Source organism: Mycobacterium farcinogenes, assembly GCF_019739075.1.
Taxonomy (GTDB): Bacteria; Actinomycetota; Actinomycetes; order Mycobacteriales; family Mycobacteriaceae; genus Mycobacterium; species Mycobacterium senegalense.
The window spans coordinates 2,342,061-3,264,806 of the sequence record NZ_CP081673.1 but is presented as its reverse complement, the minus strand read 5'-3'; the positions used below and the strand labels follow the sequence as shown (position 1 = coordinate 3,264,806).

General features: G+C 66.8%; 836 protein-coding genes, 11 tRNA genes, 3 rRNA genes, 1 other RNA gene, 12 pseudogenes and 2 riboswitches (2 of these 865 running past the window's edge). Of the genes and pseudogenes, 335 read left to right on the top strand and 528 right to left on the bottom strand.

What is annotated here, in order from left to right:
- Both K6L26_RS15440 and K6L26_RS15435 read left to right on the top strand, forming a co-directional pair.
- Positions 1-98 carry the 3' end of an LLM class F420-dependent oxidoreductase gene (locus tag K6L26_RS15440; RefSeq protein WP_019345369.1) on the top strand. Its footprint begins 829 nt before the window's first position, so 98 of the gene's 927 nt are visible here — the last part of the coding sequence; its start codon lies off the left edge, out of view; its stop codon occupies positions 96-98.
- Positions 99-196: 98 nt separating this feature from the next.
- Positions 197-1,570 (top strand): NAD(P)/FAD-dependent oxidoreductase, encoded by a 1,374-nt coding sequence (locus K6L26_RS15435; RefSeq protein ID WP_036387153.1) that lies wholly within the window; start codon positions 197-199, stop codon positions 1,568-1,570.
- Here the strand turns inward: K6L26_RS15435 and K6L26_RS15430 are convergent.
- The 8 genes from K6L26_RS15430 to K6L26_RS15395 all read right to left on the bottom strand — a co-directional run bounded on the left by K6L26_RS15430 (position 1,567) and on the right by K6L26_RS15395 (position 7,301).
- Positions 1,567-2,214: an urease accessory protein UreD gene (locus tag K6L26_RS15430; protein ID WP_221850670.1), complete on the bottom strand. Its 648-nt coding sequence runs from the start codon at positions 2,212-2,214 to the stop codon at positions 1,567-1,569. The genes K6L26_RS15435 and K6L26_RS15430 overlap by 4 nt on opposite strands.
- Positions 2,214-2,900 (bottom strand): urease accessory protein UreG, encoded by a 687-nt coding sequence (gene ureG, locus K6L26_RS15425; RefSeq protein ID WP_019347370.1) that lies wholly within the window; start codon positions 2,898-2,900, stop codon positions 2,214-2,216. Before ureG ends, K6L26_RS15430 begins: the two co-directional genes overlap by 1 nt.
- A gap of 30 nt (positions 2,901-2,930) precedes the next feature.
- Positions 2,931-3,566, bottom strand: a complete 636-nt coding sequence (locus K6L26_RS15420) for an urease accessory protein UreF (protein WP_085141615.1) — start codon at positions 3,564-3,566, stop codon at positions 2,931-2,933.
- The gene (locus K6L26_RS15415; protein WP_221850668.1) at positions 3,567-5,288 is read right to left on the bottom strand and encodes an urease subunit alpha; all 1,722 of its coding nucleotides are present in this window, start codon (positions 5,286-5,288) and stop codon (positions 3,567-3,569) included.
- Entirely contained in the window at positions 5,285-5,599 is a 315-nt protein-coding gene (locus tag K6L26_RS15410; protein WP_019347367.1) for an urease subunit beta, read from the bottom strand. Before K6L26_RS15410 ends, K6L26_RS15415 begins: the two co-directional genes overlap by 4 nt.
- A gap of 9 nt (positions 5,600-5,608) precedes the next feature.
- Complete coding sequence (locus K6L26_RS15405) at positions 5,609-5,911, bottom strand: urease subunit gamma (protein ID WP_019347366.1); 303 nt, start codon at positions 5,909-5,911, stop codon at positions 5,609-5,611.
- A 61-nt stretch (positions 5,912-5,972) separates the two neighbouring features.
- Positions 5,973-6,374 carry a PaaI family thioesterase gene (locus K6L26_RS15400; RefSeq protein ID WP_019347365.1) on the bottom strand — a complete coding sequence of 134 codons (402 nt, stop codon included), beginning with the start codon at positions 6,372-6,374 and terminating at the stop codon, positions 5,973-5,975.
- Positions 6,375-6,530: 156 nt separating this feature from the next.
- Positions 6,531-7,301: a hypothetical protein gene (locus K6L26_RS15395; RefSeq protein WP_019347364.1), complete on the bottom strand. Its 771-nt coding sequence runs from the start codon at positions 7,299-7,301 to the stop codon at positions 6,531-6,533.
- A 222-nt stretch (positions 7,302-7,523) separates the two neighbouring features.
- On the opposite strand from K6L26_RS15395, the gene K6L26_RS15390 reads away from it, so the two are divergent.
- From K6L26_RS15390 to K6L26_RS15365, 6 genes are all read left to right on the top strand, one after another.
- The gene (locus tag K6L26_RS15390) at positions 7,524-7,940 is read left to right on the top strand and encodes a BlaI/MecI/CopY family transcriptional regulator (protein ID WP_043370040.1); all 417 of its coding nucleotides are present in this window, start codon (positions 7,524-7,526) and stop codon (positions 7,938-7,940) included.
- Positions 7,941-7,954: 14 nt separating this feature from the next.
- Positions 7,955-8,926, top strand: a complete 972-nt coding sequence (locus tag K6L26_RS15385; RefSeq protein ID WP_019347362.1) for a M56 family metallopeptidase — start codon at positions 7,955-7,957, stop codon at positions 8,924-8,926.
- Positions 8,927-8,977: 51 nt separating this feature from the next.
- Positions 8,978-10,432, top strand: coding sequence for an NADP-dependent phosphogluconate dehydrogenase (gndA, locus tag K6L26_RS15380; protein ID WP_019347361.1), 1,455 nt, complete (start codon positions 8,978-8,980; stop codon positions 10,430-10,432).
- Between the two features lie 46 nt (positions 10,433-10,478).
- Complete coding sequence (locus K6L26_RS15375) at positions 10,479-11,915, top strand: GuaB1 family IMP dehydrogenase-related protein (RefSeq protein ID WP_085141619.1); 1,437 nt, start codon at positions 10,479-10,481, stop codon at positions 11,913-11,915.
- A gap of 238 nt (positions 11,916-12,153) precedes the next feature.
- The gene (locus K6L26_RS15370) at positions 12,154-13,521 is read left to right on the top strand and encodes a hemolysin family protein (protein WP_019346879.1); all 1,368 of its coding nucleotides are present in this window, start codon (positions 12,154-12,156) and stop codon (positions 13,519-13,521) included.
- Positions 13,514-14,566, top strand: a complete 1,053-nt coding sequence (locus tag K6L26_RS15365; RefSeq protein WP_036387136.1) for a hemolysin family protein — start codon at positions 13,514-13,516, stop codon at positions 14,564-14,566. The genes K6L26_RS15370 and K6L26_RS15365 overlap by 8 nt, the downstream gene beginning before the upstream one ends.
- 8 nt (positions 14,567-14,574) lie before the next feature.
- Here K6L26_RS15365 and K6L26_RS15360 read toward each other — a convergent pair whose 3' ends face one another.
- A complete protein-coding gene (locus K6L26_RS15360; protein WP_036387134.1) occupies positions 14,575-15,189 on the bottom strand; it encodes a TetR/AcrR family transcriptional regulator in 615 nt (204 codons plus the stop codon).
- A gap of 132 nt (positions 15,190-15,321) precedes the next feature.
- Between K6L26_RS15360 and K6L26_RS15355 the strand changes: the two genes are divergently transcribed.
- From K6L26_RS15355 to K6L26_RS15340, 4 genes are all read left to right on the top strand, one after another.
- Complete coding sequence (locus K6L26_RS15355; RefSeq protein WP_221850666.1) at positions 15,322-16,395, top strand: zinc-binding dehydrogenase; 1,074 nt, start codon at positions 15,322-15,324, stop codon at positions 16,393-16,395.
- Positions 16,396-16,458: 63 nt separating this feature from the next.
- Complete coding sequence (locus K6L26_RS15350; protein WP_109789985.1) at positions 16,459-17,385, top strand: 3-methyladenine DNA glycosylase; 927 nt, start codon at positions 16,459-16,461, stop codon at positions 17,383-17,385.
- A 78-nt stretch (positions 17,386-17,463) separates the two neighbouring features.
- Positions 17,464-19,689: a malate synthase G gene (locus K6L26_RS15345; RefSeq protein WP_221850665.1), complete on the top strand. Its 2,226-nt coding sequence runs from the start codon at positions 17,464-17,466 to the stop codon at positions 19,687-19,689.
- Between the two features lie 55 nt (positions 19,690-19,744).
- Entirely contained in the window at positions 19,745-21,988 is a 2,244-nt protein-coding gene (locus K6L26_RS15340) for a substrate-binding domain-containing protein (RefSeq protein WP_221850663.1), read from the top strand.
- A 73-nt stretch (positions 21,989-22,061) separates the two neighbouring features.
- Here K6L26_RS15340 and gcvP read toward each other — a convergent pair whose 3' ends face one another.
- The 11 genes from gcvP to secA2 form a co-directional block, all read right to left on the bottom strand.
- Positions 22,062-24,896, bottom strand: a complete 2,835-nt coding sequence (gene gcvP, locus K6L26_RS15335; RefSeq protein ID WP_221850661.1) for an aminomethyl-transferring glycine dehydrogenase — start codon at positions 24,894-24,896, stop codon at positions 22,062-22,064.
- A gap of 152 nt (positions 24,897-25,048) precedes the next feature.
- Positions 25,049-25,147: riboswitch (glycine riboswitch) on the bottom strand.
- A gap of 106 nt (positions 25,148-25,253) precedes the next feature.
- Positions 25,254-25,874, bottom strand: a complete 621-nt coding sequence (locus tag K6L26_RS15330; RefSeq protein WP_036387126.1) for a MerR family transcriptional regulator — start codon at positions 25,872-25,874, stop codon at positions 25,254-25,256.
- Between the two features lie 255 nt (positions 25,875-26,129).
- A complete protein-coding gene (locus K6L26_RS15325) occupies positions 26,130-26,624 on the bottom strand; it encodes a bifunctional nuclease family protein (protein WP_019346056.1) in 495 nt (164 codons plus the stop codon).
- Positions 26,625-26,744: 120 nt separating this feature from the next.
- Complete coding sequence (ftsR, locus tag K6L26_RS15320; RefSeq protein WP_076111820.1) at positions 26,745-27,491, bottom strand: transcriptional regulator FtsR; 747 nt, start codon at positions 27,489-27,491, stop codon at positions 26,745-26,747.
- Positions 27,492-27,494: 3 nt separating this feature from the next.
- A complete protein-coding gene (gene garA, locus K6L26_RS15315) occupies positions 27,495-27,974 on the bottom strand; it encodes a glycogen accumulation regulator GarA (RefSeq protein WP_019346058.1) in 480 nt (159 codons plus the stop codon).
- Between the two features lie 189 nt (positions 27,975-28,163).
- A complete protein-coding gene (gene gcvH / locus K6L26_RS15310; RefSeq protein WP_019346059.1) occupies positions 28,164-28,559 on the bottom strand; it encodes a glycine cleavage system protein GcvH in 396 nt (131 codons plus the stop codon).
- A 46-nt stretch (positions 28,560-28,605) separates the two neighbouring features.
- On the bottom strand, positions 28,606-29,358 hold the full coding sequence (locus tag K6L26_RS15305; RefSeq protein ID WP_043369003.1) for a DUF881 domain-containing protein: 753 nt from the start codon (positions 29,356-29,358) through the stop codon (positions 28,606-28,608).
- 172 nt (positions 29,359-29,530) lie between these two features.
- The gene (locus K6L26_RS15300; RefSeq protein ID WP_003882035.1) at positions 29,531-29,863 is read right to left on the bottom strand and encodes a small basic family protein; all 333 of its coding nucleotides are present in this window, start codon (positions 29,861-29,863) and stop codon (positions 29,531-29,533) included.
- 28 nt (positions 29,864-29,891) lie between these two features.
- Positions 29,892-30,791: a DUF881 domain-containing protein gene (locus K6L26_RS15295; protein ID WP_221850659.1), complete on the bottom strand. Its 900-nt coding sequence runs from the start codon at positions 30,789-30,791 to the stop codon at positions 29,892-29,894.
- Entirely contained in the window at positions 30,788-31,420 is a 633-nt protein-coding gene (locus K6L26_RS15290; protein ID WP_245008598.1) for a CDP-alcohol phosphatidyltransferase family protein, read from the bottom strand. The genes K6L26_RS15295 and K6L26_RS15290 overlap by 4 nt, the downstream gene beginning before the upstream one ends.
- A 10-nt stretch (positions 31,421-31,430) precedes the next feature.
- Positions 31,431-33,788 (bottom strand): accessory Sec system translocase SecA2, encoded by a 2,358-nt coding sequence (gene secA2, locus K6L26_RS15285; RefSeq protein WP_043369002.1) that lies wholly within the window; start codon positions 33,786-33,788, stop codon positions 31,431-31,433.
- 95 nt (positions 33,789-33,883) lie between these two features.
- On the opposite strand from secA2, the gene K6L26_RS15280 reads away from it, so the two are divergent.
- Together K6L26_RS15280 and K6L26_RS15275 are read left to right on the top strand one after the other, a co-directional pair.
- The gene (locus tag K6L26_RS15280) at positions 33,884-35,815 is read left to right on the top strand and encodes an ABC transporter ATP-binding protein/permease (protein ID WP_019346064.1); all 1,932 of its coding nucleotides are present in this window, start codon (positions 33,884-33,886) and stop codon (positions 35,813-35,815) included.
- A 32-nt stretch (positions 35,816-35,847) separates the two neighbouring features.
- Entirely contained in the window at positions 35,848-37,749 is a 1,902-nt protein-coding gene (locus tag K6L26_RS15275) for an ABC transporter ATP-binding protein/permease (RefSeq protein WP_064897209.1), read from the top strand.
- Here the strand turns inward: K6L26_RS15275 and K6L26_RS15270 are convergent.
- The 6 genes from K6L26_RS15270 to K6L26_RS15245 all read right to left on the bottom strand — a co-directional run bounded on the left by K6L26_RS15270 (position 37,746) and on the right by K6L26_RS15245 (position 43,984).
- Positions 37,746-39,233 (bottom strand): FAD-binding protein, encoded by a 1,488-nt coding sequence (locus K6L26_RS15270; RefSeq protein ID WP_085141625.1) that lies wholly within the window; start codon positions 39,231-39,233, stop codon positions 37,746-37,748. The two genes, K6L26_RS15275 and K6L26_RS15270, sit on opposite strands and share 4 nt — an antisense overlap.
- On the bottom strand, positions 39,230-39,724 hold the full coding sequence (locus K6L26_RS15265) for a VOC family protein (RefSeq protein WP_221850658.1): 495 nt from the start codon (positions 39,722-39,724) through the stop codon (positions 39,230-39,232). The genes K6L26_RS15270 and K6L26_RS15265 overlap by 4 nt, the downstream gene beginning before the upstream one ends.
- A gap of 65 nt (positions 39,725-39,789) precedes the next feature.
- Entirely contained in the window at positions 39,790-40,488 is a 699-nt protein-coding gene (locus K6L26_RS15260; protein WP_047038423.1) for an Rv1815 family serine proteinase, read from the bottom strand.
- 153 nt (positions 40,489-40,641) lie between these two features.
- Entirely contained in the window at positions 40,642-41,256 is a 615-nt protein-coding gene (locus tag K6L26_RS15255; RefSeq protein WP_036387110.1) for a LysM peptidoglycan-binding domain-containing protein, read from the bottom strand.
- Between the two features lie 208 nt (positions 41,257-41,464).
- Complete coding sequence (locus K6L26_RS15250; protein ID WP_085141626.1) at positions 41,465-42,376, bottom strand: sterol desaturase family protein; 912 nt, start codon at positions 42,374-42,376, stop codon at positions 41,465-41,467.
- A gap of 30 nt (positions 42,377-42,406) precedes the next feature.
- The gene (locus K6L26_RS15245) at positions 42,407-43,984 is read right to left on the bottom strand and encodes a carboxylesterase/lipase family protein (protein WP_221850656.1); all 1,578 of its coding nucleotides are present in this window, start codon (positions 43,982-43,984) and stop codon (positions 42,407-42,409) included.
- Between the two features lie 75 nt (positions 43,985-44,059).
- Between K6L26_RS15245 and K6L26_RS15240 the strand changes: the two genes are divergently transcribed.
- Positions 44,060-44,395, top strand: a complete 336-nt coding sequence (locus K6L26_RS15240; RefSeq protein WP_085141628.1) for a DMT family transporter — start codon at positions 44,060-44,062, stop codon at positions 44,393-44,395.
- A complete protein-coding gene (locus tag K6L26_RS15235; RefSeq protein WP_043370342.1) occupies positions 44,395-44,724 on the top strand; it encodes a DMT family transporter in 330 nt (109 codons plus the stop codon). The genes K6L26_RS15240 and K6L26_RS15235 overlap by 1 nt, the downstream gene beginning before the upstream one ends.
- Here the strand turns inward: K6L26_RS15235 and K6L26_RS15230 are convergent.
- From K6L26_RS15230 to K6L26_RS15220, 3 genes are read right to left on the bottom strand one after another with little or no spacing between them, the layout of a single operon-like run.
- Positions 44,677-45,921 carry an MFS transporter gene (locus tag K6L26_RS15230; protein WP_085141629.1) on the bottom strand — a complete coding sequence of 415 codons (1,245 nt, stop codon included), beginning with the start codon at positions 45,919-45,921 and terminating at the stop codon, positions 44,677-44,679. The genes K6L26_RS15235 and K6L26_RS15230 overlap by 48 nt on opposite strands.
- A 29-nt stretch (positions 45,922-45,950) precedes the next feature.
- The gene (locus K6L26_RS15225) at positions 45,951-46,859 is read right to left on the bottom strand and encodes an SDR family NAD(P)-dependent oxidoreductase (RefSeq protein ID WP_085141630.1); all 909 of its coding nucleotides are present in this window, start codon (positions 46,857-46,859) and stop codon (positions 45,951-45,953) included.
- Positions 46,856-47,464 carry a TetR/AcrR family transcriptional regulator gene (locus K6L26_RS15220; RefSeq protein ID WP_036387100.1) on the bottom strand — a complete coding sequence of 203 codons (609 nt, stop codon included), beginning with the start codon at positions 47,462-47,464 and terminating at the stop codon, positions 46,856-46,858. Before K6L26_RS15220 ends, K6L26_RS15225 begins: the two co-directional genes overlap by 4 nt.
- A 130-nt stretch (positions 47,465-47,594) precedes the next feature.
- Here K6L26_RS15220 and malQ point away from each other — a divergent pair, with 130 nt between their 5' ends.
- From malQ to K6L26_RS15200, 4 genes are all read left to right on the top strand, one after another.
- Positions 47,595-49,736 carry a 4-alpha-glucanotransferase gene (gene malQ / locus K6L26_RS15215; RefSeq protein WP_221850654.1) on the top strand — a complete coding sequence of 714 codons (2,142 nt, stop codon included), beginning with the start codon at positions 47,595-47,597 and terminating at the stop codon, positions 49,734-49,736.
- Between the two features lie 79 nt (positions 49,737-49,815).
- Complete coding sequence (locus tag K6L26_RS15210) at positions 49,816-50,226, top strand: hypothetical protein (protein ID WP_019346182.1); 411 nt, start codon at positions 49,816-49,818, stop codon at positions 50,224-50,226.
- Between the two features lie 68 nt (positions 50,227-50,294).
- Positions 50,295-51,194, top strand: coding sequence for a metal-dependent hydrolase (locus K6L26_RS15205; protein WP_019346183.1), 900 nt, complete (start codon positions 50,295-50,297; stop codon positions 51,192-51,194).
- Between the two features lie 53 nt (positions 51,195-51,247).
- Positions 51,248-52,315, top strand: a complete 1,068-nt coding sequence (locus K6L26_RS15200) for a PDR/VanB family oxidoreductase (RefSeq protein ID WP_208862468.1) — start codon at positions 51,248-51,250, stop codon at positions 52,313-52,315.
- 4 nt (positions 52,316-52,319) lie between these two features.
- On the opposite strand, the gene K6L26_RS15195 is transcribed toward K6L26_RS15200, so the two are convergent.
- On the bottom strand, positions 52,320-52,817 hold the full coding sequence (locus K6L26_RS15195) for an NUDIX hydrolase (protein ID WP_043369095.1): 498 nt from the start codon (positions 52,815-52,817) through the stop codon (positions 52,320-52,322).
- A gap of 266 nt (positions 52,818-53,083) precedes the next feature.
- On the opposite strand from K6L26_RS15195, the gene K6L26_RS15190 reads away from it, so the two are divergent.
- Together K6L26_RS15190 and K6L26_RS15185 are read left to right on the top strand one after the other, a co-directional pair.
- The gene (locus tag K6L26_RS15190; RefSeq protein WP_036387093.1) at positions 53,084-53,383 is read left to right on the top strand and encodes a hypothetical protein; all 300 of its coding nucleotides are present in this window, start codon (positions 53,084-53,086) and stop codon (positions 53,381-53,383) included.
- A gap of 101 nt (positions 53,384-53,484) precedes the next feature.
- Positions 53,485-54,255 carry an SGNH/GDSL hydrolase family protein gene (locus K6L26_RS15185; RefSeq protein WP_221850652.1) on the top strand — a complete coding sequence of 257 codons (771 nt, stop codon included), beginning with the start codon at positions 53,485-53,487 and terminating at the stop codon, positions 54,253-54,255.
- Here the strand turns inward: K6L26_RS15185 and K6L26_RS15180 are convergent.
- From K6L26_RS15180 to K6L26_RS15170, 3 genes are read right to left on the bottom strand one after another with little or no spacing between them, the layout of a single operon-like run.
- Positions 54,252-54,653, bottom strand: coding sequence for a DUF732 domain-containing protein (locus K6L26_RS15180; protein WP_221850650.1), 402 nt, complete (start codon positions 54,651-54,653; stop codon positions 54,252-54,254). The two genes, K6L26_RS15185 and K6L26_RS15180, sit on opposite strands and share 4 nt — an antisense overlap.
- Positions 54,654-54,675: 22 nt before the next feature.
- Entirely contained in the window at positions 54,676-55,239 is a 564-nt protein-coding gene (locus K6L26_RS15175; protein ID WP_036387088.1) for a hypothetical protein, read from the bottom strand.
- Positions 55,240-55,299: 60 nt separating this feature from the next.
- Positions 55,300-56,100, bottom strand: coding sequence for a ketosteroid isomerase family protein (locus K6L26_RS15170; RefSeq protein WP_221850649.1), 801 nt, complete (start codon positions 56,098-56,100; stop codon positions 55,300-55,302).
- A 90-nt stretch (positions 56,101-56,190) separates the two neighbouring features.
- Between K6L26_RS15170 and K6L26_RS15165 the strand changes: the two genes are divergently transcribed.
- The 3 genes from K6L26_RS15165 to K6L26_RS15155 all read left to right on the top strand — a co-directional run bounded on the left by K6L26_RS15165 (position 56,191) and on the right by K6L26_RS15155 (position 58,915).
- Positions 56,191-56,577, top strand: a complete 387-nt coding sequence (locus K6L26_RS15165) for an Rv0313 family protein (RefSeq protein ID WP_043371538.1) — start codon at positions 56,191-56,193, stop codon at positions 56,575-56,577.
- A 114-nt stretch (positions 56,578-56,691) separates the two neighbouring features.
- Complete coding sequence (locus tag K6L26_RS15160; RefSeq protein WP_036387083.1) at positions 56,692-57,129, top strand: hypothetical protein; 438 nt, start codon at positions 56,692-56,694, stop codon at positions 57,127-57,129.
- 112 nt (positions 57,130-57,241) lie between these two features.
- On the top strand, positions 57,242-58,915 hold the full coding sequence (locus K6L26_RS15155; protein WP_221850647.1) for an acyl-CoA synthetase: 1,674 nt from the start codon (positions 57,242-57,244) through the stop codon (positions 58,913-58,915).
- 1 nt (position 58,916) lies between these two features.
- Here the strand turns inward: K6L26_RS15155 and K6L26_RS15150 are convergent, their stop codons facing one another.
- From K6L26_RS15150 to K6L26_RS15140, 3 genes and pseudogenes are all read right to left on the bottom strand, one after another.
- Positions 58,917-59,375: an SRPBCC family protein gene (locus tag K6L26_RS15150; RefSeq protein ID WP_221850645.1), complete on the bottom strand. Its 459-nt coding sequence runs from the start codon at positions 59,373-59,375 to the stop codon at positions 58,917-58,919.
- Between the two features lie 19 nt (positions 59,376-59,394).
- A pseudogene (locus K6L26_RS15145) lies at positions 59,395-60,580 on the bottom strand (cytochrome P450).
- A complete protein-coding gene (locus K6L26_RS15140; protein WP_085141637.1) occupies positions 60,577-61,413 on the bottom strand; it encodes a mycofactocin-coupled SDR family oxidoreductase in 837 nt (278 codons plus the stop codon). The pseudogene K6L26_RS15145 and the gene K6L26_RS15140 overlap by 4 nt, the downstream one beginning before the upstream one ends.
- A 90-nt stretch (positions 61,414-61,503) precedes the next feature.
- Between K6L26_RS15140 and K6L26_RS15135 the strand changes: the two genes are divergently transcribed.
- The 5 genes from K6L26_RS15135 (at position 61,504) to K6L26_RS15115 (ending at position 66,574) form a co-directional block, all read left to right on the top strand.
- Positions 61,504-62,097 (top strand): TetR/AcrR family transcriptional regulator, encoded by a 594-nt coding sequence (locus K6L26_RS15135; protein WP_221850643.1) that lies wholly within the window; start codon positions 61,504-61,506, stop codon positions 62,095-62,097.
- Positions 62,094-63,593 carry an AMP-binding protein gene (locus K6L26_RS15130; RefSeq protein ID WP_221850641.1) on the top strand — a complete coding sequence of 500 codons (1,500 nt, stop codon included), beginning with the start codon at positions 62,094-62,096 and terminating at the stop codon, positions 63,591-63,593. The genes K6L26_RS15135 and K6L26_RS15130 overlap by 4 nt, the downstream gene beginning before the upstream one ends.
- An 81-nt stretch (positions 63,594-63,674) precedes the next feature.
- A complete protein-coding gene (locus K6L26_RS15125) occupies positions 63,675-64,235 on the top strand; it encodes a hypothetical protein (protein ID WP_019346198.1) in 561 nt (186 codons plus the stop codon).
- Positions 64,236-64,241: 6 nt separating this feature from the next.
- A complete protein-coding gene (locus K6L26_RS15120; RefSeq protein WP_076213870.1) occupies positions 64,242-65,573 on the top strand; it encodes a Dyp-type peroxidase in 1,332 nt (443 codons plus the stop codon).
- A complete protein-coding gene (locus K6L26_RS15115; protein WP_019346196.1) occupies positions 65,570-66,574 on the top strand; it encodes a hypothetical protein in 1,005 nt (334 codons plus the stop codon). Before K6L26_RS15120 ends, K6L26_RS15115 begins: the two co-directional genes overlap by 4 nt.
- Before the next feature lie 10 nt (positions 66,575-66,584).
- Here the strand turns inward: K6L26_RS15115 and K6L26_RS15110 are convergent, their stop codons facing one another.
- From K6L26_RS15110 to K6L26_RS15100, 3 genes are all read right to left on the bottom strand, one after another.
- Positions 66,585-67,619 (bottom strand): DUF7159 family protein, encoded by a 1,035-nt coding sequence (locus tag K6L26_RS15110; protein ID WP_221850639.1) that lies wholly within the window; start codon positions 67,617-67,619, stop codon positions 66,585-66,587.
- Positions 67,620-67,742: 123 nt separating this feature from the next.
- Positions 67,743-68,243 (bottom strand): nuclear transport factor 2 family protein, encoded by a 501-nt coding sequence (locus K6L26_RS15105; RefSeq protein WP_221850637.1) that lies wholly within the window; start codon positions 68,241-68,243, stop codon positions 67,743-67,745.
- On the bottom strand, positions 68,240-69,040 hold the full coding sequence (locus K6L26_RS15100; protein WP_221850635.1) for an SDR family NAD(P)-dependent oxidoreductase: 801 nt from the start codon (positions 69,038-69,040) through the stop codon (positions 68,240-68,242). Before K6L26_RS15100 ends, K6L26_RS15105 begins: the two co-directional genes overlap by 4 nt.
- A 61-nt stretch (positions 69,041-69,101) precedes the next feature.
- On the opposite strand from K6L26_RS15100, the gene K6L26_RS15095 reads away from it, so the two are divergent.
- Together K6L26_RS15095 and K6L26_RS15090 are read left to right on the top strand one after the other, a co-directional pair.
- The gene (locus K6L26_RS15095; RefSeq protein ID WP_043367729.1) at positions 69,102-69,956 is read left to right on the top strand and encodes an SDR family oxidoreductase; all 855 of its coding nucleotides are present in this window, start codon (positions 69,102-69,104) and stop codon (positions 69,954-69,956) included.
- Positions 69,949-71,208: a spinster family MFS transporter gene (locus K6L26_RS15090; RefSeq protein ID WP_019343416.1), complete on the top strand. Its 1,260-nt coding sequence runs from the start codon at positions 69,949-69,951 to the stop codon at positions 71,206-71,208. Before K6L26_RS15095 ends, K6L26_RS15090 begins: the two co-directional genes overlap by 8 nt.
- Here K6L26_RS15090 and K6L26_RS15085 read toward each other — a convergent pair.
- Entirely contained in the window at positions 71,154-71,570 is a 417-nt protein-coding gene (locus tag K6L26_RS15085) for a DUF4267 domain-containing protein (protein WP_019343417.1), read from the bottom strand. The genes K6L26_RS15090 and K6L26_RS15085 overlap by 55 nt on opposite strands.
- A 120-nt stretch (positions 71,571-71,690) precedes the next feature.
- Between K6L26_RS15085 and aceA the strand changes: the two genes are divergently transcribed.
- The gene (gene aceA, locus K6L26_RS15080) at positions 71,691-73,973 is read left to right on the top strand and encodes an isocitrate lyase ICL2 (RefSeq protein ID WP_085141642.1); all 2,283 of its coding nucleotides are present in this window, start codon (positions 71,691-71,693) and stop codon (positions 73,971-73,973) included.
- A gap of 143 nt (positions 73,974-74,116) precedes the next feature.
- Here aceA and K6L26_RS15075 read toward each other — a convergent pair whose 3' ends face one another.
- Both K6L26_RS15075 and K6L26_RS15070 read right to left on the bottom strand, forming a co-directional pair.
- Entirely contained in the window at positions 74,117-75,418 is a 1,302-nt protein-coding gene (locus tag K6L26_RS15075; RefSeq protein ID WP_076213845.1) for an acyltransferase family protein, read from the bottom strand.
- Positions 75,419-75,422: 4 nt separating this feature from the next.
- On the bottom strand, positions 75,423-76,658 hold the full coding sequence (locus tag K6L26_RS15070) for a hypothetical protein (RefSeq protein WP_221850633.1): 1,236 nt from the start codon (positions 76,656-76,658) through the stop codon (positions 75,423-75,425).
- A gap of 92 nt (positions 76,659-76,750) precedes the next feature.
- Between K6L26_RS15070 and K6L26_RS15065 the strand changes: the two genes are divergently transcribed.
- Complete coding sequence (locus K6L26_RS15065; protein WP_043367726.1) at positions 76,751-77,392, top strand: VldE C-terminal domain-containing protein; 642 nt, start codon at positions 76,751-76,753, stop codon at positions 77,390-77,392.
- A gap of 140 nt (positions 77,393-77,532) precedes the next feature.
- The gene (locus tag K6L26_RS15060) at positions 77,533-77,934 is read left to right on the top strand and encodes a hypothetical protein (RefSeq protein ID WP_221850631.1); all 402 of its coding nucleotides are present in this window, start codon (positions 77,533-77,535) and stop codon (positions 77,932-77,934) included.
- Positions 77,935-77,957: 23 nt separating this feature from the next.
- On the opposite strand, the gene K6L26_RS15055 is transcribed toward K6L26_RS15060, so the two are convergent.
- The gene (locus K6L26_RS15055) at positions 77,958-79,172 is read right to left on the bottom strand and encodes an oxygenase MpaB family protein (RefSeq protein ID WP_245008597.1); all 1,215 of its coding nucleotides are present in this window, start codon (positions 79,170-79,172) and stop codon (positions 77,958-77,960) included.
- Between the two features lie 80 nt (positions 79,173-79,252).
- Between K6L26_RS15055 and K6L26_RS15050 the strand changes: the two genes are divergently transcribed.
- Positions 79,253-79,891 carry a TetR/AcrR family transcriptional regulator gene (locus K6L26_RS15050; protein WP_036389696.1) on the top strand — a complete coding sequence of 213 codons (639 nt, stop codon included), beginning with the start codon at positions 79,253-79,255 and terminating at the stop codon, positions 79,889-79,891.
- Positions 79,892-79,967: 76 nt separating this feature from the next.
- On the top strand, positions 79,968-80,138 hold the full coding sequence (locus K6L26_RS15045) for a hypothetical protein (protein WP_165763133.1): 171 nt from the start codon (positions 79,968-79,970) through the stop codon (positions 80,136-80,138).
- Between the two features lie 5 nt (positions 80,139-80,143).
- Here K6L26_RS15045 and K6L26_RS15040 read toward each other — a convergent pair.
- Positions 80,144-81,508 (bottom strand): annotated as a pseudogene (locus K6L26_RS15040) (flavin monoamine oxidase family protein).
- A 398-nt stretch (positions 81,509-81,906) separates the two neighbouring features.
- On the opposite strand from K6L26_RS15040, the gene K6L26_RS15035 reads away from it, so the two are divergent.
- From K6L26_RS15035 to K6L26_RS15025, 3 genes are all read left to right on the top strand, one after another.
- Positions 81,907-82,506 (top strand): VldE C-terminal domain-containing protein, encoded by a 600-nt coding sequence (locus tag K6L26_RS15035; protein WP_234814393.1) that lies wholly within the window; start codon positions 81,907-81,909, stop codon positions 82,504-82,506.
- A 149-nt stretch (positions 82,507-82,655) separates the two neighbouring features.
- Positions 82,656-83,102 (top strand): MmpS family transport accessory protein, encoded by a 447-nt coding sequence (locus K6L26_RS15030; RefSeq protein WP_109789987.1) that lies wholly within the window; start codon positions 82,656-82,658, stop codon positions 83,100-83,102.
- On the top strand, positions 83,099-85,978 hold the full coding sequence (locus K6L26_RS15025) for an MMPL/RND family transporter (RefSeq protein ID WP_076213829.1): 2,880 nt from the start codon (positions 83,099-83,101) through the stop codon (positions 85,976-85,978). The genes K6L26_RS15030 and K6L26_RS15025 overlap by 4 nt, the downstream gene beginning before the upstream one ends.
- Before the next feature lie 6 nt (positions 85,979-85,984).
- Here K6L26_RS15025 and K6L26_RS15020 read toward each other — a convergent pair whose 3' ends face one another.
- Entirely contained in the window at positions 85,985-86,461 is a 477-nt protein-coding gene (locus K6L26_RS15020; protein WP_019343672.1) for a hypothetical protein, read from the bottom strand.
- 236 nt (positions 86,462-86,697) lie between these two features.
- On the opposite strand from K6L26_RS15020, the gene K6L26_RS15015 reads away from it, so the two are divergent.
- Positions 86,698-87,435, top strand: a complete 738-nt coding sequence (locus tag K6L26_RS15015; protein ID WP_234788422.1) for a hypothetical protein — start codon at positions 86,698-86,700, stop codon at positions 87,433-87,435.
- Positions 87,432-87,785, top strand: coding sequence for a hypothetical protein (locus K6L26_RS15010; RefSeq protein WP_064894315.1), 354 nt, complete (start codon positions 87,432-87,434; stop codon positions 87,783-87,785). The genes K6L26_RS15015 and K6L26_RS15010 overlap by 4 nt, the downstream gene beginning before the upstream one ends.
- Position 87,786: 1 nt before the next feature.
- Here K6L26_RS15010 and K6L26_RS15005 read toward each other — a convergent pair whose 3' ends face one another.
- The 5 genes from K6L26_RS15005 to K6L26_RS14985 all read right to left on the bottom strand — a co-directional run bounded on the left by K6L26_RS15005 (position 87,787) and on the right by K6L26_RS14985 (position 91,240).
- Complete coding sequence (locus tag K6L26_RS15005; RefSeq protein WP_019348146.1) at positions 87,787-88,500, bottom strand: NAD(P)-dependent oxidoreductase; 714 nt, start codon at positions 88,498-88,500, stop codon at positions 87,787-87,789.
- Entirely contained in the window at positions 88,497-88,901 is a 405-nt protein-coding gene (locus K6L26_RS15000) for a MarR family winged helix-turn-helix transcriptional regulator (RefSeq protein ID WP_165763134.1), read from the bottom strand. Before K6L26_RS15000 ends, K6L26_RS15005 begins: the two co-directional genes overlap by 4 nt.
- Positions 88,902-89,014: 113 nt before the next feature.
- On the bottom strand, positions 89,015-89,713 hold the full coding sequence (locus tag K6L26_RS14995; protein WP_076213818.1) for a hypothetical protein: 699 nt from the start codon (positions 89,711-89,713) through the stop codon (positions 89,015-89,017).
- A 115-nt stretch (positions 89,714-89,828) separates the two neighbouring features.
- Entirely contained in the window at positions 89,829-90,653 is an 825-nt protein-coding gene (locus K6L26_RS14990; RefSeq protein WP_085141650.1) for an alpha/beta fold hydrolase, read from the bottom strand.
- On the bottom strand, positions 90,650-91,240 hold the full coding sequence (locus K6L26_RS14985) for a TetR/AcrR family transcriptional regulator (RefSeq protein ID WP_221850629.1): 591 nt from the start codon (positions 91,238-91,240) through the stop codon (positions 90,650-90,652). The genes K6L26_RS14990 and K6L26_RS14985 overlap by 4 nt, the downstream gene beginning before the upstream one ends.
- 203 nt (positions 91,241-91,443) lie before the next feature.
- On the opposite strand from K6L26_RS14985, the gene K6L26_RS14980 reads away from it, so the two are divergent.
- A complete protein-coding gene (locus K6L26_RS14980; protein WP_036389693.1) occupies positions 91,444-92,991 on the top strand; it encodes an FMN-binding glutamate synthase family protein in 1,548 nt (515 codons plus the stop codon).
- Positions 92,992-93,109: 118 nt separating this feature from the next.
- Here K6L26_RS14980 and K6L26_RS14975 read toward each other — a convergent pair.
- From K6L26_RS14975 to K6L26_RS14965, 3 genes are all read right to left on the bottom strand, one after another.
- Positions 93,110-93,183 (bottom strand) — tRNA-Pro (locus K6L26_RS14975).
- Between the two features lie 94 nt (positions 93,184-93,277).
- On the bottom strand, positions 93,278-94,651 hold the full coding sequence (locus tag K6L26_RS14970) for an APC family permease (protein ID WP_085141651.1): 1,374 nt from the start codon (positions 94,649-94,651) through the stop codon (positions 93,278-93,280).
- Between the two features lie 10 nt (positions 94,652-94,661).
- Positions 94,662-95,552 (bottom strand): carbon-nitrogen hydrolase family protein, encoded by an 891-nt coding sequence (locus tag K6L26_RS14965; protein ID WP_221853305.1) that lies wholly within the window; start codon positions 95,550-95,552, stop codon positions 94,662-94,664.
- Between the two features lie 99 nt (positions 95,553-95,651).
- On the opposite strand from K6L26_RS14965, the gene K6L26_RS14960 reads away from it, so the two are divergent.
- Positions 95,652-96,413 (top strand): FadR/GntR family transcriptional regulator, encoded by a 762-nt coding sequence (locus tag K6L26_RS14960; protein WP_051752073.1) that lies wholly within the window; start codon positions 95,652-95,654, stop codon positions 96,411-96,413.
- On the opposite strand, the gene K6L26_RS14955 is transcribed toward K6L26_RS14960, so the two are convergent.
- The 9 genes from K6L26_RS14955 to K6L26_RS14915 all read right to left on the bottom strand — a co-directional run bounded on the left by K6L26_RS14955 (position 96,410) and on the right by K6L26_RS14915 (position 103,740).
- Positions 96,410-97,327 carry a sulfite exporter TauE/SafE family protein gene (locus K6L26_RS14955; protein WP_036387050.1) on the bottom strand — a complete coding sequence of 306 codons (918 nt, stop codon included), beginning with the start codon at positions 97,325-97,327 and terminating at the stop codon, positions 96,410-96,412. The two genes, K6L26_RS14960 and K6L26_RS14955, sit on opposite strands and share 4 nt — an antisense overlap.
- Before the next feature lie 57 nt (positions 97,328-97,384).
- A complete protein-coding gene (locus tag K6L26_RS14950) occupies positions 97,385-97,534 on the bottom strand; it encodes a hypothetical protein (protein ID WP_165608664.1) in 150 nt (49 codons plus the stop codon).
- Between the two features lie 15 nt (positions 97,535-97,549).
- The gene (locus K6L26_RS14945) at positions 97,550-98,317 is read right to left on the bottom strand and encodes a sulfite exporter TauE/SafE family protein (RefSeq protein WP_275084086.1); all 768 of its coding nucleotides are present in this window, start codon (positions 98,315-98,317) and stop codon (positions 97,550-97,552) included.
- A gap of 89 nt (positions 98,318-98,406) precedes the next feature.
- A complete protein-coding gene (der, locus tag K6L26_RS14940; RefSeq protein ID WP_036387047.1) occupies positions 98,407-99,825 on the bottom strand; it encodes a ribosome biogenesis GTPase Der in 1,419 nt (472 codons plus the stop codon).
- Entirely contained in the window at positions 99,822-100,508 is a 687-nt protein-coding gene (cmk, locus tag K6L26_RS14935; RefSeq protein WP_221853304.1) for a (d)CMP kinase, read from the bottom strand. The genes der and cmk overlap by 4 nt, the downstream gene beginning before the upstream one ends.
- Complete coding sequence (locus K6L26_RS14930; RefSeq protein WP_003884497.1) at positions 100,505-101,248, bottom strand: pseudouridine synthase; 744 nt, start codon at positions 101,246-101,248, stop codon at positions 100,505-100,507. The genes cmk and K6L26_RS14930 overlap by 4 nt, the downstream gene beginning before the upstream one ends.
- A gap of 1 nt (position 101,249) precedes the next feature.
- Positions 101,250-101,987 carry an SMC-Scp complex subunit ScpB gene (gene scpB, locus K6L26_RS14925; protein ID WP_019343801.1) on the bottom strand — a complete coding sequence of 246 codons (738 nt, stop codon included), beginning with the start codon at positions 101,985-101,987 and terminating at the stop codon, positions 101,250-101,252.
- Between the two features lie 8 nt (positions 101,988-101,995).
- Positions 101,996-102,859, bottom strand: a complete 864-nt coding sequence (locus K6L26_RS14920) for a segregation/condensation protein A (protein WP_019343802.1) — start codon at positions 102,857-102,859, stop codon at positions 101,996-101,998.
- The gene (locus tag K6L26_RS14915) at positions 102,856-103,740 is read right to left on the bottom strand and encodes a ParA family protein (protein WP_221853303.1); all 885 of its coding nucleotides are present in this window, start codon (positions 103,738-103,740) and stop codon (positions 102,856-102,858) included. The genes K6L26_RS14920 and K6L26_RS14915 overlap by 4 nt, the downstream gene beginning before the upstream one ends.
- Positions 103,741-103,858: 118 nt before the next feature.
- Here K6L26_RS14915 and K6L26_RS14910 point away from each other — a divergent pair, with 118 nt between their 5' ends.
- Entirely contained in the window at positions 103,859-104,611 is a 753-nt protein-coding gene (locus tag K6L26_RS14910) for an O-methyltransferase (protein WP_019343804.1), read from the top strand.
- On the opposite strand, the gene xerD is transcribed toward K6L26_RS14910, so the two are convergent.
- The 6 genes from xerD to K6L26_RS14880 form a co-directional block, all read right to left on the bottom strand.
- Positions 104,608-105,564 carry a site-specific tyrosine recombinase XerD gene (gene xerD, locus K6L26_RS14905; protein WP_019343805.1) on the bottom strand — a complete coding sequence of 319 codons (957 nt, stop codon included), beginning with the start codon at positions 105,562-105,564 and terminating at the stop codon, positions 104,608-104,610. The genes K6L26_RS14910 and xerD overlap by 4 nt on opposite strands.
- On the bottom strand, positions 105,561-106,181 hold the full coding sequence (locus K6L26_RS14900; protein ID WP_221853302.1) for an NUDIX domain-containing protein: 621 nt from the start codon (positions 106,179-106,181) through the stop codon (positions 105,561-105,563). The genes xerD and K6L26_RS14900 overlap by 4 nt, the downstream gene beginning before the upstream one ends.
- Positions 106,174-107,943 carry a CTP synthase gene (locus K6L26_RS14895; protein ID WP_043367897.1) on the bottom strand — a complete coding sequence of 590 codons (1,770 nt, stop codon included), beginning with the start codon at positions 107,941-107,943 and terminating at the stop codon, positions 106,174-106,176. The genes K6L26_RS14900 and K6L26_RS14895 overlap by 8 nt, the downstream gene beginning before the upstream one ends.
- A 132-nt stretch (positions 107,944-108,075) precedes the next feature.
- Complete coding sequence (locus K6L26_RS14890) at positions 108,076-109,017, bottom strand: copper transporter (RefSeq protein WP_076211381.1); 942 nt, start codon at positions 109,015-109,017, stop codon at positions 108,076-108,078.
- 15 nt (positions 109,018-109,032) lie between these two features.
- Entirely contained in the window at positions 109,033-110,217 is a 1,185-nt protein-coding gene (steA, locus tag K6L26_RS14885) for a putative cytokinetic ring protein SteA (RefSeq protein WP_019343809.1), read from the bottom strand.
- Between the two features lie 100 nt (positions 110,218-110,317).
- Positions 110,318-110,839: a CGNR zinc finger domain-containing protein gene (locus K6L26_RS14880; RefSeq protein ID WP_221853301.1), complete on the bottom strand. Its 522-nt coding sequence runs from the start codon at positions 110,837-110,839 to the stop codon at positions 110,318-110,320.
- 141 nt (positions 110,840-110,980) lie between these two features.
- Here K6L26_RS14880 and K6L26_RS14875 point away from each other — a divergent pair, with 141 nt between their 5' ends.
- Both K6L26_RS14875 and K6L26_RS14870 read left to right on the top strand, forming a co-directional pair.
- Positions 110,981-111,442 (top strand): VOC family protein, encoded by a 462-nt coding sequence (locus K6L26_RS14875; RefSeq protein WP_019343811.1) that lies wholly within the window; start codon positions 110,981-110,983, stop codon positions 111,440-111,442.
- Between the two features lie 15 nt (positions 111,443-111,457).
- Complete coding sequence (locus tag K6L26_RS14870; protein WP_221853395.1) at positions 111,458-112,360, top strand: pyridoxamine 5'-phosphate oxidase family protein; 903 nt, start codon at positions 111,458-111,460, stop codon at positions 112,358-112,360.
- Here the strand turns inward: K6L26_RS14870 and recN are convergent.
- From recN to K6L26_RS14815, 11 genes are all read right to left on the bottom strand, one after another.
- The gene (gene recN / locus K6L26_RS14865) at positions 112,357-114,120 is read right to left on the bottom strand and encodes a DNA repair protein RecN (RefSeq protein WP_221853300.1); all 1,764 of its coding nucleotides are present in this window, start codon (positions 114,118-114,120) and stop codon (positions 112,357-112,359) included. The two genes, K6L26_RS14870 and recN, sit on opposite strands and share 4 nt — an antisense overlap.
- A 6-nt stretch (positions 114,121-114,126) precedes the next feature.
- Positions 114,127-115,050: an NAD kinase gene (locus tag K6L26_RS14860; RefSeq protein WP_019343814.1), complete on the bottom strand. Its 924-nt coding sequence runs from the start codon at positions 115,048-115,050 to the stop codon at positions 114,127-114,129.
- Positions 115,047-115,856 carry a TlyA family RNA methyltransferase gene (locus tag K6L26_RS14855; RefSeq protein ID WP_221853299.1) on the bottom strand — a complete coding sequence of 270 codons (810 nt, stop codon included), beginning with the start codon at positions 115,854-115,856 and terminating at the stop codon, positions 115,047-115,049. The genes K6L26_RS14860 and K6L26_RS14855 overlap by 4 nt, the downstream gene beginning before the upstream one ends.
- A gap of 6 nt (positions 115,857-115,862) precedes the next feature.
- Positions 115,863-116,069, bottom strand: a complete 207-nt coding sequence (locus K6L26_RS14850) for a hypothetical protein (protein ID WP_019343816.1) — start codon at positions 116,067-116,069, stop codon at positions 115,863-115,865.
- Between the two features lie 28 nt (positions 116,070-116,097).
- Positions 116,098-117,099: an HAD-IIA family hydrolase gene (locus K6L26_RS14845; RefSeq protein ID WP_221853298.1), complete on the bottom strand. Its 1,002-nt coding sequence runs from the start codon at positions 117,097-117,099 to the stop codon at positions 116,098-116,100.
- 1 nt (position 117,100) lies between these two features.
- Positions 117,101-117,952, bottom strand: coding sequence for a hypothetical protein (locus tag K6L26_RS14840; protein WP_076211363.1), 852 nt, complete (start codon positions 117,950-117,952; stop codon positions 117,101-117,103).
- Between the two features lie 169 nt (positions 117,953-118,121).
- Positions 118,122-118,235: ribosomal RNA gene (gene rrf / locus K6L26_RS14835) — 5S ribosomal RNA — on the bottom strand.
- Between the two features lie 153 nt (positions 118,236-118,388).
- Positions 118,389-121,510 (bottom strand): 23S ribosomal RNA (locus K6L26_RS14830).
- Between the two features lie 341 nt (positions 121,511-121,851).
- Positions 121,852-123,369, bottom strand: a 16S ribosomal RNA gene (locus tag K6L26_RS14825).
- The 16S, 23S and 5S rRNA genes sit together here, the layout of an rRNA operon.
- 412 nt (positions 123,370-123,781) lie before the next feature.
- Positions 123,782-125,068 (bottom strand): tyrosine--tRNA ligase, encoded by a 1,287-nt coding sequence (gene tyrS / locus K6L26_RS14820; protein WP_230983339.1) that lies wholly within the window; start codon positions 125,066-125,068, stop codon positions 123,782-123,784.
- A gap of 27 nt (positions 125,069-125,095) precedes the next feature.
- Positions 125,096-125,707, bottom strand: a complete 612-nt coding sequence (locus K6L26_RS14815; protein WP_019344997.1) for a DNA-3-methyladenine glycosylase — start codon at positions 125,705-125,707, stop codon at positions 125,096-125,098.
- 80 nt (positions 125,708-125,787) lie between these two features.
- Here K6L26_RS14815 and K6L26_RS14810 point away from each other — a divergent pair, with 80 nt between their 5' ends.
- From K6L26_RS14810 to K6L26_RS14800, 3 genes are read left to right on the top strand one after another with little or no spacing between them, the layout of a single operon-like run.
- Entirely contained in the window at positions 125,788-126,573 is a 786-nt protein-coding gene (locus tag K6L26_RS14810; protein ID WP_064899599.1) for an ABC transporter ATP-binding protein, read from the top strand.
- On the top strand, positions 126,498-127,325 hold the full coding sequence (locus tag K6L26_RS14805) for an ABC transporter permease (RefSeq protein WP_076112219.1): 828 nt from the start codon (positions 126,498-126,500) through the stop codon (positions 127,323-127,325). Before K6L26_RS14810 ends, K6L26_RS14805 begins: the two co-directional genes overlap by 76 nt.
- A 6-nt stretch (positions 127,326-127,331) precedes the next feature.
- Positions 127,332-127,958: a TetR/AcrR family transcriptional regulator gene (locus K6L26_RS14800; RefSeq protein ID WP_064899601.1), complete on the top strand. Its 627-nt coding sequence runs from the start codon at positions 127,332-127,334 to the stop codon at positions 127,956-127,958.
- Here K6L26_RS14800 and K6L26_RS14795 read toward each other — a convergent pair.
- The 3 genes from K6L26_RS14795 to K6L26_RS14785 all read right to left on the bottom strand — a co-directional run bounded on the left by K6L26_RS14795 (position 127,941) and on the right by K6L26_RS14785 (position 131,768).
- Positions 127,941-128,159, bottom strand: a complete 219-nt coding sequence (locus K6L26_RS14795) for a Trm112 family protein (RefSeq protein ID WP_036394364.1) — start codon at positions 128,157-128,159, stop codon at positions 127,941-127,943. The genes K6L26_RS14800 and K6L26_RS14795 overlap by 18 nt on opposite strands.
- A gap of 9 nt (positions 128,160-128,168) precedes the next feature.
- Positions 128,169-128,699: a hypothetical protein gene (locus K6L26_RS14790; protein WP_036394106.1), complete on the bottom strand. Its 531-nt coding sequence runs from the start codon at positions 128,697-128,699 to the stop codon at positions 128,169-128,171.
- A 75-nt stretch (positions 128,700-128,774) separates the two neighbouring features.
- Positions 128,775-131,768, bottom strand: a complete 2,994-nt coding sequence (locus K6L26_RS14785) for an acyl-CoA synthetase (protein WP_019344991.1) — start codon at positions 131,766-131,768, stop codon at positions 128,775-128,777.
- 154 nt (positions 131,769-131,922) lie between these two features.
- On the opposite strand from K6L26_RS14785, the gene K6L26_RS14780 reads away from it, so the two are divergent.
- Positions 131,923-133,710 carry an ABC-F family ATP-binding cassette domain-containing protein gene (locus K6L26_RS14780; protein ID WP_019344990.1) on the top strand — a complete coding sequence of 596 codons (1,788 nt, stop codon included), beginning with the start codon at positions 131,923-131,925 and terminating at the stop codon, positions 133,708-133,710.
- 2 nt (positions 133,711-133,712) lie between these two features.
- Here the strand turns inward: K6L26_RS14780 and K6L26_RS14775 are convergent, their stop codons facing one another.
- The 12 genes from K6L26_RS14775 to K6L26_RS14720 all read right to left on the bottom strand — a co-directional run bounded on the left by K6L26_RS14775 (position 133,713) and on the right by K6L26_RS14720 (position 147,789).
- On the bottom strand, positions 133,713-134,585 hold the full coding sequence (locus tag K6L26_RS14775; RefSeq protein WP_047037956.1) for an alpha/beta hydrolase: 873 nt from the start codon (positions 134,583-134,585) through the stop codon (positions 133,713-133,715).
- 33 nt (positions 134,586-134,618) lie between these two features.
- On the bottom strand, positions 134,619-136,046 hold the full coding sequence (gene argH / locus K6L26_RS14770) for an argininosuccinate lyase (RefSeq protein WP_019347352.1): 1,428 nt from the start codon (positions 136,044-136,046) through the stop codon (positions 134,619-134,621).
- A gap of 86 nt (positions 136,047-136,132) precedes the next feature.
- Complete coding sequence (locus tag K6L26_RS14765) at positions 136,133-137,332, bottom strand: argininosuccinate synthase (RefSeq protein WP_019347353.1); 1,200 nt, start codon at positions 137,330-137,332, stop codon at positions 136,133-136,135.
- 23 nt (positions 137,333-137,355) lie between these two features.
- Entirely contained in the window at positions 137,356-137,832 is a 477-nt protein-coding gene (locus K6L26_RS14760) for an arginine repressor (RefSeq protein WP_019347354.1), read from the bottom strand.
- A 1-nt stretch (position 137,833) separates the two neighbouring features.
- Positions 137,834-138,757 (bottom strand): ornithine carbamoyltransferase, encoded by a 924-nt coding sequence (gene argF / locus K6L26_RS14755; protein ID WP_064899603.1) that lies wholly within the window; start codon positions 138,755-138,757, stop codon positions 137,834-137,836.
- Positions 138,754-139,968, bottom strand: a complete 1,215-nt coding sequence (locus K6L26_RS14750) for an acetylornithine transaminase (RefSeq protein WP_064899605.1) — start codon at positions 139,966-139,968, stop codon at positions 138,754-138,756. The genes argF and K6L26_RS14750 overlap by 4 nt, the downstream gene beginning before the upstream one ends.
- Positions 139,965-140,843 carry an acetylglutamate kinase gene (gene argB / locus K6L26_RS14745; RefSeq protein WP_019347357.1) on the bottom strand — a complete coding sequence of 293 codons (879 nt, stop codon included), beginning with the start codon at positions 140,841-140,843 and terminating at the stop codon, positions 139,965-139,967. The genes K6L26_RS14750 and argB overlap by 4 nt, the downstream gene beginning before the upstream one ends.
- Positions 140,840-142,069, bottom strand: a complete 1,230-nt coding sequence (gene argJ / locus K6L26_RS14740; protein ID WP_036394362.1) for a bifunctional glutamate N-acetyltransferase/amino-acid acetyltransferase ArgJ — start codon at positions 142,067-142,069, stop codon at positions 140,840-140,842. The genes argB and argJ overlap by 4 nt, the downstream gene beginning before the upstream one ends.
- Positions 142,070-142,089: 20 nt before the next feature.
- Positions 142,090-143,124, bottom strand: a complete 1,035-nt coding sequence (gene argC / locus K6L26_RS14735; protein WP_064899607.1) for an N-acetyl-gamma-glutamyl-phosphate reductase — start codon at positions 143,122-143,124, stop codon at positions 142,090-142,092.
- A 204-nt stretch (positions 143,125-143,328) separates the two neighbouring features.
- Positions 143,329-145,809 (bottom strand): phenylalanine--tRNA ligase subunit beta, encoded by a 2,481-nt coding sequence (gene pheT, locus K6L26_RS14730; RefSeq protein ID WP_064899608.1) that lies wholly within the window; start codon positions 145,807-145,809, stop codon positions 143,329-143,331.
- Positions 145,809-146,852: a phenylalanine--tRNA ligase subunit alpha gene (gene pheS, locus K6L26_RS14725; RefSeq protein WP_036394095.1), complete on the bottom strand. Its 1,044-nt coding sequence runs from the start codon at positions 146,850-146,852 to the stop codon at positions 145,809-145,811. The genes pheT and pheS overlap by 1 nt, the downstream gene beginning before the upstream one ends.
- Positions 146,853-146,904: 52 nt before the next feature.
- Entirely contained in the window at positions 146,905-147,789 is an 885-nt protein-coding gene (locus tag K6L26_RS14720) for an adenylate/guanylate cyclase domain-containing protein (RefSeq protein WP_019343434.1), read from the bottom strand.
- A gap of 229 nt (positions 147,790-148,018) precedes the next feature.
- Between K6L26_RS14720 and K6L26_RS14715 the strand changes: the two genes are divergently transcribed.
- Both K6L26_RS14715 and K6L26_RS14710 read left to right on the top strand, forming a co-directional pair.
- Entirely contained in the window at positions 148,019-149,041 is a 1,023-nt protein-coding gene (locus K6L26_RS14715) for an oxygenase MpaB family protein (RefSeq protein WP_019343433.1), read from the top strand.
- 27 nt (positions 149,042-149,068) lie between these two features.
- Positions 149,069-150,313: an acyl-CoA dehydrogenase family protein gene (locus K6L26_RS14710; RefSeq protein ID WP_019343432.1), complete on the top strand. Its 1,245-nt coding sequence runs from the start codon at positions 149,069-149,071 to the stop codon at positions 150,311-150,313.
- A 2-nt stretch (positions 150,314-150,315) separates the two neighbouring features.
- Here the strand turns inward: K6L26_RS14710 and K6L26_RS14705 are convergent, their stop codons facing one another.
- From K6L26_RS14705 to infC, 5 genes are read right to left on the bottom strand one after another with little or no spacing between them, the layout of a single operon-like run.
- A complete protein-coding gene (locus K6L26_RS14705) occupies positions 150,316-150,786 on the bottom strand; it encodes a hemerythrin domain-containing protein (RefSeq protein WP_019343431.1) in 471 nt (156 codons plus the stop codon).
- A gap of 52 nt (positions 150,787-150,838) precedes the next feature.
- Complete coding sequence (locus tag K6L26_RS14700; protein ID WP_019343430.1) at positions 150,839-151,585, bottom strand: TrmH family RNA methyltransferase; 747 nt, start codon at positions 151,583-151,585, stop codon at positions 150,839-150,841.
- Between the two features lie 23 nt (positions 151,586-151,608).
- A complete protein-coding gene (rplT, locus tag K6L26_RS14695) occupies positions 151,609-151,998 on the bottom strand; it encodes a 50S ribosomal protein L20 (protein WP_003885175.1) in 390 nt (129 codons plus the stop codon).
- A 40-nt stretch (positions 151,999-152,038) separates the two neighbouring features.
- A complete protein-coding gene (rpmI, locus tag K6L26_RS14690; RefSeq protein WP_003885176.1) occupies positions 152,039-152,233 on the bottom strand; it encodes a 50S ribosomal protein L35 in 195 nt (64 codons plus the stop codon).
- Between the two features lie 24 nt (positions 152,234-152,257).
- Positions 152,258-152,857 carry a translation initiation factor IF-3 gene (gene infC / locus K6L26_RS14685; protein WP_164481167.1) on the bottom strand — a complete coding sequence of 200 codons (600 nt, stop codon included), beginning with the start codon at positions 152,855-152,857 and terminating at the stop codon, positions 152,258-152,260.
- 265 nt (positions 152,858-153,122) lie between these two features.
- Here infC and K6L26_RS14680 point away from each other — a divergent pair, with 265 nt between their 5' ends.
- The 3 genes from K6L26_RS14680 (at position 153,123) to K6L26_RS14670 (ending at position 158,309) form a co-directional block, all read left to right on the top strand.
- Positions 153,123-153,509 carry a DUF1844 domain-containing protein gene (locus K6L26_RS14680; protein ID WP_019343429.1) on the top strand — a complete coding sequence of 129 codons (387 nt, stop codon included), beginning with the start codon at positions 153,123-153,125 and terminating at the stop codon, positions 153,507-153,509.
- A gap of 67 nt (positions 153,510-153,576) precedes the next feature.
- On the top strand, positions 153,577-156,900 hold the full coding sequence (gene lysX, locus K6L26_RS14675; protein ID WP_064899610.1) for a bifunctional lysylphosphatidylglycerol synthetase/lysine--tRNA ligase LysX: 3,324 nt from the start codon (positions 153,577-153,579) through the stop codon (positions 156,898-156,900).
- Positions 156,901-156,974: 74 nt separating this feature from the next.
- Complete coding sequence (locus K6L26_RS14670) at positions 156,975-158,309, top strand: alpha/beta hydrolase-fold protein (protein WP_064899614.1); 1,335 nt, start codon at positions 156,975-156,977, stop codon at positions 158,307-158,309.
- Positions 158,310-158,312: 3 nt separating this feature from the next.
- On the opposite strand, the gene K6L26_RS14665 is transcribed toward K6L26_RS14670, so the two are convergent.
- Positions 158,313-159,404, bottom strand: a complete 1,092-nt coding sequence (locus tag K6L26_RS14665; RefSeq protein ID WP_019343881.1) for a hypothetical protein — start codon at positions 159,402-159,404, stop codon at positions 158,313-158,315.
- A complete protein-coding gene (locus K6L26_RS14660) occupies positions 159,401-160,741 on the bottom strand; it encodes a hypothetical protein (RefSeq protein WP_377152851.1) in 1,341 nt (446 codons plus the stop codon). Before K6L26_RS14660 ends, K6L26_RS14665 begins: the two co-directional genes overlap by 4 nt.
- Before the next feature lie 62 nt (positions 160,742-160,803).
- Between K6L26_RS14660 and K6L26_RS14655 the strand changes: the two genes are divergently transcribed.
- The gene (locus tag K6L26_RS14655; RefSeq protein WP_019343879.1) at positions 160,804-161,250 is read left to right on the top strand and encodes a hypothetical protein; all 447 of its coding nucleotides are present in this window, start codon (positions 160,804-160,806) and stop codon (positions 161,248-161,250) included.
- 1 nt (position 161,251) lies between these two features.
- Here K6L26_RS14655 and K6L26_RS14650 read toward each other — a convergent pair whose 3' ends face one another.
- From K6L26_RS14650 to K6L26_RS14640, 3 genes are all read right to left on the bottom strand, one after another.
- The gene (locus K6L26_RS14650) at positions 161,252-162,448 is read right to left on the bottom strand and encodes a CHAT domain-containing protein (protein ID WP_174551535.1); all 1,197 of its coding nucleotides are present in this window, start codon (positions 162,446-162,448) and stop codon (positions 161,252-161,254) included.
- Positions 162,445-164,196, bottom strand: coding sequence for a hypothetical protein (locus tag K6L26_RS14645; RefSeq protein ID WP_019343877.1), 1,752 nt, complete (start codon positions 164,194-164,196; stop codon positions 162,445-162,447). Before K6L26_RS14645 ends, K6L26_RS14650 begins: the two co-directional genes overlap by 4 nt.
- A gap of 71 nt (positions 164,197-164,267) precedes the next feature.
- Positions 164,268-164,765, bottom strand: a complete 498-nt coding sequence (locus K6L26_RS14640; protein ID WP_043367922.1) for a lipoprotein LpqH — start codon at positions 164,763-164,765, stop codon at positions 164,268-164,270.
- 92 nt (positions 164,766-164,857) lie between these two features.
- On the opposite strand from K6L26_RS14640, the gene K6L26_RS14635 reads away from it, so the two are divergent.
- On the top strand, positions 164,858-165,217 hold the full coding sequence (locus K6L26_RS14635; RefSeq protein WP_064894259.1) for a hypothetical protein: 360 nt from the start codon (positions 164,858-164,860) through the stop codon (positions 165,215-165,217).
- A gap of 3 nt (positions 165,218-165,220) precedes the next feature.
- Positions 165,221-166,387, top strand: coding sequence for a winged helix DNA-binding domain-containing protein (locus K6L26_RS14630; RefSeq protein WP_019343874.1), 1,167 nt, complete (start codon positions 165,221-165,223; stop codon positions 166,385-166,387).
- Here the strand turns inward: K6L26_RS14630 and uvrA are convergent.
- Positions 166,384-169,278 (bottom strand): excinuclease ABC subunit UvrA, encoded by a 2,895-nt coding sequence (uvrA, locus tag K6L26_RS14625; protein ID WP_221853297.1) that lies wholly within the window; start codon positions 169,276-169,278, stop codon positions 166,384-166,386. The two genes, K6L26_RS14630 and uvrA, sit on opposite strands and share 4 nt — an antisense overlap.
- A 73-nt stretch (positions 169,279-169,351) precedes the next feature.
- Here uvrA and K6L26_RS14620 point away from each other — a divergent pair, with 73 nt between their 5' ends.
- Positions 169,352-170,035: an MBL fold metallo-hydrolase gene (locus K6L26_RS14620; RefSeq protein WP_036394079.1), complete on the top strand. Its 684-nt coding sequence runs from the start codon at positions 169,352-169,354 to the stop codon at positions 170,033-170,035.
- Between the two features lie 16 nt (positions 170,036-170,051).
- Here the strand turns inward: K6L26_RS14620 and K6L26_RS14615 are convergent, their stop codons facing one another.
- Positions 170,052-170,495 (bottom strand): universal stress protein, encoded by a 444-nt coding sequence (locus K6L26_RS14615; protein ID WP_019343854.1) that lies wholly within the window; start codon positions 170,493-170,495, stop codon positions 170,052-170,054.
- 347 nt (positions 170,496-170,842) lie between these two features.
- On the opposite strand from K6L26_RS14615, the gene K6L26_RS14610 reads away from it, so the two are divergent.
- Positions 170,843-172,381 carry a glycosyltransferase family 39 protein gene (locus tag K6L26_RS14610; RefSeq protein WP_221853296.1) on the top strand — a complete coding sequence of 513 codons (1,539 nt, stop codon included), beginning with the start codon at positions 170,843-170,845 and terminating at the stop codon, positions 172,379-172,381.
- 1 nt (position 172,382) lies between these two features.
- On the opposite strand, the gene K6L26_RS14605 is transcribed toward K6L26_RS14610, so the two are convergent.
- Together K6L26_RS14605 and K6L26_RS14600 are read right to left on the bottom strand one after the other, a co-directional pair.
- Positions 172,383-173,231 carry an acyl-CoA thioesterase gene (locus K6L26_RS14605; RefSeq protein WP_047037947.1) on the bottom strand — a complete coding sequence of 283 codons (849 nt, stop codon included), beginning with the start codon at positions 173,229-173,231 and terminating at the stop codon, positions 172,383-172,385.
- 13 nt (positions 173,232-173,244) lie between these two features.
- Positions 173,245-174,420: a PucR family transcriptional regulator gene (locus K6L26_RS14600; RefSeq protein WP_245008733.1), complete on the bottom strand. Its 1,176-nt coding sequence runs from the start codon at positions 174,418-174,420 to the stop codon at positions 173,245-173,247.
- 316 nt (positions 174,421-174,736) lie between these two features.
- Here K6L26_RS14600 and hydA point away from each other — a divergent pair, with 316 nt between their 5' ends.
- Genes hydA through K6L26_RS14580 form a run of 4 tightly spaced genes read left to right on the top strand, consistent with a single transcriptional unit; the run spans position 174,737 to position 179,725 of the window.
- Positions 174,737-176,146, top strand: a complete 1,410-nt coding sequence (hydA, locus tag K6L26_RS14595) for a dihydropyrimidinase (protein ID WP_019346668.1) — start codon at positions 174,737-174,739, stop codon at positions 176,144-176,146.
- Between the two features lie 30 nt (positions 176,147-176,176).
- Positions 176,177-177,196: a TIGR03842 family LLM class F420-dependent oxidoreductase gene (locus K6L26_RS14590; RefSeq protein WP_019346669.1), complete on the top strand. Its 1,020-nt coding sequence runs from the start codon at positions 176,177-176,179 to the stop codon at positions 177,194-177,196.
- Positions 177,197-177,239: 43 nt separating this feature from the next.
- Positions 177,240-178,088: a nitrilase-related carbon-nitrogen hydrolase gene (locus K6L26_RS14585; RefSeq protein WP_019346670.1), complete on the top strand. Its 849-nt coding sequence runs from the start codon at positions 177,240-177,242 to the stop codon at positions 178,086-178,088.
- Between the two features lie 26 nt (positions 178,089-178,114).
- A complete protein-coding gene (locus tag K6L26_RS14580; protein ID WP_019346671.1) occupies positions 178,115-179,725 on the top strand; it encodes an NCS1 family nucleobase:cation symporter-1 in 1,611 nt (536 codons plus the stop codon).
- Positions 179,726-179,779: 54 nt separating this feature from the next.
- Here K6L26_RS14580 and K6L26_RS14575 read toward each other — a convergent pair.
- The 4 genes from K6L26_RS14575 to uvrB all read right to left on the bottom strand — a co-directional run bounded on the left by K6L26_RS14575 (position 179,780) and on the right by uvrB (position 184,391).
- Positions 179,780-179,850: transfer RNA gene (locus tag K6L26_RS14575), tRNA-Cys, on the bottom strand.
- Between the two features lie 60 nt (positions 179,851-179,910).
- Positions 179,911-180,681: a DUF899 domain-containing protein gene (locus K6L26_RS14570; protein ID WP_019346672.1), complete on the bottom strand. Its 771-nt coding sequence runs from the start codon at positions 180,679-180,681 to the stop codon at positions 179,911-179,913.
- An 86-nt stretch (positions 180,682-180,767) separates the two neighbouring features.
- Positions 180,768-182,183, bottom strand: coding sequence for an MFS transporter (locus K6L26_RS14565; protein WP_076215712.1), 1,416 nt, complete (start codon positions 182,181-182,183; stop codon positions 180,768-180,770).
- A 48-nt stretch (positions 182,184-182,231) separates the two neighbouring features.
- Complete coding sequence (gene uvrB, locus K6L26_RS14560; protein WP_036394069.1) at positions 182,232-184,391, bottom strand: excinuclease ABC subunit UvrB; 2,160 nt, start codon at positions 184,389-184,391, stop codon at positions 182,232-182,234.
- 67 nt (positions 184,392-184,458) lie between these two features.
- On the opposite strand from uvrB, the gene K6L26_RS14555 reads away from it, so the two are divergent.
- Both K6L26_RS14555 and K6L26_RS14550 read left to right on the top strand, forming a co-directional pair.
- Positions 184,459-184,965, top strand: coding sequence for a ribonuclease FAU-1 family protein (locus tag K6L26_RS14555; protein WP_174551592.1), 507 nt, complete (start codon positions 184,459-184,461; stop codon positions 184,963-184,965).
- Positions 184,966-184,976: 11 nt separating this feature from the next.
- Entirely contained in the window at positions 184,977-185,540 is a 564-nt protein-coding gene (locus tag K6L26_RS14550) for a hypothetical protein (protein ID WP_019346676.1), read from the top strand.
- Positions 185,541-185,543: 3 nt separating this feature from the next.
- Here K6L26_RS14550 and K6L26_RS14545 read toward each other — a convergent pair whose 3' ends face one another.
- The 3 genes from K6L26_RS14545 to rpsA all read right to left on the bottom strand — a co-directional run bounded on the left by K6L26_RS14545 (position 185,544) and on the right by rpsA (position 189,064).
- The gene (locus K6L26_RS14545) at positions 185,544-186,278 is read right to left on the bottom strand and encodes a FadR/GntR family transcriptional regulator (RefSeq protein ID WP_221853295.1); all 735 of its coding nucleotides are present in this window, start codon (positions 186,276-186,278) and stop codon (positions 185,544-185,546) included.
- Between the two features lie 106 nt (positions 186,279-186,384).
- Positions 186,385-187,548: a dephospho-CoA kinase gene (coaE, locus tag K6L26_RS14540; RefSeq protein WP_221853294.1), complete on the bottom strand. Its 1,164-nt coding sequence runs from the start codon at positions 187,546-187,548 to the stop codon at positions 186,385-186,387.
- A gap of 76 nt (positions 187,549-187,624) precedes the next feature.
- Positions 187,625-189,064 (bottom strand): 30S ribosomal protein S1, encoded by a 1,440-nt coding sequence (gene rpsA, locus K6L26_RS14535; protein ID WP_003884756.1) that lies wholly within the window; start codon positions 189,062-189,064, stop codon positions 187,625-187,627.
- 238 nt (positions 189,065-189,302) lie between these two features.
- Between rpsA and K6L26_RS14530 the strand changes: the two genes are divergently transcribed.
- Positions 189,303-190,493 (top strand): PrsW family intramembrane metalloprotease, encoded by a 1,191-nt coding sequence (locus K6L26_RS14530; RefSeq protein WP_043369484.1) that lies wholly within the window; start codon positions 189,303-189,305, stop codon positions 190,491-190,493.
- Between the two features lie 195 nt (positions 190,494-190,688).
- Positions 190,689-191,198, top strand: coding sequence for a LysE family translocator (locus K6L26_RS14525; RefSeq protein WP_342394416.1), 510 nt, complete (start codon positions 190,689-190,691; stop codon positions 191,196-191,198).
- A gap of 47 nt (positions 191,199-191,245) precedes the next feature.
- On the opposite strand, the gene polA is transcribed toward K6L26_RS14525, so the two are convergent.
- Complete coding sequence (gene polA, locus K6L26_RS14520) at positions 191,246-193,981, bottom strand: DNA polymerase I (RefSeq protein WP_064894303.1); 2,736 nt, start codon at positions 193,979-193,981, stop codon at positions 191,246-191,248.
- A 10-nt stretch (positions 193,982-193,991) separates the two neighbouring features.
- Positions 193,992-194,879, bottom strand: a complete 888-nt coding sequence (locus K6L26_RS14515; protein WP_221853293.1) for a LysR family transcriptional regulator — start codon at positions 194,877-194,879, stop codon at positions 193,992-193,994.
- Positions 194,880-194,949: 70 nt separating this feature from the next.
- Here K6L26_RS14515 and K6L26_RS14510 point away from each other — a divergent pair, with 70 nt between their 5' ends.
- The 5 genes from K6L26_RS14510 (at position 194,950) to K6L26_RS14490 (ending at position 199,308) form a co-directional block, all read left to right on the top strand.
- Positions 194,950-196,080, top strand: coding sequence for an FAD-dependent monooxygenase (locus tag K6L26_RS14510; protein ID WP_221853292.1), 1,131 nt, complete (start codon positions 194,950-194,952; stop codon positions 196,078-196,080).
- 130 nt (positions 196,081-196,210) lie between these two features.
- The gene (locus K6L26_RS14505) at positions 196,211-197,320 is read left to right on the top strand and encodes an ABC transporter substrate-binding protein (RefSeq protein WP_221853291.1); all 1,110 of its coding nucleotides are present in this window, start codon (positions 196,211-196,213) and stop codon (positions 197,318-197,320) included.
- 85 nt (positions 197,321-197,405) lie between these two features.
- On the top strand, positions 197,406-197,870 hold the full coding sequence (locus K6L26_RS14500) for a Zn-ribbon domain-containing OB-fold protein (RefSeq protein ID WP_019348573.1): 465 nt from the start codon (positions 197,406-197,408) through the stop codon (positions 197,868-197,870).
- On the top strand, positions 197,870-199,069 hold the full coding sequence (locus K6L26_RS14495) for a lipid-transfer protein (RefSeq protein WP_036394058.1): 1,200 nt from the start codon (positions 197,870-197,872) through the stop codon (positions 199,067-199,069). Before K6L26_RS14500 ends, K6L26_RS14495 begins: the two co-directional genes overlap by 1 nt.
- Positions 199,070-199,080: 11 nt before the next feature.
- Positions 199,081-199,308, top strand: coding sequence for a DUF167 domain-containing protein (locus K6L26_RS14490; RefSeq protein WP_036394056.1), 228 nt, complete (start codon positions 199,081-199,083; stop codon positions 199,306-199,308).
- Positions 199,309-199,397: 89 nt separating this feature from the next.
- Here K6L26_RS14490 and K6L26_RS14485 read toward each other — a convergent pair whose 3' ends face one another.
- The 3 genes from K6L26_RS14485 to K6L26_RS14475 form a co-directional block, all read right to left on the bottom strand.
- Entirely contained in the window at positions 199,398-201,398 is a 2,001-nt protein-coding gene (locus K6L26_RS14485; RefSeq protein WP_047037911.1) for a DUF7064 domain-containing protein, read from the bottom strand.
- Between the two features lie 45 nt (positions 201,399-201,443).
- Positions 201,444-203,381 carry a primary-amine oxidase gene (locus tag K6L26_RS14480; RefSeq protein WP_043370313.1) on the bottom strand — a complete coding sequence of 646 codons (1,938 nt, stop codon included), beginning with the start codon at positions 203,379-203,381 and terminating at the stop codon, positions 201,444-201,446.
- Between the two features lie 64 nt (positions 203,382-203,445).
- Complete coding sequence (locus K6L26_RS14475) at positions 203,446-204,957, bottom strand: carboxylesterase/lipase family protein (protein WP_019347864.1); 1,512 nt, start codon at positions 204,955-204,957, stop codon at positions 203,446-203,448.
- Between the two features lie 76 nt (positions 204,958-205,033).
- On the opposite strand from K6L26_RS14475, the gene K6L26_RS14470 reads away from it, so the two are divergent.
- Positions 205,034-205,750 carry a hypothetical protein gene (locus K6L26_RS14470; protein WP_036394052.1) on the top strand — a complete coding sequence of 239 codons (717 nt, stop codon included), beginning with the start codon at positions 205,034-205,036 and terminating at the stop codon, positions 205,748-205,750.
- On the opposite strand, the gene K6L26_RS14465 is transcribed toward K6L26_RS14470, so the two are convergent.
- Positions 205,747-206,088 carry a hypothetical protein gene (locus K6L26_RS14465; RefSeq protein ID WP_036394051.1) on the bottom strand — a complete coding sequence of 114 codons (342 nt, stop codon included), beginning with the start codon at positions 206,086-206,088 and terminating at the stop codon, positions 205,747-205,749. The genes K6L26_RS14470 and K6L26_RS14465 overlap by 4 nt on opposite strands.
- A 124-nt stretch (positions 206,089-206,212) precedes the next feature.
- Between K6L26_RS14465 and rbpA the strand changes: the two genes are divergently transcribed.
- On the top strand, positions 206,213-206,551 hold the full coding sequence (gene rbpA / locus K6L26_RS14460; RefSeq protein ID WP_036394353.1) for an RNA polymerase-binding protein RbpA: 339 nt from the start codon (positions 206,213-206,215) through the stop codon (positions 206,549-206,551).
- A gap of 55 nt (positions 206,552-206,606) precedes the next feature.
- Here the strand turns inward: rbpA and K6L26_RS14455 are convergent, their stop codons facing one another.
- The 6 genes from K6L26_RS14455 to cobN form a co-directional block, all read right to left on the bottom strand.
- Positions 206,607-207,413, bottom strand: coding sequence for a polyprenol monophosphomannose synthase (locus tag K6L26_RS14455; protein ID WP_221853290.1), 807 nt, complete (start codon positions 207,411-207,413; stop codon positions 206,607-206,609).
- A gap of 9 nt (positions 207,414-207,422) precedes the next feature.
- Positions 207,423-209,333: an apolipoprotein N-acyltransferase gene (gene lnt, locus K6L26_RS14450; protein ID WP_245008732.1), complete on the bottom strand. Its 1,911-nt coding sequence runs from the start codon at positions 209,331-209,333 to the stop codon at positions 207,423-207,425.
- Complete coding sequence (locus K6L26_RS14445) at positions 209,323-210,918, bottom strand: amidohydrolase (RefSeq protein ID WP_019347870.1); 1,596 nt, start codon at positions 210,916-210,918, stop codon at positions 209,323-209,325. The genes lnt and K6L26_RS14445 overlap by 11 nt, the downstream gene beginning before the upstream one ends.
- Positions 210,919-210,935: 17 nt before the next feature.
- Positions 210,936-211,430, bottom strand: coding sequence for an FxsA family protein (locus K6L26_RS14440; RefSeq protein ID WP_019347871.1), 495 nt, complete (start codon positions 211,428-211,430; stop codon positions 210,936-210,938).
- 68 nt (positions 211,431-211,498) lie between these two features.
- Entirely contained in the window at positions 211,499-211,882 is a 384-nt protein-coding gene (locus tag K6L26_RS14435; RefSeq protein ID WP_019347872.1) for a PPOX class F420-dependent oxidoreductase, read from the bottom strand.
- A 20-nt stretch (positions 211,883-211,902) separates the two neighbouring features.
- The gene (cobN, locus tag K6L26_RS14430) at positions 211,903-215,490 is read right to left on the bottom strand and encodes a cobaltochelatase subunit CobN (RefSeq protein ID WP_245008731.1); all 3,588 of its coding nucleotides are present in this window, start codon (positions 215,488-215,490) and stop codon (positions 211,903-211,905) included.
- A 355-nt stretch (positions 215,491-215,845) separates the two neighbouring features.
- Between cobN and cobG the strand changes: the two genes are divergently transcribed.
- The 5 genes from cobG (at position 215,846) to K6L26_RS14405 (ending at position 220,918) form a co-directional block, all read left to right on the top strand.
- The gene (cobG, locus tag K6L26_RS14425) at positions 215,846-216,964 is read left to right on the top strand and encodes a precorrin-3B synthase (RefSeq protein WP_221853289.1); all 1,119 of its coding nucleotides are present in this window, start codon (positions 215,846-215,848) and stop codon (positions 216,962-216,964) included.
- A gap of 9 nt (positions 216,965-216,973) precedes the next feature.
- Positions 216,974-217,600 (top strand): precorrin-8X methylmutase, encoded by a 627-nt coding sequence (locus K6L26_RS14420; RefSeq protein ID WP_036394350.1) that lies wholly within the window; start codon positions 216,974-216,976, stop codon positions 217,598-217,600.
- Positions 217,597-219,123, top strand: a complete 1,527-nt coding sequence (locus tag K6L26_RS14415; protein ID WP_208862412.1) for a precorrin-2 C(20)-methyltransferase — start codon at positions 217,597-217,599, stop codon at positions 219,121-219,123. Before K6L26_RS14420 ends, K6L26_RS14415 begins: the two co-directional genes overlap by 4 nt.
- Positions 219,124-219,209: 86 nt before the next feature.
- Positions 219,210-219,860 carry a TetR/AcrR family transcriptional regulator gene (locus K6L26_RS14410; protein WP_019349018.1) on the top strand — a complete coding sequence of 217 codons (651 nt, stop codon included), beginning with the start codon at positions 219,210-219,212 and terminating at the stop codon, positions 219,858-219,860.
- Complete coding sequence (locus K6L26_RS14405) at positions 219,857-220,918, top strand: phosphotransferase family protein (RefSeq protein WP_221853288.1); 1,062 nt, start codon at positions 219,857-219,859, stop codon at positions 220,916-220,918. The genes K6L26_RS14410 and K6L26_RS14405 overlap by 4 nt, the downstream gene beginning before the upstream one ends.
- Here K6L26_RS14405 and K6L26_RS14400 read toward each other — a convergent pair.
- The 4 genes from K6L26_RS14400 to K6L26_RS14385 form a co-directional block, all read right to left on the bottom strand.
- Positions 220,908-221,627 (bottom strand): cobalt-precorrin-6A reductase, encoded by a 720-nt coding sequence (locus tag K6L26_RS14400; RefSeq protein ID WP_221853287.1) that lies wholly within the window; start codon positions 221,625-221,627, stop codon positions 220,908-220,910. The genes K6L26_RS14405 and K6L26_RS14400 overlap by 11 nt on opposite strands.
- Entirely contained in the window at positions 221,627-222,382 is a 756-nt protein-coding gene (cobM, locus tag K6L26_RS14395; RefSeq protein WP_036394348.1) for a precorrin-4 C(11)-methyltransferase, read from the bottom strand. The genes K6L26_RS14400 and cobM overlap by 1 nt, the downstream gene beginning before the upstream one ends.
- Positions 222,379-223,551, bottom strand: coding sequence for a precorrin-6y C5,15-methyltransferase (decarboxylating) subunit CbiE (cbiE, locus tag K6L26_RS14390; protein WP_221853392.1), 1,173 nt, complete (start codon positions 223,549-223,551; stop codon positions 222,379-222,381). The genes cobM and cbiE overlap by 4 nt, the downstream gene beginning before the upstream one ends.
- A gap of 73 nt (positions 223,552-223,624) precedes the next feature.
- Complete coding sequence (locus K6L26_RS14385; RefSeq protein ID WP_019343991.1) at positions 223,625-224,401, bottom strand: decaprenylphospho-beta-D-erythro-pentofuranosid-2-ulose 2-reductase; 777 nt, start codon at positions 224,399-224,401, stop codon at positions 223,625-223,627.
- 35 nt (positions 224,402-224,436) lie between these two features.
- Between K6L26_RS14385 and K6L26_RS14380 the strand changes: the two genes are divergently transcribed.
- The gene (locus K6L26_RS14380) at positions 224,437-224,862 is read left to right on the top strand and encodes a F420-dependent biliverdin reductase (protein ID WP_019343992.1); all 426 of its coding nucleotides are present in this window, start codon (positions 224,437-224,439) and stop codon (positions 224,860-224,862) included.
- Between the two features lie 7 nt (positions 224,863-224,869).
- Here K6L26_RS14380 and K6L26_RS14375 read toward each other — a convergent pair whose 3' ends face one another.
- Positions 224,870-225,997 (bottom strand): M24 family metallopeptidase, encoded by a 1,128-nt coding sequence (locus tag K6L26_RS14375; protein ID WP_221853286.1) that lies wholly within the window; start codon positions 225,995-225,997, stop codon positions 224,870-224,872.
- A 42-nt stretch (positions 225,998-226,039) separates the two neighbouring features.
- Between K6L26_RS14375 and K6L26_RS14370 the strand changes: the two genes are divergently transcribed.
- Together K6L26_RS14370 and K6L26_RS14365 are read left to right on the top strand one after the other, a co-directional pair.
- Entirely contained in the window at positions 226,040-226,891 is an 852-nt protein-coding gene (locus tag K6L26_RS14370) for a hypothetical protein (protein ID WP_221853285.1), read from the top strand.
- Complete coding sequence (locus K6L26_RS14365) at positions 226,888-227,847, top strand: 5'-3' exonuclease (RefSeq protein WP_019343995.1); 960 nt, start codon at positions 226,888-226,890, stop codon at positions 227,845-227,847. The genes K6L26_RS14370 and K6L26_RS14365 overlap by 4 nt, the downstream gene beginning before the upstream one ends.
- Before the next feature lie 81 nt (positions 227,848-227,928).
- Here K6L26_RS14365 and K6L26_RS14360 read toward each other — a convergent pair whose 3' ends face one another.
- From K6L26_RS14360 to K6L26_RS14325, 8 genes are all read right to left on the bottom strand, one after another.
- Positions 227,929-228,720, bottom strand: a complete 792-nt coding sequence (locus K6L26_RS14360; protein WP_043367977.1) for a DUF4333 domain-containing protein — start codon at positions 228,718-228,720, stop codon at positions 227,929-227,931.
- Between the two features lie 41 nt (positions 228,721-228,761).
- Entirely contained in the window at positions 228,762-231,521 is a 2,760-nt protein-coding gene (locus K6L26_RS14355; RefSeq protein WP_221853284.1) for a DEAD/DEAH box helicase, read from the bottom strand.
- Positions 231,511-232,467, bottom strand: a complete 957-nt coding sequence (tatC, locus tag K6L26_RS14350; protein ID WP_019343998.1) for a twin-arginine translocase subunit TatC — start codon at positions 232,465-232,467, stop codon at positions 231,511-231,513. Before tatC ends, K6L26_RS14355 begins: the two co-directional genes overlap by 11 nt.
- Before the next feature lie 75 nt (positions 232,468-232,542).
- A complete protein-coding gene (gene tatA / locus K6L26_RS14345) occupies positions 232,543-232,791 on the bottom strand; it encodes a Sec-independent protein translocase subunit TatA (protein ID WP_019343999.1) in 249 nt (82 codons plus the stop codon).
- A 30-nt stretch (positions 232,792-232,821) separates the two neighbouring features.
- The gene (locus tag K6L26_RS14340) at positions 232,822-233,778 is read right to left on the bottom strand and encodes a helix-turn-helix transcriptional regulator (protein WP_221853283.1); all 957 of its coding nucleotides are present in this window, start codon (positions 233,776-233,778) and stop codon (positions 232,822-232,824) included.
- Positions 233,779-233,844: 66 nt separating this feature from the next.
- On the bottom strand, positions 233,845-234,840 hold the full coding sequence (locus tag K6L26_RS14335; protein ID WP_221853282.1) for a helix-turn-helix transcriptional regulator: 996 nt from the start codon (positions 234,838-234,840) through the stop codon (positions 233,845-233,847).
- Between the two features lie 18 nt (positions 234,841-234,858).
- Positions 234,859-236,217: a Pup--protein ligase gene (pafA, locus tag K6L26_RS14330; RefSeq protein WP_085980515.1), complete on the bottom strand. Its 1,359-nt coding sequence runs from the start codon at positions 236,215-236,217 to the stop codon at positions 234,859-234,861.
- A 73-nt stretch (positions 236,218-236,290) separates the two neighbouring features.
- The gene (locus K6L26_RS14325) at positions 236,291-236,989 is read right to left on the bottom strand and encodes a TetR/AcrR family transcriptional regulator (RefSeq protein ID WP_221853281.1); all 699 of its coding nucleotides are present in this window, start codon (positions 236,987-236,989) and stop codon (positions 236,291-236,293) included.
- Positions 236,990-237,072: 83 nt separating this feature from the next.
- Between K6L26_RS14325 and K6L26_RS14320 the strand changes: the two genes are divergently transcribed.
- Positions 237,073-237,525, top strand: coding sequence for a hypothetical protein (locus tag K6L26_RS14320; protein WP_221853280.1), 453 nt, complete (start codon positions 237,073-237,075; stop codon positions 237,523-237,525).
- A 24-nt stretch (positions 237,526-237,549) separates the two neighbouring features.
- On the opposite strand, the gene K6L26_RS14315 is transcribed toward K6L26_RS14320, so the two are convergent.
- Positions 237,550-239,064 (bottom strand): PucR family transcriptional regulator, encoded by a 1,515-nt coding sequence (locus K6L26_RS14315; RefSeq protein ID WP_221853391.1) that lies wholly within the window; start codon positions 239,062-239,064, stop codon positions 237,550-237,552.
- A gap of 153 nt (positions 239,065-239,217) precedes the next feature.
- Here K6L26_RS14315 and K6L26_RS14310 point away from each other — a divergent pair, with 153 nt between their 5' ends.
- The 4 genes from K6L26_RS14310 to K6L26_RS14295 all read left to right on the top strand — a co-directional run bounded on the left by K6L26_RS14310 (position 239,218) and on the right by K6L26_RS14295 (position 245,285).
- The gene (locus K6L26_RS14310) at positions 239,218-240,069 is read left to right on the top strand and encodes a universal stress protein (RefSeq protein ID WP_064894309.1); all 852 of its coding nucleotides are present in this window, start codon (positions 239,218-239,220) and stop codon (positions 240,067-240,069) included.
- Positions 240,062-241,600: an APC family permease gene (locus K6L26_RS14305; protein WP_221853279.1), complete on the top strand. Its 1,539-nt coding sequence runs from the start codon at positions 240,062-240,064 to the stop codon at positions 241,598-241,600. Before K6L26_RS14310 ends, K6L26_RS14305 begins: the two co-directional genes overlap by 8 nt.
- Before the next feature lie 91 nt (positions 241,601-241,691).
- Positions 241,692-242,561, top strand: a complete 870-nt coding sequence (locus tag K6L26_RS14300; RefSeq protein WP_221853278.1) for a type IV toxin-antitoxin system AbiEi family antitoxin domain-containing protein — start codon at positions 241,692-241,694, stop codon at positions 242,559-242,561.
- A 156-nt stretch (positions 242,562-242,717) separates the two neighbouring features.
- Positions 242,718-245,285: an NAD-glutamate dehydrogenase domain-containing protein gene (locus K6L26_RS14295; RefSeq protein WP_245008730.1), complete on the top strand. Its 2,568-nt coding sequence runs from the start codon at positions 242,718-242,720 to the stop codon at positions 245,283-245,285.
- On the opposite strand, the gene K6L26_RS14290 is transcribed toward K6L26_RS14295, so the two are convergent.
- Positions 245,251-246,282: an agmatine deiminase family protein gene (locus K6L26_RS14290; protein ID WP_064894293.1), complete on the bottom strand. Its 1,032-nt coding sequence runs from the start codon at positions 246,280-246,282 to the stop codon at positions 245,251-245,253. The genes K6L26_RS14295 and K6L26_RS14290 overlap by 35 nt on opposite strands.
- On the bottom strand, positions 246,279-247,265 hold the full coding sequence (locus tag K6L26_RS14285; protein WP_221853276.1) for a nitrilase-related carbon-nitrogen hydrolase: 987 nt from the start codon (positions 247,263-247,265) through the stop codon (positions 246,279-246,281). Before K6L26_RS14285 ends, K6L26_RS14290 begins: the two co-directional genes overlap by 4 nt.
- Positions 247,266-247,420: 155 nt before the next feature.
- Here K6L26_RS14285 and K6L26_RS14280 point away from each other — a divergent pair, with 155 nt between their 5' ends.
- Complete coding sequence (locus tag K6L26_RS14280; RefSeq protein ID WP_036394020.1) at positions 247,421-248,545, top strand: baeRF11 domain-containing protein; 1,125 nt, start codon at positions 247,421-247,423, stop codon at positions 248,543-248,545.
- A 9-nt stretch (positions 248,546-248,554) separates the two neighbouring features.
- Here the strand turns inward: K6L26_RS14280 and prcA are convergent, their stop codons facing one another.
- From prcA to K6L26_RS14235, 9 genes are all read right to left on the bottom strand, one after another.
- Entirely contained in the window at positions 248,555-249,286 is a 732-nt protein-coding gene (prcA, locus tag K6L26_RS14275; RefSeq protein ID WP_019343290.1) for a proteasome subunit alpha, read from the bottom strand.
- Positions 249,287-250,147 carry a proteasome subunit beta gene (gene prcB, locus K6L26_RS14270; RefSeq protein WP_036394019.1) on the bottom strand — a complete coding sequence of 287 codons (861 nt, stop codon included), beginning with the start codon at positions 250,145-250,147 and terminating at the stop codon, positions 249,287-249,289.
- On the bottom strand, positions 250,144-250,338 hold the full coding sequence (locus tag K6L26_RS14265; RefSeq protein ID WP_019343292.1) for a ubiquitin-like protein Pup: 195 nt from the start codon (positions 250,336-250,338) through the stop codon (positions 250,144-250,146). Before K6L26_RS14265 ends, prcB begins: the two co-directional genes overlap by 4 nt.
- A 105-nt stretch (positions 250,339-250,443) precedes the next feature.
- Positions 250,444-251,952, bottom strand: coding sequence for a depupylase/deamidase Dop (gene dop / locus K6L26_RS14260; protein ID WP_221853275.1), 1,509 nt, complete (start codon positions 251,950-251,952; stop codon positions 250,444-250,446).
- A 9-nt stretch (positions 251,953-251,961) separates the two neighbouring features.
- Positions 251,962-252,879: an ectoine hydroxylase gene (gene thpD, locus K6L26_RS14255; RefSeq protein WP_221853274.1), complete on the bottom strand. Its 918-nt coding sequence runs from the start codon at positions 252,877-252,879 to the stop codon at positions 251,962-251,964.
- Complete coding sequence (locus tag K6L26_RS14250) at positions 252,876-253,268, bottom strand: ectoine synthase (protein WP_221853273.1); 393 nt, start codon at positions 253,266-253,268, stop codon at positions 252,876-252,878. The genes thpD and K6L26_RS14250 overlap by 4 nt, the downstream gene beginning before the upstream one ends.
- 13 nt (positions 253,269-253,281) lie before the next feature.
- Positions 253,282-254,568: a diaminobutyrate--2-oxoglutarate transaminase gene (gene ectB / locus K6L26_RS14245; protein ID WP_019343296.1), complete on the bottom strand. Its 1,287-nt coding sequence runs from the start codon at positions 254,566-254,568 to the stop codon at positions 253,282-253,284.
- Between the two features lie 47 nt (positions 254,569-254,615).
- A complete protein-coding gene (gene ectA, locus K6L26_RS14240) occupies positions 254,616-255,161 on the bottom strand; it encodes a diaminobutyrate acetyltransferase (protein ID WP_064894297.1) in 546 nt (181 codons plus the stop codon).
- 342 nt (positions 255,162-255,503) lie between these two features.
- Positions 255,504-256,505: a DMT family transporter gene (locus K6L26_RS14235; protein WP_085140132.1), complete on the bottom strand. Its 1,002-nt coding sequence runs from the start codon at positions 256,503-256,505 to the stop codon at positions 255,504-255,506.
- Positions 256,506-256,578: 73 nt separating this feature from the next.
- Here K6L26_RS14235 and K6L26_RS14230 point away from each other — a divergent pair, with 73 nt between their 5' ends.
- On the top strand, positions 256,579-257,481 hold the full coding sequence (locus tag K6L26_RS14230) for a LysR family transcriptional regulator (RefSeq protein WP_221853272.1): 903 nt from the start codon (positions 256,579-256,581) through the stop codon (positions 257,479-257,481).
- A 64-nt stretch (positions 257,482-257,545) separates the two neighbouring features.
- Here the strand turns inward: K6L26_RS14230 and arc are convergent, their stop codons facing one another.
- Positions 257,546-259,387 carry a proteasome ATPase gene (gene arc, locus K6L26_RS14225; RefSeq protein ID WP_019343300.1) on the bottom strand — a complete coding sequence of 614 codons (1,842 nt, stop codon included), beginning with the start codon at positions 259,385-259,387 and terminating at the stop codon, positions 257,546-257,548.
- A 145-nt stretch (positions 259,388-259,532) separates the two neighbouring features.
- On the opposite strand from arc, the gene K6L26_RS14220 reads away from it, so the two are divergent.
- Genes K6L26_RS14220 through K6L26_RS14210 form a run of 3 tightly spaced genes read left to right on the top strand, consistent with a single transcriptional unit; the run spans position 259,533 to position 260,887 of the window.
- Positions 259,533-260,036 carry an MTB12 family secreted protein gene (locus K6L26_RS14220; RefSeq protein WP_036394013.1) on the top strand — a complete coding sequence of 168 codons (504 nt, stop codon included), beginning with the start codon at positions 259,533-259,535 and terminating at the stop codon, positions 260,034-260,036.
- A gap of 8 nt (positions 260,037-260,044) precedes the next feature.
- Positions 260,045-260,587, top strand: coding sequence for a lipoprotein LppK (locus K6L26_RS14215; RefSeq protein WP_064897327.1), 543 nt, complete (start codon positions 260,045-260,047; stop codon positions 260,585-260,587).
- 6 nt (positions 260,588-260,593) lie between these two features.
- Positions 260,594-260,887 carry a DUF503 domain-containing protein gene (locus K6L26_RS14210; RefSeq protein ID WP_019348138.1) on the top strand — a complete coding sequence of 98 codons (294 nt, stop codon included), beginning with the start codon at positions 260,594-260,596 and terminating at the stop codon, positions 260,885-260,887.
- A gap of 115 nt (positions 260,888-261,002) precedes the next feature.
- On the opposite strand, the gene K6L26_RS14205 is transcribed toward K6L26_RS14210, so the two are convergent.
- Entirely contained in the window at positions 261,003-261,917 is a 915-nt protein-coding gene (locus K6L26_RS14205; protein ID WP_165608701.1) for a tRNA (adenine-N1)-methyltransferase, read from the bottom strand.
- Between the two features lie 85 nt (positions 261,918-262,002).
- On the opposite strand from K6L26_RS14205, the gene K6L26_RS14200 reads away from it, so the two are divergent.
- The 6 genes from K6L26_RS14200 (at position 262,003) to K6L26_RS14175 (ending at position 265,717) form a co-directional block, all read left to right on the top strand.
- Positions 262,003-262,830: a RecB family exonuclease gene (locus tag K6L26_RS14200; RefSeq protein ID WP_064897331.1), complete on the top strand. Its 828-nt coding sequence runs from the start codon at positions 262,003-262,005 to the stop codon at positions 262,828-262,830.
- Positions 262,827-263,624 carry a thioesterase family protein gene (locus tag K6L26_RS14195; RefSeq protein ID WP_064897333.1) on the top strand — a complete coding sequence of 266 codons (798 nt, stop codon included), beginning with the start codon at positions 262,827-262,829 and terminating at the stop codon, positions 263,622-263,624. Before K6L26_RS14200 ends, K6L26_RS14195 begins: the two co-directional genes overlap by 4 nt.
- Complete coding sequence (locus tag K6L26_RS14190; RefSeq protein ID WP_064897335.1) at positions 263,621-264,130, top strand: DinB family protein; 510 nt, start codon at positions 263,621-263,623, stop codon at positions 264,128-264,130. Before K6L26_RS14195 ends, K6L26_RS14190 begins: the two co-directional genes overlap by 4 nt.
- Positions 264,131-264,243: 113 nt before the next feature.
- On the top strand, positions 264,244-264,561 hold the full coding sequence (locus tag K6L26_RS14185; protein WP_036394001.1) for an ArsR/SmtB family transcription factor: 318 nt from the start codon (positions 264,244-264,246) through the stop codon (positions 264,559-264,561).
- Entirely contained in the window at positions 264,558-265,073 is a 516-nt protein-coding gene (locus tag K6L26_RS14180) for an SRPBCC family protein (RefSeq protein WP_085140146.1), read from the top strand. The genes K6L26_RS14185 and K6L26_RS14180 overlap by 4 nt, the downstream gene beginning before the upstream one ends.
- Positions 265,074-265,084: 11 nt before the next feature.
- Positions 265,085-265,717, top strand: a complete 633-nt coding sequence (locus K6L26_RS14175; protein WP_221853271.1) for a flavodoxin family protein — start codon at positions 265,085-265,087, stop codon at positions 265,715-265,717.
- Here K6L26_RS14175 and K6L26_RS14170 read toward each other — a convergent pair.
- From K6L26_RS14170 to K6L26_RS14155, 4 genes are all read right to left on the bottom strand, one after another.
- Positions 265,683-267,059 carry an FAD-containing oxidoreductase gene (locus K6L26_RS14170; protein ID WP_221853270.1) on the bottom strand — a complete coding sequence of 459 codons (1,377 nt, stop codon included), beginning with the start codon at positions 267,057-267,059 and terminating at the stop codon, positions 265,683-265,685. The two genes, K6L26_RS14175 and K6L26_RS14170, sit on opposite strands and share 35 nt — an antisense overlap.
- A 3-nt stretch (positions 267,060-267,062) precedes the next feature.
- Entirely contained in the window at positions 267,063-267,545 is a 483-nt protein-coding gene (locus K6L26_RS14165; RefSeq protein ID WP_036394333.1) for a DUF4126 family protein, read from the bottom strand.
- Positions 267,546-267,634: 89 nt separating this feature from the next.
- Positions 267,635-268,489, bottom strand: a complete 855-nt coding sequence (hisG, locus tag K6L26_RS14160; protein ID WP_085140211.1) for an ATP phosphoribosyltransferase — start codon at positions 268,487-268,489, stop codon at positions 267,635-267,637.
- 15 nt (positions 268,490-268,504) lie between these two features.
- Complete coding sequence (locus K6L26_RS14155; protein WP_019345991.1) at positions 268,505-268,786, bottom strand: phosphoribosyl-ATP diphosphatase; 282 nt, start codon at positions 268,784-268,786, stop codon at positions 268,505-268,507.
- Between the two features lie 37 nt (positions 268,787-268,823).
- Between K6L26_RS14155 and K6L26_RS14150 the strand changes: the two genes are divergently transcribed.
- Positions 268,824-269,303 carry a hypothetical protein gene (locus tag K6L26_RS14150; RefSeq protein ID WP_076211636.1) on the top strand — a complete coding sequence of 160 codons (480 nt, stop codon included), beginning with the start codon at positions 268,824-268,826 and terminating at the stop codon, positions 269,301-269,303.
- Between the two features lie 9 nt (positions 269,304-269,312).
- Here K6L26_RS14150 and K6L26_RS14145 read toward each other — a convergent pair whose 3' ends face one another.
- The 3 genes from K6L26_RS14145 to metH all read right to left on the bottom strand — a co-directional run bounded on the left by K6L26_RS14145 (position 269,313) and on the right by metH (position 275,454).
- Positions 269,313-270,905, bottom strand: coding sequence for a sugar porter family MFS transporter (locus K6L26_RS14145; protein ID WP_036393994.1), 1,593 nt, complete (start codon positions 270,903-270,905; stop codon positions 269,313-269,315).
- Between the two features lie 57 nt (positions 270,906-270,962).
- Positions 270,963-271,646: an HAD family hydrolase gene (locus K6L26_RS14140; RefSeq protein WP_019343936.1), complete on the bottom strand. Its 684-nt coding sequence runs from the start codon at positions 271,644-271,646 to the stop codon at positions 270,963-270,965.
- Positions 271,647-271,719: 73 nt separating this feature from the next.
- Positions 271,720-275,454 (bottom strand): methionine synthase, encoded by a 3,735-nt coding sequence (gene metH / locus K6L26_RS14135; protein ID WP_221853269.1) that lies wholly within the window; start codon positions 275,452-275,454, stop codon positions 271,720-271,722.
- Between the two features lie 280 nt (positions 275,455-275,734).
- Between metH and K6L26_RS14130 the strand changes: the two genes are divergently transcribed.
- Positions 275,735-276,613 carry a PAC2 family protein gene (locus K6L26_RS14130; RefSeq protein WP_019343938.1) on the top strand — a complete coding sequence of 293 codons (879 nt, stop codon included), beginning with the start codon at positions 275,735-275,737 and terminating at the stop codon, positions 276,611-276,613.
- Positions 276,614-276,635: 22 nt separating this feature from the next.
- Here the strand turns inward: K6L26_RS14130 and K6L26_RS14125 are convergent, their stop codons facing one another.
- The 3 genes from K6L26_RS14125 to K6L26_RS14115 all read right to left on the bottom strand — a co-directional run bounded on the left by K6L26_RS14125 (position 276,636) and on the right by K6L26_RS14115 (position 279,675).
- Positions 276,636-277,520 carry an SDR family oxidoreductase gene (locus tag K6L26_RS14125; RefSeq protein ID WP_064897347.1) on the bottom strand — a complete coding sequence of 295 codons (885 nt, stop codon included), beginning with the start codon at positions 277,518-277,520 and terminating at the stop codon, positions 276,636-276,638.
- Between the two features lie 39 nt (positions 277,521-277,559).
- On the bottom strand, positions 277,560-278,798 hold the full coding sequence (gene mshC, locus K6L26_RS14120) for a cysteine--1-D-myo-inosityl 2-amino-2-deoxy-alpha-D-glucopyranoside ligase (protein WP_221853268.1): 1,239 nt from the start codon (positions 278,796-278,798) through the stop codon (positions 277,560-277,562).
- A 115-nt stretch (positions 278,799-278,913) separates the two neighbouring features.
- A complete protein-coding gene (locus K6L26_RS14115) occupies positions 278,914-279,675 on the bottom strand; it encodes a 3'(2'),5'-bisphosphate nucleotidase CysQ (RefSeq protein WP_064897350.1) in 762 nt (253 codons plus the stop codon).
- Positions 279,676-279,768: 93 nt separating this feature from the next.
- On the opposite strand from K6L26_RS14115, the gene K6L26_RS14110 reads away from it, so the two are divergent.
- Positions 279,769-280,176: a DUF2628 domain-containing protein gene (locus K6L26_RS14110; protein ID WP_221853267.1), complete on the top strand. Its 408-nt coding sequence runs from the start codon at positions 279,769-279,771 to the stop codon at positions 280,174-280,176.
- Here K6L26_RS14110 and K6L26_RS14105 read toward each other — a convergent pair.
- From K6L26_RS14105 to K6L26_RS14085, 5 genes are read right to left on the bottom strand one after another with little or no spacing between them, the layout of a single operon-like run.
- Positions 280,173-280,997, bottom strand: coding sequence for an SCO1664 family protein (locus K6L26_RS14105; RefSeq protein WP_019343943.1), 825 nt, complete (start codon positions 280,995-280,997; stop codon positions 280,173-280,175). The genes K6L26_RS14110 and K6L26_RS14105 overlap by 4 nt on opposite strands.
- On the bottom strand, positions 280,981-281,568 hold the full coding sequence (locus K6L26_RS14100) for a DUF3090 domain-containing protein (RefSeq protein ID WP_019343944.1): 588 nt from the start codon (positions 281,566-281,568) through the stop codon (positions 280,981-280,983). Before K6L26_RS14100 ends, K6L26_RS14105 begins: the two co-directional genes overlap by 17 nt.
- 35 nt (positions 281,569-281,603) lie before the next feature.
- Complete coding sequence (locus K6L26_RS14095) at positions 281,604-282,275, bottom strand: histidine phosphatase family protein (protein ID WP_019343945.1); 672 nt, start codon at positions 282,273-282,275, stop codon at positions 281,604-281,606.
- Between the two features lie 13 nt (positions 282,276-282,288).
- A complete protein-coding gene (locus tag K6L26_RS14090; protein WP_036394327.1) occupies positions 282,289-283,119 on the bottom strand; it encodes an undecaprenyl-diphosphate phosphatase in 831 nt (276 codons plus the stop codon).
- A gap of 55 nt (positions 283,120-283,174) precedes the next feature.
- A complete protein-coding gene (locus tag K6L26_RS14085; RefSeq protein ID WP_036393981.1) occupies positions 283,175-283,486 on the bottom strand; it encodes a hypothetical protein in 312 nt (103 codons plus the stop codon).
- A gap of 123 nt (positions 283,487-283,609) precedes the next feature.
- On the opposite strand from K6L26_RS14085, the gene K6L26_RS14080 reads away from it, so the two are divergent.
- Genes K6L26_RS14080 through K6L26_RS14070 form a run of 3 tightly spaced genes read left to right on the top strand, consistent with a single transcriptional unit; the run spans position 283,610 to position 285,965 of the window.
- On the top strand, positions 283,610-284,638 hold the full coding sequence (locus K6L26_RS14080; protein WP_221853266.1) for a YncE family protein: 1,029 nt from the start codon (positions 283,610-283,612) through the stop codon (positions 284,636-284,638).
- Positions 284,635-284,904 carry a DUF5703 family protein gene (locus K6L26_RS14075; protein ID WP_019343949.1) on the top strand — a complete coding sequence of 90 codons (270 nt, stop codon included), beginning with the start codon at positions 284,635-284,637 and terminating at the stop codon, positions 284,902-284,904. Before K6L26_RS14080 ends, K6L26_RS14075 begins: the two co-directional genes overlap by 4 nt.
- Positions 284,904-285,965 (top strand): quinone-dependent dihydroorotate dehydrogenase, encoded by a 1,062-nt coding sequence (locus K6L26_RS14070; protein WP_076111847.1) that lies wholly within the window; start codon positions 284,904-284,906, stop codon positions 285,963-285,965. Before K6L26_RS14075 ends, K6L26_RS14070 begins: the two co-directional genes overlap by 1 nt.
- A 97-nt stretch (positions 285,966-286,062) precedes the next feature.
- On the opposite strand, the gene K6L26_RS14065 is transcribed toward K6L26_RS14070, so the two are convergent.
- Both K6L26_RS14065 and K6L26_RS14060 read right to left on the bottom strand, forming a co-directional pair.
- The gene (locus K6L26_RS14065) at positions 286,063-286,587 is read right to left on the bottom strand and encodes a YbhB/YbcL family Raf kinase inhibitor-like protein (RefSeq protein ID WP_064897357.1); all 525 of its coding nucleotides are present in this window, start codon (positions 286,585-286,587) and stop codon (positions 286,063-286,065) included.
- A 27-nt stretch (positions 286,588-286,614) separates the two neighbouring features.
- Entirely contained in the window at positions 286,615-287,958 is a 1,344-nt protein-coding gene (locus tag K6L26_RS14060) for a M20/M25/M40 family metallo-hydrolase (protein WP_019343952.1), read from the bottom strand.
- An 88-nt stretch (positions 287,959-288,046) separates the two neighbouring features.
- On the opposite strand from K6L26_RS14060, the gene K6L26_RS14055 reads away from it, so the two are divergent.
- Positions 288,047-288,132: transfer RNA gene (locus K6L26_RS14055), tRNA-Leu, on the top strand.
- On the opposite strand, the gene K6L26_RS14050 is transcribed toward K6L26_RS14055, so the two are convergent.
- From K6L26_RS14050 to K6L26_RS14035, 4 genes are all read right to left on the bottom strand, one after another.
- The gene (locus K6L26_RS14050; RefSeq protein ID WP_070949316.1) at positions 288,114-289,760 is read right to left on the bottom strand and encodes a recombinase family protein; all 1,647 of its coding nucleotides are present in this window, start codon (positions 289,758-289,760) and stop codon (positions 288,114-288,116) included. The two genes, K6L26_RS14055 and K6L26_RS14050, sit on opposite strands and share 19 nt — an antisense overlap.
- 189 nt (positions 289,761-289,949) lie before the next feature.
- Positions 289,950-291,461: a replication initiator gene (locus K6L26_RS14045; protein WP_079634025.1), complete on the bottom strand. Its 1,512-nt coding sequence runs from the start codon at positions 291,459-291,461 to the stop codon at positions 289,950-289,952.
- 4 nt (positions 291,462-291,465) lie between these two features.
- Positions 291,466-292,911, bottom strand: a complete 1,446-nt coding sequence (locus tag K6L26_RS14040) for an FtsK/SpoIIIE domain-containing protein (protein WP_064897361.1) — start codon at positions 292,909-292,911, stop codon at positions 291,466-291,468.
- A 92-nt stretch (positions 292,912-293,003) separates the two neighbouring features.
- Positions 293,004-293,348, bottom strand: a complete 345-nt coding sequence (locus K6L26_RS14035) for an SCO3933 family regulatory protein (RefSeq protein WP_005114273.1) — start codon at positions 293,346-293,348, stop codon at positions 293,004-293,006.
- A gap of 253 nt (positions 293,349-293,601) precedes the next feature.
- Here K6L26_RS14035 and K6L26_RS14030 point away from each other — a divergent pair, with 253 nt between their 5' ends.
- Positions 293,602-294,402, top strand: coding sequence for a hypothetical protein (locus K6L26_RS14030; RefSeq protein ID WP_005110620.1), 801 nt, complete (start codon positions 293,602-293,604; stop codon positions 294,400-294,402).
- A 6-nt stretch (positions 294,403-294,408) separates the two neighbouring features.
- On the top strand, positions 294,409-294,876 hold the full coding sequence (locus K6L26_RS14025) for an NUDIX hydrolase (RefSeq protein WP_005110618.1): 468 nt from the start codon (positions 294,409-294,411) through the stop codon (positions 294,874-294,876).
- A gap of 8 nt (positions 294,877-294,884) precedes the next feature.
- On the opposite strand, the gene K6L26_RS14020 is transcribed toward K6L26_RS14025, so the two are convergent.
- The 8 genes and pseudogenes from K6L26_RS14020 to K6L26_RS13985 all read right to left on the bottom strand — a co-directional run bounded on the left by K6L26_RS14020 (position 294,885) and on the right by K6L26_RS13985 (position 303,500).
- The gene (locus K6L26_RS14020; protein ID WP_005110615.1) at positions 294,885-295,421 is read right to left on the bottom strand and encodes an HD domain-containing protein; all 537 of its coding nucleotides are present in this window, start codon (positions 295,419-295,421) and stop codon (positions 294,885-294,887) included.
- 349 nt (positions 295,422-295,770) lie between these two features.
- The gene (locus K6L26_RS14015; RefSeq protein WP_005110614.1) at positions 295,771-296,013 is read right to left on the bottom strand and encodes a hypothetical protein; all 243 of its coding nucleotides are present in this window, start codon (positions 296,011-296,013) and stop codon (positions 295,771-295,773) included.
- Positions 296,010-297,785, bottom strand: coding sequence for a ThiF family adenylyltransferase (locus K6L26_RS14010; RefSeq protein ID WP_005110612.1), 1,776 nt, complete (start codon positions 297,783-297,785; stop codon positions 296,010-296,012). Before K6L26_RS14010 ends, K6L26_RS14015 begins: the two co-directional genes overlap by 4 nt.
- Complete coding sequence (locus K6L26_RS14005) at positions 297,782-298,795, bottom strand: SMODS domain-containing nucleotidyltransferase (RefSeq protein WP_005110610.1); 1,014 nt, start codon at positions 298,793-298,795, stop codon at positions 297,782-297,784. Before K6L26_RS14005 ends, K6L26_RS14010 begins: the two co-directional genes overlap by 4 nt.
- The gene (locus K6L26_RS14000; protein WP_234788552.1) at positions 298,782-299,750 is read right to left on the bottom strand and encodes a CBASS cGAMP-activated phospholipase; all 969 of its coding nucleotides are present in this window, start codon (positions 299,748-299,750) and stop codon (positions 298,782-298,784) included. The genes K6L26_RS14005 and K6L26_RS14000 overlap by 14 nt, the downstream gene beginning before the upstream one ends.
- Positions 299,751-300,072: 322 nt before the next feature.
- Positions 300,073-300,816, bottom strand: a complete 744-nt coding sequence (locus K6L26_RS13995) for a nucleotidyl transferase AbiEii/AbiGii toxin family protein (protein WP_005110607.1) — start codon at positions 300,814-300,816, stop codon at positions 300,073-300,075.
- Positions 300,813-301,724 (bottom strand): hypothetical protein, encoded by a 912-nt coding sequence (locus K6L26_RS13990; protein WP_174551595.1) that lies wholly within the window; start codon positions 301,722-301,724, stop codon positions 300,813-300,815. Before K6L26_RS13990 ends, K6L26_RS13995 begins: the two co-directional genes overlap by 4 nt.
- Positions 301,725-302,338: 614 nt before the next feature.
- Positions 302,339-303,500: pseudogene (locus K6L26_RS13985) on the bottom strand (IS3 family transposase).
- Between the two features lie 69 nt (positions 303,501-303,569).
- On the opposite strand from K6L26_RS13985, the pseudogene K6L26_RS13980 reads away from it, so the two are divergent.
- A pseudogene (locus K6L26_RS13980) lies at positions 303,570-304,012 on the top strand (DDE-type integrase/transposase/recombinase); the annotation flags it as partial.
- Positions 304,013-304,052: 40 nt separating this feature from the next.
- Here the strand turns inward: K6L26_RS13980 and K6L26_RS13975 are convergent.
- The 14 genes from K6L26_RS13975 to K6L26_RS13910 all read right to left on the bottom strand — a co-directional run bounded on the left by K6L26_RS13975 (position 304,053) and on the right by K6L26_RS13910 (position 320,757).
- Positions 304,053-305,252, bottom strand: a complete 1,200-nt coding sequence (locus tag K6L26_RS13975; RefSeq protein WP_064897365.1) for an acyl-CoA dehydrogenase family protein — start codon at positions 305,250-305,252, stop codon at positions 304,053-304,055.
- A gap of 159 nt (positions 305,253-305,411) precedes the next feature.
- Positions 305,412-306,518 (bottom strand): NDMA-dependent alcohol dehydrogenase, encoded by a 1,107-nt coding sequence (locus tag K6L26_RS13970; RefSeq protein ID WP_064897367.1) that lies wholly within the window; start codon positions 306,516-306,518, stop codon positions 305,412-305,414.
- A 152-nt stretch (positions 306,519-306,670) separates the two neighbouring features.
- Positions 306,671-307,081: an SCP2 sterol-binding domain-containing protein gene (locus K6L26_RS13965; protein WP_005110592.1), complete on the bottom strand. Its 411-nt coding sequence runs from the start codon at positions 307,079-307,081 to the stop codon at positions 306,671-306,673.
- A 93-nt stretch (positions 307,082-307,174) separates the two neighbouring features.
- Positions 307,175-308,233, bottom strand: a complete 1,059-nt coding sequence (locus K6L26_RS13960) for a BtrH N-terminal domain-containing protein (RefSeq protein ID WP_064897369.1) — start codon at positions 308,231-308,233, stop codon at positions 307,175-307,177.
- Between the two features lie 46 nt (positions 308,234-308,279).
- Positions 308,280-309,425, bottom strand: coding sequence for an acyl-CoA dehydrogenase family protein (locus K6L26_RS13955; RefSeq protein WP_064897371.1), 1,146 nt, complete (start codon positions 309,423-309,425; stop codon positions 308,280-308,282).
- Between the two features lie 38 nt (positions 309,426-309,463).
- The gene (locus K6L26_RS13950) at positions 309,464-311,083 is read right to left on the bottom strand and encodes a fatty acid--CoA ligase (RefSeq protein WP_109748920.1); all 1,620 of its coding nucleotides are present in this window, start codon (positions 311,081-311,083) and stop codon (positions 309,464-309,466) included.
- 26 nt (positions 311,084-311,109) lie between these two features.
- Positions 311,110-311,763 (bottom strand): transglutaminase-like domain-containing protein, encoded by a 654-nt coding sequence (locus tag K6L26_RS13945; RefSeq protein ID WP_014805690.1) that lies wholly within the window; start codon positions 311,761-311,763, stop codon positions 311,110-311,112.
- Positions 311,760-313,217 carry a cytochrome P450 gene (locus K6L26_RS13940; protein WP_014805691.1) on the bottom strand — a complete coding sequence of 486 codons (1,458 nt, stop codon included), beginning with the start codon at positions 313,215-313,217 and terminating at the stop codon, positions 311,760-311,762. The genes K6L26_RS13945 and K6L26_RS13940 overlap by 4 nt, the downstream gene beginning before the upstream one ends.
- A gap of 89 nt (positions 313,218-313,306) precedes the next feature.
- Positions 313,307-314,875 carry a flavin-containing monooxygenase gene (locus K6L26_RS13935; RefSeq protein WP_064897375.1) on the bottom strand — a complete coding sequence of 523 codons (1,569 nt, stop codon included), beginning with the start codon at positions 314,873-314,875 and terminating at the stop codon, positions 313,307-313,309.
- 76 nt (positions 314,876-314,951) lie between these two features.
- Positions 314,952-315,917, bottom strand: a complete 966-nt coding sequence (locus K6L26_RS13930; RefSeq protein ID WP_005061066.1) for an alpha/beta hydrolase — start codon at positions 315,915-315,917, stop codon at positions 314,952-314,954.
- Positions 315,914-317,431 (bottom strand): flavin-containing monooxygenase, encoded by a 1,518-nt coding sequence (locus tag K6L26_RS13925; protein WP_005061064.1) that lies wholly within the window; start codon positions 317,429-317,431, stop codon positions 315,914-315,916. The genes K6L26_RS13930 and K6L26_RS13925 overlap by 4 nt, the downstream gene beginning before the upstream one ends.
- Before the next feature lie 50 nt (positions 317,432-317,481).
- Entirely contained in the window at positions 317,482-318,969 is a 1,488-nt protein-coding gene (locus K6L26_RS13920; RefSeq protein WP_005061062.1) for a flavin-containing monooxygenase, read from the bottom strand.
- Positions 318,966-319,889 (bottom strand): hypothetical protein, encoded by a 924-nt coding sequence (locus K6L26_RS13915; RefSeq protein WP_005061060.1) that lies wholly within the window; start codon positions 319,887-319,889, stop codon positions 318,966-318,968. Before K6L26_RS13915 ends, K6L26_RS13920 begins: the two co-directional genes overlap by 4 nt.
- 13 nt (positions 319,890-319,902) lie before the next feature.
- The gene (locus K6L26_RS13910; RefSeq protein WP_005061057.1) at positions 319,903-320,757 is read right to left on the bottom strand and encodes an SDR family NAD(P)-dependent oxidoreductase; all 855 of its coding nucleotides are present in this window, start codon (positions 320,755-320,757) and stop codon (positions 319,903-319,905) included.
- 128 nt (positions 320,758-320,885) lie between these two features.
- On the opposite strand from K6L26_RS13910, the gene K6L26_RS13905 reads away from it, so the two are divergent.
- Positions 320,886-321,518 carry a TetR/AcrR family transcriptional regulator gene (locus K6L26_RS13905; protein ID WP_074351690.1) on the top strand — a complete coding sequence of 211 codons (633 nt, stop codon included), beginning with the start codon at positions 320,886-320,888 and terminating at the stop codon, positions 321,516-321,518.
- 183 nt (positions 321,519-321,701) lie between these two features.
- Here K6L26_RS13905 and K6L26_RS13900 read toward each other — a convergent pair whose 3' ends face one another.
- The gene (locus K6L26_RS13900; protein WP_005061053.1) at positions 321,702-322,571 is read right to left on the bottom strand and encodes a metal-dependent hydrolase; all 870 of its coding nucleotides are present in this window, start codon (positions 322,569-322,571) and stop codon (positions 321,702-321,704) included.
- Positions 322,572-322,639: 68 nt separating this feature from the next.
- On the opposite strand from K6L26_RS13900, the gene K6L26_RS13895 reads away from it, so the two are divergent.
- Complete coding sequence (locus tag K6L26_RS13895) at positions 322,640-323,314, top strand: TetR/AcrR family transcriptional regulator (RefSeq protein WP_005127976.1); 675 nt, start codon at positions 322,640-322,642, stop codon at positions 323,312-323,314.
- A gap of 236 nt (positions 323,315-323,550) precedes the next feature.
- On the opposite strand, the gene istB is transcribed toward K6L26_RS13895, so the two are convergent.
- Positions 323,551-324,348 (bottom strand): IS21-like element helper ATPase IstB, encoded by a 798-nt coding sequence (gene istB, locus K6L26_RS13890; protein ID WP_005061049.1) that lies wholly within the window; start codon positions 324,346-324,348, stop codon positions 323,551-323,553.
- Positions 324,348-325,378 (bottom strand): annotated as a pseudogene (locus tag K6L26_RS13885) (Mu transposase domain-containing protein). Before K6L26_RS13885 ends, istB begins: the two are co-directional and overlap by 1 nt.
- A gap of 267 nt (positions 325,379-325,645) precedes the next feature.
- Between K6L26_RS13885 and K6L26_RS13880 the strand changes: the two are divergent.
- The 5 genes and pseudogenes from K6L26_RS13880 to K6L26_RS13860 all read left to right on the top strand — a co-directional run bounded on the left by K6L26_RS13880 (position 325,646) and on the right by K6L26_RS13860 (position 332,886).
- Positions 325,646-327,247: an acyl-CoA carboxylase subunit beta gene (locus K6L26_RS13880; RefSeq protein ID WP_005061040.1), complete on the top strand. Its 1,602-nt coding sequence runs from the start codon at positions 325,646-325,648 to the stop codon at positions 327,245-327,247.
- A 5-nt stretch (positions 327,248-327,252) separates the two neighbouring features.
- A complete protein-coding gene (locus tag K6L26_RS13875) occupies positions 327,253-329,286 on the top strand; it encodes an ATP-binding protein (protein WP_005061037.1) in 2,034 nt (677 codons plus the stop codon).
- Positions 329,287-329,340: 54 nt separating this feature from the next.
- A complete protein-coding gene (locus K6L26_RS13870) occupies positions 329,341-330,495 on the top strand; it encodes an acyl-CoA dehydrogenase family protein (RefSeq protein WP_005061035.1) in 1,155 nt (384 codons plus the stop codon).
- A 26-nt stretch (positions 330,496-330,521) separates the two neighbouring features.
- Positions 330,522-332,073, top strand: a pseudogene (locus tag K6L26_RS13865) (acyl-CoA synthetase).
- A 219-nt stretch (positions 332,074-332,292) separates the two neighbouring features.
- Complete coding sequence (locus K6L26_RS13860) at positions 332,293-332,886, top strand: TetR/AcrR family transcriptional regulator (RefSeq protein ID WP_005061028.1); 594 nt, start codon at positions 332,293-332,295, stop codon at positions 332,884-332,886.
- Here the strand turns inward: K6L26_RS13860 and K6L26_RS13855 are convergent.
- The 11 genes from K6L26_RS13855 to K6L26_RS13805 form a co-directional block, all read right to left on the bottom strand.
- Entirely contained in the window at positions 332,883-334,607 is a 1,725-nt protein-coding gene (locus K6L26_RS13855) for an acyclic terpene utilization AtuA family protein (RefSeq protein WP_005061026.1), read from the bottom strand. The genes K6L26_RS13860 and K6L26_RS13855 overlap by 4 nt on opposite strands.
- Complete coding sequence (locus tag K6L26_RS13850; RefSeq protein WP_005061024.1) at positions 334,604-335,416, bottom strand: TIGR03084 family metal-binding protein; 813 nt, start codon at positions 335,414-335,416, stop codon at positions 334,604-334,606. The genes K6L26_RS13855 and K6L26_RS13850 overlap by 4 nt, the downstream gene beginning before the upstream one ends.
- Before the next feature lies 1 nt (position 335,417).
- On the bottom strand, positions 335,418-336,185 hold the full coding sequence (locus K6L26_RS13845) for an enoyl-CoA hydratase/isomerase family protein (protein WP_005061022.1): 768 nt from the start codon (positions 336,183-336,185) through the stop codon (positions 335,418-335,420).
- A gap of 43 nt (positions 336,186-336,228) precedes the next feature.
- On the bottom strand, positions 336,229-336,699 hold the full coding sequence (locus K6L26_RS13840) for a hotdog family protein (protein ID WP_005061019.1): 471 nt from the start codon (positions 336,697-336,699) through the stop codon (positions 336,229-336,231).
- The gene (locus K6L26_RS13835; protein WP_005061017.1) at positions 336,696-337,187 is read right to left on the bottom strand and encodes an FAS1-like dehydratase domain-containing protein; all 492 of its coding nucleotides are present in this window, start codon (positions 337,185-337,187) and stop codon (positions 336,696-336,698) included. The genes K6L26_RS13840 and K6L26_RS13835 overlap by 4 nt, the downstream gene beginning before the upstream one ends.
- A 32-nt stretch (positions 337,188-337,219) precedes the next feature.
- Entirely contained in the window at positions 337,220-337,645 is a 426-nt protein-coding gene (locus K6L26_RS13830; RefSeq protein WP_005061016.1) for a dihydroxy-acid dehydratase, read from the bottom strand.
- Complete coding sequence (locus tag K6L26_RS13825; protein ID WP_005061013.1) at positions 337,642-338,100, bottom strand: FAS1-like dehydratase domain-containing protein; 459 nt, start codon at positions 338,098-338,100, stop codon at positions 337,642-337,644. The genes K6L26_RS13830 and K6L26_RS13825 overlap by 4 nt, the downstream gene beginning before the upstream one ends.
- Positions 338,093-339,136, bottom strand: a complete 1,044-nt coding sequence (locus tag K6L26_RS13820) for an LLM class flavin-dependent oxidoreductase (RefSeq protein WP_005061011.1) — start codon at positions 339,134-339,136, stop codon at positions 338,093-338,095. Before K6L26_RS13820 ends, K6L26_RS13825 begins: the two co-directional genes overlap by 8 nt.
- Entirely contained in the window at positions 339,133-339,570 is a 438-nt protein-coding gene (locus K6L26_RS13815; protein WP_005061010.1) for a Zn-ribbon domain-containing OB-fold protein, read from the bottom strand. The genes K6L26_RS13820 and K6L26_RS13815 overlap by 4 nt, the downstream gene beginning before the upstream one ends.
- Positions 339,567-340,733 (bottom strand): thiolase family protein, encoded by a 1,167-nt coding sequence (locus tag K6L26_RS13810; RefSeq protein WP_005061005.1) that lies wholly within the window; start codon positions 340,731-340,733, stop codon positions 339,567-339,569. Before K6L26_RS13810 ends, K6L26_RS13815 begins: the two co-directional genes overlap by 4 nt.
- A gap of 271 nt (positions 340,734-341,004) precedes the next feature.
- A complete protein-coding gene (locus tag K6L26_RS13805; RefSeq protein WP_005061003.1) occupies positions 341,005-342,009 on the bottom strand; it encodes a helix-turn-helix domain-containing protein in 1,005 nt (334 codons plus the stop codon).
- A gap of 115 nt (positions 342,010-342,124) precedes the next feature.
- Here K6L26_RS13805 and K6L26_RS13800 point away from each other — a divergent pair, with 115 nt between their 5' ends.
- Genes K6L26_RS13800 through K6L26_RS13790 form a run of 3 tightly spaced genes read left to right on the top strand, consistent with a single transcriptional unit; the run spans position 342,125 to position 345,060 of the window.
- Complete coding sequence (locus K6L26_RS13800) at positions 342,125-342,445, top strand: 2Fe-2S iron-sulfur cluster-binding protein (RefSeq protein WP_005061001.1); 321 nt, start codon at positions 342,125-342,127, stop codon at positions 342,443-342,445.
- 30 nt (positions 342,446-342,475) lie between these two features.
- Complete coding sequence (locus tag K6L26_RS13795) at positions 342,476-343,864, top strand: cytochrome P450 (protein WP_005061000.1); 1,389 nt, start codon at positions 342,476-342,478, stop codon at positions 343,862-343,864.
- Entirely contained in the window at positions 343,861-345,060 is a 1,200-nt protein-coding gene (locus K6L26_RS13790; protein WP_005060998.1) for an NAD(P)/FAD-dependent oxidoreductase, read from the top strand. The genes K6L26_RS13795 and K6L26_RS13790 overlap by 4 nt, the downstream gene beginning before the upstream one ends.
- A gap of 83 nt (positions 345,061-345,143) precedes the next feature.
- On the opposite strand, the gene K6L26_RS13785 is transcribed toward K6L26_RS13790, so the two are convergent.
- The 4 genes from K6L26_RS13785 to K6L26_RS13770 all read right to left on the bottom strand — a co-directional run bounded on the left by K6L26_RS13785 (position 345,144) and on the right by K6L26_RS13770 (position 347,773).
- Positions 345,144-345,725 (bottom strand): TetR/AcrR family transcriptional regulator, encoded by a 582-nt coding sequence (locus K6L26_RS13785; RefSeq protein WP_005119754.1) that lies wholly within the window; start codon positions 345,723-345,725, stop codon positions 345,144-345,146.
- A gap of 90 nt (positions 345,726-345,815) precedes the next feature.
- A complete protein-coding gene (locus K6L26_RS13780; RefSeq protein ID WP_005060993.1) occupies positions 345,816-346,727 on the bottom strand; it encodes an alpha/beta fold hydrolase in 912 nt (303 codons plus the stop codon).
- Entirely contained in the window at positions 346,727-347,164 is a 438-nt protein-coding gene (locus K6L26_RS13775; protein ID WP_005060992.1) for a PaaI family thioesterase, read from the bottom strand. Before K6L26_RS13775 ends, K6L26_RS13780 begins: the two co-directional genes overlap by 1 nt.
- 45 nt (positions 347,165-347,209) lie before the next feature.
- A complete protein-coding gene (locus K6L26_RS13770) occupies positions 347,210-347,773 on the bottom strand; it encodes a TetR/AcrR family transcriptional regulator (protein ID WP_074351707.1) in 564 nt (187 codons plus the stop codon).
- A gap of 168 nt (positions 347,774-347,941) precedes the next feature.
- Here K6L26_RS13770 and K6L26_RS13765 point away from each other — a divergent pair, with 168 nt between their 5' ends.
- From K6L26_RS13765 to K6L26_RS13755, 3 genes are read left to right on the top strand one after another with little or no spacing between them, the layout of a single operon-like run.
- Complete coding sequence (locus K6L26_RS13765) at positions 347,942-349,435, top strand: acetyl-CoA acetyltransferase (RefSeq protein WP_005119751.1); 1,494 nt, start codon at positions 347,942-347,944, stop codon at positions 349,433-349,435.
- A complete protein-coding gene (locus K6L26_RS13760; RefSeq protein ID WP_005060986.1) occupies positions 349,432-350,532 on the top strand; it encodes a zinc-dependent alcohol dehydrogenase in 1,101 nt (366 codons plus the stop codon). Before K6L26_RS13765 ends, K6L26_RS13760 begins: the two co-directional genes overlap by 4 nt.
- A 33-nt stretch (positions 350,533-350,565) precedes the next feature.
- A complete protein-coding gene (locus K6L26_RS13755; protein WP_005060984.1) occupies positions 350,566-351,144 on the top strand; it encodes a carboxymuconolactone decarboxylase family protein in 579 nt (192 codons plus the stop codon).
- Positions 351,145-351,325: 181 nt separating this feature from the next.
- Here K6L26_RS13755 and K6L26_RS13750 read toward each other — a convergent pair whose 3' ends face one another.
- Positions 351,326-352,672 carry an alpha/beta fold hydrolase gene (locus K6L26_RS13750; protein ID WP_221853264.1) on the bottom strand — a complete coding sequence of 449 codons (1,347 nt, stop codon included), beginning with the start codon at positions 352,670-352,672 and terminating at the stop codon, positions 351,326-351,328.
- Between the two features lie 16 nt (positions 352,673-352,688).
- Positions 352,689-354,524 carry a S8 family serine peptidase gene (locus K6L26_RS13745; protein WP_245008729.1) on the bottom strand — a complete coding sequence of 612 codons (1,836 nt, stop codon included), beginning with the start codon at positions 354,522-354,524 and terminating at the stop codon, positions 352,689-352,691.
- 214 nt (positions 354,525-354,738) lie between these two features.
- Between K6L26_RS13745 and K6L26_RS13740 the strand changes: the two genes are divergently transcribed.
- From K6L26_RS13740 to K6L26_RS13730, 3 genes are all read left to right on the top strand, one after another.
- The gene (locus K6L26_RS13740; protein WP_221853263.1) at positions 354,739-356,601 is read left to right on the top strand and encodes a peroxidase family protein; all 1,863 of its coding nucleotides are present in this window, start codon (positions 354,739-354,741) and stop codon (positions 356,599-356,601) included.
- A gap of 8 nt (positions 356,602-356,609) precedes the next feature.
- A complete protein-coding gene (locus K6L26_RS13735) occupies positions 356,610-357,725 on the top strand; it encodes a catalase family protein (protein ID WP_064897425.1) in 1,116 nt (371 codons plus the stop codon).
- A gap of 122 nt (positions 357,726-357,847) precedes the next feature.
- The gene (locus tag K6L26_RS13730) at positions 357,848-360,448 is read left to right on the top strand and encodes a LuxR C-terminal-related transcriptional regulator (protein ID WP_221853262.1); all 2,601 of its coding nucleotides are present in this window, start codon (positions 357,848-357,850) and stop codon (positions 360,446-360,448) included.
- On the opposite strand, the gene K6L26_RS13725 is transcribed toward K6L26_RS13730, so the two are convergent.
- The 5 genes from K6L26_RS13725 to K6L26_RS13705 form a co-directional block, all read right to left on the bottom strand.
- Positions 360,442-364,503, bottom strand: a complete 4,062-nt coding sequence (locus K6L26_RS13725; protein ID WP_221853261.1) for a bifunctional nitrate reductase/sulfite reductase flavoprotein subunit alpha — start codon at positions 364,501-364,503, stop codon at positions 360,442-360,444. The two genes, K6L26_RS13730 and K6L26_RS13725, sit on opposite strands and share 7 nt — an antisense overlap.
- A 119-nt stretch (positions 364,504-364,622) precedes the next feature.
- Positions 364,623-365,015 carry a universal stress protein gene (locus K6L26_RS13720; RefSeq protein WP_064897381.1) on the bottom strand — a complete coding sequence of 131 codons (393 nt, stop codon included), beginning with the start codon at positions 365,013-365,015 and terminating at the stop codon, positions 364,623-364,625.
- The gene (locus tag K6L26_RS13715) at positions 365,012-366,553 is read right to left on the bottom strand and encodes a tripartite tricarboxylate transporter permease (protein WP_036393971.1); all 1,542 of its coding nucleotides are present in this window, start codon (positions 366,551-366,553) and stop codon (positions 365,012-365,014) included. The genes K6L26_RS13720 and K6L26_RS13715 overlap by 4 nt, the downstream gene beginning before the upstream one ends.
- Positions 366,554-367,039 carry a tripartite tricarboxylate transporter TctB family protein gene (locus tag K6L26_RS13710; RefSeq protein WP_019344102.1) on the bottom strand — a complete coding sequence of 162 codons (486 nt, stop codon included), beginning with the start codon at positions 367,037-367,039 and terminating at the stop codon, positions 366,554-366,556.
- Positions 367,036-368,019, bottom strand: a complete 984-nt coding sequence (locus tag K6L26_RS13705) for a Bug family tripartite tricarboxylate transporter substrate binding protein (RefSeq protein ID WP_043368032.1) — start codon at positions 368,017-368,019, stop codon at positions 367,036-367,038. Before K6L26_RS13705 ends, K6L26_RS13710 begins: the two co-directional genes overlap by 4 nt.
- Positions 368,020-368,086: 67 nt before the next feature.
- Here K6L26_RS13705 and K6L26_RS13700 point away from each other — a divergent pair, with 67 nt between their 5' ends.
- The 4 genes from K6L26_RS13700 to K6L26_RS13685 all read left to right on the top strand — a co-directional run bounded on the left by K6L26_RS13700 (position 368,087) and on the right by K6L26_RS13685 (position 371,896).
- Positions 368,087-369,709 (top strand): sensor histidine kinase, encoded by a 1,623-nt coding sequence (locus K6L26_RS13700; RefSeq protein ID WP_076211659.1) that lies wholly within the window; start codon positions 368,087-368,089, stop codon positions 369,707-369,709.
- Positions 369,702-370,352: a response regulator gene (locus tag K6L26_RS13695; protein WP_019344105.1), complete on the top strand. Its 651-nt coding sequence runs from the start codon at positions 369,702-369,704 to the stop codon at positions 370,350-370,352. The genes K6L26_RS13700 and K6L26_RS13695 overlap by 8 nt, the downstream gene beginning before the upstream one ends.
- Positions 370,353-370,446: 94 nt before the next feature.
- Positions 370,447-371,169, top strand: coding sequence for a type 1 glutamine amidotransferase (locus tag K6L26_RS13690; protein ID WP_221853260.1), 723 nt, complete (start codon positions 370,447-370,449; stop codon positions 371,167-371,169).
- Positions 371,170-371,215: 46 nt separating this feature from the next.
- A complete protein-coding gene (locus K6L26_RS13685) occupies positions 371,216-371,896 on the top strand; it encodes a phosphoribosyltransferase (protein ID WP_221853259.1) in 681 nt (226 codons plus the stop codon).
- On the opposite strand, the gene K6L26_RS13680 is transcribed toward K6L26_RS13685, so the two are convergent.
- The 20 genes from K6L26_RS13680 to K6L26_RS13585 form a co-directional block, all read right to left on the bottom strand.
- A complete protein-coding gene (locus K6L26_RS13680; protein WP_221853258.1) occupies positions 371,893-372,267 on the bottom strand; it encodes a hypothetical protein in 375 nt (124 codons plus the stop codon). The two genes, K6L26_RS13685 and K6L26_RS13680, sit on opposite strands and share 4 nt — an antisense overlap.
- 71 nt (positions 372,268-372,338) lie before the next feature.
- Positions 372,339-373,157, bottom strand: a complete 819-nt coding sequence (wag31, locus tag K6L26_RS13675; RefSeq protein WP_019344109.1) for a DivIVA-like cell division protein Wag31 — start codon at positions 373,155-373,157, stop codon at positions 372,339-372,341.
- A 207-nt stretch (positions 373,158-373,364) separates the two neighbouring features.
- Positions 373,365-373,655 carry a YggT family protein gene (locus K6L26_RS13670; protein ID WP_019344110.1) on the bottom strand — a complete coding sequence of 97 codons (291 nt, stop codon included), beginning with the start codon at positions 373,653-373,655 and terminating at the stop codon, positions 373,365-373,367.
- A 174-nt stretch (positions 373,656-373,829) separates the two neighbouring features.
- Positions 373,830-374,471 carry a cell division protein SepF gene (locus K6L26_RS13665; protein WP_036393961.1) on the bottom strand — a complete coding sequence of 214 codons (642 nt, stop codon included), beginning with the start codon at positions 374,469-374,471 and terminating at the stop codon, positions 373,830-373,832.
- Positions 374,468-375,301, bottom strand: coding sequence for a YggS family pyridoxal phosphate-dependent enzyme (locus K6L26_RS13660; RefSeq protein ID WP_221853257.1), 834 nt, complete (start codon positions 375,299-375,301; stop codon positions 374,468-374,470). The genes K6L26_RS13665 and K6L26_RS13660 overlap by 4 nt, the downstream gene beginning before the upstream one ends.
- Before the next feature lie 34 nt (positions 375,302-375,335).
- Positions 375,336-376,046, bottom strand: a complete 711-nt coding sequence (gene pgeF / locus K6L26_RS13655; RefSeq protein ID WP_076111650.1) for a peptidoglycan editing factor PgeF — start codon at positions 376,044-376,046, stop codon at positions 375,336-375,338.
- A gap of 31 nt (positions 376,047-376,077) precedes the next feature.
- Positions 376,078-377,238, bottom strand: coding sequence for a cell division protein FtsZ (ftsZ, locus tag K6L26_RS13650; protein WP_036393955.1), 1,161 nt, complete (start codon positions 377,236-377,238; stop codon positions 376,078-376,080).
- Positions 377,239-377,429: 191 nt separating this feature from the next.
- Positions 377,430-378,269: a cell division protein FtsQ/DivIB gene (locus tag K6L26_RS13645; RefSeq protein WP_230983558.1), complete on the bottom strand. Its 840-nt coding sequence runs from the start codon at positions 378,267-378,269 to the stop codon at positions 377,430-377,432.
- Between the two features lie 104 nt (positions 378,270-378,373).
- Complete coding sequence (gene murC / locus K6L26_RS13640; RefSeq protein WP_221853256.1) at positions 378,374-379,834, bottom strand: UDP-N-acetylmuramate--L-alanine ligase; 1,461 nt, start codon at positions 379,832-379,834, stop codon at positions 378,374-378,376.
- On the bottom strand, positions 379,831-381,021 hold the full coding sequence (murG, locus tag K6L26_RS13635) for an undecaprenyldiphospho-muramoylpentapeptide beta-N-acetylglucosaminyltransferase (RefSeq protein ID WP_221853255.1): 1,191 nt from the start codon (positions 381,019-381,021) through the stop codon (positions 379,831-379,833). Before murG ends, murC begins: the two co-directional genes overlap by 4 nt.
- A complete protein-coding gene (gene ftsW / locus K6L26_RS13630) occupies positions 381,018-382,646 on the bottom strand; it encodes a putative lipid II flippase FtsW (protein WP_221853254.1) in 1,629 nt (542 codons plus the stop codon). The genes murG and ftsW overlap by 4 nt, the downstream gene beginning before the upstream one ends.
- 5 nt (positions 382,647-382,651) lie before the next feature.
- Positions 382,652-384,124, bottom strand: coding sequence for a UDP-N-acetylmuramoyl-L-alanine--D-glutamate ligase (murD, locus tag K6L26_RS13625; RefSeq protein ID WP_221853389.1), 1,473 nt, complete (start codon positions 384,122-384,124; stop codon positions 382,652-382,654).
- A gap of 13 nt (positions 384,125-384,137) precedes the next feature.
- Positions 384,138-385,217 carry a phospho-N-acetylmuramoyl-pentapeptide-transferase gene (mraY, locus tag K6L26_RS13620; RefSeq protein WP_019347645.1) on the bottom strand — a complete coding sequence of 360 codons (1,080 nt, stop codon included), beginning with the start codon at positions 385,215-385,217 and terminating at the stop codon, positions 384,138-384,140.
- Complete coding sequence (locus K6L26_RS13615; RefSeq protein ID WP_085140158.1) at positions 385,214-386,767, bottom strand: UDP-N-acetylmuramoyl-tripeptide--D-alanyl-D-alanine ligase; 1,554 nt, start codon at positions 386,765-386,767, stop codon at positions 385,214-385,216. Before K6L26_RS13615 ends, mraY begins: the two co-directional genes overlap by 4 nt.
- Positions 386,764-388,305: a UDP-N-acetylmuramoyl-L-alanyl-D-glutamate--2,6-diaminopimelate ligase gene (locus K6L26_RS13610; RefSeq protein WP_019345238.1), complete on the bottom strand. Its 1,542-nt coding sequence runs from the start codon at positions 388,303-388,305 to the stop codon at positions 386,764-386,766. Before K6L26_RS13610 ends, K6L26_RS13615 begins: the two co-directional genes overlap by 4 nt.
- Before the next feature lie 52 nt (positions 388,306-388,357).
- Complete coding sequence (locus tag K6L26_RS13605; protein ID WP_076211667.1) at positions 388,358-390,286, bottom strand: peptidoglycan D,D-transpeptidase FtsI family protein; 1,929 nt, start codon at positions 390,284-390,286, stop codon at positions 388,358-388,360.
- The gene (locus K6L26_RS13600) at positions 390,283-391,437 is read right to left on the bottom strand and encodes a cell division protein FtsL (protein ID WP_076211669.1); all 1,155 of its coding nucleotides are present in this window, start codon (positions 391,435-391,437) and stop codon (positions 390,283-390,285) included. Before K6L26_RS13600 ends, K6L26_RS13605 begins: the two co-directional genes overlap by 4 nt.
- On the bottom strand, positions 391,434-392,603 hold the full coding sequence (rsmH, locus tag K6L26_RS13595; RefSeq protein ID WP_234788550.1) for a 16S rRNA (cytosine(1402)-N(4))-methyltransferase RsmH: 1,170 nt from the start codon (positions 392,601-392,603) through the stop codon (positions 391,434-391,436). Before rsmH ends, K6L26_RS13600 begins: the two co-directional genes overlap by 4 nt.
- A complete protein-coding gene (mraZ, locus tag K6L26_RS13590; RefSeq protein WP_029108782.1) occupies positions 392,578-393,009 on the bottom strand; it encodes a division/cell wall cluster transcriptional repressor MraZ in 432 nt (143 codons plus the stop codon). Before mraZ ends, rsmH begins: the two co-directional genes overlap by 26 nt.
- Positions 393,010-393,425: 416 nt before the next feature.
- Positions 393,426-393,827, bottom strand: a complete 402-nt coding sequence (locus K6L26_RS13585) for an SCO2097 family morphological protein (RefSeq protein ID WP_019348073.1) — start codon at positions 393,825-393,827, stop codon at positions 393,426-393,428.
- Positions 393,828-394,054: 227 nt separating this feature from the next.
- Here K6L26_RS13585 and K6L26_RS13580 point away from each other — a divergent pair, with 227 nt between their 5' ends.
- From K6L26_RS13580 to K6L26_RS13565, 4 genes are all read left to right on the top strand, one after another.
- Positions 394,055-394,675: a GNAT family N-acetyltransferase gene (locus K6L26_RS13580; RefSeq protein WP_085140160.1), complete on the top strand. Its 621-nt coding sequence runs from the start codon at positions 394,055-394,057 to the stop codon at positions 394,673-394,675.
- Positions 394,676-394,686: 11 nt separating this feature from the next.
- Positions 394,687-395,403, top strand: coding sequence for an LppM family (lipo)protein (locus tag K6L26_RS13575; protein ID WP_076111647.1), 717 nt, complete (start codon positions 394,687-394,689; stop codon positions 395,401-395,403).
- Positions 395,404-395,532: 129 nt separating this feature from the next.
- A complete protein-coding gene (gene idsA2 / locus K6L26_RS13570) occupies positions 395,533-396,621 on the top strand; it encodes a bifunctional (2E,6E)-farnesyl/geranyl diphosphate synthase (RefSeq protein WP_064897403.1) in 1,089 nt (362 codons plus the stop codon).
- A 31-nt stretch (positions 396,622-396,652) separates the two neighbouring features.
- Positions 396,653-398,182, top strand: a complete 1,530-nt coding sequence (locus K6L26_RS13565) for an alpha-(1->6)-mannopyranosyltransferase A (protein ID WP_221853253.1) — start codon at positions 396,653-396,655, stop codon at positions 398,180-398,182.
- Here the strand turns inward: K6L26_RS13565 and K6L26_RS13560 are convergent.
- Positions 398,171-398,575, bottom strand: coding sequence for an Rv2175c family DNA-binding protein (locus K6L26_RS13560; RefSeq protein WP_019349147.1), 405 nt, complete (start codon positions 398,573-398,575; stop codon positions 398,171-398,173). The two genes, K6L26_RS13565 and K6L26_RS13560, sit on opposite strands and share 12 nt — an antisense overlap.
- Positions 398,576-398,611: 36 nt before the next feature.
- Here K6L26_RS13560 and K6L26_RS13555 point away from each other — a divergent pair, with 36 nt between their 5' ends.
- Positions 398,612-399,856, top strand: coding sequence for a protein kinase domain-containing protein (locus tag K6L26_RS13555; protein WP_036393936.1), 1,245 nt, complete (start codon positions 398,612-398,614; stop codon positions 399,854-399,856).
- Here the strand turns inward: K6L26_RS13555 and K6L26_RS13550 are convergent.
- Genes K6L26_RS13550 through K6L26_RS13540 form a run of 3 tightly spaced genes read right to left on the bottom strand, consistent with a single transcriptional unit; the run spans position 399,853 to position 402,654 of the window.
- Complete coding sequence (locus K6L26_RS13550) at positions 399,853-401,250, bottom strand: class II 3-deoxy-7-phosphoheptulonate synthase (RefSeq protein ID WP_019348091.1); 1,398 nt, start codon at positions 401,248-401,250, stop codon at positions 399,853-399,855. The two genes, K6L26_RS13555 and K6L26_RS13550, sit on opposite strands and share 4 nt — an antisense overlap.
- Before the next feature lie 40 nt (positions 401,251-401,290).
- Positions 401,291-401,803, bottom strand: coding sequence for a polyadenylate-specific 3'-exoribonuclease AS (locus tag K6L26_RS13545; RefSeq protein WP_019348090.1), 513 nt, complete (start codon positions 401,801-401,803; stop codon positions 401,291-401,293).
- A complete protein-coding gene (locus K6L26_RS13540) occupies positions 401,803-402,654 on the bottom strand; it encodes a hypothetical protein (RefSeq protein ID WP_019348089.1) in 852 nt (283 codons plus the stop codon). Before K6L26_RS13540 ends, K6L26_RS13545 begins: the two co-directional genes overlap by 1 nt.
- Positions 402,655-402,737: 83 nt before the next feature.
- Here K6L26_RS13540 and K6L26_RS13535 point away from each other — a divergent pair, with 83 nt between their 5' ends.
- The gene (locus tag K6L26_RS13535; RefSeq protein WP_221853252.1) at positions 402,738-404,051 is read left to right on the top strand and encodes a glycosyltransferase 87 family protein; all 1,314 of its coding nucleotides are present in this window, start codon (positions 402,738-402,740) and stop codon (positions 404,049-404,051) included.
- Here the strand turns inward: K6L26_RS13535 and K6L26_RS13530 are convergent.
- From K6L26_RS13530 to K6L26_RS13510, 5 genes are all read right to left on the bottom strand, one after another.
- A complete protein-coding gene (locus K6L26_RS13530) occupies positions 404,048-404,791 on the bottom strand; it encodes a lysophospholipid acyltransferase family protein (protein ID WP_019348087.1) in 744 nt (247 codons plus the stop codon). The genes K6L26_RS13535 and K6L26_RS13530 overlap by 4 nt on opposite strands.
- 108 nt (positions 404,792-404,899) lie before the next feature.
- The gene (locus K6L26_RS13525) at positions 404,900-405,328 is read right to left on the bottom strand and encodes a hypothetical protein (protein ID WP_043370433.1); all 429 of its coding nucleotides are present in this window, start codon (positions 405,326-405,328) and stop codon (positions 404,900-404,902) included.
- The gene (locus tag K6L26_RS13520; protein ID WP_221853251.1) at positions 405,325-406,608 is read right to left on the bottom strand and encodes an ArsA family ATPase; all 1,284 of its coding nucleotides are present in this window, start codon (positions 406,606-406,608) and stop codon (positions 405,325-405,327) included. The genes K6L26_RS13525 and K6L26_RS13520 overlap by 4 nt, the downstream gene beginning before the upstream one ends.
- Positions 406,605-407,042 (bottom strand): SRPBCC family protein, encoded by a 438-nt coding sequence (locus K6L26_RS13515; RefSeq protein ID WP_036393933.1) that lies wholly within the window; start codon positions 407,040-407,042, stop codon positions 406,605-406,607. The genes K6L26_RS13520 and K6L26_RS13515 overlap by 4 nt, the downstream gene beginning before the upstream one ends.
- 78 nt (positions 407,043-407,120) lie before the next feature.
- Complete coding sequence (locus tag K6L26_RS13510; protein WP_019347250.1) at positions 407,121-407,510, bottom strand: hypothetical protein; 390 nt, start codon at positions 407,508-407,510, stop codon at positions 407,121-407,123.
- A 95-nt stretch (positions 407,511-407,605) separates the two neighbouring features.
- On the opposite strand from K6L26_RS13510, the gene K6L26_RS13505 reads away from it, so the two are divergent.
- Positions 407,606-409,405, top strand: a complete 1,800-nt coding sequence (locus tag K6L26_RS13505; RefSeq protein WP_221853250.1) for an AMP-dependent synthetase/ligase — start codon at positions 407,606-407,608, stop codon at positions 409,403-409,405.
- Between the two features lie 10 nt (positions 409,406-409,415).
- On the opposite strand, the gene pimB is transcribed toward K6L26_RS13505, so the two are convergent.
- The 4 genes from pimB to K6L26_RS13485 form a co-directional block, all read right to left on the bottom strand.
- Entirely contained in the window at positions 409,416-410,558 is a 1,143-nt protein-coding gene (gene pimB / locus K6L26_RS13500) for a GDP-mannose-dependent alpha-(1-6)-phosphatidylinositol monomannoside mannosyltransferase (RefSeq protein ID WP_221853249.1), read from the bottom strand.
- Positions 410,559-410,606: 48 nt separating this feature from the next.
- Positions 410,607-411,407, bottom strand: coding sequence for a peptidase (locus K6L26_RS13495; RefSeq protein ID WP_221853388.1), 801 nt, complete (start codon positions 411,405-411,407; stop codon positions 410,607-410,609).
- 59 nt (positions 411,408-411,466) lie between these two features.
- Positions 411,467-412,603, bottom strand: coding sequence for a peptidoglycan hydrolase RipC (gene ripC, locus K6L26_RS13490; RefSeq protein ID WP_036393922.1), 1,137 nt, complete (start codon positions 412,601-412,603; stop codon positions 411,467-411,469).
- A 152-nt stretch (positions 412,604-412,755) separates the two neighbouring features.
- Positions 412,756-413,022, bottom strand: coding sequence for a hypothetical protein (locus K6L26_RS13485; protein WP_019347255.1), 267 nt, complete (start codon positions 413,020-413,022; stop codon positions 412,756-412,758).
- A gap of 163 nt (positions 413,023-413,185) precedes the next feature.
- Between K6L26_RS13485 and K6L26_RS13480 the strand changes: the two are divergent.
- Positions 413,186-415,015, top strand: a pseudogene (locus K6L26_RS13480) (DEDD exonuclease domain-containing protein); the annotation flags it as partial.
- On the opposite strand, the gene trpD reads toward K6L26_RS13480, so the two are convergent.
- Positions 414,953-416,026, bottom strand: coding sequence for an anthranilate phosphoribosyltransferase (gene trpD / locus K6L26_RS13475; protein ID WP_064895755.1), 1,074 nt, complete (start codon positions 416,024-416,026; stop codon positions 414,953-414,955). The pseudogene K6L26_RS13480 and the gene trpD overlap by 63 nt on opposite strands.
- Positions 416,027-416,170: 144 nt before the next feature.
- Here trpD and ctaE point away from each other — a divergent pair, with 144 nt between their 5' ends.
- The 4 genes from ctaE to qcrB all read left to right on the top strand — a co-directional run bounded on the left by ctaE (position 416,171) and on the right by qcrB (position 420,448).
- A complete protein-coding gene (gene ctaE, locus K6L26_RS13470; protein WP_036393916.1) occupies positions 416,171-416,782 on the top strand; it encodes an aa3-type cytochrome oxidase subunit III in 612 nt (203 codons plus the stop codon).
- Positions 416,783-416,844: 62 nt separating this feature from the next.
- Positions 416,845-417,651 (top strand): cytochrome bc1 complex diheme cytochrome c subunit, encoded by an 807-nt coding sequence (gene qcrC / locus K6L26_RS13465; RefSeq protein WP_080989442.1) that lies wholly within the window; start codon positions 416,845-416,847, stop codon positions 417,649-417,651.
- Positions 417,648-418,814 carry a cytochrome bc1 complex Rieske iron-sulfur subunit gene (gene qcrA, locus K6L26_RS13460; RefSeq protein WP_019347261.1) on the top strand — a complete coding sequence of 389 codons (1,167 nt, stop codon included), beginning with the start codon at positions 417,648-417,650 and terminating at the stop codon, positions 418,812-418,814. Before qcrC ends, qcrA begins: the two co-directional genes overlap by 4 nt.
- On the top strand, positions 418,811-420,448 hold the full coding sequence (gene qcrB / locus K6L26_RS13455) for a cytochrome bc1 complex cytochrome b subunit (RefSeq protein ID WP_019347262.1): 1,638 nt from the start codon (positions 418,811-418,813) through the stop codon (positions 420,446-420,448). Before qcrA ends, qcrB begins: the two co-directional genes overlap by 4 nt.
- Positions 420,449-420,700: 252 nt before the next feature.
- Here the strand turns inward: qcrB and K6L26_RS13450 are convergent, their stop codons facing one another.
- The 4 genes from K6L26_RS13450 to ctaC form a co-directional block, all read right to left on the bottom strand.
- Positions 420,701-421,282 (bottom strand): DUF2561 family protein, encoded by a 582-nt coding sequence (locus K6L26_RS13450; protein WP_085140165.1) that lies wholly within the window; start codon positions 421,280-421,282, stop codon positions 420,701-420,703.
- Positions 421,282-422,160, bottom strand: coding sequence for an MmpS family transport accessory protein (locus K6L26_RS13445; protein ID WP_019348152.1), 879 nt, complete (start codon positions 422,158-422,160; stop codon positions 421,282-421,284). The genes K6L26_RS13450 and K6L26_RS13445 overlap by 1 nt, the downstream gene beginning before the upstream one ends.
- A 182-nt stretch (positions 422,161-422,342) precedes the next feature.
- Positions 422,343-422,762, bottom strand: a complete 420-nt coding sequence (locus K6L26_RS13440; protein ID WP_019348153.1) for a cytochrome c oxidase subunit 4 — start codon at positions 422,760-422,762, stop codon at positions 422,343-422,345.
- Positions 422,763-422,774: 12 nt separating this feature from the next.
- Positions 422,775-423,812: an aa3-type cytochrome oxidase subunit II gene (gene ctaC, locus K6L26_RS13435; protein WP_036393911.1), complete on the bottom strand. Its 1,038-nt coding sequence runs from the start codon at positions 423,810-423,812 to the stop codon at positions 422,775-422,777.
- A gap of 190 nt (positions 423,813-424,002) precedes the next feature.
- On the opposite strand from ctaC, the gene asnB reads away from it, so the two are divergent.
- Entirely contained in the window at positions 424,003-425,967 is a 1,965-nt protein-coding gene (asnB, locus tag K6L26_RS13430; protein WP_435405368.1) for an asparagine synthase (glutamine-hydrolyzing), read from the top strand.
- A gap of 30 nt (positions 425,968-425,997) precedes the next feature.
- On the opposite strand, the gene K6L26_RS13425 is transcribed toward asnB, so the two are convergent.
- Positions 425,998-426,972, bottom strand: coding sequence for a carbohydrate kinase family protein (locus tag K6L26_RS13425; RefSeq protein ID WP_019348156.1), 975 nt, complete (start codon positions 426,970-426,972; stop codon positions 425,998-426,000).
- A 172-nt stretch (positions 426,973-427,144) separates the two neighbouring features.
- Between K6L26_RS13425 and K6L26_RS13420 the strand changes: the two genes are divergently transcribed.
- Entirely contained in the window at positions 427,145-427,771 is a 627-nt protein-coding gene (locus K6L26_RS13420) for an Rv0361 family membrane protein (RefSeq protein ID WP_019348157.1), read from the top strand.
- Between the two features lie 19 nt (positions 427,772-427,790).
- On the opposite strand, the gene K6L26_RS13415 is transcribed toward K6L26_RS13420, so the two are convergent.
- Positions 427,791-428,147 (bottom strand): HesB/IscA family protein, encoded by a 357-nt coding sequence (locus tag K6L26_RS13415; RefSeq protein ID WP_019348925.1) that lies wholly within the window; start codon positions 428,145-428,147, stop codon positions 427,791-427,793.
- 150 nt (positions 428,148-428,297) lie between these two features.
- On the opposite strand from K6L26_RS13415, the gene K6L26_RS13410 reads away from it, so the two are divergent.
- The 4 genes from K6L26_RS13410 to K6L26_RS13395 are packed head-to-tail and all read left to right on the top strand — an operon-like array spanning position 428,298 to position 431,333.
- Positions 428,298-428,987, top strand: a complete 690-nt coding sequence (locus K6L26_RS13410; protein ID WP_019348924.1) for a DUF3043 domain-containing protein — start codon at positions 428,298-428,300, stop codon at positions 428,985-428,987.
- A 23-nt stretch (positions 428,988-429,010) separates the two neighbouring features.
- On the top strand, positions 429,011-429,544 hold the full coding sequence (locus K6L26_RS13405) for a bifunctional adenosylcobinamide kinase/adenosylcobinamide-phosphate guanylyltransferase (protein WP_221853247.1): 534 nt from the start codon (positions 429,011-429,013) through the stop codon (positions 429,542-429,544).
- Positions 429,541-430,611, top strand: coding sequence for a nicotinate-nucleotide--dimethylbenzimidazole phosphoribosyltransferase (cobT, locus tag K6L26_RS13400; RefSeq protein WP_221853246.1), 1,071 nt, complete (start codon positions 429,541-429,543; stop codon positions 430,609-430,611). The genes K6L26_RS13405 and cobT overlap by 4 nt, the downstream gene beginning before the upstream one ends.
- Entirely contained in the window at positions 430,608-431,333 is a 726-nt protein-coding gene (locus K6L26_RS13395; RefSeq protein WP_036393897.1) for an adenosylcobinamide-GDP ribazoletransferase, read from the top strand. The genes cobT and K6L26_RS13395 overlap by 4 nt, the downstream gene beginning before the upstream one ends.
- Here K6L26_RS13395 and K6L26_RS13390 read toward each other — a convergent pair.
- Both K6L26_RS13390 and gcvT read right to left on the bottom strand, forming a co-directional pair.
- Entirely contained in the window at positions 431,330-432,436 is a 1,107-nt protein-coding gene (locus tag K6L26_RS13390; RefSeq protein WP_019347017.1) for a branched-chain amino acid aminotransferase, read from the bottom strand. The genes K6L26_RS13395 and K6L26_RS13390 overlap by 4 nt on opposite strands.
- Positions 432,437-432,458: 22 nt before the next feature.
- The gene (gene gcvT / locus K6L26_RS13385) at positions 432,459-433,556 is read right to left on the bottom strand and encodes a glycine cleavage system aminomethyltransferase GcvT (RefSeq protein ID WP_221853245.1); all 1,098 of its coding nucleotides are present in this window, start codon (positions 433,554-433,556) and stop codon (positions 432,459-432,461) included.
- A 54-nt stretch (positions 433,557-433,610) separates the two neighbouring features.
- Between gcvT and K6L26_RS13380 the strand changes: the two genes are divergently transcribed.
- The 3 genes from K6L26_RS13380 to K6L26_RS13370 are packed head-to-tail and all read left to right on the top strand — an operon-like array spanning position 433,611 to position 437,188.
- Positions 433,611-434,702, top strand: coding sequence for an adenylate/guanylate cyclase domain-containing protein (locus K6L26_RS13380; RefSeq protein ID WP_019347015.1), 1,092 nt, complete (start codon positions 433,611-433,613; stop codon positions 434,700-434,702).
- Complete coding sequence (locus K6L26_RS13375; protein WP_047037371.1) at positions 434,699-436,219, top strand: leucyl aminopeptidase; 1,521 nt, start codon at positions 434,699-434,701, stop codon at positions 436,217-436,219. Before K6L26_RS13380 ends, K6L26_RS13375 begins: the two co-directional genes overlap by 4 nt.
- 51 nt (positions 436,220-436,270) lie before the next feature.
- Positions 436,271-437,188 carry a lytic transglycosylase domain-containing protein gene (locus tag K6L26_RS13370; protein WP_043370592.1) on the top strand — a complete coding sequence of 306 codons (918 nt, stop codon included), beginning with the start codon at positions 436,271-436,273 and terminating at the stop codon, positions 437,186-437,188.
- 4 nt (positions 437,189-437,192) lie between these two features.
- Here the strand turns inward: K6L26_RS13370 and K6L26_RS13365 are convergent, their stop codons facing one another.
- Positions 437,193-438,929 carry an SDR family oxidoreductase gene (locus K6L26_RS13365; protein ID WP_221853244.1) on the bottom strand — a complete coding sequence of 579 codons (1,737 nt, stop codon included), beginning with the start codon at positions 438,927-438,929 and terminating at the stop codon, positions 437,193-437,195.
- A gap of 68 nt (positions 438,930-438,997) precedes the next feature.
- Positions 438,998-439,351: a hypothetical protein gene (locus tag K6L26_RS13360; RefSeq protein WP_019348324.1), complete on the bottom strand. Its 354-nt coding sequence runs from the start codon at positions 439,349-439,351 to the stop codon at positions 438,998-439,000.
- 217 nt (positions 439,352-439,568) lie between these two features.
- Between K6L26_RS13360 and sucB the strand changes: the two genes are divergently transcribed.
- The 5 genes from sucB to K6L26_RS13335 are packed head-to-tail and all read left to right on the top strand — an operon-like array spanning position 439,569 to position 444,676.
- Positions 439,569-441,335, top strand: coding sequence for a 2-oxoglutarate dehydrogenase, E2 component, dihydrolipoamide succinyltransferase (gene sucB, locus K6L26_RS13355; protein WP_221853243.1), 1,767 nt, complete (start codon positions 439,569-439,571; stop codon positions 441,333-441,335).
- 25 nt (positions 441,336-441,360) lie between these two features.
- Positions 441,361-442,269 (top strand): TIGR01777 family oxidoreductase, encoded by a 909-nt coding sequence (locus K6L26_RS13350; RefSeq protein WP_019348326.1) that lies wholly within the window; start codon positions 441,361-441,363, stop codon positions 442,267-442,269.
- A gap of 26 nt (positions 442,270-442,295) precedes the next feature.
- A complete protein-coding gene (gene lipB, locus K6L26_RS13345) occupies positions 442,296-442,970 on the top strand; it encodes a lipoyl(octanoyl) transferase LipB (protein ID WP_043370594.1) in 675 nt (224 codons plus the stop codon).
- Positions 442,971-442,974: 4 nt separating this feature from the next.
- Positions 442,975-443,919 carry a lipoyl synthase gene (gene lipA, locus K6L26_RS13340; RefSeq protein ID WP_019348328.1) on the top strand — a complete coding sequence of 315 codons (945 nt, stop codon included), beginning with the start codon at positions 442,975-442,977 and terminating at the stop codon, positions 443,917-443,919.
- Positions 443,920-443,923: 4 nt separating this feature from the next.
- Positions 443,924-444,676 (top strand): DUF4191 domain-containing protein, encoded by a 753-nt coding sequence (locus K6L26_RS13335; protein WP_019348329.1) that lies wholly within the window; start codon positions 443,924-443,926, stop codon positions 444,674-444,676.
- Between the two features lie 74 nt (positions 444,677-444,750).
- On the opposite strand, the gene K6L26_RS13330 is transcribed toward K6L26_RS13335, so the two are convergent.
- Complete coding sequence (locus tag K6L26_RS13330; protein ID WP_221853242.1) at positions 444,751-445,236, bottom strand: RDD family protein; 486 nt, start codon at positions 445,234-445,236, stop codon at positions 444,751-444,753.
- Positions 445,237-445,391: 155 nt separating this feature from the next.
- Here K6L26_RS13330 and glnA (K6L26_RS13325) point away from each other — a divergent pair, with 155 nt between their 5' ends.
- The 3 genes from glnA (K6L26_RS13325) to K6L26_RS13315 all read left to right on the top strand — a co-directional run bounded on the left by glnA (K6L26_RS13325) (position 445,392) and on the right by K6L26_RS13315 (position 447,799).
- Positions 445,392-446,828 carry a type I glutamate--ammonia ligase gene (gene glnA / locus K6L26_RS13325; protein WP_019348331.1) on the top strand — a complete coding sequence of 479 codons (1,437 nt, stop codon included), beginning with the start codon at positions 445,392-445,394 and terminating at the stop codon, positions 446,826-446,828.
- A gap of 91 nt (positions 446,829-446,919) precedes the next feature.
- The gene (gene dtd, locus K6L26_RS13320; RefSeq protein WP_064895703.1) at positions 446,920-447,351 is read left to right on the top strand and encodes a D-aminoacyl-tRNA deacylase; all 432 of its coding nucleotides are present in this window, start codon (positions 446,920-446,922) and stop codon (positions 447,349-447,351) included.
- A gap of 31 nt (positions 447,352-447,382) precedes the next feature.
- Complete coding sequence (locus tag K6L26_RS13315; protein ID WP_019348333.1) at positions 447,383-447,799, top strand: DoxX family protein; 417 nt, start codon at positions 447,383-447,385, stop codon at positions 447,797-447,799.
- Here K6L26_RS13315 and K6L26_RS13310 read toward each other — a convergent pair.
- The 7 genes from K6L26_RS13310 to K6L26_RS13280 form a co-directional block, all read right to left on the bottom strand.
- Positions 447,796-448,653: a TIGR03619 family F420-dependent LLM class oxidoreductase gene (locus K6L26_RS13310; RefSeq protein WP_221853241.1), complete on the bottom strand. Its 858-nt coding sequence runs from the start codon at positions 448,651-448,653 to the stop codon at positions 447,796-447,798. The genes K6L26_RS13315 and K6L26_RS13310 overlap by 4 nt on opposite strands.
- Positions 448,650-449,279, bottom strand: coding sequence for a PaaI family thioesterase (locus K6L26_RS13305; RefSeq protein ID WP_019348335.1), 630 nt, complete (start codon positions 449,277-449,279; stop codon positions 448,650-448,652). Before K6L26_RS13305 ends, K6L26_RS13310 begins: the two co-directional genes overlap by 4 nt.
- 89 nt (positions 449,280-449,368) lie before the next feature.
- Positions 449,369-452,374 (bottom strand): bifunctional [glutamine synthetase] adenylyltransferase/[glutamine synthetase]-adenylyl-L-tyrosine phosphorylase, encoded by a 3,006-nt coding sequence (locus K6L26_RS13300; RefSeq protein WP_109749032.1) that lies wholly within the window; start codon positions 452,372-452,374, stop codon positions 449,369-449,371.
- 35 nt (positions 452,375-452,409) lie between these two features.
- Entirely contained in the window at positions 452,410-453,750 is a 1,341-nt protein-coding gene (gene glnA / locus K6L26_RS13295) for a type I glutamate--ammonia ligase (protein ID WP_036393877.1), read from the bottom strand.
- Between the two features lie 52 nt (positions 453,751-453,802).
- Positions 453,803-455,314 (bottom strand): alpha/beta hydrolase, encoded by a 1,512-nt coding sequence (locus K6L26_RS13290; RefSeq protein WP_064895707.1) that lies wholly within the window; start codon positions 455,312-455,314, stop codon positions 453,803-453,805.
- An 88-nt stretch (positions 455,315-455,402) separates the two neighbouring features.
- Positions 455,403-456,920 (bottom strand): alpha/beta hydrolase, encoded by a 1,518-nt coding sequence (locus K6L26_RS13285; protein WP_019346866.1) that lies wholly within the window; start codon positions 456,918-456,920, stop codon positions 455,403-455,405.
- Between the two features lie 65 nt (positions 456,921-456,985).
- Complete coding sequence (locus tag K6L26_RS13280) at positions 456,986-458,377, bottom strand: WS/DGAT/MGAT family O-acyltransferase (RefSeq protein WP_019346865.1); 1,392 nt, start codon at positions 458,375-458,377, stop codon at positions 456,986-456,988.
- Positions 458,378-458,536: 159 nt separating this feature from the next.
- Here K6L26_RS13280 and panB point away from each other — a divergent pair, with 159 nt between their 5' ends.
- Entirely contained in the window at positions 458,537-459,394 is an 858-nt protein-coding gene (gene panB / locus K6L26_RS13275) for a 3-methyl-2-oxobutanoate hydroxymethyltransferase (RefSeq protein WP_064895766.1), read from the top strand.
- Here the strand turns inward: panB and K6L26_RS13270 are convergent.
- Together K6L26_RS13270 and K6L26_RS13265 are read right to left on the bottom strand one after the other, a co-directional pair.
- Complete coding sequence (locus K6L26_RS13270; RefSeq protein WP_064895709.1) at positions 459,391-460,176, bottom strand: enoyl-CoA hydratase/isomerase family protein; 786 nt, start codon at positions 460,174-460,176, stop codon at positions 459,391-459,393. The two genes, panB and K6L26_RS13270, sit on opposite strands and share 4 nt — an antisense overlap.
- 10 nt (positions 460,177-460,186) lie before the next feature.
- Positions 460,187-460,885 (bottom strand): TetR/AcrR family transcriptional regulator, encoded by a 699-nt coding sequence (locus tag K6L26_RS13265; protein ID WP_064895711.1) that lies wholly within the window; start codon positions 460,883-460,885, stop codon positions 460,187-460,189.
- A gap of 161 nt (positions 460,886-461,046) precedes the next feature.
- Between K6L26_RS13265 and K6L26_RS13260 the strand changes: the two genes are divergently transcribed.
- Positions 461,047-462,534 (top strand): CYTH and CHAD domain-containing protein, encoded by a 1,488-nt coding sequence (locus K6L26_RS13260; protein WP_019346861.1) that lies wholly within the window; start codon positions 461,047-461,049, stop codon positions 462,532-462,534.
- 17 nt (positions 462,535-462,551) lie between these two features.
- Here K6L26_RS13260 and rnpB read toward each other — a convergent pair.
- Positions 462,552-462,937: RNase P RNA component class A (gene rnpB, locus K6L26_RS13255), an RNA gene on the bottom strand.
- A gap of 29 nt (positions 462,938-462,966) precedes the next feature.
- Between rnpB and K6L26_RS13250 the strand changes: the two genes are divergently transcribed.
- Together K6L26_RS13250 and K6L26_RS13245 are read left to right on the top strand one after the other, a co-directional pair.
- Positions 462,967-463,419, top strand: a complete 453-nt coding sequence (locus K6L26_RS13250) for a helix-turn-helix transcriptional regulator (RefSeq protein WP_064895713.1) — start codon at positions 462,967-462,969, stop codon at positions 463,417-463,419.
- A 9-nt stretch (positions 463,420-463,428) separates the two neighbouring features.
- Positions 463,429-463,848, top strand: a complete 420-nt coding sequence (locus K6L26_RS13245) for a VOC family protein (RefSeq protein WP_064895715.1) — start codon at positions 463,429-463,431, stop codon at positions 463,846-463,848.
- On the opposite strand, the gene K6L26_RS13240 is transcribed toward K6L26_RS13245, so the two are convergent.
- Both K6L26_RS13240 and K6L26_RS31970 read right to left on the bottom strand, forming a co-directional pair.
- A complete protein-coding gene (locus K6L26_RS13240; RefSeq protein ID WP_064895717.1) occupies positions 463,845-465,128 on the bottom strand; it encodes a DUF222 domain-containing protein in 1,284 nt (427 codons plus the stop codon). The two genes, K6L26_RS13245 and K6L26_RS13240, sit on opposite strands and share 4 nt — an antisense overlap.
- A 36-nt stretch (positions 465,129-465,164) precedes the next feature.
- On the bottom strand, positions 465,165-466,742 hold the full coding sequence (locus K6L26_RS31970) for an FAD-dependent oxidoreductase (protein WP_308204245.1): 1,578 nt from the start codon (positions 466,740-466,742) through the stop codon (positions 465,165-465,167).
- Between the two features lie 24 nt (positions 466,743-466,766).
- Between K6L26_RS31970 and K6L26_RS13230 the strand changes: the two genes are divergently transcribed.
- On the top strand, positions 466,767-467,348 hold the full coding sequence (locus K6L26_RS13230) for a helix-turn-helix domain-containing protein (protein ID WP_019347673.1): 582 nt from the start codon (positions 466,767-466,769) through the stop codon (positions 467,346-467,348).
- 1 nt (position 467,349) lies between these two features.
- Here K6L26_RS13230 and K6L26_RS13225 read toward each other — a convergent pair whose 3' ends face one another.
- From K6L26_RS13225 to cobC, 4 genes are read right to left on the bottom strand one after another with little or no spacing between them, the layout of a single operon-like run.
- Positions 467,350-468,429, bottom strand: a complete 1,080-nt coding sequence (locus K6L26_RS13225) for a bifunctional RNase H/acid phosphatase (RefSeq protein ID WP_064895719.1) — start codon at positions 468,427-468,429, stop codon at positions 467,350-467,352.
- The gene (locus tag K6L26_RS13220; RefSeq protein WP_064895720.1) at positions 468,426-469,154 is read right to left on the bottom strand and encodes a zinc ribbon domain-containing protein; all 729 of its coding nucleotides are present in this window, start codon (positions 469,152-469,154) and stop codon (positions 468,426-468,428) included. The genes K6L26_RS13225 and K6L26_RS13220 overlap by 4 nt, the downstream gene beginning before the upstream one ends.
- Positions 469,155-469,182: 28 nt before the next feature.
- The gene (locus K6L26_RS13215; protein ID WP_019347670.1) at positions 469,183-470,316 is read right to left on the bottom strand and encodes a Nif3-like dinuclear metal center hexameric protein; all 1,134 of its coding nucleotides are present in this window, start codon (positions 470,314-470,316) and stop codon (positions 469,183-469,185) included.
- Positions 470,313-471,338: an Rv2231c family histidinol phosphate aminotransferase CobC gene (gene cobC, locus K6L26_RS13210; protein WP_064895722.1), complete on the bottom strand. Its 1,026-nt coding sequence runs from the start codon at positions 471,336-471,338 to the stop codon at positions 470,313-470,315. The genes K6L26_RS13215 and cobC overlap by 4 nt, the downstream gene beginning before the upstream one ends.
- A gap of 53 nt (positions 471,339-471,391) precedes the next feature.
- On the opposite strand from cobC, the gene K6L26_RS13205 reads away from it, so the two are divergent.
- The 3 genes from K6L26_RS13205 to K6L26_RS13195 are packed head-to-tail and all read left to right on the top strand — an operon-like array spanning position 471,392 to position 473,394.
- Positions 471,392-472,069, top strand: a complete 678-nt coding sequence (locus K6L26_RS13205; protein WP_064895724.1) for an HAD-IA family hydrolase — start codon at positions 471,392-471,394, stop codon at positions 472,067-472,069.
- The gene (locus K6L26_RS13200; RefSeq protein ID WP_019345554.1) at positions 472,062-472,559 is read left to right on the top strand and encodes a low molecular weight protein-tyrosine-phosphatase; all 498 of its coding nucleotides are present in this window, start codon (positions 472,062-472,064) and stop codon (positions 472,557-472,559) included. The genes K6L26_RS13205 and K6L26_RS13200 overlap by 8 nt, the downstream gene beginning before the upstream one ends.
- Before the next feature lie 4 nt (positions 472,560-472,563).
- Positions 472,564-473,394, top strand: a complete 831-nt coding sequence (locus K6L26_RS13195) for an SURF1 family cytochrome oxidase biogenesis protein (RefSeq protein ID WP_064895726.1) — start codon at positions 472,564-472,566, stop codon at positions 473,392-473,394.
- On the opposite strand, the gene K6L26_RS13190 is transcribed toward K6L26_RS13195, so the two are convergent.
- Positions 473,348-474,307, bottom strand: a complete 960-nt coding sequence (locus K6L26_RS13190; protein ID WP_064895728.1) for a cobalamin biosynthesis protein — start codon at positions 474,305-474,307, stop codon at positions 473,348-473,350. The genes K6L26_RS13195 and K6L26_RS13190 overlap by 47 nt on opposite strands.
- 36 nt (positions 474,308-474,343) lie before the next feature.
- Here K6L26_RS13190 and K6L26_RS13185 point away from each other — a divergent pair, with 36 nt between their 5' ends.
- The 3 genes from K6L26_RS13185 (at position 474,344) to K6L26_RS13175 (ending at position 476,139) form a co-directional block, all read left to right on the top strand.
- Complete coding sequence (locus K6L26_RS13185) at positions 474,344-475,171, top strand: oxygenase MpaB family protein (RefSeq protein WP_036393838.1); 828 nt, start codon at positions 474,344-474,346, stop codon at positions 475,169-475,171.
- 10 nt (positions 475,172-475,181) lie between these two features.
- Positions 475,182-475,574, top strand: coding sequence for a VOC family protein (locus tag K6L26_RS13180; RefSeq protein WP_064895730.1), 393 nt, complete (start codon positions 475,182-475,184; stop codon positions 475,572-475,574).
- Between the two features lie 61 nt (positions 475,575-475,635).
- Positions 475,636-476,139, top strand: coding sequence for a hypothetical protein (locus K6L26_RS13175; protein ID WP_064895732.1), 504 nt, complete (start codon positions 475,636-475,638; stop codon positions 476,137-476,139).
- 15 nt (positions 476,140-476,154) lie between these two features.
- Here K6L26_RS13175 and K6L26_RS13170 read toward each other — a convergent pair.
- The 4 genes from K6L26_RS13170 to K6L26_RS13155 all read right to left on the bottom strand — a co-directional run bounded on the left by K6L26_RS13170 (position 476,155) and on the right by K6L26_RS13155 (position 477,867).
- Positions 476,155-476,229 (bottom strand) — tRNA-Val (locus K6L26_RS13170).
- A gap of 53 nt (positions 476,230-476,282) precedes the next feature.
- Positions 476,283-476,744 carry a peroxiredoxin gene (locus K6L26_RS13165; protein ID WP_019346334.1) on the bottom strand — a complete coding sequence of 154 codons (462 nt, stop codon included), beginning with the start codon at positions 476,742-476,744 and terminating at the stop codon, positions 476,283-476,285.
- Complete coding sequence (locus tag K6L26_RS13160) at positions 476,744-477,181, bottom strand: DUF3052 domain-containing protein (RefSeq protein ID WP_019346333.1); 438 nt, start codon at positions 477,179-477,181, stop codon at positions 476,744-476,746. Before K6L26_RS13160 ends, K6L26_RS13165 begins: the two co-directional genes overlap by 1 nt.
- Before the next feature lie 113 nt (positions 477,182-477,294).
- Complete coding sequence (locus K6L26_RS13155; protein WP_019346332.1) at positions 477,295-477,867, bottom strand: Rv2240c family protein; 573 nt, start codon at positions 477,865-477,867, stop codon at positions 477,295-477,297.
- A 145-nt stretch (positions 477,868-478,012) separates the two neighbouring features.
- Between K6L26_RS13155 and aceE the strand changes: the two genes are divergently transcribed.
- From aceE to K6L26_RS13120, 7 genes are all read left to right on the top strand, one after another.
- Positions 478,013-480,802, top strand: a complete 2,790-nt coding sequence (gene aceE / locus K6L26_RS13150) for a pyruvate dehydrogenase (acetyl-transferring), homodimeric type (protein WP_064895733.1) — start codon at positions 478,013-478,015, stop codon at positions 480,800-480,802.
- A gap of 41 nt (positions 480,803-480,843) precedes the next feature.
- A complete protein-coding gene (locus K6L26_RS13145; protein ID WP_019346330.1) occupies positions 480,844-482,127 on the top strand; it encodes a PucR family transcriptional regulator in 1,284 nt (427 codons plus the stop codon).
- 173 nt (positions 482,128-482,300) lie between these two features.
- Positions 482,301-483,221 (top strand): ACP S-malonyltransferase, encoded by a 921-nt coding sequence (locus tag K6L26_RS13140; RefSeq protein WP_109789864.1) that lies wholly within the window; start codon positions 482,301-482,303, stop codon positions 483,219-483,221.
- Positions 483,222-483,326: 105 nt separating this feature from the next.
- On the top strand, positions 483,327-483,623 hold the full coding sequence (gene acpM, locus K6L26_RS13135) for a meromycolate extension acyl carrier protein AcpM (RefSeq protein ID WP_003884427.1): 297 nt from the start codon (positions 483,327-483,329) through the stop codon (positions 483,621-483,623).
- Positions 483,620-484,870, top strand: coding sequence for a 3-oxoacyl-ACP synthase KasA (kasA, locus tag K6L26_RS13130; RefSeq protein ID WP_019346328.1), 1,251 nt, complete (start codon positions 483,620-483,622; stop codon positions 484,868-484,870). The genes acpM and kasA overlap by 4 nt, the downstream gene beginning before the upstream one ends.
- Positions 484,871-484,945: 75 nt before the next feature.
- Positions 484,946-486,199 (top strand): 3-oxoacyl-ACP synthase KasB, encoded by a 1,254-nt coding sequence (gene kasB / locus K6L26_RS13125; RefSeq protein WP_036393812.1) that lies wholly within the window; start codon positions 484,946-484,948, stop codon positions 486,197-486,199.
- Between the two features lie 32 nt (positions 486,200-486,231).
- Entirely contained in the window at positions 486,232-487,653 is a 1,422-nt protein-coding gene (locus K6L26_RS13120) for an acyl-CoA carboxylase subunit beta (protein ID WP_003884430.1), read from the top strand.
- A 75-nt stretch (positions 487,654-487,728) separates the two neighbouring features.
- Here the strand turns inward: K6L26_RS13120 and K6L26_RS13115 are convergent, their stop codons facing one another.
- On the bottom strand, positions 487,729-488,478 hold the full coding sequence (locus K6L26_RS13115) for an SDR family oxidoreductase (protein WP_221853240.1): 750 nt from the start codon (positions 488,476-488,478) through the stop codon (positions 487,729-487,731).
- Between the two features lie 85 nt (positions 488,479-488,563).
- On the opposite strand from K6L26_RS13115, the gene K6L26_RS13110 reads away from it, so the two are divergent.
- A complete protein-coding gene (locus K6L26_RS13110) occupies positions 488,564-489,439 on the top strand; it encodes a LysR family transcriptional regulator (protein WP_221853239.1) in 876 nt (291 codons plus the stop codon).
- A gap of 10 nt (positions 489,440-489,449) precedes the next feature.
- On the opposite strand, the gene K6L26_RS13105 is transcribed toward K6L26_RS13110, so the two are convergent.
- Positions 489,450-490,997 (bottom strand): glycerol-3-phosphate dehydrogenase/oxidase, encoded by a 1,548-nt coding sequence (locus tag K6L26_RS13105; protein ID WP_076212964.1) that lies wholly within the window; start codon positions 490,995-490,997, stop codon positions 489,450-489,452.
- On the bottom strand, positions 490,994-491,581 hold the full coding sequence (locus K6L26_RS13100; RefSeq protein ID WP_036394261.1) for a TetR/AcrR family transcriptional regulator: 588 nt from the start codon (positions 491,579-491,581) through the stop codon (positions 490,994-490,996). The genes K6L26_RS13105 and K6L26_RS13100 overlap by 4 nt, the downstream gene beginning before the upstream one ends.
- Before the next feature lie 50 nt (positions 491,582-491,631).
- Between K6L26_RS13100 and K6L26_RS13095 the strand changes: the two genes are divergently transcribed.
- Both K6L26_RS13095 and K6L26_RS13090 read left to right on the top strand, forming a co-directional pair.
- A complete protein-coding gene (locus tag K6L26_RS13095) occupies positions 491,632-493,212 on the top strand; it encodes an FAD-binding oxidoreductase (RefSeq protein ID WP_221853386.1) in 1,581 nt (526 codons plus the stop codon).
- Positions 493,209-494,108 carry a diacylglycerol kinase gene (locus tag K6L26_RS13090; protein ID WP_085140190.1) on the top strand — a complete coding sequence of 300 codons (900 nt, stop codon included), beginning with the start codon at positions 493,209-493,211 and terminating at the stop codon, positions 494,106-494,108. Before K6L26_RS13095 ends, K6L26_RS13090 begins: the two co-directional genes overlap by 4 nt.
- Here the strand turns inward: K6L26_RS13090 and K6L26_RS13085 are convergent.
- Positions 494,018-495,067: an alpha/beta hydrolase gene (locus K6L26_RS13085; RefSeq protein ID WP_085140191.1), complete on the bottom strand. Its 1,050-nt coding sequence runs from the start codon at positions 495,065-495,067 to the stop codon at positions 494,018-494,020. The two genes, K6L26_RS13090 and K6L26_RS13085, sit on opposite strands and share 91 nt — an antisense overlap.
- A 15-nt stretch (positions 495,068-495,082) precedes the next feature.
- Positions 495,083-495,718, bottom strand: a complete 636-nt coding sequence (locus tag K6L26_RS13080; protein WP_085140192.1) for a TetR/AcrR family transcriptional regulator — start codon at positions 495,716-495,718, stop codon at positions 495,083-495,085.
- A gap of 107 nt (positions 495,719-495,825) precedes the next feature.
- On the opposite strand from K6L26_RS13080, the gene K6L26_RS13075 reads away from it, so the two are divergent.
- From K6L26_RS13075 to K6L26_RS13055, 5 genes are all read left to right on the top strand, one after another.
- Positions 495,826-496,710 (top strand): SDR family oxidoreductase, encoded by an 885-nt coding sequence (locus K6L26_RS13075; protein ID WP_234814294.1) that lies wholly within the window; start codon positions 495,826-495,828, stop codon positions 496,708-496,710.
- Positions 496,707-497,636 carry a patatin-like phospholipase family protein gene (locus K6L26_RS13070; RefSeq protein ID WP_221853238.1) on the top strand — a complete coding sequence of 310 codons (930 nt, stop codon included), beginning with the start codon at positions 496,707-496,709 and terminating at the stop codon, positions 497,634-497,636. Before K6L26_RS13075 ends, K6L26_RS13070 begins: the two co-directional genes overlap by 4 nt.
- Positions 497,633-499,087, top strand: coding sequence for a flavin-containing monooxygenase (locus K6L26_RS13065; RefSeq protein WP_221853237.1), 1,455 nt, complete (start codon positions 497,633-497,635; stop codon positions 499,085-499,087). The genes K6L26_RS13070 and K6L26_RS13065 overlap by 4 nt, the downstream gene beginning before the upstream one ends.
- A gap of 120 nt (positions 499,088-499,207) precedes the next feature.
- Entirely contained in the window at positions 499,208-501,463 is a 2,256-nt protein-coding gene (locus K6L26_RS13060; protein ID WP_221853236.1) for a DUF4185 domain-containing protein, read from the top strand.
- A 2-nt stretch (positions 501,464-501,465) separates the two neighbouring features.
- On the top strand, positions 501,466-501,990 hold the full coding sequence (locus tag K6L26_RS13055) for a hypothetical protein (protein WP_221853235.1): 525 nt from the start codon (positions 501,466-501,468) through the stop codon (positions 501,988-501,990).
- A 4-nt stretch (positions 501,991-501,994) separates the two neighbouring features.
- Here the strand turns inward: K6L26_RS13055 and K6L26_RS13050 are convergent, their stop codons facing one another.
- The 3 genes from K6L26_RS13050 to K6L26_RS13040 all read right to left on the bottom strand — a co-directional run bounded on the left by K6L26_RS13050 (position 501,995) and on the right by K6L26_RS13040 (position 504,346).
- On the bottom strand, positions 501,995-502,507 hold the full coding sequence (locus K6L26_RS13050; RefSeq protein ID WP_019348538.1) for a DUF3145 domain-containing protein: 513 nt from the start codon (positions 502,505-502,507) through the stop codon (positions 501,995-501,997).
- 115 nt (positions 502,508-502,622) lie between these two features.
- Complete coding sequence (locus K6L26_RS13045; RefSeq protein WP_115150615.1) at positions 502,623-503,453, bottom strand: serine hydrolase domain-containing protein; 831 nt, start codon at positions 503,451-503,453, stop codon at positions 502,623-502,625.
- Between the two features lie 11 nt (positions 503,454-503,464).
- The gene (locus K6L26_RS13040; RefSeq protein ID WP_221853234.1) at positions 503,465-504,346 is read right to left on the bottom strand and encodes a chemotaxis protein CheY; all 882 of its coding nucleotides are present in this window, start codon (positions 504,344-504,346) and stop codon (positions 503,465-503,467) included.
- A 102-nt stretch (positions 504,347-504,448) separates the two neighbouring features.
- Here K6L26_RS13040 and K6L26_RS13035 point away from each other — a divergent pair, with 102 nt between their 5' ends.
- The 6 genes from K6L26_RS13035 to K6L26_RS13010 all read left to right on the top strand — a co-directional run bounded on the left by K6L26_RS13035 (position 504,449) and on the right by K6L26_RS13010 (position 510,212).
- Positions 504,449-505,537 (top strand): S-(hydroxymethyl)mycothiol dehydrogenase, encoded by a 1,089-nt coding sequence (locus tag K6L26_RS13035; RefSeq protein WP_036393789.1) that lies wholly within the window; start codon positions 504,449-504,451, stop codon positions 505,535-505,537.
- Positions 505,534-506,160, top strand: a complete 627-nt coding sequence (locus K6L26_RS13030) for an MBL fold metallo-hydrolase (RefSeq protein ID WP_047039737.1) — start codon at positions 505,534-505,536, stop codon at positions 506,158-506,160. The genes K6L26_RS13035 and K6L26_RS13030 overlap by 4 nt, the downstream gene beginning before the upstream one ends.
- A gap of 76 nt (positions 506,161-506,236) precedes the next feature.
- The gene (locus K6L26_RS13025) at positions 506,237-507,337 is read left to right on the top strand and encodes a beta-mannosidase (protein WP_245008728.1); all 1,101 of its coding nucleotides are present in this window, start codon (positions 506,237-506,239) and stop codon (positions 507,335-507,337) included.
- 65 nt (positions 507,338-507,402) lie between these two features.
- Positions 507,403-508,776: a styrene monooxygenase/indole monooxygenase family protein gene (locus tag K6L26_RS13020; protein ID WP_221853233.1), complete on the top strand. Its 1,374-nt coding sequence runs from the start codon at positions 507,403-507,405 to the stop codon at positions 508,774-508,776.
- 147 nt (positions 508,777-508,923) lie between these two features.
- The gene (locus tag K6L26_RS13015) at positions 508,924-509,166 is read left to right on the top strand and encodes an LPXTG cell wall anchor domain-containing protein (protein ID WP_076216509.1); all 243 of its coding nucleotides are present in this window, start codon (positions 508,924-508,926) and stop codon (positions 509,164-509,166) included.
- A gap of 47 nt (positions 509,167-509,213) precedes the next feature.
- Positions 509,214-510,212 carry a class I SAM-dependent methyltransferase gene (locus K6L26_RS13010; RefSeq protein ID WP_081395108.1) on the top strand — a complete coding sequence of 333 codons (999 nt, stop codon included), beginning with the start codon at positions 509,214-509,216 and terminating at the stop codon, positions 510,210-510,212.
- Positions 510,213-510,226: 14 nt separating this feature from the next.
- Here K6L26_RS13010 and K6L26_RS13005 read toward each other — a convergent pair whose 3' ends face one another.
- A complete protein-coding gene (locus K6L26_RS13005; protein ID WP_221853232.1) occupies positions 510,227-511,777 on the bottom strand; it encodes an acetolactate synthase large subunit in 1,551 nt (516 codons plus the stop codon).
- 156 nt (positions 511,778-511,933) lie between these two features.
- Here K6L26_RS13005 and K6L26_RS13000 point away from each other — a divergent pair, with 156 nt between their 5' ends.
- Entirely contained in the window at positions 511,934-512,761 is an 828-nt protein-coding gene (locus tag K6L26_RS13000; RefSeq protein WP_221853231.1) for an SDR family NAD(P)-dependent oxidoreductase, read from the top strand.
- The gene (locus K6L26_RS12995) at positions 512,758-513,408 is read left to right on the top strand and encodes a TetR/AcrR family transcriptional regulator (protein ID WP_221853230.1); all 651 of its coding nucleotides are present in this window, start codon (positions 512,758-512,760) and stop codon (positions 513,406-513,408) included. The genes K6L26_RS13000 and K6L26_RS12995 overlap by 4 nt, the downstream gene beginning before the upstream one ends.
- 15 nt (positions 513,409-513,423) lie before the next feature.
- Here the strand turns inward: K6L26_RS12995 and K6L26_RS12990 are convergent, their stop codons facing one another.
- Positions 513,424-515,220, bottom strand: coding sequence for a helix-turn-helix domain-containing protein (locus K6L26_RS12990; protein WP_245008727.1), 1,797 nt, complete (start codon positions 515,218-515,220; stop codon positions 513,424-513,426).
- 107 nt (positions 515,221-515,327) lie between these two features.
- Between K6L26_RS12990 and K6L26_RS12985 the strand changes: the two genes are divergently transcribed.
- Genes K6L26_RS12985 through K6L26_RS12945 form a run of 9 tightly spaced genes read left to right on the top strand, consistent with a single transcriptional unit; the run spans position 515,328 to position 525,768 of the window.
- Positions 515,328-516,827: an aldehyde dehydrogenase gene (locus K6L26_RS12985; RefSeq protein ID WP_221853229.1), complete on the top strand. Its 1,500-nt coding sequence runs from the start codon at positions 515,328-515,330 to the stop codon at positions 516,825-516,827.
- A 30-nt stretch (positions 516,828-516,857) separates the two neighbouring features.
- The gene (locus tag K6L26_RS12980) at positions 516,858-518,213 is read left to right on the top strand and encodes an MFS transporter (protein ID WP_221853228.1); all 1,356 of its coding nucleotides are present in this window, start codon (positions 516,858-516,860) and stop codon (positions 518,211-518,213) included.
- Positions 518,210-519,400: an FAD binding domain-containing protein gene (locus K6L26_RS12975; RefSeq protein WP_221853227.1), complete on the top strand. Its 1,191-nt coding sequence runs from the start codon at positions 518,210-518,212 to the stop codon at positions 519,398-519,400. Before K6L26_RS12980 ends, K6L26_RS12975 begins: the two co-directional genes overlap by 4 nt.
- A 28-nt stretch (positions 519,401-519,428) precedes the next feature.
- Entirely contained in the window at positions 519,429-519,866 is a 438-nt protein-coding gene (locus K6L26_RS12970) for a cupin domain-containing protein (RefSeq protein ID WP_221853226.1), read from the top strand.
- The gene (locus K6L26_RS12965; RefSeq protein ID WP_221853225.1) at positions 519,863-520,840 is read left to right on the top strand and encodes an amidohydrolase family protein; all 978 of its coding nucleotides are present in this window, start codon (positions 519,863-519,865) and stop codon (positions 520,838-520,840) included. Before K6L26_RS12970 ends, K6L26_RS12965 begins: the two co-directional genes overlap by 4 nt.
- Complete coding sequence (locus K6L26_RS12960) at positions 520,840-521,928, top strand: NADH:flavin oxidoreductase/NADH oxidase (RefSeq protein WP_085140276.1); 1,089 nt, start codon at positions 520,840-520,842, stop codon at positions 521,926-521,928. Before K6L26_RS12965 ends, K6L26_RS12960 begins: the two co-directional genes overlap by 1 nt.
- Positions 521,929-521,978: 50 nt before the next feature.
- Positions 521,979-524,210 (top strand): xanthine dehydrogenase family protein molybdopterin-binding subunit, encoded by a 2,232-nt coding sequence (locus K6L26_RS12955; protein WP_245008726.1) that lies wholly within the window; start codon positions 521,979-521,981, stop codon positions 524,208-524,210.
- Positions 524,207-524,788 carry a (2Fe-2S)-binding protein gene (locus K6L26_RS12950; RefSeq protein ID WP_221853223.1) on the top strand — a complete coding sequence of 194 codons (582 nt, stop codon included), beginning with the start codon at positions 524,207-524,209 and terminating at the stop codon, positions 524,786-524,788. The genes K6L26_RS12955 and K6L26_RS12950 overlap by 4 nt, the downstream gene beginning before the upstream one ends.
- Entirely contained in the window at positions 524,785-525,768 is a 984-nt protein-coding gene (locus tag K6L26_RS12945; protein ID WP_221853222.1) for an FAD binding domain-containing protein, read from the top strand. The genes K6L26_RS12950 and K6L26_RS12945 overlap by 4 nt, the downstream gene beginning before the upstream one ends.
- Positions 525,769-525,770: 2 nt before the next feature.
- On the opposite strand, the gene K6L26_RS12940 is transcribed toward K6L26_RS12945, so the two are convergent.
- Together K6L26_RS12940 and K6L26_RS12935 are read right to left on the bottom strand one after the other, a co-directional pair.
- Positions 525,771-527,591 carry an Hsp70 family protein gene (locus K6L26_RS12940; RefSeq protein ID WP_221853221.1) on the bottom strand — a complete coding sequence of 607 codons (1,821 nt, stop codon included), beginning with the start codon at positions 527,589-527,591 and terminating at the stop codon, positions 525,771-525,773.
- Between the two features lie 63 nt (positions 527,592-527,654).
- The gene (locus tag K6L26_RS12935; RefSeq protein WP_208862429.1) at positions 527,655-528,767 is read right to left on the bottom strand and encodes an NAD(P)H-dependent amine dehydrogenase family protein; all 1,113 of its coding nucleotides are present in this window, start codon (positions 528,765-528,767) and stop codon (positions 527,655-527,657) included.
- Between the two features lie 68 nt (positions 528,768-528,835).
- Here K6L26_RS12935 and K6L26_RS12930 point away from each other — a divergent pair, with 68 nt between their 5' ends.
- Positions 528,836-529,582, top strand: coding sequence for an SDR family NAD(P)-dependent oxidoreductase (locus tag K6L26_RS12930; protein WP_036393757.1), 747 nt, complete (start codon positions 528,836-528,838; stop codon positions 529,580-529,582).
- A gap of 3 nt (positions 529,583-529,585) precedes the next feature.
- Here the strand turns inward: K6L26_RS12930 and K6L26_RS12925 are convergent, their stop codons facing one another.
- Together K6L26_RS12925 and K6L26_RS12920 are read right to left on the bottom strand one after the other, a co-directional pair.
- On the bottom strand, positions 529,586-530,656 hold the full coding sequence (locus K6L26_RS12925; protein ID WP_221853220.1) for a glycoside hydrolase family 183 protein: 1,071 nt from the start codon (positions 530,654-530,656) through the stop codon (positions 529,586-529,588).
- A gap of 19 nt (positions 530,657-530,675) precedes the next feature.
- Positions 530,676-531,200 (bottom strand): hypothetical protein, encoded by a 525-nt coding sequence (locus K6L26_RS12920; protein ID WP_036394251.1) that lies wholly within the window; start codon positions 531,198-531,200, stop codon positions 530,676-530,678.
- A 161-nt stretch (positions 531,201-531,361) separates the two neighbouring features.
- Between K6L26_RS12920 and K6L26_RS12915 the strand changes: the two genes are divergently transcribed.
- The 6 genes from K6L26_RS12915 (at position 531,362) to K6L26_RS12890 (ending at position 537,822) form a co-directional block, all read left to right on the top strand.
- Positions 531,362-532,885, top strand: coding sequence for an ABC transporter substrate-binding protein (locus K6L26_RS12915; RefSeq protein WP_221853383.1), 1,524 nt, complete (start codon positions 531,362-531,364; stop codon positions 532,883-532,885).
- A complete protein-coding gene (locus tag K6L26_RS12910) occupies positions 532,885-533,859 on the top strand; it encodes an ABC transporter permease (RefSeq protein WP_221853219.1) in 975 nt (324 codons plus the stop codon). The genes K6L26_RS12915 and K6L26_RS12910 overlap by 1 nt, the downstream gene beginning before the upstream one ends.
- On the top strand, positions 533,856-534,737 hold the full coding sequence (locus K6L26_RS12905) for an ABC transporter permease (RefSeq protein WP_019346421.1): 882 nt from the start codon (positions 533,856-533,858) through the stop codon (positions 534,735-534,737). The genes K6L26_RS12910 and K6L26_RS12905 overlap by 4 nt, the downstream gene beginning before the upstream one ends.
- Positions 534,734-536,299: a dipeptide ABC transporter ATP-binding protein gene (locus tag K6L26_RS12900; protein ID WP_221853218.1), complete on the top strand. Its 1,566-nt coding sequence runs from the start codon at positions 534,734-534,736 to the stop codon at positions 536,297-536,299. The genes K6L26_RS12905 and K6L26_RS12900 overlap by 4 nt, the downstream gene beginning before the upstream one ends.
- Before the next feature lie 3 nt (positions 536,300-536,302).
- Complete coding sequence (locus K6L26_RS12895; RefSeq protein ID WP_076216546.1) at positions 536,303-537,043, top strand: SDR family NAD(P)-dependent oxidoreductase; 741 nt, start codon at positions 536,303-536,305, stop codon at positions 537,041-537,043.
- A gap of 137 nt (positions 537,044-537,180) precedes the next feature.
- Positions 537,181-537,822 (top strand): flavodoxin family protein, encoded by a 642-nt coding sequence (locus K6L26_RS12890; RefSeq protein WP_221853217.1) that lies wholly within the window; start codon positions 537,181-537,183, stop codon positions 537,820-537,822.
- A gap of 21 nt (positions 537,823-537,843) precedes the next feature.
- Here the strand turns inward: K6L26_RS12890 and K6L26_RS12885 are convergent, their stop codons facing one another.
- Positions 537,844-538,671 carry a universal stress protein gene (locus K6L26_RS12885; RefSeq protein ID WP_221853216.1) on the bottom strand — a complete coding sequence of 276 codons (828 nt, stop codon included), beginning with the start codon at positions 538,669-538,671 and terminating at the stop codon, positions 537,844-537,846.
- Positions 538,672-538,813: 142 nt separating this feature from the next.
- Between K6L26_RS12885 and K6L26_RS12880 the strand changes: the two genes are divergently transcribed.
- Complete coding sequence (locus K6L26_RS12880; protein WP_221853215.1) at positions 538,814-540,418, top strand: adenylate/guanylate cyclase domain-containing protein; 1,605 nt, start codon at positions 538,814-538,816, stop codon at positions 540,416-540,418.
- On the opposite strand, the gene K6L26_RS12875 is transcribed toward K6L26_RS12880, so the two are convergent.
- Positions 540,360-541,943, bottom strand: a complete 1,584-nt coding sequence (locus tag K6L26_RS12875) for a serine/threonine-protein kinase (protein WP_221853214.1) — start codon at positions 541,941-541,943, stop codon at positions 540,360-540,362. The genes K6L26_RS12880 and K6L26_RS12875 overlap by 59 nt on opposite strands.
- Before the next feature lie 100 nt (positions 541,944-542,043).
- Positions 542,044-543,300, bottom strand: coding sequence for a formamidase (fmdA, locus tag K6L26_RS12870; protein ID WP_064899243.1), 1,257 nt, complete (start codon positions 543,298-543,300; stop codon positions 542,044-542,046).
- Positions 543,301-543,743: 443 nt separating this feature from the next.
- On the opposite strand from fmdA, the gene K6L26_RS12865 reads away from it, so the two are divergent.
- Both K6L26_RS12865 and K6L26_RS12860 read left to right on the top strand, forming a co-directional pair.
- Complete coding sequence (locus K6L26_RS12865; protein ID WP_064899245.1) at positions 543,744-545,678, top strand: ABC transporter ATP-binding protein/permease; 1,935 nt, start codon at positions 543,744-543,746, stop codon at positions 545,676-545,678.
- A gap of 141 nt (positions 545,679-545,819) precedes the next feature.
- The gene (locus tag K6L26_RS12860; RefSeq protein ID WP_036393737.1) at positions 545,820-548,684 is read left to right on the top strand and encodes an MMPL/RND family transporter; all 2,865 of its coding nucleotides are present in this window, start codon (positions 545,820-545,822) and stop codon (positions 548,682-548,684) included.
- Between the two features lie 68 nt (positions 548,685-548,752).
- Here K6L26_RS12860 and K6L26_RS12855 read toward each other — a convergent pair whose 3' ends face one another.
- On the bottom strand, positions 548,753-549,316 hold the full coding sequence (locus tag K6L26_RS12855) for a TetR/AcrR family transcriptional regulator (RefSeq protein WP_064899247.1): 564 nt from the start codon (positions 549,314-549,316) through the stop codon (positions 548,753-548,755).
- 87 nt (positions 549,317-549,403) lie between these two features.
- Between K6L26_RS12855 and K6L26_RS12850 the strand changes: the two genes are divergently transcribed.
- Positions 549,404-550,570, top strand: coding sequence for an FAD-dependent monooxygenase (locus K6L26_RS12850; RefSeq protein ID WP_064899513.1), 1,167 nt, complete (start codon positions 549,404-549,406; stop codon positions 550,568-550,570).
- A 218-nt stretch (positions 550,571-550,788) separates the two neighbouring features.
- Here the strand turns inward: K6L26_RS12850 and K6L26_RS12845 are convergent, their stop codons facing one another.
- On the bottom strand, positions 550,789-551,130 hold the full coding sequence (locus tag K6L26_RS12845) for a hypothetical protein (RefSeq protein ID WP_064899249.1): 342 nt from the start codon (positions 551,128-551,130) through the stop codon (positions 550,789-550,791).
- A gap of 304 nt (positions 551,131-551,434) precedes the next feature.
- Here K6L26_RS12845 and K6L26_RS12840 point away from each other — a divergent pair, with 304 nt between their 5' ends.
- The 3 genes from K6L26_RS12840 to K6L26_RS12830 all read left to right on the top strand — a co-directional run bounded on the left by K6L26_RS12840 (position 551,435) and on the right by K6L26_RS12830 (position 554,824).
- Entirely contained in the window at positions 551,435-551,908 is a 474-nt protein-coding gene (locus tag K6L26_RS12840) for a hypothetical protein (RefSeq protein ID WP_064899251.1), read from the top strand.
- 174 nt (positions 551,909-552,082) lie between these two features.
- Entirely contained in the window at positions 552,083-554,548 is a 2,466-nt protein-coding gene (ponA2, locus tag K6L26_RS12835; RefSeq protein ID WP_064899253.1) for a transglycosylase/D,D-transpeptidase PonA2, read from the top strand.
- Positions 554,549-554,668: 120 nt separating this feature from the next.
- On the top strand, positions 554,669-554,824 hold the full coding sequence (locus tag K6L26_RS12830) for a hypothetical protein (RefSeq protein ID WP_019346827.1): 156 nt from the start codon (positions 554,669-554,671) through the stop codon (positions 554,822-554,824).
- A gap of 182 nt (positions 554,825-555,006) precedes the next feature.
- Here the strand turns inward: K6L26_RS12830 and K6L26_RS12825 are convergent, their stop codons facing one another.
- Together K6L26_RS12825 and K6L26_RS12820 are read right to left on the bottom strand one after the other, a co-directional pair.
- On the bottom strand, positions 555,007-555,609 hold the full coding sequence (locus tag K6L26_RS12825; RefSeq protein ID WP_080989432.1) for a sensor domain-containing protein: 603 nt from the start codon (positions 555,607-555,609) through the stop codon (positions 555,007-555,009).
- Positions 555,610-555,897: 288 nt separating this feature from the next.
- A tRNA-Ile gene (locus tag K6L26_RS12820) sits at positions 555,898-555,971 on the bottom strand.
- Between the two features lie 121 nt (positions 555,972-556,092).
- Between K6L26_RS12820 and K6L26_RS12815 the strand changes: the two genes are divergently transcribed.
- Entirely contained in the window at positions 556,093-557,115 is a 1,023-nt protein-coding gene (locus tag K6L26_RS12815) for a threonine aldolase family protein (protein WP_064899255.1), read from the top strand.
- An 81-nt stretch (positions 557,116-557,196) separates the two neighbouring features.
- Here the strand turns inward: K6L26_RS12815 and K6L26_RS12810 are convergent, their stop codons facing one another.
- The 5 genes from K6L26_RS12810 to K6L26_RS12790 are packed head-to-tail and all read right to left on the bottom strand — an operon-like array spanning position 557,197 to position 562,229.
- A complete protein-coding gene (locus K6L26_RS12810; RefSeq protein ID WP_064899257.1) occupies positions 557,197-558,024 on the bottom strand; it encodes a carboxymuconolactone decarboxylase family protein in 828 nt (275 codons plus the stop codon).
- Positions 558,025-558,047: 23 nt separating this feature from the next.
- Positions 558,048-558,761, bottom strand: coding sequence for a YwaF family protein (locus K6L26_RS12805; protein ID WP_064899259.1), 714 nt, complete (start codon positions 558,759-558,761; stop codon positions 558,048-558,050).
- A 1-nt stretch (position 558,762) separates the two neighbouring features.
- Positions 558,763-560,124: a metallopeptidase TldD-related protein gene (locus K6L26_RS12800; RefSeq protein ID WP_064917735.1), complete on the bottom strand. Its 1,362-nt coding sequence runs from the start codon at positions 560,122-560,124 to the stop codon at positions 558,763-558,765.
- Positions 560,121-561,638 carry a TldD/PmbA family protein gene (locus K6L26_RS12795; RefSeq protein ID WP_064899263.1) on the bottom strand — a complete coding sequence of 506 codons (1,518 nt, stop codon included), beginning with the start codon at positions 561,636-561,638 and terminating at the stop codon, positions 560,121-560,123. Before K6L26_RS12795 ends, K6L26_RS12800 begins: the two co-directional genes overlap by 4 nt.
- Before the next feature lie 36 nt (positions 561,639-561,674).
- Complete coding sequence (locus K6L26_RS12790) at positions 561,675-562,229, bottom strand: P-loop NTPase family protein (RefSeq protein WP_064899264.1); 555 nt, start codon at positions 562,227-562,229, stop codon at positions 561,675-561,677.
- A 33-nt stretch (positions 562,230-562,262) separates the two neighbouring features.
- On the opposite strand from K6L26_RS12790, the gene K6L26_RS12785 reads away from it, so the two are divergent.
- A complete protein-coding gene (locus K6L26_RS12785; RefSeq protein WP_064899265.1) occupies positions 562,263-563,930 on the top strand; it encodes a sulfatase-like hydrolase/transferase in 1,668 nt (555 codons plus the stop codon).
- Positions 563,931-564,031: 101 nt separating this feature from the next.
- Positions 564,032-565,018: an NAD-dependent epimerase/dehydratase family protein gene (locus K6L26_RS12780; RefSeq protein WP_064899266.1), complete on the top strand. Its 987-nt coding sequence runs from the start codon at positions 564,032-564,034 to the stop codon at positions 565,016-565,018.
- 49 nt (positions 565,019-565,067) lie between these two features.
- Here the strand turns inward: K6L26_RS12780 and K6L26_RS12775 are convergent, their stop codons facing one another.
- On the bottom strand, positions 565,068-565,850 hold the full coding sequence (locus K6L26_RS12775) for a cutinase family protein (RefSeq protein ID WP_019345988.1): 783 nt from the start codon (positions 565,848-565,850) through the stop codon (positions 565,068-565,070).
- A gap of 187 nt (positions 565,851-566,037) precedes the next feature.
- On the opposite strand from K6L26_RS12775, the gene K6L26_RS12770 reads away from it, so the two are divergent.
- From K6L26_RS12770 to K6L26_RS12755, 4 genes are read left to right on the top strand one after another with little or no spacing between them, the layout of a single operon-like run.
- Positions 566,038-566,910: a carbohydrate ABC transporter permease gene (locus K6L26_RS12770; protein ID WP_064899268.1), complete on the top strand. Its 873-nt coding sequence runs from the start codon at positions 566,038-566,040 to the stop codon at positions 566,908-566,910.
- Entirely contained in the window at positions 566,897-567,709 is an 813-nt protein-coding gene (locus K6L26_RS12765; RefSeq protein WP_064899270.1) for a carbohydrate ABC transporter permease, read from the top strand. The genes K6L26_RS12770 and K6L26_RS12765 overlap by 14 nt, the downstream gene beginning before the upstream one ends.
- Positions 567,706-569,031 carry an ABC transporter substrate-binding protein gene (locus K6L26_RS12760; RefSeq protein ID WP_064899272.1) on the top strand — a complete coding sequence of 442 codons (1,326 nt, stop codon included), beginning with the start codon at positions 567,706-567,708 and terminating at the stop codon, positions 569,029-569,031. Before K6L26_RS12765 ends, K6L26_RS12760 begins: the two co-directional genes overlap by 4 nt.
- 51 nt (positions 569,032-569,082) lie before the next feature.
- Positions 569,083-570,075: a DUF4349 domain-containing protein gene (locus tag K6L26_RS12755; protein WP_064899274.1), complete on the top strand. Its 993-nt coding sequence runs from the start codon at positions 569,083-569,085 to the stop codon at positions 570,073-570,075.
- Here the strand turns inward: K6L26_RS12755 and K6L26_RS12750 are convergent.
- Together K6L26_RS12750 and K6L26_RS12745 are read right to left on the bottom strand one after the other, a co-directional pair.
- A complete protein-coding gene (locus K6L26_RS12750) occupies positions 569,965-570,807 on the bottom strand; it encodes an energy-coupling factor transporter transmembrane component T family protein (RefSeq protein WP_064917736.1) in 843 nt (280 codons plus the stop codon). The two genes, K6L26_RS12755 and K6L26_RS12750, sit on opposite strands and share 111 nt — an antisense overlap.
- Positions 570,804-572,852, bottom strand: a complete 2,049-nt coding sequence (locus K6L26_RS12745; RefSeq protein ID WP_064899278.1) for an ABC transporter ATP-binding protein — start codon at positions 572,850-572,852, stop codon at positions 570,804-570,806. The genes K6L26_RS12750 and K6L26_RS12745 overlap by 4 nt, the downstream gene beginning before the upstream one ends.
- 105 nt (positions 572,853-572,957) lie before the next feature.
- Between K6L26_RS12745 and K6L26_RS12740 the strand changes: the two genes are divergently transcribed.
- From K6L26_RS12740 to K6L26_RS12730, 3 genes are read left to right on the top strand one after another with little or no spacing between them, the layout of a single operon-like run.
- A complete protein-coding gene (locus tag K6L26_RS12740) occupies positions 572,958-573,434 on the top strand; it encodes a MarR family winged helix-turn-helix transcriptional regulator (RefSeq protein ID WP_064899515.1) in 477 nt (158 codons plus the stop codon).
- An 18-nt stretch (positions 573,435-573,452) separates the two neighbouring features.
- On the top strand, positions 573,453-574,664 hold the full coding sequence (locus K6L26_RS12735; RefSeq protein WP_019343342.1) for an MFS transporter: 1,212 nt from the start codon (positions 573,453-573,455) through the stop codon (positions 574,662-574,664).
- A 52-nt stretch (positions 574,665-574,716) separates the two neighbouring features.
- On the top strand, positions 574,717-575,394 hold the full coding sequence (locus K6L26_RS12730) for a YoaK family protein (protein WP_036393689.1): 678 nt from the start codon (positions 574,717-574,719) through the stop codon (positions 575,392-575,394).
- Between the two features lie 258 nt (positions 575,395-575,652).
- On the opposite strand, the gene K6L26_RS12725 is transcribed toward K6L26_RS12730, so the two are convergent.
- Both K6L26_RS12725 and K6L26_RS12720 read right to left on the bottom strand, forming a co-directional pair.
- A complete protein-coding gene (locus K6L26_RS12725) occupies positions 575,653-576,714 on the bottom strand; it encodes an esterase-like activity of phytase family protein (protein WP_064899280.1) in 1,062 nt (353 codons plus the stop codon).
- Entirely contained in the window at positions 576,714-577,448 is a 735-nt protein-coding gene (locus tag K6L26_RS12720) for a VIT1/CCC1 transporter family protein (RefSeq protein ID WP_064899282.1), read from the bottom strand. The genes K6L26_RS12725 and K6L26_RS12720 overlap by 1 nt, the downstream gene beginning before the upstream one ends.
- 97 nt (positions 577,449-577,545) lie before the next feature.
- Here K6L26_RS12720 and K6L26_RS12715 point away from each other — a divergent pair, with 97 nt between their 5' ends.
- Positions 577,546-579,468 (top strand): acyl-CoA dehydrogenase family protein, encoded by a 1,923-nt coding sequence (locus K6L26_RS12715; RefSeq protein ID WP_064899284.1) that lies wholly within the window; start codon positions 577,546-577,548, stop codon positions 579,466-579,468.
- Positions 579,469-579,474: 6 nt separating this feature from the next.
- On the opposite strand, the gene K6L26_RS12710 is transcribed toward K6L26_RS12715, so the two are convergent.
- Positions 579,475-579,966 (bottom strand): LppP/LprE family lipoprotein, encoded by a 492-nt coding sequence (locus tag K6L26_RS12710; protein WP_019343337.1) that lies wholly within the window; start codon positions 579,964-579,966, stop codon positions 579,475-579,477.
- A gap of 107 nt (positions 579,967-580,073) precedes the next feature.
- Between K6L26_RS12710 and K6L26_RS12705 the strand changes: the two genes are divergently transcribed.
- Positions 580,074-580,388, top strand: a complete 315-nt coding sequence (locus K6L26_RS12705; RefSeq protein ID WP_019343336.1) for a hypothetical protein — start codon at positions 580,074-580,076, stop codon at positions 580,386-580,388.
- 22 nt (positions 580,389-580,410) lie between these two features.
- On the opposite strand, the gene K6L26_RS12700 is transcribed toward K6L26_RS12705, so the two are convergent.
- Positions 580,411-580,483: transfer RNA gene (locus tag K6L26_RS12700), tRNA-Asn, on the bottom strand.
- A 143-nt stretch (positions 580,484-580,626) separates the two neighbouring features.
- On the opposite strand from K6L26_RS12700, the gene K6L26_RS12695 reads away from it, so the two are divergent.
- Entirely contained in the window at positions 580,627-580,890 is a 264-nt protein-coding gene (locus K6L26_RS12695) for a hypothetical protein (protein ID WP_019343335.1), read from the top strand.
- Positions 580,891-580,892: 2 nt separating this feature from the next.
- Here K6L26_RS12695 and K6L26_RS12690 read toward each other — a convergent pair whose 3' ends face one another.
- The 3 genes from K6L26_RS12690 to K6L26_RS12680 all read right to left on the bottom strand — a co-directional run bounded on the left by K6L26_RS12690 (position 580,893) and on the right by K6L26_RS12680 (position 584,441).
- Complete coding sequence (locus K6L26_RS12690; RefSeq protein WP_230983351.1) at positions 580,893-581,201, bottom strand: DUF7155 family protein; 309 nt, start codon at positions 581,199-581,201, stop codon at positions 580,893-580,895.
- A gap of 62 nt (positions 581,202-581,263) precedes the next feature.
- On the bottom strand, positions 581,264-583,162 hold the full coding sequence (dnaG, locus tag K6L26_RS12685) for a DNA primase (protein WP_064899286.1): 1,899 nt from the start codon (positions 583,160-583,162) through the stop codon (positions 581,264-581,266).
- A gap of 4 nt (positions 583,163-583,166) precedes the next feature.
- Entirely contained in the window at positions 583,167-584,441 is a 1,275-nt protein-coding gene (locus tag K6L26_RS12680) for a deoxyguanosinetriphosphate triphosphohydrolase (protein WP_064899288.1), read from the bottom strand.
- 59 nt (positions 584,442-584,500) lie between these two features.
- On the opposite strand from K6L26_RS12680, the gene K6L26_RS12675 reads away from it, so the two are divergent.
- Complete coding sequence (locus tag K6L26_RS12675) at positions 584,501-586,516, top strand: TPM domain-containing protein (RefSeq protein WP_064899290.1); 2,016 nt, start codon at positions 584,501-584,503, stop codon at positions 586,514-586,516.
- On the opposite strand, the gene K6L26_RS12670 is transcribed toward K6L26_RS12675, so the two are convergent.
- A complete protein-coding gene (locus tag K6L26_RS12670) occupies positions 586,513-586,962 on the bottom strand; it encodes a winged helix-turn-helix transcriptional regulator (RefSeq protein WP_019343330.1) in 450 nt (149 codons plus the stop codon). The two genes, K6L26_RS12675 and K6L26_RS12670, sit on opposite strands and share 4 nt — an antisense overlap.
- A 95-nt stretch (positions 586,963-587,057) precedes the next feature.
- On the opposite strand from K6L26_RS12670, the gene K6L26_RS12665 reads away from it, so the two are divergent.
- Together K6L26_RS12665 and K6L26_RS12660 are read left to right on the top strand one after the other, a co-directional pair.
- Positions 587,058-587,720, top strand: coding sequence for an SDR family oxidoreductase (locus tag K6L26_RS12665; protein ID WP_019343329.1), 663 nt, complete (start codon positions 587,058-587,060; stop codon positions 587,718-587,720).
- Between the two features lie 26 nt (positions 587,721-587,746).
- Positions 587,747-588,772 (top strand): alcohol dehydrogenase, encoded by a 1,026-nt coding sequence (locus K6L26_RS12660; protein ID WP_064899292.1) that lies wholly within the window; start codon positions 587,747-587,749, stop codon positions 588,770-588,772.
- A 4-nt stretch (positions 588,773-588,776) separates the two neighbouring features.
- Here K6L26_RS12660 and K6L26_RS12655 read toward each other — a convergent pair whose 3' ends face one another.
- Positions 588,777-590,177, bottom strand: a complete 1,401-nt coding sequence (locus K6L26_RS12655) for a glycine--tRNA ligase (RefSeq protein WP_064899295.1) — start codon at positions 590,175-590,177, stop codon at positions 588,777-588,779.
- 180 nt (positions 590,178-590,357) lie between these two features.
- On the opposite strand from K6L26_RS12655, the gene K6L26_RS12650 reads away from it, so the two are divergent.
- A complete protein-coding gene (locus tag K6L26_RS12650; RefSeq protein WP_230983564.1) occupies positions 590,358-590,651 on the top strand; it encodes an ArsR/SmtB family transcription factor in 294 nt (97 codons plus the stop codon).
- Positions 590,648-591,046 carry a Fur family transcriptional regulator gene (locus tag K6L26_RS12645; protein WP_019343325.1) on the top strand — a complete coding sequence of 133 codons (399 nt, stop codon included), beginning with the start codon at positions 590,648-590,650 and terminating at the stop codon, positions 591,044-591,046. Before K6L26_RS12650 ends, K6L26_RS12645 begins: the two co-directional genes overlap by 4 nt.
- Positions 591,047-591,119: 73 nt before the next feature.
- Here K6L26_RS12645 and K6L26_RS12640 read toward each other — a convergent pair whose 3' ends face one another.
- From K6L26_RS12640 to recO, 4 genes are read right to left on the bottom strand one after another with little or no spacing between them, the layout of a single operon-like run.
- Positions 591,120-591,524: an NUDIX hydrolase gene (locus tag K6L26_RS12640; RefSeq protein WP_019343324.1), complete on the bottom strand. Its 405-nt coding sequence runs from the start codon at positions 591,522-591,524 to the stop codon at positions 591,120-591,122.
- On the bottom strand, positions 591,521-591,967 hold the full coding sequence (locus K6L26_RS12635; RefSeq protein WP_019343323.1) for a hypothetical protein: 447 nt from the start codon (positions 591,965-591,967) through the stop codon (positions 591,521-591,523). The genes K6L26_RS12640 and K6L26_RS12635 overlap by 4 nt, the downstream gene beginning before the upstream one ends.
- A gap of 1 nt (position 591,968) precedes the next feature.
- Positions 591,969-592,862 (bottom strand): decaprenyl diphosphate synthase, encoded by an 894-nt coding sequence (locus K6L26_RS12630; protein WP_043367699.1) that lies wholly within the window; start codon positions 592,860-592,862, stop codon positions 591,969-591,971.
- Positions 592,798-593,652 carry a DNA repair protein RecO gene (gene recO, locus K6L26_RS12625; protein ID WP_019343321.1) on the bottom strand — a complete coding sequence of 285 codons (855 nt, stop codon included), beginning with the start codon at positions 593,650-593,652 and terminating at the stop codon, positions 592,798-592,800. Before recO ends, K6L26_RS12630 begins: the two co-directional genes overlap by 65 nt.
- Before the next feature lie 63 nt (positions 593,653-593,715).
- Between recO and K6L26_RS12620 the strand changes: the two genes are divergently transcribed.
- The 5 genes from K6L26_RS12620 to K6L26_RS12600 all read left to right on the top strand — a co-directional run bounded on the left by K6L26_RS12620 (position 593,716) and on the right by K6L26_RS12600 (position 598,058).
- Positions 593,716-595,212 (top strand): amidase, encoded by a 1,497-nt coding sequence (locus tag K6L26_RS12620; RefSeq protein WP_064899297.1) that lies wholly within the window; start codon positions 593,716-593,718, stop codon positions 595,210-595,212.
- Positions 595,213-595,378: 166 nt separating this feature from the next.
- Positions 595,379-596,692 carry an EspA/EspE family type VII secretion system effector gene (locus K6L26_RS12615; protein WP_064899299.1) on the top strand — a complete coding sequence of 438 codons (1,314 nt, stop codon included), beginning with the start codon at positions 595,379-595,381 and terminating at the stop codon, positions 596,690-596,692.
- A gap of 18 nt (positions 596,693-596,710) precedes the next feature.
- Positions 596,711-597,025, top strand: a complete 315-nt coding sequence (locus K6L26_RS12610) for an ESX-1 secretion-associated protein (protein WP_064964358.1) — start codon at positions 596,711-596,713, stop codon at positions 597,023-597,025.
- A 4-nt stretch (positions 597,026-597,029) separates the two neighbouring features.
- Positions 597,030-597,602 carry a hypothetical protein gene (locus K6L26_RS12605; protein WP_064899302.1) on the top strand — a complete coding sequence of 191 codons (573 nt, stop codon included), beginning with the start codon at positions 597,030-597,032 and terminating at the stop codon, positions 597,600-597,602.
- Positions 597,603-597,680: 78 nt separating this feature from the next.
- Positions 597,681-598,058 carry a hypothetical protein gene (locus K6L26_RS12600; RefSeq protein WP_064899304.1) on the top strand — a complete coding sequence of 126 codons (378 nt, stop codon included), beginning with the start codon at positions 597,681-597,683 and terminating at the stop codon, positions 598,056-598,058.
- Between the two features lie 18 nt (positions 598,059-598,076).
- Here K6L26_RS12600 and era read toward each other — a convergent pair whose 3' ends face one another.
- The 9 genes from era to hrcA form a co-directional block, all read right to left on the bottom strand.
- Positions 598,077-598,985 (bottom strand): GTPase Era, encoded by a 909-nt coding sequence (era, locus tag K6L26_RS12595; RefSeq protein ID WP_064899306.1) that lies wholly within the window; start codon positions 598,983-598,985, stop codon positions 598,077-598,079.
- Positions 598,986-599,055: 70 nt separating this feature from the next.
- Positions 599,056-599,373, bottom strand: coding sequence for a cytidine deaminase-like protein (locus K6L26_RS12590; RefSeq protein WP_064899308.1), 318 nt, complete (start codon positions 599,371-599,373; stop codon positions 599,056-599,058).
- Positions 599,366-600,667, bottom strand: coding sequence for a hemolysin family protein (locus K6L26_RS12585; protein ID WP_064899310.1), 1,302 nt, complete (start codon positions 600,665-600,667; stop codon positions 599,366-599,368). Before K6L26_RS12585 ends, K6L26_RS12590 begins: the two co-directional genes overlap by 8 nt.
- The gene (gene ybeY, locus K6L26_RS12580; protein WP_019345591.1) at positions 600,664-601,200 is read right to left on the bottom strand and encodes an rRNA maturation RNase YbeY; all 537 of its coding nucleotides are present in this window, start codon (positions 601,198-601,200) and stop codon (positions 600,664-600,666) included. The genes K6L26_RS12585 and ybeY overlap by 4 nt, the downstream gene beginning before the upstream one ends.
- On the bottom strand, positions 601,197-603,320 hold the full coding sequence (locus K6L26_RS12575) for a PhoH family protein (protein ID WP_221853213.1): 2,124 nt from the start codon (positions 603,318-603,320) through the stop codon (positions 601,197-601,199). The genes ybeY and K6L26_RS12575 overlap by 4 nt, the downstream gene beginning before the upstream one ends.
- Before the next feature lie 145 nt (positions 603,321-603,465).
- The gene (locus K6L26_RS12570) at positions 603,466-604,245 is read right to left on the bottom strand and encodes a hypothetical protein (protein ID WP_221853212.1); all 780 of its coding nucleotides are present in this window, start codon (positions 604,243-604,245) and stop codon (positions 603,466-603,468) included.
- Between the two features lie 38 nt (positions 604,246-604,283).
- The gene (locus tag K6L26_RS12565) at positions 604,284-605,033 is read right to left on the bottom strand and encodes a 16S rRNA (uracil(1498)-N(3))-methyltransferase (RefSeq protein ID WP_221853211.1); all 750 of its coding nucleotides are present in this window, start codon (positions 605,031-605,033) and stop codon (positions 604,284-604,286) included.
- Positions 605,034-605,048: 15 nt separating this feature from the next.
- Positions 605,049-606,191 (bottom strand): molecular chaperone DnaJ, encoded by a 1,143-nt coding sequence (gene dnaJ, locus K6L26_RS12560; RefSeq protein WP_036394224.1) that lies wholly within the window; start codon positions 606,189-606,191, stop codon positions 605,049-605,051.
- Positions 606,192-606,234: 43 nt separating this feature from the next.
- Positions 606,235-607,266: a heat-inducible transcriptional repressor HrcA gene (gene hrcA / locus K6L26_RS12555; RefSeq protein WP_019345596.1), complete on the bottom strand. Its 1,032-nt coding sequence runs from the start codon at positions 607,264-607,266 to the stop codon at positions 606,235-606,237.
- Between the two features lie 205 nt (positions 607,267-607,471).
- Here hrcA and K6L26_RS12550 point away from each other — a divergent pair, with 205 nt between their 5' ends.
- Complete coding sequence (locus K6L26_RS12550) at positions 607,472-607,786, top strand: type II toxin-antitoxin system VapB family antitoxin (RefSeq protein ID WP_036394222.1); 315 nt, start codon at positions 607,472-607,474, stop codon at positions 607,784-607,786.
- Between the two features lie 6 nt (positions 607,787-607,792).
- Here the strand turns inward: K6L26_RS12550 and K6L26_RS12545 are convergent, their stop codons facing one another.
- From K6L26_RS12545 to K6L26_RS12505, 9 genes are all read right to left on the bottom strand, one after another.
- Entirely contained in the window at positions 607,793-608,011 is a 219-nt protein-coding gene (locus tag K6L26_RS12545; protein WP_221853210.1) for an MbtH family protein, read from the bottom strand.
- A complete protein-coding gene (gene mbtG, locus K6L26_RS12540; RefSeq protein ID WP_036393641.1) occupies positions 607,989-609,290 on the bottom strand; it encodes an NADPH-dependent L-lysine N(6)-monooxygenase MbtG in 1,302 nt (433 codons plus the stop codon). Before mbtG ends, K6L26_RS12545 begins: the two co-directional genes overlap by 23 nt.
- On the bottom strand, positions 609,287-613,717 hold the full coding sequence (locus tag K6L26_RS12535) for a non-ribosomal peptide synthetase (protein ID WP_245008725.1): 4,431 nt from the start codon (positions 613,715-613,717) through the stop codon (positions 609,287-609,289). Before K6L26_RS12535 ends, mbtG begins: the two co-directional genes overlap by 4 nt.
- Positions 613,714-619,158: a non-ribosomal peptide synthetase gene (locus K6L26_RS12530; RefSeq protein WP_245008750.1), complete on the bottom strand. Its 5,445-nt coding sequence runs from the start codon at positions 619,156-619,158 to the stop codon at positions 613,714-613,716. Before K6L26_RS12530 ends, K6L26_RS12535 begins: the two co-directional genes overlap by 4 nt.
- A 1-nt stretch (position 619,159) precedes the next feature.
- On the bottom strand, positions 619,160-622,153 hold the full coding sequence (gene mbtD / locus K6L26_RS12525; protein ID WP_221853207.1) for a mycobactin polyketide synthase MbtD: 2,994 nt from the start codon (positions 622,151-622,153) through the stop codon (positions 619,160-619,162).
- A complete protein-coding gene (locus K6L26_RS12520; protein WP_221853206.1) occupies positions 622,150-623,487 on the bottom strand; it encodes a beta-ketoacyl [acyl carrier protein] synthase domain-containing protein in 1,338 nt (445 codons plus the stop codon). The genes mbtD and K6L26_RS12520 overlap by 4 nt, the downstream gene beginning before the upstream one ends.
- The gene (locus K6L26_RS12515) at positions 623,477-624,223 is read right to left on the bottom strand and encodes a thioesterase II family protein (protein WP_036393634.1); all 747 of its coding nucleotides are present in this window, start codon (positions 624,221-624,223) and stop codon (positions 623,477-623,479) included. Before K6L26_RS12515 ends, K6L26_RS12520 begins: the two co-directional genes overlap by 11 nt.
- Positions 624,220-624,978, bottom strand: a complete 759-nt coding sequence (locus K6L26_RS12510; RefSeq protein WP_221853205.1) for an AMP-binding protein — start codon at positions 624,976-624,978, stop codon at positions 624,220-624,222. The genes K6L26_RS12515 and K6L26_RS12510 overlap by 4 nt, the downstream gene beginning before the upstream one ends.
- Positions 624,979-625,039: 61 nt before the next feature.
- A complete protein-coding gene (locus K6L26_RS12505) occupies positions 625,040-628,585 on the bottom strand; it encodes a non-ribosomal peptide synthetase (protein WP_221853204.1) in 3,546 nt (1,181 codons plus the stop codon).
- A gap of 102 nt (positions 628,586-628,687) precedes the next feature.
- On the opposite strand from K6L26_RS12505, the gene K6L26_RS12500 reads away from it, so the two are divergent.
- Positions 628,688-630,337, top strand: coding sequence for a (2,3-dihydroxybenzoyl)adenylate synthase (locus K6L26_RS12500; protein WP_221853203.1), 1,650 nt, complete (start codon positions 628,688-628,690; stop codon positions 630,335-630,337).
- On the opposite strand, the gene K6L26_RS12495 is transcribed toward K6L26_RS12500, so the two are convergent.
- From K6L26_RS12495 to hemW, 3 genes are all read right to left on the bottom strand, one after another.
- On the bottom strand, positions 630,334-635,490 hold the full coding sequence (locus K6L26_RS12495) for a type I polyketide synthase (protein ID WP_221853202.1): 5,157 nt from the start codon (positions 635,488-635,490) through the stop codon (positions 630,334-630,336). The two genes, K6L26_RS12500 and K6L26_RS12495, sit on opposite strands and share 4 nt — an antisense overlap.
- Before the next feature lie 237 nt (positions 635,491-635,727).
- A complete protein-coding gene (locus K6L26_RS12490) occupies positions 635,728-637,116 on the bottom strand; it encodes a salicylate synthase (RefSeq protein WP_085140343.1) in 1,389 nt (462 codons plus the stop codon).
- Positions 637,117-637,257: 141 nt separating this feature from the next.
- Entirely contained in the window at positions 637,258-638,430 is a 1,173-nt protein-coding gene (gene hemW / locus K6L26_RS12485) for a radical SAM family heme chaperone HemW (protein ID WP_085140344.1), read from the bottom strand.
- 93 nt (positions 638,431-638,523) lie between these two features.
- Between hemW and K6L26_RS32025 the strand changes: the two genes are divergently transcribed.
- The 9 genes from K6L26_RS32025 to K6L26_RS12445 all read left to right on the top strand — a co-directional run bounded on the left by K6L26_RS32025 (position 638,524) and on the right by K6L26_RS12445 (position 646,425).
- Positions 638,524-638,628, top strand: coding sequence for an Ms4527A family Cys-rich leader peptide (locus K6L26_RS32025; RefSeq protein WP_350222970.1), 105 nt, complete (start codon positions 638,524-638,526; stop codon positions 638,626-638,628).
- Between the two features lie 124 nt (positions 638,629-638,752).
- A complete protein-coding gene (locus K6L26_RS12480) occupies positions 638,753-640,441 on the top strand; it encodes a nitrite/sulfite reductase (protein WP_036393620.1) in 1,689 nt (562 codons plus the stop codon).
- An 8-nt stretch (positions 640,442-640,449) separates the two neighbouring features.
- Positions 640,450-641,151: a phosphoadenylyl-sulfate reductase gene (locus tag K6L26_RS12475; protein ID WP_019348195.1), complete on the top strand. Its 702-nt coding sequence runs from the start codon at positions 640,450-640,452 to the stop codon at positions 641,149-641,151.
- A 7-nt stretch (positions 641,152-641,158) separates the two neighbouring features.
- Entirely contained in the window at positions 641,159-641,872 is a 714-nt protein-coding gene (locus K6L26_RS12470) for a sirohydrochlorin chelatase (RefSeq protein WP_221853201.1), read from the top strand.
- A 145-nt stretch (positions 641,873-642,017) separates the two neighbouring features.
- The gene (locus K6L26_RS12465) at positions 642,018-643,397 is read left to right on the top strand and encodes an MBL fold metallo-hydrolase (RefSeq protein WP_221853200.1); all 1,380 of its coding nucleotides are present in this window, start codon (positions 642,018-642,020) and stop codon (positions 643,395-643,397) included.
- 41 nt (positions 643,398-643,438) lie between these two features.
- Complete coding sequence (locus tag K6L26_RS12460) at positions 643,439-644,650, top strand: NAD(P)/FAD-dependent oxidoreductase (protein WP_221853199.1); 1,212 nt, start codon at positions 643,439-643,441, stop codon at positions 644,648-644,650.
- Positions 644,650-645,246, top strand: a complete 597-nt coding sequence (locus K6L26_RS12455) for a rhodanese-like domain-containing protein (RefSeq protein WP_019348191.1) — start codon at positions 644,650-644,652, stop codon at positions 645,244-645,246. Before K6L26_RS12460 ends, K6L26_RS12455 begins: the two co-directional genes overlap by 1 nt.
- The gene (locus K6L26_RS12450) at positions 645,243-646,103 is read left to right on the top strand and encodes a sulfite exporter TauE/SafE family protein (RefSeq protein ID WP_221853198.1); all 861 of its coding nucleotides are present in this window, start codon (positions 645,243-645,245) and stop codon (positions 646,101-646,103) included. Before K6L26_RS12455 ends, K6L26_RS12450 begins: the two co-directional genes overlap by 4 nt.
- Positions 646,104-646,164: 61 nt before the next feature.
- Positions 646,165-646,425 carry a metal-sensitive transcriptional regulator gene (locus K6L26_RS12445; RefSeq protein WP_019348010.1) on the top strand — a complete coding sequence of 87 codons (261 nt, stop codon included), beginning with the start codon at positions 646,165-646,167 and terminating at the stop codon, positions 646,423-646,425.
- Between the two features lie 19 nt (positions 646,426-646,444).
- Here K6L26_RS12445 and K6L26_RS12440 read toward each other — a convergent pair whose 3' ends face one another.
- The 6 genes from K6L26_RS12440 to K6L26_RS12420 form a co-directional block, all read right to left on the bottom strand.
- Positions 646,445-647,491 (bottom strand): sulfate/molybdate ABC transporter ATP-binding protein, encoded by a 1,047-nt coding sequence (locus K6L26_RS12440; protein ID WP_019348009.1) that lies wholly within the window; start codon positions 647,489-647,491, stop codon positions 646,445-646,447.
- 22 nt (positions 647,492-647,513) lie between these two features.
- Positions 647,514-648,335, bottom strand: a complete 822-nt coding sequence (gene cysW, locus K6L26_RS12435) for a sulfate ABC transporter permease subunit CysW (protein WP_019348008.1) — start codon at positions 648,333-648,335, stop codon at positions 647,514-647,516.
- Positions 648,332-649,210 carry a sulfate ABC transporter permease subunit CysT gene (gene cysT / locus K6L26_RS12430; protein ID WP_019348007.1) on the bottom strand — a complete coding sequence of 293 codons (879 nt, stop codon included), beginning with the start codon at positions 649,208-649,210 and terminating at the stop codon, positions 648,332-648,334. The genes cysW and cysT overlap by 4 nt, the downstream gene beginning before the upstream one ends.
- Positions 649,207-650,250 (bottom strand): sulfate ABC transporter substrate-binding protein, encoded by a 1,044-nt coding sequence (locus tag K6L26_RS12425; protein WP_019348006.1) that lies wholly within the window; start codon positions 650,248-650,250, stop codon positions 649,207-649,209. Before K6L26_RS12425 ends, cysT begins: the two co-directional genes overlap by 4 nt.
- 115 nt (positions 650,251-650,365) lie before the next feature.
- Entirely contained in the window at positions 650,366-650,458 is a 93-nt protein-coding gene (locus K6L26_RS32020) for an Ms4533A family Cys-rich leader peptide (protein WP_350222992.1), read from the bottom strand.
- A 138-nt stretch (positions 650,459-650,596) separates the two neighbouring features.
- Positions 650,597-650,800 (bottom strand): hypothetical protein, encoded by a 204-nt coding sequence (locus K6L26_RS12420; protein ID WP_036394216.1) that lies wholly within the window; start codon positions 650,798-650,800, stop codon positions 650,597-650,599.
- A 115-nt stretch (positions 650,801-650,915) separates the two neighbouring features.
- On the opposite strand from K6L26_RS12420, the gene K6L26_RS12415 reads away from it, so the two are divergent.
- Together K6L26_RS12415 and K6L26_RS12410 are read left to right on the top strand one after the other, a co-directional pair.
- Positions 650,916-652,946 carry a glycoside hydrolase family 15 protein gene (locus tag K6L26_RS12415; RefSeq protein ID WP_019348003.1) on the top strand — a complete coding sequence of 677 codons (2,031 nt, stop codon included), beginning with the start codon at positions 650,916-650,918 and terminating at the stop codon, positions 652,944-652,946.
- A gap of 68 nt (positions 652,947-653,014) precedes the next feature.
- A complete protein-coding gene (locus K6L26_RS12410; RefSeq protein ID WP_019348002.1) occupies positions 653,015-653,290 on the top strand; it encodes an ANTAR domain-containing protein in 276 nt (91 codons plus the stop codon).
- Here K6L26_RS12410 and K6L26_RS12405 read toward each other — a convergent pair.
- Positions 653,274-653,834: a class I SAM-dependent methyltransferase gene (locus tag K6L26_RS12405; protein WP_085140350.1), complete on the bottom strand. Its 561-nt coding sequence runs from the start codon at positions 653,832-653,834 to the stop codon at positions 653,274-653,276. The genes K6L26_RS12410 and K6L26_RS12405 overlap by 17 nt on opposite strands.
- Positions 653,835-653,883: 49 nt before the next feature.
- Here K6L26_RS12405 and K6L26_RS12400 point away from each other — a divergent pair, with 49 nt between their 5' ends.
- Positions 653,884-654,798 carry a zinc-binding dehydrogenase gene (locus tag K6L26_RS12400; RefSeq protein WP_064899348.1) on the top strand — a complete coding sequence of 305 codons (915 nt, stop codon included), beginning with the start codon at positions 653,884-653,886 and terminating at the stop codon, positions 654,796-654,798.
- Between the two features lie 7 nt (positions 654,799-654,805).
- Here the strand turns inward: K6L26_RS12400 and K6L26_RS12395 are convergent, their stop codons facing one another.
- The 6 genes from K6L26_RS12395 to lepA form a co-directional block, all read right to left on the bottom strand.
- Positions 654,806-656,041 carry an acyl-CoA dehydrogenase family protein gene (locus K6L26_RS12395; protein WP_085140351.1) on the bottom strand — a complete coding sequence of 412 codons (1,236 nt, stop codon included), beginning with the start codon at positions 656,039-656,041 and terminating at the stop codon, positions 654,806-654,808.
- Positions 656,038-657,027, bottom strand: coding sequence for a GNAT family N-acetyltransferase (locus tag K6L26_RS12390; protein ID WP_085140352.1), 990 nt, complete (start codon positions 657,025-657,027; stop codon positions 656,038-656,040). The genes K6L26_RS12395 and K6L26_RS12390 overlap by 4 nt, the downstream gene beginning before the upstream one ends.
- Positions 657,024-658,556 (bottom strand): APC family permease, encoded by a 1,533-nt coding sequence (locus K6L26_RS12385; RefSeq protein ID WP_221853197.1) that lies wholly within the window; start codon positions 658,554-658,556, stop codon positions 657,024-657,026. Before K6L26_RS12385 ends, K6L26_RS12390 begins: the two co-directional genes overlap by 4 nt.
- Before the next feature lie 96 nt (positions 658,557-658,652).
- Complete coding sequence (locus tag K6L26_RS12380; protein WP_085140354.1) at positions 658,653-660,035, bottom strand: LLM class flavin-dependent oxidoreductase; 1,383 nt, start codon at positions 660,033-660,035, stop codon at positions 658,653-658,655.
- Positions 660,032-661,336 carry an NtaA/DmoA family FMN-dependent monooxygenase gene (locus K6L26_RS12375; protein ID WP_221853196.1) on the bottom strand — a complete coding sequence of 435 codons (1,305 nt, stop codon included), beginning with the start codon at positions 661,334-661,336 and terminating at the stop codon, positions 660,032-660,034. Before K6L26_RS12375 ends, K6L26_RS12380 begins: the two co-directional genes overlap by 4 nt.
- Positions 661,337-661,406: 70 nt before the next feature.
- Entirely contained in the window at positions 661,407-663,281 is a 1,875-nt protein-coding gene (lepA, locus tag K6L26_RS12370) for a translation elongation factor 4 (RefSeq protein ID WP_064899360.1), read from the bottom strand.
- 79 nt (positions 663,282-663,360) lie between these two features.
- Between lepA and K6L26_RS12365 the strand changes: the two genes are divergently transcribed.
- Entirely contained in the window at positions 663,361-663,996 is a 636-nt protein-coding gene (locus tag K6L26_RS12365; RefSeq protein WP_085980397.1) for a type II toxin-antitoxin system PemK/MazF family toxin, read from the top strand.
- Here the strand turns inward: K6L26_RS12365 and K6L26_RS12360 are convergent.
- From K6L26_RS12360 to K6L26_RS12345, 4 genes are read right to left on the bottom strand one after another with little or no spacing between them, the layout of a single operon-like run.
- Positions 663,978-664,757, bottom strand: coding sequence for an ABC transporter ATP-binding protein (locus K6L26_RS12360; RefSeq protein WP_019345169.1), 780 nt, complete (start codon positions 664,755-664,757; stop codon positions 663,978-663,980). The two genes, K6L26_RS12365 and K6L26_RS12360, sit on opposite strands and share 19 nt — an antisense overlap.
- Positions 664,754-665,779 (bottom strand): FecCD family ABC transporter permease, encoded by a 1,026-nt coding sequence (locus K6L26_RS12355; RefSeq protein ID WP_221853195.1) that lies wholly within the window; start codon positions 665,777-665,779, stop codon positions 664,754-664,756. The genes K6L26_RS12360 and K6L26_RS12355 overlap by 4 nt, the downstream gene beginning before the upstream one ends.
- Positions 665,776-666,768 carry an ABC transporter substrate-binding protein gene (locus K6L26_RS12350; RefSeq protein ID WP_435405367.1) on the bottom strand — a complete coding sequence of 331 codons (993 nt, stop codon included), beginning with the start codon at positions 666,766-666,768 and terminating at the stop codon, positions 665,776-665,778. Before K6L26_RS12350 ends, K6L26_RS12355 begins: the two co-directional genes overlap by 4 nt.
- A 26-nt stretch (positions 666,769-666,794) precedes the next feature.
- Complete coding sequence (locus K6L26_RS12345) at positions 666,795-667,832, bottom strand: ABC transporter substrate-binding protein (protein WP_221853193.1); 1,038 nt, start codon at positions 667,830-667,832, stop codon at positions 666,795-666,797.
- A gap of 46 nt (positions 667,833-667,878) precedes the next feature.
- A riboswitch (cobalamin riboswitch) is annotated at positions 667,879-667,960 on the bottom strand.
- A 103-nt stretch (positions 667,961-668,063) separates the two neighbouring features.
- On the opposite strand from K6L26_RS12345, the gene K6L26_RS12340 reads away from it, so the two are divergent.
- Positions 668,064-668,312: a DUF6480 family protein gene (locus K6L26_RS12340; protein ID WP_019345165.1), complete on the top strand. Its 249-nt coding sequence runs from the start codon at positions 668,064-668,066 to the stop codon at positions 668,310-668,312.
- 20 nt (positions 668,313-668,332) lie between these two features.
- Here K6L26_RS12340 and K6L26_RS12335 read toward each other — a convergent pair whose 3' ends face one another.
- Both K6L26_RS12335 and K6L26_RS12330 read right to left on the bottom strand, forming a co-directional pair.
- Complete coding sequence (locus tag K6L26_RS12335; RefSeq protein WP_043368348.1) at positions 668,333-668,941, bottom strand: GNAT family N-acetyltransferase; 609 nt, start codon at positions 668,939-668,941, stop codon at positions 668,333-668,335.
- Positions 668,942-668,977: 36 nt separating this feature from the next.
- Positions 668,978-669,409 (bottom strand): CBS domain-containing protein, encoded by a 432-nt coding sequence (locus K6L26_RS12330; RefSeq protein ID WP_036394211.1) that lies wholly within the window; start codon positions 669,407-669,409, stop codon positions 668,978-668,980.
- Positions 669,410-669,525: 116 nt separating this feature from the next.
- Between K6L26_RS12330 and K6L26_RS12325 the strand changes: the two genes are divergently transcribed.
- Positions 669,526-670,386: a ribonuclease Z gene (locus K6L26_RS12325; RefSeq protein ID WP_036393579.1), complete on the top strand. Its 861-nt coding sequence runs from the start codon at positions 669,526-669,528 to the stop codon at positions 670,384-670,386.
- Positions 670,387-670,473: 87 nt separating this feature from the next.
- Positions 670,474-671,973, top strand: coding sequence for a HEAT repeat domain-containing protein (locus K6L26_RS12320; protein WP_221853192.1), 1,500 nt, complete (start codon positions 670,474-670,476; stop codon positions 671,971-671,973).
- Here K6L26_RS12320 and K6L26_RS12315 read toward each other — a convergent pair.
- Both K6L26_RS12315 and K6L26_RS12310 read right to left on the bottom strand, forming a co-directional pair.
- Complete coding sequence (locus K6L26_RS12315) at positions 671,970-672,821, bottom strand: LLM class flavin-dependent oxidoreductase (RefSeq protein WP_245008724.1); 852 nt, start codon at positions 672,819-672,821, stop codon at positions 671,970-671,972. The two genes, K6L26_RS12320 and K6L26_RS12315, sit on opposite strands and share 4 nt — an antisense overlap.
- A gap of 8 nt (positions 672,822-672,829) precedes the next feature.
- Positions 672,830-673,537 (bottom strand): hypothetical protein, encoded by a 708-nt coding sequence (locus K6L26_RS12310; RefSeq protein ID WP_221853190.1) that lies wholly within the window; start codon positions 673,535-673,537, stop codon positions 672,830-672,832.
- Positions 673,538-673,712: 175 nt separating this feature from the next.
- Here K6L26_RS12310 and K6L26_RS12305 point away from each other — a divergent pair, with 175 nt between their 5' ends.
- Positions 673,713-674,207 (top strand): MarR family winged helix-turn-helix transcriptional regulator, encoded by a 495-nt coding sequence (locus K6L26_RS12305; RefSeq protein ID WP_064899385.1) that lies wholly within the window; start codon positions 673,713-673,715, stop codon positions 674,205-674,207.
- On the opposite strand, the gene K6L26_RS12300 is transcribed toward K6L26_RS12305, so the two are convergent.
- From K6L26_RS12300 to K6L26_RS12290, 3 genes are read right to left on the bottom strand one after another with little or no spacing between them, the layout of a single operon-like run.
- Complete coding sequence (locus K6L26_RS12300) at positions 674,191-675,030, bottom strand: transglutaminase family protein (protein ID WP_019345157.1); 840 nt, start codon at positions 675,028-675,030, stop codon at positions 674,191-674,193. The genes K6L26_RS12305 and K6L26_RS12300 overlap by 17 nt on opposite strands.
- Positions 675,030-676,004, bottom strand: a complete 975-nt coding sequence (locus tag K6L26_RS12295) for an alpha-E domain-containing protein (protein WP_019345156.1) — start codon at positions 676,002-676,004, stop codon at positions 675,030-675,032. Before K6L26_RS12295 ends, K6L26_RS12300 begins: the two co-directional genes overlap by 1 nt.
- A 13-nt stretch (positions 676,005-676,017) precedes the next feature.
- Positions 676,018-677,679 (bottom strand): circularly permuted type 2 ATP-grasp protein, encoded by a 1,662-nt coding sequence (locus tag K6L26_RS12290; RefSeq protein WP_019345155.1) that lies wholly within the window; start codon positions 677,677-677,679, stop codon positions 676,018-676,020.
- Between the two features lie 237 nt (positions 677,680-677,916).
- On the opposite strand from K6L26_RS12290, the gene rpsT reads away from it, so the two are divergent.
- Positions 677,917-678,177, top strand: a complete 261-nt coding sequence (gene rpsT, locus K6L26_RS12285; RefSeq protein WP_019345154.1) for a 30S ribosomal protein S20 — start codon at positions 677,917-677,919, stop codon at positions 678,175-678,177.
- A gap of 34 nt (positions 678,178-678,211) precedes the next feature.
- Here rpsT and holA read toward each other — a convergent pair whose 3' ends face one another.
- Both holA and K6L26_RS12275 read right to left on the bottom strand, forming a co-directional pair.
- Positions 678,212-679,174 (bottom strand): DNA polymerase III subunit delta, encoded by a 963-nt coding sequence (holA, locus tag K6L26_RS12280; RefSeq protein WP_019345153.1) that lies wholly within the window; start codon positions 679,172-679,174, stop codon positions 678,212-678,214.
- Positions 679,175-679,187: 13 nt separating this feature from the next.
- Positions 679,188-680,009: pseudogene (locus K6L26_RS12275) on the bottom strand (ComEC/Rec2 family competence protein); the annotation flags it as partial.
- Between the two features lie 41 nt (positions 680,010-680,050).
- Between K6L26_RS12275 and K6L26_RS12270 the strand changes: the two are divergent.
- Entirely contained in the window at positions 680,051-680,455 is a 405-nt protein-coding gene (locus tag K6L26_RS12270) for a hypothetical protein (protein WP_221853189.1), read from the top strand.
- Positions 680,456-680,702: 247 nt separating this feature from the next.
- Here the strand turns inward: K6L26_RS12270 and K6L26_RS12265 are convergent, their stop codons facing one another.
- Positions 680,703-680,870: a hypothetical protein gene (locus K6L26_RS12265; protein ID WP_221853188.1), complete on the bottom strand. Its 168-nt coding sequence runs from the start codon at positions 680,868-680,870 to the stop codon at positions 680,703-680,705.
- Positions 680,871-681,161: 291 nt separating this feature from the next.
- Between K6L26_RS12265 and K6L26_RS12260 the strand changes: the two genes are divergently transcribed.
- Positions 681,162-681,461, top strand: coding sequence for a hypothetical protein (locus K6L26_RS12260; protein WP_435405366.1), 300 nt, complete (start codon positions 681,162-681,164; stop codon positions 681,459-681,461).
- 428 nt (positions 681,462-681,889) lie between these two features.
- Here K6L26_RS12260 and K6L26_RS12255 read toward each other — a convergent pair whose 3' ends face one another.
- From K6L26_RS12255 to K6L26_RS12235, 5 genes are all read right to left on the bottom strand, one after another.
- Positions 681,890-682,819, bottom strand: coding sequence for a hypothetical protein (locus tag K6L26_RS12255; RefSeq protein WP_221853186.1), 930 nt, complete (start codon positions 682,817-682,819; stop codon positions 681,890-681,892).
- Between the two features lie 27 nt (positions 682,820-682,846).
- Entirely contained in the window at positions 682,847-683,110 is a 264-nt protein-coding gene (locus tag K6L26_RS12250; RefSeq protein ID WP_221853185.1) for a hypothetical protein, read from the bottom strand.
- A gap of 344 nt (positions 683,111-683,454) precedes the next feature.
- The gene (locus K6L26_RS12245; RefSeq protein WP_221853184.1) at positions 683,455-683,787 is read right to left on the bottom strand and encodes a hypothetical protein; all 333 of its coding nucleotides are present in this window, start codon (positions 683,785-683,787) and stop codon (positions 683,455-683,457) included.
- A gap of 230 nt (positions 683,788-684,017) precedes the next feature.
- Positions 684,018-684,461, bottom strand: coding sequence for an HNH endonuclease (locus tag K6L26_RS12240; RefSeq protein ID WP_245008723.1), 444 nt, complete (start codon positions 684,459-684,461; stop codon positions 684,018-684,020).
- A gap of 407 nt (positions 684,462-684,868) precedes the next feature.
- Complete coding sequence (locus K6L26_RS12235) at positions 684,869-685,210, bottom strand: hypothetical protein (RefSeq protein ID WP_221853182.1); 342 nt, start codon at positions 685,208-685,210, stop codon at positions 684,869-684,871.
- Between the two features lie 507 nt (positions 685,211-685,717).
- On the opposite strand from K6L26_RS12235, the gene K6L26_RS12230 reads away from it, so the two are divergent.
- Entirely contained in the window at positions 685,718-685,975 is a 258-nt protein-coding gene (locus tag K6L26_RS12230; RefSeq protein WP_221853181.1) for a hypothetical protein, read from the top strand.
- Positions 685,976-686,355: 380 nt separating this feature from the next.
- Here the strand turns inward: K6L26_RS12230 and K6L26_RS12225 are convergent, their stop codons facing one another.
- From K6L26_RS12225 to K6L26_RS12200, 6 genes are all read right to left on the bottom strand, one after another.
- Positions 686,356-687,168 carry a helix-turn-helix domain-containing protein gene (locus tag K6L26_RS12225; protein WP_221853180.1) on the bottom strand — a complete coding sequence of 271 codons (813 nt, stop codon included), beginning with the start codon at positions 687,166-687,168 and terminating at the stop codon, positions 686,356-686,358.
- Positions 687,169-687,669: 501 nt separating this feature from the next.
- On the bottom strand, positions 687,670-688,215 hold the full coding sequence (locus K6L26_RS12220) for a hypothetical protein (RefSeq protein WP_221853179.1): 546 nt from the start codon (positions 688,213-688,215) through the stop codon (positions 687,670-687,672).
- A 533-nt stretch (positions 688,216-688,748) separates the two neighbouring features.
- On the bottom strand, positions 688,749-690,137 hold the full coding sequence (locus K6L26_RS12215) for a recombinase family protein (RefSeq protein ID WP_221853178.1): 1,389 nt from the start codon (positions 690,135-690,137) through the stop codon (positions 688,749-688,751).
- The gene (locus K6L26_RS12210; protein ID WP_245008722.1) at positions 690,124-690,927 is read right to left on the bottom strand and encodes a hypothetical protein; all 804 of its coding nucleotides are present in this window, start codon (positions 690,925-690,927) and stop codon (positions 690,124-690,126) included. Before K6L26_RS12210 ends, K6L26_RS12215 begins: the two co-directional genes overlap by 14 nt.
- Positions 690,908-691,744 carry a ComEA family DNA-binding protein gene (locus K6L26_RS12205; RefSeq protein ID WP_221853177.1) on the bottom strand — a complete coding sequence of 279 codons (837 nt, stop codon included), beginning with the start codon at positions 691,742-691,744 and terminating at the stop codon, positions 690,908-690,910. The genes K6L26_RS12210 and K6L26_RS12205 overlap by 20 nt, the downstream gene beginning before the upstream one ends.
- 91 nt (positions 691,745-691,835) lie before the next feature.
- Complete coding sequence (locus K6L26_RS12200) at positions 691,836-692,624, bottom strand: SPFH domain-containing protein (protein ID WP_036394203.1); 789 nt, start codon at positions 692,622-692,624, stop codon at positions 691,836-691,838.
- A gap of 158 nt (positions 692,625-692,782) precedes the next feature.
- Here K6L26_RS12200 and K6L26_RS12195 point away from each other — a divergent pair, with 158 nt between their 5' ends.
- The gene (locus K6L26_RS12195) at positions 692,783-693,835 is read left to right on the top strand and encodes an NAD(P)H-dependent amine dehydrogenase family protein (protein WP_076214266.1); all 1,053 of its coding nucleotides are present in this window, start codon (positions 692,783-692,785) and stop codon (positions 693,833-693,835) included.
- A 29-nt stretch (positions 693,836-693,864) separates the two neighbouring features.
- Here K6L26_RS12195 and K6L26_RS12190 read toward each other — a convergent pair whose 3' ends face one another.
- The 8 genes from K6L26_RS12190 to K6L26_RS12155 are packed head-to-tail and all read right to left on the bottom strand — an operon-like array spanning position 693,865 to position 700,824.
- Complete coding sequence (locus K6L26_RS12190; RefSeq protein WP_019343932.1) at positions 693,865-694,704, bottom strand: DegV family protein; 840 nt, start codon at positions 694,702-694,704, stop codon at positions 693,865-693,867.
- A gap of 2 nt (positions 694,705-694,706) precedes the next feature.
- Positions 694,707-695,456: a diglucosylglycerate octanoyltransferase gene (octT, locus tag K6L26_RS12185; protein WP_036393560.1), complete on the bottom strand. Its 750-nt coding sequence runs from the start codon at positions 695,454-695,456 to the stop codon at positions 694,707-694,709.
- The gene (gene gpgP, locus K6L26_RS12180) at positions 695,446-696,120 is read right to left on the bottom strand and encodes a glucosyl-3-phosphoglycerate phosphatase (protein WP_221853176.1); all 675 of its coding nucleotides are present in this window, start codon (positions 696,118-696,120) and stop codon (positions 695,446-695,448) included. The genes octT and gpgP overlap by 11 nt, the downstream gene beginning before the upstream one ends.
- Positions 696,121-696,127: 7 nt before the next feature.
- Positions 696,128-696,508 (bottom strand): ribosome silencing factor, encoded by a 381-nt coding sequence (gene rsfS / locus K6L26_RS12175; protein WP_019343929.1) that lies wholly within the window; start codon positions 696,506-696,508, stop codon positions 696,128-696,130.
- Positions 696,505-697,152: a nicotinate-nucleotide adenylyltransferase gene (gene nadD / locus K6L26_RS12170; protein ID WP_076111512.1), complete on the bottom strand. Its 648-nt coding sequence runs from the start codon at positions 697,150-697,152 to the stop codon at positions 696,505-696,507. Before nadD ends, rsfS begins: the two co-directional genes overlap by 4 nt.
- A gap of 33 nt (positions 697,153-697,185) precedes the next feature.
- Positions 697,186-698,637 carry a vWA domain-containing protein gene (locus K6L26_RS12165; RefSeq protein WP_221853175.1) on the bottom strand — a complete coding sequence of 484 codons (1,452 nt, stop codon included), beginning with the start codon at positions 698,635-698,637 and terminating at the stop codon, positions 697,186-697,188.
- Positions 698,637-699,527, bottom strand: a complete 891-nt coding sequence (locus tag K6L26_RS12160; RefSeq protein WP_019344035.1) for an AAA family ATPase — start codon at positions 699,525-699,527, stop codon at positions 698,637-698,639. Before K6L26_RS12160 ends, K6L26_RS12165 begins: the two co-directional genes overlap by 1 nt.
- 31 nt (positions 699,528-699,558) lie before the next feature.
- A complete protein-coding gene (locus K6L26_RS12155) occupies positions 699,559-700,824 on the bottom strand; it encodes a glutamate-5-semialdehyde dehydrogenase (protein ID WP_221853174.1) in 1,266 nt (421 codons plus the stop codon).
- 73 nt (positions 700,825-700,897) lie between these two features.
- Here K6L26_RS12155 and K6L26_RS12150 point away from each other — a divergent pair, with 73 nt between their 5' ends.
- Together K6L26_RS12150 and K6L26_RS12145 are read left to right on the top strand one after the other, a co-directional pair.
- Positions 700,898-701,758 carry a ribokinase gene (locus K6L26_RS12150; RefSeq protein WP_221853173.1) on the top strand — a complete coding sequence of 287 codons (861 nt, stop codon included), beginning with the start codon at positions 700,898-700,900 and terminating at the stop codon, positions 701,756-701,758.
- Positions 701,759-701,802: 44 nt separating this feature from the next.
- Positions 701,803-702,627, top strand: a complete 825-nt coding sequence (locus K6L26_RS12145; RefSeq protein ID WP_221853172.1) for an enoyl-CoA hydratase/isomerase family protein — start codon at positions 701,803-701,805, stop codon at positions 702,625-702,627.
- Here the strand turns inward: K6L26_RS12145 and K6L26_RS12140 are convergent.
- Positions 702,624-705,230, bottom strand: a complete 2,607-nt coding sequence (locus K6L26_RS12140; protein WP_221853171.1) for a S15 peptidase family protein — start codon at positions 705,228-705,230, stop codon at positions 702,624-702,626. The two genes, K6L26_RS12145 and K6L26_RS12140, sit on opposite strands and share 4 nt — an antisense overlap.
- A gap of 146 nt (positions 705,231-705,376) precedes the next feature.
- Positions 705,377-707,428, bottom strand: coding sequence for an NAD(+) synthase (locus K6L26_RS12135; RefSeq protein WP_221853381.1), 2,052 nt, complete (start codon positions 707,426-707,428; stop codon positions 705,377-705,379).
- Between the two features lie 57 nt (positions 707,429-707,485).
- Between K6L26_RS12135 and K6L26_RS12130 the strand changes: the two genes are divergently transcribed.
- Complete coding sequence (locus tag K6L26_RS12130; RefSeq protein WP_221853170.1) at positions 707,486-708,025, top strand: cysteine hydrolase family protein; 540 nt, start codon at positions 707,486-707,488, stop codon at positions 708,023-708,025.
- Between the two features lie 22 nt (positions 708,026-708,047).
- Positions 708,048-708,848, top strand: a pseudogene (locus tag K6L26_RS12125) (NAD-dependent protein deacetylase); the annotation flags it as partial.
- On the opposite strand, the pseudogene K6L26_RS32015 reads toward K6L26_RS12125, so the two are convergent.
- The 14 genes and pseudogenes from K6L26_RS32015 to K6L26_RS12060 all read right to left on the bottom strand — a co-directional run.
- Positions 708,810-708,905 (bottom strand): annotated as a pseudogene (locus K6L26_RS32015) (hypothetical protein); the annotation flags it as partial. The pseudogenes K6L26_RS12125 and K6L26_RS32015 sit on opposite strands and share 39 nt — an antisense overlap.
- An 8-nt stretch (positions 708,906-708,913) precedes the next feature.
- A complete protein-coding gene (proB, locus tag K6L26_RS12120; RefSeq protein WP_019348482.1) occupies positions 708,914-710,014 on the bottom strand; it encodes a glutamate 5-kinase in 1,101 nt (366 codons plus the stop codon).
- Entirely contained in the window at positions 710,011-711,459 is a 1,449-nt protein-coding gene (gene obgE / locus K6L26_RS12115) for a GTPase ObgE (RefSeq protein ID WP_019348481.1), read from the bottom strand. Before obgE ends, proB begins: the two co-directional genes overlap by 4 nt.
- A gap of 90 nt (positions 711,460-711,549) precedes the next feature.
- The gene (rpmA, locus tag K6L26_RS12110) at positions 711,550-711,816 is read right to left on the bottom strand and encodes a 50S ribosomal protein L27 (protein WP_003879727.1); all 267 of its coding nucleotides are present in this window, start codon (positions 711,814-711,816) and stop codon (positions 711,550-711,552) included.
- Between the two features lie 13 nt (positions 711,817-711,829).
- On the bottom strand, positions 711,830-712,141 hold the full coding sequence (rplU, locus tag K6L26_RS12105) for a 50S ribosomal protein L21 (RefSeq protein WP_003879728.1): 312 nt from the start codon (positions 712,139-712,141) through the stop codon (positions 711,830-711,832).
- A gap of 166 nt (positions 712,142-712,307) precedes the next feature.
- Entirely contained in the window at positions 712,308-715,313 is a 3,006-nt protein-coding gene (locus K6L26_RS12100; RefSeq protein ID WP_221853169.1) for a ribonuclease E, read from the bottom strand.
- A gap of 289 nt (positions 715,314-715,602) precedes the next feature.
- Positions 715,603-716,025 (bottom strand): nucleoside-diphosphate kinase, encoded by a 423-nt coding sequence (gene ndk, locus K6L26_RS12095; protein ID WP_019346948.1) that lies wholly within the window; start codon positions 716,023-716,025, stop codon positions 715,603-715,605.
- Between the two features lie 84 nt (positions 716,026-716,109).
- The gene (locus K6L26_RS12090) at positions 716,110-716,448 is read right to left on the bottom strand and encodes a DUF4233 domain-containing protein (protein ID WP_080989439.1); all 339 of its coding nucleotides are present in this window, start codon (positions 716,446-716,448) and stop codon (positions 716,110-716,112) included.
- Between the two features lie 77 nt (positions 716,449-716,525).
- Positions 716,526-717,932 carry a bifunctional tetrahydrofolate synthase/dihydrofolate synthase gene (folC, locus tag K6L26_RS12085; RefSeq protein ID WP_019346946.1) on the bottom strand — a complete coding sequence of 469 codons (1,407 nt, stop codon included), beginning with the start codon at positions 717,930-717,932 and terminating at the stop codon, positions 716,526-716,528.
- Between the two features lie 7 nt (positions 717,933-717,939).
- Complete coding sequence (locus K6L26_RS12080; RefSeq protein ID WP_085140369.1) at positions 717,940-720,594, bottom strand: valine--tRNA ligase; 2,655 nt, start codon at positions 720,592-720,594, stop codon at positions 717,940-717,942.
- 97 nt (positions 720,595-720,691) lie between these two features.
- Positions 720,692-721,312: a DUF937 domain-containing protein gene (locus K6L26_RS12075; RefSeq protein WP_076214285.1), complete on the bottom strand. Its 621-nt coding sequence runs from the start codon at positions 721,310-721,312 to the stop codon at positions 720,692-720,694.
- Between the two features lie 115 nt (positions 721,313-721,427).
- Complete coding sequence (locus tag K6L26_RS12070; protein ID WP_019346943.1) at positions 721,428-722,681, bottom strand: saccharopine dehydrogenase family protein; 1,254 nt, start codon at positions 722,679-722,681, stop codon at positions 721,428-721,430.
- Positions 722,682-722,688: 7 nt separating this feature from the next.
- Positions 722,689-724,656 carry a S9 family peptidase gene (locus K6L26_RS12065; protein WP_221853168.1) on the bottom strand — a complete coding sequence of 656 codons (1,968 nt, stop codon included), beginning with the start codon at positions 724,654-724,656 and terminating at the stop codon, positions 722,689-722,691.
- Between the two features lie 64 nt (positions 724,657-724,720).
- A complete protein-coding gene (locus K6L26_RS12060; RefSeq protein ID WP_019348896.1) occupies positions 724,721-725,332 on the bottom strand; it encodes a hypothetical protein in 612 nt (203 codons plus the stop codon).
- A 135-nt stretch (positions 725,333-725,467) separates the two neighbouring features.
- On the opposite strand from K6L26_RS12060, the gene K6L26_RS12055 reads away from it, so the two are divergent.
- Complete coding sequence (locus K6L26_RS12055; protein ID WP_221853167.1) at positions 725,468-726,616, top strand: FAD-dependent oxidoreductase; 1,149 nt, start codon at positions 725,468-725,470, stop codon at positions 726,614-726,616.
- Between the two features lie 2 nt (positions 726,617-726,618).
- On the opposite strand, the gene K6L26_RS12050 is transcribed toward K6L26_RS12055, so the two are convergent.
- The 6 genes from K6L26_RS12050 to K6L26_RS12025 all read right to left on the bottom strand — a co-directional run bounded on the left by K6L26_RS12050 (position 726,619) and on the right by K6L26_RS12025 (position 733,514).
- Positions 726,619-727,092 carry a transglycosylase family protein gene (locus tag K6L26_RS12050; RefSeq protein ID WP_221853166.1) on the bottom strand — a complete coding sequence of 158 codons (474 nt, stop codon included), beginning with the start codon at positions 727,090-727,092 and terminating at the stop codon, positions 726,619-726,621.
- Between the two features lie 235 nt (positions 727,093-727,327).
- Positions 727,328-727,651, bottom strand: a complete 324-nt coding sequence (locus K6L26_RS12045; RefSeq protein ID WP_019345578.1) for a transglycosylase family protein — start codon at positions 727,649-727,651, stop codon at positions 727,328-727,330.
- A 1,045-nt stretch (positions 727,652-728,696) separates the two neighbouring features.
- Positions 728,697-729,266: a molybdenum cofactor guanylyltransferase gene (gene mobA, locus K6L26_RS12040; protein WP_076111537.1), complete on the bottom strand. Its 570-nt coding sequence runs from the start codon at positions 729,264-729,266 to the stop codon at positions 728,697-728,699.
- Between the two features lie 28 nt (positions 729,267-729,294).
- A complete protein-coding gene (locus K6L26_RS12035; RefSeq protein WP_019345581.1) occupies positions 729,295-730,377 on the bottom strand; it encodes a 2-oxoacid:ferredoxin oxidoreductase subunit beta in 1,083 nt (360 codons plus the stop codon).
- On the bottom strand, positions 730,374-732,323 hold the full coding sequence (locus K6L26_RS12030; RefSeq protein ID WP_036393525.1) for a 2-oxoacid:acceptor oxidoreductase subunit alpha: 1,950 nt from the start codon (positions 732,321-732,323) through the stop codon (positions 730,374-730,376). Before K6L26_RS12030 ends, K6L26_RS12035 begins: the two co-directional genes overlap by 4 nt.
- Before the next feature lie 342 nt (positions 732,324-732,665).
- Complete coding sequence (locus K6L26_RS12025; protein WP_221853165.1) at positions 732,666-733,514, bottom strand: PfkB family carbohydrate kinase; 849 nt, start codon at positions 733,512-733,514, stop codon at positions 732,666-732,668.
- 170 nt (positions 733,515-733,684) lie between these two features.
- Between K6L26_RS12025 and K6L26_RS12020 the strand changes: the two genes are divergently transcribed.
- Positions 733,685-733,927: a hypothetical protein gene (locus K6L26_RS12020; RefSeq protein ID WP_221853164.1), complete on the top strand. Its 243-nt coding sequence runs from the start codon at positions 733,685-733,687 to the stop codon at positions 733,925-733,927.
- 10 nt (positions 733,928-733,937) lie between these two features.
- Here the strand turns inward: K6L26_RS12020 and K6L26_RS12015 are convergent, their stop codons facing one another.
- The gene (locus K6L26_RS12015; protein ID WP_221853163.1) at positions 733,938-734,891 is read right to left on the bottom strand and encodes a LysR family transcriptional regulator; all 954 of its coding nucleotides are present in this window, start codon (positions 734,889-734,891) and stop codon (positions 733,938-733,940) included.
- A 117-nt stretch (positions 734,892-735,008) separates the two neighbouring features.
- On the opposite strand from K6L26_RS12015, the gene K6L26_RS12010 reads away from it, so the two are divergent.
- The 3 genes from K6L26_RS12010 to K6L26_RS12000 are packed head-to-tail and all read left to right on the top strand — an operon-like array spanning position 735,009 to position 738,885.
- The gene (locus K6L26_RS12010; protein ID WP_221853162.1) at positions 735,009-737,300 is read left to right on the top strand and encodes an FdhF/YdeP family oxidoreductase; all 2,292 of its coding nucleotides are present in this window, start codon (positions 735,009-735,011) and stop codon (positions 737,298-737,300) included.
- Positions 737,300-738,124, top strand: a complete 825-nt coding sequence (gene fdhD, locus K6L26_RS12005) for a formate dehydrogenase accessory sulfurtransferase FdhD (protein WP_019347755.1) — start codon at positions 737,300-737,302, stop codon at positions 738,122-738,124. The genes K6L26_RS12010 and fdhD overlap by 1 nt, the downstream gene beginning before the upstream one ends.
- Positions 738,124-738,885, top strand: coding sequence for a DUF2185 domain-containing protein (locus K6L26_RS12000; protein WP_019347756.1), 762 nt, complete (start codon positions 738,124-738,126; stop codon positions 738,883-738,885). Before fdhD ends, K6L26_RS12000 begins: the two co-directional genes overlap by 1 nt.
- A gap of 89 nt (positions 738,886-738,974) precedes the next feature.
- Here the strand turns inward: K6L26_RS12000 and clpX are convergent, their stop codons facing one another.
- The 5 genes from clpX to K6L26_RS11975 form a co-directional block, all read right to left on the bottom strand.
- Positions 738,975-740,255 carry an ATP-dependent Clp protease ATP-binding subunit ClpX gene (gene clpX, locus K6L26_RS11995; protein WP_036393515.1) on the bottom strand — a complete coding sequence of 427 codons (1,281 nt, stop codon included), beginning with the start codon at positions 740,253-740,255 and terminating at the stop codon, positions 738,975-738,977.
- A gap of 407 nt (positions 740,256-740,662) precedes the next feature.
- The gene (locus K6L26_RS11990; protein WP_019345227.1) at positions 740,663-741,322 is read right to left on the bottom strand and encodes an ATP-dependent Clp protease proteolytic subunit; all 660 of its coding nucleotides are present in this window, start codon (positions 741,320-741,322) and stop codon (positions 740,663-740,665) included.
- On the bottom strand, positions 741,319-741,921 hold the full coding sequence (locus K6L26_RS11985; protein WP_019345228.1) for an ATP-dependent Clp protease proteolytic subunit: 603 nt from the start codon (positions 741,919-741,921) through the stop codon (positions 741,319-741,321). Before K6L26_RS11985 ends, K6L26_RS11990 begins: the two co-directional genes overlap by 4 nt.
- A 106-nt stretch (positions 741,922-742,027) precedes the next feature.
- Entirely contained in the window at positions 742,028-743,416 is a 1,389-nt protein-coding gene (tig, locus tag K6L26_RS11980; protein ID WP_064899430.1) for a trigger factor, read from the bottom strand.
- Between the two features lie 42 nt (positions 743,417-743,458).
- Positions 743,459-743,532 (bottom strand) — tRNA-Pro (locus K6L26_RS11975).
- Positions 743,533-743,654: 122 nt separating this feature from the next.
- Here K6L26_RS11975 and K6L26_RS11970 point away from each other — a divergent pair.
- Positions 743,655-743,728 (top strand) — tRNA-Gly (locus tag K6L26_RS11970).
- A 41-nt stretch (positions 743,729-743,769) separates the two neighbouring features.
- Here K6L26_RS11970 and K6L26_RS11965 read toward each other — a convergent pair.
- Both K6L26_RS11965 and K6L26_RS11960 read right to left on the bottom strand, forming a co-directional pair.
- Complete coding sequence (locus tag K6L26_RS11965; RefSeq protein WP_085140378.1) at positions 743,770-744,291, bottom strand: MBOE_33420 family protein; 522 nt, start codon at positions 744,289-744,291, stop codon at positions 743,770-743,772.
- Positions 744,292-744,295: 4 nt separating this feature from the next.
- Complete coding sequence (locus K6L26_RS11960; RefSeq protein ID WP_019345231.1) at positions 744,296-744,442, bottom strand: hypothetical protein; 147 nt, start codon at positions 744,440-744,442, stop codon at positions 744,296-744,298.
- A gap of 165 nt (positions 744,443-744,607) precedes the next feature.
- Between K6L26_RS11960 and K6L26_RS11955 the strand changes: the two genes are divergently transcribed.
- The 4 genes from K6L26_RS11955 to K6L26_RS11940 all read left to right on the top strand — a co-directional run bounded on the left by K6L26_RS11955 (position 744,608) and on the right by K6L26_RS11940 (position 747,959).
- Positions 744,608-744,889 (top strand): GlsB/YeaQ/YmgE family stress response membrane protein, encoded by a 282-nt coding sequence (locus K6L26_RS11955; protein ID WP_019345232.1) that lies wholly within the window; start codon positions 744,608-744,610, stop codon positions 744,887-744,889.
- 123 nt (positions 744,890-745,012) lie between these two features.
- Positions 745,013-745,645, top strand: coding sequence for a maleylpyruvate isomerase family mycothiol-dependent enzyme (locus tag K6L26_RS11950; protein ID WP_245008721.1), 633 nt, complete (start codon positions 745,013-745,015; stop codon positions 745,643-745,645).
- Positions 745,646-745,910: 265 nt separating this feature from the next.
- Positions 745,911-747,092 (top strand): serine hydrolase domain-containing protein, encoded by a 1,182-nt coding sequence (locus tag K6L26_RS11945; protein WP_019345234.1) that lies wholly within the window; start codon positions 745,911-745,913, stop codon positions 747,090-747,092.
- A gap of 51 nt (positions 747,093-747,143) precedes the next feature.
- On the top strand, positions 747,144-747,959 hold the full coding sequence (locus tag K6L26_RS11940) for a DUF1542 domain-containing protein (RefSeq protein WP_019345235.1): 816 nt from the start codon (positions 747,144-747,146) through the stop codon (positions 747,957-747,959).
- A gap of 23 nt (positions 747,960-747,982) precedes the next feature.
- On the opposite strand, the gene K6L26_RS11935 is transcribed toward K6L26_RS11940, so the two are convergent.
- The 4 genes from K6L26_RS11935 to K6L26_RS11920 are packed head-to-tail and all read right to left on the bottom strand — an operon-like array spanning position 747,983 to position 751,559.
- Positions 747,983-749,668: a cation:proton antiporter gene (locus K6L26_RS11935; RefSeq protein ID WP_019345236.1), complete on the bottom strand. Its 1,686-nt coding sequence runs from the start codon at positions 749,666-749,668 to the stop codon at positions 747,983-747,985.
- 37 nt (positions 749,669-749,705) lie between these two features.
- Positions 749,706-750,500 carry an Fpg/Nei family DNA glycosylase gene (locus tag K6L26_RS11930; RefSeq protein WP_047038285.1) on the bottom strand — a complete coding sequence of 265 codons (795 nt, stop codon included), beginning with the start codon at positions 750,498-750,500 and terminating at the stop codon, positions 749,706-749,708.
- Positions 750,501-750,503: 3 nt separating this feature from the next.
- Entirely contained in the window at positions 750,504-750,983 is a 480-nt protein-coding gene (locus K6L26_RS11925; protein WP_019348553.1) for a ribose-5-phosphate isomerase, read from the bottom strand.
- An 18-nt stretch (positions 750,984-751,001) separates the two neighbouring features.
- Positions 751,002-751,559, bottom strand: coding sequence for a TetR/AcrR family transcriptional regulator (locus tag K6L26_RS11920; protein WP_019348554.1), 558 nt, complete (start codon positions 751,557-751,559; stop codon positions 751,002-751,004).
- A gap of 82 nt (positions 751,560-751,641) precedes the next feature.
- Here K6L26_RS11920 and K6L26_RS11915 point away from each other — a divergent pair, with 82 nt between their 5' ends.
- The gene (locus tag K6L26_RS11915) at positions 751,642-752,568 is read left to right on the top strand and encodes an aldo/keto reductase (RefSeq protein ID WP_043370785.1); all 927 of its coding nucleotides are present in this window, start codon (positions 751,642-751,644) and stop codon (positions 752,566-752,568) included.
- On the opposite strand, the gene K6L26_RS11910 is transcribed toward K6L26_RS11915, so the two are convergent.
- From K6L26_RS11910 to K6L26_RS11895, 4 genes and pseudogenes are all read right to left on the bottom strand, one after another.
- On the bottom strand, positions 752,521-753,480 hold the full coding sequence (locus K6L26_RS11910; protein ID WP_019348556.1) for an isopenicillin N synthase family dioxygenase: 960 nt from the start codon (positions 753,478-753,480) through the stop codon (positions 752,521-752,523). The two genes, K6L26_RS11915 and K6L26_RS11910, sit on opposite strands and share 48 nt — an antisense overlap.
- Positions 753,477-753,918 (bottom strand): annotated as a pseudogene (locus K6L26_RS11905) (nucleoside deaminase). The gene K6L26_RS11910 and the pseudogene K6L26_RS11905 overlap by 4 nt, the downstream one beginning before the upstream one ends.
- The gene (locus tag K6L26_RS11900) at positions 753,915-755,312 is read right to left on the bottom strand and encodes a purine-cytosine permease family protein (RefSeq protein ID WP_019348558.1); all 1,398 of its coding nucleotides are present in this window, start codon (positions 755,310-755,312) and stop codon (positions 753,915-753,917) included. Before K6L26_RS11900 ends, K6L26_RS11905 begins: the two are co-directional and overlap by 4 nt.
- Before the next feature lie 67 nt (positions 755,313-755,379).
- A complete protein-coding gene (locus K6L26_RS11895; RefSeq protein WP_019348559.1) occupies positions 755,380-755,988 on the bottom strand; it encodes a mycothiol-dependent nitroreductase Rv2466c family protein in 609 nt (202 codons plus the stop codon).
- Between the two features lie 281 nt (positions 755,989-756,269).
- On the opposite strand from K6L26_RS11895, the gene K6L26_RS11890 reads away from it, so the two are divergent.
- From K6L26_RS11890 to K6L26_RS11880, 3 genes are all read left to right on the top strand, one after another.
- Positions 756,270-756,668 (top strand): DUF732 domain-containing protein, encoded by a 399-nt coding sequence (locus K6L26_RS11890; RefSeq protein WP_019348560.1) that lies wholly within the window; start codon positions 756,270-756,272, stop codon positions 756,666-756,668.
- Positions 756,669-756,706: 38 nt separating this feature from the next.
- Positions 756,707-759,298 carry an aminopeptidase N gene (gene pepN, locus K6L26_RS11885; RefSeq protein ID WP_019348561.1) on the top strand — a complete coding sequence of 864 codons (2,592 nt, stop codon included), beginning with the start codon at positions 756,707-756,709 and terminating at the stop codon, positions 759,296-759,298.
- 91 nt (positions 759,299-759,389) lie between these two features.
- Entirely contained in the window at positions 759,390-759,731 is a 342-nt protein-coding gene (locus tag K6L26_RS11880) for an HNH endonuclease (protein ID WP_019343679.1), read from the top strand.
- Between the two features lie 94 nt (positions 759,732-759,825).
- Here the strand turns inward: K6L26_RS11880 and K6L26_RS11875 are convergent, their stop codons facing one another.
- From K6L26_RS11875 to K6L26_RS11865, 3 genes are read right to left on the bottom strand one after another with little or no spacing between them, the layout of a single operon-like run.
- Positions 759,826-760,296, bottom strand: a complete 471-nt coding sequence (locus tag K6L26_RS11875) for a DUF5130 domain-containing protein (RefSeq protein WP_019343680.1) — start codon at positions 760,294-760,296, stop codon at positions 759,826-759,828.
- Positions 760,283-760,516, bottom strand: coding sequence for an aa3-type cytochrome oxidase subunit CtaJ (ctaJ, locus tag K6L26_RS11870; RefSeq protein WP_036393491.1), 234 nt, complete (start codon positions 760,514-760,516; stop codon positions 760,283-760,285). Before ctaJ ends, K6L26_RS11875 begins: the two co-directional genes overlap by 14 nt.
- 59 nt (positions 760,517-760,575) lie before the next feature.
- On the bottom strand, positions 760,576-761,220 hold the full coding sequence (locus tag K6L26_RS11865; protein ID WP_036393489.1) for an HNH endonuclease: 645 nt from the start codon (positions 761,218-761,220) through the stop codon (positions 760,576-760,578).
- A 144-nt stretch (positions 761,221-761,364) separates the two neighbouring features.
- Here K6L26_RS11865 and K6L26_RS11860 point away from each other — a divergent pair, with 144 nt between their 5' ends.
- Together K6L26_RS11860 and K6L26_RS11855 are read left to right on the top strand one after the other, a co-directional pair.
- A complete protein-coding gene (locus K6L26_RS11860) occupies positions 761,365-761,769 on the top strand; it encodes a globin (protein WP_019343683.1) in 405 nt (134 codons plus the stop codon).
- 1 nt (position 761,770) lies between these two features.
- Positions 761,771-763,318 carry a glycoside hydrolase family 13 protein gene (locus tag K6L26_RS11855; protein WP_221853161.1) on the top strand — a complete coding sequence of 516 codons (1,548 nt, stop codon included), beginning with the start codon at positions 761,771-761,773 and terminating at the stop codon, positions 763,316-763,318.
- 247 nt (positions 763,319-763,565) lie between these two features.
- Here the strand turns inward: K6L26_RS11855 and K6L26_RS11850 are convergent, their stop codons facing one another.
- From K6L26_RS11850 to K6L26_RS11805, 10 genes are all read right to left on the bottom strand, one after another.
- Positions 763,566-764,222, bottom strand: coding sequence for a DUF8010 domain-containing protein (locus K6L26_RS11850; RefSeq protein ID WP_221853160.1), 657 nt, complete (start codon positions 764,220-764,222; stop codon positions 763,566-763,568).
- Positions 764,219-764,626: an acyl-CoA thioesterase gene (locus K6L26_RS11845; RefSeq protein ID WP_036393481.1), complete on the bottom strand. Its 408-nt coding sequence runs from the start codon at positions 764,624-764,626 to the stop codon at positions 764,219-764,221. Before K6L26_RS11845 ends, K6L26_RS11850 begins: the two co-directional genes overlap by 4 nt.
- Positions 764,623-769,479 (bottom strand): NAD-glutamate dehydrogenase, encoded by a 4,857-nt coding sequence (locus K6L26_RS11840; protein ID WP_435405362.1) that lies wholly within the window; start codon positions 769,477-769,479, stop codon positions 764,623-764,625. The genes K6L26_RS11845 and K6L26_RS11840 overlap by 4 nt, the downstream gene beginning before the upstream one ends.
- A gap of 99 nt (positions 769,480-769,578) precedes the next feature.
- A complete protein-coding gene (ettA, locus tag K6L26_RS11835) occupies positions 769,579-771,252 on the bottom strand; it encodes an energy-dependent translational throttle protein EttA (protein ID WP_036393476.1) in 1,674 nt (557 codons plus the stop codon).
- 109 nt (positions 771,253-771,361) lie between these two features.
- Entirely contained in the window at positions 771,362-771,811 is a 450-nt protein-coding gene (locus K6L26_RS11830; RefSeq protein WP_076214834.1) for a single-stranded DNA-binding protein, read from the bottom strand.
- A 161-nt stretch (positions 771,812-771,972) separates the two neighbouring features.
- Complete coding sequence (locus K6L26_RS11825; RefSeq protein ID WP_221853159.1) at positions 771,973-774,003, bottom strand: bifunctional copper resistance protein CopD/cytochrome c oxidase assembly protein; 2,031 nt, start codon at positions 774,001-774,003, stop codon at positions 771,973-771,975.
- A 49-nt stretch (positions 774,004-774,052) separates the two neighbouring features.
- Entirely contained in the window at positions 774,053-776,428 is a 2,376-nt protein-coding gene (locus K6L26_RS11820) for a glycerol-3-phosphate 1-O-acyltransferase (RefSeq protein ID WP_221853158.1), read from the bottom strand.
- On the bottom strand, positions 776,425-778,032 hold the full coding sequence (locus tag K6L26_RS11815) for an HAD-IB family hydrolase/lysophospholipid acyltransferase family protein (protein WP_076214776.1): 1,608 nt from the start codon (positions 778,030-778,032) through the stop codon (positions 776,425-776,427). Before K6L26_RS11815 ends, K6L26_RS11820 begins: the two co-directional genes overlap by 4 nt.
- A gap of 35 nt (positions 778,033-778,067) precedes the next feature.
- Positions 778,068-779,537, bottom strand: coding sequence for a wax ester/triacylglycerol synthase family O-acyltransferase (locus K6L26_RS11810; RefSeq protein ID WP_221853157.1), 1,470 nt, complete (start codon positions 779,535-779,537; stop codon positions 778,068-778,070).
- A gap of 108 nt (positions 779,538-779,645) precedes the next feature.
- Positions 779,646-780,227 (bottom strand): group I intron-associated PD-(D/E)XK endonuclease, encoded by a 582-nt coding sequence (locus K6L26_RS11805; protein WP_131721882.1) that lies wholly within the window; start codon positions 780,225-780,227, stop codon positions 779,646-779,648.
- Here K6L26_RS11805 and K6L26_RS11800 point away from each other — a divergent pair.
- Both K6L26_RS11800 and K6L26_RS11795 read left to right on the top strand, forming a co-directional pair.
- Positions 780,201-780,276, top strand: a tRNA-Arg gene (locus K6L26_RS11800). The two genes, K6L26_RS11805 and K6L26_RS11800, sit on opposite strands and share 27 nt — an antisense overlap.
- 264 nt (positions 780,277-780,540) lie before the next feature.
- Entirely contained in the window at positions 780,541-781,029 is a 489-nt protein-coding gene (locus tag K6L26_RS11795) for a universal stress protein (protein WP_019343457.1), read from the top strand.
- An 11-nt stretch (positions 781,030-781,040) separates the two neighbouring features.
- Here K6L26_RS11795 and K6L26_RS11790 read toward each other — a convergent pair whose 3' ends face one another.
- Complete coding sequence (locus tag K6L26_RS11790; protein WP_019343458.1) at positions 781,041-781,874, bottom strand: MBL fold metallo-hydrolase; 834 nt, start codon at positions 781,872-781,874, stop codon at positions 781,041-781,043.
- A gap of 81 nt (positions 781,875-781,955) precedes the next feature.
- Here K6L26_RS11790 and K6L26_RS11785 point away from each other — a divergent pair, with 81 nt between their 5' ends.
- From K6L26_RS11785 to K6L26_RS11750, 8 genes are all read left to right on the top strand, one after another.
- Positions 781,956-782,738, top strand: a complete 783-nt coding sequence (locus K6L26_RS11785) for a FadR/GntR family transcriptional regulator (RefSeq protein ID WP_019343459.1) — start codon at positions 781,956-781,958, stop codon at positions 782,736-782,738.
- Positions 782,739-782,797: 59 nt separating this feature from the next.
- The gene (locus K6L26_RS11780) at positions 782,798-784,387 is read left to right on the top strand and encodes a class I adenylate-forming enzyme family protein (protein ID WP_019343460.1); all 1,590 of its coding nucleotides are present in this window, start codon (positions 782,798-782,800) and stop codon (positions 784,385-784,387) included.
- On the top strand, positions 784,374-785,147 hold the full coding sequence (locus K6L26_RS11775) for a class II aldolase/adducin family protein (protein WP_019343461.1): 774 nt from the start codon (positions 784,374-784,376) through the stop codon (positions 785,145-785,147). Before K6L26_RS11780 ends, K6L26_RS11775 begins: the two co-directional genes overlap by 14 nt.
- 13 nt (positions 785,148-785,160) lie before the next feature.
- Positions 785,161-786,429 carry an amidohydrolase family protein gene (locus K6L26_RS11770; protein ID WP_019343462.1) on the top strand — a complete coding sequence of 423 codons (1,269 nt, stop codon included), beginning with the start codon at positions 785,161-785,163 and terminating at the stop codon, positions 786,427-786,429.
- Positions 786,430-786,432: 3 nt separating this feature from the next.
- Positions 786,433-787,392 (top strand): D-2-hydroxyacid dehydrogenase family protein, encoded by a 960-nt coding sequence (locus tag K6L26_RS11765; RefSeq protein WP_019343463.1) that lies wholly within the window; start codon positions 786,433-786,435, stop codon positions 787,390-787,392.
- Between the two features lie 162 nt (positions 787,393-787,554).
- A complete protein-coding gene (locus K6L26_RS11760) occupies positions 787,555-787,995 on the top strand; it encodes an MmpS family transport accessory protein (RefSeq protein WP_048895489.1) in 441 nt (146 codons plus the stop codon).
- Entirely contained in the window at positions 787,995-790,850 is a 2,856-nt protein-coding gene (locus tag K6L26_RS11755) for an MMPL/RND family transporter (protein ID WP_221853156.1), read from the top strand. The genes K6L26_RS11760 and K6L26_RS11755 overlap by 1 nt, the downstream gene beginning before the upstream one ends.
- Before the next feature lie 22 nt (positions 790,851-790,872).
- The gene (locus tag K6L26_RS11750; RefSeq protein ID WP_019349202.1) at positions 790,873-791,439 is read left to right on the top strand and encodes a TetR/AcrR family transcriptional regulator; all 567 of its coding nucleotides are present in this window, start codon (positions 790,873-790,875) and stop codon (positions 791,437-791,439) included.
- On the opposite strand, the gene K6L26_RS11745 is transcribed toward K6L26_RS11750, so the two are convergent.
- The 8 genes from K6L26_RS11745 to prpD all read right to left on the bottom strand — a co-directional run bounded on the left by K6L26_RS11745 (position 791,440) and on the right by prpD (position 799,807).
- On the bottom strand, positions 791,440-792,291 hold the full coding sequence (locus K6L26_RS11745; protein WP_043371654.1) for an alpha/beta fold hydrolase: 852 nt from the start codon (positions 792,289-792,291) through the stop codon (positions 791,440-791,442).
- Positions 792,292-792,388: 97 nt separating this feature from the next.
- Positions 792,389-793,039: a dihydrofolate reductase family protein gene (locus tag K6L26_RS11740; protein WP_019349200.1), complete on the bottom strand. Its 651-nt coding sequence runs from the start codon at positions 793,037-793,039 to the stop codon at positions 792,389-792,391.
- Between the two features lie 80 nt (positions 793,040-793,119).
- On the bottom strand, positions 793,120-794,685 hold the full coding sequence (gene mbtM / locus K6L26_RS11735) for a long-chain-fatty acid--ACP ligase MbtM (RefSeq protein ID WP_047038265.1): 1,566 nt from the start codon (positions 794,683-794,685) through the stop codon (positions 793,120-793,122).
- The gene (locus K6L26_RS11730; protein ID WP_076111739.1) at positions 794,682-794,990 is read right to left on the bottom strand and encodes an acyl carrier protein; all 309 of its coding nucleotides are present in this window, start codon (positions 794,988-794,990) and stop codon (positions 794,682-794,684) included. Before K6L26_RS11730 ends, mbtM begins: the two co-directional genes overlap by 4 nt.
- Before the next feature lie 61 nt (positions 794,991-795,051).
- Positions 795,052-795,648 carry a GNAT family N-acetyltransferase gene (locus K6L26_RS11725; RefSeq protein WP_050979135.1) on the bottom strand — a complete coding sequence of 199 codons (597 nt, stop codon included), beginning with the start codon at positions 795,646-795,648 and terminating at the stop codon, positions 795,052-795,054.
- Between the two features lie 612 nt (positions 795,649-796,260).
- Positions 796,261-797,391 carry a bifunctional 2-methylcitrate synthase/citrate synthase gene (locus K6L26_RS11720; RefSeq protein WP_019344588.1) on the bottom strand — a complete coding sequence of 377 codons (1,131 nt, stop codon included), beginning with the start codon at positions 797,389-797,391 and terminating at the stop codon, positions 796,261-796,263.
- A complete protein-coding gene (gene prpB / locus K6L26_RS11715) occupies positions 797,388-798,305 on the bottom strand; it encodes a methylisocitrate lyase (protein WP_047038262.1) in 918 nt (305 codons plus the stop codon). The genes K6L26_RS11720 and prpB overlap by 4 nt, the downstream gene beginning before the upstream one ends.
- The gene (gene prpD / locus K6L26_RS11710) at positions 798,302-799,807 is read right to left on the bottom strand and encodes a 2-methylcitrate dehydratase PrpD (RefSeq protein ID WP_043368191.1); all 1,506 of its coding nucleotides are present in this window, start codon (positions 799,805-799,807) and stop codon (positions 798,302-798,304) included. Before prpD ends, prpB begins: the two co-directional genes overlap by 4 nt.
- Positions 799,808-799,927: 120 nt before the next feature.
- Here prpD and K6L26_RS11705 point away from each other — a divergent pair, with 120 nt between their 5' ends.
- Positions 799,928-801,334 (top strand): short-chain fatty acyl-CoA regulator family protein, encoded by a 1,407-nt coding sequence (locus tag K6L26_RS11705; RefSeq protein ID WP_019344585.1) that lies wholly within the window; start codon positions 799,928-799,930, stop codon positions 801,332-801,334.
- Positions 801,335-801,388: 54 nt separating this feature from the next.
- Positions 801,389-802,084 carry a DUF2275 domain-containing protein gene (locus K6L26_RS11700; RefSeq protein WP_162562717.1) on the top strand — a complete coding sequence of 232 codons (696 nt, stop codon included), beginning with the start codon at positions 801,389-801,391 and terminating at the stop codon, positions 802,082-802,084.
- Between the two features lie 4 nt (positions 802,085-802,088).
- On the opposite strand, the gene K6L26_RS11695 is transcribed toward K6L26_RS11700, so the two are convergent.
- On the bottom strand, positions 802,089-802,727 hold the full coding sequence (locus K6L26_RS11695; RefSeq protein ID WP_019344583.1) for a DUF5134 domain-containing protein: 639 nt from the start codon (positions 802,725-802,727) through the stop codon (positions 802,089-802,091).
- A gap of 159 nt (positions 802,728-802,886) precedes the next feature.
- Between K6L26_RS11695 and K6L26_RS11690 the strand changes: the two genes are divergently transcribed.
- Positions 802,887-804,842, top strand: a complete 1,956-nt coding sequence (locus K6L26_RS11690; protein WP_019344582.1) for a cytochrome c oxidase assembly protein — start codon at positions 802,887-802,889, stop codon at positions 804,840-804,842.
- Positions 804,843-805,109: 267 nt separating this feature from the next.
- On the top strand, positions 805,110-805,598 hold the full coding sequence (locus K6L26_RS11685) for a hypothetical protein (RefSeq protein ID WP_043368188.1): 489 nt from the start codon (positions 805,110-805,112) through the stop codon (positions 805,596-805,598).
- Here the strand turns inward: K6L26_RS11685 and K6L26_RS11680 are convergent.
- The gene (locus K6L26_RS11680; RefSeq protein WP_081395052.1) at positions 805,559-807,856 is read right to left on the bottom strand and encodes a heavy metal translocating P-type ATPase; all 2,298 of its coding nucleotides are present in this window, start codon (positions 807,854-807,856) and stop codon (positions 805,559-805,561) included. The two genes, K6L26_RS11685 and K6L26_RS11680, sit on opposite strands and share 40 nt — an antisense overlap.
- Positions 807,857-807,965: 109 nt before the next feature.
- On the opposite strand from K6L26_RS11680, the gene sigC reads away from it, so the two are divergent.
- Positions 807,966-808,532, top strand: a complete 567-nt coding sequence (gene sigC / locus K6L26_RS11675) for an RNA polymerase sigma factor SigC (RefSeq protein WP_047328210.1) — start codon at positions 807,966-807,968, stop codon at positions 808,530-808,532.
- Here sigC and K6L26_RS11670 read toward each other — a convergent pair.
- The 8 genes from K6L26_RS11670 to K6L26_RS11635 all read right to left on the bottom strand — a co-directional run bounded on the left by K6L26_RS11670 (position 808,529) and on the right by K6L26_RS11635 (position 819,426).
- Positions 808,529-809,974, bottom strand: coding sequence for a PepSY-associated TM helix domain-containing protein (locus K6L26_RS11670; protein ID WP_047041023.1), 1,446 nt, complete (start codon positions 809,972-809,974; stop codon positions 808,529-808,531). The genes sigC and K6L26_RS11670 overlap by 4 nt on opposite strands.
- Positions 809,975-810,056: 82 nt before the next feature.
- A complete protein-coding gene (locus tag K6L26_RS11665) occupies positions 810,057-810,338 on the bottom strand; it encodes a cation transporter (RefSeq protein WP_019346581.1) in 282 nt (93 codons plus the stop codon).
- Positions 810,339-810,372: 34 nt separating this feature from the next.
- Positions 810,373-814,626 (bottom strand): AMP-binding protein, encoded by a 4,254-nt coding sequence (locus K6L26_RS11660; protein WP_245008720.1) that lies wholly within the window; start codon positions 814,624-814,626, stop codon positions 810,373-810,375.
- Positions 814,613-814,846, bottom strand: a complete 234-nt coding sequence (locus tag K6L26_RS11655; protein WP_080989708.1) for an acyl carrier protein — start codon at positions 814,844-814,846, stop codon at positions 814,613-814,615. The genes K6L26_RS11660 and K6L26_RS11655 overlap by 14 nt, the downstream gene beginning before the upstream one ends.
- A 4-nt stretch (positions 814,847-814,850) precedes the next feature.
- Complete coding sequence (gene fadD10, locus K6L26_RS11650; RefSeq protein ID WP_019346764.1) at positions 814,851-816,416, bottom strand: fatty acid--CoA ligase FadD10; 1,566 nt, start codon at positions 816,414-816,416, stop codon at positions 814,851-814,853.
- A 28-nt stretch (positions 816,417-816,444) separates the two neighbouring features.
- On the bottom strand, positions 816,445-816,999 hold the full coding sequence (locus K6L26_RS11645; protein WP_019346765.1) for an FcoT family thioesterase: 555 nt from the start codon (positions 816,997-816,999) through the stop codon (positions 816,445-816,447).
- Positions 816,996-817,871 carry a (3R)-3-[(carboxymethyl)amino]fatty acid oxygenase/decarboxylase gene (gene scoE, locus K6L26_RS11640; RefSeq protein ID WP_019346766.1) on the bottom strand — a complete coding sequence of 292 codons (876 nt, stop codon included), beginning with the start codon at positions 817,869-817,871 and terminating at the stop codon, positions 816,996-816,998. Before scoE ends, K6L26_RS11645 begins: the two co-directional genes overlap by 4 nt.
- A 79-nt stretch (positions 817,872-817,950) precedes the next feature.
- Positions 817,951-819,426, bottom strand: coding sequence for a PPE domain-containing protein (locus K6L26_RS11635; RefSeq protein ID WP_076111788.1), 1,476 nt, complete (start codon positions 819,424-819,426; stop codon positions 817,951-817,953).
- A gap of 174 nt (positions 819,427-819,600) precedes the next feature.
- On the opposite strand from K6L26_RS11635, the gene K6L26_RS11630 reads away from it, so the two are divergent.
- Positions 819,601-820,443, top strand: coding sequence for a class I SAM-dependent methyltransferase (locus K6L26_RS11630; RefSeq protein WP_019344352.1), 843 nt, complete (start codon positions 819,601-819,603; stop codon positions 820,441-820,443).
- On the opposite strand, the gene K6L26_RS11625 is transcribed toward K6L26_RS11630, so the two are convergent.
- Complete coding sequence (locus K6L26_RS11625; RefSeq protein WP_019344351.1) at positions 820,421-821,095, bottom strand: sensor domain-containing protein; 675 nt, start codon at positions 821,093-821,095, stop codon at positions 820,421-820,423. The genes K6L26_RS11630 and K6L26_RS11625 overlap by 23 nt on opposite strands.
- A gap of 76 nt (positions 821,096-821,171) precedes the next feature.
- Positions 821,172-821,711, bottom strand: coding sequence for an Rv2240c family protein (locus K6L26_RS11620; RefSeq protein WP_019344350.1), 540 nt, complete (start codon positions 821,709-821,711; stop codon positions 821,172-821,174).
- A gap of 430 nt (positions 821,712-822,141) precedes the next feature.
- Between K6L26_RS11620 and K6L26_RS11615 the strand changes: the two are divergent.
- The 5 genes and pseudogenes from K6L26_RS11615 to K6L26_RS11595 all read left to right on the top strand — a co-directional run bounded on the left by K6L26_RS11615 (position 822,142) and on the right by K6L26_RS11595 (position 825,268).
- Positions 822,142-822,839 (top strand): annotated as a pseudogene (locus K6L26_RS11615) (MspA family porin).
- A gap of 87 nt (positions 822,840-822,926) precedes the next feature.
- A complete protein-coding gene (locus K6L26_RS11610; RefSeq protein WP_003880010.1) occupies positions 822,927-823,616 on the top strand; it encodes an MspA family porin in 690 nt (229 codons plus the stop codon).
- Between the two features lie 10 nt (positions 823,617-823,626).
- Complete coding sequence (locus K6L26_RS11605; protein ID WP_235784422.1) at positions 823,627-824,373, top strand: hypothetical protein; 747 nt, start codon at positions 823,627-823,629, stop codon at positions 824,371-824,373.
- Positions 824,374-824,598: 225 nt separating this feature from the next.
- On the top strand, positions 824,599-824,880 hold the full coding sequence (locus K6L26_RS11600) for a hypothetical protein (protein ID WP_048896453.1): 282 nt from the start codon (positions 824,599-824,601) through the stop codon (positions 824,878-824,880).
- Positions 824,881-824,938: 58 nt separating this feature from the next.
- Entirely contained in the window at positions 824,939-825,268 is a 330-nt protein-coding gene (locus K6L26_RS11595; protein ID WP_043368249.1) for a hypothetical protein, read from the top strand.
- A 30-nt stretch (positions 825,269-825,298) separates the two neighbouring features.
- On the opposite strand, the gene K6L26_RS11590 is transcribed toward K6L26_RS11595, so the two are convergent.
- The gene (locus tag K6L26_RS11590; RefSeq protein ID WP_019344802.1) at positions 825,299-825,697 is read right to left on the bottom strand and encodes a hypothetical protein; all 399 of its coding nucleotides are present in this window, start codon (positions 825,695-825,697) and stop codon (positions 825,299-825,301) included.
- Complete coding sequence (locus K6L26_RS11585; protein ID WP_019344803.1) at positions 825,684-826,235, bottom strand: signal peptidase II; 552 nt, start codon at positions 826,233-826,235, stop codon at positions 825,684-825,686. The genes K6L26_RS11590 and K6L26_RS11585 overlap by 14 nt, the downstream gene beginning before the upstream one ends.
- A 90-nt stretch (positions 826,236-826,325) precedes the next feature.
- Between K6L26_RS11585 and K6L26_RS11580 the strand changes: the two genes are divergently transcribed.
- The gene (locus tag K6L26_RS11580) at positions 826,326-827,078 is read left to right on the top strand and encodes an enoyl-CoA hydratase (protein ID WP_019344804.1); all 753 of its coding nucleotides are present in this window, start codon (positions 826,326-826,328) and stop codon (positions 827,076-827,078) included.
- Between the two features lie 3 nt (positions 827,079-827,081).
- Here the strand turns inward: K6L26_RS11580 and K6L26_RS11575 are convergent, their stop codons facing one another.
- The 8 genes from K6L26_RS11575 to K6L26_RS11540 all read right to left on the bottom strand — a co-directional run bounded on the left by K6L26_RS11575 (position 827,082) and on the right by K6L26_RS11540 (position 836,715).
- Entirely contained in the window at positions 827,082-828,281 is a 1,200-nt protein-coding gene (locus K6L26_RS11575) for a dihydrolipoamide acetyltransferase family protein (RefSeq protein WP_019344805.1), read from the bottom strand.
- On the bottom strand, positions 828,278-829,339 hold the full coding sequence (locus K6L26_RS11570) for an alpha-ketoacid dehydrogenase subunit beta (protein WP_047037619.1): 1,062 nt from the start codon (positions 829,337-829,339) through the stop codon (positions 828,278-828,280). Before K6L26_RS11570 ends, K6L26_RS11575 begins: the two co-directional genes overlap by 4 nt.
- 5 nt (positions 829,340-829,344) lie before the next feature.
- Positions 829,345-830,433, bottom strand: a complete 1,089-nt coding sequence (pdhA, locus tag K6L26_RS11565; protein ID WP_019345972.1) for a pyruvate dehydrogenase (acetyl-transferring) E1 component subunit alpha — start codon at positions 830,431-830,433, stop codon at positions 829,345-829,347.
- A gap of 242 nt (positions 830,434-830,675) precedes the next feature.
- A complete protein-coding gene (locus K6L26_RS11560; protein WP_019345971.1) occupies positions 830,676-831,488 on the bottom strand; it encodes an HpcH/HpaI aldolase/citrate lyase family protein in 813 nt (270 codons plus the stop codon).
- Between the two features lie 25 nt (positions 831,489-831,513).
- Complete coding sequence (locus K6L26_RS11555; protein WP_019345970.1) at positions 831,514-832,002, bottom strand: MaoC family dehydratase; 489 nt, start codon at positions 832,000-832,002, stop codon at positions 831,514-831,516.
- Positions 831,999-833,162, bottom strand: a complete 1,164-nt coding sequence (locus K6L26_RS11550; RefSeq protein ID WP_019345969.1) for an acyl-CoA dehydrogenase family protein — start codon at positions 833,160-833,162, stop codon at positions 831,999-832,001. The genes K6L26_RS11555 and K6L26_RS11550 overlap by 4 nt, the downstream gene beginning before the upstream one ends.
- Entirely contained in the window at positions 833,159-835,156 is a 1,998-nt protein-coding gene (locus K6L26_RS11545; protein WP_047037622.1) for an ATP-binding protein, read from the bottom strand. The genes K6L26_RS11550 and K6L26_RS11545 overlap by 4 nt, the downstream gene beginning before the upstream one ends.
- 5 nt (positions 835,157-835,161) lie before the next feature.
- Positions 835,162-836,715, bottom strand: coding sequence for a carboxyl transferase domain-containing protein (locus K6L26_RS11540; RefSeq protein ID WP_221853155.1), 1,554 nt, complete (start codon positions 836,713-836,715; stop codon positions 835,162-835,164).
- Between the two features lie 71 nt (positions 836,716-836,786).
- Here K6L26_RS11540 and K6L26_RS11535 point away from each other — a divergent pair, with 71 nt between their 5' ends.
- Positions 836,787-837,380: an SACE_7040 family transcriptional regulator gene (locus K6L26_RS11535; protein ID WP_019347810.1), complete on the top strand. Its 594-nt coding sequence runs from the start codon at positions 836,787-836,789 to the stop codon at positions 837,378-837,380.
- Here the strand turns inward: K6L26_RS11535 and K6L26_RS11530 are convergent.
- Positions 837,377-839,275 (bottom strand): alpha/beta hydrolase family protein, encoded by a 1,899-nt coding sequence (locus tag K6L26_RS11530; RefSeq protein ID WP_019347809.1) that lies wholly within the window; start codon positions 839,273-839,275, stop codon positions 837,377-837,379. The two genes, K6L26_RS11535 and K6L26_RS11530, sit on opposite strands and share 4 nt — an antisense overlap.
- Positions 839,276-839,358: 83 nt before the next feature.
- Between K6L26_RS11530 and K6L26_RS11525 the strand changes: the two genes are divergently transcribed.
- Positions 839,359-840,135, top strand: a complete 777-nt coding sequence (locus tag K6L26_RS11525) for an MmpS family transport accessory protein (protein WP_036394167.1) — start codon at positions 839,359-839,361, stop codon at positions 840,133-840,135.
- Positions 840,136-840,144: 9 nt separating this feature from the next.
- Here K6L26_RS11525 and K6L26_RS11520 read toward each other — a convergent pair whose 3' ends face one another.
- Positions 840,145-841,452 (bottom strand): MFS transporter, encoded by a 1,308-nt coding sequence (locus K6L26_RS11520; RefSeq protein ID WP_043370292.1) that lies wholly within the window; start codon positions 841,450-841,452, stop codon positions 840,145-840,147.
- A 43-nt stretch (positions 841,453-841,495) separates the two neighbouring features.
- Here K6L26_RS11520 and cmrA point away from each other — a divergent pair, with 43 nt between their 5' ends.
- Entirely contained in the window at positions 841,496-842,302 is an 807-nt protein-coding gene (cmrA, locus tag K6L26_RS11515) for a mycolate reductase (protein WP_019347806.1), read from the top strand.
- Positions 842,303-842,322: 20 nt separating this feature from the next.
- Here the strand turns inward: cmrA and K6L26_RS11510 are convergent, their stop codons facing one another.
- The gene (locus K6L26_RS11510; RefSeq protein WP_085140409.1) at positions 842,323-843,894 is read right to left on the bottom strand and encodes a helicase HerA-like domain-containing protein; all 1,572 of its coding nucleotides are present in this window, start codon (positions 843,892-843,894) and stop codon (positions 842,323-842,325) included.
- A 116-nt stretch (positions 843,895-844,010) separates the two neighbouring features.
- Here K6L26_RS11510 and orn point away from each other — a divergent pair, with 116 nt between their 5' ends.
- Entirely contained in the window at positions 844,011-844,658 is a 648-nt protein-coding gene (gene orn, locus K6L26_RS11505) for an oligoribonuclease (RefSeq protein ID WP_019347804.1), read from the top strand.
- A 40-nt stretch (positions 844,659-844,698) separates the two neighbouring features.
- Positions 844,699-844,771, top strand: a tRNA-His gene (locus K6L26_RS11500).
- A 64-nt stretch (positions 844,772-844,835) separates the two neighbouring features.
- On the opposite strand, the gene K6L26_RS11495 is transcribed toward K6L26_RS11500, so the two are convergent.
- The 3 genes from K6L26_RS11495 to K6L26_RS11485 all read right to left on the bottom strand — a co-directional run bounded on the left by K6L26_RS11495 (position 844,836) and on the right by K6L26_RS11485 (position 847,812).
- Positions 844,836-845,147, bottom strand: a complete 312-nt coding sequence (locus K6L26_RS11495; RefSeq protein ID WP_221853154.1) for a hypothetical protein — start codon at positions 845,145-845,147, stop codon at positions 844,836-844,838.
- Positions 845,148-845,278: 131 nt separating this feature from the next.
- Positions 845,279-846,811 (bottom strand): PPE family protein, encoded by a 1,533-nt coding sequence (locus K6L26_RS11490; RefSeq protein WP_221853153.1) that lies wholly within the window; start codon positions 846,809-846,811, stop codon positions 845,279-845,281.
- 230 nt (positions 846,812-847,041) lie between these two features.
- Complete coding sequence (locus tag K6L26_RS11485; RefSeq protein ID WP_221853152.1) at positions 847,042-847,812, bottom strand: SDR family oxidoreductase; 771 nt, start codon at positions 847,810-847,812, stop codon at positions 847,042-847,044.
- 141 nt (positions 847,813-847,953) lie between these two features.
- Here K6L26_RS11485 and K6L26_RS11480 point away from each other — a divergent pair, with 141 nt between their 5' ends.
- The gene (locus K6L26_RS11480) at positions 847,954-848,640 is read left to right on the top strand and encodes a DUF899 domain-containing protein (RefSeq protein ID WP_019348468.1); all 687 of its coding nucleotides are present in this window, start codon (positions 847,954-847,956) and stop codon (positions 848,638-848,640) included.
- Positions 848,637-849,107 carry an SRPBCC family protein gene (locus K6L26_RS11475; protein WP_019348467.1) on the top strand — a complete coding sequence of 157 codons (471 nt, stop codon included), beginning with the start codon at positions 848,637-848,639 and terminating at the stop codon, positions 849,105-849,107. Before K6L26_RS11480 ends, K6L26_RS11475 begins: the two co-directional genes overlap by 4 nt.
- On the opposite strand, the gene K6L26_RS11470 is transcribed toward K6L26_RS11475, so the two are convergent.
- Complete coding sequence (locus tag K6L26_RS11470) at positions 849,108-849,470, bottom strand: nuclear transport factor 2 family protein (protein ID WP_221853151.1); 363 nt, start codon at positions 849,468-849,470, stop codon at positions 849,108-849,110.
- Positions 849,471-849,556: 86 nt separating this feature from the next.
- Positions 849,557-850,777, bottom strand: a complete 1,221-nt coding sequence (locus tag K6L26_RS11465; RefSeq protein ID WP_221853150.1) for a L,D-transpeptidase — start codon at positions 850,775-850,777, stop codon at positions 849,557-849,559.
- A 147-nt stretch (positions 850,778-850,924) separates the two neighbouring features.
- On the opposite strand from K6L26_RS11465, the gene K6L26_RS11460 reads away from it, so the two are divergent.
- Positions 850,925-851,000, top strand: a tRNA-Lys gene (locus K6L26_RS11460).
- Positions 851,001-851,076: 76 nt separating this feature from the next.
- On the opposite strand, the gene K6L26_RS11455 is transcribed toward K6L26_RS11460, so the two are convergent.
- Together K6L26_RS11455 and K6L26_RS11450 are read right to left on the bottom strand one after the other, a co-directional pair.
- A complete protein-coding gene (locus tag K6L26_RS11455; RefSeq protein WP_019348464.1) occupies positions 851,077-851,259 on the bottom strand; it encodes a hypothetical protein in 183 nt (60 codons plus the stop codon).
- Positions 851,260-852,385: 1,126 nt separating this feature from the next.
- Positions 852,386-852,613: a DUF3618 domain-containing protein gene (locus K6L26_RS11450; protein ID WP_043370717.1), complete on the bottom strand. Its 228-nt coding sequence runs from the start codon at positions 852,611-852,613 to the stop codon at positions 852,386-852,388.
- A gap of 105 nt (positions 852,614-852,718) precedes the next feature.
- Here K6L26_RS11450 and bcp point away from each other — a divergent pair, with 105 nt between their 5' ends.
- Entirely contained in the window at positions 852,719-853,192 is a 474-nt protein-coding gene (gene bcp / locus K6L26_RS11445) for a thioredoxin-dependent thiol peroxidase (protein ID WP_064899558.1), read from the top strand.
- Here the strand turns inward: bcp and K6L26_RS11440 are convergent.
- The 4 genes from K6L26_RS11440 to K6L26_RS11425 form a co-directional block, all read right to left on the bottom strand.
- The gene (locus tag K6L26_RS11440) at positions 853,181-854,518 is read right to left on the bottom strand and encodes a dipeptidase (protein WP_221853149.1); all 1,338 of its coding nucleotides are present in this window, start codon (positions 854,516-854,518) and stop codon (positions 853,181-853,183) included. The genes bcp and K6L26_RS11440 overlap by 12 nt on opposite strands.
- 103 nt (positions 854,519-854,621) lie before the next feature.
- Positions 854,622-855,014, bottom strand: coding sequence for a holo-ACP synthase AcpS (gene acpS, locus K6L26_RS11435; protein ID WP_003880044.1), 393 nt, complete (start codon positions 855,012-855,014; stop codon positions 854,622-854,624).
- A gap of 35 nt (positions 855,015-855,049) precedes the next feature.
- Positions 855,050-864,292, bottom strand: a complete 9,243-nt coding sequence (locus K6L26_RS11430; RefSeq protein WP_047037630.1) for a type I polyketide synthase — start codon at positions 864,290-864,292, stop codon at positions 855,050-855,052.
- A 570-nt stretch (positions 864,293-864,862) separates the two neighbouring features.
- Positions 864,863-865,477, bottom strand: coding sequence for a MerR family transcriptional regulator (locus K6L26_RS11425; RefSeq protein ID WP_221853148.1), 615 nt, complete (start codon positions 865,475-865,477; stop codon positions 864,863-864,865).
- 318 nt (positions 865,478-865,795) lie between these two features.
- Between K6L26_RS11425 and K6L26_RS11420 the strand changes: the two genes are divergently transcribed.
- Positions 865,796-867,064: an MFS transporter gene (locus K6L26_RS11420; RefSeq protein WP_019344824.1), complete on the top strand. Its 1,269-nt coding sequence runs from the start codon at positions 865,796-865,798 to the stop codon at positions 867,062-867,064.
- Here the strand turns inward: K6L26_RS11420 and K6L26_RS11415 are convergent.
- Positions 867,049-868,269 carry a low temperature requirement protein A gene (locus K6L26_RS11415; protein ID WP_221853147.1) on the bottom strand — a complete coding sequence of 407 codons (1,221 nt, stop codon included), beginning with the start codon at positions 868,267-868,269 and terminating at the stop codon, positions 867,049-867,051. The genes K6L26_RS11420 and K6L26_RS11415 overlap by 16 nt on opposite strands.
- 203 nt (positions 868,270-868,472) lie before the next feature.
- Between K6L26_RS11415 and K6L26_RS11410 the strand changes: the two genes are divergently transcribed.
- Entirely contained in the window at positions 868,473-869,057 is a 585-nt protein-coding gene (locus K6L26_RS11410; RefSeq protein ID WP_076213332.1) for an AfsR/SARP family transcriptional regulator, read from the top strand.
- 136 nt (positions 869,058-869,193) lie between these two features.
- Here the strand turns inward: K6L26_RS11410 and K6L26_RS11405 are convergent, their stop codons facing one another.
- The 5 genes from K6L26_RS11405 to K6L26_RS11385 all read right to left on the bottom strand — a co-directional run bounded on the left by K6L26_RS11405 (position 869,194) and on the right by K6L26_RS11385 (position 875,214).
- Positions 869,194-869,910, bottom strand: coding sequence for a twin-arginine translocation pathway signal (locus K6L26_RS11405; protein ID WP_245008747.1), 717 nt, complete (start codon positions 869,908-869,910; stop codon positions 869,194-869,196).
- 2 nt (positions 869,911-869,912) lie between these two features.
- On the bottom strand, positions 869,913-870,749 hold the full coding sequence (locus tag K6L26_RS11400) for an Rv1363c family protein (RefSeq protein ID WP_221853146.1): 837 nt from the start codon (positions 870,747-870,749) through the stop codon (positions 869,913-869,915).
- Positions 870,750-870,888: 139 nt separating this feature from the next.
- Positions 870,889-872,397 carry a FadD3 family acyl-CoA ligase gene (locus K6L26_RS11395; RefSeq protein ID WP_221853145.1) on the bottom strand — a complete coding sequence of 503 codons (1,509 nt, stop codon included), beginning with the start codon at positions 872,395-872,397 and terminating at the stop codon, positions 870,889-870,891.
- Positions 872,398-872,400: 3 nt separating this feature from the next.
- Entirely contained in the window at positions 872,401-873,591 is a 1,191-nt protein-coding gene (locus tag K6L26_RS11390) for an amidohydrolase family protein (protein ID WP_019344831.1), read from the bottom strand.
- Positions 873,592-873,672: 81 nt separating this feature from the next.
- A complete protein-coding gene (locus K6L26_RS11385) occupies positions 873,673-875,214 on the bottom strand; it encodes an AMP-binding protein (protein ID WP_221853144.1) in 1,542 nt (513 codons plus the stop codon).
- A 58-nt stretch (positions 875,215-875,272) separates the two neighbouring features.
- Here K6L26_RS11385 and K6L26_RS11380 point away from each other — a divergent pair, with 58 nt between their 5' ends.
- Entirely contained in the window at positions 875,273-875,989 is a 717-nt protein-coding gene (locus K6L26_RS11380) for an enoyl-CoA hydratase/isomerase family protein (RefSeq protein ID WP_019344833.1), read from the top strand.
- Positions 875,990-876,001: 12 nt separating this feature from the next.
- On the opposite strand, the gene K6L26_RS11375 is transcribed toward K6L26_RS11380, so the two are convergent.
- Entirely contained in the window at positions 876,002-876,523 is a 522-nt protein-coding gene (locus tag K6L26_RS11375; RefSeq protein WP_019344834.1) for a VOC family protein, read from the bottom strand.
- Between the two features lie 100 nt (positions 876,524-876,623).
- Here K6L26_RS11375 and K6L26_RS11370 point away from each other — a divergent pair, with 100 nt between their 5' ends.
- On the top strand, positions 876,624-877,055 hold the full coding sequence (locus tag K6L26_RS11370; protein WP_109783841.1) for a Zn-ribbon domain-containing OB-fold protein: 432 nt from the start codon (positions 876,624-876,626) through the stop codon (positions 877,053-877,055).
- A 13-nt stretch (positions 877,056-877,068) separates the two neighbouring features.
- Positions 877,069-878,214 (top strand): thiolase family protein, encoded by a 1,146-nt coding sequence (locus tag K6L26_RS11365; RefSeq protein WP_036393325.1) that lies wholly within the window; start codon positions 877,069-877,071, stop codon positions 878,212-878,214.
- 73 nt (positions 878,215-878,287) lie between these two features.
- On the opposite strand, the gene K6L26_RS11360 is transcribed toward K6L26_RS11365, so the two are convergent.
- Positions 878,288-878,893: a TetR/AcrR family transcriptional regulator gene (locus K6L26_RS11360; RefSeq protein WP_019349105.1), complete on the bottom strand. Its 606-nt coding sequence runs from the start codon at positions 878,891-878,893 to the stop codon at positions 878,288-878,290.
- A gap of 188 nt (positions 878,894-879,081) precedes the next feature.
- Between K6L26_RS11360 and K6L26_RS11355 the strand changes: the two genes are divergently transcribed.
- The 3 genes from K6L26_RS11355 (at position 879,082) to K6L26_RS11345 (ending at position 881,469) form a co-directional block, all read left to right on the top strand.
- Entirely contained in the window at positions 879,082-880,374 is a 1,293-nt protein-coding gene (locus K6L26_RS11355; RefSeq protein WP_047037643.1) for a cytochrome P450, read from the top strand.
- Between the two features lie 168 nt (positions 880,375-880,542).
- Positions 880,543-881,016 carry a hypothetical protein gene (locus K6L26_RS11350; RefSeq protein ID WP_019345121.1) on the top strand — a complete coding sequence of 158 codons (474 nt, stop codon included), beginning with the start codon at positions 880,543-880,545 and terminating at the stop codon, positions 881,014-881,016.
- Positions 881,017-881,019: 3 nt separating this feature from the next.
- A complete protein-coding gene (locus K6L26_RS11345) occupies positions 881,020-881,469 on the top strand; it encodes an Rv2576c family protein (protein ID WP_036393318.1) in 450 nt (149 codons plus the stop codon).
- A 74-nt stretch (positions 881,470-881,543) separates the two neighbouring features.
- Here K6L26_RS11345 and K6L26_RS11340 read toward each other — a convergent pair whose 3' ends face one another.
- Positions 881,544-881,930, bottom strand: a complete 387-nt coding sequence (locus tag K6L26_RS11340) for a hypothetical protein (RefSeq protein ID WP_019345374.1) — start codon at positions 881,928-881,930, stop codon at positions 881,544-881,546.
- A 201-nt stretch (positions 881,931-882,131) separates the two neighbouring features.
- On the opposite strand from K6L26_RS11340, the gene K6L26_RS11335 reads away from it, so the two are divergent.
- Positions 882,132-882,641 (top strand): Rv2253/PknI dimerization domain-containing protein, encoded by a 510-nt coding sequence (locus K6L26_RS11335; RefSeq protein ID WP_019345375.1) that lies wholly within the window; start codon positions 882,132-882,134, stop codon positions 882,639-882,641.
- Positions 882,642-882,710: 69 nt separating this feature from the next.
- Here K6L26_RS11335 and K6L26_RS11330 read toward each other — a convergent pair whose 3' ends face one another.
- From K6L26_RS11330 to K6L26_RS11280, 11 genes are all read right to left on the bottom strand, one after another.
- Positions 882,711-884,453: an MCE family protein gene (locus K6L26_RS11330; protein ID WP_019345376.1), complete on the bottom strand. Its 1,743-nt coding sequence runs from the start codon at positions 884,451-884,453 to the stop codon at positions 882,711-882,713.
- Entirely contained in the window at positions 884,454-885,818 is a 1,365-nt protein-coding gene (locus K6L26_RS11325; protein ID WP_043368460.1) for an MCE family protein, read from the bottom strand.
- The gene (locus K6L26_RS11320) at positions 885,815-887,290 is read right to left on the bottom strand and encodes an MCE family protein (protein ID WP_019345378.1); all 1,476 of its coding nucleotides are present in this window, start codon (positions 887,288-887,290) and stop codon (positions 885,815-885,817) included. Before K6L26_RS11320 ends, K6L26_RS11325 begins: the two co-directional genes overlap by 4 nt.
- Positions 887,290-888,372 carry an MCE family protein gene (locus K6L26_RS11315; RefSeq protein WP_043368467.1) on the bottom strand — a complete coding sequence of 361 codons (1,083 nt, stop codon included), beginning with the start codon at positions 888,370-888,372 and terminating at the stop codon, positions 887,290-887,292. The genes K6L26_RS11320 and K6L26_RS11315 overlap by 1 nt, the downstream gene beginning before the upstream one ends.
- Positions 888,372-889,397, bottom strand: a complete 1,026-nt coding sequence (locus K6L26_RS11310) for an MCE family protein (RefSeq protein WP_019345380.1) — start codon at positions 889,395-889,397, stop codon at positions 888,372-888,374. The genes K6L26_RS11315 and K6L26_RS11310 overlap by 1 nt, the downstream gene beginning before the upstream one ends.
- A complete protein-coding gene (locus K6L26_RS11305) occupies positions 889,394-890,671 on the bottom strand; it encodes an MCE family protein (RefSeq protein ID WP_043368462.1) in 1,278 nt (425 codons plus the stop codon). Before K6L26_RS11305 ends, K6L26_RS11310 begins: the two co-directional genes overlap by 4 nt.
- A gap of 9 nt (positions 890,672-890,680) precedes the next feature.
- Entirely contained in the window at positions 890,681-891,538 is an 858-nt protein-coding gene (locus tag K6L26_RS11300) for an MlaE family ABC transporter permease (protein WP_036393298.1), read from the bottom strand.
- A 13-nt stretch (positions 891,539-891,551) separates the two neighbouring features.
- Entirely contained in the window at positions 891,552-892,346 is a 795-nt protein-coding gene (locus K6L26_RS11295; RefSeq protein ID WP_047037647.1) for an MlaE family ABC transporter permease, read from the bottom strand.
- Between the two features lie 126 nt (positions 892,347-892,472).
- A complete protein-coding gene (locus tag K6L26_RS11290) occupies positions 892,473-892,628 on the bottom strand; it encodes a hypothetical protein (RefSeq protein WP_162562755.1) in 156 nt (51 codons plus the stop codon).
- Between the two features lie 283 nt (positions 892,629-892,911).
- On the bottom strand, positions 892,912-894,120 hold the full coding sequence (locus K6L26_RS11285) for a CaiB/BaiF CoA transferase family protein (protein ID WP_019346307.1): 1,209 nt from the start codon (positions 894,118-894,120) through the stop codon (positions 892,912-892,914).
- Positions 894,117-895,595: an aldehyde dehydrogenase family protein gene (locus tag K6L26_RS11280; RefSeq protein ID WP_019346308.1), complete on the bottom strand. Its 1,479-nt coding sequence runs from the start codon at positions 895,593-895,595 to the stop codon at positions 894,117-894,119. The genes K6L26_RS11285 and K6L26_RS11280 overlap by 4 nt, the downstream gene beginning before the upstream one ends.
- Before the next feature lie 262 nt (positions 895,596-895,857).
- Between K6L26_RS11280 and K6L26_RS11275 the strand changes: the two genes are divergently transcribed.
- The 5 genes from K6L26_RS11275 (at position 895,858) to K6L26_RS11255 (ending at position 899,580) form a co-directional block, all read left to right on the top strand.
- Positions 895,858-896,559, top strand: a complete 702-nt coding sequence (locus K6L26_RS11275) for an SDR family NAD(P)-dependent oxidoreductase (protein ID WP_019346309.1) — start codon at positions 895,858-895,860, stop codon at positions 896,557-896,559.
- A gap of 49 nt (positions 896,560-896,608) precedes the next feature.
- On the top strand, positions 896,609-897,469 hold the full coding sequence (locus tag K6L26_RS11270; protein ID WP_036393292.1) for a mycofactocin-coupled SDR family oxidoreductase: 861 nt from the start codon (positions 896,609-896,611) through the stop codon (positions 897,467-897,469).
- A 34-nt stretch (positions 897,470-897,503) separates the two neighbouring features.
- Positions 897,504-897,698: a ferredoxin gene (locus K6L26_RS11265; RefSeq protein WP_003880083.1), complete on the top strand. Its 195-nt coding sequence runs from the start codon at positions 897,504-897,506 to the stop codon at positions 897,696-897,698.
- Between the two features lie 65 nt (positions 897,699-897,763).
- Positions 897,764-899,125, top strand: coding sequence for a cytochrome P450 (locus K6L26_RS11260; RefSeq protein ID WP_043368869.1), 1,362 nt, complete (start codon positions 897,764-897,766; stop codon positions 899,123-899,125).
- Positions 899,126-899,241: 116 nt separating this feature from the next.
- Positions 899,242-899,580, top strand: a complete 339-nt coding sequence (locus K6L26_RS11255; RefSeq protein WP_019345914.1) for a hemophore-related protein — start codon at positions 899,242-899,244, stop codon at positions 899,578-899,580.
- 104 nt (positions 899,581-899,684) lie between these two features.
- On the opposite strand, the gene K6L26_RS11250 is transcribed toward K6L26_RS11255, so the two are convergent.
- The 10 genes from K6L26_RS11250 to K6L26_RS11205 form a co-directional block, all read right to left on the bottom strand.
- A complete protein-coding gene (locus K6L26_RS11250) occupies positions 899,685-900,464 on the bottom strand; it encodes a spirocyclase AveC family protein (protein ID WP_019345913.1) in 780 nt (259 codons plus the stop codon).
- 143 nt (positions 900,465-900,607) lie between these two features.
- Positions 900,608-901,486 (bottom strand): mycofactocin-coupled SDR family oxidoreductase, encoded by an 879-nt coding sequence (locus tag K6L26_RS11245; protein ID WP_036393286.1) that lies wholly within the window; start codon positions 901,484-901,486, stop codon positions 900,608-900,610.
- A gap of 25 nt (positions 901,487-901,511) precedes the next feature.
- Positions 901,512-902,780: a cytochrome P450 gene (locus tag K6L26_RS11240; RefSeq protein WP_047037650.1), complete on the bottom strand. Its 1,269-nt coding sequence runs from the start codon at positions 902,778-902,780 to the stop codon at positions 901,512-901,514.
- A gap of 87 nt (positions 902,781-902,867) precedes the next feature.
- The gene (locus K6L26_RS11235) at positions 902,868-904,076 is read right to left on the bottom strand and encodes a cytochrome P450 (RefSeq protein WP_019344734.1); all 1,209 of its coding nucleotides are present in this window, start codon (positions 904,074-904,076) and stop codon (positions 902,868-902,870) included.
- 13 nt (positions 904,077-904,089) lie between these two features.
- A complete protein-coding gene (locus tag K6L26_RS11230) occupies positions 904,090-905,559 on the bottom strand; it encodes an aldehyde dehydrogenase family protein (RefSeq protein ID WP_019344733.1) in 1,470 nt (489 codons plus the stop codon).
- Entirely contained in the window at positions 905,552-906,442 is an 891-nt protein-coding gene (locus K6L26_RS11225) for an SDR family oxidoreductase (protein ID WP_019344732.1), read from the bottom strand. Before K6L26_RS11225 ends, K6L26_RS11230 begins: the two co-directional genes overlap by 8 nt.
- Positions 906,435-907,562, bottom strand: a complete 1,128-nt coding sequence (locus tag K6L26_RS11220) for a spirocyclase AveC family protein (protein WP_036393274.1) — start codon at positions 907,560-907,562, stop codon at positions 906,435-906,437. Before K6L26_RS11220 ends, K6L26_RS11225 begins: the two co-directional genes overlap by 8 nt.
- A complete protein-coding gene (locus K6L26_RS11215; RefSeq protein ID WP_019344730.1) occupies positions 907,559-908,680 on the bottom strand; it encodes an ABC transporter substrate-binding protein in 1,122 nt (373 codons plus the stop codon). The genes K6L26_RS11220 and K6L26_RS11215 overlap by 4 nt, the downstream gene beginning before the upstream one ends.
- A gap of 90 nt (positions 908,681-908,770) precedes the next feature.
- Positions 908,771-909,619 carry a CbbQ/NirQ/NorQ/GpvN family protein gene (locus K6L26_RS11210; protein WP_047037652.1) on the bottom strand — a complete coding sequence of 283 codons (849 nt, stop codon included), beginning with the start codon at positions 909,617-909,619 and terminating at the stop codon, positions 908,771-908,773.
- 138 nt (positions 909,620-909,757) lie between these two features.
- A complete protein-coding gene (locus tag K6L26_RS11205; protein ID WP_221853377.1) occupies positions 909,758-911,398 on the bottom strand; it encodes a nitric oxide reductase activation protein NorD in 1,641 nt (546 codons plus the stop codon).
- Between the two features lie 157 nt (positions 911,399-911,555).
- Here K6L26_RS11205 and K6L26_RS11200 point away from each other — a divergent pair, with 157 nt between their 5' ends.
- Positions 911,556-912,485: an SDR family NAD(P)-dependent oxidoreductase gene (locus K6L26_RS11200; protein WP_019344393.1), complete on the top strand. Its 930-nt coding sequence runs from the start codon at positions 911,556-911,558 to the stop codon at positions 912,483-912,485.
- A gap of 159 nt (positions 912,486-912,644) precedes the next feature.
- Complete coding sequence (locus K6L26_RS11195) at positions 912,645-913,964, top strand: TetR/AcrR family transcriptional regulator (RefSeq protein WP_221853143.1); 1,320 nt, start codon at positions 912,645-912,647, stop codon at positions 913,962-913,964.
- Here K6L26_RS11195 and K6L26_RS11190 read toward each other — a convergent pair.
- The 4 genes from K6L26_RS11190 to K6L26_RS11175 all read right to left on the bottom strand — a co-directional run bounded on the left by K6L26_RS11190 (position 913,961) and on the right by K6L26_RS11175 (position 918,316).
- Positions 913,961-915,034, bottom strand: a complete 1,074-nt coding sequence (locus K6L26_RS11190) for an NAD(P)H-dependent amine dehydrogenase family protein (protein WP_221853142.1) — start codon at positions 915,032-915,034, stop codon at positions 913,961-913,963. The genes K6L26_RS11195 and K6L26_RS11190 overlap by 4 nt on opposite strands.
- Positions 915,035-915,055: 21 nt before the next feature.
- Positions 915,056-916,015, bottom strand: a complete 960-nt coding sequence (locus tag K6L26_RS11185; protein WP_221853141.1) for an LLM class flavin-dependent oxidoreductase — start codon at positions 916,013-916,015, stop codon at positions 915,056-915,058.
- Positions 916,016-916,135: 120 nt separating this feature from the next.
- The gene (locus K6L26_RS11180; RefSeq protein WP_085140434.1) at positions 916,136-917,311 is read right to left on the bottom strand and encodes an acyl-CoA dehydrogenase family protein; all 1,176 of its coding nucleotides are present in this window, start codon (positions 917,309-917,311) and stop codon (positions 916,136-916,138) included.
- Positions 917,312-918,316 (bottom strand): acyl-CoA dehydrogenase family protein, encoded by a 1,005-nt coding sequence (locus K6L26_RS11175; protein ID WP_036393261.1) that lies wholly within the window; start codon positions 918,314-918,316, stop codon positions 917,312-917,314.
- A gap of 277 nt (positions 918,317-918,593) precedes the next feature.
- Here K6L26_RS11175 and K6L26_RS11170 point away from each other — a divergent pair, with 277 nt between their 5' ends.
- Genes K6L26_RS11170 through K6L26_RS11155 form a run of 4 tightly spaced genes read left to right on the top strand, consistent with a single transcriptional unit; the run spans position 918,594 to position 922,199 of the window.
- On the top strand, positions 918,594-919,718 hold the full coding sequence (locus K6L26_RS11170) for an amidohydrolase family protein (protein ID WP_076211497.1): 1,125 nt from the start codon (positions 918,594-918,596) through the stop codon (positions 919,716-919,718).
- 18 nt (positions 919,719-919,736) lie between these two features.
- Positions 919,737-920,879, top strand: coding sequence for an amidohydrolase family protein (locus tag K6L26_RS11165; RefSeq protein WP_036393259.1), 1,143 nt, complete (start codon positions 919,737-919,739; stop codon positions 920,877-920,879).
- 1 nt (position 920,880) lies between these two features.
- A complete protein-coding gene (locus K6L26_RS11160; RefSeq protein ID WP_054602835.1) occupies positions 920,881-921,273 on the top strand; it encodes a Rieske (2Fe-2S) protein in 393 nt (130 codons plus the stop codon).
- The gene (locus K6L26_RS11155; protein ID WP_085140437.1) at positions 921,270-922,199 is read left to right on the top strand and encodes an alpha/beta fold hydrolase; all 930 of its coding nucleotides are present in this window, start codon (positions 921,270-921,272) and stop codon (positions 922,197-922,199) included. The genes K6L26_RS11160 and K6L26_RS11155 overlap by 4 nt, the downstream gene beginning before the upstream one ends.
- 23 nt (positions 922,200-922,222) lie before the next feature.
- On the opposite strand, the gene K6L26_RS11150 is transcribed toward K6L26_RS11155, so the two are convergent.
- Entirely contained in the window at positions 922,223-922,696 is a 474-nt protein-coding gene (locus K6L26_RS11150; RefSeq protein WP_085140438.1) for a hypothetical protein, read from the bottom strand.
- 33 nt (positions 922,697-922,729) lie between these two features.
- On the opposite strand from K6L26_RS11150, the gene K6L26_RS11145 reads away from it, so the two are divergent.
- Positions 922,730-922,746, top strand: the 5' end (the start) of a protein-coding gene (locus K6L26_RS11145) for an NADH-ubiquinone oxidoreductase-F iron-sulfur binding region domain-containing protein (protein WP_208862427.1). The gene runs 1,276 nt beyond the window's last position; 17 of the gene's 1,293 nt are visible here — the first part of the coding sequence; the start codon lies at positions 922,730-922,732; its stop codon lies off the right edge, out of view.

The window sequence follows — 922,746 nt, the reverse complement described above, 5'->3', positions numbered from 1 at the left end:
TGAACGGGGTGATCCTCAGCCCGGTGACCATCGGCGGTTATGTGCCAGGCGGCATCACGGCCGCCGCCGAGGCATTGAAACCACTGATATCCGGGTAAACATTCGGTTCGGTTGGCCATCTCGCCGCACAGGCTGGAATGGCGCCGACTAACCTAACGGTTATTACGAGTGGCAAACACGTCCGCGAGGAGCAGCAATGAGCCATCCCGGAGCTACGGCATCGGATCGGCATAAAGTAGTCATCATCGGATCGGGTTTCGGCGGTCTGACCGCCGCCAAGACCCTCAAACGTGCCGACGTCGACGTCAAGCTGATCGCCCGCACGACACACCACCTGTTCCAGCCGCTGCTGTATCAGGTGGCCACCGGCATCATCTCGGAGGGCGAGATCGCCCCGGCCACCCGCGTCATCCTGCGCAAGCAGAAGAACGCCCAGGTGCTGCTGGGTGACGTCACCCACATCGACCTCGAAAAGCAGACCGTGGATTCGGTGCTCCTCGGGCACACGTACTCCACGCCGTACGACAGCCTCATCATCGCCGCCGGCGCCGGCCAGTCCTACTTCGGCAACGATCACTTCGCCGAGTTCGCTCCCGGTATGAAGTCGATCGATGACGCGTTGGAACTCCGTGGCCGCATCTTGGGCGCTTTCGAGCAGGCCGAGCGTTCCAGTGACCCGGTGCGCCGGGCCAAGCTGCTGACCTTCACCGTGGTGGGCGCTGGCCCGACCGGTGTCGAAATGGCCGGGCAGATCGCCGAGTTGGCCGATCAGACCCTGCGCGGCAGCTTCCGCCACATCGACCCCACCGAGGCTCGGGTGATCCTGCTCGATGCCGCACCGGCGGTGCTCCCGCCGATGGGCGAGAAGCTCGGCAAGCGGGCCCAGGCACGCCTGGAGAAGATGGGCGTCGAGGTTCAGCTCGGCGCCATGGTGACCGACGTCGATCGCAACGGGCTGACGGTCAAAGACGCCGACGGCACGCTGCGCCGCATCGAATCGGCCTGCAAGGTGTGGTCGGCAGGCGTCTCGGCCAGCCCGCTGGGCAAGGACCTGGCCGAACAGGCCGGAGTCGAACTCGACCGCGCGGGCCGGGTCAAGGTGCAACCCGATCTCACGGTGCCGGGCCACCCGAACGTTTTCGTGGTCGGTGACATGGCTGCCGTCGAGGGCGTTCCCGGTGTTGCCCAGGGCGCGATCCAGGGCGGCCGATATGCGGCCAAGCTGATCAAACGTGAGGTCGCAGGCACCAGCCCGAAGATCCGTTCGCCGTTCGAGTACTGGGACAAGGGCTCGATGGCGACGGTGTCGCGGTTCTCGGCGGTCGCCAAGGTCGGCCCGATCGAATTCTCCGGGTTTTTCGCCTGGTTGTGCTGGCTGGTGCTGCACCTGGTGTACATCGTCGGGTTCAAGAGCCGGCTGGTGACGGTGTTGTCGTGGGGTGTGACGTTCTTGAGCACCAAGCGCGGTCAGCTCACCATCACCGAACAGCAGGCCTACGCCCGCACCCGGATCGAAGAGCTCGAGGAGATCGCGGCTTCCGTACAGGAATCCGAGAGAGCGGCCTCCTAGCCCGCCGACGCTTCGGGCGGCAGCCGGTCTCCTTGCCAGGTGGCCAGGCTGCCGCCGCGGGCCAATGCCAAAACCAACCCGTGCGCCTCGAACGAGCTTGCGGGATAACGCAGTTCGCTGACACAGGCCCGAGGCGCGGCGAGCACGTCATCCCCCACCGCCCCGCGACCGAGTTCGATGCGGTGCCGCAACAACGGCGCCGAGCCGATGTCGGCATGCACCGACGACGACCAGAACCCTTCGCGCTCACCGGATCTGCCAATTTGCACCCGTTCACGAATTCGGACCTGCGCGGACTCGGCGAGCTGTAGTCGCGTGTCGGTGTGATGGGCGGATCCGCCGGCCACCACGGTCGGTTGCGGGTCCAGGTCCAGACTGCCCGCAACCTCGAGCTCCCAACGCGCTGCCGACTCCGCGGTGCGGCCGCCGGGCAGCACCATGGTCGCCGCGACGGTGCGGACCCGCAGCCGGGCACCGGGTTCCACCACCAGCCGCACCGTCAGCGTGTCGCCACCGAGCGGAGTGGCGGCCGTGGAGACCAGATGCACCGTGTCGGGTCCGGTGCATCGTCCGGCGAGACCGCCGCGCGCCTCGATCCGCGGTAGCCGCCCCGGTGAGGCGGCTATCAGCACCCGCGCGTGCATCACGCCGACGGCGCCTGCGCGATCTCCAACTGCTCGCGCACCCAGGCCAACACGGGACCCGCGGTCGGATCCTCGGTCAGCGAGATGAGCTCCGTCGGCCGCTGCCCGCGGGCCTTGGCGGCATCGCGGCGCATCACGTCCAGGTCGGCGCCCACCAGCGGGGCCAGATCAGTCTTGTTGACCACCAACAGGTCCGAATACGTCACGCCCGGCCCACCCTTGCGCGGCACCTTGTCTCCCCCGGCCACGTCGACGACGAAGATCTGCACGTCCACCAGACCCGACGAGAACGTCGCGGTGAGGTTGTCGCCACCGGACTCGACGAGGATCAGGTCCAACGGCGGGTTCGCCTCGATGAGGTCATCGATCGCGTCGAGGTTGGCGGTGATGTCGTCGCGGATCGCCGTGTGCGGGCAGCCACCGGTCTGGACCGCGGCGATCCGCTCGTCGGGCAGCACCGCGTGCCTGCGCAGGAAGTCGGCGTCCTCGGTGGTGTAGATGTCGTTGGTCAACACCGCCAGCGACAACTCATCGCGCAGCTGCCGGCTCAGCGCGGCCACCAGTGCGGTCTTGCCGGACCCGACCGGTCCACCGACGCCGATACGTAGCGGCTCGCCGGGCCGGCGCACCCGCTTGGGCCGGTCGACGTGGGTGTGGGGCTCGCCGTCGAGGAAATGCGGTGGCATGGTGGGCCTTTCGGGTATACGGGTGGATCCTCAGGAGACGAACAGCGGCCGGTCGCGTCCGGTGTGCCGTTGCGCCAGGACGTCGAGCAGAGGGTCGGACAGCTCGGCCGGCCCGATCACCGCCTCGGCCGCCGCCGCGTCACACAACCCCGAGAGCTCGAAGGTCAGCGCCGCAACATCGGCGGGGTCCAGTGCGAGCAACCGCTGGGCAGCGGTGGCCGACCCGGTCATGGTGGTGTACACCACCGACAGCGCGGTCTGGCCCGGATCCAGGTCGGCGGCGGTTGCGACGACACCGGCGGCCACCGGCAGGTGCGGCCGGGAGCCCAGCGCGTCCCACGACTGCTGCGGCCACACGCGCCGGGCCAGCCGGACCAGTCCGCGCCCCTGACCGCGCGAGGCTTCGCGGGCCGCCGGCGCCGGTGTGCGGGCATCGGTTTCGGCGTCGGCGGCCTCGGGCCCCAGAGCCCCGGTCCGCACCGCCACCGCGATCGAGGCAGCCACCACTCCGCTGGTCCGGATACGCCGGACCAAGAAGGCCCGCAAGGTGGCGAGGTCGACCAGTAGGCCGCTGGTGACCGCCTCCTCGACTCCGCCGGAATGCACGTGACCGCCGGTCGGCAAGCGCGAGTCGGCCAAGGTGAGAAGCGTTGCCAGGCTGCTCATCTAGAACAGGAAGTATCGCTGGGCCATGGGCAGCTCGACGGCAGGCTGTTCCCGCCACACCTGCCCGTCGATCCGCACGGTGAAGGTGTCGGGCTCGACCTCGATGTGCGGCAACGCATCGTTGTGCGGCATCTGCGCCTTACCGATCCGGCGAACATTCTTGACCGCGGCCAACTTCCGACGCACGTCGACGCGGTCGGCCAGGCCGTCCTCGATCGCCTGCGGTGCGACGAAATGGACCGATGTGGCGGCCGCGGCCGCGGGGGCCGCGCCGAACATGGGCCGCGGCAAGACCGGTTGCGGGGTCGGGATGGAAGCGTTGGCGTCACCCATTGCGGCCCAGGCGATCATGCCGCCTTTGATCACCGCATGCGGGCGGACCCCGAAGAACGCCGGTTCCCACAGCACCAGATCGGCGAGCTTGCCGACCTCGACGGAACCGACCTCCTCGTCGAGGCCGTGCGCGATGGCCGGGCAGATGGTGTATTTCGCGACGTATCGGCGGACACGGTTGTTGTCGGCTGCGCCATCTCCTTCCAGAGCGCCGCGCCTGCGCTTCATCACATGCGCGGTCTGCCAAGTCCGCAGCACCACTTCACCGACCCGCCCCATGGCCTGAGAGTCACTGCCGATCATCGAGATCGCCCCGATGTCGTGCAGCAGATCTTCGGCCGCGATCGTCGACGGCCGGATCCGGCTCTCGGCGAACGCCAGATCCTCGGGCACACTCGGGTTGAGGTGGTGACACACCATGAGCATGTCGAGGTGCTCGTCGAGGGTGTTGACCGTGTGCGGACGGGTCGGATTGGTCGAGCTGGGAAGCACATTCGGATGCGAGGCGACGGTGATGATGTCGGGTGCGTGCCCGCCGCCGGCGCCTTCGGTGTGGTAGGCGTGGATGCCGCGGCCCTTGATCGCCGACAGGGTGTCCTCGACGAAACCGGCTTCGTTCAGGGTGTCTGTGTGGATATTGACCTGCACGCCGGCGGCTTCGGCGACAGTGAGGCACGCGTCGATGGCCGCCGGCGTGGTGCCCCAGTCCTCGTGCAGCTTGAATCCCGCTGCACCGGCCCGCAATTGCTCCCACATGGCCTCTGAACTGACGGTGTTTCCCTTGCCGAGCAACGCGACGTTGAGCGGCCAGGAGTCCAGCGACTCCAGCATCCTGGCCAGATGCCAGGCACCCGGGGTGACCGTGGTGGCCTTGCTGCCCTCGGCCGGACCGGTACCCCCGGCCACGATCGTGGTGATGCCGCCACCGAGCGCCTCTGGCATGATCTGCGGACAGATCAGGTGCACGTGGCAGTCGATGGCACCGGCGGTCAGGATCCGGCCGTTGCCTGCGATGATCTCGGTCGACGGACCGACGACCAGGTCCGGGTGCACACCGGTCATGATGTCGGGGTTGCCGGCCTTACCGATGGCCACGATGCGCCCGTCGCGGATTCCGATGTCGGCCTTGATGATTCCCCAGTGATCGATGATCACCGCACCGGTGATGACGGTGTCGGGTGCGCCCTCGGCCCGGGTCGCCCTCGCCTGGCCCATCGACTCGCGCAGCACCTTGCCGCCGCCGAACACCGCCTCGTCGCCGGCCAGGTCCGGGCCACCGCTGCGGTCCTCGGTGATCTCGATGAACAGGTCGGTGTCAGCCAGTCGAATCCGGTCCCCGGTAGTGGGGCCGAACAACGCCGCGTAGCGGGCCCTGGTCAATTCGGTCATGCGGTTCCCAATCGGCCGGGCGGGTCGAGACTGATGCCGTGAACTTCACGCGTGCCGCCGAGCGGCACCAGTGAAATGCGTTGGGCTATACCGGGTTCGAAGCGAACCGCGGTTCCGGCCGGGATGTCGAGTCGGTGTCCGCGAGCAGCGGACCGGTCGAATTCCAGAGCGGAGTTGGCCTGCGGCAGATGCACGTGGCTGCCGACCTGCACCGGTCGGTCGCCGGTGTTGACCACGTCGAGCGTCAACCGCGGCGCACCGGCATTGAGTTCGATTGCACCGTCACCGAATACGATCTCTCCAGGGATCACCGGGGCACCTCAGGCGATCGGGTGGTGCACGGTGACCAGCTTGGTGCCGTCGGGGAATGTGGCCTCGACCTGCACGTCGTCAAGCATCTCGGGCACTCCCTCCATGACCTGCTCGCGAGTCAGCACTTCGCGTCCACTGACCATCAGCTCGGCGACCGTCCGCCCGTCGCGAGCACCTTCGAGCAGGTGATCGGTGATCACGGCGACGGCCTCGGGATGGTTGAGCAGCAGGCCGCGAGCCTGCCTGCGCCGCGCCAGTTCCGCGGCGTAGGAGATGAGCAGACGGTCCTGCTCATGCGGGGTCAAACGCATAGCGTGCGATCCTGCCATGACGGGCGAGGTTCGGCAGCGCTCGCTGCGGAAGCCCGGCGCGCTACTCGGGGATGTTCTGCAGTCGCACCTGTCCGCGGGCAACGAGTTTGCCCTGTTCGTCGGTGATGGTGATCAGCCACAGCTGCTGACGCCGTCCTCGGTGGATGGGTTGAGAGATCGCGGTAACCGTCCCTGTCCCGATCGCCCGCAGGAAGTCTGTGTTGTTGTTGACCCCGACGACGGTGCCGCCGCCGTTCTCCGAGAGCCAGATGTGGCCCGACACACTTGCCAGGCTTTCGACGATCGAGCAGTACACGCCGCCGTGCACGATCCCCCACGGCTGCAACAGCTTGTCGTGGATGGTCAGCTGGGCGCGGCCGCCGTCGGGGGTGAGCTCCAGGTAGGTCAGGCCCAGTTCGGAGTCGAATCCCTGGCCCAGTCGTTCGGTGGAATCAGTGGTCACAGTCCTTGTGTCTACACGCCGTATCGCCACAAAGATGCGGGCGGGTCCCGCGTCTACAACGCGGGACCCGCCCTCGAGCGGACCGGGGGTCTCTGCAGCCCTCAGGACTCCGGCGCGGTCCGTTGGTCTCGTACCTACATACTAGGCAAGGCTACCCTAATTAAGCAAGACCTTCCCGGCCCTGCCCGAACCACGGACCGGCAGGCCGAATCCGACCAGCGCATCGAGCACCGCCTGGCTACGCCGCATACTCACCACCTCACTGGACCCGGCCAGCAGCGGGACCTGGGTGGCCGCTCCGACCACCGCCGCACCGACCATGTGCCACATGGCCGCCACCGACATGGCGCCGTCGCTGATCTGAACCAACCGGGCGAAGAGCGGCTCCAGTGCGCGATGACTGCGGTGCGCCACCCAGGTGGTCAGCGCGGCTTCACTGGGCAACGCCACGATCCCGTCATGAGCCGCGTTGGCGATCCGGGCGGCGCGGCCGGAGTAATAGGGATCCTCGGGCAGGCTTCGCAGGGTCGGATCGACCACACCGACCCAGTCGATCGCCCCCTCGGAATCGACGTGGACCCACAGGTTTTCCAGGCCCGTATCCCAGGCGCGTCCTTCCAGCGCCAACAGCGGCACCACCCGGCCGATCACCACATGGATGAAGGTCGCCGCCAACTGCTGGGCGACGGCCGCGCGGTTGCCGGTCTCGGCCATCGCGGCGTCGAACATGCCCTGCAGCCGATCCGCGGACAACGCCTCGGCCAGGGGCCACCACCGCCGCCGCGACAGGTCGCCCACTACGGCGACACCGTAGACCCGGGGGCATTCCGGGTACAGCTCACGCAAACGCCGGCTGGATTCATGCAGCGGCAGTGGCCGCTCGATGTCCATGCCCGCGATCAGCGGGTCGTCGATCAAGACCGTCATGCCACCTCCGAAGGCTCCCGGTTCACTTAGGTTAGCCTTACTATAGTCACGTGGACGACGAGAGCTACCCCCTGTGACTCGATTCACAGCCGGCCCCATATATGGCGCTGACCTTGCCCTAAACCGCGGTGAAAGCCGGTTCGGGCGCCAACGCCAAATACATACGACGCGCGGTAGTAAGCCCGTAGTACGCTGGCTCTACTGCTCAGGAGAGAACGGAACATGGCCAAATTGACGCGTCTCGGGGAGCTTGAGCGCGAGGTGATGGATCACCTGTGGTCCGCACCCGAACCCCAAACAGTGCGCCAAGTCCATGAGGCGCTGGCCGCCCGCCGCGACTTGGCCTACACCACGATCATGACCGTGCTGCAAAGGCTGGCGAAGAAGAATCTCGTCGTGCAGCACCGCGATGACCGCGCGCACCGCTACGCGCCCACCCATGGGCGCGACGAGCTGGTCGCCGGCCTGATGGTCGACGCCCTCGACCAGGCCGCAGACTCGGGCAGCCGCCAGGCCGCGCTGGTCCATTTCGTCGAACGAGTCGGTCTCGACGAAGCCCGCGCCCTGCGCCGGGCGCTCGCTGAACTGGAGAACAAGCACCAGCTGCCCCCACCGGCTGGTAATTCCGGTACCGGCTGAGAGAGACTTACGGCGTGTCCGCGCTGGCCTTCACCCTCCTCGCACTGGCCCTGGTGGGTCCGGTGCCCGCGGTGCTGGCCCGGTCGTCCTGGCCGCTGCGTGCCCCTCGGGCCGCAATCGTGCTGTGGCAGTCGATCGCACTGGCCGCCGTGCTCTCGGCCTTCTCCGCGGGTATCGCGATCGCGAGCCGCCTGTTCGTGCCCGGTCCCGACGGTCGTCCGACGGCGACCATCACCAGCGAGATCGAGGCACTCGGTTGGCCGTTGTGGCTGCTGCTCGTCGTGGTGTTCAGCCTGACCCTGTTCATCGGCGGACGGCTGTGCGTGGCCGTGATCCAGGTGGCCGTGGCCACTCGCCGCCGCCGCGCATATCACCGCATGATGGTCGACCTGCTGAGCAAGTCCCGCGATGCGGTCCCCGCCCATCTGTGTACGGCCCACCGCCCGCTCGCCGGCGACGGGCTGCGCATCCTCGACGTCGCTCAGCCGCTCGCCTACTGCCTGCCCGGAGTGCGCAGCCGTGTCGTGGTCAGCGAAGGAACACTGACCACGTTGGCCGACAACGAGGTCGCCGCGATCCTCACCCATGAGCGTGCCCACCTGCGTGCCCGCCATGATCTGGTGCTGGAGATGTTCACCGCCGTCCACGCCGCCTTCCCCCGGTTCGTGCGCAGCGCCAATGCGCTCGACGCGGTCCGCCTGCTGATCGAACTACTCGCCGACGACGCCGCGGTACGGACCGCCGGCCCCACTCCGCTGGCCCGGGCCCTGGTGGCCTGCGCAGGCGGCCGTACCCCCTCGGGTGCGCTCGCCGCCGGCGGGCCGACCACCGTCATCCGGGTACGACGGCTCGGCGGCAAGCCCAACAGCGTCGCCATGGCCGTCACCGCCTACCTGGCCGCGGCCGCCGTGCTGGTGGTGCCCACCGTCGCCGTCGCCGTCCCCTGGCTCACCGAACTTCACCGCCTGTTCTCCGGACTCGGATAACGCTCTGCACGACAGGCGTTCTGCTACAACAAAACAACGAAAGGCTGCTGCATGAGCAAGACCAGTACTTCCGGCACGGCACAGATCGGCGTCACGGGTTTGGCCGTGATGGGTTCCAACCTCGCCCGCAACTTCGCCCACCACGGCTATACCGTTGCGCTGCACAACCGGTCGATCGCCAAAACCGATGCACTGCTGGCCGAGCACGGCTCCGAGGGCAAGTTCGTGCGCAGCGAGACGATCGCGGAATTCCTTGACGCCCTGGAGAAACCACGCCGGGTGATCATCATGGTCAAGGCCGGCGACCCAACCGATGCGGTGATCAACGAACTCGCCGACGCCATGGAGCCCGGCGACATCATCATCGACGGCGGCAACGCCCTCTACACCGACACCATCCGCCGGGAGAAGGCGATCCGCGAACGCGGCCTGCATTTCGTCGGTGCGGGCATCTCGGGCGGTGAGGAGGGCGCGCTCAACGGTCCCTCGATCATGCCCGGCGGCCCCGCCGAGTCCTACAAGTCCCTGGGCCCGCTGCTGGAGGAGATCTCCGCCCACGTCGACGGGGTGCCCTGCTGCACCCACATCGGCCCGGACGGGGCCGGTCACTTCGTCAAGATGGTGCACAACGGCATCGAGTACTCCGACATGCAGCTCATCGGCGAGGCCTACCAGCTGCTGCGCGACGGCCTCGGCCTGGAAGCGGCACAGATCGCCGACGTGTTCACCGAGTGGAACAAGGGAGACCTCGACAGCTACCTCGTCGAGATCACCGCCGAGGTGCTGCGCCAGGTCGACGCCAAGACCGGCAAGCCGCTGGTCGACGTGATCGTCGACGAGGCCGAGCAGAAGGGCACCGGGCGCTGGACCGTGAAGTCCGCCTTGGACCTCGGGGTCCCCGTCACCGGCATCGCCGAGGCGGTGTTCGCCCGCGCCCTGTCGGGGTCGGTCGCCCAGCGCAAGGCCACCACCGGTTTGGCGTCCGGCGATCTCGGCGCAAAGCCCGCTGACGCGAAGCAATTCACCGAGGATGTGCGTCAGGCGCTGTACGCATCGAAGATCATCGCCTACGCGCAGGGGTTCAACCAGATCCAGGCCGGTTCTGCCGAGTACGACTGGAATCTCACCCCCGGCGACCTGGCCACCATCTGGCGCGGCGGCTGCATCATCCGGGCCAAGTTCCTCAACCGGATCAAGGAAGCCTTCGACGCCGATCCGGAACTGGCCACGCTGATCGCCGCACCGTACTTCCGCAGTGCGGTCGAATCGGCCATCGACAGCTGGCGCCGCGTCGTGGTGACGGCCACCCAGCTGGGCATTCCGATCCCGGGATTCGCCTCGGCACTGTCGTACTACGACGCGCTGCGCACCGAGCGGCTGCCCGCGGCGCTGACCCAGGGCCTGCGCGACTTCTTCGGTGCGCACACCTACGGCCGCACGGACGCTCCCGAGGGCCAGAAGTTCCACACGCTCTGGAGCGGCGACCGCAGCGAGGTGCCTGCCTAGATTCGGCAGCACTGTCGAGTAAACCCGCGCCACTAGACTCGACGGCGTGAGGTTTCTGAACGGGCACATCCCGCCGTACGACCTGACCTACAACGACGTCTTCGTCGTGCCGGGACGGTCGGAGGTGGCATCGCGGTTCGATGTCGACCTGTCCACCACCGACGGATCCGGCACCACCATCCCGGTGGTGGTGGCGAACATGACAGCGGTGGCGGGCCGGCGGATGGCCGAGACCATCGCCCGGCGGGGCGGCATCGTGGTGCTGCCCCAGGATCTGCCGAGCTCCGTGGTCGCCGACACCGTCCAGTTCGTCAAGAGCCGCGACCTGGTGGTGGACACGCCCGTGATCCTCAGTCCGGACGACTCGGTGTCCGACGCCACGGCGTTGCTGCACAAGCGTGCCCACGGCGCCGCGGTGGTGGTGTTCGAGGGCCGCCCGATCGGCCTGGTCACCGAGTCCAGTTGCGCCGGGGTGGACCGGTTCGCCCGGATCCGCGACGTGGCGGTGTCGGACTTCGTCACCGCGCCGGTGGGCACCGACCCGAGGAAGGTGTTCGACCTCCTTGAGCACGCGCCGATCGACCTCGCGGTGCTCACCGAGGCGGACGGTTCACTGGCCGGCGTGCTGACCCGCACCGCTGCGGTACGGGCCGGCATCTATACGCCGGCCGTCGACGCCGCCGGAAAGCTGCGTATCGCCGCGGCCGTCGGCATCAACGGCGACGTGGGCGCCAAAGCCCGCGCCCTGGCCGAGGCCGGGGTCGACCTGCTGGTCATCGACACCGCCCACGGTCACCAGGTCAAGATGCTCGACGCGATCAAGACCGTGGCCGCCCTGGGTCTCGGCCTGCCGCTGGCGGCAGGCAACGTGGTCTCCGCCGAGGGCACCCGCGACCTCATCGAAGCCGGTGCGTCGATCGTCAAGGTAGGCGTGGGTCCCGGAGCGATGTGCACTACCCGCATGATGACCGGCGTGGGCCGGCCGCAGTTCTCCGCCGTCGTCGAATGTGCCGCTGCGGCAAAGGAACTCGGTGCCCATGTGTGGGCCGACGGCGGGGTGCGGCATCCGCGTGACGTGGCGCTGGCGCTCGCCGCGGGAGCGTCGAACGTGATGATCGGCTCGTGGTTCGCCGGCACCTACGAATCCCCCGGGGATCTGCTGCACGACCGGGAGGAACGCCCGTACAAGGAGAGCTACGGCATGGCCTCCAAGCGCGCAGTGGCCGCCCGCACCGCCGGGGACAGCCAATTCGACCGGGCCCGCAAGGCCCTGTTCGAGGAAGGCATCTCCTCGTCCCGGATGAGCTTGGACCCGAGCCGTGGCGGTGTGGAGGACCTGCTCGACCACATCACCTCGGGGGTGCGCAGCACGTGCACCTACGTCGGCGCCACCAACCTGGCCGAGTTGCACGAGAAGGTGGTGCTCGGCGTGCAGTCGGCAGCCGGATTCGCCGAAGGGCATCCGCTCCCGACGGGCTGGTAATCCGCCGAGGCGCGATACTATTGGGGTTCTTGAACACCGAGTGGTCGGCGCCAGATCGCATAGCGGCCTACTCGGTCAGATCGAACGAAAGGGTTCACGTGCCGCAGGCACCCACCGAGGCCTCCGGTTCTGAACCGGCCTTCGGGGTGGAACACCAGTCACTTCTGAGCGCTGAAGCTGACGACCCCTCTCCTAGTCAGCCGGGCCCGGGGCCCGGCGCAGCGCTGGTGAGGATCTGATGGGCGGCTCGGCGGACGTGATTGCGTCCTTGCTGTCGATCCTGGCGATCGTCCTGCTCACCCTCGGCACCGCGGTATTCGTGGCCGCCGAGTTCTCCCTGACCGCACTTGAGCGCAGCACGGTCGAGGCCAACGCCCGCGCGGGCGACCGCCGGGACCAACTTGTCCGCCGCGCGCATCGCACGTTGTCCTTCCAGCTTTCCGGGGCCCAGGTCGGCATCTCCATCACCACCCTGGCCACCGGTTATCTCGCCGAACCGGTCGTCGGGGAGCTGATCCGGCCGGGCCTCGACGCCCTGGGCATCCCCGCCAACGTGGCCTCCGGCCTGGCCCTGTTCCTGGCGGTGCTCATCGCGACCTCGCTGTCGATGGTGTTCGGCGAGCTCGTCCCCAAGAACCTCGCGGTGGCCCGCCCGGTGCCGACCGCCCGCGCCGCCGCACCGTTCCAATTGCTGTTCTCGCTGCTGTTCACCCCGGTGATCCGAATGACCAACGGCACCGCCAACTGGATCCTGCGCCGGCTGGGCATCGAACCGGCCGAGGAGCTTCGGTCGGCACGCTCGGCCCAGGAGCTGGCGTCGCTGGTCCGCAATTCCGCCCGCAGCGGTTCGCTCGACCCCACCACCGCATTGTTGGTGCACCGCTCGCTGCAGTTCGGCGAACGTTCCGCCGAAGAACTGATGACCCCGCGCTCCAAGATCGAAGTCCTGGACGCGGGCGATTCGGTGACCGACCTGATGAACGCCGCGATCCGAACCGGCTATTCCCGTTTCCCGATCGTCGAAGGTGACCTCGACGAGACCATCGGCGTCGTCCACATCAAGCAGGTGTTCGCGATTCCGCGCGACGACCGGGACAAGACCCGGCTGGCCGCCCTGGCACTGCCGGTGGCGACCGTGCCGTCCACCCTCGACGGCGACGCCGTGATGACCCAGATCCGCGCGAACGGGTTGCAGACCGCGTTGGTGGTCGACGAGTACGGCGGCACCGCGGGCATGGTGACCGTCGAGGATCTGATCGAGGAGATCGTCGGGGACGTGCGCGACGAGCATGACGACGCCACACCCGACGTGGTGCCGGCCGGGGAAGGCTGGCAGGTGTCCGGGCTGCTACGCATCGACGAGGTGGCGACCAGCACCGGTTTCCGGGCTCCCGAAGGCGAATACGAGACCATCGGGGGTCTGGTGCTGCAGGAACTCGGGCACATACCGGAGAACGGCGAATCTGTGGAACTCACGGCGTTCGATCCCGACGCGGATCCCGACAAGCCGACGCACTGGCTGGCCACCGTGGTGCGGATGGACGGTCGCCGGATCGACCTGCTCGAGTTGACCAGCCTCGGCGACCGGGGGAACAGCCATGGGTGACATCCTCGGCGTGCTGTTGACCGTGCTGCTGCTGGCGGCCAACGCGTTCTTCGTGGCCGCGGAGTTCGCGCTGATCTCCGCCCGCCGGGATCGGCTGCAGGCGCTCGCCGAACAAGGTAAACGCAGCGCAGTCACCGTGATTCGGGCCGGCGAGCACCTGTCGCTGATGCTGGCGGGCTCTCAGCTGGGCATCACGATCTGTTCGATTCTGCTGGGCCGTGTGGGTGAGCCTGCCGTCGCGCATCTGCTGGAGAAGCCGTTCGCGTTGGTCGGCGTGTCCGACGCCGTGCTGCACACGGTCTCGTTCTTCGTCGCGCTGGCCATCGTGGTGATCCTGCACGTCCTGCTCGGCGAGATGGTGCCGAAGAACATCGCGATCGCCGGTCCCGAGACCGCCGCGATGCTGCTGATCCCGCCGTACCTGGTTTACATCCGGGCGGCCCGGCCGTTCATCGCGTTCTACAACTGGTGTGCCAATGCCACCCTGCGGGCATTTCGCGTGGAGCCCAAAGATGAACTGGAATCGGCGGTGTCGACCGTCGAACTGTCGGAGATGATCGCCGAGTCCGTATCCGAGGGCCTGCTCGACAGCGAGGAGCACGGCCGGCTCACCCGGGCCCTGCAGACCCGCAGCCGCACGGTCAGCGATGTCGCGATGCCTTTGACCGACATCCACGCCATCCGGGCCGCGGCGCCCGGTTCCGGGCCGTCCGTGGGTGACGTTGAGCGGGCCCTCACCGAAACCGGTTACTCACGCTTCCCGGTGGCCGATGCCTTCGGCGAGTTCATCGGCTATCTGCACATCAAAGATGTGCTACCGCACATCAACGACCCCGACGCGGTGCTCGATGCGTCCATGGTGCGTCCGTTGCCCCGGATCCCGGCCTCGACGCCGCTGCCCGACGCGCTGTCACGGATGCGGCGGACGAACAGTCATCTCGCGCTGGTGACCGGTCCGGACGACACCGTCATCGCCATGGTGGCGCTGGAGGACCTGGTGGAGGATCTGGTCGGCACGGTGCGGGACGGCACGCACCGCATCTGAGCGGACGGCTATCCCCCGGGCTGCTCGAGCAGCCCGCGCAGGATCAGCTCGGCGAGGTCGGTGGCCGCCCGCTCGACGGCCTGATCCGTGTCGTCGACGCCCCGCACACACATGGCGTACATCGCCGCGCCGCCGATCGCGTCCATGATGGTGTCGATGTCGACCTGCCGACGGGCTCGCCCGTGTGCGGCGGCGTCGTTCACAAGCGATGCGAGCTGAGTGCGCGCGGCTGCGTCGAGCCGCTCGGTCATGAGCCGGCGGATGTCGGAGTCGGCCCGCAGGTCGGTGAGCAGGCCAGGGATCGATTCCCGCACAGCGGGGTCGCGGAACAGCAGATACGCACCGCGACACAACCGGGTGATCTCGCCGGCTACGTCGTCACTCGGCGCGGCGGGGTCGAGATCCGGGAAGACGGCTTCGTGGACCAGTAGCGCCTTGGACTTCCATCTGCGGTAGATGGTCGGGCGGCTGACACCGGCCGTGCTGGCGATCAGGTCGATGGATGTGGCCGCGTAGCCGCGCTCGACCAGGAGCGTGCGGGTGGTGGCCAGCACCGCTTGGTCGATGGTCGGGTCGGGGCGCGACCCCTGCCGCCGATGACGACTGCCGGCACGCGCGTCCACGCTGTCTCCTCACATCGCCTGGCGGTCAGCCGAGTCTGGCACACCGCCGACGTCCGGCGGTGCCACCACCTATTGCCATGGTGCCAGATTTGTTATTACATCGTGTAACAACAAATCTGCGATGGAGGACCAGTGAACCAAACTGCAACCGAGGCGATCTCAGCGGAAGCGTGGGTGGCCACCGGCCTCGGCGATCCGGCGAAGGTCCTCGAACGCCAGACCGTCGAGGTGCGCGCACCCGGGCCCGGGGAAATCCGGGTCGCAGTGCGGGCCTTCTGTCTCAACTTCAACGACATCGACGTCATCGGCGGCCGGTACACGACCATGCCGCTACAGCCGCCGTTCGTCCCCGGCATGGAAGCCGTCGGCGTGGTCGAGAGCGCAGGGCTCGGCGCCGAACACCTGGTGGGCCGCCGCATCGTCGGGATCCCCTCGATGGCCTTCGGCGGGTACGCCTCCTATGCGATCGTCGACGCCGCGACTGCGCTCGAGCTCCCGGACTGGGTCAGCGACGCCGACGGCGCCGCACTGCACTACCCGTTCCACCTGGGCTGGTTCGCGCTGCACGAGCGGGGCCGGCTCAAGCCGGGCGAGACGCTGCTGGTGCACGCGGCTGCCGGTGGTACGGGATCAGGCGCGCTGGTGCTCGGCAAGGCACTCGGCGCCCGCGTGATCGCGACCGCCGGCAGTGACGAGAAGCTCGAGTTCTGTCGCGAGCTGGGCGCCGACCACGCCGTCAACTACCGCAGTGACGACTGGGTGGAACAGGTCATGGACCTCACCTACGGCCGCGGTGTCGACGTCGCGTTCGACGCGGTCGGCGGCAGCGTCACCACGAACACCTTCAAGTGCATGGGCCTCAACGGGCGCCACCTGATGGCCGGGTTCGCCGAGGACATCGCCCTCGAAGACGGCGACTACCTGTCGCCGCGCCCCATCGCCTACGGCAACTTCGACGTGTGCGGCGTCTGCCTGGTGTACGTCACGGATCCGGTCGCGGTCCGGCGCACCCTCGGCTTCAACTGGCCCGCGCGGTCCGAAGGCCTCGACGCGCACGTCAAACTGCTCGAAATGCTGCGCACCGGGGCCATCCGCACCGTGATCGGCGCCGAGGTGGCGTGGCCGGACCTGCCGGCGCAACTGGAGCGGATGAAGGCCCGGCAGACCACCGGGCGCCTGGTGGTCACCACCGGCGCGCACGACTGAGCTCGCATCTCCCCAGGTAGGCTCGAGCTTCATGGCGGCAACGGGCCACCCGGTGGAGGAGACATGCAGGGACGCGCTGGATCAGGCGCGGCTGGACTGACCGTTGCGGGTGCCGCCGAAGCCGGCGAGGTCTTGGCGGCCCCGGTCTGGACGGCCCGGGCAGAGTCACACCGGCGCCGCGCCGACGAGTTCCTCACACCGCACCTGCGCCGCCAACACGCCGGTGAACCGCATCCGGTGTGGGATTTCCTGTTCACCTACTACAGCCTGCGCCCGCGCCAGCTACGGCGATGGCATCCCGGGTACGGGGTCGTGCTGACCGGCGGGCGGGCCGGCGAGTACCTGCGACGCACCGGGTACGGACCGCATCCGCACGGCGTCACGGTCCGTGACGACTACCTGCGTGCACGCGCTGAGACCGTCCGGTTCGTCGCCCGGTTGATGCGCGCGACCGCGACGCGAACGCCCCGCATGAACTGCTTCGGACTCCATGAATGGGCCATGGTCTACCGAACTTCCCAGCAACGCCACGACCAGGTTTCGCTGCGCCTCGGCTCCGCCGGGACCGATGCCGTCGTCGAGTCAATGCCGTTGCGGTGCACCCACTTCGACGCGTTCCGGTTCTTCACCGACGCCGCAGTCGGTCGTAACGAACGGCAACTGAGCCGGGAGCAGCAGATCGACACCGAGCAGCCGGGCTGCATCCATGCCGCCATGGACACTTACAAGTGGGCCTACAAACTGGGCCCCCTGGTGCCCTCGGAGTTGGTGATGGACGCGCTCGATCTGGCGGCCGACGCGCGGGCACTCGATATGTGTGCCAGCCCATACGACTTGAAGCAGTATGGTTTCGAGCCGATCGCCATCGAAACACCGGCCGGGCGTGCCGAATACGTCAGGGCCCAACAGCGCATCGCCGAACGAGCGGCTCCGTTGCGGGTCACTCTGGCAAACCAGTGTGAGCTGTTGCTCAGCAGGCTGGACGGCTGAAAGGCCGACGTTACCAATGGGTAAGCTGGATAAACGGCAGGCATCGCACGGTGCCTGGAGCCGAGGGAGGAAACGCGCATGACCAATCGCGTGACTGTCGGAAACCTGCGTGTCGCGCAGGTGCTGCACGACTTCATCACCAACGAGGCACTGCCGGGCACCGGCGTCGACCCGGACAGCTTCTGGTCCGGTGTGGACAAGGTCGTCGCTGACCTCACCCCGAAGAACCAGGACCTGCTGGCCCGTCGCGACGATCTACAGGCGCAGATCGACAAGTGGCACCGTGCCCACGTGCTCGAGCCGGTCGATCCCGAGGCCTACAAGCAGTTCCTCACCGACATCGGCTACCTGCTGCCCGAACCCGCCGACTTCACCGTCACCACCTCCGGCGTCGACGACGAGATCACCTCGACCGCCGGCCCTCAGCTCGTGGTGCCGATCCTCAACGCCCGCTTCGCGCTCAACGCCGCCAACGCGCGGTGGGGCTCGCTGTACGACGCGCTGTACGGCACGGACGTCATCAGCGAAGAGGACGGCGCCGAGAAGGTGCGACCGGGTACCGACGGCGGATATAACACAGTGCGCGGCGACAAGGTGATCGCCTACGCCCGCAACTTCCTGGACGAGGTCGTGCCGCTGGCCGCAGGCAGCTGGAGCGAGGCCACCGGTCTGAAGATCGACGAAGGCCAGTTGCTGGTGGAGTACGGCGATGGCCTGTCGAGTGGCCTGGCCACCCCCGAGCAGTTCGTCGGCTACACCGGTGAGCTCGGCCAGCCGCAGTGGTCGGTGCTGCTGCGCAACCACGGCCTGCACATCGAGATCCTCATCGACCCCGACTCCCCCATCGGCTCGACCGACGCCGCGGGCATCAAGGACGTCGTGCTGGAATCCGCGATCACCACGATCATGGACTTCGAGGACTCCGTGGCCGCCGTCGACGCCGACGACAAGGTGCTCGGCTACCGCAACTGGCTTGGCCTGAACAAGGGCGACCTGGCCGAAGAGGTCAGCAAGGGCGGCAAGACCTTCACCCGCGTGCTCAACCCCGACCGCACCTTCACCACCCCGGACGGCGAGGGCGAGCTGACCCTGCCCGGCCGCAGCCTGCTGTTCGTGCGCAACGTCGGGCACCTGATGACCAACGACGCGATCGTGGATGCGGATGGGAACGAGATCCCCGAGGGCATCCAGGACGCGCTCTTCACCGGCCTGATCGCCATGCATGGGCTCAAGGACGGCTCGGATAACGACGGAGCGAATGGTCCGCTGAAGAACAGCCGCACCGGCTCGGTGTACATCGTCAAGCCCAAGATGCACGGCCCTGACGAGGTGGCCTTCGCCTGCGAGCTGTTCGGCCGCGTCGAGGATGTGCTCGGCCTGCCGGCCGGCACTCTGAAGGTCGGCATCATGGACGAGGAACGCCGCACCACGGTCAACCTGAAGTCCTGCATCAAGGCCGCCGCCGATCGCGTGGTGTTCATCAACACCGGCTTCCTGGACCGCACCGGCGACGAGATCCACACCTCCATGGAAGCCGGCCCGATGATCCGCAAGGGCGCCATGAAGAGCCAGCCGTGGATCAAGGCGTACGAGGACAACAATGTCGACGTGGGCCTGGCCACCGGTTTGGCCGGCAAGGCCCAGATCGGCAAGGGCATGTGGGCGATGACCGATCTGATGGCCGACATGGTCGAGCAGAAGATCGGCCAGCCGAAGGCCGGCGCCACCACCGCATGGGTCCCCTCGCCGACCGCGGCCACCCTGCACGCGATGCACTACCACCAGGTGGACGTCGAGGCCGTGCAGAAGGAACTCGCCGGCAAGAAGCGCGCCACAATCGAAGAGCTGCTGACGATCCCGCTCGCGGACTCCTCGCTGACCTGGTCGCCAGAGGAGATCCACGAAGAGGTGGACAACAACTGCCAGTCGATCCTGGGCTACGTGGTCCGCTGGATCGACGCCGGCGTCGGCTGCTCGAAGGTGCCCGACATCCACGATGTCGCGCTGATGGAAGACCGTGCCACACTGCGGATCTCCAGCCAGCTGCTGGCCAACTGGCTGCGCCACGGCATCATCACCGAAGAGGATGTGAAGGCCAGCCTGCGCCGGATGGCCGCGGTCGTCGACGAGCAGAACGCCGGAGATCCCGACTATCTGGCGATGGCGCCCAACCCGGATGCCAGCATCGCGTTCGGCGCGGCGCAGGAGCTGATCCTGTCCGGCGCGCAGCAGCCCAATGGCTACACCGAGCCGATCCTGCACCGACGCCGCCGCGAGTTCAAAGCGAGCACCGCCGGGAAGTGATTAGACTTCGGCGGGTCCGGATGACTAGTCGGCGCGAGACGTACAGGGGTTAGGAATGGGCAGGCACAGCATTCCCGACCCCGAGGATGCCCCGGACGAGCCGCACGTCGGCGAGTCCGGGTATTCCGACGACTACCAGACTCCCCGCCGTGACGCGCCCGGGCACCAACCCGACCGCGGGTACCGCGAGGCGCCGGCGTACCGGGACGAGCCGGACTACCGGGACGACCGGGGCTATCGCGCCGAGCCTGATTACCGCGCGCCCCGATATGCCGACGGCGACGACGATTACGAATCGGACTATCAGGATTCGGAATACGCCGACTACGACGAGGCGGATTACGTCGAGGGCGACGGCTTCGAAGACGAGTACATCGACGAGTACCGCGGCGGCACGTACGCCGACGACTCCGACTACGACCCGGAATACGACGCCGAGTACGCGGGGGCATACTCCGACGGCGACTACGCCGATGATCAGCCGACCGCACAATTCGGCGCCGTGTCCGAGCCACCGCCGCCGCCGTCCACTCCCACGAGCCGCCAGCGCGACTGGGACGGGGAGTGGACCGGAAGCCACCGCGCCGTCGAGTCCGGGCGCCGAGGTGTCAGCATCGGCGTGATCGTCACCCTGGTCACCGTGGTGGCCCTGGTCGGTGCGGTCATCCTGTGGAAGTTCTTCGGTGACGTCCTGGCCGGGCGCAGCGACGCCGCCGCCGCGCGGTGTGTCGACGGCGAACTCGGGGTCGCCGTGATCGCCGACCCGACCATCTCGTCGCACATCGAGGGACTGGCCAACACCTACAACGAGTCGGTGAGCCCCGTGGGCGACCGCTGCGTCAAGGTACGCGTGCAGTCCGCCGAATCAGACCGGGTGGTCAGCGGTTTCGCCAACGCGTGGCCCAGCGAGCTGGGTGACCGTCCCGCGCTGTGGATTCCGGCCAGCAGCATCGCCGAGGCTCGGTTGGAGGCCACCGCGGGCGCCAAGACCGTCAGCGACAGTCGCTCCCTGGTCACCTCACCGGTTCTGCTCGCGGTCCGTCCGCAACTCAAGGACGCCCTGGCACAACAGACCTGGGCCACCCTGCCACAACTGCAGAGCAGCCCGGCCGCGATGAACGCGCTCAAGCTTCCCGGTTGGGGCACACTCAAACTCGCGTTGCCGACGCACAGCAACGGCGATGCCGCTTCCCTTACCGCCGAGGCCGTCGCCGCGGCGTCAGCACCGTCCGGCGCGCCGGCGACCTCGGGCATGAGCGGTGTCAACAGCCTGTTGCGCGGGCAGCCCAAGCTCGACGACAGCGAGCTGGGGACCGCCCTCGACGCGCTGCTCAACGCCTCCGATCCGGCGACCGCGCCGGTGCACGCGGTGGCCACCACCGAACAGCAGATCTTCCAGCGCGGCACGTCGCTGGACGATGCGAAGTCCGCCCTGGCCGGCTGGATACCACCCGGCCCGACGGCCACGGCCGACTACCCGACGGTTCTGCTGGCCGGGGACTGGCTGGAGAAGGAACAGGTCACGGCGGCCAGCGAGTTCGCCCGCTATCTGCGCAAGCCCGAGCAGCTCGCCGAACTCGCCAAGGCCGGATTCCGGGCTGAGGGGACGACGCCGCCGTCCAGCGATGTCACCGACTTCAGCCAGTTGGCCGCGCCGTTGTCGATCGGTGACAACACCATGCGGGTGACTTTGGCCAACGCGACAGCCACGCCGACGGGCAGCCCCGCGGTCACCATCATGCTCGACCAGTCGATGCCGACCGAGGAGGGCGGCAAGTCCCGCCTGGCCAACGTGGTCGCCGCGCTCAACAGCCGGATCAAGGCGTTGCCCGACACCGCCGCCGTCGGACTGTGGACCTTCGACGGCACCGAAGGACGCTCAGAGGTCCCGACGGGGCCGTTGGCCGAGCCGGTGAGCGGTCAGCGTCGCTCCGATGAACTGACCTCGACGCTGGACGCCCAGTCCGCCTCGGGCGGCGGTGCGGTGTCGTTCACCACGCTGCGAATGATCTACACCGAGGCCCTGTCGAAATACCATGAGGGCCAGACCAATTCGATTCTGGTCATCACCACCGGCCCGCACACCGACCAGAGCCTGGACGGGGCTGGACTGCAGGAGTTCATCCGCGGCGCCTTCGACCCGGCCCGCCCGGTCGCGGTCAACGTGATCGATTTCGGTAGCGGCTCGGACCGGGCCACCTGGGAAGCCGTCGCGCAGGCGAGCAGCGGCAGCTACCAGCATGTGGCCAGCTCGGCCTCACCTGAACTGACCACCGCAGTCAACACGATGCTGGGCTGACCGCAGCGCCGGTTTCTACCTCAGGGTCGTCCGGAGCGACCGGGCCCAACCCCGAGGTAGAAATCTAGGCGCGTCAGGCGAAGGCCTCGACCGGCGGGCAGGAGCACACCAGGTTCCGGTCGCCGTAGGCGCCGTCGATCCGGCGCACCGGCGGCCACACCTTCGGACGGAACCCCTTGCCCAACGGGTAGGCAGCCTGTTCGCGGGTGTACGGGTGATCCCAGTCCGCCACCAACAGGCATTCGGCGGTGTGTGGGGCGCCCCGCAGCGGGTTGTCGTCCACCGGCCACTCCCCCGAGCCGACCCGGTCGATCTCGGCGCGGATGGCGATCATCGCGTCGCAGAAGGCATCGACCTCAGCCAGGCTCTCACTCTCGGTCGGCTCCACCATCAAGGTGCCGGCCACCGGGAAACTCATCGTCGGCGCATGGAATCCGTAGTCCGCCAGTCGCTTTGCCACATCGTCGACGGTCACGCCGGTGTCCTTGGTGATCCCGCGAAGGTCCAGGATGCACTCGTGGGCGACCATGCCGTTCTCGCCGGTGTAGAGCACCGGGTAGTACTCGTCGAGCCGACGGGCCACATAGTTGGCGGACGCGATCGCGGTCAGCGTGGCCGCGCGCAACCCTTCGGCGCCCATCATCCGGATGTAGGCCCAGGTGATCGGCAGGATCGACGCCGACCCGTACGGTGCGGCCGAAACGGTGTGCTCGTCGGGCAGCTCGTCGGCCAACGGATGGCCCGGCAGGAACGGAGCCAGATGCGACCGCACCGCGACCGGGCCCACACCGGGCCCGCCGCCGCCGTGCGGGATGCAGAACGTCTTGTGCAAGTTCAGGTGGCTGACGTCACCACCGAAGCGACCCGGCCGGGCCAACCCGATCAACGCGTTGAGGTTCGCGCCGTCCACGTAGACCTGACCGCCGACGTCGTGCACCGCGGCGCAGATGTCGGCGACGTCGTGCTCGTACACCCCGTGCGTCGACGGGTACGTGATCATCAGCGCCGCAACCCGATCCGCGTGCTCGGCGATCTTGGCGCGCAGGTCATCGAGGTCCACGTCACCGTTCTCGCGGCAGGCCACCACCACCACGCGCATGCCGGCCAGCGCCGCCGATGCCGCATTGGTGCCGTGTGCACTCGACGGGATCAGGCAGAGATCACGTTCGGTGTCACCGCGGGACTCGTGATACGCCTTGATCGCCAGCAACCCGGCGTACTCCCCCTGGGATCCGGCGTTGGGCTGCAACGAAATCTGGTCATAGCCGGTGATCCCGGTCAGCCAGTCCTGCAGGTCAGCGATCAGCTTGCGCAGGCCCGGGTTGTCCGAGGCCGGGGCGAACGGGTGCTGACGGCCGAACTCCGGCCAGGTGATCGGCTCCATCTCGGCGGCCGCGTTGAGCTTCATCGTGCACGAGCCCAGCGGAATCATGCTGCGGTCCAAGGCAATGTCCTTGTCCGCCAGCGCCCGCAGGTACCGCATCATCTGCGTCTCGGTGCGGTAGGAGGTGAATGCCGGATGCGTCAGGAATTCCGATGTGCGGGTGACGATCCCGGTGTCCTCCGGGGCAACTGCCGGTGCCAGCCCGAACGCATCGAGGACCGCGGCCACGTGCTCGTCGGTGGTCGCTTCGTCACAGGACACCGACACGTGGTCGGCGTCGACGCGCCACAGGTTGATTCCCTTGGCCTTGGCTGCCGCGAGGACATCGTCGGCGCGTCCGGGTACGCGGGCCAGCACGGTGTCGAAGTATGCGTCGTGCACCAGCGCGTCACCGAGCGCAGCCGCGATGGTCGAGGCGTGGCCGTGCACGCGGCGGGCGATCGCGGTCAATCCTTCGGCGCCGTGGTAGCTGGCGTACATCGCAGCCATCACGGCCAACAGCACCTGCGCGGTACAGATGTTGCTGGTCGCCTTGTCCCGGCGGATGTGCTGCTCTCGGGTCTGCAGCGCGAGCCGGTACGCCGGGGCGCCGTCGGCGTCGACCGAGACACCGACCAGCCGGCCCGGCAGTTGGCGGGCGTGCTTGGCGTGCACCGCCAGATAGCCGGCGTGTGGACCACCGAATCCCATTGGCACACCGAACCGTTGGCTGGTGCCGAAGGCCGCGTCCGCGCCCATCTCCCCAGGCGGGGTGATGAGGGTGAGCGCCAGCAGATCGGCGCCGACGGCGACCAGCGCGCCGCGTTCGTGGGCTTGGCCGATCAGCCCCGTCCAGTCCACGACCTGTCCGCTCGCCCCGGGCAGCTGGACGATCACGCCGAAGAACTCGCCCTCGGGAAGGCCCTCGCGCAGGTTCGCGGTGACGATCTCGATTCCGAGCGGCTGGGCGCGCGTGGCCAGTACGGCGGCGGTCTGTGCGTACACGTCCGCGTCGACCAGCAACCGGTTGGCCTTGGACTTGGTGGCCCGGTGCATCAACGTCATGGCCTCGGCGGCGGCGGTGCCCTCGTCGAGCATCGAGGCGTTCGCCACCTCGAGCCCGGTCAGATCCGACACCATGGTCTGAAAGTTGAGCAGCACTTCGAGGCGGCCCTGGCTGATCTCGGGCTGGTATGGCGTGTACGCGGTGTACCAGGCCGGGTTCTCAAGAATGTTGCGCCGCAACACGGCCGGGGTGAACGTGTCGAAGTAGCCCTGCCCGATCATCGAGACCGCGGTCGTATTGGAGTCGGCCAACGCACGCAGCTCGGCCAGTGACTCCTCCTCGGTGGCCGGGGCGGGCAGCCCCTCCAGACCCGGAGCCACGCCGTCGGTGCCGAGCGCGTCGAGAATGCCCGCAGGCAGTGCCTTGGCGGCGAGCTCGTCGAGCGATGCCACACCGATCACGTCGAGCATGGTGGCCACGGCGGCGGCGTCCGGGCCGATATGACGATCGGCGAAACGCGATTGATGCTGGTCGGACACGACACTCTCCTGAGGCGCAGACGTGCTCAGACGTCGTAGCAGGCCCTCTCCCTCTGTCGTCGACCCGGTCCGGGCGCCTGAGAGATTCAGCCCCGGTACAGGGCCTTTCCCCATGGGCGGGTGCCGGCGGGCACCACTTTCCAGAGGCATCGGGGCCTGGCGCGGTCCTGGGTGCCTGAGAGGTTGACGGAGAGGTATTGCTCCTTCGGCGTCCGTGGCTGGCGGTCACGGAGCTCTCCCGCACGAGGGCGATGCGTGGGCAATTCTACCGGCCGGTCACCGATATCCGCGAACAGACGCAAAGCTGCCCTTCGACGGCGGTCGAAGGGCAGCTACGTGTCTGTTCGTGAGAGGAAATCAGCCGATCTTGCGGTCGCGGCTTTTGCGACGCGACGCCAGCTCGTCCTCGGGTGAGGCGATGGACTCCCCGCCGTCGGCGCGCTCGCCCGGGAAGTCTGCGATGGTGCCGGTGAGCTCGCGCATGGCGCCCGACACCGCGATGCCGAACACACCTTGGCCGCCCTGCAACAAGTCGACGACCTCTTCGGCAGAGGTGCACTCGTAGACCGTGGTGCCGTCCGAGAACAGGGTGATGTTGGCCAGATCCTGCACGCCGCGCTGGCGGAGGTGATCGACCGCGACCCGGATGTTGTGCAACGAGATGCCGGTGTCCAGCAGTCGCTTGACGATCTTGAGGACCAGGACGTCCTTGAACGAGTACAGGCGCTGACTGCCCGAGCCGGCCGCGCCCCTGATGGAGGGAACCACCAGCGAGGTGCGGGCCCAGTAGTCGAGCTGACGGTAGGTGATGCCGGCGATCTGGCACGCGCTGGGACCGCGGTAACCCACCAGCTCGTCGGGCACAGAGTCGTCGGGGAACAACCCTCCTTGCACGGGTTCGCCGGCCGGCCTGACGGGCGGCTCAGCGCCGCTCCCGGTGGTCAGATCCAACTCTTCCTGCCGTGGCGTGTCACCCACTGTGAATCCTCTCGCCGTTCGAACTCGCCCGCACCGCACTGCCATGTCCTGCAACGCGGCAATTTTCAAGGCGACGGTTTGCTGCGAACTCGAATGTGTCGAGCATACGCTTCCCGCCGGGCCCTGATTGCCCGCTGCGAAGAAAGTATGGGGCCCGAATTCCCGCTCGATTGTCTCCCGCGCCGCGTGTCGACACCGGTATACCCACTTGAGACGTACCCGTGATCTGGGACCGAGCAGCGGCGCCGGCGACGGTCATGTCGCCTTGAAGTCGTCTGGCGAAACGCTGTCCAGAAACTCCTTGAACTTCTCCACCTCGTCCTCGCGCACGGTCCCGGCAGCCTCTTCGTCGTTCTCGTCGGGAATCAGCAGGCCGGCCTCGGCCAGCACCGCCTCCTCCACGTAGATCGGGACACCGACGCGCAGCGCGATGGCCACCGAGTCCGACGGCCGGGCTGAGACCTTGATGTCGCGGTCGAAGATCAGATCGGCGTAGAACGTGCCTTCTTGAAGGTCGACGATCCGCACCTCTTTGAGCGAATGGCCAAGAGCGGCAATGACATCTCGGATCAGGTCGTGGGTAAGGGGCCGGGTGGGTTCGACGCCCTGCTGTTCCAGGGCGATTGCCGCGGCCTCCGACTGCCCGATCCAGATCGGCAGGTAGCGGTCACCGTTGGATTCCCGCAAAAGCAATACGGGTTGGTTCTGCGGCTGTTCCACCCGAATGCCGACCACGCGAACCTCAGCCATCTGTGCCTGCCCTCCGCACCGCCGTGCCGTTTCGTCGAATCTTCGTCCGTCGCGCAGTCCGCCGTCCGATCGCCAGGGGTCCCGACTCAGACGAACTGGCCGTCAAAACGAGTCTAGTCCTCAGCGATCCAGAACGTCGCGTACGGCGGACTTGATCAATGACGTGTGCAACGTGATCGCCAAGGCGGCCACTTCGCGGGCCAGGTCGTCGGCCCGGTCGCGGGCTCCGGCCTTGCCCGCCTTCCCGACTGGCCCTGCGATCTGGGCGATCAGGTCGGATTGCCGGTCCGCTGCCGAGCGGAACGCCCGCAGGTGCCGGGGTTCGACGCCGTAGTCGCCCAGGGCGCGTGCGCACTGGGCGATCACCACGGAATGCTCGTCGAAAAACCCGGCCGGCCCGGCAGTGATGATGCCGTTGCGCAACAACGCGCCCAGCATCTCTTCGTCGATACCGGACCGGGCCAACAGGTCTTCGCGCGACAGCCGGACCTGGGTCGGCGCCACCGCTGATACCCCAGCCGCGCCGGCGGGCCCTTCGGCGTCCTCGGACACCGGCACCAGCCGGGGCACCCCGTAGGCCGATCCGGTCTGCGGCAGCTCACCGTCGGGTTGAGCGTCCAGTTGCGCCTTGATCACCTTCAGCGGCAAGTACTGGTCGCGCTGCGCGGTCAGGATGAACCGCAGCCGCGCACAGTCGTACGCGGTGAACCGCCGGTACCCCGACGCAGTCCGCTGTGGCGTGACCAGCCCCTCTGCCTCGAGAAACCGGATCTTGGAGATGCTGACGTCCGGAAAGTCACCCCGGAGCAGGTCCAAGACTGCACCGATCGACATCCCGGCCAGTGCAGGTCTGTCGGGGGCAGTCATGGGCTAGCTGGTCTGGCTGCTGTCGTCGTCAGAGCGGGGGCCGGTGAGGAACACCAGGCGGAATTTCCCGATCTGTACCTCGTCGCCGTTGGCGAGTACGGCCGAATCGACCGGCTCCCGGTTGACGTACGTCCCGTTGAGGCTGCCGACGTCGACAACCTGAAACTCGCCGCTCTCCAGCCGGAACTCGGCGTGCCGACGGCTCACCGTGACGTCATCGAGAAAAATGTCGCTGTCCGGGTGACGCCCCGCCGAGGTGGTCGGCTGATCGAGCAGGAAACGCGACCCGGCGTTGGGTCCGCGCTTGACGACGAGCAATGCCGAACCCGCCGGCAGGCCCTCGACGCCGGAAACGGCGCCTTCGGTACCGGCCGTTGCGGGCGCATCCAGTTCGTTGAGGAAGTCCGCGCGGAATACCGATGTGGTCTCCACCGTCACGTCTTCCGACTGGTCGGCCCCCAAATTGCTGTCCTTGTCCGTCACCCGCTGCTCCTCACTGGCTGCTGTGGCGTTGCCCGGCGTGGCCCCAGCCCATCGTCGGTCTCACGTCGACCGTACCGCGCATCAGGCATCATTGGGTCCACCACCGCCGGATCCGATGGGGAAGATATCTGCGCGCCGGGTACGGCCCAACCGGTCTTGGCGACCGGCCCTCGAAACCCTAACAATTCCTTACTCGGTCACGGCGGCGCGGTAGCCGTCCGCGTCGAGCAAACCGGCCAGCGCGTCATCGAGGGCGCCCTCTTCGAGCCGCAGATCGACGAGCCAGCCTTCGCCATAGGGGTCGGAATTGACCAGCTCCGGGCTGCCGTCCAGATCGCCGTTGACCGCAACGACTTTCGCCGCCACCGGAGCGTACAGATCCGACACCGACTTGGTGGATTCGACCTCGCCGAAGGCGTCGCCGGCGGCCAGTTGGGCCCCGACGTCAGGAAGCTGCACGAACACCACATCGCCGAGTGCGGACTGGGCGTAATCGGTGATGCCGACGCGCACGGTGTCGTCACCGGTACGCAATACCCACTCGTGTTCCGAGGTGTAGTACAGGTCGGCTGGGATCTCGCTCACGGCGCTCCTAAGTTCGTGGAGTTGGTTGCTTTGCTCATTGTGAAGCTCATTTGACGGGCTGAGCGTATTGGCGTGGTTTCGGTTGCCGCAAGGCGGTCACGTCGACGCGCTCGGCCTGTTGTACCACCATCGTGCCGCCGACGCGCTTCACACTGTCCATTGCCCCGCCGGGAATGTTCATCGCGGCCGCCAGAGTCGGCGGATCCCCTATCGCCAGAACCGAATACGGCGGACGCAGCGTCGCGTCATCGACCGTGAGCTGCCCCGGTGGGCCGATGATCCAGGTGTCGAGGCCGACACGCACGGCGGACCCCTGATCGCCGCCGCGGATCTCGATGGCCTCGGCCCCGGCCGCGCGCAACTCGTTGATCACGTCGAGCATCGTCTCGGCCGGCACTCCTGGGGCGGTGTCTTCTATGGTGAGCGTCACTCCGGGGCCCGTCGCGGCCACCGTCCCGATCTGGATGGACAACGCCTCCAGCCGGGACTGGGCGTTCTCGATCGCGGCCTGATCGCTGCTGCCCGAGGCCTGCAACTGCTGCAGGGTCCGCTGCAGATCGGATACCTCGGTGTTGAGTGAGGCTTCACGTTGCTGCAGGGAATCGAGCAGCACCAGCAGATCCGCCGGCCGCGCGGTCTCCAGCGAATCCCCCGACTCGTTCTGGCGCACCTGTGTGACGATCGCCATGCCGAGCAGGACGCACAGCAGTACCCCGAGGCCGCCGAACACGAGCTGTGAACGGCTGCGGCGCACGATCCGCAGGTTGCGGAATCGGCGCGGCGCGACGTCGGCGGGCATCTCATGGCGGCCGTGGTGCTCGGCGTGGTGGTCAGGCTTGTGTTCCGGTGCGGCCGCAGGCTCGGCCGCCGGCTCGGATTCGGGCTCCGGCCGGGCTTCGGGCGCATCCGGCTCGGCGGCGCCCGCCTGCGGATCCGGCTGGGCCGGTGGCTTGGACTCGGGTTCGCTCATGTCAGGCGCCGAACAACCTGCGCCGCAGCGCGGCGGCATTGCCGAAGATCCGGATGCCGAGCACCACGATGATCGCCGTCGACAACTGGGTGCCGACGCCCAGCTGATCACCGACGTACACGATCAGCGCCGCCACCAACACGTTGAACACGAACGACACCACGAACACCTTGGCGTCGAATATCCGCTCAAGATAGGCACGTAACCCGCCGAAGACCGCGTCCAGGGCCGCCACCACCGCGATCGGCAGGTACGGCTCGACGAACTCGGGGACGCTCGGGTGAAACACCAACCCGAGCACGATCCCGACGACCAGCGCGACGATCCCGATCATCTAACGGTCAATCCTGTGCACGTCAGGCCTATCCAATCTGTTTGGCGAAGTTGACATCCCGTACCGACACCGCGGGCACGGTCAGCCCGTCCCCCGCGCTCACGTTCACCCCGACTCCGTAGGAAGTCTCCAACAACCGAAGCCGCTGCAGCCCCGGAGTGCGGTCGAACGTATCGGCCATCCCCTTCGGCGGTCCGATCGCCACAATGACATACGGACTCGTGATCGGCTGGTTGTCGACCAGAATCCCGCCACCCGCCTGCCGGATCGTGACACCCGCGCCGACCCGCACGCCGCCCACCGAAACCGCCTCCGCGCCACTGGCCCACAGTGAATTCACCACCAGCTGCAGGTCCCGGTCGAGGATGATCTGCTGGCCGCCGGCAACCCGCTGTTTCGACACGTCGCTCAGATCTTTGGACAGGCCGGGGTCGGTGACGGTGACGGTCAGGCCGGGGCCGATCATCGGGATCGCGGCAGCCTGGATGTTGGCCGTGTCCAGGCTGCCGAGCAGGCGCTGGCCGTTCTCGTCCATTCCGAGCCTGCTGCGCCGCTCGGCGTCCAGCTGATCGCCCAGTGCGTCGCGCTCGGCACCGGCCTTGTCGGCACCTATCTGAGCCGCCCGGACTCTCCCGGCCAACGTGTGCTGGGCTTCCCTGGCGGCCGGGGCCGCTGTCTGGGCCTGACCGGCGGCCACCGCGATCACTATGGCGATGGCGGCGGCCCCGGCCAACGACCACGCGATATCGGTGACCCGCCGGCGCGGCCGGTCACCGGCCTCGCGGGCCGCGGCGGCCGCGGCATAGCCGGGGTCGAGGTGCTCCGACAGCAGCGACCGCAACAGCGAGGGCAGCGGAATTCGCTTGGGGGCGTTGGCCTCATGATGGTTCAGCCCGGCTCCCGACTCGTAGCCGCCCAGCGTGCTCATCGGCTCTGGACGGGAAGTTGTCGCACCACCATCGTCACCTGGATCAGGTAGAGCACCGCCGACCACAGGTACAGCGCCACGCCCCACAGCAGGAAGGCCCATCCACCGGCCAGCGCCACCCGGCTCCACGTCGCATCCCACTGGCCCAGCAGCACCCAGGGGAAACCCGACATCAGGGCGAACGTGGCGGCCTTGCCCAGATACGTCACCGGCAGCGCCGTCAGCCCCCGGCGGCGCAGCAGCGGCAGCGTGGCGGCGAGCACGAGGTCGCGGCCCAGCAGGGTCAGCACCAACCACCACGGCACCACGCCGTAGCACGCCAGCGCGACCGGAACCGTGACCATGTAGATGCGGTCGACGAGCGGATCGAGCAGCTCACCGAGCCGTGACGACTGATTGTCGACCAGCCGTGCGATCTTGCCGTCAGCCCAGTCGGAGAAGCCGCTGAACATCAGGACCGCGACGGCCCAACCGTTGGCGTGCGCGCCGAACAACAGCCACAGGAACACCGGCACCAGCACCAGGCGCAGCACACTGAGCGCGTTGGGCACGGTGAGTACCCGATCCGGCCCGGGTGGGGCGGCCCGACTCGTTGCGCTCCTGCCCTCGGGAGCAGGCGCGTGGTCCATGCCCTAAAACCTAGCGGAACACACCCGGCAGGCTCAGCGCCGACATGGTGTCGTCGTTGAGCGGATTGTCGTGAACCATGTACGTCCACGTCGAGGTCGGCCGCGCGAGCTTGGACAGGTCGATGCCCGGCTCGGCCTCGATTTCCTCCGCGGTGTCGAAAGTCTGCTGGGCGGCTTCGATGGCATCGGCGGCCAGCGAGGCGAACGCGTCGACGGCCATCCGGTGGAACTCGTCGAGCGGGTTCTGCCGACCCAACGCCCGCAAGTGGATGCTCTCCCGGATGTCGGCGAGGAACGCCAGATGATCGCACCAGCCCCGGTCCAGGTGATACAGCATGATCAGCCGGCAGATCTTCTCCAGCTTCTCCTCGCCGTCCTCCCCCAGGTCTTCGGCCAGCTTGGCGTAGCGCTCGGGTGACCGGGCCTTCAGCTCCTGGCGTGCGGTGTCGGTGCGCAACAGGGTTTCGCGACGGTCCACGATGATGGCGCGTTGCTGCGCGATCAACTGGTTGTAGCGCCAGGTGTTGGCGTGCACGTCGAGCAGCCTGCCCTCGGCGACGCGTTGGGCATGGTCGAGCAGCCCCGCGGCCTTGGGCGCGGTGATGCGGCCGTCCTCGTCGGTTTCTCCTGGCAGCTTGGTGTCGTCCAGGTGGGACGCGACCACCTCGTCCTCCCAGCTGGAGAAGAACACCGTCGAGCCGGGGTCACCCTGACGGCCGGCGCGCCCGCGCAGCTGGTTGTCCAGACGTTCGGTGTGGTGACGGCCGGTCCCGACGACGTGCAGCCCGCCGAGTTCGGCCACCTTCTGCTTCTCCTCCGAGTCGTCGGCGGCGTCGGATCCGCCCAGCCGGATGTCGGTGCCGCGACCGGCCATCTGGGTGGACACCGTGACCGAGCCGAGCTTGCCCGCCTCGGCGATCACCGCCGCCTCTTCGGCGTCGTTCTTGGCGTTGAGCACCACGGCGGGCACCCCCGCCTTGACCAGCCTGCGGTGCAGGTCCTCGGATTCGGCGACGTCGTGGGTGCCGACGAGGATGGGCTGACCGGTCGCGTGGACCTCGGCGATGTGCTCGACGATGGCCTGGTTCTTGGCGGCCTCGGTGAGGTACACCCGGTCGGTCTCGTCCTCGCGGATGTTGGGCTTGTTCGGCGGGATCGGCGACACCCCGAGCTTGTAGAACTGGCGCAGCTGCTCGCCGGCGGCCAGCGCGGTGCCCGTCATGCCGCACACCGTCGGGTAGCGGTTGACCAGCGCCTGCACCGTGATGGTGTCGAGCACCTCACCGGTCTCGGTGGTCTCGATGCCTTCCTTGGCCTCGACCGCGGCCTGCAGGCCGTCCGGCCAGCGCTGCAGCGAGGCGATCCGCCCGCGGGACGCGTTGATCAGATGCACCGCACCGTCGCGGACGATGTAGTGCACATCGCGCTGCAGCAGCACGTGCGCGTGCAATGCGACGTTGATCTCGGTGAGCGTGGTGGCGACGTGCTCTTCGGAATACAGGTCGATGTTGCCCAGGCGGGCCTCGAGGCGGCGCGCACCCGCTTCGGTGAGGTGCACGTTGCGGTTGTCGTCGTCGGTCGCGAAGTACTCGTCGGAATCGGTTCCGCTGATCAGCTCGCCGACCATCTGGATGATCTCGACGCGCGGCTGTTCGCGGTGGCTGGTGCCGGCCAGCACCAGCGGCACCAGTGCCTCGTCGACGAGTACCGAGTCGGCCTCGTCGATCAGGGCCACATCAGGGTTCGGCGACACGAGGTCGGCGACATCGGTGACCAACTGATCGCGCAGCACGTCGAAGCCGATCTCGTTGACCGAGGCGTAGGTGACGTTGCACTCGTAGGCCTTGCGTCGCTCCTCGGCGGTGGAGTCGGCGGTGATCCAGCCGACGGTGAGCCCCAGTGCTTCCAGCAGTGGGGTCATCCACTCGGCGTCGCGCCGGGCCAGGTAGTCGTTGATGGTGATGACGTGGACGTGCCTGCCGCCGATGGCATAGCCGGCCGCGGCGATCGCCCCGGCCAGGGTCTTGCCCTCACCGGTGGCCATCTCGACGACGTCGCCGGCCAGCATGCGCAGCGCTCCGAGCAGCTGCACGTCGAACGGTCGCAGACCGGTGGTCCGCTCGGCGGCTTCGCGGGCCAGTGCCAGGAACTGCGGCATGTCCGCGGACGCGGCGAGATCCTCCAGTTGGAGCAGCTTGGCGGCCTTGGTGAGCTGCTCGTCGTCGAGCCCGGCGGCCTTGTCCTCGAAGCCGGCTGCTCCCTTGACCTCTGAGAGCGACCGCGCCTGATTCCGCTCGGTACTGGCCCCCAGTAGCTTCCAGAACTTGCTGCTCACGCGGCCCGGTTTGGCGCTGGACGTCTTTGGCACATGTTCACGTTACGCGGGCGCGGCGAGTGTCCGGCGAGCACGCCCGGCAGCCCGGCGCACAGCCGCATCCCGATTGGTCGGGGTACTTTGCCCGCATGGAGATGTTCAGCCCGACCCTCGACTGGGGCAACGAGCTCGTGACGTCGCTGGTGTGGATCGCCAAAGCCTGGCTGATCGCCGCGGTGTGCGCCCTGGTCATCCTGATCCTGCTCGCCCGACTCACCACGTGGGGCAGGCAGTACTGGCGCATCACCAGCGGGTACTTCACCGGTCGCGACAGCGTGATCGTGTGGGCCTGGCTCGGGGGGCTTCTGTTGTCGGTCATCACCGGGGTACGACTGGCGGTGTTGTTCAGCTACCAGGGCAACGACATGATGACCAGCTTCCAGGTGATCGCCGGTGGCATCTCCAGCGGCAACGAGGCCGTGAAAGTGTCGGGCAAAGACGGCTTCTGGCTGTCGCTGGCCGTCTTCGCGCTGCTGGCCGCGATCCATATCGCCCGCATCATGCTGGACATCTACCTGGCCCAGCGGTTCATGCTGCGCTGGCGCGCCTGGCTGACCAGCCGGCTCACCGGTGACTGGCTGGACGGCAAGGCCTACTACCGCACCCGATTCATCGACGACACCATCGACAATCCCGACCAGCGCATCCAGGCCGACATCGACACGTTCACCGCGGGCATCGACTCGCTGCCGAACCGGCCGAGCGCCGGCTCGACGAGCACCCTGCTCTTCGGCTCCATCTATTCGGTGGCCTCGATGATTTCGTTCACCGCGATTCTGTGGAACCTGTCCGGTGAGGTGACCGTGCCCCTGATCGGCATCGACCTACCGCGGGCGATCTTCTGGATCGGCGTCGTCTACGTCCTGCTCGCCACGGTGGTGGCGTTCTGGCTCGGCCGGCCGATCATCCGGCTGGCCTTCGACAACGAGAAGTACAACGCGGCCTTCCGCTACGCGCTGGTGCGGCTGCGCGACGCCTCCGAAGCGGTGGCCTTCTACCGCGGGGAGCTCGCCGAGCGTTCAGGCCTGCGAAAACTGTTCGCGCCGGTGGTCGCGAACTACCAGAAGTACATCAACCGGATGGTCAAGTTCCTGGGCTGGAACAACTCGATCGACCAGGCCCAGGAGCTCATCCCCTACATCGTGCAATTCCCGCGGTTCTACAGCGGGGAGATCACCCTGGGCGCGCTGAACCAGACCGCCAGCGCTTTCCGCAGTCTGCTCGACGGGTTGTCCTTCTTCCGCAATGCCTACGACCAGTTCGCCGGCTACCGGGCCGCGATCATGCGCCTGCACGGGCTCGTGGTGGCCAACGAAGAGGCCAGGGCGCTGCCGGAGGTGTCCACCCTGCCGTGTGTGGACGGCACGGTGAAGCTCACCGACGTGGAGGTCCGCACACCTGACGGCAGGCAACTCATCAAGCCGCTGGATCTGCACCTGCAGGTCGGCGACACGCTGGTGGTCACCGGCCCGTCAGGCAGCGGGAAGACCACGCTGCTGCGCAGTCTTGCCGAACTGTGGCCGTTCACGTCCGGCACGCTGACCCGGCCCTGCGGTCCCAACGAGACGATGTTCCTCTCCCAGTTGCCGTACGTGCCGCTGGGCGATCTGCGCGCCGTGGTCAGCTACCCGGGCGAGGAATGCTCGGTCGACGACGAGACCCTCGCGCGGACACTGGAAGAAGTCGCCCTGGCGCATCTGGTTCACCGGCTCGACGAGGTCCAGGACTGGGCCAAGGTGTTGTCTCCCGGTGAGCAGCAACGGATCGCGTTCGCCCGCATCCTGCTCGTCAAGCCCAAGGTGGTCTTCCTCGACGAGTCCACCTCGGCGCTCGATGAAGGGCTGGAGTACCTGCTGTATCAGCGGGTGCGCACCGAGCTGCCGGACACCATCCTGGTCAGCGTCAGCCACCGCAGCACGGTCGAGCAGCACCACACCCACGAACTCGAGCTGCTCGGGGACGGCGAATGGCGACTGGGCCGGATCGACGACGACGCGACCGGCCTGGTCAAGCAACCCTGATGCAGCGATGATTCCCGGTAGCTTCGGCGGGTATGGAGATGTTCACCCAGTCACTGGACTGGGGCAACGAGATCCTCGCGTCGCTGGTCTGGGTCCTCAAGGCCTGGGTGATCGGCGCGGTGGCACTGGTCGCCGTCGCGGCCGTGCTGGCTCGCGTCACCACGTGGGGCCGTCAGTTCTGGCGGGTCAGCGGAGCCTATTTCGTTGGGCGCCAAAGCATTCCGGTGTGGGCACTGCTCGCGCTGCTGCTCTTGTCGGTGATGCTCTCGGTGCGGATGGACGTGCTGTTCAGCTACTACGTCAACGACCAGACCACAGCACTGCAGGTGGCGTTCTCCGGCGCCGGGTCGGGCGACGAAGCGGTGCGCCGCTCGGGAATTGACGGGTTCTGGCACTCGATCGTGATCTTCGCGATGTTGGTGACCGCCGACATCACCCGCACGCTGCTCGACCTGTATCTCATGCAGTACTTCATCATTCGCTGGCGAGTCTGGCTCACACACCGACTGACCAACGACTGGCTGGATCAGCGGGCCTACTATCGCGGCCGATTCATCGGGGGTTTCGGCGGCACCCCGATCGACAATCCGGATCAGCGGATCCAACAGGACATCGACGTCTTCACGACCGGCACCGGACCCGAGACCAACACACCGACTGTCGCCACCGCACAGACCCTGGTGTTCGGATCGGTGTACTCGATCGTCTCAGTTGTCGCGTTTACGCCGATCCTGTGGAACCTCGCCGGGCCGTTGACGATTCTCGGGGTCACCGTACCCAAGGCGTTGTTCTGGATCGCCCTGCTGTGGGTGGCGGTCACGACGGTCGTGGCGATCTGGATCGGCAGGCCGATGATCCGTTTGACGTTCCGCAACTCGCTGACCAACGCGGCGTTCCGCTACGCGCTCGTGCGGGTCCGGGACGGCGCCGAAGCCGTCGGCTTCTATCACGGGGAACGTACCGAACGCGGCACGCTGGCAAATCGATTCACCGAGGTGATCGCGAACTACCGCAGGCTCGTGCTGCGCGGGGTCGCATTCCTCGGCTGGAATCGGTCCATCAACCAGATCATCGACCCACTGCCGCTGATCATCCAAGCGCCGCGGTTGTTCGCCGGTCACATCACCTACGGCGATGCCCTGCAGTCGGCGAGCGCGTTCAACAATGTGCAGAGCTCGCTGAGCTTCTTCCGCTCGGTGTACGACGCGTTCGCCGGATACCGAGCCGCCATCATCCGCCTCGACGGCCTGGTCACCGCGAACGAACAGGCAAGGGTGCTACCGCGATTGGCCACCGCGGTGAGCACCAACGGCGGGCTCGAGTTGGAGGATGTCGAGGTGCGCTCCCCCGATGGTGAGCGGCTTCTGCACGACCTCGACATGCAACTGGCTCCCGGTGATTCGTTGGTCATCACCGGGCCGTCCGGCACCGGCAAGACGACGTTGCTGCGCAGCCTGGCGCGGCTGTGGCCGTACGGATCCGGCACGGTGCGCTTTCCCGAGCAGGGCGAGGTGATGTTCCTGTCGCAGCTGCCTTACGCCCCGTTGGGCGATCTGCGCACGGTGGTGTCCTATCCGGCGCCGGTGGGTACCTACGGCGACGAGGAGATCCGGGCCGCACTCGAAGCGGTCGCGCTGGGAAACCTGACGTCCCGACTGGACGAAGATGCCGATTGGGGAAAGGTGCTGTCCCCGGGCGAACAACAGCGGATCGCGTTCGCCCGGGTGCTGCTGGCCAAGCCGCCGGCGGTGTTCCTCGACGAGGCCACCTCGGCGCTCGACGCCGGTCAGCAGCACGCGCTGTACACGTCCCTGCGCACCGCGTTACCCGACTGCATCGTGGTCAGTATCAGCCACCGCGACAGCGTCAACCGGTTCCACGACCGTCGCCTGGAACTGCTCGGCGACGGTCGGTGGAGCCTCCAGCCCGTCTAGCGCGCCGCCGCGTGCGTACCGGCGCGGCGCCCGAAGAACGATCCTTCGCCCAGTTGCACGCCGCTGGCGTATCCCTGGCCGTCCTGAGCGATGTTGGACGCGCAGGCGCCCGCCGCATACAGGCCGTCGATGACACTGCCGTCCTCGCGCAGCACCTCGCCGTCGAGCGACACCGTCAGCCCGCCCATGGTGAAACCCGAGTACATGGCGACACCGAGCGACAGGTCGAAGGCCGCGTACGGACCCGTGTCCTGTGCGGCGAGGTAGTCGGGCTGCTTGTGGAAGTCAGGGTCCTCACCGTTGGCGGCGTTCTTGTTGTAGCGCTCCAGCGTCGCCGCGAGGTTGCCGGCCGGAATCTTCAGTGCCTCTTCGACTTCGGCGATGGTCTCGTACCCGTCGATGAACTGGATCAGCGGCATGGCCGGCATCTCCATGTGCGCCTCGTCCACGATGAGGTACGCCTGCTGATCGGGTTGCTGCAGGACGAACGCCGAGGTGCGGGAATGGTAGGAATCCTCGGCGACGAACCGCTGCCCCTGGTTGTTGACGATGACGCCGGTCAACAGGATCTCCGGCGGGTAGGCCGCGGCGGTGATGAACAGCTGATCCATGCCGTTGGCGACCCCGCCGGCCGCGACGCCCATCCGGATCCCGAGGCCGTCGTCGTTGGGGTTGCCCAGGATGTAGGGTTCGACCTCGCCGTGGTGCTTGGTGCGGCGTTTCTTGCCGAGTGCCGGCGTGTATTCGGCGACCATCTCGGGATTCATCGCGAAGCCGCCGGCGGTGATGATGACGGATTTGGCTTTGATACAACCGGTTTCGCCGAAGTGCTTCCATTTCACCCCGACGACCGTGCGCTGCTGCGGAGCACCTTCGACGATCAGGTTGGTGGCCCCGACCTCGTAGCGGATCGTGACCCCCAGGGACTCGGCGCGTTTGAGCAGGAGGTCGATCACCATCGCCGCCCCACCCAGCTCTCCCGGTACCGGGACCGAGTGTCCGCGCGGCGCCGGCTCGGCCTGTTCGATGAACGGCCACACCTTCTCGTTGCCGGTATAGGACAATCCCTCGGTGCCCGGTGGCACGACCACCTTGCCCGGGTAGAAGCTGCGCTCGAACTGGAAGCCGAGTGCCTCAAGCCAATTGAAGTGTTCGACGCTGCCGTCGCAGTAGGCACGGATCTTTTCCAGGTCGGGCTCACGCGAAACCGCCACCAGGTACTTGTACATCTCGTCGGCAGTGTCGGGGTGCCCCGTCGCCTCTTGTACGGCCGTGCCGCCGCCGAGATAGAAGTGTCCGCCGGCCATCGCGGTGGTGCCGCCGGCCGCGGCCGCCTTCTCCAACACCAGGACCCGGGCGCCCTGCGCCGCCGCGCTGACGGCTGCGCAACCTCCGGCGATGCCGAACCCGACCACCACGACGTCGTACTCGTCGGACCACGATTCGACGTGCGCGGCCTCCACGACTTCGGGGATTTCCTTCACTGCTGCTCCTGTTTCACGTATTCGAAGAACGCCCGGATTTCGGGCGGAATGTAAGCGATCTCCAGATAAGGCACCCCGGCGGCGGCGGCCGACAGGTAGGCGAACCTCATGCCTCCCGGCATCTCGCCTTGGCACACCACGGGTGTCCCGTCGCCTTCGGCATCCCGCAGTTTGGCGTCGAACGCATGCACGTCGGCAGCCTCTATACAGATGTGATGCAGGCCGGCTCCGTGCCGGTCGAGGAATTCGGTGTAGACGCTCTGCCCACTCACCGGCGCGATCAACTCCAGTTGGGTGTCGCCTGCGTAGCTCAGGGATATGTCGGCCACGAAATTAGCGGGCCGGCCGCGGTAACTGCAAGTCTCGGCGCTGAAGTGCACCGCGGGCATGCGCACCCACCGGCGCGCCCTCAGCAAGGAGGTCAGCGCCTGTTCGGTGGCATCCAGATCTGCGGTGACCCACGCAATCTGGACAGGTGTCTGATCGAGCATCGCCATGAGAATATCGCCCCCACGGCACGAAAGCTAGAACGTGTTCTAGTTCTGCGAGTCGCCGGTCAGGGCTGTCCGACGAGGTTCGACACCTCGCCCGAGAGCGGGGCTCCGTCACTGCGCGCCTGCCCGCTGGCGTTCTGCCACGATACGGCGGCCGGATAGTTTCCCCACGTGCTGTTGAACATCCCGACAATGGCAGCCCGGCCGTCCGGCGTGATCACATAGACCGGGCCCCCGGAGTCACCTTTCTGACTGACCACGCCGTTGGCCATGGTGAACCACCCGTTGTTGACGGCCTGGACGGTGCCACAGCTTTCCCCGGTGACCACGCCGAAATGGCAGACCGGAGCCCCGGCGGTCGGCACCACCGCGGGGTCCTCGACCAGCATCCGCCCACCCGGCAGGATGTTGTTCACCACGACATCGCCGGCGAGTTGAATCGTCTCCCAGTCGGAGATCATGTGATTGGTGTCGACAGTGGCACCGTCGGGCGTGTTGTCCCGGAAGGCGCCCATGTGCCCGATGAAGTTGCCGTCCCGGTCGCCCACCGACCCACCGCCACGACAATGTCCCGCGGTGAAGCCGACGCGACTCGCCGGGTCGACGAAGCCCAGCGTGCAGACGTTGGTGCCCTGCCGAATCTCCATTCCGGGGTACACCAGCGAACCCGCCGCGGCAGCCGTCGGCGCCGGACATACCAGCAGCCCGGCCACCGGCACCCCCGCCATCGCCCGCATCACCCCACCAAGCCACCTCTGCACGGCCGGCCTCCCTCGCTATCGGACGTGGTGAACGTCACCCTACCGACTTCAATATCGGTCGAGCGGCAACTTCGTTACCGGGAGTACCCGTATCGACGTGCCGAAAACGACGACGGCCCGGACCAGTGGCCCGGGCCGTGCGCCTGTTCGACGTCAGGGAATCGTCAGAACCTGGCCCGGGTGAATCAGGTCAGGGTTGGCGATGCCGCTGGCATCGGCGATCTGCTGGTACTTGTTGCCGTCGCCGTAGAACCGCTCGGCGATCGCCCACAGGGTGTCACCGGAGACCACGGTGTAGGTCCGCGGCTCGGGTGCCGGCGGGGGTGGCGGCGGCGCGGCCGGCTCGGGCGCGGCGGCCGGTGCGGGCTCTTCCACAGCGGCCGGTGCCACCTCGGGCTCGGGCGCGGCAGCCTCGGGCGCCGGTGGCGGCGGCTCGGTGGTGTCGGTCTTGGACGACCAGGCCGGTCCGTCCGCGGCGTACAGCACCAGGTTGCGGTCATCCTGGAGAACGAGCTTGACGTCCTTCTTGCCCTTGGTGTCGGTGTGCCACACCGGCTTCTCGGGCGTGTACAGCACGAAGTTGCCGTCGGTCTGCACCTCTGCCCGCACGACGTCCTGGCCGTTCGTGGAAGTCGACCAGACCGCTTCGTCGCGTGCGTACAACACGAGGTTGCCATCATCCTGCAACGTCAGCGTGTATGCGCCGTTGTTGGAGGTGAGCGACCCCCCCTTCTCCAGCTTCTGTCCTTCGGTCAGTGTGTCTCCCACGCATTGCCCCTTTCTGGACGCTGATCCGGGTGGTACACCCGGTTCAGTCGACCTTACTGATTTGAGGTTTGCTTTGGTGCTATTCGGCTCGGCCCGAATTCAAACGTCACACAAACAGTGGGGAACACCGGCAGTTTCGCCGGCGCCGGGCCCGAATAGCAGACGGCGTCAATTCTCGTGTCGGCCAATGGTTGTGAGGAAAGCGGACCTATGCCACCGCCTGTGATTCGCGGGTCCCGGCAGGCTGCCAGCCCGGTGGACCGAAGATGAAACCCAACCGGTCACGTAGGCGGGCGGCCCGCCGCACGTCGCGAGCGATCGCTACGTATTCGTGGGACTGCAACTTCCAGATGTTGAACGTTTCCACCGGCTTGGTCAGCCCGTAGTGCGGCCGGAACACCTCCGGCTGGAAGGTGCCGAACATCCGGTCCCAGATGATCAGGATGCCGCCGTAGTTGCGATCCAGGTACAGCTGGTCGCGCCCGTGGTGTACACGATGATGCGACGGGGTGTTGAAGATGAATTCGATTGGCCGCCATAGTTTTCCGACGCGCTCGGTATGCACCCAGAACTGGTAGACCAGGTTCAGCGAGAAGCTGACGAACACCAACCACGGCGGGATACCGAGCAGCGGCAGCGGAATCCAGGCCAGGATCTCGCCGCTGTTGTTCCACTTCTGCCGCAGGGCCGTGGCGAAGTTGTAGTACTCACTCGAATGGTGGGCCTGATGCGTCGCCCAGATCAACCGCACCCGGTGCGCCACGCGGTGGTAGGCGTAGAACAGGAGGTCGACCCCGACAATCGCGATTACCCAGGTGTACCACCGGTTTCCGGGCAGATGCCACGGTGCCAGGTACGCATAGATGGCCGCATAACCCAGCAGCGCCAGCAGTTTCCACCCGGCGGTGGTCAGGATCGACACCAAGCCCATCGAGATGCTCGCCCACGCGTCGCGGGCGCTGAACGCACCGGCGGGCGCCCGCTCGGATTCGATATGTTCCAGCCGGCGTGCCGCCACCCACTCCACCGTGAGCAACACCAGGAAGAACGGGATCGCGAAGAACACCGGGTCCCGCATCGGGGGCGGTAGAAAGTCCAGAACGGACCTGATGGTGTCCATGTCGGTGCCTTTGTCTCAGCGGATCTGCGCTTACCGGAAATTGAGGATCTCGTTGCCCCAGGTCGCGTGCAGATCGCGGTCCAGGTCTGCGACGGTCTTGTCCTGTTTGTCTATCACCAGAGTGGCCCGGTCCTCGCGGCGGTAGGGCCGCCACACCGGCTCGCCCGGCGCCCCGGACGGCTGCCCGGTGGCGGCGAAGTTGACCCAGCGGCGACGCACTCGCCGCGACACCGCACGCCCGTGCTTGAGCCCACCCAGCTTGAACGTCGGATCCTTCGGCCCCGCAACGAGATTGCCCCAGACGTAAGGCAACTCGGTGGCATGGGCGGCGCCGAGCCGCAGCAGCCGCAGCATCGGTGTGGTGAAGTCGAAGCGGTACAGGTGCACCGGGGCGACCGCGCTGTGCCCCTCGGCGAACCAGAGGGTCGGCATGCGGAAACCGATGTCGCGTGCCATTCCCAGACCGATCGCCTTCGGGCGTAAGCCCGCATAGGCAGACGTGATCTGGGCTTCGGTCGGCAGTTGTAGGCCAGGTTGTTCGGCCGCGATCGCGGCGAACATCGATCGCAATGCTCCGGGTGTGATCGGCATGAGCGGGGACTTCATCCACCGGAACACCGTGGCTTCGTGTTCGTTGGTCCCGATGATCAGCGGAACCGGGTGGGTGCGCCCCTGCCTCGCCGCGGCCACCGGATAGTCCGGGACCACGTCGCCGTCGACGATGGGCGCGAAGGCCAGCACTCCCGGCGACTGGCTCGGCACCGCGTCGTACACCGCCTTGGCGGCGGCCAGGATGGCGGGCATCGGGGTGCCGGACAATCGCCCGACCTCGTCGTCGATTCCAAGGTGCTCAAGGAATTGAGCGGCCACCGAGCGGGACCGCTCGGCGTCGTACACCGAGGTTGCCGGGGAACTCTGCGCGATGGCCGCACCGAACAGTCCTTCGGCGGCCGGGCTGGCCAGCAGCGTGGTGACGATGCCACCGCCGGCCGACTCTCCGAACAGCGTCACCCGGTGTAGGTCACCGCCGAACGCGGCGATGTTGTCGCGTACCCACTGCAGGGCGAAGAGCACATCGCGCAGCCCGAGGTTGGTGTCGAAGCGAAGTCCCTTGGCGCCGGGCCGCCCGTTGAACTGGGACAGGTCCAGGAAGCCGAACGGGCCGAGCCGGTAGTTGACGGTGACCACCACGGCGTCACCCTCGGCGGCCAGAACCGAACCGTCGTAGAGCGGCTGGCTTCCCGAGCCGAGGACGTACGCGCCCCCGTGGACCCAGACCATGACCGGTTTGCCGTCGCCGGCCTCGGCCCGGCTCGGCGCCCATATGTTGAGCACCAAACTGTCTTCGCCTTGCCGGCCACCGAGATCGAGCGGGATCCTCGGATCGGTGAGCTGCGGGCACACCGGCCCGGGTGCGATCGCGTCGGTGAGTTCCTTGCGGTGACCGGGTGGTTGCGGTGACCGCCAGCGCAGCTCACCGGCCGGCGCGGCGGCGTACCGAATGCCGAGCCACCGCTTGACCGATCCGTCGTCAGTCCCGCGGACCGGGCCGTATCCGGTCTCGGCGACCGGCCGACCCCTGGTGTGGGTAGGTGTCGGATCGGTCATGCGGACTCCTCGGCCAAGCTGGGCGAACTCCCCCACGGTACTCATCGCGGCCGACGGCTCGGATAAGTTGGTCCGGTGCGAACCTGGGCGTTGTTGTTTGCGGCCGTCGCCACCGAAGTCAGCGCCACCCTTTCTCTGCGCGCGTCCCAGGATCACTCGGCATGGCTGGTGTTGGTGGTGGCCGGCTATCTGGCCGCATTCGTGTTGCTGACCCTGGTGTTGCGGGCCGGCATGGCCGTCGGAGTCGCGTACGGCATCTGGGGTGCGCTGGGCACCGCGGCGACGGCCGTGCTGGCGGCGGTGCTGTTCGGTGACCCGTTCACCTGGCCGATCGTGGCCGGGATCGGTTTGATCATCGCGGGGGTGCTGCTGGTCGAGCTCGGGTCGCACCCGCGTGAGGCCGAATCATGATGTGGCTGGCGCTGATCGGGGCGATCCTGGTGGAGGTGTTCGCCACGCTCGGGCTGCGGGCATCCGACGGTTTTCGCCGCAAGGCCTGGATCGTCCCGGTGATCGCCGGATACGTGACGTCGTTCTATCTGTTGTGGCTGGCCTTGTCGTTGGGCGTGCCGGTGGGCATCGCCTACGGCATCTGGACGGCGTGTGGGGTCGCCCTGGTGGCGGTCATCGCCCGGTTTCTGTTCGACGATCCGCTGACGCCGGTGATGCTGCTCGGCATCGCGCTGATCGTGTCAGGTGTGTTCACCATCGAGCTCGCCGGTGTCGCCTCGGCGCACTGAATCGGACCCCGGTTTTCGGGGCAACACCCCGGCCAGCAGCGCCGCCAGCACGCCGGCTACAGGCACCGCGACCAGACCGGCCCGCAATCCCGCGGCGTCGGCAACCAGCCCGACCAGCAGTGGTGCTCCGAAGAAGCCGACGCGCATGAGCCAGGTGACCACGGTCAGTCCGGTACCCGGGCGCAACCCGGGCAACTGATCGGCGCCGTGCATGGCAGCGGGCACCAGGGTGGCCACGCCCAAACCCGCGAGCGCGAAACCGGCGATCGTGGTGGCGACCGTCGGGAACGCCAGCGCGCATCCCATGCCGGCGGCGGCGATGACGCCGCCGGTGCGAGCCACGGCGGCTTCGCCGAACCGGTCGACCAGCCGGTCTCCGGACAGGCGCCCGACGAACATGAACGCGACCAGGGCGATGTAGCCGAACACGGCCAGCGCCGGCGGCGCGTACAGCGTATCGCGCAGATACAACGTGGCCCACGAGCTTCCGGAATCCTCAACCGTGGCACCGGCTATGGCGATCAGTACCAGCGCCGACAGGATCAGGTACACCCGCGGCCCGGCCTTGGCGCCGGCCGTGGCGTGTGCGGCCGGGTGGTTGTCATGGTCGGGGCCGGGCAGCAGGTAGCGGTAGGCCGCCAGGGCTACCGCGCTGAGCAGCCCGCCGACCACCGCGAGATGAATCCCCCGCGGGATTGCCAGCGCGATCGCCGCGGCACCGGTGAGTCCGCCGAGGATCGCGCCCGCTGCCCACACCGCGTGCAGGGAGTTGATGATCGAGCGACCGTGTTCGCGTTGCAGCCGCAGCCCGTGCGCGTTCTGCGCGACGTCGACCACCGAATCGCATGCCCCGGCCAAGAACAGGGCGCCGGCGAACATGAGCGGGCTTCCGGCGACGCCGGCTCCGACGACGAAGGCGGCAAGGGCGACGGTGCCGATGACGGCCACCCGAGCGCTGCGGAACCGCCGAATCAGGGTCGCGGCGGTCAATCCGGCCACCAGGGCTCCGCCGGAGAACGACGCGACGGCCGCGCCGTATACCGCGTTGCCCAGGTGCAGATCGGTTTTGATCTCCGGATAGCGCGGCAGCAGATTGGCGAAGACGGCCCCGTTGGTCAGAAACAGCGCCCCCACCGCGATGCGGGCCCGGCGTAAGGCCGCGGTATCGCGATGTTCTGAGACCGACCTGGAAGCCACTGAGGCGACACTACTGCGGTCGGGAGTCGCTAGCCGACGGCCGCCACCAACCGTTCGCTGACCTGCCACAGGTCGGCCGCCTTGGCGCGGTCGTAGGAATCGCGTGAGGAGCGGATCGGCCTGGCCCCCTCGAAGTAGGCCCCGGTGACATCGGCGAGGGCGGGATCGGCGACGAGGGCGGCCAGATTGGCGCCCGACCGGCTGGTGCTGTTCACATTGGGCAGCAGGCGTAGTGCCGGCATGAGCAGGCGCCAGGCCAGCCGTTGGATGCTGCCGTAGTCTCTGGCCAGCCCGGAGCCCGGCATCAGGCCCGGGTCGAATGCGTTGACGGTGATCCCGCGGGCCCCGTGTCCGAGCCGCCGGTCCAGCTCGTAGCTGAAGAGCACATTGCAGAGCTTGGAGGTGGTGTAGCGCCGTCTGCCCTCCTCACCGGTGAGGCCGTCCGGCGGAGGGCTGAGCAGATCGTCGGCGCAGCGGTATCGCGGCGCGGGCATACCCGTGAACTTGTCCGGATCGTGGGTGCCGCTGCTGACCACCACGATCCGGGCCGGGACCGTCACGGCGTCCAGTAGGTGCTGCGTGAGGGCGAAATGACCGAGATGATTGACGCCCCAAGTCAATTCGTATCCCTCCGCCGTGGTGTGGCTGCCGCCGACGAGTTGCAGCCCGGCGTTGCAGACCAGCGCTTTGAGCGGCGGAATGTCCAGTTGCCGGGAGCTGTCGGCGAATTGGCGCACCGACCGCAGAGATGCCAGGTCGAGTTCGGCGACAGTGGTGCGTCCGGGACAGCCGAGCCGGGCCGCGGCATCGGCGCCTCGTCGGGTGTCGCGCACTGCCAGCACCACATGCCAGCTGGGGTCTGATTCCAGAAGTGCGCGCGCACATTCGAATCCGAGCCCGGTGTTGGCACCGGTGATGATCGCGGCCTGGCCGGTCATTTTTCCTCCAGCAGTATGGGGACGAGGGCGGTGACGGCCTGCCACAGCCGCTGGTACATGCGGGCGATGTCGGCGGTGTCGGGCTCGAAGTGTCCGGCGAAGAACACGCCGTCGGACTGGGCGACGGCGAACGCGGTGAGTTCGGCGACCACTCGCTCGGCCCGGCCGGCCGGCAGATCTGCCGGCAGCTGGCTGCGCACGGCGTCGGCGAACCGGGAGATCGCGGTGTCCCGCACGCGGCGCACCACGGCGGTAACCGTCGGGTCGTCGCTGCGTTCCAGGGACAGCAGGTAGAGGATGCGCAGGAACTCAGGGCGCTGTGCCTGCAGGTCCGCCAGCACCGCCAACTGGTTGTCGATGCCGGCACCGCCCGGGATGGCGGCGAAGAATCGGTCGGCTCCGCGCTCCATCACCGCGGCGAGCACGCCGTCCTTGGAACCGAAATGCCAGTAGATGGAGCTGGCCGGTAAACCACAGGCCTTGCGGATGTCACTGATCGAGGTGGCGGCGTACCCGCGGGTGGCCATCAGCCGCTCGGTGGCGTCGAGGATCTGTTCCCGCGAGCCGGTGCCCTGCTGTTGCCGTTTGGTACCTGGAGTCGTCACGACAGCCAATCTGTAAGGATCGTTACAGACAGACTATGGCGTTCACCCACACCGCGCCAGGGAAGGCCGAACCCGCTGGCCCCGCGATGTCGACTCACGCGATCGCGTTCTGGGCCCCAAGATTGATCTCATGACCTCTACGTCACCGGCCCTGCTGGAATTGGCCCGCCGCTACGGTGTGGCCGCCGAGTTCGACGACTGGACCGGCCGGCGTACCGCCGTCTCGGAATCCACGCTGGTGGCAGTGCTCGAAGCCCTCGGCGTGCCGGCCGGCACCGAGCAGGAGCGCGCCGAAGCCCTGGCCGCCCACGACCGGCAGTACTGGCAGCGCTCCCTGCCGCCCATCGTGCTGGGCCGGGCGGGCGTGCCGTCGAGCTTCTGGGTGCACGTCACCCACGGGGATCCGGTCGATCTCACGCTGCACCTCGAGGACGGCACCGAACGCCGGGGGCTGCGACAGCTGGAGAACCACCGGCCCCCGTTCGACCTCGGGGACCGGCTGGTCGGCGAGGCCACGTTCGAGCTGCCGGCAGACCTGCCGCTGGGTTATCACCGGCTGCGCTTGCGGGTCGGGGAGTTTCACACCGAGACCCCGGTGGTGACCTCCCCCGCCACCGTCGGGCTGCCCACCCGGCTGGGTGAGCGGCGCGCCTGGGGCCTGGCCACCCAGCTCTACAGCGTTCGCTCGCAAAGATCCTGGGGCATAGGCGATTTGACTGATCTTACCGATCTGGCGGTGTGGTCCGCCGCCGAACACGGCGCCGGCTTCATCCTGGTCAACCCGCTGCACGCGGCCGCTCCCACCGCGCCGATGGAACCCTCGCCCTATCTGCCCACCTCGCGACGCTTCGTCAATCCGCTCTATCTGCGGGTCGAAGCCATCCCGGAGTTCGCCTCGGTGCGTCACCGCGGCCGCATCCGCGCGCTGCGCGCGACGCTGAACAAGCGGGCCGACCGCAATTCGACCATCGACCGCGATGCCGCCTGGCAGGCCAAACGCGCTGCGCTGGAAGAGGTCTACCGAGTCGAACGCTCGGCGGGACGGGAGCTGGCGTACGCCGCCTACCGGCACCGGCAGGGCCCCAGCCTCGACGATTTCGCGGTCTGGTGCGCACTGGCCGAACAGCACGGTGCGGACTGGCACGGCTGGCCGCAGGCGCTACAGCATCCGGCCAATCCGGAAGTGGCCGAATTCGCGGCAGCCCATCCGCGGGCCGTCGACTTCCACCGCTGGTTACAGTGGCTGCTCGACGAGCAGCTCACCGCCGTCCAGGCCACCGCGGTTCAGGCCGGGATGGAGGTGGGGGTCATGAGCGATCTGGCGGTCGGTGTCGATCCCGACGGCGCCGATGCCTGGGCCCTGCAGGATGTGCTGGCGCTCGGAGTGACCGCGGGGGCACCGCCGGACGAGTTCAACCAACTCGGTCAGGACTGGTCCCAGCCGCCGTGGCGGCCCGATCGTCTCGTCGAGCAGGCCTATGAACCGTTCCGTGCGGTGGTCAACATGGCGCTGCGGCATTCGGGCGGGGTACGCATCGACCACATCATCGGAATGTTCCGGCTGTGGTGGATCCCGAAAGGCGCGGCACCCACCGAAGGCACCTATGTGCGCTACGACCACGACGCGATGATCGGCATCATCGCGCTCGAGGCGCACCGGGCGGGCGCCCTGGTCGTCGGCGAGGATCTCGGCACGGTCGAGCCATGGGTGCGCGATTACCTGCGCGAGCGTGGCTTGTTCGGCACCTCGATACTGTGGTTCGAGTCCGACCAGTCCGGTGGGCCGCTGGCCGCGGAACGGTGGCGCGAGTACTGCCTGTCCTCGGTGACGACGCACGATCTGCCGCCGACCCCCGGATATCTGGCCGGTGAACACGTCCGGTTGCGGGAGCAATTGGGGTTGCTCACCCGGCCGGTCGATCAAGAACTGGCTGCCGACCGCAGCGCCCAGGCCGCCTGGCTCGACGAGTTGCGCCGGGTCGGGTTGCTCGGGCCCGATCCGGATACCGATCAGGTCGTTGCGACGCTGTACCGCTATCTGGGCCGCAGCCCGTCGAAACTGCTCGCGCTGTCGCTGGCCGACGCGGTGGGTGACGTGCGCACCCAGAATCAGCCCGGCACCACTGACGAATACCCGAACTGGCGGATCCCGCTGGCGGGCCCCGACGGTCGACGGCTGCTGCTCGAGGACGTGTTCGTCGATCCGAGAGCGGGCGCGTTGTGCGACGTGATGGCCTCGATCACCGGTCGTCCCGGCCAGGCGCGGATGTAACGCTGCCGGCGTCTCCTCCGGTTTCACAAACGTCTCAGCTGCGATATGTTCGCAACCGCACCCGACTGACGGAGTTCACGTGAAGAAGCTTGTTGCGCTGGGCGGCGGACTGCTCGCCGCCGGTTCGATCGCCCTGTTGGCCGCGGGTACCGCCACCTCGCAGCCGACCTCGGCATCGGTCAACGTGGTCGGCGAGCCCTATATGAAGGCCCTGGCGATCCTGAAGAGCCAGGGCATCAAGGCCACCTTCGGCGGCTCGTTCGGTAGCGCCCTGCCACAGGCCGAGTGCCTGGTGGACTCTCAGAAGGTCAACTCCAGCGGCAAGATGATCCTGATGCTCGATTGCAGCGATGCTGCCGCCGAGCAGAGTGCGGATTCGGCCGTCCCGGGCGGCCCGAGGGTCGGCAGCAACGGGGTTACGACGGTCACGCCGACGCCGGTGGTGCCGATCGCCGGGGCGCCGGGCGCGGGCACACCGCCGCCGGCCTGACCCGATACCGCCGTTCCCACCTAAATCCGTACACTACTGAGAGTCCACTCATCCCAGGGAGGCTCTCGATGTTGCGTCCGTTGCGGTTCGACCACGAGATCGACCCCGGCCCGGTACAGATCCAGGCCCGCAAGGTCCATTTCGATCTCGATGACATCCCGTTGCACTGGATTCCCGGGCATCCCGTCGCGTCGTCGATGGTCAATCTGTTCAACGTGGTCCTGCCGGTGGCCGAGCACTGGTTCGTCGCGACGTTCAACGAAGCGTTGCCCTACGTGCGCGATCCCAAGCTCGCCGACGACATGCGCGGGTTCATCGGCCAGGAAGCCACCCATGCCGAGACGCACGATCAGGTGCTCGACAAGTTCCTGACCGGTCACGGGGTGGATTACCAGCCGGTGCTGTCGCTGGTCGAGCACGTGTTCACCAGGACGCTGGCCCCGTCGGACTCCCCCGATCCGCGCCGCAGGCTGGCCAACCTGTGCGACCGCTTGTGGCTCATCGCCGCGATCGAGCACTACACGGCGGTGCTGGGCGACTTCGTGCTGAACTGCACCTGGGAGGACCACGGCGCCGACCCGACGATGACCGACCTGTTCCGCTGGCACGGCGCCGAGGAGGTCGAGCACCGTAGCGTCGCCCACGACGTCGCCGTCTACTTCCAGGACAGCTATTTCAGCCGGGTGCGGGCGATGTCGATCGCCGCGACGGCGGTGTATCTGTTCTTCCAGCGCGGTTGCTGGGCCATGGTCAAGAGCGACCCCACCCTCGACATCGGCTGGTGGCGGATGAACAAGATGCGCATGCGCGATTCCAAGCTGGGACTGCTGCCGAAGTTCTCCCGGATGTTCGGCTCCAACACCCTGGCCTACTGCCGGCCGGGTTTCTCGCCGGAGGAGATGGGTTCGACAGCCCAGGCGGTCGCTTATCTCGCGAGTTCCCCCGCGGCGCGGGCCGCGCACCTGTGACGGGGTCCGCCGTGCCGAGCCTGTTGTCCCGCTACCGCCGGCTGCCGCCGAGTATGTCTGGCCGATTCCGGCATGACCCGATGCTGGGCGCGGCCGGGGCGGCCATCGCGACCATCTGGACGGTGGGCCGGCTGGTACGACGGCCGAGTCCGCCGCCGGAGCTGGACCGCACGATAACGCTGACCGTGACGGGCCGGGAAGTGGTCGCCCACGATCAGGATGTGATCGCGCTGACCCTGGCCGCGGCCGACGGCAGCACGCTGCCGCAGTGGTTCCCCGGTGCACACATCGACCTGCACCTGGCCAGCGGCCGGGTTCGCCAGTACTCATTGTGCGGCGATCCCGCCGTGTCCGACTCCTATCGAATTGCGGTACGGCGCATACCCGACGGCGGTGGCGGCTCCGTCGAGGTGCATGACAGCCTTCAGGTCGGCAGTCGGGTGAGCACCCACGGCCCGCGCAACGCGTTCGCTCTCACAGTGCCCGGCTACGGGTCACCGACTCAGCGATTCCGTTTCATCGCAGGCGGAATCGGCATCACCCCGATCCTGCCCATGCTCGGGCTGGCCGAGCGGTTGGGTGTCGACTGGTCGATGGTGTATGCCGGACGCAGTCGTGACAGCTTGCCGTTCCTGCACGAGCTCGACCGGTTCGGCGGCCGCATCGAGATCCGTACCGACGACGTCGACGGGCTGCCCAGCGCCGACGAGCTGCTCGGCGATTGTCCCGACGGCACCACGGTGTACGCCTGTGGTCCTGCCCCGATGCTGACCGGGATCCGGGCCGCACTCATCGGGCGTGACGACGTCGAGCTGCATTTCGAGAGATTCGCGGCGCCACCGGTTGTCGATGGTGCGGAGTTCTCGGTGACGATCGCCTCGACCGGCGCCGAGGTGACGGTGGGAGCCGACGAGACCTTGCTCGCCGCATTGGGCCGGGCCGGGGTCAGCGCACCGTACTCGTGTCAGCAGGGTTTCTGCGGAACCTGCCGTATTCGGGTCACCGACGGGTCTGTGCAGCACCGCGATACGTTGCTGACCGACCCGGAGCGTGCCGCAGGCTACCTGCTGACCTGCGTTTCGCGGGCGGAGGCCGGGCACCGGCTGACGCTCGACCTCTGAGCCGCTACTCGTCTCCGGGGGCGCCTTCGCCGTAGCCGGCCAGCTCGGGTGCGGCCATCAGCTGGTCCAACAGCGGGCGCTGACCGCTCAGCAGTTTGGTGCGCGCCGTGGCCACAGAAACCCAAGCAACGCGGTCGATTTCGGGGAACTCCACGAGGCGCCCCGATCCCTTTGGCAGCTCGATGCTGAACGTGTTGCTCACGGCCGCGGCGGGATCGAAGTCGGCTTGCACCGCGAACACGGTGACCACCTTGCCGCCCGCCTGACGCACCGGTGCCAGTTCGATGCGCGGACCTGCCGGCGGAGGGGAACCGAGTTCCTCGGCGAACTCACGTTGCGCCGCCACCCACGGGTCCTCCCCGTCGGCGTACTCCCCCTTGGGTACCGACCACGCGCCGGCGTCTTTGCGCGCCCAGAACGGTCCGCCGGGATGGGCGATCAACACCTCCACCTCCGCACCGACGAAGCGGTACAGCAGGACACCCGCACTGAGCTTTGCCACCTGTTGCACGCTACGCGGTGCCGCCGGCGCGACCAGAACCAGTGATGCCGGACACTTTGCCAAACGTCCGTAACCGCAGTCACTTCCGCGATGTTCGGCAAATGTGACGCACAACTCCTCAAACGGTTTCGGTCAGCCGGAATTTAATATGTGAACTGCCGGTTAACCATTAGGTAACACTTAAACGCGCTAGCAACGGCACCCCACCAAAGGCGCGCCTGCGGGACCGTATGCGACACAACAGAACAGGAAAGAAGGCACCAAAGATGATGAGGCTAGGATTTGCCGGCGCATTGGTTGGCGCAGCCACGGCAGCGGTGATCGGCTTGGCCGCCCCCGCCCAGGCCGCTCCCACCGGTCCGGGCAGTGCCCAACAGACCATCAGCGAGTTGCAGGCTCAGGGCTACAAGGTCGTGGTCAACCACATCGGCTCGACCCCGCTGGACAAGGCTTCGGTGGTGGCGGTTCGCCCGGGCCAGACCTATACCCGGACAGATTCCGGTAACCCGGGCGACAACTTCCAGACCAGCGTCGTCAACAAGACGATTTACGTGGACGTGAAGTAAGCCCAAACTTCGTGAAACATCAAGAAGGGGCGTCCTTTTGGGGCGCCCCTTCGTTGTGTCCGGCTCAGGCGCCCGACCCGGCGCGCGCTAGAGTCGCCAACGTGCGACGTTTCACCCGCTATGTCGCCCTCGGCGACAGCCAGACCGAAGGATTGTGGGATGGCGACGACACCGTCGGCCTGACGGGGTTCGCCGATCGGCTCGCGGTGCGCCTCGACGGGCTGTTCCCCGGGTTGGGCTATGCCAATCTCGCCATTCGCGGCCACCGGATCGGCGATGTGCTGCGCACTCAACTGCCCACCGCGCTGTCCATGGAGCCCGACCTCGTCACGGTCTGTATCGGGATGAACGACGTAACCCGGCCCGGCCGCTCGTTCACCCGGGCCCTGGGTGATCTCGAGTATGTGTATCGCTCCCTCGCCGCATCCGGAGCCACAGTGGTCACCACCACGTTCCCGGACATCACTGAGATCCTTCCGGTGGGCAGGCTGCTCGGCACACGGGTGATCCAGATCAACGACGCGATCACCGATGCGGCCGAGCGGTACGGATTCCACCTCGTCGACCTGTACTCGGCACCCTCGATGCGTGAGCCGGAGACCTGGAGTCCCGACCGCGTGCACGGGTCGGCGAAGGGGCACGCCTTGTTCGCCGCGGCAGCCGCCGAGGCACTGGGATTGCCTGGCAGCAACCATGATTGGGCGCTGGCGACCGGTGGTGATCAGACCCAGTCGTTTCGGGCCCGCGCCTACTCGCAGGTGTTGTGGACGCAGAACATGCTCATGCCGTGGCTGTGGCGCCACCTGCGCGGCCAGTCCGGCGGCACCGGCCGCTCGCCACGGCGGCCCGATCTGATGTGCCTCAGCGCCTAGCTGAAGCCCAGGACCGACCAGGCCAGATCGGCTGGGCCGCCGAGCAGGTTGCCCTCACCGGCCTTGGCCACCATCGCCGGGCAGAACGTGGAGATCGCGACCCCGGTGAACATCGTGGCCGGCCCCAACGACATACCGCCGGTGTCGGCGACCTTGGCCGCCACATCGGCGGCGGTCTGGCCCGGCTCGGCCAGCATCGGACACACCGACTGCCCCAATGCCACAGCCTGCGCCGGATCTGCCGCAGTCACACCCGCTCGGCTCAGCGCGTCGACGAAAACCGAATCGATCGGATCTGCCTCGGCCGGCGCGGCGATCACGCCGGCGGCGATCCCGGCCAGCGTGACGCCTACCGTGACGGCGAGCACTCGGCAGGACCGGATCACGTTGCGCGGCATGGCCGTAATCGTACGGGCCTCCTCAGACCCCACCCCAGGCGGAGTCGAGTTCTTTGGCGACGTCGATGACCTTGGCCTGCTCAGAAGCCGGGCTGTCGATCTCGCCGGCCACGTGCGCGGCGATGAACCGTTTGATCTCGGCGTCGACGCCGGCCAGGATGCGCAGCACCTCGGCGCGCAGCGACTTCGAGGTGACGTGGATCGAGATGTCCGAGGGCCGCGGCTTCTTCACATCGAGGATCAACAGCAGCGGCTCGGCGGCCAACGCGGAGGCCCGCAGCGCGATCTCGCCGAACACCATGAATTTGGGGCGGTCGATACGCAGGTCGATCACCATGTCGATCTCCAGCGGGATCCGGATGGAGAACGTGATGGTGTCGCCCACGATGCGGCTCACCCGCGGCTTCTGGATGTTGACCCGCGCGGTGACCTTGGCGATCTTGCCGGGCCCTTGCGCGATCGGACCCATCTCGAACTCGTCGCCCGCGATCGCGCCGATGGCGTCGCCGACCCGTTCCTCGGATACGGCCACCTCGAAGAACCGGCGACCGAATTCCTCGTAGGTGATGTAAGCGTGATCAGCCATGATCCCTCTACGGTCTCACGACGACGGGCGAGGCCGGCGCAGCCGGGCCGGTTTGCTTCGTCACGTCGCGTCGGCGAAGTACCGCAACCGGGTGACCGCGCGTGTCCCCGGTCCGAAATCGGCGATCAGCACGGCCCGGCGTCCGCCACGGTCCAGACCGGCCACCGCACTGGACCCGGACGTGATCAGCTTGCGCCACGACGCACCCGTGGTGCGCTCCACCAATCCGGATGTGCTCAGGCCTCCGTCGTCACCGGTGCGGATTGCGGTGTCCGTCCCCAGCCGTCGTTGCACCGCCACCGCGTCCCCGGCACACAGATCGTCGAGCAGCCCGGTGAACAGGCGCTTGCCGGTCCGGCCGGCGCCGCCCATGCCCCTGGCGAACCCGAGCGCGCCGGCCGGCCCCTGGTTGCGCAGCAACGCCGCGGACAGCCGCAGCCCGACCGGCACCGCGCCGAGCCCCGCCTTGGCGAATTTCCCGATCATCGCGGGCAGCTCCCAGTACGCCTGCAACTGACCGATGCGCGGCCCGTCGGCAGCGGGAGTAACGGCGTACCGAAGGTAGGCCGGAATCCGCATCGTGACCGACGGGCTCATCACGACTTCGAGTTCGAGGTCACGGATCACCGTCGATCCGCTGACGATGTCGATGTCTCGGTGGAAGGTGATGTCGCGTGGTGCGATGAAGGTGTCGTAGAACCGCTCGATCTGGGCGTGGCCAATGTGGGGCCGTGAGCCCACGGGGTCTTCGACCTTTCCGCCTGCAGCGAACAGGCCCACCCATTCCTGTCGGTCATGCGCACCCGCTGCCTGCGGTGACAACTCGACAGTGGCTAACAGCTCGTCCCGTGTGAAGGCCATCTGGATCGTTTACCATTCCGCTCTGCCGTGCGTGCGCGCACACTGGTGTTGTACACGTGGGGTCGCCCCACCACCACCGAGGAGAGCGCAATGAGTGGCAGTGGACCTTTCGGGTTCGACCCCGAGGACTTCGACCGCGTCGCCCGCGAAGCCGGCGAAGGTTTGCGCGACGCCCTCGACGGGTTGAGCAAGTTCATCACGCGGCCCGGCCAGGCCGGTGGTTGGGCAGGTCTGATCGATGAGTTCGCCCGGTTCTCGCAGCCCAGGACCGAGCCGGAGACCACCGGCGAGAAGGGCGACGGAGTGTGGGCCATCTACACCGTCGACGACGCGGGCGGCGCCCATATCGAGCAGGTGTACCCGAACGAACTCGAGGCCCTGCGGGCCAACGCGAGCAACACGGATCCGGGCCGCCGGGTGCGGTTCCTGCCCTACGGCATCGCGGTCAGCGTGCTCGATACAAATACCGGCGAGTAACAACGACTCGAATTGCTGACTACCCGCCGCCGCGACCGGCTAGGCTTCTGGCCCAAAGTCAACGAACTCCGCCGGTCTGAGACAACCAGGGTCCGGCAACGCTGAGGGTGGAACATGATTCGGGAACTCTTCGCCACGACGGCGGTCGCCGCGGCGGCACTGGCAACAGCCATTTCGGTGGCGCCGGGCGCTCTGGCCGACGACAACACCAACATGTACCCGGACAATCCGGGCCGCTATCCCACCGATGTCCCGGGGATGAGCTACGAAGCGTCCAATGGCGCACCCTGCTACAGCTGGGAGCGCAACGTCTTCGGCCGCGGCCCGGGCGGCACGGCGATGCAGTGCAAGTGGATTCCGAACCAGTGGCCGCCGGTGTACACGGGCTTCTGGACTTACGCCTACCCGTTGAACGGCGTGCAGGAGATCGGGTCGCCATGCCCTGGGCCGCAGGAGGCCGCTCAGTCGCCTGACGGTCGGCCGATGCTGTGCCTCGGCGCGCAGGGGTGGCAACCGGGCATATTGACCGGAGACGGTTTCTTTCCGGTCTGACCCGGTGTGACGGTGTGATCCGACCTGAGGCGCGGGTCACATCCCCTCGGCCATACAGCCAAGTGGTGCATGTATGGTCGTGGGGCCCGAGTCCGTGCACACCAGGAGTGCCATGAGCGCCGACGTGAAGTTCGATCTGTCCACAGTCTTCTCCACGGTGGCCGACGCCGTGCCCGATCAGACCTTCCTGGTGTGGCGGGATCGCCGCTTGAGCTACGCCGAGTTCGACGCGCGCGTCGACGGCTTCGCGCACTACCTGGTCTCGGCCGGTCTCGGGGTGCACACCGAGCGCGACGGCCTGGCCGGACATGAATCGGGTCAGGACCACCTCGGCATCTACCTGCGCAACGGCAACGAGTACCTCGAGTCCATGATCGGCAGCTACCGCGCGCGGGTGGCACCGTTCAACGTCAGCTACCGGTATGTGGAAGAGGAGCTCCTCTACCTGCTGAAGGATTCGAACGCCCGGGCGGTGATCTACAACGCCGAGTTCGCGCCCCGGGTGGCCGCGATCCGCGACCAATTGCCCAACCTGCAGGTGTTCATCCAGGTCGCCGACGAGTCGGGTAACGCGCTGCTGCCGGGTGCCGTCGATTACGAGACAATCCTGAAAACCCCTGCGCCGCAAGCGGGCATGCCGACCCCATCCGGCGACGATCTCTACGTTCTCTACACGGGCGGCACCACCGGCATGCCCAAGGGTGTGCTGTGGCGCCAGCACGACATCTTCCTGTCCTCGATGGGCGGCCGGCCGTTCGGCAGCGACACCTTCATCGGTTCGTACGAGGAACTCGCCGAGCGCGCGCGCACCGCGGGCGGCGGTTTGTCGCTGCTGATGATCCCGCCGTTCATGCACGGGGCCGCGCAGTGGGCCGCCTACAACGCCATCACGATGGGCGGAAAACTGGTCATCCCCGACGATGTGGTGCGGATGCGCCCCGACAACGTGCTGACGCTGGCCGCGCGCGAGCGCGTGTTGAGCATCCCGGTGGTCGGCGATGCGATCGCCCGGCCGCTGATCGACGAGATCGAGAAGGGCGACTACGACCTGTCCGGCCTGTTCACGATCACCAACGGAGGCGCGCCGCTCTCCCCCACCGTGCGGGAACGGATCCTGGCCGCGCTGCCGCACCTGATGCTGCTCGACGCCGTGGGATCCTCCGAGTCGGGCACCCAGATGAGCACCGCTTCCACCGCGGGCACCGATTCCGAGGCCGCCATTTTCAGTCCGCAGTCCGACACCGCTGTGGTCGCCGAGGACATGTCCCGGGTGCTCGGCCCCGGCGAGGGCGGCGGCTGGCTGGCCCGGCGCGACCTCATCCCGCTGGGTTACCTGGGCGATGAGGCCAAGACCGCCCGGACCTTCCCCACCATCGACGGAGTCCGCTGGGCGGTTCCGGGCGACCGGGCAAATGTGTTGGAGGACGGCCGCATTCAGCTGCTGGGCCGGGATTCTGTCACCATCAACTCGGGCGGCGAGAAGATCTTCGTCGAAGAGGTGGAACGGGCCATCGCCGCGCACCCGGCCGTGTACGACGTGGTGGTGGTCGGTCGCCCGTCGGAGCGGTGGGGCAACGAGGTCGTGGCTGTGGTGCAGTTCGCCGAAGGCGCCTCGGCCACCGACGAGGAACTCGTGGCGGTGTGTGAGCGTGCGATCGCGCGCTACAAGATTCCGAAGGCCTTCGTCCGGGCCGAGCAGATCGTGCGCTCCCCCGCGGGCAAGGCCGACTACCGCTGGGCCAAGTCGGTGGCCACCGAGCATGCCGAGGCGGTCAGCACCGCCTGACTCACGCCGCGAACAGTTTCGCGATCCCGGCCAGCATCGTGGTGTGGGCGGTGACCGCCTGCCCCACTGTGACCGCCAGCAACGGCCGCGGAGCGGCGATGGTCAACTCCTCGGTGATCCTGGTTCCGGTTTCGCCGGCCGCGAAATCCACCCGGCTGTCGAGCCGCACCTGTGGGAACTGCCGGGCCTGCGCGGTCACCGCACCCGTGGTGGGAACGATGAGACTGGCCCGATAGGTGATCGGAAGTGTCAACGACCCCAGGGGGATTCGGTCGCGTACCTGATAGTCCTGCCGATACCCGTCGCCCAGGTCCACGCGGCCGGTACTGCGAACCCACTGCACGAGGGGGTGCACCCGAGAAATGTTGTCCAGATCGACGTAGAACGCCCGCACCTGTTCCGGCGGGGCAGGCACCTCGCCGCTGACACTGCGCCGGGCCCGCCCGATCCAGATGCTCACGGCGCCCAGTTCACCACAGTCAGTTCACCACGATGCGCAATTGCTCCCAACCGCGCACCGTCGAGGTAGGCGCGAGTTTCGCACTGTCGTAGTCGATCTCCCATTCCGGGAACCGGTTGAGCAACTCGTCGAGCGCGAACGCGGCCCTCGAGGCGGGCCAGGTTGGCGCCGAGACAATAGTGCAGGCCCTTGCCGAAAGTCAGGTGGCTGATGTTGTCCCGATGAATGTCGAAGATGTCGGGGTCGCGGTAACGACGTGGGTCGCGGTTGGCCGCCCCGAAAAGCAGCAGCATCGCACTGCCGGCGGGCACGGTGCTGCCCTCATATTCGTAATCTCTTGCCACCCAACGTGCCACGTGCGGTCCGGTGGGTTCGAAACGAAGTGTCTCGTCGACTGCCCGGGTCAACAGCGACCGATCCTGCTCCACTTCGCGACGCTGGTCGGGATGTTCGGCCAGCACTTTCGCCAGCCAGCCGATGAGCCGTCCGGTGGTCTCGTTGCCCGCCCCGGCGACCACCTGGGTGTAGTGCAGCACCTCTTTACGATCGAGCTTGCGGGTGACCCCGAGCTCGTCGGTGAACTCGACGTTGAGCAGTGCGGTCATCAGGTCGTCGGAGGGATTCCTGGACCGCCATTCGACGTAGTCGGCGTAGATCCGGCCATCGGCGATGCGGTCGGCCTGCGCCACCTTCATCGGCGCGCCGGGTTTGGTGCGCAAATTCGCGTCGTTGGCGTCACGGACCTCGATCTGCTCGGATTCCGGTATACCCAGCAGCATGCCGATCACCCGCATCGGCATCATCGACGCCAGTTCGGCGATGATGTCGAAATCGCCTGAGCCGACCAGCGGATCGAGGCACCGCACGCAGAACCGCCGGATCTGATCCTCGATCTCGGCCATCCGCCGGGGCGTGAACACCCGCGACATCAGCCCGCGCAGCAGGGTGTGCATGGGCGGGTCTTCGAACATCATCACGCCCGGCGGCATGTCGAAGTCGGACTTGACCAGTTCGAGGATGTCACTGCGGCTGTTGGAGAAGGTTTCCCAGTCCGACAATGCCTTCTCGACATCGGCGTGCCGGGACAGTGCCCAGAAGTCGTATCGCTCGTTGTGATAGAGCGGGGCTTCGTCGCGCAGCCGGGCGTAGATCGGATAGGGATCGGCGACGATCCCGGTGTCGTACGGGTCGTAATAGACGCTCATTTGAGGCAGCTGCCGGCGTCGACGGGCAGCGTCACTCCGGTGATGTAGCGGGCTTCGTCCGACGCCAGGAACAAGACCGCATTGCTGATGTCCTCGGGCGTGACCCACGGAATCGGCAGCATGTGAAAGGTCTGGCAGATCGGTGCCAGATCGTCGGGTCCGGGGTTCTCCAGGTCCGGCCGGAACATGCGGTAGGTGGTGTCGTTCATCAGCATCGGGCTGTTGACGTGGGTCGGGTGTACGGAATTGACCCGGATCGAGTGCTGGCCCAGTTCGACGGCGAAGCTCCGCATCAGCCCGACCACACCGTGTTTGGCCGCGACGTAGTGCCCGGTGAACGGGTAGGCCTTCGAACCCGCCACCGAACTGGTCAGAATGATCGAACCGCCGCGCCCTCCCGCGAGCATGTGGGGCACACCGGCTTTCACCGTCTTCCACACCCCGCTGAGGTTGACGTCGATCATCTCCTGCCAGAGGTCCTCGTCCATCCGGTCCAGCTTCACCCCGGTGGTGCCGATGCCCGCATTGGCCGCGATGATGTCCAGCCGGCCGAGTTGCTCGACACCACTGTCGACCGCCGCTGCCAGCGCGCTGAAATCACGCACGTCGACCTCGGCGGTGACGATGCGCCGCCCGAGGTTCTTGACCAGGTTCGCGGTCTCGGCGAGGTCTTCGGTCGTCGCACCCGATGCCGGGGACCGGTCGAACGAGGCGCAGATGTCCACGCCGATGATGTCGGCTCCCTCGGCGGCCAGCCGGACCGCGTGGCTGCGTCCCTGACCGCGCGCCGCGCCGGTGATCAACGCGACCTTGCCCTCGACCCGTCCTGCCATTGCCCCACCCTCCGCCGACTTTGGGCGATCGCCCAATAACTACACTCAGGCAATGTCTAGCAGCCGCCGCCACGCGTGGTCAAGGGTGCGATGAGTACGCAAAAGGCCGCGTCCGGACGCGATTCGAGCACCCGCAGAGCACTGATCCGAGCCACCGCCCAGGTGATGCTCGCCGAGGGGTATGCCGCCGCGACATCGCGTCGGGTGGCCGCGGAGGCCGGGGTCAAACCCGCACTAGTGCACTACTACTTCCCCAGCATGGACGACCTCTACGTGGCGGTGCTGCGGGCCGGCGCCGAAGCGAACCTCAGCACCCAGCGGGAGGCCTTCGCCGAGCAGTCTCCCCTGCACGCGCTGTGGTCGCTCAACAGTGCGCAGGGCGCTGCGCTGTGGATGGAGTTCATGGCGCTGGCCAACCACCGCAAGGCCATCCGCAGCGAGATCGCGGCCTATGCCGACCGGTTCCGCGACCTAGAGGAGTCGGCGATGGCCGCTGCCTTGCAGGCGCACGGTGTCGACACCGACGAATTCCCGCCGGTGGTGATGTCGATGATCGTGGCGAGCCTGGCCCGCATCCTGGTCTTGGAACAGGGCCTCGGCATCAGTCGCGGTCACGCGCAGGCGCAGGATTTCGTGCGGCGTTATCTGGATCGGTTCGAACTCCACCGCGGCGGCCCAGAGTGACCTTGCTACATGAGTTGATCGCGGCCGCGGCCGCGGCGGCGCCGCAGCGGCCGGCCGTGATCACCGACGACGGAGCCACCACAACCTTCGCCGAGCTCGATCGCCAGGTCCACGACGTCGCCGGTTGGATCGCGGCCCGGACCGCGCCCGGCGACCGGGTGGCCGTCGTCGCCGACAACAGCGCTGCCTACGCGCAGCTGTACTACGGCGTGCCGCGCAGCGGACGCATCCTGACCCTCATCAATCAGCGTCTCAGTCCGAACGAGCAAGCCGCACAGTTGTCCACCGTCGCCCCCGCACTGATCCTCGGCGACGAACGCTACCTGTCGGCCCTGGCCGGCACGGGCGCCGCGGTGGAGCGGGCCGTCGCGTTCGAGTCCGAGCGGTGGCGGGCGGCGACCACTTCCGGCCTGCCCTGCCCCGAGGTCACGAATCCTGACGATCCGGCCTGGCTGTTGTTCACCAGCGGGTCCACCGGTACCCCGAAAGCTGTTGTGCACAGCCATCGTTCGATTCTCACCGCCGTCTGGGGCTCGGTCGAGGGCCGCTCGGTGCAGCCCGGCGGCGTCTACCTGCTGCCGTTCCCGATGTGCCATATCGCCGGATACAACATGCTGGTCCAGCACGCGGTCGCCGCAACGGTCGTACTGTGCGCACAGTTTCGCCCGGATGGTTTCGCCGAACTGGTCCGCACGCACGGGGTGACTTCGTGCTCGCTGGCGCCGACGATGCTGCACGCCCTGCTGGGTCATCTGAGCCGCACCGGGACCGACCTGCCCAGCCTCACGGCGATCGCCTACGGATCGGCCGCGATGCCCCTGGATCTGCTGCGGCGCGCGATCGAGATGCTCGGGGTCGACTTCCATCAGGGCTACGGGATGACCGAAACCGGCGGGAACATCACGTTTCTCGGCCCGGACGACCATCGGGCCGGAGCCGCGGGCCGACCTGACCTGCTGACCAGTGCGGGCCACCCGCACCCCGGCATCGAGATCGGTATCGCCGACCCGTCCGGGAATCTGCTGGCCACGGGCCGGGTGGGCGAGATCGTGGTGCGCGGCGCGCAGGTGACGCCCGGCTACTGGCCTGACGGTGTCAGTACCGCGAACGGCTGGTTGCATACCGGCGACATGGGCCGCACCGACGCCGACGGGCGCCTGTACGTCGTCGACCGGCTCAAGGACATCATCGTCACCGGCGGCGAGAATGTGTCGTCGCGCGAGGTGGAGGATGTGCTGTCGGGCCACCCCGCCGTCGACCAGGTGGCCGTGGTCGCCGTACCCGACGACTACTGGGGTGAAGCGGTGTGCGCCGTGGTCGTCCCGGTACCGGGGCGCGCGCCGATGGCCGAGGAACTCATCGAGTATGTCCGACAGGAGATCGCGGCGTTCAAGCGACCTCGGGTGGTGCTGTTCACCGAGGCGCTACCGCTCACCGGCAACGGCAAGGTCGCCAAAGACCGGGTGCGCGCCTTCGCCCGCGCCCGGCAAATTTAACGCGCCGTCAACTCAATCCCGTTCGGGTGGCCCACAACGGTGCTAGCGTTCGGCGTTACCTGCGGACACCTGGAGTGCCACATGACTGCCGACGATCGTGACTGGACCACACCCGCTGCGATGGCCATCCCGCCGGAGGGCTATTTCGAACTTGTGCCGGGGCGTTACGGGCCCACCTACCCGAGAACTCCTGCTTGCCACGGCTTTACCATCATCGCCAAGGTGAAGGAGGGGCGCGAGGAGGCGGTCCGCGCCTACGGCAAACAGATCGAGGAGGCCGTCGCAGCCAGCCCGGAGGTCCTCGCACCTCTGCGGCTGCACTATTTGCGTTGGCAGCTGTTCGATGTCGGCTCCGGGTTGCACTTCCAGTACCAGGGCATCTTCGACACCGACTTCGACAAGTACACCGAAGACGCGGTGCAACTGTTCAGCGCTACCGGCATCACCACGGTGTTCACCAACCTGGAGGGGTTTCCCGAGGATTGGAAGGAGAACCCGCAGGCGTTCATCGAGTTCGTCCGGGCTCACCAGGTGCCGAGCTTCCTGGAATACGGTGAGTACCCGTACGTCACCGCCGACGAGATCAAGAAGGCACTGCGGCTCAAGGCCGCCTTCTCCACCATGCTCGATCAGATGCAGTAGCCGGCCGTGCTCGAGCTCGACGAGATTCAACACATTCTGTTGACGCGCACCCCGGCTCTCACCGGGCGTTACGAGTTCCTGACGTTCGACACCGCCGAGGGCGGCCGGGCCTGGCTCGCCGCGCTGTTGGACAAGGTGCAATCAGCGGCCGACGCGGCGGCCACCATGGACGAGTCCGACCGCTGGGTCACGCTGGCATTCACCTGGACCGGGTTGCGGGCGCTCGGCGTCGCGGAGGAATCGTTGGCGACGTTCCCCGACGCGTTCCGGCAGGGCATGGCGCAGCGTGCCGCGATTCTGGGCGACACCGGCGCCGCGGCGCCTGAGCATTGGCTCGGCGGCCTGGCCGGTGAGGATCTGCACGCCATCGCGATTCTGTTCTCCCGCACCGACGAGCAGTGTCGCCGCTCGATCGAGGAGCACGACAAGCTGCTGGACCGAACCGACGGGGTGCGCAGCCTGTCCCATCTCGACCTGAACGCCACGCCGCCGTTCAACTACGCCCACGACCATTTCGGATTCCGTGACCGGCTGTCCCAGCCGGTCATGAAAGGTTCCGGGGAGCAGCCCACCCCGGGCTCGGGTGATCCGCTCGAGCCCGGTGAGTTCATCCTCGGCTATCCCGACGAGGACGGCCCGGTCGCCAACCTGCCCCAGCCGGAAGTGCTTTCGCGCAACGGCAGCTACCTGGCCTACCGCCGGCTCGAGGAGCATGTCGCGCTGTTCCGGGACTACGTTCGCGAGCGGTCGGATTCACCCGAGGCCGAGGAGCTGCTGGCGGCGAAATTCATGGGCCGGTGGCGCAGCGGCGCTCCCCTGGTCCTGGCACCCGACCGCGACGATCCCGAGCTCGGCGCAGATCCCATGCGCAACAACGACTTCAACTACAAGGAAATGGATCCCTTCGGCTACGCGTGCCCGCTGGGTTCACATGCGCGCCGGCTCAATCCGCGGGACACCGCGCACTACATGAACCGGCGCCGGATGATCCGGCGCGGGGCCACCTACGGCCCGGCACTGCCGGACGGGGCCCCCGACGACGGTGTCGAGCGGGGCATCGCGGCGTTCATCATCTGCGCCGACCTGGTTCGCCAGTTCGAGTTCGCGCAGAATGTCTGGATCAACGACAAGACGTTCCACGAACTGGGCAACGAGCACGACCCGATTTGCGGAACCCAGGACGGCACGCTGGACTTCACCGTTCCTAAACGACCGATACGCAAGGTACACAAGGGAATTCCGGCGTTCACCACCCTGCGCGGTGGCGCCTACTTCTTTCTGCCGGGCATGTCAGCGCTACGTTATCTGGCCGCCGGCAACGGAAAGGCAGCCCCATGACCGGTGCTCGTACGTACAACCAGACCCATGTGCCCCGCCGTCATGACGGCCGACGGCGCATCACGATCTATTGGACCTGGAGCTATCCGTGGGAGGCGCAGCGCAGTCCGGCCGCGCTGGAGAACCGGTTCTCCACGATGACCGAGGTGCGCAACGCGCTGTGGCCGGCCTACGAAACACCCGACTACAGCGAGGCCGCCTTTCTGCAGGGCATCGCCGGCACGCTGGAGTTGTTTCACCGTTCCACCCTGGCCTTCCAGGAATTGGCGGGCGAGGTCACCGGACACCCGGTGGCCGTGTTCCAGCGGATCGATCAGGCCGGCTACCGCCTCCCGATCGATGAACGGGTACTCGATGACTGCGACACCTTGATGGTGTTCGGCCTCGACCACATCCTGTCGCAGCAGGAGGCTGACCTGGCCGAAGTCACGGCCATCCGGCGCTGGCTGCAGCGCGGAGGCACCTGTCTGTTATTGGCGCCCCATCACGACGTGGGTGACACCGACGACTATGCCCGGCGACAGGTCGAGTATCTGCACCACGGCGATCCGCTGGTGCCGCGGCAACAACGCTTCGGGCAGTACACCCGCTCGCTGATGGCGGCACTGGACGTACCGGTGCACAACACCTGGGGGTTGCGGCCGGCAGTCGTGACGGGCACCACCGAGATCGCCCCGCTGACGACGGTGCGCGATCTGGATTCCCTCGGACTGCTCACCGATGTCACGACGTTCAATTTCCATCCCCACCTGCCGCACTACGAGCTGGCCGCGCCGGAAAGCGAGGCTTTGCGGGTACTGGGTCGTCAACTGGTCGATCCGTCCCGGCCGCATCCGTTCACCGAGGCGGGTAATACCGCGTTCAACGCGCTGATCTGGATGCCGCCCAGTGGTGATCGGGCCGGCGACATCGTCCTGGTCGACTCCACGAATTTCACGACGCTGTTCGGCGGCACCGACAGCCTCAGGCAATTCTGGAACAACCTGGCGACCATGCGGTGATCGGCTTCCGCTAGGGCATCGCCGCGAGCAGCCAGCCGCTGATGGGATCAGACGGAGGCGCGGGGGCCGGGGCCGGCGCAGGTGCCGGGACCAGCATGGGAGCGGGCGCCGGCGCGGCTCCAGGCGAAGCGAGAGCGGGTCCCGGAGACGGATCTGCGGCAACGTGGGCCTCGGCGCCAGGCAGGTGCGCCTGCACCGCCGGCAGGTGCGCGGCATTGACGGTGGCCGACTGCTGCATCGGCACGGCGGGCACTGCCGGCGCCTGCGCCGGGGCGGCCGCCGGAACTACCGGAATGGGTTGTGCTGCGGGGGTTTCCGCCACCGCGACGGTCTGTACCGAGACTGTGGGTTGGGCGGTTTCCGCGGGCAGTTCGGCCACCTGTTCGGCCGGTTGCGCAATCGGCGCGCGGTCGGCGCGCTGAGCGACGGGGCCGTCTTCGGGCCGCGCTACCGATCGGGTCTCTTCGCGCGGTGAGACGACGGTGACCAGTTGCGGCTCGGCAGCCGCGTTGACATCGGTATCGACGGCGGCGGGGACCGGTACGGGGTCGACGTGCTGCGAGCCCACGGTCATCAGCCCGGTGGCGATCGCCGCGACAGCCGCGGCCGCGGCCCGCACCGCGGGGTACCGACGAGGCGCCGGGGCGCGGACCGCGGCAGGCCTGGGCGTCCTGGCCACGGCATTGGTCGCGACGGCGAGGGCGGCAGCGCGGGCGCCCCGCACAGCGGCCCCGGTCCCGAAATCGTCGGGAACGATGCGTACGTCGTCGAACCCGGCGGCAGCCAGCAGATCGAGGAGTTGGCCGAGGGCTTCGTCGGCGTCGGCGCCGGCAGCGGACACTCCGATCGAGGCCACATCCTGGCCGCTGGAAGCGGCGATGGCCTGAGCGCTGCGGGCAGCAGCGGTGGCCCGGACCGCCAGTTGGTCAGTGGCATCGACCTCGAAGGCGTCGTCATCGAGCGTGGTGTCTCCCGCGCCGCGGCCGTCGACAAGTGCCCAGGCGATGCCGTGCGAACTCACCGACAGCCCCAGCACCGTCTTCACCCTGCGTCCTCGATTCCCGTCGTGTGGCTGAGACCCGACCGCGACGAGCGTAAATCGCGCGGCAGCTATCGGCATCCGGTGGGAGAAATCGGTAACCGCATGGGCACCCAGAGTTCATCTGGGTCAGGTCGAGGGCCGGCCTGCCACGCCTGTGGTCAACAGCCGGTGCGCTGCCGGGTCGCCGTTGAGCAGGCGGCTGGTCCGCCGGGTGATCTGCCAGCACCCGGCTGCGCGAGTCAGTTCGAAGTGGTTGGCCGTGGCCCGCCACACGACGTATTCACTGGACCCGTCGGGGGTTTCGCGGCGGACGAGCACCAGGGACTCGCAGACCGCCACGGCGGTGTCATCGTCCACCGTGACCACGGCCGGGCCGAGGAAGTGGCTGCAACCCGAGGCCACCAGGTCACGGTGCGACGCCGAACTGACCATCGCGTGGACGTCCGCGCGGCTGGCCATCGTCCAGCCCTCGACCTCGTAGCGGCCGTCGGTCGCCCACAGCGCGGCGGCACCGTCCGCGTCGGCCGCGTCGACGTGGGGACCGTACGACGCGATCAAGCGGGCGATGTCGCGTTCGTCCTCGAGCCGGCGCAGCCGAGCCTCAAGCACAGCCGTGTCGGATGTCATTGCGGCGCACGCTGATTGATCAGGTTGCGGATGGCCGCGTCGGACTTGAGCACCACCTGTGCGCGGTCGGGCGCGCTGTTCATCTCGGCTCGTTCGGCGTTGCCACCGGCCACGTGGACCGGCCCCGCACCCAGATGGTCCAGCCCCTCGCGGGCGACTTCTGCCGGATCGTTGATCCGCATTCCGGGTGCCTCGAAGTTCAGCCCGGCTCGCTCCATCGCCGGGGTGCGAGTCACCCCGAGCACGAGCTCCAGTACGTCGACGTTGTAGTCCCGCAATTCCAGCCACAGGCTTTCGGCGAACAGCCGACCGTACGCCTTGACGCCGCCGTAGACCGTGTGGCGCATCGATCCGGCGTAGCCGGCCAGCGATCCCACCAGCAGGATGCCGCCGCGGCCTCGTGCGGCCATCGGCCGGCCGAAATGCTGCACGAGTTCCATCATCCTGGTGACGTTGAGCTCGACGACCTTCTGGAATTCGGCCAGCGGTGCGTCCAGGAACCGTTCGCCGCAGGTGTTTGCCCCGGCGTTGTAGATCAGTAGGCCGACCTCCAGGTCGGCCGTCGCCTCGGAGATCTGTGCGGTCGGCGCGCCGTCCACCAGATCCACGGCCAGCGTGCGCACCTGCACACCGAGCTTCCGGCAGAGCTGCGCGGTGGCTTCCAGCGGCCCGGGTTTGCGTGCCAGCAGGACCAGGTTGAACCCGTCTTCGGCCAACATGCGGGCGAATTCTGCGCCGACCCCCTCGGAGCCGCCGGCGATCACGGCCCACGGGCCGTATTTGGCAAGGTCGGTCATGCTCGGTGATGCTATCTTTGGCCGCCGAACCGGCCCACGATCGGGCCGCAAGGAGGCGATCATCGGCACATACGCGGTTACCGGATCCGCATCCGGCATGGGGTTGCAGGCCGCCGAGCGGCTGCGGGCCCTCGGGCACACCGTGATCGGCGTCGACCTCAAGTCCGGTGATGTGGTGGCCGATCTGTCGACCCCGGCGGGACGGCGGGCCGCTGCCGACGGCGTGCTGGCGGCCTGTGACGGAGTGCTCGACGGGGCGGTGCTGGCGGCCGGGCTGGGCCCGGGGGCCGGCGCTGACCGGAACCGGTTGATCGCCGAGGTCAACTTTCTCGGTGTGGTGGAGCTCCTTGAAGCCTGGCGACCGGCTCTGGCCAATGCGGACCGCGCCAAAGTCGTTGTGATCTCCAGCAACTCGACAACGACCGTACCGATCGTCCCCCGACGGACGGTTCGGGCGTTGTTGGCCCGCGATACCGACAAAGCGGTGCGCTCGGTGCGCCTGCTGGGCCGCAACGGATCGGCCATCATGTACGCGGCCTCCAAGATCGCTGTCAGCCGCTGGCTACGGGTCAACGCGGTCACCGCGGCCTGGGCGGGCGCCGGGATCCGGCTCAACGCACTGGCTCCGGGCGCGATCATGACCCCGTTGCTACAAGCCCAACTCGCCGATCCCCGGGAGGGCCGGGCCGTACGGTCCTTCCCGGTGCCGATCGGCGGGTACGGCGATGCCGGTCATCTCGCCGACTGGATCTGTTTCATGCTGTCGGATTCGGCCGATTTCCTTTGCGGCAGCGTGGTGTTCGTCGACGGGGGCTCCGACGCTTTCTTCCGCCCCGGGGATTGGCCCAAAGCCGTGCCGGCGCGCCGCCTGCCGCGGTATCTGTGGCGGTTCGCACGCGGCGTGCGCCATGGGTGACGACGTACACGGACCCCGCCGGGCCTGGGCCGCGGTGGCGTTGCTGGCGCTGGTCGGCACCCTCAACTATGTCGACCGGTTCCTGCCCTCGGTGCTGGCCGAGCCCATCAAACACGACCTGGCGCTGTCGGACACCGCGATCGGGGTGATCAACGGGTTCGGTTTCCTGATCGTGTACGCGGTGCTCGGCATCGCGGTGGCCAGGCTCGCCGACCGCGGGACGTATGGCGCGGTGGTGGCGGCCTGCCTGACGCTGTGGGGCACCATGACCATGCTCGGCGGCGCCGTGCAGTCGGGGTTTCAGCTCGCCCTCACCAGGGTGGGTGTCGCGGTCGGCGAGGCGGGCAGCACTCCTGCTGCCCACGCATACGTGGCGCGCAACTTCGCCCCGCAACGTCGGGCGGCACCGCTGGCGGTGCTCACCTTCGCGATCCCACTGGCCAGTGCTGCCAGCCTGATCGGCGGAGGGCTGCTGGCCGACAATCTCGGCTGGCGAACGGCTTTCGTGGTGATGGGCGCGGTCAGCGTCGTGTTCGCCCCGCTGGTGCTGGTGCTGGTCGGGGTTCGGCAATCGCTGCCGGTAGCACCGCCCCAGGAACATGACACGCAGGTCAAGTGGTGGGCGCTGATGCGCAAGCGCAGCTTTTTGGCGCTGGTCGGCGGTACCGCGTTCATCGCGGCGGCGGGCTACTCACTGACCACGTTCACCCCGGCCTTCCTGATGCGCACGCGGTCCATGACACTGAGCGAGGTCGGGTGGGAGTACGGCCTGGCCACCGGGATCGCGGGCGTCCTCGGACTGCTGATCGTCGGCCGGCTGGCGGACCGGCTGGCTGTGCGCGACCCACGGTGGCTGATGTGGATCGTGGTGTTGACCACCGGCCTGCTGCTACCGGCGTCGGTGTTGGCCTTCACGGTCGAGAGCCGGGTGGCGTGCGTCTGGTTCCTGGCGCTCAGCTACATCATCGGCACGTCGTACCTGGCGCCGTCGATCGCGGCCATCCAGCGCCTGGTGGTTCCGCAGCAGCGGGCCACGGCGTCGGCCATCTTCCTGTTCTTCAATGCCACCCTGGGCGCTGTCGGCCCCTTCGTCACCGGCCTGATCAGCGACACGCTCACCCCGGATCTCGGCGCGCACGCGCTGGGCCGGTCCCTGCTGATCCTGGTACCCGCCCTGCAACTGGCCGCCATGGGCTGCTACCTGGTGGCCACCCGCTGGTTCCGCGACGACATCGTCGAGGCGGAGGTGTAGGGGCGCCTCGCACCCCACAGCCCTACCGCGATACCGACCACGGCACCCCCGAGGCCGATGACCTGCTGTGAACGCGGCAGCTGGTCGTGCACCGCCAAGCCACCCAGCAGGTCAGCGGCGTCAGCACCGCCGGAGGCCAGGAACCAGCCGCGGGTGTCCTTGCCGCGCAATCCCGCCGCCAGCAACAACCCGCCGATCAGCGCGTCGCGGTAGCCCATCGACCGCCACATCAGTTGTGCGGTGGCGTCAGGTGTTTCCCGTCCGCCCCACCAGCGGTCCGCCCGCTTCGGATCGATGAGAAACGAGACACCCGACGCGAATCGGATGGCGCCGGCGGCCAGCGCGGCCCGGTCGATCGACATGCGGTGCAGCCTAGAACCCGCGCGCCGCCCGCATTCGGAAGTCCTGAGAAATCTCCCAACCGGCTCCGGCGCCACGACTTGCCAGCAATGATTGGGAGACCCGAGTTCAGGAGCGCACACATGGCCACTATCGAAGCCAACGCACAGACCAACTCGTCATTCGACAGCGATGTCGAGGCCACCCAGGCCTACATCGACAGTCCCCGATTCGCCGGCATCACCCGGCTGTACTCGGCCCGTCAGGTCGCCGAACAACGTGGCACGATCCCGTCGGACTATCCGGTGGCCCGCGAGGCCGCCACGGATTTCTTTCTGTATCTTCGCGATCTGTTCGCCCAGAAGCAGAGCATCACCACCTTCGGGCCGTACTCGCCGGGCCAGGCCGTGGTGATGAAACGGATGGGGATCAGAGGGATCTACCTCGGTGGGTGGGCCACCTCGGCCAAGGGTTCGATCAGTGAGGATCCCGGGCCCGACCTGGCCAGCTACCCGCTGAGCCAGGTGCCAGACGAAGCCGCCGGGCTGGTGCGGGCGTTGCTGACCGCCGACCGCAATCAGCAGTACCTGCGGCTACGGATGACCCCCGAACAGCAAGCCGCGACACCGGCGGTCGACTACCGGCCGTTCATCATCGCCGACGCCGACACCGGCCACGGCGGTGATCCGCACGTCCGCAACCTGATCCGCCGTTTCGTCGAGTCCGGGGTCCCGGGCTATCACATCGAGGATCAGCGGCCCGGCACCAAGAAGTGCGGCCACCAGGGCGGCAAGGTGTTGGTCCCCTCGGATGAGCAGATCAAGCGGCTCAACACCGCGCGGTTCCAGCTCGACATCATGCGGGTGCCGGGCATCATCGTGGCGCGCACCGACGCCGAGGCGGCCAACCTGATCGACAGCCGAGCCGATGAGCGGGACCAGCCGTTCCTGCTGGGAGCGACGAACCTGTCGGTGCCGACGTACAAGTCGTGTTTCCTGGCGATGGTGCGCCGGTTCTACAACCAGGGGGTCACCGAGCTCAACGGGCACCTGCTCTACGCGCTTCCCGAGGGCGAGTACGCCACCGCCGAGGCCTGGCTGGAGCGGCAGGGCATCACGGCCACAATCGACGAGGCCGCCAAGAGCCACCGGCCCGGCGACTCGGTGGATGCCTTGTTCGACAAGGTCGAGTCGGCGTTCGTCGAGGCCTGGCAGAACGACGCCGGCCTGAACACCTACGGGGAGGCAGTCGCCGAGCTTCTGGACTTCCGGGAACGCGAGGGCGAACCTGCCGCGATGAGCGCAGCCGAATGGCGCGACTTCGCCGCTCGCGCATCGCTGTACACGGCCCAGGAGAAGGCGCATGAGTTGGGTGCCGATGTGGCATGGGACTGTGAGCGGGTCAAGACTCCGGAGGGTTACTACCAGGTGCGCGGCGGGATCCCGTATGCGATCGCGAAGTCGCTGGCGGCCGCACCGTTCGCCGACATCCTGTGGATGGAGACCAAGACCGCGGATCTGGCCGATGCCAAGCAGTTCGCCGATGCCATCCACGCCGTGTACCCGGACCAGATGCTGGCCTACAACCTTTCCCCGTCGTTCAACTGGGATACCACCGGCATGACCGATGACGAGATGCGAGCCTTCCCCGCCGAACTCGGCAAGATGGGGTTCGTCTTCAACTTCATCACCTATGGCGGCCACCAGGTCGACGGTGTGGCATGCGAGGAGTTCGCGACGTCGCTGCAGCAGGAGGGCATGCTGGCGCTGGCCCGGCTGCAACGCAAGATGCGGCTGGTCGAATCTCCCTACCGGACACCGCAAACCCTGGTCGGCGGCCCGCGCAGCGACGCCGCACTGGCCGCTTCCTCGGGCCGCACCGCCACCACCAAGGCGATGGGGGCGGGCTCCACACAGCATCAGCACCTGGTGCAGACCGAGGTGCCCAAGAAGCTGCTCGAGGAGTGGCTGGCGATGTGGGGCGACTACTACAAGATCGGCGAGACCCTGCGGGTGCAGCTTCGGCCGCGCCGCGCCGGATCCGACGTACTCGACCTCGGTATCTACGGTGACGGCGAGGAGCCGCTGGCCAATGTTGTCGTCGACCCCATCAAAGACCGGCACGGCCGCAACATCCTGACCGTGCGCGATCAGAACACCTTCGCCGAGAAGCTGCGCAAGAAGCGCCTGATGGACCTGATCCACGTGTGGCTGATCCACCGGTTCAAGCCGGAGATCGTCTACTACGTGACACCCACGGAGGACAACGTCTACCAGACCGAGAAGATGAAGGCGCACGGTCTGTTCAGCGATGTGTACCAGGAGGTCGGTGAGATCATCGTCGCCGACGTGAACCAGGCCCGCATCGACGAGCTGCTGGCACCGGACCGCGAGGCGCTCGGCCGGCTGATCCGCAAGGAGGACTGAGGTTTCGGCGGTGTTCGCGCCCGGCCGTACTGCGCCGGTTTCTACTGCAGGGTCGTGACCGACGAGGGCCAACAGCCCTGCGGTCGAAACCACGCGGTCGTGGGCACCAGGCGTCGTTGGCTAGATGCTGCCCCACAAGGGAATCAAGCCTTGACAACCCGCCCCGCGCTGACCCGGGCGGCGATACACGCCCCCACAAACCCGACGAGGGCCGACCAGCCCAGCACTCCGTCGAGGCCGTTCTTGGCCATCAGTGTCAACGCGGCGCCGGCAACGCACAACAGCGCGCCGGTCACCACCGCCCGATGGCCGCTGACCTGAACCGCATCGTCCCACCACGGCAGCGGGCGGTGTTCCAACGGAGACAGCAGCCGGAAAGCCACCGCCATGAGAACCGCGAAAACGCCTGCGCGCAAGGCCAGATGGGCCCAGAAGCCCGGGGCGTGCGGATCGAACGCGTCGAGGCCGACCGCATGCAGGCCGAACGCGGCGACCGCGATCACCGGGATGTGCCACAGGTACAGCGTCATGGCTCCCCCGTTACCTCTCGCCACGACATACCAGACCCGCGGACGGGCGGCCCAGCGCCGGACGGGATCCGCGGCGGCGATGAACAGACACGGCATCCACGTGCAGTGCAACGCCAGCAGAAGCGTGGGCGGTGAGACGTTCGAGACGTGCTCGGTGCCGGTGACGACGAGGGATACGTCGTAAATGCCGGTCAGAGCGAGGCTTACCTGTGCCGCGAACGCGATGACCGCGATCGCGACCGCACGCTTGGCACAGATCAGCCGGCGTGCGTAGGCCACACCGATCACCACGGGGATCAGCCAGACGATGACCAGGTTGGCGGCGCCGGCCTCGGCTGTGCCGACGGCGAAGCGGATGGCGTCCATCACCGCGGCACCGGCGATCAGCCCGGCAACCGCCCATGCCATCGCTCGTCCGGTACGCAGACGCATCAGCGCCGGGACGAAGGCCAGCACCACCAGGTAGACGCCGAGGAACCACAGCAGCGCCACGCACTCACGTCCGAGCGCCGCAGCGGACTCAGCCCCCATCGTCGCGTGCACGACGGCCAGGAGTACTGCCCACACCGCGAGGTACCAGAACACCGGGCGGCACAGCCGCTGAGCGCGGGCGAACAACCACGCACCCCATGAACGACCGTCATGCCAGCTGTAGGCCCCTGCGGCCCCGCCGGCGAAGAAGAACAGCGGCATGACCTGCAGTACCCAGGTGATCGGGGCCAGCTCAGGCAGCGCGCCGAGGATATTGCCGACCTGCACGCCCCCGGAGCCAATGGTCGCCAACAGCAGTGCGCAGTGCCCGAACATCACGACCAGCAGCGCACTGAGACGTGCCACGTCGATCGCGCGGTCACGGTCGGGTTTGGTGGTAAGCGTCACGGCATCTGCCGACGGCACCACCTCAGGACTTGGCATGGGTTCAGTCTGCCGGGCGATCGGCCGGCTCGGGATGGGTAGTCCTACCTGTTTTCCGGGCACGCGGCCACAACGCCAGGCTCGCCGCGAGCAGCAGCATCGAGGGCACGGCCCACGCCAGGAACCAGGCCGAGCGTCCCGAGCCCGTGTTCAGCGCCGCATCACTCGCGGGGACCGTACGCGCCCACGCGATGAACGCATCGGCCACCGGGAGCACACCGAACAGGTAGCGCGTGGTGTGCCATCCCACCGGCACGCCGATCAGCTCGACCTGTCGGGTGAGCCGACCGGCCAGGTCGCCGTCGCCGTTGGCCCGGGCCGCCGCCAGACCGACCGCCGAGGCACTCAGACTCACTCCGAAGATCAGCGGCCCGCTGTCGACATCCCCGGCGCCACTGGCGCCGGACGGGTACTCCAAGATGCCGGCCAACCCGGCCTTGCTCGTGACGAAGCGGGAGGAAAACCGGTGCCACTGATCGTCTTTCGCACCGACCACATCATTGACCGCGGGCCAGAAGGTCTGGATGACGGCCTGGGAAGACCCGCGCGGACCCGTCAGGGCGTGGGCCTGTCGATCAACCTGGTGCGGCAGCAGGCCGGTGTCGGTATCAGCTGCGGCCAATGCCCGCCGGCGCCAGTCCGCTAGATCCGTCCGCCACGGCAGCCCGAGCAACGAGATCGCTCCAGCCAGCGCGCCTGCCGCCACAACCGAATCACACGGCCAGAACTGGCCCGGATAGCTGGCCGGGAACGGTGAGTCCGCTTGTCCCAGTGCCGAATGCACGGTCTCAGCCCGTTCCCGCACCACCGCCCGGTCCGCATCGGAGTCCGAAGCGCGTGCGATGGCGACAGCCAGGGCGAGTGACCAACCCGCCGCGAAGATCCCGTGGTCCGGGACCATTCCCCTGCCGAATACGGCCAAGGATTGCGCAGTTTCGATGGCAGCGAGCCGAGTGCGAGCCCGGGCGAGGTAGTCGGCGGAACGCGGGTCTGCTCCCAACTGGGTGGCCACTTGGGCCTCGGCGAGGCCGGTCAGCACCCTGGTGAAGTATTCGCCTTCGGGGAACAGACCCTGCATCTCAGTGTCGCGTCCGGATGCCAGGGCTGCGTCGAGAAAACCGAGTTGACGTTCGGCGCGAACGGGCAACGGGCCGAAGCCGATGTAGAGGACGTGCACCAGGGACACCACTGCGAGCACTGTCGCCAGCGTCGCGGCGACCACTCGCGCCCGTGTGAGCATCTTGGGAATTTTAGGGCTCCGATGGGCAGGCCACGCAGTTGCCGGATACGGTTCCAGTCCCACCGAGCTTCCGTGCGCAGTAGATTGCTGCGGTGGGGAAAAGACGGTTGGCCGGCGCCAGGGGCCGATTGCTGGCGCTCGCAGCCTCGGTCACGGTGGCCGCCGGCATGGTGTACGTGCAGAACACCGAGCCGAAATGCTGCGCCGACGCCGCCGTAGCGAATGCACCCGCCGGTCAGCAACAACCGGCGCAGGTTCCGGCGCGGGCCGAGTTGGTCGCGGCGAGCGCTCCCGTCGTCGCCCGCGACTTCCAGTTCTCCCTGCCGAAGGGCCCGGCGCCCGAGGGCGGCCTCCAGGTCAAGACAATCTGGGTGGCCCGCGCCATCGCCGTGATGTTTCCCGAGATCACCACCATCGGCGGGTACCGGCAGGATGCGCTGAAATGGCACCCGAACGGTCTGGCGATCGACGTGATGATCCCGAACTATCACTCCGAGGAAGGCATCGAGCTCGGTAACCAGATCGCCGGGTTCGCTCTGGCCAACGCCAAGCGCTGGGGTGTGCTCCACGTGATCTGGCGCCAGGGCCTCTATCCAGGCATCGGCGCGCCGCACTGGACCGCGGACTACGGCAACGAGACCCTCAACCACTTCGACCATGTGCACATCGCCACCGATGGCGGCGGCTACCCCAGCGGTCACGAAACGTACTTCCTGGGGTCGATGTCGAAATAACCGGGCGGCGCGGGTACAGGCGTTTGGCGGCCGGCCAGGCGGGTATGCACCCGAAGCACGCGGGGGGTCGCGAGGTCCCCGGCGTTTCAACCTGTGAACCGCCAGGGATTCCTTGATGGAACAAGGCAAGGAGTCCAGAAATGACACTCAAGAACGCAGCCAAGACAGCCGCCGCGACCGCAGCGCTGATCGCGGGCGCCGGATTTGGGGCGGGCCTGGCGCAGGCTGATCCGCCCGGGCCGTTCCCGCCACCTATACCCCCCATTCCGGGTCCCGGGGTGAATGCCGGTGTGCCCGGCAACCCGCTGCCGCCGGGACAGGGTTTTCTGCCGCCTCCCGGCCATGGCGGCCCGATGCCGCAGGACCGGATTTCGTTCGCGGCGCCTCCGCCGTGGGTGTTGATGCCGGTGATGCCGCCGATGGGCACGCCGCCGGCACCGCCGCTGCCGGACTGGGCGGACGGGCTACCCATGTTCTGGAATCCCGATCTCGGAGCCTGGGGCGTCTGGGATGCGCAGGCCGGAGTGTTCGTCCGGATCTAGCGCACAGCGGATGGCAGCGCCGGTCAGGCGGCCCTGCTCACATGGACCGCGGACTCGCCGATGGTGGCGGCGCTGTCTCCGATGATGGTGTGTAGCAAGGCAAGTTGTTCGCGTTGTCCGCGAGCCACCGCGCGGTCCATGCGGTCCGCCGATGTCATCGCCGCGATACTACGAATCACGTTGACCGGCGCCTTCACCAGCGGATACCACGGCGGCATGTAGGCTGGCAGGCCGAGGACACGCATCGCGCTCGGCCCGAGAAACGCGCTGGTGATCGAAAGGTGTTGGGCCCAGGCCAGGCGACGGCGCAGTTTCCGGATACCGCGGTAGTGCCACGACAGCGGATCCCCCGCCATCGGAACCGACAACTGCTGGGTCGTCTCATCGGGAACGGCCAGCGCCGTGGACGTGTGGTACAGCACGCGGATGCTGTCGCGGAATGTCCGAGGCAACCATTCGTCCTCCACGCCGATCAGCCACCCGACGTACCGGGTCAGGTGCGCGATGGCGTCGAGTTCGTCTGGGGCCGGGAGGATCCCCATCCCCAGCGTGGCGACCGGTGGGGCGACGAGCGCGCCGACCAACGTCGCGGCCATATCGGTCTGGTTGACGGGTAGGCCCCACTCCTCGGTGCGCCAATCGGGCATGGCCGCAACGTGGCGACGCACAAACGAATGGATCAACCGCACGTGCAGGGTGGACCGGTAGCCAACGCCCAACGGGTCCAGACCGCCCTCGGAGATGACGTCCATCGCCCACTGCATCGTCTCGGCGAAGCGCTTGTTGGAACCCTTCTCCAAGGCACCCGTGCGAAGCAGGGTCTTGTTGAATCCCGAGAACTGGTAACCGCCGAGCAATGACACATCCCGTGCGACGGACATACCGTCGGATCCGCCCCGCAGTAAGGCACGCTGCCCCTTGCGCAGCTTGGCGCGGTCCACCCAGTCCGGGACGGTTTCCACACTGATGAAGAACTCGCGCAACGGTTCCGGGGCCTCGGGCACGTTGTCGATACCGGAGACAAGCGCCTTTTCGAACAGCGGGCGCATCTGTGCCATTCCGGCTGATGCCATCCAGTCGACCAGGCGGTCCATGGGCTCGTCTCCGACTGTCAGCCGCTCACCGAGCCGACGCCACTGCTGCGCATCGGGATTGCGAATGCCCAGCATCGTCGCGAACGCCCGAATCGCAGTGGGGACAGCGACGGGTTGTTCGGGATGGCGGGCCGGGATGTTCAACAGGACCTCCTGCGCAAGACGGACCGAGAGGACTGACTACGTACGTAGTCAGAAGGTAGGCGCCGGGTAGGGTGCTGTCAATGAAGCGCGTGCAAGTGATGCGTGGCTACGGCGGCGTCAGTGCGGCCGACCGCCGCACAGAACGACGGGCGAAGCTACTCGCCGCCGGACGACAGATCTGGGGTGAGTCCGGGGTCACCGAAGTCACCGTGCGTGCCGTCTGTACCGCAGCCGGGCTGACCTCGCGCTACTTCTACGAGCAGTTCGAAACGCGAGACGCGTTGCTGTACGCCATCTCCGACGACGTGCGGGATCAGCTGCTGACAGCACTGGTGAACGCCGGGGTGGGCAATCCGGGCACCCTGACCGACAAACTCCGGTCGGCCCTCACCGCATTTCTGAACATCATCGCGGCCGACCCGCACATCCATCGCATTGCCACCGGCGACGTCAGCAGCGTCGCCGGACTGACAGAGCACCGCACACACATCCTGGAGATGATCACCGACCTCATCGTCCAGCTCGCACCAGATGTGCTGACCTCGGCCACTCCCGAGCCGGCCGAGCTGCGCCGGGGCGCGCAGTTCATGGTCGGCGGCGTCAACCAGATCATCGAAGCCTGGCTTGAGAATCCCACCGAAACGCCCGAGGAACTCGCGGCCGAATGCGCTGACCTCTGTGTCGCCGTGGTGCGCGGGGTCACGCGGTCGAGCGAATAGCGTGGCCCTCGGCGTTTAGCGCGAACGCCGACGGCAACTCTGTGGGTGAACAGGTACCCCAACAGAGAGGCTCCTCATGAGCCATCCACATTCGGACAAGGGTGAGTCAGACGTCGAGCGGGACACCCATGTGGCCGCCTCCCGCGCCGGCCGAGATACCGACGGCAGCTACGTGGGGCGCGCCTCTTCTGACGACGATTTCGACAGCGGGCAGACCGGGGCCGAGGCGCGTAGTTCCGACAGCTGAGCGCGTTACGCCGCCACTACACTCTCGGCTGCCATCACTTCCGCGGCAGCGCGCTCGCCTGAGCGCACCGCGCCGTCGATCCAGCCGCACATGATGGCCGAGCTCTCCGAACCGGCCCAATGAATCCGCCCACACGGAGCCCGTAGCGCCGGTCCGAACTCCGTGAGGACCCCGGGTGGCGCGTGGCTGATCATCCCGCCACCCGAATACCGTTCGAGCGTCCAGTTCTGCTCGTGATAGCTCACCGGTGACGCGGCCTTCGGGCCGAACCGGTCGACCAGCTCAGCGATCATCACGGCTTTGCGCTCGGCGGCATCGAGCAGCCCGAGCCGACGGGCGGCGGGCCCCTCGCTGATCACGCACATGATTCCGGGGCTACCGGTGTCGGTGCAGGCATCGATGGTCAGGGTGGCGGGGTTCCCGGGCGCCGCGGACTGTCCGCACAAACCGTCTGCTCGCCAGAATGCCGTGTCGTAGACGACCGATATCTTGAAGACCGCCCCGCTGGGCATCCGCTGATGAAGAAACAGTCGATCCACGGGAAGCATTGGCTCATAGCGGATCTGGTGGGCCACAGCCAAAGGAACAGCCACGATCACCTGCCGCGCGCGTACCGTCATGCCGTCACCGTGGATCGTCACACCGCTGTCGTCCTGAGTGACGGCGTGCACCGGTTGCGAAACATGCAGAGCCTCACCGAGTTCGGCCGCCATCGGGCCGTAGATCGCACCCATGCCTCCGTGCACGCGCGCATCCTGGGCACCACCGTTGGTGGAGATGACGAAGCCCGGTCCGCCGCCGGATCCCATCTGGTGGAGCGCCCACAGCAATGACACCTCGGAGCCCGCCGACGTGTATATGCCGGCGAGTGCCATGTCGAGCATCTCGCGGGCCTGCCGGGACCGCATGTGCCGGTTGATTCACTCCCCCAAGCTGATCCGGTCCCACTCGACCGCCCGCTTGGCATCCCATGGGGCCTCGAAGGGAATCGTCTTGCACATCAACTCCACCTCGAGCAGTCCGGCGCCGAGATTCGCGATGGCCCACGGGCTCATCGCCCATGGGATCGTGCCGGAGTACCGGTGCTGTTTACCGTCGAGGATCATCATCGCCTCGCCGTCGACGAACTGCTGGTACTCCTCGACTCCGTACTCGGTCATCAGGGCTTTGATGCGGTCCTGTCCAGGGCCGATCCAGGCCCCACCCCGGTCGATCCAGGTTCCGTCATCGAACACCTCGGTGAAGGTGCGGCCGCCCGCCCGGTCCCGCGCCTCAAGCAGGGCCACCGACCGGCCCGCTTGCTTGAGCCGCAACGCCGCGGTCAGACCGGCGAAACCCGCGCCCACTACGCAACAGTCGACATCTGTCATGGTGACCTCCCCGTTTTCGACGGGCCGGATTCACTCAAGTTACGCCGTCGTCAACCGCGGTGTGGGCACTGTCGGCCGAACAGTGTGGTAAATGCCATAAATTTTGCTCTACCGGGCACATATCACTGCCACCATGCCCCGATCGGGCGACCGGCAGCGCGCGGCCGGACCCCGAGGTCCGCCCGTACATCGGGCGGGTGAGGATATCTTGACCTGGAAATTTCCAGAATGCATCCCGCATTGATCTCGCGATTCCCGTTGCCGTGACTCCGTCAAGCGGCAGTTGACGTGCGAACGGCGAACTGGTTGCCATCGAGAGCACCGCAAAGCCTGGCGATTCCGGCCTTCCTCCCCGCCGCCGGTAGGGTCCGGTCCTCGTGGGTAGACACCGTCTGAAAATGGATCGGCGCCGCCGGTCAGCAGCCATGGCTGCGGTCGTCGCGCCTGCCGCCGCACTCATCGCCGTCGGCGCAGACGCCGGGCCGGCCACCGAGCGCGGCGCCGAGGTAATGCCGGCTCCCGCTGTCCAGCCCGTGGCGGCGCCCGCAGCTCCGCCCGCACGCGCCGAGCGCGCCGTGCGCCGCAATATGCGTTTCCCGCTGCCCGTCGGGCGGGCGCCCGAGAAGGGCCTGCAGGTGGAGACCATCCTGGCGGCCCGCGCGGTCAGTGCGCGCTTTCCCGAGATCCTCAACATCGGCGGCGTCCGGGCCGATTCGATGAAGTGGCACCCCAACGGACTGGCGATCGACGTGATGATCCCGAACTACGCCAGTCCAGAAGGCAAGGCGCTCGGCGACCGGATCGTCGCCTACGTGCTCGACAACGCCGATCGATTCGGCGTGAACCACGTGATCTTCCGGCAGCACATCCTGTACCGCGGCAAGGCTCCCAGGAAGATGTCCGACCGCGGCGGAGACACCGCCAACCATTTCGACCATGTGCACATCGCCACCAACGGCGGCGGCTTCCCGACCGGGAACGAAACGTACCTGACGTAACCCATTCCCAGGCAATACACAGGAAATTTCGGACCCACGCGGTTGTGGCGCCCGACCCAGTGCCCTACCGTGTCAACCTAGTTGATTAGTCGTCCTAGGGGAATGTTCCAACGGTCCGCGCTCCTCACCGCGCATTGAAAGGGTCACGGATGCAGCGGTTTTCGATCGGACGCCGGCTGCTCGGCCGCTGGATGTACCTGCTCGCGGTGGTGGTGATCGCGCTGGCCGGATTCGCGGTCTTCCGGCTGCACGGCATCTTCGCATCCCAGGACGTCACCTCGACGCCCAGCGGCTCCGGCAACGACATCGTTCCGTTCAATCCCAAGCATGTGCTCGTGGAGGTGTTCGGCCCGCCCGGAACGGTGGCCACCATCACCTATCTGGACGTCGATGCCCAACCGCAGCGCGCCGACGCCGTCACGCTGCCCTGGGCCTACGACACGACCACCACTCAGCCTGCCGTCGCGGTGAACGTTTCCGCGCAGGGCAACAGCGACTCGATCGGTTGCCGGATAACGATCGACGACGTGGTCAAGGACGAGAGAACGGTGAACACCTTGAACGCCTTCACCTATTGCCTGGACAAATCCGGATGAGCACCCAGCGGATTCCGGGCCTGATCCGACGGTTCTCGGTGCTCATCGCGCTGTTCTGGCTGGGACTGGCCGTCGTGACGAATGTGTTCGTGCCCCAGCTGGAAACCGTCGCCGAGTCACACAACGTATCGCTGAGCCCGCAGGACGCGCCGTCATTGCAGGCCGCCAAACGCATCGGCAAGGTGTTCGACGAATTCGATTCGGACAGTTCGGCGATGATCGTCCTGGAAGGCGACCAGCCGCTCGGTGCCGACGCGCACCACTACTACGACGGGTTGATCCAAAAGCTCCGCCAGGACACCAGGCACGTCCAGCACATCCAGGACTTCTGGGGCGATCCGCTCACCGCGGCCGGCTCGCAGAGTTCGGACGGCAAGGCCGCCCTGGTGCAGGTGTACCTTGCCGGCAATCAGGGGGAATCGCTGGCCAACGAGTCGGTCGACTCGGTGCGCCGCATCGTCGAGGACACGCCACCGCCCGCGGGTGTCAGGGCTTACGTCACCGGGCCCGCTCCCCTGGTGACCGACCAGTTCGAGGTGGGCCGGCAGGGCACCCTGAAAACCACGCTGATCACCCTGGGCGTGATCTTGGTGATGCTGCTGTCGCTGTACCGACGGGTCACGACGGCGATTCTGGTCATTTTCACGGTGATGATCGAGTTGACCGCATCGCGCGGCGTCGTCGCAGTGCTGGCCAACGCCGGAATCATCGAACTGTCGACCTATTCGACAAATCTGTTGACCCTCTTGGTTATTGCCGCGGGGACTGACTATGCGATCTTCATCCTCGGCCGCTTTCACGAAGCGCGGTATGCCGGGCAGGACCGCCTCGCGGCGTTCAACACGATGTATCACGGGACCGCGCACATCATCCTGGGGTCGGGTCTGACGATCGCCGGCGCGGTGTTGTGCCTGACGTTCACTCGTCTCCCCTACTTCAACAGCCTCGGTGTCCCGGCTGGAATCGGCGTTCTCGTCGCCGTTTTGGCGGCGCTGACCCTCGCACCGGCCCTGCTGGTGATAGGCCGCCACTTCGGCTTGTTCGAGCCGGCCCGCGCCATGCGCACCCAGGGCTGGCGACGCGTCGGCACCGCCATCGTCCGTTGGCCCGGGCCCATCCTGGTGGTGACGATCGCGATCGCCCTCATCGGTCTGCTCGCGTTACCGCGATACGCCACAAGCTATGACGCCCGGCCATATATGCCCGCCCATGCGCCGGCCAATGTCGGTTACACGGCCGCCGAACGCCACTTCTCGCAGGCCCGGCTGAATCCCGAACTGCTGATGATCGAAGCCGATCACGATCTACGAAACCCCACCGACATGATCCTGTTGGAGCGCGTCGCCAAAGCGGTGTTTCACACCGACGGCATCGCCCAGGTGCAATCGATCACCCGCCCACTGGGCACGCCCCTGGACCACACCTCGATTCCGTTTCAGATCAGCGCGAGCAGCGCCGCGCAGATCAACAATCTGCCGTTCCAGCAGGCCCGCACCGCCGACATGCTCAAGCAGGTGGACGTGATCAACAGCTCGATCGACGTCCTGCGCCAGCAGTACGCACTGCAGCAGCAGTCCAGCGCCATCACCGACGAGCAGAGTAAGGCGTTCCAGGAAACGGTCGCCACGGCCAAGAGCCTGCGTGACAAGATCGCCGACTTCGATGACCAGTTCCGACCGCTGCGCAACTATTTCTATTGGGAGCCACACTGTTTCGACATCCCGATGTGCGCGGCACTGCGGTCGGTGTTCGATGCGCTCGACGGCATCGACGCACTCACCGACCAGCTGGGCAACGTCTCGGGAAGTATCGCGAAGCTCGACGCACTGCAACCGAAGTTGTTGGCGCTGATTCCGCCTCAGATCGCCAGTCAGCAGACCAATCGGGACCTGACGATGACCAACTACGCCACCAATTCAGGTCTCAACGACCAGAGTGCGGCGGCATTGCAGAATGCCACCGCGTTGGGCCAGGCGTACGACGCGTCCAAGACCGACGACTCGTTCTATCTGCCGCCGGAGGCGTTCACCAATCCCGAGTTCCAGCGTGGTCTCAAGCTTTTCCTGTCCCCGGACGGCAAAGCCGCCCGCATGATCATCACGCACGACGGCGATCCCGCCACCCCTGAAGGCATTTCGCACATCGACGCCATCAGGCACGCCGCCAAGGATGCCGTCAAGGGCACTCCACTGGCGGGCTCCAGGATCTACCTCGCCGGTACTGCCGCCACCTACAAGGACATTCAGGACGGCGCCAAGTACGACCTCATGATCGCGGCGATCGCCGCACTCACGTTGATCCTGCTGGTGATGATGTTCATCACCCGCAGCATCGTTGCCGCGGTTGTCATCGTCGGCACCGTGGCGCTGTCGTTGGGAGCCTCTTTTGGTCTGTCCGTGCTGATCTGGCAGGACATTCTCGGCATCGACTTGTACTGGATCGTGCTCGCGTTGGCCGTGATCCTGCTGTTGGCGGTGGGGTCGGACTACAACCTTCTACTGGTCTCCCGCTTCAAAGAGGAGATCGGTGCCGGCCTCAACACGGGCATCATCCGGGCGATGGCCGGCTCCGGGGCGGTGGTGACGTCGGCCGGTCTGGTGTTCGCGGCCACCATGGCCTCGTTCGTGTTCGCCGACTTGCGGATCCTCGGACAGATCGGCACCACGATCGCGCTCGGTCTGTTGTTCGACACGCTGATCGTGCGCTCGTTCATGACCCCGGCCATCGCCACCCTGCTCGGGCGCTGGTTCTGGTGGCCGCTGCGGGTGCGGCCCCGGCCCGCGAGCCAGATGCTTCAGCCCTATGGTTCGCGTGCATCGGTACGCCAGCTCTTGTTGTGGGAAGACGGCGACCCGGCAGCTCCGCCCGAGAAGTAACGACAGTCAGGCGCGCGCAGCGGGGCTCAGCTGATCCGGTTGTTCCTCGGTCACGTCGATGGCCCGCAACTTCCCCTTCAATCCGGCGACCCGGCGCAGCTGCGCCGCGATGTTCATCGACGTCAGCATCGGGATCCCGCCGATGAAGGTGCGGAAGGATGGGTTGCCGCCGTGTACGTGCAGCTCGTACAGGCAGCCGACGACGTAGAAGAAGCCCATGCTGAACAGGACGGCGGGGATCGCGTAAGCCAGCGGCGAGCGGGCGTCGGTAACCAGCTCGGTCGCATAGTCGTACTCGTCCTGGGACATCGGTTCACGCTTGCGCAGTTTGGCCAGCACCGCCTTGTGGGCGCCGACCTTCTCACCCAACGAAGCGGGAGTTCTCTTCTCCAACCGGCCGATGTACACGAACACACACGCGGCGAACGTCACTGCCATGACGCCGGCGAGGATCGTGAGATCGCCCCAGATTCCGAGATCCACTCGCCGCTCCTCTGCTCTCCTATGCGCCACCGTCGAAATCCACAAAACTACGGCCGGTTACCTAGCGTTGCTAACGACGCTACTCGCGGATGCGACCCGACGGAACCGGCTTACAGGGCATTGACAGGAGAGATTCGCCGTCAGGCTTTGCCGGGGAATTGCCGAGACTTCGGCGCGCCGCAACCGGCGTCGGGCCCAACCGGCGCGATGATGCAGATGTGGTTGTTGATGCGAATGTGACAAACGGTGCGCCGGCGCCCGAAACGTCCGGTGCCGAAACCGACCAGGCACAGGGTGAACCGCAGCCGGTTGCCGACGCGCAGCCGCAACAGCGCGTGTGGTCGATGCCCAAGCCAGAGGTGGCGCGCAAGAAAGCCGACGAGGCGGGCCGGCTCGCCCTGCGGGCCGGCACAGCCGTCGGCGGCGCCATCGCGTCCACCGCTCGGTACGGCGGCCGCGTTGCAGGCCGGCTGTCCCGTGCCGTCGAGGCCGTGCCGCCGACGGTGCGCCTGCTGGCCGTGGCGAGTGTGACCATGCTGCTGGGCATCGTCGGCGCGATTACCATGCAGAACCCTCTCGGGCTGCTCTGCATCGTCATGGTGGTCCCGGTGTGCTCGTTTACTCTCGGCGTGCTCGGACACCGCTGGTACACCGGCCTCGACACTCAGCCCGCGGCGGGAGTGGAACAGTCGGCCGCCGGGCCTTCGACGCCGGAGCTTCAGCGGTCGGTCGAGTATGTCGACAAGAAGCTGGCGATCGCCCTCACCGCCTTCGGCGCCGAACGTCAGCAACACGCGATGATCGCCCTGTTTCAGGCGAAGACCGCCGTCGAGCTCACGCTCGGGACCGAACGGGACGAGACGAACCACATCGACGCGCTGCTGTCCGTGGAAAGCCATGAGCCGCGGCCGCGAATCCGGGCCGGTTCGGCACCGAAATCCTTGCGAGAGAGCAACTCTCTGGCGGCGTCATGAACGATCGCCTCACCGGTCAGGTAGCGCTCATCGAGGATGACTACACCTTGGTCATCAATCGTGGCGCTGAGGCAGGTGTCGTCCCCGGCATGGTGTTTGCCGTGCTCTCCGAGTCGGATCAAGTGATCACCGACCCCGAATCCGGCCGGGAATTGGGCAGACTCACGCGCGAAAAGCTGCGGGTGCGGGTGTTCGACGTGCAGCCGCTGTTCTCCCGCGCCCACACCTTCGCCAGGACCGATGACTTCTATGGGCTCTTTCAGGCGACAGCGGTGGTCACGGTTGACGTCGGTGACAGTCTCGAACTGGTGGCGGGGCAGGGCGAGGTTCGTCGGACGGCGTCCGGGTAGGTCAGCGCCGCGCGGCGGTGGGAAGGTTGGGCTTGATGCCCTCGCGCCACAGAGTGCGCGCCAGGGATTGATGTTTGTCCACCGTCGCCACGGCTACGGTCTTGTGGTGGTAATCAGTTCTGGTCAGCTGGTCGGCGATGGCCGCGGCGAGGTCACGGCGAGCCGTCTGGCGGCCCGCGATGTGATCCTCGGCAATGCGGTAGCTGGTAGGTGAGTCCATGGTGGCCAGCCCGAGTGGACGCATGATCGTCCAATCCAGGCCGCTGGCACCCACGATGGCTTCCATGCGGGCCATATCGGCGTACAAGGTGCGTCCCAGATAGCCGAGGATGGGCCGCCCGACCACTCGTTCAGCCCATGTCCAGTTCGGGTCGGTCCAAGCACTGAGGGCCGCCGAGCTGGTGGTGACCAGCCGGCCGGTCCCGGCCGCCGTCATCGCCAAGCAGATCGCCTGCGCTGAAGACGAATACAAGTGGATGGGGCGCCGGCTGAAACTGGTGCCCAGGACGGACACCACGGCTTCGGCCCCGCTGAGAGCTGCCGAGACGTCGGCGGGAGTAGTGGCGTCTCCGTGGAGCACGCGTAGCCGCGGTGCGTGCGTTGGAAAATCCGGACACCGTCGCACCATGGCGGTGACGTCGTGCCCGTCCGAGAGCAGCTTGGTCAGCAGCAAGCGTCCGGTGGGCCCGTTAGCTCCGAGCAGGGTGACTTTCACAATGTTCCCTTGTTCTCGGCGCAGTCGTGGTTCGGTGAAACCTGCAGCGCTGCGGTGGATTCTGCGACCGCTTCGCAGGCAGCCGTCAGATACGTGAGCACGGTGGAGATCTGCGCGGGAGTCATCGCCGCCTGAAGCGCATCCATCCGAGCGCTGCCGTCACGGTAGATATCCGAGAGACGGGCGTGACCGACGGATTCGATCTCCACGCTGCGGCGGTCGTGGTCATGATGACGGCGGATGACCCAGCCGGCGTCTTCGAGGCGACGCAGCACCCCGGTCATGGTGGCCGGCTGCATTGAGAGCCTGCGCGCCAACGCACTTGGCGACTGCGGCCCCCCGCGTGTCAGAACGTCGAGCACCTCCAGATCGGACTCTTTCAGGCCGGCGACCGCAGCCACTTTGCGCGTGCTCAGAGCCAACGCGATACGCAAGTCCTGCACCGCGGTTCGTAGCCGAGTGGGATCAGCCGCGTCTGGCACGCCATCGCTGTCGCGGGTCTCGCGACGCGGGTTCATCGTGGCCGTCCCGGTAGATCGATCGTCCGTACGAAAATGGGCAGGGAGGTGAGGTGGTGCCGAGCCAGCAGCGGACGCACGTAGCGGTAGAAACTGGGACGCAGCAGCTGCCGGGCCATGAATGCCGCGACAGTGCCGGGGATCCGGGCGTAGTTGACCAACACATACGGCGCCGACAGATCGGGAGCCAGCAGTGTCGAGTTGTCGATACCGGTCTTGGCGACGAACCAGGCCGATAACGTCCGCCAGGCATTGACGGCGGATGACTCCTCGATCGTCCCGGTGAAGTGGTTCAGCAGGACGTTCGATCCGGGCAACCCGTTGTCCGTGATCCCGAACCTCGCGCCGTTGCGGGCTGTGAACGTCATCGCTGGATTCGTGGCAGTGATAGTGGCATCACCCCGCAGCGCTGTGGCTGCCGGCACGTCACGGACGTGGATCAGCATGACGATGTCATGCTGGGGCGCGCCCGGGATGGGCACGATGGCGGTGGTTTCGAAGAGATTCACGCCCACGACTTCTGAGCGTGCGGCCAGGCTGCCAGCCACCTCCCGTAGTCCGTCGAGGGCTTTGGCGCGTGCGGTGCTGACGCGCAGGAATGGGCCCACCCGCGCCGGGTCGACGCGCCAGGCCGCGTAGATGAACACCCCGGGGATGACCGGACCGAATGGTGGAGGTGGATAGCCGTCACGCATGATGCGCTCCCTCGAAGGCAATTTAGTACGTAACTCGAATATTACGTAACTCGTACTTTATGCCGAGTCGGGGACCACCGCAATGCTCAGCGCGACCCGAGGCTTGACCGCGAGTTCATCCCACGAAGGCACGCAGCGCATCGGCCATGACGCGGGGTTGATCTTCGGGAATGAGCGTCCAAGAGTCGTCGACGATCTGCTTTGACGCCTGCGGGTAGAGATCGACCAGCCGGTCGGCGTGCGCCAGGGGCATCATCTGGTCGTCGCTAGCCCAGATCACCAGCACGGGCCGGTCGAAGGAACTCATGCGCGACGACATTTCGAGCAGGCGCTCTCGCGGCGGCGCGCCGATGGCAAACTTGACCAGATCCCTTCGTACATAGGGGTTTTCGCGGGCCGGCTGAAACCAGTCGTCGAACAGTTCGTCAGGGATCCGGGTCTTGCTCAGTGCGCCGTAGGCCCTGGTGCTGTGCCGGAAGAACGCAGTGTTGAGCATCCTGGTGAGAACCCATCCCCCGCCCGGCAAGCGGCACAGCAGCGATGCCGGCCGGGCCGGCTTCGGAGGATAGTTGTCGAAGGCCGTGCACGACGCCAACACCAGCTTTGCGATCCGCGCGTCTCGACCTTCGGAAATGATGAATTGACCTCCACCCCAATCGTTCAAGACCAGCGTGACGCCGCTGAGATTCAGCGCGTCGAGGAAGTCCGCGAGGATGTGGGCCACGCCGGTCTCGGTGAGGTCGGCGTCGGCTCTCATCGGCGACACGTGAGCGCCTAGAGGCAGGGTGGGCGTGATGCAACGGTATTCGGCAAGCAACGGGATCACCTTGCGCCATTGGCGCCCATCCATGAGCAATCCGTGGCCGAACACCAGGACTGGCCCGTCACCGCCGGTGTCGCCGTACGCGATAGGGCCGGCAGGCAGGTCAACCGTTTTCATGCCCTGCCTCCATCATCGATTCGTAAGCTCGCCCAAGCAGCTTCGGAGAACGTTTTGACGATCGCAGGCGGTACTCGAGTCTGCGATCCGGTGATCCAGTAGCGGCTGTATTCCTGCGCGGGCCCGAGCCACAGCGCGGCGGTCACCCCGAGGTTCATGGGGCGCAACACTCCGTAGGTGCTGTGCGGCTTCCACCATGCCTGCACCGCGTCGAAGAATCGCCGATTCAGCTCCTGCAACTGAGGGCTGTCGATGCGATCCCCCAGCAGCAGCCTCGCCTCTATCCGATGTTCGGCAATCCAGCGCAGGTGATAGGCCACGACGGCACAGATCCCCTCCCGCGCCGTGTCGTTCCGCGCGAGGGTATCGATGAAGCCCTGCTGGTATTCACCCATGAGCTCGGCGTAGACGGCGGCGACCAGCGACTGCTTGTCGGCAAAGTGATGGTAGAGCGCCCCGACGCTGACGTCGGCTTCCCGCCGAACCTCATCGAGCGTGGGAACCAGTGGACCGTCGACGGCGAAACGATGACGGGCGGCGGTGACGAGCCTGCTACGAGCGTCACTCCGAGATCGCGGCACGAGCATCACTCTACCTCAACAGAGGATTACTTGGTTATTGATTGGCCCGCTTCAGTGCCTGCAGCCCACCATGAGCGTTCGCGTGTGCTGTCGTCGCCTCGTCTAGACGTGTTCCTTAACGTCGGCTGACGGTTTGATGGCCATCGTCTACCGACACGATTTTTCGGCCGGACCCGTCCGATCAACGGCGTTATCGTCTTCCGGTGCAGATGAACTGGAAGCGCATCCTGCCCGCGGCCCCAGTCGTCGGGATCGCGGCACTTGCCGCGTACGACCTCACGCAGAAGCCTCATGCGCTTCTTCGCAACTTCCCCGTGGTGGGGCACCTTCGATACCTGCTCGAGGAGATGGGCCCCGAGCTACGCCAGTACATCGTGGCGAGTAACGACGAGGAGCGCCCGTTCAGCCGCAACCAGCGGCGCTGGATCTACTCGTCGTCGAAGCTGCAGAACAACTACTACGGCTTCGGCACCGACAACAACGTCGAGTACACGCCCGGCTACCCGATCATCAAGCACCGCACGTTCGCCGCGGTCACCGACGCCGCCGCGCGTTCCTCCAGCGCCATCCCGGCGGCCAAGGTCCTCGGTGGCCCGCGAAGGCGAGCCAAGGCTTTTCGGCCGCAATCGGTCGTCAACGTATCGGCGATGAGCTTCGGGTCGATGTCGGCGAAAGCAATCGAGGCGATCAACAAGGGCGCGGCTCTTGCCGGTTCGATGCACAACACCGGAGAGGGCGGCCTGTCGCCGCATCATCGCAACGGCGGCGACCTCATCCTCCAGATCGGCACGGCCTACTTCGGGTGCCGAGACGAGCATGGGCGTTTCGACATCAACCGGTTGAAGAACGTGGTGGACTCCGCCCCCGTCAAGGCCATCGAGATCAAGCTGAGCCAGGGAGCCAAGCCCGGCCTCGGCGGGATGCTGCCCGGCGCGAAGGTGACTCCGGAGATCGCCGAGATTCGCGGCATTCCGCAGGGCGTGGATTGCAAGAGCCCCTCACGCCACACCGAGTTCCACGACGTCGACAGCATGCTCGACTGGGTCGAGTTCATCGCTGACGAAACCGGATTGCCCGTCGGGATCAAGTCAGCGGTCGGCAACATGGAGTTCTGGGACGACCTGGTGGCCAACATGATCTCCGGGCAGCGCGGGGTCGATTTCATCACCGTCGACGGTGGAGAGGGCGGTACCGGTGCGGCGCCGCTGATCTTCAGCGAGTCAGTGGCCTATCCGTTCCGCATCGGCTTCGCCGAGGTATACAAACGGTTCGCAGAAGCCGGCATCAGCGATCTGGTGACCTTCATCGGCTCGGGCAAACTCGGCCTTCCCGACAACGCCGTCGTCGCGTTCGCACTCGGCGCAGATATGGTCAACGTCGGGCGCGAGATCATGCTGTCGATCGGCTGCATCCAGTCGCAGAAATGCCACACCGACACCTGCCCCACCGGAATCGCCACCCAGAACCCCTGGCTGGCAAGGGGGCTCGACCCCACACTGAAGTCGGAGCGGGCCGCCAACTACATCAAGACCCTGCGCCGCGATCTGCTGAAGGTGTCCGAGGCATGCGGCGTGGAACATCCCGGCCTGATCGCCACCGACGACCTGGACATCCTCGAAGGCGTCAGCTCCAAGACTTCCCTGCGGGAGGTCTACGACTACGAGAAGGGTTGGGGTCTGCCCTCGGTCGCCGACCAGGCAGCGATCGTCGAGTTGATGGCGATCCGCTCCACACCCCTTCCGGGGATAGCCCTGTAGGCGTCGACGCCGCACGAAACGACCACGAGCGAGGCAGGTGGGTGAATGTGCGGGAAGCCCCTCTTCCTCCAGAAAATAAAAAACCTCTCCGATCCTGGTCGGAGAGGTTTTTTCGTTGTCGGGCTGACAGGATTTGAACCTGCGACCACTTGACCCCCAGTCAAGTGCGCTACCAAGCTGCGCCACAGCCCGCTTGCTTCCGGCTTGCACCGGCAGCGAGTCGAAAGCTTACCGTAGCCTCCCGCCCTTGATCTAATCCGCCCCACCGGTCACACGTCGGCCCTCGCTACACGACAGTTTGGGCGGTGGCCGCCTCCGCCTCATCGACCGCGATCTCCGGTGGCAGCTTCTTGAAACCGCGGCTGGTCACGGCCAGCACGATGATGCCCAGACCCAGCCAGCACAGCCCGAGGGTGATCGCCCGGGCGTCGAGTTGCAGCAGCAGATACGACGTGATGACCGCCCCGATCGCGGGCGCGACGACGTACAGCAGGGGGCTGCGTGACTCACCGGCGGCCCGGTGGCGGAAGTAGTAGACGATGACCGACACGTTCACGAGGGTGAACGCGACGAAGGCGCCGAAGTTGATGAAAGAGGTCGAAGTCGCCACGTCGAGGAACATCGCCAGCAGGCCCACCGCGCCGACCATCACCAGGTTGGCCGCCGGGGTGCGGAACTTGGCGCTCAGCGTGCCGAACACCGACCGGGGCAAGGTGCCGTCGCGGCCCATGGCGAACAGCAGCCGCGACGCGGAGGCCTGTGCCGCGATGCCGGACGCGAATTGGGCCAGGATCAGGCCCGCGAGGAACACTGCCCCGAACAGATTGCCGCCGATCTGCTTGGCGATCTCCAGTGCGGCCGACGAGGAGTCGGCGAATTCGCCACCGGGGTGCACCAATTGGGTGGTGTAGGCGATGACCAGGAAGATGGCGCCGCCGATCAGCGCGATCAACAAGATGGCGCGCGGCATGTTCTTGCGCGGCTCGACGGCTTCCTCGGTGAAGGTGGTGACGGCGTCGAACCCGAGGAACGAGTAGGCCGCGATGGCCGCGCCGGCCGTCACTCCCCCGATGCTGGCGCCGATCCCGCTGAACGGGCCGGCACTGACGAGCCCGCCGGCGCCACTGTCGCGGACGACCGAGGCCACCGATAGCGCGACGAACAACCCGATGACCAGCAACTGGAACGCCATCAGCAGGTAGTTGGCCTTGTCGGCGACTTTGATCCCGACGACGTTGAGCACCGTGGTGATCAGGATGAAGGCCAACACCCACAGCCAGCCGGGGACCCCCGGGAACTGGGCGTCCAGGTATGCCGCCCCGATCAGCCAGATGACCATGGGCAGAAACAGGTAGTCGAGCAATACCGCCCAACCGGTGAGAAATCCGACCCGCGGGTCGATGGTGCGCCGCACGTAGGTGTAGGCCGATCCCGACACCGGGTACGCGGCTGCCATCCGGCCATAGCTGGATGCGGTGAACAGCATGGCGGCCAAGGCGATCAGGTAGGCCGAAGCCGACGCTCCGGACGTGGTGGACGCCACTACTCCGAAGATGCCGAGCACGATCAACGGCGTCATGTAGGCCAGTCCGAAGAGCACCAGCGAGCGCAACCCGAGGGCGCGCACCAGAGTCGGCTGCCCGGCGGATGGTGATGTCATGGAAGGCCTTTCAGTTGGCAGGACGGTTCGACGGTGACCAGCTCCGCGGGTCGATGCGGCCGTTGTACAGCGGTAGGGCGATCGGGCGGTCGGACGGTCCGAACTGCTCCCACATGCGGTTGGTGCCGGCGGTGCCGCGCTCACGTACGGCGGCAACGGCCCCGAAGTCCAGGCTCTGGTAGAGCACACCCGGGGCATCGCCTGAGTCCTCTTGGAGCACATCACCTTCCGGGTCGACGATGATGCTGCGACCCTTGCCGATCGGGCCGGCGCAGTTGACGCTCACCGTGAACACCTGATTGACAATGGAATTGGCGCGGGCGAGCACCAGTTCTTGGCTCCGGTCGTCAGTGGTGGTCTTGACGACATTGACGATCACGTCGGCCCCCATCCAGGCGAGATGGCGGCTCACCTCCGGGAACCAGGCGTCGTAACAGATGGACAGCCCGAGCCGCCCGACGTCTGGGATGTCGACGGTGACGAAACGGTCGCCGGGCGTGTACTGCTCGAACGGCCGCCACGGGAAGACCTTGCGATAGGACGCCACGAGCCGCCCGTCGGGCGCGAATACCGGTGCGGTGTTGAACAATTCGCCGTTCTCTCCGCGCTCACAAAGCGAGCCCGGAATCAGCCAGGCGTCGGCGGTGCGGGCCACCTCACCGAGGGCGGCGCACAGGGGGCCGTCAAGTGGTTCGGCGGCAGCGGCCAGCATGTCGGCGTCTTCGGTGCCGAAAAGGTGAATCTCGGGATAGACGATCAGAGCCGGGCCCGTCACCGCAGACCGCACCCGAAGTACGTCGTCGGCGAACTGGGCGACGGTGTCGTTGCGGCCGAAAACCGGCAGGCCGGCCACGTCGAGCGGCGCGGCCTGGACCGCAGCCACCGTGATCGTTGCAGACACAGAACCTCCGACGCATTAATAACCCAGAATGAGCGAATTTAGCCGAGATATTAGTTCAGTATGAGCAAATAGGGCAATAGCTGACGTACCCTGAGGCCCATGACGTTGCAGGTGGGTGAAGCGCATCCGGCGCTGAGCGCCCCCGCAGTCGCGGGCATCACCCGACTCAGCGCGGCCGACACAGTGCGGGCCCGCCTCGAGCTGGCCATGGAGCTGGGACTCATGGCCGAGGGGGAACGGTTGCCTGCCGAGCCCGACATCGCCCGAGCCCTCGGCGTCAGCGTCGCAACTGTCCGCCGGGCCCTGCAGACGATGGCCGATGAGGGCCTGGTGGTTCGCCGCCGCGGCCGGGCCGGCGGGACGTTCGTCGCGCACAGCGGTGTCCAGGCCATGCCCGCAACCGATCGCCCATCGGCCACGTACCGCGCCGATGCCCTCGAGGTGCGCCGCCTCATCGACCTGCGGGCACTGGCCGAGGACGCGCTCAGTGCCGCTGCGGCTCAGGCCGCCACCGATGCGCAACTCGATACGCTCGCGGCGATCGTCGCCGAGGCCGCCGCATCCACCGACTGGACCGGCTTCCACAGTGCCGATCAGCGCTTCCACGAATCAGTCGCGGCGGCAAGCGGTCTCGACTGGGCGATGCACACCTACTGCGACGTACTGCACGGGCTGTACCGGTACTTCATTCCATACCCGATCGACTATCTGCACCAGTCCAACCGTGAGCACGCCCAGCTGGTGGAGGCGCTGCGCAGACGTGACAGCCGGGCCGCCTCAGAGATTGCCCGCAATCACGTGCTGTCGTTGCACAACACGATGTATGTCGGCCTGCCGCAGCCGGCGAACGTGCCGGGCTAGCGGCGTGCCGCCGGCGCTTCGACCGCGGTGACCACCGAATCGTCGACATCGCGCGGCGCCCTCGACGTCTGCCAGGCGCGAACCACCAGGGCTGCCCACCCCGCCACGATGAGCGTGTAGATCCCCGTCGACCACGGCCAGTGCACGCCGAAGTAGTGCACCAGTTTCTGGCTGTTGGTCAGCAAGATGACCCCGCCGACAGCGGTACCGAGCAGCGCGGGATTGATCCGGCTGACCAACCAGGCGGCAATCGGCGCGGCGATCACGCCGCCGACCATGAGCCCGAGCACCACGGGCCAGTTCTCCAGGAACTCCTGGCGCAGCCCGACCAGGAAACCGATCGACGCCGACACCGCGACCAGGAACTCCGAAGCGCTCACCGAACCGATGACGGTCCGCGGCGCGGTCTTGCCCTGCGACAGCAGGGTGCTGGTGGTCACCGGGCCCCAGCCGCCGCCACCCGACGCATCGATGAAACCGCCGAACAGGCCGAGCGGGGCCAGGAACTTCGCACTGTGGCTCGTGCCGTGCTCCCCCAGCGTCAGCGGCTTGCCCAGCGAGAAACGCAACAGCACGTAGAGTCCGATGCCCAGCAGGATCGCCGCCATGAGCGGTGCGGCCGACTCCGTGGACAGCGACGACAGCACCGTGGCACCGGCGAACGCACCTGCCGCGCCGGGGATCCCGAGCTTGGCCACCATGGGCCAGTCGATGTTCTTGAAGCGCCAATGCGACACCGCCGACGCCAGTGTCGTGCCGACCTCAGCCAGGTGCACCGCCGCGCTGGCCTGCGCCGAAGCGACACCGCTGAGCACCAGCAGGGTCGAGGCCGTGACACCGAAGGCCATCCCGAGGGCACCGTCTACCAGCTGGGCCCCGAGGCCGACGAGCGTGAAGATCAGAAGCGAACGCATGGGTTCGGCTGCTTTCGATTGTGGTCGCGAAACGACCTGACGATTGACGGGCGCGGATCAGATGCGCGCGCGACACCATTCGTCGAAAGCCATCAACCGGCGCGACGGCCAGAACGGCTCGAGAGCAGCCAGGGCAGACGGTGCGGTGCGGTATGCGCGCTCGGCCACCGGCCACCCCTCTCCCTCGTCGTTAGACAGACTGATCAAGACTACAAGAGTGGCTCAGACCGTGAGCAATCGGTACAGCCCGATCAGGCCCACCACCACGATCACGGCGCGCAAGGCGTTCGGCGAGAGCCGGCGACCGTAGTGCGCGCCCAGGAAGCCGCCGATCAACGAACCGACCGCGATCAGCCCCGCTGCTTCCCAACTGATCCGGTCGAACGCCACAATCGTGTACGCCAGCGCGGCCACGATGTTGACCAGCAACGACAACAGGTTCTTCGCCGCGTTCATGCGCTGCATGGATTCCGGCAGCAGCGCGCCCATCACCGCGATCAGCAGGATCCCCTGGGCCGCGGTGAAGTAGCCGCCGTAGACACCCACGGCAAACGTGCCGATCACCAGCACCACCATGCGTTGCGCGCTCACGTGATCGGCGGACTGCCCCGAGGCCTCCGCGCGCCGCCGCGCCCAAGCCTGAATCCGCGGGCCGACCACCACCAGGATCAACGCCAGGATCAGCAGAACCGGCACCACGGTGACGAACACCTTCTCCGGAAGGTGCAGCAGCAGCCAGGAACCCAGCCCCGCGCCGATCAGCGAACCGGGAATCTGCCAGCGCAGTCGCTTCCACTGCCCCCGCAACTCCCGCCGGTAGCCCCAGGTGCCCGAAACCCCGCCGGCGACCAGACCGACCGCATTGGACATCGTCGAGGTGACCGGCGGAATTCCCAGCGCCACCAGCGTCGGGAAGGTGATCAGCGTGCCGGAACCGACGATGGCGTTGATCGCACCCGCACCGACACCGGCCAGCGCGATCAGGATCATGTGGGTGACGGACACTCGGGCCACCCTATCGGCCCAACTTGTGTGCGTTTACCGGCGCCCACCGCCGCTCGATGCACCCAAATCGCGGGCTAGCGCTTCTTGGGTGCGCCCCTCTTCTCGCGCACCCGGACATTGATGCGCACCGGGCTGCCCTCGAAACCGAACTGCTCACGCAGGCGGCGCTCCAGGAACCGGCGGTAGCCGGCCTCCAGGAACCCCGAGGTGAACAGCACGAAGGTCGGCGGCCGGGTGGCGGCCTGAGTGGCGAACAGAATCTTGGGCTGCTTGCCGCCACGCACCGGCGGCGGCGTCGCGGCCACCACCTCTTTGAGGAAGTTGTTCAGCTGGCCGGTCGAGATCCGCTTGTCCCAGGACGCCAGTGAGGTCTCCAGAGCCGGCACCAGTTTCTGCACCGCCCGGCCGGTCATCGCCGAGATGTTGACCCGCGGCGCCCACTGCACCTGCACCAGTTCCCGATCGATCTCTTTGTCCAGCAGGTAGCGCCGGTCCTCGTCGACCAGATCCCACTTGTTGAATGCGATCACCAAGGCCCGCCCGGCATCGATCACCATCGACAGCACCCGCAGGTCCTGCTCGGTCAGCGGCTGCGAGGCATCGATCAGCATGATCGCCACCTCGGCCGCATCAATCGCGCCGTGGGTGCGTACCGAGGCGTAGAACTCGTGTCCGCTGGCCTGGCCCACCTTGCGGCGCAAACCCGCGGTGTCGACGAAACGCCAAGTCTTTCCACCCAATTCGATCAGCGAGTCGACGGGATCGACCGTCGTACCCGCGACGTCGTGCACGACGGACCGCTCGTCGCCGGCCAACCGGTTCAACAGCGAACTCTTGCCGACGTTCGGCTTGCCCACCAGCGCCACGCGACGTGGTCCGCCACCACCGCTGCCGGCCACCTCCGACACTTCGGGCAGCTTCTCCATCACGGTGTCGAGCAGATCGGCCACCCCGCGGCCGTGCATGGCGCTGATCGCGTGCGGCTCACCGATGCCCAGCGACCACAGCGCCGCGGCGTCGGCTTCACCCCGTTGGGTGTCAACTTTGTTGGCCGCCAAGAAAACCGGCTTGCCCGACTTGCGCAGCATCCGGGCCGCGGCCTCATCGGCGGAGGTGGCACCGACCACGGCATCGACCACGAGGATGATCGCGTCGGCGGTGCGCATCGCCACCAGCGCCTGGTCGGCCACCAGTTGCTGCAGGCCCTTGGCGTCGGGTTCCCATCCCCCGGTGTCCTGCACCGTGAAACGGCGGCCCAACCAGTTCGCGTCGTAGGACACCCGGTCGCGGGTGACCCCGGGGATGTCCTGCACGACAGCTTCGCGACGCCCCAGGATCCGGTTCACCAGAGTCGATTTCCCGACGTTGGGCCGACCGACGACGGCCAGCACCGGCGGCGGCGAGGCGGCCTCCTCCAGCACCTCGGCGACTTCGTCGCTGAACTCCCAGTCGCTTTCGTCCGACCAGGTGCCGTCTCCGTCAGAGACGCTCATCGCCGCACCCCCGCATGCTGGGTCACCAGGTCGAGAAGGTGTGCCACGACCTGTGTTTGGTCCATGTCGCTGGTGTCGACCACCAGGGCATCGTCAGCCGCGCGCAACGGCGACACGGCCCGGGTGGAATCCAGGTGGTCGCGCCGCTGCACGTCGGCCAGCACGGCCTCATAGTCGTCGGGCTGCCCGCTCGCGACGTTCTGGGCGTTGCGGCGCCTGGCCCGTTCCTCGGCCGAGGCGGTGAGGAAGATCTTGACGTCGGCCTTGGGCAGCACCACGGTGCCGATGTCACGGCCTTCGACCACCACGCGCCCGCCCGCGGCCGCCAACTCGCGCTGCAGCTCGACCAGCCGGGCCCGCACCCCGGGCACCGCAGAGACCGCCGACACCGCGCGAGTCACCTCGTCGCCGCGGATCTCGTCGGAGACGTCTTCACCGGCCAGATACGCGCGATCCTCACCGGGATCCGAACCCACCCCGATCACCGCGCCCGACGCCACCGCGTCGATCGCCGCGGCATCGCCGAGATCCGTTCCGGCGCGCAGCACCGCCAGCGTGACGATGCGGTACATCGCACCGGTGTCCAGGTAGCTCGCACCCAGGGCGTGCGCCAAACCTCTTGATACCGAGGACTTTCCGGTCCCGGCCGGTCCATCGACCGCTACCACCAGAGATCCGCTCACATTCCCACCGCCTGATAAAGCTCGCCGACTTCCTTGCGGCTGAGCGCCCTGATACTGCCCGGCCGCTGGTCGCCGAGCGCCACCGAACCGATGTCGGTGCGGACCAGCTCCTGCACCGGGAAATCCACCGCGGCTAGCATTCGCCGCACGATGCGGTTGCGGCCCTCGTGCAGGGTGACCTTCACCAGGGTTTTACCCGGCACGGTGTCCACCACCGCGAAATCGTCGACATGAGCGGGGCCGTCGTCCAGTTCGACACCGGCGCGCAGCTTCTTGCCCAGCCCTCGCGGCACAGTCCCGATCACGGTCGCCACATAGGTTTTCGGAATCTCGTACGACGGGTGCATCAGGCGGTGGGCGAGCTCCCCGTCGTTGGTCAGCAGCAGCAGCCCCTCGGTGTCGGCGTCGAGCCGGCCGACGTGAAACAGCTTCTTGTTGCCCCGAACCCGGTGTTCCACCAGGTCACCCACGCAGGGGCGGCCCCGCTCGTCGGACATCGTGGACAGCATGCCGCGGGGTTTGTTGATCGCCAGGTACACCAGGGTGTCGTCGAGCACCACCCGCGAACCGTCCACCCTGATCTCGGCCGTCGCCGGATCGACCCGCGTGCCGAGCTCGGTCACCAACCGGCCGTCCACCTCGACGCGGCCGTCGGTGATCATCCGTTCGGCCACCCGCCGGGAGGCAATTCCGGCCTGGGACAACACTTTCTGCAGTCGCACGCCTTCTTCGTCAGCCATGTCAGTCCTTGTCCACGTCGAAGGCCATGGGCTGGTCGCCACCAGACGAACCGCCGTTGAGTTTGGCGAATCGCGGCTCATCACCGAGAGATTCGCTCAGATCGTCGATCACGTCGACATCGGGCAACAGCGGTGCGATGTCGGGCAGATCGGACAGCGAGGTCAAGCCCAGCCGCTCCAGGAACAACTCGGTGGTGGCGAAGGTGGCCGCACCGGTGTCGGGGTCGGTGCCCGCCTCGGTGATCAGACCGCGCGCCACCAGGGTCCGCATCACGGCGTCCACGTTCACGCCGCGCACCGCGCTCACCCGCGCCCGGGTCACCGGTTGCCGGTAGGCCACCACGGCCAGAGTCTCCAGGGCAGCCCGGGTCAGTTTGGATCGGGCTCCGTCGAGCAGCAGCCGCTCGACGTATGGGGCGTACCGCGCCCGGGTGTACATCCGCCAACCGCCGGCGGCCTCGCGCAGGTCGATGCCGCTGTCCCGGGCCGCGAGTTCCTCGGACATCAGGCGCAGTTTGGCCATCACCCGGTAGGCGGGCTGCTCGGTCGCCGAGGCCAGCGCATCCACCGTGACGGGCGTGTCCACCACCAGCAGCAGCGCTTCCAACACAGCGCCCAGCTCACCGTCTTCGAGCTCGGGAACCGTCGCCACATCGATGCCCAGGTCATCTCCGACCGGGGTCACCTCACCCGGGGCATCATCGGACCGCTCTCCGGAATCGGAGATCTCGTCAGTCATTGTTCTCGCTATTCTTCCGCATCAGCGGTGGCCAGATGTTCGCTGGTAGGCCGATCTCCGGTCCACGAAACCTGGAGCACTCCAAGCGGTTCTGGTTGCTCGAATGCTACCGCCTTGGCTCGGAACAGTTCGAGCAGCGCCAGGAAGCGGCCGACGATCTGAAGCCCGTCGGTGCACTCTGCCACGAGTTCGGCGAAAGTCGCCCATTCGCCGATCCCGCGCTGTTCCAGCAGGGCAATGATGCGGTGGGCTTGTTCGGGCACCGACACCTTGGGCGCGTGGATGTGGTCGGTGCCGACCGTCGGCACCGGCCGTGGGGTGAGGGCGGCGGCCGCGATCTCGGCGAATCTGCCGGCGTCGACGCCGAGCATCACCTCGGGCAGCAGGTCGGAGTACCGATCTTCCAGGGACACCGCCCGCGGATAGCTGCGCAGGGCCGCAGCCTCAAGTTCGGCGAACATCAACGCGACGTTCTTGAACGCGCGGTACTGCAAAAGGCGCGCGAACAACAGGTCACGGACCTCCAGAAGCGCGAGATCCTCCTCGTCGTGCACCTCGCCCGACGGCAGCAGCCGCGCGGCCTTCAGGTCCAGCAGCGTGGCCGCGATGACCAGGAACGTCGTGGTCTCGTCCAGCTCCAGGCGGGCGCCGATCTCTTTGGTATACGCGATGAAATCGTCGGTGACCTGGTGCAATGCCACCTCGGTGACATCGAGGCGGTGCGCGAAGATCAGCTGCAACAGCAGGTCGAACGGTCCCTCGAAGTTGGTGAGCCGAACCTGGAAGCGGTTCTGCTGGTCACCGGTGGGCTCCCCGGCCGCGGCAGCTGATTCGGCACCATCGGTGGTCGGGGTGTTCAGGACATCGTTCACGCGCCGAACCGGTCGATGACTTCGCGCGCCAGCGATCGGTAAGCCACCGCACCCCCGGACTTGGGCGCCCAGGTGGTGATCGGCTCGCCGGCCACACTGGTCTCCGGGAACCGCACGGTCCGGGTGATCACGGTGTCGAACACCAGATCGCCGAACCGTTCCACGACACGGGCCATCACCTCGCGCGCGTTGACGGTGCGGGGGTCATAGCGGGTCACCAGGATGCCGCTGATGGACAACTTCGGGTTGAGCCGGTCGTGCACCTTGTCGACGGTGTCGGTCAGCAGAGCCAGCCCGCGCAACGAGAAGTACTCGCATTCGGTGGGGATGATCACACCGTCGGCGCAGGCCAAGCCGTTGACGGTGAGCAGGCCCAGCGACGGCTGGCAGTCGATCAGCACGTAGTCGTAGCGGTCCAGCACCGGATACAGGGCACGGGCCAGTGACTGCTCGCGGCCGACCTCGTTGACCAGCTGGATCTCGGCGGCCGACAGGTCGATGTTGCTGGGCACCAGGTCCATGCCGCTGACCCGGGTCTTGATCACCACGTCGTCGATCGACACCCGCGGTTCGACCAGAAGGTTGTGCACCGTGTGCTGGAGCTCGTAGTGCGGCACTCCGAGACCGGCCGACAGTGCGCCTTGGGGGTCCAGGTCGACCAGCAGGACCCGGCGACCGTACTCGGCCAGGCTGGCGCCCAGGTTGATGGTCGAGGTGGTCTTGCCGACCCCGCCCTTCTGGTTGCACATCGCGATGACTTTGGCCGGACCGTGAGTGGAACGCGGTTGCGGTTCTGGAATGTCGCGCGGTGGCCGGCCCGTCAGACCGAGCTCGGGCACGTTGTGTTCGAAGAGGCCGTCGTGTGCGCTGTCGTCGTTCACGCCAGACCGCCACCGGTCCGGCATCCCGCAGTCTTGGCGCACATCCCGGCAAGTTTAACGTCGCTACGCAGCCAGGACGGGCAGACCCGCGGGCAATCAGACGCATATGGTGTGCGTCATGAGTCTCAAACAGCGGCTGCCGCTGTTGCGGTGGTCGTTCATCAGGATGGGAATCGGCGCCCGGCACTTCTCGAAGACGGGACAGTGGGGCGACGGCCGGGAGGCCGCGGCTGCGGATTACGTCGAGGCCAACGCCCGCTCGGGTGACCTGGACGACGTCATCGCCACCATCGACAAGTTCGCCTACGAGAAGTCGTTTCTGATCAACGTGGGCGACGAGAAGGGTGCTCTGCTCGACGCGGCAGTGATCCGGGCCAATCCCCGGCTGGCCCTCGAGTTGGGCACCTACTGCGGGTACGGGGCGATGCGCATCGCCCGCGCCGCGCCGGTGGCGCGGGTGTTCTCGGTCGAGTTCTCCCCCACCAACGCCGACATCGCACGTCGCATCTGGGCACATGCCGGAGTGTCGGACCGGATCACGTGCGTGGTCGGGACGATCGGCGACGGCGGACACACGCTCGACGCGCTCGCGGCCCACGGGTTCGACGCCGGCGCGCTGGATTTTCTGTTCCTCGACCACGACAAGAACGCCTACCTGGCTGATCTGCACAGCCTGCTGGACCGTGGGTGGCTGCACCAGGGCTCGATCGTGGTCGCCGACAACGTGAAGCTGCCGGGAGCACCGAAATACCTGGCCTACATGCAGCAGGAACAGGGCTCTCGCTGGGACACCAGGCATCACAAGACACATGCCGAGTACCAGACCCTGCTGCCCGACCTGGTACTGGAGTCGGAGTACCTGGGCGGTTAACGCGCCCGGGGGTGTGCGCCCGCCCAGACCTCGCGCAGCGTGTGGACCGTGACCATGGTGTAGATCTGCGTGGTGGTCACCGACGCATGGCCGAGCAGTTCCTGGACGACGCGCACGTCGGCGCCGCCGTCGAGCAGGTGGGTTGCGAAGGAGTGCCGCAGTGTGTGGGGCGATACCGCCGAGGTGATGCCGGCCCGTGCGGCCGCATCCTGCAGCACCTGCCAGGCGCTCTGCCGCGACAGCCGCCCGCCGCGGGCGTTCAGGAAGATCCCGGGCGTGCCGCGGCCACGCCGGGCCAGGTCCGGGCGGCCCCGCACCAGGTAGGCGTCGAGGGCGCTGACAGCGGGACGGCCGATGGGCACCAACCGCTGCTTACCGCCCTTACCGCGCAGCAGCACCGAACGCGCCTGGGTATCGACGTCATCGACGTCGAGGCCCACGGCCTCGGAGATACGGGCACCGGTGGAGTACAACAACTCCAGAAGCGCCCGGTTGCGCAGCGTCAGCGGCCCGTCGGCCTCGCTGTCTCCGCCGGCGGCCTCGAGCAGCGCGACAACCTCGTCGAGGGTCAGGCTCTTGGGCAGCCGCCGGCTGGGCGTGGGCGGTTTCACGCCGCGGGCGACGTCGAGTTCGGTCATGCCTTCTGCCGTGGCGAACCGGTGTAGGCCGCGGACGGCCACTACGGCCCTGGCCGCCGAAACCGCTGACAGCCCAACCACACCCGATTCGGGATCACCCCGGCGCAACTCGATCAGGAAGTCGCTGACATCCGACTCGACCACCTCGGCCAAGTCGTGGATTCCGCGTTCGGTCAGGTGCTCGGCGTAGCGGCGAAGGTCGCGCCGGTACGAGCTCAAGGTGTTGGCCGCCACGCCCCGCTCGATCGTCAGGTGATCGAGGTAGCCCTGGACTTGGTCATCGAGGGCCGACCGGAGGGGCGACGGCGTGGTCATGACAGCCCTTTACGCCGCCTGAACGCGCTCGGCCGGTCGGTCCACTCGGCCTCGACCGGTCGTAACGGCTGCGCGTCCGGCATCGCGTGCGCGGCCAGAATGCCCGCTACCGCAATGCCGTTCACGATGTCACCGGAGAACACCCGCCGCACCGCTTCCCCGAGCGGCACCCGCTCGACCACCATGTCGGCTTCCTCGTGCTCGGCGTCGGGGCGTCTGACGTCAGTGAGCCCGGTGGCCAGGAATATCCGCACGCTCTCGTCGGAGAACCCCGGCGTCGAATCGAGATCGACCAGCACACGCCAGTGCGCGGCAGCCAGGCCTACCTCTTCTTCGAGTTCGCGTGCGGCGGTCACCTCGGGCCGTTCCCCGCCGAGGTCGAGGAGGCCGGCAGGCAGTTCCCAGAGCCGACGGCCCACCGGGTGACGGTACTGGTACACCAGCACCACGTTGCCGTCGTCGTCGAGGGCCACCACGGCGACCGCACCATAGTGCTCGACCACCTCGCGCCGGGCCTGCCCGCCGCCGGGCATGCTGACCTCATCTGCACGCAGCGCGAAAATGTTTCCGACGTAGACGGTTTCGCTGGCGAGCGTCTCGAAATCGTGTTCAGCCAAGGGAAGCGGCTTCGGATTCGTCCGCCGCGCTCGCGGCGGCGTCTTCTTCCTGGGGCTCCTCGGCGAAATGTTCGGGAAGGTCCATGCCGGGCAGCCGCTCCGCGGCCTTGTAGTCCAGCGCCGCACCGATGAAGGCCGCGAACAGCGGGTGCGGCCGGGTGGGACGGCTCTTGAGCTCGGGGTGCGCCTGCGTGCCGACCAGGAAGGGGTGGATCTTCGCGTCGTACTCGACGAACTCCACCAGGTGGCCATCGGGCGAGGTGCCGCTGAACCGCAGCCCGCTCTCGGCGATGCGGTCCCGGTAGGCGTTGTTGACCTCGTAGCGGTGCCGGTGCCGTTCGGACACCTCGGTGGCCTGGTAGGCATCGGCCACGATCGAACCCGATTCGAGCACCGCGGGATAGGCCCCGAGTCGCATGGTGCCGCCAAGGTCCGCCTCGCCGGCCACCGCGTCCTGCTGATCGGCCATGGTGGAAATCACCGGATCCGGTGTCTTCGGGTCGAATTCGGCCGAATTGGCGCCGGTGATCCCGACCGACCGGGCCGCCTCGATCACGATGCACTGCAGCCCCAGACACAGTCCCAGCACCGGCAGGCCACGCTTACGGGCGAACGAGATCGCGCCGAGCTTGCCCTCGATACCGCGGATTCCGAAGCCACCGGGGATGAGCACCCCGTCGACATCGGACAGTGCGGCCGCCGCACCGGCGTCGGTCTCGCAGTCATCGGAGGCGACCCACCGGATCTCCACCTTGGCCCGGTGTTTGAAGCCGCCGGCGCGCAGCGCCTCTGCCACCGACAGATAGGCGTCTGACAGGTCGATGTACTTGCCCACCAAGGCGATTCGTACAGTCTCTTGCGGCTCGTGGACCCGGCGCAGCAGATCATCCCACTCCGACCAGTCCACGTCGCGGAAAGGCAGGTTCAGCCGGCGCACCACGTACGCGTCGAGCTCCTCGCGGTGCAGCACCTTGGGGATGTCGTAGATGGACGGTGCGTCCGGAGTGGAGATCACACCGTCGACGTCGACGTCGCACATCAGCGCGATCTTGTTCTTGAGCGGTTCGGGAACGTCGCGGTCACACCGCAGGATCAGCGCGTCCGGCGTGATACCGATGCTGCGCAACGCCGCCACCGAGTGCTGGGTCGGCTTGGTCTTGAGCTCACCGGAGGGAGCCAGATAGGGCACCAGCGACACGTGCAGGAAGAAGCAGTTCTCCCGGCCGACCTCGTGGCGCACCTGGCGCGCAGCCTCCAGGAACGGCAGTGACTCGATATCGCCTACCGTGCCGCCGATTTCGGTGATCACGACGTCAGGGCGGCGACCCGCCGCGTCCGGCGCGGCCATCGCCAGGATGCGGCTCTTGATCTCGTCGGTGATGTGCGGAATCACCTGCACGGTATCGCCCAGGTACTCGCCGCGGCGTTCCTTGGCGATCACCGACGAGTACACCTGACCGGTGGTCACGTTGGCCGACTGCGACAGGTCGCGATCCAGGAATCGCTCGTAGTGGCCGACATCCAGGTCGGTCTCGGCGCCGTCCTCCGTGACGAACACCTCACCGTGCTGGAACGGGTTCATGGTGCCCGGATCGACGTTCAGGTAGGGATCGAGTTTCTGCATCGTCACCTGCAGCCCCCGCGCGGTGAGCAGCTGACCGAGGCTAGAAGCGGTCAGCCCCTTACCCAGTGAAGACACCACACCACCGGTGACGAAGAGGTGTTTGGTGGCGGTGTGCGGGTGCTTGCGTAAGGCGGGCAAAAGCATCCTCCGTGACGACGGGCAGGGGATCGATAAAACAAGCTGTGGCCTGCCGACCCACGGAAGTTCACCTTAACACCGACACCGACAAGCCGTCGCTGGCGCGCCGCCCGCATCCACGGGAAAACCCGGCTATTGCGGGACCGTGACCGACGTCGCTCCCTGTCCGGTCCCGTACTTGCCGGGCTTGCCGCCGCTGACCAGATCGCCCAGAGCCAGCACGGCCGTGATCTGCCCGGCGCTGGAATCGGCATCGTCCACGGTGCTGACCACAGCATTCAGACCGGCATCTGACCTGGTCACGGCAACCGGGCCGGTTCCAGAGGCCGACCCCGACCGCCCCGCGAGCACGGTACCGGTGCCGTGCGGCGCGAGTCCCGCCGCGAACCGGGCCACGGTGGCACCGCGGTTGCCGCCGTCCGCGCCGAACCCGCCGCCGGTGATGATCAGCGCCGTGTTGGCCGCCCCGATGTGCGGATCGTCATAGGTCAGGAACCCGGTGTCACGCAATGCGGCGAGCACGGTCTGGCGCTGGGTGTCGTCGACCGGCGCCGCGGCCGGGTTCCGGTCGATCAACAGCGTGATGCCCAGCAGATCGCCGGCCTGCGAACCCTGGTCGACCGCTGCGGTGCTCAGTTGCTTGCCGGCGGGCACGATCGGTGAGTTGACCACCGAGAGCAGTTTGTCCGCCGAATTCGCCTCGACGAACTCGCTGGTGAGCGAAACCTTGCCGGTCACTGTTCCGCCGGCGTCACGGATGAACCGCGACACGGCTTCGACGTCACCATCTGCGGCATCGGGCGTGCGGAACAGCACCACCGACTTGTCCTTCAACGTGTCGCGCACCATCCGGGGCGCCAGCTGTGCGTCGAATTCGCCTGCCGCATTGAGCTTTTCATTCAGCGCGTTCTTGCCGTCGGTGAGGGTCTCGATCTGGTGCTGTAAGTCCTTCTTGTCGTCACGAAGTCCCGACAGCACGGTGTTCGACAGCAGACCCGAACCGAGAGCCACCCCGATAGCCAGCGCCAGGAAGACCGCCGCCAGCGAGATGGCGTGTGCACGTAGCGTGATCACAGCTCACCGACCTGTTCAGCTGACGAGGTTCTGGACCCAGAGGGTGAAGCGGTTCCAGTAGTCGACGACCCAGTCGAGCACGGCGCCATCGGCCCGGGACACCCAAAGGGCCACGACCACCGCGACGAGCATCGCCAGCACCAACAAGGCGATCGCGCCACCGGACACCCGGCTGCGGTACAGCGTCGCCACCGCCTTGGCGTCGACGAGCTTCTCCCCCACCTTCAACCGGGTCAGGAACGTCGAGGGGTTGCTGCGCTGGCGCGAGCGGTCGAAGAACTCCTCGATCGAGGCGGTGTGGCCGGCCGTGACGATCAGCGAGGCACCGTGATGATCACAGAGCAACAGCGCCAGATCCGCCGCCGAGCCGGCAGCCGGGAAGGTCATCGCCCCGACCCCGAGGTCCTGGATGCGCTCCAGACCCGCGGCATGCCCGTCGGCGTCTGCCGGCAGCACCACCTGGGCACCGCACCGCAGCACCTCGACGCTCATCTTGTCCGGGTCGCCGACGATCAGCGCGGGCCGATAGCCGGCCTTACGCAGTACGTCTGCGCCGGCCCCGACGCCGACCAGCACGGGCTGGTACTCCTTGATGAACGGCTTGAGCGCCTTCAGGTCCTCAGCGGCATTGGGTTCCTCGGCGACGATCACCACATGCCTGCGGTGCAGGTCCACGTCGATATTCGGGATTCCGATACCGTCGATGAGCAGCGGGCTCTCACTGCGGATGAACTCGATGGTGTTGCCCGCGAAGGCCTCCAGATGCGCCACCAGGCCGCTCTTGGCGTCATGCATCAGCTCGTGGATCTCTTGATCGTTGCGCTCGGTGCCCAGCGCGATGCGGCGGTCACCGGAGTAGACGCCGCCGTTGTTCAGCCGGATCCGCGCCCCGTCTTTGATCTTCTTGAAGATCTCCGGACCGGCCTCGTCGATGAGGACCACGCCGTTGGCGACGAGCACCTCGGGCCCCAAGTTCGGGTAGCGCCCGGAGATCGATGGCGAGGCGTTGACGACACCGGCGATCTGGGCTTCGACCAGCGCATCAGCGGTGATCCGGTCGAGATCCTGGGCGTCGAGTACCACGATGTCGCCGGGGCCGATGCGACGCAGCAGCCGATCGATGTCGCGGTCCACTCGAGCAGTGCCGGTCACTCCCGGACGAGAATTGGCATTGCGGGTGAGCAGCGTGGCCATCTTCATGTGCCGATTCTGTCGGGCGGCGGCGGTCGGGCGGCGGAGGCGCGCCGTAACACCAGCCCCACAAGTTGGCTTTAGTCACATCAGTAACAGCAGTCCGGTCTCAATCCCGCTTCGCCGCATAGTGCCGTGCGGCTTTGGCCCGGTTGCCACAGGTCGCCATGGAATGCCACCGCCGCGCCCCGTTCTTGGAGGTGTCGTAGAACCACAGGATGCAGTGCGGGTGCGCGCACTGCTTGATCCGCTCGGGCGACTCGCCCAGCAATCGCAGCAGGTCTTGGGCGGCCAACCATCCGGCCAGCCATTCCGACTGCGCCACCTCGACGCTTTCCGACGGGCCCGACTCGGTGAGCGTGCGCCGGATCCGGCCCCGTTCCAGCACCTCGTTGACCCCGTCGCGAGAGCCGTCCCGCACTGCCCGCAAGATCGCCTCGCGGGCCACAAGCAGGGCGCACCGCGACTTCTCGTCAGCCTCGCAACGATCGTCGAGCCCGTTGGCCAGCAACCAGGCCCGCAGCCCGTCGACGCCCGAGAGAAGATCCTGCGGCCCATCCGCCGACATCCACCGGGTGTTCAGCAGATCCAGCGCGAGGGGTTCGCCGACATGAGGCCGCGGATCGGGCATACCTGAGAGTAACCACGCACAGCCGTCGAAGGAGCATCCATCGAACTAACCACTGAAATGGAGATAGATGGTTGACGATGCCGCGCCCGTCGTTCTAACCTTCTTAACCAGATACATTGGTTAGCCACTCAGGAGGACTGCATGACCGCGACCACCACGCCCCAGCTCGCCACCGGACACGTCGGCATCAACGTCACCGATCTGGACCGCTCGGTTGCCTTCTATCGCAACGCGTTGGGTTTCGAACCGCTGGCCATCAACAGCGACGGCGAGCACCGGTACGCCTTCCTCGGCACCGGCGGGACCCTCCGGCTGACGCTGTGGCAGCAGAGCAATGGCCGGTTCTCGACGGAAACACCCGGATTGCACCATCTTTCATTCGAAGCGGCCAGTATCGATGAGGTGCGGACGGTTGAGGCCGCGCTGAAGGCACTGGGTACCGAGTTCGCGCACGACGGCGTCGTCGCCCATGGCGAGGGAACATCCTCCGGGGGCATCTTCTTCACCGATCCCGACGGAACCCGGCTCGAGGTCTACGCGCCGACCGGCGCGCAGGCCGCTCCCGCGCCCACCGGAGCGGCACCCACCTGTGGATTCTTCTGAGCCGGAAAGGTGACGATGTATCACTCCGGTGAGCTGGCCGTGCAGCGCCGAATGGGACAGGACGCCATCGCCGCCCGCGTCGGCCGCATGATCCGTTCTGAGGTGCCAGCGGCTGCCGCCACGTTCCTCGCCGAACAGCCGATGGTCGTCATCGCCGCCGCCGATGACGAAGACCGGGTATGGACCAGCTTGATGGCTGGTCCGCCCGGCTTCGTCCACGCCGGCGACGCACGCACCATCACCATCGACACGCTGCCGGCACCGGGCGATCCACTCCGGGACGTGCTGCGCACGCCCCAGCAGATCGGGCTGATCGCCATCGAGCCGCAGACCAGGCGGCGGATGCGGGTCAACGGAGCAGCGGAACCGGCAGGCAGCGGTCTGAGAATTGCCCCGGACCAGGTGTATTCGAACTGCCCGAAGTACATCTCCCGCAGGGACATCGCCCGCCGCGAGTCCGCCACGGAAATGCGCGAAGCACACCGAGGCCAGGCACTCACGGACCGGCAGCAGGAGTTCGTCGCCACCGCCGACGCCTTCTTCGTCGGTTCGGCAGACGCCGCGGGCAATGCCGACGCGTCTCACCGCGGCGGCAATCCGGGATTCGTGCAGGTGCTCACGGCCCGTCGGCTGCGGTGGCCGGACTATCGCGGGAACTCGATGTTCATGACGCTGGGAAACATCGCGGCGAACCCGCGGTGCGGGCTGTTGATGGTCGACTGGGCGTCCGGATCGACGCTTCAGCTCACCGGGACTGCCGAGATCAATTGGGAGGAAGCCGATTCCGGCGCCGGCACGCAATGCGCTGTCGACTTCACGATCGACGAGGTGGTGGAGCTGACCCATGTCAGCCCGCTGCGGTGGACGGCGCCCGAACTGTCACCGGCCAACCCGGGCCTGGCTACCGGACGGGGCTAGGGCGCGCTGCGCTCCTGCTGGGCGGCCTCCAGCAGTTCCCTGGCGTGTGCCCGGCCGCTGTCCGATTCCCCCAGTCCGGCCAGCATCCGGGCCAGTTCGGCCACTCGATCCTCGTCGTCGATGCGGCGCACGCCGCTGGACTTGGCCCGTCCGTTGCCGCTGTCCACCACCAGGTGGGCGTCCGCGAATGCGGCGACCTGAGGCAGGTGGGTCACCACGATGACCTGGTGGGTACGGGCCAGCCGGGCCAGCCGGCGACCGATCTGCACCGCGGCGCGGCCGCCGACCCCGGCGTCGACCTCGTCGAACACCATCGTGGTGCCCGCCGTCGACGCCGACAGCACCACCTCGAGAGCCAGCATCACGCGGGACAGCTCACCGCCGGAGGCACTCTTGGCCAGCGGCAGCACGTCTGCGCCGCGGTGTGCGGTGAAGCCGAACTCGACCGCGTCCACACCGTCGTGGCCGGCGTGCAGCACCTCGCCGTCGGGCATCGTCAGCGGTGCCGAATCGTCGGCCCGGGCCGGCATCGGAGCGACCCCGATGGTGAACACCGCGTTGGCCATGGCCAGTCCGGCAAGTTCAGCAGTCACTGCCTTGGCCAGACCCTTCGCCGCCTTGGACCTGGCTTTCGTGAGTTCGCCTGCCGCAGTGACCACTTGAGCTTCCAGCTCGGCGACTTTCCGGTCCAGGGCGGCCAGGCTCTCCTCGGACACGTCGAGCTGCGCCAACCGTTCGGCGGCGTCGCGCGACCACGCCAACACTCCGTCGATGTCGGCGGCGTACTTGCGCGTGAGGGTGCGCAGCTCAGCCTGCCGCGCCAGCTTGGTCTCCAAAGTGCTGGCATCGCTGGGCAATTCGGACAGATAGTGGCCGAGCTCGCCGGACACATCGCCGATCACCGCCATGGCCTCGGCCAGGCGGACAGCCAGCGCCTGCAACGTCGAATCGTCGGTAGATTCCAACGCCGCCTGCGCGCGGCCCACGCCGTCGGCTGCCGAAGTGGATTCCGGCGTCGGCTCGTCGAGTTCCCCGGCCAGTGCGAACCGGGCGGTCTGAGCGGCCTCGCGTAGCGCGTCCAGTTCCGACAGCCGCCGGATATCGGCGATGATCGCCTCGTCCTCACCCGGTTCCGGTGCGACCGCATCGATTTCGTGGATGCCGAAGCTGAGCCGGTCGGCCTCCTGGGCCAACTCCCGGGCCCGCCGACGACGGTCGGCCAGGTCACGACGTGCCGTCAGCCACTCGTCGCGGATACTCCGGTAGCGGGCCAGCGGTTTGTCCACCTCGGCGAACCGGTCCAGCGCCGCACGCTGCTCATCCGGGCGCATCAGCCGCAGCTGATCGTTCTGACCATGCAGGGTCAACACCTGGGCGGTGAAATTGCTCAAAGACTTGGCAGGCACGCTGCGCCCGCCCAGATAGGCTCGCGACGGCCCGGCCCGGCTGACCGACCGGGCCGCGATCACGCTGCCGTCGTCGTCGCGCTCGGCGCCCGAGGACTCCAGAATCTCCTCGACCCGGCCGGTCACGTCCTCACCGAGTTCGATTGTGCTGAAACGGCCTTCCACCACGGCGCGGTCGGAACCCGAACGCACCCTCGTCGCGTCCGCCCGCGCCCCGCCGAGCAGGTGCAGGCTGGTCACCACCATCGTCTTACCGGTACCGGTCTCGCCGGTCAGTACGGTCAACCCGCGGTCGAACTCCGCGGTGGCAGCACTGATCGCGCCCAACGACTCGATACGAATCTCTGACAGCACAGGTATCTACTGCCCCCGCCATCCGGTGACCGGCAACCGGAACTTGCGAACCAGCCGGTCGGTGAACGGCGCCGAGTCCAACCGCACCCACTTCAGCGGGGTCCCGCAGCGGGTCACTTCCAGCCGGCCACCGGCCGGCACCACCATCTCGCGACGCCCGTCGCAGAACACCAGCGCATCGTTGCCGCGCGCCTCGATCTCGATCGCGATACTGGCCAAGGGACTGGTCACCATCGGACGGGCGAACAACGCGTGAGCATTGTTGGGCACCACCAGAATCGCTTCCAAGTCGGGCCAGAGCACCGGGCCGCCGGCCGAGAACGCGTAGGCCGTGGAGCCCGTAGGCGTCGACACCAGCACCCCGTCACAGCCGAACGACGAGACCGGGCGACCGTCCACCTCCAACACGACGCCCAGCACTCCGAGCCGGGGCCCCTTCTCCAGACTGGCCTCGTTGAGCGCCCACCCGCGGTTGACCACATCGGTGCCGACCCGCACCACGATGTCGAGGGTCATCCGCTCTTCGATGCGGTAGTCACGTTCGATGACGCGTTCGAGCACGTGATCGATGGCCTCGGCCTCGGCTTCGGCCAGGAATCCGATCCGGCCCAGATTGACTCCCAGCACCGGGATCTCGACATTGCGCGCGAGCTCAGCGGCGCGCAGGAACGTGCCGTCGCCGCCGAGCACCAGCACCAGCTCACACCCTTCGGCGGCGCGCTCGTCGGCGTCGACCACCTGGATGTCCACACCGAGGGCGCGCATGTCGTCGGGCGCCAGGTGCAGCGGCCCCCGATCCACAGCCTCCGCCGAGAGCACCTTCAGACCAATCCCGTTGTCGCCGAGCACCTTTTCCACCCGGCGGGCGACTTCGGTCGCCTCGTCCCGGCCGGTGTGCACCACCAACAGGATCGTGCGGTCTTGAGTCATTGCGGCCCCTCCTCGACCGCCCGCCGAACCGCCTGCTCCAGCGACTCGCCGTCGAGCCGACGGTCGCCTTGGGCACGCAGGTGCAGGAAGTACTCGACATTGCCCGATGGTCCGGGAAGCGGGCTGGCCGTCACATCGACAGCATGCCACTGCAAGGCCGCGGCCTTGCGGGCGACCGTGCACACCGCGTCGATGCGCAACTCCGGATCGGAGACCACGCCGCCCGCCCCGACGCGGTCCTTGCCGACCTCGAACTGCGGTTTCACCATCGGAACGATATCGGCGTCGGCCACCGCACAGGCCGTCAGCGCGGGAAGTACCGTGGCCAGCGAGATGAACGACAGGTCGGCGACGATCAGCTGTACCGACCCGCCGATCGCCTCCGGAGTCAGCTCCCGCACATTGGTGCGTTCCAGCACGTGCACCCGCTCGTCAGAGCGCAGCGGCCAGGCCAGTTGGCCGTAACCCACATCGGCGGCCACCACCTCGGCGGCGCCGCGGTCGAGCAACACTTCGGTGAAGCCCCCGGTGGAGGCCCCGGCGTCCAGGCAGCGTCGTCCCTCGACGACGACGTCGAATGCGTCCAGCGCACCGATCAGCTTGTGAGCCCCACGCGACACCCAGGTACGTTCCGCCGAGGCGATGACGGTGATGTTGGTGTCCGGTGCGACCGCTGTCGCCGGTTTCGCCGCCGGCATGCCGTCGATGCGCACGCGGCCGGCCTCGATCAGTTCGGCCGCCTGCTGGCGAGACCGGGCCAGGCCCCGGCGCACCAGCTCGGCATCAACGCGAGCGCGCCGCGCCACCGGCGCTCACCTTTCGGCCGCCTGCGATCCGCCCGGCTGCCCCCTGTCGACAGATTCGAGAGCCTGCACCAGCAGATCGTGCGCCTGCTCGAGCCGCGCAGCCACCACGTCGATGTCCATGCCTTCGAGCGCGGACGGGTCCACCGCCGGGTCGGGCACGCCTGCCAGGACTTCTGCCACCTGGGCACGCAACTGGTCGGGATCGGTACTCATAGCGGTACTCACGCTAGTCGATGGCGGCCTACAGCAACGACCAACGTTGCAGCGCCTGGCGCGCTGTGTCGTCGCCGGCAGCCACCGTCAACGCAGCCCGGTCCAGGTTCGCGTGCCATACCGCGTGTGCGGTGGCCCGCACCACCGACAGGTCATCCACCGGCTCCTGACCGGTGGCGTACACCGTGGCGGTGCCGGTGTCGACGTCGATTCGCCAGGCCGGGCTCGGCCCGATGCGCAGGGCATCGGCATCGGCGTGCAGGCCCCGCAGATCGGCGGCCAGATAACCGGGACGTTCCGCGGGCACAGCAGCCACGGCTTCGCGGGCGGTGCTGACGCCGGTGAGCACCATCAGGCTCGGCAGCCCAGCTGCCACTGCCCCGGCGATATCCGTGTCGAGGCGATCTCCGACCACGAGAGGGGTTGCGAAACTTCCCCGGCTCAGCGCATCGTTCATCAGAGTCGGCTGCGGCTTACCGGCCACCAGCGGCTCCTGCTCAGTCGCGGCCCGCAGCGCGGCGACCATCGAACCGTTACCCGGGAGCAACCCCCGCTCGGACGGCAATGTGAGATCGACGTTGGCGGCCACCCACAATGCTCCGGCCCGGATAGCCAGCGCGGCCTCCGCCAGATTGGGCCACGCGGTATCCGGCGAATGGCCCTGCACCACTGCGACGGGGCTCTCGTCGAACGTACGGACCGGGTTCAAACCGGCGTTGCGGACCTCAGCGGCAAGCGCATCCGTGCCGACCACCAGAACCGTTGACCCCGACGGCAAATGGGCAGCCAACAGATGTGCCGCGCTCTGGGCGCTCGTCACCACATCGTCGGACGCGGCGGTGAAGCCCAGCTCACGCAGGTGCTCAGCGACCTGTTCGGGCGCACGCGAGGCGTTGTTGGTGACATAGAGGACCCGGGCATCCAAACCGGCCAGGCTTTCAAGTGCCCCTACCGTGGGCTGGTGACCGCGAAAGACCGTGCCATCAAGATCTAGCAGCAGGCAATCATGTTGCCGCGCAAGTGTGGTCACGTCAGGAAAGCTCCGTGATCCGGTCTTCCGCGTCGGTGATGCCATCGGTGTCTGCCTGCTCTGCGTGAACAAACCACTGCAGGGCCTCATCGGTACGTCCGAGCGCCAGCAGAGTGTCGGCATATACGTAGAACAGCCGGGCCGGCGTCGGGCCGACCCTGGTCGGGTCCAGCTGAGGTGTCGACAGAATCGCCAACGCCTGTTCCAACTGACCGAGATCCGTACGGGCGCCGGCAGTCACGATCCGGAGCTCGTCGGCGTCGTCACCGGTGAGTGCGGCGGCCTCGTCACTGCGAGCCAACTCCAACGCGCGCTCGGGACGGCCGACACCGCGTTCGCAATCGGCGATCATCGGCAGCAGCGCCGACTTGCTGCCCATCCGACGGGCCGCCCGTAGTTCGGCAAGGGCCTGAGCCCAGTCACCGCTGTGATAGGCGGCGATGCCGACCGCCTCACGTACCACCGCGATCCGGCCGGCCCGGTTGCGGGCGGCGCGGGCGTGAGCGAGTGCCGCCGCGGGATCTTCGTCGAGGAGCTTGCCTGCCATCACAAGATGCCGTGCGACGAAATCAGCGGTGGCCTTGTCCAGCGTCACCAGTTCCCGACGCACGTCCGGGGCCAACTCCTTGGCCTCGACATCGGCCGGCAACTTCGGGCCGTCGTTACGGGGTTCGGCGTCCTCGGTGGGCTGGGCCTGACGGGCCCGGCCCGGTCCGGAATGGCGAGGGGCACCGGCACGTTGATCCCGTCCCCGCTGATCACGGGAGCGGTGGTGACCCGAATTGTTCGATGCGCGGTCGTTCGATGCACGCCGCGGACGACGCTCTGCGCCGCCTTGTCTGTCTCCGACCACGTGTGCCTTTCTACCTGCCCTTCCCGCAAAGGATACTGGCAGCGGCCACGGCCGACATAATTATGTGAGCGCCAACGCAGCGGGTAATCGCTCGAATATCAACTGAATGCGAGTAAACAAATGCCCGAGCCCTCCAATCGGTGATTGGAGGGCTCGGGTCTTAATGTGTGTTCGGCGGTGTCCTACTTTTCCACCCGTGTGGGTAGTATCATCGGCGCTGGCAGGCTTAGCTTCCGGGTTCGGGATGGGACCGGGCGTTTCCCTGCCGCTATGGACCGCCGTAACTTTATTCACTCGTTTTTGAGTGTAAACCTTTGTGTTTTGGTGGTGGGGTGCGGTGCACTCCAGACACAAGGTGTGTGGGTGTTTATGGATTGTGGTTGCGAGACATGTTGTGTGTTCTTACTTGAAACCCACACAGTTGGTGTTTGTGGGTTGTTGTAAGTTTTCGGCCGGTTAGTGCCAGTTCCCTGCACCCATTGCTGGGCTTCCAGGTCTGGTCTATCAATCCCGTGGTCTGCGGGGGGCCTTATCCCTCTAAAAGGGTGAGAAGCCTGGTCTTGGAGGGGGTTTCCCGCTTAGATGCTTTCAGCGGTTATCCTGTCCGAACGTGGCTATCCAGCGGTGCTCCTGGTGGAACAACTGGTATACCAGAGGTTCGTCCGTCCCGGTCCTCTCGTACTAGGGACAGATTTCCTCAAGCTTCTGACGCGCGCGGCGGATAGAGACCGAACTGTCTCACGACGTTCTAAACCCAGCTCGCGTGCCGCTTTAATGGGCGAACAGCCCAACCCTTGGGACCTGCTCCAGCCCCAGGATGCGACGAGCCGACATCGAGGTGCCAAACCATCCCGTCGATATGGACTCTTGGGGAAGATCAGCCTGTTATCCCCGGGGTACCTTTTATCCGTTGAGCGACACCCCTTCCACTCAGAGGTGCCGGATCACTAGTCCCGACTTTCGTCCCTGCTCGACATGTACGTCTCGCAGTCAAGCTCCCTTGTGCACTTACACTCAACACCTGATTGCCGTCCAGGTTGAGGGAACCTTTGGGCGCCTCCGTTACATTTTGGGAGGCAACCGCCCCAGTTAAACTACCCACCAGGCACTGTCCCTGAACCGGATATACGGTCCGAGGTTAGAGGCCCAATACGATCAGAGTGGTATTTCAACAACGACTCCACCCACACTGGCGTGTGAGCTTCACAGTCTCCCACCTATCCTACACAAACCGTATCGAGCACCAATACCAAGTTGTAGTGAAGGTCCCGGGGTCTTTTCGTCCTGCCGCGCGTAACGAGCATCTTTACTCGTAGTGCAATTTCGCCGAGTCTATGGTTGAGACAGTTGAGAAGTCGTTACGCCATTCGTGCAGGTCGGAACTTACCCGACAAGGAATTTCGCTACCTTAGGATGGTTATAGTTACCACCGCCGTTTACTGGGGCTTAAATTCTCTGCTTCACCCCGAAGGGTTAACAGGTCCTCTTAACCTTCCAGCACCGGGCAGGCGTCAGTCCGTATACATCGTCTTGCGACTTCGCACGGACCTGTGTTTTTAGTAAACAGTCGCTTCTCACTGGTTTGTGCCACCCCCTCCCGCTGCCGGCCGCAAGAGCCTTGACGATATGGGGGTCCCCCTTCTCCCGAAGTTACGGGGGCATTTTGCCGAGTTCCTTAACCATAGTTCACTCGTACGCCTTAGTATTCTCTACCTGACCACCTGTGTTGGTTTGGGGTACGGGCCGTGTATGTCCTCGCTAGAGGCTTTTCTTGGCAGCATAGGATCACCGAATTCGCCTCAAACGGCTATGCATCACCTCTCAGGCTGTATGAAACGCGGATTTGCCTACGTTTCGCCCTACCGGCTTACCCCAGTACAACCACTGACTGGTACGGCTACCTTCCTGCGTCACCCCATCGCTTGACTACTACCCACCGGGGTCCCACGCAGCCCCACCAACGCCGCACCCCGAAGGGATTGGTCACGGTGGTTTTGGATGGTTAGCACAATGGATTCATCAGGGACGCACATACACGGGTACGGGAATATCAACCCGTTGTCCATCGACTACGCCTGTCGGCCTCGCCTTAGGTCCCGACTCACCCTGGGAGGACTGGCCTGGCCCAGGAACCCTTGGTCTTTCGGCGGGCAAGGTTCTCACTTGCCTATTCGCTACTCATGCCTGCATTCTCACTCCCACACCCTCCACAGCTAGATCACTCTGCTGCTTCACCGGATGCAGGACGCTCCCCTACCCAGCCATAAATGGCTGCCGCGGCTTCGGCGGTGTGCTTGAGCCCCGCTACATTATCGGCGCACAATCACTTGACCAGTGAGCTATTACGCACTCTTTCAAGGGTGGCTGCTTCTAAGCCAACCTCCTGGTTGTCTTCGCGACTGCACATCCTTTTCCACTTAGCACACGCTTAGGGGCCTTAGCCGGCGATCTGGGCTGTTTCCCTCTCGACGCACGGAGCTTATCCCCCGCCGTCTCACTGCCACACTCTTGGACTTGTCGGCATTCGGAGTTTGGCTGACGTCAGTAACCCTGTGGGGCCCATCGGCCATCCAGTAGCTCTACCTCCAACAAGAAACATGTGACGCTGCACCTAAATGCATTTCGGGGAGAACCAGCTATCACGGAGTTTGATTGGCCTTTCACCCCTACCCACAGCTCATCCCCTCAGTCTTCAACCTAAGTGGGTTCGGGCCTCCACGCGGTCTTACCCGCGCTTCACCCTGGCCATGGGTAGATCACTCCGCTTCGGGTCCAGAACACACCACTACACCACACACTACTGTGCGGATACGCCCTATTCAGACTCGCTTTCGCTGCGGCTACCCCACCCGGGTTAACCTCGCGACATGTCCCTGACTCGCAGGCTCATTCTTCAAAAGGCACGCCATCACCCCACCACGAAGGAGGGCTCTGACGGATTGTAAGCGCACGGTTTCAGGTACTATTTCACTCCCCTCCCGGGGTACTTTTCACCATTCCCTCACGGTACTAATCCGCTATCGGTCACTGGGAAGTATTCAGGCTTACCGGGTGGTCCCGGCAGATTCACAGCAGATTTCACGGGCCCGCTGCTACTCGGGAACACCATTAAGGTAGATGTCAGGTTTTCACGTACCGGGCTCTCACCGTCTACGGCAGGTCATCCCAAACCACTTCCGCTAACCACAACATTTTCTCACTACCCTCCAGCCAGGTAGAGCTGGAAAAACAGGTCCCACAACCCCGCACACACAACCCCTACCCGGTATCACATGCATACGGTTTAGCCATCCTCCGCTTTCGCTCGCCACTACTCACGGAATCACATTTTGTTTTCTCTTCCTACGGGTACTGAGATGTTTCACTTCCCCGCGTTCCCTCCCTACACCTATGTATTCAGTGCAGGGTGACACGACATCACTCGTGCCGGGTTTCCCCATTCGGACATCCTCGGATCAACGCTCGGTTGGCAGCTCCCCGAGGCATATCGCAGCCTCCAACGTCCTTCATCGGCTCCCAGTGCCAAGGCATCCACCATGCGCCCTTAAACACTTACAACACAAAAACCAAAAATGAGTTTCAAAAGAAATTGCACATCAACACACAAAAGCGGCACCCACCCGAAGGCCGGCGCCACACTCTGCGTGCTAGATGCTCGCAACCACTATCCACAAATCAAACACCACACCCCACCACCAAAGCGGAGCAACAACACGCCGACACCCGCAACCGGATGCCACCCCCCGAAAAGGGGCACGGGCCTGTTGTCTCAAAGCCCAATAGTGTGTCTGGCAGTTCTACAAGTTTGTTGTGCACCAAGCCGGCGCCACTACAGCGCACAGACTCCTCACGGCTCGGGTAAGACCCAGTGTCTCAACCCTTTTCGTGGTGCTCCTTAGAAAGGAGGTGATCCAGCCGCACCTTCCGGTACGGCTACCTTGTTACGACTTCGTCCCAATCGCCGATCCCACCTTCGACGGCTCCCTCCACAAGGGTTAGGCCACCGGCTTCGGGTGTTACCGACTTTCATGACGTGACGGGCGGTGTGTACAAGGCCCGGGAACGTATTCACCGCAGCGTTGCTGATCTGCGATTACTAGCGACTCCGACTTCACGGGGTCGAGTTGCAGACCCCGATCCGAACTGAGACCGGCTTTGAAAGGATTCGCTCCACCTCACGGCATCGCAGCCCTTTGTACCGGCCATTGTAGCATGTGTGAAGCCCTGGACATAAGGGGCATGATGACTTGACGTCATCCCCACCTTCCTCCGAGTTGACCCCGGCAGTCTCTCACGAGTCCCCACCATAACGTGCTGGCAACATGAGACAAGGGTTGCGCTCGTTGCGGGACTTAACCCAACATCTCACGACACGAGCTGACGACAGCCATGCACCACCTGCACACAGGCCACAAGGGAACCAATATCTCTACTGGCGTCCTGTGCATGTCAAACCCAGGTAAGGTTCTTCGCGTTGCATCGAATTAATCCACATGCTCCGCCGCTTGTGCGGGCCCCCGTCAATTCCTTTGAGTTTTAGCCTTGCGGCCGTACTCCCCAGGCGGGGTACTTAATGCGTTAGCTACGGCACGGATCCCAAGGAAGGAAACCCACACCTAGTACCCACCGTTTACGGCGTGGACTACCAGGGTATCTAATCCTGTTCGCTCCCCACGCTTTCGCTCCTCAGCGTCAGTTACTGCCCAGAGACCCGCCTTCGCCACCGGTGTTCCTCCTGATATCTGCGCATTCCACCGCTACACCAGGAATTCCAGTCTCCCCTGCAGTACTCTAGTCTGCCCGTATCGCCCGCACGCCCACAGTTAAGCTGTGAGTTTTCACGAACAACGCGACAAACCACCTACGAGCTCTTTACGCCCAGTAATTCCGGACAACGCTCGGACCCTACGTATTACCGCGGCTGCTGGCACGTAGTTGGCCGGTCCTTCTTCTATAGGTACCGTCACTTGCGCTTCGTCCCTATTGAAAGAGGTTTACAACCCGAAGGCCGTCATCCCTCACGCGGCGTCGCTGCATCAGGCTTGCGCCCATTGTGCAATATTCCCCACTGCTGCCTCCCGTAGGAGTCTGGGCCGTATCTCAGTCCCAGTGTGGCCGGTCACCCTCTCAGGCCGGCTACCCGTCGTCGCCTTGGTAGGCCATTACCCCACCAACAAGCTGATAGGCCGCGGGCCCATCCCACACCGCAAAAGCTTTCCACCACACACCATGAAGCGCGTGGTCCTATCCGGTATTAGACCCAGTTTCCCAGGCTTATCCCAAAGTGCAGGGCAGATCACCCACGTGTTACTCACCCGTTCGCCACTCGAGTACCCCGAAGGGCCTTTCCGTTCGACTTGCATGTGTTAAGCACGCCGCCAGCGTTCGTCCTGAGCCAGGATCAAACTCTCCAAACAAAAACTTCCCATCCAAAGACAGGCAGAATTCGAATCAGAAAAATCCGATCACAAACAAAAGACACCAAAAACTGGCATCAAAAAAACAAACCATCCCACGTGGCAGGAAGACGGGGAGTCCCCCACCAAGATGGCCAAAAAACAACAAACAAAAACCACCAAACACACTATTGAGTTCTCAAACAACACGCCCGAGTTTGTCGCGCAGAAATTCCGCGGCTAAAAGCCGCTGAGCTTCTGCGGGCAGTGAGAAGACCCACCGTAATGGGTGTCTCTCTCGGATTTCGTCTTCGCTCTCCGGCGCTTGTCCGTGTCGCTCTGACCTGGAATAAGTTACGTGAGCGCTAACAGCGAGTCAAATCGCCTGGTCGCTCCGACGTTTCCCCAGGTCAGAGCAGCGCTTGCAGTCGCGCTACGCGCCCACGCGCTCGACCCCGGCAATGTGCCGCTTGCCACGTCGCAACACGAGCCAACGATCGTGCAGAAAATCGGAATGCTGTGGTATCCACTCGTCGCTTTCGATCCGATTGTTGTTCACGTACACCCCACCCTCGGCGACGTTGCGGCGGGCAGCTCCCTTACTCGCCGCCAGCCCGGTGCCCACCAACAAATCGATGATCGAATCCGGGCCACCCGGCTTCAGCTCGGCTACCTGACCATTACTGGCTTCGCGCAAGGCGGCACCAAGAGTCGATTCATCGAGGTCGGTCAGCTCGCCGCGGCCGAACAACGCCTGGCTGGCCAACTCGACCGCCTTCGTCGCCCCTTCCCCGTGCACCAGGGTGGTGAGTTCGCGTGCCAGCCGTTTCTGCGCGGCGCGCTCATGCGCACGGTTTTCGGTGGCGTCCTCCAGTTCGGCGATCTCGTCCGGCGACAGGAACGTGAACCAACGCAAGTACCCGACGACATCGGCGTCGGCGGTGTTCACGAAGTACTGGTACCAGGCGTATGGGCTGGTCATCTCGGGATCGAGCCAGATGTTGCCGCCGCCGGTCGACTTGCCGAACTTCTTGCCCTCGGAGTCGGTGACCAGCGGTGTCGTCATGGCATGGACGGTGGCACCGAGCTTCTGGCGCACCAGGCGCGCACCGGCCACGATGTTGCCCCACTGATCGGAACCACCGATCTGCAGCGCGCAGCCATGCCGTTGGTACAACTCCACGAAGTCGTTGGCCTGCAGCAGCATGTAGCTGAATTCGGTGTAGGAGATGCCGTCACCCTCGAGCCGGCGCCGGACCGTCTCCCGGTCCAGCATCACGTTCACCGAGAAGTACTTGCCCAGGTCACGCAGGAATTCGATCGCCGACAGCTGACCAGTCCAGGTCAGGTTGTTCTCGACGATGGCGCCGGTCGGGCTGTCGTCGAATTCGACGAACCGCTCCAGCTGACCGCGGATACGACCGGCCCAGTCGGCGACGGTGTCAGCGGTGTTCAGCGTGCGTTCCCCACTGTCGCGGGGGTCGCCGATCATGCCGGTGGCGCCGCCGGCCAGCACGATCGGCCGGTGCCCGGCCTGCTGGAATCGCCGCAGTGTGAGGAGCGGGACCAGGTGCCCGGCATGCAGGCTGGGTGCGGTCGGGTCGAACCCCGAGTAGATCGTCATGGGTCCCTTGGCCAGGTCATCGGCCAGCGCGTCGCGGTCGGTCGACTGGGCGATCAGGCCACGCCAGTCCAGCTCATCCAGGATTCCCATACTCATGACGACGATCATGCCGCATGGTCTGCGTCAATCACTGGCACCGGGCGCGGGGGCACGCGGGCTGCGGCGATACGCCGAGACCTCTCCCCGGCCGGGCAGCCAGAAGCGCCATCTACGGTCGGCCGCCTTGCTCACCCCGACTCGCGGGCCGTCGACGGCGGGCACCGGCGCACCCAGTTTCAGCCGCACCGGGCTGTCCGGGTCAAAGAGGTCAATTCCGTTGTCCTCCATGGTGATTCCCAACGCAGAACAGAGGTTGCCCGGCCCCCGCGCCAGCGCGACGGGCAGGATCGCCGGGCCCCGGCGGCCGGCGGCCACGTCGGCACCCGTATCCACCGATGCCGCACGCAACAGCACCGCTCCCGCGACGCCGTCGTATCCGCAGACCACGTTCGCGCAGACGTGAATACCGTGGCTGCGGTAGGTGTACAGATAGCCCGGCGGGCCGAACATCACGAGATTGCGCCCGCCGGCGCCGCGAAATGAATGTGACGCGGCGTCCGGCCAAGGCCCGTCGGCCGGACCGCCGTATGCCTCGACCTCGACGATGACTGCGCTGACCCCGCGACCGGTCAGCTCGGCCCCCAACAGTCGACGGGCCGCGAGCAAGGGATCTCCGGCCAGCAGCTCGGTGCCCATATGCAAGCCCACCCGAGCGATTGTGCACTTCGCAAAAACCGTCGTTGACACCGGCCGCGTACGAGCGCAGTATTCATCACATGATGACTTCATCAGTTGATGAATTCTCCGCAGGTTTCCCGGCCGGGGACGCTCCCCCGGCCATCGACATCGCCGGACTGCAGGTCAACCGGGGTGGACGGCCCGCGATCCGCGACCTCACCGTGCAAATCGCCGGCGGCACGATCACCGGCCTGCTCGGCCCCTCGGGCTGCGGCAAGTCCACCCTGATACGCAGCATCGTGGGCACCCAGATCGTCGCGGCCGGCTCTGTCACGGTGCTCGGACACCCGGCCGGTTCGGCGCCGCTGCGACACCGCGTCGGCTACGTCACGCAAGACCCGACCATCTATGACGACCTCCGGGTGATCGACAACGTGCGGTACTTCGCCGCGCTCTACGGCACGTCGGCCGACTCGGCGGCCCACGCCATCCGGTCGGTCGGTCTCGACGATCACCGGACCGCTTACTGCGGCAACCTCTCCGGCGGCCAACGCACCAGGGTCTCGCTCGCCTGCGCGCTGGTTTCCGAGCCCGAACTGCTGGTACTCGACGAACCGACGGTCGGTCTCGACCCGGTCCTGCGCGTCGATTTGTGGGAGCAGTTCAACGAGCTCTCGCGGCGCGGCACCACGCTGCTGGTCTCCAGCCACGTCATGGACGAAGCCGACCACTGCGGCGACCTGCTGCTCATGCGCGAAGGCCGGCTGCTCGCCCACACCACCCCCGACCAGCTACGGAAGGACACGGAATGTACGTCCCTGGAGGAAGCGTTTCTCACCGTCATCCGGCGCAGCGACTCGGACGCGACCAACCGAGCCGGCTGAGCCCGGCGGCCTACCTGGCCACGACCGGACGCATCCTGCGGCAGTTGGCCGCCGACCATCGCAGTGTGGCGATGATCCTGGTGGTGCCCAGCCTGATCATCACCCTGATGTACTTCATGTTCCAGAATGTGCCGCACCCGCCCGGGCATCCGTCGCCGTTCAACAACGCCTGCCTGATCATGCTCGGTGTCTTCCCGCTGATCGTGATGTTTCTGATCACCTCGATCACCATGCAGCGCGAACGGGTCTCGGGAACCCTTGAGCGCATCCTGACCACACCGCTGCGACGCTTCGACCTGCTCGCGGCCTACGGAACCGCCTTCTCGATCGCGGCCGCCGCCCAGGCCACGCTCGCCTGCGTCGTCTCGTTCTGGTTCCTCGGACTCGACACCGCCGGCAGCCCCATCCTGGTGTTCCTCATCGCGATCATCAACGCCGTACTGGGCGTCGGGCTCGGCCTGCTGTGCAGCGCGTTCGCCCGCACCGAATTCCAGGCAGTGCAATTCATGCCCGTGGTGATCGCACCGCAACTGCTGTTGTGCGGCATCATCGTGCCGCGCGCCGCGCTGCCGGAGTGGCTGCAGTGGATCAGCAACGTTCTGCCCGCCAGCTACGCGCTCGAAGCACTACAACAGGTCGGTGCTCATCCTGAGCTGACCGCGATTGCCGCCCGCGACATCGCGATCGTCGTGGCGTTCGCCGTCGTGGCATTGTGTCTGGCTGCGGCTACTCTGCGCCGCCGAACGCCTTAGGAACCCATGAGCACCGACATCGATACCGCCCAAGAACGCAAACGCCCGGGCCGCCCAGCCGGGCCGTCGGACCGACGTGAGCGGATCTTGGCCAGTGCGCGGGAGTTGTTCGCCCGCAACGGAATCGACAAGACATCGATTCGCGCCATCGCGTCCGACGCCGGAGTGGACGCGGCCCTGGTGCATCACTACTTCGGCACCAAGACCCAACTGTTCGCCGCCGCGATTCACATCCCGATCGACCCCATGACGGTGATCGGGCAGCTGAAACAGGTGCCCGTCGAGCAGATCGGGCACACCCTTCCGTCAATCTTGTTGCCGCTGTGGGATTCCGAGATCGGCAAAGGTTTCGTGGCTACCCTGCGTTCGATCCTGGCTGGTAACGACGTATCGCTGGTTCGGTCGTTCCTACAGGAAGTCATCATCGGCGAGATCGGGCCGCGGGTGGACAACCCGCCCGGTAGCTCGCGGGTGCGCATCCAGTTCGTCGCCTCGCAACTGGTCGGGGTCGCGATGGCGCGCTACATCCTGGAACTGGAGCCCTTCGCCACGTTGCCGGTGGAGCAGATCGTCGAAACCATCGCACCGACCCTGCAGCGCTACCTCACCGGAGAACTACCCGGACTCCCCTGACCCCGCCAGGTTCAGCAGCCGCTGATGCTCGGTGTCGTCGTCGATGGCCACCGCCTCGTCGACCAGCAGCACCGGGATACCGTCCTCGATCCGGTAGGCCCGCCGCAGCCGTGGGTTGTAGAGCCAGTCCGTTCCCGCGAGCAGCAACGGCCCGCGGTCCTGCGGGCAGACCAGAATGCTCAGAAGCTTGTCGTCGACCACCACGTGAAGCTAGCCCAGCGGAATCTGGATGCCACCACTAGGTCCGGGCTGCACCCCTGCCCCGCCCGGAATGGGCGCGATGCCACCCGGGAACTGGCCCACCCCGGGGTTGAGACCACTCTGCTGCGGAAGCTGGGCCTGAGACTGCGCCTGCAACTTGCGCTGGTAGGACAACGTGCTCTTGAGCGCGTTGATCAGCGGTACCTGATTGGGGCGCTTGTCGAGCGCTTCGGTGATCGCCTCGCGGTTGGCGTTCGACGGCTTGTAACCCTGCTGACGCAACTTCAGGATGTCGTGGATGAGCGTCGAGATCTGTCCGCCGCCCTCGCCGGTGTCGTAGTCCTTGGCGATGATGGCCAGCGCTTCGTCGGCCGTCATCTGCCGGGGCGCGGGAGCATCTGCCTGGGGTGTCGGCTCGGCGGGATCCGCCGCGGCCGTCGGCGCACCCACGCCCGCCAGCAGCCCCACGGCCAGCGCACCGCCCGTCATCGCGCCGGTGACGACCCGACGCCAGCTGTGCCTACCCGATCCCGATGCCATCGATCCTCCAGTCGTTCGCCGTCTGCCGGAGCGTAACAGCGCAGTCCAACCCCGGCACGCCGCCGACAAACCGGCCTAATCCGTTTCCGGCTCGTCGTGGGCGACACCCGCGACGAGTTCGGCGCGGCTGGCCGCCGTCAGCTTCCTGTACGTCCCTGTATCGGCATCGAAGTACCAGCAGTTACGCCGACCCGGTTTCGGGATGCCCGCGGCCCGCAACGGACCGATCAGCGGACGGTACGAGGCGCCGAGTTCCATATCGGGCACCACGTGCACGACGTCGGGCGGGCAACCCGCCGCCAGATCGTCCAATGCGTGGGTCAGATCGGCGGTCGGCACGCTGCCGCCCGGCCGCAGCGCCAGGGCCGTGACCGCCAACTGCCGCCCCGCTTCCTCCACTCCGTACGTCACCGACATGTCGACCGCGTCGAGGCGACCGACCGCGTCGTTGACGCTCGTCGCGAACACCGGACCCCGCTCAGTCCGGATCACCGCGCCACGGTTGTCGACCAGCCAATAGTCACCGTCCTCGTCGCGACGGAACAGGAACTCCGTGGACACCCACGTATCGGCCGGCGCGAACACGCCCCGCTTGACCACGGCCGTGGGATCCACCGGGCCCCGCGGATGAGCCAGCAGGACGCCGACCTCGTTGGCCTCCGCCTTACGGACGAAGCCTTGGTCGTCCTCCAGGATCAGGTCGTCGTCGGCGTCGTAGGCGGCAAGTTCGACGGTGCCGCTGCCCGGCAGCGGACGCCCCTTACTGCCGATCTTGGCGCCCGAGACATTGGCCAACACGGCCTGCCCGTCGGTGGTGGCGAAGAACTCCACCACCTGGGCCGGCTCGAACACGTCGACCACGCGCTTCCACAGGCCCGCAGGCATACCGGAGCCGATGAACAACCGCACGGGGTGGCTGCCGGTGAGCGAGAACGACGGATCGTCGATGACCTCCCGCAGCATGGCCCAGGTGTAGGACACGACAGTCACGCCGTACTGCCGGATCTCCTGCAAGAAGCGGTCGGGCTGCAGCCCGCGGGACAGCGCGATGCGCGAACCGCCGACCACCGCACCACCCAGGCTGACCAGCAGGCCGGACTGGTGATGCAGCGGGGTCAGGCAGTAGACCGTGTCGCCGCGGCCGAGGTTGGCGGCCGAGGCGGTGCCGAACGCCGACAGCGCCCACCGGAAGTTGGTGATCTGGCGGGCCACAAGTTCACCGCCGACTTCACTGAACGCCACGAACGCCAGGTCGCGGGCCAGGCCCGGGTTGGGCCGGTACCAGCCCGGCAGCTCGACGACGTCGGGGTCGATCTTCTCCATGTCGACGATCGAATCGACGTCGTCGTACTGCTCCAGATGCAGATCACGGCTCTCACCGCCGCCGAGAACCAGCACCCGGGTGTCCAGTTCGCGGGCCACGGCGAGGTGGCTCGGGTCGGCGATGATCTCGGCCACGCCGCCGAGCCGGGCCGCCTCGGCCAGATCCGCTTCGGGCAGCAGCACGGCCACCGCACCCAACCGGGACAGCGCCGCGATCGCGACCAGCGCGCTGGGCCGGGTGTCCATCAGGACCCCGACCCGGGCACCCTGGCGCACCCCGACGTTTATCAGGCCGCGCACCACGTTGTTGATCCGGCGATCCACCGCCTCGTAGGTGTGGACCCGGCCGTCGAACAGCAGCGCCTCACCGTTGGGCGCGCTGCGGGCCTGCTCACTCATGATGCGGCCGAGCGAGATGCGGGTGTGATCGTTGACCTGACCCAACCGGGCCAGGCGCGGCAGGGTCCGCGCCGTCTCGATGACCAGAGTCCGGGCGTTCTTGTTCGCCGCGACCAGCGCATCGGCCGCCGAACGGGCCACCCCGAACGCCATCTCGGTGGCCGCGGTGGCTCCGTGGGTGACGCGGGTCGAGAACGACACTCCACCCTCGGGATGATCCGCCGGCTGAGCCTCCATCGGAACGACGCCTTCCGGCATCTCTTCTCCGCCAAGCCATTTCACCCACTGCGCCACCGTCGGCCAGGTCTGACTGGAAGCCTTCGAGCCCACGACCAAACCGAAATGGCCTGCCCGGATCAGATATTCGTAGACATCCGCATCCGGCGCAGCCCGCTTGATCCCGCGGACCGCTGCCGGCTGGCCGATGTCGTCGACCTCGCCGACCACTGCGAGGATCGGGCAGTCGATGTCCGACAGTGTCACCAGATCACCGTGGACGGAGAAGCCGCCGGTGATCATGCGGTTGTGCGCGATGAACTGCTTCAGCAGTTCGGAGATCGCCGGCCCGGACCACGCGATCCAGCCCTCCGACGACAGGAATCGGCGCTGCTGCTCACGTGGCAGCAGCGCTTCGCGGTCGTGCAACTGACGCAGGAACTCCAGCCGCGATTGAGCCGTCTTGATCGGGTCGAGCATCTGAAAACCGGTACGGGCCAACCAACCCGGAATGTCGATGCGGCTGAACACGTGATCGGCCATGAAATCCGCCGCGCCGGCGGCGACGCCCGCCGGCAGGTTCATCGGCAGCGCGGCCAGGGTGTCGACCGGAGAGCCGAAGGCGATGATGCTGGCCAGATCCTTGGACCGCCGGTAGGCCGCCGCCTGATAGGCGAACATCCCGCCCTGCGAATAACCGGCCAGGTGCACGTCGCGACCGGTGACTTCCTTGACGATGTCGATCGCCTCCGACAACGCCACCACGTGATCGGCGAGGTTGCGCTGCATGCCGCCCTCGACCTTGTCAGGTGAGCCGAAGTCGATCACCCAGGGGTCGATGCCCGCCGCGTGCAGAATGCCGACCGCGCCGTCGTCACGCGTCACGTCCCACATGTCGGCCGACATCATCATCGGATGCACCATCAGCACCGGGGGACGCGGATCCTGGGCACCGGGGCGAACGTCGGGTGGAAAGTACCGCCGCAGCCGGTACATCGGCACGCTCTGGATGATCTGGAAAGGCGATGGGACCGAACCGGTCTCCAAGCCCCCGTAGCGCAGCACCTCCAGACCGTTCTGCGCGGTCGCCAGCAACCGCTCGACCGGCTTGGTCACTGCCGAGAAATCCACCAGCCTGCTCCCCACATCGCGACTCGCCCCGACCCCCGATTGACGTGGTCATCATGGCACAGCAGCAACCAATCCCTGACGTGATCACTCTCATGCCTGCGACGGCCCCATGCGGTGCCGGTGCCGGCCCCGCCGAACGATAGGGTCGGCGGCGATGGCTCACCTGCTCGGGGGCGAAACCCTGCATCTGGAGTACCCCACCGGGGTGGTGTTCGACTCGGTCACCGTCGGTGTCAGCGAAGGCGACCGGATCGGCATCGTCGGCCGCAACGGCGACGGAAAGTCAACGCTGCTGGGCATGCTGACCGGCCGCATCACCCCGCACGGCGGTCGCGTGACGCGACGCAGCGGACTTCGCGTCGGATCCCTGGACCAGACCGACACACTCGACCCGGACCACACGGTGGGCTGGTCGCTGGTCGGAGACCGGCCCGAGCACGAGTGGGCCGGCGACGCCCGGATCCGGGACGTGATCGGCGGTCTGGTGGCCGACATCGGTTTCGACGCGCCCGTATCGACGTTGTCGGGCGGCCAGCGCAGGCGCGTGCAACTGGCCGCGCTGCTGATCGACGACTGGGACGTCATCGCACTCGACGAGCCGACCAACCATCTCGACATCCAGGGCATCACGTGGCTGGCCGCCCACATCAAGCAGCGGTGGGCGCGGGGCGCCGGCGGGCTGTTGCTGATCACCCACGACCGCTGGTTCCTCGACGAAGTCGCCACCACCACCTGGGAGGTGCACGACCGGATCGTGGAGCCGTTCGAGGGCGGCTACGCGGCATACGTGTTGCAGCGCGTCGAACGCGACCGGCAGGCCGCCTCGATCGAAGCCAAGCGGCAGAACCTGATGCGCAAAGAGCTGGCCTGGTTGCGTCGCGGTGCTCCGGCCCGCACCTCCAAACCCAAGTTCCGGATCGACGCCGCCAACGCCCTCATCTCCGACGTCCCGCCGTTGCGCAACACCGTCGAGTTGTCCCGGCTGGCCACCGCGCGGCTGGGCAAGGACGTGATCGACCTGCTCGACGTGTCGGTGCGGTACCCCGGATCCGAGCAAGAAGTGTTGCGCGACATCGAATGGCGCATCGGGCCCGGCGAGCGCACCGGAATCGTCGGCGCCAACGGAGCCGGCAAATCAACGCTGCTCGGCCTCATCGCCGGGACCGTGACACCGACCTCCGGCCGGGTCAAACGCGGTAAGACCGTTCGCCTTTCGATCCTCGATCAGCAGTCCAGCGAGCTCGACGCGGTAGCCGGCGACATGGTCCGTGAGGTGATCGGGCGGCTACAGACCAGCTATCAGGTCGACGGAAAAGACCTCACCCCTGCACAACTGCTGGAGCGGCTCGGCTTCGCGCGCGATCAACTGTCGACCCGAGTTGGCGAGCTGTCCGGCGGCCAACGCCGCCGGCTGCAGCTCATGCTGGTGGTCCTCTCTGAGCCGAACGTGCTGGTGCTCGACGAACCCACCAACGATGTGGACACCGACATGCTGACCGCCACCGAGGATCTGCTCGACTCCTGGCCGGGCACGCTGATCGTGGTGTCGCACGACCGGTATCTGCTCGAGCGCGTCACCGATCAGCAGTACGCCATCCTCGACGGCCGGCTGCGGCACCTCCCGGGCGGGGTAGACGAGTACCTGAGGTTGACCGAGCAACGCGAGGCTGCCCCGGCAGCATCTGCGCCACGCCCCGAAACCGCCCCGGCCCAGGCGAAGTCGGGTGCCGAGCTGCGCGCTGTGGAGAAGGAGATCTCCTCGATCGACCGCTCGCTGGCCAAGCTGTCCGACCGGATCTCCGGCAAGCACGACGAATTGGCCGCCCACGACCAGTCCGACCACGTCGGGCTCGGCAAGCTCACCGCCGAGCTGCGCGAACTGGAGGCTCAGGTGACCGAGCTCGAAGCGCGCTGGATGGAGCTGTCCGAACTGCTGGAGTAGCCCTACCCGAGGACCCGCGTCAGAAAGGCGGATTGGTCGGCGATGACCCGGTCGCGGACGTCGTCGGCGTAGAACTCGAAGTGGCCGACCGGGTACTCGAGCAGTTCGCCCTGTGGTGCGGCCGCGGCCAGTGCAGCGACCCTCTCGGGTGTGGTCTCGGCGTCTTCGGTTCCCATGCACACCAGCAGTGGGCACCTCACCCGAGCCGCGAAATCGATTGGCCGGTATCGCATCATCTCGATGAGGGCACGCGGCGCCACCTGATTACGCCACGTCGGGCTGACCATGCCCGCCACGGCCCGCTGCGCACCTTCACCCGTCATCACCGCCAACTCGCCCGGCGCGCCGACGGCCGGGATGTAGCGCGGCTGCCGGTGCAGCATGCCGCGGCACCAGTCCTCGGCCATGACTGCGAGCAGGCGCAGAGTCGACAGCGGTGAACGACCCTGCACCCGGCGGGGAAAACCGTTGAACGGGATCTGGGCGATCACGGCGGCGATCTCGTGGTCGCGTGCGGCCGCCGCCACCACGTGGCCACCACCGAGCGAGGTGCCCCACAACGCGATACGGGCAGGGTCGACGTCATCGACGCCACGGGCGCAGGCCACCGCGGCCGCGATGTCGGCCAGTTGTCTCCCGATGCTGACGACCTGTCGCGGCCGGCCGCCGCTTTCGCCGAAGCTGCGGTAATCGAAGGTCAGCGTGTGAAATCCGGCGGCTGCGAACGCTTCCGCGGCGGCCAGCACGGCGGGCGTGTCCTGGGTGCCGCCAAAGCCTGTGCACAACACGACGCACGGGCCGGGCCGCCGGTCCGACTTCCGCAGGTAGCCGACACAACGGTCACCACCGACATCGAAGACGACTTGTCCCGCCACGCCTACGACGGTACGGAAGGCCTTCGCAGAGGGCTACCGGCTCAACCGGATCCGCAACTCTTCCATCGCGTTGCGCACAACCCCGAGCTGCTTGGCCACCTGAACAGGCGCGGTACCGCCCCGGGCGTTGCGTGCGTTCACCGAGCCCTCGACCGTCAGCACCTCGCGCACCTGGCCGGTGAGTGCGGGATTGATCGCGGCGAATTCGTCGTCGGTGAGCTCGTCGAGCCCGACGCCTCGACCCTCGGCGGCCTGCACCGCGGCACCTGCGGCCTCATGGGCGACGCGGAACGGAACACCTTGGCGGACCATCCATTCGGCGATGTCAGTGGCCAGCGTGTAACCGGCCGGCGCCAGCGCGGCCATCCGGGACTCATCGAACGTCAGCGTGCCCACCAGACCGGCCATCGCCGGCAACAGCAGCTCCAATTGGGCCACCGAGTCGAAGACCGGTTCCTTGTCTTCCTGCAGGTCCCGGTTGTAGGCCAGCGGCTGCGCCTTGAGGGTGGCCAGCAAGCCGGTGAGGTTGCCGATCAGCCGCCCGGACTTGCCGCGGGCCAGTTCCGCGATATCCGGATTCTTCTTCTGCGGCATGATCGAACTACCGGTCGACCAGGCGTCGTGCAGCGTGACGTACCCGAATTCGGTCGTGCTCCACAGGATGATGTCCTCGGCGAGCCGGGACAGGTCCACGCCGATCTGGGCGAAGACGAATGCTGCCTCTGCGGCGAAGTCTCGCGCCGCGGTGGCGTCGACGGAATTGTCTGCGGCCGAGGCGAATCCGAGATCCGCGGCGATGGCGTCGGGGTCCAGGCCGAGCGATGAGCCCGCCAGCGCACCCGACCCGTACGGCGAGACCGCGGTGCGATCGTCGAAATCGGCGAGCCGGTCGACGTTGCGCAACAGCGGATGGGCGTGGGCCAGCAGATGATGGGCGAGCAGGATGGGCTGGGCGGCCTGCAGATGCGTCTTGCCGGGCATGATCGCGGTCGGATGCGCCGCGGCCTGGGTGGCCAGTGCGTTGACCACCTCGAGCACGCCGTCGGCGACCCGGCGGGCCGCGTCGCGCAGCCACATCCGGAACAGCGTGGCCACCTGGTCGTTACGCGAACGGCCGGCGCGCAACCGCCCACCCAGGTCCGGTCCGACCCGGTCGATCAGGCCGCGCTCCAGCGCGCCGTGCACATCCTCGTCGGTGACCAATGGCTCGAAACTGCCGTCGGCGACGTCGGAACCCAAGCTGTCCAGCCCCGCGAGCAACCCGTCGCGCTGCTCATCGGTCAGTAGCCCGGCCCGGTGCAGCACGCGGGCATGGGCCTTGGAGGCGGTGATGTCGTACGGTGCCAGCACCCAGTCGAAATGCGTCGACTTGCTCAGGGCGGCAAGGGCGGCCGAGGGGCCGTCGGCGAACCGGCCGCCCCACAACGAGCCCTCGTTGGTGGTTCCGTCGTTGGTGCTCATGTCCGTTCCTTCCGCGAGCAGACGCTTATGTACCCGACACACCGAAGTTTTGGGGACATTAGCGTCTGCTCGCGAGTAGAGGTGACCTAGAGGCCCAGGTCGCGCTTGGCCGAGATCTTGGAGCTCAGGCCGTGCAGCTGCACGAAGCCCTTGGCCGCGCTCTGATCGAAGCTGTCGCCCTCGTCATAGGTGGCGAGGTTGAAGTCGTACAGCGACTCACCGGAGCGCCGGCCGTTGACGATGATGGCCCCGGCGTGCAGCACCAGCCGGATGTCGCCGGAGACGTGCTGCTGGGTGTGTTCGACGAACGCCTCCAGCGAGCGCTTCAGCGGGCTGAACCACAGGCCGTCGTAGGTGAGCTCGCCCCACTTCTGGTCCACGCCGCGCTTGTACCGGCCCAGCTCGCGTTCCAGGGTCACGTGCTCGAGCTCGGTGTGCGCGGTGATCAGCACCATCGCCCCCGGGGCCTCGTAGATCTCGCGGCTCTTGATGCCGACCAGCCGGTCCTCGACCACATCGAGGCGGCCCACGCCCTGGGCACCGGCCCGGGTGTTGAGCTCCTGGATGATCTCCAGCACGCTGAGCGGACGACCGTCGATCGCGATCGGGCGGCCCTTGTCGAAGCTGATGATCAGCTCGTCGGGGGCGTTGAAGTTGACCGTCGGGTCCTGGGTGTAGTCGTAGACGTCCTTGGTCGGGGCGTTCCACAGGTCCTCGAGGAACCCGGTCTCCACCGCGCGGCCCCACACGTTCTGGTCGATCGAGAACGGCGAGCGCTTGGTGACGTTGATCGGGATCGCGTTCTCCTCGGCGAACGCGATGGCCTTCTCGCGGGTCCAGGCGTAGTCGCGGACCGGCGCGATGACGTCCAGTTCGGGTGCCAGCGAGGCGAACCCGACCTCGAAGCGCACCTGGTCGTTGCCCTTGCCGGTGCAGCCGTGCGCGACGACGGTGCCGCCGTGGGCACGCGCGGCATCGACCAGATGCTTGACGATCAGGGGACGGCTGATGGCCGACACCAGCGGGTAGCGGTCCATGTAGAGCGCGTTGGCCTTGATGGTCGGCAGGCAGTACTCGTCGGCGAACTCGTTGCGGGCGTCCACCACGACCGCCTCGACCGCACCGCAGTCCAGGGCGCGCTGACGGACGACCTCCATGTCCTCGCCGCCCTGACCGAGATCGATGGCGACGGCGACGACCTCTTTGCCGGTCTCCTTGCCGATCCAGCTGATCGCGACCGAGGTGTCCAGACCTCCGGAGTACGCCAGGATGACGCGTTCGGACATGAGCAATCTCCTTGTTTTGGGCTCTACTTCAAGTTTTCGATGGTGTTGGCAAGTTCGGCCCCGGTCATCGGGTCGCGCGCCACCACCAGGATGGTGTCGTCACCGGCGACGGTGCCGACCACATATGGCAGGGCGGCGCGATCGAGCGCGCTGGCCAGGTAATGCGCGGCCCCGGGTGGGGTGCGCAGCACGGCAAGGTTAGCGCTGGCGTCGGTCGAGACCAGCAACTCCCCCAACAACCGGGTCAACCGTTCGGTGCCGCCGGACACACCCCGCACCGGACTGCCGTCCTCGGGGATGATGTACGCGCCGGCCCCACCGTCGGCACCACGCAGTTTCACCGCGCCGAGTTCCTCCAGGTCCCGCGACAGCGTGGCCTGGGTGACCTCGATGCCTTCCTGGCCCAGCAGCGCGGCCAGTTCGGTCTGGCTGCTCACCTGCCTGGATGCCAGCAGGGCGATGATGCGGGCCTGACGGCCGGCGCGGGTCGGGGCGCTCACGTCAGGCTCGCTCCAGCAGCCACACCAGCATGGCCTTCTGCGCGTGCAGCCGGTTCTCGGCCTCGTCGAACACCGCACTCTGCGGGCCGTCGATCACCTCGTCGGTGATCTCGTGGCCGCGGTGCGCCGGAAGGCAGTGCAGCACAATGGCTTCCGAGTCGGCACGCTTGAGCAGGTCGGCGTTGACCTGGAACGGGCGGAAGGGCCGCACCCGGTCGAGACCGTCGTTCTCCTGGCCCATCGAGGTCCAGGTGTCGGTGACGAGCACGTCGGCCCCGTCGGCGCCGGCCTGGGCGTCGTCGGTGAGGGTGACGGTCGCCCCGGTCTCGGCGGCGCGGCGCTTGGCGGCGTCGACGAAGTGCGGGTCCGGTTCGAATCCGGCGGGCGCGGCGATGGTGACGTGGATGCCCGCGGTGACCCCGCCCAGCATCAGCGAGTGAGCCATGTTGTTGGCGCCGTCGCCCAGGTACGTCATCCGCAGGCCCTTGAGCTTGCCCCGGCGCTCGGCCAGCGTCTGCAGGTCGGCCAGCACCTGGCAGGGGTGGAACTCGTCGGACAGCGCGTTGACGATCGGCACCGTCGATCCCGAGGCCATGGCCGTCAGCCGCTCCTGGGCGAAGGTGCGCCACACGATGGCGTCGACGTAGCGGGACAGCACCGCGCCGGTGTCCTCAAGGGTCTCCTCGCGGCCCAGCTGGGTGCTGCGGCCGTCGACGACGACCGCATGGCCACCGAGTTGGGCGATGCCCATCTCGAACGAGAACCGGGTGCGGGTCGAGTTCTTCTCGAAGATCACCGCGACGCCGCGCGGCCCCTCCAGCGGACGCCGCGAGAACGGCGCCTTCTTCAGCTCGGCGGCCAGCGCGAGCACCTCGGCCTGCTCGTCGGGCGACAGATCGTCGTCGCGCAGGAAATGGCGGATCATGAGTCAGCCTCCACAGCGGTGTCGAGAACGGCGGGCAGAGCGGACAGGAACGTCTCGATCTGCGGTTCTGTGATGATCAGCGGCGGCGCCAGCCGGATCACGTCGGCGGCCGCGGCGTTGACCAGGAAGCCGGCGTCGCGGGCGGCGGCCTCGACGGCCTTGGCGCTCGGCGCGGTCAACACCACGCCCTGCAGCAGGCCCTTGCCGCGGACGTGGTCGACGAGCGGATGGCCCAGCTCCTCGATGCCGTGGCTCAGCGTCTTGCCGAGCACCCCGGCCCGAGCGATCAGGTCCCCGTCGGCGAGCGCCTTGAGCACCGCCAGCGCGGCGGCGGTGCACACCGGGTTGCCTCCGAACGTGCTGCCGTGCAGTCCCGGGGTGAGCAGGTCACCGGCCGCGCCGATGGCCAGGCAGGCACCGATCGGCAGCCCGCCGCCGAGCCCCTTGGCCAGCGTGACGATGTCGGGCGTGATGCCGTCGTGCTGGTGGGCGTAGAACGCGCCGGTACGCCCGACGCCGGTCTGTACCTCGTCGAGAACCAGCAGGGCGCCGTTCTTGGTGGTGATGTCCCGGGCCGCTGCCAGGTAGCCGGCCGGCGGGACGACGACACCGCCCTCCCCCATGATCGGTTCCAGGAACACCGCGGCGGTATCCGAATCGACCGCGGCGGCAAGGGCTTCGACGTCGCCGTAGGGCACGTGGGTGACGTTGCCGGGCAGCGGCTCGAAGGGTGCCTGCTTGGTGGGCTGGCCGGTGAGCGCCAGCGATCCCATGGTGCGGCCATGGAAAGCGCCTTGGGCGGCAACGATATTGGTCTTGCCGGTGAGCCGGGTGATCTTGAAGGCCACCTCGTTTGCCTCGGTGCCCGAGTTGCAGAAGAACGCTCGAGCTTGGGTTCCCAGATGTCCGACGAGCGCCTCGGCCAGCGCGATGCCCGGCTCGGTCGCATACAGGTTGGAGGTGTGGCCCAGCGTGTTGAGCTGCGCGGTGACGGCTTCGATCACCGCGGGGTGGCGGTGCCCGAGCAGGTTGACCGCGATGCCGCCCAGCAGGTCCAGGTAGGACTTGCCGTCGGTGTCGGTCACCACGGCGCCGTCACCGCTGGCCAGCGCCAGCGGCGGGGTGCCGTAGTTGTTCATCATCACCGCTTGCCAACGGTCCTGCAATGTCTTCTGCCCCGGGTCGCTTCGCTCCTGCCCGCCGGATGTCACTTCGCCACCACCTTGGTTCCGGTTCCTTCATCGGTGAAAAGCTCGACGAGCACACAGTGTTCGACGCGGCCGTCGATCACGTGCGCGCTCGGCACTCCGCCGGCCACCGCCCGCAGGCAGGCTTCGATCTTGGGCACCATGCCCGATTCGAGCCTGGGCAGCAGTTGGGTCAGTGCGGCGGTGTCGATCTCGCTGACCAGTGAGGAACGGTCCGGCCAGTCGGTGTAGAGACCCTCCACGTCGGTGAGCATGATCAGCTTCTCGGCCCCCAGCGCCTCGGCCAGGGCGGCGGCCGCGGTGTCGGCGTTGATGTTGTGCACCACGCCGTCGGCATCGGGCCCGATGGTCGAGACCACCGGGATCCGGCCGGCGGCAATGAGATCCAGCAGTGATTCGGCGTTGACGTACTCGACGTCGCCGACCAGCCCGATGTCGGTGGCCACACCGTCGACGGTGACGCTGCGCCGCACCGCGGTGAACAGGTGCGCGTCCTCACCGGTGAGGCCCACCGCGTACGGGCCGTGGGCATTGATCAGGTTGACCAGCTCCCGGCCCACCTGGCCGAACAACACCATGCGCGCCACATCGAGCACCTCGGGTGTGGTGACCCGAAAGCCGCCCTTGAAATCGCCTGCAATACCGAGCCTTTTGAGCATGGCACTGATCTGCGGGCCGCCGCCGTGCACCACGACCGGCTTGATACCGCAGTTGCGCAGGAACACCATGTCGGCGGCGAAGGCGGCCTTGAGGGTGTCGTCGGTCATCGCATTGCCGCCGTATTTGACGACGACGATCTGGCCGTGCAACTGCTTGAGCCACGGCAATGCCGAGGCGAGCACCTGGGCCTTGACGCCGCGCTCGATCGGTTGGCTCATGAGCTGTAGGCCGAGTTCTCTTCGACGTAGGCGTGGGACAGGTCCGTGGTCCTGATGGTGGCACTGCCGCTTCCCACTGCCAGGTCCACCACCACGGCGATGTCTTCACCTGAGAGATCGACCTCACGGGCACCGGCAGCACCGGCACCGTCGATGCACACCGGAGAACCGTTGAACGACACGCTGATCCGCTCCGGATCAAGCTTCACCGGCGCGATACCGACCGCGGCCAGCACCCGGCCCCAGTTGGGGTCGGAGCCGAACAGCGCCGTCTTGACCAGGCTGTCACGGGCGATGACCCGCGCCGCGACGAGCGCGTCGTCCTCGGTGTCGGCGCCGGTCACGGTGATGTCGATGCGCTTGGTGACGCCCTCGGCGTCGGCCTGCAACTGCGCGCACAGGTCGTCGCAGACCCGCAGCACGGCCTCGTTGAGATCGTCCTGGCTGGGGGCGATCTCGCTGGCACCCGACGCGAGCAGCAGCACGGTGTCGTTGGTCGAGCAGCTGCCGTCGACGTCGAGCCGATCGAAGGTCAGCTTCGCGGCCCGCTTGAGCGCCGTGTCCAGTGCGGCGGCGTCCGCGACCGCGTCGGTGGTCAGCACCACCAGCATGGTGGCCAGCGACGGCGCCAGCATGCCCGCGCCTTTGGCCATCCCGCCGACGGTCCAGTTCTCCCCCGACTCCACCGAATGGTGCAGCGCGACCTGTTTCGGCACGGTGTCGGTGGTCATGATGGCCCGGGCTGCGTCGTCGCCGCCGGTCAGGCCGCCGGCGATCTCGTGCACGATCTCGGTCACGCCGGCCAGCACCTTGTCCATCGGCAACCGGTCACCGATCAGGCCCGTCGAACACACCGCGACCTCGATAGCACCGGTCTCGGTGCCCCAGTCACTCAGCGCGGAGGCGACGGCCTCGGCGGTCGCGTGCGTGTCCTGGAATCCCAGCGGGCCGGTGCACGCGTTGGCGCCGCCCGAGTTGAGGATCACCGCACGCAGCCGGCCGGTGGTCAGCACCTGCTGCGACCACTGCACGGGTGCGGCCTTGATCTTGTTGCGGGTGAACACACCCGCGGCGGCATAGTCCGGGCCCTCGTTGAACACCAGGGCCAGGTCGGGCGCACCGGACGCCTTGATACCGGCGGCGATTCCGGCGGCCCGGAAACCGGCCGGGGCGGTGACGCCCTGGGTGCGTACCAGCTTGGCCGTCTGTGCCGACTGAGATGCCATTGTCGCCTCCGGCTCCGGTGTCACGGTGCCACTCCCACGATCGAAAGTCCTTCGGTTTCCGGCCAGCCCAGCGCCAGGTTCATCGACTGCACCGCGGCGCCGCCGGTGCCCTTGGTGAGGTTGTCGATGGCGGCGATGGCCACCAGTGTCTTCGCCTGCTCATCGACGCCGACCTGAATCTGCGCGGCGTTGCTGCCGATCACCGAACCGGTCTTGGGCAGTTGCCCGTCGGGCAGCAGGTGGATGAACGGCTCTGCACCGTAAGCCTTTTCATAGGCCGCCCGGATCTCGGCCGCCGACGCCTCGGTGTGCGCGGTGCACGTCGCCAGGATGCCGCGGGCGGTGGGGATCAGCACCGGGGTGAACGAGACAGTGACATCCTTGTCGGTCACCGACCGCAGTCCCTGGGCGATCTCCGGGGTGTGCCGGTGCTTGCCGGCGATGTTGTAGGCGCGGGCCGAGCCGATCACTTCGGAGCCCAGCAGGTCGACCTTGGCGGACTTGCCCGCCCCCGAGGTGCCGCTGACCGCGACGACGGTGACGGCCGGCTCGACGAGGTCCGCGGCCACGGCCGGCAGCAGCGCCAGCAGCGCGGCGGTCGGATAGCAGCCCGGGACGGCGACCCGCTTGGTGCCCTTGAGCCGGTCCCGGCCGCCGGGCAGTTCGGGCAGACCGTAGGGCCAGCTGCCGGCGTGCGCCGAACCGTAGAACTTCTCCCAATCCGCGGCGTCGGTGAGCCGGAAGTCGGCTCCACAGTCGATGATCAAGGTGTCCGGGCCCAGCTGTTCGGCCAGCGCGGCGGAATGGCCGTGCGGCAGCCCCAGGAACACCACGTCATGGCCGGCCAGCACGACGGCGTCGGTGGGCTCGAGGACTCGAGACGCCAGCGGCAGCAGGTGCGGGTGATGCTCGGCCATCGTCGTCCCGGCGCTGGAGGCCGCGGTCAACGCCCCGATGGTCAACCGGCCGTCAGCGTAGGCCGGATGCCCGAGCAGTAATCGCAGGATCTCTCCGCCGGCGTAGCCGCTGGCGCCGGCTACCGCTATCGAAGTCATGCAGCGATTCTGCATTGTTATGCATGCAGATGCAAATTCATTAATCCTCAGCTCCGCGAGCGTGCGGGTCTGCTCCTCGACACGCCGGGGACCACCGACGGTACCGGCACCCTCACCGCGGGCGAGCGTGCACAGAATGCTGACGGACCGGGGCGTGTCGGGCGACAGACACGCACGCTCGCGGTGCTGGGGTGACGGGTCAGGTCAGCCGCGCAGAACAGCCCCGACACGGTCACCGGCCACCGCGACGGCGGCGTCACGGGCAGCGCTGGCCTCGTCCTCGGTCAGGGTGCGGTCGGCAGCCCGGAACCGTAGCGCCAGGGTCAGGGATTTGCGCCCCTCCCCGATCTGCGGGCCGGTGTAGACGTCGAACAGCCGGACGTCCTCCAACAGGTCACCGGCCCCGTCGCGGACGGCGGCAACAACCGCAGCCGACGCGACCTCAGCATCGACGACCACGCTGATGTCCTGGAACACCGCCGGGAACGGTGACACCTTCGGCGCAGGCAGGGTCTCGACGATCGGCACCGCGTCGAGGTCGAGTTCGACCGCACACGCGCCCTTGGGCAGGCCGGTCCGTTCGATGACCGCGGGATGCAGCTGGCCGGCGTAGCCGACGACCGTGTCGCCGACGAGCACCTCGGCGCAGCGACCCGGATGCCACGGCAGTTCCTGGGCCGCACGCAGGGTGAACTCCACCCCGGCGGCGCGGCCGATCACGCGTACCGCCTCGAACGCATCGGACGCCTCGACAGGACGTCCCGGACCCCACGGTCCGGCGGGCTCGCGCAGCCCGGCAAGCACCGCGGCGACGTGTTGCGGCTGACGCGGCAGCGAGGCGTCCAGTCCGGCGATCTCGTCGTCGGTGGGTCTGCGGTCGTTCGGGATCCGCTCGACGGCCCGGGTCTCGGCGGTGGGGTGCACCACCTGCTGGATCGCGAACAATGCGACGTCAGCAGTGCCACGGGATACGTTGCGGCCCAAGGCTTCCAAAAGCCCCGGCAGCAACGTGGTGGCCAGCTGTGGCCGGTCGGCCTCCAGCGGGTTGAGCACCTTGGTGGCGTTGCGGCGCGGATCCTCGGCAGCCAGGCCCCAGGCGTCGAACACGCCCGCGGGCAGGAACGGAGTGGGCAGGACCTCGACGAACCCGGCCAGTGCCAGTGACTTTCCGATGGCCCGGCGCCGCTTCTGCACAGCGGACAGGCCGCGCCCGGCCGGCGCGGTCGGCAGCACCGACGGAATGGACTCGAGCCCTTCCAGCCGCAGTACCTCCTCGACGAGGTCGGCACGCTGACGCAGATCCGGCCGCCAACTGGGCGGGGTGACGGCCAGCGGGTCCGAACCGGTCACCTCGGCACCGATCTGGGCGAGCCGCCGCGCCGTGGTGCCCGCGGCGTATTCCACGCCCGCAGTGCGATCGGGCAGGTCGGCCGGGATCTCGATGGTCGGCTGCGACCAGTCGGTGCGGTCGTCGGCACGCCAGTCCGTCAGCTTCGGCTCGACGCGTCCGCCGGCGATCTCTGCCAGCAGGCTCGCGCAACGGTCAAGTGCGGCAACCGAAATGGCCGGATCGACCGAACGTTCGTAGCGACGGCCGGCCTCGCTGGCCAGGTGTAGCCGACGCTGGGTGCGCGACACCGCGGCCGGATCCCACACCGCCGCTTCCAGCAGCACGTCGGCGGTGGAATCGCGCACCTCGGTGGTGCCCGCGCCCATCACGCCACCGATCGCGGCGGTCGCGACGTCGTCGACGATCAACACGTCGGCCGAATTCAAGGTGCGCTCGACATCGTCGAGGGTGATGACCTTCTCACCGTCGCGGGCGAACCGCACCGCGAAACCACCGGTGATCAGGCTGCTGTCGTGCGCGTGCATCGGATGGCCGATTTCGAGCATGACGTAGTTGGTCACGTCGACGGCCGGTGAGATGGCGCGGATGCCGCTGAGCATCAACCGCCGCTGCATCCACCACGGTGACACGGCGGTTGGATCGATGCCGGTGACCGGCCGCAACCCGAAGCGCTGCACCCCGGTTCCGGGCTCGACGGTCAGCGGCCAGGCTTCGCCTTCGGCAGGCAGCGGCGCCACATCGGCCAGGTCGACGAAGTCCAGGTCGTGGGCACAGGCGATCTCGCGCGCCAGGCCGCGGACCGACAGGCAGTAGCCGCGGTCCGGCGTGATCGCCAGGTGGAACACCACGTCGTCGAGACCGAGGATGTCGGCGGCCGGGGTACCCGGTTCGGCAGTGCCCTCGGGCAGCACCAGGATGCCGGCCCCCTCGACGCCCAGGTTCATCTCCGACGCCGAGCAGATCATGCCGTCGGACACCCGGCCGTAGGTCTTGCGGGTGGCGATCTTGAAATCGCCGGGCAGGACGGTGCCGGGCAGGGCCACCACAACCAGGTCGCCGACCGCGAAATTCGTTGCCCCACAAACGATGTCACGCGGCTCAGGCTCACCGACATCGACCTTGCAGGCCCGGATCGGCTTCTTGAACTCGGTGAGCTCCTCGATCTCGGCGACCCGGCCGACGGTCAGCGGGCCGCTGACCGGGCCGGCCGGGATGATCTCCTCGACCTCGTGGCCGATCCGGATGAACGTCTGCTCGAGTTCCTCGACCGACACGTCCCAATCCGGCGCACCGGCACGGACGGCTTCACGCAACCAGCTGAAAGGGATTCGCATCAGGCACCGACCCCGAACGGCAGGGAGAACCGGACGTCACCCTCGACCATGTCGCGCATGTCAGGAATTCCGTTGCGGAACTGCAGGGTTCGCTCCAATCCCATACCGAAGGCAAATCCGGAGTAGACGTCGGGGTCGATACCGCAGGCGCGCAATACATTCGGGTTGACCATGCCGCAGCCACCCCATTCGACCCAGCCGGGGCCACCCTTCTTACCGGGGAACCAGATGTCCACCTCGGCGGACGGCTCGGTGAACGGGAAGAAGTGCGGCCGGAACCGGGTGCGGCCCTCCGGGCCGAACTGGGCCCGCGCGAACGCGTCCAGCGTGCCGCGCAGGTGCGCCATGGTCAGACCCTTGTCCACCGCCAGCCCCTCCACCTGGTGGAACACCGGGGTGTGCGTCGAGTCCAGCTCATCGGTGCGGAAGGTCCGCCCGATCGAGACGATGTAGACGGGCAGCTCGCGCTCGAGCAGCGCCCGGATCTGCACGGGCGAGGTGTGGGTACGCAGCACCTGGCGCGAACCGTCGGGTGCGACCTGGAAGGTGTCCTGCTCGCTGCGGGCCGGGTGATCGGGCGGGAAGTTCAGCGCGTCGAAGTTGAACTGTTCGGTTTCGACCTCAGGGCCCTCGGCCAGTTCCCAGCCCATCGCGACGAAGGTGTCGGCGACGTTCTCGGCCAGGATCGTGATCGGGTGCCGGGCACCGACGGGCTGCCGTGTCGAGGGCAGCGTCACGTCGATGCGTTCGGCGACCAGCACGGCGGCGTCGCGCTCGGCGCGAAGCGCGGCCAGCCGTTCGTCGTACGCACGCTGAGCCTCGCCGCGAGCGACGTTGACGCGTTTGCCGGCATCGGCGCGGTCGGCCTTCGGCAGGGTTGCCAAGGACTGTCGGGCCAGGGCGATCGGGGCACGGTCGCCGAGGTGCTCGGTCTTGGCGCGCGCCAGCGCGTCGAGGTCACCGGCCAGCTCGAAGGCATGCCGGGCCGCACTGACGGCTTTGGTCAGGGCATCTTCTGAGAGATCACTTGGCTGCTCAGCCACCCGGCGATCATAGGCGATCGGCCATTCGCTCCCCGAATGCGTTTCCCACTCGTCAGTTTGGCGACTGCCGCGCGGTTCGGACCCGGTACATCACCAGGTCGTCGGGCACGCCGTCGGACTTGTTCGAGAACATCTGCCGCCGTTGACGTTTGACGCCGGCCCCGAGGCCGGCCAGTTGCTCCTCGGAGATCCCCTCCAGTGTGGTGTGCGACACCATGATCCCGCCGGTGCCGGCCCGCGCCATCACCCGGGCCGCGATGTTGACGTCGACGCCGAGCCAGTCGGACCCGATGCGCTGCGGACGTCCGGTGTGAATACCGACCCGCATACGCGGCGCATAGCCGTCCAGGTCGATGCTCTTCACCCCGTCGAGCGCCACGAGCATCGCCGCAAGGGCGGTATCCGGGTCGGAGAACACCGCCATCATGCCGTCGCCCATGCGTTTGACGATGTGGCCGCCGGCTTCCAGAACCGGCGGCTCGATCACCTGTGCCACGCGGCGCAGCAGGCGCAGTGTGGCGTCGTCGCCCGACCTGAGCGACCACGACGAGAATCCGACGAGGTCGGTGAACACCAGCGTCACCTCGGGATTGGCCGGAGTTCCCGAGACCCGTTCGGTCAGCGCCTGCCACACCTGCAACGCACCGAGGCTCACCTCCCGCGAGGCGGCGTCGCGGTCCAGGAGCCGGTCGGCCATCCGCGCCGCTGCCCGCGGACCTCCGTCACCCGACACCGAGAGCCGGTCACCGAAGTCGGGATCCCCGGGAAGTGACCGACGGACCCGACGGACCAGATCGACGACGGCGGGGCTGCGGTTGGCGTTCTGCAGCCACCCCAGCGGTCCCGGCAACCCGGGTGTCCGCACTGGGCGCTGTTGCGGCGCGGGCTCGACATCCCCGACTCGGCCGGACGGGTCATCGAACGGCTCGCCATCCACAGCGCAAGACTAAGTGGCCCGCTCACCGGGCGGCAATCACGCGGCGAGCGGGTTTGCCCACACTCCCCGGCCGGCCGACAACCGAGCTGGTCACAGCGCTGTGGCGCGACGATAGCCGGCGAATAACAGTGCGCGACGACGCGCCGCGACCCTCATAGACAACATGCGTTGTCACTACTATCGTGGGCGCCAGCTGTGATTCACGTCATGACGAGTCAACGAGGACGCAATGACCACACGAACCACCATCACCGCCGAGCACGACCCGCTCGGTCCCGATTCGCTGACCTGGAAATACTTCGGTGACCTGCGCACCGGGATGCTGGGCGTATGGATCGGCGCGATCCAGAACATGTACCCGGAACTCGGCGCCGGAGTCGAGGAGCATTCGATCCTGCTCCGTGAACCGCTGCAGCGGGTGGCCCGGTCCGTGTATCCGATCATGGGGGTGGTCTACGACGGCGACCGTGCGGCAGACACCGGCGCGCAGATCAAGGGCTTTCACACCACGATCAAGGGAGTGGACGGCCAGGGGCGCCGTTACCACGCGCTGAACCCGGAGACGTTCTACTGGGCACACGCCACGTTCTTCATGTTGATCATCAAGACCGCCGAATATTTCTGCGGCGGCCTCACCGAGGCCGAAAAACAGCAGCTGTTCGACGAACACGTGCAGTGGTATCGCATGTACGGCATGAGTATGCGTCCGGTCCCCAACAGCTGGGAGGAGTTCCAGGAGTACTGGGACGCCAAGTGCCGCGACGAGCTCGAGATCAACCGGGCCACCCTCGACATCTTCACCATCCGGATCCCCAAGCCGTGGTTCGTGCTGATGCCGACTCCGGTATGGGACCAGCTGTTCAAACCCCTTGTCGGAGCACAACGCTGGATCGCGGCCGGCCTGTTCGACCCGGCGGTCCGGGAGAAGGCCGGCATGCGGTGGACGCCCGGCGACGAAGTGCTGCTGCGAATCTTCGGCAAGGTGGTCGAACTGGCGTTCATCGCCGTGCCCGACGAGATCAGGCTGCACCCGCGCGCGTTGTCGGCGTACCGACGCGCGGCCGGGAAGCTACCCGCCGACGGCCCCCTGGTGGAAGCACCGAGTTTCATGGCCCCGCCACGCGACCGCCGAGGGCTGCCGATGCACTACTCGCCGCGCCACAAGACCCTGCTGGACCGGGCCGGCGCGCTGGTGCACACGACGTTCTCGCTGCCGGCGCTGCGGCGGCCCGCCCGCCGCCCTGCCGCCTGAGTTTTGACACGTGTCTAAGCTGTCGAGATGCTTGATTGGTCTGATGTAGACATCGCTGTCCGGGACGCAGTTCGTGAGTTCGTGGACAAGGAGATCCGGCCCCATCTCGACGAACTCGAGAGCGGCGACCTGGAGCCGTACCCGATCGTGCGAAAGTTGTTCTCCACGTTCGGCATCGACACTATGGCCAAGGAATCGCTGGACAAGCGGCTGGAGAAGCTGCGCAGCGGCGACACCAAGCCCTCGGGCGCCCGGGGCGGAATGTTCGGCGGCAGCGGATCCCCGGGTATGGGATTCGTCCTGATCAGCGAACTCTGCCGGGTGTCGATGGGCCTGGTCACCGGCTTGGGCGTCAGCCTCGGCCTGACCGTGTCGACCATCCAGAGCCGCGGCACCCTGGCCCAGCAGGAACGCTGGCTGCCCGGTCTGGTGACCTACGAGAAGATCGGCGCGTGGGCGATCACCGAACCCGATTCGGGCTCGGATGCCTTCGGCGGCATGAAGTCCTACGTCACCCGCGATGGTGACGACTACATCCTCAACGGCCAGAAGACCTTCATCACCAACGGGCCCGACGCCGACGTCGTGGTGGTCTACGCGAAATTGGACGAAGGCGATGGCGCGGACAAGCGCAACCGGAAGGTGCTGACCTTCGTCCTCGACCGCGGCATGGAGGGCTTCGTGCAGTCGAAGCCGTTCCGCAAGATGGGCATTCACTCATCGCGCACCGGCGAGCTGTTCTTCAACAACGTCCGTCTGGGCCGCGACCGACTGCTCGGCGAGACCGAAGGCTCCGAGACCGCGGACGGCGTCGACGAGGGCCGGGCCAGTGCCCGGTCGAACTTCTCGGCCGAACGTATCGGGGTGGCCGCGATGGCCCTGGGCGTGATCGAGGAATGCCTGCGCTTGAGCGTCGACTACGCCAAGAGCCGCACCCTGTGGGGCCAGGAGATCAGCCAGTTCCAGCTGATCCAGCTCAAGCTCGCCAACATGGAAGTGGCCCGGATGAACGTGCGCAACATGCTGTTCCGCGTCATCGAATCCGCTGAGAAGGGCGCGCCGATCTCTCTGGCCGAGGCCTCGGCGATCAAGTGGTACTGCTCGCAGGCGGCCACCGACGTGGCGATGGAAGCCGTGCAGCTGTTCGGCGGCAACGGCTACATGACCGAGTACCGGGTGGAACAGCTGGCACGCGATGCCAAGTCGCTGATGATCTACGCCGGCAGCAACGAAGTGCAGATCACCCACGTGGCTCGGGGGCTGCTCAGTTAGCGCTATCCCTGGATCATTTCGCGACCCGGGTGCGCCGCGCGCCACCCGGCCATCGCGGCATCCCAGTCGTCACCGTCGAGTGCGGTGAGCGAGGCCGGGAACAGCCCGTCTTCCTCTTTGGCGATGTGGACATAGAGCTCCTCGACCTCCCGGCGCACCCGGTCCTGATCGGCGGGATCGGTCACGTCTGCCACCTCGAGGAAGGCGGCGAGCTCGCGGTGTTCGGCCACCAGCGGGTCGATGTGCTCGGCGTAGAGCTCGTCGGTGTGCATCACGGCGAACAGTCCGTTCTCCTCGCCCTGCCAGTGGGAACGCAACTCGTCGAACATCGCTGCCACGAGTCTGCGGGCGGCGTCCAGGTCGCCACGGTCCAGGGCGCGCACCGCTTCACGGCCGTGATCGACCGCCCGCTCGTGCTCGGCGATGTAGTCCCGGATCAGGGGCATCTCGCGGCAGCCGCAGTACTGGCACATGGCTCGACCTTAGACCGGTCGGATGGGCCTCCACGGGTGAAGCGCGCGACCGCTAACCGGCGCGGTGGGCGCGAGCGCTCTGATAGAGACAGATCGATGCCGCGGACGAGATGTTGAGACTTTCGGACTGCCCGGGCATCGGAATGTGCACGCGATGGTCGGCTGCGACCGCCAATTCGGTTGGCAGGCCATGGGCTTCGGGGCCGAACAGCCACGCGGTGGGCGGCGTGAGATCGAGGTCGTCGAGGCTTACTTCACCGTCGATCGTGGTGGCCAGCACTTGCAGGCCGGCGGCTTGCAACCGTGCCACAGTTGCGGCCTCGTCGGGCTCGCTGATCACCGGCAGTGAGAAGATGCTGCCGGCCGACGCCCGTAGGCATTTGCTGTTGTAGGGGTCGACGCTGTTACCGGCCAGCACCACCGCATCGGCACCCATCGCGTCGGCACTGCGGATCAACGTACCGGCGTTACCGGGTTCGGAGATCTGCACGGGCACCGCGACCAACCGCGGGGCGTCGGCCAGAACGTCGTCGAGGCTGACTTCCGGCAGCCGGCACACGGCCACCAGGCCGACCGGGGTGACGGTGTCCGACAACGCTTTCGCGGCCCGCTCGGTGACCAGCTGCACCGGCGTATCGGCCAGCAGCGAACCGAAGCGCTCCAGGGCGACCTCCGTCGCGAACACCTCGGAAACGAGTCCGCGCCGCAACGCGGCCTCGACGAGGTTGGGACCCTCGGCAAGGAAACGTGCGGCGCGGCGGCGCCCGATGTGGCGCTGCAGTTTGACCGCAGCAACCACCCGGGCAGAACGCTCGGTGAGCGTCAGGCGGCCTCTCCGGAGGGTGCGTTGACATCCTCGGGGAGCGCGGCCTTGGCGACCTCGACCAACGCGGTGAACGCGGCGGCGTCGCTCACGGCGATCTCGGCCAGGTTCTTGCGGTCAACCTCGACCCCAGCGGCCTTGAGGCCCTGGATCAGACGGTTGTAGGTGATGTCGTTGGCGCGGGCCGCGGCGTTGATGCGCGAGATCCACAGCTTGCGGAACTCACCCTTGCGGGCACGGCGGTCCCGGTAGGCGTAAGTCAGCGAATGCAGCTGCTGTTCCTTGGCCTTGCGGTACAGGCGCGACCGCTGACCGCGGTAGCCCTTCGAGGCCTTGAGTACGGTACGCCGCTTCTTCTGGGCGTTGAGTGCGCGCTTCACGCGTGCCATGGGATGTTCCTATTCTCGTTCGGTACGGGGAGCGGCAGTACTAGCCGTTGAGCATCTTGTTGACACGCTTGGTGTCGTTGGCTGCCACCACGGTGCGGCCGTCGAGGCGGCGGGTGCGCTTGGTGGCCTTGTGCTCCAGCAGGTGGCGGCGGCCGGCCTTCTGGCGCACGATCTTGCCGGTCCCGGTCTTGCGGAAGCGCTTCGATGCTCCGCTGTGGGTCTTCGCCTTGGGCATGAATCCTCAGTTCTGTCTGTGAAACTAGTTCTGCGTAACGTCTGGTTCTTCTGGTGCGGCCTGCTGCCCACCGGGGCGCTCGGCCTGCTCCGCTGCCTTGGCGCGAGTCTTCGCGCCGCGGTGCGGTGCCAGCACCATCGTCATGTTGCGGCCGTCCTGCTTGGCTGACGTCTCGACGAAGCCGTACTCGGCCACATCGGCGCCCAGCCGCTGCAACAACCGGTACCCGAGTTCGGGCCGGGACTGCTCACGACCACGGAACATGATGGTCACCTTGACCTTGGACCCGGCTTCGAGGAAGCGGACCACATGGCCCTTCTTCGTCTCGTAGTCGTGGTCGTCGATCTTGGGACGCAGCTTCTGTTCCTTGACGACGGTCTGCTGCTGGTTTTTGCGAGACTCGCGCTCCTTGAGTGCCGTCTCGTACTTGAACTTGCCGTAGTCCATGATCTTGCAGACCGGCGGTCTGGCGTTGGGAGCTACTTCGACAAGGTCGAGATCGGCATCCGCGGCGACGCGGAGGGCGTCTTCGATGCGCACAATGCCTACCTGCTCGCCACCTGGTCCGATCAGGCGGACTTCTGGTACACGGATGCGCTCGTTGACGCGGGTCTCAGTGCTGATGGGGCCTCCTATGTTGGGTCTGCTGAGGAGACCCCGCCCATCTGCATCTCTGCCCTGACGAACAGAAAAGCCCTGCTCGAAGCAGGGCCCAATGCCGACCGATCACGGCTTGCGCCGCCTGCACCTCCCACTGTGGGGGCACAGAACCGGTGTCCGATGACACCGGCGACCGGACCGTTGTACCTTGTGGCCAACGGTGGGAGTGGGACTCCACTTGCTGTCCCTGACATGAGCCGGGACGGTCGCGCATGACAGTCTAGCAGCTATGACCGATCCGACCGAAACGCCCGACGACGCGACACCGCAGGTCCCAGCCGATCCCGAGGGCCCCGCCGTCCGCGAACTGGCCGACATCCCGGCTGTGGAAGTGATCACCCGGGCGGCGGTCATGTTGATGAGTGCCGCCGCGGAGAAGATCGGACTGTCCGCCGAGGATCCCGACGACAGCCCGCACCGCGATCTCGACGAAGCCCGCCGGTTGATCACCGCGCTGGCCGGGCTGGTGACCGCGTCGGCCGAATACCTGGGACCGCACGCGGGTCCGGTCCGCGACGCGCTCAAGAGCCTGCAGCTGGCCTTCCGAGAAGCGAGTGCGCATCCCGACGAGCCGGGCAAAGGACCTGGCGAAAAGTACACCGGCCCGGTCTGGTAACTACCTGGGCGGTGTCTGTGCGCGCGTTCAGCCAATTTGACGGTTTGACCGCCTATTCTCCGGGCGTATGACCGTTATCAGCCGCGGCCGCACCGGGGCTCAGCCCGCGTCGAGGTTCTCCTGGGTTCCCGCGGCGGCCGGTTGGACCGTCGGCGTCATCGCCACCCTGTCGCTGATCGCCAGCGTCTCCCAAACGGTGCGCTGGATGATTCAGGTGCCACGCGAGTTCGTCAACGACTACATCTTCAACTTTCCCGATACCAGCTTCTCGTGGGCCTTCGTGCTGGCGTTGCTGGCCGCGGCACTGGCGGCTCGCAAGCGCATCGCCTGGTGGATTCTCGTGCTCTACATGGTGGGGGCCATCGGCTGGAACGTCGGCGATCTCGTCACCGGTGGCGACCCGGTGGCCGAAGACATCGGCGAGGTCATCGGCCTGGCGTTCCATGCGGTGGCCATCGTCTGCCTGGTGCTGGCCCGCAACCAGTTCTGGGCCAAAGTACGCCGTGGCGCCCTACTCAAATCCGCTGTCGTCCTGGTCGCGGGCATGGCGCTCGGCATCCTGGTCGCCTGGGCACTGCTCGAACTGTTCCCCGGCACCCTGGCCCCGGAATGGCGGCTGCTGTACGCGGTCAACCGGGTCAGCGGGTTCGCCACCGTTCCGACCGAGGTTTTCGAGGGCTATTCGCATCCGTTCCTCAACGCGATCTTCGGATTGTTTGGCGCCCTGGCGCTGATGGTGGCGGCCATCGTGCTGTTCCAATCGCAGCGCGCCTCCAATGCGCTGACCGGTGAGGACGAGTCGGCGATCCGCGGGCTGTTGGAGGTCTACGGCAAGAACGACTCACTGGGTTATTTCGCCACCCGTCGCGACAAGTCGGTGGTGTTCGCCCCCAACGGACGCGCCGCGATCGCCTATCGCGTGGAGGTGGGGGTGTGCCTGGCCGGCGGTGACCCCGTCGGCGACCCCAAGAGCTGGCCCCAGGCGATAGCAGCCTGGCTGCAGCTGTGCCAGACCTACGGTTGGGCGCCCGGTGTGATGGGCGCCAGTTCGGCGGCCGCCGAGGCGTTCCGGGCTGCCGGGCTCAACGCGCTGCAACTCGGCGATGAGGCCATCTTGTATCCGGACCACTTCAGGCTGTCGGGGCCCGACATGCGCGCTGTCCGTCAAGCGGTCACCCGGGCCCGGCGGGCCGGCACCTCGGTGCGCATCCGGCGCCACCGCGAGCTGGAGCCGGCCGAGATGGACGACGTGATCGAGCGTGCCGACGCCTGGCGGGACACCGAGACCGAGCGAGGTTTCTCGATGGCGCTGGGCCGGCTCGGCGACCCGGCCGACGGGGATTGCCTGCTCGTCGAGGCGGTGCAGCTGCGCCCGGGCGCAGCTGAACCCGAGGTGGTCGCATTGCTGTCACTGGTGCCATGGGGTACCAACGGCGTATCGCTCGACGTCATGCGCCGCTCCCCGCAATCCCCCAACGGCACGATCGAGCTGATGGTCAGCGAACTGTGCATGCAGTCCGAAGGCATTGGCGTTAGCCGAATTTCACTCAACTTCGCGATGTTCCGGTCGGCGTTTCAACAGGGCGCGCAACTAGGTGCCGGTCCGGTGGCCCGGCTCTGGCGGGCCATGCTGGTGTTCTTCTCCCGATGGTGGCAGCTGGAGACGCTGTACCGATCGAACATGAAGTACCAGCCCGAGTGGGTCCCCCGGTACGCCTGCTACGAAGATGCCCGTCTGATCCCGCGGGTCGGAGTGGCCTCCGTCATCGCCGAAGGTTTCCTGGTGCTGCCGTTCTCGCAGCGGAACAAGCAGCACACCGGCGAACACGTCGCGGCCCCGGCCGACCTGGTGCACTCAGGCCGGCTGCACCACGACGGTAGCGCCCCCGACCGCGACGAGTTGCGCGACGATCTGGCCGAAGAGGATCAACAACGGCTGCCTGAGCAGGTCCGGGTCCGGATGGCCAAACTGCGCCAGTTGCAGGCCGACGGGGTGGACGCCTATCCCGTGGGCCGGCCACCCAGCCACACCGTCGCGGCCGCACTGGAATCCGCGGATGGTGACACCGTGAGCGTGGCCGGGCGGATCCTGCGGATCCGCGATTACGGCGGCGTACTGTTCGCCCAACTCCGCGACTGGTCGGGCGAAGTCCAGCTTCTGCTCGACAACGCCCGCCTGGCCGGGGCCTGCACCGCCGACTTCACCGCCACCATCGATCTCGGCGATCTGATCGAGGTCACCGGCTCGATGGGACACAGCCGCAACGGCACGCAGTCCTTGTTGGCCGACAGTTGGCGATTGATCGGCAAATGCCTGCGCCCGCTGCCCGACAAGTGGAAGGGCCTGACCGACCAGGAGGCCAGGGTGCGGGCCCGCTATGTGGACCTGGCTGTCAATGCCGAGGCGCGAGACCTGATCCGGGCCCGCAGCGGCGCTCTGCACGCCATCCGGGAAACGTTGTACGCCAAGGGTTTTCTCGAGGTGGAGACGCCGATTCTGCAACAGATCCACGGCGGCGCCAACGCCCGGCCGTTCCTTACCCACATCAATGCCTACGATCTGGACCTCTATCTGCGGATCGCGCCCGAGCTCTACCTCAAGCGGTTGTGTGTCGGCGGTGTCGAGCGGGTCTTCGAGCTGGGCCGCGCATTCCGCAACGAAGGGGTGGACTTCAGCCACAACCCGGAGTTCACCCTGTTGGAGGCGTACCAGGCCCATGCCGATTACAACGTCTGGATCGACGGCTGCCGCGAGCTGATCCAGAATGCCGCGCAGGCCGCCAACGGAGCGCAGGTCTTCCAGCGGCCCCGCGCCGACGGCACCCTCGAACCGGTCGACATCTCAGGCGAATGGGCGATCAAGACCGTGCACGACGCGGTCTCGGAGGCCCTCGGCGAACATGTCACGGTCGAGACGGACCTGGCCACGCTGCGCCGACTGTGCGATGCGGCGCACATCCCCTACCTGACCCACTGGGACGCCGGGGCCGTGGTGCTGGAGATGTACGAGCACCTCGTCGAAGACCGCACCGAGGCGCCTACGTTCTACAAGGATTTCCCGACGTCGGTGTCGCCGCTGACCCGGCCGCACCGCAGCATTCCCGGCGTTGCCGAACGCTGGGACCTGGTGGCCTGGGGTGTCGAGCTGGGCACCGCCTACAGCGAACTGACCGACCCCGTCGAACAGCGCCGGCGGCTGCTGGAACAGTCGTTGCTGGCCGCCGGTGGCGACCCCGAGGCCATGGAACTCGACGAGGATTTCCTGCAGGCCATGGAGTACGCCATGCCCCCGACGGGCGGTCTCGGCATGGGCGTGGACCGGGTGGTCATGCTGATCACCGGACGCAGCATCCGGGAAACCTTGCCGTTTCCCCTGGCCAAACCTCGTTAGCAGGCAGTTCACAGCCGTTCCCAAGATTAGGCGGCAACGATACCGGTGTGACGTTCACACACCACCTGTCCTTGATGCACGGCTGGGTGCCGACCAGCATCCAAGTCATCACCGCCGGGGTGCTGATCGCCGCGGTCGGCTGGCGCACTCGCCGGTGGGCGCTCATCTGGCTGCCGGTGGCGGTCGCGGTGGGCGGCATCCTGGTTGCGGGCACCGACTGGTACATCGAGTCCGAGGGGCTGGCCGGCAACCCTGCGCCCCGGTCGTTGTGGGTGTGGATCGCGCTGACGGGCGTGGCGGTGGTGGTCCTGGCGGCGGGGTGGCGCGGGAGCCGCTGGTGGCGACGCGGCACCGCGGTCCTGGCCGTGCCGATGAGCCTGCTGTGCACGGCCCTCGCCCTGAACCTGTGGGTGGGCTACTTCCCCTGGGTGCAGACGGCCTGGAACCAGCTGACAGCCGGTCCGCTACCCGACCAGACCGATCAGGTCACGGTGGCCGCGATGCAACGTCAGGGCACCATCCCGGTCAAGGGCAGCGTGGTCCCGGTCGACATCCCCAACACCGCATCGGGTTTCCGGCATCGCGGTGAATACGTGTATCTCCCGCCGGCGTGGTTCGCCGCCAACCCCGCGCCGCAATTGCCGACGGTGATGATGATCGGCGGTGAGTTCAACACGCCCGCCGACTGGATGCGCGCCGGCAACGTGATCAAGACCATGGACGAGTTCGCCGCAGCCCATCACGGGTATGCGCCGGTGCTGGTGTTCGCCGATCCCGGCGGCACCTTCAACAACGACACCGAATGCGTCAACGGCAAGCGCGGGAACTCCGCCGACCACCTCACCAAAGATGTTGTGCCGTATATCAACAACCATTACCGCGTCAATCCCACCGCAGCCGGCTGGGGCATCGTGGGCTGGTCGATGGGCGGCACCTGCGCGGTGGACCTGGCCGTGATGCACCCTGAGTTGTTCAGTGCGTTCGTCGACATCGCAGGTGACATCGGCCCGAACTCGGGCACCAAGGCGCAGACCATCGACCGGCTGTTCGGCGGGAACGTCGCGGCCTGGGACACCTTCGACCCGAGCACGGCGATCAATCGGCACGGCCAGTACGACCAGACCGCCGGCTGGTTCGACGTCAACGACACCTCCACGCCGGGCAAGCCGGCGGCCCGCGTCAATGATCAGGCCAAGGCCGCCAACGCGCTGTGCGCGCTCGGGTCGCAACACGGCATCGCCTGCGCGGTGGTGACCCACCAGGGCACCCATGACTGGCCGTTCGCCAGTCACGCGTTCTCGGCCGCCCTGCCCTGGCTTGCCGGTGCCATCGGCACCCCGCAGGTACCGGCGATCGGGCTGCCCCAGTCGTCCAACGCACCGGCCTTCATCCAGACCGCCGCCAAGTAGCCGTCAGTAATCCGATTCGGCCGCGCGCAACTCGGCCAGGAAGGCGTCGGAACCCGGCTGAGCCAGGCGGGACCGCGCGAAGGCACGCGCGCGATCGCGGTCGAACGCCGATTCGTCGACGTCCGCCGCCCCGATCCGCACCGCCGTGTCTGACCAGTCCAGATTCCAGGCCTGGGTTTCGCTGAGCCGCTGCCCGTCTGGGGTGCGCAGCGCGAGCACGGCACGGCCGGCTGCATCGAGAACACCGGACCCGATGCAGCCGATCGCACGCAACCGCACAGCGACACCCGAGGGCGAGTCCGGGCCCAACAGCGCTACCTGCACCACCGCATCGGCGCCCTCGACGCCTGCGGTCACCGACCATTCGATCGTGTCCTCGGCAGCGTCGAACACTCCGGGCGGCACCGCCGACCAGGCAACCGTCGCCAGCCCACGGGCGATCACGCCCGGCCGGCTCGGTCCGTCGCCGGCTCCGGCCGCCAGCGCGTAATCCTGCCGCCGAGCACCCGTGGAGACGGTGTCGGACCAGTCCAGCCCGACATCGGCAGCCAGCTCCCGACATTTCCCGATCAGCTCGTCAACCCGTGGATCACCTTGTCCGAACGAGAAATTCAGCGCCTCGGTGTGTGGCGACAGCAGTCCCAGCACATCGGAGTCCAGGGTTTCGTCGGAGAAGTAGTCCTCGGCGGCCACCGTCAGCAGCGCCAGTTCCGCGTCGAGTACGGGACGCTCCAGCGCCGCGATACCGTCCCGATCGCTGGCCGGCCACCATCGCCGCAACCAGTGGCCGATCGCCAAGCGCCGCAACGCGTCCAACGATCCTGGGACCAGCTCCACGCCGGCCAGATCGATGGGTTGCCCCGGCTGCCGGTGGCGCACCACGTCCAGCACTGCGACGTGGCCGGACTCTCCGAGCACCCGCCACATCCAATCCGCGCGCTCGGGGTCGGTGAACGACAAGACCGGTGGTTCGCCTGCCCGTCCGTCCACGGTCCACGACAACACCGCGCCGCTGACCTCCAGGACTGCGACCAACGGCACGGCGTCGTCCAGCGATCCGGTACCCCACAGGCCGGCGTCAGCGCTCAATCTCACTCTGCCACCTGCACTTCCAGCATCGCCTTGATCCGCTGCCGATGGTCGAGACTGACCGATCGGGCCACCCCTTCGAGCAGCGACCGCAGGTCGTCGACGTCTGCGCAGGGCTCCTGCCACACGTCACGGCCGTGCAGACGCGCCCACAGCCGGCTCAGGTAGGGACGGGCGAAGGCGGCGAGCTCGTCGATGACCTGCCGCTGCCGCGGATGCACCGCCGTGCCTGCCACCAGGTAGCGCCGAGCATGCAGCACGTATGCCTCCTTGGCCAGCCGGGCCTGAATTCGGGCCGACAGTTGGTGGCGCGCTGACGCCGATCCGTCGAGCGGCCGCAGGTCGGTGGCCACCTCGATGCCGGTGACAAGCGCAGCCTGCTTGTCCTCGGCGAGCAACCCCCACGGCGCGCAGGCACGGTCCACCTCCTCGGCGCACAGCAGGGGGATATCGGGCAGTTCGTCACGGTCGAGGGCCCGGCGCAAGGTCGCCCGCACGCGGTCCACCACGCTGCGATCCAGTGGACGGTCCCCGACTCCGGGCCCCAGGACCGACGGAAGCTGTTGCGGGAAGCAGGAACTCAGTCCGATGTCGATGATGGACCACGGCAGGTCGGCCTCGGCCCGCCGAGCCGCGGCACCCAGGTTGTACGGCGTGCCGTCAGCCACCAGCGCCGACCACACCCGCTGCCGGGCCGCCTCGGCACGGTGACTGTCGGCCGGACCGAGCACGGTGGCCAGCCCGGCGAAAAACGGTCCGGTGATCGCGCCGGAGGCAACGACGTCGCCCCAGCTGTGCTCAAGCTGGCGGCGCATGCGGTCGACGGTCTGGGGCTCGGCAACATACGCGTTGAGTGCCTCGATCGCCGTGCGGTCACGGCCGCCGTGCAGTTCGGCCAGCACCTCCGCGGCGACCTGTCCCCCGTCGGATGCCGGGGTGCCGCGGGTGACCGCGAGCTCGAAACAGGCCGGGAAATACAGCTCCTGGGCATTTCCGGTGGTGATGCCGAGACGGCGGCGCTGCTGTTTGAGCTCGCCGAACCAGGCTGCCGCAGCACGCAGATGCGGTGCACTGCGCACCATCTGCTCGTGCAGTTCGGCCGCCACGTCGGGGGCCAGCACCGGCGCCGAGAACTGCGTATTGCTGCGCAATCTGAGCACCAGTGGGTCGATGATCCGTTTCACGGTCCGGCGCAGCGGCCCGCCGTCGGCACCGCTGAACACCTCGACACCCGGACCGATATCGCGCCAGGCCCGATCGATCACCGCGCGGCGCGGTCGGGCCGAATGCGCACCCGGAGCAGGGCCGGCCTGCGCTCCAGCCGTGTCGGACCCGATGCTCACCGGCACCAGGATAGATGCGAAGTTGGGTTCGGTAGCGCGGTACCGGCCGGACCCTTGGGGCCATGACCGACGTCGTGCTCCTCACCATCGTGTGCCTGTTGGGCACCGGCGCGGCGATGGCCGCCGCCGCCCGTCGCACACGGCGCGTGCGGCCGAACGACGAGGCCGACGAGCGGCTCGTCACCCTCGGCGAGCTGGTCGCCGAGTTCGACCACATGCTGGTCCGCAAGGGCTTGCTGACCGGGGCGCAACTGGCGCTGATCCGGACCGGAACTCGGTCGCGCGGGATCGTCACCGGGATGCGCACCACCGGGGTCGGCCGTGAGGACTACCGCGAGGTCGAGCTGGACCTCATGGTCAGCCGGCGCGGCGGAGGTCAGTTTCCGGTGCGCCAGCGCGCGCTCATCCCGGCGACCGCGCTGGCCAAGGTCTCCCCCGGCAACGTGGTCGAGACCTATTACCGGCCGGGCGACGAGAGCGCCGTCGCCGTCTGTGTGAGCCCGGCGTGATTCAGCGGGCGCCGTCGACGGCGAAGCTGGCCAGCGCGGCCCAATGCAGCGGGCTCGCCGTCTGATCGCCGTCCCGCCACCGCCTCATCATGGCCCGCTGCCATCGGTTCACCGCCAGCCCGGCGTCGTCGGCGCGGTGCGCCAGATCGACCCCGACGATGGTGTCGGCCATGGGATCGGCCTCGGGCGCACTGCCGAACCGCCGGAAGCCCGCGGTAGTCGGCAGCGACCACAGCGTCGCGGTGACCAACTGCGCGCCGCCCAGGATCATGGCGGCAACCAACCCGGCCGCCTCGTCGAACCGGTAGTCGCCGCCGGAAGCACACGCCAACAACGCCACCCGGGGCGGGATCGGCAGTTGCGCCGAGATCATCTCGCCCGCCGTCAGCGGCCGGTCTTCGGCTAGGTGCAACCCCGCGCGGTCGGCATGCCCGACGGTGTCGTCGGCGGCACTGGCGTGGCCGACATAGAGCAGCCGGCTCGGGTCCTGTGCACACATATCTGCCAGCCAGCGCCGGTCGGCATCGGTGCGACGGAACAGCTCGACGGCTTCGTCGACCTTCGGCAGGACATCCTGCCCGGCCACCAGTTCACCGAAATGTTCCGAGAGAGGCGTGTGCGGTGACGGGCGGCCCAGCACCGAGCCCAGCGCCGAATCAGGCCGCTGCCCGGGGATCCGCGGATCCAACACCAGCACCGGAGGCCGGCCGAGGCGGTCCTGCCAGCGTGCCGGGCTGCGCGGAGCATGAACGATGTTGGACGGCACGGACATCAGCACGTCGGCCAGTTCCATCAACCGGAAGCCGTGCGGTCCCGGCATCGCCAGTTGTCCCCACGGCACGCGGCCCAGCGTCGGACTCGGTGTCAGGAACAGCACGGGCCGGGGCGAATCGACGCAGTCGGCCAGCAGTTTCCAAGCCTCGGCGCCGATCAGCTGAGTTCCGAGCAACCGGGCGAGCCGGAACTCGGTCTCGCCGTCGGCGAAAGCGCCTGCGGTAACGGCTCGTTCGATTGCGTCGGCGGCCGTTTCACTCCCGATCGGATCGGGCAGCGCCGGGTTGAGGGCGGCCGCCACCGCCTCCAGATCGGGTTGCTCGATCACCCAGGTGACCGAGCGCTCGGGTTTCCCGACGACCCGCAGGCTGGCGTATGTCGCGATGCCGACATCAGCCAACCGCAACACCAACGTCTCGGTCATGGCCAGGTCGCCCATTCCGCACCGGGCGCAGTGACTTCGCGGCCGTAGCGGTGCGCCGCCAACTCCCGGTAGCGACTGAGGATGGGCCCTGAGCTCGGGTCCATGCGCAGCGGTGGCAACGGTCCGAGTCTGGTCAACGCACTCTCGCCACCGACGGGTGCGGCCGCCGCCGCCACCGCGAGCTCTGGGGCGAGTTCGGCTTCCACCGGGACGACTCCGGTGGCCGTCTCGGCCCAGTCGGCAGCCTGGGGACAGCTCGGGTCGAGAATACCGTCAGCGCTGAAAGTTCCCCGGGCACTGTGATATTCGATCAGTTCACAAATCAACTCGGTGTTGTCCGATTCCCAGGCCACTGCGAACGCCCCGGCCAGCAGCGGCGCCGAGACACCGTTCGCCCATCGGGCGCGAGCGCCGGCGTCGACGATCGTGTATCGGACCGAATCCACCGCCAGCGCCGCCGGGACCTTGAGGTCGACCGCGTTGGCGAGTTTCTCCATCCCGCGGCGGTACTTCCGGCTCCCCGGACGACAGTTGTACCAACCGGTTCCCGCGGCATGCCGGGCCTCGACCTGCTCCCAGCTCTGCTCCGGTTTGCCCAAGCCGTCGAAGCCCATCTCGGCGAGGGCGGCGGCCCGCCAGATGTTCCCCAGATGAGCGTCCAGCCGCGCGTACTGAAGCCAGCTGTGCCGAGGGGAGGAATCCAGCAGCGCCCTGGCCTCTTCCACCATCGCAATGGCATCGTCGAACAGGCCGCGGAACAGGGCGATCCAACTGCGCTGCAACAAGATCCGGTGGATGTAGAGCGGCCGCTCGATCTCGCGCCAATGCCGCTCGGCATGCTCCCAGCATTGATCGGCCTCGCGTAACCGGCCGATACCCAGCCGGATCAGCCCGAAGTACAGCCAGCTCCGAGACACGTCGTGGGCCCGGGCATGCTCGGCGATCACCGGATAGGCCTCGGTCACCAAATCCTGCGTCTCGGTGTATGCGCCGCTGGACCAGCAGGCCGCCGCACGCTCGAGCTGGGCCCGTGCGGTCGCGAGCCGCCAGCCTCGGGCCTGCGCGCGGGCACCGGCCCGGCGCAACCACGGCTCGGCCTCGTCCAGACGCCCCGACTCGATGCAGAACCGCGCGTAGCCCAGCGCGCCCGTCACGAACAGATAGTCGGTTTCGGCATCGCCACCACCGGAGCCGGCATTCTGCAAGAAGTCCAATACCTCGGTCCACACCGGTGCCGACGCGGCGTAGAGGTCGTCGTCACACAGGCCCACGGCGATCAGGATCCTGGTCTGGCAGATCAGGTTCCGGTGCTCGGACACCAGATCATCGATGTCTCCGGGGACTTCGATCAGCGCCTCCAGATGCGCTGCGGCACTGTCATGATCACCGCGGGCGGCGGCCAGTCCCGCTTCGAGAAACTCGACGCGCCGGGTGTACCGGCAGATCATGTGATCGACTTCGGCCTCGGACAGACTCACCTGCCCGGCGAGATCCGGACGCTGCCCCGAGCGGATCCCGAGGTAGATCGTCAGGCAATCCCGGATGCGGGAAATGCTTTCCACGACACCGTCGTACGCGGTACGCACGAGGTAGACCTCACCGAGTTGGGCGAACACCTCGAGTGCGTAGTCGTCCCGGTCGGCCTCCTCGACGCGGGGCAGCAGCGACACCAACAGTTGCCTGGCCGCGTCTTCGTCGGCCGCAAGCGCCAGGTGACGGGCGCGCTGCAGATCCCCGACGATGGTCACCTCTGCACCATATAAAAGGGGCGGGCGGGTCCGGCAGAAGGTCTGCCGGACCCGCCCGCCATGCTGGGAGATCAGCTGCAGGACACCGTGATGGTGAACGGCTTGTTGATCATCCCGGCCATCGGGTTCTTCATGTCGGCCCCCGATGCTTCACCGGTGATCGTGTAGGTGTCCCCGTCGACCTTGACCTGAGCCGACCCCACTTTCACGCCCATCGCCTCGCTGACCGCCAATGCGCTGCCGTCGTAGACCAGGCCGAGCGATTCGACCTTCGGAGTCGCCTCGTCGGTCATCACGACGCCGAGGCCCTGCTGGCCGCCGATCGCGGCGCTGCCGACGTTGATCTTGCCGCCCTGCTTGACGCAGGTGACCGAGTTCAGGTCCAGCCCGGCCAGATCCGATCCGTCGACCTTGACCTGGGCGTTGCTCCCCGAGCTGACCTTGGTGTCAGCCGCCGCCGACGCAGCCGGCTTGTCGGAGGGCTTGTCGGCGGGCTTGTCGTTCGAGCAGCCCACCACCACCGCACCGGTGGCGAGGAGTCCCATGGCGCCGGCGATAACTCGATTGATGGTCATTGCGTCTTCCCTTCGTTCCGCGTTGCCCCGATGGCTCCGTCGTGTCCCCAAGTCAAGGAGGACCCAGCGGCTACCGATCCCAAGAAATGTCGGTTCCCGCAGGTAACGTGGGTTTCGTGACGAAGGACCCAGAGCAGCCGGATCAACCCGAAGAAGCGCAGGAGCCCGCTGCCGTGGAGGGCGAGGTCGTTCCCGCAGCCCCCACCACCGGTTCGGCCGGGCCCGTCGAAGCGCCTGACACCGGCTACACCGCGGCCGGGGTGCCGACGTTCGACGCGGTCCGGGAGAAGATCGAGACCCGGTACGGCACCGCACTCGGGGCGTCCGAGCTGGCCGCCGAGACACCCGAGGGTCGATCCGTCGAGGAGCAGTACGAGAAGCGTCAGCAAGCGGCTGCCGAGCGCTTGCGGCAGATCCGGGAGTCCATGCACAAGGACGACAGCTGATTCATGCGCTCGTTCACCGTGGCCGAGCGTCGCGCTCGGCTGGCCCGGCGACACTTCCTGAGCCAACCGGCGTCCTCGGTTGCCGACATCACGGGCGCCGTCGTCGGTCTGCACGCCACTGACCCTTCGACTCCCTACTTGTCCTTGTGGGCTCGCCTGCAGGGCTTCACCACCGATGATCTGGACCGTGAGCTGTACGCCAAGCGCACGATGCTCAAGCACCTCGCGATGCGCCGCACGCTGTGGATCGTGCGCGTGGACGACCTCCCGCTGGTGCAGGCCGGGGCAAGTGACCGGGTGGCCGGTAACGAAGAGCGCAAACTCATCGCCGATGTGGAGAAGGCCGGTGTGGCTGCGGACGGGTCCGAGTGGCTGGCGGCCGCACGCCGGGCGGTGCTGGCGCATCTGCGCCAGCACGGGCCGAGGGCTGCGGCGCAGCTGCGCACCGCGCTGCCCGAACTGGCCGGCAGTTACAACCCGGCGCCGGGAAAGACCTGGGGCGGTGAGACTCCGCTGTCCCCAAGGGTTTTGACGGTGCTCGGAGTGCGCGGAGAGATCGTCCGCGGCCCCAACGACAGCGGCTGGACCAACTCACGACCGCGCTGGACGCTCACCTCCGACTGGATCGGGGCACCGCTGACGGCGGTCGAGCCGGACCATGCCCGCACCGAGTTGGTGCGCACCTGGTTACGCACGTTCGGCCCGGCCACGGTCACCGACATCAAATGGTGGTTCGGCAACACCTTGACCTGGGCACGTCAGGCATTGCGCGATATCGGCGCGGTCGAAGTCGATCTGCACGGCAGTCCCGGCTACGCGCTGGCCGACGATCTGGACACCGAACCCGAACCTGAACCGTGGGCAGCGCTCCTGCCCGGCCTGGACGTCACCACCATGGGCTGGTTCGACCGCGACTGGTATCTCGGAGCACACCGCAGCCAGGTCTTCGACCGCAACGGCAATGCCGGACTCACCGCGTGGTGGAACGGCCGCATCGTGGGTGGCTGGGGGCAGGACGACGACGGTCGGGTTCGGTTGCACCTCCTCGAGGAGGTCGGCCGCGACGGCACCCGGGCTTTGCAGGAGCGCGCCGACGCGCTGACCGACTGGCTGGCCGGGACACGCGCAAATCCGCGGTTCCCGTCGCCGTTGTCCAAGCGCAGAGCCTAGGCGCTGACCTTGCGCCGCTTGGATTTCGGTGCCGGCACTTCCACCAGCTCGGCGAGGAACTGTCCGGTGTAGCTGTCCGGGTTGGCCGCCACATCCTCGGGAGTGCCCTGGGCGACGACGGTGCCGCCGCCGGCTCCCCCTTCAGGGCCCATGTCCACAATCCAGTCCGAGGTCTTGATGACGTCGAGGTTGTGCTCGATGACGATCACCGTATTGCCTTTGTCGACAAGGCCGTTGATGACCTTGAGCAGCTTACGGATGTCTTCGAAGTGCAGACCGGTGGTGGGCTCGTCGAGGATGTAGACGGTGCGACCGGTGGAGCGCTTCTGTAGTTCAGCGGCGAGCTTGACGCGTTGCGCCTCACCGCCGGACAGCGTCGGTGCCGGTTGGCCCAGCCGCACGTAGCCCAGCCCGACATCGACCAGGGTCTTGAGGTAGCGGTGGATCGAGCTGATGGGCTCGAAGAACTCGGCGGCCTCCTCGATCGACAGATCCAGCACCTCGGCGATGGTCTTGCCCTTGTAATGCACCTCGAGGGTTTCCCGGTTGTACCGGGCGCCCTGACAGACCTCACACGGCACATACACGTCAGGCAGGAAGTTCATCTCGATCTTGATGGTGCCGTCACCGGAGCATGCCTCACACCGACCGCCCTTGACGTTGAACGAGAACCGCCCCGGCTGATAGCCGCGAACCTTGGCCTCTGTGGTGGCGGCGAACAGGGACCGGATCTTGTCGAACACCCCGGTATAGGTAGCCGGATTGGACCGCGGGGTGCGGCCGATGGGCGACTGGTCGACGCGCACCAGCTTGTCCAACTGGTCGAGCCCGTTGACCCGGGTGTGCCGGCCCGGCACCTGACGCGCGCCGTTGAGCTTGTTGGCCATCACCGAGGCCAGGATGTCGTTGACCAGCGTCGACTTGCCCGAGCCGGACACCCCGGTCACCGAGGTGAGCACGCCCAGCGGGAACGCGACGTCGATCTCCTTGAGGTTGTTCTCCCGCGCGCCGACCACGGTGACCTGCCGACGTTTGTCGGTGGGCCGCCGGATGGCGGGCACCTCGATGCTCTCCTTGCCGGAAAGGTAAGCGCCGGTGATGGATTCGGGGTTGGTCAGCAGATCCTGGTAGGTGCCGCTGTGCACGATGCGGCCGCCGTGTTCCCCGGCCGCCGGGCCGATGTCGACCACCCAGTCGGCGTGGGCGATGGTGTCGAGATCGTGTTCGACGACGATCAGCGTGTTACCCAGGTCGCGCAGCCGCACCAGGGTGTCGATCAGCCTGCGGTTGTCGCGCTGATGCAGACCGATGGACGGCTCGTCGAGCACATAGAGCACGCCGACCAGGCCGGAGCCGATCTGGGTGGCCAGCCGGATGCGCTGCGCCTCGCCGCCGGAGAGCGTCGCGGCAGCCCGCGACAGCGACAGGTAGTCCAGCCCGACGTCGAGCAGGAACCCGAGCCGCGACTGGATCTCCTTGAGCACCTGACCGGCGATGGCCTGCTCACGCTGCCCCAGGGTGAGCGCGTTGAGGAAGTCGGCGCAGTCGGCGATCGACAGCTCGGCCACCTCGGCGATGGACTTCGCGCCGAACTCCCCCGCAGCCATGGTCACCGCGAGGATCTCGGGCTTGAGCCGGGTGCCGTGGCACTCCGGGCACGGGATGTCGCGCATGAAGCCCTCGTAGCGTTCCTTCATCTGCTCCGAGTCGGTCTGCTCCATACGGCGCTGCAGGAACGCCATCACGCCTTCGAAATCGGCGTAGTAGGACCGGGTGCGGCCGTAGCGGTTCTTGTAGCGGACGTGGACCTGGTGATCAGAGCCTTCCAGGATCGCTTTGCGGGCCTTGGCCGGCAGCTTCCGCCACGGGGTGTCGATGTCGAAGCCGAGCTGATCCCCCAACCCGGACAACATCCGGGTGAAGTACTCCGCACTCTGGCCGACGGCCCACGGCGCGATGGCGCCCCCGGCCAGCGTCAAGTCCGGGTCGGGCACGACCAGTTCCGGGTCGACCTCTTTGCGGATGCCCAGGCCGGTGCACTCCGGGCAGGCGCCGTAGGGCGAGTTGAACGAGAACGACCGGGGTTCAAGATCATCCACGGCCAGCGGGTGGCCGTTGGGGCAGGCCAGTTTCTCGGAGAAGCGCTGCTCCCGGTGCGGATGGTCGTCTTCGCGGTCGACGAACTCCAGCACCACGATGCCGTCGGCGAGGTTCAGCGCCGTCTCCACCGAGTCGGTGAGCCGCTGTTTGGAGCTGGCCTTGACCGTCAGGCGGTCGACGACCACCTCGATATCGTGCTTTTCCTGCTTCTTGAGCTTGGGCGGGTCGGTCAGCGAATGCACCACGCCGTCCACCCGAACGCGGCTGTAGCCCTGGGTGTTGAGCTTCTCGAACAGGTCGATGAACTCGCCCTTACGGGTGCGGACCACCGGGGCCAGCACCTGGAACCGCAGCCCCTCGTCCATGGCCAGGACCTGGTCGACGATCTGCTGCGGGGTCTGCCGGGCGATGCGCTCACCACACACCGGGCAGTGCGGGGTGCCGGCGCGGGCGTAGAGCAGCCGCAGGTAGTCGTACACCTCGGTGATGGTGCCCACCGTCGACCGCGGGTTGCGGTTGGTGGACTTCTGATCGATCGAGACCGCGGGCGACAGGCCCTCGATGAAGTCGACATCGGGCTTGTCCATCTGTCCCAGGAACTGCCTGGCATATGCCGACAGCGACTCGACGTAGCGGCGCTGCCCCTCGGCGAAGATGGTGTCGAAGGCCAGCGAGGATTTGCCGGACCCGGACAGGCCGGTGAACACAATCAGCGCATCACGGGGCAGATCGAGGTCGACTCCTCGCAGATTGTGCTCGCGCGCACCCTTCACGATCAGGCGGTCAGCCACGCGTTTCCTTTCCGACGACAGACTTGTTGCCCATGCTATGTGCGACCACCGACAAGCCCGCTACGGTGGCGCTATGACCAGCCCCAACATCGCGGTTGCCGATACCTACACCGGGCACCAGGAGCCGGGCACCGCCGCCCGCCGAACCCTGCCGAACGCCTCTGTCATCAAGATCTCGGTCGGCCCCATGGACAACAACGCCTACCTGGTGACCTGCAATTCCACCGGTGAAACGCTGCTCATCGACGCCGCCAACGACGCCGAAGTACTGCTGGACGTCATCAAGCAGCAGACCCCCAAGCTGTCGCTGATCGTCACCAGCCACCAGCATTTCGACCACTGGCAGGCGCTGGAAGCTGTGGCGAAGGCCACCGGCGCACCGACGGCCGCACACTCCCTGGACGCCGAACCGCTGCCGGTGACACCCGACCGGATCCTCGCCGACGGCGACACCATCAAGGTCGGCGACCTGACGTTCGACGTGATCCATCTGCAGGGTCACACCGAGGGCTCGGTCGCGCTGGCGCTCAAAGCAGACGACGGGGTGACCCACCTGTTCACCGGTGACTGCCTGTTTCCCGGCGGCGTGGGCAAAACCTGGCAGCCGGGTGACTTCGAGCGGTTACTGGGCGACGTGAGCGCCAAGGTGTTCGACGTCTACGACGACCGCACCGTGGTGTATCCCGGGCACGGAGACGACACCACGCTCGGCGCCGAACGTCCCCACCTCGGGGAGTGGCGCGAGCGCGGTTGGTAGTCGATCAGCCCGAGGGCTAGCTGGTGTGGACGATGAGCACGTCGGTCTTGGACCGGCGTGCCACGTTGGCGGGCACCGAGCCCAGCAGACGGCCGGCGATCGTGCTCAGGCCCACGTTGCCGACCACCAGCAGATCCGCCTGGACGTCCTCGGCCAGCTCGACGAGTGCATCGACCGGAGCGCCGACCACCGGCCGCTCCTCGATGTCGGTGGCGCCGGCGGCCTTGGCCCGGTCCGTCGCCTCGCGGAGGATGGCGTAGATGGGCGCATTGCCGGCCATCTTGTAGCCCTCGTCCTTGAGCACGTCGGCCGCGCGCTGGTCTTCGCTCTGCGGGAAGTACGCGGTTGCCACCACCAGCTTGGCATTCGAGCTCGCGGCAATCTGACCGGCGCGGTCGACTGCACGCAACGACGAATCAGATCCGTCCGTGCCGACCACCACGGTTCGATACGCGCTCATCAATACCCTCCCACTGTCAGTTGCAACGCCACCCGAGACAGTAACCCGTTGCCGCTGACCAGGGGCGCAAATCACGACACCCACACGGACAGCCGACAACTGGAACCCGCTAGCGGCGTCCCGTCCGGCTAATTGGCACTGATGTTAACCCTCGGAACCACAAAACCAGTGCCGACCGTGACGTAGTCGACGCCGACGGAATCAGGGTTGCCGTCAGGACGATTCGCCGGCGCCAGTGATCCAGCTCATCGACCCGCTTCGGTCGGCAATCGCCCTGTCGGAGAGAGCGAGTCGAGTGGCACAGGTTAATCTTTGCCATCGGTTGAGGGGGTGACACGGTCGCTGACGTGGATCTATCGCTGAATGACCGTGCCGACGGCACGGAGCGCAGGGTCGATCGACAAGCCCGATTCGACGCCTGGGCGGTGGCCCTGTTCGCCACCGTGCTGTGTGCCTTGGGGGCGGCCCGGCCTTCGCTGTGGTTCGACGAGGCGGCCACCATATCGGCGGCCACCCGCACGGTTGCCCAACTGTGGGACCTGGTCGGCCATATCGACGCCGTACACGGGCTGTACTACCTCGGCATGCACGGCTGGTTCGCGGTGTTCCCGGCCACCGAGTTCTGGTCCCGCTTCTCCAGCTGCCTGGCTGTCGGTGGCGCCGCCGGTGGAGTGGTGATACTCGGCCGGCAGTTCGGCACTCGCACGGTATCGGTCTGTGCGGGAGTTCTTTTCGCGATGCTGCCCAGGATCACCTGGGCCGGCATCGAAGCCCGGTCCTATGCCTGGTCGACGCTGGCGGCGGTCTGGCTGACGGTTCTGCTCGTCACCGCGATCCGACGCGACCGCGGGACGCTGTGGGCCGCATACGGTGCGCTGCTGGCATTTTCGACGGTACTGAACATTTTCGTGGTGCTGATGGTGATCCCGCACGCCGTCGCCGTCGCGATGCTCTGCGACCACCGTCGCCCTCGCGCCAGGTGGGCCGTGGCCACCACGGCGGCCGTATTGGTCGTGGTTCCGTTCATCTTGTGGTGCCGCTCGCAGAGCTTTCAGGTCGGATGGATCTCGCCGCTCGGTCTACACACCGTCGCCGAAGTCCTGCTGGAGCAGTACTTCGACCACAGCGTGGCCTTTGCGGTAGTGGCGGCCTTCGTACTGAGTGCCCCGCTGCTGGTTCGCCGGCTGCGACCCACCGACGACAGCACCCGCCCGCTCGTGGCCGTGGCCGCGGCGTGGGTTGTGGCCCCGACCACGGTGCTCGTGACGTATTCGGCTGTCGGCCAGCCGCTTTACTACCCTCGCTACCTCTGTTTCACCACGCCGGCGATGGCGCTGCTGCTCGCCGTGTGTGTGGTGGCTCTGGCCCGGAATCGCGAATGGATCACCGCGTCTCTGGCGGTATTCGCGCTCGCCGCGACGCCGAACTACATCACGGTGCAGCGAGGCCCCTACGCCAAGGAGGGCATGGATTTCAGCCAGGTTGCCGACGTCATCACGGCACACTCATCCCCCGGTGACTGCATCGTCTTCGACAACACCACATCATGGAAACCGGGCCCGATCCGCCCCATCACAGCGGCCCGTCCCGCCGCGTATGCCGACCTTGTCGACCCCGGACGGGGCAGGCCGGCCTGGCAGCGGAATCGGTTGTGGGATGCCCACCTCGGCATCTGGGGCGTCGCCGACGAGCTGCGCCGGTGCACGGTGTTGTGGACCGTGTCCGAACGCGACCCTTCGGTGCCCAGTCGACAGAGCGGTTCGAGGCTGGCGCCCGGACCCCGACTGGACCGCGCCCCGGCCTATCAGGTGCCCGAAGGCATGGGCTTCCACATCGTCGAACGCTGGCAGTTCAACTTCGCCCAGGTGGTGAAGTCGATTCGGTGAGTCAGCCGCGGCGCGCCCTGCCGAAGTACATCTCCTGGGTCGTCGAACACACGAGTTGCCCGGCCCGGTTGTACACGGTGGCGTTGGCCAAACCCCGACCGTTGATTCCGCTGGGCGAAACCTGGTCGGACAGTAGCCAATCCGTCAGATCCGCGGGGCGGTGGAACCAGATGGCGAGGTCGATCAACGCCGAGAAGACGGTGACCTGGGTGGCTCGCCGCATCGTCACCGTGGAATCGAGCAACGAGGTGCCCGAAAAGTAGGTCAGCAGAGCACTGTTGATGATCGGATCGTCGGTGACGGGTTCTGCGGGGCGCCACCACATGCGGGTGCGCTCAGGGGGTTCGGGTAGATCGATCGCCAGCCGCGGCGGCGGGTCGATGTAGCGGCGCTCGATCCACTGCGGGCGCACCCAATACCCATGAGCCTCGTCGGCGAACGCCTGCAGCTGCTCTTCGACCGGAGGCAGCGTTTCCGGGTCAGGCACCTGGGGACGGGCTTGCTGGTAATCCGCGGCCTCCATCGGGACGCTGAACGAGACGAGGGCTTCCAGCAACACTTCATCGCCTTGGCGTCCGATGACCCGGCGGGTGGACAGCGATCCCCCGTCGCGCAGGTCGGCCACCTCCATCTGCACCGGATACCGGGCATCGCCGGCACGCAGCAGATAGACGTGCAGGCTGTGCGGCAACCGACCGGGAACGGTGCGACTGGCGGCGATCAGCGCCTGGGCCGCGATGTGGCCGCCCACGATGTGGTGGCTGGGGTTGTCTCGCTGTTCGGCGACGAACATGCCGGCACCCGACTCCGTCAGATCGAGCGTGGACAGGACGTCGGCAAGGGGCAGCATGGGCACCGCAGCATTATTCGGGATGGGCTCCGACTGCCGCCAACTCCGATGCCAGAACCACCAGGACGCGCGCCGAGTCCGTGGGGACGGTCATGTCCAGACCGGTGAGTTCCTTGAACCGGCGGAGCCGCTTCATCACCGTGTTTCGGTGGCAGAACAGTTGGGCCGCGGTGGCGCTGGCATCACCGTTCTGCGAGAAAACCTTGATGGTCTCCAGCAACGCCGTCAACTCTGCGGGCCGGCACGCTCGCAACGGGCCCCGTATCGACTCGTCCAGCGCCGGCAACCGGGTGTGCAGGGCAGCCCCGGCGATCAGCGGCCAGACGTCCGCGATGGTCGTGGGTCCGGCGTGGTCAGGATGCATGGACAGGGCGATCTCGCACGCGACCTCGGCGGCCGAGCGCAGCTGGGCGATCCCCCGGTACAACGGCGAAACTCCGCACCGGACCGATTGCAGGTCGGCACGGTCGGGGCTCAAGGTGAATCCGTCGAGCACTCCCACCAGCCCCGAGGTGGCCGCACCGGCGACCCACACCGCCAAGATGCACTCCCCCATCACATAGGTGTAGGCCAACCGGCCGCGGCGACGCAGACGCTCGGCGAACTGCTGCAGCGGCGCGCCCTCGGTGACCAGGGCCGCGGCGACCCACACTCCGTCGGTCTCGCGGATCGACAGCGCCTGCCCGGCCCGGGCGATGAACGTCAGCGACGGATACTCATCGGTCATCAACTGTGCCAGCAGTGATTGCACGCTGAACGACCGTTCCTGGGCAATCGCGATCACTTCGTCGAAGTACGCCGCGTGGATGCTTCCCGCAAAACCGTCGACCACCCGCCACATGTCTTCGGTGTGGTGGGTCAGCACGGTGGCGTCTTCGTCCTCAGAGAGCTCCAGAAAGGCCGACCACAGCACCGAGAAGTCCCGGTGGATGGCGGCGGTGAGCTTCCTCGACTGCACGCCCTGTCGGGCCCGCCGCACCCCGAGTTCACGGGTGACGCGGCGGTCCTCCTCGCTGATCGGTGCGCCTGCGAGTTGCCTGAGCAACATCGTGAACGCCGTCCGCGCACTCTCCCGGAGGTCGGCGGTATCCACCCGCGATTCGTAGAACCGCCGCCCCTCGTCGATTTGCGCCATGTATGCGTCGACGAGGCTCTCGCGATGTGCGGTCACCTGGTCGACCAGTTCCATCCAACGCGTGTCCGACGGTTGACCCGTTCCGGGAGCTTTGCGCACGACCGTCACCGTAGCCACGGCGACACCGGGCGTCCACGGCACCGGTGTGCACATGCACACCGAAACGGCGAATTTTCGGTGCACCGCGTGCTGGTTCGATGCCGGTTCGTCACTTAAGTTCGTTGTGACCGCGGCCACAGTCGAGAGCGTTCGGGACCACCGCAACGCGGTTGTGCGCATGTGCCGCGATCGGATCCCTACAGCCGCCGGGCGCGCCCGGCCATCGGGTCGACCGCACTTCGGCAGTACGACGAGAGCGAATGAATTGGCAATGAGCAGAACCCTGATCACCGGCGGCACGATCGTCAACGCGACAGGCACGTGTACCGCAGACGTCTTGGTCGACGGCGAGCGGATCGTCGCCGTCCTCGACGCCCAGACCGTGTTGGGCGGATCGCCGGCCGCCGAGAAGGTCATCGATGCCACCGGCAAGTACGTCATCCCCGGCGGCGTGGATGCCCACACCCATATGGAGATGCCTTTCGGCGGTACCAACGCCTCCGACACGTTCGAAACCGGAACGCGGGCCGCGGCGTGGGGCGGCACCACGACGATCGTCGACTTCGTTGTCCAGAAGGCCGGGGAGAATCCGCTCCGCCAGTACGAACTGTGGCACGAGAAAGCGGGCGGCAACTGTGCCATCGACTACGGCTTTCACCAGATTCTGAGCGACGTCGATGACGCCTCGCTGGCCGCCATGGACGAACTGGTTCACGAGGGCGTCACGAGCTTCAAGTTCTTCATGGCCTACAAGGGCGTCTTCCTGTCCGACGACGGCCAGATCCTTCGGGGAATGCAGCGGGCGAGCGACAACGGTGCATTGATCATGATGCACGCCGAAAACGGCAGTGTCATAGACGTTCTCGTCCAGCAATCCATCGCCCGCGGCGATACCGCGCCCTACCACCACGGGCTGACCCGGCCCTGGCAGGCCGAAGCAGAGGCCACCCACCGCGCAATCATGCTCGCCGACATCACCGGCGCCCCGCTCTACATCGTCCATGTCAGCGCGAAGCAGGCCGTCGAACAGATCGCCGCCGCACGCGACAACGGACGCAATGTCTTTGCCGAAACCTGTCCGCAGTACCTCTACCTGTCCCTCGAGGAGCATCTTGGCGCGCCCGGCTTCGAAGGTGCGAAATGGGTCTGTTCGACGCCACTACGCTCGCGCGCCGAAGGCCACCAGCACCACATGTGGCAGGGGCTGCGGACCAATGACCTGCAGGTCGTCTCCACCGACCATTGCCCGTTCTGCATGAACGGTCAAAAAGACCTGGGCCGCAACGACTTCTCCAAGATCCCCAACGGCATCGGCTCGGTCGAACATCGGATGGACCTGCTGTACCAAGGCGTCGTGCTCGGTGAGATCTCCCTGCCCCGGTGGGTTGAGATCTGCTCGACGACACCAGCACGCATGTTCGGGATGTACGGCAAGAAGGGTGTGATCCAGCCCGGGGCCGACGCCGACATCGTGATCTACGACCCCAACGGCAGAACACACATCAGCGCCGAAACCCATCACATGAACATCGATCACTCCGCATGGGAGGGCTTCGAGGTCGACGGCCATGTGGACACCGTGCTGTCCCGAGGCCAGGTGGTCGTGGACCGGAACACCTTCCATGGCCGGACCGGCCATGGCCAGTACATCAAGCGCGGCCTCAGCCAATACCTCATCTAGTCCCGCCGCCGAGCAAAGAAAGGTCTACCAATGGATTTCGGCATCGTGCTGCAACCCGACCCACCTGCCTCGCGTGTGGTCGAGTTGGCGGTCGCCGCGGAGAACCGGGGATTCGACTACGTCTGGACGTTCGACTCACACCTGCTGTGGCAGGAGCCGTATGTCATCCACGGTCAGATCCTGGCGGCCACCCGCAAGGTGATCGTCGGCCCCATGGTCACCAACCCGATCAGCCGTGACGTCACGGTCACCGCCTCCACCTACGCGACGCTGAACTCGATGTTCGGCAACCGCACCGTATGCTCGATCGGCCGCGGTGACAGCGCCGTGCGGACGTTGTCCGGAAAGCCCTCCACACTGGCCACCTTGAGGTCGGCGGTCACGGTGATCTCCGATCTGGCCAACGGGCGTCCCACCGAGATCAACGGTTCAACGGTGCGCCTGCCCTGGGCCACCAAGTCCACCCTGGATGTGTACGTCGGCGCCTATGGGCCGAAGGCGCTCGAGCTGTGCGGACAGGTCGCCGACGGATTCCTGTTGCAACTGGCCGATCCCGACATCACCAAGTGGATGATCGAACGAGTCAAGAACGCTGCGGCCGACGCCGGACGCAATCCCGACGACGTCAAGGTCTGCGTCGGTGCGCCGGCCTACATCGGCGACGACCTGGACCACCAACGCGACCAATGCCGTTGGTTCGGCGGAATGGTCGGCAACCACGTTGCCGACATCGTCACCAGATACGGCACCAGCGGTGCGGTGCCCGAGGCGCTCACCGATTACATCAAGGGTCGCCACGGGTACGACTACAACGCGCACGGACGCGCAGGCAGCTCACACTCGGACTTCGTGCCCGACGACGTCATCGACCGCTTCTGCATCCTGGGGTCCGCCGATGCGCACATCGCCAAACTGCAGGAATTGCAGAAGCTCGGCGTCGACCAGTTCGCGATCTACCTGCAACACGACGGCCAGGACCACACCCTGGCCGAGTACGGCAAAGCGGTCATTCCAGCGATCAACCGCCCGGGCGACGTCATCCTCAGCTGACCGCCGCCACCCAAATTTCTTGAACGAGAGAGGAAACGACCCCATGACCACGATCAAGGCAGCCCTCACCCAGGTGGCCTGGACCGGAGACGAAGAGTCGATGGTGGCCAAACACGAGGATCTGACCCGGCAGGCCGCCGCGGCCGGCGCGCAGATCGTCTGCTTCCAGGAACTCTTCCACGGGCCCTACTTCGGCATCGTGCAGGATCCGAAATACTACGAGTACGCCCAGGCGGTCCCGGGTCCGCTCACCGAGCGTTTCTCGGCGCTGGCCAAGGAACTCGGGGTCGTGCTGGTGCTCCCGGTGTACGAGGAGGAGATGCCGGGCGTCTACTACAACACGGCAGCCGTGATCGACGCTGACGGAAGCTATCTCGGCAAGTACCGGAAGAACCACATCCCCCATGTCGACCGATTCTGGGAGAAGTTCTACTTCAAACCCGGCAATCTCGGCTACCCGGTGTTCGACACCGCTGTGGGCAGGGTCGGCGTGTACATCTGTTACGACCGCCACTTCCCGGAAGGCTGGCGCGAGTTCGGACTCGCCGGTGCCGAGTTGGTCTTCAACCCATCGGCCACCAAACCCGGCCTGTCCAATCGGCTCTGGGAACTGGAGCAGCCTGCAGCCGCCGCCAACAACCAGTATTTTGTAGGGGCCAATAATCGGATCGGCACCGAGACCGGGGAATTCGGCGATGACGCCGTGACCTTCTACGGAAGCTCCTATTTCGTAGATCCCCGTGGCAACTACGTGGGCGACGTGGCCTCGCCGGACGCCGAGGAAATCGTGATACGCGACCTCGACCTGTCCCTCGTGCGCACTGTACGCAACGACTGGCAGTTCTACCGAGACCGTCGCCCCGAATCCTACGAAGCCATTCCCGCCCACTAGATTCCCGCTCACAGATGGAGTCCCCAATGCGCGCCAAGGCACCCAAAACCGCGCCGCTCGGCGACCCCGCACCCATCCCGTTGGATGAACACGGGCATGCCGTGGAGGCCTCGCTCTACAACGCGGACCTGCGACCGATCCATCCGGCCATGCGCACCTGGACGAGCCGTGTCTACCTGACGTTGTGGGTGGCAATGTGCATGAACCCGGCCACCTGGACGCTGGCAGCGTCGCTCATCGCATTGGGGATGAACTGGGTTCAAGCCCTCTTCACCATCGTGCTGGCCAACCTGATCGTGTTGATCCCCATGCTGCTCAACAGCCACGCAGGCGCAAAGCACGGGATAAGTTTCCCGGTATTCGCCCGAGCCGCTTACGGTGTGCGCGGGGCGAACCTGCCCGCGGTCATGCGTGGACTGGTGGCATGTGGATGGTTCGGCATTCAAACCTGGTTCGGCGGTCTGGGTCTCAATCTTGCGCTGGGCGCCGCGATCGGACCGTCCTGGTCGCAGGCTCAGCCCGTCGATTTCGGCTTCATCGGAACGCTGCCGGTCACCACCCTGGCGTGCTACCTGGTAGTTCTCGCCCTTCAGGTGGCGGTGATTTACAAGGGGTTTGAATCCCTGCGCCGCTTTCAGCAGATCGCCGCGCCAGTCGTCGTGGGCGCGGTTCTGCTCCTGATCGTCGTATTGCTGTTCAAGACCGGCGGCGATCTCGGACCGGTGATGTCGCAGCCGTCGAAACTGGGCTGGGGATCGCACTTCTGGCTCGCGGTCTTCCCGATCAGCCTGATGGCCAATATCGCGTTCTGGTCGACGTTGTCGCTCAACATGCCGGATTTCACCAGGTTCGCCGAAAACCAGCAGGCACAGCGACGAGGTCAAGCATGGGGCCTGCCGGCGACCATGCTGGTCGTCTCCCTGATGGCGATCCTCGCCACCTCCCTGGCCTCACAGCACTACGGGGTGACGGCAGCCGAGCTGTGGAACCCCGACGAGTTGGTATCTCATTTCGGCAGTCGCATAGCGATTTTCGTGGGCGCGTTGGCCATCGTCGTCTCGAGTGTGCAGACCAACATGGCGGCCAACCTCGTCAGCCCGGCGCTGGACTTCGCCAATGCACTGCCCAAGCTCATCACGTTCCGGCGGGGCGTGCTGGTCTCGGTCGCCCTCGGCACCCTGATCCTGCCCTGGAAGCTGCTGGCCAGCCCCGAGACCTATGTGTTCGTCTGGCTGGGGTTCTACGGCGGTGTCATGGGTGCTGTGGGCGGCGTCCTGACGTCGGACTATTGGCTCGCACGCAAGACCGAACTACGGGTACCCGAGCTGTACATCCTCGACGGCCACTACCACTTCACCAACGGATGGAACGTTCGCGCGGTGATCGCCACGGCCGTGGGAGCTTTCGTCGCGGTGGGTGGGGCCTACTCGACACTCGGACCCAACGGAGAGAAATCCGGCCCGTTCCCCGTCGACGGGGTGATCCCGCTGCTCAAGCCGCTGTACGACTACAACTGGATCGTGGCCTTCCTGGTCGCCATGGCGGTCTACTGGGTGTTGGCGGCGCATCGCCGGAACAGCCACCACACGGTGCCGTTCGACGGCACGCCCGCACCTACGCTCACGCCGAGCGCATAGACCGTTCGGACCGGGGAGCGCCTCAGCGCTGCCCGGTCCGAACAGGCCACATCGAGCGAGTGACGGGATTCGAACCCGTGTAAACGGCTTTGCAGGCCGGTGCCTAGCCACTCAGCCACACCCGCATCACGAGTTACAGTGCCAGGCGCACCGGAGCCAGCCCATGGTTTCGATCGCAATGATCGTTACTCGTCGGTGTCCTCCCCCACCGGCCTGCCGACCACTGGGCCGCCCTGAGGCCAGCCGGCCGGCGAGTCCTCCCACGGTTCTTGCCGCCCATACGGAGTCAGGTCGAGGAACGGGTACCCGACCGCGGTGTGGTCGAGGCCGCGGGCAAAAGCCGAGTAGGTGTGGAAGACCTCGTCACCGCGACGCAAGAAGACACTGGCCCCGGGCCAGTCACCGCGCAGATCGTCGTCATCGAAACCGTCGGCGCGCAGTTCCTCGGCGGACTTGTAGTTGTATTCGATCGGGGCACGGGCCGGGTCGAGCGTCACGTGGTAGTCGTAGGTGAAATCGCTGTCGCGCGACGAGTACCACGGGAAGGTCCAGCCGTGGCTGTCGCGGTAGGCGGCGATGCTGGCATACGGCGCGCGGGACACACAGGCGAACGTGACGTCCTTGCCGTGCAACAACTTTCGGTCTTCTTCGGTGAAGGTCAGATCGGCTGCGGCGGTACAGCTGGGACAACCGGCGTCGAGAGCGTCGATCCACATGAAGTGGTGGATGTAGAGCTGGCTACGGCCCTCGAACAAGTCGAGCAGCGTCACTTCACCATCGGGGCCCTCGAAGGTGTAGTCCTTGTCCACCTTCACCATCGGCAGCCGGCGCCGTTGGGCGTTGACCGCGTCGCGCAGGTGCGTCACCTCGCGTTCGGCGGCCAGCAATTTCTTGCGCGCCTCGAGCCACTCGTCCCGATCGACGACATCTGGGTAGGCGTTCAGCGTCAGCGACATCGAATCACTCCTCGTGTTGGTCCTGGAGGAGAGACTCGCGCCAGGGCCGAAACTCATCGCGCGCGAACGTGCGCAGAATGCCGGCGTTATGCGGCGTGTTGGGCAGCAGACGCGCACGCTCGCGGTGCAGAACGGAACGAAGCGATGGCTCCGAGCGCGGCGAGCACCGCGAATGCGGCGAACAGCCAACGCGCCGCGGCCGCGTCCGCGGTATCGCGGAGGTTGACGACGACACCGGCCAGACCCGCACCGAACGCACCGCAGATGAGCTGGACGGTGTTGATGGCGGCCGCCGCGGCCGGCCCCTCGCCCGGATCGTCCACGCTGCCCATCGCCCACGCGGACAGATGCGGCCAGGCGATACCGATGCCGGCACCCGTGACCGCGAGCGCCACCGCCCACGCCACCACCGACCCCGGCGCCATCCCGTCCCGGATCAGCACCGCCCCTAGGACCAGACCAGCCGCCATCACGATCGGCGCGATCGCCACCGTGCGCACGATGACCCGCCGGCTCTGCAGCGACGCACTGACGATCTCCCCCGCTGTCCAACCGACCGACAACACCGCGCCGAAGAAGCCGGCCATCACCGGCGTGAGGTGCGCCAACCGTTGACCGAACAGCGGCACGTACATGTCGACCATGGTCGCGGCCATCAGCACCCCCAGGCTCAGATAGATCCACTTGAGCGGACCGGACCCGAATGTGCTGGGCGGCAACACCGATGCCCCGGCCCGGCGGTCCACGGCCAGGAATGCGACGACCAGCGCCACGCCCAGTGCAAGCAGCGCCGCGGTGGCTCGCCGGTCGTGCGGAATACCCGCCACACTCACCGTCATGGCCGCCGCACCCAGCAGAACGAGCGACCACCCGGGGATGCCGGGCGCCGGACCCGAGCCGGCGGCCCTGGCCGGCAGGGCGACCGGCACCAGGGCGGCCATCGCAGCCGTGAGGATCACCAGCACACCGAAGGCCCAGCGCCAGTTCCCGAATTGTGCGAACACCCCACCGGAGGCCGGGCCGATCACGGTACCGACACCCCACATGGCGGACACCAGCGCAGAAGCCTTGGTCCACAACGTATTCGGCAGCGCCGTGTTGATCACGGCATACCCCAGGCCGGCGAGCAATCCCCCGGCGAAACCCTGGACGGTACGGCCGGCAAGCAGCACCTCCATACTCGGGGCCAGGGCACAGCTCAGACTCCCGACGCCGAACACCGTGAGCCCCAGCAGATATGCGCGTCTCGGGCCCAGCCGCATCAACAGCGAGTGGACGGTGGTGGCCGCGACCACCGAGGCGACCAGGTACACCGTCGTCACCCAGGCGTAGAACCGCTGCCCGCCGATCTCGGCCACCGCACTGGGCAGCAGGCTGATGGTCAGGAACTCGTTGGTGGCGTACAGCAGCACACCGCCGGCCAGGACGGTGGACGCACCCAGGTACCGGGCACCCAACAACTGCCGCCAGGTCCCGGTATCTGGAGTCACGGTGTCGGTCACACCGACGACGCTAGAAGCTGAACCGCCGTTGAGGTCAACAACCGCCGATCACTTCAGACCGGCGGCGTCCATTCCCCGGAGCTCCTTCTTCAGATCCTGGATCTCGTCGCGGATCCGCGCCGCCAGCTCGAACTGCAGATCGCGGGCCGCCGTCATCATCTGCTCGGTCAGATCCTTGATCAGATCGGCCAATTCGGCGCGCGGCATGTTCGTGGTGTCGCGGCCTTCGACGATGCCCGCACTGACCGCGCGACCGGGTTCGCCCTGAGCGCGCCGGCCGCGGGAAGCGTTGCGCCCCGAACCGCCGATCTCCACCGATTCACTGTCGTCCGCTTCGCGGTACACCTGGTCGAGGATGTCGGCGATCTTCTTGCGCAACGGCTTGGGATCTATCCCGTTGGCCTCGTTGTAGGCGATCTGCTTGGCCCGGCGGCGCTCGGTCTCGTCGATGGCCTCACGCATCGAGTCGGTGATCTTGTCGGCGTACATGTGGACCTCGCCGGACACGTTGCGGGCGGCGCGGCCGATGGTCTGGATCAGGCTGCGCGTGGACCGGAGGAACCCCTCTTTGTCCGCGTCGAGGATCGCCACCAGCGACACCTCGGGCAGGTCCAACCCCTCACGCAGCAGGTTGATCCCGACCAGCACGTCGTATTCACCGAGGCGTAGCTGCCGCAACAGCTCGACGCGGCGCAACGTGTCGACCTCCGAATGCAGGTACCGGACTTTGATGCCGAGCTCCAGCAGGTAGTCGGTGAGGTCCTCGGCCATCTTCTTGGTCAACGTGGTGACCAAGACCCGCTCGTCGCGCTCTGTGCGGGTGCGGATCTCCCCGATCAGGTCGTCGATCTGGCCCTTGGTCGGCTTCACCACCACCTTCGGGTCGACCAGGCCGGTCGGGCGGATCACCTGTTCGACGAACTCACCACCGGCCTGGCTGATCTCGTAGGCGCCCGGGGTCGCCGAGAGATACACCGTCTGCCCGATGCGGTCGGCGAATTCCTCCCAGGTCAGCGGCCGGTTGTCGACGGCTGATGGCAGCCGGAAACCGAACTCCACCAGGTTGCGCTTACGGGACATGTCTCCCTCGTACATGCCGCCGATCTGGGGCACCGTGACGTGGGATTCGTCGATGACGAGCAGGAAGTCCTCGGGGAAGTAGTCGAGCAGGGTCGCCGGGGCCGAACCGGCCGGACGACCGTCGATGTGGCGCGAGTAGTTCTCGATGCCCGAGCAGAACCCGACCTGCTTCATCATCTCGACGTCGTAGTTGGTGCGCATCCGCAGCCGCTGGGCCTCCAGCAGCTTGCCCTGCCCCTCCAGCTCGGCCAGCCGCGCTTCCAGCTCCTGCTCGATGGTCGAAATCGCCTGCGCCATCCGCTCCGGGCCGGCCACATAGTGGGTGGCCGGGAAGATCCGCAGCGAGTCGACCTGGCGGACGATGTCGCCGGTCAGCGGGTGCAGGTAGTACAGCGCCTCGATTTCGTCGCCGAAGAACTCGATACGTACCGCGAGCTCCTCGTAGGACGGGATGATCTCGACGGTGTCGCCGCGCACCCGGAAGGTGCCGCGGGTGAACGCCATGTCGTTGCGGTTGTACTGGACATCCACCAACAACCGCAGCAGCCCGTCGCGCGGCACCTCCTGACCCACCGCCAACTCCACCGAGCGGTCCAGATAGGACTGCGGCGTGCCCAGGCCGTAGATGCACGACACCGACGCCACCACGACCACGTCGCGCCGCGACAGCAGGCTGGAGGTAGCGGAGTGCCGCAACCGCTCGACATCGTCGTTGATCGAGCTGTCCTTCTCGATGTAGGTATCCGTCTGGGCGATGTACGCCTCGGGCTGGTAATAGTCGTAGTACGAGACGAAATACTCAACGGCGTTGTGCGGCAACATCTCCCGCAACTCGTTGGCCAGCTGGGCAGCCAGTGTCTTGTTCGGCGCCATGACCAGGGTGGGCCGCTGCAGCCGCTCGATCAGCCACGCCGTGGTGGCCGACTTACCGGTACCGGTGGCACCCAACAACACGACGTCGCGTTCGCCGGCTTTGATCCGGCGCTCCAGTTCGTCAATGGCGGCCGGCTGATCACCGGCCGGCTCGTACTCACTGACCACCTCGAACCGGGCACCGGTGCGGACGATCTCATCGACAGCCCGGTACTCCGAATGCGCGAGCACAGGATGTTCGGTCGCAAAGGCCATGCTCACCAGCGTAGAACTGCATGCCGACAACTTCCGCCCGCGTTCGCTGCACGCGTAGGCTTGGCCCATCCACCCGCCGAAACACGAGACATTCGACCTGGTCGCCCGCACGAACACCGACCCAAAAGGCATCGTGCGGGCGGTTGACGTCTACACCGTCGAGCCTTGGGGCCTGTACATGGCCCGCCCGACTCCCGGCCGGGCCCAGTTCCACTACCTGGAGTCTTGGCTGCTGCCCTCGCTCGGACTGCGGGCCAGCGTGTTCCATTTCAGCCCCGGCCACGAGCGGGACCAGGACTTCTACCTCGACATCGGCCGCTACACCGCGGGCCCGACCGCGTGGCATTCAGAAGACCACTATCTGGACCTGGTGATCCGCACCGGACGCGGCGTCGAGTTGTGCGACGTCGACGAACTGCTGACCGCGGTGCGCCACGGTCTGCTGAGCCCGGAGACCGGCGAACAAGCGGTGCAAACCGCGGCCACCGCGATCGAGGGCCTGGCGAGCTGCGGCTATCGGCTTGATCAGTGGCTGTCCGGCAACGGAATGGCCCTCACGTGGCGGGGAGCGTAAGGTCAAGATTCATGAGCTCAGCTAAGTACGCCTGGGGAGTCCTCCCCGCGCTGGCAGGACTGCTCACCGGCGCACTGTTGATACCCGCTGTCGCACACGCCGACCCGGAGGCGCCGCCTCAACTGGAACCGCTGCCCGACCAGCAACTTCACAACGTGACGTACCGCGCCAGGATCGACGGTGTCTCCCGCAACGCCACCATCGCTTACAAGATCGACGACCACAACGTCAACACCGCCGACCCGTCGATGTTGCCCGGCCGGGTCTTCGAGGCGACGGGCGTGGTGGCCGATCCACAGACCGCCGGAATGGATGTCCGCATCGATTGGCCGTACTCGGCGAACCTGCACTGCGAGATCCTGGTGGACGACCAGATCGTCGCCCAGGCGGACACCTTCGTCGGCCCTCGGCTGACCCGGCCGAAGGACGATCCGAATTACGGCAGCCTGCCCTGTGGAGCACCGCTGAGCAACTCGGTGCCTGCTGTGCCCGCCACAGTTCCGCCCGGAACCGATGTCGCGTTGCCGGCGCCCGTCGATCCCGCGGCCGCGGAACCCGCGCCACCGGCTACCTAGCCCTCAGCGCTTCATCCAGGACTCAACCGTGTGCCGGGTGTCGTTGATGTGCGCCGCCATCTGCGCGGCGGCCAACTCCGGGTCGCGGTTCTCGATCGCTACGAGGATCGCCTCGTGGAAGTCGTTGGCGTTGGGCTCCAGGCGCCCGAAGATCGCACCGACCGGTAGCCACATCCGCCGTCGGGCGTCGGCCACCGCCTCCAGCAGCCGGTCGTTCTGCGAGGCCTGGGCGATGCCGAGGTGAAACGCCGAGTCCAGCGTCTGGAACTCAGTGGTGTGCCGGGCCGACGGCTCGTCCATCCCCACCTGCAGCGCGGACTCCATGCCTCTGAGCAGCTTGCGAAGTTCGGCCACATCGCCGGCCCGGCGTCGCTCGGCGGCCAACCGGGTGGCGCCGGTTTCGACGATGACGCGGTAGTCGAAGGCATCGCGGATCGCCCGCTTGTTGCGACGCAGCTCGCGGCGCATCTCGGCGGGGTCGTACTGCGGCGCCTGCACCGTGAAGCCACCGCCACGGCCGCGCCGCACCGTGATCAGCCCCTCGCCTTCCAGAACGCCGACGGCAGCGCGCACCGTGGTGCGGGAAACGTCGAGCATGTCGGACAGTTCGCGTTCGGTGGGCAGCCGGTCACCGGGCCGGAACTGACCGAGTTCGAGCGCCCGCCGCATTTGGTCGACCACCAGCTCATGCGCCGCGATCTGGCGAACCGGTACCAGTGCCGGCTTGGCTGTTGACACGCGTCCCCCCTTCGGACGCCCCAAACGCTACCGCACAGGCCGTCCCAGCAGGCCTCTCATCTGGCCGTCGGCACCTTGTGCGCGAATCCTGGTGCAGCCCAGCGAACTAAGGCCGCCAGTCCGTCGCATCCGCCCATTTCTGGGCGCGATGGTAGGCATCCAGGAACCACGGCTCTTTGGCCACGGCGTAGTCGGGCGCCGCCAGAGCGGCGCGCTTGGCGGCCAGATAGTCCACCTGAACGCCAGGGTTGGCCCGCAGCCAGTCGACGAACGTCAGCGCGAACCGCTGATTGGGCCAGCCGTCCACCCGAACATGCACATTGGTCGGCCGGCCAGGATCTGCCGATGCGTGGAAACGCTTCTGCCACACCGCAGGATCCGCGCTGTGCGGGGTGTCTGCCGTGATACCCGGCACCACCGGATAACCGGCCGTCAACAACGCCTCGGCGAGCTCATCGGCAACCGCCAGCGATTCGACCGTCACCTGCACGTCGATGACGTCCTTGGCGTCCATCCCGGGCACAGCGGTCGAACCGATGTGGTCGATGCGCACCGCCCGGTGCCCACATGCCGTGTTCAGCCGGGCCACGATGCGGCGCGCCTGCTCCGGCCAGGTCGGGTCATACGGCACCACGACCGGGTCGCGATGGGCCGGCCGGCGAACCTTGAGATTGTGTGCGAAGGGCAGGATCCGCTCGTGCCACAGGGCGCGCGCCTGCTCGATGACGGCGCCGGGGCTACCAGAGTTGTCCAGCCACACATCGGCGACGGCGCGGCGTTGTTCCTCGGTGGCCTGCGCGGCGATGCGGGCGCGAGCATCCTGCTCGGTGAATCCGCGGTACTCGATGAGCCGCTTGACGCGTAGTTCCGGGTCGGCGTTGACGATGACGACCAACGGAAACATCGGTGCCATCTGGGATTCCACCAACAGCGGGATGTCCTCGACGATGACGGCATCTTCATGGGCCGCCGCGATGAGCTCCGACCGGCGGTGCGCCACCAGAGGATGCACGATGCCGTTCAGGGTGGCGCGCTTCTCGTCGTCACTGAAGGCGACTGCCGCCAGCGCGGGTCGGTTCAACGCCCCCTCCGGGAGCAGGATGCCGTCCCCGAACGCCTCGACCAGTTTGGCCAGCCCCTCGGTTCCGGGCTCGACCACCTCACGTGCGATCACGTCGCCGTCGACGATGATGCCACCGAGTTCACTGAATGTGGCCGACACTGTTGACTTCCCGGCGCCGATACCGCCGGTTAACCCGATACGAAGCACGCCCACAGTCTGTCAGGCCGCAGGAACGACGAACGCCCCGACCCAAAAGGGCCGGGGCGTTCGTTGCCAGATCTATTTAGGCGTTGCCTGCGAGCTTCTCCCGCAGTGCAGCCAGCTGTGCGTCGCTGGCCAGCGTGCCACCGGTGGACTCCTCCGAACGCGAGGAACCGTTGGACACCGGACGGGCAGCTTCCTCGGCCTCGGCCGCGGCGAACTTCTCCATCTGCGTGGTGTGCATCTTGTGCCGGCGCTCGGCCTCGGCGTAGCGGGCCTCCCACTCCTCACGCTGCTTGTCGAAGCCTTCGAGCCATTCGTTGGTCTCGGCGTCGAAGCCCTCGGGGAAGATGTAGTTGCCCTGCTCGTCGTAGCTGTCGGCCATGCCGTACTTCGACGGGTCGAACTCCTCGGTGTAGTCCTCGTTGGCCTGCTTGAGGCTCAGCGAGATCCGGCGACGCTCCAGGTCGATGTCGATGACCTTGACCATCGCGTCGTCGCCGACCTGGACCACCTGGTCCGGGACCTCGACGTGGCGCTCGGACAGCTCCGAGATGTGCACCAGGCCCTCGATACCCTCCTCGACGCGGACGAACGCACCGAACGGCACCAGCTTGGTGACCTTGCCCGGAACGATCTGACCGATCGCGTGGGTGCGGGCGAAGTGACGCCACGGATCTTCCTGAGTCGCCTTGAGCGACAGCGAAACCCGCTCGCGATCCATGTCGACGTCCAGCACCTCGACGGTGACCTCGTCGCCCACCTGAACCACCTCGGACGGGTGATCGATGTGCTTCCAGGACAGCTCGGAGACGTGCACCAGGCCGTCGACACCGCCGAGATCGACGAAGGCGCCGAAGTTGACGATCGAGGAGACGACACCCTTGCGGATGGCGCCCTTCTGCAGCTGGTTGAGGAACTCGCTGCGCACCTCGGACTGAGTCTGCTCCAGCCAGGCGCGGCGGCTCAGCACCACGTTGTTGCGGTTCTTGTCCAGCTCGATGATCTTGGCCTCGATCTCCTTGCCGATGTACGGCTGCAGATCGCGGACACGACGCATCTCGACCAGGGAGGCGGGGAGGAAGCCACGCAGACCGATGTCGAGGATCAGGCCGCCCTTGACGACCTCGATGACGGTGCCCTTGACGGCCTCGTCCTTCTCCTTGAGTTCCTCGATGGTGCCCCAGGCGCGCTCGTACTGAGCCCGCTTCTTGGACAGGATCAGGCGGCCTTCCTTGTCCTCCTTGGTGAGAACGAGGGCCTCGACCTCATCGCCCACGGAAACGACCTCGTTGGGGTCGACGTCGTGCTTGATGGAGAGTTCGCGGGAAGGAATGACACCTTCGGTCTTGTAGCCGATATCGAGCAGGACCTCGTCACGGTCAACCTTGACGATGGTTCCCTCGACGATGTCGCCATCGTTGAAGTATTTGATGGTTTTGTCGATGGCGGCGAGAAAGTCCTCAGCCGAGCCGATGTCGTTGACGGCTACTTGCGGCGAGGTGACGGAGGGACTTGGCATGTGGTGGGTTGCTCCGGACAGGTTTACTCGTAGGGACAATTGTGTTGCGTTTATCGCTTTGGTGCAGATCCGTGCCGGCGACTAGATGGTGTCCAGCTGTACGCACAGATACGTAACGAGGGTACTCGACCAGGCACACGCAGGACAAACCGCCCCTCTACGGGGGCGTCACGGGCACGCCGGACCGTCGTCGGAATTTGTGCCGGGAACGCAGCCTACCCACGGCTACTCTGCTGCAGTGGCGTATTACCCGACCCCAGGCCCTGCCCATCGGCCGTGGTTCCCGGTCACCGCTCCGATGCCGAGGCCCGTACGTAAGGTCGGCGCCCCGCTGGCCGCGATCATCGCCTGCGGCGTCGTCATCGGCGTGCTCGTGCTGCTGTTCACCGCGCTCAACCCCGCCGGCGCGATCATCGGATTCACGCTGTCCAGCATCGTGATGACCGGGGCGGTGTTCGCCTACCTGTGGCTGGACCGCTGGGAACCGGAGCCGCCGCGACTCCTGTTGCTGGCGTTCGGCTGGGGCGCCGCCGTCGCCGTCGTGTTGTCCCTCGTGCTGAGCCTGTTCACCGATGCGCTGCTGGCCCCCGGTGTCGACTCGGCGGATTCGGCGCACAGTTTCGCCTCGGTGGCGATCCGCGCCCCGTTCATCGAAGAGGCCGCCAAAGGCCTGTTCCTGCTGATCATGATGACCGGGCGGCGGCGCAACGAGCTCAATTCGCTGACCGACTGCCTGGTGTACGCCGGCCTGGTCGGGATCGGTTTCGCCTGGCTCGAAGACATCATGTACATCTCCAGCGCCGACTCGCTGGCCGGGTCACTCGTCACCGCCGCGATGCGCCTGGTGATGGCCCCCTTCGCCCACTCGCTGTTCACCACGATGACCGCGATCGGGGTGTACTTCGCCCTGCACCGGCGCAGCGGCGGGGCCAAGCTGCTGTGCATCCTGGCCGGCTACCTGGGCGCGGTGTTCATGCACGGGCTGTGGAACGGCTCGTCGCTGCTGGGCGCCGGAACCTACTTCATCGTCTACGCGGTGTGGATGGTGCCGATCTTCATCGCGATGATCGTGGTCGCCGTCACCAGCCGCCGCCGGGAACAACGCGTCGTGGCCGCCAAACTGCCGGGCATGGTCGCCGCCGGGCTGATCACGCACAACGAGGCCACCTGGCTGGGGTCGTTGAAGACCCGCCACGCCGCCGTCAAACAGGCCACGCTGGCCGGCGGACGGCCCGCGGGCAAAGCTGTCGCGGCGTTCGCCGCCGCCGTCGTCGAGCTCGCCTTCGTCCGCGACCGCATCGACCGCGGTTTCGGCGATGCCCAGGTGTACGCGCTGCAGCAGGAAGAGGTGTACTCGGTGACGGCCGCACGGGCAGCCGCGCCGATCCTGCACTGGATGGCGCACTACCAGGCGCCGGTCCGCTACTGAACCGCCGGCGACGTCACCGTGCGGGCCCTCGCCACTAGCGATTTGCGCTGGTCAGCGATACTTGTCGAATGCTCGCCCACATTGTCGACGTGCTGCCGGCCTTCCTGGTCGCATCGGTGATCCTGGCCGCACTGCCCGGACCGGCGACGGCACTGTTCCTGCACCGCTCGGTGCGGGACGGCGCGGTCGGCCGGCCTGGCGGCAGTCGTCGGCAACGAGATCGGCATCTGCGGCTGGACTCTGGCCGGCGGTGGCGGGCTGTCGATGTTGCTGACCGCCAACCGGTGGTTGTCCCTCACCCTGCATGTCGTCGGCGCCGCGATCCTGATCTGGCTCGGCGTCAGCGCGTGGCGCAGCGCGAAGCACCCGGCCGACGCGCAGGTCGCCCTGCCGGCGCGGGGGCGAACCCCGGCGGCGGCCTTCCGCGCGGCACTGCTGTCGATCGCCGCCAACCCGAAGGCGGCGGCCTTCGGCATCGTGGTGCTCCCCCAATTTCTGCCGGGGACGGGGCCGGTGCTACCGACGTTGCTGGTGCTCGCCCTGATTCAGCTGGTTATCGACACCTCATGGTGCGTGGGTATCGTGCTGGCCGCCGACCGCGCGCGAAACATCCTCAACCGCACCCGAATTCGCCGCCGTATCGAACGAGCGATGGCGGCCGCACTCGTGGCGCTGGGCCTGGGGCTGGCGGCCGACGCGCGATAGCGCGGGCCCCAACCGACGCGGCGTTGGCGAGCTACTTCGGCCACACGTTAGTGGGCCGCCGCATCCCAGCTCCGGCCGTATCCGACCGACACCTCCAACGGCACATCCAACGGGTAGGCGTTGCCCATGTGCTCGCGAACCAAAGCCTCCAGGGTGTCCCGCTCCCCCTCGGCCACCTCGAACAACAACTCGTCGTGCACCTGCAGCAGCATCCGCGACGTCAGCCCCGCTTCCTTGATGGCCGCGTCGACGTTGATCATCGCCACTTTGATGATGTCGGCAGCACTGCCCTGGATCGGAGCGTTGAGCGCGGCCCGCTCAGCCGCCTCGCGCACGTTGCGGTTGCTGCTGTCGAGTTCCGGCAGGTAACGACGACGGCCCAGCACCGTTGAGGTGAACCCGTCCTTACGGGCCTGGTCGACCACGTCGCGCAGGTAGTCACGCACACCGCCGAACCGGTCGAAGTACTGCTCCATCTGCACCTTGGCCTCTTCGGTGGAGATCTTGAGCTGGCTGGCCAACCCGTAAGCGCTCAGTCCGTAGGCCAGGCCGTAGGACATGGCCTTGACCCGGCGGCGCAGCTCCGGGGTGACCTCGTCGATGGGCACCGAGAACGCCCGCGACGCGACGAACGAATGCAGGTCCTCACCGGTGTTGAACGCCTCGATGAGGCCTTCGTCCCGGGACAGGTGCGCCATGATCCGCATCTCGATCTGGCTGTAATCAGCCGTCATCAGCTCGGCGTAACCGCTGCCGACGACGAACGCGTCGCGGATGCGTCGGCCGGCCTCCGTGCGGATCGGGATGTTCTGCAGGTTCGGCTCGGTCGACGACAACCGGCCGGTGGCGGCAATGGTCTGGTTGAACGTGGTGTGGATGCGCCCGTCGGAGGCCACCGCATTGAGCAGCCCGTCGACGGTCACCTTCAAGCGGGTGACGTCGCGGTGGGTCAGCAGATGCTGCAGGAACGGGTGGCCGGTCTTGTCGAACAGCGATTGCAGCGCATCGGCATCCGTGGTGTAACCGGTCTTGGTCTTCTTGGTCTTGGGCATCTCCAGTTCGTCGAACAGCACCGCCTGCAGCTGCTTGGGCGACCCGAGATTGATCTGCTTGCCGATCACCGCATAGGCGGCCTCGGCGGCGTCGCGGATCTGATCGGCGAACTCGCTCTGCAGCTCCTGCAGCTTGTCGACGTCGACGGCGATGCCGATCGACTCCATCTCGGCCAATGCCCGCTGCACCGGCAACTCCATCCGGCCCAACAGGGAGGACGAGTCGATCCGGGCCAGCTCCTCATCGAGTGCATCGGCGAGATCCAAAACCGCGCAGGCCCGCAGGATCAGCGTCTGCACCGCCTGCTCATCAACCCCGTCGGAGTCGTCGAGCAACGAAAGCTGTTGCTGCTCAGGGCTTTCAGCGCGCAGCTCGCGGCGCAGATAGCGCACCGCCAGATCATCGAGGGCGAAGCTGCGCTGCCCGGGCCGGACCAGATAGGCGGCCAGCGCCGTATCGGAGGTGACACCTCGCAGTGTCCAGCCCCGGCCGGCCAGGTCATGCATGGCCAGCTTGGCCTCGTGCAGCGCCTTCGGTGGGCCCGGGTCACCCAGCCAGCGCGCCAAGGCCTCCTCATCCTCGGGCGTCAACGTCGCGGTGTCGATGTACCGCCCGTCCCCGTCGGCCGCGACGATGGCCAGCGCGGTGGCGTCGGCGTCAAACGCCAGGTGCGTGCCGACCACGGCCAGCCCGAACCGGTTGCCCAGGCTGTGCTCGGCCAGCCATGCGGCCAACTCGCCCGGCTCCAGCGCCCGGCCGCGCACGTCGAACCCGTGCTCGACCTCCGGTTCGGACGCCACCAGCGTTTCGAACAGCCGGTCCCGCAGGACCCGGAACTCAAGGTCGTCGAACAGCCGGTGGATCTGGTCGCGGTTCCAGGGTTGCATCCGCAGCGTGTCCGGAGTCTGGGCCAGCGGGACGTCGCGCACCAGCTCGGTCAGGTCGCGGTTGAGCACCACGCTGGACAGGTTGGCCCGCAGCGCGTCGCCCACCTTGCCCTTGACCTTCTCGACGTTGTCCACCAGCTCCTGCAGGGAGCCGTACTCGACGATCCACTTCGTCGCGGTCTTCTCCCCCACTCCGGGAATGCCGGGCAGGTTGTCACTCGGGTCCCCCCGCAGGGCCGCGAAATCCGGGTACTGCGCCGGGGTCAGCCCGTACTTCTCCACCACCGCCTCCGGCGTGAACCGGGTCAGCTCGCTGACGCCTTTGCGCGGGTAGAGCACGGTGATGTCGTCGGTCACCAATTGCAGCGAGTCCCGGTCACCGGTGACCACCAACACCCGGTAGCCCTCCTGCTCGGCCTGGGTGGCCAAGGTGGCGATGATGTCGTCGGCCTCGAATCCGGGCTCGGCCAAAGCCGTGATGCCCAGCGCGCCGAGCACCTCTTTGGTGATGTCGATCTGCCCGCGGAATTCGTCGGGGGTGGCCGACCGGCCCTCCTTGTACTCGGGGTACTTGTCCTTGCGGAAGGTCTGGCGGGAGACGTCGAACGCCGCGGCCACATGGCTGGGCTGCTCGTCCCGCAGCAGGTTGATCAGCATGGAGGTGAACCCGTAGACCGCATTGGTGGTCAGCCCGCCCTGAGTCTTGAAATTCTCGGCGGGCAACGCGTAAAACGCCCGGAATGCCAACGAATTGCCATCCAGCAGCATGAGGGTGGGCTTGTCAGACGTCCCTGAGGCGTTGGGGGTCGGCGCGTTCTTCGTCTCGGTCTTCGCGGGGCTCACGGCCCTCACTCTATGCGGGGCCACCGACGTGCAGACGACGGCGAGCCATCTCGGTCAGCACCCTGGCGGCCGGGCTCATCGGGCCCTGTGCCCGCCAGGCGAACACCAGCCGGCCGCGAAGCTCGGGGGTGATGGGCAGCGGGTGCAGGCCGGTCCGGTTGACCGCCACCGATTCGGGCAACACCGCGACTCCGAGCCCACGCTCGGCGAGCTCGGCCAGTGCGTTCGGGGTGCTCGCCTCGAACGCGACCCGCGCGGCCACCCCGGCGGCGCGGCACGCTCGGTCGAACTGGTGGCGGATGCCCGCGCCGGCCGGCAGCGCGATCACCGGATGTTCCGCGAGATCGCGCAGGGCGACCGTGCGTCGCCGGCGCCACGGATGGTCACCTGCCACGGCCGCGACGATGCGTTGATCCGTCACCACCTCGGCAGTCAGTCCGGCCGGCAGTTCGGCACCCACCGACACGATGGCCGCATCGAGGCGTCCCGAGTGCAGGCCGTCCAGCAGCGCGTCGGACTCGTCGGTGGTCAGCGTGATGTCGACGAGTGGGTGAGCGGCGTGGAACTCGGCGAGCAGCCCCGCCATGTCGAAGTCGTGGGCTGTCACAGTGCCCACCACCACTGAGCCACGCACCAACTCGCCGAGTTCCTCCACGGCGATGCGGACTGCGGCGGTGGCGGCCAGTGCGGCCCGGGCGTGCGGCAGCACGGCCTCGCCTGCGGCGGTCAGCCGGACCGCGCGGCGGCTGCGATCGAACAACTGCTGGCCGAGCTCGCGTTCAAGAAGCCGGATCTGCGCGCTGACCGCCGGTTGCGCGACATGTACCCGCTCGGCCGCGCGGGTGAAGTTGGCTTCCTCGGCCACCGCGACGAAGTATTCGAGCTGCCGCAATTCCATAAGAAATCACAATAGTTTGTGTAATCACTATGTATTGGACGTATCGTTGGGCGCTGACGAGGCTGGAGTCATGTCCGCATATCCGATCGTCATCGCCGGAGCCGGTATCGGTGGCCTGGCCACCGCACTCGCTTTGCACGCCAGGGGCTTTCAGGTCACGGTGCTCGACAGCGCCCGAGAATTGCGCCCGCTCGGCGTCGGGATCAACCTGCTGCCCCACGCGGTGCGCGAACTGTTCGAGCTCGGACTCGGCGAGGGTTTGGTCGCCATGTCGGCGACCCCGGCGGTGATCGATTTCTACCGTTCCGACGGCGCCTTGCTGTTCCGCGAGCCCCGTGGCATCGAAGGCGGCTACGGCTATCCGCAGTGTTCGGTGCATCGCGGACGGTTGCAGATGCTGCTGCTCGACGCGGTGCGCGCTCGACTGGGCCGCGATTCGGTGAGGACCGAGGCCGCCGTGACCGATTTCGACGAAACCGACGAGCAGGTACGGGTGACGACGCGCCGCGGCGAGTTCATGGCCGAGGTCTTGATCGGCGCCGACGGGGTGCATTCGACCGTGCGCAGGCGGTTGCATCCCGGTCCGGACCCGTTGGCCTGGTCAGGTGTGCGAATGTTTCGGGGTGCCAGCCGCATCCGGCCGTTCCTCGACGGGCGCACGATGGCGATCGTCAAGGGCACCGACGGCGTCGAATTGGTGGTCTACCCGATCGGCGATGATCTGGTGAACTGGGTGCTGCAGGTCACCGAAACGGCCCCGGGCCCCCTTCCGGGGGACGCGAACTGGAACACGCGGGTCGATCCGGCGGCGCTGCTGGCCCCGATGTCGGGCTGGAATCTGGACTGGTTGGATCCGGCGGAACTGGTGAACCGAAGCGACGCTGTGTTCGAGTATCCGATGGTCGACCGGGAGCCGTTGCCCCACTGGGGAACTCGACGGGTCACGTTGCTGGGCGACGCCGCGCATCCGATGTATCCGGTGGGCGCCAACGGCGGCTCACAGGCCATCCTCGACGCCCGCGCCCTGGCCGACGAGCTGGCCGCCGGCCACGGAATCGCCGGATACGAGGCCCGCCGGATTCCAGAGACGGCGGCCGTGGTGCACGCCAACCGCGAGATGCATGCGGCAAGCCCCGACGAGCTGGCTCGCGTCACCGCCGCGTACCGGCGAAACACCTTCGCGGACAGGAGTTCTCGATGACCGGCTTTGTTCTGATCCCCGGCGCCTGCCACGGCGGTTGGCGCTTCTACGAGCGCACGACCTCATGCGCGACAACCACAGTGACCTGGTACGCGTCCTGATCGAGGCGGCCCACGGATAACCTGCCCTGGTGCAGCAGCCGTCCCACCCGATCCTGATCGGACAGGTGACATCCCTGTCCGGTTCCAACTACATGGGCCTGGAGAATCGCGACGGCGCGGAGCTGGCGGTCGAGCAGCTCAATGCTGGCGGTGGTGTCCTCGGCCGCCGGGTGGAGCTGGTGGTCGAAGACGACGCCAGCCTGTCTCAGGGTGCGGTCGACGCCTACCACCGGCTGGCCGACCGCGGCGTCGCCGCTGTCGTCGGGACGTCGTTCTCCAACGCGAGTCTGGCGGTGTTGCCGCACACTGACGAACGTATGCGGGTGTACGTGTCGACGGGTGCGGCGCACACCCAGGTCGATCCCGTCCGTCCGTATGTGTTCATGACACCGCCGACCGGCCGTCTCGTCGCCGCGCAGCTGCTCCGATACTTCCGCGCGCACGGCCTGACCAGAATCGCGGTGGTCTTCGATTCCGACAGCGTGTTCAACCGCGAGGCCTGGGCGACACAGGAAACGATGCTCGGACAGTTCGGAGTCGAGGCCGTCGCCGTCGAGGCCGTGAAGGTCGACAGCCGGGATTTCGGGCCCGTCGTCGCGGCGATCGCCGCCGCTGGCGCACAGGCGTCGATGGGTTGGGTCACGGGTCCGCCGGCGACCGGATTGGCGCTGGCATTCCGCTCGGCGGGCCTGAGCATTCCGCTGGTCGCCGGACTCGGTGCCGCGAGCCCAGCCTTCGCGGACGAGGTCGGACCAGCCTCCGACGGCATCGTGGTGGCGACTTCCCTGGTGGCCGTGGCATCAGACCTGCCGCCATCGCAGACCCGTACCGCCGTCGCCGCGCTGACCGGGCCGTTCGAGCTCCGCCACGGTGTACCGCCGTCGCAGTTCGCGGTGGACGGCTATACCGCCGTGAAGTTGATCGCGGCCGCCATCGAAGCGGGCGGCGACGACGCTCCCGATGCGGTCCAGCGAGCTATGGAATCACTGACCTGCCTCACCCCTGAAGGCGAATACCACTTCACGCCCACTGACCACGCGGGCTTGGGTGCGAACGACGTCGCCGTCGCCGTCATTCGCGATGGCCGGTTCCGCCTCACGCCGTGGTCACACGATCAGCTGCGCCGTCACCTCAAATAAGATCGGACCGCGCTGACACCCGGCCCGCGGGACAAAACTGCAACACGTTTCAGTTTTGCGGTCGTGATCGTTTAGGCTGGGCCGCGTGCCAGCAGCATCTTCGCAACCCGCGATCGACGGATGGTTCGCCACCGACGACGCCGGTGCCACCCACCTGATCGGCGGCAAGTGCACCCAGTGCGCCACTTTCGTGTTCCCGCCGCGCGAGAACAACTGCCCCAACCCGGCCTGCGACAGCGACACCCTTGACCTCGTCCCGCTGTCCCGCCGCGGAAAGGTGTGGAGCTACACCGAGAACCGGTACCTCCCGCCGGCACCGTATCCGAAGACCGACCCGTTCGAGCCGTTCGCGATCGCCGCGGTCGAACTGGCCGACGAGGGCCTGATCGTGCTCGGCAAGGTTGTCGAAGGCACCCTCGCCGCCGACCTCAAGGTCGGTATGGAGATGGAGCTGACCACCATGACGCTCTACACCGACGACGAGGGCGTCGAGCGCACCACCCACGCCTGGAGGGTTGCGGACGCGAGGAGCAAGGAGGGCACAGCCTGATGAGTCCAGAGCCTTTGTACATCCTCGGGGCCGGCATGCATCCCTGGGGCAAGTGGGGACGCGACTTCACCGAGTACGGCGTCGTGGCCGCCCGCGCCGCCCTGGCCGAAGCCGGCCTGGACTGGCGCCAGATCCAGTTGGTCGCCGGAGCCGACACCATCCGTAACGGCTACCCGGGCTTCATCGCCGGGTCGACCTTCGCCCAGAAGCTGGGCTGGAACGGCGTGCCGGTGTCGTCGTCGTACGCGGCCTGCGCGTCGGGCTCGCAGGCACTGCAGAGTGCCCGCGCCCACATCCTGGCCGGGTTCTGCGACGTCGCGCTGGTGATCGGCGCCGACACCACCCCCAAGGGCGCCTTCGCGCCCGTCGGCGGCGAACGCAAGAACGACCCCGACTGGCAGCGCTTCCACCTGCTCGGTGCGATGAACCCGGTGTACTTCGCCCTGCTGGCCCGGCGCCGGATGGATCTCTACGGCGCCACCGCCGAGGACTTCGCGCAGGTGAAGGTGAAGAACTCCCGCCACGGTCTGCAGAACCCGAATGCGCGCTACCGCAAGGAATCCGCGATCGAGGACGTGCTGGCCAGCCCGGTGGTGTCCGACCCGCTGCGCCAGCTCGACATCTGCGCCACCTCCGACGGCGCCGCCGCGCTGATCGTGGCGTCGAAGTCGTTCGCCGAAAAGCATCTCGGGTCGCTGGAAGGAGTTCCGTCGGTGCGCGCGATCTCGACGGTGACGCCGCAGTACCCGCAGCATCTGCCCGAATTGCCGGACATCGCAACGGATTCCACCGCCGTGGTGGCCGCCCCGGAGCGGGTGTTCAAGGATCAGATTCTCGACGCGGCCTACGCCGAGGCGGGCATCGGCCCCGAGGACGTCAGCCTGGCCGAGGTTTACGACCTGTCCACCGCACTGGAACTGGACTGGTACGAGCACCTGGGCCTGTGCCCGAAGGGTGAGGGCGAGCAGTTGCTGCGTTCCGGTGCCACCACCATCGGCGGCCGTGTCCCGGTGAACCCGTCCGGCGGCCTGGCTTGCTTCGGCGAGGCCATCCCGGCTCAGGCCATCGCGCAGGTGTGCGAATTGACCTGGCAGCTCAAGGGCCAGGCCACCGGTCGACAGGTGGAGGGCGCGAAGGTGGGCGTAACCGCCAACCAGGGCCTGTTCGGCCACGGCTCCTCGGTGATCGTCGCCCGGTAGACAATGACGGTGTGAGCGAGAGCGTCGTCGTCCGCGTCAAGCCCGGCAGCCGCAAAGGCCCGCTGGTCGAGGTCGCGGATGACGGCGCTCTCACCATCTACGTGCCAGAGCGCGCCGTCGACGGCAAGGCCAACGACGCCGTCACCAAATTGCTTGCCCAGCATCTGGGTGTGCCGCGCAGCCGCGTGGAGTTGGTCTCCGGGGCGACTGCGCGGCTCAAGCGTTTTCGCATCACCTGACCGTTGGCGAGCGTGCACAGAGTGCTGCTCAAAGGCGGCGTGCCGGGCGACAGACACGCACGCTCGCGGTGCCGGGGTGAGCCACTGGGCTACGTGAGGTTGCGGTTCCACTCCAGCCAGCCGATACCGCTGCGACCATCGGCCGTGCGCACCTTAGCCCAGGCCCGGGGGAACTGGCTGACGCGCCCGTCGTCTCCCGGGGCCACCAACCGCACGGGGGCATGTGCCACGATGTCGACGGCCACCTCGATGTCGCCGGGTTGCAGGGCCAGCGTCGTCGACACCGGCAGATCGTCATTGCCGAGCTCGTAATCCGCTGTGATGCTTTGCAATTCGACGAGCGGTTCGCCCGCGCGCTGCGCGTAACCGATACCCATCGGCGGCATGCCGGGGATTCGAACGTCCACCCCGTGCAGGTGGGTGCCGTCATCGAGATGGATTGCGTTCCAGACCCAGTTCATCGCCCACCAATCGCGCACGCCCCACGAATGATCGCGCTGACCGACGACCGCTTCGACGGTGTGGGTCTGATCACCGATGATCACCGTTCCCGACACAGTGCACGGAATCTCGTACCGGGGCGTGACGCGGTATTGGTATGGCGTACCGACGGTGGTCCAGGTCAGGTCCAGCGTCACCGAGACGGGCTCCCCCGACTCGCCCCGCAGCAAGGCCGACGGGTCGTCGAACGCCGCGCCCGTGCCCGTGGCGGTCACGCGATAGGTCTGGAGCGGCTCGTCGGGGTGCAGGTTGAGCTCGACCCCATCCCCTTTCACCGACGACGGCTCGGCCAGCGGCGCGTGAAAGTCGTTGACCGCCACGGTCGGCATCCCCGGACCGCAGAACAGCACATTGATCCACGCGGTGTCCTGGTTGGGGATCAACCCCAGGCGGATCCAGCCGCCGAAGCCCGCGTCGGCGTCGACGAAGTCGAAATACCAGCTCTCGTTCCACAGCGCCTCATCGGTGGGCGCGTGAGCGAGCTCGTCCTCGGCGGCAGGCACGAGCGGCTCCGGGACCGCCGGCGGCGCAAGGATATCCAGAGCGTGGGTGTCCAGCACGTGACTGCAGTGCCGATCGAGCATCGCCATGAACATCTGGTCGCCGCGTTCGGTACGTTCCACCAGCATCGAGGAGATGATCGCCATCATCACGCCGAAGAAGCTCTGCCGGCGTACGCCCTCGCGCACCTGGCCGAGCGTCAGTGCCGAGTCCGGTCCGAGCGCCTGGTGATACGCCGTCAGCAACTCGTCGTAGTGGGCGCGACGCTGCTCGACGGGCAGAGCACAGCCGATGAAGTACGCGACGTCGGTGAACGCCGGTCCCCTGGTGACGGTCTGCCAGTCGACCACGGTCAGCGCCCGGTCCGCCCCCTCGGCGCCGAACAACATGTTGTCGAGCCGATAGTCGCCGTGCACCAGACCCATCGGCCGATGAGATGCGCCCTCGTCGGCCAGGTAGGCGTCGAAACTCTCGACCAGGCGCTCGCAGACCTGGCGTTGTTCCGGCGTGATCAGATCCGCGTAGCGGTCGACGAATGCGGCGTACAAGCCGGTGATGAGAGCCTGATTGACCGGCGCCTCACGGTTCAGCCATTCGGCCTGATCCAGGGCCTCGGCACCGGCCGTCGATCCGTGGATGCGGCCCAGCTCGGTCAGCGCCACGGCAGCCTGTTCGATTGTGGCACCTCGGATCTCGTCACCCACCACAGCCGGCACCGCATCGCCGAGCAACAGGTCGAAGGCACCGGTCTGGGTATCGATGGCGGCGTGATAACAGGGTGCCACCGGCCCGGACGCCAGGGCAGGCGCGATATCGGTGTAGAACCGCACCTCACGTTCGTAGAGGCCCAGCGCCAGCCCCGTCTGGCGGCTGTTGGGGTCGGTGGCGGCCACCTTCAGCACCACCGACGCCGGGCCATCCGACTCGCCGGCATACTCCAGCGAGACGCGATAGCACTCGCTCATCTGGCCGGTTCCGATTCGCTCGAAACTGAAGCCACTGACGGGGCCGGCGTCCAGCGCGGCGGTCAGCCAGTCGCGGGTCAGGTCTTCGGGGCGTTCGAGTACGGCGGTTTGAGTCGGTTGCACACAGGCAACCTAGCAGTGTTCCCCGTCACACATGACAGGTGTCAACTAATGGTGTGCCGCCTTGGCATGGCCGTGCGCGCAGGCCTCCGGCGGCGTGGCAGGCACGTCCAATGCCGGATTGCGGTCGAAGAACCCGAATGGCTTGAGCCAGAAGGACACCACGTCGACCGGCATCACGGGCCAGTCCTCGGGACGGGTGATGTGGTGGATACCGAAGACGTACCAGAGCACCACGTCGGTGTTGTCGATCGAGCGGTCTGCCTGGGTCCACTCACCCAACCCGGTGTCGGTCACCGACTGGTTGACGAACTCCCCCGCCGGCCATCGCTCGTCGGGCTGGTTCGGAGTCACCCACAGCGTGTGCGTGATGACATTGGCGCGCTGCACCACCGGCGAAGCGGGGTCGAACATCGCCGGGATCGCCCCGGTGGGCACGAGCTTGTAGGACGGGTGCGTGCCCAGCCCGTTGACCACGTTGGTGTTGACCACCTTCCAGGCCCGCTGGGTGTCGAAGCTGACGTCCTGCTTGCCCTCCTGCTCGGTGCGCAGCGGCTGATTGCGCACCACCAATGACAGGCCGTAAGGATTGTCGGGCCCCATTTCTTCGGCGTACGACTCGGTCATGTAGACGGTGTTGTCGGTGCCGTCGATGTCGAGGTCCAAGCGGGCGATCAGGAAGTGCTGATGGAACGGCGCGTACGTGCGCTCGTCGACCAGCGTGCCGTTCTTCGGCGTCGGCCCGGCGGGGAACGGGGTGGTGACCATGATCCCGGTGGCGCGGACCTCACACTCGATGTTGCCGTCCTGGTACAGCCGCCAATACACCAGGTACTCGTAGTTGGCCACGGTGACGTGGAAGGACAGTGTGAGCCTGCGCATCCGGCGTACCTCGGCACCCGCGTCGTGGTCGACGTGCTTCCACAGCACCGCGTTGTCTTCCTCGTGGATACAGATCGCGTTGGTGATCGTGTACGGCTCGCCGGCACTGTCGTGCAGTACCGCATCGAGGTAGCGGATCTCGCCGAGGCAGTCGCAACCGAGTTCCAGTGAGGTGGTCATGAACCCCAGGCCCCACTCCCCGATGTCGAACGCGGTCCGCCGGTAGTGGTCGACCGAGGAGTCTCGATACGGCACCACCATCTCGGCGAACGACATGCGGTGTGCCACGGACCGGTTCGTCTCACCGTCGCGGTATCGCACGGTGTGCAGTGTCATCCCCTCGCGGTGGTTGAAGCCGACCCGCAACGACCAGTTCTGCCACTGCAGCAGGTTGCCGTCCAAGGTGAACGACGGGCCGTCGGGCTGGGTGATCTCCAGCGGCTTGAGCGGCTCCCGGGGTGACGCCGCGCGGATCCGTTCCGGAATGTGGTGCGGCACGTATTCGCCCATGACCTCGGGCATTTCGGAACTGCCGTCATCCTCGACGCGCAGCACTTCCATGGTGTTGACGTCGATCACGCAGTGCAGGCCGCTGACTTGGTGAGCGTACGGATTGGCCCCGGCGGCCTGCTTGTACCAGGTGTCCGACCAACCGATGCGGCGGTCGCGGTACTCCGGCGGCGCGACCGCGTCACCGTAGGTCCAGGTGTCCATGAACACGTTGTCCAGATCGGTGATGCCGCGTTTGGCGAGCGCGGCGATCACATCGGGATGCCGCCGCAACACCTCGTCGCATTCGGTGAACTCGTCGACGGTGAAGTTGGCCTGGACACCGGGGACGTGGTCGAAGTTTTCGACCCGCTCCTCGGTCAGCGACACCACGCCCTTGTAGGTGGCGTTCGCCGATCGGTCCAGACAGATGACCGCCGCGCGGCGGTCCGGCCGCGCGCCGCCGCCGTCGAAACCGGCCAGTTCGGCCTTGGACGGCTCGATGAGCTCCACCGAGGCCACCCGCCAACCCGGCCCTACTCCGTGCTCGCGCCGCAGTATCGCTGCCACCGCTCGAAACTCGTCGGCCGACAGCGGATCCAAGGGGTAATCCACCCCAAACACGCAACCACACCGGCGGATTCCGTGCAGCGGATCGCTCAGAGTGGAGCAGAGGATCTCACCTCTCGGCGAGCGTGAACCCTTCCCAGGCCTGCCGCCGCTGCGCGTGCGGGTCGTATTCGACGCGGGGCCGGTCGTCGAACACCAAAACCGCCCGCTCATCGGGGTGGTAGACCGGCCAACCCGGGCCGGGAGTTCCGGTCCGGGTGAACTCACGCCAGCGCCGCTGCACGTCACGGCTGACCCGGCGGGCCGACCCGCGGTCGCCCACCGCGGTCAGCAGCGCGCCGTAAGTCGTGTGGTACGTGTCGAACACCGCCAGCAGCTCCATCGCGTGCGTCGCTCCCAGCCCCGCCCAATGCAGGGTCCGCGGCGAATAGTCATAGCGGTACACGTAGGTGGGCGCGTGCGCGCTGTGCGCCTCGGAGATCTGCCAGGTGGCCGACGCAAAGGCGAAATCTCCGCCGAGCCGCACGCAGGCCGCGCTGCTCGGATAGTCCGGGTAGGCCGCCACGATCCGCCGCCTGTGCTCGGGATGGATACGGGCGAAAAGTTTCTCGATCATCGGTTCGTTGGTCGGCAGCAATGGCAGGAACCGGGTGAACAGCCGCCCCTCGTCGGCATTGTTGCCGACGATCAACGGAATCCGGTGAGCCAGACCTTCGGCCATCGCCGTGACGGGATCGACCGGCAGGTAGTCGGTACCGAACGTCGGGCCGACCGGAAACGCGCCCGGCATCTCCGTCTGACCCCGCATGACCTGCGCTTCGAGAGCTCGGCCCAACTCGGCCGGGCGTGCGGACATCAATGCCGCGGCCGCCGATCCTGCACCGGGACTGAGCAATTCGGCGAGCTGATCGGCGATCGCGGCGGCGGCATCGGCCGAGCTGACCATCCCGCTGGCCGGGCTCTGTGAGATCACCCGGGCGAACAGTCCCTCGGCGTCGGGCACGGCGAGCAGGGTCGCTACGGCATGCGCACCCGCACTCTCGCCGAAGATCGTCACGTTGTCAGGGTCGCCGCCGAACACCGCGATGTTGTCGCGTACCCAGCGCAGCGCCAACACCAGATCGCGCAGGAACAGGTTGTCGTCGATCGGATGCTCCGGTGTCGACAACGACGAAAGCTCGACGGCCCCGAGCATGCCGAGGCGATAGTTGACCGAGACGAACACACACCCGCGACGGGCCAACGCGGCACCGTCGTAGATGGGGGTGGCCGAACTGCCCATGATGTATCCGCCGCCGTGCACGAAGAACATCACCGGCAGTGGCTCATCCGAATTGGGTTTCTCCGGTGCCACCACGTTGAGCGTCAGACAGTCCTCGCTCATCGGCTGATGCTTGCCCAGGCCGACCAGTGTGTAGCGACGTTGCTGGGGCGCGCAGTAACCGAACCCGTGGCAGTAGCGGACGCCGGGCCATGGCTCGGCGGGCTCGGGTGCACGCAGGCGCAGCGGGCCGACCGGCGGCTTGGCGTAAGGGATGGAACGCCAACGGTGTACGCCGTCGCGGGTGAAGCCTTCGACGATGCCCGTGTTGATCTTTGCCCGGACGGTCCGCTCGTGCATGCACCGACCGTATCGAACTCGACGGGTGTCGACGGACATGCGGTGGGCGTGACACGCGCCCGCTAGCCTTGCGGGTATGCGCACCGTTGTGACTGTTGGGGCTGCTGTGCTTTCGGTGGCTCTGGTGGCGGCCTGCTCGTCGGGAGGGGGGCACGAGTCGCAACCGAGCTCGCAGCCCCGGATGTCGATGCCGGCCGGCGCCCCACATATCAAGACCACCACGCCCACCACTACGACAACCTCGCCCATGCCCACCACGGCGCCGGCCGCCGGGACACCGATGAGCCGGGTGATCAAGTGGGTCGAGGCAGGCACCCCGGCCGAGCCGTCCGGATTCCACACCGCGACCCGTGACGGCCAACCCACCAACCTGGGCGAGGACATCGCGTTCGTCGCACCCTCGGGCTCCGCTCGCTGCGCCACCGACAAGAACCTCGGCGGCCAACTGGCATGTCTCATCAAGGCCGACGACCTGCCGTCGAAACCGGCTGACGTCGAGGGTCAGTGGATCCCCGGCTGGGTGGATTTCGCCGGGGAGACCGTGGATGTGGGCTCGCTGCACGGAGATCCGGGGCGATTCGGCTACGGCGACGGCGCCCAACTGGCCGAGGGCAAGTCGCTGGCGTTCGGCGACTACCGGTGCCGGGCTGATGCCACCACTCTGGTGTGCGTCAACTACGCGCACCAGTCCGGGGTGCTGCTGAACTCCTCAGGCGTCGAACCGCTGGGTTGCCTCAAGCCGGTTCCGCCGCCGGTCGGCGTGGGTCGGCAGCTGCGCTGCCCGCCCGACTAGCGCCAGCCGTCGGCGGCCTTCGCTGCCTGGAGCAGCGCGTCGCACAACTGCCGAAGTTCGTCCGCGCCGGCGCCCTCGTCGACCGCTATGGCCACGTCCTCGGCGGCACACCGGACCTGGTACACCCGGTCGGACAGCTGAGCGGCCTCATCCGCGGAGAGCACCACCGAATCCGGGGCCAGCGAGGTGCCCTTGACCATGGCCCGCTGTTCGTAGGCCCGCTGCCGGCAGGATTGCCGGCAGTACTGACGGCGGCGACCCATCTGCGCATCGGCGACCTCACGCCCGCACCACCGACACGGCTGCGGACGGTCACGTCTGCGGTTCCCGGTCGCCATGGCTCACGACTGTAGACTGCCCGGGGCCTCGACCCGCGTATCATCGATGGTCGAGTCGGGAACTTGGCAACGCCGCGCAGCGTTGATACATCCGGACAAAAACGCCAAATAAGGAGTGTTGACGATGGCTGATCGCGTCCTGAGAGGCAGTCGCCTCGGAGCCGTGAGCTACGAGACCGACCGCAACCATGACCTCGCGCCACGTCAGGTGGCCCGCTACCGCACCGAAAACGGTGAAGAGTTCGACGTCCCGTTCGCCGACGACGCCGAGATCCCCGGCACCTGGCTGTGCCGCAACGGGCTCGAGGGCACCCTGATCGAGGGTGATGTACCCGAGCCCAAGAAGGTCAAGCCGCCGCGTACCCACTGGGACATGCTGCTGGAGCGTCGCTCCGTCGAAGAGCTCGAAGAACTGCTCAAGGAGCGGCTCGACCTCATCAAGTCCAAGCGGCGCGGCAGCTGACCGCGCATAAAAAACCGCGATATGCCGTCGGCATATCGCGGTTTTTTGTGTCCCGTCAGCGCACCACGCCCCGGGCACGGTCCAGGCGCCCGCGGATGCCCCACTCCGCGACCTTGAACATGGCCTCACGGATGTTGGAACCGCTCATCTTGGAGACGCCGAGCTCGCGTTCGGTGAACGTGATGGGCACCTCGACGACCTTGAAGCCATTGTTGATCGCCCGCCACGTCAGGTCGATCTGGAAGCAGTAGCCCTTCGAATCGACCGCCGACAGGTCGATCTTCTCGAGCACCTCGCGCCGGTACGCGCGGTACCCGGCGGTGATGTCGTGGATACCGACACCGAGCAGCAGCCGCGAGTAGGTGTTGGCGGTCTTCGACAGCACCAGGCGGCGGACCGGCCAGTTACGCACCGTGCCACCGGAGACATAGCGCGAGCCGATGGCCAGATCGGCCCCGGCGTCGACCGCGTCGAGCAGCCGGTTCAGTTCTTCGGGTGCGTGACTGCCGTCGGCGTCCATCTCGACCAGCACCGAGTATCCGCGGCCCAGCCCCCAAGCGAATCCGGCGAGATACGCCGCACCGAGACCCGCCTTGCTGGTGCGGTGCATCGCGTGCACCCGATCCGGATCGGCCAGGGCCAGCTCATCGGCCAACTTGCCGGTGCCGTCGGGGCTGCCGTCGTCGACCACCAAGATGTGCACCTCGGGGCTGGCGTGATGCACGCGCCCGACGATCAACGGCAGGTTCTCCCGCTCGTTGTAGGTGGGAATGATCACCAGCGTGCGCTGACTCGGGCGTTCGCCGTCCTGGCGAGGGCTGGATTCCCCCGGCCGCTGCGCTCCATCACCAGGGACTGTCATGTGGCTCCTTCATCGTCGCGGGCCTTCGCCGGTGCGACGCCTCAACATTTTTTGCACGAACCCTCCATTGTGCAGTATTGCGGCCAGCAACGCCCCAAATCCAATCGTGACCAGCACCACCTGCAGGGTCGGCCCCCACTCGGTGGCCGGCGTCACATCCGACTTCAACCGCACCTGACTGTCCAGATAAGCCGGCTGGAAGAACTCGGTGCGGGCCAGCTCGCGCCCGTCGGGGGCGATCACCGCGCTGATACCCGTGGTGCCGGCGACCACGAGGTACCGATCGTGTTCGACCGCCCGCAGTTTGCCGAACGCCAGCTGCTGCGCGCTCATGCTCGCGTCGAACGTGGCGTTGTTGGTCGGCACGGTCAACACCTGGGCACCGTTGAGCACCGACTCACGTGCCGCCCGGTCGAAGATCACCTCCCAGCAGGTGGTCACCCCGATCGGCACGCCGGCAGCGTGTACGACGCCGTTGCCCTCGCCCGGCACGAAGTAGCCGGCCCGGTCCGCATATGACGACAGATGTTTGAAGAAGCTGCGCCACGGCAGGTACTCGCCGAACGGCTGCACGATCTTCTTGTCATGGCGCTCACCCGGCCCATGCTCGGGATCCCACACGATCACGGTGTTGGTGGCCACGGGGTTGTCGGCGGTGTAACCATCGGCCTTGGTGACGGTCCCGACGAGGATCGGCGCGCCGATCGCGTCGGCCGCTGCGGTGATCTGTGCGGCGGCGTCGGCGTTGGCCAGCGGATCGATGTCGGAGGCGTTCTCCGGCCAGACCACGAACATGGGTTGCGGGGCGCGGCCCGCACGGACGTCGTCGGCCAGCTGCTGCGTCTGTTTCACATGGTTGTCGAGGACGGCGCGGCGCTGAGCGTTGAACTCAAGGCCGAGCCGGGGCACGTTGCCCTGTACGGCGGCCACTGTGACGGTCTGTTCGTCGCCGGCACCGGTTCCGGAGTGACGGACCTGCGGCCACATCAACGCAGTGCCCAGCAGTACCACGGTGATGCTCAGGCCGGGCAGCATGACCGCGGGCGCCGGGAAACCCGGCTTGTGGCCGTGATGCCACCAATGCACGATCTCCAGCGCCAGCAGTGTCACGCTGAAGCCGACGAGCGCCACCGCGAACGACACCAGGGGCGCACCGCCCCAGCGTGCGATGGCCAGCAGTGGTCCGTTGGTCTGGCCGAATCCGAGGACGCCCCAAGGGAACCCGCCGAACGGCACGGTCGATTTGAGCCACTCCTGGGTGACCCACAGCGCGGCGAACCACAACGGCCACCCGGGTAGTCGCCCGACGACCACTGCCGACAGGCCGAAGAGCCCGCAGAACAGCGACTCCATGACGGCCAGGGCCAGCCACGGCATCGCGCCGACCAGGCCGCTGATCCATGGCAGCAGCGGTACGTAGAACGCGAGGCCGAACAAGAATCCGTAGCCGAAGCCGCCCGCGCGGGTGGTGGAGCGCAGCGTCAGCACCCACCCGATCAGCGCCAGTCCGACGAAGGCCGCCCACCACCAGCCGGTCGGCGGGTAGCTCAGGCACAACGCGAGGCCGCCAGCGACCGCGGCACTCAACTGTGCCCAGCGCGCGGCCGCCGCCCGGCCCAAGCGTGACGCCCGCACGGTCAGCACGGACCACCGGTCGGGCGTGCCCGCCGCGGTCAAGCGGTATTCGCGCTCCTCGGGCTCATCGTCGGGATCGATGTCGGCCACCGGATCGCCGGTGGCGTGCTCGTCGAGCTCGTCGAAGGATTCGTCGTCGAGTTGGTCGAGCTCGGCGAGTTCGTCCTCCTCGATCGCCGGGATCACCTCGGTGGTCTCGTTGGGGCCCGGCCGCCGGAGACCGAAACGGTCTGCGCGTCCCAGTTGCGGACGGGCCGATTTGTCTCGGGGACGGTCACTGCCCATGGATGACGACACCCCGGTGAACGGTCTGACGGCACCGCGGCAGCTCCGCATCTGCGGCCAGCCGCGGCAGTGCCGGCACCCGGGAGCGCGGATCGGTCGACCATCGCTGGACGGCGTTGGCCGGCGCGCTGACCTCGAGGTCCTCGGCCTCCCACACCGCGTAGCTGGCTGGGGCACCGGGAGTGAGCGTGCCGGTGGAGCCATCGCGAACGCCGCCGGCCCGCCAGCCGCCGCGGGTGGCGGCAGCGAAGGCGGCACGAGCTGAGATCGCGCTGCCCGCACTCTGGTGCGAGACCGCGGCACGCACGGTTTGCCAGGGGTTCATGCTGGTGACCGGGGTGTCCGAGCCGAACGCGAGGGGCACGCCTTCGGATGCTAACAGCGCGAACGGGTTCAGCTGGTGAACTCGGTCAAGGCCGAGACGCTGGGCATACATGCCGTCTTCCCCACCCCACAGGGCATCGAAGTTGGGTTGCATGCTGGCGATCACACCCCAGGCTCCCAACTGCGCGGCCTGTTCGGGGTTGACCATCTCGAGATGTTCCAGACGGTGGCCGCAGCGGGCCAGGGCCGGACCGCCCAATCGTTGTGCCGCGGCGGCGAATCCTTCGACGACCGCAGCGACGGCAGCGTCACCGATGACGTGGAAACCGGCCGGGACACCGGCCTCGGTGCAGGCCTGCACGTGCGTGGCGATGACCTCGGCGTCCAGATAGCAGGTGCCGCAGCTGTCGGGAGCGTCGCGGTAGGGCGCCTGCAGCCATGCGGTGCGTGAGCCGAGGGCACCGTCGACGAACAGGTCTCCGGCCAGGCCGCGGGCGCCGGTCTCGGCGATCAGGTGACGAGCATGGTCGGCGTCGCCGGCCGGTTCGCCCCAGTACCCGACGACCTCTACGCCGTGCTCCAGCGCACGAAGTTCCTGCCAGTCGAGCAGACCGCCGATCTGTGGACCGGCGCACTCATGAACCGCGGCGATGCCCATCGCGGCGGCGTGATCGAGTGCGGCGACGCGGGCGGCATGCCGTTGCTGCGGGGTCAGCTGCTCACGCGCGGCCGCGCGCACCAGATGATGTGCCTGCGCGCTCAGCGGACGCTGCGGGTCGAATCCGGTGGCCTCGACCAGGGCAGGCACCAACCGGCGCAGCGCGGACGTCGCGGCGGCCGAATGCACGTCCACGCGGGCCAGATAGGCGGGGCGCTCGCCCAGCACCGCGTCGAGGTCATCGGTGCTCGGGCCGGCCTGCCCGGGCCAACTCGACTCGTCCCAGCCGTGGCCCCATATCGGACCGTCAGGGTGCCGGCGCGCGTACTCATCCACCAGGCGCAGGCAGTGCTGCAGTGAGGTGGCCCCACGAAGGTCCAGTCCGTCCAGGCTGAGCCCGGTCGAAGTCAGGTGAACGTGGCTGTCGACGAATGCGGGTGCGACGAAGCCGCCGTCCAGGTCGACGACCTCGGCTTCGGGAAACTGCGAGCGGCCGACATCATCGGTACCCAGCCACGCCACTACCCCGTCGCGGACGGCGAAAGCGGTCGCGTCGGGATAGCTGGGGCTGTGGATGCGCCCGTTGATCAGAAGGGTGGTCACACTGTTTCGGCTGGCGGTTAGGCCTTGGGAGGCAGGCGGTACGGGTCGATGTCGTTGACGTCGATTACTTCGCCGTCAATGTAGTCGCCCGTCCCGTGCCGATAACCAGCGGACCCGGTGGCTGCGCCGAAACCGGCGGGCGCCGCGACGATGATCGGCATGCGCCGGGCAACCAGGCCGGTGAGCACCGGGCGGGCTGCGGCCCGGGTCGGCGGCAGCAGCAACACCGCGCCGAGAACGGAGCTGGCCAGTCCGGGAATCACCACCAGCACGGTGCCCAGCGCCACCAGCACGCTGTCGGACACCGCGCCCTGGGGGTTGGACAACCCGCCGGACAATCCCGCGCGCAGGCGACGGATCTGCCGGTTGAGCTGCGAACCGGCCAGTGCCAGGCCGATCACGAACGAGGCCGACAGCAGCAGCACGGTGTAGCCGAACCCGATGGTCGCCACCAGGGCGACCATCACCGCCATCTCAACCAGGAGATAGATCAGAAACAGCCGCTTTGCCATGCCTGCTCAACGATCGAGGGGACGCTCGGGTTCCTCACCGGTTGCCGCACTGCCGACGGGACCAGGGCTCAGTTCACCGGTTTGAGCGAGATCGAAACATTGTTCTTCATGCCACCGCGCAGCTTGGAGAAGAGGTTGAAGGTCTTCCCCAGCAGTCCGTACCGCTTGCCGATCGCGTCGTAGGTGGCGCCGTTGGCGGATTTGGGCAGAATCTCTGCGACGGCGTCGACCGCTTCGCTCTTGGGGTTGCCGCGCACGTCACACACCGCCACCGTGACCCGCGGCGTGTTGCGGATCCGCTTCACCTTCCAGGAGGACTCCTGGGTGATGACGACCAATCCGTCGGACGACGGCGCGGCCCAGATCGCGGTCGGCTTGGGCCGCCCGTCCTTGGTGAAGGTGGTCAGCAGGACGTAGTCGGCCTTGGCGACATCGGCGAAGGTGAGAGCCATGGCACGAATCTAGACCGTGGTCAGCCTTCCAGCTCGCCTTCGGTTTCCAGCAGCACCTGCCGCAACCCGTCGAGCGTTGCCTGTTCGGGTTTGGCCCACATCCCGCGGCCCGCCGCCTCCAGCAGTCGCTCTGCCATGCCGTGCAGCGCCCACGGATTGGATTCGGACATGAACTTGCGGTTCTCGTCGTCGAGCACGTACTCGGCCGAGAGCCGCTCGTACATCCAGTCGGCCATCACGTGGGCGGTGGCGTCGTAGCCGAACAGATAGTCGACGGTGGCCGCCATCTCGAAAGCGCCCTTGTAGCCGTGTCGGCGCATCGCGGTGATCCAGCGCGGGTTGACCACGCGGGCCCGGAAGACGCGGTTGGTCTCTTCCGACAGGGTGCGGGTGCGGACCGCGTCGGGACGGGTGTTGTCGCCGATGTAGGCCGCCGGCGCCTGACCGGTCAACGCCCGCACGGTGGCGACCATGCCGCCGTGGTACTGGAAGTAGTCGTCGGAGTCGGCGATGTCGTGTTCGCGGGTGTCGGTGTTCTTGGCCGCCACCGCGATTCGCCGGTAGGCCCGGTTCATGTCGTCGGAGGCGGGCGCACCGTCGAGTCCCCGGCCGTACGCGAAGCCGCCCCAGGCGGTGTACACCTCGGCCAGGTCTGCGTCGTCACGCCAGTTGCGGCTGTCGATCAGCTGCAGCAGGCCCGCGCCGTAAGTTCCCGGCTTGGAACCGAAAATCCTTGTCGTGGCCCGCCTCTGATCGCCGTGCTCGGCCAGGTCGGCTTGCGCGTGGGCACGCACGTAGTTGTCGTCGGCCGACTCGTCGAGGCCGGCCACCAAGGCCACGGCATCGTCGAGCATGGTCACCACGTGCGGGAAGGCGTCACGGAAGAATCCGGAGATGCGCACCGTGACGTCGATGCGCGGGCGGCCGAGCTCGGACAGCTCGATCGGCTCCAAGTCGACCACGCGGCGCGAGGCGTCATCCCACACCGGCCGCACCCCGAGCAGTGCCAGCACCTCGGCGATGTCGTCACCCGCGGTGCGCATGGCTGAGGTGCCCCACACGGACAGGCCGACGGACTGCGGCCAGCGACCGTAATCGGTCCGGTAGCGATCCAACAACGAATCCGCCATCGCCACCCCGGTTTCCCAGGCCAGCCTGGACGGGACGGCCTTGGGATCGACCGAGTAGAAGTTGCGCCCGGTGGGCAGCACGTTGACCAGGCCGCGCAGCGGCGACCCGGACGGGCCGGACTCGATGAAGCCGCCGGCCAGGGCCCGCAACACCTGGTCGATCTCGCCTGCCGTGCCGGCCAGACGCGGCACCACCTCGGTGGCGGCGAACCGCAGGATCCGGGCCACCTCCGGGTTGTCCGTGATCTTGTCCACTGCGCCTGCGTCCCAACCGGTTTCCTGCAGGGCGGCAACCAGTTCGCGGGCACCGGCCTCGGCGGCGTCGACGGCCGCGCGGTCGTCGCTGCCGTCTTCGGTGAGCCCGAGCGCCTGCCGCAGCCCGGGGACGGTCTGCTCGCCGCCGAACAGCTGCCGGGCCCGCAGGATGGCCAGCACCAGGTCGAGTTCGCCTTCCCCGGCGGGCTTCTGGCCCAGCACGTGCAGACCGTCACGGATCTGCACGTCCTTGATCTCGCACAGCCAGCCGTCGACGTGCAGCAGCATGTCGTCGAAGGAGTCTTCGTCGGGACGGTCCTCCAGGCCCAGGTCGTGGTCCATCTTGGCCGCACGCATCAAGGTCCAGATCTGCTGGCGGATGGCGGGCAGCTTGCCGGGGTCCAGGGCCGAAACGGTGGAGTGCTCGTCGAGCAGCTGCTCGAGTTTGGCGATGTCACCGTAGGTTTCGGCGCGGGCCATCGGCGGGATCAGGTGGTCGATCAGGGTGGCATGGGCCCGGCGCTTGGCCTGGGTGCCCTCCCCCGGGTCGTTGACCAGGAACGGGTAGACCAGCGGCAGGTCACCGAGCGCGGCGTCGGTGCCGCACGCAGCGCTCATGCCCAGGGTCTTGCCGGGCAGCCATTCGAGGTTGCCGTGCTTGCCCAGGTGCACGACCACGTGCGCGCCGAACGAACCGGGGAACGACGAGTCCAGCCAGCGGTAGGCGGCCAGATAGTGGTGGCTGGGCGGCAGGTCGGGGTCGTGGTAGATGGCCACCGGGTTCTCGCCGAAGCCTCGGGGCGGCTGCACGATCAGCACCACGTTGCCGGATCGGATTGCTGCGATGACGATCTCGCCCTCGGGATCGCGGCTGCGGTCGACGAACAGCTCACCCGGCGGCGGGCCCCAGTGCTCGACGACGGCATCGGCGAGTTCGGCGGGCAGCGTCGCGAACCAGGCTCGGTAGTCCTTGGCCGGGACGCGGATCGGATTGGCCGCCAGCGCCTCGTCGGTCAACCAGTCCGGGTCCTGCCCGCCGCGCTCGATCAGCGAATGGATCAACGCGTCCCCGTCGCCGGAGTCGATGCCCGGGATGTCACCGATGTCGTAGCCGGCCTCGCGCATGGCACGCAGCAGTGCGACAGCACTGGCCGGGGTGTCCAGGCCGACGGCGTTGCCGATGCGGGCATGCTTGGTCGGGTAGGCCGAAAACACCACGGCCACACGTTTTTCCGCAGCCGGGATGGCGCGCAGCCGGGCATGGCGCACGGCCAGACCGGCTACCCGCGCGCAGCGTTCCGGGTCGGCGACGTAAGAGATCAACCCTTCCGAATCGATCTCCTTGAAGGAGAACGGCACCGTGATGATACGACCGTCGAACTCGGGAACGGCAACCTGGGTGGCGACGTCCAGCGGCGACATCCCGTCGTCATTGGTGGCCCAATCCGACCTCGAGCTGGTCAGGCACAGCCCTTGCAGGATCGGAATGTCCAGTGCGGCAAGGTGAGCGACGTTCCAGGAATCGTCGTTGCCGCCGGCGCCGACCGCTGCCGGGGTCGCGCCGCCGGCGGCGAGCACGGTGGTGACGAGCGCATCGGCGGTGCCGAGCAGCTCGAGCAGTTCGGGCTCGGCGGTGCGCAGCGAGGCGCAGAACACCGGCAACGCCCGCCCGCCGGCCTGTTCGACGGCCTCGCACAGCGCCTCGACGTAAGCGGTGTTCCCGGCCAGCTGCTGGGCGCGGTAGTAGAGCACGGCGACGGTCGGGCCGTCCGCCACAGGGGCAGCGGCACGCTCCAGGATGCCCCAACTCGGGGTGGTCACCGGAGCCGCGAATCCGAATCCCGTCATCAGCAGGGTGTCGGACAGGAACGAGTGCAGGTTCGCCAGATTCTGCACGCCGCCCTGAGCCAGGTAGATGTGCGTCTCCAGGGCGGCGCCCTGTGGAGCGGTCGAATGCCCCATCAATTCGGCATCGGGCGATTGCTCGCCACTGACCACGACGGTCGGCACGCCACTGGCCACCACGCTGTCGATGCCGTCCTGCCAGGCCCGGTAGCCGCCGAGGATCCGGATCACCGCGATGTCGGCGCCGTCGAGCAATTCCTCGAGTTCACCGTCGACCAGCCGCGATGGATTGGCCCAGCGGTACCGAGCCCCGCTGGCACGGGCAGTGATCAGGTCGGTGTCCGAGGTCGACAGCAGCAGGACGGTGGGAGCAAACACCCCCCATTCGTACCGCACCGGCTGCCCGATCGGGGCAGCCGGTGCGGCAGAGGTCGTCGAGACGTCAGGGCTGGGTCTCACCGAAGCGGTTGTGCCACGACTGCCGGTACGGCGAACCCGCCGTCGCGACGAGCAACAGGACGAATGCGACAAATGCACCGAAGGCAAGCATGGATCGCTCCTTTCATCGGACCTCTGATCGAGGTCGTCAACTTCCCGGTACCGATGGTCCCGGGAACCCTCGTAAACGCTACGTCCCGAGGTGGTGAAAATGGCTTATCTGTAAGCGACCGAACAGGTTTGCGGACCAGTGGCCGATGTCACAGCCACCGCCGAAAGTAAGATGGCGGGCACCATGACCAGGACCCGAGACCAGGACGCCTGCCCCGGTGCGCTGACGGTGCATCAGGCCGCCGACGGCGCTCTGGTGCGGCTGCGGCTGCCCGGCGGGATGATCACCTCGGCCCAGCTGACCACCCTGGCCCAGGTGGCCGAGGAGTTCGGCTCTCCCGCAATGGAACTGACTTCCCGCGGCAACATCCAGATCCGGGCGGTGACCGACACCGACGCGGCAGCCACAGCGCTGACGGCGGCGGGCCTGCTGCCGTCACCGACCCATGAGCGGGCCCGCAACATCGTGGCCTCCCCACTGTCCGGACGCTCGGGCGGCCTCACCGATGTCCGCCCGCTGGTCGTCGACCTCGACCGCGCCATCCAGTCCGAACCGGCACTGGCCACCCTGCCGGGCAGGTTCTGGTTCAGCCTCGACGACGGCCGTGGCGACATATCCGGGATCGACGCCGACGCCGGGGCGCACGCCCGCGATGACGGCACATTCGCACTGCTGCTGGCCGGACGCGACACCGGGGTGCGCCTCGACACGGGTGACGTGGTCGCCAGCCTCGTCGAGATCGCCCGTCGTTTCCTCGGCATCCGTGGAAAAGCTTGGCGCATAACCGAACTCAACGACCACGGGCCCCTACTGGAGGGCCTGACCGCGAGCGCGCCGACCGGCGCCACCTGGCCGCCGACACTGGTCCCTCCGGTCGGCTGGATCGAGCAACGCGATGGCGACATCGCACTCGGGGCCGCGGTGCCGCTGGGTGTACTGCAGGCCCGGGTCGCCCGTTTCCTGGCCGCCGTCGAGACCCCGCTGGTGATCACCCCGTGGCGCTCGGTGCTGGTGTGCGACGTCCCCGAGGGCATCGCGGACACCGCACTACGTGTGCTGGCACCACTGGGTCTGGTGTTCGACGAGGACTCGCCATGGCTGCGGCTCAGCGCCTGCACCGGCAGCCCCGGCTGCGCGAAATCCGCCGCCGATGTGCGCGCCGACGCCGCCGAGGCGGTCAACGCGCCCACGGACACGCACCGGCATTTCGTGGGGTGTGATCGGGCCTGCGGCAGCCCGCCCTCCGGAGAGGTCCTGGTCGCCGCCGAGGACGGATACCGGCTGCGTATGCCGCCCCCGTAGGGTATGCGGGTGCTCGACTACATCCGTGACGCCGCGGAGATCTACCGGCAGTCGTTCGCGACGATCCGCGCAGAGGCGAACCTGTCGCACTTCCCCGACGATGTGTCGCGGGTGGTGGTCCGACTGATCCACACCTGCGGTCAGGTCGACGTCGCCGATCATGTCTCCTACACCGACGACGTCGTAACCAGGGCGCATGCCGCGCTCGCGGCGGGCGCCCCGGTGCTGTGCGACTCGTCGATGGTGGCGGCCGGCATCACACGCTCGCGGTTGCCCGCCGACAACGAGGTGGTCTCACTGGTGGCTGATCCGCGTGCCCCGGAATTGGCGGCGAAGTTGGGCTTCACCCGTTCGGCGGCAGCGGTCGACCTGTGGGCCGAGCGCCTCGGCGGTGCGGTGGTCGCGATCGGCAACGCGCCGACCGCCCTGTTCCGGCTGCTGGAACTGCTAGACGACGGCGCCCCCGTACCGGCCGCGGTGTTGGGCGGGCCCGTCGGATTCGTCGGCTCGGCCCAGTCCAAGCAGGAACTCATCGAGCGCCCGCGTGGCATGTCCTATCTGGTGGTGACCGGTCGGCGCGGTGGTAGCGCCATGGCCGCGGCCGCCGTCAATTCGATTGCGAGTGAGCGCGAGTGAACATCGAGACCACCAAGCGCGGAACCCTGTACGGCGTCGGGCTGGGCCCCGGCGATCCGGAGCTCGTCACGGTGAAGGCGGCTCGGCTGATCGCCGCGGCGGACGTCGTGGCCTATCACAGCGCCAGGCACGGACACAGCATCGCCCGGGGCATCGCCGCGCCGTACCTGCGCGAAGGCCAGCTCGAAGAGCACCTGGTCTATCCGGTGACCACCGAGACCACCGACCATCCGGGCGGGTACGTCGGCGCGATGGAGGACTTCTACGCGGCGGCCGCCGAGCGCATCGCGGCGCATCTGGAGGCCGGCCGCGACGTGGCCCTGCTGGCCGAGGGCGACCCGCTGTTCTACAGCTCCTACATGCACATGCACACCCGGCTCACCGAGCGGTTCGACGCGGTCATCGTCCCCGGTGTCACCTCGGTGAGCGCCGCCTCGGCCGCCACGGGCACCCCGCTGGTGCAGGGCGACGACGTGCTGACGATCCTGCCCGGCACCCTGCCCACAGCGGAGCTGGAACGGCGCCTGGCCGACACCGACGCGGCCGTCGTGCTCAAGCTCGGCCGGTCCTACACCCGGGTGCGCCAAGCCCTCGAATCGACAGGACGGCTGGACGAGGCGTACTACGTCGAGCGCGCCAGCACAGACCGGCAGCGGGTCGCGCCCGCCGGCGAGATGGGCACCGACGGCGGCGCGGACATCAAGGTGCCGTACTTCTCGCTGGCCATGGTCCCCGGCCGGTCCCGGTCCACCGCACCGCAAGGCAGCGTGGTGGTCGTCGGCCTCGGACCCGGCGACTCGGATTGGATGACCCCGCAGAGCCGCCGCGAGCTGGCTGCGGCCACCGACCTGATCGGCTACGGCCCCTATCTCGATCGAGTCGGGGCCCGCGCCGGGCAGCACCACCACCCCAGCGACAACACCGACGAGCCGGCCCGCGCTCAACTGGCCTGCAAGCTCGCGCAGGAGGGCCGCACGGTCGCGGTGGTCTCGTCGGGCGATCCCGGTGTCTTCGCGATGGCCACCGCGGTGCTCGAAGAGGCCAAGCAGTGGCCCGGCGTCGAGGTGCGCGTGATTCCGGCGATGACGGCGGCTCAGGCGGTCGCCAGCCGGGTGGGCGCCCCGCTCGGCCACGACTACGCCGTGATCTCGCTGTCGGACCGGCTCAAGCCGTGGGACGTGATCGTCGAACGCCTCAGGGCGGCGGCCAAGGCCGATCTGGCGCTGGCGATCTACAACCCGGCCTCCAAGAGCCGGACCTGGCAGGTGGGCGCCATGCGCGAACTGCTGCTCGAATACCGGGATCCGAGCACCCCGGTGGTCGTCGCCCGCGCCGTATCCGGGGCGCAGCCCGGCCCCGGTGAGCGGGTGACCGTGGTGCGCCTGGCCGACCTGGACGCGGCCCAGGTGGACATGCGCACGATGCTGATCGTCGGCTCGTCCCAGACGCAGTGGTACACGGGTTCGGCGGCCGGCGACGCCACCGAGGACCGGGTGTTCACCCCGCGCCACTACCCCGGCTGAACACACCACTGACTCGCGTCGATTTTTATTGACTGCTGTCAGAAAGCCCGATAGTGTCCGGCGTCACACCCGTTCGAGGGAGAGCCGTGACATCACCGGGCGCACCCACGCGGTCACCGCTGGACCGTAGGCAACCGCAGCGCAGCGACCAACGCCGCGCCGCGATCCTCGCCGCGCTCGACGAGCACCTGAAGCAAACCGGGTTCGACGCCCTCAACATCGCCGAGGTGGCGCGGCAGGCCGGAGTGGGACGGTCGGCCTTCTACTTCTATTTCGAGAACAAGGCCGCCGCGGTGGCCGCCCTGCTCGAGCCGATGCACGAGGCACTGTTGGCGGCCAACACGATCCTGGCCGACACTGCCCAGCCACCCCGGACCCGGATCCGCGACACGCTGGAGGCAGTGCTGCGGACCGCCGAGGACCACCGCTATCTGTTCCAGGCGATGTGGGAGGCCCGCGCAGCCAACGGCGGCGTCCGCGACATGTGGGACCAGGCCCGCGAGTCGTTCGTGCCCACGGTCGCCGCGGTGATCGCCGCCGAACGGGCCGAGGGCCGCGCTCCCGACGGCCCCGACCCGCGGGTGCTGGCCAGCCTGCTGATGGAACTCAACGATCGATTGGTCGAACGAATCATCATCGGCGGGTCGCTGGCCCGCCACCAACTGCTGGAAGGTGCAGAAGCGATGTGGATGGGCACGATCTACGGCACGGTCAGTGAAACGGTGGCGCCCCGATGACGGCCGCGGTGTCCATTCCGGGCAAGCCCACCGAGGTGACCGCCGGATGGCTGTCGCAGATCCTGGGCACCGAGGTGGACACGGTGCAGACCGCGCCGATCGGCACCGGCCAGACCGGCGCCACCTACCGGGTGTCGGTCACCTACCGCGGTGACACCGGCCTGCCGGCCACCTTCGCGATCAAACTGCCGTCACAAGACGAGACGGTGCGGGACCGCGTCTCCATCGGTTACCGCTCAGAGCATGCCTTCTACACCAACGTCGCCGACCACGTGCAGATCCCGGTGCCGCACTGTCACCACTGCGAAATCGCCGGTGAAGGAGCCGATTTCGTGCTGCTGCTGAGCGATCTGGCACCGGCCGAACAGGGTGACCAGATTGCCGGATGCACGCCGGCCGAGGCGCATCTCGCGGTGCGCGCGCTCGCCGATCTGCATGGGCCGACCTGGGCCGACCCACGATGGGCCAACTTCCCGGGCATCGCCATGCCCAAACCCGAACCCGATTCCGCCAAGGGATTCGGTGACGTCGCCAAGATGGCCGCCGACATCACGCTCGACAAACTCGGAGCGCGCCTGAGCGCCGACGATCAGGACACCCTGCGCACCGCGATGTCGATGGTCACCCCGTGGTTGCTGGCCGAGCCCGACCGGTTCGCCATCCTGCACGGCGACTACCGGCTGGACAACATGTTGTTCGACCCCGACCGCAGTCGGATCACCGTCGTGGACTGGCAGACCCTCGGCTCGGGACTGCCGGCCCGCGACCTGTCCTATTTCACCGCGACCAGCCTGGACCCCGCTGTCCGGGCCGCCGCCGAAGGCGACCTCGTCGGGGCCTACCACGACCGGTTGCTGTCCCACGGCGTCAGCGACTATGACCGCGAAACCTGTTGGCGGGATTACCGTTTGGGCATGCTCCAGGCGCCGCTGATCACCGTTCTCGGTACCGCGTTCGCCAACTCCACCGAACGCGGCGACGACATGATGGTGGTGATGGCCCAGCGCGGCTGTCAGGCCATCCGCGAACTCGGCACACTCGACCTGATCAACGCCTGACCCACTCCACCGCCTCCTCGACCGTCGCCACCGCCCGTACCCCGGGCGGCAGCGGCGGACGGTCCACCATCACCACCGGCACACCCGCCGTCTCGGCGGCGCGCAGCTTGGGTTCGGTCATCGCGCCGCCGCTGTTCTTGGTCACCAACGCATCGATGCGGTGCTCGCGCAGCAGCGCCAGCTCCCCCTCGTAGTCGTACGGGCCGCGAGACAGCAGCAGTTCGTGACGGGCGGGCAGCGTATCCGGGTCCGGCGCGGTGACCGCACGAATCAGGAACCAGGCGTCGACGCCTTCGAACACCCGGGTGCCGGAACGTCCGGTGGTCAGGAAGACGCGCGAATAGCCGTTCCTGGCCACGGTTTCGGCCGCCTCCCGATCCGAGCCCACCGCGATGGCGGTTCCCGGCGCCCACGCGGGCCGGGCCAGGACCAGATGCGGCACCCCGAGCTCGGCGCACACCTGCGCCGCGTGCGCGGTGATGGTGGCGGCGAAAGGATGGGTGGCGTCAACAACGGCGTCGACACGCTCGTCGATCACCCATTGCCGCATACCGGCGACACCGCCGAACCCGCCGATACGCACCGGCCCGACCGGCAGGGCAGGATCCGGAACCCGCCCGGCCAGCGAGCTGATCACCTCGACCTCCGGATGCAGGGCCGCGGCCAGGGCGCGGGCCTCACCGGTGCCGCCGAGCAGCAGGACCTTCATCAGTGGGTCGCCCCACGGCGACGGCCCGACGAGTACAGGTAGCTGTCGGAGAATCCTTCGGCGGCAAGGACATCGCCGACGACGATGACCGCGGTCTTCGTCACGGAGGCGGCGTGCATCTTCGCGGCGATGTCGGCGAGGGTTCCGCGCAACACGATCTCCTGCGGCCAGCTGGCGAATGCCACCACGGCGCAAGGTGTTTCGTGGTGATAGCCGCCTTCGAGAAGCTGCGGGACGATGTTGTCGATCTGGGCGGCCGCCAGGTGCAGCACCAGCGTGGCACCCGGCGCCGACAGCGTGCGCAGATCCTCGCCCTCGGGCATGGCCGTGGACAGGGTGGCGACCCGGCTCAGGGTGACGGTCTGCGCCACCCCGGGCACGGTGAGCTCGCGGCCCAGCGCCGCTGCCACGGCGGCGAATGCCGGTACGCCCGGCACGATCTCGTACTCGATGCCCAGTTCGTCGAGACGCCGGCACTGCTCGGCCAGCGCACTGTAGATCGACGGATCACCGGAATGCAGGCGTGCCACATCGACCCCCGCCTGGTCCGCGGCCACCAACTCGCCGATGATCTGATCGAGATTCAGCGGCCCGGTGTCGACCACCTTGGCATCGGGCGGACACAGCGCCAACAGGTCGTCGGGCATGATCGAGCCGGCGTACAGGCACACCGGGCAGCTGCCGAGCAGCTTCGCACCGCGCACGGTGATGAGGTCGGCCGCGCCCGGGCCGGCTCCGATGAAATACACCGTCATCGCTTGGCCACCGCCCACTGGGTGACCGGCAACGCCGGGCGCCAGCCGGTGAACCCGCCGATCGCGCCGCCCTGGTAGTGCTGATAACGCCGCACCTCGCCGCCTTCCTTTGAATACCACTGCGCCACAATTGATTCTGACTCCAACGTGACGGCGTTGACCACCAGCCGCCCGCCTGAGGGCAATCGGTCGAAGCAGGCCTGCAGTACCCCGGGCTGGGTGACACCGCCGCCGACGAAGATCACGTCCGGGTCGGGTGCACCGTCGAACGCGTCGGGGGCACCGGCGCGCACGTCGACGCGAACCCCGAATGCCGTGACGTTGGTCAGAATGCGGTCACGGCGCTGCTCATCACGCTCGAAGGCGACTGCCGCACAACCGGGTGCGCTGCGCGACCACTCGATCGCGATGCTGCCCGAACCCGAGCCGACATCCCACAGCAGTTCCCCGGGTCGCGGACCCAGCGCAGCCAGCGTGACCGCACGGATGGACTGCTTGGTCAGTTGCCCGTCGTGGCTGAACGTCTCGTCGGGAAGGGCCTGAGCGCGACGCTCGTCGGGCCGGTAGGTCACCGCGATCACGTTGAGGTCGTCGATACCCTCCGGCGGTGCCGTCGCCCAGTCCCGGGCGGCGCCGTCGACGCGCCGCTCCCCCGGCCCGCCCAACTGCTCCAGCACGGTCAATTCCGAGTCTCCCCGGCCGGATTCGCTCAGCAACCGGGCCAGCCCGGCCGGGGTATGCCCGTCGCGGGACAGTACGATCGCCCGGCCTCCGCGTCGCACCGCGGTGTGCAGCGGGGCCGTGACCAGACTGATCACCTCGGCGTCGGGCACCGTCCAGCCCATCCGTGCGCATGCCAGCGTCACACTCGACACGTGCGGTAGCACCCGCACCCGCGGTGCGCCGAACAACCGGATCAGTGTCGCCCCGATGCCGTGCAGCAGCGGATCGCCGCTGGCCACCACGTGCACGTCGCTGTCGCCGAAGAGGTCCGGCAGGGCCGGCAGCATCGGCGACGGCCATTCCCGGCGGTCCGAGGTCACAGTGCCGTCGAGCAACTCCAACTGTCGCGGCGACCCGTACACCACGGTGGCCTTCGCCAACTCGTCACGCGAAGTCTGCGACAAACCCGCCATCCCGTCGGCCCCGATGCCGACCACGGTGATCATCCCGGCCACTAGCGGGGTCCTTGCTCTTCGCGCAAGCGGCTCATCTGCGGTCTGTTCTTCGCGCGAGCGCTCATCACCGGGGCATCCTGCGCCAGACCGGCCGCGGCACGAACCGCGCCGCGTTGATCATCGGCCGGATCACCCAGGGCACCCACACCTCGCGTTTGCCCTTGCGCAGCGCCTTGGCCGTGGCCTCGGCCACCTGGGCGGGTGTGCTGGAGAACGGTGCCGGCTCCATGCCCTCGGTCATCCGGCCGATCACGAACCCAGGACGCACGATCAGCAGCTCAACCCCGGTGCCGTGCAGGGCATCGGTCAGCCCGGAGGCGAACGCGTCCAGACCGGCTTTGGCCGATCCGTAGACGTAGTTGGCGCGCCGGGCGCGGGCGCCGGCGATCGAGGAGAACACCACCAGCCGGCCGCGGTCCCTGGCGCGCATGCGCTGAGCCAGCACGGTGAGCAGGCTGACCTGCGCCACGTAGTCGGTGTGCACGACGGCCACCGCGTGCGCCGCGTCGACTTCGGCCCGGTCCTGGTCGCCCAGCACCCCGAAGGCCAGCACCGCGGTGTCGATGTGCCCGTGTGCGGCTTCGATCGCGTCGACGACTCCGGTGTGGCCGGCGACGTCGTCGGCGTCGAACTCGGCGGTGTGAACCGCGGTCGCTCCGGCTGCCTGCAACGCCGCGACCTGCTCGACGAGCTGATCGGTGCGGCGCGCGGCCAGCACGACGACCGCCCCCGCGGCGAGCCGAACCCCGAGCTCGACACCGATTTCGCTGCGGCCACCGAAAATCACCACGACACGGGGATCCGCGCCGGCAATTCCGGCCGTGTCAGCTGTGTCCTCCATGGCAGCGATTATGTCCTGCGCTAGCGTGGACCCCGATGGCTACATCTCGTGGCAAGGCGACCACCAAGCTCACCAGCGAGGCGCTGGCGTTCCTCACCGAACGTCACCTGGCGATGCTCACGACGCTGCGCTCGGACAATTCCCCACACGTGGTCGCGGTCGGTTTCACCTTCGATCCCAAGACGCACATCGCGCGGGTCATCACCAACGGCGGTTCGCAGAAGGCCGTGAACGCGCACGAGCGCGGCATCGCCGTGCTCAGCCAGGTCGACGGGGCGCGGTGGCTGTCGCTGGAGGGCAAGTCCACGGTGAGCAGCGAGCCGGACGCCGTCCGTGACGCCGAGCTGCGCTACGCCCAGCGTTACCGCACCCCGCGGGTGAACCCCCGCCGCGTGGTGATCGAGGTGCGGATCGAGCGCGTGCTGGGCTCCTCGGAACTGCTGGATCGCAGCGAGGGCTGAGGCCGGCTCACCTCACCGGCACCATGACGAGTTCGTGCGGCTGGTTGTTGACCGATTCCGCACCGTCGGCGGTGACCACGACGATGTCCTCGATCCGGGCGCCCCACTGGCCAGGGAAGTACACGCCGGGCTCCACACTGAACGCCATTCCGGCCTCAAGCGTCAGGTCATTGCCGGCCACGATGTAGGGCTCCTCGTGTACCGACAACCCGATGCCGTGTCCGGTGCGGTGCACGAACGCCTCGGCCAGCCCCTCGGCGGCCAGCACGTCGCGGGCCGCGGCGTCGACCTGTTCAGCCGTCACACCGGGGCGCACCGCGGCGACGGCCGCCTGCTGAGCGCGCTGCAGCACCGCGTAGCGACGCGCCACCTCCGGATCGGGCTCACCGATCGAGTAGGTGCGAGTCGAGTCGGAGTTGTAGCCGGGCTCGTACGGGCCACCGATATCGACGACGACGATGTCGCCGGCGCTCAGCTCGCGGTCGGAGCACTCATGGTGCGGATCCGCTCCGTTGGGCCCGGAACCGACGATGATGAACGCCACCTCCGAATGCCCTTCGGCCACAATCGCTTCGGCGATGTCGGCGGCCACGTCGGCCTCGGTGCGGCCGGGCACCAGAAACTCGGGAACCCTGGCGTGCACCCGGTCGATGGCCGCGCCGGCCTTGCGCAGCGCGTCGATCTCGGCCGGGTCCTTGATCATCCGCAGGCGCCGCAGCACGTCGGTGGCCAGCACCGGCACCACACCCAGCAGGTCGGCCAGCGGCAACAGGTGCAGGGCGGGCATCGAGTCGGTCACCGCTGTCTTGGCACCGGCGCCACCGAGCGCATCCGCCACCATCTGGTACGGGTTCTGCCCGTCCACCCAATCGCGCACCGTCACACCGAGTTCGGTGGCCGCCGACTCACGCAGCGCAGCCAGCTCCAGGCGCGGCACCACGATGCTGGGCTCTCCATCCGCGGGCAGCACCAGCGCCGTCAACCGCTCGAAGGTCTGCGCCCGCGAGCCGATCAGGTACCGCAGGTCATAGCCGGGGGTGATGACCAGGCCGGCCAGACCGGCATCTGCTGCGGCGGAGGCGGCTGCGGAAATGCGGTGGGCATAGACATCGGTGCTGAATCGGCTGGCGGTCATGGCATCGAGGCTAATCGGTCCCCGTCCACTACTGTCGCTGGAATGTTGCGTGACATCCGGGAACTCACCGGCGATCCCGAGGCGTACGCCGCTGAGCTGCGCCGCCGTTGGGGTGGCCTGTTGAGCTACCGCTATCTCGGACGCTCCTATTCCTCGATGGACCTCGGGCCGGTCGACGACACCGTGACGTTGCGCCGCGACATGCGCAACCCGGCCGGCGGAGTGCTGCTGGCGGTGCTGGGCATCTCCTCCCCGGACAGTGGCGGTGTCAGCGACCTGGAGGCCGTGCCGAACCCGGTCATCCACTCCTGTCAGGTGCTGGACCCAGCCACCGATGTCACGCGCATCCGGATCGACACCGAGGTCCTCAAGCAGGGCAGACAGCTGGCCTACAGCCGGTCGGTGATCGTCGACGCCGACAACCCGGGACGCGTCATCGCGCTCACCGAGGGGCAGGGCATCTCGATCGGCACCCCACCGGAGGGCCTGGAGAAGATGCCGGTCGACCCGATCGACGTCGTGGACGGGCCGGATCTGCCGCCGCTGTGGCAGGTCTTCGGAGGCCAGAAGCGACCTGACGGGCGTTGGGCACTGCCGGAACTCGCGGTTGAAGTGGCCTCGCCGGATGCCGCCCTCCACATCGGCCCGCAGTTCGTCATCCTGGAGACCGCCGCCTCAGAAGCGGCCGCAGCGGCGGCGAATTCCGATGTGCTGCAAGGGATTTCGTCTCACGTGATGTTCCTGGCGCGCGGCAAGGCCGGGCCGTTCCGGGTCGACACACAGGTCCTGCCCGGGGCGGGCGGCACGATCGCGGTACGCGCCACCTTGCACGACGAGGGTGCCGGCGGCAAGGCCGTCACCGCTGCCTCATACATCTTCGGGAGGATTCAGTGAGCGATCCGGTTCTGCTGCTCGACGGTGCCAGCATGTGGTTCCGCTCGTACTTCGGTGTGCCGTCGTCGATCAAGGCACCCGACGGCAGACCGGTGAACGCGGTCCGCGGATTCCTGGACTCGATCGCCACGCTGGTCACCCGGGAGCGGCCGCGCCGGCTCGTGGTGTGCCGTGACGACGACTGGCGGCCGCAGTGGCGGGTCGACCTGGTGCCGTCGTACAAGGCACACCGGGTGGAGCAACCCCAGCCTGACGGCATCCCCGATGTCGAAGAGGTTCCCGACGACCTCACCCCGCAGGTCGGCATGATCATGGAATTGCTCGACGCGTTCGGCATCGTGACCGCCGGGGCGCCCGGATTCGAGGCCGACGACGTGCTCGGCACCCTGGCCACCCGTGAACAGCACGATCCGGTGGTGGTGGTCAGCGGAGACCGTGATCTGCTGCAACTGGTGCGCGACGAGCCGGGCCCCGCGGTCCGCGTGCTCTACATCGGGCGCGGGCTGGCCAAGGCGACCAAGTTCGGCCCCGCTGAGGTCTCCGAGGCCTACGGGGTGCCCATCGACCGGGCCGGACCGGCGTACGCGGAGCTGGCCCTGCTGCGCGGTGATCCATCCGACGGACTGCCCGGGGTGGCCGGGATCGGCGAGAAGACCGCCGCGACACTGCTGGCCCGGCACGGGTCGTTGCAGGGCATCCAGGCGGCCGCCGAGGATCCGAAATCCTCACTGTCCAAAGCACATCGGGCCAAACTGCTGGCCGCCGCCGACTACATGGCCGCCGCCGAACCGGTGGTCCGGGTGGCGACGGATGCTCCGGTGACTCTGTCCGGCGCTACTGATGAACTGCCGCTGGCGGCCAAAGACCCGGCGCGGGTCGCAGAGCTTGCCGCAGCGTACGGGGTCACGTCGTCGATCAGTCGGTTACAGACAGCGCTGGACCGACTGCCGGGCTGACATCCCCGCCGCGATCGCCGTTTTCGACGTCAGGGCCGCTCGCGCGCGGCGAAGCGACCCTGACGTAGAAATCAGCGGGAACTACTTTGGCCGACCGACCTCGTAGGTGCCCTTGTCGTCCTTGAAGGTCACCGTGACCTTGCGCTTGGTGCCGTCGATGGTGACCTCGCAGTCGAAGGTCGAATCCTTCTTGACCGTCGGGTTCTCACCGTCGTTGCACTTGACGCCGGTGACCTTGGTGGCGCCGTAGCCATTGGTCTTGTCGGTCAGGATCTGCTCGACGCCGCTCTGGGCCTTGTTGATGTCGAGCTTGGTCGTCATCGCCCACCCCGGCAGCCAGAACGCGGTCACCGCGAGGATGAGCACCAACAGAGCCACCAGGCCACCGATGATGCCGCCGACCATCGCCAGCGACCGCTTGGAGCCGGCCTCGGCACCCGGCACACCGTATTGCCCGAACTGTCCGGGAGCGCCGTACTGGCCCGGCTGGCCGTATTGCCCCGGCTGCCCGAACTGCGGGGGCTGACCGGGTTGGCCGTACTGCGGCTGCTGGCCGTAGCCGGGCACCTGTCCGTACTGCGGCTGACCCGGAGCCGGGTAGGCCTGCTGGCCGTATTGCTCGGCGCCCGTATACGGCGGCTGTTGGGCCTGCGAGTAATCCGGCTGCTGCACGCCCTGGGCAGGCTGCTGATACGACGGGTACTGCTGCGGCGTGTACGCCGGCGGCTGCCAGGCCGGAGCTTGAGGCGTGGGGCCCTCGGATGCGGGGGTGGGCGGTTGCCACGCCTCGGCACCCTGCGCCTGGTCCCCTCCGGGCTCAGGCTGCTGACCGGGCCACTGCTGTCCCTGGTCAGGTCCCTGCGGTCCGCTCATGGTTCTCCTTGATCCTGTTCGGGTGTAGCCAGAAAAACACACTACCCCGCATCAACAGCAACAACGCCGCGGCGAACATCGTTGACGGCGCGTTTCGCGGTATTGCGCAAGGCAGGGGTGGGCGCGGCGTTGCGCACCTGGTCGAGCAGATCGAGCACCTGCCGGCACCACCGGACGAAATCTCCGGCCGACAACGCCGAACCTGAGCCGCCCGCATCGGATGCCGCGAGCGCGGCGCCCAGATCGCCGGTGGTGGCCCAGCGGTAGACAGCCGTGACGAATCCCTCGTCGGGTTCGCGGCTCGGCGCCAGTCGGTGCCGCTGCTCGTCGCCACGCAGATCCGCCGACACCCGCCGGGTCTGAGCCAGCGCACGGCGCAGGCCCGCAGTGGGAATGTCGACCCCCACCGTGCCGCCGGCGGTGTCCCCGCGTGATTCGAACAGCACGGCCGACAGCACGCCCGCCAGTTCGGCGGGCTGCAAACCGTCCCACACCCCGGCCCGCAGACACTCGGCCACCAAGAGGTCGCTCTCGCTGTAGATACGGGCCAGCAGGCGGCCCGCATCGGTGACCCGCGGTTCACCCGAGACCGACTCGACGAAGCCGCGTTCACTGAGCAGTGCCACGATCCGATCGAAGGTACGTGCCAGCGAGTTCGTCGCCGCGTTCACCTTCTGCTGGATCTGGGCGTTGTCGCGCTCGATGCGCAGATAGCGTTCAGCGATCCGGGCCTGGGCCTCGCGGTCCGGTAGCTGATGGGCCGGGTGGTGGCGCAACTGGTCGCGCAGGCCGGCCAGCTCGGGGTCGACGTCGCGTTCCGGCGCCGGGGCGCCCCGGCCGGCGCGTTTGGAAGGCACCGACAGATCGGCAGCCGCCGAACGCAGCGCCGACGCCAGGTCCCGACGCACGCGGGGCTGCCGATGTTCGACACGCTTGGGCAGGGCCATCGTGCCCAGCGGAGCCGAGGCGCCCGAGTAATCGGCCGACGAAATCCGGCCGGCCCAACGGTGTTCGGTGAGCACCAGTGGCCGCGGGTCGTCGCTGTCGCGTTGGGCGGCCTCCAGCACCACCGCCAGCCCGCCGCGCCGTCCCTGCGTGATGGTGATGATGTCGCCGCGCCGTAACGCGGCCAGGGCATCGGTGGCCGCCCGGCGTCGTTGCAGCCTCGACGCCCGCGACTGCGCACGCTCCCGTTCACCGATCTTGGCCCGGAGCCGGACGTAGTCGAGGATCGGCGCGTCTTTACCACCGAATTCGGCCGCCAGCTCGCCCATCATCCGCTCGCCGCGCGCGATCCCGCGCACCAACCCGACCACCGACCGGTCCGCCTGGTACTGGGCGAAGGAACGCTCCAGCAGTCTGTGGGCCTGTTCGGGCCCCATCTGCTGCACCAGGTTGATCGTCATGTTGTAGCTGGGGGCGAACGAGCTGCGCAGCGGGAAGGTTCGGGTCGAGGCCAGCCCGGCGACCTCGGCGGGTTCGGCGTTGCCGTCGTCGGGCCGCCACAACACCACGGCGTGGCCTTCGACGTCGATGCCACGGCGCCCCGCGCGGCCGGTCAGCTGGGTGTACTCCCCCGGCGTCAACGGGACATGCTGTTCGCCGTTGAACTTCACCAGCCGCTCGAGCACCACGGTGCGGGCGGGCATGTTGATGCCCAGCGCCAGCGTCTCGGTGGCGAACACGGCCTTGACCAGGCCTGCGGTGAACAGCTCCTCCACGGTGTGCCGAAACACCGGAAGCATGCCGGCGTGATGGGCGGCCAGGCCGCGCAACAGGCCTTCGCGCCACTGGTGGTAGTCGAGGACGATCAGGTCGGATTCGGCCAGGTCGGCGCAGCGCCGATCGACGATCTCAGCGATCCGGGCGCGCTCCTCATCGGTGGTCAACCGCAGCGGCGCCCGCAGGCATTGTTGGACCGCCGCATCACATCCGGCGCGGGAGAACACGAACGTGATGGCGGGGAGCAGCCCAGCGGCGTCGAGAGTGGCGATGACGTCGGGGCGGCCGGGCGGCCGGTACAGCTGCGGACGCCCTCCCCCGCCACGTCCACGGCCCCGACCGCGCGGTTGCCAGTCGGCCAGTCGATCGGCCTCGCGGCGATGGCTGATGTGGCGCAGCAGTTCCGGGTCGACGAGAGAACTGTTGGTGCCCTCGAACAGATCGAACAACCGCCGTCCGACCAGCATGTGCTGCGACAGCGGCACCGGCCGGTGTTCGTCGACGACGACGGTGGTGTCACCGCGGACCGTTTGGATCCAGCCGCCGAACTCCTCGGCATTGCTGACCGTCGCCGACAGGCTGACCAGCAGCACCTCGTCGGGCAGATGCAGGATGACCTCTTCCCACACCGCGCCGCGCATCCGGTCGGCCAGGAAGTGCACCTCGTCCATCACTACATAGGAAAGTCCTTGCAGTGCAGGCGAGTTCGCATACAGCATGTTGCGCAGCACTTCGGTGGTCATCACCACGATGTCGGCGTCACCGTTGACGGACTGGTCCCCGGTGAGCAGCCCGATCTTGTCCGCACCGTAACGGGCCACCAGATCGTTGTGTTTCTGGTTGCTCAGCGCCTTGATCGGGGTGGTGTAGAAGCATTTGCCGCCCGCCGCCAACGCCAGGTGTACCGCGAATTCACCGACCACCGTCTTACCGGCCCCGGTCGGTGCGCACACCAGTACGCCGTGGCCGTTTTCCAGTGCGCGACACGCGCGCAGCTGGAAATCGTCGAGAGCGAACGGATACTCGGCGGTGAACCTGGTCAGCTCAACGCCGGGTTGGTCAGCCGAATCAGGTGGCATCGTCGTCGATACCGATTCTCGACGTCCCCACATCCGGCTCGGTCACGGGTTCGGGCCGCCCAATCGGTTCTGCCGTCGGGATTGGGGCGGCCTCGTCGTCGGGCGTCTCCAGCGCCTCGCGCCGCGCCTTGCGCTTGTCGTTGATGCGCGCGATCTGGATGGCGAACTCCAGCAAGAGGCTGAGCGCGCAGGCCAGCGCCAGCATGGTGAACGGGTCAGATCCCGGCGTGGCGAACGCCGCGAACACGAACAAGCCGAAGATCAGCCCGCGCCGCCAGACCTTGAGCCGCTCGTAGCTGAGCATGCCGACCAGGTTGAGCATGATGATCAAGAGCGGGAATTCGAAGCTGATGCCGAACACCAGCAGCAGGTTGATCAAGAACCCGAAATATTGCTCGCCGGACAGTGCGGTGACCTGAACGTCGCTGCCGACCGTGAGCAGGAAGCCGAGGGCGGTGGCCAGGACCACGTAGGCCAGGATCGCGCCGGTGACGAAAAGAACGGCGCCGACGCCGACGAACGCCATCGCGAAACGGCGTTCCTTCTTGTAGAGACCCGGCGTGATGAACGCCCACAGCTGGTAGAGCCACACCGGGCAGGCCAGCACCAGCCCGGCGGCCAGCGCCACCTTGAGGCGCAGCATGAACTGGTCGAACGGGCCGGTGGCCAACAACCGGCACTCGCCGTCGGGTGCGATGGTCGCCCGCGCCGAGGCAGGTAGGGAGCAGTACGGGCCGCGCAGCCATTCGCCGAGGCTGTGCAGGCCGAAAAAGCCGTTGGTGTACCAGAGGAAGCCGAAGATCGTCGTCACCACGACGGCGAGCACGCTGATCAGCAGGCGATTACGCAGCTCTTGGAGGTGGTCGACCAGCGACATCGTGCCGTCGGGATTGACCCGCGAACGGCGGCGACGAGGATCGAGCTTCTTGATGAATCCGGAGGTCACGGGCGTGTTCTAGCGGCCTGGTTGTCGACACGGCACATCATCGCGGGCGATGACCGCGATGAGGCGCCGGACCGGTCAGGCCGTGTGGCGGTCCGGGGACTGCTCGGGAGCCGGAGCGTCGACCCGCTCGGAGGTGATCGGCTTGGCCGACGCGGCGTCCGCCGGAGAGGGCGCGGAATCCGACTGCATCTCCTTGATCTCCGACTTGAAGATCCTCATCGACTTGCCCAGCGACCGCGCAGCGTCCGGCAGCTTCTTGGCGCCGAAAAGCAGCACGAACACCGCGATGACGATGACCCAGTGCCACGGTTGTAGACCACCCAATTTGGTTACCTCCAGACGTCCGTGCCGAGTCTACCCGCGTGCGTCGTCGGCGTCGTAGACACGCAGCGCCTCAGCGGCCGCGTCCCGGACGCGCTGTGCCAACGACTCCGGGGCCAGCACCCTGACCGCCGAGCCGAAGCCGAGTACGAACCGCGCCATCCACTCGTCGGAGGCGTAGGTCATCGCCGCCTCGCAGGCCCCTCCGGGCAGTTCGTTGACCACCCGCAGCGGGTAGTAATCGAACACCCACGCCGCCGTCGCGTCGACCAACAAGGTGGCCGACGGCAGGGCCGGATCGGCGTCGAACAGTGACGTGTCGGGGCCGGCCTGCACCGCCGGTGGCGGCGGCGCCGAGGGCTCGTCGAGTACCTGTGCGTCGACGATGCGGTCGAAGCGGAACAGCCGCACCGCCTCCGCGGTACGGCACCACGCCTCCAGATAGCTGTTGTCGCCCACCAGCGCGACCCGGATCGGATCGACGGTGCGATGGCTCAACGAATCTCGCGACGCCGAGTAGTACTCCAGCGTCACCGCCCGGCCGTCGCGCACGGCGGCGCGCACGGCAGCGGCAGCGACGCTTTCGGACTGGGCGGGCTCGTCGACGGCCGCCAGCTTGCTGCCGGCCGCGGATTCGATCTTGGCGATCGCGCTGCGCGCAGCTTCCGGATCGACCATGCCGGGCACATCGACCAAGGCCCGCAGCGCGACCAAGATGCCGGTCGCCTCGGTGGAAGTCAGCCGCAGCGGGCGGTCCACACCGGCGCTGAACGTGACCTCGACGGTGTCGCCTTCGAAATCGAAGTCGATGAGATCTCCGGGGCTGTATCCGGGCAGCCCACACATCCACAACTGCCGCAGGTCGTCGTCGAGTTGCTTGGGCGTCACACCGAGCGCCCCCGCCGCCTCCGCTCGCGTGACCTTCGGATTGGCCTGGAAGTACGGCACCATGTTCAGCATCCGGACCAGCCGGTTCGATACCTGGCTCATGCGCGATCCGCCTCCGGCTCCTCGCTGGCCCTCATGCGCGGTCCCCCTCCGGCTCCTCGCTGGCTCTCATGCGCGGTCCGCCTGCGCCTGCGCCCGCAACCGCGCCAACACGTCCTCGCGTAGCGACGGCGGTGCCAGCGCCACGGCGTCAGCCCCGTAACTCGCGATCTCCCTGGCCAATCTGTCGTATCCCCCGACGTCGACGGTGATCTCCTCGCCGGCGCGACCGGCCAGGGTGCGCGGCACCGTTTCGACGGCTTGCCGTCGCAGAGCGGTTGCCCGTCCGTCGGCCACCCAGACTCGTGCCTGCTCCCCGGTCGGAGATTCGGCCACGACCCGCTCGACGACTTCCCGCAAGTTGACGCCTTCGGGCTTCTGCACGGCACCGGCCTCACCGATCGCGGCGACCGTCTCACCGAGCCGGGACAGCCGGAAGGTACGGGTGTCATCACGGAGCCGGTCATGCCCGACGAGGTACCACCGACCCCGGTGTGTCACCACTCCCCACGGTTCGACGGTGCGTGTGGTGTAGGGGTCGCTGCGCGAATAGCGGTGTTCGAACTGGACGACCCGACCGGTGTCGATGGCCGACAACAGGGTTCCCAGAACCTTCTCCGAACCCCGGATGCCGGGCAACACGGCGGTGGAGGTGATCGCGACCGCCGGATCGCCGCCCTCGACGTCCACGCCTGCCGCCCGCAACTTGAGCAGCGCGCCCTGGGTCGCGGTGATCAACTCCGGCGACTGCCACAGCTGCGTGGCCACCGCGACGGCAGCGGCTTCGTCGGTGGTCAACTCGACGGCCGGAAGCGCGTACGCCTCACGGTTGATCCGATATCCCTCGGTGGGATCGAACTTCGACACCCGGCCGGTTTCCAGCGGGATTCCCAGATCGCGCAATTCGTTCTTGTCGCGCTCGAACATTCGCGAGAACGCCTCGTCACTGGAGCTGTCGTCGTAGCCCTGGACGATTTTGCGGATCTTTTCTGCCGGCAGAAAGCGATCGGTGGACAGCAGGGCGATGACAAGGTTCATCAACCGCTCGACTTTGGATACCGCCACGAGAGGAAAGCTTAGAGCTCACATGCTGGCGATCAGGCGCTTGACCCGCTCATCGACCGACCGGAACGGATCCTTGCAGAGCACGGTGCGTTGGGCCTGATCGTTGAGCTTGAGGTGGACCCAGTCGACGGTGAAATCCCGGCCCGCTTCCTGTGCGGCGCTGATGAACTCGCCGCGCAGCTTGGCCCGGGTGGTCTGCGGCGGGGTGTTGACCGCGGCGTCGATCTCCTCGTCGGTGGTGATCCGGGCGGCCAGGCCCTTGCGCTGCAGCAGATCGAAGACACCGCGACCGCGCTTGATGTCGTGGTAGGCCAGATCGAGCTGGCTGATCTTCGGGTCCGACAACTCCATGTTGTAGCGATCCTGGTAGCGCTGGAACAGCTTGCGCTTGATCACCCAGTCGATCTCGGTATCGACCTTGGCGAAGTCCTGGCTCTCGACCGCGTCGAGTTGGCGGCCCCACAGATCGACCACCTGCTCGATCTGCGTGCTCGGTTCGCGGGTCTGCAGGTACTCCACGGCCCGGCTGTAGTACTCGCGCTGGATATCCAGGGCGCTGGCCTGCCGCCCGCCGGCCAGCCGCACGGGACGCCGTCCGGTCAGGTCGTGGCTGACCTCGCGGATGGCCCGGATGGGGTTGTCGAGGGAGAAGTCACGGAACGGGACTCCGGCCTCGATCATCTCGAGCACCAGCGAGGCGGTGCCCACCTTGAGCATCGTCGTGGCCTCGCACATGTTGGAGTCACCGACGATGACGTGCAGCCGACGGTACTTCTCGGCGTCGGCGTGCGGCTCGTCGCGGGTGTTGATGATCGGGCGAGACCGCGTCGTCGCGCTGGAGACGCCCTCCCAGATGTGCTCGGCGCGCTGACTCAGGCAGTAGGTGGCGGCCTTCGGCGTCTGCAGCACCTTGCCTGCACCGCAGATCAGCTGGCGGGTGACCAGGAACGGCAGCAGTACATCGGAGATCCTGGAGAACTCACCGGCCCGGACGATCAGGTAGTTCTCGTGGCAACCGTAGGAGTTGCCCGCCGAGTCCGTGTTGTTCTTGAACAAGTAGATGTCGCCGCCGATGCCCTCGTCGGCCAGGCGCTGCTCGGCGTCGATCAGCAAGTCCTCAAGGACACGCTCGCCGGCGCGGTCGTGGGTGACCAACTGGGTCAGGTTGTCGCATTCGGCGGTCGCGTACTCGGGGTGGCTGCCCACGTCGAGATACAACCGCGCACCGTTACGGAGAAACACGTTGGAACTGCGACCCCACGACACCACCCGCCGGAACAGATAGCGGGCGACCTCGTCGGGGCTGAGCCGGCGATGGCCATGGAAGGTGCAGGTCACACCGAATTCCGTCTCGATGCCCATGATTCGTCGCTGCACGCTAACGAGCTTACGGGGTGGTTCACCGCAACGGTGGACAAGCGCGCGGTGACGGTGAAGCAAAATCTGGACATCACCGTTCCGGGCCGGGCCGGAGCGGTATGCGCGGCTGCTGGGCCGCGGATGCCAGCGCGCCGCCGGACAACCCGAGGATGCGTTCGAGCGCCTGCAAGTAGGCGCCGAGCACACTCTGCGCGCGGGGTCCGCTGATGTCGATCGGGCTCGATCCGTCGCCCTCGGCCGCGACGGCGAAAGCGTCGGCGAGCACACCGTCGAGGCCGGCGATCAACATCGCGGCCTCGTGCGGAAACTGGACGTCGAACACGCCTTCGTCGCAGCCCTGACGGATGACGGATTCGAGCATGGGCACTGCCGTACGCATGGACTCCTTGGCCAGCTTCTGACGGAACAGCGCATTCTCGTCTCGCCAGAGGTTCACCAGGATGGCCACCACCTCGGGATGGTCGGCCTTCCAGGCGGCCGATGCCCCGAAGTAGGCGTGCAGCTTGGCGACGGCGTCGAGGTTTTCGTCGGCGATCACAGCCTGCAGGGGCAGCGACGCGGTTTCCGTCATCGCGTCGACGATTCCTTCCAGCAGCGCCTGTTTCGAGCCGAAATAGTGGTAGAGCGCCCCCTTCGACAGCTGCACCCGCGCCAGGACGTCCTCGATGGTCATCCGCTCGTACCCCTTGTCGCGCACGAGTTCGAGGGCGGCATCGAGGATCTCCCGACGGCGGGCTGCGTACTCCTCTGGTTTGACCCGACGCGCCACTGATCACCTCCCTGTTGACGACGGCTCACGGCCGCAATTATCGTAATAATAGACCGTCCGTCGGTTTATTGTTGGGAGTAGCGATGCCTCGATCCACCCCGGAAGCCCGTCGCCGGACCCGGGCGTTCGCCCGCGTGCTGGGCCCATATGTCGCGGTAGCGACGCTGATAATCGCCATTCGCCTACCCGACCTCGCCGGGTTGTTGGGCGGCCTGTTCGACAACGCTGTGCTGCCCTGGATGCTGGGCGCGGCGATGCTGATGATGGGCCTGATCGTGATTGCCTTTCACCAGTACTGGTACAGCGTGACGGCCGCACTCATCTCCCTGTTCGGTTGGTTCGTGGCACTGCGCGGGCTCGCCATGATGGCCATTCCGTCAGCGATCGACACCGGCGCCAACGCCACGATCTCAAGCCCCGGCGCCCTGTTGGCCGCACGCATCTTCTTCCTGCTGCTGACCGCGATGGGCCTGTGGCTGACCTACGTCGGCTGGCGGCGCGAGCGCACTCCGGAGGAAAATACGGTCGCCGCCTGAGCCCGCTGAGGCGGCGACCCGGTCTCAACCGCGCGCCAAGATCGCCAGCAACAGTTCGGCCCGCACTCGGGCCACCCCGAGGTCACAGCCCAGCAACGTCTCGACGATCTCGATCCGCTTGCGCATCGTGTGCCGGTGCACGCCGATGGCCGCCGCGGCGGCCTCCCACTGACCGTTGGCCTCCAAGAACGCCCGCAGTGCCGCCATCAGGCCTGAACCATGCTGCGCGTCATGGTCGGCCACCGGGCTCAGCACCGCCGCCCCCAGCGCAACCAATACCTCGCGGGTGGGCCCGGAGGACAGCAACGCGCTGCCTGCCAATGCCGCGAATTCCAAGGGGCGACAACCCCGTTCGGCCACCGAGGCGGCCAATCGGGCGTCATCGAAAGCCTGCGTCAACCGCGCCAACGGCTGCGCCCCACTGAGCCCGCTACGGCTCGACTTGCGCACCGACCGGTCGAGCCCGCCCAGCAGACCGGCGACGCCGTCAACGGTTAGGGAGCCGGGCAGCAGCACCGTCAGCCGGCGGTCGGTGGCGTGAACGAACACCGGATGACCGGCCGCCTCCAACCCCCGCTCCACCGCCGCGACAGCGCGCCGCCGAGGACTGGCCGCCTTCACGTCGTCGTCGAACTCGACGACCAGTACGCGAATCCGTCCCTGCGCGTCGGCGATCGCAGCTAGCTGCGCATACACCGGCTCCCGGTCGTGTTCTCCGCTCAGGAGCAGGCCCAGCGCCTGGCCGTTGAGCAGTCGCTGCACCTCCTGCAGCCGGGCCGGTTTCTCGAAATCCAAGGCCAGCAACGACGTTGCGTGACCGAGGAGCACCTGGTCCACCGGGCTCAGGGCTGCCGGGCTGACCACCGCCAGCACACCGTGCGACCGACCGCCCACCCTGATGTCCTGCTGGGCCACCGCGGTGCCGTCGGAGAGCACGCGGACGCCCGAGGCGGCTCCCGGCTCGATCGAATCGCGCACCAGGTTCAGCGTCGTCACGCTCAGGTTGCCCGGGTGCGAGGCGATCACCGTCCCGCTCGGATCCATCACCACCACGGCAGCCTTCAGCGCCCGCGCGAGCTCGGCCGCGACCCCGCGCGGCCCCTCGCCCACCACCGCCCGGGTGATCCGGGGCTGCGCCCGGGAAGCCCGCAACACGGCGTCGTACTCCAGCTCCGCTATCCGTGAACCCACCCGCTGAACCACTGCCGCGAACGGTGTCCGAAGCGGCACCTCGATCAGCGGCAGGCCGAGCTCCTCGGCCGCCGCCACCACCTCGTCGGGAACCGCATCGAACGTCAGTCCGGTACCGAAACCGACTGCGGCGACACCGCTTTCAGCGAGGAGTTGCAGGTAACGGCGGCGTCCGCGACCCCTGGCCGGAAGGCTGATCCCGGTGGTCAGCACCATCTCGCCGCCGGAGAGCCATTCGGCCGGGTTGGCCAGTTCGGTCGTCAGCACCAGGCTCACCTCGCGCCCGACACCGGCCGACCCCGCAAGCAGACGCAGGTGCAGATCCGACTGCTCAACAACCCATCGCACCGGGACGGCCACCCACAGAAATGTACAGAATGTCGAAAAGCTGCACAAAGATTCTCCATTGTGTCGGATGACCACCGTTGTGTTCCGCGACACACTTGGCCCCGGCCGGAAACCGGCCGGAATTCACCAGAGATGGACGGTGCGGATCAGTCGATGAACACTTCACGAATCGCCGTCGGCTATATCGCCACCCCGGGAGGTGATGACGCCGTCGCGGTCGGAGAACAGATCGCCCGCACGCTCGGCGCCCACCTCGACCTCTGCATGGTGTTGCCCAGCGACCGCTCGGCAATCGCTCCCACCCCTGGTGACGTGCTGCACCGAGAAGCAGACGGCTGGCTGGCCGCGGCCGCAGCAGGGGTGCGCAACGACGTGCCTGTGACCACCCACCTGAGCTACCACGAGTCCAGCGCCACGGGCCTGATCACCGCAGCTGACAACCTTGACGCCGAAGCGCTGGTGGTCGGCGGCGCCGGCGGCGGGATAGCCGGTCCCCTGTCGCTCGGCTCTGTGGTCAACGATCTGGTTCATGCCTCGCCGGTACCGGTGGTGATCGCACCACGCGGGGCCCGGTTGGACCGCAGCGAGAAGATTCGTGAGGTCACCTGCGCCATCGGCACCCGGCCGGGAGCCACCCTGCTGCTCGACACCGCCTTGCGGTTCTGCCGCGCCACGAACACCCCGCTTCGCCTGGTGTCGCTGGTCGCCGTCGACGACGACCGCCGGCTGACCGCCGCTCGGCAACACGCACAGCACGCCCTGGATCAGGCGAAAGACGTTCTACCCGACGATGTTCCCGTCACTTCGCGGGTAGCCACCGGCCCCACAGTCGAGGAGGCGGTCAACAAGCTGGGCTGGCATGACGGCGACATGATCATGGTCGGTTCGAGCCGGCTGGCTCAACCTCGCCGCCTGTTCCTCGGGTCGACTGCGGCCAAGATGCTGCGTGTTCTCCGAGTCCCGATGTTTGTTGTACCCAAAGACGAAGGGGCAGAACATGACTGAGCAGCTGGCCAGCACCGAGTTGGACGAGGCCGAGCGCGAAGAGGGCCTGGTCGCCAAAGGCCTGGCAGCCGGCCGCATCGGCACCTTCACCGGCGCCGTCCTCGGCATCTCGACGGTGGCGCCCGGCTATACGCTGACCGCGAGCATCGGGCTCATCGTCGCCGCGGTCGGACTCAAGATGCCCGCCATCCTGATCGCCGGGTTCATCCCGATGTTCCTGACCGCCTACGCCTATCGCGAACTGAACTCCCGCGCACCCGATTGCGGTGCGTCGTTCACCTGGTCTACCAAGGCCTTCGGGCCGTACGTGGGCTGGATGTGTGGCTGGGGCATGGTGATCGCCACCATCATCGTGCTGTCCAACCTGGCCTCGATCGGTGTGCTTTTCGGCTACGAGTTCCTGGGCAAGGTGCTGCACAACGACACCCTCGCGATGCTCCCGGCCGAGAATGTCACGGTCAACATCGTTTCCACGGTCGCACTGCTCGCCATCGCCACCTACATCTCCTGCCGCGGCATCACCACCAGCGAGAAGGTGCAGTACGTGCTGGTCGGCTTCCAGATGATCGTCCTCGTCACGTTCGCGGTGGTCGCCATCGCGCGATCGGGCGGTACCGAAGGGCATTTGAGCTTCGACATCCAATGGTTCGATCCGTTCACCGGCCTCACCATGAGCGCCTTCGTGATCGGGCTGATCGGCTCGATCTTCGCGTTCTGGGGCTGGGACACGTGCCTGACCCTGGGCGAGGAAAGCAAGGACCCCACCAAAGTGCCCGGCCGTGCCGGATTGCTGTGTGTGCTCTCGATCCTGCTGACCTACCTGCTGGTGGCGGTCGCGGTGATGATGTATGCCGGAATCGGCGATACCGGGCTGGGCCTCGGCAACGAGGACATCGCGGAGAACGTGTTCGGGGCGCTGGCCTATCCGGTGCTGGGTGACTGGGGCGGACCGCTGCTGCTGCTGGCGGTGTTCGCCTCCTCGATCGCGAGCCTGCAGACCACCGTCCTGCCGGCCGCGCGCACCATGCTGGCGATGGGCGCATACGGCGCCTTCCCGAAACGGTTCGCCAGCGTCCACCCCCGTTCGCTGTCACCGGTGTTCAGCACCGTGGTCGCCGGCGTGGTGACCGCCGCCTTCTACACGATCGTGACCCTGCTATCCGAGCGCACGCTGCTGGATACCATTGCCGCCCTTGGCATCATGATCTGTTGGTACTACGGCATCACCGCGTTCGCGTGTGTGTGGTTCTTCCGTAGGGAACTGTTCCTCAGCCCGCGGAACATCGTCTACAAATTGGTGTTCCCGGCGGTGGGCGGTGTGATGCTGCTGTCGGTGTTCGTCAAGTCGGTGCTGGTGAGCATGGACCCTGAGGCCAGCGGTAGCGGAGCGTCGATCGGCGGTATCGGCCTGGTGTTCTACCTCGGCTTCGGCATTCTGCTGCTCGGCGCCGCCCTGATGCTCGTCCTGCGCGTCGTCCAGCCGGCATTCTTCCGGGGCGAGACCCTGACCCTGACCATCGAGCTGCCGTGATTTGTGCACGATTTTCCGCGTCAGCCGCGGAGAACCGTGCACAAATCACGATCGATGGAACCGAGGCGGCGACACAAACGTCCGAACCAGTGTGCTTGACGACTTTCTTCGCAATCACGATGGCGTCATCACCCGGGCACAAGCCCTGTCAGTCGGGCTGAGCGACGACGCCATCAGCCGTCGCGTTCGTTCGGGCCGCTGGCTGCGTTGCGCACCCGGGGTGTTCTTTGTCGACGATCGCCCATTCACCGATTCAGCGCGGGTGCGCAGCGCGGTGTGGTCGTATGGTCCGGCTGCCGTCGCAAGCGGACTGGCCGCCGCGTGGTGGCACGGCGTTACGCGTTACCCGCCGAAAATCGTCGAAGTCACCGTGCCCAAGGTCAGCAATCATCGCAAGCGCGACGGGATCCGGGCCCGACGCCGTGACCTGCACAGCGCCGACATCGTCGAACGCAACGGACTCCGGGTAACCGCACTTGCGCTTTCGGTCATCGAAGCTGCGACCCGTCGCGGAGGCGGCGCCCCGCTGATGGATACCGCATTGCAGCGGCACGTCGACCTGAGACAACTATGGGATGCCCACCTGCGCAACAAGGGCCGGCACGGGTCGCCTGCAGCCAGGATTCTGCTGCTGTCCGCAGCAGACGGCGCCCGCTCCGAAGCCGAGCGACTGCTGTTGAAACTGTTGCGCAACAACAACATCACTGGCTGGAAGGCCAATTGTCCAGTTGCGGGGTACAAGATCGACGTGGTCTTTCAGTCGGCAAAGCTTGCCATCGAAGTCGACGGCTGGGCCTTTCACAGCGACGCTGCCGACTTCGAAAACGACCGAAACCGGCAGAACATCATCTCGCTGCACGGATATCAGATCCTGCGGTTCACCTGGCTGGATCTGACCGAGTACCCAGACCGGGTGGTTGCCGAGATCCGGAGTGCCTTGCGGCTTCGGCATGCCGCCTGAGTGATTTGTGCACACTTTTCCGCGGCTGGCGCAGAAGATCGTGCACAAATCACTGGACAAAATGGCGTCCCGGTTGCCGAGAGCATCGCCAATGCGTCTATGGTTGTCCGGCCCGCGATGGCCGAGACTCTGAGTGTGGAAAGCCCTTCTGCCCGAGTGCATTTTACCGTCAATGAAGCCGGTGCCCGCGCCGAGGTGCGGTGGCCCGGACCTCCCCCACTGCTGGCCGAGGTGTGCGCGATGTTCGAACACTTCGGTCTACGGGTCGCCTCGTATCAGCTGACCGACACCGGCCACCACTATGAATTCGGCACCCTGGCGTTGCCGAGGCCCACGCTCGAGCTGATCGCCCGGGCCTTCGAGGCCGCGACCGCCGGGCATTGGCAGACCGACCACTACGCCGCACTCATCCCGTCCGCCGGAATCGATTGGCGCCAGGCAGTACTGATTCGTGCGGCCAGCCGATTCACCCGCCAGACCGGACTGGGCTTCTCCCCCGACTACATCGCCGATTCATTGGTTACCGCACCGGACTTCGTCAACGCACTGCTGGCATTGTTCGATGCCCGGTTCAACCCGGCCGGCCACACCGACGCTGATCAAGCCGAGCGAGCCGATCAGGAAGTGGCGGCGCTGGTGGAGGCGGCGACCTCGCTCGACGACGAGCGCATCAGGCGCGCATTACACAGCTTCGTGCGGGCCGTCCTGCGTACCAACTGGTTCCAGGCCGGGCCCGACGGCAGGCCCAAGGACTACCTGTCCTTCAAGATCGATTCTTCCCGGCTCGCCGACGTCGGCCCGGTGGTCCCGTACCGCGAGATCTACGTGTACTCGGACATTGTCGAGGGCATACACCTTCGCAGCGGGCCGATCGCACGAGGCGGGTTGCGCTGGTCGAGTCGTCCCGAGGACTTCCGCACCGAAGTGCTCGGCCTGATGAAGACACAGGCCGTCAAGAACGCCCCTATCGTGCCGGCCGGCGCCAAGGGCGCTTTCGTGCTGCGCAATCCGGACGCCGCCGCGGCCGACGGCTACCGCACATTCATCCGCGGAATGCTCGACATCACCGACAACATCGTCGACGGTGCAGTTCGGCATCCGGACCGGACGGTGTGCCCCGACGGCCCTGACGCCTACCTCGTGGTGGCCGCAGACAAGGGCACCGCGACATTCTCCGACCTGGCCAATGCCATCGCCGGCGAGTACGGTTTCTGGCTCGGCGATGCCTTCGCCTCCGGCGGCTCGGCCGGCTACGACCACAAGGCCATGGGTATCACCGCCCGCGGCGCGTGGCTCTCGGTCCGGCGCCATTTCGCCGAGGCGGGCCACGACATCGACACCCAACCGTTCACGGTGGCCGGTATCGGCGATATGTCCGGCGATGTGTTCGGAAACGGAATGTTGCTGTCCGACAACATCAAACTGGTCGCGGCGTTCGACCATCGGCACATCTTCATCGATCCCGACCCGGACCCGCGGGCATCCTTCGACGAGCGCGCACGAATGTTCGCTCTGCCCTCATCGAGCTGGCAAGACTACGACTCGACCCTGATCTCGGCGGGCGGCGGGGTCTGGTCCCGCACCGCCAAGTCGATACCGCTGTCGCCGCAAGCACGTGCTGTGCTGGGTATCGAGGAGGCCGAAGCCACCCCGGACCAGTTGATCTCGGCGGTGCTCTGCGCGCCCGTCGATCTGCTGTGGAACGGCGGCGTCGGTACCTACGTGCGGGCCGACGAGGAATCGGACGCCGACGCCCGTGACAAGGCCAACGACCGCGTCCGGGTGGCGGCTTCGCAGCTGCGCTGCAAGGTGATCGGCGAAGGCGGCAACCTCGGATTGACACAGCAGGCACGCATCGCATTCGCCCTCAGTGGCGGCCGGATCAACGCCGACTTCATCGACAACGCCGCCGGTGTGGCAACCTCGGACCTTGAGGTCAACATCAAGATCGCCCTGGATTCGGGCAACACCGGTATCGCACAACGCAATACGCTGCTCGTGGCGGCAACCGACGAGGTTGCCGCGCGGGTTCTGGCCGACAACGCCGAGGCGATCCTGGCGATCAGCATCGCCGCCGCGGAAGCCGATTCGCTGCTGGATCGGCATATCCGGTTGATCGGCAACCTGCAGGAAGTGGCGGGCGTCGACCCTCAGATCGAGGGACTGCCTGCCCAGGCGGAGCTGGTGCGCCGTCGTTCGATGGGGTTGGGGCTCACCCGACCGGAGATCGCGGTGTTGCTGGCCCAATCCAAGAATCTGGTGACCCAGGAACTGCTGGCCTCCGGGATTCCCGACGATGAGGCGTTCTCACACTGCCTCGTGGACTACTTCCCCGCGGCGATCGCCGAGTATGCCCGCGCCGAGCTCAGCGGGCATCCGCTGCGCCGTGAGATCGTGGCGACCGCGGTAGCCGGTGAGCTGATCAACCGGGTGGGCCCGGGCACCATCTACCGCATGCAGGAGCGCCTGGCGGTGACCACGGCGCAGGTGGCACGCGCCTACGCCACGGTGCGCGACATCCTCGATCTGGACGCGCTGTGGGCCGCCGAACTGGCCCGCTACAGCGATGAGGGTCACCGCATCCAGGCGCTGCTACAGGTGCGCGAGTTGATCGAGCACCTGACCTCCTGGGTGCTGCGCACCGGCACCGCCGGTCACACCCAGGTGAGAACGGCGATCAGCCGGCTGGTCACCGCCGCAGCGCCGCAGGCTGATGCTGTGTGATGCAGTGGATGCCCCCGCCCCGCTCGAACAGCGGTCGGGCATCCACACTGAGGACGCGGCGGCCCGGGTACTGTTCGGCCAGGATCGCCGCCGCGTCCGCATCCCTCGGATCGTCGAAAGCGCAGGCAATCACTCCGCCGTTGACCACCAGGTGGTTGATATAGCTGTAATCGACATAGCCGTCTGCATCCGTCAGCTGACCCGGCGCCGGTAGCTCCACGATGTCCCACGGCTGCCCGGTGACGTCGTGGGTCTGCTCGATCGATGCACGGATTTCCTTGCACACCAGATGATCCGGATGCTCGTCGGCAGGCTGCGCATGCAGTAGCAGCCGTCCTGGCGAAGGTATCGCCGCCACGATGTCGACGTGGCCGCGAGTGCCGAAGCGCTGCGAGTCCCGGGTCAGGCCGCGCGGCAGCCACACCGCATGGTCGGCACCGATGGTGCGGGCCAACTCCGCTTCGACGCCGGCCTTTGTGGCACCGGGGTTGCGGCCGGGGTCCAATTGCACGGTCTCGGTGACCAGAACAGTCCCCTGCCCGTCCACCTGGATGCCGCCACCTTCGTTCACCAGATTCGAGTCGACCACCGGCACTGCGGCCCAATCGGCCACCGCGGCACCGATCTTCGAGTCACGGTCCCAGCGTGCCCAGTCCTGTGCCCCCCAGCCGTTGAACACCCAGTCCACCGCGGCCACCGAACCGTCCGCGGCGTGCACGAAGGTGGGGCCGATGTCGCGCATCCAGGCATCGTTCAACGGCGCCTCGACGATGTCGACGGCCGCCGACAGATAACGTCGGGCCGTTGCCATTTCGGCGGGGTCCACCACCATCGTCACCGGTTCGAACTCCAACACCGCGTGCGCCACCGCCGCCCAGGTGGTGCGGGCTTCGTGATGCTCGGCTTCGGTGTCGCCGAGTGAGTATCCGGCGGACGGGAAGGCCATCCATACGCGATCCTGCGGGGCAGTCTCCGCCGGCATCCGGTAGGTGGTCATTTCACCACTGCCGTGGCCTGGTGGCCCATCCCGTACGGGTGGGCCACATCGACGGGCGCGGTCAGCGCGGTGTAGGTGTCGGGCCGCCGAGTGAGCAGGAAGGGAAACAGCTCGAGCCAGTCGCGGCGCTGGTCCAGGTCCAGTTCGGCGACCAGGACAGCCTCTTCGTCGCGGGGTGCCTGTACCAGCACCCTGCCGAAGGGGTCGGAGATGAACGACGAACCGTAGAAGCTGACCTTGCCCTCGTCGCCGATGCGGTTGGGCACCACCATGAACAGCCCGCTGTTGATGCCGTTGGCGACGATGACCTGCTGCCACAGCGGTTGGGTGTCGAAGGCCGGGAACACGGGCTCTGAACCGATGGCCGTCGGGTAGACCAGGATCTCGGCACCGCCCAGGGAGTAGCAGCGTGCGACTTCGGGGAACCATTCGTCCCAGCACGTCGGCAGACCGACCCGGGCACCCAACCCCTCCGGGTCGTACACCGGGTACGGGTCGGCGCCGGCAGACGGACCCGGACGGAAATACGTGTCTTCGTAGTAGCCCGCCGAGATCGGGATGTGCAGCTTGCGGGTGTAGCCGGCCAGCTCCCCTGAAGGGGTCACCAGGACTGCTGTATTGAACCCCAATCCATCTGCGGCCGGGGACTTTTCATACATCGAGGCGTGCACGAAGACGCCGTTGGCCTGGGCCGCTTGGGCTGCCAGGGCGAAGGTGGGGCCGCCGGTGAGATCCTCGGCCGCCGCACCGGGGTTGGGCCCGGCCGGGGTGTCGGCGGGATAGCGCAACAGGGTGATCTCCGGCAGGCAGACCAGCTGGGCCCCCGCGCCGGCCGCCCGGTCGATCCCGTCACGCAACACCCTGGCCAGTTCGGTGGCATCGCTGCGCCACCGGTGCTGCACCAGCCCGACCCGAAGCGATGGGCGCGTCGACTCGGTGCTGCGGGACAGCGACTCGGGCGCGGCGGCGGTCAGGGTGATCATCGGCCATCTCCTAAAACGAATGTGATTCGTTTAATTGTGACCCCCTTCACCCCCCGTTGTAAAGAGGTGGAGCTACCAGTTTTTGAGACCTTTTGCCCTGGTCAGCCAGCATCACAGGCATAAGGTTGGAAGCAGTCCGCACGAAGGAGTGGTGAATGACCCGCTACGAACTGCCCGACATCGCCGACCTGATCCGCCTCGGCGAGCCCCATGAGCACGCCATCACGGTGTACGCGGAGACCGCACCCGGACCCGACGAACGCGAGAAAAGCGTGCTGACCGCAAAGAGCGCGGTCGACCGCGCACTACGTACCATCCGCGATTCCGGTGCGCGCCACGCGGTCGAGCAACAACTGCGGTCACGCTGGACAGAAATCGCCGAATCCGACCTGTGGCTGAGCCTGTCCCGCTCTGTGGCCCTCTTCCTCGCCGACGACTTCCACGAGGTCTACGTACTCCCCAACGCCCTGGACAGCCAGCTACAGGTGGGCGGATATTTCGACATCGGCCAACTCGTGCGCGCGGTCACCACACCGCAGGACGCCTACGCGTTGACGCTGTCGGCTGACGGCTGGAACCTGTGGCAGGCCACCGCGAGCACCCGCGCCGAGGAGCTGGAGCTCACCGGCGAATATGCGGCCGATGTTGCCGACGCGACCCACCGCGCCACCGTGCGCGACCGCGGCCATGTGCGCCGACTGGTCGGGGACGAAGGCAAGAAAGTTCTGCTGGAGCGTTATGCCAAACGGGTAGCCGAGGCGGTGGACTCCGAATTGGGGCAGCTCGATCCGTCGTCGAACCGGCCGCTGTATCTGTTCGCGACCGACCCCCTGCTCGGTATGTATCGCGGACTCGACCACAAACGCCAGATCGTGACCGTGCCCGGCGCCGCTGACGAGCTGCGGCCCGATCAGATCGACGGCGCCATCCGCGAGTCGCTGCCCGCCCTGAACGCCGAACGGGCCAACGCCTGGGTTCAGGAGTTGGGCGACGACCTCAGCAAGGGACTGGTGGCCACCGACCTGGGCGACATAGCGCGGGCCGCGGAAGCCGGCGCGGTCGACACGTTGGTGTACAACTTCACCGTCGACGTCCTCGGCCGCATCGAGGCCGCGAACGGGGCGCTGCACTACGACGATTCCGGGTATGACGTACTTTCCCGCATCGCCGTGACGGTCCTCGACCGCGGCGGCGAGGCCTTCGCTGTGCGACCCGACGAAATCACCGCCGACATCTGGAACCAGACCGCCGTCGCGAAACTACGGTTCGCCCTGAGCTGACCAGAGCGGCTACTCAGACGGCTCCGGTGAAGTCGGCTCAGGTTCCGGCAGAAGAGCTTCCAGTGCCGCCCCAGTGATCCGACGGAAACAGCGGCGGGGCCGCGTCGCATCGAGAACCGCCACCTCGAGGGTCGCGGGCCCCAGCGTGCGAGGCTCGGAGCCGTTGCCGCTCGCGCTCAGCGCCTCGACCGCGATCTTGACCGCAGCGGCCAGATCGGCGTTCTCCGCGTACGACTCGTTCAATGCGGTGATGATGGGCTCGGTGGTGCCGCCCATGACCACGAAATGAGGCTCGTCGGCGATCGATCCGTCATAGGTGATCCGGTACAGCTCTGGAGCTTTCGTCTCGCCGTAGTGCGCCACCTCGGCCACACACAGCTCGACCTCGTAGGGCTTGGCCTGCTCGGTGAAGATCGTGCCGAGCGTCTGGGCGTACACGTTGGCCAGCTGACGGCCGGTGACGTCGCGCCGGTCGTAGGCGTAGCCGCGGGTATCGGCGAACTGGATACCGCCGCGCCGCAGGTTGTCGAACTCGTTGAACCGGCCGACGGCGGCGAAACCGACGCGGTCGTAGAGCTCGCTGACCTTCTGCAGCGACCGCGACGGGTTCTCCGCCACGAAGAGCACACCGTTGTCGTAGGCCAGCGCCACCACGCTGCGGCCGCGGGCGATGCCCTTGCGCGCCAGTTCGGAGCGCTCACGCATCGCCTGCTCAGGCGAGATGAAATACGGGAAGCTCATTTACCCCTCACCACCCGTCCGGGTCCGGCGCGCGATGACCTCACGAGCCAGCTCGGCGATGCGTTCCTCGGTGATCTCCACGGCGCCTTCGACGCCGATGGTTACCGCGGTCGGATAGATGCCGCGCACCAGATCCGGACCGCCGGTGGCTGAATCGTCGTCGGCTGCGTCGTACAGCGCCTCGATGGCCACCTGCAGGGCGGAATCCGCATCTACCACTTGCGGATAGAGCTTCTTGATCGAGGACTTGGCGAAGATCGAGCCGGAGCCCACCGACTGGTAGCCCTCCTCCTCGATGTTCCAGCCACCTGCGGCGTCGAAAGACACGATCTGACCCGCACTGGTCGGGTCGCTGGCATCAACATCAAAACCCACCAGCAACGGGAGCGCCACGAAACCCTGCAGCGCCGCACCGAGATTGCCGCGCACCATGATCGCCAGCCGGTTCACCTTGCCGCGGAAGGTCAGGGCGACACCCTCGAGCTTCTCGTAGTGCTCCAGTTCCACGGCGTAGAGCCGGGCGAACTCGACCGCGATGGCCGCGGTGCCCGCGATGCCGGTCGCCGTGTAGTCGTCGGTGATGTACACCTTCTGCACGTCGCGACCGGCGATCATGTTGCCCTGGGTGGAGCGACGGTCACCGGCGATCAGCACGCCACCGGGGTACTTGATGGCGACGATGGTCGTCCCGTGCGGCACCGCATTCGTCGGGCTGATCGTGCCGTCGGAGACACGGTTACCCGGCAACAGTTCGGGGGCCTGTCGACGCAGCAGTTCAGAGAACGACGACAGATCCATTGCTACAGAGGGGGTACCGGAGAGGGTTGTTTTGGGCAGAGACAGGTTTTCGTGCCAGGTCACTGGCCGCCCTTTTGGACGTATGCGCGCACGAAGTCTTCCGCGTTCTCTTCCAGCACGTCGTCGATCTCATCGAGCAGATCGTCGGTCTCCTCGGCCAGCTTCTCGCGACGCTCCTGGCCGGCGGCCGATGCACCGGGGAGGTCTTCGTCCTCGCCGCCGCCACCGCCACGCTTGGTCTGCTCTTGAGCCATCGCTGCCTCCTGCAATTGTCATCGGTCGGGCTAACCGCCCAACCGGTCCTTCCACAGTACCGGTCGGCACCCGGATTGCCCGGGATAGCTCACCGCCGGAAACGGTCAGTTTGTGAGTTGCTCGACGAGTTCGGCGGCGCTGTCCACCGAGTCCAGCAGCGCACCGACATGCGCCTTGCTGCCCCGCAGCGGCTCCAGAGTCGGAATCCGGACGAGCGAATCGCCGCCGAGATCGAAGATCACCGAGTCCCAGCTGGCCGCGGCGATGTCCGAACCGAACCGGCGCAGGCACTCGCCGCGGAAGTACGCACGGGTGTCGGTCGGTGGATTGTCGACGGCGTCGATCACCTGCTGTTCGGTGACCAGGCGCTTCATCGAACCTCGGGCGACCAGCCGGTTGTACAGGCCCTTGTCCAGCCGGACGTCGGAGTACTGCAGATCGACCAGGTGCAGCCGCGGTGCTTGCCAGCTGAGGTTCTCCCGCTGGCGGAAGCCCTCCAGCAACCGCAGCTTGGCCGGCCAGTCCAGAATCTCGGCGCATTCCATCGGATCGCGTTCGAGCAGGTCGAGCACGTGGGCCCAGGTCTCGACGACATGGGAGGCCCGGGGGTCCGGGTCCCTGATGTCGACCAGTTTGGCCACCCGGTCCAGGTACACCCGCTGCAACGCCAGGGCGGTCATCTCACGACCGTCGGCCAGCGCCACCGTCGCGCGAAGCGATGGATCACGGCTGATCACGTGCACCGCGTGCACCGGCCGCGCCAGCGCCAGGTCGGACAGGTCGAGCCCGAACTGCGGGCCCTCCTCGATCAGATCGAGCACCAGCGAGCTCGTCCCCACCTTGAGGTAGGTCGACGTCTCGGCCAGGTTGGCGTTGCCGATGATGACGTGCAGGCGCCGGTACTTGTCTGCGTCGGCGTGTGGCTCGTCGCGGGTGTTGATGATGCCGCGCTTGAGCGTGGTCTCCAGGCCGACCTCGACCTCGATGTAGTCGGCCCGCTGGGACAACTGGAAGCCCGGGTCGTCGCCGGAGGGCCCGATGCCGACGCGGCCCGAGCCGGTCACCACCTGCCGGGACACCAGGAACGGCGTGAACCCGGCGATCACCGCGGAGAACGGCGTCTGGCGGCTCATCAGGTAGTTCTCGTGCGACCCGTAGGAGGCGCCCTTGCCGTCCACGTTGTTCTTGTAGAGCTGCAGCTTGACCGCGCCGGGGACGCTTGCGACATGGCGAGCCGCGGCCTCCATCACGCGCTCGCCGGCCTTGTCCCAGATCACCGCATCCATCGGGTCGGTGCACTCGGGCGCCGAGTACTCGGGGTGCGCATGGTCGACGTACAGCCGGGCGCCGTTGGTGAGGATCATGTTGGCCGCGCCGACCTCGTCGGCATCGACGATCGGGGCCGGCCCCGACGCCCGCGACAGGTCGAACCCGCGGGCGTCGCGCAGCGGGCTTTCGACCTCGTAGTCCCACCGGGTGCGCTTCCCACGCTGGATACCGGCCGCCGCCGCGTATGCCAGCACCGCCTGAGTCGAGGTCAGGATCGGATTGGCGGTCGGATCGGACGGCGATGAGATGCCGTATTCGACCTCTGTTCCGATAATCCGTTGCATGGGGCCAGCCTAGGTGACGGCCGGTGCCCCCCGGGCCGCCAGGTATTCGGGCCGCGGCCGCGGAGCGGCGAACGGCTCGGTCAGCGCGTTGTCCACCGAGTTGAACACCAGGAAGACGTTCGACCTGGGCAGGGGTGTGATGTTGGAGCCCGAGCCGTGCAGCAGGTTCGCGTCGAACCACAGCGCGGTGCCGGGCGGGCCGGTGAACTGGTGAATGTCGTGCTCGTCGACGGCCTTGGTCAAGGTCGTCTCGTCCGGCACCCCGATGTTCTGCGCCACCAGGGAGGTGTCGTGGTTGTCCTCGGGCGTGGCGCCGACACACGGATAGAACGTCCGATGCGAGCCGGGGATCACCATCAGCGACCCGTTGTAAGGGAAGTTCTCGGTGAGCGCGATCGAGCACGAGACGGCACGGATCGCCGGCATGCCGTCCTCGGCATGCCAGGTCTCGAAGTCCGAATGCCAGTAGAACCCGGTCCCGGTGAACCCGGGCATGAGGTTGATCCGCGCCTGGTGGATGTAGACGTCGCCGCCGAGCAACTGCCGCGCGACCGGCAGCACGGTGTCCAACCGGACCACCTGGGCCACCAGGTCACTCAGCAGATGCGGTTCGAAGATGGACCGGATCGTGCCACCGGGCTCACGGATCACCCGCGGGTCGTCATTGTCCAGATCCGCTGCCACCCGGTCGATTTCGTGCCGCAGCAGCGGTAGCCAATCATCCGAGACCGTCTCGGGCGCAACCAGATAGCCGTACTCGGAGAACCCGTCGAGATGGTGCTGACTCAGCGGACCGTCGGCCACACCGCCCCACACCACGGGTTCCTGGCGCGGTATCGGCTCGATCGCGTGCTCGAGCCGCGTCGGGTAGCGGTCCTCGACAATTGCATCCATCACCGAGACCTCGGTGTTCTGCTGTGCCGTCATGCGACCGACTGCGGCGCCGGGTATACGCCGTTCTCGTCGTGCACCTCCCGCCCGGTAACCGGCGGGTTGAACACGCACAACATCCGGAGTTGTTCGTCGCACGTGACGCGGTGGCGGTCGTGGTTGTTGAGCACATACATGGTGCCGTCGGCGAGCGGGTATTCCTGCCCCGTCTCCATATCGGTCAGCGTGCCGGTGCCCTCGATCACCCAGACCGCTTCGATGTGGTGCTGGTAGTGGAACTCGTTGACCGAACCGGCCTGGATCGTGGTCTCGTGGAACGAGAAACCGACGCCGTCCCCGGCCAACAGGATGCGCTTGGAGCGCCAGGTGCCATCGGCCACATCACGGTCGGTGCCGGTGATTTCGGCAGTGGTGCGAACAATCATGTCAATGCCTCCCTCAGGCCAGCGTGACGGCGACGGACTCGGCGAGAATGTCGAGCCCTTCGGACAATTCGGCGGGCGACGTCGTCAGCGGCGGCAGCAGTTTGACCACTTCGTCGGACGGTCCACTGGTCTCCATCAGGGCGCCGCGGTCGAACGCCGCCCGGCATACCTGCCCGGCCAGGTCCGCTTGCTCGAACTTGAGCCCCTGGGCCATGCCGCGGCCACGAGCGCTCACGCCGTCGTGGGCGGCGGCGATCTCCTCGAGGCGGTCGCGGGTCAACTCGGCCTTGGCCGCGGTCTGAGAACTGAATTCGTCGTTCTTCCAATATGTTTCGAGCGCGGCCGTGGCGGTGATGAACGCGGGGTTGTGCCCACGGAAGGTTCCGTTGTGCTCCCCCGGTGCCCACACGTCGAGGTCGCGACGGAACAGCGTGAGCGCCATCGGCAGGCCGTAGCCACTGACCGACTTCGAGATCGTGACGATATCGGGCACGATGCCGGCCGCCTCGAAGCTGAAGAACGGCCCGGTCCTGCCACAACCCATCTGGACGTCGTCGACGATCAGCAGGATGTCACGTTGGCGGCACAGCTCGGCCAGCGCGCGCAGCCATTCGATGCGCGCGACGTTGAGACCGCCCTCACCCTGGACGGTTTCGACGATCACCGCGGCCGGGCGGTTGAGGCCGCTGCCCGAATCGTCGAGCACGCGCTCGAACCACTGGAAATCCTCGGTCACCCCGCCGAAGTAGTTGTCGTAGGGCATCGGGGTGGCGTGCACCAGCGGGATGCCGGCACCGGCCCGCTTCATCGAGTTTCCGGTGACCGACAGCGCGCCCAGCGTCATGCCGTGAAATGCGTTGGTAAAGCTGATAACCGACTCACGACCGGTCACTTTCCTGGCCAGCTTGAGGGCCGACTCCACCGAGTTGGCCCCCGTCGGCCCGGGGAACTGCACCTTGTAGTCCAGCCCGCGCGGACGCAGGATCAGCCGTTCGAAGACCTCCAGGAACTGCTGTTTGGCCGCGGTGGCCATGTCCAGCGAGTGGACGATCCCGTCGGAGGCCAGATATTCGAGCAACGGCGCCTTCAGCGCGGCGTTGTTGTGGCCGTAGTTGAGCGCCCCGGCCCCGGCGAAGAAGTCGATGTAGGTACGGCCGGCCGTGTCGGTCACCCAGGAGCCGGCCGCGCGGTTCATGACCGTCGGCCAACTGCGGCAGTAGCTGCGGACTTCGGACTCGACCGAGCTGAACACGTCGGGAAGGTCAGATTCGGTCAACGGCGCTGTCGTAGCGAGCAGCAAGGGATAATCCTTCCAATCGAATCAAACTGGTTATCAGATAACTGATTTCAGCGAGAGAGCGGAGTGGTGATGGGGCCCATCCGCAAAATCGGCTCCTCCTCGTGCGCCCCGTCGGCGTCGAGGAGATTGCGCTCGAAATGCGGGTCCTCCACGAGCGGGACGCCGTGCCGGCGCGCGAAGGCACCGAAGAACGCACGTGAGGCCGCGTTGCCCGGCGACACCGTCGCCTCCACGGTGACGGGGCGACCGTCGCGTTGCGTCCGAACCCGGTGCACGAGCGCGTCGAGCATCGTGGAGGCCAGTCCCCCACCCTGGGCCGTCGGCGCCACGGCTACCTGCCAGACGAACAGGACGTCCGGCCGCGGCGGCGGGTGGTAGGCCGTGATGAATCCGTGCAGCTCACCATCACGCTCGGCCACTATTGACGTGGCAGCAAAATCGGTTGCCAGCAACAGATAGGCGTAGGTGGAATTCAGATCCAGCACTCCGGTGGCTGCTGCCAGGTCACGGATGCCAATCGCATCGGTACCCCGCGGAGCGCGCAGGAATTCTTCCCGGGAATGGCGTCCCGGAACGCTTTCTAAAACACGCATATCGAGTTAAAAGTCACCACCGAACTTCTCAGCGATCATCGTCAGTTTCAAGCCATCGGCGCCTTCGACGTAAGCACACCCCACTGCCGGGATCAAGCTCCGACACCGCCCGGGGAGCGGTATTCCGTCTGCGTTCACCCCATTTGACCTGCGCTAACTTCGCGAATCGTCAATCCCAGAAAATTGTTAGCGTCGTTATCTGATCGTTACATTGGTGCGGGCGTACCACCCTCGGAGCGACCGTCCGGCCGCATCGCCACCGCTATCGCGACAGCAAAACCCAACGCCCCGCCCGCCCGGAATTCGCCGGTAGCCGGGGTGCTCGGAAATTCCAATCAAAATCTAATAATCGCTGGCTGACGCATTCCCAATAGCACGCGGAATGCGGCCGGCTTTTCTCTCGCCGACGGGCTCTCGCGACGCAACGCCGCGATCCGGGCAACGCGACGGGATCCGTGGCAACGAATCGTGCACGATCGCGGGCTCCGAGGGCAGGAGCGTGCGCCCCCACCCCGTGCCGACCACCACCAGCGCGGCCCCGGCGATTCCGGCGCCGGTGACGGGATCGCCCGCCACGGCGACGCCGATGACGGCGGCCCAGAGCGGCTCGGTGCCCACCAGCAGGCTGACCCGGGCCGGACTGGTGGCACCCAAGGCGCGTAACTGCACCAGGAACGCGAACACCGTGCAGACCACGGACAGGTACGCGAGCAGCACCCAGTCGGATGGCTCGTAGGCTTTCGTCACCGCGGCAGGAGATTGTCCCGAGGCCGCCGTCAGCGTGAGCGCCACCGTGGCGACGGTGCACAGTTGCACCAAAGTGGTACGCGCTGAATCGATTCGGTCGGCTTCTGACATCCGCGCCATCACGGTCACATGGACGGCCCGTAGCCCGGCCGCGACGGCGATCACGATGTCTCCGGCGCGCGGGGCGGCCAGACCCCCGGACTGGGTCAGCAAGACGCACCCGAGCACGGCCACCGCGGCGGCGCCGTAGAACGTACGCCCGACCCGGTGACGCTGGATCATGGGCGTGGCGACAATCGTCAACGCCATGATGAGTCCCGCATTGGACGCCGATGTCATGGTCACGCCGAAGGTCTCCGCAACGCAGACCGCAGCCAGCAGGATCCCGCCGAGCGCCCCCGAGACCACCTCGGCTCGGGTCAGCCCCGCCAGCCGGCGCCAGAGCACGGTGGCCAGCACCGCCGTGGCGAGAGTGAACCGCACTCCCAGAAGTACGAAAACACCGTCAGGAGAAGCGATCTCCTTGGTCGTAAGGTAGCTCGACCCCCACGCCGCGGCAACGGCGAGCAGGCAGAGGTCGGTGGATCGTCGGGTCACGACGACCAGCGTGTGGCCCGACAAACAGTTCAGTCAAGCTACTGTTTTTTCACATTATCTGTAGCATTGCTTCATGGATGCCGGTCGGCTGCGGATGCTGCGCGAACTCGCCGACCACGGCACCGTGGCCGCGGTCGCCGAGGTGCTGTCCATGACGCCGTCGGCCGTCTCCCAGCAGTTGAAGATCCTGCAGCGCGAGGCCGGCGTGAGCTTGATCGAACCGGACGGCAGACGGGTCCGGCTGACCGACGCCGGTCAGGTCCTGGTGGGGCATGCCGACGCCGTGCTGGCGGCGCTGGACCGCGCCCGGGCCGAGATGGACGCCTATCGCAGCACACCCCGCGGCACGGTGAACGTGTCGTTCTTCCCCTCGGGAGCAGCAATGTTGCTGTCGCCGTTGATCATCCGGGCCGCTGAACGCGGCGTTCAAGTGATCGCCCGGGATGTCGACGTGCCGGCGGCCCGGGCGCCTGCGCAGCTCGCCGATTTCGACGTCGTGGTGGTCCACCGCGACGAGCGCGACGCAGCCCCATGGGGGCCGCGGTTCGAATGCACCGAACTCCTCAGGGAGCCACTGGATGTCGTCTTGCCGCCCGGGCACCACTTGTCGGGTCGTGATCAGGTGCAGCTGGCCGACTTGTCCGACGAGCCGTGGATCGGTGTCGAAGGCGGGTTGATGGTCGACGACGTGCTGAACTCGCTCGCCATCATGTCCGGAGTCCGGGCAGGAATCACCCAGCGGATCAACGATTTTCGCGTGGTGGAGGAGCTGGTCCACGCGGGTATCGGCGTCGCACTGATGCCGCGCTACGTCCGGCTCGCGCGCGAGCTGGTGCGGTTGCCGATCTCCGACATCTCGGTGGCCCGCCGGGTCGAAGCGGTCACCCGGGCGGGCGCGACAGCCCGCCCCGCCGTCGCCGTCGTGCTCGACGAGTTACGGGCCGTCGCGGCTGAGATCGGTACTGACGCCGGCTGAAAACCGCCGCCGCACCCGCACCGAGCGATCTTGACGGCTCAGTGCGGGTGTCTCACGACGCCGCCTACAGGTACTGGCCCAGGTTGGACTCGGTGTCAATGGCACGGCTCGCACTGGAGCTCTTGCCGGTGACCAGCGTGCGGATGTAGACGATCCGCTCGCCCTTCTTGCCCGAGATCCGGGCCCAGTCATCGGGATTGGTGGTGTTGGGCAGGTCCTCGTTCTCGGCGAACTCGTCGACGATCGAATCCAGCAGGTGCTGGATTCGCAGACCGGGCTGACCGGTCTCCAGGACGCTCTTGATGGCGTTCTTCTTCGCGCGGTCGACGACGTTCTGGATCATGGCCCCGGAGTTGAAGTCCTTGAAGTACATGACTTCCTTGTCACCGTTGGCGTAGGTGACCTCCAGGAACCGGTTGTCGTCGATCTCGGCGTACATCCGGTCCACGACCTTCTCGATCATCGTCTTGATGGTCAGCGCGCGGTCGCCGCCGAACTCGGCGAGGTCGTCGGCGTGCACCGGCAGCGCCTCGGTCAGGTACTTGCTGAAGATGTCCTGTGCCGATTCGGCGTCGGGCCGCTCGATCTTGATCTTGACGTCCAGGCGGCCGGGCCGCAGGATCGCCGGGTCGATCATGTCCTCGCGGTTGGAGGCGCCGATGACGATGACGTTCTCCAGCCCTTCCACGCCGTCGATCTCCGAAAGCAGCTGCGGCACAACCGTGGTCTCGACGTCAGAGCTGACGCCGGTGCCACGGGTACGGAAGATCGAGTCCATCTCGTCGAAGAACACGATCACCGGGGTGCCCTCGGACGCCTTCTCACGGGCGCGCTGGAAGATCAACCGGATGTGACGCTCGGTCTCGCCGACGAACTTGTTCAGCAGCTCGGGGCCCTTGATGTTGAGGAAGTAGCTCTTCGCCTCACGGGCGTCGTCGCCACGAACCTCGGCCATCTTCTTGGCCAGCGAGTTCGCCACCGCCTTGGCGATCAGCGTCTTACCGCAACCGGGCGGACCGTAGAGCAGCACGCCCTTGGGCGGCCGCAGCGAGTACTCGCGGTAGAGCTCCTTGTGCAGGAACGGCAGCTCCACGGCATCGCGGATCTGCTCGATCTGGCGGCCCAGGCCACCGATGTCGTTGTAGCTGACATCGGGCACCTCTTCGAGCACCAGGTCCTCGACCTCGGCCTTCGGGATGCGTTCGAAGGCGTACCCGGCCTTGGTGTCGACCAGCAGCGAATCACCGGGACGCAGCTTGCGCGGCCTGCTGTCGTCGAGCGGAGCCTCCGAGTCCTCGGGCAGGTCCTCGGCGACGATCAGCGGCTCGGCCAGCCAGACGATGCGTTCCTCGTCGGCATGCCCGACCACCAGTGCCCGGTGGCCGTCGGCCAGGATCTCCCGCAGCGTGCTGATCTCACCGACTGACTCGAAGTTTCCGGCCTCGACCACCGTGAGCGCCTCGTTGAGGCGGACGGTCTGCCCTTGCTTGAGCGAGGCGGTCTCGATGTTCGGCGAGCAGGTGAGTCGCATCTTGCGGCCCGAGGTGAACACGTCGACGGTGTCGTCCTCATGGGTGCCCAACAGCACGCCGTAACCGCTGGGCGGCTGCCCCAGGCGGTCCACCTCCTCGCGCAGGGCGAGCAACTGCTGGCGGGCTTCTTTGAGCGTGTCCATGAGCTTGGCGTTGCGCGAGGCGAGCGAGTCGATCCGCGCCTCGAGTTGGTGGACGTCGCGGGCACTGCGCAACCCGCTCTGGGGTCCTACCGCGTTTTCCAGTTGCTCACGCAGAACCGCAGCCTCACGACGCAGCGATTCCAACTCGGCGGCATCGTCGCTGGACATGGGCTGTGAGTAGCCGGCCGAGAAGCTCTCGGCATGGCCCTCCGAACGCTCTGACTCACTCATATTGCGCTCCCTCCCGCACCGCAAGTTGGTGCAGTAACAACTTCAACGCTACCGGCGATTCAGCCATTGTGTGTGCTCTAGGAACGAGACACACCAGCACCACTGTTAGCCTCTAAGTTCAGTTGGTCCGATCGAAAGGACAGTCGTGACCCCGAAAACCCTCGTTACCGGCTTTATCACCGCAGCTGCAGCCGCCGCCGTGGTGAGCGGAGCAGCGGCGGGTGTGACATCCATTGCATCCAGCGGTATGTCGGCCGCGCCCGCCGTGACGCCGGTGGTGTTCGATGCGCCGCTGCCGGCCGCGCCGGCGCCGGAATTGGAGGCACCGCTGGTGCAGACCCTGCAGGCCCTGGCCAGCGGCGGCTCGTTCAGCGGCAAGGCGCCCTACATCCAGGGTGGTATCGGCCGCATCGAGAGCATCGCCGCCGACCGCGCCTACAGCAAGGCCGCCGCTGAAGGAAAGTTCCCGCTGACCTTCAACATCGCCAACATCGACGACCAGGGCGGCGTGGCCTACGCCGACGTCACCGCGACCTCGGCCCTCGGTGGCACCGCCACCCAGAACATCCAGTTCGTCGCGGGCCCGAGCCCGACCGGCTGGCAGATCTCCAAGGGATCCGCGCTCAACCTGCTGTCCTCGGTCGGCTGAGTAGGTAGTTGAACCGCACCCGTATCGCAGTCCTGAGTGCCGCCACGATCGTGGCGGCACTTGGGCTCTGTGGGTGCAGCAATAACGAGCATCCGGCCAAGAACTCGCATCCGACGACGAGCGTGCCGACCACTACAGCGCCGGCAACGCCGCCCGCCGCACCGTTGCCCGCTCCCGAAGCGCTCACCGGCGTGCTGGACCGATTGGCCGACGTCAACGTTCCCGGCGCGGAAAAGGTGATCCTGGTCGAGCAGGGCACCGCCAACGACGCCGCCGCGCTGGACAAGTTCGGCCGGGCTCTGGCCGACAACGGCTTCACACCACTGGCCTTCGAGGCCACCGATCTGGCTTGGTCGCAGACCGACCCCGCCAACGTGGTGGCGACCGTCAAGGTCACCGCCGGCGGCGAGGATTCGGACCGCCACTTCAGTTTCCCCATGGAATTCACCCCGCACGGCGACGGCTGGCAGCTGACCCGGCACACCGCCGATCTGCTGCTCGAGATGGGATCGGCGGCCGGTTCACCGAACGCCCCCACACCGACGCGCTGAGCCGCCATGTGGATCGGCTGGCTCGAGTTCGACCTGCTGCTCGGTGACGTGCACTCGCTCAAGCAAAAGCGATCGGTGATCCGGCCGGTGATCGCCGAACTGCACCGCAAGCTCGCGGTGTCAGCCGCCGAAACCGGCAATCAAGATCTGCATCGCCGGGCCGGCATCGGCGTCGCGCTGGTCGCCGCGGATCGGGCGCATGTGATCGACGTGCTGGATACCGCCGAACGGATGGTCGCGAGCCGCCCGGAGCTCGAACTGCTCTCCGCCCGGCGGGGCTTGCACCACAGCGACGACTAGGTCCGTTCGGCGCCGAGTGCACGCGCGGCACCACGCGCGCCGTTTTCCACCCGAGGGCGGTGATTCCCGCCGCGGCGCAACCGTGGTGTAGAAAGCGACGGCGACCGAAATGCCGTCAGGCGCCCGACTCGGATTCGGCGTCCGATTCGGCCTCCACGTCCGACTCGGCCTCGGCGGCCATCCGGGACTCGACGGCAAGCTGACGCTTCTTGCGCAGCGGGACCGGCGCCACGGCACCCGGGGCCAATTTGCGCGCGCTGACCAGAAACGCGGTGTGGCCGCGCATGTTGTGCTCCGGGCGCACCGCCAGCCCCACCACATGCCAACCACGCTGCATACTCTCCCAGGCCCGCGGCTCGGTCCAGCACTGCTGCTCGCGCAGGGCCTCGACGACTCGTGACAGCTGCGTGACCGTGGCGACATAGACGATCAGCACGCCACCGGCGACAAGGGCCTTGGAAACCGCGGGCAGTACCTCCCAGGGCGCCAGCATGTCCAGCACCACGCGGTCCATCTCCGGGCCGTCGTAGTCGGCGAGGTCGGCGACCACCAGGTCCCAGTTCTCCGGTCGCTCACCGAAGAACGTGATGACGTTCTTCTCTGCGGTCGGCGCGTGATCATCGCGGATTTCATAGGACGTCACCCGACCCTCGGGACCGACCGCGCGCAGCAGCGAGCACGTCAGCGCACCGGATCCGGCACCGGCCTCCAGCACGCGCGCACCCGGGAAGATGTCGCCCTCGTGCACGATCTGGGCGGCGTCTTTGGGGTAGATCACCTGAGCGCCGCGGGGCATCGACATCACGTAGTCGACCAGCAGCGGTCGCAACACCAGGAATTGGTCGCCGTTGGTGGATTTGACCACAGAGCCTTCGGGCAGCCCGATCACGTCGTCGAAGGCGATGATGCCGCGATGGGTGTGGAACTCCCCGCCCGGGTTGAGCACCATCGTGTAGCGCCGGCCCTTGGCGTCGGTGAGTTGCACCCGGTCGCCAACGGCAAACGGTCCGGTCGGTCTCTTCCCTGCCACGGACGTCCAGCCTGCCAGTACCCGTACCGGGCGTGGTGGCCGGGGTTGCGCAACTTTGTCGGCGCCCGGTCATAGGCTTGCGGGTGTGAGTGAGGAACCGGATCCGACGCCACGCCGCCCGGCGCTGTCGCCGTCCCGGGCCGGCGATTTCAAGCAGTGTCCCCTGTTGTACCGGTTCCGCGCCATCGACCAGCTGCCCGAGCCCCGGTCCACCGCGCAGCTGCGCGGTTCGCTGGTACATGCGGCGTTGGAGCAGCTCTACGGTCTGCCCGCGGCAGAGCGGGTGCATGACATGGCGCTGACACTCGTCGAGCCGGCATGGGAGCAGGTGGTGGCCGCCGAACCCGAGCTGGCCGACACGGAGTACCCGGCGACGCTGCTCGCCGAGGCCAGGGCCCTGTTGTCCGGCTACTACCGGCTGGAGGATCCGACCCGGTTCGATCCGCAGTGCTGCGAGCATCGCCTCGAGGTCGAACTGGCCGACGGCACGCTGCTGCGCGGATTCGTCGACCGCATCGATGTCGCGCCGTCAGGCGAGCTGCGCGTCGTCGACTACAAGACCGGCAAAGCCCCGCCGGCGGCGCGGGCGCAGGCCGAGTTCAAAGCGATGTTCCAGATGAAGTTCTACGCCGTTGCCTTGCTCCGCTCGCGTGGGGTGATGCCGTCACGGCTTCGCCTGTTGTACCTGGCCGACGGTCAGGTGCTCGACTACTCCCCCGCACATGATGAACTGTTGCGGTTCGAGCGCACACTGATGGCGATCTGGAAGGCCATCCAGGTGGCCGGGGCCACCGGTGACTTCCGGCCGAACCCGTCGCGGTTGTGTTCGTGGTGTGCACATCAGAGTTTGTGTCCGGCGTTCGGTGGCACCCCGCCGCCGTATCCCGGATGGCCGGAATCAGGAGTTGCATGATCGGGTGTCATTACCGTCGGCGCGGTGCCGACGGTGAGTACCAGCTGTTCGAATCCACCGCCGACACCCGGAGCAACTGGGATCCGGCGATTCAGCACGGCTCGCCTCCACTGGCCCTGCTGACCAAAGCCATCGAGGAGTTGACCGCCGACTCTGGTCTACGGGTCGGGCGGTTGACGCTCGACATCCTGGGCGCGATCCCGGTCGCGCCGGTGCGCGTTCGCGCCTGGGTGGACCGGCCGGGCTCACGGATCTCGATGGCCGTCTCAGAGATGGAGGCAGCGCGGCCCGACGGCTCCTGGCGTGCGGTGGCGCGGGTGACGGCATGGTTGCTGGCCCCCAGCGACACCAGTGACGTGGCCACCGACCGCTTTCCGCCGTTGGTCGAGGGCGAGGTCGCCGACGTGGCGCACAACTGGGAAGGCGCACCGGGTTACCTGGAGAGCGTGTCCTGGCGGCGGCAGCGCACCGCCGAGGGTGAGGCCGCCGTGGCGTGGATGAGTCCGCTGACGCCGGTGGTCGATGACGAGGAGACGACGGCCCTGCAACGCCTGGCCCTGGTGGTGGACTCAGCGAACGGCATCGGCGCGGCGTTGAATCCGGAGAAGTTCGTCTTCATGAACACCGATACCGCAGTCCATCTGCACCGGCTGCCCGAGGGGTCGGACTTCGCGGTACGTGCACGCGGGTCGATCGGGCCCGACGGGGTCGGCGTGACGACTGCGGAAATCTTTGACCGCCAAGGGTTTATCGGTACCTCCGCGCAGACGCTGCTGGTGATGCGGGCACCGTGATCGTCGAACTGCGCAATCAGTTCGAGCTGGCCTGGGCGCTGGCCGATCTGCACCTGTCGGCACTGACCGGTGAAGATCATCTGTGGGAGCCGGGTCCGCTGGTGTGGACGGTGCACGAGGACGCCGCCGGACGGTGGTGGCCGGACTGGGCTGACACCGAGCCCGATCCGATTCCGCTCCCGACCATCGGGTGGCTGACCTGGCACATGATCTTCTGGTGGTCGACCGCCCTGGCCCATGTCGACGGCAAGCCGCCAACGCCACGCTCCGAGATCGACTGGCCGGGGCCGGCAGCCGCGGTGCAGCGGATCAGGGTGCTCAGCGCCCGTTGGAGCGGCCTGCTGAATTCGTTGACCGACACCGATCTTGCCGCCCCAGCGACATTTCCGTGGGGGCCGGACTCCGGCAGGTCGCTGGCCGATCTCGTGCTGTGGCTGAACGTCGAGCTGACGAAGAACGCCGCGGAGATCGGTCAGTTGCGGATGCTGCGGGCCTGCAGTCGCTGAGATTGCGTACAGGGTCGTGAATCTCGGGAACTCACGACCCTGTGTTCAATCTCGATAGCGTAGGCGCGCTATATTCGCTTGCATCTATATAGATGCAGTGCAATACTCAAGACATGGACGTGTTCGAGGCAGTCGCCGAACCCAGTCGCCGCGCATTGCTGGACGCCCTCGTCGAGGGTGAGCGCACCGCGGGTGAGTTGGTGGCCACCCTGCCGGGATTGACCCAGCCCACCGTGTCCCGGCATCTGAAAGTGCTGCGAGAGGTCGGCCTGGTCGAAGTGCGCCCCGACGCGCAGCGGCGCATCTACGCGTTGCGCGCCGACGGCCTGGTGCAGATCGACGAGTGGATCGAGCGTTACCGCCGCTACTGGTCCGATCACCTCGACGCCCTGGAACGCCATCTCAAAGCGACCCACAAGGAGACGAAATGACCAGCCGCGAAGGCAAACTCACTGTCGAGGGCGACCGTGCGGCTCTGCATTTCGAGCGCCGCCTGCCCTACCCCGTCGAGGCGGTGTGGGCCGCGATCACCGATCCATCGCAGCGCAACCAATGGATGGGGGAAACCACGATCGACGCCCGCGAAGGCGGCGAGATCGAGATGATCCCGCATGCTCCGCCGATTCCGCCGCAGCAGAAGAAGATGACCGGCCGGATCCGGGTGTGGGACCCGCCAAGGGTTTTCGAACACGAGTGGAATCAGGCCGTACTCTCCGCCCCAGAACCCGGCGTCGTACGTTACGAACTCACCCCGGACGGCGACGGCACCCTGCTTCGGTTCAGCCACCGCGGCCTGACGGTCTCCGACGGCCAGGGCTTCCACCCCGGTACCCACGCCTACCTGGACCGGTTGGAGGCGCATCTGGGCGGGGAGCCTTTGCCGGACTGGGGCCGGCGCTATCAGGAAGTCGCTCAAACCCTCGGCACCACGTGGACTCGGTAGAAGGAAACAACATGTCACACAACGGAACTGATATCGCAGCACCCACCGTCGCGGTGGTGTACCACTCCGGATTCGGCCACACGGCAAGCCTGGCCGCCGCGGTCGCGGCCGGTGCCGGTGACGCCGGAGCCGACGTGAGCCTCGTACCCGTCGCGACCATGACCGACGACGACTGGGACGTACTCGACAATGTCGATGCGATGATCTTCGGCAGCCCCACCTACATGGGCAACGTGTCGGCGGGATTTCAGGCATTCGCCGAGAAGACCGGCCGGCGCTGCATGGCGGGGGCCTGGCGCGACAAGGTGGCCGCCGGATTCACCAATTCCGGCGGTAAGAGCGGCGACAAGCTCAACGCACTCAGTTCACTGGTGGTTTTCGCCGCCCAACACCACATGCATTGGGTCAGCCTGGGTTTGAGCACCGGTTGGAACACCTCGTTCAGCAGCGAGGACGACCTGAACCGGCTCGGCTTCTTCCTCGGCGTCGGCGCTCAGACCAACGTGGACGCCAACCCCGACCAGGTGCATCCCTCCGATGTGCAGACCTGCCGCCATCTCGGTCAGCGGGTCGCGCTGGTGACGCGTCAGCTCAACATCGGCCGCACGCTCAGTCCAGCGGCTTCAGCTCCTGCAGCATCGTAGGGACCAGCTCACTGACGGTGGGGTGGATGTGCATGGTCCGCGATATCGCGGTGTAGGGCAGCTTCGCAGTCATCACGTCGAGAACCGAGTGCACCACCTCGTCGCCGCCGACCCCGAGGATCGCGACGCCGAGAATCTCCTCGGTGTCGGCGTCCACCACCACCTTCATGAAACCCTGGGTCTCGCCTTTCTCCACCGCCCGGCCGACCCGGGTCATCGGACGCTTGCCCACCAACGCTTTTCGACCCGATTTCCGCACCTGCTCGACAGTCAGCCCGGCTCGGCCGAGCGGCGGGTCGATGTAGAGCGCGTAGGTGGTGACGCGATCGCTCACGCGGCGCGGGTCGTCGTCGAGCAGGTTGGCCGCGACGATTTCGAAGTCGTTGTACGAGGTGTGGGTGAAGGCGCCCTTGCCGTTGCAGTCCCCCATCGCCCAGATGTGCTCGGCCGTGGTGCGCAGCTGATCATCGACCACGATGTAGCCACGCCGGTCGACGTCGACGCCGGCGTTCTCCAACCCCAGGTCGTCGGTATTGGGCTTCCGCCCGACCGCGAGCAGCAGGTGCGTCCCCGCAATGGCGTCCGCACCGTCTCTCGGCGTCACCTCGAAGCCACTGTCCCGCTTGGCAAAGCGAATGTCGGTGGCATCGAGCACCACATCGATCCCCTCGGTCCGCAGGATCTCGGCAATGGTGGCTGACACGTCCTCGTCCTCGCGGGAGGTCAGCCGCGGCCCCTTCTCGATCACCGTGACCCGGGCACCGAACCGCCGGTACATCTGCGCGAACTCCAGAGCGATGTAACTGCCGCCCACGATCACGAGGTGCTCCGGCACCACGTCCAGGTCCAGGATGCCGACATTGGTCAGGTAGTCGATACCGTCGAGGCCAGGGAATTCCGGAACCACTGCGCGCCCACCGACATTGAGGAAGATCCGATCGGCCCGCAGCAGTTCGCCGTCGACATCGACGGTGTGCGGGTCCACGAAACGGGCATGTCCACGGATCAGCGTGGCTCCGTCCATGCCCTGTAGCCAGTCCTCGACGCCATGGCGGTCGGCCAGCATGATCTCGTCCTTGCGGGCCTTGACCTTGGCCATGTCGACGGCGATTTCGCCTGTGCCGACACCGAAATCAGCGCCACGCCGAGCCAGGTGAGCGGCATGCGCACTGGCGACAAGGGTTTTGGTGGGGATGCAGCCGTAGTTGACACAGGTGCCACCGACCAGTTTGCGCTCGATCACCGCGACGGTTTGGCCCGCCGCGGTCAATCGGCCTGCCAGCGGCGGCCCGGCCTGACCCGCGCCGATGACGATCGCGTCGAAACTCTGCGCGGACGCCATGGGCTAGACGACCGCGGTCAGAGCGGCGATCGCGAAGCCGCCGAGCACTGCGACCGCATCCTCGACCAGCGCGACCGGCAGATCGTGGCCATCGTTGCGGGCGACCAGGCGGCTGCGCGCCTCATAGCCGCCCAAGGTTCCCAGCACTGCGCCGACGAGGCCGGCGCCCAGGCCGCCGAAGGTGTATCCCCACGCGGTGCCGATCACAGCACCGGCGAACGCACCGGTGATGAGGCGGGCGATGAACTGCACCGGCGTCTTGCGGCTCGGTGTGCGCGGCAGCTGGTCGGTAACCAGCTCCACCACAGCAAGAATGGTCAGCACGCTGACCGTGACCGGATGGGCCAGCCACTGCACCCAGGTGCCGTCGAGGTTGATCCAGTTCAACGCAGCGGCCCACGCCACCGCGGCCGGTGCGGTGAAAGCCCGTAACCCGGCCACCACGCCGATCAGAAGAGCCAACAACAGAACCAGAAAATGCGTCACGGCGACCTCCGAGGCCTGGAATTGTCCCCCGGACGCTAACACGCAACGTGCCGCGGCACGCGCCGATCAAGCAGGGCGGTACCCGTTCGTCAGAATCGGCAGAACCGAATATCTGACGCGAGTATCGCTTTGGCGCCGATCGCGGCGATCTCGTCCATGATGGCGTTGACGTCGCGGCGCGGCACCAGAGCCCGCACCGCGACCCAGTCCGGGTCCGCCAGCGGTGCGATGGTCGGTGACTCCAGCCCCGGTGTCACCGCGGTGGCCTGCTCCAAAACCGCACGCGGGCAGTCGTAATCCAGCATCAGGTACTGCTGGCCGAACACCACGCCCTGCACGCGCGCCGTCAGCTGATCGCGCGCGGACGCGTTGTCGTCACCGTCGGCGCCATCACGTTCGATCAGCACCGCCTCCGACTCGCACAGCGGCGCACCGAACGCCACCAGGTCGTGCAGACCCAGAGTGCGCCCTGAACCGACCACGTCGGCGATCACGTCAGCGACACCGAGTTGGATCGAGATCTCCACCGCTCCGTCCAACCGGATCACCGAAGCCTCGATGCCCTGCGCCGCAAGGTCCTTGCGCACCAGGTTCGGGAACGAAGTGGCGATCCGCTTGCCCTCCAGGTCTTGCGGGCTCCACTGCCGGCCGGCCGGACCGGCGTAGCGGAAGGTGGAGTTGCCGAAGCCCAGTGCCAGGCGCTCTCGTACCGGGGCGTCGGAATCCGCGGCCAGGTCCCGTCCGGTGATGCCCAGATCGAGCTGCCCCGAACCCACATAGATCGCGATGTCCTTGGGCCGCAGAAAGAAAAACTCGACATTGTTGACCGGGTCGACGACGGTCAGGTCCTTGGGGTCACGCCGGCGCCGGTACCCGGCCTCGGCAAGGATCTCGGCGGCCGCTTCGCTGAGCGAGCCCTTGTTGGGGACCGCGACACGCAACATCTGGTCGGCCACGGCTCACAACTTCCGGTAGACGTCGTCAAGGGTCAGGCCCCGAGAGATCATCAGCACCTGCGTCCAGTACAGCAATTGGCTGACTTCCTCGGCGAGCGAGTCGTCGCTCTCGTGCTCGGCGGCCAGCCACACTTCGCCGGCCTCCTCCAAGATCTTCTTCCCGAGCCCATGGATGCCGGCGTCAAGAGCGGCGACCGTGTTACTACCGGCAGGCCGGGTGCGCGCTTTGTCGCTGAGTTCGGCAAACAGGGCCTCGAAGGTCTTCACAGGCATGAATTGTTTCATGCTCGGCGGCGATCGATTCGTGCGGTGCAATAGAAGGGTGAGCGAACCAGTCGACGACGAGCTGCGGACCTACACTGCCCGGGTCACCGCGATCCGCGCGATCCTGTCCGAGCACCTGACGATCGACGGCCTGGTGCAGAACAATCGTGTGGCCAACCCCATCCTTCCGCTCGATTGCCTGGCCGCGTCCTGGGGCGACGACGTGGCATCTGCGCCGACGCTGACCGTGTCGATCCACCCCGTCGACGACTTCGCCGCCGAGGTCGAAGAACTGCGTTACGGTGCCGACTTCGCCCAGGGAAGCTACGAGGTGCAACGCTGCGCGCCCGACGAATTCGCCCTGGTGCAGCCGCAATTGTCCAGCACGTGGGTGCTCGCCGGCCGATGTGAGGTCTACCTGGCCCATCGCCATCTCGCGCCCGAGCAGCTGGTCGATGCGGCGGTCGCGATCGCCCGCCGCATCGGCAGCGGGCCGTATATCGATGACTACACACCTCCGCCGCTGCCGGGCGACTGAGCTGGGCTGCTAGGCCCGCAACGCTTCGGCGTGCATGTCCTCCAGGTGCTTGCCCTTGGTCTCGGCCACCCACTTCCAGACGAAGAGCAGTGACAGCAACGCGCACAAGGCGTAGAAGCCGTACGCCACGCCGAGCACATTGCGCAGTTCGGGGAACGACACGGTGATCAACCAGTTCGCCACCCACTGGCCGGCTGCCGCCAAGCCCAGCGCGGCGGCGCGGATGCGGTTGGGGAACATCTCCCCCAGCAGTACCCACACCACCGGACCCCACGACATTCCGAACGCCACCACGAACAGGTTCGCCGCGATCAGCGCGATGGGTCCGGCCACGCCGTTCAGCTGAGGCTGACCGTCGACCTGCGGGGCGGTCCCGAAGATCACGGCCATGGTGCCCAGGGTGATCGCCATCCCGGTGGAGCCGATCAGCAACAACGGCTTGCGCCCGACCTTGTCGATCAGCGCGATGGCGATCAACGTGGTGACGATGTTGGTCACCGACGTGATCACCGTGATGGTGAAGGCCTGACTCTCCTCGAATCCGACCGCCTCCCACAACACGTTCGAGTAGTAGAAGATCACGTTGATACCGACGAACTGCTGGAATATGGACAGCCCCAACCCGATCCAGACGATGCCGTACAACCCGCTGATGACGGCCGCCGCGACACCGAGCGCGGCGAAGACCACCGCCAGCAGCCACAATCCCAATGAAACCGCCAGCACGGCCAGGACGATGAACAGCAGCAGCAGCGGCCACACGAAGCGTCGAACCCCGGCTGCGAACTTGCCTGCGGATGCGCGCGGCTTGAGCAGGTCCTGCCAGGACGGCGGTTTCTCGGACTTCAGCGAGTCCTCGATCCGGTGGATGGTGATCTCCAGGTTCTTCTCGCCGAGCAGCATCGAGAGAACCTTGCGTGCCTCCGGAATGCGGAACTTGGCGACCAGGTAGCGAGGCGACTCCGGGATGGTGTAGGCCAGCAAGCCGTACACCAGGGCAGGTATGGCCATCACCAGGAACATCCACCGCCAGGCCGCGAGCCCGAACCACAGTTCCTCGCGGGAGCCGCCGGCCAGGTGGGCCAGCAGATAGTCGATCGACAAAGACAGGAATATCCCGGTGACGATCGCCAGCTGCTGAAGTGAGCCCAGCCGCCCACGGATGCGCGGGGGCGCCGTCTCGGCGATGTAGGTCGGCGCGATCACCGAGGCCACCCCGACGCCGAGGCCACCGATGATGCGGAAGATCACCACCAGCCAGATGTGGGTGGCGACAGCGGTGCCGATCGCGCTGATGAAGAACAACAGTGCCGCGAGCTTCATGACCGACCGCCGGCCGATCCGGTCCGCGAGTTGCCCCGCGGTCAGCGCGCCCACCGCAGCCCCGAGCAGCGCCGAAGCCACCGCGGAACCCAGAACCACGTTGTTGATCTGGAATTCATCCTGCAGGGCGGCAACAGCGCCGTTGATCACCGCACTGTCGTATCCGAAAAGCAACCCGCCCAACGCGGCCACCGACGCGATCCGAACCACCCTGCCGCTGTGCTCGGATTCCTCGTAATCCAGGTCCGATGCCGGATCGTCGACCGGTCCGTGAGTCATGGAACCCCCTCCCGCAACAACGCGTGATCAGGCTCACATTCAAACACACGGGCCGGATCAGGCGGTGCGTTCTCCGGCTTGGGAATTCAGTTCGTGAAAGACCGTGCGAAGGGCGGCGACGTCGAGATGTGTCAGCGAAGAAGCGTGCCGGCGAAACGGGCCGCCGGGAACCTCGACATCGTTGGGTACCACCAATACCGGACAACCGGCGGCTTCGGCGGATGCCGTGCCGGTGACCGAATCCTCGATCGCCAAGCAGGATGCGGCGGCTACGCCGAGGAGATCGGCGGCGCGCAGATACGGGTCGGGCGCGGGCTTGCCGCTGGCGACCTCGTCACCGCACACGGTGACCGAAAAGTAGTGGCGGCCAATGCTGTTCAATGCCCGCTCGGCCAGGTCCCGACGGGTGTTGGTCACCAGCGCCATGGGGATCTCGGCGGCGATCAACGCGTCGAGCATCTCCTGAGCACCCGGCCGCCACGGCAACCCCTGCTCGAACAGCTCACCGGTGTAGTCGTGCAGCCAGTCCGCGGACTCGGCCATCGCGGCCGGATCGGGATCCAGGCCGAGGTCGTCGTAGACGATCCGCATCACCGTCTCCGACGACCCACCGACGGTCGACTCCCGTACTTCCGCGCTCAGCACCCCACCCATCCGCGCGTACAGCGCGTGCATGGCGATGTCCCAAAGCTTTTCGGAGTCGACGAGGGTGCCGTCCATATCCCACAGCACCGCACGCATGAGGCGATTGTCCCACCGCACGCTCAGCGGGGCGAAATCGTGTGACTCAGCGCACTACTCGTACGCGGCGCGCTCAGTCCTCCGGGTTGTAGCCGAGATTCGGCGCGAGCCACCGCTCGGCTTCTGCCAGGGTCCAGCCCTTGCGCTTCGCATAGTCGGCGACCTGGTCCTGCGCCATCCGGCCGACGACGAAATACTGCGACTGCGGGTGGGAGAAATACCAGCCGCTGACGGCGGCACCCGGCCACATCGCCATCGAGTCGGTCAGCTCGATTCCGGTCCGCTCCTGCACATCCAGCAACTTCCAGAGCGTCACCTTCTCGGTGTGCTCCGGGCAAGCCGGGTAACCGGGGGCCGGGCGGATGCCCACATACTTCTCCCCGATCAATTCCTCGTTGTCCAGGTGCTCGTCGGGTTGGTAACCCCAGAACTCCTCGCGGACCCGTTGGTGCATCCGCTCGGCGAAAGCCTCGGCCAGCCGGTCGGCGAGCGACTCCAGCAGGATCGCGCTGTAATCATCGAGGGCCGCCTTGAACTCCATGATCTTGTCCTGGCTGCCGAGGCCCGCGGTGACCGCGAAGGCACCGACGTAATCAGCCAGACCGGTGTCCTTGGGCGCGACGAAATCGCCGAGGCTGCGGTTCGGGATCCCGTCGCGATGCTCGCCCTGCTGGCGCAGGTTGTGCAACGTGGTGAGCACCTCGGTGCGGGTGTCGTCGGTGTAGACCTCGATGTCGTCACCGACCGCGTTGGCCGGGAAGAACCCGATCACCCCGTTGGCGCGCAGCCACTTCTCCTTGATCAGGGTGTCGAGCATCTCCTGGGCATCGTCGTACAGCTTGCGGGCCGCCTCGCCCGTCGCCGGGTTGTTGAGGATGTCGGGGAAGCGTCCCTTCATCTCCCAGGCGTTGAAGAACGGCTGCCAGTCGATGTACTCACGCAGCTCGGCGAGGTCGTAGTCGTGAAAATCGCGTACCCCGAGGCCCTGGGCGGGCACCGGCGGCGTGTAGCCGTCCCACTCGATGGGCGTCCGGTTGGCGCGGGCCTTCTCCAACGTCAGCATCGGCCGCTCGTTCTTCTGGGCGTGCCGCTCACGCAGAGACGCGTAGTCGTTCTCCGTGGCCTCCAGCAGGGCCGGCCGCTGCTTGTCGTCGAGCAGCGCGGCCGCGACCGGCACCGAGCGCGACGCGTCCTTGACCCACACCACCGGACCACTGCGCCGCGGCGATATCTTCACCGCCGTGTGGGCGCGCGAGGTGGTCGCACCACCGATCAGCAGCGGGATCTCAAGCCCCTCACGCTCCATTTCGACGGCGAAGTTGACCATCTCGTCCAGGGACGGGGTGATCAGACCGGACAGGCCGATGATGTCGGCGTTGTGCTCCTTGGCCGTATCCAGGATCTTCTGGGCGGGCACCATCACGCCGAGGTCGATCACCTCGAAGTTGTTGCACTGCAACACAACCCCGACGATGTTCTTGCCGATGTCGTGGACGTCGCCCTTCACGGTCGCCATCACGATGGTGCCGTTGGTGTCCTTGGAGTCAGCAGTACCGTTCTGCTCCTTCTCCGCCTCGATGAACGGCAGCAGGTAGGCCACGGCCTTCTTCATCACCCGGGCCGACTTCACCACCTGCGGCAGGAACATCTTGCCCGAGCCGAAGAGGTCACCGACGACGTTCATGCCGTCCATCAGCGGGCCTTCGATCACCTCGATCGGGCGGCCGCCGGCCGCGGCGATCTCGGCGCGCAACTCCTCGGTGTCGTCGTCGACGTGGGCGTCGATGCCCTTGACCAGGGCGTGCGTGATCCGCTCCCGCACCGGCAGGCTGCGCCACTCGGCGGCGACCGGATCCTCCTCCTTGCCCTTGGTGTTGAACCGTTCCGCGATCTCCAGCAGCCGCTCGGCCGCGTCTTCGCGACGGTTCAGCACGACGTCCTCGATGCGGTCCCGCAACTCGGGGTCGATCGAGTCGTAGGGCACCAGCGCACCGGCGTTGACGATGCCCATGTCCAAACCGGCCTTGATGGCGTGGAACAGGAACACCGCGTGGATGGCCTCGCGGACCGGGTTGTTGCCGCGGAACGAGAACGACACGTTCGAGATGCCGCCGGAGATGTGCACCCCGGGCAGGTTCTCCTTGATCCAGGCGCAGGCGTCGATGAAGTCGATCCCGTAGGTGGCGTGCTCCTCGATACCCGTGGCCAGCGCGAAGCAGTTCGGGTCGAAGATGATGTCCTCGGCCGGGAAGCCGACCTCTTCGGTCAGGATCCGATAGGCGCGGCCACAGATCTGCTTGCGGCGCTCCAGGTTGTCGGCCTGCCCCTGCTCGTCGAACGCCATCACGACCACGGCGGCGCCGTACTTGCGGCACAGCCGGGCCTCGCGGACGAACTTCTCCTCGCCCTCCTTCATGGAGATCGAGTTGACGATCGGCTTGCCCTGCACGTTCTTCAGGCCGGCCTCGATGACCTCCCACTTGGAGGAGTCGATCATCACGGGCACTCGGCTGATGTCCGGTTCGGCCGCGATCAGCTTGGTGAACCGATCCATCGCGGCGACACCGTCGATCATGCCCTCGTCCATGTTGATGTCGATGACCTGCGCACCGACCTCGACCTGCTGCAGGGCCACCGACAGCGCGGTGTCGTAGTCCTCGGCCTTGATCAGGTTGCGGAACCGGGCGGAACCGGTGATGTTGGTGCGCTCACCGATGTTGACGAACAGCGAATCCTCGGTGATGTTGAGCGGCTCCAGGCCCGCGAGCCGGGTCGCCACCGGGATCTCGGGCACCTGACGCGGCGGCACGCCGTCGACGACCTTGGCGATCTCGGCGATGTGCGCAGGAGCGGTTCCGCAGCAACCACCGACGATGTTCACCAGGCCCGCCTCGGCGAACTCGGCGACGTAGGAGGCCTGACGCTTCGGGGACTCGTCGTACTCGCCGAAGGCGTTGGGCAGGCCGGCGTTCGGGTAGCACGAGACGAAGGTGTCCGCGATCCGCGACATCTCGGCGATGTAGGGCCTCATCTCGGGCGCCCCCAGTGCGCAGTTGAGACCGACCGCGAGCGGCTTGGCGTGCCGGATCGAATTCCAGAACGCCTCGGTCACCTGGCCGGACAAGGTGCGCCCGGAGGCATCGGTGATGGTGCCGGAGATGATCACCGGCCAGCGGCGTCCGCGCTGCTCGAACAGCGTCTCGATGGCGAAGATCGCCGCCTTGGCGTTCAGCGTGTCGAAGATCGTCTCGACGATGATGATGTCGGCACCACCGTCGACCAGTCCGTTGGCCGCTTCCAGGTAGGCGGCGGCGAGTTGGTCGTAGGAGACGTTACGAGCTCCGGGGTCGTTGACGTCCGGCGAGATCGACGCGGTCCGCGTGGTCGGCCCCAGCGCCCCGGCGACGTAGCGGGGCTTGTCCTTCGTGCTGAACTCGTCGCAGGCTTTGCGGGCCAGGACGGCGCCGGCGTAGTTCAGCTCGTAGCCCAGTTCCTCCATGCCGTAGTCGGAGAGTGAGACCGCGTTGGCGTTGAACGTGTTGGTCTCCAGGATGTCTGCGCCCGCCTCGAGGTACTCGCGGTGAATGCCCTCGATGATCTGCGGCTGCGTCAGGTTGAGCAGATCGTTGTTGCCCTGAACCGGGCTCGCCCAATCCTTGAACCGCTCGCCGCGGTACCCCGCCTCGTCCGGCCGGTCCCGCTGGATCGCCGTGCCCATCGCGCCGTCGATCACCATGATCCGCGCACGCAGAGAAGCTGTGAGTTCAGCGGTGCAGTCCGGGCGGATGTTCGGCTCAAAGGCAGTCACATGCGTTCCTTCCGTAGCGGAAGGCGTCCTTGACTCTGCCGAGCGTGGCGGATACGGGCAGAAACCCGGATCCGTTGCAACGCCTCTCGACCAGAAGAGTCTACGTCGTGATCCAACAGACGTGTGGACGCCCAACTGTGTCGCCGCGATCGACCCCCGGCCCGCGTCGGGATCGCGATGCCAACAGCCTAGTCGGTCTATCAAACATCGCTGTTCGGCGCGGCGGCGACCCGCCCGCACAACGGGCTCATCGACACCCGCCAAGGCTTACGCTTTAGGTGTGACACCGTCGTATCCGAACGCCGGCCGGCCGTTGAACCTGCCTGATTTGAAGGACGCCACCATCGTCGCGGCCTTCGAGGGCTGGAATGACGCCGGCGACGCGGCCAGTGACGCGCTGGACCACCTGGATGCGATCTGGGAAGCCCAGCCGATCGTCGAGATCGACGACGAGTCGTACTACGACTACCAGGTGAACCGCCCGGTGATCCGCCAGGTCGACGGCGTCACCCGGGAACTGGTGTGGCCGTCGATGCGGATCTCGCACTGCCGCCCGCCGGGAAGTAACCGCGATGTGGTGTTGATGCACGGGGTGGAACCCAACATGCGCTGGCGCACCTTCTGCGCCGAGCTGCTGGCCATCGCCGACAAACTCAACGTGCAGACCGTGGTGATCCTGGGCGCGCTGCTGGCCGACACCCCCCACACCCGGCCCGTGCCGGTGTCGGGCTCGGCCTATTCGGCCGATTCGGCGAAATTCTTCGGCCTGGAAGAGACCCGCTACGAGGGGCCCACCGGGATCGCCGGGGTGTTCCAGGACGCCTGCGTGCAGGCCGGCATCCCGGCCGTGACCTTCTGGGCCGCCGTGCCGCACTACGTCTCGCAGCCGCCCAGTCCCAAGGCGACGGTGGCCCTGCTGCGCCGGGTCGAGGACGTGCTGGACGTCGAGGTGCCGTTGGAGGACCTGCCGGCCGCCGCCGAGGAGTGGGAGCAGGCCGTCACCGAGATGACCGCCGAGGACGAGGAGATCGCGGAGTACGTCGCCTCGTTGGAACAGCGCGGCGACGCCGAGGTCGACATGCACGAAGCGCTCGGCAAGATCGACGGCGACGCTCTGGCGGCGGAGTTCGAGCGCTACCTGCGGCGCAGGGGCCGCTGAGCGGCCAATTCAGCAGGGGCCGCTAGCTCTCGGGTTTCTCCAGCGCCTCGATGCGCGCGCTGGTCGAGCGACCGAGTGCGGCGGCCTCGGCGTCGAGTTTCGGCAGCAGCGTCGGGGTGAACTTGCGGATGTCGCGCTCGGCCAGCGGGGTGGTGACGAACGGCCGGATCCAGCGGAACACCCCCACCCATTCCGGGCTGTAGATGCGCTTCTTGCGTCCCTCGATGCCCTTGACGAACGCGGCACCGCAGGCGTCGACGGTGGTGGTCCGGTTCAGCGGCGGCGGCAGCTTGGACAGCATCTCCCGGAACGCCGACAGATCCGACTTGGCGTCCTGCACCAGCGGGGTGTCGATCCAGCTCATGTGGGCCGAGCCGACATCGACGCCGAGGTGTGCCACCTCCAGGCGCAGGGTGTTGGCGAAGTACTCGGCTCCGGCCTTGGAGGCGTGGTAGGCGGCCAGCCCGGGCGCCGAGGTGAACGCCGCCAGGGAGGACACCACGAGCACGTAGCCGCGGCGCTTGATCACCGCGGGCAGGGTCGCACGTACGGTGTTGAACACCCCGACCACGTTGATGTCGATGACCCGTTTGAACGCCTCCGGGTCGACCTGCATGACCGAACCGAAGCTGGCGATCCCGGCGTTGGCCATCACGATGTCGATGCCGCCGAATCGCTCGGTCGCGGCGTCGGCAGCCTTCTGCATGGCGGCCAGATCGCGCACATCGGCCAGCGCGGTCAGCACGTGCTCCGGGCCGAGTTCGGCGGCCAACGCGCTCAGCGGCGCCTCGTCGAGGTCGGTGAGGACCAGTTTGGCGCCCCGACTCCGCAGCCTGCGCGCCACCTCGGCGCCGATACCGCGTGCTCCGCCGGTGATGAAGACGACTTTGCCGTTCACAGAACCCATTGCCGCAACGTACCCCACCGGGGCGCGTGCGACGAGGCCCTAGAGTTCGACGCCGAGCAGCGCGTCCACGGCGTCGGCGACCCGCCGCGGCGCCGCGGTGTCGTGGCCACCGTAGGCCAGCGCGTCGGTACACCAACCATCCAGTGCGGCAAGCGCTTTCGGAGTATCGAGATCGTCGGCCAGGTATTGCCGCACGCGGGCCACCACATCGGTGGCATCCGGCCCGGCCGGCAGCGCAGCAGCGGCCCGCCACTGCTTGAGCCGGGCGTTGGCCTCGGTGAGAACCTCGTCGCTCCAGAACCGGTCACTGCGGTAGTGCCCGGCGAAGAGCCCGAGCCGCACCGCCGACGGATCGATACCGTCAGCACGCAGCCGCGATACCAGCACCAGGTTTCCGCGGCTCTTGCTCATCTTGTGCCCGTCCCAGCCGATCATGCCGGCATGCACATAGTGGCGAGCGAAACGGCGCTCCCCCGTGACGGATTCGGCATGGGCGGCCGAGAACTCGTGGTGCGGGAAAATCAGGTCACTGCCGCCGCCCTGGATGTCGAGGACCGAACCGATGCGGGTGAGCGCGATGGCCGAACACTCGACGTGCCAGCCCGGCCGGCCCGCGCCGAACGGCGAGGGCCAGCTGGGTTCCCCGGGCCGTTGCGCCCGCCACAACAGCGCGTCGAGCTCGTCGCCCTTACCTACGCGGTCAGGGTCACCGCCCCGCTCGCCGAACAGGCGCAGCATGGTCTCGCGGTCGTAGCCCGACTCGTAGCCGAACTGGACCGTGGCGTCGGCGCGGTAGTACACGTCGGGATATTCGGGGTCGTCGACCACATAGGCCGCGCCCGAGGCCAGCATCTTCTCCACCAGCTCGACCACCTCGGTGATCGCGTCGGTGGCGGCCACGTAGTCGTGCGGCGGCAGCACACGCAGCGCGGTCATGTCGTCGCGGAAAAGCTGGGTCTCCCGGTCGCCGAGGTCACGCCAATCGATGCCGTCGCGGTCAGCCCGTTCGAACAGCGGATCGTCCACATCGGTGACGTTCTGCACGTAGCGGACGGTGTACCCGGCGTCCAGCCACAGCCGGTGCACCAGATCGAAGGTCAGATAGGTCGCGGCATGCCCGAGGTGGGTGGCGTCGTACGGGGTGATGCCGCACACGTACATGGTGGCCGTCGGCCCTGGGGTCACCGGGCGGACCTGCCGGTCGGCGCTGTCGTACAGCCGCAGCTGCGGCCCCCGCCCTTCCAGCACCGGGATTGACGGTGCCGACCACGATCGCATGGCCTCGACTCTAAGGTGCTCGCTCAGGACGGCCTCCCGCCGGTCGGTCCCATACAGTTCTCCCAAGTCAGACAACGCCGCCGAGGATTCCATTCCCGAATCGCCGCGGAAAACTTCACCGGGCCACCCCGATCGCCTCCAGCAGGATCGGCGCCAGCTCCTTGCGGCACATGACGAAATCGGGCAGGTACGGGTCGGCACGGTTGTAGCGCAACTGAGAGCCGTCCAACCGGGACGCGTGCAGGCCCGCGGCCAGCACCACGCCTGCGGGGGCGGCCGAATCCCACTCCCACTGACCGCCCGCGTGGATGTAGGCGTCGACGTCACCGCGCACGACGGCCATCGCCTTGGCTCCGGCCGAGCCGATGCGCACCATCCGGAAGTCGAGCTGCTCGCGCATCCGCCAGAGCACGGCAGGCGGACGATTCGAGCTGGCGGTGATCAGCAGAGGCCCGGCCCGCCGCGGCCCCGGCGGGCGGACCGTGTCGCTGCGGTACACCTCGCCCCGGGCGGGCAGGGCCACCACCGCATCCGACAGACCGCCGTCGACGCCCACAGAACGCTGCCAGAGCGCGATGTGCACCGCCCAGTCCTCACGGCCCGGCAGGGAGAACTCATGGGTGCCGTCCACGGGGTCGACGATCCACACCCGGTCGGCATCGACTCGGGACAGATCGTCGACCGCCTCCTCGCTGAGCACAGAATCACCGGGCCGGGCCTGGGCCAGGCGATCCAGGATCAGCGCGTTGGAACGGCGATCCCCTTCGTCGCCGAGGTAATACGGATCGTAGAAACCGATTTCCTCGCGCACCGCCAGCAACAGCTCACCGGCCTCCTTGGCCACTGCTGCAGCCAGGTCGGCGTCGGTCGCGTGCACCGACCAAGTATCCGTGGCACGTCGAATGGGTGCGTTGGCGGGGCCGGTTGTGCCATTAACGTCAGGTGCTGCCACCGGACCTCAAGGAGACCCATGACCGAGCAGACCCCCGTCGACAACCTGTCCGACTCGTGGCGCTGGAAGTTCGATTTCTTCCACACGTACGGACTGCCCGGCTCTACCCCAGCAGCCAAGGCCGCCTATCGCGATCTGAGCTTCATGGCCAAGCTGCGGCTGACCTCCAACGTCCTGGCGTTCCTGTTCGGGCCGATCTACTTCTTTGTGAAAGGCATGTGGCGCAAGGGATTGTCGTTGTTGGGAATCGCCATCGCCGCCGGAGTGGTGCTGACGGTCCTGGACGTCAGCGACATGATCGGGCGCTCAGCCGGAATAGCCATCGGGGTGCTGGCGATGTCGACGGCGAACTACGCCTACTACCTGCACGTGGTGCGCGGTAGCCGGTCGTGGAATCCGTTCGAGGGGTTCGGGCGGGCCCGCTAGAACGCCGGCCACGGGATCGGCCGATGCCGGTCGGGTGTCGGCATCACCGGATTGTGCAGTAGCCCCACGATTCTGGACCGCAACGCGGCGATCTCCGCTTCGGTGATGTGCCCGCACAACTGCTCTGCCAGACCGGCGAAACCGTCACGCAGCGTGGCGATGTCGGCCAGAGTTTCATCGTCGACAGGCTTGCCGGCCCAGCCCCACAGTACGGTCCGCAGCTTGTCCTCGACATGCAGGCTCACTCCGTGGTCCACCCCGTACACCGCCCCGTCGAGCCCGGCCAGGATGTGTCCGCCCTTGCGGTCGGCGTTGTTGACGAGCACATCGAACACCGCCATGCGGAACAACCGGGGATCGTCGGCGTGCACCAGCGTCACCTCGTCGCCCGCGTAGTCGTAGGCCTGCAGGATCGGCAGGAACCCCGGCGGAAGGTGCCCGGCCGGCAGCAGGTCCACCAGATCGGGGCCCGCGTCCGGCTCGTCGCCCACCTGGTCCCCGGGCTGGTCCACCCACAGCTGCACCATGCCGGGGCCGGCGGGGCCGTCCCGAATAATGGTGCGGGGCACAATGTTCCAGCCCAAAGCAGCCGACACCAGATAGGCGCTCAACTCGCGACCGGCCAAGGTGCCGTCGGGAAAATCCCACAGCGGCGCCTCGCCCCGGATCGGCTTGTACACGCAGTGCACCTGGCTCTCACCGGAGGTCGCCTCGCACAGGAAGGTGGCGTTGCTGGCCGATCGGATCCGGCCGATCACCGTCAGTTCGCCGACGGCCAGGATCGCGCCGCCCTCGAGGTCGCCGTCAGATGTCTGTGTCATCTTCGGACCCGGCCACCTCACCGCGCCGATAGCCGTTGGTACGCACGCAGATGTGGCCATCAGGGTCCAGCGGCTCATCGCACAGCGGGCACGGCGGGCGTCCGGCCGAGATCACCCGGTTGGACCGGGTGGCGAACTCCCGTGCCGACTCCGGGGTGAGGAACACCCGCACGGCGTCGGGTCCGTCCTCGGCATCGTCGAGCACCACCGAGGCGTCGAACTCACCCTCGGAAACGGCGAGCAGCTCGACCACCACGGTCTGCGCCTCCGAATCCCAGCCCAGCCCCATCGTGCCGACGCGAAACTCGGCGTCGACCGGGGTGATCAGCGGCAGCAGGTCACTCACCTCGCCGGTGTCCGGCGGGATCGGGGTGCCGAAGCGGCGGTTGATCTCCGTCAGCAGGGCAGCGATCCGCTCAGCCAACACGGCCACCTGCTGCTTCTCCAGGATGACCGAGATCACCCGTTTGTCGTGGACAGCTTGCAGATAGAACGTCCGGTTGCCGGGCTGGCCGACCGTCCCGGCAACGAAACGGTCAGGAGTGCGGAATACGTGAATTGCGCGGGCCATGGCACCTTCCAAAATACCGGTAACGGTCCCCCAGGTCAGTTGGTGGACCCACCCACCACGGCGTCGGTGGCGGGTTTGGCCGCCAGCCCGGCGCTCAACTGGGTACCGGTGTGGTTGATATGCATCACGAACGGGCGCAGCTCGGTGTAGCGGATCACGCTCATCGACGCCGGGTCCGCGGTGATGCGCTGAAATCCGTCCAAGTGCACGCCCAAGGCGTCGGCCAGCACGGCCTTGATCACGTCACCGTGGGTGCAGGCCACCCACAGCACATCGGCCCCGTGCTGTTCGGCCAGCGCGCGGTCACGTTCCCGTACCGCGGCCACCGCCCGGGACTGCACCTGAGCCAGACCCTCGCCCTCGGGGAACACCGCCGCACTGGGCTGCTGCTGCACAACCGCCCACAGCGGCTCCTTCACCAGCTCGCCGATGGCCCGGCCGGTCCAGCTCCCATAGTCCACCTCGGTCAGCCGGTCATCGGCGATCGGCTGCAGCGCCAGCGCCTCGGCCAGCGGGGCCACCGTGCGCTCACAGCGCAGCAGCGGCGAGTGCACGATCGCGGTCACCGGCAGTTCTCCGATGCGTCCGACCAGGCCGGCGGCCTGCTCGACGCCGCGCTCATCGAGGTCGACGCCCTCGCTGCGACCCGCGAGGGTATGGGCGGTGTTCGACGTCGACCGACCGTGCCGCAGCAGGATCACCGTCATCTCAGCTCCTTGATCATTGTGCGGCCACCACTCCGGTACCCAGCAGCGCCAGCACCACCACGCCCAGCACCACCCGATAGCCGACGAACCAATACATGCTGTGCGACACCAGGAATTTCAGGAACCAGGCGATGGCCGCGAAACCCACGACGAACGCGATCACAGTGGCCACCAGGAGCTGGGCTCCGCTGGCGCTCATCCCTTCCCCGACCGGGTGGAACGCATCGGGCAGCGAGAAAATGCCCGAGGCGAAAACCGCGGGGATGGCCAGCAGGAAACCGAATCGGGCGGCCAACTCGCGTTCCATGCCGAGAAACAGGCCCGCGCTGATGGTCGCTCCCGAGCGGGAGACGCCCGGAACCAGGGCAAGACACTGGGCCAGGCCGACGATGATGCTGTCCCGCCAGGTCAGCTGTTCGACGCGACGCACCTGCCTGCCGTAGTACTCGGCCGCGGCGATCACCGCGGAGAACACGATCAGCGCCGTGGCGACCAGCCACAGATTGCGTGCGCCGGTACGGATTTCGTCTTTGAACAACAGGCCGAACACACCGATCGGGATGCTGCCGATGATCACCCACCAGCCCAGCCAGTAATCGGCCGACCGGTGCACCGCGTTCGTCAGGCCGGCGAACCAGGCCTTGATGATGCGACCGATGTCCCGGGCGAAGTACACCAGGACCGCGAGTTCGGTTCCCAGCTGGGTGACCGCGGTGAACGAGGCGCCCGCGTCGTCGTCGAAGAACACCCGCGAGGTGATCGCCAGGTGGCCCGAGGACGAGACCGGCAGAAACTCGGTGAGCCCCTGGACAATCGACAACACGACAACTTGCAGCCAGGACATGGCACCGACGTCAGTCACGACGACGACCGTACCGTGGCGACCTGGCGGTGAAGCGTCAGCGACCGGTGCGCGAAACCGGCTGCGCGTCGGCGACCGCGTCACGCACCGTTGCCGACAGACTGCGCTCGTCAGTCAGGTCGATGTCGGTCAGTTTGCGGGTGGCCACCGCCACCACGTCGTCGTCGAGCGGAACCGGGCCGGACAGCCGCGGACGGTAGATCTCGATCATCAGCTGCTGACGCTCGATGTGGAAGGAAAAACTCCGGCCATCACCGACTTGGCCAAACCCACTAGCGTGCACACCAGTGGAAATATCCTCCATAGCAAATTCCCGGTCACTCAGTTCCCGGTCTGCGGCGAGGGTCATGGTCGAACCATACCTCGACTTATGCGGCGTTGGTTGCAGACGCGACCATTTCCGGCCGACGGCCATGCCTAAACTGGATTCCTGCACGTCACCCACTGTCCACTTTCGACCGAGAGCCATCCGTTGCGCCCAATTCCTGCAGGTCAGCCAGTTCGCGCCGGCCTCGTTGCGCTGGCCCTGCTGCTCACCGCGGGCTGTACGTCCAACCCCACCGATGCCCCGCCGCCCACCATCGAGCCCGCTCAGGCCGCAGTTTCACCACCGGTCGCGGCCACGCCGGACGGCGAGATCAGGGATTTGCGCGGGCATGTCGCGAGCGCAGTCTTCGATCCAGCAACCGGCACGCTGGCCGTCTTGACCCCCGGGCCCGAAGGCCAGTCGACCCTGAGCCTGCTGACCGGCAACAAGCCGCGGCGCGACGTGACGTTGCTGCCCGCGGCCACCGCGCTCAGCGTCGACGGCAAGGGCGACGTCCTGGCATCCACCCGGGGCGGATATTTCCGGGTCGACGCGGCAAGCGGCAAGCCCGCGAAGATCGACGTGGACGACGCCCAGGGCGTCGACTTCACCGCGATCGCAGTGCGCGCCGACGGTAATCCGGTGCTGGGCACGTCCGACGGAGCCGTCTTCACGCTGGGCGACGACCACACCGTAGCCGCCCGGCTGAAGATCTTCGCCCGGGTGGATTCACTTGTCACACAAGGAAATACCGCGGTGGTGCTGGACCGTGGACAAACCTCGGTGACGGCCGTCAACGCCGGCGGCACGAAAGCCGCCCAGGCCTTGCGGGCCGGCGAAGGCGCCACCACCATGGCCGCCGACACCCGCGGACGGGTCCTGGTCGCCGACACTCGCGGTGACGAGCTACTCGTGTTCGGCGCCGACCCGCTGATCATGCGGCAGCGCTACCCGGTACCCGCCGCCCCCTACGGCCTGGCCGGGTCCGCCGAGCTGGCCTGGGTGTCGCAGACCGCGGCCAACACCGTGATTGGTTACGATCTCTCCACCGGCATACCGGTGGAAAAGGTGCGTTATCGAACCGTGCAGCAACCGAACTCCCTGGCCTACGACGAGAAGACGGACACGCTCTACGTGGTGTCCGGCTCGGGAGCCGGCGTGCAGGTGATCCACCCGGCGTCGGGCCGCCGATGACCACCATCCAGCAGGGCCGCATGCCTCCCGGATGGGACAAGGTCGTCGCCGAGGACCTGTCCGAGGAATACGACTGGATACCGCTGCGGCTGCCTCCGGATGTCACCAGGATCAGTGCCTCGATCCGGTTGTCGATCGAGGCCGAATACCGCGGCTGGGAACTGACCCGGGTGCGGGCCTATACAGATGGGAGCCGACGGGTGCTGTTGCGCCGCAAGAAGACCGCGTCATCCATGCCGGGCACGCCCCAGGCGCCTTCGCTGTGATCTACGCGGCCTTGCGGCGGGCGCTCTTCCTGGTGCCGCCGGAACGAATCCACCTGTGGGTGTTCGCCGTTCTGCGTGCGGCCACCGGTCCCGCGATGCTGCGCCGCGCACTGGCGCGGCGGTTGGCGCCCAGCGATCCCGTACTGGCCAGCACGGTGTTCGGAGTGCGGTTCCCCGGCCCGATGGGACTGGCCGCCGGCTTCGACAAGGACGGCCGCGGGCTGGAGACCTGGGGCGCCCTGGGCTTCGGATACGCCGAGGTCGGCACCGTCACGGCGCAACCACAACCGGGCAACCCCGAGCCCCGGCTGTTCCGGCTGCCCGAGGACCACGCGCTGCTGAACCGGATGGGGTTCAACAACGAGGGCGCCGGCGCGCTGGCCATCCGGTTGGCCCGGCACACCCCCGAGGTGCCGATCGGGGTGAACATCGGCAAGACCAAGGTCACCCCGCCCGAGGACGCGGTTGCCGACTACGCCGAGAGCACGCGGTTGGTGAGCGCACTGGCCGCCTACGTCGTCGTCAACGTCAGCTCACCCAACACCCCCGGACTGCGTGATCTGCAGGCCGTGGAATCGCTGCGGCCGATCCTGGCCGCGGTCAAGGCCGAGACCGCCAAACCCGTGCTGGTCAAGATCGCCCCCGACCTCTCCGACGCCGACATCGACGAAATCGCCGACCTGGCAGTCGAATTGGGGCTGGCCGGGATCGTGGCCACCAACACCACCATCTCGCGGGACGGGCTGGCCACACCTGGCGTGGCCGAACTGGGTGCCGGCGGGGTGTCAGGGCGCCCGGTCGCGCACCGGTCGCTTGAGGTGCTGCGCCGTCTTTACGGCCGGGTGGGCGACAAACTGGTGCTGATCAGCGTCGGCGGCATCGAAACCGCAGACGACGCGTGGGAACGGATCATCTCCGGGGCCACCTTGTTGCAGGGCTACACCGGGTTCATCTACGGCGGCGGCACCTGGGCCAAACAGATCCATGACGGCATCGCCGACCGGTTGCGCACCGGCGGATTCGCCTCGCTGAGCGAGGCGGTGGGATCAGCCGCCCGCTGAGCCGAGCACGAGCGTGCGCGGAATGCTGCCCTGACACGGAGTGTCCGGCAGCAGACGCGCACGCTCGCGGTGCTGGGGGGTGTGAGCCGGGGGCGAGCTACTTCTGCTCGTAGGTGCCGTGGATGACGGCGCGGGCGATCGCCTGACCGAACAGGTTGAAGCCCAGGTAGGCAGGGGTCGCTCCCTCGGGCAGCTCCAGTGACTCGACCGGCAGGGCGTGCACGGCGATGTAGTAGCGGTGCGGGCCGTGACCGGCCGGCGGGGCCGCACCGATGTAGCGCTTGAGGCTCGCATCGTTGGCCAGCGTGACCGCACCGCCGGGGAGGTCACCGCCGTCACCCGCGCCGGCGGGCAACTCGGTGACCGAGGCGGGCAGGTCGGCCACGGCCCAGTGCCAGAAGCCCGAGGCGGTGGGCGCGTCGGGGTCGTACACGGTGACGGCGAAGCTCTTGGTCTCGGCCGGGAAGCCCGACCAGCTCAGCTGCGGCGAGGTGTCCGAACCGCCGGCGCCCATGATCCCGCTGACCTGATCGTTGGCCAGCGGCTGCCCGTCGCTGACCGATTCGGAGGTCAGGGTGAACGTCGGCAGCTTCGGCAGGTTGTCGTACGGAGATGTGCTCATGGTTCCCTCTCGTCGTGGCTCGTGCGGTCAGCAGTTCCGCAGAAAGTGTTCCAGAACGCGTGCGCCGAACTGCAGCGCATCCACGGGTACCCGCTCGTCGACGCCGTGGAACAACGCGGCGAAGTCCAGCTCGGGCGGCAGACGCAGTGGCGCGAACCCGAAGCAGCGAATCCCCAACCGCTGGAACGACTTCGCATCGGTGCCGCCCGAAAGCATGTACGGCACAGTGCGGGCCTCGGGGTCCAACGCCAGGATCGCCGCATTCATCGCATCGACCAGGTCGCCGTCGAAGGTGGTCTCGTACGACGGCAGGTCGCGCTCCCAGCTGCGGGTGACGTCGGGACCGATCAACTCGTCGACCTCGCGTTCGAAGGCCTCCTTGCGGCCGGGCAGCACCCGGCAGTCGATCACGGCTTCGGCCGACGCGGGAATGACGTTGGCCTTGTAACCGGCCTTGAGCATGGTCGGGTTGGCGGTGTCGCGCAGGGTGGCGGAGACGATGCGCGCCACACCACCGAGTTTGGCGATGGTCCCGTCCAGATCCGGCGAGTTCACGTCGAAGTCGTAGCCCGTCTCCTCGGCCACCGCGGTGAGGAACTGCTCCACGGCCGGGTTGAGCACCAGCGGGAACTGGTGGCGGCCCAGGCGGTCGACCGCACCGGCGATCGCGGTGACGGCGTTGTCGTCGTGCAGCATCGACCCGTGACCGGCCCGCCCGCGGGCGGTCAGCCGCATCCAGGACAGTCCCTTCTCGGCGGTTTCGATCAGATAGAGCCGACGCTCCCCGCCGTCCTTGCGGGGCACCGTCAGCGAGAAGCCACCCACCTCGCCGATCGCCTCGGTGACGCCCTCGAACAGATCGGGTCGGTTGTCCACCAACCAGTTCGCGCCATAGGTACCGCCGTGCTCCTCGTCGGAGACGAACGCGAACACCAGCTCACGCGGCGGCACGATGCCCGCACGCTTGAAGTGCCGGGCCACCGCGATGGCCATCCCGACCATGTCCTTCATGTCGACGGCGCCGCGGCCCCACACATAGCCGTCCTTGACCGCACCGGAGAAGGGGTGCACGCTCCAGTCGGCGGGCTCGGCGGGTACCACGTCGAGGTGACCGTGGATCATCAGCGCGCCCCGGCCGGCGTCCGCACCGGGCAACCGGGCGAACACATTGCCCCGGCCCGGGGCGCCGGCCTCGACGTATTCGGTCTGGTAGCCGACCTCCTGCAGCTGCTGGGCGACCCAGTGGGCGCACTCGGCCTCACCCTTGGTGGTGGCCGGGTCACCTGTGTTGGAGGTGTCGAATCGGATGAGCGCACTGACGAGTTCGACTACCTCGTCCGCGCTGGAGGCGGGGACCGTCACAGAGTCCATTGGTACCACCGATTCGCTCCGGGACGCCGGTTTGGGTCTTGGGCACCCAATCCGATAGCCTTAGGCGCCCAGCCCGCAAGGCTGGCAAGTCCGAGTGGCGGAATGGCAGACGCGCTAGCTTGAGGTGCTAGTGCCCTATTAACGGGCGTGGGGGTTCAAGTCCCCCCTCGGACACATTTGGCGACACGACTCAGGTCGGCAGTCGCCGTGACTCGCCGAAGATGCGGGTCGTAGTCGAGACGCAGGCCCAAGCTTGCGTACACCTCGGCGCGCTCAGCTCCGGTTGCCGCGCCGAGGATGACCGACAGTCCGCCTAACTCCTTAACTAACTCACTGATCTCGGCGGCACACATGGCGCGGGGCCGCTCCACTCGCTCAACGCGTGCCCTCAGCTCGTCGCGCTCGGCGGTACGTTGACGCAACGCAGCAGTTAGATCCTCAACGGCCACGCCAGACTCCACGGCGGTGATCAAGGCAGCCACTTTGGCATTCGCCTCGCTCAGCTGGCGCTGCAAGGCGGCGTAGCCAGGTCCGGCCGCCGGGTCCACGTCTTGCCCGCGTGCGAGGTCTTCTGGATCGGCCAGAGTGGCGATCCATTCGTCGAGTCGCGCTGTCACTGCGTCTTCGCGGAGATAGACGGTGCGCGGATGATCACTCAGGTCCACAGGTACAGAACGTGACTTGCCGAACTCACAACGGTAGAGGATCCGCGTTGTTTGCTTCCCCGGCCGGGCGGCGCCCTGCATTCGCCGTCCACATGCGGCGCAGAACAGCAGCCCACGCAGCGCATACGGCACTGTCGATTCTCTGCTGCACACGCGACCGGGACCACGCCGCGCCTGCATCCGGAGACGAACAGCCTGCGCCAGCTCATCAGGGATCAGCTCTTCGTGCGTGCGTCGATCGGGTGCGATCCAGTCGGCCCGATCGCGCCACCGCATGCGAGTCTCATATCCCGCGGCGACATCATCGGGGTTCAAAAGGACCTCATACTTCTCCTGCTTGCCCCAGACACGGATACCGCGGTACGCAGGGTTGTCGAGAATGGCGCGGATCGCCGAATGGGACCATCCACGTGGGTCACGATGCCGGTTCCGTGCCGGGTCGTATTGGCTCGGTGATGGCACTCCATCGTCGGTGAGCTGCTGTGCGATGAAGCGCAAGCCAGCACCATCGGCATACATGCGATAAATCCGCTCGACGGTCGGGGCGGTCTCGGGGTCAGGCTCCAGGCGGTGAAGACGCTGCCCAAGACTTGCCTTGGCGGGGTTTGGGTGCGGGCCGGCATCGACGAGTTGATAACCGTACGGTGGGCGACCGCCGAGGTATCTGGTTGTGTCCTGCGCGAGTGCCGACATCGCGGTACGCACGCGCATCTGGATTCGCGCACGTTCTCCCTTGCTCATTCCGCCAAAGAGCGTCATCACGAGGTCGTGTGCCTCGGATCCGGGATCAACCGCTCCGCCAACTTCAGGCACCCATAGGCCGACCCCGTAGTGCGTGAGCACCGGGAAGGTGAGCGCAAATTGCGGTCCGTAGAACGCGCGAGCAGGTTCCCCGATCACGACGGCATCGAAGCCACGGTCACGAGAAGTGACATCTGCGAGCAGACGTGAAGCCTCCGGCCTGCGTTTCCAGGGAAGCGACCGGCTCTGTCCTATATCGAAGTAGTCGGCGGCGAGGACGCCGCCATGCGGACTGATCAGATCGATGGCACGACGTTTCTGCCAGCTGCGGCTCGCCTCCGGATCTTGGGCGTCCTCGGTACTCACTCGGCCATAGAAGGCGAACCTGAGGCTCATGCCACTCCCCTCCCTGATCTAGGCGTCCGGTCCCGCATAGCCAGTATGACGTTTACCAGCGCGCGGTTGGCCTCGCGCGGGAGCCGATACCGGTTCGGCAGGTCAATTTCAACACCTCCCTCTGACATGTTCGGAGCATCGACTCGAACGTCACACTCGGAGCGAGCATGTGTCGTAGTCGGGCATCTTTCAGCCATCGCTTGCCCCTAGCGGATCCCATTGTTCGTTGTGGGCTTGGCGACGTGCTTCTACCAGTCCGATGAGGCGGGAGTGGATGCGTTGGAGGGCCGCGGAATAGACGAGACTGCGATCGCCGAGGCTGCCGAGGCCGGCACGTTCGAACTCCCACGCCACCAGATCATCGCGACCGGCGAAGTCACAGTTGGGATCGTATTGGTATGCAGTGCTTTTCAAGCGTTCTTCACGCGTCCAAATGGCGCGCTGTTCGCGCAGCACGGTCATGGTAGTGGAATAACGGCGGGATTTGCTGGTGATGTGGCCGCGGAATCCGAGGGTGTGCAACCACCGCCCGATGCCGGACAGTCCTTTGTCCGCGAGATCGCTGATGGTGGTCAGGATGGTCCGCACATGCTCTGACACGTCCAGGTCGGGTATGGCTTCCGTAGATAGGCGGCGCGCGCTGATTCCGAGGTCTACCAAGGATTTGGTGACATACTTGGCGAGATAGCGTGCCACCAGCCGGCCAGACATGGACCGTCCTGAGCCTGACCCTGGTTCTGGTTCTGGTTCTGGTTCTGGTTCTGGTGGAGCACTTTTCACTGGTTTTGCGGATGCGGCGAGGGGTTGGGTGTCGATCTGTGTGCCGAAACGTATCGTCCGCGCATCGGTATCAGCGGTCGGATCGTCGATGGTGAGCGTGACGGTGCGGGCGGCGTGTTGGATGATGGTGGCGAGTTCGACTGCACCGATGGGTGATTCCCAATCGGTCTGATCGGGGTCGTCTTGGGGGTCCAGGCGGATCAGGGCGTGGATGTGTGGGATGGCGCGGGCTTGCAGTTCGACGATTTTGATGAAGCTCACCCGCACCGCATCCGGATCCACACCGGTGGCTTTCAGTTCTTTGCGGAGGGTGCGCCGCATGGTGATGGTGAAGCGTCGCCACAGTTCGGGAAGATGCCAGGCGAACAGGACATGCCCGGCATAGTCGTAGCACTCCGGACAGAGCGGCTGACCGACCCGCTCGTCGCCATGATCATGGGACATGCTGCACCACAATTGTTTTCCATGCGGGCAGCGGCGGTAGCCGCCGATCCGGTGCTGGTCTCGGCATACCTGCGCTTTCTTGTCCCCCGACGTCGTGGCGGTGTGGACGGCCCCGAAGCTGGGGGCAGTCAGGGTGAGGAAAACTTGCGGATGATCGCCCACCGCGGTGGGCATGCCGTGGTGGCCTCCCGCAGCGCCGGCGTGCACGAGTTGCCAGGTGTCGCGGGCGTAGAGATCTGAACACGACGGGCAAATGTGGGCGCGACGGTTGTTGCACCGCGTCCACACCACCCGCTGACGCCCGTACTCATCGGTACCGATCAGCTGGATGGGGTGAGCGCAGAATCCGACGGATTCTGCTCGTCGCCACCAGGATTGGTATCCCATCGACGCGGCCCGGCGCACCATCTGCTCGACCACTCGGGTGGTATCAACTGTATCCGGAACACCCGGCAGGGCAAGCTGCGCCGATGTCATGGAGCTATTCACCGCTGCCCTCACTCACGGTGTGCCCGGTATCGGTGTTGTGTGGCTGGTGGGTCTTGTTCGGTCGGCTCGGGGGTCGGCGGAAGCGAGTGGCCAGCGCGGTGATGTCGTGGTCGGTGACGTGGAAGGCCCGCACCCGCTGGGCGTAGGCGGTGCCGTCAACCATCATGTAGCCAACACCCGGTGTCGCGTCGGGGATGCGGTCACATTCGGCGCCGGCATCGCGTGCTCCCTGTCCCAGGACCATAGTGGTTTGGGTGGCTTCAGTCAGGCGCAACCCGATCCGCACCGTGAACAGCTGCCTTAACGGCAGGGTGTCTTTGGCGGGGTCTTGCACCGCGGCGACGACGCTGATGCCGACTGCGCGGCCTTGCGAGAGCAGGAGGCCCAGGAGTTGTTCGATTTCGGTGCGGACCTTGCGGTCGGTCACATACGCACTCAGTGCTGCGATTTCATCGATCACTACCACGAACAACGGCTCCGACGTCGTGGGAGTGTGTAGTCGGGTGTGGCCGCGCAGACGATTCGCCCGGGCGTGCATCACCGTGACGAGCTGGCGTAGCAGCTCCAGGGTGGTGTCGGTGGCGTCGTGGGTGAACACGGTGAACAGGGGTGCTCCGGCACCGAGTTCCATGCCACCTTTGGGGTCGATGACACATAACCGCACCAGTCCGGTCTTCACCGCGGGGGCGATGCCGGCGATCAACGACCACAGCACTGAGCCTTTGCCTGCGCCGGTTGCCCCGGCGATCAGCACATGGTGACCGAGCAGCGGCACTTGCCACCAATGCCGCGTTTCGGTGATCCCGACCCGCACCAGCGCCAGGTCCACCGGGGTTGCCGGGGCGGGCATGGGCAGGACGATCGGTTCAGCGAGCACGTCTGCCCGCATTAAAGTGATGCGCAGTTCGCCAGGCGAGGTGGCGGTGATGCTGATGCGGTCGGCGCGCCACGCGGCGGCCAGCGCGTCGGACTGTTTATGCCAATCTGCCACGGACTGGCCGGTGACGATGCGCACCGCCAGCACATCGGTGGTTTTACCGATTGTCACCGTGCGCAGGGTGGGAGTGAGGGTGCGTCCGCCGAGTGTGGCCGTCAGGCCGTGCAAGGTGCAGGTCGATTCCCAGGTGCGGGTGTAGCGCGACCACGTGAGCCAGCGCCGCCGTACCGGTTCGGTCACCCAGGCGCGAAATGACCCCGGTTGGAGCCAGGCCCAGCCCGCATACCCGGCACTGCACACGATCGCGCAGATCAGGCCCACGCGTGGGCCGTGGCTGATGGCAAGCACGAGGCTGGCGATGATGGGCACGCTGATCGCCGGGAACAGCACCGCCCACCAGAGCACATACCCGGCTGCGGTGAACAGCGACATGACCAGTTCTCCGAACCAGTCGTCATCGCCTGATCCACTGTTGGTGGTGTTCTTATTGTTCGATGTCATGAGAGATGCCCTCCGTGAGCGTGTGGTCAACAGCAATGCCCGGGGTGGCGGGGTGCGGTGATCGGTTCACCGCACCCCACACCCGCTTGGGGTTACTTCTGCGGGCGTGTCTGCTCACTCGGCGCAGCACCACTGGCGGTGGCGGGGGTGAGGGCATCAGCGCGGAACGCCACCCCGCTGCGATCACCTTGGGCCCACGGGATGGCCACCAGACCAACCACCGAAACAGACTGCGTGACTGTAACTTTGGGGTCTCCTGCCACGGTGACATTGAGTACTTCGCCGCCGGAGTCATCCAGCGCGAGGACCTGGGTGGCGTACATCGGCATCCCGGTGGCGGTGTCGACTTTCGGGGCGCCGGTTTCGAAGTTCAGCCGTGGCTCCGGAGCGCGGGTGACGATAAAACGAGTTCCAGACGTATCGATTCTCAAACGCATTGTCCTACTAGTCCTTTCGTGAGATGTTGACGCCGGTCCGGCGCTGGATTCAGTTCACGTGGACATCACGGACGTTGCGAGAGACATGTGCCGACATTTCCGACACATCCACGGGCATTTCGGACACGGCCGGACATACCCACGGACATCACACCGACACTATCGCCGCAGGGTGGCGGCAATCGCATGGCAAACTAGACACCACGCGCTGAAGGATGGATACGGACGACACGGGAAGATGTGCGCTGACACGATGGACGAGCAGGACGGCACCGAGGCCGCCATCACTCCCAACGATCGCCTCGCGCAGCGGCTACAGGCCAAAGGTCTGTCCTCGCAGCGGTTCGCCACCGCGGTGGGTGTCGATATCAAGTCGGTGCGACGCTGGCTGGCCGATAGCGACTACAGAATTCGCGAACACAACGCCCGCAGCGCCAGCGAGGTGCTCGACTGCACTCCGCATGACCTGTGGCCCAAGCAGTACCCGGCCGCTACCGCCCGTGCAGTGACAACAGCGTCTGCGGGTGGGCCATTCACCGCGACCCTGTATGCCAGCCGTACTCAGCTGCCGATCACGACGTGGCAGCAGCATTTCGCCGACGCCACCACCGGCATCGACATCCTCGTGCTCGCGGCCACGTTCCTGTTCGACACCCTCGACGGATTCCTCGACACCCTGCTCGCCGCCGCCGCCCGCGGTGTGTCGGTGCGGTTTCTCGTCGGGGATCCCGACACTGCGACCACGATCTTGCGCGGTGAGGAGGAAGGGATCGGCGAGGCTGTCATCGCCCGCTGCCGCACGTCGGTGGAGTTGCTCGCCCCTCACGCCTGTACCCCGGGGCTGGACATTCGCACCCACGACACCGCGCTCTACACGTCGATCTTTCGGGTCGATGACGCCATGATTGTCAACTTCCACATCTACGGCTCACCCGGGCGCAACAACCCTGTGCTGGTTCTGTCACGTCACCATGAGCCAAGGCTCTGGACCACCCTCGAAGACGCTTTCACCCAGGTCTGGAACCGCGCCAGACCGCTGACCGCGAAAGGCTGACCCCCGATGCGCACCGACTACTACAATGACCCCAACGCCCCGGCGCCCAACAGTGTCGTTCCGTCCGCCTCGGCCATCGTCACCGACGAACAAGGTCGTATTCTGCTGATCAAACGCCGCGACAACACCCTGTGGGCGTTACCCGGCGGCGGACACGACATCGGCGAAACCATCGCCGACACCGCCGTGCGGGAAGTCAAAGAAGAAACCGGGCTCGACGTCGAAGTCACGGGTCTGGTCGGTGTCTACACCAACCCCCACCACGTGGTCGCGTTCACCGATGGCGAAGTGCGCCAACAATTCTCGCTACTGTTCGCCACCACGGTGCTCGGCGGGACCCTCGCCATCGACCACGAAAGCACCGACATCGCCTGGACTGCCCCCGACGACATCGCTGGCCTGGATATGCATCCGTCGATGCGACTGCGCGTCGAGCACTACCTGCAACGCCGCGACAGCCCCTACCTCGGCTGACCGCTGGGCTACAGCCAGTCGCGTACTCGCCGGACCGCCGCCAACAATTCGTCGCGGCCCGCGTCGACCGCCCGGTGCACCGGGTCCTCGGATCCATAACGCGCCAACACGTCGCGTAGTCGATCTCGCGGTGATATCGGCGCCCCGTCAGGTCCAGTCGTCAGATCGCAAAAAGTCAACGCATCAAGGACATTGCTGGGCGGATCGCTGAACGCGGACAAACCCGACAAGCCCCGCTCGGCAGCCTCCGCGTGCGCTCCGGTATGAAAGGCCACCAAGGAAGCGACCAGCTCCCCGAAACCCGCCGATCGCACGAACTCCGCTCCATCAAGGGGATGAAAACCGGTCCGGCGCACCGACGGTGCGTAACCGATATCGTGCAACCACCCCGCCGCGACCAGACAGTCCGCCGTTTGAGCATCGAAACGCCGGCTCAACCGCTCGGCAGTCGTCGCGACCCCCCGGACATGCGCCAACCGCCGCGGCTGCTCAGCCAGCCGCGCCTCGGCCTCGCGCCGTGCACGCTGCGCCAAAACTACGCTCACAACCGCCAGCCTACGAGCCCCAGCACCATGCCGCAGCCCCGTCGCGGCTGATGGCGCAGATCCTGGACACCCGCGACCCGCAGGAACCGGCGGCCACCAGCAGGCTTCGCTACGCTCGCTCTGCTCCCGTCCGCTGGCGCTCCCGTCCGCGCCGCTCCCTGCGCTCCGCCCTCCGTCCGCCGCCACGCATACATGCACCCACGACCGGCGCCGGAACTAAGTCGCAGGCCACAGGGCTGGCATCACGACGAGGCGCAGCTGCCCTCGCTGCTCGCCGCATCGAGACGCCGCGAGCGGCAGGCCGGACCAATAGCCTGACCGTCGCTGACCTGCGATGTGAGAACTTTCTTTACTGGTATCGAGACACCTGCTCGATACAGCGGCGAAGGCGTACCGCCGCTAACAGGAAGAAGTGCAGGTCACGTTCAAGAGTTTGGAGTTCCACGTGGTCGGCGTGCCGCTTGTTGAAGCGTCGGTCGATGCGTCCTGATTGGAGCGCCACGGCGTTGATCCAGTTGGTTGCCTCGGTGCGAAGACGCTCGACAATGACGCCCTCTGATGGGGCATTGCGTTGACGTTCCGTTGCCCTCATTCTGTCCCTGCTGTGTGATCCATGGGGTGCGTTACACCGGGGAGGAAGTGGTGTCGGGGGCCGCTGGCCGCGTGCGGCAGAGCGATGAGGTGTGTGCCCGAAACCGCGGAGTCCGGTTGTTGGAGGTGGCTTCCGATCAGGTTGACGAGTGTGGCTGCGACCGCTACGAGGTCGGCTGCCGAGCCGTGGAATGTGGGGACCGAGCAGCCCCTGGTTGGTATAAGTTCGTCATCGCTGGGTTCTTGCCACAGCGTGTGGTAGAGCTCAAGTCCGCTGTCGCCCTGGATTGTTCGGCCAGCGTCTTGATCGATGCTGGAAACTGTCGCTGTTGCGCTTGCGGCGCACAGCACGGCTAGGCCGAGCGTGCCAGAGCGAGCGTCTGTGGCGACCTGAGCGATCAATGCCTTTCGCGTCGGCGCAGTTGCCAACGCATCGAGACAGCTCGTGATGCCGTTGTTCACTGTGGCGTCGATGATGAGATCCGCTGCCAGGCACGACGTGTGGTCTTCTGGGAGGTGCCCTTCTGCGACGGTGACCGTCAGGTCATCACGGATCGCGCGGAGCCGTCCAGCGAGTGCCTCGGCTTTGGAACGGCCAATGTCGTCTTCGACGTAGTTTTGTCGGACGAGCAAGCCGCCGGTGACGATGCCAGGGTCGCACACGGTGATCTCCGATGCTCCTGCGCGAGCGATGAATTCGGCGATCCATGATCCGAGCCCGCCGCAGCCCCAGATGTGGACAGTCTTTCCTTGAAATCCGTTCACGGGGCGGCCGTCGTCGCGACGGGTTGTCACTTCGGGTCGTTCGTCGGACATCCTGCACCACTCAATCGGGATTTCAGTGTTGATCTTCGCGGGGTCGAGAACAATCCCCACACCCCGTTGCTGCGCGACCTCGCGGAGCGCATTCGCCGTTGGGGTGGGGAGCCGTCCGCCCAAGAGGTGGGGTGGGCCTCCAGCGGGGTGCGGCACGGCGAGGACGAAGTATTGCTCGGCGTCGTGGTGATTTCGTAACGCACTCGCCAGGAGGGCGGTGAGGAACGCCGGCGATTGCGGTGCGATCCGGGGAGCCCGTCCTTCGAGGCGGTCAAGGTAGGGGTCGTCCAGGAGAGCAAGCAGTAGCGCGAATGTGGATGCGGCACCGAACGGCAGCGCGGTGGCCAGGGTAATTACCGGTACGCGATGCCCGGCAGCTCCAGGCGAGTACGTCAGGTCGTATCGGTGCGTTGACCGGGCGATCAGGTGAGCCGTTTGGTGGCGCTTCGCCGGTCCGGGTTCTCGGGTAACGATCGTCGGTGTGTCATGTGCCTGATGCGGCACTCCGCCAACAGCGTGGTACATGGCGGTGGCGGCGTGGAAGTTTCCGGCGGCCGCGTCGACGAGCCAGTCCCAAAGGCGGGTGAGTAGGCCGGCCACACCAAGCGTCGGCTGCCATTCCCGTGAAGGATCCAAATAGATGCATAGTCGTTGACCCGCGAGCACATGGGGGTAGCCGAGAAACCGAGTGTGATCAACGTCGATAGCCGGTAGCGAGTACGAAGAGGGGCGAAGCTGAAGGATGAACTCCTCGGTCTCTTGAAGTTGCAGGCCACCCGGATGATGCGGGATGGCGGCCGTGCGTAGCGAGATGCGGAGCGACGCCTCGCCGCTAGCGTCGAGCGTGGGTCTTCCTCGGACCTGGATTTCGTTGGGACGTTGTTGCGCTAGCGCTTTGAGTTCGGCGAGGAGATGCTTCTGCCAGCCCGTCAGCGTGGGCTGGTGGCGTCTGGTCACCCTGCCCGACCAGAGCGCCCCACTGTTGAGTCCGCGGCAGAGGTGGCTGCTGGAAACTTCGCGCTAGCGGTTGTTGTGGCCGGCGCCTTGAATCCGTCGCCGAAGATGTTCTGCCACAGCTGGACACTGCGGTCTTTGTCTTTCTCCTCGTAGGCCGCTTCGATGTCGGCGGCATGCACGTGGATTCGGTCACGGAAGTAGCTGTAGGTCGCCTGAGCGCTCTCGGGGTCTGGTCCCCACCGGTGGTCGAACGTCACGCCGGAACCGGACGGGTCGGCGATGGAGGGCTTGATCGGGTTCGCTTGCAACCAGGTGTCGAGGTCTTGCACGACATGAAGAAGAGTTGTGGGGACGTTGCTGTAGTAACTCGGGTCCAGGAGCTTGCGCAAGTCTGTTACCTGCTCCCCCAGCATGGTGGTCAGCAGGACTGAACGTGTGCCGGTGAACGAATTCTTGTGATCACGAAGGTATTTCATGAGTCTGATCACTTTGCGTAAGTTCCCGCTGGCGATAGAGTCCTGTTTCTTCATCCAATCGGTGAAACCCTGCGGGTTGGTCAGCTCCCACTCGTTGTCGTCGCGGTTGACGATGACCTCTCGACCGTCGGCCAGGTTGAGGTGAGGGACGATGTCGACGTGCATGGAGTTGGCGTAGACGAGCCGCGCGCAGCGGCACTTACGTGAGTGCGGCATGGTGCCGTAGGTGCTGTGCCGATGCAGGGCTGCGTAGACCTCATCGATGTAGGTCTTGGGGTTGTCGGCCCAGTCCGGGTTCTGGCTCATGTCGAGCATGAAGTCGGCGTCGAACTCGTTGTCACCGACGGGGTTGATGATCGTGCGGTGTGCCCAGGAGCCTTGCGGCGTCTTGCCGGTGATCAGCGCACCGATTTCGACGTCGGCTTTGAGTGCCTTATAGATGGCTTCGACGCGCTGGTTGAGTAGGTCCAGTTTGAACTGGCTGAGATTGACCGTGTCTTTCAGCAAGACGTTGAAGTGGTCAGCGAGTTGCATTGGGGGCCTCCGTGTGTGAAATGCTGCCCGGATCGTCGCGGTGTCGGCGTCCGTTCACCGGTGTGTATGCGGGCGCCTGGTGGTCAGCGAATTTCGCGGTGTAGCTAGGGCTGAGTTCTCGGCTGACTGAGGCAGCGAGGCCGGCCACGTCCTTTGGGTCCGCCGAGTCCAGTGCGTAGAGGCCGCCGGGCACTAGAGCGTCGAAGCGCGTGTAGTTGGATTTGCCGATCAAGTGTTCGGCGAGGCCCTGTCCGCCACGGCTGCTGGCGTTAAGGATCAGCGGGGCAATCGGTCTTGCCCAGTGTAAGAGTCCGCCGCGGTCCAAGCGCTTGGGGTGATCGGTCAGCTGATCAATGGTGCCGACGTTGAGGACGGTAATCGCGTCGAGAGGAACACCGAGCATGCTGACGGCCTCGGCGATCGCGACGACAGCCGGGTTGTTGGCCCATACTCCGCCGTCAATGAGCCTGTGTCCGTCGACGTACGCCGCGGGGAAGTACAGCGGCGCCGCCGAGGTCGCCAGTGCAACGTCCACCATCGGTATGCGCCAGTCGCGGGTCAGCCGTGTGTGGTGCGGAGTCTTGAAGATGTGCACGGCCCCGCGTTGTACATCCCACGCGGGAATGACGAGTCGCTTCGTGCTGTCGCCAAGGAGTCGGGCTCCGAGGACGCCGGTCAACGCTTGCCGCAGCGCCTCTGCGTCATAGATGGGCGATCTCAGCTGCCGTGGTCGGCGCCATCCTCGCCGCCTCGACGCCGGAAAGACTTTCTCGACCAGTTCTTCGTAGTGGGAGACAATCTCCTTCGGCGTGAGGCCCGCACCGAGACCCAGTGCGACGATGCCGCCCGCCGACGTGCCAGCAATGAGGTCGAAGGAATCGGTGATCCTAACGCCCAGATCCTGCTCCAGACGTGCAAGCACATGCGCAGTGAACAACGCCTTGGCGCCCTCCATCGAGAGCGAGGACCTGGAAGCGCTCGGGGCGCGGGCCAGCCGCCTCGCGCTCGGCTGCTGGATAGACCTGCGCGGCGAATTCGCCAGGTCCCGGCGAGGACGTACCATTACCAAGGTTGGCAGGCGTCGCGGGAACTACATCCATGTAACTAGACTACGCCGCTCCGCCGACAACGACCTAGCCGTTATTGCCACCGGCGTGGGGACCCGCGCAGCCAGCAGCCATGTCAATGCTCCGGCTCAGCATTTGCCGGCTCCGTCGAGACCGAAACCGTTTCGCTCGGCGTAGCCGCACGGAAACGAACGACTGTCTGCTGGTGCGTCATCGCGACACGATGGCGACATGGCGCCGGAGCAGCGCCCGCACTCTGGCCGGCACCCTCGTCGGCGGACTGGAGATCATCTGCGCTGCCACACGCGCAGCGTCGCCGCGCTCGCCGGCCTTTGTGATCTTGGGGTCGCCCAGGCGCCACGGCGAAGCGTGGTAATCGGGTTGTGACGCGACGATCTCCAGTAGTGTCTCGATATCCTGGAGGTCACGTTCGGAGTCGCGAACGGTACGTGCCAGCATCTTCAACACGAATGCTGCCTCGACGTCGGGAACCGGAACTTCGAACTCAACCGTGTCGCCGTCGGTGAGTCGGGCTGTGACGGCGACTTCGATCGGCGGTAGGGCGAGCGCCAACCGCAGCCCTGGCGCTCCGTCGAAGGCTCGTTCGCCGATGATCCGCTTGCCTGGTTTGGCTGCGGTGGGAACTAAGAGGTCGACCGCTTGCTCACCCCGCTCGTAGCGGTTGCCGCACTCAGCGGTGTACCCCAGTGCGGTGAGTCGATCGTGGAGGTTCCCGGTGGACGCCACGTTGACGTCGATCCCGGTGTCTGCGTCGGAGGTCAGTCGCGGTATGCCCGACACGTTGTAGACGTGCCGCAGCAGTCGCACCATGTGACCGCCGATGACGCGGTACTCGATGTCGGCAGTGACTGCGGCCACGTCGCGCAGTGCACGCATTCCGTTGTCGTCGGCCACCGCAGTGCAGGCGATTTGCACCGATGCTGTTCCGGTCACCGGTGCACGATCCAGTCGCTGAGATGCTGCGGTGCACCGTCGCCAAGATCGGCACCGCCGCTGAGGTCCTGAAGCGCAATCACTGGATCCACAGTGATGATGTCGGAACGCTGCGTATCACGAATCCGCCGCCACCAGGCCGCGGTCGTCCAGACGGTCGGGTCGGCGGGAACCCGCACAGTCAAGGTCGCTTCCTCGGCGGTGGCCTCCACCAAACCGAACTCGGAGAGGTCGACCAGTTCTTTGGCATAGACCAGACCTCTGGTTGGTACCCGCCACGGTCGCAGGACGTCGGCGGCGACCTCGCCGCCAGCAAGGATCGGCACGGTGAGCTCGGCGCCGAGTCGGGTCGCACTGCGCACCTGCTCCACTACCGGATCCATTCCATACCAGTACGTTTCGACAAGTCCGCTGTCCGCAGGTACCAATGCCAGTTTCACCAGGAGCTCCCGGCGCGCAGCCTCGGTCATCGGCGTGTCCGGCAGCGGATCCTTCTCGGTCATTTTGGACACCGCCTGCTGGCTAACTCCGATGGCCGCGGCAATGTCGCGTTGGCGGAGGTGACCGCGCGTAAGCACACAGACCCGTTCAGCCGCCCGCCGCCGCCAGCTGCGCTCGCTGGCGGCGCGGGGCGGCCGTCCTGGTGTTGGCGTTCGGTAGGTTCGCCCGGAGAGCACCAGTTCGCCGGTGCTGCCGACGCTGAGATCCACGTCAGCCTGAGCCAGGAGCGCTGAACGTGCCTCATCTGAGATGGTCTCGCACACCACGAATACGCGGCGGCCTGGATGGCGGCGCACACGACTAAGGACTGCGGCCGGAGATGGCACACGTTCTGCCAGAACCAGGTCCGCTACTACGGCGCGGCCATCGATTCGGTATGTGATGCTGTGTGCATCACCAGTCACCATCCGCACGCCTGCGTCGACCAAGCGGGCAGGAATCGAAGCAGAGAGCACGTCTACTACTCTACTCAGTGACTACTTGTCAAACAACCTATTGTCGATAAATAGCGTTCTGGTTGTTTGACTTCGACCAACCAGTGGCGTAAAAACCGTCCATTGATCCGTCATACGCTGGTGGAGTTTAACGGGTCTAGCGTCGAGGAACCTGAGCAGATAGGGCTACTCTGACGTTTTCGCGGCGACGCCGGTAGCCCAGGCATCGCTGACAGCCGCTGACTCTTAATCAGCGGGTCTGGGGTTCGAAACCCTGACGGCGCACCATGCAAACGCACTGCTCAGGCAGGGTTGTTGTCGTTTCGGAGTGTTTGCTGCCTGTGACAGATGTGACCGATGTGACCGAAAGGTCTCCATATTGTCCCCGCGCTGCGGGAGCAGACCCACCACAGCAAACGGCGCGTCGGCGTGACATGTGAGACCGCCGTCCTAAGGTCGTGCCGTGTCTAATATGCCTCCCGACCCCGATGCATCTGACTCACGCGAGGACGGTGCACCTACCAAAGAGGCCTGTGCCAAGCTCTATCAGGAAGTGGGTCTGCTGCACGATCAGGTGACAATTTCGGTCACGCGGCCTGACTGGCCGTCGTGGTCATGATGGCTTCGTATTCGACGGGGGTCAACCGGCCGAGGGCGCCTTGGCGGCGACGTCGGTGGTAGGTGCGTTCGATCCAAGTGACGATGGCGATCCGCAGCTCCTCTCGGGTGGCCCAGCGGCGGCGGTCGAGGACGTTCTTCTGCAGCAGGCTGAAGAAGCTCTCCATCGCCGCGTTGTCGCCGGCCGCGCCGACACGTCCCATTGGGCCGACCATGCCGTGATGGTGCAGGGCCTGGACGAACTTTCGACTTCGAAACTGCGACCCTCTGTCCGTGTGAACCACGCAGCCGGCGACCACCCCACGGCGGCCGACCGCGTTGCGCAGCGCGGCGGTCGCCAGGCGTGACTTCATTCGGGAGTCGATCGAATAACCCACGATGCGGTTGGAGAATGCATCCTTGATCGCGCAGAGGTAGAGCTTGCCCTCGCCGGTGTAATGCTCAGTTATGTCGCTGAGCCACAACATGTTTGGCGTTTCAGCGGTGAAGTCGCGCTGGACCAGATCGTCGTGCACCGGCGGTCCTGGTTTGCCGTTCTTGTCGCGCTTCTTGCCGAACACGCTCCACAACTGCTGCTGTGAGCAGATGCGCCAGGCGGTGCGCTCGGCCATCGGCTCGCCGGCCTCACGGGCCTCCTCGACGAGGTAGCGGTAGCCGAACTCGGGGTCCTCGCCGTGCGCGTCGAACAGGGCGTTGGCGCGGTATGCCTCGACGAGTTCGGCATCGGTGATGGGATTTGCCCGCCAGCGGTAGTAGGGCTGGCGGGCGAGCTTGAGTACCCGGCGCGTCACCGCGACGGGAATCCCGTCGGCGGCGAGCTCACTTACGAGCGGGTAGACCCTTTTCCCGGCAGATTGGCCTGCGACAAGTACGCCGCTGCCCGCCGTAAGACTTCATTCTCTTGTTCCAACAACCGATTTCGGCGTCGTAGCTCGCGCAGATCAGCGGAGTCATTGGTGCTCTTACCCGGCTTGGCGCCCTCGTCGACGTCGGCTTGGCGCATCCACTTGGTCAACGTCATCGGGTGCACGCCGAAATCGGTGGCGATCTGCTCGATCGTCACCCCGTCGTCGGGTTACGGGCAACGCGGACGACGTCGTCGCGAAATTCACGGGGGTAGGGCCTAGGCACACTGACATCCTTCCAGCCCGCCCGCTTTGGGCAAGCCAACTCAGATGTCACCTATTGGTGCAGCAGACCCGATGATCGTGGGCTGGCGGGTAGCGTCGCACATGCGTACCACCATGGTGCTGGATGCGTTGGAGATGGCTCGTTGGTGACGCGGAAACACGTTGCCGGGCTTGACATGTCACTCCGATGCCGGATCGCAATTCACCTCTATCCGCTATGGCGAACGGCTCGCCGAGATCGGAGCGGTCCCCTCGATCGGCACGATCGGAGACAGCTACGATAATGCCCTGGAGACGGTGAACGGCTACTACAAGGCGGAGCTGATCTACGGGCCAGTCCGCACCAGGCCGTGGAAGACCGTCGAGGACGTCGAACTCGCGACCCTGAGCTGGGTGTACTGGCACAACACCAGCCGCTTACACAGCTACCTTAATGACATCCCACCCACCGAGTTCGAAGCCGCGTTCTACGATGCACATGGGACCGACCAACCCCTGGCCGGAATCCAATAACCCGAGCCTCCGGGAAAGTCAGGGCGATTCAATCAAGTAGCTAGAGTCCGATACGTTTGGCGATGACCTCGTTCATGATTTCGTTGGTGCCGCCGCCTATTCCGAGAATTCGGCAATCTCGATAGTGTCTCTCGATCTCAGACTCACGCATGTAGCCCATCCCACCGAAGATCTGAACCGCCTCATTGACCACGTAGTCGCACGCATACACAGCGGTGTTCTTGGCCATCGACACCTCGGCAACGACATCCTCCCCCGCTAGCCACCTCTGCATGACCGCACGGGTGTAGGTGCACGCCACGTCGACCTGTCGAGCCATCTCCGCAAGCTTATGGCGAATGATCTGGCGCCCCGTCAAGGGTCTACCGAACGTTTCACGTTCCCGCGCCCAACTCTTGGCAAGGTCGAGAGCCCGACCCGCCGTCGCGTACGCCTGGACGGCGATGCCGAGCCGTTCAGCCTGAAATTGCTGCATGATCTGCAAAAACCCACTGTTCTCTGCCCCCACCAGGTTGTCAGCCGGTACGCGAACGTCGACGAAAGACAACTCGGCGGTGTCGCTACATCGCCACCCCATCTTGTCTAACCGGCGGGACACTTCGAATCCAGGCGAATTCTTGTCGATCACAAGCAATGAAACTCCACCGTAACCCGGTCCGCCGGTGCGTACCGCCGTAGTAACGAAGTCCGCTCGAACTCCGCTGGTGATGAACGTCTTTGCTCCGTTGACCACGTAGGTGTCCCCTTCGCGCACCGCGCGTGTGCGCAAATTCGCGACATCTGAGCCTGCCCCAGGCTCGGTAACGCCCAGCGAGCCGATCATCTTTCCTGCGAGCGTAGGACGGACATATCGTTGAATCAGGGCGTCGGAGCCATTGGCGGCAATGTGGGGAAGGGCAATGCCATGGGTGAACAAGGCGGCGCAGACGCCAGTGGACCCGCCTGCGGCCAGGATGGCCTCAGTGACCAGTGCAGAGTCAATCGCATTGCCGCCGCTGCCGCCGACTTCTTCCGGGAACCCGATTCCGAGAAGCCCCACCTCGGCAGCATTGAGATGCAGGTCGCGCGGAATCTCACCCACGTGCTCCCATTCCGCTAGCTTCGGCGCGATTTCACGTTCGACGAAAGACCGCGCCATTTGGCTCAGCGCTCGTCGCTCCGGCGTGGTCCACACCTCCGGGGCGATAGCGAAACGAGCAGCCCCATCCCTGCTTGCCGTGGTCGTGCCAGCGTCCGTCATCTCAGCCTCCCAGAGAATGTGATAGATGATCGATGAGGGGTCTGATGCTTGCCGTCCTCACGACGGGAAAGAAGGGCCCGACGCCAACCACCCAAGCGGCCCGGCCGCATGATCTGCAGCAACGCAAGGACATGAAGACAGCAGTGGGCATGATGCTCTTCAGAACCGGACCAGCCCTCGGATATTTTTTCCTGAACGCATATCCTGGTAGCCCTCATTGATTTGGTCGAGGGAGTATTCGCGGGTGACCAACTCGTCGAGCTTCAACAGCCCCGCGGAGTACAGCTCGACCAGTCGCGGAATATCGTGTGGCGCATTGGATGAGCCATACAAAGCGCCACGAATCTGCTTCTCGTAAAGCGTCATTTCAAGCAGTGATCCTGAGATCGATGAGTCGTCGGGGTGCCCGATGGCCGTGACCACGACGCGTCCGCGCTTTCCGACCAAGGCCAGCGCTTCCGCGGTGTAGGAGGCCTCAGCCACATCGGTGGTGAGGATGCAGACATCAGCCAGCTTGCCCCGCGTCATATCGCTGACCAGCGACCAAGCTTCATCCATCGAGGCCGCGGTGTGCGTCGCACCGAACCCGCTCGCTTGCTCTCGCTTGAACTTCACCGGATCGACCGCCACAATCGCTAGCGCTCCCGCGATTCGCGCGCCCTGAATCGCATTCATTCCGATCCCGCCTGTTCCCACTACCACGACGGTGTCCCCGGCGCGCACCTCCCCAGTCCGCACCGCAGATCCGTAACCGGTCGTGACGCCGCAACCGATCAAGGCTGCCCGATCCAGGGGGATTCCGCCGTCAATCTTGACCACGGATGCCTGCGGCACCACTGTGTACTCGGAAAACGTCCCGAGCAAACACATCTGCCCGACGTCCTCGCCTCGTGCGTGAAAGCGATAGGTGCCGTCGATCTGCGGTCCCATCATGAGCGCCGCTCCCAACTCACAGAGATTGCCCATGCCGCGCGCGCAGTACGAGCAGCGCCCACACGAGGGAAGGAAGGTCAAGATGACAGAATCACCGTCGGACAGTTCCTCAACCCCTTCGCCGCACTCCACGACTGTGCCGGCACCCTCATGGCCCCCTACTACCGGCAATGGGATCGGGAGGTCGCCGGTCACCAGATGTTCGTCGGAATGGCACAAGCCGGTGGCCGTCAGCCGCACGAGGACCTCCCCGGGACCTGGCGGATCCAACTCGACTTCTTCGACCTCCCACTTCTGCTCCAAGCCCCACAAAACAGCGGCACGTGTCTTCATGTTGAAGTCCCTTCTATCGAATTACGCTTCTCGAGTAGTTATCCCGACCGCGCACGGTGGTCGCGCGAACTGTCCTGGATGATCTCCGGGCACATCGCCCAGAGGCCCGCGCCGGCCGCTCACCCGGGCCCGGGCGCGGTACCGCACCGACATCACACATTGAGCAGGTCGTGACGCTTGTCGGCCTCAAGGATTGCCCGGTACTCCGGAAAGAGGTTCTTTGCCTGCGGTATGAGCTTGATCAGTTTGGTGACAGGACCTTTCGCTCGTACAGTTCCTTTGGCCATCGCCATGGTCAAGTTCACCTTCCCCAACCAGAACCTGTTGCCGGTATCCGCGGACATGAACAATTCGACATTCGGTGTAACGCCACTGTCCGCGCCGGTCTCTACGACCTTCTCCGGCATATCCACGGTTACTACCGCATCCGGATCGGTGTAGTGGATCCGTAACACCACCCCGGACCCGGCAAGTCTGTTCGCAAGGTCTTCGTTCTCCAAACCTCGTCGAAAGATGCCGGCGAGGTAGCGGTAAACCTCTTCCGCATCAGCGAAGACAGCCATCGTGATTCTCCCTTCTTATGACGCAATCCAAGCACTCACAAAGAAATCCGTTGGGTCGCACCCAGGTTGATTTCCTCCACAGGCAATCAGGACTCATAGGAGTAGATCTCCTGCCTCCCTCAGCGCCTCCGCGAGTCGACGTTCGGCTGTCGGCAATTGCGCAGCCACGGACGCGGCGCCGCTCGCTCTTCGGTGCGGATCTGCACCGCGGTCATAAGCGGCGTGCGCAACCGCGGTCCACAACTCAGATGCGGTCTTTGCAGCCTCCGCTGCTTTAAACGCAGGTTCGAAACTCAACTCTTCAGCGACGCGTCGACATCCACGTGCTTGCAGATCTCGGAACAGACCGCCTCCGGTTCCAGCCTTTTCGATGAAGGCGCTCAGCGCAAACAAGGCTCCGTCGAGGGTGTCGTCGTCAAAGATCTTCGGCCACCGCTTAAGATCTTCCACAAAGGTCGATACCCCTGGTAGCCCACGCACCTGAATTTCACAATCGGAGTCCTCGGTGATCGGCGCGCTCACAAACGAACCCTGCATCGCGTCCGCGGACCTACGGAAGGCCGACCGGGCAGCATTGCCGAGATCTGGTGCGGCGCCGGGCCACTCGACTACGTAGGTGGTGTGCCGCGTGGGGACGGGAAATCCCGTCGATGCCCGCGCCTTCCGTAGATTCTCGTAAGGCACGGCTTGAGGTGTATCGCGATCGTTATCGACCACGAAGGCGAGTTCCTCGTCGTCGTCGTACCCTACGATCACGACATCGTGTCGGCTCATACTCAGACGCGTTCTCAGATAGGGTAATTCGGCGATGTCAGTCCACACCATGACCGGCGTACCGGCATCGATATGTTCGGTCACCCATTTCCACCCGAGATCGGGGTCGTCTGTCGAACGACACTCGAAGCGCGCGCCCAACCGGGTCAAGTATTCGTCTTCGAGGTCCGCGCTGCGTCCAACGAGGTAGATCGGTGGACGTAGGTGGGCCGAGCGAACATACGAGAAGTCGAGGGCCCCGCCGAGAGCAAACACGATGCCTTCGTCCGGGGTGTCATCACTCCAACGGATCCCGGCCCATTCGGTCAAATCCCGAAGAGCCCCCGATCCGCAGTGGCCGCCCATGTCGTGGCGATACGGCACCACCATCGATGCCATCAATCCTCCTCCAGGTGACTAACGTGCAGGCGGCAACTCATCTGCGTCATAGGGAACGCGAGATGATTTCCTTCATCACCTCGTTCGTGCCGGCATAGATTTTTTGCACGCGCTGATCCACCCACAATCTCGAGATGGGGTACTCGGTCATGTAGCCATATCCGCCGTGAAGCTGCATACAGTCATCGAGTACCTTCATCGCTCGCTCAGTGGTCCACCACTTCGCCATGGCGACGGTCTGCACGTCGAGTTGACCCGCAAGGTGCAGGTCGATGCAGTAGTCGAGGAACACTCGTGCGATGCGCGTTTCTGTCGCGGCTTCAGCCAGCGTGAACTTGGTGTTCTGAAAGCCAAAGACAGGCCGACCAAATGCCTCCCGCTCACGCGTATACTTGAGCGTCTGCTCCAGGGCAAGTTCCATCGCTGCGACAGCCCCCACCGCGACGATGAGTCGCTCTTGTGGCAGCTGCGTCATCAGCTGAATGAAGCCCTGTCCCTCAGACTGGCCCAGTAGATGCGAGCGCGGAACTCTCACTTCATCGAAGAACAACTCGGAGGTGTCCTGGCCGCGCTGGCCGATTTTGTCGAGAACCTTGCCGCGCCGGAATCCCACCCGGTCAGCCTCGACAGCGATCAAAGAGATGCCCGCAGCGCCCTGGCTCGGATCTGTCTTGGCAACAACGATGATGAGGTCGGCCTGTTGGCCGTTGGTGATGAAAGTCTTGGAGCCGGTGATCACGTACTCGTCACCGTCAAGGAGGGCCTTTGTCTTGACGCTCTGGAGATCGGACCCGGTCCCCGGTTCTGTCATGGCGATCGCCCCGATCATTTCACCGGATGCCATCTTGGGAAGCCACTGCGCGCGCAGCTCTTCAGTCGCGTACTGCAGGATGTAGTGGGCGACGATTCCGCTGTGCAGTCCCGCGCCCCATGAGCTGTCACCGATGCGGGCCTGCTCTTCAAGCACGACCGCTTCGTGCGCGAAAGTGCCACCGCCTCCGCCGTATTCCTCAGGTATAGACATGCAGAGCAGGCCCAGCTCGCCTGCTCGGTTCCACAGTTCTCGGTCGACGTGGTGCTGGTCTGCAAAGCGATTGGCATGCGGCGCCAATTCGGCCGAGAAGAACTTCGCAGCGAGGTCACGAAGCTCGAGTAATTCGGCATTCATCCAGGGAGAGATTGGTGAGGACATGATTACCTTCCGACTGTTGGAATTCCTGGGATTTGACGTTATGACGTTTCGATTTCGATGAGGTATTCGCCGGCAGAGTGGCGGGCACGGATGGCCTTTTTGTCGTACTTTCCGACGCTCGTCCTCGGAATATCGGACACGAAGCTCCATCGCTCGGGAATCCACCATTTGGCGACTTTGTCCGCAAGGAACGATCGGAGTTGGTCAATGTCAACGTCGGTTCCGGGGTGGACAACGACAAGCGCCAACGGCCTTTCCTGCCATTTATCGTCCGCGACGCCGACTACCGCCGCTTCGTACACGGCAGGGTGCCCGATCAGCGTGTTTTCCAGCTCTACCGAGGAGATCCACTCGCCACCTGACTTGATGACGTCTTTCGAGCGGTCGGTCAGTGTCAGATAGCCCTGGGGGTCGATCCTGCCCACATCACCGGTACGCAGCCATCCTTCATCGAACTTCTCCGTATCGTTGTCTCCGAAATAGGAACCGGTGATCCAGGGACCGCGCGCCTGAATTTCCCCAACTGACCGACCGTCCCACGGCACGTCTTTCCCGTCGTCGTCCCGCAACCGGATTTCGACACCGCAGATCGGCCGGCCCTGGCTTGCGCGCATCTCCCAGCGCCGCGTCTCGTCGGCTCCGCGAGCCGGACGTGCAACGGTAGCCAACGGAGAGGTTTCGGTCATACCCCATGCCTGCACAATGGGCACGTCGTACTTCTCTTCGAACGCCCGCATCAACGAAAGCGGAACAGCAGACCCCCCGCACGCGACCAGCCGTAACGAAGAAATGTCCCGCTCAGGGTGCGAATCCAAATATCGGTCGACATCGTTCCAGATCGTCGGCACTGCACCGGCCACGGTCGGCCTGGTGTCTTCGATGATCGACACCAACGGTTCGGCTTGGAGATACCGGTCAGGCAGCACCAGATCCGCACCGGACATCAACGCTGCGTAGATAAGCCCCCACGCATTGGCGTGAAACATCGGGACGATGGCCAGCACACGGTCGGCCTCGCTAACTGACAACGCGTTAGCCGTGCAGGCGGTCAGGGAGTGAAGGTACGTCGAACGGTGACTGTAGACGACCCCTTTGGGATCCCCGGTGGTACCGCTCGTATAACACATGGCCGCGGCGGACAGCTCGTCGAGCCGAGGCCAGTCAAATGACTCTTCCTGGCCGGCAAGCACTTCCTCGTAACGCAGAACGGTCTTCCCGCATCCCTGTAGCGGGGCAAGGTCGCCCTCCCCGGTCGCGATGACGGTGTGCACCGACGCCATCGCCGGGAGCGCGCAAGCCAACAACGGCGCAACCGAAGCATCTACTAGCACAATCTGATCACTCGCGTGGTTGGCGATGTACGCGAGTTGCTCCGGAGCCAAACGAATGTTCAGAGTGTGCAGCACCGCACCCATGGAGGGAACCGCACAGTAGGCCTCCAAATGTTCCTGGTTGCTCCACTGGAAGGTGGCCACGCGTTGGTCCGCCGTGATGCCAAGGCTGCGCAGCGCATTGGCAAGGCGAGCCACTCGCGCCAGCACAATGCGGTAAAGCGTTCTCCGATATCCATTTCCGGTCGGAGTGACAACCTCGCTGTCACCGTGTATGGCTGCCGCATGCTGAACGATCGCCGAAACCGTGAGCGGAACATCTTGCATCGTGCTTTGCATCGCGTAGTGCCCTTTCAGGCGAAGAGGTCGGGACGACAGTTCGGCTGGTCGATGAATGTGCCGTAATACGTTCTCAGTGCTTGCAGGATGTCTGCCAGGGGTAGATCGTCGTAGGCTCCCCGGTCGCGCAGATACTCCATGTGCTGGGTGCCGTCACCGGTGAAACCATGGAGCAGCGCGTCGCTACGGCCGTCGAATTCGATCGGCGAGACACCGAAACGTGCGCACAGCTCGCGATTGAACGCCGGGGTCGCCTTTACCCACGCACCGTTGAGAAACATGAGACTGTAACCGTGGTAGACGAAAACGTCGGTACCACCCATCCGCTCGCGCAATGTCTTGGTCTGGAGGTGGTTTCGGACGTCGGCGAACCCCAGCCGGGCCGGGATGCCCGCCGCTCGGCACGCTGCAGTCAAGAGCACGGCCTTCGGAACGCAGTAGGCGCGTTCTGCGGTTGCGACGGTGCTGGCGCGATAGGCGTGCGGGTTATCGGTCACCGTGTAGGGGTCGTACCAAATGGAGTCGCGGACCGCGGTGAAGATGCCGATGGCCTTCTCGGTGTCGCCGCAGGCACCACGGATCGCCGATGACACGAAGTCACGTACCGAATCTTGTTGCCAGTCAAGGAACTCCGTGGGTTCGAGGTAGGGCCTGTGGTCAATGGTCATCGGCGCTTCATTTCCAACGGAAGTCCGTCCACCGGAATGGGCAGCGAAGTGTTGTCCCATCGGACGTGATAGTTCTCCGGAACCGTCCAGGTGAACGAACGCAGCATCCTGTGCAGGATCGCCTTGACCTCGAGCGTCCCGAATTGCATGCCGATGCACTTGTGCGCTCCACCTCCGAACGGAACCCAGGCGAATCGGTGGTGTTGATCTTCGCGCCGAGGCTCGTCGAAACGTGAGGGATCGAACCGCTCCGGATCACTCCAGATCGTTCGATCGAAGTGATTCACGGCAGGCGTTATGGCGCACAAAATGTTCGCGGGGATGTGATATCCGTCGATGGCGACATCTCGAACCGTCTTGCGCATCACCAGCGGAACAGGTGCAAGCAGTCTGAGCGCTTCCTTGATCACGAGGTCGATGACCGTCATCTTCTCCAGGGCATCGATGTCCGGCAACCCGTCACCGACGGCATCGGCTTCCGCAGCCGCTGCCTCCTGCCACTGCGGATACTTGGCAAGGAAATAGGTGACCGCTGTGGTGGTGATCGTCGATGTGTCGTGGGCCGCCATCATCAAGAAGATCATGTGATTCACCACATCCTCGTCGGAAAACCGCTCCCCGTCTTCGGTGGTGGCTTGACAGAGAGCAGCGAACAGATCCTCCGTTTCACCGGCTCGCGCGGCCGGCAGATGCCGGAAGAAGTAGTCCTCCAAGACGCGCCGCCCTTGCACACCAGCGCGGAATCTGGTTCCCGGAAGCGGAACACGCACAAGGGAACTCGCCGCCCGGACGGTAGCGACGAACGCCTTGTTGACGGCATCGCTCTCGTCCTTGCCACGGCCGCCCATGAAGACGTCGGTAGCTATGTCGAGGGTGAGTTCCTTCAACAGTGGGTAGATACGAACCGACGGGCCCACCGGCCACGCAGGCACTGCCGAGCGAACGCATGGGGTTACCTGTTCGACGTATCCGGTCAGGCGCGGACGCGTAAACGCCTCCTGCATGATGCGCCGGTGCATCAAGTGCTCGTCGAAGCTCATGAGCATCAAACCGCGATGGAAGAAGGCGTCGATCAGGAAAGACCAGCCATCCTGAGAGAATGCCTTCGCTTCGCTCGTGAACGCCTCTCGAGTGGCGTCCGGGCCGGCGATGACCACCATCTTGGTGCCGAACGCGCCCATCCACGACACCGAACCCAGACGGTCGTAGCGCTCTCGACTGAAATCCGAGCCGAATCGGATGTAGTCGAGCGTGTGACCCACGAAGGGCAGTCCGGCATCCCCCCGGACGGCTTTCAATCCACTGCCCGCGGGTGCCGGTGCCAGTTCACGAACCGGCCAGTCCCGGCTCCATCGACGCCATCTGTCGTCGACGGCGTGAGGCGCAGGCACCATGATCACAGAGGACAACCGCTCCTTCACGTGGTGGGCGGGTGCGAGACGGTGATTCGTCATGGTTCCTCCTGGACGCTGAGCCGCTCTGACCGTGTCATCGCTAGTCTTTACATAAGCGCGCTAGATGTCAATATCTGGACAATATTGGGCTAGGAGTTAAGTGCGCGTCTCGCACCCATGGCCGGCCCAGGACCCGGCAGACTCGGTGCAGCGGGGCCTCCGACCTTTAGACGCCCGACCCTTCTCAAGACGTAATCGCCGCCGCGCAGCTTCCGCGTGAGGAGTCGATAAACCAAGGTAGGCCCCGGCCAGTTCGTCGGGATTTCCCCGCTCGAGGTTCGATACCAGCTCGTACACAGCGCCCACACCGACCTCCGTAGTCGCCTTCTCAAGCGCGTGTTGTAGCGTTGCGCGCTCTCCGTCCTGACATCGATCGCATGACCCGGATGAGCAGCCACGGCTTTGATGAGCGTTGCGATGTGACGGACTTGTGACTCGATCATGTAGAGGATCGACCCCGAGCCCACATTGGTGTTGGGACCGTAAAGCAGGAACAGGTTCGGGAACATGGGGACAGTGATGCCCAGATATGCGTACGCCTGGGTCTTCCACACCTCGGCCAAGGAGACTCCGCGAGAGCCGCGCACGGACATCGGGGCGAGAAAATCGGTGGCGCGAAACCCGGTTCCGTAGATCACGACATCTGCAGGACGAAACTCTCCATCCACGGTCTTGACACCGTTGTCGCAGAGCTCTGCGATAGCCTTCGGCACCAACGACACGCGATCACTCGCGATTGCTGGATAGTAATCATTCGAGAACAGCACTCGCTTGCACCCTGGCGCGTCCGAAGGCATCAATTGCTCGCGCAAAGATGGGCTAGCAACCTGCCGATGTAGGTGGCGGCGCGCGATCGCACCGAGGACGCGTGAGAGGGGCTTCGCGTCGACTAGCGTCACAGCGAGCAACTCGAAAATTAGCCATACCGCGAAACGCTCGAGGCGCAGCGCCATCGGCAATAATCCGATCACCCAGCGGTGAACGACTCCATACCTGCTGTCCCACTTCGGCAAGATCCACGGAGCCGTGCGCTGATATAGCGTGACATGCTCCGCCTCCTGGGCGATGTGTGGCACGAATTGGATGGCACTAGCTCCTGTGCCGATGACGGCTACTTGCTTGCCGCGAAGCGAAACCGATCGGTCCCAACGCGCCGAATGAAAGCGCGGCCCCTGGAAGGTGTCTGCGTCGGCAATAACGGGTACGTGGGGCAAGGAGAGCTGACCCACGGCCGAGACGACGACATCGCAGGTTATTGTCTCGTTCGAGTTCGTAACCAGGGTCCAACGCCCGAGCTGGTCATCGAAGGTCATTGCGACAACTTCGGTCTGGGTACGCAGATGCGCGGCCAGTCCGCCACTCTCCACGAGTTGTTGGAGGTACTTGAGTATCTCGGGTTGCTCGGCATATCGCCGTGACCAACGAGGATTGGGCTTGTACGAGAGTGAGTACAACGCTGACGGCACGTCGCAGGCCGCTCCCGGATAGGTGTTGTCACGCCAAACACCCCCGATGTCTGCAGCCTTTTCCAGGATCGTGAAGTTCGTGAACCCGTCCTTCTTCAGCCGGTGGGCCATCGCAACCCCGGCGAAGCCGGCCCCGATGATCACGATCGACGGATCGTATGCGCGACAGGCCGTCGCGAAGTTGCTGCTCATGAGGCAGAGACGACTGACTTCACGCTGCGGCGGTGGAGGTGGTGTAGGTGTAGGAGCATTGCCTGTTCGGACACTTTCACCTGACTCCCGAGGCTTCAAGGAAGCGTCCCGCTCGATGAATCGCGTCTCGGGCTTCGGGAAGAATCCGGAACATAGCCTGGAATACATGGATCTGTCCCCGGTAGACCTGGATCTCGACGTGGGATCCAGCTGATTGAAGTCGCTCGGCGAGACGGCGCGAGTCATCGATCAACATTTCTCTCCCGCCCACCTGAATGAGGATCGGCGGCATCGAGGTGAGGTCCGCGTCAAGCACGCTCAGGCGCGGATCTCCGCGATCTGCGCCACCTACGTAGAGGTCAAGAGCGCGCGCCGCTGATTGAGCGGAGGCAAAAGGATCCCGGCGGCGAAGTTCACGCGCTCTGGCAAGTTCGCACCTGAGATCCAGGACGGGAGACATCAGCAGCATCGCATCAGGGAGCGGCAATCCAACTGCACGTGCGCCCAAGGCCGTGGCCATCGTGAGCTGCCCGCCCGCTGAATCTCCGGCAACCGCGACGGTGCGCTGACAAGAACCCGGGGACCCTCCGCTGGTAAGCCAGCGATACGCATTCAGCGCATCGTCCGCGGCTGCGGGATAGGGATACCGCGGGGCAAGACGATACTTCACTGCGAAGATGGGGCGCCCGCTCGCCGAGGCGAGTTCACCGAGAAGACCGCGGTGCGTCTCCGGCGAGCACATAGAATAGGCGCCGCCGTGGATGTACAGCAAAGGGTTGGCATGCGGATTAATGGCAGGCGTGGTGATCCAGTCCCCACGAACCGGGCCTCCGGCGAATACAGTGTCAACCTTGCGCACTGTGACGCCGCGCCGAGGCCGTGAGGCTACGAGCGCTGTTCGGAGCACGCGATCCATCACCGCAAGTCCGTAGGCGTTTGATGGCATCAGCTGCGCCAGTGGCCGCAGCGTGGTTCGCGAGGACATCGCGACGAGATGACTGGCAAGACTGGGCTGCCAGTCGGGGGCATCCATCCTGGTCATCGGGCACCCACTACCTCGGCCCGATTCTCGAATTGGTAATCCGAGAGGCGAAAGGTGCAGCTTCGCCAATACGTCTCAAAAGTCGTTGAGGGACGCAGTGGAACGTCGCCGTGCTTGTCGAAGTAGTAACTATTGGCACCGGAACAGCTCGGCTGCCAGAAAACCTGCCTGTGACGACGACTCAGCACTTCGGCGAAGTAACGGTCATTCGCCTCCTTCTTAACCTCGACGAGGTTCGCACCCAGTGCCCGCGCACGACGAAGACAGCGGACGATGTGCCGACTCTGCGCCTCGATCAGCGTGAAGTAGGAGGAACCGTTGTAGCCGTAGGGACCGAAGATGTTGAAATGATTGGGGAATCCGGGGACACTGACCCCTTCGAAGGCCTGCAGTCGATGCTCGTCCCACCATGTGGCCTGCTCCAGCCCGCCGCGTCCCTTCAACACGTACGTTGGCATGTTGCCCGACTCCATCACTTTGAAGCCGGTGGCCAGGATCAAGACGTCAATGGGATGAGCTTTGCCGTCTCGAGAATGGACGGATGCATGGTCGATATGGGTTATGCCGCTCGTCTCGAGCGAAACGTTGGACCGGTTGTACGTTGCGAGATAGGAATTGTGGAAGCTGGGTCGTTTACAGCCCAACGAGTAGCGCGGAATGAGTTGTTCTCTCGTCGTCGGGTCATGGACTTCACGCCGCATGTACCGCTTTGCGGCGCTCTCCATGACATCGGCGAACGGTATCACCGTATGAAAGTGAGCGGCGATTGGGAAAGTGATTTCTACGAACGCCTGGCTCGCGGTCCGGGTCGCCAATTGCGCCCCTGGCAGGAAATGTAGAAGCCTTCCAGCCCACGTCGGTATGGGGAAGTCTGGCTTCGGCAAACAATAAATTGGAGTTCGCTGAAAGACCGTCAGACTCTCTGCTTTTTTTGCGATTTCGGGTATCAGTTGCACGGCTGACGCACCAGTACCGATTACAGCAACCCTCTTCCCGCTGAGATCTTCGGAGTCGTCCCACCTAGCCGTATGCAGAGTGACGCCGGCGAAATCTCGCACACCCTGGATTTCAGGCCATTTCGGCCGACTGAGAACGCCGGAGCAATTGACCACGAAGCGTGCGGTGATCTCCTCACCTTTTGCGGTCGTCAGACGCCAAAATGTTGCATTTTCGTCAAAGCAAGCTGCGGTGATGGTTGTATTGAAACGAATATGGTCTCCAAGCTTGTACTTTTCAACGCATTGCTCCGCATAGCCTTTGAGCTCGTTGCCGTGGGCGTATGTACGCGACCAGTCGGGGCGCATTTCATATGAAAATTGATAACTATACGACGGTATGTCGACAGCGATACCGGGATAGGTGTTCCAGTGCCACGTACCTCCGACGCCGTCGGCGTCGTCAACCATCAAAAAATCGGTAAAACCCGCCTTTAGTAAACTAATGCCGCAACCGATGCCAGAAAATCCAGCTCCAATGATGATAATTTCGTGATCTGGGTCAAACTTACGATCCATTGCTCAATTTCACCGTTCTGACGGTCAGCCTTCTCAGTTCAGATTCAGAGTTATTGCGTCAGCCGGAGGTGTGTATCATCGCGCCGGGTGATCACATAATCACGAGGATCCAAGCGGGAAAGTTCTCTCATAAACTGGGTCGCGAAACCCGGGTACATCGTGCCGTTGTAGCCGTCCTCGGTCAGATACCAACTGCTGCACCCCGAATTCCATGTCGTTCGTCGAAGGCGGCGCTGAATTTCGGAGTGATAGCGGCCCTGGCGATCCTCCCTCACATCCAAAGTACCGATGTCATTTTGCTGAAGGAGTTTGATCGCCTTGACTATGTAGTCAATTGCTGCCTCCATATATACGAGCGCCGAGTTGTGGCCTGGCCCGGAATTCGGTCCGAAAGTGAAGAACAAGTTCGGATAGCCGGCCACGCTCACGCTCTTGAAGGCGTATCTCCCCTGAGACCATTCGTCCCCAAGCTTCCGACCACCGAGGCCGCTAATCGGGAACGGGGTGCCACGTTTGCACACATCGAAGCCGGTGGCAAAAACGATGCAGTCCACCTCGTGCTCGACACCGTCGGCGGTTCGAACACCGTTGGGTGACAGTGTGGCGATGGGCCAGCTGATCAGCTTACAGTTATCCGACTGTAGCGCAGGGTAATAATCGCTGGTCATGAGCATACGTTTGCAGCCAGGTCTGAAATGGGGCGTCAACTGACGTCTCAACCAGGGGTCTTTCACCTGCCGACGGAGATGAGCCTTCGCCGCCAGTTGTATCGCTGACGTCGCAGCGGTGTTCCAGACCATACCCACTGCCATCACTTCGTGAGCCCAGAACCAGGCGTAACGGAGCGCCTGTTCGCTCACCGGCAATTGTTTGAAGGTCGAACGCGCCCAAGCCGGATGCTTGAGGTTCACCCTGGGCAACACCCAGCCGGGCGTTCTTTGGAAGACTTTGACCGACGCAGCCGACTTCACGAGCTCAGGAATGATCTGCACCGCGCTCGCGCCTGTCCCAATGACTGCAACCCTCTTATCGCCGAGATCGTAGCCCTGGTCCCATCGAGCGCTGTGGATCTTCTTTCCCTCGTACGAGTCAATACCCCGAATATCCGGAAAGCTGGCGTCGGCAAGTGGTCCACTGGCCATCACGACTGAACGAGCTTGATAACGCGTTCCGTCAGCCGTGTCGGCCACCCAGATGCCGGCACCCTCATCGAATTCCAAGGCGGTTACATCGGTATCGAACTGGATGAACCGGGCAAGGTCGTACTTGGTGACGATCGTGTCGATATATTCGAGGATCTCAGCGCTCCCCGAGTAGGTATGAGTCCAGCCCGGATTCGGCTCGAACGAGTAGGAGTAGAGAAGCGAGGGAATATCGCAGGCCGCACCGGGATAAGTATTGTCTCGCCAGGTGCCTCCGACGCGATTTGACCGTTCCAGAATGACGAAGTCATCTGTACCCTCTTGAAGCAGTCTGATCGCCGTACCGATACCTGCGAACCCGGCGCCGACGATCAACGTCGTGGTGGTGCCTGTCATTTGGCCACCGGTTCGTAGGTCAGTTCGTCCGTCCATGATGGGGGCCGGCCGAAAATCTGAACAGGGAAGACATCGATCGCATTGCCAAGGCGCTGAGACACGAAGTGCAGAGGCTGGGACCGCTTGATGGAAGACGACATGTGCGCCTTCAAGATGTGATAGCCGGGCACCCTCCGCGTGTGCTCACTCCGATCGCCGACATTGGCATACCGCGTCACTGCATTGTATAACTTCTCCTCGGACAGACCCATAGCGTTGAGATTCATCAACATGCGCGTCAGGAGCGGGATATACAGCAACGCGCCGGTGAGAATGCGCGGGTCGACCAGAGCACCCGCAGTTTGAATGGCGTGGATTCGCATGGGGCTGGCGCCCAGGTCATTCAAGACTTGGAAGCCAACCGCGAGATGCCGCGATTCGTCGCTGTTGACCTTGTTGAACACCTCCCCGCACACAGGGTCGTCAACCTCATCGAGGAGAAACTTCAGCAGTGCTCCGTCGAGCGCAGTCTCCAGTGCCGGGATCGCGGCCCCGATGACGGTCAGGGGAAGGGCTTCGGCATAACGGTCCAGCCATTCGATGACCAGCCGGATATTCTTGTTCGGGACCGGTTTCTCGTCTTCCTCGAGCATGCCCCAGCGACGCATCAGGGCAAGTTCGGCATTGGCGTGACGCTGCTCCTCGGCGTGAAAGTAACGGTAAATGTCTCCGAGCGCTTCGAATGGCGCCTTCGGAGCCATCGCGGCGAAGGCACGTGCTCCAACATGCTCAATCCACACCACGTCGGACATGAATTGCTTGAGTGTGGGACGCTGTTCATCGGTGATCAGTTCCGCGCCAGGGGCGTCCCAATCGATATCGGCGAGAGCCCATTGCTTGTTTTTGATTGTCTCGAGCATGTCGCTGTATGCGAAAGCCATTTTCCCTGCTCCTCTACTCGGCTGAATCGTTCCATGAGGCCATGCGCTCCACGAGGCCCAGCGTGCGTGTAAAGGGACCGGGTAGGGCTCTCTTGAGTTGCCACAAGACTTTGGCATCGAGTTGGGGTACTACATAAATTTGTCCGCGATCGTGCGCGTTCAACGTCGTTCGAGCAACGTGCTGGGGCGAAATGCCGGTCCATTTCATCAGGTTGGTCGCGAGTCGTGCAGCCGCCTCGTCGATTTGAGGATTATTGGCGATGTTCGTCTTCACGAAGGTGGGGCAAAGCACTGTGACGTTGACGTCAGTACCGCTCAGTTCGGCCGCCAGTGTCTCCGATAGAGCGAGCACTCCGGCCTTGCTGACGTTGTATGCCGCCATCCGAGGGGCCGAGCCGAAGCTCGCTGCGGACGCCACATTGATGACTCCGCCATGCCCATTGCTCCGGAGCCGAGGCACAAAAGTCTCGCAGCCGTAGATAACGCCCCAGAGGTTGACAGAAATCGCCGCTTTCCAGTCCTCGATTGACGTCGCGCCGATGCGATTGCCGCCTGCACCGATTCCGGCGTTGTTGATGACGAGGCTCGCTGCCTTCCCGAACCAGTCTTCGCTCACATCAGCGAGGTTGCGGATCTGCTCAAGATCGGCGACGTCGCATGCGATGTCGAAGCCCTCGCCGCCAGCCTGCCTCACCAACTCTGCCGACTCTTTTGCGGTGACGGGATCTCTGTCGGCGCACACCACGCGTCCGCCTCGGCGTGCAAGCTCAACGGCGAATGCGCGGCCGATACCGCTTCCTGCGCCCGTAACGACTGCATCGGCTCGGTGCGTTCTGCCTGGTGCGCCGCCGAATGGCAGCAATCTCATTCGTCTGCCTTTCGGGTCGCGACATTGACGTCTGCTGTGGGGGAAGTCTCATCTGGGGGCACCAGCCACCATTGGTGTCGCATGCCACCAGTTTTGTCGTGGACCGAGCGCTTTGTCAAGATGGAGAGGTGCGGTCGAGAAATAAGCGCTGGGGTGGTCGGACCGGGGCCGAGCGTCGCGCAGAACGACGGCAGCAATTGATCGAGGCCGCAACCGAGATTTGGAGTGAGAGCGGTTGGGCCGCGGTCACTATGCGCGGAGTATGCGCCCGCACAGGGCTCAACGATCGATACTTCTACGAGGACTTCAAGACGCGCGATGAGCTGCTCGTTGCCGCGTGGGATGGCGTCCGCAACGACATGCTGGGAGAAGTTTCCTCGCTGTTCGACGCACGGGCGGATCGGCCGCCGATCGAAACCATCACCGCAGCGATCACCATCGTGGTCGATGGGATCGCACGCGATCCCGGCCGAGCACACATCCTCCTCGCTCAGCACGTAGGTAGCTCACCGCTGCAAGACCGCCGCGCCGTGGCGCTCCAGGAAGCAACGCAGTTGGTCGTTGACGCAAGCCGGCCACACCTCCGACAAGATGCCGACGAGATGGCCCTTCGCATGGACACTTTGATCGCTGTCGGGGGGTTCGTCGAAGTCATCACCGCCTGGCACTCGGGTTTGCTCGCGGTGACCGAGAAGGAAGTGGTCGCGCACACCAGCAGACTTGCTGAAACCCTGGCTCAACGCTATATCGTCAACGACTGATCGAGGCTCACAACAGGGCCCGCCAGCCCCGTGGCGATCGCTGCGAACGGCATTTGCGGGTCCGACCGCCGTCTCTCCGGCTACCGAGCACCGAATCCGTGAGTCGACCGGCGCGTCACACCCTGTTCGGAAGGAGCGACGCAGGAACGGTGCATCCTGCGTCGCCGGACTTCCGTACCTTTGCTATCCCGACTGAGCGATAACTCTCTGTGAACCGTTTTGGTCGAACAGTTCTTTGCTCCAACGCTCCAGGACCGCGGCGCTGTCCCAATCATCAGGATGGAAACCCGGGCGGTTGTAGGAACGGAATCGCCGCAGCGCATCGGCGGTGAACATCGGGGTGCGACTGAAGCGGTACAGACTGCGCACCAACGTGACCGGGTTATACGAGGCTTTGTCAGCGGCCATAGACAGGGCAGTCTGCAGAATGAGTTCGCCGAACAGAATTACTGAAGCGATCCGCATGCCCCGTACACGGGTGCGCTCGGTTCCTCCCACGAGCCGATAGACGTCGAAGGCAACCGCTTTGTGCTCAGACTCCTCGAAAGCATGCCACAGCAGAATCGGTCGAACCTCAGTCTGTCCGATGAGCTTCTGGGCGTCTTCGCTGGTAAGAATGATTTCTGCCAACGTAGCGGTGTAGTGCTCCAACGCGGAGGTCATGGACAGTCGCATTTCCGGCGAAAAGCGCCGTTCCAATCGCTTGATCAGGCGTGCGACATGACGGTCGATTCGCGCGGTCGGATACCCCATGACCTGGAGTCGCTCGTTGAGGAGACGATGCTGGTGTCGATGTGTGGCCTCTTGTCCGATGAAACCCTTGACCGCTGTCTCCAATTGGGGATCGTCGATGGAACTCTGGAAGTTCCTGACCGAGCGGATGAAGAAATCCTCGCCTTCCGGGAACGTCGCAGAAAGCACCGAGATGAAATGGCTCATCACCAGGTCGCCATCGACAAAATGTTGCCGCTTCGTGGAGGTCGGCATCGGAAAACGAACACGCCTGGGTTTTGGCAGCACGCGGGTCCTGGCCGGGGCTTGATCTTGCGACATTTGAGGTCCTTCCTCGAAGTTGTATCTGACTTTATGCCTTGTCAGATAAGACTGCCAGACTGTAGGCCATGAGTCCAGCACGTGTTTATGGCGGGCTGTCCGCAGCTCAACGCGATGCGCAGCGCCGCGTGATGTTGATTGATGCCGCAGTCTCAATCATGGGCACCCATGGAGCTGCCGCGTGCACCGTGACCGCCGTGTGTGCGAAGTCAGGAGTGACGAGCCGGTACTTCTACCAGCAGTTTCGCGACCGAGACGCGCTATTGCGCGCGGTATTTGCCAAGATCTCCGCCACCTTCCAAGCGGTGATAACCAGCGCCATTCCGGACGACACGGTTGCGCCTCAAGAACTCGCTTACGCTCCGATCAAGGCCCTGGTTCAGGTGATCGAGAACGATCCCAGCATGGCCCGCATACTGTTTGTCGAATCGGGCGCGGAACCCCTTCTTCGGCAACTGCGAAGCGAACTGATGACCGATTTTGCGGAGCTGGTCCTCAGAGAGGCCCGCTTGCACCTCGATATACCCAGCGATGTGCTCCAAGTCGCAGATCTCGCCGCTACCTACGGTGTCGGGGGCCTGTTCGAGATACTCCGTCGCTGGATAGACGGACAACTGAACCTCTCGACTGAAATGCTTATCGAGCACGGTGCGGGTTTTCTCGGCAGTCTCGGGCTGTATACCCTCGGGCAGGCACCTGATCAGGCCGCTCCGCTGCTGGCCGCAGTTGACGAGAACCGATAGATTCCGACCGACCCGGCGTTATGCAGGCTCGGTTGGCTGAGGCGCATGGCGCGACGCTGACAATCACTGCTGGCGTTCACCCGAGATCGCGACCGTAGACCACACGCGCCGGACGAGGAACTCGATACGACCTCGCAAGGGCCCTGTGTGCCGTCGCTCCCGCAAGTCTATTTCGATCTGTCAACGGCAACTGAATACTGATCAGTTGCCGGCAAGTGAATTTTGACCAGCTGGGGTCATTGTTCGTCGGCCGTGACCGTGGGGACGCGGCCGAGGTCTCGGTCTTTGATGCGGTAGCTGTCTCCTTTGAGTGAGATGACCTCGGCGTGGTGGACGAGGCGGTCGATCATGGCGGCGGCGACGACGTCGTCGCCGAAGACTTCACCCCAACGGCCGAATGGCTTGTTCGAGGTGACGATGAGGCTGGCCCGTTCGTAGCGGGAGGACACCAGCTGGAAGAACAGGTTGGCCGCTTCGGGCTCGAAGGGGATGTAGCCGACCTCGTCGACGACCAGCAGTGGGTAACGGGCCAGCCGGACAAGCTCGGCCTGCAGAGTGCCTCGGTGATGGGCTGCGGCGAGCCGATCGACCCACTGGCTGGCGGTGGCGAACAAGACCCGATGCCCAACCTGGCAGGCGCGGATCGCGATCCCGATTGCCAAGTGTGTTTTCCCTGTCCCTGGCGGACCCAGGAACACCACGTTGTCGCGTGCGGTGACGAAGTCGAGCGTGCCCAGATGGGCGATGAGGTCGCGTTTGAGGCCGCGGGCGTGGTCGAAGTCGAACTCTTCCAACGATTTCCGCGAGGGGAACCGCGCAGCCCGAATTCTGCCTTCACCGCCGTGGGACTCGCGGGCCGAAACCTCACGCTGCAGACACGCGGCGAGGAACTCCTCGTAGCTCCACGTCTCAGTCCGCGCCCGCTCGGCGAGCCTGTCGACGGCCTCGCGCAAGGTGGGCGCCTTGAGCGCTCGGGTCAGATAGGCCAGCTCGGCGGTCACATCGCGGTGGGTGGCCGCAGTCTTGGGGGCCATCACGCCACCGGCCCGTCGATGTCGATCAGAGCGTCGTAGTCGGTCAACGGCCGCTGCTGGACCTCGACCTGGGTGGGCAGGGTGACCACGTCGAACCGATTGCGGCGCATCGCCTTGGCCGCTGCCAGATGCGCCGGGTCGCTGATCGTTTGGTGCTTGGCCCAGATCCGGTCGTGATCGGCGACCAGCCGGCCGGCACACCATACCCGCACACGCGCCAGGTCGGCGACGACCTCGATGTGCCGGCCCACCGCAGCGGGGTGCACCGAGTAGTCGTTGGCGTCGAGACGCACGTAGTGATCGCGCGGCAGCCGGGCATGGGTCCGCCACCCGGTAGTCGGTTCCACCGGCGATAGCGGCAGCATCGCGGCCTTGTCGGCCTCGATCCGGTCTGCCGGTCGGCACCCCAACACTCGATGCTGGCGGTGGTTGGCGATAACCAACCACTCACCGAGCTGGGCGTTAAAGTCCGTCGGGCTGGTGAACACCCGCCCCGGCAGGAATGCCCGTTCCAGGTAGTCGTGAAAGCGCTCCACTAGCCCCTTGGCTTCGGGATCACCGGGCTTGCAGATCACCACCTTGGCCGCCACCGTTCCGCGGAACGCCTGGCATGCCGTGCTCAACTCGGGCATCCGCGCCCGCCAGCGCCCGACCGCACCCTCTCCGTCCCAGACAAACACCCGAGGAACAACACCCAGTACCGAAAGGTGTTACCACCGGCGGCACAGATCTTCGGCACTGCGGGTAGGGATCAACAACGCTGATGCCCATCGGGAATACCCACATACCATCGTCATCACCGGCAGCGCCGTGGCCGTGGATACGCGCTCAGCAGCTCCCGGATCCGCGGCTCGGCCTCATCAGCCACCGACCCCACCCGCTCGCGCTGATACTTCGGCGGGCGGTCGGAGGCCAACGCCGACTTCACCGTGTTGCGTGCCACCCCCATCACCCACGCCACCTCAGAAATCGACAACTGCTCCGACCGGCGCAACCGCCGGATCTCTGCCCAGTCCTCCACGCTCAACACTCGCTTCCTCCCTGGCTCACCCGAACCCAGGGTCTCTAGGAAGCTGGTCAAAATTCAGTTGCCGCGCTCTGGTCAGTATTCAGTTGCCGCCGACACGATCGCTCGATCTGCAGCGCAGCGCACCGCTTCGTCCATCGCGATTCGACGGAATCGCGGCGCGGGAAACAAATCTGACGCCCGGCCTGCCGCGGTTGTCACCTGATGTTAATTGCGGCTAACATCAGCGCCTAGCAGATCGACGTCGATGCTCGCCCGGAGGGAAAACTTTTGGTACAGGTCCTGCCCGATCGGGTCGACGACACCGCGCCCGGCTATCTCAAGAACCGCGAAGGACTGAGCGCGCAACTCGACACCATCGCGGAGCAACTGGCGCTGGTCAACGGCGGCGGCGGCGCGAAATACGTTGCGCGCCACCATAAGCGGGGCAAGCTGCTTGTCCGCGAGCGCATCGAGCTGATGCTCGACCCCGACACGGCGTTCCTCGAACTATGCCCCTTCGCCGCCTGGGGCAGTAAGTTCCCCGTCGGCGGTAGCGTGGTGGTAGGCATCGGCGTGGTCGAGGGCATCGAGTCGATGATCATCGCCCACGACCCCACCGTCCGCGGCGGCGCATCGAACCCTTATACCTTCCGCAAGGTGTTCCGCGGCATGGCCATCGCGCGGGAGAACCGACTGCCCATCATCAACATCGTCGAATCTGGCGGCGCCGACCTGCCCACACAGGCAGAGATCTTCGTGCCCGGCGGACAGCTGTTCCACGACTTGACCCAGCACAGCGCAGCGGGGCTGCCGACACTGGCCTTGGTCTTCGGCAACTCGACCGCGGGAGGTGCGTACGTCCCGGGCATGTGCGACTACGTCGTGATGGTGCGCAACCGTTCCAAGGTGTTCCTCGGCGGTCCGCCGCTGGTCAAGATGGCCACGGGCGAGGTCTCCGATGACGAGTCGCTCGGCGGCGCCGACATGCACGCCCGCACCTCGGGGCTGGCCGATTACATGGCCGAGGACGAGCAGGATGCGATCCGCATCGGCCGTCGCATCATGGCGCGGCTCAACTGGCGGAAGAACGGCCCCGGACCCACCACGCCGCCGCACCCACCGGTGCACGACCCCGATCAGCTGCTCGGCATCGCCTCCGTCGATCCGAAGGTGCCCTTCGACCCCCGCGACGTCATCGCCCGAGTGGTCGACGGCTCGGCCTTCGACGAGTTCAAACCTCTCTACGGCACGTCACTCGTCACCGGCTGGGCCTCGATCCACGGCTTCCCGGTCGGCATCCTCGCAAACGCACGGGGCATCCTGTTCAGTGAGGAGGCCGAGAAAGGTTCGCAGTTCATCCAACTGGCAAATCAGATCGACACCCCCCTCATCTTCCTGCAGAACACCACCGGTTTCATGGTCGGTGCCGAGTACGAACAGGGCGGCATCATCAAGGACGGCGCCAAGATGATCAACGCCGTATCCAACAGCACGGTCCCCCACGTGACCATCACCATGGGTGCGTCCTACGGTGCCGGGAACTACGGCATGTGCGGGCGATCGTACTCGCCGCGTTTCCTATTCGCTTGGCCTAACTCGAAGTCGGCCGTGATGGGTCCGGCGCAACTGGCCGGAGTGCTGTCCATCGTGGCGCGCGAGTCCGCCGCCGACCGCGGGCTGCCCTTCGACGAGGAGGCCGACGCCCAGATGCGCGCCGCCGTCGAGGAACAGATCGAGCGCGAATCCGTCGCACTGGCCAACAGCGGCCGACTTTACGACGACGGGATCATCGATCCCCGCGATACGCGGACCGTTCTCGGGTTTTGCCTGTCGGTGATCCACAACGGCGAGGTCCGTGGCCAGCGTGGCTACGGCGTGTTCCGGATGTGATGGCGATGCCCAAGATCCGCAAGGTCCTGGTCGCCAACCGTGGCGAGATCGCGCTGCGGGTGTTCCGCACTTGCCGCGATCTCGGGATCGCCACCGTCGCGGTCTATTCCGACGCCGACGCCGACGCGTGGCACGTCGCCGACGCCGACGAGGCCGTGCACCTTCCCGGCTCGTCTGCCGCCGAGACCTACCTCGACATCCACCGGATCATCGCCGCTGCCTCGCTCACCGGCGCGGACGCAGTACACCCCGGCTACGGCTTCCTTTCGGAAAACGCCGGGTTCGCGCGCGCCTGTGCCGCCGCCGACCTCGTCTTCATCGGTCCGCCGCCCGGGGCGATCGACGCGATGGGCTCGAAGCTGCAGGCCAAGAAGACGATGTCCGACGCGGGGGTGCCTGTGCTGCCCGGTGGCGACACGACGGGGCTATCGGCCGAGCAGCTGGCGAAGCTGGCCGCCGACGTCGGCTACCCCGTGCTGGTCAAGGCCAGCGCTGGCGGCGGTGGCCGAGGCATGCGCATTGTCGCGTCGCCGGACGAGCTCGACGAAGCGGTCACCTCCGCTTCGCGTGAGGCCGCCGCAGCGTTCGCCGACGGCACCGTCTTCCTCGAGCGTTACGTCCAGCGCCCACGCCACGTCGAGATCCAGATCATGGCCGACACGCACGGAAACGTCGTCTCTCTGTTCGAGCGCGAGTGCTCCGTGCAGCGTCGACACCAGAAGGTGATCGAGGAGGCGCCGTCACCGGTCGTCGACGACGCGTTGCGCGCTCGGATGAGCGAGGCCGCCATCGCCGCCGCGCGCGCCGTCGGCTACGTAGGCGCCGGGACGGTCGAGTTCGTCTACGACGCCGCTCAGGATGGCAAAGCCGACTCCTTCGCCTTCCTCGAGATGAACACCCGGCTGCAGGTCGAGCACCCGGTTACCGAGCTGATCACCGGCCTCGACCTGGTGCGTGCCCAGCTGCTCGTAGCCATGGGCCGCCCGCTGCCTGAGGAGATGCACAACCCGCGAATTCGCGGTCACGCGGTCGAGGCCCGTCTGTGCGCCGAGGATCCGGCCGATGACTACCGGCCCTGTACCGGCACCCTGCGCACCTTGGATGTCCCGGCGCTTGCCGGCGTGCGGGTTGACTCGGGTTTTCGTGCCGGTTCGGTCATCAGTCATTACTACGATTCGCTGCTGGCCAAGGTCATCGCGTGGGCACCAACGCGCGACGAGGCACTTGCCAGCCTCTCGGCGGCGCTAGCCGGCGCCCGTATTCACGGCGTGACCACCAATCGCAACCTGCTTGTTCGCGTCCTGCGCCATGACGAGTTCGCCGGGCGGGGCACCGACACTGGGTTCCTTGACCGACACGACGTCGCCCAACTCGGCGCTGCCCTCCCAGACACGCAGTCCGAGCGCCTGCACGCCGTCGCGGCGACCGTGGCCGGGGTGGCCGCGCGGCGTGCCGTCGCAACTCTGCAGGCCACGTTGCCCGCCGGCTGGCGCAACAACCCTTCGCAGCCGCAGACCACAACCTGGCAGACCCAGGGTGGGCGCGAAGTGCGCGTCGGGTACACGTTAGGTTCGACAGGGACCTGCCTGCAGGTCGACGACGAGCCGTTGGCCGACGTCGAGGTTGTCGAGGGCAGTAGCGAGCGGGTGGTGCTGCGCGTCGACGGGGTGCGCCGCACTTATGATGTCGTCCTCGACGGCGATGTTGCCCACCTCGACTCGGTCGCCGGCTACTCCGCCCTGCGGCTGGCGCCACGCTTCGTCGACCCGAGCACTCTGAACCCGCCCGGGTCGCTCACCGCGCCGATGCCGGGTTCGGTGGTCCGACTGCCAGTCGCCGAGGGCGAGACGGTCTCGGCGGGCCAAACCCTTGTCGTCCTGGAGACGATGAAGATGGAGCACACCGTCGCGAGCCCGATTGACGGGGTGCTGAACGCCCTGCCGGTCCAGGTCGGCCATCAGGTCTCGAGCGGTGACGTCCTCGCCGTGGTCGAGGCGGTGGACGGCGGTGAAGTGGCGTCGGACGCCACCGAGCTCTAATCAACCCGGCGCGCTCCCGATCGGTGGCGCGTCGATACCGATGTGAGGAGTGTCATGGAATTGCACGAGACAGCGGAACGTCAGGACCTGCGCAAGGCGGTCGCCGAGATCGCCAAGGACTTCGGACACGAGTACTACCTGGAAAAGTCGCTGGCCGGCGCGAAAAGCACCGAGCTGTGGCAGGCCGTGGGCAAACAGGGCTTCCTCGGGGTGAACCTTTCCGAGCAGTACGGCGGCGGCGGCGGCGGCATCTACGACATGCAGATCGTCGGTGAGGAGCTCGCCGCGGCGGGCTGCCCGCTGCTGATGACCGTCGTCTCGCCGACCATCTGCGGCACGATCATCCAGGCATTCGGCAGTGAGGAACTCAAGCAGCAGTGGCTGCCGGGCATCGCCAGCGGCGAGACGATCATGGCATTCGCGATCACCGAGCCGGACGCGGGCTCGAACTCGCACAACATCTCCACGACCGCGAAACGCGACGGCGACGACTGGGTCATCAACGGCACCAAGTACTACATTTCTGGTGTCGACGAAGCCGAAGCGATCCTGGTCGTCACCCGAACGTCTACCAACGACAGTGGTCGCGGACTACTCAGCTTGCTCGTCGTGCCCACCGATGTCCGCGGGCTCACCAAGTCACTCATCCCGGTGCAGGCGGTCACTCCAGAGAAGCAGTTCACTCTATTCTTCGATGACGTCCGCGTGCCGGCCGCCAACCTTATCGGCGCGGAGAACGAGGGCCTGCGCCAGGTCTTCATGGGCCTGAACCCGGAGCGAATCATGGGGGCGGCGCTCGGCAACGGCATCGGTCGCTACGCGCTGGATAAAGCCGCCGATTACGCCCGCAACCGCCACGTGTGGGGAGCGCCGATCGGCTCGCACCAGGGCGTATCGCACCCGCTCGCCCACGCCAAGATCCAGGTTGAGCTGGCCCGGTTGATGACTCAGCGTGCCGCCGCCCTGCACGACGCCGGCGATCCGGGGTCGGGTGAGGCGTCGAACATGGCGAAATATGCCGCAGCCGAGGCGGGCATCCTGGCGCTCGACCAGGCGATTCAGACCCACGGCGGCAACGGCATGGCCACCGAGTACGGCCTCGCCACGTTGTGGGGTCCGGCCCGGCTCATGCGCACCGCGCCGATCAGCCGCGAAATGATCCTCAACTTCGTGGCGCAGCACAGCCTGAAACTGCCCGCGTCCTACTGAGTCGCCGCGGAATGAAAGGGAATCGCATGAAACTCGGCATCGGTCAGTGGGTGACCCGGCGCGCCTTCCTCAACGGCGGGCGCACCGCGTTGATCAGCAACGGCGCGCACATCACCTACGCCGACCTCGATCGGCGCACCAACCAGGTCGCCGCCGCACTCATCGCCCTCGGCGTGCGCAAGGGCGATCGGGTCGCGATGCTGCTGGTCAATTCGACCGAGTTCATCGAGGTGCTGCTGGGCTGCGCCAAAATGGGCGCACTTGCAGTTCCGCTCAACGTGCGCCTTGCCGGACCCGAGATCGGCTACATCCTGGCCGACTCAGGCGCCGATGTTCTGGTCTTCCACGAGCCGTTCGCCGCGCAGGCCAGGAGCGCCGTCACCGAGTCCGGAGTCCGCGTGCGCCATGTCGTGCGCGCCGGTGGGGTGCCGGCGCCGGGCGAGCTCGGCTACGAAGACGTCGTCTCGGGCGCCGCGCTCGAACCGCTCAACGGTGACGTCGACGGCAGCGACCCCGCGTTCATCATGTACACGTCGGGGACGACGGGCCGACCCAAGGGCGCGATCCTCACCCACGACAACCTGCTATGGAACGCGATCAACGTCCTCGGCACCGACATCGGCCTGCGGGGCGAGGACGTCACCGTCGCGGTGGCGCCGATGTTCCACATCGGCGGGCTGGGAGTACACACCCTGCCGCTGCTCTACGTCGGCGGCACCAGCGTCATCATGCCGTCCTTCGAGCCGCGAGCTACGCTGCAGGCGATGGCCGACCACCACGTCACGGTTCAGTTCATGGTGCCGGCCATGTGGACCGCTCTCACACAGGTGTCCGACTTCGACTCCTTCAACCTGTCTGCGCTGCGTTTCGCCATGGGCGGCGGGTCGCCCGTCCCTCTCACGGTCATCGACTTCATGCGCGAGCGAGGCGTGCCCTTCACCGAGGGCTTCGGCATGACCGAGACCGCTCCCCTGGTGACCGTCCTAGACGCCGAGAACATCAGCAAGCGGGCCGGGTCGATCGGCCGCGTCGCAATGCATGTCGACGCCCGCATCGTCGACGACGACGACCGCGACGTCGCGACCGACACCGTGGGCGAACTGATCGTGCGCGGCCCGAATGTGTTCACCGGCTACTGGATGAAGGCCGAGGCGAGCGCCGAGGCGTTACGCGGGGGCTGGTTCCACACGGGCGACCTCGGGCGCATGGACGCCGAGGGCTTCATCACCCTCGTCGACCGCAAGAAGGACATGATCATCTCCGGCGGCGAGAACGTCTACCCGATCGAGGTCGAGCAAGTTCTCTTCCGCCACCCGGCGGTACTCGACGCCGCCGTGATCGGCGGCAAGGACTCAAAGTGGGGCGAACGCGTCGTCGCGATCGTCGTCGCCGACCCGGCAACACAGGCACCGAGCGCCGAGGAGATCGTGGCGTGGTGCCGGGAGCGGCTGGCGCACTTCAAGTGTCCGCGTGACGTGCACTTCGTCGCCGAACTGCCGCGCAACGCCACCGGCAAGCTGCTCAAGACCGAGCGGCGCGCAGTTCACGGGCATCGAGGGCGGAGTCGTTTTGCGCTGAGTCGTGCCGCTGCACATCGCGGGTTCGAAGCAGGGCCCCTAAATCATGAACTGAGAAGAGGATGCGACAGCATCGGCGGGGGCTAGCGGTTTCGTTCACCTCCCTTGATTTGGTGCGGCGGGTGCCGACGCAGGCAACCCCAGCGCCGGTAGGATCCCAGCCCGGCCCAGCGGATCGGACGGCGAACAACGTAACCACAAATCGACAGGAGGCCTGAAAGTGGCCGGTTTGCGCCGCAAACTGCTCCTCGAGGCCGCCGCCGACCTGTTCGCGCGGCAAGGCTTTCACGCCGTGGGCATCGACGACATCGGTGCCGCAGCAGGGGTGAGCGGGCCGGCCGTCTACCGGCACTTTCAGAACAAGGACGCGATCCTGCGCGAGTTATGCGACGCCGCCATGACTGAGCTGCTGGCTGGCGCCCGGCGCGCCACCAACGCCGGCACACCGACGGAGGTCCTGCACGCCCTTGTCGACCTACACGCGGCCTTCGGCGCGCGACGACGCGGCCTGTTGGCCGTCTACGCCCGCGAGCACCGCTCGCTGTCGCCGCTGGCGACCCGTGCCCTGCGACGCCGACAGCACAGGTACGAGTCCTTCTGGGTCGACGCGCTCGTACGAGCACGGGGCGATCTGGACCGTGAGCGCGCACAGGGCCTGGTTGCCGCCGTGCTGTCATTGCTCAACGCGTCCGCGTACATGCCGGCGTCGCTGGACGACGCGACGATTGAGGCGATGCTGGCCGCCGCGGCCGTTGCGGCGCTGTTCAGCGGCGCGGTTACACAGCAGGTAGACGGCGCCCCGCACCGGATTTAGTGTGTGACGAGCAGCGACTGGGGAATGTCCACCATGCGGGACCGCACATATTCCCCGAGCCCCTTGGCCTGCGCGTCCGGCCGGGTCGAGGAGGCCACTCCGTCACCGAGCAAGCCGTGCACCACCACGTTGAGGGCGCGCAAGTTCGGCAGTTCGAAGCGCTCGATGGGCAGGTGCGCCGTCTCCGGCCCGAGCAGTGTGCGCAGCCGCTCGACGCTGAAGTAGTCGCGCGCCCACGCGTACCCAGGGTCATCCCGTGCCCACAGGCCGAGGTTAGCGTTGCCGCCCTTGTCTCCGGACCGCGCGCCGAGTACCGACCCGAGCGGCGCACGACGTGTCGGCCCGGACGGCACCGGCAGCTTCGCGGGCGGGGCAATCCCAGCCGGCGGGACGGCACCGGTCGGCGGGTCGGGGATCTCGTGCCGTGTGCCGTCGGCGTCGACCAGTACGTGCGTGAGGGCCGAGCGCGCAACGTAGGCCGGCCGGTAGATGCCGAAGGCGGTCTCCGAGGACGGTGGCGTGGTGGTGTGGAAGCCGGCGAAACCGGCCAGGGCGATCTCCATGACCCCGCCGGAGAATGCTCGGCCCACCTTGCGCGGGTCGGCGTCCTTGACCGTCACACGCAGGTGCGCGCAGGCTTGCTCGTTCGTCGGTGCATCGGAGACGTCGAAACGCAACAGCCTCACGTCGACTTCGTCGAAGGCGTCGCGTCCGCCGAGAACGTCGAAGAGCTGCTGTTCGGCGAAGGCCGCCTTGGCCTCGATGTCGAGGCCGGTGAGCACCATGGTCATCGTGTTACGGAAGCCGCCCACCTCATTCAACGCCACCTTCAACGTGTCCGGCGGCGGACTGCCTTTCGTACCGCTGATCGCGACGCGGTGCTCATCCTGTTGAGCCAGCCGGATGGTGTCGAAGTGGGCGACGACGTCGGGGCCGAGGTAGGCAGGTTCAGCGATCTCGTAGAGCAGCTGGGCGGTGACCGTGCCGACTGAGACCAATCCTCCCGTGCCGGGATGCTTCGTGATCACCGAAGAGCCGTCCTCGGCGACCTCGGCGATCGGAAACCCCGGGTAGCGGCGGTCGGTGATCTCGTCGAGGAACGCGTAGTTGCCGCCTGTCGCCTGAGGGCCGCACTCGATCACGTGCCCGGCGACGACCGCGCCCGCGAGCCGATCCCAGTCCTCGGGCGCCCAGCTGTGCCACCAGGCGGCTGGACCGACCACCAGGGATGCGTCGGTGACCCGGCCGGTCACGACGACGTCGGCGCCCGAACGCAGCGCCTCGGTGATGCCCCAGGCGCCGAGGTAGGCGTTGGCCGATACCGGTTTGATGTCGCCGACGGGCGGCGTGATTGCGTGGAGGCCGCCACGTAGGTCGTCGCCCTCGACGTGCGCGACGCGCGCGGTGAGGCCGAGACGTGCGGACAGCTCGCGCAACGCGGCGGCCAAGCCGGCGGGATTGAGCCCGCCCGCGTTCGCGACGACCTTGATGCCACGATCGAGACAGGTGCCCAGCACCTGTTCCATTTGGGTGAGGAAAGTCCGCGCGTACCCGCCGGACGGGTCTTTGGCCTGGGCCTTGGCCAGGATGAGCATGGTCAGCTCGGCCAAATAGTCACCGCACAGGACATCGATCGGACCGCCCTCGACCATCTCGCGGGCTGCGGCGATGCGGTCGCCGTAAAAGCCGGAGCAGTTGCCGATGCGGACCGGGACGCTCACCGCTGCCCCCCTGCGAACTGGCCCGCCACGCGCCCGCCGCCAGGGGGCCCCGCGAAGGCCTGGGCGATCGCGAGCCACTGGTCGGCCAGCGGTCCGTCGGCGACCAAAGCGGTGTCGTCGCGGTGGCGGCGTTGGGTCACCAACAGGCAAAAGTCCAGCGCCGGCCCGCTCACGCGGTTGGCGGCGTCGGCTGGCCCCCACGTCCAGACGCTGCCGTCCGGAGCGGTCAGCTCGACGCGTACCGGGTCCGCGGGGAGGTCCAGACCGTTGGCCAGGTAGCTGAAAGCGCGCGCACCCACCCCGATGTGGGCCACGTGCCGCAGCCGTGCCGTGGCCTCGCGGGTCGCGCCGAGCGCGTCGACGATGTCCTGGCCGTGCGCCCAGGTCTCCATGAGTCGCGCTGTCAGCGACGAGACCGCGCTCATCGGCGGCCCGAACCACGGCAGGCGGGTCGCCGGGGCAATGTCCGCGAACGCCGCAACGAGGGCTGCACGCGACGTGTCGAACCACGCGAGCAGGTCGGCAGCCGGCATTTGACGGTAGCGCTCAGCGATGACGTCGGGTGAGATGCTTCCGTCGGCCATCATCGGCAGGTAGTCGCTGCTGAAACCGTCGGGGTCGGTGGCCGAGCGCACCGCCACGTCGTCGAAGAACGCCAGATGGCTGATCTGGTCGCGGATCGCCCAGCCCACGGCCGGAGTCGGCGCGTCCCAGCCGCGCGGACCTTCGGGCAGCGGTGCGATGAGTTCGCGCAACGCGGCCGTTTCGGCTTCGATGTCGACGATTACCGACTGCATGGTCACCGCCATGTCAGCGTCCCTTCCACTGTGGTGCGCGCTTCTCGCGGAACGCCGTAGGGCCTTCCTGCGCGTCGTCGCTCAGATAGACCGGCTCCCATATCTCGTCGGCCAGGTCGTAGGCGGCGGCGAGGGGGTGCTGTGCCGAGAGGTACACGGTGCGCTTGGACGCAAGCACCGATAGCGGTGCGTTCGCGGCGATGCTGAGCGCCAACTGCTGGGTACGCTCGCGCAACTGATCGGCTGGCACCACCTCGTTGACCAAGCCGACCTGGTGGGCGCGCTCGGCGGTGATCGGCTCGCCGGTCAGCAGGATCTGCATGGCGATGCGCGGAGGCACCAGCCAGGACAGGGGTGCCGCCCAGGGCGACCCGCGGCCGACTTTGACCTCGCTGACGGCGAAGGTCGCGTGTTCGGCAGCCACGACCAGGTCGCACTGCTGCGCGAGCAGGAAGCCCCCGGCGAAAGCGACACCGTTGACGGCCGCGATCGTCGGCTTCGCGACATCGATGTTGCGGCCGAACTGCGGAGCGAAGTCCTTCGGCGGAACCTTGAGCGCGTTGTGCGCCATCTCCTTCAAGTCCCCGCCGGCACAGAACGCCTTATCGCCCACGCCGGTGAGGACGAGCACCTTCGCCGCGTCGTCGTCATTGAAGCGGCGTACCGCGTCGAAAAGCCCCGTGCGCACAGCGTTGTTCAGCGCGTTGCGCGCCTCGGGCCGGTTGATCGTCAGCCAGGCCACGCTGTCGACGACCTCGTAGCGAATCGGTTGCTCGGCCACCGAGCCTCCGTCCCTCACCGTCGCCTCGCATGTGAGTGGCAGTTCACCCCGGCACCTCGACAAACGGGTCGGCCAGCTCAACGGTGGCTTCACTCGGCACGCACGGACCAGCTTCGCTCGAGACGAGCAACTCGAGGTCGACGAGGCGCCGTCCGCCATCGTCGCGTTTGGCCACGACCTTGCCGCTCAGGGTCGCGGTCTGGCCCGGGTAGATCGACCGGATCATTGAGATTCTGCGGCGCCGGATGAGTGCGTCGGGTCCGGCCCATTCGTTGAGGCCGCGGTCGATGAAGCCATGGAAGAAGAGGGTTGACAGGTAGATCGTGCGCTGGCCCTGGCTGCGCGCGTAGTCGGGGTCGTGGTGACCGGGGAACCAGTCCCATGTCGAAGCCGCGTTCATGCAGATGCGCTTGTAGCTGATGTCGATCGAGACGGGCGTCAGGGTGTCGCCGACGGCGATGTCCTCGAACCGCACGGGGACGCGGACCATGCTGTGCTCGGCGGAGTCGTTCATGATGCGCCGTCACTATCGGCAGTGTCGTATCGGAAGAGCACGTTGGTGTTGCGGCCGATGACCTCACCGTGCTGGTCGGAGAAGGTGCTCACCGTGGTGATGAACACGCCGGTGCCCACCCGCGTCGTCTTCGGCTCGGAGATCGAGGCGATCTCCTCCACGATCGACACGTGATCGCCTACCCGGGGCCGGCGTTCGAACTCCGTCGTCGTCGAGGCGTTGATGATGTGGTGGCCCGGCAACGGGACGCTGAGCGCGAACATCATGTCGGCACGCGCTAGGTACCCGGGCACCCACTGCGGCGCGAAGCCGAGGCTCATCAGCAGCCCGGGCGGGCAGTCCTCACCCTCCCAGTAACGGGGGTTCGCGTCCTCGACGAGCGAGCAGTAGTACAACACCATCGAGCGGTCGATCGGGAACCACGCATGCCGCGGTTCGGAGCGATGACCGACCCACGCCCGGCCTTCGTCGAAGGTCCCGAACGTCATCCCGAGGCCGGTGACGTCGCTCGTTGGCGCGCTCACCGGGCCACCTGCACGACGGCGCTCCCCTTTATCGCGGGTTCGCCGGTCTGGCGCGTGACCACGAGTTCGAGGTCTGCCACCTGGTGCCCTCCGGCCTCGCGCACGCCGGTGACCCTGCCGCCGAAGCTGAGCAGGTCACCGGGCCATACCTGACCAGTGAACCGGATGCGGAACGAGCGGATGTTGGCCAGCCCCACCCAGGCGGTCAGCCGCTGCGCGAGCACACCGCCGTGCAGCAGTCCCATACCGAACACACCGGGCATGCCGGCCGCGCGGGCGAACTCCTCGTCGTGGTGGATCGGGTTGAAGTCGCCGCCGGAGCCGGCGTAGCGGACGATGTGCGAGCGCGTCAGCGGGCCGAACTGTGAGCTCGGCATCTCGTCGCCGATGGCCAACGCCACCGGCGCGGGGGATGTCGTCATTGGGTGGAGCCTCCGGTTTCGATCAAGACGTCGGTCTGGCGCACGACGAGTTCGTCGCGCTGGTTGGTGAAGTCGGTCTCGATCGTCACGATTGTCATGGTGCCGCCGCGCTTGCCCTCGCGGCTGGTCACGTTCGACACCCGACGAGTCTCGGTGAGCTCGTCGCCGACGAACACCGGCGCGAAATACTCCCAGCCGCACTCACCGTGCAGTACGCGTCGCAGGTCGAGCCCGAGGGCGCCGAACATATCGTCGTCGGCGCGCCAGTGAGCCGAGGAGACTACGAAGGTCGGAGGAGCGGGGATCGCGCCGAAGCCGGCGGCGCGGGCGGCCGCGACGTCCTGGTAGACCGGGTCGCGGTCGCCGAGCGAAAGTGCGAACTCGCGCACTTTGGACCGGTCGACGGGAAACGTGGTCCTCCCGAGTTGCGTCCCGATGAGCGATGCGTCAGCCACTCTGGTCACCTTTCCCGCCGGCGAAGGCCGGCGCACAATCGCGAATGAGGCTGCCGAGGTTCTCGGCGATGCGCTCGGGCGCGAGGCCAATCGAGGGTGAGTAGAGAACGATGTGGTCCAGCACGCCCTCGTAGCGGCGCAGCCCTTCTCGGACCTCGGCGGCGGTGCCGGCCACCGCCATCGCGTCGATCATGTCGTCGGTGACCGCGGCGAACATGGCCGGCAGGTCACGCCGCGCGAACGCGTCGCGGATGGCCGCTCCCTGCCTGGCGAAACCGCTGACGTCGAGCACGTGCTCGTAGGTCTTCACCGAGGAGTAGAACGCGATCTGCTGCGCGGCCTCACGACGTGCGATCTGTGGGTCGTCGTGCACCGCGCAGATGACCATTGAGACGATCTCAATGTCGGCGGGATCGCGTCCGGCCCGCTCCGCACCGCGCACGACGGCTGGGCGGGCGACCTCCTCGACGTAGTTCGTGGTGAACAGCGGATGACCAGCCAACCCGTCGGCTACGCGCCCTGCCACCTCGCACATCCGCGGACGCACGCCCGCGGTGATGATCGGGATCGCTCGCTTCGGCGGCGCGACGTCGCCGGTTGGGACGAGATTCATCCGGTAGAAGCGCCCCTCATGGCGCACGGGGCCCTCGTGCAGGTTCCAGATCCGACGCACGAGCGGGACCAGCTCCTCCATGCGCAGAGCGGGAGCGGAGGTGTCCTCCACGCCGTGCCAGTCGCTCATCATGCGGCGTGTGCCGTTGCCGAGCCCGAGTACGACGCGCCCGCCTGAAAGCTCGTCGAGGTCACGCGCCTCGGTGGCGAGCACGAGCGGGCTGCGCCCGACGCCATACAGGATCGACGACCCGATGCGGCAGCGCTTTGTGCGCGCGGCCATCGCGGCCATCGAGATCGAGCCGGAGCGCGAGTAGAACTCCGAGGCCCAGGCGGCGTCGAAGCCGGCGAGGTCGGTAGCCTCGGCGGTCTCGACAAGGGTGGCCAAGTCCGCGCCGAGCACCGAGACCCCGTACGTGCTCACGACGCCGCCGGCCTGAATCGGACCAGCCCAAGGTCCTCGTTCACCCGCTCGAACACTGCGCGCACTCTTGCGCCGATCGCAACTTCATCGGGGGCCACGCCCTCGAGACTGGCCAACAACTGCGGCCCCTCGTCCAGACGAACGAGCACGACGACGTACGGCTCGCTGCGCGGGAACGAGTCCCACGGGGGGCGGTACACCGGCGCGAAACTGACGATCTCACCAGTACCCGCCGCGGTCTCCCAGGCCAACTCACCGTCATGGCAGACGGGACACACCAGCCGCGGGTAGAGGAACGGGTGGCCGTTCGCGCACCGCTGGAAGACGAGTACGCCGCGGGCCGCTGCTGCGAAGTAGGGACGGTTGACATCGGTCAGCGGCGGCAGCGCCTCAGGATCGTGCAAACCGTCGAGCGAACTCGAAGCTGCGGTCATGACGCTCCCTCCATCACCATGCTGACGTGACTGCACAGCATCGAGCCGTAGCTGTGCACGAACGCGGTGTCCGCCCCGAAGACCTGACGGCCCTCGGCGCGACCGGACAACTGCCAATAACCCTCGAGGATCTGCGAAATGCCAGAGGAGGTCCCGGTGTGCCCGAACCGGATCAGGCCGCCGTCAGTGTTCACCGGAAGGTCGCCGCCCGGATCGGCGCGGCCGTCACGGTAGAAATCGCCTGCCCCGCCGGGCTTCACGAAGCCCGCCTCCTCCAGGATCATCGCCGGGTTTGAGGCGAAGGCGTCGTAGAGCAAGGCGATGTCGATGTCGGCCGGCGCCCGTCCGGAGCGCTCGAAGGCCATCGGACCAGAACGGGCGGCCCCGGTACGACCGGGGCGGGCCAGCGAGGTCAGGAAGCCGTGGGTGTGACCCTCTCCAAACCCGAGCAGGTGTACCGGCCGGTGTTTGCCCTGGCGGGCCCGGCGGGCCGAGCCCAGCACGAGCGCGCCACCGCCCTCGCAGGGAATCGAGCAGTGGTAGAAGTGGAACGGCCCGGCGATCGGTCGGGACGCCAGCACGTCCTCCACGCTCAGGCGTTGCGAGCGGTGCGCGATCGCCGCGGGGTTCAGCGCCGCCCAGCGGTCCTGCGACGCGGTGACCTCGGCGATGTCCGCCTTGCCCTGTCCTGTCTCGTGCATCCATGCCTGCGCGATCAAGCCGTAGAGCGCCGGCACGGACGGTCCGTAGGGCATCTCGAACGCGTGGTCACACACCAGCGCCATCAGTTCGCGCCCGCCATCGCGTATCGGCGGAAACTTGCCCGCCGACACGACCAGCACCGTCTCGGCCTCGCCTCGGGCGATGACGTTACTCGCCATGCGCGTCATGGCCAGATGGGTCCCGCCGCCAAGCTGACAGGTCATCTGAAGTTTCAGGTTGTGCAGCCCGAGATAGTCCATGAGGTCCTCGGACAGGAAGACCGAGCCCTCGTTCGTCATCGGCCCAGCGCACACGAGACCGTCGACCTCGTCTGGGGCCACCCCTGCGTCGGCGAGAGCCGCGACCGCGGCGCGCACATGCAATTCAGTGGAGGTGTTCGGAACGTTTCTTCCTGGAGTGAGTTCGGCGGCACCAATGATGGCCGGCTGGTCGTGTGACATCCGGGCTCCTCTCGACCACGCGTTCAACGCCGACCCCGACGTGAACGACGGTTAGCATAGCGTGCCCGGCGGTCCGAGTCACCCCCGCCCCTAGCGCGGTATGAAAAATCTGGAAAATCGTTGCGGCTCTTCCCAAGACGGTGCCGGGATGACCAGAACCCGCGCCGCTCGTGTCGTTTCTCGACCCTGTCCACGTGACAGATGCGGCCGATCGTGGAGCCCGCCGGTTCCGATGGGCGCCCAGCACACGCCAGGACGGATCTATGCGCGCTCAGTCGCGCGTTCTTCTGAAGTGGCGCGGTGAACGACCGGTCCACCGTTTGAAGGCATGTGTGAAGTTCGTGAGGTCCGCGTACCCGAGTTCTGCCGCGATCTCGCTCACAGACACCGATCTGTCGAGAAGTCGCAGAATTGCTCGCTCCTGCAAGAACGACTGACGTAATTCGCGAAAGGTGGTCCCCTCTTCGCGCAGGCGCCGCTTCAGCGTGCTCGGGGATATCGAGAGCTCGCCCGCCGTCCGGCTGATGTTCGTTTGTCCGGGATCTTTCTCCAGCAGGTCTCTAACTTTTTCGGAGAACGATGCGTCACGTCGTTGATCGAGAGTTCGCTGCAAATCGGTGACGGCAATCCGATACGCCACAGGATCGGTGAATCGACAGACCTCTTCGAGTGTAGCCGCGGGAACGTGGATGAACGAGCTGGGGGCGTCGAAGAAGATCCGACCCGCCAACACTTCGTCATGAAGAACCCACGACTCCGGCGCTGAATGACTCAGATGCAGTTCAATATTCGGTACGGCACCCGCAAGCATGTCGAGCAGACGCAGCAGCGCCAGCCCACCGTAGGTGACGGCCAGGCAGTTCAGGGCCGCGTCACCGGTGCGACCGGTGAGCCCGATCGTCAGGCCGCGTTCCGTCGAATGGAACGACGGGCTGAGGGCTGTGGTGATCACCGGCAGATAAGCGAGCAACTCGACAACCTCGGCTACCGAGCCCGCACTGACCAAGGGAACACTGAGTGCCCCAAAGGACGTCAGTTTGGCGTGTTCAGCGAACGCGAAACCCAGACGGGTTCCCTGATCACAATCGAAATCGGAATATATCTCCCTGAACCACCGTAAGGGGACCTGTGCGTCGCGGCCCACCAACATCGACTCGGTGACGTGCTCGCGAACCATGATGCTGCGCAGCGCAATGCTGGCGTCATGCCCCAGCGCCTCACTGTCCAGCATCTGCAGGAAAGCCAGCGCTGGCATACCCGAGTCGTCGAGTTTCACGTGCCTCCCTGCGCGTGAGCTAAAAACACAACTCTTTGACTCTTGCGAGCCTAGCGACGCTGGTCACGCGCGACAAAACTCGTTAGGAGAAGTTCCAGATTGAGGAGAGTCAACCATGGCAGTCGTCACCTTCGTCTCTCATGACGGCGAGAAGTACGAAGCCCCCTTGACCGAAGGGCAGTCCTTGATGCAGATCGCGGTCAATAACGCGGTGCCCGGCATCGACGGCGATTGCGGAGGGGAAGCCGCATGCGGAACATGCCACGTGATCGTCGCTCCCGAGTGGTCGGACACGGTGGGACTCTGCGGCGCCAACGAAGAGGAGATGCTCGCGATGAACCCCGAGCGTCAGCCGACGTCGAGGCTGTCCTGCCAGATGGCCGCCTCCGAGGCATGGGATGGCATGACGGTCGAGCTACCTGAGTTCCAGCTCTGAAACAACGTCATGGATTTGGAGGAAACAATAATGAGTATTCCCGCGGCAGTGGCCGCCAAAGCCCAGTCTGCCGTGCCTCTGGAGCTGCAAATCCGCGGCGCACACCTCTACGACAAGACACGTCGGTGGGTAACCGGAACCAATGGTAAGAAGATCTTCACCGAGACGCCCATTCCTCCGGTCGAGGACGTCGATATCGCCGACATCGATCTCAGCAACCCGTTCCTCTACCGCCAAGGCCGCTGGAAGTCCTACTTCGAACGCGTGCGCAACGAGGCGCCGGTGCATTACCAGGCTCGCAGTCCGTTCGGCCCGTTCTGGTCGGTGACCCGCCACGCGGACATCATCGCCGTCGACAAGAACCACGAAGCTTTCTCCGCAGAGCCGTTCATCATCATCGGGAGACCGCCTCGTTTTATGGACATCGCCATGTTCATCGCGATGGATCCGCCACAACACGACTTGCAGCGCGCTTCCGTCCAAGGGGTTGTCGCGCCGAAGAACCTGCGCGAGATGGAGGGGCTGATCCGCTCGCGTGTCCAGGAAGTGCTGGACGATCTACCGGTGGATCAGCCGTTCAATTGGGTGCACCACGTCTCCATCGAACTGACAGCGCGCATGCTCGCGACCCTGCTGGACTACCCGTACGAGCAGCGGCACAAGCTCGTGGAATGGTCGGACCTCGCCACCTCCATGGAGCAAGCCAATGGTGGTCCTTCCGACAACGACAGAGTGTTTCGTGGCATGGTCGACATGGCGAAGGGGCTCAGCGCTCTCTGGCATGACAAGGCGGCCCGTACCGCCAACGGGGAGCGACCGGGCTTCGATCTGATCACGATGCTGCAGGCCAACGAGGACACCAAGGATCTCATCGACCGCCCGATGGAATTCCTCGGCAATTTGGTATTGCTGATCGTCGGGGGAAACGACACGACTCGCAACTCGATGAGCGGAGGGGTACTCGCCTTGAACCAGTTCCCCGATCAGTTCGAGAAGTTGAAGGCGAACCCTGACCTGATTCCCAACATGGTGTCCGAGATCATTCGCTGGCAGACCCCGTTGGCGTACATGCGCCGAGTCGCGAAAAAAGACATCATGTTGAACGGGCAATTCATCCGCAAGGGCGACAAGGTCGTGATGTGGTACGCCTCTGGTAACCGCGATGAGCGTGTCTTCGAGCGGGCCGATGAGTTGATCATCGATAGGAGCAACGCCCGCAATCACATCTCGTTCGGGTTCGGCGTGCACAGGTGCATGGGAAACCGACTTGCTGAGTTGCAGCTTCGAATCCTGTGGGAGGAATTGCTCCCTCGCTTTGAGAACATCGAGGTTGTCGGCGAACCCGAGTATGTGCAATCGAATTTCGTCAGGGGTATCAGCAAGCTGATGGTTCGCCTCACTCCCAGGCCGAGTGCATGACTCCCGAACGAGCAGTGATCGTCGGCGCGAGCCACGCCGGCGCGCAGTTGGCAGCTAATCTTCGAAGGGAGGGGTGGTCTGGGGAGGTCGTGCTCATCGGCGACGAGAGGGGACTACCCTACCACCGGCCTCCGTTGTCGAAGGGATACCTGGCCGGCAAGAACGGCCTCGACGACCTCCTGATTCGCGGCGCTGATTTCTACGAAAAGCAGCACATTCGACTCTTGAATGCGACCGTGGAGGCGATCCACCGGAGTGCCAAGCGTGTGTCTCTGAGCACCGGCGACACGCTGACGTACACCAAGCTCGCGTTGTGCACCGGCGCAAGGGCCAGACGACTCCCCACACCAGGGGTGGATCTTCGCGGAATTCACTACCTGCGTACCGCTGCAGACGTCGAGTTGATCCGTGCCGCCGCCACACCGGGTCGGAGGGTTGTGATCGTGGGCGGCGGTTACATCGGGTTGGAAACGGCGGCCTCGCTGTGTTCGCTCGGCATGAACGTCACCGTCCTCGAGGCAACCGAGCGTGTACTCGAACGGGTCACCGCGCCGGAGGTTTCCGCGTTTTACACCCGAATCCACCGCGGCGAGGGAGTGGAGATCCGAACACACGCCCTCGTCGAAGCCTTCTCCGGTAACGGTGGGGTGCAGGAGGTCGTGCTGGCTGACGGCGAATCGATCCCCGCCGACTTGGTCATTGTCGGCGTCGGCGTGGTGCCGAATACCGAGCTCGCCTCGGCCGCAGGATTATCCGTCGACAACGGCATCGTGATCGACGACCAGGCCCGCACCAGCGACCCCGACATCGTGGCCGCCGGCGACTGCACCAGCCACACCATGGCTCGATACGGCTGGCGTATTCGTTTGGAATCCGTATCGAGCGCCGGCGAGCAGGCCAAGATCGCTGCGGCGACGATCTGCGGAAAACACAGCGCAATCGCTGCGCTTCCGTGGTTCTGGTCCGACCAGTACGATCTCAAACTCCAGATTGCCGGTCTCAACGCCGGATACGACGAAGTGTTGCTCAGTGGTGACCCGTCGCGTGAGCGTGACTTCAGCTGCTTCTACTTCCGCGAGGGCGAACTCATCGCCGCCGACTGCGTCAATCGTCCGCGCGATTTCATGTCCAGTAAGCGGGCCATCAGCCAGCAACTTCGGGTCGACCGCTCAGACCTCCTCGCCGGCTCGATCTGACATGTTGCGACAGCGGCAAACCATGCGCTCGGAACTCAGAGACTATGCCGTCGGCTCGATGCATAGTCGCGAAAGCTTGCTGATCACAAACTGTGGACAACCCCCAGGTACCTAAGTGCTACGCGGGAGATCCGCTCACCAGTGGTGGCAATGTCCGCAGCTGGGAGTACAACATGGCTCACTGTCAGTCGCACCAGAACATCTGCGACGTCCTCGACGTCTTCGGGGTCGAGATCGGCGAAGTGGTCGTTAAACCACGTGGTCAGAGCCCCGGAGCAGAGCTGAAGCAGGGAAGCCGAGGTCGGCAGAAGAGGAAGGACCCCCGTAGACGACGAGCCACCGCCATCATTCCCCGAGGGGTTGGATGTCAGAACTGCCTTGAGGAGCGGGCTGTCTTCTGCTTCAGAGAGGGTGAACTGCACCGCTGCGGTGATGCCGCCCTGCACATCGCCCACATGTTCGGCAAGGACGGCACGAATGCCTTCCAGGAAGCGCTGGCCCTCTGACACCACAAGCGCGTCACCGAGCCCCTGTTTGTCGCCGAACTCTTTGTACAACGTCGGGCGGGAGACGCCGACCGATTCGGCAACCTCGCTCATCCGGACCTGATCCCAGCCCTTCTCGATGGTGAGTTCTCGTGTCGCCCTGAGAACCTGGTCACGCACATGTCGGCGGAACGACATCCGCACGGGTTCAGCTGGCATAGGAGCAGGATAGGCGCCATCCCTACACGGACAGTCAACCGACACCAGGGTTCATATCGTCCCGTCGAGAAAGTCGACAACCGCCGTCGAGAACACGTCGTTGTTGTCGCCGGCGACCATGTGGCCCGCGCCCGACACGTCGACGGTTTGCGCGTGCGGAACCAAGGTGAGGAAATCCTTCACTGTCTCTTCGGAGACGATGTCAGATAGCAGGCCTCGGACCAGCAGCGTCGGCGCGGATACCCGGCGGGCGCCATCGACGAGGATTGCGCTCATCATCTCGAAGTCCTCTGCGCCTTCGTCTGGATCGCCCTGCAGAAACTGGAAATTCGACGTCACGAAGGCTGGATCCCATCGCCAAACCCAGCGACCGTCTTCGCGACGTTGGAGGACTTTTCGGAGGCCGTTGAGGTTGTCGGGGCGGGGGCGGTGCGGGTTGTGGGCGGCGATCACGTCAGCGGCCGATTCTAGGCTGTCGAAACCTTCGGGGTGTGCCGACATGAACGCTACGACTCGTCGGGCGCCGTCCATCTCCATTCGCGGAGTGACGTCAACCAGCACAACGGCCTGCCATAGGTCCGGCGGGGCGAGCAAGTGTGTTCCGAGAATGGTCAAGCCGCCCAGAGATGCGCCGATCGCGGCGACGGGGCGGCCGGAACCGGCGTATGAGCGCACGGCCAACAGGTCGGATCCAAGCCGGTCCATGTCATAGCGTCCGTCAGGGGCCCAGTCGCTGTCCCCGTGTCCCCTGGTGTCGTACGCGGCAACCGTGTAGCCCCGCTGGTGCAGGCGTTGGGCGGTGACATCCCAGGCGTGCCGGCTTTGACCTCCGCCGTGAAGGAGCAACACGACCGCCCGCGGCGCGTCACAGCGGTAGAGGTCGACGGCCAGCGACAGCCCGTCGGCCGTGGGCACCCGCTCGACGACAGGGGCCGACGAATCACTTGCTCTGTGTGCAGGCATCAGGAGTTCGTCTTCGGTGCGACGACGGTGACAGTGCCCTGGGCCGCACACACCGCTCTGCCGTCGTTACAGATGTCGATCCGCGCCACACCGCTGGTTCTGCCCAGCGCGATGATCTCAGCTGTGGCTACACAGGTGCCGCTGGAGACCGGACGAAGCAGATTCAGTTTGAACTCCGTTGTCGCGACCCAGGATCCCATTGGAATCACGGGATAAAACACCACTCCGAGGCAGTGGTCGACCATGGCCGATAAGCAGCCCCCATGCAGGTTGCCGAAAGGCGTCTTCAGGTCGTCGCGTGCGTCCATCTCCGCGACGAGACGTCCCGCAGTGAATTCCGTGTGGCGGAAGCCGAGGTAACCGGCCAACCCGCCCGTGGCTTCTGCTGCGCTCTTTAGTTGCTCGGCGACCTCTTCGTTGAACGCGGTGAATTGCACAGGCCCTCCTAACTCATCTGCTGTCGAGACATTACGCCATAGTTGTCACACCGGTCGACGGTGGTCACTTGCCAGGATCGCCGGAAGGAGAAACCTCGACAGAAACGCCCGGAGTCCGTCACGACTGCGCTCCCGCGGCCCCCGAACAGTCAGCAGGCTCAGTATCGTGCGGACAACCCACTCGGCGGCGTCGTCGACGGAGACGCCCGGTTCCACGCAACTCCAGTGTCTGGTGAAGATGGGACGCAGAAATTCGGTGACGATTTCGAAGAGGGACGTCGAGGTCCCCGCCGCGAGACCCACGCCGGCGAGTTCCTCGTCGCTGCCGAACAACAATCCGATGATCTCTTCGCGGCGCGCGGCCTCAATCGTGTATTCCACGAAATCGACGAGCGCGGAGCCCAGGTCGGCGTGCGCCGCGATCCGCGGGCTGATGCGGTCGAGATAGCGCCCGGCGGCGCGAAGGATGACGCCCGACATCACCGCCTCCCGACTGGGGAAGTAGCGATACACCGTTGCCCTGGACACACCCGCTGTTCTGCCGATGTCCTCCATGGTCGTGCCCACCACACCGCAACTCTCGAGGCACCGCTCGGCAGCATCGAGCAACCTGTCGCGAGCGGACCCACGATCTGTCGGCGCGGCGGCGCCCCATCTCAACAACCTCGTCGCCACACAGCCAGTATGCCGCGAGCGCGCACCATTGTGACTTGCTCACGCACATGACACCATCGCAGTTATGTCTCAAGTCAGCCCCGTGGCCCTGAGCGGGCGCCGGTGTCGGTAGAAGCGCGTACCCCGGTGGTCGTCGGCGTGGGCGACGTCACCCATCGCGGGGACGACTTCGTGGACCCGATCGACTTGGCGGTGGAGGCCGCACGCCGCGCGGTCAGAGACGCAGGTCGCGCGGTCGAGCGGCGCATCGACACCGTCGCGACTCCCGGCATCCTGGTCATCCCGCGCGACAATCCCGCCAGCAGGATCGCCGAAGCGATGCGCATCGGTCCCGCCCGCCGCATCAGCTGTCCGGTCGGCGGAAACACCCCGCAGTATCTCGTCGAGGTGTTGGGTGGCGAAATAGCCAAGGGTCGCGCAGATGTCGTCCTGGTCGTCGGGGCGGAGAGCGGGCATTCCGCGCGCAAGCTCCAGGGCGGGGGACTTCTCAACTCGCCGCCCCCGCCCCGCTCCGGCGACGAATCCCTGGGCGACGCCCGCCCCGGGCTGAGTCAAGCCGAACTATCGGTGGGTCTGAGTTGGCCGCACGAGGTGTATCCCATCTTCGAGTCCGCGATCGCCGCGCGCCACGGCCGCGACTTCGATGCTCAACGGGAGTGGCTGGGCACGCTGATGGCACCGTTCACAGCCGAGGCGGCACGCCATCCCCAGCAGGCTTGGTTCCCACGCACACGAAGTGCCACCGAACTCAGCGAAGTCACCGCGGAAAACCGCATGGTCTGCTTGCCCTACCCCAAGCTGCTCAACAGCATCATGTCCGTCGACATGGCTGCAGCCTTCATCCTCATGGCGGCCGAGGTAGCGGACGAATTGGGCGTCGGGCGCGATCGTTGGGTCTTTCCCTGGTCAGCAGCGACTTGCAACGACGTGTACTTCCCCGTGGAACGGCCGGACCTCAGTCGCTCATCGGGTATCGAGGTAGCGGCACGCAAGGCTCTCAATGCGGGCGGGTTGACCACCGACGACATTCGGTGGTTCGACCTCTACTCCTGCTTCCCGTCGGCAATTCAGATGGCTGCCGAGGCTCTCGACGTGGACCCCCTCGACGAGAGAGGCCTCACAGTAACCGGAGGGCTGCCTTATCACGGCGGCCCTGGTAACAATTACGTCAGCCACTCGATCGTTGAGATGGTCCGACGGTGCAGACGCGACCCCACCGATGCCGGACTCGTCACCGGCCTCGGGTGGTATTCGACGAAGCATTCGGTCGGTGTGTGGTCGGCCTCCCCGCCGCCAGCCGGATGGCGGCTGATCGACACGGCAGTCGAACAGGCTCACATCGATTCGTCGCGGCTGGCCGTCGCGGGCGTCGGCGAGGCGACCGGTCGCGCGACAGTGGACGGATACACGGTTGTCTACGACCGAGACGGGCGACCTCGATGGACTCCGATCATCGCGCACCTGTCCGACGGGCGAAGAGTTGTCGCACGCAGTGACGATCCGCAGATTGCCGAGGCGATGGGCGGGGAAATGTACGTCGGTAAAACGGTGTGCCTCCGAAACACAGGGTCGTTCACCGGATTCGAGCTTTCATGATCGCCGAGGCGATGGTGCTGACCGGACCGCAGAATCTGGAGCGACGCCGGATCACCATTCCCGACGTCGGCGACCGGGGTGCGATACTGCGAGTTGAAGCATGTGGTCTGTGCGGGACGGATCACGAACAATTCACCGGACACCTGCCTGCCAGCTTCTCATTCGTTCCAGGTCACGAAATCGTCGGCATCGTCGAACACGTCGGCACTGCGGCCAGCCAACGCTGGGGTGTACAAGCCGGCCAGCGCGTGGCCGTCGAGGTGTTCCGGTCCTGCCGAGACTGCCCCGAGTGCCGCCGCGGCGAATACCGGCGGTGTGCGGCGAACGGCATCGCCACCATGTTCGGGTTCGTCGACGTGCAGATCGGCGCGGGCTTATGGGGCGGATACGCCACCCATGTGGAGCTTCCGTGGGACGCGATGCTGCTCCCGATTGCCGAGGACATGGATCCCGTTCTCGCCACGTTGTTCAACCCTCTCGGGGCCGGTATCCAATGGGGGGCCACTCTTCCCGACACCAAGGCCGGGGACGTCGTAGCGATCCTGGGGCCCGGCATCCGCGGAGTCTGCGCGGCCGTGGCGGCCAAAGAGGCGGGAGCCGCTTTCGTCGCGATGACCGGCGTCGGCCCACGCGACGAACAACGACTGGCCATAGCCAGATCATTCGGTGTCGACCTGCCCATCGATGTATCGCAGCACAACACAGTGACAGCGCTCCAGCGTGAAACAGGCGGACGGCTTGCCGACGTGGTCGTCGACGTCACCGCCAAAGCACCCTCCGCATTCGCCGATGCCGTCGACCTTGCCAGACCCGGCGGCACAGTCGTGGTGGCCGGCACCCGCGGGCGAGGCGGCGCGCCCCGGTTTGAACCAGACTTGTTGGTATATAAAGAATTACACGTCGTAGGCGCACTCGGCGTGGAGTATCCCGCCTACCGGGCAGCCCTCGAGATCCTCGCTGAAGGCCGCTGGCCGTTCGACCGCATCACCAGAGAATCAACCGGATTCGCTGGGCTCGCGCCGCTGCTCACTTCGCTTGCAGACGAAAATGCCCGAACGAGCGCGGCGCTGCACAACGTCTTCTTGCCCACGCCCTGACGGCATGCAGAGGTTCAACAGAGAGGGCCACCCGTGACCATGGCGGAACGCGTACCGATGCTCGACCGCGAGCAGGCCCAGCTGCGGGCTGCCGAATGTGGGTTGCCCGAAGAGTTGGCAGACCTGTCGGTATTCCGCGTGGCACTTCATCAGCCGCGTGTGGCAGTTGCGCTGCACGGGCTGCTCGACGCGTTACTCTTCCGCGGTTCCCTTGACGCGCGGCTACGCGAGCTGGTCATCATGCGCATCGGCTGGATCACCGGCTCCGAATACGAATGGACCCAACATTGGCGAATCGCCACACTGCTCGGCGTGCCTGAGCATGATCTCCTCGCGGTGCGCGACTGGCAGAATTCCGAAAGCCTCGGGCCAGTCGAACGTGCGGTCCTCGCAGCGACCGATGATGTGGTACGCGACGGGGTCATCTCCGAGGAAAACTGGGCTGCGTGCCAGAAGGCATTCAATAGCGATCACGCGGTTTTAGTCGAACTTGTCGGAGCAATCGCCAATTGGCGGCTCTTTTCAATCCTGCTTCGATCCCTGAATATTCCACTTGAGTCCGGTACCGACGGCTGGCCGCCCGATGGGCGAGCTCCTCGGCGTGGCGATTGAGCGAAAAACGTGGGCCGATGCTTGACCGAAGCGGTCAGCGCCCCAATCGCCAGACTACGACCCGTGTCGTAGACGGACAAGTCCCCCCTCGGACACCCGACTGAGACCAGCGAAATGGACGCCAGCGTTCATTTCCGAGCCGATGGAGTGTGTTGAGCGGCGAAGCCGCGATCACACCCGATCAAGCCGGGTTCAATCTCCCGGCGGCCGCGGCAACCCAGGTCAATTCCTCGTGGAAGATGTCGCTGTGCGCGCCGGATGGCCCCTCGTCCTTTGCCACCACACCCGACGAGTCCAGGTTCAGTATCTGACCGGGCTGGAACGGGTAGCTCGCGCCCGCGTCGCCCAGGGCCTGTGTCTGGGACTGATATGCCCCGTGTGAGCCCATGGCCCGCCAGCGGAACAACGGATCCTCGACTGCTGCCGCGTCTTCGCCGGCCGCGGCCGAGGCCAGCGGATAGAACGTTCCGAGCGCCCGGTCATGGCTGGAGAAACAGACGGTCAGCGGCCCGTCGATGCGGTTGAGCAGCCCCGTCAGCTCACCTGCGCCCTTCCGGAACGGCAGCCGCTCGGTGAAGGTGAACCGGGAGTACGCGCCCTGCAGCAGGGTCACCGCCTTCACCGGTGAGGGCTGGACATCGCTGATCCCCGCGATCGCATAGGACACCACCCTGGCCCCGAAACTGTGGCCGACCAGGTGGATCCGCAAATCGGGGAAGTCCGCGTGAAGCTGATCGATCACCGGCCCCAGCCCGCGCCGCCCCACCACTCCGGCGCGGTTCTTCATCTTCCAGTAGCTGAGTTGGCGCAGTGCCTCCTTGGCGCCGTGCCAGAGCCGCCCGGCGATATCGCCCAGACCCGCCGCTCCCCCGTCGGTGTCGTCGAATCGCACTCCGGCGGAAGACAACTCATCGGCGAAGGTGGTGAACAGCTTCTCCGGGTCCTGGTCGGGCGCGAGCATCCCGGGCCCGGCATCGGGGGCGTCGGCTTCACCGTCGTTGAACCCGGTCTGAGTGGCCGCGCTGAATTCACGCAACGCATCGAGCAACTCCGGGAGGCGATCGGTGTTCGGTGGGGCGGCCAGCAGGCCGGCGACCCGGTCCAGCTGCTCCTTGCCGTGCGGAAACATGTCCTTGAGCTCCGCGAGTTGGGCTGGGTCGATGGTGGCCGGCCCGGCGGGCACGGGGGCCGCCTCGTCACCCAGCGCCGCCGCACCGCCGCCGTCGTGCGCCGCCGGTGCGGAGAAATCCGGGATGGGCTCGTCGCGCCAGAGCTGCGACGGCCACCGCACGCCGACGAAGCCGACTGCGCGAGCCGGGTCGAGCTGCGGTGCCAGTAGCCCGAACCACCGGCCGTACAGACTCGTCGCGGCCGCTTCGTCGTTGTTCCAGCCATGGGAGAACATGACCAGATCGGTCAACCCCGCCGCACCGATCCGATCCTTGAGGTCCGCCAGCACCACCGGGTCCGGATCGCCATCGGCATCGAATACCAGGCGCCAGGTCCGCTCTGCCACATTGTCGGTCATCGAATTCCCTTTCACGTCATACTGATTGCAGGGCGCGCAGGAGATCCAGCAGGCCACTGCCCTGGAATGCCGGGTCCCGGTTCAACGAGGTCGCCGATTCGACGAAGATGCGCTTGATCGCCTCCGGTTCGCTGACGAACTCGCGCTGAACCGAGAGGAATGCGGCTATCGCGCCGGATACGTGCGGAGCCGCCATGCTGGTTCCGCTCTCCTCGACGTAGACCGGCACGTCGTCGGCCACGGTGATCTGATTGGTGACCTTGTCGCGGCGACTTCCGGCCGCGGCCGAGGTGATGCGTTCCCCGGGTGCCACCAGGTCCGGTTTCCGCCGCCCGTCCCCGGTGGGGCCACGCGAGGAAAAGTACGAGACACCGAAGGTGTGCGGCGAGCTCCGGTGCGTGGAGCCGACGGTGATCGCGCTCTCGGTGTTTCCCGGATCGTTGATCGTCATGTCGGCGGTGAACTTGACCGAGTCCTTGCCGAAGGCCGTGTTCAGTGACACGTAACCGGAATTGCCCGCGGCCACGACCACCACCACACCTGAGCGCACGGTCTTGTCGACCTCGATGCACATCGGGCTCTGCCCACACGCGTACCACTCGGCGTCGAATTCGTAGCCGAGGCTGAGGTTCACGCCGTGAATCCGGGGCACCCGCTCACTTCCGGCGTTGAGCTTCCGAACGTAGGCCAGGGCCTGCATCACCCGACTCACCCGGGAGGCCTCATCCCCACGGCCGAGCACCTTGAGGCTGACCAGCTTGGCCTTCGGCGCCATACCCGCCAGCCGCGACGGGTCTGCCACGGTGCGCGGCGCGGTGATCGGATCGCCCCCGTGCTCAGGATCATTGAGCCGCTTCTCGACCACCACCACGTCTTCGGGTTTGCGGTCCACCAATCCTCCGGCGATGATCCCGGCCACGTGCGTGCCGTGCCCGTCGGTGTCGGTCAGCGGGGCGTTGCCTCCGGTGAAGTCGCAATGCAGGTCGACCACCGCCGGATCGCTCAGGTTCTGATACGCCGCGAAGTGCGCGTGCTTCTCGTCGATGCCGGAATCGACTACGGCCCAGACGATTCCCTCGCCGAAGCTGTCGAACGACCGCTGCGCGGCGATGGCCTTGATGGTGGTCGAGGAAGCGTCGATCTGGGGGTGCACCTCGAAATCGGGCCAGATCCGGTAGACCGCCCGCTCGGTCCAGGACTGCGGGACCGCATCCGCGGAAACCAGGGACTTGATCTGGTCGGACGTCAGCTCGCCGGCCATGAACTGATCGGCCAGCGCCACGGGCGTCTGGGCCCCACCGACCAGCTCCCACAGCCGCGCCACGCGCTCGATCGCGGCGGCCACCGATGGCTGGAAGGTCAGGTTGAGCTCGATCATGATCGGTATGCGACCCTCGCTGCCTTCCCGCGCCATCGCGGTGCGCAGCGGCGGTGTCACGACGCCGGCGAGCACCGGATCGCGTTTGGGCGGTTCGGTGGTGCCGGCCTCCGGTGCCGCCGCGCATTCGCCCGCCGCAGCGGCAGCTCGCGCCCGCGGCTGAGTCGCCGCCTCGGTCCGGACTCGCGCGTCCGCGACGGCTTGGCGTCCCGCCGCGGTCAACCGCACCGTGTCGCTCTTGGCCGTCTTCGGCGCGATCAGCCTGCGCCGGCGAAGTGTCGCGACGGCATCGTGAACCCGGTTGTGCCAGTAGGGGTTGGCATTCTCGTACTGCCGGTCACGCTCGGTGAACTGCGAAGCGAACCTGGCCGCGACGGCCTCGGCCAGCGACGTCATGTCGGTGACCGAGCCGCCCTGGCGGTCTCCCAGCACAGCCAGTACCCGATTTGCCCAGACATCCCCAGTTGAACTCACCGCGCTCCTCGGCACACTCCGCCACCCCAGGTTTTCCTGCGTCGATCGATGGTCGCTCAGAAGAGCCGGATGTACACGCGTATTCGACTACTCGAAACCCGACGAGGCCGCACATTCCGGATCGGGTAGCGCACTACTCATGTCATTTTCGCCCCGCTGCACAACAATCGTTTCCGGTAGGCGGCACCGCATTCTCCGCGGAGGGAAACAACGGATGGTGACCACGGCGCGACAGGCTCCAGCGATCATCGCCACGGCCTGGTCGCGGTCCCGGTCGGTGACGGTCACGCTGGGGGCCTGGTTCGCCCAGTGGGTCGACCAAGCGGTGGGCTGGCCACGCCTTCCCAAGATCATCGGCCTCGCGGTACTGGCCGGGCTTCGCCACCAGCTGCGCACGTCGAATCTGTATGCCGCCGAACCTGCCCCGGTAACCCCGGCCGGGCCGGTCGATATCGGCAACTATCTGGGTGCCCGGACGCGGGACGGCTCCTACAACGACCTGGCCGACCCGACGATGGGTGCGGTGGGTTGCCGCTTCGGCCGCAATGTCCCACCCGAACACTCATACCCGGAATCCGCCCAGCGGCTGCTCGATCCGAATCCACGGCTGATCAGCCGTACCCTGCTGACCCGCGATACTTTTCAGCCCGCGACGACACTCAATCTGCTGGCCGCGGCCTGGATTCAGTTCGAGGTGCACGACTGGTTCGCCCACGGCTCGGTGCCGTCCCGGCCCTGGGTGGTGCCGCTTCCCGACGACGACCCGTGGCCCCAGCGCCCGATGCGGGTCGAGCGCACCCCGCCGGATCCCCGCCCCGGCCGGGCCGGCCCGCCCAGCTACGTCACACAGGAGTCACACTGGTGGGATGCGTCCCAGATCTACGGGACCACACCGGCATTCGCCACCGCACTGCGCGCCCCCGAGCACGGCAAGCTGCGCATCGACGACGCGGGGCTGCCGCCTCCGGAGGTCGAGGCGACCGCGGACCTGTCCGGCACGGCCGGAAATTTCTGGCTGGGTCTGGCCCTGCTGCACTCACTGTTCATGCGCGAGCACAACGCGATCTGCGACCACCTGGCCGGAGAATATCCCTACTTGACCGGCCAGCAGCTCTACGACAAGGCCCGCCTGGTCAATTCCGCGCTGATGGCCAAGATCCACACCGTGGACTGGACACCGGCGATCATCGCGCACCCCACGACGGTTACGGCCATGCGCGTCAACTGGTTCGGGCTCCTCGGCGAGCGCCTGGGCCCCCAGCTTCGGCAGCGCTTCGGCCGGATCAGTACCAGCCCCCTGCTGCACGGCATCCCCGGCTCACCGACCACACACCACGGTGTGCCGTACTCGTTGACCGAGGAGTTCGTCGCCGTATACCGGATGCACCCGCTGATCCCCGACGAGTTCACCTTCCGCTCACTGGCCGACGACCACGTCACCGCCCAGCACGAGCTTCCTGAGCTGTCGGTGCTCAACGTGCGCGCCAGGCTGGCAGAAAGCCCGATGGCAGACCTGTTCTACTCCTTCGGTCGGGCTCACCCCGGCGCGTTGTCGCTGCACAACTTCCCGCGACATTTGCAGCACATGCACCGCGTCGACGGCACCCTGATCGACCTGGCGACCATCGACCTGATCCGCTCCCGGGAGCGAGGTGTGCCGCGCTACAACCAATTCCGGGAATTGTTCCGGCTCAAGCCGGTCAAGACGTTCGAGGAGCTGACCGGCGAGACGGTGCTGGCGGCCGAACTTCGTGAGATCTACGACGACGACATAGACCTCGTCGACCTGATGATCGGCCTCTACGCCGAACCCAAACCGCCCGGATTCGGCTTCAGCGACACCGCGTTTCGGGTGTTCATCCTGATGGCGACCCGCAGGCTGGAGAGTGACCGCTTCTTCACCGCCGACTTCCGGGAGGAGACGTACACCGTTGCCGGCATGAAGTGGGTGCGCGACAACGACATGCGATCGGTACTGCTACGGCACTTTCCCCGACTGTCCCCGGCCCTGACCGGGGTGGCCAACCCCTTCGCTCCATGGAACCCGGTGTCCCCCACCAGAAAGGCATCCGTATGACCGCAGCCATGACCTCCGCCGATGTACGTCGCGTGGCCGAAAGCCTCGATCCGGTCCGCTACCGCGACGATCTCGAACAACCGAAGGCCAGTGAAGCCAAGGACATAGAGAAGATCGTCAAAGCACTGCGCAAGAACAACGAACGTGCCTACAAGAAGTTCAAGCACGGCCTGCGCGATGCACACGCCAAGAGCCATGCCATCCTGCGCGGCGAGCTCATCGTCAACCCGGACCTACCCGAGGTGCTGGCCCAGGGAATGTTCGCCGAAGCACGCAGCTTCCCGGTGATCGCCCGCATCTCGACCACCTCCGGCGTACTGCGCAGCGACCGGAACCGCGGAGTACGCGGACTCGGCATCAAGGCCATCGGCGTGCACGGTGCCCGGGCCATGACGGACCCGGGCGACGAATCCAACGTGACGCAGGACTTCGTCCTGGTCACCCACGAAGAATTCCTGTTCGCCGACGCCCACGCGTACCGCACCCTCGGCATGCTCAGCGCCACCCTGCTGGCCAGGTTGTCCGACAGCGCACTGTGGGTAGGCAGCGAGCTGCTCGGCGCGCTCAAGAAGATCGGCCTGCCGATACCGCCGAATCTGGCGGTGTTCGTCGCCCCCAACCGCCCCATCCTGGGCGAGACGTTCTTCTCCTCCGCCCCGATCCGCTATGGCGATCATGTGGCCCGGTTCAAGTACGAACCCACCTCACCAGAGGTGAAAGCACTCGCCGATCAGACCCTTCCGCGCAATCCCGGGCAGGACGAGCACCGCGATCTCATCATGGAGTTCTTCGGAAAGCATTCCGCGGAATACACATTCAGCGTCCAACTGTGCCTCGACGAGCAGACCATGCCGATCGAGGATGCCACGAAACCCTGGAAGTCGCCCTATCTGCCGGTCGCCAAAGTCGTTTTCCCCCAGCAGAACCCGTACAGCGCCCTGCGCCGCGCATACGGCGACGATGTGTTGTCCTTCAACTCGTGGCGCGGCCTGCAAGCCCACCGCCCGCTGGGGTCCATCAACCGGCTGAAGCTCAAGGTGTATGAAGCGTCGAGCGACTTCCGGCACCAGGTGAACCGCATCGAGCGGCGCGAGCCCGCCGATATCTCCGAGCTTCCGGATTGACGCCGGCGGACAGGGAAATACTTGCAATGGGAAGAACATTCGCCGCCACCGCCGACAAACACCGCCCCGTCGACGCCTTGTTCGGCAGCGTTGGCGGCCCCATGCCCCTAGACTCAGGATTCATGCCTGGTCAGTGGCAGCTTTTGGACCGGCCCGCCGAGCACGAGGCCATTCGGGCCGCCCTCAGCGGGACGGACAGCTGCGGAGTTGTTCTCGTCGGAGCCGCGGGGGTCGGTAAGACCACCTTGGCGCGCACCGTGACGGCGTCGTTGAACCGGAAGGTGCACTGGGCCGCGTGCACCGAGTCGTCGCGCAGCATCCCGCTCGGCGCGTTCGCCCACTGGGTGTCCTCGTCGGGATCCCGCGATCCCATCGCCCTCATCGGGTCGGCACGCGAATCGCTGGTGGCCGAGGGCGACACCATCGTCGGGATCGACGACGCCCATTTGCTGGACCAACTCTCGGCAACACTGCTGCACCAGATCGCAGTGGAGCGCTCCGGTCACCTGGTGGCCACCGTCCGCAGCGGCGAGCCGGTTCCCGATGCCGTCACCTCACTGTGGAAGGACGGTTACCTCGAGCGCTTCGAACTCAATCCGTTCACCAAACAACAGAGCATCGCACTCATCGAAACCGTGCTGGGAGGGACGCTGGAGGGCCTCAGCGCCGACGTGATGTGGGAGACCTCCGGTGGCAATCCCCTGTTCCTGCGCAACATGGTCGAGGGCGCGGTCGACGCCGGCACGCTGACAAAGGTCAACGGGGTGTGGCAGTTTCGCGGCCCCACCGTCATCCCCTCCGGCCTGATCGAACTGCTCGACGAACGGCTGGCCCACGCGGGTGAAGACGTCCTGAACGCACTGAAACTGCTGTCGCTGTGCGAACCACTCGACATCGACGCGCTGGCCGAACTGGCGGGCGAGGACGCGGTGGACGCCGCCGAGATGCGCGGCCTGATCCGAATCGTCGCCGACGACGGTCAGACCAACGTCCGCTTCAGCCACCCGCTGTTCGGCGAGGCAGTGCGCCGCAGGGTCGGCACCGCGTCGGCCCGCAAGCTGCGGGGCCGCATCGCCAAGATCTTGCACGAACGCAACCTCGACTCGCCCGCCAGCCGAATCAAGTTGGCCGAGTTGGCGATCGAGAGCGACCAGGGCACCGACATCGAACTGCTGATCACCGCCGCGAAGGATGCGGTGTTCCTGTCCAACCTTCCGCTCGGGGAGAAGTTGGCCCGCGCGGCCTTCGATCACGGCGGCGGACTCAGCGCGGCCGCGCTACTGTCGCGCGCGTTGTTGTGGCAGGGACATCCGGCCCAGGCTGACAGCATCCTCGAACAGTTCTCACCCGCCGATCTCGATGAGATGGAACTCGTGCAATGGGGCATTCCGCGGGTGTCCAACCTGTTCTGGTCCCAAGGCGACGTGACGCGCGCCAGTCAGGTGCTCGCCCTCCTGCAGGAGCGGGTCACCCATCCCATCCTGAAACTGGTCGTCGATGCGACCGGTGCCGGCATGGCGGTGCATCAGAACAAGATTGCCGAAGGCCTTCAGATCGCCGAGCGGGTCCTGGCCAACCCCGAGGCACCGCGGCAGGCCGTGGATTTCGCGGCATTCGCCGCGGGGCTGTCGATGCCGCTGGTGGGCCGAGGCGAGGATTTCCTGCCGATCGCCTCACGCTGCCGGGCACAGCGCAAGACCACCGACGGCATGATCCGGATCATGGTGTTCTACGGCGAGGTGCTGGCTCTGGCCTACACCGGTCAGCTCGAACGGGCCCGGCAGCGTGCCACTGAGTACGCCGAGTTCTCCTCGGCCGGCCAGTTCGCCGGCTGGGCCATCGCCAGGATCATGGACGGCGTGGCCGCTACCCACAGCGGTCGGTTCCGCGACGCCATCCGGTCCATCGAGCAGGCCCTGGCCGCGCTCAACGCGGAGAGCTCGCTGCCCTGGCAGCTGCCCGGCCGGCTGCTACTGGCCCGCGCCTACGCGGCAGTGGGCGACCCGGCCGACGCCGAGCGCGTGCTCGAGGACGCCAAGGAACACTCTGGCGAGTTCATGGCGCTCCACGAACCCCTCCGGATGGTCGCCAACGCCTGGGTGGCCGCAGCCAAGGGCGGGCATCGCTCGGCAATCGACCTGGCCCGCGCCGCCGCCGATGCGGCGCATTCGTCGGGGCAATATGCGGTCGAGGCCGAGGCCCTGCACAGCGCGGCGCGGTTCGGCGATCGCAGCGTGACGCGTCGGCTGCAGGAGCTCGTCGACCGGGCCGGCGGCCCGCTGCCCGCGCTGTACGCGCGGCACGCCGCCGCGGTGGCCGCGGCCGACGCGAACGAACTGGACAAGATGTCCACCGCGTTCGAGGAGGCCGGGTTGCTGTTGTCGGCCGCCGACTCCGCGGCCCAGGCGGTGCCACTGCACGACAAGGCCGGACACCGCCGCAACAGCACCGAATCCGCCGCGCACGCGCTGCAACTGGCGTCCAAGTGCGGCGGGGCGGCCACTCCGGCAATCCGGTCGGCCGCCCGGCCGCTGCCGGTGACCGGTCGCGAACGCGAAGTGGCCGGCCTGGTGGCCCAGGGCTTGTCGAACCGCGACATCGCCGAACGTCTGACCGTCTCGGTCCGCACGGTGGAAGGCCACATCTACCGGGCCTGCATCAAGCTGGGCGTGGCCGACCGAGACGAGTTGGCCAAGATCATCTGGAACGACCTGGGTCAGTAGACGTCGCGTACGTACCGCTTCTGGGCGACCAGGTCTCGTTTGTAACCTCGGGCGGCGTCGTCGGACATTCCGCCGTGGCTCCGCAGGATTGTGGTCAGCGTGGCGTCCACGTCCTTGGCCATCCGGGCGGCGTCACCGCAGACGTAGAGGTGGGCGCCCTCGTCCAACCAGCGCCACACCTCGGCGCCGCGCTCGATCATCTTGTGCTGCACGTACACCCGGTTGGCCTGATCTCGGGAGAAGGCCAGATCCAGCCGGCTCAGGAACCCGTCGGCAGCCATCTCCTCGAACTCGTCGCGGTAGTAGAAGTTCTCGTCGCGGTGCTGGTCGCCAAAAAAGAGCCAGTTCCGGCCGCGGTGTCCCAGCGCGCGACGCTCTTGCAGGAATCCCCGGAACGGGGCGATGCCGGTGCCCGGCCCGATCATGATCATCGGGGTATCCGCGTCCTCGGGTGGGCGGAAATGTGGTGAGCGCTGCAGGAACACCGGCGCGGCCGCGGCCCGGTCGGCGAGGAATGTCGAACACACCCCGCCCCGGTGCGCGCCGCCCGGCCCTCGGTATCGCAACACCGACACCGTCGTCTGGACTTCGTGCGGGCTGACCAGCGGGCTTGACGAGATCGAATAGTTGCGCGGGGTCAGCCGGACCAGAACCTCTTGCCACTGCTCGGGTTCGGCACGCACCGCGAACTCCGTCACCACGTCGAGACCGTTGCGGTTACGCAGCCAATTGCCGCGCCGCTCACCGGAATTGCGCAGGATCTTGGCGGCGGAGCGATCTGGGCAAGCGTCCGAGACAAACCGCAACAGGTCCGGCGTCACCCGGCAGATGTCGTACGACGAGATGAGGGCGTCACGCAGCGACTGCTCAACCCCGTCGACCTCGATCACCGAATCCGGACAGAGGGCGGTGGCCGCCAGCCAGGCGTCCACCACCGCCGGATCGTTGCAGGCATAGACACCCAGCGAGTCACCGACCGAATAACTCACCTCGTACTCGGAGATGTCGAAACCGAACTGACGCACCTCCTTGGCGGCAGTCGGGGCCGTCAAACGTTCGTTGCGCCCCAGGACAGCCAAAATCGGCTTGGCCCTGGTGAATTCGTCCGGCTCGGTGGGAATGACCGTGCGGATGCCGCTGCCGAGTGCCGCCGGTAGGGGCGTCGCACCGGTGAGCGCGGTGGTGACCGCATCGGCCCAGCGCCGCATCGGCTCGTCGTCGTAGGCCTCACAGTCGGCACGCTCGAGCAGCTTGGTCGCCCCCAGATCCGCCAGCCGCTGATCCAGCGATTTGGCGTGCCCGCAGAAGTTGTCGTAGGACTTGTCGCCGATGCCGAGAACCGCGTAGCGCAGGCCGTGCAGCTGTGGGGCGTCCGGACCCTGTAGCCGGTTCCAGAAATCGGCGCCGTTGTCCGGCGGCCCGCCGTCACCGAACGTACTGGTGACAACGAGGACGTCGCGTGCGGCGGCCAGATCGGCCAAGGCGAGATCGTCCATGTTGACCAACGAGGCCCCGTCGATGCGGTCCGCCAGCCCGGCCGCGAACTCCTCGGCGGTACCGGTCTGCGAGGCCCACAACACCATCGGCCCGCCCGGTACCGGTCGCCGGCCCGGCTCACTGTCGCCGTCCCGCGAGTAGCGTCCGGCGAGCACCCCGTCCACCCACAGGCGCACCGTGGCGCTGAGCGGCGCCGAAGCCGGGAGCACCGGCACGCCCACGGGTGCATCCGGCAGACCGGTGAAAAAGCCGGCCAGATAGATCTTTTCGTCGTGGCTCAGCATCGGCTTGGCTACGGCAGCCAATCCCGCCTCGGCTGCGAGCGGATGAAGTGCCGACGTGCCGTCGACCGATCGGACCGGGCGCAGGCTGACCGCGCACACCTTGAACTCCGGCTGCAGCGAGTCCGAGTCGACCGCGTCGTTGGTCACGGCGTTGACCGTGAGGTACTCGCCGTGTTCGTCGTTCCAGTGGAACGGCGCGAAGCAGTTGCCGGGCCGCACCCGGTCCGACACCTTGGCGGGCAAGACGGCACGCCCGCGCCGGGACGTCAACTCGACCTGCTGCCCCTCGACGATGTCGAGCTCGAGTGCGTCCATCGGATGGATTTCGACGAACGGCGCGGGATTGAGTTTGTTGAGCTTGCCCACTTTGCCGGTCTTGGTCATGGTGTGCCATTGATGTTGCAGCCGACCAGTGTTGAGCACCATCGGGTAGTCGTCATCGGGCAGTTCGGCGGCGTCCATGTGCGGCCGGGCGTGGAAGACGGCCCGCCGCGACGGGGTTGCGAACGCCAGCCGGGGCCGGCGTCCGTCCGCGTCGACGAACAGATCCTGACTCACTCCGTCGTTGAGGTAACGGATGGGGTGACGGTCATCGGCACCGCCGGGGCCGTCGCCGGGCGGAACCGGCCATTGCAAAGGAGTTTCACGCAGCCTCGCGTAATCGGCGCCACGCAGGTCATATCCGGTCTTCGGATTGGCGAATTCGCGGATTTCGTCGAAGATCTCCTCGGCGGACCGGTAGTCGAAGTGCTCGGCGAATCCCAGCTGCGTCGCGACCTGGCAGATCAGCTGCCAGTCCGGCCGGGCCTGCCCCGCCGGGGCGACCGACGGAGACAACAGGGTCAGATTGCGCTCCGAATTGACCATGACGCCTTCGGCTTCCGCCCACAGCGCCGCGGGCAGCAAGATGTCGGCGTAGTGGTTGGTGGCCGTGGACCGGTAGGCGTCCTGGACGACGACCAGCTCAGCGGCCTCCAAGCCGTTGATCACGGTCTTCCGGTTGGCCACGCTGGCAACCGGATTCGTGCAGATGATCCAGCAGGCCTTGATGTGTCCCTGTTCCATCTGTTCGAACATGCCGATGGTGCCCGGTCCAACCTCGGTGCGGATGGTGTCGGGTTCGAGGCCCCACCGGGTCTCGACGAAGGCCCGGTCGTCAGCGGCAAGGACCGACCGCTGACCGGGCAGCCCCGGCCCCATATAACCCATTTCCCGGCCGCCCATCGCATTGGGCTGGCCGGTCAGCGACATCGGTCCGCTGCCCGGGCGGCAGATCGCGCCGGTGGCCAGGTGCAGGTTGCAGATCGCGTTGGTGTTCCAGGTGCCGTGGGTGCTCTGGTTGAGCCCCATGGTCCAGCAGCTCATCCACTCCCCCGCCTCGGCGATCATCGCTGCGGCAGTGCGGATGTCGGCTTCGGGGATTCCGGTGATCTCGGCGACCCGGTCCGGCGGGTAATCGGCCAGGAAGTCCGGCATCGCCTCCCAGCCGGTGGTGTGCTCGGCGATGAACTCGTGGTCGATGGCACCGGTCTGGAGCAGCAGGTGCAGCAGGCCGTTGAGCAGCGCCAGGTCGGTTCCCGGTTTGATCTGCAGGAACAGATCGGCGCGTTCGGCCGTCGCGGTGCGGCGGGGGTCCACCACGATCAGCTTGGCGCCGGCCTTGAGCCGATCGGCCATGCGCAGGAACAGGATCGGATGGCAGTCGGCCATGTTCGCGCCGGTGACGAAGAACAGGTCGGCCCGGTCGAAGTCGGTGTAGGACCCTGGCGGACCATCGGATCCGAGCGACTGTTTGAAACCCGTGCCCGCACTCGCCATACACAACCGTGAATTCGATTCGATGTGGACGGTGCGCAGGAAACCCTTGGCCAGCTTGGTGGCCAGGTACTGCGCCTCCAGCGTCATCTGGCCCGACACATACAGGGCCACGGCGTCGGGGCCGTGCGCGTCGATGATGGCCCGCAGCCGGCGTCCCGCCTCGGCCACCGCGTCGTCCACCGGTGCCGGTACCAGTTCATCTCCGCGGGTGGGGCGCAGCAAAGCGGTCGTGAGCCGGTCGTCGTCAGCGGCCATCATCTCGGCGTGCATCGCCCCCTTGGTGCACAGCCGTCCGAAATTGGTGGGGTGCAGCTTGTCGCCGCTGACCCGGGCGATCACCGTGCGGCCGTCGTCAACCCTGGTAGTGACCTCGATACCGCACCCGACGCCGCAGTACGAACACGCGGTCCGGTGTGTCTTGTCCGGGGTTGATCCCGAGCCCGCGCCGTCCGCCATGCCCCCATGGTGTGGTGAGGGTGTTGTCGGATCTTTCCGGCGGCGTTATCGGCACGAAAACTGATCCTCACCGCGCACCGTAGCGTCCTGTGAGGACGGTAATCCCTGTTCAGGACGTGTTAGTGACGGTCGGGTTTGACCGCCAGCACCGGTTTCGGGCACTCCAGCAGCAGCTGTTGCGACACGCTGCCCAGCAACAGCTTGCCCACGGGGCTGCGGTGCCGGATGCCGATCACCAGCAACTCGGCGTCGTCGGCGTCCATCGCGTCGAGCAACTCGGTGGCCGCGTCCACGCCCACCGGCTGACGCAACTCGAACGGCACACCGCTCTCCCGCAGCCGCTCCTCGACATCGTGCACCTGGCCGGAGCCGGCGAACCGGGGATCCGCGTAGGCGTCACCCGCGGTCGCGTTGATCACCAGCAGGCTGGTGCCTCGCAAGGCAGCCTCGGCGATACCGTGTTCGACCGCGGCCACGCCGAACACGTCGGCGGAGTAGCCGATCACTATCATCTCTGGGCCGCCTTCTCCTGTTGATCAGCATCATCCTCGACGATCAGCAACGTCTCCTCGCTGCGGTGCATCAGCTTGAGCACCAACGGCATCAGCAACAGGATCGCCATGAGCACGTAGGTGACGATCGCGACAGGTTCGGTGAACAGGCTCGTCCAATCACCGCCGCCGAGTTGCAGGCTCTGACGCAGCTGACGTTCGATGCGTGGACCCAGGATGACCCCGATGATCAAGGGCAGCACCGGCAATCCGAACCGCCGCATCATCAGACCCAGCAGCCCGAAGACCAACAGCAGGGCCAGATCCAGCGGTTGCACGTTGACCGCTAGGGCGCCCAGCGTGGCGAAGAACAGAATGCCCGCGTAGAGGTACGGACGCGGAGTGCGCAGCAGCTTGGCCCACAGCGGCGCGAGCGGCAGATTGAGCACCAGAAGCAGGAAGTTTCCGATGAACAGGCTGGCGATCAGCGTCCAGATCAGCAGTGGTTCCTTCTCGAAAAGGGTTGGACCGGGCTGAATTCCGTAGGAGACGAACGCCGTCAGCATCACCGCCGCGGTGGCATTGGTGGGCAGGCCCAGCGACAGCATCGGCACCAGGGTGCCCGCCGCCGAGGCGTTGTTGGCGGCCTCCGGGCCGGCCACACCCTCGATGGCCCCCTTGCCGAACTCCTCGGGATGCTTCGAGAGCCGTTTTTCGGTGATGTAGGACAGGAACGTGGGCAGCTCGGCGCCGCCGGCCGGCAGCGCGCCGAAGGGGAATCCGTAAGCGGTGCCACGCAGCCACGGCTTCCAGGACCGGCCGAAGTCCTGCCGGCTCATCCACGGCCGCCCTACCGGGATCACGTCGGCCGGCCGGCGGCGCAGGTGTGCGGCCACCCACAGCGCCTCACCGAGCGCGAAGATCGCCACCGCGATCACCACGATGTCGATACCGTCGGACAACTGGGGCAGGCCGAACGTGGCGCGCGGCTGACCGGTCAGGAAGTCGATGCCGACGACGCCGATCGCCAGTCCGAGGAACAGCGAGATCGCGCCCCGCAGCTTGGAGGAACCCAGCACGGCGGTGACCGCGACCAGTGCGAACAGCATGATCGCCAGGTAGGAGGGTGCGCCGAGGGTCACCGCGAACCGGGATATCGGCGGCGCGAACGCGGCCAGTAGTGCGGTGCCGATCGCGCCCGCCACGAAGGAGCCGATCGCGGCGGTGGCCAGGGCCTGGGCGGCGCGGCCGGCTTTGGCCATCTTGTTGCCCTCGATCGCGGTGATCACCGACGAGGATTCACCTGGGGTGTTCAGCAGGATCGAGGTGGTCGATCCGCCATACATCCCGCCGTAGAAGATGCCGGCGAACATGATGAATGCCGCACTCGGGCTGACGTTGTAGGTCACCGGCAGCAGCAGCGCCACGGTCATGGCCGGGCCGATGCCCGGCAGCACACCTACCGCGGTGCCCAGCAACACACCGATCACGGCGTACAGCAGGTTCATCGGGGTTGCGGCCTCGGCGAACCCCTGAAGCAACCATTCGAAGTTGTTCATCTACAGAATCCCGTCCAGAATGCCTGCGGGCAGCGGGATTCCGAGCCCGGAGTAGAACGCATAGAAACTCGCCACCGACAGCACCGCGCCGATCACGAGGTTTCGGAGGTAATGACGGTTGCCCAGAATCGTTGCCGCACCGGCGAACAGCAGGGCACCGGTGATGGCCCAACCCAGAGGTTTGACCAGAACGATCACCAGGACGAACAGCCCGACCAGCAGGCCCACCGTGCGCCAGTCCCCCGGCATGTTCGGGTCGACGTCCTCACCGGCGTCGGCCTCGCCCACCGATCCGCGCGGGATGGCTAGCGCCAGGATGAGCGCGAGGACCATGAGCACGATCCCGATTCCCAGCGGAAACGCCCGCGGCCCAACGGGATCGACCTTGGCGAACCCGCTGGTCAAGGTGAGCGCGTCATAGATCAGGAATCCGCCGACGGCCGCCAGGACCGCACACACCAGATACTGGGCCTTGTCGACCTTCACAACAGCCCCAATTCGTTGAGCGTCGTCGAGACGCGCCGGTCCTGGTCCCGAAGGAACTGTTCGAAGTCCGCCCCGGTGCTGAACGCGTCACTCCAGCCGTTCTTGACCAGCGCGTCGCGCCACTGCTGGGTGCCGTGCAGATCGGTCAGTGCCCGCACCATCGCGTCCCTGGCCTCACCGGAAATACCTGGCGGCGCCAATATTCCGCGCCAGTTGGTGAAGGTGAGGTCGATCCCGGCCTCGGTCAGGGTGGGCGCATCGATCCCCTCGACCCGTTCGGCACCCGATACCGCCAGCACCCGAACCTGACCGGCCTCGATCTGGTCGACGAACTCGCCCAGCCCCGTGGTGCCCGCCGCGATCTTCTTGCCCAGCAGGGCCGTCAGCAGGTCGCCGCCGCCGTCGTAGGTGATGTAGTTGACCTTGCGCGGGTCCACTCCGACCGCCCGCGCGGTCTCCATCGGGAACAGGTGATCGGGCCCACCGGGTGAAGACCCGCCGCCGATCGTCACCTTGGCCGGATCAGCCTTCCACGCCGCGACCAGATCGCCGATGGTCCGGAATGGCGAATCCCCGGGCACCAGAATGCCTTCCTGCTCTTCGACCATCTTGGCCAGAGCCGTCGCGTCGGAAGCGCGCGCCGAGGAACCGTTGGTGTACACCGCTCCCACCACCCCGAGCCCCATCATCATCATGAGGTCGTCGTTGCCTTTTTCGTTCATCAGGCGCGCCATCGCCACGGTGCCGCCGGCCCCGATGACGTTGAACACCTCGATACGCCCGGTGATGTCGGTGTCCTCCATGACCTTCACCGCGGTACGCGCCGTCAGGTCGTAGCCCCCGCCGGGACTGTTGGGCACCATCATGCGCAGCCGGTGCAGGCCACGGGATTGGTCACCGCGGGTAACACCGCAGGCCGTCACCGCCATCACTGCTACTACGGCCACCATCAGCGCGGCGCCCAGACGTCGAAACCTCATGTTCAGCAATACTGGACCCCGGACGTGACGCAGGTCACGCATTCGGACGCAAAGGAAGTTTTGTACGTTGAGTTCACCGGCTGCGGGTTCACCGGTCGCGCGGGCCCGGTTGTTGCCGGGCAACACCTTGGCCGGACGCTTCCTGGTGTTCCAGCTGCTGGTGGTCGCGGTGGTCCTGATCGCGGTGGCCGCGGTGTCGGTCGCCCAATCGGCCCGGGAATTCCGGGACGTCCGCGGTCAGCGGATGATCGCTGTCGCCGAGAACATGGCCTCCACACCGATCGTCCGGGACCGCTATGACGACCCGTTCGCCGCGCAGGTGCTCGCACCCGAAGTCGACCGCGCGGTGGCCCTCTCGGGCGCTGATCTGGCCGAGATCGCCGATCCGGCCGGGATTGTGCGCGTGTCGTCCGATCCCGCGCGTGTCGGACAACGCCTCGACCTGCGCGCCACCCTGGCCGACGAAGGCCGCGCCTGGTCCGGCGACATCGACGTCGAAGGCACGCATCGGTTGGTGGGCCAGGTACCCGTCCTGGCGACCGACGGTGCGGTGCTGGCGATCGTCTCGGTCAGCGAGCGCTACCCGTCAGTGTGGGAGTTGTTGGGCGGCGCCGGCGAACGGCTGCTGATCTATCTCGGGCTGGGCGCCGCGCTCGGGATGCTGGCGTCATGGCTGCTGTCGCGTCGCATCAACCGCCACACCCGTGGGCTGGACATCGCCGAGCTCGCCAGCCTGGCCGATCACCGGGAAGCCCTGCTGCACAGCATCCGTGAGGGTGTGGTGGCGGTGAACAACGAGGGGTTCATCACGGTGATCAACGACAGCGCATCCGATCTACTGGGCATCGGCGCCGACGCGGTGGGACACCGGGCCGACGAGGTCGGCCTGGAACCCGCGGTGGTGACATTCCTGTTGTCCGGTGGGGGAAATCGCGCCGACGGCTCCGACGTGGTGATCACCACCCGCACCCGGGTGCTGGCGCTCAATCGCCGCGCGGCCCGCAGCCAGGGCAGGAGCATCGGTACCGTGACCACCATGCGCGACAGTACCGAGCTGGCCGCCCTGCAGGCACAACTGTCCTCCCACCGCAGCGTGACCGACACACTGCGGGCGCAGACCCACGAGTTCTCCAATCAGCTGCACACCATCTCCGGTCTGGTGCAGCTGGGCGAATTCGACGCGGTGCGAGACGTGGTGGGCACCCTGACCCGACGTCGAGCCGAGATCAACGAGGCTGTCACCCAACATGTTTCCGACCCCGCTGTGGCCGCACTGCTGATCGCCAAGACATCACTGGCCGCCGAGAGCGGGGTCACCCTCGCCCTGACCGACGACAGCCATCTCAGCGCACTCGCCCCGGCCCTGGCCACAGACGTGATCACATTGCTGGGCAACCTGATCGACAATGCCGTCGACGTGTCGGTCGGCTCGGCGGACGCCCGGGTGAGCGTCCGCATCGACGACTCGGCCGGGTTGACTTTGGCCGTCTCCGATTCGGGACCCGGTGTGCCCGAACATCTTCGGGAATCGATTTTCTCTCGGGGCGTCACCTCCAAGGCTCAGGTGCCCGGCGGCAGGGGCATCGGGTTGGCCCTGGTGCGCCTGGTGACCGCTCAGCACGGTGGCAACGTCGAAGTCAGCGACGCACCCGGCGGCGGCGCCCTGTTCGTGGTGCGGCTCAATGCGTGACGTACTCGTCGTCGACGACGACTTCATGGTGGCCGAGATACATCGCCGCTTCGTCGACCGGGTCGACGACTACCGCACGGTGTCGGTGGCGCACAACGGAACCGAGGCCCTCGCCGCCGCCGCCCGATACCTACCCGACCTGATTCTGCTCGACGTCTACCTACCCGACATGACCGGGTTGGAGGTGCTCCGACGGTTGCGCGCCGAAGGCAACCGAGTCGGGGTCATCATGGTGACCGCCGCGCGCGAACTCGACACCGTGCGCGGCGCGCTGGACGGCGGGGCCGCCGACTACCTGGTCAAACCCTTCGAATTCGATCAACTGCGGGCCAAGCTGGTGACCTTCGCCACGCGCGCCGAGGCGCTGGCGGGCGAAGGCGGTGCCGATCAATCGACCATCGATGCCCTGTTCGGCGGCCCGGCCGCCACCCTGCCGAAGGGCCTGGGCGCCGAGACCGGCCGTGTGGTGATGGAGGCGGTCCGCAACGCAGGCGAGGTTTCGGCCTCCGAATGCGCTGAGCTGGTGGGCATTTCACGGGTCAGTGCGCGGCGTTACCTGGAGTACTACCTGGGCACCGGGGCCCTGGAACTGCGGTTGCAGTACGGTGCCGGCCGCCCCGCGCGACGCTACCGAGCCAGGTGAGCACCCGAGCCTTGCGCGGATCGCCGAATCGGCCTGAAGGTCCAAAAAGTGGACCTGAAATGACGTCGTCGGCAGATACCGAAATAATGGCGGTGTGACATCGAAGGTTCTGTTCCTCCGCAACGACTGCACGGCCACCGAGGCCATGCTGGCCGATGCCTTCACCGGATGCGGATTCGACATCGAGACGTTCGACGTCGTCGCTCCTGGGCAGGCCGACCATCCCGCCGGTCCGGCGACCTTCCCCGACCCCACGGACTATGACGTGATCGTTCCGCTGGGCGCCCGCTGGGCGGTCTACGACCAGGCTCTGGTCGACAGCTGGGTGGGAGCCGAGATGGCCATGGTGCGCCGCGCGGTGGAGTCCGGGGTCGGGGTACTCGGCGTGTGCTTCGGCGGCCAACTCATCGCGCAGGCTCTCGGCGGAAGCGTCAGCAGATCACCCGTGCCCGAGATCGGGTGGTACGACGTGGCCAGCAGCGATGGGCAACTGGTCCCCGGCGGCCGATGGTTCCAGTGGCATTTCGACCGCTGGACCGTGCCGCCCGGGGCCACCGAGATCGCCCGCACACCCGACGCCTCACAGGCATTCGTCCTGGGCACGGCACTGGCCCTGCAGTTTCACCCCGAGCTCGATTCGGACCTGCTGGAAGTCTGGTTGACCCACGACCGCGACGGCGAGGTGGCCGGAACCGGACGCAGCCATGACGAATTACGCTTGCAAACAAAGGAATTCGTCGACGATGCGGCCGACCGTCTGAGCGCACTGGTCCGCGGCTTCCTGAACCGGGTGGTCCGGGCCGAGCCGTCGACGTAGGCTGGCAGGAGCCGGCAGAAAACGCCGAGTGCCGGCGACAGTGTTTATGAACGCCTGGAGTCTGCGAACCGGCAGAGATCGCATCTACCAGGACCGCCACGAAGCGGGCCGGGTCCTGGCCGAACAACTGGTGTCCTATCGGGACCGGCCCGACGTGCTCGTCCTGGGGCTGGCCCGCGGCGGGGTCCCGATCGCCGCGGAAGTCGCCTCCCACCTGCATGCACCGCTGGACGTCTTCGTGGTCCGCAAGCTGGGCGTACCGCAGTGGCAGGAGCTCGCCATGGGTGCGGTGGCCTCGGGAGGCGGACTGGTACTGAACGACGCCCTGGTGAACCGCCTCGGCATCGACGACGACACCCTCACCGAGACCATCCGGCGCGAAACCGCCGAGATCGAGCGCCGCGAACAGGCCTATCGCGGCGGCCGAGCCGCCCCTGAGCTCGCCGGTAGAACGGTGATCCTGGTCGATGACGGTATCGCCACCGGCGCCACGATGCTGGCCGCCGTCCGCGCGGTGCGGGCGGCCGAGCGCGTGGTGGTGGCGGTACCGGTCGGCCCGGCGACGCTGAGCAGTCAGCTACAGGACGAGGCCGACGAGGTGGTGTGCACCAGTACCCCCGCCGCGTTCGAAGCGGTCGGCCAAGCATTCGTGGACTTCCACCAGGTCAGCGACGAAGAGGTGCGCCGCCTGTTGGCCGAGTCCACCGCGGACCCAGGACAGGCCTAGTTCTTGTGGCGCTCGGCGGAGTCGTCGGCTTCGACGTCCACATCCGCGGCGTCGGACTCCACGGCGACATCGGATTCAGGCTCGGCGACCAACTCGTCGGGGTAGTCGACCGGCTCATCCACCGCGTCGAAGGTGTCCGTCGTCGCGGTCGCGTCGGCCTCAGCCGCGGAGTCGGAAGCCACCACGGTGTCCTCACCGTCGCCGGACTTCGTCCCGCGCGAGCGTTCCCGCAACGCGTCGACGATCAGCAGCAGCACACCGATCACGCTGGCACCGATACAGACCCAGGCGATCACCTCATTGCTGGTGACGACCGCGGTCACCAGCGCTGCCAGGCCGATGACGGCAAGCACGAGCGCAATGATCAACATCGTTCAACCCTAAGTGTGGTGGCCCGGGACCGGGCCGGTTCACGACAGTGCGAGGAGGTCAGCCGTGCCGGTCAGTTGTTGCCGCGGTTGAACTGGCTGAAACCACCAGCCGAGTCGTTGTTGGCACTGGAATCCACCGGTGCGGCCGAGCCGCGCTGGCCCAGCTCTTCCAGCTGAGACTCCAGATAGGTCTTCAGGCGGGTCCGGTACTCACGCTCAAACGTGCGGAGCTGCTCGAGGCGACCTTCCAGGACCGTGCGCTGCTGGTTGATCGTGCCCATGATCTCGGAGTGCTTACGCTCGGCGTCGGCCTGCAGGGCGTCGGCCTTCTCCTGGGCCTGACGCAGCTGGGTCTCCGAGCGGGTCTGGGCATCGGCCAGCATGGCGTCGGCACGGGTCCGGGCCTCCGAGACCGTGGTCTCGGCGGTCTTGCGGGCATCGCTGACCATGGCGTCAGCCTGGGCCCGGGCATCCGAGAGCAACTTCTCCGACTCGGCCTTGGCCGTCGAGGTCAGACGATCGGCGGTGTCCTGCGCCAGGCTGAGCACCCGCGCGGCACGTACGGCGGTGTCTTCGCTGGGCGGCGCGGCAGGGGCGGCCGGCGCCGGGGCCTCGTACACCGGCTGGGGCGCCGGGGTGGGCTCGGGCTCGGGCTCGTACAGCGGGATGGACTGGGTGGACGAAGCGCCACCGCCGGCCCGTGCCGATGCCAGTTCCTGATCGAGCTCGGACACGCGCTGCCGAAGATCGGCGTTTTCCTCGATGAGCCGAGTCAGCTCGTTCTCAACCAGATCGAGAAAGGCATCGACCTCGTCCTCGTTGTAGCCACGTTTGCCGATGGGCGGCTTGCTGAACGCGACGTTATGGACGTCCGCTGGTGTGAGCGGCATTGTCTGCCCCCTTGAAGTCTTGGACCGTCAACCGATGTCAAAGTGTAAAGCCTTGCTTGATCGCAACTGGAGTCCATCCTGTCACACCAGACCCGGCGGTTGCAGTGGAGGCCTATTTTTAAGAACGAATTTCAATCTTCTTACGCAATTGTGGACCATTCGGCAAACGGTGAGATCGAGCCTTCGTCCACCGCTCGCGGCGACGGTCTACATGGCCGCGCTGAACGCCAATTGCATCCCGATGAACGCCGCGAGCAGCAGCACCATGATCGACAGGTCGAAGCGCACGGCGCCTATCGTGAGCTGGGGAATGAGCCGCCGAAGCAGTTTCACCGGCGGATCGGTCACGGTCATGATGAGCTCGAGCACGACGACGGTCAGCCCCTTGGGATGCCAGTCACGGCTGAAGGACCGGATGAACTCGACGACGACGCGCGCGATCAGCAGAAGCCAGAAGATGAACAGCGCGAAACCGAGAATTTCGAAGAACAGCGACAACTGAGCCGACCTCACTACGCACAGGGTTGTGTGACATTGGATACAGGTCGCCGTAGGCCGGACACATCTCACACAGATGACGTGGTCAGCCGGTAGTGCGACGCCGCCAGCCTACCCGGGCACGTTATGCCCGGCGGTGTACGTGCGGCGGCGTCGCCGTCCTGGTGCAGGGCCCTACTGGTAGGCGTAGAAGCCGGCCTCGGCGATCCGGCGCCGCTGCTCGGCACTGACATCGACGTCAGCGGGCGACAACAGGAACACCTTGGTGGCCACCTTGTCGAATGAGCCGCGCAGCGCGAACGCCAGACCGGCCGCGAAGTCGACCAGACGCTTGGCGTCGGCGTTGTCCATCGAGACCAGGTCCATGATCACGGGGGTGCCGTCGCGGAACCGTTCTCCGATGGTGCGGGCCTCGCTGTAGTCCTTGGGTCGCAGCGTGGTGATCTTGGCCAGCGGGCTGCCCGCCTCGAACAGCTCGGCCATCCGGCGCGGGTCCATTGCCAGCGAGCCGCGGGTGGATCCGGCCAGCGCACCCAGACGCGGTGCGGGACGGTCGAATTCGCGGGGGCCGCGCATCCGGGCATCGAACCGCTGCTCATCGGCGAAACCGCCGCCCGGGTAGCCGCCGCGGTAGGCCGGGCCCTCGTCGTACTCGGGGGCCTCATAGCCGTAGCCGTCTTCTTCGAAGCGCTCCTCACGGGGCCGCCGGGCGTAGCTGCGGGCAGCTCCGCGGTCGTCGTCCTCGTAGTACTCGTCGTCGTAGTCCTCCATCGGCGCCATGCCGAAGTAGGCCTTGACCTTGTGCAGTGTGCTCATCTCGGCGACCCTTCTGCTGACGATGGGGGTGGTGGTGTCTGTGATGAAGATGTGACTGGTGTGACTACTTCCGGTGACGTTAGCGGGCGTTGCCCCATGAGCGCGGTACCGACACGCACACACGTGGATCCGTGTTTGACCGCGCTTTCGAGATCTCCGGACATCCCCGCCGACAGTTCGAGGCGGTGCTGGTAGTGGCGTTGCACGCGGTCACGTTCGGCGGCCAGCCGGGCGAATGCGTCGTCTGGATCCCATTCCAGGGGCGGGATTCCCATCAGGCCGACGAACTCCAGCGCCTCGGCCGTGTTCGCTGACCCACAGATTTCGTCGACGAGATCGGAGGCATTCACGTCGACCCCGCCCCGCTCGGTGTCCCCGTCGAGACTGATCTGGATGTAGACCCGCAGCGGCTGGGCCCGCGCGCCGGTGCCCAAAGCTTCGCCCGCAGCCCGATCCAACGCGGTCAGCAGGCGCATGCTGTCGACCGAGTGCGCGGTGTGCGCCCAGCCGGCGACGGCGCGGGCCTTCTTGCGCTGTATGCGCCCCACCATGTGCCAGCGAATCGGCACGTCCGGTAATTCCGCGTGAACAGTTCGCACTTTTTCGGCTGCCTCTTGTTCGCGGGATTCACCAAATGCGAGGCACCCTAATTGATTGAGAATAATGACATCGGTAGCCGGAAAGTATTTCGTAATGGGGAGCAATTCGATTTCATTGACATTTCGCCCGACCGATTCCGCGGCCCGAGCCAGACGTGCCCGCGCCGCACCGAGCGCGGCGGTCAACTCGGCCGTCCGATCGGCGTCACGCCCGCGCTGCACGGTGCTCATCTAGCCCTCACTCCAGGCTCGTTCTCCGGTTTGTTCACCGGGGCTGCTCCATCCACACCACACTCGCCAGACGCCCGGTCGGTGCACCGCGGCGATGGCTGAACAGCGCGCGGTCGGCGACCGTGCACCGCGGGTCCACGTCGATCGCGGTGACGCCCAAAGCCGTTAGCTGCCGGGCGATTCCGGCTCGGAGATCCAGTCCGGGCGTGCCGCGTGAGGTGGTGGTACGCGATCCGGGCAGGACGGCCTCCACCTCGGCGGCCATCTGCTCGGGCACCTCGTAGTTGGCACCGCTGACAGCCGGCCCGAGCAGCACCGAGATATCCCCGACGTGCGCACCGGCGGCCTGCATCGCCTCCACGGTCCTGACCACGATGCCCTTCTGCGCGCCCACCCTCCCGGCATGGACGGCCGCGACGACTCCGGCGCGGGCATCGCCCATTAATACCGGCACGCAATCGGCGGTCACCACGGCCAATGCCAAACGGGGCGTCGTCGTCACCAATGCGTCGGCATTATCGACCGCGGTGTCGCGCGGACCGTCCACCATGACGACGTGATCGCTGTGCACCTGATTCATCCAGACCAGCGCATCGGCGCCCACCGCGGCAGCCAATCGCCGCCGGTTCTGCGCCACCGCCCGCGGATCGTCGCCCACGTGGTCGCCCAGATTGAACGAGTCGAAGGGCGGGGCCGAGACGCCGCCGGCACGGGTGGTCGTCACCCGTCGAATACGAACACTCACGTTCCCAGTATCCGAACCCGCCGGGCCCGGCTCAGTGCCGCATGAAGGGCGGCACGTCGACATCGTCGTCGGCGATCCCGCCGTCTCCGTCGCCACCCACACTCACGGTGGCGCCATTCGTGTGTGCCGGCACGCTCACCGCGTCCGTCGGTTCGAACAGCGAGGTGGTCACCTTGCCGGCGCGCCCCGAGGCGATCGGCTGGGTCTGCGCCGCGCTCGGACTGACCACCGGCTTTCGGCTCGGACCGGCGCTGTCGAAGCCGGCTGCGATCACCGTGACCCGAACCTCGTCGCCGAGCGAATCGTCGATCACCGTGCCGAAGATGATGTTGGCCTCGGGATGCGCTGCGTCCTGAACCAGTGAGGCGGCCTCGTTGATCTCGAACAGACCCAGGTCGCTGCCACCGGCCACCGACAGCAGCACGCCCTGGGCCCCTTCCATCGAGGCTTCCAGCAGCGGCGAGTTGATCGCGATTTCGGCAGCCTTGAGGGCACGGCCGTCACCGCGCGCCGAGCCGATACCCATCAGCGCCGTGCCCGCCCCGCTCATCACACCCTTGACGTCGGCGAAGTCGACGTTGATCAGACCGGGTGTGGTGATCAGGTCGGTGATGCCCTGAACACCGTTGAGCAGCACCTCATCGGCACTGCGGAACGCGTCCATCAACGACACCGCGGCGTCGCCCATCTGGAGCAGACGGTCGTTGGGAATGACGATGAGCGTGTCGCAGCTTTCGCGCAACGCCTGGATTCCGTTCTCGGCCTGGTTGCTTCGCCGCTTGCCCTCGAACGAGAACGGTCGCGTCACCACACCGACGGTGAGCGCGCCGAGCTTGCGCGCGATCGATGCGACGACGGGTGCGCCACCGGTTCCGGTGCCGCCGCCTTCGCCTGCCGTGACGAACACCATGTCGGCGCCGCGCAGCAGCTCCTCGATGTCATCCTTGGCGTCCTCGGCGGCCTTGCGGCCCACTTCGGGATCGGCACCTGCGCCGAGGCCGCGGGTGGAATCGCGGCCCACGTCGAGCTTGACGTCGGCGTCGCTCATCAAGAGCGCCTGTGCGTCGGTGTTGATAGCGATGAACTCGACCCCTTTGAGGCCCTGTTCGATCATCCGGTTGACGGCGTTGACACCGCCGCCACCGATACCAACCACCTTGATTACCGCTAGGTAGTTATGCGGGGGGGTCATCGATCGTCTTCCTCCCAGGTCGGGTGTTCATGGCCGCCGAACCCTCGTCCTGCAAACCCTCAACCTCAACCATAGGCTTAGAGTTATGTCAAGTAGTTCCGCGCAAACAGAACGGTAGGGGGCCGACGGCGGTGATCGCGGCAGGCGCGCCGACGCGCCGCGCGGCAATTTCTCCGGTTCTCGCCGACGGGCTACTTGACCGTGGGCAGATCCGGGCTGGACACGTCATAGGTATGGCCGGGCTGGGTCAAAAGCGCAGCCAGCTTCAGCGCCTTCTCGTCGGTCCGGTCGTTGGTGCCCCACACCACAACCCGACCGTCGGTGAGCGTCAACGCGATCGACGCGACCGACGGGGCCGCGATCCGGCCGACCTGGGCCACGACGTCCGGCGGCAGCGCCAGCATCACCTCGAGAGCGGCCTTGGTCGCCGGGTCGGTCGGGCCGGGGTTGTCGGCATCGAGGTACGGCAGGGTCGGCGGTGGCGGCTCGGTCGCGAAATCGACGCCGTCGCGGTCGAACAGATGCGGGCCGTCCGGATAGTCCTTGACCACGACCGGCACCCGCTCGACGACCGTGATCCGCAAGGTCGAGGGATATTCACGCTGGACCCGGGCCGTGGCGACCCGCCGAATCGTGGCCACCCGCTCGGCGACGGCATCGGTGTTCACCTGTAACAGCGGCGTTCCCGGCGCCACCGCGGCGGCGGCGAGCACCTGCTCGGCAGGCACCGCGACCGCACCGCTGACCGCCACATCGCGCGCCGACATCAGTGGTGTGAAGTACAGAACCAGACCCAGCGCCACCGCGACCACACTCGCCAGCGCTGACCACAGCAGGATCTTCAGGCCGCGAATAGTGCTGCGGGGCACTGCTTTCGGAGCGTCCGCGGACTGCCCGACAACCTTGCGCTTGGCTTCACGGCGGGCATTTTCGATCGCCACCGCGCGGTCCCGCGCCGCCCGGCGCTCAGCCCGCTCACGCCGCGCGCGGCGGCGGGGCCCTTCGTAGTCAGGCTCCGCCGCGGGCGGCACATCCGAACCTGCCGCTGACGGGGCATCAGATCCGGCCGAGCCGGATGTGGAAGCCTCGCCGGGAACTTCGGCCACGTCCTCGGGACCGTCAGAACCCGTCTCGGTCACGGCATCTCCGTGGGAGGACGGCCCGGAGCGGTGCGATTCTCCTTGATACCGAGCTCGGTGATGATTTCCTTGCCCAGCATGGTCACGTCGCCGGCGCCCATGGTGAGCACCACGTCGCCGGGACGCGCCGCGGCCGCCACCACGGCGGCGACCGCCGAGAAGTCCGGAACGTAGGTGACCGGCGCACTCACGTGCTCGGTGACCGTGGCGCCACTGATACCGGGCAGCGGTTGCTCACGCGCACCATAGACGTCGAGCACGAAGACTTCGTCGGCCGCACTCAGCGCCGCACCGAACTCCGTCGCGAAAGTCGCTGTACGCGAATACAAATGCGGCTGAAACGCGACAATCACGCGGCCAGCGGTCTGGTCGACAACGGTGCGGGCCGCCTCGAGAGTGGCCCGTACCTCGGTGGGGTGGTGCGCATAGTCGTCGAAGACCCGGACGCCGCCGAGCGAACCCACCAGCTCGAAACGCCGCCGCACCCCTTCGAATCCGGCCAGCCCGTCGAGAACGGCCTCGGCAGGTGCGCCCACCTCGACAGCGGCCAGCAGCGCGGCCAGCGCGTTGAGCGCCATGTGCCGGCCGGGTACCGCGAGCCGGATCGCGCGCGGGTGCGGCTCTCCGGCAAGCTGGATATGGGCCACCGCACCGGTCCCCTGCTGCTCCCAGCTCAGCAAGGTGCCGGCGAGCTCAGCGCCGGGCGTGCTGCCGTACCGCAACACCCGGATCCCCAGTGCCTCAGTGTGTTCGGCCAGCGCAGCGGCGCCGGGATCATCGGTGCACACGACCAGGGCGCCGCCCGGGGCGATGCGGTCGACGAACGCCGAGAACACCGCGGTATAGGCCTCTTCGCTGCCGAAGAAATCCAGATGGTCGGCCTCGATGTTGGTGACCACCGCGACGTTCGGGGTGTACTCCAGCAGCGAGCCGTCACTTTCGTCGGCCTCGGCGACAAAGCAGGTGCCGCTGCCGTGATGAGCATTGGTCCCGGCCTCGCCCAACTCACCGCCCACGGCGAAAGACGGATCGAATCCACTGTGCTGCAACGCCACGATGAGCATCGAGGTGGTGGTGGTCTTGCCGTGGGTACCCGTCACCATCAACGTGGTGTAACCGGCCATGAGCTTGGCCAGCACCACCGGACGCAGGATCACCGGAATGCCGCGGCGCCGGGCCTCGACCAGTTCGGGATTGGTCTTGGGGATCGCGGCGTGGGTGGTGACCACCGCGGTCGGGCCGCCCGGCAGCAGATCCAGCGACGACGCGTCGTGGCCGATTCTGATCTCGGCACCACGCGCGCGCAGGGCGACCACGCCCCGCGATTCCTTGGCGTCCGACCCGGACACCAGGCCACCGCGGTCCAGCAGGATGCGGGCCACACCCGACATCCCGGCTCCCCCGATCCCGACCATGTGCACCCGCTGCAATTCGGCCGGAAGTGAATTACCGTTCACTGCAGCCTCTTTCGTTGATCGCGGGCGATATCGAGGGCGACCTGTGCCACCCGCCTCGCGGCATCGGGGTGACCGGACAGCGAAGCGGCCGACGTCATCGCCGCCAGGCGCGCATCGTCGGTCATCAGGCTCGCGACGGTATCGGCCACGAACTTCCCGGTGAGCTCGGCATCGTCGACGACGATGCCGCCGCCGGCCGACACCACCGGCAGCGCGTTGAGCCGCTGCTCACCGTTTCCGATCGGCAGCGGGACATAGACCGCCGGCAGTCCGACGGCCGTCACTTCGGCCACCGTCATCGCCCCGGAACGGCAGATCGCCAGGTCTGCCGCCGCGTAGGCCAGGTCCATCCGGTCCAGGTAGGGCACCGCGACATACGGCGGCGCCCCCGCCGCGGCCGGCGGCAGGTCGAGCGTGTTCTTCGGCCCGTGCGCGTGCAGTACCGAAATGCCCGCGGCGCCAAGGGCTTCAGCCGCCGATGCCACCGCACGGTTGATCGACTGCGCACCCTGCGACCCGCCGAACACCAACAGCACCTTGGCGTCCGGGGCGAACCCGAAGAATGCCCTGGCCTCGGCCCGCAAGGCGGCTCGGTCCAGTGAGGTGATCGCCGCACGCACAGGCACCCCGACCACCTCGACCTTGCGCAGCCCCGGCTCGGGCACCGCCGAAAGCACCCGGCGCGCCGATACCGCGCCGACCCGATTGGCCAGGCCCGCGCTGGCGTTCGCCTCGTGCACCACCACCGGGACCGCGCGACGGCGACCGCGCAAACCGAAGCCGCCGCGGGCGGCCAGATAGGCGGGCAGTGCCACGTAGCCGCCGAAACCGATCACCACGTCGGCCTCGACACCGGCCAGGACCGACCGGGTCTGACGAATCGCGGTGCGCACCCGCAGCGGCAACCGCACCAGGTCGCCCGACGGCTTGCGCGGCAGCGGCACCGGGGTGATCAGCTCAAGGTCATAGCCGCGCTGCGGCACAAGTCGGGTTTCCAGCCCGCGGGCAGTTCCCAGAGCGGTGATCCGCACCTGCGGGTCGAGTTCGCGGAGCGCGTCGGCCACCGCCATGGCCGGCTCGACGTGACCTGCGGTGCCGCCACCGGCAAGAACGACGGATATCCCCCGGTCGCTGTGCTCCCGCCCCCGAGGACCAGGTACTCCGCGGTCCGTCTTACCTTCGCTCACCCGTAACGCTGACCTTCCAAAGTTCGGGCCCGTTGCCCCTGTTTCCGCTGGCCTGCAGGATATCTGACCAAGGAACCACGGGCCCCGGCCGGCTGCTGGCCGGTAGCGCGGCCCGACCGGCGCACCGGACGGTCCGCGGTGTGCGGCGACCGGCGCCCGCCCGATTGCCTGGCCCGAGTTTGTTTGGCCCTGACCTGCTTGTCCACTTTCTTGGCGGCCGGCTTCACACCCGCCTTGCCGTTGGGCTTGCCCGCGCTGCGCGGCGAGGACTTCCGGCGGTCGTGCAGCCGGTTGCGGGCGACCTCCAGGCGGGTCGGGACGTAGGGCTCGGGCAACGGCAGCCGCAGCAGCCGGTTCATCCGGTCGTCGCGGCCGGCGCGCAACGCCGCCACGGCCTCGGGTTCGTGCCGGGCCGCGTTGGTGATCAGGCCCATCATCAGAAGCGTTGTGGCCTGCGAAGATCCACCGGCCGAGATCAACGGCAGCTGCAGGCCGGTGACCGGCAGCAGACCCACCACATAGCCGACGTTGATGAACATCTGGCCGACGATCCACAGCGTGGTGGTGGCGGTGAGCAGTCGCAGGAACGGATCGGCCGAGCGGCGGGCGATCCGCATTCCGGTGTACGCGAACAACCCGAACAGCGCCAGCAAACCGACCGCGCCGACGAATCCCAGCTCCTCGCCGATGATGGCGAAGATGAAGTCGTTGTGCGCGTTGGGCAGATAGTTCCACTTGGCGGTGCCCTGGCCGAGCCCGTCGCCGAAGATGCCGCCGTTGGCCAGGGCGAACCGCGCCTGCCGGGACTGATAGCCGATGCCCTGACCGTCGGCAGCCGGGTCGAGCCAGGACTGCACCCGATCCGACCGGTAGCCCGCCGACACCGCGAGCACCGCCGCCGCCAACACCGCGGCCACCAGCGAGGACAGGAACACCCGCAGCGGCAGGCCCGCATACCAGAGCAGGCCCAGCAGGATGATGCTCAGCGAAACGGTCTGACCCAGGTCGGGCTGGGCGACGATCAATGCCAGCGCGATCACCGCGGCGGGCACCAGCGGGATCAACATCTCGCGCAGCGAGGCCCGCTCCATGCGCCGGGCGGCCAGCAGATGTGCGCCCCAGATGGCGAACGCGATCTTGGCGAGCTCCGAGGGTTGCATCGAAAACCCGGCGACGACGAACCAACCGCGGGAACCGTTGGCCACCTTGCCGATTCCCGGGATGAGCACCAGCACCAACAAGACGATCGTGAAGGCGAACCCGGGGAACGCGATGCGGCGCAGGGTCCGCACCGAGATCCGCAGCGCCAGGTAGAACGCGATCAGCCCGACCACGGTCCACATCACCTGGCGGCCGAACACCGCCCACGGCGACCCGTCGAAGTCATAGGAGTACACCCCCGACGCCGACAGCACCATGATGAGCCCCAGCGTCGTGAGCAACGCGGTGACCGCGATGATGAGGTGGAACGACGTCATCGGGCGGCCCAGCCACACACCGAACCGGGTGCGCGGCGTGGCGGACGCTGAGGTGGGGACCGCCTCGGCCGATCCGTCCTCGGCAGCGGCGGTATCGCCGGTTGCCTCGCCGCCACGGCTGCGCAACCGGGCCAGGATGCCGGCCATCGCGCCTACCCGATCGCGGCGCGGACGGCACCGGCGAACGCATCGCCGCGCTGGCCGTAGCCGCTGAACTGATCGAAGGACGCGCCTGCCGGAGCCAGCAACACGGTGTCACCCGCGCCGGCCAGCCCGCGGGCGGCATCGACGACCGCCGCCATGACCGCGTCGGAAACCGGGCGGTCCCCAACTTCGATCACACGAGTCACATGGTCACCAATAGACTCATTTGTCTCAAGCACCCCAGAATCCTCCCCCGTCACAACCTCGACGACGGGGACATCCGGGGCGTGTCGCGATAACGCATCGGCAACCATCTGCCGATCCCGCCCGATCAGCACCACCCCTACCAGCCGATTCGCCACCTCGCGCACCAACTCGTCGACCGAAGCGCCCTTCAGCAAGCCTCCTGCGATCCAGATCACCCGGTCGAACGCGGTGATCGAAGCTTGCGCCGCGTGCGGGTTGGTGGCCTTGGAATCGTCGACGTAGCGCACCCCGTCGGCCTCGCCGACCAACTCCGCGCGGTGCCTGCCGACCTGGAACGACGCCAACGCGGCCGCGATCGATGCCGGGGTCACCCCGACCGCGCGGGCGAGCGACGCGGCCGCCAGCGCGTCGAGCACACCGACCGGACCGGCCACGCTGATCGTCGCCACATCAGCCAACTCGACCGCGGCACCGAAGGCCCGGTCGACGAGCTTGCCGGCGCGCACCCCGAGTTCGCCCTCGGCCGGCTCACCGAGGCGGAATCCCACCCGCACCCCGGCCTTCGCGGTGGGCAGCAGACCCGCCGCCACCGGATCGTCGAGACCCACCACGGCCACCCGACCGGCCAGCGCCCGGCCCTTGTCCGCGGCGTAGGCAGCCATCGAACCGTGCCAGTCCAGATGATCCTCGGCGACGTTGAGCACCACACCGGCATCCGGGCGCAACGAGGGCGCCCAGTGCAGCTGGAAGCTCGACAACTCGACCGCCAGCAACTCAGCGGGCTGCTCCAGCACCGCCAGCACCGGGTCACCGATGTTGCCGCACAACAGGCTTCGCCGGCCATCGGCTGACAACATCTCGTGCAGCATCGAGGTGGTGGTGGTCTTGCCGTTGGTGCCGGTGACCACCAACCACCGCCGCGGCGGACCGTAACGGCCCGCAGCATCCAGCCGCCAGGCCAGTTCCACATCGCCCCAGATCGTGACACCGGCCTCGGCCGCAGCGGCCAGCACGGGCGCCGTGGGCGGGAAACCCGGGCTGGTCACCACCAACGCGTAGTCGGCGATGCGGGCGATGGCCGATGCCGGATCTACGACCGTGGTGCCCTGCGCGGCGTACGCCCCCAACGCCTCGGCATTGTCGTCGCACAGCGTCGCGGCGACGCCGAGCGGTGCCAGCGCCGCCAGCACGGCACGTCCGGTGACCCCCGCCCCGGTCACCAACACCGGGGCGCCCGGGGCGAGCAGCGAGAGCAGCCCCTGGTCGTCTCCCACCGGGCCGCTCACGTCAGGCCCCGACTGCGGTGAGCCACTCGCTGTAGAACAGGGCCACGCCCAGACCACAGGCGATCGCCGTCAGCAGCCAGAACCTGATGATGACCGTGGTCTCGGCCCAGCCCACCAGTTCGAAATGGTGATGGAACGGTGCCATCCGGAACACGCGGCGGCCCGTCGTACGGAACGCCAGGATCTGCACCACCACCGAGGTCACCTCGGCCACGAACAGCGCACCCAGCACCACCGCGAGGATCTCGGTGCGGCTGGTCACCGACAACCCGGCGATGATGCCGCCCAGGGCCAGCGAGCCCGTGTCTCCCATGAAGATCTTGGCCGGCGCGGCATTCCACCACAGGAAGCCGATGCACGCACCCGCCGTCGCAGCGGCGATGATGGCCAGATCCAGCGGGTCGCGCACGTTGTAGCAGCCCAGCCCGGGCGCCGTCGCACAGGCGTTGCGGTACTGCCAGAACGTGATCAGGACGTAGGCCGCGGTCACCATCGCCATCGCGCCGGCCGCCAACCCGTCCAGGCCGTCGGTGAAGTTCACCGCGTTGGACCAGGCACTGACGATCACGACGCAGAACAACACGAACACCCAGCCCGCCAGCGTCACCGTGGCGATCTCGCGGACATAGGACAGCTCGGGGCTGCCCGGGGTCAACCCGTCGCCGTTGCGGAACTGCAGGGCCAGCACACCGAACAACACCGCCGCGGTCAGCTGGCCGACAGTCTTGGCGGTCTTGTTCAGACCCAGGTTGCGTGAGCGGCGCAGCTTGATCAGGTCGTCGACGAAGCCGACCAGGCCGAGCATCGTGGCCAGCCCGAGCACCAACAACCCGGAGGCCGACGGACCGTCACCGCCGAGTGCCAGCCCGACCAGGTGAGTGCCCAGGTAACCCGCCCAGATGCCGGCCACGATCGCCACGCCGCCCATCGACGGTGTCCCGCGCTTCTTGGCGTGACTGGCCGGGCCGTCCTCACGGATCTCATGGCCCAGCCCGCGCTTGGTGAACAGCCGAATCAAGGCCGGCGTCAGCAGGATCGACACCGTCAGAGCGATACCGACGGCGATCAGGATGAGTTTCATCGAACGGCATCCCCGTCTGCGGCCGGGCCGGCCGCGGCAAGCAGGGCATCGGCAAGCGCGCCCAACCCGACCGAGTTGGATGCCTTCACCAGCACCACATCCCCTGGCTGCAGCTCAGCCTGCAACAGGGCCAGGGCAGCATCGGCGTCATCGACCATCGTGGACTCAGACCCCCACGAACCCTCCATCACCGCGCCGTGGTGCATGGCGTTCATAGTCCTCCCGGTTCCGACGACGATTAACCGAGACACATCTAAGCGCACCGCGAACCTTCCGATGGCGTCGTGCTCGGTTATCGCGTCGTCACCGAGTTCGGCCATCTCCCCCAACACCGCCCAGCTGCGGCGCTTCCCGCCCAGGTCAATGGCGGGTTCACCCGCCTGGTCACGGGCATTCTGCCGGGCCATCCAGGCCAGCGCCTTCAGGCCGGCACGCATCGAATCCGGATTGGCGTTGTAGGCGTCGTTGATCACCGTCACACCGTCGGGGCGGGTGGTGACCTGCATCCGGCGCCTCGATACCGGGCCCGCGCCGGCCAACGCCGTCGCCACCTGGTCCAATCCGGCGCCGCACTTCAGGGCCACCGCGGCCGCACACAACGCATTGCCGACCTGGTGATCACCGTGCACCGCCAACGCCACGTCGACCTGTTCGCCGCCCGCATGCAGGGTGAACCGCGGGCGCGCGAGCTCGTCGAGCGTGACCGGGCCGGCCCATACGTCAACCTCGGAACCAGGTTCGCGCGAGACCCGCACCACGCGCGCCGCGGTCTTGCCCGCCATGGCCGCCACGGCGGTGTCGTCGACGTTGAGGATCACCACCCCTGAGGCCGGAACAGCCTGCGGCAACTCGGCTTTGGTGTTCGCAATCGCCTCGCGGGAGCCGAACTCGCCGAGGTGGGCGGTACCCACGTTGAGCACCACCGCGATCTGGGGCGGAGCGATCGCGGCCAGCGCGGCGATGTTGCCCGGATGCCGGGCGGACATCTCCAAGATCAGGTAATCGGTATCCGGCGTGGCCCGCAGCACCGTCCACGGGTGGCCCAGCTCGTTGTTGAACGAACCCGGCGGCGCGATGACCTGCCCGAGCGGGTCGAGCACCGCCGCCAGCAGATCCTTGGTCGAGGTCTTGCCCGAGGACCCCGTCACCCCGATGATCGTCAACCCGCCCGCCACGAGTTCAGCGGCCACCGCGGCCGCCAGCTTGGCCAGCGCGGCCAGCACCGCCGCACCGGAGCCGTCGGTGTCGAATTCCAAAGCGCCGGAAGCGGCGTCGGCCGCCCCGCGGTCCGGTTGCACGACGATCGCGGGCACCCCGACCGGACGGGCGGCCAGCACGGCGACGGCCCCGGACTCCACCGCGGCCGCTGCGAAGTCATGGCCGTCGGAACGGGCCCCGGGCAACGCCAGGAACAATCCGCCGGGGCCGATCGCACGGGAATCGAACTCGACGGAGCCGGTGACCACGGTCGATGCGGCCTCGTCGGCACCGATGTCGGCCAACTCGCCGCCGACGATCTCGGCGATCCTGGCGATGGTCATCTCGATCACGTGCCCGACTCCCCTGACTTGAGTGCCTCCAACGCCGCCGCCAGCTCGTCACGGTCATCGAACGGCCGGGTGTGGCCGGCGGCGGTCTGCCCGCTCTCGTGGCCTTTTCCGGCGATCAGCACGATGTCACCGGGCCCGGCCCAGGCCACCGCATGCTCGATCGCCGCGCGCCGGTCACCGACCTCCACGACCTCTGTACCCGCGGATGCGTCGCTCGCACCGGCCACGATCGCCGCCCGGATCAGCGCCGGGTCCTCGTCCCGGGGATTGTCGTCGGTGACGACCACGAGATCGGCCAGCTCGGCCGCGACCCGGCCCATCGGTGCGCGCTTGCCGGTATCCCTGTTGCCGCCGGCCCCGAAAACCACTGCGATGCGGCCAGGGCCCGACGCGCGCAGGGTCTCCAGCACCGCCTGCAGTGCACCCGGCTTGTGTGCGTAGTCGACCAGCGCCAGGAACGGCTGCCCGCGGTCGATCGGCTGCAGCCGGCCCGGCACGGTCGCCGTACGCAGTCCCGCGGCCGCCTGTTCCGGCGACACCCCCGCCCCGTCCAGCAGTGCGATCGCCAAAGCCGCGTTGGCGATGTTGTATCCGCCCGTCAGTCCGATCCGCAGCTGATGCGACTCCCCCGCGGGATCGATGAGGGTGAACTCCTGGGCTCCGGCGCCGACCGCGGTGATACTGACCGCCCGCCAGTCCGCCGCGACACCGGTAGCGCTCACCGTTGTCACCTTCTCGGCGCGGCGGGCCATCGCCACGCCCGCATCGTCGTCGACACACACCACCGCCGCGGCGGCATGGTTGGGTGACACGGCATCGAACAGCCGGGCCTTTGCCTCGAAGTAGTCCGCCATCGTCGGGTGGAAATCCAGGTGATCGCGCGACAGGTTCGTGAACCCGCCGAGGGCGAAGCTGATCCCGTCGACGCGGCCGAGGCTCAGCGCATGGCTGGACACCTCCATCACCACGGTGTCGACACCGCTTTCGACCATCACGGCCAACAGCGCCTGCAGATCCGGCGCCTCGGGAGTGGTCAGCGCGCTCGGCAGATCACGACCCGCGATGCGCACCCCAACCGTGCCGATCAGTCCGGCCACCCGGCCCGCGGCCCGCAGACCGGCTTCGACCAGATACGTCGTGGTGGTCTTACCCGAGGTTCCGGTCACCCCGATGACCGTCAGCCGTTCCGACGGGCGTCCATACACTTCGGCCGCCAGTTCACCGAGCACCGACCGCGGGTCGGGGTGAACCAGCACCGGCACATCCAGACCACCCAGTTCGGCAGAGCCGGCGGGATCGGTGAGAACCGCCACCGCCCCGGCCGCGACCGCATCTGGCGCATAGCGCGCGCCGTGCACCGCCGCCCCCGGCAGGGCGGCGAACAGGTCCCCCGGCCGGGCATCCTGACCGCGCAGGGTCACCCCGGTAACCCGTAGTTCCGGCAGCGGATTTCCGGTAGCGGACACCGCTTGGACCTGATCGGCGAGCGGCACGAGGTATTGGCCGGCAGGACGGCTCGGACGCAGCTTCATGGCCATGCCACAGTACCCATCTGCGGTCCGCCGACCGCACCACCCACGGCGATCGGGGTCAGGTCGCCTGCAGGGTCAACCGTGCCCCCGGATCGGCCGACAGCGGGACGTTGTGACGCTGCAGCAGCCACGAGGCGATGTTGTGGAACAGCGGCGCCGCCGACGATCCCGGAGAGCCGTCGGCCGCGCGGTGCGGCGCGTCCATCATGATGCCGACCACGTAGCGAGGATCATCCGCAGGCGCCATGCCGGCGAAGGTGATCCAGTAGACGTCGTCGTAGTAGCAACCGCAGGCGGGATTGATCTGCTGGGCAGTACCCGTTTTGCCGGCGATCTGGTAGCCCTCCACGCCGGCCTGCGGCCCGGTGCCCTGCTGCACGCCCGTCGGGTCGCGCTGCACGATGGCGCGGAACATGTTTCGCACCGTACGGGCGGTCTCCGGGGTCACGACGCGCACACCTTCCGGGCGCGGCTCGTCGGTACGGGTGCCATCCGGGGCGATCGTGGACTTGATGATGCGCGGCGGGATCCGCACGCCGTCGTTGGCGATGGTCTGATACATACCGGCCATCTGGAGCAACGTCATCGAAAGACCTTGCCCGATCGGCAGGTTGGCGAACGAACTGCCCGACCACTGATCGATGGGCGGCACCAGACCGGAGCTCTCACCGGGCAGGCCGACGCCGGTGCGCTGACCGAGGCCGAACCGGCGGACCATGTCATAGAACCGGTCCGGGCCGATTCGCTGGGCCAGCATCAGTGTGCCGACGTTCGACGACTTCCCGAACACCCCGGTCATCGTGTAGGGCATCACGCCGTGGTTCCACGCGTCGCGGACCGTGACGCCGCCCATGTCGATGGAGCCGGGCACCTGCAGGACCTCGTCAGGACTGGCCAGCCCGTACTCGATCGCCGAGGCAGCCGTGATGATCTTGTTCACCGATCCGGGCTCGAACGGCGAGGACACGGGGAGGTTGCCCATCTGCCGGCTCTCCTGCCGACCCAGATCCTGACTCGGATCGAACGTGTTGTCGTTCGACATCGCCAGCACCTCACCGGATTTCGCATCGAGCACCACCGCCGAGACGTTCTTGGCGCCCGACGCGTCCTTGGCCTGCTGCACCTGCTGCTGGACGTAGTACTGGATGTCGTCGTCAAGGGTCAGCTGCACCGTGGACCCGTTGACCGCGTCGTGCCGATTTCGATAGCTGCCGGGGATCACGACGCCGTCGGAGCCGCGGTCGTAGGTCACCGAGCCGTCGGAGCCGGCCAACACCGCGTCGAGCGAGTCCTCAAGCCCGAGCAGGCCGTGGCCGTCCCAGTCGATTCCGCCGACGATGTTGGCGGCCAGCGAACCGCCCGGGTACTGCCGAAGATCCTGCCGCTCGGCGCCGACCTCGGGGAACTTGTCCATGATCGCGCCGGCGATGGCGGGATCGACCGCGCGGGCCAGATAGACGAAAGTCTCGTTGCTCCTGAGCTTCTTGAGCACGGTCTTGAAATCGGGCCGGTTGTCGAGCCGGCTGGAGACCTCCTTGGCGATCTCGGTGAGCCGGCGGTCCGGGTCGGGCGCCTCGTCGGATTTGGCCTTGGCTTCGGCGAGTTGCTTGCGGATTCGGACCGGCTGGAACGTCAGCGCCTTGGCCTCGATGGTGAACGCCAGCTTGTCGTCGTTGCGGTCGACGATGGCGCCCCGCATGGCCGGGTTCACGTCGGTGACCTTGAGCTGGCTGGCGGCCTCGGCGCGCAGGCCTGCCGCCCTGGGCACCTGCAGGGTGAACAACTGCGCGGCGGCGATCACCAGCACCGCCAGCATCACCAGGTTGCCGGTGCGATGCCGGAACACGAAAGACGAGCTGCGCAACCCAGTTTCGGCAGCGGCGACCCGAGTCCGGCGGACCCGGGCCTCGTGGCCCGGCCCCGGTGCGGCCTTCTTCGCCCGTTGCGGCTTCGGCGTCTGGCTCTGGCGGCCCGGGCGGCGGCTCATGCGGCGGGCACCGGGGCGCTGATGACCACGGCCGGGGCGTGCACCGCCGTGGGCGGGCTGAACTGTTCCAGCGGTGTGGCCGGGCCGGCGGCCACGGGGGCCGCAGCGACCGGTTCCGGCACGGCGGGTTGGGGCACGGGCTGCTCGGCCACCGGACCCGGCGCGGTGGGCACACCCGGCAGGTGGATCGGCGGCGTTGCCTGCTGCGGTGCAACCTGTGCGGGGTCGACGGCGGCAGGTCCTGCAGCCGCGCCCGGTGCAGGTGCGGCAAGCACATCAGGGGCGGCCGGCGGTGCGGCGGGCACCGGGCCGGGCGCCGCCGGCAGCGCTCCCGGCAGGCCGTGGGGTGCGTCAGCTTGCGGAATCGGAAGGCCCGGTAGCGCGGGCGAACCCGCACGCGGCGTACGCACCGTCAACTCACGCGGATCGAGCACCCGCGGGGCCGGAGGTGCGGGCGGAGGCGGCGGAGCCTCTTCGGGCAGCGGCGTGTTCAGCGGCGGCGGCGGTACCCCTTCGGCGGGCTTGGGGGTGCCGACGACGGTCCAGTTGCCTGCGGCGTCCTGCACCAGGTGTGCGGTGTCGCGTGACGGGATCATGCCCAGGTTGCGGGCGGACTCGGCCAACGCCGGGGCGGCCTGCGCCTCGAGCACATCGCGCTCCAGCGCCTCTTTCTGTTGCAGCAGGCCCTGGTTGATCTCGCGCGCGTGGCCCAGCTGATAGGACCGCTCGGCCGAACCGGTCGACAACCACAGTGTCACGGCCAGTCCGAGGCCCAGCGCGGCGATCACCAGGACGACGAACGGTACCCGCGAGATCAGGGCGCGCGGATTGAGCTCGATCGAGGACAGCCGCACCAGCAGGCGTTCGCGGAGACGGACCCGCAGTGGCGGACGGACGACCTTGGGAGCCTTGGCCTTACGTGCCTTAGCCCGGGCTTTGGCCTGGCTGGTGCTCTTGGGCCGGGCCGGTCGGGTGCCCGGACGCTGGATCGGCCCGGTGCCGGGTGCGCTGCGCGCGGGGCGCTGCTCGGAACCCGGCCGGCGCTTGCGCGGCGGAGCCTGTTCGTTGCGTCGCCCGCCGCCTCGTGCGGGTTGACGCACCGGACGCCTGCGATCTGACTCACGCAGCTGCTCGGGTCGCTTCACCTTCATGAGTTCCCCCCTTCCCCAACCTTTTCCAGTGCCCGCAGCCGCACCGGGGCGCTACGCGGATTGCGATCGATCTCGGACTGGCGGGCCTTCTCGGCGCCGCGGGTCAACGCGACGAATTCAGGTTCGTGGCCGGGCAACTCGATAGGTAGGCCCGGCGGCGTGCGCGATGCGGTGGCTGCGCTGAACGCCTGCTTGACGATCCGGTCTTCGAGCGACTGATAGGACATCACCACGATCCGTCCACCGTCGACCAACGCGGCCAGGGCGGCGGGCAGCGCGGCACGCAGCGACTCCAGTTCGCCGTTGACCGCGACCCGAAGCGCCTGGAAGGTGCGCTTGCCCGGATGGCCTCCGGTGCGGCGCGCCGGCGCCGGGATCGCCTCGTACAGCAACTCGACCAGCTCGCCGGTGGTGGAAAACGGTTGCTGTGCACGCCGTTTGACCACCTTGTCGGCGATTCGGCCGGCGAAACGCTCCTCACCGAAATCCCGCAAGATCCGGGCGATCGACTTGGCGTCGTAGGTGTTGAGGATGTCCGCGGCGGTCAGCGGAGCATCGGGATCCATGCGCATGTCCAGCGGTGCGTCCGCGGAGTAGGAGAAGCCGCGTTCGGTCTGATCGAGTTGCATCGACGACACGCCGAGGTCGAACAACACCCCGTTGATCTGGCGGAAGCCGCATTCGGTGATCGCCCCGGTGATTCCGTCGTAGCGGGTCCGCACCAGCCGCATCCGGTCGCCGAACGGCGCCAGGCGTGCACCGGCGATGCCGAGCGCATTGGGGTCGCGGTCCAGGCCGATCACCTGCAGGCCGGGAAAGTCAGTGAGGAAGCGCTCGGAGTGGCCGCCCGCGCCGAGGGTGGCGTCCACCAGGACCGCGCCGGTTCCGTCGTCACTTCGGCGAGTCAGCGCGGGGGCCAGTAACTCGACACAGCGGTCGAGCAGCACCGGGATGTGGCCGTGGCCCTTGGCCTCTGAAGGATCTGGCACCGCTGAAACACCTCCGCTCGGAATCGCCCCTGCACCGGGGTCTCTGTCCGAATTCACGGACCTGGCGTTGGGGAAGTACGCCAGGGCCAATTCGGGCAGAGGCCTCGTTGCACGGGCTAGGTCCGGGCCAGCCGCCGGTTGATGAGCGGCATCACAGGATGTCGCGCAGAGCTTCATCGGTGGCCGCGGAGAAGTTTTCTTCGTGGGTCTGCTGATAGGACTGCCAAGCTTCTGCGTCCCAGATCTCCAGATAGTCGACCGACCCGATCACCACGCATTCCTTGGACAGGCTCGCGTAGCGACGGTGATCCGCCGACAGGGTGATCCGGCCCTGCGCGTCGGGGTGCTGCTCATCGGTGGCGGCGGCCAAGTTGCGCAGAAACGCCCGCGCGTCGGGGTTCCTGCGCGACGCGTCAGCAGCGCGCCGGGCCACCTTCTCGAACTCGTCACGCGGGTACACGGCAAGGCTGTGATCTTGGCCCTTGGTGACCATCAACCCTCCTGCCAGTGCGTCGCGGAACTTGGCGGGCAGCGTGAGCCGCCCCTTGTCGTCGAGCTTGGGCGTGTAGGTACCCAGAAACATCTGGACACCTCCCGCCACCCGGTTCGGATCCCGAGTCGCTTCGCCTTCTGCCCTCCGAACGGGGCTCCGTTTTCCCCGTTGGCCGCCACTTTACCCCACGATCCCCCACTTTGCTCCATTTAGACCGTCGAGTTTGGGCTTTCTCCCCACCGGAGTCCCCCGCAAGCCGGAAAAATGGACGCCAGAACCGGCCGATGCCAGGGTTGGGCAGCCGAAAAGCGCAGGTAGATGGATGCGCAGACAAGGTGGGGCGTTGTGGGGCAAAAATCCCTGAGAATCAGGCGCCCCGCCCCACATCACCCCACAGATGGGCGCCGACGGCACTCCTCGGCGTGTCGCTGGGGCAGGCACAAAAAAGGGGCAGCCCTTACGGGCTACCCCTTGAAACCGTTGGCCGGCTCAGTCGTCGAAACCGCTCAGTCGTCGAAACGGCGACGGAACCGGTCCTCCATCCGAGCAGTGAAAGAACCTCCGCGCTGACGACGCTGACGCGGCGCGTTGGCGGAGCCCTGCGCGGCACGGTCGCGGCCCCCGGCGACGCGCGGGCCGGTGACGGCGAAAACCACACCGGCGAACATCGCCACGAAGCCGAACACCGAAAGAACCGGGAAGCCGCCGAGCCACAGCGAATTCACCGCCACGCCGACGACCAACAGCGCCAGGCCGAGCACGAACAACAACGCGCCCTGCAACCGCCGCCGAGCCGATGGCGCGCGCAAGGTCCCACCGCGAACGCTCGAGGCGAACTTGGGATCCTCGGCGTAGAGCGCGCTCTCGATCTGATCGAGCATGCGCTGCTCATGATCGGAGAGTGGCATTCGTCCCTCCTTGCCGACGCCGCCGTCGCTTTTCAAAATTTCACATGCCCGCAATCACGGGCACCTAAGCCTAATGATACGAGGTCGATCCGAGCCGTACCACCTTGTTCGCCGTCGATTGTAGGCGGTTCCGAGATCACCCCGGTCGATGGGACCGACCGCCTCGCAACCGGATAATGCTGAAGATAATGACTCGGCAGAGACCGGGCAGGCGAAAGGCGAGGGCATTGGCGACGTATCTCATCGATCTGTCGCCGGACGACATGAAGCGCCGGCTCCCCGAGGCGCTGCGCGTGTACGTCGACGCCATGCGCTACCCGCGCGGAACCGAGGAACAGCGCGCCGCCCTGTGGCTCGAGCACACGCGGCGCGCGGGCTGGAAATGCGTGGCCGCCGTCGACGTCGCCGGCGCGGGCGCCGAATCCTGCACCGGCGCGCCGCCTGCGCCCGCCACCGCCGACCTGGTCGACGCCCCCCTGCAAGGAATCGCCTACGGCTACAGCGGAGCGCCGGACCAGTGGTGGCAACAGCAGGTCATCTCCGGCTTGCAGCGGGTAGGCGCCAGCCCCGGCAACATCGCCGAGCTGATGGCCAGCTACTTCGAACTCACCGAGCTCCACATCGAGCCCAGCGCCCAGGGTCAGGGCCTCGGCGAGGCCCTGACCAGGCGACTGCTGGCCGGCCGCGCCGAAGCCCACGTGCTGTTGTCGACCCCTGAGATCAACGGCGAAGCCAACCGCGCATGGCGGTTGTACCGCCGGCTCGGCTTCACCGACGTCATCCGCGGTTATCACTTCGCCGGCGATCCCCGGCCGTTCGCCATCCTCGGTCGCCCACTGCCGCTGTGACATCTGGCACGATGACCAGCGTGCATGTCCGACCACCGAGCCGCCTTCGGCGACGTAGCCGACGGACCCGACTGCTCACCCTGGTGATGTTGCTGCTGATCCTGCCCATGGCGGTGGGCTGCGTCCGGGTTCGCACCTCGATCACCGTCTCCCCCGACGACCGGGTGTCCGGCCAGATCATCGCGGCGGCAAAGCCGCGGGACGCCGACGACAAGGGCCCGCAGCTGCTCAACAACCTCCCGTTCGCCAAGAAGGTCGCGGTGTCCGAGTACAGCCGCGACGACTACGTCGGCTCCCAGGCGGTGTTCTCGGACCTCAGCTTCGCCGAAGTGCCCCAGCTGGCCGGAATGAGCCGCGACGCCGCCGGAGTCGACATCTCCCTGCGCCGCGCCGGTGACCTGGTGATCCTCGAGGGCCGCGTGGACCTCACGTCGCTGTCGGACCCGCAGGCCGACGTCCTGCTGACCGTGTCGTTCCCCGGTGAGGTGACCTCGACCAACGGCGACCAGGTGAGCTCGTCGATCGTGGAATGGAAACTGCGGCCGGGAATCGTCAGCACGATGAACGCCCAGGCCCGCTACACCGACCCGAGCGCCCGGTCCTTCACCACCGCGGCCATCTGGCTCGTCGTCGGCGCTTTCCTGGTAGCCGGAGCGGTCGGGACGCTGGCATGGATGAGCCGCGATACCTCCCCCAAGCCGGGTGACCCGGTCGCGGGCAGCGACTGACCGTCCACGCCGCCGCGCGGCCGGACTCACAGCTACGCCGCCCTCACTTGGTACAAAACGTGCGGCACGCTCTACTCTGAATGCACTCGGGGGCACACCGTTGACGACAGAAAGGGGCGGGCGCTGAGCGTGCAAACTTCGGCACCGTCAACCGTCGAGCTGGCCCGGGCCGTCACCGACCAACTACGCGACTATCTGCGTGAGCGCCGCCGCGACTGCGAGTACATCGGAACCGACTACGCCGAGCTCACCGAGACCCTCGAGGAGTTCGTGCTCCGCGGCGGCAAGCGAATGCGCCCGGCCTTCGCCTACTGGGGCTGGCGCGCGGTGATCGATCCGGCCGACCGCCCGGCCGGTCCCGATGTGCTGAGGCTCTTCGCCGCACTGGAGTTGCTGCAAGCCTGCGCCCTGGTGCACGACGACGTCATCGACGACTCCGCCACCCGCCGCGGCCTACCGACCGTGCACCGGTTGTTCGCCGACCGGCATCGCGATCGCAACTGGCACGGATCCTCTCGGCAGTTCGGCGTGTCAGCGGCCATCCTGGCCGGCGACTTGGCTCTGGCCTGGGCCGACGACATCGTCGCCTCCGCGGCCATCCCGGCCGAGGCGCAGAAGCGCGTCCAACAGGTCTGGCGCCATATCCGCACCGAGGTGCTCGGCGGCCAGTACCTCGACATCGTCGCAGAATCCAGCGGCGCCGAATCGGTGGCCTCGGCGATGAACGTCAACACCTACAAGACCGCGTCCTACACCGTCTCCCGGCCGCTGCAACTGGGCGCCGCGGCCGCCGCCGACCGGCCCGACGTGCAGCAGATCTTCCATCAGGTCGGCAACGATCTCGGTGTCGCGTTCCAACTTCGCGACGACGTCCTCGGAGTATTCGGCGACCCCGCGGTGACCGGCAAGCCCTCCGGTGACGACCTGCGGTCGGGCAAACGCACCGTGCTGCTGGCCGAGGCGCTTGAGCTGGCCGACAAATCCGATCCCGCCGCCGCCGAACTTCTGCGCACCTCCGTGGGTACCGAGTTGTCGGACGCACAGGTGGGCACCCTGTGCCGGGCCATCGAGTCGATCGGCGCGCTGGCCGCCGTCGAAGCCCACATCGAACTTCTCACCCACCGCGCGCTGGACACCTTGGCCGCCGCACCGATCCACGAGCAGGCAAAGACCGGTCTCGCCGAAATCGCCCGGTTCGCGGCGACCCGGTCGGCGTAGGAGACCGTCACAACGACATGTCCACTCCCTCATGACTCGCTTGCCGACCAAGACTCCCAACGCGGGGGTCGCACAACATCTCTCACGTCTGGCCGCCTTCGCGGTGTCCGCCGATGCCCGCCCGGCCCGGCTGGGTTTCCTGGGGGCCGCCCTTCTGACCATCGGCGGGCTCGGCGCGGGCAGTACGCGATTGCACGATCCGCTCCTGGAAACACTGCACCTGTCCTGGCTGCGATTCGGACACGGCCTGGTGCTGTCCTCGATCCTGCTGTGGGTCGGCGTCGCGACGATGCTCATCGCCTGGCTGTGGCTGGGCCGGCGGGTGATCGACCGCACCGCCGGTGAATACACCATGGTGGCCACCACCGGTTTCTGGTTGGCACCACTGCTGCTCAGCGTTCCGCTGTTCAGTAGGGACACCTACTCGTACCTGGCCCAGGGTGCACTGCTGCGCGACGGCTTCGACCCGTACGTCGTGGGACCGGTGCAGAACCCGAACATCCTGCTGGACAACGTGAGTCCCATCTGGACCACGACGACGGCGCCCTACGGGCCGGCGTTCATCCTGGTGGCGAAGTTCGTCACGATGCTGGTGGGCGACGACGTGGTGGCCGGCACCATGCTGTTGCGCCTGTGCATGCTGCCCGGGCTGGTGCTGCTGATCTGGGCGACGCAGCGCGTCGCGCGGCACATCGGCGCGAGCCCCGCCACGGCCCTGTGGGTGTGCGTGCTCAACCCGCTGGTGATCATCCACCTGATGGGCGGCGTGCACAACGAGATGCTGATGGTCGGGCTCATGATGGCCGGCATCGCACTGGCTTTCCGACAGCACCCGGTCTGGGGCGTCGGCCTGATCGCGATGGCTGTCGCCGTCAAAGCGACCGCGGGACTTGCACTTCCGTTCGTCGTGTGGGTGTGGGCCCGGCAGCTACGTGACCGCCACGATCACCCGCCGGTGCGCGCGTTCGCCCTCGCTACCGCCGCCTCCATCGCGATCCTGGCGGCGGTTTTCGCGGTGATGTCCTGGCTGGCCGGGGTCGGCCTGGGCTGGTTGTCCGCTCTCGCCGCCGGCAACGTGAAGATCATCAACTGGCTGACCGTGCCCACCGCCGCCGCCAACCTGATCAACGGCGTTGGCGGCCTGCTGTTTCCGGTCAATTTCTACGCCGTGCTGGAGATCACCCGCATCATCGGCATCCTCACCATCGTGATCGCCCTGCCGTTGCTGTGGTGGCGGTACCGGCACACGGACCGCGAGGCGCTGGTCGGCATCTCGCTGGCCATGGCCGTAGTCGTCCTCTTCGTTCCCGCCGCCCTGCCGTGGTACTACACCTGGCCGTTGGCGGTCGCTGCCGCACTGATCCAGACCCGGCCCGCCATCGCGGTCACCGCCGGGCTGTCCACCTGGATCATGGTGATGTGGAAACCCGATGGGGCACACGGCATGTACTCGTGGGCACACGTCCTGCTGACCACCGCCTGCGCTGTCGCGGCCTGGTACGCGATCTCCCGCGCCCCCGAGGCACCGGCCGTGGCCGACAGCCGACCGTCAGTAGGCTAGCGCCTGCGCGCGGCGCAGCACCTCACGCGCCTGGTGGGAGTGCAGCGCGTCAATCGGGCGGGCGTTGGAGATCTGCTCGGTGCGACCGTCGGCCGTGATCGTCAGCGACTCGTCCGGGGTGAACAACCAGCGCATGATCTCGGTGTCGCGGTAGCCGCCGTCGCGCAGCACGACCAGCAACCCGGGCAGGTGCTTGACGACATGACCGTTGCCGTCGAAGAAAATCTGCGGTACCACCAGGACTCGATTGCGCCGCACGGCGATCAACTGCCCGTCACGCAGTTGTTGGTGAACCTTGGTGACCGGGATGCCGAGCAAATCCGACACCGTGGGTAGGTCGTAGACGGCCTCGTCGGGGGCCAGAACGTCGTCGGCCGCTGGAATGCTGCTCACCGCATCGATTCTAGGACCTCGGCCGAGACTCGTAACATGTGTCCGGTGGGGCAGCAACCGGATCCACTCGTCGGCACGATGCTCGACGGGCGCTATCGCGTGGACACGCCCATCGCCAGCGGCGGCATGTCGACCGTCTACCGCGGCCTCGACGTCCGACTGGACCGCCCCGTGGCCCTGAAGGTGATGGACTCCCGCTACAGCGGCGACAGCCACTTCCTGACCAGGTTCGGCCGTGAGGCCAAGGCCGTGGCCCGGCTGAAGGATCCAGGCCTGGTCGCCGTCTACGACCAGGGCGGTGGCGGCACCGCGCAGGAGCCACCGTTTCTCGTGATGGAGTTGATCGACGGCGGCACGCTGCGCGAACTGCTGGCCGAGCGCGGCCCGATGCCCCCGCATGCGGTTGCCGCGGTGCTCGAACCGGTGCTGGGCGGCCTCGCGGTGGCCCACCATGCCGGACTCGTCCACCGCGACATCAAGCCGGAGAACGTGCTGATCTCCGACGACGGCGAGGTCAAGATCGCCGACTTCGGTCTGGTACGCGCGGTGGCCGAGGCCAAGATCACCTCGACCAGCGTGATCCTGGGCACCGCGGCGTATCTGTCCCCCGAGCAGGTGAGTACCGGTGACGCCGACCCGCGCAGCGACGTGTACGCCGTCGGCATCCTCACCTACGAACTGCTCACCGGCGTCACGCCGTTCACGGGAGACTCCGCCCTCAGCGTCGCCTACCAGCGCATGGACCACGACGTGCCCGCGCCGAGCACGGTAATCGCAGGGGTACCAAGGCAATTCGATGAATTCGTGCGCCGCGCCACCGCCCGTGACGCCCGGCAGCGGTTCGCCGACGCCGACGACATGCGAGCGGAGCTACACGACATCGTCGACGACCTCGGCCTGCCGGCGTTCCGGGTGCCCGCTCCGCAACAGTCCGCGCAGCACCTGGCCGCCACCCGCGTGCACGAACTCGCCGAGCGCGACGATCCGCGCGTCGGGGCCACCACCGTGGTGACGGCCGCGGCGCCTGCGGCGGGGCCGGCGCCGCGCCAGCCCACCCGCGAGATCACCCGGGACCAACACGACTGGGCGCCGATCCCCGCCGAGCCCGAATACGCATTCGGCGCAAGCCAATTCGCCGGGATCGAAATGAGCGAGTTCTACTGGGCCCGCCAACGCGCCAAACGGGTATTGGCGTTCTGGGTGATCGCAGTCATCACGTTCACCGGTCTCGTCGCCGCGGCCGCCTGGACGGTCGGCACCAACGTCGGCGCGCTGCTCTAACCGCGCAGCATCTCGGCGACGAGGAAGGCCAACTCCAGGCTCTGCTGGGTGTTGAGCCGCGGGTCGCACGCGGTCTCATAGCGCCCGGCCAGATCCGAGTCCGAGATGTCCTGTGCCCCACCGAGACATTCGGTGACGTTCTCGCCGGTGATCTCGACGTGGATGCCGCCCGGGTGGGTGCCCAGCGCATTGTGCACCTCGAAGAACCCCTGTACCTCGTCGACGATGCGATCGAAGTGCCGGGTCTTGTACCCCGTCGACGACTCGTGGGTGTTGCCGTGCATGGGGTCGCACTGCCAGACCACCTTGTGGCCGGTGGCCTCGACCTTCTGAATGAGCGCGGGCAGCAGGTCACGGACCTTGTTGTTGCCCATTCGGGTCACCAGGGTCAGCCGGCCCGGCTCGTTGTTCGGATCCAGCCGCTCGACGTATTCGACAGCTTGCTCAGGAGTTGTGGTCGGCCCGAGCTTGATTCCGATCGGGTTGGCGATCACCTCGGCCAGCGCCACGTGCGCGCCGTCGAGTTGGCGCGTGCGCTCACCGATCCACAGGTAATGCGCGGACTGGTCGTACAGCTTGGGCGGCATGTCCGGGTTCTCGGCCGGGTCGGACAACCGAAGCATCGCCCGCTCGTAATCGATCACCAGCGCTTCGTGGCTGGCGAAGATATCAGCGGTCTGCAGATTACGGTCGGCCACCCCGCAGGCGGACATGAACTTGAGGCCGCGATCGATCTCCCCGGCCAGCGCCTCGTAGCGCGCCCCGGCAGGTGACGTCCGGACGAACTCGCGGTTCCAGTCGTGCACCAAGTGCAGCGACGCCAACCCGGACGAGGTGAGCGCGCGCACCAGGTTCATCGCGGCGCTGGCGTTGGCGTAGGCGCGCACCAGCCGTGACGGGTCGTGCTCGCGCACGGCGGCGTCCGGGGCGAAGCCGTTGATCATGTCGCCGCGGTAGGACTTCAGGCCCAGCGCATCGAGATCCGACGATCGAGGCTTGGCGTACTGGCCGGCGATCCGCGCCACCTTCACCACCGGCATGCTGGCGCCGTAGGTGAGCACGACCGCCATCTGCAGCAGCGTGCGGATGTTGGCCCGGATGTGCGGCTCGGTGTTGTCGACGAACGTCTCGGCGCAGTCACCGCCCTGCAGCAGGAACGCCTCACCCCGCGCGACGTCGGCCAGCAGGCCCTTGAGCTTCTCGATCTCCGACGGCACGGTGACCGGCGGCACGCTCTCCAGCACGGTACGCATGGCCTTTGCCGCTTCCGGATCCCAGCTGGGCTGCTGAACAGCCGGCTTGGCCAGCGCCGCGTCGAGCCGCTGACGCTGCTCGTCGCTCAGCGGAGGCAGTGGCGGCAGCTCGTCGATGGGGATGTCAACGGTCCAGTTCACCCGTTCATGGTAACCACCGGTGAACTACCGTTTCCGCCGGTTACGTGGCGCCGGGATCCCGAGCCGGGGCCAGCCCCATACCCGTCATCAACTGGAACCGGTGCAGGTTGTGGCGCGCGTCGACCAGGGCGTCATGCGCCTCGGTCGGGCGCGGGGGCATTCGCGGCGAGCCACGGTCTTCCCAGAACTGCCGCAACTCACGGGTGAACCGCGGCATCGCCGGGGGCAGATCGGTCATCGGACCCCACAGCTGGCAGAGCACGACATGGTCGTAAGCGCCCACCCACGCCCACAGCTCGATCGGCTCGTCACCGTCGATGTCGAAGAAGTCCTCCAGCTCCGACCGGATCTGCCGCCGCGACCGCCACAGCTGCGAGGACGGGGACGGCAGTTTGGGCAGCACGTGCTTGCGCACCCACCGACCCGCGCGGTCCGGGTTGAACTCCGTCGAGATCGCGTAGTACTCGCGTCCGTCCTCGGCGGCGACGCCGATCGAGATCAACTCGATGGTGCGACCGTCGTCGATGAACTCGGTGTCGTAGAAATAGCGCATCAGGCGTTCCGTCCCGGGGCGGGGGCCGCATGGATCTCCCGGTCCAGCTGCGCGTCGACGGCCGCGTCGTCGGGAAACTTCGGCATTCCGGTGATCGCGTCCTGCAACCACAATTTGGCCTGCACCACCGGCCGGCGCAGCCAGCGCTCCCGTTCCAGCGCGCGGTGCATCTTGCGAGGACGACTGGTGTAGCGCCAGCGCGCCCACGGCGCGTGCGGCCGCGACAGCCGAACCGCTCCGACGAACAACAACGGGGTTATGAACATACCCACCAATCCAGTCCAGACCTTGCCTTTGAGCAGGACCACCACCGCCAGCAGCAAGGTCAGCACCGCCGCCGCGACCACAAGCGCCCGCACGGCCGGCGACTGGTCCTCACGCCAGATACCGATATCAAAGAATGACAGCGGGTTGAAACCCAGGATCAACAGCCCCGCCACCGCAACAGCGGCGAACACCGCATCCACCGACGTACGGCCGTCCTCGGCCCAGTACACGTCCGAAAGGTGCAGGATCAGCGCGAACTCGTCGAGCACCAGGGCCGCTCCGATACCGAACAGCACCGCGGCCGCGGTGAACTCCGCTACCCCGCCGCTGACCGCCAGCGTCACCATCGTCACGCCCGAGACCATGACGAGCACGACCCCGATCACCATGTGGTGAATGTGCACGGAGCCGTGTCCCATGTTGCGCGGCTGCCACCACTTGGGCGGACGGTCACTGCCGGCATTCCGCCGGATGTAACGCACCACGATGCGGGTCACGAAGAACGTCAGAATGAACGCCACCAGGCAGCACAGCAAAGGCAGGCGATCGCGGGTGAGGAAATCGAGGTGAACGGTCGCATGCACGCCCAAAGAACTTACGCCGACCTGCGCGCGTCGCGAGTGCGGTTGCGCCGTCGGCGGGCTACCCCCGATAGGCTGTTCGGAACATGAGTAAGCGGCAGTCGCCCGGCGCAGCTGGTTGGGCACCGACGATCGGGTGGCGGCTTTTTCAGTTGCTCACAGTGGCCGGGTTGATCCTGGTCGGCTGGCGGCTTCTGGGGCACGTGCCCTATCGCATCGACATCGACGTGTACCGGATGGGCGGACGGGCCTGGTTGGACAACCAACCGCTGTACGCCGACGGCGCCATCTTCCACACCCAGGGCGGCCTCGACCTGCCGTTCACCTATCCACCGCTCGCGGCCATCCTGTTCGCGCCGTTCGCCTGGCTCTCGCTGCCCGCGGCCAGCGTGGCGATCACCGCCACCACCCTGGTTCTGCTGATCATCTCGACGGTCATCGTGCTGACGCGCCTGAACATCTGGCCCGAAACCAGGATCACCTCGGAACCCGCCTGGGTGCGCCGCTGCTGGTTGGCAACCGCGCTGGTGGTGCCTGCGGTCATCTGGCTGGAGCCGATCCGGTCGAACTTCGAATTCGGCCAGATCAATGTGGTGCTGATGACGCTGGTGATCGCCGACTGTGTGCCGCGCCGGACACCATGGCCGCGCGGCATGCTGCTGGGCCTGGCGATCGCGCTCAAGCTGACCCCCGCGGTGTTCGTTCTGTATTTCCTGCTGCGTCGCGACTTCCGCTCCCTGCTGCGGACCGCCGCCGCCGCGGCAGTGGCGACCCTCGCGGGATTCGTGCTGGCCTGGACGGACTCGATCGAGTACTGGACCGAGACCGTGCGCAACACCGACCGCATCGGTACGGCCACCCTCAACACGAACCAGAACATCGCGGGCACGCTGGCCCGGTTCGGCCTGTCAGAGGGTCCGCGGTTCGTGCTGTGGGTGCTGGCGTGCTTCGCGGTGCTGGCGCTGACGGTGTGGGCGGTGCGCCGTGTTCTGCGCTCCGGCACCGACGAGTCGCCGGTGGTCGCGCTGATCTGTGTGGCCATGTTCGGTCTGGTGGTGTCGCCGGTGTCGTGGTCACACCACTGGGTGTGGTCGTTGCCCACCCTGGTCGTCACATGCGTACTCGCCTACCGGATGCGCCGGAGAAATCCGGCCGCGCTGTATCTGGCCGCGGTGACAGTGATCGGTTTCGCCCTGATGGTGTGGACCCCGATCGCGCTGCTGACCCCGCACCACGAGACCGCGGCGTCGGTGATCCGGCAGCTGGCCGCCGATTCCTACCTGTGGTGGGGCCTCGCGGTCATCGTGGTGATCGGAGCCGTGTCCACTCCGAAGGCAGGTAAGACGGCGGCGGTGCCCGCCACGCCGCTGGTTCACCTCAGCGGCGGCGACGGCGCCTAACCCGCAGCGGCGTGCGGCAGCCGCGACGCGGGCTTGCTCGCGTCCACCGCCTGGCCGTTGGTCTGCTGAGCGTTCTCCTTGAGCGTGGCGGCGTAGATGTCGACGTACTCCTGACCGGACAGATCCATCAGGTCGTACATCACCTCATCGATCACGGCGCGTTCGATGAAGCGGTTGCCCGCCAGGCCGTCGAACCGGCTGAAGTCCATCGGCTCGCCGAACCGGACCTCGACCCGGCCGAACCGAAGTCCCTTGGACCCCGGCGGATTGACCACGTCGGTGCCGACCATGGCCACCGGGATCACCGGCACCCCGGTCTCCAGGGCCAATCTGGCCAGCCCGGTCTTGCCCTTGTAGAGACGGCCGTCCGGTGAGCGGGTGCCCTCCGGGTACATCCCCAGCAGCTTGCCCTCGCCCAGGATGCGCTTGGCGGTCGTCAGCGCCGCCTGCGCCGAATCGGCGTCGGTGCGGTCGATGGGCACCTGACCCACGACGGTGTAGAACCAGGCCAGGAACCGGCCCTTGATCCCGGTACCGGTGAAGTACTCCTGTTTGGCCAGGAACGTGATGCGGCGGCTGACCACCAGCGGCAGATAGAAGCTGTCCATCACCGCCAGGTGATTACTGGCCAGGATGGCCGGCCCGTCGGTCGGAACGTGTTCCAGCCCAGTGATTTTGGGCCGGCCCAGAACGGCCAGCAAGGGGCCCAACAGGATGTACTTGAACAGCCAATACCACATGGACCCTCCACCTTGTGCGCACCGCGCAATGCTCTGCGACAACTGTACCCAGGCCATGTTGTGGCTACCACAGCAAGCCCTGTATGCCCGCTGAGCCCACAGCAGGACTCAGTCTGCTCGATCTTCTATGGTGACCGGGATGTGCTGGTAGCGGCCGGGAGGTGGCGGGGACGGGTAATCGTCGGGCGGCGGAGTATCCGGCCCGCCGTCGGGCGGCGGGCTACCCCCGCCGGGTCCGTTATCCGGCCCGTCCGGCCCGGTTCCGTCATCTCGCCCATCGTCGAGGACGGCACGGATCACCGTCAGCAGGGCCACGCTGTGCTCGGCGATCACCGACAGCAGCGGGTGCTGCTCACCGTTGACCACCGCCGCCAGGGCGCACACCGGACACCACACCTGCTGACACTTGCCCGGGCTGCCGTCGGCCGATGCCGCGAAGTTGGCCGCCGCCAACCGCACCGCCGGATCAAGCCGGTCGAGGATGTCCTGCGCCAATTGCCGCAGCTCCGAACCCAGTTCGGGATGAGGTCCCGTCATGCCGGCCACACCTCCGGATTCGGACGAAAACGTACCGTCAGCTCACTGCCCCGCAGTTGCGCGTCCGTCACGACGCACCGACGCAGGACCGAGGCCAACCGCACCCGGCGCCGCATGCCCGCTACGCCGATGATCAAGTCGTCATCGACCCGACCCAACGTGAGGTCGGCCGAATCGATCTGCGGCAACTCTAGCCGCAACCGGTATACCGCTTCGAGTCCAGACCCCGACTCGCGGTCGACGACGGGCCGCAACGGGCCCGGCGGCGCGGACCCGTCCCGCCGTCGCGCGCGATCGATCAGTTCACCCAGCGCCTTGGGGCCGATCGGCTCCCCCGGCACGTGCGGCACGAGCACCAACTGCACGTCACCGATGGCGGCGTCGAGACCGTCGAGCACCGACTGCTGTTCGGCGATCCGCTCGGTGTACCAGTCGAACGCGGGATGGGCGGGAAGGTTCTGGTACTCGAACGAATCATCCTGCACCAAAATCTGATTGACGATGATCTCGCTCACCTCGACGCCCATCAGGGCAAGCGAACCCAACGTCCGCGAAGCTTCGGCCGCCACCACCCGCTCCGGAGTGAGCACCAGATGGGCGCTCACCCGGGATCCGTCGGTGAGCAGCGCGCCCAACTTGCGAATACCGGCGTCCACACGTTCGATCAGTGCGACGATGGCCGCGCTGACCGCGTCCGGCGAGCCCGACAGGCGACGATGCCGTGGCCAGGCCCGCTCCAGGTACAGCCCGAACGTTTCCGGCAGCGTGAGCATCCGCAACGCGTCGGCGGTCGAAGCGCAGTCCACGACCACGTGATCCCAGCGTCCGGAATCGGCCAGCTCTCCGACCTCGTGCAGCCCGAGCACTTCCTGAATTCCGGGAAGCGCCGAAAGTTCTTCCGGTGCAATGTCTCCCAGATCCGAATCGGGGAAGCGAGCTGCCAGCGGCCCGGCTGTCTGAACCCAGCGGGCACCCAGCAGAGCCAGCGTGTCGAGCGCAAGGGCATCGAGGGTCCCGCCCGCTTCGGGCAGCCCGGAGTCCAGATCGCTGAGCACCCGGGTGGGAGCACGCAGACCCGTTGGGGCAAGCATGATCCCGAGTACATCGCCGGTGGAATGGGCTTGATCGGTGGACACGATCAGCACCCGACGGCCGGACGCGGCGTCCCGGACCGCGGTGGCCGTCGCCAGCGTCGACTTACCGACCCCGCCCTTGCCGACGAAAAGGCTGATTTTCGCGGGGTTCGCGGGGGAAGGTGCGTTCCCGTCCGGCGAACTCACTCAGCCTCTACTCGTTTCTTGAGGTCTTTGAGTGCGGTGTCGGTGAGCCGCCGCTCGGCTTTACGTTTGAGCAGACCGATCATCGGGATCATCAGGTCGACCGACAGCTCATACGTCACCTCGGTGCCAGATCCCTTGGGCGCCAGGCGGTATGTCCCCTCCAGCGCCCGCAACAGCGAACTGGACACCAGTGACCAGGTGACGGACTTACGGTCGGCGGGCCAGACGTAGGCCAGCACCATGGTGTCTTTGAGCACCGCGGCGTCGAGCACGAGCCTGGCGGTCTTGGGATTGCCCTGCGGGTCCGTCTCGAGGACCTCGGCTTCTTTGTATTCGGCGACCCATTGCGGGTACGAGCCGATATCGGCGATGACATCCATCACCGTCGCCGGATCAGCGTCGATGTAGATGGTCTGTGTCGTCTTGTCGGCCACCGCCACACCCTTCTCCCCACCCCACGGGGCTGCCCTGGCTCTCGGGAGAGAAATCTACCCTCCTGTCGGGGGACCCGGTCAGGCCAGTCGGGACACCCCGACCGGTCGAGCGGCCTCAAGGCGCTGCTTGATCCCGAACGACATCGTCTTGCCCGCGACCCGGCGCTGGTGGTTCATCTTTGCCAGATCCATCTGGGCCAACTGCTTGGCCGTGGCGCCCGACGGTTCGGCGTGCAGGAAGTAATGCAGCACCACACCGTCCATCACCTCCTCGAGCCAGACCTCCATGGTGCCGGTCAACGCACCGGTCACGTTCCAGCGGTGGCCCTTCTCGGCGCGGTCCTCGACAACCTTGAGCACCAGGTCGGGCCACCACCGCCGCCAGCTGGCCGGGTCGGCGACCGCGGCGCCCACGGCCGCCGGATCGGCGCACACGAACGTCTCGTCGGCGATCTGAATGCTGTTCATCGCGGACTAGCTTCACATATGCCTGATCGTCTGCCTACCGCGGCCGACTAGGCTGACGCGCAAAGCCGGTATCGCAAGCCTGGGAGGGCAAGATCGTGCGTGAGTTCAGTGTGCCCGCGTCTTTTACCGTCGACGAGCACGACAGCATCGTCGGTTCGGTAACCGCGCACGCGGCCGACAGCCCTGACCACGTCATCTTCCGGCGCCTGGTCAACGGCACCTGGACCGACGTGACCTGCGCCGAAGCAGCCGACCAGATCCGGTCGGTGGCGTTGGGCCTGATCGCGGAGGGCATCGCACCCGGTGATCGCGTGGCGATTCTGTCGGCCACGCGCTACGAGTGGCCGATCATCGATTTCGCGATCCTGTCGGTGGGTGCGGTGACCGTGCCGATCTACGAGACTTCCTCGGCCGAACAGGTGCGGTTCGTCCTCGACAATTCCGCGGCGAAGATCATCTTCGTCGAGACCGACGGGCACGCCGAGACCGTCGAGCAACTCCGCGGCCAGCTGCCCGAACTGCAAAAGGTGCTCACGATCGCGGGCACCGGTACGCCTGCACTGGAGGCCATGGCGGACGCGGGCAGATCGGCCGACGCCGCTGAGCTGGACAAGCGACTGGCCGGCATCCGGTCGACCGACCCGGCCACCCTGATCTACACCTCTGGAACCACCGGCCAGCCCAAGGGCTGCCAGCTGACCCACTCGAACCTGCTCTACGAGATCCGGGGCGCCAAGGCCTGCTTCCCCACCGAGCTGGCCCCCGGAGAACGGATGCTGGTGTTCCTGCCGCTGGCCCACGTGTTGGCCCGCGCCATCACCATCGCGGCCTTCACCAACAAGGTCACCCTCGGGTTCACCAGTGACATCAAGAACCTGGTGCCGACCTTCGGCATCTTCAAGCCGACTCTGGTGGTCTCGGTGCCCCGCGTGTTCGAGAAGGTCTACAACACGGCCGAGCAGAACGCCCGCAACGACGGCAAGGGCAAGATCTTCGCGATCGCCGCCAGCACCGCGATCGAGTGGAGCCAGGCCCAGGACAAAAAGGGCGGAGCCGGGCTGCTGCTGCGGGCCAAGCACGCGCTGTTCGACAAGCTGGTCTACGGCAAGCTGCGCGCGGCCCTCGGCGGTGAATGCCACGCGGCGATCTCGGGCGGCGCCCCGCTGGGCGCGCGGCTGGGCCACTTCTATCGCGGTGTGGGGCTGAGCATCTACGAGGGTTACGGCCTGACCGAGACCAGCGCGGCCATCACCGTCAACCGGGTCAACGAGCTCAAGGTGGGCTCGGTCGGCAAGCTGATGCCCGGCAACAGCATGCGCATCGCCGAGGACGGCGAGCTGCTGGTCAAAGGTGGCGTGGTGTTCAGCGGCTACTGGGGCAACGAGACCGAGACCAACGCGGTGTTCACCGACGGCTGGTTCCACACCGGTGACCTGGGCTCCATCGACGACGACGGCTTCCTGACCATCGTGGGGCGCAAGAAGGAGATCATCGTCACCGCCGGCGGCAAGAACGTCGCCCCCGCCCTGCTCGAGGACCGGCTACGGGCCCACCCGCTGATCAGCCAGGCGATGGCCGTCGGCGATCAGCAGCCGTTCATCGCCGCACTCATCACCATCGACCCGGAGGCGTTCCCGGGATGGAAGCAGCGCAACGGGAAGGACGCCGCCGCATCGGTGGGCGATCTGGCCGACGACCCGGATCTGCTGGCCGAGATCGACCTGGCGGTCAAAGAGGCCAATCAGGCGGTGTCGCACGCCGAATCGATCCGCAAGTTCCGGATCCTGCCGGTGGACTTCACCGAGGACACCGGTGAACTGACCCCCACGCTGAAGGTCAAGCGCAAGGTGGTCGCCGAGAAGTTCGCCACGGACATCGCCGCGCTCTACGGCTGATCCCGCGGGCTCAGCCCGAGAGCAACCCGGTCAGCCGAGCCCCCTGGGAGCGCCACTGCCAGTTGTCGACTGCCCAGTGGCGTCCCGCCACCCCCATCGCGGCGGCGCGGCTCGGGTCGGCGAGTAGATCACCGACCGCTGTGGCCACCTCCGCCACGTCGGTGCCGTCCACCACGGTGCCGGTCTGACCGTCCTGCACGGTTTCCGGTGCTCCCCCTGATGTTCCGGCGATCACCGGTACCCCGCAGGCCGAGGCCTCGAGATAGACGATGCCCAGTCCTTCGACGTCCAGGCCGGCCCCGCGGGTGCGGCACGGCATGGCGAACACGTCGGCCATCGCATGGTGAGCGGGCAGTTCCGCCCCCGGCACCGCCCCGGTGAAGGTGACGTCAGCGGCCACGTCGTACTTGTGCGCAAGTTGCTCGAGGGTCGTGAGATACGGTCCCCCGCCGACGATGACCAATGCGGCGTCGGGAACGCGGCGCCGGATGGCTGGCCAGGCGCGGATCAGCGTGTCCTGGCCCTTGCGCGGGACAAGCCGCGACAAGCACACCACCACCGGACGTCGGCCCAGCCCGTAGCGGGCGCGCAACTCGGCCCGGGCCACCGGGTCGGGCACGAAGCGGTCGGTGTCGACGCCGGGCGAGAGACGTTCCAGCGCCGCATGAGGACCGAACGCCGAGGCGAACCGGCTGCGGGTGTAGCGGCTGATGAATGTCACAACATCGGCGTCGTCGCCGATACGGCGCAACGCGGTTCGCGCCACCGGAAGCATCGACCAGCCGACCTCGTGGCCGTGGGTGCTCGCCACGATGCGCCGGGCTCCGGCTCGCCGGGCCAGGGGGCCGAGCAGCGCCAGCGGCGCCGCTGCCCCGAACCACACCGTCTCGATGTCGTTCTCGGCGATCAACCGTTGCATGCGGGTCGCGACGGTCGGCTCGGGCAGCATCAGCGTCGTAGGGTGGCGCACCACCCGGTATCCGTCCGCGGCCGCCCGGTTGTCGAAATCCGGTGCACCCTTCCATTTCGGTGCATACACCGTGAGTTCGTGCGAGCCGTCGCGTACCAACTCCCCGACGAACGCTTCCAGATACGACTGGATGCCGCCGCGGCGCGGTGGAAAATCGTTGGTGACCAACAAAACCCGCGTCATCGCGGCTGACTGCCATCTGCGACCCGTTCCCTGCCCATCGGGGCAAGGCTATCCCGTCAACCAGTGTCGCCAACCGGTGACCACGACGTCGAGGTCGGCGCCCAGCGTCTCGCGGACCGCGGTGGCCACATCGGGATGGCCGGGTCCGCAGGCGCTCAGATAGAGCTCACGCAGCTTCGGCACCCCGTAGGCGTCGGCCACGTAGCGGCTGAACCACCAGGCCCGGTCGTAGGCCAGGCTCCGGACGGCCCCGGGTGTGTCGAGGTCCGCATCGGTGGGCAGCTGGGCCGGTACCTCAGCCTGCGCGGGCACTGCGGTGGCCGGCCGGCCGACATAGTCGGCCACTCCCTCGGTCAGCCAGCGCGGTGCATCGGCTGCCGTCGCGAACCGGGCAGCGTAATGGAACAGCTCGTGGCGCAACACGATTCGCAACGCGGCCGGACTCATCTGGGCTGCGCCGGGAGCGAACATGATCCGCTGTGTAGTCGTGGTCGCGGCGATGTCGGCGGCGCCTCCGGCCAGCACCCGGAACTGCTGATCGGAGCCGGCGACAGCGATCTCGATGTCCCGCCGCCAATCCGGGCCCCAGAACGCGGTCACCGCAGCGGCAGCGCCGGGAAGTTCGGCAGCGAGCCGCTGAGGCAGGTCCGAGGACTGGGCGCCGTCGAGGACGAGCAGCCGCGCGGAACGCCCGTCGGGTAACACCATCGAGGTGACCGGGTCCGGTGGTGGCGGGGCGGCAGGAGCAGCCGTGACCTGCGATGGCGCGGGTGGCGACGGCGCGGGCGACGCAGCCGTGAAGAGCAGTGCCGCTGCCAGCACGAGTTCCACCAGCAACAGTGCGGCCAACAACCGCCTGCGGGTACTCAGAGGGAAACCGCTGTCGGATCGACCGCTATCGGATCGGCTCAGTAGCGGCGAACATTGTGGATCGGCGCATTGTTGACCGGGGCAACCCTGACCGGGGTCCCGTAGGTCGACGCGTGCACCATCATCCCGTCACCGATGTAGATGCCCACGTGCGACGCATCGGAGTAATAGGTCACCACGTCGCCCGGCTGCATCGAATCCATCGACACCGGCTGACCGCCACGGGCCATGGCCTGGCTCGAATGCGGCAGTGAGATCCCGGCGTGCTGGAACGCCCACATCACCAGGCCTGAGCAGTCGAAGGAGCTGGGACCGGCCGCGCCCCAGGAATACGGCGAGCCGATGCGGCTCAGTGCCGCCTGGATGACTGTGCCCGAATGGCCACCGCCCCCGTCGGGCAGAGCACCCTCAGGCGGGGCGACGTCGCCGGGCGGAATGCCGTTCGGCGGGTCAGCTAATACGGCAGGATCCTGCGCCGGCGGCAACGCTTCGGGCGCGGGCACCGGCGGGGTCGGCGGCAGAGCCGACATCGCGTCCCGCTGAGCCGGGCTCAACGCCTGGTACTGCGACTTCACGATCGCGATCTGAACCTGCAGCTGACTTTGCTTGGATTGCAGGTCGGCGCGCACTGCGGCGGCCTGCTCGGCCGCGGTCTTGGCGTCGGCGGCTGATTTCGCCGACTCCTTCTCGGCCAACGCGGCCTTCTCACCCATCGAGCGGAAGTTCTTCATCTGCGCCGACATCTCGGTCGCCATCACCCGCTGCACGGCGAGCTGCTCGATCAGCTGCTGCGGTGAGCCGGCGGTCAAGATCGCGTCGACCCCAGAGGTACGGCCGCCCATGTACTGGGCTGCAGCTACCTTGTTGACCGAAGACTGGAAGGTAGCCAGCTGCGACTTGGCCTGATCGACGGCCGCGGCGTCGTCGGCGTGCTTCTTCTCCGCACTTTCTTGTGCGGCAAGCTTGTTGTTGAGATCGAGCTGCGCCGAGTGCATCGCCTCAGTGGTCTGCTCGGCCTGACGGGACAGCTCGTTGAGCTTTGCCAGCGCATCATCGCCGGGGTCGGCGTGCGAACTGGTGGCCAGCAATCCGGATATCAAGGTCAAGCCCGCTATTGCACCTGCAATGGGTCGCTTGACACGACTTGTGGGCCGGTGCGCGCGCTCGTGCCTCAAGTTTTCGTCCTCACAACTGGCGATGGCGAGCCGCCTCGAACTGCTCTTAGGTCTCAGATAGGTTACGAAACGGCATCGGGCTTGTCCAACAGAAGCTGCAAATTTAACAGCCCTCTCTGGGAATTTTCCTGTGGACGAAGCGTTGCGTGTCGTCAGGCGACTCCCGTTCGGCCATCTCGGTGAATCGGCACGAGCCGCAGCCGCGGCGCGAGGCCCACGTCAGCGAGCACTTCCAGCGCCGCACGCTCGTCGTCGAGCAAAGTTTCGGGGACGCCGAGCAACACGCTCACGACGCAGTCCTGACAGCCCGGGCCGCGTACCGCGCAGTCGTCACAGTCGATGGTCACGCTGCCGGTGTCCCGCTCATGTGGGCGAGGCTCGTCGGCGTAGGACCAGTTGTCCTGCCGCACTCCGCTCATCTTGACCGTCCTTTCGATCGGTGTTGGGCGCACGCTATCGCCGCGCACCGACAAGTAGCGGAGCGGATTGGAGCGATTGCACCGACAAGTAGCGGAGGGGATTGGAGCGCGCGGGCGGCGAGCTTGTCCGGGTTTGTCGGGGGCAGTGCCTACCGTCATCTCCATGGGCCAGCGCATCTCCGCCGAAGCCGAGCAGCTGACCTTGAGTCTGGGCCCCGCCGTCGACCCCGATGCAGCGCTGTCTCTCGCCGAGACCACTTTCGTGGTGGTGGACCTGGAGACCACCGGTGGGCGCGCGGCCGCCAAGGCGCCGGGCGAGCGCTACGACGCCATCACCGAGATCGGTGCGGTGAAGATCCGTGGCGGCGAGGTGCTCGGCGAGTTGGCCACGCTGGTCGATCCGGGCCGCGCGATCCCGCCCCAGATCGTCGAGCTCACCGGCATCACCACGGCGATGGTGCGCGACGCGCCGAAGATCGAGAGCGTCCTGCCCGCCTTTCTCGAGTTCTCCCGGGGCGCAGTGCTGGTCGCCCATAACGCCGGGTTCGATATCGGGTTCCTGCGCGCGGCGGCCGAGCGGGCCGAGCTCAACTGGCCGCGGCCGCCGGTGCTCTGCACGGTCAAACTTGCCCGTCGCGTGCTGACCCGGGACGAAGCCCCGACGGTGAAACTGTCCGCACTGGCCCGGCTGTTCGGCGCCACGACGACACCTACCCACCGGGCACTCGACGATGCCCGCGCCACCGTCGACGTCTTGCACGGCCTGATCGAGCGGGTGGGCAACCAGGGCATCCACACCTTCGCCGACCTGAAGAACTACCTGCCGGATGTCACGCCGGCCCAGCGTCGTAACCGTTCACTGGCCGACCGGTTACCCAACCGCCCCGGTGTCTACCTGTTCCGCGGGCCCTCCGGCGAGGTGCTCTATGTGGGCACCGCGGTCGATCTGCGCCGCCGGGTCCGGCAGTACTTCACCGGCGCCGACCCGCGGGCCCGGATGAAGGAGATGGCCTCGCTCGCGCAGGCCGTCGACCATGTCGAGTGCGCCCACGATCTGGAGGCCGGGGTCCGTGAGCTGCGGCTGCTCGCGGCTCATGCACCGCCGTACAACCGGCGCTCCAAGTTCCCGCAGCGCTGGTGGTGGGTGGCCCTCACCGACGAGGCCTTCCCCCGGTTGTCGGCAGTGCGAAACCCAGGGCGCCGCATTGCTTTCGGACCTTTCTCGGCTCGGGCCGACGCCGTTCAGTCGGCGCTGCTGCTGGCTCGGTTCACCGGTGTGCGCACCTGCACGGCCCGCTTCGGCTCTGCCGCGACCCATCGCTGCCCCGAGGTCGAGCTGTCACCGTGCCCGGCCGCGCAGGACATCGCCGCCGCGTCGTACGCGGATGCCGTGGAACGAGCCACCGCGCTGATCAACGGCACCGACCACAGCGCGCTGGCAGCAGCCCTGGCCCACATCGGCGAGCTAGCGGCAGCCCGGCGATACGAGACCGCCGCCCGGATGCGCGATCACGCCGAGGTCGCCATCGAGGCACTGTGGCGCGGGCAGCGGCTGCGCGCACTGGCCGAGGTCCCCGAACTCGTGGCGGCGCGCAGCGACGGCAATGGCGGCTGGCACTTCGCGGTGGTCCGCCACGGCCACCTGGCCGGGTCCGGCACCGCCCCGCGCGGTGTCCCGCCGATGCCCGTGGTCGATGCGATCTGCTCGGCCGCACAGGTAATCCTGCCCACCCCAACACCTTTGGGCGGCGCGCTGGTGGAGGAGACCGCGCTCATCGCCCGTTGGCTGGCCACCCCAGGGGTGCGCATCGTGCGCACCGACGGCGACGTCAACAATGGCTACGCGACACCGATCGGCGCGGCCGGCCGTTACGCCCAGTGGGCCGCCACCGCGCGCTCGGCGCGGTTGGCGGCGGCCCAGCAGCAGGACTCAGAACTGCAGGCTGAACCGCACCCAACGCGCGAGCAGTTGTTCGGCCGCGCCCGAGTCGATGGCCTCGGTGGCCCGCGCCAGACCGGCCTCCCACGCCGGCACCCATTGAGCGTCGCTGGCTAGCCCGGCGTGGGCCACCATCGCGCCGGCCGCGTTGAGCACCACCGCATCACGCACGGGCCCCTTGGCCCCACCCAGTACGGCACGGGCCGAGGCCGCGTTGGCGGTGGCGTCACCGCCGATCAACTCGCTGATGTCGGCGCGCTTGAAGCCGAAGGCGGCGGGATCGAACTTCAACCGGTCGACGGTGCCGGCCTGCACCCGCCAGATGGTGCTGGTGGTCGTGGTGGTGAGCTCGTCGAGGCCGTCGTCGCCATGTACCACCAACACACTGGAGCCACGGGCGGCGTACACCCCGGCCATCACCTCGGCCAGGTCGTCGAACGCACAGCCGATCAGGCCGGCCCGCGGGGCGGCCGGATTGGTCAGCGGCCCGAGCAGATTGAAGACCGTCGGAACGCCGATCTCGCGGCGCACCACCGAGGCATGCCGGTACGACGGATGGAACTGCGGCGCGAAGGCGAACCCGATACCGACCTCGGCGACACTGCGGGCCACCTCATCGGGACCCAGGTCGATCCGGACGCCGAGCGCCTCCAAGGTGTCCGCGCCGCCCGACAGCGAGGACGCCGCGCGGTTGCCGTGCTTGATCACCGGCACACCGCAGGCCGCCACCACGATGGCCGCCATGGTCGACAGGTTCACCGTGTTGGCCCCGTCGCCGCCCGTGCCGACGATGTCGACGGTCTCGTGGCCGATCTGATCGGTGGGCACGCGGCGGGCGTGCGACAGCATGATGTCGGCGAGCTCCCCGACCTCCGCGGAGGTCGGCCGCTTCATCTTCATCGCGACGGCGAAGCCGGCGATCTGAGCCGGGGTCGCCACGCCCGTCATGATCTGGTCCATGGCCCATCCCGCGTAACCGTTGGGCAGGGTCTGCTCGGTGGTCAGCCGCCCGAGGATCAGCGGCCACGACGGCGCCGCCGCAGCGGCGGACGCGGATGGGGACAGCGGAGAAGATGCAGGAGCCACCGCCGAATGCTATCTCCGCACCGGTCTCCGGCCCGCTTCACGCCGACCGGAACGCGACACGTTTGGAGTCAATTGCTCGACCCGGGTGGAGTTCGACAACTACAAAGCGTCATACTTGCGGATGTGACGAGCGCTGTAGGTACCTCGGGAACGGCAATCACGTCGCGCGTTCATTCGCTGAACCGGCCGAACATGGTCAGTGTCGGCACCATCGTGTGGCTTTCCAGTGAACTCATGTTCTTTGCTGGACTCTTCGCGATGTATTTCACGGCGCGCGCGCAAGCCGGTGGCGACTGGCCGCCCGAGCCGACCGAACTCAATTTGGCCCTTGCTGTTCCGGTGACGCTGGTTCTGATCGCGTCATCCTTTACCTGCCAGATGGGCGTGTTTGCCGCCGAACGCGGCGACGTGTTCGGCCTGCGCCGGTGGTATGTGATCACGTTCCTGATGGGCCTGTTCTTCGTACTGGGCCAGGGATACGAGTACATGCACCTGGTCGAGCACGGCACCACCATCCCGGGCAGCGCCTACGGATCGGTCTTCTATCTGGCGACCGGTTTCCACGGCCTGCACGTCATCGGCGGACTAGTTGCGTTCATCTTGCTGCTGGCCCGCACCAAGATGAGTAAGTTCACGCCCGCGCAGGCCACCGCGGCGATCGTCGTCTCGTACTACTGGCACTTCGTCGACATCGTCTGGATTGCGCTGTTCGCCACCATCTACTTCGTCCGATGACCGGCTCGCCGATGCGTCCGATGATTGGCCGGCAGATGATCGACTCGATGAGAAGGGGTTCGATGACCAGCAAGTCGCGCCGACGACTGCGCCGACGACTGTCAGCAGGTCTCCTGCTGCTGGTCGGCCTGTCAGTCGCAGGTGGTGTTGCGGCCACGCTGACGCCCACACCGCAGGTCGCGGTCGCCGACGAATCGCAGTCGGCACTGCTGCGCACGGGTAAGCAACTGTTCGAGACGTCGTGCGTTTCGTGCCACGGCGCCAACCTGCAGGGTGTGCCCGATCGCGGGCCCAGCCTGATCGGCACCGGCGAAGCTGCGGTGTACTTCCAGGTCTCGACCGGTCGTATGCCCGCCATGCGCGGCGAGGCCCAGGCACCGTCCAAGCCCGAGCATTTCGACGACGACCAGATCGACGCGCTCGGTGCGTACGTCCAGGCCAACGGCGGCGGCCCGACCCTGATCCGTGACGACCACGGCGGCGTGGCCCAGGAATCGCTGATCGGCTCCGACGTGGCCCGCGGCGGTGACCTGTTCCGGCTGAACTGCGCGTCCTGCCACAACTTCACCGGTAAGGGCGGCGCGCTGTCCTCCGGTAAGTACGCTCCGGACCTCGGTGAGGCCAAGCCGGCCCAGATCTACACCGCGATGCAGACCGGGCCGCAGAACATGCCCAAGTTCTCCGACCGGCAGCTGTCGCCGGAAGAGAAGCGCGACATCGTCGCCTACGTCCGCGAATCGGCTGAGACACCCAGCTACGGCGGTTACGGGCTCGGCGGCTTCGGGCCGGCTCCCGAGGGTATGGCGATGTGGATTATCGGAATGGTCGCCGCTATCGGCGTGGCAATGTGGATCGGGGCACGAGCATGACCGACAACACACCGAAGATTCCCAGCGACGACGAGCTGGCTTCGATGTCGCGTGAGGATCTCGTCGAGCTCGGCGGCAAGATCGACGGCGTCGAGACGATCTTCAAGGAACCGCGCTGGCCGGTTCCCGGCACCAAAGCCGAGAAGCGCACCGAGCGGCTGGTCGCGTACTGGCTTCTGCTCGGCGGTCTTTCGGGCCTGGCGCTGCTGCTGATCTTCATCTTCTGGCCCTGGGAGTACCAGCCCTTCGGCTCGGAGGGTGAGTTCCTCTACTCGCTGGCCACCCCGCTGTACGGCCTCACGTTCGGCCTGTCGATCTTGTCGATCGGCATCGGTGCGGTGCTGTTCCAGAAGAAGTTCATCCCCGAGGAGATCTCGGTCCAGGACCGCCACGACGGGCGTTCCCCCGAGCTGCACCGCAAGACCATCGCCGCCAACCTCGGCGATGCGCTGGAGGGTTCGACGGTCAAGCGCCGCAAGCTGATCGGCTTGTCGCTGGGTATCGGCCTCGGCGCGTTCGGCGCCGGCACCCTGGTGGCGTTCATCGGCGGGTTGATCAAGAACCCGTGGAAGCCCGTCGTTCCCACCGCCGAGGGCAAGAAGGCCGTGCTGTGGACCTCCGGCTGGACGCCGCGATTCCACGGCGAGACCATCTACCTGGCTCGCGCGACCGGACGTCCCGGCTCCTCGCCGTTCGTCAAGATGCGGCCCGAGGATCTCGACGCCGGTGGCATGGAGACCGTCTTCCCCTGGCGGGAGTCCGACGGCGACGGCACCACGGTGGAGTCCGAGCATCACCTGACCGAGATCGCCATGGGTGTGCGTAACCCGGTCATGCTGATCCGCATCAAGCCGGCGGATATGCCCAAGGTGGTCAAGCGCAAGGGTCAAGAGAGCTTCAACTTCGGTGAGTTGTTCGCCTACACGAAGGTCTGCTCGCACCTGGGCTGCCCCTCGTCGCTGTACGAGCAGCAGACCTACCGCATCCTGTGCCCGTGCCACCAGTCGCAGTTCGACGCGTTGCACTTCGCCAAGCCGATCTTCGGTCCGGCCGCACGTGCGTTGGCGCAGCTGCCCATTACCATCGATAAGGACGGCTACTTGGTCGCCAACGGCGATTTCATCGAACCCGTCGGACCGGCATTCTGGGAGCGCAAATCATGAGCCCTGACGTTGCCAAGATCGCAGCCGCCCAAGGCGACGCGATCGACTCGCGGTACCACCCGTCGGCTGCGGTGCGCCGGCAGCTGAACAAGGTGTTCCCCACCCACTGGTCCTTCCTGCTGGGTGAGATCGCGCTGTACAGCTTCATCGTGCTGCTGATCACCGGTGTCTGGCTGACGCTGTTCTTCGATCCGTCGATGGCGCACGTCACCTATGACGGTGTGTACCAACCGCTTCGCGGTGTGCAGATGTCGCGGGCCTACGAGTCCGCTCTCGACATCAGCTTCGAGGTGCGCGGCGGCCTGTTCGTCCGTCAGATCCACCACTGGGCCGCGCTGATGTTCGCCGCGTCGATCATGGTGCACATGGCGCGCATCTTCTTCACCGGTGCGTTCCGCCGCCCGCGTGAGGCCAACTGGGTCATCGGCTCGCTGCTGTTGATCCTGGCGATGTTCGAGGGCTACTTCGGTTACTCGCTGCCCGACGACCTGCTCTCCGGTATCGGTCTGCGCGCGGCGCTGTCCTCGATCACCCTGGGCATGCCGATCATCGGAACCTGGCTGCACTGGGCGCTGTTCGGCGGGGACTTCCCCGGCGAGATCCTGATCCCGCGCCTGTACGCACTGCACATCCTGTTGATCCCGGGCATCATCCTGGCTCTCATCGGTGCGCACATGGCACTGGTGTGGTTCCAGAAGCACACCCAGTTCCCCGGCCCCGGCCGCACCGAGACCAACGTGGTCGGCGTGCGCGTCATGCCGGTGTTCGCGGTGAAGTCGGGTGCGTTCTTCGCGATGATCACCGGTGTGCTCGGCCTCATGGGTGGCCTGCTGACCATCAACCCGATCTGGAACCTGGGCCCCTACAAGCCGTCTCAGGTGTCGGCGGGTAGCCAGCCCGACTTCTACATGATGTGGACCGAAGGCCTGGCGCGTATCTGGCCGGCCTGGGAGTTCTACCCCTTCGGCCACACCATCCCCGCGGTGGTCTGGGTCGCGCTGATCATGGGCGGTGTCTTCGCCCTGCTGATCGCCTACCCGTTCATCGAGAAGAAGGTGACCGGCGACGACGCACACCACAACCTGCTGCAGCGTCCGCGTGACGTGCCGGTGCGCACCGCCATCGGCTCCATGGCGATCGCGTTCTACATGGTGCTGACCCTGGCCGCGATGAACGACATCATCGCGCTCAAGTTCCACATCTCGCTGAACGCCACCACCTGGATCGGCCGCATCGGCATGGTCGTGCTTCCGGCGATCGTGTACTTCGTCGCCTACCGCTGGGCGATCTCGTTGCAGCGCAGCGACCGTGCGGTGCTTGAGCACGGCATCGAGACCGGCATCATCAAGCGCCTGCCCCACGGTGCCTACGTCGAGCTGCACCAGCCGCTGGGACCGGTCGACGATCACGGCCACCCGATTCCGCTGGAATACCAGGGCGCTGCCCTGCCCAAGCGGATGAACAAGCTCGGTTCGGGTGGCGCACCCGGCACCGGCAGCTTCCTGTTCGCCGACCCGGCCGTCGAGCACGACGCGCTCACCGAGGCCGCACACGCCTCCGAGCACAAGGCCCTGACCGCCCTGCGCGAATACCAGGAGCAAGACGGCAACGGGGAGACCAACGGTCATCACTGACCACTCCCCTACCCCAAACAATCGCCGCAGCCTCGTTCAGAGGTTGCGGCGATTGTTTTATGTGGGGGGGCGTACTGCTTCATTCGCGTGTGTAGCGCCATGGCGGAAAAGTGGCCGCAGAATCGCCACAGCGCTACATATGTGAGGGCGATGGATACACCGATCCCGTTCAAGCCCGCAGCGATGTCAGGCCGCCCCATTGCTCCGGTGGCCGTAGAGGCGTCGGTGGGGAATGAAAGGCAGAGCCAGGAGTCAGGACGGCAGAGTGTCCAGCTGGCGCAGCGCAACGACCAGCACCGCGACCAGGCCCGCGGTGACGACGCCGGCCAGGCCGTACAAGCACCAGGCCGCCACACCACTTCCTGTCGCCATGAGATAGGTGGCCAGACCGATGGCCGCGGTACCCAGACCGATCGCACATGCGACCGACAGGGTGAAGCGCAGCCACACCGCTTCGACCGCTGCTGCGGCCACTCCGGTGCCCGCGGCATAGCGGCTCATCGCCGGCGGTGCGGCGCGATAACTACCGCCGATCGGGCGCGGCGACCGGGCCGGCGGCTGGGGCCTGCGTCCGGGCTGTTGCCGGCCGGCCTGGGCTCGCGCCCGCAGCAGCAACGGCACGGCGCCCGCGATCACCACGACCGACAAGCCGATCACGGTGTAGAGCACCCACGGAGTGTCGGCACTCTCCGCGCCTTGGGGATGACTGCGGCCCAGATCCACCAGGGCGACGACGGCGGCCACCCCGGCACCCAATGCCGCGAGCCAGACCGCCGCGCAAGCGCCCAGCAAAACTCGGTCGGTGGTGTCGAGTTCGCTGATCGGCCCGGACATCAGCAGGCAGTCTGCGCGGAGTTGTTGGCGTTCGACGACAGCACCGTTCCGTCGCTGGCCGTGATGGAGCAGTTCAACCTGCTGACCAGGAACAGGCTGGAAGCCTCGACGGATCCCACATCGGAGTTGGAGATCGGCGTCATCGTGAAGGTCCACGGGATGTACACGTTGCGCAGAGTGCGCCGGTTCCCGTTGCCGTCGACGTAGGTGATCGTGATGATGTCACCCGGCGCCTTGGTACCCGTCACGGAATAGGTGACCTGCCGCGGCCCGGCGTGCGTCGTCGTGGTCGTCGGCGGTGCCGCTGTAGTGGTCGGCGGCGGCGGAGGCGCCTCGCTGGTCGGCGCCGGAGCGGGCGGCGGCGGCTCGGTGATCGTCACGGTTTCCGGTGGTGGCGGAGGCGGCAGCTCCTCCGACGTCGGAGGGGGTGGCGGCGGTGGCGGCGGGGTCGTGGTGGTGATCTCGTCCTGCACCGGCGGCGCGGCGGAGGTGGTACTGGGCTGCGGGGTCGCCAGGTTGGTGGTGTCCTCGTCGCGAGTCACCAACACAGCAACAGAGGCCACCAGTGCGACGGCCGCGATGATGGCCGTGATACCGACCACCCACGGCCAGCGCGGTGGCGGGGCGGTGTCGACCAGCTCGGTCGCCGCGTCGTAGTCGTCGTAGTCGTAGAGCGCCACGTCGGCCGGCACGTACGGCCCGCTGGTGAACTGCTCCGACTCAGGAGCGGAATACGCCTGCGAGTAGAACTCCGTCTCGCCGCCGTCCGCGTCGGCGCCGGCCACCTGGGTCGGCTCCTCGGGTGCGGAGTGTTTTCCGGGTTGATCCGGCAAATCAGAACCGGAGGCACCCGGTTCCGGGGGATTCGGCCCGCTCATCTACGCCTATCCTTCTCGACAACTTCACTGCCACACGGAACGAACGAGTGCGTTCGCTGGTGACAGTGCCCCGGCAACATTACCGAACGAGGTGATGCCGGCGAGTCCGGCGCTGCCGGTGGCGGATGAAGTAACGCCCGATTGTGACCTTGAGCAGGTCACAATCGGCGCGTTTGGACGGGTCAGTGCTTCTCTGGGCCCCAGTAGTACTCGAAGACCAGGCCGCCGACAGCCATCAGCACGAAGCAGACGCCTGCCACGATCAGCCAGGGCAGCCACAGAGCGGCGCCCACGGCGGCGACCGAGAAGGACAGCGCGATCAGGATCGGCCACCAGCTGTGCGGCGAGTAGAAGCCCAGTTCCCCTGCGCCGTCACTGATCTCGGCGTCTTCGTAGTCCTCGGGGCGGGTGTCGAGACGACGTGCCACGAAGCGGAAGAACGTACCGGTGATCAGGGTCAGACCGGTGGTGAGGACGAGGGCGGTGGTACCCGCCCACTCCACACCGCCGTTGGCGAACATCGCCGTCAAGACGCCGTACACCACCGCCGACAAGGCGAAGAACGCCGTGAGGATCTCGAACAGTCGAGCTTCGATATGCATTGCGTGTAGCCCCTACTTGCTCGCCTGCGGTGCCTGCTCACCGCGTCGGGTGTCGAACGGGTGCGTGGTGATGGCCAGCGGCTCCTGGTTGATCGCCGCCAACGCCTCGGCATTGGTCTTGCCGGCCTCGCGCTGATCGATGTAGGCCTTGAAGTCATTGGGCTCGACGACCCGGACCTCGAAGTTCATCATCGAGTGGTAGGTGCCGCACATCTCGGTGCAGCGACCCACGAACGCGCCGGTCTGCTCGATCTTGCTGACCTGGAAGATGTGATCCGAGTGGTTGGCCACCGGGTCCGGCATCACGTCGCGCTTGAAGAGGAACTCCGGAACCCAGAATCCGTGGATCACGTCCGCGGAGTTGAGCTGGAACTCGATGCGCTTGCCCACCGGGAGCACCAGCACCGGGATCTCGGTGGAGCTGCCCAGCGTCTCGATCTTGTCGAAGTTCAGGTAGGTGCGGTCCTCGGGGTTCAGGCCGCGCACCGCGCCGACGCGCTCCTGCCCGTGCTCGTCCTTGCCCTCCGGCTTGGACGTCATCGCGGCCTTACGCGCTTCGTCGACACCGTTGTAATCGAATGAGCCGTCGGCGAAGTCGATCTTCTGGTAGCCGAACTTCCAGTTCCACTGGAAGGCGGTCACGTCGATGACGACCTCAGGGTTCGGATCCTTGTGCAGCATCCGCTCCTGGACCACGACGGTGAAGTAGAACAGCACCGAGATGATGAGGAACGGGATGACCGTCAGCACCAGCTCCAGCGGCATGTTGTAGCCGAACTGGCGCGGCAGCTCGGTGTCGCCCTTCTTCTTCCGGTGGAACGCACTCGACCAGAAGATCAGGGCCCACACGATGGCGCCCACCACGAAGGACGCAATCACCGAGCCGATCCACAGCTCTCGGTTGAGTTTGCCCTCCGGGGTGATCCCCGTCGGCCAGCCGAGCGCGAGTGCGTCCTGCCAGCTGCAGCCGCTCAGCAAGAATGCCGAGCCACCCAGGACAATGGTCAACAACGCCGCTCGGGCCACCGCCTTAAGCCCGCGAGGTGTCACGTTGGCGCCTCCTAGATCGGTATTTCGCGACCGCGACCGGTCGTTGTTTTGCGAATACTACGCAGCGTAGACCACGCCGGTCCACGGGAGCGAAGCGACTCGGGAATGCGGTTGCGAAGTGGGTGCAAACACCGGCGCGGCCGCCCGGGTGGTGGTCTCGGACAACGGCCGGATCAGACATACTGGCGCGGTGTGCGGACTGCTCGCGTTGGTAACTGACCCAGCCCGATCCACCCAGGGAGACACCTCCCCCGATGCCGGATCGCGGCTGGTCGACGCGGTGGCGGGCGCCTCCCACCTGATGCGTCACCGGGGTCCGGACGAGCCCGGCACATGGGCAGACACGAGCGGCGACGGCACTGTGGTGCTCGGCTTCAACCGGCTCTCGATCATCGATATCGCGCACAGCCACCAGCCGCTGCGCTGGGGGCCGGCCGATGCGCCCGACCGCTACGCACTCGTTTTCAACGGTGAGATCTACAACTATCTGGAACTACGTGAAGAGCTGCGCGGCGTCGGTGCCGAATTTCACACCGACGGCGACGGTGAGGCCATCGTCGCGGCCTATCACCACTGGGGCGCCGACGCGCTGCATCGGCTGCGCGGCATGTTCGCGTTCGCGGTGTGGGACACCGTGGAGCGCGAATTGTTCTGCGCCAGGGACCCGTTCGGCATCAAGCCGCTGTTCATGGCCACCGGGCCCGGTGGCACCGCGGTCGGCAGTGAGAAGAAGTGCCTGCTGGAACTGGCCGACATTCTCGGGCTGGACCTCAGCATCGACGATCGGGCGGTGCAGCACTACACGGTGCTGCAGTACGTGCCCGAACCCGAGACGCTGCACCGCGGCATCCGGCGGCTGGAGTCGGGTAGCTACGCGCGGTTGAGGCCCGGTGGCCGCCCCGAGGTGACGCGTTACTTCGTCCCGAAGTTCACTCCGGTGCCTTTCGTCAAGGGCGCCGAGCAGTCCCGATATGACGAGATCACCGCCGCCCTTGAGGATTCCGTCGCCAAGCACATGCGCGCCGATGTGACGGTGGGCGCATTCCTGTCCGGCGGAATCGACTCCACGGCCACCGCGGCGTTGGCGATGCGGCACAACCCGCGGCTGATCACGTTCACCACCGGCTTCGAGCGGGAGGGCTTTTCCGAGGTGGACGTGGCCGTGGCCTCGGCCGAGGCCATCGGCGCCCGGCATGTCACGAAGGTGGTCAGCCAGGCCGAGTTCGTCGAGGCACTGCCCGAGATCGTCTGGTACCTGGACGAGCCGGTGGCCGACCCGGCCCTGGTGCCGCTGTTCTTCATCGCTCGCGAGGCCCGCAAGCACGTCAAGGTGGTGCTCTCGGGCGAAGGTGCCGACGAGTTGTTCGGCGGCTACACGATCTACCGGGAACCGTTGTCGCTGCGGCCGTTCGACTATCTGCCCCGGCCGGTGCGCAAGTCGCTGGGCAAGGCCTCCAAGCCACTGCCGGAGGGCATGCGCGGCAAGAGCCTGCTGCATCGCGGTTCGCTGACGTTGGAGGAGCGCTACTACGGCAATGCCCGCAGCTTCTCCGATGACCAGCTGCGGGCGGTCCTGGCGGGGTTCCGGCCGGAATGGACCCACACTGACGTCACTGCCCCGGTGTACGCAGAGTCGCGGGGTTGGGATCCGGTGGCCCGGATGCAGCACATCGATCTGTTCACCTGGCTGCGCGGTGACATCTTGGTCAAGGCGGACAAGATCACCATGGCCAACTCACTGGAGCTGCGGGTCCCGTTTCTGGACCCCGAGGTGTTCGCGGTGGCGTCCCGGCTACCCGTCGATCAGAAGATCACCCGCTCGACGACCAAGTACGCGCTGCGCAGGGCGCTGGAGCCGATCATTCCGGCCCATGTGCTGAACCGGCCGAAGCTGGGATTCCCGGTGCCCATCCGGCACTGGCTGCGCGCCGGTGAGCTGATGGATTGGGCCTATTCGATGACGGCGTCCTCGGGCGCCGGCGAGTATGTCGATCTCGGCGCGGTCCGCACCATGCTCGACGAGCACCGCAACGGCGTCAGCGATCACAGTCGCAGGTTGTGGACGGTGCTGATCTTCATGCTGTGGCACGCCATCTTCGTCGAGCACAGCGTGACCCCGCAGATCTCCGAACCGCACTACCCGGTCCAGCTCTGAGCCGGTCGGCCCAGAGCCGGCACCGGAGGGTCAGGCCAGGGCTGCGCCGATCTCAGCGCCCGCCTCGGCGCCGTAGGCGTCGGTGAGTCGCTGCACGGCCTCGGCCGGGTCCCAGGTCCATTCCTGCGGGCCGGTTGCCTCCAGCACCAGCACCGCGACCAGCGAGGCCAGCTGAGCGGAACGCTCGAGGTTGAGGCCCGCGCTGCGTCCGGTGAGGAAGCCGGCCCGGAAGGCGTCGCCGATGCCGGTCGGGTCGGCCTGATGCTTCTCGGGCACCACGTCGACATGGACGAAGGTGCCTTCCGAGCTGACCAGGTCGACGCCTTTGGCGCCCAGCGTGGTGACCCGCATGCCGATCTGGCTCATCACCTGGGCCTCGCTCCAGCCTGACTTCTGCAGCAGCAGGTCCCACTCGTAGTCGTTGGTGAACAGGTAGGCGGCGCCGTTGATGAGCTTGCGGATCTCCTCACCGGAGAGCCGGGCCAGCTGCTGGGACGGGTCGGCGGCGAACGGCAGGCCGAGCTTGCGGCACTCCTCGGTGTGCAGGAACATCGCTTCCGGGTCGTTGGCGCCGATGATCACCAGTTCCGGGGCGCCCACCCGCTCGACCAGGTCGGCCAGCGAGATGTTGCGCGCCTCGGACATGGCGCCCGGGTAGAACGACGCGATCTGGGCCATGTCCTCGTCGGTGGTGCAGACGAAGCGTGCGGTGTAGGCACTCTCGGAGATCAGCACGCTGCCGCAGTCGACGTTGGCGCCTTCGAGCCAGGTGCGGTAGTCCGCGAAATCCTGACCCGCCGCGCCTACCAACGCGACGTCACCGCCGAGGATGCCGATCGCGAAGGCCATGTTGCCCGCGACGCCCCCGCGGTGAATCACCAGATCGTCGACGAGGAAGCTCAGCGACACCTTCTGCAGGTGGTCAGCCAGCAGTTGCTCGGAGAATTTGCCCGGGAACCGCATCAGGTGGTCGGTCGCGATGGATCCGGTAACTGCGATGGTCACGTAGTGTCTCCCCACATTTCATTAAGTCGGCTACATAACAGTACCCGCGCGGCCCGTGCGCGATCTTGGCCCACGGTCACACGCCACGGGTTGCGCTAACCTGCGTATAACCGTATTCCCGGTCACCGTAGACGGCTGACCGACCTCCAGATCACGCGGGGAGCGTCATTTGATGACTGGTTCATACCAGTACCCCGAGCAGACTCCGCCTCAGCCGTATCCCGAGCAGGTGTCGCCCGCCCCGTCGGCATATCCGGGCACGCTGCCGCCCCCGGTCCCCTACCCGACCCGGCGGCGGTGGCCCAAGATCCTGGCGGCGACGTTGGCGGTGGTCGTGCTGGCGGGTGTGCTGACCGCAGTGCTGGTGGCCGGCCGCCGCGGCCCGGCGGCTCCGGTGGTGCTGTCGGACGCCCGGGCCCAGGCCGCGGTGCAGGAATATCTCAACGCGCTGCTCGACGGGGACGACGAGACGGTCGCCCGGCACACGCTGTGCGGGCTGTACGACGGGGTGAAGGACCGCAAGGCCGACCTCGCGGTGGCCGGTTTGGCCAGCGACGCATTTCAGAAGCAGTTCAGCCAGGTCGAGGTGACCGGCATCGATGCGAATGTGCCGTGGTCCACCACACAGGCTCAGGTGCTGTTCACCATGCGCGTCGCTCCGGCCAGTGGGTCGGTACGCGGACAACGGCCGATCAGTGACGAACAGCAGGGCGTGGCACAGCTACTGGTGAAAAGGGACGGTAACGACGAGCAGGTCTTGGTGTGCTCGTACGTGCTGCGCACCGGCGGTCAGTACTGACCGCCGGTATCAGCTGACGTCAGTTGAAAGAATCGCCGCAGGCGCAGGACCCGGTGGCGTTGGGGTTGTCGATGGTGAAGCCCTGCTTCTCGATCGAGTCGACGAAATCGATGGTGGCGCCCTGCACATACGGTGCGCTCATCCGGTCGACGGTCAGCTTGACGCCGCCGAACTCGGCGGTGAGGTCGCCGTCGAGGGCACGGTCGTCGAAGAACAGGTTGTAGCGCAGGCCGGCGCAACCGCCGGGCTGAACCGCGATCCGCAGCGCGAGGTCGTCGCGACCTTCCTGGTCCAGCAGCGCCTTCGCCTTCGTCGCAGCAGAGTCGGTCAGGGTCACACCGTGGGTTTCGGTGGAGGTGGCGTCCTGAACAGTCATAGTTCTCCCTAAGCATCCCTGGGCATCAAGACGCGGGACGTGCCGCGCGTCTACTACCTCAACGGTACCTTGTTCCGGCGCTATTCCCGACTTATCCACAGGCCGGGGCATGTGGCCAGGGCGTCTGCGCCGGGCAGTAACCTGGCTGGCGTGAAGCTGCTGGGCCGTAACAAGGACAACGACGGCGAACCCGCCGGAACCGACCAGGTCGCGAAGGTCGACGGGGACGCCGCGTCGACGAACACGGGCGGTACCACCGCGGGCACCGCCCCCAAGGGCAGGCCCACCCCCAAACGCAGCGAGGCCACCAAGCGGCGCGGTCCTGTCGCGCCCGCACCGCTGACCGCCGCCGAGGCGCGCCAACGCCGCAAGGAGCTGCGCGGGCCGAAGCTGTCCAAGGAAGAGCGCAAGATCGAGCGGCTCGCCCGCCGAGCCGACATGGCTGACCGCCGCGAGAAGATGATGGCCGGCGAGGAGTCCTACCTACTCCCCCGCGACAAAGGTCCGGTTCGCCGCTACGTCCGCGACATCGTGGACTCGCGTCGCAACGTGCTGGGCCTGTTCATGCCCGCCGCCCTGGCGATGATCTTCTTCATGCTCGCGCTGCCGTCGCTGAAGTTCCAGCAGATCCTCTCCTACGCGATGCTCGTCCTGGTGGTCATCATGCTGATCGACGGGTTCGTCGTCGGCCGCAAGGTGAACCGGATGGTGGACGAGAAGTTCCCCGACAACACCGAAAGTGGTTTCAAGCTCGGGCTTTACGCCGCCAGCCGGGCGTCACAGTTACGCCGCATGCGGGCGCCGCGGCCGGTGGTCGAGCGCGGCGCCAAGATCTCTTGATCCCGCGTCAGGCGGCGTGAGCGGTGCGCACACTGGTACTCGGCGGCATCCGCTCCGGTAAATCGCAGTGGGCCGAGGCGGCCGTGACGCGAATCGCCGGAGACGGCGTGCCGGTGCGTTACCTGGCCACTGGCCCGGCCGCTGACACCGATCCGTCGTGGGCTGAGCGGGTGGGCGCACATCAGGCCCGTCGGCCCGCACACTGGCACACCGTCGAAACCCGGGAGCTGGCCGAAGATCTGGCCGAGAGTCCGGACACCGCAACCCTCGTCGACGACATCGGCGGCTGGCTGACGGCGGTCATGGACCGTGTCGGCGCCTGGACCGGGGCACCCGTGGATTCGGAGGCCGACGCGCTGGTAGCGGCGGTAGCTGCGTTCACCGCTCCCCTGGTGCTCGTCACTCCCGAAGTCGGGCTGACCGTCGTCCCCGCCACCGAGGCGGGACGACGATTCGCCGACGAACTGGGTTCGGTCAACCAACGCCTGGCCGCGGTGTGCGACCGCGTGGTGCTGGTGGTGGCCGGCCAACCGCTCACGGTGAAGGAGCCGTCATGACCCAAATCGATGCGGCCTTTGCCCCGGTCACCGCACCGGATGCCGATGTCGCCGCGGCGGCGCGGGCCCGTCAGGAGCAGCTGACCAAACCGCCCGGCTCCCTGGGCCGCCTTGAGGAACTCTCGGTCTGGGCGGCCTCGTGTCAGGGCGTCTGCCCGCCGCGCCCGCTCACCCGGGCCCGGGTGGTGGTGTTCGCCGCCGACCACGGGGTCACCGCAGCCGGGGTGTCGGCGTTCCCGTCGGCGGTGACCGGCCAGATGGTGGCCAACTTCGACGCCGGCGGCGCGGCCATCAACGTTTTGGCCGAGGTGGCCGGGGCGTCCGTGCGGGTGGCTGACATCGCCGTCGACTGCGACGAGCCGCTGTCGGCCGCCATCGGCGCCCACAAGGTGCGTCGCAGCTCGGGCAACATCGCGATCGAGGATGCGCTGAGCGAAGAGGAAGCAGTGGCCGCGGTCTCAGCGGGCCGCCGGATCGCCGACGACGAGGTCGACGGCGGTGCCGACCTGCTCATCGCGGGCGACATGGGCATCGGAAACACCACGGCAGCAACGACATTGGTGGCTGCGCTGACCGGTGCCGAACCGGTTGTGGTGGTGGGCCGCGGCACCGGCATCGACGATCTCGGTTGGGGACGCAAGACCGGTGCCGTGCGTGACGCGCTGTACCGGGCGCGCACCGTGACACGTGAGCCGCTGGGCCTTCTCCGGGTGTGCGGCGGCGCCGACCTGGCCGCCATGGCCGGGTTTCTGGCGCAGGCAGCCCTGCGGCGCACGCCGGTGCTGCTGGACGGCCTGGTGGTGACGGCGGCAGCCCTGGTCGCCGAGGAGTTGGCACCGGGTGCGCGGGCGTGGTGGCAGGCCGGTCACCGATCGACGGAACCGGCGCACAGCCTGGCGCTGTCGCATCTGGGCCTGGAGCCGATCATCGACCTGGGCATGCGCCTGGGTGAAGGCACCGGCGCGGCGGTGGCCTTGCCGATCCTGCGGGCCGCGATCGCCACGCTGGCTTCGATGGCCACCTTCGAGGAGGCCGCAGTAGCCGGACCGCCTGAAGCAACACCATGATTGCCGCGCTGGGCGGGGCGTTCGCGTTCGGCACGGTGCTGCCGGTTCGAACGTCCGCCGGCGTCGGGCGGGGTGCGCTCGCGGCATTGCCTGCGGTCGGCCTGGCACTCGGTGGGTTGGCAGCGGCGGTCGTGGCCGGCGGCCAGTGGGCATTCGGCACCGACACGGCGCTGCCCGGCCTGCTGGCGGTGGCCGCTCTGCTGCTGGCCACCCGTGGGCTGCACATCGACGGGTTCTGCGACACCGTCGACGGTCTGGGCTGCTACGGCCCGCCGGAGCGAGCGCTGGCGGTCATGCGCGACGGCTCGGCCGGGCCGTTCGGCGTCGCCGCGGTGTTCGTGGTGATCGGTTGTCAGACATTGGCTTTCGCCCAACTCAGCGCGGTGGCCGTCGTCGTCGCGGTCACTGCGGGCCGCGTCGCGGCGGTACTCGCCTGCCGGCGTTCGGTGCCGGCGGCGGCCGGCAGCTCGTTGGGCGGCGCCGTCGCGGGCACCCAGCCGGTCATCGTCGTGGCGGCGTGGCTGGTCGCGGTCGCCACCCTGGCCGCATGGGCGGGCCCTCGGATGTGGCAGGGCCCGGTCGTGGTGCTGGTCGCGGTCGGCGCTTCGGCGCTGCTGGTCGCGCATTGCGTGCGACGGTTCGGCGGCATCACCGGCGACGTGCTCGGCGCGGCCGTCGAGGTGACGACGACGCTGACTGCGCTGGGGCTGGCGGTCGGCTAGTTCAGCCGGGCCATCCAACCGTGGGTGTCGGCGAAGGTGCCGCGCTGGATTCCGGTCAGGGTGTCGCGCAGGGCCATCGTGATCTCGCCCGGTTGCCCGTCGGCGATGGTGAACTCGCCGTCCGCGTACTTGACGTGTGAGACCGGCGTGATCACCGCGGCGGTACCGCAGGCGAACACTTCGGTGATCTCGCCCGCCGCAGCCTTCTTCTGCCATTCGGCGACGTCGATCTTGCGCTCCTCGACCGCGAAGCCGGCATCGGTAGCCAACTGCAACAACGAATCTCGGGTGATGCCCGGCAACAGCGAACCGGACAGCTCAGGCGTGACCAGGCGGGCCGAGCCGCCGCTGCCGAAGACGAAGAACAGGTTCATCCCGCCCATCTCTTCGACATACCGACGCTCGAGCGCGTCCAGCCACACCACCTGATCGCAGCCGTTGTCGGCGGCCTCGGCCTGCGCGAGCAGCGAGGCCGCGTAGTTCCCGCCGAACTTGGCCGCTCCGGTGCCGCCCGGAGATGCGCGCACGTACTCGTGCGACAGCCACACGCTGACTGGTTTGATGCCGCCCTTGAAGTACGCCCCGGCCGGCGAGCCGATCACCAGGTAGCGGTACTCGTTGGCCGGGCGCACGCCCAGGCCCGGCTCGGTGGCGATCACGAACGGCCGCAGGTACAGCGATTCCTCGCCGCCTGCCGCGGGCACCCACGCCTCGTCGACCGCGATCAGCCGGCGCAGCGATTCGATGAACACGTCTTCGGGCAGTTCCGGGATGGCCAGCCGACGCGACGAGGCACGCAACCGCTGGGCATTGGCCTCCGGCCGGAAGGACACGATCGAGCCGTCTGCCCAGCGATAGGCCTTGAGCCCTTCGAACACTTCCTGCGCGTAGTGCAGCACGATGGCCGACGGATCGAGCTCGATGGGCCCGTACGGGATCACCCGCGGGTCGTGCCAACCCTGTTCGGCGGTGTAGTCGATGGCCACCATGTGGTCGGTGTGGAACTTGCCGAATCCGGGGTTGGCCAGAATGGATTCGCGTACCGCATCGGTCGCCGGATTCGCGTTGGCTGAAACCGTGAACTCGAGATGGCCGCTAGTCATGCAGCGATTGTATCGCCCGAGGCTAGCGTGTTTTCGCGGCCACGAACGGTGGCTTGACCACCTCACATTCGACGGTGCGGCCACGCACGTCCACGCTCACCCGCTGGCCGTCGGCGATGTCGTGGGCGGTGTCGATGAGGGCCAGTGCGATACCGGCTTTCAGTGACGGCGAGAACGTCCCCGACGTGGTGGTGCCGATCCGGGTGTCCCCGTCGAGCACCGCGAGATCGGCGCGCAGGACGCCGCGGCCGACGGCCTTGAGGCCGCGCAACACCCGGGCGGGGCCGGCATCCTTTTCGGCCAGCAGCGCGTCGCGGCCCCAGAACGCGTCCTTCTTCCATCCAATCGCCCAGCCGCAGCGCGCCTGCAGCGGCGAGATGTCGAGTGACAGCTCGTGGCCGTGCAGCGGATAGCCCATTTCGGTGCGCAAAGTGTCGCGGGCGCCCAGGCCCGCCGGTTCGCCTCCGGCGGCACGCACGGCCGTCACCAGCGCGTCGAACACCTCACCGGCACGGTCCCAGGCCGGCAGCAGTTCGTAACCGTGTTCGCCGGTGTAGCCGGTGCGACACACGCGGACGAAGACTCCGTTGTAGTCGGCGTCGGCGTATCCCATGTAGTCCATCTCGGTGGGCAGCCCGAGCGCCTCGAGCACCTCGGCGGATTTCGGACCCTGCACCGCCAACACCGCGTATGAGCGGTGTTCGTCGGTGATGGTCAACCCGCCGGGGGCGTGTTTCTTCAGTTCGGCGACGACGGCCGCGGTGTTGGCGGCGTTGGGCACCAGGAAGATCTCGTCGTCGGAGACGTAGTAGGCGATCAGGTCGTCGATGACTCCACCCGATTCGGTACAGCACAGCGTGTACTGAGCCTTGCCCGGGCCGATCCGGTTGAGGTCGTTGGTCAGGGCCGAGTTGACGTACGCCGCCGCCCCGGGCCCTTTGACCAGGGCCTTGCCGAGGTGGCTGACGTCGAAGAGGCCGACGGCCTCGCGCGTGGCGTTGTGTTCGGAGACGGTCCCGGCGTAGGACACCGGCATCAACCACCCGCCGAATTCGGCGAAACTGGCGCCCAGTTCGCGGTGGCGGTCTTCCAGCGGTCCGTGCAGCAGGTCGTCAGTCACGCTTTCACCCTAATCTGCCTGCCGAACCGGCCCGCTCGATTGCACACTGGTCGGGTGGTCGACTTCGATGCGCTGGCCGCCGCCGGGATCACCGATGCGCGGGATCGTGCGCCGCTCATCGAGTACCTCGACGGGCTGGGTTTCACCGCCGAACAGATGATCGAGGCCGAGTCCCGCGGTCGGTTGTTCGGGCTGGCCGGGGACGTCCTGCAGTGGTCGGGTCCGCCGGAATACTGCCTGGCCGACGTCGCCGCCGAGCTCGACGTGCCGCTGGAGGATGTTCAGCGGGCGTGGGCCGCGCTCGGCCTGACCGTCTCCGGCTGCGATGTGAAGACGCTGAGCAGGGCCGATGTGGAGACCTTGCGCACTTGGGCGGAGTTGCGGGTACTGGTCGGCGATGTGGAGGCCACCGGCCTGCTGCGCGTGATCGGTTCGGGCATGGCTCGGCTGGCCGAAACCCTGTCGGCGATGAGCCGGGCCAGCACGCCCGACGTCCAGCTCAACATCTCCCACGATGAGTTGATCACCGCCAAGGCCTACCGGACAGCCGCCGGGTTCATCCCCCGAATCGGCTCGATGATCGATGCCGTGCACCGCCACCACGTGATGAGCGCGCGCAGCTATTTCGAGCACGTCGTCCGCGACGACTCGTCGAATGTGGTGTGCGGCATCGGTTTTGCCGATCTCTCCGGGTTCACCACGCTCACTCAGATGATGACGTCGGCCGAGCTGTCGGCGATGCTCAACGAGTTCAGTGCCACCAGCACCGAGGTCGTCCATGCCGCCGGCTGCCGCGTGGTCAAGTTCATCGGCGACGCCATCATGTGGGTCGGCTCCGAACCCGCCGGGCTACTCCAGGTGGCCGAGAACCTGGTCACCCACCCTCGGGCGGCCGAGACTCACCTGCAGGTGCGCGCCGGACTCGATTTCGGCGAGATGCTGGCCATCGGCGGCGACTACTTCGGCAATCCGGTGAACCGGGCAGCCCGCCTGGTCGCTGCCGCCGACCCCAGCCAGGTCCTGGTGTCCGAGCCGCTGCATGAACTCCTCGACGGAGACGGATTCGCGCCGCCCCGCTCGTTGACCCTGAAGGGTTTCGCCACACCGGTCACGGCGTATCCGCTGCGTCTAGGGTGGGCGGGGTGAGCCCCGCAAATCCCGGTTATCAGGTTCCCAACGTCACCGTCAGCGCGTCGCTGCCCAAGCGCAAGAGCGACGCCGTGCTGATCGTTCCCGTGGTCAGCGGGCCGGATGACGATTCGAACGCCACCGTTGTCGGCAACCCGTTCCTCGACGCCGAGGCAGTCGGCGAAATCGAGGTTGCCCTCGCCGCGCTCGGCGCCAAGGGCGGCACCGACCAGGTCACCAGAGTGCTGGCGCCGTCGCTGCCGGTCGCCAGCGTGCTGGCCGTCGGCCTCGGCAAGCCCCGCGACGAGTGGCCTGCGGAGGTGATCCGCCGTGCCGCCGGTACGGCGGCGCGGTCGTTGAACGGCACCGAGAAGGTCGTCACCACGCTGTCCGACATTGATCTGGAAGCCGCCGTCGAGGGCCTGATCCTAGGCTCCTACCGGTTCAGCGACTTCCGCAGCACCAAGACCGCACCCAAAGATGCCGGCCTCACCGCGATCGTGGCACTGGCGGCCGACACCAAGGCGGCGACGAAGAACCAGGCTCAGCGCGCGGCGGACATCGCGTCGGCGGTCGCCACCGCCCGGGACTTCGTCAACACCCCGCCCAGCCACCTGTTCCCCGACGAATTCGCCAAGCGCGCAAAGGCTTTGGGCGTGGCCGCCGGGCTTGAGGTCGAGGTGCTCGACGAAAAGGCACTGGCCAAGGCGGGTTACGGCGGGATCGTCGGGGTCGGCAAGGGGTCCTCGCGGCCGCCGCGTCTGGTGCGGTTGACCCACCGGGGCGCCGGCAAGAAGCCCAAGCGCGTCGCACTGGTCGGCAAAGGCATCACCTTCGACACCGGCGGCATCTCGATCAAGCCTGCCGCCAACATGCACCACATGACCTCGGACATGGGCGGCGCCGCCGCAGTCATCGCGACCGTGGTGCTGGCCGCCAAGCAGAACCTGCCGATCGAGGTGATCGCTACCGTGCCGATGGCCGAGAACATGCCCTCGGCGACCGCTCAGCGCCCGGGCGACGTGCTGACCCAGTACGGCGGGATCACCGTCGAGGTGCTCAACACCGACGCCGAGGGCCGGCTGATCCTGGCCGACGCGATCGTGCGGGCCTGCGAGGACAACCCCGATTACCTGATCGAGACGTCGACGCTGACCGGCGCACAGACCGTCGCTCTCGGTGCCCGCACACCCGGCGTCATGGGTAGCGACGAGTTCCGTGACCGGGTCGCGGCGCTGTCGCAGGCGGTCGGTGAAAACGGTTGGGCCATGCCGCTTCCCGAGGAGCTCAAGGATGACCTGAAGTCGACGGTGGCCGACCTGGCCAACGTCAGCGGGTCGCGCTATGCGGGCATGCTGGTGGCCGGCACCTATCTGCGCGAGTTCGTCGCGGACGGGGTCGAGTGGACACACATCGACATCGCGGCGCCTGCCTACAACACCGGTGGCCCATGGGGTTACACGCCCAAGGGCGGCACCGGCGTACCGACCCGCACGATGTTCGCGGTCCTGGAGGACATAGCCGTGAACGGCTGATCGAGCTAGAACCGCGAACGGCTGATCATGTTCCGGCCCAACGTGAGCACGATGTCGAGGTTCGCCCGCGATCTCGCCGTCGTGTTCACGTTGGGCGGCATGCTGGCCGGCTGTTCAGGATCGCCGGATACCGCTGCCCCGGTCGCGCCCAGCACCACGTCGCACCCGCCTGCGGTCACAGCGGCCGCCCCGGCCGGCGCACAACCGCGCCTGGCCCAGGACCCGGCCCGGTTAGCCGAAGATCTGGTGGCCGATGAACGGGCGTTGCGGGACCCGTCGACACCAGGGCCGGCGTTGACGCAGGCCGCGCGCAGACAGCAGGTGGCATATCGGGCGATCGGACGCCACCCCGAATGGGACGGCACCATCAGGCCCGGCATCCCGGCCGAGTTGGTGGCGTTCTATGACCGCAATGTCGACGCACGGCGGCACCTGGCCACACTGGCCGAACCGCGAGACACTCTGCCCGCGTGGCGGATCGTCCCGCCCGTCCCGGCCGAGGAGTTGCTGGCGGCCTATCGGGACGCCGAGGCCGCCTCGGGTGTGGGCTGGGCCTACCTCGCCGCGATCAACCTGATCGAGACGCATTTCGGCAGCGTGCGCGGTGACAGTTCGGCCGGCGCGCAGGGACCCATGCAGTTCATGCCGTCCACGTTCGCCGCATACGGCATGGGCGGCGATATCCACTCACCCAGGGACAGCATCATGGCTGCCGGTAATTACCTGGCCGCCAACGGTTTTGCGAACGACCCGGACGGCGCCCTGTTCCGGTACAACAACGCCGACGCCTACGTGCACGCCGTCAAGGACTACGCCGCCGCGATGACGGCCGATCCGGCGGCGTTCGGCGTGTTCTACCGCTGGGATGTCTACTACGTCTCCACCGCCGGTGACGTGCTACTGCCCATCGGATATGCCGCTGAGTCGCGGATACCGGTCGGCGAGTACCTCACGGCACATCCGCAGTAGCGGTCTACAGCGAGCCCGACCGTGCCACCCGGCGCAACGCCGACGGGACCAGCCGGGCAACCCCGTAGGCGGCGTAGGCCTCCGGGGTCACGGGACGGATCGCCTTGCCCTTGACCACGGATTCGACGATGGCCTTGGCCACCTTGTCCGGCCCGTAACGGCGCGCTGCGAAGACCTTCTTGGTCGCCGCGCGCATCTGTTCGACCTGCCCCTGCTTCTCGGCGGGGACGTCGAAGCGGGTGGTGTCGATGATGTTGGTGTCGATCACACCGGGACAGATCGTGGTCAAACCGACTCCTGCCGAGTCCAATTCGGCGCGCAGACAATCGGAGAACATGAACACTGCGGCCTTGCTCGTGGAGTACGCGTTCATCGACGCCGACGGCGAATAGGCCGCCATCGAGGCCACGTTGACGATGTGACCACCGGTGCCGCGGTCGACGAGACGGCGAGCAAAGGACCTGCAGCAGTTGACGACCCCGCCGAAGTTCACGTCGAGCACGCGGGAGTACTGCTCGGCCGGGGTGTCGAGGAACTTGCCGCCGTGGCCGATTCCGGCGTTGTTGACCACCACGTCGGGCACCCCATGGGTGCTGCACACCTGCTCGACGAAACTCTCCACGGCGTCGGCATCGGACACGTCCAGCCCGTAGGCGTGTGCCATTCCGCCGCGCGCGGTGATTTCGTCGACCGTGGCCGCCGCCGCATCCTTGTCGATGTCACTGACCACCAGTTCGGCGCCTTGCGCGGCGAAAGCCAGGGCCGTCGCCCGCCCGATTCCGCTGCCCGCGCCGGTTACGGAAACCAGTGTGTCGCCGAAGGGTTGACGCGACCGGCCGACCTGGGCGCGTCGCAGCGCCCGCGGCGCCGGGGCCCCCTCGAGGTGATCGATCAGCTCGGCCGTGGCCTCGGCGATGGCGCGCCAGTGCGAGAACGGCGCCCAGTGCCCGGCCTTGAGGTCGCGGCGCCACAGCAGCGGTATCCACTTGGACGCCTCGTCGTAGCCGTGCCCGCGTACCACCGGGTCGTGGTCGTTGCAGATCAGCTGCACGGGCACGTTCACGTAGTGGTCGCTGCGCAGTGTCGTGAACGAACGGATCGCGTTGGCGCGGTAGATCTTGAGCGAGTTGGCCGCGTCGATGTCGAGTGTCTCGGACTGGAACTTGGGACCCGGGGTGTCGATGGCCTGCAGCCGGCGGGCGGCGCCGCGGCGCATCAGCGCCGGTGCGAGCACCGGGACCGAGAACGGGATCCAATAGCTGAACCGCGATGCCAGGTTCACCGCCTTGGCGAACCGGATGGGGCGGTACGGGCGGGCCAGGCGTCCGCGCACGAACGAGCCGTAGTGGTCGGTGCTGGGACCCGACACCGACGTGAACGACGCCACGCGTTCGGAGGCCTCCGGCCGGCTCAGGTACTCCCACACCCCCACCGAGCCCCAGTCGTGGGCCAGGACGTGCACAGGCCGCCCAGGGCTGACGGCGTCGATCACCGCCGACAGGTCGTCGGCGAACCGGTCCATGCGGTAGGCCCTGACGGCTTTGGGCACGTCGGAGGCGCCGGCACCACGGTTGTCGTAGCGCACGATGTGGAACCGGTCCTCCAGTTCCCCGGTGACGCCGTTCCACAGCACGTGGGAATCCGGCCAGCCGTGTGCCATCACCAGCGTCGGCCGCTGCCGGTCCCCTTGTTCGTACACCGCGATGCGGGTTCCGTCCGAGCTGACGACGAAGCGCTGCATACTCCACCCCTCCACGAGGTACCTGTAACGAACAGTATCCAATACCGGAGGTATCGGTTGCTTTGACTCTAGCGGTCGTCGAGCTCGCGACGCACGGCACGCTCCCGTTCGATGCGCCGCCGCGCGTCGTAGTCACGCATGCGTTGCGGGTATCCGACCTTCTGCACGTCGTAGACCGGGATCTGCAGCCGGTCACTGAGCCGCCGCGCCCCGGCCTCACCGCCGGCCCGGCGCCGGGTCCATTCCCCGTCCGCAGCAACCAGCACGACTGTCACGTCGGTGACGGTGGTGCGCGGTTCCACGAACGCCTCGACACCGGCGTGCTCGGCGACCCAGCGCTGCAGATACCGCAGATCCTCGTCCGCGGCGCCACCGGCTCTGCGTGCCGAACCACCCCGGCGAAACGCATCGAACAGCCCCAACGGAACGGTCTCCTCAACTCTGGGGATGTTCGCCAGAACAACCCTGCAAACCCTCACTCGATAGTGCCAGAGCGCGGGGCAACCCTGAGTGCGTGCGAACAGCGCTGCAGTGACAGGATGGTTCCGACAATCCACCTAGGTGCCGCACCCAGTGCACCCAGCTGTGGTAAGCCAGAGTTCGAGTCGTCACAAGTGACCGTCCGAGGAGTCAATACACATGGCCATCTCCGTCCAGATGCCCGCGCTAGGTGAGAGCGTCACCGAGGGGACCGTCACCCGCTGGCTTAAACAGGAGGGCGACACCGTCGAACTCGACGAGCCGCTGCTGGAGGTGTCCACAGACAAGGTCGACACCGAGATTCCCTCCCCCGCCGCAGGCGTGCTGACGAAGATCGTCGCCCAGGAGGACGACACCGTCGAGATCGGTGGCGAGCTCGCGGTCATCGGCGAAGCCGGCGAACAAGCCTCGGAAGCACCCGCCGCGGAACCGGAAGCCAAGTCGGAGCCCGAGCCCCAGACCACCCAGCCGTCGGCCGCCCCGTCCGAGGCGGCCGCCCCGGAACCCGCGGCCCCGGCAGAGCCGGCCCCGTCCGCCCCGGCTCCCGCTGCCTCCGGGTCGGCCACCACCGTGGTGATGCCCGAGTTGGGCGAGTCTGTCACCGAGGGCACCGTCACCCGGTGGCTGAAGAAGGTCGGTGACTCCGTCGGCGTCGACGAGCCGCTCGTCGAGGTGTCCACCGACAAGGTCGACACCGAGATCCCCTCCCCGGTGGCCGGCACCCTGCTGGAGATCACCGCCGAGGAAGACGACACCGTCGCCGTCGGTGGCGAGCTGGCCAAGATCGGTGACGCCTCCGCCGCGCCCGCCGCCGCCCCGGCCCCAGCAGCGCCGGCTCCCGAAGCCAAGCCGGAACCCAAGCCGGAGCCCAAGCCCGAACCGAAACCAGAACCCAAGCCAGAACCCAAGTCCGAACCGGCACCCGCAGCCGCTCCGGCTCCGGCACCGGCAGCTCCCGCCGCGGCCGGAGACGGGGACGGCTCGCCGTACGTCACCCCGCTGGTGCGAAAGTTGGCCGCGGAGAACGGTGTTGATCTCGCTTCGGTGAAGGGCACCGGTGTCGGCGGTCGCATCCGCAAGCAGGATGTGCTCGCCGCGGCCGAGGCCAAGAAGGCTCCCCCGACTCCGGCCGCTGCTGCCGCTCCTGCCGCACCGGCAGCCCCCGCGGCTGCATCGGCCGCTCCGGCTCCTGCCTTGGCCCACCTGCGCGGAACCACGCAGAAGGCCAACCGGATTCGCCAGATCACCGCGAAGAAGACCCGCGAATCGTTGCAGGCGACCGCTCAGCTGACCCAGACCCACGAGGTCGACATGACCAAGATCGTGGCGTTGCGGGCCCGCGCGAAGGCCGATTTCGCCGAGCGCGAGGGCGTCAACCTCACCTACCTGCCGTTCATCGCCCGCGCCGTCATCGACGCGCTCAAGATCCACCCGAACGTCAACGCCAGCTACAACGAGGACACCAAGGAGATCACCTACTACGACGCCGAGCACCTGGGCTTCGCAGTCGACACCGACCAGGGCCTGCTCTCCCCGGTGATCCACAACGCCGGTGACCTGTCGCTGGGCGGGTTGGCACGTGCCATCTCCGACATCGCGGCCCGGGCCCGCTCGGGCAACCTCAAGCCCGACGAATTGGCCGGCGGCACCTTCACCATCACCAACATCGGCAGCCAGGGCGCGCTGTTCGACACCCCGATCCTGGTGCCGCCGCAAGCGGCGATGCTGGGCACCGGGGCGATCGTCAAGCGTCCCCGGGTCATCTCCGACGAATACGGCAACGAGTCGATCGGTGTCCGGTCGGTGTGCTACCTGCCGCTGACTTACGACCACCGGCTGATCGACGGCGCCGACGCCGGCCGGTTCGTGACCACCATCAAGCGCAGGCTCGAAGAAGGTGCTTTCGAGGCCGACCTCGGGCTGTAACAGCCGTTAGGAGGGGCTCCCCACTGTGGCGGATGCCGTCATCGCGATAGCGGGATCATCCGGTCTGATCGGTTCGGCGCTGGTGTCATCGCTGCGCGCCGCCGATCGCCGGGTGCTCAGGATCGTTCGCAGGGCACCATCGAACGGCGACGAGCTGTTCTGGAATCCCGACACCGGGGAGTTCGACGCCGCAGCACTCAACGGTGTGGATGCGGTGGTGAACCTCTGCGGCGTCGGTGTCGGGGACAAGCGGTGGTCGGGCGCGTTCAAGCAGAGCCTGCGCGACAGCCGGATCGGGCCGACCGAGGTGCTCGCCGGCGCGGTGGCCGATGCCGGGGTGCCGGTGCTGATCAACGCCAGCGCAGTCGGTTACTACGGCGATACCAGGGACCGGGTGACCGACGAGTCCGCGCCTGAGGGCCGGGGCTTTTTGGCCGGGTTGTGTGCGGATTGGGAAGCGGCCACCGCGCCTGCGGTGGCCGCCGGGTCTCGGGTGGTGCTGCTGCGCACCGGCCTGGTGATGGCCCCATCCGGGGGCATGGTGAGCCGGCTCAAACCGTTGTTCTCGCTGGGCCTGGGTGCCCGGTTGGGCAACGGCAGGCAGTACATCCCGTGGATCAGCCTGGAGGACGAAGTCCGTGCGGTGTTGTTCGCGATGTCGAACGAAAACCTTTCGGGCCCGGTCAATCTCACCGGGCCGGCCCCGGTGACCAACGCCGAGTTCACCGCGGCACTCGGCCGGGCGCTCAACCGGCCCACGCCGGTGATGGTTCCGGGCTTCGCACTTCGCACCCTGCTGGGTGAGATCGCCGATGAGGGACTGCTGGTGGGCCAACGCGCCATCCCGGCCGCCCTGGAACGCGCCGGCTTCAACTTCCATCACCAGACCGTGGGCGAGGCACTGGCTTACGCCACCGCGCCCAAAGACCTGTGACGCAGCCGGGGCGTACCGTCGACGCTGTGACATCCATCCGCGCAGCCGCAGCTCCCGTGGAGGTGCGCCGCCTCGGCACACTCGATTACGAAGCCGCCTGGGAGCTACAGCGCGAGATCGCCGACGCCAGGGTGGCCGGTGGGCCCGACACCCTGCTGCTGCTGCAGCATCCGGCCGTCTACACCGCGGGCAAGCGCACCGAGCCGCATGAACGCCCGATGGACGGCACCCCCGTAGTCGATACCGACCGTGGCGGCAAGATCACCTGGCACGGCCCAGGGCAGCTGGTCGGCTACCCCATCATCGGGCTGGCCGAGCCGCTCGATGTGGTGAATTTCGTTCGGCGCCTTGAACAAGCGCTCATCGACGTGTGCGCGGAACTGGGTCTGGCGACGGGCCGGGTCGAGGGGCGGTCCGGCGTCTGGGTCGCCGATGACGGGCTGCGGCCGGCCCGCAAGGTCGGGGCCATCGGGATCCGGGTGGCCCGGGCGACGACGCTGCACGGGTTCGCCTTGAACTGCGACTGCGATCTGTCGGCGTATTCGCGGATCGTGCCGTGCGGCATCGCCGACGCCGGCGTGACCTCGTTGACCGCAGAACTCGGTCGCCGCGTGACCGTCGAGGACGTCACCGACCGGGTCGCCGCCGCGGTGAGCGACGCGCTCGACGGACGCCTGGAAGTGGCCCTGAACGTAGGATGAACTCGTGACTGTGGTGCCTGAAGGTCGGAAGCTGCTGCGTCTGGAAGTGCGGAACGCGCAGACGCCCATCGAACGCAAGCCACCGTGGATCAAGACCAGGGCCAAGATGGGTCCGGAATACACCGAGCTCAAGGGCCTGGTGCGGCGCGAAGGGCTGCACACGGTGTGCGAGGAGGCCGGCTGCCCCAACATCTTCGAATGCTGGGAGGACCGGGAGGCCACGTTCCTGATCGGCGGCGAACAGTGCACTCGCCGGTGTGACTTCTGCCAGATCGACACCGGCAAGCCGGCCGAACTGGACCGCGACGAGCCGCGCCGGGTCGCCGAGAGCGTGCAGGCGATGGGTCTGAAGTACTCGACGGTGACGGGTGTCGCGCGCGACGACCTGCCCGACGGCGGGGCGTGGCTGTACGCCGAGACCGTTCGCCAGATCCATGCGCTCAACCCGAACACCGGTGTCGAGCTGTTGGCTCCGGACTTCAACGGCAACCCCGACCAGCTGGCCGAAGTGTTCGAGTCGCGCCCAGAAGTGTTCGCGCACAACGTCGAAACGGTGCCGCGCATCTTCAAGCGCATCCGGCCCGCGTTCCGCTATGACCGGAGCCTGGCGGTGATCACGTCCGCCCGCAACTTCGGTCTGGTCACCAAATCGAACCTCATCCTCGGGATGGGCGAGACCATCGACGAGGTCCACACTGCCCTGCGTGACCTGTACGACGCGGGCTGCGACATCGTCACCATCACCCAGTATCTGCGGCCCTCACCGCGCCATCATCCGGTGGAGCGTTGGGTACACCCCGACGAGTTCGTAGAGCTGTCGAGCTATGCCGAGGGCCTGGGATTCGCCGGTGTGCTGGCCGGTCCGCTGGTGCGTTCGTCCTACCGCGCGGGCAGGCTCTATGCGCAGGCCGCGCGGGTTCGGTTCGCCGATCAGCCCCCCGTATCCTGAACTAATGGCGAAAACCCGCACTGCCGCAGAGACCAAAGCGGCAAAGGCCGAGGCGAAGGCTGCCCGTAAGGCGGCCTCAAAGCAGCGGCGCAGTCAGTTGTGGCAGGCATTCCAGATCCAGCGCAAAGAGGACAAGCGCCTGTTGCCGTACATGATCGGCGCGTTCGTGCTGATCGTGGCCGCCGCGGTGGTGGCCGGTGTGCTCATCGGCGGGTTCACGATGTACACGCTCATCCCGCTGGGCGTGGTGCTGGGTGCACTGGTCGCCTTCATCATCTTCGGGCGCCGCGCCCAGAAGTCGGTGTACCTGAAGGCCGAGGGCCAGACCGGCGCCGCGGCCTGGGCGCTGGACAATCTGCGCGGCAAGTGGCGCGTCACCCCGGGTGTCGCGGCAACCGGGCATTTCGACGCCGTGCACCGCGTGATCGGCCGGCCAGGGGTGATCTTCGTCGGTGAGGGCTCGGCCAATCGGGTCAAGCCGCTGCTGGCGCAGGAGAAGAAGCGCACCGCGCGCCTGGTCGGTGAGATCCCGATCTACGACATCGTGGTCGGCAACGGCGAGGGCGAGGTGCCGCTGTCCAAGCTGGAGCGCCACCTGAACAAGCTGCCGGCCAACATCACCGTCAAGCAGATGGACTCGATCGAGTCCCGGCTGGCCGCACTCGGCACCAAGACCGGCCCGGCCGGCATGCCCAAGGGCCCGATGCCCGCCGGCGCCAAGATGCGCGGTGTGCAGCGCACCGTTCGCCGTCGCTGACTCTCTGCTGCCGAGCGTGAACCAGATCGCGAGAATTCTTCGGATCCTCGCGATCTTCTTCACATTCGGCACAGCTAGCGCCGCACCACCGCGGTGAACGTCAGGCGATCGTGCAGGCCCCGCAGATCACTGTCGGAAACGAGCGGCGGGATGACCAACGCGATCAACACCACCCGCAGGAATGCCCGCACGATGCCGATCCGGTCGCGCCCGTCGGCCGGCACCACCGCCAGGCCTACCGCGAGCTGGCCCGGTGTGAACGAGAACAGCCGCACCGCGACCGTGCCCAGCACCATCCAGATCACCAGTACGGCCGTGGACAGCATCGGCAGCGAAATGAAACCGAGGGCCATCACAAGGCCGGCCAGGCCGTAGGCCACCAGCCAATCGATGCACAGTGCCCCCAGGCGCCGGCACATCCGGGCCAGCGACCCGGGCCCGGTCTCGGGCAAGCCAAGGCGCTCACCAGGGTATTTGCCCTGGCTGTCCCCGCCGTCCTCACCGTCACCCGCGTCGAAAGGGCCGGGTCCGGACAGCCAAGTTCCCATCGTGCGCGCCATAGGGCCAGAATAGGCGGAGCCGGTTTGGCGACGGTCAGTAGCTCACGTCACAAAGAACGGTCATCGCGTAACTTGCGCGCAACATATGGTTGACGACTGCGCAACATCGTGTCCTTAGCGTCAACCCGCGGGTTACCAGTAAAGGAGAACACTCAGTGGCAGAAAAGACGTCCGACGACATCTTCAAGCTGATCAAGGACGAGAACGTCGAGTACGTCGACATTCGCTTCTGCGATCTGCCCGGCGTCGTCCAGCACTTCTCGATCCCGGCGTCGGCGTTCGACCAGAGCGTCTTCGAGGACGGCCTCGCGTTCGACGGTTCGTCGGTCCGCGGCTTCCAGTCGATCCACGAATCCGACATGATGCTGCTGCCGGATCCCGACACCGCGCGCATCGACCCGTTCCGCGCCGCCAAGACGCTGAACCTGAACTTCTTCGTGCACGATCCGTTCACCCGCGAGGCGTACTCCCGCGACCCGCGCAACGTGGCCCGCAAGGCGGAGAACTACCTGGCCAGCACCGGGATCGCCGACACCTGTTTCTTCGGCGCCGAAGCCGAGTTCTACATCTTCGACTCGGTCTCGTTCGACTCCCGGATGAACGGCACCTTCTACGAGGTCGATTCCGAGTCCGCATGGTGGAACACCGGCGAGCCCGCCGAGGCCGACGGCTCCCCCAACCTCGGTTACAAGGTTCGCCCCAAGGGCGGCTACTTCCCCGTCGCTCCCTACGACCACTACGTGGATCTGCGCGACGAGATGTCGACCAACCTGATCAACGCCGGGTTCACCCTGGAGCGCGGCCACCACGAGGTCGGCACCGCCGGCCAGGCCGAGATCAACTACAAGTTCAACACCCTGCTGCACGCAGCTGACGATGTGCTGCTGTTCAAGTACATCATCAAGAACACCGCGTGGCAGAACGGCAAGACCGTCACCTTCATGCCCAAGCCGCTGTTCGGTGACAACGGTTCGGGCATGCACGCCCACCAGTCGCTGTGGAAGGACGGCAAGCCGCTGTTCCACGACGAGTCCGGCTACGCGGGCCTGTCCGACATCGCCCGCCACTACATCGGCGGCATCCTGCACCACGCCCCGTCGCTGCTGGCGTTCACCAACCCGACGGTGAACTCCTACAAGCGTCTGGTGCCGGGCTACGAGGCCCCGATCAACCTGGTGTACAGCCAGCGCAACCGCTCGGCCTGTGTCCGTATCCCGATCACCGGCAACAACCCGAAGGCCAAGCGCCTCGAGTTCCGCTGCCCGGACAGCTCGGGTAACCCGTACCTGGCGTTCGCGGCCATGCTGATGGCCGGCATCGACGGCATCAAGAAGAAGATCGAGCCGCTGGCCCCGGTCGACAAGGACCTCTACGAGCTGCCGCCGGACGAGGCCGCCAACATCCCGCAGGCACCGACCTCGCTGGCCGCGGTGATCGACAAGCTCGAAGAGGATCACGAATACCTCACCGAGGGTGGCGTGTTCACCGAGGACCTGATCGAGACCTGGATCTCCTACAAGCGGGAGAACGAGATCATGCCGATCCAGATCCGGCCTCACCCGTACGAGTTCTCGCTCTACTACGACGTGTAAGTCCTAGCGCGAGCAGACGCAGATGTCCCCGCACGCCCGGCGTGTCGGGGACATCTGCGTCTGCTCGCCGGGTGCACCGCACAATGGACCGATGCGTGTTCTGGTGCAGCGGGTGACATCTGCCAGCGTTACGGTCGACGGTGAGGTGGTGGGCGCCATCGAGCCCAGCCCGCAGGGGCTGCTGGCCCTGGTCGGCGCGACCCACGGCGATGATGCCGCCAAGGCCCGGCGGATGGCCGAAAAGTTATGGCAGTTGCGAATTCTCGACGGCGAGAAGTCCGCGTCGGACGTCGCCGCACCGATCCTGGTGATCAGTCAGTTCACCTTGTACGCCAACACCGACAAGGGGCGGCGACCGTCGTGGAATGCGGCGGCGCCCGGCCCGGTCGCCGAACCGCTGGTGGCCGAATTTGCCGAAGCGCTCAAGACATTGGGCGCGGTTGTGGAAACGGGGGTTTTCGGTGCGGATATGCAGGTGGAACTGGTCAATGACGGGCCGGTAACGGTGTTGCTGGAGCTGTGAGTTTTCTGCGAACGACGAGTATTGTCGGCACATGACGACCAATCTGGACACCCGACTGAGTTCGATCTCGCCTGCTGTCATCAGCTTGTTCCGGGTCGTGTTCGGCCTCTTGTTCACCATCCACGGGACATCCAAACTTTTTGCCTGGCCCGTTGATTCGGGCAGCGGCGCAGTGCCGGTCGGCACCTGGCCCTATTGGTATGCCGGGGTCCTGGAGCTGGTGCTCGGCCTGCTCATCATGGTGGGGCTGTTCACCCGGATCGCGGCGTTCATCGCCGCCGGCCAAATGGCGTTCGCCTACTTCACACAGCACCAGCCGAAGGGCCTGCTGCCGATCGAGAACGGCGGCGAACTCGCCGTGCTGTATTGCTTCGGCTTCCTGCTGCTCGCCGCGATCGGCGGTGGCGCGTACGCACTGGATGCCGTGCGCGCCAGGAGCAAGACCTAGTCCAGCGCGAGGTCCTCGCGGAAGCGCTTCATCCCGTCGATCTTCTCGGCCAGGGTGGCATCGGGGCCGGAGTAGAACATCCACGGCATGGTGATGATGCCCTGGATGCCACCCGCTTCCGCACGCGCATAGTGGTCACGGGTGAAGGCGTCGGTGAGCGGCGTGATGATGGTGAAATCGTCCATCGTCAAACCCTTTTCGGCACGCAGCTCGCGGAGCCGGTTCACCCTTTGCAGGGCGTCGTCGGTGGAGATCAGATCGCCGATCCAGCCGTCGTGGCGCGCCGCGCGGCGCAGTGCGATGTCGGACAGTCCACCGACGTAGACCGGGATCGGTGGCGGAGTCGGCTCCATCTCCAGACGCGGGGTGGAATAGAACTCGCCGTCGAACTCCGTCCACCCCGGCGCCCACAGCTTCTTCATCAACTCGAGCATCTCGTCGGTGCGCTTGCCGCGCCGCGCGAACTGCTGGCCCAGCAGCTCGAACTCTTCCTCGCACCAACCCACGCCGATGCCCAGTTCCAGCCGTCCGTCGGCCAGATAGGCCGCGGTGCCAATGGCTTTCGCGGCCGAGTACGGGTCGCGCATCGCCGGCAGGTAGACCGTGGTGACGAACTTGCATCGCGTGGTGACCAGCGCCAGTGCACCGATCATCACCCATGGGTCCGGCCAGTCGGTGAACGCCTCCCAGCGCCGCTTCCCGTCCTTGGTGTACGGGTACGGCGTGGACAGCGTCTCCAGGTTCACCACATGGTCAGGGATACCCATCCCGTCATAGCCGAGTTCGTCTGCGGCCCTGGCCACTTCGACGGCTTCGCGGGTGTCCATGAAGGCCAGGCTGACGTAGAACTTCATCCGGCGTCCCGGGCCCAGGCCGGGGTGATGAAGACGCCTTCGGCCTCGACGGTGATCCCGTCCGCGTCGCTGATATGGCCGCGCGCAAAGGTTTTGACGCCTTCTGTGCGATCGATGTAGGCCTCGGCGCGCAGCGGTCCCAGCGGCGTGCCACGGTTGTACCGGCAGGTGATGGTCCCGGTATAGCGCGGCTCGTTCAGTCCCCCGCTGGCCACCTCGCCGAGAATATGGTCGAGCACCAACGCACAGATGCCGCCGTGCACCCAGCCCAGCGGGCCCTCATAGGCTGCGCCGAGCACGAATTCGCTCCAGCAGCTGCCGTCCTCGGCATGCTCGATCACCAGCGGCGGGGCCAGCGCGTTGCGCAGTCCGACGACCGGGTTGGCCCACACCACCGGACGGTTGGTCTCGGCGTGCAGCATGGCGTGCGGCCCGTCGCGCTGTTCGCGGCGCAGCGAGGCGGTGACGGCCTCGACGGCGGCGGTGGCCTCGGCGATGGTCTCCGGGTCCACCTCGGTGCGCACGCCCGCGTCGACGAGTTCGCGCATCGCCCGGGCGAACGGCTCGTAGAGCGCTTCGAGCCGATCGTGCTCGGCCGCGGAGATGACGTCGAACGTGTGCTGCATCCGGACTCCCAGTGAATTGGTTATACGCCCTTATTAACACCACCCACTGCGGCGTCCTGCACGCGGGGCCCGGTTAGGCCGCCTACCGACTACTCCCCGCCGAAAATCTTGCGGACCACACTCTTGGCCCGCCGGGTCACCCGCAGGTAGTTGTCCAGGAACTCCCCGCCGTCGTCGCTGCCCCAACCGGCCGCCAGGGCAACCGCATTGAGCTGACGGCCCGGCCCCGGCAATTGATCGGTGGGCTTACCGCGCACCAACACCAGGGCGTTGCGAGCTCGCGTGGCCGTCAGCCAGGCCTCTCGCAGCAGCTCGACGTCGCTCTCGGCGACCAGTTCGGCCGCGCCGATCGCGTCGAGGGCCTGCAGTGTCGAGGTGTTGTGCAGCGCGGGCACGGTGTGGGCGTAGCGCAGCTGCAGCAGCTGCACGGTCCACTCGATGTCGGCCAGCCCGCCGCGCCCCAGCTTGGTGTGGGTGTTGGGATCGGCACCGCGCGGCAGGCGTTCGGCGTCGACCCGCGCCTTGATGCGGCGGATCTCCTGGACGGCTTCGGCCGATACGCCGCCCGCGGGGTACCGGGTCTTGTCGGCCATGAGCAGAAACCGATCGCCCAGTTCCAGATCGCCGGCCACGCGGTGGGCCCGCAACAGCGCCTGGATCTCCCAGGGCTGCGCCCACTGCTCGTAGTAGGCGGCATACGAGGCCAGCGTTCGCACCAGGGGGCCGTTGCGCCCCTCGGGACGCAGCCCGGTGTCGACTTCCAGCGGCGGGTCGGCACTCGGTGTCCCCAGCAGCGCCCTGACCTGTTCGGCGATGCTCACCGACCAGCGCACGGCCGCCGAGTCTTCGACACCCGTGTTCGGCTCGCACACGAACATCACGTCAGCGTCGGAGCCGTATCCGAGTTCGCCTCCGCCGAGGCGGCCCATGCCGATCACCGCGATGCGTGCGGGCACACCGGATGCGGGTGTGTTGGCCCGGATCACGGCGTCCAGGGCGGCCTGCAGCACCGCGACCCACACCGAGGTCAGTGCCTGGCACACGTCGGTCACGTCGAGCAGGCCCAGCACGTCGGCCGAGGCGATGCGCGCCAGTTCCCGACGACGCAACGTGCGTGCCGCGGCGATACCGCGTACCGGGTCGGGATGCCGGCCGGCCGAAGCCACCAAGGCGCGGGCGACGCTGTCGGGATCGCCGTCGAGCAGTTTCGGCCCGTTGGGCCCGTCGGCGTACAGCTGGATCACCTCGGGGGCGCGCATCAGCAGTTCCGGGATGTAGGCCGAAGTTCCGAGCACCCGCATCAACCGCTTGGCCACTGCCCCCTCGTCACGCAGGGTCGACAGGTACCAGCGCTGTTCGGACAGCTCCTCACTGATCCGGCGGTAGGACAGCAGGCCGGCGTCGGGATCGGGAGTGTCCGACAGCCAGTCCAGCAGGGTCGGCAGCAGCACCTGCTGCACGGTGCCGCGCCGGCCGCTCTGGCCGGTGAGCGCGGCCAGGTGGGTCAGTGCGCTCTGCGGCCCTTCGTAACCCAGTGCGGCGAGCTGACGTTCGGCCGCCTCGGTGCTCATCCCGGCACCGATGCCGACGGCCGGCTGGCCCACCGATTCCAGCAGCGGTTGGTAGAAGAGCTTGGCGTGCAGCCGGGACACGCGCATGCTCTGGCGTTTGAGTTCCTCGCGCAGCACGCCCGCCGCGTCGTGGCGGCCGTCGGGGCGCACGTGCGCGGCGCGGGCCAGCCAGCGGTACGCCTCGTCGTCGCTGTCGTCGGGCAGCATGTGGGTGCGCTTGAGCCGCTGCAGCTGCAACCGGTGTTCGAGCAGCCGCAGGAATTCGTAGGAGGCGGTCATGTTGGCGGTGTCGTCGCGACCGATGTAGCCGCCCTCGCCCAGGGCCGCCAGCGCGTCGACAGTAGACGCCACATGCAGCGAGTCGTCGTTGCGTCCGTGCACCAACTGCAGGAGCTGGACGGCGAATTCGACGTCGCGTAGGCCGCCGGTGCCGAGTTTGAGCTCACGGGCCCGCACTCCGGCCGGGACGAGTTCCTCGACTCGCCTGCGCATGGCCTGCACCTCGGGGACGAAATCCGCACGCTCGCAGGCGTTCCACACCATGGGCATCAGAGCGTCGATGTAGCCCTTGCCGAGTTCGGCATCGCCCGCGGCCGGGCGCGCCTTGAGCAGTGCCTGGAATTCCCAGGTCTTCGCCCAGCGCTGGTAGTAGGCGATGTGGGATTCCAGGGTCCGGACCAGTTGGCCGCGTTTGCCTTCGGGGCGCAGTGCGGCATCGACCTCGAAGAAGGCTTCGCCGGCGAACTGCATCATCTCGCCCGCCACGCGGGTCGCGGTGGCCAGGTTGTCGTCACCATCACCCTCCGCGAGGGCCTCGCCCACGAAGATGACGTCGACGTCGCTGACGTAATTCAGCTCGCGCGCACCGCATTTGCCCATCGCTATGACGGCCAGCCGGGGCTCGCGGCCATCGTCACACACCACTCGGGTGGCCACGGTCAGTGCTGCGCCCAGCGCCGCGTCGGCCAGGTCGGACAGGTGTGCGGCGACCTCGACGAAGGGCAGCACGGGCTCGTTCTCGACCGTGGAAGCCACATCGAGCGCGGCCAGCACCAGCAGGTGATCTCGGTAGAGATCCCGCAGTGCCGGCACGGCACTGCTTGTGCCCCTGTCGATCTCGGCGTCGCGGGCGGCGGCGGTGAAAGTGTTGTGCAGCTCCGCGACAGCGGGGAGCGCGATGTCGCCGTCGAGCAGGCGCCACGACTGGGGGTGGGCGACGAGGTGGTCACCGAGGGCCAGGGAGGATCCGAGGATGCCGAACAGCCGGCCCCGCAGGGGCCGGTCGGTGAGCAGGCGACGGTTGAGCTCGTCCGCGTCAGCCCCGAGCGCGTCGGTCAGCCGCACCATGGCCAGCAGTGCCACGTCGGCGTCGGGTGCCCGCGACAGTGACCACAGCAGTTCGACGTGGGCGTCGGTGTTCCAGCCGAGCTGTTCGAGGTGGGCCGACGCCTGGGGATCCACCAGACCGAGCCGACCGACGCTGGGCAGTTTCGGGCGATCGGTTGCAGGCTTTGGCACGTTCACGACGGTAGCGCACGAACCTCCGACGATGTCCGCGACTAAAGCGACAGGTAGGTCTTCAGCTCATACGGGGTGACGTGGCTGCGGTAGTTCTCCCACTCCGCGCGCTTGTTGCGCAGGAAGTAGTCGAATACGTGCTCCCCCAACGCTTCCGCGACGAGCTCCGAGTTCTCCATGGCCTCCAGCGCATTGCCCAGGCTGGTCGGCAGCTCGCGGTAGCCCATGGCACGCCGCTCCTCGGGCGTCAGGCTCCAGACGTTGTCCTCGGCCTGCGGGCCCAGCACGTAGCCCTTCTCGACGCCGCGCAGACCGGCGGCCAGCAGCACCGCGAAGGTCAGGTAGGGGTTGCAGGCCGAGTCGGGGCTGCGGACCTCGACGCGCCGCGACGACGCCTTGCGCGGGGTGTACATCGGAACCCGTACCAGGGCCGAGCGGTTGGCCGCGCCCCACGAGGCCGCGGTGGGCGCCTCACCGCCGTGCACCAGCCGCTTGTAGGAGTTCACCCACTGGTTGGTGACGGCGCTGATCTCGCTGGCGTGCTCCAGGATGCCCGCGATGAAGGACTTGGCCACATCGGATAGCTGCAGCGGGTCGTCGGGGCTGTGGAAGGCGTTGGTGTCGCCCTCGAACAGGCTCATGTGGGTGTGCATGGCCGAGCCGGGATGTTCGGCGAACGGCTTGGGCATGAACGACGCGCGCACGCCGTCGGCCAGGGCGACTTCCTTGACCAGGTAGCGGAAGGTCATCACGTTGTCGGCCATGGACAGCGCGTCGGCGTAGCGCAGGTCGATCTCCTGCTGGCCGGGAGCGCCTTCGTGGTGGCTGAACTCCACCGAGATGCCCATCTGCTCCAGGGCCTCGATGGCGTGGCGGCGGAAGTTGGGGGCCGAATCGTGCACGGCCTGGTCGAAATAGCCGCTGTTGTCGGCGGGTACGGGCACCGAGCCGTCGTCGGGGCCCGGCTGCAGCAGGAAGAACTCGATCTCGGGATGCACGTAGCAGGTGAATCCCAGATCGCTGGCCTTGGCCAGCTGGCGACGCAGCACATGCCGGGAGTCGGCCCACGACGGCGAGCCGTCGGGCATCGTGATGTCGCAGAACATGCGCGCCGAGTAGTGCTTGCCGGCACTGGTGGTCCAGGGCAGCACCTGGAAGGTCGACGGGTCGGGGCGGGCGACGGTGTCGGACTCCGACACCCGGGCGAAGCCCTCGATCGAAGAGCCGTCGAAACCGATGCCCTCCTCGAAGGCGCCTTCGAGTTCGGCGGGCGCGATCGCTACCGACTTGAGGTAGCCGAGCACGTCGGTGAACCACAACCGAACGAACCGGATATCGCGTTCCTCCAGGGTGCGCAGCACGAATTCCTTCTGGCGGTCCATGAGCGCAGCGTAGGCATCGGCTGTTAATTCTGTGTTACGGGCCTGGAAGGAGTTAGCAGGAGAGGTTGCCCGGCGTCCTCTGGTGGACGAAGAAATCCAGGACCGCGGTGTCTACGCAGGCGTCCCCGTTGAACACCACGGTGTGTTGGGTGCCGGTGAAGGAGATCAGCGCAGCGCCCATTTGCCGGGCCAGGTCCACACCCGCCTGATAGGGCGTGGCCGGGTCGCCGGTGGTGGACACCACGACGACCTTGCCCGGTCCCGGACCGGTGACCGGATGCGGCGCCGACGTCGCGGGCACCGGCCACAGCGCGCAGACGTCGCGAGGCGCGTATCCGGTGAACTCGCCGTAGGCCATGAACGGCGCCGCGGCGCGCAGGCGTTGATCGGCGTCGGCCCACACGGCCGGATCGGTGGGGAACGGCGTGTCGACGCACCGGATCGCGGTGAAGGCGTCCTGCATGTTCGAGTAGTGCCCGGAATCGTCGCGGCGCCAGTAATCGTCGGCGAGCAGCAGCAGGTCGCCGGCATCGGTGCCACGCGTCAACCCCAGCAGCCCGCTGGTCAGATAGGGCCAGTACCGCGCCGAGTAGAGGGCGTTGCCGCTACCGGTGATGGCGTCGGCATAGCCCAGGCCGCGCGGGTCCGCGGTCGCCCCCGGCGTCGCCACCAACGGGTCGACGAGCCGGTGGAACCGGCTGACGAACTGGGCCGGGTCGGTGCCCAGCGGGCAGTCGGCCGATTGAGCGCAGTCCGCGGCGTAGGTCTCGAAAGCCTTTTGGAAGCCGGCGAGCTGGCGGACGTTCTTGGTGATCGGGTCCAGGCTGGGGTCGACAGCTCCGTCGAGCACCATCGTGCGCACGCGGTCCCCGAACTGTTCGGCGTACGCGCCGCCCAGTTCGGTGCCGTAGGAGAAGCCCAGATAGTTGATCTGCTCCTCCCCGAGCGCGGCCCGTACCGCATCCATATCCCTGACCGCGGAGGCAGTGCCGACATTGGCCAGGAACGGCGCGCCCATGCGGTCCAGGCACTGCTGGCCGAACTGGCGGTAGACGTCTTCGATGTGGGCGACGCCGGCCGGGCTGTAGTCGGTCAGCGATTCGCGACGGTAGGCGTCGATCTCGGCGTCGGTGCGGCAGCGCAACTGCGGGGTCGAATGCCCGACGCCGCGCGGGTCGAAGCCGACGAGGTCGAAGTGATCGGTCAGTGGTGAGCCGGCCAGCGCCGCCCCCATGCCGGCGACGGTGTTCACCGCCGAGGCGCCGGGGCCGCCCGGGTTGATGAACAACGCGCCGATGCGCTCACCGGTCGCCGGTATCCGGATCACCGCCAATTGCGGTTGTTCGCCTCCGGCGTCAGGGGAATTCCAGTCGAGCGGGACGCCGACCGTGCGGCACTGCGCCGTCGGGATCCGCTCCGGTTGGGGCACCCAATCGGAGCAGCTTCCCCATTCCGGCCCCGATTCCGGCGCAGCCTGCGCGACGGGGCAGGCCGCCGCGGACACACCGAACAGCGCCGCCGCCACTACACGTCCTGTCCTGCCCGCCCACCCCACGGCAGTCATGGTCGCACGGGGTGGCGCGCAGGGTCTGCGTCCGAGGCCGAGCGGCAATCGGCCGGAGACCATCCGGTGACCTTGGTGGCCGGGCCGGTCAACAGCGGGTGCCGGGCGGCGGCACCGTCACGTCGACGAGGTAGGTGGCGGCGATGTCGTCGATGCACTTGTTGCCCTGGAACACCACGGTGTGCTGGGTGCCCTCGAAGGTCACCAGCGTGCCGCCCAGCTGGCGGGCCAGGTCGACACCGGCCTGGTACGGCGTCGCCGGGTCGTTGGTGGTCGAGACGATCAATGTCGGGGGCAGGCCCTTGACGCTGATCTCGTGTGGCTTGCTGGTGGGCGGCACCGGCCAGAACGCACAGGTGCCCATCGGTGCGTGCCCGGTGAATTCGCCGTAGCTCATGAACGGGGCGACCTCGCGGGCCCGACGGTCCTCTTCGACCACGGTGGCGCGGTCGGTGATGGCCGGCTTGTCGACGCAGTTGACCGCGACACGCACATCGGTCGAATTGTTGTAGTGGCCCTTGGCATCTCGGCCCATGTAGAGGTCGGCCAGGGCCAGCATCACGTCACCGTTGCCGTTCTTCAGCCCGGTCAGGCCCTGGGTCAGGTGGCGCCACAGATTCGGTGAGTACAGCGGCAGGATGGTGCCCACGGTGGCGTCGCTGTAACTGAGCCCGCGCGAATCCCGGGTCTTGGCCGGGTGTTCCACCAACGGATCGACGAGGCTCTTGTACACCTCGACGGCCTTGGCCGGATCGGTACCCAGCGGGCAGTCGGGATTCTTGGTGGTGCAGTCGGTGGCGTAGTCGTCGAAGGCCTTCTGGAACGCCGCGGCCTGGCGGATGTCCTCTTCCACCGGGTCGGCATTGGGGTCGACGGCTCCGTCGAGGATCATCGCCCGGACCTTGTCCGGGAACTGCTCGGCATAGGTGGCGCCGATGCGGGTGCCGTAGGAGTAGCCCAGGTAGGTCAGCTTGTCGTCGCCCAGGGCGACCCGGATGGCATCCAAGTCCTTGGCGACGTTTTCGGTGCCGACGTTCTCCAGGAACTCTTTGCCCATCTTGTCGACGCAGCGCTGGACGAACTTCTTGGTCTCGTTCTCCAGGTGCTCGACACCCTCGGGCGTGTATTCGACCGTCGGATCGGCGCGCAGCCGGTCGTTGTCTTCGTCGGAGTTGCACCACACCGCGGGCGTCGACGATCCGACGCCGCGCGGGTCGAACCCGACGATGTCGAAGCGGTCCTTGACCGATTGCGGCAGGCCGGCCAGCAGGGAGACGGCGGAATCGACCCCCGACTCGCCGGGGCCGCCGGGATTGATCACCAGCGAGCCGATCTTCTGGCCCGCGGCCGGGAACCGGATCATGGCCAGCCGGGCGACTTCACCGTCCGGCTTGGAGTAGTCGACCGGCACCGACAACATGCCGCATTCGGCGTTGTCGGGGATCTGCACGTGATCGCCGGAACCGGCGTTGCAGGGCAGCCATTGCACCGGCGTGCCGGGCCGCGGGATCGCGATCTTGGCTTCGCCGTCGACCACCTGGGTGCAGCCCGCCGCGGCCATCGCCGTCACCGCCAGCAGCGCGCCGAACCTCATGCTGAACTTCATGGCTGACCATGCTGCCATGACGCGACATCGCCGCAGGCCGCGGCCGGTCGTGACGCGCAGGGAGGTTATCGGGTAGCGGCGAGCAGTTCGTCGAGCGCGACGTGGAAATCGTCGGCCATATCCCACAGGTCAGGCAGCAATTCCGGGCAGGACATGATGCCGACGTCGAGCATGCCGGTCAGTGACATCACCGTGATGTTCAGACCCGATCCGTGGAAGATGGGGCCGAGCGGGTACATGGCCTTGACCTCGCAGCCCAACAGGTACAGCGATTCCTGGGGACCGGGCACGTTGGAGATGACGAGGTTGTGGACGGGTTTGGCCCCGGACAGCCGACTGGCGGCGTACACCCGCATCGCCGCCCCGAACACCGCCGGTGCCGCGAACTGCGTCCAGTCCTGAAGCAGCGTCGCACTGATCGCGGAACTGTGTTGTTTGGCAACCGAATTGGACGCGGCGATGGCCAGCAGCCGCTGGGCGGGGTCGTCGATGTTGGTTTCCAGTTTGGAGAACATCCCCGAAACCTGATTGCGCCCGGGGCGATCGGAACGGTCGTGCACCGACACCGGCACCATCGCGACCAGCGAGCTTTCCGGTAGTTCGCCGCGGTCGTGCAGGAACGTCCGCAGCACTCCGGAGACCAGCGCCATCACCACATCGTTGACCTTGACACCGAAGTGGTTCTTGACGGTCTTGATGTCTTCGAGATCCAACTGGGCGAATGCGACGCTGCGCCGGCCGGTGATGTTGGTGTTGAAGGCGGTTTTCGGCGCGTTGAACGGAGCGGCCATCGCGCGGCCGTTCACGGCCCGGCGCACGGTGTCGATGACGGATGTCGCGGTGGCGGGCAGTACGTTCGCCAGTTTGAGCGGGCGGGATGCGAACTTGAGCGCCCCGCTGATCGCGATCTCGGCCCCGGAAGCGTCGCCCACGCCTGCCACCGGGTCTGGCGGCGGCGCGTCGGCTTCGGTGGTGCACAACTGCGACATCAGGTTGGCCCCGGTCACGCCGTCGACCCCGGCGTGGTGAATCTTGGTCATCAGCGCCAGCCGGCCGCCGTCGTGCGCATCGGTGCCCGCGACGTTCTCGATGATCCACATTTCCCACAGCGGGCGGGTCCGGTCCAGCGGCAGCGACGCGATGTGGCCGCAGATCTCGGACAGCTCGGCGCGTCCTCCCGGGGCTGGGAGCCCGATCCGGTGCAGGTGTCGGTTGACGTCAAAGTCCTTGTCCTCCACCCACACCGGGTGGTCGAGATTGAACCGGCTGTCGGCCAGTTTCTCGCGGAAGTGCGGCATCGCCTTGATGCGCAACGACAGTTCGTCACGCATCCGGTCGAAGGTGTAGCCGCCCGGCATGGTCGAGGTGTCCAGTTCGAGCACTGAGCACACGTGCATGGGCTGCGCGGCTGTTTCGAGATACAGGAAACTGGCGTCGAGTCCGCTGAGCCGTTGCATGCCGCTGATGTTAGGGCGCGGCGCGCGAACTGTGAGGAAATCCACTCGAACGTCGCTTTTGCCTTCATTCCCTGCGGTGGCAGACTGGCGGATGTCCGACGAACCCGGGGACCGCAAGGCGGCCTCGAGGCTTCGAACCGACCATCACAAGGGATGATGATGTCTGAACAGTCTGTTTATGGTGCTTCCGATTCGGCTGCGGAGGCCGTGGCGTCCAAGCCGCGGGCCAAGGTCCGCACGCTGACCCTGCAGAAATGGAAGTCCGAAGGTCACAAGTGGGCGATGCTCACCTGTTACGACTACTCCAGTGCGCGGGTGTTCGACGAGGCCGGGATTCCGGTGCTGCTCGTGGGCGATTCGGCGGCCAACGTCGTGTACGGCTACGACACGACCGTGCCGATCTCGATCGATGAGTTGATCCCGTTGGCCCGCGCGGTCGTCAAGGGTGCCCCGCACGCGCTGGTGGTCGCCGACCTGCCGTTCGGCAGCTACGAGTCCAGCCCGCAGCAGGCCCTCGCGACGGCCACCCGGTTCATGAAGGAGACCGGCGCGCAGGCGATCAAGCTCGAGGGCGGTGAGCGGATGGCCGATCAGATCGCGGCGCTGTCAGCCGCCGGCATCCCGGTGGTCGCCCACATCGGTTTCACCCCGCAGAGCGTGAACGGCCTGGGCGGGTTCCGGGTCCAGGGGCGCGGCGACGCCGCCGAGCAGACGATCCACGACGCGATCGCCGTGCAGGAGGCCGGAGCGATCGCGGTGGTGCTGGAAATGGTGCCCGCCGAGCTGGCCACCCAGATCACCGGCAAGCTGACGATCCCGACCGTCGGTATCGGCGCCGGCCCGAATTGCGATGCCCAGGTGCTGGTTTGGCAGGACATGGCTGGGCTCACCAGCGGCAAGACCGCCAAGTTCGTCAAGCGTTTCGGTGACGTCGGCGGCGAACTGCACCGCGCGGCAGCGCAATACGCCCACGACGTGGCGGCCGGGGTGTTCCCGGCCGAGGAGCATTCCTACTAAGCGAAGTCCGGCTTACGCTTCGCCAGGAACGCGTCGACGCCTTCGCGGCCGTCGGCGGAGTTGGCCCGCTCGGCGATGAACCGGGCTTCGGCCGCCATCTGCTCTTCGAGGCTGTTCTTGAACGAGGACACCAGCAGTGACTTGACTGCACCGTTGGATCCGCCGGAGCCTGCCGCCACCTGCTCGGCCAGTTTCGTGGCCCTGGCGTCGAGCTCGTCACCGGCGACCACTTCGGTGACCAGTCCCCAGTCCTGGGCCTCGGCGGCCGAGAGGGTGCGGTTGGTCAGGATGAGTTCTTGGGCCCGCCGGAGGCCGACCAGCCGGGGCAGGTGGTAGGACGCGCTGCCGTCCGGGCTCAGCCCGACCTTGGTGTAAGCCATGGTGAAGGAGGCCGATTCGGCTGCCAGGACCAGGTCACCGGTCACCGCGAGGCTGAATCCGGCGCCGGCCGCGGTGCCGTTGACGGCGGTGATCAGCACGGCGTTCATCCGGGCGAATGACGAGATCGCCTGGTGCAGGTCGTCGGCGACGCCCTTGATGAACTGGCCGCGGTCGGGCGCGGTGGCGAAGGATTTCAGGTCGCCGCCCGCGCAGAAGAACCGGCCCGCACCGCTGAGCACCACAGCCTTGATCCCTGGCGTGTCGCAGCGGCGGGCGGCGTCGGCCAGTTCGCGAGTCATGGTGTCGTTCATGCCGTTCGCGGCGTCCGGGCGGTTCAGGGTGATGCGCGCGACGGCGCCGGAGTGCTCGAACGAGATGGCTTCATAGGTGGGCTCGGTCACGGCCCGAACTCTAGCGGGCCGGGGTTTCGGGGCGTCGCACGCCCAGCCGGGTCGCGGTCGCGGCCACCAGCGGGCCGAAGTCGCCGTCGAATCCCAGGATTCGCAGCGCCCCCTCCCCGATCACCCAGGGTTGCTCCGGTGTGCCCTCGACATCGTCCGAGCGGCTGTTGACCACCGATTCCACCAATCGGAACGGCAGGTCAGCGGCATGGGGCGGGCCCGAGCATTCAGCGATCACCGCTACCGACAGCTTGCGATACACCTCGCGCAGCTCGGCGCGGCGGCGCCGGAACGGTTCGAACCGGTCGGTGCGCAGCTCCGGCAGCAGGTACAGGGCACCCAGGTTCCAGCGGCTGGCACACAACTGGAGTGCGTCGGCGACGGCGAGCGCGTGCAGGCGGTGCGTGGCAGGACCGGCGCCGGCGAGCAGCTCGGCGCCAAGGCGCAGGGCGTCGTCGACGGTGCCGGTCAGCAGCGCGTCGAGGATGTCGTCCTTGGTGGCGAAATGGTGATACAGGGACGCCTGCCGCACCCCCACCGCGTCGGCGATACGCCGCGTCGGGGTGCTGGCATAGCCGTGGGTGGTGAACAGCTCGGCGGCGGCATCGAGGATCTGTTCGCGGGCGGTCGTGCCCGGTCGGCGGGGCTGCTCCAGCCGCGGGCGCCCACGCCCGGCAGCGGCATTCGCCGGTGTCGTCTCAGCCGCCATGTCAGCAACCCTAAGAGACATCGACGGACATGGCCCGCAGCACCGGGGTGGTGAGGCAAGTCTTGATCCTGCTGTGACCGGACACCGGTCGTGGCCCCTGCCCGAATATGGCACGCTGGTGCCATCCGATCTTCCGCCTCCGGTGCACAGCGAAGGTGACTATGGCCCCCGGCAAATCCAAGACCGCGAGGTACACCGAAGTCGAGCGAAAGTTCGCGGTCACCGAGAACACCGTCTCGCCCTCGTTCGAAGGCCTTTCGGCCGTCGCCGAGGTGGCCCGCACCGAAACCCAGCACCTCGACGCGGTGTATTTCGACACCCCGGATCGCGACCTTGCCGCGCACCGCATCACGCTGCGGCGCCGCACCGGCGGCCCGGACGCGGGCTGGCACCTGAAGCTGCCGGCCGGGACCGATACCCGCACCGAGGTCCGCACACCGCTGGGTACGGCAACCGACACCGTGCCCGAGGAGCTGCGCGACGTCGTGCTTGCCATCGTGCGGGACCGTCCGCTCTCACCGGTCGCCCGGATCAGCACCCGGCGCAGTGTGCAGGTACTGCATGGCTCTGACGGGACTGCGCTCGCCGAGTTCTGTGACGACCGGGTGACGGCTTCGGCCATCGGCGGCGAAGAACAGAGCTGGCGCGAATGGGAGCTGGAGCTGCTCACCGCCGACGTCCCCGACGATTTGATGGATCGGCTGGCCAACCGGCTGGCGGATGCCGGCGCCGAGCCGGCCGGACACGGTTCGAAACTGGCCAAGGTGCTCGGAACCGACACCGTTCCCCCGCCTGCTCCCCCAGCTGATCCGATCCACCGGGCCATCGCCGAACAGATCGAGTCGCTGCTGGTGTGGGATCGTGCGGTACGCGCGGACGCCTACGACTCGGTGCATCAGATGCGGGTCACCACCCGCAAGCTCCGCAGCCTGTTGCAGGAGTCGAAGGAAGCCTTCGGGCTCGACGACGACGGCTGGGTGCTCGACGAGCTGCGTGCGCTGGCCGCGGTGCTCGGCGTGGCCCGTGATGCCGAGGTGCTGGCCGAGCGCTACCAGCGTGCGCTCGACGAGATGGACCCCGAGCTGGTCCGCGGGCCGGTACGCCAGCGCCTCGTCGAGGGCGCCAACCGCCGCTACACGGCGGGCTGGCGACGTTCCCTGTTGGCGATGCGCTCACAGCGCTACTTCCGGCTGCTCGACGCGCTTGAGGAGTTGGTCACCGCCCAACCGGAATCCGCGGACGCCGCAAAGCCTTCGGCGAACATCGATTCGGCGTACAAGCGCGTTCGTAAAGCAGCCAAGACCGCGGCCAAAGTGGCGGCCGACGAGGCCACCACAGAGGAGAAAGACGAAGCGCTGCATCGAATCCGCAAGGGCGCCAAACGACTTCGGTACACCGCGGCGGCCACCGGGGCCGACAAGGTGTCCGAACGGGCCAAGAACATCCAATCCTTACTGGGCGACCATCAGGACAGTGTGGTGAGCAAGGCGCACCTGAGCACCCAGGCCGACGCCGCACACGCCGCCGGCGAGGACACCTTCACCTACGGGCTGCTGTACCAACAGGAGCATGACACCGCCCAGCAGTCGCGCGCCATGCTGCAGGACGCACTCAAGAAGCTGGACAAGGCGGTCCGCAAGGCCCACTAAACGGCTGCGGGTGAGGGCGAACGAGTTGGCCTGTAAGCCGGATTCTGTCTCTCACCCCGGAGGGTGAGACGGCGACCATCCATCTGGACACACCGTCGCCGGGTGCCTCAAGCGGCCTACCCGCAGGCTCGGGCGAGCAGCCCTCAGGCGCCTGCGCGACCGCAACCAGGTTGCGGCCTTCTTGGCCTTGCTTCGGGTGGGGTTTGCCTAGCCACCCCGGTCACCCGGGGTGCTGGTGCGCTCTTACCGCACCGTTTCACCCTTACCATTTCTGGCGGTCTGTTTTCTGTGGCACTTTCCCGCGAGTCACCTCGGATTGCCGTTAGCAATCACCCCGCTCTGTGAAGTCCGGACTTTCCTCGACCTCCGGTCTCCCGGATGCCGCGGCCGCCCAGCCAACTCGTTCGCGCTGATCACCGTACCCTTATTTTCATGGCACAGGTGCCACCGGCCCGATATTTGCTGCGCGCGAGGGACCTCGCGGACGCCCGCTATGCGGATCCGATCACCGTCGACGACCTCGCGGCAGCCGCCGGATTGTCCCGCGCCCACTTCAGCCGGATGTTCACCCGTACCTTCGGCGAGTCGCCGCGGGCCTATCTGCAGAGCCGGCGACTCGAACGGGCCGCGGCGCTGCTGCGCAACACCGATCGTTCGGTCGCCGACATCTGTGTGATGGTCGGCCTGCACAGCGTGGGTTCGTTCACCACGAACTTCGCGCGGGTGTACGGCAAGCCGCCGGCCGCCTACCGGGCGAGCCTGCCGCCGGCCATGCTGCGCGCCCCGGTGCCCAGCTGCATCCTGGCGCGCGACACCCGGCGGCCGCATACCGGCCGGGCCAAGACAGCACAAACGGAGAAGACGGCCGGGCCGGAGCGGACGTAGCGTCTGCTCATGATGAAAATCGCTTACACGCATCTATGGGTTCACGATCAGGAAGTCGCGCTGAAGTTCTGGACCGAGAAGGTGGGAATGGAAGTGCGCGAAGATGTTTCGTTTCCGGAGGAGATGGGTGACTTCCGATGGGTGACGGTCGGCCCGCCCGGGCAGGACGACGTGGGCATCGTGTTGATGGCTGTGCCCGGTGAGCCGGTGATGGATGAGCAGACCCGCAAGCAGGTCCAGGACCTGACCGCAAAAGGCTTCGCCGGCACGGTGTTTCTGACCACCGACGACTGTCAGAAGAGTTACGAGGAGCTGACCGCCCGCGGCGTCGAGTTCACCGAGCAGCCGAACCAGATGCCCTACGGCATCGACTCCGGTTTCCGTGACCCGTCGGGCAACAGTGTCCGACTGACTCAGCGCACGGACTAGGCTGCGCAGCGCGCGAACTCAATCGCGACCCGCAGCTCGGTCACGCTCTCGTACGTCTCGATGGGCCCGGGTGGCGGCGGGGCGGTGGACCGGTACATTGCCCCGGTCGGGGTGATGAATTCGGCTGTGTGGACACCGTTCTCGTCACTCGTCGTCACGGACCACCCGGGTGATTCTTTGACGTAATTGCAGCGTTCGCACTCCCCCAGCCCGTTGAGCGCACTGGTCGGACCGCCGCCGGCATGGGGCTGCGCGTGGTCGTGGTGACGGATCGGCGCATCGCAGTACGGGGTTCTGCAGATCTGATCCCGCAGCCCGATGAATTGGGCCAGTGCCTTGGGGAACAGTCGCGACCGCGACTCCATGGCCGCCAGCGCACCGGATACCGGATGCCGGTAGAGCCGTCGCAGCGTCGCACGCGACCGCTCGTCGGTCACCGCATCGCTCACCAGGGAACGGGCCACCGACGCAGGCACCGGCCCGTATCCCTCGACCACGGCCGGGCTCTCGTCGCCCGCCAGCAGAGTCTGGTCGGAGAGCACCAGGTTGACCGCGACCGGCTCCGGCACGTCGGCCGGGCGACCCGTCACCCGCTCGTACACCGTGTCTGCCATTACCTGGCCGCGCGTCCGGCCGTCGAACGTCGTGTCAGCGGTCCGCTTCAGCGCCGCATAAACGCCGACGCCCTTCGGCATCGGCAACAACACCGTGAGGCGTGCCATGCAGTCCGGCGCCGGCCGGATCCAGACATTTCGATCCTCCGCTGCCTTCGCCGCCCGGTCGACGAACGCCTGCGGATCCAACCGATAGGCGATCTTCTTGGCTTCCGCCTCGATCCGCCCGTTTCCCAGACCGTCAAGCTTCGTGACATCGCCGCACATCTCCGCATCCAGCGCCCGGCGATCCTCGACTGTCAGGCATGCCGACTCCCGCACGATCAAGGTCGCCCGCCATTCCGACAGCACACCGGACTCCAGCGCGGCCAACGTGTAGGGCATCTCGTACACCAACGCCTTGGCGAAGCCGAGATGCCGACTGCCACATGTCGGCGAATCGTGGCGAGCCAGCGCGATCTCCGAGGCCACCCCACGACCTCGTTTGGCCCTCGGCACCCGCGCCGCCGCCTCGTCGGCCCGGCGCTTCTCGTCCAACAAGGCCGCGCACCGGGCCTGGCCGGCGGCCGCAGCCGACTTCGCCCGTTCGAGTTCCTCGATGCGCCGATGCAACTCGGCCTCGTCAGCATGCGGGTTGACCTGCGCCAACTCCGCCATATCGAACATACGTGCGATTATGCCACCGCCGGCTGACAAGTCGGCTCAGCCCACGCGACGCAGCACCATCACGTTGTCGATCAGGGTGCCGCGCTGTCCGTCGGGCCCGGTCGCTTCGCGCTCGTCGGTTCCCACGCGGACGCGCTCCCACTGCGTGTCGTCGAGGTTCAGCGAATCGACCACCTCTTCAGCGCTCGGGAACGGGAACTTCCGGACATGCTCGGGCGCCCACGGCGGCGCGGCACCGTGATCGACGACCACGAGCCGGCCACCGGGAGCCACCACGTCGGCCGCCCGGCGCAACATGTCCGCGCGGTCCATGAAGATCGGCGATTGCAGGAACTGCGCCGAGACCAGATCGAAGGGCCCGTCCGGCAAGCTCTCGGCCAGGTCGTGACGTTCGAACGTGATCTGGTCCGCCACACCCCGCGCCTGCGCTTCGGCGGCCGCCCGGCCGAGCGCGGTCTCCGACACGTCGACGGCGGTCACCCGCCATCCGTTCTCGGCCAGCCACACGGCGTCGCCGCCCTCACCGCAGCCGAGATCGAGCGCCCGGCCCGCCGGCAGCTCCGCGGCGATCTTGGCGAGCTGGGCGTTGACCCGCCCGCTCCAGATGCGGCCGCGCTGCCCGTAGTGCCGTTCCCAGTACTGGGCGGTGACGGCCGTTTGGCTGGGCCACGGCGGCACGGGGAGCCCGACGTCCTCGCCGAGTAGGTACTGCACGACGGCGGCGCCGGCCTGACTACCGGATGCGACGGCAGCGGCCACCTGTGGCATCTGCACGCTGAGGTCACCGGCGGCGAACAACCCGGGCACCGAGGTGCGGGCGAATCCGTCGACGACGAGCGCGTCGGCAGCGATCGGCCCGGGCGCCGACACCGCGCCGAGCTGGGCAGCCAGCGGTGAGCGTTGGTGCAGGGTGGCGGCGACGAGCGCGCCGCGCCTGGCCAGCTGCGTGCCGTCGGTGAATTCGACTGCCGCCAGTTCCCCGTCGTGGGTCACCAGCCGAGCGATCGCACGCTCGTCGACTCCGATTCCGGCGGAATCCAATTGCTTGACCTGTGCCTCGTCCAGGCCGCTGTCCCCGTTGGTGAGCACCACCAGGTCCTCGGTCCAGCCGCGCATCATCAATGCCGAGTGCACGGCGCGGTCGCCCTGGGCGATCACCGCGACCGGGGCATCCCGCATTTCCCAGCCGTGGCAGAACGGGCAGTGGAAAACCGAGGCGCCCCAAAGCTCTTCGAGCCCGGCGAGCTTCGGTGACCGGTACTCCATGCCGGTCGCCAGCAGGACTGTCCTGGCCTGCTCCTGGTTACCGTCAGTCAGTTCGAGGGTGAATCCCGGCTCTCCGCGCACCACTTCGCCGGTGCGAAGCTCCACCGTGGGGTAGGCGGCCAATTCGGCGCGCCCGGCCGCATAGAGATCGGCGGGCGGGCGGCCGTCGCTGCCCAGCAGGCCGCCGATTCCCGGTGCGGCCAGATTGCTCTGATGTCCCGCGTCGATCAGCAGCACCCGCCGCCGCGCCCGGCCCAGCACCAGCGCCGCACTCAGACCGGCGGCCCCGCCGCCGACAATGATGCAATCCCAGATGTTCTCCATGCCTACGAGCTTGCCCAACCCCATGGCAAAGTGCCAAGCTAATTTGCCATGAAGGCAAACGCTGCCGAACCGGTCGACATCGACGCGCTGGTCCGCAGCCGGCTGCGCGAGTTGCGTGGTCAGCTCGGGCTCACGCTGGAAGATGTTGCGCGCCGTGCACAGATCGACGTCTCGACACTGAGCCGGCTGGAATCCGGCAAGCGTCGTCTCGCCCTGGACCATCTGCCCCGGCTGGCCGCCGCACTGTCGGTGACCACCGACGAGCTGCTGCGCGCGCCGCAGGCCGAGGACCCTCGGGTCACCGGAGCCTCACACACCCACCACGACATCACCTACTGGCCGTTGACCCGGCAGGGCCCGGCGGCCGGGTTGCACGCCTACAAGATCCGGATCAGCGCCAAGCGCCGCAAACCGCCCGCCGAATTCCCGGTCCACGAAGGGCGGGACTGGATGTACGTGCTGTCCGGTCAACTGCGGCTGATCCTGGGCGAGCAGGATTTCGTCGTCAATCCCGGTGAGGCCGTGGAGTTCTCGACCTGGACACCGCACTGGTTCGGGGTGGTCGACGGCCCGGTCGAGGCCATCACCATCTTCGGCCCGCACGGTGAACAGCTACATCTGCACGCCTGACCTAGAGGTAGGCGGTCTGGTTCACCAACCGCACCGACGATCCGCCGTCGCCGTAGAACTCGGCGATCGACAGCGAGGCCAGATCCAGATGCAGCCGGTACAGGATGCCCTCGCCGGCGTCGAGCGCCAGCCGCAGAATGGTCTTGATCGGCGTCACGTGCGAGACCACCAAAACCGTTGCCGGGCCGTACTCGGCGACTATCCGATTACGCGCGCGGCTGACCCGCTGAGCTACCGCATCGAAGCTCTCACCGCCGGGCGGCTCGACGCTGGTATCACGCAGCCATTGCCGGTGCAGTTCCGGATCCCGTTGTGCCGCTTCGGCGAACGTCAAACCTTCCCACGCGCCGAAGTCAGTCTCGATCAGGTCGTCATCGACGCGGACGTCGACACCGAGCGCCTTGGCCGCTGCCGTCGCCGTCTCGTAGGCCCGCCCCAAAGGCGAGGTGACCACCGCCGCGATGCCGCCGCGGCCCGCCAGATAACGTGCGGCCGCGTCGGCCTGCCTGCGTCCCTCGTCGGTCAGCTCCGGGTTGCCGCGGCCCGAATAGCGCCGCGCGATGGACAATTCGGTCTGGCCGTGACGCAACAGCAGCAGCCGGGTGGGCGTCCCGGTGGCACCGGTCCAGCCGGGAGCCGACAACGTGGGCTTCTCGGCGGGCGGCGCACTCACGATGCCCGCGGCCGCGTCCATGGCCTCGTTGGCCAGCCGGTCGGCATGGCTGTTGCGTTCCCGCGGGATCCACGAATAGCTGATCCGCTCGAAACTCGCGGCCAGTTCCGCTGCCCGGCGCTGCAGCGGGATCAGATCGGGATGCTTGACCTTCCATCGCCCCGACATCTGTTCCACGACCAGCTTGGAATCCATCGACACCGCCACCTCGGTGGCGCCCAGCTCGGTCGCGGCCTCCAAACCTGCTATCAGCCCCCGGTATTCGGCGACATTGTTGGTGGTGCGGCCGATCGCTTCCTTTCGCTCGGCCAGTACCGCGTCGTGCCCGGCATCGAGCACGACAGCGCCGTAGCCCGCCGGCCCCGGGTTGCCGCGGGAACCGCCGTCGGCTTCGACGAGAACCTTCACTGCTTGATCCGCAAGAGGATTGCCCCGCACTCGGGGCAGCGCACCACGTCGTCTTCTGCGGCCGCGGCGATCCGGGCACTCTCACCGCGGTCGATCTCGATCCGGCAGGCACCGCAGCGCCGGCCCTGGAGCAGCCCGGCCCCCGCGCCGCCGCGGGCCCGCAGGCGTTCGTAGAGGGCGACGAGCTCGGGGTCGATCACGCTCACCAGGCCTTCGCGGCGCGTGACAGCCTGGTGTTTGGCCTGGTCGATCTCGACGAGTGCAGCATCGCGGGCCTGCTGTGCGGCCGACAGGGTGCTCTGCAGGTCGTCGATACGTTGCAGCGCCTGCGCCTGCTGGTTCGACAACTCCTCGCGTCGTTCCATCAGCTCCAGCAGCGAGTCCTCCAGGCTGGATTGCCTGCGCTGCAAGGTTTCCAGTTCATGCTGGATCTCTGCGACCTGCTTGGCGCCTACCGTGCCGCCGTCGATCAGCGCCCGGTCGCGGTCCTCGCGCTGGCGTACCGAGTCGATCTCACTCTCGAGCTTGGCCACCTGAGCGTCCAGATCTTCCAGCCCGATACCGAGCACACCGACCCCGTCACTGGCCGCGGCATGCGCAGCCTGCGCCGCGTCGACGTCCTTCTGTTCGGGCAGGTTCTTCGCGCGGTGTGCCAGCCGCCCGAGTTCGGCATCGACCTCGGTCAGTGCGAGAAGCGAACGTTGTTGTTTTACTTCGGCTTTCATGCCCTGACTTTCATGTAGTTGGTAGCGATCAACACTCGACGTTCCACGGATCGGTGCGTACCGACGACACCCGCACCTCCAGGGCGTCACCGAACCGCCCGCGCAGGATTTCGGCCGCCTGGGCACACCACGGGAACTCGGTGGCCCAGTGCGCCACGTCGATGAGCGCGACCGGTGAGGCCCGGCGGTGCTCGTCGGCCGGATGATGACGCAAATCCGATGTGACATATGCCTGTACGTCGGCACGGGCCACCGCACTTAGCAGTGAATCGCCCGCTCCCCCACACACCGCGACCCGCGACACCATGGCGTCGGGATCGCCCGATGTCCGGACTCCCCACGAGGTGGCCGGCAGCGCGGCCCGGACCCGGGATGCGAAGGCAGACAGCGGAACCGGTCGGTCAAGAGTGCCGATGCGGCCGATGCCCACGTCAGTGGGAATGGGGGCCAGGGCGAAGATGTCGAAGGCGGGTTCCTCGTAGGGGTGCGCGGCACGCAGCGCCGACAGGACGGCCGCACGCAGCCGCGAGGGCGCGATCACCTCCACCCGATCCTCGGCCACCTGCTCGACGGTGCCCACCTCGCCGATCGCCGGAGCGGCGCCGTCGTGCGGCAGAAACTGACCGGTGCCGCCCACGCTCCAACTGCAGTGCGAGTAGTCGCCGATGCGGCCGGCTCCGGCGTCGAACAACGCCTCACGCACCGTTGCGGCATCCGAGACCGGTACGAAGACCACCCATTTGTCCAGGTCGGGACCGGACGCCGCGGGTGAGAGCACGGCGTCGACGGTCAGGCCCAGGGCCTCGGCCAGCGCATCGGATACCCCGGGCGAGGCCGCGTCGGCGTTGGTGTGTGCGGTGAACAAGGCCCGGCCGGTGCGGATCAGCCGGTGGATCAGGGCTCCCTTGGCCGTATCGGCCGCCACGGTGTCCACGCCGCGCAGCAGCAGCGGGTGATGCGCCAGCAGCAGTCCGCGTTCGGGCACCTCGTCGACCACGGCTTCAGTGGCGTCGACGGCGATCGTCACCGATTCGACCAGCTCGCCGGGATCGCCGCACACCAGCCCCACCGAGTCCCAGTCATGGGCCAGCTGCGGCGGGTAGGCCGTGTCCAGTGTGGCGATCACGTCAGCCAACGGCACGCCGGCCGCTCGCGCGCTCATAGCAGCACCTCCGTCATGGCGTCGATCAATGCGGGCCATTCCGGCCGCACCGCGGCACGCAGGTAGTTGTCCGGCAGGCCCACGAAGGTATCGCAACGGCGTACCGCAATGCCCTTGCTTTCCAGATGTTTTCGCATCAACTCCGCGTCCGGCACGGTGAACAGGACAAATGGCGCGTCGCCGGCCACCACGCTCAGGCCGAGTCCCGCCAGCCCGGCGGTCATCGCGGCCCGCAATTCGGCCAGCCGCCGGGCCGCGGCGTCGGCCTCGGCGACCGCTTCGGGACGGCTCGTCGCCGCGATGGCTTCCAGCTGCAGCGTGCCCAGCGGCCAGTGTGGGCGCGGGGCGGTGAGCCGGGCCAATACGTCCGGCGCGCCGAGCGCGTACCCCACCCGCAATCCCGCCAGGGCCCAGGTCTTGGTCAGGCTGCGCAGCACCAGCACGTCGGGCAGCGATTCGCCGGCCAGCGATTCGGCCTCGCCGGGGATGCCGTCGGCGAACGCCTCGTCCACGACGAGCAAGCGACCGGGCCGGCGCAACGCGAGGATGTCCGGGCGGCGGTGCAGCACTCCGGTGGGGTTGGTCGGGTTGCCGATCACCACCAGGTCCGCGTCCTCGGGCACCGTGACGTCGGTCAGGGTGAACAACGGCGACGGCAGCACCACCTGCTCGATCGGGACACCGGCCGCGGCCAACACCGCTTCCGGTTCGGTGAACGATGGGGCGATCAGGGCGGCCAGTCGAGGCCGCAATCCGGCCAGCAGCGCGAAGCCCTCGGCTCCGCCGGCCAGCAACGCCACCTCGTCGGCGCTGCGACCGTGGCGGGCGGCGACCGCCTCGGCGGCCCGGCGCTGATCGGCCCGGCTCGGGTAGCTGCCCAGGTCAGGCAGCCGAGCGGCCAGCCGCTCGGTCAGCCAGGCAGGCGGGCCACCCGGGCGCACGTTGACCGCGAAGTCCAGCATGCCCGGCAATGCGGCCTGGTCGCCGTGGTAGCGGGCGCTTGCGCGGGGTGGGTGTGGCACAGCACGACACTAGTGGTCGGAGGACTTCGCGCGGCATACGGGAGAATGGGCACGTGACTGACACGCTGGAACTCACCCGACCGCAGCTGGTGCTGTTCGACCTCGATGGCACGCTGACCGATTCGGCGGCCGGGATCGTGTCGAGCTTCCGCCACGCGCTGGCCCATGTGGGTGCCGGCGTCCCCGACGGTGACCTGGCCGGACGTATCGTCGGCCCGCCGATGCACGAGACCCTGCAGTCCCTGAGCCTGGGCCAGACGAGTTTCGACGCCGACGCGGCGATCGCGGCCTACCGGGCCGATTACACGAGCCGCGGCTGGGCGATGAACAGCCTGTTCGACGGCGTCGAGGAGGTGCTGGCCGATCTGCGGGCCGCCGGGGTGCGGTTAGCCGTCGCGACCTCGAAAGCCGAGCCCACCGCACGTCGCATCCTGGAGCATTTCGGTCTGGACGGCTACTTCGAGGTGATCGCCGGGGCCAGCCCTGACGGCGTCCGCGCGGCCAAGGCCGACGTGGTCGCCTATGCGCTGGCCCAGCTGCAGCCGCTGCCGGAACGTGTTCTGATGGTGGGTGACCGGATGCACGACGTGGAAGGGGCGGCCCAGCACGGCATCGACACCGTCGTGGTCGGGTGGGGCTACGGTGCCGCGGACTTCACCGGACCCACCGCGGTGGCCGCGCACGCCCACGTCGACACCGTGGCGGCGCTGCGGGAGGTGCTCGGTGTCTGAGCTGCATGTGACGTTCGTGTGCTCGGGCAACATCTGCCGGTCCCCGATGGCCGAGAAGATGTTCGCCCACCAGATCAGCGAACGCGGCCTGGCCGACGTGGTCCGGGTGACCAGCGGCGGCACCGGCGGCTGGCATGCCGGGGACGGCGCCGACGAGCGCGCCTGCCTGGTGTTGCGCGAGCGCGGCTATCCCACCGATCACATCGCCGCCCAGGTCTGCGACGACCATCTCGGCGCCGACATGGTGGTTGCGCTCGGTCGCAACCACCTGCGGATCCTGACCGATCTAGGCGTGGCGGGCGACCGGCTGCGGATGCTGCGGTCGTTCGACCCGCGCTCGGGCGCGCACGCCCTCGACGTGGAGGATCCGTACTACGGCGCCAAGGCCGATTTCGAGGACGTGTTCACCGTGATCGAGGCGTCGCTACCCGGGCTGCACGCCTGGGTCGACGAGGCGCTGGCGCGCCGAAGGGTTCTCGAGGAGTCGTAGACTGATGCGCCGATTGACATTCCTGTTGCGGCCGCAGTGGATCGCGTTGTTCGTCGTGGTCGTCGCGTTCGCCTACCTGTGTTTCACGGTGCTGGCGCCGTGGCAGCTGGGCAAGAACACCAAGACCTCGCGGGAGAACAACCAGATCAGCCACTCTCTGCAGGCCGATCCGGTGCCGGTCACCACCCTTCTGCCCCAGCAGGATTCGGCCGCGCCGGACTCCCAGTGGCAGCGCGTCACCGCCACCGGCCACTACCTGCCCAAGGCCGAGGTGCTGGTGCGGCTGCGGGTGGTCGACGGTGAGCCGGCCTTCGAGGTGCTCACCCCGTTCGCGGTCGACGACGGACCGACCGTGTTGGTCAATCGCGGCTTCATCACCCCGATCGACGGGAACAAGGTGCCGCAGTTCGCTGCCGCGCCGAGCGGGCGGGTGACGATCACCGCACGGCTGCGCGACGCCGAAGCCAAGATCCCGGGTAAGGAACCGTTCCGCGGCGACGACGGTGCACAGCAGGTGTATTCGATCAACCCCGAGCAGATCGCCTCGCTCACCGGTGTTCCGCTGACAGGGTCGTATCTGCAACTGGTAGCCGGCCAACCCGGCGGGCTCGGAGAGATCTCGCTGCCGCACCTCGACGCCGGGCCGTTCCTGTCGTACGGCATCCAGTGGATCGCCTTCGGGATCGTCGCCCCACTCGGATTGGGTTACTTCATCTACGCCGAGGTCCAGCAGCGGCGACGCGAACGCGCGGCGGCCCAGGCCGCCGCGGCCGAACCGGCTCGCGAGCTCACCGCCGAAGAGAAGATCGCCGACCGCTACGGCAAGCGCCGCTGACCGCCAGCAGCACCGCGACGGCCGCTGCCGCGGCCTGTACCGCGCGCGACAGCCGCACCGCGCGGGCCACGTCGTCCACTTCGGGGATCCGCCCGTCGCCCAGGGTGGGCCGGATCTCGAGCTGGTGCGCGTACTGTGTCGGGCCGCCCAGGCGCACCCCCAGCGCCCCGGCGAACGACGCCTCGGCCACTCCGGCGTTCGGGCTGGGGTGGCGAGATGCGTCGCGGCGCCAGGCCCGCAGCGCCGCGGCCGGTGATCCACCCACCACCGGCGCGCACAGCACCGTGAGCACGCCGGTCAGCCGGGCCGGCAGGTAGTTCAGCGCATCGTCGAATCTGGCTGCGGCCCAGCCGAAGTAGCGATACCGCGGCGAGCGATGCCCGATCATGGCGTCCAGTGTGTTGGCACCCCGGTACACCAGCACGCCGGGCACCCCGCCGACCGCCGCCCAGAACAGCGGCGCCACCTGAGCATCAGAGGTGTTCTCGGCCAGCGATTCCACCGTGGCCCGGGTCAGGCCCGAGGCGTCCAGTGCGGCGGGATCCCGTCCGCACAGAGAGGGCAACAGGGCGCGGGCTCCGGCCAGGTCACCGGCGTCGAGCAGGGTCGCCATCCGGTTGCCGACCCGGTTGAGTGAGGTGCCGCCGAGCGCGACGTAGGTGGCCGCCGCCGTCATCCAGACCCGGTCACCGCGGCCGGCGGCCCAACCCAGCCCGGCCAGCCCGCCGAGCAGCAGCCCGGTGTGCAGTACACCTGCCCCACGCGTGTCGGAGTAGGTCAGCTTCTCCAACCGCGCTGCGCCGGCGCCGAACCCGGCCACCGGGTGCCCGCGGCGCGGATCGCCCAGCAGCAGGTCGGCCAGGAATCCGACGGCGATACCGGAGGCCGCGGCAAGACTTCTCGGCGCAAACACCCCGGCAGCGTCTCACAAGGTGGTCTACTCGAATTCATGAGGCTGGGTCCGCCACGACATCCGCGCCGGGTCACCGATCTGCTCAACCCGGCGGCGGCACTGTTACCCGCGGCCAACGTCATCATGCAGCTGTCGTCCCCCGGCGTCGGTTACGGCGTCCTGGAGAGCCCGGTGGACAGCGGCAACGTCTACAAGCACCCGTTCAAACGGGCCCGCACCACCGGCACCTACCTGGCCGCGGCCACCATGGGCACCGATGCCGACCGCGCGAGGTTGCGCACCCAGATCGACAAGGTGCATGCGCTGGTCCGCTCGCGAGAGTCAAGCCCGGTGTCCTACAACGCTTTCGACCCCAAGCTGCAGCTGTGGGTGGCCGCCTGCCTGTACCGCTATTACGTCGACATGCACGAGTTCCTCTACGGACCGCTCGATGAGGAATCAGCCGACGCGATCTATGCCGACGCCCGCACACTGGGCACCACCTTGCAGGTGCGCGACGAGATGTGGCCGCAGGACCGCAACGCTTTCGACGCGTACTGGAAGCAGTCGCTGCAGGATCTGCGGATCGACCCGCCGGTGCGTGAGCATCTGCACGGGGTGGCGGCGATGGCGTTCCTGCCCGCGCCGCTGCGGCTGCTGGCCGGACGGTTCAACCTGTTTGCCACCACCGGTTTTCTGCCCGCCGAGTTCCGCAGCCATATGCGGATGAGTTGGACGGCCGATCAGCAGCGGCGGTTCGAGTGGCTGTTGACCGGCCTGCGGGCCGCGGATCGCGTGATCCCTCACGAGGTGTGGTTGTTCGGCTATCAGCTCTACCTCTGGGACATGCGGATCCGCGACCGGTTCGGCAAAAGAGTGGTCTGAGGAGGCCGATATGACGTTTCCAGCGTTGGCTCATGTGGCGGTCACCGTCCGCGATCTCACGGTCAGCGGCCCGTGGTACCGGACGCTGTTCGACGCCGATCCGGTGCTCGACGAGGACACCGACGCCGGCTTCCACCACCAAGTGTGGCTGCTGGAGAACGGCACGCTGTTCGGTATCCATCAACACCGAAATCCCGCGCCCGACGAGCGTTTCAGCGAGTTCCGGGTGGGCCTTGACCACGTCGGCTTCGGCTGCGCATCGCGAGCGGACCTGGAGGCTTGGGTGGACCGGCTCGACGGGCTGGGCATCGCCCACGGAGGCATCGTCGACGCGCCGTACGGGTCGGGGCTCAGTTTCCGCGATCCTGACGGCATCGCCCTGGAATTCTTCGCCGGAGCCTGAACTCGGGTGGTACCGCAGGGTATCGCCGCGTCCGCGGATATGATCCGACGCGGAGGTCCCCTTGAAAGACGCCATTGTCCTGGTTGCCGTTTCGCTGGCAATCGGATTCGCGCTCGGTGGCCTTCAGGCCTCGGCCCCACCGGCGCCGGTCCCCGAACCACCGGCCCCACCGCTGCCTCGCCCCGGCGTCTACACCGTCACCGAAACCTCGGGCGACGCCACACCGCAACCCTACGACTGGATGCTGTCGGGCTGCGGGCCACGATGCCTGCGCGTGCACTCCCCCGCGACCGAAGGCGCATGGCAACTGGACCTGGCATGGGACTCCGGCGCCGATCGGCACAAAGGCGCGTGGGTCGGTGAGCGCGTCAGCCCCGGCATGCAGTGCAAGGCCGGCGCCCTCGCGGAGAAGACCGGCCCGGTCGCGTTCAAGTACGTCATCAGGCGCGATCTCACGGGGTTCGTGAACATGAAGTTCTCCGAGGACAACCCGTCGTGCTGGGGTGAGACCGTCATGCGCGGCCAGGAACTCACGCTGAAACGAGCGAAGCCGGTGTGGTCCTAGGACCTGGGATTGTGATGGTGGGCGCGGACGGTATCGAACCGCCGACCGCTGGTGTGTAAAACCAGAGCTCTACCACTGAGCTACGCGCCCCGTCGCAGGCACGGTACACGCCGCAGGGGCGTGACCGGAAATCCCGCGGGAGATCAAGCCCTCAAGGCCGCCAAAGCGTCCCGCCACACCGCCTGATCGCGTGGCTGGCCCGGATCCATCATCTCGGCGAAGCGGATCGTGCCGGCCCGGTCGACGACGAACGTGCCGCGGTTCGGGTATCCGGCATCGTCGTTGAACACGCCGTAGGTCTGGGTGACCGCGCCGTGCGGCCAGAAATCCGAGAGCACCGGGAACGTGAATCCGCTTTCGATGGACCAGATCTTGTGCGTCGGTGGCGGGCCGACCGAGATGGCCAGGGTCGCGGTGTCGTCGTTCTCGTACAGCGGCAGCTTGTCGCGGATCTCCCCGAGTTCGCCTTCACACACGCCGGTGAACGCCAACGGAAAGAACACCAGCAGCACGTCCTTGACCCCGCGGTACGCGCTGAGGGTGACCGGCCTGCCGTTCTGGTCCCGGAGCGTGAAATCGGGCGCCGGGTCCCCTACGGCCAACATCAGGTCCGCTTACCCGCGGCCTTCGACTTGGGTTGCACCAACCGGCTCGCCGTCCAGTCCCCCAACTTCGCCGACGAGGTCTGCATCAGACCGGCTGTCGGCGCCGATTCGGCGATCTCCGCGGGCAACACGTGCCCGGGCTTGCCGGTCTTGGGGGTCACCACCCAGATCACGCCGTCCTCAGCGAGTGGAGTGATGGCGTCCATGAGCCGGTCGACGAGATCCCCGTCGTCGTCCCTCCACCAAAGCAATACGACGTCGACGACCTCGTCCGAATCCTCATCGAGCAGCTCTGAGCCACACGCTTCCTCGATGTCGGCCCGGATGTCGTCGTCGCTATCCTCGTCCCAACCCAGTTCCTGGACTATCTGATCCTTGTGGATGCCCAGGATGTGGGCGTAGTTCGGGCCTGAGTCCGTCCCCGCCGCCGCGACCACCGTCGGTCCTCCTTACCTTTCTTCGAGCCTGTCTCAAGACTGCGTATTGCCCTATCGTCGCACGCCGACACTGTTGTGCGGGTGTCCGGCGGGCTACTTTGTCCGCCCGCCGGTCAGTAAGCCTTGTCGCATCGGTTCAGCGCGTCCTCTCTGGCCGTGTTCGAGCGGGTCGATGCCGCGTTGAACTCATCCGGGCCGACGTGGCCGGATATGGCGGCGACGAGGGCTCTGGCGGAGTCGACCCACTCGGTCAGCGCGGCGCGCAGTTCCGGTGACAACGCATCCGACAGGCCCGAACTGACCAGATCGGCGCTGCGGTTCAGCCCATCGATGGCCGGGCCGGCCTTGGCCGCGGTGTCCCCGCCGTTGTTGACGGCTTCGACGTACCCGTTGACCGCGTTGACCGCGTCGACGGCGGAAGTGCTGAGGTCTTCGCAGACCGTGTGCACGGCGCGGGTGGTCAGCGAGGCCTGCCGTTCGGATTCGCGGGTCACCGAGCTCGCCGAGGACTCCTCGATCGAGGCCTTCACCGAGGCCCGGTAGTCGGGCGCCGCCGACGAATCAACCTGTGCGGTACCGCCGGTAACGGACGAACAACCCACCACGACCATCGCGATCAGCGCGGCGCCACCCAGTGCGCCCGCGGCGATCCGCCCCTTTGCCTCAAACTGCCCATCAACCGGCACGATCTGCAGACGTTACCGGTTCCGAAAGCAACTGATGGGTAACTTGCGCAGCGCCACCCCCAGCGGCGAGCAGGCGGCAAGATAGGTGGACGATAGAAGGTGCCACAAGCACTGTCAGTAGTAACCGCCTAACAAGGAGCGGAAGTTGACCACCGAGTTCGTGCGCCAGGATCTGGCCCAAAACTCCTCTACCGCAGCCGAACCCGACCGGGTACGGGTGATTCGCGAGGGAGTTGCCTCCTACCTTCCGGATATCGACACCGACGAGACCGCGGAATGGCTGGAATCGTTCGACGAGTTGCTGGAGCGGTCCGGTCCGGCACGGGCCCGGTATCTGATGCTGCGCCTGCTGGAGCGCTCACGTGAGAAGCGGGTCGCCATCCCGGCGCTGACGTCGACCGATTACGTCAACACCATTCCCACCGAACTCGAGCCCTGGTTCCCCGGCGACGAGGACGTCGAGCGACGCTACCGCGCCTGGATCCGGTGGAACGCGGCCATCATGGTGCACCGCGCTCAGCGGCCGGGAGTCGGTGTGGGCGGCCATATTTCGACGTACGCGTCGTCGGCCTCGCTGTATGAGGTCGGGTTCAACCACTTCTTCCGCGGCAAATCCCACCCGGGCGGTGGCGACCAGGTTTTCATCCAGGGTCACGCCTCCCCCGGCATCTACGCCCGAGCCTTCCTCGAGGGCCGGCTGACGACCGACCAACTGGATGGTTTCCGCCAGGAACACAGCCATCCCGGCGGCGGCCTGCCGTCCTACCCGCACCCTCGCCTGATGCCCGACTTCTGGGAATTCCCCACGGTGTCCATGGGCCTCGGTCCGATGAACGCGATCTACCAGGCCCGGTTCAACCACTACCTGCATGACCGCGGGCTCAAGGACACCAGCGATCAGCACGTGTGGGCTTTCCTCGGCGACGGCGAGATGGACGAGCCGGAGAGCCGCGGCCTGATCCAGGTGGCCGCCAACGAGGCGCTGGACAACCTGACCTTCGTGGTGAACTGCAACCTGCAGCGCCTGGACGGCCCGGTGCGCGGCAACGGCAAGATCATCCAGGAGCTGGAGTCGTTCTTCCGCGGCGCCGGCTGGAACGTCATCAAGGTGGTCTGGGGCCGCGAATGGGACACCCTGCTGCACGCCGACCGCGACGGCGCCCTGGTCAATCTGATGAACACCACGCCCGACGGCGACTACCAGACCTACAAGGCCAACGACGGCGCCTACGTGCGCGATCACTTCTTCGGTCGCGACCCGCGCACCAAGGCCCTGGTCGAGCCGATGACCGACCAGGAGATCTGGAACCTCAAGCGCGGCGGTCACGACTACCGCAAGGTGTACGCCGCCTACCGTGCCGCGATGGAGCACAAGGGCCAGCCGACGGTCATCCTGGCCAAGACCATCAAGGGCTACACGCTGGGCAGCCACTTCGAGGGCCGCAACGCCACGCACCAGATGAAAAAGCTTGCGCTGCAGGATCTCAAGGACTTCCGCGACGTCACCCGGGTGCCGATCAGCGATGCCCAGCTGGAAGAGGATCCTTACCTGCCGCCGTACTACCACCCCGGGCCCGAGGCACCCGAGATCCGGTACCTGCTGGACCGGCGCCGGGCGCTGGGCGGTTTCGTGCCGGCCCGGCGTAACAAGTCCACTGCCCTGCAGCTGCCCTCCTCGGATGCCTACCAGGCGCTGAAGAAGGGGTCCGGCAACCAGGCCGTGGCCACCACCATGGCCACGGTGCGTACGTTCAAGGAACTGTTGCGGGACAAGAACATCGGCCCGCGTCTGGTGCCGATCATCCCGGACGAGGCCCGCACCTTCGGCATGGACTCGTGGTTCCCGAGCCTGAAGATCTACAACCGGAACGGGCAGCTGTACACGTCGGTGGACTCGGCATTGATGCTGGCGTACAAGGAATCCGAGGTCGGCCAGATCCTGCACGAGGGCATCAACGAGGCCGGTTCGACGGCTTCGTTCACCGCGGTGGGCACGTCGTACTCGACCCACAACGAGCCGATGATCCCGATCTACATCTTCTATTCGATGTTCGGGTTCCAGCGCACCGGCGACGGCCTGTGGGCGGCGGCCGACCAGATGGCCAAGGGCTTCGTGCTCGGCGCGACGGCCGGGCGCACCACGCTGACGGGCGAGGGTCTGCAGCACGCTGACGGCCATTCGCTGCTGCTGGCGTCGACCAATCCGGCCGCCGTCACCTACGACCCCGCGTTCGCCTACGAGATCGCCCACATCATCGAGAGCGGTCTGCAGCGGATGTACGGCGAGCACGCCGAGAACGTGTTCTTCTACATCACCATCTACAACGAGCCTTACGTCCAGCCCGCCGAGCCGGCCGATCTGGACACCGAGGCGCTGTTGCGTGGGATGTACCGGTATCGCCGGGCCGCTGACAAGCGCTCCAACGCCGCGCAGATCCTGGCCTCGGGTGTGTCCATGCCCGAGGCGCTGCGGGCGGCCGACATGCTGGCCGAGGAGTGGGACGTGGCCGCCGACGTGTGGTCGGTCACCAGCTGGGGCGAGCTCAACCGTGAGGGCGTGGAGATCGAGCGGCACCGCTTGCGTCATCCCGACCAGCCCGCCCGCACGCCGCATGTCACCAGCGCGCTGGCCGACGCGGCCGGCCCGGTGGTGGCGGTGTCGGACTGGATGCGGGCCGTGCCCGAGCAGATCCGGCCCTGGGTGCCTGGTACCTACATCACGCTGGGTACCGACGGCTTCGGCTTCTCCGACACCCGCCCGGCCGCGCGGCGCTATTTCAACACCGACGCCGAGTCGGTGGTGGTGGCCGTGCTCGAGGGGCTGGCCCGGGACGGCGAGATCGATCCGTCAGTGGCCATCGCGGCAGCCAAGCAGTACAAGATCGACGACGTGTTCGCCGCCGCGGTGTCCTACGTCGACACCGGCAGCGCCTAGCGTTGGAGGAATCCACTAGAAAAGTGGCGTAGCTTTTAGGGATGCCCGACAAGCGGTTTGTGCCGCCGAAGTCGACCGTCGAGGTCCTGGAGAGCGTGCCCGACTCGACGCTGCGCCGGCTGAAGCAGTATTCCGGCCGGCTGGCGACCGAGGCGGTGCACGCCATGGCCGAGCGCCTGGATTTTTTCTCCGACCTCGACGCGTCGCAGCGGGCCAGCGTGCAGCTGGTCGTGCAAACCGCCGTCGTCAACTTCGTCGAATGGATGCGGGACCCGGAGAGCGACGTCAGCTATACCGCGCAGGCCTTCGAGGTGGTGCCGCAGGACCTGCGCCGACGTATCGCGTTGCGTCAGTCCGTCGAGATGGTGCGTACGTCGATGGAGTTCTTCGAAGAAGTGGTACCGCTGCTGGCCAGGTCCGAAGAGCAGCTCAACGCGCTGACCGCGGGCATCCTGCGCTACAGCCGGGACCTGGCATTCGCGGCGGCCAGCGCGTATGCCGACCAGGCCGAGGCCCGCGGGGCCTGGGATCTGCGGATGGAGGCCAACGTCGTCGATGCGGTGGTGCGCGGCGATACCGGCCCCGAGCTGCAGTCACAGGCGGCGGCGCTGAACTGGGATGCCACTGCGCCGGCCACGGTGATCGTCGGCCTGCCCCGCTCGGACCGGTTGGACCTGGCTCGCGACGACATCCACGACGCCGTCAAACGTCATGACCGGGCGGCGCTGTCGGATGTGCACGGCACCTGGCTGATCACGATCGTCTCTGGCGCGCTGGCAGCAACCGATCGTTTCCTGGTCGACCTGCTGTCGGTGTTCGCCGACGGGCCGGTGGTGATCGGGCCGACCACCCCCACGCTGATCGCGGCCCACCGCAGTGCCACCGAGGCGATCTCCGGCATGAACGCGGTGACCGGCTGGCCCGGCGCGCCCCGGCCGGTGGCGGCGCGCGAGCTGCTGCCCGAGCGCGCTCTGCTGGGCGACGCGACGGCCATCGCCGCACTGGAAACCGAGGTCATGCGGCCGTTGGCGGATGCCGGCCCGGCGCTCACGGAGACTCTCGACGCGTTCCTGGATTCGGGCGGCGCCATAGAAGCTTGTGCTCGCAAATTGTTCGTTCATCCAAACACGGTGCGCTACCGACTGAAACGGATCGGCGACTTCACCGGCCGTGACCCCGCCGTGCCGCGGGACGCCTATGTACTGCGCGTAGCGTCGACGGTTGGCCGACTGAGCAAACAGGCATACCAGTCGAGCACGCTAAATGGCGGAGCCCGCGTGCTTCCGGCGGTTCGTCCGGCACAGCCGGGCGGTCAGCTCGGCTGATCTTGGTCTGCCCGGCGCGACGACACCCGGTGACAGATTTCGCTGAGGTATAGGGAAAGTCGCATCACATGCACTTTTGTGGGGAACCTACAAAAACATAAGACAAGGTTCATAATCTCTTACACCCCACAAAACCGTCTTCACAGTGTTCTCTTAATGACGTGCCTCAACCCGTGCTCGCATTGCTTGCTCCCGGACAGGGATCGCAGACGCCCGGCATGCTCTCCGCTTGGCTGGAGCTGCCCGGTGCCGCCGATCGCCTCGCCACGTGGTCGCAGATCAGCGGCCTGGACCTGGCGCGGCTGGGAACCACCGCCACCGCCGAGGAGATCACCGACACCGCGGTGACACAGCCTCTGGTGGTGGCCGCCACGCTGCTGGCCTATGAGGAACTGACCAAGCGCGGAGTGCCCCAAACCGCAGAGACCATCGTCGCGGGCCACTCGGTGGGCGAGATCGCCGCCTACGCGATTGCGGGCGTCATCTCCGCCGACGATGCGGTCAAGCTGGCCGCCACCCGTGGCGCCGAGATGGCCAAGGCCTGCGCCGTCGAACCGACCGGCATGTCGGCGGTGCTCGGCGGCGACGAGGCCGAGGTGCTCGCCCGACTGGAGTCGCTCGACCTGGTTCCGGCCAACCGCAACGCCGCCGGCCAGATCGTGGCCGCCGGTGCGGTCGCGGCCCTGGAGAAGCTCGCCGAGGATCCGCCGGCCAAGGCCCGGGTTCGTCAGCTGGCGACCGCGGGCGCGTTCCACACCCATTACATGGCTTCCGCGCTGGACGGATACGCCGCCGCTGCGGAGTCTGTAACAACCTCCGAGCCGACCGCGACACTTCTGTCGAACGCAGACGGCCAGCCGGTCGCCTCGGCCGCCGACGCGATGGAAAAGCTGGTGTCCCAGCTGACCAAGCCGGTGCGCTGGGATCTTTGCACCGCCACCATGCGGGATCGTTTCTCCGGTGCCGAGCGCGCCGGAATCATCGAGTTCCCGCCGGCGGGCACCCTCGTCGGCATCGCGAAACGTGAACTCAAGGGCACGCCGACCCGCGCGGTCAAGGCCCCTGCCGATCTGGACGGCTTGGACGAGCTCTGAGTCCGCCGACAACCGAATAGCAGTAGCACCAACGCAGTACCAACCGAACGTCCCGAATTGTCCTCCGCACCCGGGGGGCGCTTTCAACAACAAGAAGGAGCCATCGTGGCCGCCAGTCAAGAAGAAATCATCGCCGGTCTCGCCGAGATCATCGAAGAGGTCACCGGCATCGAGCCGTCCGAGGTGACCCCTGAGAAGAGCTTCGTCGACGACCTGGACATCGACTCGCTGTCGATGGTCGAGATCGCCGTGCAGACCGAGGACAAGTACGGCGTGAAGATCCCCGACGAGGATCTGGCCGGCCTGCGCACCGTTGGTGACGTGGTCTCCTACATCCAGAAGCTCGAGGAAGAGAACCCCGAGGCTGCCGCCGCCCTGCGCGAGAAGTTTGGCTCGGAATGAGCAAACCTTCCACTGCTAACGGAGGCTTCCCGAACGTCGTGGTGACCGCCGTGGAGGCCACCACGGCGCTCGCTGCTGACATCGAGAGCACGTGGAAGGGCCTCCTGGCCGGAGAAAGCGGCATCCATGAGTTGACCGACGACTTCGTCACCAAGTGGGACCTTCCGGTGCGGATCGGCGGTCACCTGGTCGACGACATCGACAGTCACCTCACCCGCATCGAACTGCGCCGCAACTCCTACGTGCAGCGCATGTCACTGGTGCTGGCCCGCCGGCTGTGGAAGAACGCCGGAGCGCCCGAGGTCGATCCGGATCGCTTCTCGGTCGTGATCGGCACGGGCCTCGGCGGCGGCGAGAAGATCGTCGAGACCTATGACGCCATGAACGAGGGCGGGATCCGCAAGGTCAGCCCGCTCGCCGTTCAGATGATCATGCCCAACGGTGCGGCCGCGGTCGCCGGTCTTGAGCTCGGCGCCCGCGCCGGGGTCATCACGCCGGTGTCAGCGTGTTCGTCGGGATCTGAGGCCATCGCCCACGGCTGGCGTCAGATCGTGATGGGCGACGCGGACTTCGCCGTCGTCGGCGGCGTGGAAGGCGGCATCGAGGCGCTGCCGATCGCGGCGTTCTCGATGATGCGCGCCATGTCGACCCGCAACGAAGATCCCGCGGGTGCCTCTCGGCCGTTCGACAAGGACCGTGACGGATTCGTGTTCGGCGAGGCCGGCGCGATGATGATCATCGAGACCGAGGAGCACGCCCTGGCCCGTGGCGCCAAGCCGCTGGCTCGGCTGATGGGCGCCGGTATCACCTCGGACGCGTTCCACATGGTGGCCCCGGCGGACAACGGTGTGCGCGCCGGTGCCGCGATGAAGCGGGCCCTGGAAACCGCCGGGCTGGAAGCCAAGGACATCGACCACGTCAATGCCCACGGCACGGCCACCCCGATCGGTGACACCGCTGAGGCCAATGCCATCCGGGTCGCCGGATGCCAGAACGCCGCGGTGTACGCGCCGAAGTCGGCTCTGGGTCACTCGATCGGTGCGGTCGGTGCGCTGGAGTCGGTGCTGACGGTGCTCGCGTTGCGCGACGGGGTCATCCCTCCGACGCTGAACTATGAGACACCGGATCCTGAGATCGATCTCGATGTGGTTGCGGGCGAGCCTCGTTATGGCGACTACAAGTACGCCATCAACAACTCGTTCGGGTTCGGCGGCCACAATGTGGCCCTGGCCTTCGGTAAGTACTGAGCTAGAACCCAGCCTGGTCGGGGGGCCCGGGCCGCAGCCCGGAAGGTAGACACGGAAGGGAAGAACACAGTAAATATGGCGGGATTGTCCACTGGGAACGGTCTTCCCAATGTGGTTGTCACCGGCGTAGCCATGTCGACGGCGCTGGCAACCGATGCTGAAAGCACCTGGAAGAAGCTGCTCGATGGTCAGAGCGGCATCCGGAAGCTCACCGACGGGTTCGTCGAGGAGTATGACCTGCCGGTTCGCATCGGCGGCCATCTCCTCGAAGAGTTCGACTCCGAACTGACGCGGGTCGAACTGCGCCGGCTGTCATATTTGCAGAAGATGGCGACGGTCATCGGCCGCCGGGTCTGGGCCAATGCCGGCTCACCCGAGGTCGATGCCCGCCGTCTCATGGTGTCGATCGGCACCGGTCTGGGTTCGACCGAAGAACTCGTGTTCGCCTATGACGGCATGCGGGCCAAGGGCCTGCGCGCCGTGTCGCCGCTGGTGGTGCAGATGTACATGCCCAACGGCGCGGCGGCCGCCATCGGTCTCGAGCGCAAGGCCAAGGCCGGGGTGTGTACCTCGATCTCGGCCTGCGCGTCGGGTTCCGAAGCGATCGCCAACGCATGGCGTCAGATCGTCCTCGGTGAGGCCGATATGGCGATCTGCGGTGGCGTCGAGACCAAGATCGAGGCAGTGCCGATCGCCGGGTTCGCCCAGATGCGCATCGTGCTGTCCAACTCCAACGACGATCCCGAAGGCGCCTGCAAGCCCTTCGACAAGGATCGCAACGGCTTCGTCTTCGGCGAGGCCGGCGCCCTGATGGTCATCGAGACCGAGGAGCATGCCAAGGCGCGCGGCGCCAACATCCTGGGCCGCATCATGGGTGCCAGCGTGACCTCCGACGGCTACCACATCGTGGCCCCGGATCCCAACGGTGAGCAGGCCGGTTACGCCATGACCCGGGCCATCCAACTGGCGGGTCTGCAGCCCACCGATATCGACCACGTCAACGCCCATGCCACCGGCACCAACGTCGGCGACGTGGCCGAGAGCAAGGCGATCAACAACGCGATGGGCGGCCACAAGCCCGCGGTCTACGCGCCCAAGGCGGCGCTGGGCCACTCGGTCGGTGCGGTCGGTGCGGTGGAATCCATCCTGACGGTGCTGGCGTTGCGCGACGGTGTGATTCCGCCGACGCGCAACCTGCAGAACCTCGATCCGGAGATCGATCTGGACGTTGTCGCCGGTGAGCCGCGACAGGGTGATTTCAAGTACGCAATCAACAATTCGTTCGGATTCGGTGGGCACAACGTCGCGCTCGCCTTCGGAAAGTACTGAGACTCCAGCGCTTTCCACCAAAGGAGACCTTTATGACGATCATGGCCCCCGAGGCAGCCGCCGAATCACTCGATCCTCGTGATCCGCTGTTGCGCCTGCAGACGTTCTTCGACGACGGCAGCGTCGAACTGCTCCATGAGCGCGACCGTTCCGGCGTGCTCGCGGCGGCCGGCACCGTCAACGGTGTTCGGACGATCGCGTTCTGCACCGATGGCACCGTGATGGGCGGTGCCATGGGCATCGAGGGCTGTGCCCACATCGTCAACGCCTACGACACCGCGATCGAGGAACAGAGCCCGATCGTCGGTATCTGGCACTCGGGCGGCGCCCGGCTGGCCGAGGGTGTCAAGGCGCTGCACGCGGTCGGTCTGGTGTTCGAGGCGATGATCCGGGCGTCCGGCTACATTCCGCAGATCTCGGTGGTCGTCGGCTTCGCGGCCGGCGGCGCGGCCTACGGGCCCGCCCTGACCGACGTCATCATCATGGCCCCGGACAGCAAGGTGTTCGTCACCGGTCCGGACGTGGTCCGCAGTGTCACCGGTGAGGACGTCGACATGGTCTCGCTCGGCGGCCCCGACGCGCACCACAAGAAGTCCGGCGTGTGCCACATCGTCGCCGACGACGAACTCGACGCCTACGAGCGCGGCCGTCGCCTGGTCGGATTGTTCAGCCAGCAGGGCCATTTCGATCGCAGCAAGGCCGAGGCCGGCGACACCGACCTGGCCGCGCTGATGCCCGAGTCCGCGCGGCGCGCCTACGACGTGCACCCGATCGTCGAGGCACTGCTCGACGAGGGCGTGCCGTTCGAGGAGTTCCAGGCCAAGTGGGCCCCGTCGATCGTGGTCGGCCTGGGCCGGCTGGCCGGTCGCACGGTCGGTGTGATCGCCAACAACCCGCTGCGCCTCGGCGGCTGCCTGAACTCCGAAAGCGCCGAGAAGTCAGCGCGTTTCGTGCGGCTGTGCGATGCGTTCGGTATCCCGCTGGTGGTCGTCGTCGACGTTCCCGGCTACCTGCCCGGTGTGGACCAGGAGTGGGGCGGTGTGGTGCGTCGTGGCGCCAAGCTGCTGCACGCGTTCGGTGAGTCCTCGGTCCCCCGCGTCACCCTGGTGACCCGCAAGATCTACGGCGGCGCCTACATCGCGATGAACTCGCGGTCGCTCAACGCCACCAAGGTGTTCGCCTGGCCGGACGCCGAGGTCGCCGTCATGGGCGCCAAGGCCGCGGTGGGCATCCTGCACAAGCGCAAGCTGGCCGCCGCGCCGGATCACGAGCGTGAGGCGCTGCACGAGGAGCTCGCCATCGAGCATGAGCGCATCGCCGGCGGCGTGGATTCCGCGATCGAGATCGGCGTGGTCGACGAGAAGATCGATCCGGCCCACACCCGCAGCAAGCTGACGCAGGCGTTGGCCGAGGCCCCGCACCGGCGCGGCCGCCACAAGAACATCCCGCTGTAACTCGCATTCCCGCGAGCAGACGCAAATGTCCCCCAAAACTGTTGTTTTGGGGGACATTTGCGTCTGCTCGGCGTACTAGCGCGTGGTGTAGCCGCCGTTGGCGAAGATGGTCTGCCCGTTGATCCAGTGCCCCTCGTCGGCCAGGAACACGACCAGCGGGGCGATGTCGGTGATCTCGGTCAGCCGGTTGCCCATCGCCTGCGACTTGTGAAACTCGACGCGCTCCGGGGTCTCCTGCGGGTAGAAGAACGGCGTGTCCATCGGGCCGGGCGCCACGTTGTTGACGTTGATGCCCCGCACGCCGAACTCTTTGGATGCCGCGCGGGTGAAATGCTCGACGGGGCTCTTGGAGCCGGCGTAGGTGGAGTAACCGTCGGTGTAGGCCGCCAGCAGCGCCGTGACGATGGTGATCACCGATCCATTGTCGGCCAGGCGCTTGCCGGCCTGTTGCAGAAAGAAGTAGGCGGCCTTGGCGTTGATGTCGAACATCGAATCGTATTCGGCCTCAGTGGTTTCCACGAACGGCTTGCGCAACACCTTGCCGACGGTGTTGACCGCGATGTCGACGCTGCCGAAGGCGTCGATCGCCGTCTCGAAGAGCTTCTCGACGTTGGCCGGCACTGTCAGGTCGCCCTGTACTTTGACGGCCTTGACGCCCGCAGCCTGCACGGCGGCCACCGTCTTGTCGGCATCGGCCTCAGACGAGTCACTGTTGTAGTGAACTGCGACGTTGACACCCCTCGAAGCCAACGTCGTGCTGATCAGGCCACCCAGGTTCTTCGCACCAGCGGCAACGATTGCTGATTTACCCTCTAGTTTGCTCACAAGCGCCAGCGTAGTTTTGCAATCCACAAATGGATAACGCAAAATACCGATATATTCACAAGGAAAATTTGTATAAGGTGGTCCGGTGTCCCTGAATGCACCTGATCTGCGGCGTTTACGTCAGTTCATCGCCATAGGCGACCTCGGCAGCATTACGGCGGCGGCCACCTCGCTGCACATTAGCCAACAGGCGCTCAGCAGCTCGATGCAGCAACTGGAGAAAGATCTCAATGCCACGCTGTTCCGGCGTGAGGGCCGCCGCCTGACGCTCACCCGGGCGGGTGAACTACTTCTGGCCGAGGGACGCACACTGCTCGCGGCGGCGCGCACCGTGGCAGAGCGGGTGGCGCAGGCCGACGGTGGCGCCGCGGAGAACTTCGTCATCGGCCACACCCCGGCTCTCAGCGGCAGCGAGGCCTACACCCTTCTCGAACCCGCCGTCACGGCATTTCCGAACGCCTCGTTCACCTTCCGGCAGCTCTACCCCGATCAGCTCGGTGCTGCCGTTCTCGACGGCACGGTGCACCTGGGACTGCGGCGCGGCGTGGTGCCCACCAACGCATTGGCCACGGCGATCCTCGGTTACGACCGCGTCCGGCTGGCGCTGCCGCGCGAACACCGGTTGGCCGGCCAAGCCGCCGTGGGCATACACGAGCTCGCCGGGGAGCGTATCGCGCTGTGGGCGCCGCCGGGAGCGTCGTACTACAGCGACTTTCTGATGGCGGCGTGCCGTCGCGCGGGATTCGAACCCGACTATGTCGTCAGCCGGGTTCAAGGTGCGGCCACCGTGGCCGCACCGCTCACCACGGGCGCCGCCACCTTCGTCACCACGGCGCCCGGCCCGGCCATGGGTGGTCGCGTCGTGGTCACCGAACTCGAACCTCCACTGCTGGTGGGCACTCAGGCGATGTGGCAGCGCCACACCAGCTCAACGATCCGAGACATCCTCCTCACCAAATAGCGGAATGCCACTACTGGACTCCCCCGAATTCGGCGATCATGTCGGCAGCCACGTCGGCGGCACGGTCTCGGTCGGCGCTGACAAGACCGATACGCGTGCGCCGGTCCAGGATGTCGTCGGCGCACAGGGCGCCTTCATGGGTGACGGCGTATTCGAATTCCGCACGGATGACGTCAATTCCGTCGGCCACCGGTTCGGTGGGGCGGGAACAGCGCGCCCGCGCGATCACGTTGGGCGCCTCAGCCCCGTACCGGGCGACGAGTGAGGACGGCAGTTCATGCTCAGAGCGCAGCGTGGATACCGGGTTGGCCGGTGCGCCGACCAGTGGCAGGTTGGCGGTGCGACAGCCACCGGCGGTGAGTCCGCGCAGAACCAGTGCCCGGTCCAGCACGTCCTGGGCCATGTACCGGTATTCGGTGAGCTTGCCGCCGATGATGCTGATGACACCGGTCGCCGACTCCACGACCGCGTGTTCGCGGGACACGTCGGCGGTGTTGCCCTCCCCGGTGTCGATGAGCGGCCGCAGCCCGGCGTAGGCTCCGCGCACATCGGATACCCCGAGTTCGGTGGCCAGCGCGGTGTTGACGGTGTCGAGCAGAAAGCTGATCTCACCCGGAGTCGGTTGTGGCACATCGGGAATGGGGCCCGGCGCATCCTCGTCGGTCAACCCGAGGTAGACCCTGCCGAGTTGTTCGGGCATGGCGAAGACGAACCGGTTCAACTCCCCCGGTATCGGAATGGTCAGCGCCGCAGTCGGATTGCCGAACACCGCGGCGTCGAACACGAGATGTGTCCCCCGGCTGGGCCTCAGGGTGAGCGCCGGGTCCAGATCGCCGGCCCACACTCCGGCGGCGTTGACGATGACGCGCGCGGTCGCGTCGAAAGATTCCCCGGTCAGTTCGTCGGTCAGGCGCACCCAGGATGCGCCTGCGGCGGCGGCCGACACCCTGGTCAGGATGCGGGCTCCGTGCTGCGCGGCGGTGCGTGCGACGGCCGTCACCAGGCGGGCATCGTCGATGAGCTGACCGTCGTAGGCCAGGAATCCGCCGTCGAGTCCTTGGGTACGGACGGTGGGAGCCAATTCGGCAGTACGGTGTGCGTCCACCCGGCGGGATCGCGGAAGGGTCGATGCACTGGTGCCGGCGAGCCTGCGCAGGCCGTCGCCTGCCACGAATCCGGTGCGCACCAACGCGCGCGAAGCGCGTCCCATCGACGGCAGCAACGGCACCAGCTGGGGCATGGCCTTGACGAGGTGAGGTGCGTTGCGGGTCATCAGGATTCCGCGTTCGATGGCACTGCGGCGGGCAATCCCGATGTTGCCGGTGGCCAGGTAACGCAGCCCCCCGTGCACGAGTTTGGAACTCCACCGGCTGGTTCCGAACGCGAGATCGTGTTTTTCCACCAGCGCCACCTGCAGGCCCCGCGCGGCGGCATCCAGCGCGATGCCCGCACCGGTGATTCCGCCGCCGATGACGATCACGTCGAGGTCTTCCCCGCCGGCCAGGGCGGCCAATTCCGTTGCGCGCCTGGTGCGGTTGAGTGCGGTGGGGCCGGTCACGAGGCCAGGTATCCGTTCAGCGCGTGAGCGAGTTCGACCGCCAGCGCCTCGGCGTCGAGGATGGGCTCGACCATCTGCGCCGACTGGATCGCCGATTGCGTGATGAGCAGGCACATCGTGGCCAGCTGGCGAGGGTCACCGGGCCGGACGCGGTCACTTTTCCGACCGACCTCCTGGGCGAGCTTGAGCTCGCCGGCCAGCGCGTCGATCAGGATCTGCTGGCTGGTGCCCAGCCGCTCGGCGATGTAGATCATCGCCACCTCGGGTGCGGAATGCAGCACCGCCATGATCACCTCGTCGTGGCGCAAGCGTGCGGCCACCGCCACCATGCGGGCCACCAGCGCCGCACGCCCGGGCCCTTGACTACCGGTTTCGTCGAGCACACCCACGATCCGCGCGGTCAGCAGCGCGGCCAGGATCGATTGGGTATCGGGGAAGCGGCGGTACACGGTCGGTCGGCTCACCCCGGCCCGCCGGGCGATCTCGGCCAGGGTGACCCGGTCCACGCCGAAGGCCAGCACGCAGCTGGCGGCGGCATCCAAGATCTGGTCGCTCAGTGATCCATCGTTACTGATTGACATCATGTGTAATACTGTAACGCATGACTCAGCCGGCCGAACAGTTTCTGCCTCCGATGAAGTGGAATGCCTGGGGCGACCCGCAGGCGGCCAAGCCGCTGTCCGAGGGAATCCGGTCCCTGCTCCAGCAGGCCCTGGGTGTCGAGGCCGCGTCGGCGGCGGAGCCGACGCCCGATCAGGTCGAGTTGCGCCCCTCGGCACTGTCCGACGCCGATCGAGACGCCCTGGTCGCGATCGTCGGCGCACCACACTGCCGTACCGACACGGAGTCGCGGCTACTGCACGCCGGAGGCAAGTCCACATTGGACCTGTTGCGCCGCAATGGTTCCGGCATCCAAGATGCGCCCGATGCGGTGCTGCTGCCCGGAACCGAGAACGAGATAGCCGAGGTGCTCCGCATGTGCGCCGAGCATCGCATCGCCGTCGTCCCGTTCGGCGGCGGTACCAGCGTGGTAGGTGGGCTCGATCCCCTGCGCGGCGAGTTCAATGCCGTCGTCACGCTGGATCTGCGCCGGTTCGACGCACTGCACAGCCTCGATCCGGTCGCCGGCGAAGCCGAGCTCGGTGCGGGAGTCACCGGCCCGCAGGCCGAGGCCCTGCTCGGGGCGCACGGCTTTTCGCTCGGCCACTTTCCGCAAAGCTTCCAGTTCGCCACCATCGGCGGGTTCGCCGCCACCCGCTCCTCGGGCCAGGATTCGGCCGGTTACGGACGCTTCGACGACATGGTGCGCGGGCTGCGCGCCGTCACCCCGGCGGGCACACTCGAACTCGGCCGGGCTCCCGCCTCGGCGGCCGGCCCGGATCTGCGCCAACTACTACTCGGCTCGGAGGGTGTGTTCGGCGTCATCACCCGGGTGCGGGTCCGCGTGCACCCCATCCCTGAGACCACGCGTTACGAGGCATGGTCCTTCCCCGATTTCGCCACCGGCGCCGAGGCGCTGCGGGCCGTCACCCAGACCGGCACCGGCCCGACGGTGATCCGGCTGTCCGACGAGGCGGAGACCGGCGTCAACCTCGCCACCACGGAAACCATTGGTGAGCGGAGTATTACCGGCGGTTGCCTGGCGATCACCTTGTTCGAAGGCACTGCGGCACACACCCAGAGCCGTCACGAGGAGACGCGCGCAGTCCTGCAAGCACACGGCGGCACATCACTGGGCGAGGACCCGGCACGCGCCTGGGAACACGGCCGGTTCAACGCCCCCTATCTGCGCGATTCTCTGCTGGCCGCCGGAGCGCTCTGCGAGACGCTGGAAACCGCCACCACGTGGTCCAATCTGCCAGCGTTGAAAGTCGCGGTAACCGAGGCACTGACCACCGCGCTGGCCGAATCCGGCACGCCGGCCTTGGTGATGTGCCACATTTCGCATGTGTACCCCACCGGCGCCTCGCTGTACTTCACGGTCGTCGCCGCCCAGCGTGGCAATCCGATCGAGCAGTGGCAGGCCGCCAAAAAAGCGGCCTCCGACGCCATGGTGGGCACTGGCGGCACCATCACCCACCACCACGCCGTCGGCGCGGATCACCGTCCGTGGATGCGGGACGAGATCGGCGATCTTGGCGTCGAGGTGCTGCGCGCCGTCAAGGCCACGCTGGATCCGGCCGGAATCCTCAACCCGGGCAAGTTGATTCCGTGAATCGGGTAACGGTCCTGACCAATCCGATGTCGGGCCACGGCAATGCGCCGCACGCCGCCGAGCGGGCAGTCGCACAGCTCCAGCGCCGCGGTATCGACGTGTGCGCGATCGTCGGGACCGATGCCGCGCACGCCCGCCGGTTGGTCGACGAAGCGCTCGACCGCGGCACCGACGCGCTCGTCGTGGTCGGCGGCGACGGCGTGATCTCCCTGGCGCTGCAGGCGCTGGCCACCGGCGATGTCCCACTGGGCATCGTTCCGGCCGGCACCGGCAACGACCATGCCCGTGAATACCACTTGCCGACAGGAGATCCCGAGGCCGCGGCCGATGTGATCGCCGAGGGCTACACCGAGACGGTCGATCTCGGCCGCATCGAGGACGCCGCCGGCGCGGTGAAGTGGTTCGGCACCGTGATGGCCGCCGGGTTCGATTCGCTGGTCAGCGACCGCACCAACCGGATGCGCTGGCCGCACGGCCGGATGCGCTACAACATCGCGATGCTCGCCGAGATCTCGAAACTACGGCTGCTGCCGTTCCGGCTCACCTTCGATGACGAGCCGGAGATCCGAACCGAACTCACCCTCGCGGCGTTCGGGAACACCCGCAGCTACGGCGGCGGAATGCTGATCTGCCCGGGCGCCGATCACGCGGATGGGCTGCTCGACGTCACAATGATCACCTCGGCGTCCCGCACCAGGCTGATTCGGCTGTTTCCCACGGTTTTCAAGGGCACCCATGTCGATCTCGACGAGGTGACCACCAAGCGCGCCAGGTCGATCCACGTCGAATGCCCGGGGATCAACGCTTACGCCGACGGCGATTTCGCCCTTTCGGTGCCGGTCACGGTGTCAGCGGTGCCCGCGGCGCTGCGACTGCTGGTGCCCACACAATCCTGAATGAACTCGACCATGCAGTCGCGGGCCTCACGGCTCTCCGGCAGAAACGGTAGGAACGCCGGGAAAGCGTGCAGTTGACCGGGCCAAAGCTTGAGAGTGCACTGCCGCCCCGCATCCGTCAGCACTTCATGCATGCGTTCGGCATCGCATCGCAGCGCCTCCGATTCCGCCGCGATGATCAGGCTCGGCGGAAAATCGGTGAGGACGCCGTTGACCGGTGACAGGTCGCGACCGGCCGAATCCTTGGGCCCGACGCATTCGACGATCATCGGCAGGGCGAGCCCGATCCCCATCCGGTCCTCGGCGAAGTTGGCGTGGGCCGAGCGGCGCGCGCAGTCCAGCTCGAGCAGCGGGCTGACCCCGATAACGCCCGCCGGAACACCGATTCCCTGCTCCTGAGCGGCGAGAACCGTCGCGAATGCCAGGAACCCACCTGCTGAGTCCCCCGCCACGACAGTGTGTTCGGGGTCCGCACCCTGGTCCACCAGCCAGCGGTAGGCGCGCAGACAATCGGCGACGGACTCGTCGACCCTCACCTCGGGGTGCTGCCGGTACTCGACGTGCACCACGGGAAGTTGGGTCTGCCGGGCAAGGGCGACCACGACGTGTCGGTGGGTGTCGAACCCGCCGAGAAAGAACCCGCCGCCATGTAGGTAGAGGATGGCGCCATCGACGAGCGGGCGGTGCGCCGATTCAGCCGTGCGGATGGTCTCGACGGTGACCCGACCGAGTGTGATCCGGCTGACCCGCAGCCCCCGCCGCGGACGAAGCCGCTGGAGCCGGGCGAGAGCGTTGATGCGACTTCCGATCGCGGCAAGACGATCTTCGACAGCTCTATTTCCTTGGTAGGCAACCGATCTGTTCACCTGGACCAGCAGCGTTCGGCGGGCGATGCCGTAGCAGGCGCGGGATCTGCGGCTCGGGCGTCGTGTCGACAACGCGGTGGCCGGTGATGCCATCTCAACTCCTCCGGGTTACTTCGACGTTCCCAGTGCGGCAAGCAATTTCACCAGGTGGCTGAATACGTCGGTAAACGGCCGCGCAGGTACCGACGGGTCGATGGCTCGCTGGATGCCCAGACCGATACCGGCACTGAGCAAGAGGTTGCCGAGGTCCTCCAGGCTCGTCGCCACCTCACTATTGGCCAATTCTGTTTCGTTCAGGCCGAGCTCGGCCGACATCGACCGCAGTACGTCGATGACCATCTGTGCGGCTTCGTTGCGCAAGCTCGTGATCATCGCGGAAAGCTCAGGGTTGTTCCGCGACAGCACCGCGAACTCGAGTTCGAGCATGGTCCAGCCGACATCGCCCGCTGTGCGCTCGAGCCAGGCACCCAAGGCATCCACGCGACTGTTGAGTTCCGCGTCGGACATCGCGAGTTCGGCCATCTCGGCGAACTTCTCACGATGGATCAGCTCGAGAACGTCGCGGCACAGGTTGGGTTTACTACCGAAGTTCGAGTACACCGCACCTTTCGAGAAGCCCGCGTCATCGGCGATGTCTTCGAGGCTGGTGGAGGCATATCCGTGGGTCAGGAAGCGCTGTTTGGCGGCCTGCAGGAGTTCGGCCCGGGTCTGTTCCTGGCGTTGAGCCCTGGTCAGCCGCGGCATGCGCTGAATGATAGTTCGCAGCAGACTTTGGGTATTGATTTAACTCAAAGTATTCAGATACCGTCAGTATCCGAATGGTCGTTTTACGACTCCAGGGGAGGCATGACGTGCGGTTTTCTCAACGACAGGCGTCGGTGGACGGGGCGGTAGTCATCGTCACCGGCGGGGCACGCGGCATCGGCGCCAAGACAGCCGAGCTGTTCTCGGCCCGCGGTGCCACGGTATGGATCGGTGACGTCGACGCCGAGGTCGCCGCGACCACCGCCGCGGGAATCCCTCGCTGCCGCGCTGCGCACCTCGACGTCACGCAACGGTCGTCGTGGGAACGCTTCGTATCCGAGGCCGTCCGGGAGTCGGGCAGCATCGACATTCTGGTCAACAACGCCGGGGTCATGCCGCTCGGTGCGTTCGACGCCGAATCCGACTCGACCACCGACCTGATCCTCGACGTCAACGTGCGCGGGGTGCTCAACGGCATGCGCGCCGTGGTCCCGTCGATGGTGGCCCGTGGTCACGGCCACGTGGTGAACGTCGCCTCGATGGCGGGCATGATCCCGATTCCGGGCATGGTGACCTACAACGCCAGCAAGTTCGCCGCGCTCGGTGCCTCACTGGCTGCCCGTCGCGAATACGCCGGAACCGGGGTCACCGTATCGGCCGTGCTGCCGTCGGCGGTCCGCACCGAACTCGCCTCGGGCGTACAGCTCGGAAACGGCCTGCCCACAGTGGATCCCGAGGACGTCGCCCGGGCGGTCCTCAAGACAGTAGGCACCCACGCCGCGCGCACGTCCGTCCCGGGTTGGGTCGCTCCCGGGTGGGCGCTCGTCGATGCCCTGGTGCCAGAGGGACTCCAACGTGCGGTACGGGACAAGATCAACGATCGTCGCGCCCTGACCGCACTGGACGTCCAGGGCCGGTCCGCGTACCAGCAGCGCATCGAGCGTCAGGCGAACTCCCATGCCTCACAGTCCGATTCCGAGGTGACGCCATGACCACGGCCCTGGTGATCGGCTGCGGTGGGACCATCGGCGGGGCGTGGACCGTGGCGGCGCTGCATGCGCTGGCCGAGGAAACCGGATGGGATCCACGCGAGGCCTCCGTGCTACAGGGCACCTCGGCCGGGGCTGAGCTCGTCACGATGCTCGGCGGCGGTGCCGCCGTGGCCGACCTGGTGGCGATGCAGCGCGGAACCGCAACCGACGAGCGCCTGCGCCGCCACATCACGGCCACCCCGCCCAGCCTTCCGCCGATTCCGTTGCCCCGGCTGCTCAACCCGCGACTGCTCGGCAGCCAAAAAGGTCTGGCCGCCGCCACCGGCATCGCCCCCGTCGGCCGCGGCAACGCCGACTGGTTGCAACGCCTCGCCGACGGATTTTCCGATGGCACGGGTTGGCTGCCCCATCCTGGTGTCCGGATGGTCGCCTTCGACTACCAGCGCGGGCAACGTGTCGCCTTCGGAGCGCCCGGCGCACCGGCGGCTACCGCCGGCGCAGCGCTCCGCGCATCCTGGGCCGTACCCGGCTGGATGCCCCCGGTCACGATCGACGACAGGCACTTCGTCGACGGCGGCGCCGCGTCGACCGCGTCGGTCGATCTGATCGCACCGGAAGAAGCCGAGACCGTCTACGTCATCACCCCCATGGCGTCCGAACCGGGAACGCGCGCACCGGGACTCGGCGGAAGACTGGAGCACCTCCTGCTGCGCCGGCCCATGTCGGTCGGGTTGGACCGCGAAGTGGCCGCCGTTCGGGCGCGCGCTACGCAGGTTGTCGTCATCCGGCCCGACGCGGCTGATCTGGTCGGGCTCGGTTCACATTTCATGCGGCGTGGCCGGCGCCGGTCGGCGTTCGAGGCTTCGATGCGCACCGCCCCCGCCACGGTTCGGCGGGCGCTCGCCGTCAGTGAGGAGGCCCGATGAACCGTGAGGCTCGCATCGTCATCATCGGCGCGGGGATGGCGGGCATCGCCACGGCCTACACCCTCAAACAAGCCGGGTTCACGAACTTCACCGTCCTGGAGAAAGGTTCGGATGTCGGCGGTGTCTGGCACTGGAACCGATATCCCGGACTTACCTGTGACGTCCCGTCGCAGATCTACCAGTTCTCCTTCGCTCCCAAACCGGACTGGAGCCACATCTGGGCCGGCGGTGACGACATCCAGCGCTACCATCGCGACGTCGTCGAACGATTCGGCCTCGGTGCACATCTGCGGTGCAACACCGAAGTCACCGAGGCACGATGGGACAGCTCCACGACATCGTGGAGCCTGACCACCGCCGACGGTGACACTCTGACAGCCGATTTCGTCATCTGCGCCACCGGCGTCCTGCATCACCCGTCGATACCGGAGATCCCGGGCATGGAAACCTTCGCCGGTCCGATCGTGCACACCGCGCGGTGGGATCCGTCCATCAGCACCGACGGCCGGCGCATCGCCGTGATCGGCACGGGATCGACTGGTGTGCAGGTTGTTTCGGCCTTACAGCCGAAGGCTCAGACTCTCCTGCACTTCGCCAGGTCACCGCAGTGGATTCTGTGGGCCCCGATGTCGATGCGGCAGTCGTCGATATTGGCCAAGATGCTGCGCCGCCGGCCGGGCTGGCATGACGCTCTCTTCCGGCGCCTGCAATGGGCGTCCGGGATCCTGGCTGATGTCGTCACCACCCCGTCGTGGCGACGCACACTGGTCCAGTCATACGCCCGCTGGAGCCTGGCGGCGCAGGTCCGCGATCGCTCGCTGCGGGCGAAACTCACCCCCGACTATGAACCGCTGTGCAAACGCCAGGTGGTCTCGGGCACCTACTACCGGGCCATCAAGCGGCGCAACGCCAGCCTGATCGTCGAACCCATCGAGGAATTCACCCCGACCGGTATCCGGACGGCTGACGGCATCCACCACGACGTGGATGTCGTGGTGCTGGCCACCGGTTTTCAGGCACACAACTACATGCGTCCGATGAAGATCGTGGGTCGTGACGGCATCACGCTCGACGATGCCTGGGTCAAAGGACCGCGGGCATACCGCATGACCGCGATCCCCGGGTTCCCCAACTTGTTCACCGTGCTCGGACCCAACTCACCGACCGGGTCGATCCCGCTGCAGTACTCGGCCGAACTGACGGCCCGCTATATCACCGCCTGGCTCAAGCGGTTCGAGAGCGGGGAGCTCTCCGAGGTCGAGGTCACCGAGCAGGCCACTGAGGAATTCAACGCCGCGGTCGCCGAGGGCCTCGGTCCGACGGTCTGGAACACGGGGTGCAATTCGTGGTATTTCACCGAGGCCGGGACCATCGATCTCTGGCCGTTCGACCGGGCGACGCTCACCCGGATGCTCTCCGAGCCAGACCCAGCGCACTATCGGGTCAGCTGACACGAGTCCGCACTCCGGCCCCGCCCCGGCAATTCGGCGTGTTTGCCCAACGCCGTGAACGGCACACGGTACGTTTCGACTGGGCCGGGGTTTTGAGTTAGTGGACTGGTACGGAGCGTCATGGAATCGACCAAATACATCGGCCGCGTCGGCGCATTAGCCGTTGCTCTCGGCATCGGAACGGCACTGACCTCGGGCACCGGAATCGCCTGGGCCGAAGGCGGATCCGGCGATCCTGGCAAATCCACCACCGGAAGCGCCGACGGCAGCACCTCGGGCTCGGGACAAAAGAAGGCTACGAGCAAACCTTCGGACGTCAAGAAGCCGGCCACCACGCCGTCACACTCACTGTCCAAGATCGGTGAACGCATCCGCAAGGATGTCGAGTCCGGCTTGAACGACGTCGGTGACGCCATCAAGCAGACACAGAGCCGGCTGGGCTCCGGGCCCACCCCGCCGCGCACCCGGACGACCAAGGTCCGCAGCAAGGTTCGGCGGGCGATCAGCGATGTCACCGATGTCGCCGAGAAGGCCGACACCGGCGAGAAGACCGGTAGCACACGGATCGTCCCGGAAGCCGTGACCACCGCGCCCGATGTGCAACGCACCCAGCGCCCCAACACCGTGGTGGTTCGTCTTGAAGAAACCGCCGGCGAAATCACCCGGCGCAGCCGCGAGGCGATCTCGACGCTGCACACGCCCGCCACGGCGTTCGACGTCCCCGCCACCGTGAAGGAAGACGCGGTCACCGCGTCGGCGCCGGCCTCGATGCCTGAGCCGACCACACCCAAGATCACTGCACCGCCGGTGGTCTCGGCACTGCTGGGGGTCGCCGGCGTGTTGCCGTTCGGCGCCGGGAGCAGCCCGGTGGCGCCTGCCCAGTCCCCCGCTCTGTGGGCCATGATGGCTTGGACGCGAAGGGAATTCCAGCGGTCGATCAATCCGCTGACCTCGCGGGTCGTCTCGGCCAACGATGCCGCCTCGGTGGTGGCCGAGGGTGAGATCCAGCCGATGGCGGCGGCCACCCCAAACGTCGCGACTCAGACCGATGACCTGACCCCCAAGCCCCAGGTTCCGGCGTCGCTGGCGGAGTTCACCAAAAAGCTGGGGTGGGTCACCGGGGTCGGCTACACCGATCACTGGTATGTCGCGGGTACGGACCTGGGCATCATGTGGAACAGCGGCTACACCGATGAGAACGGCAAGCCCATCATCTACACGTTGTTCGGTGACACCTACAGCGAGCCGGGCATGGCCGGCGACTGGCGCAACAACGTGCTGTTCCGCACGGTGGACACCGACCTGTCCAACGGTCTGCAGTTCAGCGATGCGGTGATCAACGCCGGGGCGCAGTATCCGGGTGATCCCAACGGGGAGCATCAGTGGTACGGCACCGGAGGCGCTCCCGCCGGCGCCACCCAGATCATCTACGATCCCGGTCAGGACGGACTGTTCGGCCGGACCTACACGATGATTCCGACTTCGGCGATTGCGATCGAGAACGCGGACGGCTCCTACACGCAGTACGCCACGGTGATGTCGGTCCGCACCTGGGACAACCCGGGCAGCTGGACCACAAACTACTCGGGCATCGCCTATTCCACCGACGGCGGCGAGACCTGGCAGGTCGATCCCGACACCATCCGTTCGTCGGGTTGGTTCCGTGCGGGGCCGGCCTACGTTCCCGGTGACGAGCACTTCCAGCAGAACGCGCTGGTGATGTCGGACGATCCGACCGACCCGTACGTCTATGTGTACGGAACGCCCTCGGGCAGGCAGGGTTCGGCGTATGTGGCCCGCGTGGAAAAGGACAAGATCACCGACCTCGGCGCCTATCAGTACTTCGCGGGTGAGGATTCCAGCGGCGCCGGCCAGTGGGTCACCGGGGACCCGTCGGCGGCCGCTCCGGTATTCGGTTCCAGCAGCACCGATCTCCTGCCGACCCTGTACAAGGTCGCGGACTTCTTCACCTTCGGGCTGTTCACCAAGATCGCCAACGGCATCTGGGTCGGCGGGCTGCCGACAGGCGGCAATGTCAGCGAAATGTCGGTGCAGTACAACGAATATCTGGGCAAGTACGTCGTGCTCTACACCGATGGCGGCAACAACGTCGTGATGCGAGTGTCGGATTCGCCGCAGGGTGAATGGTCGGATACCACGACGCTGGTGAGAAATGACCTCATCAGCAACACCGGCATGTACGCACCGATGGTCCACCCGATGTCGGGCACCGACTACTTCAACAAGGTCGATGCCAATGGCAATGTGGTCGAGGACAACTCCCAGTACCTGTACTACAACCTGTCCTACTGGGGTGCCTACAACGTGCAGTTGATGCAGACCGACCTGTCGTCGATGAAGACGGTCTCGGTGTAGGCGTGTCCGGAGCGCGGGCATTGAGTGCGGCGGCCATCACCGTGGCCGCCGCACTCAGCACGAGTGCGTGTGCCCACGCCGATCCCGAACCCCTGCCCTCAGGCCCATCTGAAACCGCTGCCCCGCAACCGAACTCGTCCTGCACCGAAACGCTGACCGGAGCGCTGACACCGGCCGATCCCGGACACGTCGGCAACAATCGGCTCCTACTGCAGTGTGAGGACGGCACGTGGCAGGCGTTCCGCGATCCCTATCCCTCAGCGGACCGCTGGCTGACCACGGGACCCGAGCTGATCCTGCACGGGCAAGGACGACGGAACCCGGAGGCCCGGGGCGGAACCTGGACGGCGACGCCGTTGACGGCCGAGGCGCGTTGCAGCGCCGCGGTTGTCGACGTCCAGGGCGCCGGCAAGACCTCAGAACCTGAGACGTTCAGCGCCGATCCGGGCCGGACGCTGACCTTCCAGATCAGCGATCGCATGTTCACGACGAAGCTCAGCGGCTACTGCCTCTGGGAGCGTGGCTGAGCGGCTACCCCACGCCTCTGCTCAACCAAGACACCTCGGCGCCGTCACCGCCGTTGCGGAAGGGCTCCAAGGATTCGTCCCATGCGGTGCCGAGCACGGTGTCGAGTTCGGCTGCCAGCATGTCGGCGCCGCCGGCCATCAGGGCACGCAACCGCATCTCCCCGACCATCACGTCACCGTTGGCACTCATCGCGCCGCTCCACAGACCCAGTTGCGGAGTATGGCACCAGCGGTGCCCGTCGACACCCGCGCTGGGGTCCTCGGTCACCTCGAAGCGCAGCACTGACCAGGAGCGCAGCGCGTTGGCAAGCTGCGCCCCGGTGCCGACGGGGCCGATCCAGTTGGTCACCGCACGCAACTGGCCGGGCATGGCCGGTTGCGGGGTCCACTTCAGGTTCGCCCGCGCCGACAGGGTCGACGACAACGCCCACTCAACATGCGGGCATACCGCCGCGGGTGAGGCGTGGACATACACCACGCCCGTCGCCGCGTCGGCGAACTGATTCGACGCACGCATTTGCTACTCCTTCGGATCACGAGGGACGTCTTCCCCAACGGCCTGGTGATTCCGATCGAGCATGCAGTTGTGTGTGCCGCGCGTGTCTATTGTGCCTTGTGAGGCCAGTGTTGCGCTAGTGTGTCCCGTTTTCTCTCAGGACTCCATCAGACACTGCCGGCCACAGCGGATACGTCCAATCCCCGAAGTCACGGTCGGTCAGCACCACTAACGCCAGGTCAGCGACCGGATCGACCCACAGAAACGTGCCCGATTGGCCGAAGTGACCGTAGGTGCGCGGCGAGTTTGCCGATCCCGTCCAGTGCGGGGTTTTGCCGTCCCGGAGCTCGAAGCCCAGGCCCCAGTCGTTCGGGCGCTGCACACCGAACCCCGGCAACACCCCGTCCAGTCCGGGAAACTGCACGGTCACGGCTTGCTCATGCAGTTGCTCGGACACCAGAGCCGGGCGCAGCAACTCGCCGGCGAACACCGCCAGGTCCGCGACCGTCGACACACCGCCGTACCCGGCCGCCTCAGCCCCACCCAGCAGCGCGGAACCCGACATTTGCAGCGGCTCGAACACCGCCTCGGTCAGATAGGCCCCGAACTCGATATCGGCGGCTGCCTCGACCGCACGGGCCAGCAGTTCGAATCCGTAGTTCGAATAGATGCGACGCTGACCCGGCCGGGCAAGCACCTCAGCCGACCGCATCGACACCCCCGACGTGTGCGCCAACAGGTGGCGGATCGTCGAGCCGGGCGGGCCGGCCGGGGTGTCGAGTTCGACAGCGCCCTCTTCGATCGCAATCTGCGCGGCCCGGGCCACGAGCGGTTTGGTGACCGACGCCAGGGAGAACGGCTTGTGGATGTCGCCGCGGCAGGCCTGCACGCCGGACGGGCCGATCACCGCAGCAGCCGCCGAGTCAACCGGCCAAGTATCGATAACGTCGAGAACTTCGGCTTTCATTGCGGGCAAATCTAGCGGGCGCGCCCCACGATCCGGGAAAGCAATTCCTCGGCCATGCCGGCTGCCACCGCATCCACCTCGGCGACCAGGCGGCGCAGCCCGACCACCCGCCGCACCAAATCCTGGTCGGTGTCAGCGACTGCCGCCAGCCGATGCACGTCGCAGACGGCGCGATACGCCGATTGGGTCGCTTCCGGTTCCGTGGCATCACACCACCGCTGCATGGACTCCGTCCATGACACGACCCGATCGTCGGCTCGCCTTCGGTGCGCCAGGTTCAACGCCCGCCGATAGACATCGGCCGCCCATTCCACAGGTACCGGCTCGTCCAGCATCGGCAGAAGTACTCGATCGAGGGTTTCGTACCCGGCCGGATCGCCGGCAGCGGCGGCGACCGTGCCGGTCAGCGCCCGACCCAGAGCGATCAGTGCGGCATCACCCGAGTTCTCCGCGACCGCCGCCAGTTGTCGCGTCGCTGTATCGGATTGCTTTTGATCGCCGGCATCGGAGGCCGTCACCGCGAGCAGGTAGGCGAGATATCCGTGCGCGGCGGTCTCCGGTACACCGTCGAGCAGCTCTCGAGCACGCTGCGCCCAACTGCGGGCCAACGCGAGGTGCCCCCGCGCCAGCCAGGCCATGCCGATCTCGGCGGCCTTCATGGCCGCCTGCACGGGATCGGTGCGCAGCAGGCGGGTGTGCACCTGTTCGTTGATCCGAACGGATTCGCGGCCGTGCCCCTGCCGCCACGCCGCTGCCGCATACACGGAAAGATCATCGGTATCGAGGGCCTGCACTCCGTCGACACGGCTGAAGGATTCATAGCTGGTGCGCCAGTCATTTCGCCGATAAGCGGTACGCGCTACCACCAGCAGTTGGGTTCGATCGTCGACCACAACCCACCGTAGCGCGAGGATGGGCTGCGGGGCTGAGATTCGTGGGGCGACGAGATCCGGCCTCTAATTGGACACCTGTCCGGTTTGCATTAAGTTATAGGCATGCCTCAGACAGTGCGTGGTGTGATTTCGCGGAGCAAGAAGCAGCCGGTGGAATTGGTCGACATCGTGATTCCCGATCCGGGGCCCGGTGAGGTGGTGGTCGACATCATCGCCTGCGGCGTGTGCCATACCGACCTGACGTATCGCGAGGGCGGCATCAACGACGAGTACCCCTTCCTGCTGGGGCATGAGGCCGCGGGCACCGTCGAGGCGGTCGGCGAGGGTGTCACCCATGTCGAGCCCGGTGACTTCGTGATCCTGAACTGGCGCGCGGTGTGCGGGGAGTGCCGGGCCTGCAAGCGTGGCCGTCCGCATCTGTGCTTCGACACCCACAACGCCGCCCAGAAGATGACGCTGACCGACGGCACCGAACTGACCCCCGCCCTGGGTATCGGCGCGTTCGCCGACAAGACCTTGGTCCACGAAGGTCAGTGCACCAAGGTCGATTCCGAGGCTGACCCGGCGGTGGCCGGGCTGCTGGGCTGCGGTGTGATGGCCGGCATCGGTGCGGCGATCAACACCGGTGCGGTGACCCGCGACGACACCGTGGCGGTGATCGGCTGCGGCGGGGTGGGCGACGCGGCGATCGCCGGTGCCGCCCTGGTCGGTGCCAAGAAGATCATCGCCGTGGACACCGACAACAAGAAGCTGAACTGGGCCCGCGATTTCGGTGCCACCCACACCATCAACGCCCGCGAGCTCGACGCGGTGGAGACCATTCAGGATCTGACCGACGGCTTCGGCGCCGACGTGGTGATCGACGCGGTGGGTCGGCCGGAGACCTGGAAGCAGGCGTTCTATGCACGGGATCTGGCCGGCACCGTGGTGCTGGTCGGTGTGCCTACGCCGGACATGACTCTGGAGATGCCGTTGGTCGACTTCTTCTCCCGCGGTGGATCGTTGAAGTCCTCCTGGTACGGCGATTGCCTGCCCGAGCGTGACTTCCCCACCCTGATCTCGCTCTACCTGCAGGGCCGGCTGCCGTTGGAGAAGTTCGTCTCCGAGCGCATCGGCCTGGACGCCATCGAAGACGCCTTCCACAAGATGCACGCCGGTGAGGTGCTGCGCTCGGTGGTGGTGCTGAAATGAGCAGCAACATCCAGCGGGTGGTGACCTCCGGGAAATTCGAACTCGACGGCGGCTCCTGGGACGTCGACAACAACATCTGGATCGTCGGTGACGACAACGACGTGGTGGTGTTCGACGCCGCCCACACCGCCGCCCCCATCGTCGAGGCCGTCGGCGGCCGCAACGTCGTCGCGGTCGTCTGCACCCACGGCCACAACGACCACATCACCGTCGCCCCCGAACTCGGCACAGCACTGGACGCACCGGTACTGCTGCACCCAGCCGACGAGATGCTGTGGCGAGTCGTGCACCCGGACAACGAATTCCGCACAGTCGAGGACGGCCAGGTGCTGCGCGCCGGCGGGATCGAAATTCATGCCCTACACACCCCGGGACACTCCCCGGGCTCGGTCTGCTGGTCGATCCCCGACCTGAACGCGGTGATCTCCGGCGACACCCTGTTCCAAGGCGGCCCCGGCGCCACCGGCCGCTCATTCTCCGACTTCCCCACCATCCTGGAATCCATCTCCAAGCGGCTGGGAATGCTGCCCGGTGAGACCGTCGTCTACACCGGCCACGGCGACACCACCACCATCGGCGACGAAATCGTCCACTACGACGAATGGGTCGCCCGCGGACATTAAGCACTTGCGGCGGCAACGGAGTCGATAACCTGAATAAGTGGTCGACAGGCCATTTCGCACCGCAGTGTTGCTTTGCGTGGCACTGCTGCTCGCGACGGCCTGTTCACCGTCGGCTCCTGAGCCAATGCCGCCGCTGCCCGCCAGTACCACGCAGGCAACCGTCGAGGCAGCCATACCGCGGCTGGGTGTCTCAGGAACGTCGCTGACCCTCGATGGCAAACCCGTGTGGCCGGTCGGCATCAACGCCTACCAACTGGCCACCAACTGGTCTGTGAATGCCGGTTGTGGCGCACAGGTCGACCTCGACTCATACTTCGGCAGCCTGCCGCCACATTCGTTGACGCGTTTCAACGCGTACTCCAGCTTCGCGGTGAACAAGTACACCAGGCAGCTCGATTTCACCTCGCTGGATGCGGTGTTCCGGGCAGCCGAACGCCACCGGCAACTCCTTATCGCGGTGCTCACCAGTGACGACGGTGGTTGTGAGAACGACTATTTCAAGGATTTCGACTGGTACGCGAGCGGCTGGCGCACCGAGGTGTCCCACGGTCTGCCGATGACTTTCGCCGCGTGGCTGGACACCGCCGTCAAGCGCTGGGGCGGCTCCCCGTCGCTGGCCGGCTGGACCGCGGTCGGCGAACCCGAGCCGTCCTACTGCCTGGATCACACCTGCCATTGGACCAAGCGCAGTTGCCACGCCACCGCTCCGGAAACTCTGCGTGCGTTCCTGGACACCTCCGGCGCCCGAATCCGCGAATTGGACCCTGGCACAGTCATCTTCAGCGGCCACGCCGGCGGCGGACAGTGCGGGTCGGCCGGACACGAGTTCGAGATGGTCGCCGCATCCCCGGGCGTGGATGTGCTCGAGTACCACTACTACGAGCAGATGGACTATCTGCCCGGAGACCCATTCGACGGCCTGCAGCGCCGCGTCGCGCAAACCCGTGCGGTGAGCAAGCCGTTGTTCGTCGCCGAGATCGGCATGGAAGCCGGTTCCTGTGATTCGCTGGGTGCGCGGAAGCAGGTCCTCGGCGAGGCCATCGCCGAGATGCGCGGCATGGGAACCGCGGGGGCGATGTTCTGGGCTTTCGTGCCGGATCCACGGCCCAGCGAATGCACTCTCGACATCGGTCCCGCCGATCCGTTGATGTCCATGATCGGTGCCACGCCCCGATAGAGAAGTTGCGATCACGCTGAGCCAGTTCCTTACCGGCATGTGGCGGGGCACCCATAGTGACACCCATGACGAGTTCAGATGGGCGTACCGCAGCGGTGATCGGCGCGGGACAAACCGGGGTGACGGCCGCTCTCGGGCTGTTGGACAACGGGTTTGCGGTGACCCTGTACAGCGACCGTGATCAGCGCAGTTTGCGCGACGACGTCCCGGCCACCGGCACCGCGCTGATCTTCGGCGAGGCACAGCGCGCGGAGGAGTCGCTGGGTCTCAACACCTATCTGGCCACCGCCCCGACATCGACCGGGGAAAGCGTGCGCGTGGTGGATGGCTCGGGTCCGGACCGGTCAGAGGAGATCGCCTTCGACGTCGACTTCGACGGTTTCGTCGGACTGGCGGTGGATACCCGGCTCAAGGCCGATGACCGGCTCACCCTGTTCCAGCAGCGGGGCGGCAGGTTCGTGGTCGAGGCCGTCGATCCACAGCGGTTGGACCACATTGCCGCAAACGTCGACCTGACGCTGGTGGCGACCGGCCGCGCGGGGTTGTCCTCGCTGTTCCCGGTCGACACCGCGCGGTCCGCCTACGATCGGCCCCAGCGCAGCCTGCTCACCGTGACGACGACTGGATTACCCTATGGCCCTGAAGTTTTCGCGCATCGTAGCGGCGCCGGCGGCCGCCACAGCGCCTTGACCGTGGTCACCGATCAGGGCGAAGCCTGGTGGGGCGGGTATCTGCACAAGGACGCGGGCCCGACGTGGGCATTCCTGGGTTGGGCGCGGCCCGGCAGCGAGTGGGAACGGCGCTTCGCCGGAGCAGACAGCGCGCAGTCCGCACTGGACATCGTCACTGCTCTGCACCGCGACTACATCGATTGGGATCTGCCCGAGGTGAGTTCGGTCCGGGTGCTTGAGGAAGATCCGCATTCCTGGCTCAAGGGCGCGGTCACCCAGGTGGTCCGAGACGGGGTGGGCCGCACTGCCAGCGGCCATCCGGTGGCGGCCCTGGGTGACACCGCGGTGTCCTACGATCCGATCGCCGGCCAGGGCGCCCAAGGTGGCCTGATACAGGCCGCAGCACTGGTGCACAAGGCAGCCGAACACGACGGTCCGTTCGACGAAGCCTGGCTGCGCGACGCGTTCGAGGAGTTCTATGCGCGTCGGGCGCGGGCCGCGCAACTGGTCACCCGATTGTTCCTGTCCGATCCGGAGCTGGCCGACTACGGCAACTTGTTCTTCGCCGCAGCTTCGGGCAGTCGCCGCTTCGCCTCGAAACTGTATGGCCTGCTCGATGATCCGCGACGGGTTGAAGCGCTCACCTCCGAGGCTGCGGCCAGAGCGCTGATCACCGACTTCTCCGGGGAACCGGCAGATGCAGTGCTGGAGCGGTTCGTCCCCGCTGGGTCCTTCCGGCGATCGGGGTTGGCGACGCAGGCCGCCTGACCTGGTCTGTACCCCGGAATCCCGCCGGGCAGGTAGGTGCCGGCCTGTGTGACACGGGCCGGCTCGGCCACTCCGGGCGGCGGTGTGATGCCCAGCTGGATCGCCGAAGTTTGTCATAGCCGCTGGCCCGACGGTTACCGTCGGGGTATGCCTCGAGACGAGACCGACGCGCCCACCACCACCGGCCCGGTTCGCCGGTTGGCGCTGCGCTACTGGGTGGCGCTGATCTTGGTCGCCCTGGCTGCGATATTCGTCGCACAGAACCGTGACCGGGTGGGTGTACACGTGCTGTGGGTGACCGTCGAGTCGCCGATGTGGTTCATCTTGGTCATCATCTTCGTCATGGGCACACTGATCGGACTGCTGCTCCGCCGACGGCGGCGAACCTAGCCATGCCCGGGCCGCGCCGAACCATACCCCGCCCGCACGTCGCCGGAATGAGTTCGGCGATCAAGCTTCTTGAACTGGCGGCGCATACCGTGCCGATCCCTGCACCCCCGCTGCCGGTGGTCATCGCCGATTACGGTGCGGGCACCGCGCACAACTCGATGCAGCCGCTCAACGCCGCAATCGCGGCCGTGCGCAGCCGCACCCGGCCCGAGCACTCGATCCTGGTGACGCACACCGATGTTGCCGACAATGACTTCTCCACAATGTTCCGCATCCTGGAAGAGGATCCACAGTCGTATCGGCACCGGGACCCGGCCACCTTCAGTTCGGCGATCGGCCGGTCGTTCTACAGCCAGATCCTGCCGTCGAACAGCGTGCATCTCGGGTGGTCAGCGTGGGCAGTGGCACGACTCAGCAAGGCGCCCATGCCGGTCGCCGACCATGTCGTTGCCGCCTACAGCAACGACGAGCGGGTGCGGGCGGCCTATGCCAGGCAAGCCGCCCACGATTGGCACGAGTTCATCGCGTTTCGCGGTCGCGAACTGTACCCAGGCGGCCGTCTGGTGGTGTTGACGACCGCTCTGGACGAAGGCGGTGACGTGGGCTACCAGCCGTTGTTCCGCGCCGTCGTCGGTGCGTTGACCGAGTTGATCGCCAGCGACGTGGTGACCACCGACGAGGCGACCCAGATGTCGTTGCCGATCACCGGGCGCCACGCCGCGGACTTCGCCGCACCGTTCGCCCCGTCGGGCCGGTTCGAGCGGCTGGAGATCCAGCACGTGGAGTTGGTCGACGCGGAGGACCGGATCTTCGCCGCCTATCGCAGCGACAGGGACGCAACGGCTTTCGGCACTCGCTGGGCTGATTTCCTCTGGTTCACCGCATTCGCCGATCTGGGCGCCGCCATCACCGGTCCGCCCGAGCGATTGTCGGTGTTCTACGACCGGCTGCACACGTCCATCGCGGAGAGACTGGCCGCCGACCCCGAGGAGATGCGCATCCCGATCGCGGCGGTCGTGCTGGAGAAGCGTCGACCCAGCCGGTGATCAACCGTTCCCGGTCATCCCGGCGACCAGGCCGGCAGCGCAGCGTCGATCAGATGTGGTCCCGGCTCGGCCAGTGCGGTACGGAACTGGTCGGCGAGTTCCTCCGCGTTGGTTGCCCGGGTGGCCGGGACACCAAATCCTTGTGCGATCGAAGCGAAGTCGATGTCGGGACGGCTCAGGTCCAACAGTGAGCGCGACCGCTCGCCGTTGGCCTGGGTGCCCACTCGCAACAACTCGAGCTGCAAGATGGCGTAGGCATGGTTGTTCAGGATCACCACGGTGACGTCAAGGTGCTCTCGGGCCATGGTCCACAGGGCCGAAATGGTGTACGCCGCACTGCCGTCGGACTGCAGAGCGATGACCGGCCGGTCCGGTGCGGCGATCGCCGCGCCCACGGCCACCGGAAGGCCCTGCCCGATCGCGCCACCGGTCAGGGTGAGGACGTCGTGTCGCGGAGCCGACGCAGTGGCGGCCGGTAGGAACACGCCGCTGGTGTTGGCCTCGTCGGAGATGATCGCGTTCTCGGGCAACAGCGCCGCGATCACCTGGGCGAGGTTCAGCGGGTTGAGCTGGCCCGTCGGCAATTCGGCGGGTGCCGGTGGTGGTGCGTCGGGCAGTGCGCCGCCCAATTCATCGGCAAGACCGGCCAAATCGTCGATATTGAGCGCACGAACCTCAGCACCCTCGTGCACCAGCACACTGGGCTTGCCCGGGTAGGCGAAAAACGATACCGGGGACTTCGCCCCGACCAGTATCAGATGCGTTGTGCCCGAGAGCTGTTGGGTGGCTTGTTCGGCCAGGTAACCGAGCCGGTCGATGGCCGGGACCCCCTGTCCGCGGGCCAGCCGGGCGGGAAAGGTCTCCACCAAGACGCGAGCCCCGGTCGCCGCCCCGATGCGCGCTGCCGCCCTCAGACCGTCGGCGTGGGTGGCAGCACCGCCCAGCAGCAACACCGCGCCCTCTTTCTGGGCACGCAACAGATTTGCGGCACCGGCGATGTCCAGATCGCTGCCGGATTCCGACTGCTCGGCGATGACGTTGTCCTGCAACGGGTTCTGCGGCGTGCTGCCCCAAGAGTAGTCGGCGGGCAGGATCACCGTGGCGACGCGGCCCGGCGCAGCGGTCGCGCTTTGCACCGCGGCATGGACGGCCGCATCGAGGTCCGCCGCCGATGCGGGTCGGTGCACCGAGCCGTGCGTCCAGCGCCCGAGCGCGTCGATGTCGGATTCCAACGGCGCGTCGAGCGGCTGGTGATAGGTCGCATGATCGCCGACGACATTGACCACCGGGGTGAACGCACGCCGTGCGTTGTGCAGGTTCGCCAGACCGTTGGCCATTCCGGGGCCGAGGTGCAGCAGGGTCGCCGCGGGCGTCCCGGCGATGCGGGCGTACCCGTCGGCGGCTCCGGTGGCGACGCCCTCGAACAGGCACAGCACCGGGCGCATGGCCGGAGCGGCATCCAGCGCCGCGACGAAATGCATTTCCGACGTGCCCGGGTTGGCGAAGCACACGTCGACGCCTTCTGCGAGCAGACGGTTCACCACCACTTCAGCGCCGGTGTTCATGAGGCGCTCCCGGCGCCGTTGTCAGGTTGCTGCGAGCCGTTGTGCACCCGTCCATCTTGATCGGCCGCCGGTCCGGACACCAGCACGGGGGCTTGACTGATTATCAGTCAATCTGGCACGGTGGGCTGACACCCTGAGGGCTGAGCGGAGCCAGGCATGCGACACCGTGGAATCGACCTCGCCGGCAAGAAGGCAGTGGTCACCGGCGCCTCGAGCGGGATCGGGCGCGAATTGGCGCTGGCGTTGTCTCGACGCGGCGCGACACTGGCGCTGGCGGCACGCCGCGAGGAGCTGCTCGATGATCTTGCGGGCGAGATATCGGGCACGGGAGCACCGCGTCCTACCGTGCTCCCCGTGGATCTGGCGGTACCGGGAACCGCCGCACTGCTAGGCCGCCAGGCGCTCGAAGCGCTCGGCACGGTGGACGTGGTGATCAACAATGCCGGCACCAACCTGACCGGAGCCCAATCGGTCGTAGCTGACTCCGCGGCAGCCCGCGCCGTCTTCGAGGTCAATGTCTGGTCACCGCTGGCGCTGACCTCGGCACTGGTGCCGGCCATGTTGGCGGCCGGTTCCGGCGTGATCGTCAACGTCACCTCTACCGTTCAGGCAGTGCCGCTCCCCCTGCTCGGTTACTACTCCGCCTCCAAAGCCGCCCTCGCCCAAGCGACCAAATCGCTACGCCATGAACTGGCGGGAACCAACATCCGAGTGCTGGAAGTGGTGCCCGGCGCCACCGACACCGCGCTGCGCGACATCGATGAGCTGCCGTGGAAGTCCGCGCCGCCCAAAACATTTCCTCCGGTGGCACCCGGCGACACCGCGGCCGCGATCGTCCGAGCGCTCGAGAACGGCTCGAAACGTACCGTATACCCGCGCTATTCCCTTCTTCCCCTTGAGGTTCCGGCTCTCGGTCGGATGGTCGCCGCGCTAGGCGGTCGCCGGGTGGATACTCGCGGCGCACTGTCCGGGCCAACTCGATGAACGCGCAAACGCGGTCAACCGACCGTCGGCAGCTCATCATCGACGCGGCCAGAAAACTCTTCGCGACCCGTCCCTACGACCAGGTCACCACATCGGATATCGCGAAGAATGCCGGCGTGGCGTACGGGTTGATCGCCCACCACTTCGATAACAAGCGCGGCCTGTATCTGGCGGTGATGAACGAGATCGCGGAGGAGATCGCGGCCGCGCAGGCAGCGCCCGCGCCCCCGGGTGCCTCGCTGGTGGATCAACTGCGCCACGCCCTGCGCGCTCATATCACCCACATCGATTCGTACTCCGACAGTTTCGTCGCACTGCTTCGCGGCGCATTGGGTGCCGATTCCGAACATCAGTCAGCGGTCGAGCGCCTCCGATGGCTGGGAGCCCAACGAATACTGTCGGCACTCGGTGTCGCCGAACCCATCGCGCCCACCCTGCGCACCGCCATGCACGGCTGGATCGGATTCCTCGACGAGATGATGATCGACCGCATCACCCATCGCGATGTGGACGTCGACACCCTGGCCGAACTCGCCGCCACGACATTGGCCACAGCCTTGCGGACCGCGGCCGCTCTCGACTCGTCGATCGCCTACACCCCCGAGGCCGTCGCGGCCCTGAAGGAGATCGGCGCGGGCCCGAACTGACGCCGACAACTTTCGTCAGGTGCCACCGACGGCGAGGTCGTGCACCATCAGCGCAGACGAAAACTCCATGGTGGTCGCCGGATCGGCCAGGCTTGCCTGGCACAACTGCTCGATGCGTCGTAGCCGTTGCGCGACGGTGTTGGCATGGATCACCAGCGACTCGGCGGTCGCGTTGCGGTCCAGTCTGTTTGCGAAATAACTCCGCAATGTCGTCATCAACTCAGTGCGATGGTTCGCGTCATAGTCGATGAGGGGCTTGAGCGTGCGAGCGGCGAATGCCGTGAGTTTGGCCCGATCGTTTAGCTGGAGCAGTAGCCCGACGATACCCAGATCGTCGAGAGTGACCGTGGTGCCGGCTCGGCCGCCTCGCAGCGCGATGTCCAACGCTCCCTTGGCTATACGGTAGGCCTCGCCGACGTCGGCACCGTTTGAAGCAGACACTGCCGCTGTGGCCGTGATCTCCCGTGAGACTTGGGCTATCGCTCGCTGGACCATGACGCCGGGCGGTTCGCTGGTGTCAGCCGACTCCGGCCACAGCGTCACCAGTATGCCGCCGTGCATCGCCACCAGCGGCTTCGGCCGGTAGGACGAGGCCAACGCCGTCACCGCCGCCAACGCTCGTTGCCAGGCCAGGCGGGTGGCAGCGTCGGTGGGCCCCGCCACTGTTGCCACGATGGCACCATGAGGCACGCTCAGGTCGTGGCCCAACCGGAGGGCACGGGTCAGCAATGGATCGGACGGGGACCCGCTACTGGACAAGACATCGGTCAGCAACTCCCCGCGAAGCCGCCGTTCCACCTCGGCCGCCGTCTGCTCGCGCAACAGCTCGACCGACACCACGATGGACGCGTGTTCGACGGCCCGAACCTGAAGTGGGTCAAGCGTTTCAAAGTCGCCCGGGAACCAGATCCGCGCGGCCACCTCACTACCCAACCGCACGCCGGCCACCAGCCACCCACTGGGGCCGCCGTCGTCATCGGCGACCGCCTCGACGGTCGCCGCGGCCTCCGGCGACATCATTTCGGCCACTGACGCACGCACTGCGGCAGTAGGGAATTCGACGCCCTCGCCGGCGCGGGCCAGCTCAGTTTGACGCCCGTCATCGATCAGAATCGGCCGGCTGATGAGATCGCTCAGCGCGGCAGCGATTCCGCTGATCCCGCCGGAACGCAACGTGACGGTCAACAGCCGCTCGTGGATCTGCTCTGATCGCGCGAGTGCGTCGCGTTGCTCACGCAACGAGCTCGTGAGCGTGCGCAGCTCATCGAGACGGCGCGCAGAAGTGACCGCGATCGCGGCATGGTTCGCCAACAAGATCAGCCGCTCGATCTCGTACCGGGTGAACGTGTGTACCGAGGCGTAGTAGCCGTTGAGGGTCCCCAACACGTCAGTGCCGGCCACCAGCGGTACGGCGACGATGGCGCGGTACCCCTGTTCTTGTGCGACGCCGGCCCAGAGCGCGAACTCCGGTTCGTCTCGCACGTCTCGAATGGACACAGGTTCGCCACGGTGGAATGCCTGGCTCGAGGGCGATCCGCTGCCGAGCCGGATCGGACGGTCGGAATTGACCCGCTGGACATACTCTTCCGACAAGCCGCTCCAGCCCTGCACCACCAGCCGGTCATGACTCGCGTCAGGGATGAGGACGCCGCAGAAGTCGAAACCCAGCAGTGTCCGCGCTGTGTCGGCAACCAGGCATAGCACCTCCCGTAGATCGCTGTCGGCATTGGCTTGAGCGCTGAGGGTCCGCAGTGCTGCCAACCATGTCACCAGTTCCGCACCGGGCCGTTCACTGTCCGTCGAGAGAGCCACGTGATCAGTGTGCCGCAGGAACGAGTGTCAGCTGAGACATAAATAGCGACGAAGTATGTTCGGTGAAACATTGAAGGGCTGCCACGGTGTGACGACACTCATGTCCCATGACCCACGTCTCACCGGAGAGCACATCCACCGCGCCGACTTCGGCCGTTCAGCCCGGCCAATTTCGCGACATCCTCAACCCCGCCACCGGCGAGGTCATCGCCACGCTTCCAGAACAGGGCGAGCGCGAAGTGGACACCGCGGTTTCCGCCGCGCGCAGGGCATTCGAGGTCGGGCCGTGGCCGAGCATGGCCCGCAGCGAGCGCGCGAAACTCCTGCTGCGCATCGCCGATGCCATCGAGAACGCCAGTGAGACTCTGTACACCCTCGAAACCCGCAACAATGGCCGGCCGATCACCGAAACCCGGGCACAGTTGTCCCGGGTACCGGAATGGTTCCGGTACAACGCCGGACTGCTGGCGGCTCAGCGCCAGGCCGTGCTTCCGGGAGATGGCCCCTACCTCTCCTACCAGCAGCGGCTTCCGCTCGGTGTGTGTGGCATCATCACGCCGTTCAACCATCCGATGCTCATCCTGGCGCGCAGCCTGTCCGCCGCACTGGCCAACGGAAACACCGTGGTGGTCAAGCCGTCTGAGCTGACCCCGCTGACCACCCTGGCCCTCGCCGACATCATCACCGAGGCGGGGTTGCCCGACGGCGTGCTGAACGTCGTCACAGGTGCCCGCGCGGCCGGCGAGCGCCTGACCCACCACCCCGACATCGCCAAGATCACCCTCACCGGTGGCACCGAGGCAGGCCGCTCCGCGGCGGTCGCGACGGCGTCGCGGTTCGCCCGCATCACAGCAGAACTCGGCGGCAAGACGCCGGTGCTGCTGTTCGATGATGTCGACCCCGCCGTCGCCGCAGAGGGAGCGGCATTCGCAGCATTCGTAGCGGCCGGCCAATCGTGCGTGGCCGGTTCCCGGTTCCTGGTGCAGCGCGGCATCTACGACGAATTCGTCGGCGCGCTCGCCGCCCGCGCGCAGGCAATTCGGCTCGGCGATCCGGCGTTGCCCGGCACCCAGATGGGACCACTCATCAGTGCCCGCCAGCGGGACAAGGTCGCGGCCCTGGTCCAGACGGGGCTCGACGAGGGCGCCACCCTCAAGGCCGGAGGCCGGTCCCCTGCTCTGCCAAGCCCGTTCGACCACGGATTCTTCCTGTCTCCCACCGTGCTTTCCGACGCCACCATGACCATGACCGTCGCACGTGAAGAGATCTTCGGCCCAGTGGCGGTGGTCATCCCGTTCGATGACGAGTGCGACGCAGTGCGCATGGCCAACGACAACGCCTACGGCCTCGGTGCCGGCCTGTGGACCACCGACGTCAGTCGGGCACACCGCGTGGCAGCCCAGATCAACGCGGGCATGGTGTGGGTCAACGACCACCACCGACTCGAACCGTCGCTTCCCTGGGGCGGCATCAAGGAGTCCGGCTCCGGAAAAGATGCCGGCACAGAATCATTCGAGGATTTCTCCTGGGTCAAGACGATCGTCGTGCGCACCGCGGCCGACCACGTCGACTGGTACGGCGACCAGCCGCAGCGCCGCCTCAACTGACCCTTCCCCGAAACCTCGAAAGGCACATCCATGTCCACAGGACGTTGGCATCAGGACATCACCCGGACACAATGGCTCGTTCTGGCGGGCACCACCTTGGGCTGGGGGCTCGACGGCTTCGCAGGCAGCCTCTACGTCCTCGTTCTCGGTCCGGCGATGAACGAACTGCTTCCCAACAGCGGAATCGGCACCGACGGAGCGGCAATCGGTTTCTACGGCGGGCTGACCGTCGCCCTCTTCCTCACCGGCTGGGCCACCGGAGGCATCCTGTTCGGGATGCTCGCCGACTACTTCGGTCGCACCCGGGTGTTGTCGGTCGGCATCCTCACCTACGCCGTTTTCAGTGCTCTGGCCGTGTTCGCCGAAACCTGGTGGCAACTCGGCATTCTGCGCTTCATCGCGGGCCTCGGCTCCGGCGTCGAGGCCCCGGTAGGCGCGGCACTGATCGCCGAATCCTGGCGCAACCGCTTCCGCGCCCGTGCGGGTGGAGTCATGATGGCCGGATACGCCGCCGGGTTCTTCATGGCAGCCGCCGCGTACGCACTGCTCGGCGACCACGGCTGGCGCGCCATGATGCTGCTCGCCGGCCTCCCGGCCCTGGTCGTCTGGTTCATCCGCCGCTACGTACCCGAGCCGCCCGAGATCGGCGCCCATCTGCAGGCCCGACGGGAACGAAAAGCACTCGGCCGAAACCATGACCACGATCGATTCGTGCTGCGGCGCCTCTTCACTCCCCCGCTGCTGCACCCGATGCTGGTGTGCACCGCGCTGGCCACCGGAGCGCTCATCTCATTCTGGAGCGTATCGACCTGGTACCCGCAGATCATCCGGGAGATGACCATGGCCGACGGCCTGGGACGGGCCGTAGCCGACCACCGGGTCGCGGTGGCGGCCATGCTGTTCAATGCAGGCGGCATCATCGGTTATGCCGCATGGGGTTTCGTGGCTGACGCTATCGGACGGAAGAAAGCCTTCCTGATCAGCTTCGTAGTCTCGGCCGCCGCGATCGCCTGGGCGTTCCCGTTCGACCGCAGCTACACCGAGATGCTGGTGGCCATGCCTCTTCTGGGCTTCGGCTTGTTCGGCGCACTGTCGGGCACCTTCATCTACGGCCCAGAACTCTTCCCGCCCAGTGTGCGCGCCACCGCACTGGCGATCTGCAACAGCGTCGGCCGCTACATCACCGCGCTGGGGCCGTTCACCGCAGGGGTGATCGCCGCCTCGTGGTTCGGCGGAAACCTCGGCATCGCCACGGCATCGGTATCTGCAATCGGCCTGATCGCCGTCATCGGTCTTGCTTTCGCGCGCGAAACCCGCGGGGAACCAATGCCGGTCGACCACAACGCCGTCCAAGACATTCCATTGAGCGAAAAGAGCGCGTCATGACCGAATACGCCAATGCGTCGGCGATCGTTGTCGGAGGATCCATCGGAGGGCTGACGACGGCCCTGCTGTTGCGCGACCTGGGATTCCACGTCGACGTCTACGAACGCACCCCGGTTCCCCTGGACGGCCGCGGCAGCGGCATCGTCCTGCAACCCGATACCGTGCGCTGGTTCGCCGAACGCAGCCACCAGAAGCTGGCCGACCTGCACACCGCCACCGACTACGTGCAGTACCTCGACCCCAGCGGAGCGGTCATCCACCGCGAACGCGCGGTATGGACCTACACTTCGTGGGGCACGTTCTACCGGGCTCTGCTTGCCGACTTCGGCACCGAGCACTACCACTACGGCGAGTTCGCCTGCGGCTTCGACCAGGATGCCGACACGGTGACCGTGCGGTTCGTCAGCGGAAGAACAGCCCGCGCCGACCTCGTGGTGTTCGCCGACGGCATCAGCTCGCCGGCACGCGAATCCTTCGACCCTGACGCCAAACTCGCCTATTCGGGATATGTCGGCTGGCGGGGCACTGTTGCGCTGTCAGAACTCAGTGCGCAGACACGCGAAACCCTCAGCGACGCCATCACCTACACCGTTATCCCGAATTCCCACATCACCATGTACCCGATACCCGGCGAGGACAGCCTCGACGAAGCCGACCGTCTGATGAACTACGTCTGGTACCGCAACGTTTCGGCCGGCCCCGAGCTCACTGAACTGCTCACCGACAAGCGGGGATTCACCGGATCGGTGTCCGTGCACCCCGGACAGGTGCAGGACCGCTTCGTCACCGAACTGCGCGCGGCGGCCGGCCGGCAGTTGGCCCCCGCAGTAGCCGAGGTGGTCGCCGCGACCGCCCAGCCCTATCTGCAGGTGTTGTCGGACGTGCGGTCCTCGCGGATGGCGCTCGGCCGGGCCGCGCTGATCGGAGATGCCGCGTGTGCCTCGCGGCCACACGCGGCGGCGGGAACCGCCAAGGCCGCCGCGGACGCCTGGGCCCTGGCCGACGCCTTGTCCACTTCACCGGGCGACATCACCTCAGCTCTGTCGAAGTGGGAGCCGGCTCAGCTGCAGCTCAGCGACACGCTCCTACGCCGAGTCGTCGACATGGGCGAACGCTCCCAGTTCCGCAACACCTGGACGCCCGGCGATCCGGATCTGCGATTCGGCCTGTATGGGCCCGGACACTGAAACCCTTCACTACGAGAGGAACTCGACGATGAACGAAGACAACTACCTGACCGACCTGCCGCTGGCCGGTGAATTGGTGGCCACCGACTTCGAAAGCTGGCCCGACTGGCTCAAGACGGAGTTCGCCGAGCACGCATTCGACGGCCACGTCGGATCCCGTCTGCTCAGCGAGGATTCGCGCGTGCGGGTGTGGGAAATCCGGTTGGCGCCCGGTGAGCGCTGGCATGCGCACCGCCACGTTCTCGATTACTTCTGGACCACGATCAATGCCGGCCGCAGCCGCCAGCACACCCACGACGGCTCCGTCCGTGAGGTCTCCTACCACGCCGGCGAGACCCGCCACTTCCATTTCGGGCCAGGCGAATTCCTGTTGCACGACATCGAGAACATCGGGGACTCCGAGCTGGTCTTCACCACCGTCGAGCACCTGGACAGCGACAACACCGCGTTGGACATCGCACGATGAGCGCCGGCACCCACCCGCAGGGCGTCATCGATGTCCACGCCCATTGGCTCCCGCGCGATCTGTTCGGGTTGCCGGCCGGCGCACCGTACGGACCGATGAACGATCGCGGAGGCCAGCTGTATCTCGGAGACCTGCCGTTGTCGATCGCCACCGAGGCGATGAGCGACGAGGCCGCCATCATCGAGGACATGGCACGTGCCGGGGTCGCGGTGCGGGTGCTCTCAGCGCCACCGTTCGCCTTTCCGCTCACCGACGACGCGGCAGGCGCCGACTACGCCCGGGCCTTCAACACGTCGCTGACCGATGTCGTGAGCCGCGCGGACGGAAAGCTGCTGGGCCTGGGCATCGTCAGCCTGGGCACACCGGAGTTGGTGACCCATCAGCTCACCGCCCTGCGTGACGCCGACGGCATCGCCGGGGTCGCCATCCCTCCAGTGGTCGACGGTGGAACGCTGCACCACGGGATGCTGCGGCACATCGTTACCGAGGCGGCCCGCCTCGACCTTTCGGTACTGGTCCACCCCATGCAGATCGGGCGACCGGAATGGGCCGACTACTACCTGGCCAATCTCATCGGGAACCCCGTCGAAACCGCAACCGCCGTCGCGAATCTCATCCTCAGCGGACTCAAGGATGAGCTGCCGGCCCTGCGCATCTGCTTCCTCCACGGCGGTGGCTGCGCCCCGGGATTGCTCGGCCGCTGGGATCACGGCTGGCGCGCCCGCGCCGACGTGCGAGCGGGATGCACCCGGCTGCCCTCCGCGGTGATCCGGGACCTCTACTTCGACACGGTCACCCATGACGCACCCCAGCTCGAGCTGCTCTGCGAGATTGCCGGGGAAGACAAGGTCGTGTGCGGCAGTGACTACCCGTTCGACATGGCCGAGGCCGAACCCGTACGGTTCGCGGTCAAACACGGCCCCGACGAGTTCGCATTGGCGCGAGCGGCGCGAGCGTTTCTGGGGATGAACTGATGCCCGGTCTGTTCAGTCCCCTGACCCTGCGCGATGTCACGTTCGCCCACCGGGCGTGGATGTCGCCGATGATGCAGTTCTCGGCGGTCGTCGACGGACCCGAGGCCGGCACCCCCACCGATTGGCACCTGCAACATCTCGGTGCACGCGCGATCGGCGGGGTCGCGCTGGCGATGGTCGAGGCCACCGCCGTCGACCCGGCCGGCCGCAGCAGCATCTACGACCTCGGGTTGTGGAACGACGCCCAGGTGCGCGGATTTCGGCGATTGACCGGTTTCATCTCCGGCCTGGGCGCCATCCCCGGAATCCAATTAGTGCACGCCGGCCGGAAGGGTTCCACCGGCCGGCCATGGCCCGACCCTGCCCGCCAACCTGCGCCCTGGACGACGGTGGGCCCCAGCCCGATAGCCTTCGGCCGCCACCCTGCCCCCGCCGAACTCAGCCGCGCTGAGATCGGCCGCATCGTGTCGGCCTTCGCCGACGCGGCCCGCCGGGCCGCCGGGGCGGGGTTCCGCGTCCTCGAGATCCATGGGGCCCACGGCTATCTCGTTCACCAGTTTCTGTCGCCGCAAGCGAACGTGCGCACCGACGAGTACGGCGGGACGCTCGAGAATCGGATGCGGTTCGCCTTGGAGGTGACCAGCGCGGTGCGGGACGCCTGGCCCGACCACCTGCCGCTGTTCTTCCGGGTTTCGGCGACCGACTGGCTCGCCGGTGACACCGACGACCCGCGCCCGGGTTGGACTGTCGAGGACACCGTCACGCTGGCTGCCGGCTTGAAGACGGCGGGTGTAGACCTGGTCGATGTCTCCTCCGGAGGAGCCGTCCCCGACGCAAAGATCCCGGTGTTTCCGGGCTACCAGGTGCCGTTCGCCAAGCGCGTGCGAGCCGAGGCGGACATCCCGACGGCATCGGTCGGGTTGATCACCGAAGCCGAACAGGCCGAAGCGATCGTCTCCGGCGGCGATGCCGATGCCGTCTTCCTGGCCCGGGCGCTGCTGCGAAACCCGAACTGGGTCCGCGACGCCGCTCGGCGTACTGGCGCCGTCCTTCCCTACCCGCCCCAATACCGCCGCGCCTTCACATGAGCCCCGCGTGGCATGCGCAACCTCGAGCGATGAGACATGATGGAGGCACCATGGGAGAGCCGGTGAGCCGTGTCGAAGGAGTCGACAAGGTGACCGGACGGGCTCGCTACACCGCCGATACTGTCGTCCCCGGCCTGGTCTATGCGGTGCTGGCGCAGACTCGGATCCCGCACGGGCGCGTCATCGAAGAATCGCTGCGCCACGCCGCAGACCGAGTCAGCCGGGCCCCTGGTGTTCTGCACGTCCTCACCCCGCTGAATTGCCCTGTGCTTCACCAGTTACCGCGCGAGCTCACCTTCGACCTACCGTTGGAGCGACGCCCGCCGCTTTCTGACCTGACTGTGCAGTACGTCGGTCAGCACCTGGCCGTGGTGGTCGCCGACTCACTGGAGAACGCCACCGAAGCGGCATCCCAGTTCGACGTCGAATACGAGGTGTTGCCTGCGCAGATGACGGCCCGCGCGGTGCTCGAGCAGCCGACTGCCCCGGATGAGAAGGGTGGCCAGATCCGCCACGGGAGTTATCTTCCGGACCACTTCGTGAAACTCGAAGACGAGAAACTGCAGGACCGTCGTGGCGAGACACCTCGCCAGGGCACCGCGACCAACCGTGTGGATGCCCGCTACACGACTCCGGTGAATGCGCATTATCCGATCGAGCTGTCGGCGACCATCGCGCAGTGGGACGGTGATCACCTGACCGTCTACGACAGCACCAGATGGATTGCAGGCGAAAAGTCAACGCTGGCAGCGTATCTGGAAATGCCCGAAGACCGGATCCGCATCCTTTCGCCGTTGGTGGGTGGCGCGTTCGGGTCAAAGAGCTTCCTGTGGATGCACGTCGTCCTGTGCGCTGTCGCCAGCCGGGCCGTCGACCGACCCGTCAAGCTGGTCCTCACGCGCGACCAGATGTTCACCTCCACGGGACATCGCCCGCGCACCGAACAGGACGTGACCCTGATCGCCGATCAGGATGGCCGGATTCTCAGCACCGAACACCACACCGTGACCGAGACGTCCACCGTGGCCCACTTCTGTGAGCCCGCAGGAATTTCCACCAGGTTCCTCTACACCTCCCCGCACCTCGCGGTGTCGCACCGCACAGCCCGGATCAATGCCCCCACTCCGTGCTTCATGCGTGGCCCCGGTGAAGCCCCGGGCTTGTTCGCCCTCGAAGTGGCCATCGACGAACTCGCCGAGCGCAGCGGAGTCGATCCGCTGGAGCTCCGTATCCGCAATCACGCCGAGATCGACCAGGCCAGCGGGAAACCCTGGTCCGGTAAACATCTGTTGCAGTGCTATGAGGTAGGGGCACGACGGTTCGGGTGGCAAGATCGCCCCGCCGCGCCGCGCGCCATGCGGCGCCGTGGAGTCCAAATAGGTTGGGGAATGGCAACGGCGACCTATCCCGGCCGCCGCATGCCGGCCGGATGCCGCGTCGACACGGACGGAAACGGATTCGTGCGCTTCTCCTCGGCCACCCATGAAATCGGCACCGGTGTGCGTACCGTGATGACGCAGGTCGCCGCCGACGCCACCGGCCTCGCGATGGACCGCGTGAGCTTCATGTCAGGTGATTCGTCGTTCCCTACAGCGCCCTACAGCGGCGCCTCACAGACCACGGCCACGGTGGGCTCCGCCGTGTTCGCCGCCGGCGTCGAATGGAAGCGCCGGTTCATCGCCGCCCTGACCGCCGACCGTAATTCCCCATACTTCGGCACCGACCCAGCGACCGTGGACATCACCGCCCTGAGCCCCGCGGCGGCAGCGGCTTACCGCGACCAGTTGAGCTTCTCGGCCAGCAGTGATGACGGTGGTCAGGAAACACAAGCGATCCAGTCATTCGGCGCACATTTCTGCGAGGTCGAGGTGGACGAAGACATCGGCAGGGCCAGTGTCGTCCGGTGGGTGGCCGTGATGGATTGCGGCCGGGTACTCAACCCGAAGCTGGCTCGCAGCCAAGTGATGGGCGGCATCACGTTCGGCCTCGGCATGGCACTGATGGAACACGTTCCCTACGACGAGGCATCCGCACTGCCGATCGGCGAGTATTACCTGCCCACGCATGCCGATCGCCCCGAATTCGACATCTCCTTCGTCGAGCATCCCGACTACGCGCTGGATCCGATCGGCGTGCGCGGCATCGGCGAGATCGGCACCTGCGGCGTGCCGGCTGCGATCGCCAATGCCGTTCATCACGCCACAGGCAAACGTCTGCGCGACCTACCGATCACCCTGGAGGATCTCATGACGCCCTATCAGCCAGCGAAAGTCGGGGCGTGACCAACCGCGAGATCGACGCTGCCGGAACGGAACCCCCGGTGGCTGACGGATACGCGCTACGTCTGCGCATCAACGGGACAACTCAGCGCATCACCGTCGACGTGCGCGCCAGTCTGCTCGACCTGTTGCGCGAGCGGCTACATCTGACGGGCACCAAAAAGGGGTGCGACCACGGCCTCTGCGGAGCTTGCACGGTCTCGGTCGACGGCGAGCGCGTGCTCAGCTGCCTGACGCTGGCCGCATCTGTCGACGGATCAGACGTCCTGACCATCGAAGGAATCGCCGACGGAGACAACCTGCACCCGCTGCAACAAGCGTTCCTCGCCTGCGATGGATTCCAATGCGGCTACTGCACTCCCGGACAGATATCGTCAGCCCACGCAATGCTGGCCGAGCACCGGCGCGGTGACCTCAGTATGGCGACCTTCGATGGCACCAGGAACGACGTTCTCACCGGCTGCTCGCAGTTGACGAAGGCAGAGATTCGGGAACGCATGGCAGGCAACATCTGCCGCTGCGGGGCCTATGCCAACATCGTCGAAGCCATCGAAAGCGCCGCCCGGAGCGAGCCGGCATGAAGGCCTTCGACTTTCGCCACGCCGAATCCGTCGACGACGCCATCGACGCGGCCACGCGCGGTGCCACGTACTTCGCCGGCGGAACGAACCTGTTCGATCTGATGAAGACCGGCGTTGAGCAACCCTCGTCCTTGATCGACCTCCGCCGGCTCGGAATGACGTCGATCACCACCACCGACACCGGCGGGGTGTTCATCGAAGCCGGCGTCACCAACAGCGCGCTGGCCAACCACCACCTCATCCGCACGCACTACCCGGTGGTGTCGCACGCCATCCTCAGCGGAGCCACCACACAATTGCGCAACATGGCCACGGCAGGTGGAAATCTGTTGCAGCGCACCCGATGCCCCTACTTCATGCAGACCGCCTTCGTCGAGTGCAACAAGCGCAAACCGGGAAGCGGTTGCGCCGCAATCAACGGGTTTCACCGTGAGCACGCCATTTTCGGCGCCAGTGACCACTGCGTGGCGATCCACCCGTCTGACATGGCGGTGGCCTTCGCCATGCTGGACGCGGTCGTGCACGTACAGAACTCGACGGGACGACGCCGCATTCCGATCGGCCAGTTCTTCGCGCTCCCGGGCCAGACGCCCGAGATCGACAACACGCTGCAACCGCACGAGCTGATCCTCGGGATCGAACTGCCGCCGTCGGATTTCAACGATCACTGTTGGTACTTGAAGGTTCGGGACCGGCACAGCTATGCCTTCGCGCTCGTCTCCGTCGCCGCAGGCCTGCGCATCGAGGACGGTGAAATCGTCGACGCTGCGATCACCTTGGGCGGCGTAGCGGCCAAACCGTGGCGAGTGCCCGAAGCCGAATCATGCCTCATCGGGCAGCGCCCCGACGCGGACGCGTTTCACACCGCCGCAACCATCGCGATGGCCGATGCCCAACCGCTCACCCAGAACGCCTTCAAGGTCGACCTGGGTCGCCACAGCATCGTTCGAGCCCTGACCTTGGCAGCGGTGAGCCGCTAGCGTCAACCCCCGGTGTGGCCACCGCCCGGCGCCGGAACCCACGGCAGTCCGGGGATCGTCGGATACGGCGCGGTGGGACTCCATGGGGCGTGCGTCGTGGTCGGCGCCTGGCTCGTGGTGGTCGGAGCCTGTGTGGTCGTCGGCGGGGCTTCGGTCGTCGTCGGGGGCGGCGCCTCGGTCGTCGGAGTCGGCGTCTCCGCGGGAGGCGGGTTCTCCGTCACCGGCGGAGCTTCCGGGGCGGGCTGCTCCACGGTTTGCGTCACGGTCTGTGGGACCGGAGCCTGACGCGTGACGGCCTCCTGGCCGGTGGCGGGTTGATCGACAGGCGCTGCAGGCGCCGGTTCCTCGGGGGCCGCCGTGGTGGAGGTGACCGCTTTGGAGGTGGACGCCGGACGGGTCGGCTCGTCGCTGCCGGTGATGGTCACCAGCGCCGCCACCACGGCCACGAGTACCGCGGCGGCGCCGGCACCCAAGATCACCGGCGGCCGGCGGTACCACGGTCGCGCTGCGATCTCGTCGCGTTCGGTGAGTTCGCGCTCGCCGAACTCAAGTTGGGGACGCGCCGCCGTCCGCCCGCCTGCCGGTTCCAGTCCGGTGTCGAAATCGGCCCCGTAGTCGTCGCCGTAGCCCTCGGCCCGGTAGTCATCGACCGGGGCGACATCGGGAACGTCCTGGGCATCGGACCACGCCAACGCCTGCGACGCCGGCGGCGGTTCCGGTGCCATCAGGGCCGCGGCCTGCGTCGGCGGAGCGGCCGCTGACGCCGGGGCCATGGCGGTCATGCCCTCTTCGGCGGTGCCGCGCACGGCGGTCAGGCCAGCGCCGATGGCCGGGGTGAGCTCCGGGCGCGGCGCGGTGATCACCGGTAGGCGCAGATACTCGGACAGCGTTGTGGTGATCGCCGGGATCCTGGCGCCGCCACCGGTGGTGGCTACCGCCACGAGCTCACCGGGGCGCAGCCCGGCCCGATCGATGGCACCCTGCAGCACCGACATGAACTCGCGCAGCGGTTCGGCGATCACCTCATCGAGCTCGTTGCGGTTCAACCGCACTTCGCTGCGATGCCCGGGCAGTTCGGCGACCAGCGCCGTGACGGACTCGGTGGACAGCCGCTCCTTGGCGCGCCGGCATTCGGCGCGCAGTCTGCCGAGTGAGCCGATGGCCGAGGTGCTGGCCAGGTCGATCGTCCCGGCCGCGGACAAATCGTTCGCCACATGGGTGAGCAGTCCCTGGTCGATCAGGTCACCCGACAGATCGGGATGACGAATTGTCGGCGCGATCGGCTGGTATCCGTTGTCCGCATCGGCGAGCGTGATGCTGGTACCGCTGCCTCCGAAGTCGCACACCGCGATCACACCGCGGGTCGGCACTCCGGGGTTGTCCTGCAGTGCGACCAGCGCCGCCTTCGCGTCGGGCGCAAGCACCGGATCGCCGAAGTCTCCGACGGCGGCCAGTTCGTTGCGCAGGGCCGCGACCTGATTGGGCCGCCAATGGGCGGGATGGGTGACGGCAATCGGATCGGCCGGCGGACGTCCCCCGGTCAGCGTGCGCAGCAGCGCGGCCAGCGCATCGGCCAGCACCGCCTCGCCCCGGTGCGACGAACCGTCAGGGGCCAGCATTCCGACCGGGTCCCCCACCCGCTCGACGAAGTCGGTGAGAATCAGACCGCGTTCGTTCAGGTTGGGATTCTCGCTGGGTACCCCCACTTCGGGAGCTCGATGCGGGAAGATCGTCAGTACCGGCGACCGCGTCACCGCTGCGCGGTCCACCACTACCGCCGTGAGGTTCGTCGATCCAATCGACAACCCGATCCCGTCTGCCATCTCACCTCGTTTCGAGAGGAACCCTATCCGGTAATCCATCTCGATTGACGCGGCGGACGTTACTTAGCGAATCGTGCCGAACCCTGGGATCAGAGGTAGATCCAGTGGCGTTACCCATCCCGGCAAATGTTCATTGACCGCAGGCACCGCGTTGAGCGCCCGCAGGCCGGTGGCCAGGCAGCCCGCGGCGGCGGCATCGCGGCCCGAGCCGTCGGTGAACCGGAACGCCGTCTCCTGCGAGATGCTCGGGGTGCCCTCGATGTCGACGCGGTAGACATCGTTGTCGTTTCCGGACGGCCAGTCCGGTGCGGCGTCCAGACCGATTCGGTTGACGTGCTCGAGCTGGATCCGGGTCTCGCCGCGGTAGACACCGTTGATCGTGAAGCGCACCGCGGCGACGTTGCCGGCTTCGATGATGCCCTTGGCCGACTTGCGTTCCTCAGGGGTGATCCACTTGTCCCACGTGGTGGTGATCTCGTCGAGTTCGATGCCGGCCGCGTGCGCGATCATCGGAACCGTTGCGCCCCAGGCGAAGATGAGGATGTCCGGGGTTTCGAGCAGGGCGCGGTGCTCGGGTGGTTTGCCGATGCCCATCTCGAATTCGTAGTCGCCGGTGTAGTTCGTGTAGTCCAGCAGTTCTGAGGCGCGCACCCGGCGGATCTCTGAGCACAAGCCCATCAGGGTCATCGGGAAGAGATCGTTGGCGAAGCCGGGGTCTATCCCGGTGGTGAAGCACGAAGCCCCGCCGACCTCGCACGCCTCGGTGATCGGCTCGATCCAGTTGGGCGGGTTGAGGTGCATCTTGGGCCACACCCACGGCGTCATCGCGGTGGAGCAGACGTCGATACCGGCCCGCAGGAAACGGGTGATCACGTCGATGTTGACGTCGGCGTGCGCAGCGGTTGGCCCGTAGTGCACCAGGGCGTCGGGCTTGAGCGCGATGAGCGCCTCGATGTCGTCGGTGGCCGCGATCCCGATGGGCCCACCGAGTGCGCAGATCTCGCCGACGTCGCGACCCACCTTCTCCGGGTTGCTGACACCGACGCCGACCAGTTCGAACAACGGGTGTTTGACGATCTCGGCGATCACCATCTGCCCGACGAAACCGGTGCCCCACACCACGACGCGTTTCTTCACGCCCACACCATAGGTGATACCGGTCACATCGGGAATCATCATCGCGCGATCAGCTTTGACCTCAACATCATTCGCGTTCGTCGAACTACCCGCGGAGGGGCGACACCATGACCACACCAACTTTGACCGGACGTCGCGCACTGGTGACGGGAGGTTCCCGCGGGATCGGCGCGGGCATCGTGCGGCGCCTGGCCGCCGAGGGTGCCGCCGTGGCGTTCACCTACGGGGCTTCGGCCGTCGAGGCCGACAAGCTGGTCGCCGAGTTGACTGCCGACGGCGCGAAGGTCGTCGCTATCCAGGCTGACAGTGGTGACCCGGCACAGGTAGCCGGCGCTGTCGAGCAGGCGGTCGGGGATCTCGGCGGTCTGGACGTGCTGGTCAACAACGCCGGAACCGCGTACATGGCTCCGATTGAGGAGTTTCCACAGGATCAGTTCGACCGCCTGGTCGCCATCAACATCGGCGGCGTCTACTCGGCGATCCGCGCTGCGGTGCGCCACCTCGGTGAGGGGTCACGGATCATCAACATCGGCAGCATCAACGCCGATCGCGTCCCGACGGGCGGCACGGCTGTGTACGCGATGACCAAGGGGGCGGTGTCGTCTCTGACCCGCGCCCTGGCCCGCGAGCTCGGGCCCAAAGGCATCACCGTGAACAATGTGCAACCGGGTCCGATCGCCACCGATCTGAACCCTGACGAAGGTGATTTCGCCACTGTGGTGAAGGAAACCACCGCCCTGGGTCGCTACGGGCATACCAGCGACATCGCCGCCGTGGTGAGCTTTTTGGCCGGTCCGGAGTCCGGCTATGTCACCGGCGCGAATTGGAACGTCGACGGCGGGTTCACCGCCTGACGGTCACAGGTTGACCGGGTCGAGCGCGCGCGGTGTGTGCGAGGTGTCTTTCAGCCGGGCCTTGAATTGCATTGCCCGGTAAGGCCATCCGGTATCGGTTCGCCACTGGGAGACGACGAGCCCGGCGCCTCCGGCAACACCGAAGCGGGAACCCGGCAGCAGGTAACCGCCGTAGAGTTGGGCGACTTTGTTGCCGGCGTGGTCCTCGCCTTCCCATGACGATCCGACGACGGGGGTCTGCACGGGCGTGGTGTGCATGTTGGCCATCGGAGAGGACACCACCCGGTAGCCCAACGCATACGACGACGACAGGAATCCGCCCAGGACCCATCGGCCCGGCGCGGTGCGGCGGAAGGTCAGTTCACCCCAGGTCTCGCCCGGCGGGGTGATGGGCGTGGCCCGCCGCCCCCACTGCCAGCGTCCGCCGGTGAAGCCCCAGCCGGCGTATTGCGACCGTCGGCCGATGTGGTCGGGCCGCACCCGCATGAGGATGATGCCCTTGTCGCGCTGAAACCCCGTCGCTACCACGTACACCCAGCCGTCGTGCGGATCGAAGTCCCAGGACCAGCATTGAGCGTGGCCGTCATGTAGATCGGCGGGGAACTTCGCTTCCTCACCGAGGTGGCTCCACGACACCCCGCTGTCGTCGGAACGCCAGATCTCGGTCCAGATGACCGTGCCGAAACCGTGGTTGACGATCGCATGCAGGTACAGGGAGTCACCCACCCGCAGCAGATCCGACGGGATCACGGTGCTGATGCCGCCGCGTCGCCAGCCGGACTTCTTGTCGTCGTGAATGTAGTGCCATAACTGCCGCGCGTAGGTCGGGTCTGCTCCCCCGGCGGATTCGTAGACGATCTCGTGGTTGGCGTCGCCCGTGCCGATCAGCACGACCGGCGAACGCCAGTCGCCCTGCCCGACACGGCTTCCGGAGAACGTGTCGCCGAAGACGGATACGAGCTTGCCGTTGGGCGCGATGACCGACGCACCGAGATCGGTGGCGGTGACCCCGAACCGGTCGGTGCGACCCGGCCCGGTGATGTCGATGACCTTGCCGTCGATCAGGGGTAGCACTGCCTGTGCTCCGGCCGGCTCAGGTGCACCACCGCAAGCCGCCCGGCTCGCAATCCAGGGGATACACCTCGACCTGAGTCTTCAGCGGTTCCTTGTACGCCAACGTGAACGGGAAGGTGTGGATCGCGGGAGCGATTGTCCCGCCACACACCTCGTTGTTGGACACCTTGCGGGTGCCCCGCAGCGCGATGTCGTCGAACTGGTAGGTCTCGGTAATCGGCGCCCAGCTGCCGTCGGCGCACTGGAAACCTTCCTTGACACTGGTCGAATACGTCCACTGCCCGCCGACCAACCTGGCGTCGCCGCCGACGCTGACGCGCTTGGTCTCGACGTGCAGCCGGCAGGCCACCGCCAGCTCCAGCGGCTCACGTAAATCCCCGACGGTCGGGACACAAGACGGCCACACTCCCCAAGTGTCGGTCCTGCCGTCCTCCTGGGTGTAGGTGTAGACGCCCAGCATGAGGGGGTCGGCCTGCGCCGGGGCGGCAACCCCCAGGCTGAGTCCGATTCCGACCGACGAGAACAGGGCGGCTGCAGAGGCCATGCGCTTGAACGTCACAATGGGTGAGTATCGCAGTCTTCATCAGCGTCGTCACCGGTATGGGTCGGTATAGCTTCGACCGGCCCGAGTGGCGGCCCCAGCGGGTGAGCGTACGGCGGATCGCCCGCGGTGATCCTGGAGTAAGCGTGACCACACGACCGGCGATGAAAGCGTTGGCGGCAGTCCTGGTGTTCGTGCTGGCTGTCTGTTCGGCGGGGTGTTCGACGGGCAGCCGGGTAAATCTCGGCGACGAATCCGCGGGCAATTTGATCGCGGCCATCGCCGGGGAGCCTGACCAGCTCGACCCGCAGCGCACGAGTGCCTATTTCTCGTTCGAGGTGTTGGAGAACGTGTTCGACACGCTGGTCGAGCCCGACGAGAACCTGCAGATGCGCCCGGCGCTGGCACAGTCCTGGGAGGTCAGCGACGACCAACTCACCTGGACGTTTCGCCTGCGTCCCGGGGTTCGCTGGCACGACGGCAGCCCGCTGACGGCCGACGACGTGGTGTATTCGTACCGCCGCATCATCGACGAGCAGCTGACCAACGTCGACAAGTTCAGCGCCGTCGCCAGTGTCACCGCGCTCGATCCGGCGACCGTACGGATCACCGTCCGTCAGCCCACCCCGAACCTGCTGACCAACCTGGGCGGGTTCAAGGGCATGGCGATCGTGCAGCGCGCCAACGTCGAGAGCGGGCAGATCGCCACCCATCCGGTCGGCACCGGCCCGTTCTCGTTCGTCGGGCGCAAGAGCGGTGACTCGATCACGTTGAAGGCCAATCCCGAGTATTGGGGAGGCACTCCCCCGATTTCCGGGGTGACCTTCCGCTTCATCTCCGAGCCGACGACGGCGTTGTCGGCGCTGCAGGCCGGCGAGATCGACTGGACGGACTCGGTGCCGCCGCAGCGGGTCGCGCAACTACGCGACGACGACTCGCTGACGTTGGCACTCACCCCGGGCAACGACTACTGGTATCTGGCGCTCAACGAAGCCCGGCCGCCATGGAACGACCCGCGGGTGCGGCAGGCCATCGCGTACAGCATCGACCGCGATGCCATCGCCGCGGCCACCAGCTACCGCACCGCGGAAGTCAATCAGCTGGCGATCCCGCGGGGCAGCCCGTGGTTCACCGACTATCAGCGCTACCGCCACGACGTTGACAGGGCGCGAGACCTCCTCCGGCAGGCCGGCGCCGCGCCGCGCGATCTCGACATGCTGGTCACCAGTGAGTATCCCGAGACCGTGACCGCCGCCCAGATCATCGCCGACAACCTTGCACCCCTTGGCATCACGGTGAACATCCGTACCGTCGACTTCGCCACCTGGCTGGACGAACAGAACACCGGGCACTTCGACATGCTGATGATGGGCTGGCTCGGCAACATCGACCCGGACGATTTCTACTACGCCCAGCACCACACGAACGGCACCAGTAACGCCCAGAAGTTCTCCGACCCCGAAGTCGACCGACTGCTCGACGCGGGCCGCACCGAAACCGATGTGGCCGCGCGAAAAGAGATCTATGCCAAGGCGGCAACCCGCATCGCGGATCAGGTCAGCTACATCTACCTGTACAACCCGTCGGTGATCCAGGCCTGGGGCAACAACCTCTCCGGCTATCAGGTGCGCCGCGACGGCGCCGTCCGGTTCCGTACCGCCGATCTGGATCGAGGTGAAACTCGCTGATGCGCAGCGCCTTTCGTGCGAACCATCCGATCGTGGAGTTCCTGGCCCGGCGGCTGCTCTACTCGGCGGTGGTGCTGATCGGGGTGCTGGTCGTGGTGTTCGCCCTGGTTCACCTGGTGCCCGGCGACCCGGTCCGGATCGCCCTGGGCACCCGGTACACCCCGCAGGCCTACGACGCGCTGCGGGCCGCCAGCGGCATGGACCGGCCCGTCGTCGAGCAGTTCTTCTCCTATCTCGGCTCGGCGCTGACGGGCGACCTCGGGGTCAGCTTCCGCAACGGCGACCCGGTCACGGTGACGCTGCTCGACCGGTTACCCGCCACGTTGTCCCTGGGGCTGGTCGGCATCGTCATCGCGCTGGTGATCGCACTGCCCGCCGGGATCTTCGCCGCACTGCGGGAGGGCAAGGTCAGCGACGCGATCGTGCGGGTCGCCAGTCAGTTCGGGGTGTCGGTACCGGATTTCTGGCTGGGGATCCTGCTGATCGGTGTGTTCGCCTCCACGCTGGGCTGGTTCCCCACCTCGGGATACCGCCCGCTGCTCACCGATCCGGGAGGCTGGCTGCGTCACATCATCCTGCCCGGGCTGACGGTGGGCCTGGTCGCCGGCGCGATCATGACCCGCTATGTGCGGTCGGCGGTGCTGGAGGTCGCCGCGATGGGCTATGTCCGCACCGCGCGATCGAAGGGCCTGCCCCCACCGGTGGTGACGTTCCGCCACATCGTGCGCAACGCGCTGCTGCCGGTGCTCACCATCACCGGCATTCAGTTGGCCACGATCCTGGGCGGCGTCATCGTGGTGGAAGTGGTGTTCGCCTGGCCCGGTCTGGGCCGGCTGGTGTTCAACTCCGTTGCCGCACGCGACTATCCGGTGATCCAGGGCGCGGTGTTGCTGATCGCGGTGTTGTTCCTGCTGATCAACCTGCTGGTGGACGTGCTGTACGCGATCGTGGACCCGAGGATCCGGCTGTCATGACCACTGCCCCCGATACCCGCGTCGCATCCTGGCGGCTGTTGTTGTCGAATCCGGTGACCGCGCTCAGCGCCGTAGTGCTGCTGGCGGTGCTGAGCGTGGCGGTGTCCGCGTCCTGGATCGCGCCCTACGGCATCAACGACATCGATGTGCCCAGCGCACTGCAAGGGCCCGGCAGCGCCCACTGGTTCGGCACCGATGAGCTTGGCCGCGACGTCTTCTCGCGAGTGCTCGTGGCGATCGCCGCCTCGCTTCGGGTCGCCGTGGTCTCCGTCGCGCTGGCCGCGGTGATCGGCGTGCTGGTCGGCGTGCTCGCCGGTTACCGCGGCGGCTGGGTCGACACCGTGGTGATGCGCGTCGTCGACGTCATGTTCGCGTTCCCGGTGTTGCTGCTCGCGCTGGCGATCGTGGCCGTCCTCGGCCCGGGCATCACCACCACGATGCTGGCCATCGGAATCGTGTACATCCCGATCTTCGCCCGGGTGGCCCGGGCCTCCGCGCTGGGCGTGCGGGTCGAGCCCTTCGTCGCGGTGTCACGGAGCATGGGCACCGGCGACGGTTACATCCTGGTCCGGCACATCCTGCCGAACATCGCCGGGCCGTTGATCGTTCAGCTGTCTCTGTCGTTGGCCTTCGCGATCCTGGCCGAGGCCGCGCTGTCGTTTCTGGGGCTGGGTATCCAGCCGCCGCAGCCCTCGCTGGGCCGAATGATCTTCGACGCCCAGGGATTCGTCACACTGGCCTGGTGGATGGCGGTGTTCCCGGGTGCCGCGATATTCGTGATGGTGTTGGCGTTCAACCTGTTCGGGGACGGTTTGCGGGATGTCCTCGACCCGAAGCAGCGCACCTCCATCGAGGCGAGAAGGGCGGGGCGACGATGACTCACCCGGTACTCAAGGTCGATGACCTGCGCGTGACGATCGGACGTCGCGAGATCGTAAGGGGCGTCTCGTTCGGCGTGCACCGCGAGCAGACCGTCGGCATCGTCGGCGAGTCCGGGTCGGGCAAATCGATGACGGTGCTGGCCGCCACCGGCCTGTTGGACGCGCCGGGGGCACGGGTGACCGGCAGCAGCTTGTTGGCCGGCGGCTCCCAGCTGGTCGGCGCGTCGGCGCGTGCGCTGCGCGCGGTGCACGGCAGCCGGATCGGATTCGTCTTCCAGGATCCCGGGACCTCACTGAATCCGCTGCTCACCCTGCAACGCCAGATCACCGAAACCCTTGAGACACATCGCAAGATGACTCGACGTCAGGCGCGCACCCGGGCCGGTGAGCTGCTGGAGGCGGTCGGGTTGTCGGCCGCTCGGCTCGAGGACTACCCGCATCAACTCTCCGGAGGGCAGCGTCAGCGGGTGATGATCGCGATCGCGCTGGCCTGCGATCCGGAACTGCTCATCGCCGATGAACCGACAACCGCGCTGGACGTCACCACCCAGGCCCAGATCATCGAGCTGGTCGCCGATCTGCAGCGGAATTTCGGTACCGCGGTGGTCTGGATCAGTCACGATCTCGGGGTCATCGGTCAGGTGGCCGACGAGGTGACCGTGTTGCGTGACGGTGAGGCCGTCGAACAGGCACCGATCCTCGACATCTTCGACCACCCACAGCATGCCTACACCCAGGAGTTGCTGGCGGCGCGTCCACGGCTCGACGGTCCCGGGCCCGAACAAGCCCCGGCTGATGCGCCGGTTCTTTTGCAGGCCAACGGCCTTGAGGTGCGGTACGGCTCGGTGCAGGCGGTCCGCGACGTCTCGTTCGAGCTGCGGAGGGCGAGCACGCTGGGAATCGTGGGCGAATCGGGGTCAGGCAAGTCGACGGTGGCCGCCGCGCTGACCGGGCTCGCGGAGCCGTCGGCGGGGACTGCGACGCTGGACGGCACGGAGGTCTTCGCCGGCGGCCGCGAGTTGCGCCGCCGGATCAGCCTGGTGTTCCAGGACCCGTTCGCCTCCCTCGATCCGAGGGCACGGGTCGGCGCCGCGATCGGCGAGCCGTTGCGCGTGCACCGGTTGGCCGCCGGGCGCCGCGGCCGCGCCGCACGGGTGGCCGAGCTACTCGAACTCGTCGGCCTGCCAAAAGATTTCGCTTCGCGCTATCCGCACGAGCTCTCGGGCGGCCAACGGCAACGCGTCAGTATCGCCCGCGCACTGGCCACTGAGCCCGACGTGTTGATCCTCGACGAGTCGACGGCGTCGCTGGACGTGTCGGTGCAGTCGAAGGTGCTCGATCTCTTGGCCGAGCTGCAGAAAGAGCTGGGCGTGTCCTACCTGTTCATCGCCCACGACCTGGCGGTGGTGCACCGCATGTGCCACGACGTGCTGGTGATGCGCGCCGGCGAGATGGTCGAGTACGGGCCTGCCAGTGAGTTGTTCGCGCATCCCGGGCACGAATACACGCGCACCCTGCTGGCCGCCGTTCCGCCGGCCAGGCCGCGTGAGAAGGTGTGAGCCATGACTGCTCTGGATGGAAAGGTCGCGTTGGTCACCGGTGCCTCATCGGGTCTCGGCGCGGCGGTGGCCCAGTTGTTCGCTGCCCGCGGCGCGAAGGTGTTCGGTGTGGCCCGCGATGCCGAACGGATGGCCACGGTGTTCGAGGACGTCCCCGGCGGCGAATATGCCTCGGTGGACATCTCCTCCTCGGAGGCCTGCCGCGACGCGGTGGCGCAGTGCGTCGAGAAGTTCGGCCGGCTCGATGCGCTGATCAACGTGGCGGGTTTCCACCAGATGCGCCACACCGTGTCGGTGACCGACGAGGACTGGGACAAGGATCTGGCGGTCAACCTCAACGGCCCCTTCTTCCTGTGCCGGGCCGCCCTGCCGCACCTGCTGGAGGCCGGCGGCAACATCGTCAACGTCGCTTCCATCGCCGGCATCGAGGGCGAGGTGTACTCGGCGGGCTACTGTGCGGCCAAGCACGGGCTGGTCGGTCTCACCCGCGCGCTGGCCATCGAATTCACCTCGGAGCGCCTGCGCGTCAACGCGGTGTGCCCCGGCGGCATGCTGACGCCGCAGACCACCGAGTTCGCCGCACCGGAGAACGCGGACTGGAATCTGATCATGAGGATCGCCGCCCCGCGCGGAATGATGGACGTGGCCGATGTCGCGAAGACCATCGCTTTCCTGGCCAGTGACGACGCCGCCGCGGTGCACGGCGCGGTCTACATCGTCGATGCGGGCAAGACCGCCGGGTGAGCCGACGGTAGCGGGTCGGCGGGCGCACGTTCGAACATCGGAGGGATGAACTTCACCGAACTCGGTGTTGGACCGCACACCAACCTGGTCCAGACACGTGTGGTGGTACGCGCGTCTACCGCCGCGGAAGAGAATCGATGAAAGTTCTGGTGATCAGCGCGAGCCCGCGCGAAGACGGCAATTCCCATCTGCTCGCCGAAGCCGCCTGTGCCGGCGCAGAATCGGCCGGCCACGAGGTGGAGCACGTGTTTCTCGACGAATACGTGGACCGCATGCTGACCAACTGCCGACGCTGCCGTATGGCCAACGGACTGTGTTCCCTCGACGACCGCTACGAATCCCTGCTGCTGGAGAAGATGTTGCCTGCCGACGGCATCATCTACGCGATGCCGCTGTATTTCTACGGCATGCCGGCACGGCTCAAGTCGGTCTTCGACCGACTGTTCTGCTACACCTCCAACAGCGCGCCGCAGCAGCAACAGGTGGTGGGCGGCATCACCGACAAGACCGTGGGTGTGCTGATCTCCTGCGAGGAAAGCTATATCGGGGCCACGGCTGGGGTCATCGCCCAATTCCAGGAGCTGACCAGGTACCTCGACCAGCGCCTCGCCGGGGTGGTGGTCGGCAACGCAAACAGCCGTGGCGAGATCGCCTGCGACCCGACCGACCCGCTGTCCCGCGCGCGAGACCTGGGTACCCGGCTGTTCGACATCAGGATCACCGATTATCGGCTGACCACGGTGCGGTCCAACAAGGTCTGGGATCCGGTGGGGTGCTGATGACCTCGGGCTTGGCTGCCGTCAGCCCCCAGGAACCACCAGCACCGGGCGGAAGGTGCGCTGCAACGTCGCGCTAGCCACACTGCCGAGCAACACCTTCTTCAGCGCCGACCGGCCCCGCGAGCCCACCACCACGACACCGGCCCGCTGGTCATCGGCGAAAGCCACCAGTGCGTCGGCCGTGGCGCCGGCACCCGAGCCACGGAACCTGGGTACGCGGTGCGCAGGTTGGGCGGAGGCCACGTCGACCGCGCTGCCGTCGTCCACTCCGACCGAGACCACCTCGCGGCCGGGAAACAGCGAGCCGGCCACGGCCAGCGCCCGATCGGAACCCGGCGAGCCGTCGACACCGACTACCACCGGCCCCTCGGCCACCGCGGCGCATTCGGCCGAGATCATGTTCTGGGACACCACCAGCACCGGCCGGGGCGAGTGGTGCACCACGAGATCGGACACACTGCCCAGTTTCGAGTCGGTCGCGCCGATGCCGCGGGCACCGACGATCAAGACGTCGGGTTCGAGTTGTTCGGCCACCTGCGCCAGCCCCAGCCCCTCGCCTGCCCAGGTGCGCTTCACCAGCGGCTCGGGATTCCAACCGGCGGCCCGGGCCAGGATGACGCCGGTGTCGACCAACCGTGCCGCCTCACCCTCGCTTTCGCTGTCGACGAGGTCGATCAACTCGTCGACGTTGCGGGCAGAATGCCGCAGCCGGGCCCGCAACCCCTTGCTGCCGAACGGCGGTGTGCACAGGTAGACGACCACCGCCTCGGCGGCCGGGAACAGTGCGGCGCCGTTGCGAATCGCCGCGTTGGCCGCCAGAGAACCGTCGTAACCGAGCACCAGCTTCATGTGCGTCCCCTGTCCCGTCTCGTACGTGTCAGGTTCCAGCCTAAAGGGCCGACGCCACGAGCCACCGGCTTCGCGCGCCCAGGCGGAAGCAGGTAGCCGACTACGCTATCGAGCCCGCTGGTTACGCGCGCAAGCTTCGGACATGGACGCCCCAGTCAACGGCTTGGCCCGCCTCGGCGCTCCCGCCGCCGTCGCGCGCGACGCCGTGGGGGCCGAACTTCGCGATCAGACGTTCAAGCGGTGGGTGTGGGGCGCGGCGGCGGTCGGCGCCGGTGGCGGCGGGATCGTCGGCGCATTCTTGGCCTTCGCGGCTCCCATCGTGCTGAGCCCGGCGGACACCCAACGCCTGCTGATTCGCGGCGGCACCGCGCTGATCGTGTTCCTGGCGGTCACGGTTCCGGTGATGTTGAGGGTTCGGCGGCAGCGGTTCGCCGCCAGCATGGCCTGGCTCAGTGCGGGCCGTGCGCCCACCGCCGAGGAACAGCGGATGACGCTGGGCGCCTCCGGTGAGGCGGTGCGGCTTTCGGCGGCGGTGTGGGGCGTCGGAGCGGTGATCTTCGGCTCACTGGCGCTCAGCCAGCAGGTGTCGACGGCGGTGTACATCTTCAGTGTGGTGGCGCTGGGCGGCATTTCGACGAGTGCCGTGTGGTACCTGATCGTCGAACGGGTGATGCGGCCGGTCTCGGCACGGGCCCTCGACGGCACCACCCCGGACCGGCGTTTCGGCCCGACGATCGGGCGCAGGCTGGTGATGGCATGGTTGCTGGCGACGGGGGTTCCGCTGTTCGGTATCGCCGTGTTGGCGGTCGGTTATCTGGCCGACGTCGGCTTCCGCGCCCAGCGGACATTCGCCGCGATCCTCATCCTCGTGGCCGTGGCGATCGTGGTCGGCCTGTTCGCGATTCTCATCGCCATCCGCTCGGTCACCGATCGAATCACCGCGCTGCGTCACGCCCTGGCCCAGGTTCGGTCAGGAGATTTCAGTGCCCGGGTCGAGGTGGACGACACCAGCGAAATCGGGCGGCTCCAGGCAGGTTTCAACACCATGACAGCCGGTCTGGCCGAACGCGAGCGCATCCGCGACACCTTCGGCACTTATGTGGATCGCGAAGTGGCCGACCATATTCTGCGTGCCGCCGGATCGCTGGAAGCCCAGGAGCTTGATGTCACGCTGATGTTCGTCGACGTCCGCGGGTTCACCACACTCGCCGAGCGACTGCAGCCCACCGAGGTGGTCACGACGCTGAACCGGCTCTTCGAGCGGATCGTGCCGATCGTGCACGACCACGGCGGCCACGTCGACAAGTACGCCGGTGACGGACTCATGGCGGTGTTCGGAGCGCCGCGGCGTCAGGAGGGTCATGCCGACGATGCGCTGGGTGCTGCGCTGAAGATCGCCGAAGCGGTGCATGAGGAGTTCCGCGGCAGCCTCACCGTCGGCGTCGGCTTGAACTCCGGGCCCGTCGTGGCCGGAAATGTCGGTGGCGCAGGACGTTTGGAGTTCTCGGTGATCGGGGATGCGGTCAACATCGCGGCCCGGGTAGAGACCGCGACCCGCCAGACCGGCGACACCGTGCTGCTCACCGACGCCACGTTGCGCCAACTCAGCGGGGACCGAGGCGATTTCGAGCTGCGGCCAGGGCTGGCGCTCAAAGGCAAGACCAATCCGGTCGCCGTATACGCCCCGGTCAGCGCTCGCCGTACTCCAGCGGCGGCTCCGACGAATCGACTTTGCCGTAGCTCATGATGGTCAGCCCGTCAGGCCCGACCTCGTACCGGGCGCCGTCGGCGGGATTGACGGCCACGAAGCCGTTGCCGGAACGTTCGGCGGTGGGGATCTGAAGGTTGGCCCCGTCGCTGAGCCGCTCACCGCGGTAGGAGTAGCTGTCCGGGCCGGTCTGGCAGATCACCGCCAGCGACGACGCGGTGCGGATCACCGCGGCCGGGGTGCTGCCCGCGGGGCACCGCGCGGTGTGGTCGACGAAGCCCTGCGCGTCGGTGCCGCTGACGTCGGCCGTCGCCGACCCGGAGGTCGTGGTCGTGGTGGTGGTCGGCGCTTCCGACGTCACGCTGGGCGGGGTCGGGGCGGTCAGCGTCTCGCGGGTGGAGGCTCCGTCGCCGCCGCTGGCCAGCATCGCGGCCAGCACAGCGGCGATGCCGAACAACCCCACCGTCACCAGGATCAAGGTGAGCTGGGTACGGCTGAAACGTGGCTTGCGCGCGACGGCCCGTGGCGACTGCTGAGGCGGCGGCGGGGGCGGGTACGGCGTGAAGCCGGTGTGGTCCGGGTTGGGGTAGATCGACGAGAACTCGCGGGTGCCCGGCGGCTGGGGTTGCGGCTGCGGCTGCGGAGGTGGAGTGAGGCGCGGCGGGGCGACGGGTGCGGGCGCCGGCGCAGGTGGCAGCGGCGGCGGTGCCGAGGCGGTGCCCGCCGCCGAGCTGGCCGCATCGCGGGCCGCCTTGGCCAGTTCCCCGGCACTGGGATACCGGTCGACGGCGTCCTTGGCCATGCCCTTGGCGACGACGTCGTCGAAGCCGCGCGGGATACCGCGGCGCATGATGCTGGGCCGCGGCGCCGGGGAGAACATGTGGGCGCTCATCAGCTGCCGCAGGTCGCCGGTCTCGAACGGCGGTCGGCCGATCAGCATCTCGTAGAGCAGGCAGGTCAGCGCGTACACGTCGGCCGCGGGGCCCACCGGCCCACCGGAGAACCGCTCCGGCGCCATGTAGGCGCTCGATCCGATCAGCACGCCCGTCATCGTGACGCTGGCCTCACCCCCGATGTGGGCGATGCCGAAGTCCACCAGGTAGGCGAAGTCGTCGGAGGTGAGCAGCACGTTCTCGGGCTTGATATCGCGGTGGACCAGGCCGTCGGCGTGCGCAGCATCCAGCGCCGAGGCCACCTGGGTGATGATCGCGGTCGCCCGCGCCGGCGTGAGCGGGCCGTTGCTCCGCAGCAAGTCCTTGACGCTGGCGCCCTCGACCAGACGCATGTCGATGTACAACACGCCGTCGATCTCGCCGAAGTCGTGCACCGGGATCACGTGCGGCTCCTGCAGCCGCGCCGCCACCCGGGACTCGCGGCGGAACCGCTCCTGATAGCTCGCGTCGGCGGCGATCTCGGTGCGCAGCAGTTTGACCGCCACCATGCGTTCCTTGACGGTGTCGTAGGCGCGGTACACCTCGCCCATGCCACCGACGCCGATCAGCGACTTCAGCTCGTACGGCCCGAACCGGGTGCCGAGGCGCGAGGCACCGGGAGGCGGCGTCATTGCACGATCCTTTCAGCCCTCCCCGACTGTCAACGGTCCGCCGACCGTGCCGCACCGGCGCGGCGAATCGGGGTCCGGTGACGAGGATATACGTGCGCGGTCAGCTGAACGACGAGTGCGGCGCTCCGATGCCGGGGTCGATCTGCGTCGGCCCGGTCGCCGACGGAGTGACCGGAAAATCGAAGATGGCCGTCGGAATGTACACCGTCGCACAGGCATTCGGGATGTCGACGACGCCGGACAGCCGTCCCTCGATGGGTGCGGCGCCCAGCAGCAGATAGGCCTGTTCGGGGCTGTAACCGAATTTGGTCAGGTAATCGATCGCGTGCAGGCAGGCGCGCTGGTAGGACAGGTGCGAGTCCAGATACCGCTGCTCGCCGTCGAGGGTCACCGAGGTGCCGGAGAAAGCCAACCACTCCGAGTACTGCGGGTCGGTGTTGCCGGGCATGAAGATGGCGTTCTCGCTCACCCCGTAGGTCTCCATGCCACCGGGGATGACGTCGACGCGCAGGTCGATGAAGCCGCCCATCTCGATGGCACCGCAGAAGGTGATCTCACCGTCGCCCTGGGAGAAGTGCAGATCGCCGACCGACAGGTTGACCCCGTCGACGAACACCGGATAGAACACCCGGCTGCCCTTGGTGAGGTTCTTGATGTCCTGGTTGCCACCGTTCTCCCGGGGCGGTGCGGTGCGGGCGGCCTCGGCGGCGGCCTGGGTGAAGGCGTCCCCGGTCAGGCCACCCAGGATCGCGTCGCGTGGTTCAGGGGGCAGGGCCAGCGGCGGCACGCGGTCGGGATCGGTGGCGATCAGCGCGGCTTCGCGCGTGTTCCACTTGGCCAGCAACCCGGGCGACGGCGCGGTCCCCATCAGGCCCGGGTGCACGATGCCGGTGAACTCCACGTGCGGCACGTGACGCGACGTGGCCTTCTGCCCGGAGAAGTCCCAGATCGCCTTGTATGCATCAGGGAACTGGTCGGTCAGGAACCCGCCGCCGTTGAGCTTGGGGAAGATGCCGGTGTAGCCCCAGCCCTGGCCGGCCAGCGGCCCGGAGTCCTCCTGCGGGATCGGTCCGACGTCGAGGATGTCGACGATCAGCAGGTCGCCGGGCTTGGCGCCCTCGACGGCGATCGGCCCGGAGAGCACGTGCACCGTGGTCAGTGGGGCATTGAGGATGTCGTCGGCGGAATCGTCGTTGACGATGGCGCCGTCGAACCATTCACGGCAGTGCACCCGGAATGAGTCGCCCTGCTTGACCGTCACCGCGGCCGGGATGTCGGGGTGCCACCGGTTGTGGCCCAGCTTCTCCTGATCGGTGAACTTCTTGGTCGAGTCGAGCGGGAAGACAACCTCGGGCATCGATCCTCCTTCAGGGACGGGGCAACTTTTGATGAAGCGGGTTGGCGGTGACAATCTGTCGCCGGCCGCCGGGTGGTGGGCCGGAGGTGACGGCCGGCCGATCAGCGGTCGCGCGGGTGGCGTCCTGAAGCGCCATGGCAGACGTGTCCGCGCGGCTGAGGTTCGGTGAGGAGATCATGCGGCGGGCGGGCGCGCCGCAACTGGGACAGTCGATCGCGTCCGGACGGGCATTCATCGAATAGCCGCGCTCTATGGAGGAGCAGCCGGACGCACAGCGAAACACGTAGAGCACCAACAGGTTTCCTCACAATCGCCGAGCGGTGAGACGTATGCAACGGTACCTATGAATTCCGATCTTGGCGCGCGATCCGACTCAAATGCGGCGGATTGCGGTGGCTGCGGTAGCTTCACGCAGGTCCGTCGGCGGATCAGGAGGTCCCCTGGTGAGTGATCTGAGACCGTTCTCGCCCTCGATCGACTGGGGCACAGAACTACTGCACTCCCTGTGGTGGCTGGCTCAAGCCTGGACCATCACCGCGGTCTGCACCCTGGCGGTGCTGACCGTGCTCGCCCGGTTCACCACATGGGGCCGGCAGTTCTGGACCGTGACCGGCGCCTATTTCACCGGCCGGCACAGCCTCAAGCCGTGGCTGACACTGGCCGCGATGTTGCTGTCGGTGATCATCGGCGTACGCCTGGCGGTGTTGTTCAGCTATCAGAGCAATGACCTCTACTCCGCGGCGCAGGTCGCGGTGCAGGGCTGGGCCACCGGCGACGACGCGGTGAGGGCCTCCGGGGTGAGGGGCTTCTGGATCGCGCTGCTCATCTTCTCGGTGCTGGCCGCCATCCTGGTGACCCGGGTGCTGATCGACCTTTTCATGACGCAGCGCTTCATGCTGGCCTGGCGGACCTGGCTGACCGACCGGCTCACCGGCGACTGGCTCGACGGCCGCGCCTACTACCGGTCCCGGTTCATCGACCAGACCATCGACAACCCGGATCAGCGCATCCAGTCCGACATCGACGTGTTCACCGCATTGTCAGGACCACAACCCAACACCCCGCACCAGACCAGCAACGGCACGCTGCCGTTCGGGGCGATCTCCTCGATCGTCTCGGTCGTCTCGTTCACCTCGATCCTGTGGAACCTCTCGGGTGACCTCAATGTCTTCGGCATCGAGATACCGCGGGCGATGTTCTGGTCGGTCTTCGTCTATGTCGCCTTCGCCACCGTGATCGCCTTCGCGCTGGGCCGGCCGTTGATCCGGCTGTCGTTCAACAACGAAAAGTTCAACGCCGCATTCCGATACGCGCTGGTGCGCCTTCGCGACGCCGCCGAGTCGGTCGCGCTGTACCGGGGCGAGAACGTCGAGCGGTCACAGCTGCGGGAACGCTTCCGCGCCGTCGTCGCCAACTACCGGCACTTCATCAACCGGACCATGGTGTTCACCGGATGGAACCTGTCGATGAACCACATCATCATTCCGCTGCCGTGGGCGCTGCAGGCCCCCCGGCTGTTCAGCGGCCAGATCCAGCTCGGGACGGTCAACCAATCAGTGGCGGCGTTCGGCGCCATCCAGGATGCGTTGTCCTTCTTCCGCAATTCCTATGACACGTTCGCCGGCTACCGCGCCTCCATCATCCGTCTGCACGGGTTGGTCACCGCCGACGAGCAGAGCCGCGCACTGCCCCAGCTGGATGTCGCCGACCTCGCGGCGGGCACCGACGGCCTGGTCGAACTCGGCGACGTCGAGGTTCGCAACCCGGCCGGCGAGCAGTTGATCGAGGATCTGAGCCTGTCGCTGGGTGTCGGCGAGGCCATGATCATCACCGGCAAGTCCGGCACCGGCAAGACCACGCTGTTGCGCAGCATCGCCCAGCTGTGGCCCTACGCTTCGGGCTCGGTGCGCTGCCCGCAGGGGCAGAACGAGACGCTGTATCTGTCGCAGGTGCCCTACGTTCCGTTGGGCGATCTGCGAACGGTGGTGTCCTACCCGCACCAGCCCGGCGACCTGTCCGACGAGGCACTGCGAGAGGCCCTGCTCGCGGTCGCGCTGCCGCGCTACGTCGACCGGCTCGACGAGGACGGCGACTGGGCCAAGGTGCTCTCCCCCGGCGAGCAACAGCGGGTGGCATTCGCCCGCGTGCTGCTGACCAAACCCAAGGTGGTCTTCCTCGACGAGGCCACCTCGGCGCTCGACGAGCCGCTGGAATTCATGATCTACAGCCTGGTCCGCCGCGAACTGCCCGACACGGTGTTGGTCAGCGTCACCCACCGCACCACCGTGCATCGCCACCACAACACTCACCTGGAACTCCTCGGCGAGGGCCGGTGGCGGCTGGGACGCGTCGAGGAGGGCGAACCAGCCGGCGTGTAGCGCCTGCTGGAGGCGGCTGGCGGCCCGTTGCCGTCACCGGTCTGGTAAGACGGGTGAAACGACACCACGTAGTAAGGTAAGCCTTCGCACAATGCCCAACCGCTGCATGGTGCTCACCCCACCGACCACCAAGGGTTCCTGATGGCCGATTCCAGAGCTCCCCACACGGGGATCGCTCGATGGATCCGTCGATTCGCCATTCCGGTGATTGTCGGCTGGATCGCACTGCTGGCGTTTCTGAGCGCCACCGTCCCCCCGCTCGAGGTGGTGGGCCAGATGCGCTCAGTGTCGATGAGCCCCGACGAGGCACCGTCGGTGATCGCGATGAAGCGCGTCGGCAAGGTGTTCGACGAGTTCCACTCCGACAGCTCGGCGATGATCGTGCTGGAGGCCCAGGGGGACGGCAAGCTCGACGCTGACGCCCACCGGTTCTACAACGACATGGTCGACCGGCTGGAAGCCGACAAAAAGCACGTCGAGCACGTCCAGGACTTCTGGGGCGACCCACTGACCGAGGCCGGGGCACAGAGCAACGACGGTAAAGCGGCCTATGTGCAGGTCTACCTGGCCGGCAACATGGGTGAGGCGCTGGCCAACGAGTCGGTGGAGGCCGTCCAGAAGCTCATCGCAGAGCTGTCTCCACCACCCGGGCTCAAGGTGTACGTCACCGGGCCCACCGCCCTGGCCGCCGATCAGCAGATCTCCGGTGACCGCAGCGTCAAGATCATCGAAGGCGTCACCTTCGCGGTCATCATCACCATGCTGCTGCTGGTGTACCGGTCGATCATCACGGTGATCCTGGTGCTGCTGATGGTGGTCGTGGAACTGTCCGCGGCCCGCGGCTTCGTCGCGTTCCTGGGCTATCACAACCTGATCGGACTCTCGACCTTCGCGACGCAGCTACTGGTCACCCTCGCGATCGCCGCGGCCACCGACTATGCGATCTTCCTGATCGGCCGATATCAGGAGGCCCGCAGCGTCGGCGAAGACCGAGAACAGGCGTATTACACGATGTTCCACGGCACCGCGCATGTGGTGCTCGGCTCCGGCATGACGATCGCCGGTGCGACATTGTGTCTGCATTTCACCCGGTTGCCGTATTTCCAGACTCTCGGCATCCCGATGGCCGTGGGTATGACGGTCACCGTGTTGGCGGCGCTCACCCTGGGACCGGCGATCATCACCGTGGCCAGCCGCTTCGGCAAGGTGCTCGAACCCAAACGTGCCATGCGGATTCGCTTCTGGCGGCGCCTGGGCGCCTTCGTCGTGCGCTGGCCGGGTCCGGTGCTGCTCGGCACCATCCTGCTGTCGTTGGTCGGCCTGCTCACGCTGCCGGGCTATCGCACCAATTACAACGACCGCAACTACCTGCCCACCGACCTGCCGGCCCAGGAGGGCTACGCCGCAGCCGACCGGCACTTCTCGGCGGCGAAGATGAATCCCGAGTTGCTGCTCATCGAAACCGACCACGACGTACGCAATTCGGCGGATTTCCTGGTGATCGACCGGATCGCCAAGCGAGTCTTCGAGGTGCCCGGAGTCGGCAGCGTGCAGGCCATCACCCGCCCGCAGGGTGAACCGCTGGAGTTCAGCACCATTCCGGCCCAGATGAGTATGGGCGGGGTCATGCAGACCATGAACCGCAAGTACCTCACCGACCGCGCCGACGACATGCTGCTGCAGGCCGACGAGATGCAGAAGACGATCAACACGATGGATCGGATGATCGTGCTGATGCAGGAGATGAGCGGGATCACCCACAACATGGTGGGCAAGATGGACACGATGGTCCTCGACGTCAAGGAACTGCGGGACCACATCTCCGATTTCGACGACTTCCTGCGCCCGCTGCGCAACTACCTGTACTGGGAACCGCACTGCTACAACATCCCGGTGTGCGCGTCGATGCGTTCGGTGTTCGACGGCCTGGACGGTGTCGACACGATGACCGAGAGCATCGAGCAACTGATGCCCGACATGCACCGCCTCGACGAGCTGATGCCTCAGATGGCGACGATGATGCAGCCGCAGATCGAGACCATGCGCACCATGAAGACCATGATGCTGACCATGCATCAGACCCAGAAGGGTCTGCAGGATCAGATGGCGGCGATGCAGGAGAACCAGACCGCCATGGGTGAGGCGTTCAACGACGCCAAGAACGACGACACCTTCTATCTGCCGCCGGAGATCTTCAACAACGCCGACTTCAAGCGGGGCATGAAGAGCTTCATCTCCCCCGACGGAAAAGCGGTGCGCTTCATCATCTCTCACGAGGGTGACCCGCTGACGCCGGAAGGCATCAAGCTCATCGACGGGATCAAACTGGCCGCCAAGGAGGCCATGAAGAACACCCCGTGGGAGGGCTCGAAGATCTACATGGGCGGCACCGCCTCGGCCTTCAAGGACATGCAGGAAGGCAACAACTACGACCTGATCATCGCCGGCATCTCGGCGTTGTGCCTGATCTTCATCATCATGCTGATCATCACGCGCAGCCTGGTGGCCGCCGCGGTGATCGTCGGTACCGTGCTGATCTCGCTGGGGACGTCGTTCGGGTTGTCGATCCTGGTGTGGCAGCACCTGCTCGGGATCGAGTTGCACTTCATGGTGATGGCCATGGCGGTGATCGTGCTGTTGGCCGTCGGCGCGGACTACAACCTGTTGTTGGTGGCGCGGCTCAAAGAGGAACTGCCCGCCGGAATCAACACCGGCATCATCCGCGCCATGGGCGGCAGCGGTTCGGTGGTGACCGCGGCGGGTCTGGTGTTCGCGTTCACCATGATGTCGATGGTGGTCAGCGAGATGATCGTGGTGGCCCAGGTCGGTTCGACGATCGGGTTGGGCCTGCTGTTCGACACTTTGGTGATCCGGTCGTTCATGACGCCGTCGATCGCGGCGCTGATGGGCCGCTGGTTCTGGTGGCCGCAGCTGGTGCGCCAGCGCCCGGCCCGCGGCGTGGTGGCACGGGCGATGGAACGGGAACGGCAACAGTCGAACGCGTAGCAGTCAACGCCCGGGGCAGCAAGGCGGCGGATTGCGGTCGCTATTGAGCAGCAATCCGCCACATAGGTCTAGGACGCCACTGATGCGGCGATCAACAGCTCGGCGGCGGCGTCGACCCGCTCCCGGTCCGCGGTGACCAGGCCGTCCTGGCACAGCCCCCGCAGGCCCGAGACCACCAATGTGGCACGCGCACAGGCTTTGTCGCTGGGGTAACCGATCGCCGACAAAGCTTGCGCGATCGGGGCGATCATCACCTCGACCGCGGTGCGGGCCGCCTCGCCATAGGTCTCGGGATCGGTGACCGCCAGGCTGAGGACCTGTAGCAGCAGGCGCACGTTGCGACGTTCGCCGCCCCGGGTCAGTTCCCGCCACAGTGCGCGTGCGGCGGCCACGAATTCGTCCGCGGTGGTGATGCGGGCGAACATCTCCCCCAGCTGCGGACGGCTCGCATCCAGTGCCTGGGCCAGCAGTGCGGCGCGGTCACCGAAGTAGTACAGCAGCATGCGCTTGCTGGTGCCCAGAGCCTGGGCCATCGGCGCGAGTGACATGTCGCCGATGCCGTGCTGTTCGAGATACTGCACGACACCGTTCAACAGCTCTTCGCGCTTGACGGGATCTGCTGTCCTGGCCACCCCTTGACCGTACCGATCGGTACATCTATAGTCAATGATGTATCAATCGGTACAAGTATTGCGGATCGAGGAGGTCTCATGACCGGACTGCGCGTGGCCGTCGTGGGTGCCGGCATCGGCGGGTTGACCGCCGCGCTCGCCCTGCGCGCCAATGGAATCGACGCGACGGTGTACGAGCAGGCGCACGAGCTCAAGGCGCTCGGCGCCGGGGTCTCCATCGCGACCAACGGATCTCGCATCCTGACCACGCTGGGGGTGGGCGATGCAGTGGCCGCGATCGCCGGTCCGGTCACGCACTATCAGTTCCGCACCTGGCAGGCCGAGCCGATCGCCGGTGAACCGTCTACCCTCGGATTCGGAGACCCGGCGCGCACCTGGTGCCTGCACCGCGGCGAGTTCCAGAGGGTACTGGCCGAGGCGCTGCCCGCCGAGGCCCTGCGACTCGGCCGCTCCTGCGTCGGAGCCACCGAGCATGGCGACGGGGTACGCGTCGAATTCGCCGACGGCACAACCGCTGACGCGGATCTTTTGGTGGGCGCCGACGGTATTCACTCCCGTCTGCAGGCCAAGGTGACGCACCCGGCGGCGCCCGTGAGCGAGGGAATCATGGCCTACCGCGGGCTGATTCCCGCCGACCGACTGCGTGACGTCATCGATATGAACGCCAGCTCGATGTGGCTGGGTCCCCGGCAGAGCTTCCTGGCCTACCCGGTCTCGGCCGGCGACCTGCTCAACATCGTGGCATTCGTACCGACCAACCTCACCGTCACCGAATCCTGGACCGCCCCTGGTGATGTCGCCGAACTCGCCGACGCCTACCGGGGCTGGGACCCGACCGTGCTGTCGATCATCGGGGCGATGGACACCACATTCCGGTGGGGCATCTACGACCGTGAACCATTGGACCGGTGGTCCACCGACCGGATCACGCTGCTGGGCGACAGCGCCCACGCGGTCACGCCGCACCTCGGGCAGGGCGCCAATCAGGCCATCGAGGATGCGATGACGCTGGCGGTCGTCCTGCGCGACGCGCGGGCCCACGAGCTCAAGGCGCGGCTGCGTCGCTACGAAGATCTGCGCATGGCGCGCACCCGACACGTGCGCGATCAGGCGCGCGCCGCCGGGAGTATCTACCGCTCGACCGACCTCGCTCCGCTCACACAGGCAGAGCAACTGCACAGCATCCTCGACAGCGTCGCGATCAACACCTACGACGCCGAGCGGGTCGCCCAGGACGCGGTGCGCGCCGCCTGAACCCGCTGCCGCGCCAGCTGTTCGGCCTCCTGCGGCGTGACCAGGCGCTCCTGACTGGCGGGATAGCGCCGGCTCTTGATCGGGCACCGGATCAGCGCGAGGGCGATCCGCGCGGGGCGCGCGTCAACTGTTCGGCTTATGTACAAGGCAGTTCACTCCGTTCCGCTGATCGGTCTTTCTCGGCTGTGTCGGATACACGTGCTTCGGCGACATCGGGTTCACGGTTCCCCGGGGAGCATCGGCACCCCAGGGATCATCGGGTAGGCGCCTGCCGGTTGTTGAACCACGGCGGCTGGTGGGCCCGCGCCGACCGGCCCGCCGAGCGCCGGCTGATTACGGTGGCCTCCGGTCAGGATCGACAGCAGGGACGCGTAGTTGTCGATGGCACTGACCAACGCGCCCGGATCGAACGGCACCGCGGGCGCCTGATCGTCGGTGGCCAGCGGTGTCCGCGGCGCGGCTGCCGCCGCTCCGTTGCTCATGGTCAGGACCACCAGTGCGCCCGCGGCGCTCAACGCCGCGTGCCCGAGAAGCCGGCCCAGTGTGGTGGTCGCAGACATGTCACCTCCCGATCTGGCGTGAGTGCATCGGTTGCACTCGAGTCACTTGGGAAACATTGGTCTACAACGGTCACATTTGGGGCACGACACCGTCACGAATCGCACCCTATGGCGTGGCTATGCCTTTGCCAGGCGACGGCTGTGAGAGTCTGCCGCGCCCCCGCGGCGCCCAGTAGGGCCGACGGTTGCGGCAACCGGCGTGAATCCTTCTTGCCAGAGGAACTACTTGGCATTTACCGCGTCAATATTTCCCGACTAACTTTGCTCACATTGGTACCGTGCGGCGAGACGAACGGGGAGGCCCATGACGAAGCACACCGCAACCTGCCTCATCGGGGCTCTGGCTGTCGGCCTGGCGGCCACGGCGTGCAGCCCGGTGACCGAGAAGGCCGAGGCGACCACGACGACGGCCCCGGCCGCCACCACGGCGGGAGACCGTGCGGCGCTGGCGTCGCTCTTGCCGACACCGACGGACGTGCAGCAGAGCAAGGGCCCCGATGACATCGCCGACGGCGGTATCCACTTGCACTACCAGGTCAACGGGTCACCGAACGACGTGATGACCGCCTACCAGAACGCACTGCAGGGCAAGGGATGGGCGCTCACCACGATCATCAGCTCGAGTGGTGGCGGAGGCGGTGGAGCCACGTATACCGGAACTCACGGCGACGCGTACGGGGTGTTCGACGGCGGCGGATACGCCAACACCACCTACATCGACGTCTGCACCTGGGCGGCCAAGCCGGCGAATCCCAACTGCAGCCGCGGCGATCGTTAGCGACGCCCTTTCGCGCCGGTTGCGCGCCGGACCTTCGCAACACCGGAGCTCGCGCGGGCCGATTCGGTTGTGGCGCGCCGGCCAACGTTATGACGCTTCCGAAATCACAACGTAGCCAACGTGTTGCGTGGGATCTACCCATCGCCGACCGGTAAACGCCTTACGCTAGAGGGCATGTCCGGCCCGCCCGCGGGTTCGCGGTCTACGGTTGCCAAGCTGGCGATGCACTGTGTGCTGGCCGGCTTGCTGGTGGCGGTGTTGATGTTCCCCGTCATCGGCGGTGTGGGAATCATGACCGCACGACTGTCCGACACGGTGGCACAGGATTCGGCGCAAGTGCTCGAAGGCGATGCGCCGATCGTCACCACCATGGTCGACGTCACCGGCCAACCGATCGCGTGGCTGTACGAGCAGCGTCGATGGATGGTGCCCAGCGAACGCATCGCCGACACCATCAAGCTGGCGATCGTTTCCGTCGAGGACAAGCGCTTCGTCGAACACAACGGAGTCGACGTCCAGGGAACGCTGAACGGCCTGTTCGGATACCTGCGAGGCATCGAGAACGTGCGAGGCGGATCGACCCTCGAACAGCAGTACGTCAAGAACTACAACCTTCTGGTCAAAGCGAAAACCGACGCCGAGCGCCGGGCCGCCGTCGAGATCAGCCCCGCCCGCAAGCTGCGTGAGATTCGGATCGCACTGGCGATGGACAAGACGCTCCCGAAGGGCGAGATCTTGGCCCGCTATCTCAATCTGGTCTCGTTCGGCAACGGCGCCTTCGGCGTTCAGGACGCCGCGCGCACCTATTTCGGCGTCGACGCCGCGGACCTCACCTGGCCGCAGGCGGCCCTGCTGGCCGGTGTGGTGCGGTCCACCACCGCGTTGGATCCCTACACGAACCCCGACGGCGCCCTCGCGCGACGCAACCTCGTGCTCGACACCCTGATCGAATACCTGCCGGACCGGGCCGAGGAACTCCGCGCCGCCAAAGCCGCACCCCTTGGCGTGCTTCCTCAAGCCACGCCCCTCCCCCAAGGGTGCATCGCCGCAGGGGACCGCGCCTTCTTCTGCGAGTACGTCCTGCAGTACCTGGCACGCGCCGGCCTCACCATGGAAGACGTCGCGCGCAACGGGTATCTGATCCGCACCACGCTGGACCCCAAAGTTCAGGACAGCGTCAAAGCGGCGCTGAAGAAGTACGCGAACCCCGACGCCGCCGGTGTCGCCAGCGTGATGAGCGTGGTCACACCGGGCAAGGACACCCACCGAGTGGTCGCGATGGGTGACAGCCGCACATACGGACTCGACCTCGATGCCAACCAAACGGTGCAGCCGCAACCTTTTTCGTTGGTCGGTGACGGTGCCGGATCGATCTTCAAGATCTTCACCACCGCCGCTGCCATGGAGATGGGCATGGGCATCAACACTCAACTCGACGTCCCCGGGACATTCATGGGCAAGGGCCTCGGAAGCAGCGACACCCCAGGGTGCCCGAGAGAAACCTGGTGTGTGCGCAACGCGCACGGCTTCCGCAGCCCGCTGAACGTCACCGATGCGCTGGCACAATCGCCCAATACCGCGTTCGCCAAACTCATCTCCCAGATCGGGGTGCCCCGCGCAGTAGACATGGCGGTGCGACTGGGACTGCGGTCCTATGCCGAACCCGGCAGTGCGCGCGATTACAACCCCGACAATCCCAACGAGAGCATTGCCGATTACGTCAAGCGGCAGAACATCGGATCCTTCACGCTCGGCCCCTTCGAACTCAACGCACTCGAGTTGGCGAATGTGGGAGCGACCCTGGCCTCGGGCGGTATGTGGTGCCCGCCCAGCCCGATCGACAAGATCTTCGACCGCCACGGACGTGAAGTAGGCGTGGAAACGATGCCCTGCGATCAGGCGGTGCCCGAGGGCCTTGCCAACACGTTGGCCAACGCCCTGAGCAAAGACCACACGGGGGGAACGGCTACCGGTGCGGCGAGTTCAGTGGGCTGGAAGCTGCCGATGTCCGGTAAGACCGGCACCACCGAGGCCCACCGGTCATCGGGCTTCCTCGGATTCACCAACCAGTACGCGGCGGCGAACTACGTCTTCGACGACTCCTCCTCACCGTCGGGGCTCTGCTCATACCCGTTGCGAAAGTGCGGCGAGGGCACCCTTTTCGGCGGAACCGAGCCGGCGCTCACGTGGTACGCCGCGATGAGTCCGATCGCCGACACGTTCGGTCCGATCGCCCTGCCTCCCACCGACCCGCGATACGTCGACGGCGGCCCCGGCGGGCAGGTGCCGAGCGTCACCGGGCTGAAAGTCGACGAGGCACGTAAACGACTGTTGGACGCCGGTTTCCGAGTGGCCGACAAAACCGCATCCGTCAACAGTGAGGCCACCAAGGGTTCGGTAGTCGGTACTACTCCCAGCGGCAGGACGATCCCCGGCTCGATCATCACGATCAACACCAGCACGGGGTACGTGCCGCCACCGGTCTACATTCCTCCACCCGACCTTCCGCCGCCTCCACCAACCCTCGCCGAGCTGGGACCACCGCCACCGCCGAATGTCATCGAGATCCCCGGGCTGCCGCCGATCACGCTGCCGGCGCCCGCTCCGCCTCCGCCACCACCGCCGCCGCCCCCGGCCTGACTCCGGTGCGGCGCGACGATGCTGTCGGCGCCAACACATCCGACGTTTGAATATCGACGGAACGGGCAATTCCTGTCGCCGACAGCCCCACCGGGGGTTCCTACGTCGGACGGATTGACCATGATCGTGCTCGGCATCATTCTTCTGCTGATCGGCTATTTCGCCGGTATATCCATCCTCTACACCATCGGCGGGATCCTCGTGGTGATCGGTCTGATCCTGTGGATCCTCGGCGCAGTCGGCCGGCCCGTCGGCGGTCGAAAAGTCTGGTTCTAGCGCTACCCGGGCAGACGTCTCTGCCCCGGCGTCACAGCGAACGTCGGCAGAATTCCGGTGAAAACCGGATGCTTCTGCCGGCGTTCGCGTTTCGTCGTCCGCCCAGCCGGTGAGGCGTTCCTGGCCGTCGATAAACATCGCACGCAACCGATTTCGCCGTCGGCAGCGTAGTCGGCACGGACCTAGGACACGATCGGCGGTGCGTCGATGCGCGCCGAGATCTGCTTGACGATGTTGACGGCCGAATCCGCCGGCTTGGCGCTACAGGTGTTGACGTCGACCACGATGTTGTTGTTGGCGGACAACGCCCGACCGCAGGCCCAACCACCCGCCTGCGCATTGGTCTGGGTGGTGATCAGGCTCAGCACTCCGCCGTCGGTGGAGATGGGACCGGCCTCCCAATTCGTGCCGGTCTGAGTGTGGGTGTAGCGCTTGCACGCCGGCCACTGCCGAACCGAGGCGTCATAAAAGGCTTTGGCCTGATCGGCGTCGACGAATCGAACCACCGCCTGCTTTGCGTAGTGCGCGATGACGTCAGGCTCGCTCAACGTCATCTCCTGCTCATCGGTGAATCCACTGTCGGCATACACCGGCGCCTGCGCGGCGCCGTCCACCGCGAGACACTCTCGGGGCGCCATGGTCCCGCTGTCGTCGGACATATGCGAGTCGGTACCGCTGACGGCCATTCCCCCGGCCGCCATTGCCGCATTGATCTGTTCAGGGGAAAGCAACAATCGGGGCAATGTTTTTTGTCTCAGTGGAGTCGGTGGAAACGACGTAATCATCGGTCGTGCCGATGTGGTCTCGGCCGCCTGTTCTGTTGATTCACCGCACCCCGCGGCAAGGGCACAAGCAGCGGCGATGATCACCGTCCTCGTCACAATGCGCATTCGTTATCCCCTCATTTCTGCGCTGTCAGATCTGAGTTGTTGTGACTTTGGCCAAAATGGTCAAATCCAGGGAAGCAACGATGTCGTACTCAAACGTACGACATGAGTGATCACGTTCGAAGACTTTTCGCAACCGTTACCGAAACACCACAACTTCGGGGCGGAAGGTCGTCCGCTGATGAGTGGGGCGGGCGGGGCTCGAACCCGCGACCTAGGGATTATGAGTCCCCAGCTCTGACCAACTGAGCTACCGCCCCTGCACGCACCTGCGCGGCAATATGGTCGCACACGCCACGAGCCCAAATACCAATCAGGGGCTGCGGGCAGGCCCGGCACTGATCTTCATGGGCGCCGCGGGGTCGGTGGGATCATGGCGACGTGCTTTCTCACGTGTTCGCCTCGGACAATGCCGCACCCGCACACCCCTCGGTGATCGCCGCGATCGCCGAGGCCAACAGCGGCGCGGCCGCGTCCTACGGCAATGACGACGTCACACGTCGCGCTGCCGAGGCCATCAAGGCCACGTTCGACTCCCCCGACGCCGACGTGCTGTTCGCGCTGACCGGTACGGCGGCCAATGTCATCGCGCTGGCCTCGGCAGTGCGGCCCTGGCAGGAGATACTGTGCAGCGACATCGCGCATTCACTGGTCGACGAGGCCGGTGGCCCGGTCCGGTTGTCCGGCGCCGCGGTGACGCCGCTGCCCAGTGACAACGGCCTGATCGACCCGGCCCGGCTGGATGCCGCGGTAACCCGCCGCGGGCCGGTGCATCACTCACATCCACGCGTCGTCACCATCACCCAGTCCACCGAGAACGGCCGCGTCTGGACCCCCCAAGCCGTCAAGGACTTCGTCGAGCACGCCCACGATCTCGATCTCCTCGTCCACGTCGACGGCTCCCGTATCGCGAATGCGGTTGCGGCCCTTGGCACCTCGCCCGCCGACGTTGTCGGCGACGCGGACATCATCACCGTCGGCGGCACCAAGAACGGCATGTTGATGGGCGATGCGGTCCTGGTGCGCCGGCCCGAGTTGTTCGACGGGATCAGCTTCGTGCAGAAGCAGATCGGGCAGCTGGCCAGCAAGCAACGTTTCGTCGCGGCCCAGTTCGAGGCCATCCTGCGTGACGGGCTGTGGCTGCGGACGGCCGCACATGCCAACCGGCTGGCCGCGCGCCTCAGTACGGGGTTGCGGGCACTGGGCCTGAGGCTGGCCGCACCCACCGAAGCCAACGAGATTTTCGTCGACCTCGAGCCCGACGCCTACGCGGCGGTCTCCGCTGAGTACGCCGTGCACCGTCCCGACCCGGGGCTGCCCACGGTGCGGTTCGTGTGTTCGTGGGCGACCACCGAAGCCGAAGTGGACCGCGTGCTGGGAGTGCTTTCGTCGATTTCTACCTGAGGGCGGTGGTTTCGACGCGGCGGCAATCCTCTGGTGGAAAGCGGCGCGCACGCCGGGCGGGACCCGAAAGCTGGGCAAGCCTCAGCTGTAGATCGGCTGCCCGTCGGCCCCGAGCCGGTATTCCTCGGTGCCTTCGTCGACGCGGGCCGCGTCGGCGCCCAGGGCCACGGCCACCTTGTTGCACGCGTTGCGCATCACGTCGAGGGTCAGTTCGATCGCCTCGCCCTCGGAAAAGTGTTGACGTAGGTCGTCGCCGGACACCTGGGCGGGTGTCCAGATGAGCGCGTCGACGTAGCGCAGTGCCGCCTTGTGCCGATCGGACAGGTCGGAGTTCTCGAAATCGTCGATGGCGTCGTAGTCGGACTCAGTGGCACCGGCCTCCAGCGCCGCGGATTCCCGCAGTGACTTGCACAGCCGGCAGTTGTGCTGGCGCGCCCCGCGCAGCCGCACGATCTCGGAGGTCACCGGATCCAACTCGCGCATCCGGCCGACAGCCGGCACGAAGGTGTCCAGCACATGGTCCGCCGGATTGGTGTCGTGGTCCCAGACGACCGGGTCATCCGGCCATCCCACGCCGAGGACGGACAACCCGGCGCGCATTCGCGGCACGAAGTCGGCCACATAGATCAGCGTCGCCACGGTGAACACGTCAGGTCCGAGCAGGTCGGAGAAGGCGGCCCGCTGCGCGTTGTTGATACCGGTGACGTCGATGCTGAACTGCTCGGCGAACTCGGTCACCATCGGGTCGACAGCACCGCCTCGGGTCTCGGCGGGCAGCGGCGGCAACCCCAGTGTCAACGCACAAACCTCGCGCACCGCGGCGTTGATATCGGCCAGCTTCGGAGGCGACATCGCCACCAGGTGCGTCAACTCATCGAGCGCTTCGGCAGACACACCGGCAGTATCCATCACCGCAGGCGACGTCGTGGGGGTTACTCGGGCGTAGCCCGCACGGCCCTTCGCGATCGCCTTACCCACGGCCACGTCATAAGTGCCCACACCCCTGCCACCAGGGCGCTGGCCACCAACACATAGACCGGCCACGGTCCCATCAGATCCAGCAGGGACACGGTCGAGGGTTTGGCGTTGAGGAAGCCGTAGTTGGTTCCGGCAAGGGCGTTGAACGCCATGGTGACCACGGCCCACACCCCGGTCACCGCCACCACGAGTCGATAGTCACGCCAGTTCGGCCACATCCCCCGGCCCCAGGTCAAATAGATCGCCGCCCACACCACGAGCAGGTGGACCGACCAGAAGGCCAGGAACTCGTAGTGCGGGAAGTCGGGGCTCTTGAGGACCGGTGAGACGAGCGCCTGTGTGCTCAACACCAAGCCCCAGTAGTAGGTGAGCACGAAGGCCCAGTGCCGTTGCGACCACAGTGCATACGCGCCCGCCACGGTCGCCAGATCGGTCAAGCGCAACGGCACGGAGCGTTCGACCGACGGCGGGATGAGCGTATAGACGAACATCGCGACGTAGGTCGCCGCGGTCACGGTTGCGAGGACCCGGCCCAGTACCCGTGCCTGGCGTTCGTTCTGGCGACGCCCGAGCCAGACCAACACCACTGCCCCGACGACGAATACGGCGATGGCGGCCCAGTGCGACGGACCGTACGTCGTGAATTGCCGTTGGGACAACACCGTCAGCTCATTGTGCCTGGCTCACCGAGGACATGTGGAAATCAGGGATCCGCAGCGTCGGCATGGACGCCCGGGTGGCCCAGTCGCCCCACTCGCGCGGCAGGGTGACCTCGCTGACACCTGCCTCCGTGGCGCGCCGCAACAGGTCCAGCGGGCTCTCGTTGAACCGGAAGTTGTTGACCGCGGCGGTCACCTCACCGTCTTCGATCAAGTAGACACCGTCGCGGGTCAGCCCGGTCAACAGCAGCACGGTCGGGTCAACTTCGCGGATGTACCACAGTGTGGTCAGCAGCAGGCCGCGCTCGGTGCCGGCGATCATATCGGCCAATTCGACTGCGCCACCGGTCATCAGCAGATTGTCGGCGGGAACCGCCACGGGCGCACCGTATTCGGCAGCCACCGCGCGCGGATAGGCCAGCGCATTGACCACGCCATCGCGAATCCAGTCCACCCGGCCGATGTCCATGCCGTTGTCGAAGATCGACACCCGCTCCGAGGAACTCGGCACCGCGACGAACGGTTGGCAGGCCAGCTCGCCCGCGAACGGGTCGGAGTACAGCGTCAGGCCCAGTTCAGTGAGCTTCTCCCCCACTCGCGTCCCACCGGGTGCCGACAGCGCGGTGCGCCCCTCCTGTGCGCCGCGACCGTCCATCGCCCAGGTCAGGTAGATCATCATGTCGGCCACCGTCGAGGGCGGCATGAGCGTCTCATAACGGCCGGCCGGCAGCTCGACTGTCCGCTCTGCCCACCCCAACTTCAGCGACAACTCATCGAGCAGCGAATCCACCCGCACATCAACGAAATCCGGGGTGCTCACCCCAGCCCAGGCGCTCGCCCCGTTCCGCTTGGCGTTGATCTCCACCGAACCGGTGGGCTGGGTGTAGCGGCGACGCAGGCCGGTCGAGGTCGCCACGAACGTCGTCTCCATGACATGGCGGGCATAGCCGTAGAGCTGGTCGGATCCGGCGAACCCTTTGGCCAGATCACCGGCGATGCCGGTGAAGACCTGCGCACCGGTACCCACCACCGGGGCATCCCAGTCCGCAGGCACTCCGGTGCCCGCCAACGGCGCTGCGGCGTCGCGCGCCTCGGGTGAGGCCAGCGCGGCGCGCTCCGCGGCGGCCACCAGGTCCGGGATCACCGCCGGATCCACTTCAGTCGAGCGCACCGACCCGACATGGGCCGCCTCACCGCGGCGCACGATCGAGATCACCGTGATGGTACGGCTGACCGTCTCGCCGTTGGTGGTCATCGAATTCCCGGCCCAGCGCAGTGACGCGTCGGCCCGGTCGGTGACCAGGACGGTGGTCTCGGTGGCAGGATCGGCCGCGCCCAAGGCGATGTCGATGACCTGCTGTGCGCCGATCATCGGCCGCCCTCCGTCCGAGTGTTCAGTACGTTGATGCCGCGGAACAGCGCGCTGGGGCAGCCGTGACTGACCGGGGCCACCTGCCCGGGTTGGGCCTTGCCGCAGTTGAACGCCCCGCCGAGGCGCCAGGTCGACTTTCCGCCGACGGCTTCCATCGCCCCCCAGAAATCGGTGGTGGTCGCCTGATAGGCCACGTCCCGAACCTGCCCGTCGAGCCGTCCGTCGCGGATACGGTAGAACCGCTGGCCGGTGAACTGAAAGTTGTACCGCTGCATGTCGATCGACCAGGATTTGTCGCCGACGATGTAGATGCCGTCGGACACGCCGGAGATCAGGTCGTCGGTGCTGACGTCCTCGGGGCCAGGCTGCAACGAGACATTGGCCATGCGCTGGATCGGAACATGATGCGGCGAGTCGGCGTACGAACAGCCGTTGGAGCGGGCCTCGCCGAGTCGAGGTGCGAACACCCGGTCCAGCTGGTAGCCGACGAAGACCCCGTCGCGCACCAGATCCCAACTCTGCGCCCGCACCCCTTCATCATCGAAACCGACGGTGGCCAAGCCGAATTCGACCGTGCGATCGGCCGTCACATTCATCACCGGCGAGCCGTAGCGCATGATGCCGAGCTTGTCCGGGGTGGCGAACGACGTGCCGGCGTAGGCGGCTTCGTAGCCGATGGCCCGGTCGTATTCGGTGGCGTGGCCGATCGATTCGTGGATCGTCAGCCACAGGTTGGACGGGTCGATCACCAAGTCGGTGGGACCGGCGACCACCGAGGGCGCCTTGGTCTTCTCTGCCAGCAGTGTCGGCAGCTCGGCGAGCTCAGCGGTCCAGTCCCACACCTCGTCACCGGACAGCGCTTCCCAGCCGCGCGCGGTCGGCGGGGCCAGCGTGCGCATGGTCTCGAACGACCCGGCCGCCGAATCGACGGCGACCGCCTCCATCGTCGGCATCACCCGCACCCGCTGCTGGGTGATCGAGGAGCCGAACGTATCGGCGTAGAAGGTCTGCTCCTTGACCGCGTGCACTCCGGCCGAGACATGGTCCACGCCGTCGGCCGCCAGCAGGCGCCCGGAGTATTCGCCGAGCAGGGCGATCTTGTCGGCGGCAGGGACGACGAACGGGTCGACGCCGTAATCGGAGACCCACGACACATCGGTGTAGACCGGTTCGCCGGCCAGCTCGATCCGCTCGGCATTGAGCGGCGCAAGCGTGGTGGCCACCTGCACCGCCCGACGAGCCGTCTGCGCCGCCACCTCGGGCGCCAGCTCCGCGTGGGAGGCGAAACCCCACGCACCGTCCACGATCACCCGCACCGCCAGACCTACCTCGCGGTTGACCACCGACATCTCCAACTCACCGTCGCGCAATTGGATGATCTCGGTGGTGATGCGGTGAATCCGCAGATCGGCATAGCTGGCGCCGGCCGCGACCGCCGCGGACAACGCCGCGTCAGCCAACTCGGACCGGGGCAGCTCCAGGAAATCGGCGTCCACGCGTCGTTGAGCTGTCACGCCCCCACGGTAGCGGCGCCGCGGAGGCGGGTTGGTTCAGGTGCGCGCAATCCGGCTCAACCAGGCGTCCACGTCGCGGTGCCGAGTGAATCGGACGATGTGCAGGTGAGGCAACTGCGGTCCCAGCGTAGGGATGGTGTCGCGGAGCTTGTTTCGGGTGCGGAATCCCCAGCGCAAGATGTGGTCCGGGTCGGTGAAGATGGTGCGCAGCGGCGGTTCGATGTTGCCGTTCCACAGCTCGAGGCGGCCGACACGCCTGCGCACGGTGCGACGCGTCAACTGGCGCATCGCGACCGGGGTGGGCAGGTCCAGCCACAGCAGGGTGTCCGCTCGCGCCAGGATCTGGCCGCGCACAGCGCGGTACTGCCATTCGATCACCCAGCAATCCCCGGCGATGAACTGTTCGACGTCGTCGACGAATGTGGGGCGAGGTTGCCATCCCGGTCCGTGATACAGGCTGTCGATCTCGACGTACGGCAAATCGAACTGGTGCGACAGTCGCTTGGCGAGCGTTGTCTTGCCCGACCCTGTCGTCCCGGCGACGGCGATACGCCGCGGCTCCCAGGTCACCGAATCTTGAGCCGTCAACACCAGACCGATCGTAACGAGGCATACCGTGGGGACATGACGAACCTCAGCAGGCGGACAGTCCTGGGTGGCGCGGCGGCGGCTGCCGGTGCGGCCGCGGTGGGATTCAGTGGCTATGAGCTGTTGGGGCGGCGCACACCGAGTGCGGCCGGCCGGCCCAACATTCTCGTCGTCATGGTCGATCAGATGCGGGCCCCGCAGTGGTTCCCCGATGCGCAGCAGCTCGGTGCACTGCTGCCCAATCTCGACCGGCTACGGGCCCGCAGCACGTCCTTCGCGTCGCATTACAGCGCGTCGAACATGTGCACGCCGTCGCGCGGAGTGCTGACCACCGGGCTGTACTCCCATCAGACCGGCTGTCTGTACACCGGCGAAGGCCCCACCGAGTCGACGCTGGCCGCCCGGTTCCCCACCTGGGGCACGATGCTGCGCGACGCCGGATACCGCACCTGGTGGTGGGGCAAGTGGCATCTGGGCAGCGCGGCCGACAACACTCAAGACGGGCTGGACGTCCACGGGTTCTCCGGCGGCACCTACCCGTCGCCCAACGGTGCACCGAATCAAGGCCTGCAACAGGACCCGTCGATCGTCGACCAGTTCACCGGGTGGTTCGATGCGCACGCGAACGACGGCCCCTGGTGCACCACGGTGTCGTTGGTCAACCCGCACGACATCTGCTGGTGGCCGAAAAACCCTCTGCCGGAAGATGTTCCGCACGTGTTCGACGGCAAGCCGGTCAACTTCGAGACCGCAGAGGATCTGCGTCGCCGGGGCAAGCCACAGTTGCAGATCGACTACATGAACTTCATGTCGCCGCTGATGACCGGCGCGATGGACTACGCCGGGCCCGAGGCGGCCGCACAGTGGGCGCGGTGCCTGGACATGTACCTGTGGCTGCATCAGCAGGTGGATGCCCAGATCGGCCGGGTGCTCGACACACTCGCCGCCCGACCGGAGATCGACGACAACACCATCGTGGTGTTCACCTCCGATCACGGCGAATACGCCGGCTCGCACGGTCTGCGTGGCAAAGGCGCCGCAGTCTATGAGGAGAGCATCCGGGTGCCGCTGTACATTCGGGATCCGTTCGGTCAGCTGACCCCGACTGCCGGCGCGACCCGGACGCAGCTGACGTCCAGCGCCGACCTGGCGCCGCTGCTGCTGACCATCGCGCACGGCGGGCCCGGGTGGCGGTCCGACTCTCGCTATTCCTACCTGTCGGGCCGTGCCGACATCGCGGGGATCGCCGCCGACCCCGCTGCGGCCGGCCGGCCGTGGATCGCACACGCCACCGACGACATGTCGGTGGAGGAAATGGCCGCGTTGATGAAATCCCCACTGGCGAAGAAGTTCTTCGGCGCTTCCGCTCCGCCGACGGAGATCCCGACTTCGGCACCCAGCCACATCGTCGCGGTGCGGACCGCGCAGGCCAAGCTCGGCATGTACACGTACTGGAAGCCCGGCAGCATGGACATCGACACGTCGCGACCGATCCATCACGAGTTGTACGACTACACAACCGATTCAGGGCGGCAGGAGCTCGACAACCAGGCCGGCCGCAACCCGAAACAGGCCGACCTTCAGGCGCTTCTCGATCACGAGGTGATGCCCGAACTTCGGGCGCCGTTGCCGAGTTTCCTGAACGAGGCGCAGGAGCAGGGGTTGGCGAATATGAAGGAGCTCGCCACGCTTCGCGGAGGCTGAGCCGACCAAAGCAGCACGGAGGCTGAGCCGACCAAACCAGCACGGAGGCTGAGCCGACCAAACCAGCACCGAGGCTACGGCTGACGTACTAGCTTGACGTCATGCGTGTATTGGTCACCGGCGGTACCGGGTTTGTCGGCGGCTGGAGCGCGAAAGCGATTGCCGATGCCGGACATTCCGTGCGTTTCCTGGTGCGCAAACCGGACCGGCTGCACACCAGTGTGGCCAAGCTCGGGGTTGACGTCTCCGATCATGCCGTCGGCGACATCACCGACCGGGACTCGGTGATGGCTGCACTCGAGGGCTGCGACGCCGTCCTGCACAGCGCGGCACTGGTCGCCACCGACCCGAGCCAGACCGCGCGGATGATGAGCACCAACATGGACGGTGCGCGCAACGTGCTCGGCGGGGCAGTCGAACTGGGCCTCGACCCGATCATCCACGTATCGAGCATCACGGCGTTGTTCAATCCCGACGTGGAAACACTGGAAGCGGATCTGCCGGTGTTCGGCGGGAGCGACGGCTACGGGCGGTCCAAGGCCCAAGTCGAGATCTACGCCCGTGGAATGCAGGACGCCGGCGCGCCGGTGAACATCACCTATCCCGGCATGGTGATGGGCCCGCCGGTCGGCAACCAGTTCGGGGAAGCCGGCGAGGGCGTGGCCGCCGCACTGCAACTCGGGGCGATCCCCGGTCGCAGTGCGGCCTGGACCATCGTCGACGGTCGCGACCTGGCAGCGCTGCATGTCGCACTGCTCGAACCGGGTCGCGGGCCCCGCCGCTACATGGCCGGCGGCCACCGCATCCCGGTGGACCAGCTGGCCAAGCTGCTCACGGAGGTCGGGAACAAGACCATGTTCGCCGTCCCGGTGCCCGACACCGTGCTGCGCGTGGCCGGACAGGTGCTCGACCGCATGGGCCCCTTCCTGCCGTTCCAGACACCGTTCACCGAAGCCGGGATGCAGTACTACACCCAGATGCCGGCATCCGACGACTCACCGAGCCAACGGGATCTCGGCATCACCTACCGAGATCCACGAATCACGTTGGCCGACACGGTCGCCGGATTCCGAAGCCTCAACAGCTGACGGCCGGAAGCCCATTGGCTTCCGGCCGTCGACCTGAGTTCAGTTGACGTCAGTTCCCGGTGACCTCGCCCGCGGTCTGCACCACGGTTGCCGACGGAGCACCGCCACCCAACTGGCGGGCCACGAAGTCGGCCGCCTGGACTGCCATCCCGTTGTCCTTGTAGGAGCTGTGCGCGGCGCGGTTCAAACCGCCGGGATAGCAGATCGGGTCGCCGGGGGCACACAGCTGGATGGTCTTGGCCACGTACGGCGCACCGATCGCGATGGGCGGTGCGCTGCGGTCGGCCAAGCCCAGCACGAAGTCGTCGGGTGTGCCGAACAGCGCCACGGCCGCCACGTGCGAGGCAACCGATGCGGGCATCGGGCCGCTGATACCGGCGGGCAGGACGTATCCGGCGGGCACAGAACTCGAGGTGGTGTAGCCCGCCACCGCAGCACCCTGTGAGTAACCTCCGAGCACGATCTTGGTCGCCGGGCAGTTCGCGGCGATCGATTGGATCCGGTTGCTCGCATCGGCGATGCCGTCGACCGCCTGGCCGAAGTTCAGTGATGCCGGGTAGTTCACCCCGTACACGTCGACGGACTTGCCGGGCAGATCGGCGGTGAGTGCGTCGACGAACGCCTGGCCGGTGGCCCCCACTCCTGGTGCCTCGTTGGTGCCGCGGGCGAACACGACCTCGACGTCGGCACATCCGTCGGCGGCGTTGGCGGAGGCGATCGGGCCGGCCAGCGAACCGAAGAGCAGGGCGGCCAACGCGAGTGCGGTGAAGATCGTGGACTGTGCCACCGTGGAGATCACGCTGCCCTTTCGGGCTGACTGCGCTGTGTTCATGAGGTTAACCCCCGGTCCTTCTGTCGCTGTTACCAGCTACAAGCGCAGAGCCGGGACTTCGATTCCGGAGCGGTCAAGTGATGTACGTCATCTGAGCAAATCGCACGTCCGGGATGATCCGGAATGATTTCGGCGTTGGGCTTGCCCACCGTGACGCGTCCGATTCACCAACCGCTTTAATAGCCCGATGGCCACCTCGCGTGTCCGCACTACCGCACTGGGGTATGCGCTTGTCGCCCCCAGCCTGTTCGGCGTGGTTACTTTTCTTCTTTTGCCCATGCTCGTGGTGCTCTGGCTCAGCCTCCAGCGATGGGATCTGCTCGGGCCGATCGAGTATGTGGGACTGGACAATTGGGCCTCGGTGTTCACCGATTCCTCGTTCGCCACCTCGTTGGTGGTAACGCTGCTGTTCGTGCTTTTGGTGGTGCCGACGCAAACGGTGCTCGGCCTGATCGCTGCTTCGCTGCTGGCTCGGAGCCTGCCGGGCACCGGCTTCTTCCGCACCGTGTACGTGCTGCCGTGGATCTGCGCGCCGCTGGCCATCGCGGTGCTGTGGAAGTGGATTCTGGCCCCCACCGACGGCGCGGTGAGCACTGTGCTGGGGCGGCAGGTCGACTGGCTCACCGACCCTGGATTGGCCCTGCCGGTGGTCTCGGCCGTGGTGATATGGACCAACGTCGGATACGTCACGCTGTTCTTCCTGGCCGGCATCCTCAACATCCCCGCCGATGTGCACAACGCTGCCCGCACCGACGGCGCCACCGACTGGCAGCGGTTCCGCCACATCACCCTTCCGATGCTGCGCCCGACCATGTTCTTCGTACTGGTGACCGGAATCGTCAGCGCCGCTCAGGTATTCGACACCGTATACGCGTTGACCGCGGGTGGTCCGCAGGGTCACACCGATCTGGTGGCCCATCGCATCTATGCCGAGGCGTTCGGCGCGGCGGCAGTGGGCCGAGCCTCGGTGATGGCGATCGTGTTGTTCGTCATCCTGGTCGGCATCACGCTGCTTCAGCATGTGTACTTCCGCCGCAGGATCAGCTATGACCTCACGTAACGCACTGACCTATGCGGCCCTTCTGTTCGGCGCGGTGATCACTCTGTTGCCCTTCGGGCTCGGGCTGCTGACCTCATTCACCTCGGCCCGGCAGTTCGCCACCGATCCCCCGCTGTCGCTGCCCAGACCACCGACACTGGAGAACTACGTCGGGCTGTCGGGTGCGGGTTTCGGTCGCGCTTTCGTCGTGACCGCGTTGGTGACCGCGGTGATCCTGCTGGGTCAGCTGGTGTTCTCTGTGCTCGCCGCGTATGCCTTCGCCCAGCTGGAGTTTCCGGGTCGCGACGCGCTGTTCTGGGTCTACATCGCCACGCTGATGGTGCCGGCGACGGTGACCGTGGTTCCGTTGTATCTGATGATGGCCGAGGCCGGATTGCGCAACACCTTCTGGGCGCTGGTGCTGCCGTTCATGTTCGGCTCGCCCTATGCGATCTTCTTGCTACGCGAGTACTTTCGGTCCATTCCGCGCGACCTGATCAACGCGGCCCGCCTCGACGGCGCGCACACCCTCGACGTCATCACCCACGTGGTGGTGCCCGCCAGCCGGCCGATCCTGGCCACGCTGGCGCTGATCACCGTGGTGAGCCAGTGGAACAACTTCCTGTGGCCCTTGGTGATCACCAGCGGCAGCAAGTGGCAGGTGCTCACGGTCGCGACCGCCGGGCTGCAGACCCAGTACAACGCGCAGTGGACGCTGGTGATGGCGGCGACCACGGTGGCGATCGTCCCGCTGATCGTGTTGTTCATCGCGTTCTCACGCAACATCGTCCGTTCGATCGTCGTGACAGGCATCAAATGAGACGCTCCACCCTGCTGGCCACGGGCCTGGCCCTGACCATGGCCGTCCTACTCGCCGCCGCCGTCCTGTTGGGTCACACGACCGAGCCCGCAGGCCGAACCGTGATCACCGTGCGCTTGTGGGACCCCCAGGTCGCCGCCGCCTACCGGGAGTCCTTCGCGGAGTTCAATCGGGAACACCCGGATATCGACGTGCGGGTCAACACCGTCGCGTATTCGTCCTACTTCGACAGCCTGCGCACCGATGTGGCCGGTGGCAGCGCCGATGACATCTTCTGGCTGTCGAACGCCTACCTTGCCGGTTACGCCGACAACGGCCGACTGCTCGATATCGGAGCGACCTTGGGCCCCAATGCCGCCCGCGCCTGGGAACCCTCGGTGGTCAACCAATTCACTCGTGACGACACCCTGTGGGCGGTGCCGCAACTGACCGATGCCGGGATCGCGGTGTACTTCAACGCCGACCTGCTCGACGCCGCCGGAGTCGACCTGGCCGAACTGACCACGTTGCGCTGGTCCAACGGGCCCGATGACACCCTGCGGTCGCTTGCGTCCCGCCTCACCATCGACGAACAGGGCCGGGCGGCCGGCACCGACGGCTTCGACACCGGCCGCATCCGGCAGTGGGGCTACAACGCCGCCAACGACCTGCAAGGCATCTACCTCAACTACATCGGCTCGGCGGGCGGCATTTTCACCATCGGCGACCGCTTCGCATTCGACAACCCGCAGGCGGTCGAGGCGTTCGATTATCTGGTTCGGCTGATCAACGACGATCATGTTGCCCCGCCGGCCTCGGCCACCAACAACAACGGAGACTTCTCCCGAAACATGTTCCTGCAGGGCCGCATGGCTCTGTTCCAGTCCGGCACCTACAACTTGGCCGCCGTCGCGAACCAGGCCCGGTTCCGGTGGGGTGTGGCGATGTTGCCGGCTGGACCGAAGGGCCAAGTCAGCGTCACCAACGGCATCGCCGCAGCTGCGAACTCGGCGACCCGCCACCCGGATGCGGTGCGCGCGGTGTTGTCGTGGATGGGCAGCAAACGCGGCAACGCATACCTCGGCGCCGAAGGCGTCGCCATCCCGGCGGTGCTGGCCGCTCAGCCGGTCTACCACGACTACTGGGCGCGGCGCGGGGTTGATGTCAGCCCGTTCTTCCGGGTGTTGAACGGCCCTCGGATCCCCGCTCCGGGCGCGGCCGGCTTCCCGGCCGGATATCTTGCACTCAAGCCGTATTTCGATGAAATGTTCCTGGGCCGTCGCGATGTCGAGAAGTCCCTGGCCGATGCGCAGTGGGCGGCCAATTCCGCAGCGGCTCGCTGATCGCGAGAAAACCAGGGCCCTGACGCCGCGTAGTTCGCTTACATTGGGCTGATGCCCCAGCACACCAGTGCACAGCGCCGCCGGACAACGGTGGCGCTGTTTGCCGTAGCCACCTTGGTCTTCGCCCCGGCGTGTGCGGCCGAGCACTCGCCCAGTTCCTCGGCACCGGCCGCGCCCCAGAGCGACGCCGGATTCGCCCCGTCCGCCCCGGCGCCCGAAGCCGGCCCGTCGATGAAGGACGCACCGGTACCCACCGAGGTCAAACGCGACATCGTCAAGACGGCATCGATGTCGATCACCACCGGCAATCCGGCGGCGGTGGCGGACAAGGCGATCTCACTGGCCACCGACGCCGGCGGCCGGATCGACAGCCGCTCGGAGGACGCCGGTTCCAGTTCCGGCCGCGCACACATCGCTCTGGCGCTTCGGGTCCCGGCCGCCGAACTCGAAGGCACACTCGACGAGTTCAAGAAACTCGGCACGGTGCAGACCGTCGAGGTCCGCGCCGACGACGTGACCTCACAACGGGTCGATCTCGACGCCCGCATCACCGCCCTCCAGACCTCGGTGGACCGACTGCTCGGCATCATGCGCGACGCCAAGGACCCCGACGCGTTGATCAAGGCGGAGCAGGCATTGTCGCAGCGCCAGGCCGACCTCGACAGCCTGCGTGCCCAACGGAACCAACTCGGCGATCAGATCGACTACAGCACAGTCAATCTCGACATCACCGCCGAGCAGATCGGCGGCCCGACCCCGCAGTATCAAGGGTTCTGGGGCCAGGTCGAGCGGGGCTGGCACGGCTTGGTGTCGGTGGCCTCGGGCGTGGTGATGCTGTTCGGCCTGTTCCTGCCGTGGCTGGCGGTCGTCGTCATCGCTGCCGGGATCATCGTGGTGGCGGTCCGGCTGACCAGGTCGCGTCCGGGCTCTCGGTCAGCGTCGGGGCAGGCTGGTGGGCAGGATCGTCAGCTCCAGGGCCAAGGCACTGCCACACACCACGAGCAGGACGGCGAAGGCGATCCAGTCTCGCCGCCGGGGTCGTGACGGCGCCGCCGAGATCTGGCCCGCGCCACCGCGCGCGGTGATGGCATCACCCATCTCGTCGCCGCGGCGCAACGCCACCGTGACGGCTGCGGCCAGCAGGTCGATCAGGTTGGCCACGCGTTGTTTGCGCCGCGCTCGGAACGTCTCGGCCGGCTCGACAGGCCGCAGCCGGTGCGCCGCATATAGGGTCCGGAATTCGTCGATCAGCATCGGAAAAGCCCGCAGCGCCAGCGCAACGGTCACCGCCCAGTCGTGCACGGGGATGCGCAGCACTCGCAGCGGCCGGCCCAGGGTGGCCACCGCCGGCGCGATGTCGGCCACATTGGTCGTCCACGACACCAGGGCGCCCAGACCCAGCAACACGATCGACAACGCGGTGATGCGCAGGAAATTGAGCAGCCCGCCCAGACCCAGTTGCACCGAACCGATATCGACGAACGGCGAGCCACCGGCGAGGGCGGCGAGCGCCCCACCGATCACCAACAAGATCCACAGGAAGAAGGGAATCGACGGCAGCACACCTCGCGGGATGCGGGCCAGCCGCGCGGTCACCAGGACCAGCACGGCGACGAACATGATCGGCACCCATCCGGGGTAGAACGTCAGCAGCACGCCGATGCCCGCGACGGCCAGCAGCTTCGTGCCGGCCCACAACCGATGGATGACGGTGTCGCCGGGTACCGGGCGCAACAGCACGACGGGCTTGCGCTGACCCTGTGTCGGGGCGGTCATCGGGCACCTCCGGCAGCCGTCGGTGCGAGGGCCAGTTCGCCCTGGTGCAGATGCAGGGTGCGCGGGCACAAGCTTTCCAGGCCGGTGAAGTCGTGCGAGATGACCACCACGGTCAGCCCGTTGTTGTGCCGCAGATCCTCCAGCAACCGCAGCAGCCCCCGCTGGCTGGCAGCGTCAAGGCCGGCCAGCGGCTCGTCGAGGATCAGCGCACGCGGTGAGCGAGCCAGCAGCCCGGCCAGCACGACGCGCCGCATCTGACCGCCCGAGAGCTGATCGATGCGGCGCTGGGCCAGCGCCGCATCCAGTCCGACCATCTCCAGCGCGCCCGCGATGCGATCGTCCTCACGTGCCGCGAATCCTGCGGCCGAGGCGATTTCACGTCCGACGGTGCTGCGCATCAACTGCAGGCGGGCGGCCTGGAACGAGATCGCCACCGAGCCCACCTGCTGGGCCACCGGCACTCCGTCGAGCAGGCAGGCGCCGTAGGTGGGAACGGTCAGCCCGGCCATGATCCAGGCCAGCGTCGATTTGCCGGACCCGTTCAGGCCGTGCACCAGGACACCGTCGCCCTCGTTGACGGTGAACGTGATGTCACGCAAAGCCGTTTTCGCCCAGGGAGTTCCGCTGGCGTATTCATGTCCCACACCGGTGAGCTCGAGCACCGGTGCGCCGTGGCCGGTGCCGGACGTTGCCGCAACGGGCACCGCGGAGGTCTGCACCATGTCGGTGTTGTCGGCGGTGCCGCCGTTACCGCGCAGCGCCACGGTGCGATCGGCGGAATCGGCCTCGTCGTTGTAATGGGTGATGTGCACCAAAGACATCTGGTGGTGATCGGTCAGTCCCGACAACACGTTCATCAACGTGTCGCGCCCCTGCTGATCGACCATGCTGGTGACCTCGTCGGCGATCAGCAGCGAGGGTTCGCGGGCCAGCGCGCCGGCGACCGCCAGCCGTTGCAGTTCGCCCCCGGACAGTCCCCCGGTGTCACGTTCGGCCAACCCGTCCAGCCCGACCTCGGCCAGCAGTCGCTCGACATCGGCGGTGGCGCCGACGGGAAGCCCCCACACCACGTCGTCGGCCACCCGGGTGCCCAGCACCTGGCTCTCCGGGTGCTGCATCACCACGGCGGTGCCGCCGATGCGGCCCAGGCCCACGGCACCGGCGCGCTCGATACTGCCCGAAGTGGGTTGGCGTCCGGCCAACATGAGCATGAGAGTGGTCTTGCCCGAGCCGTTCGGCCCCGTCACCGCGACGTGTTCGCCTGGCTGCAGTTCCATCGACATCGGGCCCAACGCGTCGCGCTCGACGCCCGGGTAGCGGAACCGCACATCGGTCAGCCGGAGCGGTACGGGCGCCGGGGTTGCCCCCTCGTCGTCGTCGTCGGCGGCGTCGAGTTTGTGGACGTCGGGGACCCCGAGCAACCTGGCCAGGATGCGCGACAATGCCCACCAACCGATCATGCTCACGGAGGTGATGCTGGTGATGCCGAGGAACAGCATGAGCAGCGGCCAGTAGTCCAGCATCGTGGCGAAGGTCGCCCGCAGTGGTTCGGCCGCCGCGTCCAGCATCGGAATGCGCTCCAGGACCGTGGCGATCCCTTCGATACCTGCGCTCAGCGAATCGAAGATCAGGCTGCGCAGTCGAGTCAGCACGGACAGCGCCGCGATGATCGCCGCTCCGAACAGTGCGCCGGCCACGATGGAAGCGCAGAACGCCGTGCCGGTGCCGCGCCCGCGGCGTTTGACCACGCCGGTCAGTCCGCCGATGTAGGCGCAATCGACGACCGTCATCGCGCCACCCATGCCCGCGATCAGAAACGCGATCGTGCCGGCGGCGACGGTCGCGGCCAGCAGGACCCGCAGCCGATAGCGGTAGGCCAGCAGCCCCATCGGCACCGTGCCCAGAACCGAAAGCCCGCCCGCGAACGGCACCACCACGGCGATGATCGCGGTGGCCGCACACAGCGCCGCCATCACCGAAGCCTGCGCGAGCTCGCCAGGGGTAAGGCCGCGCCGAGGCGTCGTCGCCGGGGGTTTCGCGGTCATCGTTCGATTCTGCCAGCCGCGATCGCGGCCGGCGGGTGCCCGTTGTGTGAGCGAGAGCACGCCCGATGACTAGACTACATAGCAAATCTATGTAATATGGTGGGCATGTCGACCCCGACCGAGGATGCCACGGTATCCGACAACGCCGAACTCGGCGCTGATCTGCTGTCAGTCGTGGCCCGGTTGAACCGGCTGGCCACCCAGCGCGCCCGGCTACCGCTGCCCTGGGCCCAGGCCCGCCTGCTGTCCACCATCGAGGATCAAGGCGAAGCACGAATCTCCGACCTCGCCTACCTCGACCATTGCTCGCAACCGACCATGACCACGCAGGTCCGTCGCCTCGAAGATGCCGGCCTGGTGACCCGCACACCCGACCCCGGCGATGCGCGCGCGGTACTGATCCGCATCACCCAGCGGGGTCGGCAGACCCTGGAGCAAGCCCGGGCCGATCGCGCTGCCGCGATCAATCCGCGGCTCGAACGTTTGAGTGCCGAGGAGCGCACGACGCTGGCGGCCTCCGTCGACATCATTCGACGGCTGCTCACCGACGTCGACGAGCATCCCCTGTCGCACCAGAACTAGTTAGGAGTTACCGCCCCGATGTGGCGCCAACCCAAGGCCGTATGGGCCGTCGCTTTCGCCTCCGTCGTCGCCTTCATGGGCATCGGACTCGTCGACCCCATCCTCAAACCCATCGCCGACAACCTCAACGCCTCACCGTCCCAGGTGTCGCTGCTGTTCACCAGCTACATGGCAGTGATGGGCGTGGCCATGCTGATCACCGGTGTGGTGTCCAGCCGGATCGGCCCCAAACGCACGCTGCTGCTCGGCCTGGTGATCATCATCGCCGGGGCCGGCCTGGCCGGGATGAGCGACACCGTCATGCAGATCGTCGGCTGGCGCGCGCTGTGGGGTCTCGGCAACGCCCTGTTCATCGCCACGGCGCTGGCCACCATCGTGAACTCGGCGAAAGGCTCTGTGGCACAAGCCATCATTCTCTACGAAGCCGCGCTCGGCCTGGGGATCGCGATCGGCCCGCTGGTCGGTGGCGTCCTCGGCTCGATCTCCTGGCGCGGCCCCTTCTTCGGCGTCTCGGCTCTGATGGCCTTCGCCCTGGTGATCACCGCGTTCCTGCTACCGGCCACGCCGCGGGCCGAACGCGCCACCACCCTGGCCGATCCGTTCCGGGCGTTGCGCCACCGTGGCCTGCTCGGCGTCGCGATCACCGCGCTGCTCTACAACTTCGGCTTCTTCACCCTGCTGGCCTTCACCCCGTTTCCACTGGACATGACCGCTCATCAGATCGGGCTCATCTTCTTCGGCTGGGGTCTGGCGTTGGCGTTCACCTCGGTGGTCGTCGCCCCACGGTTGCAACACCGCTTCGGCACGGTGCGGGTGCTGATCCTGAACTTGGTCGCCTTCACCGCGGTGCTGACCGTGATGGCGGTGTGGACCGATTCCAAGGCAGTCCTGGCCTGCGGTGTGGTGATCGCCGGCCTGTTCATCGGTATCAACAACACTTTGATCACCGAGACGGTGATGAAGGCCGCTCCGGTCGAGCGCGGCGTGGCCTCGGCCGCCTACAGCTTCCTGCGGTTCGGCGGGGCTGCCGTCGCCCCGTGGCTGGCCGGGGTGCTCGGCGAGCAGGTGAACGTGCATCTGCCCTACTGGGTCGGCGCGGCCGCGGTGCTGGCCGGTGCCGGTGTGCTGTTCCTGACCCGTCCGCACCTCATCGGGATCGACGCCGAAGAGGACGAACTCGACGAGCTGACCGACGAGGCCACTGCGGTCACCGTCGGCAGCGACAGCTGACGGCACGGGCTAAATCCACCCCGAGCGGGAGCCGAACTTCCACAATGGGTGAATGTCGAAACAGTTCGACGGCGAGGCACGACTGTCGTGGGTTCTGGCGGGCCTGGCCGGCGTGCTGGGGGCGGCCGCATTCACCCACTCGGCGGGGTACTTCGTCACCTTCATGACCGGCAATACCGAGCGGGCGTTCCTCGGGCTCTTCCAGGGCGAGGAGTGGCTGGCGATCGGCGCCGCACTGCTGTTGCTCGCCTTCGTCGGCGGAGTGGTGATCGCGTCGTTGTGCCGCCGCCATCTCTGGGTCAATCATCCCCACGGCGCGACGGTGCTGACGACGCTCGCCCTGGTGGTGTCCACCGTGGTGGACCTCATCGAGCGTGGCTGGACGGCCCGCGACGTCCCATACGTCCCAATCCTGTTCGTGGCCTTCGGTATCGGCGCGCTGAACACCTCATTCGTCAAGGACGGTGAGGTGTCCATCCCGCTGAGTTACGTGACCGGGACCCTCGTGAAGATGGGCCAGGGCATCGAACGTCATATCAGCGGCGGACAGTTGGCCGATTGGCTCGGCTATTTTCTGCTGTGGGCCGGCTTCGCCGGCGGCGCCGTCATCGGCGGCCTGGTCAGCGTGGTGGTCAGCGGATCGCAGATGCTGCTGGTGGCCACCGTCGTCTGCGCCATCACCGCGAGCTACACCTACTTCTATTTCGATCGCCACGCGCTGTTGAAATAGCCGCCACGCGTTGGAGGCGGCCTGTCGCCGAGATCGACGTGAGGGTCGTGATTCGTCGAGTTTCACGACCCTGGTGTCGATCTCGATTTGCCATACGCGCTGATGCACGCTCACGACTGACCATCGTGCGGGCTCGTTACGACCGTCGAGACCGCCAATTCGGGCCGGCCCGATTCGCATTCGTAACGCCACGGCGGAAAAACCGGCCAGAAAACGCCATGGCGTTACGCACGCGAATGGTGAGCGGCGCAACCGCGCCTACAACGCGAACAACAGAAACTGCGTGAGCTGGGTCGGCGAGAAGTTGTCGTCGCTGACGGCGATCACCGATTGCCGGCCGTCGGGCAACTTGGGCCCCAACGTGATTCCCTCGATGTTGTCCAGCGGGGCCAGGCCCGGCGTGGTGGTCAGATCGGCCAGCAGCGTCTTGCTCAGCTCTGTGGAACCGTCGACCACGCTCGCGCGGTAGATCCGCACCGCCACGTGCGTGCCGAAGCCGCGCTCGATCACCAGAAAGTTGTCGTCGTCGAGCGCGACCAGATCGGACAAACCGTTCATGCCGCCCGGTCCGGCGCTCACCGGGTCCAGCAGATACGTGTATCGGCCGTCGACTACGCCGGAATCCGCGTCGAAGCGCACAATGCGGGTCAGCGCGCCGCGCTGCGCGTCGGGCGGTGGACCGTCGTCGTAGCCGGGGCCTTCCATGGCCGCCCACAAGTACCGCCCATCCGGGGTGAGCGTGAGGCCTTCCAGCGTGCTGTTGCGCCGTGGCCCGTGCTCATCGGCCGACATCTGGAAGCCGTCCGGCAACGCGAACTCGCCCAGGAAGCTGCCGTCGAGGCCCGCGGTGCGCACCCACGGGTCGAGCAGAATTCCAGCGCCGGGTCCCTCAGTGCGCCGCTCCCCCTCACTGGTCCAGTACAGCCGTTGCCTGCCGGCATCGAAGGCGATGGCCTCGGGGTCCGGCGGGACCACAGGCGGCACCGCGGCAATGTCCAGCGGACGGAACGGTTGTCCGTCGCGGTCCAGCCACGGATGGGTACCGACGAACTCGACCTCGCCGATACCGTTGTCCGACAGTGTGATCCGCGCGGTATAGAACCGCGCCGGGTTCTTCGCGGAGCGGTCGTCGCTGATGACGTAATACAGGTCGGCGGCCGGGTGGTAACTGATTCCCGACAGCCCGCCGATCACCGTACCGTCCAGCATGGCTCCCGCAGGCACTTGATGCTGGCCGAGATAGTCCAGGACGGGCGCGGCTTGCGCCGGCCCACACGCCGACACCACCATGGCGCCGGCCAACAAGATACGGCGCAGCATCAGGTGATGACGGCGCCGACCAGGATGCCGACCACGTAGGTGGCCGCGATCGCGACAGACCCGAACACCAACTGCCGCAGCCCGGCCACAGCCACCGGTTTGCGGGTGAACTTCGCCGCTACCGCACCGGCGATCAGCAGACCCACCCCACCGCAGGCCAGACCCGCCCACAAGGACTGGAAGCCGAGCAGATACGGGATCAAGGGGATGATCGCACCGATCGCGAACATGACGAAGGACGAGCCACCGGCCACCCACGGTGACGGCTTCTCCCGGGGATCCACTCCCAACTCCTGGACGAGATGAAAGTTCACCGCCTGGTTCTCGTCGCGGTGAATCTCCTCACTGGCCTTCGCCGCGGTTTCGGGTGTCATCCCCATCTCCTGAAGCATGGCCACCAGTTCGGCCTGCTCGGCATTGGGGTTGTTCAGGAAAGACCGGCGTTCGACCCTCACCTCGGAATCGACCTGCTCGTTGGCGGTGGTCACCGAGGTGTATTCGCCCAGCGCCATCGAGAAAGCCCCGGCCAGCAGCCCGGCCACGCCGCTGAGCACCACAGTCTGAGCTGACGCGCTGGCTCCGACACCGGCGATCAACGCGGTATTGCTGACCAGACCGTCCATCGCACCGAAGGTGGCCGCGCGCAGCCAGCCTCCGGTGACGTCGGCATGCCGGTGATAACTCACATGCGGCAAGCCGGTGGGCGACAGCGAATTACCGACTGAGTCCGGCATGGTTGCCAGTCTTTCCCGCACAGGTGATGCTTGTCCAGCAAGCCTTGCCTTGCTGCCAACAGCAGCACAGCGGCGGCCATACGCGTTACCGTCGGATATGACCTCAACTTCCGAGCATCTGCGAAATTCGCTGGACGGCCGCTGGCGCGACGTCAAGAACGCCATGCGAGCCAGGTTGTCGGACGAGATCTTCCGACCCCACTACACCCCGAACACTGTGATCGCCCGGGCCAAAGTGGCCGAGCAGCTCAAGATCATGGCTGCGGCCGGCGCCGCCGAAGACGGCTTCCGCAAGGAGCACGGCGGCAACGGCGACGTCGGAGCGGCCATCACCCAGATCGAGATGCTGGCCATGAGCGACCTGTCGCTGATGGTGAAGGCCGGCGTGCAATGGGGCCTGTTCGGCGGTGCCATCGAGAACCTGGGCACCGAACGTCATCACAAGGCTTACGTGCGCCGGCTCATCGACCTGGACCTGTTGGGCTGTTTCGCCATGACGGAGACCGGTCACGGCAGCGACGTGCAGTCCTTGGAGACCACCGCCACCTACGATCCGGCGACCCAGGAATTCGTCATTCACTCCCCCACCCCCACCGCCCGCAAAGACTACATCGGCGGCGCCGCCGAAACTGCCCGAGTGGCAACGGTTTTCGCACAACTGATCACCCCGGACGGCGAAGGCCACGGCGTGCACTGTTTCGTGGTGCCGATCCGAGACGACATGGGCAACGACATGCCCGGCGTCACCACGTCGGATTGTCACTACAAGGGCGGCCTTCCCGGTGTCGACAACGGCCGCATCGTCTTCGACCAGGTGCGCGTCCCGCGCGAGAACCTGCTCAACCGCTACGCCGACGTCGCCCCAGACGGCACGTACAGCTCACCGATCGAGAACCCGGGCCGACGATTCTTCACCATGCTGGGCACCTTGATCCGGGGCCGCGTCACCGTCGGCGGCAGCGCGTCGGCCGCGGCTCGGGTGGCCCTGGACATCGCCACCCGATATGCCTTGGAACGCAGGCAGTTCGAAGCACCGAAGAGCGACGAGGAAGTCCTGATCATGGACTACCTGGTGCACCAGCGCCGGCTGCTGCCGCTGATCGCCAAGTCCTACGCGCTGCAGTTCGCCCAGAACGAGCTGGTGGCCAAATGCCATGAGCTGCAGACCTCCGACGATCCGGATGCCGAGGAGCAGCGTGAACTGGAGGCCCGCGCCGCCGGCCTCAAAGCCGCCAACACCTGGCACGCCAGCCGTGCGATTCAGGAAGCGCGCGAAGCCTGTGGCGGTGCAGGCTATCTCGCCGAGAACCGGCTGATCGCCCTGCGCGCCGACACCGACGTGTTCACCACGTTCGAAGGCGACAACCACGTGCTGACTCAGCTGGTGGCCAAGGAGCTACTCACCGCCTACGCCGACGACATCAAGGGCATGAGCCCGGTCGAGTGGGTCCGGTTCGCGGCCAATTACGCCGGTGAACGGGTACTGAAACGCACTGCCGCAGAGACCATCATCCAGACCATCCTCGACACCCGTCAGGACAACGAGGAGGAAGGCAGCCTGTTCAACCGCGGCACGCAGGTCAAGATGTTCGAAGACCGCGAGGAGTACATGCTGGCCTCGGTGGCTCGGCGGCTGCAGGGCAAGGGTAAGGAGATGTCGGCCTTCGAGGCGTTCAACCACGTGCAGGACCACGTGCTGCACGCCGCGCAGGCCCATATCGATCGCGTGATCCTGGAAGCGTTCGTCGCAGGCATCGACGCCTGCGAGGACGACGCAGCGCGTGAGCTCCTCGAGGATGTCTGCGACCTGTACGCGCTGTCGGTGATCGAGGACGACAAGGCCTGGTTCATCGAGCACCGGTTCCTGTCCACCGAACGCGCCAAGGCCGTGACACGAGGGATCAACGAACGCTGCCGCTCACTGCGCCCACACGTCGAAACCCTCGTCGACGGGTTCGGCATCCCCGAGCAGTTGCGCTACGCGGCGATGCTCGACCCCGACGAGCTGGTCAACGGCTGAGCCCCCTCAGCCCTTCGGAATCGGGTCGACGGCAACAAGTTTGCCGTCGTCCCCGATCCGGAATCGCACGGTGGCAATGCCGGTCGGTGACGTGGCCGAGTCCTGGCCCTGCTGCCACTGGTAGTTCACCACCACGGTGTCGTCGGCGTTGGTGACCACGTTGATGTAGGGCCGCGGCTCCGGAGTGGCCGGACCGATCGGGGTCTGACGGTCGAAGAACAGCAGCTGCCCGACGCTGTTGGGCTCGGGGTTGGTCTGGCCCACCTGGACCCAGTACAGCCGGCAGTTGAGCGTGTGGCCACTGCCGATCTGCCGCCATTGCCGACCCGCTTCCGGCGCGGGCAGTTTCGCGATCTGATCGGCGATCGTTTCGGCGCTCGGCCCGTCCGACGGCGCGCACGTGTCCGGCTTCGGAGGCGGAGCCGACGGGGGGCTCCAGCCGCAACCGACCGCGAGGAGACCGACAAAAGCGACGATGGCGATCAGCCGTGGGTACACACCCCGAGGGTAGCGAATCAAACCGGCTCAGCGAGTGGGCTGACGGCGGCGCGTCGATAGGTGAGACTGTTTGCGATCCGACTCACCCACACCCCAAGGAGACACTGATGGCTTGGTTCCTCGCCATGGAAGGCCCCGCCAACAAGGCCGTGCTGTACCAACTGCAGGAATCAGTCAACGTCCAGCAGATCGCCGAGGAGATGGCCAGCGCGGCCACCCTCGATCGCGCCGTACCCGTTCCGGCCGTGCTGCAGAACAACCGGCAACAAGTGACCGTGTACGTGCGGCCTGCGGCATGGGGCGTATGGACGTTCTACCAACTGTCCGAAGAGGAGCGGAAAGCTCTCGCGTCGGCGGCCAATCCACTGGTGGAGGCACTTACCCAGGCGGCCCGTCAGGCTCAGACCCGGCCCCAGTCCTAGAACTGGGGTCTTGGAGAACTTGCTCCCCCGGATGGACTCGAACCATCAACCGCCCGATTAACAGTCGGGAGCTCTGCCAATTGAGCTACAGGGGACTACCTTCCGCGGAAGCTCCGCGGCCGAGCGTTGACTCTAGCGTACGGACCGCCGCTGCCGCCAACTCGCTCCCGGACGGGCGCGCCGAGGCGGCGGTGAGGCAGGATGGAGTACACACGACTGCCTGTCTGGGAGGAACACTGTGATCCGCTACGCCGCCGTGATCGCCGTCGGCTATGTGCTGGGCGCCAAGGCCGGACGACGCCGCTATGAGCAGATCGCCAGTACCTACCGTGCGGTGACCGCCAATCCGGCCACCAAGGCAGTGCTGGACGCCGGACGGCGCAAGATCGCCAAGCGGGTCTCCCCTGACCCGCAGTTCCTCACGTTGACCCCCATAGACGCAGAAACGTCGGTGTTCTCCACGAAGGAGAGCACCGACGGTTCGGCGAAAACTCGCTGGTAGGGCTAGCCGATCCCCTGGTTGATCGACGTGCCCGGAAGCAGGGGGCCGGTGACGAATCCGCCGTTGCCGCCAGCACCCACCCACGGCGTGCCGACGTTGGCAGGCATCCCGTTCGAGTAGGACAGGCACTTGCCGTCCTCCTTGTTGCCGAACCATGCCAGGCAGGCCGGCTGGGCCGAGATCTCGGGACCGGACGTCGACGTCGCCGAGAACGCCGGGGCCACCACGGCAGCGCCGGTGGCCAGCGCGAATGCGCCGACTGCGACGTAACGTCGTGTCTTCGTGCTGAACAGTGTCACCAGGTTGGTCACCGGGTTCGCCTCTTTCGCGTGTAGGGGCCCGACTGCGCCTCACCCTATCGCGATCCGGGCGATCACGCAGTCAGGTCGTCGCCGCTGGCCTGTTCCAGCAGGCTGCGCCGATAGGACTCCATCGCCACCAGGTCACCGAAGAGAGCGTGATATTCGTCTCCCTGCTCCACGGGCGACATGCGTTGCAGCTTGGACTTGACCTCGGCGATCTGGCGGCCCACCCAGACCTCCTGCAGGCGAGCCAGCACGCTGCTGATGTAGCGCGGCAGGTGCTCGTCGTCCTCGACGTTGATGGCCTCCACGCCCAGTTCGTTGACCAGGCTGGCCGCGGCCGGGGACGCGGTCTGCTCGCGGACGGCTTCGATCCACTGCGCTCCGGACTTGCCCGCCGCCGTGCCGCCCGACGCCTCGATCGCCGTCCGCACCGCGGCATACCCGGGGTGGGTGAAGCTCTCGACGGTCAACGAGTCGAACACCGGCCCGGCGATCGCCGGATACTGCAGGCCGGCCTTGAGCGCCTCCCGCTGCGGCCACAGGGTCGGATCCGTCGGGTCGGGACGCTGCACCGGGGCCGCGGCGGGTCGGGCCGCCCGCCCGGCGGACTGACGCCGCGTGTCCTTGCGGCCGCCGCTGGCTTCCTCCCGCACCCGGCCGATCACCTGCGCGACGTTGTCCCAGCCGACCCAGCCGGCCAACTGCCGGGCGTATTCGTCGCGCAGCGTCGGGTCTTTGATCCGGGCCGCCATCGGCACGCAGCGCCGCAACGCGGCCACTCTGCCCTCGGCACTGTCGAGGTCGTGTTCGGCCAGCGCACTACGAATCACGAACTCGAACAACGGGGTTCGGCGGGCCACCAGGTCACGTACGGCGCCGTCACCGGAGCGCAGCCGGAGATCGCACGGATCCATACTATCGGGCGCCACCGCCACGAACGACTGCCCGGACAGGTTCTGCTCACCCTCGAACGCCTTGACCGCGGCGGCTTGGCCCGCGGCGTCGCCGTCGAAGACGTAGATCAGCTCGCCCCGGAAGAAGTTGTCGTCCATCATCAGCCGGCGCAGCATCGACAGGTGCTGTTCGCCGAACGCGGTGCCGCACGACGCCACGGCGGTGGTCACCCCGGCCAGGTGCATGGCCATCACGTCGGTATAGCCCTCGACGACGACGGCCTGATGTCCCTTGGCGATGTCGCGCTTGGCGCGGTCCAGCCCGAACAGCACCTGTGACTTCTTGTAGAGCACGGTTTCGGGGGTGTTGACGTACTTGGCCTGGTTCTGGTCGTCGTCGAACAACCGGCGTGCGCCGAAGCCGATGGTTTCCCCAGAGGACACCCGGATCGGCCACAGCAGACGCCGGTGGAACCGGTCCATCGGCCCGCGTTTGCCCTCCCGGCTCAGCCCGGCCGCCTCCAGCTCCTTGAACTCGAAACCCTTACGCAGCAAGTGCTTTGTCAGCGTGTCCCACCCCGACGGCGCGAACCCGCAGCCGAACTGGGCGGCCGCGGCGGCGTCGAAGTTGCGCTCGGTCAGGTACTTGCGCGCCTCCGCCGCCTCGTCCGAGGCCAGCGCCTGGGCGTAGAACTCCTGGGCGGCGGCGTTGGCGGCCAGCAGCCGGCTGCGGCTGCCCCGGTCGCGCTGGACGTTGGTGGTCGACGCCCCGGTGTAGGTGACGGTGTAGTTGACCCGGTCGGCCAGTAACTCGACCGCCTCGACGAAACTGACGTGTTCGATCTTCTGGACGAAGGCGTACACGTCGCCGCCCTCGCCACAACCGAAGCAGTGGAAGTGGCCGTGATTGGGGCGGACGTGAAACGACGGGGACTTCTCGTCGTGGAACGGGCACAGGCCCTTCATCGAGTCGGCGCCGGCCCGCCTCAGCTGGACGTAGTCGCCGACGACATCTTCGATGCGAACCTTTTCACGAATGGCCGCGATATCGCGATCTGAAATCCGGCCGGCCACCGGCTCATTCTAGAGGTCTCGGTGAGCGTGCCTCGTGCACTCTTTCCAACCGGCTCTCGGTGTAGGACGCGATCTGGTCGATCACCACGCGCAGCTTGGCGCCGTCGTCGGCGGCGCGGTCGAACTCGGGTGCGAACTGGGGGTCGAGGCTGCCCGGGGCCTGCGCCCACAACGCCAGGGCGACTTCGTGGATCAGGGTGCGTTGGTCGGCCTGGATCTGCAGGTGGCGGTGGTCGGACATGATGAATTGCAGTGCGAGCATCTTGAGCAGCACCACCTCGGCGCGCACCAGCGGCGGCACCTCCAGGTCGGCAGCGAAACGCCGCAGCGGCCGATCGCCGGCGACGGCGGCCCTGGTCTGAGTGATCGCCGCATTGGCAAATCGCCCCACGAGTTCACTGGTCATGGTCTTGAGCGCGACCGACGACGCCAACGTGCCGTCGTAGCGACCCACCGCCGCCACCACCGGAACCTGGGACAACCGCTGAGCGGCGGCCAGCAGATCGTCGTGGGTGACGCTGGGAAAATTCTTGGCACCCAGGTCGGCCAGCGAGGACGCGGCGTCGGGATCGCCGAGCACGCGCAGGTCGATGCGCCCGGAGATCACACCGTCTTCGACGTCGTGTACCGAATACGCGACGTCGTCGGCCCAGTCCATCACCTGCGCCTCCAGGCACGGCCGTTCGGCGGGCGCACCTTCACGTACCCAGGCGGCGGCCTCGGCGTCGTCGTCGTAGAACCCGTACTTCTTTCGGGTGCCGAAGCTCGGCCATGGATACTTGGCCACCGCGTCCAGCGCGGCCCGCGTCAGATTGAGCCCCGCCGAACGGCCGTCCGCATCAAGAACTTTGGGCTCCAGCCGGGTCAGGATCCGGAAATTCTGGGCATTGCCCTCGAACCCGCCGAACGGTTTGGCGATCTCGTCGAGGGCCCGCTCGCCGTTGTGCCCGTAGGGCGGATGCCCGATGTCGTGGGCCAGCCCGGCCAGATCCACCAGGTCGGGATCACAGCCGAGCCCGACTGCCATGCCGCGGCCGATCTGGGCCACCTCCAGTGAATGCGTCAGCCGGGTGCGCGGGGTGTCGCCGTGCCGCGGGCCGACCACCTGGGTCTTGTCGGCGAGTCGACGCAGGGCCGCGCTGTGCAACACCCGGGCGCGGTCGCGGGCGAAGTCGGTTCGGTGCTCGGTGTCGGTCCCGGGCAGCGCAGCAGCCTTGGGTGCCTCGACCACCAGACGTTGCCGGTCGAAGTCGTCATACCACTGCGTATCCGCGTTCACCGACGCACAGTCTGCCAGGAAGCAACGCACCGACCTCGCAGCGCATTAGATTGACGGTCATGCGTATCGCCCGTCTGCTGTCCATGCTGCTCGCGATCCTGATGACCGGACTCGTGGTCGCACCGGCGGCCATGGCCGAACCGCCGCTACGGCTGGCGACCCAGCTCACCGACAACGCGGGTGTGCTGTCGGCGGCTCAGCGGGGCAACGTGCAGCGCGCCATCGACCGGCTCTACGACGACCGCCACATCAAACTGTGGGTGGTCTTTGTCGAGGACTTCGCCCGGCAGAACCCGGTCGGGTGGGCACAGAACACCATGCGGCTGAGCGATTTCGGTGACGACGATGTGTTGCTGGCGGTCGCCACGGTGGACCGGGCGTTCGCCTTCCAGGTTCCCGATACCGTCACCGATTCGGCCCGCGCCGACGACATGCGGCGCAACAGCGTGACCCCGGCCCTGCGCCGGGACGACTGGGCCGGAGCCGCGATCGCCGCGGCCAACGGGTTGAACTCCGAACCCGAATCCCCGGCCGCGCCCAGCGTGTCGTGGCCCGCCATGCTGATCGCGCTCGGCGTGGTGCTGGTGCTGGCCGGCTTGCTGTGGTGGTGGTCGCGCCGGCGCCGGGCCAAGCGCCTCCGCGCCGAGTTCGAGGCCGCCAAGCGTGTCGACCCGACCGACGCCAACGCTCTGGCATCGGTACCGCTGGAGGCGCTCGACGAGCTGTCCCGCTCGATCGTGGTGGACGTCGACAATGCCGTGCGCACCAGCGAGGCCGAGCTCGAGCTGGCTGTCGAGGAGTTCGGGGCCTCGCGCACCGAACCGTTCAGTGCAGCCCTGGCCAATGCGAAAACCGCTCTGGCCCAAGCGTTCACCGTTCGCCAGACTCTTGATGACGACGCCCCCGAAACCCCGCTGCAACAGCGTCAGCTGCTGACTCAGGTGGTGGTGTCGGCGGCCAGAGCGGACCGTGAACTCGATATCCAGAGCCAGGCGTTCGAGCAGCTGCGTGATCTGGTCATCAACGCCCCCAGCCGGCTGGACGCCATGACCCAGCAGATGGTCGATCTCACCGCACGTATCGATCCGTCCCGACAAACCCTGGACAACCTGCACACCCAGTTCGACGCGAGCGCGCTGGCCTCGGTGGAAACCAACGTGGACACCGCCAAGGAACGACTGGCCTTCGCCGACCGCAACATCACCGCTGCCCGCGGGCTGGTCTCCCGGCCGGCCACCGATCAAACCGCACTGGTCGACGCGGTGCGCGCGGCCGAATCCGGGCTGGACCAGGCCCGCACCCTGCTCGACGCCGTGGACAGCGCGGCCACCGACATCAATCGGGCCCTGGCGGGCCTGCCCGCGGCCATCACCGACATTCAGGCCGGTATCGACCAGGCGAATTCGCTACTGAGTCAACCTGGTACGCCACAGGCCGACAAGCTGGGCACCGCCCGCGACGCCGCCAAGAAGGCTGCCGATGACGCGACGGCCAACGGCAAAGCCGACCCGCTGGGTACGTTCACCCGGCTGACCAAGGCCGACGCCGAACTCGATCAGCTGTTGGCCGGTGTGCACGAACAACAGGAAGCCGCGCAGCGGCTGGCCCGGGCTCTGGAGCAGGCACTGTTCACCGCACAGTCGCGGATCAGGGCGGTGTCGGACTTCATCGAGACCCGGCGCGGCAGCATCGGCCCGGAGGCCCGTACCCGACTGGCCGAGGCACAGCGCCAGCTGCAGGCCGCCGAGGCCAAGCGAGCCGCCAACCCGAACGAGGCCGTCGCGCATGCCAACGGCGCGTCGACACTGGCCGCTCAGGCACAGAGCCTGGCCAACGATGACGTACGGGCCGCGCAACGCTCCTACACCTCCCAGTACGGCGGCGGTGGCGGGTCCGATATGGGAGCGGTGCTCGGCGGCATCCTCATCGGCAACATCCTGCGCGGAGGCGGTGGTTTCGGCGGGGGCTTCGGTGGCGGCTTCGGTGGCGGGCGCAGCATGGGACGCCCGACGTCCTACGGCGGCTCGTCACATTCGTCGGGCCGCAGCTACAGCGGTGGCGGCGGGCGTTTCTAACCGGCCTGTTCGGTCAGGCTGACCTGCCCACGGGGCACGGCGGTACCGTCCTTGCGCTGGAAGCCGATTCCGACGGGTTCTCCGGTTTCGGTTTCGACGAACCGGTACCGGCTGCTGTGCGGACGAGGCCGATGCACGTGGCCCCACTGCCCGAGCGCCGCGAGCACCGAGACGAGTTCATGCCCGGCATCGGTGAGCACATAGCGGCTGCGGGTGCGATCGCCGGGCTCCTGGTAATCCACGACCTGCAGAATCCCGGCCTCGACCAGCTCGGACAACCGGGCGCTCAGGACGTCCGGCGCGACGCCGAGCCGTTGCCGGAACTCCGAGAATCGCGATCGGCCGAGCAGCGCTTCGCGAATGATCAGGATCGCCCACCGCTGGCCGAGCACCGACATGGTGCGGGCGATCGGGCAGGCGTCGTCGGACCACGGATCAGTACGCATGCGACAATTCTATCTGGATTGGGAATACCTACTCAGCTGTTGGACCTTGACGTAGGTGACGTTCGCGCAGTCAACCGAGTTCGAAGGAGAATCGAATGTCCCGACAGATCCAGGGTGCGACGGCAGTGGTTACCGGCGGCCAGAAAGGGCTGGGCAAGGCGATCGTGGACGAACTCCTCGCCCGCGGCGCCGCCAAGGTCTATGCCACCAGCCGACGCCCCGAGCCCAGCACCGACCCCCGAGTGGTCGTCGTCGAAGCCGAGGTCACCGACGGTGATTCCGTCGCCCGGCTGGCCGCACTGGCCGGCGACGCCACCATCGTCGTGAACAACGCCGGCGTCACCGGCGGAAAGTCACTGCTGCACAGCGACCTCGGCGAAATCCGATCCGTACTCGAGACCAACCTGTTCGGCCCGTTACTCGTGACGAGGGCCTTCGCACCCCAGCTGGCCGGGGGCACGCTGGTCAACGTGGCGTCGGTGCTGTCCTGGCTGCCCGGTTTCGGCGCCTACGGCTTTTCCAAAGCGGCGCTGTGGTCGGTCACCAACTCCCTGCGCGCCGAGCTCAGCGAGCAGGACACCAATGTGGTCGGGGTATATCTCGGCTACACCGACACGCCGATGGTCGCCGATCTCGACGTCCCCAAGAACGATCCGGCCGACGTGGCCCGCCAGATCGTCGACGGTATCGAATCGGGGGCAGCCGAGGTGCTCGCCGATGAACTCACCCGTCAAGTCCGTACCAACGCCTTCGCCTGAGCGCCAAACATCTGAGGAGAGTGGACATGTCGACTTATCGCGCCTATCAGGTGACCGGACAGCGTCAGTTCGACCTGGTCGAACGTGAGCTCGCCCCACCGCCATTCGGCCAGGTACGGGTGCGCGTGCTCAGTTGCGGGGTGTGCCACAGCGACGTACTCGCCGTCGAAGGCCAGCGACCCGCACCGGAATTACCGGTAGTGCCGGGCCACGAGATCGTCGGCGTAGTCGATGCGGTCGGCGACGGAGTACACACGTTCGAGCCCGGCGACCGGGTCGGTCTGGGCTTCCTCGGCGGCCAGTGCAACGAGTGCGAGTTCTGCCGCCGTGGCGATTTCGTGAACTGCACCGACCAACCGAAACCCGGCACGAGCGTTGACGGCGGGTACGCCGAGATCGTGTACGCGCGGGCGTCGGGTCTGGTGCGGGTGCCCGAGGAACTGGCGCCCACCATCGCCGCTCCCCTGTTGTGTGCCGGGGTCACGGTGTTCAACGCACTGCGCGCCACCGCGGCCCCACCCGGGGCCTTGGTCGCCGTCCAGGGCATCGGCGGGCTCGGGCACCTGGGAGTGCAGTACGCCAAGAAGCTCGGATTCCGCGTCGCGGCGATCGCCCGCGGCGCCGACAAAGCCGAGCTGGCAACGTCTTTGGGCGCCGATCACTACATCGACAGCGCGGCCGCCGACCCCGGCGCCGAGCTCAACGCACTCGGCGGGGCCACCGCGATCGTCGCCACCGCAGCCAGCGGCGCCTCGATGAGCCCACTGGTCGCGGGGTTACGTCCGCGCGGGCAGCTGGTCGTCGTCGGAGTGGCGCCGGATCCGATCGCGGTCAGCACGGCCGATCTGATTCTCGGTGGTCGCAGCATCGTCGGCAGCCTGACCGGCTCGGCGATCGACAACGAGGAGAACCTGGCGTTCAGTCTGGCCAACGGGATTTCGCCGATGGTCGAGGTGATGCCGTTCGAGGAGGCACCGAAGGCCTACGAGCGGATGATGTCGGGTCAGGCCCGGTTCCGCGTGGTGCTCGACATCGCCGGCACCACGCGGTGAGGCGTCAGCAGCCCTTGAGCCGCACCGCGAGGTAGTCGGACACCTTGTCCAGCGCGATGCGCTCCTGGGTCATGGCGTCACGCTCGCGGATGGTGACCGCGTTGTCCTCCAGGGTGTCGAAATCGACTGTCACGCAGTACGGCGTGCCGATCTCGTCCTGGCGGCGGTAGCGGCGGCCGATCGCACCGGCATCGTCGAACTCGACGTTCCAGTTCTTGCGTAGCTCGGCGGCCAGGTCGCGGGCCTTCGGTGACAGGTCGGCGTTGCGCGACAGCGGCAGCACGGCGGCCTTGACCGGGGCCAGGCGCGGGTCGAGCTTGAGCACCGTGCGCTTGTCCACGCCGCCCTTGGCGTTGGGGGCCTCGTCCTCGGTGTAGGAATCGACCAGGAACGCCATCAGTGAGCGGGTGAGGCCGGCTGCCGGCTCGATCACGTACGGCACGTAGCGGGTGTCGGCGCCCTGGTCGTAGAACGACAGGTCGACACCGGAATGCTTTGCGTGCGTGGACAAGTCGAAGTTGGTGCGGTTGGCGATGCCTTCCAGCTCGCCCCACGGGTTGCCGGCGAAGCCGAACTTGTACTCGATGTCGACGGTGCCGTCGGAGTAGTGCGACAGCTTCTCCTTGGGGTGGTCGTACAGCCGCAGGTTGTCCCGGTCGATGCCGAGGTCGACGTACCACTGCAGGCGCGTCTCGATCCAGTACTTGTGCCATTCCGGCGCGGTCGAGGGCTCGACGAAGAACTCCATCTCCATCTGCTCGAACTCGCGGGTGCGGAAGATGAAGTTGCCCGGTGTGATCTCGTTGCGGAAGCTCTTGCCGATCTGGCCGATGCCGAACGGCGGCTTCTTGCGCGCGGTGGTGACCACATTGGCGAAGTTGACGAAGATGCCCTGAGCCGTCTCCGGCCGCAGGTAGTGCAGACCTTCTTCGGACTCGATCGGGCCGAGGTAGGTCTTGAGCATCATGTTGAAGTCACGAGGCTCGGTCCACTGCCCCTTGGTGCCGCAGTCGGGGCAGACGATCTCGTCCATCGGCACTGAATCGGGATCAACCGTGCCACCTTCTTTGGACGCCTTCTTTGCCGCGTAGGCCTCCTGCATGTGGTCCTGGCGATGACGCTTGTGGCAGTTCAGACACTCCACCAGCGGGTCGTTGAAGACGTCGACGTGACCGGAGGCCACCCACACCTGGCGCGGCAGGATGATCGCGCTGTCCAGACCGACCACGTCGTCGCGACCGGTGACCATGGACTTCCACCACTGGCGCTTGATGTTCTCTTTGAGCTCGACGCCGAGAGGGCCGTAATCCCACGCAGACTTGGTTCCGCCGTAGATCTCTCCGGACTGGTAGACCAGGCCACGGCGTTTCGCCAGGTTCGCAACGGTGTCGATGATGGATGCCACGGTGCATCAGAGTAGCGAGTGACCGGGCCAAACCCCGAACCCGCGTGGAGGACGGCAGCCCCGGAGTGGTTGACATGCGATATCGCGCATGTATTCTTGCCCGTAATGGAAACGATTTCCAATATCACGGTAAACCAACACGACGATGCGCGCGAGCCCAGCGCCGCCCCGGCCTCGGAAATGCCGCCGCGCGAGGTGCTCGACACCGCCGGCGAGCTGTTGCGCGCCCTGGCCGCGCCACTGCGCATCGCCATCGTCCTGCAGCTGCAACAGTCCCAGCGCTGCGTCCACGAATTGGTCGACGCCCTGGCCGTCCCCCAGCCGCTGGTGAGCCAGCACCTGCGCATCCTCAAACAGGCCGGGGTGGTGGCCAGCGAACGCTCGGGACGTGAGGTGCTCTACCACCTCGTCGATCATCACCTGGCCCACATCGTCTCCGACGCGGTCGCCCACGCCAGTGAGGAACCACGGTGACGGGCGCAGTCCGGTCGACGCGCCAGCGCGCGGCCATCGCCGATCTGCTCAACGAGACGGACGGATTCCGCTCAGCGCAGGAATTGCACGACGAATTGCGCCGCCGCGGCCAAGGCATCGGCCTGACCACGGTGTACCGGACACTGCAGTCCATGGCCACCACCGGCAGCGTCGACACCTTGCGCACCGACACCGGAGAATCGGTATACCGGCGTTGCTCGGAAGAGCATCACCACCATCTGGTCTGCCGTGCCTGCGGCGCGACCGTCGAGATCTCCGGCGGCCAGGTCGAGGCCTGGGCCGCCGACGTGGCCCGAGAGCACGGTTTCTCCGACGTCAGCCACACCATCGAGATCTTCGGGATGTGCCGCGGTTGCGGCGACGGGGCTAACTGACCGGCGTTCCGCGTATGAAGCATGGTGGCGGCGGCAAGGTCGATTTTCCGCCACAGCGCTTCACACGTGGGGCCTAAGCCCGGTCGCGCACCAACGCGAGCACCGCGCGTTCGGTCAGCGGCGCCAGCTCGATGTCGCTCGGCGCGAACGGGTCGATCCAGGTCATTTCCGCGATCTCGGCCTGCGGCCGCGGTTCGCCGTCCAAGCCGACCAGGTACAGCCACGCATCGACGAAGTGGCCCGGTTCATTCGCGGCAGGCGCGGCGAAGTGGCCGAGTTCTTCGGCCGCCGAAATATCGAAGCCGACCCCGAGTTCCTCACGGACCTCCCGAACCAACGCCTCGATCGGCTGCTCTCCCGGTTCGATCTTCCCGCCCGGTTGCATGAACGCCGTCGTGCCGCGCTTGCGGACCAGCAGTAATCGGCCGTGCTCATCGATCACCACGGCAGCGACGATCCGGATGACCGGAGCCGTCACGACATCAGGTCCCGGCGCACGTCGGCGCCGGTGGCCAGCACCATGAGGATCAGCGTGCGCAGCGCGTCATCGGTGAGCCCGGCGGCCGGGAAGTTGTAGCGCAGCATCACATCGGCGACCTTCTTGGCCGGGCGCTTGCGGGTGGCGCCCTTGGGCGTCGCACCGTTCGTGGGGGTCTCGACCAACTTCTCCACCAGCACCACTGTGCCCAGCATCGTCTTGCTGGCATGGTCGGACACTCGCTCGCGAATCTTGTTGTTCAGCGGCAGATCCCACGCCAACGGCTGAGTCAGCGAGACCATCTCCAGGTCCTCGGCGATAGCCACCACCCGGATCGAGGCCACCGAGCCGTCGACCGTCACGGTCAGCGCACCGTCTTCTTCCTCGACGACCGACATCACCTCGCCGAGCACCGAGGACAATCGCTGCAGGAGGCCGGGCATGTCAGGCCCTGCCGAAGCGACGGTTGCGGTTCACGTACTCCTCGCAGGCCGCCCACAGGTCGCGCCGGTCGTAGTCCGGCCACAGCTTGTCCTGGAACACGAACTCGGCGTACGCCGCCTGCCACAGCAGGAAGTTACTGGCCCGCTGCTCCCCCGAGGTCCTGATGAACAGGTCCACGTCGGGAATGTCGGGACGGTGCAGATGCTTGGCGAAGGACGCCTCGGTGATGCGGGCCGGGTTGATCTTGCCCTCGGCGGCTTCGGCGGCCAGCGCCTGAGCCGCCTCGACGATCTCGGTGCGCCCGCCGTAGTTGACGCAGTAGTTGACCGTGATGACGTCGTTGCCGACCGTCATCTGCTCGGCGATGTCGAACTCCTTGATCACACTGCGCCACATCCTGGGCCGCGACCCGACCCAGCGCATGTTCACGCCCATGGCGTTCAGGTTCTCCCGGCGGCGACGCACCACTTCCCGGTTGAAGCCCATCAGGAAGCGCACCTCTTCGGTGCTGCGCTTCCAGTTCTCGGTGGAGAACGCGTAGACGCTCAAGTGTTTGATGCCGAGTTCGATGGCCCCGCAGGTGATATCGATCAGCACCGCCTCGCCCATCTTGTGCCCCTCGGTGCGGCCCAGTCCGCGCTGGGTGGCCCACCGGCCGTTGCCGTCCATCACCACGGCGACGTGGTTGGGCACCTGATCGGCCGGGATCCGGGGCGCGACCGCCTTCGAGGGGTGCTGGGGCGGGCGCGCGAAGCGGCCGTTGGTGCCGGCCGGGATCTCCGGGAAGACGACAGGCCAGGTCGAGGTGTCCGGAAAGACCGGATAGTCCTCAGGCGCCGGGGGCAGCTGTGGGTAAGCCGACTTGCCCCGCTTCCCGTCCTTCGTCAATGCCATGGCCCATATCCTGCCTGACCAGCGTCGCGCGCTGTTCGGCGACCGTGCGATCGATCCGGTACACCCGCTCGACCAGAGGCAATGTCCGCAGCTGACGCTCCAGATGCCATTGCAGATGCGCCGCGATCAGTCCGCTGGCCTGGCTGCGATGCCCCGACGAAGAGGCCTCGGCATACTCCCAGTCACCCTCGTGCAGCGCCGACATCAGCTCCAATACCGGCTGCGGCGGGGTACTGGATCCGCTGGGGCGACAGTGCACGCACACGCTGCCACCGGCGGCGACGTGGAATGCCCGGTGCGGGCCCGGTGCGGCGCAGCGGGCGCACTCGGTCAGCGCCGGCGCCCACCCGGCGATGGTCATCGCCCGCAGCAGGTAGGAGTCCAGCACCAGTTCGCGAGCCCGACGGCCGTCGGCGACGGCACGCAGCGCGGCCACCGTGAGCCGGTGCAGGTCAGGCATCGGCGCCCGCTCCTCCCCGGCCAGCCGCTCGGCGGTCTCCAGCATCGCGCACGCACTGGTGTAGCGGCCGTAGTCACTGACGATGTCGGCGGCGAACGCGTCGATGGCCTGCACCTGGGTGACGATGTCGAGGTTGCGGCCCGGGTGCAGCTGCACATCGATATGGGCAAACGGTTCCAACCGGGCGCCGAACTTACTGCGGGTACGCCGGACCCCCTTTGCCACCGCGCGCACCAAACCATGGTCGCGGGTGAGCAACGTGACAATCCGGTCGGCTTCGCCGAGCTTGTGCTGGCGCAGCACCACCGCCCGGTCCCGGTACAGCCGCATCGTGACAGTGTCGCACCATGGTCGGACAGGTTCCGTTACGCACCGCCGATATCCTCGAAAGTGATGGCCAAATCTGCGACTTCCGACCCGAGCACACCGCCTTTTCCCACCTTGACCCATCAGCTCTACCAACTCGCCAGCGGCGCAATCACTTCTGACGAACTGGTACGTCAGTCCTTGCACGCCATCACCGCGAGCCAATCCACCCTCAACGCATTCCGGGTCGTACTCACGGAGCAAGCGCTGGCCGACGCGGCCAAGGCCGACGCCGCTCGCGCAGCCGGCAAACAACTCCCGCTGCTGGGAATCCCGATCGCGGTCAAGGACGACGTCGACATCGCCGGGGTGCCCACCGGGTTCGGCACCAGCGGGTCCGGCCGCGTCGCCGACAACGACGCCGAGGTGGTGCGCCGGTTGAAGTCAGCCGGCGCGGTGATCGTCGGCAAGACCAACACCTGCGAGCTCGGGCAGTGGCCGTTCACCGGCGGCCCCGGTTTCGGCCATACCCGTAACCCGTGGTCGCGCAAGCACAGCCCGGGCGGATCGTCGGGCGGCAGCGCCGCGGCCGTCGCCGCGGGCCTGGTGACCGCCGCCATCGGGTCCGACGGCGCGGGCAGCGTCCGCATCCCCGCGGCGTGGACGCATCTGGTCGGAATCAAGCCACAGCGCGGACGCATCTCGACCTGGCCGCTGCCCGAAGCGTTCAACGGCATCACCGTCAACGGCGTACTGGCCCGCACCGTCACCGACGCGGCCCTGGTGCTCGACGCCGCATCCGGTAACGCCGACGGCGATCTCCACAAGCCCGCGCCGATTCAGGCCGCCGATTACGTCGGGCGCGCCCCCGGGCCGCTGCGGATCGCCATGTCGACCAAGTTTCCGTACACCGGTTTCCGCGCGTCGCTGCACCCCGAGATCCGCGACGCCCTTCAAACCGTCGCCGACCAACTCGGGCAGCTGGGCCACACCGTGGTGGCCAAAGACCCCAACTACAGCCTCCGGATGTCGTGGGACTTCCTGGCCCGATCGACCGCGGGCCTGCTGGACTGGGCCGACCGGCTCGGCGACGTCGCCTACGACGAACGCACCGTGACCAACATGAGGATCGGCCGGCTGCTGTCACAGGACGTGCTGCGAAAGGCCCGGGCCCACGAGGCCGCCGTCCAGCGCCGGATTTCCTGGATCTTCAACCTCGTCGACGTCATCGTCGCGCCGACCACCGCCCAACCACCGCCTCTCACACACGAATTCGATCGACGTGGCTGGGCCGCCACCGAGCGTGCCGCGATCGCGGCCTGCCCGGTGACCTGGCCGTGGAACCTGCTGGGCTGGCCGTCGATCAACGTGCCCGCCGGGTTCACCTCCGACGGGCTCCCGATCGGTGTCCAGCTCATGGGTCCGGCCGACAGCGAGCCCCTGCTGATCTCGCTGGCAGCGGAACTGGAGGCGATCACCGGGTGGGCCGCCAAACAGCCCGAACCCTGGTGGAATCCACCGTCCCAGACCGACGCCTCCCAGGCTGCGGCGGCGATCAACGCGTTCGAGCGGCGGGCCGGATAGCCAGGCGGTTCACACCACCGCAAAAATTGGTGTGATGGGGGTATTACGGGCGTTGATACTCTCAACTCCGCGGTGTGGGTCCGCCGCAACGAATTTCGTTGGTGATGTCGGGAGGGTCGATGGGCGTGCGCACTGATCAATCTACGGGTAGTACGCAGACGCACAAATGACTCAACCAGATGTCAGTGACAGCGGGACCACGCCGAGCGAGGGGTCCAGCGATGAGCCCAAAAAGGGGCCCAAAAAGTCCAAGGTCGCGGGACTGGCCTGGGACACCTACAGCGACCTGAAGTCGCTGATGGAAGGCGATCCGATCGGCGCGGTCGGCTTGATCGGTGACGCCGGCCAATGGGCGCAGTTGCTCATTCCCACTGCTGCCGCCACACCTGTGATCGCCGCCGGTTTGAAGCTCCTGGACCTGACCAGCATCACGATGGGCAAGGGAAGCCCGGATGATGGCGGCGACTTCAGCGAGGGCGCCAAACTCTTCCAGTCCAACGGAAAGAACCTCGAGGGCGCCTACCCCGCCGAAACATGGTCCGGCTCTGCATCTGAGGCATACACGACGCAGAACTCGCACCAGATCCAGCGTGCGACAACCATGCTGGAAGCTGACAACGACATCGTGCGAATTCTGTCGACTCAGGCACAACAGGTGGACCATGCCCGCACTCAAGTCGACTGGGCATCCAAAGGTTTGGCAGCGATGATTCCGGTGGCGATAGCACTGGAGGCCACCGTATTGGGCGCACCGGAGTCGATCGCAGTCCAGGTTGCTGCGGTGGCTGCAGCCACCACGTTCGCCGGTCTGGCGGTAAACAACCTGCGTATCTACGCGCAAGACAACGCTGCGCAGATACGAGAAGCCACAGCCAAGTACCGCCAAGCGGGTGCGGTGAGTACGTCAGCGCCAAGCTCGCCCGCCTTACCGCCTGGCTCGGGAAGCCAGTGCGGATCTGACAATCCCGGCACTCCCGGCAACCAGAGCGGACCCACAAGTACGGGAAATCCGTATGGCGGTGGCGGGTCCGGTAGTGGCGGCGGCTCCGGCGGCGGCTCCGGTAGCGGCGGCGGCTCCGGCAGCGGCGGCGGCTCCGGTAGCGGCGGGGCATCACCGGCAACACCAACGATGCCCAAGATGCCCAGCACGGCTGGCATGCTCGCCGGCGCCACGAATGCTGCGAACACTGGGGCCGGGATGGGCGGCATGCCATCGCTTCCTCAAATGGGCGGCGGCTCGGGTGGCGGCGGCGCCGGCATGCTAAGCAGTTTTGCAGGTGCGGCCGGACAGATTGTGGAGTCCATAACTCAGGCGGTGGAGCAGGCCAATCAGCAAGACCCGAACGCACAGGGCGACAACGAATCCGGTGATGTCGCCGCTGGTGACCAGTTACAGGCGGGTCGCGCGCCGGTCAATGCTTCGTTCGGCACCGGCACCTCGAACCAGACTCCCACTCAACGCTTCACGACCGGCCTGTAGCCAGGAAAGGATCGATTCGTGTCTGGCGAATTGAATGTTCTCACTTCGGATCTCCGCAACATGTCGACCATCCATGACGCGGCCGCGGCTGGGTTCTCCGCGGCCGGCAATACGACCTCGTTTGTGGAATGGAAGGTGCTGGTAACGCACGGCCCGATCTGTTGGTCATCCCAACAAGCGCTGTGCGAAGCGAACGAAGCCCGCAAATCCGCCGCCGAAGCGATGATGAACAAGTCGAACGACCTGGCCGGAAAACTCACCACTGCCGCCTCGCAGTACGACCAGACCGACGCGCAAGAATCCGGCAACCTTGGCCGAACGATGCAGTGCTGATCGCATGACCGATCACACCTGGGACGATGACGATCCCGATGACGGACAGTTCCCGAGCGGCCTCGATGCGCTGGATTTCGGCGGCGACGACGGATACCGCCGCGAGGAGCACGACGACTTCGCAGGGCTTGACGTGTTCACCGCAGACGAAATGCCCGGCGGCTCAGCGGTTTACTTCGATGAGCCGGCAGTGCCCGGTCACACAGTAGTGCCTGAACACGAGGACTCGGACAATATGTCGTCGGGTCCTGTCACCTTCGGAGTGACCAACCCGGCCGGAACCATCACCGCGCAAGCCACGATCTCCGGCGCAATCAATCGGGTTGAGTTGTCTCCGTCGATAACCTCGATGACCGAGTCGGACCTTGCACGCGACATCGTGGCCACTGCCAGGCTTGCAGACCTACAGGGACGGGCGATTCAGCGCGCGATGATTCAGAGCCTGCTGATGCAGCAGGGATTGGACCAGGACGTCGCATCACGGCTCATCGATGACATCGTCGACCTGCCCACTCCGGCCCAAGCAGAGGCGGCCCAAGCAGAGGCAATGGCTGAATATATGCGAAGCGAACACTGATGAGCAGAGGCGTTGGGACGCCGATACCAATCGGATAGGATTTTGCATGCTTTCGATTCTGGGCAAGGGGAATGCCGCATGAGTTATCCGGATCCGCACGGTCCGCAGCAGCAGCCTCCGCCCCGGCCGTACCCACCAGCGCCACCGGTTCCGCCCGGACCCTATGGCTATGGTTATCCGCCCAACGGTGGTCTCCCACCCGCTCAGCCGTATGGCGCCCCGCAACAGCCCCCGTATTACGCGCCGCCCGCAGCCACTTCACAGCCGGCCGCCAAGCCGGAGGACGGCAATTCGCGGAGTTGGCAGATTCTGGACAGCCTGTTGTTTCTCGTCGGCGATGGCACGAAAGTGAGCTCCAGCGACAACGCCCGGCACCGTGTCAAGGTCCAGATGCTGACCTGGGGCGTTGCGCTCGTCGGGTTCGCGATCATGATGCTGATCATCGTGCTGATCTGAACCGTAGCGCCGCACCGATCAGAACCCCAGCCGCCCAAGCTGTTTGGGATCGCGCTGCCAGTTCTTGGCGATCTTGACCCGCAGGTCGAGATAAACCTTTGTGCCCAGCAGCTTTTCGATCTGCGTGCGGGCAGCCGTACCGACCTCGCGCAGCCGGGCGCCGCCCTTGCCGATCACGATCCCCTTCTGACTGTCGCGCTCGACGTAGAGAATGGCGTGCACGTCGATCAAGGGATTGTCGTCCTCCCGCCCTGGCCTCTCCGCGACCTCCTCGATGACCACGGCCAGCGAGTGCGGCAACTCGTCGCGGACGCCTTCCAGCGCGGCCTCCCGGATCAGCTCGGCCATCAAGACTTCTTCGGGCTCGTCGGTCAGCTCACCGTCGGGGTAATAGGCCGGTCCTGGCGGCAGTTTCGAGACGAGGACATCGGTGAGCACGTCGAGTTGTTCGCCCGCGGTGGCCGAAACCGGAACGATGTCGGCATCGGGTCCGACCAGCTCACTGACCGCGAGAAGCTGTTCGGCCACACGGTCTTTGGGCACCTTGTCGGTCTTGGTCACCACAGCGATCAGTGTGGTCTTCGGCGCCACCGCGCGGATCTGCTGATAGATCCAGCGGTCACCGGGACCGATGCGCTCATCGGCCGGGATGCACAGGCCGATCACGTCGACCTCGGAATAGGTGTCCTTGACCAGATCGTTCAGCCGTTGTCCGAGCAGGGTGCGTGGACGGTGCAGGCCGGGAGTGTCGACCAGGATGATCTGAAATTCCTCGCGGTGAACGATGCCACGGATCGTGTGGCGGGTGGTCTGCGGCCGGTTGGAGGTGATCGCAACCTTCTGGCCCACCAGGGCGTTGGTCAGAGTCGACTTGCCGGTGTTGGGTCGGCCGACGAAACAGACGAAGCCGGAACGGAATTCGGTCATTCGAGCCCCTCGAGGGTGCATACAGATCGCGAAATCGCCTGAATCGACGATCTCAGCGCACGCTCGACGGTCATGAAAGGTTTCCCGCCCGGTCGGTGACGATCACCGCGGCGTCGGCAGACAGCTCGCGTACCGCAGCCACGCCGGCATCGTCGGCGCTACCGCCGACCAGCACGGCGGCCTCAAGTCCCGTGGCGCCGCTGGACACCGCGGCGGCCACCGCCGCCTGCAACGCGGTCAGCTGCAACGCCGTAAGGGTCACCGGCGCCCCGGCATAGGTGCGGCCGTCCTGATCGCGCACCGCCGCACCCGAGGATGCCTCGGCGCGGCCCATCGCGCCGCGGGCCAGCACCACGAGCTTGTGGTCTTCTGCGTCGAGCTCACTCATCGGTACCTCGGGTCTCCTGTTCCTCAGATTCGGCCGGGCTCACCAGAACTGTGCCGACCCGCACCCGCCCTCGATGGTCGGATCCGCCCTCGGCCCGCAACCGCAGGCCGTCCCACGTCACCTCGGCCCCTGGCAGTGGCACGCGACCCAGTTCGAAGGCCACCAGGCCACCGACGGTGTCTACGTCGAGATCCTCGTCGGCCTCCAGTCCGTACAGTTCGCAGAGGTCTTCGATCGGCAGCCGCGCCGATACCCGGTATTGGCGGTCGCCCAGGTCTTCGACCGGAACCACCTCGCCGGCGTCGTACTCGTCGACGATCTCCCCGACGATCTCTTCGAGCACGTCCTCGATGGTGACCAGGCCGGCGATCGCACCGTATTCGTCGACGAGCAATGCCATGTGGTTGCGGTCGCGCTGCATCTCGTTGAGCAGTTCGTCGAGCGGCTTGGAGTCCGGGACGAACACCGCCGGGCGCATCACCTGCGCCACGTTGGTGTCGCGACCACCGTTGGTCGAGTAGTAGGTCTGCTGGACGAGATCTTTGAGGTAGACCACGCCGACGATGTCATCGACGTTCTCGCCGATCACCGGGATGCGGGAATGCCCGCTGCGCACCGCCAGTGACGTGGCTTGGCCCGCCGACTTGTCACTTTCGATCCAGACCATCTCGGTGCGCGGCACCATGACCTCACGGGCCGGGGTGTCCCCCAGTTCGAAGACCGACTGGATCATCCGGCGTTCCTCGTCGGCCACCACGCCACGCTGCTGCGCCAGGTCGACGACCTCCCGCAACTCGATCTCGGAAGCGAACGGGCCGTTGCGGAAACCACGGCCCGGCGTCAGAGCGTTACCGATCAGCACCAGCAGACGGCTGATCGGGGTGAGCAACACCGAAATCGCCTGCAGCGGCAACGCCGAGATCAACGCGATGGAATACGCATTCTGCCTGCCGACCGTGCGCGGGCCGACACCGATGGCCACGAAGCTCGTCACCACCATGATCGCCGCCGAGGCCACCAGACCCCAGCTCACACCGAGGTGTCCGTCCAAAAATGACACCAGCAGGACCGTGGCACTGATCTCGCAGGTAATCCTCAGCAGCACAACGAGGTTGGTGTAGCGGGGGCGCTCCGCCACCACGCGGCTGAGCCGGGCGGCGCCCGGACGCTCTTCGCGGACCAGTTCCTCGATGCGCGCGATCGAGACCGTGGACAGCGCGGCGTCGATGGCGGCGAACAAGCCACCGAAGCCGACCAGCACCACAGCGCCGAGCAGCGGAAGGATGCCGGTCACGGTTCGTCGAAATATCGGGACTTGTCCAGCAGGCGCTGATCTTTCTGGCTCTGCCGGTCGGCGTGGTAGGCCTCTACCTGATCAGCCACCCACTCCTCGAGGAGCTGACGCTGCAGCGCGAACATCTCTTTTTCCTCGTCCGGTTCGGCGTGGTCGTAACCCAGCAGATGCAGCACCCCGTGCACAGTCAGCAGGGCCAGTTCCTGGCCGAGCGAGTGCCCGGCCTTGGCCGCCTGCTGCTCGGCGAACTCCGGGCACAACACGATGTCGCCGAGCATCGAGGGACCCGGCTCGGGAGAATCCGGCCGGCCCCCGGGCTCCAACTCGTCCATCGGGAAGCTCATCACGTCGGTGGGACCGGGCAGATCCATCCAGCGCATGTGCAGGTCGGCCATGGCGGCGCTGTCCACCAGCACCATCGAAAGCTCAGCCGCCGGGTTGACGTCCATCTTCGCGATGACAAACCGTGCGACGCTGATCAGTTCGTCCTCGGAGACATCGATGCCCGACTCGTTGGATACCTCTACGCTCATCGTCTGGGCCGCCCGTTCGACGAACGGCGCTGGGCACGGTTGAGCAAGGCCGGCTCCTCATGTCGGGCGTAGGCATCGACGATCTCGGACACCAGGCGATGCCGGACCACGTCGGCGCTGGTGAGTTCGGCGAAGTGGATGTCCTCGATACCGTCGAGGATGTTCATCGCCGCCCGTAGCCCGGAAGTGGCACCGCCAGGTAGATCTACCTGCGTAATATCGCCGGTGACAACGACTTTCGAGCCGAACCCCAGACGGGTCAGGAACATCTTCATCTGCTCGGCGGTGGTATTCTGCGCCTCATCGAGGATGATGAATGCGTCATTGAGGGTGTTGTGCGTCAAGAGGAAATCCTCGGTCACATATAGGGAATCCTCGGCGGCGACACTGATGCACACAGCCTCCGTGGTGCCCACGGGTTCGATACGGTCCACGTATCGCATCGGGCGGCCCCCACCTGCCGCGGCGTACTTCTCGGCCTTGCGTGCGAGCCGGAACGGGAGAACACCCTCGGGCAAGCGGATGTCGAGAATATTCGCGTCGTACCGATGGTGGACCTCTCGGCCGCGGGCCAGGCCCGGTTTGCGGCCGGCAGCATCCCGGGTCCGCAGATAAACCACACCCCCCAAAGACTCGACGAGGAAGATCACGTTGTCGCACAACTGATCAGACACCGTCGTGTACTGGATCCGGCAGGTCCGGCCTTCTTGGGTTACCGGACCACCATCGGTATCGAGAAGTCCCTGCAGCACCGCCAAACGCACGTCGGCCGAATTGAACAGGTAATCCTCGGGTACGAACTTCGCTTCGGATTTCTTGCCAGACAGGCCGAGTCGACGCATCACGCCCGTCACCGGATTCTCGATCGTGATGACCTCACCGGGTGTGGTGATCCGGTTCAACACATACCCGATGTCGGTCTTGCGTCGAACCTCGATGCCCGGGATGAGACGTCCCAACGCCTCTGCCAGCTCCGGATCCTTCGTCGTGAAACTAGGAGTCGCACGCGAGGAGAAGCTTCCGTCACCCAACAGCAACCCGAGTGCGTACGGGTCCATCGGGAGGGGCCGAGACTCGAACTTCACCGGCGCACTCAGTACCGGTAGCTCGTAGCGGTGAGCATGAGCAGCACGGAGGTTTCCGATCATCTCCTTGGTCTCGAGTATCCGAGCCGGCTTGTTCCGTCGCCGATCGGAAGCCGTGTACACCGCCCAAAGATGGTCACCGGAGGCGAGGGTCGATGCTCCGTCTTGAGTGAAGACGCGGTAGATCTCCTTGAAGCCCTGCGGGTATACACCCGTCACCTCAGTCGGCGACCCATCTGAACCAATCACGAAATCGCCGACCTTGAGATCACCGATCGGCCGGAACCCGGTAGGTGTCAGCACATTGGTGAACAGGGGTTGGGCTCGGCCACGCATGTATGCCAGCGGTGCGACCTCGATCACCCCGGCGCTCATCAGCTTCGGAATGAGCTCGGGGTCCATCATGTCGTGCAGTGCGTCGTACAGCGGGCGCAGGTAGGGGTCGATCTTCTCGCTCAACGTGCCGGGCAGGAAGCCAAGGCGCTCACCGGCTTCCACCGCGGGGCGGGTCAAGATGATCCGGTTGACCTGCTTGGTCTGTAGCGCGCTGACCGCCTTGGCCATCGCCAGGTAGGTCTTGCCGGTACCGGCCGGACCGATGCCGAACACGATGGTGTGCGCATCGATGGCGTCGACATAGCGCTTCTGGTTGAGCGTCTTGGGCCGGATGGTCTTGCCCCGGCGGCTCAAGATGTCGAGGGTCAGGATCTCGGCCGGCGACTCGTCCTCGGTGCCGGTGAGGATGGCGACGCTGTGGCGCACCGCCTCGGGAGTGACCGCCTGGCCGCTGGAGGCGACCGCGATCAACTCGGCGACAACCCGCTCGGCCAGCGCGACATCGGCCGGTTCGCCGGTGAAGGTGATCTCGTTGCCACGGGCGTGGATGTCGGCGGTCAGAAGTCTTTCGAGTGCCCGCAAATTTTCATCGGCCGAGCCGAGCAGGCCCACGATGATGTCGGGCGGAACAGTGATGCTGCTGCGGACCGATTCCGATGAGGTGGCCGACGAGTCAGCGGTCGTGTCGCGGGGCGTCACGTGGAGTTTGTGCCTGCTTTCTGTGTTTTCCAAACGGCCGGCTGCCGTCGTACTGTTGCCAGTTTACCGCTGGTCAACGACACGCCCCAATGGTTAAGCAGGATGGGGCCGCGCCGCAGGTGAGGTGGGTCTCAAGCCACGTCGGTCAGCCGGCGAAATCCGCCAGTTTCTCCGCGACCGCCTCGCCGTCCGGCTCGCCGTACAGCTTGTCGGGAACCCAGTCGAAAAACGCTATCGACGGACACTCTCCGGCGGGCCCGTTCACCGTACCCAGATTGCTGATGTACTTGCCCGTCCTGGCCTCACGGAGATCGATGTCGTACTGGACGGCGTAATGGTCGATGGTTATGGGTTTGTCCCACGACGTGGATTCACATTGCCCCGACTTCACCTCGGTGTCGGACTTGCGGGTCAGGCAGGCAACGACATTTATCTCGGAAATCTCTTCGCTGCGCTGGTCGGCCACCTGATACCACGAACCATCCTGCAGCCCCTGGAAAAAGGCAGCGAATTTGTACGGCTGCGTGTAGGCCCCGGCATTACCCACCGAGCCGTCCTTGCACACGACATCGAATTCGGTCGACCATTCCGCCGTGATCGCATTCGCCACACGCTGTTCGTCGCTCACCGTCTTTTCTTTGCCGCCGCCGACCGATTTCGCGACGACAGCCAGGACACCGAGAAGCGCGATGACTGCCACCACCACGACGCCCGCGATGATGAGTCCCGAGTTATTCGACGGAGGACGGGGCGCCGGCGCACCCGGCCACGGCTGCCCCGAAGACGGGGGCCAATACGGAGGCTGCCCGTAGGGAGGCTGGTTTCCGTAGGGCGGCTGGTTTCCATACGGAGGCTGGTTTCCATACGGAGGCTGCCCGTAGGGCTGCTGGCCGTAGGACGGCGGGCCTTGCGGCGGATAGCTCACGAATGGAGCGTAATGCCTGGCCAGGCGACACGTGGGCGCTAAATCGCCCAGCGCGCGGTCAGCGCACCGATGGCTCCCAGCGCGACCGCCGCGGCCGTCGACGTGCGCAGCACGGTCGGGCCCAGCCGGACGGCCTTCGCGCCGGCTGCGGTCAGTGCGACGATCTCCTCATCGGCGATGCCACCTTCGGGCCCCACGATCAGCATCAGTGAATCCGCCTGGGCCAGCGGCAGATCGGCGAGCGGTTCAGTGGCCGATTCGTGCAGGGCCAGCACCACCGCGCCGCCGGCCACGGCGTCTGTGACACGCTGGGTCAGCGCAGCCGTGGACAGGACACCTTCGACTGCCGGAATGTAGGGACGCCGGGATTGCCGGGCCGCCGAGCGGACCACCGCTTCCCAGCGCCGCAGGCCCTTGTCCACCTTCGGGCCCTCCCAGCGGGCCACACACCGGCCGGCCTGCCAGGCGATGAACCCGTCCGCGCCGGCCTCGGTCGCCAGCTCGACAGCCAGCTCGGAGCGATCCGACTTGGGCAAGGCCTGCACGACCGTCACGGGCGGGCGTGGGTCCGCGACGGTGAGCCACTCGGTCACCCGCGCGGACAGCCGGCCCTTGGCGGTCTCCTCGACGACACAGTGCGCCAGCGCCCCGGCACCGTCGCTGAGGTCGATGTGCTCACCGGCGCGGATACGACGCACGTTGGACGCGTGGAAGCCCTCGTCGCCGTCAACGACGGCCAACTCCCCCGCGCCCGGCAGCGCGTCGACGTAGAAAAGCGCTGCGCTCACGGCATCAGCTCCGCGTCAGCGGCCGGAGAACGTCTCACGCAGCCGGCTGAACAGGCCGCCCGAGCCCGCCGAGGCCTGCGTCGACCGCACTTCGGCGGTGTCGCGGCCGCGGTTCTCCTTCAGCTTGCGCAGTAGGTCGATATCGGTGCTGTCCAGCCGTGACGGCACCACCACGTCGACGTGGGCGTGCAGGTCACCACGCACTCCGGAACGCAGATGCGGCATGCCGTGGCCGCGCAGTGTGGTAACCGCACCCGGCTGGGTGCCCGCGGGGATGGTCAGCTCGGTCGGGCCGTCGAGAATCGCGTCGACGGTGACCGTGGTGCCCAGCGCGGCGTCGACCATCGGCACCGAGATGGTGCAGTGCAGGTCGTCGCCGTCGCGGACGAAGGTCTCGTGCTGCTTCTCGTGGACCTCGACGTAGAGGTCACCGGCCGGCCCGCCACCGGGGCCTACCTCACCCTGGGCGGCCAGTCGCACCCGCATGCCGTCACCGACCCCGGCCGGGATCTTGACGCTGATCTCGCGGCGGGCACGCACCCGGCCGTCGCCGCCGCAGCGGCCACACGGATCGGGAATCACCTCGCCGACTCCCCCACACACCGGGCAGGGGCGGGTGGTCATGACCTGGCCCAGCAGCGAGCGCTGCACGGTCTGAATCTCGCCGCGGCCGTCACAGGTGTCGCAGGCGACCGGCGTGGAGTTGCCGTTGGTGCCCTTGCCGTGGCACAGGTCGCATAGCACCGCGGTGTCCACGGTCACCTGCTTGGTGACGCCGGTGGCACACTCTTCGAGGTCCAGCCGCATCCGCAGCAGCGAATCCGCGCCGGGACGTACCCGGCCGACCGGCCCGCGCGACGAGGTACCGCCGCCGAAGAACGCCTCGAAGACGTCGCCCAGACCGCCGAACCCGCTGAACCCGCCGGGCGCGCCGCCCACCGACTCCATCGGGTCGCCGCCCATGTCGACGATGCGACGCTTCTCCGGGTCCGACAACACCTCATAGGCGAGCTGGATTTCGGTGAACCGGGCCTGCGCTTCCTCGTCGGGGTTGACGTCGGGATGCAGCTCCCGCGCCAGCCGTCGGTAGGCACGTTTGACCTCCGAATCGCTGGCGCCTTTGCTCACTCCGAGCAAGCCGTAATAATCGCGTGCCACGCTGACCTTGCCTGACCTTTCCATGCCGGACGAACCGGCTGCCTTACCGAGTACCTAGGACTTCGCCGATGTACAGAGCAACCGCCGCCACGTTGGCGATAGTTCCCGGATAGTCCATTCGGGTGGGACCCACCACACCCATGCCGCCGTACACCTTGCCCGAACTGCCGTACGCGGTGCTCACCACCGACGTACCCAGCATCTGTTCGGCCTCGGTCTCGTGACCGATCCGCACGGTGACCTTGCCCGCCTCCTGTTGGGCCGCCAACAACCGCAGCACTACCACCTGCTCCTCCAGCGCCTCCAGCACCGACCGCAGCGATCCGCCGAAATCAGCGGTGTTGCGGGTCAGGTTGGCAGTGCCGCCCAAGAGCAACCGTTCCTCGGTGTGTTCGACCAGTGTTTCGACCAGCACCGTCGCCGCGCGCCCGACCGCATCGGCCAGAGCTCCCTGGCCGTTCAGGTGGCTGGCCAGATCGCTGACCGCGATCGAGGCCGCGGTGAGCGGCTTGCCTTCCAACGCCTGGCCCAGCATTTCGCGCAGTTTGGACAGCTCGTGTTCGTCGATGGCGTCGCCGAGCTCCACGATGCGCTGATCGACCCGGCCTGAATCGGTGATCACCACCAACAGCAGCCGCGCCGGGGTCAGCGCCACCACCTCGAGGTGGCGGACGGTCGAGGTGGACAGCGTCGGGTACTGCACGATCGCGACCTGCCGGGTGAGTTGTGCGAGCAGCCGGACCGCGCGCCGCAGCACATCGTCCAGGTCGACCCCGGATTCCAGGAACGACAGGATGGCGCGGCGTTCCGACGAGGACAACGGCTTGACGTTGTCGATGCGGTCGACGAACTCGCGGTAGCCCTTCTCCGTGGGCACGCGACCCGAACTGGTGTGCGGCTGGGTGATGTAACCCTCGGCTTCCAGTACCGCCATGTCGTTGCGGACGGTGGCGCTCGATACTCCGAGGTTGTGACGCTCCACCAGGGTCTTGGAGCCGATGGGCTCCTGGGTGGCCACGAAGTCGGCGACGATGGCTCGTAGCACCTCGAAACGACGTTCGTCGGCACTCCCCACCTGTTCACCTACCCTTCGCTGCGGCGATGTCATCATTTTGCTCGGTTCATTTTACCGATCAGCAGCGGGTTTACCGATCGCGGAGCAGCTGCCCGGGACATCACGCCCAGCGATGCCGACGAAGGCCACGACCCGCGCACGTATTAGCCTAGGCAACCATGCCGATGGCAACACCGCGCAGCGCTGCGACGGAGGCGGGCCGGCGATGATCTTCAAAGGTGTCCAAGAGGGCAAACCCTACCCGGAGCACGGGCTGTCCTACCGGGACTGGTCCCGTATCCCGCCGCGCCAACTGCGCCTCGACGAACTGGTCACCACCACCACGGTGCTCGCCTTGGACCGGCTGTTGTCCGAGGACTCGACGTTTTACGGCGACCTGTTCCCGCACGCGGTGAAGTGGCGCGGCGATATCTATCTCGAAGACGGCCTACACCGGGCCGTGCGCGCCGCGCTGCGGAACCGCACCATCCTGCACGCGAGGGTGTTCGACATGGACGCGCTCGCGCCCAACCCGGCCTGACCAGGGTCAGGTGCTGCTATTCATCGCCTCGCGCAGGCTCGCGGGCCGCAGGTCCGTCCAGTTGGCCTCCACGTAGTCCAGGCACTCAGCCCGGCCGGCCGCACCGAAGACCACCTGCCAACCGGCAGGCACATCGGCGAACGCGGGCCACAGGCTGTGCTGGCCCTCGTCGTTGACCAGGACATGGAACGTGCCGTTCTCGTCATCGAACGGATTGGTACTCATCGAGTCTCCTCATCGAGGGGTGGGTCAGGTCCGCGCCCAGCACCCGGTCGGACAACAGGCCGAGACAGCTCAGGTTCGGGAAGCCCGGCCCCTGGGTGAGCCCGGCCAGCCCCGGCAAGAACAACTTGGGGAACACATCGGTCAGCGCCAGATCGTGGCCGATGTTCTCCTGCAGCGAATCACCGGTCAGTGGGCCACCGAGGCCCAGCTCGAGCAGGTCCAGCGCGTCCTGGCTGAACAACGGAGCGAACCACAACGCATCGGCGCCGGACCCGTCGATCACCAGATCGAAGCCGTGTACGGTCTCGACCGCCTCGCCACCGGTATTGGTGGACAAGGTCAACCGGATCCGTTCCTCGCGGGCCACCGCGTGGGCGACCCGGCCACGCAGGTGACGGATCCGGTCGTCGGCCAGTAGTGCATCCTGCACGCGGGCCGAGAACACGCCACGGTCGGTGCGGGCCAGCGCATCCCGGCGTTCGGTCAGCGTGAGGCCGGTCCATCCGGTCGGATCGGAGAACAGGGTGTTCTCGAAGAATCCCTCACCTCGGGTGAACAGGGTGACCGTCGGCGAGATCACCGTGATGGTCGAAACCCGGTGGCGGAAAAGCTCGTTGAGCATCGACGCAGCCGTTTCGCCGCCGCCGATCACCGCCACGCGCTCGGCGGTGATGAGTTCGTGTTTACCGGCCTGATGCCAGAACTGCGCGATCGACATCACCCGGGGATTACCCGGCAGCACCGAGCGTTCGGCCTGACCGGGTCCGGTGACCATCAGACCGTCGGCGCTGACGGTGTCCTCGGCGGTGTGCAGCACCCAGCGGCGCGCATCCGCATCGACCGAGATCTGTTCCACCTCACCGGCAATCACCTTCATGCCGATGTCGTCGGCCACCCAGGCCAAGTACTGGCTCCAGCGCTTGTGGGTCGGGGCGGGCCGGCCGCGGTCCACCCATTCGGCGAATCCGCCCGTGGCGATCAGATAGGCCTGCCAACTGTGCCGGGTCATCCGTTCGTCGAGTTCGGCGTTGCGCCGTGGCACCAGCGACGACCGGTACGGGAAGCCGACGTCCTTCTCCGGCCCCGTACCGAGGCGGTGGTTGCCGTCGGTCCAGCCCCCGACCGCCTGCCAGTTGGCGGCCACGCCGGACCGTTCGACGGCGACGACGTCCGGTGCGGGCACGCCCATCGCCCGCAACTCAGCGGCTTTGGCGGCCACCGCGATGGCCTTGGGTCCGGCTCCGATGACGGCCAAGGTGGGGGCCGATGGGGCACTCATGTGGTCACCTCTCGCAACACCTCTCGCAGTGCGTCCAGCCACATCGCCTGCATGGCGGCGATGTCATCGCCGGACAGAATGTCGGGCAACGTCCGCCACTGGGTGCCGAGCACGGCGGACCCGTCGCGGTCGATCACCGCGGCCATGATCGTCAGTTCATGGCGCACAGCGACATTCGGTTCGGGAATCGGGGTCACATCGGCCTGCAGGGACCGGTCCTGCCGCAGCGCGTGATCGGACGCATCCAGCTCGATCCGGCCCAGGTAGTTGAGCAGCACCTGCGGATCCCGGTGTGCGCCGAGCCGTTCGGCGGTGTCCTTCCGCAGATAACGCAGCAGCCCGTAGTCGATCGCATCACCCGGGATCGCCGCCATTTGCGCGCTCACGCCGCGAGCATCGTCGGCGGTGAGGCGTAGCGGGTAGATCATGCTGAGCAGACCGGCGGTGTCGCCGGTGTCCACCTCGTCGCGGTCTGACACCACGGCGTCGGACCGGCCGTGAGTCTCCAGAGCCAGCAGTGGCGCCGGGGTCGGCTGGTCACGGTGCCGACGCCAATCGGTCAGGGCGCGGGCCGTCGCCGCGGCCAGCACATCGGTCACCGGGACCGAGCCGGTCAGCAGTCGGGCCGTCACCTCGGGATCGGCGAAGGACATCGTGATGGTGACGTCGGCCATCCGGTCGGTGGCGGGATCGATGCGGCGGGCACCGATATCGGGGTCCTCGCCTTCGAACTGCTGCTCCCAGAAGCCGCAGGTGTCGAGTTCTGCCGCCCGATCGGCGAGCAGCCGTGACCACTGCCGTAACGACGTGTGTTCGCGGACCGGCAGCGGAGCGCGCCCGGAGGCCACTGCATGCCAGGCGTTTTCGAGCTCGCCGACCAGGATCCGCCACGACGACGGGTCCAGCGCTAGCACGTGGGCGGTCAGGACCAGCAGGCCGCCTTCCACCGCCGGGTGGTGCAGCCAGACCGCGTCGAGCATCGATCCGTTCTGCGGATCCATGCGCTGCACCGAACGCTCGGCCTGTTCGGCGACCGCGGCGTTGAGATCGCCCGAGCCGGTCGCCTCGGACAGCACCGGGCCCGGCGGATGCGCGACCAACGCCCACGCGTCGCGGTCCAGCCGGGTGCGCAGCACCTCGTGTCCGTCGACGACGTTGCGCAACAGGGCTTCCAGGTGCGCACGGGTGATATGGGCCGGCAACCGGAACACCTCGGTCTGGGCGAGCCGTCGGGGGTCACCGTATTGGTAGAGCCATCGCCCGTTCGGTAGCAGCGGGATGGGACCCGAGGCCGCCTGCTCATCGTCGGCCCGCTCCGAGCGTTCGACGGCGGCCGCGTCGGAGTCGATCGCTGCCGCGAGTTCGCGAACAGTAGCGCAGTCCAGCATCAACCTGGCCCGCAACGCCACACCACGGCGCCGCACCGCCTGCACGACCGACAGTGCCACGATGCTGTCCAGCCCGAGGTCGAGGAAGTCCGCTGTCACATCGACACCAGATCCCGCGGGGGCACCCAGGACTTCGGCCAGCACCTCGGCGAGCACCCGCTCGGTCTCGGTGGCCGGCTGTTCGGACCCTTCGGCGGACGTACCGGTGCCGAGAGCCGCCAGCGCGCCATCGTCGACCTTGCCGTTGGTGGTCAGCGGGATCTCGTCGACCGCGACGATGTGGTGCGGCACGAGATGCCTTGGCAGCGTGGTGGACAGCATCCGGCGCAGCTCGGCCGGCTGGGTGTCGGTGACCACGTAGGCGACCAGTCGTGGCCCGCTGCGGTGTTGCCGCACCGCCACGTGGGCGTGCCGGACCCCGGGATGGGCATGCAGCGTCGCGGCCACTTCACCGGGTTCGACCCGGAAGCCGCGGATCTTGACCTGGTCGTCACTGCGGCCCAGAAACTCCAGCGCTTTCGAGTCCGCTCGCCGGCGCACCACGTCTCCGGTGCGGTACATGCGCGCGCCCGGTGTGAACGGGTCGGCGACGAACCGGGCGGCGGTCTCCCCCGGCCTGCCGAGGTATCCGCGGGTCAATTGTCCACCGGCCAAATACAAGTCGCCGTAGATCCCGTCGGGCACCGGACGCAGCCACCTGTCGAGAACGTAGGCCGCGGTCGACTCCGTGGCATGCCCGATGCACGGCTGGGGGTGTTCGGCGATGGCGGCGACGACGGCTTCCACCGTGGTCTCTGTCGGTCCGTAGCAGTTGTGTGCCGACATCCAGGTGCGCTCGCATTCGGCCTGGATCCCTTGCCAGGTGGCGGTGTCGATCGCCTCGCCGCCGAGCGCGAGCACTGCCAGCGGCACGCGACTCAGCAGTCCCGCGGCCCGCAGTGAGGCGAACATCGACGGGGTGGTGTCGATCATGTCGATCGCGAAGCGCCCGATGGTGTCCACCAGCGCCTCGGCATCGCGCTGCACCTCGTCGGAGACGATGTGCACGGTATGCCCGTCGAGCAGGGCCGCCAGGGGTTGCCAGGCCGCGTCGAAGGTGAACGACCAGGCGTGGGCCACCCGCAGCGGGCGACCGAGGCGCTTGGCCGCGGGCCGGAGCACCTGGTGGGCATGGTCGGCGCAATAGGCCAGCAGGGCCTGGTGGGTTCCGATGACGCCCTTGGGTTTTCCGGTGGTGCCCGAGGTGAACACGACGTACGCGGCCTGCCCGGGGCGCGCCGACGCTGGCCGGTAGTCGGCATCCGGTTCGGAGTCGACAGCAGCCAGCAGGGTTTCGTCGACGACGAGCGCGCGGGGTCCTGCCCCGATCTGGCGCAGGATCTCGGCCACCCGTTCATCGGGCATGGCCGGATCGAGCGGCACGATCATGGCTCCCGCCTTGAGCACGGCGAGCATCGCCACCACGTAGTCGGGCCCGCGGCGCAACCGGATAGGGACCGCGGTCTCATCGCCCACCCCACGGCGGCTCAACTCGGCGGCCAGGCGATCGGCAGCGTCGTCGAGTTCGCGGTAGCTCAGCGCGCCGCCGTCCCAACTCAGCGCCACCGAACCGAGCCGCTGTTCGGCGGTCGCGCTGAAAGCGGTGTGAAATCCATTGTGGGACAGGTCGTCCTCGGCGATGACCGGTGCGCCGGCCGGCTGCGGATCGTCGTCGAGCGTGACGGTGACCTCGCGCAGCGGCCGCTCCCAGCGGTCCAGCAGCCGCTGCACCACGGCCAGCACCCGCCGGCCCAGTGCCTGTGGATCGACCAATCCCAACGCGCCGTCGAGGGTTTCGACGAGCACCGTGAGCCGGCCGTGGGTGGGATGCGCGGCGATGGTGACCGGGAAGTGCGACAGGCTCTCCAGGGCCGACGGCCGCAGTACCGCTCCGCCGAGCTCGAACTCGTCGCTGCCGACCAGTCCACCGGGCGGGAAGTTCTCGTAGACCAGCAGCGTGTCGTACAGCTCGCCGATGCCGCCGAGCGAACGCAACTCGGTGTGGCTGAGATAGCTGTGCTCACGTAGCTCGGCGGCTTCGCGTTGCAGCGCCAGGCATTGGCTGCCCACCGCAACGCTGGGATCCACCCGGACCCGCAGGGGCACCGTGTTGATGAACAGACCGACCATCGACTCGACCCCGGCCAGCTCGTCCGGCCGCCCCGACACCGTGACGCCGTACACCACGTCGGTGCGGTCGGTGAAGACCGAAAGGATGGCAGCCCAAGCCATCTGGAACAACGTGTTGACCGTGACACCGCGTTGCCGGGCGGCCTCGAAGATCGCGGCGGACTGTCGTTCGTCGAGGCTCACCTCGGTGCGCGACGGCAGGCCCGGCTGGGTCTCCCTCCCGGCCAGCACCGGGGACAACAGCGTGGGGGCATCCAGGCCGTACAGATGAGCCTGCCACCGCGCGCGGCTGGCCTGCTGATCCCGCCCGGCCAGCCAGCCGATGTAGTCGCGGTACGGTCGCACCGCAGCGGGCAGTGCGGTCACGTCGCCCGTGGCCCCGTAGAGCGCGAGCAGTTCCCCGACGAAGACGGGCAGCGACCAGCCGTCGATCGCGATGTGATGGGCGACGATCACCAGACGCCAACGCTGGCCCGGCTTTTCGATCAGCAGGAAGCGGACCAGCGGACCGCGGCCGAGGTCGAACCGCCGGGCGCGCTCCTGCGCTTCCAGGCTGAGCGCCTGCTCTTCGTCGGCCTGCACGTGACGCCAAGGCAGTTCGATCGCGGACGGGACCACGGCGACCGGCCGGCTCAGGTTTCCCTGGAAAAAACTGGCCCGCAGGTTCGGATGCCGCACCAGCATGGCCTCGGCGCACGTTCGCAGCAGTCCGGCATCCAATGCGCCGTCGACATCGGCAGCCATCGCGATGACATACGGATCGGGGCCGCCGTCATCTGCGGTCAGGCCGGCCAGCGAGTACAGCCCCTGTTGCAGCGGGCTGAGCGCCAGTACGTCCTCGACGCCCGGCGGGGTTCCGGTGGTCGTCACGTCGCGGTCTCCTGGCCCCATCCGGCGGTCAGCGCGGCCAATTCGTCGGGCGACAGACCCGATGCGGACATCGGCTCGTGGTGCACGTCGTCCGCTTCGGCCTGGGCGCCCGCCGCATCGACCGCGGCAGCCAGGTCCGCCAGACCGGGATGCTCGAACACCATGCGGGCCGTCAGCGCCATGCCGGCGTCCCGCGCCCGTGCGGCCAGCTGCACAGCCAGGATGCTGTCACCACCGAGGGTGAAGAAGTCGTCGTACCGGCCCACCTCGGCGGCACCGAGCAGCTCGACCAGCATGGCCGCCAGCGTGTGCTCGGTGGCGGTGGCCGGGGGCTCCGACGGTGCTGTTGCCCGCGCCCGGGGCCGGGGCAGGGTGGCGGGCTCGATGTCGTCGACCACCGTGAGCACGGCATCGGCGAACTCCTCGCCCAGCGCGGCCCGGGCGTTTTCCAGCAAGGTGTCGCCGTCGGCCACTGACGGCTCGGCCACCAGGTAGCCGGCCAGGGTCGTCACTCCACGTACGTCCCACCGCCGGGTCGCCGCGGCCGCCACGCCCTCGAGCGCTTCCAGCGCGGCCTGCAAGCGGGGTTCACCGGCGGTGATCGGCTCCAGCCGGCCGTCGGTGGTCCAGCGACCCCGATCGCCCGTGCGGTACAGGTGCCCGTCCCCGAAAGGGTTGGGCACGAAGCGTTGCGCGGCTGTGCCGCCGGCCACCCTGGCGGCCTCGTTCACCGCGCCGCCGGCGTAGTAGACGTCTCCGGTGACACCGATGGCCACCGGTTGATGCCATTCGTCGAGCACGTACACCCGGTCGGCGCCCTCGGTCTGCGGCAGTCCGCCCGGCGGCACCGCCTTGCGACTCCAGTCCTCGACCACCAGGGCACGTTCGGTGGCATCGATCACCGCGATGTCGCGCACCGTCTGATCGGCGTCGTCGGCGAAGGCCTCGACGATGCGATGCAGCCAGTTCACGAGGCGCTGTGCGGTGGCCGCCTCGTAGAGTTCGGTGCGGTAGATGACAGTGCCCCGATACCCGCCGCCCGCCTCGGCGAAGAAGTTGAGCGAGAGGTCGGCATGCGCCACGTCGAAGGTGGGTTCCAGTGCGGTGAAACGGGTTTCACCGTCGGCACTGGTGTCGATGACCTGTTCGGCGGGCATGTCCTCGCGCACGTGCACCACCACCCCGAACAGCGGGTTGCGGGCCAGTGAACGCACCGGGCTGACCGCGTCGACGACCCGGTCGAACGGCAGGTCCTGATGCTTGTAGGCGGCCAGCGCCATCTCTCTGGAACGCCGCAACACCTCACGCAGGCTCGGATTGCCCGACAGGTCGTTGCGCAGCACCACGATGTTGATGAAGAACCCGATCAGCGCGTCGAGCTCGGGTGCGGTACGCCCGGCCACCGGAGTGCCCAGCGCGATATCGGTGCCTTGGCCGGCCTTGTGCAGCGCGATTGCCACGGCAGCCTGCAGCACCATGAACTCGGTGACCCCGAGCTCCCGGCTGAGTTCGACGAGCTTGCCCCGCAACGCCGTATCGATGGTGAAGTCGAGCGCCTTGCCCTCGCCGGTCGGAACCGGCGGCCTCGGGAAGTCCGGCTGCAGGCCGTTCTCGACGTCCGCCTCTCCGGACAGACCGGCGAGTTGCTTTGTCCAGTAGGTGCGTTGCTCTTCGACGCGATCGTCGTCGCCCGAGAGCAGCTGGGCCTGCCAGGCCGCGAAGTCCGCGTACTGCACCGGCAACGGCGCCCATTCGGGTGCGTGTCCCGCGCGACGGGCGTGGTAGGCGGTCAGCAGGTCGGTGAACAGCACCGTGCCCGACCAGTGGTCGGCGGCGATGTGATGGACCACCAGGGACAGCACGTGCGAATCCGGGGTGGACAGCATCGCTGCCCGGACCGGCCACTCGTTCTCCAGGTCGAAGCAGTGCCGCCGTTCGGTGTCGAGTTCGCCCTGCACCCAGTCCTCGCCGAAACCGTCGGCGCGACGAACGGTCACGGGTGCGACGGGATGAACCACCTGATAAGGCACACCGTCGATTTCACGGTAGGTGGTACGCAGGATCTCGTGCCGGGCCACGATGTCGCTGACTGCCGACGCCAGCGCCTCGACATCGCAGGGGCCCGTCAGCCGGGCGGCGAAGGGCACGTTGTTGACCGGGTTGGGTCCGTCGATGCGGAACTGGAACCACTGGCGGTGCTGGGCCGCCGACATCTGCGCCGGGCCGTCATGCGCGGTGGCGACGATGGCGGGCAGACCGGCGCCCAGACCCGAGTCGCGAAGCTCGTCGACCTTGGCCGCCAGGCCCGCCACCGTGGCGTTCTCGAAGACGTCGGCCACGCCGAGTTCGACCCCGCAGCGTGACCGAATGGCGGCAACCAGTTTGGTCGCCAGCAGCGAGTGCCCGCCCAGATCGAAGAACGAATCGTCGGCGCCCACGCCGTCACGCTCGAGCAGCTCGCCGAACAGTGCGACGATCTCGTGTTCGGTCTCGGTTTCCGGCGCGCGGAATTCGGTGGCCGAACGGATCTCCGGCTCGGGCAGCGCCCGGCGATCGATCTTGCCGTGCGCGGTGATCGGAATCTCGGGGAGCTCGACGAACGCCGCCGGGATCATGTACTCGGGCAGCGCAGCGGTGACCCTGGCCCGGATGCGGTCGATCTCCACCCGATCGGCGTCGGCGGCCGGCGTGATGTAAGCGACCAGGCTCTTGCCGAGCGACGGCAGGTCGCTGACCACCACCACGGCCTGCCCCACCGACGGGTCCACGGAGATGGCCGCGGAGACCTCACCGAGTTCGATTCGGAAGCCTCGGATCTTGACCTGCTCGTCGGCGCGGCCGACGAACTCGATGTCCCCGTCGGCGTTGCGCCGGGCCAGGTCACCCGAGCGGTACATCCGTCCGCCGGGATTGAACGGGTCGGCGACGAACCGTTCGGCGGTCAGCCGCGGGCGGTCGTGGTAGCCGTGTGCGACATGTGTTCCGCCGATGTAGATCTCACCGATCACCCCGACCGGCACGGGCTGCAGGGCGTCGTCGAGCAGGTGGATCGTGGTGTTGATCTTCGGCTTGCCGATCGGCACGATCCGCGCGCCCTGCTTGCCTTCCACTTTGTAGCGGGTGCAGTTCAGCACCGTTTCGGTGGGTCCGTAGAAGTTGTGCAGCAGAGAGTCGAACGTCGCCAGGAACTTGTCGGCGATCTCGCCGGGCAGCGCCTCGCCGCCGATCGGCACACGCTGCAGCGTGCGCCACTCGTTGACACCCGGCAGCGACAGGAACAGCCCCAACAGAGACGGCACGAAGTGCATCGAGGTGATGCCCTCGTTGCGCAGCAGATCGGTGAGGTATCCGATGTCGCCCAAGCCGCCCGGCTTCGGGATCACCAGCCGCGCACCCGCGGCCAGCATGCCGAAGATCTCGCCGATCGACACGTCGAAGCTCTGCGAGGCGACCTGTAGGAGACGCTCCTCCTGGGACACCTGGTAGTCACCGCCGAACCAGACGAAGTACTCGGCGATCGGCCGGTGCGGCACCGGGACGCCCTTGGGCAGACCGGTGGATCCCGAGGTGTAGATCAGGTATGCGGTGTTGTCCGGACGTAGCGGCCGGATCCGCTCGGCGTCGGTGGGATCGGTGGCCGGATAGTTCTCCAGCCCGGTAACCGGCTCGCGCAGAATGATTTTCGGGTCGGAATCGGACAGGATGTAGGCGAGTCGGTCCTCGGGGTAGCTCGGGTCGACCGGCAGGTACACCGCCCCGGCCTTGACGATGCCCAGCGCCGTGATGACCAGCTCCGGCGACTTCTCCAGCAGCACCGCCACCCGGTCTTCGGTACCGATGCCCTGCTCGATCAGCCAGTGCGCCAACCGGTTGGCCGACTCGTTGAGCTCGCGGTAGGTGTAGTGACGCCCCTCGTAGACCACCGCGACGGCGTCGGGGGTACGGCCGGCCTGCTCGGTGACCAGTGCCGCCAGCGTGGTCGCCGGCGTCTCGAAGTGCTCACCGGTGGACACCGCCCGCAGCCACTCGGTGTCCTCGGCGGTGAACAGCTCCAGCCGCGACAGCGGCCGATCGGGCGCGTCGAGCGCGCTGTCCAGCAGCACGGTGAAGTGCCGCAACATCTGCGCGGCGAGCTCGGCATCGAGCACCTCGGTGAGGTGCTCGGCTTCGACCACCGCACCGTCGGCGTCGAGCTCGACCATGAATCCCAAGGGCAGTTGGGTGTGCTGGCCGCGGAGGTCGGCTCGCTCGCTGGTCACGCCGTCAGGGGTGAACCCGCCACCGTCGGGCTCGCGGAACCCGAAGCTGACGCGGGTCATCCGCTCGGCGCCGTGACGGCGGTCCGGGTTGAGTTCGGCCACCACCCGATCGAGATTGACCCGCTGGTGTGCGAAGGCGCCGATGGCGGTGTCCCGGGTAGCCGCCACCAGATCCCGGAACCCGGCCGTCCCCTGCGGCCGCAGCCGCATCGCCACCGTGTTGCCGTAATAGCCGATGGTCTCGTCGGTGTCGCGGTTCAGAACCGGGGTGGCGATCAGGAAATCATCGGTGTGGGTGTAACGGTAGATGAGCGCACCGAACGCGGCCAGCAGCACCATGTAGGGCGTGGCCCCGGTCTCGCGGGCCAGCGCCGATACCCGTGCGACCGTCTCGGCGGACAACCGCACGGTGCTGCGCTGTGACCGAAAACCGTTGGGCACCACCGACCCTGCCGGACCGGGCAACTCCAGCGGCTCCGGCGGGTCGGCCAGTACCTCGCGCCAGTACGCCAAGTCCTCGCCGCCGTCCGCGGCCCCGGCCACCGGCACATGCGGGGTCCCGGCGAGCTGCTCACCTGCGTAGGCCCGGGTCAAGTCGGCGAAGAACACCCGCCACGATCCGTCGTCCCAAGCGATGTGATGTGCGACGAGCAGCATCACGTGTTCGGCCGGTCCGGTTCTGATCAACGAGATGCGCAGCGGGGAATCATTGCTCAGGTCGAAGGCGCTGCCGAACTCACGCTGGGCCAGCACCTCCAACCGCAGCTTGCGGGCGCGCTCGGATTTGTCGGACAGGTCGTGGACCGCCCATCCCGGCGTCAGGTCATCGTGGACCGTGGCGGTGGGCTCGCCGTTCTCGTCAGCGCGATAGGTGGTGCGCAGGATCGGGTGTCGCGCTGCGACGGCATCGAGCGCTTCGTGGAGCCGTTCGGGGTCGATGACCCCGCTGAGCCGGTAGGACAGGCAGATGTTGAGCAGCACGCCGCTCGGGTCGAATCCTTGCACGAACCACATCCGGCGCTGCCCGTCGGACAGCACGGTCGGATCGACCGGCGCGCTTTCGGCCCCCGCCGCCCCGGCTTCCGCACCCGAGGCCGCCAGGCCCCGCTCGGCAAGCCTGCGCCGCATCAGCTCCAGACGGGCGTCAGAGGTGCGGGGGGTTGCCGGATCGGCATTAACCATGTCAGTCACGCGAAAATGCTTCCTTTTCAGGTCTTTCCAAATGCTCGATCAGTTCCGCGGCGGTGGCGCCGCCGAGGATGGTGGCCAGCGGCACCGATCGGCCGGTGGCGTTCTTGAGCTTCTTGCGCAGGTCGATTGCCAGCAGGGAGTCGATGCCCAGATCCAGCAGCGACGTGTCGAGATCCAGCGCCGAGGTGTCGGTGAGCTTCAGCACGGCACCGAGCGCGATCTGCATCGCGCCCTTGGCGTCAGCGGCTTCGCTGTCCGGCGTCTCGGGGGCATGGTTCACTGCCGCGGCGGGTTCTCGCCCGCCGCCGAGGAAGGTCCGCAGCCGCTCGGCATCGGCGGTGAACACCAGCGGATCCGACGGGTAGTCCCGCAACCCGGCCTCCACCGCGAGTTCGGGAACCATGGCCCGCAGGCCGGACCGCTCCACTCGGCTGACTTCGGCAGCATCGATGATGCCGTCGCCCTGCCACAGGCCCCACCGCACCGCGATGCAGTGCTTGCCCTCGGCCCGCAGTTGTCCGCCGAGTGTGTCGAGGAGCCGGTTGGCCGCCGAGTACGCGGCATGGCCGTAACCACCCCACCGACCGGATACCGACGAACACAACACAATCCGGGCGTCGGGGCGCAGCGGCCACGTCGCTGTGAGGTTGGCCAGTCCGTTCACCTTGGCCGCGAACGTATCCCGCACATCGGCCCCGGTGAGTTCTCGGCCCGGGGCGATGGCGGCAGACGCTGCGGCGTGGATCACCAGGGACGCCGGCGAGAGCCCCAGTTCGGCGACGGTCGCGGCGATCTGGGCGGGGTCGGTGAGATCGCAACGGGGGGCCAGGATCTCGGTCCCGTCGGCCGACAGCGCCGAAACCTGCTCATCGCCGAGGCCGCTGCGACTGAGCAGCACGATGCGTCGTGCTCCCTGTTCTGCCAGCTGGCGAGCGAAGTGCAGACCTACGGCGCCGGCCCCGCCGGTGATGACCACCTCGTCGAAGATGCCCGAATCCGCGGTCCAGGTGCGGGCGTCCGACGTGTCGTCGCACATCTCACGGCGCCATACGGCCGGTCCCGAACCGTTGTCCCGCAGGGCGATATCTTCCGCGGCGGTCAGCATCGCGGTGACGGCCGCAGCCGCAGCGGCCGGGTCGAGCTCGGCCGACGGCAGGTCGAGGTGATGGAACTCCTGGTCGGGGTGTTCGTAGCCAAGGCTGCGGTGCACGGCCGCCAGGGCCGCCGACCCCGGTCGCACGGATTCCTCGCTGTTGACCTGCTCGGCGCCGACGGTGACCAGCCAGACCTCGCGGGTATCCGCGGTGATCGCATCGGGGTAGTTGAGCAGGCCGTCGTCGATACGCCGGCTCAAGGTTTCTGCCGCCACGACCGGGTCGATGTCCTCGGATACCGGAGCCACCACGACCAGCAGGTCGGCGTCGCCGGGTCGGGCAGCGGTGGCGACCGGCATCTCGCCGAGGGCACTGTGCAGCGCGGCAGCCGGGCCCTGCCCGGAGGCGAGGTCCAGCACGGCGACACGACGCTGCCCGGCCGGCACGTTCGGCGGTGCAGCCTGTTCCCAGCGCTCCACGCGCACCGTCAAACCGGGAACCGGATCCAGCGGCTGCGGTGTCGCCCAGAGATGTTCGGCCCTCATCGGAGCGAACGGGAAATTCCGCAACCGGCCGGCCGAGTGGTTGGGAAGGTCGTTCCAACGGTAACCGGCGTCGGCCATGGCGACCGAGACGATGTTGGCGCTGAGCCGTTCGGTGATCGGTTCGTCGCGTCGACCGGATCCGACGATCACCGCCGGACCACCGGTGAGGTCGTCGGCGTCATCGAGCAGGTCGCCCATGGCGAACAGCAGCGCGGGGTGCGCCGAGAGCTCCACGAAGATCCGCGCCCCGCGCCGCGCCGCGGCCTCGATGGCGCGGTCGAAGCGCACCGTGCTGCGCAGGTTGGTGTACCAGTAGTCGGCGAAACCGGTCCCCGGCTTGACCACGTCAGCGGTCGCCGAGCCGATGAACTGCACCGGCGATTCACCGAATTGTGCGGCAGGCAGCATTGATTCGAGTTCGCCACGGGCCGAGTCGAGCGCGGTGGTGTGCGCCGGGAACCACATCTCGATTTCCTTGGCGAACGATCCTCGGCCGGCTACGGTCGCCACGGCGGCGGCCACCGCATCGGTATCCCCCGAGACCGCGACCGACGACCTCGAGTTCACCACCGACAGTTCGAGCCAACCCTGGGTTTCGGCAACCACTTTCGATGCCTCGTCGGGGGTGACCCCGAGGACGGCGACGCGGTACGGCCCGGTCAGCCGGTCGAGTACGGTCGCGCGGGCGATCACCACCGCCACCGCCTCGGGCAGGGTGATGCCGCCGGCCACATAGGCCGCGCCGATCTCACCCAGGCTGTGCCCCACGGTGATGTCGGGCAGCACCCCGCAGGAACGCCATACCGCGGCCAGTGCCACACCGTGGACGAACTGGGCGCCCTGGATCTGCACCTGGGAGAAGTCGTTGGTCAGCGCGCCTGAATCCGGATCGGACAGTAGGTAATCCAGCGGCGATGCGGCACCGGCGGCCTCGAAACAGGCCGCGCACTTGTCCACTTCGGTCCGGTACACCGGCAGCCGGTCATAGGCCTGCACGCCCATGGACGGCCACTGGCTGCCCTGCCCGGGGAACACGAAGGCGATGCGGGCACTCGAACCCGGTGCCGTCCCGGCCTGAGCGCGCGTGACGAGCGGATGCTCGACGTCTTCGGTCAGTGCGCGCAGGCCCGCGGTGAGCTCGTCGCGATCACCGGCGCGCACCACGGCACGGTGACGACGCAGACGGCGGGTGGTCAGCAAGGTGGCGGCCACGTCGCCGGCGCTCACCGCCGGATGCGAATCCACGTAGTTCAAGATGGCCGCGGCGTCGGCGCCGATCAGATCCTCGGTGTGGGCGCTGAGCAGTACGGCTGTACGGGCGTCGGGCAACGCGTCGGCGCCGGTCATGCGGCCTCCCCGGCAACCTCGGGAACCGAGATGATCGCGTGCGCGTTGGTACCGCTCATGCCGAACGCCGAAACCGCGCCGATCCGTTGTCCGTCGACAGCGGGCCATGGGGTCTGTTTGGTGGCCAGCCGCAAACCCTGGGCATCCCAGTCGATCTCGCGGCTGGCCTGGTCGACGTGCAACGTGGCAGGGATGGCGGCATGCTCGGCGGCCAGGATGACCTTGGCCAGGCCCAGCCCACCCGCGGCGGCCTGCGAGTGCCCGACGTTGGATTTCACCGATCCCAGCACGGCACCCGCCCCGGGCGCGGTGGCACCGTAAGTCTTTGCCAGGGAACGCAATTCGGTCCGGTCTCCGAGCCGGGTGCCGGTGCCGTGGCCCTCGATCATGCCGACGTCCTCCGGCCGCACGCCCGCCTGACGGATCGCCTTGGCGAACAACCGCTGCTGGGCGTCGCCGCTGGGGGCGGTCAGCCCGGTGGTCCGGCCGTCCTGGTTCACCGCGGTGGCCCGAACTTCGGCCAGGATCACCCGGCCGTTGCGCACTGCGGCGGATTTGCGTTGCAGCACGAACATCGCCGCTCCCTCGGCCCACACCGTTCCGCTGGCGTGTGCGCTGTAGGGCCGGCAGTGGCCGTCATCGGACAACGCGTGTTGTTTGGAGAACTCGACGAAGTAGCCGGGTGTGCCCATCACGCAGACACCGCCGGCCAACGCCATGTCGCAGTCGCCCGCCCGCACCGCCGTGACGGCGGTGTGGAATGCGGTCAGCGCCGACGAACACGACGTGTCCACGGTCAGTGCCGGCCCGCACAGATTCAGCGTGTAGGCGATGCGGCCGGAGATGACGCCGAGTGAGGTCCCGGTGATCAGATGGCCGCTGTGGTGCGAGAACTCCGTCAGGGCCGGCCCGTACTCCAGGCCCGAGGCACCGACGTAGCAGCCGACGTCGTGCCCGGCCAACTCGTCCGGGTTGACGCCGCTGTTCTCGATCGCACGCCACGCGAGACGTAAGGCGACGCGTTGCTGAGGATCCATCGCCACCGCTTCACGCGGTGAGATGCCGAAGAACGCCGGATCGAATGTCGCTGCGGTGGAGAGGAACCCACCGAGGTCGTGGATACGTTTGAACCCGTCGCGGCGCGAGCCGTCGAACAGTTCGCGCAGCGACCAGCCCCGGTCGCCGGGAAATCGCCCGAGCGCCTCACGCTGTTCGGTCAGCAGCGACCAGTAGTCGTCGGCGGTCTCGATCCCGCCCGGAGCCTCCAGCGCCATTCCCACGATCACCACCGGATCGGCGGCCCCGAACTCAGGTGGCTTCCCGCTAGAGCTCATTGACCAGCTCCGCCACATCCTCGAGCTGGGAGTTGAGATAGAAGTGCCCGCCGTCGAACATCGTGCAGGTGAAGGCACCGCTGGTGTGGGATTCCCAGCGCCGCAACATGTCCTCGCTGATCCGGTGGTCACGGTCGCCGCCCAGGGCATAGATGTCGGCCGCGATCGTCACGTCGGCTTCACACGCGTACCTATTGAAGGCCGCGTAGTCCGCACGCACCGCCATCAGCAGCAGTTCGACGAAATCCTCGTCGGCGAGCAGTGCTTCGTCGGTGCCGCCGAGATCGACCATCTCCGCGAGAATCTCGGATTCGGCCATCGGTAGCGCGGGGGCGGCCGCCACCGCCGACGGCGCCTCGCTGGCCGACACCCACAGGGCGTCGATCGCGATCCCGCTGCGTTCGGCGATGCGGGCGAATTCGAAGGCCACCACCGCACCCATGCAATGACCGAACAGCCGGATCGGTCCGGCTGAGCCCCAGTCGGCCGCGTCGAACAGATCCTTGGCGAGTTCGGCCACCGTCGGGGCGGCCGGGTGCGACAGCCTGTCACCGCGTTGCGGGTACTGCATGACGTAGGCATCGGACCCGGCAGCGGCCAGCGCCGTCCCGAATCCGCGATAGGCCAGCGCCGCTCCCCCGGCGTGAGGGAAAACCAATGTGGCTGTTGAGCTTTCGGACCCTGGATAGCGCTTCACCCAGGGCTTGACCGTGATCTGGGTATCCGGGTGCGTCACGACGGCACAGCGGTGTCGAGAGCGGCCACCGCATCCCGATGCCGCACGGCCAGGGCGAAGCCGTTCATCCCCCGCTCAGGGTTGCGCCGCGGCGCATCGTCGGCCACGACGATGCCTGCGCCGGCGGTCAGGGCCACCAGCATCATGAGAATCGGCGCGGCCGCACCGGTCGCCGAGAACGCGCCGATGCGGTCATCGCCGGCGACACCCAACCGACCGGTGAGATCCACGACCGCCTGGCGCGCGGCCGCGTGGGACACCACCGCGTACCCGCTGTCGTCGACGGACCCCAAAAAGGCCGGATCGCCCGGCTCAGAGCGCACCGGAGCCACGTCGCCCGCGCGGGCGCCGATCCGTAGCGCTTCGGAGACGGTGAGTGCCGGCAGCCAGTTGGGCGGTCCGTCGCCGGTGAACAACGCCATGCGTACGCCGGTGTGATCCAGGATGGGCTCGGCCGGATCGGCGGTGTCGATCGGGACGCAGACGCCTCCGGCGGCCAGGATTCCCAGCGTGGCGATCACGGTGTCCAGACCCGTGGGTCCGACGACTGCCACCCGGTCGCCGACGCGAACGCCTGCCACCGCGAGCGCACCCGATACCGCCAGCGCCTGCTCCCGCAGTTGCCCATAGGTCCAGCGAGTCGTCGGGCCGAACACCGCGACGTCGTCGGGCGCGCCGTGTGCGTGCGCGAAAAACCCCTGGTGCAGCGGTTCGGCCGCTGCTGCCGGCATGGTCTGTGTAGTCGTGCGACTCACCAGGTCCACAACGACCTCCTGACGATAAGCAAAGCCTGCCCTAACTGAAGTAACTCTAACCTTAGTTGCCCAACGCGGGTTCTGGGGCCGTGCGTGCCAACTCCGAGGCCACATCGGCACTGTCCATGCCTGTGACCTCCAGATACAGCTCGGACACCAACCGCAAGCGGTCCGAGCCCGCCTCCCGCCCGGCGAGCAACGCGGCCATCTGCGCGACCGTCCTGGCGGCGAAGACGTCGGCCACCATGACGGTCGAGGTGTCGAGCCAGTCCCGGATCCGCGCCACGAGCTGAGTGCCCAGCACCGAGTCCCCGCCGAGAGCGAAGAAGTCGTCGTCGACGCCCACGCCGGTCTGTCCGAGAACGTCGCCGAATATCGCGCACAGGGCCGTTTCCAGCGGACCCGAGGGCGCGCGGTAGCCCCTGGCCTCAGGGGCACCGACAGCCGTGAGCATCCGGATCACCGCGGTGCGGTCGGTCTTGCCCCGCGCGTAGGGAATCTCGTCGGCAACGACCAGGACCTGGGGGATCATGTGCGCGGGCACCAGCTCGGCCAGCGCACCGGCCACCGTCGCCGCGTCCAATCCAGCATCCAGACCGGCCTGATCTGCCCGCACCACGGCACCGAGCAGATCGTGGCCGCCGTCGACCGGCACCAGCACCGCGACGGCCGCGTCCACCCCGGGAACCCGGCACAACGCGCCCTCGACCTCGCCCAGCTCGATCCGGAAACCGCTCACCTTGATCCGGTTATCGGCCCGGCCGACGAACTCGAGCGTGCCGTCGGGCCAGGACCGCACCAGGTCTCCGGTGCGGTACCAGCGGCGCCCGTCGTGCTCGACGAACCGTTCGGCAGTCAGGTCGGGACGGCCGCGGTACCCGCGGGCGATGCCGCGTCCGCCGACCCACAACTCGCCCGGCACCCAGTCCGGGCAGTCATCGCCGCGAGCGTCGACCACCCGGCAACAGTTGTTGGTCAGCGGTACCCCGAACGGCACCGAGGTCCAGTGCGGCGGCAACGCGTCGTCGTCGAATCCGACTTCGAAGATGGTGTTGTGGGTCGCGGTCTCGGTGGCTCCGCCCAGCCCGGCGAAACGCACCCGCGGCGACGCGGCGCGCAGCGCCCGCACCAGGTCCGGGCGCACCCAATCGCCTCCGGTGGGCACCACCCGCAGCGACGACAAAGGTCCGCCCCCGGTGCCGGATGCACCGGCTCCGCCGGCCGTGCCCGATACGCCGGCGACCAGCATCTCCAGCCAGCCGGTCAGGAAATGCAGAACGCTTACCCGGTGCTCGTCGATCAACCGGACCCAGACATCCGGATCGCGGCGGTGCTCCTCGTCGACGACCACCATCGACCCACCCGAACGCAAGGTCCCGTACACGTCGATCACCGACAGGTCGCACTCCAGGTGCGACAACGCCAGGCATTTGTCGGCCGGGCCGATCTCGAAGTGGTCGTTGATGAACTCGATGGTGTTCATCGCCGCGTCGTGGGTGATCTCGACACCCTTGGGTTCCCCGGTGGAACCCGAGGTGAACAACACGTACGCCAGGTCCGTGGGGTCCACCTCGACCGGCTCGAAATGTGCTGGGTCACCGATGATCTCGGCGTCGGCAACACTCAGATGCGGAAGCTCCGGATGGTCGGAGCCCGACCCACAGACCAGGGCGAAGTCCACCCCGCCGGTGTGCAGGATGCGGGCGGCCCGGTCGGCGGGCTGATCCACCCCGACCGGCAGGTACGCGGCTCCGACCATGGAGATGGCCAGCAGCGCGATCACCTGCTCGACACTCTTGGGGCCCAGAACTGCGACCACCTCACCGTGGCACACCCCGCGCGACTGCAGGGCGGCCGCCACCGCCAGCACCTTGTCCCGCAGTTCTCCGTACGTGAGGTCGCCGGCGCTGCTGAACACCGCGGGCGCGTCCGGGTCGGCCGCCGCGTTGGCCAGGAATCCGGCGTGCAGCGGATCGCCACTGGGCGGTGACACCGACGCGTTGAGCTCGGCGCGCACCCGGCGCTGTTCCTCGGAGATCGCCGGCGGGTCGGGTGCGTCCCAGGCCGCGTCATCGGTGGCCAGCCGGCGTAGCTCGGCCAGGTGGTAGGCGAACATGGCCTCGGCCACGCCGGGACGGAACGCCTCGACCCGGACATCCCAGTTGATCATCAGACCTTCGGCGATCGGGGTCGCCTGAGCGTCGATGAGCACCTGGGGCCCTTGCGAGATGGTCCACACCGGCGCCCCGAAGTGGTCGGTCACCTCGCCGGCGAACAGATCGCCCAGTCCGAGCGCGCTGGTGTAGACGATGGTGGCCAGCGTCTGGCTGCCGCGGTGCCGGCTCATGTCGCGCAGCACGTCGAGCCCGGAGACCGAGGAATGAGCGGCGGTGGCATGCAGCGTGTCCTGCACCACCCGAGCCCTGGCCATGGCGGTGTCGGCCCCGGTCAGATCGATGTCGAGCAGTAACGAAGAGGTGAAGTCGCCGACCAGCTTGTCCACGTCGGGGTGATACGGCTCGCGCCCGAACATCGGCAGGTTGAGCAGGAACCGGGACTGCGTCGACCAGCGTGCCAGCGCGTTGGCGTACGACGCCCCGACCGCCATGGCCGGGGTGACGCCCCGCCGGTGCGCCGCGGCGAACAATGCGTCGCGCGTGGGCACGTCGAGGGTTTCCCACAGCCGGATGCTGCGGTGCGGGTTGCGCTGATCCGACAGCGGAACCAACGGCAGCGCAGGCGGATCCGGCAGATCCGGCACCCGGTCGGCCCACCACTGCAGGTCTTCGGCCGACGGCGGGGGCACCGAGGCCGTCAGCCGGGCCCGGTATTCGCGGTAGGTGTAACCGAGATCCGGCAGGTCGGCGCCCCGGTAGAACGCGGCCAGGTCAGCCATGAAGTTGCGATAACTCACCGCGTCCGCGCACTGCATGTCCATATCGACATGCAGTCGGGTGCGGCCGCCGGGCAGCAGCGACAAACTCAGCTCAAGCACCTCGTCGTGCAGCATCTGATGCGACTTCGATTCCCGCAGCCGCTCCAGCTCTGCTTGTGCCGCAACCTCATCCAGGTCGCGGAAGTCATACACGGTGACCGGCAGCGGCCGGTCACCGATCCGCTGAGTGCCATCGGGCAGGATCTCGACACGCAGCATCGGGTGACGCGCGGCCAGTTTCGCCGCCGCGGCCTGCAGTCTCTGCGGATCGACTCCGGCGCCGTCGAATTCGACGTACAGATGGGCGCCGACGCCGCCGAGTTGCTGGTCCTGGTTGCGCCCGACCCAGAACGCGTGCTGGATCGGCGCCAGCGGGAAGGGTTCTGCGTCATCGCCGGCGACCGCTTCGGCGTCGGGAGCCGGATCGACGGACGCCGCGTCGGGAGCGTGCTCGGCGACCAGGTCCGTCCAGGCGGCGACGGTGGGATTGGCCGCAAGAGCGGCGAATCCGACGTTGATGCCCTGCTTCCGCCACCGCCCGGACAGCGACATCATCCGGATCGAATCGAGCCCGGAAGCGATCAGGTCGGCGTTGGGATCGACGTCGTCCGCGCTGACTCCCAGGAGTTCGGCGACCTCCGCGCGGACCGTCCGGGAACTCGTCGCCACCACGCTTCATCCTCCAAACAATTAGTAAAGGCTGCCCTAACTTAGTGGAGGTTACCCTATATTCGATCTGCTGACACACCCACCCGACGGGAGCCGAGAACACCGATGACCACCGGTTTTGACCGCCAACAGGACGAACTGGCAAACGGATTCACCCCGTTCCCCGAGGACCGCGCCGCCGTATACCGCCAGGCCGGGTACTGGCAGGGCAAACCACTCGACAGCATTCTGCGCGACGCCGCACAGCGCTGGCCGGACAAAGCCGCCGTCGTCGACGCCCGCGGCACCCACACGTTCGCCGAACTGGACGCGCTCGCCGACCGCATCGCGGCAGCGCTGGCCGCCCGTGGCGTCAGGCCCGGCGACCGCTTCCTGGTGCAACTGCCGAATACGCGCGAGTTCGCCGTCGCGACTTTCGGTCTGCTTCGCGCCGGGGTGGTGCCCGTCCTGTGCCTGCCCGGGCACCGGTCGGCCGAGCTCGGCCACTTCGCGGAGGTCAGTGGCGCTGTCGGACTGGTGATTCCCGACGTCGTCGCCGGTTTCGACTACCGGGAGCTGGCCACTCAACTCACCTCCGAGCACCCGCGGGTCAGGCACGTCCTCGTCGACGGCGATCCCGGTTCCTTCCAATCCTGGTCAGCCGTCAAAGATTTCGCGGAGCCGGTACCACCGCACGTCACCGTCGACACCAGTGGCCCGGCCGTCCTGCTGGTCTCCGGCGGAACCACCGGCCTGCCCAAGCTCATCCCCCGCACCCACGACGACTATCTGTACAACGCCGCGGCGTGCGCACGGGCCTGCGAAATGGTGCACGAGGACGTGTATCTCGCGGTGCTCCCGGCCGGACACAACTTCCCGTTCGCCTGCCCCGGCCTACTCGGCTCGATGACGGTGGGTGCCACCACCGTCTACACCGACGACCCCAGCCCGGAGTCGGTGTTCCCCTTGATCAACTCCCACGGCGTCACGGTGACCGGACTCGTCAACGCCCTGGCCAAGCTGTGGGCGCAGGCCTGCGAGTGGGAGCCCGTGCTGCCCACGTCCCTGCGGGTGGTCCAGGTGGGCGGGTCGCGGATGTCCCCGGAGGAGGCGCGATTCATACGTGTTGGCCTGAGCGCGGGGTTGCAGCAGATCTTCGGAATGGCCGAAGGGATGCTGAATTTCACCCGGCCGGGCGATCCGGTGGACGTGGTCGAGCACACCCAGGGGCGTCCGATGTCGCCCCACGACGAGATGCGGGTGGTCGACGAGGACGGTCACGAGGTCGCCCCGGGCCAGGAGGGTGAACTGCTGGTGCGCGGGCCCTACACCCTCAACGGGTACTACCGCGCCGAGGAAGCCAACGCCCGGTCGTTCAGCCCCGACGGATTCTTCCGCACCGGCGACCGGGTCCGCATCTTCTCCGACGGTCCCAGAGCGGGTTATGTCGAGGTCACCGGCCGGATCAAGGACGTCATCCATCGTGGCGGCGAGACGGTGTCCGCGACGGACCTAGAGGACCACCTACTGGCTCACCCGGCCGTGTACGCGGCGGCGGCGGTGGCACTGCCCGACGACTACCTCGGCGAAAAGATCTGTGCTGCGGTGGTTTTCCGGGGCGCGCCGGTCACCCTGATCGAGCTGAACGACTTCCTCGATCAGCGCGGGGCATCGGCCCACGCCCGGCCGGACGTGCTGGTCCCCCTGCCGGCCCTGCCCACCACCGCCGTGGGCAAGGTCGACAAGAAGAAGCTCATCGCCACGATCACCGGCTAATGCCCCACCCGCACCTCACGCTCCGCGACGGGGTCCAGCAGCTCGATGATCCTGGCTGTCACAGCCGCCGCGGTGGGGTGCTCCCACAGCAGCGTCGGCGGCAGTGACAGCCCGGTCTGCTTCTCCAGCTGGCGACGCAGCCGCACCGTCATGATCGAATCGACGCCCAATTCCACCAGGGGCAGGTCGACGTTCACGTCGGACTCCGCGAGTCCCAATTGGCTTGCCACCGCAGTCAATACGTGAGCCGCGAGCTGCTCGGGGTCGAAGTCCCCCGCGGCCGGGTCCGCGACGTCGTCGGGTTCGTCCTCGGGCGCAACGCCCGCCAGGATCGGCACGGCCGCGGCGGCGGGCAGGACCGGAAGCACCACGACATTGGCCGCATCCTCACGCATCGCCAGGTCCAGTGCCCGCATCGCGTCCTCGGCACCCACTGTGCCCATGCCGAGCGCATCGAGTTGCGCGGCGACGAATTCCGATGCCGAGCCCATCCCCATCCCGCGCCACGCCGTCCAGGCGACGGCGGTGGTGCGGTCCCCGAGGCTGCGCCGGTGCCGAGCCATTCCGTCGAGGAAGGCGTTGGCGCATCCGTAGGCACCCTGTCCCGGGAAGCCGGCCAGGTAGCCGCACGAAGAGAACAGCACCATCCAGTCCAGCTGCCCGGGCGGGAACACCTCGTGCAACACCAGCGTCCCCTGCACCTTCGGATGCATGGCGGCGGCGAACTCGTCGGACGTCGTATTCATCAGCAACGCACCGGCTTCCACGCCGGCGGCGTGGATGACACCGCGCACCGGCGGCAGCGGGCGCAGCACGTCCCGCAGGGCGGCCGCCGATTCCGGCGCCCCGATGTCCACCGCGGCGACGGTGACCGACACACCGCGTTCCTCGAGAGCGGTGACCGCGCGAATCGCCACCGACTGCGGATTCTCGGCCCAATCCGAACGGTCGGCCAATCCCGAGCGCGACAGCAGCACAAGGCGGCGCGCCCCGAGATCGGCCAGGTGCTGAGCCATCCGAAGCCCGAGCGCACCGGTGCCGCCGGTGATCAGATACGTCCCGCCCGGCGCACACCGCATGGCGGCCGTCTGGACCGGGGCCACCGTGCTCGATCCGGAGAGCCGGGCGGCCAGGGCGACCCCGTCGCGGATCACCAGCACACCGTGTCCGGCCAGCGACCCCAGCGCGTCCAGCGGTAGGCGCCCGTCGGCCACGTCGACTACGCCACCCCACAGCTGCGGATGTTCGGCGGCGGCCACGCGACCCAGGCCCCACAGCGGCGCGTGGGTCACGTTGGCTCCCTCGTGCACCCCGACCGTGAGTGCCCACAACCGCGCCGGCAGACCCCGGCGCTGCAGCAGGCCCAGCGTTCTGGTCACCAGATCGACTGCGGCCCCGGGCGAATCGTCGTCGCGGGGCAGCACCAGCACCACCACACGCTCGCCGAGATCGCTTGGCAACGAACCGAAGTCGAGGATCGAATCGAGCTCCGCGGGATCCTCAACCGCCAGGTACGGCACGTCGGCCGCCGTCAGATCGTCAACCGCGGATTCGAGCCGATCGACGTCACCGCCGACCAGCATGACCCCGCTGGGCGGCTGCCCGTCGGGAGTGGACACCGGCTGCCAGGACACCTGGTGCACGATCTTGCGGACGTCGGTCGCCGAGGATTCGCGGCCCGGATTCTCGAGTTCCTCGAAGGTCATCCCGCGGATCGCCAACAGCACCGATCCGGCCTCGTCGGTGAGCGCGACGTCGGTGGTGGTGGTGCCGGGCCTGCGGCGCACCGACAGCATCGCGGTCGCCGGCGGCGTGCCGTACACACCGACCCGTTCGATCCGGGCCGGCATCCGCAGTCGAGGCGGACCGTCGAAGCTGGTCGAGGCGGCCGACGTGGCCGCATCCACCAGCGAGGCCCAGGTGTCCGGCCGCGCGCCGTCGGGCTCCGAGCTCACCCGGGCCAGCAGTTCACCCGCCCCGCGGCGCAGATCCGTGATGTCCCAGCCGAATCCCATCGCAGCGACGCCGAGTTCGGCAAGAGTGTCGATCACGTGGCGCGGCGGCAGCGGCTCGGTGCAGCGCGCACGGGCCGCATCGAGGTCGATATCGGCGACCGCGCAGCGGTCCCGATCCACCACCGCACTGCTGTGCGTCAACCACCCGCCGCCCTGATCCTCGGCGCCGTCGGCCAGCCGTGAGGCCAGCGTCAACTCGCCGTCGGCCAGCACCACCTGGAGATCGCGGGCGCGGGCCGGCGCGACCGGCGTACGCAGCCACACGTCCTTCAGGCCCGCGCCTGAGCCGGCTGCCGTCAGGAATGTGTTCAAAAGTACTGCGGCAGGCACAATTTCGGTACCCTGCACCGGATGGTCACCGGGGTAGGGCCGGGTGTCGAAGTCCAGCCGCGTCTGCCACATCCGGGTGGCGACGGTTCCGGCCACGTCTGTGCGTCCGCCCAGCAGGGTGTGACCGGCGGCGTCATGCACCGCGCGCCCGCCGGGCGCCGCAGCCGGTACGCGCCAGAAGTGCCGGTGCTGCCATTGAGTGACCGGTAGGTCTGCCGCCCACGGATCTGTCTCGGCGACACCGTGTTCGACGTCGGCACCGTGGCAGTACACCGAGGCGACAGCGGTCATGACGGCCGGCAACTCGGACGTGTCGCGACGCAGCAGCGGGACGACGGCATGGTCGTCGATACCCAGATGCAGCAGGGTCTCGACGATCGAATGCGCGACCACCGGGTGCGCGGACACCTCGAGGAACAGCCGGTGCCCGTCCTCGGCGGCAGCAGTGACAGCCTCGGCGAACCGAACCTGCCCGCGCAGGTTGTGCACCCAGTAATCGGCGTCCCGGGGCGCGCTGGAGCGGGGGTCGGGCAACGCGGTGGTGTACAGCGGGATCACCGCATCCCCGGGCGGATTGAGCCCGGCGACACTGGAGGCCAGGGCGCCGGTCAGACCGTCCATCGCCGGACTGTGGAACGCCACGTCGGTATTGACCCGGCGCACCACGATTCCCTGCTCACCCCAGGTCCGGCAGACCTCCTCGACGGCCTCGGTGACGCCCGAGATGACACAGGATTCGGCCGATGCGCTGATGGCTGCCACCACATCGGTGCAACCGGACAGCCGCCGCGCGGCCTCGGCGAACGGCAAGCGCACCAAAGCCATGGCGCCGCAACCCATCACCGAGCGGAACCCACGCGCCCGGTAGCACGCCACTGCGGCACCTTGACGCAGGGTGAACACGCCGGCGACCACACAGGCCGCCACCTCGCCGACGGAGTGCCCGATCACCGCGGCCGGCCGCACCCCCCGCCCACGCAAGACCGCGGCCAGCCCGACCTGCATCGCGAACGTCAGCGCCTGGATCCGGTCGGTGCTGCCGAGCTCACCCGTGCTCAGCGCCTCGCGCGCGGAGAATCCGAGCTCACGCCCGAAGACCTCGTCGATCTCGTCGATGACACCGGCGAAAGTCGGCTCCGCTTGCAGCAATTCGCGTCCCATGCCCGCCCAGTGCGAACCATGCCCGGAGAACACCCAGACCGCGTCGGCGGCTTGGCCGCCCGGCAGTTCGCCGGTGACCAGGCCACTGCCGGATTCGCCACGGGCCAGTGCGTCCAGGCCGGCGATCAGCTCGTGGCGGTGTTCGGCGACGACGGCGGCCCGGACCGGCTCGTGGCTGCGCCGGGTCCACAGCGTGGCGGCCACCGGCGCCGGCTCCTGATGCCCGGCCCGCAGATGGTCGGCCAGTGCTTCGGCCTGGCGGGCCAGACGCTGCGCCGAACGTGCCGAGAGCGGCACGATCACCGGGCCGGATACCTCGGGCGATCGCGAGACCTGTTGCGCCGGGGCCTCTTCGAGCAGGATGTGGGCGATCGTGCCGCCGTAGCCGTAGCTGCACACCGCGGCCTGACGCGGAATGCCGGTGCGCGGCCAGGGTTCGACCTCGGTGGGTACCCGAAGTCCGCTGTTGTCCCAGTCGACGGCACCGGTGAGTTGCCGCAGCCCGGCGGTCGGCGGAATCATCTCGTGATGCAGGGCCAGGACCGTCTTGATCAGGCCCATCACCCCCGCGCCGCCCTCGAGGTGACCGATGTTGGGTTTGACCGACCCGATGCGGCAGCGGTCCGCCCCGGCCCGCCCCGCGCCGTACACCTGGGCCAGCGCCCCCACTTCGGTGGGATCGCCTGTGGGAGTTCCGGTTCCGTGGGCTTCGATATATCCGACACCTGCCGGGTCGACTCCCGACGTCCGGCACGCGAGGCGGAACATGTCCGCCTGGGCAGCGCCGTTGGGCGACATGATGCCCACGGTGCGCCCGTCCTGCGCGGTGGCGCCGCCTCGTATCACCGCCAGGATGCGGTCACCGTCGCGCTCGGCATCCGCCAGGCGCTTGAGCACCACCACGCCCGCGCCCTCACCGCGTCCGTAGCCGTCCGCGGCGGCGTCGAACGTCTTGCAGCGGCCGTCGGGCGCAGTGGCCCCGGCCTCGTCGAGCACCCGGGTCAAACCGGGGCCGATCAGCGCGCTGACGCCGCCGGCCAACGCCAGTGACGTCTCACCGGCGCGCAGCATTTGACACGCCTGGTGCACCGCCACCAGCGAGGCCGCGCACGCCGCGTCCAGCGCCACACTCGGGCCCCGCAGATCGAGCAGATGGGAGACCCGATTGGCGATCCCGCACAGTGAGGTCCCGATACCGGTCCATGCGTCGATCCCGGGCAGGTCCTCCATGATCAACTTGCCGTAATCGTCGGAGTTGACGCCCATCAGCACCGCGGTGTCGCTGCCGGCCAGCGCCCTCGGCGACACTCCCGCGTGCTCAAGGGCCTCCCAGCTGACCTCCAGTGCCAACCGCTGCTGAGGATCCATCACCTCGGCCTCGCGTGGCGAGACCCCGAAGAACTCGGCGTCGAATCCGGCCAGGTCGTCGAGGAAGGTGCCCAGCCGGGTGACCTCGCGCAGGATCGCCGCGTTGCGCGGATCGCGCTTCAGGTAGGGCTCCCACCGCTCCTCGGGTACCTCGGTGACGTTGCTGCGCCCTTCCAGCAGGAAATTCCAGAAGTCCGCGGGCGTGGCGACGCTGCCGGCGACACGACAGCCCAGTCCGATGACGGCGATGGGTTCCGGAGTCGAAGTCTCGGACGCCATTTCAGCAGGACTCCGGAGCAAGGAGAGCAAGGTAAGTCTGGGTAGGCTTGCCTAAATACGCTGCCGACATGCGGACCATAGTGGCACACGATCCGAGCGGGCAGGAGTTTTACCTCAGAACCGGCTGTGAATCTCCTGAACGCCCCCAGTATGGCGATGACGTGCGGATTTCCGGCACGACGCGGCCCTTTTGGCTATCCGTTCACCATCGAGCGAAGCCGCCGCCGCTGTGTTAGCTCACTCACATGTCCCAGCTCCCTCGATGAGGTACGGCGACAACGTACTCAGCTTCTCGCAGGTCTCCTCGAACTCACGGTCAGGAGTTGACTCGGCGATGATGCCGGCCCCGGCCCGCAGCCAGGTGTACCCGTCGGCCTCGTAGGCCGCCCGCAATGCGAGTGCCGCGTCGAGAGACCCGTCCGCGGAGAACATCGCCACGGCGCCGGAGTACAGGCCGCGGGGCAGTTCGTCGTGCCGCAGGATCGCGTCGACGCCCTCGGCCTTGGGAATTCCCGAGGCCGTCACGGCGGGAAACAGCGCCTCGAGCGCATCCATCCGATCCATCGACGGGTCGAGGCGCGCGCCCACGGTCGACCCCAGGTGCTGCACGCTACCGCGCTCACGGATGGTCATGAAGTCGGTGACGGTCGCGGTACCGGGTTCGGCGACTTCGGCAATCTCCTTGAGCGAACTGCGCACCGAGATCGCGTGTTCGACGATTTCCTTGGAGTTGGATTCGAGATCATCACGGGCTGCCTGATCGTCGGCCGCGCCGCGGCCGAACGCCCTGGTGCCCGCCAACGGCTCGGTGACCACAAACCCGTCCTGGTGCACCGCGGCGACCAGTTCGGGACTGTAACCGAGCGCGCGAAGTGGTCCGATCCGCAACAGGAATGACCGGGCGGGGTTGTTGTGCCGGCGCCCCAGCCGGTAGGTCGACGGAAAATCCAGCCGGAACGGCACGTCGAAGCGCCGCGACAGAATCACCTTCTGATACCGCCCCTGACCGATCTCGTCGATCGCGGACGCCACCCGGTCGCGATAACCACTACCGTCCTGCCGGATATCGACGGCGCGAGGGGCAGCCGTCGGCGGGGCACCCTCGGCGATCAGTCGCCGCACCACATCGTGGTGACGCTGCAGGCCACCGAGGACGGTGACCCGTTCCGCGGTGACCTCGATCTGCGTCAGCGGACTGAAGACCCGTGCCAGCGGGGTCCTCGGCGGCAATCGGTCTTCGAGACCGAACTTGTAGGCGCCGAATTCGAATGCGACCCAGCCGAATGCGGTGTCGGCACTGGTCTCGGAGTCGGCGAGCATCAGATCTACCGCTTCGCCGAGCACCGCGCCCGGTCTGCCGGTCCACGGCCGCCGGGCCGCGACGGCCCCATCCCGAACGAGCCGCAGTTCATCGCTGTCCAGCTCGACACCACACTGGGCTCCGGAGGCCAGGATCCACCGGTTTCCGCGCTCGTACACCACGTAATCGCTGCCGTCGCCGGACAGCGCGCGAGCGATCTCGGCGACCAGATCGGCCGGGCCGGCCGAGTTGTCGCCCGCAGGCAGCTCGAACGAGGCGAGCGCGGCCGAAGCATTGCAGTCAGCGTGGTCGTTCTTGGTGAGCATTCGGCAAAGCTTAGCCTCGCCTTACTCATTGCACAGACCTACGTATCTACTACGGAATCAACACCTTCCGCACATCTGGCTCACATGTATCCACAGCAGTCTCACAGGTTTTACGCAGAAACCCGCCGATCGCCGCGGCGCCTACCCCAGCAGGTCGCGGACGACCGCATCCGCCAGCAACCGGCCGCGGTCGGTCAGCACCAGGGCATCCTCTCGCCGCAGCAGAAGTCCTTCACCGCAAAGATTCTCGGCCCGTTCCCGTTCGCCGGCATCGAGTAACCCCACCGGGAGGCCGTCTCGGACCCTGACCCGCAGCATCACTTCCTCGACATGCCGGTCGCGAGCATCCAGCTCCTCGAAATCGGCTATGGGCAACCGATTTTCGGCCAATGCCTGCGCATAGGCATTGGGATGCTTGACATTCCACCATCGGGTAGCGCCCAGGAAGCCGTGCGCCCCCGGGCCCGCGCCCCACCACTCGCCGCCGCCCCAGTAGCCGAGGTTGTGCCGGCACTCGCCACCTTCGACACTCCAGTTCGACACTTCGTACCAGTGCAGACCCGCCGCCGACAGCCGGTTGTCGAGCAGCTCATAGCGCTGCGCGAGGACGTCGTCGTCAGGCCGGGCGACCTCGCCGCGGCGTACGCGGCGAGCCAGGGCGGTGCCGTCCTCGACGATCAGCGAGTACGCCGACACATGGTCGACGCCGGCGCCCACCGCGACGTCGATCGAGCGCAGCAGATCGTCGTCGGTCTCCCCGGGGGTGCCGTAGATGAGGTCGATGTTGACGTGGTCGAACCCCGCCGCCCTGGCCTCCACGGCCGCCGCCGGCGCCCGGCCCGGGGAGTGCGTGCGGTCCAATACGGCCAGCACCTGCGGAGCCGCCGACTGCATGCCCAGCGATACCCGCGTGTAGCCGGCGTCGAGCAACGTCGCGAACATCTGCGGGGAGGTGGATTCGGGATTCGCCTCGGTGGTGACCTCGGCGTCGGCGGCCAGCTCGAAATTGTCCCGCACCGCGCCGAGCACCGCGGCCAGACCCGCGCCACCCAGCAACGACGGCGTCCCACCACCCACGAACACGGTCTGCACGGGCACCGCGCCGACGCACTCGGCCGCCAGCTGTAACTCGACGCGCAAGGCGGCCAGCCAGCCGTCGGGGTTGGCGCCACCCAATTCAGCCGGCGTGTACGTGTTGAAGTCGCAGTATCCGCAGCGCGTCGCGCAGAACGGCACGTGGATGTAGATCCCGAATGCGCGTCCCGGAACGGGCGCCAGCAGGGGTTGGCCGGCGAGCTCGGTGCGCGTGGTCATGGTTTGATTTTCCCAGACTGTCCAGCGCCGACTTTTGCTCACCGTGAACGCAAATATGGCCCGGTTAGGGCAGGTGGCGACAATCGTGGCAGAATGTCGGGCGTGACTGCCGCCCACAACAGCACCACCCGCATTGCGCTGGTGGCTCGTCGGCATGTCGATTTCAAGCGCGTCTGTAGCTGTTGCTGTCTGCCCTGATCACGCGTTGATTTCGGACCCCGCCCGCCCCATAGTTTCAGCTGGCACCGGATCTGCGCCGCCGGACAGCCACCGGTGATCTGCGCGGTCTACATGCCAGCTCCTTTATCCGAGGAGCACAACAGTGACTACCCCCGAGGCACCTGCCAAGGCCGACCGGCCCGCCAAGAAACCCCGCGACGAAGGCCAGTGGGCGCTGGGCAGCCGCGAGCCGCTCAACCACAACGAGCAGTTCAAGCAGGAAGACGACGCACTCAACGTGCGGGATCGCATCCTCAACGTCTACTCGCGCGACGGCTTCGCCAGCATCGCCAAGGACGACCTGCGCGGGCGGTTCCGGTGGATGGGCCTCTACACCCAGCGCACCGAAGGCTACGACGGCACCTTCACCGGTGACGACAACGCCGACCTGCTCGAAGCCGAGTACTTCATGATGCGCGTGCGCACCGACGGCAAAGCCCTCTCCGCTCAGGCGGTGCGCACCCTCGGACAGATCTCCGTCGACTTCGCGCGGGACAGCGCCGACATCACCGACCGGGAGAACCTGCAGTACCACTGGCTGCGCATCGAGGACATCCCCGAGGTCTGGCGCCGCCTGGACGAGGTCGGCCTGCAGACCATGGAAGCCTGCGGCGACTGCCCCCGCGGCATGCTCGGGTCTCCCCTGGCCGGCGATTCGCTGGTCGAGGTGCTGGATCCGACGCCCGCACTGAAGGAGATCGAGCGCCTCTACATCGGCAGCCCGGAGTTCTCCAACCTGCCGCGCAAGTTCAAGACCGCGATCTCCGGGTTGCAGGACGTCGCCCACGAGATCAACGACGTGTCGTTCATCGGCGTCAACCACCCCGAGCACGGCCCCGGCCTTGACCTGTGGGTCGGCGGTGGGCTGTCCACCAACCCCATGCTGGCCCAGCGCGTCGGCGTGTGGGTCCCGCTGGAAGAGGTCGCCGAAGTGTGGGCCGGCGTGGTCGGGATCTTCCGCGACTACGGCTACCGCCGGCTGCGCTCCAAGGCGCGGCTGAAGTTCCTGGTCAAGGACTGGGGTACCGAAAAGTTCAGAGAAGTTCTCGAACAGGAATATCTCAAGCGTCCCCTCATCGACGGCCCGGCCCCGGAGCAGGTGCCGCACACCGTCGACCACGTGGGCGTGCAGAAGATCCGCAACGGCCTCAACGCGGTCGGCGTCTCGGCGATCGCGGGACGGGTTTCGGGCACCATCCTGACCAAGGTGGCCGACCTGATGGAGGCCGCCGGTTCGGACCGCGCGCGCCTGACCGCCTATCAGAAGCTGATCATCCTCGACGTGCCCGACGAGAAGCTCGATGCCCTGCGGGCGGGCCTGGACGCGCTGGGTCTGCAGTCGCAGCCGTCGCACTGGCGCCAGAACCTGATGGCCTGCACGGGTATCGAGTACTGCAAGCTGAGCTTCGCCGACACCCGCGGTCGCGCCCAGCACCTGGTTCCCGAGCTGGAGGCGCGGTTGGGTGACCTCAACGCCGAGCTCGACGTACCCGTCACCGTGAACATCAACGGCTGCCCCAACTCGTGCGCCCGCATCCAGGTCGCCGACATCGGTTTCAAGGGCCAGATGGTGGACGACGGGAACGGACCCGAGGAGGGCTTCCAGGTTCACCTCGGCGGCAGCCTCGGCCTGGACAGCGGTTTCGGGCGCAAGCTGCGCCAGCACAAGGTGCTGGCGACCGAACTCGGCGATTACATCGAGCGGGTCGTCCGCAATTTCGTGAAACAACGCGAGGGCAACGAGCGTTTCGCCCAGTGGGCCGTTCGGGCCGACGAGGCGGACTTGAGGTAGACGACGAGATGAGCACTTTGACTGAAGCGGAATTGAAGGAACTGGTCGAGCGGGGCGCGGCCGAGCTGGCGGACGCCACCGCCGAGGAGCTGCTGCGCTGGACGGACAAGCACTTCGCCGGCAACTATGTGGTGGCCTCCAACATGCAGGACGCGGTCCTGGTCGAGATGGCGGCCAAGGTGCGCCCGGGCGTCGACGTGCTGTTTCTCGACACCGGCTACCACTTCGCCGAGACCATCGGCACCCGTGACGCCGTGGAGCAGGTGTACGGCGTGAACGTGGTGAACGTGCACCCGGAGAACACGGTTGCCCAGCAGGATGCGCTGCACGGCAAGGACCTGTTCGCCCGCGACGCCGCCGCCTGCTGCCGGATGCGCAAGGTCGAACCGCTGAGCAAGGCCCTGGCGGGCTACACCGCGTGGGTCACCGGTATCCGCCGGGTGGAGGCGCCGACGCGCGCCAACGCGCCGCTGATCAGCTGGGATGCCGGGTTCGGCCTGGTGAAGATCAACCCGATCGCCGCTTGGTCGGACGAGCAGATGCAGGCCTACATCGAAGCCAACGACATCCTGGTCAACCCCCTTGTCTATGACGGCTACCCATCCATCGGATGCGCGCCGTGCACCAGCAAGCCGGCCGAAGGCGCCGATCCGCGTAGCGGGCGGTGGGCCGGCCAGGCCAAGACGGAGTGCGGGTTGCACGCCTCGTGAGGTTGCCGTGACGCTCGTTCTCACCGCACACGGCAGCGCAGACCCGCGTTCGTCGGCGAACGCGCATGCCATCGGGGGCCATCTGCGCCGTCTGTTGCCCGACACCGAGGTGCGGGTCGCGTTCTGCGAACAGAACGCGCCCAACCTCACCGAGGTGCTGCCCGAAGTCGAGCCCGGTGCCGTGGTGGTGCCACTGCTGCTGGGCAGCGCCTACCACGCCCGGATCGACATCCCGGAGCTGATCGCGAACGCCGGCGCCGAAGTCACCCAGGCCGATGTGCTCGGCGACGATCCTCGCCTGCTGCAGGTGATCCGGGAGCGGCTGACCTCGGTGGGTGTTTCACGATTCGACGCCGACCTGGGCGTGATCATGGTCGGGGTGGGTTCATCGCATCCCGCCGCCAACGCGCGGACGTCCGCCCTGGCCGGCGTTCTGGCCGAAGGCACCCGCTGGGCCGGTACTCAGGTGGCGTTCGCCACAGGGCAGACCCCGTCGCTGCCGGAGGCCGTCGATCAGCTGTACCAACGCGGCGCCCGTCGCCTGGTGATCGCTCCCTGGTTCCTGGCACACGGCCGGATCACCGATCGGGTTGCCGAATTTGCTTGTGCCGCAGGCATTCCGATGGCCGAGCCGCTCGGCGCGCACCGCCTGGTGGCGGCCACGGTGCTGGATCGCTACGAAGAGGCCCTGGCCGCACGCAGCACCGGCTTCGCCGCCTGAGCCCTTCGGCCTTCACGACAATCGCGCCCCCGGTTACCGACCGGGGGCGCTTTCGCCAGCTTGACCTACATACCCCAAGGGGTATAGTCGGGGCTATCGGCATACCCCCCTAGGTATGCGGATCGAACCGTCAAGGAGTTGAACAATGAAGTTCATTCAGTACTACCTGGACTGTCTGTCGCACGCGTCCTACCTGATCGGCGATGAATCGTCGGGACATGCCGTCGTCATCGACCCCCAGCGTGACGTCTCCGAGTACCTCGCCGATGCCGAAAAGCTCGGCATGCAGATCACGCACGTGATCGAAACCCACTTCCACGCCGACTTCCTGTCCGGCCACCTCGAGCTGGCCGAGGCCACCGGCGCGGCGATCGTGTACTCGTCGGTCGCCCAACCGGAGTTCGACTACCTGGGAGTCGAAGACGGACAACGCCTTTCGCTGGGCGAGGTGGAGCTGGAATTCCGCCACACCCCGGGGCATACCCCGGAGTCGATGAGCATCGTGGTCTACGAACACGCCGACGATGACGTGCCCTACGGCGTCATGACCGGCGACACCCTGTTCATCGGCGACGTCGGCCGGCCCGATCTGCTGGCGTCGATCGGTTTCACCCGCGACGAGCTGGCCGACAAGCTCTACGACTCGCTGCACGAGAAACTGCTACCGCTGCCCGATGCCACCCGGGTCTTCCCGGCCCACGGCGCGGGATCGGCTTGCGGCAAGAACCTGTCCACCGAACTGTCGTCGACCATGGGCGAGCAAAAGCGGACCAACTACGCACTGCGAGCGCCCGACAAGGCATCCTTCATCGAATTGGTCACCGCGGGACAGCCACCCGCCCCGGGCTACTTCGTCTACGACGCGATCCTCAACCGCAAGGACCGCGCCCTGCTTGACGAAGACGCGATGCCGGAGGCGCTGGATTACGGTCAGGCCACCCGCGCCGTCGCCGACGGAGCCATGTTGATCGACGGTCGCAACCCCGAGGATTTCGCCCTGGGCCACCTGCGTAACGCGATCAACATCGGGCTGGCCGGACGCTACGCCGAGTTCGCCGGTTCGGTGGTCAAACCTGACGCGGACATCGTGCTGGTCACCGACCCGGGCGAGGAACGCGAAGGCAAGAACCGGTTGGCACGCATCGGATTCGACCGAGTGCTGGGTTATCTCGCCGATCCGGAACGGACGATGTTCGAGCACCCCGACGATGTGACGGCCGCCTCACGATTGACCGCCACCGCTTTCGACGAACGCGCGAACACCGTCGCAGACCTGCAGATCGTCGACGTGCGCAATCCCGGCGAGACCGAGGTGGGCATGATCCCGGGTGCAGTCAATATTCCGGTGGGCCAACTGGCTGACCGGACCGACGAATTGGATCGCAGCCGCCCGACCGTGGTGTACTGCGCCGGCGGCTACCGCTCTTCGGTGGCGGCCAGCCTGCTGCGCCAGCGCGGCTTCGCCGATGTCAGCGACATCCTGGGCGGCTACGGCGCCTGGGCTGAGCGCAACCACGCCGCCTGATAACCCCACACCGGCCAGAGAGACAGGAAAAGCACAACAGTATGTCGACCCCAGTCAAGTATGAGGTCCTGATCGTCGGCGGCGGCACCGCCGGGATCACCGTGGCGGCGCGGTTGCTGCGCAAGCACTACACCGACGTGGCCATCATCGAACCGTCCGACAAGCACTACTACCAGCCGCTGTGGACCCTGGTCGGCGGCGGCCAGGCCACGGCCGCCGAAACCGAGCGCGCCGAGGCAGCCGTCATGCCGCGCGGCGCGACCTGGATCAAGAATGCGGTCACGGCCGTCGACCCGGATGCCAATACGGTCACGTGTGCCGACGGCACGACGTACGGCTACGACGTGCTGGTGGTAGCGCCGGGCATTCAACTGGACTGGCACCGCATCGAAGGCCTGACCGAAACCCTCGGCAAGGACGGCGTGTCGTCGAACTACCGCTTCGACCTCTCCCCGCGCACATGGGAATTCATCCGCAACACCCGATCGGGCACTGCCGTGTTCACCATGCCGTCGGGGCCGATCAAGTGCGCCGGGGCGCCCCAGAAGATCGCGTACCTGGCCTGCGACCACTGGCGACGCGAGGGTGTACTCGACAACATCGACGTGCACCTGGTGGTGCCGACCCCACGTATCTTCGGCATCCCGGCCATCGCCGACAACCTGGACAAGGTGATCGCCGATTACGGCATCACCCTGCACACCGGAAGTGAAGTGCGGTCCATCGATTCGGGCGCGCGCAAGGTGACGATGACCAGCGTTGCCGATGGCATCGAGACGACGCTTCCGTACGACGTGATGCACGCGGTGCCGCACCAGTCGGCGCCGGACTGGATCAAGGCCAGCCCGCTGTCCACCAGCCACGTCGGCGGGGACGCCAACGGTTACGTCGACATCGACAAGCACACCATGCAACACGTGCGCTACCCGAACGTGTTCGCGCTCGGCGATGCGGGATCGTCGCCGAACTCGAAAACCGGTGCGGCCATTCGCAAACAGGCACCGGCGGTCGTCGAGAACATCGGTGCGGTGCTGAGCGGGCGTCCGTTGACCGGGTCGTACGACGGCTATGCGTCGTGCCCCATCGTCACGTCCGCGCACGACATGCTGCTGGCCGAGTTCGACTACGACTTCGCGCTCAAACCCTCCTTCCCCCTGCTCGACCCGGTCAAACCGCACCGTCCGTACTGGTACCTGAAGAAGTACGGATTGCCCGTCATGTACTGGAACCTGATGTTGAAGGGTCTTGCCTGATGTCCACCTCGCCGATCATCGATGCCACCGAGCTCAACGTGCTCAAGCAGGCCGGCACCGGTCCACGACTCATCGATGTCCGTACCCCCGGTGAGTTCGAAACCGCCCATATCCCAGGCGCTTACAACGTCCCGCTGGACCTGTTGCAGGAACACCGCGACGAGATCGCCCAGCACCTCGACGAGAACATCGTGTTGATCTGTCGGTCGGGACAACGCGCGGGCACGGCGGGCCAGGCCCTTCGAGAGGCCGGCCTGCCGAACGTCTCGATCCTCGACGGCGGTATGACCGCATGGCAGGACAAGGGATTCGGGGTGCGACGCGGCGCCCAGCGCTGGGACTTGGAACGCCAGGTTCGACTGGTGGCGGGGTCGATCGTGTTGAGCAGTGTGCTGGGCAGCATCGCCTCTCCCAAGCTCAAGTGGGTCGCCGCAGCCATCGGTGCCGGGCTGACCACCGCGGCCCTGACGAACACCTGCGCCATGGGAATGATGCTGGCAAAACTGCCGTACAACCGGGGCGCGTCCTGTGATGCCCAGACCGTCGTCGAGCAACTGATCGGTTCCAAGCAAACACATTCCGGCGCGTTGGCATGATCGCCGTCGCTGTCGCGCTGGCCGTCGTGGTCGGGGTGTCACTCGGACTCCTCGGCGGCGGCGGCTCGATCCTGACCGTTCCGCTGCTGGCCTACGTGGCCGGTATGGACGCCAAGCAGGCGATCGCCACCTCGCTCGTGGTGGTCGGGGTGACCAGCGCGGTCAGCACCCTGTCCCATGCCCGGGCCGGCCGGGTGCAGTGGCGCAGCGGCCTGATGTTCGGGGCGGCCGGCATGGTCGGCGCGTACCTGGGCGGGCTGCTGAGCTATGTCGTCGACGGATCGGTTCTGCTGCTTGTCTTCACGGTGGTGATGGTGGCCACCGGCATCGCAATGATCAAGGGCCGCACGGCATGCGAACCGACGACGCGGACCATGCCGCTCGTCAAGGTGCTGCTGATGGGGCTCGGTGTCGGCGTGGTGACGGGCGCGGTGGGCGCCGGCGGCGGCTTCCTCGTGGTGCCCGCCCTGGCGCTGCTGGGCGGCCTGCCCATGCCCGTCGCGGTGGGAACCTCGCTGCTGGTGATCACGATGAACTCCGCAGCGGGTCTGGCCGGTCACCTCAGCACCGTGCCGATCGACTGGACGATCGCGGGCGCGGTGACCGCCGCGGCGGTGCTGGGCAGCCTGCTCGGCACCCGACTGACCTCCCGTGTGGACCCTGACGCGGTGCGGCGGGCTTTCGGCTGGTTCGTGTTGCTCATGGCCTCGGTCATCCTCGGCGAGGAGCTTCATCCGACCGTCGGACTCACCGCGGCAGGCCTGACCGCACTGGCCGGGCTCGGCAACCTCAGCTGCGCGCGGCTCGGATGGTGTCCGATGCGGTGGCTCTTCGGCCCACCGACTGCGACGACTTGACCACGCCGGCATACCCCCGAGGGTATGATGAACTACATATACCCAACGTTAAGGGGACAGCATGATCTGCGACGAGGAATCGATCTCCGCCATCCTGAACCGGCTGCGGCGCGCCCAAGGCCAGCTCTCCGGTGTCATCAGCATGATCGAGCAGGGCCGTGACTGCAAGGAGGTCGTCACCCAGCTCGCGGCGGTGTCGCGCGCGCTGGACCGCGCCGGATTCAAGATCGTCGCGACCGGTCTGCGCGAGTGCATCACCGGCGAGAGCGACGAACCGATGGACGTCGCCGAACTGGAGAAGCTCTTCCTGACCCTGGCTTGACCTGGTAGCGGTGACCGTCTCAGCTGACGGTCACCGCATCATCCTGGGTCGCCGGAACCTGCGCTCCCCCGGCGATCTGCGGAACCCGGGTGGCCCGCACATAGACGGTGTCGCCCTCGATCAATCCCAGCGCCTCGGCATCGCCGCGAGTGATCTGCGCGGTGAACGGCACATGAGTTGCGGCACTGGTCAATTCGACGCGTACCTCGAATCCCAGCATCACGATGCGGTCGATGGTGGCCCGCAGCACCCCGGTCGCCTCGGCAGTGCCGTCACCGGCCGCGATGGCCAGCTCGGGGTTGCGGCCCACGCGAATGTCGTGCGGGCGCACCAGGATTCCGTTGAGTTCGGACACGGCGCCCAGGAACGACATCACGAACGCGTTGGCGGGCTCGTCGTACACCTCGGTCGGTGACCCGACCTGCTCGATACGCCCCTTGTTGAGCACCGCGATCCGATCCGCCACATCCAGTGCCTCGGCCTGGTCGTGGGTCACCAGCACGGTGGTGACGTGCACCTCGTCGTGCAGGCGGCGCAGCCAGGTCCGCAGGTCGTCGCGCACCTTGGCGTCCAACGCACCGAACGGCTCGTCGAGCAACAGCACCTGTGGGTCCACCGCCAATGCCCGCGCCAGCGCCATGCGTTGGCGCTGACCGCCCGAGAGCTGGTTGGGATAGCGGGTCTGGAAACCAGCCAGCCCCACCACTTCCAGCAGATTGTCCACCTTCTCCTTGACCTCGGCCTTGGGCCGCTTGCGGATCTTGAGGCCGAAGGCGACATTGTCGCGAACCGTCAGGTGTTTGAACGCCGCATAGTGCTGGAACACGAAACCGATCCCGCGGCGCTGCGGTGGCACCCCGGTGACATCGCGCCCGTTGATGGTGATGGTGCCGGTGTCGGGCTGGTCCAGCCCGGCGATGGCGCGCAGCAAGGTGGACTTGCCCGAGCCGCTGGGACCCAGCAGTGCGGTCAGCGAACCTGAGGGCACCTCGAAGTCGATGTTGTCGAGCGCCGCGAACTCTCCGTAATGCTTGTTGGCGCCCCGAACCACGATCGCGTCGGTCATAGCTCTTGTCTCCTTCTCAGGCCTACTGCGCGGCCTTGATACGGCGTCGGTCGAGGATCACCTGGACCACCAGGACGATCACGGCAACGGCCATCAGCAATGTCGAGATCGCATACGCGCCATACACCGAATCGGCGGTACCGCGGTTGTAACGGTCGGCCACCAGCAGGGTCAACGTCTGGGAGGTGCCCGGCAGGTTCGAGGACACCATGATCACCGCACCGAACTCCCCCAGCGTGCGGGCGATGGTCAGCACGATCCCGTAGGTCAGGCCCCATCGGATCGACGGCAACGTGATTCGCCAGAACGTCTGCCACCACGTCGACCCCAGGGTGGCAGCGGCTTCCTCCTGATCGGTGCCGATCTCGTGCAATACCGGCTCGACCTCACGGATGACGAACGGCACCGTGACGAAGATGCTGGCCAGCACGATGCCGGGGATCCCGAAGATGATCTTGAAGCCGAGGTTGTTCTCGACGAAGCCGAGCAGCCCGGCCGAACCCCACAGCAGGATCAGTGCGACACCCACCACCACCGGAGACACCGCGAACGGTAGGTCGATGACCGCCTGCAGAGCGCTCTTGCCACGGAACCGGTTGCGGGCCAACACGAGCGCGGTGGGAACGCCGAACAATACGTTCAGCGGCACCACGATCGCGACCACCAACAGCGACAGGTTCAGCGCCGAGATGGCCGCCGGGGTGCCCACCGATGCGAAGAACGCGCCGATTCCTGGGCTGAAGGTGCGCCAGAGGATCAACCCGACCGGCACCACCACCAGCACTGTCACGTAAGCCAGTGCCAGAAAGCGCAGCAGGTAACGCACCGGCGGCGAGAGCGTCATGCCGAGAGCTCCTCACGCTTGGCCGCGCGCGAGCCCACCGCTCGCAGCACGAACAGCACCACGAACGAGATCACCAGCAGCACAATCGAGATCGCCGCAGCACCGGTGCGGTCGTCGTTCTCGATCAGGGTGCGGATCCACTGGGACGACACTTCGGTCTCACCCGGTACCGCGCCACCGATCAGCACCACCGAGCCGAACTCGCCGATGGCGCGGGAAAACGCCAGGCCGGCACCCGACAACAACGAAGGCAGCAGCGCGGGCAGGATGATCTTGGTCAGGATGGTGAAGGTGTTGGCGCCCAGCGAAGCAGCCGCCTCCTCCACGTCGCGGTCCAGTTCCAGCAACACCGGCTGCACCGAGCGCACCACGAACGGCAGCGTGACGAACAGCAGCGCGACACCGACACCCCACTTGGTGTGCTGCAGGTGCAGGCCGACCGGGCTGGCCGGACCGTAGAGCGCCAGCATCACCAGGCTCGCCACGATGGTCGGCAAGGCGAACGGCAGATCGATCACCGAATCGACCAGCCGCTTGCCGGGGAAGTCATCGCGGGTCAGTACCCAGGCCACGATCAGGCCGAAGACAAGGTTGACCACCGTGACCCCGGCCGAGATGGTCAGCGTCACCCGGAACGATTCCAGGGCGGCGTTGGAGGTGACGGCCGCCCAGAAGGCGTTCGGGCCGCCGCCGGCGGCCTGCCACAGGATCGCGGCCAGGGGCAGCAACACGATGACGCTCAACCAGATCGAGGCGGCACCCACTCGCAGTGAGGTGCTTCCGTAGCGGCCGGGCCGCGCGCCGGGGGCGGAATCCCCCGGCGCGGGCGCACCCGGATCAGGCTGGGCCGCATCGGTCTGGGCTACAGATGTCATCCAGTCGCCTGCTTGTAGATCTTGGTGATCGAGCCGTTGTCCTTGTCGAACAACGCCGGGTCGACCTCGCTCCATCCGCCGAGATCAGCGATCGTCCACAGCTTCTCCGGCGTCGGGAAGTCCTTGGCGAAGTCGGCCGCCACCGCGGGGTCCACCGGACGGAACCCGGCCTCGGCCCACAACTTCTGTCCCTCTGCGGTGAGCAGGAAGTTCGCCAGGGCCTTGGCCTTGTCGGCGTGGGCGCTGGTCTTGACGACCGCCACCGGGTTCTCGATCTTGAAGGTCTGCGGCGGGTTGACGTGTTCGACGTCCTTGCCCTGCCGCTCGACGTTGATCGCCTCGTTCTCGTAGCTGATCAACACGTCGCCCGTGCCCTGCAGGAACACGTCCGTGGCTTCGCGGCCCGAACCCGGGCGGGTCTTGACGTGTTCGGTCACCAGCTTGTTGACGAAGTCGAGACCGGCCGCGGAATCCTTGCCGCCGTTGCTCTTCGCCGCGTACGGCGCCAGCAGGTTCCACTTGGCCGAACCCGAACTCAGCGGGCTCGGGGTGACCACCTCGAGCCCGGGCTGCAGCAGGTCATCCCAGTCTTTGATGCCCTTGGGGTTACCCTTGCGCACCACCAATGACACCACAGAACCGAACGGAATGCCCTTCGTATTGCCCGCACTCCAGTCGTCGGCCACCTTGTCGGCCTTCACCAGGCGGGTGACGTCGGGCTCGACCGAGAAGTTGACGATGTCGGCCGGCTTGCCGTCGGCCACGGCCCGGGACTGGTCGCCCGAGGCGCCGTAGGACGTCCGCACCGCGACGCCCTTGCCTTCCTCGCTGGCGGCGAACGCCGGGATGATCTTGCTCCAGCCGGGCTCCGGCACGGCGTACGCGACGAGCGTCAACGTAGTGTCCGCGTTCGCGGCACCCTGATCGCCGCCGGCGACATCGCTGGCACCGCCACCGCAGCCGACCGCGAGCACGCCGGTCGTGGCCAGGACGGTGGCGGTACGCCAGAACTTGTTGAGGTTGGTCTTGTAAACGGGCACTGATGACCTTTCTTGCGGACAGCGGACATTGCGAGGTCCGTCAGGCGGAAAGGCGAAGAAGAGTATCCGGGCGTAGAACTAGCGCCACCGACACCAAACCGCGGACGGAGTGGAGTCAGCGACAACAGGCGACGTCAGCAACAGCGCATGAACCCACGGCAATGAGAGCCAACACATGGCTCTCGGTCTTGCCGGACGCTGAATGCATGGCGCGAAGAATAACAGAATTCCGGCGTCGCGCCCGTCGAGCGTTCAGCGTCTGGCTAGCGAGTCAGCAACCACATCACGATGACCAGCACGACCAGCAGAATCAAGATCAACGTGACGCGTGAGCGCGGCATACCGTTCACTCTGATTCCACCTCGTCAGCCGGGGCGTGGCGCAGCCGGTGCAAGCCGGTGGTTCCCCAGCTCAGCGCGCCGTCGAGAACGACAGCACTGCCATAGGCCAGTGCCAGCACCACCGGCATCACCACGGCGGTCTGCACGACGAACGGCAACCCGGTCAGCCACAATTCGACGCCGTCCCACCAGTTCAGGATTGCCGCCATGGGGCAAGCGTAGGCGATCGTCCGGTTCATCCATTTTCGGTCCCGTCCCGCCCGTAACGTTCGCCACGTGCGTATTGGGTAGACGACACCTCTATCCGCAGATGATGATGTGCGGATGGTCCTGCAACACACCGAGCCCACGGATGTCGTCGCGGCACTCGACAAGACAGCTGAGGCCCCCAAGACACCCGAGGCGCCGTTGACCGCGACCGCCCCGGTGCCGTATTCGTCGGGCGGGGGCCTGCGGAACCCGTTCCCACCGATCGCCGACTACGGCTTCCTGTCCGACTGCGAGAACACCTGCCTGATCTCCTCGGCCGGTTCGGTGGAGTGGCTGTGTGTCCCGCGCCCGGACTCCCCCAGCGTGTTCGGCGCGATCCTGGACCGCAGCGCGGGCCACTTCCGGCTCGGACCCTATGGCGTGACCGTTCCGGCGGCGCGGCGCTACCTGCCGGGCAGCCTGATCCTGGAAACCACCTGGCAAACCCACACCGGCTGGCTGATCGTGCGCGATGCGCTGGTGATGGGTCCGTGGCACGACATCGACACCCGGTCGCGCACCCATCGACGCACCCCCATGGACTGGGATGCCGAGCACATCCTGCTCCGTACCGTCCGCTGCGTCAGCGGCACCGTCGAACTCGTGATGAACTGCGAGCCGGCGTTCGACTACCACCGGGTCAGTGCCTCGTGGGAGTACTCGGGACCGGCCTACGGCGAAGCCATCGCCCGCGCCAGCCGCAACCCGGATTCGCACCCCACCCTGCGCCTCACCACCAATCTGCGCATCGGCATCGAGGGCCGTGAGGCCCGCGCCCGCACGCGGCTCACCGAGGGCGACAACGTGTTCGTCGCGCTGAGCTGGTCCAAGCACCCGGCCCCGCAGACCTTCGAAGAAGCGGCCGACAAGATGTGGAAGACCAGCGAGTCGTGGCGGCAGTGGATCAACATCGGCGACTTCCCCGATCACCCGTGGCGGTCGTACCTGCAGCGCAGCGCGCTGACCCTGAAAGGGTTGACCTACTCGCCGACCGGGGCACTGTTGGCCGCACCCACCACGTCGCTACCGGAAACCCCGCAGGGCGAACGTAACTGGGACTACCGCTATTCGTGGATACGCGACTCCACCTTCGCGCTGTGGGGTTTGTACACGCTCGGCCTGGACCGGGAGGCCGACGATTTCTTCTCCTTCATCGCCGACGTCTCCGGCGCGAACAACGGCGAGCGGCACCCACTGCAGGTGATGTACGGGGTCGGCGGCGAACGCAGCCTGGTCGAGGAAGAGTTGCACCACCTCTCGGGCTACGACAACGCCCGGCCCGTGCGCATCGGCAACGGCGCCTACAACCAGATGCAGCACGACATCTGGGGCACCATGCTGGATTCGGTGTACCTGCACGCCAAGTCGCGCGAGCAGATTCCCGAAGCACTGTGGCCGGTGCTGAAGAACCAGGTCGAGGAAGCCATCAAGCACTGGAAGGAACCCGACCGCGGCATCTGGGAGGTGCGCGGCGAACCGCAGCACTTCACCTCCAGCAAGATCATGTGCTGGGTGGCACTGGATCGTGGTTCGAAGCTGGCCGAGCTTCAGGGCGAGAAGAGTTATGCGCAGCAATGGCGCGCCATCGCCGAGGAGATCAAGGCCGACGTCCTGGCCCGTGGCGTGGACTCCCGCGGTGTGTTGACCCAGCGCTACAACGACGACGCGCTGGACGCCTCGCTGCTACTGGCGGTGTTAACGAGGTTCCTGCCATCGGACGATCCGCGGGTGCGGGCCACGGTGCTGGCGATCGCCGACGAACTCACCGAAGACGGGCTGGTGCTGCGCTACCGCGTCGAGGAGACCGACGACGGCCTGTCCGGCGAAGAGGGCACGTTCACCATCTGTTCGTTCTGGCTGGTGTCCGCACTGGTCGAGATCGGTGAGGTGAGCCGGGCCAAGCATCTGCTGGAGCGGTTGCTGTCCTTCGCCAGCCCGCTGCACCTGTACGCCGAAGAGATCGAGCCGCGTACCGGCCGGCACCTGGGCAACTTCCCGCAGGCATTCACCCACCTGGCGCTGATCAACGCCGTGGTGCACGTGATCCGGGCCGAGGAGGAATCCGACAGCTCCGGGGTCTTCCAGCCGGCCAACGCCCCGATGTAGTCCGCGCGGGAGAAATCACGGTGCGCCGATCCCTGGATCCGGCGTTGCCCGACGAGCACCATCGGTGCATGAGCTACAACCGTGCAGACGACACTTCACGCATCAAGATCGACGTGGCGATCGGTGTTCTGGTCGCCCTGCGCGGTTGCGCGCCGGATCAGGCGTTCGCCGAGCTGGTCCGGGTGGTGCAGCGCACCGGGATCGGAATCGGCAGTATCGCAAGGGCTTTGGTCGATCTCGCGGGCGGCAGCTCGGGCACCTCGGCCGAGTACGCCGAGGCGTTCAACGCCTGGGGTGAGCTGCTGGCCCAGGCCCGGCGGATTCCCGTCAACGCCGCCCGGTAACAGGCGCACGGGCCAGCAACCAGGCCTCACCATCGGCCTCGCACGCCTCGAACGTCTCAAGACCGGCGAAGGCCGCCTCGAGTTCACCTGCGGCCGCGCGGAATCGGCCCGGCTCCGCGCCCACCTCACTGAGCACACAGACGGCCAGCAGGCCGCCCGGCTTCAGCCGGGCGGCCAGCGCCGGGTAGAGGCCTGGGTCGCGGAAGCGATGGCACAGCACGACGTCGACCTGCGGCCCGGCGGGCAGGCCGTCGTCGAGGTCGGCGACCTCGAACAGGCAGCGCCCGGCCACCCCGTGGCGGATGGCTGAGCGCTTCGCCCGGTCGATCGCCACGGAGGATACGTCGATACCCCGCACGTGTAGGCCGCGCTGCGCCAGCCACACCGCGGCCCGGCCGGTACCGCACGCGATGTCGATGGCCGACCCGGTCACGGGAAACTGGTCGGCGTGGCCGTCGAAAACCTGCGGCAGGGCCGGCAGGTCATCGTCCGGCTCGCGGTCGGCGTAGGCCGCGTCCCAACGGATGCGGTCCTTGTCGCTCACGGCGCCACCTTAAGGGAATAGTGGCAGACCCTCCGGGGTTAGCCCGTTCATGCGAGCCCTCGTCTACGACCCGCACGCGCCGGCCAACCTCCGGTTCGACGAGGTGGCCGAGCCTTCGGTCACCGAATCTCAGGCCCTGATCGACGTCCATGCGATCGGGCTGAATTTCGGGGAACTGCACTTCATCGACCAGATGCGCCGTCCGGGCGAAGTTCCCGGCTGGGACAGCGCGGGCATCGTCACACAAGCCGCGGCCGACGGCTCCGGACCGCCGGTCGGCGCCCGGGTGGTCGGATTCAGCGGTGAGGCCGGTTGGGCCGAACGTCGTGTCGTCGCGACGGACAACCTGGTCGAGCTTCCCGAATTCGTCGAATTCGACGAAGCTGCCGCGCTGCCGGTCGCCGGGGTGACCGCACTGCAGGCGTTGCGGGCGCTCGGCCCGGTGGTCGGCCGCCGGGTGTTGATCACGGGCGCGTCCGGCGGTGTCGGCCGGTTCGCAGTGCAGCTGGCCGCCCGGGCCGGCGCTCATGTGATCGCCGCGGTCGGCAGTGCGCCGCGCGGCGAAGGCCTGGCGGAATTGGGTGCGGCCGAGGTGGTGGTCGGGCTCGACGCGGTGACCGATCCGGTGTTCGGCGTCCTCGACAACGTCGGTGGAAAGCTCTTGGCGCAGGCCTTCAGCCTGGTGTCCGACGGCGGGTCGGTGCAGTCCATCGGCATGGCCTCCAATGAGCCGACCACCATCGACTTCGAGGCCGAGCGGCGGCGCGGGCACCGGAAACGCTTGGAGCCGTTCACTGTTCGAGCGCCGTTCCAGGCCGATCTCGCCTATCTGCTGACCCTGGTGGCCGACGGCGAACTCGACCCGCAGATCGGTCTGCGCGACTCGTGGGGCAACATCGCGGCGGCCGCCCACGCCCTGCTCAACCGAAAGGTCGCCGGCAAGGCGGTGCTGCAGGTCGACTGAAGGCGGCTCAGTTGCCCTGGCCGCCGCGGCCCCGGCGCACCAGATCGGCCACCGGGTCCTTTCCGTTGACGAACCAGTCCCCCAGGATGCGCGCCTTGTAAACCGCGGGGTTGTGCGACGCCAAGGTGCGGGCGTTGCGCCAATGCCGGTCCAGGCCAAGCTCTTCGGACACACCGGAGGCCCCGAGGGCATCGAATACCTTGGTAGTGGACCGAAGCGCCGCACCGATGATCGCCAGTTGTGCCTGTGCCACGGCCACCTCGGCGTCGATCAGCAGCTCGCGGGCGTGGTCGTCACTGCCGGCCAGTCGGCCCACGACGATGCGATCGAGGGCGCGGGCACTCAACCCCAAGGCCGCCTCGGCACCGAACGCCTCGGCCGAGATCTCCCCGATCACCTGCAGCAGTTGTGCGTCTTCGGCAGGCAGCTCGGAAAGGCCCTGCGGATAGTTTCGGGTGCGTCGGCGCAACGCGGCCGTCCCGTCCCGATGCACGGCCCGCGTGATTCCGGTCAGGACCGCCAGCATGGCGATCTGATAGAAGTGCGCCTGATAGCCAAACCGCTCGGCGGCGGGAAAGACGTTGCCCGGTTCCGCGCGCGCCGCCTCGTAGCGTGCCGAACCGCTGGCTGTCGTGCGCTGGCCGAACCCTCGCCAGTCGTCGACCAGCGTGACGCCCGGATCGTCGGCGCGCACCAGGGCCGTCCACAGCTCGCCATCCGCACCGCGACCCAGGACATCCAGCCAGTCGGCGTAAAGACTGCCCGTCGCATAGTATTTCGCGCCCGATACCAGCCAGTGGTCGCCCTCCTCGGTGACCGTCGTGGCCAGATTCGCCAGGGTCAGGTTGTTGGCCTCGGTCCAGCCGCCCCCCACGAATTCGCCGGCCAGGAACCGCTTGATCCAGGCGGCGTTGTCCTCCGAAACCGGTGCGTTGAGCCGGTCCTCGACGAACGCCAGGTGGTTACGCCAGATATGGGCGACGTTGGCGTCGGCCTCACCCAATTCGGCCAGCAGCAGGAAGGTCTGCTCCAGGGACGCGCCGAAACCGCCCTGTTCCGCGGGGATCCGCACGGTGCCGAATCCGGCATCGCAGAGCCACCGCACCTGCTCGTGCGGGAAGACCCGGTCCCGTTCGCGTGCCACATTGCCCTCGGCAATGCGCTCGAAGATCGGCCGGAACACCGACTGCAACTCGGCGTCGTAACCGGACGGCCGCTTCAGATACGTACCTGCACTGCTCATCGGAGGCTCCCGTCATTGTCGATGCGATATGCGTACTGGTCCCCGACCGCCACGTACCCGAGGCGGCGGTACAGCTCATGCGCCTTGCTGGCGTTGTCGATGTCGGTGCCCAACGAGGCGACGGTGAACCCGCGCCTCAAGGCCGCCAGCCAGACTTTGCGCAACAGCAGTTCCCCGGTCCCACGCGTTCTCCGGTCGCGGCGCACACCGATGTAGTCGGTGTGCGCGCTGCGCTCCTCGTCGGTGCCGGTTCCCACGGTGTACGTCGACCCCAGTACATAGCCGACCACCACCCCGCCCTCATCGACCGCGGCGATGCTGAAGTCCGGGTTGAACGCCCGGCTGCGCAGGTGGTGTTCCCAGCGCTGCGGGGTTTTCGACATGTTTCCGAAATGCTCACTGAACGTGTCGAACTGCAGCTGCCGGACTTGTTCGGCGAATCCGGCCGAGATCACCTCGGGCCAGGACAGAATCGTCAGGCCGTCGATGCGTGCGGCGGCCAGCGCGGCGGGATCCTCGCCGTGCAGCGGCTTGCGGGTCGCGACGAACTGCCGCTCCTTCCACGCCCCGCGGCGTACCAGCGCGTCGATCGCCGCCGGCTGGTCGGCCCCGATGTACACCCGCAGATACGCGCCCGGGGCGGCGACCCGACGGAATCGCTCGACGGTCTCGCCGACCACCGCGTCGACGGTCGCGCTCGCAACCGACGGACTGAATACGAAGTCTCCCAACACCTCCGGCTCGGCACCATCGGGCCGGTGCAACGCGGCGTATCCGAGCACGTCTGCCGACGCACCGCACAGGACCACTGCCGAACCGGGATACACGCCCTCGAACTGCTCGGCGACATCACGCGAATCGGCGGCGAACTTTCGTCCACGCAAACCCGGTGTGGTGGCCAGGAAGTCCGCGATCAGTGGATAGTCATGTGGGGTGGCCGCCTTCACCGTCCGGCCGGTGGTCAGCCCTTGGTCGGTGAGCGTCATTTGCGATCCTCGTCGATCGGAGCGACCTGTGACTGCTGGAGGACCTCACCGATACCTTGGTCGGCCAGGCGCTGTTGCTCGTCCTCGGACAGGGTCTGAATGCTGCCGATCCGGTTGGCCACCTCGGGGTTGGTCCGCTTCAGGTACCAGTACCAGGACAGGCCGGCCAGCAGGATCGCGGCGAACACGAAAGGCAGGATGTTGAAAGGGAACTCGGGTACCGGGTAGAAGTTGCTGACGATCACATAACCCAGGCCGGCGGTAGCCGCGATCGACACCGCGAGCCGGGCCGGGGTCAGAGCCCCGATCTTGCGCAGCCAGACCGGAGTGGCGATGACCACCAGCAGATAACTCACCAGGAAGCCCCAGTTGGCCACGTACCCGCCGTAGACATCGAACACCAGCCGGCCGGCGGAGCTGAAGGTAGCCACGATCGAGAACACCAGGGCCAGGAGTCCGACGAACACCACACCGGCCCACGGCGTCTTGTAGGCCGGATGCACCTTGGTGAACACCTGCGGCAACGCACCCTCGTGGGCGAACGTGAACAGCGACCGGGCCGCCGCGGTGGTGACCGCGGTGACGAACACGATGAACGCGATCGCGACGGCGCCGCTGACGATCTGGTTCACCCAAGCCACCCCGACACTGGTGGCCAGCTGCGGCAGCACCGCCTTGTCTCCGTCGATCTCACCGAAGTGCAGGATCTGCGGATAGGTCGCGAAGATGTACAGCGCGCCGATCAAGAGCACGACGCGCAGCAGAGATCTGGCGATGTTGCGGTGCGCGTCCTTCGCTTCGGCGCCGAGCGAGGCGACGCTCTCGAATCCGGCGTATGACCCCACCGCAGTAACCGCCGCGATGAACGTTGCGCTGGACCCGAGGTGCTGCGGACTCCACTGCTCCCAGTCGATGCGGAAGCCATAGCCGATGTAGGAAGCCACTATGATCACCAGGATCGACGCGATGGCCAGCAGTTCGAAGGCCAGCTCGTATTTGGCGGCCAGTGACACCCCTCGGTACGGCAGGTACACCGCGATGCCGACCACCACGAGCACCAGCAGTAGGCGGAACCAAACCGCCTGGGAGCCAAGGCCGATGGACTCCAAAAAGGCGTCGAGGTAGAGCACCCCGCCGAGGGTGCCGGTGGTGGCGAACCCGATGTAACCGAACAGCAGGCTGAACCCGGCGGCGAAGGCGAAACCGGGACCCAAACCGTTGCCGGTGTAGGTGCCCAGCGATCCGGACGACACCGTGCGCTTGGCCTGGAAACTGATCGTGACGGCGACCAGCACCACGATGGACAGGCCGATCACGGCAGCCCAGGCGGCCCCCTTGCCCGCGGCCACGAACAACGAGAACGGCACCACGGCCAGGGCCACGCTCGGTGCGGCAGCTGCCAGCCCCTGGGCGAACACACCCCAGGGGCCGAGCGCCCCGGATTCGAGACCGGTCGACTCCGCGGCGATCAGGGTGCGGCCCGCCGCCTGAATCTCCGGGCCTGTCTTCGGTTCGTCTGTAGTGGTCACGGCAATGTCCCTTGCTGACCGCGACGCCTCCCGCGGTGTGTACTGCCACACTGCCGCAATCGGTTTCGTGCCGTCAGCTATGGAATCGGCGGGATTCTATTGCGAAGTAACGGAATTCCTGCGGAATGCGGCGCCAGGGTGTCCGTCAGGGAGAAATCCGTCTTCTCCGCCGAACAGCCTCTGCCGCAAGGTCGTCGGATCGCCGAGTTCACGGGCGCGGCCACGCCGTCGCAGCTCGGGAATGAGGTATGTGGCCACATCGGCAAAGCTGCCGGGCGTGACGTGATAGGCGATGTTGAAACCGTCCACCCCGGTCCGGTCGGCGTAGGCGTCCAAGGAATCAGCAACGGTGGTGGCGGATCCGACGAACAGCTCGCCGCCGAAACCGCCCAGTCCCCCGACGTAATCCCGCAGGGTCAGACGGTCCCGGGCATCGGCATCGGTGACCGCAGCCAGGATGGACCGGCTGGCGTCGGTGTCGAACTGCCCGATCGGGCGATCCACCCCATATGTCGACCAGTCCACGCCCGACAGTGCCGACAACAACACCAGGCCGCCTTCCAGGTCGTGGAACTCGCCGAGTTCACGCGCCTTTGCTTGCGCTGCGGAATCGGTACTGTCCGTCACGATCTCGACGGAGGTGATGAATTTCAGGGATCGGGGATCCCGCCCGTGCGCGCTCGCCCGGCGACGGATGTCGTCGATGTGGCCGCGCAGCACCTCGGGCCGCGGATCGCTGACGAACACCAGCTCTGCGTTGCGGGCGGCGAACTCGCGGCCGGCAGGCGAGGTGCCCGCCTGGAACAAGACCGGGGTGCGTTGCGGCGAGGGTTCCACCAGGTGCGCCCCGGGAACCGTGAAATACCGCCCGTGGTGGTCGATGTCGTGCACCTTCGCCGGATCGGTGTAGACCCCGCGCTCGGTATCACGCAGCACAGCACCGGGTTCCCACGAGCCCTCCCAGAGCTTGTACGTCACCTCCACGAACTCCTGGGCCATCGCATACCGCTCGTCGTGCGGGATCTGCCGGTCCCGTCCGATGATGTTGCGGGCAGCACTGTCGAGCAGCGAGGTGACGATGTTCCAGCCGATCCGGCCGCCGGTGAGGTGATCCAGCGTGCTGAACTTGCGGGCCAGCAGGTACGGGCTCTCGTAGGTGGTGGACACCGTGATGCCGAAGCCCAGCCGCCGCGTTGCCGCGGCCATCGCCGAGACCACCAGCAGCGGATCGGTCACCGGCGTCTGCACCGCCCGCGCCAACGCGGCACTCGCGTCACCGCCGAACACATCGAGCTGCCCCACCGCATCCGCGATGAACAACGTGTCGAAACCACCGTCGTCGAGCAGCTTCGCCAACTCCACCCAGTACCGCACATCGGTGTAATCGGCGGTGCGGTCCTCCGGGTGGCGCCACAACCCGAAGTTGCCGTGCGACACCGTCGACATGGTGAACGCCGACAGCACATACGGTTGGGTCATGACGCCTGCCGCTGCGGCACGTCGAGCCCCAGATGGGATCGCAGTGTGGTGCCGGCGTATTCGTGGCGGAACAGCCCACGCTTGCGCAGGACGGGAACGACCTGATCGACGAAAAGCTCGTGCTGTCCGGGCAATCCGGAATCCCGCAGCACGAAGCCGTCGGCGGCGCCGGCGGTGAACCAGTGCTCGATCTCGTCGGCGATCTGTTCGGGTGTGCCCGCCACGGCCGCGCCCCAACCGTTGACCGTGCGATACAGGAACTCCCGCACCGTCGGGTTTCCTTCCGTCGCCAGCAGGCGGTAGCCGGCCAGCGCGGTCTGGTGGGTCTCGGTGTGCGCCGGAAAGGCCGATGCCGGAACCGGACCGTCCAGGTCCGCCCCGGCGACGTCCACGTCCACCTCGAGCAGCCAGCCGGCCTGGTACTGCGGGCTGAAGTACTCATACTCCTGCTGCTGGGCACGCCTGGCTTCGTCCTCGGTGGAACCGACGACATATCGCAGCGACGGGGTGATGAGTGGCGGCCGGGCCCGGCCCAGTCGCCGTGACTCCTGATGGATCTGGGTGTAGAACTCCTGCGCCCGCGCCCGGTTGCCGTGGCTGGTGAAGATCACCTCGGCGTGCCGGGCCGCGAAACCCCGCCCGGTTTCCGATGATCCGGCCTGGAATATCACCGGCCGGCCTTGCGCCGAGCGGGCCGCGCCCAGCGGACCCGCCACGTCGAAATACCGGCCGTGGTGGTCGGTCGGTCGAATCTTGTTGACGTCGTTGAATATCCCTGCCGCCCGGTCCTCGACGACGGTGTCCTCGCCCCAGCCGTCCCACAGTTTGCGCACCACCGCGAGCGCTTCCTCTGCGATGCGGTAGCGCTCGTCGTGGGCCACCACGCCGCGGGCGCTGAAGTTGTCCGCGGCCGCCTGCGCGAAGCTGGTCACCAAATTCCAGCCGGCCCGGCCGCCACTGAGATGATCGAGTGAAAGCAATTGCCGGGCAAGGTGATACGGATGCGCCAAGGTAGCCGACCCGGTGACCACCAGCCCGATCCGCTCCGTGACCGAGGACAGTGCCGCCGTCGCGGTGAGCGGTTCGAAATCCTCGGTGATCTTGTAAGCCCAGGTCGCGGGTGGCCCGTAGTTCAGGCCGTCGGCGAAGAACAGCGCGTCGAACGTACCGGCCTCGGCGGTCTCGGCATAGCTGATCAGCCGCCGGCGCACGCCCGCCGTGCTGTTGTCGATGTCGGGATGCCGCCACGGCCCGGCAGACCGGGTATTGCCGAAGGCGAGCAGATGCAGCTCTCTGGACACTCCGGCGACACTACGATCGCGACCGACCGCAGCCGAGGGTTGCGCTCAGCGCGAAGCTATCCCCGCGCGGTTACTTCTTCGGCTTGTCCGCGGCCGCGTCGGTGGACAGCGCCGCGACGAACGCCTCCTGAGGAACATCCACGCGACCGATGGTCTTCATGCGCTTCTTGCCCTCTTTCTGCTTCTCCAGCAGCTTGCGCTTACGGGTGATGTCACCGCCGTAGCACTTGGACAGCACGTCCTTGCGGATCGCCCGGATGTTCTCGCGGGCAATGATTTTCGAGCCGATGGCGGCCTGGACCGGCACCTCGAACTGCTGGCGCGGGATGAGCTCCTTGAGCTTGGTGGTCATCTTGTTGCCGTAGGCCGACGCCGAATCCTTGTGCACGATCGCACTGAACGCGTCCACTGCCTCGCCCTGCAGCAGGATGTCGACCTTGACCAGGTCGGCCTGCTGTTCGCCGGCCTCCTCGTAGTCGAGGCTGGCGTAGCCGCGGGTGCGGGATTTGAGCGAGTCGAAAAAGTCGAAGATGATCTCGCCCAACGGCATGGTGTAGCGCAGCTCGACCCGCTCGGGTGACAGGTAGTCCATGCCGCCCAACTCGCCGCGCCGGGACTGGCACAGTTCCATGATCGTGCCGATGAACTCACTCGGCGCGATCACCGTGGTCTTGACCACCGGTTCGTAGACCTCGCGGACCTTGCCCTCGGGCCAGTCCGACGGGTTGGTCACCACGCTCTCGGAGCCGTCGTCCTTGATCACCCGGTAGACCACGTTGGGGGAAGTGGAGATCAGGTCCAGGTTGAACTCGCGTTCCAGCCGCTCTCGGGTGATCTCCATGTGCAGCAGCCCGAGGAAGCCGCAGCGGAACCCGAAGCCCAGCGCCACCGACGTCTCGGGCTCATAAGTCAGCGCCGCGTCGTTGAGCTGCAGCTTGTCCAGGGCGTCGCGCAGATCCGGGTAATCCGAGCCGTCCACCGGGTACAGGCCCGAGTACACCATCGGTTTGGGTTCGCGGTAGCCGGTCAGGGCCTCGGTGGCACCCTTGCGCGCCGTCGTCACGGTGTCGCCGACCTTGGACTGGCGGACGTCCTTCACACCGGTGATGAGGTAACCCACCTCACCGACACCGAGGCCCTCGCTGGCCTTCGGCTCGGGCGAGACGATGCCGACCTCGAGCAGTTCATGCGTGGCGCCGGTGGACATCATCGCGATGCGCTCGCGCGGGGTGATCTTGCCGTCCACGACACGGACATACGTCACCACACCGCGGTAGATGTCATAGACCGAGTCGAAGATCATGGCACGGGCGGGAGCGTCGGCATCGCCGGTCGGTGCAGGCACCTGCCGCACCACCTCGTCGAGCAGCTCGGCCACCCCCTCTCCCGTCTTGCCGGACACCCGCAGCACGTCCGACGGCTCGCAGCCGATGATGTGCGCGAGCTCACCGGCATAGCGCTCCGGGTCCGCGGCGGGCAGGTCGATCTTGTTGAGCACCGGGATGATCGTGAGGTCCCGGTCGAGCGCCAGGTACAGGTTGGCCAGCGTCTGCGCCTCGATGCCCTGCGCCGCGTCGACCAGCAGCACCGCACCCTCGCACGCCTCCAGAGCCCGCGACACCTCGTAGGTGAAGTCCACGTGGCCCGGGGTGTCGATCAGATGCAGGACGAACTCTTCGTCGTTGACCTTCCAAGGCAGCCGGACGTTCTGCGCCTTGATGGTGATGCCGCGCTCACGCTCGATGTCCATGCGGTCCAGGTATTGGGCACGCATCGACCGGTCGTCGACGACGCCGGTGAGCTGCAGCATCCGGTCCGCCAGCGTCGACTTGCCATGGTCGATGTGGGCGATGATGCAGAAGTTCCTGATCTGCGCCGGCGCAGTGAACGTCTTGTCGGCGAAGCTGCTGATGGGAATCTCCTGGTGAGCGTGGGTGTCCAGCACGTGCTGTGCTCCCTAAGGGTATCGAGCAACCACCGTCGCGACACAATCGCCAGGCGTCCACTCGCATATGCTCGACACCATGGCGTCGCAGTGGAAGGCGTTCCAACAGGTTCTCAGGGGCGTAGTGGATGGTGCCGAGAACCTGGTGTTCAACGAGGCACCCAAATTCGTGCGCCAGTTGCAGACCACGGACAACGTGCCGCGGACCGTGCAGCAGGGCATCCAACAGGGACTTCAGCAGGGCCTTCGGCTGGGGCTCGGCGTGCTCGCCGGTGCCACCGCCCCGCCGCCCCAGGCGATCACCGCCGGCCGGCCGGTATCCAAGCACAGCGCACCCACCGCCCACCGGGCCCGCAAAGTCGTCTATGCGCCCGACCTGGACGGGCAGGCCGATCCGGGCGAGATCGTGTGGACGTGGGTGGTCTACGAAGACGATCCGACCCAGGGCAAGGACCGCCCGGTACTGGTGGTGGGCCGCGATCAGCACACCTTGCTCGGGTTGATGCTGTCCAGCCAGGACTACCACCGAGACGACGCCGACTGGATCAGCATCGGCACGGGCACCTGGGACTACGACGGCAGGCCGAGTTGGGTCCGGCTGGACCGCGTGCTCGATGTGCCCGAGGAAGGCATTCGCCGCGAGGGCGCGATCCTGGACCGCACCCGCTTCGAGGCGGTCGCCGTCCGACTGCGCACTCAGTACTCCTGGAGCTGACCCGCCGCACCGCCGTGCTCGAACCGCACGTACGGGCCGGCGGCATCGACGGTGATCCGGCAGCGCACGCCGTAGACATCGGCCACCAGGGTTTCGGTCAACACCTCGACCGGGCTCCCCGCGGCCACGACCGACCCCTGCGACAGCACCACCACGTGGTCGCAGAACATCGCCGCGAGGTTGAGGTCGTGCAGCGCCACCACGCTCGTGACGTCGAGCGCGCGGACCATCGCCAAAATCTCGAGCTGGTGGGCGACGTCGAGATGGTTGGTCGGCTCGTCCAGCAGTAACTCGCCGGGCTCTTGGGCCAGCGCCCGGGCGATCTGCACGCGTTGCCGCTCCCCTCCCGAGAGCGTGTGCCACATGCGTTCGGCCATGCCGTCGAGGCCGGTGGCGGCCATCGCCGCGGCCACCGCGGCGTCGTCGTCACCGCTGCCGAACACCGAGCCGTGCGGTATCCGCCCCAGCCGCACCACGTCGGACACCGCGATATCCAGGTCGGTGTCCGCGTGCTGGCCGACCATTGCCACCCGTCGCGCCACCGCGCGCCGTGACATCCGGTGCAGCGCCCGACCGTCGAGCTGCACACTCCCGGCGTCGGGACGGTCGATGCCGGCCATGAGCCGTAGCAGCGACGACTTGCCGGAACCGTTGGGTCCCAGAAGCCCGACGGTGCTACCGGGAACCGGATCCACCGTGACGCCGTCGAGCACGATCCGGCCTGACCGGGCCCAACTCACCGCGACCGCTCGCAGACTCATCGACGTATCCCTCTGCGCCGCAACAAGATCAACGCGAAGGCGGGAACTCCGAGCATCGCGGTGACCACACCGGTGGGCAATTCCTGCGGGGCGAAGACTGTCCGAGCCAAGGTATCCACCCAGACCATGAACACCGCGCCGAGAATCGCCGCCGTCGGCAACAGCCGTCGGTGGCCGGGCCCGACGACAAAACGCGCCGCGTGCGGTAGCACCAGCCCGACGAAACCGATCGCCCCGGCGGCACTGACCAGGGCCGCCGTCACCAGGGCGGTGATCACCAGCAGCACGACGCGGGCCCGGTTCACCGAGACTCCCAGCGTCGCGGCGGCATCCTGCCCGAAGGCGAAGGCGTCGAGGGTGCGTGCGTAGACCAGACACACCAGCAGCCCGATACCCACGACGACCGCGCAGGTGGACACGTCGGACCAGGACACTCCGGCCAGCGAACCCAACAGCCAGAACAGCACGCCCCTGGTCTGTTCGGCGTCGGCCGAAGACAACACGATGAAGGACGTCAAGGCCGAGAACAGCTGGGTGCCGGCCACGCCGGCCAGTACCACCCGATCGGTCCCGCCGCCGGCCGCGTAGGCCAACAGCAGCACCACGGCGAACGACAACACCGCGCCGGCGAAGGCGCCACCGGACAAGCTCAGCGTCCCCGCGCCGACGCCGAGCACCGCCACCAGCACGGCGCCGGTAGAGGCGCCCGAGGAGACACCCAACACGAACGGGTCGGCCAAGGGATTGCGCAGCAGGGACTGCAGTATTGCCCCGCACAAGGCCAGCCCCGCCCCAGCGATTGCCGCCAGCACGACCCTGGGCAGGCGCAACTGCCACACGATGCTCTCCTGCAACCGGGTCGCCCCCGATGGACCGGCCCCGAGACGGTCGCCGACGATGCGGTAGACGTCCCCCACCGACAACGCGGCCGGCCCGATGGTGATGGCCACCGCGGCCGACAACACCACCAGTACGACCCCGACGACCCACACCCCGCCGAGCCACGCGCTGCGCACACTCACGGCGCCGCACCGAACCCGAGCTCGTCCAGGCCCTTGGCCACCTTCTCGGCGCCGTCGACGGTACGGATCGACGGGTTGAGATCCGCCCCGTTCACGACGATGTAGCGGCGGTGCCGCACAGCGGTCAGTCCCCGGGTGACGGGATTCGACTCCAGGAACTGGATTTTCGCCTCCACTGCGTCACCGTCGATCGTGCGTCTGCTCAGGTCACCCAGGACCAGCACGTCGGGGTCGTGGTCGGCCACACTCTCCCAACTCACCTGCGGCCATTCATCGGTGGTGTCGGCGAACACGTTACGGGCGCCCACCGACGCGGCGATCACACCGGGGGCTCCGCAGCAGCCGGCGAAATAAGGAGCGCGAACATCGGAGAACCAGAACGCCATGTCGACGCCGGCAGCGGCCCCGGCGATATCGTCGATCCGCCCGCGCAACTGCGCGACGAGCCGGTCACCGCGATCGGTGACATCGAATATCGTTGCCAGCTCGCGGATTTCGGTGTATATCGCCGCCATGCCGAACGGCACGCTGCGCGCACCGTCCCCGTTGACCGACGTCTTACCCTCGCAGTCGCTGGGTGCCAGATACGTCGCAACACCCAGTTGGTCGAACTGGTCGCGGTCGGCAACGCCGCCGGGCCCGAGGGTGCCGCCGAACGAGGCTGACACGAAGTCCGGTTCGGCTTCGAGGACGGTCTCCAGCGACGGTTTGTTCACCGCCAACCGTGGCACCCTGGCGTTGTCGGCCTCAAGACCCGCACGGACGGGGTCCGTCCAGGTCGCGGTACCGACCATGCGATCGGCCAGGCCCAGCGAGAGCAGTATCTCGGTGGAGCCCTGATTCAGGGCGACCGCACGCTGCGGCGGTGCGTCGATCACCACGTCCCTACCGCAATTCCGCACGGTCAGCGGATATCCGGGCGATGCACCGGGATCCGGTGCCGGGTGGGTGGACTGAGCGCACCCCACCAACGACAACGCGCTCACCACTGAAGCGAGCAGACAACCCGCGTGGTTCACTGGGCCAGCCCGAAGGCCTTGAGACCAGCGGCCATTTTCACCACCGCATCGACTTCACGGATCCCCGGGTCCAATTCGGAACCGGTGAGCACGACATAGTGCTTGTTTCGCACCGCGGCCATGTTCGCCGTCACCGGGTTCGACTCCAGGAATGCCACTTTCGACTCCAGGGCATCCCCGTCGACACGGCCTCGGCTCAAGTCACCCAACACCAGCACGTCGGGATTGCGGTCGGCCAGCGCCTCCCAGCTGACCTCGGGCCAGTCCTCGCGGGCGTCGGCGAAGACGTTGCCGAGCCCGAGTTCGGTGGCATACAGCCCGGGCGCCGAACAGCAACCGGCCAGATACGGCGTCCGCAGCCCTGAGAACCAGAACGCCACGCTGACATCCGGTGCAGTGGTCGACGGGATGTCGTCGAGACGCCGGGTGAGCCGCTCGATCAGATCTTGGCCCCGTTGTTGCACATCGAAGATCTGCGCCAGTTCGCGGATCTCCCGATACAGGGTGTCGAAGGACAGCCGTTCCGTGCGCGTGACGCTCTCGCCGTCGACTTTCGCGCCCGCGCACACCGAAGGTGATTGGTACGTAGGAATTCCCAGCTGAGCGAACCGGCTGCGGTCGGCAACCACGGCGGCGGTGAAGGTGTGTGCGCTGGCCGAGGCGACCAAGTCCGGTTCGGCTGCCAGCACCGTCTCCAACCCAGGATCGTTGTCGGCGAGGCGAGGCACCGTGGCGTTGTCCGCCGCAAGCTCGGGAAGCACGGGATCGAACCACGTCGAGGTGCCGACCATCCGATCGGCCAGTCCGAGCGACAGCAGGATTTCGGTGGACGCCTGGTACAGCGACACCGCCCGCCGAGGCGGTCCGTCGAACGTGACCTTCACACCACAGTTCTCGATGGTGAGCGGATAGGCGGTCGAGTGAACTGCCGAAGCTGCGCCCGATGTCTGCCCTGCCGGCGACTCTAGATGGCCGCAGGCCACTGCGACGGCCGACAACGACAACAACGACAACAGTGCGGTGAGCACGCGCACGGTCAGAACTTCCTTTGATCCAGGGCCCGATCGCGGAGCCGTCAGCGGTCATCCCGACTACAGGTGATCGGACTCGAGGCGGTGCCTCATACCGTTGCGCGTCAGTTCCGGCTTCTCACCGGATTCCCCTGATGGTCGGACTTCGCACTGTAACAGCCGTGCGCCGGGCGATTGCCCGCACGCAACCAGGACCCCGCGCTTGAAAACGGCCTCAGCGGGCATTCCTAGGACATGACCGCGCTACCACCCGACCCCGACCCCGCGGAAACACCCGATCTGGAACCCGGCGGCGGCGTCGCTCCCGGCGCCACACCTCCGGACTCGGCCCAGACATCAGGACTGGGCGAACCCGAACCTCGGCCCAGGCACAAGTACACGCCCACCTCGGTGGCCGCGATCATCGGGCTGGTGGTGCTGATCGGGGTGTTCGTCGCGGTCGGCGTGCTGCTGATCATGAATATGTCCGGCGTCTTCGATTAGCAGCCGGCGGACGATCGGGCCTACCGCGGCCGCCGCCACATTGCCGTCATGACCGGGCCGCGGTCAGGGAGCGCGATCTCGCCGGTGACTTCGAACCCGAACCGCAAGTAGTACGGGATGTTGGCGGGGTTGCTCGATTCCAGATAGGCCGGAGCGTGCTCGGCATCCACCCGATCGAGCCGCGACTGCATGAGGGCGTGCCCGAAGCCGCCACCGCGCACGGTCGGATCGCTGCCGATCACGGCCAGATACCAGTGCGGTTCCTCAGGATGGTGCTGCTTCATGAGCTCGACGACCTGTTGGCCGCGTCGCATGTCGCGGCCGAACGCCAGCAACATCGTCGGCAGCATCCGCAGTTCTTCACCGGGACTTTGCTTCCAGCGGCCGGGCCCGTCCCAGAGCGCTGCCGCCGCGATCTCACCATCGCGGACGGCCACTTCGGCACCGCCGCCGGCGAGGAAATGATGGCGCGTGATCGCCGCGAACATGCGCGGCAACCCCTTGGCCCGACGGGCATCGTCGGCCAGAATCCACGACATCACCGGGTCGTGGTGGAACGCCCGGCCCAGGACGGCGGCGAGCCGCGACACGTCGGACTTGTTCGGGGGACGGACGTCAACGGCAGCCACTCGCCCACCATTGCACAAACTCCCGGTGCGGACCTGTCAACGACTCTGGGTGATATAGGCCTGCAACTGCTCCTGCTCGGCCTCGAGCTCTTCCATCCGCGTCTTGACGATGTCGCCGATGCTGACGATGCCGGCCAGCCTGCCGCCGTCGAACACGGGGATGTGCCGCACCCGGTTCTCAGTCATCAACGCACTGAGGTGATCCACGGTGTCGCGCGGCGTGCAGGTCGCCACCACCGTGGTCATGATCTCCGACACCGGTTGGGCGAGCAGGCTGCTGCCCCGCTCGTGCAGCTTGCGGACCACGTCACGCTCCGAGACGATGCCCGCCAGTCCGTCAGGTCCCATCACCACCATGGCGCCGATGTTCAGCTCGGTCAGCCCGGCCAACAGTTCTGTCACCGTGGTCTCCGGCGAAATCGTCACCACCGCCGTGCCCTTGTTCTTCAGCACGTCCGCGATTCGCATCGGCCGCCTCCGATCGTGATCCACCTCACACCAGGCTAGGTCGATGGTCGTCAGGAAGAAAGGAGGCACACACGTTCGGGCTGGAAAAGACGCTGGAAAGGAGTAGGAATGGGGCCATGATCGAGGTCACGCTGCTCGGCACCGGTAGCCCGATCCCTGATCCGGAGCGGGCCGGGCCGTCAACCCTGGTGCGCGCGGGCGACCAGATGTTTCTCATCGACTGCGGCCGCGGAGTGCTGCAGCGCCTGGCCGCGGTCGGTGCCGGCGCCAACCAGCTCAGCGCACTGCTGCTGACCCATCTGCACAGCGATCACATCGCCGACCTGGGCGATGTGATCATCACCCGCTGGGTGAGCACGTTCACCCCGGACGCACCGCCGCTGCCGATCATCGGCCCGCCCGGAACCGCAGAGGTGGTCGAGGCGACGCTGCGCGCTTTCGGGCACGACATCGGCTACCGCATCGCCCACCATGCCGACCTCACCAGCCCGCCGCAGGTGGAAGTTCGTGAGCACACCGACGGGCTGGTGTGGGAACACGGCGGTGCCGATATCCGGGTCGCGCCCACCGATCACCAGCCGGTGACGCCGACGATCGCTTTCCGGATCGAGCATGGCGGCGCCTCGGTGGTGGCAGCCGGCGACACCGTACCGTGCCCCAGCCTGGACGCACTGGCCGCCGGCGCAGGGGCCTTGGTACACACGGCAATTCGCAAAGACCTGATCGAACTTCTTCCCCAGCAACGGATCCGCGACATCTGCGACTATCACTCCTCGGTGCAGGAGGCGGCGGCCACCGCTGCGCGGGCCGGGGTCGGGATCCTGATCCTCACCCACTACGTGCCCGGCATCGCCGCGGGTACCGAGGACGCCTGGCGGGCACTGGCCGCCTCGATCTTCGACCGCCAGATCGAACTGGGTGACGACCTGCACCGCGTCCAGGTTCACCCGGGAGTGTGCACCCGCTCGGGCAGCTGATTCGGCCGCCTGCGTCGAAATCCGTTGGCATCGGCCGGGCTCTGCCCGCACACTGAACCGCACTGGTCTGGCAGGGGGACGATCGCGATGCAGGGTGACGACGGCGCGCTCGACGACTTGGCCACCGCCATGGCGGACGCGGACCGTGGTGGCAGCCTCTACGCGGCGGCGGACTTACTCATACAGCTGGCCCTCGAAAGGGCCGAGCCCGACAAGGTAATGCGGGTGTTGTCGGGTGTACGCCCGCGCACCTGGCTGCGGCTGGACGTCGAGTTCCGGAGGTGGAGCCATCCCAGTGACCGGTGGCCACTCATCTTCGACGCCGCCTGGGACGGCTCAGATTCCGTCGCGCTGCTGCTCACTGCCTGTTCCGGAAACGGGCGGCTACGGCAGCGTGCCGTGAATGCGCCACTGATGGTCAGCGATCAACAGCTGCTCCCGATGTTGTTGATCCGGTCCGCCGACTGGGCGGAACCCGTTCGGGTCGACGCCACCCGGGCACTTGCCTCAGCGCTCGACGCCGCGGATACGGACGCGTTGATGCGAGCGGCCGGGGTGGCGATGGCGATGCGGGATTGGCGCCGCGGTGACAATGCCGTCGCAGCGGTGGCCGAGGCGTTCCGCAAGCTTTCGCCTGGGACGCTCACCACGGCCCGCAAGAGCGACGACCTTCCCGTGCGTAGGCTCGCCTACCGGGTGTGGCTGGAACCGGGGCGGGCCGATTCGGCAGCGGTGGTCGAAGCGGCCCTCGCCGAGCACGACAACATCTGCCAGAGCCTGTGTGTGGACGCGGCCATCCGTGCCGCCGCCGGTGATCGTCGACGGGACACGTTGGAACGCTTGCTCGGCGCCCGCTTCGCGCGCGTCCGCGGGGAGGCGCTGGCCGGGCTGGTCCAGATCGGACACCCGGAAGCAGGGGAATCCTTGCTCCCCGACCGGTCCGCGGCGGTGCGAGCCACTGCCCAGTGGGCGATGCGGCGGGCCGGCCTCGACTCGGGCGACCGCTACCGGGAAATGCTGCTCTCCGTGGACGACTCACAGCTGCGCGGCGTGCTCGCCGGCCTCGGCGAGTGCGGGACGACCGATGACGCGGAGCGGGTCTGCGGCTATCTCGGGCACGACCGCCCACGGGTGCGTGCCGAAGCGGTGCGGGCGGTGCGCCGGCTGGGCGGCCCGCTCGACAGGATCGCGGGCATGATCACCGACCCGGCCCCGATCGTCGTGCGCGAGGTGCTGGCGGCACTACGCGGGCAGCCCGGTCTGCCGCCGACGGATCTGTTGTGGAACCTGCTGAGCGCTGACCAACCGCCACACGTACGACGCGCCGCGTTCAGCCTGCTGGTCAGCAGGGACACCTGGACTCGGATCGCGGCGGACCTCGGCGGCGTCGTCGACCCCGACGAAAAGCTTCGCGCCCATGCCAGATCAGATCTCACCGGGTGGCTGGACCACGAGGCCTCCACGACGTACCAGAAGCCGCACCCGTCCACCGTCGATCACCTGGGTGCCCTCATCGATGCCGCGGCCCACGGCATCGATGCATCCCAAGCCCACGCCCTTCGCTGGCACCTCGGCCTGTCGTCTTAGGCTGCGAGCTGATCGGCCACTGTTGCGACGATGTCGAGATCACCAGCGACCCAAGGGCGTCCGCGAGTGATCAGCACGACGTGCTGCAGACCCAGTTCGGCCAGCCCACGGCACCGCTCGACGAGCGCGTCGGACCGTTCGCCGTCGTGAAACGCCGTGGTGACAGTGCGCTCGATATCGCCGGCCGGCCGACCGACATCGGCGCAGTGTCGATCGAGAACCTCGAGCTGTCTGCGGATCGCGATGCCGCCGTCGGGCACGTCGAACAGATTGCAGGCGTCACCGTACTGCGCCACGAGCCGCAGCGTGCGGCGCTCGCCGGTGCCGCCGATCAACACCGGAGGGTGCGGCACCGTGACCGGACGAGGACTGCCGATGGGCCGCTGCGCTGTCAGATGTTTTCCCAGGAAGGCGGATTGGTCACCGTCCCACATGTGATGCGCCAGCCGTAGCAGCTCGGTCATCCGCTCGAACCGTTCTGCGGTGCCCGGCAGGAACAGACCCATTGCGCGTGCTTCGGCCGCGTTGTAGCCCGCACCGAGCCCGAACCAGGCACGGCCGCCGGAGAGGACGTCGAGCGTCGTGACGGCCTTGACCGATAACGCGGGCGCCCGAATGGTCGCCGCGGTCACCATGGCACCCAACCGGATTCGGCTCGTCGCCGCAGCGAGGTACCCGAGTGCGGTGTAGGCCTCGAGCATCGGTTCGTCGACGGCACTGGCTGGATCGGCCTGAACGAGATGATCGGGCACCCACAGGGTGTCCACGGCGGTGCCGTCGAGAACGCTTGCCAGCGAGGACAACCTGTGGTGAATCGGATCCGGCCACGAATAGTTCGTGACGCTCACACTGACCTTCATGACCGGTTCCGAGCTGCCCGGCGCGCGGGCAGAAGGGCTCCGGCAACGATCAGCCAGACCAGACCGGTAAACCGCGCGATCGGCAGGATCACCGCCGATTCCGGCCAGATCAGCACCAGCGTGGCCAGTTCCGCCAGCGCTGCGATCGCCAGGCCAATCCAGGCCACCGGGCGCGGGAGCAACCCGAGGATGAGGCTGGGCACCGCGATGCCGGCGAGCAGCAGGCCGAGCGCGACGATGTGCCCGACCCCGCCGGTGAGAAACACCAGGTAATAGAGCGCGCGAATCAGGCTGTCGTCCACCACTACCTCAGCCCGGGACATCGTCCAGCAGATCAACCCGGACAACGCCAGCGAGCCGGCCGCCAGAATGCCGCCGGACAGCGCGATCGTCGCACCGGGCGCCGTCACCCCGAGCTGTCGCAGGCGGGTACTCACGGTCGCGGCGTAGATGGCCAGCGGCACCGACGCGGCGAATGTTCCCACCGCTGCCGCTTGTACCGCGGCGGGATGGTCGTGGACATATCGCAGGACGTCTGCGGCCGCGCCGTACGGCAGTGGCATCACGCCGCCCAATGCAACGCTGACACCGAGCCCGGCCAGCAGCAACACGAGCGAGACCGCTGCCACGGGAGCCAGCGGCGGTCCGCCTTGTCGACCACCGCGCTGCGGGGATTGCATTCCATCACCTGACGAATCGTTCATCTTTTGAACGATATGCTCACGGAAGCTTCGTCGCAAGAGCGTGCGACCGCATGAGCGCAAGAGCGCAAGAGCGTGCGACCGCATGAGCGCGAGAGCGCAAGAGCACAGCAGCGCAAGAGCGCGACCGAGTGAATGTTTGCGATGGTGAACCGTTTGGTGCTGATACCGTTTCAGCATGGAACCTGGCCCGCCGGACACCGTGGCGTTTCTGTTGGCACAGCTCGGTCACCGAGCCGCGACGCAGTTCGCCGAGCAGATGGCGACACTCGAACTTACCCCGCCGCATGCCGGAATCCTGCGTGCCATCGGAGCGCAACCGGGACTCAGCCAACAGTCTTTGAGCACCCAGCTGGGTCTGCTGCCGAGTCGTGTCGTCAGTTATGTCGACGACCTGGAGGACCGCGGCTACGTCGAGCGCCGGCGCAACCCCGACGACCGCCGCCTGCACGCGCTGTTCCTCAGCACGGCGGGCAAGAAGACGCTACGTCGTATCGGAGAGCTGGCGCGCCGGCACGATGACCGCATGACCGCCGCGCTGGACGCCAAACAACGCGACCAGCTCCGCGGCCTGCTGGAGACCCTCGCCGACCACCAGGGGCTGACTCCGCACGTCCACCCCGGCTTCCGCAATCTGGGGCGCAGCGCGGGCCGCGTCAAGCCAGTCGGGTGACCTCCACCACCACGTCGAGATCGGTCGATCCCTCACCCGAATAGATTCCCTTGAGCGGGGCCACATCCGAGTAGTCCCGGCCCACCCCGACGCTGACGTACTGCTCGGTGATCTCGCTGTCGTTGGTCGGGTCGTAATGCCACCAGCCACCGGCCCACGCCTGGATCCAGGCGTGGCTCTGCCCGTCGATGGTGTCGCCCACCGCGGCCTCGCGCGTCGGGTGCAGATAACCCGACACGTAGCGAGCCGGGATCCCCATGGCCCGCAACATGATCAGGGAGAGATGAGCGAAGTCCTGGCACACACCCTTGCCCTCGCGCAGGGCGTCCAGCCCAGAGGAGTGAACCCCGGTGGTGCCCGGAACGTAGTCGAGTTCGCTGCGCACCCACTGGGCCACGGCCGTCACCGCTTCGAACGGGTCGTGTTCCCTGGCGATTCGCTGCCCGACCCGCGCGATGCGCCGGCTGTGCGGGGTGTAGTGCGTCGGGCTGAGTACCTCGTCGAAGCGGTCGATCACCGCCTCCGAGCGCAGGTCGTCCCAGCTCGCCCGCTCCTCTGGTTTCTCGGCCACCTCGGTCTCGACCACCGAGGAGCCCGAGACCTCCAACTCGGTGTGCGGGGCGTGTAGGTCGAACGCGGTCACCGCCGTGCCCCAGTAGTCGACGTATCGATAAGACCTGGTGGCCGGAATCGTCTCGACCCGGTTCAGGATCACGTTCTGACGCGAATCGGAACGCGGGGTCAGCCGGGCCTCGTTGAAAGACGCGGTCACCGCCGACTTGTAGGCATATCCCGTGGAGTGCACCACCCGCAGCCGCCACATCAGACTTCGCCCTCCTCGATCACGACCCCCTCGCCATGCCCGGCATCGGTCCAGGCCACCCACGGAGCCGAATGGAAGTACTGCAGCGCCAACGCTTCTCCCACATCACGACAGGTCTTCTGTAGCCCCGCCAGCCGGCCGTCCAGGGATTCCAGCAGCGCACCCGGCTGCAGGAACTCCAGCTCACTGCGCGCCCGGCCCAGCAGGCGCTGCGCCTCGGCCGTGGCCCCCAATCGGCTGTGCGGCCGGTTGAGCAACTCGTCGAGACTGTGTTCGGCCAACCGCAGCGAGTAGAAGATCGACCGCGGGAACAGCCGGTCGAGCAACATGAACTCGACCACCCGACCGGCGTCGAGTGCACCACGGTAGGTCCGCAGGTAGGTGTCATGGGCACCGGCCGAGCGCAGCAGCGTGACCCAGGCCGGAGACGATCCGCTGTCCCCCACTCGAGACAGCAGCAGCCGGACGGTCATGTCGACCCGCTCGATCGCGCGGCCCAGCACCATGAACCGGTAGCCGTCGTCGCGGCTCAACGTCGAATCCGCCAGGCCGGCGAACATCGCCGCGCGTCCCTCCACGTAGGACAGGAACTCATGGGGCCCCAGCCGTTTGGCCGCACGCTCGCGCTCGGCCAGTGCGTTGTAGGTGGTGTTGAGGCACTCCCAGATCTCGGTCGAGGTGACTTCCCTGGCGCCGCGGGCGTTTTCACGCGCCGCCGAGATCGAGTCCACGATCGAATTGCCGCCACTGTCCCGGCTGAACGCCACGATATCGGTCAGCGACCACACATCCAGCCGCCGCGCGGGCGGGTCGATACCGAGCACCCGCAGCAGCGTGCGCGAGGCCACATCCGGGTCGACGCTGGAATCTTCCAACAGCTGATGCACCGTGACGTCGAGAATGCGTGCGGTGTCGTCGGCGCGTTCCACATAACGCCCGATCCAGTACAGCGACTCGGCATTGCGTGCCAGCATCTGTCCCCACCCCCTACTGCTGTTGTTGAGACGACGAACCCTCGGGGGCGCCATTGGTTTTCGGCCCTTTGGCGGACTTGGGCAGCGACCGCACCACCTCGGCGGCAGCCAGCTCGCGGTCGGCCGCCGAGGTCCGCGACGCCAGCACCCAGGTGTCCTTCGAACCGCCGCCCTGACTGGAGTTGACCACCAGAGACCCTTCCGGCAACGCCACCCGGGTCAGCCCACCGGGCAGCACCCAGACGTCGTTGCCGTCGTTGACCGCGAACGGGCGCAGATCCACATGCCGCGGAGCCAGCTTGCTGTCGATCTGCGTGGGCACCGTCGACAGTTGCATCACCGGCTGAGCGATCCAGCCGCGCGGGTCGGCGCGGATCTTCTTGGCGATGGCCGTCAACTCCTTCTCCGAGGCGTCCGGGCCGAACACGATGCCGTAACCACCCGAACCCTCGACCGGTTTGATGACCAGTTCGTCGATCCGGTCGAGCACTTCCTCGCGTTCGGAGTCCAACCAACAGCGGTAGGTGTCTACGTTGGCCAGGATCGGTTTCTCGCCGAGGTAGTACTCGATGATGGTCGGCACATAGGTGTAGACGAGCTTGTCGTCACCGACGCCGTTGCCCACCGCACTCGAGATCACCACGTTGCCCGCACGGGCGGCGTTGAGCAGCCCGGCGACCCCGAGCACCGAGTCGGGTCGGAACTGCATCGGGTCCAGGAACGTGTCGTCGATGCGGCGGTAGATCACGTCCACCTGACGCTCACCCTCGGTGGTGCGCATGTAGACGGCGTTGTCGCGGCAGAACAGGTCGCGGCCCTCGACCAGTTCGACACCCATCTGCCGGGCCAGCAGGGAATGTTCGAAGTAGGCCGAGTTGTAAACACCGGGGGTCAGCACGACGACGGTGGGATCGGCGACATTGGTGGGTGCGGCATTGCGCAGCGCCCGCAGCAGGTGCGAGGAATAGTCGCCGACGGCCCGCACACGATGAGTGGCGAACAGGTTCGGGAAAACCCGCGCCATGGTGCGGCGGTTCTCCATCACATAGGACACCCCAGAGGGGGAACGCAGGTTGTCCTCGAGCACCCGGAAGTCGCCCTTGTCGTCGCGAATCAGGTCGATACCCGCGACGTGGATGCGCACCCCGTTGGGCGGGACGATCCCGGCGGCCTCACGGTGAAAGTGCTCACACGAGGTCACCAACCGCCGCGGGATCACACCGTCACGCAGGATCTCCTGTTCGCCGTAGATGTCGTCGAGGTAGCACTCCAGCGCCTTGACCCGCTGGGTGATGCCGCGCTCGAGTCGAGACCACTCGGCCGCCGAGATAACCCGCGGCACCAGATCGAGTGGAAACGGCCGCTCCTGGCCGGACAGCGAGAACGTGATGCCCTGGTCGATGAAAGCCCGACCCAACGCCTCCGAGCGCGACTGCAGTTCCGAGGCATCGGACGGAGCAAGCTCAGCGAAGATGCCCTTGTACGGGCCGCGGACGTTGCCGGCGGCGTCGAACATCTCGTCGAAGGCCTCTGAGTAGCGGCCCAGCCGGTTGTAGCCGTCGAAGACGCCCTGGTGCTTGACGCGCCGGGCCGCGCCGGCACGTTGGCCGGCCGGCTTCGACCCGTTCGAGTCGGCCCCTTGGGTACGGACAGTTCTCAGGCTCACCCTCAACATGCTGCCCCACCCCGCAGGGTTTCGCCGGGTCAATGCCCCAGCCCGTTTCGGCAGGCCAAAGGCCGATTGACGTGGTATGAATGGCCAAAACCAGGCCCGCTGCACCCGGCGTTCGGCCTGCGCCGCTTTGGGAGTTCAGGGGCCTCGCTGGTACCCTGAACAGTCGCTGCCCGCAGTGCGGGTGTGCGCACCCAGACTTCGGTAACCCCAGCTAGAGAATTACGAAGGAATTTTTACGTGGCCAACATCAAGTCGCAGGAAAAGCGCATCCTCACCAACGAGCGTCGCCGGCTGCGTAACCAGTCCGTGAAGTCGTCGCTGCGTACGGCTGTGCGTGGCTTCCGCGAGGCCGTCGAGGCGGGCGAGAAGGACAAGGCCGCCGAGTTGCTGGTGTCGACCAGCCGCAAGCTCGACAAGGCCGCCAGCAAGGGCGTCATCCACGCCAATCAGGCCGCCAACAAGAAGTCGGCCCTGGCCCTGGCGTTCAACAAGCTCTGATCCTCCGGGGGTCACCCCGAGCAATACCGCCGGTTCACCGGGTGGCGAGTTCCGCCACCCGGCGCACGGCTGTCTCAAGGGCGTAGTCGGCATCTGCCGCTGCGCCCTTTACGTCTGCGTTGAGGGTGGCGACCACCCGCATGGCCTCGGCCACCGAGTCACGCGACCAACGGCGCGCCTGCTTCTGGGCCTTCTGCACCCGCCACGGCGGCATCCCCAGTTCACCCGCGAGCCGGTAGGGATCTCCCGAGAGCGGGCCCACCCGCGCGATGGTGTGCACCGCTTCGGCCAGCGCATCGGCCAGCACCACCTGCGGCTCACCGGCCAGCATCGCCCACCGCAACGCCTCGGCGGCCCCGGCGACATCTCCGGTGACGGCCTTGTCCGCGATGTCGAAGCCCTTCACCTCGGCCTTTCCGCTGTGATAGCGCCGCACCGCGACGGCGTCGACCTGTCCGGCGGTGTCGGCCACCAGTTGCGAACAGACCGCAGCGAGCTCACGAATGTTGGATCCGACCGCGTCGAGCACCGCGTTGACCGTGTCGTCGGACACCTTGGCGCGTAACCGGCGAAACTCGGCCCGCACGAAGTCCGCCCGCTCGGCCGGCTTGGTGATCTTGGCGCACGGATGAACTTGTGCACCAAGTTTTTTCAACTGATCGGCCAGAGCCTTGGCGCGGCCCCCGCCGGAATGGATGACCACCAGCACCGTGCCGGGCGGCAGATCGGCTGCGGCCGAGGCGATCAGGGCCACGGCGTCCTTACCCGCCTCGCCGGCGGCCTCCAGCACCACCATGCGTTCCTCGGCGAACAGCGACGGGCTCAGCAGCTCGGCGAGCTCGCTGGTGCTCACCTCGCCGGCCCGCATCCGGTCCACCGGGACGTCGTCGGACCCGGCCTGCTGACGCAGCGCCCGCAACACCGCCCCCACGGCTCGTTCGACCAGCAGTTCCTCATCGCCCAGAACCAGGTGCAGACCGTCGATCTGTTCGCTCACACCGATGATCGTGTCACGCCGACCCGACAGCTCCGGCCACCTGCCCCGCCAGCGTCCAGGCCAGCAATCCGAACACCAGCACAGCCAGTGCGCGACGCACCCAGCGCAGCCGCCACAACACCGTCAACGCCACACCTCCCAGCGCGACTGCCGCCACACCGGCCAGCCCCGAGGGCGCCGGCAGCGCGGCGGCCGGCAGTGCCGAGGCCCACCGCGCCACCGACAGCAGCCACCACAACTCCGGTCCGGTGAAGCGGATCAGCAGCTGCGCCCCGCCCGGCCAGATACCCGAACACACCGCGGCCGCCGTGCCGAGCACGGTGATCGGCGGAATCAGCCCGGCCACTGCGAGATTGGCTGCCACCGCCACCAGGCTGACGGTTCCCGAGATTCCCGCCACCAGTGGCGCCGTGACCAGCTGGGCCACCACCGCGACACTGACCGCCGCCGCCACCGGCCGCGGCCACCCACGCTCCTGCAGTCGGCGCGCCCACGCCGGTGCCAAGACGACGATGCCCGCTGTGGCGCAGACCGACAGCGCGAAACCGACGTCCACCGCGAGTTCGGGTGCGGCGATCATCAGCGCGATCACGCTGGCGGCCAATGCGGGCACGGCTTGGCGGCGCCGGTGGGTCAACACCGCCAGCAGCGTCACCGCGCCCATCACCGCCGCGCGCAGCACGCTGGCCGAAGGCTGTACCACGATGACGAAAACCACCAGTCCGGCACCGGCGAGTAGCACCGCCACCCGCGGCCCGATGAGCACAGCGCTCAGCAAGAGCGCGCCACAGACAATCGTGACGTTGGCGCCCGACACCGCGGTCAGATGTGTGAGTCTGTAAACAAAGCAGGAAACTGGACCGAAAGGGCAATCCAATGACTACCGACTGGACTGACTACCGCGGCGAACTCGACCCCGACCAGCAGGCCGAGATGGTGCGGCTCGACGCACACGGTGATTACGAACGCAAAGCGGAGCAGCTAGTGGCGCACGCCCGCGACTTCGTGAAAGAAAACCTGTTACAGACCTGGCTGGCCGATGTGCCAGTACCCGCTGGAGCCGTCACTGTCGGCCGGTGGATTGACGACGGGGTGAGCATCTACCGCTTCTGCGACGGCACCGCTCGCGGCGACGTGCGGATCGTCATTCAGCAATACGACAGTGGCCGCGTCGAGCGGTACGTGTTCGCCGGGAACGACGATCAGCGCACGGCTGCCCAAGCGCGTGAGCGAGGCGAGAACCTCGTTGCAGCCGCAGAAGAGATCGAGCGCTACCAATGAAGGGAATCGGCATCCCAGGATGGCAGCGCGCACACCAGGCGCGCATGAGGCCGCCCAAATGCAGGCTGTGCAAGCGGGATATGGAGATCAGGTTCGGCCGGCCGCGCAAGAGCGGTCAGGCCAACGTGTCCGTGCGATGCTCAAACACGAAATGCCCGCTCCGCATCTTTGGGTGGCGAAACGCTAAGCACTCTTGAATATCGTCGTTACGGAGAAACCCCGGCAAGATCGCTGGGGTTTCTTCACGTCAGGCGTCGAGCGATTCGCGTTCGCACTCGGGGCAACAGAGCTGCACCTCTTCGACGTCAAACGGTCCATCCTGTTGCAACGCAAAGAACTCGGTGCGACGAATCTTGATCCGAGCGCCACGCTTGCAAACCTGATTGGTCAAGCGTTCGTATTCCCGGTAGGACATGGCAGCCTCCTGGCGGTAGCGGGTTAAAACCGACCTTCAGAGCGGCTATAAAGGCGTCTTTCACGCTACCGGCAAACCCCCGCAGTGGTTGGCTGGCGCGCCGCGAGACGCTCGTCTAACAACTCATCCACCCGCCCCGTACTGGGCAGTGGATCGCCGTTACGCCGACAAGCTGCGCGTATCAGGGAGGCAAGCCACAGCTCCGCGTCGATGTCCGTAAGGGGCCTCATACCCTTTCAGACGTAGCGGGAGGCCACCCGGTTCCATCGAACGTATGATCGAACAGTGGGTATGCAGGGAATCGGCTACTGCGGCCAGCCGGTCGCCGAACCGTTCCGCCAGGTTGATCCGCCGATGCCGGTCCTGGTCGATCTGTGTGCCCTGTTCCCCCGCCAACCGCATCCACCCCAGGGCAGGTACAACCCCAGGGGGCTACAAATGTCCTCGGTGGTGGAGGGTCAGTTGACCTGGTGGGGCGTCGGGGAACAAGGCGGATGGTGGGGGTTGGTCAGCTACCCCATCCGCCACGGCTCGGCACAGGGAACTGTCACTCATTGGATCCCGGCCTGGCTACTCCGAAAAAGGGCCTGAGAGTGCCACCCAGGAATGGCGGAAACCTGCCTCGCCGCAGAGCAACTCTGACTATCATCAACCTTTCCTCCTTGCTCTCGCGGCAACCGGGAAAGCTCACAAGTCTGTTACATGCCCTCGCGCGTCACAGCGCAGCGACACAGACTCGGAGCTACCGGGAGAAAGGGGGTGATTGGCTGAATGGCCTCATTGAGACCGAAGAAGCCCACAGATTGGACAAAGGTTTCGGCCTTCGCGCAGATCTGCAGGCTTCTTTTGCAGCTAGTTAACAACTGGCCCTTCTAAGGGACAGTAGCTACGTCGACCATGCCGGGTTGGCGTAGCACCCTTATTAGTCTACAGACTCCCTGCAGTCACGTGCGCTTTCCGGGTTCCGGTCCGCGCCGACCGCAGATCTGTCGCCACACCAGACTGAACCTGTACGACCGTTAGCGCGTCTCCGCCACGGTCGAGGTCACCGGCTGCGGCGGCTGAACAGGCTTAAATCCGCCTTGCACGTCGTTCCACTCAGGCACCAGCTCGTCTTCTGGGTCGATAATCCTGGTGATCGTCCGCATGGCAGGTCGATAGGTCTCGTCGCCGGGGCCGTAGGTGTCATCGGCAACAGTCTCCCGACGCTCCAAGAGCGGCTTTGCCCGACGTTGTGGGACATATTCGTCCAACGGTGCGGCCTTGATCGTCGCACCCAATGCCAGCAGCGCCGACCACTGCGAGCCAGTGCGCGGACCGTCTGACGACCAGGACTCCCACAGCCGCCGGACATGGCCGTCAAAGCGAACCGTCAGCCCAAGCTGCATCTGATCAATGCCTACGTCGTGCAGTTCACTGCTGGCCGGCTGGTCATTGTGCGGGCGTTCGGCGCCGGCCAGCTCGGCTGCGATCTGTAGCAAATCGACAAGATCGCTCAACTCCTTCGCGGCAGCCTGCCCGTCCGTGTAGGCCCGTCGCGTTTTGTCATCGGCGGTAATGACTTCGGCAGGATCGGCCTCGGGGCTGATCACCTTAAAACATTTCGTCAGCTCGGCAGCGGCAACGTCGAAGCGCGCTGCCACCTCGTTGTAGACGTCGGCGGCAACCCCGCTGTAGACCTCGCGGCAGCGGCGTCGAACAGCATTCTGCACCGCCTCATCAATCTCACGCGAGGTGACGGTCTCCGCGAGGGCTTGGCTGCGCAGTGACTCCACGTCGCCACTTCCTGCCAATACGGCCTCGATCAACTTGGCGCGCATCGGTGTAGAGATCGCGCCGTACTCGGAGAGCCGAGCTTTCAGGGCGTGGTACTCGTCCGGGATCGGGATACCGCGCTTTTCCAGGGCGGCAACGGCACGGTCAAAGCTAGTCCAGGCGCCGGCTGCCATTGGGGGTGCTAGAAACATATTTCTCCTTTAAGGGTTCATCCCGTAGGTTTTTGCGATCAGCTTTTGCAGCTGCTCATTCTTTAGTCGCGTTGACTGCTCGGTATCGCCAGCCTGTTCAGCCAGGCCGATCAGTTCCTTTTCGGTCGGTACATGGTCGGGCTGATTCCCCGCGGACGGAATGATGTTGCCTTTACCGACCGGCTCGGTATCCGGCTCGGTTGGTTCCTGTACGGGCTCGGTCTCGTAGAGCTTGGCTAGCTTCGCGGCGATCGCCGCTGGGTCGTTGGCCATTGTTGTTATCTCCTTAAAGTTCGGCGAAATGGCATTCTCGGCATTTATCGCGCTCCCGCGACGAGGCTGTAACGAGCTTGCCGCACGACACACACGGCAACTTCGCGCAATCACACGACGGACGGGCAGGTTTGTTTATTGCGTACGTCTTCTGCGGGTTCAATAGCCCGTAGGCGGGTAGAAAAGGCTCCCCACATTGGCCGCAAGTCTCACCCGTTGAATGCTCGTCAATAATGGACGAATGCCAGCATTCGGTTTCGTCTCCGAACGGCCAGCCACCCACGGTGTAGCCGCAAATCTGACAAATAGGTCGGGAAGAAGACTCTTTCACAAAGATAGGCAATTCAGCTCCATCGTGCTCTCGCCGCCTTGAGATGACGGTCATTGTCTACTGCGGGTTTAACATCAAGCTTGCCGACAAGCTCGACAATAAGTTTCGTCAGCAGCCGCAATTCTGCCGACCATTTCAGAATCTGATCTTCGGTCGCGGTTTCCAACTCATCAAAATGAGCTTGAACCTTCTCCCGGCGATTAGCCGTAGCGCACGCTTCGTCAACAATCAGTTGTTCGGCAGCCGACCATTCAGCCACCCGTCCAGCCTGTTTTGAGTACTCGTCCAGTATCGCGTTCAAGCGTTTACGCAGGCGACTACCTGCGGTTTGTGGGCGATTAGCCACGGGATTAACCTCCTATTGGTTACAAATACCGGTCATTAGAGACATGGAAAACAGCGTCAAAACGCCGGCTAGCAGCGGAAATGGGCCATTTTCGCCGTCCACAGATCCTTTTTGCATAAAGGCTGGCAAACGGGTGGGTGGCCAAGAGACAGGGAGACCAGGAGGGGATCAACTCCCCAGCCCCTCCGAATGCGCCATTCCTGCCGTCTGTGCGCGATTCTGAGCGAGTTTTACCGCTCCCCGGTGGTATCACCTTCATCGCCGTATTCTGCGGCCTCTTGCGCCATTCTTTCCGCCCATTCACGCCGTTGTTGCTCTGCCCGTTCACGCTGAATCTTGATGCCAGGCGGTTCGGGTAGCTCGAAAGCAGGACCACCAGCAAGGTAGACCGGTTTGGATAGATCACGTCTATGTGTGTTGACCGGGCGCAGCTGCTTGGCCCGAGCGTGTTTAGCGGAGTGATGAAGGTGGCATTCATGGCACACGCCGCGAAGGTTTGTGTGGTGATCTGAGCCGCCATCGGACACCGCAATAACGTGGTCAACATCAGTGGAGCGACCCGTACAAATACCCTCAAAAGCCAATTGACATTGCGGATGGCGGGCCAGCACCCACGCTCTGACTTTCTTATTGATACGCCCGCCGGGTTGCGCGTTGCGATAATTGTTACCCATAGCTCCCTCTCTCTTCGAGTTCATCCGCAATGTCATGCAATCCGTCTGCGATCAATCTCGCGACGCAACTGTCCATGAACAGCATGATTCGCTTACCATCGCCAGCGATCTTCCGTTCCAGTCGAATTGTCCCATCGCTGCGGTCGGAGATAATGAACGGCGGACCATGGGGCGTGTCGATAGTTATCCGCACGGCTCCCCCTCGATAGCGTCGATAAGCATGTTCGACAATTGGATAGCGGCTGATTCTGATAATTGGATTGATCCGAAGTTGTGCACAATTTCTATGTGGTGTTCGGTGCGCGTCACCCGTGGCGGGCGGTGATCCATACAGAAGCCCGAACGGTGCCGTGTCTTCCGCTCGCAGTCACCGCCACACTTCACGCTGCGCGTACGGCGGTCGCGGCTCACTCGGTCAGCTCCACCAGTGCCAGCGCGACGTCGGCGGCCTCGGACTGGGCGAGGTGCATGTAGCGCTCTTCACCATCGGGAAGCTGGTACGCAAGCCGGATGCCGCCCCGCCGAGTGATGGTGATGGTCAGGATGTCACCGCCCATGAGGGCGGGCAGAGTCGTTGTGCGGGCCTGCCCGTTGACCGCCCAACCCTCGACACCTTCGAGGATCGCTGACGCCACCGAACGTGCCTCGGTCTTCTGGACGCCGACGCTCACGACACCCTGGCCAACAGGTTTCAGGATGCGAACCCAGCGTGAACCCTCGTCCTGGACCGTTGCTTGAATCGTCGTCATGCGCCGAACCCCTCCACGATCCGTTTGCATTCGGCGCCCGTGAGACTCAGTTCGGTGCGACCCCGAGTGAGCGTGACCCCCGAAGGTGCTACAGGTGTGACCGCGACGGAGGATCGGTCCGTGAGAATCGTTGCTGGGGTGGCGTCGCGGCCAGCGTCGCGGATGCCTCTAAGCGCGCGGGCAAGTGCTTGCGCGTGGACGCCGTACAGGACGATCCGAGGCGTCCCGCCGATCTGTAGGCGGTCATCGGTGATCTGTATCAATGGGGATTCCTTCGGTTTGAAAATGGGGCCGGCCCCGACCGGAGCGGTGAGGCTCAGACAGTCGGGGCCGGGTTTGTTGGGTCGCTCCGATCAACTGCGACCCCACGCCGCGCGCTTAAAGGATTAGTGCGCGGTTCTTGCCGGCGGAGTGGGAATCCGTAACCCGTTGATCGGCGGCAAGTTCTCTTGCTGCTTGTGCCGAATCGGCCATGTCGGCTATGTCGGCGCATATAACCTTTGGTCCATGACCGAAGAGCCTGACGCGAAAATCCCCGACCCCGCAGACTTCAGCAGGATTCGCGCGTTCACATTGCCACCCGAGGCGGAAACAAGCATCTGGATTAGAGACCAGTTAGCGGCAGCGGACGAGAAGTCCAAGGGCGTGGCGAAAGCGCTCACTCTGCCCATGTCGGCAGCGATCCTTGCCGTACTAGGTGTCTTCAATCTAGAGCTGAAGATCATCGCACTGCGGCGAGAGTTACGGGGCGAGGAGCCGCGATAACGCGTCGTATAGATCGTTCGCGACAGGAGTGTCTGCGGTAATCCCCGCCTCTTCCTTTGAGGGGAAGTCGAATGCCGCCTGCATTAGGACCGTTTCGGCCACCCCGTCCAGTTCTTCACGCACGATCGCCCTAACCTCGTCAGGCGTCATGGGGTGGCCCACCTCGAATGCGAGGAGTGCGTTGCCGAGGTCTGTCCGGTGTGTACGCAGCTCAAGTAGTAGGTCCAGCCGTCCAGGACGGCAATCCAGCCGGTAGCGTCAGCCCGCAGTGGAACTGATGCCAGCCCGCCGTCAGATGCCGCCACCTGTACAGCCAACGGGGTAGCTGACGTTTGATTGTTTGTTGTCAATTCCAATTCTCAACTCGCTAAGACTGTTTTCTAGGGCGTGGCCACAATCGTCTCGGGGCCCGCCCACGGATCGCTATTCGAGCAACCCAAATGGAAAAATCGGTAGGCGGTATGCGTGCCGTCACCGGTTTGTTTGCATTCCCTATCGGTGATCGGCTTCCCGCAATCACTGCACCAACATGTAGACATGCGCGGCGCGGCGGAACTCTGTTCTTGGCTGCCCACACCCACTACCGGAGATTCATCGTCTACGTCCTCACCGCTTGGTGAAGACGTCCAGTAATCCTGGTATTGCTTTACCTGCTCATTGACTTGTGGGTAGCCGCGAGCGCCAGCGAGCGTAAACCCCACCCCGTCCCGGTCGCCGTCAGGCGATCCGGAAGAATCTCTAGACTCCCAAGAACTACCACCCACATACTCACCACTTGGCAGCATTTTACTGCCAGTAGTACTGGTATTGGTATGATGGCGTACAGTCTGGGTTGTACCTTGAACCCCTGCGGAAATGGTGTCAGATTGTACCTTGAGATTGTCTTTCAAGGTATCGCTACGGCTACCCTGTAAATCTTCCGGGAAGCGATAGACGGACGCACCGCAGTTCTTCCGGCCGCGCCTAACCAGGATGATGTATCCGTGAGCAGTGAGCCACGCCAGAGCAGTCTTCACTGTCTGTACGTGACAATTGCAGTCTCGGGCCAGCACCTCGTTACCTGGGTGGGCATTCGTGCCGTCACCCTCGGCGTAGTCCAGCAGGGTAACGAGGATTCGGTAATGCTTGTCTGACAGTTTCTTGCCGTGCAGGCTCTTGAGGTACCGGAATTTGAATCCCTTAGTCGCTGCCAATTCTGTTGGTCTCCCCTACCCGATTTCGCGGGTCGCATAGATGTTGATTCAGATCGTGGACAAGGCTCTCGACTTCATCCCGAGTAAGGACGATCCAGCCCTGTCCACGGCGAATAATCGCGCCGCCATTACCTCGGCGCTGGACCTTGGTTACCGCCATTGGGACATAACCCCTCGAATGGTCGGGCCGTCGATGGCTTGCAGTAGTGCGACGGCCTCGCTTCCGGTCAAGCCTCGGGACTCGGCGGCGTGGAGCAACGCCATGCCGACCTTTCGACGCTGGCGATACCTGGCCTGCGCTTCTCGGTCGCAGACTTTGCATTCACCGTTAAGGTAAATATCTTTATGGGCGCACACGGCTCCCCCTTCATTCATTGTTGTTGATGTTGTGCCTAAAGTGGGCACACCGTTTTTGGGCAAAAAGATATTCCCCCCTATCGCCGGGGCGGCTTATCACGTGATGACTAGTCACGGCACAACCATTGACCTGCGGTTTAATGGCTAATTGCTACCATTAGCGTCAGATTTTCTGACGTACGATTCTTTGGCCTTCTGACGCCGGCAAGTCTTGCAGCTCGAATGCAGGCCATCAGCATTACGGCGATAGGGTGAAAAGAATTCGAGGCCCTTTGATATGCCACATGAGGTGCATGTTTTCCGCCCGCCCTTGTCGAGCTGGCCAAGCTTGGGAGCCGGTTTCTCGGGCGGCGATGGCCAATCATCTTCGCTTTCCAGATCAACGTGTCGCAACAGCGGCAATTTCTCCTCACGACGCCGGTTACGACGCCGTTCCAGGCCGTCATCCCGTTCGGCGCCCAGCGTCGGCTCAATGGCGTCTATGTCGCTCGTGGTGAGTGTGTAGGCCGAATGTTTCGAGTCCCAATCGTTCACTGGGTCGTAAAACTTAAGCTCTTCTAGGGTGAGCAGTCCGGCTTCATACATTGCCCGTTCGATTTCGCGATCCTCGCGGGCACCCTTAGGCTTGGCGCTTGCCTTAAGTAGGGCGTTGGCCTCTTTTTCGAGCTTGGCGTCTCTACCGGTTTTCATGCGGTACTCTCTTTCGTGGCGATGGGCATTAAGGTGACAACTATTAGTAGTAGTTGTGCGAAACGAGTTTTAAAAACACTCCCCATATATATGCGGAAGAATGATCGGCTCAAAGATTGCAAAAATGTCTTTGACCAGCATTTACGGCAAAACCTCTTATGTAAACTATGGTTGAGGTTTAGAGTTATATGTGCACATTGTTATAAAGTCGTAATAGAAACAACGGCGTGTTTATGCCCGGGCGTGTCGAAATTGCCGAAATGGCGCTGTGTGGAACAGGTTCTAATTCGAAAAATCACATGACCCGTGGGACGCTACGTCTAATGCCTCATGCCGCCCCCTCATCGGCGGATGGAATATGAACCGGCCGCAACAATCGGGTCAACCGCGCGCGCTGCACGTCAGTCAACGGCGGCGCAGAGTCGAGCTGACGCTCGACCCATTCGGCTACCGTTGATGACCCCATATATCAAGTCTGGGGGAGATTTTTCCGACTTGTGCGTTCTAGGGGTCCACGAACAGAACCGAGGCAGCTACTTCCAGGTGACGTGAACCGCGTCGGGGTTGAACTTGGGTCCGCTTGCGGTCGGCATGATGCGAACCACCAGCAAGAGATCCACAACAGCGCGCCGCTGTTCGGGGGCCATCGCCTCCCACACCGTGGCCGGGTCCGGTGCCGTCACAAGGTCGCGCAACACTTTGGCCCGGTCGGGTGTCGCAGCGATCCCCTGCGCTTCCTCAATCTGCGGGAGCAATGCCGTGTTAATGGTGGTCAATTGTGCGAGCGTGAGCGCACCAGAGGCGTAGGCCCCAGCGGCATCGTTCAGCCGGTCCTGTAATTCCTGTACCCGAGCAGCAGCAGCCCGCGCTTTGTCGGCCCGCTCGGGTTCTGCGAGCAGGTCTGCGGCGTCCGGTAGCGCAAGGCGCGCGAGGATGAGTTGGGTAACGAGGTCATCCACCGAGGCTTGATCGCGTAGGACGTGGGCAGCCCGACACCTATAGATCGGCTTGGACTTCCCCTTGTACGGCTTCGATTTGCCGACCACCATCGGTGAATCACATACCCCGCAGAGCGCCAGGACAGACAACAGATGAACCTGGCCACCACGCCCGGGATTGGTATTGCGCCCGGGGGCGTTCAGGATCGCCTGAACCTGTCGAAAGTCCTCCACTGGCAGTATGGTTTCCCACTTGCCCGCGCCGAGTTCCTGGCCCCGATGGACCCGAATGCCGGCGTTGCGAGGCCGCAGAAGCATGGTCCGTACCGTGACGTCCCGCCACGGCCTACCCGTCGCAGTGGTGTGCCCTGCATCATTGAGGGCGCGGGCTATTCCCTTGACCGCCAAGCCATCCAGTAGCAGCCGCGCGGCCTCGCGCACCACATGCGCCTCGACCGGGTCAATCGTCATTCGGTCGTTGGTCCAGCCGTACGGCCTACTCCCCCCGTGATGCTTCCCGTCAGCGGCGTTGGCTTCCAGCTTGCGGCGGATGCGCTCGCTCTTGTGTTCCGACTCGTGCTCAGCGACCGCCCCGACTATGCGGGCGTTCATCCGGCCGGAAGGTGTAGACAGGTCGTAACGGCCAGCCGTGACGGTCTCGACGTTCACGCCGTACTCATTGATCAAGTCGATGAATCCGACTAATTCCCGTGTCTGCCTGTGCAGCCTGTCGGGGTGCCAGGCAACGATGGTGTTGATCTGGCCAGCTTTGACCGCGTCCAGCATCGCCGCGTATGCAGGGCGTTGCTTGCGCTGATTGAAGGCCGAGCGGTCGTTATCGCAATACACCTCGACCACGGTCCATCCACGGGCAGCGCAGAGCTTGCGGGCATCCTCCTCTTGACGTTGCACGCCGAGAGCGTCACCGTTCACATCAGCGGATATGCGGGTGTAAATCCCGGCCAGACCGCTAGCCACTTCCATGCTTTAAGCGTACTCTCACGTGTGTCAGACCAGCAGTGCGGAACTGCGCCGTCGTCGTCGCGGTCACCGCCGAGGTGTCGCCGAGCACCAGGGCCGGCAGCATGGCCGCCTGGTCCGCGGGCAACGCGGCCCGCGCCGCGTCGGCGAAACGCGAACGGACCTGTGCCGCAACCCGTTGTACCGCGGAAGCCTCCCCCAGCGCCGGCCGGCCCGACGCCGACAGCACCGCCACACTCAGGTCCCTGCGGTCCGGGCGGTTCACAGCGGCGCGGAAGCGCACCGGAGTCCCGGGGCCGGCTCCGCCGAACGATGGTGTGGCGAACACCAGGACCCGACCCCGCATCGGGGCCTGATCGACCTCGCGCAGCCCGGCGCGGAACATCAGCCGACCGCCCTTGATCGGTCGCGGCGTCTCCGCCGGAACCACCTCGACCGTCGCGGTGCCGCCGTAGAGCCGGGCGATGGGATGTTGCTCGACCTGATGCACGCGCAGACCGACCGCCACCGCGAATCCGGTGGCGACCGCCGCGACGGCCAGGACCGCTGCCCCGAGTGCCCGCGGTGCTGCGGAATCGGGATCGGCGCCCCATCGAACCGCCAACCAGGTCACCCCGACCGCGCCGAGGCCCACCATCGTCGCAGCGCCGAGGTGCCAGACGATTCCGGCCGCCGACACCGCCCAGGCGGTCAGGGCGGCAGGAACGATCCGCAGATCCAGGGACTGCCGCTCGGCCCACGCCTCGCCGGCCAGACCGTCACCGCCGGCACCGTCACGCCCGGACCAGTTCACGCAGTTTCTCCAGCCGCGCGGGTCCGATCCCGTCGACGTCTCCGAGTTGGTCGACACTGTCGAACCGGCCGTGCGCGGTCCGCCACGCCACGATCGCCTCCGCGGTCACCGGGCCGACGCCGGGCAGCGCGTCGAGGTCCTCAACGGTGGCGGTGTTGAGGTCCACCGGCCCCGCGGGTGTGCCTGACGCGGGTGCCGAGACAGCGCGTGAGGGAGACGCCCCGGCGTCACCGGCGACCGAGCTGCCCATGGTCGCCGGTTGTCCCGGTGGGGCTTCGATGCCGACCACGATCTGTTCCCCGTCACCTACCCGGCGGGCCATGTTCAACCCGATCAGATCGGCGCCGTCGAGCGGACCGCCGGCCGCCTCCAACGCGTCGGCGATCCTCGCCCCGGCCTGCAGGGTCACCAGGCCCGGCTTGTGCACCAGGCCGACCACACTGACCACTACCGGCCCGGCCGGCACATCCGCGGCCGGGGTCGGCACGGCCGACGAAACCATCTGCACGGGTGGAAGATTCGCCGACGCGACCGGCGGCGGCTGCTGACGGATCAGGGCGAACACAGTGACCAGGACGGCCAGCACCCCGACACCGGCCAATGCCAACGCCCCGGCCCGGCCGGGATCGGAGCGCGCGGCGGCCAGCCAACCGCGGCCGTCGCCCGGTGCTGTATCGGGCAGCCACCTCGACAGCGCGCTCTCGGACGCCGTGTCGCGATCGGAATCACCGCCCGGCTCGGATTCGAGATCGTCCCCGCTGCTCGAGCGGCCGCCACCGAGACGCCGGAGCCGCTCGACCGACAATTCGGTACCCATGCCCGTGACGGTAGGTGCGGGACCCGACGATTCCAGGCCCCCGAACGGTCCGCGCCGACCGGTTGTGGATGAATCTCGCGCTGTGGACTACCTACCCCACCACCTGGGTGGAGGACTGGGGGGTGGCGCGTTCCAGGTAGCGCAGCAGCTCCACCGGGAACGGCAGCACCAGGGTGGAGTTCTTCTCCGCAGCCACTTCGACCACGGTCTCCAGCAGCCGAAGCTGCAGGGCAGCCGGGTCCGCTGCCATCACATCGGCGGCCGCGGCGAGCTTTTCGGACGCCTGCAGCTCGCCGTCGGCGGTGATGACGCGGGCCCGCCGCTCCCGCTCCGCCTCGGCCTGACGCGCGATGGACCGCTTCATCGAGTCCGGCAGCACCACGTCTTTGATCTCGACCCGGTCGAGATGGATCCCCCAACCCACCGCCGGGTTGTCGATGAGCAGTTCGAGGCCCTGATTGAGTCGCTCCCGGTTGGACAGCAGATCATCGAGGTTGCTCTTGCCGATGATCGAACGCAGCGAGGTTTGTGCCACCTGGCCGATCGCCGACATGTAGTCCTGAACGTCGACCACGGCCCGCACCGGGTCGAGCACCTTGAAGTAGATCACCGCGTCGACCCGCACGGTGACGTTGTCGCGGGTGATGCCGTCCTGCGCCGGAACCGGCATCGTGATGATCTGCATGTTGACCTTCTGCATCCGGTCGGCGACCGGGATGAGCATGGTCAGACCCGGCTGCCTGACAGTGGCGCGGACCCGGCCGAACCGGAACACCACGCCGCGTTCGTACTGTCTGACCACGCGGAGGTTGCTCACGCCGAGCCAGATCAGGGCGATGACGCCGGCACCGGCCGACGCGAGCACGTAGAGCATGTCCATGATCGGACCTCGATTCATGGCGACACCGGGGCGAGCTCGTCCCGTACTTCGATTGTGCGACGACGGGGTGCCTGCCGCCAGGATGGGCACCTACCGGTGGTGAACACTTCGGAGATAGTGTCTAGGGTCCAGCTCAGGGCTCAGCGAGGAGACGAATCATGACCGCAGCGGGTAGGCCGATCCGGGTTATCCAATGGACCACCGGGAACATCGGGCGACGCTCGCTGCACGCGATCATCGGCCGCGACGACATGGAACTGGTCGGCGTGTACGCCTACGGCGCCGAGAAGGTCGGGGTTGACGCCGCCGAGCTGGCCGGCTGGCCCGAGCCCACCGGGATCAAGGCCACCAACTCCATAGAGGAGCTGCTCGCGCTCAAACCCGATGCGTGTTGCTACAACCCGATCTGGCCCAGTGTCGACGAACTGGTCGCGCTGCTGGAAGCCGGGGTGAACGTGTGCTCCACCGCGGCCTGGATCACCGGCGGCAAGCAGAGCGCCGAAGACCTCGAGCGGATCCAGAAGGCCTGCCAGACAGGTAATTCCACGATCTTCGGCAGCGGGGCCCATCCCGGCCTGACCAACATGATGGGCATGGTGCTGTCCAGCGCATGTGAGAGCGTCGACGAAATCCGCATCACCGAGTCGGTCGACTGCGGGGTCTACGAGTCGGCGGGAACCATGGCCGCGATGGGCTTCGGCAAGGACCCCGAGACCCCCGGGCTGGCCGAGAGCGTGCGCCTCGAAAGCGAAGTGTTCGCCGAGTCGGCGGCGATGATGGCCGACGCCATCGGCGCCAAGCTCGACCGCATCACCTTCGACGTCACGTTCACAGCGGCCACCGACGACTCGGATCTGGGCTTCATGCAGATCCCCAAGGGCACCGTCGCCAGCGTGTACGGCTATCACCGCGGCTGGGTGGGCGACAAGAACGTCGTCAGCGTCGGATTCAACTGGATCATGGGCGATCACGTCACTCCCCCGAAGCCGGTGGCGCACGGCCACGTGATCCAGGTGTTCGGCGTGCCCAACATGCGCACCGTGGTGTACTGCCTGCCGTCGAAAGACTGGAGCGAGGTCAGCCTCAACGGGCTGGGCATGATCTACACCGCGCTGCCGGTCACCAATGCGGTGCCCGCCGTGGTGGCCGCGGCGCCGGGCATTCTCACCCTCAAGGATCTGCCGCCGGTCACCGGACGGTTCGCCGGCTAGCTCGATCGGGTCGCCGATCCGCCGGTCCGCTAAGCGTCCTCGACGGAGATGCACGCGCCGACCGCGCCACCACCGACATGCACCGCGAGCACCGGGCCCATGTCGGTCACCGACAGGGACAGCAGGTTCGGCAACCGGTCGGTGAGCGCGGCGGCGATCTCCTCGGCGCCGTCCGGGTTGTCGACATGGTGCACGACGACACGCACGGCGCGCTCGCCCGCGGCCTCGGCAATCTGATCGACAAGCGCCGCATGTGCTTTGGATATCGTCCGGATACGTTGTGAGAGCACCAGCCGTCCGTCCACGTCCAGGCGCAGCAGCGGTTTGAGTGACAGTGCGGTACCGAGCCAGGAGGCCGCGGTGCCGATCCGGCCGCCGCGCCGCAGGTTGTCGAGGCGGTGCACCACGATGAACGCCTGCCCGCGTGGGATCGCGGCCCGCGCCGCCGCCTCAACCGTGTCGAGAGTGCCTCCGGCGCGCGCTGATTCGGCGGCGGCCAGGGCCACGAAGCCCACCCCCATGGCCGCGGCACGTGAGTTCACCACCCGTACGGCCGGCCCCACCTCACGTGCCGTTGCCGCGGCGGTGCTGTAGGTACCCGACAGCGCCGCCGAAATGTGCACGGCGACAACACCGTCACCGCCGCTGTCGGCCAATGCCTGCCGATAGATGTCGGCGAGATCGGCCGGCGAAGCACCCGAGGTGGTGACCCGGGGCCGGTCATAGATATCCGGCGGCATCTCGTCGACACCGTCGCGCAAGTCGGCGCCGTCGTCGAGGATGTGCAACGGCACCTGCCGAATTCCCCACTGCTCACACAACTCCGGCCGCAACCGCGACGTCGAGTCGGTCACTACCATGACCGCCATCGTCAGTCGGTGGCATCCAGTTGCGGCACCCCGGCAGCGGCCAGCCCCTTGAGCATCAACTCGGCCACCGCCCGGTGAGCTTCGAAATTCCAGTGGATGCCGTCAGGATTGCCCCGCCCGCTGAGCACCTCGTCGGCCACCGCGGCTTTGAGATCCACCAACGGGACGTCATGCTCGGCCGCCCAGGCCGTGATCGCCTCGACCGTGGGCTCGCGCCCGTGATGGGCCTTGCCGTAGGTGTCGGCGATGTGTACCGAAGGCAGCGACGCGACCACCGGAATGCCGGGCCGGTTGAAATCGATCGCGTTACGCGTCATCTCCAGGTATTCGACCGTCAGGTGCGGGGGCAGTGCCGAGCGGGCGATCGGTGACAACCGGGGCTGGATCCAGCCGTAGCCGTCGCGGGCCCAGCGGCGCAACCACGCCGGGCGTACGTAGCGGATGAGCTCACGCAGCGCGGTGGGCAGCGGCGAGGGCAACGAGTCCATACCGCTGGTGGCGAAGATGACCGCACCCGCGCGCGGCAACGCCGCCCAGGATCGCGGATCCTGGGTGGCGGCCCACCAGACGTCGCGGGTGGTCCAACCGATCCGGCCGATCAGCTCGACATCCCAACCCAGCTGCTGGGCCACGATATTGGGCCAGATTCGCGGATCGTCGGACGGCAGACCGCCGGTCGGGCCGAAATAGGACAGGGAGTCGGCGAAGACCAGCAACACCGGTCTGCGAGCTGCGGTGTGGTCAGAGGACATCGTTGGCCACCTGCGCCGAGGCGTTCCAGACATCGAGCCGCCAGCGGATGGAGTCGAAATCGTCGTCAGCGGATTCCGGCGAATGTCCGGACAGCTGGACCCAACTGGCGTTGCCCATGCCGCCGAGCACCGGCCAGTTGTCCACCGGCAGGCCGAGCAGTCCGGCCGTCAGCGCTGCGATCAGACCGCCGTGCGCCACCAGCACCACCGGGCGGTCCGAGCCGTCCAGGCCCCATTCCTTTTGTCCGGCAACAGCTTGCGCCACCACCGGGATGCTGCGGTCGGCCACGTCGACGCGGCTCTCGCCGCCGTGCGGTGCCCATCGGGCGTCCTCGCGCCACGCCACGCGAGCGCCCGGTGCCACGGTGTCTACTTCCAGGTGGGTCAGGCCCTGCCAGTCCCCCAGGTGCGTCTCACGTAGCCGCTTGTCCACAGCCACCGCGATCCCGGCGCGGTCACCGAGGGCCACCGCGGTGTCGAGGGCGCGCTTGAGATCCGAGGATACGATCAGAAGCGGCTGGCGCTTGGCCAAGACCTCGGCGGCCGCCGCGGCCTGCTCGCGGCCGAGGTCGGACAGCTCGGTGTCGAGCTGACCCTGCATGCGACTGCCGGCGTTGTATTCGGTCTGACCGTGCCGCAGCAGCACCAGCCGACGGACCTTCATCGCACCCTCATTCGGTGGGCTCCGCCGGTACGTCCAGGTCGACCGGAATCGTCGGGCAGTCCCGCCACAACCGCTCGAGGGCGTAGAACTCCCGCTCGTCCTGGTGCTGGATGTGCACCACGATGTCGACGTAGTCGAGCAAGGTCCAGCGCCCTTCCCGGGTGCCCTCGCGGCGCGCGGGCTTGTACCCGGCCAGCCGCATCTTCTCCTCGACCTCGTCGACGATCGCGTTGACCTGGCGCTCGTTGGAGGCCGATGCGATCACGAAGCAGTCGGTGATCACCAACTGGCCCGACACATCGATGACCACCACATCGTCGGCCAGCTTGGCCGCTGCGGCCCGGGCGGCCACCGTCGCCATGGCGACGGCCTCGTCGGTCGCGCTCATCGAATCGGCTCCATGATGCGTTCACCCTTCCCGTCTGCGGAGTACAACCCGCGTTTGGCCACGTACTGCACCACACCGTCGGGTACCAGGTACCAGATCGGCCGGCCGTCGGCGGCCCGCTTACGGCAGTCACTGGACGAGATCGCCAGCGCGGGCACCTCGACCAATGTCAGTGCGTCCGGCGACAGCTCACGCAGCGCCGCCTCGATATGTTCACCGTCCAACTCGTAGCCCGGCCGGCTCACGCCCACGAACCTCGCCATGGAGAACAGATCCTCCCAGTTCTGCCATGACAGGATCGATGCCAGGGCATCGGCGCCGGTGATGAAGTACAGGTCGGTATCGGCGTTGAGGTCACGCAGGTCACGCAAGGTGTCCTTGGTGTAGGTCGCACCGCCCCGATCGATGTCGACACGGCTGACCGAGAAACGCGGGTTGGACGCGGTCGCGATCACCGTCATCAGATACCGGTCCTCGGCCGCGCTCACCCGCCGATCGTGCTTCTGCCATGGCTGACCGGTGGGAACGAACACCACCTCGTCGAGGTCGAACAGGTCGGCCACCTCACTGGCGGCGACCAGGTGTCCGTTGTGGATGGGATCGAACGTCCCACCCATCACACCCAGCCTGCGCCGTCTTGCCACAAAGAGGCAGCTTACGGCAGCGGCAAGGGCGGCTCAGACCGGCAGCAACCCGTCGATCACGGCGGCCAGCTGTTTGGCTGACCGGCACTCGTGCATCGGGATGGTTTCGAGGTACTTCGGCGCCGCGGAGTCTCCGCTGCCCCACAGGTGCTTGGGCTCGGGGTTGAGCCAGTGCGCGTGGCGACTGGCCGACACCATGTGCGCGAGCAGTGCCGTCTCGGGGTTGCGGTAGTTGTTCCGGCCGTCGCCCAGCACCAGCAGCGAGCTGCGAGGCGACAGCACGTTGGGGTACTTGTCCAGGAACGACACGAAGGCATGGCCGTAGTCGGAGTGCCCATCGCGCGTGTAGACGCCCGCCTCGCGGGTGATGCGCTGCACCGCCACCGCCAGATCGGACTCCGGCCCGAACATGTCGGTGACCTCGTCGGTGGTGTCGATGAAGGCGAAGACCCGAACCCGGGAGAACTGCTGGCGCAGCGCCGAGACCAGCATCAGGGTGAAGTGGCTGAACCCCGCAACCGACCCCGACACATCGCAGAGCACCACCAGCTCGGGTCGCGCCGGATGCGGCTTCTTGAGCACCACGTCGATCGGCACACCGCCCGTCGACATCGACTTGCGCAGCGTCTTGCGCAGGTCGATCTCCCCGGAACGAGACCGGCGGCGCCGGGCCGCCAATCGCGTCGCCAACGTGCGGGCCAGCGGCTGCACCGTCTTGCGCATCTGCCGCAGCTGTTCGCCCGAGGCGCGCAGGAATTCGACGTTCTCCGCCAGCTGCGGCACCCCGTACATCTGCACGTGATCGCGGCCCAACTGCTCGGCCGTGCGCCGCTTGGTCTCCGACTCGACCATCTTGCGCAGCTGGGAGATGCGCTGGGCGGCCAGCGCCTTGGCGATCTCCTCCTGGGTGGGCGTGGGCTCCTCGCCGTAGGGCGCGAGCAGCCCGGCCAGCAGCCGGCCCTCCAGATCGTCCAGGCTCATCGCCTTGAGCGCCTGATACGACGAGTACGACGGACCACGGCTGGAGTTGTAGCGCCCGTAGGCCTCGACGATCCGCGCGATCATCGCCGCCATCCGGTCATCGAGGTTCGCCAGATCCTCGTTGTCGGACAGCATCTGCACCAGCGCTTCGCGCATCGCCTCGATGTCCTCCGGCGGCAGCTGAGGCTGACTGTCGTCGTCGGGGCGGTCTTCCTCGTCCGCGAGCACGGTGCGGGCCCCGAGCGCCGCCGGGAAGAACAGGTCGAACATCGCGTCGTAGGTGTCGCGGTGGTCCGGGCGGCGCAGCACCGCGCACGCGATTCCCTCACGCAACGCCTCACGGTCGCCCAGCCCCAGCACGGTGATCACCCGGCCGGCGTCCACGGTCTCCGACGGGCCGACCGAGATCCCCTGCCCGCGAAGGGCTTCGACGAACTCGACGAGGTGCCCCGGCAAGCCGTGTGGGGCCAGCGGCTGGGACGGTCGAACCCGGCGGGGCACCATTAGTTCAGCCTCAACTCGCCGGCCGCTCTGACTTGGTCTGACTGGTGTTTGAGCACCACACCGAGGGTGGCGGCGATCATCTCATCGTCGATGGTGTCCAGGCCCAGGGCCAGCACCGTGCGGCCCCAGTCGATGGTCTCGGCGACCGACGGGAGCTTCTTGAGCTGCATACCGCGCAGCACGCCGATGATCCGCACCAGTTCGGTCGCGATGTGCTCGGGCAGCTCGGGCACCCGGGACAACAGAATGCGGCGCTCCAGATCCGGATCCGGGAAGTCGATGTGCAGGAACAGGCAGCGTCGCTTGAGCGCCTCGGAGAGCTCACGGGTGGCATTCGAGGTGAGCACCACGAACGGCGGCCGCTCGGCGGTGATCGTGCCGAGCTCGGGGACGGTGACCGCGAAGTCGGAGAGCACCTCCAGCAGTAGGCCTTCGATCTCGATGTCGGCCTTATCGGTCTCGTCGACCAGCAGCACGGTCGGGTCGGTGCGCTTGATCGCGGTCAACAGCGGACGCGTCAGCAGGAACTCCTCGCTGAACACGTCGTCCTTGGTCTGATCCCAGTCGGTCCCCGAACCGCCGGCCTGTCCGGCCTGGATCCGCAGGATCTGCTTGGCATGGTTCCACTCGTAGAGCGCACGGGCCTCGTCGACGCCCTCGTAGCACTGCAGCCGGACCAGCTCCGAACCGGTGGTCGCCGCCACCGCCCGGGCCAGCTCGGTCTTACCGACGCCCGCGGGCCCCTCCACGAGCAGAGGTTTGCCGAGCCGATCGGCGAGGAAAACCGCTGTCGCCGTAGCGGTATCGGGCAGATATCCGGTCTCCGCCAAGCGTCGCGCGACATCGTCGATGTCGGCGAACAACGGAGCGGGGCGGGCGGGCACGCTCATGTGGTCTCCTGGTCTGTATCTGGTCGGCGGGTTACGCCGGGCGGGTCTGACCGTCTCCCCACACGATCCATTTGGTCGAGGTCAGTTCGGGCAGGCCCATCGGTCCGCGGGCGTGCAGCTTCTGGGTGGAGATGCCGATCTCGGCGCCGAAACCGAACTGTTCTCCGTCGGTGAACGCGGTGGACGCGTTGACCATCACCGCGGCCGCATCCACCTGCTCGGTGAAGCGTTGGGCCGCAGCAAGATCCGTTGTCACGATGGCCTCGGTGTGCCCGGTGCCGTACGTGTTGATGTGGGCGATGGCGCCATCCACTCCGTCTACCAGGGCCACGGCGATGTCCATCGAGAGGAACTCGGTGTGCAGCTCCTCTTCCGTGGGATCGGCGTGCACAGTGACACCGGCGTCGCGCAATACGGCGGTCAGCCGGGGCAGCGCGGTCGCCTCGAGCTCCTTGTCCACCAGCAGGGTCTCGGCGGCGTTGCAGACACTCGGACGCCGGGTCTTGGAGTTCAGCAGGATCTTGCAGGCCAAGTCCAGGTCGGCCGAGCTGTGAACGTACACATGGCAATTGCCCACACCGGTCTCGATGGTGGGTACCTGCGCATCGCGCACCACCGCCTCGATCAGGCCGGCTCCCCCGCGCGGGATCACCACGTCGACCAGGCCGCGGGCCTGGATCAGGTGGGTGACGCTGGCGCGGTCATGGCTGGGCAACAGTTGCACGGCGTCCAGGGGCAGGCCGACCGACGCCAGCGCCGAACGCAGCGCGGCCACCAGCGCCTCGTTGGACCGGGCCGCAGACGAACTGCCGCGCAGCAGAGCGGCATTGCCCGATTTCAGGGTGAGCCCGAAGGCGTCCACGGTGACGTTGGGCCGGCCCTCGTAGACCATGCCGACGACGCCGAGCGGCACCCGCTGCTGACGCAGTTGCAGCCCGTTGGGCAGGGTGCGGCCGCGCAACACCTCGCCGACCGGGTCGGGCAGCCCGGCGACCTGCCGCAGACCGGCGGCGATGCCGTCGACCCGCTGCGGGTTGAGCGCCAGGCGGTCCAGGATCGACTCGGGCGTTCCTGCGGCGCGCGCGGCGTCCACGTCGGCGGCGTTGGCGGCCAGGATCTCGTGCACATGGGCCAGGACGCTGTCGGCGGCGGCGTGCAGCGCGCGGTTCTTCGTCTCGGCGCTCAGGGTGCCCAGGATGCGGGCGGCGACACGTGCCCGACGCGCGGCCTCGTGCACCTGCTCACGCAGGCCCTCAGGGGGCGGCGTCGTCGTCGGAGACTCTGTCTGAACGCTCATCTGGCCAGCGTATCGGAGGAGTTGAGGTGCTTCGACAGGTGTCAGGCACCGGTAGCAACTAGCCTTTTCAGTCATGGCCGCTGCGCGGGTTTGCGTCGTCGGGAGCATCAACGCCGATCTCACGTTCACCGTCGGTGCGCTGCCGCGTCCAGGACAGACGGTGCTCGCGTCCTCGCTGGCGTCGGCGTCCGGGGGCAAGGGCGGCAACCAGGCGGTGGCGGCTGCGCGGGCCGGTGCCGAGGTGGCCCTGGTGGCCGCCGTCGGTGACGACCCGGCGGCCGTGACCCTGCGTCGTCATCTGCAGGCCAACGGAGTCGGCATCGATGCCGTGACATGTGTGCCCGGCCCCAGCGGGTCCGCGGCGATCCTCGTCGACACCGTCGGTGAGAACTGCATCGTGGTGGCGCCGGGCGCCAACTCCCGGCTCGAGGTGGACTCCGCGGCGGCCCGCTCGGCGATCGTCTGGAGTGAGGTCACGTTGGTCCAGTTGGAGATTCCGGTGACGACGGCGATCGCCGCGGCCAAGCTGGCGCGCGCGGCCGGTGCGGTGGTGATGCTCAACGCGTCGCCCGGAGGTACGCCCGCCCATCATCTGCTGGCCCTGTCGGAACTGGTCGACGTCGTGGTGGTCAACGAGACCGAGGCAGCCGAGTGGCATTGGCCGGTGCGGCATCTGGTGATCACCCGGGGCGCGCGCGGCGCCAGTTACCTGGGTGACGACGAGCGCTTCGACGTGCCGGCGCCCTCGGTGCGGGCGCTGGACACCGCCGGGGCAGGCGACGTGTTCGCCGGGGTACTCGCCGCCGGGTGGACCGCGGGCCACGAGCAGGCCCTGCGCCGGGCATGCGCGGCCGGAGCCCTGGCCACCCTGGTGCGCGGCGCCGGCGACTGCGCGCCCTCGGCCGCCGATATCGATGCCGTCCTGACCCCCTGAGACGGCAAACTGAAGCCGATACCGTTGGCGTTATAGTCGCCAGCATGACGCAGGGACTCACCCCACGACCGCCCGAGGGCGACTGGCTCGGCACCCCTTATCTCCGGTTCGAGCGGCGGGGCCCGTTCGGGGTCGTAACCCTGGACCGCCCCGAGGCCCGCAACGCGATGACGCCGGCCATGTACTTCGGTATCCGGTACGCGGTCACCCACGTCGAGGCGGACCCGGACCTGGCCGGGCTGCTGATCACCGGTACCGGGGACGTGTTCGCCCCGGGCGGTGACCTCGGCGGCGGCAACGGCGTCGACGACTGGATGAGTTTCGGCGCGGCCCTGTCGATGGACGTCACGCCGTTCGAAACCCTGCGCCAATCGGTCAAGCCGGTGGTCAGCGCGGTCAACGGGCTGTGCCAGGGCGGCGGGTTGCAGATCGCGATCTGCAGCGACATGGCCGTGGTCAGCGACCGCGCCACCTTCCGGGTACCCGAGTTGTACCGCGGCATCGCCGACACCTATTACAGCCAGATGCTGGCCCGCCTGATCGGCGTGGTCCGCACGCGCGACCTGATGTTCACCGGGCGCACCCTCACCGCACAGGAGGCGGTCGACTGGGGCATGGTCGCCCGCGTGGTCCCGCACGACGAATTGTTTTCAGCCGCAACCGAAGTGCTCACCCAGTGCTGCCGGACCGCGCCCCGGGCCCGCGGGGTGGTCAAGTCCAGCCTCGACAGCTACATGGGCCTCTACGACCGGATCGGCATGAAGGCCAGTTACAGCGGCGACGAGGCGGTGGAGGGCTTCCGCGCGTTCAAGGCCCGCCGGTCACCGGAGTGGGTGCATCCGGATCTGCGGGCCGACGGCCGCCTCTAGACGCTGACCAGATCCTCCGCGGCGTCCGCCGCCGGCTGCGCGTTGGCACCGGCCCCCACGGTCGGCAACACCACCTGCACACCGGAGATGTTGATGACGCCGAACTGGGTGACGTTGAGGAACGGCGTGGCCGAGCTGGTGATCTGCACCGTGGCGGTATGCCCCGGTTCCAGCGTGTAGGCCACGGCCTCCATCGGGATGGTCACGGTGTGCTCCCGGCCGTCGAGGGTGACCGGAATCGGGGTGACCACATTGCCGATCACCTGGCCGGTCTGGTCGTCGACGATCTGGGCGTAGACGTGACGGCTGGTGCCGATACCGGAATACGTCATGGTCAGCTCGGGCGCGCCGACGATCTGCGTGGCAGTGCCCGACGGGGCGGTGACCGTGGTGTTCACCGCGTTGGTGGCTTTGGTGCCGTCACCGAGCCCGAACGGAATGCCCGCCGCGCCCGGCCCGGAACCGCCGAGGATCGGGACGATACCCAACAGTCCGCCGTCGCCCGACGCGTTCACCGGAGTCCCGGTGAAACCGGGGTCGGACGGCAGCAGGTCTGACGTGTAGTGGTCACCGTTCTGGTCGATCCACTGGAACTTGGGTAGACCGTCGTCCACCTCCTCACCCTTGTGCTTGACGTAGGAGTCCAGCCAGCTCAGTGTCGCAGTCTGGACCATCTCGGCGCTGTCCCCGGGCGGGGTCTCGCAGTTGCCGTGGCCACCGCAGAACCAGACCATCTTCACCGGCACACCGTTGGCGTCCAGAATCGTGGCGTTGTCGATCGCCTGCTGCAGCGGGAACAACACGTCGACGGTGCCCTGGATGATCAGCGTCGGGGCGGTGACCTTGTTCACCAGGGCGGTCGGGCCACTGCTCGCCAGCAGAGCCTGCTGTTCGGGGGTGAGAACGCCGAGCAGCGCACCGGTGAAGATGCCGCCGTAGAGCTGGTTGTTGATGTTCGCACCGCTCGTCACCAGCGACAACAGCAGAAGCGCCGCGTACGACGTCTTGAACGCCTCGTTGGGATACAGCGAGCTGTTCAGGGAGTTCCACGAAATCGTCGGGACGATCGCGTCGACCCGATTGTCCGTTGCCGCGGTCACCCACTGGATGCCGCCGCCGTACGAGCCGCCGACCATGCCCATGCGCGGATCGTTGGCGCCGTCGAGTTGTGTGAAGGGCCGCTTGGCGACGTAGTCGATCATCGCCGAGGCGTCGCGTCCCTCGAAGAACGGGTTGTCCAGCTGCAGGAGCCCGCCCGAAGCGTGCTCGCCGCGGGAATCCCAGGTGACGACGTTGTAACCGTTGTCCCGGAACGTGCCGACACCGGTGGGGCCGCCGGTGTACGGATCGGTGTCACCCGCGCTCGACAAGCCGGCGCCGCTGAAGATCGTCGGGGCCTCATCTCCGGCCTGAAGGCCCGATGCCGGGAACCAGTTCATACTGATCGGCGTGCCGTCGAAGGACGTCACGTTGACGGTGTAGGCCACCGGGGTGCCCGCCGGTGCCAGCGCACCGACGTCGACGTTGACGTCCACCACCTCGGCCTCGCCGATGAGCGGGGCCAGCAGATCGCTCACCACCGGCATCTGGTGCACGATCACCAGCACCTGCGGCACGAACGAGCCTACGATCGGGATCTGTTGCAGCGCAGCGTCGAACGCCGTGGTTTCGGCGACCAGGACGGTGAACTTCTCCGCGCCCCCGCTGTCGACGACGGTCGCGTACGGCAGGAACGTGAAGGTGCCGTCGGCCGAGTCGAGCCGCACCTTGCCACCCGCGCTCGGGTCGCCGATCACGGTGTAGGTGAGCGGTAGCCCGCCTGTGCTCGTCGCTCCGGTCGTGCCGTGGATGATGCCGTCGGTGATGCCGACGGACGGGGCCGCGGTGATACCACCGGTGCCGGACAGTGACGGTGAGACGGCGGCCGTGGCGAACTCCCGGCGCGCGGCGGCCAGCAGCACCCACTCGGCGGGCGAATCGGTCGCTGGCGCGGCCGGCGAGTTCCCGGCCAGCGTCCTGGCGATGTCGTTGACCACGGTCTCGATCAGGTTCCGCGCCGGAGCCGGGGCAGGCTGCACGGTCTTGGCCGTCGCGATGGCTTCCGGTTCGGCATCGGGTACGTCGACCGGGCTCTCGACGGTCTCGGCGGCCTTAGGACTCGCCTCAGGTTTGGCCGCCTCAGGCGTCGGGGAAACGTCCGTGCCGGCAGTGTCCGGGTCTGAGCTGCCGTTGCGGTGACGGGTCAGGCGGGAGTCGACCTTGCTCTGCGCCTTCGACAGTCGGTCGGTGATCGACTGCACGACATCGGACTTCGGCGTGGTCGCGCTGACGCGATGACGGCCGGACTCGCCGAGCTTGGCCGCGCGATCCTTGGTCGCCGCCCGAACCGCGGCCTGCCGCAGCGAGCGGGCGCTCTGCCGGTCCTTGACCGGTCCCTTGTGGGTGGCAGGAGCCGACGCCGACTCCGACGATGCCTCACCCGACCCGGGCGCCGCCGAGGCGAGCGGAGTACCCAGCGCCTGGCCACCCAGAACGACAGCCGACCCGACCCCCAGCGCGACCGCCAATCCCCCTACCCGACCGACGTACTTCGCAGCAGCCAACGCAACCTCCTCGACCCGGCGCCCGGCAGCGCCGGGCTGTGACCCGCCGCACATTAGCGCGGCAATGTGAGCCAGAAGGTTAGCTTGTCAATTTTTTGCGCCGTAAATTGGGTGGGCCCGGCCATCTGGCCAGGTCACAGCGGCGTCTACCGCTCGGGGATGTTCCGCTCGATCTCGTCGAGCCAGATCCGCGCCGACATGTCCGAGGGCGCCCGCCAATCCCCGCGGGGCGACAGGGCACCGCCGTGCGACACCTTGGGGCCATTGGGCAGCGCCGAACGCTTGAACTGGGAGAACGAGTAGAACCGCTGCGCGAACACCTGCAGCCAATGCCGGATCTCTTCGAGCGAGTACGCCGGGCGCTTGTCCTCGGGAAACCCGGCCGGCCAGTCCCCAAGGGTCGCGTCATGCCAGGCATGCCAGGCCAGAAACGCCACCTTGGACGGACGGAAACCGTACCGAAGCACCTGGAACAACGAAAAGTCTTGCAGCACATAAGGACCCACTTTGGCCTCGCTGCTCTGGATCTCCTCGTCCTCCCCGGTGGGTACCAGCTCCGGGGTGATCTCGGTGTCCAGCACCGATTGCAACACCTCGTTGACCTCGGAATCCTCGGAGCCGAACTGCCCCGACGAGATCACCCACCGGATCAGATGCTGGATCAAGGTTTTCGGCACGCCGCCGTTGACGTTGTAGTGCGACATCTGGTCACCGACCCCATAGGTCGACCAGCCCAGCGCCAGCTCGGACAGGTCGCCGGTGCCCAGCACGATGCCGCCGCGCTGGTTGGCCAACCGGAACAGGTAGTCGGTGCGCAACCCGGCCTGCACGTTCTCGAACGTGACGTCGTAGACCTTTTCACCGCGGCCGAACGGGTGATCCATCTCGGTGAGCATCAGCTGGGCGGTCTGCTTGATGTCGATCTCTTCGAACGTCACACCAAGGGCGCGGCTCAATCGGATGGCGTTGTTCTTGGTCCGGTCACCGGTGGCGAAGCCGGGCAGGGTGAACGCGAGAATGTCACTGCGCGGCCGGTTTTCCCGGTCCATCGCCCGCGCGGCCACGATCAGGGCATGCGTGGAATCCAGACCGCCGGACACGCCGATGACCACCTTGGGGTAGTTCAGCGCCCGCAGTCGTTGCTCCAACCCGGAGACCTGGATGTTGTAGGCCTCGTAGCAATCCTGTTGCAGCCGTGTCGGATCCGCCGGAACGAACGGGAACCGCTCGACCTCACGCAGCAGACCGATGTCGTCGGTCGGCGGATCGAGCTGGAACTCGATGCGGCGGAACGAATCCACTTGGGCGCCATGCTGTCCGGCGTTGTCGTCGAAGGTACCCATCCGCAGGCGTTCCGACCGCAGCAACTCCAGGTCCACGTCGGCCACCGAGCGTCGTTCACCGCGCGGAAAGCGCTCGCTCTCGGCGAGCAGCAGCCCGTTCTCCCAGACCATCGTCTGGCCGTCCCACGCCAGGTCCGTCGTCGACTCCCCCTCGCCGGCCGCGGCGTACACATAGGCGGCCAGGCACCTCGATGAGGCCGAACGGGCCAGCAGCGCACGGTCTTCGGCGCGGCCGACCGTGATCGGGCTGCCCGAGAGATTGGCCAGCACCGTCGCGCCGGCCAGCGCGGCCTGCGCACTGGGCGGCACCGGCACGAACATGTCCTCACAGATCTCGACGTGCAGCACCAGCCCCGGAACATCGGAGGCGACGAACAACAGGTCCGGACCGAACGGTACCTCGGCACCGGCCACCCGGATGGTGCCGCGAACGTCGGCGCCGCTTGCCATCTGCCTGTGCTCGTAGAACTCTCGATACGTCGGCAGGTAGGACTTGGGTGCCACGCCCAACACCGCACCCCGGTGGATCACCGCCGCAGTGTTGTAGATCCGGTGCCGGTACCGCAGCGGTGCGCCCACCACCAGGACCGGTGTCAACACCACCGAGGCCGCGACGATTTCGATGAGTGCCTGCTCCACCGAGTCCAGCAGCGCATCCTGCATGACGATGTCGTCGATCGAGTACCCCGACAACGTCAACTCGGGGAACACCGCGACGGCCACACCGTCGTCGTGGCAGGCCTGCGCCAACCGGAGCACCGATTCGGCGTTCGCCGGCGGATCCGCCAGCGCTGTGTGGTGAGTGCAGGCGGCAACCCGCGCGAAACCGTGTCGATAGGCGCTGTAGAAGTCCATCACGCCCATTGTCACCCGAAAAGTGTCAAGATCGGGCCAGTGGGTACCAATTGACGCATGAGCGATACCGCACTCGTGGTCGTAGACATGCTCAACACCTATAGACATGAAGACGCCGAGTTGCTGGCGCCCAATGTGGCGGCGATCATCGATCCGCTGGTCAGGCTCATCGAGGCCGCACGGGGACGCGAAGACGTCGACCTGATCTACGTCAACGACAACTACGGCGACTTCACCGCCCAGTTCAGCGACATCGTCGAGGCCGCGCTGACCGGTGAGCACCCGGACCTAGTGCGCCCGATCGTGCCCGCGGACGGTTGCCTGCTGCTGACCAAGGTGCGCCACAGCGTGTTCTACGCGACGGCATTGGAGTACCTGCTGGGCCGGTTGGAAACCCGGCGGGTGATCCTGGCCGGCCAGGTCACCGAACAGTGCATCCTCTACAGCGCGCTGGACGCATACGTGCGGCATCTCGACGTGGTGATTCCCTCCGACGCGGTGGCGCACATCGATGCCGGCCTGGGCGAGGCCGCCCTGGAGATGATGCGGCGCAACATGAGCGCCGAGATCGTGCCCGCCGCCAAATGCCTGGACTGACGGGCGGCCTATCCTGGCGAGGGTGGACGCTCCCGAACTCGTCGCCCTGCTGCAGGGACGCCGCGTCGCGGTGTTGACCGGGGCCGGGATGTCAACCGACTCGGGCATCCCGGATTACCGCGGGCCCGACTCCCCGCCCAGCAATCCGATGACGATCCGGCAGTTCACCTCCGATCCGCAGTTCCGGCAGCGGTACTGGGCCCGTAACCACGTCGGCTGGCGGCATATGGACGAAACCGAGCCCAACGCCGGACACCGGGCCCTGGCCACGCTGGAAGCCGCCGGTGTGGTGACCGGACTGATCACCCAGAACGTGGACCTGCTGCACAGCAAGGCAGGCAGCCGGTCGGTGGTCAACCTGCACGGCACCTACGCGCAGGTGATCTGTCTGGACTGCGGTGCGACCATGGGCCGTGCCGAATTGGCTGCCCGGTTGGAGGCGGCCAATCCCGGTTTCTACGAACGCGCCGAGTCGGTCGGCGGCATCGCGGTAGCGCCCGACGCCGACGCCGTGGTCCGCGAAACCGACTCATTCGTCATCGTCGACTGCCCGGCCTGCGGGGGCATGCTGAAGCCCGACATCGTCTACTTCGGCGAAAGTGTCCCCAAAGACCGTGTCGAGCAGGCGTATTCGATGGTGGACGAGGCCGACGCACTGCTCGTGGCCGGGTCTTCGCTGACCGTGTATTCCGGATACCGGTTCGTGCGGCATGCCGCTGCCCACGCGATCCCGGTGGGGATCGTCAACCGCGGCCCCACCCGCGGCGATGACCTGGCCGCGGTCAAGGTCGAGGCGGGCTGTTCGGAGATGCTGGTCCTGCTGGCCGGCGAGCTCAGTGATTTGGGTGCGTTCACCGGCGGCAGGCGCCGCTAGGTGCACCCAAATCGCTAGATGGCGACCAGATCGTCGGCATGCACCGCCGGGCGGCGCAGCTCGGCCGGCAGATCCGGCGTGGAGCGGCCGATGATCGCAGCCAGTTCCGACGCCTCGTAGGCCACCACGCCGCGTGCGACGGTCCGCCCGTCAAGCCCCCGCAGATCCACCACGTCGCCACCGTGGAACTGGCCGCTGACCTCGGTGATCCCCGCCGGCAGCAGTGAGCGCCGCTGTTTGACCACCGCACGCACCGCGCCGTCGTCGAGGGTCAGCGCCCCGTGTGACTCCGCGGCGTGGCGAACCCAGAACCGCCGCGCCGACATCCGCTCGGGCCGCGGCGCGAACACCGTGCCCACCGAGGCATCGCTCAAGGCCGCAGCGGCATCGGCCGCGGCGGCCAGCAGGACCGGCACACCGGCATCGGCGGCCAGCAGGGCCGACGACAACTTCGAGGCCATCCCACCGGTACCCAGATGACTGCCACCACCGGCCACCACGCCGTCGAGGTCTCCCTGGGCGGCCACCTCGGGAATGAAGCGCGCGTTACCTTTTCGCGGATCAGAATCGTAAAGACCGTCGATGTCGGACAGCAGGATCAGTGCATCGGCGCCGACCAGCTGGGCCACCAGCGCCGAAAGCCGGTCGTTGTCACCGAACCTGATCTCGTTGGTGGCCACGGTGTCGTTCTCGTTGACGATCGCCACCGCGTGCAGGGCCCGCAACCGGTCCAGAGTGCGTTGGGCATTGTTGTGCTGCACCCTCATCGCGATGTCGTGGGCGGTCAGCAACACTTGGCCGACCGTGCGGCTGTAGACGGCGAACGCCGAACTCCACGCGTTGACCAAAGCCACCTGCCCCACACTGGCGGCGGCTTGCTTGGTGGCCAGATCCGTTGGGCGCCTGGAGAGCCCGAGCGGTTCGATACCGGCGGCGATGGCACCCGAGGACACGATCACCAGATCGGAGCCAGCTCTCATCCGGCTTTCGATCGCCTCGACCAGCACCGCGAGCCGCCCCGCGTCGAACACCCCTGTGGGGGTGGTCAGTGCGGTGGTACCGATCTTGACGACGACGCTGCGGGCGGTGCGAATCGCCTCGCGATGAACGCTCACGCGTCCTCGCTACCGGGCTGGCGGCGCTCCCGTCGGGCAGCCTTGCGTTCGGCGGCACCGGTCCGGTCCGTCTGCTCAAGCCGAATGTCGGTGCCACGGCCCGTCATCGGCATGTCGACACCGGCAGGGGTCTGCGGCTCCCAGTCGAAGGTCATGTCGCCGATGGTCACGGCGCAGCCGGGCGTGGCGCCGAGCTTCAACAGCTCGTCCTCGACGCCCAGGCGCGCCAACCGGTCACCGAGGTAACCGACGGCCTCGTCGTTGTCGAAGTTGGTCTGGGCGATCCAGCGCTCGGGCCGGGTGCCGCGCACGATGAACCCGCCGTACCCGTCGGTCTCGACGGTGAATCCGCTCTCGTCCACGGCGATCGGCCGAATCACCGGGCGCCTCGGCACCACAGCGGGCTGAGCGTCTCGATAGGCCTTGACCATCTCCCACAGGGCGAAGATCAGCGGGCGCAACCCGTCACGGCTGACTGTGGAGATCTCGTACACCGGCCAGCCGAACCTCTCGGCCACCTCTTCCCGCACGAAGTCCGCCAGCTCGCGAGCATCGGGGACGTCGATCTTGTTGAGCACCACTGCGCGTGGGCGCGACGCCAGATCGCCCAGGGTGGAGTCTCCCTGCAGGGTCGGCGTGTAGGCGGCCAGTTCGGCTTCGAGCGCCTCGATGTCGGAGATCGGATCGCGACCGGGTTCCATGGTGGCGCAGTCCACGACATGCACCAGCACAGCGCAGCGTTCGAGGTGCCGCAAAAAGTCCAGTCCGAGACCCCGGCCCTCGGACGCTCCGGGAATTAGGCCCGGGACGTCGGCGACGGTGAAGGTGTTGTCGCCGGCCGATACCACGCCGAGGTTGGGCACCAGAGTGGTGAACGGATAGTCGGCGATTTTGGGTTTGGCGGCCGAGATGGTCGACACCAGAGAAGATTTACCGGCCGACGGAAAGCCGATCAGGCCCACATCGGCGACGGTCTTGAGTTCGAGAGTGAGATCGCGGGTCTGGCCCTTTTCACCCAGCAGGGCAAAGCCGGGGGCCTTGCGGGCCCGCGAGGCCAGCGCCGCATTGCCCAGGCCACCGCGACCGCCTTGTGCGGCCTCGAAGCGAGTACCGGCACCGACCATGTCGGCCAGCATCCGGCCGTTCTCGTCGAGCACCACCGTGCCGTCGGGCACGCGCACGATGAGGTCTTCGCCGGCGGCGCCGTCCCGATTGCTGCCTGCACCCTGCTTGCCGGAGGGCGCGACGACATGGGGATGAAAGTGGAAGTCCAGCAGCGTGTGCACCTGGGGGTCGACGACGAGCACAATGCTGCCGCCGCGACCACCGTTGCCGCCGTCAGGACCGCCGAGGGGTTTGAATTTCTCGCGGTGCACCGACGCGCAGCCGTGGCCGCCATTTCCCGCACTCGCATGGATGACGACGCGGTCGACAAACCGTGGCATCGGACATCCTCTCCGTCGAATGTGAAGCTATCGCGATAGTCCTATCGAGAACTCGCAGCTGCTTCACATTCGCGGAGAATCCTCTTGGTCTCAGGCCTCCGGGCGCGGCACGGGAACGATGTTCACGTGCTTGCGGCCGCGCTTGGAACCGAACTCCACCGAACCGGGAGCCAGCGCGAACAGGGTGTCGTCGCCGCCACGGCCGACGTTCACGCCGGGGTGGAAATGAGTACCGCGCTGCCGCACCAAAATCTCGCCCGCCTTGACGACCTGGCCGCCGAAACGCTTGACGCCGAGCCGCTGTGCTGCGGATTCGCGACCGTTACGAGAGCTGGAAGCGCCCTTCTTGTGTGCCATGTCTGAACGCCTCCTACTTGATGCCGGTGACCTTGAGCACGGTCAGCTGCTGACGGTGCCCCTGGCGCTTGTGGTAGCCGGTCTTGTTCTTGAACTTGTGGATACGGATCTTGGGGCCCTTGGTGTGCTCGAGCACCTCGCCGGTGACGGCGACCTTGGCCAGGTCATCAGCCTTGCTGGTGACGTTCGCGCCGTCGACCACCAGGGCCACGGGCAGCGACACCGACGCGCCGGGCTCGGCGTCGAGCTTCTCAACCTTCACCACGTCACCGGCGGCAACCTTGTACTGCTTGCCACCGGTCTTGACGATTGCGTATGTCGCCATCGTGTCCTCTGCTCTGCTGCTCTCTGCGGGCGCGCGCTACCGGTCGGTGCGTGCGCGGGTCTTGGGTGGCGGGGATACCCCCGCCGTCACCGGCCTACGACTACGCAGGCTCTGGAGACAACTGGTCAAGGGTACTTGACCAGCGGGTAGAGGGTCAAACCGCCCGCTACTCGTGGCTGGGCGGCCCCGCCGGCCTTGCCGCCGCGCGTCGACGGGTACGGCCACGGCTCGGCGGCGCCTCGACGACCACGGGCTCCGGGGCCTGATAGACGTCCTCCTCGGACTCGTCTGAGTCCTCGCCGTCCTCGCCGTCCTCGTCATCCTCGGAATCGTCGAACTCGTCTGAGTCATCCTCGTCGGAATCGTCATCCTCGGAATCGTCGTCGATGTCGTCCAGCTCGTCATCGTCGTCGTCATCGAGGTCTTCGTCGTCGAGGTCGATCTCGTCCTCGTCGTCGTCCTCGTCTGCTACGTCGTCGGCCTCATCGGCCTCATCGACCTCGTCGGCGTCCTGCGCGTCGAACTCGCCGTCGGTGGATCCGTCGGCCACGCCCACCAGCTCGGCGGTGTCCTGCTCGTCGGCGTCGGCAGTCGCGTCGGTGGTGTCCTCGTCGACCGACTCGTCGTCGTGGTGACGGCCGTTGGCCGCGGCCATCGCCTTGAACATCGGGTGTTCGCCGGCCGGATGGTCGGGCACCTTGACGACCGGCACCTCTTCGGGCTCGGGACGGGCATTGCCCCGCTTGCCCCGCTTGCTGCGCCGCCCGCCGCCGCCGCTGGGCTCAGACTTGCGGCCCGCGTTCGACGACGAGGCGGTGTCGACCGGATCACCGTGCAACACGATGCCGCGGCCGCCGCAATGCGTGCACGACGTCGAGAACGCCTCCACCAGACCGGTGCCCAACCGCTTTCGGGTCAGCTGCACCAGCCCCAGCGACGTCACTTCCGACACCTGGTGACGGGTACGGTCCCGGCCGAGCGCCTCGGTGAGTCGGCGCAGCACCAGATCCCGGTTCGATTCCAGAACCATGTCGATGAAGTCGATGACCACGATGCCGCCGATGTCGCGCAACCGCAGCTGCCGCACGATCTCCTCGGCCGCTTCCAGGTTGTTCCGGGTGACGGTCTGCTCGAGGTTGCCGCCGGCACCGGTGAACTTGCCGGTGTTGACGTCGACGACGGTCATCGCCTCGGTGCGGTCGATGACCAGCGTGCCGCCCGACGGCAGCCACACCTTGCGGTCCATCGCCTTGGCCAACTGCTCGTCGATGCGGTGCACGGCGAAGACGTCGGGCGCATCTGCGCCGCCGGCCGGCTCGTACTTGGTCAGCCGCCCGACCAGATCGGGGGCGACGGTGTTGACGTAGGAGTTGATCGTGTCCCAGGCCTCGTCGCCGGAGACGATCAGACCCGAGAAGTCCTCGTTGAACAGGTCGCGGATGACCTTGACCAGGACATCGGGCTCTTCGTAGAGCGCGACGGCGGCGCCGGCCTTCTTCCCGGTGACCTCGGCGGCCTTGGCCTCGATCTCGGTCCAGCGCTGCTGCAGCCGCTCGACATCGGAGCGGATGTCCTCTTCCTTCACGCCTTCGGAAGCCGTGCGGATGATCACGCCGGCGTCGGACGGGACGACCTCTTTGAGAATCTCCTTGAGCCGCTGGCGTTCGGTGTCGGGCAGCTTCCGGCTGATCCCGGTCGACGACGCCCCCGGCACGTAAACCAGGTAGCGGCCGGCCAGTGACACCTGCGTGGTGAGGCGGGCGCCCTTGTGCCCGACGGGATCCTTGCTGACCTGGACCACCACGTAATCGCCCGGCTTGAGAGCCTGCTCGATCTTGCGGTTCGACCCGCCGAGCCCGGCGGCCTCCCAGTTCACCTCACCGGCGTAGAGCACACCGTTGCGGCCCCGGCCGATGTCGACGAATGCGGCCTCCATGGAGGGCAGCACGTTCTGCACGATGCCCAGATAGATATTGCCCACCAGAGACGCCGACGCCGCTGACGTGACGAAGTGCTCGACGACGACGCCGTCTTCCAGCACAGCGATCTGGGTGTAGCGGGCGCCCTCATGCGGCGGTTCGGTGCGCACCTTGTCGCGCACGATCATGGTGCGTTCGACGGCCTCGCGCCGGGCCAGGAACTCTGCCTCGCTCAGGATCGGGGGGCGACGGCGACCCGCGTCGCGTCCATCGCGGCGGCGCTGACGCTTGGCCTCCAGCCGAGTCGACCCGCTGATCCCCTGGATCTCGGAATCGTCGCTGCTCTTGCCCGACCGCTCGGCGCGCGGCGCGCGCTCGTGCACGACGGTGTTGGGCGGGTCATCCGGCGAGCCCGCGTCATCGCTGTCACCCGAGCCGGACTTGCGCCGACGGCGACGCCGCCGACGCCGGTTGGTGCCGTCGCCGCCCGTGGTGTCCTCGTCGTTGCCTTCGTCCGACTCGTCGGACTCATCGGAATCCTGATCGGATTCGCCCTGGTCGTCGAGGTTGTCGCCATCGGAATCCGGGCCCGATTCGGCTGCGTTGTCGTCGGACTGCTCTCCGCGTCCACGACCGCGCCCACGGCGACCACGCCGACGCCGGCGTGCGGCGGGACGATCCGCCTGCTCGTCGTCGCCGTCGGAGTCGGTGTCAGTGGTGTCGTCGTCGTCTTCGTCGTCGTCCTCGTCGACGTGTACTTGCACGAAGCTGACCGGCTGCGGCGCCACGAACAACGGCAGGTAATCGGCCCGCTCAGTGTGCGCCTCCCGCGCCGTGGGGATGTTCGCCGTCTCCAGGATCAACCGGGACTCGGGCTCGTCGCCGACCAGCACGGGCTCGGGCTCGGCCTGCTGCACGCCACCGGCCGACTCCTCGGCCACGGCGACCACAGACTCGGTCACGGTGACGGCCTCCACCTGCACCGGCTCTGCCTGCGCAGCTTCTACTGGCTCGGCAGGCGTTGCTTCGGCCGAATCGGCGGCCAGTGCCTCACGGACCCGCTCGGCGTCGACCTTGTCGATCGTGGAATGCGCACTGCGCTGACGCCCGTCGAATTCCGCCAGAGCATCGAGCACGCGCCTGCTGGTGGTGCCGAGTACCCGCGCCAGCGAGTGGACTCTCAGGCGCTCGGGCAGTCCCTCCTGTTGCGGAGTCTGGGTTGATAGGTCGTCATTCTGGGCATCTTCGGCCACGAATTCTCCTCAAGCCCCCGGGCGCGTCGTAACGACGCGGCCACGCGAGGGCTTCCGCTATTGGCCCGGGACACTTTCCCCGGACTTGTTGTGGTCTCGCTCCGGGCGGCTCGATACCGAACCCACCCGGTGCCTGGCTGAATGATGGCTGGACGGCCCGCGCCGCACCGGATTGCGGTGGTCGCGCTCGTCGAAGTCTTCATTCGGGTTTTCAGCCTCGGTTGAGGCCGGCTACCCGGAGCCAGTATCCCACATCACTGACGCGGTACTGACCAGACTGCGAGAAGGTTTATCGGGCGGAGGCTTCGCCAGGGAACCACAGGGCGATCTCACGGGCCGCCGACTCCGGCGAATCCGAGCCGTGCACGAGGTTGTCCTGGGTCACGAGCGCGAAGTCACCGCGGATGGTTCCGGGCACCGCTTTCTCCACCGGGTCGGTGCCGCCGGCGATCTGACGGAACGCCGCGATGGCGCGCGGACCCTCGACGATGGCCGCGACGACCGGGCCGGAGGTGATGAATTCCAGCAGCGAATCGAAGAACGGCTTGCCGTCGTGCTCGGCGTAATGCTGCTTGGCCAGCTCGATGCTGACGTTCTTCAGCTCCAGCGCGGCCAGGGTCAGACCCTTGCGCTCGATCCGGCCGAGGATCTCCCCGACCAGGTGGCGCTGCACGCCGTCGGGCTTGATCAGGACAAGGGTCTGCTCAGTCACGGCATGCAGCGTACCGGTCGGTAACCGCGCCGCGCCATTTCGGGGCCTCGACCAAGCGAGCACGGTGGCGCAGCTATCACCGACCTATTCGCTGGGCGGCTGCTGCCCCGGCAGTAGGCCGCGGTCCTGTCGGCGTTTGACCTCGCCGCGCAGGTACACGATCAGTAGCCAGACCACGGCGAAGATCACCCCGATGAAACCGATGGCCCCATGGATGAGCGCTCCGGCGATCACCACCAGTTGGATGCCCAGGTTGGCCCAGATGGCCCACGGCCGGCCCTGGATCCCCGACATCAAGATCAGCACGACGGCCAGCCCGACGACGAATCCGCCCGAGGTCCAGGTCAACCCGGTGCCGCTGACCCCCACCACCGGCAGGGCCAGCAACACGACGATGGCTTCGAGGATCAGTGTCCCCGCCATCACCCCGCGAAAGCTCTTCCACGGGTCCGGCGGTGCCGGTTTGTCACTCGGCGTCTGATCGCCGGGGGTCTGATCGCTCACTGTGGGTCCCGTCCGAACAGGGTCCGGGCCGCACCGGCCGTGACCACCGAACCGGTGATCACCATGCCGGCCCCGGACAGGCCTTCGTCAGCCCCGGCCTCCTCGACCAGGGCGGTGGCAGTCTCGATGGCATCCGCCAACGTGGTGGCGGCGATCACCCGGTCCTGCCCGAAACGCTCTTCGGCCAGCGATGCCAGCGACTCGACGTCCATCGCCCGCGGTGAACCGTTGTGGGTGACCACGATCTGGTCGAACACCGGCTCCAGGGCAGACAGGATGCCGCCGACATCCTTGTCCCCCATCACCGACACCACACCGACCAGGAAGCGGAAGTCGAACTCCTGCTGCAAGGTTTGCGCCAGCGCCGCCGCCCCGGCCGGATTATGTGCTGCGTCGATGAAAACCGTTGGCGCGCTGCGCATACGCTCCATACGGCCGGGGCTGCCAACTGCGGCGAAACCGGCCCGGATCGCGTCGACGTCGAGCTGGCGATCCGCCCCCGCCCCGAAGAACGCCTCGACCGCGGCCAACGCGAGAACGGCGTTGTGGGCCTGATGCTCACCGTGTAGCGGCAGGAAGATGTCGGAGTACACCCCGCCCAGCCCCTGCAGCTCGAGCACCTGCCCGCCGATGGCGACCTGCCTGCTCAGCACCGCGAACTCGGAGTCCTCGCGGGCCACGGCCGCGTCGGCGCGCACCGCCTCTGCCAGCAGTACCTCCATGGCCTCGGGCACCTGCTTGCCGATGACCGCGACGGTGTCTGTCGGCACGAGGTCATCGGGCTGGCGGGTGATGATGCCTGCCTTCTCCCCCGCGATCTCGGCGATCGTGTCGCCGAGATAGTCGGTGTGGTCGATGCCGATCGGGGTGATCACCGCGACGGGGGCATTGACGACGTTGGTGGCGTCCCAGCGCCCGCCCATGCCGACCTCGATGATCCCGACGTCGATGGGCACGTCGGCGAAGGCCGCGAACGCCATCGCGGTCAGCACCTCGAACTTGCTCATCTTGGGGCCGCCCGCGGCTTCGGACTGCTGGTCCACCAGATGCACGAACGGTTCGATCTCGCGATAGGTCTCGACGTAACGGGCTGGGGTGATGGGCTTTCCGTCGATCGAGATGCGCTCCACCGCCGACTGCAGGTGCGGACTGGTGGTGCGGCCGGTACGCCGGTGCAGGGCGATCAGCAGCGCGTCGATGATGCGTGCGACCGACGTCTTGCCGTTGGTCCCGGCGACGTGAATCGACGGGTACGCCTTCTGCGGTGAGCCCAGCAATTCCAGCAGGGCGGCGATCCGCGCCGTGCTGGGGTCGAGCTTGGTCTCCGGCCACCGCTGATCGAGCAGGTGCTCCACCTGCAGCAGCGCGGCGATCTCGTCCGGCGACGGAACTGGGTCAGTCACCTGGTCCTCATCGCTGCAGCCCGGCCAGGCGTGCGGTGATCCGCTCGACCTCTTCGGAGGCCAGCTGCTGACGCCCGCGGATCTTGTCGACGACGTTCTCGGGCGCCTTGGCCAGGAAAGCCTCGTTACCCAGCTTGGCCGTCGTGGTCGCCAGTTCCTTCTGCGCGGCGGCCAGGTCCTTCTCCAGCCGGCGCCGCTCGGCCTCGACGTCGACGGTGCCCGAGGTGTCTACTTCGACCAGCACCGTGGCGTGGGTCAGACGCACCTCGACCGAGGCCGACGGAGTGAACCCGTCACCGGCGTCGGTCAACCAGGCCAGTGCAGTGACCGCCGGCAGCTGCTCGGTCAGACCGGCCTCGCTGATCGCCGACAGCCGGGCCGGAACCCGCTGCCGGTCGGCCAGACCCTGGTCGCTGCGGAAGCGACGCACCTCGGTGATGAGCTTCTGCATGTCGGTGATGTGTTGTGCGGCTTCAGGATCCAGCGCGATACCGGACGGCTGCGGCCACTGCGCGATCACGATCGACTCGCCCTCGGTCAGCGTCTTCCACAGCGTTTCGGTGACGAACGGCATGACCGGGTGCAGCAGCTTGAGCAGCGCGTCGAGCACGGCCGCCAGCACCGCAGTGGTGTGCGTGACGCCCTCGTTCAATTGCACCTTGGCCAGCTCGACGTACCAGTCGCAGAACTCATCCCAGGCGAAGTGGTAGAGCGATTCGCAAGCCCGGCTGAACTCGTAGCTGTCGAGCGCGGCGTCTACGTCGGCGCGAACCTCTTCGAGCCGCCCGAGGATCCAGCGGTCGGCATCGGTCAGGTCAGCAACCGCGGGCAGGTCCGCGGGAGCCGCCCCGTTCATCAGCGCGAAGCGGGTCGCGTTGAACAGCTTGGTGGCGAAGTTGCGCGACGCCCTGGCGTGGTCTTCACCGATGGACAGGTCGCCGCCGGGGCTGGCGCCGCGGGCCAGGGTGAATCGCAGGGCGTCGGCGCCGAACTTCTCCACCCAATCCAGCGGGTCGATGCCGTTGCCGCGCGACTTGCTCATCTTGCGGCCGAACTCGTCGCGGATCAGGCCGTGCAGGAAGACGTTCTCGAACGGAACCTGCGGGCCCCGAGCACCGTCGAACGTGATGGCCGGATCGTCGCCGACGAAGGTGCCGAACATCATCATCCGGGCCACCCAGAAGAACAGGATGTCGTAGCCGGTGACCAGCACCGAGGTCGGATAGAACTTGGCCAGGTCCGGGGTGTGGTCGGGCCAGCCCATGGTGGAGAAGGGCCACAGCGCCGAGGAGAACCAGGTGTCGAGCACGTCGGGGTCCTGCTCCCAGCCGGCGGGCGGGGTCTCGTCGGGGCCGACACACACCGTCTCGCCGTTGGGGCCGTGCCAGATCGGGATCCGGTGGCCCCACCACAGCTGGCGCGAGATGCACCAGTCGTGCATGTTGTCCACCCAGGCGAACCACCGCGGCTCCAGGCTCGGCGGATGAATCACGGTGTCGCCGTTGCGCACCGCATCGCCGGCCGCCTTGGCCAAGCCGTCCACCTTGACCCACCACTGCAGCGACAGCCGCGGTTCGATGGGTTCGCCGCTGCGCTCAGAATGGCCGACACTGTGCAGGTAAGGCCGCTTCTCCGCGACGATCCGCCCCTGTTCGGCCAGTGCCTCGCGGACCTTGACCCGGGCCTCGAACCGGTCCATGCCGTCGAATTGGGTTCCGGTGTCGGCGATCCGGCCCTTGGCATCCATGATGGTGGGCATCGGAAGCTGGTGGCGCATTCCGATCTCGAAGTCGTTCGGGTCGTGTGCGGGGGTGACTTTGACTGCGCCGGTGCCGAATTCGGGGTCGACGTGGGTATCGGCGACAATGATCATCTCGTGCTCGACGAACGGGTGCGGCAGGGTCTTGCCGACCAGGTGGCGGTACCGCTCGTCGTCGGGATGCACCGCGATCGCGGTATCACCGAGCATGGTCTCCACGCGGGTGGTGGCCACGATGATGTGGGGTTCGTCGTCGTTCATCGAGCCGTAGCGGAACGAGACCAGCTCGCCTTCGACGTCCTCGTACTTCACCTCTAGGTCGCTGATCGCGGTCTCCAGCACCGGCGACCAGTTCACCAACCGCTCGGCCTGGTAAATCAGACCGGCGTCGAAGAGTCGCTTGAAAATCGTGCGGACCGCACGCGACAGGCCCTCGTCCATGGTGAAGCGGTCGCGGCTCCAGTCCACGCCGTCACCGAGCCGGCGCATCTGCCCGCCGATGGTGCCGCCGGACTCACGCTTCCAGTCCCAGACCTTCTCGACGAACAGCTCACGGCCGAAGTCTTCCTTGGTCTTGCCGTCAGCGGCCAGCTGCTTCTCCACCACGGTCTGGGTGGCGATGCCGGCATGGTCCATGCCCGGCAACCACAGCACCTCATACCCCTGCATCCGCTTACGCCGGGTCAGGGCATCCATCAGGGTGTGGTCGAGCGCGTGGCCCATGTGCAGGCTGCCGGTCACGTTCGGCGGCGGCAGCACGATCGAATACGGCGGCTTTTCGCTGGCCGGATCGGCGGTGAAGTATCCGGCATCCACCCAGCCCTGGTACAGCTCGGCTTCTACCGCAGCCGGATCCCAGGATTTGGGGAGGGCATCGGCACGGTTGTCAGGGGTGGGAGTCACCGAGCCATTCTAAGAAGGACGTGCACTGAAACGCGAAAGCCCCCGATGCCCGGTGCGTTCGCTGGGCGTCGGGGGTTCTCGAGCAGGGGCTTGGGGCTTACTTCTTGCCGCCCAGCAGGCCGCCGAGGATTTCACCGATGGCGTTGTTCTGGCCACCGCCGCCGCCGAGCACGCTGCCCAGGATGCTGCCGAGCGGGTTGTTGTTGCCGCCGCCACCACCGACCGCACCGCCCAGGATGCTGCCGAGAACGTCGCCGAGCCCGCCGCCGGAGGCCTGGGGCTGCGGGGCCGACTGTGCCGGCGCGTTCTTCTGCGCGAACTGCTTGCCGATGTAGGCCAGCACGATGGGCGCCAGGATCGGCAACAGCTGCTTGATCAGGCTGCTGTTGCCGCCCGCACCGGAGCCGGCCAATGCCGAGGCGACCTGGTTGCTGTCGTTGCCGCCGAAGATCTTCGAGACGATCTGGTTGCCCTCGTTGGCGTCGACCTGGTCGACGCTCACGCCGCCGTCGAGCAGCCCGCTGGCGCCCTGCGCGGTGACCGCGGACTCGAGTTCGCTCGAATCGATGCTGTCCGCTTGTACGTTTTCCGCCACACCGCCGACCAGGGCCGGAACCAGTGTCTTGATGGCGGCGTTCACCTCGCCTTCATCTGCGCCGAGCTTGCTGGCGATATCCGCCACGGGGATCTGAGCGAAAAGTTCGTCGAGACCGGCCATTGTTCATCCCATCTTCGTTGCTGGCGTACTGAAAGTCGTCGGCACCGACACTAGTCGAATGTGATCTTGTCCCACAGGTGTTCGACGCAGGCCGATCTGTTCATGTCGCGCCGGCTCAGCCCAGCTTGGTGGTCTCCAGCGCCACTCCGGCCGCTGGTAGCCGGGTCAGCAGGACATCCCCCATCGCGGCCACCGGTGTCAGCACACCACGCCGTTCCGACAGCGCCTCACGGTCGGTTGCCAGCGCGAGCCCGCACTCACCGAGCAGCACCGCGGTGGACTTGTATCCGGGATCGCCTTGCTGGGCCATGCTTGTCACGTACCGCGCACCCGACGTCGTGGTGGTGTACGTCTCGACGCGGTAGTGACCGCGCTCGCGGGCACGTTCGCTGGGACCGGTTCCCGGCTTGGGCACAACCTTCGAGACGAGGCCACCGGGCAGGCGGTTGAAGTAGCGGCCGCCCACCCCGAGGGTGAAGGCGTTCGCGCCCGTCACCACCGCGGCGGCCAAGGGCGCGGCGACTGAGCGGCCCAGGCTCATCTGCTCGGCGTATTCGAAGCGGCGCCCGTAGGCATAGTTCAGTAATGCGTTGCTGCGCCGCACGATTCGAGTGTTCGGGGCCGCCATGGCGAAAGCGCCGGTCCAGTAGCCGGCCAACTCGGGGGCGATCTCAGCGCCGCGGCGCCACCGCACGTCGGGCTGGGCGCCCAGTTCGGGCTCGGCCCCGCGATCCGGGCTCAGGGTGTACGGATCGTTCATCAATGCCCGGGCCTCCGGATCCGACGACAGGGTGTCGAGCAGCTCCAGCATCGAGGCCACGGTGCCGCCCGACACACCGCCGGCGAAGCTGCGCACCACCAAATTGGTGTCGCCGAGCTCCCCGGCGCCGTCAGCGAGGGCTCGCTGGTAGAGGGCGTACACCGTGAGATCGGATGGCACCGAATCGAATCCGCACGAATGCACGATGCGCGCACCCGTGTCGACCGCCTGCTTGTGGTGCAGGTCGATGCTGTCGCGGATGAACGTCGTCTCACCGGTGAGGTCGGCGTAGTCGGTCCCGGCGGCGGCACAGGCCGCGACCAGCGGCATGCCGTAACGGGCGTACGGCCCCACGGTCGTCACCACCACCTGAGTGCGTGCGGCCATCGCATCGAGCGAGGTCTGGGAGGTGGCGTCGGCGCTGACCAGTGGCCACGACTGGGCGCCGGCTCCCAGACCGTCCCGGATCGCCCGCAAGCGCTCCTCGGAACGGCCGGCCAGGGCGATTCGGGCCGCTCCCCCGGCTCTGGCCAGGTATTCTGCGGTCAGTTTTCCGGCGAAACCCGTGGCGCCGTACAGCACCAGATCAAACTCACGCTGCGTCACCATCCCGACGCTACCCGAGCAGTTCGGGCAGCTGCACCGGCTCGTCCCGCAGGTGCTCCCCCAGGAAGGCGAGCACCACCTGGTACCAGATCTTGGCGTGTTGCGGTGAGAGCACCCAGTGGTTCTCCGTCGGGTAATACAGGAACCGGTGTGGGCTGTCTCCGTTCTCGTCGGCGGGCAGCCGCGAGTAGGTGAGCACCTCGTACCACAGCCGCAACGCCTCGCCGATCGGCACGCGATAGTCCTTATCGCCGTGGATGACGAGCGTCGGAGTGGCGATGTCGCCGACGAACCGGTGCGGTGAATTGTGCTGGGCCATCTCGGGTGTCATTTCCCGAGCCCACCAGTACGCACCGTCGGTGGTGGGCCCGAACTGGTCGAGCGCCCACAGGCTGGCATGGGTGACGATCGCCTTGAACCGATCGGTGTGCCCGGCGATCCAGTTGGCCATGTAGCCGCCGAACGATCCTCCCATCGCGGCGGTACGAGAGGCGTCGATGCGTGGATGTTCGCAGGCCGCGTCGACGGCGGCCATCAGGTCGGTATACGGCTCGGCGCCCCAGGCACCCCACCCGCGGGCGATGAAATCCTGGCCATATCCGGTGGACAGTCCCGGATCCGGCATCAGTACCGCGTAGCCCTGCGCGGTGAGCAGCCACGGGTTCCAGCGCCAGTGCCAGCTGTTCCAGCTGCCCAACGGCCCGCCGTGGATCCACAACACCAGCGGAGCCGGTTCGTCGCCGTCGGGCAGCGTGAGCCAGGACCGGACGGGTGTGCCGTCGGGGGCGGTCGCGGTCACCTCGGTCAGGGTTCCAGGAAGGTCTGGCACCTCGAAGCACGGCAGCGCGGTGACGGTGCCGTCGGAATCGATGCGGACCGGATGCGGTGGCACGGCATACGAGCTGCGTAGCGCGAAAATCACCCCGCCGGGCGCGGGCCGCACGTCGGTGTAGGTGAAATCGTCGTGGGTCAGCCGGGTGACCCGGCCCGACGCGGGGTCGACGGAGAAGATCGGTCCGCGGCCACCGTCGTCGGCCGTCACGATGAGCGCCGACGAATCCGGCGTCCAGGCCACCGAGGCGGGCCAGCGATCCCAGCCTTCGGCCAGCTCCACCGGGTCCTCGCCGAATCGCATGCACCACAATGTGATTCGCGGCGGCGATGTCGGAGTTGAATGCGTCTCCCTGGTGAAGGCCACGGCGTGGCCGTCCGGCGCGATGGCCGGGCGCTCCAGGTCTGCCCCGGCCTCTTCGACGAGCGTCGAGCGCTCCCCGGTCGCCCGGTCGATCCGTACCAGGGCCACGCGTACTGCCGTACCCGGGCCCGTGACCCGCCAGGACGTCACCACGAAGTCACCATCGGCACTGAGGTCGAATGAGCTCTCGCGCAACGCTGCTCCCGAGCCTGGGGTCAGATCTCGGGTTCCGTCGACGTCGAAAAGGTGTGGCTGGTCCGGGCCGAGGTCGTGATCCCAGTGCCGGACCGGATAGCCGGTGTGCAGGATCGCTGACACCTTGTTCTCCTTGCGCGCCTCGCGACGCGTCTTGTCGTCGTCGACGCCCGCTGATGACGGCAGCAGCGGCGCGGCCACCACGGTGACGTCGGCGGCCCGAGCACTGACCGCGCCCGCGATCCCGCCGGGCATCGTCAGCGCCTCGAATGCCTCACCGCCTGCGGCGGGTAGGCGCCACAGGGCTGCCGGCGGCTTGTCGTCGTCCTCGCCTGGGCGCACCGCGAGGAACAAGACGTCGCCCCCGGCGGTGAACACCGGCGCCGACTCCCCTTTCACCCCGTGGGTCAGCCGGCGCGCGGGTTGTTGCCCATTGGGATCCAATTCCCATATGGCGCTGAGGAACTCATTTCGTTTTTCGTTGAGCGTGCTGACCGTCGCGACCAGCCGCGAGCCGTCGGGAGAAATCGCCAGGCCCGACACCCGGGGCACCGCCAGGTAATCGTCGAGATCCTCGAACACCGTCATGGCTCCCCACCGTAACGGCGCGGCCCGCACCGGAGTCCGGTACGGGCCGCGTGACGTCAGTTCGTCACGCTACGTCGGTGACCTGACCGGTGACGTCGGCCCGCACCTGCTTGCTGCTGCGCTCACCCTGGACGTTGATGAAAATGATCACGTTCTCGTCGAACGGGATGTTGCGCTTGATGCTCACCGTCTGGACCTTGCCGTCGGGAATCTCGCTGGCCGCCACGGCGCCGTCGATCGCCGCGGCGATCGCGCTGCTGGGCACGTCGGAGGTGGCGAACAGATTCTGCTGCAGCGCCTCGGTGTCGTCGTCGTAGTCGATCGGGCGAGACGGCGCCACCGCGCCTGAGGTGTAGCTCCACTGATTGAGCTCGGTCGGGGCGTTCGGATCGATCGCCTCGACCGACAACACGCCCGGCGCGATGCTGACCTCGACCACCTGCATCGGGTTGGCACCGACCTTTTCTGAGATCGCCGCGTAGGCATTGTCGATGCCCTCGGCGGTGAACAGGTTGCCCGAGACCGCTTCGGTGATCTTCTCGGTGCCCGACGAGACGACCTTCTCGGCCGCCCCGGCGGCTGCGTCCCTGATATCGGTCACCTTCGAGCAACCGCTCAAGGCTGAGACGGCAAAGACCACGGCGCCCAGTGCGACGCCGAAGCGGGTGAGTTTCATCGGACCTCTCATTCGTTTCATTCGGCCGGAGTCGGCCCGGGAGTCTGTCCACATACTGTGAGACCGCTGGAAGGCTACCGATCCCAACTCGGGCCGCGGCCACTCCCCGGTGCCCGACACGGCTAGATTCGACGGATGGCAGCGTCCGTCCTCGTCATCGGCGCGGGTATCACCGGCCTGGCCACCGCAGTCGCATTGCAACAGCGGGGATTCGAGGTCTGTGTGGCCGAGGCACGCCGGGATGTCAGCCCCGGCGCCGGGATCAGCTTGTGGCCCAACGCGCTGGCCGCGCTCGATGAGATCGGTCTCGGCGATCAGGTGCGCGGTGCGGGCGGTCGTGTTACCGCGGGTGCGCTGCGGCGGGCCGACGGAACCTGGTTACGTCGGCCGGCTCCGCAACGATTCACCCGGGCGCTGGGCGAACCTCTCGTGGTGATCCGACGCTCCACCCTCACCGAGATCCTCACCGGCGCGCTGACACCGGGCACGGTCGACTACGAACTCACCGCCGACAAGATCGACGTCGGCACCTCGGGCGTGCGCGTGACGTTCACAGACGGCACTGTCCGCGAGGCGGCCGGCTTGGTCGGCGCCGACGGTGTCGACTCCGTCGTGGCCCGGCATCTGAACGGAGCGTTGCCGCGCCGCTACACCGGCTACACGGCGTGGCGCGCGGTGGCCGCCTGCTCACTCGATCCCGACCTGTCGGGCGAAACGCTGGGTGCCGGCTCGCAGGTCGGGCATGTACCGCTGGGCGCCCACCACACCTACTGGTTCGCCACTCAGCGTGCGCCGCGCGGCCAGACCACTCCCGATGGCGAGCTGGCCCACCTCAAGCGGCGATTTTCGTCATGGTCGGAGCCGATCCCGACGCTGCTGGCCGCCACCCCGGGCGATCAGGTGCTCCGCAACGATCTGTACGACCGTGCCCCCGCGCGCGTCTGGGCGCGCGGCCCCGTGGTGATCGCCGGCGATGCCGCCCACCCGATGCGCCCGCATCTGGGCCAGGGCGGCTGTCAGGGGCTTGAGGACGCCGCCGTACTGGCGGCTCTCGCGGCCAAAGGGCCGGATCTGGCGAGCACGTTCTCCCGGTTCGCCGCGATGCGGCGCAGGCGTGTCGGCAAGATCGTGCGGGAGGCCGAGTTGATCGGCCGGCTCGTGAATTTGCGCCCGTCGGCGTTGAGCACCGCGGCCACCCGAGCGTCCGTATTGGTGCCCGAGTCCGTGTTGACGCGGCACCTGGCGTCGATCGCTGGGCGTGGGGCGTTCACCGCGGTGCGCTGAGGTCAGTGCGGAAGACCGAAGGCCCCGAGGGGGTTCAAGAACGTCGAGCAGATCCGGCGAAGATCGAAGATGCCCAGCACCGCACCGGGACGGACGGCCTGGCAACCTGTCGGTGCGCTCGGCGCGGCCCAGCCCGCCGGCATTCCACCTCGTACCCCGCACTTGGGCCAGGCCCCGATCCCTTGGGTGGCCAGGACATTCTCGGCCACCCGTATCTGTTCCTCCCGGGAGGCGGAGGCGGGTGACCCGACGCCACCGTGCGAGGCCCAGGTGGTGGGCTTGAACTGCAGGCCGCCGTAGTGGCCGTTACCGGTATCGGTGGACCAGTCACCGCCCGATTCGCAGTCAGCGATCGCGTCCCAGTTCACCGTGTCCGCGCCGGCTGTCGCCGGTGCCGCGACAGCCGGCACAAGCATAAGCCCCGACGACATCGCAGCAAGCCAGAAAACCCTGGTCAACGCCTTTCGTATGGTCATCTCGCGGTCCTTCCCCGACCTTTGACACCAAGGACCACTGCAGATGCCGATCACGTTCGTGCAACTGTGCGGTCACTAATGGGTTCGTGTGACCAACGTCACCCGTTACAGAGGTGGCTGAAGTTTTTTCGGAGGTTCCAGGGACTCGAGTAACCGGAGGGCCTATTGATGAAACAGAAGCGGTGCCGGCCAGAAGACCGACACCGCTTCGTATCAAGTTGTGAGCGGGCGCTGCCTAGCCGCGCTTGCCGCACACCGGCCAGGCGCCGATGCCCTGGGAGCGCAGCACATTCTCGGCGACGCGGATCTGCTCGGCCCGCGAGGCCTGATGCGGCGAGCCGGAGCCGCCGTTGGAACGCCAGGTGCCCATCGTGAACTGCAGGCCGCCGTAGTAGCCGTTCCCGGTGTTGATCGCCCAGTTGCCACCCGACTCGCAGGCAGCGACGGCGTCCCAGTTGACGCTGTCCGCATTGGCGGTACCGGCACCCAGTGCCACGGGAGCCACAGCGAGCGCTCCAGCGATGATGCCCAGCCCAAACGTCTTGCGGATGTTCTTCACTTCTTTCCTTTCGCCAAGCGCGCGCCATCGGCGCCCGCCTAGGCGGGCGCGGAAGCCTGAAACAGGCCGGAGGGGTTGGTTCGCGCCGTCTCGGTCAGGCACGAAAGGGAGGGCCACAGTGCCCGGCCCGGGATCAGGCCCAGGCCCCCGCATCGGGCGAAATCGCCACCGCGGCCCCACTCACACGCAGGTTCTTGGTGTTGAAATTATTTGCTCCCTGTGGAGTCGCTTTGGACCGTACAAAGGACTCGGAGAGAAGTCATATCGATGTAGGAGCGATAGCGGAAAGATCACAGACAGATAACGTGACGCTGAATACAACGTTTCTGCAGGTCAGCAGCGGGTGCCCGCCGTTACCGTTTCGTGATCGGCGTAAACGGATCGTGAGGCACATCACGCATTTTTTGTGAGCTGGCCCACTTGCCGGGGGCGCGCCGTAAGCGGCAAACAACGGTTGGGACAACAAAAAGCCCAGGTAGATGCCATCGGCGAGTGTCACTACGCTCCGAGCCAAGGAAATCCGTTCGCTGCAGACCGCCAGTTCTCGACATCACAGAGCAACCTTCAATCCCACTGGTGCGCAAGGGTTATCGCGCGTGCAGGGCGCTCAGACGGGCCACGCCCCCGCCGAAGAGGTCACCGCCGAACTCGACAGCCTTCCTGTCAAACAGGCCGCGCCACAACACCTTTGACCGAACGAGATAGAAACGTCAGCCAGCCCGGCCACCTCTGCGGCAACCCAGGCTATCGCCCTGATCGGACAAACAGAGCCGTCAAGGGCATTTTGTCACATATTTGGTTACCCCGAGCACCTGCACCGGCGAATATCGGCAAGACACCCTTGCCGCACGCCAAGACGAATGCGCTTGAGGGCCAGAAGCTTTCGCGCACAGCCGAAGTGCACCGCGATATGACGTTTCTCGAATTCACTCGGCTTCCGAGAGCTCAAATCACCTCTAATAGGCGTCCAATTATTTCGAAACGATAAATAGCGCCGGATTCGGCATCAAATTTGCAATTTGCTGACCGTTTGTCGGCAGATGGTTCACGTTCCGGGCAGATCGGCCGCGGTGTTGACGTTGGTCAGTGCCCGCTGCGGTGCCATCACTATCCGTTGGGTATCGACGGACTCGGCGAGCGCCCGCATGCTGCGCTGGCCACCACGCACCAACTCGGCGATCCGCTCGGTGAGCGCACTGCGGTAGATCCCCGCCAGATAGTGGTCCCTGCCGTCCCACGGCAGCACGATATCTGCAGGTAATCGCTCGGCCGGGCCTGCCAACGCGTCGATGAGGTCCGGGGACAGATACGGCATGTCCACCGCACACACAAAGGCCCGGTCCAGGCCGGCCTCCGCGACGGCACGCAGGCCGCGGCCCGTCGCTACCAGCGGCCCGACACCGCGCACCTCGTCACGAAGTACCTCGGCGTGCAGTGCCGGCAGCGGTTGGCCGGGAGCGGCGATGACGAAAACCGGTGAACACCGCGCGCTCACCGCGGCCACCACATGCTCGACCATGGTCGAGCCGTCGAACGGCAACGTCGCCTTGTCGCGCCCCATGCGACGCGAAGCCCCGCCCGCCAGAACTACCGCGGCGAGCGGGGCTGTGCTCAGATGCTGTTGGTCGGTCGGATCAGTACTGCTAGTCGACAGTCCAGGTGTCTTTGCCACGCAGCAAGGATTGCAGAGCCGCGGTGTCATGGGGCTTCGATTCGATCGCCGTGTTGACCTGCTGACGCGCAGCGTCGTCATAGGTGGGCCGGCTGACCTTACGGAAAATGCCCATCACCATGTGATCGAGGTTCTGCTCGCTCAGCCGCGACAGCGCGAATGCGTAAGCAGGATCATCGATCTCGGCGTTGTGCACCACGATGTCCTCGGCCGCGACGTCGGCGGTCTTGGCGACCTCCAGGCCGTACCCGGACTTGACCACGCAGTATTCGCCATCGGTGCCGAACTTGATCGGCTCGCCGTGGCTGACGTTGATCAGCCGCTCCTCGGCACCCTCCTTGCGCAGGGCGTCGAACGATCCGTCGTTGAAGATCGGGCAGTCCTGCATGATCTCCACCAGTGCGGCACCGCGGTGCTCGGCCGCACCGCGCAGCACCTCGGACAGGCCCTTGCGGTCGGAGTCCAGCGCGCGGCCCACGAACGTGGCCTCGGCACCCAGCGCCAGCGACACCGGGTTGAACGGGTAGTCCAGCGAGCCCATCGGAGTCGACTTGGTGACCTTGCCGACCTCCGAGGTCGGCGAGTACTGGCCCTTGGTGAGGCCGTAGATCCGGTTGTTGAACAGCAGGATCGTGATGTTGATGTTGCGACGCAGCGCGTGAATCAGGTGGTTGCCGCCGATCGAAAGCGAATCACCGTCACCCGTGACGACCCACACCGACAGGTCGGGCCGGGCCAGCGCCAGGCCGGTGGCGATGGTCGGGGCACGACCGTGGATCGAGTGGAAACCGTAGGTCTCCAGGTAGTACGGGAACCGGCTGGAGCAGCCGATACCGCTGATGAACGCGATGTTCTCGCGCTTGAGGCCCAGCTCCGGCAGGAAGTTGCGGATGGTGTTGAGGATGACGTAGTCACCGCAACCCGGGCACCAGCGGACCTCCTGGTCACTGGTGAAGTCCTTGCCCTTCTGCGGTTGGTCGGTGGTGGGCACCAGGGCGTGCTTGTTCAACGGGGCTTCGCTCAGCCCGAGGTCCGCACCGATCAGGTCAGTCATGCGTTCGCTCCCACTGCGTTCTCAGTTGGTTCCTCGATCGTGGCCGCCGCCAGCCGCGCGAACTTGGCCTTGTCCGCTTCCTTCTCACCGAGCGTGCCGTCCAGGGCCGCGTCGATGATGCCCTCGACCTCGTCGGCCAGGAAGGCCATGCCCTCCACCTTGGTCACCGACTGGACGTCGACCAGGTACTTGCCGCGCAGCAGCAGCGCCAGCTGGCCCAGGTTCATCTCCGGCACCACCACCTTCGGGTAGCGGCGCAGCACCTCCCCGAGGTTGGCCGGGAAGGGATTGAGGTGGCGCAGATGCGCCTGGGCCACCTTGATGCCCTTGCGCCGCGCGCGCCGGCAGGCCTCACCGATCGGCCCGTAGCTGCTCCCCCAGCCCAGCATCAGCAGTTCGGCATCGCCGGTGGGGTCGTCGACCTCCAGCTCCGGCACCGCGATGCCGGCGATCTTCTCCTGACGCAGCCGCACCATCAGGTCGTGGTTCTTGGGCTCATACGAGATGTTGCCCGAGCCGTTGGCGGCCTCGAGGCCACCGATCCGGTGTTCCAGGCCCGGGGTGCCCGGCACCGCGAACTGGCGGGCCAGGGTCTCGGGGTCACGCGCGTACGGCGCGAACGGCTCACCCGACTTGGCGAAGTTGTGCTCGATCGCCGGGTAGCTGCTGATGTCCGGAATCTGCCAGGGCTCAGAGCCATTGGCGACGGCGCCGTCGGACAGGATGATCACCGGGGTGTGGTAGTCGACCGCGATGCGCGCCGCCTCGACGGCGATGTCGAAGCAGTCCGACGGTGACTTCGGCGCGAGGACAGCGACCGGCGACTCACCGTTGCGGCCGAACAGTGCCTGCAGCAGGTCCGCCTGCTCGGTCTTGGTCGGCAGACCCGTCGACGGGCCACCGCGCTGCACGTCGATGATGATCAGCGGCAGCTCGGTCATCACCGCCAGGCCGATGGCCTCGGACTTGAGGGAGACACCCGGGCCGGAGGTGCTGGTGACACCCAGCGCGCCGCCGTAGGACGCGCCGATGGCCGCACCGATTCCGGCGATCTCGTCTTCGGCCTGGAAGGTCAGCACGTTGAAGTTCTTGTGCTTGGACAGCTCATGGAGGATGTCCGAGGCCGGCGTGATCGGGTAGGTGCCCAGCACCACCTGGATCTGGGCCAGGTGTCCGGCGGCCACGATGCCGTAGGCGAGCGCGGTGTTGCCCGAGATCTGGCGGTATTCGCCCGACTTCAGCTTGGCCGGCGACACCTCGTAGGTGGTGGCGAAGGCCTCGGTGGTCTCGCCGTAGTTCCAGCCCGCCTTCAGCGCCAGGACGTTGGCCTCGGCCACGTCGGGCTTGCGGGAGAACTTCTCCCGGATGAAGGCCTCGCTGTGCTCGAGCTCGCGGCCGTACATCCACGACAGCAGACCGAGGGCGAACATGTTCTTCGCGCGCTGGCCGTCCTTCTTGGTGGCGCCGATCGCCTCGACCGCACCCAGGGTCAGCGTCGTCATCGCAACGGAGGTCACCACGTAGTCGGACAACGTGTCATCCTCTAGCGGATTGCTGTCGTATCCGACCTTGGCGAGGTTGCGCTTGGTGAACTCATCGGAGTTGGCGATGATCAGACCGCCGCGAGGCAGGTCGGACACGTTGGCCTTGAGCGCGGCCGGGTTCATCGCCACGAGCACGTCGGGACGGTCACCCGCGGTGAGGATGTCGTAGTCGGCGATCTGGATCTGGAACGACGACACACCGGGCAGGGTGCCCTGTGGCGCGCGGATCTCGGCCGGGTAATTCGGCTGGGTCGCCAAGTCGTTGCCGAACAGTGCAGCTTCAGAAGTGAAGCGGTCACCGGTCAGCTGCATACCGTCGCCGGAGTCGCCGGCGAAGCGGATGACGACCTTCTCGAGCTTCTGCCGCGGCGCGGCGCCATTGCCGTTGCCGTTCTCACCCACGGCTACCGCCTTTCACACGTTCTTTGACCACGTCTTTCCGGGCCGCTGTCACGTGACGCGCCGCCGGATCAAACGTCCACCGAATTTTGATGTCACTACCAGTACCGATTATTGCACTGCTCTTAGGCTGCACTTCACCGCGCCATCCCCCGACACGCGGGTGGGTTCGGAATGAAGGTCCTGATCGCGGGCGTGAACAAGCCCGTTTTGAGACAAAACTGTGGTTTTCGTCACGTTTAGGAGAATGTCATTCTCTAAGGAAAAAGCTACCGGCCGGTAGCTGTCCGCTAGCAATAGCAAGCAGTTTCTTGACACGTGTCGAGTTTAGCCTTCGACCTGCGGCTACATGCGGCCGGGTGCCCCCGTCTGCGCGCGCTTCTCCAGCTCACCGGCCACGAGTTCGCTGGCCGCTTCGGCCGCTCGCCGCGGATCGCGACCGGCCGCGCGGTGCGCGACGTAACAGGCCGTGAACATGTCGCCCGCCCCGGTGGTCTGGACATCCAGCACCCGCCAGGCGGCCGGCACGCGCTCCACCGCACCTTCGACATAGATGTCACACCCCTCCGAGCCGTAGGTCACCAGGATCTCCGCGACGCCGAGCCGCTGCGCGGTCGACGCGTCGAACCGACCGTCGGCGACGATCACCGCCTCGTCCTCGGCGAGCTTGAGAATGTCGACATCGGCCAGCAAGTCGGCGGGAAAGTGACGGTCCTCGACCAGCGGCCCCAAACGGTCCGCACGTACGAGCCCCTGCCCGTCGTAGGCGAGCCGATGCCCCCGCGCCGCCAGGGCCGCAAGCGTCCCGGCCGGAAAATCGGTGCGCAACAAGGGCGCCAGGTGCACCCAAGTTGTAGCCGGATCCGCGACGTCGATGTCCGTGGCGCTCCATACCGGGCCGATCGCCTGCACCCCCATGTGCCGGTGATCGGTGTCGTCATAGTCGAGGCTGAATGAGCTCGTCACCTCTGAGGGCAGGATCTGCACCAACGACCCGAACCGCGCACGCAGCCCGTCGAAGAGGACGTGGTCGCGTTCGGCGCCCATCGCCACGATCCGGCCCGATCCGCCGGCAGCCTGCAGTGCCACACCGGCGAACGACGCACACCCGCCCGGGCTCGGCGGCGCCCCGTTGATGATGTCGATCGCGAGGTTGCCGAGCACGGTTACCCCAGGGACTAGCTCTCGTGGCATGGATGCAGTGTCCCGGTCAGGACCATCACCACACTCTCCGACCCCGCTCAATCGCCCAGCCGAGAACCGAATGTGGTCCACATCACCACGCCTGGGGTGGAATGCCGGACGCTCGATTCACCTTCAACACATAGATAGTCGATGTTGCAACGAAGGACATGGCGAGACGCATGAACGCAAAGATCAAACTTCTCCTCTGTACCGCCGGCTTGGCCGCTGTCGCAGCGCTGGCAGGTTTGGGCCTACAGACAAACCAGGTTCACAGCACACCCGAGATCTCCGTGCCCTCAGCTCAATCCACCATGCAGTTCGGCGAGACCGTGACCCAATCCGTGCCGCCGTCAAAGCCCGACACCCCTGCCGCCACACCCCCGGTCAAGGCCGAACCGGCTCCGACCGCCGAGCCCGGCTGAGTCGGAGACGTCACGCCGGTCCGGCGTCGGCCTGCCCCCTCGAATCCCACCAGCCGTCGATGCGGCTGCCGAGGTCCAGGTCGGCAGCCACCTCGACCAGCGCGGCGGCCACGATCGAGGCGGGCGCGCGGTCGAGCACCACCAGCCCGATCGCCGGACGCGGACCGTGTTGCACCATCGGTCGCGCCGCAAAACCGGAAGGCACTCCGAGCTGTGGCAGCCATGCGGTGGACGCGATGGTCGCCCGCGGTGAATTGGTCAGGTGCGCATACAGCGCATCGACCGAATCCGCCTCCACGACGGGGCGGTAGCGCACTCCTTCGGCGGCCATGTTGGCATCGAGGATGCGCCGGTTACGCATAGTCGTGGTCAGCACGCATAGCGGCAGTCCGGCCGCATCCGACCAGGTGATCTCCGGTTGAGCCATCAGGGCGTGATCGGCCGGCGCCACCAGCACATAGCGCTCCCGGTACATCTCGACCGACCGGGTTCCGGGCGGCGCTTCGTCATCGAGATAGGTCAGCCCGGCGTCGATCTCGAAATCGGCCAGCCGCCGGGCGATCTCGCGAGACGACAGCGCCTCGATGCGTACCGACGCCGCCGGGTTGCGGCGGAGGAACTCCGTGGTGATGAACGGGCCGGTGGGCACTGCCGTCGGTATCGCGCCGATGCGGGCCGTGACGGTCAACCGCCCACGCATGCGATCGATATCGGCGAGCATCTCATCGCGTTCCGCGACGATCCGCTGGGCCCACGTCACCACCCGCTGCCCCTCTTCGGTGAACCCCTCGAACCGCTGCCCCCGCTGCACGATGACGATGCCCAACTCGCGCTCCAACCGGCGGATCGCCACCGACAGCGTCGGTTGACTCACGTGGCACCGCGCGGCCGCCCGGCCGAAGTGCCGCTCGGTCGCCAGCGCCAGCAGATAGTCGAGCTGCTGGAGCAGCACGTCACTCGCCATGGGCTCCCCACATCCGTCACCGTTCGATAGAAAGCATCTATCACTGCATGTGAAAACTCGAATATGGACGCCCGCCAACCGGCCGGTCCGACCGTTTTCGAGGACTAGATTGGGTTCATGACCAGCGCCAAGGACATCGACGCCTATTACGACGAGCACCACGTCATCACCACCGGCGCCGAAGACGAGGCCGCCGGCGTCAAGGCAGTCCTGGTCAGCATGCAGCGCGGGTTCGAGCAGATGGGTCCCCTACGCACCGCCGCCGCGCTGGCCAAGCTCAATCAACGCCACGGTTTCGACTGCCCGGGCTGCGCATGGCCCGAGGAGCACGGGGGCCGCAAACTGGCTGAGTTCTGCGAAAACGGCGCGAAAGCCGTCGCCGAGGAAGCCACCAAACGCGTGGTGACACCCGAGTTCTTCGCCCGCCACACCATCGCCGAGCTCGAGACCAAACCCGAGTACTGGCTGTCCCAGCAGGGCCGGCTGACCCAGCCGATGGTGCTCGCACCCGGAGACGCGCATTACCGGCCGATCGAGTGGGATGACGCCTACCGGTTGATCGCCGAACACCTCAATGCGCTCGCCTCTCCGGATGAGGCGCTGTTCTACACCTCCGGCAGGACCAGCAATGAAGCTGCGTTCCTCTATCAGCTGCTCGTGCGCAGCTTCGGCACGAACAACCTGCCCGACTGCTCGAACATGTGCCACGAATCCTCCGGCACCGCCCTGACCGAGTCGATCGGCATCGGCAAGGGCTCGGTCACCGTCGAGGACGTCACCGAAGCCGATCTGATCCTGATCGCCGGGCAGAATCCCGGCACCAACCATCCCCGCATGCTGTCGGTGCTGGAGAAGGCAAAAGGCAACGGCGCCAAGATCATTGCGATCAATCCGCTACCCGAGGCCGGGCTGATCCGGTTCAAGGACCCGCAGAAGGTGCGTGGTGTGGTCGGGCACGGAATCCCGATCGCCGACGAGTTCGTCCAGATCCGGCTCGGCGGGGACATGGCCCTGTTCGCCGGCCTGGGCCGGCTGCTGCTGGAAGCCGAGCAGGCCGCCCCGGGCACGGTGTTGGACCGCGAGTTCATCGAGGCCCATACCGCGGGCTTCGACGAGTACGCCCGTCAGACCCGCGCGGTTGACTTGGCCACGGTGACCGAGGCCAGTGGCATCGACGAGACCCAGCTTCGCCGCGTCGCCGACATGCTGATCGCCTCGGAGCGCACGGTGATCTGCTGGGCCATGGGCCTGACCCAACACCGCCATGCCGTGGCCACCATCGGCGAGGCCACCAACCTGCTGTTCATGCGGGGCATGATCGGCAAGCCAGGTGCGGGCGTGTGCCCGGTCCGCGGGCACTCCAATGTGCAGGGCGACCGCACCATGGGCATCTGGGAGAAGATGCCCGAGAAGTTTCTGGATGCGCTCGACAACAGGTTCGGCATCGCCAGCCCCCGCAAGCACGGTTACGACACCGTCGACGCGATCCGCGCCATGCGCGACGGCCGCGCCAAGGTCTTCGTCGGGATGGGCGGCAACTTCGTCTCGGCCACCCCCGACACCGAAGTCACCGAGGCCGGATTGCGCAGTTGTGCCCTGACCGTTCAGATTTCGACCAAGTTGAACCGCAGTCACCTGGTGCACGGGCGCACCGCGCTCATCCTGCCCACGCTGGGGCGCACCGACAAGGATTTCCAGGCCGCCGGAAAGCAGATGGTGTCGGTCGAGGATTCGATGTCGATGGTGCACCTGTCACGCGGCAGCCTGACTCCGCCGAGCGAGCACCTGCGCAGCGAGGTCGCGATCGTCTGCCAGCTGGCCCGCGTGTTGCTGGGCCCGGACCATCCGGTGCCGTGGGAGCAGTTCAACGCCGATTACGACCGCATCCGTGACGCCATCGCCGACGTGGTGCCCGGATGCGAGGACTACAACCGCAAGGTGCGTCAGCCCGACGGGTTCCAGCTGCCGCACCCACCCCGTGATTCCCGCGAATTCCGCACCACCACGGGTAAAGCCAACTTCTCCGTTCAGCCGCTGGAATGGGTGCCGGTACCGCAGGGCCGCCTGGTGCTGCAGACGCTGCGTAGTCACGACCAGTACAACACCACGATCTACGGGCTCGACGACCGTTACCGCGGTGTGAAGGGTGGCCGCCGGGTCGTGTTCGTCAACCCCGCGGATCTGGACGCCATGGGCCTGAAGGCAGGAGACCGGGTGGATCTGGTGTCGGAGTTCGACGGTCAGGAACGGCGCGCCAAGGACTTCCTGATCGTCGAGTACTCCACCCCCAAGGGCAATGCCGCGGCTTACTACCCGGAGACGAATCCGCTGGTGCCACTTGACCATACGGCCAAGAAGTCGAACACACCGGTATCGAAGGCTGTCGTGATCCGATTGGAGCGCACCTAGTGGGTCGGGTCACCGCTCGCCGTCGCGCCCACCATCTGAGCGGCGCCGTCGCCGAGGCCCGCCCGGAGACCCTGGTGGTCGAGGAACCACTGGAGCTGCGGGTCGACGGCACACCGATCACCGTCACGATGCGCACGCCGGGCGCCGATGTCGAACTGGCCCAAGGCTTTCTGCTGACCGAGGGGTTGATCGCGCAACGTGAGGACCTGGTGGCGGTGCGCTACTGCCGGGGCGCGGACGACGACGGGGTCAACACCTACAACGTGCTCGACGCGACCTTGGCCTCACATGTCCCGGCGCCCGACGTCGACGTGACCCGCAACTTCTACACCACCTCGTCGTGCGGTGTGTGTGGCAAGGCTTCGCTGGAGGCGGTGCGGTTGAGCAGCAAGCACTGCCCCGGCGACGACCCGTCGACCGTCGCCGCCACCGCGCTCTCGGCGATGCCCGCGCAACTGCGGGAGGCGCAAAAGGTCTTCAACAGCACCGGCGGGCTGCACGCCGCCGCGCTGTTCACCACCGGCGGCGACATGCTCGTCGTCCGGGAGGACATCGGCAGGCACAACGCCGTGGACAAGGTGATCGGCTGGGCACTGGAGCACAACCGGATCCCGTCGACCGGTACGGTCCTGCTCGTCAGCGGCCGGGCCTCGTTCGAGCTCACCCAGAAGGCCGTGATGGCGGGCATTCCGATTCTGGCCGCGGTGTCGGCGCCCTCGTCGCTGGCAGTCGATCTGGCCGCGCAATCGGGCCTGACCCTGGTGGCCTTCCTGCGGGGCGACTCGATGAACGTCTACACCCGGCCCGACCGCGTGACGCGCTGATGACCAAGAACTTCTGGTTGCCGCCCGACAAGATCGTCAACGGCCTCGCACCGAACTACGCGTGCTACGCATCCGATCGCATCATGGTCGAAGGTGCGCCGGTCGGATATATGTATCGCGACGGCGAAGGATGGAACTTCCTGGCTGGGGACGAAGATCAGGACTACGTGGACGACCCGGCGAATCTCGGACTGTATTCGCTGAACACCCTCGCCAACTACGACCGAGCGATCATCGATTACCTGGATGCTCCGCCCGGGGCAGCGTTCATCCGCAGCGGCGACGGCTTTGTCGAGGATCCCGAAGGCGCGCCCACCGACCCTGATGCCGATACCTCGGCCTACCTCAATCCGAACTTCCCGACCCGCTCGGGCTATCAGCAGATCACCCGCAATTGGGCGCTGACTCTGCCCGAGCCGATGAACCAGCGCATAGAGGACGGCAGCCTCGTGTTCTGGCGGCCGGGCTTGACTGCCTGGTTGTCCGCATGGGGCGACGAAACATACACAACCGCCGCCGAACGGCGCGCCGAGTTCCGGACGAAGATCAGTCCACTCGCGTACGACCATGCGGAGTGGGCGTCCGGCACATCATTGTGCCTGTCATATCGGCTGGCCGAGGACCACGATGATGCGCGCCTGCCAGCGCTCTACGGCTCCGCCGTCACCGATGCCAGTCACCTGCTACTGGCGCTCTACGTCGACAGCGGCGACGACCTGGCTTCCGCGTATTCGCTTTTGCGGTCGGTGACGCCGATATAGCGCCGGCTTACGCCGATTGTTGTCGAGATTGCACTGAGGGTCGTGATCCGGCTGGGATCACGACCCTCAGTGCAATCTCGGCGTAGAACCTAGGCGCTCTTGTCGCGACGCTCGGACCGCGACGGCTTACGCGGCACGATGGTCGGCAGCACGTTGTCCTGCACGGTCTCCTTCGTGACGACCACCTTGGCGACGTCGTCGCGACTGGGGATGTCGTACATCACCGGCAGCAGGACTTCCTCCATGATGGCGCGCAGACCGCGGGCACCGGTGCCGCGGTGGATGGCCTGATCGGCGATGGCCTCCAACGCCTCGTCGGTGAACTCCAGCTCCACGCCGTCCATCTCGAACAGCCGCACGTACTGCTTGACCAGGGCGTTCTTGGGCTCGGAGAGGATCTTGACCAGGGATTCCTTGTCCAGGTTGGTCACCGAGGCCACGACCGGCAGACGGCCGATGAACTCGGGGATCAGACCGAACTTGATCAGGTCCTCGGGCATCACCTCGGCGAAGTGGTCCTGGGTATCGATCTCGGCCTTGGACCGCACCTCGGCGCCGAAGCCCAGGCCGCGCTTGCCGACCCGGTCGGAGACGATCTTCTCCAGGCCCGCGAAGGCACCCGCCACGATGAACAACACGTTGGTGGTGTCGATCTGGATGAATTCCTGGTGCGGATGCTTGCGGCCACCCTGCGGCGGAACCGAGGCCTGGGTGCCTTCCAGGATCTTCAGCAGGGCTTGCTGCACGCCTTCGCCGGAGACATCGCGGGTGATCGACGGGTTCTCGCTCTTGCGGGCGATCTTGTCGACCTCGTCGATGTAGATGATGCCGGTCTCGGCGCGCTTGACGTCGTAGTCGGCGGCCTGGATCAGCTTGAGCAGGATGTTCTCGACGTCCTCGCCCACATAGCCGGCCTCGGTGAGGGCGGTGGCATCGGCGATGGCGAACGGCACGTTGAGCATCTTGGCCAACGTCTGGGCCAGGTAGGTCTTACCGCAGCCGGTGGGCCCCAGCATCAGGATGTTGGACTTGGTCAGTTCGACCGGCTCCGAGCGCGAATCGCGGGACTTCTCCCCCGCCTGGATGCGCTTGTAGTGGTTGTAGACCGCCACCGCCAACGTGCGTTTGGCGGTGTCCTGTCCGATGACGTAACCCTCGAGGAAGTCCCGGATCTCCGCCGGTTTCGGCAGCTCGTCGAGCTTGACGTCGTCAGCGTCGGCGAGCTCCTCCTCGATGATCTCGTTGCACAGATCGATGCACTCGTCGCAGATGTACACGCCCGGGCCGGCAATGAGCTTTTTGACCTGCTTTTGACTCTTGCCGCAGAACGAGCACTTCAGCAGGTCACCGCCGTCTCCAATGCGCGCCATGTGGGGGGGTCCTACTTCCTGTTCGCAGTCTGTCGTTACGCCAGTTGCTGGGTCACCTCGGGCGTAAACCCGACGCTACCCGTTCGTTCCGTCGCGGTGCGACCGATAAGGCCGAATCGCTCCGGTGGTATTTGTTCACGTGCAGGAGAACATATCTCTCCTGACGGCTGGTCACCCGTCGGCACGCTGACTGTGTCCTTGGCGTGTCGTAACGGAGCCAGGCCGAATAGCCGAGCGATGTGATCCGAACGTGGTGTTCGCCGCGGTCGAGGCTACCTGGATCGCTCGAACACCGACGCAGTCGCAGGTCAGCTGGTTTTCCGCCCTCCTGCCTGACGACACACGCCCCGCACCGGAGGTGACCGGGCAGGGCGTGTGTCATCGGGCGGAGGTTGCCGCTGGTGGTACTAGCTGCTCTGCGCGGACAGCTTGCGGTACTCCAGGACCGTGTCGATGATCCCGTACTCCTTGGCGTCCTCGGCCGTCAGGATCTTGTCGCGGTCGGTGTCCTTGCGGATCTGCTCGGGATCCTTGCCGGTGTGGCGGGCCAGCGTGGTCTCCATCAGGGTGCGCATCCGCTCGATCTCGGCGGCCTGGATCTCCAGGTCGGAGAACTGGCCCTGGATCACTCCGGACAGCGACGGCTGGTGGATGAGCACGCGCGCGTTGGGCAGGGCCAGACGCTTACCCGGCGTACCCGCGGCCAGCAGCACCGCGGCGGCCGAGGCGGCCTGACCGAGGCACACCGTCTGGATGTCGGCGCGCACGTACTGCATGGTGTCGTAGATCGCCATCAGCGAGGTGAACGAGCCACCGGGCGAGTTGATGTACATGGTGATGTCGCGGTCGGGATCCAGCGACTCCAGCACGAGCAGCTGGGCCATGATGTCGTTGGCCGACGCATCGTCCACCTGCACGCCGAGGAAGATGATGCGTTCCTCGAACAGCTTGTTGTACGGGTTTGATTCCTTGACGCCGAAGCTGCTGTGCTCGATGAACGACGGCAGGATGTAGCGAGCCTGCGGCTGCACGCGGGGGTCCAATGACGGATGAATCTGATCGGTCATTTGTCTAGTCCTGCCGTCGGGCCCGAACCGTTGAGGTTGGCACTGGTGATGATGTGATCGACGAAGCCGTACTCCAGCGCCTCCTGCGCGGTGAACCAGCGGTCACGATCGGAGTCGGCCTCGATCTGCTCGACGGACTTGCCGGTGAATTCCGCGTTGAGCCGGAACATTTCCTTCTTGATGACGTGGAACTGCTCGGCCTGGATGGCGATGTCCGCAGCACTGCCGGTGACGCCACCGAGCGGCTGGTGCATGAGCACCCGGGCGTGCGGCAGGGCGTGACGCTTGCCCTTGGTGCCCGCTGCGAGCAGGAACTCACCCATCGAGGCCGCCATGCCCATCGCGTAGGTGGCGACGTCGCACGGGGCCAGCACCATCGTGTCGTAGATGGCCATACCGGCGCTGATCGAGCCGCCCGGCGAGTTGATGTAGAGGTGGATGTCCTTGGTCGGATCCTCCGCCGACAGCAACAGGATCTGCGCGCACAGCTTGTTGGCGATGTCGTCGTCCACTTGGGAACCCAGGAAGATGATCCGCTCGGCAAGCAAGCGCTCATAGACGGAGTCGACGAGGCTGAACCCGCTCCCGTTCGAACGCATGTCAGTCACGACTGGATACCTGCTTTCTCTCACGCGTTGGTACTGACGACACTAACGAAACTGGGGCGCCACGCACTCCCGTACGGGGGCGCGTTCGCTCACAGCGTCATTCGGTGGCGTCGGCGTCCTTGTCGGCGGCCTCGTCACTCTGCTCGCCCTCGGCCTGAGCAGCCTCGGCCGGGCCGAAGAACTCCGTGGTGTCGATCACGGTGCCGTCGGTGTCGGTCACGGTGGCGGCGTGCACCACAGCGGCGATGGTCAGGCCGCGACGCACGTCGGCGAACATGGCCGGCAGCTGATTGTTCTGCTGCAGGATCTGGATCAGCTGCTGCGGCTCGATGCCGTACTGGCGCGACATCAGCACGAGACGCTCGGTGAGATCGTTCTGGCCGACCTGGATGTCGAGCTTGTCGGCGACGGCGTCCATCAAAAGCTGGGTCTTGACGGCCTTTTCGGCGTTCGCCTTGTTCTCCGCGTCGAATTCCTCACGGCTGCTGCCCTGTTCGGTCAGCTGCTCGGCGAACTTGTCCTCGTCGTGGTCGAGACCGTGGATCGCGTTGTGCAGCGTGTCGTCGATCTGGGCCTGAACGATCTTCTCCGGCAACGGAACTTCGGTCTGCTCCAGCAGCGCCTCGATGGCCTTGTCCCGGATCTGCTCGGCCTGCTGCACGCTCTTGACCCGCCGCACCTGGTCGGTGAGGCTCTCCTTGAGCTCATCGATGGTGTCGAATTCGCTTGCCAGCTGGGCGAAGTCGTCGTCGGCCTCAGGCAGCTCGCGCTCCTTGACCGACTTCACGGTCACCGTCACCTCAGCGTCCTTGCCGGCGTACTCGCCGGCGGCCAGCTTGGTGGTGAAGACCTTGGACTCGCCGGCCTTCAGGCCGGTGATCGCCTCGTCGAGGCCCTCGATCAGCTGACCGGAACCGACCTCGTGCGACAGGCCCTCGGTGGCGGCCTCGGGCACCTCGTTGCCGTCGACGGTGGCCGACAGGTCGATCGAGACGAAGTCGCCTTCCTGTGCACCGCGGTCGACACCGGTCAGGGTGCCGAAACGGGCGCGCAGCGACTGCAGCTCGGCATCGACCGCCTCGTCGTCGACCTCGATCGGGTCGACGGTGATCTTGAGCGCGTCGAACTCGGGCAGGGTGATCTCGGGACGCACGTCGACCTCGGCGGTGAACGCCAGCTCCTGGCCGTCCTCAAGCTTGGTCACCTCGATCTCGGGCTGACCCAGCGGCTTGACGTCGGAAGCCGTGACGGCCTCGCTGTAGCGGCTCGGCAGCGCGTCGTTGACGACCTGCTCCAGCACGGCACCGCGACCGACGCGGGCCTCCAGCAACTTGCGCGGGGCCTTGCCCGGACGGAAGCCGGGCAGACGGACCTGCTGGGCCAACGCCTTGAACGCGCGATCGAAATCAGGCTCAAGCTCGGTGAAGGGCACCTCCACATTGATGCGCACCCGGGTGGGGCTCAGCTGCTCGACTGTGCTCTTCACTGTTCCTGCTCCTAGATAGTCCTGGTCGTACTGGCGGGTGAGTCGGGGTGACAGGATTTGAACCTGCGGCCTTCCGCTCCCAAAGCGGATGCGCTACCAAGCTGCGCTACACCCCGTGGTGGTCGATCCGCCGCGCAAAACCCACGAATGGACCACGCGAGATACTACGTGGTCACGGCACGGAGCATTCAATTGGCTTTGATCGGGGGCACACCGGTACAGTGCTGATGCTGCACTTGCGGGCGTAGCTCAATGGTAGAGCCCTAGTCTTCCAAACTAGCTACGCGGGTTCGATTCCCGTCGCCCGCTCCAAACGAACCGCCCTCACGGGCGGTTTTTGGTTTGTCCAGCCTTCATCGGGGCACGTCCGACGGCGGATCGATGGGCGTCAGCGATATCGGCAGCCAATGCGTGCCCGGCCCCTCACCAGGACATCCCGCTCCCCCGATGACGAGCGTGCGCTCGCCGAAGAAGCTGCCGTCAGGATTCGGGATCCAGTAGTCCGAGCGTTGCGCCGGCACGGCGCTGCCCGGATCGTTGCGGTCACAGAAGTAGGGGTACTGCCCGCCCGTCTCCCAGCGATCGCCGCTCCAGCGATACTCATAGGCCACCGGGGCGCCCGGGTTGCGGGCGTGATCGTCCGCGTTGTCCATGCGCGCAATGCATCCGTCGACATCGCACCGCGTGGTGAATTCGGCGGGCACGGTCATCGAATGCATCGGCGTCGGCATTCCGTTGAATGTCTGTTTCGAGAAATCGATGAACAGGTCGTAGAAGCCATACAGCGGCGGTGGTTCGATCCGATCCGCGTGAGCGACCGGCGACGCCAGCGCCAGAACGCTTGCCGCGAGGGCTGTTCCGAGCGTGATTCTCATGGCGCTAGTCGTCCTTGTCATCGTCGCGGTGTGCCGCCTCGATCACCTCGGGCGGTACCGGCTTTTGCAGCCAGGCACGAATGCGCAACAGCCCTCCGGCGACGACGCCGACGGCGAATACCGCGACAAGAACCCACAGCGCGGTGGTCATGGCACCGAATTATCCCGCCCGGTCGCCCACTGCGGCCGATTACCCACGAGTAGGCCGCTGTCGGATATCGCGCACGTCTCAAAACTGGCCGACTGTCGAAAATGAGAGGAAAGTGATGTGTATCACACCGCTTGCAAGAAGCCGGTTTGGACGAAAGGCAACGAGATGATCGGAGCAATTATCACCGCAGTCGTCGTCGGTGCGATAATCGGCGCACTGGCGCGGCTCATCATGCCCGGTCGGCAGAATGTCAGCACACTCATGACGGTCGTGCTCGGCATTGCCGGCGCCCTCATCGGGTCCTGGCTCACCGCTGCCGTCGGATACACCAACTCGAACGGCGGATTCGCAATCGTCCCGTTCATAGTCGGTGTAGTAGTCGCGATCGTGCTGATCGCGATCTACACGGCGCTGACGGGGCGGCGCGGTACACCCGTCGGACACTGAGCCAGATCACCGCCGACCCCGCCGATCCTCCCCCATGATCGGCGGGGTCGCTTCGCGTGTGCTGTGCTCGAGCAGCCCGATTAGTCTCGTTGGCTGAGTTAGATTTTCGAGCGACGGGGGCTGATGAAGAACCATCTGTTCAGCGTCCGTTCCCTGGCCCGCCAGGAACGCCAGGAATTCGCCGATCTGCTGGACGACTTGAGTCCGCAGCAGTGGCTGGCAGCCACTTTGTGTGGCGACTGGAATGTCCGTGACGTCGTCGCACACACGACCGCATACCTCGGACAGACCAGGATGGGGCTGACCGCGGCGATGCTGGCCGCACGCGGGAATGTCGACCGGCTCAACGAATCGGCGCGCCGGAGCAACAGTGGCCTCACGCCCGACCGGCTGCGAGTACTGATGCGCTCTGGTGCAGACCCCTCCGGTGCGGGCGCGCTGTTCGGCAGCCGGGTGGCATTGATCGAATGCCTGATCCATCAGCAGGACATCCGGCGGCCGCTCGGGCTGCCCCGCACGATCGCCGCCGAACCGCTGTCGGCAGCATTGACATTCGCCCGCGTCAGCCCGGTGATCGGCGGTGCTCGGCACACCCGCGGTCTGCGATTTATCGCGACCGACCTCGACTGGTCGGCCGGTAGCGGGCTGGAGATCCGTGGACCCGGCGAGGCGCTGTTGCTGGCGATGACCGGACGCGTCGAGGCGGTCGCCGATGAGCTGCACGGTCCCGGTCTGACCGAACTCTGTCGGCGCTGACGCACTCAGGCTCGCCGATTTCGACCGCAGGGCTGTGCCCACGCGCGATCCACAACCCAGAGGTAGAAAGCGGCGGTGGATCAGCACCCAGCATCACGACCCCGTCTCGAATGGCTTGCGATCCGTGGCCGAGGGGGTGCTTCGCGGTCGTCTCCGGCCTACCGTGAGTAACAGGTGGGGACTGTCGACCGATCTTGAAGACGGCAGCTCAAATCAGACAGAGCACCGCTGCCGCAAAACCCGCCACAGCTGTGCAGGGAGACGAATGCCCGCAACGACCGTCATCGCAGGCACCTGCGCACCGGAATTCACCCGGGTGCGCGATGCCTTCGAGGACAACTTCGCCCACCGTCGGGAGGTGGGCGCCGCGGTCGCGGTGTGGGTCGAGGGTGATCTGGTGGTCAACCTCTGGGGCGGCTCGGCCGATGCGGCAGGCACCCGACCGTGGCAACAGGACACCCTGGCCAGCGTGTATTCCGGCTCCAAAGGTCTGGCCAGCACCTGCATCCATCTGTTGGCCGACCGCGGCGAGATCGACCTCGACGCTCCGGTAGCCCGCTACTGGCCTGAGTTCGGCCAGGCCGGCAAACAGGACATCACGATCGCGATGGTGCTGGGTCACCGCTCCGGCGTGATCGGCCCGCGCGAACCGATGGACTGGCAGCAGGTCACGGACTGGGACACGGTGTGCGCTCGGATCGCCGCCGCGACGCCATGGTGGCCGCCGGGCAGCGCGCAGGGCTATCAGGTGGTGACGTTCGGGTTCATTCTCGGCGAGATCGTGCGCCGGGTCACGGGCCGCACCATCGGTCACTATCTACGCACCGAGGTCGCCGAACCGCTGGGCGCCGACGTCCACATCGGCCTGCCCGCCTGGCAGCATCACCGGTGCGCGGAGATGGTGAACAAGCCATCGGTACGCAGCCTGCTGGCCGACAATCAGGTCGACCGACCGCCTGCCTCCCTCGACGAGCATCCGATGGCCGGTTGGGCGGTGTCGATGGACTTCGTGCCGGACGACGAATTGGGTGTGCAGGCACTTGATGCGTGGCGTGCGGCGGAGTTCCCGAGCACCAACGCGCACGTGTCGGCGCTCGGCATGGCGACGTTCTACAACGCGTTGGCCCAGGAAAAGCTGCTGACCCGCGAACACATGGAACGCTGTCGGGTTTCGCAGGGCGGTTTCGACGTCGACGTGGTGCTCGGAGCCCGCGTCGCCGACCACGGCTGGGGTCTGGGCTACATGCTCAACCAGCGCGGTGTGGCGGGGCCGAACACCGGCATCTTCGGGCATGGCGGGTCGGGTGGCTCGTTCGCGTTCGTGGACCTGGAGCACCGGATCGGCTACGCGTACGTGATGAACTATTTCGACGCCACCAAGTGCAATGCCGACCCGCGGACGGTGGCGCTGTCCAACGAGGTGTACTCCGCTCTCGGCGTAATTTGAGTTCCCTTCGAGAACCCGGAAGCACCATTTCCCGTCGGTACGCTGGACGCCATGAACGGCGTCTTGCTGGTCCTCATCATCCTGGTCATCGGCGCGATCGCGTTCGCCGTCTACAGCTCGTCGCAAGCCAACGGCCGCCGTTCGGCGGAGTCCCTGGCCGACGCCAAGGCTGACGCGCGCCGGCTGATCGAACGTCTCGGCGGGCAGGTGCTCAACCTGACCGGTACCGACGATGCCTCCAAGCAGGCGCTTGCCGACGCTTCCGAGCGGTACACCGCCGCATCCTCACAGATCGATCAGGCCACCACCGCCAAGCAGGCCGCACTGGCCAAGGAGAGCGCCATCGAGGGGCTCTACTACGTGCGCGCGGCCCGTACCGCGATGGGCATGGACCCCGGCCCCGAGCTGGAGGCGTTGGCCGGGCAGCAGTCGGCCGGCACGGTCACCGAGGACCGTCGGGTCAACTTCGAGGGCCGCGAGATCGAGGCCTCCCCGACGCCGTCGCAGCGCACCCCGAACTACTACCCCGGCGGCCGCGTGGCCGGCCGACCGGTGCCCGCCGGCTGGTACTCCGAACCGTGGTGGAAGCCGGCCCTGGTGGCCGGCGCCTGGGGCCTGGGCTCGGTCCTGCTGTTCGACGCGATGTTCTCCGGTATGCACGGGGTCAACTACGGCGCCCAGGGCTTCGAAAGCGGTTACGGCGACGGCTATTCCGACGGGTTCGCCGCGGGTCAGGATTCGGGCGGGTTCGACGGTGGCGATGCCGGCGGCGGCGACTGGGGCGGCACCGACGCCAGCGGTTGGGACGGCGGCGGCTTCGACGGCGGCGGCTTCGGCGACTTCGGCGGTGATTTCGGGGGCTTCTGATCCCCTGCCGAGCAGACGCAACCTCAGAGGCGGCTCTCCAAGCGGGCGGACACCCCGGCCTCCTGCAGGTCGAGGCGCTCGAGCATGGCCCGCACGGCCTCATCCTCGATCCGGCCCTCGTCGCGCTCGGCGATCAGTGCACCGCGTTGCGCCGCGAGCACATCGCGGTACAGGCCCGAGAACACCGCGGCCCGCTTGGTCAGCGCCTCGGGGTCGGGCATCTCGTCGGCGTCCTGCGAATGCCGGGCGATCACCGCGCGAATCTCGGCCACCAGCCCGGGATCCAAACCTTCGGGCGGGTCTGCCTCGAACGCATCGAGCACCTCGTCGGCCGCATCGTGCACCACCCGCTCGGCCTTGAGTTCCTCCTCCCGGTCGGCGGCGTGGTCGTCGCAGAACCGGGACAGGTTCAGCCGGCGGATCAGCAGCGGCAGGGTCCAGCCCTGGATCAGCAGGGTGCCCACGCTCACCACGAACGCGATGGCCTGGATGGTGGCGCGTTCCGGGAACGGTTCGCCGCCGGCGGTGGTGGCCGGAATCGCAGCGGCCGCCGCCAATGTCACCACGCCGCGCATGCCGGTCCAGGACACCACGAGGTTCTCGCGCCAGCTCAGCGAGCGACGGTCGATCATTCTGCGCCAGCGCGCCTTGGGTTTTCGGTTACGCCGGCCGAGTGCGCCGCGGGCGCCGTCGGGCACCGGCACACTGAACTTGCTCTCCACGTGCCGGGACAGCTTGTTACGCCCGAACATCAGGAACACCGACAGCGGGCGGATCACCAGCACGATGAGCAACACGATCACCGAGGCCACCGCGACGACGGCCAGTGACTCGTGAGCTTCGTTGAGGTCTTGCAGCACGAACCGCAGATGCAGCCCGATGTAGGCGAATACGAACGCTTCGAGCAGCACGTCCAGCGAGTTCCAGACGTAACGCTCCTGCAGCCGGGTCTGGTACCCCGCGCCCATCGCGCCGTTGCCTACTACAAAGCCCGCGACCACCACCGCCAGCACGCCCGAGGCATGCAACTCCTCGGCGGTGATGAACGCGGCGAACGGAACCACCAAGCCCTGCACCGTTTCCAGGCCGGGGTTGTCCAGATGCTTGCGGATCCACAGCGTCAGATAACCCAGGAGCGCACCGACCAGCGGGCCGACGGTGGCGCTGTACCCGAACAGCAGGAACGGATTCTCGATGAAGGTGTGGCTGCCGGCCACCTGGGCCACCGCGATGGAGAACAGAGTCAGTGCGGCGGCGTCGTTGATCAGGCTCTCGCCGGTGAGGATCGCCATCACCCGTTTGGGCAGACCGAGTTTGCGGCCGACGGCCACGGCGGTCACCGCGTCGGGAGGCGCGACAATTGCGCCGAGCACGAGCGCCAGCCCGAAGGTCAACGGCACCAACACCAACCACGATGACACCGCGGCCACCGCGAAGGCGGTCACGACCACCAGTCCGACGCCGAGGCCCAAGATCGGGCGGATGTTGCGGAAGAAGGTCGGGAAAGAGAAGTCGAGGGCGGCTGAATACAGCAGCGGCGGCAGCACGACCGTCAGCAGGATGTGGGAATCGAGTTCGGGGGGTTCGAAGCCGGGAAGGAACGACACCAGGCTGCCGATCACCACGATGATCAGGGCGGGTTCCTGACCGCGCCGATGTGCGGCTGCGGTGACGAGGATGGCTCCGACGACGACGAGGATCAATTCCACCCGGTGATTGTCCCGTGTCCGCGTCAGCGGCGCGCAGTCACACCTGGCAGCCGGGGCACCAGAACAGGTTGCGGCCCTCCAGTTCTGCGGTGCGGACTGCTGCGCCGCAGACTCGACACGGCTCGCCGGGCCGGCGGTAGACGTAGGTGCGCGGCCGCCCGGGTCCGTAGGAAGGAGCGCCGTGATCGTGCTGGGGGCGCACGACGACGATCTTGCCGCGGCGCACGCCGACCTTCATCAATTCGACGAGATCGGTCCACATGGCGCTGAATTCGGCTTGCCCGACATGCGTGCCGGGCCGGTATGGGTCGATGTGATGGCGGAACAGCAACTCGCTGCGGTACACGTTGCCGACCCCGGCGATCACCGACTGGTCCATCAGAAGCGCACCAATTGACCTGCGCGACTTGCTGATTCGGGCCCAGGCCAGGCCGGGGTCGGCATCCTTGCGCAGCGGGTCGGGACCGAGCCGCGCCACGACGTCGCCGATTTCGGGTTCGGTGATCACCTCGCACACGGTCGGGCCGCGCAGGTCCGTGCCGTATTCGGTGCCGACGATGCGCATCCGCACCGCACCGACCGGCAGCCCGAGTGGGACCGGGGCCTCGGTGAAGGTTCCGTAGAGGCCGAGGTGGATGTGTACGACGTGACCGCCGGCGTAGTGATGGAACAGGTGTTTGCCCCAGGCGTCGGCCCTTCGGAACACCTGGCCGTTGACCGCGGCCGCACCGTCGGTGAAGCGGCCCTGCGGGCTGGACACCACCACCGGCGCCCGGCCGAATCGCTTCTGGTGCAGCCGGGCCAGCCGGTGCAGGGTGTGCCCCTCGGGCATGGGTCAGGCAGGCGCGCCGGGAACCGGCGGAGCTACATGGTCCTTCTCGTAGGCGGCGAGGATGTCGATGCGGCGCTGGTGGCGCTCGGCCTCGGACCACGGTGTCGACAGGAACGCGTCGACGATCGCCAGCGCCTCCTCCTCGGTGTGCATGCGACCACCCAGGCCCATCAGCTGCGCGTTGTTGTGCTCGCGGGCCAGCTTGGCCGTCTCGACGCTCCAGGCCAGGGCGCAGCGGGCGCCGGGCACCTTGTTCGCGGCGATCTGTTCACCGTTGCCGGAGCCACCGAGCACGATGCCCAGGCTGCCCGGGTCGGCGACGGTCTTGACTGCGGCATCGATGCAGAACGCCGGGTAGTCGTCATCGGCGTCATAGGTGTAGGCGCCGCAGTCGATCGGCTCGTGGCCGGTCTTCTTGAGGTGCTCGATGATGGTCTGCTTGAACTCGAATCCGGCGTGGTCGGCACCGATGTAAACGCGCATGTCGGTAACCCTAACGCGTCATCTGTTCGCCACAGCACCAGCTCGGATACCCGCCAGCAGCAGATCGAGCATGCGCTGCGCCTGCTCGGGTGAACCGGTGGCCAGGAAAATTCCGAGCAGGCTCGACACCACATCTTCGGCCCGCACGTCAGCGCGCAGGCTGCCATCGGTGACGCCGGCATCGAGCAGGCTCTGCACCGCGCCGGTGACGCTGGCCTTGGTGTCGCGGTGGTCGACCGCCCCCGATTCGAAGATGGCGCGCAGCGATTCGGCCATGCCCTTCTTGGCGGCGACGAAGGTCGCGTAGCGGTCCATCCAGCGGCGCAGCGCCACCGGCGGCGGGTACCGGCCGGCCAGGTCTGCGGCGGACGCGGAGACCTCGGCCAGCTCGGCGCGGTAGACCGCCTCGATCAGGGCCTCGCGATTGGGGAAGTGCCGGTAGAGCGTTCCGATACCCACACCGGCGTCGCGGGCGATGGCTTCCAGCGAGACAGGTCCGTCCGAACCGGCGAACGCGGCTGCGGCGGTCGTGAGCAGGCGCTCTCTGTTGCGCCGCGCGTCAGCCCGTTCAGCCATAGCGGAGGCACCTCCGTTTTGCTAGCCTACGAAGCGGAGGATCCTCCGCATCGCTGTCAGTATGACATTCCAGGAGCACAGCATGACCACATCGCACCCCGGCGGAACCGGCGCCATCGGCGAACACACGGTGGCGCGGATCGGCTACGGCGCCATGGGACTCGGGCCTGAGGTCCCCCACGACGACGCCACCGCGGTGTTGCGCCGCGCGGTCGAACTCGGCGTCAACCACATCGACACCGCGTCCTTCTATGCCGACGGCGTGGTGAACCGCCGCATCCGCGACGCGCTCGCGCCCTACGCCGAGGATCTGCTGATCGTCAGCAAGGTCGGCGCCCGTCCGGCCACGGGGCCGGTCCCGCTGGCACTTGCCCAGCATCCGGCCGATCTCCGCGCGGCCGTCGAACTGGACTTGGCCGGTCTCGGACTGGACCAGATTCCGGTCGTGAACCTGCGCCGCGCCGACCTCGGCCCCGGCCTGATCGCCGAAGGCGACCAGATCGTCGACCTCGACGACCAGCTGGCCGAGATGATCACGCTGCGCGACGAGGGCAAGATCGGCGCGATCGGCATCAGCAACGTCGACCTGGCGACTCTGCGCCGCGCACTGCCCGCCGGAATCGTGTGCGTGCAGAACGCCTACAGCCTGCTCAACCGCAGCCATGAGGACGAACTGGCACTCTGCCGAGCAGAAGGCATCGCGTGGGTCCCGTTCTTCCCCCTCGGCTCGGCGTTCCCCGGATTCCCGAAGGTCGCCGAAAACGCTGTGGTGCAACGGATCGCCGCGGAAATCGGTGCCAGCGGCGCACAGGTCGGGCTGGCCTGGCTGCTCGCCCATGCGCCCAACACCATGCTGATCGCCGGAACCGCGTCGATGCCCCACCTGGAGGAGAACCTCGCGGCCGGCAACATCACACTGAGCCGGCGGCACCTGGCCGAGCTCGACGGAATCGACGCGCAGTTACCCCAGGGTGATGGCGTCCAGGCGTTCCTTGATGAAGGCCGATGACGTCACGGGCTCCAGGCCCACGGCCTTGCCGATGGGCGGTTCCAGCGGGGTGACCAGCGCATCGTGGTTCGCCTCGTAGAAGTAGATCAGCGAAACCAGGTCTTCTTCAGGTGCCTGCGGCTGTGGCGGCAGCACGCGGTGGCGGCCCGACGGCCAACGCCGGCCACTCCAATACTCCAACAGGTCGCCGATGTTGACGGTGAGCGACCCCGGCTCCCACGGCGCGTCTTCCCAGCCCTCCTGCTCGGAGTAGACCTGCAGTCCCCCGGCGCCCGGTTCGCGATCGAGGACGGTCACCGTGCCGAAGTCGGTGTGCGGGCCGATGCGGAACTGGCCCGGCTCGGGCTCCCCCACCACGCTGACCGGCGGATAGTGGTTGATGTTCATGGTCCAGGTCGGCCGATTCGCCAGGGCGACAAAAGGATTGACGGGAAGCCCGAGGGCGTGGGCGAACAGGGCCAGCAGGTCGTCGGACACCTTCCGCATCGCGGCGGTGTACTCGTCGACCAATGCCTGTAGCGCGGGCACTTCGGCCGGCCACACGTTGGGCGCAAACCAGATCCGGTCGACGTCGGGATCGCCCGTCGCCGTTTCGGCACCCAGGCTGTAGCTCTCCTTCAGGTCCGGCGGCGTCTCGGTGCCTTCGGCGTAGCCGTTGGCTTCGGCGCCCGGCCCGATCCAGCCGTGACCGCCGACGGGTACCGAGTAACGCTGCTTGACGGAGTCGGGCAGCGCGAAGAACTCCCGGCTGGCGGCCCGAACCTTGGCAGCGAGGTCGGGGGCAACGCCGTGGCCGGTGACGACGATGAACCCGGCGCGCTGCAGCCCGGCATCCACCTCGGCGGCAACCGCGTCGGCCTCGGCGCCGCCGGCGTACCAGCGCGACATGTCCACAGTGGCAATGGCACTCATTCGCCGATATCCTCCGCCCAGAGATCCGGTCGCTCAGCGATGAATTCCTCCATCATCGTCACGCAGCGGTCGTCGTCGAGCACGGTAACGGCCACCCCGTGCTCGGCCAGCCAGTCGTGACCGCCGGTGAAGGTCCGGCTTTCGCCGATCACCACGGCGCCGATGTTGAATTGGCGGACCAGGCCGCTGCAATACCAACACGGCGAGAGCGTCGTCACCATGATCGTGGACCGGTAGCCGCGCTTGCGGCCGGCGGCACGGAAGGCGTCGGTCTCGGCGTGAATCGACGGGTCGTCGTTCTGCACGCGCCGGTTGTGCCCGGCTCCCAGCAGTGTGCCGTCCGAACCGAACAGGGCCGCGCCGATGGGAATCCCCCCCTTCGGCCAGACCTTTTCGCGCTTCGCCGACGGCGACGTCGAGCATCTGTTCGGGGGTCATGCGGTCACCGCCCGATCCGCGGTGAGTTTGGACCGGCACAGCACGAGGTAGCAGGCACCGGCGATGAGGAATCCGACGAAGAACGTGATGTCGCCCAACTGTGGAATCTCACGCGCGATGTAGCCGACGAACTTCGTCTGGTTGCAGAACAACGTCACCGACACCACCAGCCCGATGAGGAACGACACCAGGCCGGGCCAGTTGGTGTAGGTCCGGTCGTAGAGGAAATGCGCGACGGGCGCGTCGCCACGTAGGTACTCGTCGGCGAACACCACGCCGAGCCACGGTCCAATCCAGTACGCGATGATCAGCAGGAACGCCTCGTAGCTCGCCGCGGCGTCGGCCAGCGCCCACCAGGCGATGAGGAATCCGACCACCCCGAAGAATGCGGTCGCCAGGGCGCGGGCGATGTGATGTGGCAGCTTGATCCCGATCGTCACGAAAGCCATTGCGCCCGAATAGATGTTGATCGCATTGGCCGCGACCGCTCCGATCGCGATGGCCAACAGGGTCAGGCTGGCCAGCCACGGGGCCAGCTCCGAAGTGAACGCCGTCGTCGGATTGTCCGAAACCGCGGGGCCGATCGTCACCGAGGCCGCACCCACGGTCTGCAGCACCATGCAGGACACGAACAACCCTGCGGCAGCGAAGAATCCGGTGCGCGGACCGGCCTCGGACCGCGGTAGGTAGCGCGTGTAGTCGGCGGCGTACGGCGCCCACCCCGCGACGTAGCCGAACGCGGTGCCCACGGTCAGCAGGAACCCACCCATGCCGCCGACACCCCCGCTCACCGCGGGCGCGCCGAGGTCGGCCTTGGTCAGGATCACCACCGAGGTGATCGCGAAGATCACCGCGAGCACCGGGAAGGCCCACCGCTCGAACGCCTGAACCAGGTTGTGCCCGAACACCGCCAGCGCGGTCTGCACCACGACCACGAGCACGAGGGCCAGTACCGGCGCGATACCGAACAGCGTGGAGAGCGCAAACGCGCCACTGACGCTGTTGGTGGCGAACCACCCGATGCCCGCGGTGACCGTCATCAGCAGCGAGGGCACAGCATTGCCCTTGAAGCCGAACGCCAGCCGCCCCAACACCATCTGCGGGACACCGTGCAGCGGGCCGCGTTTGGACAGGAAGTAGTGTGCGAGCGCGCCCAGACCGGTGCCGATGCCCAGGCCGGCCACCGCCTGCCAGAACGTCATGCCGTAGACCGAGACGGCCAGCACGCCGAGGAAGATCGTGGCGAATTCCAGGTTCGGCGACGTCCAGGTCCAGAACAATTGACTGGGTTTTCCGTGCCGGTCGGCCTCGGCGATGTGTTCGTTACCGCCCGGCTCGACCACGGCGATTCGGTCCCGGTAGGAACCGTCGGTACTGGGCTCAGCCGCTGTCATGCGTACACCGTGGCGTGAGCCGCGGTGTTACGCAACTGGAATCGCGATTTTGGGTGCGGTTCACCCCTCAGTCGAACTGAGGAGCCTCCGTGCGGGACCGCTTGAGCTCCCAGAAATGCGGGTACGACGCGAACGTCACCGACGCATCCCAGAGTTTGCCGGCTTCTTCGCCGCGCGGGATCTTCGAGAGCACCGGGCCGAAGAACGCGACACCGTTGACGTGGATGGTCGGTGTGCCGACGTCGTCGCCGACGGCGTCCATACCCGCGTGATGGCTCTTGCGCAGCGCCTCGTCGTACTTGTCCGTGGTGGCCGCCTCGGCCAGTTCGGCGGGCAGGCCGACCTCCTCGAGCGATTGGGCGATCACCTGGTCGAGGTCTTTGTTGTCCTGATTGTGAATCCGGAACCCCATCGCGGTGTAGAGCGGCCCGAGGATCTCCGGACCCTTGAGCTGTTCGGCGGCGATCGCCACCCGGACCGGACCCCATGCCTTCTTCATCAGTTCCTGATAGTTCTCCGGCAGGTCGCGGCCCTCGTTGAGAACCGCCAGGCTCATGACGTGGAACTGCACGTCGACGTCGCGGACCTTCTCGACTTCGAGAATCCAGCGCGAGGTGATCCAGCACCACGGGCACAGCGGGTCGAACCAGAATCCGGCGACATCTTTCTGAGCCATCTATGCGTCCTCTCGATGTGGTTCAGGGCACAACTGCTCCCCAGCACAACTGTGTACCCACATCGGGATGTTCCCGAGACGAGTAACTATCCGGGGATTGTTTACGACAACCTTGGTGGCATGCATGTCCGGCATGCATGCTGAAGTCACGGCAGCAGCACAGGAAACGCATAGTGCGCGAATTTTTATCGAAGCGTGTTGTTCCTGTGACCCTGGTAAACCACTGTTGCCCGAGTGAGCAGAGCGATATAAGGGTTCTGCGTGATAGCTGAGGAGCTCATATGTCCGCTCGTCCCATCCTGGCGGCAGCAGGCGCCATCGCCGCCGCCCTCGCCCTGGCAGTCCCCGCGCAGGCGGATCCGGTCCCGGCCGATCCGACCGACAACTCGTTCCTCGACGCCCTGAACACGGCCGGGGTCAATTACGGCGACCCCAACGCCGCCGTCCAGATGGGCCAGGACGTGTGTCCGATGCTGGTCGAGCCCGGGAAGGACTTCGCGTCGGTGGCTTCCCAGATGCGCGGCGACGGCGGCATGTCCCCCCAGATGGCGTCGTTCTTCACCGGCATCGCGATCCAGATGTACTGCCCGCAGATGATGTCGTCGATCAGTGACGGTTCGATCCTGAACAACCTCGGTGCGCTGAACGGACTCGCCGGGATCGCCGGCTTCCCGCAGTAGCCCGGGTCCCGCCGACGTCCAGCCACTAGGTTGGACGGGTGGCACTTCCCAATCTCACTCGCGATCAGGCCGTCGAGCGCGCAGCGCTGGTCACTGTCGACAACTACCGCGTCGTGCTCGACCTCACCGACGGCAACGGCAAACCCGGCGAACGCACCTTCCGGTCCACCACGACTGTGACGTTCGACGCCCTCGCCGGCGCCGATACCTTCATCGACCTTGCTGCCGACACCGTACGCAGCGCGACGCTCAACGGCGTCGCCCTGGATGTCTCCGTCTATGACGAGTCGACGGGCATCGCGCTGTCCGGTCTGGACACGCACAACGTCCTGGTGGTCGACGCCGACTGCCTGTACTCCAACACCGGCGAGGGTTTGCACCGGTTCGTCGATCCGGTCGACGACGAGGTCTACCTGTACTCGCAGTTCGAGACCGCCGACGCCAAGCGGATGTTCGCCTGCTTCGACCAGCCCGACCTGAAGGCCACGTTCGACGTGCAGGTCACCGCGCCGTCGCATTGGCAGGTGATCTCCAACGGTGCGACGGTCAGCAGCGAGGCCCACGGGGCGGCCACCGTGCACACCTTCGCCACCACCCCGAAGATGAGCACCTACCTGGCGGCGTTGATCGCCGGTCCGTACGCGGTGTGGCGCGACTCCTATTCCGACGCCCACGGCGAGATTCCCCTCGGCATCTTCTGCCGGGCCTCGCTGGCCGAATTCATGGACGCCGACCGGCTTTTCACCGAGACCAAGCAGGGTTTCGGCTTCTACCACGCCAATTTCGGCACGCCGTACGCCTTCGGCAAGTACGACCAGCTGTTCGTGCCCGAGTTCAACGCGGGTGCCATGGAAAATGCCGGCGCCGTGACCTTCCTCGAGGATTACGTCTTCCGGTCCAAGGTGACCCGGGCGTCCTACGAGCGCCGCGCCGAGACCGTGCTGCACGAGATGGCACACATGTGGTTCGGCGACCTGGTCACGATGCAGTGGTGGGACGACCTGTGGCTCAACGAGTCCTTCGCGACGTTCGCGTCGGTGCTGTGCCAGGCCGAGGCCACCGAATACGACACGGCCTGGACCACCTTCGCGAATGTGGAGAAGTCCTGGGCCTACCGGCAGGACCAGCTGCCCTCGACCCATCCGGTCGCCGCCGACATCCCCGACCTGGCCGCCGTCGAGGTGAACTTCGACGGCATCACCTACGCCAAGGGCGCCTCGGTGCTCAAGCAGCTGGTGGCCTACGTCGGGCTCGAAGAGTTCCTGTCGGGACTTCGGGACTACTTCCGCGACCACGCGTTCGCGAATGCGACGTTCGGTGATCTGCTTGGCGCGCTGGAGAAGTCGTCGGGACGTGATCTTTCCGGCTGGGGCCGGCAATGGCTCAAGACCACCGGTTTGAACACGCTGCGGGCTGACTTCGACGTCGACGATTCCGGTGCGTTCACCCGGTTCGCCATCGCCCAGTCGGGTGCGGCACCGGGCGCCGGGGAGACCCGGGTGCACCGGCTGGCCGTCGGTATCTATGACGACGACCCAGCCGGCTCCGGCAAGCTCGTCCGGGTCCACCGCGAAGAGCTGGACGTCGAAGGCCCGATCACGGATGTGCCTGCGCTGGTAGGTGTTTCGCGCGGGAAGTTGATCCTGGTCAACGACGACGACCTGACCTACTGCTCGCTGCGGCTCGACCCGGCGTCGCTGCAGACGGTGCTGTCACGGATCGCCGACATCGCCGATCCGCTCCCCCGCACGCTGGCGTGGTCGGCGGCCTGGGAGATGACCCGCGAAGCCGAGATGAAGGCCCGCGACTTCGTCGCCCTGGTGATGAGCGGAGTGCACGCCGAGACCGAGGTCGGTGTCGCGCAGCGGTTGCTCATGCAGGCACAGACCGCACTGAGCTCCTACGCCGATCCTGCCTGGGCGATCGAGAACGGCTGGCCCGCGTTCGGTGACGCATTGCTCGATCTGGCCGGCACGTCCGCACCGGGTTCTGATCACCAACTCGCGTTCGTCAATGCGCTGTGCGCTTCGGTCCTGTCGCCGAACCACGTCGCAGTGCTGTCGACCCTGCTCGACAACGAGCCGGCCGCGGTGAACCTGCCGGGCCTGGTGATCGACACCGATCTGCGCTGGCGGATCGTGACCGCGCTGGCCCGCTCCGGCGAGATCGATGCTGACGGGCCCGAGACGCCGTTCATCGACGCCGAGGCCGAGCGCGACCCCACGGCCGCCGGCAAGCGTCACGCCGCCGCGGCCTCGGCGGCCCGGCCGCAGGACGAGGTGAAGTCCGCGGCGTGGGAGCAGGTCATCGAGGACGACACGATCGCCAACATCACCACCCGCGCGATCGTCGGCGGATTCGTCCAACCCGGCCAGTCCGAACTGTTGGCGCCGTTCACCACCCGCTACTTCGCCGCGATCTCGGGAGTCTGGGAGCGGCGGTCCAGCGAGGTCGCCCAGACCGTGGTGATCGGGCTGTACCCGTCGTGGGACATCAGCCAGAACGGGCTCGACGCGGCGGATGCGTTCCTGTCCGATCCCGAGGTGCCGCCCGCGCTGCGCCGCCTGGTGGTCGAGGGACGTGCCGGTGTGGAGCGCTCGCTACGCGCCCGCGCCTTCGACGTCAGCTAACCCGCCTGCACCGCGAGCGTGCGTGTCTGCTGCCCGACACGCCGTGCCTGAGCAGCATTCTGCGCACGCTCGCGGGCCATACGCTGTGCCGATGGCGGTCAGCAGAACCCGCGCGGCCCGGGCCGCCCGCAAGCGCAAGCGCCGGATGGACCTCGTGGTCCATGACCTCACCGATGAACAATGGGCAGCCATCCAGGCCGCGTGGGGCGGGTGCGCCTACTGCCGCAGCACGACGGGTCCGTTCCAGAAGGACTGCGTCATGGCCATCTCGCGCGGCGGGCGCTACACCGTGGACAACGTCGTGCCGGCGTGCGGTTCCTGCAACGCCAGCAAGTGCAACTTCGAGGTGAGCACCTGGATGCGGCGCAAACGGCTGGACGAGCGTGCGTTCTTGACGCGCTATGTGGAGATTCGCAACGAGCTGGTGGGTTGACCGTGGGTCGACCCCACAAACGCCGACCGCGAGCGGCGTGTCAGACAGCAGACACGCACGCTCGCGGTGTTAGGTCGCGGTGCTAGGTACTGATTCAGGCAGGTGAAACGCCGGCCGACAGCACGCGCACAGCGCTGATCAGACCGTCGATGAGGTTGCCTTCCTTGAAGGACGCGGCAGCTGCCGAGACACCCAGCGGGGCGGCCTCCTCGATGCCACGGCCCTTGACGTCGGCGCCGTAGACCACCTCGATCGCGTGCTGGTCAGGCGAGACCGCGAGCAGCACCGCGTTGTTCGGGGTCGGGACCTTCGCCAGGATCTCGCGCGCGGTGGCCGCGGTGTCCGCACCCAGCGGGCCGATGTAGACGGCGAACCGGGCCTTGGCCGCCCGCGAGCCGTACTTCAACGCGTCGTCGAGGACGACGAGATCCATCGTCGGGAACGGGTAGTGCACCGACAGCTCACCGGGCTCGGTGACACCGGAGATCCGGCCGCTGTAGGTCAGCGCGTAGCCGTAGGGCAGGTCGACGTCTTTCGTCGCGACTGCGACTTCACCACTTGCCACTTGCGCCGCCTCCGATCGTCACGCCGTGCGAATCATGCCCGCCATGCCCGTGGTCCTGCGGCTCCTCGGCAGCCCACAGGATGGGCTCGTGGGTCCACGGATCGGACATCTTGTAGGTGGCCGGGTGCGGTCCCTTACGGGTCAGGTAGATCAACGCCAAGACCACGAACAACACCAGCGGAACCCCTCCGAGGAGGGAATGGGTAAGTGCTGTGCTCACGCGCAAACCGTATCAGCCGCAATGCGCCGGCGCGCCGAGAGTGCCCGGCAAGTCGGGCCTCAGGCCGCACCCTCGCCGAGATAGCGCACCCAGGCCGGGTCGAGCTCCTTGATCGTCGACAACAGCCGCCAATGCTGCCCCTTCGGTGGCATCGGCACACATCGCAGTGACCAGCCCAGTTCGGCCAGCAACCGGTCGGCCTTACGGTGATTGCACGGTCCGCACGCGGCCACGCAGTTCTCCCAGGAATGCTCGCCGCCGCGGCTGCGGGGAATCACGTGATCGACCGTGTCGGCCCGCCCACCGCAGTACGCGCAGCGGAACCGGTCACGATGCATGAGCGCGGCGCGGGTCATCGGGATGCGGGCTCGGTAGGGCACCCGCACGAAGGTGCGCAGCCGGATCACCGAGGGCACCACGATGGTCCGGGTGGCCGAGTGGATGACCGGTCCCGACGGGTCGTCATGTACGACGTCGGCCTTGCCGCACATCACCATGATCACCGCACGCCGCAGGGGAAGCGCGGTCAGCGGTTCATACGTGGAGTTGAGCAGCAGGACCCGGCGGCGCCCCCACAGGGACGCGTCCGGCGCGGCGGTCGGAAGGATTTCGACGCTGTGCAGCGGGCGATTGGGCACATGGGGTCCCGATGGGCCGGGTATGTGGCCGGTCCGTCGCATATGGCTTTTTTTGCTGTGCGCCATGGAGCCTCCGAGGAGACAGTCCACCACGGATCACCGCAATACGCACGAAAATTCTTCGGGTGTTCGCAGGTCAGTCCAATGAACATGAGGTGACAAGACGGCCGTGACCGGCCCCGACGTGCCTTCAGGCCACAATGGACCACAATGAGTGACGTGACACAGGTGCAGCGATCTTTCTACGACGAAGTCGGGGGCCACGAGACGTTCGCAGCGATCGTGTCAAGGTTCTACCAACTGGTGCGCGAGGACGAGATCCTGCTGCCGCTGTACCCCGAGGACGATATCGACGGCGCCGAGGAACGGCTGCGGATGTTCCTTGAGCAGTACTGGGGCGGCCCGAGGACGTACTCCGACCAGCGTGGCCACCCCCGGCTGCGGATGCGGCACGCCCCGTTCCGGATCGGCTACCTCGAACGCGACGCCTGGCTGCGCTGCATGCACACCGCGGTGGCCTCGATCGACTCGCAGACACTCGACGACCCGCACCGGCGCGCGCTGCTGGACTACCTGAACATGGCCGCGGACTCGATGGTGAACTCGGCGTTCTGACATGCGCCGGTGGTGGGCAGACGCGGTGTTCTACCAGGTCTATCCCCGCTCCTTCGCCGACAGCGACGGCGACGGGGTCGGTGACCTCGACGGGGTCGGTGCCAGGCTGGATTACCTGGCCGCACTCGGCGTCGACGCGTTGTGGCTCAACCCGGTGATGGTGTCGCCGATGGCCGATCACGGCTATGACGTCGCCGACCCCCGCGACGTCGATCCCCTGTTCGGCGGTCTGGATGCGCTGGACAGGCTGCTCGCCGCCGCCCACGACCGCGGCATCCGGATCACCATGGACCTGGTCCCCAACCACACCAGCTCGGCACACCCGTGGTTCGTCGAGGCGCTGGCGGATCCGTGGAGGCGCGACCGCTACATCTTCCGCGACGGCCGCGGCCCCCGCGGTGACGCACCACCCAACAACTGGGTGTCGGTGTTCGGCGGGCTGGCCTGGACCCGCGTCACCGAGCCCGACGGCTCGCCGGGCCAGTGGTATCTGCACCTGTTCGACCCGGCCCAGCCCGACCTGAACTGGAACCACCCCGAGGTGTTCGAGGACCTGGAGAAAACGCTGCGGTTCTGGTTGGACCGCGGGGTCGACGGATTTCGCATCGACGTGGCCCACGGCATGGCCAAGCCGCCCGAGTTGCCCGACATGGCGGTCACCGACACCGCACTGCTGCGCAACAGTGACGACGACCCGCGGTTCGACAACGACAGCGTGCACGACATTCACCGGTTCATCCGCACGGTATTGGACGACTATCCCGACGCGGTTGCCGTCGGTGAGGTGTGGGTGCACGGCAATGAGCGCTTCGCCCGGTATCTGCGTCCCGACGAGCTGCATCTGGGCTTCAATTTCCGTCTGGTGCAAGCCGATTTCGACGCCGGGGCGGTCCACGATGCGATCGACAACGCGGTCGCCGCGGCCAACCTTGCCGGAGCGACGCCGACCTGGACGCTGTCCAACCACGACGTGGAACGTGAGGTCACCCGCTATGGCGGCGGCGCCCGCGGGTTGGCCCGGGCACGGGCGATGGCCCTGGTGATGCTGGCGTTGCCGGGAGCGGTGTTCGTCTACAACGGTGAGGAACTCGGGCTACCCAATGTCGATCTGCCCGACGAGGTGCTGCAGGATCCGGTGTGGGAACGCTCGGGTCACACCGAACGCGGGCGCGATGGCTGCCGGGTGCCGATGCCGTGGTCCGGAAATGCGCCGCCGTTCGGGTTCTCCTCGACCGCCGACACCTGGCTGCCGATGCCCGCCGAGTGGGCGGCGTTGACGGTGCAGCGTCAACAAGTGGACCCGTCGTCGACGCTGCAGTTCTACCGCAGGGCGATCGAACTGCGCGCCGGGCGTGCTGAATTCACCGGCAGCCGCATCGAACTGACCACCGCCGACGACGTGCTGACGTTGCGACGCGAAGGCGGACTGACGTGTGTGCTCAACACAGGCAGCGAGCCGGCGCCGTTGCCGCCCGGCCAGATTCTGCTGAGCAGCGCGGAGTTCATCGCCGGCAGTCTGCCTCCGGATGCCGCCGCCTGGATTGTCTGAGCCGGTCCGGTTCGCCTTTGCTCGCCGGACCGCGCCCGCCCACTGTCACGCCAGAGTGACGCTCGGGCTCGGCAGCCACTCTGGCGTGACAACGCGGCGATAGCTCGGCCCGTCCGGCCACTCTGGCGTGACGCTCGGGCTCGACAGCCACTCTGGCGTGACAAAGCGCCGGGCCGAGGCGTGACAAAGCGCCCGGCCGAGGCGGGACAAGCGCCGCGCCGAGTCGGGATCAGGACAACGCGCGAATTCAGCCCAGGATCAGAGCGGCACTGTCGCGGCGGCGGTACACCGACCCGAACCTCGCATCGATGCGTAGCCAGGACGGATGGGCGCGGACCCGGACGATCTCGTCCGCACTGACCTCGTTGCCGGTCTGCGGCAGAAAACCCATGGCGGTCAACGCGAATACGCACCGCATGGGCACGCCTACGGTGAAATCACCTGAACTGACGGCAATCACCTCTTGATCCAGCAGCGACGACGGGGGGCCATGGGCGCTGCCGTGCTCACGGGCCAATGCAGCGCCCTGCTGGGCCAGATCGAGCATCACCCGTGCGGGCACGTCGTCGAGGTGGACGAATCCGTCGTCGGGCGGTAGCCCACCGCGCCAGGATGAGTCCATCGGGAAGCCGGGGTCGACGTATCCCTCTCCGGCAGCGGACAATCCGGCGACCAGCGCGTCGGCCCCCGCGGACAGATCCGACGGACGCACGCGTCCGGACACCACCCGGCTGGCCAGCACCTCCAACCCGGTCGCCACCCAGGCCACGGTCCGCCCGCCGGCGCGCTCCCTCAACCGCACCACCGCGGCGTCGTCCAATCGCAGTGCACGGTCGAGGAACGTCGCGAGATCCCTACGGTCGCGCGGATCGTCGATCCATAGACCGCGCTCCGGGGCGGTCATCGCAGATGGCTCTCCAGGTAGCCGCGCTGCTCTGCGGTCAGACGTTCCAGTCGTTGCTCGGCGATGTGAACGGCGGCGAGCTGTGTCTCGCCGATCACGGACGGCTTGGAGTCGGGGGCGGCATTCACCGAGCGCACCTCATAGCCGATGGTGAAATCGACCGCGCGCACCCGCTTGGACCACATGGTCACCTGCAGCGGTGAATCCACCAGCCGCAACTGACCCTTGTAGGAGATGTTGACCTCGGCGATCAGCAGTCCGATGGTGTCGATCGTTGGGCCGAAGGGCTCACGCAGAAACGGAATCCGGGCCTCTTCGAGAATCGTCACCATGGTGGCGTGGTTGATGTGCTGGTACATGTCGATGTCCGACCAGCGCACATGCACCGGCGTTGTAAAACTCACGCAGTCGTTCCCGTTCCACTCGTTCGTGTCATGCTGCGGATCTGGCGCGCTGCCACAGACAGCGTCGCCAGGTCCTGTTCACCATCTTGGTATATCTCGGTCAGCGTGCGGCGGGCACGGGTCACCCGGGAGCTGTTGGTCAGCTCCCACTCGGCGATCTTCTCCTCGCCGGTTTCGTCGGGTTCGCCGACCGCCAGCACGTCGAAGCACAGTGCGCGCAGTGAACCGTAGATGTCATCGCGGATTGCCAACCGCGCCAAGGAATGCCATCGGTCGTCCCGGCCGAGCCGCGACACCGCGGTGAGCAGGCCGTCGGCGCCGAGGCGATCCATCAGTGCGAAATAGGTGTCGGCCACCTCGGCGGCATCACGGTCCACGATGTCGGAGATGTCGATCACGTCGAGCAGGCTGTACTGGTACAGACCGGTCGCCACCGCGTACGCCAGTTCGTCGGACACGCCTTGCGCGGAGAACTCCCCCGCCTCTTTCTCGACGATGGCCTTGTCGTCACCGCGCAGCCATTGCGGCATCTGCGGCCGCAGGGCCGACACCTGGGCGGCGAACCGGTTGATCTCGGCGCCGACGGCCAGCGGCTGCGGGCGGTAGTTGAGCAGCCAGCGTCCGGCCCGGTCGACCAGCCGACGCAGATCCAGCGTCATGCGGTCGGTCACGGACACCGGCACTCCGTCGTCCGCAGCGGCGCGAATCTGTCGCCATACCTTGCCGATTCCGAAGATGGCGTCGGTGGCGACGTAGCTGCGCACCGCGTCGACGGGGCCGACGCCGACATCTTCGGTGATGCGGTAGGCATAACTGATCCCGCTCGTGTCGACGAGGTCGTTGACCAGCATGGTGGTGACGATCTCCCGACGCAGTTGGTGGCTGCGGATCTCGCTGGTGAACTGCTCTCGCAGCTTCTCCGGGAAGTACTGCGGCAGCCGGGACGCGAACACTTCCTGGTCGGGCAGGTCGCTGGCCAGCACGTCGTCCTTGAGGTTCAGCTTGACGTGGGCCATCAGGGTGGCCAATTCCGGCGAGGTCAAACCGATTCCCGCGTCGGCGCGGCGGCGGATCTCCTTCTCCGATGGCAATGCCTCCAGCTCGCGGTTTAGCCCACGGTTGGCGACGAACTCCTTGATCATCCGGGCGTGAACCGAGAGCATGCTCGCGGAGTTGGCCCGGCTGGTGCCCATCAAGTCGTTCTGATCCTTGTTGTCGGTCAGCACCAGGGTGCCGACCTCGTCAGTCATCGACAGCAGCAATTCGGTGCGTTCGTCGGGACGGACCTTGCCCGCGGTGACCAGCGAGTCGATCAGGATCTTGATGTTCACCTCATGGTCGGAACAGTCCACGCCCGCCGAATTGTCCAGCGCGTCGGTGTTTATCCGGCCGCCGGCCAGGTCGAACTCGATGCGCCCGAGGGACGTCACCCCGAGGTTGCCGCCTTCGCCGATGACCTTGGCCCGCACCTCGTTTCCGTTCACCCGGATCTGGTCGTTGGCCCGATCACCGACGTCGGCCTCGGTCTCGGCTTTGACGTAGGTGCCGATCCCGCCGTTCCACAGCAGGTCGACAGGCGCCTTGAGAATCGCCTTCATCAACGCAGGCGGGGTGAGTTCCTCTATACCACTGTCGATCCCGAGTGCCGTGCGGGCCTGGGGGCTGATCGGGATGGACTTCTGCTGGCGGCTGAACACGCCGCCGCCCTCGCTGATCAGCGTGGCGTCGTAGTCCTCCCAGCTGGAACGCGGCAGCTCGAACAGTCGCTTGCGCTCTACCCAGGACACCGCGGGGTCGGGGTTGGGGTCGACGAAGATGTGTCGGTGATCGAATGCGGCGACCAGCCGGATGTGCTTCGACAGCAGCATGCCGTTGCCGAACACGTCACCGCTCATGTCGCCGACGCCGACGACGGTGAAATCCTGGGTCTGGGTGTCCACACCCATCTCCCGGAAGTGCCGCTTCACCGACTCCCAAGCGCCCTTGGCCGTGATCCCCATGGCCTTGTGGTCGTAGCCGATCGAACCGCCGGAGGCGAACGCGTCGCCGAGCCAGAACCCGTAGGACTTCGCGACCTCGTTGGCGATGTCGGAGAACGTGGCCGTGCCCTTGTCGGCCGCGACCACCAGGTAGGCGTCCTCCCCGTCGCGCCGCACCACATCCGGTGGAGTGACGACGGCGCCGGTCCCCTTGTCGACGTTGTCGGTCACGTCGAGTAGGCCGGAGATGAAAAGCTGGTAGCACGCAACGCCTTCGGCGCGGGTCGCCTCACGGTCGACGGCGGCGTCGCCGGTCGGCTCGGGCGGCCGTTTGACCACGAACCCGCCTTTGGCCCCGACCGGCACGATGACCGCGTTCTTCACCGCCTGCGCCTTGACGAGGCCGAGGATCTCGGTGCGGAAGTCCTCACGTCGGTCCGACCAACGCAACCCGCCGCGGGCCACGAAGCCGAATCGCAGATGAACACCCTCCACCCGGGGCGAGTACACGAAGATTTCGAACTTGGGCCGCGGCAACGGCAATTCGTTGATCAGTCCGGGATTCAGCTTCATCGCCACGACGCCCCGCTGGCGGGCCGAATCAGGCTGCTGCACAAAGTAGTTGGTACGTAAGGTGGCCTGGATCAGGGTCGCGAAGGCACGCAACACCCGGTCGGTGTCGAGGCTGACCAAGGCGTCGATGTCGGCGGCCACCGCGGCAGCCGCTCCCTGAGCGTCCCGCGAACCCGCGGATTCTTCGGACGGGTCGAAGAGCGCCTCGAACAGTTGCACCAACGACCGGGTGGTGTGCGGGTTCTCGTTGACCACCGATTCGATGTGCGACTGGCTGTACGGGAAACCCGCCTGGCGCAGGTACTTCGCATAGGCACGCAGGATCACCACCTGCTGCCAGGTCAGGTCGGCACGCAGCACCAATTCGTTGAACCGGTCCACCTCGACCCACCCGTGCCAGATCGCGGTGACCGCATCGGCGAACCGCTGGGCGGTGGCCTCACGCGAAGCCGCATCCGGTTCGACCGGGATGCCGCGCTGCCGGATCACCTTGAACTGGTAGATCCAGACCGGCAGACCGTCGGCCCGGTGCACGGTGTACGGGCGCTCCTCGAGCACCACCACACCCATCGACTGCAGCATCGGCAGCAACTCGCTCAGCGAGGCGGATTGTCCGCCGAGGTACCAGGTGAGTTGAGCCGCCCCGTCCGCGCCGCCCTCGTCGAACACCAACTTCACCGAATTGTCTTGTAGCGCCTCGATGATGGCGATATCGGCGATGGCATCGGCGGGAGCGACGGCTTGTTTGTAATCGTCGGGAAACGCCGTGGCATAGTGCTCGACCGCCGCCGGGCTCAGCGCGGCGTGCGCTGCCGCGCTGGTCATGCGATCACCCCAGTTGCGGGTGGCCTCGGTCAGCAGGTCCTGGATCCGGTTCTCGTTCTCGGTGGAGGTGTCGACCGTGTGCGCAGAGGTGCCGTCGGGTAGGCGCACCGTGAAATGAACTACCGCCCAGGGTGATTCGCTCACCCTCGCCGAGTAGTCGATACTCTCGCCGCCGAGTTCGCGCACCAGGATGTTCTGCATCTCCAGCCGTACCGCTGTGGTGTAACGGTCGCGCGGCAGATACACCAGGCAGGACACGAAATGCGCCAGCTGATCCGCGCGCAGGAACAGCAGGGTACGGCGCCGCGAACCGAGGTCCACCACGGTCAGCGCCATGTCCAGCAGTTGTTTGGAACTCAACGCGAACAGTTCGGGGCGCGGGATGGTCTGGACGATGTCGCGCAGCAACTGCCCCGGATGGCTGGGGTCACGCCGCGCCATGGCCAGCGCCTCCTCGACCCGGCGCGAGATCAACGGAATCTCCAGCACATTGGCGTTCATCGCGGCCACGGTGAACAAGCCAACGAAACGGTGTTCGGCGGCGGTCGTACCGGCCCGATCGCCACCGCTGTCGCGAACCACCACGATGTAGGGATTGGCGCCGTAGCGCACATAGCTCGGCATGGTGGCCTGAGCCAGCACCATCAGATCGTCGGCGGCGGTCAGCGGCGGGAGCACATCCTCGCGCAGCTTGAGCACGCCGAGCCGACTCGACGGATCGACCGTGGCCTGCCCGTCGCTGATCGAGCATTGCTGGTAGCCCAGTAGCACGAAATGCCCGTCGGAGAGCCAGCGCAACAGCGCGGCGACATCTCTGCGGTCGGTGTTGGGAAACCGTCCCTCGACATCGGTGGCGACGTCGTTGGCCAGGGCGTGCAGCGCTGCGCCCATGGCCGCGGAGTCCATGCCTATCTGTCGCGCCTCGGCCAGGACTCCGGGCACCAGCCCGACCACTTCGGTCAGTGCCGGACCGTCAGCGGCCCCGTGGACGGGCACCAGGATCCAGCATTCGTCGACGCCGTCGACTCCGGTGGCCTCTGCGGCGGGCTGGAAATCCCGCAGTACCCCGTCGGCGTCGCGGTGCACCCGAAAGACCGGGTTCATGATGGCCGGATAGGCGATGCCGTGGCGGTGCAGCAGCACCGTCACCGAATCCACCAGCATCGCCGCCTGCTCGGTGACGATCTGCAGCGCCGGCCCGGAGTCGGCGTCACCCGCATACACGGCGACCTTCGTCTCGCCCGGTGCCCGTTGACCGCCCAACGCATAGTGGGCGGCCACCAAATCATCGGAGACCAGGCGCTCGGCCACCGCCGCCTGAGGACCGGTGGCGGCCACTCCCGGCGCGTCGGCCTGCGGAGCTCGGTAGGTGGACAGGAAAGCTTTCGCGAGCCGGTGGATCACCTCAGGTGGTGCCGGTGCGCGATCTCGATCGCTAATTCCCTGTCCCCGAAGAGCTCCCGGTTCGGCCGTCATACGGATCACTCCCTACTCACGCCCACACACCGGCACCGGTGCATGGCTGCGACATTAGTAGCGTCATCGAGCCCGCTGCGCCGTTTAGCCTGTCACGGGTCAGTCGCGGGTCAGTCTCCGGTGGGTCACCCGGTGCGGCCGGGCCGCCTCGGCGCCGAGACGCTGGATCTTGTTCTCCTCATAGGCACCGAAGTTGCCCTCGAACCAGAACCATTTGGCCTCGTTGTCGTCGTCGCCCTCCCACGCCAGGATGTGCGTGCAGGTGCGGTCCAGGAACCAGCGGTCGTGGCTGATCACCACGGCGCATCCCGGGAACTGCTCAAGCGCGTTCTCCAGCGAGGACAGCGTCTCGACGTCGAGGTCGTTGGTCGGCTCGTCGAGCAGGATCAGGTTGCCGCCCTCTTTGAGGGTCAGCGCCAGGTTCAGCCGGTTGCGCTCACCACCGGACAGCACGCCCGCGGGCTTCTGCTGGTCCGGCCCCTTGAACCCGAACGCCGACACGTAGGCCCGCGACGGGATCTCGTTCTGGCCGACCTCGATGTAATCGAGCTTGTCGGATACGACTTCCCAGACCGTCTTCTTGGGGTCGATGCCGGCGCGGCTCTGGTCGACGTAGGACAGCTTGACCGTCTCGCCGACCTTGACCGTGCCGCTGTCGGGCTGCTCCAAGCCGACGATGGTCTTGAACAGCGTGGTCTTGCCGACGCCGTTGGGGCCGATGACACCGACGATGCCGTTGCGCGGCAGCGTGAAGGACAGGTCCTTGATCAGGGTGCGGCCTTCGAAACCCTTGTCCAGGTGCTCAACCTCGACCACGACGTTGCCCAGCCGCGGCGGGGTCGGGATCTGGATCTCCTCGAAGTCGAGCTTCCGGGTCTTCTCGGCCTCGGCGACCATCTCCTCGTAGCGGCCGAGTCGGGCCTTGTTCTTGGCCTGGCGAGCTTTGGCGCCCGAGCGCACCCAGGCCAACTCGTCCTTGAGCCGCTTCTGCAGCTTCTGGTCCTTCTTGCCCTGGACCTCGAGGCGCTCGGCCTTCTTCTCCAGGTAGGTCGAGTAGTTGCCCTCGTAGGGGTAGGCCCGGCCGCGGTCGAGCTCGAGGATCCACTCGGCGACGTTGTCCAGGAAGTACCGGTCGTGGGTGACGGCCAGGATGGCGCCCTTGTAGCTGGCCAGGTGCTGTTCGAGCCAGAGCACGCTCTCGGCGTCGAGGTGGTTGGTGGGCTCGTCGAGCAGCAGCAGATCCGGCTTGCTCAGCAGCAGCTTGCACAGCGCGACGCGGCGGCGCTCACCACCGGAGAGGTGGGTGACCGGCTCGTCCGGCGGCGGGCAGCGCAGCGCGTCCATGGCCTGCTCGAGCTGGGAGTCGATGTCCCAGGCGTCGGCGGCGTCCAGCTCCTCCTGCAGCTTGCCCATCTCTTCCATGAGCTCATCGGAGTAGTCGGTGGCCATCAGCTCGGCGACCTCGTTGTAGCGGTTGAGCTTGGCCTTGATCGGCACGCCGTCCTCGACGTTCTCGCGGACGGTCTTGCTCTCGTCGAGGTGCGGCTCCTGCATCAGGATGCCGACCGTGGCGCCGGGGGCCAGCAGGGCATCGCCGTTGTTCGGCTGGTCGATGCCGGCCATGATCTTCAGCACACTCGACTTACCGGCACCGTTGGGACCGACGACGCCGATCTTCGCGCCGGGCAGGAAGTTCAGGCTGACGTCGTCAAGGATGACCTTGTCGCCGTGCGCCTTGCGAACCTTGCGCATCGTGTAGATGAATTCGGCCATGCCGTGATGTGCCTTTCTGAAGCTTTCGGGAACGTCGGATGGGCGCTCGCGCGAAGGGTCGCGTCAAGCCCAACTCACTCGCGCCCATCCTAGGCGTGACCCGAACCCGCTAGGCCGACAGTGGCAGCTCCGCCTCGTCAGGGTCGGTTTCGGGGTCGTCGGCGTCGACGGGTTCGGGCTGGGGCGCTGGGCCGGCCGCGGGTTTGGGCAACGGCGCGACCCTGGCTGTGCAGCGGGACAGGTCGGGCCCGACCGCCGAGGCCTTCACCTCGATCGAGGACCGGCGCACACCCTCTTTGTCGTCGTATTCGCTGGTGTGGACGTGCCCGACCACGATCACGGCGTCACCCTTCATCAGGGAGGCGCTGGTGCCGGTGGCGAGATTTCCCCAGCAGTTGACGGTCACGTAGAGCGAGTTGCCGGGCTCCCAGTTGCCGTCGGGCGTGCGGCGCCGCGAATTGCTGGCCACCCGGAACTTGTAGAGCTCCTGATCGCCGAACCGTCGCCGCACCGGATCTGTGATGATGTTGCCGACGATGGTGAACGGGGTCTCGAACATTTCTGGTTCCTTTCGCTTCATCCATTCCGGCGGCCGGTGCCGAAGCGTCGACCGCCTTACGCAGCCATTGACCGCCGCCACCCCGACACGCGGCCGGTGTGCGGACCCGACGAAGCCGTCGGCTGTGGATGAAACGCAGGCTGGGGATAAACCCCGACCTATCAGCGCGGTGGACCGTCACGCCGCGCCATCTCGGCGAGCATCGCGTTGTAGGCCGCCAGGTCGGCGTCGTCATCGCGATCGGCGGCCCGGTCCAGCCGCTTGGCGGTGCGCTGATCGCTGCGTCGCCACTGAATCAGCAACGCCAGCATCACGATGACCAGCGGGACCTCTCCGGCCGCCCAGGCGATCGCTCCGCCGAGGTGCTGGTCTCCGATCAGGTCGGTGTGCCACGGCAGCTGCAATGACCGGTAGAAGCTTTCGCCGAGAACGGTGTCCATGCCCATCATCACCACGCCGAAGAACGCGTGTAGCGGCAGCGAGGCGAACACCATCCCGATCTTGACCAGGTGCGGGACGGGCCGCGGAGTCGGATCCACTCCGATGACGACCCAATAGAAGAGGTAACCCGACAGCAGGAAGTGCACGTTCATCAGGATGTGCGCGGCATGATTGCTCACCGCGGCGTCGAAGAGGCCGCCGAAGTACAGGCCGTAGAAGCCGGCCACGAACAGCACGGTGGCGACGATGGGATGGGTCAGGAACTGCGACACCCTGGAGTGCAACGCCGCCAGCAGCCATTCCCGGGGACCCGGTGGCGATCCGCGGCCCGCGGTGGGTAACGCCCGCAGCGCCAGGGTCACCGGGGCGCCCAACACCAGGAGCACCGGAACCAGCATGGACAGCAGCATGTGGGCGATCATGTGCATGCTGAACATCGCCGGCATGTAGCGACCGAGCCCGGATGAGGTGGTGAACAGCAGGACCGCACAGCCCAGCAGCCACGCGACCGTGCGGCCGGCCGGCCAGGCGTCGCCGCGTCGGCGCAGCCGCCACATACCGGCCAGGTACACCAGCGCCCCGATGATCGCGGCGGTCCCGAACAGCAGGTCGAATCGCCAGTCGAACAACACCCGCGCCACCGTCGGCGGCCCGGCGAAGTCGTATCCGATGGCGACCTCGGTGGCACTGGGGATCTTCGGCTCGGGTGGCGGCGGGGTACGTCCCAATCCGACGGCGATGCCGAAGGTGACGCCGAACAGGGCGGCCTCGGTCAGCGCCAGCCGGATCAGCGGTCGACGCGCCCCCGGATCGGCGGCCAGTGCGGTCAGGCTGACCCGACGCTGCCGCCAGCCCAGCACGCCGAGCAGGCTGAGTGCCAGCACCTTGGCCACCAGCAACCAGCCGTAGCTGGTACGCACCAGGTCGGGCAGCTGAATGCGCACCAGTGCGTTGAGCACGCCGCTGATGGCCATCGCGACGAAGCACCACAGGGCCAGCGCTGAGAAGCGTCGCGCGGCCAACGCGGTGTCGGGGCCGTCAGACCCACCTCCGGCCCGAAGGGCATGAGCCAGCAATGCCAGCAACCCGCCGGCCCATAGCGCGGCGGCGACCAGGTGAATGAACAAGCTGTTGGTGGCCAGATCGTGGGCACCCCCGGCTGAGGAGTGTCCGGTCAGCACCAGCGGCATCAACGTCAGCAGTGACCCGGCCAGCAGCACCGGCGTCCATCCCCATCGCAACACCGGCAGGCTGGCGATGGTGACGGCCGCGGCCAGGAGCGCCGTCCAGCGCCAGGCGACGGCCACATCCACCATTCCGGCCGCCGACCAGACGTCGGCGGGCCCGAGATGGTCGAGCAACGGCTGTCCGGACACGTCGGAGACCGTCAGCGGAACCAGCAGTGCAGCGCACACGGTCCATACAGCCGACGCCGCCGAGCCGACCCGCAGCGCCCGATAGCCGGCGACGTCGAGGACGCCGTTGGCCTGGGGTGCCGCCAGGAACGCCGCGAACAGGAATGCCCCGACCGCGACGACGGCGGCGATCTCGCCGGAGGCGCGCACGAACGGCAGGCCGTAGGTGGTGACGGGGCCGGGGTCCGGCAAACCGGTGGCGGTCAGCGCGTCGGCCAAGGACAGCGCGCCGATGCCCGCCGCCACCGCCCCGGCCAGCACGCCCACGCCGACCAATACCGGCCACACCGGGCTGTTCCGCACGCCGGATGCGGCCACCTGGCCGGCAGAAGTCATGGTCCAAGGGTATGGCGTGGATGCCGCCGCACCCCGGCCGGCAGCCGGACTAGCCGGAAAGGTGCCGCTGGGCGCGCCGCTGCTTCTCCCGGTTGTAGAACTGCTCACGGGCGATCTCGTCGACTTTGTCCATGTCGTCGACGATCCCGCGCAGTTCATCGCGGAAGGCATTACGCCGCGCCTTCAGGTCGGGGCCGTTGACCAGCAGGTCCTGATCGGCGGCCACCTGACGCGCGGTGGCGAACAACAATGCCGAGACCGACTCGTTGCTGCCCACCCGGCCCTGGGCGACGTACTGCCGCCCGACGCCGAGTGCCCGCTTGGTCAGCTCCCGCTCACCGATCTCCGGCGGGGCGTCGCGCAGGACGTCGGCGACAATGGCGTAGGCCTCGAAGAACGGTCGCAACATGGCACCCACCAGCAGCGGACGTTTGCGCCGCAACATCTGGTAGATGTCGTCGCCCCCGGCTGACACCCTCGCTTCCCAGCCGCCCGCCGCCTGGCCTTCGGGCGTGCGGTCGTACCACGACATCTCCTCGGCGACGTTGTCGCGGAACGCCGCCGAATCGGCGAAGTAGAAGTCGAACTTGAGTAGGTCGCGCAGCCGCATCACCTGATCCCAGAACGCCTGCAGCGGGTTGTCGGTGACGCGGGCCGCGTACGCCAGGGCCAGTTCGACGATCGAGGTTTCCTGAAAGGCGTGGATCAGAGAGTTGCGGTAGAACGCGGCCTCCAGCTCGTCCTCGGCAGCGATGCGCCACACCGGCTCGCGTCCGCTGTCCACCAACGTGACCGGGTGCCCGCCGGAGAGCGCGTCGACCGCCGAGCGAACCCCCTCGGCGGTCCGCAGCCGCAGCGCACTGTTGGTCATCGGAGTGTTCTTGCGTTCCAGGTAATCCAGCGAGTCCTGCAGCGTGTGGTGCAGCTGGTCCAGCGTCAGGGCGACCCCGCGGGCACCCAGCAGCAGCGCCGAGACCAGGTTGGTCGCGTTGACCGGGGTGGCCCGCAGGATGCGCCAGGCCACCTCGAAGGCCATCTTCTGCATCGCCAGCCGTTTGGCCGCCTCGTCGTTGGCCATCTCGCCGCCCGGTTCGCCCAGGTGCTCGCGCATCGAAACCGCTTCGGGGAAGCGGACATAGATCTTGCCGTAGTTGCGCTCGCCCTGCGCCTTGATGAAGTTGTACAGCCAGCTCAGGCCCTCGGGCGTCTTCTCCCCACCGCGGGCGTAGGCGGCGTACTCGGCGGTCTCGTGCAGTTGGTCGAAGCTGATCGACACCGGCTGCAGCAAGATGTCGTCACTGCGGCCGTCGAGGTAGGCGTTGGCGACGTAGGCGAGCAGTCCCAGCTTGGGCGGCAACATCTTCCCGGTCCGTGACCGGGTGCCCTCGATGGACCAGTTCAGGTTGAACCGCTTCTCCACGATGTAGCCGACGTACTGCCGCAGCACGTACTTGTACAGGGGGTCGTCGAGTTTGCGGCGCAGGAAGATGACGCCGGAATGCCGGAACAGCGGGCCCATCAGGCCGAACGACAGGTTGATGCCGGCGAACGTGTAGACGGGGGGCAGCCGGTTCTCCTGCATGGCCACGGGCACGATGACCCCGTCGAGGTAGGACCGGTGCGAGAACAGCAGCACCGCCGGATGTTGTTCGAGGGCATGGCGCATCGACTCGATCTCGGTGCGGTCGTAGTCGATGCGCGGGTCGAACCCGCGGCTGAAGATCGCCCGGCCCAGGGTCGGGATCAGGTCCACCGAGAACCGGCTCCATCCGGTGGACAGCTCGTCGAGCATCTCCCCGGCCTGCTCCACGGTCGCGCCGGGAATCTGCTCCAGGCCTTCCCGGAAGCGTGCCGAGTCCAACATCTCCGGCTTGACCAGCCGGGGCGACTTGTACTCGGGGCCCAGTAGCCGAAGCTCCACCCGCTCGATGGCCAGCACCGCCCGGCGAAGGACGAATCGTGCGAATTCCCGGGGGTTTTCGGCGACCGTGGTCTCACTCCACTGCTTGCGCAGCTCCGATACCTTGGCCGGTTCACCGGCGACGATCCGGGCGCGCGTCGGGTTCTTGCGCAGGATGCGACGTTGCAGGATCTCCGGAGGCCGGTAGGTGTCGCGGCCGGAGATCAAACCCACCACTTTCAACCGGGTGGGTAATCCGCCGGGCACCCAGAACACCCGGACCGGGACCACCAGCCGGTCCTCGTCCGATTCCAGCTCCTCGACCAACCGGGCCACCGCCCCGGGGGTGGGTTCGTCGGTGGCCGGCAGTTGCAGGACTTCGACGGTCGTGTCCGGATGTTCGCGCCGCTGCGCCTTGAGCCAGTCGTTGAGCAGCTCGAGCTCAGCGGGTGAGGATACCGACGCGAGCACCAGAGCATCGTCACTGGTGCTGAAGCTCGGGTAATCGTCGATCCCGGCGGTCACGGCCGGCCCTTGGGAGTCGACCGCTGCGACGCGGTGTCCGGTTTGGGGGCAGTCTTTTTGGTGGGCGCTTTCTTGGCCGGCGCTTTCTTGGCCGGTGCTTTGGCAGCGGCCCGCCGTGGCGCGGCTTTCTCGGCCGACGCGGCGCGGGAGTAGACGTCGAACGTGGGAAGTTCGTCGTGCGGCCAGGATTTCAGCGTGTCGAGGTAGATCTGGCGGACCTCGGCGATGCGGTCGGAGAGGTTCTCGACCGTCCAGTCCTCGACGGAGATCGGCGGGTACACCGCGACATCCACCTTGCCGGGGTTGAACGTGCTGGAGTCGCGGTGCGCGATCACCTCGGCGTTACGGATCACGATCGGCACGATCGGAATGCCTGCGGCCATCGCGATGCGGAACGGTCCCTTCTTGAACGGACCGACCTCGATGGTGTCGAGCCGCGTCCCTTCCGGGGCGATCAGTATCGACAAGCCTTTGCGGGCAAGCTCTTCGACCTTGTGCAGACTTTCCACGGCTTTCTCCGGGTCGTCGCGGTCGATGAATGCCGCATCCATGACCTTGCCCAGCGGACCCATCAAGGGATTGCGCTCGAGCTCTTTCTTGCCGACCCCGGTGAAGTCCACGCCGACCAGCCGGCCCGCGATCATCGGGTCCGCCTGGTTGCGGTGATTGAAGATGAACACCGCGGGTCGCTGCGCGGTCAGGTTCTCCTCACCGAGGACGTTGAGCTCGATGCCCGTGGTGAGCATCAGCAGCTTGCTCCAGTTCGAGGTGAAGAAGTTGACGCCGGTGCGCTTGTTGCGGGTGAGCAGCCCGAGTCCGATCGCCCCGGCGGCCACCGTCGGGATGGTGGCCAGGCTGGCCAGGGTGCGCAGCTGCGCAACCGGACTGCTGCCGCTGCGGCTGCTGAACTTCAGCACGGGCCAGCCGCGTTTGGCCGCAACTGCGGCCAGCTTGCCGGCCGGATTCGTCGGCCGTGGATGGCCAACCAGGTACATCAGGGCGACGTCCTCGTCGCCGTCGGCATAGAAGTAGCTCTTGGTCAGGTCCACCCCGTTGGCGGCCGAGAAGTTCTGCACCGCACGGGCTTTACCGGAACCCCAGATCACCGGCGTCTTGACCTCGCCGGTGATCAGACCGTCCGCGTCGGTCTCGAATTTGTTGCACAGGACGTTGTCGATACCCAGGAACCGAGCGACGGGCTCCACTTGGACCGTCAGCGCCGACGAACTCAACACGACGGTGTGGCCACGGGCCATGTGAGCACGCACCATCGCGCGCATCTCCGGGTACATGCGGCCCTGCACGTGTTGCAGGAACAGCCGCTCACCGAGTTCGTCGAGGTCGCTGAGTGAGTTGCCGCGCAACATCCGGGCGCCCTTGCCGATCAGGTCCTCGAACTCGGAGCGACCCAACTGATGGTTGAGCCCGGCCTGCACCATGCCGATGAACTCACCGACACCCATCTGGCCGCGGCGCAACCGGTCCCGGGTCATGATCACCCCGGTGAACCCGGCGACGAGCGTCCCGTCCAGGTCGAAGAACGCGCCGATCTCAGGGCCCTCGGGACTGCCCTCGATCTCGGCCAGGGTGCCGGGCAGCCGCATCTGCCTGGTTGCCCGTGCGCTCGGTTCTTTCGAAGTCACTGTGCAGCACTCCCGTTCGTCGCCGGCGTATCGCTGCTGAAGGAGGCCGGTTCCGCCCGGCCGTCGCCACCGAGCGCCAGCACCTCGTCGAAACCGTCCAACAGGCATTGGGCGAACAGCTTCTCGTCGGTGATGGCGGCCCGGTCGTAGCGAGCGGTGACCGTGATGTATCCCGATCTGGAGATCAGCACCACCATCATCGCGACGCCGGGCAGCGGCCCTATCCCGTAGTGACGCAATATCTTTGCGCCGGCGAGGAAGGTGTCACCGGGGTAGACCGGAACATTGCTGGCCTGCACGTCGGAATTGACCACCGAACCGGCCACCGCCTCCAACACGGCGTCGGGCAGCAGGCTCAGCACAGGGGCGATCGAGCCGACCATGTCGATGGCACGCTCCTCGCGCTTGGTCATCATCTGCGCCCGGACAGCTTTGACCCGGGTCTCCGGGTCGACGATTCCGACCGGTGCGGCCAAGTTGACCCCGGCGAAGCGGTTGCCGCCGGCCGGATCGTCCTCGGATCGCAGGTTGACGGGGACGGCCATCGGCAACGTGTCGATGGAGATGCCTTTGGCCTCGTGGTAGAGGCGGAGGGCGCCGCACAGCCCGGCGAGATAAGCGTCGTTGATCGAACCGCCTGCGGCCTTGGCCGCCCGGTGCAGGTCGGAGAACGGGATGTCGATCGCCTCCGTGCGCGACGACAGGCTGCGGCGGCGCAACAGCGGCGAGGGATGCGCAGCCGGACCCATCACCCGCGCCCCGGACATCGCGTAATCCACCGCACCGTTGACCGCCGAGACCGGATCGCGCACCACCTTCGTCACCGCGCGGGCCGCCTGCCCGAGGGCACCGAGTACGCCGCCCGCGATCGATCCGGGCAACCGGCTGATGCCTTCACGCATCAGGTCGTTGGGCGAGAGGTCCTGCGGGATGGGCAGTGGCGCCGGCGCGGTCGGCTCGGGATCGCGTTCGAGGTCGTAGATGTTGGCGAACATCTCGACGATGCCGACACCGTCGGACACCGCGTGGCTCAGGTGCAGGATGGTCGCCGCACGCCCGTCGGCCAGCCCTTCGACGAGGGTGGCGCTCCACAGCGGGCGGCTGATGTCCATCGGTGACTGCAGCGCGATCTCGGCCAGGTCGAACACATCGCGCAACGTTCCCGGCTCGGGAACCCGCACGTGCCGTACGTGGTAGTCGAGGTTGAAATCGGGGTCGACGACCCAGCGCGGAGCGGCGGTGGGCAGGGTGGGCATGACCACCTTCTGGCGCAGTCGTAAAACCTTGCGCGATGCGTGGTCGAGCCGGGCGCGGAATCGTTCCCAATCCGGTGTGGTGTCGAGGATCTCGACGCCGAGGATCCCGGACCTGGTACGCGGGTTTGCCTCACCCCGGTGCAACAGCTGATCGACTGCGCTCAGCTCTTCGGGCAGTCCGGCCGCATCCAACTCCGGCACGTCGCTCATAGCGTGGTCCCTCTCCCCTCCCCCGGCCACCGATGCAGCGTCCACGCTAGTCCGCCTCCGGTGGCAGCGGAGGGCTTTGTCGGGCGTCCGTCGCGCGTCCCCGCCCCATCACGCCGAGGTACGGGTTTCGTCGATCGGCGGGAGGTGTTTGTCGGGTAGGTCGCGAAACGAGGCGGCCGCCAAAATACGTTTCTGCTGACCATTCTTGGTCGGTGTGATCCGGAGATTGACGGAGACGCCGTGATCGGTGGGCCTGATGTAGTAGCACTCATCGGTGTCCGGGCAGTAGATGCAGATGACGTCGATAGCGTCCTTGTCGATGGGCGTGCTGTGGGTGCCATGGCGATCGGCCCAGGTGGACCGGAGGTTGAGTCTCACCGCTCCCGCTTGTGCCGACCGGTACTTCACCTGAATGCGGTGAAAGGTACCGGCCGCGTACGCCACAAGGTCGAACGGCGCATGCTCGGTCGCGGGAAAAAGCACATAAAAACCCTTGGCAACCAGGTCGGCATGCGCTTTGGCGACGCCGAGGTCGCCTTTGTCTTTGGTGTGATGTCGACCCACTGACTCGCTCGTTTCATCTGTTGCGGTTCGAGCACCCACATGGGGCATATCCGTTTCGGTAACGACACCCACCCGGTGTAAATTGTGGTGGTCCGACTTGCCCCCGTGGCGCAACGGATAGCGCATCCGGTTTCTACCCGGTAGGTTGCAGGTTCGAATCCTGTCGGGGGTGCCATATCTCGTTCGTTTGACGTGTGCTTCTCGCTCTTGAGCGCACCGTACCCCGCACATCCGACAGCTCCGTGCCCGTTCGGCGAAAGCGGCAAGCGCAGCAAGAACTTCAGGTAACGGCCACCGGTCTCCATCGGTATCGATCGGCCGACACTTGACACCTGCTTCGGTTGATCGTTGACACGGCGTGGGGCACAAATTCCATCGGCGGACGATTGGCGTGCATTAATGTCCTGTTCGCCCCGCTAGCCGACAGTTCGGAGACAACATGAGCACGTATCAGACGATCGTTGTCGGAACCGACGGCTCGGATTCGTCGCTGCGTGCGGTGGATCGCGCGGCGATGGTCGCCGCCCAGGAGGGTGCGAAGCTGATCATCGCGAGCGCTCATCAACCCGTGGCCGAAAAGGGCGGCTGGTCGCGGCCACCGTCGCCCGATCACGTGCTCGATACCCGGGCGGAGGACAGCCTCAAGAGCGAGGGCTACCGGATGCACGGCGCTGCCCCTGTCTACGAGATCCTCCAGGCGGCGCGCGACCGGGCCAGGGCCGCCGGCGCCGCGGATATCGTCGAGCGGGCGGTCGAAGGCGCCCCGGTCGACGCCCTGGTGAGGCTCGCCAAAGAGGTCGGTGCGGATCTGATCGTCGTCGGCGACATCGGGCTGGACTCGGTCGCCGGGCGCCTGTTGGGGTCCGTGCCCGCCACCATCGCCCGCCGGGTGAAGATCGACATCCTCATCGTCCACACCGCGAACTGAGACGCCTCCGGCTAGAGCGGCACCCACATCAGCCGGTCGCCGTCGGTGACGACGGTGCCTGCGGCCGGAGCGGCGAAGTGGGTTCCGAGCAGCAGCGCCTGCTCCTCGGCGACGCTGCGTAACAAACGGGCGCGGGTCTCGGCGGCCGCGGCCGGGTCCTCATCGGGTAGCGGCAGCACTTCCGGGTGGGTGATCTGGAGCGGGTGGTGGATGACGTCTCCACTGATGACCGCCACTTCCCCACCGGATTCGACCCGCACCGCGCTGTGACCCGGTGTGTGGCCGGGTGTCGCGATCAGCCGGATCTCGTCGGTGATCGCGTGGTCCATGTCGGTCAGTCGCAGAACGTCGTGTGCGACAAGCGGTTCGACGGTCTCGGCGGCGGCACGGTTCGGTGCCGCCGATAGCCGCCATGCCGCGTACTCATCAGCGGTCAGCAGGTAGGTCGCGTTGGGATAGGTGGGCACCCAGGCGCCGTCGCGCAGCGTGGTGTTACGCCCGGCATGGTCGAGGTGAAGGTGGGTGCAGACGACGGTGGTGACGTCGTCGGGGGCAAATCCGGCTGCGGCCAGCGACCGCCGATACCGGTCCGGGTCCATCGGGATTTGGTATGGCAGGTCGTGTCCTTCGCCGAAGCAGCAGTCCACGACCACGAGCTCCTCACCGGATTCGATGAAGAACGACTGGATGGCTACCAGCAGATTGCCCGCGGCGTCGAGATAGTGCGGCTGCAGCCAGCTTCCGAGCTCGGAGGGAAGGGCCCGAAACAGCCGGTCAGGCCGGGTCGGCACCACGGTCTCCAGGACGGAATGGATCGTCACCGCGCCGATGGACCACTTCTGCATGGCTCACCGTAGGAGACAAATCATTTGGAAACAAGCCTCCACGCGCAGCCTCAAGCGGGGCACGTCTGGCACACTCGATGCGTGGCGCAGCCGAACGTCCGGTTCCAGCGACTTGCCGAGCAGGTCGCCGATCAACTGCGCCGCCGGATTCTCACCGGCGAACTCGCCGACGGCACGATCCTGCCCAAAGAAGACGAACTCCTCGTCGAGTATCCGATCAGCAAACCGTCCTTGCGTGAGGCGATGCGCATCCTCGAGGCCGAGGGGTTGTTGACGGTGCGGCGCGGCAAGCTCGGCGGAGCGGTGGTACACCGGCCCGACGCGGCAAACCTCGCCTACACGATGGGGCTGGTCCTGGGCGCCGGGCGGGTCGGTCTCGCCGATGTGGGTACGGCACTCCTTCAGGTCGAGCCGGCATGTGCGGCGCTCTGTGCCCAGCGTCCGGACCGCAAGCGCACAGTGGTGCCCATTCTGCGTGAACTGCACGAAGAATCGGTCCGTTCGGTATCCGACCTCCGGCAAGCCACCTCGGCGAGCCGCCGGTACCACGAGGCGCTGGTGCGCCACTGCGGTAACGAGACGATGATCATCTTGGCCGGCGCGCTCGAAGCGTTGTGGTCTGCCCACGAGCAAAACTGGTCGGCTCAGGTGACCGATCACTCCACGGTGCCGGTCGAGGAGCGCCGCGCGGTACTGGAAGACCACCGGCAGGTGATCGACGCGATCGACGTGGGCGACGCGCAACGAGCCCGTGATCTGGCGGCCGCGCATCTGGTCAACGCTCAGCAGTACCCCGGCGTCGATGGGGTGGTCGACCCGACGATGGTGCGCACCTGGGCACAGTCCGGACCCCCTCGCCCCTGACCCGGCGACGGTCGCGGTGTGACCGTTGACACACATTCTTATTTCCATATGATTTGGCAATGAAGGCTGGGTACCCCGCCCATGCTGCAGACGCAGCCCACTACCACGCGGCAGGATGGTGGTCGGACCGCACTCTCTCGCAGACCGTGCGCGAGAACGCCATCGCACATCCGGACAAGCCGGCCTATGTCGACTACCCTGATTCCACGCTCACCTGGAACGAATTCGACTGTGCCGCACTACGACTGGCCGCACAGCTGGCCGGGCTGGGCGTGCGCCCCGGCGATCGCGTCGCGGTCTGGCACGGGGATACGGCGGCCATCCACATGCTGTTCGTCGCGGTCGAACGCTGCGGTGCCATCGTGGTGGGAATCGGCGCCCGCGCCGGGTCCCGCGAGGCCACCCAGATCCTGCGGGTCACCGAACCGCGCCTGCTGATCAGCGATGCGGCGCGGCGCTCCTCGGCACAGGCCACCGTGTCGGCGCTGACTTCCGGGATCAGCGCCCTGGTTCTGGACGGGATGTCCCTCGACGCCGACACGCCGTCGCGACCACCGGCGGCGGGCGTCGGAGCCGACGACGTGTTCCTGATCAACTCGACCTCGGGCACCACCGGTCTTCCCAAATGCGTTGTGCACACCCAGAACCGGTGGCACTACTTCCATCAACAGGCAGTTGCCAATGGCGCGCTGAATTCCGACGACATCTTCCTCCCGGTCATCCCTGCCCCGTTCGGATTCGGCATCTGGACCGCCCACACCACACCGATCTATCTCGGGGCCACCACTGTGCTGCTGGAGAAGTTCGACGCCCAGGCCGCGTGTGAGGCGATCGCCCGCCACCGGGTCAGCGTGTTGTGCTGTGTCAGCACGCAGTTGATGATGATTATGGCCGACGGGGCATCGCGCGAGAACGACCTGAGCTCGCTGCGCGTGGTGTTCACCGGCGGAGAGGCGCTGCCCTATCGGCGGGCCGCCGACTTCGAAGAGCTCACCGGCGCCACCATCCTGCAGTTCTACGGCTCCAACGAAACCGGCCTGTTGAGCGGGACGACACTGCGCGACTCCCGGGAGCGCAGGCTGCGAACGGCCGGACGGTTGGTGCCGGAGATGGCGGTGCGGCTTTTCGACGGCGACAACGACGTGAGCTCGACCGGACGCGGGCAACCGGCCTGCCGTGGGCCGGCCACCAGCCTGGGCTATCTCGGCGGGGTGGACCACGACAAGCTCTACACACGTGACGGCTGGATGCGGATGGGCGACATCTGCGAGATCGACGCCGAGGGCTACCTGACCGTCACCGGCCGCACCTCCGATTTCATTCTCCGCGGCGGCAAGAACATCAGTGCGGGCGAGGTCGAAGATGCGGTGACGACACATCCCGCCGTGGCGGTCGCGGCGGCGGTGGCGATGCCGGACCCGGTGTTCGGCGAGAAGGTCTGCATCTACGTCGAGACCGCCAACGGGCAACACATCGATCTGCCCGGACTGGTGGAGCATCTGCTGGCGCAGGGCATGTCGAAGGAACTGCTACCCGAAAAGCTCATCGTGCTCGACGAGCTGCCCCGGTCCTCGGGCGGGAAGATCGCCAAAGGTCAACTCCGCGAGGATATCCGGATACGGTTGGGAGACGGCCATGAGCGTCGGTGAGGTACGCCAGGGCGGCTTGAAGGTGTGGTCGCCGTCGGTCACCCCACCGATCGGCGTCGACCTGACCGAGGAGCAGACGCTGGCGGTGGCATTCCGGCACCTGGCCGCCATCGGATTCGCCGAGAACATGGCCGGCCACATCACCTGGCAACCCGACGGCCGCGCCGAGATGCTGGTCAACCCGTGGGGGCTGTGGTGGCAGGAGCTCACCGCATCCGACATCTGCACCGTCGACGGGACCGCCCGCGTGGTGCGCGGACGTTGGGACGTCACCCCGGCCATCCACATCCATACCGAACTGCACCGGGTGCGCGACGACGCCCGCGTCGTCATCCACAATCACCCCTACTACGTGAGCCTGATCGCGGCGTTGGGGAAGCTGCCGGAGCTGGTCCACCAGACCGGGTCGCTGTTTCTCGACGACATGTGTTTCGTCGAAACCTACGACGGCGAGGTCGATTCGGCTCCGAGGGCGCGCGAACTCGCTGAACGGATCGGCACGGCCAATCTCACCATCCTGGCCAACCATGGGGTGATCGCCACCGGGGGCACCGTCGCCGAGGCTGTGTATCGGGCCGCGTCGATCGACCGGGTCTGCAAACTGGCCTACCAGGTGATGCTGACCGGACGCGAGCCCACGGCGATGAACCGCTCCGATATGTACGGCATGAAAGCCTCGCTCACCGAGCGGGCGGCCGACGTGTACTGGGCCGGGGCGGCGCGCATGACCATCAAGGCCGACCCGGACGTGCTGACCTGAAAGGAGACTGCCCATGAAGTCCATCGATGAGCTCGCCGGCAATCTCGACTTCACCACCGCGAACAAGGGTGCCGAACGGACGGTGACCTTCCTCCCGGAACCCGAACGGGCCGAACGGCTCTACACCGTGATCTCGGTCGACGATCACATCGTCGAGCCACCGGACACCTTCACCGGCCGCGTGCCGCGCAAGTTCGCCGAACGCGCCCCGAAGGTGGTCGACACCGGGGACGGCGGGCAAACCTGGATGTATGACGGACAGTCGCTGCCCAACGTCGGCTTCAACGCCGTGGTCGGCCGGCCGGTATCCGAGTACGGTTTCGAACCGGCCCGGTTCGACGAGATGCGGCGTGGCGCTTGGGACATTCACGAGCGCGTCAAAGACATGGATCTCAACGGGGTATACGCGTCGCTGAACTTCCCGTCGTTCCTTCCGGGGTTCGCCGGCCAGCGGCTGCAGCAGGTGACCAAGGACCGGGATCTGGCGATGGCGGCCGTGCGAGCCTGGAACGACTGGCATCTCGAGGCGTGGGCCGGGGCGTATCCCGATCGGATCATCCCGTGCCAATTACCCTGGCTGCTCGACCCCGAGGTCGGCGCCCGGATGATCTACGAGAACGCCGAGCGCGGCTTCCATGCCGTGACCTTCAGCGAGAACCCCGCGATGCTCGGCCTGCCGACCATCCACTCCGGGTACTGGGAACCGATGATGGCGGCGTGCGCCGAGACGGGCACCGTGGTCAACCTGCACATCGGGTCCTCGGGTTCGGCGCCGTCCACCACCGACGACGCCCCGCCGGACGTTCAGGGGGTGCTGTTCTTCGCCTACGCGATCACCGCGGCGGTCGACTGGCTGTACTCGGGACTGCCCAGCCGCTACCCCGATCTCAAGATCTGCCTGTCGGAGGGCGGAATCGGTTGGGTGGCAGGTTTACTCGATCGCCTCGACCACATGCTGAGCTATCACCAGATGTACGGAACCTGGAAGGCGCTCGGTGAAACACTTTCCCCCGCCGAGATATTCGTCAGGAACTTCTGGTTCTGTGCGGTCGAGGACCAGTCCTCGTTCGTCCAGCATGAGCGGATCGGCACCGGCAACATCCTGCTCGAAGCCGACTACCCGCATTGTGACTCGACCTGGCCGCACACCCAGCGCACGATCCACGAACAGATCCGTGACCTGCCGGCCGACGCGGTCCGCAAGATCACCTGGGAGAACGCCGCTGCGCTGTATCAGCATCCGGTTCCGGCGGCCGTCCAGAACGATCCGAATGCATACTGATCCATGACCGAACCGCTGCGCATCGCCGTTCTCGACGACTATCAGGGCATCGCCGACACCGTCGACTGGTCACCGATCCCCCGCCCGCCGCACGTCACAGCCCTCAGAGAACACATCGCACCCGGCCCGGCCCTGATCGAAACCCTCACCGGCTACGAGGTCGTGGTCGCGATGCGTGAGCGCACGCCGCTCGACGCGGCGCTGCTCGCCCAGTTGCCCGCCCTGAAGCTTCTGGTGACGACGGGTCCGTTCAACGCCGCCATCGACGTCGCCGCCGCGCACCGCCTCGGTATCACCGTGTCAGGTACTGGCGGTGCGATCACCCCGACCGTCGAACACACCTGGGCCCTGATCCTCGGGCTGCAACGCCACCTCGTCGTCGAGGACCAGCGCATCCGCGACGGCCTGTGGCAGAGCACCATCGGCAGCGATCTGCACGGGGCGACCTTGGGTCTGGTCGGGGTGGGGCGGATCGGCAGCCGCGTGGCCGCGATCGGCTCGGCGTTCGGGATGAACGTCATCGCCTGGAGCCCGCACCTCACCGAAGAGCGCGCCGCCTTGGCCGGAGTGGTCCGGGTGGAGCGGGAGGCGCTGTTCTCCGACGCGGATGTGGTGTCGCTGCACCTGGTGCTGGCCGAATCCACGCGTGGCCTGGTCGGCGCCGCCGAACTCGAGGCGATGAAGCCGTCGGCCATCCTGGTGAACACCTCACGCGGCGGCCTTGTCGACGAGGATGCGTTGGTGGAGGCCCTGCGCGGCAACAAAATCCGCGGTGCGGCACTCGACGTGTATCAGCACGAACCCCTGCCTGCGGGGCACCCGTTGGCCAGCCTCCCCAACACGTTGCTGACCCCGCACCTCGGCTATGTCACCGAGACCGTGATGTCGATCTTCTACCGCGACATCGTCGAGGACATCGCCGCCTACTGCGCGGGTTCCCCGGTACGTCTGATCGCCGGGTAGGTCACCAAAAAATTCCACTTCGCAAACAACTGTGAGGTATCTCAAAATCCCTTAATGGAACGTTGAGGATCCACTAAGGGCTTGTTACGTTCAGCCGATCAAATCGCGGTCGGATGGGGTTTTCCGTCGGCATGCGCCGAACCGGAGAGGTGGATTTTTGCCGTGGCTACGCTATTTCGGCTCGCCAAACGCTTCTGGATTCCCCTGGTGTTGATAGCCGCCCTCGCCGTCAGCGGTTTCACGATGAGCCGCATGCACGGAATCTTCGGCACCCACATCAACACCGAACCGGGCCAGTCCGCCGGCGACGACATCGTCGAGTTCAACCCGAAGCGCGTCGTCTACGAGATCAGCGGGCCCAGCGGCACCAGCGGCCACGTCAGCTACCTGGACGCCGACGCCCAACCCCACACCGAGAGTTTCAGCTCGCTGCCATGGCGGCACGAAGTCGTCACCACCCTGCCCACGGTGTTCGCCAACGTGGTCGCCCAAGGAGATAGCGAAGTGATCAGCTGCCGGATCGTCGTCAACGGCGAGGTCCGTGACGACCAGACCGTGAACCAGCACAACGCCCAGGCCTTCTGCTTGGACAAGGCCGCCTGATGGGCAACCACGAACACCCCGACCACAGGGGAATCGCCCGCGTCATCCGCGTCGCCGCGGTCCCGATCATCCTGCTGTGGGTCGCACTCGTCGTCGTCCTGAACGCCCTGATCCCCCAGCTCGAGGTGGTCGGCCACGAACACGCCGTCTCTCTGTCGCCGCAGGACGCTCCGGCTCTGGTGGCGATGAAGAAGATCGGTGAGCGCTTCGATCAGTTCGACTCCGACACGATCGCGATGGTGGTGCTCGAAGGCGATCAGCCGCTCGGCACCGACGCCCATCGCTACTACGACGAGCTGGTCCGCACACTGCAGGCCGACACCGAACACGTTCAGCACGTACAGAACTACTGGGGCGACCTGATCACCGCGGCCGGCTCACAGAGCACCGACGGCAAAGCCGCCTACGTACAGGTCAACCTCGCCGGCAACCAGGGCGAGACGCTGGCCAACGAGTCGGTCGCCGCGGTCCGCAAGATCATCGACGAGTCGCACCCGCCCGCGGGCGTGAAAGCCTATGTCACGGGCCAAGGTCCGCTCACCACGGACATGAACGAGGCGGGCGACAAGAGCATGGTCAAGATCACCTTCGTCACCATCGCCGTGATCGCGGTGATGCTGATCGTGGTCTACCGGTCATTCGCGACGATGTTGTTGATGCTGATCGTGGTGCTGCTGGAGATGTCGGCCGCCCGTGGTGTGGTGGCCGCGATCGGCCACGCGGGCCTGCTCGGTTTGTCGACGTTCTCGGTGAGCCTACTGACCTCGTTGGCCATCGCGGCCGGAACCGACTACGCCATCTTCCTCGTCGGCCGATATCAGGAAGCCCGGCAGAAGGGCCAAGAGCGAGAAGATGCCTACTACACCGCATTTCACGGTGTCGGCCATGTCATCCTCGGCTCGGGACTCACGGTCGCCGGCGCCATGTTGTGCCTGCATTTCACCCGGCTGAACTACTTCAGCTCCATGGGTATCCCGAGCGCCATCGGCATGTCGGTGGTGGTGCTGGCCTCGCTCACCCTGGCTCCCGCGGTGCTTGCCGCGGGCAGCCGGTTCGGCCTGCTCGACGCCAAGCGCGAGATCCGTTCCCGCGGCTGGCGCCGGCTCGGCACCTCGGTGGTGCGCTGGCCGGTTCCGATCCTGGCGGCGGCCATCTCGGTGGCACTCGTGGGTCTGCTGGCCCTGCCCGGCTACAAGACCTCCTACAACGAACGGCTCTACATTCCCAAGGACCTGCCGTCGAACGTCGGATATGCCGCCGCTGAACGGCATTTCACCGCAGCCCGGATGAATCCGGATCTGCTGCTCGTGGATGCGGGCCGCGATTTGCGCAACCCGGCCGACATGATCGTGCTGGACAAGATCGCCAGGGAATTGATCCGTGTGCCCGGTGTCGCGCGCGTGCAGAGCATCACCCGGCCGCTCGGTCGCCCCATCGCGCACAGTTCCGTGCCGTTCCAGGTGAGTATGCAGTCGGTCTCCATGACCGAGAACCTGCAGTTCCTGCGCGAGCGCATGGGCGACATGAACACGCTCACCGACGACCTCGGCCGAATGATCGCGATCATGGAGAACATGCTGGGCCTGATGAACCGGATGACCGACATCACCCACGAGCTGACCGCGAGCATGAACGAGATGCAGGCCAGTACCAACGAAATGCGGGATCACATGGCTGATTTCGACGATTTCATGCGACCGCTGCGCAACTACCTGTATTGGGAACCGCACTGCTACGACATCCCGATGTGTCATTCGATGCGCTCGATGTTCGACGGTCTCGACGGCATCGACACCATGACCGAGACCCTCTCGGAATCGGTGAAGAACATGAACGACATGGATCAGCTGATGCCGCAACTGGTGGCTCAGTTGCCGCCGATGATCGCCATCTCCAAGTCCATGCAGGGCACGATGAAGACGATGTTCAGCACGTTCAACGGGCTGGTCGATCAGATCGGCAAGATGACCGACACGGCATCGGTGATGGGACAGGCGTTCGACGACGCTCGCAACGACGACTCGTTCTATCTGCCACCCGAGGCGTTCGACAACCCGGATTTCAAACGGGGCCTGGACCTGATGGTCTCACCGGATGGTCAAGCCGCACAGTTCATCATCACCCACGATGTGGATCCGGCTACTGCCGAAGGCATTTCGCACGTCGACCCGATCCTGAAAACGGCCCGCGAAGCGATCAAGACGACGCCCCTGGCCGACGCCAAGATCTACCTCGGCGGCACCGCAGCCACCTACAAGGACATCCAGGTCGGTGCGCAATGGGATCTGCTGATCTCGGCCTGCGGCGCGATCACGCTGATCTTCATCGTGATGCTGTTGATCACCCGCGCGCTGATCGCGTCGTTTGTGATCGTCGGTACCGTAATCCTTTCTCTGGCAGCCTCGTTCGGCCTGTCGGTCCTGGTGTGGCAGTACCTGCTCGGAATCGATCTGCACTGGATGACCTTGGCGTTCTCGGTGATCATCCTGCTGGCGGTCGGGTCGGACTACAACCTGCTGGTGGTGTCCCGAATGAAGGAGGAGATCAGCGCGGGCATCAACACCGGCATCATCCGGGCCATGGGCGCCACGGGTGGGGTGGTCACCGCAGCCGGCCTGGTGTTCGCCTTCACGATGGCCTCGATGGCCACCAGCGATCTGATCGCGATCGGCCAGGGCGGTACGACGATCGGTTTGGGCCTGCTGTTCGACACCCTCGTGGTGCGCTCGCTGATGACTCCGACGATTGCGGCGATCCTCGGGCGCTGGTTCTGGTGGCCGTTGCCGGTTCGGCAACGTCCGGCACGTTTCCTGGCGGAGCGCACGACGCCGATACCGGTGGCAAGACCGTCGTGACGGTCGCCGATACCATCGACGGATGAGTACCGGCGAGCTCTCGGCTACCCAGGCGCGCACCCGCGCCGCGATCATCGAGGCCGCCGCCGCAGTCCTGGCCGACGACCGGACCGCTACGTTGCCCGAGATCGCCAAGGCAGCCGGCGTCGGCCGAACCACCGTGCACCGCTACTTCCCCGACCGGGAAAGCCTGATCAACGCCACCATCGTCGACTCGGTGCAGGTGGTGACCGCCGCGGTGGCCGCTGCTGCCCCCGAGGACGGCTGCCCCGTCGATGCCATGCGGCGCGTCATCAACGCGATGATCTCGGTCGGCAACCGGCTGCTGTTTCTTTTCGACGACCCCAACCTGCTCCGTGACCTGCCCCCCGAGGCGATGCCGGATAACAGCTATCTCACCAATCTGATCGCACGCGGCCAAGCCGAAGGCGTGTTCGACCCGGAGTCGAGCACCCAGTGGCTCGAACACGCGCTCTACGGGTTGGTCATGTGGGCTTGCCAAGATTCCAAAGACGGCCTCATGCCGCAACACGCGGCCGCTCCTGCCGTCATCCGTACCTTCGAGCGCGGGATGCGTTGCCGCGACTAGTCAATGCGCGACGAACTCTTGCGCGAGGAACGCCAACAACACCTCGTTGAATTCGTCGGCATGGCTGATCGGGATTCCGTGCGGCCCGCCGGCGATGACGTGCAGCCGGCTGTCGCGTAACGCCTCGTGCGTGCGACGTCCTGAACCCTCCAGCGGCACAGTCGTATCGGCGTCTCCGTGAATGACCAGGCTGGGCACCGTGACCCGGGGCAGGTCCTCACGGAAGTCGGTGTTACCGAAGGCGGTGAGGCAGGCGAGTGCGGCGTTCTTACTGGCCTGCCTGCACATCGCCAACGCCTGCCGGCGTTGATCCTCACTGATCGTCAACTGTCCGTTGGCCGAGAAGACGTCGGTCATCATGCGGTCGTAGAACGCGTCTTGGTTCTTCGTCAGCGACATCGCCATCTGGGCGGCCTGCGTCTTGCTCAACGGCCCCTCGGGATTGTCGCGGGAATGCAGCAGATACGGAGTCACCGAGGCCGCGAACACCGCGCTGCGCACTCGGGCGGTGCCTTTGCGGGCGCAATAGCTGGCCACTTCTCCCCCGCCCATGGAGAAGCCGACCAGAGTCGCATCGCGTAGGTCCAGCTCCTCCATCAATGCCGAAAGGTCATCGGACAGCGATTCGTAGGTGTAGCCCACCAGTGACGTGTCGCTTCGGCCGAAACCCCGGCGGTCATAGGTGATCACCCGGTATCCGGCCGCGACGAGGGCATCGACCTGTGGGGCCCAGGATTCTCCGGTGAGCGGCCAACCGTGGATCAGCACCACGGGGCGTCCGGCGCCTCCGGTGTCCTCGACGTGCAGGTTGATTGTGCGAAGCAGTCCGCGATATGCGGTGATCGCCGTCATGAGCAGCATCTCCCTCCGGGTCAGCTCAGTGCATTACCCGCTGGCTGCCGACCGAAACCTGCGCCGCGTCGTGACGGCCTCCGCCGACCGGGCTAGCTCATTTCCGCCAGAACAAGTGATGCGTGACCGCGCCGCCGGGGCTTGGCACCACGTCATGGTGAAAGCGATCGTCCAACTCCTCAGGTGACTCCCAGAGCCGAGACCCACCGCCCAACTCGGTCGGCGACACCGCCACGTGCAGGGTGTCCACGAGGTCGGCGTCCAGAAACTCCCGGATGGTGAACGCACCCCCGCCCAGCCGGACATCCTTGCCTTGTGCGGCGGCCCGGGCCTGTTCGAGGACGGTCGCCGGATCGGCATCGACGAAATGGAAGGTGGTGTCCGACAGGGTGAGTGACGGTCGCTCGTGATGGGTCATCACGAAAACCGGGGTGTGGAACGGCGGCACCTCTCCCCACCAGCCCTGCCAGTCGGGGTGATCCTGCCACGGCCCCCGGTACGGGCTGAACTTGTTGCGGCCCATGATCTCGGCACCGATGTTGTGATGGAAGTCCCTGGTCAGGTAGTCGTCAAGGCCACGACTGCCGCCCGGGTCCGTCCGGTTGGGCCAGCTGGCCGTGGCTCCGGCCCAGGCGAACATCGTCGCCGGCTCGGCATGACCGAACGGGCGCTCGAAGCTCTGGTTCTCGCCGGCGCCGAATCCGTCGCTGGACACGTTGAAATTCTGGACTTTGAGCAGTTGTGCCACGAGGTTCTCTCCCGTTCGGTCAGCAGTGGATACTGCTTGGACTCGGAACGAGGGTAGAACTCATCGCGCGGACTGCGCGGCTACCGCGCGGCCTCCAGTTGACGACGCACCTCCAAGCGCCGGAGCTTTCCGGATGACGTCCGTGGCAAGGATCCCGGCGACATCAGCACCACATCGGCCGGTGTCACCCCGCACACCGACACGATGCGCCGGATCACGGCACTGCGGGTGGTGTCCTGCTCAGTGCCGACGAACTCGGCTGCCACCAGCAATCGGGATTGTGCGGCACCGGATTCCGTGCCGACAGCGACCACCGCTCCTTCCCGCACACCCTCGACTTCGCCCGCGACCTGCTCGATCTCGGTGGGGAAGATGTTGCGCCCGGCGATGGTGATCATCTCCTTGGACCGGCCGCAGATCACCAGCGCGCCGTCGACGAGGTAGCCGATATCGCCGGTCGGGAACCACTGGCCGTTGCTGCCCGCGTCTACCGGCGCATCTCCCAGGTAGCAGGTCATCATCGACGAGCCCCGAATCTCGACTTCGCCGGATGTGCCGGTGTCGTCATGGGCAGACGGCACGATGCGGACCTCCATACCCGGCACGGGCCGCCCGAGCAGCGCAAAGCGCCGGTCGATATCCGCCGCATCCGGGATGTCGATGCGCAGACCCTCCCCTGGGGCGGGAAGGGTGACTGCGCAGGTTGACTCGGCCATCCCGTAGGCCGGTGTCATCGCCGCAGCGTCGAAGCCGAACCGGCTCATGCCGACGGCGAATCGATCGACACCGGCACAGTCGACGGGCTCGCCGCCGTTGATCGCGATCCGCACCGCACCGAGGTCGACGTCGGACACCCGATTGGCGAAGCGGCCGAGTACCGAGTATCCGAAGTTCGGCCCGGCGGTGAAGGTGGCCGACGATTCGGACAGCCATTCGGCCCACCGCAGCGGCGCCGCCGAGAAGGCCCCCGTGGGCGCCAGCCACAACGGCATGCCGGACATCGTCGACGCCAGCACCATCGCCAGGCCCATGTCGTGGTAGATCGGCAACCAGGAACAACCGACATCGTTGCGGCTCAGCGACAATCGCTGCGTGACCGCCAGGATGTTGTTGAGCACAGCCTCCGGCGCCAACGTCGCGGTGCGCGGAGAACCGGTGGAGCCGGCCGTGCCCTGCAGGATCGCGACATCGGCATGGTCGGGATGGCGCAACTGGGTCGATGTGGACGTGCGTGCGGCGTCGGCGACGTCGCACACCGCCAGCGGCGAGTCCACGGTCCGCAACAGTTCCAGCGTGCTGCCATAGCTGAACACCGTCGTCACGCCGATGCCGGCAAACCGGGACAGCGTGGCATGCGCCCATTCCGACGGCTCGGCGCGCCGTTGCGGCCGCGGCAGGATCGACACTCCCTCACCTGCCAGCCACGAACCCTGGATGGCGGCAACAATTTCCACGGTCGGCTCGCCGACCAGCCCTACCGCTCCCCGTCGGTCCCGGCCCAACAGGTAAGCCGCAATGGATTCGGCGATACCGTGCACCTCGGGCCACGGACGGCGCTGCCAGGAATCGGTGTCGCGGTCGAGTACCGCCAGGTGGTGCGGCGAGGTGACCATGGCCTCTCTCAGGGCGCCTGCCAGCGGATTCATGCCGCGCTCCGGTCGTCGATCACGGTCTGCAGGTCACCCACCGTGCGGCAGGCAATCAGGTCTTCCTCGCTGAGCTGCACCCCGAACTTCTCCTCGATCGCCACCAGCCCCACGGCGAACGAGACCGAATCCATGCCGAGGTCCTCGACCAGACGTGTGCCCGCATCCAGCGATTGGCACGGAAGCTCGAGATCGTCACGCAGAATGGACACCAGTCCGTCGGACACAGCCGGTGATGTCGATGAATCAGTCGTGGTCATAAGTGAATACCCGGCTGGTCGACGAGACCCAGCCTCACCTTTCATTTCGATCTGTTTGATTGCTCATGGAACCGTCTGTCAGGCAGCCGGTTTGGGGTAAGAAAGCTCAAGCCATCCACTTGCGGGCGGTGGCCCGATCGAGTTGATAGAGCGCCATCCTGCGGTTGGACATCTGATGCTCGCCGAGGAATTTGCATCCGGCGAACTCACACAATCCCCGCACGGTGGTGTTGCGGTGATCGGGGTCGAACATGATCCGCCGGCAATCGGGGTCGGCAGCCAGGACGCTTGCCACGATCTTGGGGAGCAGCATCGGCCCGAGACCTCGGTTCACCAACTCTTCGTCGGCGATCGCGCCGTGTAGCCCCAGGTCATGCGGCGCACTGTCGTAGCGGTCGGCGATGGAATCTTTGGCAGCCCGGTAGATTTCGAGGTATCCACGATCTACGCCGCCGATACTCAGCACAAGCGGGAGTGAGTAGTCGCCTTCGAGCTGAGCTTCCAGATGTGTGCGCCAGCGCTCGACCGGCCAGTCGTACTCCCAGGCCTTGGCGAGGTGTGGGCGATTCATCCACTCGGCGATCATCGCGGCGTCGGTACCGGTAGCCACCCGGATCTTGCTCGGCCGCAACAGTTGTGGGACTGGCGGTGCCGGCGTGCTGCGTATCACCTCTGAAACGTTCTTGCGTTCCCGAGGAAGCACGGGGTAGTCCGCGGTTGACGTGTTGGTCACGTCGGCCCCTGCGTTAGATAACCCGCAGCGTCAGTTGCGCTGTGCTGCAGTACTTCTTCACACGTCAAGCCTCATCCCCCCTGTGTACGGCGCAGGCCGGGGGCGCCACCAAACGTGTGCGCCGTGCCCGGGCCCGCAGCCCTCCTCAGTTCAGCGAGGGTGAGACTAACCAAAACTCTTCTGTTGGTGTGGCGTCCCTTTCGCGATACCAGTCTGGCTCCAATACGGCTCACAGCAGCCGTAAATATTCGCAGAGGTTTCAAAAGCGCAGTACAACAGCCATTCTCGCGTCGGCAACGGGCAGTTCGGAGGTTCCGCCGAACACGACCGCCCTACGGCAGGCCGGCGGTGGCCGCAGGGGTGCGATCAAGTCGACCCCGCGAATGCAACGACTGGGCGGCCTGGGCGGTTGTGGTCGGCTTTCCCCGCCGGTGGCTCATCTCAGCCAATTCAGCGCCGGCGCATCCGCACCGCACGTGGGCTATCCCACACCTCGCGGCTCATCTTGATCTGAACAGCGCCGGTACGCGCCGATACCACGCCCCGACTCGACGGCTGACCGCCAGAACCGAACCTCGGAGATCACGAGAGCGCCCGCTGCGGCTGCCCGCTGTAGTCACTGAGCGGCCGGATCAGCGCGTTCGATGCTGCCTGTTCCATGATGTGGGCAGTCCACCCGGTGATCCTGCTCATCACAAAAAGCGAGGTGAAGCTGGGGATGTCGAAGCCCATCAGGTAGTACGCCGGCCCAGTGGGGAAGTCGAGGTTCGGCTTGATCGCGGTGGCCGCGAACATCGCGCCTTCCAGAACGTTGTAGATATCCAGCCACCGCTTCCCATCGCGCACCGCCGCGACCTGTTGCAGGGCAGCCTTCATGGTCGGCACCCGAGAGTCGCCGTTCTTGTAGACCCGGTGTCCGAAGCCCATCACCTTGTCCTTGCGCGACAGCTTGCCGTGCAGCCATTGCGCCGCCCGGTCAGCAGAGCCGATCTCGAGCATTTCACGCATCACTGCCTCATTGGCGCCGCCATGGAGCGACCCCTTCAAAGCGCCGATGGCCGCCGTGACAGCGCTGTAGATATCGGACTGCGTGGAGGTCACCACGCGCGCCGCGAAGGTAGACGCGTTGAAGCTGTGCTCGGCATAGAGGATCATCGACTGCTCGAAAGCCTTGACGACCACCGGATCCGGCACCTCGGCAAAGCACATGTTGAGAAAGTTCTCCGAATAGCCCAGATGGCTGTGCGGGGCAATCGGTTCCAGCCCCCGCCGCCGGCGCATATCGGCGGCGACAATCGTCGGCAACACCGCAAACATCCGCAACGACTTGGCGAAGTTGGCCGAGGGCCTGCTGTCGTCCTCCTCTGGATCTTCGGCGCCCAGATAGCTGATCGCAGTCCTGACCACATCCATCGGATGGCAATTGTCGGGGATCTTGGCCAGCAGCGACTGCATCGAGCGGTCGATGCGCCGGGACGCCCGTTCGCGTTGGGAGAACAACGCCAGTTGCTGATCTGTGGGGAGCTCCCCGTGCCACAGCAGGTAGGCGACCTGCTCGAAGCTGCAGTGCGCGGCCAGATCCTGCACCGCATAACCCCGGTACGTCAGCGAGTTGGTTTCCGGGACCACCTTCGAGATGGCGGTGGTGTCGACCACCACGCCGGCCAGCCCCTTGTGGATACTCGGCTTGACTGTGTCGTTCGCGGTGGTCATCGTTTCACCCCTCGCAGCGCGAAATTGTAGATATCCGAGTCGAACTGGTTGTAGTCGCGGTAACGCAGCAGCTCATACAGCCGGCCGCGGTGCTGCATCTGGCCTAGCAGGCCGGATTGCGTTCCTGCCATGCCGATTTCGCGTAGGCCGTTCTCGACAGCGTGCATGGCCAGGCGCAGCGTGGTCACCGGGTAGATCACCATGTTGTAGCCGATCTCGGACAACTGCTGCGTTGTCAGCAGTTCAGACTTTCCGAATTCGGTCATGTTGGCCAGCAGCGGCACGTCGACTGCTTCCCGGAATCGTTCGAATTCCACTGGGGTACGCAGAGCCTCGGTGAAGATCAGATCGGCACCGGCGTCGGCGTATGCCTTGGCCCGGTCGATCGCCGCGGGGATCCCCTCGATCCCCGCGGCATCGGTGCGGGCACAGATGATGAAGTCGGGATCACGGCGCGCCGAGACGGCGGCGCGCAGCCGCTTGACCATCTCGCGGGTCTGAACCACTGCCTTTCCGTCGAGGTGTCCGCACCGCTTCGGGTTCACCTGGTCTTCCAGGTGGAGCCCGGCCAGGCCCGCGTCTTCGAGCACTGTCACGGTGCGGGCTGCGCTCATCGGCTCACCGAATCCGGTGTCGGCGTCGATGAGAGTCGGAAGATCGGTGGCCGAGGCGATCTGGGCGCCGCGGCCCGTCACTTCTGTCAGGGTCGTCAACCCGATATCGGGCAGGCCCAGGTCGGCCGACAGCACTGCGCCCGAGACGTACACGCCGTCGAAGCCTGCCTCGGCAACGAGCTTGGCCACCAGTGGAGAGAACGCGCCAGGAAAGCGCAGGAGCCGGCCGGATTGCAGACCACGCCGGAGATTTCGGCGCTTCTCCGAGGCCGGTACGGCGGAGCCGAGCAACCCGCTCATTTGAAAATCCCCGGGGGAACCGTCGGCGCCTTCTCCAACACCCGCGGATCGACCCGCACATTGAGGGCGTCGAGTCCACCTGCCTTCGTGGACGAGACGTTCTCGACGGCAGCCAGGAAGCGCTGTTGCTCTTCGGTTTCGACGACACCGTCGGCCAGCTCGGCGAACTTCGCGACGTACTGTTCGCGTTCGAATGGCCGCGCCCCGAGTGGGTGGGCATCGGCGACGGCGAGTTCGTCGACAATGGTCTCGCCGCTCTTGAGGGTGATGACGGCCTTGGCGCCGAACGCCTTCTGGTTCGGGTCGGCCGAGTGATAGCGCCGGGTCCACTCCGGGTCCTCGACCGTGGAGATCTTGCGCCAGAGCTCGATGGTGTCGGGCCGGTGCGCCCGCTGGGGAGCGTAGGAACGCTCGTGATGCCAGGTGCCGTCCTGCAGTGCGACGGCGAAGATGTACATCACCGAGTGGTCCAAGGTCTCACGCGACGCATCGGGATCGAACTTCTGCGGATCGCCCGAGCCGGTCCCGATCACCACGTGTGTGTGATGGCTGGTGTGCAGCACGATGGTGGCGATCTGATCCAGGTCACCGATCCGCTCACGCATCCGGCGGGCCAGGTCGATCGGCGCCTGGCTCTGGTACTCCGCCGAATGCTCCTTGGTGTAGGTGTCGAGAATGGCGCGCTTGGGCTCGCCCGGAGCCGGCAGCGGGACCCGGTAGGTGTGTTCGGGCCCCGCGAGCATCCAAGCGATCACGCCGTCCTCGCCTTCCCAGATCGGGGCGGGCGAACCTTCGCCCCGCATGGCGCGGTCGACGGCCTCGATCGCGACCTTGCCTGCCCAGGCCGGCGCGAACGCTTTCCAGCTGGAGATGAGGCCCTTCCGCGACTGGCGGGTGGCGGTGGTCAGGTGCAGCGCCTGACCGATTGCGGCATAGATGGTCTCGGGGTTCAGCCGCAACATGGTGCCCAGACCCGCGGCGACGGACGGGCCCAGATGGGCCACATGGTCAATCTTGTGCTGGTGCAGGCAGATTCCCTTCACCAGATCGACCTGCACTTCGTAGGCGGTGGCGATGCCGCGGATCAGGTCGGCGCCGTTGACGCCGAGCTGCTGGGCGACGGCGACGAGTGCGGGGATGTTGTCCCCGGGGTGCGAGTACTCCGCGGCCAGGAACGTGTCGTGGAAATCAAGTTCGCGAACAGCGACGCCGTTGGCCCACGCGGCCCATTCGGATGAGACCGTGCCCTGGACTCCGAACACGGAGGCGCCCCGCGGTGTCTTGTGCGCGAGCGCCTGCGCGCGGGCCACCGTCACCGGGCGCCGGATCACCGCGGCCGCCGACACCGCGGCGTTGTCGATGATGCGGTTGACCACCATCGCCTCGGTTTCGGGCGGTACGGCCACCGGGTCGGCGGCAACCTCGGCGATCTTCCATGCCAGGTGTTCTTCGCGCGGAAAGGCTTCGGCACTGCGCCGGGTTCTGACGTCATGTTCACGCATGATCCGCACGGTACGCAGCTTGAGCGACCGGGAAAATACCCGGTAAATGCGTATTTTTGTGGCCTTGGTCGGCCGATTTTGCGAATCCTGCGAAAGCTGGCCGGGGTAACCTCGTCATCGGTGACCAAGACATTCGCCGGCGCCCGGCTGCGACGGCTCCGCGACGAGAAAGGCCTGACACAGGTCGCACTTGCGCGCGCGTTGGGACTGTCGACCAGCTACGTCAATCAGCTGGAGAACGATCAGCGGCCGATCACGGTCCCGGTGTTGTTGGCCCTGTCCGATCGCTTCGATCTGCCGACGCAGTACTTCGCCGCGGATGCCGACGCGCGGCTGGTGTCAGACCTTCGGGAGATCCTGGTCGACGGTGCGACCACCGCCCAGATCGAAGAACTTGTCGCTCGCATGCCGGAGATCGGCCAGACCGTGGTGAACCTGCATCGCCGCCTGCACGACACCACCGCCGAACTGGAGGCCGTGCACGGCCGAGCCAACCTGGCTGCGCAGACCGGGGTCCAACGACCCATGCCGTTCGAAGAGGTCCGCGACTTCTTCTACGACCGCCGTAATTACATCGACACGCTCGATCGCGCCGCCGAGGACCTCTTCTCGACGCACCGGCTGCGGGTTGGCGGGCTCGACCGGCAACTGACCGACCTGTTGTCCGGCGAGTTCGGCATTTCGGTGATCGTGGACGACGGAGATGCGCTGGGCCCCAACGTGAAACGTCGATATCTGGCCGAAACCGGCTCCCTCTACGTCGCACGGTGGCTGCTGCCCGGGCAGCGTGCATTTCAGCTCGCCACCCAGATCGCGTTGCTGATGCACTCGGAGCTGATCAGCAGCATCGTCGCCACCGACGATCAATTGAGCCCAGAGGCAAGGGATGTGGCGCGGATCGGGCTGGCCAACTACTTCGCCGGCGCCCTGCTGCTCCCCTACCGGATGTTCCTGTCCGCAGCCGAAGACCTGCGGTACGACATCGACCAGCTCGCACGCCGCTTCGAGGTGGGATTCGAGACCATCTGCCATCGGCTGTCGACGCTGCAGCGGCCGAACGCGCGTGGCGTCCCGTTCATCTTCGTGCGCACCGACAGCGCGGGAAACATCTCGAAACGTCAGTCCGCCACCGCTTTTCACTTTTCCCGCATCGGCGGGAACTGCCCACTGTGGGTGGTGCACCACGCGTTCGCCCGGCCGGGTGAATTCCTGACCCAGGTGGCGCAGATGCCCGACGGCCGCAACTACTTCTGGATCGCGAAAACCTCCACGTCACCGCCCAGTCGTTATCTGGGCACACCGAAGAGCTTCGCCATCGGGCTCGGCTGCGATCTCAGCCACGCCGACAAGCTGGTGTACTCGGTGGGTATCGATCTGAGCAACCCCGAAGCGACCGTGCCCATCGGGGCTGGGTGCCGGATCTGCGACCGGCCGGCCTGCCCGCAACGGGCCTTCCCGTATGTGGGCAGGCACGTTCACGTCGACCCGCGAACCAGCAGCAATTTGCCCTACTCGTCGACGGCGTGAGCAGATGTGCAATCGCGGAGGTCAATGCGGGAGAATGGCCGAGTGGATTGCGTGGTGGCTCGAGAGGCGCTGTCGGCGCGCCTCGACGGGGAGCGTGAGCCGGTCCCCTCGGCGCGCGTCGACGAGCACCTGCGCGATTGCCACGACTGTGCTGCCTGGTATGACAAGGCCGCAACGCAAGCGCAGTTCCTTCGCGATCTGGCCAACACGGGGCTGATCGGCACGGTGAGCGGGCAGCCCCCGCACCGGAATGCCGCTCTGGGCCGGCTTCGCGAGTGGCTGAGCCGGTATTGGTTGACCGTCGCGATCGTCGTCATCGGGGTGGCCCAGGTGGTCGTGGCGGTCGCTCAGGCAGCCGGCATGAATTTCGGAATGGTTGGCGCGCATCACGGCTCGGCCAGCGGTGCCCATCTGCTGAACGAGTCCACGGCGTGGTCGGCCGCACTCGGACTGGCAACTGTGGCAATGGCTTTCCGTAGGCGTATCGCCACGGGCCTGGCCTGTGTCCTGGTGATCTACTGCGGGTTCCTGGCCTTCTATGTGGCATCGGACGCGCTAGCCGCTCAGGTGACACCGGTTCGGGCCCTGAGCCATCTTCCGGTCGTGCTGGCCGCGGTGCTCTCGGTGTTGGCCTCCCGCACATCCCGCCCGCAAGACCCCTCGCCCAGGGCACGCGAGGGCGGTGACGAACCGGGCGCGGCCACGCCCACCCGCCGTCATCTCCGCGCGGCCGACGACCCCGCTGCCTGAACCGCTACACCATGACGCCGAACATGATCGCCATGCCGGCCGCCATCATGGCCCGGCACAACGTGCCGAAATGCGAGAACGGCGACGTTCCGGGCTGCTGACGGGACGAGAAATACTGGTACAGCCACACCACGGCGGCGCTCACGAAACCGATGGTCAAGAGCCAGTTGAGCGCGGGAATCCACGGCGGTTGCACCGGCAGGGGTGCCATGACCATCGCCGCTCCGCCGCCGTGGTGCCCGGCCGGGTGCATCGCAGCCATGTGGTGGCCACCGGCGGCCATCGTGCCCGCGCCGCCTGGAAGCACCTTGCCGTTCATCACGGCATACATCCACACCATTGCCAGCATCATCGCGGCGTGGTAGCCGGCGACGAGGCGGTTTTGCGTCGTAGTGGACCGCAACAGGCCGACAGCGAACCAGACAGTCGCGGCCAGGAAGAACAACATCGGCGCCACCGTCGGTAGGTGCGAGCCGCGGGGCCAGGCCATCACCAGCATCGCGACCGCCATCGTCAGGTGGAGCGCCTGACTCACCGCAAGGCTCAACCGGCCACGAGAGCGGACCAAGGCGTACACGCACTCGGCCGCACTCAAAGCGAACAACACCGTTACCACCCACCGGAGCGTGAGATCGGCGATCATTCCGGGTCCTGTCTACGAGAGTGTCGGGCTGTGGTCGTCGTCTGTTGGTCGCGGCCGCCTACGCCAAAGTTCCCGCGCCCATCAGCACTACGACATATTGTCGTAGACTCGCCTGGCCGCGATGTTTCGTTGTTTCCGCGGCGGAAGGCCGGTTCGACTATGGCGCGTGTGCAAACACCCGACGGCACCAGCGTGTGGCGGGCTCGTTCGGTGCTGTTCGGTTCCGTCGCGGCCTGCGCGGTGGTTTTGTTCCTGTGTGCGGTCCAACTGGGTGCACAGCGGCTCGCCGCGGCAGGGATCGCCGACCCGGGGACGGCCACCAGCGCAGCCCGGCTGCTCGGACACTGGACCGCCACCCTGGCCGGAGCAGTGTGTGCCGGCGCGCTGGTCTGGATTGTGACCACCGCTAGGCCGCGTTCAGACGGGCGCATCGACGCGGGATCGTTCTCAGCGCACCTGCTGGTCGAACGCGCCGCGATCCTCTGGGCCTGCTGCGCCGCCGCCATGGTCGTGGTCTCCGCGTCGGCCGACGCCGGAATCCCCGTGGGCCGCCTCGTCACCAGCCCCGGCCTCGGCAGCGCCATCGCGGCCTCGGAGGCCGCGCGCGGGTGGTGTGCAGCCGCGATCTTTGCGCTGGTGCTGGCCGTCGGCATCCGATTCGCGCTCCGCTGGATCGGGCACTGTGTGGCGCTGCTGCCGACCCTGATCGCAGTGATCGCCGTGCCCGTCACCGGCAATGCCGGCCAAGGCCCGGATCATGACATCGCCACCAGTGCGGTCATCGTCTTCGCCGTCGCCGTCGCGGTGTGGACGGGCACCAAGATCGTCGCCGCCGCACTGCCAGACGTCGCCCTCAGCCGCCTGGTCCAGATGATGCACGTGGTCTGCGGAGCGGTCACGGTCGTGTACGGGGCCCTGCTGGCGACGCTGATGTTGGGCGGGTCGCCGATCCTGCGGTCGACGTACGGGCTCGCCGTGCTGTCCGCCGGGCTCCTGGTGACGCTGACCTGGCTGTGCGACATCGTGTTTCTGCGCAAGCACCGACATCCCTCGCGCCTGGCGAACACCGTGTCCGCGGCCGCGATGATCGTCGTCACCGCCGCGCTGGCACTGGCCGCGAACAGTGTGCCGCCCCGGTTCACCCTTCACGAGTTCTCGACGTGGGACGTCTTTCTGGGCTACCAACTCGACGCACCCCCGAGCCCACTCAGCTTGGCCACCGTGTGGCGGTTCGATCCGCTGATCGGTACGGCTGCCATCGTGCTCGCACTGGGCTATCTCTACGCCGCGGCACGACTGCGACGGCGCGGTGACCACTGGCCGGTGGGCCGCACCATCGCCTGGACCCTGGGGTGCGCCGCGCTGCTGATCACCACCAGCTCCGGCGTGCGCGCCTACGGATCGGCGATGTTCAGCGTGCACATGGGTGAACACATGGCGCTGAACATGTTCGTCCCGGTGCTTCTGGTCCTCGGCGCACCGGCGACCCTGGCCCTGCGCGTGCTCCCCACCGCCCCCAAAGACGCGTCCCCGGGCCCGCGCGAATGGCTGGTCTGGTTCGTGCATTCACCGGTGACGCGATTCCTGTCGCATCCGGTGACGGCGTTCGTCTTGTTCGTCGGGTCGCTCTATCTCGTCTACTTCACGCCCCTGTTCGACACCTTGATCCGGTATCACTGGGGCCACGAGTTCATGACGGTGCACTTCCTGCTGACCGGCTACCTCTACTACTGGGGAATCATCGGGATCGACCCCGGCCCGCGGCGGCTCCCCTTCTTGGGGCGGCTCGGTCTTCTGTTCGCCGTGATGCCCTTCCACGCCTTCTTCGGTATCGCCACCATGACGATGACCTCATCACTGGGCGAGAGTTTCTACCGGTCGGTCAATCTTCCGTGGCTGCAGAGCATCTCGGACGACCAACACCTGGGCGGCGCCATCGCATGGGGTTCCAGCGAGGTTCCGGTTGTCATCGTGGTGGTCGCGCTGGTGGCGCAATGGGCACGTCAGGACCGCCGGGCGGGAGCCCGGGAGGACCGCCACAGCGACCGTGGCTACGACGACGAACTCGACGCGTACAACGCGATGCTGCGCGAGCTCTCCCGCACCCGGCGCTGACACCGCCCGCAACCGGATGGGGAGAGCCAGCGGTCATTCAGACGTGTCGGCACCGCAGGTGCAGTTGCTCCCGCAGTTGCAGTTCTCGCACGTACAGTTCGGGTTGTCGCACTTCGTCGATCCGGCCGTCTCATTGCTGGTCATGCATATGAGGCTACGCCCGACACCCGCCGATCAGGCGGCAACGGAACTTATCCGGCCGTGTCGCCGACCAATCAACGGGGCGACCGATATCCAGACCGCACGGACGATCCGAAAGGTGTTTCAGTGACTTCTCAGCAGATGGCCGCGTCGGTGGAGACCGAGCTGCGAGCCATCGAGCGGACGGTGTTCGAGGACGTCTGGATCAGTGCGACCCGCGCCCGTGTCCTGGCCGCACTCGTCACCGCGCTGGCGGGGACGGCCGTCGCGCTGCGCGCCACCGGCGACGTTCCCGCCGGCGCCACCCGCAACGGGCACTGGATATCGCTGGTGGCAATCTCTCTGTTCACCCTTGCGGCGGTGGCCTCGGCTTTCGCCCTGCTACGTCGCCGGTTTCGGTGGTGCTGCATGGCGACCTGCGCTTCGGCTGTCGCCACGGTGGGCGGCGCCGGAGCGTTCTGGTGGCATCACACCGCGCACACCGCCTCCTGGGTTCCGGCGGTACTGGGCACCGTCACTGTCGCGGCATTGACGGCGGGATGGCTGGGTGTGTGCCTGGCCCCGCTCGACTCGTCTCAGCCGGATATGCGCGCCGCCGCCCGCTCCTCCGGTTGAGCATCGCTGAACGTATTCGGTTGGACCGTGCCGTAATTGCGCAACCGCAGGCTGTTCGACACCACCAAGAACGACGACACCGCCATCGCCGCGCCCGCGATCAACGGGTTCAACAGGCCCGCTGCGGCAATCGGTATGGCCGCTACGTTGTAGCCGAACGCCCAGATCATGTTGAGCCGGATGGTCCGCATCGTCGCGCGGGCCAGACCCAGCGCCTGCGGCACCGAGTCCAGATTGTCGCGGACCAGGATGATGTCGGCCGCGCCGATGGCGACGTCGGTCCCGCGGCCGATGGCCAGGCCCAGGTCAGCACATGCCAGTGCGGGACCGTCGTTGATTCCGTCACCGACCATGGCCACCACCCGGCCCTGGTCGCGCAGCTTTTCGATCGCGCCGACCTTGTCCTCGGGCAGGACTTCGGCGACCACGTCATCGATACCCACGGCCGCCCCGATCGCGGCGGCCGTCGCGGCGTTGTCACCGGTCAGCAGCATGGTTCGCATGCCCTCGGCGTGAAGTCGTGCGATGGCACCGGCAGCTGACTCCTTGACCGCGTCTGCGATGCAGATGGCACCGCAGACCGTGTCGCCGTGTGCGACGAAGACGACTGTCTGCCCCTGTGACTCGCCCGTCTTACGGGCTGCGGCGAGGTTGGCCGGCACCACGCGGTCGCGGGTCACCCAGCCGGGGCGTCCGACCACCACGGTCACGCCGTCGACCGAGCCGGCCACGCCGTGCCCCGCGAACGCCTGGAAATCCTCGACAGCGGCGATCTCGTGTTCGGCGCGGGCGGTGACGATCGCATGTGCCACGGGATGCTCGGATGCGGTCTCGACGGCCGCCGCAGGTCCGAGAACCTCATCCTCGGTCCAGCCGTCGGCCACGGCGACGGTGATGACCTGAGGTTGGCCGGTGGTCAGGGTGCCGGTCTTGTCGAACACGACCGTGTCGACCGCGCGGATCGCCTCCAGCGCCCGGTGCCCCTTGAGGAAGATGCCCAGCTGGGCGCCGCGGCCGGAGGCCACCATCATCGCGGTCGGAGTGGCCAGGCCCAGCGCGCACGGGCAGGCGATCACCAGAACGGCCAGGGCCGCCGACACCGCGCGGTTGACGTCGCCGTCGATCAACAGCCAACCGACAGCGGTGGCCGCCGCGATCACGAGCACACATGGCACGAACACCGAGGCGATGCGATCGGCAAGTCGCTGCGCGTCGGCCTTCTGCGCCTGTGCCTGCTCCACCAGTCGGACCATCCCGGCGAACCGGGTGTCAGGGCCTACCGCAGCCGCTTCGACGACCAACCGGCCGTCGAGCACCACGGTTCCACCGACGACGCTTGAACCTTCCTGGGTCTGAACCGGTTTCGACTCTCCGGTCATCGCGCTGACGTCGACCGCGGCCGCCCCGCTGACCACGAGGCCGTCGGCGGCGATGGCCTCGCCCGGGCGGACGACGAAACGCTGTCCTTCTTTGAGCTCGTCCGCGGGCAGCACGAGCTCGCTACCGTCGGCGAGCAGCACGGTCACCGACTTGGCTCCGAGTGCGGCGAGCGCCCGCAACGCTCCCCCGGCACGGGAGCGGGCGCGCGCCTCGAAGTAGCGGCCGGCGAGCACGAAAACCGTTACTCCCGCGGCGACCTCGAGATAGATCGCATCGCTGCCGAGCAGCGCCTGCCACACGCCCGCAGCGTGGTAGGTCTGATGGTCGAAGAAGATCGTGTACATCGACCACACCGTGGCGGCGGTCACGCCGATGGAGATCAAGGTCTCCATGGTCGAGGTTCCGTGCCGGGCATTGCGCAGCGCGACGCGGTGGAACGGCCAGGCCGCCCACGTGACGATCGGTGCTGCCAGCGCGGTCAGCACCCACTGCCAGCCGGTGAATCTGGTGTCGGGCACGACGGCAAACATCACCGACAGATCGGCCAGCGGGATGAACAACACGGCGGCGATCGCGAGGCGCAGCAGCAGGCTGCGGGCGTGGTCGGCATCCGGGTCGACGTCGGTCGCGGCGCGCTCGACTCGCGGCGCTGCCTGATAACCGGCCCGCTCGATCACCGCACAGAGCTGGTCGACGCCGACGTCCGCGGTGGCTTCCACGGTGGCGACGCGTGTGGCGAAGTTCACTGACGCGCGCACCCCGTCGACTTTGTTGAGTTTGTTCTCCACGCGGGCAGCGCAGGCCCCGCACGACATTCCTGTGACGTCGAGCGCGATGCGCTGGGTCGCCGTGTTGTCGGCGACAGTTGCTGTGGTCACCACTACTCCAATTGCTCACTCACCACGTCGGTGGCCTACGTCATCGACATAGGTCACCAGATATCTAGTCGGTCCGGCCCGATGCCGAGTTCCCGGGCGGCATCGAATAATGTCGAGGACCGTGACTACCGAACGCGGCGAGGACCACGTTACGCGGCTGGCCTTCGCCGCCGGCCGCGGTGACTCAGCGGCGCTCGAGCAATTCATCCGGGCCACCCAGACCGACGTCTGGCGCACCGTCGCCTACCTCGGCGACGCCGGTTCGGCCGACGACCTCACCCAAGAGACGTTCATGCGCGCCATCACCGCGCTGCCCCGGTTCAGCGGCCGCTCCTCCGCGCGCACCTGGCTGCTGTCGATCGCCCGCCGCGTGGTGGTCGACCAGATTCGGCACAAACAGAGCCGGCCGCGCACCCAGCACGGGGTGGACGTCGAGCAGGTCCTGGAGAGCTACCGCCCGGTCGGCGGGTTCGAGAAGATGGTGGAAATCCGCCTCCTGCTCGACGGCCTGGATCCCGACCGGCGCCACGCCCTGCTGCTGACCCAGGTCCTGGGCCTGTCCTACGCCGAAGCCGCCGAGGTGTGCGGCTGCCCCGTCGGCACCATCCGTTCCCGGGTGGCACGCGCCCGCGAAGACCTGATCGCCGCAGCCGAACGCGACGATCTCACCGGCTAGCGCTGCCGGCGGTGCTGCCGCCATCCCACGGCGACGTCCACGGCCACGAACACCACCAGGCTGACGCCCAGCAACGGGATGAACCAGCCGATCGTCGCCGCCGCCACGACCACGGCCACCGCAGCCGCGGGCGGCAGTCCGGCGAGCACACCGCGCCGAGGCGCAGACCCCACCGGCCGGCGACCGGCGGTGGGCCGACGCTGCCACCACATCCGGTAACCGCGCACGATGACGGTGACCAACGCGAGCGCCAGTCCCAGCAACAGAAGCTGGTTGGCGATCCCGAACAGCAACCCCATGTGCAGCTGGATGCCCCACGCGGAAAGCTTTGCGGCCAAGGGCCAGTCGGAGAACCAGGAGGCGTCGGTCACCGTTGCCGTCGCCCCGTCGACGGCCACCGCGTTGTTCGACATCACCCAGGGCTGCCGGGTCTGGGCCACGGTGAAGGCGGTGTGCGAGTCCGAGGGAATGCTCACCTCGACCTTGCCGTCAACACCGGCCTCGTGTGCCGCTTTCAGCACCCGGTCGATGTCACCGACCAATGGCGCGCCGTTCGGGTGAGCTGCTGCCGGGGCGCTGTGATGCCCCTCATGGCCGGACATTTCGCCGCCGGGGGCGCCGTTGAGTGCGGTCGACACCGCCGGTGTCTCCCACGACAGTGCGGTGCGCAGATCGGTGACGTTGTCGCCGGCGAACCGTGACCAGGTGAGTCCCGTCGCGGACAGGAACAGCAAGCCCACGGCGATCCAGATTCCCACCACCCCATGCCAGTTCAGGGTCCGGGCTCGGCCTCGGCTCGAGCGGTCCAGCGTCAGCAGCCGGGCGTCGGCGTCCGGGCGTCGTGAGGCACGCCGGTACCGTCCCCACCACAGGAAGACCCCGGCCAGCGCGATCAGCCACAGCCAGGAGGCTGCCAGCTCGCTGTACAGGCGGCCAGGCTCCCCGAGGTGCAGGCTGCGGTGCAGCTGATCGATCCAGGTCCTGACCGGCAGCGCACCGCTGCTGCCGTAGACCGTCAGCTCGCCGCGCGAAGACGCCGTCACGGGATCGATGAACACGGCGTGGCGCTCGGACTCGCCCAACGACGGGTCGTCGAATATCACCCGGGTGGTCTCGCCGGGACCGGTCGCGGGGCGCACCGCGGTAACCGTCAGGTCGGGACGCTGCGCCTGAGCGGCCCGCACCTGTTCGGCGACCGGCAGGATGTCGCCGCTGCTGTGGCTTTGGAGCTGATCGCGATAGACGAACTGCTCAATGGTGGGTGCGATGGCGTACAAGCCACCGCTGACCGCGGCGATCAGCAGGAACGGCCCCACGAAGAGGCCCGCGTAGAAGTGCAGTCGCTGCAGGAAAGCGCGGTAGTGCGCGGTTCCGACCTGTCGCGACGGCGACGGCTCCGGAGTCTGGCTCTCATCGGTGGCTGTCGCCGGGTTCTCGCCCATGGCTCCTCAGTGGTCGAACGGTCCTCGATAAGAGTGGTCGTTCGTACTGCCCCGGCAGTTCCCGGCAGCCGGCCGCCTGTTTTCAGCCGCCCATGTGCCCGACGGTCACCCAGCGGATGGCCCTCGCCACGATCGACGGGCTTTTCGGGGCCGGCGCGGATTGGTCGTCGTGGCCGGCGGTGCGTTCTTCGGCGTGGTAGCCGGCCCGCTCCACCGCGTCGCACAATTCGGCGACCGTGATGTCGTGGCGGGCGTCGACCGTCGCGATCTTGGTGGAGATGTCGACGGTGGCCTGGACTCCGTCGACCTTGTTGAGCGTGTTCTCGACCCGGCGTGAGCAGGCTCCGCACGACATGCCGGTCACGTCGAGTCGAATCCGTTTGGTACGTGATGTCTGTTCACTGTCCGCGGCTACTTCTGTCACTGCCATCCCTCACTGTGTCGTGGTCTCTTGTTGATAGGTCGTCGCCCGGCCGCACCCAGTTCCCGAATGTCCCGGGAGAGATCAGTGCCTCCACGGACGGCCCGGGCGCTACGAGTTCGGCGACGCCGCGGACCGGCAGCGGGAGAGCCGGAAACTCGCCCAGGTATTCCGCATAGGAGCGGCCACCGAGCCGGAGCCCCAAACTGATCCAGGCGTCGATCACCGACCATCTCCGCGCATTGGCCTTCGCCCAGTCACTTTCGTCCAGCCGGCGCTTCCATTCGTCGATGCCGACCCTGCGGCCGGCTACCGAGCCGAGCACTTCCTGGTAGGCCACCCTCTGTCCGCGCAACACCTGAATTCCACAGCCGAGCTCCTCCGGGCCGCCGAACTCTGGCAAGCGACGCAAAATGCCGGCCGCCGCGGCGCGTCCGGTGGTCACCTCTTCGATCAGCTCCACCGCCGGATACGCGTTGAGCGCGCGGCAGGCATCGGCAACCGACACCAGGATGTCGGCGGAGCCCCGTACCTGATCGACGGTGCCCAGGACTCGGGGTAGGCGCACGATCGCGAAGTCGAGCCACGGTTCGGCGCGGCTGACCACCAATTCGCCGAGTGCCTTGGAGGCCGCGTAGGGGTAAGGGGCCTGCCGAGGATCGACGACCTGCCGCGCGGCGACGTCCCTGTTGACGACATGAGTCGACAGGTGCACCATCCTGGCGCCGACACGAGCGCACGTCTCGGCCATGGCAGTCACCAACTCCACGTTGGCGCAGCGGAGTTCGCGATAGGGCACGACGACGTTCGTGTTGCCGATGCAGTTGACGAGGGTTCGGGCGCCGGTCCGGTGGATCAGCGTCGCCAGTTCGGCGACGCCGAATCCAGCGCACAACTGCTCGATGCGTATTCCCTGCGCGCCGCGCAGTTCGGCCCAGACCGGGGTGTCGGGCGGACTCGACCTCATGGCCAGGACCACGTCGGGGTGCGCTGCCCCGTCGCGGGCCCGGTCCAGGACGGCCTCGGCGAAGCCGGTCCCCAGCACGCCCGACGCGCCCACCACCAGGATCGGCCCCGACTCGCGGCGCGCCGACGACCGTCGCGAGGCCGGCACCGCGCACGCGCGCCGCAGTGCCAGCACGGTGTAGTCGCGTTCGATCTCTGCGGCGGTCGCACCGTCGAGCCAACCCTCGTTCGCCGATACGTCACACACGAGGTTCGCCGCGGTATCGGCACTGATCAGGTCGAGGATCGACACCTGCCTGCCCAGATACCTGCGTGTGTCGGGCAGGATTCGAACCAGGTCCAGTGATCCGATGCCCTCCTCCAGCAGCGACGTATCGGCCGTGATCGGCCGCTCGAGGTGGGCACTCCACACTCCGGCGAGACCGGTCGCCCGGTCATCGATATCCGAGTCAGACCGCCCGTGCGATCCGACGGCGATGCCGGCGTGTAGACGAGCGATGTCGTTCTTCCCGTTGGGTTTTCGCGGTATTCCGGAGACCGGTGTCACGACGAACGACGACACACCCGAGTCCACGAGGACGCGCCTGATCGAGGCTGCCGCGCCGGGATCCTGGTCACCCGCGCAGGTTCGCTGGGTTTCGAACCATACCCGGAGGCGGCCGCGGTCCAGCTCGACGGCGATGTCGACCACGGCCGGGTCCACCATGATGCGACGGGTGATCGCGGCCGTGTCGACCCGCCGGCCCGAGACTTTGACGAGCGCGTCTCTGCGCCCGGCGAACACCGGATACCCGTCGGCGTCGACAGTCACCCGGTCCCCCGTCGCATACGCCCGTTGCCGCGCACCGCCGGCGGTGACTATCGAGCCGAAATCGGCACCGTCCCCGCCGAGATAGCCGCCTGCCACGGTGTCCCCCACCACCACGACTTCACCGAATGCAATCACCACCGAGTTCGCCACGAGCGGTCGCCCCAGTCGGAGCCGCGCCCCGTGCTCGGCGATCCGGCCGCCCTCGATGATCGGCAGATAGGTCACCACCACCGTCGTCTCCGTAGGCCCGTAACTCGACACCAGCGAAACCTTCTCGGCGCCGGCGGCGTCGATCCACTTGTCGACCGAGCTCGGGCGGACGGCCTCACCGCCGATGACGATCTGCCGTAGCGCAGAGCTCCCGATCGCGGCGATCGTGTCGGCGTCTTCACACCACAGGTGCCACAGCGCGGTGGGCAGGTCGACGATCGTCGCCCGGCAGGCCCCCAGATCGCCGGCGAGCCCCGGTAGATCACCGGCCTTCACCGACGCCGAACGGACGAGTGCCGCCCCGCTCAATGCGGCTCCGAAGATTTCTTCGACACTGATATCGGACGTCAGAGGTGCACACTGCAGGACGGTGTCGTCCGGCCCCCAGCCGTAGGCGCGGGTCATCGCGACACCGAACGCGGCGAGCGAACGATGGCTGACCTGGACGAGTTTGGGTTCGCCGGTCGATCCAGAGGTCGGCATGACGTACGCGGTTCTGCCGGCCAGATGCGGATCGTGCACCGTCTGTTCGATGCGGGCTTGAACCCGCGCATCCACGCCCGGGCTCGGTGAGGGATGCGCCGACGTGACGTCGACGATGTGCGCAGAGATGCCGTTGCCGTATCGATTGATTCGTCGTACCCGCGACGCGAGCTCGTCATCGCTGTCGCAGACGCTGTAGCCACAGCCGGCCAAGTGACATGCGAGTAACAGGTCGAGCGCCTTGTCGGAGTCGTCATCGACGAACACCACGACATCACCTGGCGCGATATCCGCTTCGATCAGCCAGGCGATCCACGGATCGACATGCTCACGGCGACCCCGACATTCCTCGATCGACTCTCGACGCGCGACGAACCACGCGGCAGCCGGCGGCTCTGCGGAGTCATGACCGGGCGATGTCGAACCCAGCCGCCCGTCCCCGTCGACCGTGCGCCAGGCATCGACGGTCGCCGCGATCGGAGAATCCCACATCGTCGTCATGGCCGTCAGCGCCCTCGCGATTCGGCTCGCGACGCCGGCGGCGCTTTTCGTCGGAAGGTCATGCCGGTCCCAGACGTTGACGGTGAGCGTGCGCCGCTGCTCGTCGAGCACGGCCGCCACCGTCATACCCTCGACGGGACCGATGTCTGACGTCACCGGCGCGTCCGTCAGGAACGGGGCCAGTGCGGGTGCACCGGGTTCACGCAGAAAATTGAGCGTCAGCGTCTCAACGGACGTGGTCCGATTGATCGCCAGATACATTCGGCGGTAATGCTCTTCACGCAACCAACGGCGCCGGCCGGCTTTGACATATCCCCGGTCCATGATGCGCACCACCTCGGCTACCGATGCGTGCGGTGGGAACCGGACCGGCTGTGCGATCGAATTGACCAGGCAGGTCGCGACATTGAGCTCTGGGTCAGCGAAGCGATTGTCCACGGCATGCACCAGCAGAGTCTCGGTGGTGTGCCGCACACTCGCGTCGACCGCTGTCGCCGCAGCCGCCACCAGCACGTTGAGCGGAACGTTCTCCCGGTCGGCCAACGCGAGCACATCGGCGTAGTCCGTTCCCCGGATCGCCGTGGAGGCGACGAGAACTCCCCTGCCCGCGAAGGCGGGGCCGTCGGCGGCGGCACCTGCACGCCCGATCTGCCCGGCGGCCGCGGTGAGCTCGCCCTGGACGACGGCGGTGAGCCGCTGCCGGGATTCTTCGATCCGCGCGGCCTCACGGCGGTGTGCGGACGCGACCCGGACCAGGCCGTCAGTGACGCTTTCGGGTGACGCCCCTCCGGCGAGGAAGTGCCCCAGGTCGGCTTCGATGACGCCGATCGCGCCGCCGTCGAGAAGAATGTGGTGCGCATAGGCTTCCATTGCCCGCACCATGTCCGTGCCGTCGACCCGAACGATATAGCGCACCAACGGTTTACCGACTATGCCTGATTCCCATGCGTGGGCGGGCCCCGCAGCATCGTGATCGTCCGCGCAGACGGACACGATCTCTTCGACCGACAGTCGCGGCACCAGGTCCGGATGGTCGCCATCGTCGGCCGGGGCGGTCAGCACACACAGTTGAATGGGGTTGGCCAGGATGGTCTTGTGCAGAGCGCGCAGGAACTCCGCCCGCGGGATGGGCGCGAACCGGTAGCGTCGGCCGATCCGATACAGCCTGGGGTCACCGTCCCGCAGGACTCCGTGGTAAATGTTCTGCTGCGAGCGGCTCAGTGGAATGCGTTGTGCGCGGGGGTCTTCAGGAAGCCGCACGCGGTCTCTCCAGCTCTTGGACCCAGCCGGCGACCGAGAGGTTGTCCGCCAGCCGCCGCGGCACCTCCGACTCCCGGTCGATGCCGAGGCGCTTCATCACCTGGACGAACCGAACCGAGTCGAGCCCGAGATCTCGCAGGTCGGTGGCATCTCCGTCGATGAAGTCTGCTTCTTCGACGTAAAGCACCTCCGAGAGCGCGACGAGGATGGCATGCCTCAGTGCCTCAGACACCGGCCACCGCGCCCAGCGCCGCACGAACAACCTTGCCGGACTGGGTTCGCGGAATTTTCTCCACGAGCCTGATCGTCGACGGCCTGGCGATCGGCTCCGACTCGCGCCGGAAGTGCGCTGCGATGGCGTGTTTGAGCTTGCGGGCGGCGGGTTCGTCCGACACTGCCGATGCGACCACCGCCAGGCCCACCAGTGCTCCGAACTCGTCGTCAGGGATCTCGTAACACGCCGCCTCGTCGACGCCGGGGACCGCCTCGGCGATCCGGTCGACCTCGTCGGGCGCGATGTTGACACCACCGGAGATGATCATCTCCGATGACCTGCCCCTGATATAGAAGAAGCCGTCGTCGTGGCGGTCGAGGACGTCGCCGGTGTTCACCCACCCGTCCACCAGCGTCTCGGCGGTCCGCTCGGGATTCCCCCAATACCCCAGCATGTTCGCGGGCGACTTGATCCACAGTGTGCCCGAGGCCGCGGAGTCAACCCCGGATCGCGTGGGCGGTCCGCTGCCGTCACCGTCCAGGTGGACTTCCACACCCGGATAGGGACGCCCCACCGCGCCGGCCTCGATTCGGGCGATGGATCCGTCCTCGGTGGGCAGGCACAGTGCGGTACAGCCGGTTTCGCTGAGACCGTACACCTGCGCGGTGCGCACCCCGGCCGCCTCTACGAAGCTCACGTCGGTGGCGATGGCGCGGGATCCGCCGTACCCGACCATCCGTAGTGACGGCGGCACCGGTGCGCCGGTGATCCGCAACTCGGACACCAGTCGGCTCAGCAATGTGGGCACCAGGCACGTGGTGGCAACATCGTTGGCGGCGAGAATCTCGCCGATGGTCATCCCACTCTCGCCGCCGGTGATGCACTCCCCGCCCTGCATCAGGCAGTTGAGGATCCACCACAGGCCGCCGATGTGGGTGGCGGGCAACGGCGAGTACGTGGTTTCGCCGACGACCCAGTCGACCCACGCCAGTTGCTCGCGCTGCAGGATGTCGGCAACGGAGTAGAAGGTCCGATTGGCCAGCAACACAGCCTTCGGTGTGCCGGTGGTACCGCTGGTGAAGATCATCGCCAGTGGCTGCTCGGCATCCCCGGCTGCCGTTTCGCTCAGCGCAACGGCAGCGGGCTCGTCGCGGGCCGCTGCGTGGGTGATCGTGACGGTCAGGGCCGGGGTCGAGGTGAGCGCCCCGCATTGATCAGCGGTGCCGCGCTGGGCGCCAGGTGTCAGCAAAACCGCACTCGGCCTGGCTATTTCACCGAACCGGTCGATTGCCGCCGCGGGTAGGCCGCCGTCGACCATGACCGCGATCGCTCCCAGTTTGGCACAGGCCAACACGGACAGGTAGGTCTCGGGACCGTTGTCCGAGAGCACGAAGACGCGCGCGCCTCGCGACACGGCATGTGAGCGCAGAGCTGCCGCCAGCCGATCCACTTCGGCCATCAAGTCGCGGTATCGCAGCGCACTGGTCCCGTCGCAGCGCCGCAGGGCGATCGCCTCAGGCTGCTCCCGGGCCCGCCGGCTGATGCGCGCGAGTACCGTCGATGGTGGGTATGTCATGGCGGTGAGGCTGCTTTCGTACCGGATGTCAGGGAATGTTGAGGGCGGCCAGTTCGACTTCGCCGGAGGCGGCTCCGCCGTCCTCGTCCCAGAATTCGACCGTGCAGGCGATCTTGAGATAGCGGATCGTTCGGTCGATGACCTCGAAGTCATTGCACAGCAACCGCGCCGAGAACTTCTGAGATTTGATCGGACGCTTGAACCGTGATGCCGTCGTCTTGATCAGCATGCTGGGAAGCTGGTAGTCGAAGTAGTCCTCGATCGACCAGCCCCGGAATTCGGGTATCTGCTCGTTGAGGATCGCCGGAGCGAACGCGCTGTATGCGAGTTGATTGAAGCACAGGACCCATTCGGCCGCGTTGAAGTGGCCGGTGTCGCGAATGTATGCGGGCTCTTTGATACTGAAGTTGCCCAGGGCGAACACCGAGGTCGCGGTGGCTTCGTACTCCGCATCGAGCAGGTAGCGACATCCCTTGTATGAATACGGTTCCAACACCTTGACCAGCAGGTCTTCGGGAATCGGTGCCAGCTGGGCGCTGCCGTACCCGTTCGCGGCCACAGACAGCGTCTCGGCGGTGCTCATGGTGATACCTCATATCCCGGTGTCTTGAGGCCGTCCAGCATGGTCAGCCGATGGGTGGTCAATGTTCCTGGCGTTGTTCCGTGTTTCGCGCGGTGCATCAGAACCCGGTTGTCCCACAGCACGACATCACCGACCTCGTAGTGTTGGGTGTGGATGAACGGCGACGTGAACTCCGGATCGAGTTGCCCGGTGGCAGTCATAAGTTGTTCCAGGACATCAGGATCCAGCACCCGCCCGTGCTGATCCTCGATCTTCGTGGTCCCTGATGCGCAGATGTAGAGGATTTCCTGCCCGGTCTTCGGATGCCTGATCACGGTGGGCCAGGTGATGGGCGGCGTGGTCGCGGAGATCTCGTCCCATACCTCACCGATCGGCTTGTAGACATCGTGTGGACGAATCTTGATGTGGCGCCGAGGATCATGGGTTGCGAACGTACCGCGCACCGGATCACGCATCGTCTCCGGCAGGGACTCCCACACCCGGTTGAGATCGATGAAATAGGTGCCTCGGTCACGGCCCGGAACCGCCAGCGGCACCACCATCGAAAATGCGAACGGCTCGGGCATGAACATGTAGTCGATGTGCCAGAAGGCGCCGGTCTTCGGGACGCCGTGCCCTTCCTCCGTCGACGACACGAAGATCTCGGGGTGGTCGTGATGGTGGTAGATCGGCTCGTAATAGGTGACGACGTCACCGATGATGCGACCCAAGCGAAGGAACTGCTCAGGCGTCGGATGAACGTCTTTCAGGACGACCAGCTTGTTCTGATAGACGATCTCACGAATCTCTTCGGTGGTGATGTCGTCGAGGTTCTCGGGGTCGATTCCCGTGACGTACGCCCCGAGCCCCTCGCCTTTCACGTTCAGCGTCATTTCTCTCCTCGTGCGGCTCTGCACTGCGCCGGCGATGCGGCTACCGGATAAGTCGCATCAAACCGGTTGCGGGTTCCCGCTATTCGCGAGTGTGATCTGAATTGCACTGCCACGAGGCAGGCAGCATCGGAGCCGACATTCCGGCGCCGTCGCGGGCATGCTGGACCATCCCGGCCGCCGATGTGTGTGTGGAAACCGACGCGACCCCTGCGAAGCCGAGCGTGGAGGTCCCCTGCTCGCTGGATGACGGCTGCGCAGACCGGTTCGCTTCCGGCTCGCCGTCAGTGGCGGTATCGGGGTCGGCCAGGAACTCGTAGCGGTAGCTCGGGGCCTTGTCTCGCTTTCGGCCTGCCCGACTTCGCCGGCTGCGGGCCCGGGCAGTCACTCTCGCCGCGGTTACCGCAGCGACGATATCCGCCATGTTCTCAGGTGCTCCGGTGCTGGACTTCGGCCCTGATGAGACTGCCGGCGGGTCCAGGCCGGGGACGACGTATGCGGCGAATGCCGACGGTGCAGCGCTCGCCGCAGCGTTGCCTCCGGGAGCACCCGGACCGGTGCTGCCGGTAGTCTGCGGCGCGGCCGAGGACATCGGCGACGGACTCAATGCCACGCCGGGGCCGGCCGCGGACGCGGCGGTCCGATGGCCGCCGGCGACCTCGGTCGGGACCGGTGCCACGCCCGGATTCGGCACAGTGTCCTGCAGCAGCGATAGCGCGCTCAAGGCGCTCAATGCGCTGAGTGCCGGTGCGAAGAACGGCAGTAGCAGCAGCGAATACGAGGCGTAGTACGGGTACCAGAGCATGTCGTAGAGCACCAGCGCGATGATGGCGAGAATGGCCGCCTCGGCCGGGTTGAAGCCCAGTTGGCCGAAGAGCTGCTGAAACGTCTCGAGGAGCTGTTCAGGATTACCCGCGCCCGAGATGAGCTCGGAGATCAGCTTCCAGATGCCGCCCAGCTGCTGACTGTCCGCCGATGAGCCCGACGTATTCAGCTGGTCGCTTCGCGCTTCAGCTCCGGGGGCGAGGATCGACGGGGCCGGCTGAGGCGACGGGACCGCTGCGGAGGCACTGGCCGCCGACGCCTCGTAGAGCGTCATCACCTCGGCAGCCTGCAGCCACATCCGCACGTAGTCGGCCTCGTTGAGCGCGATCGGTATGGTGTTGATGCCGAAGAAGTTGGTGGCCAGCAGTATCCCGTGGGCGACGTGGTTGGCGGCGAGTTCGGCCAGGGTGGGCATGGTCGCCAGGGCCGTGCTGTAGGCAGCCGCGACCGTCTCGTGCTGCGCGGCGGTGATGGCGCTGTCGGCGGCGGCCTGTTCCAGCCAGGCCAGGTAGGGCCCGTGGGCCGCGACATACTCAGCAGCGCTGGGCCCCTCCCAGCTGCCGGCCTGCACCTCGGTCAGGATCTTGGTGAGTTCGGCTGCCGCAGAACTGTATTGAGCACTCAGCGACTGCCACTGGGCTGCAGCGGCGAGAAGCGATCCAGGACCCGGCCCCATACTCAGCAAGGCCGAATGTACCTCTGGAGGTGCTGCCGGCCAGAACGGGACTGTCACGATCACCTCCTCACATGAGCCGCTGCCGGCGCCTATCGACCTGTCTCTGAGCTAGTCGCGTCTCTTCGCGAGAAAGTTCCCCGCGATGTGCGATTGATCTGTCCACCGGCGCAATGACTCTCGACACCGGGGCGGTGATGTCCCGGCTACCGGCCAACGCGTACGGTCGTGCCCATGCCCGTCATCGACGCCCGACATCTGACCGCGATCTCAGAGACTGCACTGCTGACGCTGCATCAGAGAGCGACCGAGGCGGCCCGGCCCGACGGCATCATCGAGGACCCGCTGGCGATCAGCTTGCGTGGCAGCCTGGGCTACGACTACCGCCGTTTCGGCCGGACGCACCAGGCCACCGCCCTGCGGGCACTGGCCTTTGATCTCGCCACCCGCAGCTACCTGCGGACACACCCCAAAGCGACTGTGGTGGCCCTGGCAGAAGGACTGCAGACCAGCTTCTGGCGCTTGGACAACGGCGAATTGAATTGGCTCTCAGTTGATCTGGAACCCATCGTGGTGTTACGTGAACAGTTGATGCCGTCGTCCGACAGGCTTCGCCACCTGGCGCAATCCGCGCTCGACCACTCCTGGATGGACCAGGTGGACACCACCCACGGGGTGCTGATCACCGCAGAGGGACTGTTCCAGTATCTGGAGCGCGACGCGGTGTTCGATCTCATCGCGGCTTGTGCCGCCAAGTTCCCCGGCGGGCAGTTGATCTTCGACAGCGTCCCGCGATTTCTGAGCTGGTACTCCCGAAGACACGGCATCAGGCTCAGCGAGGAATACACCGCACCGCCGATGCCGTTCTGGTTCACCGCCGGCCAGTACGACGAATTGCTCGACGTCCCCGGAGTTTTCGCGGTACACGAGGTCGAGATGCCGCCCGGTCGCGGCAAGGTGCTGTCCCGTGCCGCGACGCTCGTGTACCGCTCCCGGTCGCTAAGGTGCTTCCGGGCACCGACCAACCTCGTAGAGTTCGAAGCCAAGCCGACGATCAGCGCGGCATCGCAGCCTTGATCCTGTCCACCACATCATCGGCCTGCGTCACCGCCGAGCCTTCCGGCTTGCACGCCTGAATGTCCATCACGAGATTGGCAGCGACCGCCAGCGCACGCTGACAGGAGCGGACCTGGTCGCCGTCGGTACGGGTGAAAGGCAAGGTGAGCTGCGTATCCGTCGCGGTCAGGTCGCCGCTGCGCCACTTCGGCAGCGGCTGCCCGTTGAGGGTGATGTTCACATTGTGGTTGGTGCACTTGGACCAGCGATCGGCGGACTGGCCGAGGAAGTCAGTGGCCTCTTGTGTCGACGGGAAGATCACCACGGACTGCACCAGCAGGTTGTCCCACACGTCCGTGTCCGGGTCGCGGAGCAGCACCTGACGCATGGCGGTCCAGCGGTCACCGTAGATGGCGGCCTCGTCGACTTGCCACACGCCGAGGCAGTTCAGATTGGGCAGCAGGTTGCGATGGTCGTTCATCTCGGTGACCGGCGGGTGTGCCACCATTGCGCTGGTCCCCATCAGGGTGTTCACCTGGTCGGTGGTGAGCAGCAACCCCTCAAGGGCCGACTTGGGCACTTCCTTCGGCGGACCTTGGGCCTTGTCGCCGCTGCCGGCACAACTGGTGACCAGCCATACGAGAGTGAGCAACGAAATCGCAAGCCGGAGCACGGTATTCCTTCACTGATGGCACGGTTCACCGCGCATGGTGGTTGAGCTGGAAAGGTGACTACTGCCGACGATGGCGTCAGGCGTGGGTTCCCGCTGCGGCACACGCCATCTGTGCATTGGTGGCATCGTTGTTCAGCTGGGTAGCGGTGTCATTGAGCGATTGACCGCCGCTGCGCAACCCCATCTTCAAGAGCAGCTTGGTGGCACCGAAAGACCACGATCGCATCGGGTTGGCGATGTCGGGCGAAAGCCCTGGCGTGCCAGCAGCATTCATCGCCGTCGCGGCTGCCTCACGCAGCGCGGTCCGACCGCTCGTGTTCGTCGTACTGATGGTCGGATCTCCGTAGTCCGGCCGCTCCACACCTTCGATCGAGTCCGCGAAATCGCCGTAGAACGTCGATGCCGAGTCCAGTGCGTTGGCGAACGTCGAGCAGGCCGTAACCGCAGGCACACCGGCATCATCGGTGCTGGCGACCGGCACAGGTACCGGACCGGCGGCCGGCGCACCTGCGGTCACCGGCGGCAGCTCGGGCGCCGCCGGCCCGGGCACGGGGGCCTGGTCACCAGGTTCGGCGACGGATATCGGCATGGCCGCGAATCCGATGCTGAAGGCCATGCATAGCGACACCAACCCTCGCCCGTACATCTGAGACGACCTCAACGATTCCTCCTTCAGTCGGTGGCAGTTTCGAGGCTTTCGCCATAACCCTCCGAATCACCACACCGTTGAGGGTTCACATGTCCAAAAGGTGAACAATCAACCAACCGACGCCCTCTACGGGTCGTCCATCGCGTGCCGCCGGCGATCGCCTTTCCTCATATATGGAATGCGCTGCAGCACAAACACTTTCCCAGCAAGTTCACAGGTTCGAGAGCACCCAGCTGGACGGGAATGCGGCGGCAACTGTTGGCACGTTGTTCACCGAACCGAAACGCAACACGTTCATGATTCGTCGCGACAGATCCCTTGGACCCGTTGGGTTCTGGCGACCACGGCGCGTCGCAGAACGACAGGGACCAGACCCACGAGAGGCGCACGTTCACGCATGTTCAGTCGTTTTGCCCCCCTGGCTGCAGTCTGCATGTTGGCCCCTGTAGCGATTGCGCCCCTTGCGTACGCAGATCCCCCGCCGCCACCGGACCCCGCCGTCCCCGCAGCGGCCGCGCCGGCTCCGCCCCCACCGGACACCGGCGCGGTGCCGTCCTCCCCCCCGGCGTCCTGGACACCCCGGACGGTTGGCACGTGACGGTGGCCGGCTCCAACGAGACCCTGCTCCCGGTCGCACCGTTGACCACCGCGATCTCGTCGCGCGAATACCTCGTCGGTGGCACGTTCACCGGAAAGGTATCGGGCGGCGGTAAGACCAAGCTCACCGGCGGCACTCTGGAGGCGGGCGCCCAGATCGGCTGCGGCATCATCAGCGACGAGACCGAGATCAACCCCGGCCTCAGCTTCACGCCGGGCATCAAGATTCCGTTCACCGGCTCCGCCGGCGACGCCAGCCTCGGCACCGGAATCAGCTTGCAGGGCAAGGTGTACCTGAAGCCCGGCACGGTCACCATCGTTCCGATCGACAAGAAGTCGTTCAAGGGCACCGGTACCCGCGTGACCATCACGGGCGTCCGCATCAAGTTCGATCAGTGCGCCGGTCAGTCGTTCATTCGCACCTATGCGACGCTGACCAGCTCGACCGACAACACCGACGACGTCATCACCTACCTCGGCGTCACCAAGGCCGTCTGAGCCAGGCTTCGGTACCACATCATGATTCGCCCTGATCACCACGTTGATCCCTCGGATTCGAACCCCACGAGAGGCACAAGTTCCCGCATGTTGAATCGTTTCGCCACCCTGGCTGCTGTCTGCCTGCTGGCCCCGGTTGCGTTGGCGCCCCTCGCGTCGGCGGACCCGCCGCCTCCGCCGCCGGACCCCGCCGCGCCGGCCGTCGACGCCGGGCCACCGCCCGACAACGGGCTCGTCGCCTCTGCCGAGCCGGGTGTCGTCAAGACCCCGGACGGCTGGACGCTCACGGTCTCGGCCAAGGACGAGAGCCAGCTGCCGGTCGCACCGCTGACCACTGCTGCGTCGTCGCGTGAATACCTGGTGGGTGCCACGTTCACCGGCACCGTCACCGGCAGTGGATCGACCACACTGAACGGCGGCACGCTCGACACCGGTTACCAGATCGGCTGCGGCATCGAGCTGGGACAGGTCCGCCTCATCGGATCGATCGGTCTGAGCACCTCGGGCTCCACCCTGGCCGGCATCATCCCCACCGGCGTGAGCATGCCGATCTCGGGCACGATCGAAATCCACGCCAAGCCAGGCACCGTCACCAATGTCTCGGTGAACAAGAAGTCGTTCAAGGCCGCGCCCGTGCGCGTCACCGTGAAGGATGTTCACATCAAGATCGACGGGTGCGTCGGCCAGTCCTTCCTGCGGTCGTACGCGACGCTGACCAGCTCCACCACCGACACTGACGACGTGGTGGCCTACTACGGCGTCACCAAGGCAGTCTGACGGACTGGCTGTGACAGCGAAACACGAAGGCATGAGCGAGAACTCGGGCGGTCCATTCGCAGCCAGGAACGCGATGGCCAACCTCGCCGCAGCCGGGCTGTTCGTGATCGGCGCGGCGGTCGCCTGCTCGGCGACCGCCGCCGCCGATCCGGCACCGCCGGAGGTTCCGGGCGCGCCCGCGGTCGCCGCGCCGGCCCCTGCCCCGGAGCCGCCACCGCCGCCCGGGCCCGAGGTGCCGCTGATGGGGGCGCCCCTCGGGCCGAGCGGGTTGTCGGTGCTGGGACAGACCGGCACGGAAACGGCACCGGGCCGGCTCGGCGTCCCGAACGGGGTCGACATGAGCCCGGGCGCGCTGCTGGGCCAGTACGCAGCTCCCTCTGCACCCGGTGGTCCGCCGCCGACTGAGGCACCCAACCTCCGGGCTTTCAACAACGGATACTTCTTCCCGCAGAACGAGAAACCGTCGGCGCCCGGTCAGGGCACCGTCGTCGGAGTCGAGCCGGGCCAGGAGAATGCGGATATCTCCGGGCTCGACTGGATGCGGCAGATGCACACGCTGTACCGCAATGGGAACCTGCGCGGCTCCCTGCTCGGCCAGGTACCCAAAGAACAACTGGGCGAACCACTTCCGGGCACTGCGCCGCCACCGGGAACGAACATTCCGCAGGGTCTCGGAGAGAATCTCCCCGATCCGGCAGCCCCGCCGCCGGCTCCGGCAGCCCCCGTGCCTCCCGTTCCGGCACCACCTGCTCCATAACGCCAAACATTTCGGGCAGCGTCCACCAGCATTCGGGCGCTGCCCGAATTTCATTTCCTCGCCGCATCGGTTGGACAGACTCCGGTAACGTTCCGTTCACTTTCCGTACATCCCGCGTACACTGGTCGATGACGGCCGGCGCTACCGGTGAGAGCAGCAGCATGAGATCCGACCGCCAGGAGGTCGGGAATGCTGGCACACAAGCGATGTCCGAAGTTGATCGGGATGACGATGGCCATGTCTGCCATCGTCGTCGGAGGTGCACCGTCGGCCGCCGCGGAGCCGACCGGGGGCAGCGGGCAACCCGCCGACCAGGTCATCCAGGAATTGAGTTCCGACGGATATACAGTGGCGATCAACTGGATCGGCGGCACCAGCACGTTGCCGCTGGACCGATGCCGGGTCAACTCGGTGCACAACCCCAACCGTGGAGTTCCGGCCCTGCCGAAAACCTCGGTGACGGTGTACGTCGACGTGCAGTGTCCGGACGAGTCCGAGACATCCTGAATGCGAACGCGCGTAGACTGGCAAAGCCAGTCTGACCGCGGGAGGAAGTAGGCCGCGAATGTCGAGTTGCGCGAAGGTCTTCACTACCTTCGGAGTGCTGTGTGCGGCAATGTTTCTCGCCCCACCTGCCGGAGCAGATCCGACATCAGGCGCTCGATCGGCGGCGGACACGATCAACGATCTCACCGCCAAGGGCTACAACGTGCAGATCAATTGGGTCAGCGGCGTCAGCAGCGAACCACTCACGCGTTGCAGGGCCACCGCGGTCCACAATCCCGACCGGTCACCCGGCAACGATCCGTCCAACACCACCGTGTACGTGGATGTCTCATGCCCGAACCAACCCGATGACACTGTCTCGGGCGGTATCGGGATCGGATTCGGTTGATCCTGTTTCGAACGCTGCAACCCGGCCCGCTCAGAACGCCGCCCCATTGGGCACCGACGTGGTGGCGTACGGGTTCGACATGGTCGTGGTCGGCGGCGTGGTGGTGTCAGGTTCCTGCGCCGGCGGCGGAGCAACCGTAGTCGGTCCGAGGTCTTCACTGGTGCTCACCGGTGTCCTCGGCGCGGTGCTGATGCTGGGCGTGGTCGAACGCGACGACACGGGCTTCGTCGGGGCCAGCGGGGTCAGCCGCTCGGGTTGATAGGGCAGCACCGAGTGGTGCGACGTCATGACGATGGCGACCACCAAGGCGACGATGGCCGCAACGCCACCGATACCCGCGACGACGATCGCCGCGGTGGTCTCGTACCACGGAACATTGGGCGGGCGTTCGGCGGGAGCGACCCACCGCTCCTGGTCAACTTCCGGCATGAGTCCCTGAGATTCGGGCGCTGTCGAATGGAAAACCCAACAGCGACAACGCGATCAACCACACCACACCCGCCAACACGGCGAGGTCCGCAACGTTGAACACCGGCATCGGGCCGATGGCCAGAAAATCGACCACATGCCCCCGCATCGGTCCGGGAGCCCGGAAGAGCCGGTCTACGAGATTGCCCGCCGCGCCGCCCAGGATCGCGCCCAGACCCACAGCCCACCATGGCGAGCGGGCATGTGCGCCGATCCAACCGATGGCCGCCGCCACGCACAGGACGAGAATCGTCAGCATCACCGTGCGATTCGCCGCCATGGACAACGCCGCCCCGGAGTTGCGGGTCAGTTCCCAGGCCAACCAGTCACCGAACAAGGGGACGGTGCGTCCAGGCTCGAGCAAGCCCACGGCCAGCATTTTGGTCCCCACATCGATCACGAAGATCACTCCGGCGGCCGACAACAACAGACGGCGCCGGGGCGGCGGAACCGACCCGGCGCTCGGGGCGTCAGAAATACCGGCAACGTCGGCCGTCACCGGATCAGTGTCCGCTCGCAGGTGCCGGAACGCTGGCCAACCTGGCTGGCGTTTCGATGAACATTTGGGGTCAACGGTTAGGGTGACCTCGTGTCCGATTCAGTGTTGGTCAGCGTCGACGATCACGTCGCAGTCATCACCGTCAACGATCCGGATCGCCGCAACGCGGTGACCTTCGAGATGTCGGCGGCCCTACGCGCCGCGGTCGAGGCCGCCGAGGCCGACCCCGATGTGCACGCCGTGATCGTCACCGGCGCGGGCAAGGCGTTCTGTGCCGGTGCCGACCTCACCGCACTCGGCGAAGCTACCGAAGAGGGTCTGCGCAAGATCTATGACGGCTTCCTTGCGCTCGCCGACTGCACGCTGCCGACGATCGCAGCGGTCAACGGCGCCGCCGTCGGCGCCGGCCTGAACCTGGCGCTGGCCGCCGACGTCCGCATCGCCGGGCCGGCGGCGCTGTTCGACCCGCGGTTCCAGAAGCTGGGCATCCACCCGGGCGGCGGCGCGACGTGGATGCTGCAGCGAGGCGTCGGCCCGCAGGTCGCCAGGGCGGCACTGTTGTTCGGCATGCGTTTCGACGCCGAGTCCGCGGTACGCCACGGGCTGGCGCTGTCGATCGCCGAAGACCCGGTCGGCGCTGCCCGCATGCTGGCCGCCGGCCCCGCGGGTGCTCCGCGCGACGTCGTGATCGCGACGAAAGCCTCGATGCGAGCCACCGCCAATCCAGGGGCCGTCGACATCGACCAGCACCGGTCCGCCGTCGACATCGAACTCGGCCCACAGGCCCGCTCCATCGAATCCCCGGAATTCGCGGCGCGTTTGGCCGCTGCCAAACGCAAATAGCCGCTACAGGTCCATCACCGCCAGCTCGGGCGCTTCGACCAGCGAACGCAGATCGCGCAGGAATGCGCCGGCCTGCGCACCGTCGACGATGCGATGGTCGAAAACACAGGTCAATGACATGGTCGGGCGCGCCACCACTGCGCCGTCGACCACGACCGGTCGCGGTTTGATCGAGCCCATTCCCACAATGGCGGCCTCCGGATAGTTGATCACCGGCACACCATCGTCCAGGCCGAGGGCCCCGAAGTTCGACACCGTGATGGTCGATCCGCTCAGCTCGCCCGGACTGAGCGCCCCGGCCCTGGCCTGTTCGGTCAGCCTGGCCACCTCTGCGGCCAACGCGCGGGTCGTTTTCGATTGCGCATCCCGCACCACCGGAACCAACAGCCCACGCGGTGCGGCGACACCGAAGCCCAGATGTACGGCCGGATGCCGGTGGACCTGAGGGCCTTCGGTGGTTTCGAGCCATGTGGAGTTCAACAGCGGATGCCGTCCGAGCGCCAGAACCAGCAGCCGCAGCGTCAATACGAACGGCGTGGCGACCAAGTCGGCATCCGCGTCCTTGATGCGGTCACGCAACAGCAACAGCGCTGAGCAGTCCACCTCCACCCGAGCGTGGGCGTCAGGTATCTCCTTACGCGACAGTGACATCCGCCGCGCCATCGTAGCCTGGACACCGCCCACCTCGACGATGTCCGGACTGCCTGCGGCGGCCAGAACATCCTCACGCGTGACGATGCCCTCGGGCCCGGATCCCGGCGCCATCTGCTGAAGGTCGACGTGGAGCTCGGCAGCCAGCTTCCGCACCGCAGGTTTGGCCCGGGCTCGCGGTCCCGCGGTCGCCGCTCGCCTGCTGGCATCCATCGTGTCGTCGGCTCCGTACCCGACGAGTACCGACTTACGCGACACCGCACCATTTGTCACAGTCTCAGTTGTCGCCGTCCTACCCGGCTGCGCGGCAGGCTCACTGGTGTCGACTCGGACCAACAGCGACCCCACGGTCAAGGTGTCCCCCGCCTTGCCGCCGAGCTCGAGCACCTGGCCGGCGAAGGGGCTCGGGATCTCCACCTCGGCCTTGTTGGTCTCGACGGTGCACAGCGTCTGGTTGAGCTCGACGGTATCGCCCACCCCGACGCTCCAGCTGGTGATGGTCGCATCTTCCAGTCCCTCACCGAGGTCGGGGACCAGGAATTCCCGGTTCACGGCTGCCCCATGGCACGCTCGACGCAGTCGAGGACGCGGTCGACGCCGGGCAGCCAGACCTTCTCCAGCCGGGCCGGTGGGTAGGGCGTGTCGAAACCGGTGGCGCGCAATACCGGCGCCTCAAGGTCGTAGAAGCACTCCTCGGAGATCCGGGCCGCAAGCTCGGCGCCGAAGCCCAGGGTGCGCGGCCCCTCGTGCAACACGACGGCTCGGCCGGTTCGCCGCACCGACGCGGCCACCGTGTCGAAGTCGAGCGGGTTGAGCGAGCGCAAATCGATGACCTCGAGGCTCCACCCCTGCTCGGCCGCCAGCTCCGAGGCGTTGAGCGCCGTGGCCACCAGCCCGCCGTAGGTGATGACGGTGACGTCGGTTCCGTTGCGCCGCACCGCCGCCCGGCCGATCGGCGGGGCGGGCGCGGTGGTGTCGACGAGTTCGCGTGCCCAGTAACGTCGTTTGGGCTCCAGGAAGATCACCGGGTCGGCGCCGGCGATCGAATACCGCAGCAGCCAGTACGCATCAGACGGCGTCGACGGTACGACCACCTTCAGCCCCGCGGTGTGCAGCCAGTACGTCTCGGTGGACTCCGAATGGTGTTCGACCGCACCGATACCGCCGAACGACGGAATGCGCACCGTCACACCCATGTTGACGTCGCCGTGGGTGCGCATCCGGTACTTGGCCAGGTGACTGACGATCTGGTCGAAGGCCGGATAGCTGAACCCGTCGAACTGGATCTCCGGCACCGGGACGAACCCGCGGATCGCCAGGCCGACAGCCACCCCGATGATCGCTGATTCGGCTAGCGGCGTATCGAAACATCTTTCTGAGCCGAAAGTCTCGGACAGTCCTTCAGTCACCCGGAAGACCCCGCCGAGAGTGGCGACGTCCTCACCGAACACCAGCACGCGGTCGTCGACGGCCATCGCATCGTGCAGCGCCCGGTTGATGGCCGCCACCATGGTCAGTTCAACAGCCGGCATTCCCACGGGCGCCAGTGTCGGTTCCCACGGGTCTGGCGAATCACCCTGAGCGGCAGGACGATCGATGATCTGCGTCATGAACCTCACGCCTCCTTCGCCAGTTCACCCGACAACGCCTCGCGCTGACGTGCCAATTCCGGCGTGATCTCGGCATATACGGTGTCGAACAGCTCAACCGGATCCGGATCCGCCGCCCCCACGAGCGACTCGCGCACCTCGGCGCACAGCCGCCGAGAGCGCGCACCGACCCGCTGCTCCAACCGTTCGTCGAGCAAGCCGGCGTTCTGCAGATAGGTGCGGTATCGCGCGATCGGGTCGCGGGCGCGCCACTCCTCGACCTCGTCGGCCGACCGGTAGCGGGTCGGGTCGTCGGAGGTGGTGTGTGGCCCCATCCGGTAGGTGACGGCCTCGATGAGTGTGGGGCCGGCGCCGGAGCGGGCGCGTTCGGCCGCCTCGGCCATCACCGCATAGCAGGCCAGGACATCGTTGCCGTCGACGCGGATCCCCGGCATGCCGTAACCGATGGCCCGGTGCGCGATCGACGGTCCGGCCTGCTGCCTGCTGACCGGCACCGAGATCGCCCACTGGTTGTTCTGCACGAAGAACACGCACGGCACGCGGTACACCGAGGCCAGGTTCAGCGCCTCGTGCACATCGCCCTCACTGGTGGCTCCATCGCCGAGAAACGCGACCGTCAGCGAATCCTCGCCGAGCCGCTGAGCGGCCATCGCGGCCCCGACGGCATGCAGTCCGTGGGTGCCGATGGGTATCGCGATCGGGGCGACGCAGCGGCTGGTGAACTCGCTGCCACCATGCCATTGGCCCCGCCAGACCGCCCCCATCTGGCCCGGGGTGATTCCCCGCAGGAGGAACGCGCCGATCTCGCGGTACTGGGGGAACAACCAGTCGGACTTGCGAAGGCAGGCGGCAGCCCCGATCTGGGCGGCCTCCTGGCCGCGACAGGAGGCGTACAGCGCCAGCTCACCCTGGCGTTGCAGATTGACGAACTCGGCGTCCAGATCGCGGGTGACCACCATGGACTCATACAGCCATCCGAGCGTCTCAGGCGGCAGATCGCGGCTGTACCGCGTCTCGTCGGTGGGCGACCCGTCGGCGTCGAGAAGACGCACCGGATCCAGATCGACACTCAGTGCCGCAGCCAGCTCAGCCATACCGCCTCCTTCTCGGGTGGCAGCATGTTGCGCCGCCAGTCCATGAGGTGCTCAGCGCAGCGGCGGTACGTGCAAAACCCCTGGTGAGAGGCCTCCGGCTAGATGCCTGGATGTGGCGCTAGCTGGACGATCCGCTCGGCCCGTCGCAGCACTGGGGCATATGGCCATTATGCGCCCGAACCGAAACCGACCGCGTTCATCGCGGGTAACGGATTGGGCGCGTGTCGGACACGCGCGCCGGCTCAGCCTCGCGGAGCCAGCGCGACGATCCGCTCGGCGCGGCGCAGTACCGGAGCGTCGACCATCAGTCCGTCGTGCTGGAACACACCGCGTTCTCCTGCCACCCGGTCGAGGACGGCTCGCGCCCAGACGATCTGCTCCTCGGTCGGCGCATAGGCCGACCGGACGACGGCAACCTGCGTCGGGTGGATCGCCACCTTGGCGTCGAAACCGACCGCGACCGCGTCGTCGGCCTCGGCCCGCAGGCCGTCGAGATTCTTGATGTCGAGGTACACCGAATCCAGCGCCAGCTTCCCGTAGGCCTTGGCCGCCAGCAGGGTCTGCGACCGGACATGCTGGGCGACGTCACGGTATGTGCCGTCCGGCCAGCGATTGGCGGTGCCACCGGTGACGGCGAACAGATCCTCGGCGCCCCACATCACCGCGAAGGCATTGTCGGGCTGCACCAGCTCCACCACGTTCAATGCGGCCAGCGGCGTCTCGATCAACACCACGACGTCCAGCGGGGCCAGGGCACGCACCTGATCGGCGTGTTCGGACTTGGCGAGCATCACGGTGGTGTAATCGGTGGCCGCGACCGCCTTCAGATCCAGCTCGTGGTCGGCGGTGTCGGTCGGATTGACCCGCACCACGGTGCGGGACGGGTCCAGCGGGGTGTCGATCAGGGCCTGGCGGGCGGCCGGCCGGTCCTTGGCCGCGCACCCGTCCTCGAGGTCCAGGATCACCACATCAGCTGCCGCCGCGGCCTTTTCGAACCGCTCGGGCCGGTCCGCCGGGCAGAACAGCCAGCCCGGTCCGTTATTGCCAAGTGTCATTTTGCTCCTCGCGTGCGCGGTGTCATCAGGATTCTCCCTCCGGGCGCATCCGCATCAGGGCCTTGCGAGTAGCGGTGGCCACGACGTCGCCGTGCTGGTTGCGTCCGGTGTGCACGAACGTGACGATGCCCTCGCCGGGACGGCTCTTGGATGCCCGCTTCTCGGTGGCGACGGTCTCGGCGTACAGGGTGTCACCGTGAAACATCGGCTTGGGGAAAGCGATTTCGGAGAACCCGAGGTTGCCGACGGTGGTGCCCTGGGTGAGCTGGGAGACCGAGAGCCCGACCAGGGTGGCCAGCGTGAACATCGAGTTCACCAGCCGCTGGTTGAACGGCGGCTGTTGCTCTGACCAGGCCGCATCGAGGTGCAGCGCCTGGGTGTTCATGGTCACGGCGGTGAACAGTGTGTTGTCGGCCTCGGTGATGGTGCGCCCGGGGCGGTGCAGGTAGCGCACCCCGATCTCGAACTCCTCGAACCAGAGTCCACGCTGTTCGATCACTCGCTCCTCGGTCACAAACCCGCCTCCCGCGCGATCAGCATCAACTGCACTTCTGTTGTACCCTCACCGATTTCGAGGATCTTGCTGTCCCGGTAGTGACGCGCCACCGGATATTCGTTCATGAAACCGTACCCGCCGAAGATCTGGGTGGCGTCGCGGGCGTTGTCCATCGCGGCCTCGCTGGAGACCAGCTTGGCCACCGAGGCCGCCTTCTTGAACGGCTTGCCGGACAACATCAGTGCGGCCGCGTCGTAGTAGGCGGCGCGGGCGGCATGGGCGCGCGCCTCCATCCGGGCGATCTTGAACGCGATGGCCTGATAGGTGCCGATGGCCGCGCCGAACGCCTGACGTTCCTTGGCGTACTTGACACATTCGTCGACACAGCCCTGCGCGACGCCCACCGACAGTGCCGCGATCGCGATCCGGCCCTCATCGAGGATGCGCAGGAAGTTGGCGTAGCCACGGCCCCGCTCGCCCAGCAGGTTCTCGGCGGGCACCCGCACGTCGTCGAAGCTCAACGGGTGCGTGTCCGAGGCATTCCAGCCGACCTTGTTGTAGGCCGGCTCGGCGGTGAATCCCTCGATCGGCACGGGCACCAGGATGGACGAGATCTCCTTCTTGCCGCCCTCGCGTTCCCCGGTCACGGCGGTGACGGTGACGAGTTTGGTGATGTCGGTGCCGGAGTTGGTGATGAACTGCTTTGAGCCGTTGATCATCCAGGTGTCACCGTCGAGTTTGGCGGTGGTCTTGGTGGCCCCGGCGTCACTGCCGCCACCGGCCTCGGTCAGGCCGAACGCGCCCAGCGCCTTACCGCTGGCCAGCAGCGGCAGCCACTCTTCCTTCTGGGCGTCATTGCCGAAGCGGTAGACCGGCATGGCGCCCAGCGAAACGCCTGCCTCCAATGTGATGGCCACGCTCTGGTCGACCTTGCCGAGCTCCTCCAACGCCAGGCACAGCGCGAAGTAGTCGCCGCCCATGCCGCCGTACTCCTCGGGGAACGGCAGGCCGAACAGTCCCATGTCGGCCATACCGGCGACGACCTCATACGGGAACGAGTGTTCCTCATCGTGTTTGGCCGCGACCGGGGCGACCACGCTCTGGGCGAAGTCGCGGACGGTCTTGGCCAGTTCCGCGTAGTGGTCCGGCAGCGTACCGGTCGACAAAAAGTCGCTCATTGCTCGTTCTCCTGTGTCGCAGCAGTGATTCGGGCCAGCAGCTGACCCACCTTGACCTGGTCGCCGACGGCGACGAGTAGTTCGGCCACACCATCGGTGGGTGCGGTCAGGGCATGCTCCATCTTCATCGCCTCGACGGTGACCACCGTGGTGCCCGCCGTTACCGCGGAGCCGTTCTCGACGCCTACCGCGACCACCGATCCCGGCATCGGGCTGAGGAGCTCGGCGTCGCCGCTGTGCTCGTCGTCGGGGCGCACCGGCGCCTCACGGACCTCCTCGACCAGGTAGCTACGCCCGGCACCGGAGAGCCAGAGCTGCCCGATGCCACCGCTGGGCTGAGCGGCGACCAGGTACTCGGTTCGCACACCGTCAAGGGTGACAGTGAACCGACCTCCGGCGAAAGCGGCGCTCACAGAATGAGTTTCGCCGTTCTCGACCGTCGCGGTGGCCCGGCTCGGGATCCCCGTGAGATACACGTGGTCGGTGCGGTCTCCGGCCCGCAGCCGGAAAGCGGCCGGAGCACGCTCCCCCACTCGCCAGCCGGTCGGCCGGGCCCACAGATCGTCGCCGGCCTGCTCCCAGTGGCTGATCCACTGATAAGCCGCGGCAGCGATCAACTCGGCGTCGCCGAGTACCGGCGGGGCGAAATCCGGTGCGCGACGGTCCAGCAGGCCGGTGTCCAAACGGCCCGCGGCCACATCGGGGTCGGCCAGCAGGAACCGCAGGAACTCGGTGTTGGTGGTCAAGCCCAACACCGCGGTATCGGCCAGCGCGCGGTCCAGTTTGTGCAATGCCGCGGTCCGGTCGGCGCCATGAGCGATGACCTTCGACAGCATCGGGTCATAGTCGCTGCCCACAACCGTGCCCGCGACCAAGCCGGAATCCACGCGCACCCCTGGCCCGCCGGGCTCGCGCAACCCCAGCACCGGGCCGCCGGTGGGCAGGAAACCGTTGGCGGGATCCTCGGCGTACACCCGTGCTTCCACGGCGTGGCCGGTCATGACGATGTCGTCCTGGCCGATCGCGAGCTTCTCGCCCGCGGCGATCAGAACCTGCTGTTCCACCAGGTCGACGCCGGTGACCATCTCGGTGACCGGATGCTCGACCTGCAACCGGGTGTTCATCTCCATGAAGAAGAACTCGTCGGGCGCATCGGCGGACACGATGAACTCCACGGTGCCCGCGCCCGCGTAGTCGACACTACGCGCCGTATCGCAGGCGGCCGCACCGATGCGCGCCCGGGTCGCCGGGTCCAGCAGTGGCGACGGCGCCTCCTCGATCACCTTCTGATGGCGGCGCTGCAGGCTGCATTCGCGCTCACCGAGGTGGATGACGTTGCCGTGAGCGTCGGCAAGCACCTGCACCTCGATATGCCTGGGCCGCAACACAAACCGCTCCAGAAAAAGGGTGTCGTCACCGAAGGCGGCAGCGGCTTCCCGTCGGGCGCTGGTCAGCGCGGCCGGCAGATCGGCGGCCCGCTCCACCACCCGCATGCCCTTGCCGCCGCCGCCTGCCGACGGCTTGACCAGAACCGGGAAACCGACCTCCGGCGCGCCGGCGATCAGCTCATCATCGGTCAGGCCCGGCCGCGAGATACCCGGCACCACGGGGACACCGAACGCCGAAACCGCGGCCTTGGCCGCGATCTTGTCGCCCATGGTGGCGATCGCCGGCGCCGGCGGTCCGATGAATACGATGCCCGCCGCCTGCAGCGCAGCGGCGAAATCGGCGTTCTCGGACAAGAATCCGTAGCCGGGGTGAACGGCCTGTGCACCGGAAGCCTGCGCGGCCGAGACGACAGCGTCGATGTCGAGATAGCTCTGCCGGGCCGCGGCAGGCCCGATGTGTACGGCTGTGTCAGCTTCGGCGACATGGCGCGCCCCTGCGTCGGCGTCGCTGAAGACCGCCACCGACCGGATGCCCATGGTCCGCAGGGTGCGGATGACCCGCACCGCGATTTCGCCGCGGTTGGCGACGAGGACTGTGTCGAACATGCCCCTCACATCCTGAATACGCCGTAGGAGACCGGCTCCAGCGGAGCCTGGCCGACAACCGAAAGAGCCAGTCCGAGCACAGTTCTGGTGTCTGCAGGGTCGATCACGCCGTCGTCCCAGAGCCGCGCGGTCGAGTAGTACGGGTTGCCCTGGTGCTCGTACTGGGCCCGGATCGGCGCCTTGAACTGCTCTTCCTCTTCAGCGCTCATGTCGCCGCGGACCGTGGCCAGAACGGACGCGGCCTGCTCACCGCCCATCACCGAGATGCGGGCATTGGGCCACATCCACAGGAAGCGAGGAGAATACGCGCGTCCGCACATCGAGTAGTTGCCCGCCCCATAGGAGCCGCCGATCACCACGGTCAGCTTCGGCACCCGGGCGCAGGCCACCGCGGTGACCATCTTGGCGCCGTGCTTGGCGATGCCCGAAGCCTCGTAGTCACGGCCGACCATGAAGCCGGCGATGTTCTGCAGGAACAACAACGGTGTCTTGCGCTTGTCGCACAATTCGATGAAATGTGCGCCCTTGAGCGCGGATTCGCCGAACAGCACGCCGTTGTTGGCCACGATGCCGACCGGATGGCCGTGGATGCGGGCGAACCCGGTGACCAGGGTGGTGCCGTACTCAGCCTTGAATTCGTTGAACTCGCCGCCGTCGACGATCCTGGTGATCACCTCGTGCACGTCATACGGCACGCGTGCGTCGACCGGGACCACGTCGTAGAGCTCGGTCTGATCGGCGACGGCGTCCACGGTGGGCGCCACCGCCCACGGCGGCGCTTCGGCCGGGCCCAGGGTGGCGACGATGTTGCGGACGATCCGCAGCGCGTCGCGATCATCGTGGGCCAGATGGTCGGTGACGCCGGAGGTCTTGGAGTGCAGGTCCCCGCCGCCGAGCTCCTCGGCGGTGACCACCTCACCCGTGGCGGCCTTCACCAGCGGCGGGCCGCCCAAAAAGATCGTGCCCTGATTACGCACGATGACCGCCTCGTCACTCATCGCAGGCACGTACGCCCCGCCCGCGGTGCACGAGCCGAGCACCGCGGCGATCTGCGCGATGCCCGCCGCACTCATGGTGGCCTGGTTGTAGAAGATGCGGCCGAAGTGCTCGCGGTCTGGGAACACCTCGTCCTGCCGCGGCAGGAACGCACCACCCGAGTCGACGAGGTAAATGCACGGCAGTTTGTTCTGGAGCGCGATCTCCTGCGCCCGCAGATGCTTCTTGACCGTGACCGGGTAGTACGTTCCGCCCTTGACCGTGGCGTCGTTGGCGACGATCAGGCATTCCCGGCCGGAGACCCGGCCGATGCCGGCGATCATCCCGGCGCCGGGACATTCGTCGTCATACATCCCGTCGGCAGCCAGGGCGGCAATCTCCAGGAACGGGCTGCCCGGATCCAGGAGTCCGTCGACGCGGTCCCGGGGCAGCAACTTGCCGCGGTCCACATGGCGTTGACGGGCCCGCTCGGGGCCGCCGAGGGCGGCGGTGGCGAGCTTGGCGCGCAGCTGCTCAACCAGCGCCAGATGCTCGTCGCGATGCGATGACAAGACAGCTCCCATTTCGGTTAATGACAACTAACTCGTGATAGGTTAGTTTTCATTAACTGAGTTGTCTACCCTCCGGAGGCGCCATGCCCGAGCGCGCCGTCACCCGTCGCAGCAAGGCCAAGTCCGATCGCCGCAGCCAGCTGATCGCCGCCGCCGAACGGCTTGTGGCCGAACGGGGCTACCTCGCGGTGCGCCTGGAGGACATCGGTTCGGCCGTCGGCATCAGCGGGCCGGCCATCTACCGGCACTTCCCCAACAAGGAAGCGCTGCTGGTCGAGTTGCTCGTCGGCATCAGTACCCGCCTACTCGCCGGCGCGCAGGAAGTCATCGCGGCCGACGAAAGCCCCGCCGACACGTTGAACAGCCTGGTGGACTTCCACCTCGACTTCGTGTTCGGCGAATCCGATCTGATCCGCATCCAAGACCGCGACCTGGCTCACCTGCCCGACAGCGCCAGACGACAGGTGCGCCGCGCCCAGCGGCAGTACGTGGAGATCTGGGTGACGGTGCTGACCCGGCTCGACCCGGAGCTGGCCGAGGAGGATGCCCGGGTGATGGCCCATGCCGCGTTCGGCCTGCTGAACTCGACCCCCTACAGCGTGAGACCCGCTGCGTCCAAGACACATTCACGTGCGGTGTTGCGCCGGATGACGTTGGCGGCACTCACCGCCGGCTAGATACCGAACGCTTTGGACAACCAGCGGGTCGCGGCATCGACCAGGGCCGCGCGGTTCTCCCGCTTGACGATCTCGTGCCCGTCGTCCTCGAAGATCAGCAGTTCGACCGTGCGGCCCAGCGCAGTCAGCGCGTCGTACATCTGCCGCGATTCGTCGGGCAGCACATTGGTGTCGTTGCCGCCGTGCACCAGCAACAGCGGCGCGATCACCTGATCGGCCTTCGGCAACGGCGAAAGCCGTTCCAGCAGATCACGATCCGCCACCGGATGGCCGTACTCGGGATAGGACGCCGCGGCGATCCACGGCTCGGTGGTGTGGTAGAAGCTGTTCAGGTCGCTCATCCCGCAGATACTGATGCCGGCCACGAACAGTTCCGGATGAAATGCCAAGGCCGCCTGCGTCAGATAGCCACCGTACGACCATCCGGTGCAGGCCAGCCGATCAGCCCGGGCGATGCCCTGGTCCACCAGATACTGCGCGCAATCGGCGACATCGTCGATCGCGGCGAACCGCAACTCCTTGTCATCGGCGTGCACGAAGGCCCGGCCGAACCCTCCGGAGCCGCGCACATTCGGCGTCAGCACCGCAAAACCCGCTTCCAGCAGCGCCGGGAAGATCTCGTTGTATTCGGGCCGCGCCTGCCCCTCCGGGCCGCCGTGCAAGAACATCACCGCGCCCACCACCTCGTCCGGCGGCCGGTACAACCACGCCGTGAGCTCGAGGCCGTCACGCGCGGTGATCCGCTCCAGCGTCGGTAACGAGGTGAGCGGGCCGCGGCTGGGCTCGCGGTCGATCCGCTCCCATTCCAGCGACCGTGGGTCGACGAGTTCGACGGTGCGCGGCAACGACGGCCCTTGCACTGTCATCGCCACCATGGATCCGCCCGCGCTGATGGTGAGCTCACCGGCAACCGGGCCGGGCAGCGGGATCGGTACCGACAACGTCTCGTCGGCGTACTCCAGGATCTGCAGTTCACTGCGGCCGTCGATGTTCCACAACAATGCGACCGTCGACAGATCGTCACTGACCACGAACTCGTCGAGTTCGTAGCCTTCCCGTTCGGCGACGACGTGATACGTCACGCCCTCGGCCGTGACGGTGACCTCCAGCAACCGGGCATGGGAGGCGCCGTTGTCACTGCGGATCAGGGCCCGCACGAAACCCTCGGTGCTGTTGGGTCCGTAGGTGCTGGCCGGGTAATAGAGCGCGGTCTCGCCGTCGATACCGCTGCGGAGCCGGCGCGGCGTGTGATCGTCGAGGATGACGCCGAAATCGGTCACCGAGCCGGGATCCGATGGCAGCAACGCGATTTCGGTCAGCCCCCACAACATGATGAGCTCCTGGTACCCACGCGGCCCGACCCGCACCAGCGAGGCACCGGCCCAGGCGTCGACCAGCCGACCACCCGAGCGCCGGTCGAGCACCAGAGTGTCCCCGGTGGCCGGGTCGATCAGACACGAGCTGCCCACCCCGTCTTCGCCGGTGAGGATCGCCGCGACCTGGGTGCCGTCCCAACCGATCAGTTCCGCCGTGCCCTCGGCATCCGCCGGCCAATAGTCGATCCGGCGCGCGTCGCGGTCGTCAGGATCGGTCGTCACCACCCAGATCTGGCTGCGGGTGCCGCCTTCGGGAGCCACCTCGCAGGCCAGCCAGTGGCCGTCGGCCGAATGAATGACCTTCGTCACTGGCCCGACCACCGGCAGCTCGACGTCACGTGAGGAGCTGGCCCGCCACCCGCGCAGGAACCGCTGCACCGCGCGCGGATAACCACCGTCGTCGACCAAGTGGGCAAACGCCGTCGCATCCGGTGACAACGACGCGCCGTAGTTCACCCGCACGTGCCGGTCTGCGGCCACTTCGCGTCCTCCCGTCAGTTCCGCGGTTCTCTTCAGCATCCCTCATCACCATCCGATACCTGCGACCTCGGTGGCAGCGGACTGAGCATCCGCACAGGTACCCTCGCAGCCATGAGGTGGGCATGACCGATTCACCACGCCGCGACGGGTCCGAGCCGACCCAATCTCTGGGTAGCGGCTACCCCGTGGACTATCCCGATCCGGCGTACTCGAACCAACCGCCGTATCAGAGCGTGTACCCGGCGGTGCCCGCTCCGCCACCGCAGCCCAACCCGACCCAACAGCTGCCGTCCTACCCTCCCTACGGATACGACCCGAACGCAACCGGCCAGTACGGGGCCGGTTCCCCACCGCCGCCGGGCGCGCCCAATCCTCCGGAGCCCGACGACCACGAACCCCGGCTGTGGCTGTGGATCCTGGCCGCAGTCGCCATCCTGGTGGTGCTGGGCCTGGTCATCGCGCTGGTGATCGCCAACGGATCAAGCCAGGAGACGGTGGTCGCGCCGCAACCGGTCACCCCGCAGCCCGGTTTCACCACGTCACCGACGGCGCCCACGACGACTTCGCGCGTACCGCGGCCGGTGCCGCTGCCGCCGCCGAGCACTGTCCCGCCGACGGAGACCGCCCCCGGGCCGACCGAGACCGTCACCTACGAGGTGACCGGTGAGGGCCGAGCCATCAACATCACCTATCTGGACACGGGCAACATGCTGCAGACCGAGTTCAACGTGCCGCTGCCGTGGAGCAAGCAGGTCGAACTCACCGCACCCGCAACCGAAACCGCCAGCGTCAGCGTCGTGAACTTCGGCCCGGATGTCGCGTGCACGGTGACGGTCAACGGTGTGCAGACCCAGCACCGCACCGGCACGGGCATCACGATCTGCGTCGGTACGCCCTGAGCCGTCGTTTCAGCGCGTCGGTACAGCGGGACCGGAGTGCCGCGCGGGCACCCGCACCGCGAGCATGCCCGCCAGCCCCACGGCCAACACCAGGACCAGCCCGCCCATCCCGGCGCGGTCGGCGCCGAAGAGGTCGATGAACGTGAAGAACAGCCACGGGGCCAGGAACGAGGCCGCCCGCCCCACGGTCGTGTAAAGCCCGAACGCCACGCCTTCCTTGCCGTCGGCGGTGATCCGCAGCATCAAGTTGCGTGCCGCGGACAGTGTCGGCCCGATGAACAGGCACAGCAACAGCCCGCACACCCAGAACGCCACCGGTCCGGACAGCACCAGCAGGGCCAACCCCACCGCGATCAGGCACACCAACGATCCGACGATGACGGGCTTGGAACCCACCCGGTCGTCGAGCAGGCCTCCGGTGACCGCCCCGATGGCCGCGATCACACAGGCGCTGATGCCGAACAGGAGGACGTCGGCCTGTGAAATGCCGTAGACGTTGACACCCAGCACCGCACCGAACGCGAACACCCCGGCCAAGCCGTCACGGAACACCGCGCTCGCCACCAGGTAGTAGACGACGTTGTGGTCGCGCTGCCATTCGCCGCGGATCTCGTTCCACAGCTTGCCGTAGGCGCCGAAGAAGCCGATGCGTTCGAGGGGGGCGGTGTCGGTCGCTTTCGGCACCATCACGAAGATCGGCAGCGCGAACAACACGAACCAGACCGCGGTGAGCAGCATCACCGCCCGCACGTTCTGCCCGTCGGCGGCCGGAATGCCCAGCAGCCCACGGGTATCCCCGTCGCCGGCGATGAACCCGACATACGCCAGCAGCAACAGCACGACGCTGCCCCCGTAGCCCAGCGCCAGGCCCAGCCCGGAGATTCGGCCCGACGTGTTGGGAGTGGACAGCTGCCGCAACATGGCGTTGTAGGGCACCGTCGCCAACTCGTTGCAGGCCGCGGTGCACGCCAGCAGGACCAGGCCGGGCATCAGGTAGCGATGATCGTCGCGGATCAGGCTCATCGCCGCCGTGAACACAACGGCCGCACCCGTCATCACCGCCAGCACCCGGCGCCGCCGCTGTGGCGCATCGACCCAGATACCCGTCACGGGGGCCAACAGGGCCACCACCAGCCCGGCGACCGTCATGGCACGGCCCAGCCAGCTGGCCGGAGTGGTGTCGCCGGGCAGATCCGCCCCCACACTGCCGGTGAGGTACACCGAGAACACGAAGGTGACGACGATGGCGTTGAGGCCCGTCGCACCGCAGTCCCACAATGCCCACGCGAGCACCCGCGCTCGCCCCGGGTTCGTCATGCCCGCCACCTTATGGCCTCGCACTGCTCTTAGGATTGGCCGCATGCCAGTACCCGCACCCAGTCCGGATGCCCGTGCCGTGGTCACCGGCGCCTCGCAGAACATCGGCGAAGCGTTGGCCACCGAGCTCGCTGCCCGCGGCCACAACCTGATCATCACCGCGCGACGCGAGGATGTGCTGACCTCCCTGGCGCAGCGCCTCACCGAGCGCTACGGAGTGACCGTCGAGGTGCGCGCTGTCGACCTCACCGACCCCGCGGCCAGAGACGCACTCTGCGAAGAACTGGCCCGGCGCGAGATCTCGATCCTGTGCGCCAACGCGGGCACCGCGACCTTCGGTCCGGTCATCGACCTCGACCCGGCCGGCGAGAAGGCTCAGGTGCAGCTGAACGTCCTCGGCGTGCACGACCTGGTGCTGGCTGTGCTGCCCGGAATGGTCAAACGCGGCTCGGGCGGCATCCTCATCTCCGGATCCGCGGCAGGCAACTCCCCGATCCCGAACAACGCCACTTACGCGGCCTCCAAAGCGTTCGCCAACACGTTCAGCGAGTCGCTGCGCGGCGAGCTCAAGGGTGCGGGCGTGCACGTCACGGTGCTGGCACCGGGCCCGGTGCGCACCGACCTGCCCGACGAGTCCGAGCAGTCCCTCGTGGAGCGGCTGATCCCCGACTTCCTTTGGATCTCAACCGAATACACCGCCAAGCTGTCGCTGGACGGCTTGGAGCGCAACAAGATGCGGGTGGTCCCCGGCGTGACGTCCAAGGCCATGTCGATGGCCAGCGGGTACGCCCCGCGCGCCATCGTCACCCCGATCGTCGGCGCCGTCTACAAGAAGCTCGGCGGCGGTTAGTCTTTCGGCCCCTGATCGCCTCAGCGGCGGCGGCCCGTCCCGAAGATGCTCCGCGTGATCTCGCGGCCGATGACGGTGCCCGCCGAGCGCATGGCGCTCTTGAACGCCGAGCTCTTGAGCACCTGCTCGAGCATGCCCGGCTCCTGGGGTTGCGCCGGGGCCGGCATCGGCTCGATCTCACCGGAGGCCTCGACGCCGGCGAACCCGCCCGGATCCTCCGCGGTGGCCGGCGGTGCCATCTTGGCCGCCAGCCGCTCGTACGCGGAATCCCGGTCCACTGTCTGGCCATAGGTGGCCTGCAGCGGGCTGGCCTTGGCGGCCGCGGTGATCGCGTCGTTGCCGATCGTGTCCATCAGCGACCGCGGTGCGCGCATCCGGGTCCAGGCCACCGGCGTCGGCGCACCCTTCTCCGACAGCACCGTGACAACGGCCTCGCCGATGCCCAGTGACGTCAGCGCCTGCTCGAGGTCGTAGACATCGGTCTTGGGGTAGGTACGCACTGTCTTCGACAGCGCCTTCTGGTCATCGGGAGTGAAGGCGCGCAACGCATGCTGCACCCGCGCACCCAGCTGTGAGAGCACCTCGTTGGGCACATCGGTGGGCAGCTGGGTGCAGAAGAACACGCCGACCCCCTTCGAGCGGATCAGCTTGACGGTCTGCTCGACCTGTTCCAGGAAGGCCTTGGACGCGTCGGCGAACAACAGGTGCGCCTCGTCGAAAATGAAGACCAACTTGGGCTTGTCGACGTCGCCGACCTCGGGCAGCGTCGTGAACAGATCGGCCAGCACCCACATCAGGAAAGTGGAGAACATCACCGGCCGCGCGGCCTGGGCACCCAGCTCCAGCAGGCTGATGATGCCGCGACCCTGCGGATCGGTGCGCAACAGGTCCTTCGGCTCGAGCTCGGGTTCACCGAAGAAGGAATCGGCGCCCTCGGCCTCCAAGTTGACCAGAGCCCGCAGGATGACACCCGCCGTCGTCGTCGACACCGCGCCGAGCGCCTTGAGTTCGGGCTTGCCCTCATCGCTGGTGAGGAACTGGATCACCGAGCGCAAGTCCTTGATGTCCAGCAGCGGCAGACCCTTCTGGTCGGCCCAGTGGAAGATCAAGCCGAGCGTGGACTCCTGAGTGGTGTTGAGCCCCAACACCTTTGACAGCAGGATCGGGCCAAAGCTGGTGATCGTGGCCCGGACCGGCACCCCGATCCCCTCGGTGCCCAGCGACAGGAACTCCACCGGGAAGGCGGTCGGGGTCCAGCTGTCGCCGGTGTCCTTGGCCCGCTCGTCGATCTTCGCGTTGGTCTCGCCGGCCTTCGCCAACCCCGACAGATCACCCTTGACGTCGGCCATCATCACCGGGACGCCCGCGGCCGACAACTGCTCGGCGATCACCTGCAGCGTCTTGGTCTTACCGGTGCCGGTGGCGCCCGCGATCAACCCGTGGCGGTTGACGGTGGCCAGCGGGATGCGGACCTGCGCGGCCGCGTCGACGGCGCCGTCGACGACGACCGTCCCCAATTCCAATGCCTGGCCTTCGACTGCGTAACCGGCGGCAATCTGCTGCGCGGGGGTGGCTGTCGATTCGGTGGTCATGCCGCGGTCCTCCCAGTTTTCGCGAACGAGCCAATCGGGGTCTGACACTACTTGGCGGGCGGCACGCGCGGTGGGTGTGACGGCTCGTCACCGCTATAGGAATACTGTGGATCTTCGTGCGAGACGAACTGGTATGGATCGACTGCGAGATGACCGGCCTGGACCTCAAGTCCGATCGCCTGATCGAGATTGCGGTTCTGGTCACCGACGCTGACCTGAACATCCTCGGTGACGGCTTGGACGTGGTCATTCACACCGACGACGAGGCATTGTCGTCCATGGTCGACGTGGTCAAACAGATGCACACCCGGTCGGGGCTGATCGAAGAAGTCCGAGCCTCGACCGTCGATGTGGCCACCGCCGAAGAGATGGTGCTCGATTACATCCGCGGGCACGTCAAGACAGCCAAGGCCGCTCCCCTGGCCGGCAACTCGATCGCCACCGACCGCGGCTTCATCGCCCGCGACATGCCCAAACTCGACGATTACCTGCACTACCGCATGATCGACGTCAGCTCGATCAAGGAACTGTGCCGGCGCTGGTACCCCAGGATCTACTTCGGCCAGCCCGAAAAAGGACTCGCACACCGCGCCCTGGCCGACATCCACGAGTCGATCCGCGAACTCAAGTACTACCGCTCGACGGCGTTCGTCGCCCAGCCCGGGCCTTCTACCAGCGATATCGCCGCGATCGCGGCCGAGCTCGGGCCGCCGAAGGACGACGCACCCGAATCCGATTCGTCTGCCGAGCACCCGAGCAGTTAGTATCTACGAGCCGCATACGCCGAAAGGCAGCGCGGCGATGGTGGCTGTAGTTCAGTTGGTAGAGCACCAGGTTGTGATCCTGGCTGTCGCGGGTTCGAGTCCCGTCAGCCACCCCGATAACGGGAACGCCGTCTGCGCAAGCAGGCGGCGTTTCTGCTTCCCCGACCCGTTCGCCGCTCAGCTCGGGTGCGGAAACCATTCCTGCGGATGCAGGCAGAGCCACGCGCTGAACGCCAGCGTCGTCGCGGCGAAGACCAAGACGGGGAGCCGGCTCGGCACATTTCGCCGCACTGCGATGACGACGACGCCGAACATCGCAGCCGCCTGAGCGTAGACCGCCGCGGTCAACGGCCATCCGTCATCGAAGACCCAAACCGCCGGGTAGTAGAGCAGCAGGGCGAAAAACGCCACGTACAGTGCCGTCACGGCTGCAACCACCGACAGTCCGCCGATCATCAGAACCCTGGCCGCCGTTTGCAGACGAGCCACATCCGGGCCGTAGCGGCGCAACAGCTAACCCGTCAGCGCACCGGCCAACCCGCCCAGCAGCAACCATTCCCAGCGCATGCGCCGAGTCTGGCAGCTGGGCGTTCGGTGAGGTTCGACCGGCACCGACCCGCTCAGTCCTTGAGGTCCGGCCTCCAGGTCGAGGGCAGCATCGGCGCGCTCGGGCCTTCCCCGAACTCGGCCTCGCCCAACGTCGTCAATCCCGTCGTCGTCGCATCCGTCTTGTCGAGTACGCCGGAAAACCCCAGTGGTCCCGCGCCACGGCCGGAGGCCGTGGGCGAGGTCTCCGGAGCGGCATCCCCTGGCGGATCCGTTTGCAGGTCCATGAATTCGTTGCCGTATCCGCGCTCACGGATCGCTGCGCGCCGACGGCGCCGGGCACGGGCTTCTCGCGCTGATTCGCCGGCTGCGGCCGCAGTGGTATCGGGTTCGGAGGCCTTCTTCTTGGCGGTGGTCGCGGATTTGGCCCGCGCCGCAGCGGGAACAGCGGCGCCGGGCGAGCCGATCAAGTACGGCGGGAAGAACCCCGGACCGCCGCCGGGAGCGGCCGACGGCGCCGGGCCGGTGGTGACGGTGCCCGTCGCCGACACACCGGCCGACGGGGCCGCGGGGGCCGAGGTCGCAGTCGCCGCAGGTGAGGTGGTCGGCGCCGCCGATGTTCCGCCGGCGGCAGGCCACGATCCGGACTCGGCCCCGGCGGGAGCCTCTGCCACGACGGGTACGACCGGTTGGATTGCGGCCAGACCGGCAATCGCCCAGCCCAGGTTGGCGGTCACCACGCCCAGGGCCGGCTGGATCAGGGCCGGGGACAACTGAACTACCACCTGCAGCAGCTGGGCCGCGTGAAAAGCCATGTCCGCCAGCACCATGGGCAGGTTGGTCAGCAGCGCTGCGGGGTCGTTCAGCAGGTTGTCGATCAGCAGACCGATATTCTCGATCTGCTCGTGGCCCACCTCCAGCCACCACCGCGGGTCGAGTGGGCTCAGGTCGCCGTGGCCGTGGTCGTCATGATCGTGATCGCCGTCGCCGTCGTGATCGTGGTCGTGATCGCCGTCATGATCGTGGTCGTGGTCGTCCTCGTGATCATGCTCATCGTCGTGGCCGTGCTCCTCGTGCAGGATCCGAGGTGCTGCCGGTGTCGACGGGCTTGATGCCACCGCCGCCTCCGAAACGCCTTGATAGATGGTCATCGTGGTGGCAGCCAGAATCCACATCCGGACATAGTCGGCTTCGTTCAACGCGATCGGAATGGTGTTGATCCCGAAGAAGTTGGTGGACACCAGAATCGCCTGTCGGGCATGGTTGGCGGCCAACTCGGCCATGGTGGGCATGGCCGCCAACGCACTGGCATAGGCCGCCGCCGCGGTTTCATGCCGGGCAGCGATCGCCGCGGTGTCGGCGCTGACCTGACGCAGCCACGCCAGGTATGGAACATGAGCGGCGACGTATTGCTCCGCACTCGGGCCTTGCCAGGCTGCCGCTTGCACCGCCCCCAGCACCGCGGCGAGTTCCGTTGCCACCTCGGCATATTCGATGCTCAATGACGCCCATGCGCCGGCGGCGGCCAACATCGGACCCGGGCCCGGGCCGCTGGTCAGCAATGCGGAATGCGCCTCCGGCGGCGAGGCCATCCATACCGCAGCCATCGAACCCTCCTTGTAGACCGGCTACCCGAAGAGTCCAAGTTATTGACCATGATTGTCATTATCAATGAATCCATCGACAACTCATAGAAAAGCCGTCCCGCGACGGCGCGGGCTGCGGCACGGAGCAGATTTTGGAATCACACATCGCGGGGTGCAATGCACGCGCCCCGGATACGGCCAAAGGCCGTGCGCAGCGACCGGATTCACCGACCGCTCGATCGAATTGCGAGCTATCGCGCTGCGCCGGCCTTCTTCTTGATCCGCGGCGCAAGCTGCACGACCTCGGGCACCACCGACGGATTTTCATAGGCAGTCGTCACCAATGACACCAGGGTGTTGGCGACGTCGCGCAGGGCCGACATCCGGGCGGGCAGGGCACCCTGGGCCACCCATGTCTTGACCAACTGGTCCAGCAGATCACGATCGGCGCCGCGCAGGATCTCGGTGTCGTCGGTCGGACCGACGCCGACCCGGAGCAACGACAGCTCAGGATGTTCGATGCGCCAGGAGTTCAGGATCTCGTCCAGGGCGGCCTTGCTCGCGCTGTATGCCGCCACACCGGCCCGCGGACGGCCCACGTCGTAACTGGAAGCCACCAGCACCACACCGTTCTCGGCCAAGCGCGGCGCCGCGGCACGCAGCACATTGTTGGCACCGACGGTGTTGACGCTGAACGCGTGCAACCAGGTGGCCACATCGGTGTCCTCGATGTAGGCGAACGGGATCACCGTGCTGGTGAACACCACGGCATCCAGGCCGCCCAGGGCGTCGGCCGCCTCGTTGACGACACGATTGATGGCCGCGGGGTCCTCGACATCGAGTTCGAAGGCGAATCCACCGATGGCCTCGGCCAGGGATTTCAGCAGGTCGATACGTCGCGCAGCCACGGCGACCTTGGCACCGCGTTCGGTGGCGCCGACTGCAACAGCGTGGCCGATGCCCGACGAGGCACCGACGACGAGGAGACGCAGCCCGGCCGCGTCGGCTCGTTGACCGCTCATTCTGGATCAACCTCCATGGTCCATCTCGAGGTGTTAGGTCACCCTTCGCTCGTCGGACATTACCGCCTGCGATGAATTCCGGGCGCGCGGCGGGTCCACTTGAGAGAACGAGATTCTCCGACGAGCAAGCAGGAGCACTTCATGACGACAGGAAAACCGCCGATTGTCGACCAGCAGACCTGGCGCGCCGCACTCGACGAGGTGCGGCGCCGCGAGAAGGCCGCCACCCGGGAACTGGACGCGATCGCCGCGGCACGACGGCGCCTTCCGATGGTGGAATTGCCGGACTACACGCTGATCGGCGCGGATGGTCCGGTGCGCCTGGCCGACGTATTCGATGGCCGCAGTCAACTGATCACCTACCACCACATGTGGACCGACGGCGCCGAGTGGCAGTGCGGCGGTTGCACCGGCTTCACGTCGCAGTTCACCCGGCTCGACTTCCTCGACAACTACGATGCCCGCTTCGTCATCGTCACCAACGGCCCCATCGAGGAGGCGCTGGCCTACCGCGACAAGGTCGGCAACCGCATGGACTGGTACTCGTCATCGCAGAGCTCGTTCGGCGCCGACGTCGACGCCGCCCCGGGCGAGGGTTTCGCGGTCAACGTGTTCCTGCGCGACGGCGATACCGTCTATCGCACCTGGCATACCAACGGTCGTGGCACCGAACAGCTGAGCCACACCTTCGCCCTGATCGACGTGTTGCCCTATGGCCGGCAGGAGGAATGGCTCGATTCGCCCGAGGGCTGGCCGTCGCATCCCACATACTCGGGCTGGCTCGACAGCCCCGACGTCGCCCGCCTGTACGGAAAGGAAAACGCATGACCACCCCGGAGCGCTTCACCGTCACCCGGACCATCGCCGCGGCCCCTGCCCAGGTATTCGCGGTCCTGGCCGACCCGGCCCGGCATTGCGACACCGAGCCGGGCGACTGGGTGCGCGACGCGATCGACCCGGAGCCGATCACCGCGACGGGCCAGATGTTCGTGATCAACATGTTTCTGCCTGCCGCCGGCGGTCATTACGTCATGCACAACCTGGTCACCGAGTTCGACCAGGACCGCACCATCGCCTGGCTGCCCGGACAGCTCGACGAGCAGGGCCACCACGCACCCGGTGGGTGGTGGTGGCGCTACGACCTGGCCCCCAACGGGGACCAGACCGACGTCACTCTCACCTACGACTGGACCGACACGCCGCAGAGCTTCCGGGACCAAATCGGTGGGATGCCCCCGTTCGGAACCGACTTCCTAGACGAATCGCTTGCGGCGCTGGACCGTTCGTCGACGTAGTCAGGCCGGCACCCGATCCAGGAAGCCGAGCACGGTCTGGATCCGCCCTTGGCCGTCTGTGGCCAGCACATCGAACCCGACCACCACCGGATCAGCGTCGCGCGGGCCGAGGCCCCACTGGAATCGCGCCTGCCGGTGGTGGGCATCGGGCCCGCTGACGAGCGTGAACACGAGCCCCGGAAACTGGTTGTGAACGGCCTCGATGGCACCGGACACTCCCTCGTGACCACTCACCTCGACCAGCGGGTCGGTGTAGGTGACACCTGGGGCCCAATGCTGTTCCAGCAGTGCCTGCCGCTCGGCGGCATCGGTGGCATTCCAGGTGCTGAGGTACGCGGTGACGGTGTCGTCGAACTCGGCCATTTTCGCCTCTTTCACGGTAATCAACTGGGACTCAGTCAGATTCACCGATCCGGGGCGGGTTGTCGATTACCGCAGGGGTAATCGGGTCACGTACTGGCGTTGCCGGTGCGCCACTGATCCCAGGGGATGTTCCAGTCCCCCAGGCCCTCGGTGCCAGGCAACACCGAACCTACGGTGTTTCTGACCTCGACGATGTCACCGCGCTTGGTGTTCTCATAGAACCAGCGGGCGTTGGCCGTACTGACGTTGAGGCAGCCATGGCTGACATTGCTGTAGCCCTGGCTGCCCACCGACCACGGGGCGCCGTGCACGTAGATACCGCTGTAGGACATCTGCGTCGCGAAATCGACCTCGGTGCGATAACCGTTGGGCGAGTTGACCGGTACCCCGTAGGTGGACGAATCCATGACCATGTGGTCGAAGCGATCGCCGATGATGTACACGCCGTTGTTCGTCGGAGAGCTGTTCTTGCCCATCGAGATCGGCATGGCCTTGATGACCTCACCGTTGCGCCGGACGGTCAGCGTCTTGGTGTTGTCGTCGGCGAACGCGATCACCTCGTCCCCGATGGTGAAGTGGGTGGCAACGTCGCCCTGACCGAACAGTCCGTCGCCCAACGCGACGCCGTAGGTGTTGACCGTGACGTCCACCGAGGTGCCGGGCTTCCAGTATTTGGCCGGGCGCCAACGCACTTCGCGATTATTGAGCCAGTAGAAGGCGCCTTCGACCGGTGGGTTGGTCTTGACCGTGATGGCCCGCTGGGCGGCAACGCGGTCAGTGATGTTCTCATCGAAACGCACGGCGATCGGCTGCCCGACCCCGACCACTTCCCCGTCGTTGGGCAAGACGTAGGGCATCGTCAGGTTCGCCGGCGAGTGTGTCTCGAACCGCAGGCGCCGGTTGGCGACTCCGCCGAGCCCGAGAGACTGCGCATTGAGTGTGTACTGCTCGTTGTAGTCGAGCGGGTCGGTGGTCGACCACGTCAGCCCGTCGGCACTGAACTGCCCTGCGACGCTGACGCCTTCTTCGTTGGTCATGGTGACACCGCCGAGCACGCCGTTCTCTGCGCTCACAGTGACCGGCGCGTCCACGGTCACCCCGACCGCGCCGTCGGTCACCGACGCATTCACCCTGGGCACGAGCAGGTCACCGTACGGAGTGCCCTTGTCGGCGATCACCGGCGGCGGACCCTGCGTCTCCTCCCCGCCACACGCTGTCAGGCCCAGCATCATCGCGGGCACCATGGCAACCACCGCTCGCCGCAAGACGTCCCTGTACGGACGGGTCTCCGTCTGGGCCTGCCCCATGTTCGTCCCACCCCTCGCGCGGTCAACAGCAAATTCTTGGCAATAGTCTAAGGGCTACCAGGAAGTCTGGCTCACCAGAAGGTCGCGCCGGGCCTGCGACCAGCGGATTTCACTGTTGAGCGAATCTCCTGTTATTGTCTCTCACGCGCGCCGTTAGCTCAGTTGGTAGAGCAGCTGACTCTTAATCAGCGGGTCCGGGGTTCGAAACCCTGACGGCGCACCAACCAAAAACCCTGCCTCGGCAGGGTTTTTGCGTTTCAGGTTTTGAGAGTTACTGCGGCAGTACACCTCTTATCTGATTACCCGGCTTGGTAACGTTCGGCCAGCCTGTCGCCGACGCTGGGTTCGGCTTCTTCCAACAACATCTCTACCGCGCCCGCCAGATGGGCGGCCGCATAGCCGTTGTCCCGGTACTGCTCAGTTTTGAAGCGGTCGAGTTCCCGGCGTAGATCGCCGAGGGTTTCATCGCTCACATGCGCCATATGGCTACCTCCAGTCGGTGTGACCATGGCCCACGTCGCCGCCCAGAGGTTCGACATGAGCCATTTGGTGTTGTCAGCGAATCTCGACGACGAGTCCGCCGAGTTCGGCCGTACCGGCGAAGGCACATGCAGCAGTCCTGGCAAACGGAAAATAAGTTAGCTGCAACGCAATACCCCCTTGTCACGCGTTCGTCCCGTGTTGCGGTCGAGATCAAGAACCAGGTCCGACTCCCCTATCCTGACCCGAGGTCGACCTTAGCTGGACACCTATGCACTAGCAACCGGTTCCACGAGAAATAGCCGTTCCCACCGTGCCAGGCAGCGGTTTTCAAGGACCGCTGGGATGCGGACTCCGAGTTGCGCGGAACGCCTCGGGTTATCTGACCGATCCGGGTTTGCCAATCGTTTCCTGCGCCGAATCGCCACCACATCCCGGCAAAGAGATGGACGTCCGCTCGCCCCGCGCCGCAGTCACAGCAAACTTTCAGCCCATTCCGCCGGATTCACAGCGGCATCGCCTACCGGCCGGCCCGGCGGCCACCAACGAAATTTGCGGGACGAAACTCAAGCGTTGCCGAGCGCCGCGGGCTGACACCTGTCGAATAATGTGCTGGTAGATGCGTTGCAGCGTGCCTGGTCACGTGCTCCGCCTGGCGTTGACGCTAGCGCAAGTTACTGTCTACAATCTCGAATCAGCACTTCCGCTGGTCAGACGCAGAATGCCATGCTAACCTCAAGTTAGCTGATTAGTTGTGGTTAGTTCCCCGGTGGCGGTCACGCCAAGATAAGAGGTGTTAGCTGATGGCTACCGCAGGTGGCGTCGACCCCGCAGCTGCATCAACTTCTGCATTTGTTGCTACAAACCGGCCGGTGATGGTGTATAGCTGCAACCGGCTCGGACGCGTCGCCAATCCCCCGAGCTTCTCGCTGGCGGACTGGCTCCTGTTCCGCCGCCGCTGAGCGGCGCATCAAGCTGGAGTCGCTGAGCGGCGCATCAAGCTGGAGTCGCTGAGCGGCGCATCAAGCTGGAGTCGCTGAGCGGCGCATCAAGCTGGAGTCGCTGAGCGGCGCATCAACCCCCAGCCGCTGAGCAGCTCTTTCGCCACTCAGCGATGCCAGGGGCTACTCAGTGCCGCTTTATCCGTCGGATCACCACGACCACAACGAGCACACCGGCACCCGCCAATGACGCGGTCACCGCGGGTTTCTTGATGAAGCCGATGACCGCTGACTTGAAATCGTCGGCCAGGCGCTGCGGGTTGGCCCGCTCGGCCAGGGAGTCGACAGTCAACGCAAGTTGATCGCGAGCCTGATCGATGTCCCGCTTGATGCTCTCCGGGTCCCGGTTCGCCACTGTTTGCTCCTCCAAGCCGCTCCACGTCGTGCTGCCCTGCCGCACTACCCTAGATCAGCCGGCCCCGTGACGACGGAGCCGGTCGACAAGAAGGGATACCCACGCATGCCGCCAACCCCGCGCCTCGAGGTGGGAGACACCGCCCCGGCTTTCGCTCTGCCCGATGCAGACGGCAATGTCGTCAAGCTGTCCGACTTCAAGGGCCGCAAGGTCATCGTGTACTTCTATCCCGCCGCCTCGACGCCCGGATGCACCAAGCAGGCGTGCGATTTCCGTGACAGCCTCACCGAACTCAACGGCGCCGGCCTCGACGTCGTCGGCATCTCGCCGGACAGGCCGGAGAAGCTCGCCAAGTTCCGTGACAAGGAAGAGCTCACCTTCCCGCTGCTGTCCGATCCCGACCGTGAGGTGCTCACCGCCTGGGGTGCGTTCGGCGAAAAAACCATGTACGGCAAGACAGTTCAGGGTGTCATCCGCTCGACGTTCGTCGTCGACGAAAAAGGCAAGATCGCCGTCGCACAATACAACGTGCGGGCCACCGGTCACGTCGCCAAGCTGCGTCGCGACCTATCGGTCTGATTGCCCCAGCTTCTCCAGCAGCAGCGCTTCGGCCGTCGCCGCCTTCTCCAGAACACCCAGGTGGAGGCTTTCGTTGATGCTGTGCGCCTGGGTGCCCGGGTCCTCGACGCCGGTGACCAGAATCGTCGCGTCCGGGAACGCCTTGGCGAATTCGGCGATGAACGGGATGGATCCGCCCATACCCATGTCTATGGCATCGGTTCCCCAGGCGGTGCGGAACGCCGAACGGGCCGCGTCGTACACCGGACCCGAGGAGTCGATGGCGTAGGGCTGACCGACATCGCCCGGGATGACGGTAACCCGGGCGCCCCAGGGCGCGTGCGCATCGAGGTGACGGGTCAATGCCTCCAGATGCGCGCGGGCATCACCGCCCGGCGCCACCCGCATGCTGATCTTGGCTCGGGCGCGCGGGATCAGGGTGTTCGATGACTTGTCGATGGGCGTGGTGTCGATACCGATCACGGTGATCGCCGGCTTGGCCCACATACGTTGCACCACCGAGCCGGAGCCGATTTCGGATACCCCGTCCAACAAGCCGGACTCTTCCCGGACCCAGCCCGGTCCGCGGTCGACGTCGGCGGCGGTGGCCTCGTGCAGGCCGGCGACCGCGACGTTGCCGTCGTCGTCGTGCAGGCTGGCCAGCAGCCGCACCAGCACACTCAACGCATCCGGCACGACGCCGCCCCACAGGCCCGAGTGCAGCCCGTGGTCCAGGGTGGCCACCTCGACCACGCAGTCGGCCAGGCCGCGCAGCGTCACGGTCAACGCGGGAATCTCGGTACTCCAGTTGTCGGAGTCGGCGATGACGATGACGTCGGCGGCCAGGGCCTCCTTGTGCGCGGCCAGCAGCGCGCCCAGTGACGGTGAGCCGGACTCCTCCTCGCCTTCGACGAAGACCGTGACACCGACCGGAGGTTTACCGTCGAAGGCGCGTATCGCGGCCAGATGCGTTGCGATACCGGCCTTGTCGTCGGCGGTGCCGCGACCGTAGAGCCGGCCGTCACGCTCGGTGGGCTCGAACGGTGCGGAGTCCCACTGCGCCGGATCGCCTTCGGGCTGCACATCGTGGTGGGCATACAGCAACACCGTGGGCGCACCCGCCGGCGGCGGGTAGTGCGCGATGACGGCAGGCGCACCGCCTTCGCTGACGATGCCGACGTCGGGAAAGCCCGCTTCCGACAACAGCTTTGCGACCGCTTCGGCGCTGCGGTGCACCTCGTCACGGCGGGCCGGATCGGCCCACACGGACTGGATGCGGACCAGATCCTCCAGATCCGACCGCACCGACGGCAACACCTGCTGTACCCGCTGCACGACGTCACTCATGCTGACGACATTAGCTGCACTGTCGAACGCCGCGAGCGTGCACGAAGTGCTGCCCGATCACGGCGGGTCGGGCAGCAGACACGCACGCTCGCGGTGCAGGGGGTTAGAGCTCCTCGATGATCGCCACCGCGGCGGCGGTGTCGGCCTCGTGGGTGAGCGAGACGTGAATGGTCACGGTCTCCAGGTGTTTTGCGATCTCGCCGGACAGCCGCACCTTGGGCCGACCCCACATGTCGGTGACCACCTCGATGTCGCGGTGGATCCCCTCCGGCAGGGCCGGCCGCTTGGAGAACCGTGAACTCGACCAGGCCTTGATCACGGCTTCCTTGGCCGCCCACCGGGCCGCCAGGTGCCGGGCCGCCGACGAACTCTTGTCCGCGGCGTCCCGGCGCTCACCCGGCGTGAACGTCTCGGCGAACACGGTTCCCGGCCGATCCACCTGCTCGGCGAAATCAGGTATGGAAACCACGTCGATGCCTATGCCCATAATCGCCATGGAAGCGAACCTAGCTCACCTCTCCGCGCGCCCACTCACCGCACATAGAGATCGTCGTCGCCGAGTCGGGCATCCGCGTTCAGCAACATCGCGGCTTCCTGACGCTTCTCCGGCACATCGTGGTCGAAGCGGCGGTCGGCAGGCTTCTCGTACATCGGCCGCCCACCGGCGATCGCCCCGGCCAGGCGACGCTGACCGGCCAGCGTGCGCTGCTCGGCCCGCTTGCGGTAGTCGTCGCGCTCGGCCGGATCCAGCGCCGCGATGAACGCCTCCGGGTGCACCAGGGCAACCAGACCCGACACGTGACCGAACCCGAGGCTGGTGACCAGACCGGCCTTGAGCGGGAATTTCCCACGCAGGTCCAGGGTCTCGCGCACCCAGACGAAGTGGCCGGAAGTGGCCAGCTCGTCGTCGACGCAGTCCAGGCTGCGGTTCGGCGGGATGACGCCGTCACGCAGGATCTGGCACAGACCCATCATCTGGAACACCGCCGCACCGCCCTTGGCGTGCCCGGTCAGCGTCTTCTGGCTGACGATGAACATCGGCGCCCCTGCCGAGCGGCCCATCGAGTCGGCCAGCCGCTCGTGCAGCTCGGTCTCGTTGGGATCGTTGGCCAGCGTCGAGGTGTCGTGCTTGGAGATCACCGCGATGTCGTCGGCACCGACACCCAGCTTGGCCAGCGAGCGGGCCAGCTGCGAGTCCTTGCCGCCACGCCCGGCGCCCAGGGCGCCGAGGCCGGGGGCCGGGATCGAGGTGTGCACACCGTCGGCGAAGCTCTGCGCGTAGCCGACGACCGCCAGCACCGGCAGGCCCATCTTCGCGGCGAGGTCGCCGCGGGCCAGCAGGATCGTGCCACCACCCTGGGCTTCCAGGAAGCCGAGGCGACGACGGTCGTTGGCGCGGGAGAACTTCGAGTCGCTGATGCCCTTGGCGCGCATCATCTCGGTGTCGGCGGTGGCCGCCATGTCACCGAAGCCGATGATCGCTTCCAGGGTCAGGTCGTCGAAGCCGCCGGCGATCACCAGGTCGGCCTTGCCGAGGCGGATCTTGTCCACACCCTCCTCGACCGAGACGGCCGCGGTGGCGCAGGCGCCGACCGGGTGGACCATCGCGCCGTAGCCGCCGACGTAGCTCTGCATGACGTGTGCCGCAACAACGTTCGGCAGCACCTCCTGCAGGATGTCGTTCGGCTTGGCCCGGCCCAGCAGGTTGCCGTGGTACATGGTCTGCATCGAGGTCATGCCACCCATGCCGGTGCCCTGCGTGGAGGCCACCAGGCTCGGGTGCACCCAGCGCATCAGCTCGGTCGGGGTGAAGCCCGAGGACAGGAACGCATCCACCGTGGCCACGATGTTCCACAGCGCGACCCGGTCGATGGAATTGGCCATGTCCGGGGTGATGCCCCACACCGTCGGGTCGAACCCGGTCGGGATCTGGGCGCCCACCGTGCGCGACAGCTTGGTCTTGCGCGGAACGCGAATCTCGGTGCCCGCCTTGCGGATCACCTGCCAGTCACTGGAGTCCGGCACCGGCCGGGCCACCGTGTGCTCCGGGTCGAAGGACACGAACGCCCGGGCGTCGGCCTCGCTGGACACCACGAAGCTGAAGTCCTTGTCCAGGAACACGCTGACCAGCAGCGGCGAGGCGTGATCGGGGTCGATCGCACCGTCGTCCACGAATTCGCGGATGCCGCAACGCTCCACCACGGCGTCGTGGTAGCGCTCCACGATCTCCGATTCGGGAACCAGCTCACCCGTCTGAGTGTCGTACCAGCCGGCCTTGGGATCGTCTTCCCACTTGACCAGACCGGTGGTCCAGGCCAGCTCCAGCACACCGGCCGCCGAGAGCTCGCCGGAGACCTCCATCTCGAAGCGCGTGCGCGACGAGCCGTACGGTCCGAGCTCGGCGCCGCCGACGATGACCACCAGGTCGGCCGGGTCGACATCGAGGTCGGCCCACTCCGGGGCGGGCGCCGGGTTGTATCCGCGCGGCGGCGAAGGCAGGGCCGAAATAGCACCCTCGTCCTCGTCGTCGTCGGATTCGGCTGCGGCGCTTGCCATGTCCTCACGGGCCTTGGCGGCCAGCTCAGCCATGTCGATCTTGATGTCACCGAGACCGCCGGTCAGGTCGGCCTTGATCGGCGCGTTGGCCGCGGCCACCTTGGACTCCACCGTGCACAGGTTCAGCAGCATGGCTGCCATCTGGTCGGTGCTGTAGGTGGTGACACCGGCCTCCTCCACCGCGCTGACGATGGCGTCGTTGTGCCCCATCAGACCGGTGCCCTTGGTCCAGCCGATCAGCGCGTGCGCCAAGCTGACCCGCTCGGCCCAAGAGGATTCGGCACTCCAGCGGTTCACCAGTGCGTCGAGCGCGGACTTGGCTTCGCCGTAGGCACCGTCGCCGCCGAACATGCCGCGGTTGGGCGAGCCCGGCAGCACCACGTGCAGACGCGAGGCGATGTCCCGCTCGGCACCGATCGTCGACAGCCCGCCGATGAGCCGCTGCACGGCCCACAGCAGGACCTTCATCTCCATCTCGGAGCGGGAACCCGCCTCGGACAGGTCCCCGGCCACGCGCGGCGCGGCGAACGGGAACAGCAGCGTCGGGGTCTGCGCATCCTTGAGGTGGATCGATTGCGGCCCAAGGCTTTCGATCTGCTCGCTACCGACCCACTCGACCAGCTTGTCGATGTCGGAGTAGGACGCCATGTTGGCCGGGACCACCCACAGGGTGGCGCCGAAGCGGGCGTTCTCGCGGTAGAGCTCCTTGTAGAACGCCAACCGGTCGTCGTCCAGACGCGAGGTGGTGGCGATGACGGTGGCGCCGCCGTCGAGCAGCTGCCCGACGACCGAGGAGGCGATCGAGCCCTTCGACGCACCGGTCACCACGGCGACCTCGTTGCTGTAGCGGCCCGAACCCGGGTTCTCCGCACCGGCCGCGATGCGGCCGAACAGCGACGCGTGGATGGTTCGGCCGGCGGCAAGTGCCTTGCCCTGCCACCAATTCGCCTGCGTGGCAACGACATGCCCGGCACCCTCGAACCGCTCCGAGAGGCGCGGCCATTCGGTGTCGATCTCGTCCTCGTCGGCGAGCCACAGCTTGACGAGGTCCTCACGGGCGCTGGCCCAGCGGTCGTCGAACACGACGGCCTTCTTGCCATCGAACGCCGGCGCCACCAATCGCGGCCAGTCCGAACCGAGTTCGGTGGTCACCAGGTCGATCAGCTCCGCGTCGGTCGCGGCCTCCGGGGCACCCACCGGGGTGTCCAGACCGAGCTGACCCAGGATCGTGCGCGCGGCCGAGGCCAGCACACCGTCGGCTCCGGTGACCTTCTCGGCGAACTCGTTGAGCGCGGCCGAATCGACCACGCCGCCGCCACCGGCTCCGCCTGCCGAGGGCAGGCTCACGGGCACACCTTGGCGGGCACCCACCGCGGCCACCGCGGCATCGATGACCTTGTCGACGTCGGCCGCACTCGCCAGCGCGCCCGGGTGCAGACCGCCCAGGTCGCCACCGCGAACGCTGCTGCCCTCACGGGTGCCCAGGGCCACCTCGACGGTGACGTGCTTGGCCCAGCCCGGGCCCAGCTCCCAGGTCTTGGTGACCCGCTCGGCGATGTAGCCGGGGCGCTTGCCCGACGGCCCGAACACCGTGCGCAGCTGATCGTTGATGGCGTCCGACAACACCGGGCCGAACGGCTTGTAGGTGCGGGCCAGCTTGCTGACCTGTCCCTTGAGCGCGCCCAGATCTGCTTCGGCGGCACCGTCGATCGCACCGAGGTTCAGCTCGGAGCCCAGGTCGACCAGCAGCTGGTTGCGGCGCGAGGACGCACCGTCGGTGATGGACTCGATGGAGTCCAGCGCCTCGATCTGGTCGATGCGCATCTTGGCGCTGAGCGCGATGAGACCCACGGTGGCGTCGGCCGCGTCGAACGTGATGTCGTCGGGTCGCGGGCCACCGGACGGGGCGGCAGGAGCAGCCGCCGGGGCCGGGGCGGCCTCGGCCGCGGGCGCCGATTCCGCTGCGGGAGCGGGATTTTCCTCAACCTCCGGCTCCGGCTCGGGATCGGTGTCGCTGGCGAACAGCACCGCGGCATCGCGCTCGGCGTTGAGCACCTCGACGGTGCTGTGGGCGTATTCGGGCAGCTTCAGCGTGTTGGTGGCCAGGCCGGCGACCGTCGGCGCGTTCTTCACGCCGATCTCGACGAACCGCTCCACCCCGAGACCGCCCGCGGCTTCCTCGATGAACAGCAGGTCCTGGGTCTCGATCCAGCGCACCGGGCTGGCGAACTGCCAGGCCAGCAGTTCGATGACGATCTTGCGGCACAGTTCGATCGGCCGCTCGTTACGCCAGGTGTCGTAGTCGGCGAGGATCTCGTCGAGCGGCTCGGCCGGCACCAGATCGCGGATCTCCTGGATGAAGTCGCGGTCCAGCGTGAACGGCCGGGGCACCAGGTTCGGGATGTAGCGGCCGACGACCAGCTCAGGGTCACGGTCGCGCGGCAGGACGCGTTCCAGGCTGCGCCGGAAGTCGTCCACACCCACCCGCAGCACGCTGGAGTGGAACGGCACGTCGATGCCGGGCACCAGGATGAACGACCGCTTGCCGCCGCTGATCTCGCGACGACGCTCGACCTCTTCCTCCAGCGCCTCCAGGCCGCGCACGGTTCCGGCGATCGCGTACTGCGAACCGCGCAGGTTGAAGTTCACGATCTGTAAGAACTCACCAGTATTCGCCGCGATTTGTGCGACGAAGCTCTCGACGTCTTCGTCGGCGAGGTCGATCTGCGACGGCCGGATCGCGGCCAGCCGGTAGTTGGACCGGCCCCGCTCGTCGCGCGGCACGATGTCGTGCATCTTGGAGCCGCGGTGGAACACCGCCTCCAGCAGACCTTCGAGCTCGATGACGCCGGACACGCAGGCCAGCGCGGTGTACTCACCGACGGAGTGACCGCAGGCGATCGCGCCTTCGACGAACGCGCCCTGCTCCCGCATCTCGGCGACCTGGGCCGCAGCCGTCGTGGCCATGGCCACCTGGGTGAACTGCGTCAGGTACAGCACGCCCTCGGGGTGCTCGTAGTGCACACCGGAAGCGATCAACGACGTCGGGTTGTCGCGGACCACGTGCAGCACCGAGAAGCCCAGCGTCTCGCGGGTGAACTTGTCGGCCTTGTCCCAGATCTTGCGGGCGGCCTTGGACCGGGCCCGGACCTCCATACCCATGCCCTTGGACTGGATGCCCTGCCCGGGGAATGCGTAGACGGTCTTGGGTGCGGCTAGCCGCGCGGTCGCGGCCATGACCAGTTCGGAGCCGATGCGGGCCTGAACCTCGACAATCTCTGCGCCGACGTCGATTCCGACCCGGTCGACACGGAAGTCGACCTCGTCGCCCGGCTTGACCATGCCCAGGAAGCGCGCGGTCCAGCCGACCAGCTTGGCCGGCGGGATCGGCTTGCCGTCGGTGGCGGTGAGGACGTGCTGCGCTGCGGCCGACAGCCACATGCCGTGCACGATCGGCGATTCCAGACCCGCCAGCAGTGCGGCTGCCCGGTCGGTGTGGATCGGGTTGTGGTCACCGGACACCACGGCGAACGGCCGCATGTCCACGGGCGCAGCGACCGTGACATCACGGCGACGACGGCGCGGGGTGTCGGTGGCGTTGTCCGAGATCGCCCCGCCGGCCCGGACCGGGTCGGTCAGCTCGGCCCCGCCGGTGCGGCCGCGGATGGCGAACCGCTCCTCGAGCCGGGCGAGCTCGGTGCCGTCGGCACTGCGCACGGTCACCGAGACCGGCACAACGCGGCCCACCTCGGTGTCGGTGGCAGCCGAAGCCGTTGCGGTGACGGTCAATTCGGCCGGTTCACTGGGCAGCGGAGCGAGCAGATGAGCGGCGTGGTCCAGGTGGACCAGGCTCAGCAGGCCCTCGACGACCGGGAAGCCGGAGTCGGTGACCGCGGAGCCGATGGCGGCGAACACCGCGGGCCAGCAGCGTCCGACCAGTGCGTCGGGCACGACGGTCAGCGTCGGGGCCAGCGGCGCACCGAAAGTGGCGGTGACACCGGTGTGATCGGCGACCTGCTCGGGGTTCCAGCCCACGGTGACCTTGGCGGTCCCGTCGACGACGGGAGGCAGCGCGTCGGGACCGTCGACACCGGCGGCGATGGCGAGCACGGACCGCATCGCGGTCGCGGCATCGTCGACCTCGACGACCGGTGCGCCACCGCTGCGGATGGCGTCGGTCAGGGTGAACCGGATCTCGATCCAGGTTCCCGACAGCGGCACCGACAGCACCACATGCTGATCGTCGGCGACCTCGAGCCGGGCTCCGGTGGAAGGATGTGTGGCGGAACGGTTCTCAGAACCCTCACGCACCTGCCACTCGGCCGCGGGGGCGATCCGGTGCACCGGGTTGACCGAGGTGCGTCCGGCCCACAGCACGTCGGGGGCGTCGAGCAGCACGGCCAGCGGCCCGGTGACGTCGTCGCGGCCCTGACGGCGCGACAGCACCGGCTGCGGCTGGGCGCCGGCGGCCAGCACCTCGTCGACGGCGGCCTGCTCGAAGCGGTCCAGCAGCTCGCCGACCGGCTCGTCGACCCGGGTGATCCCGGCGACGGCGGCGGTGCCGGGGATGACGCAGACCTGGTCGGCGTCGTAGCGCGCGTCGTGGGCCTGCCACAGCGAGTCGCTGCGCCACCAGCGGCGCACGTCCTTGTCGATCACCGGCACGAAGTTGACCGGCTTGCCCAGCGTCTTGCACAGCTCGACGAAGAACGGCACGTCGGCCGGGTGCAGCTGCACGGAGGCGGCATCCGGGTAGGCCGAAACCAGGGCGGTCAGTGCGGCCTTCGGATCCTCGAGCAGCTGCTCGTCGTTGAAAAGGGTTTCGATGGGGCCGAAATCCTGTGCGTGCAAACGTGCTTCGGCACGCTTGAGCATCTGTTCGAAGCGGTCGCGCCAGGTGATGTCCAGCCACGGCGAGTCGGCACGCTTGGTGTCGGCGGTGCTGTTGCCCTCCCCGATCGCCAACTCGATGTAGCGGCGCAGCCACTGCAGGTAGGTCATCTCGGCGACATCGCCGAAGTACGGCTTGGCCGTGTTGGCCATCGCGCCGATGATCTCGTCGCGGCGGGCGGCCACCGCATCGGCGTCACCGGCCACCTCGTCGAGCAGCCGGCCGCAACGCGACGCGGTGTTGTCGATCTCGTGGATGTCGGCACCGAGCTGGCTGCGTCCGGAGGCCATACCGTTGGCAGCCTTGCCCGCGCCCACCCATGCCTCGGTGCCCTTGGTGTCCACCAGCAGCTGCTTGACCTGCGGGCTGGTGGTGGCTTCCAGGGTGGCCATGGCGGCGGTGCCGACCAGGATGCCGTCGATCGGCATCAGCGGGTAGCCGTGGGCGGCCGACCAACGGCCGGACAGGTACTCGGCCGAACGCTCGGGAGTGCCGATGCCGCCGCCGACGCAGATGGTGATGTTGGACCGGCTGCGCAGCTCCGAATAGGTGGCCAGCAGCAGATCGTCGAGGTCCTCCCACGAGTGGTGGCCACCGGCGCGGCCGCCCTCGATGTGCACGATCACCGGCTTGGTGGGCACCTCGGCAGCGATGCGGATGACCGAGCGGATCTGCTCGACGGTGCCCGGCTTGAACACCACGTGGCTGATGCCCAGGTCATTGAGTTCGCCGATCAGCTCGACGGCCTCTTCGAGGTCCGGGATACCTGCGCTGACGACGACACCGTCGATCGGGGCACCGGACTGACGGGCGCGCTGCACCAGCCGCTTGCCGCCGACCTGCAGCTTCCACAGGTACGGATCGAGGAACAGGGTGTTGAACTGGATGGCCCGGCCGGGCTCCAGCAGCTCGCCCAACTCGGCGATGCGGTCGTTGAAGATCGGCTCGGTGACCTGCCCACCGCCGGCGAGTTCGGCCCAGTGGCCGGCGTTTGCTGCGGCCGCGACGATCTTGGCGTCCACTGTGGTGGGCGTCATACCGGCCAACAGGATCGGCGACCGTCCGGTCAACCGGGTGAACTTGGTGGAGAGCTTGACCGATCCGTCGGGCAGGCTCACCACGGTGGGGGCATAGCTGGACCACGGGCGGGCGACCTCGGGCACCGCGCCGATGGTGAACAGGTTGCGCTGGCCCCCGCGAGTCGCGGCGGGCACGATGCCGATGCCGAGGCCGCGGACGACCGGGGCGGTCAGGCGGGTCAGGATGTCGCCGGGGCCGAGGTCAAGAATCCAGCGGGCGCCGGCGTCGCTGATCTCGGTGATCTCGTCGACCCAGTCCACCTGGCTGACCAGGATGGCCTCGGTCATCTCGCGGGCGAGCTCGACGTCGATGCCGACCGCTTCGGCCCACCGCGCGACGATCTCGATCCCGTCGGCCAGGCGCGGGGTGTGGAAACCGACCTCGACCTGCACCGGGTCGAAGGCCGGGGCGAAGACCGCACCGCCGCGGACTTTGCTCTTGCGCTCGGCTTCTTCCTTTTCAGCGATCTGGTTGCAGTACAGCTCGAACCGGGACAGCTGCTCGGGTGTGCCGGTGATCACAACCGAGCGCCGGCCGTTGCGGATCGACAGGACCGGCGGCAGCACCGTGCGCACGTCCTGGCTGAACTCTTCGAGCAGTTCGTAGATGCGCTCGGGCTCGGCGTTGGTCACCGAGACCATCGGCGGCCGGTCGCCGAGCACGGTGATGCCGCGACGACGGGCCACCAGGGTGCCTGCGGCGCCGATCAGCTGTGCCAGCGCCAGCAGCTCCACATCCTTGGCGCCCTTGGCGGCCAGCGCCTCGACGGCCAACACGCCCTGGGAATGACCGGCGACGGCCACCGGCGGGGTGGCGGCCAGGTCCATGCCCTGACGGGCCAGCGCACGCACGGCCGCGATCTGGGTCAGCAGCACCCCGGGCACCGATACCGCGGCTGAGGTGAGCTGCTTGTCCGACGGCACCGGCTCCTCGGCGGCCAACGCACGGACCCACTGCAGCGGCTCGAAACCGATGGGGCGTACGACGACGAGTTCGGCGGCCACCGGCTCGAGCAGCAGCTCGGCCTCGCCGGCCAGGGTCGCCAGTTCGGCCTCGATCCCGGCCGAGGACACCAATTCCTCAAGGGTCTCCAGCCAGGCGCTGCCCTGGCCCCCGAAGGCCACGGCGTAGGGCTCACCAGCGCTCAGCCGGTCGACGAGAGCATGGGTGGAGTCAGCCTGCCGACCATCGGATCCTGAGTCGTCGTTGCGACCGGCGGACACCCGGTCGTGTTCATAGATCGTCACTGGCGCTATCTCCTCGGTGCTGCTGTGGTTCTGCGGTGAATGGTGTCGCGTATGGCTGTCGCGTGCGGTCTTGGTTCTCTGTCTGCATGTCTGGGGCGATGTGGCTGCCCGGCGACAGGCCAACGGCGATTCAGCGTCGAATCAGGCGCGGAACGCGGTGCCGCCGGACCCTCCGGCCCGGGTCACTCACATTCCCGCCGTACTAAGAGTGTCATAAGAGCGGAGGGGCTTTTTCCGGCCAGATTGGTTACTGGCGAGTTCTACGCATGGGTAACCGCCGGTAACGTCACGCCGCGCCGAGCGGCGCCCAAAGCTATTCGGGACAAACGTCCTGCATGCAGGTGGTTACGGTCGAGTAGGGACAACTGCGCAGATCAAGGCAGTATTGTTATCGAATCGTTATCTAAATTTTCCGCCACATCCGCGGCCCCGAAGTGGCCTGCAACCGGCAGACAATCGCGCCGATTCCGTCCAGCGAATCCTGAGCGTCCGAACAAAAAGTTTGCTGGAATATCTTACTCACCGGTAACAATTTCCATCCGGCTGACAAATGACGGCGGTCGCCGGGCCCTAGTCGGCGGTGGCCAAGCTCCTCCGCACGGCCCGTTCGACCTCGACCGAGACCACGGCGTGGACCAGCTGACGCAGATCCGTGTCGGACGGGACCTCACGGGTCTCGTTGAGCGCAGCCGCGGCAGCCGCGGCCACCTGATCGACGGCCGCGTCGGTCGACCGGGCGACGTGGGCGACGATCCGGATACAGCGCCGCTGATCCTGTGCGCCGGTGACGAGCGCGGCCAAGGCGGGGTCGGGCATCTCCGCGGAACCCTCGACCACCCGCACCAATCCGGCCTCCGCGAGCACGCGGACATCGTCGTCGTCAGGATCTACGTTGAGCGTCGATGCGTCTGGTCGGCACCAGTCCGACGCGTCGATCCCGAGGGCTTCGGACAGATCCTTACCGCTGCGCAAGCCCGCGAAGAACTCGGCGATGTGCGCCGAGTTGAAACCCTTGGCGAGTAGCTGGCTGATCGCCGTCAACTGAGCCAGATGCCGCTCGCCGTAGTAAGCCGAGCGCCCTACGCGCCGCGGCGAATCGAGCAATCCGCGCTCACGGTAAGCGCGGATATTGCGGGCGCTGACGCCGGAAATGCGCGCCAGGTCTTCCAGACGGTACTCAGACAAGCCGACGTCCTCCGCGCCGGTTTGAACAGCGATTCATGCCGACACCCTACTCCCCAGTTAATGCCGCGAGCGAATTTACACCTAAGCACATCGCCCATCCAGCACCTCCGCTCGCACGGCAGTTAGCTGCATATATGCCGCATCACCCGTCTCATTCTTCACGCGAGTGTGCATTTTCAGCCAACTCTTAGATTCGTCCGAAAGCCGACCGCGAGACCAAATTCACAGCCCCGACAATGACGGGCGTTCGCTTCGTCGCCTCCGGTGCGAGAGCATGTACGTCTGCCCCGACAAATACATTCGACGAAAGGTGCCCGCGTGCGTCCCTGGATCGTGTGGGCCACCGGGCTACTCGCCTACATCATCGCGGTCCTCGACCGCACCACCCTCGGTGTCTCGGGTCTACAGGCCGCCGACAGATTTGCCGCGAGCCCGGGGGTGCTCTCCACGTTCGTGGTGCTCCAGGTGATCGTCTACGCCGCGGCGCAGGTTCCGGCCGGATTGCTGTTGGACCGCTTCGGTTCCCGCGCACTCATCGTGTGCGGCGCCGCGCTGATGACCTCAGGCCAACTCGTGCTCGCGCTCAGTGAGTCCCTGCCGGCGGCCATCGGCGCACGGGCCGTCGTCGGCCTCGGTGACGCTTTGACCTTCATCTCCGTTCTCCGCCTCGTCCCGTACTGGTTCGAACCCGAGCGGGTTCCGTTGGTCGCCCAGTTGACCGGCATCTGCGGGCAACTCGGCCAAGTCCTCTCCGCCGTCCCATTCCTCGCGATCCTCACCGGCTCGGGATGGACACCGGCATACCTGTCGGTCGCGGCGTTCGGCGTCGTGGTGATCGCGCTGGCGTTGGCACTGATTCGCAACACCCCGCACGGTTCGGCCCTGACATCCGAGCCGATCTCCCTGCACACCACCCTGTCTCGCATCAAGACCGTCTGGCTGCGTCCCGGAACCAGGCTCGGATTCTTCACCCACATGGGCACCCAGTTCTCGGTCACCGTGTTCGCCCTCATGTGGGGGGTGCCCTACCTCACGGTGGCGCAGGGACTTTCGGAGACCGCAGCGGGGTCCCTGCTGACCATCTCTGTGGTCGCCGCCATCTCGGCCGGAATCGTCATCGGCATATTCACCGGACGTCATCCCCACCGCAGGTCACGGCTGGTGCTGTGGATCATCGCCAGCAACGCCCTGGTGTGGACCGTGGTGCTGGCCTTGCCCGGCCCGGCGCCGGTGTGGTTGTTGGTGGTGCTGATCGTGGTGATCTCGGTGGGCGGTCCCGGTTCGATGGTCGGCTTCGACTTCGCTCGCACCTTCAATCCGAGCCACACGCTCGGCACAGCCCAGGGCATGGTGAACATGGGGGGCTTCCTGGCAGCACTGCTCGTGATGCAGGCCATGGGCTTGATCCTGTCCGGAGCCGACAGCTATTCGTTCGCCTCGTTCCGGCTGGCCTGGTCAGTGCAGTACGCGGTGTGGGTCCTGGCCACGATCGGAATCCTGATCACCCGCCACAAGACGCGGCGCCTACTCGCCGCCGAACAGGAACGAATGTTGTTGGAGAGCTTCGAGACTCACCCGGGTCGGTGAACGTCCAGGCGGCGGCCGACGATCTCGGCGGCGTGCCGGTGCCCGACCGCCTCGAACCCGATGACCACCACCACCGGTGCCGCGGTGACGACCAAGAGACACAGCGCCATTGACGTGCCCTGCGCCGCCAGCACCACCGCGATCACCAGGACCGCTGCGGCCAGCACCAGCAACAGCGCATGCAACAGATCGAGCTCTTTCACCAGGAATGAGTAGATGACGAACATCGCCACCAGGTAGACGCCCACCGGGATCGCCACGGCCAGCACCGTGCCTACGGCATCCAGCTTCGATTCACCGTCGACGTAATAGGCGGCGACGTGCAATCCCGCGCCGGTGGCCACGATCGCCGCGAACACGGCCAGGTGCAGATATCCGTACCAGAACGACAGCGTGCGCTGGGCATGCAACAGGGCGCCGGCCGGAACGAGGAAGTAGACCCACCACATCCCGAAGGTCAGCCCGATACCGGCGGCCACGAGCAGGATCGCGTCGGTGGACCAGCCGTGCTCCCCCACCGCCGCCGTCAGGGACGCCACCGTGCCGACCACGCCCTCGCCCAGCGCGATGATCGCCAGCAGTCCATAGCGCTCGGCCACGTGATGGGCGTGCCACGGGGTGCCGCCCATCAGCCGCTCGGCCAAGATCGGTCCACTGATCTCCACGACCATCAGCACCAGTGCGGTACCGAAGAACACCGTCAACGACGTCTGGACGAAGATCTGCACCACCCACCCGATCTGCGCGACGACGACTGCGCCTGCGTAGGTCAGGCACGCCGTGCGGCGGGGCGGATCCTGCACGGCAGCGCGTAACCACTGTCCCACCAACGCAATTCGCATCACCACGTAGCCGGCGACCATCACCACGTTGTCGACGTGCCCGCCGTGTTCGATGGAAGCGAAGACCGGGGGTATCCCCATCGCCAGGATGATGACGCCGACCATCTGCAGCATCGTCATCACCCGATAGATCCAGTCGTCGGTGTCATAGGCGGAGGCGAACCAGGTGAAGTTCATCCACGCCCACCAGATCGCGAACGCGGAGAACCCGAACCCCGCCAGCCCGGCCGACACGTGGCCGTCGGCCATCAGGTGCGCAAGCTGTGCGGCCGCAACGCCGAAGGCGATCACGAAGGTCAGGTCGAACAACAATTCCAGCGGGGTCGCCGCGCGGTGCTCTTCATGCGGGTCCCGGCCGCTCATCCGGCTCAGCCGATGGGTTTGAACCGGGCTCGGTCTGTCCTCGTTCACCCTTATATGTCCCTTTCTCGCCAGATCGCATCGCAATTCCACCGCATCAGGGCGTCGGCGGTCGGATTGTCGACGGCGTGGTGGCGGAAACATACGCCGAACACAGGTAGTGCACTACTGATGTCAGTGGAGCAGCCAGGCTCGAGGATGAGCGTGTGTCCAAGCAATTCAGCCTGAACGTCCTCGGCGAGTTCGCCGTATACCGCGACCTGGAGCCGGTGCTGTTGCCGCCGTCGTGTCGACGGTTGGTGGCGTTGGCCGCGGTCAAGCGCCGTGAACTGCATCGCAGCTGGGTGTGTGACTTGCTGTGGCCGGGGACCCCGCCGCAGAAGGCGGTGTCCTCGCTGCGCTCCGCCCTGTGGCGGTTGCGGCCGTTGGGCGCCGATGCCCTGCTCGTAGTTCGGCATCAGTACGTCAGTCTCGCCCCCGACGTGAAGGTCGACTGGCACGAAGCCCTTGCCCTGCACGAGGCGATGGCAGAGGTGGACCGGCGACCGGCACCGGCAGACACCCATCCTGCCCTGCACCGGCTGATCCGAAGCCGTGATCTGCTCGAAGGCTGGCCAGACTCCTGGTGCGCGGCCGAGCGGGACCGCTACCGGGCCATCAAACGGTCGGTCCTGGACGCACCTGGCGGCTTGGCGCCGAGGCAGGTAACGCATTACCTACCGCCAGGCGCCCCGCACCGATCAGTGCAGCATGGCGGACGCCACAACGACGACGCGAGATGCCTGCCATGAGTGCGCTACTGCTCGTGCTCGCCGTGGCCGGCGCGGCAGTTACCGCACTGGCCATCCACGACCTGCAGAGCTGGCTGGAGCGATGGGCCTACGAGCGGCACGCGCAAGACTGATGCCGCCCGCCGGGGACCGGTTGCTACACCGGGTCGAACGATGAGATCAACCAGTTGCCGTCGATCTTGCTCAGCCCGACCTTGACCGCACTGGCCGAGAAACTGCCGTTCGGGTTGTCGGCACTGGTGGTGGCCTGGTTGACGAAGACCAGGGCGACCGCCGAATCGGGATGGATCTCCGAGATGGCCGAGCGAACCACCGAGGCCGCGGTCTTGACCGACTTCTGCTTGGCGGCCGGCGCGACGATCTCCTGGGTGAACTGGGTGTAGTACGACAGGAAATCCCCGGTCAGATGCGACTTGGCAGCGCTGAAATCCCGGTCAAGACTGTCGGGGGCATAACTCAGCAATGCCACCGTGCCGTCGTTCGCCGCCTTGAGCACCGTCGCCGACGCATCCGGACCCGTCTGCTGGTCCACCCGATACTGCGCGAAGTACAGCCAGCCGGTCAGTGCTGCGGATGCGATCAGCGCCGCTGCCAGGGCCAGCGGGAACCACATCTTGACCAGCTTCTGCCGCCATCCAAGATTGGCCGGGGGGTCAGCCGGGGCGTCGTCGGACACGTCAGCTTCGGCCTTGGTCTCGCCGGCGTCGGTGGTCTCCTCCTCGACCACCGCGTCGGTGTCGTCTGTCTCGACGGCCGTCTCGGTGTCGTCTGTCTCGACGGCCGTCTCGGTGTCGTCTGTCTCGACGGCCGTCTCGGTGTCGTCTTTCTCGGTCTCTTTGGTTTCCTGGTCCAGGCTCACGGCACGAACTCGACTTTCGACAGCTTGATCTGGTCACCCTCGCGGACCAAGTCCACGGCCACCCGCCACGGTCGGGGTTGCTTGTTGGCCCCAGTGGTATTGGTGACCTTGGTGTTCACCGCCACCAGGACCACCGCCTTGTCGTCGCTCATGCTGTCGACGGCGGCACCGGTGACATTGGCCTCGGTCACCACTTTCGCGTCCTGGGCGAGCTTGACGAAGTCTTTGGACTGGGCTTCGAAATCTTCCCGGAATTCGCCGGTGGAGTTGTCGAGGATGCTCTTGACCGCGTCCTGGGCGTGGTTGAAGTCGAGCGACATCAAGGTCACGACCGTCTGGCGGGCCGCCGCGGTGTATTCGGCGGTCAACTGCTCGCGATGTTGGGCCTGGCGATGATGCCAGATCATCAACCCGCTCAGCACGAGCAGGCCGACGATGACGATGAGCGTGATGCAGGTCGCCAGCACTTTCCAGAACAGGCGCGAGACCCGGCGCGAGGGGGTGCTGTCAGTCTCAGCCTCTACCCCGGTGCTGTCGGTGACTTCGGCGGCCCCGGTTTCGGCCGGCTCGGGGGTGTCGTCAGCATCGACGGCCGACTCCTCGGCGGCGTCGTCGAGGACTTCGGGAAACTCGGCGATGTCGGCGGCGCCCTTGTCGGCGGCGGCCTCGTTGCGCAGCCGAATCGCTTTGGCCCTGGCCCGCGCGGCCGCTGCCACCGCCTCGGCCTCGGCGGCCTCCGCTTCGGCCTGTTCGGCCAACTTGAGCGCGTCGTCGGGCGACGCCTTATCTTCGCTAGTATCGAGTACCGGCGACGAAGGCTTGCGGGACGGCATGCCGACCTCCTGTCCGTTCAGCAGCCTGCTTAACGAGAATTACGTTATCAGTTTGCGGTAGTGACCCGAGAGTACATCATCGGCTGCAGGCACTTAAATGCCTATTTACCTGCGGAAATGATGTTTACGTGCTGTGCGTTCACTTAGCTTGGATTGCCGCTATCCGCTTCTCGAGCTCATTCTTCATCACCTTGCCAGTAGCGTTGAGCGGTAGCTCGTCGAGAAACTCGACATACCGGGGCACCTTGTAGCCGGCCATTCGCTCACGGCTCCAGGCGATCAATTCCTCGGCGGCGATCCCCTGACCACTCGGGTCGTCTCGGAGGACCACGAATGCCTTGCCGACCTGCCCCATCCGCTCATCGGCGACGCCGATGACAGCAACCTGGGCAATCGCGGGATGCTCGAGCAGGAACCCCTCGATCTCGGCGGGATAGGCGTTGAATCCGCCGACGATGAACATGTCCTTCTTACGTCCGACGATCCGCAGCCGCCCGGATTCGGTGAACTCGCCGAGGTCTCCGGTGTGCAGCCAGCCGTCGGCGTCGATCGCCTCGGCGGTGGCAGCGGGATCGTCCAGATAGCCCTGCATCACGTTGTAACCCCGAACGAGGACCTCGGTGTCGTCGGCGATGCGGACATCGACGCCCTCGCACGGTAGCCCGGCGGTGGTGGCCACGTCCTCGGCCGAGTCGCCCGGCCGCGAGAGCGTGACATTGCCCGCCTCGGTCAGGCCGTAGCCGGTCATCAATGTCTGGAACGGCAGCTCTTCGCGGATCCGGCGTACCAACTCGACCGGGATGTCCGCGGCGCCGGTCACCCCGGCCCGCAGCGTCGACAGCCTGGTCCGGTCCGGGACAGCCAGCAATGAGTGATACAGCGTAGGTGGACCGGGCAGCATCGTGATGCGTTCGCGTTCAATGAGTTCGACGACATCATCGATGTCGAAGACGGCCACCGGCAGCATCGTCGCACCGCGCAGAAAAGACGCCACCAATCCGGCCTTCAACCCGAACGTGTGGAAGTACGGGTTGATCATCAGATAGCGGTCGCCCTCGCGCAGATCCGCCAGGGTGGCCCACTCCTCGTAGGCCCGCAGTGTCTGGCGATGGTTCATCATCGCGCCCTTGGGCCTGCCGGTGGTGCCCGAGGTAAAGATGACATCAGCGATGTCGGTGGACTGCACGTCGCGTGTGAACGGTGAGCCGCTGTCCAGGAAGTCCGACTTCAGATCGATGACCGGCACCTCGAGGTCGATGCCGGAGAAGCCGAAATCCTGTCCGAGGAAGCCCTCTTGGACCATCACCGCCTTGGCACCGCTGCGTGCCACCACGTCGGCGGCCTCGTCGGTCTTGAACCGGGTGTTGACCGGGACCAGCACGCCACCGGCGGCCATGATCCCGAACGCCGCGACGATCCACTCGGCCGAGTTGGGGGCCCAGACCGCGACCCGGTCCCCCTTGGCGATGCCGAACTCGGCGAACGCACCCGAAGCCTTCCGGATGCGCTCGCCGAGTTCGGTAAAGGTCAGACGCAGCGGACCGTCGGCCTCAGCCGAATTGTCGCCATAGTCGACGACAGCTTCGGCGTCGCCGAACCGGTCCGCCGCGCTCAAGACCATCTCGGGGATGGTCTGCCAGTTCGACACCCGTTAAGTGGTGACGAGGCGACCGAGGTTGCCGCCCATGATCTTCGCCTGGTCCTCGACGGCCAGGTGCTCGAGCGCGGTGACGTAGTGCGTCGGCTCGGCCAGGCCCTCGGGGTGCGGCCAATCGGAGCCGTACAGCACCTGATCGACACCGATCAGGTTGATCAGATCGTCGATGCCTTCTTCGTAGAACGGGCTGACGTAGATGCGGTTCTTGATCTCTTCGATCGGGTTGCCCAGGAATGCCTCGGGGGCCTTCTTGTACACCTCGGCCATCGAATCAAGAAGGGGGAACATCCATTTCGAGCCGGCCTCGACGATACCCACCTTGAGCTTCGGGTGGCGGAACAGCGCACCGTGGATCACCCAGGAGGCCACCGCGTCCTGAATGGGACGCCACTCGTTGAGGATCGACATCGCGTTGGTCTGGAACGGCAGCATCTCCTGCACCGTGCCGTCCCATTCAGAGGTGTAGCGCGAGTAGCCGCTGTCAGAGGAGTGCATGCCGACGAACACGTCGTACTCGACGCAGCGCTCCCAGAAGGGGTCGAACTCGGGCAGCGCGAAGGAGCGCGGGCCGCGGAAGCCGGGCACCGGCGCCGGGCGGACCAGGATGGCGCGGGCGCCACGCTTGACGGCCCACTCCAGCTCCTCGATGGCCTTCTCGACGATCGGCAGGGTGATCACCGGGGTGACGAAGATGCGGTTCTGGTAGTTGAAGCCCCAGACCTCGTCGAGCCACTGGTTGAGCGAGTGGATGATGACGTGGATTGCCACCGGATTGTCGCGCAGCCGCTCCTCGATGAGGCTGGCCAGCGTCGGGAACATCAACGATCGGTCGACACCGAGTTCATTCATCAGCTCCAGACGCGGGGCCGGCTCGAAGAATGCCGGGATGGACCGCATCGGCTCACCGAACAGTTCGCGCTTGCTCTTGCCGTCCGGGTTACCGAACTTGAAGTACTCCTCCCACGCACCCGGCTTGGCGACATGCGAGAACGTCGGGTTCGGGATGTAGTTGCTGATGTGGCCGTCGATCGCAATCTTGGTGCGGCCGTTGACCTCCACGTACTGGACGATGTCCTTGTACTCCTTGGGGAGGTACTTGGTCATCGCCTCCGGCGGCTCATAGAGGTGGTTGTCCGCGTCGAACAACGGAAACGGAATGTCGACCCTATGCGACAGTTGTCCCATGGAAAACTCCTTTGCAATTCGAGAGAATCATATTCTCACTTGGTAGCTGTCGCAATGCCCAGCCAGCACCTGATGTGCTGTTCACCGGGCGATTGCGGCGATCTGCTGACGGATGACGAACTTTTGCACCTTGCCGCTGGCCGTGCGGGGAAAATCCTCGGCCTCATGTAGCTCTTCCGGCCATTTCTGCCGGGCCACGCCGCTGGATTCGAAATGCGCCCGCATTTGGTCGAGCGTGGGCATCGTGCCGCCGTCGCGTATCCGCAGCACGGCTGCCACGCGCTCGCCCAACCGGCTGTCCGGGGCGGCCACCACGATCGCCTCGATCACCTCCGGCAGGGCGAGCAGCACCTCCTCCACTTCCAGCGCGCTGATGTTCTCCCCACCGCGGATGATGAGGTCGGTGGTGCGGTCGGTGATCGTCAGATATCCGTCGTCGTCGAGCACGCCGATGTCCCCGGTGCGATACCAGCCGTCGGCGTCGAAATGTTTTGCGGTGAGGGCATCGTCGGTGTAGCCCAGGCACAGGTCCGGTCCGCGGCTGAAGATCTCGCCGTCGGGGCCGAGTCTGATCTCGACCCCGGGACGGACATTGCCGTCGGTGTACAACCGCTTGGCCTCCGGGGCCCCGGCTCCCGATCCGGTGATCGACGGATGTTCGGTACTGCCATAGGAGCGGAAGACGAACAGGCCGAGATCAGCCAGCCTGCGGGTGACGGCCGCCGGCACGGTCGAGCCGCCCAGCCCGACCGTGGTGAACCGGGCCAGATGACGCTCGTTGAACTTCGGGTGGTCCATCAGGCTGGTGACGAAGTAAGGCGGCCCGCCGCCGATCGACAGCTCGTCACGCTCGATCAGCTCCAGTACCTTGCCGGGATCCCAGACGTCGCACAGATCGATCGGGGCTCCTTCGAGCACCGGGATCAGGAAAGCACCGAGCATGCCGATGAAATGCCCGACGGGCGTGGCGGTGAGCTGCCGGCCGCGGTCCGGGGGGTAGTTCGCCAGCAACTGACGGGTTTCGAAGCCGAGTGTCTGGTGACTGTGGATAACACCTTTGGGCTCGCGGGTGGTTCCGGAGGTGAACGCGATCAGGGCCGGCGCCGCGGGATCTGCGGTCAGCGTGCCGCTCATCGGCTCGTCGGCGAGCAGGTCGGTGAACGACGATCGGCCCACCAGGCCGACGATCGGAACGTCGGCACACAGATCGGCGTCGAACTTCATCCGGCCGAACTGCTCGGTGGTGATGAACACCTTCGGCTTTGCCGTGGCCATGATGTGGCCGAGTTCCTTGCGCCCGTAGAAGTGCACGATCGGGACAGTCACCGCGCCGAGGAAGGCCGAGGCCCAGAAGGCGACCGCGGCCTCCATCCAGTTCGGCAGTTGCAGGGCCACCACATCGCCGGCTCCGACTCCACGATTCCGCAGGCCGGCGGCCAGCCTGCGGGCGGTCTGTTCGACCTCGCCGAACGTGCCCTGGTAGGGGCGGACCGCCGAGTGCACGTAGAACGCGGTATCGGGGCTGGCGGCCAGGCCTTCGGCCAGCATCTGGCCCAACGTTTCCGGCCGCCACCAGCCGTTTTCGACGTACCGTTTGGTCAGCTCAACGGGGATGTCGCGCACCTCGGTGATGTTATTCTCATCAAACGAGAATGCCAATCCCGGAACTGGAGAACGTTTGATGGTCGACCTCGAAATCGACGGCGAACTGGCGGTCATCACGATCGACCGTCCGCAGGCACGCAACGCCATCTCGCTGGACACCATGGATGCGCTGAACAAGGCGTTGGACGGGGCCGTCGGCGCCCGCGCCCTGGTGATCACCGGGGGCGGTGACCGCGCCTTCGTATCCGGGGGCGACCTCAAGGAACTGGCGGCACTGCGCACCGAGCTCGAAGCGTCCGAGATGGCGTGGCGGATGCGCACGATCTGCGACCGCATCGCCGCATTCGACGGACCGGTCATCGCGGCACTCAACGGCCACGCCCTCGGTGGTGGGGCCGAGGTCGCGGTAGCAGCGGACATCCGAATCGCTGCCGACGACATCAAGATCGGCTTCAATCAGGTGGCGCTGGCGATCATGCCGGCTTGGGGTGGGGCCGAGCGGCTCGCCACGCTGGTCGGCCGCAGTCGAGCGCTGCTGCTGGCCGGGACCGGACGTATTCTCGCCGCACGGGAAGCCGAGCAGGTCGGCCTGGTCGACCAGGTGGTACCGCGCGGGGAGTTCGCCGAGACCTGGCGGTCGACGGCACAGCTGCTGGCTCGACGTCAGGCCGGCGAGGTCAAGCGCGTGATCAACGGGGTGTCCACCACCGAGGCAGTTTCGGCATTCGCCCGGCTCTGGTGCTCCGACGAGCACTGGGCCGCCGCGGACAAGGTGATGAACAAGGGCAAATAAGCCGGTTCGGTGTCAGGCGCCCAGTTCCCGCACCGGGTCGCTGCCGTCCCAGTCGGCGGCCTGCGCGCGAACGTAGGCGCCCATTCCGGCCGAGGCCTCGGTCAGTTCCATGACCTCGACGATCGCGGCACCGGCCGGCGGTTCGAAGTAGGCGAAGCGCACCCCCTCCCGCTCGCCGCCGGACCACACCTGGGGCCAGCCGGCCGCGCTCAGTGTCGCCATCGCCGCATCGAAATCTTCCGTCCAGTAGGCAAGTTGGTGAAAACCTCCGCCGGTGGCGGTCAGGAACTCGGTGAAGATGCTGGGCGTCTCGTCCACTTGCTGGATCAATTCGACCTGCAGATCACCGCTGTTGGACAAGCCCAGCGACAACTTCACCTCGCACGGCACGCCCCGGTAGGTCACCTTCTGCGGCAGGTCGCGAATCACGAACCATGGGCCGACGCCCATCTTGAGCCAACCCGCTATCGCGTCGTCCAGATCCGTCACGACGTACCCGATCTGTCGGACGTCGCCCGGTAGTACCTCGCTCACGCCGCCCCCTTCTGTCCGTGCGGTTTCAGCGGTGTTCGCGAGCCTACCGACAGTCGGTTCTCACTAGACGAGAATTCCATTTCCAGTTATCGTCAGCGACGTGTCAACACAGATTGCTCTGGCGCCAGAGATCTCGACCTGGCCCGACGCCGAACCCCAGTTGATCGGCAGCCGGTGCACCGACTGCGCGGCCACCACTTTCCCCGCCCAGGCCCGTTGCCCCAGGTGCTCCGGCGGCAATACCTCTGAAATACGGCTGCCCCGCCGCGGCAGCGTCGTCGCCTGGACCACCCAGGGCTTCCCACCCGGCGCCCCCTACAAAGGCCCCACCGGAAAGAACTTCGTCCCCTTCGGTGTCGGCCTGGTCGAACTCAGCGACGAGAACGGGCCGGTGATCCGCGTCGAAGGCCGCCTCACCGAAAACGACCCGACGAAACTGCAATTCGGCATGGACGTCGAACTCACCATGATCCCGTTCACCACCGACGAAGAAGGCAACGAGATCTTCACGTTCGCCTTCCAGCCCGCCTAGAAAGGTCAACGCAATGACCAACGATGTAGCCATCATCGGCGTCGGCCTGCACCCGTTCGGCCGGTTCGACAAGACCGCGATGCAAATGGGCGCGGAGGCAATCCAATTCGCGCTCGAGGACGCGGGCCTGGAGTGGAAGGACATTCAGTTCGGCTTCGGCGGTAGCTACGAGGTGTCGAACCCCGACGCGGTCACCCGCCTGGTCGGGCTGACCGGCATCACGTTCACCAACGTGTTCAACGCCTGCGCCACTGCTGCCAGCGCAATCCAGCAGACCGCCGACACGATTCGGTTGGGCAAGTACGACATCGGTATCGCCATCGGCCTGGACAAGCACCCGCGCGGCGCGTTCACCGACGACCCGGCCAAACTCGCCCTGCCGCAGTGGTATGCCGAGAACGGCCAGTTCGTCACCACCAAGTTCTTCGGGATGAAGGCCAACCACTACATCCACAAGCACAACATTTCCGAGGAGACGTTGGCGCGGGTGGCCAACAAGAACTTCCGCAACGGTGAGAAGAACCCGAATGCGTTCCGCCGCAAGGAGATCTCGGTTGAGGAGATCATGGCCTCACCGGTGCTGAACTACCCGCTGCGGCAGTACATGTTCTGCGCCCCCGACGAAGGCGCGGCCGCGGTGATCATGTGCCGCGCCGACATCGCACACAAATACACGGACAAGCCGGTGTACGTGCGGGCCAGTGAGATCCGGACCCGGACGTTCGGCGCCTACGAGGTGCACGCCACCTCGGCGCCGCTCGATGAGGATCCCTCACCGACCGTGTTCGCCGCCAAGGCCGCCTACGAAGCCGCGGGCATCGGGCCCGAAGACGTGGACATCGCCCAGTTGCAGGACACCGACGCCGGCGCCGAGGTGATCCACATGGCCGAGACCGGGTTGTGCGCCGATGGTGAGCAGGAGAAGCTGCTGGCCGACGGTGCCACTGAGATCGGCGGCTCGATCCCGGTCAACACCGACGGCGGGCTGATCGCCAACGGCGAGCCCATCGGCGCCTCGGGGCTGCGCCAGATGCACGAGTTGGTCCGCCAACTCCGCGGTGAGGCCGGCGAGCGCCAGGTGCCCGGCAATCCCCGCGTCGGCCTGGCCCAGGTCTACGGCGCACCCGGCACGGCCTCGGCCACCATCCTGTCGCTCTAGCTGTGCAAACGTGAATGCCCCCCGCAGCCATCGTTTCGGGGGGCCTCCGCGTCTGCTCGCGCGAGGGCCAGCCTCAGGCCGGCAGTTCCAACGGTTGCGGTTCACCTTCCAGACGCCGCAACCAGTCTTCGCAGAACTTCAGCACTTCGGCGTGGCCCGCCGTCATCCCCAGCGCCTGCTCCATCACCATCACTCGAGACACGCTGGCGGCGATGAAGGTCCAGACAATGGGCGGCACTTCCGAGGATTCGACGCCGTAGCGCCGCAGTGCGGCTTCGATGGCCTTGGTCTCCGCCTCGCGGAACATTTCGGCGTAGCGGCCGATCTCAGCCCGCAGGGCCGGGCGGTGATTGGCAAGTCCGGTCATCTCCATCGTCAACCGGGTGGCACTCGGGTCGGTGCCGAATCGCCACAGCGCCCACAGCGGCTGAGGAGAGTTCAGGGCTTCGGCTTGTGCCGCCAGCCCCTCCTCGGCCCGCCTCGTGAACACCGCCAGGAACAGGTCGTCCATCGTGCGGAAGTAGTAGTGCACCAATTGGGGCTTCAGGCCGGCCCGCTCAGCCACCCGACGGGACGTCACCGCGACGTACCCCTCCTCGATCATCAGCGCCTCAGCGGCGTCGAGCAGCACGATCCGGTTCTTCGCGTCCGGCGCCCCGATCCTTCGCGCCGATGCCATCGATCCTCCTCACAAGATGTCCCCGACGACGTTTGGCCGATCGTAACTTTCCCCCGGCCAGGTGATCTTGACCACGACTCTACCGCCATGCTAAGCAGGTGCTCAGCAATTTTCGAAAATTCTTCGCGCGGTGCAGCCCGTCGCGAAACCACCGCAGCGCATATCGATTTCGGGAGGCAGCACACACCATGAGCGATTCCAGCACCACCGATTACGACACTGTCGACTACTTCACCGATCCGTCGCTGGTACCCGACCCACACCCGTACTTCGACCACCTGCGCAGCAAGTGCCCCGTCGTGAAGGAGCCCAACTACGGCGTCCTGGCGATCACCGGGTTCGAGGAAGCCACCACTGTCCTCAAGGACACCGAAACCTACTCGTCGTGCATCGCGGTGGCCGGACCGTTCCCGCCGCTGCCGTTCACCCCCGAGGGCGACGACATCACCGAGCAGATTGCCGCGCACCGGCCGCAGATGCCGATGTTCGAGCACATGGTCACCATGGATCCGCCCGACCACACCAACGCCCGCTCCCTGCTCAATCGGCTGCTCACACCGCGGCGGTTGAAGGAGAACGAGGACTTCATGTGGCGGCTGGCCGACCAGTGCCTCGACGATTTCATCGCCGACGGCAAGTGTGAGTTCCTCAGCGCGTATGCAAAACCCTTCTCCCTCTTGGTGATCGCCGACATGCTCGGCGTGCCCGAAGAAGACCACGAGGAGTTCCGCACGGTGCTCGGCGCGCCGCGTCCCGGGGCGCAGGTCGGCTCGCTCGACGGCGATCTCGTTGCCAGCAATCCGTTGGAATGGCTCGACGAGAAGTTCATCAGTTACCTGGAAGACCGGCGCAAAGAACCGCGCGACGACGTGCTGACGGCACTGGCCACGGCGAACTACCCGGACGGATCGGTGCCACCGGTCATCGAGGTGGTGCGGTCGGCGACGTTCCTCTTCGCGGCCGGCCAGGAAACCACCACCAAGCTGCTGTCCGCGTCGCTGCGGGTGCTCGGCGACCGTCCGGACATCCAGCAGGCCCTGCGCGACGACCGGAGCCGGATCCCGACCTTCGTCGAGGAGGCGCTGCGGATGGACGCACCGGTCAAGAGCCAGTTCCGGCTGGCCAAGAAGAACACCAAGCTCGGCGACATCGATGTGCCGGCCGGCACCACGATGATGGTGTGCCCGGGTGCGGTGAACCGGGATCCGGTCCGGTTCGAAGACCCGCACACTTTCAGCCTGGACCGCAAGAACGTGCGGGAGCACATCGCGTTCGGCCGCGGCGTGCACAGCTGCCCGGGTGGCCCGCTGGCGCGCGTCGAGGGCCGCGTGTCACTGGAGCGGATCCTGGACCGGATGGCCGACATAGGCATCGACGAGGAGTTTCACGGCCCCGCCGACGACCGTCGATACAACTACGAGCCGACGTTCATCCTGCGCGGCCTGACCGATCTGCACATCACGTTCAAGCCCGTGCGCTGACCGCCGCTCGACTGACGATTCCACGGATCTCGTCTTCGCCGCATTTGTTATTCTCCGATTGAGAGAATGACAATCTCACTAGCGAAGACGAGATTCCGGTTTCGGCACGGTGAGGCCTGATGTCGTTCTATAGTCAGCCGACCAGTGCCCGATCGTGGAGGTGTGCCTGTGAAATCCAGCTTGATCCGCGTGGCGGTGAGCGCCGCGCTCGGGTTGGGGACAGCGCTCGCAGTGGCACCGCCGTCGCAGGCCATGTACTTCGGCAACTACAGCCTCAACATCCCGGATCGCCGCGATTTCCATACCTGGATCTGGTCGGCGATCACGCCGTGCCACGAGCCCGGGACCGACGTGTTCCTGAAGGACTGCATCACCATCCGGACCATCCCGCAACCGGTCGCGAAAGCGGTACCCAACACCGGGGACGCAAAACTGGTCGACGGTCGCTACACCCTGACGATCGATGAGTTCTACGGCCTGCGGTGCGGGGATATCTACTACGGGCCCACCATCCCGACCCATGACGTCTACACATGGGACGCGAACACCCTTGCGGGCGAGATGGTCTCGTCGTTCGATGCCGGCTGCGACGGTGCGCCCGGCGGCTCATTCACCTACCCGTTCACCTTGACGAGGATGTGATAGATGCGCCACCCGCTCGGCCGGATACTCACCGCGGCGATAGTCCCGACAATGGCAGCCGGCGCGATAGCCACGGCCACACCGGCATTCGCCGATGACCCACCGCCGCCCCCCGGTCCACCGCTGCATCACGTGCAGTACACGGTGACCGCCGACGCGCCGTATTGGGTGCACATCTACTACCGCGACACCGAGCCGGCGATCTTCTCGGACTACAGTCACAACCCGTACCAATTCAGTCCCCGTGCCGACGTCGATGTCGCGCCGGACAAGCCATGGGTATTCGACGCCATGCTGGCCGATCCAGACCTGTGGGCCATGGTGCTCGTGCAGAGTGGGGAGTCACCGAACTTTCCGACACCCGGATTCAACTGCAAACTCGCAGTCGACGGCGTCGTGGTCAAGACCCACAGCGGCCCCAAGGGCGCGCTGTGCTCCATCCGCAACTGGTAGTACTCAGCTCACAACCGAAATGCCTGGGGGCGACGCGGTTCGCGTCGCCCCCAGGCATTTCTCCAGCGTCAGACTCAGGCGTCGCCACGAAGCCAGCGTGTCTCACCGTTCATCGGAACGCAGCTCAAGAACAGCCCGTCCGGGGCCTGGGCCACCGAGTTCTGTTCGTTGATGCACAGACTGTTTTCGTCTCGGATACCCACCATCGGCGGGGACCGGAACCACCGCGGCTCATAACGCCGCGGTGAGCCGCAGAACAACAGCCGGCCCCACCCGTTACGCGCGTCCACCCCGAACACGAAGTACGAGGTGTTGTCGCACGGCGCACCGAGCACCGCATTGGGGTTGATGCCCGGCGTGCAAAACGCGTCATTACAGGTCTGCGGTCCCGCATTCGCCTGCGGAGCAGCCAGCATCCCGGCGACAATCACTGAAGCGGTCGCCATCACCGTCACACGCACGTTGCTACTTTCGCATAGCTGGAAATCAAACTCTCGATTTTGGAGAATATTACTATGAGCGGCCGACCCCAGCTCCCCCACTCACCGGCGGCGACATGGTGGGCGCCGGCGAATCCATCGTGGACCCGCGGCCGATAGTGATATTCTCTCAAATTGAGAACATGGCTACCGCGTGACCAGGACGGCCAGAAGGAGCAGCTCATGTCAGTCTCCCGGGTAAGTGCTGCCGCGGTAGCCATCGCCGCCGCGACAACTGTCGGCCTCAGCGGGGCCACCCCAGCCGGTGCGGGCGAGCAGTGGGGCATCAACGGCACCTTTGCCACCTCCTCCAACGGCGCGTGGGCCAAGATCAACGAACGCTACGAGGAGCAGCCGCGCGTGGTGAGCAACTGGACGATCTCCACCCAGTGCATCTCCCCCACTGAATGCAGCGGCACTGTGAACAGCGACGCGGGCTGGTCTGCACCGGTCTACACCACCAACGGCCTCTGGTACGTCAAGCGGGTGGTTCCCAACTGGCGTTTCTGCGCCGACGGCACGCCTGTCGAGGGTATGCAGGTCTACAAGTTCTATCCGGTGGGCTTCGACGGGCATGTGGACCAGGCTTCGAACGAATACGCCGGCGAGGATGTGACCAAGGGCCCCAGCGGTTCGTGTGGGCGCAATCAGTGGCCCGCCGTCCGGATGCCGTTCTACATGCGGCCCGCTTAGCCGAAAACCGAAGCGCGGAAAAGAACTGGCCCCGGGCTGTTGCCCGGGGCCAGTTCTTTTCCGATGGACCTATGTCGGCATCAGGTCCTGCCACGTCTTGGGCGTGGACACCAGATCCGTCTGCTTGTAGAGGTTTCCATCGCTGCCCATGTACTCACCCGTGCGCGGGTTGTACTTGGCGATCGCCACCGAGGGCCCATCTCCGGCACCACCCTTGAACGCGCTCGGCGCCACGGCGGGCTCCGTGGGCATGGGAAGCTCCGGGGCATCGGGAAATACCCCTTGACCGTGCGGAACCTGCGGCAGCTCGGTGGCTTGCGGCATATGCGCCTCAGGCACCGGAACCGCGTTGGGGTCACCAGCCGGCGGCGGTGGCACACCGGGCACCGGCGGCTCCAGGTACAGCGGCTGGCCCGGCAGCATCGGCCCGGGATTGGTCCCAGCGAAGTTCGGGGCCGGCTGCGGTTCGGGTGCCGCGCCCGGTGGCGGAACGCCGACTCCCGGCGGCAACGGGGTACCGCCGAGCGGCCCGTAGATCTTCTCGTCCGGCAGCACCCGCGAGTCCGGGGGGATGCCCTGGGCGATCAGGTTGGGGTCGAGTGGATACGGGCCCAGCGCATGCTGACGCTGCGCGAGCGGCTGGAATCCCTTTGGATCGTCGCACAATTCGACCGTGGGCGCCCGCTTGCCCGGATGGGCCATACACGGGTAGTTGCGTGCCCCGCGGACGCCGATCGGCGAATCCTGCGGCAGCTTGCAGTAGATGTCGTCCGGAGTGTCGATCACGGTCGTGTCAGCCGGGGAGCGCCACGCCGACGGTGGCAGGAATCCGACCGTACACGTCGGCGGATCACCGAGGCCCAGCGAGAAGTCAGCCATCGGCAGACCGCTCGTGTTGTTGGTGTGCGCGTACGTCTGCAATTGGGCCACGTACGGTGGCAACAACACCAGCAATTGCTCGATCGACGGGTTGTAGGTGACCGCGATCTGACCGAACGTGGTCAGATTCGCCAGCAGGATCGGCAACGTCGGCTTGATCTGATCGAGCAGCTTGGTGGTCTCCTGGGCGAAACCGGGGCCGTTGCGCAGCAGTGACCGAATCTCAGGATCGTTTTCGGCGACCTGGCCGGTGATACCGGCCACGCTGGCCGCCCAGGTCCGGATCGAATCAGTGGTCTGGGCCTGAGCATCGAGGAACGGCCGCCCGTCGTCGATCAACGCCCGCGTCTGATCGGAGATCGCGTTGGAATCCCGCGTGATCGTCGATGCCGAGTCCAGCAGCGAGCCGAAGTCGTATCCGGTTCCGTTGAACGCGTTGTATGACTCGTCGAGCAGTTGACTGAGCTTGTCCTTCGGGATGGTGTCGACGAGTGCGCTGAGCTGATCCAGCATCGGTCCGACCTGTTGCGGAATCTTGGTGTCAGATACCGAGATCACCGAGCCGTTCTCCAGGTAGGGACCAGAGTTGGTGCGCGGCAACAACTCGACATACTGCTCGCCGACCGCCGACATGCTGCGGACTTCAGCCGCCAGGTCGGCCGGCACCTTCGGCGACCGGTCCAGAGACAATGTCGCCTCGGCACCCTTCTCGGTCAGCTCCACCGAAGTCACCTTGCCGATCTGGGATCCGCGATAGGTGACGTTGCTGAACTGGTACAGGCCTCCGGTCGCCGGCAGCTCCAGCTTCACCGTGATACGGCCGATGCCGAGCAGCGTCGGCACCTGCATATAGGCGAACAGCATGACGGCCACACCGACTACTGAGGCGACGGTGAACAGAATCAGCTGAGTTCGGATGAACCGGGTGAGCATTTATCCGCCACCCCCTGTCGGTGGAGTAGGTGCGGTGGGTGCCGGCGGTTGATCCGTTGAACCACTTTGAGGCGCATACGGTCCCGCGAAGATCGACGTCGACCCGCTGGGTGGGGACTCCGGCGGGGGCATGTTGCCGGGCATGGTCATCGGCGCCGGTGGCACCACCGGGAGCACCGGACCCGAGTAGCTGGGAGCCGGAACGTCCGGCGGGGGCGGTGCATCCTGAGCCGGCGGGAACGCATCCGGCGGCGGCGGGGCGACCCCCGTCTTGAGCGGGTCGTACGTGTAGTTCAGGTAGCTCGGGTCCCCAGGCACGGGGGCATTTTGCGCATCACCCTGCTCCCAACGAGTTCCCATCATGAGGCTGCGTTTGAGATGCGGGATGGTCATGTCGAAGTACGCGAACAGGTTGTAGTAATCGCCCCGAATCACCCGGTCCATGAAGCTCTGGGTGAACGGGAAATGCGGCGCATACTCGAGCACCGAAGCCAGGTCCGGTCCGACGTTGGCCAGAGCCTTCAGCGCCGGCTCCAGGTTCTTCAGGTTCCTGACCAGATCAGCCTGCGAGTCGTTGACGAACTGGTTGGCGGTGGCGCTGAAGGTACCGAGCTTCTGCAGCGCGCTGGTGAATCGCGGCCGCTCCTTGATCAGCACGTCCAGCGCCGGTGGAATCTTCTCCAGCGCCCGGGTGATGACGTCACGTTGCCCGGCGAACGTCGAGGCCAGCTGATTCAGTCCCTGGATGGAGGCAACGATATTGTCGCGCTGGGCATCCAGCGCACCCACGAACGTATCCAGCCGGGTGAGTAGGTCACGGAAATCAGTTTCCCGGCCGTTGATGGCGGCGCTGAAGTTGTGGATGATGTCGCCCATCTGCCCCAGTCCGCCGCCGTTCACCACTGCGGCCAGCGAGGACAGCGTCTGCTCCGTCGTCGGGTATGTCGACGAGTTGTTGAGCGCGATCGTTGTTCCCGGAGCGAGTTTCCCCTCGGGGGTTTGACCGGCCGGCGGGTTGATCGCCAGATGCATCGAGCCCAGCAGGCTGGTCTGTCCGATGCTGGCCACCGCGTTGGCGGGCACCACAATGCCGGGCTTCACCGAGAACTCGACGTCGGCGTGCCAGTCCTTCACCGAGAGGCTGCGCACACTACCGACGACGACATCGTTCATCATCACCGGCGAATTCGGTTCCAGGGTAGCCACATTCGCGATCTCGACGTGGTACACGCTGGAATCTGCACCGCGTCCCACCGCCCCGGGCAGGGGCAGCGAGTTGACGCCCTGGAAGGCGCACCCACTGGCCGTCAACGCGACGCAGGATCCAGCTGCGATAGCCAGTCTTACCGGTTTTCCCCTGATCATGCCGGAGGCGTCCCTTCTGCTGGTGCCGGTGCCGCAGGCGCCGGGGCTTCGGCGGCCAGCGGGCCAGGCGCAGGCCCTGGCGCAGGACCAGGAGGCGGACCCGCTTGTCCGCCAGTCGGATTGAGCATGTCCGACACGGTGTTCGGCATGTTGGGCGGGTAGAACTCGCCACCCGGCAGTAGCTGCTGGGCCCCGGGCGGCGGCTCTCCGGGCCCCCTGCCGGTGAAAGGCGGAGGCGGCTCCGGGCCGGGGTTGTAGGCCGAGAGCGCCGGCGGCGTCTCGGGCGGAGTGGGATCCCCACCCCCACCGCCGGGCGCAAGCCGCGGCTCGGAGTACTCGATCATCTCCGGACTGGCCGACGGCATCAGGTACGGCGAGATCGGGAACGGCAGGTAGTTGAAGTTGACCAGTCGCAAAGCCGGCCCCAAATACTGCGAGCAGAGTTTTGCGGTCTCCGGTGCGGTGGTGTTCTCGACGGCACCGATGGCACCGCAGATGAACTCGACCGGGTTGGAGAAGTTGTTCATCACGAACTGACCCACCGGGCTACCCGAGTCCGGGTTGTAGATGTTGTAGCCATTCATGAACGCGTTGGGCGCTACGTGAAGCAGCTGCTCGACGTGCCTCTTGTTGTCGACCAGGTTCTGGGTGACGTTGGCCAGTCGCTGTACCTGCTCCGAGGTCTGGTCGCGGGTTCCCGCGACGAATCGCTGCACTTCGACGGCCGCCACCGACAGGTTCGTCAGTGCCGCGTCGAGGTCAGACCGGCTGCCGTCGACCACGCTGGTCAGGGTGGCCAACCGGTTCTGGAACTGCACCACCTGCACGTTGCTGTCCCGCAGTGCGGTGACAAAGGTCTGCAGGTTCTTGATGATGTCGACGATGTTGCCGCTGCCCTCAGCCAGTACCCGGGCGACGCCAGACAACTGCGAAATCGTCTGGCGCAGTTTGTCACCGTTACCGGCCATCGCGTCAGCGGTGCTGTTGATGAACCGGGACACCGCCGTCCCGTCGACACCGCTCTGCGGTCCGAGATCGGTGGACAGCCGCATCAGCTGTTCCTTCACCTGATCCCACTCGACCGGAACAGCGGTGCGGTCCAAACCGATCACCGCGTCGTCGGGCAGCGTGGGGCCGCTCGACCGATAGGCGGGCGCGAGCTGCACATAGCGTGCGGCGACCAGGTTCTGGGCCACGATCACCGCTTTCGCATCCGCGGGGATCGGTACATCGTGGTCGACCTTGAGCGTCACCCGGGTCTGGGTGCCCTCCGGCTTGATCGACTCGATGGTGCCGACCTTGACCCCGGACACCCGGACATCGTCACCCGGGTAGACGCCGGTGGCCGAGGTGAACAACGCGGAGATGGTCTTCTGCCCGAAAAACGTCTGCCGCAGCAGCACCGCCGCGCCGACGACGAGTAGCGCCACCAACGCCACCGCCAGCCACTTACCGAGACGACTGCGGTTCATCAGCGTGAACCTCCGGGAATTCCGTTGTAGGGCAAGGGGAATTCTGCACGTGGGCCGGCATTGTCCGGTGGCTGACCGGCATTCGTCCCGCGCCTGAACCCGAACGCGTAATCGAAGAACGGCTGCAGCAACTGGGCCGGTTGGAGATTGGGAACGTAGGCGTTGTAGTACGCCCCATTCGCCAGCGTCTCCGCCTGGGACAGCTGGAACTTGTTCATGTTCGGTAGCGCCTTGGTGATGTTGTCCCTGTTGCGTTCCAGCATCGCGGTCACCGAGTTCAGCCGCTTGAGCGTCGGCGCCAACTGCGCCTCGTTGTCGGCGACGAGTCCTGACAGTTGCTGCGACACAGCTGCGGTGTTGGCCAGCAGATCGACGATGGCCTGGCGCCGGTCATTGAGCACGCCGAGCAGGTCATTGGCGTTGAGGATCAACGTATTCAGCTGATCGCTTCGCTGCGACAGCACCTCGGTCACATCGCTGGCACTCTTGAGCAGGCTGGCCAGGCTCTCGTTGCGCCCGTTGATCGATTTCGACAGCCGGCTCAATCCGTCAAATGTCGGACCGAGCTTCGGCGCGACCTGGTCGATGGTGGCAGACAACGTATCCAGGGACTGGTTCAGCGAAGCCGTGTCGGTCCCTGCCGAATTCGTGGTCAGGTCGCTGACCGCATCGGTCAACGAGTACGGCGACGACGTACGCGATGTGGGGATCACATCCGTGGTGCGCAGTGTGCCGCTGCCGTCGGACTCCAACGTCAGCACCCGTTCACCGAGCAGTGAGCCGGTCCGGATGTGCGCCGTGGTCAGCGAACCCAGCTGGTACTTGCCCTCGGTGGTGAAGGTGACCAACGCGTCACCGTTCTCCAACGACACGTCCGTGACGGCACCGATCTTGATTCCGGACAGGGTGACGTCATTGCCCGCGGCGATGCCGCCGGCCTCGGTGAACAATGCCTGGTGGCGCACCGACGAGGCCCACTGCTGCAGCCGTTCGGGCTGCAGCCCGACGGCGATGATGAGCATCATCAGCACGACGCCGATGAAACCCGCCTTGATCAGGTTTGATTCGCGGTACTTGAGCATCAGGGCTCCGCGCACCTCCCGCCTTCTTGTTTGATCATCGGGAAGTGCGCAGTGCGTCCCTGTAGATCGGTGACACGGATAGCAAGTCCGCAGATGTAGTACATGATCCAGCTGCCGTAGGAACCGAGCCGGGCCAGCTTGCGGAAGTTGTCGGGAGCTTTCTGCAGACCCCGGTCGAGGACGATCTGGTGGTCGTCGAGCAGCGGCGCCAGCCGGTTCAGCTGGTCGACGGTGCCCTTCAGCGGCGGCCGCGCCTCGGTGAGCAGGCTTGCCAGCGAAGCAGTTCCGTTGTCCAGCTGAGTCACTGCCGTGCCGAGTGGGTCACGGTCCTGTGACAGGCCGCTGATCAGCTGCTCGAGCCGGTCGACGGTTCCGTCGAACTTCTTGCCGTCCTTGGCCAGGGTCGCGACCACCGAGTTCAGGTTGTCGATCAACTGCTGGATCACTTGGTCGTTGTCGGCCAGCGTGTTCGAGAACGACGATGTCTTGCTCAGCAGCGAATCCAGGGTGTCACCCTGCCCTTGGAAGATCTGGATGAGCGACGACGTCAGCGCGTTCACGTCCTGGGGATTGAGGCCCTGGATCACCGGACGCAGGCCGCCGAGCAACAGATCCAGATCGAGCGCGCTCGCGGTGCGGTCCTTGGGGATCTGAGATCCGGCCGGCAGGAGCTTGGTCGAGCCGGGACTGTCGATCAGTTCGAGGTAGCGGTCCCCCACCAGGTTCAGATAGCGGACGGCGACCTTGGTGCTGGTGGTCAACGCGACGCTGCGGTCGGTGTCGAAATCAACCTTCACCGACTTGTCCGGTTGTAGCGAAACGCTTTTCACCGTGCCGACCCGCACACCGGCCACTCGCACCGAGTCACCGGCCTCCAGCCGTGATGCGTCACCGAAGACCGCCGAGTAGCCCGAGTAGGAGCCACCGCGGTACTCCGAGAACGTCATGAACAGAAAGGCAGTGAGGACGGCCATCACCACAGCGAAGGACGTGAACTTGATGAATGTGCTTTTGCCGCGTTTCATCCCGGTTGTCCGATCTGCATGGTGTTACGTGGCGGGCCGTCCAGCGGGCCGAACAGCATCTGCTTGAGGCCGTCCGAGTTCAACAGGATGCCCTGGTTGCCGTACTTCCACGGGTTGGCATTGGTGTCGGTGACGAGGTACTTGGCCTTGTTGCCGAATCCGATGTAGGGCAAGCCCATGCAGTGCGGGCCACCCTTGGCCGCCACCTTCGGCAGGTTCTGCGGGTAGCGGTAGCGCTCGATACCCAACGTGAAGGCCACGTTTACCACCACGCCGGGTTCCGGCTGTGGCGGCGTTTTGGCCATGTAGTTCATACCTTTCAGCCCACATTCGATGCCGGGTGCGTATTCGTTGAGCAGATCTGTGGTGGGCGCCAACAGGTTCAGCGTGGTGCTCAGGGCCTGCCGGTTGCCGCCGAGGACGTCGTTGCCGGTGTCGGCCAGGCCGATGGAGCTCACCAAAAAGTTGTCGAGGTTCTGCTGCTCGGCCACGATGCTGTCGCTGAGTTTGTTGGTGTTCTCGACGGTCTTGAGCAGGTCCGGCGCGGCGTCTCCGTAGGCGCGCGACACCGCGGCCATGCTCTCGATGTCGGCCGTCAGATTGGGCAGGCTCGGCTCGATCTTCTTCAGCACCGCGTCGAAGTCGGACAGGGACTGCCCCATCGCCTCGCCTCGGCCGGAGAAGGCCGACGACAGCGCGCCGAGAGTCTCGTTCAGCTTGGCCGGATCGATCTTGTTCAAGACATTGGTGAGCTGTTGAAAGACCGTGTTCATCTCGACGGTGACGTGGTCGCCCTGAAGGGTTTGACCCGGGCGCAGTTTCTCGGACGACGGATTCTCCGGCGCGACGAGCTGTACGTACTTGGCGCCGAACACCGTGGTGGAGGCGATGTCTGCCTGAACATTGCCGGGGATCAGACGCAGCTGTGCCGGGTTCATCGCCAGGTGCAGCACGGCCTTGCCGTCGGGGCGCTGCTCGATGGAGCTGACGGTACCGACCTGAACGCCCCGCATTTTCACTTTGGCGTCCGGGTTCATCACCAGTCCGGCCCGGTCGGAGATCAGCGTGATCGGCTCGGTCTTGGTGAAGCTGCCGCGGAACAGTGCGACCGCGAGGCCGAAGATCAGACCTATCGCGACGACGGTCGCCAAACCGGCCAGTGGCCGTGCAGAACTCGTCGCGCCGAAGCTGCGGCCGGGGCGGGCCGCCACCGGCGACGCGCTACTCGTGGTTTCGGACCGGTGGGCTGGGCCCGGTCCAACGTTTCGTGTCAACTCTTCTCCCTAACCCGACAGGTTGAAGTTTCCGTTGGAGCCGTAGACGGACAGTGACACCAGCAGGGTCACCGAGACCACGACGATCAGCGACGTGCGTACGGCGTTGCCGACGGCCACTCCCACCCCGGATGGCCCGCCGGAGGCGAAATAGCCGAAGTAGGTGTGGATCAGCAGGATGGTGATGGCCATCAGGACGGCTTGCAGGAACGACCAGAGCAGGTCGATCGGATTGAGGAACGTGGTGAAGTAGTGGTCGTACAGGCCGCCGGACTGCCCGAGCAGCACCACGGTGGTGAACTGGGAAGCCAAGAAGGACAGGATCACCGCGATCGCATACAGCGGGGTGATGGCGATCATCCCGGCCACGATCCGCGTGGATACCAGATATTCGACGGGCCGGATCGCCATGGATTCCAGCGCGTCGATCTCCTCGTTGATGCGCATCGCCCCGAGCTGGGCGGTGACGCCGGCACCGAACGTGGCTGCCAAGCCGATACCTGCCACCACGGGCGCGGCGATGCGGACGTTGATGAAGGCGGCCAGGAAGCCGGTGAGGGCCTCGATGCCGATGTTGCCCAGCGAGGAGTAACCCTGGATGGCCAGCACGCCGCCGGTGGCCAGGGTCAAAAACCCCACGATCACCACCGTGCCGCCGATCATGGCCAAGGTGCCTGCACCCATTGAGATCTCGGCGATCAGCCGAACCAGTTCCTTGCGGTAGTGCATGGCCGCGTGCGGGGTGCCGGCCAGCGCCTTGAGGTAGAACAGCGTGTGGTCGCCGACCCGGCTCAGCGTCGACACCGGCTTGTTGAACTGGCGGGTTACCCGCGGATACGTCGACCGCAGGATCGTCATCGTTCCCATTACGTTTCCTGCCTCAGTGCGCCGTCATGCGGATACCGATGGCCGTGACGACCACGTTGATCACGAACAAGGCCATGAAGGCGTACACCACGGTCTCGTTCACCGCGTTACCCACCGCCTTGGCGCCGCCGCCGCTGATCGTCAACCCGCGGTAGCAGGCCACCAGCCCGGCGATCAAGCCGAACAACGCCGCCTTGACGCAAGAGATGATCACCTCGGGCACGCCCGTCAGCAGCGTGATCCCGGCCGCGAACGCGCCGGGGTTCACGTCTTGGATGAACACCGAGAACACGTAGCCGCCGAGAATGCCGATGATCACCACCAGGCTGTTGAGCAGCAGCGCCACCAGTCCGGAGGCCAGCATCCTGGGAGTCACCAGCCGCTGGATCGGGTTGATGCCCAGCACCTCCATCGCGTCGATCTCCTCGCGGATGGTGCGTGAGCCCAGGTCCGCGCACATGGCCGTCGCGCCGGCACCGGCGACGATCAGCACCGTCACCATCGGGCCCAGCTGGGTGACCGCACCGAATGCCGCACCGGCGCCCGACAGGTCAGCCGCACCCAGCTCCCGCAGCAGGATGTTCAGTGTGAAGCTCACCAGCACGGTGAACGGGATCGCCACCAGCAGTGTGGGCGCCATCGACACTCGTGCGACGAACCAGCACTGCTCCAGGAACTCCCGCCCCTGGAACGGCCGCTTGAAGATGAACCGGATGGCGTCCAGCGACATTGCGAACAATGCGCCGACCGCCTGCATCGGGCCCGAGAGGTTGCGTAGCGATACTCCGGTCGACCATTTATCCGCCATTGGCCAGTGGTCCCTCCAGGCTGATGACTGCCACCCCCGCAGTCGGTGCGCCGATGTTAAGTGCTTGGCCGTGCGGGTGCACGCACCGGTCAGCGACGGACTGTGAGGCTTTCCGCCCCAGCCGGGTCACGCCGCAACCCCCGAGCCCAAACCTGCCAACCGGCCGGTCGGGCACCCGATGGCCACCGAAACAAACTGGGCCGCATCATCTTTCATCGGAACATCGGTACGCGAACGGGCCGGCTGGACAAAGATCGGCAAATACGGCGTGCCTTCGTACATTTGGCGCACCTCCTGCTTCCTGCGGATCTTGTGGACTTCACCGGACCTACCGATGGAGCCGGACAGACTCGTCCCCGCGACCGCCCCCCGAGTGCCTGATGCTATCGGACCCGCTATCTGTCGCGTGGGCAAATAACCCAGAACTTGCTCCGGTAGTTGACAATTGGGGCCGGCCGCGGTCGACGGTTGCACCGGGCGACCCGCCTGCGCGGCGGCGGCGCCGGCAGCCGCCCGCGACGGACGGGTTGCGATGGTGGCGATCAAGGGCATCTCCGGCGGCAGCCTAGGTGACGGCGCCGACGGTCTTGAGTTCGATGATCCGATCCCAGTCCAGACCGAGTTCACCCAGGATATCGTCGGTCTGTTCGGCGAAGCCGGGTGCCGGGCCGGTACTGGGCGCCGTGACGTCGAATTGCACTGGGTTGGCCACCAACTCGAGCTCGCCGGCCCGCACCAGGTACTCGTTGGCCCGGATCTGGGCATCCTGTCCCGCCTGCAGGGTGTCCTGCACCGGCGCCCACGGACCTGCCAGCGTCGCGAATCGCTCGCTCCACTCTGGCAAAGTCCGTTTTTTCATCGCCTCGGTGAGGATCTCGACCGCGTCAGGCGTATGTTCCGCGAACGATTCGGCCGTCGCGAACCTCGAATCGTCGATGTAGTTCTCGAGGTCCATGTGCCGGCAGACATCTGCCCAGAACTTGGTCGGCTGCATCATCACGAACGAGATGTAGCGGTCGTCCGCTGTCCGGTAGAGACCTACGAGCGGATTGATCGGCGAGCCGTGCACGCCCGGCGGCGGTGTCACCATCAGTTGGTTCAAGTGCTGGGTCAACGCCACCGTGTGCCCCATCGACCAAAGGCCACTGCCCAACAGCGAGACATCGACGATGGACGGCTCACCGGTGCGCTCCCGCTTGAACAACGCCGCGGCGATTCCGCCGGCGAGGTTGGTGCCCGAGATGGTGTCGCCATAGGCCGGCCCGGGGGGCGCGATCATTCCTTCCATCCCGGCCGGTGTGATGGTCGCGGCCGTCCCGGCGCGGCACCAGAAGGCAGTCATGTCGTAGCCGCCCTTGACCGACTCCTCGCCGCGCGGACCGAGCGCGCTTCCGCGCGCGTAGATGATCTTCGGGTTCACCGCCCGGATGTCGTCGACGTCGATGGCGAACTTCTGCCGGTGCCCGGGCAGAAAACTGGTCAGGAAGACGTCGGCCTTCTTGGCCAGCTCGAGCAGGATCTCGCGCCCTTCGGGCACAGACATGTCAAGCCCGATACTGCGCTTGCCACGATTGGCGTGCTCGATGTTGGGGTTGGGATCGCCTTCCACGCGCAGCGGCCCGGTCTGACGCAGACCTCGCTGCGGGTCACCGGTGACGGCGTGCTCCACCTTGATGACGTCGGCACCCCACTCCCCCAAGACGGCACCGGCAGAGGGGACGAAGCCATACATCGCCACTTCGAGAACGCGGACGCCGTGCAGTGGGCCGGTCATGAGAGCACCCGCGCGAAAGTCTTGGCCTCCATGAACTCTTCGAGTCCGGCGGTCCCCATCTCCCGGCCGATACCCGACTGCTTGTATCCGCCGAACGGACTGTCGGGACTGAAGTAGTTGCCGCCGTTGATGGAGAAGGTGCCGGTGCGGATGCGGCGAGCCACGGCCAGCGCGCGGTCCTCGCTGCCGAACACCGCGCCCGAGAGCCCGTAGATCGAGTTGTTGGCGATGCGCACCGCGTCGTCGTCGTCTTCGTAGGCGATCACGGCCAGCACGGGTCCGAACACCTCTTCCTGGGCGATCTCACTGTCGGGGTGGACATCGGCCAGCAGGGTCGGGGTGTAGAAGAAGCCGGGATCGACCTTCTCGCCACCGGTGACCAATGTTGCTCCTGCGGCCACAGCACGTTTGACCATGCCGTCGACCTTGTCGCGCTGCTTCTCGCTGATCAGCGGACCCATGTAGGTCTTGGGGTCGGTCGGGTCGCCGTAGCGCACCAGGCCGAAGTTGTTCTTGATCAGCTCGACGATCTCGTCCTTGTGCTTCGCGGGAACCAGCAGCCGTGAGGTGAGCGCACAGCCCTGACCGGCGTGGGTCACCATGCTGAACGCCGAGAACAGTGCCGCGCTGTTGAAGTCGGCGTCGTCGAGAACGATCGCGGCGGACTTGCCGCCGAGCTCCAGGAACACCTTCTTCAAGGTCTCACTGGCCGCGGCCATGATGCGCCTGCCGGTCGGGGTGGAGCCGGTGAAGGTGACCATGTCGACGTCGGGGCTCGTGGTGAGCACCGCGCCCACCTCGGGATCGGGACCGGAGAGCACGTTGACGACGCCGGCCGGGATGTCGGTGTGGTTGGCGATCAGCTCTCCGAGCGCCAGGGTGATCAACGGGGTGTCGGGCGCCGACTTGAGCACCACGGTGCACCCCGCGGCCAGCGCCGGTGCGAGCTTGGCCAGCGCCAGCTGGTTCGGATAGTTGTAGGCGATGATCGCCGCGACGACGCCGGCGGCTTCCTTCTCAACCCACCGGTGATGCTGCATGCCACGGCTCTCGATGTTTCCGAGGTCCTCGGTCAGCGGGTAGGTCTTGAGCAGCTCGGCGTAGTACCGAACGATCTCGATCGGCCCGTCCAGCTGCGCGCCCGCGCACAGCGCCGCGGTGGCACCCACCTCGGTGGTGGTCAGCGCGGCCAGTTCCTCGCGGTGCTCGATCAGCGCGTGGTGCAGTTGCTCCAGGCAACGGACCCGCAGTTCGGTGTTCGTGGACCAGTCGGTCGTGTCGAACGCGCGCCGGGCCGCAGCGATCGCGGCCTGGGCGTCGGCCACCGTGGCGTCGGGCGCGTAGCCGAACACCTCGCCGGTAGCTGGATTCACGGAAGGAAACGTCCGCGGCGTCTCGCGCAGCTCTCCGCCGATCAACAACTTCCGGTCAGCCCGCTGTTCTTGCGCGATGGTCGGCGCTTCCTGCTGCATCATCCTCCTCAGGCGTTTCCCACTGTGATGGAAACTGCATTCTCATCACCGGCGAATCATACATTCGCTCGATGAGAACTCAAGTGAAAGATAGATCAGCTAGTCATGCCCTATTCGCTGCGGATCCGGCATCTGCGCAGGCGGCACGCAGGTTGACCCCAGATCTTGCGGCGCGGGCCGATCCGAGAGTACGGTTCTCATAATCGGAAGGATGATTCTTGAGCCTTGAGAAAGCCCGGCTGCGCCCGGCGACCGGAGAACTGTCATGAAGAACGCCGTTGTCACCGGAGGAGGTTCGGGCATCGGGGCGGCCATCGCCACCCGGTTGCGCGCCGACGGCCTCAACGTCGCAGTCCTTGACCTACAGCCCTCGGATGACGAGTTCGCCCATGTCGCCGACGTGACCGACCGGGCCGCCGTCGACACCGCGCTCAACTCGGTTCGCGCCCAACTCGGGCCGATCTCGGTGCTGGTCAATGCCGCCGGCCTGGACTGCTTCAAGCGCTTCAGTGACGTTTCGTTCGAGAAGTGGCAGCAGATCATCGACGTCAACCTCAATGGCGTATTCCACTGCATCCAGGCCGCACTTCCCGACATGCTCGAGGCCGGCTGGGGCCGCATCGTGAACATCTCGTCCTCGAGCACACATTCGGGTCAGCCCTTCATGTCGCCCTATGTCGCGGCGAAATCCGCGGTGAACGGCTTGACGAAGAGCCTGGCGCTGGAACTCGGCCCGAGCGGAATCACGGTCAACGCCGTCCCGCCGGGCTTCATCGACACGCCCATGCTGCGCAAGGCCGAGGGCAAGGGCTTCCTCGGTGACACCGACAAGCAGATCGAGCAGACGCCGGTGCGGCGGATGGGCAAGCCAGAGGACATCGCCGCCGCCTGCGCCTTCTTCGTCTCCGAGGAAGCCGGCTACATCACCGGCCAGATTCTCGGCGTCAACGGCGGCCGCAACACCTGACGCGCACGCGGCGCACACCAAACATCATTGAAGCGAAAGGAAATATGCAGTGGGACGGGTAGAGGGCAAGGTCGCATTCATCACCGGCGCGGCACGCGGCCAGGGCCGCAGCCACGCGATCCGGCTGGCCGAAGAAGGCGCCGACATCATCGCGGTCGACATCTGTAAGAACTACGACACCGTCGGCTATGCGATGGCGACGGCAGAAGATCTCGAAGAGACCAAGAACTACGTCGAGAAGACCGGCCGGCGCATCGTCACCGCCCAGGCCGACGTCCGCAACGAGGCCGAGTTGCGCACCGCGCTGGACGCCGGGCTCGCGGAGTTCGGAAAGCTCGACATCGTCGTGGCCCAGGCCGGTATCGCCGCGATGAAGGGCCAGCCCGCCATGCAGGCCTGGACCGACGGCATCAACACCAACTTCGTCGGCACCATCAACGCCATCCAGGTCGCATTGCCGCACCTGAAGGAGGGCGCCTCGATCATCGCGACCGCGTCGGCCGCAGCGCTCATGGACGCCCACAGCAAGCCGAACCCCGGTGCCGATCCGGGCGGCATGGGCTACATGGTGTCCAAGCGGCTGATCTCCGAATACGTCCACGCGCTGGCCACCGAACTGGCCGTGCGCGGTATCCGGGCCAACGTCATCCACCCCACCAACTGCAACACCAACATGCTGCAGAGCGAGCCGATGTACCGCTCCTTCCGGCCGGACCTGGAGAACCCCACCCGCGCCGATGCCGAGCCCGTGTTCGGCGTTCAGCAGGCCATGAAGGTCAACTTCATCGAACCCGAGGACATCAGCAACGCGGTGCTGTGGCTGGCTTCCGAAGAGGCCCGGTACGTCACCGGCATGCAGCTGCGGGTCGATGCCGGCGGCTATCTCAAGTGGTACGACTACCACGTCTGATCCCGCGTCCAAAGTTTCGAAAGGAGTTGGCGTAGTGAAGGTTTCGGTTGATGCCAGTCGTTGCCAGGGTCACACTCTGTGCTCGATGATCGCGCCGGACTCGTTCGTCCTCGATGACGTCGACGGTCACGCGTCACCGGTATCCGACGTGGTACCCGCCGATCAGGAGGACGCGGTCCGTGAGGCCGCGCACTCCTGCCCTGAGCAAGCCATCGTCATCGAAGATTGACGACGACCCGAATACCAAAGGGAGACAACGCCGTGAGCTCCGATGAGCCGCTTGCGCGAAGAGAGTTGAGCACAGTGGATGTCACGACCGACGACGACCGCAAGAAGAACACCTACCACTTCGACCGGCACACGCCGGAATACCGGTTGCAGTTCGAGAAGATCACCGAGGAGATGCAGTCCCGCTGCCCGATGGCGTGGACTGACGTCTACAACGGGCATTGGGTGGCCGCCGACAGCAAGCATGTCTTCGAGCTGGCCCGCTGCCCGGCGGTCTCGAATCATCACGACATCAGCGGCGAGACCCCCTTTCAGGGCATCACCATCCCGAAGGCCAGCCGCGCGACCGTCGTGCGCGGCGGCATCCTGGAGATGGACGAGCCGGAGCACAGCGCCTACCGCGGCGCACTGAATCCGTACCTGTCCCCTGCCGCGATCAAGCGGTGGGTGCCGTTCGTCGACGAGATCACCCGCGCCGCACTCGACGAGCACATCGAATCCGGCGAGATCGACTTCGTCGAGCACCTGGCCAACGTGGTGCCGGCGGTCTTCACGCTGGCCATGATGGGTATCGAGCTCAAGAAGTGGAACGTGTACAGCGAGCCCACCCACGCCTCGGTGTACACCCCGGAACACTCCCCCGATCGCGAAAAGATCAACGAGCAGCACCGCGAGATGGGCATCGACATCATCAACAACATGATGGAGATCCGGGAGACCCCCCGGCCCGGCCTGGTCAACGCGATGCTGCAGTTGCGCATCGATGGTGAGCCGGCACCGGACATGGAGATTTTGGGCAATCTCGGTCTGGTAATCGGCGGCGGCTTCGACACCACCACCGCATTGACCGCTCATGCCCTGGAGTGGCTGGGCGACCATCCTGACGAGCGCACACGGCTGAGCAATGAGCGCGCCACGCTGCTCGACCCGGCGACCGAGGAGTTCCTGCGTTTCTTCACGCCGGCACCCGGTGACGGCCGGACGTTCTCCGAAGACGTCGAGGTCGAAGGCCAGCAGTTCAAGCAGTACGAGCGGCTCTGGCTGTCCTGGGCGATGGCCAACCGCGACCCGTCGGTGTTCGAGAAGCCGAACGAGATCATCTTGGACCGAAAGGGCAACCGGCACTTCAGCTTCGGTATCGGCGTACACCGCTGCGTGGGTTCGAACGTGGCCCGCACGGTGTTCAAGTCGATGCTCACCGCGGTGCTGGACCGGATGCCGGACTACGTGTGCGATCCCGAGGGCACCGTGCACTACGACACGATCGGCGTCATTCAGGGCATGCGGAACCTTCCGGCGCGATTCACCCCGGGCAAGAAGCTGGGCCCTGGCCTGGACGAGACCCTGGAAAAGTTGCAGCGCATCTGCAACGAGCAGGAGCTGGCCCGGCCGATCACCGAGCGCAAGGAAGCCGCCGTCATCGACTGAGCCGCTTTCGCGAGGACGCCTTGTACGTCAGCCGCCTGTTAACCTCGACAGAGGTCGGGTCCGGCAAACGTGCAAGGCGTCGCCTTTTCGGGCGTACAACATGGGGGTTCCAACACGTGATCAAGTCTTCTTTCAAGTACCTCGCGGCCGCTGTCGGCGGTCTGGCGCTGTCCGTTCCGCTGGTGACGGGTATCGCGTCGGCGCAACCCGATTTCAGCGGCGTGGTCAACACGACCTGTAGCTACGAGCAGGTGATGGCGGCGCTCAACGCGCAGCGGCCCGACCTGGCTCAGCAGTTCAACGCTTCCCCGTTCGCCCAGGGCGCGCTGCGCAACTTCCTGGCTTCCGGGCCCGTCGAGCGTCAGCAGACCGTGGCCCAGCTGCAGGCCAGCCCGGCCGCCCAGCAGTACTTCGGCCCGATCAACTCGATCGCCAGCAGCTGTAACAACTACTGATCTCTTCTCGGCCCGCTGATCTGTCCCGCATTGTCACGCTGGAGTGGCCCTGAATCTCGGCCGCCACTCCAGCGTGACAATCGCGTCCCGGACCAGCACACCGGCTATCTCGGCTGATTCTCGACCCCTCCGAACAGCTGCTCGGTCGGCCCTACCGTCACCCACCCGCCGAGTTTGGTGACCAGGTGCGGCGCGAAGACCGACGCGTAGACCGCGTGCCCCACGACGATGACGGCGATCACCGACACCACCGCCGACTGAAGCCGGGTCTTGGAGATCTTGTCGGCCCACATCTCGATGACGTTGCGGCCCTGCGCATCAGTGCGGCCCAGTAGGTAGGTGAACACCATCATCTGCACGCCCATCGCGATGGCGTCGTAGATCGGGTACTGGTGCTTGGTCCCTTCCCACAGGCCGAGTCCTTCGATCACATACCCGTAGTAGAACAGCCCCAGCCGGGCGCCGATGATCGCGTTGAAGAACAGTGCCCAGCAAAAGCCGACGCCGAAGCCCACCAGCAGCAGCGTCTGCGGTCGTCGCCAATTCCACTTGCCGCTCGCCCAGCGGCCCAGTGCCGCACCGATGATGGCAGGCAGCACGAAGTACCCCATGTAGCCGACAGGGACAGCCGAGGGCAGCCCGCCCCAGGTCAGGTTCAGCGGCCACCAGGACGGCATCCGTGGCAACGCCGGCGGGAACTGTGCGTACATCGCCCAGTCGTACGGAGCCTCGATCCAGGAGAACGAGAGCGCCGAGATACACAGCAACAGCAGCGGATGCAGGCGCCCGCGCCGGTAACTCAGATAAATGCCGACCGCCAGGAATCCCAGACCGGTGACGTACGCGAAAGCCACACCTGCTTTGATCAGGAAGTCGACGCTCACCCTTCTGCCTCCGATGTCGGCGCACGACGCGCCTCAGGATCGAAGTAGAGCACCAAGCCGACGATCACGACGATCAGGACGAGCAGGCTGCCGAGCATGATGATGGCGCCCACTACCACCTCCTCTCTGATGGGGTGTTCGGTTCAGCGGCCAGGTCCGTTGGGCCACTTGAGCAACGAGCCCGCATCCACGCGGATCTGTTGCCCGGTGATGTAGCGGCTGTCATCGCTGGCGAGAAACACTCCGAGGTTCGCCATGTCCTCGGGTTCGATGTACGGAACGGGCATGGCCTGGAAGATGGTGAACAGCGGCTCGGCGTCCTCGCGGGTGGCCTTCTTGCCCTGCTCGGTGAGGTCGGGCCGGAACATGGAGTACATCCCGTCGTTCTGCAGCAGGTGGGTGTTGCAGTTGGTCGGGTGGATCGCGTTGACCCGGATCATCTTCGGGGCCAGGTGCAGGCTCATCTCCTCGACGTACTCGATGACGACGCGCTTGCTCCACCCGTAGCCCGCCCCACCTGGACCCATGTTGGGGTTGTCGGTGGTACCCCGGATCATCCCGGCGGTCGATCCGGTGACGATGATCGACGAGCCGTCGGGCAGGTGCGGGACGGTGACCGCGACGGTGTTCATCACCCCGACCAGGTCGACGTCTGAGGCGTCGACGAACTGCATGGGGTCGGGCTTCCCCATCGCCATCGGCAGAATGCCGGCGTTGGCGACCACGATGTCGATCTTGCCGAGGTCGGCGATGCCCGCCTCGACGGCGTCGCGGAGTTCGTGGCGCTCCCGGACGTCAGCCACACGTGCGACGATTCGTCGGCCGAGTTCTTTGACGGCCCTTTCGGTTTCGGCCAGATCATCGGGTGTGGCCAGCGGATACGGGTTGGACGGGATGTCGCGGCAGATGTCGACCGCGATGATGTCGGCGCCTTCTCGGGCCATCGCGAGCGCATGCGCCCGGCCCTGCCCCCGGGCCGCTCCGGTGATGAAAGCGACCTTGCCGTCGAGCTTTCCGCTCATGTGTGCTCCTACCTGTGATGGCCGGTCAGGCGGCCGGCTTGAATTCGATGTGCAACTCACTGAGCCCGCGCATGATGAACGTCGGCTCGTAGGTGTACCGACGGTCCTCGGCCGGCCCGTGATGCTCGGTGGAGACCGCGATATCGGACATTCTGTCCAGGATCCGGTTCAAGGAGATCCGGCCTTCCGCGCGTGCCAGTGGCGCACCGGGGCACGAATGCACACCTCGGATAAACGCGATCTGTTCACGCACGTTCGTACGATCTGGGTGGAACGCGTTGGGGTCGGCGAACTTACGTCCGTCACGGTTGCACGCCCCGGGAAGCACCATCACCGTGGTCCCGGCGGGCACCTCGACATCGCCGATCCTCGTGGTCCGGCTGGCCATCCGGAAGTGCGATTTGACCGGGCTCTCCATTCGCAATGTCTCTTCGAGGAAGGCCGGAATCCTGGACCGGTCGTCGCGCAGCATCGTCTCGAATCCCGGGTTGTCCGCGATGAATCGGACGGCCGAGCTGACCAGCTTGGTGGTGGTCTCCGTACCCGCCGCGAACAGGAACGTCGACAGGTTCATGACGTCCTCGATATCGGGGGTCGAGCCGTCTTCGTACTTGGCCTGGGCCAGCCCGGTCAGGACGTCCTCACGCGGTGTGCGCCTGCGGTCCTCGATGTAGGCATAGAACTTGTCGTTGAGCCACTGCAGGGGATTGTGCGTCGTCGGCGCCTCCTTACCCAGCTCGCCGACGGTCTCCAGCGCGAACGCCGCCTTGAACTCCTCGTGGTCTTCACCTGGGACACCGAGCAGGTCGGCGATCACCAGAAGCGAGAACGGTTTGGCGTAGTCGGCCAGGAACTCCGCGGATCCGCGGTCGACGAAGGTGTCGAGTTGCTGATCAGCCAGCCGCCACATGAAGTCCTCGTTCTCCTTGAGGCGCTTCGGCGTGATCAGCTTGTTCATCAGACCCCGTGTGCGGGTGTGCAGCGGAGGATCCTGCGACGTGATGTGCTCGCCCATCGGCACCGCGAGCCTGTGCTCCTCGATCAGCTCCGAGACGTCGTCGCTCTCCCCCGGCCCGAAGGGCAGGCCGGAGAACGGGCCTGCCACCGACACGCACGACGAGAATGCCGGGTCCTTGTAGACGGCCAACGCTTCGTCGTAGCCGGTGACGGCCAGCACGTTGAACGGAGTGGCTTGGGAGACAGGACACTTCGATCGCAGATGGTCGAAGTACGGGTACGGGTCGGGCACCAGCGCCGGGTCGGTGAAGAAATCCACTGTCTCGAAGTCGGTCATCTCAGACTCTCCTCTTCTCCGCGAGCAGACGCATATGTCCCCAGAACTGCGGCGTGTCGGGTACATATGTGTCTGCTCGCCGGGTTGTCATCCGAACAGCACGGGTAGCGACGTCGGCGACCGGAAGACCTGGCCCCGGATGTGCGGGTCGTCTCCGTCCGGGTCGAGCCGAAGGTTGGGCAGCCGGTCCAGCAGAAGGTTGATGGCAGTGCGCATTTCGAGGCGCGCCAGGTGCATTCCCAGACACACGTGCACCCCGTGGCCCCAGCCGAGGTTCGCCCTGGCGGTGCGGAAGATGTCGAACTCGTCGGGGTTCTCCCAGCGATCTTCCTGTCGATTCGCCGAGCCGAGCATCGGCATCACCGAACAACCTTCGGGAATGTGCACTCCGCCGAGTTCAGTGTCACAGGTGGTGGTGCGGGTGATGGTCAGCAGCGGCGGGTTCCAGCGCACCGCCTCTTCGATCGCCTGCGGCAGCAATGACCTGTCGGTCTTGACCGCGTCGAGCTGCGTTGGGTCCGAGAGCAACCCGAACAGCAGGTTGCCCAGCGATCGGTAGGTGGTCTCCACGCCGGCGGGCAACAGCAGTCGCAGGAACGAGAAGATCTCTTCGTCGGTGAGCTTCTCGCCGTCGATCTCGGCCTCGGCGAGAAGGCTGATCATGTCTTCTTGCGGCTCGGCACGGCGAGCCGAGAGAATCGGCGAGAAGTACTCGCACAGCGCGGCCGACGCGGCCAGTCCGCGTTCGGGGTTCAGGATCCAGCTGAGCAGCGAGATGGACCAGCGCTGGAACTGCGGGTAGTCCTGTTCCGGCAGCCCCAGCAGCCCGGCGATGATGCGGCTCGGATAGTCGAAGGTGAACTCCTTGACCAGGTCGGCCTTGCCGTTGTCGGCGAATTTGTCGATCAGCTCGTTGCCGACGCGGCCGACCAGCTCGTCTTCCCAACGCGCCAATGCCTTTTGCGAGAACGCCTTCGATACCAGCGAACGCAGCCTGCCGTGCACCGGTTCGTCCATCCCCAGCATCACGCCGTCGCCGAGCACCGGGCCGAATGCCGCGATGACCCCCGACGACGAAAAGATCAGATTGTCGCGCAGCATCTGCTGGGCATCCTCGTAGCGGTAGACGATGAAGACGGGCTTGCCCTGCTCCCCCGGCATCGCCGACATGTCGATTCGCTGCACCGGTTCCTCACGCCGAAGCCTGGCGAGCTCCGGGAACGGATCCCGGACGTCTCCCGAAACGGCATCGTCGAACGAGCCGAAGTCCTCGAGATCGTCGAACAACTGCGACAAAGCTCTCTCCTCCCTAGCCGGCCGGGTACGCGACGGACTTGACCTCGGTGTACTGCTCGAATCCCGCGATACCGTTCTGTCGGCCCACCCCGCTGTTCTTGTAGCCGCCGAACGGCGTATCGGCGCCGTAACCCGCGGTGCCGTTGAGCCCGATGAACCCGGCCCGTAATCGGCGCGCCACGGAAAGCGAACGGTCCAACGAGGCCGACATGACGTTGCCCGCCAGCCCGTACGGACTGTCGTTGGCGATCCGGACGGCGTCGTCTTCGTCCTGGTAGGGAATGACGACGAGCACGGGCCCGAAGATCTCCTCCTGAGCGACCGTCATCGAGTTGTCCACATCGGTGAAAAGAGTTGGGTTGACCCAGAATCCCTTGTCGAACTGGCTCGGCGCGTCGGTACTGCCGACGAGCATGGTGGCGCCTTCCTCGACGCCTTTCCTGATGTAGCCCAGGATGCGGGACTGCTGCCTGGCCGAGATCACCGGACCGCAGAGAGTTCCCGGGTCCTGCGGATCGCCGGGGGCGATGTTCTCGTAGATGGCCTTCAGGATCGCGACGCCCTCGTCATAACGGGAGCGCGGCAACAGCATTCGGGTGGGGGCAGCGCAGCCCTGCCCAGCGTGAAGCAACGGGCCGATACCGATGAGGCATGCCGAGTTGAAATCCGCATCGTCAAGGACGATCGTGGCCGACTTACCGCCGAGTTCGAGGAACAGCCGCTTCATGGTCGCGGCGCCTTTCTCCATGATCCGCTTGCCCACGCCCGTCGACCCGGTGAACGAGATCATGTCGACCTTCGGTGACAGGGTCAGCTCTTCGCCGACGAGGTGGTCCGAAGCCGTGACGACGTTCACCACACCTGCTGGGATATCGGTGTTCTCGGCGACGAGCCGTCCGAGCCGGGTGGCGTTGAACGGCGTGTCCGGCGCGGGTTTGAGCACCACGGTGTTTCCGGTTGCCAACGCCTGCCCGAGTTTGTTGATCGTGACTTCGAACGGAAAATTCCACGGTGTGATCGCACCGACCACCCCGACCGGCTCACGCCACACCTTGCGAGTGGTGTTCACGCCGGTGACGGACACCACGGTGTCACCGAGATCCGTTTCCCACGGGAAGTTTTCGATGAGCCGGGCCGGGTATCTCAATCCGTCGGCGAACGGCGCGTCGAGTTGTGGCCCGTGCGTCACGGCCCGCGGTGCACCGACTTCGGCGATGAGCTCCTCGCGCAACTCCTCCAGTTCGCTCTGGATCGCATCGTGTAGTTGTTCGAGGCACCGCTTGCGCAACTGGTGGTTGGTGGACCAATCCGTCGCGTCGAACGACCGGCGGGCGGCGTCGATGGCCCGCTGCATATCGGCCGTCGAGGCGTCCGCGACCTCGCCCAGGACCTGCTCGTTGGCCGGATTGATGTTGGTGAAGGTGCCCGCCGATCCGTCCACGAGCTTGCCGTCGATCAGCATCCTGGCCTCGAAGTCAGCCATCGGCAGTGCCTTTCTCTCGCAGTGCACCGAACCGCGGGATGCCCATCATCAGCCTGGTCATGTGGTGCAGGCCGGATGACGGCAGTAACCGGTTGGCGATCAAAAGCATTCGCGCGTCGAATCCGACTGCGGTCTTGACGAACGGCTTCGAGCTGTCGAGCACTCCGGTCAGGCCGGCGGCGAACGTCTCGGGTGACTTCGCCGCACGCTTCATCATGGCTCGCCCGCGTTTGTCCATCGTGCGGTGGTGTGCCGCGTAGGGCCCATCCAGATCGCGGTCGTCCGTCGTGCCCGCGTCGGTGATGATCTCGGTGTCGTAGGTCCCGGTGACCAGGATGGTGACGCCGATCCCGAACGGTGCGACCTCGCCTGCCATCGCCTCGCCCCACCGCTCGAGTGCTCCCTTGACCGCGGAATACGGTGCGGTCGCCGGCATTCCGCGCACACCGGCCGCACTTGAGATGAGCACGATGCGGCCCCGGCCCGAGCTGCGCATCGACGGCAGAAGTGCCTTGGTGAGGGCTACCGGGCCGAAGACGTTCGTCGCGAACATCCGCTCCCACAGTTCGGGCGATGTTTCCTCGACCATGCCTGCGGCCGAGATCCCGGCATTGTGGACGATGGCATAGGGCGCACCGGCGGCCTCTTCGATCGACTTGGCCGCAGCGGCAACCGATGCGGTGTCCGTGAGGTCGAGTTGGACACCGATCAGTCTGTCGTCGTCCTCACCGGCGCCCGTCGCCTCACGCAGCAGCGGCATGCCCTTCTCCGGCGTCCGCATCGCCGCGACCACGCGCCACCCCTCGTGATGAAGGCGCACGGCCGAGGCGAAGCCGAGACCCCGGGACGCCCCGGTGATGAGCACGCTTCTCGGTTCACCCATTCTGGCTCTCCGATGCGCACCGATCGCTCTTCGAACCCAGTTCGACGTCGGGGTTCCGCGCGGGACCCTGCTGCCAGGTGGCCCACTTGCCCACCGAGTACGGCCCTTCGGCTCCGTTCGCCCGGTAATAACCTTGCGGGTCATAGATCTTGGCCTCGGGATAAGGCCACGGGCAGGCGACCGAGGTGGCCAGGCCGCTGGCCTTGATCGCCCAGAACCAGCCGCCGTAGGCGAAGTACGAGACGTTGATGATCGCGAACATCACCAGAAATGTGCCCAGCACGGGCTTCGCGGGAAAGATCCTGGCCTTCGCCGCGAGTTTCTCGGCCACGGACTTTCCGGTGTCGTCCCGGTAGACCAGAATCGCCGCCGGAATCATCACGAAGGTCACCGAGAGTGACTCCCAGATCAGCGGGAACTGGAAGGTGCTGCCCGGGAACAAGGTTCCGAACGGGATGGCCTGGGAGTAGATGTAGAGCCCCGTCCGCACCAGGCTGACTTCCAGGATCGCGTCGAAGACGAAGCCGATCACCAACACCAGCCCACCCAGGCTGATCAGGGGGTGGCGGGTGACGAACGCCTCCGGACCGTGCTTGGCCTGCAGCTTGCGAAGAATCCAGATCGCCGGGAAGTACGGTCCGAAGTAGAACAGGACGTAGCCGAACACGATGAAGGGCTCCACGGTCGGCGACATCATGACCAGGTACCAGTTCTCGGGCCAGTGCAGCAGCATCGGGTTGTACACCGCGTACGGCGACCAGTTCATGATCGGGTCCTGCCAGACGATCAGCGTCGTGCACAGCACCATGAGCAGCACCGGACTGCCGGGGTTCTTCCGCCAGCCGACGATGAACATCACGGTGAACACCACGACGATGATCACGGCTCCGACCTGCGGAATGATCTGCCAGTGATCGAATGCGGTCAGGAACCCGACAGGACGTGGCCGCCCTTCGACATTCGGGTTGGCCACCCGTGGGTCGACGTCTGTGCGGCCGACGGCGACGAACAGGCCGAGAAAGCCGAGCCAGGCGAGCAGCGCGATCACCCGGCCCCAGTTGGGGCCCTTGCGCGCCGGTGCTTCGACCCGGGTATCGGGCGAGGATTCCTGTGTCGTCACGAGGCATCCTCCCCAAAGCGGTCGACCAGGTGGGAGTTGACGCCGTCTTCGTCGAGGGTCCGGGCGACCAGATATCCCGCGCCCATCCAGGCTCTGCGGGTCCACTTCCCCAGGGACACCCGGGTTCCGGGTGCGCCGGAGGCCGCGGGCATCATCTTCACGCGTTCGAGCGCTTCTTTGACCCCGCGCGGGCTCAGCGGATGGGCGTCGGTAAAGGCACGCACCAGCGTTGCGGCGACGTCGTGGTTGACCACCGAGACGCAGTACTCGGGGCGGCTTCCGCTGTACCGCTTGGCATATCGGTCCAACCAGGCCTGTCCGACGGGGTTGCCCTCGTCGTACTGATCGACGCCGATCCAGCCCAGAAACGCGTTCCACATGATCGGGTTGACCCAAGCATTCTGGAATGCGGTGGTGGTGAACCGCGGTGGATCCCAGTTGACGGCCTCCAGTGCCGGGTTGATGAAGACGATGCCGAAACCGAAACCGAGATGCACGATGGCCTCGGCCTTCGCCTCGTGCAACGTGCTGACCGCGGCATTGATGTCCTGCGCGGTCTGCGCGATCGCGGCTTCGGCGACGATCCGAATACCCTTGCGCGCGCATGCGGTTCGCAGATTCTTCAGGTAGCTGTCGCCGATGAGGTTCTGCTCTACGAGGACACCGATCTCGGTCAAACCCCGTTTGGCGACCAGGTCGGCCAGAAAGATCGGCTCGTCGGTCATCGAGCCTTGCGGAAAGGCGAACGTCCACTCACCGAGCCAGTCGTCGGTACCCGTGACACTGATGGCCGGCACTTTGAAGCGGTCCTCGATCGCTTCTCGCAGCGGCACACAGTTGTCGGTGATGTTTGGTCCGAAGACCACCAGAGCGCCTTCGTCCACGAGTTCGCCGTAGGCATCGATCACCGCCTTCACCGAACCTTTCGGCAGCCCTTCCACTTCGCGGTAGATCATCTGTACCGGCCGATCCATCAGGCCCTGTTCGACGGCCTCTTCGAACACCAGGTCAAAGGTCTGGGTGAACGATGCCCGCAACTCGTCCGGAAAGCCCGGCGGCAAGGTGAAGTCCATCAGGTAGCCGACCTTGATGGGCTCGGCAGTGCTCTCGTATGACATCTGACCTCCATGGTGTGGGCGTTCGTCGCGGGGAACACCGGGGTCCTGACCTAATATTTGTTCTGAACTTAACGGGGGTACCGCGGGGCGTCAATGATCGGATGCCGATCCGTCCAGGTAGACGTCGATCAGCTCATTCAGGCCCCGGCCCACCGCAACGTCATCAGTGAGCGGTCCAGCGACCGCCACCCGGGCCGCCACGGCCATCGGCAGTCCCTCGGCTACCAGGCGACCGGCTGCGATCAGCACCCGGGTGGAGGCGACTTCACGCAGGCCGCCCGCCTCCAGGCGCCGGATGGCCTGGCCGAACCGCACCAACTCGGCAGCGGTGGACTGATCCACACCCGCCTCGTGGGCGAGGATGCACTCTTCGACTTCCGGGTCGGGAAAACCGAACTCGATGGCCACCATCCGCTGACGCGTCGAATCCTTGAGGTCTTTGAGAACGCTTTGGTAACCGGGGTTATAGGACATCACCAGACCGAATCCCGGCGCTGCGTCCAACGTGATGCCCAGACGCTCGATCGGCAGCTGGCGGCGATGGTCGGCGAGGGGATGCAGCACCACGGTGGTGTCCTGGCGAGCTTCGACCACCTCGTCGAGGTAACAGATCGCACCCTCGCGCACCGCGCGGGTCAAGGGGCCGTCCACCCAGACCGTCTCGTCACCGCGCAGCAGGTAGCGGCCGACCAGATCGGCCGTGGTGAGATCGTCGTGGCAGGCGACGGTGATCAACGGCCGGCCGAGGTCGTGAGCCATGGCCTCGACGAAGCGCGTCTTACCGCACCCGGTCGGCCCTTTCAGAACCAGCGAAAGGCCTTGGCGATATGCCGCCTTGAAGACCGTCTCCTCATTGCCGACCGGCCGGTAGTAGGGGCGCGAACTCGGAGTGTGCGAACTGGTGCCGTTCGGGTGGGCGAGTCCGGGCTCGTTGGCCATCAACACACCTTTCGTCGGATCCTCGACGCTGCGATACCTCAGGGAGCCTAACGCGGAACAGATGTTTGTTTCAAGCACAGGTTGTGGCAATCGCGAGCCCGCCGCGCAAACGTCAATGACGCTCTGGTGCTTGGTATCTCACGACACCTTCCGGCGCACCTCTGCGGAGCGAATGGCCGAACGGAATATCGGCCCGATGACCGCGGCGATCTGGTCCGGGCCGGAGACGGTGGCGTGTGCGGTACTGCCGAACACCCGGCGCAACGTTTCCACGTCCGTGCTCGCACCGACGGTCAGACACACACAGCCAGTGCCGCGGCGCCGGGCCTCGGCCAAAGCGCGTCTGGCGTCGGCGGCTCCGTAGGCCCGCTCGTAGCCGTGGTCGTAAGCCAGTCCGTCGGACAGGACTACCAGCAGTCGCCGCGATGTGCCGCCGCGCGTCTCCAGGACCGACGCTCCGTGCCGGATCGCCGCACCGAGTCTCGAATATGCGCCTGGCTCAAGGCTGTTCAGCCTACGGACCACCTGCGCGTCCAGGTGGTCATCGAACCGCTTCACCGGAACCATGGTCACCGCGGACCGCCCCTGGGAGTAATAGGCGTATAGCGCCACCCGGTCGCCCAGGTCATGTAGTGCCACCATCAGATTGGCCACCGCGGTGCGCTGCTGCTGGTGCACGGTGCGCCCGAGGCTGCCCGGTTCAGCCGTCGAACCGGATACATCGAGCAGCAACAACACCGATAGGTCCCGCCGCCGCCGCAGACTGTCTAGATAGACCGCCTCGTCGGGCACCGATCCGGCGCGGACCTCCACGCGCGCTTCAAGCGCCGCATCGATGTCGATGTCGTCGCCTTGAGACTGACGGTGACGCCGGTGCAAACCCATGCCCAGGCGGGCCAGCGGGCGCCGCACACTGATGGCATCTTCGATCTGCTGCGTGGCATGCCCCTTGATCTGTGGCTCAGCCTCGCGGACAGTGCACCAATCGAGCCGGTAGCTTCCTTTCTCCGCGTTCCATTCCGGGTACCGCACCCCGTCGGTCCTGATGTCGGCAACGTCCTCAGATGATGTCGTCGCCGACGACGAGACCGCGTGTATCCCACGTCTTGTGGAGTTGGTGCGGTGCGTCGGCATGTCGGCACCGGGCGGCCCGCCGCCGGCGCCTCTCTTGCGCGTCGACGACAGCAACTTCTTCAACCACTTGCCCAGGGCCCCACCCCCGCCGACGGGGCTGGAGAACAGGTCAGGCTCGTCGGAGTCGTCGACCTCGTCGTTGCTGATTTCCTCGAGCTCGTGGACCCCCGCCCGGCGCGGCACATGTCCGGCCGGCTGCTGATCCGCCGGCCTGGCCGTCGCACACGCCGTCAGCACCTTTTTCGCGGCAATCACGCCGAAGCCCGCGGGCGGGGCGTCGAGCACATCCCGCCCGCGGGCGATCGCCAGGGACGCCGCGGCCGAATCGCTACGGGCAGCGATCGTTCGGTCCGCCAAGGCCCCAAGGGTTTTCGGCAACAGCGCGCGGTGGATCCACAACGCGCGGTGCCCTTCGACCGCCAGATAACGCCGGGCCAGCCGACGATGGCGGACCAGGTGGCGGACCACATCGGGGTTCAGGCTGCCTGCCCCGATCAGCGCGGCTTGGACTGCCACCCACTCGAGCTGTGCACGCGCAGGCTCCGACACATCGATGAACACGGTCTTGCCGTCGGTCCACGGTGGGCTGCCCCGCTCGGCGGCGGCCACGGCGATCGGACGCGCGGCGAGCGCGGACGCCAGCATGCCCAACCCGGCGAATCGGCCATCACCGTCGCGGTCAGACACCCGACCACCTCCACATCACCGGTTCGCGTTGACCAAATATCTGTTCCACCGTAGAGTTTCGCCCACATCGGCGTCAATCGAACGAACCGCGACGTCAACTGACAAGGGTGGCAAAGTGATCGACTTCAACGGCCAGGTCGCAGTCGTGACCGGATCCGGCCGCGGCCTCGGCCGGGTGTACGCGCTCGAACTGGCGCGGCGCGGAGCGGCCGTCGTCGTCAACGACCTCGGCGGCACGATGGCAGGCCGGGGTTCCGACGCTGCGATCGCCGATCAGGTAGTTGAGGAGATCACCGCGGCAGGCGGCACCGCGGTGGCGTCCTACGATTCGGTCGACAGCCCGGAGGGCGGTGAGTCGATCGTGCGCACAGCCGTCGAGCGCTTCGGTCGGCTCGATGCCGTAGTCAGCAACGCAGGCATCTTCAACAGCGTTCCGTTCGAGGATCTGTCCGCCGAGGACTGGCGCCGCATGTTGAACGTCCACCTCGACGGTGGCTTCTTCCTCGCCCAACCCGCCTACCGAGTGATGAAGAACCAGGGCTACGGCCGGTTCGTCTTCATCGCCTCGTCGGCGGGAATGTTCGGCCAGCACCTCGAAGCCCACTACGCAGCGGCCAAGTCCGGTCTGGTCGGGCTGACCAACGTGATCGCCCTCGAAGGTGCGCCCCACGGGATCCTCGCCAACACCGTGCTGCCATTCGGCATCTCACGCATGGTCACCGAAACGCTTGGTGATCCTAAAGCTCTCGAGGACAACGGCTTCTTCAAAGCGATCCGACCCGAACTTGTGACACCGTTGGTGGTGTACCTGGCCAGCCGCGACTGCGGGCTCAGCCATCAGAATTTCTCGGCCTGCGCGGGGCGGTTCGCCCGCGTCTTCGTCGGTTTGAGCGATGGCTGGATGGCGTCGCCGGACACCGAGCCCACCGCCGACGACGTCGCCGCGCACCTGTCGGAAATCACTGCGACAGAGCCGTTCACAATCCCGGGGTCGATCTACGACGAAGTGTTCGCAGTGACTCAACGGCTTGGGGTCAGCGCGTGAGCCGGACGTCGGCGACGCTGGAGCAACGGTGATCTACCGGCGCTTTCGGACGCACAGGATCCCCGGCGCAGCAGCTCCGTTCTGGTAGCCTCTAACCAAATATTGGGTCTGACCACCCGATACGTGTGACAGGAGCCGAGCAATCATCGTGGAGCCGCTGTGGGCCGTCCCCAGGTAACGCCTGGGGAGCGCAAGACGCTCAAGCGCACCCCAGGTCGCGCGGTCGACGCCGGCTCCGCAGCTGAGGATCGCACACGGCGAACGGAGATCCTCCAGACCGCCGCGTCGTTGATCGCCACGTCCGGCCTGCGTACATCGCTCCAGGAGATCGCGGATGCGGCCGGCATCCTGCCGGGCAGCCTGTACCACCATTTCGAGTCCAAGGAAGCGATCCTGGTCGAACTGCTGGAGCGGTATCACGAGGATCTCGACGGCATCGCCGAGCAGGCCCAGAGCCGGTTGGACGGCCCGGATCCAGCGTCACCGTTCGCCCGCATCGCCGAGCTCGGCTCAGATATCGCGCGATGTGCCGTCGCGCACCGAGCCGCGCTGCAGATGTCGTTCTACGAGAGCCCGAGCTCCAATCCCGCCCTCATCGCATTGGCTCAACGACGCCCGACAGCCACGTTGGAGGCCATGCTGCAGACCTTGCGGGCCGCCCGATGGGCCGGCTATCTGCGTTCGGACGTCGATCTGACCGTGCTCGCGGACCGGATCTGCCAGACGATGCTGCAGGTCGGCCTGGACGTCATGCGCCACAACGCCGCACCGGAGAAAGTGGCCACGCTGCTGTGCCGAATTCTCTTGGAGGGCTTGTCCACCGAGCAGCCCACAGACACCGAACTCGACAAGTCCGTTCCGTTCTCGGCAGCCGACGCCGTGGTGCGCAGCTGGACCGAGGAAGCCCGGTCTGAGGCCGACGACAAGACCGCTCATATCCGGGCAGTGGCCCGGGCCGAGTTCGGCCGCCGCGGCTATGAGGGCACGACCGTGCGGGACATCGCCTCGGCCGCGGGCATGGGTACCGGCACGGTGTACCGGCTGATCGGATCCAAGGACGAACTGCTCGCGGCCATCATGCAGTCGTTCGGCGAGAAGATCGCGGTGGGTTGGACGGAGGTCCTCGGCGCCGAGGGCACGCCGATCGAAAAGCTCGATGCACTCAGTTGGATACACACCAACGCGCTCGACCAATTCGGAGACGAGTTCCGGATTCAGCTGGCCTGGATGCGGCAGTCTCCCCCGGATACGCCCAACCCCGGCTGGTTGTTCACGCAGCGGGTCAAGCAGGTGAAATCGCTTCTCGCCGAAGGGATCAAGGCCGGCCAGATCAGCATCGACAGTCCCTCGAACGAGATGCTGGCCCGGTCGGTCCTCTGCGTCGGCTGGATCCCCGAGAACATCCTCAGAGAATTCGGCACGCGCACATCACAGATCCATGTTCGCGATACCAGCCTGCGCGGGGTGATCGCGCGCTAGCCGAATACGTGCCTCGGCAACGTATTCGGGATGTCCAGTGAGCTCAACAGGCCTGCGGGCGCATCGACGATGTAGGGAATCGCGTTGACCACCCGCATCGCAGTCGCGGCCATCGCCGCCTTGCCGGCCCCGTGCCCCTCGTGTTCCCCCAGGTTCATCGCACAGTGGATGTCGGGATCACCCTCGATGTCCACCCGGTAGGTCGCATCGAATTCCGACGCCGGCCAATCCGGTGCGACGTCGCGCGACATCCGGATGATGTGCTCGACGACGATGGCCTCACGACCGTTCACCACGCCGGCAGCACGCGTGCGGACGGCACCGCAGGTGCCCGCGGCGACGGTGCCGAACGCCACCTCGATGTCACGGTCGGTGGTCCGCCGGTCCAACGAGCCGTGGATCTCGGACACCTCAGCGCCGAACGCGTCCGCCATGAGGTGGATGGGTGCCTTCCAAGCCATCTCGATGAAGCCGGGCGTCTTGAGCATCGGCTCGAAATCCAGCGGACGCCCGAAGCCCATGCCGTCCATCATCACGTCAGCCACAGGATAGTGATCGTTGAGGGATACCTCGGTGACCGTGAGCCGGTCGATCGTTTTGGACTGCGTGGCCAGGGTCAGCGCCAGCTGATCCGAGCCGAAACCGGGAAAGACCCCTGATGCGTAGAACGAACAATTGCCCGCTTTGGCCGCCGCCTCCAGCTGGTCGCGCCATTCCGCCGAATAGTAGGCCGGCGGGTACACCAGGGCGGTCGATGTCGTTGATACCACGTTGATCCCGGCATTCAGCAGGCGCAGGTAATCCGGTACCGCCGCGGCATCACGCGCGGGCCCACTTGCCGCATACACCACGCAATCGGGAGCCGACGCGATCAGTGCCTCGGCATCGCTGGTGGCCGAAACGCCCAGTGGCTCAATCCCGGCCAGCACTCCGGCGTCTTGGCCCGCCTTCGCCGGCGAGTGCACCCACACACCAACCAGGTCGAGATCAGGCCGTCTGGTGATGGCGTCGACGGCGACCGACCCGACACCGCCGGTCGACCAGACCACGATCCGCAGGGGTGCTGGCATCTTCGGCTCCTTTGTATCGGTTCACGCGGATTGTGACGCGGCTGCGCGCTCAAGGTATGGCCAGGCCACCTCGGGTGGCAGTCCGCCACACAACGGGAGCAGCGGCAGCGGCCTTCCGCTGCGGGCATACTCGGCAGCCTGGTCAGTGGTCAGGATTTGGTACGGGCCGCCGTCCTGCCGAAGTGCAGCGACGCTTTCGGCGTGCGAGATGCTGGCGACTGTGTCGTCGCCGTGCCGGTACGACGCAGCGGTGCGGGCATCGTGAAGCAGAAAGGGGCCCAACTCCTCCCACGCCCGGTCGAGGTCGTCGGCCACGAAGACCGCCGTCGGCGTGTTCGGTGCCGGAAACTGGACTACACCCGGCTCGTTGCCGGCGGCCCGGCACTGCGCCTCGTAATACTCCTGGAGCCCGGGCGCCGCAGTCTGCGAGATGAACCCCAGGCCGTGCCGGGCTGCGCGTCGCGCTGCCGCACGAGAGCCCCCTGCGATGAGCAGATATGGGCCAGACGGTGTTGCGCAGCCAGGCGTCACCGCGATCTTCCGGCCGTCATGCTCGACGGTCTCCCCCGCCAGCAGACGCAGCAAGAGCGCCAACCGATCGTCGGCGAGCTTGCCGCGCGCGCTCATCGCCACACCGAAGTGTTCGTACTCTTCGGCTCGGTGCCCGATCCCGAAGGCATACGAGATCCGGCCCCGGCTGACGATGTCCAGGGTGCAGATCTCCTCGGCCAGCCGGACCGGATCCCAGAACGGAATCGGCACCGCGGCAATCAGAATCGCCAGCCGGCTGGTGCGTGCGGCGATGGCGGAGGCAAGGATGGTCGGGGCCGCGAGGTGCCCGTCGGCCGTGCCGTGGTGCTCCGAGAGCACCGCCATCACCGCGCCGCGCGTCTCGGCCCAGGCGCACATGTCGATCGCGGCGCCGTAGAGGTCAGTTGTCGGGGTGTGCGGCGCACGCATGTCGAATCGCAGCGTGAACATCACGCCGACCCTAACCTAAGTTTTGTTCCGCGTCACCGGGTATCTCACCGCCACTGTCACGCCAGAGTGGCTGTCGAGCTCGAAAGCCACTCTGGCGTGACACCGGAGGTCTGAAGCCACTCAGCGCCGGGGCAGGCCCAGCACCTGGGTGGCGATGATGTTGCGCTGAATCTCCGACGTCCCACCCGCGATGGTGCCGCCGAAGCTCCTGGCATAGCGCTCGAACCAGCTCGCGAAGTAGTGATCGAGGTTCATGTGCGCGTACGGCCCGGAGGTGGTCGGGTGGATCAAACCATCAGGGCCTGCCGCGGTCAGCGCGTTCTCGAACGCGTTGCGCTCCGCTTCGGATCCGAACAGCTTGAGCACCGACACCGACGCGGTGTCCGCCTCTCCGCGGGAAGCCTTGGCCAGCGCGGCAGATCCCATGGCGCGCAAAGCCTGGTAGTCCATGATCGTGGTGGCGTACTGGTCGCGCTCCAACTCGGTCTTCGGATGGAAGTCGGCCAGCATGTTGTCGATCCGGTCGGCGAATCCGAGCCACATCATGGTGCGTTCGTGGCCGAGGGACCCGTTGGCCACCCCCCAACCGCCGTTGAGCGGGCCGACGAGGTTCTCTGCCGGCACCCGGGCGTCGGTGAAGAACACCTCGTTGAAGTCGAGGTTCTCTTCCCCCGTCATGTCGGCGAAGGGCCGGCACACCACTCCGGGAGTGTCGGTCGGGATGATGAGAACGCTGATTCCCTTGTGCTTCGGCGCATCCGGGTCGGTGCGTACGAACGTCAGCAGCCAGTCGGCGTCATGGGCGCCCGAGGTCCAGACCTTCTGTCCGTTGACGACGAAATGATCGCCGTCCCGGACCGCGCGGGTACGCAACGAGGCGAGATCCGAGCCCGCACTGGGCTCGCTCATCCCCAGTGACGCGGTCTTCTCGCCCCGCAGCACGGGCACTGCCCAGCGGCGCTTCTGTTCGTCGGAGCCGAACGTAAGCAGTGATGCGGCAATGATGTTGACGCCCTGCGGGTTGAAGCTGTGGTAGATCCGGCGCCGGCACAGTTCGTCGAGGTGGACGAACGTCTGTACCACGGTGGCGTTGCGGCCGCCGAACTCGGGCGGCTGGGCCGGCAGCAGCCAGCCGTTGTCGAACAGCAGACGCTGCCAGTCGCGGGCCCACTGCGGCATGTGCGACACCGATCGGGGCCGCTCCAGCGTCTGCGCCTCGGCCGGCAGGTTGGCATCGAGGAACGCGGAGAACTCGGCGCGGAACTCCTCGACGTCGGAATCGTATGTGAGCTGCATTTACAGTCCCCTGTAGGTCGTGCGGTACTCGGCGGCGATCGTCGCGCGGTGCTCGGCGGCGCCGCCCAGCAACAGTTCGCCGGCCTTGGCTCGCTTGAGGGCGAACTGCACGTCGTTCTCCCAGGTGAAGCCCATCGCTCCGAACAGCTGCAGGCCGTGACGGAACACCACCGCCTGGCACTCTCCGGCCGCTGCCTTGGCCATGGCCGAGGCCAGACGCCGGCGGGGGTCGTCGGCGGCGATAGTCAGCGCGGCGAAATACGAAAGCGCACGGGCTCTTTCGATCGCGACGTGCATGTCGACCGCCTTGTGCTGCACGGCCTGGAAGGACCCGATCGCCGCCCCGAACTGCTGGCGTTGTTTGACGTGTTCGAGGGCCAGGTCGAGGACTCGTTGACAGGCCCCGACCATGGTGACGGCCATCCCGGTCAAGGCCAGGTGACGGGCTTTCTCGGTGTCGGTGTGAACACGTTCGGCGTCATCGACGTGGACGTTGTCGAACGACACCTCGGCAACGTGCAACACCGGATCGAACACCGCACTGCGCTTGACCGAGACCTGGGCCGCATCGACGAGGAACACGCCTCCGTCGGTGACCACGGCCAGGTTCTGCGCCCGATCACCGTCCAAGACGTGAGGGGCGGTTCCGGTCAGTACCCAACCGGTGGCATCACGGTTGGCCGTCACCCCGCTGTACACGGCGGTGCCGGCCTTTCCCGCGTCGAAGCGGTCTCCCGCCAGCGGTGCGTACTGCGTCATGGTTGCCAGGTACGGCGTCAGGTCCGTGGCCCGGCCGAGTTCTTCGAGCACGATGGCCAGTTCCACCGCGTTCTCGGAGTCGGTGAGCTCGGTCCAGCCCTGGTCGATGTAGCTCTGCCACAGCGGTGTCGGGTCGACACCCCGCTCGGCCACTTCACGGACCAGCGTGGCCGGGCATTGCTTGGTCACCGCGTCGCGCACGGTTTCCTGCCATAGCCGCTGATCGGCATCAAATTCGAGTAGCAACCGCCGCCTCCTGCCGCACTGTCTCGTCCGAGAGGAGAATAGCATTCTCTTTCTATGGCGCGATCTTCTCCTCCAGCAAGCACATGTTCTCCGATACGGCACGCTGGGCGGATGACCAGCACCGGCGCTTACCTGCAACGAAAGGCAGCAGCGCCTTGAGAACTATGTTCTTGCCATAGAAGAATATGGATCTAGACTGGCTGTAAGATCCGGCGCAGTGAGCACGTCGCCATCAGCGCGTGCCCGCTCGTTTCCGGACGAACATCGGAGGACAGTCTTGGCCCTGAAAGACCCGGCGCAACCCGGCAGTGCGGGAACGCCGCTCATCGATGCGAGCGTGCACATCTTCATGCAATCCAACAAGGATCTGCGGCAGAACTTTCTGAAGGAACCCTTCGCCAGCCGTGGTTTTCCGGATTACGAGATGAACTGGTACGGCGCGCCGGGTGGTGAGTACGCCAAGGACACCAAGGGCCCGAACCGCGAATATCCCGGTTCGGACCCCGACATCGCCGCCCGGCATCTGTTCACCGACCGCGGCGTCGACATCGCCATCCTGCATCCGATGACCCGCGGCATCATGCCCGACCGTCACCTCGGGACCGCGCTGGCCGCCGCGCACAACGAAATGATGGTCACCCGCTGGCTCGATCACGACGAGCATGGGGAGCGGTTCCGCGGAACCATCCGGATCAACCCTGACGACGTCGTGGGAGCCTTGCGCGAGATCGACAAGTACAAGGACCATCCGCGGGTGGTGCAGCTCGGTATCCCGATGCAGTCACGGGAGCTTTACGGCAAGCCACAATTCTGGCCCTTGTGGGATGCCGCAGCAGAAGCCGGTCTGCCGGTGGCGGTACACATCGAGGGCGGAGCGGGTATCCAGTTCGCACCGACGCCGTCGGGAAAGACCCGGACGTACGAGCAGTACCTCGGGTTCATGGCCCTCAACTACATCTACCACCTGATGAACATGATCGCCGAAGGCGTGTTCGAGCGGACGCCTGACCTGAAGTTCGTCTGGGCCGACGGCGCCGCGGACCTGTTGACGCCGTTCATGTGGCGGATGGATTGTTTCGGCCGCCCCCACTTGGAGCAGACGCCCTGGGCTCCGAAGATGCCCAGCGACTATCTGCCCGGGCACGTGTACTTCGTCCAAGGCGCTCTCGACGGTCCGGGCGACACCGAGTTCGCCGGAGAATGGCTGAGCTTCACCGGCAAGGAAGACATGGTGATGTTCGGTTCCAGCTACCCGCACTGGCAACTGAACCAACCGCACATCCCCAGCGCTTTCAGCGCCGAGCAGCGCGACAAGTTGTTGTGGCGCAATGCCGCACAGTTGTACGGCCTCGAGAACGAATTCGCGAGTGCCGGTTCATCGTCCGCGGCTGCGGCGCAGTAGGTATCTGAGGGAGGCTTCATGACCATCACGACCAACCCCCGGGTGCCGGCAAAAGAGCGGATCGCGATTCGCTGCGTCGACTCCGACGTGCATCCCATGCCGCGCCGCGGTGAGCTGATGGACTACATACCCGAGCCGTGGCGCAGCAAGTATTTCCTCAGCCACAAGGTCGGTGAGCAGATCTATTACGACGCGCCCGACTATGCGCACGCGTATGCCATGCGAGTGGACGCGTTCCCGCCCGATGGCGAGTTCGCCTGCAGTGACCCGGATATGGCGCTACGCCAGCTCATCATGGAGGCCGGCTCCGACATCGCCATTCTGGAACCCACCCACTCCGAGCACCGCCTCGGTGAAGCGACCGCGGCCTACTGCACAGCGGTCAACCGGTGGCTGGCCAACCACTGGCTGGACAGTCACAACAACTGGCACGAGCGGTGGCGCGGCTCGGTCTGTGTGGCGATCGAAGAGCCACAGTCCGCGGTGGCCGAGATCGAGCAGTGGGCCGAACATCCCTTCATGGCGCAGGTTCTGATCAAGGCGGAGCCGCGCCCGTCCTGGGGTGACCCGAAGTACGACCCGATCTGGGCCGCGGCCACCAAACACGACATCACCGTGAGCTGCCACCTGTCCCGCGGCGAATACGAGACCCTGCCGACGCCGCCGGTCGGTTTACCCAGCTACAACCACGATTTCATGGTCAGCTATTCGTTGTTGGCGGCCAACCAGGTGATGAGCCTGATCTTCGACGGGGTCTTCGACCGGTTCCCGACGCTGCGCATCGTGTTCGTCGAGCACGCGTTCACCTGGATCCTGCCGCTGATGTGGCGCATGGATGCCATCTACGAAGCCCGCAAGAGCTGGATGGACATCAAGCGCAAGCCGAGCGAATACGTCAAGGACCACATCAAGTTCACCACCCAGCCGCTGGACTACCCCGAGGACAAGACCGAACTGTCGCGGGCCTTCGAATGGATGGAATGCGAGAAGATCCTGCTCTACTCCAGCGACTATCCGCACTGGACCTTCGACGACCCGCGCTGGCTGGTCAAGCACCTGCCCGAGCACGCCCGCGAGGCCATCATGTTCCGCAACGGCATCGAGACCTACAAGCTGCCCGAGACCGTCCCGGTCCTCGAGGGACAGGTCAGGGTGTTCTGAGATGGCCGAACCGGAGAAGCCGAGGAGGCTCGCCCAGGGGCGCGAGCACGTTGTAGCCACAGTCGACGAAATCCCGCCCGGTACACACAAACTGGTGCCGATCGGGCGCCACGGAGTCGGCGTGTACAACGTGAACGGAACGTTCTACGCCATTGCCAACTACTGCCCGCACGAGGGCGGCCCGTTGTGCTCGGGTCGGGCCCGGGGTCGCACCGTGGTCGACGCGGACGTGCCCGGCGACGCGGTGATGGTGCGCGACAAGGAGTTCATCTACTGCCCCTGGCATCAATGGGGTTTCGAGCTGGCAACCGGCACCACCGCGGTGAAGCCGGAATGGAGTATCCGTACGTATCCGGTGCGCGTGGTTGGAGATGATGTGTTGGTGATGGCATGAGCGAGCTTGCGAACGAATCAACGGTTCTGACGGCAGGTCCTCAGCTCAAGCTGGGCGAAAAGACCATGGAGATCAACGGCGGCAACGTCGTCTACGAAATCCTCGGTGACAAAGGCGATTTCATCGCCCTGACGCCCGGTGGCCGGTTCAGCAAGGATATTCCGGGCCTGCGACCTCTGGCGGAAGCCCTGGTCGAGGGCGGCTACCGGGTGCTGCTGTGGGACCGGCCGAACTGCGGCAAATCCGACGTGCAGTTCTACGGGCAGAGCGAATCACACATGCGGGCCGAGACGTTGTACCGATTGATCACCGCCCTGGATGTCGGACCGTGCTTCATCCTGGGTGGCTCCGGCGGCGCCCGCGACTCGATGCTGACCACCATGCTCCATCCCGAGATCGTCCGAAAACTGGTGGTGTGGAACATCGTCGGTGGGGTCTACGGATCGTTCGTACTCGGCGGTCACTACGTCACCCCGAGCATCTTGGCGGTACGCGGCCTCGGTATCGAGGGGTTGCTGAATGTGCCCGAGTGGCGCGAGCGCATCGCGGAGAATCCCGCGAACCGGCAGCGTCTACTCGATCTCGACGCCGACGAATTCCTCAAAGTCATGCTGCGCTGGCTCAACGCGTTCGTGTCGAAGCCGGGCCAGACCATCCCCGGCGTGCCCGACGAGATGTTCGACAACATCACCGTACCCACCCTGATCATCCGTGGCGGCGAGGACGACTGGGATCACCCCAAGCGCACCTCGCTCGAAGTGAGTTGTCTGATCAAGGGTTCCAAGCTGATCGATCCGCCCTGGCCCGAGGACGCATGGGAGCGAGCGGGTGAGAAGTTCGCCCAGAGCGGCGGTAAGACGTTCTGCCTGTTCGACACCTGGGTGCAAGCGGCACCGGCGATCATCGACTTCCTGAGGTCGTCGTGAAGGTGGTACCGGCGGCCGGACCCTCACACCGTTCGGATGTGCACCTCGCAGTTCAGCGAAGCCTCCAGGGCCGTATGGATGCGGCTTTCCGGGATGCGTGCCAGGTCAGCCTTGTTCAGGGTCACCGTCACCACATCCCAGCCCTCGTCGTCCACGGATCGCACGATGTCGCCCGACAGGCCGAATCCGGCCAGCACGCCACGCACGTCCTCGTCGGTGCCACGACTGACGAAAGTGACCACGCCGGCCGTGGGAGAAGTGCCGAAAGCCTTGGCGCACAACTCCATCGCGACGGCCTGCAGCTCTGGTGCGTCGCCGCCGGCGATCAGCACCTCGACCTCGCGGCGATGCGCGGGGAGTCCGGCGAGCTGGTTGTCCAGCACTTCGGCACCGCGCACACCCAGCAACTCACGGAGTGTTGCCATGCCGTCGGATAACTCCTGCGCTCCGAGCTCACCAGCCGGATCCACTCCGACGCGCACCACCGCAGTTCTCATGCCGGTAAGCCTAACCGGGGACGGGATGTGACCATGACAGCCGAACTGAC

Coding starts and splice junctions, on each gene's coding strand:
- K6L26_RS14600 (WP_245008733.1), bottom strand. CDS start 174,420: ATGGAACTGGTCGACCAGGTGACCGCACATCGCGAGAGCCTCGTCGAC.
- K6L26_RS11840 (WP_435405362.1), bottom strand. CDS start 769,479: ATGACGGCCGAACCGGGAGCTCTTCGGGGACAGGGAATTAGCGATCGA.
- K6L26_RS13680 (WP_221853258.1), bottom strand. CDS start 372,267: ATGTTGATCATTGCGCTCGTGCTTGCCGTCATCGGCCTGGCAGCGCTG.
- mshC (WP_221853268.1), bottom strand. CDS start 278,798: ATGCGATCGTGGTCGGCACCGTCAATCCCGGTGCTGGAAGGGCGGGGG.
- K6L26_RS12330 (WP_036394211.1), bottom strand. CDS start 669,409: ATGCGAATCGCGGACGTGCTGAAGAACAAGGGCACGGCGGTGGTGACG.
- K6L26_RS14290 (WP_064894293.1), bottom strand. CDS start 246,282: ATGACCACCTACCGGATGCCGGCGGAGACTGCCCCGCAGGATCGCGTA.
- ybeY (WP_019345591.1), bottom strand. CDS start 601,200: ATGAGCGTAGAGGTATCCAACGAGTCGGGCATCGATGTCTCCGAGGAC.
- K6L26_RS13975 (WP_064897365.1), bottom strand. CDS start 305,252: ATGACGGACGCTGGCACGACCACGGCAAGCAGGGATGGGGCTGCTCGT.
- K6L26_RS12675 (WP_064899290.1), top strand. CDS start 584,501: ATGCGTATCGCCCGTCTGCTGTCCATGCTGCTCGCGATCCTGATGACC.
- K6L26_RS11300 (WP_036393298.1), bottom strand. CDS start 891,538: ATGGGAACGATGACGATCCTGCGGTCGACGTATCCGCGGGTAACCCGC.
- K6L26_RS14860 (WP_019343814.1), bottom strand. CDS start 115,050: ATGACTCAAGACCGCACGATCCTGTTGGTGGTGCACACCGGCCGGGAC.
- K6L26_RS13290 (WP_064895707.1), bottom strand. CDS start 455,314: ATGACTGCCGTGGGGTGGGCGGGCAGGACAGGACGTGTAGTGGCGGCG.
- K6L26_RS12445 (WP_019348010.1), top strand. CDS start 646,165: ATGATCTGCGACGAGGAATCGATCTCCGCCATCCTGAACCGGCTGCGG.
- cysW (WP_019348008.1), bottom strand. CDS start 648,335: ATGACGCTCTCGCCGCCGGTGCGTTACCTGCTGCGCTTTCTGGCACTG.
- K6L26_RS11855 (WP_221853161.1), top strand. CDS start 761,771: ATGCGCCGGTGGTGGGCAGACGCGGTGTTCTACCAGGTCTATCCCCGC.
- K6L26_RS13920 (WP_005061062.1), bottom strand. CDS start 318,969: ATGACAGGCACCACCACGACGTTGATCGTCGGCGCCGGGTTCGCAGGT.
- K6L26_RS13535 (WP_221853252.1), top strand. CDS start 402,738: ATGAGTAAGCGGCAGTCGCCCGGCGCAGCTGGTTGGGCACCGACGATC.
- K6L26_RS11285 (WP_019346307.1), bottom strand. CDS start 894,120: ATGACCGGCCCACTGCACGGCGTCCGCGTTCTCGAAGTGGCGATGTAT.
- argF (WP_064899603.1), bottom strand. CDS start 138,757: ATGATCCGCCATTTCCTGCGCGACGACGATCTGTCGCCCGACGAGCAG.
- K6L26_RS15415 (WP_221850668.1), bottom strand. CDS start 5,288: ATGACCGAATTGACCAGGGCCCGCTACGCGGCGTTGTTCGGCCCCACT.
- K6L26_RS14655 (WP_019343879.1), top strand. CDS start 160,804: ATGACCGACGTCGTGCTCCTCACCATCGTGTGCCTGTTGGGCACCGGC.
- K6L26_RS11280 (WP_019346308.1), bottom strand. CDS start 895,595: ATGATGCAGCAGGAAGCGCCGACCATCGCGCAAGAACAGCGGGCTGAC.
- K6L26_RS14045 (WP_079634025.1), bottom strand. CDS start 291,461: ATGACATCGGCGCAGCTTGCCCTGCCGGGTGTTCCGGATACAGTTGAT.
- K6L26_RS11535 (WP_019347810.1), top strand. CDS start 836,787: ATGCCCGAGCGCGCCGTCACCCGTCGCAGCAAGGCCAAGTCCGATCGC.
- K6L26_RS12550 (WP_036394222.1), top strand. CDS start 607,472: ATGATCTTCAAAGGTGTCCAAGAGGGCAAACCCTACCCGGAGCACGGG.
- K6L26_RS14145 (WP_036393994.1), bottom strand. CDS start 270,905: ATGACTCACGGACCGGTCGACGATCCGGCATCGGACCTGGATTACGAG.
- K6L26_RS13810 (WP_005061005.1), bottom strand. CDS start 340,733: ATGTCACACGACCAGCCGGCCATCATTGGTGCCGCCGAACTCACTCCA.
- K6L26_RS11965 (WP_085140378.1), bottom strand. CDS start 744,291: ATGAGAATCACGCTCGGAACAGCCCTCGCGGCAAGCGTTCTGGCGCTG.
- K6L26_RS14170 (WP_221853270.1), bottom strand. CDS start 267,059: ATGGCGTCCGCGCAGAGTTTCGACGCGATCGTCATCGGCGCGGGTCAG.
- K6L26_RS11455 (WP_019348464.1), bottom strand. CDS start 851,259: ATGGCGCATGTGAGCGATGAAACCCTCGGCGATCTACGCCGGGAACTC.
- K6L26_RS12265 (WP_221853188.1), bottom strand. CDS start 680,870: ATGTCCTACCGGGAATACGAACGCTTGACCAATCAGGTTTGCAAGCGT.
- K6L26_RS12995 (WP_221853230.1), top strand. CDS start 512,758: ATGAACGCGCAAACGCGGTCAACCGACCGTCGGCAGCTCATCATCGAC.
- K6L26_RS12965 (WP_221853225.1), top strand. CDS start 519,863: ATGAGCGCCGGCACCCACCCGCAGGGCGTCATCGATGTCCACGCCCAT.
- K6L26_RS12530 (WP_245008750.1), bottom strand. CDS start 619,158: ATGGTTAATGCCGATCCGGCAACCCCCCGCACCTCTGACGCCCGTCTG.
- K6L26_RS12290 (WP_019345155.1), bottom strand. CDS start 677,679: ATGTTGAGGGTGAGCCTGAGAACTGTCCGTACCCAAGGGGCCGACTCG.
- K6L26_RS13370 (WP_043370592.1), top strand. CDS start 436,271: ATGTCGAGGTTCGCCCGCGATCTCGCCGTCGTGTTCACGTTGGGCGGC.
- K6L26_RS12810 (WP_064899257.1), bottom strand. CDS start 558,024: ATGGATACTGCCGGTGTGTCTGCCGAAGCGCTCGATGAGTTGACGCAC.
- K6L26_RS11805 (WP_131721882.1), bottom strand. CDS start 780,227: ATGCGCTATCCGTTGCGCCACGGGGGCAAGTCGGACCACCACAATTTA.
- K6L26_RS11325 (WP_043368460.1), bottom strand. CDS start 885,818: ATGATCAGGGGAAAACCGGTAAGACTGGCTATCGCAGCTGGATCCTGC.
- K6L26_RS13850 (WP_005061024.1), bottom strand. CDS start 335,416: ATGGCGGTGACCATGCAGTCGGTAATCGTCGACATCGAAGCCGAAACG.
- K6L26_RS11830 (WP_076214834.1), bottom strand. CDS start 771,811: ATGTTCGAGACCCCGTTCACCATCGTCGGCAACATCATCACAGATCCG.
- K6L26_RS14780 (WP_019344990.1), top strand. CDS start 131,923: ATGGCTCACCTGCTCGGGGGCGAAACCCTGCATCTGGAGTACCCCACC.
- K6L26_RS14710 (WP_019343432.1), top strand. CDS start 149,069: ATGCTTGATTGGTCTGATGTAGACATCGCTGTCCGGGACGCAGTTCGT.
- K6L26_RS12410 (WP_019348002.1), top strand. CDS start 653,015: ATGAGCTACAACCGTGCAGACGACACTTCACGCATCAAGATCGACGTG.
- K6L26_RS13120 (WP_003884430.1), top strand. CDS start 486,232: ATGACGATCATGGCCCCCGAGGCAGCCGCCGAATCACTCGATCCTCGT.
- K6L26_RS11230 (WP_019344733.1), bottom strand. CDS start 905,559: ATGGCTGACTTCGAGGCCAGGATGCTGATCGACGGCAAGCTCGTGGAC.
- K6L26_RS12895 (WP_076216546.1), top strand. CDS start 536,303: ATGACTGCTCTGGATGGAAAGGTCGCGTTGGTCACCGGTGCCTCATCG.
- K6L26_RS14815 (WP_019344997.1), bottom strand. CDS start 125,707: ATGGGCACCGAGCTGCTGGCCGGAGATCCCTTGCTCGCGGCCCGTCGA.
- K6L26_RS14370 (WP_221853285.1), top strand. CDS start 226,040: ATGTTGCGTGACATCCGGGAACTCACCGGCGATCCCGAGGCGTACGCC.
- K6L26_RS12070 (WP_019346943.1), bottom strand. CDS start 722,681: ATGGTGACGCAGCGTGAGTTTGATCTGGTGCTGTACGGCGCCACGGGT.
- K6L26_RS13045 (WP_115150615.1), bottom strand. CDS start 503,453: ATGAAAGCCGAAGTTCTCGACGTTATCGATACTTGGCCGGTTGACTCG.
- K6L26_RS14930 (WP_003884497.1), bottom strand. CDS start 101,248: ATGGCTGACGAAGAAGGCGTGCGACTGCAGAAAGTGTTGTCCCAGGCC.
- rpmA (WP_003879727.1), bottom strand. CDS start 711,816: ATGGCACACAAGAAGGGCGCTTCCAGCTCTCGTAACGGTCGCGAATCC.
- rpmI (WP_003885176.1), bottom strand. CDS start 152,233: ATGCCCAAGGCGAAGACCCACAGCGGAGCATCGAAGCGCTTCCGCAAG.
- K6L26_RS12960 (WP_085140276.1), top strand. CDS start 520,840: ATGCCCGGTCTGTTCAGTCCCCTGACCCTGCGCGATGTCACGTTCGCC.
- K6L26_RS12660 (WP_064899292.1), top strand. CDS start 587,747: ATGTCGACTTATCGCGCCTATCAGGTGACCGGACAGCGTCAGTTCGAC.
- K6L26_RS12775 (WP_019345988.1), bottom strand. CDS start 565,850: ATGAACACAGCGCAGTCAGCCCGAAAGGGCAGCGTGATCTCCACGGTG.
- K6L26_RS12055 (WP_221853167.1), top strand. CDS start 725,468: ATGGCAGCGTCCGTCCTCGTCATCGGCGCGGGTATCACCGGCCTGGCC.
- K6L26_RS11530 (WP_019347809.1), bottom strand. CDS start 839,275: ATGCTGAAGAGAACCGCGGAACTGACGGGAGGACGCGAAGTGGCCGCA.
- K6L26_RS13565 (WP_221853253.1), top strand. CDS start 396,653: ATGACTCGCTTGCCGACCAAGACTCCCAACGCGGGGGTCGCACAACAT.
- qcrC (WP_080989442.1), top strand. CDS start 416,845: ATGACCAGCAAGTCGCGCCGACGACTGCGCCGACGACTGTCAGCAGGT.
- K6L26_RS14705 (WP_019343431.1), bottom strand. CDS start 150,786: ATGTGCCAGTACTGCGGCTGCCGCGAGATGCCCCTGATCCGGGACTAC.
- K6L26_RS14590 (WP_019346669.1), top strand. CDS start 176,177: ATGGATTTCGGCATCGTGCTGCAACCCGACCCACCTGCCTCGCGTGTG.
- K6L26_RS12780 (WP_064899266.1), top strand. CDS start 564,032: ATGCGTGTATTGGTCACCGGCGGTACCGGGTTTGTCGGCGGCTGGAGC.
- K6L26_RS15290 (WP_245008598.1), bottom strand. CDS start 31,420: ATGGACCACGCGCCTGCTCCCGAGGGCAGGAGCGCAACGAGTCGGGCC.
- wag31 (WP_019344109.1), bottom strand. CDS start 373,157: ATGCCGCTCACACCAGCGGACGTCCATAACGTCGCGTTCAGCAAGCCG.
- K6L26_RS13990 (WP_174551595.1), bottom strand. CDS start 301,724: ATGGTGACTGGTGATGCACACAGCATCACATACCGAATCGATGGCCGC.
- K6L26_RS12830 (WP_019346827.1), top strand. CDS start 554,669: ATGATCGTGCTCGGCATCATTCTTCTGCTGATCGGCTATTTCGCCGGT.
- prpD (WP_043368191.1), bottom strand. CDS start 799,807: ATGCGTGAACATGACGTCAGAACCCGGCGCAGTGCCGAAGCCTTTCCG.
- K6L26_RS11695 (WP_019344583.1), bottom strand. CDS start 802,727: ATGATCGCCGATCTCACGCTCCGGTGGGTGGTAACGGTGTTGTTCGCT.
- K6L26_RS11475 (WP_019348467.1), top strand. CDS start 848,637: ATGACCACCCCGGAGCGCTTCACCGTCACCCGGACCATCGCCGCGGCC.
- K6L26_RS13020 (WP_221853233.1), top strand. CDS start 507,403: ATGACGAGTTCAGATGGGCGTACCGCAGCGGTGATCGGCGCGGGACAA.
- K6L26_RS15115 (WP_019346196.1), top strand. CDS start 65,570: ATGACCGGTGCTCGTACGTACAACCAGACCCATGTGCCCCGCCGTCAT.
- K6L26_RS14880 (WP_221853301.1), bottom strand. CDS start 110,839: ATGCCCGATCCGCGGCCTCATGTCGGCGAACCCCTCGCGCTGGATCTG.
- K6L26_RS11755 (WP_221853156.1), top strand. CDS start 787,995: ATGGGCAACCACGAACACCCCGACCACAGGGGAATCGCCCGCGTCATC.
- K6L26_RS15365 (WP_036387136.1), top strand. CDS start 13,514: ATGGGTGACATCCTCGGCGTGCTGTTGACCGTGCTGCTGCTGGCGGCC.
- K6L26_RS11955 (WP_019345232.1), top strand. CDS start 744,608: ATGATCGGAGCAATTATCACCGCAGTCGTCGTCGGTGCGATAATCGGC.
- K6L26_RS13705 (WP_043368032.1), bottom strand. CDS start 368,019: ATGAGGTTTCGACGTCTGGGCGCCGCGCTGATGGTGGCCGTAGTAGCA.
- K6L26_RS11930 (WP_047038285.1), bottom strand. CDS start 750,500: ATGCCCGAGGGGCACACCCTGCACCGGCTGGCCCGGCTGCACCAGAAG.
- K6L26_RS15010 (WP_064894315.1), top strand. CDS start 87,432: ATGAACGATCGCCTCACCGGTCAGGTAGCGCTCATCGAGGATGACTAC.
- K6L26_RS14635 (WP_064894259.1), top strand. CDS start 164,858: ATGTCGGTTCCCGCAGGTAACGTGGGTTTCGTGACGAAGGACCCAGAG.
- K6L26_RS14380 (WP_019343992.1), top strand. CDS start 224,437: ATGGCTACATCTCGTGGCAAGGCGACCACCAAGCTCACCAGCGAGGCG.
- K6L26_RS12500 (WP_221853203.1), top strand. CDS start 628,688: ATGACCACCGGTTTTGACCGCCAACAGGACGAACTGGCAAACGGATTC.
- K6L26_RS12075 (WP_076214285.1), bottom strand. CDS start 721,312: ATGGCCGGTCTCGACGAACTTTTCGCTCAGATCCCCGTGGCGGATATC.
- dtd (WP_064895703.1), top strand. CDS start 446,920: ATGCGTGTTCTGGTGCAGCGGGTGACATCTGCCAGCGTTACGGTCGAC.
- K6L26_RS11465 (WP_221853150.1), bottom strand. CDS start 850,777: ATGGGGCAGGCCCAGACGGAGACCCGTCCGTACAGGGACGTCTTGCGG.
- K6L26_RS13685 (WP_221853259.1), top strand. CDS start 371,216: ATGAACGCCTGGAGTCTGCGAACCGGCAGAGATCGCATCTACCAGGAC.
- K6L26_RS13870 (WP_005061035.1), top strand. CDS start 329,341: ATGGAATTGCACGAGACAGCGGAACGTCAGGACCTGCGCAAGGCGGTC.
- K6L26_RS14515 (WP_221853293.1), bottom strand. CDS start 194,879: ATGGAATTGCGGCAGCTCGAATACTTCGTCGCGGTGGCCGAGGAAGCC.
- K6L26_RS15205 (WP_019346183.1), top strand. CDS start 50,295: ATGTTGCGTCCGTTGCGGTTCGACCACGAGATCGACCCCGGCCCGGTA.
- ettA (WP_036393476.1), bottom strand. CDS start 771,252: ATGGCCGAATTCATCTACACGATGCGCAAGGTTCGCAAGGCGCACGGC.
- K6L26_RS12310 (WP_221853190.1), bottom strand. CDS start 673,537: ATGAACGATTCGTCAGGTGATGGAATGCAATCCCCGCAGCGCGGTGGT.
- K6L26_RS12620 (WP_064899297.1), top strand. CDS start 593,716: ATGGCCAAATCTGCGACTTCCGACCCGAGCACACCGCCTTTTCCCACC.
- K6L26_RS13310 (WP_221853241.1), bottom strand. CDS start 448,653: ATGAAGTTCTACGTCAGCCTGGCCTTCATGGACACCCGCGAAGCCGTC.
- K6L26_RS12380 (WP_085140354.1), bottom strand. CDS start 660,035: ATGACCCAACCGTATGTGCTGTCGGCGTTCACCATGTCGACGGTGTCG.
- fadD10 (WP_019346764.1), bottom strand. CDS start 816,416: ATGACATACCCACCATCGACGGTACTCGCGCGCATCAGCCGGCGGGCC.
- K6L26_RS11210 (WP_047037652.1), bottom strand. CDS start 909,619: ATGGCCAACGAGCCCGGACTCGCCCACCCGAACGGCACCAGTTCGCAC.
- K6L26_RS14060 (WP_019343952.1), bottom strand. CDS start 287,958: ATGGACTCTGTGACGGTCCCCGCCTCCAGCGCGGACGAGGTAGTCGAA.
- K6L26_RS12260 (WP_435405366.1), top strand. CDS start 681,162: ATGCAGGGAATCGGCTACTGCGGCCAGCCGGTCGCCGAACCGTTCCGC.
- K6L26_RS15420 (WP_085141615.1), bottom strand. CDS start 3,566: ATGAGCAGCCTGGCAACGCTTCTCACCTTGGCCGACTCGCGCTTGCCG.
- K6L26_RS12235 (WP_221853182.1), bottom strand. CDS start 685,210: ATGACGACGATTCAAGCAACGGTCCAGGACGAGGGTTCACGCTGGGTT.
- K6L26_RS15325 (WP_019346056.1), bottom strand. CDS start 26,624: ATGGCTGAGGTTCGCGTGGTCGGCATTCGGGTGGAACAGCCGCAGAAC.
- K6L26_RS15265 (WP_221850658.1), bottom strand. CDS start 39,724: ATGCTCGATCAGACACCTGTCCAGATTGCGTGGGTCACCGCAGATCTG.
- pheT (WP_064899608.1), bottom strand. CDS start 145,809: ATGCGAATCCCTTTCAGCTGGTTGCGTGAAGCCGTCCGTGCCGGTGCG.
- K6L26_RS11765 (WP_019343463.1), top strand. CDS start 786,433: ATGACCGAACCGCTGCGCATCGCCGTTCTCGACGACTATCAGGGCATC.
- K6L26_RS13445 (WP_019348152.1), bottom strand. CDS start 422,160: ATGAGCGGGCCGAATCCCCCGGAACCGGGTGCCTCCGGTTCTGATTTG.
- pimB (WP_221853249.1), bottom strand. CDS start 410,558: ATGACGCGGGTTTTGTTGGTCACCAACGATTTTCCACCGCGCCGCGGC.
- K6L26_RS12050 (WP_221853166.1), bottom strand. CDS start 727,092: ATGACCATACGAAAGGCGTTGACCAGGGTTTTCTGGCTTGCTGCGATG.
- K6L26_RS14075 (WP_019343949.1), top strand. CDS start 284,635: ATGACCACCATCCAGCAGGGCCGCATGCCTCCCGGATGGGACAAGGTC.
- K6L26_RS12255 (WP_221853186.1), bottom strand. CDS start 682,819: ATGGCAGCCGGCGCCTGGACTAGCTTTGACCGTGCCGTTGCCGCCCTG.
- K6L26_RS13450 (WP_085140165.1), bottom strand. CDS start 421,282: ATGTCCGGGCCGATCAGCGAACTCGACACCACCGACCGAGTTTTGCTG.
- K6L26_RS11945 (WP_019345234.1), top strand. CDS start 745,911: ATGCCCGCAACGACCGTCATCGCAGGCACCTGCGCACCGGAATTCACC.
- K6L26_RS12980 (WP_221853228.1), top strand. CDS start 516,858: ATGTCCACAGGACGTTGGCATCAGGACATCACCCGGACACAATGGCTC.
- K6L26_RS12670 (WP_019343330.1), bottom strand. CDS start 586,962: ATGCGTACTGATCCGTGGTCCGACGACGCCTGCCCGATCGCCCGCACC.
- K6L26_RS11225 (WP_019344732.1), bottom strand. CDS start 906,442: ATGGGTGAACCGAGAAGCGTGCTCATCACCGGGGCGTCCCGGGGTCTC.
- K6L26_RS13950 (WP_109748920.1), bottom strand. CDS start 311,083: ATGCAAGATGTTCCGCTCACGGTTTCGGCGATCGTTCAGCATGCGGCA.
- K6L26_RS11510 (WP_085140409.1), bottom strand. CDS start 843,894: ATGACCACCGAATCGACAGCCACCCCCGCGCAGCAGATTGCCGCCGGT.
- K6L26_RS12975 (WP_221853227.1), top strand. CDS start 518,210: ATGACCGAATACGCCAATGCGTCGGCGATCGTTGTCGGAGGATCCATC.
- K6L26_RS12755 (WP_064899274.1), top strand. CDS start 569,083: ATGCCCCAGCACACCAGTGCACAGCGCCGCCGGACAACGGTGGCGCTG.
- K6L26_RS14125 (WP_064897347.1), bottom strand. CDS start 277,520: ATGGGTTCTGTGAACGGCAAAGTCGTCTTCATCACCGGCGGAGCACGC.
- K6L26_RS11720 (WP_019344588.1), bottom strand. CDS start 797,391: ATGACCACCGCGAACGACACAGTCAAGCCGAGTATCCACAAGGGGCTG.
- ftsZ (WP_036393955.1), bottom strand. CDS start 377,238: ATGACCCCCCCGCATAACTACCTAGCGGTAATCAAGGTGGTTGGTATC.
- K6L26_RS12305 (WP_064899385.1), top strand. CDS start 673,713: ATGGAACCTGGCCCGCCGGACACCGTGGCGTTTCTGTTGGCACAGCTC.
- K6L26_RS14005 (WP_005110610.1), bottom strand. CDS start 298,795: ATGCAACTCGCTGACCACTTCAACGTCTTGCTGAAAGACACGGTCAAT.
- K6L26_RS11745 (WP_043371654.1), bottom strand. CDS start 792,291: ATGACGGCGATCACCGCATATCGCGGACTGCTTCGCACAATCAACCTG.
- K6L26_RS14790 (WP_036394106.1), bottom strand. CDS start 128,699: ATGGCATCGGGATCGGGTAGGCACAGCTGGCGTCGGGTCGTCACCGGC.
- K6L26_RS12440 (WP_019348009.1), bottom strand. CDS start 647,491: ATGACCGACGCGATCGTGGTTCGGGGCGCCAACAAGCATTACGGAGAG.
- K6L26_RS13015 (WP_076216509.1), top strand. CDS start 508,924: ATGCCTCGAGACGAGACCGACGCGCCCACCACCACCGGCCCGGTTCGC.
- K6L26_RS13035 (WP_036393789.1), top strand. CDS start 504,449: ATGCCTCAGACAGTGCGTGGTGTGATTTCGCGGAGCAAGAAGCAGCCG.
- K6L26_RS15390 (WP_043370040.1), top strand. CDS start 7,524: ATGGCCAAATTGACGCGTCTCGGGGAGCTTGAGCGCGAGGTGATGGAT.
- K6L26_RS11560 (WP_019345971.1), bottom strand. CDS start 831,488: ATGACACTTGGCAATAACGGACCGGGCTGGCTGTTCTGCCCGGCGGAC.
- K6L26_RS12935 (WP_208862429.1), bottom strand. CDS start 528,767: ATGATTCCCGATGTGACCGGTATCACCTATGGTGTGGGCGTGAAGAAA.
- K6L26_RS14495 (WP_036394058.1), top strand. CDS start 197,870: ATGAGTCCAGAGCCTTTGTACATCCTCGGGGCCGGCATGCATCCCTGG.
- K6L26_RS13220 (WP_064895720.1), bottom strand. CDS start 469,154: ATGAAAGCCGAAGTAAAACAACAACGTTCGCTTCTCGCACTGACCGAG.
- K6L26_RS14090 (WP_036394327.1), bottom strand. CDS start 283,119: ATGTCCTGGCTGCAAGTTGTCGTGTTGTCGATTGTCCAGGGGCTCACC.
- K6L26_RS15350 (WP_109789985.1), top strand. CDS start 16,459: ATGCAGGGACGCGCTGGATCAGGCGCGGCTGGACTGACCGTTGCGGGT.
- K6L26_RS13145 (WP_019346330.1), top strand. CDS start 480,844: ATGCCCGACAAGCGGTTTGTGCCGCCGAAGTCGACCGTCGAGGTCCTG.
- K6L26_RS14570 (WP_019346672.1), bottom strand. CDS start 180,681: ATGTCGCTGACGCTGAACGCCTACCCAGATGTCGTCGATCGGGACGAG.
- K6L26_RS14210 (WP_019348138.1), top strand. CDS start 260,594: ATGTGGATCGGCTGGCTCGAGTTCGACCTGCTGCTCGGTGACGTGCAC.
- acpS (WP_003880044.1), bottom strand. CDS start 855,014: ATGGCGATTATGGGCATAGGCATCGACGTGGTTTCCATACCTGATTTC.
- K6L26_RS12520 (WP_221853206.1), bottom strand. CDS start 623,487: ATGAGCTCTAGCGGGAAGCCACCTGAGTTCGGGGCCGCCGATCCGGTG.
- K6L26_RS12930 (WP_036393757.1), top strand. CDS start 528,836: ATGACCACACCAACTTTGACCGGACGTCGCGCACTGGTGACGGGAGGT.
- K6L26_RS14340 (WP_221853283.1), bottom strand. CDS start 233,778: ATGAGCCAGGTATCGAACCGGCTGGTCCGGATGCTGAACATGGTGCCG.
- K6L26_RS11390 (WP_019344831.1), bottom strand. CDS start 873,591: ATGGGACAACTGTCGCATAGGGTCGACATTCCGTTTCCGTTGTTCGAC.
- K6L26_RS12195 (WP_076214266.1), top strand. CDS start 692,783: ATGACCGCAGCGGGTAGGCCGATCCGGGTTATCCAATGGACCACCGGG.
- K6L26_RS14015 (WP_005110614.1), bottom strand. CDS start 296,013: ATGAGGGCAACGGAACGTCAACGCAATGCCCCATCAGAGGGCGTCATT.
- K6L26_RS11770 (WP_019343462.1), top strand. CDS start 785,161: ATGAAGTCCATCGATGAGCTCGCCGGCAATCTCGACTTCACCACCGCG.
- K6L26_RS13180 (WP_064895730.1), top strand. CDS start 475,182: ATGACGTTTCCAGCGTTGGCTCATGTGGCGGTCACCGTCCGCGATCTC.
- K6L26_RS12215 (WP_221853178.1), bottom strand. CDS start 690,137: ATGGAAGTGGCTAGCGGTCTGGCCGGGATTTACACCCGCATATCCGCT.
- K6L26_RS12875 (WP_221853214.1), bottom strand. CDS start 541,943: ATGACGCCGCCTCCCGGTGCCTCGCGCCTCGGCACCCGGTTCGGGCCG.
- K6L26_RS13545 (WP_019348090.1), bottom strand. CDS start 401,803: ATGCGCTATTTCTACGACACCGAGTTCATCGACGACGGTCGCACCATC.
- K6L26_RS12240 (WP_245008723.1), bottom strand. CDS start 684,461: ATGGGTAACAATTATCGCAACGCGCAACCCGGCGGGCGTATCAATAAG.
- K6L26_RS11550 (WP_019345969.1), bottom strand. CDS start 833,162: ATGAGCGACTTTTTGTCGACCGGTACGCTGCCGGACCACTACGCGGAA.
- K6L26_RS12635 (WP_019343323.1), bottom strand. CDS start 591,967: ATGCCCGGCCTCCTGCAGCGATTGTCCTCGGTGCTCGGCGAGGTGATG.
- K6L26_RS14630 (WP_019343874.1), top strand. CDS start 165,221: ATGCGCTCGTTCACCGTGGCCGAGCGTCGCGCTCGGCTGGCCCGGCGA.
- K6L26_RS13735 (WP_064897425.1), top strand. CDS start 356,610: ATGACCTCCGCCGATGTACGTCGCGTGGCCGAAAGCCTCGATCCGGTC.
- aceA (WP_085141642.1), top strand. CDS start 71,691: ATGGCCACTATCGAAGCCAACGCACAGACCAACTCGTCATTCGACAGC.
- K6L26_RS15050 (WP_036389696.1), top strand. CDS start 79,253: ATGAAGCGCGTGCAAGTGATGCGTGGCTACGGCGGCGTCAGTGCGGCC.
- K6L26_RS11245 (WP_036393286.1), bottom strand. CDS start 901,486: ATGAGCGGAAAGCTCGACGGCAAGGTCGCTTTCATCACCGGAGCGGCC.
- K6L26_RS12615 (WP_064899299.1), top strand. CDS start 595,379: ATGACTCAACCAGATGTCAGTGACAGCGGGACCACGCCGAGCGAGGGG.
- K6L26_RS12190 (WP_019343932.1), bottom strand. CDS start 694,704: ATGGCGGTCATGGTAGTGACCGACTCGACGTCGCGGTTGCGGCCGGAG.
- K6L26_RS13485 (WP_019347255.1), bottom strand. CDS start 413,022: ATGAGCGGAGTGCGGCAGGACAACTGGTCCTACGCCGACGAGCCTCGC.
- K6L26_RS11215 (WP_019344730.1), bottom strand. CDS start 908,680: ATGTCATACGAGAGCACTGCCGAGCCCATCAAGGTCGGCTACCTGATG.
- K6L26_RS13330 (WP_221853242.1), bottom strand. CDS start 445,236: ATGGCGCGCACGATGGGAACTTGGCTGTCCGGACCCGGCCCTTTCGAC.
- K6L26_RS11180 (WP_085140434.1), bottom strand. CDS start 917,311: ATGCAGCTCACATACGATTCCGACGTCGAGGAGTTCCGCGCCGAGTTC.
- K6L26_RS15430 (WP_221850670.1), bottom strand. CDS start 2,214: ATGCACGCGCGGGTGCTGATAGCCGCCTCACCGGGGCGGCTACCGCGG.
- K6L26_RS13815 (WP_005061010.1), bottom strand. CDS start 339,570: ATGACCGCAGCTTCGAGTTCGCTCGACGGTTTGCACGATCCTGAGGCG.
- K6L26_RS13005 (WP_221853232.1), bottom strand. CDS start 511,777: ATGAACACCGGCGCTGAAGTGGTGGTGAACCGTCTGCTCGCAGAAGGC.
- K6L26_RS11865 (WP_036393489.1), bottom strand. CDS start 761,220: ATGGCGCACAGCAAAAAAAGCCATATGCGACGGACCGGCCACATACCC.
- K6L26_RS14360 (WP_043367977.1), bottom strand. CDS start 228,720: ATGAGCGGACCGCAGGGACCTGACCAGGGACAGCAGTGGCCCGGTCAG.
- K6L26_RS12065 (WP_221853168.1), bottom strand. CDS start 724,656: ATGACGGTGTTCGAGGATCTCGACGATTACCTGGCGGTGCCCCGGGTG.
- K6L26_RS13965 (WP_005110592.1), bottom strand. CDS start 307,081: ATGGCTGTCTTCGCTGATGCGGAAGAGGTTTACCGCTACCTCGCCGGC.
- K6L26_RS14615 (WP_019343854.1), bottom strand. CDS start 170,495: ATGAGCGCGTATCGAACCGTGGTGGTCGGCACGGACGGATCTGATTCG.
- K6L26_RS12770 (WP_064899268.1), top strand. CDS start 566,038: ATGGCCACCTCGCGTGTCCGCACTACCGCACTGGGGTATGCGCTTGTC.
- K6L26_RS12000 (WP_019347756.1), top strand. CDS start 738,124: ATGACCAAGAACTTCTGGTTGCCGCCCGACAAGATCGTCAACGGCCTC.
- K6L26_RS11860 (WP_019343683.1), top strand. CDS start 761,365: ATGAGTGACGTGACACAGGTGCAGCGATCTTTCTACGACGAAGTCGGG.
- K6L26_RS13910 (WP_005061057.1), bottom strand. CDS start 320,757: ATGAGATTGCTGCCATTCGGCGGCGCACCAGGCAGAACGCACCGAGCC.
- K6L26_RS14875 (WP_019343811.1), top strand. CDS start 110,981: ATGACCGCGACCACCACGCCCCAGCTCGCCACCGGACACGTCGGCATC.
- K6L26_RS13955 (WP_064897371.1), bottom strand. CDS start 309,425: ATGTCCTCACCAATCTCTCCCTGGATGAATGCCGAATTACTCGAGCTT.
- ponA2 (WP_064899253.1), top strand. CDS start 552,083: ATGTCCGGCCCGCCCGCGGGTTCGCGGTCTACGGTTGCCAAGCTGGCG.
- lysX (WP_064899610.1), top strand. CDS start 153,577: ATGACCGTTATCAGCCGCGGCCGCACCGGGGCTCAGCCCGCGTCGAGG.
- K6L26_RS12130 (WP_221853170.1), top strand. CDS start 707,486: ATGAGCGATACCGCACTCGTGGTCGTAGACATGCTCAACACCTATAGA.
- K6L26_RS11610 (WP_003880010.1), top strand. CDS start 822,927: ATGTTGAATCGTTTCGCCACCCTGGCTGCTGTCTGCCTGCTGGCCCCG.
- K6L26_RS14550 (WP_019346676.1), top strand. CDS start 184,977: ATGAGCTCAGCTAAGTACGCCTGGGGAGTCCTCCCCGCGCTGGCAGGA.
- K6L26_RS15345 (WP_221850665.1), top strand. CDS start 17,464: ATGACCAATCGCGTGACTGTCGGAAACCTGCGTGTCGCGCAGGTGCTG.
- K6L26_RS12025 (WP_221853165.1), bottom strand. CDS start 733,514: ATGCCACGAGAGCTAGTCCCTGGGGTAACCGTGCTCGGCAACCTCGCG.
- K6L26_RS13925 (WP_005061064.1), bottom strand. CDS start 317,431: ATGGATCGTAAGTTTGACCCAGATCACGAAATTATCATCATTGGAGCT.
- K6L26_RS13440 (WP_019348153.1), bottom strand. CDS start 422,762: ATGCATATCGAAGCTCGACTGTTCGAGATCCTCACGGCGTTCTTCGCC.
- K6L26_RS15235 (WP_043370342.1), top strand. CDS start 44,395: ATGTGGCTGGCGCTGATCGGGGCGATCCTGGTGGAGGTGTTCGCCACG.
- K6L26_RS11750 (WP_019349202.1), top strand. CDS start 790,873: ATGAGTACCGGCGAGCTCTCGGCTACCCAGGCGCGCACCCGCGCCGCG.
- K6L26_RS14000 (WP_234788552.1), bottom strand. CDS start 299,750: ATGGAGGGCGCCAAGGCGTTGTTCACTGCGCATGTGCTTGCACGTCTG.
- K6L26_RS14050 (WP_070949316.1), bottom strand. CDS start 289,760: ATGAGCCTCAGGTTCGCCTTCTATGGCCGAGTGAGTACCGAGGACGCC.
- K6L26_RS13365 (WP_221853244.1), bottom strand. CDS start 438,929: ATGCAGCGCTTCGTCGTCAGCTCGGACGGAACCCGCATCGCGGTGTAC.
- K6L26_RS15090 (WP_019343416.1), top strand. CDS start 69,949: ATGGGTGACGACGTACACGGACCCCGCCGGGCCTGGGCCGCGGTGGCG.
- K6L26_RS11240 (WP_047037650.1), bottom strand. CDS start 902,780: ATGACCGACTTCGAGACAGTGGATTTCTTCACCGACCCGGCGCTGGTG.
- K6L26_RS13960 (WP_064897369.1), bottom strand. CDS start 308,233: ATGGCATCGATGGTGGTGCCGTATCGCCACGACATGGGCGGCCACTGC.
- K6L26_RS12900 (WP_221853218.1), top strand. CDS start 534,734: ATGACTCACCCGGTACTCAAGGTCGATGACCTGCGCGTGACGATCGGA.
- K6L26_RS11290 (WP_162562755.1), bottom strand. CDS start 892,628: ATGTACGAAGGCACGCCGTATTTGCCGATCTTTGTCCAGCCGGCCCGT.
- K6L26_RS13165 (WP_019346334.1), bottom strand. CDS start 476,744: ATGTTGGCCGTAGGGGACCCGGCGCCCGATTTCACGCTCCGGGACCAG.
- K6L26_RS14095 (WP_019343945.1), bottom strand. CDS start 282,275: ATGACGGTGATCCTGCTGCGGCACGGTCGGTCGACGTCGAACACCGCC.
- K6L26_RS12360 (WP_019345169.1), bottom strand. CDS start 664,757: ATGAGTCTGCGAGCGGTCGCGGTGAGTTGGGCCCGGTCAGGCCGGATC.
- scoE (WP_019346766.1), bottom strand. CDS start 817,871: ATGACGCTGAACGTGAAAGGCGAGGGGCTCGGGGCGTACGTCACGGGA.
- K6L26_RS14405 (WP_221853288.1), top strand. CDS start 219,857: ATGACGGCCGCGGTGTCCATTCCGGGCAAGCCCACCGAGGTGACCGCC.
- rsfS (WP_019343929.1), bottom strand. CDS start 696,508: ATGAGCGCGACCGACGAGGCCGTCGCCATGGCGACGGTGGCCGCCCGG.
- K6L26_RS14620 (WP_036394079.1), top strand. CDS start 169,352: ATGACCAGCCCCAACATCGCGGTTGCCGATACCTACACCGGGCACCAG.
- K6L26_RS12395 (WP_085140351.1), bottom strand. CDS start 656,041: ATGAGCAGTGCAGGTACGTATCTGAAGCGGCCGTCCGGTTACGACGCC.
- K6L26_RS12200 (WP_036394203.1), bottom strand. CDS start 692,624: ATGGACATGCTCTACGTGCTCGCGTCGGCCGGTGCCGGCGTCATCGCC.
- K6L26_RS15170 (WP_221850649.1), bottom strand. CDS start 56,100: ATGGCCTTCACACGGGACGAGCTGTTAGCCACTGTCGAGTTGTCACCG.
- K6L26_RS12760 (WP_064899272.1), top strand. CDS start 567,706: ATGAGACGCTCCACCCTGCTGGCCACGGGCCTGGCCCTGACCATGGCC.
- clpX (WP_036393515.1), bottom strand. CDS start 740,255: ATGGCGCGCATTGGAGACGGCGGTGACCTGCTGAAGTGCTCGTTCTGC.
- K6L26_RS12390 (WP_085140352.1), bottom strand. CDS start 657,027: ATGACGCTCACCGACCAAGGGCTGACCACCGGCCGGACGGTGAAGGCG.
- K6L26_RS12720 (WP_064899282.1), bottom strand. CDS start 577,448: ATGCCGGACTCAGTCGGTAATTCGCTGTCGCCCACCGGCTTGCCGCAT.
- K6L26_RS13060 (WP_221853236.1), top strand. CDS start 499,208: ATGGAATCGACCAAATACATCGGCCGCGTCGGCGCATTAGCCGTTGCT.
- K6L26_RS14970 (WP_085141651.1), bottom strand. CDS start 94,651: ATGACATCACCATCCGCCGGGCAGCCGACTCTGGTGCGCGCCCTCGGG.
- K6L26_RS12160 (WP_019344035.1), bottom strand. CDS start 699,527: ATGAGCGTGCCCGCCCGCCCCGCTCCGTTGTTCGCCGACATCGACGAT.
- K6L26_RS12600 (WP_064899304.1), top strand. CDS start 597,681: ATGAGTTATCCGGATCCGCACGGTCCGCAGCAGCAGCCTCCGCCCCGG.
- K6L26_RS11590 (WP_019344802.1), bottom strand. CDS start 825,697: ATGCCGGAAGTTGACCAGGAGCGGTGGGTCGCTCCCGCCGAACGCCCG.
- K6L26_RS11880 (WP_019343679.1), top strand. CDS start 759,390: ATGGCGGTCAGCAGAACCCGCGCGGCCCGGGCCGCCCGCAAGCGCAAG.
- K6L26_RS15135 (WP_221850643.1), top strand. CDS start 61,504: ATGAGTACGCAAAAGGCCGCGTCCGGACGCGATTCGAGCACCCGCAGA.
- K6L26_RS11960 (WP_019345231.1), bottom strand. CDS start 744,442: ATGACCACCGCGCTGTGGGTTCTTGTCGCGGTATTCGCCGTCGGCGTC.
- K6L26_RS12740 (WP_064899515.1), top strand. CDS start 572,958: ATGTCGACCCCGACCGAGGATGCCACGGTATCCGACAACGCCGAACTC.
- K6L26_RS11985 (WP_019345228.1), bottom strand. CDS start 741,921: ATGCGTTCGAACGGGAGCGGGTTCAGCCTCGTCGACTCCGTCTATGAG.
- K6L26_RS12230 (WP_221853181.1), top strand. CDS start 685,718: ATGACCGAAGAGCCTGACGCGAAAATCCCCGACCCCGCAGACTTCAGC.
- K6L26_RS12495 (WP_221853202.1), bottom strand. CDS start 635,490: ATGGCGTCCGAGACTTCGACTCCGGAACCCATCGCCGTCATCGGACTG.
- hydA (WP_019346668.1), top strand. CDS start 174,737: ATGAGCAGAACCCTGATCACCGGCGGCACGATCGTCAACGCGACAGGC.
- K6L26_RS13265 (WP_064895711.1), bottom strand. CDS start 460,885: ATGGCGGCTGAGACGACACCGGCGAATGCCGCTGCCGGGCGTGGGCGC.
- K6L26_RS12220 (WP_221853179.1), bottom strand. CDS start 688,215: ATGAAAACCGGTAGAGACGCCAAGCTCGAAAAAGAGGCCAACGCCCTA.
- K6L26_RS13070 (WP_221853238.1), top strand. CDS start 496,707: ATGACCACGGCCCTGGTGATCGGCTGCGGTGGGACCATCGGCGGGGCG.
- cobT (WP_221853246.1), top strand. CDS start 429,541: ATGACCCAAATCGATGCGGCCTTTGCCCCGGTCACCGCACCGGATGCC.
- K6L26_RS14355 (WP_221853284.1), bottom strand. CDS start 231,521: ATGCCACCTGATTCGGCTGACCAACCCGGCGTTGAGCTGACCAGGTTC.
- K6L26_RS12015 (WP_221853163.1), bottom strand. CDS start 734,891: ATGGCGAGTGACGTGCTGCTCCAGCAGCTCGACTATCTGCTGGCGCTG.
- K6L26_RS13940 (WP_014805691.1), bottom strand. CDS start 313,217: ATGACGAATCACCGTCTCGCACCCGCCCACCACGTGAAGGAGCGGTTG.
- K6L26_RS12205 (WP_221853177.1), bottom strand. CDS start 691,744: ATGGGTACCGAATTGTCGGTCGAGCGGCTCCGGCGTCTCGGTGGCGGC.
- K6L26_RS12890 (WP_221853217.1), top strand. CDS start 537,181: ATGAAAGTTCTGGTGATCAGCGCGAGCCCGCGCGAAGACGGCAATTCC.
- K6L26_RS13660 (WP_221853257.1), bottom strand. CDS start 375,301: ATGAGCACCGTGCAGCGCGGGCGTGACGCCGATCGGACGGCCGAGTTG.
- K6L26_RS11900 (WP_019348558.1), bottom strand. CDS start 755,312: ATGACAGCGGCTGAGCCCAGTACCGACGGTTCCTACCGGGACCGAATC.
- K6L26_RS13510 (WP_019347250.1), bottom strand. CDS start 407,510: ATGAACAGCATTCAGATCGCCGACGAGACGTTCGTGTGCGCCGATCCG.
- recO (WP_019343321.1), bottom strand. CDS start 593,652: ATGCGGCTGTACCGGGACCGGGCGGTGGTGCTGCGCCAGCACAAGCTC.
- K6L26_RS14030 (WP_005110620.1), top strand. CDS start 293,602: ATGGACGAGCAGGACGGCACCGAGGCCGCCATCACTCCCAACGATCGC.
- prpB (WP_047038262.1), bottom strand. CDS start 798,305: ATGAGCGGGTTGCTCGGCTCCGCCGTACCGGCCTCGGAGAAGCGCCGA.
- K6L26_RS12320 (WP_221853192.1), top strand. CDS start 670,474: ATGCAGGGTGACGACGGCGCGCTCGACGACTTGGCCACCGCCATGGCG.
- K6L26_RS13230 (WP_019347673.1), top strand. CDS start 466,767: ATGAAGGCAAACGCTGCCGAACCGGTCGACATCGACGCGCTGGTCCGC.
- K6L26_RS12060 (WP_019348896.1), bottom strand. CDS start 725,332: ATGAAACTCACCCGCTTCGGCGTCGCACTGGGCGCCGTGGTCTTTGCC.
- K6L26_RS12010 (WP_221853162.1), top strand. CDS start 735,009: ATGACCAGCGCCAAGGACATCGACGCCTATTACGACGAGCACCACGTC.
- panB (WP_064895766.1), top strand. CDS start 458,537: ATGTCTGAACAGTCTGTTTATGGTGCTTCCGATTCGGCTGCGGAGGCC.
- tyrS (WP_230983339.1), bottom strand. CDS start 125,068: ATGAGTATGGGAATCCTGGATGAGCTGGACTGGCGTGGCCTGATCGCC.
- K6L26_RS15250 (WP_085141626.1), bottom strand. CDS start 42,376: ATGGACACCATCAGGTCCGTTCTGGACTTTCTACCGCCCCCGATGCGG.
- K6L26_RS13000 (WP_221853231.1), top strand. CDS start 511,934: ATGCGACACCGTGGAATCGACCTCGCCGGCAAGAAGGCAGTGGTCACC.
- K6L26_RS14320 (WP_221853280.1), top strand. CDS start 237,073: ATGCCTCGATCCACCCCGGAAGCCCGTCGCCGGACCCGGGCGTTCGCC.
- K6L26_RS14175 (WP_221853271.1), top strand. CDS start 265,085: ATGTCACACAACGGAACTGATATCGCAGCACCCACCGTCGCGGTGGTG.
- K6L26_RS11600 (WP_048896453.1), top strand. CDS start 824,599: ATGACGATGGCCATGTCTGCCATCGTCGTCGGAGGTGCACCGTCGGCC.
- K6L26_RS12135 (WP_221853381.1), bottom strand. CDS start 707,428: ATGGACTTCTACAGCGCCTATCGACACGGTTTCGCGCGGGTTGCCGCC.
- K6L26_RS12910 (WP_221853219.1), top strand. CDS start 532,885: ATGCGCAGCGCCTTTCGTGCGAACCATCCGATCGTGGAGTTCCTGGCC.
- K6L26_RS13420 (WP_019348157.1), top strand. CDS start 427,145: ATGACTGGTTCATACCAGTACCCCGAGCAGACTCCGCCTCAGCCGTAT.
- K6L26_RS14605 (WP_047037947.1), bottom strand. CDS start 173,231: ATGCTGCCCCTTGCCGACGTCCTGTCCACGCTCGATCTGACGGAGTCG.
- ftsW (WP_221853254.1), bottom strand. CDS start 382,646: ATGGCCGGCATCCTGGCCCGGTTGCGCAGCCGTGGCGGCGAGGCAACC.
- K6L26_RS11670 (WP_047041023.1), bottom strand. CDS start 809,974: ATGGGCGAGAACCCGGCGACAGCCACCGATGAGAGCCAGACTCCGGAG.
- K6L26_RS15025 (WP_076213829.1), top strand. CDS start 83,099: ATGAGCACCCAGCGGATTCCGGGCCTGATCCGACGGTTCTCGGTGCTC.
- K6L26_RS15075 (WP_076213845.1), bottom strand. CDS start 75,418: ATGCCAAGTCCTGAGGTGGTGCCGTCGGCAGATGCCGTGACGCTTACC.
- K6L26_RS11355 (WP_047037643.1), top strand. CDS start 879,082: ATGAGCGATTCCAGCACCACCGATTACGACACTGTCGACTACTTCACC.
- K6L26_RS11810 (WP_221853157.1), bottom strand. CDS start 779,537: ATGAGCGACGTGCCGGAGTTGGATGCGGCCGGACTGCCCGAAGAGCTG.
- K6L26_RS12940 (WP_221853221.1), bottom strand. CDS start 527,591: ATGGCAGACGGGATCGGGTTGTCGATTGGATCGACGAACCTCACGGCG.
- K6L26_RS15245 (WP_221850656.1), bottom strand. CDS start 43,984: ATGACCGATCCGACACCTACCCACACCAGGGGTCGGCCGGTCGCCGAG.
- kasB (WP_036393812.1), top strand. CDS start 484,946: ATGGCGGGATTGTCCACTGGGAACGGTCTTCCCAATGTGGTTGTCACC.
- K6L26_RS14025 (WP_005110618.1), top strand. CDS start 294,409: ATGCGCACCGACTACTACAATGACCCCAACGCCCCGGCGCCCAACAGT.
- K6L26_RS13195 (WP_064895726.1), top strand. CDS start 472,564: ATGCGCCGATTGACATTCCTGTTGCGGCCGCAGTGGATCGCGTTGTTC.
- K6L26_RS13725 (WP_221853261.1), bottom strand. CDS start 364,503: ATGGCGGACGGCGCGGGCTCGGGATCAACCCCGGACAAGACACACCGG.
- K6L26_RS11415 (WP_221853147.1), bottom strand. CDS start 868,269: ATGAGCGGCCGGGACCCGCATGAAGAGCACCGCGCGGCGACCCCGCTG.
- K6L26_RS14285 (WP_221853276.1), bottom strand. CDS start 247,265: ATGATCACCCTGACCGCCGCCGCGCCCGAGTCGCTGTCCCGCAGCACC.
- K6L26_RS15105 (WP_221850637.1), bottom strand. CDS start 68,243: ATGACATCCGACACGGCTGTGCTTGAGGCTCGGCTGCGCCGGCTCGAG.
- K6L26_RS11320 (WP_019345378.1), bottom strand. CDS start 887,290: ATGAACCGCAGTCGTCTCGGTAAGTGGCTGGCGGTGGCGTTGGTGGCG.
- K6L26_RS15305 (WP_043369003.1), bottom strand. CDS start 29,358: ATGCCCGCCGACGTCGCGCCGCGCCGATTCCGCAACCTGCGGATCGTG.
- K6L26_RS13250 (WP_064895713.1), top strand. CDS start 462,967: ATGGCACAGGTGCCACCGGCCCGATATTTGCTGCGCGCGAGGGACCTC.
- sigC (WP_047328210.1), top strand. CDS start 807,966: ATGTCGAGGACCGTGACTACCGAACGCGGCGAGGACCACGTTACGCGG.
- K6L26_RS14510 (WP_221853292.1), top strand. CDS start 194,950: ATGTCCGCATATCCGATCGTCATCGCCGGAGCCGGTATCGGTGGCCTG.
- K6L26_RS11275 (WP_019346309.1), top strand. CDS start 895,858: ATGAAGAACGCCGTTGTCACCGGAGGAGGTTCGGGCATCGGGGCGGCC.
- rplT (WP_003885175.1), bottom strand. CDS start 151,998: ATGGCACGCGTGAAGCGCGCACTCAACGCCCAGAAGAAGCGGCGTACC.
- K6L26_RS14035 (WP_005114273.1), bottom strand. CDS start 293,348: ATGCGTTTGAGAATCGATACGTCTGGAACTCGTTTTATCGTCACCCGC.
- K6L26_RS13065 (WP_221853237.1), top strand. CDS start 497,633: ATGAACCGTGAGGCTCGCATCGTCATCATCGGCGCGGGGATGGCGGGC.
- hemW (WP_085140344.1), bottom strand. CDS start 638,430: ATGACCACGCGCACCGAGCTCGCCGGCCAACCCCTGCTGGCGCCCGTT.
- K6L26_RS13915 (WP_005061060.1), bottom strand. CDS start 319,889: ATGGCTTTCGCATACAGCGACATGCTCGAGACAATCAAAAACAAGCAA.
- K6L26_RS11160 (WP_054602835.1), top strand. CDS start 920,881: ATGGCCGAACCGGAGAAGCCGAGGAGGCTCGCCCAGGGGCGCGAGCAC.
- K6L26_RS14375 (WP_221853286.1), bottom strand. CDS start 225,997: ATGACCGCCAGCCGATTCAGCACCGATGTCTATGCCCACCGCATTTCC.
- K6L26_RS13280 (WP_019346865.1), bottom strand. CDS start 458,377: ATGCAACGGCTCAGCGGACTCGACGCCAGTTTCCTGTATCTCGAAACA.
- K6L26_RS12825 (WP_080989432.1), bottom strand. CDS start 555,609: ATGATTACGTCGTTTCCACCGACTCCACTGAGACAAAAAACATTGCCC.
- K6L26_RS12705 (WP_019343336.1), top strand. CDS start 580,074: ATGGCTTGGTTCCTCGCCATGGAAGGCCCCGCCAACAAGGCCGTGCTG.
- dop (WP_221853275.1), bottom strand. CDS start 251,952: ATGCAACGGATTATCGGAACAGAGGTCGAATACGGCATCTCATCGCCG.
- K6L26_RS13935 (WP_064897375.1), bottom strand. CDS start 314,875: ATGAGCAGCAACTTCGCGACGGCCTGTCGCGCATACGATCCGTCGATC.
- K6L26_RS11365 (WP_036393325.1), top strand. CDS start 877,069: ATGACCAACGATGTAGCCATCATCGGCGTCGGCCTGCACCCGTTCGGC.
- K6L26_RS14085 (WP_036393981.1), bottom strand. CDS start 283,486: ATGACCCTCGCCGCAGACCGGGAACTGAGTGACCGGGAATTTGCTATG.
- K6L26_RS14960 (WP_051752073.1), top strand. CDS start 95,652: ATGACGTTGCAGGTGGGTGAAGCGCATCCGGCGCTGAGCGCCCCCGCA.
- K6L26_RS11345 (WP_036393318.1), top strand. CDS start 881,020: ATGCGCCACCCGCTCGGCCGGATACTCACCGCGGCGATAGTCCCGACA.
- K6L26_RS11850 (WP_221853160.1), bottom strand. CDS start 764,222: ATGACCGCCCCGGAGCGCGGTCTATGGATCGACGATCCGCGCGACCGT.
- K6L26_RS13240 (WP_064895717.1), bottom strand. CDS start 465,128: ATGTTCGATATGGCGGAGTTGGCGCAGGTCAACCCGCATGCTGACGAG.
- K6L26_RS12885 (WP_221853216.1), bottom strand. CDS start 538,671: ATGAAGCTGGTGCTCGGTTACGACGGTTCTCTGGCGGCCAACGCGGCG.
- rsmH (WP_234788550.1), bottom strand. CDS start 392,603: ATGAAGCTCTGCGCGACATCCTGTGATGCCGCTCATCAACCGGCGGCT.
- K6L26_RS12365 (WP_085980397.1), top strand. CDS start 663,361: ATGGCGTCGCAGTGGAAGGCGTTCCAACAGGTTCTCAGGGGCGTAGTG.
- K6L26_RS13895 (WP_005127976.1), top strand. CDS start 322,640: ATGAGTCCAGCACGTGTTTATGGCGGGCTGTCCGCAGCTCAACGCGAT.
- K6L26_RS12915 (WP_221853383.1), top strand. CDS start 531,362: ATGAAAGCGTTGGCGGCAGTCCTGGTGTTCGTGCTGGCTGTCTGTTCG.
- mbtD (WP_221853207.1), bottom strand. CDS start 622,153: ATGACCGGCGCCGACGCGTTGCCCGACGCCCGTACAGCCGTACTGCTC.
- K6L26_RS14585 (WP_019346670.1), top strand. CDS start 177,240: ATGACCACGATCAAGGCAGCCCTCACCCAGGTGGCCTGGACCGGAGAC.
- K6L26_RS11440 (WP_221853149.1), bottom strand. CDS start 854,518: ATGAGTGACGTCGTGCAGCGGGTACAGCAGGTGTTGCCGTCGGTGCGG.
- K6L26_RS12150 (WP_221853173.1), top strand. CDS start 700,898: ATGGCCGCTGCGCGGGTTTGCGTCGTCGGGAGCATCAACGCCGATCTC.
- K6L26_RS14850 (WP_019343816.1), bottom strand. CDS start 116,069: ATGAGTACCGATCCCGACCAGTTGCGTGCCCAGGTGGCAGAAGTCCTG.
- K6L26_RS14810 (WP_064899599.1), top strand. CDS start 125,788: ATGATGACTTCATCAGTTGATGAATTCTCCGCAGGTTTCCCGGCCGGG.
- K6L26_RS13100 (WP_036394261.1), bottom strand. CDS start 491,581: ATGATGTCAATCAGTAACGATGGATCACTGAGCGACCAGATCTTGGAT.
- pdhA (WP_019345972.1), bottom strand. CDS start 830,433: ATGGCTGAGCTGGCTGCGGCACTGAGTGTCGATCTGGATCCGGTGCGT.
- K6L26_RS12020 (WP_221853164.1), top strand. CDS start 733,685: ATGAACGCAAAGATCAAACTTCTCCTCTGTACCGCCGGCTTGGCCGCT.
- gndA (WP_019347361.1), top strand. CDS start 8,978: ATGAGCAAGACCAGTACTTCCGGCACGGCACAGATCGGCGTCACGGGT.
- K6L26_RS13260 (WP_019346861.1), top strand. CDS start 461,047: ATGGCCCCCGGCAAATCCAAGACCGCGAGGTACACCGAAGTCGAGCGA.
- K6L26_RS13415 (WP_019348925.1), bottom strand. CDS start 428,147: ATGACTGTTCAGGACGCCACCTCCACCGAAACCCACGGTGTGACCCTG.
- K6L26_RS11490 (WP_221853153.1), bottom strand. CDS start 846,811: ATGGCTGCGGTATGGATGGCCTCGCCGCCGGAGGCGCATTCCGCATTG.
- K6L26_RS15370 (WP_019346879.1), top strand. CDS start 12,154: ATGGGCGGCTCGGCGGACGTGATTGCGTCCTTGCTGTCGATCCTGGCG.
- K6L26_RS13750 (WP_221853264.1), bottom strand. CDS start 352,672: ATGACCGACAATGTGGCAGAGCGGACCTGGCGCCTGGTATTCGATGCC.
- K6L26_RS11620 (WP_019344350.1), bottom strand. CDS start 821,711: ATGGCCTTCAGCATCGGATTCGCGGCCATGCCGATATCCGTCGCCGAA.
- K6L26_RS14100 (WP_019343944.1), bottom strand. CDS start 281,568: ATGGCCCGCGCAATTCACGTATTCCGCACTCCTGACCGTTTCGTTGCC.
- mraY (WP_019347645.1), bottom strand. CDS start 385,217: ATGAAACTCATCCTGATCGCCGTCGGTATCGCTCTGACGGTGTCGATC.
- K6L26_RS12715 (WP_064899284.1), top strand. CDS start 577,546: ATGACCTCAACTTCCGAGCATCTGCGAAATTCGCTGGACGGCCGCTGG.
- argC (WP_064899607.1), bottom strand. CDS start 143,124: ATGACTTCGATAGCGGTAGCCGGCGCCAGCGGCTACGCCGGCGGAGAG.
- K6L26_RS11150 (WP_085140438.1), bottom strand. CDS start 922,696: ATGAGAACTGCGGTGGTGCGCGTCGGAGTGGATCCGGCTGGTGAGCTC.
- K6L26_RS14470 (WP_036394052.1), top strand. CDS start 205,034: ATGCGCACCGTTGTGACTGTTGGGGCTGCTGTGCTTTCGGTGGCTCTG.
- K6L26_RS14985 (WP_221850629.1), bottom strand. CDS start 91,240: ATGCTCGTGCCGCGATCTCGGAGTGACGCTCGTAGCAGGCTCGTCACC.
- K6L26_RS15295 (WP_221850659.1), bottom strand. CDS start 30,791: ATGAGCACGCTGGGCGGCTACGAGTCGGGAGCCGGGCTGAACCATCAT.
- K6L26_RS11815 (WP_076214776.1), bottom strand. CDS start 778,032: ATGCGGCTGCCCGGCACCCTGGCCGAGATCGAGGGCAGTCCCGAGGGC.
- K6L26_RS11570 (WP_047037619.1), bottom strand. CDS start 829,339: ATGACGCAGATCATCGATCGTCCTGCCGCTCAGGGTGATTCGCCAGAC.
- K6L26_RS14455 (WP_221853290.1), bottom strand. CDS start 207,413: ATGACAGTCCCTGGTGATGGAGCGCAGCGGCCGGGGGAATCCAGCCCT.
- K6L26_RS15280 (WP_019346064.1), top strand. CDS start 33,884: ATGGAGATGTTCAGCCCGACCCTCGACTGGGGCAACGAGCTCGTGACG.
- K6L26_RS15435 (WP_036387153.1), top strand. CDS start 197: ATGAGCCATCCCGGAGCTACGGCATCGGATCGGCATAAAGTAGTCATC.
- K6L26_RS11360 (WP_019349105.1), bottom strand. CDS start 878,893: ATGGCATCGGCGCGAAGGATCGGGGCGCCGGACGCGAAGAACCGGATC.
- K6L26_RS11185 (WP_221853141.1), bottom strand. CDS start 916,015: ATGTTCACGCTGCGATTCGACATGCGTGCGCCGCACACCCCGACAACT.
- K6L26_RS14670 (WP_064899614.1), top strand. CDS start 156,975: ATGCACGGCTGGGTGCCGACCAGCATCCAAGTCATCACCGCCGGGGTG.
- K6L26_RS15125 (WP_019346198.1), top strand. CDS start 63,675: ATGACTGCCGACGATCGTGACTGGACCACACCCGCTGCGATGGCCATC.
- K6L26_RS11545 (WP_047037622.1), bottom strand. CDS start 835,156: ATGTTCGACACAGTCCTCGTCGCCAACCGCGGCGAAATCGCGGTGCGG.
- K6L26_RS13215 (WP_019347670.1), bottom strand. CDS start 470,316: ATGAGCGCGCGAGCGGCCGGCGTGCCGTTGGCTGACGTGATCGCCACA.
- K6L26_RS13555 (WP_036393936.1), top strand. CDS start 398,612: ATGTGTCCGGTGGGGCAGCAACCGGATCCACTCGTCGGCACGATGCTC.
- K6L26_RS13395 (WP_036393897.1), top strand. CDS start 430,608: ATGATTGCCGCGCTGGGCGGGGCGTTCGCGTTCGGCACGGTGCTGCCG.
- K6L26_RS13575 (WP_076111647.1), top strand. CDS start 394,687: ATGACCAGCGTGCATGTCCGACCACCGAGCCGCCTTCGGCGACGTAGC.
- K6L26_RS11400 (WP_221853146.1), bottom strand. CDS start 870,749: ATGCCGTCCCGCAAGCCTTCGTCGCCGGTACTCGATACTAGCGAAGAT.
- K6L26_RS13245 (WP_064895715.1), top strand. CDS start 463,429: ATGATGAAAATCGCTTACACGCATCTATGGGTTCACGATCAGGAAGTC.
- K6L26_RS13900 (WP_005061053.1), bottom strand. CDS start 322,571: ATGTCGCAAGATCAAGCCCCGGCCAGGACCCGCGTGCTGCCAAAACCC.
- K6L26_RS11895 (WP_019348559.1), bottom strand. CDS start 755,988: ATGGCTCAGAAAGATGTCGCCGGATTCTGGTTCGACCCGCTGTGCCCG.
- era (WP_064899306.1), bottom strand. CDS start 598,985: ATGACCGAATTCCGTTCCGGCTTCGTCTGTTTCGTCGGCCGACCCAAC.
- K6L26_RS12845 (WP_064899249.1), bottom strand. CDS start 551,130: ATGTCTGCGACCACCACACTGGGCCGGCTTCTCGGGCACGCGGCGTTG.
- K6L26_RS13715 (WP_036393971.1), bottom strand. CDS start 366,553: ATGAACAACTTCGAATGGTTGCTTCAGGGGTTCGCCGAGGCCGCAACC.
- K6L26_RS11730 (WP_076111739.1), bottom strand. CDS start 794,990: ATGAAAGGTGAGGCTGGGTCTCGTCGACCAGCCGGGTATTCACTTATG.
- hisG (WP_085140211.1), bottom strand. CDS start 268,489: ATGTTGCGTGTCGCGGTCCCCAACAAGGGCTCGCTCAGCGAAGCGGCC.
- K6L26_RS14715 (WP_019343433.1), top strand. CDS start 148,019: ATGACCACACGAACCACCATCACCGCCGAGCACGACCCGCTCGGTCCC.
- cbiE (WP_221853392.1), bottom strand. CDS start 223,551: ATGATCACCGTGGTCGGCATCGGGGCCGACGGGATGGCGGGTTTGTCG.
- K6L26_RS12145 (WP_221853172.1), top strand. CDS start 701,803: ATGACGCAGGGACTCACCCCACGACCGCCCGAGGGCGACTGGCTCGGC.
- K6L26_RS13085 (WP_085140191.1), bottom strand. CDS start 495,067: ATGGCATCACCGGCCACCGCGTTGTCGACACGACGCCCGAGCCGCAGA.
- K6L26_RS14990 (WP_085141650.1), bottom strand. CDS start 90,653: ATGAAAACGGTTGACCTGCCTGCCGGCCCTATCGCGTACGGCGACACC.
- argH (WP_019347352.1), bottom strand. CDS start 136,046: ATGAGCACCAACGACGGAACCACCAACGAGGGCTCGTTGTGGGGCGGC.
- K6L26_RS11790 (WP_019343458.1), bottom strand. CDS start 781,874: ATGCAGAAGTGGTCCATCGGCGCGGTGACGATCCATTCCGTCCTGGAG.
- K6L26_RS14805 (WP_076112219.1), top strand. CDS start 126,498: ATGTACGTCCCTGGAGGAAGCGTTTCTCACCGTCATCCGGCGCAGCGA.
- K6L26_RS11525 (WP_036394167.1), top strand. CDS start 839,359: ATGACCGATTCACCACGCCGCGACGGGTCCGAGCCGACCCAATCTCTG.
- K6L26_RS12905 (WP_019346421.1), top strand. CDS start 533,856: ATGACCACTGCCCCCGATACCCGCGTCGCATCCTGGCGGCTGTTGTTG.
- K6L26_RS12340 (WP_019345165.1), top strand. CDS start 668,064: ATGACCGCGCTACCACCCGACCCCGACCCCGCGGAAACACCCGATCTG.
- K6L26_RS14995 (WP_076213818.1), bottom strand. CDS start 89,713: ATGCGTGACGGCTATCCACCTCCACCATTCGGTCCGGTCATCCCCGGG.
- K6L26_RS15160 (WP_036387083.1), top strand. CDS start 56,692: ATGATTCGGGAACTCTTCGCCACGACGGCGGTCGCCGCGGCGGCACTG.
- K6L26_RS12860 (WP_036393737.1), top strand. CDS start 545,820: ATGGCCGATTCCAGAGCTCCCCACACGGGGATCGCTCGATGGATCCGT.
- K6L26_RS13605 (WP_076211667.1), bottom strand. CDS start 390,286: ATGAGCCGCCGCCCGGGCCGCCAGAGCCAGACGCCGAAGCCGCAACGG.
- K6L26_RS12035 (WP_019345581.1), bottom strand. CDS start 730,377: ATGACTGACCTGATCGGTGCGGACCTCGGGCTGAGCGAAGCCCCGTTG.
- K6L26_RS12450 (WP_221853198.1), top strand. CDS start 645,243: ATGATCGCCGTCGCTGTCGCGCTGGCCGTCGTGGTCGGGGTGTCACTC.
- K6L26_RS13780 (WP_005060993.1), bottom strand. CDS start 346,727: ATGCCTGCACACAGAGCAAGTGATTCGTCGGCCCCTGTCGTCGAGCGG.
- der (WP_036387047.1), bottom strand. CDS start 99,825: ATGAGCGTCTCTGACGGAGACGGCACCTGGTCGGACGAAAGCGACTGG.
- K6L26_RS14870 (WP_221853395.1), top strand. CDS start 111,458: ATGTATCACTCCGGTGAGCTGGCCGTGCAGCGCCGAATGGGACAGGAC.
- xerD (WP_019343805.1), bottom strand. CDS start 105,564: ATGACCACGCCGTCGCCCCTCCGGTCGGCCCTCGATGACCAAGTCCAG.
- K6L26_RS11155 (WP_085140437.1), top strand. CDS start 921,270: ATGAGCGAGCTTGCGAACGAATCAACGGTTCTGACGGCAGGTCCTCAG.
- K6L26_RS14065 (WP_064897357.1), bottom strand. CDS start 286,587: ATGAGCACATCTCCGTACGACAACCTGCCGAAGCTGCCGACGTTCACC.
- K6L26_RS15140 (WP_085141637.1), bottom strand. CDS start 61,413: ATGGCAGGACGGGTCGAGGGCAAGGTCGCGTTGATCACCGGCGCGGCG.
- qcrA (WP_019347261.1), top strand. CDS start 417,648: ATGACCGACAACACACCGAAGATTCCCAGCGACGACGAGCTGGCTTCG.
- K6L26_RS12650 (WP_230983564.1), top strand. CDS start 590,358: ATGCCGCCGCGCGAGGTGCTCGACACCGCCGGCGAGCTGTTGCGCGCC.
- K6L26_RS14800 (WP_064899601.1), top strand. CDS start 127,332: ATGAGCACCGACATCGATACCGCCCAAGAACGCAAACGCCCGGGCCGC.
- K6L26_RS14680 (WP_019343429.1), top strand. CDS start 153,123: ATGACCGATCCGACCGAAACGCCCGACGACGCGACACCGCAGGTCCCA.
- qcrB (WP_019347262.1), top strand. CDS start 418,811: ATGAGCCCTGACGTTGCCAAGATCGCAGCCGCCCAAGGCGACGCGATC.
- K6L26_RS15155 (WP_221850647.1), top strand. CDS start 57,242: ATGAGCGCCGACGTGAAGTTCGATCTGTCCACAGTCTTCTCCACGGTG.
- glnA (WP_036393877.1), bottom strand. CDS start 453,750: ATGGACCGCCAGAAGGAATTCGTGCTGCGCACCCTGGAGGAACGCGAT.
- K6L26_RS12765 (WP_064899270.1), top strand. CDS start 566,897: ATGACCTCACGTAACGCACTGACCTATGCGGCCCTTCTGTTCGGCGCG.
- K6L26_RS14765 (WP_019347353.1), bottom strand. CDS start 137,332: ATGTCCGAACGCGTCATCCTGGCGTACTCCGGAGGTCTGGACACCTCG.
- K6L26_RS11890 (WP_019348560.1), top strand. CDS start 756,270: ATGTCCGCTCGTCCCATCCTGGCGGCAGCAGGCGCCATCGCCGCCGCC.
- istB (WP_005061049.1), bottom strand. CDS start 324,348: ATGGCCCCCAAGACTGCGGCCACCCACCGCGATGTGACCGCCGAGCTG.
- K6L26_RS14230 (WP_221853272.1), top strand. CDS start 256,579: ATGGATGCCGGTCGGCTGCGGATGCTGCGCGAACTCGCCGACCACGGC.
- prcA (WP_019343290.1), bottom strand. CDS start 249,286: ATGAGCTTCCCGTATTTCATCTCGCCTGAGCAGGCGATGCGTGAGCGC.
- K6L26_RS12400 (WP_064899348.1), top strand. CDS start 653,884: ATGCGAGCCCTCGTCTACGACCCGCACGCGCCGGCCAACCTCCGGTTC.
- K6L26_RS14185 (WP_036394001.1), top strand. CDS start 264,244: ATGGACGTGTTCGAGGCAGTCGCCGAACCCAGTCGCCGCGCATTGCTG.
- K6L26_RS11310 (WP_019345380.1), bottom strand. CDS start 889,397: ATGAAACGCGGCAAAAGCACATTCATCAAGTTCACGTCCTTCGCTGTG.
- K6L26_RS12840 (WP_064899251.1), top strand. CDS start 551,435: ATGACGAAGCACACCGCAACCTGCCTCATCGGGGCTCTGGCTGTCGGC.
- K6L26_RS13840 (WP_005061019.1), bottom strand. CDS start 336,699: ATGAACGACTCCGCCGAGCACAGCATGGTCCGCGTCCCCGTGCGGTTC.
- K6L26_RS11480 (WP_019348468.1), top strand. CDS start 847,954: ATGACGACAGGAAAACCGCCGATTGTCGACCAGCAGACCTGGCGCGCC.
- K6L26_RS11470 (WP_221853151.1), bottom strand. CDS start 849,470: ATGGCCGAGTTCGACGACACCGTCACCGCGTACCTCAGCACCTGGAAT.
- K6L26_RS12955 (WP_245008726.1), top strand. CDS start 521,979: ATGGGAGAGCCGGTGAGCCGTGTCGAAGGAGTCGACAAGGTGACCGGA.
- K6L26_RS11825 (WP_221853159.1), bottom strand. CDS start 774,003: ATGACTTCTGCCGGCCAGGTGGCCGCATCCGGCGTGCGGAACAGCCCG.
- K6L26_RS12735 (WP_019343342.1), top strand. CDS start 573,453: ATGTGGCGCCAACCCAAGGCCGTATGGGCCGTCGCTTTCGCCTCCGTC.
- K6L26_RS13315 (WP_019348333.1), top strand. CDS start 447,383: ATGACGACCAATCTGGACACCCGACTGAGTTCGATCTCGCCTGCTGTC.
- K6L26_RS12745 (WP_064899278.1), bottom strand. CDS start 572,852: ATGACCGCGAAACCCCCGGCGACGACGCCTCGGCGCGGCCTTACCCCT.
- K6L26_RS11925 (WP_019348553.1), bottom strand. CDS start 750,983: ATGCGCGTTTACATCGGTGCCGACCACGCCGGATTCGAGTTCAAGCAG.
- K6L26_RS14310 (WP_064894309.1), top strand. CDS start 239,218: ATGAACACTTCACGAATCGCCGTCGGCTATATCGCCACCCCGGGAGGT.
- K6L26_RS14435 (WP_019347872.1), bottom strand. CDS start 211,882: ATGGCTCTCACCTTCGCCGATGTCGCCAAGGCCGACTACGTCCTGCTG.
- K6L26_RS15405 (WP_019347366.1), bottom strand. CDS start 5,911: ATGCGTTTGACCCCGCATGAGCAGGACCGTCTGCTCATCTCCTACGCC.
- K6L26_RS15030 (WP_109789987.1), top strand. CDS start 82,656: ATGCAGCGGTTTTCGATCGGACGCCGGCTGCTCGGCCGCTGGATGTAC.
- kasA (WP_019346328.1), top strand. CDS start 483,620: ATGAGCAAACCTTCCACTGCTAACGGAGGCTTCCCGAACGTCGTGGTG.
- K6L26_RS14265 (WP_019343292.1), bottom strand. CDS start 250,338: ATGGCTCAAGAGCAGACCAAGCGTGGCGGTGGCGGCGGCGAGGACGAA.
- K6L26_RS11595 (WP_043368249.1), top strand. CDS start 824,939: ATGTCGAGTTGCGCGAAGGTCTTCACTACCTTCGGAGTGCTGTGTGCG.
- ureG (WP_019347370.1), bottom strand. CDS start 2,900: ATGCCACCGCATTTCCTCGACGGCGAGCCCCACACCCACGTCGACCGG.
- K6L26_RS11645 (WP_019346765.1), bottom strand. CDS start 816,999: ATGAGCACCGCCGAGACGCTGTCTGTGGCCGCGAACGGGTACGGCAGC.
- K6L26_RS11165 (WP_036393259.1), top strand. CDS start 919,737: ATGACCATCACGACCAACCCCCGGGTGCCGGCAAAAGAGCGGATCGCG.
- K6L26_RS11940 (WP_019345235.1), top strand. CDS start 747,144: ATGAACGGCGTCTTGCTGGTCCTCATCATCCTGGTCATCGGCGCGATC.
- mbtG (WP_036393641.1), bottom strand. CDS start 609,290: ATGAGTGCCCCATCGGCCCCCACCTTGGCCGTCATCGGAGCCGGACCC.
- K6L26_RS13665 (WP_036393961.1), bottom strand. CDS start 374,471: ATGAGCACACTGCACAAGGTCAAGGCCTACTTCGGCATGGCGCCGATG.
- rpsA (WP_003884756.1), bottom strand. CDS start 189,064: ATGCCAAGTCCCTCCGTCACCTCGCCGCAAGTAGCCGTCAACGACATC.
- K6L26_RS13740 (WP_221853263.1), top strand. CDS start 354,739: ATGGTGACCACGGCGCGACAGGCTCCAGCGATCATCGCCACGGCCTGG.
- K6L26_RS14910 (WP_019343804.1), top strand. CDS start 103,859: ATGAGTCTCAAACAGCGGCTGCCGCTGTTGCGGTGGTCGTTCATCAGG.
- K6L26_RS12590 (WP_064899308.1), bottom strand. CDS start 599,373: ATGAGTGAGCTCGACGCAGAAGACCACAAGCTCGTGGTGCTGGCCCGC.
- K6L26_RS11910 (WP_019348556.1), bottom strand. CDS start 753,480: ATGAGTGCCATTGCCACTGTGGACATGTCGCGCTGGTACGCCGGCGGC.
- cobG (WP_221853289.1), top strand. CDS start 215,846: ATGACCAGGACCCGAGACCAGGACGCCTGCCCCGGTGCGCTGACGGTG.
- K6L26_RS13030 (WP_047039737.1), top strand. CDS start 505,534: ATGAGCAGCAACATCCAGCGGGTGGTGACCTCCGGGAAATTCGAACTC.
- K6L26_RS14955 (WP_036387050.1), bottom strand. CDS start 97,327: ATGCGTTCGCTTCTGATCTTCACGCTCGTCGGCCTCGGGGCCCAGCTG.
- K6L26_RS13800 (WP_005061001.1), top strand. CDS start 342,125: ATGGCAGTCGTCACCTTCGTCTCTCATGACGGCGAGAAGTACGAAGCC.
- K6L26_RS13875 (WP_005061037.1), top strand. CDS start 327,253: ATGCCCAAGATCCGCAAGGTCCTGGTCGCCAACCGTGGCGAGATCGCG.
- gpgP (WP_221853176.1), bottom strand. CDS start 696,120: ATGAAGGTCCGTCGGCTGGTGCTGCTGCGGCACGGTCAGACCGAATAC.
- K6L26_RS11780 (WP_019343460.1), top strand. CDS start 782,798: ATGAAGGCTGGGTACCCCGCCCATGCTGCAGACGCAGCCCACTACCAC.
- K6L26_RS14465 (WP_036394051.1), bottom strand. CDS start 206,088: ATGGCGACCGGGAACCGCAGACGTGACCGTCCGCAGCCGTGTCGGTGG.
- K6L26_RS13970 (WP_064897367.1), bottom strand. CDS start 306,518: ATGAAGACACGTGCCGCTGTTTTGTGGGGCTTGGAGCAGAAGTGGGAG.
- K6L26_RS12165 (WP_221853175.1), bottom strand. CDS start 698,637: ATGGTGCCCCGCCGGGTTCGACCGTCCCAGCCGCTGGCCCCACACGGC.
- K6L26_RS12880 (WP_221853215.1), top strand. CDS start 538,814: ATGGACGCCCCAGTCAACGGCTTGGCCCGCCTCGGCGCTCCCGCCGCC.
- rplU (WP_003879728.1), bottom strand. CDS start 712,141: ATGGCGACATACGCAATCGTCAAGACCGGTGGCAAGCAGTACAAGGTT.
- malQ (WP_221850654.1), top strand. CDS start 47,595: ATGACCTCTACGTCACCGGCCCTGCTGGAATTGGCCCGCCGCTACGGT.
- K6L26_RS13600 (WP_076211669.1), bottom strand. CDS start 391,437: ATGAAGGTGAAGCGACCCGAGCAGCTGCGTGAGTCAGATCGCAGGCGT.
- K6L26_RS15045 (WP_165763133.1), top strand. CDS start 79,968: ATGAGCCATCCACATTCGGACAAGGGTGAGTCAGACGTCGAGCGGGAC.
- K6L26_RS14140 (WP_019343936.1), bottom strand. CDS start 271,646: ATGCGTGCGGTGCTGTGGGATATGGACGGCACCCTCGTCGACTCCGAA.
- K6L26_RS15175 (WP_036387088.1), bottom strand. CDS start 55,239: ATGGCTGATCACGCTTACATCACCTACGAGGAATTCGGTCGCCGGTTC.
- K6L26_RS13390 (WP_019347017.1), bottom strand. CDS start 432,436: ATGACTAGCGGCCATCTCGAGTTCACGGTTTCAGCCAACGCGAATCCG.
- K6L26_RS12630 (WP_043367699.1), bottom strand. CDS start 592,862: ATGGCATTGACGAAGGACGGGAAGCGGGGCAAGTCGGCTTACCCACAG.
- K6L26_RS13525 (WP_043370433.1), bottom strand. CDS start 405,328: ATGACGGGACCTCATCCCGAACTGGGTTCGGAGCTGCGGCAATTGGCG.
- K6L26_RS15165 (WP_043371538.1), top strand. CDS start 56,191: ATGAGTGGCAGTGGACCTTTCGGGTTCGACCCCGAGGACTTCGACCGC.
- K6L26_RS31970 (WP_308204245.1), bottom strand. CDS start 466,742: ATGGGGTTGGGCAAGCTCGTAGGCATGGAGAACATCTGGGATTGCATC.
- K6L26_RS15340 (WP_221850663.1), top strand. CDS start 19,745: ATGGGCAGGCACAGCATTCCCGACCCCGAGGATGCCCCGGACGAGCCG.
- K6L26_RS12985 (WP_221853229.1), top strand. CDS start 515,328: ATGACCCACGTCTCACCGGAGAGCACATCCACCGCGCCGACTTCGGCC.
- K6L26_RS15200 (WP_208862468.1), top strand. CDS start 51,248: ATGTCTGGCCGATTCCGGCATGACCCGATGCTGGGCGCGGCCGGGGCG.
- K6L26_RS15395 (WP_019347364.1), bottom strand. CDS start 7,301: ATGACGGTCTTGATCGACGACCCGCTGATCGCGGGCATGGACATCGAG.
- K6L26_RS13010 (WP_081395108.1), top strand. CDS start 509,214: ATGAGTTCGGCGATCAAGCTTCTTGAACTGGCGGCGCATACCGTGCCG.
- K6L26_RS15275 (WP_064897209.1), top strand. CDS start 35,848: ATGGAGATGTTCACCCAGTCACTGGACTGGGGCAACGAGATCCTCGCG.
- K6L26_RS12750 (WP_064917736.1), bottom strand. CDS start 570,807: ATGACCGCCCCGACACAGGGTCAGCGCAAGCCCGTCGTGCTGTTGCGC.
- K6L26_RS11380 (WP_019344833.1), top strand. CDS start 875,273: ATGGTCGACCTCGAAATCGACGGCGAACTGGCGGTCATCACGATCGAC.
- fmdA (WP_064899243.1), bottom strand. CDS start 543,300: ATGCCCGAGGTTGTCTTCCCGCTCGACTCGACCAAGAAGTTCACCGAT.
- K6L26_RS12665 (WP_019343329.1), top strand. CDS start 587,058: ATGTCCCGACAGATCCAGGGTGCGACGGCAGTGGTTACCGGCGGCCAG.
- K6L26_RS11950 (WP_245008721.1), top strand. CDS start 745,013: ATGAAGAACCATCTGTTCAGCGTCCGTTCCCTGGCCCGCCAGGAACGC.
- argB (WP_019347357.1), bottom strand. CDS start 140,843: ATGAGCCAACCGATCGAGCGCGGCGTCAAGGCCCAGGTGCTCGCCTCG.
- K6L26_RS12465 (WP_221853200.1), top strand. CDS start 642,018: ATGAAGTTCATTCAGTACTACCTGGACTGTCTGTCGCACGCGTCCTAC.
- K6L26_RS12605 (WP_064899302.1), top strand. CDS start 597,030: ATGACCGATCACACCTGGGACGATGACGATCCCGATGACGGACAGTTC.
- K6L26_RS14475 (WP_019347864.1), bottom strand. CDS start 204,957: ATGCACGAGCGGACCGTCCGGGCAAAGATCAACACGGGCATCGTCGAA.
- K6L26_RS12295 (WP_019345156.1), bottom strand. CDS start 676,004: ATGCTGGCACGCAATGCCGAGTCGCTGTACTGGATCGGGCGTTATGTG.
- rbpA (WP_036394353.1), top strand. CDS start 206,213: ATGGCTGATCGCGTCCTGAGAGGCAGTCGCCTCGGAGCCGTGAGCTAC.
- arc (WP_019343300.1), bottom strand. CDS start 259,387: ATGAGTGAGTCAGAGCGTTCGGAGGGCCATGCCGAGAGCTTCTCGGCC.
- cysT (WP_019348007.1), bottom strand. CDS start 649,210: ATGACATCTGTAGCCCAGACCGATGCGGCCCAGCCTGATCCGGGTGCG.
- K6L26_RS11775 (WP_019343461.1), top strand. CDS start 784,374: ATGAGCGTCGGTGAGGTACGCCAGGGCGGCTTGAAGGTGTGGTCGCCG.
- octT (WP_036393560.1), bottom strand. CDS start 695,456: ATGTCCTCTGACCACACCGCAGCTCGCAGACCGGTGTTGCTGGTCTTC.
- K6L26_RS13695 (WP_019344105.1), top strand. CDS start 369,702: ATGCGTGACGTACTCGTCGTCGACGACGACTTCATGGTGGCCGAGATA.
- K6L26_RS13795 (WP_005061000.1), top strand. CDS start 342,476: ATGAGTATTCCCGCGGCAGTGGCCGCCAAAGCCCAGTCTGCCGTGCCT.
- K6L26_RS13835 (WP_005061017.1), bottom strand. CDS start 337,187: ATGACGTTCGGGACCTTCGACGAAGGCCGGGCGTGGGTCGGTCATCGC.
- ftsR (WP_076111820.1), bottom strand. CDS start 27,491: ATGACTGCCCCCGACAGACCTGCACTGGCCGGGATGTCGATCGGTGCA.
- K6L26_RS11315 (WP_043368467.1), bottom strand. CDS start 888,372: ATGCTCAAGTACCGCGAATCAAACCTGATCAAGGCGGGTTTCATCGGC.
- K6L26_RS13050 (WP_019348538.1), bottom strand. CDS start 502,507: ATGCGTGCGTCGAATCAGTTCGCCGACGCGGCGACGGGCGTGGTGTAT.
- bcp (WP_064899558.1), top strand. CDS start 852,719: ATGCCGCCAACCCCGCGCCTCGAGGTGGGAGACACCGCCCCGGCTTTC.
- K6L26_RS14980 (WP_036389693.1), top strand. CDS start 91,444: ATGAACTGGAAGCGCATCCTGCCCGCGGCCCCAGTCGTCGGGATCGCG.
- K6L26_RS13720 (WP_064897381.1), bottom strand. CDS start 365,015: ATGATAGTGATCGGCTACTCCGCCGACGTGTTCGGCGTGGCCGCGGTC.
- K6L26_RS13530 (WP_019348087.1), bottom strand. CDS start 404,791: ATGTGGTATTGGCTGTTCAAGTACATCCTGTTGGGCCCCTTGCTGGCC.
- K6L26_RS13335 (WP_019348329.1), top strand. CDS start 443,924: ATGGCGAAAACCCGCACTGCCGCAGAGACCAAAGCGGCAAAGGCCGAG.
- K6L26_RS12415 (WP_019348003.1), top strand. CDS start 650,916: ATGGTCCTGCAACACACCGAGCCCACGGATGTCGTCGCGGCACTCGAC.
- K6L26_RS15225 (WP_085141630.1), bottom strand. CDS start 46,859: ATGACCGGCCAGGCCGCGATCATCACCGGTGCCAACACCGGGCTCGGA.
- K6L26_RS12250 (WP_221853185.1), bottom strand. CDS start 683,110: ATGGCCAACGACCCAGCGGCGATCGCCGCGAAGCTAGCCAAGCTCTAC.
- scpB (WP_019343801.1), bottom strand. CDS start 101,987: ATGACTGACGAGATCTCCGATTCCGGAGAGCGGTCCGATGATGCCCCG.
- K6L26_RS13185 (WP_036393838.1), top strand. CDS start 474,344: ATGAGGCTGGGTCCGCCACGACATCCGCGCCGGGTCACCGATCTGCTC.
- K6L26_RS15190 (WP_036387093.1), top strand. CDS start 53,084: ATGATGAGGCTAGGATTTGCCGGCGCATTGGTTGGCGCAGCCACGGCA.
- K6L26_RS11330 (WP_019345376.1), bottom strand. CDS start 884,453: ATGCTCACCCGGTTCATCCGAACTCAGCTGATTCTGTTCACCGTCGCC.
- K6L26_RS12490 (WP_085140343.1), bottom strand. CDS start 637,116: ATGCTCACCAAGAACGACCACGCTGACTGCAATGCTTCGGCCGCGCTC.
- K6L26_RS15180 (WP_221850650.1), bottom strand. CDS start 54,653: ATGCCGCGCAACGTGATCCGGTCCTGCCGAGTGCTCGCCGTCACGGTA.
- K6L26_RS11205 (WP_221853377.1), bottom strand. CDS start 911,398: ATGCTGGCGTCCGCGCTCGCCGCGCGTCCGATCGCCGTGGCCGCCGCC.
- K6L26_RS13305 (WP_019348335.1), bottom strand. CDS start 449,279: ATGCAGCACACGTTCGACGTCATCTCCGCGGCCGAGCACGATCGGCTC.
- K6L26_RS13930 (WP_005061066.1), bottom strand. CDS start 315,917: ATGACCAGGATGGATGCCCCCGACTGGCAGCCCAGTCTTGCCAGTCAT.
- K6L26_RS14305 (WP_221853279.1), top strand. CDS start 240,062: ATGACTGAGCAGCTGGCCAGCACCGAGTTGGACGAGGCCGAGCGCGAA.
- K6L26_RS12945 (WP_221853222.1), top strand. CDS start 524,785: ATGAAGGCCTTCGACTTTCGCCACGCCGAATCCGTCGACGACGCCATC.
- K6L26_RS14155 (WP_019345991.1), bottom strand. CDS start 268,786: ATGAAACAATTCATGCCTGTGAAGACCTTCGAGGCCCTGTTTGCCGAA.
- K6L26_RS15035 (WP_234814393.1), top strand. CDS start 81,907: ATGGATCGGCGCCGCCGGTCAGCAGCCATGGCTGCGGTCGTCGCGCCT.
- K6L26_RS15085 (WP_019343417.1), bottom strand. CDS start 71,570: ATGTCGATCGACCGGGCCGCGCTGGCCGCCGGCGCCATCCGATTCGCG.
- argJ (WP_036394362.1), bottom strand. CDS start 142,069: ATGGCATCTCAGTCGGCACAGACGGCCAAGCTGGTACGCACCCAGGGC.
- K6L26_RS12730 (WP_036393689.1), top strand. CDS start 574,717: ATGTCGAAACAGTTCGACGGCGAGGCACGACTGTCGTGGGTTCTGGCG.
- K6L26_RS12785 (WP_064899265.1), top strand. CDS start 562,263: ATGACGAACCTCAGCAGGCGGACAGTCCTGGGTGGCGCGGCGGCGGCT.
- K6L26_RS12460 (WP_221853199.1), top strand. CDS start 643,439: ATGTCGACCCCAGTCAAGTATGAGGTCCTGATCGTCGGCGGCGGCACC.
- K6L26_RS13830 (WP_005061016.1), bottom strand. CDS start 337,645: ATGACGACATCCCCCGCGCCGGTGGCGTTGGCCATCGGCGACGAGATG.
- K6L26_RS13585 (WP_019348073.1), bottom strand. CDS start 393,827: ATGCCACTCTCCGATCATGAGCAGCGCATGCTCGATCAGATCGAGAGC.
- K6L26_RS13790 (WP_005060998.1), top strand. CDS start 343,861: ATGACTCCCGAACGAGCAGTGATCGTCGGCGCGAGCCACGCCGGCGCG.
- K6L26_RS14110 (WP_221853267.1), top strand. CDS start 279,769: ATGACCGAGCAGACCCCCGTCGACAACCTGTCCGACTCGTGGCGCTGG.
- K6L26_RS14105 (WP_019343943.1), bottom strand. CDS start 280,997: ATGACACAGACATCTGACGGCGACCTCGAGGGCGGCGCGATCCTGGCC.
- K6L26_RS13285 (WP_019346866.1), bottom strand. CDS start 456,920: ATGAAGTTCAGCATGAGGTTCGGCGCGCTGCTGGCGGTGACGGCGATG.
- K6L26_RS12800 (WP_064917735.1), bottom strand. CDS start 560,124: ATGATCGGCGCACAGCAGGTCATCGACATCGCCTTGGGCGCGGCCGAT.
- K6L26_RS15100 (WP_221850635.1), bottom strand. CDS start 69,040: ATGACCGACCTTGCCAAATACGGCCCGTGGGCCGTGATCGCCGGCGGC.
- K6L26_RS15300 (WP_003882035.1), bottom strand. CDS start 29,863: ATGATCGGGATCGTCGCGCTGGTCGTCGGGATCGTGCTCGGGTTGGTG.
- K6L26_RS12725 (WP_064899280.1), bottom strand. CDS start 576,714: ATGCTGCGCCGTATCTTGTTGGCCGGCGCCATGGTGGTGTCGGCGTGT.
- K6L26_RS14580 (WP_019346671.1), top strand. CDS start 178,115: ATGCGCGCCAAGGCACCCAAAACCGCGCCGCTCGGCGACCCCGCACCC.
- K6L26_RS13610 (WP_019345238.1), bottom strand. CDS start 388,305: ATGGCCATGAAGCTGCGTCCGAGCCGTCCTGCCGGCCAATACCTCGTG.
- K6L26_RS11485 (WP_221853152.1), bottom strand. CDS start 847,812: ATGAGCGGTCAACGAGCCGACGCGGCCGGGCTGCGTCTCCTCGTCGTC.
- obgE (WP_019348481.1), bottom strand. CDS start 711,459: ATGCCACGGTTTGTCGACCGCGTCGTCATCCATGCGAGTGCGGGAAAT.
- K6L26_RS32025 (WP_350222970.1), top strand. CDS start 638,524: ATGTCGGGCGTGACTGCCGCCCACAACAGCACCACCCGCATTGCGCTG.
- K6L26_RS11335 (WP_019345375.1), top strand. CDS start 882,132: ATGTCAGTCTCCCGGGTAAGTGCTGCCGCGGTAGCCATCGCCGCCGCG.
- K6L26_RS14945 (WP_275084086.1), bottom strand. CDS start 98,317: ATGATCCTGATCGCGCTGGCCGGTGTCGGTGCGGGTGCGATCAACGCC.
- K6L26_RS14280 (WP_036394020.1), top strand. CDS start 247,421: ATGACCCGCTACGAACTGCCCGACATCGCCGACCTGATCCGCCTCGGC.
- K6L26_RS14195 (WP_064897333.1), top strand. CDS start 262,827: ATGATCGGGTGTCATTACCGTCGGCGCGGTGCCGACGGTGAGTACCAG.
- ectA (WP_064894297.1), bottom strand. CDS start 255,161: ATGCGTGTTTTAGAAAGCGTTCCGGGACGCCATTCCCGGGAAGAATTC.
- K6L26_RS12475 (WP_019348195.1), top strand. CDS start 640,450: ATGAGCACTTTGACTGAAGCGGAATTGAAGGAACTGGTCGAGCGGGGC.
- mbtM (WP_047038265.1), bottom strand. CDS start 794,685: ATGAATCCGCTGGCAGGCGCCCTGAGAGAGGCCATGGTCACCTCGCCG.
- K6L26_RS12325 (WP_036393579.1), top strand. CDS start 669,526: ATGATCGAGGTCACGCTGCTCGGCACCGGTAGCCCGATCCCTGATCCG.
- K6L26_RS11190 (WP_221853142.1), bottom strand. CDS start 915,034: ATGCCAGCACCCCTGCGGATCGTGGTCTGGTCGACCGGCGGTGTCGGG.
- K6L26_RS14040 (WP_064897361.1), bottom strand. CDS start 292,911: ATGACATCGAACAATAAGAACACCACCAACAGTGGATCAGGCGATGAC.
- lnt (WP_245008732.1), bottom strand. CDS start 209,333: ATGGGCAGTGACCGTCCCCGAGACAAATCGGCCCGTCCGCAACTGGGA.
- K6L26_RS13730 (WP_221853262.1), top strand. CDS start 357,848: ATGCCTGGTCAGTGGCAGCTTTTGGACCGGCCCGCCGAGCACGAGGCC.
- uvrB (WP_036394069.1), bottom strand. CDS start 184,391: ATGGCCTTTGCGACCGAACATCCTGTGCTCGCGCATTCGGAGTACCGG.
- mraZ (WP_029108782.1), bottom strand. CDS start 393,009: ATGTTTCTGGGTACCTACACGCCCAAGCTCGACGACAAGGGGCGGCTC.
- K6L26_RS11630 (WP_019344352.1), top strand. CDS start 819,601: ATGCCCGTCATCGACGCCCGACATCTGACCGCGATCTCAGAGACTGCA.
- K6L26_RS12090 (WP_080989439.1), bottom strand. CDS start 716,448: ATGGCGGGGACACTGATCCTCGAAGCCATCGTCGTGTTGCTGGCCCTG.
- K6L26_RS13760 (WP_005060986.1), top strand. CDS start 349,432: ATGATCGCCGAGGCGATGGTGCTGACCGGACCGCAGAATCTGGAGCGA.
- K6L26_RS11920 (WP_019348554.1), bottom strand. CDS start 751,559: ATGGCTGAACGGGCTGACGCGCGGCGCAACAGAGAGCGCCTGCTCACG.
- K6L26_RS14385 (WP_019343991.1), bottom strand. CDS start 224,401: ATGGAGGACACAGCTGACACGGCCGGAATTGCCGGCGCGGATCCCCGT.
- thpD (WP_221853274.1), bottom strand. CDS start 252,879: ATGACGGCACAGCAGAACACCGAGGTCTCGGTGATGGATGCAATTGTC.
- K6L26_RS15060 (WP_221850631.1), top strand. CDS start 77,533: ATGACACTCAAGAACGCAGCCAAGACAGCCGCCGCGACCGCAGCGCTG.
- K6L26_RS12455 (WP_019348191.1), top strand. CDS start 644,650: ATGTCCACCTCGCCGATCATCGATGCCACCGAGCTCAACGTGCTCAAG.
- sucB (WP_221853243.1), top strand. CDS start 439,569: ATGGCCATCTCCGTCCAGATGCCCGCGCTAGGTGAGAGCGTCACCGAG.
- K6L26_RS32020 (WP_350222992.1), bottom strand. CDS start 650,458: ATGCATTCAGCGTCCGGCAAGACCGAGAGCCATGTGTTGGCTCTCATT.
- K6L26_RS14180 (WP_085140146.1), top strand. CDS start 264,558: ATGACCAGCCGCGAAGGCAAACTCACTGTCGAGGGCGACCGTGCGGCT.
- cmrA (WP_019347806.1), top strand. CDS start 841,496: ATGCCAGTACCCGCACCCAGTCCGGATGCCCGTGCCGTGGTCACCGGC.
- K6L26_RS11690 (WP_019344582.1), top strand. CDS start 802,887: ATGGCGCGTGTGCAAACACCCGACGGCACCAGCGTGTGGCGGGCTCGT.
- K6L26_RS12920 (WP_036394251.1), bottom strand. CDS start 531,200: ATGGCCTCTGCAGCCGCCCTGTTCTCGTCGGTCGGAATCGGACTCAGC.
- K6L26_RS14400 (WP_221853287.1), bottom strand. CDS start 221,627: ATGAAGGTCCTGCTGCTCGGCGGCACCGGTGAGGCCCGCGCCCTGGCC.
- K6L26_RS13080 (WP_085140192.1), bottom strand. CDS start 495,718: ATGCCGCGGCTGACCAGGGCTCAACGCCAGGAACAGACCCGGGCCGAA.
- K6L26_RS11990 (WP_019345227.1), bottom strand. CDS start 741,322: ATGACCGATCAGATTCATCCGTCATTGGACCCCCGCGTGCAGCCGCAG.
- K6L26_RS13095 (WP_221853386.1), top strand. CDS start 491,632: ATGAAGTGGAATGCCTGGGGCGACCCGCAGGCGGCCAAGCCGCTGTCC.
- K6L26_RS12155 (WP_221853174.1), bottom strand. CDS start 700,824: ATGAGCGTTCAGACAGAGTCTCCGACGACGACGCCGCCCCCTGAGGGC.
- K6L26_RS15070 (WP_221850633.1), bottom strand. CDS start 76,658: ATGCTCACACGGGCGCGAGTGGTCGCCGCGACGCTGGCGACAGTGCTC.
- K6L26_RS12420 (WP_036394216.1), bottom strand. CDS start 650,800: ATGGCGGCAATCCTGAACTGGTGGGACGGCGTCGAATTGTGGCTGACC.
- K6L26_RS11520 (WP_043370292.1), bottom strand. CDS start 841,452: ATGACGAACCCGGGGCGAGCGCGGGTGCTCGCGTGGGCATTGTGGGAC.
- K6L26_RS14650 (WP_174551535.1), bottom strand. CDS start 162,448: ATGACCGAGACGTTGGTGTTGCGGTTGGCTGATGTCGGCATCGCGACA.
- K6L26_RS11915 (WP_043370785.1), top strand. CDS start 751,642: ATGACCACATCGCACCCCGGCGGAACCGGCGCCATCGGCGAACACACG.
- K6L26_RS12545 (WP_221853210.1), bottom strand. CDS start 608,011: ATGAGTACCAATCCGTTCGATGACGAGAACGGCACGTTCCATGTCCTG.
- K6L26_RS11540 (WP_221853155.1), bottom strand. CDS start 836,715: ATGGGAGCTGTCTTGTCATCGCATCGCGACGAGCATCTGGCGCTGGTT.
- K6L26_RS13945 (WP_014805690.1), bottom strand. CDS start 311,763: ATGACCATTGACCACAGGCCCTACCTCGAACCCACGGAGTTCCTTGAC.
- K6L26_RS11295 (WP_047037647.1), bottom strand. CDS start 892,346: ATGGCGGATAAATGGTCGACCGGAGTATCGCTACGCAACCTCTCGGGC.
- K6L26_RS14440 (WP_019347871.1), bottom strand. CDS start 211,430: ATGGCAAAGCGGCTGTTTCTGATCTATCTCCTGGTTGAGATGGCGGTG.
- K6L26_RS12270 (WP_221853189.1), top strand. CDS start 680,051: ATGACTACCGACTGGACTGACTACCGCGGCGAACTCGACCCCGACCAG.
- K6L26_RS12970 (WP_221853226.1), top strand. CDS start 519,429: ATGAACGAAGACAACTACCTGACCGACCTGCCGCTGGCCGGTGAATTG.
- cobM (WP_036394348.1), bottom strand. CDS start 222,382: ATGACGGTGTATTTCATCGGAGCCGGCCCGGGCGCGGCCGACCTCATC.
- steA (WP_019343809.1), bottom strand. CDS start 110,217: ATGAAGATGGCCACGCTGCTCACCCGCAATGCCAATTCTCGTCCGGGA.
- K6L26_RS14250 (WP_221853273.1), bottom strand. CDS start 253,268: ATGATTGTTCGCACCACTGCCGAAATCACCGGCACCGACCGTGATGTG.
- K6L26_RS12300 (WP_019345157.1), bottom strand. CDS start 675,030: ATGTGGCGGCTGCGGGTGGTGCACTCCACGGGATATGCCTACAAGTCG.
- K6L26_RS11795 (WP_019343457.1), top strand. CDS start 780,541: ATGAGCACGTATCAGACGATCGTTGTCGGAACCGACGGCTCGGATTCG.